The organism is Janthinobacterium sp. EB271-G4-7A (assembly GCF_020858075.1).
In the GTDB taxonomy this organism is placed as follows: Bacteria; Pseudomonadota; Gammaproteobacteria; order Burkholderiales; family Burkholderiaceae_D; genus Janthinobacterium; species Janthinobacterium lividum.
The window spans coordinates 2,071,806-2,994,551 of the sequence record NZ_JACYMI010000001.1 but is presented as its reverse complement, the minus strand read 5'-3'; the positions used below and the strand labels follow the sequence as shown (position 1 = coordinate 2,994,551).

Below are 922,746 nucleotides of genomic sequence, written 5' to 3'. Positions count from 1 at the left end.
GTCTGGACGCGCAATACGGACATCCCGGCCGACAAATCCGTCTGGGGCACGTATATCGAATTGCGTGAAATCGCCCAGGGCCAGTTGCGCGGCCTGATCGATGCCACCGTCAAGAACCCCGGCAAGCCCGGCAGCGAAGCGCACAAGATCGCCGACCTGTACACGAGCTTCATGAACGACAAGGCGCGCAATGCGGCCGGCTTCAAGCCCCTGCGCGCCGAACTGGCCCGCGTCGCCGCCGTCAAGGACAAGAAAGACTTGCCGGCGCTGCTGGCCTACCTGCAAGGCAATGGCGTTGCCACGCCGTTTTCCGCCTATGTGGCACCCGATGCGCAAGACCCCGAGCGCTACACGGTCAACATCAGCCAGTCCGGCCTGGGCTTGCCTGACCGCGATTACTACCTGAAGGAGGACGACGCCAAGCTGCAAGCCGTGCGCGCCAAATACCTCAAGCATATCGAAACCATGCTGGCCATGAGCGGCGACAAGGCCGCTGCCGCACACGCGGCGCAAATCCTCGACCTCGAAACGCGCCTGGCGGCGGTGCAGTGGACGCGCGTGCAGATGCGCGACCCCGTCAAATCGTACAACCGCGTCGATTTCGACAAATTCGCGGCACTGGCGCCGGCCTTCGACTGGAACGCCTACTTTACTGCCGCCGGCCTGGCGCCGAAGGCCTCTTCGGCCGTGGTGCGCCAGCCCAGCTTCATGACCGGCTTTTCCGAGACCGTGGCCGCCGTGCCGCTGGAATCCTGGAAGAGCTATCTGAACTGGCGCATCATCGAAAGCTATGCCTCCTTCCTGGACAGCGCTACGGTCAAGGAGCGTTTCGCCTTCGACGGCACGGTGCTGCGCGGCGTGCCGCAAAGCGAACCGCAGTGGCAACTGGCGCTGCGCTTCACGGATGGCGCCATCAGCGACGCCGTCGGCAAGCGTTACGTGGAAATGTATCTGCCGCCGGAAACCCGGCCCCGCGTGATGGCCATGTTCGACAATTTCGTCGCCTCGTTCAAGGATGGCATCGAGCAGCTCGACTGGATGGGCCCGGAAACCAAGAAGGAAGCCCAGCTCAAGCTGGCAGCCTTGAAGCCGAAGATCGCGTATCCCGATACCTGGCGCGACTACAGCAGCATGCAGACGCAGCCGAATGACCTGATCGCCAACGTGCGCGCCGCGCGCGCCTGGAGCCGCCAGCAAAACCTGGCCAAGCTGGGCAAGCCGGTCGACCGCGACGAATGGTCGATGACGCCGCAAACCGTGAACGCCAGCTACAGCCCGTCGCTCAACGCCATCACGATTCCGGCCGCCATTTTGCAGCCGCCATTCTTCAACGTGAAGGCGGAAGATGCCGTCAACTACGGCTTGCTGGGCATCACCTTCGGCCATGAAATCAGCCATGCCTTCGACGATTCCGGTAGCCAGTACGACGCCAAAGGCCGTCTGCGCAACTGGTGGACGGCAGAGGACCGCACGGCGTTCAAGGCCCTGGCCGCCGGCCTCGTCAAGCAGTATGGCGCCTACAGCCCCGTGCCGGGCTACCACATCAATGGCGAACTGACCCTGGGCGAAAACATCGGCGACAATTCCGGCCTGTCGATCACCTACAAGGCGTACCAGCGGTCCTTGAACGGCAAGCCTTCGCCAGTCATCGATGGCTTGACGGGCGAGCAGCGCCTGTACATCGGCTTTGCGCAGAAATGGCGCGCGAAATTGCGTCCCGAAGCGGCCATCGCGCAGATCAAGAGCGACCCCCATTCGCCGGGCGAATTCCGCGCCAAGGGCACGGTCAAGAACCAGCCCGGTTTCTATGAAGCGTTCGGCATCAAGCCAGGCGACCCGATGTACCTGCCGCCCGAGCAGCGCGTGATCATGTGGTAAATCATGTGGTAAGCCCGTAGGGCAGTCGCGCACCGCGCCGGGAACTATTCCTTGGCGTGGTTGAGCGTGTACCTGGGCAGCTCCACCGTCAGGTCTTCCTGGGCGAGGCGGGCCTGGCAGGACAGGCGCGAATGGGGCTGCAAACCCCAGGCCTGGTCGAGCATGTCTTCCTCATTGTCGCCCAGTTCGTTGAGCGTATCGAAACCCCGCACCACGACCACGTGGCAGGTGGAACAGGCGCCCACCTGGCCGCACGCGTGTTCCATGTCGATCTGGTTGAGCAGCAATGCGTCGCAAATGCTCATGTTCTGCGGCGCGTCAAACACGGCGCCGTCGGGGGCCAGCTCGGGATGGGGCAGGACGGTAATTTTTGGCATGCGGGATTCTCCTTGATGTCGCTTGAATACCGCTACCTTGAACCTTCCCGCCTTGATAAGGTCAAGCGCAATGTTGCGCCTGAACAGGGGCTTTCTGCGCTTACATCTTCGATGCCGGATGTTCCGCCAGCGGGACAAACTGGCCGGTAGCCTCGTCGAGCGCGTCCAGTGAGCCATTTTCGATGTCATACACCCAGCCATGCAGGGTCAGGCGCTTTTGCGTGATGCCCAGCGCTACCGAGGGGTGCGTGCGGATGTTGTTGAGTTGCGCCACGACATTGGCGCGTACCATGCCGTCGATGCGGTCCTGTTCCGTGGCATGCTCGATCGATTCATTGATCATGCGCGCCGCATCCGCGTGCCGCAGCCAGTTCTTGACCGCCGGCATGTGATCGAGACAGGTGCAGGTGGCGATGGCCTTCATCGCGCCGCAATCGGAATGGCCGCAAATGACGATGTCCGTCACATTCAGGGCCGCAACGGCAAATTCGACGGACGCGCTCACGCCGCCCGGTTCCGGGCCAAACGAGGGCACGATGTTGCCCGCGTTGCGAATCACGAACAGTTCGCCAGGTTCGCGCTGCGTCACCAGTTCCGGCACCATGCGGCTGTCGGAACAGGAAATGAACAGGGCCTTGGGCGTCTGTCCCGTGGCCAGTGTCTTGAACAACTCTCGGCGTTCAGGAAAGACTTCCTTCTGGAAACGTAGAAATCCGGCAATGATGTCGCGCATAAATAAAAGAAGAGAGTGGTGTGAGCCCGTATTATCGCCGATGTCAGCGCGGCTGGCTTGCCGGCTGGCCCCTTTGAGGGCCCGTAATGCAGCGGTCGATATGCTCGATCAATTGCAGGAACACGCGTTTATCGGCAATGTGATTCATCGTGTTGCTCATGAAGACGTCGCTGGCGGCCGCTGCCACGGCACTGCGGGCCTGCGCACAGGCGGCATGCAGTTGCGCGCGGTCAAGCTCAGGCAGCGCCGCAGCGATGCCTGCACGCGTGAAATCGAAGGCATCGATGCCGCAGCAGCCGGCGGCGCAATGGGTTTCCAGGCGGCAGATCAGTGGCCATAGTCCCTCCAGGTGCTCGTCGATGCCGACGGCTTGCGCATAGCGCTCCCCGATATCGATGTACTCGATCCATGCGTCTTCGGCAATCTGGATATCGTATTGATGGTCGCGTTCCGTCATGTTTGCTTTCCCGCATGCGCGGTGACTGTCTGATAGAGGCGCCATCGTACCGCAAGCGCGGCGGTAACTGGCACACCATGCAGCAAGACATGAAAAAACCGCCCGAAGGCGGTTTTGCGTGTGCCCTGCGTGGCGGCTTACTTCTTGTCAGGCAAGGCGTATGCCAGCACGTAGTCGCCACGGTCCGGCGACTGGCGTGCGCCGCCGGCGCTGACGACGATGTATTGCTTGCCCGTTTTCGGCGAGACATACGTCATCGGGCCGGACTGGCTGCCCACGGGCAGGCGCTGTTTCCAGATTTCCTTGCCGGTGGCGCTGTCAAAGGCGCGCAGGTAGAAATCCTGCGTGCCGGCAAAGAACAGCAAGCCGGACTGCGTCGACATCGACGCGCCCAGGGTCGGCATGCCGATCGGAATCGGCATTTTCATGCGGATGCCCATCGGACCCGTATCCTGCACCGTGCCGACCGGTACCTGCCACACGAGCTTGCGGGTTTTCAGGTCGATGGCCGACATGGTGCCGAACGGCGGCTTCTGGCAGGGAATGCCCGCTTTCGACAGGAAACGTTCGCGCATGGCGCCGAATGGCGTGCCTTCCTGCGGCACGACGCCCATCTCGATGCCGCTGGCACCCTTCGGAATGGCGGCGCGCGGAATCATGTAGTTGGCCAGGCCCAGGCGCATGTCGTTGACGAACATGTAGTTGGTGGTCGGGTCGACGGAGACGCTGCCCCAGTTCATGCCGCCCAGCGAGCCTGGGAACTGCAGCGAACGGTCGAGGCCTGGCGGCGTGTAGACGCCTTCGTGGCGCATGCCCTTGAATTCGATGCGGCACAGCAACTGGTCAAACACGGTGCCGCCCCACATGTCGGACTCGTGCAAGGTGGCGTTGCCGATCGACGGCATGCCGACGGAAAACGGCTGCGTGGGCGAATAGCGCTCGCCAGGCACCTTGCCTTGCGGTACGGGACGCTCTTCCACGGCCGCGATGGGCTCGCCCGTCACGCGGTTGAGGAGGAAGATTTCGCCTTGTTTCGTCACTTGCGCCAGCGCGGGCAGGGTGCCGCCTTTGCCGTCGGGAATGTCGTACAGCAGCGGCTGGGCCGGCAAGTCGAAGTCCCACAGGTCGTGGTGGGTGGTCTGGAAGGTCCAGCGCACCTTGCCCGTTTTCGCGTTGACGGCAACGATGGACGAGCTGTACTTGTCGTCCAGCGCCGTGCGCGTGCCGCCGAAGAAGTCGGGCGTGGCATTGCCGGTCGGCAGGTAGATGGTGTCCAGCTGGGCGTCGTACGACATGGCCGACCAGACGTTCGGCGTGCCGCGCGTGTAGGTCTGGCCTTGCGGCGGCAGTTTCGTGATGGCAGGGTTGCCCGGGTCCCAGGCCCACGCCAGTTCGCCGCTGCGCACGTCAAACGCGCGCACCACGCCGGGCGGCTCGCCGGTGGAGAAATTGTCGGCCACGCGGCCGCCGACGACGACCAGGTCGCCCGCGATCAGCGGCGTCGATGTTTGCTGGTAGTAGCCGGGCTTGACTTCGCCCATGCCCACCTTCAAGTCGACGGTGCCGTGCTCGCCAAAATCGGCGCAAGGCTCACCGGTACCCGCGTCGAGCGCGATCAGGCGCGCATCGATGGTCGGCAGCAAGATGCGCTTGCGGCAGGCGGCCGGGGCGGCGTCGCTGGGGGCGCTGGCCGGCAGCGGCTGCGCGGCGGGCGCTTCATGGTAGCCCAGGCCGCGGCAGCGCTGCCAGTTTGGCGCGGAACCTTGCGGGTCGTATTTCCAGCGCTCGGCGCCCGTATCGGCGTCCAGCGCCACGACCTTGCCGTAGGCCGTGCAGACGTACAGGGTATCGCCCACTTGCAGCGGCGTGTTCTGGTCTTCCGCGCCAGAACCATTGCTTTGCGGGATGTCGCCCGTGTGCGCCGTCCAGGCCAGTTTCAGCTGGCCGACGTTGCCCTTGTTGATCTGGTCCAGCGCGGCGAAGCGGTTGCCGGCCGTGGTGTTACCCCAGTGCAGCCAGTTTTTCTGCTGCGCGCCGGGGGCGACCGGCGTCACGTTCGCCACGACATCGGCTTCGATGACGGACTTGGGCAGGAAGAAATTGACGCCCGTGATGGCCAGGCAGATGGCGATCAGGCCCGCCAGCGCGAAGGCGCCTTTGCCAGCCGGCACGCCGGTGGTGCGGCGCAAGCCGGGATAGGCGAGGGCTACCAGGCATGCCAGCACGCCGAAGACGAACAGGCGCGACACCAGGGGCCAGAAGTTCCAGCCCGCGTCGATGGGGGCCCAGATCAGGGCAACGATAAAGGCGGCACCGAACAGCAGGGCGCCGGCCGGCTTGCTCCGCCAGACGAGCACGCCCGAGGCGCACGTGGCAATGCCCATCGGCAGGTAAAACCAGCTGCCGCCCAGGTACGCGAGGTACGCTCCGCCGATAGCGAGGAAGAGGCCGGACAAGATGAGCAGCGCGGCTGGCAGGTAGCGCAGCGGCGACGCTGCTTGACCCCGCGTTGCGGGTGTGGATGAACTGGAAGGGTTCACGATGATTCCTTTTATTGTTGACCGGGCGGCCAGGCGCCGCCCGGTGATGCTGAATAACCAAGACTCGGTTCCCCCATTGCGCGAGGGGTGAGCGTCCGCCCGCTGGCGGGATGCTCAGCCCGGGTTTGGCGTGGTGGATTTGCTGTCGAGATTGGCGATGATGCGGCTGAGCATGTCCAGCAAGGCGTGTTCTTCCTCGGCGCTGAAACCGGCGAGGGCTTCGCGGTTGCTGGCATGAATCGCTTCCTTGATCAGGGGCGATTGCTGTAATGCGGCCGGGGTAAGGCCGAACAGGCTGCTGCGTCCATCGCTGGGATCGGGTTGGCGGCTGACCAGGCCGTCACGTTCCATGCGCGCCAGCGTGGCCGCCATGGTCGGCTGCTCGACGGCAGCGGCCACGGTCAGTGCTTTCTGCGTCAGCTGCGCGCCATTTGCCAGTTCGTAAAACACGGGCAACTGGCCCGGCGCCATGCCGATCAGCTTGAGCTTGCGCTCGATGACCCTGGCAAACAGGCGTGCAGCCCGGCTCGTCATGTGGCCTGCGGACTGCTCTTTCTGGAAGTCGATCACGAACATCCCCGGTGAAAAGAATATAGTATGCTATCATAATTTCGATGAACATAGCAGGCTATGCATTTTTCCAGGCGGCCGGAAATGCAAAAACCGCCCGAAGGCGGTTTTTTTGGGTGAAGCCAGTGCTTAAATGAAATAGATCAGCGCGATGATGCCGACCACCAGCGCCACGCGGGTGACCTGGTAGGCCGTCTTGTTCCACGCCTTGAAGCGGCGGCGGTACTGGCCCATGGTCCAGGAAATCTGGAACAGCTTGCTCACGCCGCCCACCTGGTCGCCCAGTTCGTTCGGCGAGGCGGCGGCCGTCATCAGGGTGCGGCCCAGCCAGCGGTTCAAGCCTTGCGCCCAGCGGTAGCGCATCGGACGCTCGATGTCGCAGAACAGGATGATGCGGTCGCTGTCGGCGTCGTTGCGGGCCCAGTGGATATACGTTTCATCGAACATCACGGCCTGGCCGTCGCGCCAGCTGTGGCGCTCGCCATCGACGTCGATGAAGCAGCGGTCGTCGTTTGGCGTCTGCAAGCCCAGGTGGTAGCGCAGGGAGCCGGCGAACGGGTCGCGGTGCGGGTTGAGCTTGCCGCCTTGCGGCAGTTCCGCGAACATGGCCGCCTTGATCGAGGGAATCGATTGCAGCAGCGCATAGGTTTGCGGGCACATCTGTTGCGCCGACGGGTGGTTCGCGTCATACCATTTCAGGTAGAAACGCTTCCAGCCATACTTGAAGAAGGAATTGAAACCCACGTCATTGTTCTTTTCCGCGGCCTTGATCTTTTTCATTTCCTGCATGCGCAGCGCTTCATCGCGGATGATTTGCCAGTTCTGCTGCAGCGGCGCCAGTTCCGGGAATTGATCGACGGAAAGGTATGGCGTGGCCGGCACCTTGGAAAAGGTGTGCATGAACAGGTTCAGCGGCGCCATGAACGAGGAATGATCGAAGATCTGGCGGCGAAACGGCAGGCGCACCTTGCCACGAAAATGAATATGTAAAACGGAAAACACAAAAATGCCCAGCAAGGCCCACTTCATACACAACCTCGTTTTTTAAGAATGGGGCAATTATAACCAGTTAATGCCATCGCCACCCCGGGCCACGGTGAAGGAAAGATGAAGCGGCGCACGGGGGAGCTCTGTCCTACAATGGCTGTTCTCCACACTGATACGAGGTAATAATGGAAATCTGGCACGCACCGCTCGACCTGGCCACCCTCAACGCCGCCAGCGAAGGCACGGCCATGCGCCACCTGGGCATCGAATTCACGGCCTTCGGCCCCGACTGGATCGAAGCGACCATGCCCGTTGACCACCGCACCATGCAGCCATTCAAGCTGCTGCATGGCGGCGCTTCCGTGCTGCTGGCCGAAACCCTGGGCAGCATGGCCGCGAATGCCTGCCTCGATTCCAGCCGGCAGGTGAGCGTGGGCCAGGAAATCAATGCCAACCACGTGCGCGGCGTGCGTGGCGGCCATGTGACGGGGCGCGCCACGCCGATCCACCGGGGTCGCACCAGCCAGGTCTGGGAAATCCGCATCACCGATGATGACGGCAAACTATGCTGCATTTCGCGCATCACCATGGCTGTCATCGATGCCCCGGGCGCGGGCTGATACGTCCCATCTTGACTTGCGTCAAGGCATTAAAAGCGAGCGCGTGGAATCATAAATAACGCTGTTCGCTTATAATTCAGTGTGCTGTTGTAGGGCGTGAGGGTATGTCCCGCGCGCCTGCATTGCCCGAAATTAGAAGCTGACTGCCCAAAAAACGCCAGTTAGAGACCCATCCTGCGCCATGCAGGAACGGCAACACGACGGCGAGCAGATCGCTGGTTTTTAGATAACCAGCAACAATCAACTTTATTACAGGGCAATAACAACAATGATGTCATTCAATCGTTTGACGATAGGCGCGCGCCTGAGCGCAGGCTTCGGGCTGCTGGTGCTACTCATGCTGGTGCTGGCTGCCTTCGCACTGCTGCGCATCGGCGCCATCTCCGGCGCCATGGACGCGCAAGAAAAAGTACAACTGGAAAAACTCGAACCCCTGTACGTGGCGCGCGAAGCGCTCGACCAGACGGGCCTGGCCGCCCGCAACGCGTATATCTTCCATGACCAGGCGGCCGCCGAAAAAGAGCTGGCCATCCTCGACAGCCAGAAGGCGCTGTACCTGGAAGCGCTGGCCCGCCTGGCGCCGCAGTTCGCCGGCGATGCGCAATTCGAGAAGGTCAGCACGGGCCTCAAAACCATGGCGCGGGAATTGCAGCGTCCGCGCCAGTTCCGCGCCACAGGACAGATGGAGCAGTATGGCACCTTCCTCGTCGAGGAGTGCAGCCCTTTGCGGCGCCAGATCGTCGCCGATATCGATACGGTGCTGAAAAACGTGCAGCGCGAATCGGAGCAGGCCAGCGTGGCCGCGCGCGCCATCTACGGCCAGTCGCTGCGCTGGATCGGCGTGCTGGCCGCGCTCAGCGTGCTCATTTGCATTGCGGTCGCCACCGTCATCACGCGCGGCCTGCTGCGCCAGCTGGGCGGCGAACCGGCGTATGCGGCCTCGATTGCCGGGCGCATCGCGCTCGGTGAACTGGCCATCGACGTGCATACGCGCCACGGCGACGACAGCAGCCTGCTGTTTGCCATCAAGACCATGCGCGACAACCTGGCCGCCATCGTCGGCAAGGTGCGCCACGGCACGGAAAGCATCGCCATGGCTTCGACCGAGATCGCTACGGGCAACCGCGATCTGTCGCAGCGCACGGAGCAGCAGGCCGGCTCGCTGGAAGAAGTGGCGTCATCGATGGAGGAACTGATTTCCACCGTGCGCCAGAATGCGGACAACGCCCAGCAGGCGAACCGCCTGGCGCGCGAAGCGTCGAAGGTGTCGGAGCAGGGCGGCAAGGCGGTGGCCGAAGTGGTGCATACGATGGGCCTGATCAATGCCTCGTCGAACAAGATCGTCGACATCATCGGCGTGATCGACAGCATCGCCTTCCAGACGAATATCCTGGCCTTGAACGCGGCAGTGGAAGCGGCGCGCGCCGGCGAGCAGGGACGCGGCTTCGCCGTTGTCGCCACGGAAGTGCGCAGCCTGGCGCAACGCTCTAGCGCCGCCGCGCGCGAAATCAAGGCCTTGATCGACGATTCCGTCAGCAAGGTGGGTACCGGAACCTTGCTCGTCGAGCAGGCCGGCGTCACCATGCACAACGTGGTGGCCGGCATCGGCAGGGTGACGGGCATCATGGCCGAGATCAGCCACGCTACGCAGGAGCAGGGCGCCGGCATCGAGCAAGTCAACCGCGCCATCGTCGACATGGACCGCGTGACCCAGCAAAACGCGGCCCTGGTCGAGCAGGCGGCCGCCGCCGCGCAGGAATTGCAGCAGCAGGCGGCGCAGCTGGAACAGGAAGTGGGCATCTTCAAACTGGCCAAGCCGGCCAACGGACCGCTGCGCCTGGCAGCTTGATGCCGAGAGCGCGGCAGCACGGCGCGCCATGCGCCAATAGTCGTATTCCGCGCTACAATGAGAGCTGGATCAACGCCAGGACTTCTCATGCAAGTGCGCCGCAGCCATGATCTATCCAGCCCGGACGACGACAAACCGGCGCCGCCCGTGCTGCAGCTGGCCCTGGCCGGCCTCGGCTGGGGTTTGCTCACCTGCATGCTGTGCTTTGCCATCCTGTTTATGACCAAATGGCTGTTGCCGCCCGAATACTGGGGCGCACACACGGGCCTGTCCAAGTTCAAGCGCGAAATGTCGCTGCCCCTGCTGGTGTTCTGGGTCGTCATCTATTCACCCATCCTGGAAACCTTCCTTGGCCAGCTGCTGCCGCTGGAAATCCTCCGGCGCCTGGGCGCCAGCCGCCAGCTGAGTATTTTTATCGCCACCATCCTGTGGGCCATCGTGCATTTCATCAGCGGCGGCTTGCTGCATGCCATCGTCGCGCTGGGGTCGGGCGCCATGTTCAGCTTTGTCTATCTGCGCTACCGCGGCCCCAGTGTCGCCGTTGCCTACGCGACAACGACGTTTGCGCGCGCCTGCAACAATATCGCCATCCTGGTGGCCGTGTTCTACGGCCTCGATGCCTAAAGCACCTTCCAAAACCTACTGCGCGTCGGTATAGGCGGCCTGCGATGCTCACCGTACTCTAGTACGGTTACGCTTCTCGACCACCTCTACCTTCCGCTCGCTACGGTTTTGTTAGGCGCTTTTCTTCCTTCCTGAGCAAATACGGCACCAGCGCCGCCAGCGCCACGGCCAGTACCGCCAGGCCGTGCAGCAGCTGGCGGAAGGCGGCGTCATAGCTGGCGCGCAGCAGCGATTCGTGGCCGTCCAGCAGCTGTGTCGCCTGTTGGAGATCGCCGAGCGCGGCGCGGCTGGCGGCCGCCAATAGCGGTAGATCGGCGGGCAGTTGCCGCGCCAGCGCTGCACCGATCAGGCCGGCCAGCACGGCGCCCGCCAGGGCCAGCGCCACGCCATCGGCGCTGACGCGCACGGTATTGAAGATACCCGTCGCCATGCCGGCCCGCTCTGTTTCCACCACGCTCAGGGCCATGCCATCCATCAAGCCCCACGGCAAGCCGATGCCCACGCCGATCAGCAGCAGGGGGCCGGTCAGTTCGCCAGCGTCGCCGCCGCCCAGCACCTGCGCCAGCCAGGCCAGGCCCGCCGCGGCCAGCAGCAATCCCGCTGCGCACAGGGCGCCGGTCCCCACCCAGCGCGACAGCAGCGCCGCCAGCATGGGCACGAGCAGCAATGGCGCGGCCAGGGCGATCATCAAACGGCCTGCGGCCAGCGCGGACATGCTGTCGATGCCGATGAAGCGCCCCGGCAGCATGACGATCAGCACGATGAACAGGAAGGCGGGCGAAGCGGCCAGCACTTGCACGGCGACAAAGCGACGCTGGCGGAACAGCGACAAATCCAGCATGGGCCGCGCCGTCCTGCGCTCGATCGCGCCAAAGGCGAGAAACAGCAGCATGGACGAGGCGACGGACAGCAGCACGGCGCCGTTGCGCCAGCCGTGTTCGGGCGCCAGCAGCATGCCCAGGGTCAACAGGCCCAGCGCGGCAGTGAAGCTGAGGGCGCCGGGCCAGTCCAGCCGGCCCTTGCCGCGCGCCGGATCGGCCGGCACGCTGCTCCATACCAGCAGCATGCCGATGGCGCCCAGCGCGGCCGTGGCATAAAAGATGGCGGGCCAGCGGGCCAGTGCCAGCATGGCGCCGGCCGCCAGCGGACCGAAGGCCAGGCCCAGGCCGAATGTCGTGCCCAGCACGCTCATCACGCGGCTGCGCGCCGCGCCGTGGAACAGGGGCGCCAGCGAAGACATGGCGGCGGCGAATGCGGCCGCGCCGCCCAGGCCTTGCACGAAGCGCAGCGCGGCGATCCATGCCACCGATGGCGCGTGGGCAATGGCCAGGGTCGCCACGCAAAACAGCGCCAGCCCCGCCAGCCAGACGCGGCGCCGTCCCAGCACGTCCGTCAGGCTGCCGGCCACCATCATGGCGCTGCCATAGCTGAGGATATACGCATTGATGACCCAGTTCAGGGCGGCAGCGCTGCCGTGCAATTCGGCGCCGAGGGCGGGCAAGGCCACGGCCGGACCCGTGAAACACAGGGGAATCAGCAAGCCCGTCAGGCAAGCGGCCAGCACTTGCAGGGGGAGTGAAAGACGTGAGGAATGGGGCATGGGCGTCGGATAGGAAAGAAGGAGGAGCGAGTATGGCGCGCCCGTCATTGAAGAAAAATGGGCTAAACTGATCAACATATCGGACACAAATGTCTTGAATGGGGAATGAATGGATAGCTTGGGCGGCATCGCCATGTTCGTGCAGGTGGCCGACAGCGGCAGTTTTTCAGCCACGGGCCGGCTGCTGGGGCTATCTTCGTCGGCGGTCGGCAAGAGCGTGGCGCGCATGGAGGCGCGGCTGGGTGCGCGCCTGTTCCAGCGCAGCACGCGGCACCTGGCATTGACGGCGGAAGGGGAGAAATTCCTGCAGCGCTGCAAGCGCATCCTGGCCGAAGTGGAAGCGGCCGAGCGCGAGCTGGGCGAATCGGGCGGCGCGCCGAGCGGCCGCCTTCGCATCAGCCTGCCACGCTACAGCGGCCTGTTCGAGCCGGCCATCGGCGCCTTCATGCAAGCCTATCCGGCCATCGACCTCGACCTCGATTTTTCCGACGCCATGGCCAACATCGTCAGCGACGGTTTTGACGCGGCCGTGCGCACGGGCGAGCTGGCCGATTCGGGCTTGATGCGGCGCAAACTGTGTACATTCCGCCGCCTGCTGGTGGCGTCGCCCGCCTACCTGGCGCGCCATGGCCGGCCCGCCGATGGCGCCGGGCTGCTGCGGCACGCGCGCCTGGACTACCGCTTTCCCGCCACGGGCCGCCTGGAACAGTGGCCGCTGATGGACGAGGCAAGCCAGCCGGCGCCCGGCATGGTCTGCAACAGCCTGGAAATGCGCATCTTCCTGGCCGTGCAGGGGCAGGGCATCGCCTACCTGCCCGCATTTGCCGTGCAGCGCGAACTGGCGGCGGGGCAATTGGTCTCGCTGCTGGACGAGCATACGCAGGCGCGCACGGCATTCTGGCTGCTGTGGCCGGCCAGCCGCCACCTGCCGCCGCGCTTGCGCGTCTTCATCGATTTCCTGGTGGAGCAGTTACAGGATCAAACTTTTGGAGCTTTGCCATGACGCAGGATGTTTCCCTGACGCCCTTGCAGTTGCATGTGGCTGGCGCCACCGTGCGCCACGCGCATCCGTTTCCCATGCCGCAGCTGACCCCGCAGGAACCGCTGACGGCGGCCCTGCGCGACGGTTGGGTACGGCCATTGTATATGGGCTTGCACCAGCCCCAGGCGCAGGCGTGCCTGGCCCGGCTGGCGCAGGCCGACGATACCGTCATCGCCCGCCTGCTGGGGCAATTCGACTGGCGCAGCCGCACGGCGGGCGCCTATCTGGCCGCATTGATGCATCGTCCCGGCTTCACGGACCAGCTGGGCGGCCTGCTGCTGGCCAGTGAAGTCTGCTACGCGGGCAGCGCGTATTGTCTGGCGCTGGCCGCCTTCGACACGCCCGGCAGCCGCGACTATCTGCACCGCTATCTTGAACATTATTTGCGCCAGCCGCAGCTGCACTTTGATCAGGAGCAAGCCATGGCGGCCATTGCCTACCTGGATGGCCAGCAGGGCCGGGATGAGGCGGCGCGCCATGCGCCAGCCTGGGCCGATTTTGCCGCCAGCCGGCCGGGCCTGGCGCTGGATGAAGCGCTCGCCGCATGGACTGGCCGCATGGCCACCTTGCGCGCCTTGCAGGCCGCAGCACCTGGCAAATAGGCGCGATCCCCCTCAAACTTCGGCGCCGTTGGTATTGTTGGCGGCCTACTGCGCGCTTTCCATGGATTCGACGGTGTCGAAAAGATGCGCCAGCGCACCTTCCATGGCGCCGGCCGTTGCGTCGCCGCTCTGGTTGGTGATGATGAAGACCCCAAGCTGGTATTTTGGAATGACGTAGGCGTAGCTTTGCGCACGCGGCACGCCGCCATGGTGTACATAATGCGTGCCCAACTGGCGATTGCTGCCGATATTCCAGAAATAGCCAATGCTGAAGTCGTCCTGAAAGCGTACCAGCGGCTTGTGCGATTCGACGACCGCGGGATCGGCACCCAATTGCAGGCGCAGGTATTTCGTCATATCCGGCATGCTCGACTTCAGGTTGCCGGCTGCGCCCCAAGGCAGTTGCGGCATCGGTGTCGTCATGACCGGATTGTCGCTGTGGTAGCCGGGTGCCAGCCGGCCGGCATCCGTGGCTGTGAGTCTCAGCCTGGTATCGTGCATGCCGGCTGCGCGCGCGACGAATTGCGTGAGCAGGACTTCGTAGGGTAGTCCGTAGATTGTTTCAAGCGTGTGCGCAATGAGTTCGGTACCGGCGCTTGAATAGGCGTAGTCCTTGCCAAGCGGACCCTGGATGCTGACCGTGTGCAAGTCCTGCCAGAATTGCTGCTGGCCGTAGCTGGCGTAGGCTGCATTGAGCTTTGCCGGCGTGGCGTGTGCGGTGAAATCCTTCAATATGGTGTCCACCTGCAATGGCAGCATGCCCGGCATGGTGCTGGTGTGCGTGATCAAATGGCGCAAGCGAACTGGCTGTCCCTGTGACTGCAGGTTCGGGTAGGCGGCCGGCAGGTACTTTTGTATGGGATCGTCGAGCGCCGCCTTCCCATCCAGCACAGCGTTCGCCAGCAGCAGGCCAGCAAAAGTCTTGCTGATTGAGCCGATTTCATACAGCGTTGCATCGTTCGGCGGATTGCCTTTGCCGGTCTCCAGCTCGCCTTGATGCAGAATGAATTCCTTGCCCCGATAAACGACGGCAATCGAGGTCGCGTGCAGGAATTTTGACTGCAGCAGGGTGGTCGCGGTCTGGCGCATGGCCGCAGGAATGTCATGCGCAGGTGCCGTGGCTGCGGGCTTGCAAGCTGCCAGCACGAGTGTCATTACAGTGATGCTTGCGGTGAGTTTGCTTATCATGCGCACCATCCATCCAAGGGGGGAGGGGCATTCTCGCACAATGGGTGCAGCAGTGAAAGAAATTGTGCTGCCCTGCGCCAGCCGCGCGCTTTTTTCCTCCTTTCCGCCACTCCGCCATTCCGCTTTTCCTTTTCTTTCCTCCATGCAGTGTGACATTTGCATGACAAACAACAGTGCTCCGTCCCCTTGAACGTCAGTAGGGGGTGCATGCGTGGCGACCACCAACCGCGCGCCGTCCATGCACCGAAAGTGCCGGACCGTTGAAGGTGCATGCTGAACTGCAAGTGGATGCGGCCGGGACTTTTGCCTTGCATGTCAGCTTGCGCCGACATATTCAATCTTGGTTTTGACGTTTAACGACAGGAAACTGCAACATGACTGAAAAATTTGCATCGCAAACTTCCACCTCCGCTGACGATGGCATTTCCGCCATCGAGGCATACCTGAACAGTGCCGCCGCCGTAGCGCTGCAGCGCTTCACCGGCACGCCGGATGCCGATGTGCTCAACGGTACCACGGGCGCCGACGTGCTCGAAGGCCTGGCCGGCGACGATACGTATTATGTCAACGACAGCGGCGACGTGATCGTCGAGCTAGCCAATGGCGGCACCGATACCGTGTATACCAGCGTCAACTACACGGTGGCCGACAACGTCGAGAACGTGCGCCTCGCCGCCAGCGGTCTGACGGTGACGGGGAGCGCCAACACCAACAATATCTTTCATGTCAGCGTGGCCGGCGGCAATGTGCTCGACGGTGGCGGCACGGGCAACTCGGTCAATTACCTTGGCTCCAGCGCGGGCGTGACGGCCACCCTGTCCGGGGCGAGTGGTCCGGTGGCGGCAGCGCCGGGCAGCGATGTGCTGGTCAATTTCGCCAGCATCGTGGGCAGCAAGTTCGACGACGTCCTGACCGGCAATGAACTCAAGAACCTCCTGGTTGGCGGCATCGGCAACGACACCTTGCGGGGTGGCAAGGGCGATGATACGCTGCTCGGCGCGGTGGGCGACGACACCTATATTTTTGCCCGCGGTGACGGCGCCGATATCATCGTCGAGGTGGTCGAGGGCGGCGGCCACAATGTCGTTTCCTTCCTGGCCGGCGTCAGCGCCGACCAGCTGTGGTTCCGCCAGGTGGGCGTGAACCTGGAAGTGAGCACCATCGGCACGACCGACAAGATCACCATCAATGGCTGGTTCAGCGCGGGCATCGTACCCCGCATCCAGGAATTCCGTACGGCTGACGGCCGCGTGCTGCTGGGCAGCGACGTGCAAAACCTGGTGCAGGCGATGGCGGGCCTGGTGCCGCCGCCGGCCGGCCAGCTGACCCTGCCGCCGAACATCGCCGGCATCCTGGCCCCGGCACTGGCGCAGAACTGGCGCACCGAGGGAGCAGGCACGGTGAACCCTGACATCATCAAGGGCACGGCGGGCGCCGACGTGATGGCCGGCGGGGCCGGAGACGACATTTATTACGTCAACCATGGCAACGACGTGGTGATTGAACAGCCTGGCGGCGGCCGCGACACCGTCTACACGACGGTCAGCTACACCATGGGCGCCAACGTCGAAGAGCTGCACTTGAGTGCGGCCGGCCTGGGCGTAAGGGGCAACGGCAGCGGCAATGTCTTCCACATCGATGTGGCCGGCGGTCACCTGGTGCAAGGCATCGGCAGCAATAATTCAGCCACCTATGCGGGTTCCAGGGCGGGCGCCACGGCGGCCATCGCCTCCATCAGCGGCACCCCCGTGGCGCGTCCGGGCAGCGATGTGCTGGTCAATATTTCCAGCGTGACTGGCAGCGCCTATGACGACGTGTTGTCGGGCAACGAACTGGCCAACACCCTGTCCGGCGGCCTCGGTAACGATACCTTGCAAGGCGGCAAGGGCGACGACTTCCTCGTCGGCGGGCTGGGTGACGATACCTATGTCTTTGCGCGTGGCGACGGCGCGGACATCATCGGCGAGCCTTCCGCCGATGCGAAATACGACAGCATCGCCTTCCTGGCCGGTGTCAATATCGACCAGCTGTGGTTCCGCCAGGTGGGCGCGGACCTGGAAGTGAGCACCATCGGCACCACGGACAAGATCACCATCCGCGGCTGGAGCATTGCCAAGCCGAACATCGAGGAATTCCGCACGGCCGCCGGCCACGTCATGCGCGGTGCCGACGTGCAGCTGCTGGTGCAGGCAATGGCGGGATTGACGCCGCCGCCGCTGGGCCAGCTGACCCTGCCGGCCGGCACGGCTGCCGCCCTGGCGCCCGTGCTGGCCCAGGCCTGGCACTTCAACGGTCCCACGCAGCCCACGGGGCAGCACTTTGTCGGCACGGCGGGCGCCGACGTCATCAACGGCAGCGCCGGCGCCGACTTGCTGGAAGGCCTGGGCGGCGACGACACCTATTACGTCAACCACGGGGGCGATTTCATCGTCGAGCGGGGCAACGGCGGCAGCGATACGGTGTACACCAGCGTCGACTACAAGGTGGCCGACAACGTCGAGAATGTGCGCCTCATCGGCTCGGGCCTGACGGTCACGGGCAGCGCCTACAACAACAATGTCTTTTATGTCGATACGCCTGGCGGCAACGTGCTCGACGGCGGCGGGACCGGCAACACGCTCAACTACGCCAGCGCCACGGCAGGCGTGACGGCCACCTTCGCACCGGTCGGCGGCCCCATGATTGGGCGTCCGGGCGCCGACGTGCTGGCCAATTTCAACATTGTCATCGGCAGCAAGTTCGATGACGTGCTGACCGGCAATGAGGTCAAGAATATCCTCTTCGGTGGCCTCGGCAACGACACGTTCCATGGCGGCAAGGGCGACGATACCCTGGCTGGCGCGCAGGGCAACGATACTTATCTCTTCGGCCGCGGCGACGGCGCCGACATCATCGCCGAGGGCGTGGAAGCGGGCAGCCACGATGTCGTTTCCTTCCTGGCCGGCGTCAGCGCTGACCAGCTGTGGTTCCGCCAGGCGGGCGCGCACCTGGAAGTGAGCACCATCGGCACCACGGACAAGATCACCGTCAATAACTGGTACGCGGACATGCCCGTGCGCATCGAGGAATTCCGCATGGCCGATGGCAAGGTCTTGCTGGGCAGCGATGTGCAAAACCTCGTGCAGGCGATGGCGGGCTTGACGCCGCCACCAGCGGGCCAGCTGACCTTGCCGGCCGGTACGGCCGCCATCCTGGCACCGGTGCTGGCGCAGAACTGGCGCGCAGCGCCACCAGCGGCTGGCGCCAGCCAGGGCGGCTTCGGCGGTTGGCAAGCGGATCCGGCGCAGCTGGTGCAAGCGATGGCCGGCTTTGCCGTGCCGGCGGCCGCATCGGCGCCCTGGTCGGCGCAAGGCGCTGCGTCGGCGCAGATCCAGCTGGCGGCAGCGCATTGATCGCCCGCGTTGTTAGCTAGTTAGCCTTATCATCACGCAGCCGGGCCGGGGTGACCCGCCACGGCCTGGCTGCGCCATTGAATCTCTGATATTGCCCGATGACAGTCCTCTCATACCGCAACGATCCGCCACCCATACAACCTGCGCCCGACACGGGCTTGCTGTCGCTGCTGCTGATGGCCAGCCTGCACGGCATCGCCGCCGACGGCGCCCAGCTCAAGCATGCGTTCGGCCAGGCCGTGTTCACGCGGCAAACCGTCCTGCTGGCCGCGCAACAGCTGGGCTTGACGGCCAAGCTGGTGCGCCAGGCGCCGGCACGGCTGGCGCAATCGCCGCTGCCGGCCATCGCCATCGATAGCGCAGGCCGTTTCTTTATTCTCGGCAAGGTCGAAACGGACGATGACGGCGTGAGCAAGGTGCTGATCCAGCATCCGGGCCAGCCGCCGCAAATCCTTGGCCGCGAAGCGTTCCTTGCCGCCTGGACGGGCGAACTGATCTTTTTCACCAGCAAGGCCAGCTTTGCGGGCGAAACGGCCCGCTTCGACTTCAGCTGGTTCATCCCCGCCATCGTCAAGTACCGCAGGCTGCTGGGCGAAGTGCTGCTGATTTCCTTCGTGCTGCAACTGATCGGCCTGGCCACGCCCCTGTTTTTCCAGGTGGTGATGGACAAGGTGCTGGTCAACCACGCCATGCAGACCTTGAACGTCGTCGCCATCGGCCTGGTCTGCGCCATCGTCTTCGAAGCCGTGCTCAGTCTCATCCGTACCTATGTATTCGCGCGCACCAGCAGCAAGATCGACGTGGAGCTGGGCGCGCGCCTGTTCCGCCACTTGCTGGCCTTGCCGATCGCCTACTTCCAGGCGCGCCGCGTGGGCGATTCCGTGGCGCGCATCCATGAACTGGAAAACATCCGTTCTTTTCTTACCGGCAACGCGATGACCCTGGTGCTGGACTTGCTGTTTTCCTTCATCTTCATCGCCGCCATGCTGTGGTACAGCGTCGCGCTGAGCGTGGTCGTGCTCGTTTCCATTCCCGTCTACGCGGCCCTGTCGATGCTGCTCACGCCCGTGCTGCGGGGCCGCCTGAACGAGAAATTCAACCGCAGCGCGGAAAACCAGTCCTTCCTCGTCGAGACGATCAGCGGCGTCGACACGCTCAAGGCCATGGCCGTGGAACCGCGCTGGCAGCAGCAGTGGGAAAAGCAGCTGGCCGGCTACGTCTCGGCGGGCTTGTCGGCGAATAACATCGGCATGCTGGCCAGCGGCGGCGTCACCCTGGTCAGCAAGCTGGTGACGGCGGCCATCATGTGGTGGGGCGCCACCCTCGTCATCGACGGCAGGATGACGGTGGGCGAACTGGTCGCCTTCAACATGCTGGCAGGGCAGGTGGCCTCGCCCATCCTGCGCCTGGCGCAGCTGTGGAACGATTTCCAGCAAGTGGGCATTTCCATGAGCCGGCTGGGCGATATCCTTAACGCCCGCACGGAAGCGGGCAGCCAGAAGGCGCGCCTGCCGCGCATCGCCGGCGCCATCGATTTCCAGCAAGTGGGCTTCCGCTACCGGCCCGATGCGGCCGAGGTGCTGCGCAATGTGTCGATTGCCATTGCGCCTGGCGAAGTGATCGGCATCGTCGGGCGTTCCGGTTCCGGCAAGAGCACCCTGACGCGGCTGGCGCAGCGCCTGTATATTCCCGAGCGGGGCAAGGTACTGATCGACGGGCAGGATATCGCCGTCATCGACACGGCGTCGCTGCGGCGCCAGATCGGTGTGGTGCTGCAGGAAAACATCCTCTTCAACCGCTCTGTGCGCGACAACATCGCCCTGAGCGACCCGGCGCTGCCCATCGATGCCGTTATCGCCGTGGCGAAACTGGCCGGTGCCCACGATTTCATTTGCGAGTTGCCAGAAGGCTACGACACCATGGTAGGCGAGCATGGCACGGGCCTGTCGGGCGGCCAGCGCCAGCGCATCGCCATCGCCCGCGCCCTCATCGGCAATCCGCGCATCCTGATTTTCGATGAAGCGACAAGCGCGCTCGACTATGAATCGGAAAAAATCATCCAGGACAATATGCGCGGCATTTGCGCGGGTCGCACCGTGCTGATCATCGCCCACCGCCTGTCGGCCGTGCGCGAAGCGAACCGCATCGTGGTCATGGAGCGGGGGCAAGTGGCCGAACTGGGCACGCATGCGGCGCTGCTGGCGAACCCGGGCGGCATCTACGCCCATCTGTACAGCCTGCAGCAGGGAACGAGCGGGAGCGCCGCATGAGCGCCGGCCACCGTCTGGCCGCGTATGGCGAGCTGTTCAAACGCTACGGCCAGGTGCTGCGGCATAGCTGGCGCGACCGCGCCGCATTGCGCGGTCCCGTGCTCAGCGAAGACGAGGCGGCCTTCCTGCCGGCCGCGCTGGCGCTGCAGGAGCGGCCCGTGTCGCCCACCTTACGCGTCACGGCCAGGGTGCTGATGCTGCTGGTCGGCTGCGTGGTGCTGTGGGCTGTCTTTGGCCAGGTCGACATCATCGTCAATGCGGCCGGCAAGATCATTCCGTCCGGTAATACCAAGACCATCGCCTCCGTCGACGTGGCGGCCGTGCGCGCCCTGCATGTGCGCGAGGGGCAGGCCGTGCAGGCGGGCCAGCTGCTGGTGGAACTCGACAGCCGCGGCCCGGACGCCGAGCGCGACAAGGCCGCCGGCGACGCGGTGGCGGCCGCGCTGCAGATGGCCCGTTCGCGCGCGCTGATCGTCGCCATCGACACCTTGAATACGCCGAAGCTGGCGGCGCCCGATGGCGTTTCCACCGCCCAGCGCGAGGAAGCGCAGGGCCACCTCGATGGCCAGTACGCCAGTTTCCGCGCCAGGCTGGCGCATTTCGACGGGGAAATCGCCCGCTATGCCCAGGCGCTGCCGCTGGCGGCGCGGCGCGCCGGCGATTACCGGGCCCTGCTGGCCACGCGCGACGTGGCCGAACACGCGTGGCTGGAAAAGGAGCAGGCGCGCATCGACCTGGCCGGCCAGCTGGCGTCGGCCCGCAGCGAGCGCGCGGCCCTGGTGGCGCAGACGCGCAAGGACGCCTACGACGCGCTGACGGAAGGGGCCAGAGTAGCGGCGGCCAGCGGCCAGGATGCGCGCCGCGCCGGCGCCCGCGGCAGCCTGCTGCGCCTGACGGCGCCCGTCGACGGCACGGTGCAGCAGCTGAAGCTGCATACGGTGGGCGGCGTGGTGCCGGCCGCGCAGGCGCTGATGCAGATCGTGCCGCGCCAGGGCAGGCTGGAAATCGACGCCGTGCTGGAAAACCGCGACGTCGGCTTCGTCCAGGAAGGGCAGGCGGTGGCCGTCAAGGTCGACGCCTTCGACTATACAAAGTATGGCACCGTGCCCGCCGTCGTCCGCAGCGTCTCGCGCGACGCCATCGAAGACGAGAAGAAGGGTCTCGTGTATGCCGTGAAGATCACGCTGCAGCAGCCGGCCATGGTCATCGACGGCAGATTGGTGCCGCTGTCGGCCGGCATGGCGGTGCGCGCGGAAATCCGCACGGGGACGAGAAGGGTGATCGAATATGTGCTCTCGCCGCTGGTGCAGCACCAGAAGGAGGCGCTGCATGAACGCTAGATGCCGCGCCGCCCTGCTCGCCGCTGGCCTGTGCGTGGCCGCCGCGCCAGTCCGGGCCCAGCCACTGGACGCCGCGCCATGCCCATCCACGCATGATGCTGGTGTGCTGCTGACCGTGCCTTTGACCCTGTCGGCGGCCGTCGACCTGGCCCTGTGCCATAACGCGCAAGTGCACGGCGCCTGGGCCGGCATCCGGCTGCAGGCGGCCGGGCTGGGCGAGGCCAAAGCCGCCTATCTGCCGACCCTGAATGCGGGCGTGAGCCGGGTGCACGACCGCACGCCCTATCCGGGCTCCAGCACTGCTTCCGGCAGCTTGAACAGCAGTACGGCCTCGCTGAATCTGTCCTGGCGCCTGTTCGACTTTGGCGGGCGCGCGGCGGGCCAGCGTTCGGCACAGGCCTTGCTTGACGCGGCCCTGGCGAACCGTGACGCCGTGCTGCAAAAGACCCTGGCAGCCACCGTCAGCGCGTATTTCGAGGCGCAGACGGCGCGTGCCAGCGTGCGGATGCGGCAGGAATACCAGGCGCTGGCCAATGAAACGGTGCTGGCCACGCAGCGCCGCGCGCAGCGGGGACTCGGCTCTCACAGCGACACCCTGCAGGCGACGAGCGCCCTGGCCAAGGCGGCCCTGGGCGCCAGCCGCGCCGACGGCGAGTTCCAGAAGGCCCGCGCCGTGCTGGTATATACCCTGGGCTTGCCGGCCGACGCGGGCGTGATCCTGGACGACGATGCGGATGGCGCGGCGGCGGGCTTGCGCGAGGGTTTGCAAGATGAGTTGCAAGCCTGGCTGGCGCTGGCCCAGGCGCAACATCCGGCCATCCTGGCCGCGCAGGCGCAGCTGGCGGCGGCGCGCGAAAGGGTGGACGTAACCCGGTCGGAGGGCCGTCCCAGCATCGACCTGACGGCCAATCTCTACCAGAACGGCCGGCCCAACCAGGGCTTGTCCGCCGCTTCCACGCGCGAAACCCTGGTGGGCATCTCATTGAACATCCCCCTGTTCGACGGTTTTGCGCGCCAATACAAGGTGCGCGGCGCATTGGCGCAGGCCGGGCAAAGGGAAGCCGAGGCCGAGGACGTGCGGCAGCAGACCCTGATGACACTCGTGAAAACGCATGCGGAGGCGAGCACGGCGCTGTCCAACCTGGCCGCCTCGCAGGCGTGGCTGGACGCGGCGCGCGATGCCCTGGCCAGCGTGCAGCGCAAGTTTGGCCTGGGCGCGGCCGATATCCTGGAAATGCTGAACACCCAGTCGGCGCTGCTCGAAGCGCAGCAGGAGCGTATCCGTTGCCAAACGGAATGGCGTTCGGCCCGGCTGCGGCTGCTGGCCAGCGCCGGCGTGCTGGGGCGGGAGGCCATTGCGGCACGGTAATAGGCGCTATCCGCGCGCCATGCCGGCGCAATTATGACTATATTAGAGCAGCTAATCCATACATGTGCCAAGGGAGACATCATGCTCAGCGTACAAAAGATTACCCCGTGTTTATGGTTCAACGGCCACGCCGAGGCGGCGGCCCTGTTTTATACGGGGATTTTCCCCAATTCGAAGATCGGCCAGATCCTGCGCTATGGCGAGGAAGGCAAGGAAATCCACGGCCAGGAGCCTGGCAGCGTCTTGACGGTAGCGTTCGAACTCGATGGCCAGACGTTTACGGGCCTGAACGGCGGCCCCCTGTTCCAGTTTTCCGAAGCGATCTCGTTCCAGGTCAATTGCGAGACCCAGGACGAGGTCGACCACTACTGGAACCAGCTGTCCGAAGGCGGGCCGCCGGAAGCCCAGCAGTGCAGCTGGCTCAAGGACCAGTTCGGCGTGTCCTGGCAAATCGTGCCCACCATCATGATCAAGCTATTGACGGACCCCGACCCCGTCAAGGCCCAGCGCGTGATGAAAGCCATGATGGGCATGAAAAAGATCAACATTGACGAGATCAAGCGGGCGTACGCGGGCTAGGCTGGCCGATCGGGCGGGTGGAGCGGGGCGCACGCCAGCGGCGCGCCCTGTCCAAGATGGCCGGCATTTGCTATAGTCCCAGCCATCTTTCCATCCGCTTACTGACCCTGCCATGACCACAAGCACCAGCAGCACCATCGCGCCCCGCACCTTCGGCACGCCCCTGTCTTCCACCGCCATCAAGGTCATGCTGCTGGGTTCCGGCGAACTGGGCAAGGAAGTGATCATTTCACTGCAGCGACTGGGCGTGGAAGTGATCGCCGTCGACCGCTATCCGAACGCGCCGGGCCATCCGGTGGCGCACCGCTCGCACGTGATCGACATGAGCGACGGCGTGGCGCTGGCAGCCCTGATAGCCCTGGAAAAGCCGGACTTGATCGTGCCGGAAATCGAAGCCATCGCCACCGACACCCTGGCGGCGCTGGAAGCAGCGGGGCAAATCACGTGCATCCCGAATGCGCGGGCGGCCGTGCTGACGATGAACCGCGAAGGCATCCGCACCCTGGCGGCGGAAACCCTGGGCGTGGCGACGTCGCCGTACCGCTTCGCCAGCAGCCTGCAGGAGTTGCAGGCCGCTTGCCAGGAAATCGGCTTTCCGTGCGTCGTGAAACCCGTGATGTCCTCGTCGGGCAAGGGCCAGTCCAAGCTCGATAGCGCGCAAGACGTGGAAACGGCATGGGCGTATGCGGCCAGCGGCAGCCGTGTCGATACGGGCCGTGTCATCGTCGAGGGTTTCATCGACTTCGATTACGAGATCACCCTGCTGACGGTGCGCGCCGTCGGCGCCTCGGGACAGGTCGAGACGCAGTTCTGCGAGCCGATCGGCCACTTGCAGGTGCATGGCGACTACGTGGAATCGTGGCAGCCGGCCCGCATGGCGCCGCTGGCCCTCGAGCGTTCGCGCGACATCGCCCGCAAGGTGACGGACAACCTGGGCGGCCTGGGCCTGTTCGGCGTGGAGCTGTTCGTCAAGGACGACATGGTGTGGTTCTCGGAAGTGAGCCCCCGTCCGCACGACACGGGCATGGTCACCATGGCCAGCCAGGTGCAGAGCGAATTCGAGCTGCACGCGAAAGCCATCCTCGGCTTGCCCGTCAATGTGGCGCTGCGCTCGCCCGGCGCCTCGGCCGTCATCTACGGCCAGCTGGAAGCGAAAGGCATCGCCTTCGAAGGCGTGGCCGATGCCTTGAGCGTGCCGGGCGCGGACTTGCGTCTGTTCGGCAAGCCGGAATCGTTCGCCCGCCGCCGCATGGGCGTGGCGCTGGCCACGGCCGACGATATCGACACGGCGCGCGCGCGCGCCGTGCTGGCCGCTTCCAAAGTGAAACCGGTCGCCCGCTGATGGCAGAGACCAGCCTGCCGCAGGCCGACGCCGGCGGCGACGACATCAAGCGCAAGCTGCGCGGCCACATCGCGCGGCGCAACCTGGCCGGCGCCGCCAACGACTGCAAGTGGAACGAACTGTTGGCCTTCATGCGCGGGCAGCCCGATTGGGTGCCGTCGTACCGTTACGGCTCCGTCACCGGCTATGTGTCGCGCTGGGATACTGAATGGGATTACCACCCGCCGTTCCCGTTCATGGGCGTGGAATGGCTGGACATCAGCCTGTATTCGGAAGAACACGTGGCCATGCTGCTGCCCAAGAAGATCATCGACCACGGCGTGTGGATCGTGCCGGAGCTCGAACGCATCGGCTTCGATTTCGAGGTGCGCGACCGGGTGGTGCGCATCTGGGGCTATTTGCCCCGCAACTATCACGACTTTCCACCCACCGACTAATTCAAAGACTACTCTCATGCCTGAAAACGCTATCCCCCAAGTACCGCAACCGGACGACGCCGTCGTCGGCAAGGAAGCGGGCGCGCAGATGCTGGCCGCGGCTTGCGCCGCGCGCGACGCCTTTTATGCCACCCTGGGCGCCATGGACGCCGACGTGCTGGCGCCGCTGGTCAACCCCGCCTTCATGGGCGGCCCGCGCTGGCCATCGTTGCGCCAGGCCTGGAGGGTGATCCGACGGAGTGATTCCATCCTCATCGCCAGCGATGGCTTGAGCGATCCGTTCGAGGATGACGACGACGTGTTTGTCCCGCGCGGTCACCTGCTGGAAGTGTGCATCGAGGCGCCGCTGTCCGCCTTCGAGGGCAAGGAAGTGGCGCATTCCTGGCTCTTCGACGTGATCTACCAGGTCAGCCAGAACGTGGCGGACCACGGCTCCATCGATTTGCTGGTGCAGCGCCACGGCAGCGTGTCGATGGCGCTGGACTTGCAGCAGGCACCGGAGGGACTGGAAGACGAAAACGAACAGGTGGCTGTGCTGCTGGCCCAGGGCGCAAGCAGCATTCCCCCATCCTTCGACACGCCGTATGGCGAAGTGCTGCTGCTGACGCTTACCGTGCTGCAGCCGGCCGAACTGGCGTACATCAGCGAAGCGGACGACAAGGCCCGATCGCGGCGCGACCTGGCCGCCGCGCTGGCCGTGTCGCCGACGGGCCATCTGAGCGTGGCCAGGCGGCCGGCCGTCATTCCCCGCTAGGCTGTTCGACGGGCGGCACGGCCGGTTCTGGTGGTGTTTCCTTCGCTTCCATGACGGCCGGCGGCGGCTCACGCCACTTGCCCGCCGCCTTCAGCTTGTTCTTCAGGCCCGGCAGGGGAAAACCCAGGGCATAGGCTTTTTGCGCGTGCGCGCTGGCCTTCTCGTATTCCTTCTTCTTCACATACATCAGGCCCAGGTTGTACTGGATGGTGGCCTGCTCGGGCGCCAGGCGGCTGGCCGCGTCCAGCTGTTCCAGCGCCGTCGCGTCCTGGCCCGTGGAGAGCAAGTAGCTGCCATACACCATGCGCGCCGTCACGTCGTGCGGCGCGAAGGCGATCGCCCGCTCAAAATAGCAGCTGACCGTGTAGCGGGCGCCGGGCGGCTGCGCGCTTTTCAGGCGCAGTCCCAGCTTGGCCATCGACGCCAGCGCCCTGTGGTGGTTCGGGAAGTGCTCCAATGTGTAGCTGATGTCGGCGCCCAGGCTGCCCGTCATGCCTTGCGTGAGCGTTTCCACGGCGCGCGAAAAATGGAATTTCTCGACCACGCTCAGGCCGGCGCGGTCGTCCGCGCTCGTGTAGTCGCCGCCCGGCGTGTGCTTGACGTAGGGCGGGCAATCGGCGGCGCCGGCGCTGGCGCAGCAGGCGGCGAGGACGCAGGCTAACAAGCAATGCTTCATGTCGGGCTCCTGTGACTGACCTGGTCCAGCACATCGGCCAGGGCGTTGCTGCGGGCTTGCCGCGATTGCAGGGCGATGGCGGCGGGGCTGGCCAGCGGCGCGCGCCCCTGGCGCGCCAGTTCCAGGAAGCGCAGCAGGGCGCGCGCGCAGTCGCTGCCCGACGCCAGCTGGCCGATGGTGTCGATGCCGCAGTGGCGCAGCTTGGCCGCGCTGTCGCCCGCCAGGTCGGTCAGCGCCAGGATGGGCCGGCGACAGCGCAGGTACTCATACAGCTTGGCGGGAATCTGCGCGTTGCAGTTGGCTGCCTGCAGCAGCAGCAGGCCGTCGGCGGCCAGCATTTCCTGCAGCGCCGCGCCATGCGGCTGCAACGGTTCCAGGCTGACCAGGTCGAGGATGCCGTATTTCGCCAGCAGGCTGGCCAGCCACGCATCGTGGCCCGTGGCGCGCAGCACCAGCTGGAAATTGCGGGCATGCAGCACGCCGTCGCGCCGCAGCCGCGCCAGGGCTTCGAACAGCGCTTGCGGATCGCGCTCGGACGGGTAGATCACGCCGCTGTGCAGCAGCAGGAAGCGGCTGCGGTGGCCGCGCGGCCCGTCCGGCGGCGCGGCGCCCTCGTCATCGTCATCGTCGTGGCCATTTTCGATCAGGCAGAAGCGCTCGCGCCCCACCTGTGCCAGGCGCCGCTGGTGCGCCGCGATGGCGCCCGGCGTGGTGCAGACGATGGCCGCGCTGCGCGCCGCGATGCGCTGTTCGATCCACGCATGCATGCGGTGCAGGCGCGGTTCGGGCGGATACGGCGCCAGCGGGTCGCTGTCATCGAGCATCGGGTCGCGCTGGTCGGCGATCCATGGCAGGCCGCTGAGTTTTTGCAGGGTCAGCGCGATCAGGTGCGCCGTGGCGATCGGATACGTCGACCAGATGGCATCGGGGCGGTACTCGCGGATCATGCGCAGGCCGGCCGGCACGGCGCTCAGCCACCAGGAACTCCAGCGGTCGGGCAGCGCCAGGCAGCGCGGGTAGCGCCCGGCGATGGCCAAGTGGCGCGCCGCGTCCAGCGCCAGGGTGCGCCGCACGGTGGCTTGCGCGCCGATCTGCGCCAGCTGCGAGTCGCCCCGCTGCGTATACGCGAACGGCGCGGGACTGAGCACGAGCGGCTGCCAGCCGCAGTCGGGCAGATGGCGCGCAAAGCCCAGGGTGCGCAGGATGCCGCTGCCGCCGGCCAGCGGCGGAAAATGGTAGGCGACCATCAGCACCCGTTTTGGTCGGGCTGCGTTCGGTCGGGCCGCGCTCGGCTTGAGCGCTAGCATGACTGCAGCCACCGCGCGCACAGCTGCTCCACTTCGCCGCGCCAGGCGGCGCTGGCGAACGTATGGTTGGCGCCATCGACCTGCGCCTGCGTCCATTGCGGGCGGGCGGCCACGGCGCGCCAGGCAGGATCGCCATCGAGCAGGGCTTGCCACTCGCGCGCGCCCAGGTCGTCGCCGCTGAGGATCAGCAGTACCTTGCCCTGGAATTGCGCCAGCGCCCGCAGCAGGGCTGGCGCGGGCGCGTCGTCTTCCGGCGTTGCCGGTTCTTGCATGGCGGCGGCCACCTGCCGCAGCGAGGCCAGGCTGGCGCCCAGTCGCAGTCCGCCGCTGGCCAGCTTGCGCCAGAAACCGCCTTGCAGCAGGCGTGGCAGATAATAGTGGCGCAGGGTGGCGCGCGCCAGGCCGGCGCTGCTGCGCACCCACGGGTTGAGCAGGACCAGCGCTTTGACGCGCGCGTCATGTGGCGCATGGCAGGCGGCGGCCGTGGCGCCGTCGCACAAGCCCCACAGCGCCACTTCGCGCAAGGCCGGCACGGCATCGAAGAATTGTGCCAGTGCACCGGCGATGTCGGGACCGGCGGCGCGGTAATCGCGCGCGCTGCCCTCGCTGTCGCCCATGCCGCGCAAGTCGAAACGCAGCACGGGCCAGCCTTGCGCTGCCAGGGCGCGGGCCAGCAAGACGAACTGGCGGTGGCTGCCGGCGCGGTACTGCGGCCCGCCCGTGACGATCAATACGCCGCGCTGGCCCGGCACGCCTGGCAGGCTGAGGATGCCGGCCAGGCGCGCCTGCGCCTCGCTGTCTTCAGCTGTGCTGCGAAAGCGCAGGGCCAGCTCGCGCACGGCGTGCGCCGCGGGGCGCTGCAGGCCGTCGTCGCGCTTCATGGCGGGGGCCTTTCCTCGTCGAGCCAGTCGCGGCACAGTTTCCGCGTGGCGTACAGCAGTTGCGGACAAGCCAGCAGTTCGCCGCTGTGCCAGAACGGGCCGTCATCGAAGCTGGCCACATGCACGGCGGCGCCGCGTTCGCGCCATTGCCGGGCCAACAGCGGCGGCGACCACGGGCCCGTTTGGTCCGCCGCGTGGTAATCGAGCCAGTAGACAGGCATGGCGGGCAGCAGCGCGGCTACGCTGACGTCATCGATGGCCTGCGCCAGTTCTGGCGCCAGCAAGTAGCCGGCCACTTCCACAGCTTCACCGTTCGCCAGCGCGGCGCGCGCCTGGCCGGGCGCTTCCTGTGTAGTCCCGGCCAGCATGCGGGTCGCCAGGCGCAGGCGCAGGAAGCGGTCGATGCTGCGCCGCCCGTCGAGTTCCGGTTGCCACAGCAGCAGGCGCGCCAGGGGCAGCGGCGGGCGGCTGGCGAAATCGAGGGCCAGCAGGGCGCCCAGGCGCAAGCCCCACACGGTCAAGGGGCCGTCGACCCGCTGCGCCATCCATGCGCAAGCCAGGTGCAGGTCGTTGTGCCAGATGTCCCAGCGGGCTTCGCCAAAGTCGCCGCTGCTGTCGCCGCAGCCGAACAGGTCGATCTGCAGCACGCTGTAGCCGGCGGCGGCAAAGGCGCGCGCCTGCGCGGCGGCCACGTGGCGGCTTTTATTGAGCTCTTCGGCAAATGGATGGACGTAGAGGATGCCGCCGCGCGCGGCCTGGCCCGGCGGCGGCAGGTGCAGCAGGCAGTAGCGCTGGCCGCCGCTGGCGGGCAGGAAGAAGGGCAGCAGCGGCAAGGCGTCGAGGGCGGCGCGGTTCATGGTCGCAGCTTTGCAAACACGAAATCGTGCAGGGTGCCCACGGTGGCGAAGTGGCGCGCGTGGATATCGTCGTCGGCGACGCTGATGCCGAAATGGTCTTCCAGCGCGGCGATCACGCCGATCACGGCCATCGAGTCGAGTTCCGGCACGCTGCCCAGGAGCGGCGTGTGGGCCTCCAGCACGCGCCCGTTCAAGCCCAGGGTGGTGTCGAGGATGTGCTTTACTGCTTCAAGATGCGGCATGTCAGCTCCAGGGAAGGGTAGTGCGGCAGGGACGACGTATCGAAGGCCAGGCAGGGGATATCGCCGGGGCGGCGCGACAGGTGCAGGTACGGCGGCAGGCTGGCGGCCATGGCTTGCCAGCGCCCGCAGCGGATAAACGTGGCCGTGCCCAGCGCGTGCGTGCCCAGGCGCGCATGGGCGCCCAGCGAGGCGCGGTTGAAGCGCGAAATGCGGCTGCACGACCAGCGCACGCCCTGCGCGTACAGCACGGCGTTGGCTTCTTCCCACAGGCGCGCGAAGACCAGGCCGCCCCGTTGTTCCGGATGCACCCACACGTCCAGGTCCCACGACGACTGCTGCGACGCCAGCGCATAGCGGGCGCGCACCTCGTCTTCCTGGCAGCCGTGGCGCAGCAGCCAGATCCAGCCGGCCATGCCGGTCTTGTTCCGCGCCACCAGGCATTGCGCGCCCTGGCGATAGCGTTCGCCCAGCGCGCCGGGCCGGCGCTCGGGACCGGGGGGCAAGTCCGCTTCCGCCAGGCAGGGCGTCACCGTGATCGACTGGCCGCGCCCGCCGCACAGCGAACCGGGCGCCACGGCTTGCGCGACGAATTGATAACGATATAGCGCGCAGCGCCCGCCCGGCATGCGGGCCAGCAGCCGCGCCACGGCCAGCCAGGCGCTGTCGCGCCAGCCCAGCTGGCGAAGGCTGTCGGCTAGCCGTTGCAGCAGGGGAAATCGCAGGGACAGGGCCATGGCGGTCGAGGATGGGGCGGCTATGCAGCCAACGCTGTCCATTAGAGCGCAGCGGCCCGGGGCCGATGTTGCGCGGCCTCAAGCATTGCGCCGGATCGGCGGCCGGCCGCTGCGAGAGGCGCTTACTTGATAAAAATCAACACTGCCGCGCCCGTTTGTCCCAATCATAGGGGATGCATGACCTGGCATGCCGAGCAGAGGGGCGAAACGATGGCGACACTGATACACGATCTGATCTTCGAAACGGCGCAGCGCGCCCCCCACGCGCCGGCCCTGTCGTGGCAGGGCGAGGAAGTGAGCTATTGCGCGCTGGCGCAGTCGGTGCGCGAGGCGGCCGGTACCCTGCTGACCCTGGGCTTGCAGCGTGGCGCGCGCGTGGCCGTGTACCTGGAAAAACGCCCGGAAAACGTCAGCGCCATGTTCGGTACGGCGGCCGCGGGCGGCGTGTTCGTGCCCGTCAATCCGCTGCTCAAGCCGGACCAGGTGGCCTACATCCTGGCCGATTGCAATGTGACCATCCTCGTCACGTCGCGCGAACGCCTGGCGCAGCTGGGTCCGGCGCTGGCCGCCTGTCCGGACTTGCGGACGGTGCTGCTGACGGGCGAAGGGCATGCGGAGTTCAGCCTGGACAAGGTCCGCGTGCTGCCGTGGACTGCGGTGCCCACCAATGTGCCCGCCTTTGGTGCGCCCGTACCCAAGCCGCATGCGGCGATCGACATCGATATGGCCGCCATTTTATATACCTCCGGCAGCACGGGGCGGCCGAAAGGCGTGGTGCTATCGCACCGCAACATGCTGACGGGCGCGCTCAGCGTGTCGGGCTACCTGCGCAACACGCCGGAGGACCGCATTTTATGCGTCCTGCCGCTCAGTTTTGACTATGGCTTGAGTCAGCTGACGACGGCGTTTGCCAGCGGCGCCTGCGCCGTGCTGATGAATTATCTGCTGCTGCGCGATATCGTCGAAGCCGTGGAGCAGGAAGCCATCACGGGCCTGGCCGCCGTGCCGCCCCTGTGGGTGCAGCTGTCGCAGCTGAGCTGGCCATTGTCTACGCCCTTGCGCTACATCACCAATTCGGGCGGCGTGATGCAACGCTCCACGCTCGACAAGCTGCGCCAGTCGTTGCCGCGCACGCAGGTCTACCTGATGTATGGCTTGACGGAAGCGTTCCGTTCCACCTACCTGGCGCCGGAACAGCTGGAGCGGCGTCCCGATTCCATCGGGCAAGCGATTCCCAACGCGGAAGTGCTGGTGCTGCGCCCGGATGGCAGCGTGTGCGACGCGGACGAGCCGGGCGAGCTGGTGCACCGCGGCGCGCTGGTGGCGCTCGGCTACTGGAACGATGCCGCGCGCACGGCCGAGCGCTTCAAGCCGCTGCCGCCGCAGGCCAGCGGCCTGGTGCTGCCGGAACTGGCCGTCTGGTCGGGCGACACGGTGCGCCGCGATGCGGATGGCTATCTGTATTTCGTGGGCCGCAGCGATGACATGATCAAGACGTCCGGCTACCGGGTCAGCCCGGCCGAGATCGAGGAAGTGGCGTATGCAAGCGGGCTGGTGGGCGAGGCCGCGGCGCTGGGCTTGCCCCACGCCGTGCTGGGCCAGGCCATCGCCTTGCTCATCACGCCCGCGCCCGGTGTGGAATTGCTGCGCGACAGCGTGCTGGCGGCCTGCCGCGCCCGCTTGCCCAGCTATATGGTGCCGTTGTGGGTGGAAATCCGCGACGGCGTGCTGCCGCGCAATCCGAACGGCAAGATCGACCGTCCCTTGCTGGCCAGGGAACTGGCACGCGCGTATGCGGTCCAAACAGGAGATGCCGCATGAAGGACTTGATTCACTCGAACAATACGGAATTGCCGCCGCACCCACCGCTGCGCCAGTTTGCGGTGGAAAACGACATGCTGCTGGTCGGCGGCATGCCCCTGCGCCGGCTGGCCCAGCGGGTGGGCAGCACGCCGTTCTATGCCTATGACCGGGCGCACATCACGCGCCGCGTGGCGGAACTGCGCGCCGCCTTGCCCGCTGGCGTGCACGTGCATTACGCCATGAAGGCCAACCCCATGCCTGCCGTGGTGCAGTGGCTGGCGGGCCTGGTCGATGGTATCGACGTGGCGTCGGGCGGGGAACTGGCCACGGCGCTCGATACGCCCATGCCGGCCGAGCGCATCAGTTTTGCAGGGCCGGGCAAGAGCGATGGCGAACTGGCGCGGGCCGTGGCGGCTGGCGTGCTGATCAACGTGGAGTCTGGCGTCCAGCTGGAAAGGGTGGCGCTGGCCAGTGAACGGCTGGGCGTGACGGCCAGGGTGGCCGTGCGCGTGAATCCCGATTTCGCCTTGCGCCGCACGGGCATGCGCATGGGCGGCGGCGCGCAGCCGTTTGGCGTCGATGCGGCCCTCGTGCCGGCATTGCTGGGCCGCATCGGACAGCTGGGGCTGGATTTTCACGGCTTTCACTTGTATGCGGGTTCGCAAAGCCTGTCGGCGACGGCCCTGGCCGAAGCGCAGGCCCTGAGCGTGCAGCTGGCCCTGCAACTGGCCGACAGCGCGCCATCGCCCTTGCGCACCCTGAATATCGGCGGCGGCTTTGGCGTACCGTATTTTCCCGGCGACCAGGCGCTCGACCTGGCGCCCGTGGCCGCAGGCTTGCAGCGGCAGCTCGCTCTCCTGGCCCAGGCGGCGCCGGGCGCGCGCCTGAACCTGGAACTGGGCCGTTATCTGGTGGCCGAGGCGGGCGTGTATGTGTGCAAGGTGCTCGAACGCAAGGTGTCGCATGGACAAGTGTTTCTGGTGACGGATGGCGGCTTGCACCATCATTTGGCGGCCTCGGGCAATTTTGGCCAGTTGATCCGCAAGAATTACCCGGTCGCCATCGGCAACCGGCTGCAGGGCGGGGCGCGCGAAGTGGCGTCCGTCGTGGGACCGTTGTGCACGCCGCTGGACTTGCTGGCCGACCAGATGGAGATGGCGCGCGCCGAAGAGGGCGACCTGGTAGTGGTGTTCCAGTCGGGCGCGTATGGCTTGACGGCCAGTCCGACGGCCTTTCTCGGCCATCCGCTGCCGGCCGAGGTACTCGTATGAGCGGCCTGTGCGGTTGGTTGGCGATGGCTGGCGGGGGAAATGCCGGCGGCAGCGCAGCCGATGGCGTAGCCCAGACCGCCTTGGCAAGCATGGCGGCGCCCTTGTCGCGCTTCGATAGCGCGCCCCTGGCCGACAGCTTGAGCGAAGTGGGCGGGGTGGCCGTGGCCGCCATCGACGGCAGCCGTCATGTGTACCAGCAAGATGGCTTGCAGGTGGCCATCTGGGGCCGGCCCGAACTCGACGGCTCGGCGGACGACGTGGCATGCCGCCTCGCTTCCCTGTGGCTGAGCCGGGGCGTGGCGGCTTGCGCCAGCCTGTCGGGGCCATTTGCGCTGGCCATTCTCGACGCCTTTTCCGGCTCGGCCCTGCTGGCCGTGGACCGTGCCGGCATGCACCCGCTCAGCTATGCAAGCAATGCGCAAGGCTTGTTCTTTGCTTCCTCGCATGACGCCTTGCTGGCCCATCCGTCCGTGCGGGGGGCGCTCGATCCGCAAGCCCTGTATCACTATTTGTTCTTCCACATGGTGCCCGGCCCGGCCACGGCCTATCTTGGCCAGCAGCGCTTGTTGCCCGGTGAATACCTGCATGTGCGGGGCGGCAAGCAATGCAAGGGCAGCTACTGGCAACTGGCCTTCCAGGAGCCGGCTGCGCGCACGCGCACGCGGGCCAGCTTTGCCAGCAACAAGCAGGAATTCCTGCGCCTGCTGCGCCAGGCCGTGGAAAGCGGCCTGGGTGCGGATGGGGCGGACACGGGGGCGTTTCTCAGCGGCGGCACGGACAGCTCCACCCTGGCCACCATCATGGGCCAGGTGACGGGCCGGCCCGCGCGCACGTATTCCATCGGTTTCGACGCGCCCGGCTATGATGAAATGGCGTATGCGCGCCTGGCCGCCAGCCATGCGGGCAGCATCCACCATGAACGCTATGTGACGCCAAACGACGTGCTGGCCGCGATTCCCGCCATGGCGGCCATTTTCGACCAGCCTTTCGGCAATGCCTCGGCCATTCCCGCCTACTATTGCGCGCAGATGGCGCGCGAGGATGGCGTGACGCGCCTGCTGGGCGGCGACGGCGGCGATGAATTGTTTGGCGGCAATGAGCGCTATGCGCACCAGGCATTGCTGTCGCAGTACGAGCGCTTGCCCGTCATGTTGCGCCAGACCATCATCGAGCCGCTGCTGTTCCGCGAGCGCGCGGGCAAACCGTGGCGGCTGGGCGACAAGGCGCGCCGCTACATCGAGCAGGCGAGCCTGCCGCTGCCGGCCCGCCTCGACAGCTACAACCTGCTGCTGCGCCATGGCTACCGCACGGTGCTGGAAGCGGGTTTTATCGACACCATCGACCCGGGCATGGCGCCCGGTTGCGTGAATGGCGCGTATTGGGAACGCCAAGGCCAGGGCTTGAGCCAGATCAATGAGTTGCTGGCGCTGGACATGCGGTTTACCCTGGCCGACAACGACCTGTTCAAGGTGCGCAAGGCGTGCGAACTGGCCGGCGTGGAAGCGGCGTTTCCCTTCCTGCACGATGCGATGGTGGCGTTCGCTGCGCGCCTGGCGCCGCAGGACAAGCTCGACGGCATGCGCCTGCGGCCTTTCTTCAAGCGGGCGCTGGCGGAAATCCTGCCGCCGGCCATCGTGCGCAAGAAAAAGCACGGCTTCGGCTTGCCTTTCGGCCAGTGGCTGCACAGCCACGCGCCGCTGCGCGAGTTTGCCTTCGACAATCTGACCCAGCTGCGCGGGCGCGGCATCGTGCGGCCCGCCTTCATTGACGATCTGCAAGGGCGCTTGCTGGCGGAACACCCTGCCTATCACGGCACCATGGTGTGGCTGCTTCTGATGCTGGAACAGTGGCTCAGCCAGCATCCGGGCGCGCTGGGTGCGCTTGCCGGCGGTTTTGCCGCATGCGCCACAGAAACGCCAGGCGTCCTCGATCCCACGGCGTAAAGCGGGGCAACTGCAGCAGGTCGAGTCCCGCGCCAGGGCGCGCCACGCCCCAGTCCGTGGCGACGGCCGCCTGGAAACCGAGGTTTTTGACCATGGCCACGTGCGGCGCGCCGTAGTCGCGTCCGGCCTTGCCATTCGGATACGCAAACAGGGAGACGGGCGCCTGGATCAGCGCTTCCAGCTGCTGCTTGCCATGGGCGATGTCGCGCTGCGCCGCCCGCTCCGCCAAGGTGGACAGGATCGGATGGCTGGCCGTGTGCGCGCCCAGTTCCATGCCGGCCGCCTGCAGCTGGCGCAGCTGCGCCGTGCTCAGCATCGCCGCCGGGCCTGCCGTGGCGCCCGCCTGGCGGCGGATCTGCATGGCCAGCTGCTGGCGGCGGGCAAATGGCTGGTATTTGATCTGGCCCAGCAGGGTGGCGATGGCCGCCTGCCGCTGTGCCAGGCTGGCGACGGGGAACGTTCCCAGGCCGTGTACGCGCAAGTCCAGCATGGGGCCGGCCGCCTGGCGCACGGCCTCGACCACCGTATCGTTCCACATCTGTCCGCCGTCCAGATAGCCCGTGGCGATAAAGAATGTGGCGTGCAAGCCATGGCGTTGCAGCAGCGGCAGGGCCACTTGCGCATTGTCCGCATAGCCATCGTCGAAGGTGATGCAGGCGGCGCGCGGCGGCAGGCTGCCATCCTGCAAGCGCCGCACGGCATCGCTGAGCGGCAGCGGCGTATAGAAACGTTGCAACAGGCGCAGCTGGCGCTCGAACAGGGCCGCATCCACTTCGCCGGGAAACAGCGGATCGGGCCGGGCCAGCACGCGGTGGTAGATCAGGATGGACAGCGTCGCCGTCATGGCTGCTCCGCCACCGTTGCCCGCGCCTTGGCCGGGCGGGATGCAAGGGCCGGCGCCTGCTGTTCGACGATGATGCGCGTGGCGATCAGGGCTGCCATCAGGTAATACGGCATGTCGAAGTACAGCAGGCTGAGGAAGGCCCCCCCCACGGCAAAGCCGATCAGGCTGGCCTGGCTCATGGTGGCCAGGCCGTGCGCCCAGCGCAACTCCGGCTTGCCCCGCGTGCGGCGGATGATGGCGGCCGCCGTGCGCCAGGTGGCGATGCCCAGCGCCAGGTAAATGAAGAGGCCGACGAAGCCGTGTTCGCCCAGCGCCTGGAAATAGATGCTGTGCGCCGCATGCACATCCGTGGGAATGGGCGCATAGCGGGCAAAGATGGCGGCGTCGGAGACGTCGAAGCCGCCGCCGAGAAAACGGTCGCGCGCCAGGTTCCAGGCCATGCGCCAGGCATTCAGGCGGCCCATGGCGGACACATCGTCCTGATACGTGTTGATGGTGTCCATGCGTTCGGCCCAGCGCTCGGGCATGAAGGCCAGCAACAGCGGCGTGATCGTGCCGAGCAGCGCGCCCAGCACCATCTTGCGCTCGCTTTTCAGCCACATGAACAGGCCCATGGCGGCGATGGCCAGCAGCGCGCCGCGCGAATACGAGCCCAGCGCGGACAGCGCGGACAGCAGCATGGCCGCCGACAGGCCGTGGCGATGCCAGCGCTTGTCCGTGTTTTGCTGCAGATAATACATGAGGGGGATGGTGATGATCAGGGCCAGGGCCAGCGCATTGTTATCGCCAATAAATGTTTCTTCCGGCCCCCAGACCCGCTCCGTGCCGCCGCTGCGGATGGTGAAGATGCCGCCTTTCACGCCGTAGTAGCCGATCGAAACCACCAGCACCCAGACCAGGCGCACGATGTCGCGCCGCGTGCGTATCACCATCATCACCACAAAGCTCATCAGCATGATCTTCATGACCTTGTTCCACTGCACCCACGACGACTCGGGCAGCAAGGCGAACGGGGCCGTCAGGTTCATCCACGCGACGAACAGCAGCAGCAGCACGCTGATGGGCGTCAGGGGCAGGTTTTTCGGCTCGCGCGTCATCACGAGGCTGACCAGGGTGGCGATGGCGATGATGAAGGCGAACGGCATGTGGGTGGCGAAACCCCAGCCTTGCGTGTGCGGGTTCATGACGCTGACCCAGACCCACATCAGGCCGCCGATGGCCGGCGCCTTCAGGATGAAGGGCAGCGAACCCAGGATGATGACGGTAATCAGTATGTCGCGCATGAAGGGGGACGCTCCTGGTGTTGCCCGGGTTGGCAAGGTCTTGATGCCTGTCAACGGGCTGGCGGGCAGGCTCAGTACACTGGATCAATACCGCTCGGCGTTGTTGAAACTGCCAATCAGTTTTGTCATGGTAAGACCAAGGAGGCATGTCCTTGTTGACCGTTCTCATGGCGACCTATAATGGCGCCGGCACCTTGCCCCAGGTATTGCGCGCCTACATGGGACTGCGCGCGCCCGCGGGCGGCTGGCGCCTGGTCATCGCCGACAATGGCAGCACTGACGCCACGGCCCGGGTGATCGCCGCCTTCCGCGGGCGCTTGCCCTTGAGCTATATCTACGTGGCGCGGCGGGGCCGCAGTCCGGCCCTGAACGGGGCCGTCGAATATGCCTTGCGCCTGGGCGGCGACGGCGGCGAGCTGTTCGTCTTTGGCGACGACGACGCCATGCCCGCATCCGACTGGCTGTGCCGCTTGCAGGACAGCGCGCGTCGCCATCCTGGCTACGCGCTGTTCGGCGGCGCCATCGTGCCCGCCTGGCGCGAGCGACCGGCGCACTGGCTGCTGCGCCTGACCCCTGTCGGCTTGACGTGGGGCATTACCAGCCCCGACCTGCGCGACGCGCCCGTGTATCCGGGCCTGGTATGGGGCGCCAACATGGCGATACGCCGCCGCATCTTCGAGGCGGGCGCCCGCTATGACGAAAGCATCGGCCCGCAGGGCGCCAACTACGCCATGGGCAGCGAAACCCGGCTCAACCTGGAGATGCATGCGGCCGGCAACCCGTCCTGGTTCTGTCCGCGGGCGAGGGTGGCGCACATCATCCGCGCCCCGCAAGTGCAGCGCGCCTGGATACTGCGCCGCGCCATGCTGTTTGGCCGGGGCCAATGCCGGTTGGCGACATTCGAACCCAGCGTGGAGTGGCTGGGAGTGCCGCGCTGGATGCTGGGCAGATATGTGCGCGATACCCTCGGCGCCGTGCGGGCCTGGCTGCGGCACGACCACGCCGACCTGTTCCTGCGCCAGTGGGAACGGGCCTGGCTGCGCGGTTTCTTCCATGAAGCGTGGCGGGGACGGCGCAAGCGCCTGCCGCGCATCGTCATCAGCAGTTATTCGGGCGAGCTGGGCGGCATGGAGCTGCGCATGGCGCAAGAGGCGAAAGTGCTGGGCGCGAGCGGCTATGACAGCGTGCTGGCCCTGCGGCGCTTTCCCGGCTTTACGCACTGGGTACAGGGCCTGCGCGCGCAGCGCTTGCAGGTGCAAGTGTATGAACCGCCCTTGTTTCTCGAACACTGGGCCTGGCGCCGCTGGAATTGGCTGCGCGCCAGGCTGACGGGTGCGTGGCGGCTGCGGCGGCTGCGGCCCGATCTCGTCCACGTGGCGTTTTGCTGGACCAGTTATGGCGCTTCCATCTTGTGGCTGGCCCGGCAATGCCGCTTGCCGGCCGTGATCAGCGTGCACAATGCGTTTCCCCTGGAAGCCTTCAGCGATTGGCAGCGGCCCCGGCTGCAGGAAGCGTTCCGCACCGTCAAGGGCGTGTATGCCGTGTCGCCGTCGGCCATGCGGTATTTCCTCGACCTGTACCGCGACATGCTGGCGCCGCAGACGCGGCTGGCCATCATTCCCAATGGCGTCGATACGGACACTTTTGTTGTTTCGCCCGAACGCCGGATGCTGGCGCGGCAGCAACTCGGGTTGCCGCCGGACGCGCTCGTGCTCGGTTGCGTGGCGAGACTCTCCGCGCAAAAGCGCCCGCAAGCGCTATTGGCTATGTTCGCCCGCCTGGCCGCGCAGTTTCCCAACTTGTATTTAGTGCTGGTGGGCACGGGGCCGCTGGAAGCCATGCTGCGGCTGCAGGCGCAGCAGACGGGCGTGCAGGAGCGCATCGTGTTTGCCGGTTTCTGGCAGCGCGTCGAGCTGCTGATGCCGGCCTTCGACCTGCATGTGTTGCTGAGTAAAAACGAGGGTTTCGGCATCGCCACCATCGAAGCCATGGCCTGCGGCGTGCCGGCCGTGGGCACGGATGTGCCGGGAACGCACGATATCCTGCACGACAGCGCAGGCGGACTGCTGCTGCCGCTGGACGATGAGCACGCCGCCTGCGCGGCCGTAGCAACGCTGTTGCTCGATGCGCCCCGGCGCGCCCGCATGGGGCGGCTGGCCCGCGAGGAGACCGTGCAGCGCTACTCGATGCCGCGCCTGGAACGCCAGCTGCGCCAGTTCTATGCGGGCCTGGTGTAGGCGCGGGCGGCCCGCATGAGCGCCACCCGCCATTCTTTCTTTTTCTCGTTCGCCGAAAAATACACGGTGCTGCTGCTGGGCATTGCCGCCACCATGTTGCTGTCGCGCCTGCTAACGCCGGCCGAAGTGGGCGTGTATTCGCTGGGCGCCGTGCTAGTGGCCTTGGCGCAAGTGGTGCGTGATTTTGGCGTGGGGCAATACCTGATCCAGGAAAAGCAGCTCGACACGGTGAAATTGCGGGCCGCGCTGGCCACCAGCCTGCTCGTCGCCTGGCTGCTGGCGGGCGTGGTGCTGCTGGCCAGCGCGCCGCTGGCGCATTTCTATGGCGAACCCCGGCTGACCCTCGTGCTGCGCCTGCTGGCGATCAATTTCCTCCTGATACCGTTCAGCGCCTTGACCTTGCCTATATTGCGCCGGCAACTGCGCTTTCGCGCCATCTACGCCATCAACGCGGCCAATAGCGTCGTCAACCTGCTGGTGGCCGTGCTGCTGGCGCTGCATGGCTGCAGTTACATGAGCATGGTGTGGGCCGCGCTGGCCGGCTCCTGCGCTTCGCTGCTGGTGAGCCTGCTGGTGCGGCCCGCAGAGCTGCCGTGGCTGCCGGGACGGCGCGGCATGGGCGATATCGCCCGCTTTGGCGCATATGCGACGGGGGGCGGCCTCGTCGACGAGGCGGGCGTGGCGGCGCCGGACCTCATCATCGGCAAGCTGATCGGCATTGAAAGCCTGGCCCTGTTCGGCAAGGCGCAAAGCGTGCTCAATATCTTCAACCAGGCGATCACCAGCGCGATTTCGCCCGTGGTGTTTCCCCTGTTCGCAGCCCGTGCGCGCGGGGAAGGGGGGCAGGGCGGGGCGGAACTCGTGTATCTGCGCACGATCAGCTACATGACGGCGCTGGCCTGGCCGTTTTTTCTCTTCCTCGCCTGTATGGCTTTGCCGCTGGTCAAGGTGTTGTACGGTTCGCAATGGCTGGCCTGTGTGCCCTTGATCCGCATCATGTGCCTGTCCTCGGCCGTGTATAGCATGTTCAGCATGGCCCGCTACCTGTTCGTGGCGACGGGCCAGCTGCATGCGCAGGTGCGGCTCGATGCCTGCGCGGGCGTTATCAAAGTGGCGCTGCTGTTGGCGGCGGCGCCGTTCGGCCTGGTGGTGGTGGCTTGGGCCGTGGTGCTCAGCAACGTGCTGCGCAGCTGGCTGAATTACGGCTGCCTGCGGCGCTTGAGCGCGCTGGACTGGCGCATCCTGGCCCGGGCATTGCGCAAGAGCCTGCTGCTCTGCGGCGTCAGCGCCGTCGCGCCCGTCGCTTCGCTGCTGTGGCTGCCTGTGGAGACCCCGGCGCTGCTGGCGCTGACGGGCACGGCGCTGGCCACCTTGCTGTGCTGGCTGGCCGGCCTGTTCCTGTTGAAGCATGAGCTCGCTGGCGAGTTTCTGTTATTGCAACGCAAGCTGGCTGGCCGTTGGCTGGCAGTCAAATGCACGAAAGGATGACCATGCGTGTCGGTATCTTGTCCTACCCGATGCTGTTCCAGCGCGACGGCGGCTTGCAGATCCAGGTACGCGAAACCATTGCCGCGCTGAACCGGCTGCCCCAGTTGCCGACGCGGCCCCTGGAAGTGCAACTGGTGGACGCCAACCATGAGCGGCTGGCCGATTTCGACGTGCTGCACGTGTTTTCGGCGAGCAACGGCACTTACCGCATCATGGAAATGGCCAGCGAGCAAGGCGTACCGGTGGTGCTGTCGCCGCTGCTGTCGCCGGGCTGGGGCCGGGCCAGCGCCTGGCGCGCGCGGCTGGCCGACCGGCTGGCGGGACGCCTGACGGAGTGGATGGTGCAGACGAGCTATGCTCAGACGCGGCGCGCCTTGCAGCTGGCCGACGTGGTGATCGCCCTGGGCGAGGCCGAACGCGACGCCATGGTGCAAGGTTTCGGCATGCCAGCCGATGCCATCCGCGTCCTGCCGAATGGGATCAACCCGCATTTCTTCACGGCCAATGGCGATCTGTTCCTGCGCGAAACGGGCATCGCCGGACCGTTCGTGTTGATGGTGGGCAGCATCTCACCGTATAAAAACCAGCTGGGACTGGCCCAGGCGCTGGCGGGCGCCGGCTTGCCCCTGGTGCTGATCGGCGCCGCGCCGCGCGAACAGCAGGCGTATCTGCAACTGTTGCTGGACTTGCCGCACGTCAGCTGGCTCGGTGCGCTCGACCACGCCGACCCGCTGCTGGCCAGCGCCTACCATGCGGCGTCCGTGGCGGCCTTGCCCAGCCAGGGCGAAGTGTTTCCCTTGAGCGTGCTTGAAGCGCTGGCGGCCGGCACGCCTGTCGTCATGACGGCGCAAAGCGCGCTGGACTTGCCCGATTCCGTGTTCGCGCTGCGCAAGGTGGCCTGGGACGATGGCGCCGCGCAGCGCCAGGCCATCCTCGCATTGCTGGCGCTGCCGCCCGAGCGCGCCCGCGTGCAAGCCCTGGTGGAACGTTTTACGTGGGAACGGGTGGCGGCGCAGATTGCCGAGTGTTACTACCAGGCGCAGTCCTTGCCGGCCAGGAGGCAGCATGCTGTTTAATTCCTTCGCTTTCCTGTTCGGCTATCTGCCCATCGTGCTGGCCGGCTATTTTTTGCTGGACCGCCTGGCCACCGCCGGCGCGTCCGCCAGCTGGCGCCGCCTGGCGCCCGCGACCTGGTTGGCTGGCGCATCATTGTTTTTCTATGCCTGGTGGGACGTGCGCTATTTGCCGCTGCTGCTGGCGTCGATCTGCGTCAATTACGGTGCCGGCCGCCTGATCGGTGCCAGCGCGGGCGCGGCCCGCAAGCGCGTGCTGGTCGCGGCGCTGGCGCTGAACCTGGCGCTGCTGGCCTATTACAAATATGCGAATTTCTTCATCGACAGCGTGAATGCCATTGCCGCCGGTGCTGGCGCTGCAAGCCTGCCTTTGTCCGGCCTCGATATCATCTTGCCGATCGGCATCTCCTTCTTTACCTTTACGCAGATCGCCTTCCTCGTCGATTGCTACCGGGGCGAGGTGCGCGAATACCGTTTTATCCACTATGTGCTGTTCGTCAGCTATTTCCCGCACCTGATCGCCGGCCCCGTGCTGCACCACCGCGACATGATGCCGCAGTTTGCCGACCCCGCCAATGCCCATCCGCGCGCCGCCAACTTCGCCGTCGGCCTGTCGATCTTTACCATCGGCCTGGCAAAAAAGGTGCTGATCGCCGACAACCTGTCGCCGCTGGCCATGCCCGTGTTCGCGGCCGGCGCCGCACCGACCCTGATCGAGGCGTGGATCGGCGTGCTGGCCTATACCTTCCAGCTGTATTTCGACTTTTCCGGCTATTCGGACATGGCCATCGGCCTGTCGCGCCTGTTCGGCGTGAAATTGCCGCTGAACTTCAATTCGCCGTACAAGGCGGCCAATATCGCCGACTTCTGGCGCCGCTGGCACATGACCTTGTCGCGTTTCCTGCGCGACTATCTGTATATTCCCCTGGGCGGCAGCCGGCGTGGCGAGGCCATGCGCTACCGCAACCTGATGCTGACCATGCTGCTGGGCGGCCTGTGGCATGGCGCCGGCTGGACCTTCGTCATCTGGGGCGGCTTGCACGGCCTGTACCTGGTGCTGCAGCAGGCGTGGCAGCGCGCGTTCGGCGCGGCCCGGTCCCGCTGGTGGCCCGCTTGGTGGTCCACCTTGCTGACCTTTCTTGCCGTCATGCTGGCCTGGATCTTCTTCCGCGCGCCCGACGTGGCCACGGCCTGCGATATCGCTGGCGCGCTGGTGGGGGCGAACGGCGTGAGCCTGCCGCGCGGCCTGGCCAGCCACGCGGCCAGCCTGGCGCAGTGGGGCCTGCATCCGGCGTTTGGCGGCATCCGCTGGATCGAGCTGGCAGGGCCCGGCTTGCCCGTGCTGCTGGGCGCCATGCTGCTGGCTTTCAAGGCGCCGAATACGCAGGAAATATTCTTTCTTTACGAGCCCGCCATTGAAAGAATCTTTCAACCGGCAGGACGCTGGGCCTTCAGCTGGCGGCCCACGCGCCGCTGGAGCGTAGGTTTGGCCGCGCTGTTCGTCGCCTGCGTCTTTGGCATGAACCGGGTCACCGAATTTCTCTACTTCCAGTTCTGACCATGGATACCGCCGCCCGCCGCTACCTGACCGGCTTCCTCGCCTGCGTCTGCCTGGTGCTCGGTTCCGTCTCGCTCCTGAACTACCAGGTCGACCCCTACCTGCTGCACCAGTGGGACAGCCCCTTGCTGCAGCGCCCGCGCCAGCTCAATGAAAAGCTCGGCGCCTGGGCCAAGACCTATGCCGTGGCGCGTTACCGGCCGGCCATCATCTACATCGGCAATTCGCGCACGGAACTGGGCTTGCCGACGGGCGTGCGCGCCTTGTTTGGCGGCAAGAGCGTCTTCAACAGCGCCGTGTCGGGCGCCTCGATCGGCGACGCCATCCGCCTGGCCGAGCATGCGGCCAGGGTCAGTCGCGTCGAGACCATGGTGTGGGGCATCGACGCGCCCACTTTTTCCCTGGACATGGGGGCGGCGCGGGTGGAAGACAGCCTGACGGGCGCCGAGCATGGCTTTTTCGCCCGGCGCGCCCTGGTCAACCTGAAGCGCGGCCTGACCCTGGACATGACGGAGGACAGCGTGCGCATCCTCACCGGCAAGGCCGGCGATGTCTGCCGCTCCAACCTGGCCTTGTATGGCCAGCGCGACGAGACGTGCACCCGCAAGGGCATGCGGCACTGGCTCGGCACGAAGGACGCCATTCCCGTGCGCCTGCAGGAGTTCGGCGATGGACTGGGGCCGACGCCGCCATCGACACTGGCGCTCGACGCCAGCATCGGCAAGTTGTGCCGCAGTGGCCTGCGCCTGCGCCTGTACATCAACCCCACGCACGCGCTGACCTTGTATGCGCTGCACTGGCGCGGCAAGTGGGATGCCATGCAGGCCTGGCAGCGGGGACTGGTGCAGCTCGCCGGGCGCCACCGCCAGCAGGGCTGCGACGTGCGCCTGTATGATTTTTCCGGCTTTAACAGCATCACGACGGAAGCGACCCCGCTCGTCAGCGGCAAGCCCGAGATGCATTATTACTGGGAGGTGTCGCACTACCGGGACAATGTGGGCCGCTTGATCCTGGCCCGCCTGTTTGGCGGCGACACGCCGCCGCCGGCCGACTTCGGCGTGGAGCTGACGCAGGCCAACGTCGACGCCCACCATGCGGCCGCGCGCGCGGCGCGCGACCGCTATCGCGTGGAACATGCGCGCGAGGCGGCCTATGCGCAGCGGGTGCTGGACGGGCCGCTGATCCGGCGTTGAAGCAAGGAGGAGTCATGCCGTTTCATTCGTTCCCATTCCTGTCCCTGTTCATCGCCGGCAGCTGCCGCATGCGGCGGGTCGCCGAGTTTCCCTATTTCCGGTGCTGACCATGGATACCGCCGCCCGCCGCTACCTCGCCATCTTCTTTGCCTGCGTGCTGGCCGCGCTGGCACTCGTTTCCGCCGTCAATTACCGCGTGGACCCGTATCTGCTGCACCAGTGGGACAGTCCCGCGGTGCAGCGCCTGCGTCCCACGTATGAAAAGCTCGCAGTGTGGGGCAAGACGTATGCCGTGGCGCGCTACCGGCCCGCCGTCGTGTATATCGGCAATTCGCGCACGGAAATGGGCTTGCCGGCCAACAGCATGCGTACTTTGTTCGATGGCAAGAGCGTCTTCAACAGCGCCGTCTCGGGCGCCTCGATCGGCGACGCCATCCGCCTGGCCGAACACGCGGCCAGGGTCAGCCATGTCGACACTCTCGTGTGGGGCATCGACGCTCCTTCGTTTTCGTTGGAGCTGGGCTCGGCCGGCGTGGAGCCGGGCTTGACTGACGGCGGCCCCGCCTTTTTCGCGCGGCGCGCCTTGCTCAACATCAAGCGCGGCCTGACAGTGGACATGACGCGCGACACCTGGCGCATCCTCAGCGGCAGCTATGACGGCGCCTGCCTCTCCAGCCTGGCCCTGCACGGCCAGCGCGACCAGTCCTGCATCACCGCCCGCAACCATGGCTGGGTCGGTACGGCGCGCGCCTTCACGCCGCGCCTGCAGGAATTCGGCGACGGCCTGGGACCGACCGAACCGGCCCTGCATGCCTTCGATACGAGCGTGGGGAAACTGTGCCGTGGCGGCACGCGCTTGCGCCTGTACATCAATCCCACGCACGCGCTCACGCTGGACGCCCTGTACTGGCGCGGCAAGTGGGACGCCATGGAAACATGGCAGCGCGACCTGGCGCAGCTGGCCGGACGCCACCGGCGCCTGGGCTGCGACGTGCGCCTGCTTGATTTTTCCGGCTTCAACAGCATCACCAGCGAACCGATCCCGCAAGTGACGGGCGCGCGCGAGATGCGCTATTACTGGGAAGCATCGCACTATCGCGAGAATGTGGGCCGTTTCATCCTGGCGCGCCTGTTTGGCGGCCCGCTGCAGCCGCCGGCGGACTTCGGCGCGGAGTTGACTGAGTCCGGTATCGCGGCCCACCAGGCGGCCACGCGCGCCGCGCGCGAGCGCTACCACGCGCAGCACGCCAAGGAAACGGCCTACCTGCGTCATGTGCTGACCTTGCCCCGCGAACCCAAATAGCCTGCGGCAGGTGCCAGGCGTACAGCGGGGGGCAGGGCGCATGCGCTATGATGATGTTTTGCCATCCAGCAAGCTCCAGGACTCCCCATGAAAATCGCCTTCTTTGCCAGCCAGCCCTACGACCGCCGTTTCTTCGATGAAGCCTTGCCGTCCCAGCCCGACGCTGCCGGCATCGAACTGGTCTACCACAGCGCCTTGCTGAGCCAGGAAACCGTGGTCCTGGCGCAAGGCGCCGACGCCGTCTGCGTCTTCGTCAACGACGTGCTCGACGCGCCCGTGCTGGAATCCCTGCATGGCTACGGCGTGCGCGCCATCCTGCTGCGCTGCGCCGGCTACAACAACCTCGACCTCGAAGCGGCAAGGCGGCTGGGCCTGTTCGTTGCCCGCGTACCCGCGTATTCGCCGGAAGCCGTGGCCGAATACACGCTGGCCCTCGTGCAAACCCTGAACCGCCACACGCACCGCGCCTACGCCCGCGTGCGCGAAGGTAATTTCTCGCTGGACGGCTTGCTGGGCGCGACACTGCACGGCAAGACGGTCGGCATCGTCGGCACGGGCAAGATCGGCCTGGCGACGGCGCGCATCTTCAAAGGGTTCGGTTGCACGGTGCTGGGCCACGATCCGTATCCGGCGCCCGCGTTCGCGCAGCTGGGCACGATGGTGGAATTGCCGCAACTGCTGGCCGAATCCGACATCGTCTCGCTGCATTGCCCCTTGATGGACAGCACGCGCCACATGATCAGCGAGGCAACCTTGCCGCTGATGAAGAAGGGCGCCATGCTGGTGAATACCTCGCGCGGCGGCCTGATCGATACGGGCGCCGTCATCGAGGCGCTCAAATCGCGCCAGCTGGGTTCCCTGGCCATCGACGTGTACGAGCAGGAAAGCAATCTGTTCTTCCAGGACCGCTCGTCCGACATCATCGACGACGATATCTTCCAGCGCTTGATGACGTTCCCGAACGTGCTGGTGACGGGCCACCAGGGTTTCTTCACCATGGAAGCGCTGCGCGAGATCGCCGCCATCACGTATCACAACCTGGCGTGCTTCCGCCAGGGCCAGGCGTGCGAAAACAGTGTCCTGACTACCTGACGCTTTTGGGCTTGGGCGGCGGCTTGGGTTTCGGCAGCGGCAAGGCATCGGCCGTGCGCCGCGCCAGCTGGCTCAGCCAGTCGCGCTCATCCCACAGCCCGCCATCGATGAGGAAATACGGCTTGGCTTGCGGATAAGGCGGCGCTTCCTGCAGCGTGCCTTGCGCGCTGATCCAGGCGCGTCCCGCATCCGTCGGCTTGATGAAGAGCTGGTCGTCGGCGACGATGGCGAACATCTTGCCGTCGCAATACAGGCCGTATTCGCCAAACATTTTTTTTGCGCTGAGGCTGCCCGCGCCCGCCATCTGGTCGAGCAAAAAATCCACCGTGCCTTGCTGTGATGCCATGTCGTCCTCCATGTGAAAGAACAGTGTAGCGCACTGGCAAGGATTCGCCGGCGCGGCTACACTACGGCCATTGATTTTTTCGCATGACCTATTTTCCATGACACCCGAACATATTATTCACCGCGGCATCAGCATTACCACCCTGGCCGCAGGCGACGCCATCGAAACCCATTGCGCACCGGGCCACACGGCCATCCGCGAGCAGGCCGACGGCTGGTGGCTGTACTTTGTCGACGAGGATGGCAAGGTCGACGGCTACGACAGCCCGTTCGCCAGCCACGCCGAAGCGCTGTGGGCGGCCAAGGCCGCAGCCGAGTTCAGCGCGCAATGAAGGCCAGTCCCTGGGCTTTCCTTGGCTTGCCGCAAGCCCCCGTGCCGGAAGCGGAAAGCGCGGACTACGGCGCCTGCCGCGCCGACCTGCACGGCAAGCGCCTGGTCTTGCGCGTGGCCAAGACCACGCCGACGAAGACGGGCCAGTTCGTCACCGTCTGGAAGCGCCCCCATCCCGAAGCCGACATCGCCCCGCTGGACGAAGCGGATCCTGTCGATGTCGTCATCATTGCCGTCAGCGACGGCATGCAACACGGCTTTTTCGTTTTTCCGCGCAGCGTGCTGCTGGAACGGGGCGTGATGTCGCGCGCCGGCCAGGGCGGCAAGCGCGCGCTGCGCGTGTATCCGCCGTGGTGCGCGCCGGCGTCCATCCAGGCATTGCGCACGCAGCGCTGGCAGGCGGCGTGTTTTGTGGCGGCAGGGGATCAGCAAAGGCTGGAGCAGATGTTCGGGCAGTAATTGTTTCCGTGTCCCCTTGAATGTATCCGCGCCTTGAAAAACCTCGCTTTGTCATGATGGCAATAAAAATTCATGCTGAGGCACGCTATTGGCCGCGAGCGGATGGTCGGGCACCGTGTGAAGTGCATGAGTTAATGTGATTCCGGGGCCGCTATGGCGTACTTCACCCGGAATATTAAAAATGGAGAGAGCATGGAAGGTCCTGATCCAAACACCACATATCCAATGCCTGGATTCCCGCAAATCTGTTTTCTAAAGAATATCATCACCCGCCCCAACATTGAAATCGGCGATTACACCTATTACGACGATCCGGACGGCGTCGAGCATTTCGAAGACAATGTCCTGTACCATTTCCCGTTCATTGGCGATCGCCTAAGAATCGGCAAATTCTGCGCGATCGCGCGTGGGGTGAAGTTCATCATGAACGGCGCCAACCATCAAATGAACGGGATTTCAAGCTATCCATTCTTCATTTTTGGCAATGGATGGGAAACTGCACGGCCTGTCGAGGGAGAATTGCCATATAAAGGCGATACGATTATCGGCAGCGACGTTTGGATCGGCTACGACACGCTCATCATGCCTGGGGTACGGATCGGCGATGGCGCTATCATCGCAGCGCGCTCGGTTGTCACTGCCGACATCCCGCCCTACGCCATCGTCGGCGGCAATCCGGCACGTGTCGTCCGGGAGCGCTTCGATTCCGCTTCTGTGCAACGGCTATTGGACATCGCCTGGTGGGATCGCCCGGCAGAATGGATAGGCCGGCACCTCGACCTGATCCGCGGCGGGGACGTTGACGCGCTGTATGCCGCCGCCCGGTAGGTCCTGCATGGCCGGCAGCAGCCGGCCAGTAACGGACTGGAAAAAGCAACGATGATCAGGATACGCAGAGGAGGACAAGTGACGTCCATTACCCGGATCAGGGCGTTACCCGGCACGCTGGCAAGTGCGCTGAAGCAACAGGACAATGACTATTTCGATATTTTTATGGGTTTGCACAATGGCGTATGACAGGATTGATTGGCATTCTGGAGGAAAATTTCCCGATGATTTGCCGGAAGAGAATGGCGGTATCCATATCGGCATGTTCCTGGCCTGGTTGCTGAACCAGGACATGGCGAGCGATTTCCACCGCACAGATTCCTCCGAGGAGCTAAGGCGTCTGGCAAGTCGGGAAATGACCGGACTTCAATTTCTGATCGATGCTTGCGATGGCAAGCTATGGGAAGACGATCTCAACGATCAGGGCAATGCTTTCACCGTTGACTATTACGATGAAAAGTCGACATTCGCCAGACAGCATGGCAGCTTTCTGCAAGACTATTGTGACGTATTCAACCGTTACGCCGCTGCACATGGCTTTGAGTATCCCAGCGTCTATCACGTCCAGAATACCTGGGAGAAATTCGATCAACTGAAACCCATGCTCGACCAGCGCTACAGCCAATGGCAAGCGTGGTCGGCCGATCCCGCCAACCGTCAGCGCGATCCAAAAGCCCAGTTTCTTCATGCTTGCCAGGAAGTCGGGAAATTTCTCTTGCCGCATGGTTTTAAACCCAACAAGGCAGGAACCGTTTGGAAGAAGCTGGCTGCCGATAAGGACACCGTTTTCGAGGTATCGTTCGAGTCCGAGCGCTATAATTCCCGCAGCGATGTTCGCATGACGGTCGACCTCTCCATCGCCAGCAAAGCCCTGAAGAAGTGGCTTGCGCAGAGGGGCGGCGCAGCCGGTTACGATGGTTGCGTTCTATTCGGCGGCTTGCTTCGGCCCGAAAAAGCTGCCAGCTCCATTGTCTGGCAAGTGGCGGGTTTGACGGCGCGCTCCTCGATTGAGGAGATGTGCCAGCTGCTCGCCGAACGCAGCCTGCCGCTTTTCGCTTTGTTCGCCGATCGTCCGCGGGCGCTGGAACATCTTGCGTCGCATGGAGGTGGTTTTCCCGCCATTTGCGATTCAACGCCTACCCCTTTGTCATTCTTGTTGTGCTTCGGGACCCAAGAACAGGCGCAACGTTTTTTCACTGGCTACGTTGCTTCCAGACCATCCCCGTGGCGGCGTAATATCTTTCAGACATACACCCGGCTTCAAGCAGGCGAGGTGTGGGAATCTTCCGCCTACTCGCACGAAAGGGACATCAAGCTGGCGTTTCAAAGCGGCCTGACTTTACCGCAAAAGTCCTGACTTTCTGGGCGGACTCGCGCCAAGCCGGATTTGCGCAACAATTCCAGCCGGCTTTGTTGCGCAAATAGACGAGGACGCCGACCGGCAGTCATTTTTCAGCGACTCCGTCACTCGATTCATGCGGGCCACCGTCGTCTTCGGGGCGGAACCTGCCCGCCCGGAAGCGCTCACGCCCGCCAATGCGCACCGCAACTCATCCGGGAAAATGACCGCCCATGACTGATATCCGACTGCCTGTCGCAATCCTGCATGGTGGCCGGGCAGGGTGACGTATCGTCAACTTTTCCTTCCTGACATCCGTCAACCACCATTGAAAGAAGCGTTCATGCGAGTTCATTCCCTGGCAGTCATCGTTACCCTGTTGTTCGCAAGCGGTGTCCAGGCGGACGCATTGGACGACATCATCAAAGCCGAAATGAAGATGCGGCAAATTCCCGGCCTATCGCTTGCCATCATCGAGAACGGCAAGATTGTCAGGGCGCAAGGGTACGGTGTCACGGAAAAGGGCGGCAAGACGCCGGTCAGCCCGCACACACTGTTCCAGGCCGGTTCGGTCAGCAAACCGGTCGCCGCGCTGGGCGCGCTGCACCTGGTAGAGCAAGGCAAGCTTGCCCTTGACGAAGACGTCAATACCAGGCTGCTCACGTGGAAGCTGCCGGACAGCACCCTGGCGGCCGAACAGAAGGTGACCCTGCGCAGGTTGCTAAGCCATAACGCCGGGCTGACCGTGCACGGCTTCCCCGGCTACGCCAGCAATGCGCCATTACCCGGCGTGGTCCAGGTGCTCGACGGGGAGAAACCCGCGAATACCGCAGCCATTCGCGTTGACATTGTTCCAGGCAGCAAGGTGCGTTACTCCGGTGGCGGTTATACCGTCATGCAGCAAATGGTGGCCGACGTGAGCGGCCAGGCGTTTCCCGATTACATGCGCGACGCCGTCCTCAAGCCCTTGGGCATGCAGGAGAGCTCCTATCTGCAACCGCCGCCAGCCGAGCGCGCGCGCCTGAATGCCAGCGGCCACCTTGCCGATCGCAGCATGGTGGTCGGCCGCTGGCATGTGTATCCAGAAATGGCGGCGGCCGGTCTATGGACCAACGCATCGGACCTGGCGCGCTTCGCCATCGGCGTGCAGCAATCCCTGGCCGGCACGTCCAACCCGGTCATCTCGGCAGCCTTGACGCAACAGATGCTGACCCCGCAAATAGAGAACGCGGGCCTGGGCGTCTTCCTGCACGGCAGCGGCAGCGCGCAACGCTTTTCGCACGGCGGGCGCGACGAAGGCTTCGATACCTTGCTGACGGCTTTTTCCAGGACAGGCCAGGGTGCCGTGATCATGATTAATGCGAACGACAATTCCCGCATGATGGACCGCCTGACCGCCGCCATCGGCCGCGCCTATCGCTGGCCGGATGCCGACCACGACGTGTTGCGCAAGCACCCCGCCGTCAGCATCGATGCCAGGGAACTCATCCGCTACACGGGCCGCTACGAGCTGGCGAACAACACGCTGGGCACCTTCGACATGCAGGGTGGCCGGCTGCGCAGCATTTCCGATGGCTTGCCCGACGAAGTGTTCGTGCCCGTCGGCCCACAGCGCTTCCATTCGACGTCGCGCAATTGCGAACTGGCTTTTGCCGTCGATGCACAAGGAGAGGTGACTGACGTTGTCGTGACGACCAAAGACAAGGTCAACACGGCGCCGCGCATCGGCCCGCTGATGCGCACGGTCAAAGCCCGCACCGACCCCAATCCTGCGAGTACCCGGAATATACAGGCCGTGCTTGCCGACATTGCGCGTGGCGGCAGCGCCTTGGCCAACTCGGCATTCGCCACAGCTGGCATCAAACGCAATTTTGGCACACAGGCGGTAGGCGAACTGGCCCATGCAAAATCGCTGACTTTTTTGCACGAGCAAGCCGTTGCCGGCCGAGCGATCGAACGGCATGGCAGCAAGGTGGACAGCATCCTTGCCTTCCGCGCCAGCGGCGTCCAGCCGGCGCGCACGCTGCTGGTTTACCTGACCGCGGATGGTTTGCTTACCGACTTCGATCTGGTGGACGACTGAACGCCCGGCGCGCCAAGACACGCCGACGATGCGCTGTGGTTCGAGAAGCGCTTGAACACGGAGCTGGAGCTGTAAGCCGTAGAACTGGACCGGCATGACCGCCTGGTGAACAGGAAATGTATGATATCGCTGCAGGCCGCCGTGCTAGGCGACTTTGCTGAGCACATAGCGGTATTTCCCCGACGCCTCCGCCGATATTTCTTCGACTTCCTCGATGGCGATGTCCACCTGTGCGCCCAGCCTGGCCTGGAAGCCGGTGATGATGGCGGCGCGGGTGGCGTCGTCCAGGCGGGGCAGGCAGACCAGCAGCACGCGCGTGCGCAGCAGGGATTCCTGGATGATCTTGAAGCTGCGCACTTGCGGCAGTTCGCGCACGATGTAGACGAGGGCCAGGCCGTGCATGACGGTGCCGTCCACGGCGGTCAGAAAATCCGTGCTGCGTCCTTCGATTTTTTGCAGCAGGGGCAGTCCGCGGCCGCAGGCGCATGGCTGCGTGCCCAGCGCGCCCACGTCGCCGGTGGCGTAGCGGATGAACGGGTAGTCCTGCGTGGCCAGGTGGGTGACGACGATGTCGCCCGTGGCCCCTGGCGGCAGCGGCTGGCCATTGCCATCAAGGATTTCCACGATGATGTCTTCGGCCGTGATGTGCATGCCGCCTTCCGGGCATTCGTGGGCGATGAAGCCCGCGTCGCGCCCGCCGTAGCCGTTCGCCACGGGGCAGCCGAAGGCGGCGGCGATCTGCGCGCGCTGCTCGTCGTACAGGCGTTCGGCCGTGACGAACGCCACTTTTACGCCCAGGCCGTCGAGCGGCAGGTCGCGCGCGCGGGCGTGGCTGGCGATGCGGCACAGGGCCGACGGATAGCCGAACAGCATGCGCGGACGCCAGCGGCGCAACTGCCTGACATAGCCATCGAGGCGCGCGGGCGACATGGCAAACGCGGGCAGCAGGGTGGTGCGCAGCAGCGCGTCGCGCAGGCGGCGCACGCGGTCTTGCGCATGCAGCTCGATGGGCGAACCCCACAACACGGCTTCGCGGTCGCCGATGTCGACGCCCCACCAGCGCGTGGCGCGCCACTTGGCGGCGATGTCGTGGCTGACCCTGCGCCGTCCCAGGAAAAACTGCAGCGGCTCGCCGCTGGAGCCGCCCGTGGCGAACGGCCGCAAGCCCACGGCGCGGGCCGACTTGAAGCTGTCGCGCGCGGCGGCGATGTCGCCCTTGCGCAGCAGCGGCAGGCGCGACAGATCGCTCAGTTGCCTGAGCTGGCCGGGATCGAAACCGCTGCGGGCGAACAGCGCCCGGTAATGCGGCACGTGATCGGCCGCGTGGCGCAGCAGCGCGCGCAGGCGCGCCAGCTGCCACGCTTCCAGCTGCTGCGCGCTCCACCATTGCGAGCGTTCCAGCCGATGCAGCAGGCGCGCGCTGTGGTGGCCCTTGCACCATTCATGCAGGGGAAACAGCCAGCGGGCGACGCAGCGCGTGTAGGCGCCGGGGCGCGGTGCGGCGCGGATGCGGCGGTAGTGCGCGGCCAGCCTGGGCGCGATGCCGGGCCAGCCGAAGGTGGCGGCGTGCGCCAGGCCCGCCTGTACCTGCTGCCGCGCGCGCGGCGGGTCGCGCAGCAGGGCCAGGATGGCCTGCGCCATGGCGGGCGGATCGGCGGGCGGCACCAGCAGCGCCGTCACGCCATCGTGCAGCAGGGCGGGGATGCCGCCCACGTTGGTGCTGACGACGGGCACGCCGCAGGCCAGCGCTTCGAGCACGGAATTGGGCATGTTGTCGGCCAGGCTGGGATTGAGGACGATGTCGCTGGCCTGGTACAGCGCGGGCATGGCGGCATTGTCGACGTGGCCGGCGAAGCGCACGGCATCCTTCACGCCGAGGGAGCTGGCCAGGCGCGCCAGCGCCGCGCGCTGCGGCCCGCCGCCGGCCAATACCAGGCGCGCCGCGGGAAAAGCCTCGCGCACGATGGCGAAGGCGCGCACGGCGCTGGCATTGTCGTACAGGCTCTCCAGGTGCCGCGCCACGAGGATGCACGGGCCGTCCCCGGACGGCGCACGTGGCGCAGCCGGCGCAAAGCGCTGCAAGTCCACCACGTTCGGCACGATGTGGGCCGTATGGCCATATTGCTCGAAGATGCCGGCCAGGTAGGCCGAGGGCACGACGATGGCGCTGGCGCGGCGCAGGCTGAACGCCACCAGGCGCGGCGCTCGGGCGAAGAAGGCGGCCGCTTCGCCGCCCCGGTAATTGAGCAGGGCCGGCTTGCCTTTCAGGCTGGCGATCCACAGCGCGGGCGCTGCCTGCAAATGCCAGGACCAGCCGGAATTGGCCATGATGTGGAACAGGTCGACTGTATTGGCCGCGCGCCACAGGCGCCACAGCAGCACGGGCAGGCGCAGCGCGGCGCGCAGGTAGCGGATGCGCGCCAGCCAGGGGGGCAGAGCGGGGCCGTTGACAGCCAGCAGCTGCACTTGCGCGCCATCGTCGCGCAGCTTGCGCGCCAGTTGCGCCGTCTGATTCGCCATGCCGCCGGCCGGCGGCGGCAGCGGGCCAACCAGCGCGATGCGCAGGCCCGTGAAGATCATGGCATGACTCCGGCCGCATTCACCGCCATGCGGGCCGCCGCCACGCGCGCATACACGGGCGCATAGCGGCCCACGCTGGCGTCCCAGCTGCGCTCCGTCTCGACGAAGGCGCGCGCCTGGCGCCGCAGCGCGGGCCAGCTGGCGGGCGCCAGCAGCAAAGCCAGTATGGCTTGCGCCAGCGCCTCGGCGTCGCCGGCGCGAAACAGCATGCCCGTCTTGCCATGCTCGACCAGTTCGCGGTGGCCGCCCACGTCGGACGCCACCACCAGGCGGCCCTGGGCCATCGCTTCGAGCGGTTTCAAGGGCGTCACCAGCTCCGTCAGGCGCATGGGCAGGCGCGGATACACGCAGATGTCGACCAGCTGATAATAGGCTGCCACCTGCGCATGCGGTACTCTGCCCGCGAAGACCACCGCGTGGGCCACGCCCAGTTGCGCCGCCAGCGCCTGCAGCGCCGCTTCCTGCGGCCCGCCGCCGGCCAGCAGCAGCCGCAATGCCGGCTGCGCCGCCAGCAGGCGCGGCATGGCGCGCAGCAGCAGGGCAAGTCCTTCGTAGGCATAGAACGAGCCGATGAAGCCGAGAACCAGATGGCCATGCAGGCCCAGTTTATGCGCCAGCCACAGGTCGCCGGGCGCCGTGACGCTGAAGGCACCCGCATCGACTGCGTTTGGAATCACGGTGATTTTATGCGCGGGCACGCCGCGCGCGCGCAGCTCGCGCCGCAAGCCGTCGCAGATGGTGGTGACGGCATCGGCGCGGCGCAGCGCGTAGGTTTCCAGCGCGCGCGTGAGCCGGTAGCGCAGGCCGCCGGGCCGGCTGCTGCCATGGTCGGCCGCCGCGTCTTCCCAGAAGGCGCGCACTTCATACACGACGGGGATGCCCAGCGCGCGGCCCGCGTTGAGGGCCGCGATGGCGTTCAGGGCCGGCGAATGCGCATGCAGGATGTCGGGCTTGATCCGCTGCGCCAGCCGGCGCAGGCGCACGGCCAGGCCGATGATGACAGCCGCTTGCCGCAGCACGGGCAGGCGCGCCCACCAGCGTGCATCGGGCGCCGTGCGGTAGAAATGCCAGCCGTCGACCAGCTGCTGCGCGCCATCCGACGGTCCCTGCTTGGCACTGGTGAGCTGCATGGTGTGCCAGCCCAGCGCGCGCTGCTGCCGCAGGATGGCCAGCGTGCGAAAGGTGTAGCCGCTGTGCAGGGGCAGCGAGTGGTCGAGGATGTGCAGGATGCGCATGGCGTCACTCCATGGCCATGGCCGGCGCGGGCGCCGGCGCCTGGCGGCCATCGACGGGCAGCACCTGGCGCAGGAACGCTTCGAACATCAGCAGCGACCACAGGGGCGCGCTGTAGTCGCGCCGCCCGCTCGCGTGCTGTTCCAGCAGCAGGCGCACGTAGTCCATGTCGAACAGGCCGCACTGCGCCAGGGTGGGGCCGAGCAGCCGCTGCTGCAGGCGCTGGCGCAACGGGCCGCGCAGCCAGTCGGCCAGCGGCACGGAAAAGCCCATCTTCTGGCGGTACAGCAGGCTGTCCGGCAGCAGCGGGCGCAGGGCTTTTTTCAGCAGGTACTTGCCTTCGCCGCGCCGCAGCTTGAACTGCGGCGGCAGGCCCGACATCCACGCCACCAGTTCATGGTCGAGCAGCGGCGAGCGCACTTCCAGCGCATGCGCCATGCTGGCCCGGTCGACCTTCGTGAGGATGTCGCCGGGCAGGTAGGTTTTCAAGTCCAGGTACTGCACCTGCGACAGCGGATCCTGCGCGGGACTGGCCAGCGCGTGGCGGCGCAGCACTTCGACGGCGCGGTAGCCGTGCAGGCTGCGCCGCAGCTCGGGGCTGAACAGGCGCGCGCGCATGGCATCGCCCAGCAGGCTGACGCCGTGAAAATACGCGTCCGTCGTGTCGCGCGCCAGGCCTTCGAAGGTGGTCTTGGCGCGCAGGAAGCGGGGCGCCCAGTCGGCCTTCGGGTACCACCGCCCCAGGGTGCCGAACAGCGACTGGCGCAGGCCGGCCGGCAGCAGCGGATCCATCGCCTTGCGCACTTTTTCCTCGCGCGTGTGCAGGCGGTAGCGGCGGTAGCCGGCCAGGCTTTCATCGCCGCCGTCGCCCGACAGGGCCACCGTGACCCGCTGGCGCGCCAGTTGGCAGACGCGGTAGGTCGGCATGGCGGAACTGTCGGCGAACGGTTCGTCGTACAGGTTGGCCAGCAGGTCGATCAGCTCGAAGTCGTCCTGCCCGACCTGGCGCGCGTGGTGCGCCGTGGCGTAGCGGCGCGCCACCAGGTCGGCGTAGCGCGCTTCGTTGTACGCCGGGTCGCCGAACGAGATGGAACACGTGTTGACGGGCGTGGCGCTGGCCCCCGCCATCAGCGCCACCACGGCGCTCGAATCGACGCCGCCGGACAGGAAGGCCCCCAGCGGTACTTCGGCCACCATGCGGATGCGCACGGCTTCGCGCAGGCGCGCCAGCAATTCGTCGGCCGCCTGCGCCTCGCTGGCGGGCGGATTCGGCGTGAACGGGATGTCCCAGTACGATTGCGGTTCGGGCAGCGGCTGGCCGGCGCGAATCGACAGCGTATGCCCGGGCGGCAGCTTGCGCGCGTGCTGGAAGATGCTGCGCGGCTCGGGCACGTAGCCGTACGCGAAATATTCTTCCACGGCCAGCGGGTCGAGCGCGCGCGGCATGGCCGGATGCGCGAGCAGGGCTTTCAGTTCGGAGCCGAACAGCAGGGTGCCGTCCTGCGCCTCGCCGTAATACAGGGGTTTGACGCCCAGGCGGTCGCGCGCCAGGAACAGCAGGTGGCGGCGGCGGTCCCACAGGGCGAAGGCGAACATGCCGCGCAGGCGCTGCACGCATTGCTCGCCCCATTGCTCCCAGGCGTGGACGATGACTTCCGTGTCGCTGCTGGTGCGGAAGGGGTGGCCGAACTGGCGCAGTTCCGCCATCAGGCTGCGATAGTTATAGATTTCGCCATTGAAGACGATGGCGATGCTGCGGTCGGCGTTGAACAGCGGCTGCTGGCCGCTGGCCAGGTCGATCACGGACAGGCGCCGGTGCGCCAGGCCCAGTCCCGGCTCGCGGTGCAAGCCCCCTTCGTCCGGCCCCCGGTGGCGCAGGCTGTGGTTCATGCGCGCCAGCAGCAGCACGTCGATGTCGCGCTGGCCCTGCAAATCAAAGATGCCGCTGATGCCGCACATGGGAGGCCTTTCAGGGAAGGGTGGACAGGGGAGAGGGCTGGCGCGCGCCCGTCAGGCGGTCGTACACGGCCAGGTAGGCGCCGGCCATGGCGGGCAGGCTGTGCTCGGCCAGCACCTGGCGCCGCCCGCGCGCGCCGTGGCGGGGGCCCAGTTCGGGCATGCTGTAATAGTCGAGCATGGCGTCGGCCAGCATCTCGGGCGACCCGGGCGGCACCAGGGTGCCGCTCCAGCCCGACTGCACCAGTTCCGCATTGCCGCCCACTTGCGTGGCGACGATGGGCAGCCCCGTCGCCATCGCTTCGAGGATGGTGTTCGAGCTGCCTTCGGCCAGAGATGGCAGCACGAACAGGTCCATGGCGCGCAGCAGTTGCGCCACGTCGTCGCGCGCGCCGGGCAGCCAGGCAAGATGGGCCACGCCGGCCTGCCGCAGCAGATCCAGGCAAGCCTGGCGGCACGGTCCGTCGCCGACGATGATCAGGCGCAGGCGCGCGCGGGCGCCCGGCTGCGCCAGCAACAGCATGAAGGCGTGCACCAGCGAGGCATGGTCCTTGACGGCCGCCATGCGGCCCACGCTGCCGATGACGAAGGCGCCATTGCACAGGAAGCCGGGCGGGCCCACGGCGGCCGGCGGGCCCAGGCGCGGATGGAATTGCACGCTGTCGACGCCATTGCCGATGTGCGACACCTGCGCGGGCGCCGCGCCGATGGCATCGACCAGCCATTGCCCCAGGTCGGCGCTGACGGCGATGAAGTGCTGCACCAGCGGCAGCATGCATTTGCGCAGCAGCCGGTATTTGCGGCGGGTGCCGTGCAAGTCGCTCATGTCGCGCCCGTGCTCGCCATGCACGCGCAGGCGCACGCCGGCCAGGCAGGCCAGCAATTGCGCTTCGAGGCAGCCCAGGTTGCGCGTGTGCACGAGTGCCGGGCGCAGCTGTTTCAGCACGCGGTACAGGTGCAGGTAATGGCGCCAGTCCTTGCCTTCGCGCTTGTCCAGGCTGATGACATCGACCCCGGGGGTGGTCAGGCGCTGGCGAAACGCGGTGGCATTCTTCATGCAGACGATGGCGTGCCGGTAGCGTTCCGGCGGTAAATGGTTGATCAGGTTGACGAGGCCGTTTTCCAGCCCGCCCACGTCGAGCTGGTGGATCACGTGCACGATCAGGGGGGCGGCGCTGGCCGCCTGCGTGCCGCCGCGAGTGAGGTCAAGGGCCATGCGGCAACTCCTGCAAGCGTTGTTCGATGACGGGCAGGGCTGCCCGCAAGAAGGCTTGCAGGTGCGCGCGCGGTGGCGGCGCCAGCTCGTCGTAGACGGCAAAGACGATGATGTCGGCGCCATCCTGGCGCCTGCCCAGCAGCTTGGCTTGCGCCAGCAGCAGTTTTACCAGCACCGGCCTGGCCGTGATCATGCCGCCCTGGCGGTACACGCGCCACACCAGCAGGCGCTCGCCGCCGTGGGCCAGCACGCTTTCGCGCACGCCCATGGAACCGCTGGCCAGGTGGATGTGCTGCACGCGCTGCGCCAATGGCGTCCAGCGCGCGCCGTATGGCGAGGATAGATGCGTCAGCAGTTCGGCATCGCGCGCCTGGCGCGCATACCAGTGCAGTTGCAGCCCCACGGGCGCGCCGTCGCCGTCCTGGCGCGCATACGTGGCGGCAAACAACGCGGGCGCGCCCGCATATGGCGCTTGCCACGGCGCTGCCGCAGCGTGCAGGCGGCGCCAGGCGGGCGGATCGGGCAAGGCCAGCACGATGGCGGGCAGCCTGGCGCTGTCGTGGCGGTGGCTGGCCAGCGCCAATGCCGGCCACAGCGCCGCCAGCAGCAGGCAGGCGATGCTGGCGCGCACGGCGGCGCGCGGGCTGGCCGCAGCGATGTTGGCGCCGGGCCGGGCTGGCGGCACGGCGCGCGCCGGCGGCAATTCGCGCCAGCGCGCGGCCAGCCAGAACAGCAGCAACGCCACCAGGCCGAAGAACAGCCAGCCATAGATCAGGTGGTCGACGCCCACGGCCAGGCGCATGTTGCTCAGGTGGCCCAGCATCACGATCAGGTAGGCGCGCACGCCATTGGCGAGGATGGGCACAAGCAGCGCGGCGGCCATGACGGCCAGGCGCCGCCGCGTGCTGCGGAATTGGACATGCGCGAACAGGGCGCCCAGGGCCAGCGCGGCGATCAGGTAGCGCAAGCCGCTGCACGCTTCCACCACTGACCAGTTCCCTGTGGGCAATGAAAAACTGCTGCCGTCGCGAAACACGGGCACGCCCGTCCATTGCAGCGCGGTGACGGTAAAGGCGGCAGTGAAGTCGATCAGGGGATCGAGGAAAACTTCGCCAAACGGCACGGCGAGGAACAGATACGCGAGTGGAAACGCCAGCAGGCGCACGGCCGGCCAGCCGAGGATGGCCAGCACGCAGGCGGGCAGCATGGCGGTGGCCGCATACTGTTCCACCACGGGCACGTTGGCGGCGTCGGCCAGCAGCCAGGCCAGGCCCAGCGCGCCCAGCAACAGCAAGCCCTGCCGCGACGGCTGGGGCGCCAGCGCGGCCAGGCGGGCGCGCTGGCGCCAGGCCAGCCAGCAGCTGATGGGCACGATCAGGAAGCCGTGCGCGAAGGTTTGCGAGCGGGACCACAGTTCCACCATCGACCAGAAGGTGGCGTGGTACAGCAGCACGACGGCGGCCAGGGCCAGCAGCAGGAGCATCAACGCTTGCTGCCGGTCCTGGCCGTGCGGCCAGACGGCCGCATCCGGCAAGCGGGCCAGCTGGTCGAGTTGCAGACTCATGTGGATGGCTCCCGCACAGGCAGCAAAGGCGCGGCGGCGCCGCTGGCAGGCGTATCCGTACCGGCCTCGGCCGATACACCCAGCATGGCGCCCAGGCCGCGCAGGTTGCGTTCCCAGTCGTAATCCTGTAACACCAGCTGGCGCGCCGCCGCGCCGATGGCCGCGCCGCTGCCTTCGGCCGCGCCATCCTGGGCATGGCGCAGCACGCGCGCGGCATGGTGGATGAATTCGGCATCGTCGCGCGCCAGCAGCAGTTCCAGGCCCGGCTGGGCGGCGATGCCTTCGAGCGCCTGCGGCGTGGCCAGCACGATCTTGCCCATCGCCATCGCTTCCAGTACCTTGTTTTGCACGCCGCGGGCAATGCGCAGGGGCGCCACGGCCAGCGCCGCACCAGCCAGGTAGGGCCGGATGTCGGGCACCTTGCCCGTCACCACTACGCCAGCTACCTTTGCCAGCACCGTCACGGCGGGCACGGGCGCGCTGCCGACGATATGGAACTGCAACTGGGGGAACTGGCGCCGCAGGGCGGGCCAGACGTGGCGCACGAACCATTGCACGGCGTCGATGTTCGGCCAGTAATCCATGGCGCCCGTAAACACCAGCGCCTGCACCCCCGGTGGATACACGCCGGGCTGGGCCGGCATGGGCGTGAAATACGCCGTGTCGACGCCGTTATTGAAATAGCCCGTCTTGCGCCGCGCCATCGGTGCGCACTGGCGGAACAGGGCAGCTTCGGCCGCCGAGACGAAGCTGGCGGCCGTGAATTGCTGGGCGATATGGCGCTCGTACTGCAGCAGCAGATGCGCTTCGCGCCGGTACAGCTGCGACATGGGCCAGGGCTTGCTGTCGCCGTACTGGCGCCATTTGTCGGAATCGACATCGACGAAATCGATCACGCGGTGCAGGGCGCGGCCCGCGCTGCCGTCGATGTATTGCGCCATGGGCCCGGAAAAGGCCAGCGCGTGGCGCACCTTGCCGCCCGACAGCAAGCCATCGACCCATTGCAGCAGGCGCGCATCGCGGTAGTACTGCACGCTCATGGCCTGGCGCGACAGCAGCGCCTGCATGGCGCGCCAGCGGGCCGTGCCGCGCCGTAAGGCGATGAAGCGCGTGCTCGCGCACAGGGCGGCCACGGTTTTCGCATGCTGCCAGTCGTCTTCATCGTCGATGAAGCAGCCCAGGTGCACGCGGAAATGCCGGCTCAGGTATTGCAGCATGTGCCACGAACGTATCTTGTCGCCCTTGTTGGGCGGATACGGCAGGCGGTGGGCGAGGAATAAAAGTTCGCGCATGGCGGGTCCCGTCGCTTAGCCCAGTTGCCGCACGATGTGCGGCCCCAGTAGGTTGGCCAGCGGCAGCGGCAGGCGGCGCCAGGCGCGGATGAACATCGCGTATTTCGGATTCAGGGGATTGACGTCCGGCAAGGACTTCGCGCGCACGAGCTTGTAGGCATACGGCAGCGGCTGCGGCGTAAAACCCCAGTTCTTCTTGAAGTCGTATGCTCCGGTACCCAGCTTGCTGCGGCCGAAATCGAACAGGCGGTAGCCACGCGCGCTGGCGCGGCGCATCGCCTCCCAGTACATGAAGTCGTTGGCGCCCGTGCTGCGCGCCAGTACGCTGCCGCCGCCATAATAGGGCAACACTTCATCGCGGAAATAGAACAGCAGCACGCTGGCTTGCGCCTGCTGGCCGTGGTACACGGTGAGGACCTCGCAATCGCTGCCAAACACCGTGCGCAGCAGGGAAAAATGGCGGCGCGCGAAGACGGGCGTGCCCAGCCGGTGCACGCTGGCCGCGTAGAGCGGGTAGAAACGGTTGAGGTCGTAGTCGATGGCGCTGTGCAGCCCGCCCGTCATGGCCTTGCGCACGACGGCGCGCTGCTTGCGGGGAATGGCCAGCAGGTTCTGTTCGGCGTCGGCATGCAGGGGGCGGCGGAAGGTCGCGTACAGGGGTTTCTGCAGCCAGGAAGAGTCCGCATTTTCCGACGCGTTTTGCTCCACTTCGCGCCAGCGGTATTCCAGCTGCCCCACGCCGAGGCGCCGGGCCAGCGCCTGCGCGGCGCTGTCGAGGGCCCGGCGCACGGCCGCGCCGCCGCCGGCGATGCCGCCGTACACGCAAAACGGCAGCGAGACGAGCGAGGAGCCGAACAACCGGCTGCGCAGATGGGCCAACGGCAGCACGGCGGCGATGCGCCCGTCCTGTTCCGCGTACAAAAAATAGCTGTCGTGGTTAAACCCTTGCTGCATGATGGTTTGCCAGCCGGCGCGGTGAAAGAAGGTCGCTTCCGGGCACGTGTCGACAAAGGCATCCCAGCGCCCATGTTCGTGTCCCTGCAGGGAGCGCACGGCGATGGCGGTGCTGGACTGTACCGGGTCGGGGGCAAGGCTGGCCTCGTGCATCATGTGCTTTCCAGAAAAATACGGTCCATGCGGTCCCAGGCGAAATCGCGCGTCAGGCGTTCCAGCCGCGCTTCCATGCGCCCCAGGTTCAGGTAGTGGCGAAAGCGCGTCCTGGCACTCAGGCCCGTCGGGCGCGGCTGGCCGGGATCGAGTTCCCAAGGATGAAAATAGAATATGCCAGCTTGCCCGTCGCGCGAATTGATGCGTCGCAAAAGCCAGCGCGACAGTGCATACGGCATCAATCGAAAGTAGCCGCCGCCGCCGGCCGGCAGGTTGCGCCCGCGCAGGCGCACGGTGCTGACGGGCAGTTCCAGCATGCCGTGCGGCCCGCGCGGGCGCCAGGCGAAGCGGGGAGCATCGGGCATGCCGTAATGGTCGTGGCGGATCGGGTAGATGCTGGAACTGTAGCGGTAGCCCGCTTCCTGCAGCACGTCGAAGGCCCACAGGTTGGCCGCGCCGATGGAAAAGCTGGGCGCCCGGTAGCCGTGCACGGCCAGCCCCGTCAATTGCTCGAGGATGGTCTTGCTGTGGCGCACATCCTCGGCGAACTGCGCGGCCGACTGGTCGCAGGCGCGCAGGTGCGCATAGCCGTGGCTGGCCACTTCATGCCCGGCGGCGGCCACGCGGCGCAGCATGGCCGGATAGCGCTCGGCGATCCAGCCCAGGGTAAAAAAGGTGGCGTGGATGCGCCGCGCGTCCAGCAACTGCAGGATGCGCTCGATATTCGCCTCGACCCGGCATTCCAGGCGCGGCCAGTCGGCGCGCGCGATGTGCGGCGCAAAGGCGGAGACCTGGAAATAGTCTTCCACGTCGATGGTCAGCGCATTGTGCAATATCAAAGAGGAAGCCGGCGGCGTCATGGCGGCCCCCGGCGCGCCGCCAGCCAGGGCGCGATGACGGCGGCGATGCGCGTGGCCGCGTGGCCATCCCACAGGGGCGGAATGCGGCCGCGCTTGCCGCCCGTGTCCAGGATGCCTTGCGCCAGCGCCAGGATGGCGGCCGGCTGCGTGCCTGCCAGGGTATTCGTGCCATCGCTGACAGTGACGGGCCGCTCCGTATTGGCGCGCAGGGTCAGGCAGGGCACGCCCAGGGCCGTACTTTCTTCCTGGATGCCGCCCGAATCCGTCAGCACCAGGCGCGCCTCTTGCATCAGGCCCAGCATTTCCAGGTAGCCCAGCGGCGGCAGGCAGATGATGGCCTGCCGCGCCAGCAGCGGCTCCAGGCCCGCCAGGCGCAAGCCGGCCAGGGTGCGCGGGTGGATGGGGAACAGCAGCGGCAGCCGGGTTGACAGTTGCCCCAGCGCCTGCAGCAACGCTTCCAGTTGCTGCGGCTCATCCACGTTCGACGGCCGGTGCAGTGTCAGCAGGCCATACGCGGGCGGGCAGGCGTGGCCGTGGGCGCGCAGGATGGCGGCGGGCTTGACTGCGCGCGGCAATTGTTGCCGCAGGCTGTCGATCATGACGTTGCCCGTGAAATGGATGCGTTCGGGGGCAATACCTTCGCGCAGCAGGTTGGCGCGCGCGCCTTCCTCGCTGGTCAGCAGCAGGCTTGACAACTGGTCCGTCAGCACGCGGTTGATTTCCTCAGGCATGCGCCGGTCGCCGCTGCGCAGGCCCGCCTCGACGTGGATCACGGGCGTGCCGCGCTTGGCCGCCACCAGCGCGCACGCCAGGGTGGAATTGACGTCGCCCACCACCAGCACGGCATCGGGCGCCAGCGGCGGCTGCGCATCGAGCACGGCATCGAAGCGGCGCATGATCTCGGCCGTCTGCTGCGCGTGGTTGCCGGAGCCGACGTCGAGGGCGATATCGGGCGGGCGCATGTCGAGGTCGATAAACAGCTGCCCATTCATGGCCGTGTCGTAGTGCTGGCCCGTATGCAGCAAGGTCACGCGCACGGCGGGCGCCTGGCGGGCCAGGGCCGCCAGGATGGGCGCCATCTTCATCAGGTTGGGGCGCGCGGCCACCACGCACAGCAGGTGCGCCGGCGCGGCGGACACAAGAGAGGGGTCGGACATGCTGCGGCCTCCTTAGAATTGCATGGTAAGCGTGGCGCTGACGCCGTTTTCGCGGTAGTCGCCGCCGTGGTTGCTGGCGTGCCGCGTGTGCCGCACGTCGATGCTGGCCGTCATGTCCGGCTGCAGGATGCGCGTGTAGCCGGCCGTCAGGGTGATGTTGTTGTCGCGCCGGGGCACGCTCAGCGAGCGCACGCTGGCGTAGCCGGCATTGACATTCACGCTGGTGCGCGAGCTGGCTTGCCAGCTCCAGCCCACGTTGCCGCCGATCTGGCGCGTGCGGTCTTCGCTGCCGAACTCCACGCCGGGCAGCAAGCCGCTGTCGATGCCGCTGGCCGTTTGCGCCGTGCGGTCGACAGCCGTGACGCCAGCGATCATCGTGCTTTTCGCCGTGGCGCGCGCCATCGTCAGCTTCAGCTGTTTTTGCAGGAAATAGCGGTGGCTGAAGTAATTGATGGCGCCCCGTTCCGGCCCCAGGCTGTTGGCGTAGCGCAGGAATGCATCGATGCGCAGGCGCCGGTCGCGCGCGTTGGGAAAGATGCCGCGCCACAATTGATCGAGCAGCCGGCCTGCGTCGCGGTCGCCCAGGCGCGAAAACTGCGTGGGCATGGTGGTGATGTTTTCGCTGTAATTGAGTTGCCAGTTGGTATGGCGCTGCAGGAAAGTGGCGTCCAGGCTGTAGGTGTGGCCAAAGAAGCGCTTGCCCGTGCTGAAGGCCACGCTGGTGCGCGGCGACGGCGTCCACACGCCGCCCAGCGACCAGAAGCGGCCTGCCGGCGCCTTGCCGGTGTTTGACAGATAGCCTTCCTTTTCCATGCCGCCGCTGGCCGTGGCCGCCCATTTGCTGCTGAACGGATAGCGCAGGCCCACGCTGCTGCGCTGCATGCGCACGGGGGCCAGCTTGCTGTCCTGCGTGCGGCGCACGTCGTGGCTGGCGTTCCAGGTCCAGCCGCTGGCGCGCGGCTCGCCGCTGAGCAGTAACTCCATTTCATCGCTGTGCACGGACAGCAGTGCGCCGCCACTGTCGACCGTGTTGCGCGTGTAGCGCAGCTCGGCCGTGGCCAGGCCGCGGAAACGGTGGCGCAGGTAGGGGCTGATGCCGGTGGTGCGCACGGTGCTGGCATTGTCCGTGCCGGGCAGGTCGGCTATCAATTGCGGGCCGAACGGCGAGATGTTGCGCCGGCTCACGCTGGCGTTCGCATCGATGAAGAACCAGTCCTTGACCAGCTCGGCGTCCGCCGAGGCGGCCAGTTCGTGGTTGTCCGTATCGGCACGTTGTCCGGACAGGTATTTGTGCCAGCTGTAATCGAGGTGCAGGCGCAGGCGGGGACCCGTGCCGATGAGGGCGATGGCGGGTGCGATCTCCGTGATGAAGTCCGATTGCGCCTGGCCGGGCGGTGCGCGCAAGGCGTTGTCCGTATAGCTTACACGCTGGCGCAGCGACGGTTTCACCAGCCAGTCGACGGCGCCGGCCGGCAGGGGCAGCAGCAGGGATAGCAAGGGCAGCAGCAGCGGCGGCGGTAGCGAAACCCCGCGGCTAATCGTAATGGCCATAGCCGTAGTAGTCGTTGCCGGGGAACGATTTGGTCTTGTTGTAGATCAAATGAATGTGTTCGCACGACTCGATCTGGCGCAGCGCTTCCTTGACGGCGTGCTGGGTCGTCGTTTCCGCCTCGACCACCATCACCACTTGTCCCATCTGCCCCACCAGCGCGTGCGCCTCGCTGGTGATCAGCAGGGGCGGCGAGTCGAAGACGACGATGCGGTCGGCATAGCGGCTGGCGATCTCGGCCAGCAACCGGCTCATGGCGCGGCTGGCCAGCAATTCCGTCGCGTGCTTGTTGCTGCGCCCGGCGGGCAGGATGCTCAGGTTGGCAACGTTGGTTTTCAGAATCACGTCGGCCATGGCCAGTTGCGGGTCGAGCAGCACGTCCATCAGCCCCGGTTCCGGTGGCAGGCCCAGTACTTTCAGCACGGACGGGCGCGCCACGTCGGCATCGACCAGCAGCACCGTGATATCCATTTCCATGGCGATGCTCATGGCCAGGTTGATGGCGCAATACGTCTTGCCTTCGCCCGGCATGGCGCTGGTGACGACGATCAGGTTGCCGTGGCGGATGGCCTCGGCGCCGCTGGCGCGCGCCTGGCGCAGCAGCGGGCGCTTGATGATGCGGAAATCCTCGGCCACCGAGCTGCGCCCACCATCGTGCGTGAGCATGCCTTGCTCGGCCAGCCGGGCCAGGTTCAGGGGGCGGTACTGGGGCGAGCGGGCCGTGTCCGCGCCCTCCGCACCCTGCGCACCGTCCGCAGCATACGGCACGCCGGCCTCGGCCACGCCCAGGATCGTGGGTTCCTGCTTGCCGCTGTCCTTGCTGGTCATCGTCGCTCCCCTGGATCTAGAATTTCAGCAGCGCGGCCGTCATGACCCCGCCGTACAGCACGAACAGGCTGCCCAGGCAGGCGCCAAAGCCATAGCGGGCGCGGCGGCGGCGCACCTGCTGCAGCGCCGTCCAGTTCATCGATACCGTGCCCAGCACGTTCAAGCCCGTGGCATCGCGCAGTTCGGCGGGACTGAGGAAGGTGGGGCGCACCTGGCTGATCAGCAGGGCCGTGGCGACGCCGGCCACCAGGGCCGCGCCCAGCGCCGCGCTGAACAGCAGCGGACGGTTCGGGCCGACGGGCGCATATTGCACCGTGGGCGGGTCGATGATCTTGAAGGCCATCATCTCGGTGGTGGAACTGAGTTCGCCCGACAGCTTGGCCGCTTCGCGCCGGCCGATCAGCTTTTCATAGTTTTCCTTGTTGATGATGTAGTCGCGGTTGAGCTGCGCCAGCTGCGACTCCACTTCGGGCACGGCATTGCTCTGCGCCAGCAGGCGCTCATTGCGCGCGCTGTATTCCTGCACGCGGGCCTTGATGGCGGCCACCTTGGCATCCGCGTCCGTCAACGCCACCTTCAGCTGCTGCAGCATGGGGCTGTAGTTCTTGCCCGGGTCGCCGGCCGCCGTTTTCAGCTTGCTTTCCTCGATCTTGCGTTCTTCCAGCTGGGCCACCAGGCGCTTCGAGGCAATGATGTCGGGATGCAATTCCGTAAATTGCATGCGCAGGCTGTCGAGGTTCTTGTTGATCGACGCGATGCGCTCGTCGAGTTCGGGATTCGTGATGGCCGAAGCGTTCGGCTCCAGGTCGAGCACGGGCTCGTCGCCCTCGATCTGGCTCTGGATGGCCTTGCGCGATTGTTCCGCCTCGACCAGTTCCAGCTTGGCATTGTTCAGGCTATCGGATGACATCAGCAGCTGGCTGCCATAATCGATGCCCTGGCGCGGCAGCAGCAGGTTGTTGCGGATCTTGAATTCCTTCACCAGGTTTTCCGCCGCGCTCAGCTTGTCCTCGTAATTCTTGATCTGCTCGTCGATGAATTGCACCGCCTTCTGCGTATCCCCTTTCTTGCCCTGGAAACTGCCTTCGACAAAGATGGTCAGCAGGCTTTGCACCACGTCGCGCACCAGCTTCGGGTCGCGCCCGCTGTAGCTGATGGTGTAGATGTCATAGGCATTGGTGCCGGTGATCTTGATGCGGCTCATCAAGTCGTCGAGCTGGGCTTCGTGCTCGCGCACGGTCTTCGAATCCAGGTCGAGGTCGACCATGCGCATTACGCGCTCCACGTTCGGCCGGCTGAGCAGGGTGCGGCTCATGATGGCCACCTGCTGTTCCGTGTTCGGCACGCTGGTCATGCCGGCCATCAGCGGTTTGAGGATGGTTTGCGTATCGACAAACACGCGCGCCGACGTCTGGAAGTCGTCGGGCAGGGTGATCACCTTGATGAAGCCGGCGATGGCCACCAGCCACGCCACCAGCACCGCATGCCAGCGGTATTTCCAGATACCTTTCAGGCTGGAAAGCAGTTGCTGTATCAATTCTTCCATGTCGCTTCCTTCAGGTGACGGTGCTGCACGGTAGATGGGGTGGCGGCGCGGACAACGACGGCATCTTGCAAGAAATGCTTGCCTGTTGGGTAAGCAAAGTATAGGGCGGCTGTGAAGCAAGATTTCCCAAGATGATTGCTTCTTGATACGCCTCAAGGTTCTCTTGCCAAGTTTTAATAATCATAGGAAGTTCGCGGCCCAGGCTGGTTCTGCGGGGCCGGCCATGGATGCGCCATCGACTCGAAGAGGCTCCGCATGAATCCGTTTCGCCGTGCATTTGTCTGCAACACGCTGGTTCTGGCGGGCGCTGCCAGCCTGCTCGGTGCCTGCCGCACGCGCCATCCGCTGGCACCGGCCGACGACAGCGCGCCCATGCACGATTACCTGATCGGACCGGGCGACTCCGTCAACATCATCGTCTGGCGCAACCCGGAAGTGTCGCTGACGGTGGCCGTGCGGCCGGACGGCAAGATCACCACGCCGCTGGTCGAGGATTTGCCTGCCAGCGGCAAGACGTCGACCCAGCTGGCGCGCGACATCGAGCAAGCGTTGAGCAAGTTCATCCAGCAGCCCGTGGTGACGGTCATCGTCACCAATTTTTCGGGCCCGTATGGCGAGCAGATCCGCGTCATCGGCGAGGCGGCCAAGCCGCAGGCGCTGCCATACCGGCTGGGCATGTCGCTGATGGACGTGCTCATCGCCGTGGGCGGCATTACCGATTTTGCGGCTGGCAACAAGGCCAGCATCATCCGCATGCGCGAAGGCAACCAGCAGCAGCTGCGCGTGCGCCTCGATGATTTATTGAAAGAAGGCGATATTTCCGCGAATGTCATGATGCGGCCGGGCGATGTGCTGCTGATACCGGAAAGCTTCTTTTAATAGCAAGCTCGACAATATCAAAACAGCATTTTTATTTGTCATTTTGTACTTGCGGGCAAATTTCAGCATGCAATTTTGCTATTGAATAGCACATTTCTTCTGTTTTTTTAGCTGGATGTGGGAACTTCTCCAGTTTTTATCTTGTCACAAGGCATTGGCTTCAGTCCGTCTCGACGGCGGCCGATGAACGTGAGGACAAGATGAGCTTTGAAGATGAACCCATTATTTCCTTCGACACGCCAGGCACCTTCAGTGACCTGGTGGTGGGCGAGGGGCAGATCGACCCTGCCATGGAGCATGAGCTCGACCTGCAGCGCTTTCATATCCGCATGGCCAATTCGCGCGGCCGGCGCGAGGCGGCCAGTTTGCTGATCCGCAAGATGTACGGCTGGCGCGGCTATGCCGTCGATCCCGGCATCGCGCATGCCCTGAATAAAATCACGCTGTTTGCAGAAACGGCCGGCAGCACCGTCGGCACCATGACACTGTGCCTCGACAATGACGAGACAGGCCTGCCCGCCGATGAAAACTTCCGCGACAAGCTCGACGTGCTGCGCGAAGAGGGGCGGCGCCTGTGCGAACCATCACGCCTGGCCATCGACAAGGGCGTGAGCAAGCGCGTGTTTGCGGCGCTGATTCATATTTCTTATATCTATGCCCACAATATTCACGGCTTTACAGATTACGTGATCGAAGTCAACCCGCGCCACGTGGTGTTTTACAAGCGCATGCTGGGTTTCAAGGACTTCGGCGGCGAGCGCGAGTGCACGCGCGTGGGGGCGCCGGCCGTGCTGCTACGGCTGGACCTCGATTACATGGGGGCCCAGATCCGCAAATACGGTGGCCTGATGGAACAGCATGGGGGTGAACGGTCGTTTTACCCCTTTTTTTTTCCGACATGGGATGAGCCTGGCATTACGGACCGGCTGAGGCAGGGGCGCAACTGATACCTCATTTGTTTTTCAGCAAGATCGCCTGCATGTAGCTGCCTGGAATCGCGTAAGTGATGCCGCTGGGCGCGCTGATGGCGGCCTCTTTGAGGCCCTTGACGTACACCATGTTGACGATGCCGTAGACGAGACCGGTCTCGGGATCGAACAGGGGGCTGCCGCTGCTGCCCGGATACGCCGTCGCGTCCAGCTGGAACACGGTGTACGGCGCCTTTTGCAGTTGCGCCAGGCGCCGCACGTCGAGGCGCTGCGCGTTTTCGCTGGGCATGACCACCGGCGTCAGCGATGACACGGTGGCGCGGTGCGTCACGTGGTGCAAACCAAGCAAGGTGCCTAGCGGAAATCCCGTAAACGCCATGGCCTGGCCTTCGCGCACCGCGGCCGCGTCGCCCAGCGCGAGGGCGGGCAGGGGCGTGCCCGCCAGGCGCAGCAAGGCCAGGTCGTGTTCCGTATCCAGCGCCTGGACCTTGGCGGGACGGAATTGCGCCACCTCGCCCTGGCCCGTGAGTATGCCGATGATTTCGTTCGGGTTAGCGTCAAGCAGTTTCTGGATCACATGAGCGCAAGTGAGCACGCTCAAGCCGTCGCCCGTCACGAAACCCGTGCCGATGAAATTCATGGGCGGCGTGCGCGTCTTTTGCAGGCTGCCCACGCCAACGATGGACGGTTTCACGCGCGCGATGGTTTGCGCCAGCGCCGCATCGGCGCGGCACGGCACGTTGGCCAGGGCCAGGCAAAACAACAGGACGGAAGACAGGAATTTCATGGCGGCGCGCTTTCAACGGTCGGAGGTGGCGGGGGCTGCAGCAGCGCGCACAGCAGCATCAGATAGCACAGCAGGGCGATGCGCGGTACGTCGAGCAGGCTGTCGAACAGACCGACGACGAGAAAACCCAGCAGGGCGGCGGCGCACGCCAGCGCGCAGGAATCGCCGTGCGCGGCCTGGCGCAGCAGGCGCAGGCCGGCCACGGCCAGCAGGGCCAGCATGGACAGGGCGCCGCACCAGCCCGTTTCCACCAGCACATGCAGCGCCAGGCTCTTGATGTGCCACGGCAAGTGATGATGGTCGCTGCTGAAAAACCAGTAATTGTTGGCCTGCGTAAAGCGCCCGTTTGCGATCAATTCCTCGCCGCCGGGCGCGCGCAAGCTCAGATTGTCGACTTCGATCACGGACGAGGTGGCCGTGCCGCTGGCCGCCAGTTCCAGTTGCACGGGCGGGCGCAGCAGCCAGGCGCCCCCGCCCAGCCAGGCGCTGTCGAACGGCACCTCGTAGTGCTGCCACGTGTCGGCCGGCGTGCTGGCCGGCGGCGCGCGCAGGCGCAGCGGGACATGCACGCAGCCTTGCGCATACAGCAATTGCCGCTGGCACAGGCGCACCAGCAGCACGGGCATGGGCCCGCTCCGGCGTGCATCGAGCGCCAGGGTGTAGCGCGTGGCCGGCTGCACGTGCAGGCGTTGCAGCAGGCGCAGCAGTTCGCCATAGCCGGCGCTGTAGCCGGGACTGGCCAGGCGCACATAGCGGTTACCCGGGTTTTCCTCGCTTCCGCCATCTTCCGCATAGGCGATGCTGGCCGGCACCTCGCGCTGGGGATTGTGCCAGTAATAGGTGGCGGGAAAGCTGCCCATGCCCATGCCGAACAGGCGGTCGTCCCAAGCGGACGGCTGCATCGCCAGCACCTGGCGCCAATGGCGCAAGCGGCCTTGCATGTCGAAGGCGGTGGTGGCGAAACGTTCGGTGGCGTAATAGCTGGCCGAGACGGGAATGGCCAGCAGCAGCAGGATGCCGGCCGCGCCCGCGATGCTCAGGCTGGCCCGATCCAGCCGCCACAGCGGTGGGCGCAAGCGTCCGTTGCACAGCATCAGCATGGCCAGCAGCACGACCAGGCCGGCCGGCGCCAGGGCGGAAGCACCGGCCCAGTGCCAGCCTATCCAGGCGAGATTGCACGCCAGCATGGTCCACGCCACCATCGCCAGGCCCAGCCTGGCTGGCCCTTTTCCCCCAGCGCCACTGGGCCACAACGCGCCCGCCAGCAGCGCGGCGGCCAGCAGGAACAGGAAATACGGGCCTTTCAGCCAGCCGGCCGTTTGCTGGACGGCCGGCTCCGGCCACCAGGCGGCCAGCAAGCCCTGCAGGCACAGCGCGCACAGCAGGCTGGCCGGCGCCAGGCGCCACGGCAAGGGCCGCGCCGCCAGCACGAAGCTGGCTGCAAGCAGGACGGCGGCGGCGAGCAAGCCCCGGTAGCCGGCCAGGCTGAACATGTATACGAGCAGGACGGTGCCCAGGCCGGCCAGCAGCAGCTTCAGCAAGAGTTGGCGCACGGGCGGCTGGCCTTGCGGTGGCCGCGCCGCGCCGGGCGCCGTCCGCAGGGCTTGCCAGAATGCCAGCAGCAGGGCCGCTGCCAGCGCCGCGTACAGGCCCCGTGAAAAGGTGGTGAAGGCCGCGTGCAGGGCCAGGGCCAGCAGCATGGCCAGCGCCGCCTGCCAGCGGCTGCGGGCGCGCGCCAGCCACAGTGCGGCAAACGGCAAGCTCAGGGCCAGGTAGCCGTCCAGCGCCGCGCCGCCCGTGTGCATGGCGGAAAACGGCGCCGTGATGCGGTAATCGCTGGACAGGTTCAGCAGGCCGGGAAACACTGCCCGTTCCCATAGCGCGAACAGGGATACCATGGCCAGCCCGGCCAGCATGCCCGGCAGCGCATAGCGGCGCAAGGCGGGAGGGTCCGCGTCGCGCAGCAGCATCGGCAGCAGCAGCATGCTCCAGGCCCAGGCTTTACCGAGCCGCAAGCTGTTATAGGGACTCAGGTAGTTATCCCAGGCATTCAACTCGAGCTGCGGCAGCGGCAGGACGCCGCGCAGCAGCGCCGCCAGCCAGGCCAGGCTGCACAGCAGCACACAGGCGCGGGCGGCCGGCGAGAGGCGCGCCGCTGCGCCCCGGGCCGGCCTGCCCAGACGCCAGTAGCCGCAAGCCACCGTCAGCAACAGCAGCACGTCGATTTCTTCGAGGAAGAACCAGCCCGTCCACGGCGCCAGGTCCAGCACGGGCAGCAGGGCGGGCACGCAGAACAGCCAGCAGGCGGGGCGCCAGCACAGCAGCAGGAAATACGCGGGCAGCAGGGCGGCAAACAGCAGGCCGGGCCAGCCGTGGCCCAGCGGATAATGGCGCAAGGCCAGCACGCAGGCCGTGCCCGCCAGCAAGGCCAGCGGCCGCGCCGCCAGGCCGGGCATGGCCGCGTGCACAGCCATGGCCTACAGCTGGGTCAGCAAGGCTTGCGCTGCGGCCCGCTGCGGAAAGTCCTTGTTGGCGGCCAGCAGTTGTTCCAGTTGCTTGCGCGCACCGCCCTTGTCGCCCGATTTCGCCAGTGCCGCGCCCAGGTGATACTGCACTTCGGGCGATTTCGGCGCGAGGCCCGCCGCCTTGCGCAGCAGGGCCGTGGCGCGCTTGACGTCGCCTTGCTCCAGCACGATCCAGCCCAGGGTGTCGAGCACGGCGGGATTGTCGGGCGCCAGCTTGAGTGCCTGCTCGGCCGTGGCTTGCGCGCGCGGATCTTTTTCCTGCTGATACGCCCAGGCCAGGTCGTTCAGCGCCACCACGTTGCCCGTGTCCTTGGCAACGACATACTGGAAGTGCTCGATGGCGGCGCGGTATTGCTTCGCTGCCAGCCGGGTACCCGCCAGATAGGTGCGTGTCGGCAAGTCTTCCGGATGGGCTTTCAGCCAGGCGGCCATGCGCGTCTCGGCTTCGCGGTCCTGTCCCGACGCCTGCAAGGCGCGGTAGAGCTGCACCTGCAAGGGGCCGATGGGGCTGATGCCGAAGGCGTGCTGGTACAGCTTGACGGCTTGCTGCGGCAGCTTTTGCTCCATCAGCACGTCGCCCTCGAGCTTGTAGCCGGCTGCCAGCTTCGGCTGCTGTTCCTGCACGTGGCGCGCCACGGCCAGCGCCTCGCGCTGGCGGTTCAGGTTCAGCAGCATCGCCACTTCCACCACGCGCGCTTCCAGCAAGGCCGGGTCAAGCGCCTGCGCCCGCTTGACGGCTTGCAGCGCATGATGATGGTCGCCCAGCGCCAGGTGCAGGCTGGCGATGCGCATCTGCAAGGGCGCGGAGGTGGTTTGCAGGCTGGCCAGCTTGCTGTAGCTGTCGAGCGCGGCCGGTGCCTGGCCGGCGCTGTACTCGACCTGGGCGCGCAGGGCCAGCGCATCGGCATCGCCCGGATGGCCCGTCTGCAGGGTGCGCGCCAGTTCCAGCGCCTTGTCGGGCGCGCCCGTCTTCAGGTAAAAGTTACTCAGCAGCAGAGCCGGCGCGACGGCGTCGGGATTGTCGCGGTGGGCCCGTTCGAGCCAGCGCCGCGCCTCGTCCGTCTTGCCCTCCGATGCGGCCAGCTTGGCCAGCGCCGCGCACAGGTCGGCATTTTTCGGCGCCTTCGCCAGCGCCCGCTCGAAGCGCTGTTTCGCCTGCTCCGGCTTTTTCTCGGCCAGGTCGATCTGTGCCAGGTTGTTCAAGGCAGGTAAATACACGGGATCCATGCCCAGGGCTTGCTCGAAACTGGCGCGCGCGGCGGGCAAGTCGCGCAAGGCCAGGTAGACACCGCCTTTCAGGTTCAGCAGCAAGGGATTCGTGCCTTTCTGCTGTTGCTCCATCATCTTGACGCTGGCCAGGGCCTTGTCGTTCTGCTTGTTGCGCAGCAAGGTCATCACCAGCATGGTGCCCGCTTGCGGCGTGCTCTTGTCGAGCATGCTGGCGCGTTCCAGTTCATTGATGGCGCGGCTGTTCTCGCCCATGCCCAGGCGGCTGATACCCAGCGCCGCGTGCAGCCTGGCCGTGTCCGGCGCCAGGGTGCTGGCCTGTTCGAAATACGCTGTTGCCTTGTCGTACTGGCGCGCGCGCAAGTGGGCTTCGCCGGCCAGCGACAGCAATTCCACGTCGTCGGGGAAGGCGGCCAGCATCGGTTGCAGCAAGCCGATGGCCGCATCGGTCTTGCCGCGCATCAACTCAATCGAGGTCATCATCTTGACGGCATACAGATGCCTGGGGTACACGGCCAGGAAGCGCTGCAGATAGGTTTCCGCCTGGGGCGGCGAGCCGAGCGCCAGTTGCACGGCGCCGGCCAGCAGGATGGACGGCATGTGATCGGGCGCCGCCTTGAGCACCAGTTGCAAAGCTTGCAAGGCCGCCTTGTTCTTGCCCTGGCGGAAGTCGAGCAGCGCCTGCGTCTGCAGCAAGCCCAGGCTGTTGGGAGCCGTCTTGCGCGCCGTGGCCAGCTGGGCCGCCGCTTCCAGGTAGTGCTTTTCCACGATGTCGAGGTTGGCCAGGTCGATATGCGCCTGGGTATTGTCCGGTTTTATCTTGAGTATCCGCATGTAGGCGAGCCGCGCCGCGCCGTTCCTGCCTTGCAGGCGCAGCAAATCGCCCTGCAGGCGCAAGGCGTCCAGGTTGGCGGGCGCGCTTTTCAAGGCTTGCGCCAGCAGCAGCTCGGCCGCCGGCACTTGCTGGTCCAGCGCCGCCAGGCGTGCCAGGCCCAGCAAGGCCTCGACGTGGTCGGGATGGGCTTCGAGCAGGCGCGAGTACAGGGCGCGCGCCTCGTCCCGGCGGCCCAGGGCCAGCAAGGCATCGCCGCGCAGGGCCAGCACGCTGGCGGGTTGCGCTGCATCGTCGGCGATCTCGGCCAGCACCTTGTCGAACTGGCCCAGCATCAGCCAGGCCTTGCCCAGCAATGGCATCACTTGCTGCGACGCCAGGCCCAGCGACTTTGCCTTGCGCAATTCTTTCTCGGCCGACAGCGCTTCTCCCGTGTCGATATAGATGCTGCCCAGCAGCAAGCGCGCGGCCGCATTGTCCGGTTCCTTTTGCAGCAGGTTCTTCAACTGGATGATGGCGGCCCGTGCTTCGCCTTTCTGGCGGTACTGCTGCGCGTCGGCCATCAGGGTCTCGCTGCTCTGCGTGCCGTGGCACGCCGTCAGCAGGGGCAGCAGCAGGGTGCAGCACAGCGCGGCGGCAGGCAGGCCAGGGAAAGGGCGGGGCAGGGAACGGGCCATGGAAGTCTCCGGTAACGGTGTGCATGAGGAATCGGCATGGCCTAGCTTAAAAAGATGGCCGCCGGTCTCCTTGATTGCGCTCAACAAGCCGCCGATTGTCGGCGCGCCTGCTGGCCGCCGGCCCGTGTTTCTTGTTCCCGCTCAAGAATGGCCGGACCGGCAACCGTAGAATTTCCCGGACGGCGATGCTCAGGCCGCAACCATTCGGAGCACAAGCATATGGACAGCAATGTGGGTAGCAATGCGGGTGTGGTGGCGGTGGTGGGGCTCGGTTATGTGGGCTTGCAACTGGCCGTGGCGTTTGGCATGCGCCAGCGCACGATCGGCTTTGACTTGTCGGTCCGCAAGGTGGAAAGCTACCAGCGCCACATCGACCCGACGGGCGAAGTCAGCCATGAACAGCTGCTGGCCGCGCAATGGCTGAGCGTCGGCTGCGATCCAGCCGAGCTGCAACTGGCCGATTTCATCGTCGTGGCCGTGCCCACGCCCGTCGACAGCGCGCACAATCCCGATTTCTCGGCCCTGGCCGGCGCCAGCGCGGCCGTCGGCCGCCACATGCGGCGCGGCGCCATCGTCATCTACGAATCCACCGTGTATCCGGGCGCCACCGAGGAAATCTGCATCCCCATCCTCGAGCAGCATTCGGGCCTGCGCTGGAAGGAGGATTTTCATGTGGGCTTTTCACCCGAGCGCATCAACCCGGGCGACAGGGATCATACCCTGCACAGCATTCGCAAGGTGGTCTCGGGCGACGATGCGGCCACCCTGGACAAGGTGGCCACCCTGTACGAAGGCGTGGTCGAGGCCGGCGTGCACCGTGCCTCGAGCATTCGCGTGGCCGAGGCGGCCAAGGTGATCGAAAACACGCAGCGCGACCTGAATATCGCGCTGATGAACGAGCTGGCCATCATCTTCGACCGCATCGGCATCGATACCCTGGAAGTGCTGCAGGCGGCGGGCACGAAATGGAATTTTCTGCCGTTCCGGCCCGGACTCGTGGGCGGCCACTGCATCGGCGTCGACCCATACTATTTGACGCACAAGGCGGAAATGCTCGGCTACCACCCGCACGTGATCCTGGCCGGGCGCCGCATCAACGACGGCATGGCCAAGTTCGTGGCGGAAAAAACCATCAAGGAGATGGTGCGCGCCGGCTTCAAATTGAAGGGCTCGCATGTGAACGTGCTGGGCCTGACCTTCAAGGAAAATTGCCCGGACCTGCGCAACTCGAAAGTGGTCGACATGATCCACGAATTGCAATCGTACGGCGTGCAGGTCCATGTGCACGATCCCGTCGCCGATGGCCGTGAAGCGCTGGAAGAATACGGGCTATCGCTGGAAAGCTGGGAGCAGCTGCCGCGGGCCGAGGCCATCATCAGCGCCGTTTCGCACCAGGCCCTGCTGGCCCGCCCGCTGGCCGATTTCCAGGCCAAGGTGCAGGAAAATGGCTGCTTCATCGACATCAAATCGCATTTCGACCCCCGTCCGCTCGAGGATGGCGGCCTGCACGTATGGCGGCTGTGATGGCGGCCGATGCCTTCGACCGGGCTGCAAACACGGCGCAAGGCGCCACTGCTGGCAGCCCGGCTGCCGGCGCCTACGCGCAAGCGTGCGCGCAGCTGGCCAGCGCACCGCGCCGCTGGCTGGTGACGGGCGTGGCCGGCTTCATCGGTTCGCACCTGCTGGAAACCTTGCTGCACCTGGGCCAGGAAGTGCGCGGGCTCGACAATTTCATGACAGGCCACCGGCACAACCTGGAACTGGTGCGCGCCAGCGTGGGAGAACAGGCGTGGCGGCGCTTCACCTTCATCGAAGGCGATATCCGCGACCCGCAGGCGTGCGCGCGCGCGTGTGGTGCGCCGGTGCAGGCCGCCGGCATCGGCCTGGGCGGCAGTGAGACCGATGGTGAGACAAGCGCTGCCGATGGTGGTAGCGGTCCCGGCGGCAGTTTGGCCGGGCGTGGCCGTGCCGGTCCGGACGGTTCCGGCGCAGCCGTCGCCGTCGATTATGTGCTGCACCAGGCGGCGCTCGGTTCCGTCTCGCGTTCGCTGGAAGACCCGCTGCTGTGCCACGCCGTCAATGTCAGCGGCTTCCTGAACATGCTGGCCGCCGCCCGCGACGCAGGCGTGCGGCGCTTCGTGTACGCGGCTTCCAGCGCCACGTATGGCGACCATCCGGCCCTGCCGAAAGTGGAACAGCACATCGGCTCGCCCTTGTCGCCGTATGCCTTGAGTAAATATGTCAACGAACTGTATGCGCAAGTGTATGCGCGCTGCTACGCCATGCAGACGGTGGGACTGCGCTATTTCAATGTCTTCGGTCCGCGCCAGGATCCGCTGGGTGCCTACGCGGCCGTCATTCCCCGCTGGATCGCCGCCATGCTGGACAACCAGGCCGTGCACATCCATGGCGACGGCGCCACCAGCCGCGACTTCTGCTTCGTGCACAATGCCGTGCAAGCCAATATCCTCGCCGCCACCGGCACCGACCCGGCGGCCGTGAACCAGGTCTACAACGTGGCCGTCAACGCCCGCACCAGCCTGACGCAGCTGCATGCCACCATGCAGCAGATGCTGCTGGCCGTCCACCCGCAGCACGTGCAGCAGGCGCCGCAGTACGGCGAGTTTCGCGCCGGCGACGTGCGCCATTCGCAGGCGGACATCGCCAAGGCGGCCCGTTTGCTCGGCTATGTACCCACGCACAACCTGGCGCAAGGCTTGCGGCACACCATCGCCTGGTATGTGGCGCAGGCTGGCCGCACCTGAGGTGGGCGCGCAGCTGGCTTCCGTAGCCGGTGTCCGATCCAGGCCTGATCCACGCGTCCGATACACATGCCCGACACATATGCTTGATATTCGCTCGGCCTCCTGTCGTCTAGCGTTGCACGGGCGGCGCTGTCGGCGTTGTTGACGTTGTTGATGATGCTGCCGGTTCGGGCGGCTCCGGTACGCCGTCGGTCTTGCTGCGCAGAACCCGGGGCGTGCCGCGGAAATCAGCCGTATGCAGGGTGACGGGGCGGCGCCAGACGCGGGCGATGTAGGCCAGCACCTGTTCCGCCCGCTCCAGGTCAAGGCCGCGCCCGTCGCGCTGGTGATCGTGGCGCAGCACCAGGCTGCCGTCGTCATTGAGCAGGGTCACGGCGATGCACGGTGCGCCATAGTTGTATTTGGGCGCCAGGATGGCTTCGCGGATGGCCCGCAAGTCGCGGCTGGCCAGGCGCGTTTCGCCATCGCGGCGGCTTTCATGCACGAACAGGCCCAGGCGGTCAGCCAGTTCGCCGTCCAGATAGTTGCGTATGAAACTGCAGTCATCGTCGTCGCGGCAAATCTGGCGCGCCCGCGCCAATCCTTTGCGCTCGATGATGTGTTCCCACATGCAAAAGCCCAGGTGATAGGGATTGACGGCCAGCGCCTGCTGGTGCTCGCCCGCGTAAGGACGCACCACGTCCGAATGCGACTTGATGGCGGACAGATACAAGGCCGGCGGCAGGAAGTCGGCTTCGCGCAGTAGCCGCGCATGCCAGTACGAGGCCCAGCCTTCGTTCATGATCTGGCAGGCGTACACGGGATAGAAGTAAAACGACTCTTCGCGCACGGCCAGGAAAATATCGCGTTCCCAGTCGGCCAGCTCCGGCGCATATTGCGCGATGAACCATAATAAATCGTATTCGGGCTGCGGCGGCAGGAGCGGGCGCTGCGTCACGCGTGCCCGTGCCGCCTCGTGGGCCGCCCGCGCGGCCGCTTCGCCGGGCAGGCGCCGGTAGCGTTGTGCAAAAGGAGCGTCGTCGCTGGTCCTGTCGCGCGTACCCGCCGCACAGGCTGGCCCGGATGCCGCATAGGGCGGGCGGTGCAGCTCGGCGTGGATGTCCACATGCTGTTCCAGCGCCAGTGCCGCGTCGAGCACGGTTTCCACCTGCTCCTGCCCGTGGCGTTGCAGCGCCATTTCGAGACGCTGTGCCCGTGCCGCGCTTTGTTCCAGGATGTGCTGGCCCGCCATCGCGCCGAAACGCAGGAACAGGGCATTGCGGCTGGCAAAGTCGGCGTGGCCCAGCACATGCGCTGTGACGAGGGTGTTTTCCGCCACGGAATTGTGTTCGGCCATGTAGGCATGGCAAGGGTCGCCGGGGAACATGACTTCGAACATATGCGAGTTGCCCATCTTTTGATGCACGAGCTGGTGGATGTAGCGCACGCCGAACGACCAGTGGCGCATGCGCACGGGCAAGCCATAGATGGCGATCTCGGCCATGAAGCTGTCCGGCACCAGCTCGAACTCGACGGGTGCAAATGCCAGCCCCAGTTCCCGCGCCAGCGCTTCAATGCGCGCCGCGTAGCTGTCCAGGCTGGCTATGTCTGCCGTATTGGCCGTGTCGCCGTGGCGCTGAGCGTCCGTCCGGGTCATGGCGGTTCCTCCGTTTCTGCCGCCTCGTGCTGGAAAAAGGTGCGGATGGCCGCCCAGATATCGTCATTTTTGCTGAGGATGCTGCTGTGCAAGGGCAAGCCGCGCCGTTCCTGCTCGGCGCACAGGCTGTGCATTTCCGTTTCCAGGCTGCGCGGCACGCCAGGCACGGTTTCCACATAGCCCATATAGTTGAGCAAGGTGCCCAGTTCGCCCAGGACCAGGCTGGTCGCTCCCCGGTCTTCGCTGAAATTCTCGCCATCGGAAGCATAGAACAGATAGGCGTTGTAGCGTCCCGGCGCGTAGTGTTCCTGCAGCAGCTCCCGGCTCAGGCGAAAGGCGGTGGAAGCCATGGTGCCGCCCATGCCGTTGACCTGGAAGAACTCGGCTTCGGAAAACTCCCACGCCCGCGTCGTATGGGCGATAAAGCGCGTTTCCACGCGCACATATCTGCGGCGCAAGCCCTGCAAGGCAAAGAAAAAGAAGGATTTGGCCAGCTTGCGCTCGGCCTGCGCCATGCTGGCCGACACGTCCAGCACGAAAAACACGACGGCATTCGCGCTGGGGCGGGGCTGTGGCAGCACCTGGCGGTAGCGCAAGTCGTCATTGGTGAAGGGCACGGGTTGCGTTTGCAAGGCGCGCCGCTTGATGGCTTCCTTGACAGTGCGCCGCCGGTCCAGGCCCGAACGGGCACCATGACGGTCCAGGCCGCTACGCACGAGCCGGACTTCATCGATGGCGCCCAGGTGGCGCGGCTTCAGGTGCGGCAGCTCGAAGGCGTCCCACAACCAGTCGAGAATATCGTCGATGGGAAACTCGAGCAGCAGGCGCACCGCGCCCTCGCCATCGCCGCCTTCGCCTTGCGTTCCCGCCCCGCCCGTGGCGGCGGGGCGGGCCGCGCGCAGGAGATCGCCGGGCTGGCCGCCACCCTGGCCCGCGCCCACGCTGCTGCGCGCGGGCGCCAGGCGGAAGCGCGCATGTTCGAGCAGGCGCATGGGCACTTGCACCGTGCGTTGCTGCGGCCCGCCGATCAGGTCAGGCGTGGCGATCAGCTCGGGCAAGTGCGCCTGCACGGCGTCGCGCACTTTCTGGTTGTGGCGCAGCCAGTCGCGCGCGCCGCGCGAGAACAGCCCGTACCACGGCTGGGCCAAGGCAGGCGCGGTGCCCGTTGGCGCTGTCGCGCCGGCGGAATGCACCTTGCTTGCCGTGGCTGGCGAGCCTGCGCGGTCATCCCTTGCCGGAGGGCCATGCTGATTGCCGTTGCCTGGAGAGGTCGTGGCGGACATGGCTATTCCTGCGCCAGCAAGGTGGTTACGTAGTTGAGCGCTTCGCGCGCGCTATGGGCGTCATAGCCGTATTCGTCGACCAGGCGCTGCTCGACGGCCGATATCCTGGACCGCACGTCGTCGTCGGGGCGCTTGGCCGAGCCGACCAGGCGCAGCACGTCGCGCCGCTGCTCAAACAGGTATTGCTGGATGGCGTCGTGCAGTTGCGCATGGCTGCCCAGGCCAAATGGCTCGCCCCGCTTGAAGGCGCTCATGGCCTTGCGCACCACTTCTTGTCGGAAAGACTGCTTGCCCGAGTCGCTGATGTGGATTTTTTCTTCCACGGCGCGCAGGAACCGTTCGTCGGGACGGCGCTCTTCGCTGGTGATGGGATCGCGGATCTGGCGGTTGTCGAGCATGGCTTCGACTTCATCGAGATATTTGTTCAGCAAGTCTTGCGCTTCCTGCTCGAACGACACGAACAGGGCCTTGTGCACGTCAGCCTTGACCCAGCGGTTATAGAAATCCTTGCGCGTGAGCACCAGGTAATCGACCCACTTGCGCTTGCGCCGTGGTTCGATGCGCGCATCGTTTTCGATGCCGTCCTTCAGGGCCAGCAGCACATCCATGGTGGACAGGCTGTTGCGCTGGGCGGAAATGATGGCGTGCGACAGGGCATTGATGACGAAACGGGGCGACACGCCCGACAGGCCTTCGTCGGGCGCCTTGTCGCGCTCGCGCATGCGGCGGATGTCGGCCGGCTGCAAGTCGTCCACGTCTTCGTCGGCGCAGATGCGCAGTTTCTTGACCAGCTCGGCCTCCTTGTCCTCGCCTTCGGGCAGACGGCTGAGGATGGCAAACACGGCCGCCGCATGCAGCACGTGCGGATCGAGGTGTACGTCGCGGAAGGCGGGCGCGGCCGCCAGGATCAACTTGCGGTAGATGCGTGCTTCCTCGCGGTAATTGAGCGTGTACGGCACTTGCACGATGACCATGCGGTCGAGCAGCGCCTCGTTTTCGCTTTCTTGCAGGAATTTGCGAAATTCGGCCAGATTCGTGTGCGCGAGGATGGTTTCGTCGAGATAGATCAGGGGAAAGCGCGACACCTTGACATTCTTTTCCTGCGTCAGGGTCAATAGTAAATAGAGGAATTCCCGCTTGACCTTGAGGATCTCGATCATTTCCAGCATGCCGCGGCTGGCCGCGTATACCGCGCCGGACCACGACCAGGCGCGCGGATCGCCTTCGTCGCCGTACTGTGCCACTTTCGACAGATCGACGGAACCGACCAGGTCGGCCAGGTCGGCCGTGGTGGGATCGTGCGGCGCATACGTGCCGATGCCGCAGCGGCCCGCCTCGGACAGGTGGATGCGCTCGACGGGCATGCGCAGGAAATCGCCTGCGTACTGTTCTTCCAGGCGGGCGCGGCAATGGGGGCACAGTTCGCCCTGCAGCTCGGCATCATAGCTGGCGCGAAAGTCGGCGCGCATGCTGTGCGGCACCAGATGCAGCGGCGATTCGTGCACGGGACAGCCGGCGATGCCGTACAGCGCGCCTTCGCTACTGTGGCTGTATTCTTCCAGCCCCCGCTTGAGCAGGATCACCATGGTCGATTTGCCGCCCGACGGCGGGCCCAGCAATAGCAACATGCGCCGGCCCACCTCGGAGCCGGCGGCGGCGGCTTTGAAGTAGGCGGCAACCCGGTCGATCGCCTCGTCAATGCCGAACAGCTCGTCGTCGAACAGGCGGCAGCGGAAGCGCCCGTTGTCATCGGTCTGGCCGTTCCAGCGCATCATGTCCCACAGGTACTGGTGCGCGCTGCGCGTCAGCAGGGCCGCGCGGCCGGGCAGGATCTGCTCGATGAAGTCGGCAAAACTGCCGCCCCATGGGCGGATGCGGTGTTTTGCCGCCCAGGCCGCCATGCCGTGCACAAAACCCGCATGCTGGCCTGCTTGCTCGCCCGCGGGCGCGTCGTCGTGGCGTGTCATACCAGGGCTCGTCATTGTTTCCCCATCCATACCGTTGCTGCCGTGGAGCAGGCCCGGTTCCAGCCTGTCAGCCAAGTATACGGCGCCACCTCTGGCCGCACGCCTGATCTCGCTCAACCTTGACGAGGGAACTATTTTTATCCTCGCTGCCCCCGTTGGGCAGGGCCGCCATGCGCCAGCGCAGTTCAATCCAGATCAATACCGGCCCGCGCGGTCCGTCCAGACTGATGGTTTGCGGCGACCCACGAGGAGAACATGATGATAGGCAACGAGAATGGTTTCAGCGCCCCGCCTGGCGCCAGCGGCAGGGGACAGAGCGCGGACGATGAAGAGGCCGTCGGCCAATTTTCCGTCCCTGGCGAAGACGATAATACGATCGAGAGCGCGTCCGTCTCGGACGTGCCCGACGCCTTGAGCGGCGTCAGCATGGAATTGCTGGAAATCAAGCGCAGTATCGAAGACGGCATGCGCCAAAGCATTTCCCAGGCGGGCGGCGTGCGCGCGGCCGACGCCTTCAGCGACGGCGGCAATATCCAGGGCGTGTCTATCGGCCTGGGCGAGGGCGCCAGCGACAGTTCGTCCGGCGAACCGGGCTTGCCGGCCCTGACCCTGTACGTGGCCGAGCCCACTTCCGTCGACCGTGCCAAGGCCGCCATCGTGGGAGCCATGGGCGTGCGCGCCGTGTCCAGCGACAGGGTGCCCGTCAACATCGTCGTCACGGGCGTGATCGATGCGCAACCGCACCGCTTCCGTTTGCGCCCGGCGCCGGGCGGTGTGTCGGTCGGGCATTTCCGCATCACGGCCGGCACCATCGGCTGCCTGGCCGTGGGGCGCAGCGCGCCGCGCAACAGTCGTTTGATGATTCTTAGCAATAATCATGTGCTGGCCAATTCCAATGGCGGCGTGTTCAACGACTGCATCGTGCAGCCGGGCCCCATCGATGGCGGCCGCTGCCCGCAAGACCAGGTGGCCGTGCTCGAGCGCTTCGTGCCCATCAATTTCAGCGGCGGCGTCAATTTCGTCGATTGCGCCACCGGCTGGGCCTGGCCAGACCGCGTGCGACCCGAACTGGTCTACCTGAGCGGCGGCGTGCCGGCGTACTTCCGCATCAGCAATGCGCTGGTGGCGCCCGCGCTGGGCATGATGGTTGGCAAGTCCGGTCGCACGACGCAGCTGACGCAGGGCCGCATCACGGGCCTGGGCGCCACCATCAACGTCAATTACGGCGGCGGCAGGATCGCGTTGTTCCAGGACCAGATCGCCATCACGGGCGTCAGCGGGGCGTTCAGCGCGGGCGGCGATTCCGGCTCGTCCATCTGGACGTGGAACCAGCAGCGCAATCCCGTCGGCCTGCTGTTTGCCGGTGGCGGCAATATCACGTTTGCCAACCAGATGCGGAGGGTGGTGGTGGCGCTCGACATCAATTTGTACACCTGAGCCCGCTGCAAGGGCATGGCGCGGCGGCGTTGCGCCGCCTTGCATAACGCTGTCTTTTGCACGATGATGATATTAGTCAAGGGCAGCAGCCACGCATGGTGTTGGCCGGCGAAGCGTGCTGCAACGCCGGATGGCCGGGTGTATCATGGAATGCATCAGGAGGGTGTGTCATGTCAAACAGTAAATTCGCACAATCGCCGTATGCCGTCTTCGAGGACGCCGCCATGCCGTATTTGCCGGATGATGCCTCTGGACAGGGAATGGGCGGCGCGGGCCAGGGATACTACGCCCCTGCCGCGCCCCCGGGCCGCCTGGAAGCGGCAAAGCGGCGCAACGAGCGGGCGCTGATGGCCATCGATGGCGTGGAAGGCGTCAGCCTGGGGCAGACGGCCGTGGGCAAGGAAGCGCTTGTCGTGTATCTGCGCGACGCGTCCGTCAAGCGGCGCGTGCCGTTGCAGGTCGAGGGCTATCCGGTGGAGACGAGCATCACGGGCCAGATCGACATCCAGCGCTGGTAGGTAGGCGAGCCCGACGGCCAGGCCGCCGGGCTGCGCATAGCCGCAGGAAGACCTGTTGCCAGGCCTTCGGCTTCGCTTATCCGCCCGCCTTATTTGCTCAGGCGGCCGATCGCTTCAGCCACGCCCGCGCCATAGGCAGGGTCGCACAGGGTGCAGTTGCCGATGTGGCGTTGCTTGACTTGCTCAGAGGCGCCCGAGATGGCGCGCGCCGTGTTGTCGAACAAGGCTTGCTGCTGTGCCGGGGTCATCAGGCGGAACAGGGCGCGCGGCTGCGAATAGTAATCCTCGTCGACACGGTGGTTCCAGTGGTCGGCCGCGCCCTCGATGCTCAGCGGCGGTTCGCGGAAATCGGGCTGCTCGGCCCATTCCTGCTCGCTGTTCGGTTCATAGCCCAAGGTTCCGCCCTGGTTGCCGTCGACCCGCATCTGGCCGTCGCGGTGATAGCTGTGGAACGGGCATTTCGGCGCGTTGACAGGGATATGGCTGTGGTTGACGCCGAGGCGGTAGCGCTGCGCGTCGCCATACGAGAACAGCCGGCCTTGCAGCATCTTGTCTGGCGAAAAGCTGATGCCGGGCACCACGTTGGCCGGGTTGAAGGCGGCCTGTTCCACTTCGGCAAAGTGATTGTCCGCATTGCGGTTCAGTTCCAGCACGCCCACTTCGATCAGCGGATAGTCGCCGTGCGGCCATACTTTCGACAGGTCGAACGGGTTGAGGTGATACGTGCCTGCCTCTTTTTCCGGCATGATCTGCACATACAGGGTCCAGCGGGGGAAATCCTTGTTTTCGATGCTCTCGTACAGGTCGCGGTGCGAGCTTTCGCGGTCCTTGCCCACCAGTTCCTCTGCTTCGGCATCCGTCAGGTTTTGAATCCCTTGCTGGGTTTTAAAGGTGAACTTGACCCAGAAACGCTCGTTTTGCGCATTCAGGAAGCTGAAGGTATGGCTGCCGAAGCCGTGCATGTGGCGGAAGCTGCGCGGCAAGCCACGGTCGCTCATCACCACCGTGACCTGGTGCAGGGCTTCGGGCAGCGAGGTCCAGAAGTCCCAGTTGCTGTTGGCGCTGCGCAAGCCCGTGCGCGGGTCGCGCTTGATGGCGTGATTCAAATCGGGAAATTTCAATGGGTCGCGCATGAAAAACACGGGTGTATTGTTGCCGACCAGGTCCCAGTTGCCTTCTTCCGTGTAGAACTTCAGGGCGAAGCCGCGGATATCGCGTTCCGCGTCCGCCGCGCCCCGTTCGCCGGCCACCGTGGAAAAGCGCGCGAACATCGGCGTTTTCTTGCCCACTTCGCCAAAGATTTTCGCGCGCGTGTAGCGCGTGATATCGTGCGTGACGGTAAACGTGCCGTGCGCGCCGGAACCCTTGGCGTGCATGCGGCGCTCGGGAATGACTTCGCGGTCGAAGTGGGCCAGCTTTTCCAGGAACCACACATCTTGCAGCAGGGCGGGGCCGCGGGGGCTGGCCGTCTGGATGTTCTGGTTGTCGACTACAGGCGCGCCAAAGGCGGTGGTCAGCTTTTTCATTGGACTCTTTCTTTCATGGCTAGGCAGAGCAATGGACGCACCGGCGCTACTCAAACACTGGCTGGGTTGAATGAACACTCACCGGGGCTGGTCCAGAGTAAAATTTCTAAAATGCAAACCAGTGTAAACCTTTTTGTGCGAGACGGCTTGCCACGCCGCCCATGCAAGCACAGGCGGCGTCCTTGTATCATAAGCGCTGATTGGCTGCCGCTCCCGCACGCTTGCAAGTTACAAGTATATAAAGACAGGCCTAGCTCACGCCACTGGCCTTTTGTCCAGATTTTAAAACCCAGTTTTTTAAAAACGGTTCCAATTGTTATGCCGGTGTTCCGTCGCTTCCTTCATCAGGTGGCCGGCGCGCAGGGCGTCGTCCGCCTGCACCGTCATGGCCAGTTCCTGGATGGCGGGCGGGTATTCATGGTGGGTCGCTTCCTCCAGCAATTCGCGGCCCCTGGCCAGGTTGCGCGGCACGCCGCGGCCTTCGCGGTAGGCGTTGTACAGCAGGAACATGGCGTGTGGATTGCCCAGCTCGCTGGACTTGTCCAGCCAGCGCGCCGCTTCACCTTGATCTTTCGGCACGCCTTCGCCATTTGCCGCCAGCAAGCCCAGCATCAGGGCCGCCTTCGCGTGGCCCTGATGTGCCGCTTGCCGGTACCACAGCCAGGCATGGCCTGGCGTGGCGGCGCGCAGCATCTGGCCCAGCTCGAAGGCCGCTTCCGTGTCGCCCGCGCGGGCTGCCTGTTCGAACAGGCTCAGTGCCTCGGCGCGGCGTTCGGGACGGGGCTGGTAAATCAGCGCCAGTTCGCGCTCGGCGACTGGCATGTCCTTGCCGGCCCAGCCGCGGACCTTGCGCTCGGCCTGGCGGTCGCCCGCCTGGCGCGCATGCATGGCGACGGCTTCGATTTCCGCCGCCGTGGGCGGTGGCGACGCCTGGCAGGCGGCCAGGGCTGCAGCCAGCACGACGGCGGGGAGGGAGAGTGCGTGTTTCATCTGGATTACCTTTCATCAAAACAGGCCGGAACTGCGCTTGTTCCGGCCCTCGGACCTTATTTGCTCAGGTCGATGCGGTACTTGGCAAAGCCGCTGGCGTCGAGGCCGCCTTCGGCCGCCACGTTGCTGATGCCGCTGCCTTGCGCCAGCGCCAGATGGCCCGGCGCCGAGCGCAGGATCACGGGACCGGCCGTGGCCGTCTTGACGAAGCTCCAGCTGCGCGCGCTGCCATTGGCCGCCAGCGTGACCTTGCCGCCTTTGGTACTGAGCGACGCCAGGTAGTTGCTCACCACGGCCTGGTTCGCATCGGGCGACTTGATGATGGTCTTGCTGCCATCGATGCCAGGCACGGCGCCGCCGCCACCGGCGCGGTAGTCGTTGGTGGCGACGATGAAGTCATCGCCATCGGCCACTGGCGCACCCTTGTACGTGAGGTTGACGATGCGGCTGCCCGGCTTTTTCGTCACGTCGATCTGGTACGTCAGCGCATTGTTTTCCGCATAGAACACGTCATAGTTATAGATCGTGCCATACGACGGCACCAGGTCCTGTTCGGCCGTGGCGCTTGGGTCGATCTGGTTGAATTGTTTGGCCGACGTTTCCAGCCACGCCTTCAAGTCCGCCCCCTTGATCTTCACGGCTTGCAGGTTGTTATTGCTATACAAATACAGGTCGCCCGGATTGCGCACTTGCAAGCCGACCGGCGCGGCAGGGGACGCGCCCGCGGCCACGTCCGTGAAGTCCGACGGCCCGTTGCGGCCTGCCTTGAATGGCGCGCTGCAGGAAATGACGGGGATGTTCTTGTAGCTGGACAAGGTGGCATCCGTGCTGGTGGCAATGAAATTTTTCACGTAATCGAGCTGCGCCTGGTTCACCAGCTGGATGGCGCTCACGTCGCCCACCAGCGCAAAATAGGCGGACATCTCGAAATCCGTGCTGATGCCCAGCGGCTGCTTGGCGTAGGCGATGGTGGCTGCGTGCTCGGTGGCCACGAGAGGAGCGATGGCCGGGTCGGCTTTCACGAGGGTCTTGCCATCCGTGTACTTGAAGCCGCGCGATTCCACCGTCGTCTTGGCCGGCTGCACCACCCACTTGCCGCCCTGATAAGCCATCGTCAGCTTGATGATGCCCAAGCGGCGACCCCAGCTTTGCGCCATGACGGTGGGCACGCCGTTCACAAAGCCGTTGACGGCGTCGATCTTGGCGCTGGCGGGGAAGGCGGCAAACGAGGCGTCCAGGGCGGCCGCGCCTTCTTCCTTGCCTTTCGGGAAGATCAAGTGCGAGTGGCCGATCATCAGCGCATCGATGCCCGTGCTGGTCAGGTGATAGCTGCCGTTTTCCATCTTCGGGCTGTAGGCGCTCGTGTCCAGGCCGCCATGCGACAGGGCCACGACGAGGTCGGCGCCCTTGTTGCGCAATTCCGGCACGTATTGTTTCGCCGCTTCCTGCACGCCCGTCACGCTGACTTTGCCAGCGAGCACTTTTTGATCCCATTCGAGGATTTGCGGCGGAACAAAGCTCAGCACGCCCACATTGATTTTCACGGTCAGCTTGCTGCCATCGGGCGCCGTGGCGGCGAAATCGCGGGGCAGCAGGGTGTAGGGCTGGAAGATGGGTTTGCCGCTGGACACGCCGACGACATTGCTCAGCACGGAAGGGAAGGCTGGCGCGCCGCACGTGCCCGTCGGCTTGGCCACGCCGGGAATGCCGAAATCCGTGTTGGTGATCTGGCTCAGGTAGGGCAAGCCATAGTTGAATTCATGGTTGCCCATGCCGCCCGCATCGTATTTCAGCGCGTTCATGGCCTTGTGCACGGCCAAGGTGCCGCTGCAAGGCACGGGCGCCGCCACGGCCTGCAGGTCGGCCAGCAAGGTGCCCTGGATGACGTCGCCATCGTCGAGCAGCACATTGTTCGGATTTTCCGCGCGCGCCGCCTGGATCAGGGTCGACGTGCGTTCCAGGCCCAGGCTCGTGTCTTCCGCCAGCGCATAGTAGTTATAGCTGAGGACATTCGAGTGGATGTCCGTGGTTTCCAGCAATGCCACGGTGACCGTCGTGCCTTCGGGAATGGCCGGTGCCGCCGGCGTATTTGAACTGCCGTTGCAAGCAACGAGACCCACACTTGCCAGCGCCGCCAGCATGACCCAATTTGTTTTCATTACCGCCCTCGGAGAGATTCAAAGGACGCGACTGTAACGCCGCCATATGACGCGGCGATGACAGCCGTGCAAGGCGCATGGAATCAGGGCTGCGCGCAGGCGGCCACGGCCTTGGCTAGCCAGGCCGCATCGATGGCGCCCAGGCGCCGGATGCAGATCCGATGTTCAGAATTTACAATCACTGTGTACGGCAAGCCATTGATTTGATTGTCAAAGATGGGCAGCAAGGCGGGCGCGGCCAGGGCCTGGGGATAGCTGGCCGGGTGGCTGCGCAGGAACGCTTGCGCGGCCGCCCGCGTGTCGATGGCGATGCCGATGACGGGGAGTGTCGGCTGGCTGGCGGCGTGGGCGTTGAATATCGGCAACTCCTGGATGCACGGCAGGCAATTGCTGGCCCAGAAATTCAGCACCACGGCCCGGCCGTGGAATTGATCAAGGCGCAGCTTGCCACCGGCATCCAGGCGGGGCAGGTCGAAGGACAGCGGTGCGGCAGCTGCATGGCCGGCCAGCAAAAGCAATAACGCCGGCCAGCGTGTCATTGTGGCACCACGGCCGCGTCCGTCATGCGGTAATACAGGCCCATGGGATCGCTGGCCAGTACCTTCAGCTTGCCTTGCACGATGAAGGGCGCATAGCTAAATTTCACGGGTGTCCGGCTCTTGATTTCCACCACGCCTTCCGGGCCGGCCGGCAGGCAAAAGGGACAGCTGGCCGAGGTGACGGTCAGCAGGAAGTGTTTCTGCTTCTGGCCAGGTTCCAGCGGCATCATGAAACCTTGCACTTTCACGTCAGTATTGTCGAGCGCGCTGATTTCCGGCGTGTATTTCGGCACCATGCGGCCCTTTTTCGCCTTCACCGTGGTGGCCTGACCCAGCAATTTCCACGAGACGACGCCGGGCAAGTCCGTCAAGGGGGCGAAGAACGACGGCGGCTCGTCGGCGGGGGCCGCTGCGGCGCTGCCGGCCAGCAGCAGTCCAGCACCCAATAGCATGATTTTCAGCATGTCTTTCCTTTCAGGGACGCGCCAGGGTGGCCGCGATATCGGTGCGGTAGGCGCGCGCGGCGGGAATGGCGGCGGCCAGCAAACCCACTGCCACGGCGATGACGGGCAGCCACGCTTCGCCGGGGACAATGCGCCAGGCTTGCAGGTTCAGGTCCTGCATCGATGCCAGCCAGCCCAGCAAGCCGACGGCCGCATGGCCCAGCAGCCAGCCCAGCGCCGCGCCCGTCAATGACAGCAACAAGCCTTGCGCCAGCAGCAAGCGCAGCAGTTTGGCGGGCGAGGCGCCCAGGGTGCGCAGGATGGCCAGGTCGGTCTTGCGCTCTTCCAGCGCGCCGTACAGCGCCACGAACAGCGACAGGGCCGCCACCAGCAGTACGCCGGCGGCAATCGCCCGCAGCACATCGATGCCCACGCCCAGCAGGTTGAACAGCCGTGCCGCCTCGAAAGCGGGTTGCGCCGCCTGCAGCCGGGCCTGACTGTTCACCCAGCGGGGCAGGCTGATGGCGGCCAGGGGAGATGCGTATTGCACCAGCACGGCAGTCAGTTCGCGCCCGGGCGCGGCCGCTGGCACGGCTGGCTGCTCATCGGGGTCCGTTTCATGCACTTGCCATACGGAAGCGACGGGCGTGAGGATCAGCCGGTCCAGCACCGTGCCCGTGGGCGCCAGGATGCCCGTCACCGTGTAGGGCGCGTGTTCGTGCACTTCGCCGCCCGCCGCCAGTCCGTGCGAGCCGGCAAAGCTGGCGCCGAGGGTGGCGCCCGTGTCGCGGGCGGCGCTGGCGCCGAACACGGCTTGCATGGCTTGCGTAAACAGTTTTCCTTGCGCCAGGCGCGCGCCATAGTGGTCCAGCAGCGCCGTCGTGCTGCCGACGATGCGGAAACCGTGGAAGTTGTCTCCCAGCGCGAGCGGGATCGCGGATTTCACCAGCGGCTGCGTGGCCAGCGCCGCCAGCGCGCCGTCGGGAATGTTACCGGTCGGAATATCGGCGTGATACACGGACGACAGGATCAGCTGCAAGGGCGAGCCTTTCGCGCCCACCACCAGGTCGATGCCTTGCGCATCGCGTTCGGCGTGCTCTTCCAGCTGGCTCGATACGCCGAGTATGAAGGTCATCATGGCGATGCCGATGGCGACCAGCAGCAGGTTCAGGCTGGACGCCAGCGGCTTGTGGCGCAGGGCGCGCCAGGCCAGAGTGGCCGCGTTCATGCCGCACCCCTGGCGCGGGGCAGGCGCAGCACGAGAGCATCGGGCAGGGCGGCCAGCACCCTGGCGTCGTGGCTGGCAATCACCAGCGAGGCGCCAACTTGCGCGGCCTGGCAGGCCATCAGGGTGACGACGGCGGAGCAGGCGGCGTCGTCGAGGTTGTCCGTCGGCTCGTCGGCCAGGATCAGCCGTGGGCGCATGACGACGGCGCGCGCGATGGCGGCCCGTTGCCGTTCACCGCCGCTCAGGGCATGCGGGTAGGCATCGAGCTTGTTGGCCAGACCCAGCTGGCCCAGCAAGCTGGCCGCGCGGGCCGGATCGGGCCGCTGGCCGCTGGCGTAGGCAGGCAGCAAGACATTGTCGAGCACGTTCAAGCTGGGCACCAGCGCCAGTTGCTGCGGCAGCAAGCCGATGGCGCGGCCGCGCCAGCTGTCGCGCTGGCGTGGCGTCAGGCCGGGCAGGGACGTTCCCGCCACGTCGAGGCGGCCGGCCTGGGGCGCCAGGATGCCGGCCAGCAAATGCAGCAAGGTCGATTTGCCGGAGCCGGACGGCCCCAGCAGCAGCGCGTGGCGCCCGGCGGGCAAGTGAAAGGCGGCGATATCGAGCACGGGGCAGGCTGGATCATAGCCATAGGTCAGGGAGGCGAGGTGGAGCATGGAATTCTTTCGGGTGGCTAGCTGGCAAAGATTGCTGCACAAATGCAACTGAGCTGCATTATAATTCAAACGCAATCGACTTGCATTTAAAATGCGACCGTCCATTGCCTCCCTCAATCGACTCCATCCGAAGGAATCCCATGCCCCAGCGCAAACTCCCCGTCACCGTCCTGTCCGGCTTTCTCGGCGCAGGCAAGACCACCTTGCTCAACCACATACTGCGCAACCGCGAAGGCAAGCGCGTGGCCGTCATCGTCAACGACATGAGCGAAGTCAATATCGACGCCTCGCTCGTCAAGGACAGCGCCGCGGCGGCCGGCGCGGCCCTGTCGCGCACGGAAGAAAAACTCGTGGAAATGTCCAACGGCTGCATCTGCTGCACCCTGCGCGACGATCTGTTGCAGGAAGTGCGGCGCCTGGCCGCGGAAGACCGCTTCGACTATCTGTTGATCGAATCGACGGGCGTGGGCGAGCCGATGCCCGTGGCCGCCACCTTTGACTTCGAGGACGAGCACGGCGACAGCCTGAATGACGTGGCGCGCATCGACTGCATGGTCACCGTCGTGGACTGCGCCAACCTGCTGGCGGATTTCCATAGCGAAGACAGCCTGGAGCAGCGTGGCGAGATCGCGGGCGAGGGCGACGACCGTCAGCTGGCCAACTTGCTGACGGAACAGATCGAATTTGCCAATGTCATCGTCCTCAACAAGGTCGACATGGTCGATGCGGCCGAACGCCTGCGCGTGCTGGCCATTTTAAAAGCCCTCAATCCCGGCGCGCGCATCATCGAAACCAACCAGTCCATCGTGCCGCTGGACGCCATCCTGGGCACGAACTTGTTCGACCTGGAGCAGGCGGCCAGCATGCCGGGCTGGGCCCAGGAATTGGCCGGCAGCCATACGCCGGAGACGGAAACGTATGGCATCAGCAGCTTCGTCTACCGGGCGAAGGAGCCGTTCCACGCGCAGCGCCTGCATGACTACATTGCCCAGCCGATCAAGGGCGTGGTGCGCAGCAAGGGTTATTTCTGGCTGGCCAGCCGTCCCGAATGGGTGGCCAGCCTGTCCGGCGCGGGCAAGCTGATGAATATCGAACCCGTGGGCCTGTGGTGGGCCTCCGTGCCGAAGGAGCGCTGGCCCACGGACTCCGCCTCCCTGGCGGAAGTCAAAGCGGGCTGGAGCGAAACGTATGGCGACCGCTACCAGGAGCTCGTCTTCATCGGCCAGGACATGGACCAGGCCGCCATCGAGGCGGACTTGAAGAAATGTCAACTCAACTATACGGAAACGCGCCAGGGCATGGCCGCCTGGCGCAAGCTGCCCGACCCGTTTCCCCAATGGCAGCGCATGGAAGAACTGGAAGATTAACCATCGATAGGAAAGAATATGACAGAACTGATCCCCGTTACCATCATCACGGGCTTTCTCGGCAGCGGGAAAACCACCTTGCTCAAGCGCATATTGCAGGGCGATCACGGCGTGCGCATCGCCGTGATCGAAAACGAATTCGCCGCCGAAAGCATCGACCATGGCTTGCTGGTGCAAGACAGCGACGAGCAGATCGTGGAAATGAACAATGGCTGCATCTGCTGCAGCGTGCGCGGCGACCTGATCCGCATCCTGGGGGAATTGCACGCCAAACGAGAATCCGGCACCATCGCCTTCGACCACGTGATCATCGAAACGACGGGCCTGGCCGCGCCCGGCCCCGTGGCGCAAACCTTCTTTGCGGAGCCGTCCGTCAGCGAATTCTACATGCTCGACGCCATATTGACGGTGGTCGACGCGCGCCACGCGCAGCAGCAATTGACGGCGCACAAGGAAGCGCAGGAGCAGGTGGGCTTTGCCGACCGCATCCTGCTGTCGAAGACGGACCTGGTCAGCAAGGACGCACTGGCCGCGCTGCGGCAACGGCTGATCGCCATCAATGGCCGGGCCAGCATCCAGAAAGTGCGCTTTGGCAATGTGCCGCTGCGCGATATCCTGAACATCCGTGGTTTCAACTTGAACGCCATCGTCGAGCTGGAGCCGGATTTCCTCGGAGAACTGGGGCACCGCCATGGCGACGGCGTGCAATCGTTCGTCTACCATCAGTCCCAGCCCCTGGATCTGCTGCAGGTGGAAAATTTTCTTGATGCCGTGGTGCAGCTGTTCGGCACCCAGCTGATGCGCTACAAGGGCATCTTGTATGTTGCCGATATGCCATGCCGGGCCGTATTCCAGGGCGTGCACATGCTGATGGGCTCGGAACTGGGCGCGCCGTGGCGCGACGGCGAGACGCGCGCCAGCAAGATGATCTTTATCGGCCGCGACTTGCCGCGGGATATGCTGACGCGGGGCCTGGACCGTTGCGTGTCCGGCGTCGCCAGCCCGGCCAGCATGATGGCCGAGGTGATGGCCGGGGCGGCGGCATGAGCGTGGAAGCGGGCTTGCCCGCCCTGGCGTTGATCTTTCTGCTCGGCATGCGGCATGGGCTGGAACCGGACCACCTGGCCGCCGTCGATGGCCTGACCCTGCGCAGCCAGGCCGCATCGCCGCGCTGGGCGCCGTGGATGGGCGCGCTGTTTGCGCTGGGGCATGGCGTTACCGTGCTGGCCATCGTGGCCGTGGCCGCCGTGGCATCGCAGCAATTTTCGCCATCGCCAACCCTGTTCGGCTGGCTGGAATGGCTGCCCATCGCCTTGCTGCTGCTCATCGCCGGCATGAATGCGCGCAGCTTGCTGGCCGGCGCGCAACTGGCCGAGGTGCGCGGGCGGCTGCTGCCACGCTGGCTGCGGGGCGCATCCGGGCCACTCGCCGCCATCCTCGTCGGCATGCTGTTCGCGCTGGTCTTCGACACGGCCCTGCAGGCAGCCGCCTGGGGCTATGCGGCCGTCGCGCTGGGCGGCATGCAGCCGGCCTTGCTGACCGGGCTGGTGTTTGCCGTGGGCATGGGCGTGACGGATACCTTCGATGGCTGGGTCACGGCAAAAGTCATGCGCACCGGCCAGGCGGCTATCGTGCGCGCCTTCCGGCGCCGCCTGGGCTGGCCCATCGTCGCCATCTGCGTGGCCATGGCCGCCTACATGGTTGCCGGCAAGCTCGATTCCGCCTGGTCGCTGCCGGAAAGCTGGACGGCGGCCCTGGGCGCGGCCATGGTATTGCTGATGGCGGCCCTGTACGGCTGGACCTTGCTGGGTTTGCGCCGCGTGCGTGCCTGAGGCGGGGGCGTGGGTATAATGGAAAAAAACTGCCGGATTCCACCATGCCCGCACCTGAAATCGTCATTCGCCTGCTGACGCCGGCCGACACCGCCGCCTTTTGCGCGCTGCGCCTGCGCGCCATCCTCGATTCGCCCAGCTCGTTTTCCTCGTCGCGCGAGGATGAACTGGCGCGCACGCCGGAAGAACACGCGCAGCGCATCGCCGGCGGCCCGTTGCACCGGGCGTTTGGCGCCTTCGATGGCGAACGCCTGGTCGGCTTTGCCGGCTTGCGGCGCGAATCCATGCGGCAACTGTCGCACAAGGCCTTGCTATGGGGCGTGTTCGTCGATGTGGCGCAGCGGGGAAAGGGCGTGGCGCGGCGTCTCGTGAACGCCTGCATCGAGCAGGCCGGGACGGATCCTGCCGTCATGCAAGTGCACTTGAGCGTGAATGCGGAAAACAATGCCGCCTTGCGCCTGTATGAATCGCTGGGATTTATCGCGTACGGCACGGAACCGCGCTCGATGCGCGTGGGCGACTTGTTTTACGACGAGCATCACCTGGCTTTATTGATCAGGTAATGCTGCTGCCGATTACTTGCAGCGCGGGCACAGCCCCTTGATCAGGTAATCGACTTCGCCGCCGCTGAAACCTTCCGGCAACAGCACGGGCGGGGGCAGCTTGACTTCATTGAAGCAGGTGACGTTCGCGCATTTGGTGCACTGGAAGTGCGCGTGCTCGTGCGCCTGGTGGCCTGCGCCCGCGCTGAAGCGCCACACCTGGTCGGCACCGGCGATGCGGTGCACCAGTTCATTTTCCGTCAGCCATTCCAATACCCGGTACAGGGTGACGGAATCGATATCGCTGTCCTGCGACAGCGCCTGCTGGATTTCATGGTGGGTCAGCGAACGGCTTTGCGCCATTAAAAAGTCGAGCACCTTCACGCGCGTCTTGGTGACGCGGGCGTTGGTGTTGCGGATCAGCGATTCGGCTTGCGGTGTAGAAGATGATGTCAACATGATAGGCCTGCTTGCGGGGGATCGGCTGGCGGCGTCATCGCCGTGCCCGTTGCCACCCTCTGGGCCGTATCTTAGCATGCGTGCCGCACCGGATGGAACGGCGTCATGGTTTGAACGTCCAATAGCGGCCGGCCACCGTATCGACGGGGTCGAGAAAGCGCTGGTCGGCGCGCGCATGGTTGCGTATCAGATAGAACATATCGGACAGGGCGGAGCGCTTTTCCGCGAAATACGCGTGTTTCATGAAGCTCGTGTCGACCCCGCTGGCATCGATGGTTTCCACGCCCGCCACGATCAGCATGCCGGCGCCGCTGTCGCCCGCCCGCCGGTAGCCGTGCACGGCTTTCGAAGCGGCCAGGGCCAGGTCTTGCGACGAGGCATACAAGGTGACGGGGTTGCGCGCGGCGGCCAGTTTCGGCGCGATATCGTGCTTGAAGATGGCGGCGTCGATATCGGGCGCGGACAGGATGATTTCCGTAATCTTTTGCGCCAGCTGCGGCTGCGCGGCCAGCAAGTCGGCCACGGCACGCGCCAGGCCGCGGCTGCCCATGCTGTGTCCGACCAGATACACTTGCGCCGCCTCCGTGCTCGCGAGAAAGTCGGCCAGGAAGCTGGTGAGGTGAGGCGTGCTCCACTCGATATTGTTTTCATCGATGGTGTAGCCGGCCACCTCGCCGCGCGACGGCCAGCTGTAGAACACGGGCGCGCCGTCAAAGCCCAGGTCGTAGGCCATCTGTCCCGTGCGCCGCGCCGCATCCTCGAAACTCACGTTATAGCCATGCACGAAGATAAAGGCGCTCTTGCCGGCCGAGGCGCGGATCTGGGTCTTCAAGGCGGCAAAGAAGTTGTCGCGGTCTTGCACCTCGGCCGACAGCAGCACCACGTGCTTGGCCGGGTCGTCGCGAAACTCCAGGCGCCACAGCGACGGCGATTCCAGCTGGCCCATGCGATGGTCGCGGGGGATGCTGATGTCGCAGCTGCCATAGCTGAGCGGGCCATTGCCGCCCATGATGTTGCGTTCGCCGCTGAAGCGCTGGGCCGGCGGCTTGCCCACGTCGCGCTGGCGGTCCGTGGCGAAATACACCTTTAGCACCGCATAATTCGAGATGACGGCAGTTTTATCGGCCGGGTCGGGCACGGCTTCCACGTCGGGGACCTGGGGAATGGGTCGCTGCAGCGCATCGAGCAAGCCTTGCGCGGCAAACAGGGTTTCCATGTCATCGGGCACTTTCGCGCTGGACAGGGCGGCCGACAGGGCCAGTTGCAGCCGGGCATCGGCAGGGTCGGCTTCCAGCGCGGCGATGGCGGCCAGGATGGCGGCGGCGCTGTCGAACTTGGCGATGGCCTGCTTGAGCCGCGCATAGTGGCTGGCGACGGCTTCAGGAGCGTGGCCGGGCGCGCCATGCCCGATGGCTGCCACGACAGCGGAAGTAATCAAGTCCATGCGCTACCTGCCTTTCGTTCAATATGGATCGAATGTCAATCCATATTGCCATAAAAGCACGCGAAAAGCGATTTGTCCAGCGCCCCATGCAGCGGGCGCGGCTACGGTCAATGCTGCTTGTCGTCGCTGAACTGCTGCGCCAGCGATTGCAGGGGCGCCACCGTCAGGCCGCCGCGGCTCACGTGCTCGGGGATGGCCACGCGCACGGGCTTGCTGTGCATGTTGCTGGACGACAGCACATTCGTGGTGGTCTCCGGCGCCGCATTCCACACGGGATCGACGATGCCTTCGAACACATGTTTCAATTGCTCGCCCCAGGTGTCGCGGATCATGCGGAAATACTGGTTCTTTTCATCGATGGTGACGAAGCGCGTGACGGCCAGGCTGCCTGTCTCGTAGACGAGCAGATCGAGCGGCAAGCCGACGGAAATGTTCGAACGCAGGGTGGAATCCATGGAAATGAGGGCGCACTTGGCCGCCTCGTCCAGGCGCGTGAACGGGTTGATGACCCGGTCGATGATGGGCTTGCCATACTTGGCTTCACCGATCTGGAAATACGTGTTTTCATCGTGCGATTCGATGAAATTGCCGGCCGAATACACCTGGAACAGCCGGCAGCGCTCCGCTTGAATCTGGCCGCCTAAAATGATGCTGACATTGAAATCGATGCCGCAGTCGGCCAGGGCCTTCGCTTCGCGCAGGTGCACGGTGCGCACGGCTTCGCCCACGATGCGCGCCGCATCGTACATGCTGGCCACGTTCCAGATGCTGCGTCCATCCGCATCCACGTGTTCGGAAACGATCTGGCGGATCGCCTGCGAGATCGACAGGTTGCCGGCCGTCATCAGGACCAGCATGCGGTCGCCCGGGTTCTCGAACACGCTCATCTTGCGGAAGGTGCCCACCTGGTCCACGCCGGCATTCGTGCGGGAGTCGGACAGGAAGACCAGGCCTTCGTTCAGGCGCATGCCTATGCAATAAGTCATCGTCGTAAATCAAGTCAAAAGGGGGAGTATTTTACACCAGCCGGACCGTGCCACCTGCTGGCAAGGCCCGGCCCGCCTCATTCCTGCCAGTTATACGGGAACGATGTGCACATCGACCCGCAAGGTTTCTGTGCCGCCACCCTGGCGCACGCCGCGCACGGGGGCCGCCGAATCGTAGTCGCGTCCGATGGCCAGGCGGCAATACGCATCCGTCATCAGGCGCGCATGCGTGACATCGATGCTGACCCAGCCCGCGAAATCCGTGTCTTCCGTCCAGGCGTCGACCCAGGCATGGCTGGCCGCGTGGCCCGTCGTGCCCGGGTCGATATAGCCGGAGACATAGCGGGCCGGGATGCCCCAGGCGTGGCAGCAGGCGAGGAACAGATGGGCGTGGTCCTGGCACACGCCGCGTCCCAGCGCCAGCGCGTCGCCGGCCGTGGTGGTGACCATGGTGGCGCCGCTTTCATAGGCCACCTTGCCGACGATGTGCTCGGCCAGGCGCAGCAAGTGGCCCGTGCCCGCCGTCACGCGCCGGTCCGGCAGGCTGGCGGCGCATAGCTCGAGGATGGCGGGATTGGCCTGCGTCAGCGGTGTCGGCATGGTAAACAGCAGCGGCGACAAGGTATCGACCAGGTTCAGCCGTCCCTTGTGCGGGTAGATGGTTTCCACCACGCCATGCGCCACCAGGCTCAGGGAATGATGGCTGCCGCTGATCGTCAGCATGTGCGACAGATTGCCGTAGGCATCCGTGTAGGCGTGGCACTGGCCTGGCGTCGTGATTTGCCAGGACAGGGCCCGCTGCTGCGGCTCGATACGCGGCGTCAGGTGCAGCTGCTGGATGGTGTAGGCCAGCGGCGCACTGTAGGCGTAATGGGTTTCGTGGCGGATGGTGAGCTGCATCAGGCCGCCAAGGGAACGAGGAAGTCGCGGCTGACCCGGTTGCCCAGGTCATAGATGTTTTCCAGAAATTCCGTCAATGTATGGTGCAAGCCCGCCTTCATGATGTCGTCGATATGGCCGAATTTCAGCTCCGCATGCAGTTTGCCAGCGAAACGCTCCGTATCGGCCGACACATCGTTGCGGATATGCTTGAGATTTTCCACCACGTCATCCATGCAGGCCAAGAGCGACCTGGGCATGTCGCCGCGCAGCATCAGCAATTCCGCCACCCGCGCCGGGGTGATGACGTCGCGGTAGACCTTGCGGTAGATTTCAAAGCCGGACACGGAGCGCAGCAGCGCCGCCCAGTAGTAAAAATCGCGCTGGGTGATGTCTTTCGACGTGTCGCGCGCGCCGTGGAACTTCACGTCGAGGATGCGCGCCGTGTTGTCGGCCCGCTCGAGGAAGGTGCCCAGGCGGATGAAATGGATGGCCTCGTCCTTGAGCATGGTGCCCAGGGTCACGCCGCGCGACAGGTGCGAGCGGTATTTGACCCATTCGAAGAACTGGCTGGGGTCCGTTTCCAGCAGATTGCTTTTCAGGCGCTTCTGCATGTCGAGCCAGGTGGCGTTCTGGATTTCCCACACTTCCGTCGTCAGGGTGCCCCGCACGGCGCGGGCGTTTTCGCGCGCCCCCGTCAGGCAGGCGAGGATGGACGACGGGTTGTTCGGATCGCGCACCATGAAGTCGAGCACGTCGCGCGTGTGGAAGCGGCCATATTTGTGGTCGTACGCGCTTTGCAGCTCGGAAATACCCAGGGTGGCGCGCCAGCCCTGTTCCGCATCCTGCTCGGACTGCGGCAGCATCGATGTTTGCATGTTGACGTCGAGCATGCGCGCCGTGTTTTCCGCCCGCTCCGTGTAGCGAGCCATCCAGAACAAATGATCGGCGGTGCGGCTCAGCATGCTTTTTCTCCTGTAAACACGGATGTTGGTTCCAGTACCCAGGTATCCTTGGTGCCGCCCCCTTGCGAGGAGTTGACCACCAGCGAGCCTTCGCCCAGCGCCACGCGGGTCAGGCCGCCGGGCACCATGGAAATCGTCTTGCCGGACAGCACGAACGGGCGCAAATCGATGTGGCGCGGCGCAATGCCGGCCTCGACATGCGTGGGACAGGCGGACAGGGCGAGCGTGGGCTGGGCGATGTAGCCGCCCGGATTGGCCAGCAGGCGCTGGCGGAAATCCTCGATCTGCGCCAGGCTGGACGCCGGCCCCACCAGCATGCCGTAGCCGCCCGCGCCATGCACTTCCTTGACCACCAGTTTCGCCAGGTTCGCCAGCACGTACGACAAATCGGCGCTCTTGCGGCACTGGTAGGTGGGCACGTTGTTGAGTATCGGTTCCTGCGACAAATAAAACTTGATCATGTCGGGAACAAAAGGGTAGATCGACTTGTCGTCGGCCACGCCCGTGCCGATGGCGTTCGCCAGCGTGACTCTTCCGGCGCGGTAGACGGACAGCAGGCCCGGCACGCCCAGCGAGGAATCGGAGCGGAAGGCCAGCGGATCGAGGAAATCGTCGTCGACCCGGCGGTAGATCACGTCGACGCGCTTGGGCCCGCGCGTGGTGCGCATGTACACGGAATTGTCATTGACAAACAGATCCTTGCCCTCGACCAGCTCCACGCCCATTTGCTGGGCCAGAAACGCATGCTCGAAGTAGGCGGAGTTGTACATGCCGGGCGTCATGACGACAACTGTCGGGTCATCGACGCCCATCGGCGCGACGGAACGCAGGTTGTCGAGCAGCATGTCCGGGTAATGGTCGACGGGGGCGATGCGGTTGCGGGCGAACAGTTCCGGGAACAAGCGCATCATCATCTTGCGGTCTTCCAGCATGTAGGACACGCCGGACGGCACCCGCAGATTGTCTTCCAGCACATAGAATTCGCCCTGGCCGGCGCGCACGATGTCGACGCCGGCGATGTGGGCGTAGATGTCGGAGGCGACAGAAATTCCCTGCATTTCCGGGCGGTACTGGGCATTCTTGTAGATTTGCTCGGCGGGAATGATGCCGGCCTTGATGATGTTTTGCTCATGATAAATATCATGGATGAACATGTTCAAGGCTTGCACGCGCTGCACCAGGCCCGTCTGCATCTGTGCCCATTCGGCGGCGGGGATGATGCGCGGGATGGTGTCGAACGGAATCAGGCGTTCCGTGCCGGCATCGTCGCCGTACACGGCGAACGTGATGCCGACCCGGCGGAACGTCAGGTCGGCCTCGGCCCGCTTGCGGGCGATGGTCTCGGGGGATTGCTGCTCCAGCCAGTTGCTGAATTCACGATAGTGTTCACGTACCTTGCTGTCCGTACCCACTTCATTTGCAGTCATTTCATTGAAAAAATTTGCCATGTTGTGATTTCCCTTGAGCCGTGTCTACGCATAGCTCAGCAGGAAGCGTGCCAACAAGGCGGACGTGAACAGGTGTAAATATGACCACTTTTGTGGCGTCGCGCCATTGTTTGCACCAATTCGGTGCGCTAGGCGTCACTCTTGGGGACGTCGGCGGGCTGGACGAAGGGGCGGCAATCGACGGGCACGTCGAAGATGAAGCTGGTGCCCGTTTCGGCCGCGCTGTCGACGGCGATGCTGCCGCCGTGGCTTTCCGCCACGCTCTGCACGAAGGGCAGGCCGATGCCCCAGCCTGGCGCGGGGCTGTCGTTCTCGCGGCGCAGGTAGTCGAAGATGCGTTCGGCCTGTTCCGGCGCGATGGGCCGCCCGCTATTGTGGACGGTGACGATCAGGCGTTCGTGGGTCGCTTCCACGTGCACGCTGATAGGCGCGTCGTCGCCATACTTGAGCGCATTGCCGAGCAGGTTTTCCAGTGCGCGCCGCAGCGAGTTCTCGCACCACCAGCCGATGACGGATTGCCCGCTGACCTGGCATTTGCCCGGCCGCTGCAAGTTGATCTGGCTGGCCACGGCGTGCACCAGCGGCAGCACGTCGAACTGGCTCAGCACCAGTGGCAACTGCTGGCCCTGGTGGTAGCTGAGGCCATCGAGCAATTCCTCGATCATGCTGTCGAGCCGCTTGCTGTGCTCGACAATCTTGTGCGCCAGCAATGTCACCCGTTCCGGGTCGGCTGGCCGCAGCAGCAGCTGGGCGCTGGTGCTGATCACGGCCAGGGGATTGCGCATGTCGTGCGACAGGCCGGCCGCGATGCGGCGCCGGAAACTTTCATGCATGCTGGTAAATTCGCGTATCGATTCGCGGATGCCCGAGTCGATCGACACATTGATCACCTGCCAATCTTTGCTGCGCAGGGTGATGCCGGACTCATGCGCTGTGGCGGCGAAGCAGTCGCGGAAGATCTGGTATTCCTGGATGACCTGTTCCGGGCCGTAATTGGTCATGCGCGCCCGTTCATTGCCATGCACGGCGGGCACGTTGCTGTTGCTGGCGGCGTTTTCGCGCGGGTGGCCCGGGGTGAGGGCTTCGGCCAGGTTGTCGAAAAAGGCGGGCAAGGTATTGATGAGTATGGGCGTGAGCAACTGGTCGGCGCCGCGCACCTTGGCGCGCACGCGCTGTTCCCAGGCGCTGAGGACGGCGTCGCGCATGGCAAAGATGCGCTGCGCGCGCTGCAACGGCTGGCGTGCGCTGGTCTGGCGACCCGCGTGATGATCCGTGGCAATACTCACCTGGACTCCTGACGGCAATGACTATGCTTGCGATAGTATGCGCCAATTCAGCCGCCAGGGAAACGCCTTATTGTCCAGTATCGGCCGGCCGCAGGGCCGCATCGAGGCGGGAAAGCGAGGCTGACCACTCGGCCAGGGAAAAGTTCTGCGGATCATCATGACCGTTCGCAAAACCCGTATCGAGCACGGCGTGGAAGGCGGGGATCAGCCACGTGCCCCTGCGCACGCTGGCGGCGACATACAGCAGGGCCAGCCGCTCGTATTGCGCCGGCGTAAAACCGGGATCGGGCGCCAGGCCATCGTTGCCCTTGCCGCCGCCGGGCACGGAGTTGCGCGGCTGCACCAGTTCCACGTGCAGGAACAGGCCCGTCAGCGAAGGCTTGTCCTTTTCCAGCTTGCTGGCGTAGCTTGCCGTGCCAAAGTCGCGCACGGCCAAGGAAACGCCGAGTCGGTTCACGTAGACATGGCCTTTCGGCCCGCCGCCCAGCGCCGGATTGCGCAAGCTGAAGTCGTTGAAATCCCAGCCGGCATCGTTGATGTGCGGGGGAATGGGTTCGGCCAGGAAATTCGGGTAGCTGGTGTCGTGGATGACGAAATAGCGGGCCATGGGCGCGGCCAGCCGGCCGACGGCGCGCGATAATGGCGCGTCGACGGCGCCGCCCACGTCCGCTTCGGCGATGCCTTGCCCGGCCAGCCAGGCGCGCAACCGGGCCGGGGCGATGCCCGTGCGCTGGCCGATGCGATCGGCAAGGAAGTCCGGCAGCGGCGCACTGTCGCCCAGGCGCGCATACAGTTTCACGGGACGCAGCAAGCACGTGGCTTGCGCCCGCGCATCACCCTTGAAGCCGCTTTTCCAGGCGGCATATGGACAGGCGGCTTGCTTCTGGGCCGCGGCAGGCAGGGACAGGCAAAGCAAAAGCAGCAGGGCAGGGAGTCGTTTCATGCGGCATTGTCGCCGAAACGCGGCTTGCGGCACAGGCGCGCACGCGGAAAAAAAGCTGCCCGAGGGCAGCTTTTCGTGGTGCGACAGGTGCCCGGTCTTTAAAACGCCACGCTGGCCGAGACGACCACGGTGCGCGGCGCGGCCAGCACCAGCGAGCCGATGTTGAAGGACGACACGGCCGAGGACCAGTAATTGCGGTCCGTCACGTTGTCCACGCGGGCGCGCAAGGTCACGTCACGGCCCGCCACCTGGGTCAGGTAGCGCGCGCCGATGTCGAGGCGGGTCCACGATGGCAGTTGCTTGGTGTTGGCCTGGTCCGCATACTGCGTCGAGGTGTAGATGGTGCGGGCATTCAGGGTCAAGCCTGGCGCGCCCGGCACGTCCCATTCGCCGCCCACGCTCATCTGCGTTTCCGGTGCGCCGATGGGTTTCTTGCCATTATTCGCGGCCACGTCAGTATTGCTGAGCTTTGCATCGAGCCAGGTCAAGCCGCCCAGCAGGCGCACGCCCTGCATCGGTGTGCCGAAAATCGACAGTTCCAGGCCACGGTTGCGCTGCTCGCCATCGAGTTCGGCCCGCTTGCCGACCACGGCCAGCAACGGTTTGGCCGTGCTGAACAGGGCGGCGCTCATGCCCAGCTTGCCGCCGTCATACTTGACGCCGATTTCCTTTTGCTTCGATTTGTACGGCGCAAACACGTCGCCCATGTTGTCGACGTTGAGCTGCTGGCCGTTTTCCACGTACGTTCCCGTGGCCGCCGGGCCCTTGACCAGTGCTTCGATGTAGTTGGCGTACAGCGACACGTTCTGGTTCGCCTTGAAGACGATGCCAGCCACGGGCGTCGTGGCGCTCTCGTCATAGGCCTTGCCTTGCAGCACCGAGGTGTTGTAGTCGTAGCCGGCATCCTTGATCTGCTGGCGGCGCAAGCCCACGGTCAGCAGCAGCTTGTCGTCCAGGAAGGCCATGGTGTCGGCCAGGGCATAGCTGTTGAGGATGGTTTTCTGGGTGATGCGCGGGTCGCTCATGATGCCGCCCGTGTAGGGCGTTGGCGGCGGGGTCACGCTGACCGGCGCGTAAATGTTGGTGGCAAACTTGTCGCCGATTGCATAGGCGTTCTTCGCTTCATTCCAGTGCCCGGACCAGCTGGCCACCAGGGTGTGCTTGACGGCGCCCGTAACGAGCTTGCCGCGAATGCCCAGTTCGCCCGTGCGGATTTCCTGCTTGCGGGCATTGTCGAAGCGCGACACCGTGGCGTCGCCATTGATCGAGGTCAACGACGGCTCGGCCAGGCTGTTGGCTTCCCTGGTCGAACGGGAGCCAAATGCGGCCCAGGCCACGACATCCTTGGCCAGGTCCACTTCGGCGCGCGCCGTGCCGAACACATCGTGCTCCTTCGAATAGCTCCATGGCTGGGCAAAGTTCTTCGAGGCATCGGGTGCGGATGGCAGCACGGCCACGCTGCCAATGGCGATGGACGGGCGCGGCGATGTCAGGTTGAAGTTCTGGTAGCCGGCATCGGCCGACAGGCGATAGCCGCGGCCGCGGTAGTCGAGGCCCAGCGAGAACATGCCCACGTCGTGGTCTTCGCGCTTGATGCTGGTCTCGCCCTGGCGCTTGGCGGCGTTGACGCGCACGCCGAATTCCTGGTTCGCGCCAAAGCGGCGCGCCACGTCGATGGCCGCATAGGCGTGGCCACCCGATTCCACGCCCACCGTCAATTCCGTCAGCGGCGTGTTGCCGGCGCGCTTGGGCATCAGGTTGATGGCGCCGCCGATGCCGCTGCCGCCAGGCGCCGCGCCGTTCAGGAAGGCGCTGGCGCCGCGGAACACTTCCACGCGCTCGAGCAGTTCCGGCGACACATATTGACGGGGCAGAACGCCGTACAGGCCGTTATACGCCACATCGTCCGAATCGAGGGCGAAGCCGCGGATCACATACACTTCCTGGAAATTGCCATAGCCGCGCGACATGCGCACGGCCGGATCGCTCTGCAGCAGATCGCCCACGCTGCGCGCTTGTTGGTCGGCAATGAATTGCTGCGTGTAACTGGTGCTGCCGAATGGCGAATCCATCATGTCCACGGCGCCAAGAATGCCCATGCGCCCGCCGCGCGCCACCTGGCCGCCCGCATACGCCTTCGACAAGCCTTCCGCCGACGCATCGGCGGACGCATTGACCACCACCGTCGGCATGCTTTGCGCGTCGCCGGCCGTTGTGGCGGGAGCGGTTTGGGCTTGGGCGGCGGCGCTGGCCAGCAGGAAAGCGGCCAGGGCGAACGGGGTAGGGACGAGGTGGAAGGTGCGCATGGTGTTGTTTGGATATTAATGAGAATGATTATCATTATATTCCAGCGTGGCGCGCTGCGTGGAAAAGTGTGAGAAAGTGATAAAAATGTCGCCATTTGTACAACACCCGGCATGCCAGGGCACTGGAATCTGGCGGAAAAAGGCGCGCCAGGCGATACCTTGTGGATTTATTAATGCGCATATCCAAGTTTCGCTAGAATGGGCCATCGCGCCCGGCGCCCACAGGAAACCGCATGTCATTGCACCGCCATCTACAGTCCGCCTCCCTGCGCATGCGGCAGGGCTTGAGCCTGAAAGGCGCGGCCGTCGCGCTGATCCTGGCCATGCACGTGCTGGGCCTGTATTTCCTGCTCCTGCCGCCGCGGCAACTCAAGCAATACACGGAAGTGGCTTTCATGACCTTGCTGCCGCCCCGTCCCATGCAGCAGGCGCCGCCGATGGCCGTGCCGATGCCCATGCCTGTGCCGCGCGCGCGCGCAACGGCGCCGCCCGCCGCGCCGTCCGCCATCCTCGAACCATCTCCCGTCATAGTGGAAGCCATCACCGTACCGGCCGAAGAACTTCCCGCCGTGCCGGCCACGGCCCCCTCGACGGCAGACTTGCGCACGCGCGCCCGGCTGGCCGCGGGCGCCGCCGACAAGGCCCTGCGTAGCGAGCTCAAGCAAGACCAGCCATGGCTGGCCTCTGCCGGCCTGAAGAGCGAAAGCACTTTCCAGAAGCTGGTCGCCTCCGCCTGGCGCGGCGGCCCCGTCATCCGCGTGGAGGAATTCCTCACGGCCGATGGCCGGCCCGCCACGCGCGTCGTCAGTGCCGGCGGCGCCACGTGCTTTGGCATGGCCGAGAATCCCGGCTCTGGCGCCGACCCGGCCAGGACGGGCGGCAAGGTGAAACGCGTGCCTTGCCCAGGCTAAAGACCGCATTCGGCACAGGGTTATCACGGCGATTGCGGGGCAGTCATCCCCGGTAGGGCGTCAAATATGCTAAGTTGCGTCTGCAATTCATGTGACACGACCCAGGACGCCCATGCTCCCCGAACTCCTCATCCTCGCTCCCAGCCCTTCGGCTGCCGTCAACGCGCAGCTGGAACAGCAATATACCTGCCACCACGCCTGGCAAGTGCCGGCGGACGAGCGCCACGCCTGGCTGGCCGAACGGGCGCCGTCCATCCGCGCCGTTGTCACGACGGGCGCGCTGGGCTTGAACGCCACCGACATGGCCTTGCTGCCAACGCTGGAAATCGTCGCCGTCAATGGCGTCGGCCTCGATGGCGTGGCGCTCGACCTGGCGCGCGAGCGCGGCATCGCCGTCACCACCACGCCGAACGTGCTGACCGATGACGTGGCCGACGTGGCGCTGGCCTTGCTGCTGGCCAGCGCGCGGCACATCGTGGCACTCGACCGATTCGTGCGCGATGGTGGCTGGGAACGCCGCGAAGCCATCGCCCCCGCGTCCAGCCTGCGCGGCAAGACGGCCGGCATCTTCGGTTTCGGCCAGATCGGCCAAGCCATCGCGCTGCGCCTGGCCGCCTTCGGCATCCACGTGCGCTACTTCCAGCCGCGCGCCATTGCCGGCACCAGTGTGCCGCGCGCGCAATCCCTGCTGGCCCTGGCGCAGGAAAGCGATTACCTGATCGTCTGCGCGCCGGGCACCCCGGCCACGCGCAAGATCATCGACCGCGCCGTGCTCGACGCGTTGGGACCGCAAGGCACCCTGATCAATATCGCCCGTGGCGCCCTCATCGATGAAGAAGCCCTGATCGCCGCCTTGCAGGATGGCCACCTGGGCGCGGCCGGCCTCGACGTATTTGCCGACGAGCCGAGGGTGCCTGCCGCCTTGCGCGCCTTGCCGAACGTGGCGCTGACGCCGCACGTGGGCAGCCTGACCGTGGAAACGCGCCATGCGATGGGGCAACTGGTGGTCGATAACCTGGCCGCGCACTTTGCCGGTTTGCCGCTATTGACGCCAGTAAAATGATAACGCCCGGGATGAACCGTTTTAATCAAGCATGAATGAAAGAGTAGCTATGGAATTGACAAAATCGCTGTTGCGCACGCGCGGCGGGCAGGACAGCGGCAAGGTGGGCATGATCGAGCTGTTCTTCGATCTCGTGTTCGTGTTTGCCGTGACGCAACTGTCGCACGGCTTGCTGGCGCACCTGAGCGCCATGGGCTGGCTGCAGACGGGACTGCTGCTGATGGCCGTCTGGTGGGTGTGGATTTTCACGTCGTGGATCACCAACTGGCTCGACCCCGAGCGCATTCCCGTGCGCATCAGCCTGTTTGCGCTGATGCTGGGCGGCCTGATCATGTCCGCTTCGATCCCCGAGGCGTTCGGCACGCGGGGTCTGGCATTCGCGGGCGCCTACGTCGCCATGCAGGTGGGGCGTCCCCTGTTCGCCTGGTGGGCCGTGCGCCATGAAGCGCTGTCGCGCCGCCGCAATTTCCAGCGCATCGCCCTGTGGGCCGTGTTGTCCGGTATCTTCTGGATCGCCGGCGGCGTCGCGTCGCCCGAGCAGCGCATCTTCTGGTGGGTGCTGGCACTGGCGATCGACCTGGCCGGCCCCTGGATGCAGTTCGGCCTGCCGGGCCTGGGCCGCTCGACGACGGCCGACTGGGATGTCGATGGCGGCCACATGGCCGAACGCTGCGGCCTGTTCGTCATCATCGCCCTCGGTGAATCGCTGCTGGTGACGGGCGCCACCTTCGCCGGCCTGGAATGGACGGCCAGCAATTGGCTGGGCTTCCTGTCGGCCCTGGTCGGCAGCATCGCCATGTGGTGGATCTACTTCGACACGGGCGCCGAGGCGGGTCACCACCGCATCGCCCACTCGAAAGACCCTGGCCGCATCGCCCGCAAGGCTTACACGTATATCCACGTGCTGATCGTCGGCGGCGTGATCGTTTCCGCCGTGGCCGATGAGCTGGCCCTCGTGCATCCGGACGAGGCGAGCTTCGCCGGCATCAGCGCCTTGCTGGGCGGCCCGATCCTGTATTTGCTGGGCAATGCGCTGTTCAAATGGGTCAGCAGCGAGCGCGCCGCGCCGCCGCTGTCGCATCTGCTGGGCATCTTGATCATCCTGGCGCTGATCCCGATGGCGTATGGACGGCTGTATGCGCCCCTGACCCTGGCCTGCATCACCAGCTGCGTGCTGGTATTGGTGGCCGTGTGGGAACATATGGCGCTGCGCCGTCCGCCACCGGAGATCGATCTTTGATGCGCGATCTCTGACGTCGGTTTAACCTCAACCGGGCGGCGTGATGCCGTCCGGATCGCTGCGCGCATCGAGCTGCAGCTGCAGGAACGCCAAGTCCAGCCAGGCGCCGAACTTGGTGCCCACCTGGCGCATCAAGCCCACTTCCTCGAAGCCCAGCTGCTTGTGCAGGGCGATCGAGCCGGCATTGCCAGCCTCGATGCCCGCCACCATCACGTGCTTGCCCAGGCCGCGCGCCCGCGCGATCAATTCCACCATCAAGGCCTTGCCGACCCCGGCGCCGCGGCGATCGGCGCGCACATACACGGAATGCTCGACCGTATGGCGAAAACCCTCGAACGGGCGCCAGTCGCCAAACGCGGCGTAGCCAGCGACATTTCCTTCCGCATCGATGGCGACGAGCACCGGATAGCCGGCCCGCTGGCGGTCGGCCAGCCAGGCGGCGCGGTTGGCCGCATCGACCGTCCGTTCATTCCAGATGGCCAGGGTATGGCTGACGGCATCGTTGTAGATGGCCGTGATGGCCTCGATGTCGCCCGCATGGGCATCGCGTATCTGCATGTTGCTCTCCTTGCTAGGCATCTACTATAATGGACAAATCATAGATTGCCGCCCACGCTTTTGTCCAATAAATCCTGATTATGTCCACTAAACCAGACGAATTGAACCAGCGCATCGGCGCCAGGGTACGCCTCGAGCGGGAAAACCTGGGCTGGTCGCTGACGGAACTGGCGGCCCGCTCGGGCGTATCGCGCGCGATGGTGCACAAGGTGGAGCGGGGCGACTGCAGCCCCACGGCCACCTTGCTGGCGCGGCTGTCGGGCGCCTTCGAGCTGAGCATGTCCGAACTGATCGCCCGCGCCGAGATGCGTGCGGGGCGCTTGCTGCGCAAGGCTGAACAACCCGTGTGGATCGACCCGCAGAGCGGCTATGTGCGGCGGCACGTGTCGCCCGCGTCCGACATGCCGCTCGACCTCGTGCACATTAGCTTGCCGCCGGGCGCCGTGGTGGCCATGCCGGCCGCCGCCTATGTGGCGCGGCGCCAGCTGATCTGGTCGCTCAGCGGCAGCCTCGTCTTCCTCGAAGGGGAGACCCGCCATGTGCTGGACGAGGGCGACTGCCTGGAACTGGGGCCGCCGGCCGACTGCGTGTTCAGCAATGAAACGGCCACCGCCTGCACCTATGCCGTGGCCGTATTGAAGAATAGCTGAAGTCAAGCCAGCGCCGCGGCGCGCAGCTGGGCAATGAAGGCGCGCGCGGCGGGCGCCTGTTCGTGGCGGCGGAAGGCCACGGCGATTTCCGAGCTGATCTGCGGCCCTTGCAGCTCGCGGAAGACCACGCCGGGCAATTGCACGCTGGCCATCACCGAGTGGGGCACGATGGCGCAACCGACGCCCAGCGACACTTCCGTCAGCACGGCCACCAGACTGCCGGGGCGCGATACCACCTGCGCCGCAAAACCGCCGCGCCGGCTCGCTTCCAATGTTCCCAATTCCTGTTCCGGCACGATGAATGCCTGCTGCGCCAGCGCGGCTGGCACCGCCACATCCAACAGGGCCAATGGGCTGTCGGCCTGCACGGCCAGCACGAAGCGGTCGCGCAGCAAGACCACGCTGTCCAGTCCGTCCGGCAAGTGCAGGGGCGGGCGCACGAAGGCCAGGTCGACGCGGCCCTGGTCCAGCAAGCCGGGCAGGGCATCCATCGCGTATTCGCGCGCACCGATGTGGATGCCCGGGTGGCTGGCGCGAAAGCGGGCAAACTGGTCTTGCAGCACGCCTGAGTAAGCTGCTGATGCGACATAGCCGATTTCCAGGCGTCCCAGTTCGCCCCGTCCCGCGCGCCGCGCCACTTCCTGCGCCTGCGCCAGCTGCGCCAGCGCGCGCGCGGCCTCGGTGACGAACAATTCCCCGGCGGCCGTCAGCGCCACGGCGCGCTTGCTGCGCTGGAACAGCCGCGTACCCAGCAGCTGTTCCGTTTCCTGCACCTGCTTGGTCAGCGCGGGCGGCGAGATGCCCAGTTCTGCGGCGGCCCGCGCGAAGTGCAGGCTGTGCGCGACGGCCAGCACGCAGCGGAAATGCCGCAGTTCCATGTCTTTGTCTGTATTCACCATGGGTAAATTATAAGCCGCTTGTCTTATAACAGGAAATAACATAAGCCTGCTTAAAATACAGGCATGAAGAATACCGACTGGACCTTATATACGTGCTCGGGCGTGTGCGCGCTGATCATGCTCGACACCAACGTCGTGGCCGTCTCCTTGCCGTCGATCGCCCGCTCGCTGAACGCCAGCTTCGTCGACGTGGAATGGGTGGTCAGCGCCTACATGCTGGCGTTCGCCTCGTTCCTGTTGCCCGCCGGTAGCATCGCCGACCGTTTGGGACGGCGCCGGGTGATGCTGTTCGGCCTGGCCGTGTTCGCGCTGGCGTCCCTGCTGTGCGGCCTGGCGTGGACGCCGTTCGTGCTCAACGTGGCGCGCGCCATCAAGGGCCTCGGCGCGGCACTGCTGCTGACGTCCGCGCTGGCCGTCATCGGCCACACCTTTCATGCGGAAAAAGAGAGGGCGCGCGCCTGGTCCGTGTGGGGCGCAGCCATGGGCGTGGCCATGACGGTGGCGCCCCTCTTGGGCGGCCTGGTCACGAGCGCCATCAACTGGCGCTGGATTTTCTACCTGAACCTGCCCGTCGTCGCCATCCTGATGTGGCTGGTGCAGCGCCATGTGGAGGAGTCGAAGGATGCGTCCAACGCCAGCTTCGACCCGGCGGGCGCGGCACTATTCTCCGCCGGCCTGTTCTGCATCATCTGGGGCCTGATCGACGCCGGCGTGGCGGGCTGGTCCAGCCGCGCCACCGTGCTGCGCTTTGTCGCGGGTGCGGCGCTGCTGGCCGTGTTCGTGCTGGTGGAGCGGCACCAGCGCGCCCCGATGGTCGATCTGAGCCTGTTTGGCCGCCGCGTGTTCGTCGGCGCCGTGCTGGGCATGTTCGGCTACGCCATCGCCGCGCAAGTGATGATGACGTTTTTACCGCTGTATCTGCAGAACGCCTTCGGCTTTTCCGCCGTGCTGGCCGGCTGCGCCATGCTGCCGTTTGCCGTCGCCATGGTGGTGCTGTCGCGGCTGGCGCCACGCGCCATGCGCCATCTGGACGACCGCGGCATTCTGGTGACGGGCTTGCTGATCGTCGCTGGCGGCAACGTGGCCACAGCCTTTGCCGCTGCCAGCCTGCAGTATGGCTGGGTGGCGGCCGGCATGATTGTCACGGGAGCGGGTGCGGGATTGCTCAATGGCACGACGCAAAAAGCCATCCTGGCCTGCATCCCGCGCGAGCGCACGGGCATGGGTTCCGGCATCAGCACCACCACGCGCTTTGTCGGCATCGTGCTGGCCGTGGGCGCGCTGGGCGCCGTGCTGGCCATGCGCACGGCCGCCTCGTTCGAGAAGCTGGCGTGGCTGCACGGCCTGAAGGCCTCGCCCGAGATGATCGGCCGCATCGTCGCCGGCAACGCGGCCGAGGCCTTCGGCCAGCTGCCGCCCGCCATGCAGGCCGTGGCGCAGGAAGCGGCGCGGCACGCCTTCATCGATGGTTTTGCCAGCGTGCTGTACCTGGCAGGCGGACTGGCGGCCACGGTGGCGGCGCTGGTGTTCGTGCTGGCGCGGCCACTGGAAAAATTGTAACTGTTCAGCAATATTCAGGTACACGGCCTCTGCTTGTAATATGATGCCATCGAGCAATACATGGCAATCATACAACTACCGCGGGAATTGCATGCGCAGAAAACGCATTATCGTCACGAGCGTGCTGGTGGCCGTCATCGGCGTGGCCGCTCCCCTGAGCCTGGCCTTCTATCTGTCGTCCGTGCGCGCCGAGCAGGGCGAGCAGGAGCGCCTGCGCCTGCTGGCCGGCTACGCGCTCGAGCGCGCCCACCGTTCGATCGCCTCGGCCAGCATGGCCCTGCGCAGCGCCGATGCGCTGGACCTGGCGCCGTGTTCGGAAGCCCATATCCAGCAATTGCGCCGCATCACCATCACCACGCGCAGCATCGACGATATCGGCTATGTGGAAAACGGCTTGCTCAAATGCACGTCCACGGGCATCGAAGAGGCGCGCATCCCCGTCACGCCCGCCGACTTCACGCTGGACAATGGCATGGGCATCGATTTCAACCTGCGCCCCGTCGTCAGCGGCGGCAAGCGCATGGTGGGACTGACTTACCGCGCCTATAAAGTGCTGATCGATCCCGTGCGTTTTTCCGACGTCATTGTCGACAGCGACATCCAGATGGCCGTGGCCATCGGCAAGGAAGGCGTGCTCGACACCTTGCACCATCCGGATCCCGCGCAGGTGCAAGCCTTGCTTGCCGGCCTGCCGGCGGCGGACGGCGCCACCCCGGATGGCAGCATCCATGCGATGCTGTACCGCGATGGCTTGACGGCCGTCATGATCGAGCCACGTAGCAAGCTGAACGACAGGCTGCGGCGCGAACAGCTGCTGCTCTTGCCGCTGGGCCTGCTGATGGCCGCCTTCATCGTCGGCATCGTCGTGTGGCTGTCGCGACGCCGCCTGTCGCTGATGGGAGAATTGCGCATCGCCATCGACCGGCGCGAATTCTTTGTCCATTACCAACCCATCATCGCGCTCGATACGGGCGTGTGCGTGGGTGCCGAGGCGCTGATACGCTGGCGCCGTCCCGACGGCAGCATGATACGGCCCGACCTGTTCATTCCCGTGGCCGAGGAAGGCGAGCTGATTCTGCCCATCACGGACCAGGTCATCGATTGCGTCATCGCCGACATGCGCGCCGCGCTGCTGGCCGACCGCGAGCTGCACATCGCCATCAACCTGTGCGCCAGCGATATCGAAACGGGCCGGGTGCTCGACGTGCTGGAACGCGCGCTGGACGGTAGCGGCATCGAGGCGCAGCAGATCTGGCTGGAAGCGACGGAGCGGGGCTTCATCAACGTGGAAGCGGCCCGCGCCACCATCGAAAAGGCCAGAGCCCGCGGCCATGCCGTGGCCATCGACGATTTCGGCACCGGCTATTCCAGCCTGTCGAGCCTGCAAAACCTGCCGCTCGATGCCTTGAAAATCGACAAATCGTTTGTCGACACCATCGGCACGGATGCGGCCACCAGCAGCGTCACGCCGCACATCATCGACATGGCCCGCACCTTGAACATGCTGATCGTCGCCGAAGGCATCGAAACGCAGCAGCAAGCCGATTATTTGCTGGAACGCAAAGTTGAATTCGGCCAGGGCTGGCTGTTCGCCAAAGCGCTGCCGGCCGCGGAATTCCTCGCCTTTTATCAAACGCGCCGCGCGCTGCCGTCCCCATGAAACCGCCACGCTTTCCCTATCCCTTGCAGCCGCTGCGCGTACCGGGCGGCTGGCACATCACCGTCAATACCCTGTTCGAAGTGGACCCAGGCCCCGATACCATGCAGTGGTTCAGCAGCGCGCTGCTGCTGTGGGGCAGCTGCCGCGACACGGGCTACTGCTTCAATTCGCATTTTGAACCTGAGGACGATCCGCAAGGCGAATTCGTGCTGGAGATGGGCAAGGTGGCATACGACCGCCATGGCAAGATCGTGCAGGGCAGCGACGCCTTCCTGGGCGAGTTTCGCACGCGCAGCAAGGCGGCGTTTGTCGCCCGGGTCGAGCAATTCATGCAAGACCCGGCAGCCTGAGTTTTACGGCTTGCGCGGCAAGACGACGTCCTGTCCGCCTTGCTTGAGCACGGCGCTGGCGATCTTGCCCGCGGCATCGCGTGTAAACGCCAGGTCCGCGTCGATGGCGCGGAAGAAAAATTGGTCTTTCGCGCTGGCAAACAGGGGAGCGGAACCGACGCCCGTGCCGGCCGCTTCCAGGCCTTGCTTGACCAACGACACCGTCAATATAAAATTCTTGCCTGGGGAATGCTCGAGCACATATTCGGCCACGTACTCAGCTAAGGTTGCGCGCGGCACTTCGATGGCGGCTTGCGGCTTTTTCAGCGGCGGCAGGGGCGTGCCGGGCAGCAAAGCGGACAAGCCCAGCGCATCGACGTCGCGCGCCGTGTTCGTCAGCACCACCACGCCCCGCTTGCCGTCCGTCGTGAACGCCGCGTAGCTGGCGTAGCCGCCCGTCTGGCCGCTGTGCCAGGCGTAGGCATGCTCCTGTTGCTGCTCCAGCAGCCAGGCCAGGCCGATTTTCGTCTCGCTATCGGGCGCCAGCGGCAGCTGCGGCTTGATCGCCAGCGCATACGGGCGCAGCGGCCTGTGCATGTACGCTTGCAGGTAGGCGATCATGTCGCGCGCGCTCGAATACACGCCGCCGGCCGGCGCCACCACATTCAAATCCCAGGCGGGCGTGAGTTCGCCCGACAGCAGGTGGCCGGGCGCCAGGCGCGCCAGCATGCCGGCCGAGGGCGTGTTCGTGGTGGAACGCATGCCCAGCGGCACGGCGATGCGCGAGTGCAGCAGGGCTTCATAGCTGGTGCCGGCCTGTGCGGCCAGGGCCGTACCCAGCACGGCATAGCCGATGTTCGAATAGTCAAATGCCGTGCCCGGCGCATGGGGCAGGTGATAGGCGGCAAGAAACTGCCGCTGTTTTTCTGCCGTGTAATCGGCATACGGATTGGCCGGGTCCTTCGGCACGAAGTTGTCGGGCAGGCGCGGCAGCGAGGAATAGTGCGTGGCCAGGTCGAGCAGGCTGATCGTCTTGCCGTCGAAGGCAGGCACGGTATAGCCCGGCAATAATGCCGCCACAGGCTCGTCGAGCTTCACCTTGCCTTCGACGACGGCATCGGCCAGCAGCGCGCCCGTCATGGTCTTGGTAACGGAACCGATCTGGTAGACGGTGTCGGCGCCCGGCTTGGCGCTCTTGCCGGCATGAATGCTGCCAAAGCCGTAGACGGCACTGTCCCTGCCGTCGATCAAGGCGATGACGATGCTCGAATGCATGCCCGTGCGCGTCAGTTCTTCCGCGCGCTGGCGCACGGCATTGTCCAGTGCAGGGGCGGCCAGTGCGGCGCTGCCGGCGAGGCAAAGGGGGAGGAGGGCGAAAGTGGGTGTCATGGGAAGCCTTGTCCAGGGTGAATCGAATGCACGCCGGTGCCTGGATAAGGTCTCTGGCATGCCTGCTGAAGGATACGGCGCCAACATGAAGACTGCCTGAGTTTTATAGCATTTTTATCAGTACGCCAAGGCTTGCGCTGGCTCAGTTTTCAGTCATTGGCACCTCCAGCAAGCACGCCAGTTGCGCGCGCATGTCGACGGACATGCATTGCAGCAATTCACCGCGCCGGCGCGCATCGGCGCGTTTCTTCGACGGCACGTCGGCCAGGTCCGGCGTCCGGTAGGCCGCGCAGGGCAGGTGATAATTACCGTCGCGCATGCGCAAGGCGTGCAATTCCTGCCATGCCAGGTCGTAGTCGGCGGCGATATGGCGCCGGCGCCGGGCATTCAGGGCGATGCGGTTGTCATTGCTGATCAAAAACACGTTATTGCAGGCAAAAAAATCGCCGAAATCGCGCAAGGCCGTCACCATCAGGTTTTTCGGGCGGCAACCGTGCAGCGCCCGCGTGGCTTCCTTGACGGCCAGCTTGCCCGCTTCCGAGCGCAAGCCTTGCAGCGCGCCCAGCTGCAAGGACACGCCATCGGCGCGCGGCACGAACAAAAAGCTGGCCAGGTAGAAGGGTTGGCCATCGCGCGTCAGGCGAAGGCACAGTTCGCCTTCGCGGTAGCTGTCGTGGATGGCCGTCAGCTGCAGGCGGTACAGCGCTGCATCCTTGCCTTCGAACGCGGCCAGCACGACGGGCTGGCGCGCGGCCCGCTCGACCAGCGCGCGCGCGCCCGCTTGCCACAGGAAGCGGTAGTGCCCTTCCAGCAAGGCCAGGCGATCCGTGCAACCGAGCTGGCGCGATGCGTACGGGCGGTAAATCTTGAAGCGCAAACAAGGATGCAATTGGGCCAGGGAACTCAAGCCGGGCATGCTGCCCAGGAAGGCTTGCCAGCGCGTGCGCTGGCGGGGGAAGAAGAGGGCGCCCAGCGCCGCTTTCAGGCGGTGCCCGCTGGCGGGGTGTGGCAGGGCGGCGCCGTGGCGCAGGGGTAAAGCGATGTCATTCATGGTTCAGCCGGAAAATGGCAGGCGCTGCACAATGAGAGCCTTGCCAATCTGAATGCTACGTGGGCCAGGTGAATTTCATATTAAGAAACCTGATGCCGGCCCACCCGGGGCCAACATTTAGAGGATGACAACTAAATCATTGCCCGCTGGCGACACGGGCTTTATTCTGCTTGCCTGATTAATCACTGAGGCGCCCATGAATCACCGCCAATTGCTTGCCATTCCCATGCTGCTCGCCGCACTGGGCGTCCAGGCGCAAGACCGCACGGCCGATCCCCTGGGGCCCCTGGCGCAATGCATCAACCGCAGCCAATTCCAGTTCAGGCAGCAGGACCGCTTGCCCGCGCACGTGACGACGCGCAGCGTCAAGCTGGCAACGGGAGAGGGCCAGGTCTCGGTGGCCGATGGCTACCGGCTGATGTTGTTCCACAAGAGCAGCTTACCGTTCGTGAATCTGAAGATCGAACGCAGCGCGGAAGGCCGGTTTGCCGCCGACCGCGACACCATCGTGGCGCAAATGCAGCATATGTCGGCCACCAGCAAGCCTCCACAGCTGGTGCCGCTGGAAACGGACACGCGCCAGGGCGTGGAAGTGCTAGGATTGAATAACCCGAATATCACACGATCGTCCGGCGTGATCAGTCTGTACACGCTGCTGCATGACGCCAGCGGGACGGTCGCCACCGCCTATCTGCTCAATCAGCCGGCAGACAAGCGGGCATTCGCGACGGATGCGCAGTACCAGACCTTGCGCGACCAGTTCATCGCTGCGCTGGTCGCCTGCATGGCCAGCCCTGCGCAGTAAGGCGTGTGCGCATTGAAGGAGATGCCAGCCATGAAAAAAGCAGAACCGGGCACGCCGCCCCATGAAGAGGCGACCAACACCGCATCGGCCGCCAGCCAGATCGACGCGAAAATCGCCTCGCTGGCGGACTGGCGCGGCAAAACCCTCGCCAGCGTGCGCGCGCTGATACGCCAGGCGGATCCTGAAGTGGTCGAGGAAGTCAAATGGCGCGGCGTGCCCGTCTGGTCGCACGCGGGTATGATTTGCACGGGCGAAACGTATAAGCTGGCCGTAAAACTCACCTTCGCCAAGGGCGCCGCCTTGCCCGATCCGGCCGGCCTGTTCAATGCCAGCCTGGACGGCAGCACGCGCCGGGCCATCGACCTGCACGAAGGCGCGCACCTCGACACCGCGGCATTCAAGGCGCTGATACGCGCCGCCGTGGCGCTGAATACGGCGCCGAAACCAAAACGGAATTCTACTTGAGACATTATCTGTATATCTGGCACGACCCGGCCGAGCGCATGCTGGTCGCTTCCGGCATCGAATTCAAGGATTTTATTCCTGCCCTCGGCAAGGCTGGCGGCATCGTGCTGCGCAAGGGCAGCGCCGGGACGGCCAGGAAACCTGCCAGCTACCAGACCTTGGCGCGGCAGCAACTGCCAGCCCTGGTGCAGGAAGATATCGCTGCCTGCGGCAGCCATGCCTGGGCCGATTGGCAGGGCATGCCGCCCGCTTCCCCGGATGCAGGCGTGGCCGCGATGCTGGACCACCGTGGCGCGCTCGCACCGCTGCCAGCCTTGCGCAGCCGCTTTCTCGCCTTTGCCCACGACGACGGCTGGTATCTGAAACTGTCGTATGCGGCATGGGACGAGGTGGCGGCTTTGCTTGCCGGCGCCATCCCGCCGGCCTTGGGCACGCTCGATATGGATGCGTTGCAACGGGGAGGCGACGCTTATTGGCTGCAAGACGGCGTGGTCCAGATCGAGCTGAAAACCCACGATATCGACAGCGTGCTGAACCGCCGCCTGTAAGGAATGGATAGTACGCCAGCCATGTGCCTGATTCGTCCCTACGCCAGCACGGACATGCAGCCCTGCACCGCCATCCTGGCCCTGGCCGGACGCGACGCCTTCGGTCCTGTCGCCGGCAGCGCCACTTTCACGACGGCAACGCAGGGCGAAGAGCTCCTCGTTGCTGAATGCGGCGGCATCGTCGCCGGTTTTGCCGCCGTGTACACGGGCGACGCCCCCGATTACTTCCTGCACCACCTGTACGTGCACCCGGCGCACAGCGGCATGGGCATCGGCGCGCAACTGCTGGCGGCCGTCGTGGCGCGCTTCGGTCCCCGTCTGAGCCTGAAGACGCAGCTGGCCAATACGGGCGCGCGGCGCTTTTATGCGCGCGCGGGCTGGATCGAAGATGCGCAAGACAGCGGCGTGGACGCCATCGGCGCGTGGATACGGGTGCGCTACCGGCAGTGAGGAATGCTGCGCATATTCGTCGCCGTCGGCCGTCATGGGACAGGCGAAATAATGCGGCAGGTCTTGAAAGCTGGCGATGCCCGCCTGGGGCCATCATAGTGATCCCAGGCTATTGGACGGGGTCAAACATCACGCTTTGCTATCCATAAGCAGGGCCAGCCTGGCCGCCATGCCGGCATTGTCGCGCAGCAAACCATCTCTCTCCTGCGCCAATGCTTCCATTTTCTGCTGCGATGCTTGCCCATTTTCCGCCAGCATGTCGAGCTGCCGGTCTTGCGCAGCCAGCGCCACCCTGGCGTCGTTCAGCGCCAGCAGGGCCGTATCGAGCTTGGCCAGCAGGGCGTCGGCCGACGCGGCCGCCTGCAGATACTGAAATTCGAACTGGTCGCGCTCGGGGCGTACGGTGGCCAGCGCGTCGCGGTCGGCGGCCGCTTCGCTGGACAGCCGAGTTTGCTCCGCCTGCAGCTGGGCCAGGCGCATGTCTTGCTGCACCAGGGTCGCTTGCTGGCCTTGCAAACGCTGCTGCAGCTGGGCGTTCTCCTGCTCCAGCCGGCTGATTTGTTGCTGCGCCTGCGCCCGTTCCTCGCTGCGCTGCGCGGCGGCCGCTTCCTGGTAATGGTCGAACTGCGAGCGCACCTGCGCCAGTTGGCGATTGAGCGCCGCGATTTCCTCGCCCCGGTCGGCCAGGCGCTGCGTCAGGCCCGCGTTGTCGCTGTGCAAGGTGGCCAGGGTAACGGCGCGAAAATGGTGTTCTTCCTTCAATTGCGCCAGCGCATGCTGGGTGGCGCGCAATTCCTGGGTGAGGGCGGCGCGCGCCTCCGTCAGTTTCAACCGTTCGTTTTCCGTCTTCTTCAGTTGCGCCAAAGCCGCGTCGAGTTCCGCGCGGTTCTGCTGCATGCCCGTTTCCAGCTGCTGCGCCACGTCGCGCTGCTGCTTCTCATACACGCCGCGCATCGCCTCCATCAGCTCGGCCGGCAAGCCTGCCTCCGTTTTCACGGCGCCCGCGCCCTGGAACTCTTCCTTCCAGCGCTTCAACAGGGGAGCGATGGTGCTCTTGCTGCCCGTGCTGCCCAGCGCTTCGCGCACGCTGTCGACCGTGGGATTGCGCCCATCGGCAGCGACGATTTGGGCTGCTTTCATAACATCAGAGTACAGAATGCCGGTGCGGGCCATAAAACCACCTATGAGCGAAATTTAGTAACGTATTACATGATACGTAATATGGAATAATATTACGATATAAATTTTCATAATTTTTATAAAATATAAGTCGCGATAAGATTGCTTATCGCGGGTTATGGGGGTGGTTTGCATGGTATTCTGCGTATTTCCCAGTACACCAGCCCGATTTCAGCGATTCCATGCCCGATTTGCCCCTTTCCAAACGCCGTGTCGCCGCGCCCAAAAGCGCCGCCTTGGCTCCTGTGCCATTACACGGCGCCCTGATCGATGCCGAACTGGCCGCGCGCCACCAGGCGTTTCTCGCCGCCGCCACGTCGGACAACACGCGCCGCACCTACCGTTCCGCCATCCGCCACTTCCAGGCGTGGGGCGGGGCGCTGCCCGCCGACGAATCCACCGTCATCCGCTATCTGTTGGCGTATGCGGACAGCCTGAACGCGCGCACCCTGGCCCTGCGCCTGACAGCCCTGTCGCAATGGCATGTGTATCAGGGCTTTGCCGACCCTGCGTCTACGCCCACCGTGCGCAAGACCCTGGCCGGCATCGCCCGCCTGCACGGCAAGCCGAAGAAGAAGGCCAAGGCCCTGCCGCTGGAAGACCTGGAGCTGATCGTCGCCAGGCTGGCCGCGCTGGGCAGCGTCAAGGCCTTGCGCGACAGCGCCTTGCTGCAACTGGGATTTTTTGGCGGTTTTCGCCGCAGCGAACTGGTGGGATTGACTGTGGAAGACGTGAGCTGGGAGCCGCAGGGCATGGTGATCACCCTGCCACGCTCGAAAACGGACCAGCTGGGGGAGGGCATCGTCAAGGCGATCCCGTTCGGCGACGGCGTCTGTTGTCCGGCCACGGCCTTGCGCGCTTGGCTGGCCGCGGCGCACATCCGCACGGGGCCGCTATTGCGCACCGTCAATCAGTGGGGTCATGTGAGCGTGAAAGCGCTGCACGCGAGCAGCATCAACACGATACTGGAAGGCTGCGCCAGGCTGGCGGCGCTCGATTACGTGCCGGAACTGTCGAGCCACAGCCTGCGCCGCGGCATGGCCACCAGCGCACATCGGGCAGGCGCCGATTTCCAGGCCATCAAGCGCCAGGGCGGCTGGCGCCACGACGGCACCGTGCATGGCTATATAGAAGAGGCGGGGCGCTTCGAGGAAAATGCGGCGGGGAGTTTGTTGAAGGCGAAGAGGAAGCCGGCGGGCTGAGGGCGCCCGGCAACCTCCGGTATTACGTAGATACTACTTCGCTACGCTCCATTTCCAACTCGGTAGCGGAGCTTAATTGCGCCGCAATGAGAGCGCTCAGATCAACGTCCGCACCGCCGTCGGATACGTCCGCGCAGGTATCGATAATTAGCTGAAAACAGTTGTCGCGTATCTCCCGCGTGTCTAAATCCAGCGGCGGAGGCGCCAATAGCGCGATTTCCAGTCCAAGCGCGAAGGCGCGATACGCCGGATATTCCTCGTATTTCCCTTCCTGGTCAGGCGAGAATCTGAGACCAAGTGCCTGGGCCAGAACGACAACAGTTGCTTCGAATGACAGCGTTGGTCGAATGTTCAGACAAGCCGTAAAATAGCTTCCACTTTGAAAATGGCGCATGCAACCTCTGGTGTAAATTTAAAATGCATGACCTCTTGCCACGTCAGGTTCGGACGTCCGCTCCTGGCCGGCTGAAGCCGCCTCAAATGCCATACTTGTTCTGAACGGCGGCCTTAAGCTCAGCCTGCGGCAAGCCTCCTTGCTGCCAAAACGCAAAAAAATACTCCAATGTTCCGGCAGAAGCGTCCATATCCATAGGATGCAACACGCAGATGGCAGTTCTTATTTTCAAAACGTCTGGCTCGTCCGATTGATCGCGCCCTTCGATTGCTCGCCAGAGGCGCACTCGCTCCGCAATGACTTCCTCAGCCGTCGCCGCGCCGGTGATGAATCGATTCGCCACAGCTGCGGCTGACTTGGCAGCCTCAGGCAATTGTGAAGTCACGCTTCCTATCGCCTCAATCATGAATTGCTGAGCTAAAAATTGTTCTGCTGGGTCATCCAAGTCCACCGCAGATGCGATAGCATCAAAAAGTTTATTATTCAACATTTGCATTCAGTTTCAGTGATTGCTCGATGCCCACATCGGGGCCGCTTCAGGCCGGTTGCGGTCGGTGGCGACCATCCGAAATTATTGCTCGTCACGCAATTGCGCCCGAGCTTCTGACAGCGCTTGACCATATTCCATATTAAATGGAGCTACTGATTTCTTCTCAAAAATGCAGCACAAATTCCAGAGCGCCCTTTGTTCTGCTTGGTCTATTATGTCCAATTGGCCTGAATCAGAGTAGCGCCTCAAAAACTCAAATAAAACAAGGGCCTCATCAGCAGTAAGTGTTATGTGAATTTCAGAATTTGTATGCTCGGTCATATGATGTAAATTCGCGCTTTATCTTCGTCTGTAAATGGCCGATTGCCGCTGTTGGTGGGTGACGCATATGCCTTGTTTTTTCTGCTTTTGGCGGAACTCAGCCTAAGTCTTCAGGACAGCATTTCAACGCAGTTCGTCAGTCTCTCCGAATATGTTTGCCATGTATGGCATTGTTAATTTTTTGAAAAGCAAAAAACAGGAAAGTGGTTTTACGAGACGCTCGAAGATAGCGGCTTGACGAAATGAATGCGCTCCCTGGCAGGATCACCAAAGTGCTCCAACAGCCGTACCTGGTATCCATTGCGGATCAGCAAACGCAGCATGGCGGGATAGCGGTTCATCGATTTCACCGTGACGGCCGCAAAGCCATGTGCGTTGCCCAGGCTTCCTGGGCTTCCAGCAGCCGCTGCGCCAGTCCCGTCTTGCGGTGCGCGGGCAGCACGCCGCCGAGCCAGCTATACAAGGAACCATCCTCGGCGGCATATCCCAGCTTGCCGCCGACGGGCTGGCCGTCCGCTTCCGCGATGAGCACCAGCGCACTGGCGGGCAGCCGCTCCTGCAACTGCGCCAGGCTGCGCCGCTGGTCGAATTCGGGTATTGCCTGCAGCACGTGCCAGGCTTCCGCGATGCTGCCGGGCCGTATCATGCGGCCGCTTGTTCCCGGGGGCGGATGATCATGCAGGTGGCTGTCGCGTGCGCATATACTTTACCGGCTTCGTCGCGGATCGTGCCCTCGGAAATGACCAGGTTGCGTCCCGCATTGATGACCTTGCCTTCAGCGTAGACCGTCACGTTGAAGGGCAGGGGACGGCACATCTTGATGTTGAGGTCCGTCGTGCCGTAGCTTTCGCCGGCCGGCAAGACCGTGTGCGTGGCGCAGCCCGTGACCGTGTCGAGCACGGTAGCGGCAAAACCGCCGTGCACGCCGCCCATGGGATTGGTGTGCGTTTCATTTGCCGTCGCCGTGAAGATGACACGGCCATGCTCGACCGTCTGCGCATCCATGGGCATGGTCTTGGAAATGCCGGGCCGGGGGAACAGGCCTTGCGCGAAAGCCTGCATCAGTTGCAAGCCGGTCATGTCGTTCGGGTGCATGGTAACTCCTGTGGTGGTGATGTGGGATGGGTCAGACATCCTGCGCAAAACGCAGGCGCGAGGCGTGCAGCAGGAAGCGGGCCACGACGGCCAGTTCTTCTTCGCTGAAACCTTGCTTCAGTTGTTCATTCAGGCTGTCGAGCAGGGGCAGGGCGGCGGCCAGCACCTCGCCGCCCCTGGGCGACATGTGCAGGGTGCCGGCGCGCGCGTCGAGCGCCGACTGGCCGCGCACGATGAGGCCGTTTTCTTCCATGCGCGCCACCAGGCCCGTGACGGCCGAGTTTTTCAGTTGCAGCGCCCGCCCCAGATCCTTCAATTGGCAGCCTTCCTCGCCCTTCAGGGCAAACAAGGCGACGACTTGCGTGCCGGAAAATCCAAGTTCGCTGCTGAAGACGGCATCGGCCGAGCGAAACAGGTTCTGGCGCGCCAGGTTAAGCAGATTGAACAGGCGCGGCGAACGCTCGCCCAGCGGGCAGGCGGCGGTTGTATCGGGGAGGTCAGTATTGGTACGCATGCGGAGTATACTACTACGTATGCGTAATAAAGCAAGCAATCGATTCTCAAGTACCAGCGGGAGGCAAATATCGACTGGCGGTCTACGGGGAATTCGCCAGGATGAAGACTGCCTTTGCCCCTGACTGACGGGTCGCGATAATATTAGCACCCTGTATTACGGGGTGACTAAACGTGTCTACAACGTTCGAATCCGGAAAAATCGAAATGACCAGCATGTTGTCTGTGATCCGCCAGTACAGAATCGGACCCGAGACGGGACCGCCTTTGCGGCCAAAAGTCGCGCGTACTATTGCGTCCTTGTCGAACGAGAAAATTTGCTGCAGATCCGGGTCGATCAATGTCAACGTCTTGCCAACCAAAGCAAGTTGCGTCCAGTCGGTCAGATTTTGCGGTTCGGGCTTCACACAGCCGAACAACGGTAATGCAATCAGCGATATGACTAATTTTCTGCGCATGGCACTTTCTCAAGTTGTGATTTTAAAAATCCTGGATAGGCAAACCAGCGTTACCTATAGTGGAAAATTACCAAACCGATAATGTCACATGCTGACCTGAGAGGCAATTCACAACGCATTCTGAACTTTGGTTTCTAATCGCGATGATGGCGCCCCACATACCGGGCTCGCGGCCGTATCAGGGCTGCGCTGGCGGCTTGCTCAGCGGCATGCGCGATCCAGCCGGCCGAACGGGCCAGCGCAAACACGCTCATGCCCGCGCCTTCTGGCCAGCCGAAAGCCAGCTCCATCGCGGCCAGCGCCAGGTCGGCGTTCGGCTTGGTATCGAGCAGCTCGCCTGCCGTGGCGCACACGGCCAGGATGGCGCGCAGTTGCGGATGCGCGTGCGACAGCGCCGACAAGCGCTCCAGCAAATACGCGGCGCGCGGGTCGCCGTGCGGATACAGCGGGTGGCCAAAGCCGGCGAATTCCGGCGCGATGGCCGCGTAGTATTTGCCGATGGCGGCCCTGGCATCCCTGGCGTCTGGCGCGGCAAGCGCCTGCGTCAACATGCGCCTTGCGGCCGCACTGCCACCGCCGTGCTTGTCACCGGACAAGGCCGCCAATCCCGCGCCCAATGCCGCCGGCAGGCTGGCGCCCGTCGAAGCGACGCAGCGCACGGCAAAGGTCGATGCATTCAATTCATGATCGGCCAGCAGCACGAGCGCGGCGCGCAGCAATTCAGCCTGCTCCGCGTCGGCGTTCCACGCCTGGGCTAGCTGCATGTGCAGCGGCAAGGCCGACGGCACCGTCTGCAGCAGGGCGGCGGCCAGGATGCGCATCAGTGCGGGGCCATATTGCAACATGGCCGCTGGGGCGGGCTTGGCCCCCAGCATGGCCATGGCAAGCATGGCGCGCGCCGGCGGCGTGGCATCCGGCGCGCTGGCCAACCCTTGCGGCAGGGCAGGCGCGTCTTGCCGGAAATAATCGCTTGCGCCATCGTCCCACAGCAGCCCTGCGGCCGCTTCCAGGGTCGCGTGCCGGGCCAGCGCTGTCGCATCGCAGCCCCGGTACAGCAATCGGCCATCGAGGATGTGGGAAATCTGCGTCTCCAGCACGGGCAAGCCCCAGTGCATGGCAGCCACGGCAGTCTGGCCGCCGCGCTTGGCGTCATTCTTGCGCGCCGCGAGGCGCAGCACGTCTTCCTGCGGATAGCGCTTGCGGCGCGACGTTCCATTGCTGACGGAAGCGAGCAAGCCCCGGCTCACATAGGAATACAGGGTGGGCAGGCTGACGCCCAGCAGGCGCGCCGCGTCAAGAGCGGACAGATCGTTGTTCATGGCGGCCATTGTAGCGTTTGTCACTTTATATTGATTGATGGAATCAAGATTGACGGCCCGGGTGGCGCGTCACTAGACTCATGCCTTTCCCGGAGTATCCATGAGCACATTTATCATACGCACCCTGCGTCCGGACGACGCCGCCCCGTTACTGGCATTCGAGCAAGCCAACCGGGCCTGGTTCGAGCGCCATATCGACCGGCGCCCGGACGCTTTTTACAGCGTTGACGGCATCCATGCCCACGTCGCGCAATTCCTGGATGAGCACGCACAGGGCCGCATGCACCCGTGCGTCATCGTCGGCGAGCAGGGGCAATTGATCGGCCGCGCCAACCTCAAGGACATTGACCTGCAGCAAGGCGTGGCCGAAGTCGGCTACCGCATCGGGGAGCAGCAAGGGGGCAAGGGCCTGGCCACGGCCGCGCTGCACCACCTGATCGCCCTGGCGCAAGACGAATGGCGGCTGGCCAGCCTGTCTGCCTACGCCATCGACGGCAATGCGGCATCGATCCGCGTGCTGGAACGCTGCGGTTTCGTGCAGGGAATGGCCGTGCCCGATATTGCCATCGTGGAAGGCAACGTTGTCGATGGCCATGCCTATGCACTGGATTTGCGGGCGGCTGGGGTAGACTCTGTCCTGCTATAAAACCAAAGTTGCCAAATATGAATCGCAAAACCCCAAAACGCATCGTCGTCATCGGCGCCGGCATCGTCGGCGCCTCGCTCGCGTATCACCTGGCCAGCAAGGGCGCACAAGTCACCGTGGTCGAGGCGGGCGGCATCGCGTCCGGCGTGACGGGCACCTCGTTTGCCTGGATTAACACGTCCTGCGCCGGACCGGACCCCATCGCGGCCCTGCGCGGTGGCGCCATCGCCGCCTGGCGCCAGCTGGAAACGCAGGTGCCCGGCTTGACCGTGCGCTGGCATGGCGCCTTGTCGTATGGCACGCAGGATGGGCGCGTGTCGCCCGAATCCATGTTGGTAGATCGCGCGCGCATCACCCAGCTTGAGCCACATCTCAGGCAGCCGCCGGAACAGGCCGTCCATGAGCCGGAGCAGGGCGCCCTCGATGCCGTTGCCGCCACGCATGCTTTGCTGGCAGCGGCCCAGGCACTTGGCGCGACAGTCCGCACGCACACGCCCGTGCTGGGCTTTGTGGTCCGGGACGCGAAGGTGACAGGCGTGAAAACGGCTGCGGGCGTCATCGATGCGGACGAGCTCGTGCTGGCGGCAGGCACGGGCACAGCCCAACTGGCCGCGCAGCTGGGCGCCAGCCTGCCCATCCACGCCTCGCCCGCCATCTTCCTGCGCTACCAGGCGCCGCCGGGCCTTGTGCGCGGCATCATCTCCAGCCATGCAATGGAAGTGCGGCAAGCCGAGGACGGGACCATGCTGGCGGCTGAAGACTATGTGGACGAGGCGGCGGAAAACCAGCCCGCCGCCATGGCGCAGCGCACGGCCAGCGCGATCAGGAGTGAACTTGCGGGCGCCGATTCCATCGCCCAAGAATTCGCCTGCGTCGGCCTGCGCCCCATGCCCTTTGACGGCGTGCCCATCATCGGTTACCTGTCGCAGGTGGAAGGAGCATACGTGTGCGCCATGCATCCTGGCGTGGTGCTGGCGGCCATCGTGGGCCAGCTTGCCAGCGAGGAAATCGTCGATGGACAGCCCGCGTCGGCCCTGGAAGCTTGCAGGCCCGCGCGCTTTCTGGCGTGCTGATTCCTACGGCACCGGCGCCACAAACACGGGCAGGATGAACGGCGGCGGCTCTTGCTCATCGCCTTCCTCCGACGGGGCCTGCATGAAATCCTCGTTGCGCCAATCCCCGTTCACCACCCGGTCGGCGATCAGAGACAAATCCTGCGTTTCGCGCAGCTCGCAGCGAAACGGCAGCCTCCCATGCGAGCGCGACACCAGGCTGAAGCGCAACTGGCGGCATTGCGCATCGTGCCAGCAATAGAACAGCATCTCCTCGCCAACGAGCGCGCTGCTGCGTGCCGCGATCAATTCTCCGATGAATGCAACGATATCGGCCGCATGAATCTGCGGCGTTTCCTCGTCCGTGGGCGAAAAGCTCCACATATTGCTCATGGCTTCGTGATTGATATTATCGGGATCAATCTCCACGGCATCGTCTTTTGCCATGCTGAACCAGTTGTTGACGACGTTTGAGTGCATCATGTAAAGCTTTCAGTACTTATCAATATTTGTTTATTTATGCTTCACCGGCTGGATGATGCCGACGCATCCATTCATCCGCGACATCGCCCATGGAATTGAAATCCATGCTGTTCCCTTTATTTCATCTTTTGGCTATATTCTCATGCCATCGAAATGCCCGCGCCAGCTTTTCCTTCATTTAATGGCCAGGACGAGCGCAGTACCCCTTACCCCCTCGGCCCATCCGCCAGCAACTCCGCCAGCCTGGTCGTCAGCCACAGACTCGTCTCGCTGAGTTTTTTGCCATGAATCGACAGTCGCCGTACCGGCAGGCGCGACAAAGCCAGGGCAGGGCAGGGCACTTCCTGCAAATACCCTTTGTAATTGTCGTAGTTGGCGATGTTCAGAGGCAGAATCGCCCAGCCCAGCTCGTCCGCGACCATTTCCGCGATGCTGTAGAAACTGTCGGAGAACCAGACGGCGGGGCTGAAGGCGTGTTCGCGGTTCAGCTCGGAATCCATGATCAGCTGGCGGTAGCGGGTCAGCTCGTTGCGGCTCACTTCCTGGCCGTGGGCCATCGCATGGCCTTTGGCCACGAATACGCCTTGCGCCACGCTGCCGATGTGCTGCTGTTCCAGCACGGGAGAGATGGGGCCGCGGTCGAAGTGAAAAGCCACGTCGGCTTGCTGCTGCTCCACGTATTGCGCCACCTCGGACGCCGTGGCGTTGAGCATCACCAGTTCCAGCGCCGGGTAGCGCGCTGCCAGTTCCTTGACCAGGGTGCCGATGGCCAGGTAGGGCAGGGCTTCGTCCAGGGCCAGGGTCAGCTGGGCTTCGGGCGCCTCGCTCAAGAGCTGCGCCCGCAGTTGCAATCGCTCGGCCTGGCGCAGCAATTCGCACGCTTCCAGGTGCATCACCTTGCCCGCTTCCGTCAGCACGGCGCTGCGGCGCGAACGGTCGAACAGTTCCACGCCGAATTCCGCTTCCAGCAAGCCGATCGAGGTGCTGACCACCGATTGCGCGCGGCCCAGCCGGCGCGCAGCGCCCGAGAAAGAGCCGGCCGCGACGGCCGCCTCGAAGTAGCGCATTTGTTCCAAAGTCCATTGCATGGTATCCACCTATCTGTTTTACAGATGGATTTTAACTTGAATGCCATTCAGGGGCGACATAAAATGCATTTACATTTTCAACAACACGAGATCCGCCATGAAAAACGCTCAAGCCCATATCCCCGCCATCAGCTTCAGCTGGTGTCACGACGCCACCGCCGAAGATGCGCTGTGCAAGCTCTACCTTGATAACGTCAGCGCCGACTATATCTCCCATTCGGAGCTGCAAGGCGAGCGCGCCGATGCGCCCGGCAACTGGCGCGCGGACTTGCCTGAGGTGATCCGTGGCGAAATCCGCGCCGCCCTGTCGCATGACTGGGCGCATGGCGATTCGACCCTGCTGGCTGTCGCCACTTCCGGCTACGATATCGTCGGCATGGCACTCGTCTCGATAGACACGCGCCAGCGCGCCTCGAAATCGTTCGCCGCGCTGGACGACCTGGTCTTGCTGCCCTCCGTGCGCGGCAGCGGCATCGGCAGCCAGCTGGTGGAGTGGGTAGCCGACGAGCTGCGCAGCCACGGCATCGCCCGTCTGTTCCTCGAATGCGGCGCGCACAACCTGACGGCGCAACAATTCTTCCAGGGCCGCGGCTTCAAACAAGTCTCCGTCGTCATGCTGCGCGAACTCGACGTGCCAGCGGTAACCGCCGCCGTGGATGACAAGGATGGCGATCGTGGCTGACGCCCGCCGCCCTCGACAAGCCCAGGCCCGTGGCAGCCTGGAACGTAAATATTTGCGCAGCACCAAATTCATCCAAACCGATAGTTGTTAAAAGTTACATCAAACTCCATGAGTTATTTATGCATCCAATGAAAAAATGGCTGACGCTGGCCATCGTCTCCAGCGCCCTGTTCCTGATCGTGGTCGACATGACCGTGCTCTACACCGCCTTGCCCGCGCTGACGCGCGACTTGCAGGCATCCTCTTCGCAAAAACTGTGGATCATCAACGTGTACGCGCTGGTCGTCTCCGGTCTGCTGCCCGGCCTCGGCACCCTCGGTGACCGCTTGAGCCACAAACCCGTTTTTCTTGCCGGCCTGGCCATGTTCGGCATCGCCTCGCTGTGCGCCGCATTTTCGCCCGCGCCGGAATGGCTGATCTTTGCCCGTGTGCTGCTTGCCATCGGTGCCGCCTTGATGATGCCGGCCACCTTGTCCATCATCCGCCTGACCTTTACGGACAACCGCGAGCGCTCGTTCGCCATCGGCGTGTGGGCGGCCATCGCTTCCGGCGGCGCCGCGTTCGGGCCCGTGCTCGGCGGTTTCTTGATGGAACATTACTGGTGGGGTTCCGTCTTCCTGATCAACGTGCCCATCGTCTTGCTGACGTTGGTATTGGCCGCCGTCGTCCTGCCGAAACGCGCTGGTAACCGCGACAAGCCGTGGGATCTGAAGGGCTCGCTGCAAATCATGATGGGCCTGCTTGGTGGCGTATATGCGATCAAGGAGCTGGGCAAGTCGCAGCCCTCGTATGCGCTGGCCGCCGCCTCGTTTGCCGTGGGCGCCGTCTTCATGCTGAAGTTCGTGCGCCGCCAGAAGCGCCAGGCCAAGCCGCTGATCGACTTTGCCCTGTTCCGCGAACTGCCGTTTTCCAGCGCCGTGGCCGCCGCCATGGTGGCCTCCGCCGCCCTGATCGGCATGGAACTGGCACTGAGCCAGCACATGCAGCTGGTGCGTGAATTGTCGCCGCTGGAAGCGGGCTTGCTGCTGTTGCCGCTGCCGCTGGCGTCCGTGTTTGCCGGGCCATTGACGGGTTTCATGCTGCCGCGCGCCGACAAGGCCAAGGTACTGTGGGGTTCGCTGCTGCTGTCCGGTATCGGCATGGCATCGTATCTGGTGCTGCATGACGCCGCCGTTTCGGCCCAAGTGGCCAGCCTGGTGATCCTGGGCCTGGGCCTGGGCGCCGTCATGACGGCCGCGTCCAGCGCCGTGATGCTGAACGTGGCGCCTCAGCAAGCCGGCATGGCAGCCTCGATCGAGGAAGTGTCGTATGAGCTGGGCGCCGTCATCGGCGTCACGGTACTGGGCACCATATTGTCGGCCGTCTACAGCGCCACCCTGGTGATCCCGGAAAGCGCGGGCCTGTTACCGAATGCCCATGACACCCTCGATGCGGCGCTGCTGGCCGCCGAGCAGCTGCCGGCCGAACTGGGCCTGCAAGTGTCGGAACTGGCCCGCTCGGCCTTCGACAAGGCGTTTATTGTCGTGCTGGCAACGGCTTCCGCCATCCTGATGCTGGCAGCCGCCACCATCCGCCACCTGCATCTGCGGGCGCGCCGCGCGATCTGCGCGATTTGATGGTTCAGCGCACCAGCAGCGGCGCCACCTTGTCGCGCAAGACCGTCCATTGGGCGTCGTGCACGGCCTGGTTGGGGTCGTGTCCGGCGCGTTTCACCACGGTAAAATCCTTGGCCGGCGCCGTGATGCTGTCAAAGTAGGTGCGCGCGATGGCGGGCGAGGTCAGCAGATCCGCTTCGCCCATGATGAAAAACACGGGCAAGTCAAAGCGCGTGCCCAGCGCGGGCAGGTCGACCTTGGCGAACATGCCGTCGCCTTGCATGCCGATGAACTGGATGTACGAATAATCATCGGCTGCCTCGGCCGCTGCCAGGGCTTGCGGCGTGGCGTAGAACGGTGCCGGCTGCCACCAGTGTTTCGGCGGCGCATCCGTTGCCAATCCCTCATATTTGCGGTCGAAGCGGCGCAGGATGCCGAAGTTGCGCGGATCGGTCCATGGCGGCGCACCGAGTGCCGCCAGCTTGTCTACCGTGGTGGTGTCGCCGGCCGCTTGCGCCAGCGCAAGCACTTCCCGGTACATGCCGGTTTCGTTGGCCCGCGCATTGACCACCTGCGCCGTGCCGATATACGCGTGGAACAGGTCCGGCTGTGCCTTGGCCATGTGCACGCCCAGGATCGATCCCCAGGAACTGCCCATCAAAATGACTTTCCGCTGGCCCAGATGCTGTTCGATATAGCGGGCCACGGCGATGCCGTCGTCGCGCATCTGTTCCACCGTCAAGGGCACATCTTCCGTTGGCCGCTGTTTCGCATACGTCATGCCGGCGCCGCGCTGGTCCCACTGCACCAGGGTGTAGTGGCGTTCCCAGCCGGCGTAGATGGCATCCGCGTAGGGACTCAGCGCATTGCCGGGACCACCATGGATGAAGAGGATCACGGGATTGCCGCAGGCGGCGCCCGTGACCGTGATCCATTGCTCGATGCCATTGATGGGCACATAGCCCTGTTCGCGGACGGGCTGCGCGGGCGAGGCGCAGATGGACGGCGAGGCGGGCGGCGCCGCTTGCGCCACGCCGTAACAAGATAACAGCAGCAATGCCAGGCCTGTGATGCGCATATCGTCCTCTTATATAGTTGGGGGGAACTGCAGCGTGCAATCCTGCGCCTGCTTGCCGGCGATAAAGCGGGTACTGGCCTGTGCAAAGCAGGCGGGCGCCGTCCACAACAGGAAATGCGGGGCGTTCTGCACGGTGGACAGGGCCACCTTGCCGGCCTTGCTCTGCGTCAAAGCCTGTACCTGCGCCTGCGCGCCCGCGTACGGCGTTTTCGGGTCCAGGGTTCCCTGCAGAACCAGAGTTGGCGGCACTTTCGCCGGCAAGGCGCCGAAAAAGGCATCGCGCGGGTAGGTGGGCAAGCCGCCGCCCAGCAGGATGCGGGGCAGGGGACTGGTAAACAGCAGGTCCGCCTCGTCGCGGTCGATGTCGGTGGCGGCCCAGCCGGGGCGCAACGAAGGCTGCAGATTGTTTTCCGAATTGCTGATGATACTGACCAGCGGAATCGACAGCGGCGACTGGGGATAGCTGCCCAGGCTGGCCGCCGCCTGCGTCAACGTGGCGCGCACGGACGCCAGTTCCCCATCCTTGCCCTGGTCCAGCTCGCGCAACAGATACGGGATGCGGGCGCGGGCGGCCGGCACGTCGAGCATGCCGCCCAGGAAATTTTTCAGGTTCTTGCCAGGAATCTTCACCAGCAGGGCGGGATCCGCTTGCGTCTTGTCCAGCACGCGCCGGTACAGGGTTGCGGCCGGTTCGGCAATCGCCGCATGGCAAGCCGGGTCCGCGTCGCAGCGGGCCAACACCTGCATGCCGACCGTGTTGACCACGTGCGAACGCTGGCTCAAGTCCCAGCGCGCATCCGTTTGCAGCGGCACCAGCGAGTCGAATATGACGCCCTTGACGGGCAGCGGCCCCAGTTGCAAGGCGCGCAAGACCAGCTGCGTGCCGTACGACACACTGTATACATACACGGGCGGCTGTTTGCCCTTGGCCTTGCGTTCGCCTTCGATCAGGGCTTGCAAGTCGCGTGCCGCCATCGTGATGGAAAACTGGCCCGCGTATTCCGGTACAAGGCTGAGGCCGGCAAAGCAGCTGCCCCATTCGGCGCCAGCCAGGGCGCGGCCGCCGGGACTTTGTTCCGACTCTTCCACCTTGCACAGGCGAGAAGAATTGCCCGTGCCGCGGTGGTCGGGGATGAGGAATTCAAAGCCGGGAAAGCTGCGGCGCAAGGTGGGCAGCAAGTTGTAGAACGAAGCGCCCGATTCGCCGGGACCGCCCGCCACCAGCCACAGGGTGCCCTTGGCGGGCTTGCCGACAGGCACATCGGCCGAAAACTTGCGCACGAAAACGTGCATGGCGTCCGGATCACCGATGCCGCGGCCCTGGGTATCGTAGCTGCCAGGCACGTTCAAGCCCGAGCACAGGCTGCCGGGAGCGGCCGTATCGGAACAGGGCGTGAAAAACATCGGTTCGGCATGCAGGGAAGCGCTGGCAAGCGTTGCTACCAGCAGGGTCAAGCGGGGCAGGAAGGTCATCGGCTACTTTGGCAGAGGTGGAGATCAGCCACCAAAGTAGCGTTTTTTACAGCAATTGTCCAGATGGAAAGTTTTCCACGTGGATTTATTTGGCTTTACTGCCGCGCAGCAGCCTGAGGCCGTTCGCCACCACCAGCAGGCTGGCGCCCACGTCGGCGAACACGGCCATCCACAGGGTCGCCATGCCGGCCAGGGCCAGGCCGAAGAACACGGCCTTGATGCCGATGGCAAAGCTGATGTTTTGCACGAGGATGCTGCGCGTGCGCTGGCTCAGGCTGATGAATTCAGGCAACTTGCCCAATTCATCGTCCATCAGGGCCACGTCCGCCGTTTCGATGGCCGTGTCGCTGCCGGCCGCGCCCATGGCAAAGCCGATGTCGGCCTGCGCCAGGGCCGGGGCGTCGTTGACGCCGTCGCCCAGCATGGCGACCACGCCGAACTGCTGCTGCAAGGCCTTGATTTCATCCAGTTTATTCTCCGGCAGCAATTCCGCCTTGACCAGGCTGACACCGACTTCATCGCCGATGCGCTGGGCCGTCAGCAAATTGTCTCCCGTCAGCATCACGGTGGTCACGCCCAGCGCATTTAATCTGGCAATGGCGGACGCCGCCGTCGGGCGCAGCACGTCGGCCACGGCGATCACGCCCAGCGCGCCGGCCGAGGTGGCCAGCACCATGGCCGTGTAGGCTTGCTGTTCCAGCCGCGCCAGGATGGCTTGCAATGCCGGCGTCAAGACATTCAATTCCGTCATCAGGCGCGCATTGCCCAGATAGTATGTCTGGCCATCGATCGTGCCTTGCACGCCGCGCCCATGCAGGGCGGCAAACTGGGTGACGGGCAAGTGGCTGCTGGCGGGCGGGCCCGCCTTGACGATGGCGGCGGCCAGCGGGTGGGCGGAATTGGCGTCCAGACTGGCGGCCAGCAGCAGGATGGCGTCGCGGTCGCTGCCGTCCAATGCCACCACGTCCGTGACGGCCGGTTTGCCCATGGTCAAGGTGCCCGTCTTGTCGACGGCGATGGCCTTGATGCGGTAACCCGTTTCCAGGAATTGCCCGCCTTTCACCAGAATGCCGCGCCGCGCGGCCGCCGTCAGGCCGCTGACGACGGTGACAGGCGTGGAAATGACGAGCGCGCATGGGCAGGCGATCACCAGCATCACCAGCGCCTTATATACCCAGGCCATGAAGGGCGCGCCAAAAAGCAAAGGTGGCAGTACGGCCACCAGGATGGCGAACACGACCACGGCCGGCGTGTAGTAGCGGGCGAAATTGTCGACAAAGCGCTGCGTGGGCGCCTGTTTTCCCTGGGTTTCCTCGATCACCTTGACGATTTTCGCCAGGGTGCTGTTGCCGCTGTTGGCAGTGACGGTAACGTCGAGCAAGCCCCGTTCATTGATGGTGCCCGCATACACGACGTCGCCCACAGCCTTGTCCACCGGCATGCTTTCACCGGTGATCGGCGCCTGGTTGACGGACGATTCGCCGCTTTGCACGATGCCGTCGAGGGCGATGCGTTCGCCCGGCTTGACGCGCATCAGCGTGCCGATGGCCACTGTGGCGACGTTCACCTGCTGCCAGGCGCCACTGGCGTCGGCAACGGTCGCCGTGTCGGGCGCCAGTTGCATCAGGCTGTGCACGGCGTTGCGCGCGCGGTTCAGGGACAAGCCTTCGATCAGCTCGGCGATGGCGAACAGGAAGATGACCATGGCCGCTTCCGGCCACTGGCCGATGGCGATGGCGCCAAAGACCGCCAGGCTCATCAGGAAATTGATGTTCAGGGTGAACGTTTTCAGGGCAATCCAGCCCTTTTTCAGGGTCGGCCAGCCGCCCGTGGCGATCGACAGCAGGGCCAGGGCGATGACGAGGGGCGAACTGTCTTCATGCGTGGTCCATGCCAGCGCTTCGGCGCCGGCAGCGGCCAGGCCGGAAACCACCAGCAAGCCTTTTTGCATGCCGGACAGGCTGCCTTCGTTCGGGTCGCGCGCGACGACCGCGTCCGTCTCCATGGGAATCGCCTGCATGCCGATGCCGTGCAGCGCCGCTTCCACCGTGGCCAGCGACGGCAGGGTGTGGTGCACGTCGAGCACGCGGTTCATCAGGTTGAAATCGAGGCCCACGACGCCGGCCATATTGGCCAGCTTGTTGCGGATCAACCGTTCTTCCGTGGGGCAATCCATGTTGGCAATGCGGTATTTGGCCGTGTTGGCGCCGGCGATGGGCGTGCTGGGCAGGACTGGGCCGGTTGGGACGGCAGGCGTGGACGAGCACGCATGCTGGCTGGAACAGCAACTGGCCGCCTTGGGCGCAGGGCTGGGTTCGTGCGCATGCTTGTGGTCGTGCGCATGGGTATGGTTATGGCTATCGTGCGGCATCGCATCGTCCTTCCGGTTTCGTGTATGCTTCCATTAGAAACCCTGTAGCCGCTACAGGGTCAAGCGGAATTTGCATGAAAGAATGAAAAGGGGATACCATGCGTATCGGAGAACTGGCCAAACGGACAGATTGTGACGTGGAAACCGTGCGTTACTATGAAAAGGCGGGCTTGCTGCAGGAACCGGGCCGCAACAGCGCCGGCTACCGCGAGTACCGGGAAGAACACCAGGAGCGGCTGCAATTCATCCGCCATTGCCGCTCCCTGCAGATCGGCTTGACGGATATCCGTGCCTTGCTGGAATTTAAGAACAATCCGGCCGAAGGTTGCCAGAGCGTCAATGAATTGCTCGACCACCATATTCTGCGCATTGCCGAACAGATGGCGAATCTGCATACCCTGCAGCAGCAACTGGTGACCTTGCGCCATCAGTGCGACCAGCCGCAGCCGTCGCAAGACTGCGCGATTTTGCAAAACCTGTCCGAGGCGGCCAGCGGCCACGACTGCGCCTGCCATACCGAACTTCATTGAACCGATTGCTGCATGTTGAAACTGTTGCCTAAAAAAACTTTATTGACCTTATCCCTGCTGTCGCCGCTGAGCCATGCCGCCGATGCACCTGCCGCAGTCGGCCATTACCTGACTTTGTACGCCGTGCCCGGCGTGCCGCAAAATGATGATCCGTACACCTGGAGCACACTTGGCGGCAAGCAGCTGACGAAAGGCGTGACCAAGGCGGACGGCCGTGCCTATGTCAAGGGGGAGGAGGGGGAAGACACGTATATTCTGAAAACTGTCAGCATGCGCTGGCAGCTGAAGGTTCCCGCCGAATGCTGGCAGGGCGCCCCTGACGCCTTCCAGCAATGCATGCAACTGGCCAAAACCACGAGCCGTTATGATGAAGAGCAGGATGCGCTCAAGCTGGCGGAGCAGCAAAAGGAAGCCAGGATGCAGGCCAGGATCGCCGCCTATGCGGTGGCGGCCAGGGCCAACGACGATGCGCTGGCCTGGCTGGGGCGTTTGCCTTCGAGCTGGACCCTGGAAGGCTATGGCAAACGCCTGCTGGGCATCGGCGACAAGATCGCCAGGCATATCGCCGACGAAGTCCCGCAGGACGGGCCGGATGCGCGCCAGTTCGTCTGCCGCGCGCCCGACTACTACGGTTCCGTGCCGGACCAGGCCGCTGTGAATGCCTGGATAGGCGCGCCGCGCGACGTGCGCAAGGTGCGCTCCGGTCCCGCCTGGGATGCGCTGGTGGCGGCCGGCGAAAAGGGCAACTGGATGGCCCGGCTGGCACTGTATTACACCTTGTCCAGCGTCAACGTCAGCGAGCTGAGCCTGCTGGAACAGTACCGCATCGTGCAATTGATGGAATGGCTGCACAAGAAGCAGGTGGGCGGCCTGTATAGCTACTTCAGCGCCAGCATGCCTGCCGCGCCCGGCAATTCCCGCAGTGCCGCCTGGCGTTTGCAGGACCAGGCCTCGCTGTATGCGGCCATGCTGGGCAGTTACGATGACCAGAACAGCCGGGGCAGCGTCTTGCAGGCGGACCCGGACCCCGCGCTGGCCGCGGCGGGGAATAAAATGCTGGCCTGTGCCAAGGCCGCATTGCCGCCACGTCACTAACGCGGCAGCAAGGGCGGGCCGCCATCACCGAGGCGGAATGCGTCGACCACGCGCAATAAATCGTGCGCCTGGTCCTGCATGCTTTGCGCGGCCGCGGCCGACTGTTCGACGAGGGCGGCATTACGCTGGGTCAATTCGTCCATTTCCGTGATGGCATTGTTGACTTCCTCGATGCCCTTGCTCTGGCGCTGGCTGGCCGCCGTGATGTCGTTCATGATTTCCGTCACTTGCTGGACGGAGGCGACGATATCTCCCATGGTGCGCCCGGCGCTGTCGGCCAGTTCGCTGCCCGTTTCTATCCTGGCAACGGAATCCTCGATCAGCTGCTTGATTTCACGCGCCGCCGTGGCCGAACGCTGCGCCAGGCCCCGCACTTCGGTGGCGACGACGGCAAAGCCGCGCCCCTGTTCGCCTGCGCGCGCCGCTTCCACGGCCGCGTTCAAGGCGAGGATATTCGTCTGGAACGCGATGCCGTCGATGACGGCGATAATATCGACAATGCGCCCGGAACTAGCCTTGATCGAGCCCATCGTTTCGACCACCTGGCCCACGACGCGGCCGCCTTCCAGCGCCACGTTCGAGGTCGACAGCACCATCTGGTTGGCCTGGTGCGCGTGATTGGCATTCTCGCGCACGGTATCGGTCAAGGCGTGCATCGACGATGCCGTTTCCTGCAAGGAATGGGCTTGCGACTCGGTGCGGGCCGACAAATCGGCATTACCGAGCGCGATTTCACTCGCTTCCACCGTGATGGTGGAACCCGCCTGGCGTATCTCGCCCAACAAGGTGTTCCAGTTTTTCAGCACGGTGGCCAAGGCGCGTGACAGCTTGCCCACCTCATCGTCGCCCTGCGCCTCGATGCGCGTGGTCAGGTCGCCGGCGGCCAGCGATTCGGCGGCGCGGCAAGCGTCATCGATGGGCCGCACCACGGAGCGCGCCACCCACGTGGCGATCAGGGCCAACAGGGCGAAGCCGATGGCCATGGTACCCAGCGACAGCCAGCCGGCGCGCTGGCCCGCATTCTTGGTATCCTGCAAGGCATAGACGGTGCGGTGGTCGAGATTGAGCAGCACCTGGCGCAACTGCCCGCGCACTTGCTGGTAGTGTCCGGCGGCATTTTGCATCGCCGCCACACCCGTATTCGGGTCCATGGACGCCAGGTCCAGCGCCTGTGCCACGCTGGCACGGTAGCGCTCGATGCCCGGCAGCGCCTGGCCCGCTTCCGTGGCGGCGCCCGAGAATTTCTGCAGTTCCTTCAAGCCTTGCGCAATGGCGTTCAGCTGGCCATCCGTTTGCGTACCGAATTGCTTGAACTGTTCGTCCGACAGGCTGGCCGCGATGGCAATCTTCGCGTACACGTCGGCGTGGACTTGACCCAGGGCAATGGCTTGTTGGTTCGCAAGCCGCTCGGCTGTGAGGGTGACGTCTTTCAGTTCGCGCATGCGCTGCTCGTTCTGCTGCATGGCGAAGTAGGACAAGGCCCCCATGGCCAGCAGGCAAGCCAGCGCGACCACCGGGACGATCAACATCTTCTGTGCGATTTTCATCGGAACCCATATCGTCAAGAGAGCGGAAAACCATCGCGGCGCTGGCGGCGCGGCGGCTGGCTACAGGTAGATGCCGCCGCAGACGACGGTCTCGGCCAGCTTTTCGCAATACATCACTTTCGGCTCGATCTTCTTGGTTTCCGGATTCGTGAACTTGTATTCCTGCCAGAACGTGCCCTTGCTCCTGGCCAGGTCGACTCTTTCCTTGACGAAAGCCTTGCCATCGATATCCTTCAATTCGATCAGGTTCTTGCCGACCATTTTCGGGTTGGCGCCATGCGCGGCCACCGTGCCGTCGAGCTTGTAGACGACCAGGTACAGGTCGTGCAGGATGAATTGCGGCGACTTGGCCGTGATGTCGCCATACGCCTTGGCATCGCCGGCACTCTTGATGTAGGCCACGCCTTTCTTGACCATGGCTTCGGCGTCGGCGCGCGTGGCGCCGCCTTCGGCAGCGCTGGCGATACCAGGTAGCGCAGCGGCGGCAAGGATGAGCGACAGGCACATGGCAGGGGCGAACTTGGGCATGAGAATCTCCTTCACATTGCGGCAGGGGAAAGCCGGCGGGGGAACCGGTGCGGTAAGGCGGCGCCTATGGAAGTGCCGACGGTTCATGGTAGCGCGATGCCAGCGAGCATGCGCTGGTGCAACAGATATTTTTTCAGTGGGGCGTTTTTGCAACGCTGCGTGCAGCTTGCAAAAACGCTGTTTTCAGAGGGGAAACGGTGCTGAAGGCTATCGATACGCTAGTGTGGTGCCTGCGCCGCGCTACCAGTCGGCCGGGTCTTCCGCCGCCGCGCGCGCTAGGTCCTCGCGCCAGTCCTGCATCACCAGGCGGTAGATATCGGCAAAGAAGGCGCGCGGGTCGTCCATCTCGTCCCACCGGGCCGGCAGCGCATGCGTGCTTTCGGGGTCATGTTCGAGGATGGCCTGGAAATCGTAGGCGGGGTCTTGCAAGGCCTGCGCCAGCACAGCCACCAGCGCGTGGCGGTGGCGGTAGCCGAGTTCCTTGTATTGCGACGTGATGTCGCGCCGTATCAGCGCCGCGCGCTGGGCGGGATCGTTCATGTCCCAGGCATCCAGCTCCACGCCCAGGGTTTCTTCGCGGTCATACACGTCAAAGGGACCGAGGAAATGGTGCAAGGTGGGAAGGTAGGGGGCGTCGCTCCAGGGGCCGCGCAGCATGGGAGTCTTTCGTTTGATTGCTAAAGAGTTACGCGCATTCGGGCAAGGTCCAGCCTTCGTCGCCCATGTCCGTCGGGTAGATGGCGCGGTTCTGGCCCCAGCGCGCATGGTCGAGAATGCCGTCTTCATGCATGTCCAGCACCCATTCCGTGCTTTCCAGCAGGGTTCCATCCTTGTGATACACGCGGAAAAAGGTGGATGTGCTGAGGGCGCGCACGATGTTCTGCGGCACGCCGTTGCCGTAGTGCGGCACATAGGTCTTGATCACGCACGTGCCCTGATCGTTCCACTGCTGTGCATAGACGGTGGCATTGCGCGCCGCGCTCACCTTGATGAATAGCCAACCTGCCAACACAATGATGAGCAGGAAGGCGGCGGCGATCAGGCCGGTTTTCTTGAGTAGCTGCATGAGGTCATGGCATGGCCAAAAACGAAGTTGCCGCATTGTATGTCAAGAGCGGAAATACTTGCTGTACAGCACGTACTGCAAGTATTTCCCCGCGTATGGCCGTCTATTTCGCCAACGTCGCCTGCAGGGCGTTCGCCATTTCCAGGTGATGTTGCAGCGCTGGCAAGGTTTTGACGGCAAAGGCCTTGATGTCGGGATCGCTGGCTTTCTGGCTGGCGTCCGTAAACAGTTTCACGGCTTCCTTGTGCGCCGCCACGCCGATGCTGGCCGCATATTCCTTGTCGAAGGGCTGGCCTTCCAGGCGGCTCAGCTTGTCGATCTGCGCCTTGTGTTTGGCGCCGGGCTGGTCACTGACCTCGATCTGCTTGCTGCTGGCCAGCTGTTTCAGCTCGTCGGCCACTTTCGTATGATCGGTGACCATGGCGTCGGCGAATTTCTTCACCTCGGGATTGCTGCTCTTGCTTTGCGCCACTTTGCTGGCAGCAATTTCCGTGCTGCCCGCATCGGCAGCCTTGCTGAGGAATTGCTTGTCGTACGCGCCTGGCGCGGCAGCGGCGATGCTGTTGATGGCGATGCCGCTCAGGAGCGCCACGGCGGCGCCGATGGCCACGCTTTTCAGGGAGGGCGTACGCGAACTGGTGGTAGAGATAGGCATGGGAAATCCTTTCATATCATGAGCGCATGCGTGGTTTTTTCTGCAAGCTGATGACAATGTTAAGCCCGCAGCCTGCGCACACCCATAGGACAGTCACGACCATGCCCGTAGGACTAGTCCTGTTCGTTAGCGCACAATTCGACTTGTTTCAGCGCAAACAAGGCGGCAATGCCCGCATCGCGGCGCCAGGCGGGCATGCCGATATCGAGCCATTCTGCCATCGCGTCCAGGTGGGAGGGTTCCGAGACGCTGTGTTCGAGTTCGTCGAGCACCGTGTCGCGGTCGATGTACAGGCTGTCCAGCCAGGCGTCGAAGGATGGCGCCAGCTCCATCATTCCGTGGGCCCGCTTGCCCGTCCAGTCCGGCAACTCCTGCACATAGGCCAGTACCCGGCCGCCGCCTTCCTCCGTCAGGTCCAGGTAGACCATGGAATTGCCCCCATCGCGGGCGAACGGCAGGATGCGCACCGGCATGTCCGTATGCTTGCGCGCGGCGCGGATCTCGCCCACCAGGGTTTCATCGCAGAAATCGCCTTCGTCGGCGCTGAAGAAGGTATTGAAGCCCATTTTTTCCACGCCGCCATTGCCGTCCGGCACATCGCAGGTGTAATCAAAATAAGCGCCGTTGGCTACTTGCAAGAACGCGAGGAAGGCCGGCGGCAACGGTGCTTCCAGCAAGGCTTCGATGGCGGCGATCTGCTGCACCGTGGGGGCAGGCTTGGCGCCCTCGAGCGCCAGGTGGCGGTATTGCGTGTAATAAGTCATTGATTATCCTTGTAAATTTCTTGCGACCGCCACGCCGTCCTCGCAGCCCGTCTCCACCTTGGCCAGCGCATCGACGAGGCCGGCGCGCAGCACGGCCATCGAGCGGGCCTTGTCGTCTATCTGGGCAATTTTCGTTTCCAGCATTGCTCGTTTGGTGCCCGCATCGAGCGCGTTTTCCTGCCATACAGCAATGACCTCGGCGATTTCCTTCAAGGTAAAGCCCAGCGCCTTGGCGTGGCCGATCAGCTCGATGCGCCGCAGCGCCTGCGCCGAATATTCCTTGTAGTTATTCGTCAAGCCCGGCTGCGGCGCTTCGTCCAGCAGACCCTGGCGCTCATAGAAGCGCACCGTGTCCTTGCTCACGCCCGTCAGGCGGGTAATTTCTCCGATGCGCATCGTTTTCCCTTGACCGTGGACTAAAGACCGCAGTTTACAGTAGAAACACTTTCAACTACGACACTTTTAACATGCTCCCATACGACTACACCAAGCAGACCGTGCTGATCACGGGCGCCTCGTCCGGCATCGGCCGCGTCTTCGCGGAAACCCTGGCCGCGCGCGGCGCCCATTTGCTGTTGCTGGCCCGTTCCGGCGCAGTGCTCGACAGCCTGGCCAGGGAACTTTCCCAGCGCCACGGCATCCGCGCGCATGCGCTGGTGGCCGACCTGGGCCTGCCCGGCGCCGCAGCACAAGCCCACGCGCAAGCCTGCGCGCTGGGCATGGCGCCCGATGTACTGATCAATAGTGCGGGTTTCGCCACGCACGGCCGCTTCGAAAGCATCGATCTGGCGCGCCAGGGGCTTGAGGTGGCCGTCAATTGCACGGCCCTCATGGAACTGACGCACTGCGCCTTGCCGCACATGCTGGCAAAAGGGCGGGGCGCCATCATCAATGTGGCGTCCACGGCCGCGCTGCAGCCCGATCCCTACATGGCCGTGTATGGCGCCAGCAAGGCTTTCGTGCTGTCGTTTTCGGAAGCCCTGTGGGCCGAAAACCGCAGCCGCGGCGTGCGCGTGCTGGCCCTGTGCCCGGGCGCCACGGAAACGGCCTTTTTCGACGTGGTGGCGGCACCCGAAGCGGCCGTGGGCAAGCGCATGGATCCTCAAGCCGTCGTCGACGAAGCGCTGCGCGCGCTGGACCGTGGCCGCAGCAGCCATGTGGCAGGCAGGCCGAACCGGCTGCTGGCGTTGCTGCCGCGCTTGCTGCCGCGCCAGACCGTGCTGGGGATCGTGGAAGGCATGCTCAAGCCGAAGGTGGCGTAGGCTTCAGAAGGCCATGGTGGAGGACATGGCTGGCGCGGTCAGCATGGCTTGTCGCTGCGCATGGTGCCTATTTGATGGCGGCATTGATAAAAACGTCGTCGAGGTTGCGCGGTTCGCGCGCGACCTTGCCCGTGCGTTCGAAGCGGAAACGCGCAGACATCGCATACGCAGCCTTGCGCACGCGCATGATGGAACCGAGCGGCCGGTGCGCCAGCAAGCCATGCCAGGGACTGAAGGCCATGCCGTCATCGACGGCACGCGAAAGGGCTTCGCTCCAGCCCGCCTGCGGCTGGGCCGTGATGCGGGCCACGGGCAGATACGGGCTGTCTGCCTCGGGCCAGGCGACGGAAGCGTCTTCCAGCGGCATGCTGGCGATGTCGCGGCACAGCTGGATACGCACTTCCCAGGTGGCCGCATGGCGGGCAAAGTAGGCCACGACGGCGTCGCGCAAGCCATTCGGCTTGCCATCCAGGTCGACAGGCGCACCTTTCAGGGCTGACAGTTCCGGCAACACGGGCACCAGCGCCACCTTGGCCATGTAGACGCCATATAAAATGGGCGCCTGGCTATAGTAGGTTTCGCCCAGCACATGGGTTTCCGGATGGCCACCCAGGCTTTTCAGCGTACCGCTTTCGCCACCCACGGCTTCGAGCGCCTTTTCCGCTCCCTGCAGTACGGTCGACAGCGCCTGTTTCAGGCGCGGGACTTTATCCGTGGTACTGGCCAGCAGCTTCAGGCTGCCGAGGAACTTTTTCGCGCTGGGTGCGAGGAAGGCGGGACCGTTGACGAGCACGAAATCCTGCGTGCTGCCGGGCTCCGTGCCATCGTCCGGTTCCAGGCTGGACAGCTGCGTGCCCGGTACGCCGGTCACTTTGATGGCCATGCCACGCGGTACGGACACCTTGTCGTCAAGCATGTCGCCAGGGATGGTGGAGATGCGCATGACCACATCGTAGCTGGCCGGCGTGGCAAACAGGCCTTGCGCCAGCTCGGGCGCCAGGCCATCGAGTACCTGCAGGCGGGCGCGCAGCAAGCCGTGGCTTTTCGCATGCACGCTGCGCGTGGCATGGCCCGAGTCGGCATAGGTAGTGGCGGAAATGCCGTGCAGGGTCTGCAGCAGCTGCGCGCACGTCTCCTGCTCGCCGTCCTCTTCAAACTCGTAGCGCGGCTCGTAAGGCAGGGGCGGGCGTGGAATGGCGAACATGGCTTTTCCTTGTGATGGGTGAGTGTGCCCCCATCATTGCCGCCAACGCCACATCCTTCTGTTTGCTGGCATACACTGGCCCCTAAATACCTGCCGATGCCGCCTTTTGCGCCACGAAAGCGGCCGTCCGGTAGGGCACGCTGATGCTGTCCCGCCCGCGCAATGCCGGCTCCGAGGCGATCATCTGGCGAATCTCGTCGTCGATGCGCTGGCGTTCCTGCGGCGGCAAGGCGGCAATAAAACTGGTGGAGCGCACGCGGTTGAACAGCACGTCTTCGGCCGTGCCCGTATGCTCCTGGGAAAATTGTGTTTCCTGCAAGTGCGTCAGCCCCGCGTGGGGGAAGACGTGGCGCCAGGCGCCCGTGTAGTAGCGGGGCGTGTCGCCCTCGACACGGTTGACGATGGCGTCCAGGCTGGCCACCCAGGGCACGCTGGCGTCGCGCAAATTCCACACCAGGCCCAGCCTGCCGCCCGGCTTGAGCACGCGCAATATCTCGTCGAGCGCCGCCGGGGTCGCGAACCAGTGGAAGGCTTGTGCGCAAACAACGGCATCGACCGAGGCGTCGGGCAGGGGAATGGACGTTGCCGTACCTGCCAAGGCCTGGACTTGCGGCAAGGTTGCGGACAATGTCGCCAGCATGGCCGGCACGGGTTCCACGGCGATGACCGTGGCGCCCAGGTCCAGCAGGCGCGGCGTGAACTTGCCCGTGCCGGCGCCCAGGTCCAGTACGGTTGTGCCCGGCCCCAGGCCCAGGCTATCCTTCAGCCAGGCCGACACTTCCGGCGGGTAATCGGGCCGGCCCTTGACGTAGCTGGCGGCCGCCGTGGCGTAACCGCCGGCTGCCGCGTGATGGATGTTGCTGCTCATGCAAGACTCCTCGGATGGTCGTGGCATGAGCGTAGCAGATTCCGCACTGGACGGCGCCTCAGTAGCGCGCATCCCTGGGCTTGCCGCCCTTCGGCCAATCCTTGACCTTGTCGGGGAAGTCCGGGCGCGGCATGTGCGTAAAATATTCGGCCACGTCGACGGCATCCTGGTCGGACAGGTTGCCTTGCCCCAGCGGGAATTTCTGGCCGTGGCCCATCACCATGTTGGCCTTGACGAAGCCGGCCGCCGTGTAGGTGCGGGCCATGCCGGCACCGATATTGAAGGAACGGTCGCCCCACAGCGGCGGGAAGGCTACTACGCCATTGGCGCCCTTGATGCCCTCGCCATTTGCGCCATGGCAGACGGCGCATTGCTCGGCATATACTTTTTTGCCATGCACGGGATCGGGCAGCAGATTGCGGTCGATCTTCGCCACGCCGCGTCCCGCCACCTTGTCATTCGCCTGCGTGGCGCCCTTCATCCAGTCGATATAGGCGACCATCGCCTGCAGATCGGGGCCGTCCACGGGCAGCGGCTTGCCGTGCATCGAGCGGCGGAAGCAGCCATTGATGCGCTCGCCCAGGCTGATGATCTTGCCGGCGCGCGGCGCTTCTGACGGGAAGAAGGCGGAAATGCCGAGGAAGGGCGAACCGTTGGCCACCGTGCCGCCATTCAGGTGGCAGCTGCTGCAATTGAGGTCGTTGCCCACGTTTTGCGGCAGGCGCGCGCGCGTTTCCGTCATCAGCTGCATGCCATGGATCAGCTGGTTGGCATTCGGATCGGCCGTCAGGGCGGCGAAGCGGGGCGTGACGAAGCCGCCCGCGTCCGGCGCCTTGAGCTTGAGCTCCTTGCGCACCTTGGCGATCTGCGCAGGCGTGACGGGCGCGCCTTGATTGCCCCACTTGCCGCGCACAAAGGTGAGGATTTCCGCCAGTTCCGTGTCCGACAGGCGGTCATACGCGGGCATGCCGAAGGAGCGGGGCGAATGCTGCGTGACGGCCGACTGCCAGCCCGTCAGCGCGATATGGATGACGGAGGTGGCATCCTTCGACTGCACCGAGTCGTTCTGCGCCAGCGGCGGGAAGATGTTTTCCACGCCGCGGCCGTCGCGGCGGTGGCAGGTGGCGCAAAACTGCAGGTAGCCGAGGCCGCCGCGCGTGTTGTACAGGGCGTCGTTGCTGGCCGCCACGAGGGGCGCCGTTTTCTTCGGCGGCGCGGCCGCCCCATTCTTGGCGGGCAAACTGTGCAGGTAATGCGCCAGCGCATCGAGGTCGCCATCCGTGAAGTACTGCGTGCTGTGCGTGATGACTTCCGTCATGCTGCCAGCCGCCGTGCCGAAACTGTTGCGGCCCGTCTTGAGCAATTGCACGATGTCGCCCGGTGTCCACAGGCTGCGCAGGTTCACCGCATGCCAGCCGTCGAAGGTGAAGCCGGACAGGTAGTGCTTGCCGCCGCTGCCATCCTGGCCCATGGTCTTTTCCTGGAAGACCACGCCGCGCGGCGTGTGGCAAGAGCCGCAATGGCCGAGACCCTGGGCCAGATAGCTGCCCCGGTTCCACATGGCCGACTTGGCGCTGTCGGGCTTGAACGGCGCGTCGTCGAGGAAGACGGCGTTCCACAGCGACAGGCCCCAGCGCATGCTGAACGGCCATTTCATGTCCGTTTCGCGGTTTTTCTGCGCCACGGGCGCCACGCCGCGCTGCAAATAGGCGTACAGGGCTTGCATGTCGTCGGGCGTGATCTTCGCGTAGGAAGGGTAGGGCATGGCCGGATACAGGTTGTGCCCGTCCGCCGCCACGCCCTTGCGCATGGCGCGGTCGAATTGTGCAAAGGTATACGTGCCCAGGCCCGTCTTGGCGTCCGGCGTGATATTCGTGCTGTAAATGGTGCCGAACGGCGTCTTGAGCTCCAGGCCGCCGGCCATGGCGGCGCCGTTCGGGCTGGTGTGGCAGGCCACGCAGTCGCCCAGTCGGGCAACATACTCGCCGCGCTTGATCAGCTCGGCCGACGCGGCGGGCGCAGGCGCGGCCCAGGCGCCGGCGCAGAAGGCCAGCATGCCCAGGAGCATGGCGGCAAGCCGGCCAAACAGCGAGGGGGGAGGAAGCAGGAGGACGGTGCGACCCGCGATGCAGGATGGAAATGGCGTTCATGGTGACCCTTTATTATTACGCGCAAGCTTACGCAGTCGTCACCACGGCGAACATTGGGAGTTTCTTTCGATCGACTAGGTAATTTTGCCTAGTGTTTTACGCTGGAAAATCGTGTAGGCCAACTTACAAGCTGGCCATGATGCGCTCGCGCAGCCAGCGGTGGCCCGGCTCAAGGTGCATGCGCTCGTGCCAGACCATGGCCATCTCGTAGTCGGGCAGGCTGACGGGCGGTTCCCACGTGCGCAGGCCGCCCAGCGCGTTTTTCAGCAGGCGCGACGGCAGCAGGGCCACCATGTCGGAAGCGGCCAGCAGGGGTGGCACGATGAGGAAGTGCGGCACGGACAGCACCACCTTGCGCGTGCGCCCCAGCGTTTCCAGGGCCGTATCGACGTTGCTGCGGAAGCCTCCGCCGTTGGGCGAGACGACGATGAATTCCAGCGCGCAAAACTGCTCGAGGTCGGGCGGCGTTTGCAGCAGCGGGTGGTCGCGGCGGCCCGCCAGCACATAGTGCTCGGTGAACAGGGTGCGATGGCGCAAGCCGGGTGGCGCTTCTTCCTGCGCCAGGAAACCCAGGTCGACCTGGCCGCTTTCCAGGTCTTGCGCCATGCGCGCCGGCACGGCTTCGAAGACGGCCATGCGCGACAACGGCGCCTGCGCGCGCAGGGCGGGCAGCATCGGCAGCAAGATCGCATACTCGGTGGCATCGGCCGCCGCCAGGTTCCAGCGTACCTCGGCCGTGGCTGGCTCGAACGCCTGTTCCGGCTGCAAGACTTGTTCCAGCTGGGCCAGCACGGCTTGCAAGGGCGCGAACAGGGCCAGCGCCCGCGCCGTGGGCAGCATGCCGCGCGGGCCGGGCAAGAGCAGTGGATCGTCGAAAGCGGCACGCAGTTTGCCCAGCTGCACGCTGACGGAAGGCTGGCTCAGGTGCAGCCGCGCAGCCGCCCGCGTGACGTTGCGTTCAATCAACAGCGCGTTGAGGGTCAGCAGCAGGTTCAAGTCCAGTTTGTGCGAATCCATCTTACGCAAATTGTTCATGGCTATACCTTGTATATCAACTATTCATTTTCACTATGATAGCGCAAGCCCTACAGTAGTTCCTGTGATCTCCACTCCTCATCCATTACAGGAATAAACTGATGCAACTCCATGAATATACAAGCTTTGATGGTCTGGGACTGGCCCAGCTGCTGCGCGAGGGCGCCGTCTCGGCCGCCGAATTGCACGACGCTGCCATGCGCGCCTGCGCCGCCGTCAACCCGCAGATCAACGCCGTGGTCGAGCTGTGGCCGGCGGATTTGACTGCCATCGACAGCGCAGCGCCGTTCGCCGGCGTGCCATTCCTGATCAAGGACGTGGCCGTCACCATGGCCGGCCAGCGCAGCGAAGCGGGCAGCCGCCTGGGCGCCGGCCATGTCGCCGCGCTCGATTCCCACCTGATGACGCAGTTTCGCGCCGCCGGCTTGGCGACGTTCGGCCGCACGAGCACGCCGGAAATGGCCTTTGCCACCACCACGGAACCCGTGCTGTACGGCGCCACGCGCAATCCCTGGAATTTGGCATTGAGCGCGGGCGGCTCCAGCGGCGGCGCGGCGGCGGCCGTGGCAGCCGGCATCGTGCCGCTGGCCCATGCGACGGACGCGGCCGGGTCCATCCGCGTGCCGGCCGCCTCGACGGGCCTGTTCGGCTTGAAACCGAGCCGTGGCCGCGTCTCGAACGGCCCCGCGATGGACGAGATCTTCAGCGGCCTGGGCGTGCAGCTGGGCGTGAGCCGCACGGTGCGCGACAGCGCCGCCTTGCTTGACGCCGTGCAGGGAGTACTGCCGGGCGAGCCGTATCTGACGAGTCCGCCCAGCCACAGCTGGCTGTCGCAGGTGAGCGCGGCACCGGGCAAGCTGCGCATCGGCGTGCAGCGCGCCGCCTGCAATGGCGCCCATCCCGTGCCCGCCATCGACGCCGCGCTGGACGCCACCGTGCGCCTGCTGGAAAGCCTGGGCCATCACGTGGAAGAAGTGCAAGCCGCGCTGGGCGTGTCGTGGCAAGCGTTCGTGCATGCCAATGCCAGTATCTGGTGCGCCAACCTGGTGCTATGGATCGATGCCCTGGCGCAAGAAAGCGGGCGCGCCGTGTCGCTGGACAACCTCGAAGCGGCGACCCTGGCCTGTTACCGCCATGGACAGACGATCTCTGCCGTCGATTTCGTGGCGGCCCTCGACGTACGCAACACGGTCACGCGCCAGGCCGGCGCATTGTTTGAGCAATACGACGTCTTGCTGACGCCCACCATGCCGGACTTGCCGTGGCAGCTGGGGCACTATGGCGAAAAGGAGGAACAGCTTGATGGGCTGGGCTGGACGGCGCGCCTGTTCGAGCATTCGCCCTATACGCCGCTGGCGAACGTGGCGGGCTTGCCAGCCATGTCCGTGCCGCTGTCCATGTCAAATGAGGGCTTGCCGATCGGCATGCAGTTCATGGCTGGCTACGCCAGGGATGGCGTGCTGCTGCGCCTGGCAGGGCAACTGGAGCGGGCGGTGCCGTGGGTGCAGCGGCGTCCGCCCGTGTGGGCGGGGAATTAAGAAGGAAAAGAAGGAGGACTACAGGGCGGCGAGGCGGGCCGCACCGCGGCTTTCCAGGCGAAAGCGGACTTTTTCCCACAGCCGGTCGTGGAAGGGCAGGACGATCACGTTGCAGATCGGCTCGACCACGGCCAGCAAGCCGCCAAAGGCCATGGAACCCGTGGCCCAGTACATGACGCCGAAGGCCACGCCCATGTGCAGTGCTGTCTGGCTGAGTTTTTCTCCCGCCAGGGCGGCAAAGCCCAGGCGGCTGGCGGCGTAGCGGCGACGGATCGCGTGCCAGGCTTTTTCGTGCCATGGCAGCAGGGCAACATTAATGACCGGTTCGATGATTGCGGCCAAGCCACCGATTGCCAGGGATCCCGTCAGCAAGTAGGCGAGACCGAAGGCGATCGACATATGCGTGCAGACCTGGCTGAATGTTTTGATGGCTGTAAACAAGGGATGCTCCTCTCTGTTGAATTCGCTTATCCTTGATGTAGATAGTAACGATTCTCATTTACAAAAGGAAGTAAAATATTTCAACTGAATCCATAGATTAAGACTATGGATTGAGAAATATCAATTGTCCTTACTGGATTATGGATGGCTTCAGGCACGCGCGGGGGAGGGAGATGCTGCGCCAGGGCATGTGCTGCGCATGTGAGCAGCAAGGCTCCCATGCGCAGTCGGGCAAAGGCTGTTACGGCAGGGTTTTCAGTACATTCTTCGTCGGCACGGAGAAATTATAGTTGTCGTGGCGGTCCCAGTTGATCGACCAGGTCATCACGCCGCGGAAGTCCGGATACGCCTGCAGCGGCTTGATGGTGCCGCAGTTGAGCAGGCGCGTCAGGCAATTCAGGGCGTTGCTGACGTCGGCATTCGTCGTAAAACCCGAGCCGGCCGAGCTGCGCCCCGATGGCACGCCAAAGCCCACCTGGTCCGGGCGCAGGCCGGCGAAGGTGTTGCCGCCATAATTGAACCCCTCGATCAGCATGCGCGCCGTGGCCACCAGCTGGTCGGCCGAGCCAGCCTTGATGGCGCCCGTGGCGTACGGCGTATAGATGTCGCCATTGTTGTAGTACTGCGGGTGCAGCACCGTCAGCTCGCTGCGCAAGGCGTTGATGATGGGAATATAGGCTCCCCAGATGCTGCCATAGCTCGTGTAGCCCCCTTCCACATACACCCATTCCGGCGCCATCGACAGGTAGAAGCTGCTGCCGACCTTGGTTTTCAGGTTTTTCACGGCGATCGGCAGATAGGTCTGGATGGCCGCGCCTTGCGCCACGCCGTTTTCCAGGTCCAGGTCGATGCCATCGAAGCCATACTTGGTGATGATGGCGTACAGGCTGTTGGTGAAATTGGTGGCTTCAGCCGTGTTGCCGACGGAAACGGAACCGTTTTGCCCGCCCAGCGACAGGATGACCTTCTTGCCTTTCGCGCGCTTGGCCGCCACGTCGGCAATGAATTGCGCTTCCGTGCCCGCGCCCGGATCGATGGTCAGGCTGACATTGCCGCCGCCCGCGTTGTCGCCGAAGGAGACGACGATCACGTCCCAGTCATCGCTGACCTGGCTGATCGGATACGTGGCACCGCTGGGGTTGGTGAAGTTGTGCCAGTAGCCGATCAGCGCGTGCCTGGCCAGGCCGGTGGGCGTAGGCGTCGGAGTAGGCGTTGGTGTCGGGGTCGGGGTCGGGGTCGGCGTTGGAGTAGGTGTCGGGGTGGGAGTCGGCGTAGGTGTTGGGGTAGGTGTTGGGGTAGGCGTGGGCGTCGGCGTCGGGGTAGGAGTCGGCGTGCCGCAGTCTCCCACCGCCGTCCAGGGCTGGCCGCTGCCGGCGCCGCCGCTGCTGGTCGAAGGATTATTGCCTTGCGTCCACCAGTTGGCCGTGTAATTGACGTTGTTGTAGCTGGCCTGGCCGCCGCCGTTGTAGGCGGTGCCGCTGTTCCACGGCGTGTAGCAGGCGACTGCTTCCGTCGAGGCTGCCAAAAGCTGGCTCGCGCCTGCGCTGGATCCATCGCCGCCGCCACCGCACGCGGCCAGCGTGCCGCCGAAGAGGGTAAGGATGAGGGTATTCATGACTGTCCGGTTCACTTGCATCTCCTTGTGTGTTTTTAGTATGGCCGGGCGGCTGGACACCGTCCGATTTTTCAGAGTGCAAGCATTGCAGGTGGTAGTCAACTGGTTTTATTCTTTGCGCATTATCACAATACCAGTTGCAGCCTTGCCCCGGCATAAGGGCGATACTGGCCATACCAGTGCCTGTTTTCCAGTGCGCTGGTATGGTGTCCGGAATGTCGCCGGGAGCAGGGCGGGGAAGGGAGGAGCATGCGGGGCAAGGTCTGGCGGCGCGGTTTCCTGACGCAAATCGGCGTACGGTGCGCGCGACAGGTCCAGCAGCATTTGCGTCAAGGCCACCGTCTGGCGCCGCATCAGACGGCAGTCCAGCGTGGGGTATGCGAGTGTTGAGACTTCTCATGCAAAATGGGCGGCAAATGCCTGATTTCATTGATATTGCTGGCATTGGAAATACTTGCCACGGGCAATAACTTACCACCAGGCCAGGCGCTAAGCCCGCGCGCCTCATCAGGCAATGTCTCTTTTTCAAGGGTTCCATGTTCCGCTCCTGAAAGAAAACCTGTAACTTCCTGCATGGCAGCGTGCCATGACGAAAGCGGAAATAATGAAGAAGATACTGATACTGGGTGCAGGCGGACAGGTGGCGCAGTGGGTCATCCGCGCCTTGGCGGGCCGTGAAGACATCGCCTTGACGCTGTTGTTGCGCAATCCCGGCAAGCTGTCTACGCCAGTCCCGGCCAACGGCACCGTGCTGGCCGGCGACGTGCTGGACCAGGCATTGCTGTGGCAAACGATACCCGGTCACGATCTGGTCTACGCCAATCTGGTGGGCGACGACATGGAAGCCCAGGCCAACAGCATCATTGCCGCCATGCGGGCATCCAGTGTCGGGCGCCTGGTTTTCGTCCTGTCGATGGGCATCTACGATGAAGTTCCCGGAAAATTCGGCGCATGGAACAACGCCAGGCTGGCAGAACACCTGAAACCATTCCGCCGCGCCGCCGACGCCATCGAAGCGTCGGGCCTGGCATACACCATCGTGCGCCCAGCCTGGATGACGGACGAAGACGAAGTCGACTACGAACTGACCACGCGCCACGCGCCATTCAAAGGCACCGTGGTGTCGCGCAGGAGCGTAGCGGACCTGATCGCCAGCATCATCGAAACGCCAGACCTGCACCGGCACGCCAACCTGGGCGTGAACAAGCCGAACACGGACGGGGACAAGCCGTACTTCATGTAGCGTGTTCAAGCGAAGGTATCCAGCGACCACGACAGCGGCACGCAGATGGGGGAAATCGCATTTGCGATTGGGGAGTTGGCGAAATGGGGGTTTTCTCAAATCTCTCCATAACTTCGCATAATTTATATTATGTCAAATGAAAGATCAAAGCAGGCGATACTTCTTGGCTATCGAACCAGGACAAGGTCCCACCTTGCCCTAATAGCTACTACCGGACCATATTGCAATTTGGCACATCAACAAACTCATAGTTAGGTTGAACGATAAATTGCCACAATGGCAGCTGATCGCTTTTATGCTCTCTCGGGATTTTGGGAGAAAATGTATCAGGATCATAGGTAACATCTAATGCAATGACCTGCCCATCTTGAATTGTGTGTTCTGCAAATGCCCAACTGATCATGCCACTAAGCTCGCCTATCAGGCCAAAGGGCTGACCCTCAAAGAGTTCATCAGTAGTACAACTAAAAACCACCCCATGTAACTTCCCATCCAAGACAACAGCTTCGGCACGTTGTGGCCAATTTCCAAATCGCATTAAATAGAATGCAATGCGCTGATCAATCTCAGCATGAAGCTCGGTCCCAGCGCAATATATTTTACTGCTTCTGAAAATTATAATCGCCTTACCGTCCCCGTCCAAAGTATTGGCTTCTTCCGGCGCCGTCATCAATTCCAAACGCAGACTTGGCAACGTAGAGATATAAGCATCGCCCAAAATACTCATTTCATTCTTCGCAAGTGCGCTTGTAAAAGATATTTCCAATCCCTTTTTCACTCTTTTAAATGATTTTGGAGACAATAGGCACCACCGTTTGAAATCTGAAAAATAAATTGCAATTTTCAGATCAATGTCATTCATTTCTGCATAAAGCTCTATTTTTTTATAATATTCCGCCGCAAGTAAAAATGGCTCACCTTTTCTTGATCTGAAATTTTTAACTTCAACTAACATCTTTGTTCCATCTTTAAGAATTAGTCGATAGTCAGGAGCTTGGACAGGAAGCCCTTGTATAAATACTTCACCAGCATCCTCAGATTTTATCATCCGACAATTATCTAAACCTCCTGCAACATACGCAAACATCGCCTCAGTACGCTTCCCATAAAGCATTGTCATACTTTCTTGGGATTTTTTCAGCGAAGACAACATTTGATCAGAAAACTTCGCAATGTCACTGGGATTGTTTAGCTGATACCCTGTTTGCCTAGCCACATTAGAAAAATATTCAATTGCACCGAATTTAATCGGATCACGATTCATTCTTTTCATTTATTTCATCTTTACAGTAAATTTTTACAATTTTAAATGCAGAATTAAATTTTTTGACTAAGCTTTGCATTCATAAACTATATTTTCTATATCATCTTAACCCGAATAAAAAAATAATCTAGGACAGCGGACAATGCTGGACCCACAGTAGGTAATTTAACAATTAAAATCCCCTCTTACAGCTCTGCTGCAAAAGGAATGGCATCGAAACTCATCTTTGAAGCATCGTTCACATACACGCAATCGTAGGCAATATCGTGCTTGGTGCACCGCCCATTTCGGCACTCCAAGCATATACATGAAATCGCCAAGCATCCTAGTCCGGTTGACCGCTCGCCAGTTAGTCCGCCTAGAGTTACGAATGATCCAGTACTGATTGCGGAATTCGTCCTCAATTTGCTCAAGTATCCGCAGTGAATTAGCATCAAAATTTGCCATGTCACGTCCCTCCTCCCCGTCAATCAAGGTGGAGTAACTGTCAGAATGGACAATCGTCCACCACCTGTGGCAGTCCCGGAGCCGTCGCCAAGTACACGACACCTAGATTGTTGTTGCACCAGGTCTGCAAGCCGTCCATGCAATGGCCTGAAAGCGCCTGGAATGCGACCTGCGCAGCGCGCAGCATGTTTGTACAAAACGGCACCCGCCATACATCGACTTCCGGCACCACGATGCCCCTGGAGCGGAAGTAGCGTTTCTGGTCCAGCGCCCTGTACTGCAATTCCTTGCCGCAGTACTTCGCAAGCCGCATTGGGGCATGCGTTGTCAGGCAGCCGTACCACCGGGGTCTCTGCAAATCGATGATGCCTATTTTTCTACAACATATTGCGCAATATATTGTATTCTTGAGTCTCACCGAGGAGAAACATTAGAATGCGCTATCACTCATGTCTGCTTCAAGCGCTGTCGGCGCTGTCCATCGTTTGCGCATCGGGCGCTTTTGCCGAGGTGCCGGGCATCTCACGAGACGAAAAGGGCGCGATCATCGCCTCCCTCGATAGCACCTTGAATGCGAACTACCCGTTTCCGGACATCGCAAGAAAAATTACGCCGGTGCTTCAGGAGCGGTTGAAAAAGGGAGATTATGACGCGGCGACCACGAAGGCAGCGTTTGCGAGCAAGCTGACCGACGATCTCCTCAAAGTCAGCGGCGACCTGCATTTCTTCGTGGGTGCCGACGCAAAATGGATCGCCGAATTCAAGGCGAAGGCCAATCCGGCGCTCAAGGCCAAGATACGAAAAGAAGAATTGAGCACGCTGGAGGAGAGCAATTTCGGTTTCGATGAGGTCGCTCGCCTGAAGGGCAATATCGGTTATATACGCTTCAGCTATTTTGCCGATCCGGAACTTGCCTATGATACGGCCGCGTCCGCTATGCGCTTCGTCGGCAATACGGATGCCCTCATCATCGATTTGCGCTATAACAATGGCGGACATCTGGAAATGGCGCAATTCCTGGCGAGCTATTTCTTCTCCAGCGAGAAAGACCAGCTGCTCTTCGACTATTATTATAATGAGGATGGCAAGCGTATCCAGCGCGGGCAATGGGTGCTGCCGGGCCTGCCTGGCAAGCGCATGGTGGACAAGCCGCTCTATATCCTGACCGGCTCCACGTCGTTTTCCTCCGCAGAATGGTTTTCCTATGCGATGAAGAAGCTCGGGCGAGCGACACTGATCGGGGAGCGGACCGCAGGCGGTGCGCATCCGGTTACGCGCAAGCCGCTCAACGACGATTTTTTCTTGCAAGTGCCGATCGGCCAGATCCAGGACCCCGTGGACCATGGCGATTTCGAAGGTGCCGGCGTGCAACCCGATATCCCTAGCCCCTCTATACGCGCGCTGCCTCTGGCGCACAAGCTGGCGCTTGAAAATCTGGCGAAGACCGATGACGCCAGGCGAACCGAACTTGCCTGGCTGCTCCCGAGCTTGACGGCAGCCATTGAGCGCCCGCACGTCGATGCCGGGATGTTGGCGAAAGCGGCTGGAAAATATGAAGGCCGCCAGATCATACTGGACAATGGCACGCTCTACTATATCTGGCGCGACCGGTTTCGGGTCGCGCTCGAGCCGATCGGTCCCAACCTGTTCGCGGTGGAAGGCGTGTCGGATTTTCGATACCGCTTGGATGTTTCGCGCGGAAAAGTGACGGCGCTGGAACGCGTGAACATGGACGGCAGCATCCAGAGGTACAAGCGCCTTGACTAAGGAGACACCTCAACCGGCCGCGATCGATGACGCCGTGTTTCTCGGCCGCGCGGTCGAACGGCTGAGCGTCCTGATCGCTGAGCAATCCAAGGCCGTCTTCGATACGATGGGGATCGTCATCCCGGTCCGTTCGTGTTCGCTGATGACTGTTCTTGCAACGCTCGGCACGGCCTCCGCCGCGGATCTGGCGCGCGAACTCGGACATTCGCACCAGCTAGTCATGCAAAAGATACCAAAGCTGCTCCGCCTGGGCCTCATACAGTATCGGAACGATGACAATGATGCCCGGCGACGGATATTCATGCCCACGGATGAAGGCTTGTCGCAGCTCGCGAAATTCGAGCAGTGCACGGTGCTGATCCGGGCGGCCTATGCCGGCTTGTTTGCGGAGGTGGGGGATGTCAGGCAATTCGTGGATCGGGCCGCCGATGCGCTCAACGAGAGGCCGCTGGACAAGCGCATCCATTCCCCGGCGCGTTTTACCTGATGCAAACCAGTTTTGTATTCATTTTTTACTGACTATCCCCATGCTTTCCATCACCCTGGCCGCATTATCCTTGCAATCGATATCCTCGGGTCTGGCATCGATCAGTTGAATCAGCGACAAAAGATGCGCCTTGTTCTGCGCCAGGCGTACTTCCAGGGACTCGATATCGACGATCTTCTTTTTGAGCGCTACCATCAGCGCATCATGTTTCCATGATGAAATATCCTCCGGCAAGACTTGCTTGATTTCGTCCAGGGAAAAGCCCGCCTGCTGGGCGTCGCTGATAATGGACAGTACCGCCACCGCTTCCAGAGGATAGTCGCGGTAGCCGTTCGATTGCCGGTCCACGGCTTTCAGCAAGCCCTTGGATTCATAGAAGCGTATCGTGGATGCCGCTAGGCCGCTGCGCTTGGCCAGTTCGCCAATTTTCATCGTTTTTGCCGCTCCCTTATTATGGTTTGTTATTCCGCAGGGCCGTGAGCAGCGCTTGCGCCACTTCCTTGCTCGATCCGGGATTCTGGCCCGTGACGAGGCGGCCATCGGTCATGACAAAGCTGCCAAACGGGATAAAACCCTTGTCATACAGCGCTCCCCTGCCCTCGAGCTCGCTTTGCAGCAGATAGGGCACCTGCTCCTTGATGCCGGCCAGCGATTCCTCCGTATTTGAAAATCCCGTCACGCGGCGCCCCTGTATCAGCGGCTTGCCGTTATCGTCTTGCAGATCGAGCAGGCCGGCGGCGCCATGGCAGACGGAAGAAACGATGCCGCCGTTGCGGTAGATCGCCTCGGCAATGCGCTTGAGCTCCTGGTTGCCCTTGAAATCCCACATCGTGCCATGGCCGCCCGTGTAGAAAATAGCCTGATAGGCAGCAGGGTCGATGTCCGCCGGCGCGTGTGTCGATTCCAGCGCCGCCATGAAAGCGGGATCTTTCAAATGGTTTTTGGCCGCCGCATCCATATACAGCCATCCCAGGCTGCGCTCATCGAGCGGCACGGCGCCGCCGTTCGGGCTGACGAAGTCAACGCCAAAGCCGGCGTCCTTCAGCGCGTCATACACATGCGTCAATTCCGTGAGCCAGAGCCCCGTATGGTCGCTTCTGCTCGGATACTGGGAATGATTGGTCATGACCACGAGTACTGTGCCCGGTTCCCGCTTTGGCGACGCCGGTTCCGCAGCGACCATCTGCGCAAACAGGAGCGGCATGAAGGCGAGGAAAAGCTGCTTGAAAGCTGACATGGGATCGTCCTCCTGATGGTGCGTGGCCTGCGTCATGTGATCCACTATAAGCTTAAAGCCAACTTGAATGTCAAGCGGCAGATGGGTGGTGGCAGGAATTTTCTTGTCTCAAGGTGCTGCATTTCTTGCAGCCCGTGTCGTGAACGGGACACAGGCAAAAAAAGTGCATTTCAGGGCTTGACCTTCAAGTTAGCTTAAAGCTTATCGTGAGGCCATCGCAACCCTGGAGATAAGCATGAACCCCTTTACCGCACTGACATTGCCCAATGGGACCGTCATTCCCAACCGCCTGGCCAAAGCCGCCATGGAAGAGAATATGGCCGACAAGGACCACGCTCCTTCGGACGAGCTGATCCGCCTGTACCAGTCGTGGGCCGACGGTGGTGTTGGCTTGATGATTACGGGAAACGTGATGATCGACCGTCGCGCCATGACGGGCCCAGGCGGGGTGGTGCTTGAGTCCGAGCAATTTGGCGCCCGCTTCGAGCAGTGGTCGCGCACCGCCCGTTCGCGCGGGGCGCAGGTCTGGATGCAGATCAACCATCCAGGACGCCAGATGCCTGCCGCCATGGGACAGGAAACCATGGCGCCATCACCTGTGCCTATGGATATGGGCAACTTTTCAAAGCAATTTTCCGCGCCGCGGGAAATGACGGAAGCCGATATTGCCGACGTGAAGCAGCGCTTTGTCCATACCGCCAAGCTGGCGGCACAGTTCGGCTTTACGGGCGTGCAAATCCATGCCGCGCACGGCTACCTGCTCAGCCAGTTCCTCTCCCCTATTACGAATAAACGCGGGGACCGGTGGGGCGGCTCGCTCGAAAACCGGGCGCGGCTGCTGGTCGATGTTGTCAACGGGGTGCGGCAAGCTGTGGGCCAAGGCTTTGCCGTCGCGGTGAAGCTCAACTCGGCGGATTTCCAGAAAGGCGGCTTCAGTTCGGAAGATGCCAAGCATGTGGTTTCCATGCTCAATACCCTGGGCGTGGACCTGATTGAATTGTCCGGCGGCAGTTATGAAGCCCCTGCGATGCATGGCCAGACCCGCGACGGCCGCACCTTGGCCCGCGAAGCCTATTTCCTGGAATTCGCGAAGGACATCGCCACCGTGGCCCGGATGCCCATCATGGTGACGGGCGGCATACGCCGTTACCCGGTGGTCGAGCAAGTATTGAACAGCGGCATTGCCATGGCAGGCATGGGAACGGCGCTGGCCATCGATCCGCAGTTGCCGAAAGCATGGCGTTCCGATCAATCGGCAAGCCCCTTGCTCAGGGCCATTACCTGGAAAAACAAGGTGCTGTCGTCGATCGGCTATATGGCGATGGTGAAGTATCAGCTGCGGCGCCTGAGTCAGGGCAAGCAAACAAGGCCCAATGTGGCGCCCGCCCTGGCGCTAGCGATGCAGCAATGGGAAACCGCCGTCAGGAACCGGCAGTATCGCCGCAGGATGAACGGGCTCGCGGCAAGCGGCCTGTAAATGGAATTTACCCAAATCAAACAGTGAAGGTGCAAGCAATGAACATGACAATTGCCGCGGCAGTATCAACATTGATGCTAAGTATCGCCGCGAGCCCGTCCCGGGCAGAAATTCCTGCGACAAACACGCAGGTCATCATTGATATCGCCGGCCATGACGTGCCGGTGGCGGCTGGCGGCTTGTATGACCGCTTTCGCTCGAATCCACCGTTATCGGTCATCGCGTCGGAAGCGCCGCAACTAGACCTGAGCTGGTTCCAGGGCATTCAAAAAGAAAAGGTCGCCATCGGCTTTGACTCATACTCACCGAACTTCTATTACAAGAACCGCAAGATCACGGCCGTATTTACGGCCGACATCGCGCGCTTGAAGGAGCTGATGCCGGAAGACATACTGAAAGAAGTGCAGCCATTGCAAGTGTGGCCGGGCCGGGGCGCGGTGGCGTTGACGGCCTACGCCTACGAATACTGCGACAACGACAGCTACAATGAAATTTCATTGGCGATCGTGACCAACAAGCCCGGCAGCTCCAGTTTTGGCCCGTTCACGTTGCTGGGCCAATCGCTGTCCAATGATTTCTGGGGCTATGTGCTCAAGCTGCCCGTGAACACGGAACTGGCCAGGGTGCGTGGTGTCGTTGGCTACAACCTGCCCAAGTGGCTGACTGGCATCGACATAAAAGAAACTGACGCAAGCATTTCCTTTGCCGTCACGGACAGCGCAACGGGACAGCTGGATTTTGTTTTTACAGGAAAAAAACTGGGCGACCTGTCGCACAAGGCAGAGATGGTGACCAACAGCTTCACCAACAAGGATGGCGCCGGCAAGCTGACTTACGGCTATTCCGTTTCCCGCCAACTGAGCCATGCATCGAGCACGAACGCGGAATCGGCAAGTCTGAAACTGGGCGACGGCAGCTTTTCCCGGTATATCAAGTCATTGAAGCTGGGAAAGATGATGAAATATGAATACGTGCCAGAATTCCAGAATGCACTGTATGCCCCGAAGCCGCTACAAGCCCTGGCTACAGACAAATGATTTTTATATGAGCAGCAAGCATCCTGACGGGTGCTTTTTTATAGCCGCCCTCCCAGTATAAGTTGATGTGGATCAATCAATTTTCCTGTTGTGTGCAGCAGAATATGATCATTCGCAAGGATCTGTTATGTGCCTTGCACGATGCATTCGCCACTTCATAAGGAATACCATGATCCCCCCTACCATGAAAGCCGCCGTCGTCGAGCAACTGGGCCAGCCGCTGGTGCTGCGCGAGGTTCCCGTGCCGGTGCCAGGCCCCGGCCAGATCCTCGTCAAGACGGAAGCTTGCGGCGTCTGCCACACGGACTTGCATGCGGCGCGCGGAGACTGGCCCGTCAAGCCGACGCCGCCGTTCATTCCCGGCCACGAAGGCATCGGCCTGGTGGTGGCCGTGGGCACGGGCGTGACCGAAGTGCAGCTGGGCGAACGGGTCGGTGTGCCCTGGCTGTACTCGGCTTGCGGCCATTGCGAACATTGCCTGGCGGCCTGGGAAACCGTGTGCGCCGAGGCGCAGTTTGGCGGCTACACGAAGAATGGCGGCTTCGCCGAATACATTCTGGCCGACCCGCGCTACGTCGCGCACATTCCGGCGGGTCTGTCCGCGGTGCAGGCGGCGCCCATCATTTGCGCCGGCGTGACCAGTTACAAGGGCATCAAGGAAACGGGGGCGCGGCCGGGCCAGTGGCTGGCCGTATCCGGCATCGGCGGACTGGGCCACCTGGCCATCGAATATGCGGTGGCCATGGGCTTGCGCGTGGCGGCCGTCGACATCGATGAAGGCAAGCTCGAGCATGCGCGCGCCCTCGGTGCCGAAGTGACCATCAATGCGCGCCAGGGCGACCCGGTCGCGGCCTTGCGCGAAGCGACCGGGGGCGGCGCCCACGGCGTGCTGATCACGGCGCCATCGATCGATGCTTTCCAGCAAGGCGTGGCGATGACGCGCAAGCGCGGCACCTGCGTATTGGTCGGCTTGCCGCCGGGCGACTTCCCGACGCCGCTGTTCGACGTGGTCGCCAATTGCGTGACGATACGCGGTTCCTTTGTCGGCACGCGCCAGGACATGGCCGAGGCGCTCGCCTTTGCCGCCACGGGCAAGGTCAAGGCCGGCGTGGAATTGCAGCCGCTGTCGGCCATCAATGAGATCTTCAGCCGGCTGGAACATGGCAAGGTTGCCTCGCGCGTGGTGCTCGATTTCAGCGGCAGCTGAACGCCAGGCGGGCAGCGCGGTGTGTCGTGCGACGGCAATTTAATTACCGTTGCTATGATGGCATCTCATACAGAACACCGAGGACACACCGATGAAGAAATCCCTCTACGGCCTGCTGGCCTGCGCCGCCCTCGCCTTGTCCTTTTCGGCTGGGGCGGCCAGCGCGGCCGACCCGGCTGCGGCTTCACTGCCCGGACACTATTACCTGCAAGGCGTCATGGAAACGGGTTCCGAACTGCTGCTGAAAAAGGACGGCACCTTCGAATGGATGCTCAGCTATGGCAATACCGACGAGCAAGCCAGCGGCGAGTGGCGCGTTGCCGGCGACGTGGTGACCCTGGTGGCGGGCAACGGCGGCAAGGAGCCGCAGTTTCGCGTGTTCGAGGAAGCGGAAATGCGCATCCAGAAACCCGCCGAAGCGGGCCTGTGGGTGGCCATCGTCGGCTTCCCCCGGTTGGGACCGATGGCCGGCGTGGAAGTAAAGTTCGAAGCGCAAAGCGGCAAGACGGCCACGGCCGTCAGCGTGGCGAACGGCGACGCCATCGTCCGCATGCCGGCGTCGGAAAGCTGGGTGCGCGCCGGCTTGCGCCGCCAGGGTTCAAAAGCCGACTATCAATGGCTGGCCGTGCCGCCCGTGCGCGCGCAGGAACGCATTGCCGCATTCGCCGTCACCGATCCCCAGTGGTTGAGAGGCCAGGCATTCCAGAAGCTGTCCTTGCGCGTGGTCAAGGGTGGCCTGAAAGTGGACGATCCGGACCATGGCCTGGCCAGGGGCCTGTACGCCAAACCGGCATCGACGCAATAGCCTTCTTTCCCCTTCTTTCCATTCTCCCGGCACGTTGTCCTGGTCAAGAATAATGACCGGGGCAGTATGCGCACGCCCGTGCGCCGTTGACACCCCGCACGGTCTGTCCTATAGTCGCCGGGTTAACGACAAATGAGAATGAGAATCATGTTCAGTTCTATCAAGAAATGGCTCGTCTGCTATCCGCTCGTGGCCGCCAGCCTCAGCCTGTTACTGGCCGGAGGCGCGCAAGCGCAAGTGGCCGACCAGGGCGCCGGCGCCAAGCAGTTATGGCAATTGATCGACTATGTTGCCGTCGATTACAGCGGCGCCGTCGAGCACGGCAAGGTAGTGAGCGAAGCGGAATACGCGGAAATGCTCGATTTTACGGACAACGCGACGACGCAGATCGCCGCCCTGCCCGCCCACGCGTCGCAGGCGGCCATCGCCGCCGCCATCGCCGACCTGCGCAAAGCCGTCGTCGCCAAGGCGGACGGCGTGGAAGTCAAGCGCCTGGCGCACCACGCGAACGGCTTGCTGATTGCCGCCTACCCGATTCCCGTGGCGCCAAAAGTGCTGCCCAACCTGGCGCGCGGCGCCGCCCTGTATGCGGCCCAGTGCGCGTCCTGCCACGGCGTGGCCGGCGGCGGCGACGGTCCGCTGGCGGCCAGCCTGGAACCGAAGCCGATCGCCTTCACGGATGGCGAACGGGCGCAGTCGCGCAGCCTGATGGCGCTTTACCAGGTCATTTCGCAAGGCGTGACCGGCACCTCGATGGCCAGTTTTGGCCAGCTATCCGAGAACGAGCGCTGGGACCTGGCGTTCTATGTCGGCGGCATGTCGCACGATGCGGCGGCAAGCGCACATGGAGAAAAGCTGTGGCAGGATGATCCGCGCAGCAAGAACCTGTACGCTGACCTGGCTGCCGTCACGACCCTGACGCAGGAAGCCGTTGCCGCCAAGCTGGGCGCGGACGAGGCGCAAGCCTTGACGGCGTACTTGCGCAGCAACCCTGGCAAGGCCGAGGCGCACAAGCCGGCCGGCCTGGCCCTGTCGCGTTTGCGCCTGGCGGAAAGCCTGGAGGCCATGCATGCGGGCGACCGCGCGGGCGCCACGCGCCTGGGCCTGTCGGCCTACCTGGACGGTTTCGAGCCGATCGAGCCGATGGTCGGCGCGCGCAATAAATCCCTGCTGCTGGCCGTGGAAAACGCCATGCTGGCTTACCGCTCCGCCGTGGCCAAGGGCACGGTGGCCGACGCCGACGCGGCCGGCGAAAAGCTGCAGCAACTGTTTACCCACGTGGAAGCGGAGCTGGGCGACGCCAAGGCCGACCCGATGACGACCTTTATCGGCGCCCTGACGATCCTGCTGCGCGAAGGCGTGGAAGCGCTGCTGATCGTCATCGGCATCATCGCCTTCCTGCGCAAGGCCAAGCGCAACGATGTGCTGCCCTATGTGCATGCGGGCTGGGCGAGCGCGCTGGTGGCGGGCGGCCTGACATGGGTGGCGGCGACCTACCTGGTGACCATCAGCGGCGCCAGCCGTGAAGTGAGCGAAGGCCTCGGTTCCGTGTTCGCGGCCCTGGTCCTGCTCAGCGTGGGCTTGTGGATGCACCAGAAGAGCAGCGCCGGGCGCTGGCAGGAATACCTGCACGAAAAACTCACGGCGGCGATGACGCGGCGTTCCGCCTGGGGCCTGTTCGCCCTGGCCTTCATCGCCGTATACCGCGAAGTCTTTGAAACCGTGCTGTTCTATTCCGCCCTGGCGGCGGACGGCAACGGCGGCGCCCTGCTGGGCGGCTTCCTGGTGGCCATCGTGCTGCTGGTCGTGATCGCCTGGGCCTTGCTGCGCACCAGCGCGCGCATGCCGATCGGCAAATTCTTCTCGTGGACGTCCGCCTTCGTGGCCGTGCTGGCCGTGATTTTGATGGGCAAAGGCGTGGCCGCGCTGCAGGAAGCGGGCTGGGTCGGCGTGAGCCCCGTCGATTTCATCCGCGTCGACCTGCTGGGCATCCTGCCGACCCTGGAAACCTTGCTGGCGCAGGCGGCCATCCTGGCCATCATCGTCGTTGGCTATGGCTGGAACCGCGTTTCCGCAGGCAAGCGCAAGCTGGCTTGACCTTGTAGAGCCGGCCCAGGCACGCTGCCCGGGCCGGTACTTCTGCACTTCTCCTCCCACCATCCACCTGTTGTCATGCCGCTCAAGAAGCGGCATCGCGCGCATCGTCGATGGCCAGCAGCGCCAGGCGGTAGCCGGGCAACTGGTCAGTGCATGGTAGCGCCGTTCGCGCCAGGAGGCAGACAACTTGCCGCGCCACCTGCCGGCACAGGTCCTGCACGGTTTTGAAAATTACGATATGATGACCGTCATGCAGAATTCATCCAACAACTCATCTGGCAAGAAAGCCTCGGCGCAAAGCCGCAAGGAAGCCACCCACGAACGCATCGTCGAGGTGGCCACGCGCGCCATTCGCCGCAGCGGCTATGCGGGCACGGGCGTGGCCGACATCATGAAGGAAGCGGGCCTGACGCACGGTGGCTTCTATGCCCACTTCGCCTCGCGCGACGCGCTGCTGGCCGAAGCAGGCGACCGCGCGGGAGCCGAAGCGGTGGCGCTGGCGGCCAGGGTGGCGGCTGCCGCCCCTCCCGGCCAGGCCCTTCAGGCGATGATGGCCGCGTATCTGTCGCCCGAACACATCGCCGCCATCGAGGTTGGCTGCCCCGTGTCGGCGCTGGGCTCGGAAATGCCGCGCCAGGCTCCCGAGGTGCGGCGCGCCGCCACCATCCATATCAAGGAAATGATCGACCTGTTCGCGCGCCAGTTGCCGAACTGGGGCCAGCCCGAAGCGCATGCGCAAGCCATGGCGACGGTGTGCGCCCTGATCGGCACCACCATCCTCGCCCGTGCCGTCGACGAACCGGCCCTGTCGGACGCGCTGTGCGCGGCCACCCTGGCGCAAATTCAGGCTCCTGGCTAAGCGCACCGCCCGTGGCGTTGATCCGTCCCGGGCTTTTTTTTCAACAACAATATGATGATCGTCATATTCCATATCCCAAGCTGTCAATCACTGAAGGAACTGCCATGAAAAACCACAAGATTGCCCTGGTCACCGGCGCCTCGTCCGGCATCGGCGCGGCCACGGCCCAGCGCCTGGCGCAAGCGGGCTACACGGTGTACGGCACCAGCCGGCGCGGCGCACAAACGGCCGGAGTCGGCCATGCGATGCTGGCGCTCGACGTCACCAGCGATGCGTCTGTCGCTGCCGCCGTGGCCGAGGTGATGCAGCGCGAAGGCCGCATCGACCTGCTCGTCAATAACGCCGGTTTCGGTGTGGCTCCGGCGGGCGCCGAGGAAAGCAGCATGGCGCAGGCGCAAGCGATCTTCGACACGAATTTCTATGGCGTGCTGCGCATGACCCTGGCCGTGCTGCCGCACATGCGGGCCCAGGGCGGGGGGCGTATCCTCAATATCGGCTCCGTCGTGGGCTTTTTGCCCATGCCTTACGGCGCGCTGTATTCCGCCACCAAGCACGCCATCGAGGGCTACACTGAATCGTTCGACCATGAAGTGCGCGGCTGGGGCATCCGCGCCAGCGTCATCGAGCCGGCCTATACGAAAACCACGTTTGAAGCCAATTTGCTGGCGCCCGATACCCCGCTGTCCGCTTACCGGCAAGTGAGCATGGCCGTCACGCGCCGGCTGCAAGCGCTGATGGCCGGCGCCGATGACCCTGGCGTCGTGGCCGACACGGTATTGGCGGCGGCGCAGGCGCGCCAGCCGAAATTGCGCTACACGGCCGGGCCGCTGGCGGCACGCCTGCGCCTGATGCGCCGTTTCCTGCCCGCCGCGCTGATGGACGCCGGCTTGCGCAAGGACCTGCGCCTGGCTTGAACACCGACGCCTTTTCAGCATTCAGAGAGAACATCATGCAAGCATTGCAACTTAAAAAGTACGGCGGCCTTGATCACGTGGCGTTTGCCGATCTGCCCCGCCCCACTCCCGGCCCCGGCGAACTGCTGGTGCAGGTGCACGCCGTGGGCTTGAACCCCATCGACAACCTGATTCCCAAGGGCGACTTCAAGCCGATATTGAAACTGCGCTTGCCGGCCACCCTGGGCAGCGACCTGGCCGGCGTGGTGGTGGCAATCGGCAGCGCCGTCACGCGCTTCAAGGTGGGCGACGCCGTGTATGCCAGTATTTTCGACACGCCATACGGCAGCCTGGCCGAATTTGCCGTGGTGCCGGAACAGGCGGCCGCCCTCAAGCCTGTCAATCTCGATTTCGTGCAGGCGGCCTCGATTCCCATGGTGGGCTTGACGGCGTGGCAAGCAATGCATGAGCGCATGCAGCTCCGGCCGGGCCAGAAAGTGTTCATCCCGGCCGGTTCCGGCGGCATCGGCACGTTTGCCATCCAGCTGGCCAGGCATTTGGGCGCCCGCGTGGGCACGACCACCAGCACGGCGAACGTGGAACTGGTGCGCGGCCTGGGCGCCGATGACGTGGTCGATTACAAGAAACAGCCGTTCGAGGACGTGCTGCGCGATTACGACGCCGTGCTGGGCACTGTGCGCGGCGACGGGCTGGAAAAGGCCTTGCGCATCGTCAAACCCGGCAGCCGCGTCGTCTCGCTGGTCGGCCCGCCGGATGCTGCCTTTGCCCGCGCGCGCGGCATGAACGTGGTGCTGAAACTGGTGTTTGGTTTGCTCAGCCGCAAGATCATCGGCCTGGCGCAGCGGCGCGGCGCCAGCTATGCCTTCCACTTCGTGCGTCCCGACGGCCGCCAGCTGGCGCAGATCGCCGCCTTGATCGAAGGGGGAAGCATCCGTCCCGTCATCGACCAGGTGTTTCCTTTCCGTGAGGCGAAACAAGCGCTGGCTTACCTGGCGCAGGGACGCGCGCGCGGCAAGGTGGTGGTGCAATTTCCCGCGCCTTGAGTCACATCTGCCGGAAATGCTGCAGATAGCTGCGGCTGACGGGCAAGGTTTCCTCGCTGCCGCGCAAGTGCAGCTGCGCCGTTTCATTCACGCCCCGCGTTACCTGGCTGACATACGCCAGGTTGACGATGACGGCGCGGTGTATTTGCACGAAGCGGGCCGGGTCCAGCTGTTCGCCCAGTTCCTTGATGCTGGTGCGTATCAGGGCTTCGCCCTCTTCCCACGCCACCAGCGTGTATTTCTCTTCGGCCCGCAGATAACGCACTTGCTCGACGGGAATCAGGCGCACGCTGCTGCCCACCGAGGCCTTGATCCATTGCAACCGGGCCGGCGGCGCGGCGCGTCCTCCCAGGCGGCTGGCCAGCTGGTCCAGCATGGCATCGAACGCGCCGCCATCGGCCGGTGGGCCGGGCAACTGGCGTTGTAAACGCTGCACGGTGTCGGCCAGGCGGGCCGGATCGACGGGTTTCACCAGGTAATCGATGGCGCCCTGCTCGAACGCCTGCAATGCGTACTGGTCATACGCGGTGACGAACACGATTTGCGCGCGGCGGGCCAGCGCGCGCGCCGTGGCAATGCCGTCCAATCCCGGCATGCGGATGTCGAGAAAGACAATGTCGGGTTGATGCAGCTCAAACAATTCAAGCGCTTCGGCGCCGTTGCGCGCATCGCCGATCACAGACAAGGCCGGCCACAGGGTGGCCAAATGGCTGCGCAGGCGTTCGCGCAGCAGCGGTTCGTCGTCGGCAATCAGCGCGGAAATGGTTTTCAAGGCTGTCCTCCAGAAAAATGCAGCTCGGCACGCACGCCATGCGGGTCGAGCGCGTGCAGTTCCAGCCGGGCGCTGGCGCCATACACGGCTTGCAGGCGGCTGCGCACATTGTTCAGGCCGGTGCCAGGCTGCGCCGTCTCGGCCATGCCCACGCCTGTGTCGCTGACCCAGACGCAGCTCTTGCCGCCGGCCGCATCCAGCGCCGCGCCCACCGTGATGCGCCCGCCTTCCATGCCGGGATCGATGCCGTGGCGCACGGCGTTTTCCACCAGGGTCAGCAGCGCCATGGGCGGAAAGCGCAGGCTGGCTGCCTGCGCGACGTGGGCTACCTCGAATTGCAGGCGGTCCGGCATGCGCACCCGCATCAGTTCCAGGTAGGCGCGCACCAGCTGCAATTCCTGCTCCAGGGTGGCGGCCTCATCGTTCAGGCGCGGCATGGCGGCGCGCAGATAGGCGATCAGGTGGCGCAGCACGGGCCCCGCATTGGGCGAGCCGGACGCCACCAGCGCTTCCACATTGGCCAGGGTATTGAACAGGAAATGCGGTTCGATCTGCGCCTGCAAGAGGCGCAGGCGCGCGTCCAGCAATTCGCGCTCCAGGGTGTTTTTCTGCAGTTCGGCCTGCAGGCGGTCGGCCCGTTCGCGCTCGCGCCGTTCGCTGCGCATGGCCAACAGGGAAAACAGCACGCCGAAGACGACAGCCAGCACGACCATCAGGAAATGGCCGACGAGGGTTTGCGTTTGCGCGAGATAGGCAAGGAACTGGCCCCGCTGCGTGGCCAGCGCCGTGACCAGGGCGGCCACGGGCGCCATCAGCACCACCGTGCCCAGGCGCGCCGCCGCCAGCGACAGCCAGCGCGGCCGCAAGGCTCCCGCCGCCGAGTACGCCAGCAGCAGCGCTGCGCCAATGAAGCCGATGCGGCCAAACACGCCAAGATACGGCGTACCGCTGAGCAGATGCAGCAGCCACGACAGCAGCAAGGTGAAGACCGTCACGACGAGCGCCTGCCGCGCGGTCGGCAAGAACGCTTGGGCGCGGCGGATGGTGACAGGGGCAGGCATCATGGCGTCACCATACGCGGGAAGCGGCCGCCGTTCAAGCCCTGAAAACCGCCGTTCGTCGCACCGTCCCCGCCTGTTCCCGGCCGCCCGGGAAGCGGAGGCCTATCTTGATGCTTCGTTCATGCCGCCAGGAGATACCGATGCCATCCGCCAGTTCTACCACCAGCCCCCTGCCCTCGCCGCGCCTGGCGTCATCGCGCCGATGGGCGGCCACGGCCCTGTCCGCCTCTGCCCGCTTCTGGTTCCTCGCCACCGTCACCGGCCAGCTCTTCTTTGCCGCCTACATCATCGCCCTGTATGGCGGCGCCGCGACGCGCGGCGATTTGCCGGGCTGGAATGCCGTCATGACGCATGGCCACGTGCCCGGCGATGGCGTGGGCAATGTGGCCACCGGCGTGCACCTGCTGCTGGCAGCCATCCTCATGCTGGGCGGCGCGCTGCAACTGGTGCCGCACGTGCGCCGCCACGCGCCCCGCTTGCACCGCTGGAACGGCAGAGTCTACCTGGCCGGTGCCGTGCTGGCTGCCTTGTCCGGACTGTATATGCTGTGGTGGCGCGGCGCCGTGGGCGATACGACACAGCATCTGGGCATCAGCCTCAATGCCGTGCTGGTGCTGGTCTTCGCGGGCCTCGCCTTGAAGAACGCGTTGCAGCGCGATATCGCGGCGCACCGGCGCTGGGCGCTGCGGCTGTTCCTGGCCGTGAGCGGCGTGTGGTTCTTCCGCGTGGGACTGATGTGCTGGCTGGCAGTCAATGGCGGCCCGGCGGGTTTCGACCCTGCAAGCTTCACGGGGCCATTCCTCAGCTTCCTCGCCTTTGCCCAGTATCTGCTGCCGCTGGCCGTGCTGGAAGCCTATCTGCGCTGCCGCGACGGCGGCAACGCGATGCTGCGCCTGGGCATGGCGGCCGTGCTGGCACTGCTGACGGTGGCGATGAGCGCGGGCATCGCCGTGGCCGCGATGGGCATGTGGCTGCCGCGCATGCACGGCTGAGCGCCGCCCGGCATGCGGCCGGGCAAACGCCTGTTACCAGTAGCCAAGCACCTTCCACCAGGTGGTGCCGACAACGGCAAAGATCAGCAGTTCCACCACGCACATGATGAAGCCGACCCGCCACCAGTTGCCCATCGTCACGAAGCCGCTGCCGAAGATGATGGGCGAGGTACCCGTCGCGTAGTGCGTCAGGGTCATCATGATGGCCGAGCCGGCCGTCATCATCAGCATGAAGGGCACGTGGTACCCGGCCGGGATCAGGTGCAGGCCCACGGTCAGGAAGGCCAGCAGCATGGCGCTGATGTGGGCCGTCGTGCTGGCGAAGAAGTAATGCGAAAAGACAAACACCAGCACCAGGACGGCGGCAATCGGCAGCCAGTCCATGCCGCTGGCGACGATGGCGGCCTTCATGCCGGCCGAAAACCAGGCGATCACGCCCGTCTTGTTCAGTTGTTCGGCCATCATGACGAGCGCGCCGAACCACACGAGGGTGTCCCAGGCGCTCTTTTCCGACAGCACGTCGTCCCAGTCGATGGTGCCGGTAATGATCAGTACAAACAGACCGACAAAGGCGACCACCGTCGCATCGAGCGAAAACGCGGGACCGAACAGCATGGCGGGCACGTTCGCCCACAGCAGCAGCAACAGGGCGAAGGTACCCAGCATGACTTTTTCCGACGGCGACAGCGGGCCCATGCTTTTCAGTTCCGCCTTGGCGTAGGTGACGGCGTCGGGTGTGGCTTTCAGTTCCGGCGGCGACAGCCAATAAATAATCAGCGGCATGACCAGCAGGCAGACCAGGCCCGGCAGCAGCATGCACAGGGCCCAGGTGGTCCACGTCAGGTGAAAACTCTGGCCGCTGGCCTTTGCCACGAAGTCGACCACCAGCGGGTTCGGCGCCGTGGCCGTCAGGAACATGGCCGAGGTGATCGGATTGGCGTGGTAGTTGACGAGGGCCAGATAGGTGCCGACTTTCTTTTCCGTGCCCTTGGCCGGGTCCGAATCGAAGGCATTGGCGATCGATTTCATGACGGGGTGGACGATGCCGCCGCCGCGCGCCGTGTTACTCGGCGTAAATGGCGCCAGCACCAGTTCGCAGATCGCCAGGCCGTAGCCGATGCCCATGGTGCGCTTGCCCAGCAGGGAAATGAACAGCAGGCCGATGCGGCTGCCCAGCCCCGTCTTTTTCAGGCCGCGCGAAATCAGGATCGCCACGACGATCAGCCAGATCAATGGATTCGAGAAACTGCTGAGCGCATCCGTGATGGCGCCCTTGGACGAGGTCGACGTCACTTGCGACAAGGAAACGATGACGATGGCCATCATCGCCATCACGCCGATCGGCATGACCTTCAGAATGATCGCCAGGATGGTGGTGAGGAAAATCGCCACCAGGCCCCAGGCTTTGGGCGTCAAGCCATCGGGTGCCGGCAGCAATAGCATGCTCAACAGCAAGGCTGTGCAGATCAGGGCGGGGACGAGGCGGAATGGGACGGCTTCCTTGAAATGCAGGAACAGGTCGCGCACTGTTTTATACATCTTTATTACCTTTCGCTGTGGGTCAGGCATCCTCGCGGTCGGAATCGTGCACGCAGATTCATGGGCCGGTAGGCACAAGAAGCGCGCCCGCAAGATGACAGATGCCCAACAATTCTGTTCGGCAATATCATACACGCAAGGTTGGCGCGGCCCCGCCACGCCACGCCGCCTGCTTCAACTAACTTTCAAATCGTTGATCTGGGAGCGGCATGCGCAACAAAAACGCCTCTCGCCAGGCGTCAATGTGCCGGCGCGCCGCAAGCCGTTTTTGCATCGGCAGTACCGGCACGCGAAACTTTCTCCACGCCTGTCAGAACCTGAAGTTCGACACGGCGGCCTTGCTCAAAACATGCCCGTTGCTTGAGCGAGTCCTTCATCTCGCCGCAGCCGCTGATGCCGTCGCGATCCAGGCGTATGTCAATCAGTGCATCCGCCTCGCTGATCGATTTGTCGCGTACCAGTTGATGGAACACGGTGCATGCTCTTTTGTGCGCCAAAACGAAATTACCCTCTTTTTCGCGAGGCATCGGGTCGGCAAAGCCCACGATAACTACTTTTTTCTCCTCGCCTTTTTTTGCCTGCGGCATGAATTTATCAACGTACGATTTTGAAATAGCCCACTGCCCTTCTTCGAACGTCTCTTTTCCAGAGCTGAAATAGATCCCGTTTTTCAGCTCCTGGCAAACTGTCTCTTTTCCCCCTCTTGAAACCTTGACGCCGGCGCTATCCAACTCAATCCGCGTATCTGTTGTATCGGCGGCAGCCGTCCCTTTCAGTTCGATATAGCTGCGCAGGCCAACCCCATGCCACAGAACCCGGACATTACTGATCGAAAAGCTGTCGCCATCCATTTTGCAACTATGCAGCAACACACCCTTGGCATCGGCTGCAGCTTGCATCGTGGCGAAATTCGTTTTATTGACGATCAATACGGCATCGGAGCGCAACCCGAGGCCACTCATCACATAATTAAAACTATGCTGGCCTGCCAGCAATGGAATATAGGCAAACAGGATTCCCACTGCAATACTGGCAAAAGCGCTCCGGGAGCTGGCGCTGAGGTTGGCCGTGGCGGGGCCGGGCGGAACGGGTGGAACGGGCGGAATGGGGGGCGGAAGCGGCACGAATGTGGAAAACATCGCCACGCCAAGACTTAAAAACATTCCTGAAAATAGCATCACCAAAGGTATTGCCAGGAAGCTGAAAACTCCACTGCCAGCGTCAGGCTTGTTTAGGGCGGCAATATATCCCAGCATGGACGTGGAAGCAATCAATGGCATAACGTAGGCGACGGCGAACCAGCCATCTTCCGTCAATTTGCGAGCCAGGTACCAGTACACGCCAATGAGAACCACTGCTACGATACTTAACACGACAAATTGGCATCCACTGGCGGAGCCGGCGCCGTTGTTCAAAGCCTCAAAGAAAACCATAACCAGCAGCAGGGAAAGCAGCCAAAGACCAAGCAGGTATGCGGCACTCTTTAACTTCCCGGATGGGAGTATTTTTTGTGTAGCCCACGGAACAAAAGGCAAGAACCCCATGATGACCGATAAGGCACCGATACAGGAAAAAGCCAGCATTACAAAAATAAAGAATAATGTATCGCCAACACTTAACCCGGATGGAAAAAAACCAATCACGAAGAAACAATAAATAAAGACGGCAACCAGGCCAAAAGTAGAGCTCAGACCTGCACATAAACCACTCATGGTTTTCAGGCGTTCAATCCTGAGCTTTTTAATTTCGGCTATTTGCTTCTCTTCATCCAGTGTCATAATATTAGGCGGTGTATTGACGTTTAGATATTATAATGCAACCATCTTTCCTGAAGTCAATAAATTTGCAAGATTGGCATGGGCGGCGGAGTTCTGCCTGGGTGCCAGAAAACTGAGCCAGGTCAAGACTCTGCCTGTCACCCGCCTGTTTCAAGGGGTATTTCAGCCCAACCTTGCCAACCGCACTATAATGTTGGCACCGCTTGCGGCAGCAATGGCGGCGATAGACGGTAACAATTTCGTGTGGAGGCCGGTACAATAGCGTCTGGGCCTACACAGGGTTTCACTTTTGCCAGCAGTTGCCAGCAACTAACCATTTTTTTTGACCAGCCAACAAATACTATGAGTTCGATGAATGAAGAGCGCGTTTTAAGCGTGCACCACTGGACGGATACCCTGTTCTCCTTTACCACCACGCGCGACCCGTCGCTGCGTTTCTCGAATGGCCATTTCACCATGATCGGCCTGCGCGTCGATGGCAAGCCGTTACTGCGTGCCTATAGTATCGCCAGCGCCAATTATGAAGACCACCTGGAATTTTTCAGCATCAAGGTGCCGGGCGGTCCATTGACGTCGCGCTTGCAGCACTTGCAAGTGGGCGACACGGTCATCGTCGGCCGCAAGCCGACGGGCACCCTGGTGTCCGACTACCTGCTGCCAGGCAAGCGCCTGTACATGCTGTCGACGGGCACGGGCCTGGCGCCTTTCCTCAGCATCGTGCGCGATCCGGACATCTACGAGCGCTTCGACCAGCTGATCCTCGTGCACGGCGTGCGCCAGGTCGATGAATTGGCTTACCACGACTTGCTGGAAGAGCATCTGCCGAAGCATGAGTTCCTGGGCGAAATGGTCAGCGACAAGCTGCGCTACTACCCTACCGTGACGCGCGAAGACTTCCGCAACATGGGCCGCATCACCGAACTGATCGAAAACGGCAAGCTGGCCGAAGATCTGGGCGTGCCGGCGCTGAACCCTGCCGAAGACCGCGTGATGATCTGCGGCAGCTCGGACATGCTGCGCGACCTGAAGGAAATGCTGGAAGCGCGTGGCTTCAAGGAAGGCAATACCTCGACGCCAGGCGACTTCGTTGTCGAGCGCGCTTTCGCCGAAAAGTAATCCGCAAAAGTCATCCGCAATACCCCAGGGGCCCGGCCCCGCCGCTTCCTGCGGCGGCGCCGGGCCTTTTCATTGGTGGCGGCTACCGCAAGCCATTCATGAGGCGCTGCACGGACGTAAAGGCTTCCTGTCCATGGCCGGACCGAACAGCAGCGAGGCCGCACGGTCGGTCTTGACCTTGCTTGATCTGTCGCAAACATGGCCTGTAAAAACGCATCGGGATTCGGCCGCATGCCAAAATAAACACGCCGCCCTGCGGGCGGTGCATCAGTCACGCGCGCTCCTGACAGAAATTGTCAGTGCTTTTCATTATGCTTTCGGCACCAGCAGGCTAGCCAGCCTGTACTATCGATATCTCCACCTGCGACAGGACTTTTCATGACACGTGCCATCACCATTCTGACCGAGAACTTTGCCGATTGGGAAACCGCCCTGATCAATTCCACGGCGCGCCTGTACTACGGCTTTTACACGCAGTTCGCCACGCCCGGCGGCTTGCCCGTCACCTCGTCCGGCGGCATGCTGGTCACGCCGCAACTGGCGCTGGAAGATATTGTGCTCGATGAACTCGATTTGCTGATGGTATGTGGCGGCAGCCACTGGCAAAGCGGCAAGGCGCCCGACCTCTCCCCCTTGCTGCGCGCGGCCCGCGACAGGAATATCGTGCTGGCCGGCATTTGCGACGGCACGCGCGTGCTGGCGCAGGCGGGCGTGCTCGACACTGTGCGCCACACCTCCAATTCCGCCGACAACCTGAAGGATACCGGCTATGCGGGCGCCGCCCTGTACCAGGATGTGCCGTGGGCCGTGGCCGACCAGCGCGTCATCACGGCGCCCGGCACGGCGCCCGTCAGCTTTACGGCCGAGGTCTTGCGCGCCCTGGGCATAGCTGATGACAACCTGGCGGCTTACCTGGCCATGCACGGCGCCGAGCACGGCAAGGCAGCCCAGCCAATGCGCTAGTTGGCATCCAGCACGCGCAGGCGCGCCACGGCGTGCGTGTTGCCCGGATCCAGTTCCAGCGAACGACGGTAATGCGTGATGGCCAGCGCCTTGGCGCCGTCCGCCTCGTATGCTTCGGCCAGGCTGTCGTGGCCATTTGCCCCTTGCGGGTACAGTTGCACGCCGAGCTGGAAGACGGCTACCGCCTGTTTCGGCTGCTGCCGCCGTAGCAGACGGTAGCCCCAGGCATTCAAGTCATCGTCGGTGGGCGCAGACAGCCCATGCTGGCGCCGGATGGCCGCCAGTTTCTTGTCCAGTCCATCGAAACCGGCGCTGGCCGCTTTGTTGCGCAGCAGGTGCGCGGCATACGCGCCGCCGCGCTGCTGGCGCAGGGCGGGAAGATAAAAGCCGGCGACGGTATCGATCAGCTGTTCCGGCTGGGCGCCGGCCAGGTTGCTCAGGATAACGACGGCCAGGCCATCGTTCGGATACACATAAAAGGCTGAACGGGCGCCGCCGATGCCGGCCACGGCACGGTGTCCATCACGGCCGATGGTGGGCCAGCCCAGCGCCCACGGCGCCGGCTTGCCGTCATTCAAGCTGGTCGGCTGCCACAGCCGTTCCACGCTGGCGGGCGCCAGCAGGCGCCCCGACTGCAGCGCGATGAGCCAGTTCGCCAGTTCGCCCGCATTGCTGTTGATGCCGGCGCCGGCGCGCATGATCACGGGAAAGTCTTCGATTACGTTGCGGTAGCCCTTGCCACCCCGGTCCAGCACGTAGGAACTGGCCTTGCTGACGACCACGTCCTTCGCGTCGCCAAAGCCGCTGTGCGGCATGCCCGCCACGTCAAACTGCCCGCGCTGGACGAAGGCGGTAAAAGGCTGGCCGCCTTGCCGCTCGATCAATTGCGCCAGCAACACGTAATTGGTCTGGTTGTAGCGGTAGCGCTGGCCAGGCTTGGCTTCCACGGGCAGCGCCTGCACGGCTATCCACGCCGCATCGGCGTCGTCCGGCTGTGGCCCCACCAGCTTGCCGCTGCGCTGGTCCAGCACATCGGGCAAACCCGAGGTATGGTTGAGCAATTGCGTCACCGTCACGGCTTGCCAGGCTGGCGGCAGTCCCGTCAGGTACTGGCCGATAGTCGCGGCCAGGTCGATCTTGCCCTGCTGCACCAGTTGCATGACGGCCACGCCGGCAAACGCTTTCGTCGCCGAATTGATGGAAAACAGGCTGGCGTCCGTCACCGGCACCTGGTATTGCAGGCTGGACAGTCCGAAATTGCGCGCCAGTACGACCTTGCCACCTTGTATCACGGCCAGTTGCAGTCCCGGAATCTGGCGCTCCTGCATTTCGCTGCGCACGAAGGCGGCAATCTCCTGTTCCGCGTTGGACACCTTCGGCTGGCTGGCGGCAGTGGCAGCCACGGCGCCAACGGGGACGGCGGCAAGCGCCATGACGAGCAGGACAGACGGGAGGCGTGGGTTCAAGATGTGGCTTTCGACAGGAGAAAACGGAACCGCAGCATCCCATACCTATTTATCAACGTCAACGATAATCTTGCCGTTCAGAAAGTTACTCTTCCAGCCACACGTCTTCATACCCTTCCCGGTCGAGAATGAACTTGGCACCGCTGGGCAAGGCCAGGTAATCGACCACCTGCGGCAGCAGTTCGTGCAGGTGTTCTGCATGCAGGGGCTGGTAAAAGCCGCTGGCATCATCGTGCTCACCGCAATGGATGAACCAGCTGATGGTGCCGTTTTCCGGCAGCGCGATGCGCGTGCCGTAGATGGGCGACTGCGCCAGGCTGGCGATGGCCAGGGCTACCATGGGCTCGGGCGCCTGGGCCGGCAAGCCGAATTTGTCGCAGATGCGCCGTTGTGTTTCGCTGATCAGTTCAGTCATGGTGTTTCAGGATCCGATGTAGTGGTAATGCAGGCGCAGCGCGCCGTCGTGGCCGGACATTTCCAGGTGCAAGGTCGCTTCGCCCGGCTTGCCGTCGGCCAGCAGCAGGCATTCCAGGCCCAGTGGTCCGGCGTCGGTGGCATACACATCGACGGCGGGACGGCCACCCTTGCCCGGCACGAAGGCTTGCGCCAGCGGCGCCAGGGACAATGTCTGGCTAGCAGCAAAATAACTGTCGAGCATCTCGATGATCTCGTCGGCCACGCCCGGCGACAAGCCCCAGTCGCGCTGCAGTGCAACAGGATCGCGCGTGTCCAGCGTCTGCACGAAGGCGGCGGCCTGCGCGTATGCCAGCTGTCGCAGGCTGTCTGTGATGGCCATTTCCATAGAGTACGTCGTGCCTTATCCATTCAACAGGCGCCATTATAGTGCGTCGCCGCGGGAATGCTCGATCCGTTTGCCATCAATAATTGAGCATCGTGCCGATTATTTAAAGTGCCGCGCTTATTATTTATCGCACTGCAATAACATAAATGACTCGCGTGATATTTGGTGAGTATTTGAAAAATATAACCGCGGATACGATTGATTTTCAAGTTGACGCTTATTTATTCAGGCGCTAATATCGAATGGCCATATACCATGGCATACAGCGCAAGCAGTACTTAACCATCACAAGAGGATAGTACAATGCAAAACCAAACCAAATTGTTCGCATTCAAACTGGCTGAAAAACAGGTACAAAAACAGGAAGCGCCCGCCACCGCCTGGAAGGTGCGCGACGGCGTCGCCGTGGCCGGCTGCACCGCCGTTGGCACCCATGATCAATATCGCGACTCTTCGCGCCTCAAGCCCAACGACAGCGGCCAGTATTGCTGATACCCGGCACGCCATAACCCCCGCCCGGCGTGGGGGTTTCATATATTCCCCCATATTCAAATTGGCGCCGTGCGGCGCGGCTATTCCGCGCGCAATGCATATACAAACACTTTTCAATTGTAGATTCCATTTTTTAAAACAAGTATTTATCGGTAAAAATCGGAACACGACCATTAATAGAGGATCACATGCACAAAGAAACCAAACTGTTCGCATTCAAACTGGCGGAAAAAAAGGAAGAAGAAAAGCCAGCGCATCCTGCGCTCTGGAAAGTACGCGATGGCGTCGCCGTGGCCGGCTGCACGGCTGTCGACAGCGAGGAGCAATACCGCTATTCGCGTATCGGTTCAAGTGACGGCGGCGAGTTCTGCTGATACGTTCGCCATCTGAAAGCCTTGCCACGGCAAGGCTTTTTCACCTTCCTTTACCGCAAGCCCACGACATGCACAAAAAGGTTTTGATTATCAGCCATAGCGGCGATCTGCACGCCGACCTGGTCGAAGCCATCCTCGCCGCCCGCGGCCATGCCCCCTTCCGTATCGATCTCGACGCCTTTCCCCGCGATTATCAGCTGTGCCAGCGCCTGCACGACGGCCGCGCCAGCGCGCGCCTGCGCCACTTGCCCGATGGCGACTGGCTTGACCTGCAGCAAGTGGGCGCCGTCTGGCTGCGCAAGGCGGCCGACTACGCCTACGCCAGCGCCGACCTGACGCTGCAGGAGCGCGCCTACGCGCAGCTGGAAACGGAGCAGGCCATCTTCAGCGTGCTGTACGGGCTCGATTGCTACTGGCTCAGCCATCCGCTGGCCCTGCGCGGCGCCCAATGGAAAGGCGAACAGCTTGCGCGGGCCGCGCGCATGGGCTTTCGCGTGCCCGCCACCGTGATCACCAACGTGCCCGACGACGTGCGCGCTTTCCGCGCTGCCATCAAAGGGCCTATCATTTTCAAGAGCATGTCGACGCCCAGCCTGGCCGCCGAAGCGGTCGAGGACGTTGACAGGGTCAGCGCCGGCATCGGCACCACCATCGTCGACGATGCCATGCTCGATAGCCTGGACGCCGTCAGCGAACTGAGCTGCCAGTTCCAGGAATATATTGCCAAGCAATACGAACTGCGGATCACCGTGATCGGCAAGCAACTGTTTGCCGCGCGCCTGTATTCCCAGGACGATGCGCGCACGGCCATCGACTCGCGCGACATGTCGGCCCCCATCCGCTATGAAGCATGCACCCTGCCGGCGGAAATACAGCAGCGCTGCCTCGCTTTCGTGCACAGCTACGGCCTCGAATATGGCGCGCTCGATCTCATCGTCACGCCCGGGGGCGAGTATGTTTTCCTGGAAAACAATCCTGTTGGTCAATTCTTGTATGTACAACAACTGGTACCAGCCTTGCCCATGCTGGAAAGCGTGGCCGCAGCCCTGATCGAAGGAGCCGTATGCCGCAGCCAGACTTGAACCAGATCCCCGTCCGGCTGCGCGAACTGGAACAGGCGCGCGACAGCCGCGCCATCGTCCTGGCCGCCTCGCATCTGGACATGGAGCTGCTCCCCGCCCTGTACGAGCTGTGCCAGGGCATCGGCCCCGTGGCGCGCCTCGACGTGGTGCTGCACGGCCGCGGCGGCATCGTCAACGCGGCGCGCCGCATCGCCATCCTGCTGCGCCAGCATGCGCGCCACCTGAGCTTTATCGTGCCCTTCCACTGCCAGTCGGCCGCCACCCTGCTGGCCCTGGGCGCCGATGAAATCATCGCGGGCGACCTGGCCCTGTTCTCGCCCATCGATCCGCAGCTCGATGGCGCCGACGGCGGCTCGATGTCCAGCCTGGACATCAAGGTGTTCGGCGACATGGCGCAGCAGTGGTTTGGCGTCGATGCCAGCGAGGCGCGCCAGCAATCGCTGTCCCTGCTGTGCGGCAGCATCTTCCCTCCTTCCCTGACGGCCTTCTACCGCACCACCCTGGAACTGGCGCAGATCGGCGAGGAATTGCTGGCCTGGCAATTGCCCGATGCCACACAAGAGGCGCGGCGGGCCATCGTCGCGCAACTGGTGACGGGTTATCACTCGCACAACTATGCCTTGACGCGCGAAGAGCTTGCCCAGCTGGGCCTGAACATGGCGCGCGATATCCACGCCGAAAGGCTGGGCTGGGCCATTTCGACGCAATTGCAGGCCAGCATAGGCGGCGCCTTGCGCAGCGCTCCCGACGAGCCGTGGAACGATGCCCTGCTGGCGTCGCGCGACGGCGTGCAGCTGCGGCGCCAGCGTCCGGGCGGCTTCGCGCCCGTGTGGAGCACGCAATGCTGACCCCGCTTTTGGCCCCATCCTTGCCAGCGTTATTGGCCGCATTATTGGCCGATACCGCGCGCTACTGTATCGCCTTGCTGCTGCTGGCGGCCAGCGTGGGCAAGCTGCGCAGCTACGGAGACTTTCGCGCCAACCTGGCCGCCTCGTTCGGCATGCCGCCCGCCGCCGCACAATTCGCTGCGCCAGCCCTGGTGATGACAGAATTGCTGCTGGCCGGCTGGCTGCTGGCCGGCGGTACCCACACACCGATGCTGCTGTCGCTATCGCTGCTCAGCACGCTCACCGCCATATTGACTTACCGCTACTTCACGCACAGCGTGGTGCGCTGCAGCTGCTTTGGCGAAGCGGCACGGCCCGTGTCGCAGTACGACCTGCTGCGCAACATGCTGGCGGTCGGCATCAACGGCGCCTACTTTGCGCTGGCGCAGGAAACGGCCTTGCCCGTCGCCACCTCCATATTGGCCGCCGGCCTGGCAGCCATCATGTGCGTGGCCACGATTTCCCTGCACGAGATCGCCACTTTGGCAAAGGCAGACTGATGGATTCCACGACCTTGCAACTGGTGCTGGCGGCGCTGGCGTTTGCCCTCGCCGGCAATATCTGGCTCAGCCTGGCCGTGCTGCGCGCCAGCCGCCGCGAACGCATCACGCCCACGGCGCTGGAGCCGGGCCAGCCCCTGCCTGCCGTGCAAGCCCGTCCGCTGGCTGGCGGCGCGCATTTCCAGCCGGGCGCCGGCGGCCAGGCGGCCGTGCTGCTGTTCCTGGCCAGCCGCTGTCCGAAATGCGGGGAAAAGCTGGCCGGCATCGAACAGCTGCTGCCGCTGGCGCGGGAGGCGGGCCTGGCCCTGTGGCTGCTCAGCGAAGAGCCAGTCCGCCGCCTGCGCGCCTTTTTGCCCGGCAACACCTTGCGGGCGGCCACGGCACGGCTGACGCTGCGCGACTACCGGCGCGTGAATCCGCTAATGAGCTCGCCTTCCTATGTATTCGTCAATCACCAGGGCAGCGTGGAAGCGGCCGGCCTGATCGGCGATGAAGACTGGCTGGCCCTCGTCGAGCAACTGGCTGACGAGACGGCACAGGAGCGCGCCGCATGAGTCATCTGAATGTCGGCCCGCATCTTGAACGCCTGCGCCTGCTGTATCCCGTGCGCTGGCGCGTCACCGCCGGCCTGCTGTGCATGGCCCTTACCGTGGGCGCGCAACTGGCCTTTCCGCAAGCCATCGCGTATTTCATCGACAACGTGGCGCAACTGACCCGGCGCGGCGTCACGCCGGGCATGGTGGCCGCCATGCTGGCCGTCAGCCTGCTGTATGCGCTGATCACGACCGCGCGCTTCTATCTGCTGCAGTCGAGCGGCCACATGATCGTCATGGGCGTGCGCCGGCGCCTGTTTGACGTGGTGATCAACCAGCCCATCGCCTTCTTCGACAAGCACCATGGCGGCGAGCTGAACAGCCGGCTGACATCCGACGTGTCGGCCCTGCATGAAAGCCTGACCATCGGCGCGGCCAATGCCCTGCGCTCGCTATGCGTCTTTCTGGGCGGCATCGCCATGCTGCTGCATCTGTCACCCATGCTGAGCCTGCCGCTGGCCCTGTTCATTCCCATCAGCCTGTATCTCGGCAAGTTATCAGGCAGCAATTACCGGCAGCGTTCGCGGGCCATTTCCGCCACCCTGGCCGCCAGCGGCAAGGTGGCGCAGGAATACTTTGCCCATGCCCGGCTGGTGCAGGCATTCAACCAGCAGGGCGGCGCCATGGCCCGCTATGCGCAAGCCATGCGGCAACTGCTGGAGGTGTCCCTGGCCGGCACGCGGCTGCTGGCCGTGTTCCAGGGCGCGCAAGGGCTGCTGGCTTTTGTTGCCCTGCTGACCACCCTGTGCTTCGGCGCCCACCTGATCGGCCAGGGCCGCTTGAGCGTGGGAGAGCTGGCGGCTTTTGTCATCTATGCCAGCATGGTGACGGACACGGCCGGCTCCATCAGCGAATTCTGGAACACGTGGATGCGCACCATGGGCTCAACCGACCGCATCTTCGAGATCCTGCGCAGCCACCGCGCCGTGCCCGAGGCGACGCCGCAACCGCCGCTGGCCGGCCACATCGCGCTGCGCGACGCGCGCTTTTCGTATCCCGAGCGCACGCAGGTCACGGCCCTCGACGGCGTCAGCCTGTCGATACGCGCGGGCGAAAAGATCGCCCTGGTGGGCGCCTCGGGCGCGGGCAAGTCCACCATCGCCAGCCTGGTGCTGGGCCACTACCAGCTTGACGCGGGCAGCCTGCAATTCGACGGCATCGATGCGCACGTGCTGGGCGTAACGCAGCTGCGGCGCCAGATGGCCGTGGTGGAACAGGAACCTGCCCTGTTTTCCGGCAGCATCGCGGACAATATCGCCTTTGCCGTGCCAGACCGCCAGGTGACGCGCGAAGAAATGCTGGCGGCGGCGCGCCTGGCGCATGCCCACGATTTTATTCAAGCTTTTCCTGACGGCTACGAGACCCTGGTGGGAGAACGGGGCGTGCAATTGTCCGGCGGACAGAAGCAGCGCATCGCGATCGCCCGCGCCATCCTGCGCGCGCCGAAAATCCTCATCCTGGACGAAGCCACCAGCGCGCTCGATGCCGCCAGCGAACAGCAGGTGCAGCTCGCCCTCGATACCCTGATGCAGGGACGCACCACCATCATCATCGCCCACCGCTTCTCCACCATCGTGAAAGCGGACCGCATCATCGTCATGGACAAGGGCAGGATTTGCCAGCAAGGCACGCACGCCGAGCTGCTGCGCGCGGGCGGCCAGTATGCGCGGCTGATGCAGCAGCAGCTGTCGCAATTCCAGCAGTTACATGATAGTGCGGCAACGCTGTAAGGCGGCAGCGTGCGCTGCCACTGTCCGACTTGCCTGAAAATCCGCTGCCGCGCCAGCCAAGTGGCGCGCGCAGCCAGATAAGCATGCGCACCCCGTTGTCTGGATCGGCATTCTGGGCGATAATTACGCCCATGAACGATACCACCACCTTACCCCCATTGCCCGATCGCCTGTCGATCGACCCCAGCAGCCCTTACCACGTTGCAGCCGTGTTCGAGAACGACGTCGGCATCCGCTTCAACGACAAGGAGCGTCTTGACGTGGAAGAATATTGCATCAGCGAACGCTGGATCAAGGTCGCTTCCACCAAGTCCCTCGACCGCCGCGGCCGTCCGCTGCAGATCAAGCTGAAGGGCAAAGTCGAAGCGTTTTACCGTTAAGCAACACATTCAGTTGTCATCGAGGCCGATTTTCATCGGCCTTTTTTGCGTGCGCCGCTTGTCTTTCAGGCATCGCAGATGACCAGACCGGCCGCGGCCGCCAGCGGCAGCCACAGCATGGCGTCGGCCAGTACCTCGTCCGGCGCCCTGCCGCTAGCCCGCGCCGCCTGCCCCGCGCACTGTGCCAGCGGCGCGCCGCCGGCCAACGCTTGCAGATAATAAAACTGCCAGGGCTGCAAATCCTGCATGGCAAGCCGGTAATGCATGCGCGAAATGGCGACAAAGGCGGACCTGGCACCAGGCTGGGCCGGCACGGCGTCGTCCGGCGCGGCCTGCGCCTGTTGCCAGTAGTCGGACAAGGGGAACGACAGGGCCAGCAGCCGCGTGCACGGCGCCAGGCGCCAGGCCGGTGCATTTCCCAATAGCAAGTCCAATCCGCACGGCAGCATGGGCGGCGCCAGCTTTTCCAGGCCGGACGCCCTGCCCGCTTCGCTGCGCGCCCGTTCCAGCTGCGCCAGTTCGACGGGAAAGCGCAAGGCGGCGCCCTGCGCGCCGGCGGCATGCTGGCTGGAGGCGAGAAAATCGGCAAAGCCGGCGCCCAGGTCATACAAGGTCGCGGATGCGGACGGGTGGCGCCAGACATAGGCGCGGGCAAAGAAGGCGAACAGCTCGTCACCCATGACCTTGCGCAACACGGGATAGTCAGCTTGCAGGCATTCGAGCAGGCGCTGCACATAGCCGTCCGCATGGATGTGCAGCGGCGCCGGCCCGCCCCTGGCCCGTTTCAATACTTGCTCCTGCGTCAAGCCATGGCGCTCGCTGGCCAGCTGGACGCCGCGCGCCGCGCCGCCCGGCGCCGTCATCGCCGTCAGGAACCATGCCTGCAATTGCGCCAGCGGTGCGCGGGCCTCGCCAGATTCGCCTGCTGCGGTGCTACGGGGCATGGGCCGCCTCCAGGTGAAAGCCCAGCGGCGCAGAGACGGCGGCGGCAGCCGTGACTGGTGCCACATCCGCGAATTCTCCCCGCTCGGCCGCGCGCGCCTTGTGGAGCTCGGCCAGCAGCTCCGGGTACGGGGGAATCTCCGCATCCCATTCCAGCAGGGCCGACACGCCGCCCGTCAGCCGCTGCGCCAGCGCGTACAGGCGCCACACGGCGGCCGGCACGGGGGCGTCATGGGTATCGATCAGCACGGCGCCGCACACGGTGGGGCCGGCCAGGTGGATCTGCACGATGTGCGCGTGCGGCAACTGGCGGATGTAGTGGGCCGCGTCATAGCCGTGGTTATGCGCACTGACGTGGACATTGTTGACGTCGAGCAAGAGTCCGCAGCCCGTGTCCTCGGCCAGGCGGCCCAGGAATTCCCATTCCTGCATGCTGGACTGGGCAAATTCCACGTAGCTGCTGGGGTTTTCCAGGACCAGCGGACGGCCCAGGAATTCCTGCACCTGCCGCACGCGTCCCGCCACGTGGCGCAGGCTGGCCTCGTCCAGCGGCAGCGGCAGCAAGTCGTGGCTGTTGAGCGAGGCGGCGCCCGTCCAGCACAGGTGGTCGGAAATCCACGCGGGCCGGATCTCGCCGGCCAGCTGGCGCAGCTTGCGCAGGTAACCGAGATTGAGCGGATCGCTGCTGCCGATCGACAGCGAGACGCCATGCATGACGATGGGCACCTGCGCCGCCACTTGCTCCAGCACATGGCGCGCATAGCCGTGGTTGTCGATGAAGTTCTCGCTGATGATCTCGAACCAGTCCACCTGCGGACCGTGACGCAGGATGTGCGCATAGTGCGGCGGGCGCAGCCCCACGCCCAGGCCCAGGTTCGGCAAGCCCAGGCGTGGCGCCACCGTGTGCATGGCGCGCCGCATCAGGTCGACGGCGGCAAGGCCAGGCGCAGGTCGGTGGGCGGCGGCGGCGCCCCCACTGGCGTGCCGCGCGCCGCCATCACCTTGCCGTAGGCTTCCCAGGCCTTGTCGTAGACATTGTCGCCCAGCGCAAAGCTCATGGTCTGGCCCAGCGGAATGCTGCGGTGCTCGGGCGCGGGTCCGAAATCGTACAAAGTCATGGTGGCAGGCTCGGGCGGTTCCTTGCCCGTCGTGTTCGGATACAGCTGCGAGGCCGAAATCGGCACGGCGCAGCCGCCGAAGCCGCCGCATTTGTTGTCGCTGGGCGCGCTGTAGACCTTATCGGGCTGCTGCGGCGGCGGCGGCACATAGCACGGCGTGCCCGGCGACGCGGCAAGCTTGACCGAGTGGCCGCAGGACGAACCGCCAGTGTCGGCCTGGGCAAAGCCGCAGCCGCCCTGGGCATGGCAGCCGTTGGAGCCGCGGCAGGTATGGTAGACGGCCAGCGCGGCGCAGGTGGACGAGGCCTCGCCTTCCAGGTGCATGCCCTGGCAGGCGTGGTACAGCACGCTTTTCTCGGCCAGCGGCACGCCCGTCGCCAGGTTCGGCGCCTGGCCCAGCACGGCCCAGCAGATGGCCATGCGGTCGCCCGCGCCCACCATCGACGGATACGGAAAGTCCAGTTGCTGGATCTGCCAGTACTTGTCCAGCACGGAAGTGATGCCGTAGATGGCGCCCGTGGCCACCGTGCTCAGCATCTCCAGGGTACCGCTGGCGTCCTTCAGGCGGTTCAGGGCACCCGCCACGGCCGCCGGCGCCGGGATATTCTGCGGCGTGCTGGCCGGGTTGTAGCGTTCGTTGGTCAGCATGGCCGCGCTCCACTGCTGGCCCTGCTTGTGCCAGCTGGCCCAGGTAGTCACGGGCAGCATCGCCTTGACCTGGCCGAAACGCTCGTAGTGGTCGAACGGGGCGCTGTCGTGGCGCGCCTGCGCGTCGCGCGATTCGGCATCCTTGCCATTATTCGCGTAGGACGGATAATCGCACTTCAAGGCATCCAGGTCTTCGCGGTAGTCGGGCTGCACGGCCTTCAGGCGCAGTGCCGCATCGCGGCGGTAGCGCTGGATGGCCGCTTCGCTGCCCTCGCCCTGGTCCGTGATGGCCGCCATCATGTCGATGGCCTTGTTGAACGAGCCCGTCTGGCCGCCATCCTGGTCCTGCGGGCCGAAGCAGGTATCGAATTTGGGAAATTCCGCCCGCGCATGGCCCTGGACCTGGCTATTGAACATGTCCTGCTGCACCGAACCGTTGACGAACAGCTTTTGCCACAGGGTCTGGCCATCCGTGTATTCGATGCTGATATAGCGCGCGTAGCACTCATACATATAGCCGATGGTGCCGAACAGGGGCAGATCATGCACGTGCTTGCCCGGCGTCCAGCCCACGAACGGCACCTCGGGGAAATATTTGGTGTGGTCGTGCGCGTCGAACTTCGCCAGCTGGGCCCGCGCCTGCTGTTCCGGCTGCTCGATGGCGAGGAACAGGTCGCACTGGTTGCTGTTCAGCTCTTCCAGGTTGACGCGCACGTGGCGGTAGCCGGACGTGTCCTGCAAGTCGACGATGTGCGGGATCACCGTGCAGCTCTTGCCGTAGCAAGTCCAGCCATGGTCCTGCGATTGCAGCTCCGAACCCGTGAAGCATGGCGCCGTGCCGATGGCCGTGGCCAGGTTGGCCGCCATCTGCAGGTGCAGCATTTCCTGGATGAAGACGCTGAAGATGATGTTGAAGGCCTTTTGCTCCTTCAGCTCGGGCCGGGCCGTGGTGCCCATGCCCGGCCACTGGCGGCCCTCATAGTAGGTGACGCCTTTCGAGTTGATCTGGTGCGTGCCGTGGATCGAGTACATGGTGGCCATGTACAGGGGAATGGTGAACAGCTCGACGCTGACGGCCGCCTGGGCGATGGCGCGCACGGCAGCCGTGTCGGTGTCCAGCATGTCGAGCGGGCGCCTGGTGATGGGGGCCTGGGTGCTTCCTAAAACGGGCATTTTCATTCTGTATCTCCACAGGAAGGATGCGTTTCGGATATCGGGCCGATCCGCGCCATCTGCGTGCGCTGTTCACGGCAAGGAAATCATACGCCTGAGAAAGATACTTTTGCGGCAAGATTTATGCGCAGGCCGAGGGGGTAAGGCAGTCAGCCCTGGGCCATAAAAATAGGCGTTTTCAGCAGCCATTCGATGACAATTGAATAGAATCGGCAAAACCTGCGCGTGTATAAGCGCCGCACCGGCAAGCGCCGGCGCGTGGCTTGCATGCTGATAGTCAGGTGCCGGGCGGCGGCTGGAAGGCGCAAAAGCCCGGCCACTGGTCGCGGCTGTCGCATACTTTCAGGCAGCCTTTGTCATCCTTGAAGGTGGCGACGACCTTGATGGGGAAGCCATATTTTGGCGTGGTGGCCAGGAAGGCGGACGGGCAGCTTTGCTCGTTGCTGAAGCGGAAAGTGATTTCTTCGCGGCGGCCCTTGCGCTCAAAGCCCAGCATGAAGGTTTCATTGCTGTTCCACTGCGCCTTGCCCGGCACGCGGAAGCGGTAGCGCGGGCTGCCCTGCTGCTGGCCGTCGAGTTTCTGGCCGAAGACGCGGCTGCTGGCCGTGGCCGTTTCGACCTTGGCGATCGGATAGGGCACGGCAAACATGTAGGTGCCTGCAAAACCCTGGTCGAAGCCGAGGCCCTTCTGGTAAAACGGTACGACGATATGCGGCGCGCCCGTGTATTCCACGGTATTGCGGGCCGTCACGCGCGACGTCAGCTTGTCATCGGGCTCTTTGCCGAAGACCACGTCCAGTTCCAGCAAGGCTTGTTGCTTGTCAATATCTTGCGCCAGATAATCCTTGGGGAACATTTCCCCGTGCACGCAGCCGGCCAGCAGGGAGGCGGCGAGGCAGCCAGCGAGGAGTTTGGGTATTGTCATGGCTGTTTTCCTTCCGGCGGCGCAGAAATGAGGCCCAGCCCCGTCACCTGCAAGCCGTTCTTGCCCTGTTTCCATTGAAATTGCTGGCCGAACCAGGCCAGTTCCAGCTCGCGCCGGATGCGGTTCGAATCCGTGCGGCCCTGGCGCGCCTTGATGGCGGCGCCCGCCTGCTCGGCAGCAGCCTGCGACAAGGGCTTCAGCCACCGTTGATAGGTGTCGGGCGGCAAGGCCAGCATGCCTGCCACGCCGTCGTCGCGCGTGGCGACGATAATCCCTACCTTCGTCAGCGCATTCGTCAGATAGGCGCCGCGCCGCCCGTCGGGCGAGACGGAGACCAGCATGGCGGGCGCGTAATCGCCCGTGACGATGCCCGGCACGTCAAACCACAGCAACTCGCCCGTGTCCGTATCGAGCGCGCGGCCATCGCGGGCGAACAGCAGCATCTCGGGACGGCCCGGCTGCGGTACGCCCCATTCGGGGTCGCGTTCCGTGCGCACCATGTCGTCGCGCTGCATGGGGCTGATGGGACGCATCAGCGGTTCGCCATTCTGCACGCCGATGAGGATGGTGCCCTGGCCCGTATAGCCCTTGGTAAACGCCAGCAGCATGGGCTGGCCTTCGCGCCTGGCCTTGATGGGGCGCACTTCCACCACTTCGCGCGCGCCGCCTGGCCAATAGCCGTGCTTGCGGAAAGACAAGGTGACGAGCGGGTCGTGGCGGTCGCGCGTGACGACAAAGTCGCCGTATTGCTTCATCACCGGCACGTATGGTGTTTGCGCCTGCGCGGCAGGCAGGACGGCGGCAAGCAAGCTGGCGGCGGCCGCCAGGCGGCATAAAGGTAGCAACAGAGGTAGGAACGGCATGGCATCCTGCAAGGGTCGCACGGGGCGAAGAATCAGGATGATAAACGATTCCTCGTCAGCAACACTGTCCGATAGGAAACATCAACGGCGCTGGATTTCGATCAGTTCGATCTCGAACAGCTTGGGCCACAGCTTGCCCGTGACAAACAAACGCTTGCCGCGCGCATCCCAGGCGATGCCGTTGAGCACGGCGTCGGGATTGGCCGTACCCCGCTGCGCGGGCGGCAGCAAGCCCGTCAGGTCAATCCAGCCGACAACTTTACCGCTGGCCGGGTCGATGCGGGCGATCACGTCCGCGCCCCACACATTGGCGTACAGCTCGCCGTCGACCATTTCCAGTTCGTTCAGGCGCTCGATGGGGCGGCCTTCCGCCTTCACCTCGAAACGGCGCACCTCGGCCAGGGTTTTCGGGTTCAGCACGCGGATGGCGGAGCTGCCGTCGCTCATGTAGACAAATTGACTGTCGCTGGCCAGGCCCCAGCCTTCGCCCTGGTAGCTGAAGGTGCGTTTCAGCTTGAACGTTTTCTGGTCAAACACATAACCGGTCTGCGAAATCCACGTCAGGCCAAGGATGTCATCGCCCACGTCCGTGATGCCTTCGCCGAATACTTTTTTATCGAGCATGCTTTTCTGCAGCACCTTGCCAGTCGTCAATTCCACCTTGCGCAAGGAAGACTGGCCGTTCTGGCCCGTGCTTTCATACAGATGGCCATCCTTGAACAGCAAGCCCTGGGTAAACGCCTTGGGGTCGTGCGGATAGGTATTCTTGACGAAATAGCCATACACAGGAATGGCGGCCTGGGCATAACCCATCTCGCTCATCAGGCCCACTGTGCATAACAATCCCAGCAGCAGCGAGCCTGCCGTGCGTTTCAGACTTGTTTTACCGATATTCTTCATATTCTTGGCGGTGGTTGGCGAGCGCCTATTGTAATCGCCCGGGCTGCGCCATGCGCGCCCTGACGAGCTCCAGCCAGGCGCGGGCAGCGAAAGACAGCCGACCGCCGCGGCGCCAGGCCAGCATCAGATTCCATTCCACGGGCGGACCGTCCAAGGGAATCACGGCAAACTGCGCTGGCTCGAGCGTGTCGCAATACATCTTCGGCAACAGGCAGATGCCCACGCCCAGGCGGACCAGCGAGGCGATGAAATCCCACTGGCCGCTGCGGCCCGTGATGCGCGGCGCAAAACCGGCCCGCTGGCAGGCATCGAGCACGATGTCGTTCAGGGCGAAGGCGGCACCGTAAAAGATGAAGGGACTGTCGGCCAACTCGGCCAGGGCCACGGAAGAGCGTCCCTGCCACGGCGAACCGGGCGCGGCCAGCAGGCACAGCGGCGAGCGCACGAGGGGCAATGCCTCGAAATCCTGCCACGTGGCCGCATTGCCCGGGTAATCGAGCATGGTGCCCAGCTCCACCATGCCGGTGCGCAAGTCGCGCTCGATGGCTTGCGTGCCGCTTTCATACATTTTCAGCTCGATGCCCGGATAGCGCTGGTGGTACTCGGCCAGCCACGGCGCCAGGGTGGAATGCGTCTGCGGCGACACGCCCACCCGCAACTCGCCCCGCTCCAGCTCTTGCAGGTCGCGCAATTCCACCTTCAGTTCCGCGTGCAGGGCCAGCAATGTATGCGCGCGCGCCAGTACCACCTTGCCCGCGTCCGTCAGGGTAAAACGTTTACCGGCACGGTCCAGCAAGGCCAGGTCCAGCGACTGTTCCAGCTGTTGGACCATCTTGCTGACGGTGGGCTGCGTCACGTGCAGCCTGGCGGCCGCCCGCGTAAAACTGTTCTGTTCCACCACTTCGACGAAGTAGCGCAGGGAGCGGATATCCATAATGCATTCCAATATCGAATGATAATTATGAGTTTAAGTCATTTTATCTTTTGATGTGAGATCACTACAATGAAAACCTCCCCCAGCCGTTTGAAAGCCTGCCGTGAAAGCCGTCCCCTATCCCGCCGCCCTGCCCTCCATCCCCGCCTGGCGCCAGCCCGCGCAGACCGTGTGGCAAGTGGGCGTGCTGATCGCCGCCTGGTGGCTGGCCGACGAGGCCGCTTCCGCACTGCACTTGCCGTTTTCCGGCGGCGTGGTGGGCCTGTTCGTGCTGGTGGCTCTGCTGCTGGCGGGTTGGGTGCGGCCTGCCGCCATCGAACTGGGCGCGAACTGGCTGCTGGCCAACATGCTGCTGTTCTTTATTCCGCTGGTTGTGTCCGTGGTGCAATTTACGCAGCTGTTGAAGTCGCAGGGCTTGATGCTGTTCGTAAACATCGGCCTGGGCTTTGCCAGCGTGATGCTGGCCACGGCCTTCACCGTGGAATGGGTGTGCCGCTATGAACGCAAGCTGCGCCTGCAAACACTGCTGCGCCAGCGCACAGCCAGGGCGGCAGCATGAGCACCTTGCTCCTGTCCCTGCTGTTCTTGCTGCTGACCCTGGTCTTGTTCTATGCCAACCAGGCGCTGCACCGCCGCCATCCGCATTTCCTGCTGACGCCCGCCATCTGCACCTCGGCAATACTCATCGTCATCGTGCAGGCGACCTCGACGCCGTTCGCCACGTATTTCGGCGAAACGCGCTGGCTGCCGTGGCTGCTGGGTCCCGCCACCATCGCTTTCGCGCTGCCCATCTTCCAGGAGCGCAAGCTGATCCGCAAGCACTGGCTGGCCTTGAGCCTGGGCAGCTGCGCCGGCATCGTGGCATCGGTTGCCGCCACCCTGCTGCTGGACAGTGTTTTGGGCGTGCATGGCGACATGGCGCGCAGCCTGCTGGCGCGCTCCGTGTCGACGCCGTTCGCGTTGGAAGCGTCGCGCCACATGGGCGGCTCGGCCCAGCTGACGGGTATCTTCGTGGTGATGACGGGCTTGTTCGGCTTGATGCTGGGCAAACCGCTCTTAAAACTGCTGCCCTTGCGCATGCGCATCGCCCGTGGCGCCCCGTATGGCGCGGCCGCGCACGGCTTTGGCTTGTCGGTGGCGCGCCGGGTCGGCACGGAAGAAGGCGCCGTGGCCAGCCTGACGATGATTTTCTCGGGCGTCGTGACGGTGCTGCTGGCGCCGCTGCTGGGGCATCTGCTGGGCTAGCGGCCCGCTTGCAGCGCCTGCATGCCATGCACGATCAGGTCGATTCCTGTCAGGAAATCCTCGCGGTCGTCGTGCGTGCGCAGCTGTCCCGCCACCTTGCGGGCAAATGGAAACGCCTGCGCGTCGAGGCGTGACCAGGCGCCCGCCATGGTGTCGAGGAAATGCGCGCGCTCCAGGCCTTTTTCCCGGGCGATGGCGGCATTGGCCGCATTCTGCCCGCTCACGCCCAGCAGATAATTGAGCAACGTGCATGCCGCCAGCCATTGCTGATCCTGCGGCACGCCCAGCGCATCCACCTGCCGCCCCAGGCGTTCCAGGATGCGCACGGTAGGCAGCTGGCCCGGCGCGCGCGACAAGGCCGAGCCCAGCCAGGGATGCGCATCCATCGCCTCGAACATGGCCAGCGCCACGGCGCGGATGCCCGCCTGAGGCGTCTCGCACTGCAGGACGGCATCCATGGCGCGGGCGACGATGGCGTCGCTGGCGGCCGTGAACAAATCATCCTTGTCGGCAACATGCCAGTAAATGGCGCCCGCCCCCGTGACCAGGCGAGTCGCCAGGGCGCGGAACGTCAGGCCGCCCTCGCCCGCCGTATCGAGCAGGGCAATGGCGGCATCGATGATGGTGTCGCGCGTCAGCGAGTCTGCGCGTCGTGGTGGGGTCGCTACGGTATTGGGCATCGCTTATCTTGACACAGATGATGGCTTGCCGCAAAATTCTTATGGAACGACGTTCCAGTAGTATTTTGAAAACCACACTCAAGGATCACCATGCATATCGCCATCATCGGCGCGGGCCTGGGCGGGCTGATGCTCGCCCGCGTGCTGCACGTCCACGGCATCGCCGCCGCCATCTATGAAGCGGACGCTTCGCCGCAGGCGCGCCGCCAGGGCGGCATGCTCGACATCCACGAGGACACGGGCCAGCAAGCGCTGCGGGCGGCCGGCCTGCATGAGGTCTTCCGCACCCTCATCCATACAGGCGGCGAAGCGAGCCGCGTGCTCGACCAGCACGGGACGGTCTTGCTCGACGAAGGGGACGATGGCACGGGTGGCCGTCCCGAAGTGCCGCGCGGCGAGCTGCGCCGCATCCTGCTCGAGTCCCTGCCCGCCGGCACGGTGCGCTGGGGACATAAGCTGACAGGCGTGGCGACGCTGGACGGCGGCCGGCACAGGCTGGGTTTTGCGAATGGCGCCACGGCCACCGCCGACCTGCTGGTCGGTGCGGACGGCGCCTGGTCGAAGGTGCGGCCCCTGCTCTCCAGCGCCCAGCTAGCGTATAGCGGCATTGCCTTTATTGAAACGTATCTACTCGACAGCGACCGCCGCCACCCGGCCAGCGCGCGCGCCGTGGGCGCCGGCGCCCTGTTCGCGTTGGCGCCCGGCAAGGGCATCCAGGCCCACCGCGAGGCCGATGGCGTGCTGCATGCCTACGTGGCCCTGAGCAAACCGGAAGCCTGGCTGGCTGACATCGACTTTGCCGATCCCGCCGCCGCCCGCGCCCGCATCGCCGCGCAATTTGACGGCTGGGCACCGGCGCTGACGGCCCTGATCACGGACGCCGACACGCCGCCCGTGCCCCGTCCCGTGCACATGCTGCCCGTCAATCACCGCTGGCAACGCGTGGCGGGCGCGACCTTGCTGGGCGACGCGGCCCATCTGATGGCGCCGGCCGGCGAAGGGGCGAATCTCGCCATGTTCGATGGTGCCGAACTGGCGCAGGCGCTTGCCGCGCAGCCGGACGACATGGAAACGGCCCTGCTGGCCTATGAAACGGCGCTGTTTGCGCGCAGCAGCGCGGCGGCGGCCGAGTCCGAGCGCATCCTTCGCCTGTGCTTTGCCGACGACGCGCCGCACAGCCTGGTGCGGTTCTTTGCCGGCATGCAAGACAGCGGCCCGGCGCGCGAAGTGCAGGCAGCGGCGCCTGAGCCCCACGCCAGCGGCGTTTATCGGGGATAATACGTCTTTCCCCATTCCAAGCAGCCGCGCCACGATGAAATACCCTGCAGTTCAGCCTTTCAGCGACATCCTGCCCAGCTTGAGCGAGTTCGATGCCATCATCGACGTGCGCAGCCCGTCCGAATTCACGGAAGACCACTTGCCGGGCGCCATCAACCTGCCCGTGCTGGACGACGAGCAGCGCGTGCGCGTGGGCACCTTATATAAGCAGACCAGTGCCTTCGAGGCGAAGAAGCTGGGCGCGGCGCTGGTGGCGAAAAATATCGCGCGGCATATCGAAGACGGTTTCCTCGGCCATCCGCAGCACTGGAAACCCCTGGTGTACTGCTGGCGCGGCGGCAACCGCAGCGGCGCCATGGCGCACATCCTGGCGCGCATCGGCTGGCCCGTCACGCAGCTAGAAGGCGGCTACAAGGATTACCGCCGCCACGTGAATGCCGAGCTGGCCACCCTGCCCGAACGCTTCGACTTCATCAATGTGCTGTGTGGCCCCACGGGCAGCGGCAAGAGCCGTTTGCTGCAAGTACTGGACAAGCAAGGCGCGCAAGTGATCGACCTGGAAGACCTGGCCGCGCACCGCGGCTCCGTACTGGGCGGCTTGCCCGAGGAAGACCAGCCATCGCAAAAAGCGTTTGAAAGCGCGCTGTGGCAGCAACTGCACCAGTTCGACCCGGCCCTGCCCGTCTTCATCGAATCGGAAAGCAAAAAAGTGGGCCGACTGCGCGTGCCCGACGCGCTGATGGACAAGATGCGCGCGGCCGATTGCACGGACGTTCGCCTGGACATCGGGGAGCGCGTGCAATTGCTGATGCAGGACTATGCGCATTTCGTCGGCGACCCGGCGCGCCTGAACGTGCAGCTGGCCCTGTTGACGCAGCTGCATGGCAAGGAAAAAATTGCCCACTGGCAGCAGCTGGCCACGGCTGGCCGCATGGCCGAGCTGGTGGAAGAACTGCTGGTGCAGCATTACGACCCCGTCTACCGGCAATCGATCGCCCGCAACTTCAGCCGCTACGCCCAGGCAACGCCGCTGGTCTTGCCCGATATTTCAGAACATGCCTTTGAGCAAGCCGCGCGCGCATTATGTGCTATCGTCGGAGACGGAAAGCAATGAACCCAAAGACAGAATACCGGGGTCGGACCCTGAGGGTCCGACCCCGGATTTTGCGTCTGGGGTAAAAATGATCATAGCAGTACACAACATCAGCAGGAACTCCCATGTCAGATAGCGCAGTAACACCAAATACCCCAGTCCGATTGACCGAATTTGCCCATGGCGGCGGCTGCGGCTGCAAAATTGCGCCGGGCGTGCTGGCCGACATTTTAAAGGGCAGCGGCGGCTTTCCCTTGCCGAAGGAATTGCTGGTCGGTATAGAAACCTCGGATGACGCGGCCGTCTACCAGCTCAACGACGAGCAGGCGCTGATCGCCACGACGGATTTCTTCATGCCCATCGTCGACGACCCGTTCGACTTCGGCCGCATCGCCGCCACCAATGCCATTTCCGACGTGTACGCCATGGGCGGCACGCCCATCATGGCGCTGGCCCTGGTCGGCATGCCGATCAACAAGCTGCCGGTGGAAACCATCGGCCTCATATTGAAAGGCGGCGAAACCATCTGCGCACAGGCCGGCATCCCCATCGCGGGCGGCCACACCATCGATTCCGTCGAGCCGATCTATGGCCTGGTCGTGCTGGGCCTCGTGCATCCGTCGCAGGTGAAACGCAATGCTGGCGCGCGCGTCGGCGACAAACTGGTGCTGGGCAAGCCGATCGGCGTGGGCATCTTGTCGGCCGCGCTGAAAAAGAATGCGCTCGACGCGGACGGCTACGCTTTCCTGATCGACAACACCACCAAATTGAATACCCCGGGCAAGAAGCTGGCCCTGCTGGACGGCGTGCATGCGCTGACGGACGTGACGGGCTTCGGCTTGCTGGGCCACACGCTGGAACTGGCGCGCGGCGCCAAGCTGCAGGCGCGCATCGCCATGGCTTCCGTGCCGCTGCTGCCGCAAGTGCAGCAACTGGCGCAAAATGGCAACATCACGGGCGCATCAAGCCGCAACTGGCAGGGCTATGGCGCGCAAGTGGCGCTGGCCGACAGCCTGAGCGCCATCGACAAGGCGATCCTGACGGACCCGCAAACGGCCGGCCCCCTGCTGGTGGCCTGCGCGCCGGATGCCGTCGAGCAAGTGCTGGCGATTTTCCGCGCCGAAGGCTTTGCCGACGCCGTCGTCATCGGCGAGATGCAGGAAGGCAGTACCGGGGTTTCCGTATATTAATGAACAATTTTTTAAAGGCAGTCCCATGAGCACATTCTCCAACAAATTCCCCGCCATCCTGGCCACCGTCGCCGCCACCCTGGCCATCCACAGCGGCCTGGCGCAGGCGCAGCAAGTGTTGCGCGTGTCCGCCATTCCCGATGAAGCGCCGACGGAATTGCAGCGCAAGTTCAAGCCGCTGGGCAGCTATCTGGAGAAAAAGCTGGGCATGAAGGTGGAATTCACGCCTGTCACCGATTACGCGGCCTCCGTGGAAGGCTTGATCAATAACAAGCTCGACATGGTCTGGTTCGGCGGTTTTACCTTCGTGCAAGCGAACGTGCGCAGCGGCGGCAAGATCGTCCCGCTGGTGCAGCGCGAGGAAGACACGAAGTTCCGCTCCGTGTTTGTGACCACCAGCAAGGACATCAACCAGTTGTCCGACCTGAAAGGCAAGAATTTCACGTTCGGCTCGGAATCGTCGACATCCGGTCACTTGATGCCACGCTACTACTTGCTGGCCGCCAAGATCAATCCGGACACGGACATGAAGCGCATCGCGTTTTCCGGCGCGCATGACGCCACCGTGGCGGCAGTGGCCGGCGGCAAGGTCGACGCGGGCACCTTGAACATTTCCGTATGGGAAAAGCTCGTGGAAGCGAAAAAGGTCGATCCAAGCAAGGTGCGCGTGTTCTACACGACACCGGGCTACTACGACTACAACTGGAGCGTGCGCGCCGACATGAACCCCGTCGTGCGCAAGAAGCTGACGGACGCCTTCCTGGCGCTGGACCCTTCCACGCCTGAAGGCAAGGAAATCCTCGAGCTGCAGCGCGCCACCAAATTCATCCCGACCAAGGCCGAGAACTACAAGGATATCGAAGCGGCCGCGCGCGATGCGAAGTTGTTGAAGTAACTTTTACCGTAGGTCGGATTAGCGGCGAAGCCGCGTAATCCGACACAGGCAATAATGCCAACAATGTTGTCGGATTACGGCCTGCGGCCTAATCCGACCTACCGATTTCTCAAGCATGACATTCCAACTTCACAAGGTCAGCGTCCAACACGCGGGCGCCGTCGGCAATGCGCTGGCCCTGCGCGACCTCGACCTGGACGTGGCCCAAGGTGAACAGATCGCCCTGATCGGCCCTTCCGGCGCCGGCAAGACCAGCCTGCTGCACACGCTCGCTTGCGCGCTGCGCCCCGAGTCCGGCAACTTGCGCATCCTTGGCAGCTCTCCCTGGCAGCTCGGCAGCGCCGAACGCCACGCCTTGCGCGCGCGCCTGTTCCTGGCGCCGCAAACGCCGCCGCTGCCGCCGCGCCAGCGGGTCGTCAACGCCGTGCTGGCGGGACGCTTGCCGCAATGGAGCTTGTGGACGGCCATCCGTTCGCTACTGGCGCCAGTCGACCCGCGCGCCGCGTGGGAAGCCCTGGGCAAGTTCAACCTGCAGGATAAACTGTATGCGCGTGTCGACCGCCTGTCCGGCGGCGAACGCCAGCGCTGCGGCATGGCGCGCGCGCTCGTGTCGGATGCGGAAGTGTTCCTCGTCGACGAACCCTTGTCCGCGCTCGACCCCACACTCGCCTTGCAGACGATCCATGTGCTACAAGCCGAAGCGCAGGCGCGCAACGCCACGCTGATCTGCAGCCTGCACCAGGTGGAAATCGCCCGCGCCTGCTTTACGCGCATCGTCGCCCTGCGCGATGGCAAGATCGTCTTCGACTTGCCTGGCTCCCAGGTCAGCGACGCCATGATCGCCGAGCTGTACCGCAACAAGGCCGATCCCGCGCCGCAGTTCGAGGCCGTGGAAACGAATCTGGATGCCGCGAGGCCCCTTTGCTGACGAGCACTGCCATCCCCCGCGACCCCGCCTGGCGCGGCCGCCTGACCGGCGCCGCCATCGTGCTGCTCGTACTGTGGCCGATGCTGGTGCAGGCCGAGTTCAAGCCGTGGATCTTATGGGATGCGCAAAGCCTGGCAGCCACCTGGCAATTCATCGCCAGCTTCGTGCCGCCGGCCCACTCGCTGGAATTCCTGCAACTGGTGGCTGTGTCCAGCTGGGAAACCATTGCCATGGCCACGGCCGGCATGGCGCTGGCCATGCTGGGCGCCATCCCGCTGACCCTGCTGGTAACGGAGCGCCTGTCCATTTCGCGCATCGGCAGCGGCACCGTTTCACCGCTGTCCGCCGCCTTGCGCCATGGCGTGCGCGCGCTGCTGGTGCTGCTGCGCAGCGTGCCGGAACTGGTCTGGGCATTATTGCTGGTGCGCATAGTCGGCCTGGGACCGACGGCGGGCGTGATCGCCATTGCCCTCACCTATTGCGGCATGCTGGGCAAGGTGTACGCGGAAATCCTTGAATCGTCGGATGCGTCCGCCTGCAACGCCCTGCTCCACAATGGCAGCGGCAGATTGAAGGCCTTGCTGTACGGCGCCTTGCCCGAGTCGGCCGCCGAACTGGTGTCGTACACGATTTACCGCTGGGAATGCGCGATCCGCGGCTCCGTCGTCATGGGATTTGTCGGCGCAGGCGGCCTGGGCCAGCGCATAGATGAATCGATGAAGATGATGGCGGGCAGCGAGCTGGCCACCATGCTGATGGTCTTCGTGCTGCTGGTGGCCGGCGCCGACGCCGTGTCCGCCATGCTGCGCCGGAGGCTGGCATGAAGCATCAGCATTTCGCCTCGATGCCCGCGCCTGCTCCCGTGCGCTGGTCGACCTGGGCCTTGCTGGCCGGTTTGTTGCTGCTGGTCATCGCCAGCTTCGCCACCCTGCCCTTGAAATGGGGCGAGTTTTTCAGTGCCGACGCCGTGCGCACGAGCGCCGACTTCCTGCACGGCTTCGCCCCGCCCGAGCTGGCCAGCCCCTTTCTGATGAAAGTCGGCGTTGCCACGTTCGAGACCCTGGCCATGTCGGCCATCGGCACGGTGATCGCGGCAGTATTGGGCGCATTGCTGGCCCTGCCCGCCAGCGGGCGTTTCGGCAATGTGGCGCGCAACGCGACGCGTGGCGTGTTGAATGTGCTGCGTTCGATCCCGGAACTGGTGTGGGCTTCGATCCTGCTGATCGCCGCCGGCCTGGGCCCGTTCGCCGGCACCCTGGCGCTGGCCCTGCACACGGTGGGCGTGCTGGGGCGATTGTTTGCCGATGCCTTCGAGAATTGCCCGCCCTTGCCGGCCGCCACCTTGCGCATCAATGGCGCGCGGCCCGCCGTGGCCTTCCTGTACGCGACCTTGCCACAGTGCAGCCCGCAAATGATGTCCTACACCTTGTACCGCTGGGAAAACAATATCCGCGCCGCCGCCATCCTCGGCGTCGTCGGCGCGGGCGGCCTGGGGCAAATGCTGAAGTACCATCTGTCGCTGTTCCAGATGCAGAACGCCGCCACCGTCATCGTCGCCATGCTGATGATGGTGGCCGCCGTCGATGGCCTCAGCTACCTGCTGCGCCGCGCCATGACCCGTTAAATTTTACTTTTCACAAGGAACGCCCATGTCAGGCTGGTGGACCATTATCTCGACAGAAACGCCGGAGCAGATGGCCGATATGACGAAAGTCAACAAGGACGCATTTCTCGCCACCTGGGAAGCAGGCCTGTTCGGCGCCGACTGGATTGCGCAATTGTGCGCACAAGGCAAGGCGACTCAGCTGGCCTTCAACGGCTTTCCCAACCGCTACACAGCCCTGGCAGACGACATCGTTCCCCTGCTGCAGGCGGGCATCGCCGAAGCGCAGGATGGCGAATTTCCACAGGACCGCCTGACGGGCTGGCCCGGCTGCATTACCGTGCACCCGCAGCGCATTGCCGCATGTGAGCCAGGGCAATTGCTGACGATCGAAGTGTGGGACCAGTCATAAAAAACGCGCGTGTACCTGTATTGTTAAAAAGAGCTTTGCCGGACCGGGCCTTCAGGATAATCTTGAAGACTATTCACTACTTTTCAGAGCCGCCATGAAAACCTTCGCCTCCATATGTATTACCGTTGCCTTGCTGACGTCGCAGCCTGCCATGGCGCAGGAAGCGCAGGAAGTGGCGGCCGCTAAAATTGCTGCGGAAAGTTGGCTCAAGCGCATGGATGCGGGCGACGAGGCTGGCACCTGGGACGCCAGCGCCGCATCGCTGCGCAGCGAAATGTCGAAATCAAGCTGGAAGATGGTCATCACGGCCGTGCACTGGCCGCTGGGCGAGTTCAAGTCACGCAAGCTCAAGTCTGCCGCGCTGCAAAAGGCGACGGCTGGCAAACCAGGGCCGGACAAAGTCGTTATCGATTATGTGAGCCAGTACGAAAACAAGGCCAACGTGCAGGAAACCATCACGACGGTACTCGAAAAAGGTTCTAGCTGGAAAGTTTCCGGATATAACATCAACGGCTAATCACCTACCTCGAGGACCGCGTTCCCCACCGTGCAGGCGGACGACAGGCAGCAGCAGCCGCCTTAATGTCCCTGGCATCAAGAGCCGGCGTAGTGCAACCTAAATGAAGGCATTGCAAGATTGAACAACATTGTCATCCACCCCACCATCGCCAGCGACTGGCCAGCCCTGAAAGCCGCACGCCTGGCCGCCCTGCTCGACGCCCCCACGGCCTTTGGCGCCAGCCACGCCAGCGCCGCCGCTTTTTCCGATGCCGACTGGCAGCAGCGTGCCGTCAGCACGCCGCAGCGCACGTTTTTCCTCGCCTTCGATGGAGAACAGCCCATCGGCCTCGCCGCGCAAGTCGTGGCCGGCAATGGCGAGTGCCATCTGATCGCCATGTGGGTACATCCGGTATATCGGGGCATGGCCGTGGCGCAGGGCCTGGTCGAGGCCGTGAAACAATGCGCCGTCGGCAACGGCCACACGCGGCTGGTGCTCGACGTGGCGCCGGAGAACACCCGCGCGGCCGCGTTTTACCAGAAACAGGGGTTTGTCTTTCTACCGGAATGGGAAGCGCTGGAAAGCCACCCGCATATCCAGGTGCAGAAGATGGAGTGGCTGGCGGCTGCATGAACTCAAGCAATTGGAACAGCCCGAGGATGAACTGTGCTTGACTGGGTTTTTGATGCCATCGCTTGGATAGTTCGCCTGTTGCTCTATAACCTGTTAGGAACAGTCATCGAAAAGCTGTTCTATTGGCCGGGCTGGGCAATGCTACGGCTGCTCACGCTGGGCCACTACCCTCCAGCGAGGGGGACGCCTCACAATCACTTTGCCATCGCGCTGTTTGCTGCGACAGTCATTGCTTCCGGCTTGTTGATGGCATTGACGTAAATACTATTGCGCGTATGGGGGAAATTCAGCGATTTCATACACTCCGTTTATCCAAATTTGCATTCTGTCTTAAACATCTGCCCTTACCTCTGTTTTTTTCTACACTCACGTTTTCATTGATGAGTAGAAAGATAGGGTATGCGTGCAATCAAACAAGCTGGTCTTCTGCTGTGTTTATACGGCGCCGCAGTGCAGGCTTACGCTGATACGGATCAAACCGTGGAGCAAGCGGGCCAGGAGGCGGCGTCCGTCAATGTCAAAGGCATCCGCGATCCGGACTGGAAGCCCTACAGTGCCATGCTCAAGGGCGTCAAGCGCTTCGAGGAAAAGCACGGCCTGGCGCCTGGCGCCGAATTGCGCTTCATCCTGGAACCGCGCCGTGCCGATGTCGACATGCACGCCATCGCGCTGCGGCTGGAAAGCGACGAGGCTGGCATGGCGATACCGCTGGGGGAGCGCAATATCTTCAGCTTGCCCGTCGAGCCGGGTCCGCTGTATGAGAAGGCCGAGCTGACCGTGAACCGCAAGGCGGGGTCGGTCAGGTGGATCCCATACGTCAGGAGTGCGGCCACCAGCGACACGCTCCGCCGCCTTGGCGACTTGCGGCTGGCGTGCGAAGTGCATTGGGCCATCGACAAGGAAACCTTGCCTTTCGCCATGCGCACGGCGATGGGCGCATTGGGCGGCCCCTGCAATTTCGTGTCGCAAAAGGGAACCTACAGCTTTTCCGAGCCGCGGCGCATCACGGCGGCGACGATCAGCTTCAACGGCAAGAGCGCGCCCGTGCCCTTCAGCGGCTCGTCGTTTACGCCGCCGCTGCGGGAGCAGGACTGGAGCGATGACAGCGTGCTCGAACTGACATTCGACAACGATTAAACGGCGCTGGGGCTATTTGACCCGCTGCTTTTCCAGCTTGCGCGCCAGGGTGCGCCGGTGCATGCCCAGCCGTCTGGCCGTTTCCGAGATATTGAAATCCGTCTCGGCCAGCATTTCGTGGATGCGTTCCCATTCCAGGGTCTTGATGTTGGTGGCGCGGTTCGTCAGTTCGATATCGGCGTTGCCGGCCACGTGGCCGAAGGCCGCTTCGATGTCGTCCGTGTTCGACGGTTTCGCCAGGTACTGGCAGGCGCCCAGCTTGATCGCTTCGACGGCCGTGCCGATGCTGGCGTAACCCGTCAGCACGACGATCAGCATCTCCGGGTCGTGCTGGTGCAGCATCTGCACGCAGGCCAGGCCCGAGGTATTGCCATTCAACTTCAAATCGACGACGGCGTAGTCGGGGCAATGCTGCTCCAGCAAGGCGCTCGCTTCATCGAAATTGGTGGCCAGGATGACCTGGTAGCCGCGCCGCTCGAACGAGCGGCCCAGGGTGCGGGCAAACGCGGCATCGTCTTCCACGATCAGTAACAGACGGTCATCCTGCATGGTGGTCGCTTTCTCTTTCCAGTTTGATGGCCGCCAGCGGCAAGGCCAGGTGCACCACCGCCCCGCCCTGCACCCTGTTGCGCGCCGTTACCGTGCCGCCCAGGGTACGCGCGACATTGACCACCAGGAACAGCCCGAGGCCGCCGCCGGGCTTGCCCTTGCTGCTTTGGTACGGTTTGCCCAGGTGCGTCAGCATCGATGGCTCGAAGCCGGGGCCCGCATCGGTAATGACCAGGTGCAAGGCGTCCGCTTCGCGCGTCGCTTCGAAGCGCAGCCACTCGGGCGACGCTTCCAGCGCATTGTCGAGCACATTGCAGATGGTTTGTTTCAGGGTAGAATCGAAGACGACGGGCACGTCGTGCTCGATGCGGTTATCGTACTCGAAATCCTGGATCGGGCGGCTGGTGCGCCACTCGTCGACCAGGTCGTTGAGGAAGGTATTGATCGTCGTCTTGACGGACGATTCGCCGCGCGCCTCGCCCGCCGACAGCAAGATGCCGCTGACGATGCTCTTGCAGCGCTGCAACTGCGCCTGCATTTCCGTGATTTCTTCCAGCAATTCGCTGTTCTTGCTCAGCTCCGGCATGCGGCGCCAGTCGCCGAGGATGACGGACAGGGTCGCCAGCGGCGTGCCCAGCTCGTGCGCGGCGCCCGAGGCCAGCAGGCCCATGCGGATGATGTGCTCCTCTTCCGCCGCGCGCTGGCGCAGGTCGGCCACCTTGGCGTCGCCGGCGCGCTGGTTGCGGTTGATGCGCGTGATGAACACCACCAGCAAGGCGGCGTTCAAGATGAAGCAGATCAGCAAGCCTTGCACGTACAGGCTGGAAAAGCCCCGCTCGGGGTCGATCGGCAGGATCAAGGGGCCGGGCAGCAAGGCCAGGCCGGCCAGGCACAGGCTGGTAATGGCTACCATGATCCACGTCGACCACACTTCCAGCAGCACGGCGCTGAGGATGACTTGCAGTAAGTAAAGGAAGGCGAACGGGTTGCTGATGCCGCCGCTCAGGTAGAGCTGGGCCGTCAGCACGGTAACGTCGACCAGCAGAGCGAGGAACAGGGCCGTGTTGGAGACGGGCTGTCGTTCGTGCCAGCGCAAGAGGCTGGCCAGGTTGAAAGCGATGAGGCAGGACAGCACTTCGAGCATGTAGGGCACGGGCAAGGCGATGCCCAGTCCCACGCCCACGCCGAAGATCGTGCTGATCTGGCCGATCACGGCCAGCCAGCGCAGCTGGATCAGCAGCTTCATGTTCTGGTGGCCGGCCGGATGTTCCATCTCGGCCGCCACCGCACCGCGCTCTAAGACTTCGCGGTTGGGCAGGATCTCAATCCTGCCCGGCATGGTCGCTTTCTTGCGATTGATCAAGGTGCTGTTGGGACAAGCCAGCCTTGCGCGCGCGGCGGCGCTTGTCCTCGCGCACGATCCACCACGTGATGCCGGCCACCATCAGGGCCAGCGCAAACCACGTCAAGGCATAAACCAGATGGTTGTTGTGGAAGGAAATCACGGTCAGGCCGCCGACAGGGGCGTCGCTGGCCGTTTCCGATTTTTCCTTCGCATCGACAAAATATGGCGCCACATTGGTCAGCATGTGCGAGGCGCCGATGGCGGCCACGTCGCGCGAATACCAGTGCTGCGTGGCAGGACTGTTTTCGCGCAGGAAACCGCCGCCCGTCTCGCTGACGCGCAGCAAGCCGTCGACGTGCACGATGCCGGCCGGCGTGCTGGCGGCGATGCCTTCGCGTTTCGGCACGAAGCCGCGGTTGACCAGCACGGTGCTGCCATCGGCCAGGCGCAATGGCGTGATCAGCCAATAACCGCTGCCCAGTGCCGTCGTTGCCTGCACCAGGGTATTGAAAATGGGGAGATAGGTACCGGAGAGTCGCACATGGCGGTATTCATCCGTTTGCTGCGTGACACTGGCCCAGGCTGCGGGTCCAGGTGCGTCCGTTGCGGGCGCATGTACGCGTTGTTCGACGCGCTCGATCAGGTCAAGCTTCCAGAAGAGGCGCTTGACTTGCCAGGTGCCCAGGGCACAGAAACCGGCAAACAAGATCCCCGCCAGCAAGGCCAGTGCATACCGCACGACCATGCCGCGTGGGCCTGGCGCGGCATCTTGCGATGCGGCGCCAGGGGCGCGCCCGGTGTTGCTTGGGCGCGTTTGACTCATCATGGAGCCGTTTTCGTATGCATGTACTCAGGCATCAGATCCGGCATCATGTTGTGGTTCATGTGGTACATGACCCACAGGGAACCGGCCATGGCAATACCCACGATCATGATGGTGAAGATCAGCGCCATCATGTTCCAGCCGCCTTCCGACTTGGTGTTCATGTGCAGGAAGTACACCATGTGCACGACCACTTGAACCGCCGCGAACGCCAGCAGGACCAGGCCCATGGTGCCCGAGTTGGTGATGGCTTTCGTCATCACCAGCCAGAACGGAATGGCCGTCAGGATCACCGACAGGATGAAGCCGATAGCATAGCTTTTCAGGCTGCCATGATCGTGATTGTCATGGTGGTGGCTATCGCCGTGTGTGTGGTGGTCGCTCATGGCAGCACTCCCATCAGGTAGACAAAGGTGAAGACGCCGATCCAGATGACGTCCAGGAAATGCCAGAACAGCGACAGGCACATCATGCGACGGCCGTTTTCCGGGGTCAGGCCATGCTTGTTCAACTGGAACATCAAGGTCACGAGCCAGATCACGCCGAACGTCACGTGCAAGCCGTGGGTACCGACCAGTGCAAAGAACGACGATAGGAACGCGCTGCGCTGCGGACCGGCGCCTTCGTGGATCAGATGAATGAATTCATACATTTCCAGCGACAGGAAGGCCAGGCCGAACAGGCCCGTGATGCCCAGCCAGACCAGGGTGCTGCGCAATTGCTTGCGCTGCATGGCCAGCATGGCGAAGCCGTAGGTGATCGACGACAGCAGCAGCATGGCCGTGTTGACGGCCACCAGCGGCAGGTCGAACAGCGCGGCGCCCGTCGGGCCGTCCGCGTAGCTGCGGCCGACCACGGCGTACGTGGCGAACAGACAGGCGAAGATCAGGCAATCGCTCATCAGGTAGAGCCAGAAACCCAGCAGGCTGCCGTTTTCCGGGTGGTGCTCGCGCACAAAGTAGCTGCGCGTGCTTGGTGCGGCGCCAGCGGCGCCGGTGTTATGGGCGATGGTATCAGACATGGCTGCTCAGCAATTTAGTATAAGCGTCTTCGGTACGGACCACTTCTTCCGCAGGAATGTAGTAATCGCGCTTGTAGTTAAAGGTATGGACGATGATGGTGACCATCATGATCACGAAGCCAATGCTGGCAACGAGCCACATTTGCCAGATCAGGCCAAAACCGACCAGTGCGGACAGTGCGGCGATCACGAAACCAGCCCAGGTGTTCTTCGGCATGTGGATCTTCGTGAAACCGGACGTCGGACGCTGGTAACCGTGTTTCTTCATGTCAGTCCATGCATCGAGTTCGTGCACTTGTGGCGTGAAGGCGAAATTATAGTCTGGCGGTGGCGACGACGTCGACCATTCCAGCGTACGGCCGCCCCATGGGTCGCCGGTCACGTCGCGCAGGGCGTGACGGTTGCGGTAGCTGACATAGAACTGGATCAGCATGGAAGCGATGCCCAGTGCGATCGAGACGGCGCCAAACCAGGCGATGATGGTCCAGATTTGCAGCGATGGATCTTCAAAGTGGTTGACACGACGGGTCACGCCCATCAGGCCCAGCACGTACAGCGGCATGAAGGCCAGGTAGAAGCCGACGAACCAGAACCAGAACGAGCACTTGCCCCAGAACGCGTCGAGCTTGTAGCCGAAGGCTTTCGGGTACCAGTAGTTGATCGCAGCGAATACACCGAAGACCACGCCGCCGATAATCACGTTATGGAAGTGGGCAATCAGGAACAGGCTGTTGTGCAATACGAAGTCAGCTGGTGGTACGGCCAGCAGCACGCCGGTCATGCCGCCGATGGTGAAGGTGACCATGAAGCCGATCGTCCACAGCATGGGCAGTTCGAAGCGGATACGGCCGCGGTACATGGTAAACAGCCAGTTGAAGATCTTCGCGCCCGTCGGGATCGAGATGATCATCGTCGTGATGCCGAAGAAGGAGTTGACGCTGGCGCCCGAACCCATGGTGAAGAAGTGATGCAGCCATACCAGGTACGACAGGATCATGATGACGCAGGTGGCGTACACCATCGAGGCGTAGCCGAACAGGCGCTTGCTGCTGAAGGTGGCAACGACTTCCGAGAACACGCCGAACAGCGGCAGGATCAGGATGTAGACCTCAGGGTGACCCCAGATCCAGATCAGGTTGACGTACATCATGGCGTTGCCGCCCAGCTCCGTCGTGAAGAAGTTAAAGCCTGCAACGCGGTCCAGCGACAGCATGGCCAGCACAGCCGTCAGCACCGGGAAAGCGGCGACGATCAGGATGTTGGTGCACAGTGCGGTCCAGGTAAAGACGGGCATTTTCATCCAGGTCATGCCTGGCGCGCGCATCTTGACGATGGTGGCGATCAGGTTGACACCGGACAATAGCGTCCCGACCCCGGCAATCTGCAAGGACCAGATGTAATAGTCTACCCCCACGTCCGGACTGCCGACGATGCCCGACAGCGGCGGATAGGCCAGCCAGCCCGTGCGGGCGAATTCGCCGACGAACAGCGAAGCCATGACCAGGGCGGCGCCCATGGTGGTCATCCAGAAGCTGAAGTTGTTAAGGAATGGGAAAGCCACGTCGCGCGCGCCGATTTGCAGCGGCACCACGTAGTTCATCAGACCCGTCACGAAAGGCATCGCGACGAAGAAGATCATGATCACGCCGTGGGCGGTGAAGATCTGGTCGTAGTGATGCGGTGGCAGGAAGCCGGCATTGTCGCCAAAGGCGACAGCCTGCTGGGTGCGCATCATGAGCGCGTCGGCAAAGCCGCGCAGCAGCATGACGAGGCCCAGGATCATGTACATGATACCGATTTTTTTATGGTCGATACTGGTGATCCAGTCGCGCCACAGGGTACCCCAGACGCGGAAATACGTCAGTGCCGCAACGAGTGCGATACCGCCCAGGGCAACCATGGCAAAGGTCACCAGCAGGATAGGTTCGTGAAATGGAATTGCATCCCAAGTCAGACGGCCGAATATAAGCTTCGTCAGATCAATATGGTCTAGCATTGTTACTCTCAGAGAAAAAAGGGAGGCGCCAGGCAAGCGGCGCCAGTATCTGCAGCGCAATGCGCTGCGGGATTCATGCAGTCGTTACTTGGCTTGAACGCCCTTTTCAACTACTGCATCGCTAGCGACTACTGCCGTTACGGCCGCTACCGGGCTATTTGCCATCGTCAATTTGTATGGCTCGACCGGCGTCACGCACAGGGCGTCGGAAACGATGGTGCGGTTCAGGATTGCCTTGTACAGATCGCTAGGTACGGCGCTGTAGCGGCGGACCGGGTCGCGTTCGCTAGGCTGGGCCAGCGACAGGTAGTCGTCGCGGTTCAGCGCGCCGCCACCGGCACGTGCCGATGCCACCCATTTATCGAAGTCCGCATCATTGACGCCGTGGAACTTGAAGCGCATGCCCGAGAAACCGGCACCGCTGTAGTTGGCGGAGAAGCCCTTGTAGACGCCAGGCTTGTTGATGACGGCATTCAACTGCGTTTCCATGCCCGGCATGGCGTAGATCTGACCTGCCAGTGCGGGGATGAAGAACGAGTTCATGACGGACGACGCGGTGATCTTGAAGCGGATCGGACGATCGACGGGCGCGTACAGTTCATTCACGGAAGCGATGCCTTGCTCCGGATAGATGAACAGCCATTTCCAGTCCAGGGCCACGACTTCGACGATCATCGGCTTGTGGCTGGCAGGAATCGGACGGTTGGCGTCGATACGGCTCAGCGGACGATAAGGATCGAGGGTGTGGGTGCTGATCCAGGTCAGCAGGCCCAGCACGATGATGATCAGCAGGGGCGCGCCCCAGATGATCAGCTCGAGGCGAGTCGAGTGGTCCCAGTCCGGCTCGTATTTGGCCGCGGTGTTGTTTTTTCTATAGCGCCATGCGAAAAGCAGGGTCAGGGCGATTACCGGAACGATAATCAACAGCATCAGCAATGTCGAGATGACAATCAAATTGCCTTGCTGAACTGCGATGTCACCAGACGCATTCAGTACCACCGTATTGCAACCAGCCAACAATGCGAGAGGTAAAAGAAGCAGTCCGCGACGAACTTTTAATGAAAACATACAGGAAAGTCCAGTACAGGGGATGAAGATATGGTACTGTATTCTCACTGGAGCGCGTTGGCAATTGGACGTTTTGTCCTACCCCTTGCTCGGACTTTCACTGCGTAGACGCGGAGTTTTCCTACGGCTACCTGATGAATAGTCCTACTCCGGGCGTGAGACACCCGGAGTAAGTTACGCGTTGGCCGAACTCGAAACTATATTGGAGACGATCATCATGTCCAGCACGCGCATACACAGCGGGGATGTACCCGCCGACTTTTCCCCCCACTCCCTGCGCGACGCACGCGGGGCCGGCACGGTCGAATCGCATATCGACCCTGGTGAGATCGCCGTCGGCGTGATCATCGGCCGCGCTTCCGAATACTTTGACTTCTTTGTCTACGCCATCGCCTCGGTGCTGGTGTTTCCGCGCGTCTTCTTCCCGTTTGAAGAACGCCTGGAAGGTACCTTATATGCGTTCCTGATTTTCTCGTTCGCCTTCATCGCCCGCCCCTTCGGCACCGTGATCTTCATGGAGATCCAGCGCCGCATGGGACGCAGCGCCAAGCTGACGATCGCCCTCTTCCTGCTGGGCGTGTCGACGGCCGGCATCGCCTTCCTGCCAACCTATTCGCACCTGGGCTTTGCCGCCATCATCTGGCTGTCCGTGCTGCGCATCGGCCAGGGCGTGGCGCTGGGCGGCTCGTGGGATGGCCTGCCATCGCTGCTGGCCCTGAACGCGCCGGAAAACAAGCGCGGCTGGTACGCCATGCTGGGCCAGCTGGGTGCGCCCGCCGGCTTCCTGATCGCCGCCGGCCTGTTCTGGTTCATGCTGACCACCCTGACGGATGAAGACTTCCTCGACTGGGGCTGGCGCTATCCGTTCTATGTGGCGTTCGCCATCAACGTGGTGGCCCTGTTTGCCCGCTTGCGCCTGGTGTCGACGAATGAATATGCGCGCCTGCTGGACGAACGCGAACTGCAGCCCGTGAGCGTGTTTGAAATGAGCCGCGGCCAGGGCCGCAACGTGCTGATCGGCGCCCTCGCCGCGCTGGCCAGCTACGCCCTGTTCCACCTGGTGACCGTGTTCCCGCTGTCGTGGATTTCCGTCTACCAGACGCGTTCCGCTTCGGACTTCCTGCAAGTGCAAATGATGGGCGCCGTGCTGGCTGCCATCGGCGTGGTGATTTCCGGCTTGCTGGCCGATAAGGTGGGCCGCCGCACCACCCTGGGCGTGCTGGCCGTGCTGATCGCCATCTTCAGCGCCTTCGTGCCGACCCTGATGGGTGGCGGCAACTTCGGCCAGGATGTCTTCATCCTCGTCGGCTTCAGCCTGCTGGGCTTGTCCTACGGCCAGGCAGCCGGCGCCGTGACGGCCAACTTCCCTGCCCGCTTCCGCTACACGGGCGCGGCATTGACGTCCGACCTGGCCTGGCTGGTCGGCGCCGGCTTCGCCCCGCTGGTGGCGCTGGGCCTGTCGGCCAACTTCGGCCTCGCCTATGTCAGCTTCTACCTGCTGTCAGGCGCCGTCGCCTCGCTGGCCGCCCTGAGCCTGAACCGGGCGCTGGAAATCCGCGACTGACATATATATATATAGAGGCAAACCGGGTGGCAGCGCGCTGCCACCCAGCCCCCTCCAAAAAAACGCCGGCTCCGTCCGGCGTTTTTTCATGCCCCGGCCCGTGTCACTGTATCGCCAGCTGCCGCCCGCCCGTGCCTTCCTTCTTCGGCAAGTCGAGCAGCAACACGCCATTTTCATAGCGGGCCTGCGCGCAGGCCTCGTCCACTTCATGCTGCAGCACGAAGCTACGGTATTGCTGGCCGTACTCGCGTTCACTGCGCACGACCTTGCCTCCGCCGTCGCGCGTCACCCTTTCATTCTTGAGTTCGGCGCTGATGGAGACGCGGTTGCCGTCGATGGAGACCTTGATGTCTTCCTTGTTGACGCCTGGAATGTCCGCCTGCACCAGATAAGCTTGCTCGGTTTCGGCAATGTCGACACGCATGCGTCCATTGCCCACGTCGCGCGCGCGCAAGGCGGGCAACAAGAAGTCGCGCATCATGTCTTCCATGTCGCTGAACGGGTCAAAACGCCCCAAGGGGTTGAGCGCATCGCGCTGTATCAAATGATTGGCCATGATGTCCTCCTGCATGGGCTCTGGCTTGCACACGGCGGCCGTCCGCAAGAACGCCACCACCTCCTGCATCTTAGGATGGCAACAGCCAATCTCGTTGATCTGTCTCAATCGTGGCCAACTTGATTTTTCCTTGACTTTCATCCGTGCGCTACCACGCTTTACACAGTCTTGTAAGTCGGAAATTGTCCCCAAGGCTGTTATGCTAGCGCACGCTATGCTTGACCACCAGAAAGCTTGCATTTCAATTAAAATTGATTTTTTCGCGACAGCCTTATACGGACATGATGAATACCAAGACCCCGATCGATTCCTTCAGCTTTCGCCGCATCCTCGCCCGCAATGTCACCTTGCCGTTGGTCATCGGGGTCATCACGGCCCTCGTGTTTGTCGGCCTCATCGCTTACCTGCTCTCGGCCCTGCGCTCGGTCGAGCATTCCGAACGGGTGATCGGCAATGCCAATGAAGTCATGAAGTTGTCGGTCGACCTGGAAACAGGCATGCGCGGCTACCTGCTGACGGGCGACGAAACGTTTTTGGCGCCATATAAATCGGGCAAGGCGAAGATCGCCGTCGAAATGACCACCCTGCTGGAACTGGTATCCGACAGTCCCATCCAGGTGGACCGCTTGCGCCGCATCCGCGCGCTGCAAGGCCAATGGCTCGATTACGCCGAAGGCGTGATCGCCCAGCGCCGCAGCAACCAGGAATTCCTCGCGCGCGTGCGCCAGGGTGAAGGCAAGCTGGAATTTGACGAAATCCGCCGCGAATTCCTCACTTTCCTGTCCATGGAACAGCGGCTGCGCCAGGAAAGGGCCGATACGGCCGAAAGCCGCACCATGCTGGCCGTGGTCGTATTCCTCGTCCTCAGCCTGGGATTGTCGGGCCTGCTGGCCTATCTGGGACGGCGCGAACTGCTGCGCCTGTCCGATATCTACAACGATGCGCTCGAACAGCGCAGCAAGGACAACGACGTTCTGCAGGAGCAAGCCTGGCTGCGCACGGGGCAGACGGAACTGGCGGCGCACACGAGCGGCCAGCTGGGCCTGCCGCAGCTGGGACGGCATGTGCTGGACTTCCTGGCCCACCGCCTCGACGTAGCCGTCGCCACCCTGTACGTCGTCGACGAGGATGGCAGCCTGCGCCGCACGGCCGTGTACGGTTTCAACGACCAGGGCGTGAAGGACAAGCAAGTCTTCAAGCTGGGCGAAGGCCTGGTGGGCGAGACGGCGCGCGAAAAACGCCTCAAGCATATACGGCAGGTGCCCGACGATTACCTGACCGTGACGTCAAGCCTGGGCCGCGGCACGCCGCTGGAACTGGTCTTGACGCCAGTCAACAATGAAGGCGCCGTCAACGGCGTCATCGAATTGGGCTTTACGCATCCCGTCAGTCCCCGCGCCAAGGAATGGCTGAACCTGATTGCGGCGAATATCGGCACCTCGCTGGAAGCGGCCCTGTACCGCCAGCGCCTGCAAAATGTGCTGGAAGAAACGCAGCAACTGAATGAAGAACTGGAAGTGCAGCAGGAAGAACTGCGCACGGCCAATGAAGAGCTGGGCGAGCAGTCGCGCGTGCTGGAACAGTCGCAAGCCCACCTGGAAGAGCAAAAGGCGGCGCTGGAGCAGTCGAACGAGCAGCTGGCCGTGCAGGCGCTGTCGCTGGACCAGAAAAACATGGCCATCGGTGAGGCGCATGCCCAGCTGGAAGCCCGCGCCGAAGAACTGCAGCGGGCCAGCCGTTACAAATCCGAATTCCTGGCGAACATGTCGCATGAGCTGCGCACGCCGCTGAACAGCTCGCTCATCCTGTCGAAACTGCTGTCGGACAATACCAGCGGCAACCTGACGCCGGAGCAAGTGACCTTCGCGCAAACCATTTATTCGGCCGGCAACGACTTACTCACCCTTATCAACGATATCCTCGACATTTCCAAGGTCGAGGCGGGCAAGCTGGAACTGACGCCGGAAGCCGTTCCCTTCGACGAACTGCTCAGCAGCATGAGGATGCTGTTCGGTGCCCAGGCGCAGCAAAAGAAACTGGTATTTGACATCAAGGTGGCGCCTGACGCCCCGCCGTCATTCGTCAGCGACCGCCAGCGCCTTGAGCAAATCCTGAAAAACCTGCTGTCGAACGCCATCAAGTTCACCGATGCGGGCACGGTATCGCTGCACGTGAACACCGGTGCCGCCGGCCAGGTGCGCTTCCAGGTGCAGGATACGGGCATCGGCATCGCCGACGACCAGCAGCACAAGATTTTCGACGCCTTCCACCAGGCCGACGGCACCACCAGCCGCCGCTATGGCGGCACGGGCCTGGGCCTGTCGATTTCGCGCGACCTGGCAACCTTGCTCGGCGGCAGCATCGAGCTGGCCAGCACGCCAGGCCAGGGCAGCACGTTTACCCTCGTGCTGCCGGCCGCCATGCCGGAACGCGCGGTGGAAGCGGCGGCAGTAGCCACGGCCGCGCCGCAAGCACCCGCGGCGGCCGCCGCGGCAGCCGCGCCCAAGGCGGCGCCCGCCGCCAAGCCCGTGCCGCTGCCCACCTTCCAGGATGACAGGAATAGCGTGCCTGCTGTCAAGACCGGCCAGCGTTCCGTGCTAGTGATCGAGGATGAGCCGTCGTTTGCCGGCATCCTGTTCGACCTCGCGCATGAAATGCAATACCGCTGCCTGGTGGCGCATGGCGCCGACGAAGGCTTGCGCCTGGCGGAAGAATTCCTGCCCGACGCCATCCTGCTCGACATGGGCTTGCCGGACCGTCCGGGCTTGCTGGTCTTGCAGCAGCTGAAGGAAAACCCGCTGACGCGCCACATTCCCGTGCACATCGTCTCCGGCAACGACCAGATCCAGGAAGCCATGCAGCTGGGCGCCATCGGCTACGCCACCAAGCCGCGCACGCGCGAGCAGTTGAAGGAAGTGTTCCGCAAGCTTGAATCGAAATTCACGCAAAAAATGAAACGCATCCTGCTGGTCGAGGACGACGAACGCCAGCGTGAAAGCGTGGTGCACCTGATCAGCGACGACGACGTGGAAATCACGGCAGTGGCCCTGGGCGAGCAAGCGCTGGAATTGCTGAAAACGCAGATTTTCGACTGCATGATCATCGACTTGAAGCTGCCTGATATCCAGGGCAACGAATTGCTCGAACGCATGGAACATGAAGAGCTGTGCTCGTTCCCGCCCGTCATCGTCTACACGGGCCGCAATCTGAGCCGCGAAGAAGAAGCGGACCTGATGAAGTATTCGCGTTCCATCATCATCAAGGGCGCCCGCTCGCCCGAGCGCCTGCTCGACGAAGTCACCCTCTTCCTGCACAAGGTGGAGTCCGAACTGTCGAGCGAGCGCCAGGGCATGCTGCAGCAGGTGCGCAGCCGCGAACGCGTCTTTGAAGGGCGCAAGATTTTGCTGGTGGACGACGACGTGCGCAATATCTTCGCCCTGACGAATGCGCTGGAACAGAAAGGCGTGGTGGTGGAAATCGGCCGCAACGGCTTCGAAGCCATCAGCAAGCTCAACAGTGTGGACGATATCGACCTCGTGTTGATGGATGTTATGATGCCGGGCATGGATGGCCTGGAAGCGACGCGCTTGATACGCGCCGACGGCCGCTACAACAAGCTGCCCATCATCGCAATCACGGCCAAGGCCATGAAGAACGACCAGGAAGAATGCCTGCAGGCGGGCGCCTCCGATTACCTGGCCAAGCCGATCGACCTGGACCGCCTGTATTCGCTGCTGCGCGTATGGATGCCGAAGATGGAACGCATCTGATGCAACATCGCCTGCGCCACCGGCCTCTGCTGCGCCATCGATTGGAGCGTCACTGATGTCGCTGCGTTACACGGATGCGCAACTGCAGGCGCTGATGGAAGCGATCTATCAGCGCTACAGCTATGATTTTCGCGACTACTCGCTGCCCTCGCAGCGGCGCCGCCTGAATCAGGCGCTCGAACGCTTCCATTGCGCCGACTTGCCCGCCTTGCAGCAACTGGTGCTCGGCGATGCGGCCGCCTTTGGCAAGCTGCTGCAGATTTTGACTGTACCGGTCACGCAAATGTTCCGCGACCCGGCGTTTTTTCTCGCCTTGCGCGAACAGGTGGTGCCCGTGCTGAAAACCTACCCGTCGCCGACGATCTGGGTGGCCGGCTGCTGCACGGGCGAAGAGGCGCTGTCTCTGGCCATCGTGCTGCACGAGGAAGGCTTGCTTGAACGCAGCACGATTTACGCCACCGACATCAATCCGCAAGCGCTGGCCACGGCCGCGCGCGGCGTCTATCCGCTGCACCGGCTCGATGAATATGGCGCCAACTACCTGGCCGCCGGCGGCCTGGGCCAGCTGGCCGACTATTACACGGTCGAGCATGTCACTGCGCGTTTCCAGCAGCACCTGCTCGACAGGATCAACTTTGCCGACCACAGCCTGTCCACGGACAGTGTTTTTATTGAAACGCAATTGATTTGCTGCCGTAACGTGCTGATTTACTTCAACAAAACCTTGCAGGAACGGGCCCTGGGCCTGTTCCACGACTCGCTGTGCCACCGGGGTTTCCTGGGCCTGGGCAGCAAGGAAAGCACGCATTTCACCCGCTTTGCCGCCGACTTCGAGCCATTGCCGGGTCCCGAAAAGCTCTACCGCAAGCGTGCGCCGTCGCACGCTGCTTCCCACTACGCTGGACGGCAAAGCCATGCCAGGAATGAAACATGATGAATGAAACAAGCACCAAACTGCTGATCGTCGACGATTTGCCGGAAAACTTGCGCGCGCTCAATGCGCTGATCCGCGAGAGCGACCGCAGCGTCTACCAGGCATCCTCGGGCGAAGAAGCGCTGGCCCTGCTGCTGGAGCACGATTTCGCGCTGGCCATCCTCGACGTGCAAATGCCGGAAATGGATGGTTTTGAACTGGCGCAATTGATGCGCGGCACGGAAAAAACGCGCCACATTCCCATCGTCTTCGTCACGGCGGCCGGCAAGGAAATGAATTTTTCCTTCCAGGGCTATGAAAGCGGCGCCGTCGATTTCCTGCACAAGCCGCTCGACATCAATGCCGTGCAAAGCAAGGTCAATGTGTTCGTTGCCCTGCACCAGCAGCGCAGCGAAACGCGGCGCCAGGTGCAGGCGCTCGAGCACAGCCGCCTGCAGCAGGAAGCGCTGCTGAAGGAATTGCGCGCCACCCAGGCGGAACTGCAGCGCTCGCTGCGCCTGCGCGACGAATTCATGTCCATGGTGGCGCACGAACTGCGCACCCCATTAAATACGTTATTCCTCGAGACGCAGATGCGCACCGTCAACCTGGAACGGGGCAACTTGGCCGCCTTTGAACCGGAAAAGCTGGGCAAGATGGTGGCGCGCGACGGGCGGCAAATCCGCAGCATGGTGCGCCTGATCGACGACATGCTCGACGTCTCGCGCATCACCAGCGGCAAGCTGTCGATCCGCCGCGAAGCCGTCGACCTGACCAGCCTCGTGCGCCGGGTGGCGGACGACCTGGCGCCGTATGCGGCCACGACGGGCAGCGTGCTGGAAGTGATGGCCTTCGAACCCATCCAGGGTTTCTGGGATGCCTTCCGCGTCGAGCAAATTGTTGTCAACCTGATCAGCAATGCCGTGCGCTACGGCCAGGGCCAGCCTGTGGAAATCAGCCTGGCGCACACGCAGAACAGCGCCGTCATCGAAGTGCGCGACCATGGCATCGGCATCAACGCGCGCGACCAGGAACGCATTTTCGATGCCTTCGAACGCGTCATCCACCAGGACCGCACTGGCGGCCTGGGCCTGGGCCTGTTCATCACCAAGCAACTGGTCGATGCGCACGGCGGCGCCATTACCCTGCAAAGCCAGCCCGGCAATGGCGCCCTGTTCAGCGTCACCCTGCCGCTGGCCGGAAGCTGAGGCCCGCATGACCAGCTCCCCTGCCACCAGCAGCCAGGCCGGCGCCAGCGGCGTCGCCTTTTTGCTGCAACTGGAGCGCCGGCTGCGCCTGCTGCAAGACACGGGCGAGATCCTTTCCCTGTCGGCGCAGCTGCTGGGGCAGCGCCTGGGCGCCCAGCAAGTGGCCTGTTTCGATATCGACCAGGCACTGCAGTGCCCCACCCTCCAGCATGCGTGGAGCGATGGCCTGGCGCCGGGCGCCGCCGGCGAGTATTTCCTCGGCGATTACGCGGCAGGCCTGGCCGAGGCACTCGGCGCGGGCCAGGCGCTGGCCGTCAGCGATGTGGCAAGCGACCCGCGCACGGCCATGCCGGCCGCACTGGCCACGTTTGCGCGGCTGGGCATCCGTGCCTTCCTGAACATTCCCATTGCCAAGGATGGCCAGCTGGCTGCCCTGTTCGTCGTGCACAGCCGCACGGCGCGCCTGTGGCATGCGGACGAAATCGAACTGGCCGTGCAAGTGTCGGAACGGGTCTGGTCGACCATTTTGCGGGCCCAGGCGGAAGCGCGGCTGCGCACCCTCAGTGCCAGCATGGAAACGCAGGTGGCCGAACGCACGCGCGAGTTCGGCCGCACCTGGAACGTCAGCCCCGATTTGCTGGGCGTGCTCAACCTCGACGGCTATTTCGAACATTCGAACCCCGCCTGGCAAGCCACCCTGGGCTGGTCGGCAGAGGAAATCCGCACGACAAAGTTCCTGGAACTGATCCATCCCGAAGACTTGCCGCGCACGCATGCGGCCTGGGAGGCGGCCAACCAGGGCCAGCCTGCCTTGCGCTTCGAAAACCGCTACCGCCACAAGCTGGGCGGCTGGCACTGGCTGTCGTGGGTGGCCGTGCCCGAGGGCGACAAGGTGTATTGCAGCGCGCGCGACATCACGGTGGAAAAGAAGCTGGAAGCGGACCTGGCCGCGCGCAACAGCGAGCGCGAACGGCTATGGCGCAGCGCGCAAGACCTGATGGTGGCCATCGATGCCGAAGGCTGCTTCGCCGCCGTCAACCCGGCCGCCGGCGCCATCCTGGGCTGGCTGCCCGAGGAAATGCTGGGCCGCAGCATCTTCGATTTCGTGCTGCCCGAGGACGCCGCCGCCACGCGCCAGGCCTTGCTGCAGGTCGGCAAGGAATCCATGCCCAGCTTTGAAAACCGCTACCGGCACCGCGATGGCGGCCACCGCTGGCTGTCGTGGGTCGCGGCGCCCGAAGGCGACCTGGTGTTTGCCACCGGGCGCCATGTCACCCTGGAAAAAGAGGCACAAAACACCTTGCACAGCATGCAGGAATCGTTGCGCCACAGCGAAATGGCCCTGCTGCAATCGCAAAAACTCGAAGCGCTGGGCAAGCTGACGGGCGGCGTGGCCCATGATTTCAATAACGTCCTGCAAATTATCTCCGGCAATCTGCAACTGCTGCAGCTGGGCCTGGACGACGACCCGCTGGCCGCCAAGCGTATCGCCAGCGCCTCTGCCGCCGTGGAACGGGGTGCCAAGCTGTCGGCCCAGTTGCTGGCCTTTGCGCGGCGCCAGCCATTGAAACCGCTGGTGACGGACCTGGCGCAACTGCTGCGCGCAACGGAAGAGCTGCTGCGGCGCGCCACCGGTGAGACCATCGAAACGCGCTTGCTGCTGGCCGACAATTGCTGGCGCGCCCTGGTCGACCCGCACCAGCTGGAAAACGTTATCCTCAACCTGGCCATCAATGCGCGCGACGCCATGGATGGCCAGGGCCAGCTGACCATCGAACTGAGCAACTGCGTGCTGGGCAACGACTACGCGGCCCGCCATGCGGACGTGACGCCCGGCGACTACGTGCAGCTGGCCGTCTCGGACACGGGCACGGGCATTCCGGCGGAGTTGCTGGACAAGATTTTCGAACCATTCTTCACGACAAAAAAGGAAGGCGAAGGCACGGGGCTGGGCCTGTCCATGGCCTACGGTTTCCTGCGCCAGAGCGGCGGCCACCTGACGGTGGACAGTTTACCGGGCCATGGCAGCACCTTCCGCATCTATCTGCCGCGTTCGCTTGAAGCGGAAACGGAACTGCCGCTGCAACTGGGCGGCCCCGTGCTGGGCGGCAAGGAAACCATCCTTGTCGTGGAAGACGACGTGCAGGTGCAGACGACTGTGGTGGACATGCTGCGCGGCCTCGGCTATGTCGTGCTGCGCGCCAGCGATGGCGAAAGCGCGCTGGCCATCATCGGCAGCGGCGTCCCCATCGACCTGCTGTTTACGGACGTGGTGATGCCGGGCAAGGTGGCCAGCACGGCACTGGCGCGCCAGGCCCGCGCGCTGCTGCCGCAGCTGGCCGTGCTGTTTACCTCGGGCTACACGCAGGACGCCATGATGCAGGGAGGCCGGCTGGAACCGGGCGTCGAATTGTTGAGTAAACCCTACCGGCGCGAAGACCTGGCGCGGCGCATCCGCCACTTGCTGGCCAATGGCCGCCACGTGACGGCCCTGCACCAGTACCGCGCGCAGCTGGCGCCGCAGTCTCCCACGCCCGCGCAATCGGAGGCGCGACATATCCTGTTGGTGGAAGACAATGCGGACGCGCGCGCCATGACGGGCGAGCTGCTGGACATGCTGGGACACACGGTGCTGGCCGTGGGCACGGCCGAGGAAGCCTTGCCCCTGCTGGGCACGCCGGGACTGGAGCTGTTGCTGACCGATATCAGCCTGCCGCAGATGTCGGGCGTCGAGCTGGCCGAGGTCGCGGTGCGCGACCATCCGCGGCTGGAAGTGGTGTTTTCCACCGGCCATGCGCCAGCCAATTCCGGCGTGCTGGACCCGCAGGCGCGCTTCCTGGTGAAACCATTTACCATGGAACAATTGCAGCAAGCCCTGCTGCCGCCGGACTAACCATCTAGTAAACGTCGAGCCGGCGCGCCTTCAGTGCGCCGGCCAGCTCTTCCAGGCCAAACGGCTTGCGCAGGAAGCGCGCGCTGGCGTCCTGCATCAGGCTGGCGCCCCAATCATGCCCGGAAGCAAATACCACTTCCAGCTGCGGCCAGTGCGCGCGCGCATGGCGCGCCAGTTCCAGGCCGGACATGGTGGGCAGGCTGATGTCCGTCACCAGCACGTCCAGGCCCGGCAAGGCCAGCAGGGGCAAGGCTTCCTCCGCGCTGGACACGCCGTGCACGGTGTGACCCAGCATATTGAGCATTTCCGTCGTCATTTCGCGTGCATCGTCATTATCTTCCACCAGCAGGATGCGCCGCCCGGACGGGTCGGGCGCGCCCACCAGGCGGCGGTCGGCCAGCAAATGGCGGATGCGCCGCGCCAGGTCTTCGCGCTGGTAGGGCTTGCTCAACAGCTCCACGCCCGGGTCCAGCCGCCCGCCCTGCATGATGGCATTGTGCGTGTAACCCGAGGTAAACAAGATGGCCAGCTCCGGCAGCAGCAATTTGGCCTGCTGCGCCAGCTCCTTGCTGCTGACGGGGCCCGGCATCACCACGTCTGTAAACAACAGGTCGATGGCCACGCCTGTGCCCAGCAGGGCCAGCGCCGAGGCGCCGTCGTCCGCATGCAGCACGTCGTAGCCGAGGCCGCGCAGCATGTCGACCACGGTATGCTGCACAGGAGCATCGTCTTCCACCACGAGGATGGTCTCGCTGCCGCCCAGCACGGGGCCCGTCAGGCCTGGTGGCGGCTCGGCCAGCGTTTCCAGCGAACGGGGCAGGTAAATCTTGAACGTCGTGCCGGCGCCCGGTGCGCTGTGCACCTTGATGTGGCCCGCGCTCTGGCGGATGAAGCCGTAGGCCATGGACAGGCCCAGGCCCGTGCCCTCGCCTTCGCGCTTGGTGGTGAAGAAGGGCTCGAATATCTGGTCGATCACGTCGCGCGCCATGCCATGGCCCGTGTCGGTGATGGTCAGCAGCACGTATTGCCCCTCCAGCACGTCCGCATGCCGGCTGGCGTAGGCGGCATCGAGCGTGACATTACTCAAGGTAAAAGTCAGGCGCCCGCCCTTCTGCATCGCGTCGCGCGCGTTGATGGCCATGTTCAGCAGCACGTTTTCCATCTGGTTCGGGTCGACCAGGGTATGCCACAAGCCTTCGCTGATGAAGGTTTCCTCGGCAATCGCTTCGCCCAGCGCGCGCCGGATCAGCTCATGCATGCGGCGCAGCAAGCGCCCCAGGTCCGTCACCAGCGGCCGCAAAGGTTGACGCCGCGCAAAGGCCAGCAGTTGCGACGACAGCTTGGCGCCCCGCTCGACGGCCGATGCGGCCGAAGCGAGGCGCCTGGCCGCCTGCGGATTGTCGGCCACCGTCAGTTTCAGCAGCTGCAGATTGCCGGAAATGATTTGCAGCACATTATTAAAATCGTGTGCCACGCCGCCCGTCAGCTTGCCGATCGATTCCAGCTTTTGCGCCTGCAATAAGGCTTGCTCGCTGCGCACCAGCGCCAGCCGCGCCTCTTTTTCATCGGTGACGTCGCGGCCGATGGCGTGGATCAGCTTTTGCGCCGGCACGGCCGTCCAGGAAATCCAGCGGTAGCCGCCATCGCGGCGCCGGTAGCGGTTTTCCATGCGCAAGGTAGGCGCGCCGTGGGCCAGGCGCGACAAGTCCTTCAAGGCGGCCATGCGGTCGTCGGGATGCACGAGGCTGATGAAATCCATGCCCAGCGACTCGATTTCCGGCCGGTCCAGGATCTGGCTCCAGGCGGGATTGACGGCGATGATCATGCCGGCCAGGTCCGCCACCAGCATGATGTCGGTCGACAGCCGCCACATGCGGTCGCGGTCGGCAGTGCGGTTGGCCATTTCCACTTCCAGCGAGGAATTCAGGTAAGCCATCTTTTCCAGCACGTTCTTCTGTTCCTGCACGTCCGTATTCGTGCCCACCCAGCGCAGCACCGTGCCCGCCTCGTCGAACAGGGGCAAGGCGCGCGCCAGGAACCAGCGGTAGGCGCCGTCGCTGGCGCGGCGCATGCGGAACTCGTGTTCATAGGCGCTGGCGGTAGCGACGGCCCGGTCCCAGCTCTGCTGGGTGGACAGCATGTCATCCGGATGCACGCAGTGGCGAAAACCGCTGGTGACCAGCGACTTCAGCGATTGCCCCGTATATTCGCAGACCTGCTCGTTGACCCAGTAGGTGGCGCCGCTACCATGCGCCAGCCAGGCCTGGTTGGGCATGGTGGACGCGAGCGAACGGAACTGCGCTTCGCTGTCGAGCAAGGCATTGCGCGCCTGCCAGTGCTCGTCGATATCCTCGCACGAGCCATACCACTTCACGGGCTGGCCCCGCTCGTCGAGCCGGCAGTAGGCGCGCGAATGCACCCAGCGGTACTGGCCGTCCTGCCGGCGCACGCGCATTTCCTGGTCGAAAGGTTGACCACTGCCCACCGCTTCGCTCCAGGCCGCCAGGGAATAGGGCACGTCCTCGGGGTGGATGGCGTCCAGCCAGCTGGTGCCCAGGCCGTTGCCGCCCGTCCATTCGCGCCAGCGCTGCGCCACATAATCGAGCTTGCCGTCGACGTCGGCCGTCCACAGCACTTGCGTGTTCAGTTCGATGGCGTAATGGAAGTGTTCGCGGCTGTCGTGCAGCGATTGTTCCAGCTGGCCCCGTTCGATGACATGCGCGGCCACGCGCGCGGCCAGCGCCAGCAATTCGATCTCGGGTTGCGTGGGATGGCATGGCGCCTGGAAAAACAGGCCCAGCACGCCCAGGATATGCCCCTTGGCGCCAAACACGGGGGCGACCCAGCAGGCGCGGTAGCCGTGCAGCATGGCTTCCTTGCGTCCCGCGCTCCAGTTCACGTCGCGCGTGATGTCGCCGCAATACACGGGCGCGCCGGAAAAGGCGGCCGTGCCGAACGGGGATGGCTGGTCGCCGCCGTGGCGCAAGGCCAGGCACAGGTCTTGTGGCAGGCTGGGCGCGGACAAGCCGCAAAAGCGGTCGGCTTCGTCGATGAGCACCAGGCAGGCATGCGCGCCGCCGTCGGCCAGGTCTTGCAGCGCCTGCAACAAATGCTCCAATGCATGGGCCAGGTTGGCGCCTGCCGCGATGCTGCCCAGCGCAGTATGCTCGGCGTCCAGCAAGGAAAGAATGTTGTTTGCGTGCACCGTGTCGATAAGGGGAAAACTGATGCCCGAAATATACCATGGGGCACCCCTCTTGCAGGAGGAAAACAGCGCACCGCTTGATCTCTGCACCCGCGCGGCCCTATGCTAAAGTGTTGCTCTCTTCTCAAGCGAATCCCAGCATGCCTACCTCTTTGCCGTCCTCCCTGATCGCCACCGCCCTGCTCGCCTCCGCCCACGGCGCCGTCGCCGCCCCCATGAGCCTGGACGACTACCTGGCCCTGAACGGCCCTCCGCCCACGGCGCAGATCGCCTATGGCCCCGCGCCGTCGCAATACGCGCAGCTGTTCCGGCCCGACGGCAGCGGACCATTCCCCGTCGTCGTGCTCGTGCATGGCGGCTGCTGGACGGTGGCCTTCGGCGGCATCCAGCAGATGCGCAACGTGGCCGGCGCCCTCGTGGCGCAAGGCGTCGCCGTGTGGAATGTCGAGTACCGCCGCGTCGACGAGCCGGGCGGCGGCTATCCGGGCACCTACGAAGACATGCACGCGGCCCTGGACAGCCTGCAGCAGCACGCGCCCGAATACCAGATCGACACGCGCCGCATCCTCGCCATGGGCCACTCGGCCGGCGGCCAGCTGGTGCAGTGGATCGCCGGGCGGGAAAAACTGCCAAAGACCAGCCCCCTGTACCGCGACACCTACCTGCCGGTAAAAAACATCGTCAGCCTGGGTGGCCTGGCCGACCTGCGCCACGAGAAAGACTTGATCAAGAGCAGCTGCGAACGCGACATCGCGCAACTGGCAGGCAGCGCCAGCACTGAGCGCCCCGACATCTACAGCGACACCAACGCCGCCGACCTGCTCCCCAACGGCAGCCGCACCGTGCTGGCCACGGGCGAGCTCGACACCATCTCCCCGCCCAGAGTCGCGCACGACTATGCGGCCAGGGCCAAGCTGGCCGGCGACCATGCGGAAGTGCTGATCTTGCCTGGCGCCAGTCATTATGACGAGATTGCGGCGACGTCGAATGCGTGGAGGATGATTTTGCCCGTGATTCGGCAGATGCTGGGGATGGCGGGCGATCAGAACCAATAAGGCAATTGATCAATGCATGCGAATACGCAGTTTTCGAACCGGGCGATGAAGGTAAACCATGCGGGAGAGCAAGGTGCCATCAGCATTTATACCGGCCAGATCTTCGTGGCCCGTTTGACCGCAAGCCATCTCGTGCCGGAACTGCGGGCCTTCAGGGCGCATGAGCAGGAGCACAGGACGATATTTCATGACGTTCTCGAACGCCGTGGCTTGCCGCGCTGCCGCAGCTATTCCCTGTGTGCGGCGGGTGGCTATGCGCTGGGCATCGCCACTGGGCTGTGCGGTGCGCGCGCAATCTCGCTGACCACCGTGGCCGTCGAACGGGTGGTCCTGCAGCACCTGCGGCACCAACTCACTATGTTGAGCGACGACGATGATGCGGCTGGCGCCATTAAAGCAATCCTCAGGGACGAGCAGGAACATCACGACCAGGCATCCATCCACGCGCAAGGCAGCGGGATGTTCGGACGCATGCTGAGCGCTGTGGTGTCCGGCGCCACGGAATCGGTGATCTGGCTGGGGATGCGCCTTTAAGCATCACGAAACACGACGATCTGCACCAGTATCAATACTTATGATATCGAGGGCCACAAGATCGCGTTGTATTTACAGGTCTGCGTACCTGGTGGATTGGCGAGGGAACGCATGCTCAATGAAGGCCGCGAACCTGCCGGCTGAGATTATCCGTTTCTCATTTCAACTGACACTATTGGCCCGGGCGGCAAGCGGCCAACAGCGGACGTAGCCAATCGGATAGAATCGAAACTATGTCAGAAATATTGCAGCTCAGAGCAGTCGCCCAAATCGCGCTAACGACGCATATCACTCCGAGGGTTAGAAGCATCTCTTTGAACCTTGACTCGTCGTTTCAAAAAGTTCGCTTCCGAGTCTATACGGACGGAGCCTTACCTGAGTCTGCTTTGCAAGCATTAAGCTGTGCGGCGACAGAGATTCAAGCTTCCTTAAACTATGAAGTTGACGAGGAGTATCTCGTAATACCGGAACCGGAACCGATGGAACACCTTCCAATTGTGGTTTATGTTCGTTGCGAAGATGCGTGGGTTGACCGAACATGACAGCAGACGGCCAAAAGCGGACAACGAAAGGCAAGAACATGGCGCGGGTCCGACTGATTGTCTTCGACTTAGATGAAACCTTGGTGCATGCGACTGAGGTTGCCTTACCTTGTGCTCACTCCTTTCGCATTGGCCCATATTTTGTCTATGTACGACCGTTTGCATCTGACCTGATCAGGTTCTGTGCGTCGCACTTCGATATGGCAGTCTGGTCTTCATCGAGCGAACGCTATGTCGAGATAGTCACCGAGGAGCTGTTTGGAACTTCCTATCCCGTAGCATTTTCATGGGCGGTATCAAAGTGTGTTCAGAAGGTTGATCCGAAAAGTAACGGTTATGTGTACATAAAAGATCTGCGCAAGGCGTTGAAGCACGGGTATGCCGCAGACGAGATCATCATGATCGATGACAGTCCCGAAAAGCTCCGGCGACAACCCACGCGGCATCTTTGCCTAACTGAGTTCACAGGTGATCCGTGTGATACGGAACTTCTTGGCGTTATCGAACGCGTTAAGGCGATGGCGGAAATGCAGTCAACGACGGCCTGAAGCGAATGTCTGCAATGGGGCGGGACCTTGCAACGACGGCAACCGGCCAGAAGCAGACATTGCCACGACGTCATCTTTGCTAAAAGAGGGAGTATGATGGCCTCATCACCTTGAATATTTTGATAAGTTATGTCAGTGTATTTTAATCTCGGGCACGGCGCCAAGCCGCTAGACCATGCGGAAAATTATCCGTGGCCTTTTGACATTGATGTTTGTTTCGAGGCGGTTCGACATCCTATTGCGTTTAGCGAGGGAGTGGGGTTTGGCTCGGCCGGTTGCACGGTAGCCGCGACTGAGGCCTTGGAGCAAAAGTGGCGCGAACACTTTGAAATTACGAAGTCGATATGGCTGATTCCGTACATTGAGAATCTAGCGCAAGGCATACCTCTACCCCGTGGTGAGATTTTGAGTCGTTTCAAAGAGTATAGCGGCAAGGAACCCGAGAGCTATGAGTCAAAATTCCCCTAACGGCCAGGAGCGGACGTTGTTCGCAGGTGCAGGCTTAGGTTCGGCCGATGCCAGCAGGAATATTTATTGCCAACAGTGCTTTCTGATCCTGTAGATGCTGGAGCAACCGGGTAGCATAGTCTTGCGAAACTGCTGCCTTGACGCTTGGACGCTGAGCCAGTGCGCGGCGCCAGTTAGCCACCCGTTCCAGTCCATCAAAAATGGGGTGTGTTGACTCAAAGCCAAGTATGTCGAAGTAACGAAAAATTGGGGCAATGGCGACATCCACCATGCTAAAGTCAGTTCCGCCGAAATATGGGCCGTCAGACATATCGGCCTCAAACCGCTCCAGCTTCTTTCTGATTGCAGCAGCTTTGGCACTTGCCGTTTCAAAGTCGGTGGCGTTTAGAATTCCCCATGCGTCCGATAGAGTGGCGGATGCGAACTCAATCCATGCACGGTGTTGCGCGCGTATTAGCGCATCTGAAGGACGCAGTGCTGGCTGGGGCTGCACATCTTCGATATATTCACAGATCGCGACGCTTTCGAACAGAATAGCCTCATGCCAGTCGTCGTGTGAAACCTTAAGTAGCGGAACCTTACCTGTTGGAGAGATTGCGAGGAACCAATCTGGCTTGTGGCGAAGATCAACATTGATTCGTTCGAATGAAATCTCTTTTTCGTGCAACATGATGGCAACACGCTGAACGAAAGGGCATAAATGGTGGCTTACGAGTGTCAAATGCGTCTGTAGCATTGGAGTGTTCCTTGTAAAGTGGAGCCCGCTTCACTTTCGTGAGGCGGGCGCCTCGCGGCTGATTTACCCTTATGGCGTTGAGAAATCCTGCCGAGGGTGATACATCAAAAGCAAGCTGAAAGAGTCGACGTGACAACTCTCATTCCGCTGTCTCCGGCACTCAGCCGTTCAGCATGCGGCCGCCGTCAACGATGATTTCGGAGCCAACCGTCCACCGGGACTCGTCGGAAGCCAGGTACATCACCGCCTTGGCCACTTCATCCGGCGTGCCGAAGCGACCGAACGGGATGCTTGCGGCAATGTCCTTGTTGAGCTGATCGCGGTAGGCATCCGGGATGCCGAGCTTGTCGTACAGCGGCGTTTCGACGGGGCCGGGACTGACGGCGTTGACGCGAATGCCGCGCCCAAGCAGTTCACCTGAAAGCGTCTTCGACATGTTCAGAAATGCAGCCTTGGTCGCGGCATATACCGAGGAATGCGCCGAGCCGACGTGCGCGCTGACCGATGTGTTGAGCACCACCGATGCGGGGTTCGCGAACACTGGCAGCAGCGCCTGGATCAGGAAATAGGGCCCCTTGACGTTGATGTCGAACGATCGATCGAACATTTCCTCTGTCCACGCTTCGATTGGCGTCCAGACGGATACGCCTGCGTTGAGAAAAGCGATATCGAGCTGGCCATAGTGTGCCTGGACGGCGTGCGCCAACTCCTTTTGGGCGGCGACGCTGGCGGAATCGGCGCGCAGCACGAGAACCTCGGCGCCAAGTTCTTTCCTGGCCTTCTCGATCGATTCCGGATTGACGCCGGTGACGATGACGCGTGCGCCTTCGGCGAGGAACTGCTTGGCTGTTTCGAGGCCAATGCCGCTGGTGCCGCCGGTGATAAGCGTGCGTTTTCCTTGTAAACGGGACATAAAATTCTCCTGTAGGTGATTCATGGTCAACCAACGTTGGCCGACCTGCCGTGGGAAGAACTATGCGCTCATGCTTGAAATCCGATAAGATCGTATATTTGCATATGATTCATGCTCCAATTGCATGAATCGAACGAGGAGTAACTTTGGACCGGTTTCTTTTGATGACATGCTTCGCGCGGGCGGTGGAGACTGGCAGCTTTTCCGCTGCCGGCCGCGACTTGGGCTTGGGGCAGCCTAACGTCAGCCGCTATGTGGCGGCACTGGAAGAGCATCTACAGACGCGGCTGCTGCACCGGTCAACGCGCAAGCTGGCCCTCACGCCAGAGGGGGAGCGCTATTATGCGGAAGTGCGGCGCATCCTTGACGCCGTCGACGAGTCAGAATCGTCCTTCAGGGCGAATGTCGATCCGTCCGGATTGCTGCGCGTCGCCTGCCCAACCGCTCTGGCCCATGCATTCGTGTTGCCGCATGTCCCCGCCTTCCTGGAACGCTATCCTGGGTTGTCGCTCGATCTCCAGATCAATGATCGCTATGTGAGCCTGGTCGATGAAGGCGCTGAACTGGCGATTCGGATCGGCCATCTGGAAGACAGTGCACTACGCGCGCGGCGCATCGGTCTGTTCGAGCGCGTGTTCGTCGCCAGCAAGGACTATCTCGCCAAACGCGGCGTCCCCGTCACGCCCGATGATCTGCGCGGGCATGATTGCGTGATCTACACCCTGCTATCGTCAGGTGCTACATGGCGCTTCCGGGATACCGAAGTACCGGTATCCGGCAGGCTCCGGATCAACTCACCGGAGGCCGTACGCGAAGCGGTCAATGCGGGACTAGGGGTCGGACATGGGCCGGAATGGCTTTTTGAGGAAGGGCTCAAGAATGGTAATTTGCAGTTACTGTTGATGGGACACTCTGCCCCTCCTGTCCCGGTTCAAATCGTCTACGTTGCAAACAGGCTGCTTCCGACGCGTGCAGTCGTGTTCATGGATTTTATCGCCGAAGCGTTTTCAAAGCTTCCCGCACTCAACGCGCCCCATGAGTAGCCTCTTGTGCGATAACGCTACTATGCAGGGCAAGCTCAAGGTCCAGCCATGCGCTGCGCAGGCTCGTCGCTTTGGCGGAGGATTGGCCGGCCATGTCGGAGTAGGAAGTAAGGACCTTCATAACGGGAATATTTACCAATGCTATCTTTAAATGGACAGCCGGCGGCGAGTTATGAGGACGCGTAACGGCGATCGTGAGGATACTCAAAATACTAGACATGACACTTTCATGCCCCATCCACTTCGGCATATCGGACCAGCCACGGAGAGGGCCGTGAATGTCCGCTTCGGGGCGAAAGCAGACCTTCCTCAACCGCAAACTGCCAACGACAGCAAGACCACACCCGTGCCTCAAGCAAAGGCTCCCCGGGCCCAGCGAGCCTGAAAAATGGCCAGGGCAAGGCGCGCGGGCGAAGACAGTACGCATGTACGGCGAGCCCAAGCAACGCAGCCATGGGCATTTTCTCAGGCCCGCGGCTCTGGCCCGCTGTTCTTAAAAATTACTGAACACGCGCCAGGTACTGGGCCAGCTGAGCGAAAGTCGCCTTGAACCCCTCCTTCATCGACTCAAACCCCTGCTTGAAAGTCTCATGCTGCTCATCCGTGGCCTTGTGCGGCGTGGACCGCAAGGTCATCGTCGTCTTGCCGTTTTCCTCGGTGAGGGTCATGGTATTGAACGATTCCAAAGGCCAAGTCGCGCTGACCGGATGCTGCACGGCATTGCCCTGCTTGTCGGCAAACGACAGGATGGAGACGATGCGTTCCGGCGCTTCAATGGACTGGTAAGTGAACTTGCCCCACATCTCATAGCCATTGTCGGCGCGCATGCCGTAGTGGAAGACTCCACCCGGTTTGAGATCCAGCGCCAGCACGCTCAATTCGAAGCCGACGGGACCCCACCATTGGGCCAGGCGCTCCGGCTCCACCCACGATTGAAACACCAGTTCGCGCGGCGCGTCGAAAGTTTGCGTGATGACAAAGTCGCTGCTGTCGCGGTGCTGTCCGTCCTGCTTCTGTTCTGCGGTGGTCATGGCGCTCTCCTGAGGATGATGGTCTGGCACTAATGTACCAGCGGCGCCGATAAACGGGAAGGCCTGTACGCCTGCCAAACGCGCATGCTAAAATATTAGTTAGATACCTAACCATTAGACGACTTACCTTATGACTTCTATCGAAGAGCGCTTTTCCGCCGCCCTCCACAAGACGGCGCGCGGCTGGCGCCATGCCATCGACCGGCGCCTGAAAGACCTGGACCTGGGGCAAGCGAGCTGGATGTGCATCGCCATGATCGCCAAGTCGCCGCAGCCGCCGTCGCAAAGCGAGCTGGCCCATCAATTGGGCGTGGAAAACCCCACCATGGTGTCGATGCTGGACCGGCTCGTGAAATCGGGCTTCGTGCAGCGCCAGCCATCGGAAACGGACCGCCGCGTCAAACTCGTCGTGCTGACCGAGGCGGGCCTGCAGGTGTATGACACCGTGCGCAAGGAAGCGGATGGCTTCCGCAAGGAACTGCTGCAGGGCATTGATCCCGATCAACTGCGGGCCGCCACCGAACTGCTGGAAGCGTTACAGGCGGCCACGGAGAAATCCGCATGAGTTCGGCCACAGCCGGCGCCACACCGGCGCTGCCCGCTTCACAAGACCCCACCCTGAACCGGCGCATGATCACGATTTCGATCATGCTCGCCACCATCATCCAGGCGCTTGACGGCACCATCGCCAACGTCGCCCTGCCCCACATGCAAGGCAGCCTGTCCGCCTCGCAAGACCAGATCACCTGGGTACTCACCTCCTTCATCGTTGCCGCCGCCATCGCCACGCCCCTGACGGGCTGGCTGTGCGACCGTTTCGGCCAGAAGAACACCTTTCTCGTTTCCGTGGCCGGCTTCACGCTCGCTTCCGTGCTGTGCGGCTTGTCCGCCACCCTGTCCGAGATCGTCGCGGCACGTTTGCTGCAAGGCGTGTTCGGCGCGGCGCTGGTGCCGCTGTCGCAGGCGGTGCTGCTCGACATCAATCCGCGCGAGAAACACGGCTCGGCCATGGCCATCTGGGGCATGGGCGTGATGATCGGCCCCATCCTTGGACCGACCTTGGGCGGCTGGCTGACGGACAGCTACAGCTGGCGCTGGGTCTTCTTCATCAATATCCCCATCGGCGCCATGGCCTTCTATGGCATCTGGCGCTACATCCGCAAGGACCCGCCGAACCGCCGCATGAACTTTGACATGTTCGGTTTTGCCACCTTGAGCCTGTCGATCGGCGCGCTGCAGATGCTGCTGGACCGGGGCGAGCAGAACGACTGGTTTTCTTCCACGGAAACGTGGATCGAAGCCATCGTGCTGGCCATGAGCTTGTGCTACTTCATCGCCCATACGGCCTTGCGCCCGGCCGGCAAGTCCTTCCTCGACTACCGCCTGTTGAAGAACTCAAACTATGTGAGCGGCTTGCTGTTCATCTTCATCGTCGGCATGGTGCTGTTCGCTACCCGCGCGCTGACGCCGTCGATGCTGCAAGGCTTGATGAACTACCCGGCGGCGATTGCCGGCCTGGTGACGGCCCCCAGCGGGCTGGGCACGATGCTGGCCATGTTGATCGTCGGCAAACTGACGGGCAAGATCGACACGCGCATCCTGCTGGGCGTGGGCTTTTCGATCACCGCGTTCTCGCTGTGGCAGATGGCCAATTTCACCCTGGACCTGGTGCCGAAGACCGTCGTGTGGAACGGCATCATCCAGGGCATCGGCCTGGGCCTCGTCTTCGTGCCACTGAGCGCGGCCACGTTTGCCACCCTGTCGCCGCAGATGCGGGCGGAAGGCACGGCCATTTACAGCCTGGTGCGCAATATCGGCAGCAGCATCGGCATCGCCCTCGTGCAGACCTTGTTGGTGCGCAATACGCAGATCGCCCATGCGTCCCTGACGGAACACATCAATATCGCCAACCCGGCCCTGCATGACCCCGCCATTGCCAGCGTCTACAACCTGGGTACGGCTTCCGGCATGGCGGCGCTGAATGGCGAAATCACGCGGCAGGCGTCGATGATCGCCTACCTAGACGACTTCTGGCTGATGATGTGGCTGACCATCCTCGTGCTGCCGCTCTTGCTCCTGATCAAACCCCCGAAGAAGAATGCGCCCGTCGTGGTCGATCACGCGGCCATGGAATAACCCTCATGCACACATCTATGAAACTCTCCCTGCGCATATTGGCGCTCAGCTTGTCGCTGGCCGGCTGCGCCAGCATCCCGCCCGACACGCAACAGTTGCCGCAGCAAGACCTGGCCACGATACAGCTGGCGGCCGACATCCACCTGGCCAGCGAAGGCTGGCCAGCCGCGCAATGGTGGCGCCAGTTCCAGGACGAGCAGCTGGACCAGCTGATTGAAAGCGCCCTGTCCAGCAGCCCGAACCTGGACGTGGCGAATGCCCGCATCGGCTCGGCCCTGTCCGCGTTTGACGCGCAGCATGCGCAGCGCGGCCCCAGGGTGGACGCCAGCGCGAATGCCAGCCGCCAGCGCTATTCCGCCAACGGCCTGATGCCCGCCCCCATCGGCGGCAATTACTACAATGAGGTGACCGTGGGCATGCAAGCCCATTACGACCTCGACTGGTGGGGCAAGCACAAGGCGCAGATCGCGGCCAGCCTGGGCGAAGTCAACGCCCGCCGTGCCGAATACGCGATGGCGGAACAGATGCTGGCCGCCGAGATCGCCCGCCACTACTTCAGCATGCAAAATGGCTGGGCCCGCATGGATAACCTGCATGCACTGGTCAAATTACAGCAGCAACTGGTGCTGGACAAGGAAAAGCGCATCGCCAACGGCCTCGGTGTCAGCGACGACCATTTGTCCGCGCAAACGCGTTTGAGCTTGCTGCAGCAGCAGATCGCGCTGCTGGAAACGCAGGTCGTCACGGAACGGGAAGCCTTGCGCGCGCTGTTGGGAACATCCTTGGGTGCGGATGCCTCGGCCCTGGCCAGCCTGCAGCAGAAAGAGGCACAGGCGCTGCCGCACGCCCTGCCCGGCAAGCTTGGCATGGAATTGCTGGCGCGCCGGCCCGACTTGCAGGCGGCGCGCTGGCGGGTGCAGGCAGCCATGAGCAATATCGAAGCGACGCAGGCGTCGTTCTACCCCGATATCGACCTGAGCGCTTCGTTTGGCCTGGATGCGATAACACTGGGCAAGCTGCTGCAGTCCGGCAGCCGCACCCTGTTCATCGGCCCGGCGCTGTCCTTGCCGCTGTTCGACAGCGGCCGCTTGCAGGCGCAGCTCGGCGGCGCGCGCAGCCAGCGCAATGAACTGATCGCCGACTACAACCAGAGCGTCTTCAATGTCGTGCGCGACGTGGCGCAGGCGGGCGCCAGGGTGCAGGGCGTGGAAAACCAGCTGCGCCTGCAGCAGGAAAACCTGCGCGCCAGCGAAGCGCAGTTGCGCAATGCGAATGCCCGCCTGAAACAAGGTCTGGCCGACCGCGCCACCCAGCTGAATGCGGAAATGACCGTGCGCGGCCAGGTCGACCTGGGCATGCAGCTGCAAAACCAGCGCCAGAACGCGGAAATCAACCTGACCGTGGCCCTGGGCGGCGGCTACCGGGGCAGCAGCGACTTTTCCGCCAACGCCACGGCCAAACAATAACCATCGATTACGGAATACATCATGAGCAGCGATACCACAGCAACGACCACTCCAACCGAACAGCCCGGCAAGCGCAAGGCCGTCCTCATCGCCATCACGGCCGCCTTTCTCGCGGCTGGCGCGGCCTGGGGCGCGTATTACCAGCTGGTGCTGGCCAAGGAAGAAGTCACGGACAACGCCTATGTGGGCGGCAACCTGGTCACCCTGTCCGCGCAAGTGACGGGCAATGTCGACGCCATCCGTGCCGACGAGACGCAAATGGTCAAGGCGGGCGCGCCCCTGATCACCCTGAACGCCATCGATGCGGAGCTGGCCCTGAGCCAGGCCGAGGCACGGCTGGGCAACGTCGTGCGCCAGGAGCGCGAGCGCTATGCCAATGTGGCGCAATACGACGCCGTCATCGGGCAGCGCCGCCTGGCGCTGGCCACGGCTCAGGGCAACCTGGCGCGCCGCGCGCCGCTGGCGGCGGATCAGACGATCTCGGGCGAAGACCTGGCCCATGCGAAACAGGCCGTCGACGACGCGAAAGCGGCCTTGACGGTGGCCCAGCGCCAGGCCGAATCCGCCAAATCGGGCGTGGCCGGCGTGAACCTGGCCAGCCATCCGGCCGTCCTGTCGGCCCGGAGCGACGTGCTGCAGGCGTGGCTGGCCGTGCGCCGCAATGCCGTGGTCGCACCCGTCTCGGGCTATGTCGCCAAGCGCAGCGTACAGCTGGGCACGCACGTGACGCCGGGCACGCCATTGATGTCCATCGTGCCGCTGGACCAGTTATGGGTCGATGCGAACTTCAAGGAATCCGAACTGCGCAATATCCGCGTGGGCCAGGCGGCCACCATTGAAACGGACTTATATGGCAGCAAGGTGGTCTACCACGGCAAGGTACTGGGCATGTCGGCCGGCACGGGCAGCGCGTTTTCCCTGTTGCCGGCGCAAAACGCCACGGGCAACTGGATCAAGGTGGTGCAGCGCGTGCCCGTGCGCGTCACGCTCGATGCCAGGGAACTGGCCGCCCACCCGCTGCGCATCGGCCTGTCGACCACGGTGACGGTCGATACCAGCCATGGTGAAGGCGCTACTTTGGACCAGCCGATGGTGGCCTCCACCGTCTACACGACCAAGGCGCTGGAACAGCCCGTGGACGAGGCGGAGAAGATGGCCGATGCGATCATTGCGCAGAATCTTCTGAATTGATGCGTAGGTCGGGTTAGCGCAACGCGCGTAAGCCGACACCACCAACGGCCTTGGCCAACAATGTTGTCGGATTACGCGAGGCTTTGCCCCGCTAATCCGACCTACTTGGCTTTGCCAGCCGCCGCCACCTGGTCGAGTATATGCTTGGGCACGGCCGCATAGTGCTTGAATTCCATCGTGTAGGTGGCGCGGCCCTGGGTCAGCGACCGCAAGGTGGTGGAATAGCCGAACATCTCGGCCAGCGGCACCAGGGCCTTGACGATGCGCCCCGCGCCGCCGGGGATGTCGTCGACGCCCTGCACCATGCCGCGGCGGGCCGTCAGGTCGCCCATGACGTTGCCCATGAATTCTTCCGGCGTTTCCGCCTCCACCTGCATCATCGGTTCCAGCAGCACGGGCGACGCTTTGCGCATGCCATCCTTGAAGGCGATGGAGCCGGCCATGCGAAACGCGTTTTCGTTCGAATCGACGTCGTGGTAGGAGCCGAACGTCAACGTGGCCTTCACGTCGACGACCGGGTAGCCGGCCAGCACGCCCGATTTCAGGGTTTCGGCGATGCCCTTGTCGACGGCCGGGATGAATTCGCGCGGCACCACGCCGCCCTTGATGGCGTCGACGAACTGATAACCCGTGCCTGGCGGCAAGGGTTCCAGTTTCAGCACCACGTGGCCGTACTGGCCCCGTCCGCCCGATTGCTTGACGAACTTGCCCTCCACGTCTTCCACCGCGCGCGTGATGGTTTCGCGGTACGCCACCTGCGGCTTGCCGACATTGGCTTCCACGCCGAATTCGCGGCGCATGCGGTCGACCAGGATTTCCAGGTGCAATTCGCCCATGCCCGACATGATGGTCTGGCCCGATTCCTCGTCCGTATGGACCCTGAACGACGGATCTTCCTGCGCCAGGCGGTTCAGGGCGATGCCCATCTTTTCCTGGTCAGGCTTGGTCTTGGGTTCGACAGCCTGGGAAATCACGGGTTCCGGGAAGATCATCTTTTCCAGCACGATGATGTGATCGATGGCGCACAGGGTGTCGCCCGTGGTGACGGCTTTCAGGCCCACGGCGGCGGCGATGTCGCCCGCATACACTTCCTTGATTTCCTTGCGCTCGTTCGCGTGCATCTGCAGGATGCGCCCCAGCCGTTCGCGCGCGCTCTTGGTGGGGTTGTATACCATGTCGCCCGAATTCACCACGCCCGAATACACGCGGAAGAAGGTCAGCTGCCCCACGAACGGGTCCGTCATGATCTTGAAGGCCAGGGCCGAGAAATGCTCGTCGTCCGTCGGATGGCGCTCCACCTCGTTGTCGTGCTCGTCATGGCCCATGATGGGCGGCACTTCCATCGGTGACGGCAGGTATTCGATGACGGCATCGAGCATCGCCTGCACGCCCTTGTTCTTGAAGGCGCTGCCGCACAGCATGGGCACGATCTCGTTGCGGATGGTGCGCGCGCGCAAAGCTTGCTTGAGCTCGGCTTCCGTAAACGTGTCGCCATTCAGGTAGCGTTCCGTCATCTCCAGCGTGGCTTCGGCCGCGTGCTCGACCATGTGGTCATGCCACTCCTGCGCCTGCGCCTGTAGTTCCGCGGGAATCTCGCCATAGCTGAACTGCACGCCCTGGCTGGCGTCGTCCCAGGTGATGGCGCGCATTTTCAGCAGGTCGATCACGCCCGTGAAATGGTCTTCGGCGCCGATGGGCAGCTGGATGGGCACGGCCACGCCCTTCAGGCGCTCGGCGATCTGCTTGCGCACGCGCAAAAAGTCCGCGCCCACCCGGTCCATCTTGTTGATGAAGGCGATGCGCGGCACATGGTATTTATTCGCTTGCCGCCAGACGGTTTCCGATTGCGGCTGCACGCCGCCGACAGCATCGTAGACCATCACGGCGCCGTCGAGCACGCGCATCGAGCGCTCGACCTCGATCGTGAAATCCACGTGGCCCGGCGTGTCGATGATATTGATCCGGTGTTCGGGGAAATTGCCGGCCATGCCTTTCCAGAAGGCCGTGGTGGCGGCCGAGGTGATGGTGATGCCCCGTTCCTGCTCCTGCTCCATCCAGTCCATGGTGGCGGCGCCATTGTGCACTTCGCCGATCTTGTGATTGACGCCCGTATAAAACAGGATGCGCTCGGTGGTGGTGGTCTTGCCGGCGTCGATATGGGCGCTGATGCCGATGTTGCGGTAGCGCTCGATAGGTGTTTTGCGGGTCATCACAATCTCCATGGCTAGCCCCGGCATCACTGGGTTTGCGCCGGTTTTCCAGTGTAGCAGACATCGATTTGGGCGGCACGGCAGCAAGCCGTTTACCACGCGTACAACACTGGCGGTCGCGCGCACGTCAGGCGCACGGAAGCTATTTGCGGATTCGGCTATACTTCCCGGACGTTAATTTTTGAACTTTAATTCAACAAAGATTAATAAAAATCAATACGCATGGCATCCTGCCATGCAAGGCGACGCCGCCGGCATGCAGCCCAGGTGCGCACCAAACGACATGCCCTACTCAGCTTATGACTATCCAACTAAGAAAAATAATCCTTTCCTCCCTGCTGGCATCGCCGGCGCTGGCCATGGCCGGCGAACTGGAACAGCAAATGCAACGTTGCGCCGTCCTCGGTGACGCCAGTGCCCGCCTTGGCTGCTTCGACACCCTGGCCAAGGCGGCGGAAAAGGCCACCATCGCGGCCGGCGGCGATCCCGTCACCGCGGCAGTGACCCTGGCTGCCGCTGCCGAGGTCGCGCCCCTCACGCCAGTCAGTCCGCCGGGCGTGGCCACGCCGGACGCCGTCAACGCCGCCATTCCCGCCATCGCGCAGGCTGGCGCGGCGCCACCGGAAGCGCCGATTTCGCGCACGCAGCAATCGTGGGAACTGAATGAAGCGTCCAAGCGCGGCCTGTTCAACTTCCGCCCGCACCGCGACACCTATCTGCTGCTGGCCAATTACAGCGACGCCTCGAACGACGAACCGTTCCAGGATTTCACGCCGGCCGGCATCAAGAGCCAGCATGTGGAATTGACATTCCAGCTCAGCTTCAAGATGAAGCTGCTGGAAGACATCGCCGGCACGCCCATCGACATGTGGTTCGGCTACACGCAACAAAGTTTCTGGCAGGCGTATAACCGCAAGGCATCGAGTCCTTTCCGCGAAACCAATTACCAGCCTGAGCTGATGCTGATCTTGCCGATTAACAAGAATTTCGCTGGCGTGGAATTCAATTACCTGAACTTCGGCCTCGTGCACCAGTCCAACGGACAGACGTCGACCCTGTCGCGCAGCTGGAACCGTGTATATGCCGAGCTGGGCATGGAGAAGGACAACCTGGCCGTCACGACGCGCGTCTGGCACCGCCTCGACAATGGCAAGACCGACAATGACAATATCGACATCACCGATTACATGGGGCATGGCGACTTGCGCGTGAGCTACCGCAACAAGGGCCACGAGTACGCCGTGACGGCCCGCCGCAATTTCAGCAAGAAGCATGGCTCCATGCAGGCCAGCTGGGCTTTCCCATTGAAGGCCAACCTGAAAGGCTATCTGCAACTGTTCTCCGGCTATGGCCAGAGCTTGATCGACTACAACTATTCGCAGAAATCGATCGGTGCAGGTTTCATGGTCGACCTGTAAGCCAGGCAGTACCGCAAACAAAAATGGCGCCAATGGCGCCATTTTTTATGGGAAATATCGGGTTTATCGCCGGCCGCCGCCCAGCACGCGCGCCGGCAGCATGACGATGGCGCGCAGTAATTCGAACACGCCTTCCACGCCGATGCCGATCAGGCGGAATGGCAGCAACAGCAGCCAGGCCAGCGGATACAGCACGAGGGCCAGCAAGGCCAGGGGCCAGCACACCAGCAAGAGCAGCAGCCACAGCACGAATCCCAGCATCGCGTTCCCCCTAGAATGAAATGTGCGGAGCAAGCCGTGCTTGCCCCGCTACCGTGACAGCACTATATGAAAGCGCCGCCGCGGCGGCAACGGCCATGCGATGAACTGCGCGCTGCAGGGATGAACGGTGCAAAAACGGGAATGAACGGGGACTTACTGGCCGACGCAAATCACTTTCGTGATGTATTCATGCGCATTCGGCTTCTTGCTGGTGGCCCATTTGATGGCCTGGTTGGCATCTTCGATGGTCATGACGGTGGCCTTGTCCTTCGACTTGATGAAGGACACGCCTTCAAACACGCCTTCCTTGCTGCGCATTACCTTGGCAAACACGGGCGGCCTGGTCTCGCCATCGCTGATTTTGTTCTGTTGCACGAGGTAACGCTGATCGATCTGTTCCATGATAGTAAAGCTGTCCAGTGGGTAAAAGACGAAATATACCCTGAATGGACAAACGCCGCAGGATGAAATCGCTGCGGCGTTGCCTTGGAATTAACGATGTTTATGCGTAGACGGCGTTCTGCGTAGTGGGCTGAAGATTCACGTCGTAGATCACCTGCGCGCGGATCGACGCTTCCAGCGAGGGAATCGAGCCGCCGGCGCGGTACTGGAAGCTCACTTGCAGCACGTCGCCCGCCTTCACGGCCACCGGCGTGGCCAGCGGCAAGCACATGTAATGGTTCAGCCAGTCGATGGTGGTCGAGCGCTCGGGCACCACGGCCAGGATGTTCTTGGTGACGAAACGCAAGGCGTTCAGGGTGCCGCTGCGCTCGACGACAAACTTGCCGTCAAAGCCGAACACATTGTCCGTCGGCTGGCTGAAGTCGATGATGCTGTAGACGGAAGGCGGCGCCAGCTCCTGCACGCCAGGATGGATGGCCGTGGTTTCCTGGAATTGCACGATAGGCGCATAAAAACCCTCGAAATCGTATTCCTGCTGCATCGGCTGCACGGCCATGATGACGGCTTCGGGCAGGAAGATGGGCAGCGGGCCGCCAAAGCGGGCCAGGTAGCGGCGCTTGAACGATTCGATCACTTCCACCTGCTTTTCGCGCAGCATGCCGACATGGATCATTTCGCAGATGACCACATCGACGGGCTCGGGCGGCAGGTATTCGAAGGCGTCCGCGTGGACGACTTCGACTTTTTCACCATTGGGATTGAGCGCCAGCATCTTGCGCGCTTCCTTGACCATGTCCGGATTGAACTCCACGCACCACACCTTGTCGGCGCGCGCGGCCGCAAACCACGACAGCACGCCCGTGCCGCCGCCCAGCTCCAGCACCTTCATGCCGGGTTTTACCGCGTAATCGATCGCCGACTTGAACCCGTGCATGCGGTTCTGGTCCATCAACATATTGTGGTGGTAATGGACGGGGATAAATTGCCCCAGGTAACAACTCTCGATTTCTCGTTCATTCAGCATGTCTGTCCTCTTGGAGTCTGGCTCCGATGGCCGATCGGTTTTGTCATTCCAGAAAGCAGTGATATCGCACGGGCTGCGCGAGGGGCGGCGACAATACAGCCGGCGCCTGACGGTGATGTGATGACCCATGCGACGTATCTCCTGATTAATGCGACACGATCATTATCGTTAATCGGCAGGGAGAACAAAGGGCTGAGGTGAGAGGCAATTCCATGCCAGTTTCAGCGCTGGCATGGAAAATATTGAAGTTAAAACATCACTTGCGGGCTGCGCGCGCCTTCTGTGCCGCTTCGATGATGGCGACCACGCCGGGCTTGTCGCCCGCCTGGGCAAACTGCACGGCCGTCCAGCCATGGCCGCTTTTCAGGCTGGCGTCCGCGCCCCAGGACAGCAGCAGCTTGACGGCGCCCTCCTGTCCTTCGCGGGCGGCAAACATCAGCGGCGTGACGTTGGCGGGCGCAAGCGCATCGACCACGGCGTCGCGGTCGAGCAATATCTTCATGATGGGCAGGTCGCCTGCCGAGGCCGCATAGTGGAGCGCCGTCCAGCCGCTCTGGTTGACCTTGGCGCCCTTGGCCAGCAAGGCGTTCACGGCGTCCTGCTTGTGCTTGTAGGCGGCCATCATCAGCGCCGTGTTGCCATTGGCTGAACGGGCTTCCAGGTCGATGCCGGGAGCATCGAGCAGCACCTGGAACACCCGGTCCGCATCGTCGCGCAAGGCCAGCACGAGGGGAATGTCGCCCCGCTGCGTGTCAGGCTGGTTCGGATTCATGCCGTCAAGCAGCATGCTGCGCACGCCGCTGGCATTATTCACGGACACGGCGCGGAAGAAGGCGTCCGGTTCCGGCGCCGCCTGGCTGGCGGTGGCGCAGCACAGCAGCATCGCCAGGGCGAGTTTTTTCATCATGACTGACCTTAAGAAATTATGGCAACTGATTGAATAACTTGAAGAAATTCTCCGTCGTCTGCTTCGCCACCTGGTCCAGCGGGATGCCTTTCAGGGTCGACAGGTATTCCGCCACGTGGGCCACATAGCCGGGCTCGTTCATGCGGCCGCGGAACGGCACGGGCGCCAGGTACGGCGAATCCGTCTCGATGAGGATGCGCTCGAGCGGCACTTCCAGGGCCACGGCCTGCAAGTCTTTCGCGCTCTTGAACGTGACGATGCCGGAAAAGGAAATATAGAAACCCATGGCGATGGCGGCGCGCGCCACTTCCAGGGATTCCGTAAAGCAATGCATGACGCCGGCCACGCCGCCGTCGGACACGCCCGCGCCCTCTTCGCGCATGATGCGTATGGTGTCTTCACTGGCCGCTCTTGTGTGAATAATCAAGGGCTTGCGCGTGATTCTTGAAGCTTTGATGTGAGTGCGGAAACGCTCGCGCTGCCACTCGAGGTCGCCCGTCAGGCGGAAATAGTCGAGGCCCGTCTCGCCGATGGCGATGATCTTCGGATGGTCGGCCAGGTGGACCAGGTCTTCCACGGACGGTTCAGGCGTGTCCTCGTAGTCGGGATGCACGCCGACGGAAGCAAAGATATGCGGATACTGCTCGGCCAGGGCCAGCACCTGTGGAAAGTCCGGCAAGTCGACGGACACGCACAAGGCGTGTGTCACCTTGTTCTCGGCCATCTTGGCGAGGATCTCGGGCATGCGAGCAGCCAGCTCGGGGAAATTGATATGGCAATGGGAATCGATATACATAAGGCGGGATTGTACCGGAGCGGGCGGAATCTGGCAGGGGGAAGGCGCAAATCCGTCCTGCCGCTGACGACTCCCGCGCAGGTCCGCCTACTGCCCCTGCGGCGGCTGCCACAGCTCCACCTTGTTGCCCTCAGGATCGATGACCCAGCCGAACTGGCCATATTCGGAATCGGGCGCCTTTTCCAGCACGTTGCAGCCCTCGTCGCGCAGGGCTTGCAGCAACGCGTCGAGGTCGTCGACGCGGTAGTTGATCATGAAGGACGCCTTGCCGGGCGCGAATTGTTCGTTGTCATTGGCCGCGACGGACCAGATAGTGGTGCCGCCAGTGGGCTTGCCATCGGCATCCGTCCAGGTGAAGGCGGCGCCGCCCCACGGCTGCACGTCCAGGCCCAGGTGGCGCTGGTACCAGGCGCGCAGCGCGGCCGGGTCTTGCGCGTGGAAAAAGATGCCGCCGATGCCAGTGACTCGTTTCATGCACGCCTCCGTTGCTGTCCAGTGCCTTGACTGTAACACCGGGGGCCAGGCGTGGCAAACGATGCGGCGAGCCTGCCCCTCCGTCAAGAAAGAGATAATTTACTTTAATTTGGCAGCGCAAGCACTTGATTCTATTGGCAGCTGCTAGAGTAATCGAGCAGCATGTCTTCCAGGAACAGCTTGGGCGACAAGGGGTGCTCGGCAATCGCCCGGCGCTCATTGGCAGCTTTGATCGCGGCCATCAACCGGCTCACGTTGATGCGTCCTGCCAGCGCTTCCAGTTCGCGCCGGTGGCGCGGGTAGTAGCGGATGGTGCCGGACAATTTGACGGAAAACACGTCGTACAGCCAGCGCTGGAGCGATGCCACCAAGGGTGCCAGCGGAGACTTCTGTAATTTGTCCGCCGCTTTCAGGGCCGCTTCCACGCCCGGGTTGGCTAGCACCTGCAGCAATTGTTCCGTTTCTTCGCGGCCGCCCGATTCGGACTGGGCCAGCGCTGCCAGCGGCGCGCCGCCCTGCTCGCGCAGCCAGCTGTCCGCATCGTTCAAGCCTTGCTGCTTGAGCCACGTCAAGGCCTGCTCGTGGCTGGGCATGGGCAAGGCGAATTTCCTGCAGCGCGACAAGATGGTCGGCAGCAAGCGGTCCAGGCTGTTCGATGCCAGCAAGAACAAGGTGCCCGGCGGCGGCTCTTCCAGGGTTTTCAGCAAGGCGTTGGACGCGGGCGTGTTGAGCGCTTCGGCCGGGTACAGCACCACCACGCGCAAGCCCTGGCGGTGCGTGGAGATGTTCATGAAGTCGGCCAGGTTGCGGATCTGCTCGATCTTGATGTCTTTTGACGGCGTCTTGGTCTTGGCGCTTTTCTTCGCGCCCTCACCCTCTTCGCCGTCGTCGGCCACGTCGTCTTCCAGCGCTTCCGGACGGACCCGGCGGTAATCGGGATGGTTGCCCTGGCTAAACCAACCGCATGAGGCGCAAGCGCCGCAGGCATGGCCGTCGGCGCGCACGTCTTCGCACAGCAATGCCTGCGCGAAATGCTCGATGAAGTCGGCCTTGCCGATGCCCTGCGCGCCATGGAACAAAATGGCGTGCGGCATGCGCGGTCGCAGGGCTTGCAATTGTTGCCAGGCGTCCTGTTGCCACGGATAGAGAGGACTGTTCATTTTATTCCTTGTCAATCAGTGGCTTGCAATACTTTGCTCAAGCAATACATCAAGCAGTTTTGCCAGCTGTACTTGAATATCGGCGATGCTTTGCGTGGAATCGATGATGCGGAAGCGTTCCGGGAACTGGGCCGCGCGGCGCAGATACTCGTTGCGCGTGGCGGCAAAGAAATCGGCCTGCTCCTGCTCGAATTTGTCGAGCGCACGCGTGGCGTCCAGGCGGGCACGGGCCACGGCCAGCGGCACGTCGAACAGGAACGTCAGGTCCGGCTGCAAGTGCGGGTGCACCCACGCTTCCAGCGCTTCCATCTTGCGCAAGTCCATGCCCCGGCCGCCGCCCTGGTAGGCGAAGCTGGCATCGCTGAAGCGGTCGGAAATGACCCACTCGCCCCGATCGAGGGCTGGCGCGATCACTTGCGCGATATGTTCGCGGCGGCTGGCGAACATCAGCAAGGCTTCCGTTTCCAGGTGCATCTTTTCATGCAGCAGCAGTTCGCGCAGCTTTTCGCCCAGGCTGGTACCGCCCGGTTCGCGCGATGAAACGAGGCTGACGCCACGCTGCTGCAGGTAGTCGGTGACAAAGCCGATATGCGTCGACTTGCCCGCGCCATCGATGCCTTCGAAGGTGATGAAGCGGGGTTGATAGTGTGGTGTCATGAAGCTTCTAGTTTGAAATAATTAACGCTGATACTGGTTCACGGCGCGGTTATGGTCGGGCAAGTTGGCCGAGAACTGGCTGGTGCCGTCGCCGCGCGCGACGAAATACAGCGCTTGCGTGCGGGCCGGCGCCAGCGCCGCCGTCAGCGATTGCGCGCCAGCCAGGGCGATCGGCGTGGGCGGCAAGCCGCCGCGCGTGTAGGTATTGTACGGGGTGTCCGCTTCCAGGTCGCGTTTGCGGATCTTGCCCTGGTAGTTGTCGCCCATGCCATAGATCACAGTCGGGTCCGTCTGCAGCAGCATGCCCGTCTTGAGGCGGTTGACGAACACGCCGGCAATCATGGCGCGCTCGGACTTTTGCCCCGTTTCCTTTTCCACGATGGAAGCCATGATCAGCGCTTCATACGGGTTTTTATACGGCAAGGCGGGATCGCGCTTGTCCCACGCTTCGGACAGGCGGCCGATCATGGCCGTGTGTGCCTGCCTGAAAATCTGCATTTCGCTGGCGCCCTTGGCGAACAGATACGTATCCGGGAAGAACAAACCTTCCGGGTGCACATATTCCGGGCTGATTTTCGCCATCAGTTCCTTGTCGGACAGGCCTGCCGTATCGTGCTTGAGGCCGGGATGGTTGGCCATCGCCAGGCGCATCTGTTTGAAGGTCCAGCCTTCGATGATGGTCAGCGACTCTTGCGCGAATTCGCCGCGCGCCAGCTGCGTGATCAAACGCTGCGGCGTGGTGCCCGGTTTCAGCTCATAGGAACCGGCCTTGATCTTCGAGGTCTTGCCTTCGATGCGCGCCAGCATGTTGAACAGGATAGGCACGATGGGCACTCCAGCGTCCGCGATCTGCTGGCCGGCCGCATGCGCGCCGCTGCCCGGGCTGATCGTAAACGGAATCGCTTCTCCATCCGTGGTGATGGGCTGCTGCGCCCAGTACACAAAAGTACCGCCCACACCGATAGCGGCGATGACTGAACTGACTACAAGTTTTTTAAAGAAAGCCATTGTTCCGATTCTTGTGATGCGGGCGCTGATGGCCAACGTCCGCTTGTTATGATCGTTCATTTGTGAAGCAAGTGCGCGCAAAGCGGCGCCAACACTGGCAATCTTGCCGTTGCCGACGCAATCTGCGCGACATCACTATAATGAACCCGTAATGATAATGCTTAATCGCTGATCTAATGGAAATTATGAATAACTGGAATCAATTTTTAACAGCCCAAGGCGCCCGCCCCGTTGCCATCGATGGCGCGCCTGACGGCACCGCCCCCATCACCGCCGTCCCTATCCATGATTTCGGCCAGTCCCTGACAGTGCCCCAGCTGCAAGAAGGTTTTGTCGCGGCCATCACGGACCAGGGCTTGATTGGCTTGAGCGGCGACGATGCGGCCAGTTTCCTGCACGGCCAGCTGACCAACGATGTGGAACACCTGAACCAGGAGCAAGTGCGCCTGGCCGGCTACTGCACGCCGAAAGGCCGGCTGCTGGCCAGTTTCCTGATGTGGCGCAACGCCACCACCATTTATCTGCAATTGCCGCGCGCCATACAGCCGGCCATCCAGAAGCGTCTGCAGATGTTCGTGCTGCGCGCCAAGGCCAAGCTGCACGATGCATCCCTTGATGCAGCCAATCAAGTTGTCCTCGGCCTGGGCGGCAAGCAAGCCAGCGCGGCCCTGTCCGCCTGGTTCCCGGCGCTGCCCGCCACGCCGTTCAGCAAGGTCGAGCATGAACTGGGTACCCTGCTGCGCGTGGCCGATGCGTTCGGCAGCGCCCGCTATGAATGGCTGACGTCGGCCGCCACGGCGCGCGACGCGTGGCCGCAATTGACGCTGCAGCTGGCCAAGGGCGGGATTGACGCCTGGCGCTTGTCGGAGATCCACGCGGGCATCCCGCAGATCACGGCCGCCACGCAAGAGCAGTTCGTGCCGCAAATGGTCAACTTCGAGCTGCTGGGCGGCGTCAATTTCAAGAAAGGCTGCTACCCGGGCCAGGAAATCGTCGCGCGCAGCCAGTACTTGGGCAAGCTCAAGCGCCGCACCACCCTCGTCAGCATTGCCGATCCCTCGGTAGTGGCCGGCGGCGAACTGTTTGCCGTCAGCGACCCCGAGCAACCTTGCGGCATGGTCGTCAACGCGGCGCCCAACGGTGACGGCGGCATCGACGCCCTCGTTGAAATGAAGCTGGGGGCGATCGAAGAAGGTGCAAGCGCCGCCGGCGCCGTGCGCTACGGTTCGGCCCTGGGCGCTCACGTGCAGTTCCTGTCCATGCCTTACGCGCTAGACGCACTCGACTTGTGAGAATGCCATGAAAGATTTGTACATTTATTACCAGGTCAAGGAAGAGCACGCCCAGGCGCTGGAAGCCAGGGTCCGTGCCTTGCAGGCAAAACTGGCTGCCGCGTCCGGCGTGGCGCCGCAATTGAAGCGCCGCCCTGACGCCAAGGATGGCTTGCAGACGTGGATGGAAATCTACCCCGTCGTCGGCGAAGGTTTTACGGAGCTGCTGGCCAGCGCGTCCGACGAAGCGGGCTTGCTGTCCTTGACGGCCGGCGCGCGCCATACGGAAGTGTTCATGGATTTGCCTCCATGTGCCTGATCGTTTTTGCCTGGAAAGTCAATCCGCACATCCCGCTGATTGCCGCCGCCAACCGCGACGAATTCTATGAACGCGCCAGCGCCCCCGCCGGCGCATGGCCCGAGCACCCGCAAGTGTATGCGGGCCGCGACCTGCAGGCGGGCGGCAGCTGGATGGGCATCACCCAGGCCGGCAGCGGCAGCTCGCGCTTTGCCGCCATCACGAATATCCGCAGCCCGCAAGACCGCAACCCGGACGCCCCCTCGCGCGGCGCCCTGGTAGCCGATTATCTGGCCGGCGACATGTCGCCACAGGATTACATCGCGCAAATCCGTCCCGGCTGCACAGCCTACAACGGTTTTAACCTGGTGCTGGGCGACGCGGACACCCTGATCTGGTTTTCCAACCGGGGCGACGGCGATGCGCGCAATGGCCAGCCATTGGAGCCGGGCATCTACGGCCTGTCGAACGCCCTGCTGGACGCGCCGTGGCCGAAGGTCCTGAAGACCAAGGCCCAGTTCGCCAGCCTGCTGTGCCAGGGTGCGCCCGACGAGGCGTATTTCGACATGCTGGCCGACACCACGCGCGCGCCCGATTTCCGCTTGCCGGACACAGGCGTGCCGCTCGACCTCGAACGCGTACTGTCCGCCGTCTGCATCGAAACGCCGGGCTACGGCACGCGCACGTCCACTGTCGTGAAACTGTTCCCGGACTCTCCCGGCGAACTGCATGAGCTGGTGATCCAGTAGGTCGGGTTAGCGCACAGCGCGTAACCCGACACCACCAGCACACTCAAGCGGCTTCACCGCCGTCCCCGATGTCGGATTACGCGCGCCTCCGGCGCGCTAATCCGACCTGCGCAAGCTCCCCCTGTCCTCATCGACAAGCCACCCGCCATCCATCCGCAGAAAAAAGAAAGCGCTTGCGCAAGCGCTTTCTTTTGTTTACGATAGCTTCAATCGCGGCGACACAGCCGCACCCAATCGCAGTACACAATAATAAAAAAACCTCAGGAGACACCATGGCCACCATGGAAGATGTAGCGCGGGCGGCGGACGTATCGCTGTCGACCGTCTCTCACGTAGTCAACGGCACCCGCAAGGTCAGCCCGAAAACCGTCGCCGCCGTCAACGCGGCCATGCAGCAGATCGGCTATGTGCCGAACATGCTGGCGCGCGCGCTGGCAGGCTCCTCGTCCGGCACCATCGGCGTGGCCATTTCCGCCTTCACCAATCATTATTTCAGCGAAACCGTGCGCGCCATCGAGGCTGCCTGCACGCGCCACGGCTTGATGATGCTGTTTTCGGATACGCATGACGACCCCGAGCAGGAGTTGAAAGTGGTGCAGAACTTGCACCAGCGCCGGGTCGACGGTATCGTGCTGGCGCCATCCGGCGATCCGCACAACCGCGCCCTCGACTATTTGACCAGCAACAAGATCGCTTCCGTGCTGGTCGACCGCATGTCGCCGCAACCGTTCGACCAGGTGGGCGTGGAAAACATTGAAGCGACGGCCCAGCTGGTCAGCCATCTGATCGCGGCCCATGGCCACCGCCGCATCGGTTTCATCGCCGGCGCACCGGGCCTGTCCACGACGGACGAGCGTATCGAAGGCTACCGGCTGGCCTTGCAGCGCGCCAATATTGCCTTCGATGGGGCACTGCTGCGTTCGGGCGACTCCAACCTGGAACGCAGCGGCGCAGCCACGCGCGAATTACTGGCCCTGCCCGCCGCACAGCGTCCCACGGCCATCGTTGCCGGCAATAACCTGATGACCATCGGCACCATGCATGCCTTGCGCGATGCTCACATTGCGGTACCGCAAGACGTCGCGCTGGCCGGCTTCGATGATTTCGACTGGGCCGATTACTTCAGCCCCCGCCTCACCGTGATGGCGCAGCCGCTCGAAGAGCTGGGCGCCATGGCCGTCGACCTCCTGATCGACCGTATCGCCAATCCGGGCATCGCCCAGCATGTGCAGCGCTTGTCGCCAACCTTGCGCGTACGCAATTCCTGCGGCTGCCCCTGACCTTTACATATAGACACACCATGCATCCAGCGATTTCCCTCGGTATCGACCTCGGTACCTCCGAACTGAAAACCGTGCTGATGGACAGCTCTGGCAGCGTGCGCGGCCAGGCGTCCGTGCGCATCGACACCAGCCGCCCGCAAGCAGGCTGGTCCGAACAGGCGCCGCAGGACTGGTGGGCCGCCTGCGTCAACGCGCTGGGCCAGCTGCGCGCCGGCTGGCCGCAGGACTATGCCCGCATCGCCTGCATCGGCCTGTCGGGCCAGATGCACGGCGCCGTGCTGCTCGACGCCAACGATACCGTGATCCGTCCCGCCATCCTGTGGAACGATGCGCGCGCCGAGGCCGAAGCGGCCAGCCTGGCGCGCGACTATCCCGCATATGCGGATGTGACGGGCAGCCTGCCCATGGCGGGCCTGACGGCGCCAAAACTGCTGTGGCTGCAAACCCATGAGCCGGCCGCCTTTGCCGCCATCGCCTGTTTGCTGTCGCCGAAAGACTATTTGCGCCTGCAATTAACGGGGATCAAGCTGACGGACATGTCCGACGCGGCAGGCACCCTGTGGCTGGACGAGGCCAACCGTGCCTGGTTCGCACCCATGCTGGCCGCCTGCGGCCTGGCGCCGGAACAGATGCCGGCGCTGGCCGAAGGCGATGCCGCCACGGGCACCGTGCTGGCGTCCATCGCCGACCAGCTGGGCTTGCCGGCGGATGTGGTGGTGGCGGGCGGCGGCGGCGACAATCCCGTCTCGGCCGTGGGCATCGGCGCCGTCAATGGCGGCGACAGTTTTATCTCGCTGGGCACCAGCGCCGCCATCGTCAGCGTGACCGAAGCGCCCCTGGGCAATCCGGCCGGCGGCGTGCACAGCTTTTGCCACGCCCTGCCCGGCCGCTGGTATGCGATGGGCGCGATCCTGTCGGGCGCCAGCTGTCTGCGCTGGGCGACGGGCGTGCTGGGCCAGCCCGACGAGGCAGCCCTGCTGGCGCTGGTGGAAGCGGGCTTGCCGCTCACTACGGCCATTACTCCCTCGGCGCCCCTGTTCCTGCCGTATCTGTCGGGCGAGCGCACGCCGCATAACGACCCGCAAGTGCGCGGCGCCTTTTTGCAACTGGGCCATGACAGTACGCCGGCGCAGCTCGGCTACGCCGTGCTCGAAGGCGTTGCCTTTGCCTTGCGCGACGCCATGGCGGCCGTCACGTCGACGGGCGCCGTCGTTCCCCACTGCATGCTGGTAGGCGGCGGCGCACGTAGCCAGTACTGGGCGCAACTGCTGGCCAATGTGCTGGGACGCGAAATGCGCACCCTGCACAACAGCGAACTGTCGGCCAGCCTGGGCGCTGCCAAGCTGGGCTTTGCCGCCATCGGCGACACCAGCCTGCTGACGCAGGGCTTGCCCATCAAAAACATTTTCCTGCCCGATGCCGCGCACAACGCAGCCTTGAGCATCCGTTACGGTCGCTACCGTAGCCTGTTTCCCGCCGTGCAAGCCTTGCACCAACTCAGTGATAAGGAATAGTAATGAATCAGCTGCAACAATTGAAGCAATACAGCACCGTCGTCGCCGACACGGGCGACTTCCTGCAACTGGCGCGCTTCGCGCCGCAAGACGCCACCACCAATCCCTCGCTGATCCTGAAGGCCGTGCTGCAGCCCGATTACGCACCCTTGCTGGAAAGCACGGTCGCCGCGCATCAATCCGCTGCGCTGGACGATATCGTCGACCAGGTGCTGGTGCGCTTCGGCCTGGAAATCTTGAAGGTGGTGCCGGGCCGCGTGTCGACGGAAGTCGATGCCCGCCTGAGCTTTGACCGCGACGCCACCGTCGCCCGCGGGCGTCGCCTGATCGCCCTGTACGAGCAAGCCGGCATCAGCCGCGAGCGCGTGCTGATCAAGGTTGCCGCCACCTGGGAAGGCATCCAGGCAGCGCGCGAGCTGGAAAAGGACGGCATCTTTTGCAACTTGACCCTGCTGTTCGCGTTCTGCCAGGCCGTCGCCTGCGCCGATGCGAAAGTGCGCCTGATTTCGCCGTTTGTGGGCCGCATCTACGACTGGCATAAAAAATCGCTGGGCGCGGCATGGGACGAAGCGGCGCGCAGCCTGTCCAATGATCCAGGAGTACAGTCGGTCACGCGCATCTTCAATTACTACAAACAACATGGCATCGCCACGCAAGTGATGGGCGCCAGCTTCCGCAACGTGGGGCAGATCACGGCCCTGTCCGGCTGCGACTTGCTGACCATCAGCCCGGATCTGCTGGCCAAGCTGGAAGCGGCAGATGCGCCATTCGAGCGCGCCCTGGGCGGCGACCTGGGCGCGGCACAACCGGCCGTCACGTATGACGAAGCCGCTTTCCGCTACGCCTTGAACGACGACGCGATGGCCACCGAAAAGCTGGCCGAAGGCATCCGCGGCTTTGCCGTCGATGCGGGCAAGCTGGACGCCATGATCGAGAAATTACGCACTCGCTAAGTTTGCACCCCGTTTTTACCCGTAGCACCGTTTGTTTTTACAATAAAAACCCTTGGAGATCCTCATGAAAAAAGTCATTACCGCCTCCCTGCTGCTGTCCGCCGCCTGCGGCGCTTTCGCTGCTGACAAACCGCTGAAATCGATCGGCGTGAGCGTGGGCGACCTGGCCAACCCGTTCTTCGTGGCCATTGGCCGCGGCGCGGAAGAAAGCGCGAAAAAGCTGGGCGGCCCCGGCGTGAAAGTCACCACGGTGTCCAGCAAGTATGACCTGAACACCCAGGTGGACCAGATCGAGAACTTCATCGCCAATAAAACCGACATCATCATCCTGAACGCCGTCGATTCCAAGGGCATCGCGCCAGCCATCAAGAAAGCGCGCAATGCGGGCGTGGTCGTGATCGCCGTCGACGTGGGCGCCGTGGGCGCCTCGGCCACCGTGATGTCCGATAACACCATGGCCGGCGACGTGTCGTGCGCCTACCTGGCCAAGCAGATCGGCGGCAAGGGCAATGTGGTGATCCTGAACGGCCCGCCCGTCACCTCCGTGATCGACCGCGTCAACGGTTGCAAGAAAACCCTGGCCGCGTTCAAGGATATCAAGATCCTGTCCGACAACCAGAACGCCGGCGGCAGCCGCGACGGCGGCATGACCGTGATGTCGAACCTGCTGACGGCCCATCCGAAGATCGACGGCGTGTTCGCCATCAACGATCCGACCGGCATCGGCGCCGAACTGGCGATCAAGCAATCGAAGCGCACGGACGTGAAACTGATCACGGCAGTCGATGGCGCGCCCGATGGCCAGAACGCCCTGAAAAACAAGGCCGGCCTGTTTGCCGCCACCTCGGCGCAAAACCCGTACCGCATGGCCACCGACGCCGTGCAGATGGGCTACGACATCATGAACGGCCGCACGCCGAAACAGACCATGGTGCTGTTGCCGACCCCGGCCATCACCAAGGAAAACGTCGCCACCTACACGGGCTGGGTAAAGAACTGATCTGCCTGACCTGAACCACGTGGCGCCGCCAGCCAGTTGGCAGGCGGCGCCAGTTTCACCAGCAAGGAAGGACAGTCATGAGCGACGATATTATTTTTGAAATGCGCGGCATCGAGAAGCGCTTTGGCGCCACGCGCGCGCTGCGCGGCGTGCACCTGACGGTGCGCAGCGGCGAAATCCATGCCGTGATGGGCGAGAACGGCGCCGGCAAGAGCACCCTGATGAAGATTTTATCCGGCGTGTACACGCCGGACGCGGGCGAGATCATCCTCGACGGCAAGCCGATTCGTATCCGCAACCCGGGCGAGGCGCGCGCGCTGGGCATCAACCTGATCTACCAGGAATTGAGCGTAGCCAGGAACATGACGGTGGCGCAGAACGTCTTCATGGGCAGCGAGCCGCAAGGACCGTTCTGGACCGTCAAGGGCGGCGAAATGCGCGCGCGCACGAATGCCATCCTGGCCGACCTCGGCTCCCGCTTCGACGCCGATACCATGGTCTCGACCCTGTCGATCGCCGAGCAGCAGCAGGTGGAAATCGCCCGCGCCCTCGTGCACGAAAGCCGCATCCTGATCATGGACGAGCCCACTGCCGCCCTGTCCGACCGGGAAACCGAACAATTGTTCCGCATCATCGAAGAACAGCGCGACAAGGGCCTGGCCGTGCTCTACATCAGCCACCGCATGGCCGAGGTGGAACGCCTGGCGCGCCGCATCACCGTGCTGCGCGACGGCGCCTATGTGGGCGAACTGGGCAAGGATGAGCTGGATCAAAAGAAAGTCGTGCAAATGATGGTGGGCCGCCCCGCCGACGACTTTTATGCGCACCAGCGGCGCACCACGCGGGGCACCGAGCGCCTGCGCGTGGAAAACGTGGGCGGCGGCAAGGTCAGGCCCGCCTCGTTCGCGCTGCATGCGGGTGAAGTGACGGGACTTGCCGGCCTGGTCGGCGCAGGCCGCACGGAACTGGCGCGCCTGATCTTTGGCGCCGACAAGAAGCAATCGGGGCAAGTATGGCTCGACGGCCAGGAGGTGCACATCCACCGGCCGCTGGCAGCCATCCGCCACGGCATCGGCTACCTGCCGGAAGACCGCAAGAGCCTGGGCCTGTTCATGCAATTGTCGGCCATGGAAAACATGTCGATGAACATTCTCTCCAAGCACTCCACGGCGGGCGTCGTCAACCGTGGCGCCCTGACCCAGCTGACGCGCGAGGCAATTGCCAACCTCAACGTGAAAGTGTCGGGACCGGAAGGCATCGTCGGCGGACTCTCCGGCGGCAACCAGCAAAAAGTCTTGCTGGCGCGCTGGCTGGCCATCGCGCCCAAGGTCCTCATCCTCGACGAACCGACGCGGGGCGTGGACGTGGGCGCGAAGAGCGAAATCTACAAGATCATCCACCAGCTGGCCGATGCGGGCACGGCCGTGCTGTGCATTTCCAGCGAACTGGCCGAACTGGTCGGCATCTGCGACCGCGTGATGGTGATGTGCGAAGGACGCCTGACGGGCGAAGTGACGGGCGACGACATTACGCAGGAAAACATCCTTGCCTATGCCACGCAGCTGGAAGCGGCATAAAAACACCTGTCAAAACCTACTGCGCGTCGCGGGTTGCGGTTTCCGATGCTCACTGTGCATCCGCACAGTTCCGCGTCTCAACCACAACCCACATCCGCTCGCTACGGTTTTGTCAGGCGTTTTAAGAATACGTCTTAAATAATCATTCAGGAGACTCATGATGACAACTAGCACCACCCGCGGCGCCGCGCGCGCCGGCGAACCCTTCAATGCCTCGAACCTGATGCGCCGCCTGGGCATGCTGCCCGTGCTGGTGGTGCTCTACCTGGCCATGTATGGCCTGACCGTGTACTTCTCGGCCGATGGCACGTCGACGTTCATGACCAGCAATAACACCATGAACATCTTCCGCCAGGTGTCGATCAATATCGTACTGGCGTCGGGCATGACCTTCGTCATTCTGACGAGCGGCATCGATTTGTCCGTCGGCTCCGTGCTGGCCGTCTCGGCCGTGGCAGGCATGCTGATGTCGCTGTCAGCCCAGTTCGCCGGTTTCTCGATTCCCGCCTTCCTCATCGTCGGCCTGCTGCTGGGCGCGCTCAATGGCGTGCTGGTGGCCCTCGTCGGCCTGAACCCGTTCGTGGTGACTTTGGGCACCATGACCGCCCTGCGCGGCGCGGCCTACCTGTTCGCCGACGGCACCAGCGTGCTGAACACGGAAATCCCCAGCTTCGAATGGATGGGTAACGGTAGCTTCCTGGCCGTGCCCTGGCTGATCTGGCTGGCCGCGGCCGTCGTCGTGCTGACGTGGTTCATCCTGCGCAAGACCACCCTGGGCCTGCATATCTATGCTGTCGGCGGCAATATCCAGGCGGCACGCTTGACGGGCATCAAGGTCGGCCTCGTGCTGATGTTTGTCTACACGATCAGCGGCCTGTTCGCGGGCCTGGGCGGCGCCATGTCGGCCAGCCGTCTGTATGCGGCCAACGGCAACTGGGGCACGGGCTATGAGCTGGACGCCATCGCGGCAGTCGTGCTCGGCGGCACCAGCCTGATGGGCGGCGTGGGCTCCGTCTGGGGCACCGTCATCGGCGCCCTGATCATCGGCGTGATGAACAATGGCTTGACGATTTTGGGACTGTCGTCGTTCTGGCAGTATGTGGCGAAAGGTGTCGTGATCGTGCTGGCCGTGATTCTGGATAAATGGCGCCAGAGCCACGCGCAGAACTGATTGTGCTGGTGGTGTCGGGTTACGCGCTGCGCGCTAACCCGACCTACCGTTGACGTCGTAGGTCGGATTAGCGCTACACGCGTAATCCGACCACACCCTAGAACACCAGCCGCATCTCCACATGCGCAATCCCCGCCTCTTCAAACACTTCCCCCTGCTGCACGAAACCGTGGCGCGCATAGAATGGCGCGGCCACGGTCTGCGCATTGAGCACCACCGCTGCATCGCCACGTTCGCGGGCTTTCTCCATCAGCAAGGTCAAGATGGCCCCGCCCACGCCCGTGCCGCGGCCCGGCTGGCGCACGGCCATGCGGCCGATGTGGCCGTCTGGCAATAAACGTCCCGTGCCGATGGCGTTGCCGGCGCCGTCGTAGGCAACGGCGTGCAGGCAGACGGCATCCATGTCGTCGAGTTCGATCTCGGCCGGCACTTTCTGTTCATCGACAAAGACTTCAAAACGGATGGCGGTGGCGTCAGGGCCCAGGGTGGCCCAGTCGCCGAGGCGGATGGTGTGATTGGTCATGGATATGCGCTAGTAGGAGACAGGCCGCAATTGTCGCACGGCCCGCCTTGCGGAAGGAAGGTCAGGCCAGTTTCACCAATTGCTTGCCGAAGTTGCGCCCTTTTAAGAGGCCGATGAACGCTTGCGGCGCGCTGGCCAGGCCATCGGCCACGGATTCGCGGAATTTCAGCTTGCCCGTCGCCACCAATGTTCCCAGTTCCGCCAATCCTTGCGGCCAGAATTCCGGCTGTTCCGACACGATGAAGCCGCGCACGGTGAGGCGGTTGGTGAGGATCAGGCGCGCATTGTCGAGCGGCGTCGGTTCGCCGTTGTAGCCGGCAATCCAGCCGCACACAGCCACGCGGCCAAACGCGTTGGTGCGCGCCAGCGCTGCATCGAAGATGGCGCCGCCCACGTTTTCAAAGATGGCGTCGATGCCATCCGGCGTGGCCGCCGCCAGGTCAGCCTCCAGCTTGCCCGCCTTGTAATCGACGCAGGCGTCAAAACCCAGCTCCTCGACAACATACCGGCATTTTTCCGCCCCACCCGCTATGCCGATGACGCGGCAGCCTTTCAATTTCGCCAGCTGGCCCACGACGCTGCCCACGGCACCGCTGGCGGCCGACACGACGACCGTTTCGCCCGCTTTCGGCGCCATGATCTGGTTCAATCCATACCAGGCAGTCATGCCCGGCATGCCGACGGAACCCAAGTAGGCCGAGGCAGGAATATGCGTGGTGTCGACCTTGCGCAGCATCGTGCCGTCCGACACGGCCACTTCCGTCCAGCCCAAAGTCCCCACGACGGTGTCGCCTGCGGCAAACTTCGGATGCTTCGATTCCAGCACCACGCCCACCGTGCCGCCGATCATGGTTTCATCGAGCGCCTGCGGCGCCGCATAGCTTTTATTGGCGCTCATGCGCCCGCGCATGTAAGGATCGAGCGACAGATACTGGTTACGCACCAGCAACTGGCCATCCGCGATGGCGGGAATCTCTTTGGTTTCCAGACGAAAATGTGCCGGCTGCACTTCCTCATTGGAGGCGGGGCGCGAGGCGAGGACGATGCGTTGGTAGGTGGTCATGAATGCTCCAGTTATTAATCAAATGAAACCCAGAGGCGACAACTGGGGTCGAACCCTGAGGGTTCGACCCCGGCCCTTCGCTTTGGGGTTAACAGGTTCTCAAATCTCGTAGTCCATGCATTGCCTTGCTTCCCGAACCGCCCCAAAAAACGGCTTGATTTTCACGTGCTCGGGGTGGTTCTGGTAGGCGTCTAGCGCTTCGCGGCTGGCGAACTCGCTGTACAGGACGATGTCGTAGGTGGCTTCCAGGCCCGGCTGGGCCACGGCTGCCTCGAATTTCAGGATGCCGGGCACCAGGTCCGAACAGGAATCGAGCAGGGCTTTCAGTTTCAAGGCGTTCGTGGCGCGGTCGGCGCCTTCGGCGTGGTCTAACAGTTTCCAGAAAACAATGTGCTTGATCATGGTGGCAGGCTGGTTGTTTATTAATGAAGCATTACTGTACCCGCTATCGGCGCGCCTTGCAGGAAACGGGCGCGCAATGCAAACGGGCGGCCTTGTAAGCCGCCCGCAGACTGGATAAAACCTGCCTTACAGCACTTCGAACAGGCCGGCCGCGCCCTGCCCGCCGCCGATGCACATGGTCACCACCACGTATTTGACGCCACGGCGCTTGCCTTCGATCAAGGCGTGACCCGTCAGGCGCGCGCCCGACACGCCATACGGGTGGCCGACGGCAATCGCCCCGCCGTTGACGTTCAGGCGGTCCATGGGGATGCCCAGGGTGTCGGCGCAGTACAGCACTTGCACGGCAAACGCTTCGTTGAGTTCCCACAGGCCAATGTCGGCAACAGTCAAGCCCGCTTTTTTCAGCAGTTTCGGGATGGCAAACACGGGACCGATGCCCATTTCATCGGGTTCGCAGCCGGCTACGGCAAAGCCGCGGAAGATGCCCAGCGGCTGCAAGCCTTTCGCTTCGGCCACTTTCGCATTCATGACGATGGCCATCGCCGCGCCATCGGAAAACTGGCTGGCGTTGCCGGCGCTGATGACGCCGCCCGGGATGGCCGGACGGATCTTCGCCACGCCGTCGTAGGTCGTGTCGGCACGGATGCCTTCATCGGCGGAGATCGTCACTTCGCGCGACACCAGCATGCCGCTGGCCTTGTCGGCCACGCCCATGATGGTGGTCATCGGCACGATTTCCGCGTCGAACAGGCCGGCCGCCTGGGCCGCGGCGGCGCGCTGCTGGCTTTGCGCACCATACACATCCTGGCGTTCGCGCGAGATCTGGTAGCGCTTGGCCACGGTTTCGGCCGTCTGCAGCATGGGCCAGTACACTTCCGGCTTGTGCTGCTGCAGCCAGACGTCGCGGTACATATGCGTATTCATTTCATTTTGCACGCAGGAAATCGATTCCACGCCGCCGGCCGCATAGATATCGCCTTCGCCGGCGATGATGCGCTGCGCGGCCAGGGCGATCGCCTGCAAGCCCGACGAGCAGAAGCGGTTGACGGTCATGCCAGCCGTCGTCACGGGGCAGCCGCCGCGCAAGGCCACCTGGCGCGCGATATTGCCGCCCGTGGCGCCTTCCGGGAAGGCGCAGCCGACCAGCACGTCTTCCACTTCCTCCGCCTCGATGCGCGCGCGCTCGACGGCGGCCGCCAGCACGTGGCCGCCTAGGGTGGCGCCATGCGTCATGTTGAACGCGCCCTTCCAGGACTTGGCCAGGCCCGTGCGGGCGGTCGATACGATGACGGCTTCATTCATGCTGTGTCTCCTTGTGGGGAATATTATGGGGTGGGATATCTGCGGAATCAGAATAGCACATTTAAGTACGATCGTTCGCAAAGTTCTGGCGCGCATCACTAGTAAGCTTGGCGTAAGTTTCAAGCAAGCATGACGTAAGGTTCGGAGAACACACTCGCCTCCAGCTGTTGCAAGAATGGTCAAAAAGACCGCGGCACCAGTTCACTATAAAACATAGGGAGACAAACCATGGCATCACCATCCGGCTCGGCCGACGTACGGAAATTTTCCACCAAAGGCACTCCGATCACGCCTGAGGAACGCAAGGTCATCTTTGCATCATCCTTGGGCACCGTCTTTGAATGGTACGATTTTTACCTGTACGGTTCGCTCGCTTCCATCATCGCCAAGCAATTCTTCATCGGCGACCCTACTACCACCTTCATCTTCGCGCTGCTGGCCTTTGCCGCCGGCTTCATCGTGCGTCCGTTCGGCGCGCTCGTCTTCGGCCGCCTGGGCGACATGATCGGCCGCAAGTACACCTTCCTGATCACCATCCTGATCATGGGCGGCTCCACCTTCATCGTCGGCTTGCTGCCGGGCCACGCTTCCATCGGCATCGCGGCACCGATCATCCTCGTCTTCCTGCGCATCCTGCAAGGCCTGGCGCTGGGCGGCGAATACGGCGGCGCAGCCACCTATGTGGCCGAGCACGCGCCTGAAGGCAAGCGCGGCGCGTTCACGGCGTGGATACAAACGACGGCAACCCTGGGCTTCTTCCTGTCGCTGATGGTCATCCTGGGTACCCGCCTGGCGACCGGCGAGAAGGATTTCGAGGCATGGGGCTGGCGCATTCCCTTCCTGGTCTCCGTCATCCTGCTGGGTATTTCCGTGTGGATCCGCCTGGCCATGAATGAATCGCCGGCGTTTGCCAAGATGAAGGCCGAGGGCAAGACCTCGAAAGCCCCGCTGACGGAAGCGTTCGGCAAGTGGAAAAACCTGAAGATCGTCATCCTGGCCCTGATCGGCCTGACGGCCGGCCAGGCTGTCGTGTGGTACACGGGCCAGTTCTACGCCCTGTTCTTCATGATCCAGACGCTGAAAGTGGACCTGGCAACGGCCAACGTGCTCGTCGCCATCGCCCTGCTGCTGGCCACGCCATTCTTCCTGTTCTTCGGCAGCCTGTCCGACCGCATCGGCCGCAAGTACATCATCCTCGGCGGCTGCCTGATCGCCGCTGCGACCTATTTCCCGATCTTCAACGGCCTGACCCACTTCGCCAATCCGCAGCTGGAAGCGGCACTGAAGAACTCGCCAGTGGTGGTGGTCGCCGATCCTGCTTCCTGCCACTTCCAGTTCAACATGACGGGCACGAAGAAATTCCCATCGTCGTGCGACATCGCCACGGGCTTCCTGTCGAACAGCTCGGTGAACTACACGAAGGAAGACGCACCGGCAGGCAGCATCGCCAAGGTACGCATCGGCACGAAGGAATTCACGTCGTTTAACGCCGTCATGACGGCCGATGGCTTGAACTTCGATGCGGAAAGCAAGGCCCACGAAGCGGCGCTGAAGAAAGAACTGGGCGCCGGCATCAAGGAAGCGGGCTACCCTGCGAAAGCCGATCCAGACCAGATCAACAAGCCGATGGTCGTCTTGCTGCTGTTCATCCTGGTGCTGTACGTGACCATGGTGTATGGCCCGATCGCCGCCATGCTGGTGGAAATGTTTCCGACGCGTATCCGCTACACCTCGATGTCCCTGCCCTACCATATCGGTAACGGCTGGTTCGGCGGCCTGCTGCCGACCACGGCCTTCGCGCTTGTGGCCTTCAAGGGCGATATCTATTACGGCCTGTGGTATCCGATCGTCGTCGCCCTGGCGACTGTCGTGATCGGCACCCTGTTCGTCAAGGAAACCAAGGACAACAATATCTACGCCGACGACTGATCTGATGCATGCCCCGGTCGCAAGGCCGGGGTTCGCAAAGCAAAACGCCGCTGACTCGTCAGCGGCGTTTGTTTTTTTATGCAGCGTATGCGGCGTCTGCGGCGGCGAACTTGCCGAACTTACTTGTCGCTCTTGCCCTTTTTCAGCTGGTCGCGCTGCTGCACGTATTCCTGGTAGCTGGTCTGGTTGCGCTTGCGGCAGGCATTCCGGTCGTCAAAATTATTAAGGCTGTTGCAATACTCGCCGATCTTGTCCCGGTTTGCGTCATACAGTACTTCGCAGCCAGTGATGGCCAGCAAGAAGGGAATGATCAGATATTTCATTGCTACTCTCATGGATAGGGACGGGATTGCGCGAAAAAACACCAGATTGCCCACTGGATAAGCGGGCAGCTTTATCTTAACGCGATCTTGACGAAAAGTACAAGCGCTCGGTATTACTTAATGGAAAGGATTGCCTGCTCGCCCGCCACTGCATGCTATGGTGGCAGTTTCCCCCACCGGACGCGTACCAGGCATGCCGACCATTCCTCCCGCCCCCTGCGGCCCGCTGCAGCAGCATTTCGACGCCTTGCTGCAGGACGTTTGCGCCAGCCTGGCTGCGCACGCCGGTAACTTGCTGGACGGCATATACCTGTATGGCAGCGTCGCCCGCGGCGACGCCACGCCGGGCGTATCCGACCTCGACCTGACCCTGGTACTGCGCCATCCGCCCACGCAGCAGCAGGCCGATGCGCTGGAGGCGCTGCGCCTGGCCTTGCAGGCGCGCCACCGGGAAGTCATGAAGATCGATTTCGATATCGGCCACCGGGCCCAGGTACTGGCGCCCGAACACCTGTACAGCTGGGGCTACTGGCTCAAGCACCAGTGCCGCTGCCTGTGGGGCGAAGACCTGGCACGGCACTTTGCGCCGTTCGCGCCCTCGCGCGCCATTGCCCTGGCCGTGAATGGCGACTTTGCCCGCGTGCTGGACGAGTATGCGCAGCGCCTTGATGACGAGCGCGACCCTGCCGCCATCGCCCGCCTGCAGCGCGAAGCGTCGCGCAAGCTGATCCGTTCCTGCAACACCCTGCGCCAGGCTGGCGATCCAGGCTGGCCCGCCAGCCTGGACGAGCATGTCGCGCTGTTGCTGCGGCACTCTCCCGCCATGCAGGCGCCCATCGCGTATTTCCTGGCCCAGGCCAGGCGCGGTGCCGCGCCAGCCAGCGGTTTTACGCCAGCGCTGCGCCAATTCACGCTGTGGCTGGCGCAGCAACAGGCAAGCTAAACGCCCGGCTCCTCGTTCAACAAGGGATTATCCGCCGCAAACGCCGCCAGGTGCTCGAGCAGCACGCGCACGCGGGCCGGCAGGTAGCGCCGCTGCGTCCACACGGCATACACGTGGCGCGGCTGCGGCATCCAGTCGGGCAAGACGCGCACGAGGCTGCCCCGGGCCACTTCCTCGCGGCATTGCAAAAGCGGGCACAGCAGGATGCCGATGCCCGCGTCGGCCATCTCCACGGCCAAACGCATCTCGTTGACGCGCAGGCGTGCCTGCGGTTCGATCACCATTTCGGCGCCGTCGCCGGGCCGCCGCAGCCGCCAGCTGCGCAGCGGCTCGGCCACGATCAGCTCGTGCTTTTCCAATTCCTGCAAGTCGCGCGGCACGCCGGCGCGCGCCAGATAGCCGGGCGCGGCCACCATCACCAGCGCGGCACTGCCCAGCCGGCGCTGCATCAGCGAGGAATCGTCGAGCGCGCCCACGCGGATGGCCAGGTCGGCGCCGCTGCCCACGAGGTCTTGCAGCAGGTTCGACAGTTCCAGCTCGAGGCGGATATCCGGATACTTCTGCATGAAACTGACCCAGGCCGGCGTCAGCAAGCCGCTGGCGAAGTTGACGGGCGCCAGCACGCGGAGGCTGCCCGAAACGGCCGACAGGCTGGCGTCGAGCTGCTGCGTCGCCTGCCGCAAGGCATGCACCAGGGGGCGGCACTGCTCGTAGTATTGCCAGCCTTCCGCCGTCGGCTGCAGGCGGCGCGCGCTGCGGTTGAGCAAGCGGTAGCCGAGCTGGCTTTCCAGCTTTTGCAGCCGGCGCGTGACGGTCGCGGCGGGCAAGTCTTCCTTCACGGCCGCCGCATGCAGGCTGCCCGCCTCGACAATGGCGACAAACAGGGCTAAGTCATCAAGCATGATTGCATTTTCGGAATTTGAAATTAAAAATATGGCTCTAGTATAGATTGCCGCAAGTCGTTACGCTGCCATATCCTCATATCTTGAAAGTGCACCATGTCCGAAGCCCTGCGTTTGCGCTGCGTATTTGCCTTCCTGATGTCGCTGGTCATGACCCTGCTGATGAGCGCCTGGGTCACCTGGCTGAATATCGGCCTGCAGGCCGACTTCCTGCCCCGCTGGCGCCACGCGTTCTTTGCCGCCTGGCCCGTGGCCTTCTGCGCCGTGATGCTGTTCGCGCCCCGCGTGCAAGTCATCAGCCGCACTATCGTGGCCCGCCTGGCACGCCCGGCGCCACGCTGCCCCGCCTGCCCGGCCGATGCGCCATGTGCCTGCGCCAGCCGCCCTTAACCGGCAGTCAGCCAGCAACAGTATCACTCGGTCACTCCCGCCCACGGCCGCCCTGATCCGGGCTATGCTATGGCCGTCCTTGTTTCTACAGCGGAGTGCCCATGCTCGATCACGTTTCCCTCACCGTCAGCGATCTGGAGCGCGCCGAGCGCTTCTACGACGCCATCTTTGCCGCGCTGAACGTGCCCAAGGTGGGTAGCGACCATGCCAACGCCTGGATAGGCTACGGCGAGCGCAGCGATGCGGAGTATCCCGAGCGCAGCTATTTTTCCGTGCGCCTGGGTCCCAAGCCCGACGACGCGCCGCGCCGCCATTGCTGCTTCAAGGCCCCCTCGCGCGCGGCCGTGGAAGCGTTCTGGCACGCGGGCCTGGCGCATGGCGGCATCGACCTGGGCGCGCCCGGCTTGCGCCACTATCACGCCAGCTATTACGCGGCCTTTTTGTTCGATCCGGACGGCAACCGCATCGAAGCCGTCTGCCATCGCGCCGACGCCGGCTGACAGGACGGTAAATCCGCCTCTGTTCGGCATTTCCACTTCGGCACGATTTGCCTATAATGGCTGGCAAGCCATACCGGTCCCCGGTCCGTGCACCAAGAAGGAGATTCATGCATCATCTATTCGTCGGCCGCCCCGCGCGCACCATGCTCCTCTCCAGCGCAGGCTTGCTGCTGGCAGGCTGCTCCCTGTTGCCATCCACCCCCGTCATGCCAGGCGTGCCGGCCACCGCCGCCCTGCCCGACGCCAGCATCGCCTACACCCTGAGCGGCCAGGGCGGCTTGCCCGTGGTCTTCCAGTCGGCCATGGGCGACGGCAAGGATGTGTGGGCCAAGGTGGTGCCCGAAGTGGCCAGGCAGCACCGCGTGCTCGTATACGACCGTCCCGGCTACGGCGAGAGCAAAAAGACCACCACGCCGCGCGATCCCTGCACCGTTGCTGCCCAGCAGCGTGCCCTGCTGACGCAAGCGGGCTTGAAACCGCCGTATGTGCTGGTCGGCCATGGCCTGGGCGGGCTGTACCAGTACGTATATGCCAGGCTGTACCCGCAGGAGGTGGCAGGCCTGGTCTTGCTCGATCCCACGCACCCGCAGCAATGGAACCGCCTGCAGACGGACGCGTCCACCTACGCCATGCTCGTGAAGACGCGGCGTAAACTCATGTTCAACAGTACGGAATCGGCCGAATTCGATGCGCAGACGCAGTGCCTGCAACATGTCGACATGAGCAGCCCGCTGCGCGTGCCCGCCATGCTGCTGGTGCGCGACAAGTTCGGCATCGAGGAAATGGGCTCGTTTGAAAACGTCGTACGGGCCCAGGAAAAGGATTGGCAGCGCCTGTCCGGCGCGCCGGCCATCGAGCGCATCACGGGTGCCGGCTACTACATCCAGAAGGACAACCCCGTCATCGTCAACGAGGCGGTCAAGATGGTGGCGAAGAAGAAATAATAAATATCGCTGGCATTTAACCCCAGCAGCAAAATCCGGGGTCGGACCCTCAGGGTCCGACCCCGGTATCTGCCGTTGGGTTTCTTAGCTATTGAAACCCTTGCCCTCGCCCGCCAGTTTCACCAGCAGCGGCGCCGGCGTCCACGCTTCGCCGTGGCGGCCTTTCGCATAGCCGGCAATCGTGTCGAGCACGTTCGGCAAGCCGACCGTATCCGCGTAGAACATCGGGCCGCCGCGGAACAGCGGGAAGCCGTAGCCCGTCAGATACACCATGTCGATGTCCGAGGCGCGCAGGGCGATGCCCTCTTCCAGGATGCGCGCGCCTTCATTGACGAGCGCATACACGAGGCGCTCGACGATTTCCTGGTCGCTGATCTTGCGCCGTGCCACGCCGATGTCGGCCGAGTACTGGACTATCATGGCATTGACTTGTTCCGACGGATACGCCTTGCGGTCGCCCGGCTTGTAGTCGTACCAGCCGGCGCCCGTCTTCTGGCCATAGCGCCCCAGTTCGCACAGCAGGTCGGCCGTCTTCGAATACGTCACTTCCGGTTTTTCCGCGTAGCGGCGCTTGCGGATGGCCCAGCCGATGTCGTTGCCGGCCAGGTCGCCCATGCGGAACGGGCCCATGGCGAAGCCGAATTTCTCGGCCGCCTTGTCGACCTGTTCCGGCAGACAGCCTTCTTCCAGCAGGAAACCGGCCTGGCGGCTGTACTGCTCGATCATGCGGTTGCCGATGAAACCGTCGCACACGCCCGAGACGACGCCCGTCTTTTTCAGCTTTTTCGACAGCGCCAGCGCCGTGGCCAGCACATCCTTGCCGGTTTCCTTGCCACGGACGATTTCCAGCAGCTTCATGACGTTCGCGGGGCTGAAGAAATGCGTGCCGACCACGTCTTGCGGTCTCTTGGTGAACGCGGCGATCTTGTCCAGGTCCAGGGTCGACGTGTTCGAGGCGAGGATGGCGCCCGGCTTCATGACGGCGTCCAGCTGCCTGAAGACGGTTTCCTTGACGCCCAGTTCCTCGAAGACGGCTTCGATGACGATGTCGGCTTGCGCAATGTCGGCGTAGGCCAGCGTGCCGCTAACGAGCGCGATGCGCTGCTCGGCCTTCTCTTGCGTCAGCTTGCCCTTCTTGACCGTGTTCTCGTAATTCTTGCGGATCGTGGCCAGGCCCTTGTCCAGCGCTTCCTGTCTCGTTTCCAGCAAGATGACGGGAATGTCCGCGTTGGCGAAGTTCATGGCGATGCCGCCGCCCATGGTGCCGGCGCCGACGATGGCCGCGCTGGCGATCGTGCGCACGGGCGTGTCGGACGGCACGTCCGGCACCTTGCTGGCAACGCGTTCGGCAAAGAAGGCGTGGCGCAGGGCTTTCGATTCGGGCGACTGCACCAGCTGCATGAACAGTTCACGCTCGTATTTCAAGCCATCGTCGAATTTCATCGTCACGGCGGCCGCCACGGCATCGACGCATTTCAGCGGTGCGGGGAACGGGCCGGACATGGCTTTGACCGTATTGCGCGAAAACTGCAAAAACGCTTCGTGGTTCGGGTAATCGACCTTGCGCTCGCGCACTTTCGGCAGCGGGCGCACATCCGCCACTTTGGTGGCGAAGGCCACGGCGGCGGCCAGCAAATCGGCGCCAGGGGCGATGACTTCGTCAAACAGGGCCGTGCCAGCCAGTTTTTCGGACGCGACGGGCGTGCCGGAAACGATCATGTTCAGGGCCATTTCCAGGCCCAGCACGCGCGGCAGGCGCTGCGTGCCGCCCGCGCCCGGCAAGATGCCGAGTTTAACTTCCGGCAAGGCCATCTGTGCGCCCGGCGCGGCCACGCGGTAGTTGCAGCCCAGCGCCAGCTCCAGGCCGCCACCCATGCAGACGCTGTGGATGGCCGCCACCACCGGCTTGGTCGATTGCTCGACGACGTTGATCAGGGTGTGCAGGGTCGGTTCCGTGAGCGCCTTGGGCGAATTGAATTCCTTGATATCGGCGCCGCCCGAAAAGGCCTTGCCGGCGCCCGTGATGACGATGGCTTTGACGGACTCGTCCGCCAGCGCCTGGCGGATGCCGGCCACGGCGGCCGTGCGCGTGGCCAGGCCCAGTCCATTGACGGGCGGATTGGCGAGGGTAATGACGGCAACGGCGCCGTTCACTTGATATTCAGCACTCATGTCTCTTCCTTATTGATTTTGCTCAGCGATGAGGTGGTTGCAAGGGATGAAGCTTCACTATACCGCATAAAAGAACGCTCGTATTATTTTTGTCGTGGCGTGCCCGGCGCCAGCATGGTACGCCATGGTACAACATCGCTTGCGGAAAGATTCTGCTGCAAGCAGCAAGCTTCCGTAGAAGCTATCACTTGGATATTCATTTAAATAATAAAAGCACAATAATAATAACGGCGTTTTATTATGCAAAATAATGGGTTTGTTATATGCCGGCATGGGTCAATTACGACAGTTTTGACATTATTTATTTCCGCCCCTTGTTTTTCGCCAGATGCTGGGGAATAATCAAATTGTTGATTCAAATCAATACTCTACAATTTATCCACTATAGGGCAAACCGCAGGGCAAACACTGGCGGCCATTGATCGCGCACATTCTCACCGATTATCACCAGATGTCGATCCATGCAATAACATCGCTGCCTTATATGGATAGCAGAAAAAATAATAACAGCAGCCTTATCGTTCCCATTCCTCTTCTCACCCCGAAGGAAATACTATGGACGCAGCCAGCCATGTCAGCCACTCCCAGGATCTGGACTTACAAGCGATAAATACTGCATTGAACCGTGTCCAGGCCGTCATCGAATTCGAACTCGACGGCACCATCCTGCATGCGAATGACAATTTCCTGCGCGTCCTCGGCTATACCCTGGACGAAGTGCAAGGCAAGCACCATGCCATCTTCTGCGACCCCGACTATGTGAAAACGGCCGAATACGCCACCTTCTGGGCCAAACTGGGACGTGGCGAGTTCGACCATGGCGAATACAAGCGCCGCGCCAAGGATGGGCGCGAAGTGTGGATCAATGCGTCCTACAATCCCATCCTCGATGCGGACGGCAAGCCGTATAAAGTCATCAAGTTTGCCACCGACATCACGGCCAGCAAGCGCCGCAACGCCGATTATGAAGGCAAGATCGACGCCATCAGCAAGGCGCAGGCCGTGATCGAGTTCCGGCTCGACGGCACCATCCTCGACGCCAACGACAATTTTCTCAAGTCCGTCGGCTACACGCTCGACGAGATCAAGGGCAAGCACCACCGCATGTTTTGCCTGCCCGACTACGCCAGGAGCGACGACTATGCGCAGTTCTGGCAGAAGCTGGGGCAAGGCCAGTTCGACGCGGGCGAATACAAGCGCGTCACCAAGGACGGCCGCGAAATCTGGCTCAATGCCTCGTACAACCCCATTTTCGATGCGGAAGGCCGGCCCTTCAAGGTGGTCAAGTTCGCCAGCGACATCACGGCCCTGAAAATGCGCAATGCCGAATACGAAGGCAAGGTCAGCGCCATCGGCAAGGCGCAGGCCGTGATCGAATTCGACATGCACGGCAATGTGCTGGACGCGAACGACAATTTCCTCGCCGTCATGGACTACGACTTGAGCGATATCCAGGGCGAACACCACCGCATGTTTTGCGAGCCCGAGTACGCGAGCAGCCCCGAGTACAAGAAATTCTGGCAAAAACTCAACCGCGGCGAATTCGACGCGGGCCGCTACAAGCGCCTGGGCAGCCATGGCAAGGTAGTGTGGATACAGGCCACCTACAATCCCATCCTGGACCTGAACGGCAAGCCGTATAAAGTGGTCAAGTTCGCCATCGACATCACGGAACAGGTAAACCTGGAAAACAGCATCCAGTCCAAGGCCGCCAACGACAGCCGCAAGGTCAATGCCCTGCTTGAATCGGTGGCGCGCGCGGCGCAAGGCGACCTGACCTGCAATATCGTGCCCGAGGGCGACGAGCCGATCGACCTGCTGGCCGGCGGCATCAGCAAGATGATCGTCGACTTGCGCGGCGTGATCGGCAACGTGGTGTCGGCCGCGAACGGCTTTGCCGACGCCTCGCACGCGATCGCCGAACGGGCCACGGGCGTGGCCGTGGGCACGCAGGCGCTGGGCGCCACGGTGGAAGAAATGAATGCCTCCATCGACGGTTTGACGTTCTCCATCAATTCCATCGCGGAAAACACGTCGAATGCCGATTCCCTGGCGAAAGCCACGCAGCAGGAAGCGGAAGCGGGCGCGCGCGCCGTCGCCAAGTCGATCGAGGCGATGGACTTGATCAACCGCTCGTCGGAAGACATCGGCGAGATCGTCAAGGTGATCAGCGAAATCGCCAACCAGACGAATATGCTGGCCTTCAATGCGGCCATCGAGGCGGCGCGTGCAGGCGAACACGGCCTGGGCTTTTCCGTCGTCGCCGACGAGGTGCGCAAGCTGGCCGAGCGCTCCTCGCAAGCGACCAAGGAAATCTCCAAGCTGATCAACGAGTCCGTCAAGCGCGTGTCCACTGGCAGCGAGATTTCGCGCCAGGCCAGCGACGCCTTCGACAAGATCGTCTCGGGCGTGGCGAAGACCACCCTGGCCATTTCCGATATCTCGAAGGCGGCCAATGAACAGCTGCTGACGGCGCGCGAAGTGTCGACTGCCATCCAGTACATCGCCGAGGAAACGGAAAAGTCGGCCGCCAACTGCGACAGCATCGCCCGCTCGACGGATGGCTTGAACGAGCGCGCTGGCAGCCTGAACCAGACTGTCTCCGGCTTCGTGGTGTAGGCCATGAGCCACGCGGCCACCTTGACGCCCGAGGTGCTGACGACCCTGATCGCGCTGGTGCGCCAGCATACGGGCATCGCCATGACGGCGCGCAAGAGCGTCTTGCTGGAACGGCGCTTGCAGCCTCGGCTGCGGGCGCTGTCCCTGCACAGCTACCAGGCGTACCTGGAGCGCGTCAGCAGCGATCGCGACGAGGTGGCCCATTTCATCGACCTGGTGACCACCAACGACACCCTGTTCTTCCGCACGCCGTCCATCTGGGATTATTTCCGCGACCGCTACCTGCCCGCCTGGGCCCGCGCGCATCCGGACGGCTGCCTGTCCATCTGGTCGGCAGCGGCCGCCAGCGGCGAGGAGCTGTATTCAATCGCCATGCTGTGCGAGCAATTCAAGCTGCAAGCGCCCGCTTTCCGCTACCAGATCCTGGCCAGCGACATTTCGCAGCAAATCCTCGGCGCGGCACGGGCCGGCCAGTACAGCGGCCGCTCCGTCGAGCGCATCCGCCTGTCGCATCCGGACTTGCTGCGCAAATATTTCACGCCCTCGCCGCATGGCGTCAGAGTCAACGAGGAATTGCGGCAACACGTCAGCTTTGCCCAGCACAATCTGCTGGAAGCATTGCGCCCGGCGCGGCAGTTCGACCTGGTGTTCCTGCGCAATGTGCTGATCTATTTCGATGCCGAGCACCAGGAAACCGTGCTGCGCCAGGCACGGCTCAGCCTCAAGGACGAGGGCCGGCTGATCCTGGGCGAGTCGGAAACCATCGCCCGCCTCGGTACCGGCTATCAATTCGAGTTTCCCATGATTTATAAGGCGGGTAGCGCATGAACATCATCATCGACCCTAGCTTGCCGCTGCACCATGTTGGCATGGGGCAACTCAGCGTGGGCACGCATGGCGAGCAGCTGCAAGCCTTGCTCGGCTCCTGCATCGGCATCGGTTTCATCTGGAAGAATGGACCCTGCTGCGGCCTGGCCCATTGCCTGCTGCCGGAAGCGCCGGACACCGACAGCAGTCTGGGGGCACGCTATGTGAGCCAGGCCGTGCCTTCGCTGCTGCGGATGATGGGTGTGCGCCAGGCCGATTACGCCGATATCGAAGTGGTGCTGGCGGGCGGCGCCAGCATGTTTGGCCCGCGCAATGGGAGATTGCAAGTGGGCCGGCAAAATGCGGAAGCGGCGCAAAAATACCTGGACCAGTGCGGCTTGTCGGTGAGTTTTTGCGCGCTGGGCGGACGCCACGGGCGCCAGTTGCTGATCGATTGCGCCAGTCACAGCTATGCCGTCACCGATGTGGTGGCGCAACCCGAATTAATTCCCCGCAAGGAAGGCGCATATGGATATGCATGAAGCGACGGGCTTGCAAGCGCAGGTCAATGGAGAAACGGCCGCCGAGCTGTTCGGCTCCTTCCACCTGGGCGACGATGAATTCGCCCTGCCCGCCAGTTGCATCCGCGAAGTCGTCAATTACCCCGCGAAAGTCACGGCCCTGCCCCTGTCGCCCGCCTACCTGGAAGGCATGTTCACCTTGCGCGGCAGCGTCATTCCGGTGGTCAACCTGGGGCGCTTGTTCCGCGCCGATGCGCCGCGCGCCGTGGCCACGGACAAGATCGCCATCCTCGACTTCCAGCAAGTGCTGGTCGGTATCGTCTTCCAGGATACGGGTGAAATCCTGCGCGTGCCCGCCAGCGCCCGCAGCGCCCTGCAATATGCGGCCGGCGACAGCCACGCCGTCATCGCCGGCACGATCCTGCTCGATGGCGGTGCGCGCCTGCTGCAGGTACTCGATCCGCATGCCCTGCTGCGCATCGAAAACGTACCCCATGTGCTGGCCCTGCAGGCGACGGGCGCCAAGCTGAGTTCGGCCCGCTACCATGCGCAAAGCGAACGCCGGCAGTGCGTCAGCTTCCATGCGGCCGGCGCCACGTTTGCCTTCGAAATGCTGGCCATCCAGGAAATCATCCGGGTGCCGGAACTGCACAGCTCCCTGCTGAACAGCGAACTGTGCCTCGGGCGCATGCATTTTCGCGGCAGCCAGGTGGCCGTCGTCGACTTCGGCGCCCTGCTGCAGGCGGCCGGGTCCGGCACGGCGGCGACCAGCGACCAGCGCATCATCGTCGTGCGCCTCGATGATACGACCGTGGGCTTCCTCGTCGACTCCGTCGACAGCATCGTGCATTTCTTTGGCGACGAGGTGCTGCCGATTCCCCTGCTGAGCAAAGCACGCGCCGCCATGTTTGCCGGCTGCATCACGAAAGAGGGTCTGGGCGACATCATTTTCCTCGACCACAAGGGTATCCTGTCGCAGGCGGAGATCGTCGAGATGCGCGACGGCCACGCGCGCCTGTACCCGGCCGACACGGAAGCGGGCAGCGCCGCCACGCGCAAGGCGCAGCGCCGCGTCTACATCACTTTTACCGTGGAAACCCGCTTCGCCGTGGAAATCGGGCAAGTGCGCGAAATCATCGACTTCAGCGGCGCCATCACCACGCCACCGGGCATGCCGGCCTGCATGCGCGGCATGCTCAACCTGCGCCAGCAAATGATCAGCATCATCGACCTGCGCCAGCTGTACGCCATGCCGCCGCTGGCGGACACGGGCGCGGGCAAGATTTTGATCGTGGAACGGGGCGCCGAGCGCTACGGCTTTCTCGTCGACCATGTCGACAACATCATGACCATCTCCGACAGCCAGCGCTTTGCGGCGCCGCAAATCATCCGCACGGGAGAGCATGACGACTTGCGCAGCGAAATGGATGAAATGATCGATATCGGCACGGAGGCGCAGCGCCAGACCCTGTCCGTCTTCCAGTGCGACCATCTGCTGGAAAAGCTGGGCTCGGCGCTGCCGCAGGCGGCCTAGAATGTTTTCTTAAAGCAAACCCAACGGCGTAAAAGTACCGGGGTCGGAGCCTCAGGGTCCGACCCCAGCCCATGCTGTTGGGTTAATCAGGCTCGCTGATCCGTCACATTCCCGGCAGCTTGTGCCCCTTGAATTGCTCGCGCAGCTTGTTCTTCTGGATCTTGCCCGTGGCGCCCATGGGCAAGGCGTCGATGAACAGCACGTCGTCGGGCGTCCACCACTTGGCGATCTTGCCTTCAAAAAATTGCAACAGCGCTTCGCGCGTGACCGTCATGCCGGGGCGCAGCACCACGACGAGCACGGGACGCTCGTCCCATTTCGGGTGGAACACGCCGATGCAGGCCGCCTGCAGCACGGCCGGGTGCGCCATGGCCAGGTTTTCCAGGTCGATCGTGCCGATCCACTCGCCGCCCGACTTGATCACGTCCTTGCTGCGGTCCGTGATCTGCATGTAGCCGTCCGCATCGATGGTGGCCACGTCGCCCGTGGGGAACCAGCCATCCTGCAGCACCTCGCCGCCCTCGTTCTTGTAGTACGCGGAAATGATCCATGGCCCTTTCACCAGCAAATGGCCGTAGGCCACGCCATCCCACGGCAATTCCTTGCCATCGTCATCGACGATCTTCATGTCCACGCCGTAAATGGCATGGCCCTGCTTGTGCAGGATATCGCGCTGCGCTTCCCTGTCCATGGCCAGGTGCTTGGTCTGCAAGCCGCCCGTGGTGCCCAACGGCGACATTTCCGTCATGCCCCAGCCATGGATGACTTCCACGTCGAACTTGTCGATCAGGGTATCCATCATGGCCGGCGGGCACGCGGCGCCGCCGATCACCGTGCGGCGGAAGGTGGAAAATTTCAGGTCATTCTGCAAGGCATAGTTCAGCAGGCCCAGCCAGACCGTGGGCACGCCGGCCGAGAACGTAACTTTTTCCGATTCGAACAGTTCGTACAGCGACTTGCCGTCCAGCGCCGCGCCGGGAAACACCATGCGCGCGCCAGACAGCAGCACGGAATACGGCAAGCCCCAGGCGTTCACATGGAACATGGGCACGACGGGCAGGACCGTGTCGGTGGCGCGCACGTTCAGTGCGCTGGGCATGGCCGAAGCATACGCGTGCAACACGGTCGAGCGGTGCGAATACAGCGCGCCCTTGGGGTTGCCCGTCGTGCCCGAGGTATAGCACAGGGCGGCAGCCGAGTTTTCATCGAACACGGGCCATGCGTACTCGTCGGAATGCGTGTCGATCAGGTCTTCATAGCACAGCAGGTCGGGAATGCTGCTGCGGGCGGGCATGCGGTCGCGGTCGCACATCAACACGAAGTGGCGCACGAAGGTGCAGTCGGCGGCGATCTTTTCCACCACGGGCAGGAAGGTCAGGTCGAACAGCAGCACCTGGTCTTCGGCGTGGTTCGAGATGTAGGCGATCTGCTCCGGAAACAAACGCGGATTGATGGTGTGCAGCACGGCGCCCGAGCCGGACACGGCATAGTACGCTTCCAGGTGGCGGTAGCCATTCCAGGCCAGGGTGGCGACCCGGTCGCCCATGCCTATGCCCAGGCCGTGCAAGGCATTCGCCAGGCGCCGCGTGCGCTGGTGGCAATCGCGGTAGGTATAACGGTGCAGATCGCCTTCCACCCGGCGCGACACGATTTCGCCGCAGCCATAATGACGCGCTGCAAACTCGATAATGCTGGAAATCAACAGGGGCTGATTCATCATCTGGCCCATCACTGGACTCAAGGGAAATGCCGACATCGTGTCTCCTGGTTTGGATACTCGGTTATTGTTGGAAGTTAAAGATTTTCCTTAGTTTCGTACGGTCGTGCGGAAATCGTCAACGCATTTCGATATTGCATTGCAGCATGGAATTTTTGATTCCGTTTTTTGCCGCATTGCTCCCCACGACAGCGCCCGCCACGCGCCCTGGCGCTGTGCGGTAAAATCGCATTCCAGGCTGGCGCACCTTGCCGGTCCATCTTACTGACTGGAATTGCCATCACCGCTCATACCTTACCACTGGATAATGCCTTTGCGGCCTTGCCGCCCGCGTTCTATACGCGCTTGATGCCCACGCCCCTGCCCGCCCCATATTTTGTGGCCGCCAGCGCACCAGCCGCAGCCCTCATCGGCCTCGATGGCGCGCATCTGGCCGAGCCCGACTATGTGGCGCTACTGATCGGTAATACGGTTGCCGAGCGTTCACTGCCCCTGTCGGCCGTGTATTCGGGCCACCAGTTCGGCGTCTGGGCTGGCCAGCTGGGCGATGGCCGCGCCATCCTGCTGGGCGACATCGCCACCGAACACGGTCCGATGGAACTGCAGCTGAAAGGCGCCGGCGCCACGCCGTATTCGCGCATGGGCGACGGCCGCGCCGTGCTGCGCTCGTCCATCCGCGAATTCCTGTGCTCGGAAGCCATGGCGGCGCTGGGCATTCCCACCTCGCGCGCGCTCTCCATCATGGGTTCGCAGCAAGGCATCATGCGCGAAACCGTCGAGACTGCAGCCGTCGTGACGCGCATGGCACCCAGTTTTGTGCGCTTCGGCTCGTTTGAACACTGGTTTTACCGCAAGAAGCCGGAAGAGCTGAAAATCCTCGCCGATTACATCATCGACGGTTTTTATCCCCATTTGCGCGCTGCATCAAATCCATATCAAGCCTTGCTGGCCGAAATCTGCGTGCGCACGGCGCACATGATTGCGCAATGGCAAGCCGTGGGCTTCATGCATGGCGTCATGAACACGGACAATATGTCGATCCTGGGCTTGACGCTCGATTACGGCCCCTTCGGCTTCATGGAAGCGTTCGATGCCGAGCACATCTGCAACCATACGGACCAGCAGGGCCGCTATTCCTACGCCAACCAGCCGCAGGTGGGCCACTGGAACTGCTATGCGCTGGGCCAGGCCCTGCTGCCGCTGATCGGCGAGGTCAGCGAGGCGCAGGCGGCGCTGGACAGCTACCAGCCCGCGTTTGCGGAGAAGATGAATGCCTTGCTGCGCGCCAAGCTGGGCTTGCGCACGCAACACGACGACGATACGCAACTGTTCGATGGCATGTTTGCGCTGATGCAAGCCAACCACGTGGATTTCACCAACTTTTTCCGCGCGCTGGCGACACTGGAAATAGCCGCCCCCGAGCACGACACCGTGCTGCGCGACATGTTCATCGACCGCCCCGCCTTCGATACGTGGGCAGCGGCGTACCGCGCGCGCCTGCTGCAGGAGCACAGCGTCGATGCCGAACGGCAAACGGCAATGAACCAGCTTAACCCGAAATACGTGCTGCGCAACTACCTGGCGCAAGTGGCCATCGAGAAAGCCCAGCAGCACGATTACACGGAAGTGGCGAAATTGCTGGAAGTTTTGCAAAAGCCATTTGACGAACAGCCCGAACACCAGCACTATGCGGCCCTGCCGCCCGACTGGGCCAGCCACCTTGAAGTCAGTTGCTCATCCTGAGGAGTCATTATGACCACCAATAAAGTCAAAAAAACCGATGCCGAATGGCGCGCCATGCTCGACTCGATGCAATACGAAGTCACGCGCCACGCGGCCACGGAACGGGCCTTCACGGGCAAGTTCTGGGACCACCATGAACACGGCATCTACACCTGCGTCTGCTGCAACACGCCCTTGTTTGCCTCGGACACGAAGTTCGACTCGGGCTGCGGCTGGCCCAGCTATTTCCAGGCGCTCGACCCGGCGAATGTGACGGAAATCGTCGACCGCAGCCACGGCATGCTGCGCACGGAAATCGTCTGCGCCGTCTGCGACGCCCACCTGGGCCACGTCTTCCCGGACGGGCCGCCGCCGACCGGCTTGCGCTATTGCATCAATTCGGCCTCCTTGCGCTTCGATCCGCAGCCTTGATCTGGCAATGGCTTGGGCGTTGCTCCTAAGCCATTCCTAAGATGATTCTTATAAGACCAGTGTAAAGTCTCGCCATGAAATTTCTATTCGACCTATTCCCCCTGATCGCCTTCTTTGCCGCTTTTAAACTGGGCGGCATGTATGAAACGGCCACGCACGATTTCGTGCAGCAATATTTGTCCGGCTTCGTGTCTGGCGGCCTGATCAAGGCCGACCAGGCGCCGTGGATACTTGCCACCCTCGTCGGCATCGTCGCCACGGCTTGCCAGGTCAGCTATCTGCTGCTGCGCGGGCGCAAGGTGGACGGCATGCTGTGGCTGTCGCTGTTCATCTTTGTCGTGTTCGGCGGCGCCAGCATTTACCTGCATGACGATTTCTTCCTGAAATGGAAGCCGACCCTGATCTACTGGCTGTCCGGCCTGGCACTCCTGATCGCCTACGTGGGTTTCAAGAAAAACCTGATCCGCAAGACCATGGAAGCGCAAGTGCAGTTGCCTGATGCCGTCTGGAACCAGTTGCTGGCCGCATGGATCATTTTCTTTGGCGCCATCGGCGCACTGAACCTGTTCGTCGCCTTCGTGCTGTACAAGGGCGACATGGCCGCCTGGGTCAGCTTCAAAGCGTTTGGCGCGACGGGCATCTTCTTTGCCTTCATCGTCGCGCAAACCCTGTTCCTGGCCAAACATATCAAGGAAGACGCATGATGAGCTCCACCACCGAAAACACCGCTCCGGAAACGCGCATGCAGCGCATTCGTACCCGCCTGGAAACAGCACTTTCTCCTCTGGAATGCGTGCTGGAAGACGACTCGGCACGCCACCGGGGCCATGCGGGCGCCGCCTCCGGCGGAGGCCATTACAATCTGCGGATTATTTCTAGTCAATTTGAGGGGCTCAGGCTCGTCATGCGCCATCGACTGGTGTATGATTCCGTGCACGATATGATGCATAATGAGATACATGCATTGGCGATTGTGGCACTGGCGCCATCCGAAGTAGTGTAAGGATGGCGTTTTTGGCGTACCGGGGCAACTTGGTATGCCGTTTGCTGCAAGCGCCATGCACGCGTTTTCTTTCCATGCGTTTTTTACGAAACTTTCCCTAACAGGATTTAATAATGACTTTTAAGCCAGCCCGCTTGCTGATCGCACTACTCGCCGTTGTCGCGGTACCTGTTTTTGCGCAAAATGTTGCCGTTGTTAATGGCAAGCCTATCCCATCGTCGCGCGTTGATGCAGTCGTCAAGCAAGTCGTCGCCCAAGGCCAGCAACCGGATTCGCCGCAACTGCGCGAAATGATCAAGAAGGACTTGATCGGCCGTGAAGTGCTGATGCAAGAAGCGGAAAACAAAGGTTTCGGTAAAGATGCAGCCGTCAAGCAGCAAATCGAGAACGCACGCCAGGCCATCGTCATCAACGCCCTGGTCGGCGACTACCTGAAAAAGAATCCCGTCAACGACGCTGAAATCAAGGCGGAATACGACCGCTTCGTGGCCCAGACCGGCGACAAGGAATATCACGTGCGCCACATCCTGGTGGGCACCGAAGCGGAAGCGAAAGACATCATCGCCAAGCTGAAAGGCGGCGCCAAGTTCGAAGACCTGGCCAAGCAATCGAAAGATAGCGGTTCGGCCGACAACGGCGGCGACCTGGACTGGGCAGCGCCATCGTCCTTCCCGAAAGTGTTCTCCGACGCCTTCGTGAAACTGCAAAAAGGCCAGGTTACCGACACCCCGGTGCAAACGCCTAACGGTTTCCACGTGATCAAGCTGGACGACACCCGCGCGGCAAAACTGCCAACCCTGGAAGAAGTCAAGCCACAGATCGCCGAAGCGCTGCAGCAAAAGAAATTGCAAGCGTATCAGGAAGAAATGATCAAAAAAGCGAAAGTTCAATAAGAACTGACCTCCCCGGCGCCCTTTTCGGCGCCGGTCGTGTATTCTGCGCCTGAACGCGAACTGCACGGCAGTCGCGATCTCTTGTATCAGTTTTTGTAAATTTATTAGGAATGAACATGATTTTGAAGCCAGCCCGCCTGATCTTAGCCCTGGTCGCCGTTGTAGCGATCCCTGCGTTCGCGCAAAACGTGGCCACCGTGAATGGCAAGGCCATCCCATCGTCGCGCGTTGACCAGGTCGTCAAACAAGTCGTCGCCCAAGGCAAGCAAGCTGATTCGCCGCAATTGCGCGAAGCCATCAAGAAAGACCTGATCGGCCGCGAAGTGCTGATCCAGGAAGCCGACAAGCAAGGCTACGGCACGCGTCCGGAAGTCAAGTCGCAGATCGACAATGCCCGTCAAAGCATCATCATCAACGCCCTGCTGGCCGACTACGTCAAGAAAAACCCCGTCAAGGACGCTGAAATCAAGGCCGAGTACGACAAGTTCAAGGCACAAGCGGGCGACAAGGAATACCATGCGCGCCACATCCTGGTGGCCACCGAAGCGGAAGCGAAAGACATCATCGCCAAGCTGAAAGGCGGCGCCAAATTCGAAGAACTGGCCAAAGTATCGAAAGACGGTTCCGCAGCCAATGGCGGCGACCTGGACTGGGCTAGCCCAGCTTCGTACGTGAAGCCATTCTCCGACGCCATGGTTGCCCTGAAACCAGGCCAGGTCACGCAAACGCCAGTGCAATCGCAATTCGGCTTCCACGTGATCAAGCTGGAAGAAACCCGTCCGACGAAGTTGCCGGCACTGGAAGAAGTCAAGGGTCAAGTGGCCGAGTCGCTGCAACAGAAGAAACTCGCCGCCTACCGCGATGAACTGATGAAGAAAGCCAAAATCCAATAAAAACGCCTGATATAAGCTACTGCGCGTCGCGCTTTGCGGCCTGCGATGCTCACCGTGCTCCAGCACGGTTGCGCGTCTCGGCCACAAATCGCTGCCGCTCGCTACGGTTCTATCAGCCGTTTGGATGGCTGAACAAGAGCGCTCTTCGGGGCGCTTTTTTTACGTCTGAAAAAAGCGAGATGCGATGGATTTACATGCAGAACTGAAGGCCGCGCTGGAAGCGGCGGCCGAACCGGGCCGTGCGGCACCCATGCAGGCCTACATGCGCGACCAGTTCATCTTCCTGGGCGTGGCCGCGCCGCAGCGGCGGATGGCCGCCAAGGGCTTGCTGGCAGGTTTGACGGGCATCGATCCCGCAACGCTGCTGGATCACGCGCAACGGCTGTGGCAGCAGCCGGAGCGCGAATACCAGCACGTGGCACTCGACATGCTGGCCCTGCACTGGCGCCAGCTGGGCATCGAGCACCTCCCCGCCCTGCTCGGCCTGGTGCGCCAGCGCGCATGGTGGGACAGCGTGGACGGCATGGCGGGCATTGTCGGCGACGTGCTGCAGGCGGAACACGGGCGCGGCGGCGATGGCCATGCGCACATGGACGCGGCCTTGCGCCATGACGATTTCTGGCTGCGCCGCATCGCCATGCTGCACCAGCTGGGCTGGCGCGCCAACACGGATGCGGTCTGGCTATTTGACGCGGCGCTGGCGCTGGCCCACGAAAACGAGTTTTTCATCCGCAAGGCCATCGGCTGGGCCTTGCGCGATTACGCGCGCCACGCGCCCGAGGCGGTGACGGCGTTTGCCAACGCGCACCGCCAACTGCTCTCTCCCCTCAGCCGCCGCGAAGCGCTGAAGCACCAGCCACGCTGAAGGCCGAGCCGCCCAGCAGGCGCAGCGCGGCGTCGATGCGCGGCGCCGCATCCCAGGACGGCACGGGCGCCAGCAAGTCCAGCGCCATCTGCCGCAGCGGCTCGGCGATCACCATGGCCAGCAGCAAGCCGGCCAGTTCCTGCCCATCGTGCAGCACCAGATGGCCGCGCGCAGCCTGGCGCCGCAGCCACTCGGCCAGCAGGGCCGTGCCCCGCTCGATGCCGTTGCGCTGATACACGGCCAGCAGATCGGCGCGGGCGGGAAACTCCGTGCACAGCAAACGGAACAGGCCCACGGCGTCCGCCGTCAGCACGCGCGCCGCCATCGCCTGCAAGATCTCTTTCAATAAAGGCAGCACTTCGCCAGGCGCGGCCGCATCCTGCGCCATGGCCGGCAGGAAGGCATCCGTCCAGCCGCGCACCACCAGGGCGACCAGTTCCTCGCGGTTGGCCGCATATTGATACAGCGACTTCTTTGCCATGCCCGCGTGGCGCGCCACCGCTTCCATGGTCGTGGCCGCATAGCCTTCGTGCAGCAGCAGCCAGGTGGCGGCCTGCACGGCCGCCTCGCGCGCTTCCTCCGGCGGGCGCGCCGGACGGCCCCGTCCACGCACAGCCTTGCTCTCTTCTTCCCGCATGCCCGCTCCAAGCTTGATCGATAGACGATTTTACACTGAATCCAATTTAGGAAACGTTATACGTTTCTTTAATATATAATTGTTTTACCCAAACAACGGAGAATGACATGACGCAGCATATTCAATTCCCATGGAACATCACCGACACGGGCGACTTGCTCGACCCGTTTCCCCTGCCCCTGGAAACGGGCATCACGCGCCTGCAAGACGGTTGCCTGCTGGTGGCGGCACGCACCGAGCTGCACGGCTGCAGCGGGCGCATGCTGGACTGGTGGTTTACGTTTTTCGAGACGACACAGCACATCAAGTGGTGGCACCCGCACGATCACGTGGCCCATCACGGCTGGAACGGCGCGTGGAAAAAGGGAGAGCGTTACTACGGCGCCTCGATCGAGGCGGTGGAATCGCTGGGCGACATTCCGCCCGTGAAAGCCAAGCTGAAGTTCCATGATCCGAAAGACGTGTTCGATGCGGAGCAACTGCGCCACGCACAGGACAGCGGCGCCCTGTCGGCCGCCGTCTGCGCGCGCATCGGCTTTGGCGATTACGTCGTGCTTGACCCGTACGGCGATCCGCTCGATGGCGAAATGCTGCACCTGGCGCGCGATACGCCCACGGGCTGCGTGCTGCGCAGCCGCTTCCTGCTGGGGCGCAACAGCCTCAACCCCGTGCGCGACGTGCCGGACGTGCTGGGCCTGAACTTGCTGCGCCACTGCTACAGCGAATTTACCTATCTGTCGCGTTTCCTGCCGTCGCTGTACTACGGCGAACACGCCAACGGAGAGCAAGCGCCGCTGCCGTGGTAAAGCGCCGCATCACAGCCGCTTGTGCATGCGCGCCAGCGGCAGCTTGATGTCGTCGGGCAAGTCCAGGTGAAACTCTTCCGTGACGGCAAAGCCGCTGGCCAGGTACAGCGGCACGCCGGGCAAGGTGGCGGCCAGTTCCAGGGCAGTAAAGCCGGCGGCCACCGCCTGGCGCTCGCAATGGCGCATCAGCATGCTGCCCAGGCCCTGGCGCGCGGCCGCTGGTTCCACAAAAAAGGCGCGGATGCGGCCCGGCTGGCTGGCCGGATCGAGCAGCGGGTCCGGCCCGCTCTTGGCGCGATCGGCGCCATACAGGGTGGCGCGCTGGCTCCAGCCGCCGCAGGCCAGCATGGCGCCATCGCGTTCGATCACGAAATACGTCCGGTCAGCAACGAGTTGCGTATCGACGCCGAACACGTGGCGCGTCACGGACTCGGCCTGTTCCTGCGTATAAAACCCCGCGCTCAGTTCCACGCCGGAACGGGCGATCAGCGCATTCATTTGCGGCACATCGGCCGGCTGCGCCACGCGCAGGCGCGTCAGCGCGCCAAAGCTGAACCAGGCACGGCTGATGCGACCGTGCGTCACTTCATACGTCGCCACCAGTTCCTGCGCCGATACGCCATCATCCGTGTCGGCATGGACGATTTCATGGTCGATCACCAGCTTGCCGCAGGCGATGCGGTTCAGCAACTGCGCCCGCGGCCGGCTGGCGGCGAAGCGGGCCGTGAAACGGGGACCGATCTGCGCGCTGCCCTGAGCCAGCAAGGTATCGGGATGCTGGAATTGCTGCGCGTCATCGGCATAGATGGCCAGCAAGGCCGGCACGTCGTGTGCGTTATAGGCATCCAGTTGTGCCTGGACCACCGCCGTGGGCGAAATGCGTGTATCGTTGGCAAGCGTCATGCGTCTACCTGTTGTGGTGTGGGGAAAAGTTGCAAAGGGTAACATTGTCGCCCCTGTCGCGGCGCAGTTTGCTGCGATAATAGCAAGATTCGTCGCAAGAAGCATGTGCAGGCGTCACCAATCAATCGCAAATCGCAGCAGGAGTAGATATCATGAAATGGGAAGGCAATCGCGAAAGCGACAATGTGGAAGATCGCCGTGGCGAAGACGGCGGCGGGGGCGGCGGTGGCGGCTTTGGTTTTGGCGGGCGCTCGATCGGCATCGGCACCATCGTCATCGCCCTCGTCGGCTCGTATGTGCTGGGCGTCAATCCCTTGACCTTGCTGAATCTGCTCAGCGGCGGTGGCGGCCAGGTCAGCACCCAGCAAAGCCAGGCACCGGCGCGCCAGCCGCCCGAATCGGACGAGATGGCCCGCTTCGTGAAAACCGTGCTGGCCGATACGGAAGACACGTGGGGCGCCCTGTTCAAGGCCGAAGGCGGCAGCTATGTGAAACCCAAGCTGGTGCTGTTTTCCGGCAGCACGCCGACGGCTTGCGGCACGGGCCAGAGCGCCAGCGGGCCTTTCTACTGCCCCGGCGACCAGAAAGTCTACCTGGACCTCGATTTCTTCAACCTGATGCAGCAGCGCTTCAAGGTGTCGGGTGAATTCGCCGAAGCGTATGTGATCGCCCATGAAGTGGGCCACCACGTGCAAAACCTGCTGGGCTTGTCCGAGAAGGTCGACAAGGCGCGCCGCACGCAGTCGGAACGCCAGGCCAACGCCATGTCCGTGCGCCTGGAATTGCAGGCCGACTGCTTTGCCGGCGTGTGGGCGTATCACGCGAACGCCGACCGCAAGATCCTGGAACAGGGCGACGTGGAAGCGGCCCTGAAAGCGGCCACGGCCATTGGCGACGATGCGCTGCAGCGCCAGTCGCAAGGCCATGTCGTGCCGGACTCGTTTACGCATGGCACCTCGGAGCAGCGCGTGCGCTGGTTTACCAAGGGCATCGAAAGCGGCCAGATTTCCCAGTGCAATACGTTCGAGGCACGCCAGTTGTAGTGCCACCACGCATGCCGCCCTGGGGGCCGGCATGCGTATCCATCAGGGCACGGTGACGTCGTAGCGCTTGCCCAGTCTTTTCAGTTCGCCCGTCTCGATCAGGTTATTCAGCTCCTGGTCGAACTGCAGGCGCAGCTTGTCGAAGGTGGGCGAGCGGGGGAAGGCGAAATAGCCGCTCTGTATTTCGATGACTTTGGGCAGGGGTTTCACCTGGCGTCCATAGCCGAGGCGGGCAATCACGGGATCGGTGTTGCGGCGGTTGCTGACAAACACGTCGACGTGGTTGTGCACCAGCATCTTCAAGCCATTTTCCACATTGTTGGCCACGCTGACCTGCAAGCCGGGCCGCACGCGCTCCCAGTCCGCGCCATAGGCCCAGCCATTGAGCAGCACCACCCGGCGGTTCTTCAGCGCCGCGTAGTCGCCATCCCAGCCGAAGCTGGCATCCTGGCGCGTATAGAAGACCATCTGGTCCTGGTAGAACGGCTTGTCGGAAAACGCCATGCTGGCGATACGCTCGGGCGTCTTGTAGGGGCCGATCAGGATATCGGCCTGGCCTTGCACCAGCATGGCTTGCGCGCGCGCCCACGGCACCATGCGAAAACGCACGGTGTTACCCGTGCGCGCCGCCATCAGGCGCAGCAGTTCCGCGCCCAGGCCGCCATATTCACCGCTGTCCTGGTACTCGAACACGCGCTCGAACTGCGCCCCCACGGCCAGCAGTTCCCGGGCTGGCGCCTGCGATGAGACAGCCAGCGCAGGCGCCAGCAGCGCCAGGGCCAGCAGGCGCCGCCCTGCTCTTTTCATCAGCCGACGATGCGCAAGGAGTAATCGGTGGCCCGCACATCCTTGGTCAGGCTGCCGATCGAGATGCGGTCCACGCCCGTTTCGGCAATGGCGCGCACGGTGTCGAAATTGATGCCGCCGGACGCTTCCAGCAAGGCACGGCCTTTGGTGATGGCCACGGCCTCGCGCATCATGTCGTTGCTGAAGTTATCGAGCAAGACGGAGACGGCGCCCGCATCCAGCGCTTCCTGCAATTGCGCCAGGGTTTCCACCTCGATCTGCACGGGCACGCCCGCGTCGAGATTGCGCGCGTTTTCCAGGGCCTGGCTGACGCCGCCCGCGGCCGCGATATGGTTTTCCTTGATCAGGATGCCGTCGTACAGGGCTAGGCGCTGGTTCTTGCCGCCACCGACGCGCACCGCATACTTTTGCGCCAGGCGCAGGCCGGGCAAGGTCTTGCGCGTATCTAAAATGGACGCCCTGGTGCCGGCGATCACGTCGACATACTGGCGCGTGGCCGTGGCCACGGCCGACAGCAATTGCAGGAAATTGAGGGCGCTGCGCTCGGCCGTAAGCAAGGCGCGCGCCGGCGCTTCGATGGTGCAGACGACGCTATCGGCCGTCATCATGTCGCCTTCGGCGTAATGCCAGACGATGTCGATGCTGCGATCCAGGCTTTTCATGATGCCTTCGAACCAAGGCGCGCCGCACAGCACGGCTGCTTCGCGCACGATGACACGGGCCGTGACGATGTGGTCAGGCGGCACCAGCTCGCCCGTCAGGTCGCACTGGCCCACATCTTCCAGCAAGGCGGCCAGCAAATTGCCTTCGAATGCGCGCGCCAGGGCGGGATCGAAAGGGGCGAAAGAATTAACGAGGGTACTCATGCTGGACCGATTCCTTGGAACAATGTGGTTTCTTTTGCCAGGTCCGCGCCCGGCTTGAGGCCCGCCTTCTTGGCGGCGGCAAAATCGAGCATGCGGTTGATCGAGCGCACGGCCAACTGGCCGACGGCAGGATCGACGTGGATTTCGTTGTGCATGTTTTCCAGCGTTTCGGCCAGGTTCAGCAAGCCATTCATGGCCATCCACGGGCAATGCGCGCAGCTTTTGCAGGTGGCGCTGTTGCCGGCCGTGGGCGCTTCGATGAAACGCTTGCCCGGCGCGGCCGCACGCATCTTGTGCAGGATGCCGTTGTCGGTGGCGACAATAAACGTGTCCGTGTCCATGGTTTGCGCTGCCGCAATCATTTGCGACGTGGAACCCACCATGTCGGCCAGCGCCACCACATTCGCGGGCGACTCCGGATGCACGAGCACTTTGGCTTGCGGATACTCTTCCTTGAGCAAATCGAGTTCGATGCCCTTGAATTCGTCGTGCACGAGGCAGCTGCCCTGCCACAGCAGCATGTCGGCGCCCGTTTGCTTCTGGATATACGAGCCCAGGTGCTTGTCCGGTGCCCACAGGATTTTCTTGCCCTGCGCATGCAGGTGGGCAACGATGTCGAGGCCGATGGACGACGTCACCATCCAGTCCGCGCGCGCCTTGACCGCCGCGCTGGTATTGGCGTAGACGACGACCGTGCGGTCCGGATGGGCGTCGCAGAAGGCCGTGAATTCGTCCACCGGGCAGCCGAGATCGAGCGAACAGGTCGCGTCGAGGTCGGGCATCAATACCGTTTTTTCGGGACTGAGGATTTTCGCCGTTTCGCCCATGAAGCGCACGCCGGCCACGACGAGGGTCTTGGCCGGATGGTCGCGCCCGAAGCGGGCCATTTCCAGGGAATCGGAGACGCAGCCGCCCGTGGCTTCCGCCAGGTCTTGCAGGTCGGCATCAACGTAATAGTGGGCAACGAGCACGGCTTCGCGCTCGATCAGCAGGCGCTTGATGCGCGTGATCAGTTCGGCTTTTTCAGCCGGGGAAGGCGTCGCTGGCGTGCGTGCCCAGGCGTGGGCAGTGCAGCTGGCTCCGTCTTGTGGATGTTCATACTCGACGGATTTGATGGCTAAAGTTTGCATGGCTGTGTCAAACAAAAACGGGATAGACCGGCACGATTGCAATAAAGCAGGTGCGCCGGAACGAAAGGACCGCGGCGCGTCGGTGTGGTGCTGGCGGTTGGCGATGCAGCTGGCATTGTAATGTCGGATTACGCTACGCCTCGGCGGCCCCGCTAATCCGACCTACCGGCCTGTGCCAACCGTTTGCATCTGGCGTAGGTCGGATTAGCGCACAGCGCGTAATCCGACGCAACGTTACTCCAGCAATTAATCAATACCTTGACTCTTGAGGTAATCCTCATAGTTGCCGCGGTAATCGACCACTTCATCTTCCTTGATCTCGATGATGCGGTTGGCCAGCGAAGAGACGAATTCGCGGTCATGCGACACGAAGATCAGGGTGCCCGCGTATTTTTCCAGCGCGATGTTCAGCGATTCGATCGATTCCATGTCCATGTGGTTGGTCGGCTCATCGAGCATCAGCACGTTGTGGCGGCCCAGCATCAGCTTGCCGTACATCATGCGGCCTTTTTCACCACCGGACAATACCTTGACGGCCTTTTTCACATCGTCGCCGCCGAACAGCAAGCGGCCCAGGATGGAGCGCACGGCCTGGTCGTCGTCGCCCTCTTTCGTCCACTGGCCGATCCAGTCGGTCAGGTTCGTGTCTTTAGCGAAATCTTCCGTCGGGTCTTGCGGCATGTAGCCGACGTTGGCGTTTTCCGCCCACTTCACGCGGCCCTGGTCAGGCTGCAGGCCGGCGATGTCGCCAGCGATGCAACGCAGCATGGTGGTCTTGCCGGCACCGTTGGCGCCGATGATGGCGATGCGCTCGCCCGCCTCGACCATGATGCTGAAATTCTTGAACAGCTGGCGGTCGAAACCTTTCGAGATGTTTTCGACTTCCACGGCCAGACGGTGCAATTTCTTTTCGCCGTCGAAACGCACGAACGGATAGGCGCGCGACGATGGCTTGATGTCGTCGACCTTGATCTTTTCGATCTGCTTGGCGCGCGATGTTGCCTGGCGGGCCTTCGATTTGTTCGCCGCGAAGCGGCGCACGAATTCCTGCAGCTCGGCAACCTTGTCTTTCGCTTTCGCGTTGTTGGCCAGCTGCTGGTTGCGCGCCTGGGTCGAAGCGAACATGTATTCGTCGTAGTTGCCCGGATAAATCTTCAGGGTGCCGTAGTCCATGTCGGCCACGTGGGTGCAGACCTGGTTCAGGAAGTGGCGATCATGGGAAATGATGATCATGGTGGAATTGCGCTCGTTGAGCACGTCTTCCAGCCAGCGAATCGTGTTGATGTCCAGGTTATTCGTCGGTTCGTCGAGCAGCAGGATGTCCGGGTTCGAGAACAGCGCCTGCGCCAGCAGCACGCGCAGCTTCCAGCCTGGCGACACATTGCTCATCGGGCCCTGATGCAGGTCGATGGCGACACCGGCGCCCAGCAGCAGTTCGCCGGCGCGCGATTCGGCCGTGTAGCCGTCGTATTCGGAGACTTTGCCTTCCAGGTCGGCGGCCTGCATGTAGTCGTCGTCGGTCGCTTCCGGGTTCGCGTAGATCGCGTCGCGCTGCTGGATGGCAGCCCACATTTCCGTGTGGCCCATCATGACGACGTCGAGGACGCGCATGTCTTCAAAGGCAAACTGGTCCTGGCGCAGCTTGCCCAGGCGTTCGTTGGTATCGAGCATGACGTTGCCGCCCGACGGATCCAGGTCGCCGCCCAGGATCTTCATGAACGTCGACTTGCCGCAGCCGTTCGCGCCGATCAAACCATAGCGGTTGCCGTCGCCGAACTTGACGGAGATATTCTCAAACAATGGCTTGGCGCCAAACTGCATCGTAATATTTGCGGTTGAAAGCATTAGTGAGGTCTTTATCCAGTGAAAACAGGTAGTTAGGTACTTTTCTCCCATTATACAGCAACCACCATGAACCACTATCTTGGTGAGCTGCCTGAGCAGGCCGTTTTCACCGCTCATATCCTGGGGTTTCCGGCAGCTGGCCAGCGGGCTGTCAGCCGGTTTACGCCGTTCGGGCTTGGGCCTGGCCCGCTTGTTACGCTTTATTACGGCCACGCTGCCGCCTTGATGGCGGCAGCCTCTCGCCAAATGACCGCCGACAAAAAATCATTCACTCCCTGCATTCACTCCCTGTTATATCAGGATAGTTGTCGCGTCCCCTGATTTACCGTAGCATTGCCGAGTTTCTCCTTGCCGCCAATCTGAAATCGCCGCCCAGAACACCCTTTTGAGAAAAATAATGCGAAAACTTCGTTCCACGATTATTTTTACCATGCTGGCCAGTTTGGCCATGCCTGTATTGTCGGCGGATAAGCCGCTCTCTTTGCCTGACCGCCTGGCTGCCCTTCGCACGACTATCGCAATCGATCATGGAAAGATGGTTGGTTCCGGCGCGGCACCATTAATAAATGCGGGCCTGGAAAGCCAATTCGTACTCATCGGTGAGGACCATGGGATTACAGAAATTGCGAATTTTTCGGCGGCGTATTTTGAAGCATTGGCAGATCAAGGATTTACGACGCTGATTGTCGAAAATGGGCCGGCTGTTGCCGGTGCCTTGGAAAAAGCGTTGAAGTCCAATACTGGCGTCGCCGGCATAGCCGCATTTAATCAGGCATATCCGGTTGCTACTGCTTTTTACAAGTGGCAAGCTGAGGCGCAATTCCTGGCCCGTATCGCCAAAGCTGCCGGACCATCGTTCCATTTGGTGGGAATGGATCAGGAGCTCATGGGCGCTTCGAAATATTTGCTCGACCAAATGGCTGAGCAACCGCTTAATCCTTTGGCGAAATCAAAAATCGAGGCCTTCCGCAAGCTTGAAAGCGACGACTATCGCCGAGCGTCGGAAAACGGAGACCCGAGAGAGCTCTTCATGGTAAAAGTCCAAGAGGAAGAATTATTCGCGCTGCAGAAGCTGCTCACGGCACCTGAGGAAATGCCCGCCTTGGCGATGCTAAATTCATTGATTGAAAGCCGCAGCATTTATACTAAAAACATGACTCCGGGACAAGGATATGGGTCGAATACACAACGTGCCAGGCTGATGAAGCAGTATGTGGCCAGCCATTTGACGCATGCGCCTGCACAGCGCATGTTGCTGAAAGCCGGTGCAGTGCATGTCTTCCGAGGCTATAACCCGCTTGGTGCCGGTAGCCGGGAGATCGGCAATTATTTGGCGGAATATGCGGAAGGCCGCGGACAAAAATCGCTGCATGTGCTGGTGCTGGCGCTCAAAGGCCAGCAGGCGCAATTTGCGGGCATTGGGCGCGCGTCCGCCTCCACAGAAATTGAAAAAGTCGATAGCAAGTCTTCCATGGCTGGCGTATTGCCCTTCTTTGCCGCGGCGAAAGAGCATAAGGAATGGTCATTGTTCGACGTGCGCCCCTTGCTGGGATCGGCGAAAACTCTGGCGAATGGAGACAGCAGTGTCCAAGGCATGATTCAGGGCTACGATTTCGTACTGGTCATTCCCGAGGGAAACGCAACGTCGGATCTGTGACAATATCGCCATCGGCCCTCAGCTGCAGCGCGGCACTGCTGCGCATGCCGCGGCTCATGCCCGGCATCTCCACGATCCAGGCATGCGTTCAATCGTTACCACCCGGATGCTTGCGCATCCTGGACTCAAAAAACTGCCACGCGGCTGCCGGCGTATCAACGTCATCGTTCATTTCACCGAGCAGCTTGCTTTCAGCAATCGCACGATCGATGAGGGCGGCCAGAAAAGCGACGTCGTTCGTTTGCGCCTTGGTCGTTGCGTCGGCGCGGCAATCATTCCAGGCCTGCTTGCCGTCGCTTGCACGATCAGCAGTATCTTTTTGCTGCGGGCCCGATTGATCCAGTCCAGCGAGCGATATCCGCCGAACGTGTCCTGCCCCGGCATCCACGCGGCGCTTGCGCCATGACCGTGGAGCAGGCCAGCGACAAGCAGGGCACTTTTTTGCGCAGGGACATAGCGTCGCGGCCAGTTGGCCAGATCAAACAATGCAGTTGAATTATTGCCCATTTGAAATCAACAAGCCGTCCGCCGGCATTGATGCAACCATCGCCCCCGCAAGACGTCGACTGCCAGGACGCCCAGCCGCCGCATAAACCCTACTCAGAATTACAACAAATCAGTGACAATTGATTAGAATTATTGATATTCAACCAACTACAATTAGTAGGAATCATCCTACACGATGAAGTAAATTCTCTATATTTGATTCAACTTTTTGGGAGGAAATATGAAATTTCATATGTTCTTGACGCTTCCAATGTTGCTCTCCCTGGCTGGCTGCGCAGGCATGATACGTACTCCACAAGATCAGGCAACTCAAATTGATTTCAGTGCGAGCTACATGAATTCCCTGTCAGAAAAATATAAACCCAACGATAAGCTAACCAGCTCGAACTTCCATCAGCAACTCATAAACTACGATAGCCTCGAAGGCAAGGATCTAGATGAGGAAGCCAGGAAGGCTGACGTTGGAATCAAATCACTTGCCCTTGTCGACATTCATTCATTGACAAATGGCTTGCACAGTATTGAGGCCGATATTTCGCGGCACTTGACATATAAGGCTATCGAAGAAAATCGTCTGAAATCCCTGGAAAAGGAATTTTCGGCACTCAACAAAAAAACACCGCCGTCTGACGTCGCAATAGCTGCGCTGCAAGATAAAATTGATGAAAGAAAAACAAAACTATCCGAGATTGCATCAACGTTGAGAAAATTTGAAGCAGATAAGTCATCGCAAATCTTGCTCATCGAGGAAAAAAAATCAATAGTAAAAACGATCGATGGGAAGGTTTACCAGACATCGGAAAAAGACCGAATGCGCATACGAAACGGGATAGTTCGCGACTTCATGGCCATCGCCGACCATAATTACATGCAATTCAAGAACGAATTGCTGGCTGGACGGGTGCGTACCGATACGATTGCGGACATCACTGAACTTCTGTTATCCACAGCGACCACGCTCACCGGTGGCCTGATGACCAAGACCAACTTGGGTGCGGCATCAACCCTGTTAAAAGGATCGCGGGCAACCGTAGACAAGAATTTCTTCGCGCAACAAACCATGCGGGCCATTATCAACTCCATGGAGGCAAGCAGATCTTCGGATAAGACCGTCATTATTTCAAAAATGAACAAGTCCACGAGTGTCTATCCTATTAGCGAAGCGATCTCCGATGTTCAGCGGTATCAAAGCCGCGCCAGCCTCTTCCTGGCGGTCCTGGATCTGGCGAACCAATCAGGCAAAAGCGCCGTTTCGTTAGAGAAGGACCTGAATACAGAAACCATGCAATCGATAAACTAGGGCAATGCTATGGAAAATTATCCATGCATCATGATTGCCTTGTCCGTCGTTAGCAGTTAGGCTGCGTGCTCGCCCGCCACCAGACATTGGGATTGTGCGGGCGCATCCCAACCCTACCGGACTCACAGGCATCACTTGAAAAAAACTACCATTGCCGCCGCTGCGGCCATCATTGCCATCGCCGCCACCGTCTACGCTTCGCCGTACTACACCTTGCACCAAATTAAGACTGCGCTGGCCGAGCGCAATGCCGAAGCGCTGGCCGCACACGTGGACTTCCCCGCCCTGCGCGCCAGCGTCAAGACGCAGCTGGAAGCCAGCATGGCCCGCAGCATCGAGGCGACAGCTGGCAGCGGCAACCCTCTGGCCGCCCTGGGACAGTCGATCGCCAGCGCCATGCTGGGCAAGATGGTCGACACCATGGTCTCGCCCGCCGGCGTGGTCGCGCTGGTCAACAAGAGCGCCGTCAGCCCGCAAGCAGAGGTGAATGCGAATCCGGATGCGCCCGCCGATGGTGCACGGAAGAAGGCCGACTATACGGCGGGCTATGCCGGCGTGAACACTTTCGTCGTGCGCGCCAAGGGTGGCAATGCGCAGGAAGGCGCGCTGGTCCTGCTGCGCCATGGCGTGTGGGGCTGGAAACTAAGCTCGATCGAGATTGCCTCGGCGATGGCCGCACATTAGCAAAGCGCGCGCATGCGCCAGCAATCTGAGACACAATGCGGGTCATTTACATCAGATTGCAGGAAACTTCATGCTGAAACACACCGCCTTGGCGCTGACCATGGCCTGCGCCGCGCCATCCGCCCATGCCACGGATGGGATTGCTGGCGCCGAGCGCAGCCACTCCGTCGCCGCGCGCATGCAGGCGGAAACGTCCAACGCTGCCGATCCTGGCGCCCCGGCCCTGCTGCCCGTTCCCAGCGACATTTCTCTGGCCGAGCTGGAGCGCCGCCTGGCACTGGGCCAGGCGCAGGCCGCTGAAAAACAGTATACCAGCGCACTCGACCCGGCCATTCTGAACGGCCTGGCACAGCAGATGGATTGCCTGGACATCATCGGCGTACAGCCGTTCGGCTTCCCGCTCGATCAAACGCAGCCCACCGTCCTGAGTGGTGCACACCTGCTGGCTCGCTGCCCGGACAGGGCTTACGTGGCGATCACGGCGATGTCGATGGCGGGCAAGACGGGCAAGCGCGTCAGCATTTCGCCGCAATCGTTCCAGCAGACCGTGGATGGCAAGCCCGCGCGGCGGCTGTATTACAAGGCGCCCAACGGGCGCCAGAAGGAATCGCTGACCATCGCCGATGGCAGTTATGTGTATGCGCTCGAATATTGGTCGCTCGATGACAGCCAGCAAAGGGGCATGGTCGGCAAGCGCAGGATGGAAACATTGACGTTGCCGCAATAAAATAGGTGCGAACAGGTGAAATACTGTATATTCATACAGTTATTGACTATCCCCCCTTTCGAGCATGCCTGCACACCCGCACAAGGACTTACCCTACACTATCTGCATCAGCGCCACGATCGATGCGGAGGTCGAGCAAACCATCCTCGACGGCTTGAATGCCTACAACGATGCCATCACCGGCTATAGTGACAGGCAGGCGTTGAGCGTGATCGTGCGCGACCGCGACAGCCAGCGGGTGCTGGGCGGCGCCATGGGCCGGACCTCGCTGGGCCTGCTGTTTCTCGATCTGTTCTATTTGCCCGCCGCCTTGCGCGGGCTGGGTCTGGGCAGCCAGATACTGGCGCAATTCGAAGAGGAAGGACGTCGGCGCGGCTGCGCTTCGGCGGTGCTGTACACCATCAGTTTCCAGGCACCCGAGTTTTACGAGCGCCGCGGCTGGCGCCGCTTCGGCGACATCGCCTGCAGCCCGGAAGGCACGAGCCGGGTATTCATGAGCAAGGCCTTGTAGGCCGCATGCGACAGTGGCCGGCGGCAAACCTGCCGCCAGCCACGATCAACGACCGTTGCTTACATGCCCAGGGACTTGAGCAGGTCGGCGTTGTCGTCGTCTTCCGGCTCCGCTGCAGGCGCCGGGGCGGCGTCCCGTTCGCGGTTCGCGAATTCGCCATCCATCAGCGAGTCGGCGTCGACTTCGCGCGAATCGAAATCATGCAACTTGATGAACTCGGTACGGTCGATCGCCAGTTCCAGGTAGAAAATATTGTTCTTTTCCGTATAGAAAGTGACGCGGCGCATTTCCGGACGGTCCAGCGGCGTGTCGACGCTGAGCATCACCTGCTTGTTCAGCACCAGCATCTTCGGCTGGCTCTGGGTGATATTCGTTTGCAGTTCGCGCCGCACCTTGCCCGTGAAGTCGCCCACGATCTGGTTCATCAGCTCGCCCATGATGTTCGACACTTCGTCCGACGTGTAGAAACTGGCCAGCTCCGACTTCGGCATACCCATGTGCAACATGTAGCGCTCGTAGATTTCCATCGCCGTATCGGCGGCAAAATTGAGCACGACCAGGCCAGTGAAACCGCCATCGAACATCACGAAGCAGCCGATGTCCGGCTTCAGGCCCGTCTTGGTGATGCGCTGCACCATGCCCGAATAATTGACCTTGCTTTGTGTTGCAACGTTGAGCACCCGAACCACCGAGTTGCACAAACTCATCAACAAATCTTCTGTACCGTACACAACATCCTTTTCTGCATCCATGAGCAACCTCTCCTACTATTTTAAAGATGACAGCACTGTTCCCTGTCCGCCGCGAGCCGAAACACGACAGTTTCGCTCAGCAAGCGGACGACTTCACCTTTGCATGTCTGACCTTGCGTGGCAGCGCGCGCCGCGTTGCCGCCGGCACGAACCGCCCTCTTACCTTTTTCCGTATAGAAATAAGTATCAGATGCGCAGAATACCCAGATGTAACATTTCCGTCCAGCCATACCTGCATTTACTTGATGATCTGTGCAGAAATACCATATCCGGCCTGGGCACTGGCGTCAGCACAGGAAATAGTAACTAAAAATCAAGGGCGCGCAAGACCACGCCGCTGACCAGCAGATCGCGGCTCAGGTAGGCGAAGGCACGCTGGCCGATGCGCAGGCGGTGGGTGTCGAAGATGGCCAGCAAGTCGCCGCCCTGCCCCTGGTCCAGGCTGTGCAATGCCGTGATGGTGATACGGCACGTCTTTTCCGCCCCGAAAACGGTCAAATGGAAACGGATGGCATCACCCGCCTGCTCGAGCGCGATGCTGTCGCGCAGGATTTCATAGGGCATGGCAGTTCTCCCCGCTGTGGGACGAATGCGCTGGCAGGGGGCGCCCGTTCATGCGGCGAACGTGGCGGCAGAATCGACATGCCGTGGCAAGTCGATGATGAAGACGCAGCCATGGCCAACCACGCTCTCCACGCTCAAGTTGCCGCCATTCGCTTCCACGCTGCGCCGGGCAATCGACAGGCCCAGTCCCAGGCCAGTCTTGTTGGCGCCGGCTTGCGTAAATGGCAAAAACATGTCATCCGCAGCCTCGGGCGGCAGGCCAGCGCCGTTGTCTTCCACCTCGATCTTGAGCCGCCCACCGCTGGCATACGCGCGCAGCACCACGGTGCCATTTAGCGCGCCAAACTTGAAGGCATTCTGCAGCAGGTTTCCCACGGCGGAGAGCAGCAAATCCTGGTCCGCATGGAGCTGCAGCAAGGGAGCGACCTCTTCCACGACCAGGGTGCAGCGCAGCAAGTCCGCTTCCAGGCTTGCCGAATAGCTCACTTCTGTGATGAAGTTATTCAAGGAAAAAACCGAACGCTGCAAGGTCAGGCCCGCCTCCACCCGCACCTCCGCCAGGGAGCGGTCGATCAGGGTACGCAAACTCACCAGACTGCGATCGAGCACTGCGCCAGTCGCGCCCGCCAGTCCCATGCCGCCCTGCTTGAGCGCGGAGACAGCCAGGCTGGCCGTTCCCAGTTGATTGCGCAGTTCATGGGCAAAGTAGCCGATGCGCTGACTCAGTGCCAATGCCTGTTCATTCGCAATCAGCACGTCGCGCCGCTGGGTAAATTCCGACACGGCTTCGGCAATGCCGTTGTCGAGGCAACGGTTCAGCGTCCTGAATTCCTCGACGGCGAACTGCTCGTCCATGACCACGGCGAGATCGCTGACAGCCTGGCACAGGTCGCCATAACCGTGCACTACCTGGCTGATGGAATAACCGAGCGCCAGCAATTGCCCGCCGTGCGTGGTGGCACTGTCGGCCAGTTCCGATGTGCCATGCGCACTGCCATCAGCGGGGCCGGAAATGGCCAGGCTTAGCGCCATCTTGCCTGCATCTTCCGCCTTCAAGGTACGGATCAGCTGATCCAGAAAGATGGGTACGCCGTGTTGCAACTGATGCTCGGACGGCAAGCGCATGGACCTCATGGCGACCTTTTCACGGCAACGGCGCTCAAGCTCGGCGCGATTTTCCACTAGGAATAAATGCATCATGACGTTTCCTGCTATCTGGAATGAGGGACAAGCAAGCAAGACTACCGGTAGCACACGCAAGCCACCGTCTGTTACCGAACACAGGTGCCTGCCCGCATATCCTTGCACGCGGGACGCGTCCGCCCCCCCCCATGTGCTATTGTCATCGGATACCTCACCAGGCAGGAGCCATGTATGCTCAACATCGTTACCAGCGTCTCGTTCCGCTACATCGACCCACGCCACAAGGAACCGGGCCCGAGCAGGGAATTCATCAATCAGAACATTCTGCTGCCGCCGGGCGCCCATCTGCCGCGCATCGGTGAAGCGATCGAACTGATGCACTGGGACTTGAACCGCGACATGAAATCCGGCGTCTATTCTGTGCTGTTTGTCCATACACGCATTGCCTTGTTTGATGGCAACGAAAAGCCTTCCGGCTGGCACACCACGATCACCGTGGGGCCGCAGTCCGACGACATCGATGCGCGCTTCCTCACCGCCCCCTCCTGATTGTCGTGCGGCCCTTGTTGCGGCCAGGCGTGAGCACCTAGAATAGTGCTTTATATCAAATAAACATGACCGTGACGGCAGCCGGTGGCGCCGTCACGCGCACGACAGGGAAAGACGACGACATCGATGAGTACACTTGTAGAGCAGGCAACACAGGAAATGACGGCGGCCATCCACGCCTGGTTCGATGAGCGCCTGCAGCGCACCGACCTGGAGCAAGCCGTCAAGCGCACGACCTTGCAAGTGGGCATCTTCAATGAGCTCCTGCTCGACTACAAACCGGGCCGCACCACCGCCGACGAATTCGACCTGGGCCTCGACGACGACGCACGTCCCAGGACGCCGCTGCGTCTTGACGATGCGCAAGTGCGCGAGCTGATCGCGCCGCAGCTGACGGCGCTGGTGCAAACCCGCCTGGCGCCGCTGGTGGATACGCCGATGATCGATTACCGCTTCACCGTCCGCGGCAAGTTCCAGACGGCGCAAGGCAAGCTGCACCTGACCTTGCTGGAATACGTCAACGACGGCAAGCGCCTGGTCTTGCTGGAGAATATACACGCGTACGTCACGCAAAAACTCGAGCACGGCACCCGGCCGACAAAGAAGCTGGAAACGTTCTTCCTGACGCGCCACCTGCTCGATCCTTACCTGTTCCCGCAGCCCGATATCGCGTGGACGATCGCGCAATTCGAGCGCATCGAACAGTTGAACAAATCGCGGCCGCAAGCGCTGGCCGAACATCGCGGCGACATCATCCAGGCCGTGTCGGCCTGGGCGGAAAAGCAGTTCCTGCCGCAGTTCTATGATGTGCAGCAATCAGCCTACCGCAGCACGGAATACACCCTGAAGCCGGGCGCGGCGCCCGATGCGCAGGCGCGGCAAGCGATCGATCTGCTGCTGTATGGCGCCGTGATGATATTGCGCCACGAACCGAGCTACGCCAAATCCAGGGGCCTCGAATTCCTGGAAAGCGCGCGCGAACTGGGCAGCGAACGGGCCGTGCGCATGCTCAAGGAAGGCAGCGGCACCTTCCCCGACGGCGATATCCACGTAAAAAATGCGCTGCTGGAATGCCGCGCCAACGATGTGTTTGCCACGATCAACATCACCATCGCCCGGGAAGAGGAAGAGGCGTATGGGCAGGCGCTGGCCTTCATCACGCATTTGCTGCAAAACGGTTTTCCGAAAAGCTACCAGATCAAGCTCAAATCCAAGGTCAAGGCCTACCTGCCGGTCAAGGGACTGGCGAAATCCGATACGCACCGCTTCTTTGCCAATACCCTCGCCTGGCCCGCCCTGCAGCCGCAGCTGGAAGCGTATGCGCGCGCAGCCATCGAGCAATTCGAATTCTATGCCGACACGGAAGGCGAAAAGAATTGCATGCCCGGCAGCTATGCCGTGTTTGGGCTGGGCTTGCTCGACTCTCGCTATTTCCCGCTGGTGCAGCACTACATGGCCAATGTCGACGAGGAGCACCAGTCCGTGCAGGATCAGTTCACGACCGCCTTCGCCGAACAGCATGGCGTCACGCCCGCCTCCGTTCCCGTGCTGGCGGCGTGCCTGCGCGCGTGCACGGATAACGCAAAGGTGAAAATCCAGGCGGAACTGGAGGATGTGGAGAAACTGGAGTTGTTCTGCCAGCAACTGCAAGGGCTGGAAGGCTATCTGGTGGAACACATGCTGTATCCCGTCTGGGGCAAGCTGGAAAAACTGGCGGCCCTGGCGCGCAAGGCGCAAGGCCGGCGCAAGGAGCTGCTGCTGGCCTTGCTTGAAGCGGCCAGCAAGACGGCCGCCTGAGGTGGACAACGTTGCGTGCGCAACGTTATGACTTTCACCATATATAATGCGGGCGCCGAAATTGCCACAAGGCATCTTTTGGCGCCTGACATTGAATCGTGGAGAAAATACATGCACCAAACACAACAAACATCGCGCATCGCCGTGCTCGCGACCGCCTTTGCCGCCACCATGGCGCTGGCCCAGCCCGCCATCGCCGCCGACGCCGTGGAACTGGCCCCGCTCGATGCGGCCAACCTGTACATCAAGACCATCATCAACCAGGATGAAGCCAGCGTCGCCAAGCTCAACGCCTACCTGCGCCCCACGCGCCTGGCCGGCCACCAGAGCGCCGAATACGCGTCGTACAGCGACTTGAAGGAAGCGGACGCCAAATTCCCAACGGAAACGGGCAAGCTGATCGCCGACCTGTTCCCCGCCGCAATGCGCGCGGCCGTGACCCCGGCAGCCGAACTGCTGGCCGCCAATGTCATCGCCGCCAAGAAGGGCGCCGCCTGCCAGGCCACCAAGGCGGACCCTGTAACGGTGGAAAACGGCATCCAGACGGCCGCCGTCAGCTTCGAATGCCAGATCGTCAAGGTACCGCTTGCATGGGCACCTGCCGCCCAGCAACTGGCGAAGAGCGGTTGCAAAGTCGAGCAATGCAAGGCTGGCCTGCAAAAGATCGCTGCGACCTACACCAGCTCGTCGAAACAGGCGTGGCGCGCCGTATTTGCCGTCAGCCGCGAAAAGAACTCGGAAGCCTGGCGCAACGATTTCGCGCGCGAAACCTTCGATGAAATCTGGGAATACTTGTAATCCTTCACGGATTGATAAACTGCCGATGGATAAGCCCAAACTGACACCAGTCGCCCAGCCCGCAGGCCTGGCATTGCTGCACCTGCTCGCCCCTGAGCATGTGGAGGTCACGCTGGGCGTGCAAGTGCTGGCGCTGGATCTGCCCGCCCTGCACGGCAAGCAATTGCTGGCGCTGCTGCGCCGGCTGCGTGCCGCGCAATCCAACCAGCAGGATTATGCTGGCGCCAGCGTCGAGCAAGCCGAACAGCTGTTTGGCGCCGCCATCGCCGCCGTCAAGACGGAGCTGGCCACGCGCCCGCACATCCCCAACAAGCTGGAAGCGAAGGCCTTGCGCCAGGCGGCGGCAAAAAAGCGTTAATCGAGGCGCAAGCCGGCCGCCAGCACTGCCATCCCGTGCGCGCTGGCATGCCGGCGCCCTTCTATAATGGGAAGCTCTCTTGTTTCCGCTATTGAAAGACGCCCATGCCCACACGATTTTCCCGCCACGTATTGAACTGCGCTATTCTTGCTTTCTCAGGCTTGGCCGCCATGCAGGCGGCCCAGGCCCAACCTCAGCCGACAGGCCCCATCGACGCGCGCGCCGTGTGGCAGGAACGCTCGCTGTCGGCTTGCCGCAGCGAACAATCGACCACCGCGCCCGACGTGTGCCTGCTGCGCACCATGCAGCGCTCGGGTGCCCGCCCGCAAGCCATCGCCGCCGCCAGGATGCTGGTGAAAGCGAACAATCCCGGCTTCATTTCCGCCTGGCGTCCGCTGGGCAAGGCGGCCCTGGCCACCGTCACCTATCCGTTTCGCGCCAACACGAATGAAGGCACTTTGCTGATCGGCAGCGATGGCGCGGCCATCGACGTCGACGAGAACTCCGTGCGCGAGGAAGACCGCGCCACACCGGCCTGGCGCGCGTTTGCCGCCGCCCATCCAGACTCTGTGCCGTTTGCGCCCGCCGACTTCGTCGGCAGCACGGCCACCAGCGATGGCGGCCAGAGCGTGCTGTTTTCCACGCCCCTGATCACCTGCCACGCCTGCGCCGAGGATGGCGCCCTGCTGGTTGCCTACACGATCGACAAGGCGGGAATCGTGCGCGAGCGCAAGCTATTGACGATCAAGTAATGCTGCACCAAAGATAAGATAGAATTGCTTGATGGCATGTCTATACGAGTACATGCCATCGATCCAAACTTACTTATTACAGGAAAACATGCGCCGCTCTTGCCTTGCACTACACCTCACCGCCGCCCTGCTGCTGTCCAGCCCCTTCCACCTCGCCACTGCCGCGCCCGCCGCTACCGCTACCTCCAGCGCGGCCGCGCCGCTCGTCATCGGCGAAAGTTTCAGCATCGATTCGACGGCGCTGCAGGAAAAACGCCACATCAATGTGTACATGGCGCGCGCCTGGGATACGCCGCCCGACGCACCGCTGCCCGTGCTGTACATGCCGGACGGCGGCGTGGCCGAAGACTTTTTGCACGTGGCCGGCTTGCTGCAAGTGTCAGTAGCGAATGGCACCATGCGCCCCTTCATGCTGGTCGGCATGCAAAACACGCAGCGCCGGCGCGATTTGACGGGCCCGACCGGGAATGCGGAAGACCGCAAGATCGCCCCCGTGGTGGGCGGCGCGTCCGCCTACCGGACCTTCATCCGCGATGAGCTGATGCCGGAAATCAAGCGCCGCTACCGCACGACGGGCGAGACGGCCATCGTCGGCGAATCGCTGGGGGGCCTGTTCGTGGTGGAAACGTATCTGCTGGAACCGCAGCTGTTCGACCATTACCTGGCCTTCGACCCCAGCCTGTGGTGGAATCATGGCGCCCTGCCGCGCCAGGCGGCAGCCCTGCTGGCGAAAGGCGCGCCAGGCAAGCACAGCCTGTACCTGGCGTCCAGCAGCGAAGCGGGCATCGCCATCGAAGTGCAGCGCCTGGCCGACGTGCTGCAAAAACAGGCGCCGCCCGGCTTGCAATGGCACCTGGAAAAGATGCCGGAAGAAACACATGGCACGATCTATCACCCGGCAGCCCTGAAAGCATTTCGCAGCGTCTTCAAGCCGGCCACGCCGCCGCAATAAGGGGGACGGCTACGGCGCCGGCAGCGCCTGCCCCATCTGCTCGCGCAGCCAGCGCAGCAAGGTGGTGCGGCGCGCATCGCCATCGAATGGCAGCGGCGACAGCAGGAAATAGGCGCTGCCGTCGCGCCGGAACCCGAAGGGCGCGACCAGGCGTCCGCTGTCGAGGTCTTCGCGCGCCATGAAGACAGAGCCGATGGCCACGCCGAGGCCGGCGCAAGCCGCTTGCAGGCTCAGATAGAAGTGCTCGTAAGTCTGGCTGTCGCCCTGGCCGCCGCCGTCAGCGTCGGCGTCCTTGGCGGCGGCGCGCCAGTGGGCCCAGGCAGCCGGGCGCGACGCTGTGTGCAGCAGGCGCTGCGCGGACAGGTCCCGCCGGCCTTGCCCCAGCAGGGCCGGCGCGCACACGGGCGCAATCCATTCATCGCACACCTTTTCCGCATGCAAGCCCGCATCCCACAGAAAATCGTTGCGGCGCAGCGCCACGTCCACCGCGTCGCGCTGGAACGCCACCGGCCCGCCCGAGGCGAACAGGTGCAGCGGCACCTCGGGATGCCGCTGGTAAAAGTCGCCGAGGCGCGGTATCAGCCACTTCATCGCGATCGTCGGCTCGCACGACACCACCAGCGGCCCCTGGCGCACCGGCTGGCGCACGGCTTCGAGGGCAGCGTCGAGCCGCTCGAATGCTTGCTGGACGGCATCGCGCAGCTGCGCGCCCGCAGGCAGGAGGAACACGCCGCGGTTGCGGCGTTCGAACAGGGGCGTGCCCAGCGACGTTTCCAGCAGGCGGATTTGCCGGCTGACGGCCCCGTGCGTGACGTGCAGCTCCGCGGCCGCCTGGACGAAACTGCCCAGCCTCGCCGCAGCCTCGAAGAACCGCAAGGTGCCAAGCGCCGCCTGCCTAGTCATGATCTGTCACTTTTTCTCACACATATCCACAAGATATCATCGTTTTTCATGGAAGGCCATTATAGGGATAATTTGTCTTCCGGCAGCCCGCATGCGCGCCGCGCCCTTGCCGCACAGGCGAGAAATAGTCACCGATGGCCGTGCGGGCGCCACCACTGTCCAAGGAAGACACATGATTGCATTGCTTGCCGTTGCCCTGATTACCCTGCTCGCATCCATCGTCCCCGGCCCCGATTTCGCGATGGTCACGCGCAACAGCTATCTGCATGGCCGCCGTGCCGGCCTGCTGGCCGCGCTTGGCATCGCGCTGGGCGTGCAAGTGCACGTGTTCTATACGATGTTTGGCGTAGCGCTGCTCATCGCCGGTTCGCCTGCGCTATTTACGGCGATCAAGCTGGCCGGCGCCCTCTACCTGGCCGTGATCGGCTGGAAAACCTGGGCCAACCGCGCCGGACTCGTCATCGACCTGCATGGCGGCGCCAGCGTGCCACGGCGTCAAATCTTGCTCAACGGCTTTCTGACCAATGCCCTGAACCCGAAAACGACCCTGTTTGTCATCAGCACCTATACCCAGGTGGTGCAGCCCGGCACGTCATTGACAGTCCAGTTCGGCTACGGGCTGTGCATGTCCGCCATCCACCTGGCCTGGTTCGCCCTGGTGGCCGTCTTTTTCTCGCAAGCGCGCTTTCGCATGCGCATGGTCAGCCACCAGCGGACCATCGACCGGCTGATCGGCGCGGTCCTGATGGCGCTGGGCGTCGCGCTCGCCTGCGCCAACATGGACAAACTGTAATCTGGCGCGGGACGTGCCCGCCACATCTGGCGGGTAAAATCGGCGGCCCTGCTTTTCCCGCCCGAGTCAGATATCCATGAGCTTTTTGCAATTATTAATCCTTTCCATCGTCCAGGGCTTCGCCGAGCTGCTGCCCGTCTCCAGCTCCGCCCACGTCATCATGGCAGAAAAATGGATGGGGCTGGACCCGACGTCGCCGGAGCTGACCATGCTGCTGGTGATGCTGCATACGGGCACCATGTTCGCCGTCATCGTGTATTTCTGGCAATCCTGGCGCGCCACCTACTTCAGTTCGGCCAGCGCCTTCCGCGGCAATGTGCTGGTGCTCGCGGCCGCCACGGCCCTGACGGGCCTCGTCGGCTTCGGCTTGCTGAAGGGCATTACGCATGTCATGAGCAAGGATGCGCCCGGCTTTGAAATCGAGCACCTGTTCGGCAACGCGAAACTGATGGCCGCCGCGCTGACCGCTGCCGGCGTGCTGATCATTGTGTCGTCGCGCCAGCAAGCGCGCCAGCACGGCACCTTATCCATCGGCAAGGCGATGGTGATCGGCGCCGTGCAGGGCCTGTGCCTGCCTTTCCGCGGCTTTTCCCGCTCGGGTGCCACCATTTCCGCCGGCATCGCCATGGGCGTGCCGCAGCGCCGCGCCGAGGAATTCAGCTTTGCCCTGGCCGTCGTGCTGACGCCGGCCGTGCTGGCCAAGGAAGGCTGGCGCTTCTACCAGGCCGTAGCGAATGGCAGCCTCGATCATCTGCAACACGGCAACAGCCTGCTGCACCTGCTCGGTCCCAGCCTGCTGGGCATGCTGCTGTCGTTCCTGGCAGGCCTGCTGGCCTTGCGCTGGCTGTCGCGCTGGCTGGAACAGGGCCGCTGGCATTTCTTTGGCGCGTATTGCCTGGCCGCCTCCATGGTCGTGTTGTACGTAGGGTAAAATCGCCGGGTTTACAGCTATACACATCCCAGCCAGTTTTACTGAAAGCCAACGATGAATTTCGCCGCCACCGCCGCCCTCTCGCTTGCCATGTCCACCGATGCCTTCGCGGCGGCCGTGGGCAAGGGCGCCGCCCTGCACAAGCCGCAATGGCGCGAGGCGCTGCGCACGGGCCTGATCTTTGGCGTCATCGAAGCCATCACGCCCATCATCGGCTGGGCCCTGGGCAGCGTGGCCGCGCCGTACGTGGAAGCATGGGACCACTGGATCGCCTTCAGCCTGCTGGGTATCATCGGCTTGCTGATGATACGCAATGCCCTCAGCGATAGCGATGAGGAAGAAGCGCCAGCGCAGTCGCACTCGTTCTGGGTGCTGGCCGTCACCGGCCTGGCCACCAGCATCGACGCCATGGTGGTGGGTGCGGGCTTGGCCTTGCTGGGCGCCAACATCGTCGTGACGGCCGCCGCCATCGGTTTTTCCACCTTCGTCATGGTGACGCTGGGCGTGATGCTGGGCCGCGTGCTGGGCACGGTAGCGGGCCGGCGCGCCGAACTGGTGGGCGGCCTGGTGCTGATCGTCATCGGCTGCGTGATCCTGTACGAGCATATCGGCCATCCGGCAGCCTGAGCCCCGGCACGCCGGCCCCGCCTTCCTTCTCGATAGCCGCGGACGGCCTGCCAGGCGGGCGCGCCGCGCACCGTTGCTGGCGTATGATGACGGGAATCAACTTGGCTCCTGCACCCTGAAAGCAGCGATGATGCAATCGACTAAGCAATTCAAGGAAGGCGATACCGTACGCGTCAAATGTGGCGGTCCGGCAATGACGGTACTGTGCGTCGATGGCGATTACTTCACGGGCAAAGAAAACCGTACGGCTGTCTTTTGCGTGTACGAAAAAGACCAGTTCCTGTTCGAGCAAGCCTATCCCGAGTGTGCGCTCGACATCCTCGGCGACGCCTGACGGCAAGCGGCGCAGCCGGCGCCCCGCTTTGTGCTACATTCAATGTTCTGCATTCCTGTCTAGCAAGGTGACCATCATGGAAACTCTTGAGCTGCTTTTTGCCTCGCTGGTGCGCGAAACGGCCGAATCGATACGCGACCACCACGTCCCTTTTGCCATCAAACACGACGAGCGCGCCTATTTCGAGTGGATGGATGGGCATCCGATCAATGGCTATATCCAGGAAGCGTATCGGGAGATCGAGGAAACAGCCCAGCAGATCCGCGCCATTCGCGCTGGATGATGACGCTTGCGGCAAACGTCGATACGGTCGTTAAGCTATGCAGTGAACGTATTGACTTAGATCAAACACTCAGCTGTTCCAATCGAATTGAGAGCCCAAAGCCGGGACAATCAGGTCTGGAGGCGGGAGACATGGATCAGGAACAAAAACACCAGATCAGGGGCTATGAATTTCATGTTGCGGGGGCGCTGGAGAAGGATGGGCGTTACCGGGGCATGATTTTGATTAGCAAGCGTGGCGATACGCAGCAGGTGTACGCCAAGCCCGTGCTGATTGAAACGCCAAGCAGTTTCAAGTCCGTGCATGCGGCCTTGATCGAGGCATCGGCGTATGCCCAGGAACTCATCTATAACGGCGCCATCAAGGCACTGCTGCCGGCCGATGCGCCGCTCGCAGGAAAAGAGGCGCCGCAGCCGCCGGATTTCGTCGGCAATTGACGCTGGCAAGCCGATCCGGGCACCTTGGGGACGCGTATAATGACGTGCTTTCCCGGACAAAAACTCGACACCATGGAATTTGTGAATTTACCGCTGGTCTTCCTGGTCGGCTGCGCGCTGATCGCTTTGCTGGCCAAGAAAAATGGCTATTCGTGGTACCTGTTTTTCTTCGCGATTGCCGTGCCCGCGCCCCTGTTGCTGCTGGCCTTGCCCCATGTACTGGGCGTGGAAACCGCTTCGCTGACCGCCGTACGGCTGGGTACCGTCCTGTTCTTCCCCGTGGCCGGCTTGCTGCTGGCCCTGCGGAGGAAGAGCTGACCGGCAAGTTGCCTCAGCCTGCCTGCACGCCATCGGCCAGGCGCCAGCCGACGGACAGCGCCAGTTGCTGCGCCTCTTTTTCGTTGCTGCAATCGTCGTAATCGCAGGTGTCCGCATACGCACCGCATGCCTGGTTCTGGCTGACGTACGAGCCGACCCAGCGCCCATCGCGGCGCTGGCTGGCCGTGGCGCTGATAATAAAACCTTTGTGGGTAGTGGGATTTTCAAACGACATAATTCCTCCGGTGCAAGAAGCGTCAGGAAGCTGACTGGTCTCCACTGTGCGCCACCTGCCGCCCGCAGTCTGTACGTTTGACCACACACAGAAAGCACGCGCGCGCCTGCCTCGCGGCGCCGGGCAATCGGGTATGATTTCAGCATGTGTGGACGACTCGATCAAAATGACACGGCGCCCGTGCTGGCGTCATCCTTCGGCTGGACCGACGCGGTGTTCGACAGCGAGGCCGAGCCGCACCTGAACGTGTCGCCTGGCACTTACCGGCCCGTGCTGCATATCCAGGATGGCGTCCACAGGGTCGATGACGTCTTCTGGGGCTACCGCCCCGCCTGGGCCGCGCAAGCCGTGCCCGCCCCCGGCAAGAAAAAAATCCCCATCGCCATCAATGCCCGCCTGGAAAAACTCGCTGGCGCCTACTGGAAGCCCTTGCTGCGCGCGGGACGCGGTATCGTCTGCGTTTCCGGCTGGTATGAATGGACGGGAGAGAAAGGCAGCAAGCAACCGTGGCACATCCACCGCAAGGACCGCGCGCCCCTGTTCCTGCTGGCGCTGGCCCAGTTCGGGCCGTACAAGCATAACCGCGAGGAAGCGGGCTTCGTGCTGGTGACGGCCGACAGCATGGGCGGCATGGTCGATATCCACGACCGCCGCCCCGTCGCCGTCAGCCTGGAAGACGCGCACCGCTGGCTCGACCCTGCCTTGACGCCGGAGCAAGCGCTGCATTTGGCGCGCAGCTGCATGCTGGATGTAGAACTGTTCGAATGGCATGCCGTCGATAATCCGCTGGTGCCGTCTGCCAAGCCCAAGCCGCCGCCACCGGCTGCGGCGCAGAGCGCGTTTGACTGGGGAACGGATTAAGGCAATCGCGCCAGCCGTCGCCACAGCGCTTCCATCGGTCCCTGGCGGAACGTCCGCAGCCAGTAGCGGCTCAGCAGTACCTGTCCCGCCATGATGACTACCGCCAGGCCCAGCATCTCGGCCGGACGCAGTGTCGCACCCCAGCCCAGACCCGGCCCCTGCAGCAGCCAGGTGCCGATCAAGGATTGCAGCAGATAATTGCTCAGCGCCATGCGGCCCACGGGCGCCAGCCATGCGCCCAGCCAGCGCAGCATGAAAGGACCGGTCAGCATCAGCGCGGCCACATAGCCGGCCGCCAGCACGGGGCCGCCGGCAAACAGGCACACTTCGAACAGGGCCGTGTCAAACACGGTTTGATACGGATCGGCCACTTGCCACGCGACGGCGCCCGCCGCCAGCAGGTTGAACGGCAAGCCCACGCCCAGTCCCACGGCAAGCACGCGGCGCCACAGGCGCTGGTGGCGCTGCGGCTGCGTCAGCCAGCCACAACGCACGGACAAGATGCCCAGCAGGAACAACACGATGATATGCGGCAGCATGACGGCGGCGTACAGCAAGGAGACGAGGAAATCGTTGGCGCGCAGCTTGGCGACGGCCCACGCACCGCCTTGCGTGTAAATGGCGTAACGCTGCGCAAAACTGTGCAGGTCGCGCGCGATGTCCGGTGCGCCGCCCTGCTGGCCCACGGGAATGAGCAGGCACATGAACAGCAAAAAGCCGGCCGCCACCAGCCAGGCTCGGTTGCGCACGCGGCTGAGCCGGGCTGATGCCAGGGGCAGGATAAGCATGCCGGCGATGGCATACGAGGTCAGCACGTCGCCGCTCCAGATGAGGAAACCGTGCAGCAGGCCGAAGGCCAGCAGCCAGCGCAGCCGGCGCCGATAAGCCGCTCGCGCCTGCTCCCAGCTGCCCAGTTGGCGTTGCAAGGAACGTGTCTGCAAGGCAAAGCCGGCGCCAAACAGAAACGCGAAGATGGGATAGAACTTGAATTGCGCCAGCGCCGCCACTAAAAAAATGACGAGCTGGTCCAGCACGGGCGGCTGCGCCGGCAAGGTGCCATAGCGCAAGGAAATCGTGCCCCAGGCAAAGCCCCATATATTCACCAGCAAGATGCCGAACACGGCAAGGCCGCGCAGCACATCGAGATGCAGCAACCTGCCGGGCCTGGCGGACATGGAGTTCAGGGGCGCGCCAGGGTGGGGTAATCGGTCACCCGCAGGCTGAAGCCGGACGCATCCGATTGCAGGCTCGCCTGGCCGCCGAACGGCAAGGTGACCCGGTGGCGGATGTGGCCAAACTCGAGCCCCGTCAGCACGGGTACGGGCAGGCGCTGGCGCACGTAGGCCAGCATGGCGTCGAAATCGTAGCCGTTATCCATGGGGCTGAGTTTGTACGCGGAAAAATCGCCGAGCACCACGGCTTGCTGGCGGCCAATCACGCCCGCGTGCAGCAGTTGCAGCAGCATGCGCTCGACCCGGTACGGGTGTTCGTTGACGTCTTCCAGGAATAGGATGCCGTCGTCGATTTCCGGGAAATATGGGGTACCGAGCAGATGCACGAGCATGGCCAGGTTGCCGCCCCACAGCTTGCCTTTCAGCTCGACCTGCGGATTGCCCGTTGCCGTACCCGTGACCGTGTGCGTGGGGCCGGCCAGGCACGACCACAGCTGATCGAGCGTAAATTGCTCGGGCTCGTCGCGGATGAAATCGTCGCAGATCATGGGGCCGGCAAAGCTGGCGCGGCCCGTTCTCGCCATCAAGCCCATGTGGAAGGCCGTAAAATCGCTGTAGCCGACAAACAGCTTGCGGCTGTCCGCCATGAGGCCGAAATCGATGTCGGGCAGGATGCGGCTGATGCCGTAGCTGCCACGCAAGGCGATCACCACCTGCACGGCAGGGTCGGCCGCGGCGGCATGGAGCTGCGCCAGGCGGCCCGCATCCGTGCCGCCAAAGCGCTGGAATCTATGTTCGTGATCGTAGTAATTGTGGACGGTGGCGCCTTGCGCCTGCAAGCGGGCGATACCGCGTGCCAAGGCCGCCTCGTCGGGCGCATAACCGCCCGGCGCGACGATGGCGATGCCAATCTCAGGTGTCTTCAAAATATGCCCGGCTAGTCAAGGGGGGGGCGCGCCTGGCTCAAGCTGGCTGGGAGCGCATCTGGGGCGCCATCTTACCTTGCAGATGCACATCGATCAAGGCGAGCAGGCGCTCGATCAGCTGGGGCGGCATGTCGTGCCCCATGCCTTCGATGACTTCCAGCCGGGCGCCCGGGATCAGCGCCGCCGTATCGATGCCGCAGGCGACGGGAATCAGGGGGTCGGCCGCGCCATGGATCACCAGCGCCGGACAGCTGATGCTCGGCAACAAGGCCGTGCGCTCGCCCGATGCGGCGATGGCCACCATTTGCCGCGCCACGCCTTCCGGGCAACTGCCCCGCTGCAGCGCCGCCTCGATGCGCTGGTACAGCAGTTTTTCCGAGACGGGATAGGCGGGACTGCCGATGACGCGCACGGTGGCGGCCATGTGCGCCATCAGTTCGGCGCGGCTGGCGTTGCGTTTCGGGCGTTGCAATAAAGCGTTGCGCGCGGCCCGCGTGGGGCCGGGCAAGCCGCGCCGGCCGCTGCTCGACATGATGGACGTCAAACTGAGTACCTGCTGCGGCGCGCGCGCCGCCATCACTTGCGCGATCATGCCGCCCATCGACACGCCGATCACATGCGCCTGGGCAATGCGCAGGGCCGCCAGCAAGCCCAGCGCGTCTTCCGCCATGTCATTGAGGGTGTAGGAAGTTTTCAGGGGCCAGCCGACCAGGTTTTTCACATAGGCCAGCGGCAGGTAGGGTTTGCCCGCCAGCGCCATCTTGCTCGACAGGCCGCTGTCGCGGTTGTCGAAACGCAAGACGCGAAACCCTTGCTCGACGATGCCTTCGACGAAGTCCGCCGGCCAGGCAATCAATTGCATGCCCAGGCCCATGACCAGCAGCACGCACGGATCGTTGGGGTCGCCGTGGCTCTCATAAGCTATGTTCAGGCCGTTCGCCATGATGGTTGCCATGATTGCCTCTCTTCCAGGAACCAGCACGCAGGCACGATCGCTGCGGCCTTGTAATCAGCATACCACTATTGTGCTTCAGACATGAGACCGGCACGCGGCACTCAGCTGAAGTGTTGCCGCGCCGGTACGGTGCGCGGCAACGGTGACGAATCAACGGTGCTGCTTACTTGGCTTTAGGCAAGGAATCGGCCAGGTCGACCCAGCTTTGCGGCTGCGGTTTGCCCCGTTCGCGCACGCCGAAGAAGGAGACCACTTGCGTGCCGTCCTTGTCGAAGAACTCGACGGAAGTGACGCCGCCGCGCTTGACGACCCAGCCGCTGCGCAGGGCCGTGTCGCGGATGTGCAGGTTGAAGTCCGGGTCCAGCACGTTGAAGAAGCCGCCGGCAGCCATGGTTTTCTCGATCTTGCCGCTGTAGATCTGCGTCAAGCCTTCGTTGCCCAAGAACACCATGATGGCGACCTTGTCCTTCGCCGCGTTTTCCAGCAGGGTGCGCAGCGCTGCAGGCGTCACGCGCTCGACCACGCCGGCCGGCGCCAGGCGCAGGGCCTGTTCGCGCGACAGGTGGAATTCACGCATGATTTGCGCAAACTGGTGCACGTCCGTCATGTCTTTCCAGGCCAACTGGAATTCCTTGACATCGATCTCGGCATCCGGCTTTTCCGCCGCCTTCGGCGCCACGGCCAGCACGTTCAGCTCCGCGCTTTGCTGCGGCAGGCGGAACGTCGCCACCAATTTATCGTAGACAGCCACGCCCGGCTCGTTGCGCAGGTAGATCTTGTGCACGGCCGTGCCGTTGGCGTCAAAAAACTGCAGGCTGCGCGTCGGCTTGCCATCGCGGCCGGCCTGTTCCACGGCAAATGCGTATTTCCAGTTTTCAAAGTGGAAACGCAGATCGATCTGGCCGCCCAGGTAGCCGCCAGCGATATTGCGCTGGCGCGCTTCCGTTTCCGGATCCTGCTTGGCGTCAGCCTGTTCCGACTTGTCGCCCGCCTGCTTGAATTTGCTGGCAACGCCCGTCGTTTCGATCACGCCATTTTCATTGCGCGTGATGGCTTGCACGATGCCCAGGTCCAGCGCGGCGCGCATGATTTCGCGCGGCTGGTTGCCGTCGGCCTGCAGGCGCGTCACGCCCTTGCCGATATTGGTTGCCAGCAATTGCGCTTCGGACACGCCCAGCGCGCGCGCCGCGTCGCGGATCTGCAGCTTCGGCTGCTCCGTGCGCAAGGTGGACCAGCGTTCCGCCAAAGTGGCTGGGGCCGCATATGCGTTTGCAATCAGCAGGCTGCCTAGCAGGGATAGAACGAGTTTGGATAACTTCATAGAGAGACCATTCAATCAAACATGGAAAAAAAGAGGGGCAAGTACCCCTCCCCGGTAAAAATCAATAGTTGATGCTGAGGCTGGCGGCGACGTTGCGGCCCGGCTTGGCGTAGCGCTCGATCTCCGCGCGGCTGGCCACCGTGGTGCCGGCGGACAGGCTGCGCGCAGCGGCGTAATCCCAGTACTTGCGGTCCGTCAAGTTGTACACGCCGACGATGATCTTGGCGTTCTTGTGCACGTTCCAGTAGGTCGACAGGTCGAAGATGGTGTACGACGGCACCTTGAAACGCGGCGCGGTCGTGCCCATCAACAGGTCGTTCGGCGCCTGTTTCTCGCCTGCATGCAGGGCCGTCAGTTCCAAGCCGAACAGCTGGTTCGCATGGTCGTAGCCGAAGGTCAGCGCCGTCTTGGGCGGCGCCACCGAGGCCAGGCCGCCGCTCTGGCCCGTCTGGGTATTGAAGGAGCGTCCCTTGGCCACGCCCGTGGCCAGGTCGACGCGGTAGCCCTGCATGGCAGGCGACCAGGCACCCAGCTCCGCGCGCAAGCTCAGCTCGCCACCCCAGGTGCGGGCATCGCCGATGTTTTCCGGACGGAACAGACCCTGCACGATGGTGGGGAAATTGACCGGATCGTCTTCCTGCGCCACATACTCGATCATGTTCTTGTATTCCGTCTGGTAGACGGAGGCGTGCATGCTCAAGCCCTTGACGATGTCGCCCTTCAAGCCCAGCTCGTAGGCCTGGCTGTTTTCCTTGCGCAGATTCGCATTGCCCAGCACGGCATAACCGGTGCCCGTGCCCGTATAGCTGAAGGAATCATAGGTGCCCGTGCGCTCGGCCGCCGTCGGCAAGCGTGTGCCGCGCGTCACGGTGGCATAGGCATTCATCTGCGGCAGCACTTCCACGGACAGGCTCAGGCTCGGCGTGAAATAGGTATCGCTTTCCTTGCGCACTTCCTTGGCGGCATTGGGCACGGCGATCACATAGTTTTGCAGGTTTTTCGGTTCCAGCTTGCGGTAGTCGGCGCGCAGGCCCGGCGTCAGCACGGCTTTCTTGCCGCCCAGGTTAAAACTGAGGTCGTCGCGCACGTACACGGCCAGCTTGGTGGCATCCATGTCGGCCATACGGTTCTTGCGCGTGATCTGGTGCACGCCTGTGGCGATGATGGTGCGGTCTTCCACCCATGGACGGCGCGATTTGCTCTGCTCCAGCTGCACCCCGTACAGCAGCGCATTGTCGGCATTGACTTGCTTGAACGCTTCCGACGTCAGGCCGATGCTGTCATTTTTGAAGCTGGTATCGATGGTGCGCTGCGACGGGCTGCCGAAGGTGTAGCGGCCTTGCGTCTGGTCATCGATTTTCGCATTCTGCAGATACACCTTCGACGTCAGGCGGTCGAACAGGGCGAAGTCCTTCAACGCCACATCGTGGCCCAGGCTGACGCGCGTACGCTTGGTGGTGGAGTCCTGCTGCACGCCGGTCGGATAATACGTGCTGACCTTGTTGCGCAGATCGCGCTTGTTCTTGCGCTCGAACATGTCGACCGTCAAGTCCAGCTTTTGTTCGCCCGGCAAGGCCCACACCAGCTTGGACAGCAAGGCGTTCGAATGCCAGTCGTCCGGATTGACGGGGGCGCTGCCGCGGCTGTCCGTCTGCTCGCCATCGCGGTGCACGTACACGGCCAGGCCTTGCAGATTGGCGCCGAGCTTGGCGGCACCCGTCAAGGTGTGCGCATTGCTGCGGTCCGCCGTGGCGCGGCCGTATTTATACGCCACATAATGGTCCACGCCTGCGCCCAGGTAATCCTCGGGCGACTTGGTGATGAACGCCACGCTGCCACCCAGGCCAGGATTGGCGCCGCTGGCGGCCGTCGTGCCCGAATCGATGCGCACCTCGCGGAAAGTTTCAGGATCGAAATAGTCACGCCCCGTGCCGAAGGCGTTCAAGGTGGTGCCGTCCGGCTTCGGTGCCGCATCCGGCAGGGAAATGCCATCTACGTCCAGGCTGACCCGGTTGCCTTCCATGCCGCGGATGTTATAGCCCGTGTTGCCCGAACCATCCCACACGCTGCCGGCGCCCGATGCCGCCATTGGCGTGCTGATCAGCGGCTGGTAGCGCACGATGCCTGCCATGTCGCTGACGCCACGGCGCTCCAGGTCGTCGCTGCGGATCACCGTCTTGGTGCCGGCGCGGCGCTCATAGTCTTGCTTGGCATTGACGACGATTTCCGGGAAGACAGGCAGCTTGGCCGGCTCCTGCGCGGCCGTGCCCGCGTTGATGGCGGCCGTTTGGGCCACGGCAGGCAGCAGCGGCGCTGCAAACAGGCCCAGCAAGGCGGCGCGCAGCACCAGGTTGTGGCGGCGGGCAGGCAGGTGGACTGGGGATACAACGGGCGCAGCGAAGCGCTGCAGAGGCACAGTAGTCATGATGATCCGGTCTAAGAGTAAAGGCTGGCTCTTGAACCCGGATCGATAACGATGCGCAAGGGAAGTTTGCTGGCGAAAACAATACTGTAACACGAATCATTCTCATTTGAGAATGGCGAAGTGGTCTAGACAGATGTTATTTCGCAACAGTTATAAAAATGCCAGCCTCGGTGGCTGGCAGGGAGGGCATGCTGGGCAAGGCCGTGGCGGCCCTGCCCTGTCAGGGCTGGTGTCAGGCCTGCGGATTGGCCAGCTTGCGCGCTTCCGCCTGCGCGCGGCGGCGCTCGGCAAAGAAGCGCTTGAGGAAAGCGCCGCACTCGTCGGCCAGCACGCCGCCTTCGATGGCCGTCTGGTGGTTCAACGCAGGCTGCTCGAACAAGTTCAGCACGGAACCGCAGGCGCCCGTCTTCGGGTCGCCCGCGCCGTACACCACGCGCGCCAGGCGCGCATGCAGCATGGCGCCCGAGCACATCACGCACGGTTCCAGGGTCACGTACAGCTCGCAGCCGGGCAAGCGGTAGTTGCCCAGCTTGTCGGCGGCCGCGCGCAGCGCCATCACTTCCGCGTGCGCCGTGGGGTCGTGGCGGCCGATGGGCTGGTTGTAGCCCACGGCAATGACTACCCCATCCTTGACGACGACGGCGCCGACGGGCACTTCGCCCAGGTCCCACGCGTTCTGGGCCTGCTCGAGGGCCAACCGCATATAGCGCGCATCCTGCGCGCTAGCGTGCGTTTCAGTCATCGGTCACTTCTGCCCAGCAATTCGGCGTTTCATGCAGCACCAGTTTATGCAGGTGCAAGCCCGTGCCGAAATGGTCGGTAAACGCCGCCTTCAGGATCTCGAAGGCGATGCGCGCCAGGTTTTCCACGGTGGGAATGCGGTCGATGACGACAGTTTTATGGTCGGGCAGGCTGGCCAGGAAGTCGCGCACGGCCGTGTCTTTTTCATACACGAGGAAGGCGTGGTCCCAGACATCGACCAGGTGCTGCTTGGCCAGGGTTTTCACGTCGGAAAAATCCATGATCATGCCATTGTCGGAATTGCCCTCCGCTTCGATGACCTGGCCGACCAGGGTGATTTCCACCGTGTAGCGGTGGCCATGCAGGTTGCGGCACTGGCTTTTGTGGTCGGGAATGCGGTGGCCCGCGTCGAATTCGAGCTTGCGTGTGATAGTCAGCATATTATTTGATTAAGGTATTTGCAGGAGTTTATGGGTTTGCAGGCTCAGCTTCCACTTCGGGTTGCTTTTGCACGTCTCGATGGCCAGCTTCATGTTGTGCGCGGCCAGGGGGCCGTCCATCGCTTGCACGAAGAAATTCTCGAAGTCCAGTTGTTCGTAGGCGGCCAGGTCTTGCTGGAACTGGGGAATGACCACCTTGATTTCATTACCCTTGTGCACCACCAAGGTGGAGCCCATCTTCGGGCTGACGCAGATCCAGTCCACGCCGGCCGGCACGGGCAAGGTGCCGTTGGTTTCGATGGCGATGGTAAAGCCCACCGCATGCATGGCGTCGATCAGGCCCGTGTCCAGTTGCAGCAGCGGTTCGCCGCCCGTAAACACCACGTATTTGCTCGGCGCGTAGCTGGCCGGCCACAGGCTGTCGATCAGCGCGGCCAGTTCCTGCGGCGTCTTGAACTTGCCGCCCAGTTCGCCATCGGTGCCGACGAAATCCGTGTCGCAGAACTGGCACACGGCCGTGGCGCGGTCGCTTTCGCGGCCCGTCCACAGGTTGCAGCCGGAAAAGCGGCAAAACACGGCTGGACGGCCCGCATGCGCGCCTTCGCCCTGCAGGGTGTAAAAAATCTCTTTGATGCTATAAGTCACTGTATTTCCTAAGAGCTGGCTGGCGTCATCGCGCAGGGCGAACGCATCGAGGCTGGCGCACTGCGCCGTCACCGCAAAAGCCGATTGACAACCCTCTATTATATGCCGCCACGACACTTCCCGTGCAAATGCCGTGCCTGCCACCTGCCGCCGCGGCATCCAGGGGGCAAGAAAGCCACACAGGCAGGCATAACTGCGCAGCTTTTGCGTTTAGACAATATAAATAGCCCCAAGTTAATATATTTTCTGTAAGAGCATTGCCTGATGGAAAACATTTTTGGGGAGCATGGACATGCTGCAACGCTGGATACGTCCGCCTTACCGCCTGAGCATTCTGGCCTGCCTGGCGGCCGCTGCACTCGCTTCCCTGCACGCGGGCCATGCCGCCGGGCCGATGCTGCAGACTGGTGCAGCGTCCCCTTCGATGCTGGCCTGCGCCGTCCTGCTCGGTGCGCTGGCGCTGCTGCTGTGGCGCCTGCGCCGCCTGGCGCTGCGCCTGCAGGCGCTGGAACAGCTGCGCGCGGAAGCCGAGCAGGCGCGCCTGGCGGGCGAGCAGAACAAGGCGCGCGAACAGGAGCGCCTGCGCATCGGGCGCGACATCCACGACGACCTGGGCCAGCATCTGCTGACCCTGAAAATCGACCTGGCCATGTTGCAGACCAGCACGCATGACGCGGCGCCCTTGCTGGCGCGGCAACTGGCCATGATGGCGCGCAATGTCGACCTGAGCATCGCGGCGCTGCGCTGCGTCATCCACGACCTGCGCCCGCCTGCCCTCGACGCGGGCCTGCAAGCGGCGTGCGACGGCTTGCTGGCGGATTTCAAGCGCACCACGGGCATCGATTGCAGCTGCGATTACCGGCTCGACGCCGCCGCCGGCAGCGCGCATGGCGCCCTGCTCTACCACGCGCTGCAGGAAGCGCTGGCGAACATCGCCCGCCATGCGCGCGCCACGCATGTCCAGCTATGCCTGCAGCAAACGGGCGCCACCCTGGCATGCCGCATCAGCGATGACGGCGTCGGGCTGTCGGGCTCGCCACCGCGCCTCGGTTGCGGCCTGTCCGGCATGCATGAGCGCGTGGCCGCCGCCGGCGGCAGCCTGCACATCGAAAGCCACAGCGGCGCCGGCACCACCTTGCGCGTGTCGCTGCCCCTGCCAGGCTGCCACGATGAGGCGACGCTCCATCGGTGAAAATATTGCTCAATATCAACACCATCGACTCTCCACATTGCATCATGGCCAGCGAGCCAGCCCCATTCACCCCGAGAAGGACGCTTACATGCCGGATAGCCATGCACATGCCAGCGCATCGCCCTGCGATGCAGCCCAGGGTTTCGCCGTCAAGATGATGGAATTGCTGGTGGTGCCCACCTTTGTCCTCGACGCGCATGGCCAGGTGATGATCTGGAACCGCGCCTGCGAGCAATTGACGGGCGTGCCGGCGGCCGAAGTGCTGCGCACGCGCGAACCGGGCCGCTGCTTCTACAACGACGAGCGCCCCACCCTGGCCGACCTGCTGCTGGCCGGGCGCGGCGGCGACATGCGCGCCCTGCACGCGCAACAGCAATACCGCAGCAGCACGGGCAACAATCTGTGCGCGGAAAACTGGTGCGACATGCCCCGCACGGGACGGCGCCGCTACCTGGCCGTCGATGCCAGCCCCATCTATGGTAATCACGGCGAACTGATCGCCGTCGTCGAAACCCTGCGCGACATGACGGATGAAAAACGCGCGCATGTGGAGCTGGAACGCCTGGCCACGCGCGACGGCCTGACGGGCCTGGCCAACCGGCGCTGCTTCGACGACACCATCCTTGCCGAATGGCAGCGCGCCCAGCGGCAAGGCCAGCCCCTGTCGCTGCTGATGGTCGATGTCGACAATTTCAAGGAATACAACGACAGCCACGGCCACCAGGGCGGCGACCTGTGCCTGCGCAAGGTGGCCGGCGCCGTGTCCAGCGAAATGCGCACGAACGATCTGGTGGCCCGCTATGGCGGCGAGGAATTTGCCGTCATCCTGCCGAACCAGTCGCTCAAGGGCGCGGCCATCGTGGCCGAACGCATCCGCCAGCGCGTGGAGCGGCTGCAACTGCCGCGCAAGCGCGCCGATGGTGCCAGTGCCTGCGTCACCGTCAGCATCGGCGCCGCCACGGCCCTGCCCGGCCCCGGCACGGAACTGGGACAATTGATCCACACGGCCGACTGCGCCCTGTACCGCGCCAAGCACCTGGGCCGCAACCGCATCAGCCTGCCAGAAACGACGCTCACCTAGGCAACAAGGAAGCACGACCAAATTTGGTGTATATTTGGTCCTATCGTATTTTTTTCGCTTTCGGAGCCGCCATGGACCTCAAGGAACGCATCAAGCCGATTTCCTATCTCAAGGCCAATACCACCGAGATCGTCAACAGCTTTGACGCGGGCCAGGACGAGCCCATCATCATCACGCAAAATGGCGAAGCGAAGATGGTCGTGCTGTCCATGCGCGCGTATCAGGAAGGCAAGCGGCAAGCGCGGCACATGCAGGAGCAGCATGCATTCATGAAACTGATCGCCATGGGCAACCAGGACATCGCGCGTGGCGATGTGGTGTCCGAAGAAGACTTCCTGGCCCGCCTTGACCAGGTTTGAGATGGCGCGCATCGTCGTGCTGAAAAGCGCGCAAGCCGATTTCAATGAACTGCGCAGCGACTTCAAGGCGCGCCACACGGCGGCCGCCCATGCCCAGTTCATCGCGGCTTTCCGGCAATTATTTGCCGATCTCAAGACCTTCCCCGACAGCAGCACGCCCGTCGAAGCCGCCCGCGAAGTCGGCATGGATGTGCGGCAACGCCTGTGCGAAGCAATCCGCGTCGTGTATCACCATGAGCGCGCGCACGGCATCGTGTACATCCGCATGTTCTTGCCCACCAAACGCGACTTCCTCGCCCACTTGACGGCGCGCATCCTGCGGCCCGACTGTTAGCCCCTATGCAGGGCGGCACGAATATTCTATGCTGCGGCGTTGCACTTTCCACATTCCAAGAAAAGAAGGAGCCCCCGTGTCAAGAATCATGCCCGTTTTATTACCCGCTTTCGCCCTGGCCCTGTCGGCCATGGCTTCGTCGAACCTGGGTGCCGCGCCCGTCAAACCGGCCGCCGCCCACGGCGCTGCCGCCAGCAAGGCCGATTTGCTGCCGTTCAAGGCAACGGAAAAGACCCTGGCCAACGGTTTGAAGATCATCATCGTGCCGACCGGCTTCCCCAACCTGGTTTCGCTGCAGATTCCCGTGCAGACGGGTTCGCGCAATGAAGTCGAGCCGGGCAAGTCCGGCTTTGCCCACTTTTTCGAACACATGATGTTCCGCGGCACCAAGGCTTATCCGCCCGAAAAATACCAGGAAGTCATCACCCGCGCCGGCGCGCGCCAGAATGCGTATACGAGCGACGACCTGACGAATTACCACACGACGTTTGCCAAGCAGGACCTGGAAACCGTGCTGAAGGTGGAGGCGGACCGCTTCCAGCATCTCGACTATGCGGAAGACGCGTTCAAGACGGAATCGCGGGCCGTGCTGGGCGAATACAACAAGAACAGCGCCAATCCCGTCTCGAAACTGTTCGAAGTGATGCGCGACAGCGCCTACACGACACATACCTACAAGCATACGACGATGGGTTTTATCCAGGACATCGAAGACATGCCGAACCAGTACGCGTATTCGAAGGTCTTCTTCGACCGCTGGTACCGTCCCGAGCGCACCACCATCATCATCGCCGGCGACGTGGAACCGCAGCAAGCCATCGCGCTGGTGGAAAAGTACTGGAGCGCCTGGCAGCGCGGCAAGCAGCAGGCGGCCGTGCCCGTGGAGCCAAAGTCGCATGGCCCCGTCTACAAGCACGTGGCCTGGCCCACGCCGACCCTGCCGTGGGTCGCCGTCGGCTTCCACGCGCCCGCGTTTTCCGTAAAGGACAAAGACCAGGCCGCATTGGCGACCCTGCTGTCGCTGTCGTTCGGCCGCACCTCGCCGCTGTACAAGCGCCTGGTGCAGAACGAGCAAAAGGTCGACCAATTGTTCGACATGACGCCGGAGCGGGTCGACCCGACCCTGGCCGTGCTCGGCGCGCGCGTGAAAAACATCGATGATGCCGTCTACGTGCGCGACGCCATCCTGGCTACCGTGGCGCAGCTGCGCGATACGCCAGTGAGCGAAAAAGACCTGGCGGATGCCAAGTCGGCGGAAAAATACGGCTTGATCCGCTCGCTGGACAACACGGAGCAGATCGCCGGCACCCTGGCTTCCTTCGTGCATTTCGACCGCTCGTACGCCACCATCAACCAGTACTACCGGCTGATCGATACGCTGACGCCGGCCGACCTGCAGGCGGCCGCGCGCAAATACCTGACGGACGACGGGCTGGTAGTGACGACCCTGTCGCACCAGCCGATGGCGGCCGCCATCGCCACCACGCCGACACTGGCCAGCCTGCTGCCAGCCGCCTCGAACGCGAAGTTCGACGTGCTGGTGCAAAAGTCCGCGCTGCCGCAAATCCGCTACAAGCTGCTGTTTACGGCCGGTTCCGCGCAAGATCCGCAAGGCAAGGAAGGCCTGGCCGCGCTGACGGCAGCCATGGTGGCGTCCGCTGGTTCGTCCGAGCGCAAGATCGACGAGGTCAACCAGGCCCTGTTCCCGCTGGCCGGCAGTTTCAGCCAGCAGACGGACAAGGAAATGACGACGTTTACGGGCTCCATCCACAAGGATAACTGGACGCAGTTCAACGCCATCGCCCTGCCGCTGCTGCTCTCGCCCGGTTTCCGCGAAGACGACTTCCGCCGCCTGAAGGATGCGCAAAAGAATGCGCTGCTGCTGGACCTGAAGGACAATAACGAAGAGGAATTCGCCAAGGAACGCCTGCAAACCAATGTCTACGCGGGCACGCCGTACGGCCACCCCGTGCTGGGCACGGTCGCCGGCATCGACGCCATCACCCTCGACGATGTGAAACAGTTCTGGAAGAGCGCCTACGCGCAAGGCGCCGTCAAGGTGGGCATTTCCGGCGACGTGTCCGACGCCATGACGGCCTCGCTGACGCAGGCGCTGGCAAGCTTGCCGGCCGGCCCCGGCTTGCCCGCCACCGTGAAACCCGTCGGCCGCAAGGCGCAGGGCCTGGAAGTGGAAATCATCGAGAAGAACACGCGCGCCACGGCGATTTCCTTCGGCTTGCCTTTGGAGGTGACGCGCACGCACCCGGACTTCCCCGCCCTGTGGCTGGCGAAGACGTGGCTGGGCGAGCACCGCGCCTCGAATTCCTACCTGTATCAGCGCATCCGTGAAATCCGCGGCATGAACTATGGCGATTACGCGTACATTGAAGCGTTCCCGCGCGGCATGTACCAGTTCTTCCCGAACCCGAACCTGGGCCGCAAGGCGCAGCTGTTTGAAATCTGGATCCGCCCCGTGGCGCCGGACAACGCCCACTTCGCCCTGCGCGTGGCCCTGACGGAATTGGGCAAGCTGGTCGACAACGGCCTGACGCAGGACGATTTCGCCACCACCCGCGATTACCTGATGAAGAACGTCTTCGTCATGACGTCGACACAGGACCAGCAGCTGGGCTATGCGCTCGATTCGCAATGGTATGGCACGCCGGAGTTCACCAAGCTGATGCGTGATGGCTTGTCGAAACTGACGGTGGCGGACGTCAACCGCGCCATCAAGCAGCACCTGTCGGCGCAGAACCTGTCCGTGGTGATCGTCGCCAAGGATGCGGCCGGCTTGAAGGAAAAGCTCGTCAGCGACGCGTTTTCGCCCATCAAGTACGACGGCAACAAGCCGCAGGCGCTGCTCGATGAAGACAAGGTCATCGGCGCGATGAAGCTGAACATCAAGCCGGCCGCCGTCACCGTCACGCCGGCGGCGCAGGCGTTCGCGAAGTAAGCGTTTTGCCAGATCAAGCTCGTCCGGCAAGCTGCATTGGACGAGGTTGATCTGGCATTCGGCGCGGCCAAACCCGCCTTCAAGCCTTAAATCCCGGTCTTGGTCGCAAAGTATCATCTTGGCAATCGGCTTATCCGCATACTGTTTTTCGACTCTTCCCGAGTGAAAACCATGACAAGGATAGCCATGCACCTGCTCCATCCCCACCTTTACGCCACGTGCATCCTCGCCGCTGCCGCCCTGCCGGGCGCCCTGTACGCGCAGGCGCCGGCCCTCGCCGGACAGTGGCAATTCCAGACGGCGACAGGCACGACCACGACAAATGGCGTCGAGGTCGACCTGATCGACACGGGCATCCTCGACATTACTGAAGAGCAAGCCGGCTGGCGCGCGACGATCGCGTGGCTCGACGAACGAGGCCAGCTCACGCCGCCGCGCACGGTCAAGGGTACGCCAGGCCCTGCCGGCACCATTTTCAGGCACGGCGGCAAGCGCGTCAGCACGGGGCGCAACGGCCAGGACATCAGCACCGAGGTGACGATACGCTGGACCTTGCAAGCCAAGGGCGACGTGCTGAGCGGCGAACGCCTGGTCGAAACCGATGAGAATGAACCCAAGCCTGTGAGCGGCACGCGGCTGAAGGAACGCTATGTGCCGCCGGCACTGCCGGCCGCGCCGCCAGTGGCAAGCGGCGCCGCGCGCGGCCCTTCCACGCCGGCCGAACGCGCGCGCGTGGTGCAGATGGCGCAAGAGGCGCAGCGCGATCCCCTGGCCGTGCAACAGCGCGACGGCGCCTGGCTGGGCGCATGGATCGAGGCGATTCCCGACTTCACCTTACCGGCCAGTGCGCTGGAAAGCTGGCTGGCCATCGCCAGCCAGGCCGCCATCCGCGAGGCAACAGTCTTTCAATACCTGGCCAGCGCGATGGCTTTCCAGATCGAACACCCGGACCAGGCCGGGCAGCAAAGCGCCAGCGACCTGGCGGGGATGCAAGGCGTGCTGCGCGCCTACGAAACCCTGCTGCGACAGGATAAGCTGCACCGTTCCGCCAAGCTGGACGCGGCGCTGGCGGCGCGCCGGCAAGACAGGCTGCCCGCCTTCCTCGCCACGCTGTCCGGCAGGGATGCTGGCATTGAAGCGACGACATCGCCATCCAGCGACGCCACGGCGCGCCGGATTGTGGCGCTGGGCACCAGCGAACCGCGCGCAATGGACTGGCTCGACATCCTGAGCAACCGCTTCGGCGGCCGCATGGCCGGCAGCGATGCCTACACGCATGCGGCACAATGGGCGCGCATGCAGCTGCAGCAATGGGGTGTGCAAGCCGAGCTGGAAGAAGCGGGCCAGATGCCCGTCGGCTTCAACCGCGGTCCCTGGTCGGGCAAGATGCTGGTGCCCCGGGAGCAGCCGCTGCGCCTGGCGACGCCCGCCTATACGGCCGGCACGCGTGGCGTGCAGCAAGGCCTGGCAATCGTGGGGCCGGCCACCCTGGAAGAGGCGCTGGAGCGCGCCGCGCAATTCAAGGGAAAATGGGTGCTGACCGGCGGCGAAAACAGCGGTGGCGGGCGCGATGGCAAGACCGTCCACCAGCCCAGGGCCATCACCCGCGTGCTGATGCAGGCCGGCGCCCTCGGCACCATCCAGTCTGGCGAAGAACCGCTGTATGCCGCCAGCGCCGCGCCCGCCGCGTGGGCGGCCCTGCCGACCTTGCCTGACATCAAGCTGGCCGCGCCACAATATGCCGACATCCGCCAGCGCCTGGCGCGCGGTGAAGCCGTGACCCTGGAGTTTGACATCCGCAACTGGTTCTATCCGGGGCCGGTGGCGTATCACAACGTCGTCGCCCGCATTCCGGGCACGGAAAAGCCGGAGGAAATCGTACTGATCGGCGCCCACCTCGACAGCTACGATGGCGGCACGGGCGCGGCCGACAACGGCGGCGGCGTGGCCACCATGCTGGAGGCGATGCGCCTGCTGGCCAAGTCCGATGCCAGGCCGCGCCGCACCATCATGCTGGCGGCCTTCGGCGCGGAGGAAATCGGCCGCAAGGGTTCGTTCGCATTCGCCGAGCGGCATGCGGGGGAATTGCACAATATCGTCATGATGCTGAACCGCGATGGCCGGCCTGGTGCCATCGACGGCATTGCGATTCCCTCGGCGTGGAAACCCGTATTTGGCCGGGTTGAACAGGCCCTGCAAGACATCCACCCCGTGTTCGGCTTCGCCACGACCATCAACGACGTGCCGCGCGATGCCGGCAAGGCGATGAATGCGCGCGCCGGCAGCGATGACGCCGTCTTCAGCCAGCATGGCGTGCCGACGCCGAAATTTACCGTGCTCGGCGATTTCGACTATGCGCGCGTGCATCACACGGTGCTCGATACCTATGACAGCGTGCGGCCTTTCAGCGCGGCGCAGCAATACTCGGCCATCGCCATCGCCTTGAGCGCGTATGAAGTGGCGAATGCGCCGGAGGAGCTCAGCCGGAAGGGCTACTATCGCGCCGTCAAGGCGGCGCCATAGTCTTTCCCGCCAGCGTCACTCGAAGGGATTGGCCACCGACGTCACTTCGGGCGGCGGCAGCTGGTCGGGCAGTTCCTGCTTTTCCAGCTGCGCCACCACGTCGCCCAGCAGTTTTTGCAGCTGTTTCGCCAGGGCCAGGCCCGGCTTGTCCAGGGTCAGGTCGATGTCGCCGCTGATGCTGATGCGGTCGATGCGGTTTTCGATAGTCAGGCTGCCAATGTCCAGCACATCGCTTTCATTGGCATACGGGACGAATTTCTTTGCGCACATGGGATTTCCTTTTTGACGGTCTTATTTCTTGGACTTGCTCTTTACCTTGGGCAAACTCAGCATGCGCAACTTTTGCTGGCGCGTCAGCGACGGTAACAGATCGATGCCTATCCTGTCTTCCAGTTGCGCAATGCTCAACACTTCATACGTCTTGGTATCGACGTTTTCAATGAAGTAGGCGGCACCGGCGCGCTGGCGCGGGCTGTAGACGGCCTTGTACAGATGGCTGGGCACAATGACTCTTCCCACCTTGCGCAGGTTGCCGCCAATAAAAGCCGGGCCCGTGATCACGTACAGGTCGCCTTCCTTCTTCGCCATCTTGCGCACGGCGCCCTCGATGCCGGCCCACACATAGCGGTTGTTGCGCGCATCCTGCGGCACCATGTTGGCCAGGGTAAAGCTGTCGCGCTGGCTCTGGCGGTCCGGCATGTCGCCGTTGGGCGCCATGTGGCCACGGTCGAAGCCGCTGCGCGCATAATCGGCCAGTTCCGCGCGCTGGGCGGCGGGCAGCTTGCGTTCGGCATGGAAAGAGTTTTCGCGCGACAAATCCTGTGCCGCTTCCAGGTTGTTCGCCGTCAAGTGTTCAGCCGACCACAGCGGCGTGCGCGTGATACCCGAGTGCATCACGCCAAACACGTTGTAGCACAGCTCCTTGGTGGCCACGTCCAGCTTGGGGTTGGTGATTTCCGGCTTGCGGCCATCGACGTAATGGGCAGGACAGGCATCGGCATGCGCCAGGTTCGCGGCAAAGGCGGAAGCCAGCAGGCCGCACGCCAGGGTCAGCCTGGCGATCGATCGTTGAATCATATTTCCCTCTGAAATCTTGCAGGCCAGCATTCTAGCGGACGCCGGCCCTCAGCACCAAGCTGCACAAACCTGGCGTGCGCGGCAAAAAACAGGCGTACAGGCGGTCCTGCGCAGAGCTGGCGCAAATAAAGGCCAACAGGCCGCGCACAGCCATTCATATCTGCTAAGATTGCCTTGATTTGTTCGCATCGACCATTCAAGATTTGGAGAGCATATGATCAAAAAAACCCTGCTGCTGATCGTTGTCGTCGTCGCCGCCATCCTCGGCTATGCCACCACCAAGCCCGACACCTTCAGTGTCCAGCGCGAAATCACCATCAAGGCCCCGCCCGAGAAAATCGCCGCCCTGATCACGGACTTCCACTACTGGGCCGCCTGGTCGCCGTGGGAAAAGCTCGATCCGGCCATGCGCCGCACGTTTACGGGGCCGGCCAATGGCCTGGGCGCGCAATATGCGTGGACGGGAAATGACAAGGTGGGCGCCGGCCGCATGGAAATCACGGAAGCGGCCCAGCCCGAACGCACCGTCATCAAGCTGGACTTCCTCAAGCCGTTTGAAAGCCATAACACCACCACCTTTACCATGGCGCCCGAAGGCGATGGCACCAAGGTGAACTGGACCATGACGGGCCCCAGCCCTTACGTCAGCAAGGTCATGACGGTGTTCGTCAGCATGGATACCATGATAGGCAAGGATTTTGAAAAAGGCTTGAACAACCTGAAGGCGGCGGCGGAACGCTAAGCCCGCTCACCGCCACCAGACACAGGGCCCGCGCGGCCCTGTTTTAGTTGGCGCCGCCCCTTGCGGGGGGCATGCTTAGCTCAGAACTGCTCGATCCAGGCCGCCAGGTGGTCTGGCGTGAGCGCCGGTTCAGCCTGCACCACCTTGCCTTGCAAGCCTTGCTCCGTCTTGCTGAGCTGCAAGGACCAGCCGCGCCGCGCCAGCCACAGCAAGCTGGCCAGCCAGAACGAGTGGATGGGCGAGACGGGCGTGGTGGTCGGCGTTTCCAGGAATTCCGTCAGCAGCCGGCCATCGAGAAACAGCGCCGTGCCGCCCTGGTTTTGCAGCGCCGCGCCAAACACGGGCAGCAGCATGTCGATCGTCTGTTCCACGCCGCGCCCCGGATAGTCGCGTTCGAGCGTGTCGAGCTGCTGGCGCACGGCGGCGGCAAAGGCCGTACCGCGGAAGGCTTCCGAGCTGACCAGGTCGGCATAATCCATCAGCAGCCAGTCCGGCTCGGGCGGCGTGACGCCGGCCGTCAGGGCAGCCGACAAATACGCTTCCACGGGCAACTGCTGCTCCGGACCAGCGAGGCTGGCGCACAGGGCGTAGAGGGTGCCGATGCGGTTGGCGACGGCTTGCCGCTGGCGCACCATCAGCTTTTCGCGCAGCAACTGGGCGTGCTCGTTGCGCAAGCGCGCCAGTTCCAGCGCCTGCTTGAGTTCCATGCGCAGGGCCGCGATATCCCACGGCTTCTGGATGTAGCGGTGGATCTGCCCCTGGTTGACGGCTTCCACCGTGTGCTCCAGCTCGGAATACGCGGTGGTCAAAATGCGCACGATGTGCGGATGGCGGTCCCAGGCGTACGACAACAGCTCGTTGCCATAAGCGCCGGGCATGCGCTGATCCGACACCAGCACGGCGATGCGGTCGGCCTGCTCGTCGAGGATGCGCTTGCCCTCCTCGACCGAGGTGGCCGTCAGCACGACGGCCAGCGGTGCGATAGCGCGCTGGAAATATTTGAGGGCGTTGGCCTCGTCATCGACATAGAGTATCGTCGGCAAGCCTTGCGCCGGCTCACGCTGAGCCGGTAAACGCAGATTGGCGTCAATCATGCTCGTTCCTTATATGTACTGGAAAATTCAGGGTTACCGTGGTGGAAGTGCCAAACTCGGTGGCGATATCGAGGTTGCCGCCGAACGACTGCATCATGCGGTGACAAAACACCATGCCCCAGCCCTTGCCTTCGCCGCCGCTGGCACTGACGGGGTCGATCAACAGCTGTTCGACGATCTCGGGGGCGATGCCGGCGCCATTGTCGCGCACCATGATGCGGCCGGCGTCGATGCGGATGCCGATTGCCGGATGGGCTTGCTCGCCGGCCGAGCGCAAGGCATTCGCCAGCACGGACGATAAAATCAGCGCAACGCAATTGGGCGACTCGGCAATGGAGAAATCGTCGCCCACGTCGACCGTGATGGCGGCGCGCTGGGCCGTGCTCAAGGGATAGCTGTCGAGCAAGGCGGCCAGCAGCTGGCGCGCGCTGCCGGCGCGGCGTCCACCCTGCATGCCCGGCCCGGCACTGGCCAGGCGCACCGTGTCGATAAAGCTGGCCAGGACGGACAGGCAATAGCGCGCATTGTCGTGCATCAAGGCAGCCGCTTCGCCGATCTCGGCCTGCGGTGCCGCGTCCGCCTGCGCGCGCCGCGCGATGCCGCGCGCAAAATTGGCGATGGCCGCCAGCGGGGTGTTCAATTCATGCGCGAGGAAAGCCAGCGATTCCTCCATCGCCACCAGGCCCTGGCGGCGCGCGGCGCGCTCGCGTCCCGTCTGCACGGCCAGTTGCAGCGCCGTTTGCATGGCGGGCAAGTCGAGCGGCTTTTCCAACAGGCGGAACACCGCGCCGCCGTTGATCAGTTCAAGCAGCACGTCCTTGTCCGCATACGCGGTCACCAGCATGCAGACGATGTGCGGATAGCGCTGCGCCACTTCCTGCAGCAATTCGCTGCCCAGGCGATCCGGCATGCGGTAATCGGTGACGAGCACGTCGATCTGGCCGGCGTCGTCTTGCAGCAGAGCGAGCGCCGCATCGACGCTCTGCGCCGTCAGCACGCGGTAGCGTGGCCCGACGGCGCGCTCGAAATACTTGCAGGCGAGCGCTTCATCGTCCACGTACAGCACGCTGGCGCGGCTATCGTTATCCATGCTAGCGGCCCTCCCAATCGGAGCGCTGCAAGTCGAAATTCATGCTGGCCCACACGCCCAGCTCGCTTTCGGCGCTGAGGGTGCCGCCGTGGCGCTCGATCACGCCATAGCTGATGCTCAGGCCCAGGCCCAGGCCCTGCCCCACTTCGCGCGTGGTAAAGAACGGTTCGAACACGCGCGCCAGGTTTTCCGGCGCGATGCCGGGGCCGTTGTCGCGCACGCTGATGCGCAGGCGGTTCTCGTCCCAGTGGGCCGTGATGCGGATCTCGAACGGCGGCGCATTGCCCTTGCGCATGGACAGCACGGCATTGCCCAGCAAGTTGATCAGCACGCCCACGATGGCCGCCTCGTCGCCGCGCACCAGGGTGTCGACGGGCAAGTCGTGGCTGATGCTGACATTTTTCGTTTCATGCCCCACCAGGCGGATGGCCGCGTCGAGCGCGCTGCGGAACTGGAAATGCCCCGTTTCCAGCTGGTTGCCGCTCTTGCGGTAGGCAAAGGTCTTCAAGTCGGACACGATGTGCTGCACGCGCAGCATGCCCTGCTTGGCGTCGGCCAGGCATTCGCTGACCAGCGCGCTTTGCTGGGCGGCCGGGTCTTCGATGGCCACCTCGATGGCCATCATGCAGAAATTCACGGGGTTATTAACTTCATGCAGCATGCCGGCGGCCAGGGTGCCGATGGCGGCCATTTTCTCCTGCTGCAGCATCTGCCCCTTGATATCGGCCAGGCTCTTGTTGGTTTCTTCCAGCTGCGTGTTCTTTTGCGCCACTTCCGCCTTCAGCTGGAACAGCATGAAGCGGGCGCGCTCATTAAAATAGGTAAATACGGCGCTGATGCTGGCCGACATGATGAGGAACAGGCAGTTGACGACAAACGTGCCCGGCAAGTCGAAGCCCCCCGCATGCCAGGCGCAGGCGGCCACGTACAGCAGGCAGGAGATGGCGCCGAAGACCATGTTTTGCCACAGGCCGAACGCCAGCACGATGCCCGACGAATAGATGGCCAGGGTCATGCCCACATAATAGATCGAGGTGGCGCCTTCCGTGACGGCGATCATCCAGGCGATCATGATTTGCGGCAGGATCAGCCAGACAAACGTCAGGCCCTGGATACGGTCTTGCGCCCAGCGCGTGCGCATGGCCAGCACGACACAGAAGATCAGCACGGACACGACGATGCGCGCGCTGGTAAACGCCGACTGCTTGTCCGGGTACAGGGCCGAATCGAGGCCCATGCCCAGCAGGATCAGCACGATGCCCGTGTACGCCCCGCCGCGGCTGAATTCCAGGCGGAAGTCGCGCAAAACGGCCGTGTAGCCGGCGTGCAGGCCTGGAGTATCCATCAAGGAATGCTCACTTCCGCGAACACATTCACGCCCGTCGCGTCGACATAGATCAGCGGATCCGTTGCATGTTCGGGCAGCAAGGCCGACAGGCCTTCTTCATTGCGATAGATCAAATGCCACTCCAGCAAATGCTCCATGCCGAACTTGCCCGGATTGTTCGCGTGCACATTGGTGACGAGCAAACGTCCGCCCGGCCCCACGCGCGAGGCGAAGTGCATCAGCAGGCGCGCGCACACCTTGTCGGACAGGTAGTCGAACAGGCCGGCGCAATACACGGCGTCGAAACTGCCGGGCAAGCCCGTAATGCCCGAGCCATGGCGGCGCTTGAGCAGGTTATGCACGGAATCGTGCACATAGTCGATCTCGACCACGCGCCCCGTGCGCTGCATGATGGTGGTCAGGCGCGCGCGCGTCCAGTCCAGGGTCTCGCTGCTGAAGTCGACCAGTTCGAAGGCCAGCCATTGCGCATCGGGACAGGTTTCCAGGAAACGCTGCACTTCGATGGCCGGGCCGCAGCCCACGTTGAGCACCTTGTAGACGCGCCCGGCAGTGCGCGCCGCGGCCGCCTTCTGCGACAGGAATTCCGTCAGGATATCGATGCGGTTGCGGTGCGCCGTAGCGACAGCCGCCTGCAGGAAGGCCGCATTGACGATCTGAAAATAGGTGCTCGGGCCCTGGCGCGGGTCGTCCAGCAGCTGGTTGACCATCTGGTAATCGCCCGCATAGCCGAGCGGTTTGGTAAACGTGCGGAAGACGAACGGTGCGCGCAGGATCAATGGATGCAGCGCCGCCTGGGCGAAGGCGCGGTGGGCCGGCGCCCGCTCTTCCTCGACCAGCGAGGCTTCCACCTCAAGCTGGCGCAGGTACAGCTGGGTCTGCTCCATCAGCGGCAAGGCCAGTTCATCGAAGATATCGGGGCGCAGCCGGCCGTTTTCCTTCGGCAGCGAGTCGGACAGGTCGACCTGTTCGACCCAGCGCGCCACTTCCGACAGGAAGGCGCGCATTTCGTTGACGACGATCTGGTAATCGCGGCGGATGCGGAAACGCTCGCCCCAGCCGGCGACAAAGGCGCTGGACTCTTTCAGCACGGCGCCCTTGACGACGACCACGTCGCTCAGCTCGCGCCACTCGTCGATCAGGGTCACGGAAACGATGGCGGTCAGGCCCGTATTGACGCTGCTGATGACGACGGCCTTGCCCACGTAGGCGTTTTTCGCCCCCATGCGCACCGTCACGTCATTGAGCACCTCGCTGACCTGCACAATCGAGTATGGATTATAGATTTCCATGACCAGCGAATTGCGCTGCAAGTTGAAAATCGTGCCACGCACCGCCTCACCCTGGGTGTTGCGGAAACTGACGACTGGATCGATCTGCGATTGTGAATACACGATTGAGCATTATCAAGTTGCCCGGTTTCCGGCACACCACACGGGTGACGCCAGTTTCCAGGCTGGGTTAAGGCACGGCACACCGGTCGTCTGCCGCCGGCCCCGCCATCAAGATGGCGGTATTGCGGCGTCGTTTGACGCCGTGCCGGAGCGCCTCAAAGCGCGTCTGTTCGCTCTCTGATCGAGTGTACTATGGATGTAGCAGAACGGGCAATTGTTCCCTCAGGAACGACTGTCCGTGGCGCTGGCGCGCAACGCCGGCGATCAACCAGCCACGAACAGTGCCAGCGCGTGACGCAATAGTTGCGGCGTCTGCCCCGTCCAGCGCTTGAACGAGCGGCGGAAGTTGGTGGCATCATGAAAGCCAAGGTAGGCGGCCACGGCATCGTTATCGTAGCCATGGGCCTGGAACAGATAGATGGCCTTGTGCGCGCGCACCTGGTCCAGCTCGGCCTGGAAATGCGTGCCATGGCGCGCCAGGTGGCGTTTCAGGGTGGCGGGACTGACGCCGAATTCCTGCGCCGTGCGCTCCAGGGTCGGCGCACAGCGGATATTGGCCAGCAGGTAATCGTACAGCGCGCCGAGCAGGCTCGCTGCCGGCACGGGCGCCAGGGCCGCCGCCCGCAAGGCCAGCGCGGCCGCCGTGGCATTGCCGCGTGGCCAGGGTTTATCGAGCCAGCTGGAATCGATGAGCATGGCGTCGACCTGGCAATCGAAACGCAGCGCCTGGCCCAGGTGCACCTCATGCTGCTCGACGTGGCGGGGCCGCGCGCGGTTGAAGCAGAAGCGCCACGGCAGGGACTGCCCGGCCAGCCAGCGGCACATGGCCGCCAGTGCCGTCATGTGCATTTCCACCAAAAAAGGCAGCTGGCTCGGCGCGCCGAATGCATCGACCCAATACAGCACATGCATGTCGCCCGCTTCGCGCAAGCGCGGCTGCAGCAGCGGACACAGCAAGGTATGAAAACCGCACAGGATGCCCAGCGCCTGGCGCAGATTCTGGGCCTGCAGCAAGGCATGGCTGGCGGCGCCGTAATGGCCGGGCAGCATTTGCTGGCCCAGCATGAAGCTGGTGTCGGCACTGTCCAGGCCGCGCGCCACGTTGGCCAGCAATTGCAGGTATTGCGCGGCGCTGACCTGGCTTTCCTCGGACGGCAGCGCGCCGCCATCGAGCCCCGTGCCCTTGAGCAGCGGCGCCACGGCCAGTTCCCGGCTGCGCGCGTAATCGAGCACCAGCGCCGGCTGGTGATGAGCCGCGATGCTGGGGTCGCCTTGCTGGTTCAGCGGCATCAGGCAGGCGCGGCGGAACTGATTCCGGCACCGGAGCGCGGCGTTTCCACGGCCCGGCTCAGCTCGGCCAAGACCACTTCCGGCACGCCATCGGTCAGCGAGCAGGCATGCCGCAGGCTCAGGCGGATTTCGCGGTTATCGTTGGCGTGGTGGCGCATCTGCCCCACCATGGCGCACAGGTGGCGCGCCTTCACGGCCGCATCTTCGCGCGACACGCCCGGCATCAGCACGGCAAAGCGGTCGCCCGCATAGCGGCACAGCAAATCGTCATTGCGCAAGTTCAGCAGCAGCATGTGGCCCACGGCTTGCAGCACGCGGTCGCCTTCGCGGTGGCCGTATTCGCGGTTAATCAGGTGAAAGCTGTCGATATCGAGCAAGACCAGCGCGCAATCGAGGCCGGGCCGGCGCTCCTGCTCCAGGCGCATCTGCGTGCGCAGGTAACTGGCGTCGGCCAGTTGCGTGATGCGGTCGAAGGCGCGGTGGTCGCGGAACAGGCGTTCGCGCTTTTGCAGGTGTTCATTTAACCGGAACTGTTCCTGGCGCCAGTAATACATGCCGATCGTCAGCACCAGCATGCCAAACGGAATCAAGGCTTCCAGCCAGTTATCCCACACGGCGCTCTTATCGACGGCAAAGAATTCATCGAGACAATCGGCCCAGGACCCCAGCATGATGGCGCACAGGCCGCCCGCGATCAGGCGCGTCACCAGCCCGCGGGGCCGGCTGCTGAGGGTAAACAAGAACCAGATGCCCGCCATGACGGCCGTGCCGCCTTCGCAGACGATATCCATCCACTTCCAGATGGCAAACGGTTTAAGGTGCCCCAGTGTGGCATACAGGAACAAGAACAGGGGCAACGCGAGCGCGGCGGCAATCAGGCTGTTACGGTGCAACGGCAGCATGTGGGAAACCTTTAAAAGTGGTGCTGTCGCCACGATAGCGCCCGCCCATGACGGCACGATGACATGCCCTGCGCCCGTGCGGCAGGTGCAAACGGCTCATCATTAGTAGCGCAGCCGATGCAAATCCGGCAAGCCGCATCCCATGCGCCCCGCGCTGGCAGGTCATTTCAGCTCATGGCAGCGCCATTCCAGCCGGAAAGCGTTCGCATGCCGTTGTTTTCAGGGTGGCAAGCCCTTGCCTGTCACGCAACCGTCATATTTGCTGCCTAGAATCCGCCCGGTTCCTTCCCCCTAACCGAGCTCTTCATGAAAACCATGCACACATCGTTCCCCTCCCCGCTGCGCCTCACGGCCCTGGCCCTCGGCATCATGGCCGTCTTCAGCGGCCAAAGCCATGCGCAAGCGCAAGATGCGGACGGCCAGCCGGCCGCCACCGTGGTCGTCAGCGGCCAGCGCGCCAGCCTGCGCAACGCCATCGCCGCGCAAGAGAAAGCCGACAACATCATCAGCGTCATCAGCAGCGACGATATCGGCGGCTTGCCCGACAAAAACGCGGCCGAGGCGCTGGCCCGCTTGCCGGGCGTATCCGTGCAGCGCGACCAGGGCGAAGGCCGCTACATCACGGTACGCGGCCTGGGGCCTGACCTGAACGCCGTCACCATCAACGGCGCGCTGGTGCCGTCGCCGGAAGCGGGCCGCCGCGCCGTGGCGCTGGACATCCTGCCAGCCGGCCTGATCCGCACCTTGGAAGTCTCGAAGACCTTGCTGCCGGAAATGGATGCCAACTCGCTGGGCGCCACCGTCGAGGTGAAATCGCTGTCCGCCTTCGACTTGCCGGGCAAGCTGCTGTCGGCCAACGTGGGCGCCAGCTACGATGAAAAGACGGGCAAGACCAGCCCCAGCGGCGGCGCCCTGTGGGCCCAGCGCTTCCTCGACGGCAAGCTGGGCGTAGCCGCGGGCCTGAGCGCGGAAAAGCGCTCGTTCGGCTCCGACGACGTGGAAACGGGCGGCGCCTGGAGCAAGGGTAAATTGTCGGGCCTGGAATTGCGCGACTACCTGCCCGTGCGCAAGCGCGGCGCGCTGGCCGTCAACCTCGATTACCGTCCCGAAGCGGGCAATAGCTGGTTCCTGCGCTCCTTCGTCAGCGAATTTTCCGATGATGAAGTGCGCGACCGCCTGACCATCAGCAATATCGCGGGCGGCAGCCTGGCCGAAGGAGCCACGGCCAGCGCACGCGCCGAGCGCCGCATCCGCCAGCGCAAGTACACGCAGCAAGTGCGCTCCTTAGTCCTGGGCACGCAGCAAAAATCGGGCGACTGGACGCTGGACGTGAAAGGCGGCCTGAGCCGCGCCACGGAAGACACGCCGGAGTCGCTGAACGATGGCCGTTTCCGCGGCACCAGCAATTTCGCCGGCATCAGCTTCACGGACACGCAGGAACCGAAATTGAGCGGCCCCGCCTCGCTGTACGACCCGGCCAGCTACGCGCTCAACGCCATCACCCTGCAAAAGCGCTACTCGAAGGACAATGAACACCACGCGCGCATCGACCTGGCGCGCAAGTTCGACACCGCCACCCTGAAGTTCGGCGCGAAAGTCAGCCGCCGCGAAAAATCCAATGACACGGATCAATGGGCGTATAACAGCAGCAAGGCTTCCAGCGGCAATTACTGGGGCGCAGGCTCGACCTCGATGAGCAACTTCGTGCAAGGCCACAATCTCGACTACGACCTGGGCAACATCGGCGTGGCGCTGGACCCGGCCCTCATCCGCGCCCGCGTGGCGGGGCTGGACCGCGCCAAGGCGCGCCTGGCCACGGAATCCATCATCAACGACTACCGCATGCATGAAGACATCAACGCCATGTATGTGCAGAACAGCTATGACTTCGACGCCTGGCACATCCTGGGCGGCGTGCGCGCCGAGCGCACCAGCTTTAAGGCGGCCGGCTCGCAAGTGGACAGCGCCGGCGTCGCCACGGCCTTGACGCGCGAACGCTCGTACACCAACTGGCTGCCAAACCTGCAAACCCGTTATGACCTGGATCAAAAGACCAGCGTGCGGGCCGCCTGGACGCAAGCCGTCGTACGCGCCAACTTCAGCCAGCTGGCACCGGGCATCAGCCTGGCCAGCAACACGGAAGCCGTGATCGGCAACCCGGACTTGAAGCCCTTGAAGGCAAACAACCTGGACCTCGGTATCGAAAGAGTGCTGGGCAACGACGGCGTGATGTCGGCCTACGGCTTCTACAAGGACATCAAGAATTTTACGTACACGACGAACCTGGCCGGCACGGGACAGTGGGCAGGCTACACGACGGCCACCTCGTATGCGAATGGCGACGCGGCAAAGGTGAAAGGCATCGAACTGGCCTACATGCAGCCGCTGCGCATGCTGCCGGCGCCGTTCAACAAGTTTCTCGTCGGCGTGAACGGCACCCTGAGCACCTCGAGCGCGCAAATCGGCCGCTTCGACAAGGCCAGCAACAAGCCGCTGAACCGCGACATCCGCCTGCCGGGCCAGTCGAACCAGGTGATGAACTTGATGCTGGGCTATGAAACGGGGCCGGTCAGCGCCCGCCTGGCCCTCAACTACAAATCGCCTTACCTGCTGGAAATGGGCGGCGACATCCTCGACCAAAGCCAGGACCATATCGTCGCCAGCCAGAAGCAGCTCGATTTCTCGCTGTCGTACCAGATCAATAAACAGTTCCAGCTGATGTTTGAGGCGGCTAACCTGAACAACGAGAAATACTACGTGTATCAAGGCACGAAACAGTACAACGTGCAGAACGAACAATATGGCCGCACCTTTAAGGTGAGCCTGAAAGCCAGCGCCTTCTGATGATGATCTCCAATAACATGAAAAAAACCGTACTCTGCAGCGCCTTGCTGGCTGCCTTCTGCCTCGCGGGCACGGCGCAAGCCGCGCCTACCCAAGCCGTTCCCTCCTTCACGCAGGAAGCGGAAGAACTGGCGCGCCTGCCCGGCGGCGGCTGGCTGCTGCTCGACAAGCACGGCTTGCGCCTGTTCAACGCAGCCGGCCAGGAGCAGGACCGCATCGCCGTGCGCGCCAAGCAGCTCGACACGCGCAGCGATGGCGGCAAGGTGCTGGCCGTCTTCCTGGAAGCGGACACGCAGCGCCCCCTGCCCGTCTCCGTCGACGTGCAGGCCGGCAAGCTGAACCGCCTGGCGCCATTTCCCGTGCCCACATTTTCCGTGGAAGCATCGTGCCTGTACCGCGACGCCCAGCAGCTAGCCCATCTGTTCTTGATCGGCAAGGATGGCCAAGCGGAACAGTGGGTGATGCAGGGTGAACAGCGCAGCCTGGTGCGCAAACTGGCCTTGCCGCCGCACGCGAAACATTGCCGGGTCGACGATGGCGCCCAGCGCCTGCTGGTGAGCGAAGCCAACATGGGCGTCTGGGCGTATGACGCCGAGTCCGAAGGCATGGGCAAACGCGAAGTGGTCGCCCTGCGCAAGCCGTACGGCCAGCTGGACGGCGGCGCCGGGGCGCTGGCCGTGCTGCCGGGCGGCGTGGCAGTACTCGACGGCAAGGCGGAAAAGCTGCACCTGTTCGCCCATCAGGGGAGTCAATGGACGGCCATGCCGCCGCAAGCCGTGGCCTTGAACGTGCGCAAGGGCGACAGCCAGCTGGCACTCAATGGAAATTCGTTGATGTTACGCGGCAAGAATGGTTGGCAGGCGCGGCCCTTGAAATGGGCTGGCCAGGCGGAAACGCAGCCTGCCGTGGCCATCATCGCCCCCCAAGCGCAGACGGAACCGATGGCGCGCCAGGGCGACGCGGCCGACGATCCTGCCATCTGGCTGTCCAGCAACCCCGCCGACGCGCGCATCCTCGGCACCAACAAGAAACAAGGTTTATTGGTCTACGACCTGCAAGGCAAGCAAACCCAACTGCTGGAAGTGGGCCGCCTGAACAACGTCGACGTGCGGCAGAACATCAGTCTTGGCGGCAGCAAGGTCGACCTGGCCGTGGCCACCCAGCGCGACGACAACAGCATGATGTTGTTCACCATCAATGCCAGCGGCGACGTGGCGGAAGCGGGCCGTTTTCCTACCGGCCTGAAAAGCATCTATGGCATGTGTTTGTACCAGCCGGCCGGCGGCGGCGTGCAAGCGTTCATCAACGACAAGGACGGCACCTTCCAGCAGTACAGCATCGGCATGAATGGCAACAAGTTCAGCGCCACCCTCTTGCGCAGCTTCAAGGTGGCCACCCAACCGGAAGGCTGCGTGGCCGACGACGCCAACGCCCGCCTGTTCCTGGGCGAGGAAACGCGCGGCATCTGGACCACCTCGGCAGACGCCGCCAAGCCGGACGCCCTCGCCATGGTCTTGCCCGTCGGCGCGAACCTGACGGCCGATGTGGAAGGCATGGCCATCTACCGCCAGCCTGGCGCCAAGGCCAATACGGGCTACCTGATCGTCTCGAGCCAGGGCGACAGCAGCTACGTGGTGCTCGACGCGCAAGCGCCCTACAAGGTGCGCGGTCGCTTCAAAGTCGGGTTCAACCTGCCCGCCGGCATCGACGGCACCTCGGAAACGGACGGCCTCGACGTCACCTCCGCCAACCTGGGCGGCGCGTATGCGCAAGGCATGCTGGTGATCCAGGACGGCTACAAGCGCTTGCCGGACGGACCGCAGAACTTCAAGTATGTGGCGTGGGGGGATGTGGCGAAGGCCTTGAAGCTGGAATAATCAGGCGGGGCCGGCCCCGCCGGGGGGATGCGCCCTAATGGGGCGCATCCCGATCCCGAGGAGCCCGGCCCCGATACTATCTGCGCGGCATATCGATATGAAATGGCAGGCGCTTGCCACACAAGTCCACCATGCCCGACACGGCTAGTCGATCCGCCGACAATTCAATGATGTTGATGGCCGACACGTCACCATATTCCATCATATAGATACCCGATTCCTCTGCCTCGGGATGCATATCCAGCATCCCGATCGCCAGCGCTTCTCCCTGCCCTTCCGGTATGCGCAAGCCATGCAGGAAAAATGCCGGCGGATACAACGCCCACGACCATTCCGCATCCTCCGGCTCGGTCAAGCGCATAAACACCTCATCGTCGCCGTGGATATCGATATTCAGCTCCAGCATGCCGCTGCCATGAGCTTCCAGACTAATGTTTGATTTCGCTACATTCACTTCAAAATTGGTGTTGCCGATACTAAAAACAATCATTCAATACTACTCCTGAGTTACAAGTAAATAGACGGCACGATAAACAGTAAGGAATGCAGGATTGCCCTGCCTTCATCATATTCATTCAACTATTGTCAATGCGCACAGCAATGACATTAAACTTTACCATCTTTAATAATGTCAATAAATGCAAGAAAGGTCCGTTTATCCGCAAAACAGATAAAACTTGTAATGTCCGCCCCCCAAAGCAGCCGTTGTCTAAGAGTGGAGGCATCGGCCAGCAGCAATCGGTATGTGCCGGTGTCGTTTTCTTATTCCTTCAACCGATAAACGATAGGAATGATCTCGCCAAAGTAAAAGTGCTGGCTGGATTGCTGCTCTACCACAGTACCGGCTGGATAGGAAATGCGCAACTTCGGCCCCGACATCCACTCCATTTCCACGTCATCGAAAGCGCAATAAGCGACGAACACGCTGCCCCCGCCGCGCGATTCGCGGACCTCCCGCTCTAGATAGACTTGCATAAATGCAGCGCCGGGCAGACTGAATGCCACTGCCTTGCCGCGTCCATCTGGGGATGCGACTTCATGGCTGGGGACTGGCTCAACCTTCTTGGTCTTTCTCGGGCGACGGGCTTTAGGCTGCGGGCCGAGTAACTTTGTCCGCAGTTCCGCCAAGACTCCGCGCCGTTTTTCTAGAAGCTTGCCTGACCATCTCCCCAGGTCAGAGTCGCGGTCGATCACCGCCAGCGCCTCGTGCAGAACTTCCGCCTGTAAGCATCCATATTCACATTGTGTTGCTGCAAGTGCTAACCAGAACACCGGGCCATCGTCGGTATCGTCAATGGACGAGGACCACGCACACAAGAGCGCCTTCGACGCCTCCTCCGCAGAATGCCCCTCCCGGAGTCGATTGAGAAAGTCTTCGCGCACCTCACTCGCGGTATCGTCGTGAAATAAACCAGCGCCGTAGGTCCCCATACGGTTCCTTGTTCTGTTGAGTACTTTGATGATTATTCGCGACGCCACCTTGCTGCTCCACGCATCAATTGAACGACCGCATTTGGCCGAACTCGGTCGACAGCGCTCAGCATAGCAGCTTGTCCAACTGCAAAAATCACAGACTCTCACTCTCGCCTGAAACCGCCCAAAAGCCGCCTGTCGCGTATCCTTCGAAGCTGACACTGTCCCGCGTGTCAAAATGATCGCAACGCCACCTTTTAAGGCCGAACCTGACGCCGCCAATGCACAAGGGCGGCGGCCCTATAACTTTCTTAAAGTGGCAGCTTGAAGACGCCATTCGCTGATGTCACCAGCAAGGCACCGTTGGCGTCGAATGCCAGCCCCATCGGCCGATTCAGGGCACCAGCGAAGGCGCCGAGCGTGTTGCCGGTCAATCCACGCGTGCCAGCCACCGTGGTGACCTCGCCGCTGGTACTAATTCTCCGTACAAGGTTGTTCTCCGTATCGGCGACATATACATTGCCAGCCTTATCAAGTGTGATGCCATGCGGCCCGTTGAAGCTTGCAGCGCTGCCTCTGCCGTCCGCGTCGCCGGCGACGCCAGTTGTTCCGGCCAGCGTGGTCACGACACCGGCTGGCGTGATCTTGCGCACATTGTGATTGAGCGAATCCGTCAGGTACAAATTGCCACTGGCGTCAAAGGCTATCGCCCTCAGGTAGCCGAAGCGCGCCTGTGCCAAGCTGCCGTCGGCAGTGCCTCCGCTCCCGCCCCCCAGAGTGCCTGTCAGCGTAGTGACGTTGCCGTTGGCATCGACCTTGCGGACGGCTTGATAGTCTGCGACGTATAAAGTAGCGTTGCCATCAATCGCAATCCCGTTGGTGCTGGAGAAACCTGCTTTGGCGCCCTGGCCATCAGTGGGCCGGCTCCTGTTTTCGTAACTACCGGCCAAAGTGGTCACGACTCCGTCATTACCGACCCTGCGGATGGTGTTACGAAAGGCGTCGGCTATGTAGACGACGCCATCACTGCCTACAACGATACCGGCGGGCTGTGCAAATGTCGCCTGCGCGCCGGTGCCATCGCCCGAACTCAGGAAGGAGCCATGGCCCGGGTTGCCTGCCAAGGTGCTAGTGACCCCGACAGCACTGACCCTGCGTATCGACTGATTGCCGGTATCAGCGACAAAGAGGGTGCCGTCGCTGTGCAAAGCGATCGCTTGTGGCCCGGCGAAGCGGGCCTCGCTGGCCAAGCCGTCTGTGACTCCAATGCCAGCGTTGCTGCCGGTGATGGTAGTGACTTCCCCCGATGGGGTAATCTTACGCACGCCATTGAGCTGCAGGCCGGGATTGGAATCTGACACGTATACATTGCCAGCGCCGTCCACGGCCAGCCCGTATGGCAAGTTGAATCGCGCAGCCGCACCGATGCCATCAGCCACGGCAGGACGCAGTTGTGAGGCGGTGCCTGCCAGCGTCGATACGACGCCTGCCGGGGTGATTTTTCGGATCGTATGATTTCCCTCGTCAGCGACAAACAGATTGCCCTGCTTATCGATGGTTAAGCCGTTCAGGGAGCTGAAGGTGGCCACCGCACCCGCGCCGTCGGCGGAGCCGTAGGCGCTGCCGCCAGCCAGCGTAGATACGATCCCGGCAGGGGTCAACTTGCGGATCCGGCTGCCAACGATGCCATTGATATTGCTGCCGGCATCGGCGACATAAATCGCTCCGGCGGTATCCACCGCGATGCCACTGATGCCGCCGAAACGCGCGGACTTGGCATCGCCGTCGGACGTACCATATGTCCGGGAGATGCCAGCCAAGGTGGTGACAGTGCCGTCAGGAGTGATTTTGCGGATGGTGGCCCCTCCGCCCACATAGACACTGCCGCTGGCATCCACAGTAATCGCCAACATGGAGTCAAAGCTGGCGGCTGTTCCTTTGCCATCTGCCGCGCCGCAGCTGGAACTGCCGGCCAGCGTAGTCAACAGACCTGCGGGGCTGATCTTGTGTATCACGCAGCCTTGGTCGGTCGCGTACAAGTTTCCCATGGCATCACGTGTCAGCGAGACCACCTGCGACAGCTGCGCATTGGCATCACCGGCGGCGGCTGTCAATGTCAGCATGTGTGACACGCCTTGTTGTGTCACCACCCGCAAATGACTGTCGTCTGCTCGGTCGGATAAGTAGATGGCACCATTGTCATCCACAGCGATACCTTTGATCTCGACGTGGCCATTGAAGCTGTTACCTGCTATGGCGCCCGCCAGCAATGACTTGCTTGCCACGGTCAGTTTGGCGGCGGAGCTGGTGATGCTTCCCGCGCTGTTTCGCACGATAACCGTCCACAGGGTGCCATTATCACTCACCTGCACTTGCAGCATGTATTGCGCGGAGGTGGCGCCAACCACGTCGCTACCGTTACGCTGCCATTGGTAACTAAGGGGCGCTGTGCCGGTGGCAGTCACGGAAAAAGTTACACTGCCGCCCTCAGGGGCAGAAATGCTCAATGGCTGGGCAGAAATAGATGGCGCGTTTGACGCCGCGGGGGTATTGGTGGGAGCGGAACCACCGCCGCCGCAGCTGGCAACGGCGGCCAAAAGCAGGAGGGGTATCAGCTTGATGCAGGCCATAGGCAAATTTATTTTTCGCATTTCTGTCTTGAATGTTGGATTGAAGCGGATTGAGACATCTAGTGGGCCTACTACCAACGTCTTGTAGCTTGCCCCAACGTCAAAAGCCCAGTCACAAGCGTATGAGTGTATTTCTCCATCACGTAACGTCTGGTATTGGCCGATTGCCGACTCTTTTAGTCGAAATCCCGATTAGCATTAATATCAGTCTTTAATGTGCTAATGGTAAAGACTGTTCGATTAGGAGCGGCTTCTCCCGATCATTAGTAAACAATTTTACAACTGTAGCGCATTTTGCAACATGATATAGAAAAAGAAGCCGCGATGCACCAGTCATGTCAGCAACTACCTCGTTAAATTTCCTCGGCTTACCAATCTGCCAGCGACTGCCAGCCTCAGGCATATTAGAATACCGTCTCATGACCTCCCCTGCCTCGACCTCCGCCCTCCCAGACAGCATCCTGCTCCCTTCCCTGGCCGTCTTGGGAGGGCAAATTTCCGTCAATCTGGGGGCGGCGATTGCGAAGAATCTGTTTCCTGTCATTGGTGTGGAAGGGATTACGGCGTACCGGGTCGGATTTTCGGCGCTGATCCTGCTGGCCATCTTCCGGCCGTGGCGCTACCGACTGACGCGCAAGGATGTGCTGAACTTGCTGGTCTATGGTTCCGTGCTGGGGTTGATGAATCTGCTGATTTACCGGGCGTTTGCGCTGATACCGATCGGTATCGCCGTCGCCATCGAGGTGACGGGGCCGCTGGCGGTGGCCATGCTGTCGTCGCGGCGACCCCGCGATTTGCTGGCCGTCGCGTGCGCCGTGTTCGGCTTGTATTTGCTGTTGCCGCTGCAAGGCAGTCCGGGCAGCCTGGACCCCGTCGGCGTCGCGTATGCGCTGGGAGCGGCGCTGTGCTGGGCGCTGTATATCATCTTCGGCAAGCGCGCCTCCACCTTGCAAGGCGGCCAGGCTGTGGCCTGGGGCATGACGGTGGCGGCCATGGTGACGGTGCCTATCGGCGTCGCATATTCGGGCTCGGCCCTGCTGGCGCCATCGATTGCGCTGATGGGCCTGGCCATTGCCATGCTGTCCAGCGCCCTGCCGTATTCGCTGGAAATCTTTGCCCTTCGCCGTTTGCCGCAAGGCGTGTTCGGCATGTTCAGCAGCGCGGCGCCCGCCGTCAGCGCGCTTGCCGCCATGGCCGTACTGGGAGAGCTGCTGAGCCTGACCCAGTGGCTGGCCATCGCCTGCATCGTGTTTGCGTCGGCCATGGCGGCGCTCGGCGCGCAGGGCGGCAAGCGCTAGCGCCATTCAGGCCATCCCGCATCGATTCCTGCGCGCTTCCTGCAGCTATTCCTGCGCCGCTGCCTGGCATCGCTGCGCCGCTGACGGACAGGTTTTGATGCCCGCCTGTAAAATACGTCATTGCTTGCCATATCGTGCACTCGCCTCACCGATGACCTATCCATTTCTTTTTCGCTGGTTCTCCCCTCTCGCCGCCGCAGCCTTGCTGCTGGCGCCAGTCGTCACCGCACAGGCGGCCGCTCCTGCCGCACTCACGGGCAACGCCGAAGCGGGCAAGGCGGCCTTTCGCAAGTGCGCCTCTTGCCACCAGGTGGGGCCATCGGCGCGCGGCGGCTTCGGCCCCAAGCTGACGGGCGTGATCGGCCGCAAGGCCGGCTCCACCACCGACTATAAATACTCGGCGGCCATGAAAAACGCGAATATCGTCTGGACCGAGCAAAACCTGGCCGGCTTCCTGAAAGCACCGAGCGACTTCATTCCCGGCAATAACATGCGCTTCTGGGGCATCGGTAATGCGCAGCAAGTGGCTGACTTGCTCGCCTATCTGCGCACGCAGTAAGCGCATGCAATAAGCACATGCAATAACGTCAGCGTCCAAGCTGGCCGAGCGCCAGCCTGGACGCAGGCTGGCGCATGCACGCGCACAAGGCGGCATCAGGCCCCTGACGCCAGATCAAATTCCCGGCGCTTGCAGCACGCCCTTGCGCTTCTTGTGCGCGCCTCCTAGTCGCGCAGACGACTCTAGGGCTTGGCTGGCAACTTGCGCACGCACAGATAGATGGAATACAGCGCCGCCAGCCCCACCAGCACGTACACGCCGCGCGACGCCGTCGACATGGCACCGAGGATGCGGGCCACGATATCGATATCGAACAAGCCCACCAGCGCCCAGTTCAAGCCGCCCACGATCAGCAGGATCATCGAGATCCAGTCCACCACGTTCAGGCGCTTGGCCGTCATTTCCTCATTTGCCGCACCGTCCGATCCTGCCTGGATATTCGCCATGTCAGCCTCCTGTGAATAAGAAGAAAGACCCGCCGCCGGGTCCTTGCAAGGAACAGTGTAGACGCGGCGCCGGCATGCGCCAGTCGGACGATGCCGGGTATCGAGGTAGGATGCGTCTGCAATACGGCGGGTGATTTTATCTGGCAACATGCCATGCCGCTGTTGCCAAACAGGCAGTGACTAATTCCAACATGGAAATATTTATAGATTACTTAGTACCGCGCTGCTACACTCATTTCACCCCGGCAACTTCAGGGGACAAGCGCCGCGTCATGCCGCAGGCATGGGAACCGGCCACCATGGGACAACAGCTGAGGGGACATGAATATTTCAAACATACGTATCGGTGTGCGCCTGACCACAGGCTTTTTGCTCACTTCGCTGTTACTGGCCGTGGTGGTGGTCATCAGCACATGGCAGCTGTCGGCGGTAAGCGGGGAAATCGACAGCAGCGTGAACCAGCGCTACGCGCGCATCGCGCAATTGCAGGCCACGCGCAACAGCACGCAGGAACAGCCGGCCCTGCGCGAGCTCGATCAGCAGATCGCTACGCAATCGGTGCAGATGCGCACGGCGGCCGAGGCGGCCATGGCCCGCGCGAACGATACCAGCGTGCTGATCATTGCGCTGGGCCTGGTCGGCGGCGTGTTGAGCCTGGCGACGGCCTGGTTCATCAGCAGCGGCATCGTGCGTCCCTTGCGGCATGCCGTCAAAGTGGCGCGCAAGGTGGCTGGCGGCGACTTGAGCGAACATATCCGCGTCGATTCCCGCGATGAAGTGGGGCAACTGCTGCAGGCCCTGAAAGACATGAATGCCAGCCTGATCACGATCGTGGGCGAGGTGCGCGGCGGCACGCACGAGATCGCGGGCGCCTCGGGAGAAATTGCCGCCGGCAACCTGGACTTGTCACAGCGCACGCAGGCGCAAGCCAGTTCGCTGGAGCGCACGGCCGCCTCGATGGACGAGCTGACTGGCACCGTCAAGCAAAATGCCGATAACGCACGGCAAGCCAATCAGCTGGCGCAATCGGCCGCCGCCGTCGCAGGCAAAGGGGGGACGGTCGTGGCGCAAGTGGTTGATACCATGAGCTCGATCAACGCTTCCTCGAAAAAGATCGTTGACATCATCGGGGTCATCGACGCCATCGCCTTCCAGACGAATATCCTGGCCCTGAATGCCGCCGTGGAAGCGGCGCGGGCCGGAGAACAGGGGCGCGGTTTTGCCGTCGTGGCCGCTGAAGTGCGCACCCTGGCCCAGCGTTCTGCCGGCGCGGCAAAAGAAATCAAGCAGCTGATCGGCGACTCCGTCGAGCGGGTCGACGCTGGCGCCCGCCTGGTCGACACGGCCGGCGCCACCATGCGCGAGATCGTGGCCAGCGTGCACCGCGTTACGGACATCATGGGCGAGATCAGCATGGCCAGCGGCGAGCAATTGTCCGGCATCGAACAAGTCAATGCCGCCATCGTGCAGATGGAACAGGTGACGCAGCAAAATGCGGCCCTGGTGGAGCAGGCATCGACGGCGGCGGCCAGCATGCAGCAGCGCGCCACGCTACTGTCAGGCACGGTGGGCATCTTCAAACTGAGCCGTGATCAAGTGTCAGCCCAAGTCGGGCACGGCATCAGCCTGGTAGCCGCGCAGACCACGCACGCCGTCACCGCGCCGGCAAACCTGTCTTCCGCAAGCGTTAGAGCGCGGCTGAAAGCCTGAGTTCCCCAGCTCATCGCCTCGCCGCGATAAATTCGCTATAGCTGCTTGTACATGACCGTGGTGGCGTCCAGCCGGTCACCGGCCGGCGCCAGCGCATAGCCGGGGATGCTGCCGGCCACCACATAGCCGAGCGACAAATACAGCGGTTCCGCATGGTCGCTGCTGCGCGTATCCAGGGTCAGCAGGCTGCGCGGCAAGAGGCGCGCCTGTTCTTCCAGCGCCTGCATCAGTTGGCGCGCAAGGCCGCGCCGGCGGAAAGCGGGCGCGACCAGCAGCTTGCGCACTTCGGCCCGGTGTGCCTGGTTGGGATTGGTGTCCCAGTCCAGCTGCACGGCGCCCGCCACCTGCCCGTCCACCTCGGCCACCAGCAGCAGGCGCACGCCGCGCGTGACGGCCGGCAAGACGTTATCCGTCCAGAACGCCTGGCTGGCCGCCGTGTCGAAGGGCAAGATAAAACCGATGCTGGCGCCGTCGTGCACGCAGTTTTGCAGCAAGGCCCCCAGTTCCGGCAAGCGGTCACGTACATCGGTGGATGAAAAATGGCGTAGCGATACGGACATGGTGGCCTCAGACAAGAAAAAGAAAATAGCGGGCGCCGCTATCCGGCGGCGTCGTGAACGCGCTGGGGCCATGCAGCTGGTAGCGCAGGCAGTCGCCGGCCAGCAAGTCGTGCGCGCGGCCGTCGACGGTCACGTTCAGCTTGCCTTGCTGCAGCAACAGATGGTGTTCCATGCCGGGCCGGGGCGAGGCCGCGTAGGCGATCGTCACGCCAGCGCCCAGCTCGCATTCGAGCGCTTCGCCAGCCAGCGCGCGCGACGGGGGCGAAACGGAGCGGCGGATAAAGCCCGTGTCCGGGTCGCTCCACACGCTTTGCTCGGCCCGCCGCAGCAGGGGTGGAAAGTCGTCTTCCACCATGCGTAGCAGGCGCGACATGGCCAAGCCATATGCGGCGCACAGCTTGCCCAGCACGCTTGTAGTCGGGCTGACCTCGCCATTTTCCAGGCGTGACAGGGTGGCGCGGCTGACCTGGCTGGCACTGGCCAGCTGGTCTAGCGACCAGCCCCGCTCCACACGCAACTGCTTTAAACGGGCCGCCAGCCGCTGTTCCGTATCGTTCTCTATGAGTGCCGAATTTTCCATATATGGGAATTTATCCCTCATATGAAAAACAGTCAAGCTGTTTGAGCGCGCTAGCCCGCCATGCGTGTGGCGTGGCGGCACAGCTCCAGGAAGCCGGCCAGGCGCGGGGAAAGGATTTTCCTGGATTGGCGGATCAGATAGAAATTGCGCTCCAGCGGCGGCAGCATGGTTTCCAGTTCCACCAGTTGCCCGCTGGCCAGCAAATCGGCCACGACGACGCGCGACAGGCAGGCGATGCCCAGCCCCGCCGCCGCGCCATATTTGATGGCTTCCGAATTGCTGAACTCGCCCGCGGCGCGCAGATAGTGCAGATACGGCACCAGCGCCTGCTCCACGGCTTCGCGCGTGCCCGAACCCGCTTCGCGCAGCAGCCAGCCCGCCTGGTTCAATTCCGTAAAACTGAGCAGATGTCGCAGCTGCGCCAGCGGGTGCGTGGGCGCGGCCACGATCAGCATCTGGTCCGTCAGCCACGGCTCCACCAGCAAGCCCGCTTCGTGGCACGGCCCTTCGATCAGGCCGATATCGACACGGAACTCCGCCACGGCGGCGGCGATGTCGGCCGTGTTGGCGATGGTCACTTGCGGAATGCTGCGCCCGTATTGCTGCGCCGCCAGCGCCAGTATCTGCGGCAGCAAATAGATGCCGATGGTGGTGCTGGCGCCGATCTGCAGGCTGACGGGCACGGACGGGTCGGCGCCCGCGAACTGGCGCTCGATGCTGGCGGCCCCGTCGCGCATCTGCCGTGCCTGCGGCAACAGCAGGCGGCCATTGTCGTTGAGCAGCAAACGCTTGCCCACACGGTCGAACAGTTGCGCCCCCAACAAGGCTTCCAGTTCATTCAGGGCCGCGCTGGTGGCCGATTGCGACAGCGCAATCAACTCACCGGCCGCACTGGTGCTGCCCGTATCCGCCACGGCGAGGAAAATCTGCAGTTGCCGCAAGGTCAACGCCATTTTATCTACCTATCTAATCGGTTAAAGATACAAAAATAATCCGTTTTACCATTTAATCGACGAACTGTACAGTCATGTCATACGAACCAGGAACCACGGAGTACGGTATGTCATCCCTCTCAACAAGCAACACAACAAGTTTCAGCGACCGCTATGGCCGCCTTCTCCCCGGCCTGCTGCTCAGCGGCGTGATCGCCTGGGGCGCCATTCAACTGGGCAAGCTGGAATGGATGCAAAGCCACGGCATGAGCGCCCTGACCCTGGCCATCATGCTGGGCATTGTGCTCGGCAATAGCGTGTATGGCCGCCTGGCGCCCACCTGCGGCGCGGGCGTGACCTTTTCCAAACAGACATTATTACGGCTCGGCATCATCCTGTATGGCTTTCGTTTGACCTTCCAGGATATCGGCCAGGTGGGCCTGGCCGGCATCGCCATCGACGCGCTGGTGCTGGCGTCCACGTTTGGCCTGGCCATGTTCCTTGGCACCAAGGTATTCAAGCTGGAACGCAACAGCGCCATCCTGATCGGCGCGGGCAGCTCGATCTGCGGCGCTGCGGCCGTGATGGCGACCGAGCCCGTCGTCAAGGGTCGCAGCGAAGATGTCACCGTGGCCGTCTCGACCGTCGTGGTCTTCGGCACCATCGCCATCTTTTTGTATCCATTGCTGTACCAGCTGAATCAAGGCTGGCATGTGCTGGCGGCAACACCATCTGCCTTTGGTGTGTACATCGGCTCGACCGTGCATGAAGTGGCGCAGGTGGTGGCGGCCGGAAAGTCGATCGGGCAGGAAGCGGCGAATGCGGCCGTGATCGCCAAGATGGTGCGCGTGATGATGCTGGCCCCCTTCCTCGTCATCCTGTCGGCGGTGCTGGCGCGCGGCAAGGCCAAAGGTGGCAACAACGGCCACGACAAGGCGGCCAAGCTGGCCATCCCCTGGTTCGCCTTCATCTTTATTGGCGTGGTGGCATTCAATTCGCTGGGCCTGCTGCCAGCGGGAACAGTCGCCACCATCACCGAGCTCGACACAGTCTTGCTGGCCATGGCCATGGCTGCCCTGGGCTTGACGACGCACATGTCGGCCATCCGCCGCGCCGGCATCAAGCCCCTGCTGCTGGCCGGCCTGCTGTTCTGCTGGCTCGTCGCCGGTGGCGCCGCCATCAACCATGTGGTCGCCAGCCTGTTTGCTTAAGGCGCAGCTTGATACAAGCCGGGGCCGCTGACGCGGGAGTCGAAAACTTCGTACAATATATGTGTTTTGACTCTCAATCCGGCTTCGGCCCCACCCAGGAATACCCATGCATCTCTCGAACTGGCTGCTTTTCTGCAGCGTCGCCCTGCTCGTCACGTTTTCTCCCGGTCCGGCCGTCTTGCTGGCCATCTCGAACGCCATCGCCGTTGGCCCGCGCCGCGCAATGATCAGCAGCATGGGCAATGGCTTTGGCTTGTTCATCATTTCTGGCGTGGCCATGGCCGGCATGGGCGTCGTGCTGGCCACCTCGGCCACGGCCTTCATGTTGCTGAAACTGGCTGGCGCCCTGTACCTGGTGTACCTGGGCATCAAGCAATGGCGCAGCAAGACCAGCATCGTGGCCGATGCGCCCGTGGTGGCCGGCACGGCGAATCCTAATTCGTTCTGGAAACTCTTCCGCCAGGGCTTGACTGTCGCGCTGACCAATCCGAAAGCGATCCTGTTCTTCTCGGCACTGTTCCCGCAATTCATCACGCCGGGTGAACCGGTGGCCATCCAGTTCACCGTGCTGACGACTTCGTTTGTCGCCTGCGCCATGCTGGCCCACCTGTTCTACGCCAACCTGGCGCGCCTGCTGAAAACCCAGCTGGCCACACCGGGCCGCGCCAAGCTGTTCAACCGCATCACAGGCGGCGCCTTCGTCTTGCTGGGCCTGAGCCTGCTGCGCCTGCGCGCCAAGGCGGCGTAACTAGTTTTTTTCCTTCAAAAACGCCTCGATGCTGGCCGCCAGGGCCAGCGGTGTTTCATTCATCGGATAGTGTCCCGCATTGCCCAGCACCTCCAGCCGGGCTTGCGGGTACCACGACAGATACGTGCGGCGCATCAGGGCCGCATCGAAACGGGGGTCATGCTCCCCCACCAGCGCCAGCAATGGCAATTCCACGCGCGCCGCCTTGATTTCTTCACTGAAATCCGTCTCGCTCCACGCGAGGAAATACGCGGCAAACGCGGCTGGATCCGAACTTTCCCACGAATACTGTGCCTTCCAGTCCAGCCAGGTGGCTGGCAAGCGCCCGCCCGTGCTGCGGTCGATGATGGCGCGCCGCGCCGCCACGCTATCGGCAGCCGCGAGAAACGTCGCGCGGGCTGCCGCATCGAAGGCCACGCCGCAGCAGGGCACGGGCGCCAGGGCCACCAGTTTGCGCAGGCGCAAGGGGGCCAGCAAGGCCAGCCGTTCCAGCGCCATGCCCCCCATGGAGTGGCCTACCACGCTGAAGGTGGCAAAGCCGAGCGCATCGGCCAGCGCCAGCGCGTCGCGGGCGACCTCGTCCATCGAATACTCACCCTCTGCGCCACGCATGCCGCCATAGCCGCGATTGTCCATGAAGACATAGCTGAAAGCGCCGCCGTCGAGACCCGCTTCTATCGGGGAAAAAGCGTTGGCGTCGCCAAACCAGCCGTGCAGGACGATGACGGCGTGCGGGCCATGGCCCACGCGATGACAGGTATTGTGCATGTTCACTCCTGAAAAGAGTGTGATGGTAAGCGGCCGGCAAGCGGCCCGCTTTCGATGTCAGGTCAGATACTGTAGAGTATGGGCCATGGATAATTTTTATACGGAAGTACCACGCCCATTGATCGCCACGGCACGCGACTATGCTTCTGGCGCAATATTTCCCAGCCACAGCCATGCGCGTGGGCAATTTGCGTATGCGGCGCGCGGTGTCATCAGCGTGCACACGCCGCAAGGCAACTGGCTGGTGCCGCCGCAGCGCGCTTGCTGGGTACCTGCCCAGCTATCCCACGGCATGCGCATGCATGGCGCCGTGACCATGCACAACGTGTTTATCGACGCACCCGCCGTCGCAGGGATGGGCTTGCCGTCACACTGCCAGGTACTGGACGCTTCGCCGCTGCTGCGCCAACTGCTGGCCGAGGCCGTGACGGTCAATGGCTTGTATGCGGAACAATCGCGGGCCGGACGACTGATGGCCTTGCTGCTCGATGAAATTGCCGCTGCCAGGCCATTGCCCCTGAGCGCGCCCCTGCCGCAGCAGCCCCGGCTGGCGCACCTGTGCATGGAATTGCTGCGGCAACCGAGCCTGGACAGCAGCCTGGATGCGATGGCGGCGCAAGCCGGCATGAGCCGGCGCACCTTTACGCGCCAGTTCCGGGCCCAGACGGGGCTGGCCTTTGCCCAGTGGCGCCAGCAAGCGTGCCTGCTGGCGGCCATCACGCGGCTGGCGGACGGGCAAGCCGTCACCCGCGTGGCGCTCGACCTCGGCTACGCCAGCCCCAGCGCCTTCACGGCCGCCTTCCGCCGCGTGCTGGGCCAGGCGCCCAGCGACTATCTGGCCTAGGCGACGATGGCGGCGATGCGCTGCGCCAACGCCTGCGCCAGTTTCTGCACATGGTAGCCATCGACAAAACCATGGTGGGCTTGTGCGGAAAACGGTATGCGCATGCGGCCGTTCCCCTGCGCGGGGCCGAACTTGCCCCAGGTAAAGGTCGGTATGTCGGCGTCGCGGTGGCGGTGGATCGGGTGTTCGATGGCCGCCAGTTCCAGCCATGGCAAACAGGTGATAAAGATATTGTTGCGCTGTTCGCGCTCGCTCTCTCCCTCGCCCGTATTGATCAGCGCGCAGCTCGCTTCGGCGATGCGCTTGGCTTCCAGGCTGCGTTCGATGAACAGGTCGAGCTGGTCCGTCATCGCGAAGCGCGTGTAATTGAGGTTTTCATCGCCGTTGATGACGGTGTACGAGGCGGGGAAATCGTCGATCCGTATCACCTCGCCCTGGTAGATGCGGTACATGAAGTTGTCGATGTCCCTGACCGTATTAAGCAGGCAAAAAAGGAAAAAGTGAAACACGGGGATTTTCCGCTCCCTGCACCAGGGCCGAAAGTCCGGCACATCGAGCTGGAAGTTGATGTTGACGAGGGGATTGTCAAACACCCGGAACAAGTCATAGCGGTCGCGCCGCTTTTCAAAATTTTTCATGCGGCGAGTGTAGACGATGGGGGCGCTGGCGGGCAAGTCATGCTGGATCGGCAGCACTGCCCGCCAAAATCTCCCGGGCTACCTCGGCCACGAATTCCTCCAGCTCGGCAGCTGTTGGCGCCAGGGCAAAGCGTGTCAATTCCTTATCCACGGCAAGCGCCAGCCCGGGCGAATGGCGCACGATGCCCTGCAAAACAAAGTACTTCCATTGTTCGTCGTTGCTGGCCAGCACCGTTTTCACATAGGGGGCAAGACGTGGGCCGATACCGGCCAAATACGGCAGGAGAATGCCGGCCACGGGCCAGTTCACATCTTGCACCCATTCCAGTATCTGCGGCATGGCCGGACGCAGCTCCTCCCAGCTCAGGGCGATGAGGGCTTGCGCATTCTCCGTATCGTGTTTATCGCGCGGCAATGGCAGGTGCATGCAAGGCGTTCCTGTATGGTTGATCCGTGTCATGCGGGGCCACCGTGCGCCAGGCCTCGCTGCACCTTCCACGCCAGCGGCAAGGTCAGCAACAATACGGCTGCCAGCGCCAGCAAGGCCGTGTGCACGCTGGTGTGGTCGCCCAGCGCGCCGAACAGCACGGGGGACAGTGCCCCGCCGCCGATGCTGCCCGTGTAAAACAGGGCGAACGCATGCTCTCGCTTGCCGGGCTCTGCCAGTTCCGGCACCACGCCGTACAGCACGGACGAGGTGCCATTGAGCGCCAGCCCCAGCAAAGGCAGCATGGCCATGATGCCGGCCAGCGGCAGCCACAGGCCCGCCACGATCAGCAGCGAGGTCATCGATTCCGTCAGCCATACGGTTTTCATCATGCCGATGCGCGCGCCCAGATAGCCGCACAGCAGCTTGCCGAAGGCGCCGCCCACGAACAGCAGCGATAGCGCCACGCCGATGCCGGCCGTGCCCGCGCCCTTGCTTTTCAGCAGGAATGGCAAAAAGGTCAGAAAACCCATGCGCACAGCGCTGTCCAGGGTGCCCGTGGCCAGCAAGGCGCGAAAACTTCCCTTGGAGCCGCTGCCGGCGATGGTCTTGCCCGCCTTCTTCGCGCCCGCCTGCAGCTCGCCCGGTTTCGGCAGCAGCCACCACAGCAAGCCGGCCGCCGCCAGGCCCAGCAAACCCAGCAAGGAGACGCTGGCTTGCCAGCTGCACACCAATAACAGCAAGCCCACCAGCGCGGGAATCAGGGTCTTGCCGATATCGCCGGCAAAGTTGTAGTGCGACAGCGCTTCCTTCACGCCCCCGCCCGCCTCGTGCGTGTCGGTGACGATGGACGAGGCCAGCGGATGCTGCGTGCTGGCGCCCAGGCCGCCCAGCAGCAGGGCGAACAGCAGCACGGCCAGTCCGCCTGCCTGCCCCGCGATCAGGTAGGCGACCCCGGCCAATACCGTGCCGCCCACCAGCAGGCGCTCGCGCCCCCAGCGCCTGGCCAGGCGGCTGGCCAGCAACTGGAAACCGGCCATCATGCCCGAGTACGAACCGCGCAACAGGCCCACCATGGCATAGCTGATGGCAAACTGCGCCTGCCAGATGGGCAGCAGCACATAGATCACGTCCGTCAAGCCATCATGCACGGCATGCGCGCTGCAAGCGGCGAACAGCGAGCGGCGGCGGATCGATTTGTCGGAGGGGGACGAGGTGGCGGACAGCGTAGTGGCGGACGGTTCGGTCATGACTGTGCATGCAAGAAATCAGGAGGCGACCAGCTTACACCAATTGGCTGCTTCGCATCTTGAAGCGCGGCAAGAATAATAGTATTGCAAGATTGATCTGGCGCAAACGCAGGGAAAGCGCAAGCCAGGCCCGGCGCCGTCACGTTGACGGCGTCGGATTGCTGTCTTATTTGGCCATCGCATCCTTGGCCATGCCATCCTTTTTCATCTCATCCTTCTTCATGCCGTCTTTTGCCATGGCATCTTTCGCCATGCCATCCTTGGCCATATGGTCCTTCTTCATGTGTTTCTTGGCCATCGGCTTTTTCATGCCATCCTTGTCCATCGCATCCTTGTGCATGGCATCCTTGTGCATGGCATCGGCCGAGGCGTCCTTGGCCATGGCGTCTTTCTTCATGGCATCCTGGGCAAACGCGGCGCCCGACATGAGGATGGCGGAAGCGAGGATGGCTGCGAAGGTGGTGATCGTGGTTTTCATGATATGTCCTTGTCTCTGGGTTAGTTGGGCAAGTGCCCTGTGGTAAAACTGTTGCTTTGCTACGGGTGCTGCTAAAAATGTTCAAGAGCCGCCGAACCAGTTGTAGCCCTGATTCTCCCAATACCCTCCCGGATACGTATTCGTGACGAAAATGGCCTGGATGTGCTTGGGATTCTTGTAGCCCAGCTTGGTCGGCATGCGCAGTTTCATCGGGTAGCCGTACTTGGGCGGCAACTCCTGGCCGTCGTAGCTCAGGGCCATGATGGTTTGCGGATGCAGGGCCGTGGCCATGTCGATGCTGGTGAAATAATCGTCGGCGCACTTGAAGCCGATGTATTTCGCCGTCGTGTCGGCGCCGACCCGCTTCAGGAAATGGGCAAACGGCACGCCGCCCCACTTGCCGATGGCGCTCCAGCCTTCCACGCAGATGTGGCGCGTGATCTGCGTTTCCTGCGGCAAGGCGCGCAATTGCGGCAAGCTCCATGGCTTCCTGTCGGCGATCAAGCCGCTCAATTCCAGGCGCCAGGCGTCGCCATCGACTTCTTCCACCTCGTCCTCGCCGTAATACGCGTTGAAGGGAAACGGCCGCGTGATCATGGAGTCCGGGTAGGTCGGCGCCAGCTTGGTCGGATCGAACAGCCAGCCCTGTACCCTGTCGTTGAAGCGCGACACGGCCGTCAGGGCTGTCTCGATGCCGGACGCGTCGCTGACGTTGCAACCGGTCAACAAGGACAGGCCGCCCAGGGTCAGGCTGCGCTGCAGGAACAAACGGCGCGACGGCTGCTTGATCTGGCGCAAGGCGTCGTCCAGCATGGCCTGGCCCTCTTCTTGCACGAGGATGGTTTTTTTCATGATCGTCTCCTTCAGCGCCCGCGCAGCATGGCGACCAAGGTGCGCGGCACCAGCGCCACCATCAGCAAGTGCACGCCGACAAAGCCCGTCAGCAGCGCCATGGCGATGAAGTGGACCCTGCGCGCACTCTCGTAGCCGCCGATGAGTTCGCGCAGCAGGGGAAATTGCACGGACTTCCACAGCACCAGGCCGGACAGCACCAGCACGATGCAGTCGAGCATGACGAACAGGTAGGCGGCGCGCTGCACCATGTTGTAATGACGGGGGTCCGCGTGGGCCAGCTTGCCTTTCAGGGCCGCCATGAAATCGGCCAGCAGCAGGCGCGGCGTCAGGGGAAAGAACTGGCGCCGCAGCCGTCCAGAGGCGATGTTAATCGCCAGATACAGCAAGCCATTGGCCACCAGCAGCCACATGGCGGCGAAATGCCATTGCAGGGCGCCACCCAGCCAGCCGCCCAGGGTCAGCGCGCGCGGCAGCTCGAAGGGGAAAAATGGCGCCGCGTTATAGATGCGCCAGCCGCTGGTGGCCAGCACCACGACGGCCACGGCATTGAGCCAGTGCGTCAGGCGCAGCCAGGCGGGGTGGATCACGCTCGCTTGTGCGTTCATCACATCGCTCCCTTCGCGCAGGATGCCGTGCTGACGGCTTGCAGGATGGCGCTGCTGCCGGCCCGCTGCACGAAGGCGACCACTTGCAGCTGCTCGGGTCGCCAAGTGGCGGGCAGGTTGACTGCGCGGCGCAGCTGGGCGCGGCCTTGCGCCAGAGACACCGGCCCCAGCCACAGGCGTACGGCTGCATCGTGATGCAGGGTGGCGCCGCGGTTTTCGCCGCGCAGCACTTTCGAGACGATGGCGCTTTCGCTGATGGCCACGTACAGCTGGCCGCCCGTCTGTGCGTCCGGCGCGCTGGCATTGGCTTCAAGCAATAATTTTCCACTGGGCCCCGGCGTGGCGGACAGGCTGATATTGACGGGCGCGGCAGTCGCGTTGATGCGGCGGATGGCGGCCGGCAGCTGCGTATCCCAGCCGCGCAATTCCGTGCCGCCCACGAAAAACTGCGGCGTGTAAGCGACATGGCGCGGCTGGTGGCGCAGCAACTCGGCCTGGCGCGCATCGAATTGCGCCTGCGCCAGCGGGTCCGTCCAGCCGATCTGGTCCCAGTAGGTGACGTGCAGGGCCAGCGGCACGATCAGGCTGGCCGGGCCCGCTTCCTTGCGCAAGGCGCTCAGGCGCTGGTCGGCGGGCGGGCAGCTGGAACAGCCTTCGCTGCTGTACAGTTCCACCAGCGCCGCCGTCTGCGGCCCGCTTTGCACGGCGCAGCGCTGGCCGGCGGCCAGCTGCGCCATGGCCGGGGATGCCGCGACCGTGCCCAGCACGGGAAAAAGCAGTGATGCAAGGCGGTGCTTGATGTCCATGGTCTTTCACCGGTATATTGAATTAAGAGGCGTGCTTGCCAGTCAATTCGCCGCCGCAGGCCGATTGGTTACAGCCGCCAGCAAAATAATCCGGGATTTATTTTTTCAATGCCTGTTACCAAAGGCCTGCATGCAACGAATACCTGTAAGCGAACACCTGCATGGCACGGAATTGCGGCTGCATGGCTTGATGCTGCGCGGGCTCGATGGCGATGCGGCGGCCTATCGCAGTTTCTTGCAAGCCACCAGCGGCCATTTGCGCGCGTTCCTGCGGCGCCGCCTGCAGCAATGGCCGGACGAGGTGGAAGACCTGGTGCAGGAGTGTCTGCTGGCCATCCACAACCAGCGTCTGACGTACGATACGGGCGTGCCGCTGACGTCGTGGATCCATGCGATCGCGCGCTATAAATTGATCGACTGGCTGCGCCGGCATGCGCGGCGCGAGGCGCAGCACTTGCCGTATGACGAAGAAGATGGCACGCAGGAACTGTTTTCCAGCGCCGACGCCGAAGCGGCCGAAGCGAGCCGCGACCTGGGCAAGCTGCTGGCCAGCTTGCCGGCACAGCAGCGCGACGCCATCGTGCATACCAAGCTCGACGGCTGGTCCGTGCGCGACACGGCGGCGGCCATGCAGATTTCGGAAGCCAGCGTCAAAGTGGCCGTGCATCGCGGCTTGAAGGCACTGGCGGCCAATTTAAGAACAGGCAATGAAGGGATTGCATCATGAAAACCGATGACTTGATCGCCATGCTGGCCAGCGGCCCCGACGTGGCTGCCGCGCCGCCACCGGGGGCCCGCTGGCGTGCCGCAGGCACTTTGGGCGCCGGCGTGCTGGCCAGCGTGGCGCTGATGGCCATGCTGCTGGGCGTGCGGCCCAACCTGGAACAACTGGCCCAGCTGCCCGATTTCTGGATCAAGGTGGGCTTTGTCGTCTGCCTCTGCCTGGCGGCCTGGCACGTCAGCCGCCGCCTGTGCGTGCCGGGCGCCGCCACGCGCGCCCTGCCCTTGCTCATCGCCATGCCCCTGCTGCTGATGTGGGCGCTGGGTGCCATCATCCTGCAGGAAGCCCCGCCCGAGCAACGCGCCGAGCTGTTCTGGGGCGCCACCTGGCGCAGCTGTCCCTTGCTGATCGCGCTGCTCTCGCTGCCCATCCTGGCCGCCGTGCTGCGCCTGATGCGCCAGCTGGCGCCCACGCGCCTGGGCTTGGCGGGCGCCGCTGCCGGCTTTGCCGCCGGCGGCATGGCCGCGCTCGTGTATTGCCTGCACTGCCCGGAGCTGGCGGCCAGCTTCGTCGGCTTCTGGTATGTGCTGGGCATGCTGGTGCCGACCGCCATCGGCGCGGCCATAGGGCCGAAAGTGCTGGCCTGGTAAGCCAATGACATCCTTTTCCCAGGAGTGAATCCGTTTTCTTCTTCCGCGCGTACAAGTAAGGCAGCCTGCAGTTTCTTGGACTTGTCTGTCAACGCTAACAAAAATCGGGAGAATCGAAATGTCTTTGTCACACTCGAAAACCGCACTGGGCGCCGCACTCCTGGGCAACCTGCTGGCCTTGGCGATCGCGCCAGCGGCCTATGCCTCCAGCCACCGCGAAGCGCCGTTCATCACGCAAAACCCGAAAGTCGACGCCACCGACTTCTACATGTTCCGCAGCTATGAAGCGGGCCGCGGGGCCTACACCACGCTGGTGGCCGACTATATCCCCCTGCAAGACGCGTACGGCGGCCCGAACTACTTCGCCATGGACCCCGCCGCCCTGTACGAAATCCATATCGACAACAATGGCGACGGCAAGGAAGACCTCACCTTCCAGTTCCGCTTTACCAACACCATCAAGGATGGCCAGTTCACCGTGGGCGGCAAGAAAGTCTCGATTCCGCTCGTCATCAACGGCGGCGCCATCGATTCCGTCAACCCGGCCGGCCTGAACGTGCGCGAAACCTACAGCGTGACGGTGGTGCGGGGCGACCGCCGCACGGGCACGAGGAGCGCCGTCACCAACGCCAGCGGCGGCGGCACGACCTTCGACAAGCCCGTCGACAATATCGGCAACAAGGCCATCCCCAACTACGCCGCGTATGCCGCGCAGCATGTGTACGCCGTCAACATTCCCGGCTGCGCCACGCCGGCGCGCCTGTTCGTCGGCCAGCGCAAGGACCCTTTCGTCGTGAATTTGGGCGAAACGTTCGACTTGATCAACATCAAGGCGCCCGCCACGGAGTTTGCCGCGAATGCGGAGTCGGCCGCCAAGGATGACCTGGCGCGCAAGAACGTCACGGCCATCGAGATGGAAGTACCGACCACCTGCCTGACGGCCGGCAGCGATCCTGTCATCGGCGGCTGGACCACGGCCAGCCTGCGCCAGGGGCGCCTGCTGAACCCGGCGCCGGGCACGGCCACCACGGCGTCGAAGGAAGGCGGCGCGTGGGTGCAAGTGTCGCGCCTGGGCATGCCGCTGGTGAATGAACTGGTCATCGGCCTGAAGGACAAGGACCGCTTCAACGCCAGCAAGCCGTCGGGCGACGCGCAGTTTGCCGACTACGTCACTAACCCCACGGCGCCGGCCCTGGTGGAAGTGCTGTTTGGCTCGGCAGGCGCCAAGGCGCCCACCAACTTCCCCCGCAACGACCTGGTGGCCACCTTTTTGACGGGCATCAAGGGCGTGAACCAGCCCGTCACCGTGACGGCGTCGGAAATGCTGCGCCTGAACACCTCGATCGCGGCCACCAATGTCGGCGCGCAAAACCGCCTCGGCGTCATCGGCGGCGATAACGCGGGCTTTCCGAACGGCCGCCGCCCCGGCGACGACGTGGTCGACGTGGTGCTGCGCGTGGCCATGGGCAAGCTGTGCACCCTGAACATCGGCTGCGCCCCGGCCGACGCACCGGCTGGCGGCCTGCACTTCACGGATGGCGCCTTCCTCGACGAAACCGCGTTCACGGCAGGTTTCCCCTACCTGAAAAATCCCGTGGCCGGTTCGCCGCAGCTGTAACGAGGAGAATGCGATGAAAAAGCTCCATGCAATCAGCGCCCTGGCGCTTACGGCCATGCTGGCCGGCTGCGGTGGCGGCAGTAGCAGCCACGGCGGCGACAACGGTGACGGCGGCGTCAACCCTCCGCCCGTGGTCTTGCTCGACGCCTTCTATGTGGCCGTCAGCAACGTCATTCTGACCACCAGCGATGACAAGGACGGCGTCGCCATCGACGCCATCATGGCGACCTCTCCGGAAAATACGGAGCCGGTACCGCTGTAACGCGCAGTAAGCAAGCGCGGGCGCCGGAGACCACGTTCTCCGGCGCCCCGCCCTTGCTGCCCCACTCCACCCTCGATGGCGTCCACGATGAAAACACCGATTGCCCTGCTGTGCGCCTGTCTGCCCGTGCTGGCATGGGCCGCGCCCTACACGCCGAAAGACGGCAGCGCCGTCATCGAGCAGCTGCCGCGCCGCGCCGATGCCGCGCAGCTGGCCTTGCGCGGCCTGCGCCAGCAACTGAACGACACGCCGCGAGACCTCCCCCTGGCCACCAGCCTGGCCCAACGCTACATTGCCCTGGCGCGCAGCGAGACGGACCCGCGCTACCTGGGCTATGCGCAAGCGGCGCTGGCGCCCTGGTGGCGGCAGGCGGCGCCGCCCGTCCCCGTGCGCCTGCTGCGCGCCACCATTTTGCAAAGCACCCACCATTTTGCTCCCGCCCTGCAAGACCTCGACGCCGTCGTCGCGCAGCAGCCGCAAAACGCCCAGGCCTGGCTGACGCGCGCCACCGTCCTCACCGTGCAGGGCGACTACACCCAGGCGACAGCCAGCTGCGCCCGGCTGTCGGCCTTGACAACGCAACTGGCCACCGTCACCTGCCTTGCCAATATCGCCAGCGTCACGGGCCGGGCCGCCAGCAGCGAGCGCCTGCTGGAACTGACCTTGCAACGCAGCGCCGGCGCGGCACCCGAGCTCGATAGCTGGGCCTTGACCCTGCTGGCGGAAATGGCCACGCGGCGCGGAGAGTCCACGCTGGCCGAAGCGCGTTACACCAAGGCGCTGGCGCAGCAGCCGCGCGACAGCTATCTGCTGGGCGCCTACGCGGATTTCCTGCTCGACCGCCAGCGCCCGCAGGAAGTCGCCCGGTTATTGAAAGAGCAGCAGCGCATCGACGCCCTGCTGCTGCGTTACGCGCTGGCCCTGCAGGCGCTGCCCGGCCAGCAGACGGCCTTCCAGGCGGCCAAGGCGGAACTGGCGGCCCGCTTCAACGCCGCCATGCAACGGGGCGACACCGTGCACCAGCGCGAACAGGCCCGCTTCGCCCTGTTTTTGCAACAGGATGTGCCGGCCGCCCTGCAACTGGCGCAGAAGAACTGGGCCATCCAGAAGGAAGTGCCCGACATGCGCATCCTGCTCGAAGCGGCCCTGGTCGCGCGCAACTACGCGGCGGCGCAACCGGTGCTGGCCTGGGTGGCGGCGCATGGCGTGGAAGACGTGGCCCTGCAGCGGCTCGTCAGGCAGCTGGGGCCGCAGGATGCGCAGAAGCTTAGCGCCGCAAAGAAAGCAGGTGCGCTGTGAACGCCCGCATGCTCGCGTTGCTGCTCACCCTGTGCGCCTGGCTCGCCCCCGCGCAGGCGCACAAGCCCAGCGACAGTTATTTGAGCCTGGCCGTGCACGGCCAGCAGATCGAAGGGCAATGGGATATCGCCCTGCGCGACCTCGATTTCGCCATCGGCCTCGACGGCAATGGCGACGGCGCGCTGACCTGGGATGAAATCCGCGCGCGCCACGACGCCATCGCCGCCTACGCCTTGCAGCGCCTGCAGCTGGCCAGCGACCAGGGCGTCTGCCCCTTGAAAGCCGTCGAACAGCTGATCGACAGCCACACGGACGGCGCCTACAGCGTGCTGCGCTTCCAGGCCAGCTGCCCCGGCACCGCGCCTGTCAATCTCGCCATCGGCTACACGCTGTTCGCCGACCTCGATCCGCAGCACAAGGGCCTGGTCAAGATCGCCAGCGGCGCCACCACGCAAACGGCCATCTTCGACCCGGACAGCCCACGCCAGACGCTGTCTCTGGCCGCCCCCGACCGCCTGGCGCAGTTCGGCGCCTATGTGAAACACGGCATCTGGCATATCTGGATCGGCTACGACCATATTCTGTTTTTGCTGTCATTGCTGCTGCCGGCCGTGCTGCTAAAAAGTCCAAATGACACGGACCGTTTAAACCCAATGGCGGAGAGCCGGGGTCGGACCCTGAGGGTCCGACCCCAGACTTTGCATCTGGGTTTGAACGCAGCGTTTATTGACGTTTTTAAAGTCGTCACGGCATTTACGCTCGCCCATTCCATCACCCTGAGCCTGGCCAGCCTGTCGCTCGTCTCGCTGCCGTCGCGCTGGGTGGAATCGGCCATCGCCGCCTCGGTGATCCTGGCCGCGCTGAACAACCTGCTGCCGCTGTTCCGCGGCAAGCGCCCCGTGGCCGCCTTCGCCTTTGGCCTGATCCACGGTTTCGGCTTTGCCAGCGTGCTGCGCGACCTGGGCTTGCCGCAGGGTTCCCTGCTGGCCAGCCTGCTGGGTTTCAACGTGGGTGTGGAACTGGGCCAGCTGGCCATCGTCGCCGCCTTTCTGCCGCTCGCCTGGCTGCTGCGCAAGACGTGGCTGTACCGGCAAGTGCTGACCGTCGGCTCGCTGGCCATCGCGCTGGTGGCTTGCGTGTGGCTGGTGGAGCGGGTAGCCGACATCAAGCTGATTTCAGCCTGATGGCGTTGCTGCTCCGCCACTAGCCAACCACAACAGTGCGCAACCGGGCTACAATACGAACAATTCTCAATCGCATCAAGGCCACTCTGTCCCGCGGACCATGGCATGGAAAGGTTGCATGCTACGCCCCGAACTGGAACTGCATCGGCAAATCGAAGTGCTCTATAGCGACCACCACGGCTGGCTGCAGGGCTGGCTGCGCCGCAAGCTGGGCAATGCTTTCGATGCGGCCGACCTGGCGCACGACACGTATCTGCGCATCATCTCGCGCGGCCGCGCACCCGAGCCGGACGAATCGCGCCAGCACCTGGCGCAGATCGCCAATGGCCTGGTGGTGGACCTGTTCCGCCGCCGGCATATCGAGTCAGCCTACGCGGACGCCATCGCCGCCCAGCCGGAAGCGCTGGTGCCCACGCCGGAAATGCGCGCGCTGATCGTCGAGGCATTGATGGAAATCGACGCCATCCTCGCCAGCCTGCCGCCTAAAGTGCGCGACGCCTTTTTGCTGTGCAAACTGGAAGGCATGGCCTACGCCGACATCGCCGCGCGCCTCGACGTGTCCGTCTCGTCGGTGGAAAAATACATCGCCCGCGCCTTGCTGGCCTGCTGCGCGGCGCAATTCGCATGAGTTCTCCATTGGACAGCGCGCCCATCGCCCCCGCCGTGCTGCAGCGCGCCGCCGAGTGGATGGCGCGGCTGTGGGCGGAAGACGCCAGCACGGCCGATGCCGACGCCTGCGCCGCCTGGCGCGCCGCCCACCCCGAGCACGAACGGGCCTGGGCCCGGCTGCAGCGCTTTGCCCTGCAATTCGAGGCCTTGCCGCGCGACGTGGCGCGCGGCGCCCTCGCGCCGGCTCAGCGCCGTGCCACCGGCCGCCGGCGCGCCTTGCAGTTGCTGGGCCTGATCGCGGCGGGCGGCGGCACGGCCCTGCTGGCGCACGAGGCCAGCCAGTCCAGCCTGTGGCAGCGCGCCGCCAGCGATTACCGCACGTTTGTTGGCGAGACGCGTGCCATCGTACTGGCGGACGGCACGCAAGTGGTGCTCGACACGGCCAGCGCCATCGACGTGGCATACAGCGCCGGCGAACGGCGCATCGTGCTGCGCGCCGGCGCCATCCTCGTCACCAGCGCGCATGAAACATCGCCTTTGTATCGTCCGCTGCTGGTGGCAACGCCGCAAGGCACGGCCACGGCGCTGGGCACGCGCTTTGGCGTGCGCCTCGATGACGGCGAAAGCCGTGTCGCCGTGTTCCAGGGCGCCGTGGCGCTGCAACCGGTGAAGGAAGGTGCGCCCTCCCGGCACCTGCAGACGGGCCAGCAGGCCGTCTACACCCGCCACGCCGTGCAAGAGATCGGCAAGGTGGAAGACAGCGCCGCCGCCTGGACCGATGGCAGCCTGGTGGCCGAGCGCATGCGTCTGGATCAGCTGCTGGCCGAGCTGGGGCGCTACCGTCACGGCGTGCTGCGCTGCGACGAGTCCATCGCCGGCTTGCGCGTGACGGGCGTGTACTCGCTGCGCGACACAGACCGCTCGCTGGCCAACCTGGCCCTGAGCCTGCCCGTGCAAGCACGCTACCGCACGCGCTACTGGGTCAGCGTGGGGCCGCGTCCCGCCTCCTGAAAAAATAAATGAAAAAAAGTTGAGGGTTTTGGCTTTTCGTTCGGAATACGGGAAGAACCGATTTTTTCCTGCCACTTTCCAAGGATTTGCTCCATGCCCCCTCGCCTGACCGCACCCGCGCACAAGCTGCGTCCGTTTCCCCTTGCCGCCGCCATCCAGGCCCTGTTCCTGGCGGGCGCCGCCGTGGGTACCCTGGCCGTCACGGCGCCAGCCGCCCGCGCCCAGATGCTGGAGACTGCGCAAGCCAAGCGCCCCTACGCGATCCCCGCCGGTCCGCTTGAGCGCGCCCTGACCACGTTTGCCAGCGCGGCCGGCGTGGAACTGTCGGCCGACGCGGCCCTGTTGCAGGGCAAGCGCAGCGGCGGCCTGGCGGGCAGCTACAACGTGCGCCAGGGTTTCGAGGAACTGCTGCGCGGCCAGGGCGTGCGTGTGGTCGTTGGGGCGAATGGCGCGTATGCGCTGCGGGCGGAGACGGTACCGGCAGGCACGCAGGCGGCGCAGGCGCAGGCCAGCGCCACCCTGCCCGCCATCACCATCAATGCCACGGCCGAACGCGAAACGGCGACAGGTCCCGTGCGCGGCTATGTGGCGCGGCGCGCCGGCTCGGCCACCAAGACGGATACGGCCCTGAATGAAAACCCGCAATCCGTGTCCCTCGTCACGGCCGATGAAATCAGCGACCGCAACGCCGAATCGCTCGACGAGACCTTGCGCTACACGGCCGGCGTGACGCCGAACCAGCGCCCGCTGGGCAGCGACGATTCCTCGCTGCTGCGCGGCTTCACCATCGAAACGAACGGCATCCTGCAAGATGGCTTGCGCAATTCGGGCCGCACCTTTGGCGCCTCGATCGAACCGTATGGCCTGGAACGCCTGGAAGTGCTGCGCGGCCCCGCCTCGGTGCTGTACGGGCAGATTCCGCCGGGCGGCATGGTCAACGCCGTCAGCAAGCGTCCCAGCATGGATGCCGTGCGCGAGGTGGGGATTGAGTACGGCAGCTACCAGCGCCGCCAGCTGAAAGCCGACGTGGGCGGCGCGCTCGACGCGCCAGGCGCCTGGACGTACCGCGTCGTCATGCTGGGCCGCGAAGCCGACACGCGGCTGGACCGCGACCGCGACAACCGCCTGTACTTCGCCCCCTCGCTCACCTGGCAGGCGGGACCCGCCACGCGTTTGACCGTGCTGGCCCGCTACGAGCAGGACAACCAGCAGTACGCGTTTCCCAATCAGCTGCTGCAGCCAGGCCCGCGCGGCCAGGTCGACCCGCGTCTCAACCTGATGGGCGACGATAACCGCTTCAAGCGGCGCAATACCATGCTGGGCTACGAGTTCGAGCACAGATTCAACGACACCTGGTCGCTGCGCCAGAACCTGCGCTACACGCGTCTGAAGAACGACCGCACGGACATGTTTCCCCTGGGCCTGAATGACGATGGCACGGTGGAGCGCTATTTCATGCCCGTCGATACGGCGTCGAAAAGCCTGTTCGCCGACACCCAGCTGCAGGCGCGGTTTGCCACGGGCGGCCTGGCGCACCAGGTGCTGCTGGGCGTCGATTATGCGAATATCCGCAACACGGACGACTACCGCCACCAGAAGGGTTTTATCGAGCCGATCGACCTGTACCAGCCCGTGTATGGCAAGCAGCCACTGGTCCCGGCCCAAGCGCCCACGCGCGCCGATGCGCCGTCGCGCCAGCTGGGCCTGTATGCGCAGGATCAATTGAAATGGGACCGCTGGGTCGTCACGGCTGGCCTGCGCCGCGACAAGGCCACGCAGTCGCGCGACGTCACCGACCTCCATAGCGGCGCCGTCAAACCGGACTTCCACCAGTCGCCATCGGCCACCACGGGCCGCGTAGGCGCCGCCTACCTGTTCGATGGCGGCTGGGCGCCGTACGTCAGCTACGCCACCTCGTTCTCGCCCGAACTGGGCATCACGGCCAACGGCGACGCCTTGAAGCCGTCGCGCGGCAAGCAGTTCGAAGCGGGCGTACGCTACGAACCCGTGGGCCAGCGCGCCAGCTATACGGCCGCCGTCTTCGACCTGGTGCGCGACAACGTCACCACCTCCGACATCGGCAACCCGGGCCGTTTGCAGCAAACGGGCCAGGTAGGCTCGCGCGGCGTGGAACTGGAAGCGCGCACGGAGTTCGCCAGCCGCCTGAGCCTGATCGCGCAATACACCTACCTCGCTACGGAAGTCAGGAAGAGCAATAACGGCGACCTGGGCTTGCAGCAAGCGGGCGCGCCGCGCCACAGCGCCTCGGCCTGGGCGCGCCAGTCGTTCAACCTGGGCACGGCACTGCCCGCGTATGCGGCGCTGGGTATGCGCTTCCTCGGCGCCATGCGCTCGAACTCCGATGGCGAGAACCTGAACATCCGCAATGGCGGCCTGACGCAGTGGGACGCGGCGCTGGGCGTGTCGCGCGGACCGTGGCAGTTTGCCCTCAACGTCAACAATGTGCTCAACAAGCAGACCCTGTATGACTGCGGCTACCTGCCGAACCTGTGCTACCGCAATGCCGAACGCACGGCCAACGTCAGCGCCATGTACCGCTTCTGATGCCATCGCTGCACATGCGCCCCGCCCTGGCGGCCATGCACCGCTACGCGGGCTTGCTGATGGCCGGCTTCCTCATCGTCGCCGGCGTGACGGGCAGCCTGCTCGCGTGGAAGGATGAACTGGAAGCGGCCATGCTGCCCGCCGTCTTCCGCGTGGCGCCGCCAACGCCGGGCGCCGTGCCGCTCGACGCCCTGCAGCTGCGCGAGTCGGTCGCCGCGCGCTTCCCGCAAGCCCAGGTCAGCTATGCGCCCCTGTCGGCGCCGCCCGGCCACAGCATGGTGTTTTACCTGCGCCCGGGCGATGCATCACCGCTGGCCAGCAACGAAGTGTTTGTCGATCCCTACACGGGCGCGCTGCTTGGCCAGCGTCGCTGGGGCGAGATCGGCCAGGGCGCCATCAATCTGCTGCCCTTCATCGAGCGCCTGCATTACGCGCTGGCGCTGGGCGACACGGGCTTGCTGATTTTCGGCCTGATCGCCATCGTCTGGACGGTCGACTGCTTCATCGGTGCCGCCCTGACCTTCCCTGCCCGCCTGAAAAAACGCTCGCCGGGCACGAAACCGTGGCTGCTGCGCTGGCGGCCAGCGTGGCTGCTGCGCCGCCACGGCGGCAGCTATAAGCTGGTATTCGACCTGCACCGCGCGGGCGGCCTGTGGCTGTGGGCCATGCTGCTGGTGTTTGCCTGGAGCGGCGTCGCCTTCAACCTGTACGGCGTGTATGCGGCCGTAATGCGGCCGCTGTTCCCGCACCAGGGAGCCGAGGACATCGTCGCGCGGCATGCGCCGTCACCAGGAAAGCCGATGGACTGGCCAGCCGCGCGCGCGCAGGGCCGCCTGTTGATGGGCGAATTGGCGCGCCGGCACGCGTTCACCATCCTCGAAGAAAACGCGCTGGCCTGCGAGCGCGAGCTGGGCGTGTACAGCTATCACGTGCGCAGCAGCCGCGACGTGCGCGCCCACAAGGGCCTCACCACCGTCTTTTTCGACGCGGCCAGCGGCCGGCAGCTGGCCGCCTGGCTGCCCACGGGCGCGGCCAGCGGCGACACCATCCGCAGCTGGATCAGCGCCCTGCACATGGCCTCGATGTGGGGCTGGCCTTTTAAAATGTTCATCTGCGCCATGGGCCTGCTGGTGGCGGGCCTGAGCGTGACGGGCGTGCTGATCTGGCGCCGCAAGCGCCAGGGGCAAGCCAGGGCCAGGGCCCTCATTCATTAGCTTGACTAATAAGACCATGCCGATTCCAACGGCTTATCAACGAGTGGCTGACGCCGTAAAGTAGCTCCTGTCAATGATTGAAGGAGCCAGCCATGAACCGCGTCACCCTGAATAACGGCATCAGCATGCCCGTCGCCGGCTATGGCGTCTTCCAGATTCCCGACCCCGCAGAATGCGAACGCAGCGTGATCGACGCCATCGCCGCCGGCTACCGCCTGATCGACACAGCCGCGTCCTATATGAACGAGGCAGCCGTCGGCAAGGGCATCGCCCACAGCGGCGTGGCGCGCGAGGAACTGTTTGTCACCAGCAAGCTGTGGGTGCAGGACACGGGCTATGAACGTACGCGCGACGCCATCGAGCAGTCGCTGCGACGCTTGCGGCTCGATTATCTCGACTTATTCCTGATCCACCAGCCGTTTGGCGACGTGCACGGTTCCTGGCGCGCCATGCAGGACGCTTATCGCAGTGGCAAGCTGCGCGCCATTGGCGTCAGCAACTTCCATGCGGACCGCTTGATGGACCTCATCGCCTTCAACGACATCGCGCCCGCCGTCAACCAGATCGAGATCAACCCCTTCCACCAGCAGGCGGACAGCGTGGCCTTCATGCTCGAGCACGGCGTGCAGCCGCAAGCGTGGGCGCCATTTGCCGAGGGCCGCAACAAGCTTTTCCACAATGAGTTGCTGCTGGGCATCGCCGCCAGACACGGCAGGTCCGTGGGCCAGGTCGTCCTGCGCTGGCTCACGCACCGGGGCATCGCCGTGCTGGCCAAGACCGTGCGCCGCGAGCGCATGGCGGAAAACCTGGCCATCGTTGACTTTGACCTCGACGAAGCGGACATGGCCGCCATCGCCACCCTGGAAACGGCTACCAGCAGCTTCTTTTCGCACCGCGACCCGGCCATTGTCCAGTGGATGGCCGAACGCACGCTTGATATTTAAGGGAAAGCACATATGCCAACAGAAGATACAAGCACGGGCCGCCGCGGCTTCCTGCTGGCGGCCGGCAGCCTGGCCGCCACGCCATTGATCAGCTCGGCGCAAGACGAGGCGGTGCAAACGACAGTGGACGGGCGCCGCAAGCTGGGCACGCTGGAAGTATCGAGCCTGGGCCTGGGCGTGCAAAACATGAGCCGCACCTACCAGACAACCGTGCCCAGCCGTCCAGAGATGCACAAGATTATCCGCGCGGCATTCGAGCGCGGCGTCACCTTCTATGACGCGGCCGAGGCGTATGGCCCGCACGAGGTAGAACGCATCCTCGGCGAAGGCGTGGCGCCGTTCCGCGACCAGATCGTCATCGCTTCCAAATTCGGCTGGGATATCGACCTGGAAACGGGCGAGCGGCGTCCGGGCCGCAACAGCCGTCCGGCGCACATCAAGCTGGCCGTGGAAGGCATGCTCAAACGCCTGCGCACGGACCGCATCGACTTGCTGTACCAGCACCGGGTCGACCCGCAAGTGCCGATCGAGGACGTGGCCGGCGCCGTGCAGAACCTCATGAAAGAAGGCAAGGTGCTGCACTGGGGCTTGTCGGAAATGGGCTTGAACACCTTGCGCCGCGCCCATGCGGCCCTGCCCGTCAGTGCCGTGCAAAGCGAATACTCGATGCTGTGGCGGGGGCCGGAAGACGGCGTGCTGGCCCTGTGCCAGGAACTCGGTATCGGCTTCGTGCCGTGGAGCCCGCTGGGCGTGGGCTTCCTGGCAGGCGCCATCGACGCCAGGACGCGCTTTGCCGATGGCGACATCCGCAAGATCGAATCGCGCTTTTCACCGGAAAACCTGCCGCACAACCTGGCGCTGGCGGCCCTGGTGAACAGCTGGGCCACGCGCAAGCAGGTGACACCGGCGCAGATCGCCCTGGCCTGGCTGATGGCGCAGCGGCCGTGGATCGTGCCGATTCCCGGCACCACGCAGATGGCGCACATGCTGGACAATATCGGCGCGGCGCACGTGCGGTTGACGTCGGGAGAAGTGGCCGAGCTGAACCAGGCCGTCGCGGCCATTGCTATCCGGGGCGCGCGCCTGCCCGACGCCGTGCTGGCCTATTCGGGCGTGGAAGCGCCCCTCAGGGAAAAGTGATGAAGGTCTGCGGCACGGCGTCAGTCAGCCACACGCCATTGTCGGACACGTAGAACACGTGGCCCTGCGCTCGCATGGCGGCCGCATCCACCGTCAGCACGACGGGCTTGCCATGGCGCCCGCCCACGGCCACGACCGTTTCGCGCTTGCTGGACAGGTGCACATGGTTGCGCGATCCCGGCAGCAGGCCGCCGGCGCGGATCGCCTCGACAAAGCGGCTGGCCGTGCCGTGATACAGCATGGCGGGCGGCGTAGTGGGCGGCAAGGCGATATCGACGGCCGCCAGCGAGTGGCCCTGGTTGGCGCGGATGCGCAAGCCGTCATCGCTGATGGCGTAGCGCGTCTTGCTGTCGCGCGCCACCACGTCATCCAATTGTTCACGGGAAATGCGACGGCCATGTTGAGCCGCCAGCGCCAGCAACTGGCCGATATCGGCCCAGCCGTGGGGATCGAGCGCAAGGCCGATTTTTTCAGGGGCGTGGCGCAGTATGAGGGAAAGGAATTTGCTGGTATTTACCAAATGATCTGTCATGCCGCAGTCTACCGTTATCAGAACGCATATGACAAGGTCAGGCGCGCGGATCGGGGCTCGACCGGATGAAAATGCCGGTCATTCACCCCGTCCGCCCCCTCGCCGGGCAGGCGCGACGCATAGTAGTAATCGATGTCGCTGGCGCGCTTGTTGAACAGGTTGAACACGTCGAGCGACAGCCGCGTCTTGCGGTTGAGCTGGTATGCCACGCGCGCATACGCCAAGGTGGTCGAGGCGGAGCGCACGCTATTGTCTTCGATCAGGGGTCGGGGGCCGAAATAGCGCAGCTGGAAGGCGCCCGACCACGGGCCCTGGTCCGTCACCGTCACGCCGAACGAGGCCACCTTGTCGATGGCGCCAGGGATATGCTTGCCGGCCGGATCATTTTCCGTATAGCGCGAGCGCGAGGCGGCCAGGTCCAGGTCGAACAGCAGCCACGGGGCCGCAATATAATGGTTGTTCCACTCGATGCCGTGGCGGCGGCTGGCGCGGCTCGGCTCCGTTTCGCCCGCATCACCCACGAACAGCAGTTCCGACGCGATATCGAGGCGCCACAGGGCCAGCGAGCTTTGCAGGCCCGGCAGCCATTCCGTACGCGCGCCCAGTTCCATGCCTTTGCTCGGCACCAGGGGCGTGACGGGCATGGCGGCCTCGCCATCGGCCAGGCGCGTCTGCGTCGTGCCGCGCGCATCGTTGCTGTGGAAACCCTTGCCATAGTTCACGAAAAATTCCGTCTTGCTCCAGGGCCCCAGAATCAGGGACAGCTTGGGCGAGACCACGTGATCGTTCGCCGTGCCGCTGTTGCCGGCTATGCTGCTGTCGACTTTGAAACGGTAGGCGTCGTAGCGCAAGCCCGCCACGGAACGCAGCCAGGGCAGCCATTGCACCGTGTTTTCGCCATACAGGCCGATGCTGGCCTCGCGCACCCGGTCTTCGCGCAGCGTACTCTGCCGTACCCGGTCCACCGTGTTGTACAAGCCCACGGGCGACAGCCTGTCGTAGCGCGCCTGCACGCCGACCTTGTTGCGCAGGGGAAGACCGAACAGCTCCGTGGTCCAGCTTTCGCCGGCATTCACGCCGGCCACCGTGCGCCGCTCGCTTTGCTGGAACTGGTCGCCGGCGGCCGGATTGGCCAGGAAGTAGGTGAAATCGCTGTTGAGTTCCAGCTGTGAACGGATCAGGTAAGCGTCCAGCTCGAACAAGCGGTTCTGCGTGCGCTGGCGCATGGCGTAGGACAGGCTGGTGCGCGACGTGTCGCCGCCGTCGCTGGGCGCCAGCGAGCCGAAACGGCCGATCCGGCCCGATGCCACGGCGCGCAGCGGCACCTGGTCGGTGGCGTTCCAGCCATTCTTGTACGCCATCGCCGTCACACTGAAACCGTTGTCCGGCGTGCCTTGGCTGTAGCGCAGCACGCCGCTATATTTGCGCACCCTTTCCGGCACGTCCCAGGGGCCGTTGTTGCGGTTCACTTCCAGGCCGTACAGCAAGGTGCCTTGTCCTGCAGCAAAGGAATCGGCCACGACGCCGCGCGCATAGCCATGCTGGCTGACGGACACGCTGGCCTGGCCTTGCGGCAATTTGTCGGCCAGGCGGATGCGCGCGCTGCCTGCCGAGGAAAAATCACCTTCGCTGGCGAAATACGGCCCCTTCTTGTAGTCGATGCGCTGCACCAGCTCGGGAATGAGGAAATTGAGGTCGGAATAACCCTGTCCATGGGCATGCGTGCGCATGTTGACGGGCATGCCATCGACATGGGTGGCGAAATCCGTCCCGTGGTCGAGGTTAAAACCGCGCAGGAAGTACTGGTTGGCCTTGCCGTCGCCGCTGTGCTGGGTAACGATCAATCCCGGCACGAATTCCAGCAGCTCTCCCGTGCGCAAGGCGGGCCGGTTGACGATCAGTTCGCTGGTGATGACGCCCTGACTGGCCGCGTCCGACGTGCCGACGGCGTTGTCGTAGTGGCCCGTCACGCGTACGGTGCGCGCCTCATTGGCAACGGCATCGGGCACCGCGGCGGCAGGCGGCTGCGCCCATGCGCTGGCCTGGATGGCCAGCCAGGCCAATGCCAAAGGGATTTTCCTGGATTGCATCTCTTCTCCCGTTCATCCTGAAAACAACTGCTGGTGGCTCGCCCCTGAAGATACGCAAAACACCGGCGTTCGGATTCAAACATTTGCGCAAAATCAAGCTGCAAAACACATGTTTTCAAACAATGAAATAAATCGCGGCGAGTTATCTTTAGAGAGAATGTCGCCATATAAAAAGTGCATACTACCTGTCAGAATCCGCGCACAAGACCGGCCCGCCAGCATCTCCTGCCATGCCTGCCGCTCTTTCGCCCGCGCCGCTCCGCCGCGCGCATCAGGGCTGTCGCTGTGATTTCGCCGTCTACGCGACGCCCTGCCATGTCGACCATGCAGGCTGGCGCAGCCGCGGCAAAGTCTTTGGTTTTTTCCATATTGTCAGACACCGGCACGCCTGCACGGCGCGGCCTGGCGACCACTTTGAACTGGAGAACTACATGACATTGTTCCTGCCCTCTTCCACTCTGCTGACACCGGGCGACAATCCGGATGGCCAGCGCTTCGTGCTGGCCTCGCAGCAATGGATCGACTTGCAGACGCGCATACAGGCCGTGCTGGCCCTGCCGTCGGATATCGGCGAATACGAACAGCGCTACGGCGACGCTTCGTCCGGTTCGCAAATGAAGGAATGCTTCGACGCCATGCGCAAGCTGCGCCAGACGGCCGAGCGCTACGGCAGTCCCAGCAGCCTGCGGGCAAAGATCCTGCACGACCCGAATTTCCTGGCCAACGGCACGCGCCCGAAAAACGATGCCTTTTCCGCCACCGTCTGGACCGTGGAGCGGGCGCACCGCGATGCCTTTACGCTGTCGTCGACCTTGCGCAGCATCCCGGAGATGGCGCGCCACGAATCGGCGGCCGACGCCACGGCCGGCATCAGGAGCCTGTTCCTCGACAATGGCCAGATACTCGACAATATGCAGAACACCATCGCGAAAATCGGCGAGTTGATCGCAGAGTTCGAACACATCGAAACAGCGCTGGACGACGCCCAGTTGCTGATGCGCACCTTCACCGAACGCTCATCCAAGACGCGCACTGAACTCGACAAGGAAATCGGCGCCCTGGGACAGAAAATCGGCGAACTGGAGCGCGCGCGCGACGCCGCCTATTCGAAATGGCTGGCATTGACCATTTCCGCCTGCATCGTGCCCGCCGTCATCGGCATCATCGGCATTGCCATCATGGTGATCCTGGCCGTACCCACGGGCGGCGGCAGCTTTGCCATCGGTTCGGCCGTCACGGGCGGTGGCGTGGCCCTCTCCGCAGCGGCGCTGGGCGCGGCGGCCGGCGTGGCGCGCGGCAAATACGATGGTCTGGTACAGGAAGTGCACGAGCAGAGCGCCTTCCTCGCCAAGCGCGCGTGCTACCGCAGCGACCTGGGCGCGCTCGATGAACTGATGAAATTCTCGCTGCCGGCATCCAACGGCATCCTGGGCCAGTTGCGCAGCGTGCAAGCGGCCTGGAGCGCATCGGCGCGGGAACTGGGCGCGCGCGCCAGCGATTTGAGCGTGGACAACCTGCACACCGGACCATGGCTGCGCGAAGCCGAGATGGTCAAGGCTGCCGATGGCTGGCGCACGCTCGACAACGCCTTGAAGGCGTTTGTTACCGGGTCCTTTGTCGATGCCAATCTGATCGGCTTTGGCGCCAGCTTGCCGCCAGACCAGCCCGACTGGCAGCAGCAACTGACGGCCAGGCTTGCCGCCTGACGCCAGCGTTTTCAGTAGCTGTTTTCCGTACTTCCACGCAGTCTGACCTGATCACTGAAGGGAACTACCATGAGTGTTACCGCTATTAATACCGCCGCCACGCCATCGATCGACCCGCCGCCAGGCTTGACCACGCCGGCCAATCCCCAATCCGGACAAAAGAGCCAGTTTGCCCTGTTCAGCGATAGCTGGATCGAATTGCAAGCCTATGTGGGCTCGGCCACCGAATTGCCCATCACCAAAGGCGATTTCGAAAGCAAATACGGCGCCGTCGATGGCTCGCAGACGGTACTCGATTGCATCGGCGCAATGAAAAGCGTGCAAAACGCCTCCACCGAATTCGGCAACCCGAAAAGCCTGCGTGCGGCCCTGATCAAGAATCCCGGCCTGCTGGCCACGCCGACGCCGCCGACGGAAATCTACACGCACACAGTATGGCTGGGCCAGCGCGTGCATGACACCTCGACCAAGCTGGTGAGCGGCTATCAAAGCGTGCTGGATGAACTGCCGGGCCTGCCGCCCAAGGAACAGGTGGAGAACCTGAAAGCCTATCTGTTCGACCAGACCATGGGGCCGATACCGCTGGCGCAAAAAATGTCGGCCGAAGTGGCGGCACTGATCAGGAAGCTGGGTCTGTTCGAACAGAAAATGAATGAATACAACAGCAAGCTGCAGGCATTTACCAGCAGTTCGTCGACGATGATCGCTAATGTCAACCGCACCATCGGCGGCCTGGAAACGAAGATCGTGGAGCTGGAGAAACTGCGCGATGCCGCCTACAAGGCCTGGCGCGACTTCACCATCGCCGCCGTCACGGCCTCCGTCGGCTGCGCGCTGATCGGCGGCCTGCTGGCGCCGTTCACGGGCGGCGTCTCGCTGCTGGTGGGCGGCGCAGCCGCCATCGCCGCCGGCGTCGGGCTGGGCATCAAGGCGGCGCAGAACCGCGCCGCCTACAACGAATATTGCACGCAGATCAGCAGCCAGACGCAGGAATTGCAAAAGAAACAGCGGCTGCGCAGCGACCTGGGCGACTTCAACACGCAGATGGCGCGCGTGGGGCCGGCCATGTCCAAATTCCTCGGCAACCTGCAAACGGTGGAAGGCGTGTGGGTGCAGATGAATACGGACATGATCACGCTGGGCAACAGCATCACGGAATCGAACGTGGGCAGCATGCCTTTCCTCGTCAAGGCGAAAGCCAAGCTGGCCATCGATTCCTGGCAAGCCATCGATGACAGCGCCAAGCAGTTCACCGTGCAATCGCTGGTCGACTACGACAACCTCGCATTCGGCCAGCACCTGTCGGAAAACCAGCGCGCCGCTTGATGACAGTTGCCCCCCGGCGCAGGCACCGGGGGGCAAACATACCGATCGTTGGCTTCTAGAAAGGCAAACACCATGTCGAGACAATTCGGATATCCGCTGGCAGTGCAACAGGCGGCGCTGCGGCAAGCTGTTGATGATGGCAATCCCCATCTGGCGTTTGAAGGCGGCAGCGCCTGGGATCACCTCACGTACTACCTGGTCCAGGCGGACAAGCTGCAGCCCGGCCCGGACCTGCCGCTGGCAGCGGCGGCGCAAGCCGTAGCGGACGAGGCGGCCCGCTTTGGCACGCCGCAAAGCTTGCGCGCCCTGCTGGCCACATCGCCTGACGCCCTGGCGCAGAATACGCCGCCGGCCATGCTGTACGCGTGCCTGGTGTGGTTTGTCTTGCGCCTGAAAAATTCCGCTGCCAGCATGCTGTCGTATCAGCAATCACTGCTGGAGGCGGGTGTTGGCGCCAGCGACAGGCGCGAAGTACTGCATGCGCTGGGTCCGATGGTGGAAGAAGCGCGCGCGTCCATTGCCCCCCTGCTGCAAGGCTTGAACAAATGGAAGGATGGCGTCTTGCCGGCGAATGCGGCGCTGGCCCGGCTGGCAGCACAGACGGGTACCGATCTGCAGGCACAGCAAGAAGCGCTGGGGCGCTTGCTGGCCGCCATCGCATCGCTAGAGGAACAATTGGCGCACCTGGGCCTGTTCAGCGGGCACAAGAAAAAGGAACTGGAGGCGCAGTTACACGCCTTGCGCGAGCAGCTGACGCGCGACACGGCGCTGTCCGAGCAGCTGCGGCTGCAACTGGAAGGCGTCAACCTGCTGCTGGCAAATGGCGGCTGGCTGGAAGCGGCCATCGATGAGCTGATCCATTGGCTGGACGGCTTGCGCACCGCGTGGAGCGCTCTCGGCTCCGGTACGACCCAGCTGGCGGCCGACGCCAGCGACGCGGAACTGGGCAACGACAGCTGGCTGGCGCAAACACTGGCCAGCGCCATGGCCTTTCCCCTGTGGCAGGCGCTCATCACCGCCGCGCAACGCTACGCCAGCAACGCGCTGGTCGACTTCCCCGCGCCGCCCGACGCGACGGGACGGCAGCCATGAAGCGCGCCGCCGCACGCCTGCTGCATCTGCTGGCCATGGCCACCCTGGCGCTGGGACTGCTGCATGCGCCCGCCATGGCGCAAAACAGCAATACCGCCGCGCTGGAAAACGCGCTGCGCCAGCTGGCGCAATTCCAGCGCGAAGTGGCGAATATGCGCAATGCCGTGCGCCAGCCTCTGGGGCCGTACCCGCTGTACACGCAGTGCAGCTGGTGCAGCGAGCATGCGTGGTGGGGCCTGGGCATGTGCACCAAGACGACCACGGAAACATGGTCGCAGAATGTCGATTTCACATGGACGCGCAACCAGCTCGATCAAGTGCTGGCCCGCGCCGAACGCGATGCGGGCAACCTGGGCGCGGCATATGCTCCCACCCAGGCGTGGATAGACAGCTTGCCGGCCTTTAGCCGCGCCTTTGACGCGAACGCCGACCGCGTGCTGGCGGTGCAGGAGCAGATCCGCCAGGGAATCGGGCCCAACGACCAGCAGCGGCAAACGGCGACGCAGGCGCTGCAACAGCTGAGCAGCGACATGGAGCGCAGTTCGGCCCAGCTGAAGGCGGGTACGCAGGCGCTGGCGGTGTCGCTGCAGCAGCAAAGCGCCTATCGCGAACAGATCCGCCTGGCCATCGAGGGTGCCGACCGCTCGGCCCAGGAAGCGCTGCGGCAGATTGAACAGGCGGCCCAGTCGCATCACTGCCAGGATGGCTTGCCGCAAAAGTTCAATGCCATCCGCGACGACTTCAAGCGTTCGATCCAGAGCATCTCGGCAGCTTTCCAGCAGCTCGACAGCAGCAGCCGCGGCGCCGAGACCGGCCTGGCCGCACTGCTGGGCGCTGTCGTCACCTCGCAGACCGACATGCAATCCATCCTCGACCTGCTCAAGGCGGCGCAGAACGACAAGCTGGGCAGTTTCCTCGAGCGGCTGCACCTGAATGCGGCGAAACAGCAATGGCACGACCTGGCCAATGCCTATACGCGGGTGGCGCGCGAAGCGGCGCTGGCGCAAGGAGGTGGCTGACTAAGACCGACACTGCCAGGATGCCGCCGCTTTGCGCCATCTCAATGCCACGGCCACCCTGCTTCCTATGATGAGCATATGCAGCTTGTGCAATGCCGCATCCATTGGGGGGGGCCGTGGGCAAATCGGATACCAGCAGCGCCGGCGCCAGTATGCCAGCAGCGGTGCGCAAGAAAGATGCTCTGCCATTCATCCTGCTATACATCCTGCTGGCGGGCTTGCTGGCCGTGCTGGCCGGCGCCCTGCTGCCGCCCTACTACCATGCCGTGCCGGCGCTGCTGTGGAGCCTGGGCTTTTGCGTCAGCGGCATGCTGCTGGGATTCCTGTTCGGCATACCGCGCAGCCTGCCATCGGGCACCGTCAACGCGGCGCCGCCCGACGAGCGGGCCAATGGCAAGGGCCGCCCCACGGACGAAGCGCCCGCCGCCGGAGCCGATGCGGCAGCGGGCAACGCCGGCAACACCCTGTTCCTGGGCACGCCCACGCCCATGGAAGTCAATTCGAACCTGGTGGAAGTGTCGGACTGGCTGACGAAAATCATCGTCGGCGTGGGCTTGATCGAGCTCAAAAGCCTGCCCGGCAGCGCGCGCAGCATGGCCGCCTTCATCGCGCCCAGCCTGGCCACCGACACGCCGACCGCCATGGCCGTGGTGGGCGGCATCATGCTGTTCTTTTCCGTGCATGGTTTTTTGATCGGCTACCTGCTCACGCGCATTTACCTGTCCATCATGATCAAGCGGGCCGACAGCATGGTCAAGAACGACTCCGTGCGCCTGGAGAGCGGCAAGGAAATCGAAGTGACGGAACTGAGCCGCTTGCAGCAAAAATCGCTTGAAGACATGCAGGAAGCCGTGACGCAGCTGCTGCTGGCCCATCCGCCGGACGGGGGCGCGGCCGTCACGGCCCTGGCCGGCATGCCGGCGGAGAAAAAGCAGGCAGGCCTGGTGCTGTGGCTGGACGACCATCCGCGCAACAATACCTTGCTGGTGGAACAGCTGGAACGGGAAAACATCAAGGTAGACCAGGCGGTCTCGACGCGGCAGGCGCTGGCCATGCTGCAACAGAAGCACTATGCGCTGCTCATCACGGACATGGCACGGGTGGAGAACCGCCAGCGCATCAAGGATGCGGGCGTGCACACGGTGCGCGAAGTGCGGCAGGCCCAGCCCGCGTTGCCCATCATCGTGTATTGCAGCAAGAATACGGTCGCCAGCTACGGCACGGAAGCGGAAGCGGCCGGCGCCCGTTTCATCACCACATCGGGCACCAGCCTGCTGGCGGCCGTCAACAAGCTATTGCATGAAGAACGCCAGGACGGCGATCAATCCACCCTGTAACGGTAGCTGCCCACGTAATGGAGCGAACTGCGCTGCGGGTGCGCCAGCTGATTCGGCGCAAACACGCACACGCTCGTGTCGGCCAGCACGCCCTGCGCCTCCGCGTCCGCGCACGCCTGCGCCAGCCAGCTGTCGCCATACGACACGCCATCGAGCAACTGCGCCAGCGGCACTGGCGACGCCAGCATCGCGCTTTCAACACAGGCCGGCTCATAGCCCGTGAGTCCCGTTTCCAGGAAGAATGGCGACGGCACGGTCTCACCATCCTCCGTGTATGTGGGCGCCAGGTAGGCCTGCAGCGCTTCCCAGCCGGAAAAACGGCCGCTGCAGGCAAACACGTGGACGGTCGGTGCGCTGCCGGGCACGCTTACAGCTTCTCCATCTTTTGCCGCACGGCCGGTGCCGTCACAGCCGTCGGCGCCAATTCCAGATAGGTTTTATATGCCGCTTTCGCCTTGGCGCCATCGCCGGCCTTGGCATACGCGTCGCCCAGATTCAGATAGGCAATGGCGCGCGACGGGTCCATCTTGACCGTATTTTCAAACCAGCGCGCCGCTTCGCGGTATTTTTCCTGCTTGTAGAAGACAAAGCCCAGGTTATTCGCCGCGAGCGCGAAATCGGGCCGCAGTTTCAGCGCTTCCGTAAATTGCGCTTCCGCCGCCGCATATTGTTTCTCCTTGTACAGCTGCAAGCCACGGTCGTTGGCCCGCTGTGCCAGCTGGCGCGTGGAAGTCGGCACGGCGCCCGGCGTGACGATCTTCTGTTCGCCGCCCTGCAAATCCTTCACCGTCACGCTGGCAGCCGCCGGTTTGGCGTCGAGCTTGCTGTTCAGGGCAATGGCTTCCGTCGACAGCTGCGTCGTGTTCGGGCTGAGGAACTCCGTCTCGCCCGGCAATTCAAACACGAAATCGCCCCCTTCCGAGCCCGGCAAGCTGCCAAACGCGGGCGTCTGGTTCGATACGCTGGACACGGCCGGCGCCACGTAGGCCGCCAGTTCCGTGGCCGTAATGAGGCCGTCGCCGTTCAGGTCGCCCTTGCCCGCCAAGCCTTGCAGCAAGGTCCACGTGAACACAGAATGGCCGTTCGGCCCGCCATCGGCCACCAGCTGGTCGCCGCCGCCAGCCGTCAGCATTTGCCGGCCGATGCGCTTGGCATTGTCGCGCAGGAAGGAGCTGGAACCGGCGCCACGGGTCAGGCCCAGGCCGCTGTAGCAGGCATCCATGACGAAGAACGCGTGCTTGGCCGTCAGGCTTTCCGCGATATTCTGGATTTCCGTCATCGGGATCGCATCCGTGGCGAACTGCGCCGGATCGGAATCGACGGGCACGATGTAGCCGAGGTCGCGCCCGGAACTGAGCTTGCGCGTGGCGCCATGGCCGGCGAAAAACACGAAGATGCGGTCATTCTTTTGCACGCCGCCATGCGCCAGCTTGTCGTGGAAGGCAGCCAGGATATTGTTGCGCGTCGCTTCGCCATTTTTCAGGGTGACGACACGCTCGGGCGCGAAGGCAAACTTTTCAATCAGCGTTTCGCGGATGCCCTGAGCGTCGCGCACCGCATATTGCAGTTTCGGCCACTTGGCGTAATCGTCGATGCCGATCACCACGGCCCAGGAATTGGCGTAACCGGTGGTGACGGGCACTTTTTCCGGCGCAGGCGCCGAGCTTTTCGCCACCTGGAAGCTCGTGCCATCCCAGCCCGCGAATTGATAGCCTTCCGCGATCAGCTTGTCCAGCACGGCCGGCAAGGCTTTCACCGTGCGTTCGTGGATGTCGTGGAACAGAATGATGCCGCGCCCCGCCTTGTCGACGGAGGCCAGCACGCGGTTCGTGATCGAGCTGGGCACAGGGTCGGCCCAGTCCAGCGAATCGATATTCCACATCACGGACTTCAAATGCGCATCGGCCAGTGCGGCCATGCCTTCGCTGTTGCGCGCGCCATATGGAAAACGGAACAGCGCGGCCCGCTCGGGGCTGATCGCCTTCAACAGGGTGTCGGTACCGAGGATTTCGCCCTTCAGCTTGTCGCCCGTCTGTTTCGACAACTGTGCGTGGCTGAAACTGTGGTTGCCCACGGCATAGCCTTCCTTCATCAGCTTGCGGCTCACTTCCGCGCCCGCGTTCAGCTTGGCGTGGCCTTCCGCGTCCAAGCTGCCCAGGTTGCGGCCCACATTGAAGAACACGGCCGGCACGCCATACTGTTTCAGGATGGCGCTGATTTCTTCCGTGTAGCGGCGGTGCGGGCCGTCGTCGAAGGTCAGCACGATGGTTTTCTTCGGCAAGCCCAGGCCAAAGATTTCCGCCTCATCTTTTTTTGGCACCGGCTTGGCTTCGGGCACGGAACCGGCCGGCGGTACCGCATACGGTACGACGATGCCGTTTTCCTTGAGGATCTGTTCGCGGCTGTAGAGTTTTTTCAGCTGCGCCACGTAATCGTCCCAACGTTCGCGCTTGAGTTCGATGGCGCGCTGGCCCAGGTTGCCGAAGATTTGCCGGATTTCCTTCTCGTAATTGCGCTCGATCTCGCCCAGGGCATCGAGGTCTTCGGAAATGCGCTTGTGCAGCTTGATCGCCGGCAAGGAGGAATCCTTGGCCACGTCGGCCAGCATGCTTTGCAGCAGTTCGCGGAACGCCAGGCGGTCCGCGTCATACAGGCCGGGATCGGATTCGATATACGTCAACAGGCTGTCGAGCGCCTCGAAGCGGCCCGGATTGGTGGGCGCAGTCAATTGATCCAGCACAAGATCGAGCTTGGCGATGCGCTCCTGGTTTTCATGGAACAGCGCCTGCCCCACCTTGCGGGCTTCATCGCGCGCGCCTTCCGGCAATCTTTGCTCGTCGGCCAGCAGCACGATAATCTTGCGGAAATTGCCCAGCAAGTCCCGGAACTGGGCGGCCACGGCGGCCGTATCGACGGTCGATTGGGTCGCGGCGGCCGGGCTGCCCGAGGCGGGTGCGCCCGGGGTGGCGGTGGCGGCGGGACGGGTGTAGCTATAAATGCCGGCCCCAGCGGCGAGTGCCACGACAACGGTGGCGGCGATCTTGATCGGCTTGGAAGTCACAGGCTTGTCATTCCCTTCACATACTATGCATAGAATTCAGATGGCGCGGATGCGCCCGATGCATAATTGTAAAGCACGCTAGGCACAAGCTCAGCCCGCACGCTGAATTTGGGCAATAATATCGCTGAACACCTTCATAGATAGTGAAAACGGAAAAGACGATGCACAAGAAACTCTGCGCAGCCGCGCTGATGCTGGGCGTGGCCCTGATGCTGCTGCAACTGCGCGCGCATGCGGGCGATGGCACGGACAACGTTGTGGCCGGGCGCGTGTGCCTGCCGCACTGAACCACGCCTCGCGCTGACGCTACACCTTGGCCGGCTCCCAGTAATTGGCCAGGCCCAGCTTTTTCAAGCCTGCCGCGACGAAGCGCGGTTCCAGCAATTCTTCCGCCGTCAATGGCTGGCGGATCAGCTTTTGTTCCTGCGCAAACGCCAGCACCCGGCGGTAATGGCGGTACACGGCGTCGTCGTACAGGGGCGACCAGCGCTCCTTCCACTGCAAGCCCGGATCGTCGTAGCTGCGCCGCACCACGCTGTCGGGCGTGCCGTTGCGCGTGCCATCCTTGATGATCGCCTCGCGGTTGCCATCCAAAGCCGCCCAGTGCTGGGCCCGCAGCCAGGCCGTGGCCACCAGCTCGGCGATATCGGGATGGGCTTGCGTAAAGTCGCGCCGCGCCCACAGTTCCGCGCGCATCTTGCGTTCCGGCAGCCCTTTGCTGGACCAGATGATGCGGCCGATGCCCTTGTCTTCCAGCGGATAGCCATTGATCATGAACAAGGCATCGACGGCGCCTGTGGCCAGCGCGGCCGTGCCGGGCTTGAGGTCCATATTAATCAGGCGAAAATCCGTGGGCGACATGCGCTGGTCGGCGATCAGCTGGCGCAAGCCCAGTTCCCACGGCCGGCCCCGGTGCACGCTGATGCGCTTGCCTTTCAGCTCGGCCAATGACGTGGCGCGCGAACTGGTGGGCACCAGCAGGAACTGGTCCGTGCCCCGCCCCGCCGGCACGATCACCTGCGTGCGCACGCCGCCCGCGTTCAGGATAACGGACGGCAAGTCGCCATACGCGGCCATGTCGATGCGCCCGCTGGCGAACGCTTCATTCATGGTGGCGCCCGTGTCGCCCGTGACGGGCAGCCATTCCAGCCGTACGCCCCTCTGCTTGAGTTCGCGCGCCAGCCAGCCTTCCTGCTGCACCCGGTAAGCGATGCCGCCCAGTTCCGCCTTGCCGTTTTCCGCAAAACCCGTCGAGGCGATGCGCAAGGCCGCCGGCGGCGCCCCCGCCTTCGCCGCCGACACAGCCTGCCCCGCCAGGGGCAGCAAGGCCAGCCCACCCATCACCGTGCGTCGCCGCATCGCATTCTCCTCATCATCATGCATGGCCACTGTCGACGTGCGTCCCGCTCAAGCCGCCCGGCGCGTCTGCGCCAGCGCCGCTTCGAAGGGACGGGGATCGATCCACGCACGCACGTCGACCTTGCTGGGCAGGAAGTTCCAGCGGAACAAGAAATCGCTGAAATCCTGCAAACCCGCGACCGACGTTTCCGCCAGGTCCGTGTCCAGGCGCAGATGCGCATCCTTGCCGTAAGCCACTTGCACCCAGTGCTCGCTGGCATTCGATTCGCGCGCGAGGAAACGCCGCGTCTCGTCCGCATGGCCGCGCGCCCACGCTTCTGCCCGCAGCACCTGGTCGACCAGGGTCACCGCGGAAGCAAAATGGTTGTCCAGCAGGTGCGCATCGACGCTCAGGGTGCGTGGCGTGCCGTTGTTGGCGCGGATCAAGGGTTCCGGATGGATGCCCGTGTCGATTACCGTGTGCAAGCCGAACTGCTGCGCCAGCTGGGCGGCCGAGGCGCCTTTCAGGAAGATGGCGTCCACTTCGCCCCGCAGCAGCCCCAGCAGTTCCGGGCTTTGGCCGCCGCGCCGCGCGCCGCTGAACAGGTTTGTTGCCGCGCCCTTCTCCGGCGCCGCCTCGCTCTGGCCCGTGTTGACCACATAATCGACCAGTTCCACGTCCGCCACGGCCAGCCCTTCCAGGCTCAGCGCGTTTTCCAGGCCACGCAAGGCTTGCGCGCGCGCAAAGTCGATCTGCGCCTTGCTCCATAATGGCAAGCCGAAACGCCGCCCCTTCAAGTCGCGCACCGTCTGGATGCCGCTGCCGGGCAAGGTCAATATCAGCTGCGTCTCATCCGACCACGACAAGCCGATCACGCGCGTCTCGCGTCCCGCCGCGCGCGCCCACAGTGCCGGGATATTGCCGCCGTGACGCACGGAGTTCTGCAGGGTGTGGTCGAAATGCGATTCGCGCACGGCTTCCTGCTCCGACTCGCGCAAGGAGCGCAAGCTGGTGCCGTCAGCGCGCAAGGCCTCTTCCAGCCAGCCCTGCTGCAGAGAAATTCCCAGGCCCGTGGGGACGGGGCAGCGCGTGTACCACAGGGTGTCGAGTGCGTTGTTATTGCTCATCTTGTATCTCCAGAGTGGGTGGACCGGTCAAAAAGGAAACTACAGCGCCATCCTGCGCGCCCATTCATTGCCATCCCATGAGCTGCTGGGATCTACATCCTGCGCCACGGGCGCATGCGTGTCGTCCAGGTCGCTGAAATCCGCATGCAAGCCATCGCGGATGGCGACAAAGCCCGGAGATCCCCGCTGGCGCGGGTGGGCCAGCGGCACGTCCTGCACGCGGCGCACCTTGCCCGGACGCGCATCGAGCACGACGATGCGGTCGGCCAGGTACACGGCTTCATCGATGTCATGCGTGACCATGACCATGGTGATGCCCTCGTCCTGCCACAGGCGGCGCAGTTCCTGCTGCAGGCGCAAACGGGTCAGCGCGTCAAGCGCGCCCAGCGGCTCGTCCAGCAGCAGCACGTCGGGCCGCCCCACGAGGGCGCGGGCAATGGCCGCCCGCTGCGACATGCCGCCCGATAATTGATGCGGATACGCATCCGCATAGCCGTCGAGGCCCACGCGCGCAATTTCCGACGCGACGCGCGATGCGCGCTCGGCCAGCGGCACGCGGGTATTGCTGAACGCCACGGCCACGTTCTGCTGCACCGTCAGCCAGGGAAACAGGCGGTGATCCTGGAACACGAGGCCACGGTGCAAGTCCGTGCCACGGATGGGCACGCCATCGTGCAGCAGCAAGCCCGTGTAGTCCGTGTCCAGGCCAGCCAGCAGGCGCAGCAAGGTGGACTTGCCGCAGCCGGACGCACCGACGATGGCAACGAATTCGCCCGGGGCAATCGTCAGCGAGATATCGTCGAGCACCAGCAGCGGCGCGCCTTTCAGCGAAAACGACTTGCTCACGTGCTGCACTTGCAAGCCGCCGCTCAGGTGCTGCTGTTGCGGCAGCAAGGTCGATGGGGAAACGAAATCATTCATGGCGCACTCTCTGCGGTGGGGGCTAGGGAAGGAATGGCGGCGGGCGGCGCCCGGCGCAGCCAGCGGCTGCCGTGGAAAACCAGCCAGGCGGCCAGCCACGGAGCCAGCCAGATCAGGAATACATTGCGCAAGCCCGTCAGGTCGGCCAGGCGGCCCGCCGCCAGCGCGCCAGCCGTGCCGCCCACCATGCCGAACAGGGTCAAATGGGCGGAGACCCTGGCCTTGTCGACGGGGGCGCGGGCTATATTGTCGGTGTTGACGAGGTTATTCACGCCCAGGCCCAGTCCCAGCAGCACGGACGCGACCAGGTAGGCGATGCTGTCCGGCCACAGGCCCAGGATCAGCAAGGCGGCCATGATGGCCAGGTGCGCGCCGCCATACAGCTGCTCGCGGTAGCGGCTGGCCAGCACGAAGCGCCCGAGGAACAGCAGCACCAGCACGCAGCTGAGTCCCTGCACGGCCATCAGCCAGACGGAATGATGCGCAGGCCAGTGCAGCACGCGAATGGCCAGCAGGATGGAAAACACGCCCACGCTGGACGCCGTGAAGCTGGCGAGGATCTCGAACAGGTAAGTCACGCGCACGATGGGCAGGCGCAGCAGTTCGCGCAAGCTGGCCGCGCCGGGCAGCAAGGCTTGGCCTTCCAGCTTGCGCGGTGCCGTATTGCTGGGCAACACTTGCCAACCCAGCACGGCCAGGATGGCGAACATCAGGGCGGAGATCAAGAAGCCTGCCTTCAACCCCAGCTGCGCGATCAGGTAGTTGCCGCACAAGGGTCCGAGGAATTGCATGCCGAGGATCAAGGTCCCCTTGTACCAGCCCGCCTTGCCCTGCCCCAGTTCCGGCAGGCGCACGAGAAACACGGTACTCATGGCCACGATGCGCAGCGAGATACACAGGCCCACGAGAAACATCAGCAAGGCCACCCACTGCCAGCCGGGCAGCCACGGCAGCACGCAGAACGCCAGCGCCAGGCTCAGGCTGACGCCCGCATACAGATGCTTCGGATTGCCGCGCGACAAGATGTAGCCGGCCGGAATGGTGCCCAGCGCCATGGCCAGGGTTTCCGCGCTGCTGATCGCGGCCAGCTGGAAATTGCTCACGTGCAAATGTAACCCCAGCAGGGTGGCCAGCACCTTGTTCATGCCGATGGTCACGCCCGACAGCAAGGTCAGGCCGATAAAGCGCAGCAAGAAGGCGCGCAGCTCGCCTTCGCGGGCGCTGACAGCCGCGTCTGGCTGGAATGGCAACGATTCACTCACTGCTGCGCCCCTTCACCAGCAGGCGCGCGAGACGCGCAAACGCCACGTTCATCGCTTGCGCCAGCAGGGCGATCACGAGCACGGCCAGCAGCACGACGTCCATGCGGCCCGACACTTCGCCATTGAGCAGCAATGAACCCATGCCGGGACCGGCTGAAAACAGAAGCTCACCGCCCAGGCAAGCGAGCCAGGCAAACGCCAGCGCATGCGTGACACCGGTGACGATGGCCGGCATGGCGCCCGGCAGCAAGATCTGGCGCAGGGTCTGCCAGCGCGTCAGGGTCAGCACCTGCCCCACTTCGCGCAAGCGTCCTTCCACCTGACGCATGCCCGCATACGTGTTGAGCACGGTCGGGTAAAAGGCGGCGATGGCGATCACCAGCAGCTTGGCGCCGTCGCCATTGCCGACCCACAAGCCCAGCAAGGGGATCAGGCCCAGCAACGGCACTTGGCGGATGCTGTGAAACAGCGGGCCGATCAACCGGTCCGCCAGCGGCGACTGCGCCATCAGCGCGCCCGTGACGATGCCGGTGCTGCCGCCCAGCAGCAGGCCCGCGAGGGTGCGGCCCAGGCTAGCCTGCAAATGCACCCACAGCTCGCCCGTGACGAGCAAGTCGCGCAGGCTGTGCGCCAGGTCGCCCAGGGACACAAAGATGTAGGCGGCGGCAGCGCCCTGGCCGGACGCCCATTGCCAGGCGCCCAGCAAGGCCAGCGGCAACAGCGCGCCTTTTATGAACAGTATCAAACGCTGCTTCATGCGGCGCCTCCCTTGCCATCGCCGCTACGTTTCCAGCGCATCAGCCGTGCTTCCAGCGCATGACAGAGCCGGTCCAGGCCGAAGCCGATCGCGCCTGTCAGCACCACGCCCACCATCACCACGTCGAGGCGGAACATTTGGCGGCCCATTTCCATCATTTGCCCCAGGCCGCTGTCGGCGGCCAGCAATTCCGCGCCCACCAGCACCATCCACGAGCGCGACAGGGCGATGCGCATGCCCGTCAGCGCGGCCGGCACGATGGCGGGCAAGACGATCAGGCGGATGCGCTGCCAGCGCGAGAAGCAATACACTTGCGCCACCTCAAAGTAGCGCTGCGACAGGTTGCGGATGGCGTCATGCACGGCCAGCGCGACGATGAAGAAACTGGCCTTGGCCACGATAAACACTTTAAAACTCTCGCCTATGCCGAACAGCAAGATGAACAACGGGATCAAGGCCACCGTCGGCAGCTGGCGCAAGACATTGAACGTGGGATCGACATAGCTGCGCAAGCCCGGCGACAAGCCCAGCACGACGCCAAAGGCCAGGCCGCAGCTGGCGCCCAGGCCGAAACCGGCCAGCAAGCGAAACAGGCTGATGCCCAGGTGCTGGCCCAGTTCGCCGCTCTCGGCCAGATCGCGCGCCGTCAGCAGCACTTGCCAGGGCGACATCAAGATGTGCGCAGGCATCCATTCGAACGTGGTGGCCGCCGTCCACAACAGCAGCAAGGCGAGCGGCGAGGCCCACACGGACCACGGCGAGCGCACGAAGCGTCGCAGCCAGGGGACAGAGGCCGCACACGCTGGCGCAGGGGCGCGGGGCAAGGCGATGGCGAGAGTATTCATGCGCGCCCCATCATGGCGACCAGAAAGTTTGCAGCTTCAGCTGCGCCAGTGCCTGGTTGACGAACTGGGGCGCGAACAGGCTGTCCACTTGCAGGGGCCGCCCGATCAAGCCCGCGCTCTTCGCATACGCCGCCTCGCCCACGTAATGCTGGCGCAGGCTGGCCGTAAACAACGGCGACCAGCGCGCCTGCCACGGCGTATGGTCGCCCGCCAGTTCGCGCCGCACGACGCTTTCCACCTGGCCCGCCGCCGCCTCGGTGCGTACGTATTCATCTTCGCCGCCGGCGCCGGCGGCCCGGTGGTGCTCGCGCACATACGCCGTCACCACCAGCTGGGCCAGTTGCGGCCAGCGTTGCAGGAAACCGCTGTCGGCCCACAGCTCGGCGCGCATCTTCCAATCCTGCGGCGGCGCCTTGCTGGCCCAGATGATCTTGCCCACCTTTTTATCTTCCAGCAGGAAGGCATCGCTGAGGGTAAAGAAAGCGTCGGCGCCGCCCGTCGCCACGGCTGCCGCGCCCGCCTGCGGATTCAGGTTGAGGATCTTGACGTCGCGCAAGGTCATGCCGTTCGCTTCCAGCAGGCGCGCGAACGGATATTCCCACGGCCGGCCACGGTGCAGGGCGATCTTCTTGCCCTTCAAGTCCTTGATCGACTTGGCCGTGGAACCGTTCGGCACCACCAGATAGGTGTTGTTGGCGCTGCCGCCGGGCAGGATCAGCCGCGTCTGCAAGCCCGAGGCATTGGCGATAATCGACGGCAAGTCGCCATACTGCGCCAGGTCGATCGAACGGTTGGCAAACGCTTCGTTGACTTGCGTGGCCACGGAATTGGTGGTGACGGGCACCCATTCCAGCTTCACGCCCAGTTTGCCCAGCTCGGCCGCCAGCCAGCCCTGCGCTGCCACCTGGGCGGCCGAGCCGGCAAACACGGTCTTGCCGGACGGCGCCGTGCGGGCCACGACGGCGATGCGCACGGCAGCCGGCAGTGCTTCGGCGGCGGCCACCATCGCTGGCGCCAGCAGGCAGGCCGCCACGGCGGTGGCGAGTACTTTGCGCCAGATCAAACGTAAGAATTTCAATGACATCTGTAGCCTGTTCGTGAAAGGGTTACACCAGATCGGTAGCGGGCAGCAGCGACAAGGCGCGCGCCGTGTCGATCAGCTTGCTCATCTTCCATTGCTGCAGCAGCACGCCGGGGCCGAAATCGCGCGAACCGCCGATGGCTTCGGCCGCGATCTGGATTTTTGCGCCCTCTTCCAGCAGCAGGATGAATTCGGCCAGCTTCAGCAAGCCCTGCTTGCCCCACACGGTGGCGCCGCCATTCGCTTCCAGGATGGCCGTCGCATGCGTATTGCGCGCGATTTCGCCGAGGATGAAATCGACTTCCGGCTGGCGGCGGTCGATATAGATGGGAATTTCGCGGATCAGCTGGAAGCGCTGCACGGGCACGTAGCGGATCGGCAGGGTGCGGTGCGTCTGCGCCCACGCGCCCAGCGACGGCGAATGCACGTGCGAGATCGACGTGACCTCAGGCCGCTCGCGGAACAGTTTTAAGTAGCGCGCGCCGCCGTTGTTCGCGTCGCCCACGAGCACCGTGCCATCGAGCGCCAGCACGGCCGCCTTCAGGGCTTGGCCGCGGCGGAACGGGCCCGGATCGTTGACCACCACCACCTTGTCGCCGCCGGGCGTGCGCTCGACGAAGCCCACCGTGCCATTGGCGGTCAGGCTGCCCGTTTCGCGCAAGCCGTCGAAGGCCGTCTGCGCATCGCGGCGCACCTGCTCCACGAAGGCCAGTTCGGCCGCCGTCAATTCCTGCACCTGTACTTGTTGTGCTTCCGCTTGTGCCACGTCCGTCATGTCATGCTCCATTCTTTGGGGTTGGAATACGGGTCAGTCCTGCCTCTACTTTCGCAAGACGCGTGCCAGCGCCGCGGCCAGTCAAATGGTGGAAGGCTGCTGCCTGCGCAACAGCGGCTGCTGGCGTGGCAGCAGCCGCGTGCGCATGCGCTGTCGGCAAGCCAGCAAGCGGCGCGGGCACGTTTCCTGCACGGTTCAAGGCTCCACCCACCACCAAGGAATTCCATGACTACCGCACCATCCCCTGCTGTCGATACCGTCTGGTTCACCCGCTGCCCTGTGCCCACGGCCACGGGCCTGGCCTATAAACTGGGCTGGCTGGACGAGGAATTCGCGCGCGACGGCATCGCCCTGAAAACTCTGCAGGAAGTGGGCGGCGAACTGGCGCGCCACCATTACGACCACGGCCTGTCCACGCTCGTGCGCGAAGGCGGCAACCTGCTGGCCCTGCCGGCGCGCGCGCAAGGGGCGCCCACGCGCCTGATCGGCCTGACGTGGATCGATGAATGGCAAGCCATCCTCGTGCGCCCCGGTTCCGGCATCACGAAGCCCGCGCAGCTGCAGGGCAAGCGCCTGGCGCTGCCCGTGTTCCGCGCAGAGGACTTGCGCGAGAACCGGCGCGGGCGCAGCATCGCGCGCGGCATGAGCCTGGCCGGCTACAAGGGTGTTCTGGCGTCGGCCGGCCTCACGCTCGACGATGTGCAACTGGTGGAGGTGGGCGCCGACGCGCCAGCGCAAGCCAATCTGGGTGCGGGACTGTGGCAAGGCATCGCCCCGCTGCTGCGTGGCGAGGTCGACGCCGTCTACGTGAAAGGCGCGGCGGCGGCCGAAGCGGCCCGCGCGGCGGGACTGGAAGTGGGCATCGATATCGACGCCCTGCCCGACCGGCGCTTCCGCGTGAACAACGGCACGCCACGCCCGATCACCGTGCATGAAACGATGCTGGAACAGCATTTCGAACTGGTCGTGCGCTTCCTGACGCAAACCCTGCGCGCCGCGCACTGGGCGCGCAGTCACCAGGCCGACGTGCTGGCCATCCTGCAGGGCGAGACGCGGGCCGGCGCCGACGCCGTGGCCGAAGCGTACCGCGACGGCTTTCACCTGACCCTGGCGCCCGACCTGTCCGACGAGAAGGTGGCGCTGTTCCGCCAGCAAAAGGATTTCCAGCTGCAGCACGGTTTCCTGGACCGCGACGTGGATATCGAGCGCTGGATCGACCGCCGGCCTTTGGCGGAAGCGCAGCGGCGGCTGGAAGCGCTGCTGCAAGTGGCGGCATAAAAGCACAAGGCCGGCGAATTCGCCGGCCTTTTTACATCAGGCAGCCACGCTCAGAACTGGATCGTGTACGACGCCCCCACCGTGCGGCCCTGGCCGATGATGACGGTGTCGCCATTGACGGCGCCCGGCACGAAGCTGGTGAGCGTATGGTTGCGGTAGACCTTGTCGGCCAGATTATTCGCATACGCCGTGATGCGCTGCTTGCCGCCCGGGAGCACATACGACAGGCGCGCATTGGCCAGCGCGAAGCCGCCCTGGTTCAGCAAGCCGCGCGCGTCGCTTTGCGGGTCGACATAGTAGTACTGCTTGGACGTATAGCGCACGTCGCCGCTGAAGACCAGCTGCGCGCCATTGCCCAGCGGGTAGCGGTAATCGGCCGCCAGCAAGGCCGTCACGTGGGGCGAGCGCACGAATTCATTGCCGGAGCGGTCGCCGCCATTGTTCTGGATGGCGAAATCGTCGAATTCCGTGCGCAGCAGGCCGATATTGGCGTTGATGTGCAGGTTGTCCGTCGGCTGCGCCTCGATCTCGAATTCCGCGCCATTCACGTGGGCCTTGCGCACGTTCTGCAGGTAATTGACGCTTTGCGTGGGGTCGCCGTTGTACACGCCCGTGATATTGACCTGCACGTTCTTGTAATCATAGTGGAAGACGTTGGCGTTGAAATTCAGGCGTCCATCCAGCCATTCCGACTTGATGCCCGCCTCGAACGAGTTCAGGGTTTCCGGCTTCACCGTATTCAATGCGCGCACGTCCGTGGCGCTCGTGTTGTAGCCGCCGGACTTGATGCCGTGCGCGTATTTCAGGTAGCCGCGCAGGGTGCGGCTGAAGCGGTATTCAGGCGTCACGTCGTACGTCAGCGCATTCCACGTGGTCGACGGATTCGACGTGAAATTGTTGTTGGCGACCGAGGCGGCCGCGTAATTGCCGCCCTTGACCGTGTTCCACCAGTTGGCCGCATCGCCAAACGTCACCGTGTTCGATGCGGCCTGCACGCGCCGCAAATCGAGATCCTTGGTTTCCGTCGTCCAGCGCAGGCCAAACGTGGACAGGAACTGCTCGCTGAAGTTGACGGTCGTGCTGCCGAAGATGGCCGCGCTGCGCGCCTTGTGCTGATAGATCGTGCGGTTGTAGCCGACGGGCTGCGTGCTGCCCGCCAGCGCCGGCACGGTGCCGTTGGGCAGGCGCGCGCCGGCCGAATCGGAATCGATCTTTTCATTGAAGTAGAACAGCCCCGCGACCCAGCTCACGGCGCCGTTTTGCGGCGATGTGAGGCGCAGCTCCTGCGACACTTGCCGGCTGCTGGCCTTCGAGCGGCTGCGGCCCACTTCCAGCGGCGTATTGTCGCTGTCGCCCGTCGCTTCGTTGCGGAAGTTTTCATAGCCGGTGATCGACGTCAGGGTCAGCTCGCCCAGTGCGTATTCCAGGTTCAGCTGGGCGCCGCCCTGCGTCACGTCGCTGTCCGCCGGCGCATTCGTGCTCACGTCATCGGGATTGGTGCTGGGGACATAGCCGTTGCGATACACGCCATTCGCGCCATAGCTGGCCACCGTGGTGGTGGCGCCCTTGGTCGTGTAGTCGCGGTAGTGCAGGTTCAGGTTCGCCGTCAGGTCGCGCCCGATCAGGGCCTTGAGCTGGCCGCGGATGGCGCTGTCCTTGAGCTTTCCATCGCGCTCGCCCGTAAACTGGTTGTGGAAGCGGCCCTTGTCCTGCTGCTCCGTGTGGAAGGACAGGCGCCCCGCCAGCACTTCGTCGACCAGCGCGCCGCCGATGGCGCCTTCGGCCAGCTTGGTGTCGTAGCTGCCGTAGTCCAGCTTGGCGTAGCCGCTGGACTTGAACGAGGGCTTGCGCGAAATGACGTTGATGGCGCCGCCCGTCGTGTTCTTGCCCCACAAGGTGCCTTGCGGCCCGCGCAGCACTTCCACCCGGTCCAGGTCGAACAGGGGAAAGCCCGTGGCGCTGGAATTGCTGATGTAGACGTCGTCGAGGTAAAAGCCGACCGGGTTCGGAAAATCGATTTGCTGCTGGCCAGCACCGACGCCGCGTATCCACCAGCGCGGGCGGCCATGCTGCTGCGTGCCGGCCGAGGCGTTCGGCACGTAATTGAGGATTTCGCTGGCCGAACGGCCGATGCCCGTATCGAGCAGCTCCTTGCCGCCCAATACAGTGATCGCGCTCGGCACCTTTTGCGCCGATTCCTCGCGCTTTTGCGCCGTCACCGTCACCGATTGCAGGGAGGCGCCCTCGCCCCCACCGTTCGCGTCGGCCGCGGCAATGACATCGGCGCCAGGCGTTTCCGCATGCGCCATGCCGTGGACGAGCATCAGCCCGCCGATGGCGAAGGCCGAACGCAGCGCGCGGCGCACTGGCGTCAAATGAAGAGGAGATGGGGAGAAGGCGGCGGGGGCAGTCGAACGGCGCATGGGTGATTATCCTTGAGTAAAGTCAAAACGCGAGATGGTGATGACTGGTATTGCAAGGGTCATGCCCGCTGCCGCAGCGCAGCAAAATGGGAGTCAAGTGATTGATTTCAAAGGAAGACTATCGTGATGATAGTGCTGTTGATTTGGCAGCAGCGGCGCTGCCGCGTGCTGCCTGTGCGACAGCAGGCGGTGGCGCTGCTGTCGCGGCAACAGGGGAATGCCTCAGGCGGCGCGCAAGAGTGCCGCCGTATGCCCGCGCACGAGGGGCAGCACTTCCTCGCCCACGCGATAGGCTTCCTCCAGGTGCGGCGTGCTGGCCAGGATGAAGGCGTCGGCGCCCAGCTGCACCAGCTCGTCGAGGCGCTCGGCCACCTGCTGGTAGCTGCCGACAATGCCCTGCGTCTGGCCGCCGCGCAGCAGATTGAAGCCGGACCAGATATTCGGCGCCGTGATCAAGTCCTTGTAGCTGTTCAAGGTCGTCGGGCGGTTGCCGCGCTGGCGCGCCGCGCCCACGGAATCGCCGCCATCGGCGCCAAGGAACTGGCGCAGTGTGGCGGGATCGACGGCGTCAAAGCCCTTGCGCACCTCGTCCCATGCCTCTTCTTCCGTGGCGCGGGCCACGATGTCGACGCGCACGGCGCACTTGATCTTGCGGCCCAACAGCGCCGTCTTTTCATGCACGCGGGCGAATTTCTCACGCAGCTGCTCGAACGGCTCCAGCCACGTCAGGTAGTAGTCGGCATGTTTGGAGGCTGAACCGAGGGCCGCGTCGGACGAGCCGGAAAAATAGATCTCGGGGAAATCCTGCTCCGACAGCGGCGTGGCCAGTCCCGCATCTTCCACCTGGTAGAACTTGCCCTGGTAGGAAAACGGCCCGCCGCGCCACACGCCGCGCACCACGTCGAGAAATTCCGTCGTGCGCGTGTAGCGGTCGTCGTGGCCGGCCGAATCGCCCCACCACAGCTGCGCCGGACCGCCGCCGCCCGTGATCACGTTGTACAGGGCGCGCCCGCCCGTGGCCCGCTGCAGGCTGGCCGTCATGCGCGCAGCCACCACGGGGTTCAGGAAACCGGGCTGGAACGGGATCATGAAGCGGAAGGTGCTCGTTTCGCGCGCCAGCAGCGCGGAAATCGCCCACGGCTCGTCCGTCATGGGGAAGGACGGGATCAAACCGCCCTGGAAGCCCGATATTTCAGCGGCGCGGGCGATCTCGGCCAGGTAGTCGATGTAGGTAAAGCCGTCGGCGCCGCCGCCACCGAGGCCGGCCTGGCGCAGGTTGTCATTGCCGGGAAACCAGTCGCCGCGAAACGGCGTGCGGGCGCGATGCGAACTCGGTTCGCCATGCGTGGGGATGCGCCAGAAGAAATCGATAGCCATGCAGGTACTCCTTCAGTAAGTTGGATACAGGAACTCAAGCCGCTTGCAGCTGCGCGCGCAACGCTGCCCGCACGCGGGGCAGCACGTGCTCGCCGATGCGGTAGGCTTCCTCGAAATGGGGAATGGCAGCCAGCACGAAGCTGGACACGCCGGCCTGCGCATACGCCTCCAGCGCCGCGCTGACCTGTGCATAACTGCCGACCAGGGCGCCGTGGGCGCCCGTTTGCGCTTGCGCAAAGCCGGGCCAGAAGGCTGCGGCACTGCCGTCGAATGGCGCATCGTCGGGCAGCCCTGCCCCGCTGCGGTAGCGGCGCGCATCGCGCAAGGCTTCGTCGAAGGTTTCGCGCGCCAGCACGTCGATGCGCAAGCCCGCTGTCACGGCGCGGCCCAGCTGGCGCGCCTGCGCTTGCAGGCTGTCGATGGCAGGCTGCAAATCCGCCTGCGGCGCCGCATCGAACACGTGCACGTCGGCCTGGCCTGCCGACAGGGCCAGCGCTTCAGGCGACTCGCCGGTCAGATAGATGCCGTTGACGGGATGGTTCGCCAGCGGCCCCTTGAAGCCGCCGTCCTGCACTTCGAAGAACTTGCCCTTGAAGCTGAACGGCGACGTATGCTGCACGCCGCGCGCCACCGTGATGAATTCATCGATGCGCGGCAGGATGTCGGCCTCCGACGCTGCATCGCCCTGGCGCCGGCGCGCGGCCGCATCGCCGCCATGGCCGATCTGCCAGGCGAAGCGCCCGCCCGTGAAGCGCTGGAAGCTGACGGCGTTCTTTGCCGCATACACGGCCGAACCCCAGGCCGCGTCGAATTCGGCGATCAGTTTCAAATGGCGCGTGCTGCGGGCCAAATACCCCGCGACGATCCAGCTTTCGTCGCCCTGCGTATCGTGGCGTATCTGGATGCCGTCAAAGCCGGAAAGATCGGCTGCGCGGGCGATCTGGTGCAGGTAATCGAAATAATTGAAGGGCGGACGCGCGCCGCGCGGGTCGCTCACGCCCGCCTGCAGGGGACTGGGCGCGCCGGCGGCCCGTTCGCCCCTGCGCGTGATGCCGGGTGCCGCGTAACGGCCATCGCCGCTGGTGGGCAATTGCCAGATGAATTCTATGGTCATGCATGGACTCCTGTCGTGGGTCGAAGAAAACACCGCTATGCGCTTTGGATACCTGCGCGCAGCGGCCTGCCCTTCCCTCCTCGCAGAAAACATGCCATGCCGCATACGCCGGCCAGCCCCATTCGCTGTTGATTTGGCAGCAACCGGCTGCAGCCAGGGCAGCAGCATGCTGCGCGCGCAGCAGCCATGAAAAAAGCCGGAGCCGCATCGCTGCGGGTCCGGCTCCAGGAAGGGCATCATGCGCCTAGTCGATGGCGCCCGCCTTTTTCAAAAAGGTGCGCAGGATATTGCGGCTCAGGTTCAGGTGCCTGGCCGTGCGCACCTGGTTGCGCTCATTGCGCTCCCACGCGGCACGCACCAGTTCCTGCTGCATGGCTTCGAATTCCACTGCCTCGCCCGAGTCGAGCAAGGCTTGCCAGGCGCGGGCGAAGCGCTCGGCCGCCAATAAATCGTCCTGGCCGGACGCGCCGTGGGCCGCATAGGCGATATCGGCACCGCCGGCCCAGGCGTCTGGAACAGGTATAGCGGCCGGTGCTGCAGCAGGCGCCCTGTGCCAGCCTGACAAACTCAAGTCCTCGGCGCGCACGACGCCGCTGCGGCACACGAGCAGCGCGCGATGAATGACGTTTTCCAGTTCGCGGATATTGCCGGGCCATGGATAAGCGAGCAAGGCTTGCTGCGCGTCGGGGCCCAGCTCCACCTCGCCCAGGTGCAATCGCTGCGCATAGATGGCCATGAAATGGCGCGTCAGCGGCATGATGTCGCCCGGGCGCTCGCGCAAGGGGCGTAGCGGCAGGCCAATCACCTGCAAGCGGTAATACAGGTCTTCGCGGAAGCGCCCGGCCCGCACGGCTTCGGCCAGATCCACGTTGGTGGCGGCGATCAGGCGCACGTCGATGGGAATGGCGCGCCGCGCGCCCAGGCGCACCACTTCGCGCTCCTGCAGCACGCGCAGCAGCTTGACCTGCATCGCCAGCGGCAAGTCGCCGATTTCATCGAGGAACAGGGTGCCGCCGCTGGCCGTCTCGAACCAGCCGGGCTTGCCCTGCTGGGCGCCCGTAAACGCGCCCTTTTCATAGCCAAACAGTTCGCTCTCGACGAGGGTTTCGGAAAACGCGCCGCAGTTGATCGCCACAAAGGTCTGTTCGGCGCGCCCGCTCAGGCCGTGCACGTGGCGCGCGATGAGTTCTTTGCCAGTCCCCGTTTCGCCCGTGATCAGCACCGTCGCCTCGCTGGGGGCGATGCGTTCGATCAGCTCGTGCAACTGGCGCGAACGGGGGTCGGCAAAGACAAAGGCCGTGGCGCGCACCAGCAAGCTCATTTGCTGCGGGTCGCGGAAGGCGACCAGCGCCTCGCTGTCGCCGTCATCGCCGGCGCCACGGGCAAGGTGGGCGCTGCGCGCGAAATCGCTGCTGAAGTTGTGGGCTAAGAGTTCCATGAGCCGACTATACCGCGCTCCATCTCCAGGCGGGAACGAATGGTGCCGCGCTTGCTTATCCGGATTTTGCATATGCAGGCGCTGATCCCATGCTGGCCCGGAGTTTGCTCAGGATGGGGGGCAGGCAATGTCGCCTGCGCACCACGGAGCACTTCCCCATGCCAGCACGCCAGCTTGTCCTGAATGTTTTTTTACAACGCCACGGCCACCATCCGGCCGCCTGGCGCCATCCATCGGCCAGCGCCAGCGGCCGGCCCGACCTGGCCTGGTGGCTGCGCGCCGCCAGGCTGGCCGAGGCGGCCAAGTTCGACAGCTTCTTCATCGCCGACTTCATCGGCCGCGCCGGCGACGTCACGCCCGAGACTGGCCGCGCCGCCATCGGCCTGCCGTTCGAGCCCTTCACCCTGCTGTCGGCCATTGCCGCCGTCACCAGCCATATCGGCCTGATCGCCACGGTCAACACCAATTACGAGCACCCGTACCACGTGGCGCGCAAATTCAGTTCGCTCGACCACCTGAGCGGCGGGCGCGCGGGCTGGAACGTCGTGTCATCGTTTGGCGAGCATACGGCGCGCAATTTCGGCATCGATGCACCGCGCAGCCATGCGGAGCGCTATGCGCGGGCCGACGAATTCGTCGCCCTGTCCAGGGCCCTGTGGGATAGCTGGGATGACGACGCCTTCGACCGGCCAGACCGCGCCGCCGGCCAGTTCTACCAGCCGGCAGCGGGCCACCCGCTGGACTTCCAGGGCGAGTATTTCGCCTCGCAAGGCTTGCTGGACTTGCCCCGTCCCGTGCAGGGCCACCCCGTGCTGGTCCAGGCGGGCAATTCCGAGACAGGGCGCGAATTTGCCGCGCGCCTGGCCGAAATGGTGTACTGCTCCGCCACCTCGCTGCCCGTGGCGCAGGCGTATTACGCGGACGTGAAAGGACGCATGGCGACATACGGCCGCGCGCAAGACCAGTTGAAGGTCACGCCCGGGCTGTCCGTGGTGGTGGCCGAATCGGACCAGCAGGCGCAGGATCAATTTGGCGCACTGCAGGACCTGGTCGACTTCAGCAATCTGGAATTTGGCGGTTTTGACTTGTCCGGCTATCCGCTCGACGGCCCCCTGCCCGATCTGCCCTACCAGGCGCCAGAAAATGGCAAGGGACGCTTCCTGCAGCAGCTGGAGCTGGCCCGCCGCGAGAATCTGACCTTGCGCCAGCTGGTGCTGCGCTTCAGGGTCGCGCGCGGTCACCTGCAAGCGATCGGCTCCGTCAAGACGGTGGCCGACTTGATGGAGCAGTGGTTCATGGAACGGGGCGCGGACGGTTTCAACGTCGTGCCGCCGCTGCTGCCGCAAGGCTTCGAGGATTTTACACGCCTGGTGGTGCCGGAACTGCAGCGGCGCGGCCTGTTCCGCATGGAATATGCGGCCAGCACCCTGCGCGGCAATCTCGGACTGGCGCGGCCCGCCAACCCGCACACGGTGGCGCGGGCGCGGGCCGCCTGACTGCGCTGTGACTAAGCCTGGTCCGGGTCGAAATGCTTGCGCAAGCCTTGCCAGCACGCGAAATAGTCGTTTTGCAGCAGTTCGCTGTTCAAGGCGAATGGCGTGGGCTTGAGGATGGTGCGCGTCTCGAACATGAAGGCCATGGTGTCGGCCACCTTCACGGGCGCGGACGTGTCGCTGTGCGAGGCGCGTTCGAACGTCTGCGCATCGGGGCCGTGGCCGGACATGCAGTTGTGCAGGCTGGCGCCGCCCGGCACGAAACCGGCCGCCTTGGCGTCGTACACGCCGTGGATCAGCCCCATGAATTCGCTGGCCACGTTGCGGTGGAACCACGGCGGGCGGAAGGTATGCTCGGCCGCCAGCCAGCGCGGCGGGAAGATGGCAAAGTCGATGGCGCCGAATAACGGGTTTTCGCTGGGCGCCTGCAGCACGAGGAAGATCGACGGGTCCGGATGGTCGTAGCTGATCGAGCCGATGGTGTTGAAGCGCCGCAGGTCATATTTGTACGGCGCGTAATTGCCGTGCCAGGCCACCACGTCCAGCGGCGAATGGTCGAGCGTGGTGCGCCACAAGTGGCCGCCGAACTTGGCCAGCAGTTCGCAGTCGCCGTCGATATCTTCATACGACGCGTGCGGCGTGAGGAAATCGCGGCTGTTGGCCAGGCCGTTCGAACCGATGGGGCCCATGTCGGGCAAACGGAATGCCGTGCCGAAGTTTTCGCACACATAGCCGCGCGCCTTGCCGTCCGGCAGGGTCACGCGAAAGCGCACGCCGCGGGGAATCACGGCGATTTCCTGCGGCTCCAGCTCGATCAAGCCCAGCTCCGTGGCAATCGCCAGCCGGCCTTCCTGCGGCACCACCAGCAGTTCGCCATCGGCCGAATAAAAGAAGCGCTGCATGGAGCGGTTGGCCGCATACACGTGGATGGCGCAGCCGCTCATCGCTTCGGCGCTGCCGTTGCCGGCCATCGTCTGCCAGCCATCGATGAAGTCCACCGGCGTGCCGCTGTCGGGCAGCGGCAGCGGGTCCCAGCGCAGCTGGTTCGGCGGCGTCGGCGGCATGGAGTGGAAATCGCTGACGATGCAGGTATTTTCAGCCAGGGTGAATGGCGGATGCTGGCTGGCGGGACGGATGCGGTACAGCCAGGAACGGCGGTTCTGCGCGCGCGGCGCCGTGAAGGCCGTGCCCGAAAGTTGTTCCGCGTACAGGCCCAGCGGCGCCTGCTGCGGCGAATTCTGCCCCTGCGGCAAGGCGCCAGGCACGGCTTCCGTGGCAAACTCGTTGCCGAAGCCGCTTTGGTAGCCGGCGCCTATCATGCGCGCTCCCCCAGTCCGTCGGCCGCGTCGCGCAGCAATCCTTGCACCACGTCGGCCTTGCCGATGGCGCCCATGGCCAGCAAGGCGAAGCGGGCGAGGAACAAGGGCGAACGCTGTTCGCCCAGGCCACCCATGGTGTGGCACAACTCGGTGTAAAGATTATCCAGTTCGATGTCGGTCATGTTATCTCCTTGTTACTTTGATCGGGCGATGCCTGCCCTCGCCAACGCAGCCGCCACCTGCCCCGCCCCCACCTCGCGCCAACGCCCCAGCACGTGGCCGTCCGGGCGCACGAGGTAAAAACTGCCTGGCCGCGCGTCGAATAACGAGAATACCTGCGCCGTGTGGTCCCAGGCGCACCCTTGCTCCCCGCTGCGGGCGATCGCCACGGTCTTCAGCGGCAAGGTGTCGCCCAGCGCCGCCAGTACGGATGGTACAGACCCGTCCTCGCTGAAGTACAGTCCCGTGAAATGGCCATCTTTGCGCTTGAGCAAATCGGTAATATACCCCGCTTGCTGCGCGCCGTCGTGCGGCAGCGCCAGCGGGCATTCCGGCAAGACCGTGCCCGGCGCGGGGCCGGCGGCAAACGTGGCGAGGTCCGGCGCATTCAGGGCCGACTGCGCATACGCGATGGCGCTGGTCTGGCGCGGGTTGATCAGCGAGCGCACATGCGCATGCTTGCCCGCCAGGCCCAGCACGGCCGTGCGCATGAGGTCGAAGGCAAACGTGGGCGGCGCCATGAATTCCGTGCTTTTCGTGCCGTGGCGCAGGTTTTCATGGGCGGCGTACACGCGCTCGTCCGAATAGCTGTCCAGCAAGGCATGCGGCGCCTGGCCCTTGACCACGTAGGCGAGCTTCCAGGCCAGGTTGTCCGCATCGTCGATGCCCGAGTTCGCTCCGCGCACGCCGAAGATGGGCACGAGGTGGGCCGCATCGCCCGCGAACAGGACGGGGCCATGCCGGTATTTTTCCAGGGTCAGCGCATTGGCCTTATAGATGGTGATCCACACGGGATGCCACGTCGCTGTTTCTCCCATCATGGCCAGCAGGCTGTCCACGCGCGGTGCCACGTTTTCCAGCAGCACGGCCGCCTGCGCATCCTCGTCGTCGCGCAACTGGTAATCGATGCGCCAGATATCGTCGGGCTGCTTGTGCACCAGCACGGTCGAGCCGGGATTCGACGGCGGGTCGAAATAGGCGAGGCGCTCCGTCGGGCGGTCGCTCTTCAGGTGGATATCGACGATCACATAGCGCCCTTCATAGCTGGTGCCCTGCAGTTTCAAGCCCAGCGCCTCGCGCACGGTGCTGCGCCCGCCGTCGGCCGCCACCAGCCAGTCCGCCTCGATCTGGTAGGTCGCATCGGGCGTGGCCACGGTGACGGTGGCACCGTCGGCGCGCTGGTCCACGCCAGTGACCCGCGTTTGCCAGCGGATATCGATCAGCTCCGGCTGGCGCTCGGCAGCATCGAGCAGGAATTGCTCGATATGGTATTGCGCCAGATTGACCATGGGCGGCAACTTCTGGTTGGCGTCTTGCGGCATCGTGAAGTGCAGCACTTCCTCGTCGCGGTAAAAGCTGCGTCCGCCCGCCCACGGCAAGCCCTTGGCCAGAAATCCGTCAAGCGCGCCCAGGCGTTCGATGATTTCCAGGCTGCGCCGCGAGATGCAGATGGCGCGGCTGCCCGTGCAGACGCCATCGTCCGCTTCGATCAGCACGGAGCGCACGCCGTGGCGGGCCAGGCCCAGGGCCGTGGCCAGGCCCACGGGCCCGCCGCCGACGATCAGCACCGGGACATGCTGCGTGGCGGCGCCGGCCGGTTTGCCGGGTGGATACACCTTCGGCACATGGGGGTAAGGGTGAAACGTGTCGCTCATGATGGGTCCTCTTCGATCAAGTATGGTCTTTGCCGCCGCGCGCAATCGGCAGGGTCAGCACGATGGCCGCGCCCACCACCAGCAGCACGCTGGCGTACAGCAAGCCCGTGGCAAAGCTGTGCGTGAGATCCTTCAGCCAGCCCACGACGACAGGATTCAGGGCCGAGCCGATATTGCCCGTGGCATTGATGACGGCGATGCCGATGGCGCGCGCCCCCAGGCTCAGGGCCCGGTCCGGCGTCGTCCAGAAGACGGACATGGCCGTGTATGCGCCCGTCGAGGCCATGCACACGCCCAGCAGTTGCACGATGGGGTTGGCTGAATACGCGGTGAACAGCCAGCCAAAGGCCGACAGCAGCATGGGCCAGACGATATGCCAGCGGCGCTCCTGTAAGCGGTCCGAGCGGCGCCCCCACAAGATCATGCCGATGACGGTACACACCTGCGGAATGGCCGCCAGCAGGCCGATCTGCGTGTTGCTGGCGTCGCCGCTGAAACTTTTCACGATCAGCGGCGTCCACACGGCCACCATGGCCAAAGTATTCACCAGGCAAAAATAGGCGATGCCGAATTTCAATACCGTAGGCGAGCACATTTCCGCCAGTACCGAGCCTTTTTCCTTCGCTGCCACCGGCTTGTGCTCGGCCGCCAGCATGCGCGCCAGCACCTGCTGTTCCAGCTTGCCCAGCCAGTTTGCCTTGCTGGGAGAGTCGTCCAGGTAGCCATACACGGCCAGGCCCAGCAACACGGATGGCATGCCTTCCAGCAGGAACAGCCATTGCCAGCCCTTCAAGCCCCAGTGGCCGTCCAGGCCCAGGATCAGGCCCGACAGGGCCGAGCCGATGGCGGCCGTGACGGGCATGGCAATCATGAACAGGGCATTGGCGCGCGCGCGGTAGGCGCTAGGAAACCAATAGGTCAGATACAGCAGCATGCCGGGCAGGAAGCCCGCTTCCGTCACGCCGACGAGAAAGCGCAGTGCGTACAGGCTGGCCGGGCCGCTGGCAAACAAGGTCGCCGTCGAGGCCAGGCCCCAGGCGATCATCATGCTGCCTATCCATTTACGGGCGCCGATGCGGGCCAGCACGATGTTACTGGGAATGCTGCACGCGATGTAGGCGATGTAGAACAGGGTGGTGGCAAAGCCGAACTGGGTGCCGGACAGTCCCAGGTCTTGCATCATGGTCAGGCCGGCGAAGCCGATATTGATGCGGTCAAGAAAGGAAAACACGAACAGCAGGAACAAGAATCCCAGCAGGTGGCGCGACACCTTGCGCATCACTTGCTGTTCCAGTTGAACGGTGGCCGCGTCGAGGACGGGCGCCGGGGTGGCGGGGGTGGCCGCGTGGGCGATGGTCATGCTGGTCTCCATAAGGTGTCGCCCTCCCCTTGCTATTGTTATTGGGTGAGAGCGGCCGGATGCTCCGGCGTGCGACACAGTATGCAGACGACTACGCCGATGGCTGTCCCCATTTTGGGGACAACCATCGGCCAAAAGGACTAGCCGCGTTTCTTGATGGGCACGTTCTTGACCTTCTGCTGGTCATAGCTGAAGGAGCCGTGGCCGCTCCAGTTGTTATCGGTAACAAAGGTGGCTTCGAATTTGGCCAGGTAGCTGCCGATGGCCGGTGGCGGCACGGACACGACATATTCGCCGCTCAGGCTGAAAACGCGCGTGGCGTTGCCCAGGCCCAGGCCATGCACGGGGCCGCTGACGGGGCGGATCACCACGCGGCCATGCGGTGGCGTGACCGATTGCGTGATGAGGGCTTCGCCGCTGACAGTGCCGTCGTCGGGATTGTAAAACAGGGCCAGATTCAGGATGGGGGCGCCAGGCAGGCCCAGATTGCCGGCGATCAGATAGACGTGTTCTACCGCATTCAATTCAGTTGAGGACACAATGGACTCCTTCGGGGAATGATTCCTGAGCCATGAATACCGGAGATCGCGGGCGCGACAGGCACTGGCTATCAGCCTTGCCGATGGCCGTTATGCTTCAGCGCATCAGCACTCTGCAGATAGCATAGCCAGTATTTTCGTAGCAATATGCTCACATTATTACCTTGAATTTCGGCAATTTTATGCAGCCCCAGGCATGCCCCTATCGCTAGCATTTATCCGGTCTATACCCCTAGACATAGCGCAAACAATTGGCGCTGGCTGGAAATGCCCAGGCGCTTATAGGCGCGCTTCTGGTACGTGATCACGCTCGATGGCTGCACGCCCATGGTGTCGGCGATCTCCGCGGCCGTCAAGCCTTCGAGCACGCCGCGCAGCGCGTCGAGTTCGCGCTTGCTCAATTGCGGGCCATGCTGGCGCAGCCGGGCCAGCATCATGGGCGAGACGCCTTGCGCGGGCTGGCCGCTCAGGCTGTAGTGGTGTCTGGCCGCATAGGCGAACAGCGGCGACAGGGTTTCGATGGCGGCGATTTCGCCGGGCTGGAACTGCCCCTGGCTGCTGTCGCGGTAGAAATTGACGGACAGCCAGATATCGCTGGCCGGCTGCACCAGCAGCGACAAACGGTCCGACACATTCGGCTTCTGGTAACACGCGGCGCGGTAGCCGGGATGGCGGATTTCGGCGCTGGCTTGCTGGTGCAGCACGATGGCGGGATCGAGCTTCGGCTGGCGCGCGGGCGCGATGACGCTCTGGTTGCCATCGAGCGCATAGTAATGGCGGGCGTAGCTGTCGGCGATATCCTGCAAAAAGCGTCCGCCGCGCCGGTCGGCCACGGCCACCGTGCGGGGCCGGTTGCCGAACTCATAAGCAAAGATCGTGCACTGGGCGATGGAAGCGGCCGCGCCGGCGGTTTTCAGGATGGCGCCCGCCATGGCATTGACGTCGGCATGGCCGATGGCCGCCACCAGGTCGAGGGCGCGCCCCAGATCCAGCTGTCCCTCCGCCTGCCGCCGCTCCACCTGCCAGTAACGCATGGCCGTCTCCCCTGCCCGCCGGGCTTACTGCTGCCGCTGCGGCAAGACCCAGTCCGGCCGGATGTAATGGCAGGTATAGCCGTGCGGCAAGCGCTGCAGATAATCCTGATGCTCGGGTTCCGCTTCCCAGAACGGGCCGGCCGGCGCCACTTCCGTCACCACCTTGCCGGGCCACAGGCCGGAAGCGTCGACGTCGCGGATGGTGTCTTCGGCCACCCGTTTTTGCTCATCGCTGGTGTAATAGATGGCCGAGCGGTAGCTGCTGCCGCGGTCATTGCCCTGGCGGTCCGGCGTGCTGGGGTCGTGGATCTGGAAGAAGAATTCCAGGATCTTGCGGTAGCTGATGGCGGTCGGGTCGAAAATGACCTCGATGGCTTCCGCATGCGTGCCGTGGTTGCGGTAGGTGGCGTTGGCCACGTCGCCGCCGCTGTAGCCCACGCGCGTGGCGATCACGCCCGGATAACGACGCAGCAAGTCTTGTACGCCCCAGAAGCAGCCGCCGGCCAGGATCGCGGTTTCATTGTCTTGTGCCATGGTGTCTTTCCCGTTCTAGTCAGAAGCAGCTATCTTACTCTGTCGCGCGACTTTCTTCAGCGGGCCAGCAAGCGCTTGAGCTGCGCCGCCTGGTAGGCGCCGATGGCGTCGTTGAACAGGCAGCGGATCAAGGGGTCGTCGACGATGTCCGCTTCCATCAGTTCTTCCCGCGTGGCCGCATCGAATGGCCCGTCGTTGATGCGCATGTACATCGACGTCAGCGATTCGCCCAGCACCAGCGCCGCATGGCATTTCACCAGCGGCACTTCCGTCGTCCAGCCCGGCGCCTCGCCCGTGTCCGGCACGAGGTCGATCAAATCGCCGTGCGTGCGGTAATGCAGGATCGTGGCCGCGCCGTCGTGGCCGTACAGCGACAGCCGCCACACACGCGGGGCCTGGAAATAGCTGTCGTCGGGCAGCTCCATGTCGCGGTAGCGCTCAAGCAAGCCGTTCCGGCAAAAATCGAACACCAGCATCGCATCGGCATCGGCTAAGGGCGCGAAGTGGCGCGCGATGTCCGCCGTGGCGGGCGCAAGCGCCTCGGGGCGGTAGTCGAAATCCACGTCCTGCGGGCCCACGGGAATGACCCAGGGCAGCGGCGCGGCCGGCGCCATGCCCTGCGCGTCGAGCAGCACGGCCATCGACGGGTCGAGGCGGAAGATATGCGCCTGGGGCAGCGCGGCGCCGATTTCCTGCGCAAACTGGCGATAGGTAATCGGGAACATCGCATGGTTGTACCAGGACCAGTCTTCCTGCACGAACTGGCAGGAGCTGGGCACGATGTAACGGGGCGCCAGCGCGCGCAGCTGCGGCACCCAGTCGTCCGGCAGGTCGACCGGGCCAGGCTGCGCCTGCGACGGCGCGATGACGGCGATCTCGCGCATGGTCTGGAATGGCCATAGCACCATGTCCCATGGCGCAAAGGCGGCCAGCTGCGCCAGCGTCTCCGGGCCGATCCAGGAATCGACGACATTGAGCACATTCAAGCCCGCTGCGCGCACCTGGAACAGCGAATCGACATCGTCGTCCAGCGCGCGGCGCGGGATCACCTCGATGGCGCCAACGCGCACCGGCACGTCCACGTGCAGCCGCTGCACGTGGGTAAAACCCAGCGCGCGCAGCATCGCGAACAGTTCGTCGAAGACGCAGTACAGGTAGATGGGCGTGGCGCGGTCCAGCACATCGAGGCTGTCGAGCGAACAGTGGTCGTCGTGGAAGTGCGAGATGAAGACGGCATCCCAGCGCAGCCGGCGCACGGCGTCAAGGTCGAAGCGCACGGGCGGAAACGCGTGGCAGTTGCGGCTGAACGGGTTTTCGACGATGGGGTCGAAGGCGATGGCCGTGCCTTCGCACTCGAAGACATAGCCGGCGTGCAGGATGCGGGAGATTTTCAGGGGCATGGATAAGCTAAATAAACCCAACGGCAAATTCCGGGGTCAGACCCGCCGGGTCTGACCCCAGCTCTTGCTGTTGGGGGTGAAAACAAGCACTAACTTGATGGGAAATGTTTAATACGGATTATTCAGCACATCCATCGCGAAATACGTAAAGATCATGTCCGCGCCCGCGCGCTTGATGGCGCCCAGGGTTTCCTGCACCACGCGGCGCTCGTCGATGGCGCCCGCCTCGGCGGCGAACTTGATCATCGCGTACTCGCCGCTGACCTGGTAGGCGCCGATCGGCAAACGCGTCACTTCGCGCAGGTCGCGGATGATGTCCAGATACGCCCCGGCCGGTTTCACCATCAGCGCGTCGGCGCCTTCGGCTTCGTCGATCAGGGACTCGCGCACCGCTTCGCGGCGGTTCATCGGGTCCATCTGGTACGTCTTGCGGTCACCCTTGAGGGTGCTGCCGGCCGCATCGCGGAACGGGCCGTACAGGCCGGAGGCGAACTTGGTCGAATATGCCATCACGGGCGTGTCGTGGAAACCGGCCGCGTCCAGCGCGCTGCGGATCGCCGCCACCTGGCCGTCCATGGCGGCCGATGGGGCGATGATGTCGGCGCCCGCCTGGGCCGCGATGACGGCCTGCTTGCCCAAATTCAGTACCGTGCTGTCATTGTCGACCGTGTCGCCATGCAGGATGCCGCAATGGCCATGGTCCGTGTATTCGCAGAAGCAGGTGTCGGACATGACCACCATTTCCGGCACGGCATCCTTGATGATGCGCGACATGCGGGCCACCAGGCCGTCCGGGTTCAGGGTGTCCGTGCCGTGGCTATCCTTGTGGTGCGAAATGCCGAAGGTCATGACCGAGCGCAGGCCGGCGCGCGCATAGCGCTCGACTTCCTGCGCCAGCTTCGCTTCGGGAATGCGGCGCACGCCGGGCATGGACTTGATGTCGATGAAATCGCTGCTGCCTTCGTCGACGAAGATCGGCAGGACCAGGTCGCGCGGATTGATCTCGGTTTCACGGAACAGCTCGCGCAGTTGCGGGGTCGCGCGCAGGCGGCGCATGCGCGAAGTGGGGAATTGTGCTGGCATGGGGTGACTGGCTTCAGGTTAACAACGCCGATCAGTATACGCCGATCACGCCGATTGCGCCGGGCTGCCCGGCAAAAAAGCCGCGCAGGTCAAGAAACCCCGCCCTGCGCCGTCATTGCGCGTGCAGCAGGGCCGCCACTTGCCAGCGCATGTCGGCCGCCAGCTGCACCAGCATGGCGCCGCGGCGGCGCGCGTCCGCGCGCTTTTTCGACGGCACCAGCTCCAGCTCCGGCATCCGGCATGGGCCGCATGGCAGGCGGTAATTGCCATCGCCGGTGGGCAGCGCGTGCAGTTCCCGCCACGCCTGGTCGTAGTCGCACGAGATATGGCGGCGCCGGCGCCAGTTCAGCGCGATGCGGTTGGCGTTGCTGACCAGGTCCAGGTGGGCGCAGCCGAAAAAGTCGCCCAGGTCGCGCAAGGCGGCCACCATCAGGTTTTTCGGCCGGCAGCCGTGCAGCGCCCGCGTGGCCTCTTTTACCGCCTGCGCGCCGGCGGGCGAGCGCAAGCCCTGCAAGGCGCCCAGCTGGATGACGGCGCCGCCAGGCTGGGGATGGAACAGGAAACTGGCCAGGTACAGCGGGACGCCATCGCGCGTCAGGCGCAGGCACAGCTCCCCTTCGCGGTGGCTGTCGTGGATGGCCGTCAGTTGCAAGCGGTAGCTGGCGCCATCCTTGCCCTCGATGGCGGCCAGCACCAGCGCGCGGCGCGCCGCGTATTCCACCAGCGGCCGCGCGCCCGCCTGCCACAGGAAGCGGTAATGCCCGCACAGCAGCTCCACCCTCGCCGCGCAGCACAACTGGCGGCTGGCGTAGGGACGATAAATCTTGTACAGCAGGCTGGGATGGGCTTGCGCCAGCGCCGCCAGGCCAGGCGTGCCGGCGATGAACGCTTGCCAGCGCGCGCGCTGCAGGGGAAAGACGATGGCGCCCAGCGCGGCCTTGATACGGTGGCCATGCTGGCGCAGTGGCGCCTGTTGCGGCGCGGCGTTGTCGCCGGTGGCGGTAAAAGTATGCATGAAAACAGCTCTGCGACGGGTCGGAACAGGCAAGCCGCGGCAGGCCGCGGGCAGCCCGGAACAGGCGGCTGCGCGCACGCAGCCGCTCTACGCCGGGTAGAACGGATGATAGGGGGAGGCGAAAATGAAGGGGGTTACAAGTTGGTAATGTCGACTTGGCGTATGGCGCACAAGCACATTACGGCAGGGAGCCGACGGCAGGTTCCCTAAGGTCGCGCTTGAGGCGCCGCAGCAGCCAACGCCGCGCTGGCACTTCCAGCAAGCGGTAGCTGATGCCGCTGACAACGAGCAGGATGGCGGTGAAGATCGCCGCCTTCATCATGTAGTCCGCTATGCCCGTGCCAGGCAACATCAGGCGTAGCGGCTTTTGCAGCAGCATGGCCAGCGGCACATGCAGCAAGTAGATGGCATACGAGCAGTCGCCCAGGAAGGCGGCTGCCTGGCCCTCGAGTATCGCCGGCCGCAGCCTGGCGACAAGCCACACCGTCGCGGGCAGGACGCACATGACGACGAGGCCCAGCGGTATGACATCGCCGGCATCGCCGGCCGCATAAAAAGCGGCAAACACGCCTAGCGCCAGCGCCGCAAAATAGGCCAGTATCCAGGCATGCATGCGGCACTGGAACAACAGCAAGCCACCGGTAAAGCCCAGCAGGCCACGCAGCAAGCCTTCGTGTACATCATCCGACTCATAGCCAGTCAGGTAGCGGTTCATCCAGACGGCGAACCCCCATAGCAGCAGCGCCGAGCACAGGTGCAGCGCGAGCTTCCAACGCAAACCATGCATGCCCATGCGGACGACAAAGAACCAGATCAAATTGATGGACACCTCGACGAAAATTGACCAGCTGGGTCCGTTCAAGGGGAAGGTAGGCCCGTCATCCTGCAGGCAGGGCAGCATCAGCGCATTGGGCACAAAGCATGCGATGTTCGCTGACGTGGCGCCGATGCGGATCTTGACCAGGGTCACGGCAAGGGCCGCCAGTAGCGCGACGGCGTACAGCGGATACAGCCTGGCAAAGCGGTTATACAGAAAGTCGCTGAACGGCATGCCAAGGCGGATGCGCTCTTCATAGCTGTGTGCCATGACCCAGCCGGACAGGATGAAAAAGAAGTCGACCGCCAGGTAGGCGTGCGTGATCTTGAAGCCAAATATGACTGGCAGGTGATACACGGCGACCAGTATCGCGGCCAGGCCACGCAAGCCATCGAGAGAAACGATGCGGCCGCTGAAATGGCCACTCTTCATGCCGGCACCAATCATGCTTACTCCCGATATTCACCTGTCGAACTGGCGCGCCGCGCCAGCAAAGAGAACCAGGCAGATATGGCGATCACTCGATGCGGCCGCAAGACGACGGGCAGGATGCACCGTCCAATGGCGACGCCACAAAAGTGCAAAAATTGTATCATGATGCTTTATTAAAAAGTAAATATGACAACACTTATAGCAAAAAAAACACGGCGACCAGCAAGGCTGGGCTTAGCGGACAATAAAATCGGCCAGCCTGAAACGCAGGCGCAAGCCCGGCGCCGCATCCTCGATCTCCAGGCTGCCGCCATGCAGGGCGGCGATGGCTGCGACGATGGACAGTCCCAGGCCATTGCCGGGCAAATGGCGGCTCTTGTCGAGCCGGTAAAAACGCTGCGTCAGCTTCGGCAGCTCTGCCGTTGGAACGCCGGGGCCATTGTCGCGCACGGCCAGCCAGCTGCCCTGCTCATCGCTGCCGGCCGACACTTCCACCGTGGCGCCCGGCCCCGCATACTTGATGGCGTTGTCGACCAGGCTGGCCAGCGCGCTGCCCAGCAGGTTGCGGTCGCCGCGCGCCGGCACGCCTTCGCCATACATCTGCACCAGCAGCACGCCCTGCTCGTCGGCCGTGGCCTCGTACATTTCCACGATGTCGGCGCCGATCTGCTGCAGGTCGATGTCGTTGAAATTCTCGGGACGCATGCCCGATTCGGCTGCCGCGATCTGCAGCAGCTTGTCGAACACGCGCGTCAGGTCGTCGATGTCGTCGATGGCCGCCTGCGCCGCGCTCTCGTAGCCGGCCACGCCCTGCTGCTGGCGCAGGGCGCCATCGAGCTTGTTGCGGATGCGGCCCAGCGGCGTGCGCAAGTCGTGCGCGATGGCGTTCGACACGTGGCGCACGCCATCCATCAGGTGCTCGATGCGGTCGAGCATGCGGTTGATGTCGCGGCTCAGCAAGCCGAATTCGTCTTCGCTGGAGACGGGAATGCGACGGCTCAGGTCTCCCGCCTCGATTTCCCCCGCCGTGCGGCGGATCTGCCCGATGCGCGCCTCGAGCTGGCGGCGGAACAGCCAGGCGCCCGCCACCACCAGCAGGATGGCGACCCCGCCGCCGTAGGCCAGCGAGCGCAGCACCAGCGAACGGATCGACTTGCCCTCTTCCATGTCGCGCCCGACGAACAGGCGCGCGCCGCCCTCCAGCTCGCGGATCAGCATGCGCGCGGGCACCCTGCGCCCTTCGCGCGTGACGTCGCGGTGCAGCAAGCGGCCCACGGGGCTGCCCACGTCGGGCCAGGACGACAGATTGCCCGCCACGCGGCTGCCATCGGCGCCCACCAGCAGGAAGATTTCCGTGTCGCTGTCGGTGCGGTCGGTCAGCAAATGGGCGATTTCCGCCGTCGTGCGGCTGGCATCGTCCTGCTGGTACAGGGCGGCGAGGCGCTCCGAGAGCAGGGTCAGCTTGCGGTCCACGCTGCGATCGAGCACGCCGATGGTGCCGAAATAGAACACGGCGCAGACGATGCTGATCGACACGACCACCAGCACGCCATAGCCGAGCGCCAGGCGGGCCGCGATCGAGCGGTGCCAGTTACGCACTGTCGATCACGCCCAGGGTGTAGCCGACGCCGCGCACCGTGTGGATCAGCGGCGGCGAAAATTCCTTGTCCACCTTGGTGCGCAAACGGCTCACCTGCACGTCGATGACGTTCGTCTGCGGGTCGAAATGGTAGTCCCACACGGCTTCGAGCAGCATGGCGCGCGTGACGGACTGGCCCTGGTGGCGCATCAGGTATTCCAGCAGGCGAAATTCGCGCGGCTGCAAGGCGATCTGCCGGTTGGCGCGCGTCACGCGCATGGTGCGCATGTCGAGCACCAGATCGGCCACCTGCAGCTGCGTCGATTCGGGTACGGGCGCGGCGCGGCGCAGCAGCGCTTCGATGCGCGCCAGCAGTTCGGCGATGGCGAACGGTTTCGACAAATAATCGTCGCCGCCGCTGCGCAGGCCGCGCACGCGCTCGTCGACGCTGGACAGGGCCGACAGGACCAGCACGGGCGTGTTGCGGCCCATGCCGCGCAGGCGGGCGACGATGGCCAGGCCATCGATCTCGCCAGGCAGCAGGCGGTCGAGCACCAGCGCATCCCAGTCTTCGCCGCAGGCCAGGCGCATGCCATCGATGCCATTGTCGCAGGCGGTGACGTCGTGGCCCGCCTCGCGCAGGCCGGCACAGATATAGCGGGAAGTTTCAGCTTCGTCTTCGATGACCAGGCAGCGCACGGGAGTTCCTTGTAAAAATCAGGGCAGCAGATAGGCGCAGCATACGCCAGCCGCGCGCCACTTGCCAGCCCCGCCGGCGTGCGGCGCGCGATGACAGGGTCGGGTACAATACAGCCTCGACAATTTCTGGCCGCGCCCGCGCGCGCATGTGCGCAGGTTTTATCGGCGCCTCACGGCTTGCCGCGGCCTGCATAGCCACCACTGCCATTAACGAATATCAGGCGCGCCAGGCGCGCGCCACAGACCAATACAGCCATGAAATCGACCCACTCTCTCGCACTGGCGCTGGCCATGGCCATCACCTGCGGCAGCGCCGCCGCCAAAGACACCAAGCAAAGCCTGTTGTTCGATGAAATCCCCATCGGCAGCTGGAGCACGTCCGCCGAATTGGGCGCCATCACCACCTCCGGCAATACGGTCGGCACCTCCGTCACGGGCAAGATCGACGCGCGCCAGGAACTCGATGACTGGAGCAACCAGTACATCTTCAGCGGCTACTTCAAGGAAGACGAAACGACCAACGACGACGGCGAGAAAGTGCGCGAACGCTCGGCCGAGCGCTTTTCCGCCTCCGCCAAGGCCGCCTACAAGCTGATGGCCGACCATGAAAAACTGTTCGTGCTGGCCTCGCACGTGAACGACAAGTTCGGCGCCTACACCAAGTACTCGACCCTGGCCATCGGTCATGGCTCGCGCTGGTACCAGTCGAGCGACAAGAGCATCGACGTGGAAGTCGGTCCAGGCTATTTCAGCGGCACCAATGATGCGGGCGAATCGGAACACGGCCTGACGGTGCGCGGCGCGGCCGCCATGAAGTGGAAAATCAGCCAGTCGGCCATGTTTACGCAAACGGTCAGCGTGGAGCGGGGCACCTCGAACACCCACTCGATCGCCGAAACAGCCCTCAGCACCAAGATCAACGGCACCATGCAGATGAAGGCCGCCTTCAGCGCCCGCAACGACACGCGCGTGCCGGACGACAAGAAGAACACGGATACGCAAACCTCGCTGACGCTGGTCTACTCGTTCTAGACGCGGACCGGCCATGCTGATGCGACGTCTGCGCGTATGCGCCCTCCTGTGCGCCGCAGCGCTGCTGAGCGGCTGCGCCGCCGTCACCGTCAGCGCGATCTCGCCGGCCGACTACCTGCAGCAGCGGCGCGGCGACATCCTCACCACGGGCAAACTCAGTGCTTCGGCCAGCGAAGTGCTGCGCATCATCGGCAGCGACATCACCGCCTGCGAAGCCAATACGGGCAGCTGCCGCGCCGATCTGGCCCGCTCCGAGCTGCTCAGCGACGAGCAGCGCCTGGCCACCCTGTCCGAATTGTGGCTGGAAAGCGCCCTGGCGGAAGAAAAACAGGGCGGCCACCCGAGTGCCGAGCGGCTGGCCGCCTGGCTCGAATCGGCCCGCTATGCGTATGCCTACCTGTTCTACACGACGCGCACGCCGGGCCAGCGCGCCTTCGAGGAGCGCCAGACGCAAATCCGCGACTATTATAATTATGCCGTGCAAAAGGCCGTCGGTAACCTGTTCCGCCACCGCGGCGAATACCGCCCCGACGGCCATGTGATCCGCGTCGCCGGCTGGGAAATCGACAGCGAATTGTCAGCCCTGCGCCTGCCCGAAGACGGCACCCTGCCCGATGAACTGCTGCCGGCCACCTCGCTGTCGTTTTCCGGCCTGCGCAATGTGTACCGGCGCGACGGCTTCGGCGCCGACCTGGTGGCCGTCATGCCCAAGCCCCGGGCGTCGAAAGGCGAGTATGTCCCTTATCAGGAAACCCGTTTCCCCGTCGTTACGGCGCTGATCCGCTTCGACGGCAACAGCCTGCAGGAAGTCCTGGCCACGCAACAGCTGCTGGTGATGCTGGTCGACCCGACGCGCAGCGAATCGACGCGCATGGCGGGACAGGAACTGCCCGTGGCAGCCAATTTCACGGCCGGCTATGGTTTGTGGCTGGCCCGCTCCGGCTTCGGCGTGCAGGCGCTGCGCACCCTGTTCGGCCGTGCCGACGGCATTTCGCGCCCGCAGGTGCACCTGATGCAGCCCTACGACCCGAACAAGCGCACCATCGTCATGCTGCACGGCCTGGCCAGCAGTCCGGAAGCGTGGATCAACGTGGCGAATGAGCTGATGGGCGACGAACAGCTGCGCCGCCGCTATCAGATCTGGCAAGTGTACTACCCGAGCAATGCGCCGCTGGCGGCCAACAACGCCGCCATCCGCCAGGCGCTGAACGCGACGCTGGCACAGTTCGACCCTTCGGCCAGGGCCGATGCCGCGAACGACATGGTCTTGATCGGCCACAGCATGGGCGGCGTGCTGGCGCGCCTGATGGTCTCCGATGCCAGCAATACCCTGCTCGACGCCATAACGGAAGAATACAATTTGAAGGGCAAGAAGGCGGAAAAAGTGCGCGCCGGCCTGGCGCCCTACCTGAATTTCACGGCCATGCCGCAGGTGAACCGCGCCATCTTCATCGCTGCGCCGCACCGCGGCACCTCGTTCGCCAACCACAAGGTGGCGCGCTGGATCGCCAACCTGATCACACTGCCCATCAACATGCTCGACCAGTTGTCCGACGCGGCCGGCAGCCTGGCGCAGCTCGACACGGGCAGCAGCGAACCGCTGCGCATCCCCAACAGCATCGATAACCTCAGCGACAAGGACCCGTTCGTGCGCCTGGTGGCAGACCTGCCCATCAGCCCGAAAGTGCGCTACTACTCCATCATGGGCAACGACACGCCGGACCTGCCATTGGCCGAATCGAGCGACGGCGTGGTCCCCTACGCCAGCGCCCACCTCGATGGCGCCCTGTCGGAAAAAGTCATCCCGTCCTGGCACAGCGTGCAGGAAAGCCCGCAGGCGATCCTGGAGATACGGCGCATCTTGCGCATGCCCGACAGCCTGCCTTAGAGCCTATCCCAGTAGTGAGCGTCTTCTGCTGGGATAGGTTCTTAGGCGCCATCACGCCCGCAAGGCCGCCAGCGCGGCGGCGGCCACGGCCAGCGCCGTCTCCGGCGGCGTGCCGTCTTCCAGATGCCATGCCGCCGACAGACCCGCCCACGCGGCGCCCCACGCCAGCAGCCGCGCCGGATCGAGGCGTGCCGCATCGGCGATCAGCGCCACCTGCCGCTCCAGCCGGCGCGGAAAAGTGGCCAGCGCGGCATCCGGGTTGCACAGGATATTGGCGAAATCAAAACCCCGCTCGCCCACATAGCCTTTCGGATCGATGGCCAGCCAGCCGCGCGCACCGCCATCGAGCACGTTCGCGTGATGCAGATCGCCATGCAGCACCACGCTGTCCTGCGGCGCCGCCAGCAAATCCTGTGCCACGGCATGGCATTCTGATAACACGCCGCCGTAAGCCGAGGCAGCGGCCAGCGCGGCAAAGCAGCCGGACAAGGGAGGCAAAAGTGGAGCGGATGGCCGCGGCGCATGCAGGCGTGCCGCCACGGCGCACAGGATACCGGTGGCGGCCGCATCGCCCGCCTCCCCCGCGCGCGCCAGCGCGGCCAGCGAACGGGAACCCATCGCCCGCTCAAGCAGCAGGACATCCTCCTCCGTGGAGGTGGCCAGCACGCGCACGGCGCCGTCGCCATCCCACCAGCGCAGCACGGCGCCAGCGCGCCGCTCATCGTCGCCGGTCGACAGCTTCAGCATGGCCGGCTGGCCACCGTGCAGCACCGGCAACAGGCATGCGCCATGCGTGTGCACGGGCATGCCATCGGCTTGCAATGACCATTGCCGGAGATGGTCGGCAATGCGGTTCCGGTAATCCATGGGCAATCCTGGGATGAAGGTCAGGACGCTACTATAAGAGACAGGCCGGCGGGTAGCCCGTTCACGCCGGCTCGCGCCACTGGTCCTTGATTTCCAGCATGGCCGGCAGCTGTTCGATGAACAGCGCCAGCAAGCCCGGGTCGAAGTGCGTGCCGCTGTCGCGCTGCATGGTGGCGATGGCTTCGTCGACCGTCCAGGCGCGCTTGTACGGGCGTTCGCTGGTGAGGGCGTCGAAGACGTCGGCGATGGCGACGATGCGGCCTTCGTGGGGGATTTCCTCGCCTTGCAAGCCTTGCGGATAGCCGCTGCCGTCCCATTTCTCGTGGTGCGTCAGGGCGATGGTGCGCGCCATTTTCAACAGGCCGCCCGCGTGCTCGCCGATGATCGCGGCGCCGATTTCCGCGTGGCGGCGCATGACGTTCCATTCGTCCGCATCGAGCTTGCCCGGCTTTTGCAGGATGGCGTCGGGGATGCCGATCTTGCCCACGTCGTGCATGGGCGCCGCGTTGAGCAGGTCTTCCGCCCTGGCCGCGCTGTAGCCGGCCGCCAGCGCCAGCTGGCGCGCGTAATAGCTCATGCGGATGACGTGCATGCCCGTCTCGTTATCCTTGTATTCGGCCGCCTGGCCCAGGGTCTGGATCACCTGCAGGCGCGAGCGGCGCAACTCTTCGGCGTCGACCAGCGACAGATGCGTGCGCACGCGGGCGCGCACGATGGGCGGGCTGACGGGTTTCGTGATGTAGTCGACGGCGCCCGCGTCAAAGCCATCCGCCTCGTCCTTCACGTCGCACAGGGCGGTGACGAAAATGACGGGAATGGACGCGGTGGCCGGCATGGCCTTGAGCTGCCGGCACACTTCATAGCCCGTCATGGCGGGCATCATGATGTCGAGCAGGATCAGTTCGACGGGATTGTGTTGCGCCAGTTCCAGCGCCTTCTCGCCATCCTTGGCATACAGCAGGCGGTAGTCGTCCTGCAAAATCTGGCGCAGCACCTGCAGATTCGTCGCTTCATCGTCAACCAGCAGCAGGATCGGTTTGTCTTCGTGTAAGGTCATCGTTAGCCCAAGGTCAGGAAAGGTCGGCAGGCGCTGGTGCTTCCAGCCATGCCAGCAGCTGGCGCAGCACGCCCGCGGCGCGCGCAAATTCAAAGTCGTCGATGGCGCTGGCCAGCGCCTGCAGGCGCGGCTGCTGGCCGTGCGGCGCCAGCATGGCGGCAATCTGCGCCATCAAGGCGTCGTCCAGCTGCCCGCCTTCCAGGCTGGCGATGGCTTGCCGCAGCAAGGCGCCAGCGGCGGCTGCATCGAGGGGCGCGCTGGCGGCCGGCGCTTCCATGGCGACGGCCGGCATATCCACCTCTTCCAGCTCGCCGGCCAGCGCCATGAAGGCGGCCGCCAGCTGCACCAGCAATTCGGTCACCGGCAACTGGCGCGCGATGGCTTGCTCGATGCGTCCCAGCAGGCTTTCGACCTGCACCAGGCACAGGTTGCCCGCCGCGCCCTTGATACGGTGCAGCAGGTGGCCCGCCACGCTGCTGCCGCCGCGTTCCAGCTCCGCCGCCAGCATGGCGGCGCAGTCGCCATTGGCCTGCACGAAGCGGCCAATGGCCCGTTGCAAGGCTTCGCGACCGCCCCACAGGGCGATGCCGCGCTGCCAGTCCACCTGGCCGGCGGCGGCACGCGCCGTCGCGCCGGCCGCCGGCGGCGGCATGGCCACGGCGATATCGAGCAGGCGGGCGATTTCCGCCGTCAGCTTGTGCATTTCCAGCGGCTTAGAAGCAAAGCCGTTCATGCCGGCCGTCTGCGCGGCGCGCCGGTCCTGTTCCAGCACGCTGGCCGTCAGGGCGATGATGGGCGTCGCTTTCAAGCCCTGCTCGCGCTCGTGCACGCGGATCAGGCGCGTCGCTTCCAGGCCATCCATGCGCGGCATCTGCACATCCATCAGGACGATGTCGAAGCTGCCCTTGCTGAACTCGCGCACGGCGCTCTCGCCATCGCTGGCGGCGATCACCTGGTGGCCGGCCGCGCCCAGGCTGATCAGGAGCAGCTCCACGTTCTGCGGCACGTCGTCGGCCGCCAGGATGCGCAGCGGCGGCAAGGCCACCACGGGCTGCTCGCTGCGGCGCGCCACGGCCTTGCCCGGCGCCAGCGGCAGCAGCACGTGGAACACGCTGCCCACGCCCAGGGTGCTTTCCACGGTGATGGTGCCCCCCATCAGCTCGACCAGCTGCAGCGAAATCGTCGTGCCCAGGCCCGTGCCGCCAAAGCGGCGGCTCATCGAGGAATCGGCTTGCGTAAAGGGGGCGAATATCTTGTCCAGGCGGTCGGCGGGGATGCCGATGCCCGTGTCGTGCACGGCGATATGCACCTGCTCGCCCTGCATGCCGACGGCCACGCGCACATGGCCCACTTCCGTGAACTTGACGGCGTTGCCGATCAGATTCGTCAGCACCTGCTGCACCCGGCGCGCGTCGCCCAGGAAGAACTGGCCCATGCCCGGATCGACATCGACATGCAGCACCAGATCGCGCGCATGCGCCGTGATGCGCAGCGACGCGGCCACATGGTCGACCAGGTCGGGCAGCGAAAAGTCCACCAGTTCCAGTTCGGTGGCGCCTTTTTCCAGCTTGGCCATGTCGAGGATGTCGTTGAGCAGCTCGAGCAGGGAACGGGCGGACTGGCGCACCGTGCCCAGATGGCGGCGCTGCAGGCTGTCCAGGGCGGTCCCCAGCAGCACTTCCGTAAAGCCGATGATGGCGTTCATCGGCGTGCGGATTTCATGGCTCATGTTGGCCAGGAAGCTGGTCTTCGATTCGGCGGCCAGCTCGGCGCGGTCTTTTGCCGCGCGCAGGTTTTCCTGCATGGCGCGCCGCTCGCTGACGTCGGTGGCCAGCTTGACCACCTTGAACGGCTTGCCATCCGTATTGAAGATCGGATTGTACGAAGCCTGTATCCACACTTCCTTGCCATCCTTGCCGATGCGCTTGTACTCGCCCGTATTGAACTGGCCACTGGCCAGCTGCCGCCAGAATGCGATGTAGTCTGGCGAGGTCACATAACCCGGTTCGCAGAAGATGCTGTGGTGCAGGCCCAGCACATCGTCGAGCTGGTAGCCGACCAGGTCGAGGAAGTTCTCGTTGGCCGCCAGGATGCGTCCCTGCAGGTCGAACTCCGCGACGGCAGTCGCGCGCGAGATGGCCGTCACCTTGCCTTCGTATTCGGCGTTGCGCAATTCGCTTTCCGTGATGTCGAGGATGACGCCATCGATCCAGCGCACCACGCCGTCATTATCGAGCACGGGGCCGCTGCTTTCGCGCACCCAGCGCTCGCGCCCGTCGCGGTGGATCATGCGGTAGACGTTCTCGAAGTCGCGCTTTTCTCCGGCCGCCTGCACGCAGGTGTCGTTGACGCGCTGGCGGTCGTCCAGGTGCACGAGGTCGAACAGCCTGACGCGCCCTTCCGCGAAGTCCTGCGGCATCCAGCCTGTCAGGTTGAAAACGGCATCGCTGATGAAGATCATCTTCCATTCAGGCGCGAAGCTGCAGTGGAAGGACACGCCGGGGATGTTGCGGATCAGGGTACGGTACTGGCGCTCGCTGTCCTTCAGCGCCTGCTCCATGCTGCGCGACGAGCGCATGTCCGTGACAAACGCCACGAACAGGGGCTGGCCCGGCGTGTCGATCTTGCCGATCGCCACGCGCATGGGTAGCACGGCGCCATCCTTGTGGCAGCCATCGAGTTCGCGTCCGCTGTCGAGGATGCGCGAGGCGCCCGTTTCCAGGTAGTCGCGCAGATAGCCCTCGTACTCGGCCGCGTCGGACGGCTGCAATAGCACGCTGGCGTCGCGCCCCACGATCTCCGCTTCGCGCCAGCCGAACAGGCTTTCCGCGGCGGGATTGAAGGAGCGCACCTTGCCCTGGCCATCGATGGTGATCAGGCCGTCGGCCGCCGTATCGACAATGGCGCGCAGGCGCGATTCGCTGGCGCTGGCGTGGCGCAGCAGCTGGCGGTAGCGCAGCAAGCCGTTCGCGGCGGCCACGAAGACGGTCAGGGTGACGGTGATCAGGGCCACGGCCAGGGCCACGAACGAGGCCTGTACCGTAATCGTGTTCTCGCCCGCCGTGGGCGTGCCGGAAAAGCGCGCCGCCAGCATGCCCGTGTAATGCATGCCGGAAATGGCTAGCCCCATGACAACACTGCTGACCAGCAACGACGCCAGCGGAGTGAGGCGCAAACGCATGGCGCTCAGGCCAAAGCGTATCCACAGCGCCAGCATGGCCATGACGACAGCCACCACCAGCGACAGGGCGAACAGCCACGGCTCGTAGTGCAGGGTCAGCGAAGTCTGCATGGCGGCCATGCCGCTGTAATGCATGGAACCGATGCCCACGCCGACGAGCACGCCCCCCACCACCAGCTGGCGCCAGTTGATGCTCGGACGCGCCAGCAGGTGCAGCGCCACCCATGAAGCGGCCACGCCGGGCAGCATCGACAGCAAGGTCAGGCTGGGGTCGAAGGAGACGCGCGTGCAGATATCGAAGGCCAGCATGCCGATGAAGTGCATCGACCAGATACCGCCGCCGAGCGCGATGGCGCCCGTGATGATGGCCGTCTGGCGCTGGAAGCCGCGCTCGCTGCTGCGCGCCATGCCGGCGATCTGCAAGGCCATGAACGAGGCAAAGATGGCGATGCCGATGGAAAACAGCACCAGCCACGCATTGTGCGTGCCATAGATGTACTGCATGGTATCGGTCGATACGGCAAAGATGGAACTCAGCATACTGTCGTGAACTAAATAGAGTGAAACGTGACGTCGCAAAACATGACGGCGCACCGCGCGCCGGCGCCACGCTTTTTACTAAAGCGGCAACACAGCGGAAATGACAACGGTAGCAGTCGACCAGGGCAAGGCTCGGTCATCACGCCCGCGCCTGCCGCGCGGGGGAAAGGTGCTTTTTACAGAGTGAAAAAGCGGAATGCGTACGAACTCTGGCGCGGATGGCTGGCCGCCAGCGTGACGATGATTTTTTAAAGAGCCATGAGTATAGTTGCTTTGCGAACATATTCATAGGACTTCAGCAATACAGTTATCAAAAATGATAGTTATTGCGGCGGCGATGCGACACTGGCCCGTCTGCGCCTACGCCTGCGGCCAGCGCGCGCGAATGGCCGCGGATTCCTGGCTGATCGGTCCAGCCGTCTCGCTGACAGGGATACCGGCCAGTCTACAGCGGCGGCTCAGTTCCTCCTTGATCTGGCACAGCGTCCAGCGCTGCGGCACGGGCAAGTTCAGGCCCACCACGCGGATCAGCGGATAGTCCGCGAGAGTCGTGTAGAGCAGCAGCTCCACGCGCGCCAGCGGTGCCGGGGTCCGATAGACCTGCAATGCGCCCCCATACGTGACCACGTCCAGCCGCTGCAGCTGCGACAAGTCCAGCTGCACGCTTTTATCCCAGCCGGGCAGGCGCCGCGCATGGCGCCGCAGCAGCAGGCCAGTGTCGTCGAGTTCCACATGAAAGAGCAAAGCGCGTCCCGGAAACAGCACCAGGCCCGCGATCCAGGCGGCCAGCGCCAGCGGACAGAACAACACTGCCTCACCCGCGTACGGCACGTCGCGCCAGACGGCTTGCAGGACAAAGGCAAGGATCAGCGCGCAGCCGCCCAGCAGCACGCTGCGCCACAGCACGGGACGCAGATTGGCCATCATCGCCGCATGCGAGCTTGCATCGTCGGCCGGCGAAAAACGGATCCATTCGGCGCGCGCCGGCTTCAGCGTGGGTCTCAGCTCCCCGCTCAAGCGTTGGGTGCCAGCATGCCGCGGAACCACGCCAGTTGCTCGCGCGTCAGGTAATTGGCGCCATCGCCATGCAGGAGGACGATCTCGATCTCGGGCGGAATCGAGGCGATCAGCTGCGCGCCCGTCACGGGAATCTTGGGAAAGTTGATGCCAGCCAGGAAGGCCAGGTCTTCCGCCACCGTCACGCACTGGCGCTCGGGATTGGGCGATGGCACGAGGAACAGGTCGATCTGTTCGCTTTGTCCGCCGATGACGACGTGTAATTGCGCGGTCAGCAGTTCGGGCAGGATCAGCTCGATATTATTCTCGGCGCGCGATTGCTGGAAAGCGCTTTTCAGGGGCGTGAGGACAGGTGTGGCGGACATGGGAACAGTCAAAAATGGGGACGGCGGCAGTGTAGCAGAGGCGCCCGCCCGGGACGCGCTCTGCTGGCGCAACGGCTACATCTTGTAGTTCAAGGACAGCAGCACGCTGCGCGGCGCGCCGTAGCGTTCCAGCCCGCCCGACCATGAATAGCCGAGTCCCTGGTAGTAGCGGCGGTCGAGCACGTTGTCGACATTCACGCGCAGCTGCAGCTGCTCACTGATCCGGTAGCCGGCCGTCAGCCCGACGATGGCGTAAGCGCCCTGCCGCGTATCGAAGCCCGTTTCGCGGCGGTAGATCTTGTCCTGCGCGTAGACGGAGGCGCCCAGGTTCCATTTCGCCAGGCTGCCGCTCAGCTGCACATTCGTGTACAGCTTGAACAATTGCTTCGGCTCATCCGTGGCGATGCGCTGGCCGATGTTGGCCGCTACGCTGTCCTTGGTGTACTTGGCCAGTACATAGGTGTAGCCACCCGCGATCTGCCAGCCCGGCAATGGCGAGCCCGACAATTGCAAGTCGATGCCTTCGCTCTGCACCTGCCCGGCCGCGCGGGCGCAATAGATGGCGCCGCCCGTGGGGCAATTGACCTCGTCGGCCATGGCGCGGTTGTTTTGCCTGATGCGGAACAAGGCGCCGCTGGCATTGAGCCTGCCGCCAAAATATTCTCCCTTGACGCCCGCTTCCAGGTTGGTGCCGCTCAGTGGCGGCAAGGTATTGCCGCGCACATCGAGCTCGCTTTGCGGCTGGAAGATCTGCGTGGCGCTCGCATACACGGAATGGTGCTGGTCCAGGTCGTAGACGAGGCCCGCGTACGGCGTGAATTTCGCGTTTTCCGTCAGGCTGCGGCGCCAGGCCGGATTGGTGGCATACCAGCCCGTGACATCCTGCGCATACCAGCCGAAGCGCCCGCCCAGCACCAGGCGCAGCGGATCGGCCAGGCTGAAGTTACCGGCCGCATACAGGCCCTTCTCGTCCGTCTTGCGGCCCCAGTTATATGGCTCGAACGGCGCGCCGTTCATGCGGTAGGCGCGCGGATTCCAGTGGCGGATATCGATCACGCGCTTCCCGGCGCCTTCCCAGCTCTGGCCCGCGTCCGAATCGTCATGGCGGTAGCTGGCGCCCACGATCAGGTCATGCCGGCGGCCGAACCAGGTGACGGGGCCGCTCAAGCGCCAGTCGGCCACCACTTGTTCCGTGTTGTACTTCCAGCCCGTTTCCGACTGTTCCAGCAGATACGTTTCGCCATCGACGCGGCTGTTGGTGGTGTTGCGCGTGCTCGACGAGGCATCGATGCGCGTGATGGCGAAGCGGCTGCGCCAGCCCTTGTCCAGCTTCGTTTCCAGGTCGGCGAAAACGACGTTGTTGTCGCGCTTCTGGAAGGAATCGGCATTATTCAGGAAGGTCGAGCGGGGCAAGTCCATGTGACGGCCATCGGGCAAGGTCGGCAAGCCGACGAACACGCCGTCGGTGCGGCTGTGCTGGCGCGAAAACCCGATGCCGGCCGTGGTCGACGGCGTCAGATCCACCTCGACGATCGCATACACGGTGCCGTTGGTATTGTTGACGACGTCAACAAAACTGTCGCTGTCGCGCCAGCTGGCCGCGACACGCCCCCGCACGCTGCCCGAAGCGTTCAGGGCATTGCTGGCGTCCACCGTCAATTGCCGGTCCTTCCAGCTGCCCAGGTGGGCCGAGGCGTTCAGCAAGGGCGTGGCCGTGGGACGCTTGCGCACCATGTTGATGCTGCCCGACGGTGCGCCCGCCCCTTCCATCAGGCCGGTGGCGCCGCGCACCACTTCCACCCGGTCGTACATCAGCATGTCGGCGGAAACGTTGCGCTCATTAAAACCCGTGACATCGAGCGGCAAGCCATCGACATTGACGTGGCTCAAGGCAAAGCCCCGGGCGAAATACGTGGTTTCCTGGTCGGACACGCCCTGCGTCTTGCCATACAGGCCGGGCGTGGCGCGCGCCACGTCCTGCAAGGTGGTCAGATCGAAATCTTCCATTTGCTGGCGCGAAATGACGCTGACCGTTTGCGGCGTGTGGCGCTGCGACAGGTTCAGGCCCGTGGCCGTCGACATATTGCGCGCCGTATATAAGCCCGTGCCTTCCGTGGCGCGGTCCGCCTCGGCGCTGACGACCACGGCGGGCATGCTGGCCAGGCCGCCATCGGCCGTGCTGGTATTGATTTTACGCAAGAGGTAATTGCCATTGCCACCGTCCGTCACTTCGAGGCCGCTGCCTTGCAGCAGTTTCTGCAGGCCGGCAGAAATGCCATGGCGCCCTTGCAAGCCTGGCGTCACCAGGCCGTCGAGCGCCACGCCCTGGGTGGACAGGTTGACGCCGGCGGCGATGGCAAACGATGCCAGCGCGCTGCGCAGGCTGCCGGCGGGAATGCTGTAGTCGCGCACGCTGGCGGCCGGGCCGGACTCGGCGGCCAGCGCCGCTTGCGGCAAACCGGTGCCACCGGCGCCCACGGCGAGGAGCAGGACCAGCGCGGCGCGCACGGCGCCGGTGGTGGGATGGAGCGTCATTCGTGCTGCGGTAATGCGGTGCTGCAAAGCCATGTGGACCCTTTCGATGGTTCGGATTGTTCGTTCTCTACCTTGTATGACGAAGCAATCCGGAAAAAGGGACAGGCAAAAAGTAAATTGGGGCATGTCGGCTTACGCCCTGCGGGCTAAGCCGACTTACCATACCCGACAGCCGTAGGTGGGCTTAGTGTGGCAAGGCCACGCGTAAGCCGACAATCTCAAGCCGCCTCGACACTGATCCAGTAGCGCGTGCGGCGCGCCAGCCGGATCGGCAAGGAACGCTGCAGCAAGAGCAGGATGTTGTCCGGGTCGTTCAACTGGAAGATGCCGTCCACGGGCATGGCCGCCAGCGCGGGATCGCAGCGCAGCACGCCATAGCGGTAGCGCGCCACCTGTTCGAGCACCTCGCCCAGCGGCATGCGCTCGGCGATCAGCACGCCCTGCAGCCAGCCGGCAGCGCGCGGCGCCAGCGGCGTCAAGGCAGAAACGGCACGGTCGTCGAAACTGCCCTGCCGGCCCGCATCGATCCTGCGCAAGGCGTCGGGAGCGTCCCTTGGCTGTATCTCGACGGCGCCTTCGCTGACGCTCACCTCGGTGCGCGGCGCCAGCACGCTGCCAGCGTGGCGCACGCTGAAATGCGTGCCCAGCGCGCGCACGGCGCCATTGCTGCTGCGCACGAGGAAGGGGCGCGCCGGCACGGCCCCGTCGTGCGCCGTGCCGACATGGATTTCCCCTGCATGCAGCACGAGCAGCCGCGCCGCGCCGTCAAAATGCACATCGATGGCCGTGTCCGTGTTAAGCGCCAGTCGCGTGCCGTCAGGTAAGGTCATGTGGCGGATTTCCCCCCTCGCCGTGCGGATGGCGGCGCGCCACGCCTGCCACGGCGCCGACTGGCTGGCCAGCCACAGCGCCGGCCCGGCCGCGATCAGCCCGGCCAGGCCGTAGAGCACGGCACGCCGGTGCGGCGATTGCGGCGCCGCGTCCGCCGTCTGGCGCAGCGCGGGCGGCACGCTGGCCAGGGTGCTGCACACGAGTTCGGCACGCTGCCAGGCCGCTTCGTGCGCGGGATCGCTGGCGCGCCAGGCCTGGAACGCTTGCTGCTCGCCTGGAGTCAAGGCGCCCCCGTGCAGGCGCACCAGCCATTGCGCCGCCGCCCGCGCGGCGCGGGGATCGATGGCAGCCGTGCTGGCGCTCACAGGATCAGCAGGATGCAGCGCTCAAACGCCTGCACCATGTAGCGCTTGATGCTGCGCTCGCTCACGGCCAGGCGCCGCGCGATTTCCCCATACGCGAGACCATCGACATGCGCCAGCAGGAAGGCGCTGCGCACCGGCGGCGGCAAGCCGTCGAGCATGGCATCGATGCGCTGCAGGGCTTCGCGCACCAGCAAACGCTCTTCCGGCGACTGCATCAGCAGATCGGGCTGCTGCGCCAGGGTTTCCAGCCAGGCTTGTTCCAGCGACAGGCGCCGGTAATGGTCGATCAGCAGGCGCTGCGCCACGGTCGTCAGGTAGGCGCGCGGCTCGTGCAAGGTTTGCCGGCCCTCAGGCGGCGCCGTCAGCAGGCGCACGAAGGTATCCTGCGCCAGGTCGGCCGCATGATCAGCGCACTGCAGCTTGGCGCGCAGCCAGCGCATCAGCCAGCCGTGGTGGCTGCTGTAGATGCCGGCTATCGACTCGCTGGACTGCGCAATGTTCACTAGGGACTCCGATGCGCACAAGGCAAGGCGCGGCCAATTGATAATAATTCTCATTATCACAAATCATTGCCTCCGCCGTCAATGCCGGCGCCTGCCTATCCGTGGAAACTGTTGTTTCAACGCGGCCGCAATCCTCTAGCGCTTGATGTACAGGCTCTTCATCACCATGCCGCCGCGCATTTTCTTCGCGCCCGGCGCCAGCCCTGCAGGACAAGCGCCCTGGAACACGGCTGCCAGTTCCGTGTGCTGCACTTCGTTCTTGCCATTGACTTGCACGGTGGTGTCGGCGCTCAGGGTATATGCCTTGGCCAGGTCACCCTTGAAGGCACCAGCCAGCCTGGCGTCCGGGCAGCCAGCCTCGAATTGATAACTGTCGCCCTGGCGGCTTTGCGACTCGATCTTGCATTCCTGCTCGAAACCGGACCACAGATCGTCGTCGATCAGGCGGTCGCGCGGCTGGTCAACGCAGATTTCCCAGGAAAATGGCGAGGTGGCGGGCGTCACCTTCCACAGCCCCGTGGCGCGCTGCAAGCGCTGCACCGGCTCGCCCGCCGAGGCGAACGTGGCCGCGCACAGGGGAAGGATGGTCATCAGAAACAAGGTCGCGCGGCGCTTCATGGGCATGCTCTTTCGGCTAAAAACTTGAATATAGCAAAGAGAAATGCCCGCAGGCCACACGCTTAGCCGTGCATGACGGCCGCGTGGATTTACGCCGGATAGGTTTCCCCGGGCTTTGCGGCCAGCACGAAGGGGATGGCAAACGGCCCCAAAAAGGTCACCAGGACGGCCCGGACGGCCGTTGTCCTGATCTGGCGGCGCTTGGCAATGAACATGCAGGCAAAGGCCGACAAAGACCAGATCAAGGCAGGCAAGTATGCAGTCATCATGAACTCCGGATGCGCCTTGGAAGGCAGGAAAACCATGCTGACACGGAAATGTGGCCACGGCAATGGCTGATTGGGCATCTGCCATTGCGGTGGACGGCCAAGCGCCCCTCTTTCAGCCATTCTTAAGGCGGCGGGCGGCGGCCGGCCAGCGATGTGGTCAATAATACACGGTCAGTGCTGGCCGATCTTCATGATTTTCAGCGCGTTCGTGCCGCCGACCTTGCCCATCGGCTCGCCCCAGGTCAGCACGACGGTGTCGCCCTTGGCCACGACCTTATGCTCCACCAGCAAGTCTTCCGCCTGCTGCAAGACCTTGTCGCGGTCCGTGCCGGACGTCAGTTCCAGGGTGCTGACGTTGCGGTACAGGGCCAGCTTGCGGCGCGTGCCCACGCTCGGGGTCAGGGCCACGATCGGGATGTCGATATTGCAACGGCTCATCCACAGGGCTGTGGAGCCCGATTCCGTCAGGGTGGCAATCGCCTTCACGCGAAGGTGATGGGCCGTAAACAGCGCGCCATAAGCGATCGACTGGTCGATGCGCGAGAACGTGGCGTTGAGGAAATCGGCGTCCAGCTTGCAGGTGTCCCATTTCTCCGCGTCCAGGCAGATGGCGGCCATCGCTTCCACCGTTTCGATCGGATAACGGCCCGAGGCCGTTTCCGCCGACGTCATGACGGCATCCGTGCCGTCCAGTACGGCATTCGCCACGTCCGACACTTCCGCGCGGGTCGGCACGGCGTTGACGATCATCGATTCCATCATCTGCGTGGCCGTGATGGCCAGCTTGTTCGAGGCGCGCGCCATCTTGATCATGCGCTTTTGCAAGGCCGGTACGGCCGCGTTGCCCACTTCCACGGCCAGGTCGCCACGGGCCACCATGATGCCGTCGGACGCGTCGAGAATTTCTTGCAGCGCAGGAATGGCTTCTGCGCGCTCAATCTTGGCGATCATCATCGGCTTGTGGTCCCACGCTTCGCCGGCGATATTGGCCAGCTGGCGCGCCATGACCATGTCGGTGGCGTTTTTCGGGAAGGACACAGCCACGTAATCGGCCTGGAAGCTCATCGCCGTTTTCACGTCTTCCATGTCTTTCGCCGTCAGGGCCGGAGCGGACAGGCCCCCGCCCTGGCGGTTGATGCCCTTGTTGTTCGACAATTCGCCGCCGATCTTGACGGTAGTGTGGATTTCGCTGCCGACGACCTTATCCACCGTCAGCACGATGAGACCGTCATTCAGCAACAGCACGTCGGCCGTGCGCAAATCGCGCGGCAATTCCTTGTAGTCGAGGCCGCAGCGCTCGATGTTGCCCAGTTCGCCGTTTTCACCCCATTTCGCGTCGAGGATGAACTTGGCGCCGTTTTCCAGGAAAATCTTGCCTTCTTCAAACTTGCCAACGCGAATCTTCGGGCCTTGCAAGTCAGCCATGATGGCCACTTCGCGGCCGCACAGGGCTGCCGCTTCGCGCACCATGCGGGCGCGGTCGATATGGTCTTGCGCCTTGCCATGCGAAAAGTTCAGGCGCACGACGTCGACGCCGGCCTTGAACATGCGGACCAGGGTATCGATATCGTTGGAAGCGGGGCCGATGGTGGAAACGATCTTGGTGGCGCGTTGCTGTACTTGCATGGTCATGGTGTGCTGCTTTCTATAAAGTTCGTGCTGCTACAAGGGCCGGCCTTGTGGGCCGGCCGTCCTGGTGCGCTGGATCAGCGGTACTGCGTTCTTACTTGGCCGCCATCAGGGCGACCGTCGTGTCGAGCATGCGGTTCGAGAAGCCCCACTCGTTGTCATACCACGACGACACTTTCACGAGGCGGCCCGAGACCTTGGTCAGGGTCGAATCGAAGTTCGACGAAGCGGGGTTATGGTTGAAATCGATGGATACGAGCGGTTCCGTCTGGTACGTCAAGATGCCTTTCAGGGCGCCTTCCGACGCCGTTTTCAGCAAGGCATTGACTTCCTCGACGCTCGTGTCGCGCTTGGCAATGAAGGACAGGTCGACCAGCGAGACGTTAATCGTCGGCACGCGCACGGCAAAGCCATCGAGCTTGCCATTCAGTTCCGGCAAGACCAGGCCGACAGCGGCCGCCGCGCCCGTCTTGGTGGGGATCATCGAATGCGTGGCCGAACGGGCGCGACGCAAGTCTTCATGCATCACGTCGCTCAATACCTGGTCGTTCGTGTAGGCGTGCACGGTGGTCATCAGGCCCGATTCGATGCCAATGGCGTCGTTGAGCGGTTTGACTAATGGCGCCAGGCAATTCGTCGTGCACGAAGCGTTGGAAATGACCGTGTCTGTCGCTTTCAGCACATGCTGGTTGACGCCGAACACGATGGTGGCGTCCACGTCCTTGCCGCCCGGCGCGGAAATGATGACCTTTTTCGCCCCGCCCTTCAGGTGGGCCGAGGCTTTTTCCTTGGTCGTGAAGAAACCCGTGCATTCGAGCACCACATCGACGCCGAGTTCGCCCCACGGTATCAGGGCCGGGTCGCGCTGCGCGAAGACGCGGATGCGGTCGCCATTGACGAGCATGTTCTCGCCATCGATGGTGACAACGCCGGGAAACTTGCCGTGTACCGTATCGTAGCGCGTCAAATGCGCATTCGACTTGGCGTCGCCCAGGTCATTGATGGCGACGATTTCGATATCCTGCTGCTTGCCGCCTTCATAAAATGCGCGCAAGACGTTGCGGCCGATGCGGCCATAGCCATTGATGGCAACTTTGATGGTCATGCTGTCTCCTTGATATTATTTAAATGATTCACCTGATACGTACAGCGCCGAACAAAACCGTAGCGAGCGGAAGGGAGTTGTGGCTGAGAAGCGGAACTGTGCTTGAGCACAGTGAGCATCGCAGGCCGCAAATCACGACGCGCAGTAGGTTTGGTTCGGTGCCATCTAACCGCTGTTGCGCAACCCCGCCGCAATGCCGTTGATCGACAGATGAATGCCCGTGCGCGCCGCCGCATCCTGCTTGCCTTCGCGGAAACGTTTCAACAGCTCCACCTGCACGTGGTTGAGCGGATCGATATACGGGAAGCGGTTGCGTATGGAGCGCTGCATCAGCGGATTGGCTTGCTGCAACTCTTCCTGGCCCGTGATCAGCTTCAGGGCGTCGAGGGTGGCCGCATATTCGGCGCGGATGCGCATGAAAATGGCGTCGCGCAAGGCCTTGTCCTTGACCAGTTCCGCATACTTGCCGGCGATGGCGATATCGCTCTTGGCCAGGACCATATCCATGTTCGACAGCAAGGACGTGAAGAATGGCCAGTCCGTGTACATGCCGCGCAGCACGTCCGCGCCATCAGCAGGATGGGCAGCCAGGTAGGCTTGCACGGCGGAACCAAAACCGAACCAGCCCGGCAGCATCAAACGGCATTGCGCCCAGCTCAGGACCCAGGGAATGGCGCGCAAATCCTCGATGGACGTGGATTTCTTGCGCGAGGCGGGACGGCTGCCGATATTCAGGGCGGCAATCTCCGCGATCACCGTCGATTCCCAGAAATACTGTTCAAAGCCATCCGTGCCGTAGACGAGGTCGCGGTAGGCGTTCAGGGCCGTTCCCGAAAGTTCTTCCATCGCGGCCAGATGGCCCGCGCCAGCCGAGGCCTTCGGTTGCAGCTGCGCCTGCGGCAGCAGGGTCGACTGGATGGTGGCCGCCACCAGCACTTCCAGGTTGCGGCGCCCTACTTCCGGGTTCGCATACTTGGCCGTGATGACTTCGCCTTGCTCCGTCAAACGGATCTGTCCCTGCACGGCGCCGGCCGGCTGGGCCAGGATGGCTTCGTAGCTGGGTCCGCCGCCACGGCCGACGGAACCGCCGCGGCCGTGGAACAATCGCAGCTTGATCTGGTATTGCTTGAACACCGTCACCAGCTCGATCTCGGCCTTGTAGAGTTCCCAGCCGGAGGTCAAAAAGCCACCGTCCTTGTTGCTGTCCGAGTAACCAAGCATGACTTCCTGCTGGTCGGCGCGCGACGCGAGCAAGCCGCGGTAGAACGGCAAGCCGAAGGCGCGCGCCATGATGGCGGGGCCCGCGCGCAAGTCGTCGATGGTTTCGAACAGGGGAATGATGTTGACATCGACTTCGCGGCTATCCTGGCGCAGCAAGCCTACTTCCTTGAGCAGCAAGGCCACTTCCAGCAGGTCCGAGACGCTGGCCGCCTTCGAGATGATGCAGTTCGGTACCGATTCCTTGCCATATTTGACATGGGCCTCGCGCACGGCGCGGAAGATGTCGAGTTCGGACGTCGTTTCTTCCGAGTAGTGCGCATACGGCGACGTCAGCAGGCGTGGCGACTCCAGCTCGGCCAGCAGCAAGCTGATGCGCTGCTCTTCATCGAGGTCCAGGTAGACGAGGCCCGGCTGGGCACCCGCGAACAGTTCGCCCACGACGCGCTCGTGCACGTCGGAATTCTGGCGCAAGTCGAGCGGCGCCAGCGAAAAGCCGAACACCTTGACGGCGCGGCGCAGCTGGCGCAGCCGGCCGCGCGCCAGCGCACGCAAACCATTGCTGACCAGCGAATGCTGGACCACGTCCAGGTCAGCCAGCAGTTCAACAGCGGCAGCGTAGGGCTGCACGCCGTCTGCCTGCTTGCCCTTGCCAGATAGCACCACGCGCGTGGCGTCCAGGCGTGCATGGATGCCGTGCAGGGCGCGGCGATACGGTTCGTCGACCCGGTGCGGCGACGCATCAGCCGAGCGCTCGGCCAGCGCGCGCAGCGGTTCGCTGCACGCGTTCAGTATTTGCGCCAGCGACAGTTGCGAAGCGAGCTTGCGCAATTCACCGAGGTAAAAATCGAGTACCTTGTCAGCCTGCGTTTGCAGGGTACTGCGCAGGATGTCGGCCGTGACAAACGGGTTGCCGTCGCGGTCGCCGCCGATCCAGCTGCCGACTTTCATGAAATTGGGTAATTCCGCATCTTCCCAGCGGGCATCGCGCTGGGCCAGCATGGTTTCCAGCGAGGAATACAATTTCGGCAGTTCACGCAGGATCGTATGGTCGTAGAACGACAGGCCATTGGCCACTTCATCCATGACGGACAGCTTGCTGGTGCGCAGCAGACGCGTCTGCCACAGGGTGACGATGCCGCGGCCCAGCGCTTCTTCGTTTTGCTCGGCCTCTTCCGGCGTCATTTGCACGCGGTCGCGCTCGCTCAACAGGCGAGCGATGGCCATCTGGCAATTCTGGATACTCTTGCGCTGCACTTCCGTCGGATGCGCCGTGAAGACGGGGCTGACAAACGCATCTTCAAAAAACGATGCCAGCGCATCGGCCTTGCCGGCGTCAAACACGTTGCCGACGGCATGGCTGAGGCTACCCTGGCGCGGCGGCGAGCCGGCGATCAGATGGGCGCGCGTGCGGCGGATGTGATGTTGGTCTTCTGCAATATTGGCCAGCAGCGAGAAATAGCTGAAAGCGCGCGTCAACTGCGTGGTTTCTTCCTGCGACAGCGCTTGCAGCGCGTCCGACAGCTGCGCGCGTGCCGCTTCATCATTGTCGCGGCGGAAACGGATGGCCAGCTGGCGCACATGTTCGATGCGTTCGAAGGCGGGGTCGCCCAGGTGGTTGCGGATGGCGTCGCCCAGCAGACGGCCCAGCTGGCGGATATCGCTGCTCAGCAGCTCGTCTTTCACTTCATTCATTTGCATGGTATTCATTTCCTGGGGCGGCCACGGCGGCACCGCACAGATTGCGTAGTACGCGCTTCCCGGCCCGGGAAACGCCCATCGTCCAATTTGTAGTAAATTTACCTTATTGCTTCACCATCCTCTTGATTTCCATCAACAAAAATCCCACCCAAAGGGTAGGCAAGGGCTAACGAGCTGTTTGCCACGGCAACAATATGAAAATTTACTACGCATTTGAGCGAAAGGCAATCAACTTTTGTCTTTCGAGGCTGAAAAGTGACGGCGCAACACACAGGGCCGGCGCTCTCCTGTATGCTGCGGTTCAAACAAGGATGTAATCCACATCTTATGAATGATACCCATGCGACTGACTGCCTATACCGACTACACTCTGCGCACCCTGATGTACTTGGGCGTGCACCGCGACCGCCTCGTGACCATCCAGGACATCGCCGACCTGCATTCCATCTCGAAGAATCACCTGATGAAGGTGGTGCACCAGCTGGGCCTGTCAGGCATCGTGGAAACGGTACGTGGGAGAAATGGCGGCCTGCGCCTGGCGCGCGACCCGGCCGAGATCAATATCGGCACCGTCGTGCGCGAGACGGAAAGCGATTTCTTTATGGCGGAATGTTTTAACAAGGAAAACAACACTTGCCCGCTGACGCCCGATTGCCTGCTGAAGGCCAAGCTGGGCCAGGCCACGGCCGCCTTCCTGGCCGTGCTCGACACGGTGACCCTCGCATCGATACTCGAAGCGACGCCGGGTGCGCCAGCGCCGATGGCAGGCGTGATCCGCCTCCAAGTGGAAAATACATAATAGTTGTCAGGACCAGGCAGGCAGTCCGGATGGGCGATAGGCGCGATGTGCGCCACGTTGCATCGTGGTGAGGGGGCTGCGCATCAGAGCATGCTTGCTATTTTTTACTTTTCTGCTTTGCCTGTTTTGTCTGCTTTTTCGACTTTGTTTTTGAACCGCTGCTCTTGGCACTGGTGGCGGGTTCCTTCTTCCCTGCAATCGCCTTCGCAAAATCCGCATTAAATTTCCCGCTATCTATTAACTCATCCACAATCCCTGGATAATCCTTCAACTCGGGCACCCAATCCCTTATCTCTTTGAAAAGGCCTGCCATATGCCCTTTTTGCCGGTATTTGACCACCATCTCATTCCATTCCTCGGCATAAGTGTCTGGTTTTGAATGCTGAGAGAATGTCTGGTAGAAAATGGCGTTGGTGCGGAACGGGTCTGCCAGCTTACGATCGAAGCTTTGCCTTAATGGGTTATGCTCCTCATGCAGCCCATTATGGATTTTACGTACGTGGGGGCGGTCACCGGGTTTGTCCGGGTGTATGAAAGCATCCGTATTCGATTGAAGATCGTCGCTATTAAAAAATAGCGGCCGCGTTACGCTGGACCGCATTTTCTTGGCATGATAATGAAGTTTGCTGAATTCACCTGCCAATTCTTCGCTTGTCTTCCCGCGAAGCAAGGATTTGGATGCCTCATTGTAAGCGGCGAAGCCGGCATTCAGATTCTCGGGCAAAAGGGCTGCTGCTGTACCGCGTTCCTTTAAAAATACAATATTAGGTTGATCAGCATCAGGGTAAAGCAATGACGAAGGAGAAGCGCCAAGCGACGGCAGTACCGACCCTGGCAATTTGCTTTGCTCCTTGTAATGCCTGAATTTCTCGGGGTCGAGCACGGTGTTGAGATTATCGGCGCCAACAAGTTCCCTCCCGTCGGCCTGTGACACCCCGAGGCCGGTTGAGACGGAAATATGTTTTGGCGCATGCCAGGTTCTGTAGACAAGCCGGGTTTCTTCAAATGCCTTGTCAAGCGTATCGCTAGCTTCATGCTTATCGATATCTTTTTCAAGCAGGCTTCCAAGTTCCTCCAATTGCGCTGCTGACAAGCTTTTCAATTGATGATAAAAATCAGACAGCAGGCGCACTTTCTCCGCCTGTTTTTGCTCTGCCTCCATGTTCGACCCATCGACGGCGGCAAGCGCCCGCATGAATTCACCATACGTGTTTTCGGAATGGTACGGTTGCAACGGCTGGTGCTGGGGAGCCATGCTACGCCATTCCACGCCCAGCTCGATCGGATGTTGATCGCCATCCTTGTACTGCATCTGCGGGCCGATCATATTGGGGTTTTCGTCCAATTCCGACAATGCGCGTCCCGTCGCCACGGACACCCACGGGTTGAGTTTTGCCTGGACCTCGAAACGCCCGCTCGGGGCGGACACGATGCGCGTTGCCTGCGGACGCAGCACGCCCAGCTGATGGGCGATCGCCGCCGGATTGCCTGCGCCGCCGATGCCCGGCATCCGCACCCGTCCATTGCCGATACTGGCCGAGCCCGATTGCAAGGCGTCCGCCACCGGCCTGCCAGACGCAGTGGCCGTCGCTTCCAGCGATTGCGCGAGATCGCGCAGGTGCATGGCCCCGACGTCGGGCCGCTGCGTCATTTCCACCTCGCCATCGCGCAGCCTGCCTTGCCGGGCCCTGGCCAGCATATCCTGCACGCGGGATGGATCGGCCGTGCCATGCATGGCATGGCTGCCCGCACCGCCAGCCCCATCCACCATGCCCGGCCATTTACGCGAGCCTGTGGCTTGCGGCCGCTCACTGCCGGAATGGAATGCCGCGGCCAGCTGCCCTGGCCCGCTGCCAGCGTCGGGCGCGACGAAACGATCCTGGCGTTCCTGTTTTTTTACCGCGTAGGTGTGCTTCATTGGCTCTTTCAAGTTGCACTTACTATAAGTAACAACAAGCGGACCTTCTCTGCGCGAGAGTACACCGGCCGGCCAGATCGTGCAAATCGCAGGCAAAAAAACACCCCTGCGAAAGGGGTGTTCAAGGTGTAGAGCGATTCAAATGCTCAATGCGCGCTGGCTCCAGCCGCACCGATACCCGTTTCCGAACGCATTTGCTGCGCTTCGTAGCCGGCGCGGTCGATGCGCGCGCGGGGGCTCTTGTCGAGCACAGAGAACAGCCAGATGCCAACGAAGCCGGCCGTCATCGAAAACAGCGCCGGTGAGGCATACGGGAACAGCGCTTCGCCATGACCGAGCACGTCGACCCACACGGACTTCGACACCACCGTCAGCGCGACAGCCGTGGTCAAGCCCAGGAAGCCGCCGATGGTGGCGCCCCGCGTGGTGCAATCCTTCCACAGCACCGACATGAACAGCACGGGGAAGTTGGCCGAGGCGGCGATGGCGAATGCCAGCGAGACCATGAAGGCGATGTTCTGCTTTTCAAAGGCGATGCCCAGCACCACGGCGATAATGCCCAGCACGACCGTCGTCACGCGCGACACTTTCAATTCGTTGGCGCCCGTGGCCTTGCCCTTCTTGATGACGGTGGCATACAGATCGTGCGACACGGCCGACGCGCCCGACAGGGTCAAGCCCGCCACGACGGCCAGGATGGTGGCAAACGCGACCGCCGACATGAAGCCGAGGAAGACGTTGCCGCCCACGGCCTTGGCCAGGTGCACGGCCGCCATATTGTTACCGCCCAGCAATTTACCTGCGGCATCCTTGAACTCGGGATTGGTACTCACCAGCACGATCGCGCCAAAGCCGATGATGAAAGTCAACACATAGAAGTAAGCGATCCAGGTGGTGGCCCAGAACACGGATTTGCGCGCTTCCTTGGCGCTCGGCACCGTGAAGAAACGCATCAGGATGTGCGGCAAGCCGGCCGTACCGAACATCAGCGCCATGCCGAACGAGATGGCCGAGATCGGATCCTTGATGAAGGAACCCGGGCCCATGATGGCTTCCTTGGTCGCGTGCACGTCCACCGACTTGGCGAACAGCGCTTCCGGGCTGAAGTTGAATTGCGCCAGCACGGCCACGGCCATGAAGGTGGCGCCGCCCAGCAGCATCACCGCCTTGATGATCTGCACCCAGGTGGTGGCCGTCATGCCGCCAAACAGCACGTAGATCATCATCAATGTACCGACCAGGACGACGGCGATCCAGTATTCGAGGCCGAACAGCAGCTTGATCAGCTGGCCCGCGCCCACCATCTGCGCGATCAGATAAAAGGCCACGACGACCAGGGTGCCGGAAGCCGAAAAGATACGGATCGGCGCCTGCTTGAAGCGGTAGGCGGCCACGTCGGCAAAGGTAAAGCGTCCCAGGTTGCGCAAGCGCTCGGCCATCAAAAAGGTGATGATGGGCCAGCCGACGAGAAAGCCGATGGCGTAGATCAGGCCATCATAGCCGTTCAAAAAGACGGCCGCGGAAATACCGAGGAAGGAGGCGGCCGACATATAGTCGCCCGCAATGGCCAGGCCATTCTGGAAGCCTGTGATACCGCCGCCGGCCGTGTAGAAATCGGAGGCCGACTTGGTTTTTGCGGCCGCCCACTTGGTGACGAACAGGGTGAAGATGACGAAGGCGGCGAACATGATGATCGCAGTCCAGTTGGTCGGCTGCTTGACTGCCTGGCCCAGGTCGGCGCCGGCCGCGAACGCGGCATTGCTGGTGCCCAGCAGCGCCAGGGCACTCAGGCAAGACACGCCGCGCAGCGCATGCTTGGCGGCGCTCATGCTTGCACCCGTGCCTGGATGGCGTTGCTCAGATCGTCGAATTGCTTGTTGGCGCGGCGCACATAGATGCCGGTGACCAGCACGGTAAACACGATGACGAACAGGCCGATCGGCATGCCCCAGGTCATCACGCCGGCGCCCGTCTTAGTGGCCAGAAATTCCTTGTTGAAGGCGATGAGCAGGATGTAGCCGTAGTACACCAGCATCATCAGGCCCGTCAGCGCCCAGCCGAAGCGGGAACGCACCTTGACCAGCTGATGATAGCTGGGGTCGCTCTTGATTTTTTGAACCAGATCGTCATGCATTGTGTTGCCTCCTGTTATGTAAAAGCTGCTCTTTTGTTTTCGAGCTTGGATTCACAGTACAGTGCGAGGCTTACCCGCCCCTTACGGCAGCGTTTTTTCTCGCGGGGACAACACAATGCAGAAAAAAAAATCAATTCAGTGCGGCCGCCGGTCCGAAGAACTCGTGGTGCGTCTGCTGTTCCGGCACGCCCAGCTCGCGCAAGTACTTCTTGATAGCGCGCATGAATGGCTGCGGTCCCAGGAAGTAGGCGTCGACGTCGCGCGAAACCGGCAGCCAGTGACCGAGCTGCTCCTTATTCAGCAAGCCGACGGCGTCCGGTGCATCCTGTTCGCCGCCATGTTCCGCGTAGCAGTAATAGCGCTGCAGCTGCGGGTGCTGCGCGGCCAGTGCGTCGATCTGCGCGCGGAATGCATGCACGCCCTGGTTGCGCGCCGCGTGGATGAAATGCACGGGACGCTTGCCGCGCAGGGCCGCCGTCAGCATGGCCAGAGTGGGAGTGATACCCACGCCGCCGCTGATCAGCACCAGCGGCTTGTCGCTATCCGTCAGCACGAAGTCGCCCGAGGGCGGCGTCAGCTGCACGGTGTCGCCCGCCTGCACGTGATCGTGGAAGAAATTCGACACCTTGCCGCCCTCTTCGCGCTTGACGCTGATGCGGTAGGTCTGGCCATTGCTGGCGGCAGACAGGGAATACTGGCGGCGCATGGGCACGCCATCGACGGTGGCCAGCACGCCGATATACTGGCCTGGCGCAAAGTCGAGCACGGCCTGGCCATCGGCGGGCACCATCAGGAAGGAAGTGATCTCGCCGCTTTCCACCGTCTTGCTGCGCACTAAAAAATCGCGCGCGCCGCTCCAGCCGCCCGGTGCAGCGGCCTGCGCCTTGTAGATGCGCCCTTCTTCGCCGGCCAGGATGTCGGCCAGCTGGCCGTACGCCGCGCCCCAGGCATCGATGACGGCATCGCTGGCGACCTCTTCGCCCAGCACTTCGCGTATCGCTTGCAGCAGGCTGGCGCCCACCAGCGGATAGTGCTCGGCGCGGATCTGCAGGGCCACGTGCTTGTTGACGATGGTGGCCACCAGGTCGCCCAGCGCCGCAAGCTTGTCGATATTTTTGGCATACATCAGCACGCCATTGGCCAGCGCGCGCTGCTGGTCGCCGCTGTGCTGGTGCGCCTGGTTAAAGTACGGCAGCACTTCGGGATGGTCGCGGAACAGATTCTTGTAGAAGTGGCGCGTCAGCGCTTCGCCGCCCTGCTCGAGGATGGGGACGGTGGCCGTGATGATGGCGCGTTGTTCTTGGGTCAGCATGTAAAACTCCTATGTATATGTGTAAGCGGTCTCAGGCCAGCGTTTCAACGGCTGGATATAACTCGTGGTCTTCGCGCCGCATGCGCTGGAACAGCGCGTGCAGCACGGTATTGGCTTCGCTGCGGAAGGCTTCCGGTTCGGCTTCCAGGCGCACGGGCGTATTCCAGCGGCCGGCGAAATCCAGATAGGCGCCGGCGATGCCTTGCATTTCGTTTTCGTACCGGCGTCCCAGTTGTGCCACCTTGGCCACGCCGGACGCTTGCGCAGCCGGATACAGGTAGCGCTGTTCGACGGCCAGGTGCAGCTTGATCAAGCCGCTCATGGCAATGATCTGTTCGGCAATGGCTTGCGCCTGCGCAGCCACACCGCCGCGCGCCAGCCGGCGCAAGTCGTCAATGGCGGCCAGGATGTCCAGGTGCTGCTGTTTGAATTTGTCGATATTCATGGCGTGTTTCTCTTGTTGAGTGTCCCCAGTGTAGCGGAATTCGCTTAAACATGCAAATTACATGCATCTTTAAATGTATAAGTGTTTCCTGAAGGAATCTGGAACGACATGCGCCACTATGTGCGCCAGAGAACACAAGCTACGGCCATGTCTGCCTATAATTTATTTATCACAGCACAGGCCCGTTTGCGGCCGTGCCGCACCCTCCACTCCAGCCAAGGATGAGCATGAAAAACAAGACGGGCACGGGCCAGGCGCAGCAACTGGCAGGCATCATCAACGAGCACCACACGGACCTGCTGGACGGCTGGATGGCCGGCCTGATCGCCCGCCTGGTGCGCCGCGACAAGATCGCCGAGAACGAGCTGCGCCAGCAGGCATCGCAATTCCTGCCGCTGCTGGCGGGCGCGCTGGAAAGCGGCGACTCGTTCGACATCGAAGGCGGCGCCTGGGACGATACGCGCCAGCTGATCGCGGAGATATCGCAGTCGCGCGTGCGCCAGGGCTATTCGCCGATCGACACGGCCAGCTTCATGTTTGCCCTCAAGGAGCCGCTGTTCGCCTACCTGCGCAAGGCAATCACGGCGCATCCGGAGCAACTGGGCGACGCCATCGTCAGCACCAGCAAGCTGTTCGATGAACTGGGCCTGCTGACCATCGCCATCTACCAGAAAGCGCGCGAACAGGTGATTTTGCGCCAGCAGCAGGAATTGCTGGAGCTCTCAACGCCCGTGGTGCAGCTGTGGCAAAACGTGCTGGCCCTGCCCCTGATCGGCACCCTCGACAGCGCGCGCACGCAGGTGGTGATGGAAAGCCTGCTGCAAAAGATCGTCGACACGGGCGCCCTGATCGCCATCATCGATATCACGGGCGTGCCTACCGTCGACACCCTGGTGGCGCAGCATCTGCTGAAAACCATCGCCGCCGCGCGCCTGATGGGCGCCGACTGCATCATCAGCGGCATCCGCCCGCAGATCGCGCAAACCATCGTGCACCTGGGCGTCAACCTGGAAGACGTGATGACCAAGGCCACGCTGGCCGACGCATTCGTCGTGGCCCTGAAACGCACGGGGTCCAGCATCACCTACCAGCAGCAACAACACTGAGGCGCCTATGGAAAGAATCCCCATTTTACGCATGGGCCGGCTGCTGCTGGTGACGATCCAGGTGGACATGCATGACCGCCTGGCGATGACCTTGCAGGATGACCTGACCACCCGCATCGTGACGGACCGCGCCACGGGCGTGCTGATCGACATTTCCGCGCTCGACATCGTCGACTCCTTCATCGGCCGCATGATCAGCAATACGGCGGCGATGGCGAAAATCCTCGACGCGCGCACCGTCGTCGTCGGCATGCAGCCAGCCGTCGCCATCACCCTCGTGGAACTGGGGCTGACGCTGGAAGGCGTGAGCACGGCGCTCAACGTGGAGCTGGGCATCAAGCTGCTGGAACGGGGCGGCGCATGCGCATGACGGGGGCGCCGTGCTAGGCGCGCAGGAGCAGGCTGGAGTGCAGCAGGCGCAGCAGATTCTGCCCCTGCACAGCGACGAAGACGTCGTACGGTTGCGCAAGCAGGTACGCGACAGCATGGTCGCCATGGGTTTTGGCCTGATCGAACAGACCAAGATCATCACGGCGGCCAGCGAGCTGGCGCGCAATACCCTGCGCTACGGCGGCGGGGGCGAAGCGCGCATCGCGCGCGTCAGCGATGGCGCGCGCCAGGGACTGGAGCTGCGCTTTGTCGATGCGGGACCGGGCATCGAAGATATTCCCCTGGCGCTGACCGATGGCTATACCAGCGGCGGCGGGCTGGGACTGGGGCTGGGCGGCGCCAAGCGCCTGGCCGACGCATTTCACATCGACACGGCGCCTGGCGCGGGCACCACCGTCACCATCGCGAAATGGAAGCTGTTTTGAACCACCTCGAGCAAGCCCCTGACATCGTCAGGCAACGCAGTTTTCCCATCGGCGAACCGAGCGAGATCGCCGCGGCCCGCCGCGCCGGCAACGAACTGGCGCGCCGCATCGGCTTCGATGACGTGCGCACGGGCCAGCTGGCCATCATCATCAGCGAGGCGGCGACCAACATCGTCAAGCACGCGCAGCGCGGCGAAATCCTGCTGCGCAAGGTGCTGCGCGGCGGTACCAGCGGCATCGAAGTGCTGGCCATCGACAACGGCCCCGGCATGGCCAACGTGCGCCAGCACATGCAGGACGGCCATTCCACCACGGGCACCTACGGCGTGGGACTGGGCGCGATACGCCGCCTGAGCCAGGAATTCGACCTGTACACGGCGCCTGGCAAGGGCACGGTGCTGATGGTGGTGGTCTGGGGACCGAACGCCAGCAGCGCCATCCCGGCCAGTCCGAACTGGCAGATCGGCGCCGTCTGCCTGCCGCTGGCCTCGGAACAGGTGTGCGGCGACGCCTGGAACGTGGTTTGCGAAGGCCATGAACTGAGCCTGATGGTGGCCGATGGCCTGGGCCACGGCCCCCTGGCGGCACGCGCGTCAGAATGCGCCAGCGCCCTGCTGGAACACAGCACGCCCGGCTTGCCGCCCCTGCCCGCCCCCTTCATCGAACTGGCCCACGGTGCCCTGCGTGCCACGCGCGGCGCGGCCCTGGCGGTGGCGCATATCGACAGTGCTCGCCGCGAATTGCGCTATGCGGGCGTGGGCAATATCGCCGCCTGCGCCTTCGATGCGCAGCAGCGCCGGCATCTGCTGTCGCATAACGGCATCGTCGGCAGCAATCTGCGCAAGGTGCAGGAGTTTTGCTTTCCATGGCAGCAGGCCACGACACTGATCATGCATTCGGACGGCTTGCACACGCGCTGGGACCTGGAGCGCTATCCGGGCCTGGCGCAATGCCACCCCAGCCTCGTCGCCGCCGTGCTGTACCGCGATTTTGCGCGCGGGCGCGACGACGTCACGGTGGTGGTGCTGCGCGAACATGAGGAACACCAGGCTATGACAGCAGAAACAGCGGAAGGGACAGGTGCGGCATGACACAACGCATATTGACAGCCCATATCGGCAGCGAACTCGATGTGGTGGGCGCACGCCAGCGCGCGCGGCAGATCGCCGCCCTGTGCGGCTTCGGCGTGCAGGACCAGGTGCGCATCGCCACGGCAGTATCGGAACTGGCGCGCAACGTCTACAACTATGCCGGCAGCGGCAAGGTGCATTTCGCCATCGATGGCCAGACGGCGCCGCAGGTGCTCAGCATCCGCATCGAGGACCAAGGCCCCGGCATCGCGCAGCTCGACAAGATACTGGCCGGCACCTATCGCTCGCCGACAGGCATGGGCCTGGGCATCCTGGGCGCCCAGCGCCTGATGGACCGCTGCCATATCCACAGCACGCCGGGCGACGGCACGCAGATCACCTTGCACAAGCTGTTCCCCCGCGACGCGCCCCTGCTCGACGGCGCCACGATCGGCGTGCTGTCCGGCAGCCTGCAGGCGCTGCCGCCGGATATCACGCTGTCCGAAGTGCAGCAGCAGAACCGCGAACTCCTGAGCACCCTGGCCGAACTGAAGACGCGCCAGGACGATCTGCTGCAGCTGACGCGCGAACTGGAAGACACCAACCGGGGCGTGGTGGCGCTATTCGCGGAGCTGGACGAGAAAGCCGACCACCTGCGCCGCGCCGACCAGATGAAATCGCGCTTCCTGTCCAACATGAGCCATGAATTCCGCACCCCGCTCAGCTCCATCCGCGCCCTGTCCAAGCTGCTGCTCGACCGTATCGACGGCGAGCTGTCCGAGGAACAGGAAAAGCAGGTGCTGTTCATCCTGCAAAGCGCCGTCAGCCTGAGCGAGCTGGTCAACGACCTGCTGGACCTGGCCAAGATCGAGGCGGGCAAGGTCGACGTGCATGCCAACAGCTTCCAGGTGGCCGACCTGTTCAGCGCCCTGCGCGGCATGCTGCGCCCGCTGCTGGTGTCCGAGTCGCTGATCTTGACCTTCATCGACCCCGACCCGGCGCTGCACATTCACACGGATGAAGGCAAACTGTCGCAAATCCTGCGCAACTTCATCGCCAACGCCCTGAAGTTCACGGAAGCGGGCGCCATCATCGTCAGCGCCACGCCCTTGCCGGAGCAGGATGCCATCCGCTTTTCCGTCTCCGACACGGGCCTGGGCATCGCCGCCGAAGACGTGCAGCTGATCTTCGAGGAATTCAGTCAGGTGGAAAACCACATGCAGCGCAAGGTCAAGGGCACGGGCCTGGGCCTGCCCCTGTGCCGCAACCTGGCCACCCTGCTCAATGGCACGGTGAGCGTGGAAAGCACGCCCGGCGAGGGCTCGCTGTTTTCCGTCGTCCTGCCCGCCAGCTACCATGCGCCCGAAGGCAGCCTGCCGCCGAGAGCGCCAGCCAACGACAATGGCAACGACCAGCGCATAGGCGTGCTGGTGGTAGAAGACAATCCACCCGTGCGCCTGCTGTATGAAAAATTTTTGGCCGGCAGCGAATTTCGCGTGGTCCCCGCGCGCAGCGTGCGCGAAGCGCAGGAGCGCTGGGAGCAGCAGCGCCCGGCCGCCGTCATCCTCGACATCATGCTGCACGGCGAAACGGCCTGGCACTGGCTGGCCGAACTGAAAAACGACCCGCTGCGGCGCCAGGTGCCCGTCATCGTCGCCACCGAGATCGACGACGTGCGCAAGGGCCTGGCCCTGGGCGCCGACGCCTACTACGTCAAGCCGCTGTCGCGCCAGCAATTGCTGGCAACCCTGCGCGCGCTGATCGGCAACCAACACCACCGGCAAGAGCCGGTTCCGCCGCAAGGCACAACCACCTGGGATAATGCGCATGCTACCGGATAACAACAGCGATGCTCTGATCCTGAACGTCGATGACAGCGACGGCGCACGCTACGCCAAGTCGCGCATCCTCAAACGCGCCGGCTTCAAGGTCATCGAAGCCTCGAACGGGGGAGACGCACTGCTGCGCGCCCGCCAGGACCGCCCCAACCTGATCCTCCTCGACGTCAAGCTGCCCGATATCAACGGCCTGGAAGTGTGCCGCCAATTGAAGGGCGGCACCGAGACGAACACCATCCTGGTGCTGCAGACGTCCGCTTCCTGCATCGGCTCCGCCGACAAGATCCGCGCCCTCGACGGCGGCGCCGACAATTACCTGGTCGAGCCGATCGAGGCCGATGAACTGATCGCCAACGTCAAGGCGCTGCTGCGCCTGGGCCGCGTCGAGCGCGCGCTGCGCGACGTGGACCGCCGCAAGGATGAATTCCTGGCCACTCTCGCGCACGAATTGCGCAACCCGCTGGGTCCCATCCGCACGGCGCTGGCCCTGCTGTGCAAGCTCGATCCCGTCGTGCCGGCCATCCAGGACAATGCGCGCCGCACCATTGGCCGCCACACGGACCACCTGGTGCGCCTGGTGGACGACCTGCTCGACGTGTCGCGCATTTCGCAGGGCAAAATCTCGCTGCAATGGGAAAGCGTGAGCCTGGCCAGCGTCATCCGCAGCGCGCTGGAAACGAGTTCGCACAGCGTCGAGGCGCGCGGCCATGCGCTGGACGTGAACCTGCCCCAGGAAGAACTGTGGGTCTGCGGCGACGCCGTGCGCCTGTCGCAGATCGTCGCCAACCTGCTGCTCAACGCGGCCAAGTTCACGGCGCCGGGCGGGCGCATCGCCATTAGCGCCGGGCGCGAAGGCGACAACGTGCGCATCCGCCTGAGCGACAACGGCATCGGCATCGCCGCCGCCAGCATCGACAGCATCTTCGGCCTGTTCGAGCAGAGCGGCCATTCGCCCGACCGGGTGCAGGATGGCCTGGGCATCGGCCTGTCGCTGGTGCGCAACCTGGTGACCTTGCACGGCGGCCAGGTCAGCGTGCACAGCCCCGGCGTGGGACTGGGCAGCACCTTCGAAGTCATCCTGCCGCTCGACGCCAACGTGCCGCTGCCAGCCGCGCCAGTGCCGGAGGCGGCCACCGGCGGCAGCCAGCGCATCCTCGTCGTCGACGACAATTGCGATGCGGCCGACACCCTGGCCGAATTGCTGGAAATGTACGGCCACACGGTGCGCACGGCCTACACGGGAATACAAGCCACCGAGCGGACCCTGGAATTCAAGCCCGACATCGTCTTTCTCGACATCGGCCTGCCCGATATGAGCGGCTACGACGTGGCCGTCAAACTGCGCCAGCTGCCGATACCGCAGCAATTCCTGCTCGTCGCGCTGACCGGCTACGGCCAGGAACACGACCGCCAGGCGGCCCTGCAGGCCGGTTTCAACGAGCACTTCGCCAAGCCTGTCGATTTCGGCAAGCTGGCCATGCTGGGATTGCATATCGCCCCCTGAGCGGGGCGGCGGCTGCCTGCGGCCAGGGCGTCGGCTATAATCGGCGGCCGCCTCACCTCTGGAACCATGACATGACCACCCGCACGCCGCTGCTGCGCATCACCATGATACTGGGCGCCCTGCACGCCCTGCTGGGCTGGCTGCTGTTGCCTTCGCTGCCCGTCGGCCTGGCCGGCTGGCTGCTGGGCGGCCTGGTCTTGCTGGCGTCGACCATGCTCATGCCGATGACGATCTTTGCCCGCGCCGTCACCAACGATGCGCGCCTGGCCGACCGTTTGAGCTGGGCCGGTTCCCTGTGCATGGGCTTTTTTTCCTCGCTGTTCGTGCTCGCCGTGCTGCGCGAACTCACCTTGCTGATTCCCGCCGCCCGCCAGCACGCGCAGGCGTCCGCCATCGCCGTCCTCGTCCTGGCCCTGCTGGCCACCGTCGTCGGCTTCATCAACGCCCGCCGGGTGGCGCGCGTACGCGAAGTGACAGTGCCCATCGCCGGCCTGCCGGCCGCCTTGCAGGGCTTGACCATCGTGCAGCTGAGCGACATCCACGTGGGCGCCACCATCAAGCGCGCCTACGTGCAGGCCATCGTCGCGCGCGCCAATGGCCTGCAGCCCGACATCATCGCCATCACGGGCGACGTGGTCGACGGCACGGTGGCGCAACTGGGCAGCCATACGGCGCCGTTGGGCGAGCTGCGCGCGCGCCATGGCATCTTTCTCGTCACGGGCAACCACGAGTACTATTCAGGCGCCGCGCCGTGGGTGGCGGAATTTCGCCGCCTGGGCTTGCGCGTGCTGATGAACGAACATGCGGTGCTCGAACACGACGGCGCGCGCCTGGCGCTGGCCGGTGTCACCGATTTCAATGCCGCCGCCTTCGACCCTGCCCAGAAAAGCGACCCGCAGGCCGCCATCGCCGGCGCGCCGGCCGATATCCCCCGCATCCTGCTGGCGCACCAGCCGCGCAGCGCGCCCGAGGCGGAAGCGGCCGGCTACGACCTGCAACTGTCGGGCCATACGCATGGCGGCCAGTTCTGGCCATGGAACCTGTTCGTGCCGCTGCAGCAGCCGTATGTGGCGGGCTTGCACCGGCAAGGCCGGCTGTGGATTTATGTCAGCCGCGGCACCGGTTACTGGGGTCCGCCGAAACGCATCGGCGCGCCGACGGAGATTACGCTACTCAGGCTGGTGGCGGCATAGCACCTAGTCGGCCCAACTGGCCATCCACGCCTCGAAACGCGCCACCACCGCCGGCGGATTCAGGCGCGCCATGGCGCCGTCCACGGCTTCGCTGCCGCTGACCTCGAACAGCAGCACGCTCCCGTCGCGCCGGGCACCCGCACCGAATATGCCTTCGGCGTCCAGCTGCGCCAGCGCCGCGATGCAGGCGTCGAACACCCCAGTGCGAAAGGTGGCGAAATCCACGTCGAACGGCAGCTCGCGGTGCGCCTGCAGCAGCAAGCGGTAGGCGCTGTCGAAGTACGCGCCACCTTCGTCAAATGCCCATTCGGCCGGGTTCCACAGCATCTCTTCGCCGTATTCCGAGGCGGCCAGCGCTTCGCGGCTATTCGCCATGGGGCCGATGGTCATGGCACTGTCGTCGCTCACGAGGGCGAAGGCGTCGATGTGCTGGTCCGGATGCGCACGGCGCACGGCATCGACAGCCTGGCGCGCGGCGTGCGCCACCAGGGTTTGCAGCAGCGCGAAATCGAAGACGGCCGGGTCGATCGGCATGGCGCGCGCCAGGGCATAACCGTCGGCCAGCGCTGCATGGCAGTGGGCCAGGTAGGCTGCGTGCGCCTGCGCCTCGCTGGCGTAGTCGTGGCGCGTCTCCGCGCCCCAGGTCATGGCCGCGCCGCCGGCCGTCCAGACGCTCGTGCCGAAGACGCGCGCTTCGCGGAAATGCAGGGGTTGATCGCCGTCAAAGGTGTAAAACAGGCTGTAGTTACTATGCATGGGAATTGTTCATCGTTTAATCGGGCCGTATCTGCGCGGCGAAATCGCGCTGGCGGAACTGCTCCAGCAGGAAATCGACGAACACGCGCGTCTTCGCGGGCAAGAGCTTCTTGCTGGGATAGTACACGGACAGGGGACCGGAATCGGCATGCCAGCCAGGCAGCAGCCGGACCAGGGCGCCGCTGCGCAGATGGGCCAGCGCGTGCGGCATGGGCAGCAGCGCCACGCCGACGCCGAGGATGGCCGCCTGCGCCATCGCTTCCGGATCGTCGAAGATGGCGCGCGGCCGGCATTCGGCCACGCCTTCGCCGCCGGAACCATCGCGCAGTATCCAGCTGCGCAATCTGCCGCTGCCGGCCGAGCGGCGCGCCACGCCGTCGAAGTGCGCCAGGTCCGACGGGTGCACGGGCAGGATTTTCCCCTGCATGAAGGCGGGCGACGCCGTGGCGACGATGTGGGCGTGGCCCAGTTCGCGCGCCACCACGCCGGGTGTCAGCTCGATGCCGCCGCCGATGGCCACGTCAAACCCTTCGCCGATCAGGTCCACTTGCCGGTTATCGAAATGGCAGTCGGGAATGACGCCAGGGTAGCGGGCGATGAAGTCGCCCAGCAGCGGCACCACATAGCTGCGTCCGAACGACGGCGCCATGCTGATTTTCAGTATGCCGGCCGGCTGGCCGCCCTCTTCGGCCACGCCGGCGATCGCCTCGCGCAAGGTGGACAGGGCGCCGCCGATCTGCTGCAGGAAGCGTTCGCCCCCTTCCGTCAGGGTCAGGCGGCGCGTGCTGCGCTGGAACAGCCGCAATCCCAGGCTCGCTTCCAGCCGCGCCACATTCTTGCTGACGGCCGCCGGCGTCAGGCCCAGGCGGCGCGCGGCGGCCGAAAAACTGCCCAGTTCGGCAGACAGCACGAAGGATTGCAAGTGATTGAGAGCGTCCATGCGCCTATTCTACCCGCTCAGCTGATACCAATGGTTGAAAGTAATTGTAGCGATTCATGGCTAGCGCGGCAGGAATGAAAGGCAGATACTGAACTCCTCGACTCCTCACTTAGAAAGCACATCATGCAAACCCAAACCACCACCAGCACCTCTTTGCCACTGCAAGACAAGATCGCATTTGTGACGGGCGGCTCGCGCGGCATCGGCGCCGCCATCGTGCGCCGCCTGGCCAGCCAGGGCGCCAACGTCGTCTTCACCTATCAAAGCTCCGCCGCCGAAGCGCAGGCGCTGGCCGGCAAGGTGGAGGCCGCAGGCGGCAAGGCCCTGGGCGTGCAAGCCGATGCGGCCGACGCCAGCGCCCTGACGGCGGCCATCGACAAGGTGGCGGCGCAGTTTGGCAGCATCGACATCCTCGTCAACAACGCAGGCGTGTTCCTGCCCGGCGCCATCGATGATTTTTCGCTGGAAGACTTCGACAAGACCTTGAACGTCAACGTGCGCGCCGTCTTCGTCGCCATCAAGGCAGCCGTGGCGCACATGCAGACGGGCGGGCGCATCATCAATATCGGCAGCACGAATGCACACCGCATGCCGTTCGGCGGCGCGGCTGCCTACGCCATGAGCAAATCGGCGCTGAGCGGCCTGACGCAAGGCCTGTCGCGCGACCTGGGCCCGCGCGGCATCACCATCAACAATGTGGAACCGGGCCCCGTCGCCACGGACATGAATCCGCCCACGGGCGACTTCGCCGACCTGATGCACGGCCTGATGGCCCTGCCCCGCCACGGCACGGCCGATGAAATCGCCGGCATGGTGGCTTACCTGGCCAGCCCGGAAGCGGCGTTCGTCACGGGTGCCGGGCTGAAGATCGATGGCGGTTTTGCCGCCTGATCCAGTCCGAACATCAGCGAGCGGTGTGCTGCCACGCCTGCCATGGCGCCATCGGCCACCGCGAACGCCACGCTGCCAGCCATGCGGCCCGCATCGCCGCAGCAAAAGACGCCGGGCACGCTGCTGGCCTTTTGCTCGTCGGTGCGCACGAACGGTCCCATGGCACCGTCTTCCAGCAAGCAGCCCAATTCGCCGGCCAGGGAACTGGCCAGGCGGGTGCGGGTCGCCACGAACAGGCCGGCCATGACGTGGCGGCTGCCGTCGGCCATGACCACGTCGGCCACGCCGTCGATCCGCGCCACGGGCGCGCGCACCACCGTCACGCCGCGCGCGGCAAGTTGCGCCAGCTGCGCCGCATCGGGCTCGAATGCGCCATTCAGGAAAAAAGTGACCGTACCCCAGTCGGGCAGCATCAGGGCGTGGTGCATGGACAGGGGGCCGGTGGCCAGCACGCCGATGGCGCCCTGCTCCAGTTCATAGCCGTGGCAATACGGACAGTGGAAGACGCTGCGGCCCCAGCGCTCTGCCAGTCCATCGACGGGCGGCAGTTCATCGATCACGCCGGTGGCCAGCACCAGGCGGCGGCCGTGAACGACACTGCCATCCGCCAGGGTCACGCCGAAGCCATCGCCATCGCTGCTGGCGGCTGCCTGCGTGGCCGTGCCGTCCAGCCAGGTGACGGTGGCATACGCCAGCAGCTGCGTCTTGCCCTCGGCCGCGATGGCGGCCGTCCCGCTGCCGTCCTGGGTCAGGAAACCGTGCGAATGGCTGGCGTAGCGGTTGCGGCGCTGGCCGCCGTCGATCACCAGCACGCGGCGGCGGGCGCGCGCCAGTTGCGTGGCGGCGGACAGGCCGGCGTAGCTGCCGCCGACGATGATGGCGTCGAACGGGGCGGCAGGCGTGGCGCTGCCCGCGCCTTGGGGTTCAGGAATGGGCATGCGGTGCTCCTTTGTGGATGGCGTACTGTTGGCTGAAACGGTCGGCCAGGTCGGCCAGGGTGACGGCGCCAAAGCGCTGGATCAGCAGCGCCTCGGCTTCGTCGAAGGCGCCGGCCAGCGACTGGTTGACCACTTGCTCGACCAGGCAGCCCGGCTGGTCGACGCGGTTACCCATGGCGAAGATGGTGGGCGAACCCACGGCCACGTAGATGTCTTGCAGGGTCACGCGGTGCAGGTCGCAGACGATGCGCCAGCCGCCGCCATGGCCCTTGCCCGACGCCACGTAGCCGCGCTCGCGCAAGCCTGCCATCATGCGCCGCACCAGCACGGGGTTGGTGTCCAGGTAGCCGGAGAGTTCCTCGGACGTCATCGGGCGTCCCGCATGGGCCATGTGCAGCAGCACGTGGAGGATCGATGATAGTTTGCTGTCGCGTCTCATGTAACTAATGATAGTACATAATCTTCGCAGATGCAATTGAGTTGCGATTTTTTGCGGCATAAAAAAAGGGCCAGACCTTGCGGCCTGGCCCCAGCTTATGCGATCAATTCACGCTTACACCGGCTTGCGCCGCCGTCCCCGCCACCATACCAGCAAGGCCAGCAGCACCAGCACGCCGACGATGATGCCCGCGCGGGCCAGGCCGATCAGGTTTGACGGCGCGCCGCCATTGCGCAAGGTCGTCACCTGTTCCGCCGTCACCTTGATGGCGGGATTGCCGTACATCTTCTGCACGTAATTGCCGAGGGTGACGATCTGTTCGTCCGACAGGGTCTGGCGGAAGGCAGGCATCGAATGACCCGCATGGGCACCCCTGCCATCCTGCCGCTCCACGCCATCGAGTATCGCCATCACCAGGTTGTTGCTGTTGCTGCGGCCCGTCACCGAGTTATGGAACAGCGGCGGCAAGCTGCCGTCGAAACTGCCCTCGCCCCTGGCCTGGTGGCAGCTGGCGCACTGCGCATCGTACAGCTGCGCGCCCGACATCTGGTTCAGGTTTTGCGGCAGCGGCACGCCACGGATGGCGTTCAGCTCGTCGCCCGCCTGGCCCCATTGCGTCACCGGTTTCACGTCCGCCTTGTCGCGAATGGCAGGTACGCTCTTGATGTAATGCGCGATGGCGTTCAAGTCCGCGTCGCTCAGATGCTTCAGGCTATGGTCGATGGCTTCGGCCATCGGTCCGGCCGCCTGCGCCTTGTTGGCCGCGCGGCCCGTGCGCAGGTAGCCGGCCAGTTCCTGCTGGCTCCAGCCGCCGACACCGCTGTTGACGTCCGACGTGATGTTCGGCGCATGCCAGGTGCCCAGGTCAGCGCCGCCCAGTTCCTTCGACAGCTGTTCCGCCATCAGCGCATTGCGCGGCGTGTGGCAGGTGCTGCAGTGGGCCAACCCCTGCGCCAGGTAGGCGCCGCGGTTCCACTCCATGCTTTTCGATGTATCTGCCACAAACGGTTTCTTGTCGAGGAAGAGCAGATTCCAGCCCGCCATCGACAGGCGGATATTGAACGGGAATGGCAAATCCGTCTTTTGCGCCGGCGCCGTGTCCACCGCCGTCACGCCATGCATGAAGTAGGCGTACAGGGCGGCCGTGTCGTCATCCGTCACCTTGGCGTAGGCCGTGTAGGGCATGGCCGGGTACAGGCGCGCGCCATCGGCCCGCACGCCATGGCGCACGGCGGCGGAGAACTGCGCCAGCGTGTAGTTGCCGATGCCATGCGTTGTCGACGGCGTGATGTTGGTGGCAACGATGGCGCCCAGCGGCGTCGCCAGCGCCAGGCCGCCCGCCATCGGCTTGCCGCCGGGTACGCTGTGGCAGGCGATACAGTCGCCGGCCGTGGCCAGGTAGCGGCCACGTTCGATCGCCTGCACGTCCGCGCCAGGGGCTTGCGCCGCCAGCACCGGCATGGCCGCGAGGGACAGCAAGGCGGCGCACGCCGCCAGTCGGAAGGCCGCCATCATGCTGTGCCTCCCCGTTGTTCGTCGAGGATATGCTTGACGGTGCGCAGTGCCACGGCCAGGCCGTTTTCCGTCGAATTGCAGGTGCCGGACGTGGGCAGCACGCCGGTGCTGCACAGGAACAGGTTGGCATGGTCGAAGGTGCGGCCCCACTGGTCGCACACGGCCTTGGCGGGATCGGAACCCATCGACAGGGTGCCGCAGATGTGCTGGTTGTTGGCGAACACGCCTTCCTTGCTGTGGCGCAGATTGGTGCCACCCATCAGTTTGGCGATCTGCTCGAAATCCTGCTTCGCGCGCTCGTGGCCACGCTTGGTGTACTCGTCGATCGCATAATGCGCCTGCGGCTTGGGAATGCCCATGGCATCCTTCTCGCTGCTGAGGGCAATGCGGTTTTCCGGGTTCGGCAGCACTTCCAGCACGTTTTTCAAACTCATTTCGCGCGCCGAGCGGAAACGCAGTTGCTGCTCGAATGCCTCGCCAAACACGCCCTTGCCGATCAGTTCCCTGGTGGCCCCGTCGACGCGCGAGATGTTCGTGAAATCCAGGCGGTACGGCGAATGCTGGCTGCGGAAGTCGCCGTCGCGCATGGTGTTGATGGAATTGGGGCTTTGCGGGCCCCGGCCCAGCCACAGGTCTTCATCGGCGTCGAAGGTGATCGAGGTGCTCGGGTGGTCCATCAGGTTGCGGCCCACCATGTCGCTGCTGTTGGCCAGGCCGTTCGGGTATTTGTCCGAGGCGGAAACGAGCAGCAAACGGGGGCTTTCGATGCCGTTGGCGGCCAAAATGAAGGTCTTGGCCGTGACGCGGTGGCTGTTCTTGTCGACGTCGTAGTACAGGGCGGCCGTGATGCGGCCCTGCGCGTCGTGCTCCAGCTTGTAGACGTTGGCATTGCAGACGATCTTCACGCCCGCGTCTTCGGCCTGCTGCGCGGCGATGCCGCCGTGGTATTGCGCGTCGATGGGGCAGATCGGCTGGCAGCTGTTGTTGCCGCAGCAGGCCGGGCGGCCATCGTAGCTGACGCTGTTGCGCGCCACCGTGTTGCCGACCACCTTGAACGACGGGTCGAGGCGTTCGCGGATGCGGCGCATGGCGTACGGCTCCGTCACGGGATCCATCGGGAAGGCCTGCTTGCGCGGCGAACCCGTATTGTCCGCACCCGAGACGCCCATGATCTCTTCCGCTTCCTGGTAGAACGGCTCCAGGTCTGCGTAGCTGATGGGCCAGTCGACGCCCACGCCGTACAGGGTATGAATGCGGAAGTCGTTCGGCACATTGCGCCACGCCTGCGCGGCCCAGTGCCACGAGGTGCCGCCGAACTGGCGGATGTATTCGGCCGGGTACGGATACGGGCCGGCCTGCACCAGGTAGCCGTTATCCTTCGGCTGGTAGATCGGGTGCGGCGCCGTGGCCACCGATGGATACGGCGACATCCAGTCGCTGCGGCGCGTCGTATTGCGGAAGCGGGCGACGATTTCGCCGCGCGACACGCGCGGCCCCGCTTCCAGGATCAGCACCGAGGCGCCGGCCAGCGCCAGCTTGCGCGCGGCCAGCGAGCCGATGATGCCGGAGCCGATCACGAGGTAATCGGCGGAGAGTTCTTCAGCCATGATGGCTCCTTAAATTGGTTTTCTGGCCCAGCTGCCATAGGCGCCGTAGGAATACGTGGGAGGCTTGAGCACGTCGGCCACGACGGCCGCATTCAATGCCTGCTCGTAGGCGACGCAGACGGCCGCCTCGCCCGTGCCGACGATACCCAGGTACCAGGCGCTGGCGATCTGGCGCGGCAAGGCCGCCAGCGGCGACTGGGCCGGGTCGAGTCCGTCTAGCGCTTCCTGCAGGCCGGCCGCCTGCAAGCCCTGCGCATTGATCAGGCCCAGCAGCGCGCGCACATTCACGGGGAAGGCCGCGTCCTGCGCCACCAGCGCGTCATACAGGCGCCTGGCCAGCACGGGGTCGAGCACCTGGCGCCCCACCAGCATGGCCGACACGCCCAGGAATGCGCCCTGCTCCGCACTGGCGACCGGTTCGGCCAGCGCCCAGGGGATCAGCGCCGCGGCCGAAGCCGACAGCATACCGGCCAGCACCATGCGGCGGCCGGGATTCAGAGGGCCGCGGCCCTCCTTATTGTGTGTAGCGTCCAATTGAAGCTCCCGTGAGTTCAGCAACCGTTCAGAAAGAATGCTTGAGACCGACCATCACCACCGTCTGGCCGCCGTTCGACGATGGCGTGCCGTTTTGCGAATCGCCGACCGAGGCGACGGCGTTGACGATGCTGCCGTCCTGGCCCAGGGTCTGGCCGCGCGCCAGCTGGCGCGCTTCGATCAGGTAGATCGCCGTGCGCTTGGACAGCGCGTAATTCTGTTCGAACGACAGCTGGCGGTAGCGCGCGCGGTCCGACACGCCGTTGGCGCGGCTGGCGAAGGTGTCGCTGTAGCCGGCGGACAGGAACCACTGCGGCGTCAGCTGGTAGCTCGAAATCAGGCCGGCCGTGTTGAAGATGGCCGTGTCGCGGAAGGCCGAGCGGCTGCCCGCCTGGTACTGCACGTTGCTGGCATTGGCGCCCACCATCCACTTGCCCATGGTGTAGCGCGCGCTGGCGGCGATGAACGCTATGCTTTCCGCCGAGGCGTAGCCCTGGTTGATGGCGGAGATGCCGAAGCTGCCCGATGCGTTGTCGCTCCAGCCGGCGCCATTCTGTCCATTTTTCAGTTTCAGGTAGCCGAGCGCGAATTCGGCTGGCGAGGTGCTGTACTTGACGGCGGCGCTGAAGCTGCTGCCCGCGGCATTGCCGTCGGCCGCCTCGCCAAAGCCGTATTGCGCGCTGGCCTGCAGGCCGCGCCATGCGGGCATGCTGTAGGTGACGGAATTGCTGATGCGCACGGTCGTATCGAGGCCGTCGATATCGCCCGGGTGGGCGCCGGTCGCGCCCGTCAAGACATTGCTCGACGCCAGGGAACCCACCAGCAGGTAGTACGGCGTGTACTGGCGTCCGGCCGTCACGGTGCCGTAGGCGGTCGATTGCAAGCCCACGTAAGCCTGGCGATTGAACAGGGAGCTGGCCGAACTTTGCGCGCCCGTGTCGCTTTCAAAGCCGTTTTCCAGCAGGAACAGCGCCTTCAGGTCGCCGCCCAGGTCTTCCACGCCCTGGAAACCGATTTTGCTGGCAGACAAGCTGCCGCTGCGCATGTAGGTATTCGAATTGCCGCCCTGGTTGCTCGCGTACGCGGTGGCCGCGTCGACCACGCCATAAATAGTGACGTTGCTTTGGGCGCAAACGTTTGCGCCGATGAGCGTGGAGACGGCCAGCGCCGCAGCGCGCATGCATGTAGTGTTCATTTTTTTCCTGACTTTGCTGTTTTATCTGGCGAAATACGGGCGTGGCGCCCGTTGCCGCCCCATCCATCGATACGGGCGTCCGCTGTTCTTCTTGATTTGGATCAAGTGCGGCAAATTATACGCTTATTTACTCACATGTAAGTGATTGACTGTAAGGCATAGTCTTATAGCAAAACTTTCTTGTGTCTTATAGCAAAATCGGCAGGAGCACGGCCGCATGCCCCGCAACGTGCGGAAATGCGGGGAACAGATATGGGGAAAGCAGCGGCGGCGCGTGTCGGAAAACACGCGCCCGGTGGATAGTCAGGCGGGCAGAAAAACGGGGAAACCGGGAAGGTCAGCGCAGGATGGCGGGCGCCACCGGCAGGGTTTCGAGGGCAATGAAGGCTTCCAGGGTGCGGCGCATGTCTTCGAACACCTGCTTGCCATAGGCCGCTTCCAGGTGGGCATATTGCAGGTCGATGAGTTTACCCATCTGCATCAGCAAACTGGCGCCCGCTTCCGACAGGTGCACCTTGCGGCGGCGCTGGTCGCCTTCGAACTTGCTGCGCCCGATCAGGCCGATTTCTTCCATCCGCGCCAGGATGCCGCTCATGCTGGGACTGGAAATCTGGCAGATCTCGCACAGCTCGCGCGGTTCCAGGGTCGGACTTTCATTCAGCGCGCGCATGATGCGCCACTGCTGCTCCGTCACGCCGAAGTGATTGAGGATGGGGCGGAAATGCTGCAGCAGGCTGTCGCGGACCTTCAGCAGCAGTTGCGGCATGTTCGGATAACGGATCGGTAGCTGCAAGTGGAACTCCTGGGTGGCCGGCACAATGAGCGTCATTATACGACTCGCCCGGGGACAATAGCGGCAAAATTCCCCCTCCATGCCGCTCCGGATGGCGCATGCCGTTCGCCGCTGGCATGCGGCGCGCCATCCCCTGCCATCGCGTCAGCCCCTGGCTTTTCTCTGCTCCGGGATGAAGTGTTCGCGCACGGCCTTGGCCAGCAAGTCCGGCGGCAGCAAGCCCTGCCCCAGCAGGAAATTATTGAATGCCAGGCGGTCGAATCTGTCTCCCAGCGTCAGCTCCGTTTCCGCGCGCAGCTGCAGGATGCGCGTGTAGCCATAGAAATAGCTGCCCGCCTGGCCCGGTGCATTGAAGGTGTAGCGGTCCAGTTCCTGGCGCGCCATCGGTTTCGACAGCATCACTTCTTCCGTCAGGATACGGCCCGCTTCTTCGCGCGTGACTTGCCCCAGGTTCAGCATCGGGTCGAGCATGGCGCGCGCTGCGCGCAGCATACGGAACTGCAGCGCGATGAACTGGCCTTCGGCCGGCTCGTAGGGAATCATCTCCGCTTCCGCGTACAGCGCCCAGCCTTCCACGTTGACGCTGTTGAACGCGTACAGGCTGCGCGCCTGCGACACGCCCCGCTCCACCATGGCGCTGAACTGCAGCTCGTGGCCAGGGCGGCCCTCGTGCGCGCTCAGGGTCCAGGCGGCGCCGGCGAAATTGAAATCGTCATAGGCTTCGCCCTTGCCGCTGGCAGCCGGATTGCTGACGGGGAGGACGAACTGGCCGTGCTCGCCCATATTGCCGATCAGCGGAGGCGGACGCATATGCGGCGCCGGCTGGGCCGCCGATTCGGCCGCGGATGCCAGGCGCATGGTCATGGCGCGCGCAGGAATATCGACCACGCGCTGCCGGGCGATGCGCTGCTCCAGCTGCGTATTGACGCCCTTGTAGTGCGCCTCGAGCTGCTCGTTGGGGATGGAATCGGCCTTCAGCGCGCGCAGCACCTGGCGGTAATCACTGCCGTCGACGCCCTTCAAGGCCAGCTTGGCCGCCACCACGGGCGCCAGCGCCTGCATGGCGGCGCGCGTTTCCAGGTAAGCCACCTGCGCCCGTTCGACCAGCGCGCGCGGTTCGATATCGATGCCCACCTGCTTCAGGCGGAATGCGTACAGCTCGGGCGCCATGCGGAAATCCGTGCGCGACAGGGGCAGCACCACTTGCTTTTCCCACGCCGCGTACTCGTTCAACTGCAGTTCCATGGCCGCCAGCGCAGGCCCGGCGCCAGTGATTTTCATGTCGGCGAACAGCTTGCGGATGCCGGCGATATACGTCGGCACGTTTTCCAGCGACTGCTCCACCTGCAGCCGCACGGGTCCCGCCAGGCCAGGCTGGCCGATTTGCTCCGTGAAGCGCGCCTTGGCCTGCTGCGTGATCGGCGTGCTGCCCGGGAACTGGCCCACATAGCGCTGCAGGCGTTCGAGCGCCTTGGCGCGGCGCGCGGCCGGGCGCTGTTCCTGCAGCAGGCTTTGCATGCTGCCAAAGACCATTTGCGGCACATCGACCCACGGCAATGTGTACTTGGCTTCCAGCTGGGTGTCCGTGATTTCCTGGTCGACAGCGCCGATCAAGATTTCCAGATCCTGGCGAATGCGCTCGTCGCGTTCCAGTTCCAGCTTTTGCTGCAATTGCGCGCGCGCCTTCTGCATGGCCGCCACATGGCGCTCGGTGATGTTCGGCCCCAGGTCGGCGGCCAGGCCGTCGTACTGGGCCAGGCCCGTGTCGGAGGCGTCTTCGGGCGAGAACTGCGCCTGGGCCGACAGCACGATGGCCGCGTTGCGGTTGCTCGCTTCCACCCAGGCCGATGAAGCGCTGGCAGTTGCAGGGGCGGCGGCCATGGCGGGCATGGCAAACGAGATGGAAAGTGCGGCTACCAGCACGGTCTTGGACAATTGCGGAGTGACGGACATCGGGGGATTCCTTCCTGAGGTGAGCGATGAGCGAAGCGGCGAGTATCGGCCAGCCTCGCATGCCTGTCAATTCAGGCCGTTCAGCGCGGGCAGGTTCCACGGCGTGACGATCTGGATCGCGGACAATGGCGGCGCCTGCGCCAATGCCGGCAGCGCGCCTTGCGCCCGCAGGATTTCCTGGCAGGCGCGGCGCATGTCCTGGCCCAGGTCATGGTGCAGCACGGCCTGGATGGCGCCCGACTTGAGCAGCGCCACGTTGTCCGCGTCCAGGTCATGACCGATGAAGACCTGGCAAGGCCGGCCCGCCTGCGCGAATGCCTGCACGATGGCGGCATTGCCGCCGCCGATGGAATACACGGCGGCGATATCCGGATGATCTGCCAGGGCTTGCCGCACCAGCGCGCCCGTGGCGCCATCGATGCCATGGCCTTCGCTCACTTCGACGATGCTCAAATGGCGGTGCCGTTCGCGCAGCGCGCGGCGAAAGCCGATCTCGCGCTCTTCCTCGCCATGAAAGCGGTTGCTGCTCAGGGTCACCAGCACTTGCTGCTGCCGCTTGCCCGCGCCCAGCCACTGGCCGATCAGGCAGGCGGCCGTTTCGCCCGCCGCGCGGTTATCCATGCCCACATAGCTGCGGCGCGCGGAAGCTGGCAAGTCCGTCACCAGGGTTACCACGGGAATGCCGGCCGCCGCCAGCCGGCTCACCGCCTCGGCCACCGGCGGCAAGTCCGGCGCTTTCAGCAGTACGCCGTGGCTGCCGTTCTTGCGGATGCGTTCCAGCAGTTCGACGATGCTATCCACGTCCAGCGTTTCATGCAGGTGAAAGCGGGAACGCAGCACGGCCGGATGCAAGGATGGCAGTTCCGTTTCCAGCGCCACGCGCACGGCGTGCGTAAAGCGCTGCGGCGCCACCATCAGCACGTCGAGCATGAATTTTCTGCCGGCCAGCCCCACCTGCGTGCTTTGCCGCGCCAGCTCATCGAGCGCCTGCATCACGCGGCGCACGGTATTGGCGTGCACGCCGCCGCGCTGCTTGATCACGCGGTCGACCGTAGCCACGCTGACGCCGGCCTGCAACGCCACGACCTTGACGGGAAACGGATGCGTCATGCCATGTCCGATCTAATTGATGGTTTTTTGATGGATTTCTTGATGAAAAATGCGGATTTTCATCCCTATACTGATACTACAACATACAACATCAGGAGACACCGCATGCCCACCACAAACGCCGGCGCAGCACCGCCCAGCCCCTTCTGGCTGTCGCAGCAAGACTGCCGGCTCGATGATTTCATCCGTACCGTCAGCCAACGCACGGCGCTGGCCGACTATCCCCACGCCGCGTCGGTCGATGCGAATATCCTCGTCTACGACTGCGACGCCGTGCGTGCGCTGGCCGCCAGTGCGGCGTCGCTGCGAGCGCTGCAGGCAGAATGGGGCAAGGCGCTGATGGATGGTCCCGGCGTCATCGTGCTCCAACGCGCCGTCGACGACACGGCGACTCTGGAACAGGTCAGCGGCGTGTTTCGCGCGCTGATCGCCGAACAGCATGCCAGCGGCCAGGCAGGCGGCGACCACTTCGCCAAACCGGGCGCGAATGACCGCATCTGGAACGCCCAGCAAAAACTGTGTCTGCGCGCGCCCGAGGCGTTCGCGCGCTACTACGCCAATCCCGTCTTCGCCTGGATATCCGAGGCCTGGCTGGGGCCTGCCTACCAAGTGACGGCGCAAGTGAACGTCGTCAATCCCGGCGGAGCGGCCCAGGCGCCGCACCGCGACTACCACCTGGGCTTCCAGAGCGCGGCCAGCTGCGCCGCCTATCCCGCGCCCGTGCACCAGATGTCGGCCCTCTTGACCTTGCAGGGCGCCGTCGCCCACTGCGACATGCCGCTCGAATCGGGGCCCACCCTGTACCTGCCCTATTCGCAGCGCTACCCGGCCGGCTTTCTCGCCTGGCAGCAGCAGCCTTTCCGCGACTATTTTGCGCGACATTGCGTGCAGCTGCCGCTGTCCCAAGGCGACGCTGTCTTCTTCAACCCCGCCCTGTTTCATGCGGCAGGCCACAACCGCTCGTCCGATATCCGGCGCATGGCCAACCTGCTGCAGGTATCGTCGCCATTCGGGCGCGCCATGGAAGCGCTGGACCGCCGCGCCATGAGCGCAGCGCTATATCCGGCACTGCAGGCGCTGCGCGCGCAGGGTGCCCTGGATGAGCTTGGCGCCAGCCACGCGATCGCCGCCTGCGCCGAGGGCTATGCCTTCCCCAGCAACCTGGACCGCGACCAGCCCATCGGCGGCATGGCGCCGCCCACGCAGCAGCAGCAGCTCATGCACGAAGCGCTGGCGCAGGACTGGCCCGCTGCCCGCTTCCTCGACGCCCTGGACAGCCACGCCTGGCGCCAGCAAGCATGAACCCCACAGCGCGACACAAACGGAGAACCCGCATATGCAAGACATCAACATCGGCCTGATCGGCGCCGGCTACATGGGCAAGGCCCACACCATCGCCTACAAAGCCGTGCGCAGCATTTTTCACACGACACTGAACCCCGTGTGCGCCTGCATCAGCACCAGCAGCGAAGCAGGCGCCGCCCGCAGCGCGCAGGAACTGGGCTGGCAGCGTTCCACGGGCGACTGGCGCGCGCTGGTGGCCGATCCCGCCATCGGCGCCATCATCGTCGCCACGCCGCCGGCCACGCACAAGGAGATCGTGCTGGCGGCCCTGGCCCTGGGCAAACCCGTATTTTGCGAAAAGCCGCTGGGCATGACGGCCGCCGAATCCCTGTTACTGGCGCAGGCGGCGGAAGCAGCGGGCGTGGCCAACATGGTGGGCTATAACTACATCCGCACGCCGGCCAGCCAGCTGGCGCGGCAGATCATCGAATCGGGTGAAATCGGCGAGATCATCCACGTCGCCGCCGAACACGTGGAAGACTACCTGCACGACCCGCGCGCACCCGCCTCGTGGCGCACGCGCGAAGCTACGGCGACCAGGGCCGGCGCGCTGGCCGACGTGGGCTCGCACCTGCTCAACCTGGCCCTGCGCCTGGGCGGCCCCGTCGACTCGCTGGTGGCGGACATGAACACCGTGCACGCGCAGCGGCAAGGGCCCGATGGCATGGAGGCGGTGGAAAATGACGACCAGGGGAATGTGATGCTGCGCTTTGCCAGCGGCGCACTGGGCGCCCTGACCTTCAGCCGCGTGGCGGCCGGGCGCAAGATGGGTTACACCTACCGCATCACGGGGACGAAAGGCGCGATCGCCTTCGACCAGGAAAACCAGAATGAACTATGGCTGTACGACGCCAGCCGCCCCGCGCAGCGCCAGGGTTTCCAGCGCCTGCTGATGGGACCGGCCCACCCCGACTACCTGGCATTCAGCCAGGGCGCCGGGCACGGCACCGGTTACAACGAGCAGATCGTCATTGAAGCGCGCGATTTTCTGCAGGCGATCGCCAGCGGCCAGCCGGTCTGGCCCACCTTCCGCGACGGCTACGAGGTGGACCGGCTGATCGACGCGGCGCTGCGCTCCGTGCAAGAGCGCAGCTGGATTACCCTGCGCTGAACACCTATCAAAACCTACTGCGCGTCGTGATTTACGGCCTCCGATGCTCACTGACTCGGCGTCCCCGTACCTTCGTACAGTTGCGCTTCTCGAACCAACGGGGGCGCCGAGCCTCCCTTCCGCTCGCTACGGTTTTGTTAGGCGTTGTTAGTACGCCAGGCCGTAACCGAACTTGTACAGCGGATGGGCCGTGTCATACGGCACGTCCGATTTCTGCACCTGCACTTCGGCCATCGACGATGGCAGTTCGAACGGTAGCTTGCCTTGCGGCTTGGCCTTGCCCGTCAGGACGTCGAACAGCGCGCCGTCGCTCACGCCAAAGTTGGCGAGGATGGCGCTGGCCTTGTCCTGCACGTTGCCGAGGATGGCCGGGCGGTCCAGATACACGGTGACCACCGTCTTCGGCGCGTACTTCGCCGCGTTCTTGATCGCCTCGTAGTCGGCATCGCCATCGGCGTAGTTCAGGCGCCCCTCGTGCTGCATGCTGCCGAAGATGTAGTTCGGGTGCAGTATCTCGAATGGCGCGGCCACGCGCAGCAGGGCCACGTCCGCTTCCTGGGGCGTGGCGACCACCGTGTAGCCATACTGCTTCGCCACGGCCGCATCGATGCCGTACAGGTAGACCTTCTTGACGCTGGCCGCCAGCGGCAAGACCTTGTCCTTGTTTTCCAGCAGGACCAGCGAGCGGCGCTGGGCATCCAGGCCCGCCTCGATGAAATCCGCCTTGCCCACGGTGGTGGCCGCCGCAGCCGCATCGACGAACGGATGCTCGAACAGGCCCTGCTTGAATTTCTGCACCAGGATGCGGCGCGCCGAGGCGTTGATGCGCGCTTCCGTCAACTGGCCCCGCTGCACGGCTTGCGTCAGGTACGGCGCTTCCGTCACGCCGCCAAACTGGTCCATCCCCGCCGTCACGGCCTTGACATAGCGCTCGGCCTTGGTGGCGTCCTCCATGCCCCACGGCGTACCGAAGCCGATGAAGGACGGCGCCACGCCAGGCGCCGTGCCGTTGCGGCAATTGGCGTCGCAGTCGGACGTGATGCCCCAGTCGGACAGGATCACGCCGTCAAAACCGTATTTGCCGCGCAGCAGATCCGTCAGCATGGTCTTGCTGAAACCGGCCGCCACCTGTTCCAGGGTGATGCCGTCGATGGTGATGTTCCCATCAGGCAGAGCGTAGGTCGGCATGACGGAGGCCGCCTTGGCCGTGAAGGCGCCCTCGAACGGTTTCACGTGGTAGGCGAAGTTGTTGCCCGGGTAGGTCATGTAGCGGCCATAGTAATTGTGGCCGTCGAAGCCCTCTTTCGTGGCGCCGTAGCCGACCCAGTGCTTGACGACGGCCACCACGCTGCCATCGTGCAAGCCCGTGTTCCCATCCTGGAAGCCTTCGATATAGTGCTGCACCATGCGCTTGGCCAGGTCCGCGTCTTCGCCAAAGGTGCCGTTGATGCGCGACCAGCGCGGCTCGGTGGCCAGGTCGGCCTGCGGCGACAGCGCCTGCGTGATGCCGACGGCCAGGTATTCCTGGCGCGCGATATCGCCGAAACGGCGCACCAGCGCATCGTCGCCGATGGCGGCCAGGCCCAGGGTTTCCGGCCACTGCGAGAACCCCTTGGTGCCGGCGCTGGCGCCCACCGTGTACTGGAAATGGTGGCGCGGATCCGTGCTGATGGAGACGGGAATGCCGTGGCGCGACGTTTCGCTCAGGGCCTGCACCTTGTTGTACTGGGTCGCCATGTTGGCCGCGTCGCCCGCCATGCGCGTGATGAAGGTGTTGACGTACTGCTTGACGATCAGGTCCTGCAGGGCCGTCAAGTCGTACGCGCCGCCCTGGCCGATGCCGGTGGGGTCGGCCACGGTGGGCGCCGTGCCGTGCATCATCAGGCCCGCTTTTTCATCAAGGCTCATGCGCGACAGCAGGTCGTCGGCGCGCGCCTCGGCCGACAGGCGCCAGTCTTCGTACGGGTCGATCTTGCCGTTGCGGTTCATGTCCTTGAAGGCATAGCCGTCGATCTTGAGCTGGGCATAGGTGGTGGCGCCGAACACGGGCTGCTTGTATTCCTCGCTGACGGTGTCGTTGCCGCAGGCGGCCAGGGCAAGCGTGGCGACGCAGCCGGCGACCATGCGGGCCATCGGTTTCAAAGTGCAATTCATCATTATCTCCAAGACTGTTTTTGTAGGTATCAAGGCGCGGCAGCAAGGCCGGCCGAAAACAATATAGCGTGAGAATGCGTGAGTTTCTTGACCGCGCAGCACGCGTTTTATACCCGCGAGAACAATTTTTGGTTAGACGGCACGACAACCAACAATCTCCTACAAAGTGCTAATATTTGTGAAAAATTACTACAACAAGCAGGAGACACCCTTGCACAAACCCGATACGCGCACGGTTTCGAACCGGATCGCGCAGCAATGCGCGCGCGCCATGCAGGCCGATGGACACGATCCCGCCGACTTTTTTCAGCAAACGGGCATCACGCCGGCGCAGCTCACGGAACCTGGCGGGCGCATCAACGCCGAGCGGCACCGCCGCATGACGGCCTACGCCCAGCAACTGCCGCAGCACCGGGCCCTTCTCGACCTCGACGTGACGCACTGGTTCGCGCATTACTCCGGCATCGCCCACGTCTGCTTCAACCGCCCCACCCTGCGCAGCGCGCTGCACGAGCTGCTGCACTTGCGGGGCCTGATCGGCGAGTTCGACTTCATGCTGATGAGCGAGAATGGCACGCGCATCGAGATCGAATACCTGTCCGAGTTCTGCCCGGCAGGCGGCGCCATGCAAGCGCTGGCCAATTTCCGCATGCTGTCGCTGGTGGCGCGCGCCTACGACGATGGCGCGCCCACCGCCTTCCATGCCGGCTTCCAGGGCAAGGCGCCGTGGTTCGCGCCGGCCATTTCCGAGTGCTTCGGCGCCGCCGCCACCTTCGGCCAGGCACGCAACACGCTGACGTTTGACGCGCCGGCGCTGGACCGGCCTTTCGCCCAGTTCAACGCCATGCTGGCGCCGCACGCGCTGCGGCACGCGCAGGGGCAATTGCAGCAGCTGCAAGGCGCGCAGCTGTTTTCGGCCCGCGTGGAGCAAGCCATCATCGATTTGCTGGGCCGGCAAGGCGCAGGCGATGCCGACGGCGCCTCGCTGCTGCCGGCCCTGTGCGACGGCCTGGCGATGAACCGCTGGACCTTGCAGCGCCAGTTGCAGCAGGAGCAGACGTCGTTCCGCGCGCTGGAACTGCGCGCCAAGAGCCGCGAATCGCGCCGGCTGCTGCGCGAAACGAGCCTGAGCGTGGTGGAAATCGGCGAGCGCCTGGGCTTTTCCTCGCAAAGCGCGTTCACCCGCTTCTTCAAGAACCAGTTCGAATTGCCGCCGGCGCGCTACCGGCAGGATGCCGCCGGAGCCTAGAGAAAGAGACAAGTGGCAAGCAACAAGAAACAAGCAAACCTGCAAACCTGCAAACCCCGAAACGGCCCAAGTCAGGGAGACAGGCTCCCCGGGCCAAGCGGGCCTGAAAAATGTCGAGGGCAAGGCGCAGCGACGCAGACAGTACGCATGTACGGCAAGGAAGCTGCAACGCCGCCATCGGCATTTTCTCAGGCCCGCGTCTCCGGCCCGCTGCTTCAAGCTCTACACCCTTAGGGCTGCGCCTCCACCTTTACCTGCGGCCGTATTCGGAACCAGATCGCATACATGGCGGGCAGGAACACCAGGGTCAGCACCGTTCCGGCAAACGTACCGCCGATCAGGGTGTAGGCCAAGGTGCCCCAGAAAACCGAATGGGTCAGCGGGATAAACGCCAGGATGGCCGCCAGTGCCGTGAGGATCACGGGACGCGCGCGCTGCACGGTCGCTTCAACCACGGCATCGAACGGCGCCAGGCCGGCCACTTCGTTCTGGTGGATCTGGCCGATCAGGATCAGGGTATTGCGCATCAAAATGCCCGACAGCGCGATCAGGCCGACCAGCGCATTGATGCCGAACGGCTGCTGGAACAGCAGCAAGGTGGGCACCACGCCGATCAGGCCCAGGGGACTGGTGAGGAGCACCATGACCATCGCCGAGATCGAACGCACCTGCAGGATAATCATCAGCAGGGTCAGCGCCAGCATGATGGGAAACAGCGGCAGCATGGCTTGCATTGCCTTGGCCGATTCCTCGATGGACCCGGCCTGCTCGATGCGGTAGCCGGCTGGCAGCTTGTCGATGACGGCTTGCAGCCGGGTCGAAATGGCGCCCGAAACGTCCGGCGGCTGCAGGCCGTCGGCGATGTCGCCGCGCACGGTGATGGTCGGCTGGCGGTCGCGCCGGCGCATCACGGGTTCTTCCGAGCGCACCTCCACTGTCCCCACCTGCGACAGCGCGATGCGTTCGCCATTCGCGCCGGCCAGGGTCAGGTCGGCGATGCGCGCCGGATCCAGCCGCACGTCGCCGGCCGCGCGCGCCACCACCTGCACCGTGCGGATATCTTCGCGCACGGCGGTGACCGGCATGCCGCTGAGCAAGAACTGCAGTTGCTGCGCCACGGCGCCGGACGTCAGGCCCATCGCCTGCAAGCGCTCCTGCTGCAGGCTGAAATACAGGGTCGGCGTGCGCGTGCCCCAGTCGGTATTGACGGTGCGCATCATGGGACTGGCCTGCATCACGCGCTGCACCTCGCCGGCAATGCCGCGCAACACCGCGGGATCGGGGCCGCTGACCCGGTAGGCGACGGGAAATGGCGAATACGGGCCGAACACCAGTTGCGTGACGCGTACCCTGGCCTCGGGCGCCAGCCCGGCGGCCACGGCCACGCGCAGGCGCTGCTTCAGGGCGTCGCGCGCGTGCTGGCTGTCGGTGCGCACGACGATCTTGGCAAACGACGGGTCGGGCAATTCCGGGCCCATCGCCAGGTAAAAGCGCGGCGCGCCCTGGCCGACATAGGCCGTGACGATCTTCGCCTCGGGCTGGCCCGCCAGCCACGCTTCGACCCTGGCCGCCGCGCCGCTGGTCTGCCCGATCGCGCTGCCGTACGGCAGTTGTACTTCGATCAGTACTTCAGGACGGTCCGAGATCGGAAAAAACTGCTTCTTGACGATGGCCATGCCCAGCACGGCCAGCACGAACAGCCCGATCACGGTGCCGAACACCAGCCATTTCCGGGCGATCACGCGCCCCAGCAGCCGGCGAAAGCGGTGGTAGCGCGGCGTGTCATACAGGCCTTCGTGGCCGCCGGCGACCTGTTTGAGCTCGGGCAGCAGCTTCACGCCCAGGTAGGGAGTGAACACCACCGCCACCACCCACGAGGCGATCAGGGCGATGCCGACGATCCAGAACATATTGCTGGTGTATTCACCGGCGCTGGAGCGGGCAAAGCCGTTGGGCATGAAGCCCACGGCCGTGACCAGGGTGCCCGCCAGCATGGGCGCGGCCGTGTGGCTCCAGGCGTAGGCGGAGGCGGCGATGCGGCTGTAGCCCTCTTCCATTTTCACGACCATCATTTCGATGGCGATGATGGCGTCGTCCACCAGCAGGCCGAGGCCCAGGATCAGGGAACCGAGGGTGATGCGGTCAAAGTTCTTGCCGGTCGCCGCCATCACGATGAATACCACCGCCAGGGTCAGCGGCACGGCGGCGGCCACCACGATGCCGACCCGCCAGCCCATGCTGATAAAGCACACCAGCATCACCACCAGCAGCGCGGCGAGGAACTTGAGCATGAATTCGTCGACCGCCGCGCCGATATTGACGGCCTGGTCGGTGACCTTGGCCAGGCTCATGCCCAGCGGCATGGCGGCGCCGATGGCCGTCACTTCCCCTTCCAGCGCCTTGCCCAGGTCCAGCCCGTTCCAGCCGTCGCGCATGACCACGCCCAGCAGCAGCGCCGGCTCGCCGCCATTGCGCACCATGAAGCTGGCCGGATCTTCCTGGCCACGGCGCACGGTGGCGATATCGGACAGGGTCAAGGTGCGCCCCTGCGCCACCACGGGCGTATCGCGGATCTTTTGCAGCGCATCGAGCGCGCCCTCGAGGCGGATGAATACCTGCGGCCCGCGCGTTTCCACCGAGCCGGCCGGGCTCAAGGCATTCTGGCCGTTCAGCGCGGCGAACACGTCTTGCGCCCGCACGCCCAGGGTGGCCAGGCGCTCCTGGGAAAACTCCACGTAGATGCGTTCAGCCTGTTCGCCGATGATATTGACCTTTTTGACGCCAGGCACATGCAGCAGCCGCTGGCGCAAGGTTTCCGCCTCGCGCACCAGCAGGCGCTGCGGCTCGCCTTTGGCTTTCAGTGCATACAGGGCAAAGGTGACGTCGGCGTATTCGTCATTGATCATGGGACCGATCACGCCGGCCGGCAAATTGGCCGCCTCGTCGCCGGCCTTCTTGCGCGCCTGGTAAAACTCGGCCTGCACCTGCTCTGGCGGCGTGCCGTCGAGCAGGGTCAGTGTCGTGAAGGCCAGGCCTGGCGTGGTGTAGGTCTCGGCCCGGTCATACCAGCGCAGCTCCTGCAGGCGCTTTTCGATCTTGTCGGCCACCTGGTCCTGCATTTCGCGCGCGCTGGCGCCTGGCCAGGCGGTGACGATGGTCATCACCTTGACCGTGAAGGCCGGGTCTTCCGCGCGCCCCAGCTTGAAGAACGACAGCAGGCCGGCCAGCGAAATGAGGCAAATCAGGAACAGGGTGACGGAACGCTCGCGCACGGCCAGCGACGACAGGTTGAAGCCGGCCGCGCTCATGGACGCGCTCCGGCGCCAGCGGCCATTGGCGCCTGCTCGACCCTGACCGGTTCGCCCTGATGCAGCAGATGGGCGCCCAGCGCGACGATGCGCTCGCCCGCCTTCAGGCCACTGACGTCAGCGCCGTCATCGTGCAGCCCCTGCACCTTCACGGGCCGCCAGGTGACTTGGGCCGGCACACCGCCGATGACCCACACGCCCTGCCCCTTGCCCCCATCGTACAGGGCCGCCAGCGGCACTTGCACGGTGCCGCCGGCCGTTTGCGCACCGGGCAGGCGCAAGGTGACGGTGGCACCCAGCGGCGCGCTTGACAGCGCCGCATCGAGCACATAGCGCGCCTCGAAGGTCCGCGTTTGCCGGTCCGCCGTCTGCGACAGCTGGCGCAAGGTGGCCGGCACGCTGGCGCCCGGCCGGCCGAACAAGGTAGCCTGGCCGGTGGAGCCGAGCGCGGGGCGCACGGTTTCCGGCAGCTGGATCGCCGCTTCGCGCCGGCCGTCATGGGCCAGGCGCACCACCACCTGCCCGGCCGCCACCACCTGGCCCGGTTCGGCCAGGGTATCCATCACGACGCCGTCGGCGTCGGCCAGCAGCACCGCATAATGCAGCGCATTGCGCGCCACCCCGGCCTGGGCTTCGGACGCCTTGAGCTGGGCGCCGGCCGCGTCAGCCGCCGCCCTCACCTGGTCGTAATTTGATGCCGAAATGGCGCCGGTACCGCGCAAGTCGCGGTAGCGCGCTTCTTCGTCCGCCGCCTGGCGCGCGCGGGCGCGGTCGGCCATGACGGACTCCTGCCGCGCCTGCGCCAGCAGCTGCAAGTCGTCGGCGTCGAGGCGCATCAACGGCTGGCCGCGGCGCACGGACTGGCCGGCGTCGACCAGCCGTTCGCGCACCTTGCCGGAAACGCGAAAACCGAGATCGCTCTGCACGCGCGGCGCGACCACGCCCGTAAAGCTGCGCGCGCCCGGTTCGGCGCCCTGCACCGCGACGGCGCGCACCAGCGGCGTAGCGGTGCGCGGATCGGCCTGCGCCTTGTCGGCACAGGCGCTCAAAGCCAGGGGCAAGGTGGAGATGACTACAGATGAAGCGAGGCGGCGCCAGCGCATAAGAATCCCATGAACGAGTGATCAGGGTTCTCATTCTGGTACCAGTGACCAAATAAGTCAATGGTCACAATCTGGCTGAGAGGTTATGGCGACAGGCTGCGCAACACCAGGCTGGACAGTTGCACCACCGCCGTTTCGCTGCTGTCTACGCTGTGTTGCAACAGCAAGGGATTGACGTAGGGGCGCATCACCAGATAGATCGCGCTGGCCGTCTCGTCGAGCGGCGTCTTGCGTTCGAAGTCGCCTGTCTTGCGCCCTTGCTGCAAGATATCCTGCAGCAAGGCGCCCATCGCCAGCTCGTAGGCCTGCACGGCTGGCCAGCGCTCGGTGGCGGCCGAGGCGGCGATATCGTACAGCTTGCGGTCCTGGAAAAACAGCCGCAAGCTGGCCTCGACGCTGGCCCTGAACATGCGCCGCAGCTGCTCTGGCGGCCGCTCGGCCGCCGCGACCGCGCTTCTTACCTCGGTTTCGATCTGGCGCAGGCAGCTGGCGCAGATATGCTCGCCGATGGCCTGCTTGGATTCGAAAAACTTATAGATATAGGCCTTGGAAAAGCCGATCGCCCTGGCCAGGTCGGAGACAGTCGTCTTTTCATAGCCGTAGCGGCTGAAGTAGTCAGTGGCAGCGGCAACGATCTGGTCGCGCACGTCGTGGCCGGCGGGGCCGCGCGCAGGGCTTGGTGTATCGGGTGTAGTGGAATTCATGGCGACAGCTTAACGCGCCGCGCCGGAATGCACAATAAGTGACCAATGTGTATTATAGTCACACATTATTCTCTTTTGAACTGGAAGACCCCATGTCACTGCCGCGCCTGCGCCTCCCCTTTCTGCTGTTCGCCGCCAGCCTGGCCGCTGGCTGCACCGCCGGTGCCGATTACCGCCGGCCCGAGCTACCGCATGCGGCGCAGTATCCGCACCGGGCGGCGCTCGGCGCGCGCGCGGGTGCCAACACTGCCAACACTGCCGACGCCGCCGAATTGCGGCAGTGGTGGACGGCCTTCGGCGATCCGCGCCTGACCCATCTGGTGACGGTGGCGCTGGCACAAAACCTCGACCTGGCGCAAGCGCAGGCCAGGGTCAGGCAAGCGCGCGCCGCCACCGGTGCGGCCGACGCAGCGCTGCTGCCGTCGGCCAGCCTTGGCGGCCAGGCGGCGCGCGCCTACCAATCGGTGCAGACGCCGCTGGGCCAGGTCCTGGACGCGACGCCAGGCCATGATCGCGCCGGCAGCGCGCGCGAATTGAACCTGCAGGCGTCGTGGGAGCTCGACCTGTTCGGCGGCCTGCGCCGCGAACGCGAAGCGGCGCGCGCCGATTACGAAGCCAGCGAGGCGGGATGGGCTGCCACGCGGCTGGCCGTGGCGGCGCAAACGGCCGACCTGTACCTGTCCATCCAGGGATTGCAGGCGCGGCTCGACCTGGCGCGCCGGCAGGTCGACACGGAGGCGGCGCTGCTGGAGCTCGCCACGCTGCTATATGACAAGGGATTGCTGAACGAGCAGGCGCTACGGCAGGCCGAAGCGTCGCTGGCGCAAGCGCGCGCCGTCGTGCCCGGCCTGGACACGGCGCGCGAGGTGGCGCTGCATGCGCTCGATGTGATGCTGGGCGCCGCACCCGGCACCTACGGCGATGAAATGGCCGCGGCAGGGGTAATGGCGCGCGCGCCGCGCATCACGGCCGATGGGGCGCCGGGCGAACTGCTGCGGCGCCGGCCCGACCTGATCGCCGCCGAACGGCGACTGGCCGCGGCCAGCGCACGCACCGGCGCGGCCGTCGCCGAGTATTACCCGAAACTGAGCCTGGGTGCCCTGTTTGGCAGCGCCACGTCCGGCGGCGCCCTGTTCGGCAGCGGCTCCGGCCAGGCCGCTGGCATGCTGGGCCTGCGCTGGCGCCTGTTCGATTTCGGCCGCATCGATGCGCAGATCGAGGCTTCCCGTGGCCGGGAAGCCGAGCTGCTGGCGGCCTACCGGCTCGCTGCGCTGCATGCCGCCGAAGACGTGGAAAACGCCTGCTCGGCCCTGCTGCGCCACGAAGAACAGGCCGCACTGCTGGCGCAAAGCGTGCAAGCGTTTGAGCGCGCCCGCGCCGCCGCGCTGGCTGCCTACGAAAAAGGCGTGGTCAGCCGGCTCGATGTGTTGCAGGCCGACACCAGGCTGCTGCGCGCAGCGGACGCACGCGCGCAGGCGCAAACGGCATCGGCGCGCGCTGCTGTCGCCACTTACCGGGCGCTGGGCGGCGGCTGGCAGGCACCACAAGCCGAAACAGAAGCGATGGCAGCCAGGTAACTCATCGAGCTGGCTTAATCGTCGGCTGGCAACTGCTTCGCTGCCTTGGCATCAAACGCCAGCCGCGCCGCATCGATGGCGTCGCGGTGGCCATGGGCCCAGGCGCCCAGTGCGCTGATGGGGATCAGCAGCGAGCGGCCCAGGTCCGTCAAGGCGTAGTCGACGCGCGGCGGCACGGTGGGGAACACGGTGCGCGTCACCAGGCCGTCGCGCTCGAGCCCGCGCAGGGTCAGGGTCAGCATGCGCTGGGAGATGCCGCCGATCAGGCGGCGCATCTCGTTGAAGCGCTTGGTGCCATTGCCGAGCAATATCACCACCATCACGCTCCATTTGTCGCCCACGCGCGTGAGGATGTCCGTGATCGGGCGGCAGGAAGCAGCCACGCCCGCATGGCCGCCTTCGTCGCGCATGCGCCGTTCCAGCTCCGCCCCTTGCGCGGCGGCGTCGCCAATAGTCACATCCGTGTGCCCCAGTGTGGAAAAAGTGCCTTCTTGTGCGTTCATTTGATAGTCACTATATTTAACTCGGTTACAAAAACATACCACCCGATCATACCACCCAAGAAGGCCCACATGAACATCCTGCACATCGATTCGAGCATCCTCGGCGAGCATTCCATCAGCCGCCAATTGTCCGCCGCCATCGTCGCCCGCCTGCAAGCGGCCGCGCCTGGCGCCACCGCCCAGTACCGCGACCTGGCCGCGCAACCGTTGCCGCAATTTACGGCAGCCCCCAGCGCCGCCGACGGCGCAGTGCTGGCCGGCGCGCTGGAGCAGGTGCTGGCCGCCGACATCATCGTCATCGGCGCGCCCATGTACAACTTTGCCATCCCCAGCCAGCTCAAGTCGTGGCTCGATGCGCTGGCCGTGCCAGGCAAGACGTTCCAGTATGGCGCCAACGGCCCCGAAGGTTTGTTGGGCAGCAAGCGCGTGATCATCGCCTCGACGCGCGGCGGCTATTACGGCGCCGACACGCCGATGGCGGCCCTGGAACACCAGGAAAGCCATCTGCGCGCCTTCCTCGGCTTCCTCGGCATCACGCAGATCGAGATCGTGCGCGCCGAAGGCGTCAAGGTCAGCGACGCAGCCCGGGCGCAGGCGTTGACGGGCGCGTTCGAGCAGATCGGCGCACTGCAAGCGGCCTAAGGAGTGCCAGCTGCGCCGCAAGCCGTTGCGGCGCAGCCCCATGGTGGCCGGCCGGCAAGGAAGCGCCAGATGCGCTAAGCTGCTGGAACCCCAACCACAAGGAACACCATGACCCTGATCGTCGTCGCCACCATCGATGCCCAAGCCGACCATATCGACGCCGTGCGCGCCGCCCTGGAAGCCGTCGTGCCGCCCAGCCGCGCGGAAAGCGGCTGCCTGCGCTACGAACTGCACCTCGACAACAAGATTCCCACGCGCTTCATCATGCTGGAAGAATGGGCCGACAAGGCGGCCCTGACGGCGCACTATGCGACACCCCACTTTCTGACCCTGGTGGCCGCCACTGAGGGCAAGGCCGTCAAGATCGACGTGGCGGAATTGAGCAAGCTGAAGTAAGGCCGGCGCGCTGCGCTAGCGCGTGGCCAGATTGAAAAGTTGCCATCTATAATATGGCAACTTTTCTTTATGGCCATCATGACACCATTTACCAAGATACGCGGCGCCGCAGCGGCAGCCGCCTTGACGCTCTGCATCAGCGCCTCGGCGCAATCTCCCCTCCCCCTGGCCAAGCTGGTGGGCGAATACAATCTTGCCTCGTCGGCGACCGTGCCGGCCAGCACCTGGGGCTATTCCAAAGGACGCATTTCGGTCAAGCAACTCGATGACCGGCATCTGCTGATCGCCCTGTCCTGCGAATGGAAACGCGAGCCGAAGGCCGTCTGCGGCGACTATTTTTATGCCCAGCAGCGCGACGACGGCCTGTACCTGCAAGACATGAATACCTTCGCCATGCGCCTGTACTTCGACCCGGCCTCGCGCAAGCTCACCATCATTTCGCGCGGCGCCGATGCCAAGCAAAGCGTGCGGCATGACGTCTTCGCCGCCACCACGGCGCCCCTCACGGACCCCGCTTTGGTGCGACGCATGAAACGCGAGCTGTCGAATGCCGACAGCAAGGAAAACCGGCGCGTGTTCGGACCCTACACCAAGTGGGACTATCAGGAAAACCGCATCGAATTCCAGCGCCAGGACTTGACGACGCCGTGATGTCGCGCCTGATCCAGCCCCTGCGGCGCCAGCTGCTGCGCCTCGCCGGCGCCCTGCTATGCTCGCCCATGCTCGCGCGCGCAGCCGACGGCGGCGGCCTGCCCCGCGCCGTGCGCCAGCGCATCCTGGCCACCCTCGACGCTCCGCTGCCCAAGGTGCTCAATGTGCACCACCTGGCGTTGATACGGCGTTTCAACATCGGCTGGTCGCCCGTGGAAAGCGGCGCGCCCATGCTCAACCCGGCCTACCCGCTGGGAAAAGGAGACACCCTGGAACTGGCCATGCAAGCCATCGCCAGCAAGGATGCGGCGCTGGCTGCGCAGCGCCTGATGGAAGCGGCACTGCTGCTGCCCCACTTCGTGCAGATGGCCAGGCTGAAGCCGGGCAGCTATGCCAACGGCAAGGCGCCGTTCACGTTTACCACCCGGCACCTGCAACTGCTGCGCCAGCAGTCGTGGTTGCCGCTGGAAATGCTGGGCATGGCGGCGGAAGACTACCTTGCCGAAGGCTGTTGGCCCACCCCGTCCGTCGACGGCAAGCGCCCCTACGGAGACTTCACGAATTACCCGGTGGAAATGGCGCAGGCACTGGGCCTGCCCGTGCACCGCCAGGCCGACGGCAGCCTCGTCATCCGGCCCGCGCTGCAAGCGGAACTGGAAGCGCTGCACCAGCAGACCATGCCTGCGCTGCAAGTGTTCGTGCGGGAAGCGGGCTTGAGGCGCAATACGCTGTAGACCGGCCATTCCCGCCATGACACTCACGCATGGTCATGCCGCGGCGGCCGTCCGGGAGTCAGCATCTCCCGGCCTGAGGCTGGCTAGTCGGGATAGTAAAATGGAGGAATGCCGTCAAACGGGATAATTTCCAGCATCCCGCCAAGTGCGGCCAGCGCCGCTACGCAGCCGGCCATCTCGTCGAGCAGATTCCGGCCGGCCGTCGTCGCATGGTAATTTGCCATGGACGTCACGTTGGGGCCGATGGCGCTCCCCCAGGGCGGTTCCTTCGCACGGTCATGCATATCCCAGACGACTTCCGTCGGCGCCAGCGCGGCAAGGCCTCTCTTGATGGCCTGCATTTGCAGGCAGGCAGCCGGCGCATCGGCGGCATCCAGCCTGCCCTGGTAGAGTTTTTCCATGATATGCGGAAACCGTGAACCCCAGCGGCCGTCTTCCAGGTGGACAGCCACCGTGGAAAACAGGGAGTAAAACGCATTCTCGAAGCCAATCTCAGTGATGGCACTGCCGTGTTTGAATGCAATCATCCGCATGGCTCCCGCTATCAGTCGCTATCAATAAAACGCCACAACACCCCGGTGCTCAGCCCTGCGGCGCCGGCACTGGAGCGGGCTGCGGTGCCGGGGCTGGCGTCGGCTCCGGCACCGCCTTGCCATGCGACTCCTGTCCGCCGTCGCCTTCGGCCGGCATGGCCAGCGGTGCCGGCGGTGCGCCCTCTTGCAGCAAATCACCCGGCTCTTCCACCGGTTCATCCTCGGGCTCCTCGACCGGCTCCACGTGGCGCAGCGGCGGTGGCGGCTTGCCGCCGGGGAAGATGGCGTCGCGCGACAGCTTGCCCGTGTCGAGCGCCGTCTTGAAGAAGTCGCCCACCACCAGCACGGCGTTGTGGCCGCCCTGGCCCCAGTAATTGCTGCGCATGGTAACGCGCGCGTCATTGAAACCGACCCAGGCGCCGCCCACCAGTTCCGGGTGCATCAGGATAAACCAGCCATCCGCATTGTTTTGCGTGGTGCCGCTCTTGCCGGCCACGTCGGAGCGGATACCGAAGCGGCTGCGGATGGCCGTGCCCGTGCCACGGTCGATGACGCCGCGCATCATGTCCGTCAGGGTGGCCGCCGATTCTTCTTTCATGGCGCGCTTGGGCTTGTCTTCGCCGAAGCGGGCGATGACCTTGCCTTCGCGGTCGGTGATGTGCGTGACGACAAACGGCAGGCGGGCTTCGCCCTGGGCCGCGATGCTGGCGTAGGCGTTGACCATTTCCAGCAAGGTGACGGGACTGGTGCCCAGCGCCAGCGACGGCACTTTTTCCAGCTTGCTGTCGCGGATACCGAGTGCACGCGCCAATTTGATGATGGGCGGCAAGCCGACGTCCTGCATCACCTGCGCCGTGATGGTGTTTTTCGAGTAGACGAGGCCGTCGCGCATGGTCATGTCGCGCCCCGTGGTGCCGCTCATGTCCGTCGGGCGCCATATCGTGCCGTCGGCCGCCTTGATATCCATCACGGCGTCGCGGTAGACGTGCTCGGGACTCAAGCCCTTTTCCAGCGCGGCGCCATACACGATGGGCTTGAAGGTGGAGCCGGGCTGGCGCGCCGCCTGCGACACATGGTCGAACTGTTCGCGCGCAAAGTCGCGGCTGCCCACCCAGGCACGCACGGCGCCCGTGGCCGGATCCATGGCCGTAAAGCCCGCTTCCAGGCGCGTCTTCGACTTGCGCAGGGCCGCCATGAAGGCGCGGTCGCCTTTCAGTTGCGCCAGCGCGTCGTCCGGCGTGGCGCCGGCGGCCGTCAGCTTGCGGTAGTCGCCCGACTCGCGCACGAAGGCGTCCAGCAGGGCCGGATGCGATTTCCAGAAATAATCGAACGGCACGCTGCCGCCCTGCATGCCCGCGTACATGCCCGTCGAGGTGGATGACGGCACGCCCGCGCGGCTCCATTCCACGTCGGCAATCGCCTGCAAGGCGTTCGCCTGGCGTTCGACGGCGCGCTCGGCCGCCTGCTGCAAGTCGTAGTCGAGCGTGGTGTGCACCACGAGGGCGTCGAGTTCCAGGTTGTAGTCGTTCTCGTCGGCCCATTGGATCAGCCATTTGCGTACATAGGCCGTGAAATGGCTATCCGATTGCGCCCGTTCGCTCTGACGCTCGAAATGCAGGCGCAGCGGGCGTTTGATCAACTGTTTGTAGCGCGCCTCGTCGATGACGTCATGCTTGCGCATCTGCCCCAGCACCACGTTGCGGCGTTGCAGCGAGCGTTCGGGATTGCCGACCGGATTGTAGTAATTCGTCCCCTTGAGCATGCCGACCAGGGTGGCGCTTTCCAGGATATCGAGGCGCGAGGCGGGCTTGTCGAAGTAGGTGCGGGCCGCCATCTCGATGCCGTAGGTGTTGTACAGGAAGGGTACCGTGTTCAGGTACGCTTCCAGGATTTCCGTCTTGCTGTAGGTAGCCTCGATCTTGAGGGCCGTGATCAGTTCCTTCAGCTTGCGGTTCAGGTTGCGCGAGCGGCCGATTTCCTCGGGGAACATATTGCGCGCCAGCTGCTGCGTGATGGTGGAACCGCCCTGGGGATTGCCTCCCGCTGTATGCAGGATAGCGCCCGCCGTGCGCGTGAAGTCGATGCCATGGTGGTCGTAGAAGCGGTGGTCTTCCGTCGAGATCAGCGCGCTGATCACGTTCGGCGAAATCTGTTTCAAGGTGACGCGTTCCTGCAAGCCCTGGTCGAAGCGGGCCAGTTCCTGCCCATCCGCGCTGACCATGGTGCTCGGCGCGGCCGCGCGCGCCTGGCGCAAGTCGTGGGTGCTCGGTGTCAGGGGAATCAGCAGCAGCATGTATGCAGTCAGCAGCGCCAGCACGGCCAGGAAAGACCATAAGGCCAGCACCAGCGCGCGCCGCACGGGCGGCAAGGTCATCAAATGCGCGCGGCCGCGCCGGTACAGCGCCACCGCCCTCGCCCACCCCGCACGCGCCACGCGCCATGCCTGCGCGCGCGCCCGTATGAATGCCTGCCTTGCTTTTTCCTGAAACTGCTCCATGCCTGATGCCATGCCTGTACCTTGTCTGATGCCGGAAAATCCGTTTCAGCAAGTATATAGGGCGGGCAACAAAGCGGGCCGGAATTTACGGCAGGCAAGCATCCAGGCGGGCCAGGGTAACGCCGACATAGGCGCCAATGCAGCGTGCGTCATGCGTCGTAAACGGGTTTTCCAGCTGCAACAGGCCGCAGTCGCAGATGACGGGATCGACCTGGGTCACGACGCCCAACGCCAGGTAGCGCCAGCCATCGAGGCGCTGCAGGCGTTTTTCTTCACCCGGGTTGGCGCGGAAGATGGCGTCCCAGTCATCCATCTCGCCGGGCATGGGCCACAGTTCGAGCTGGACGTGCGCGCCGGCGGCCATCTGCCCGCCACCGAACTCGTCCATCACATGCAGACGCTGGCCGCCCACCTCGATGATGGCTTCCAGGTACTCGCCCTCGGTCGCGATGAAGGTGGCGGCGACGATGCTGGCCGTCACTTCTGCGCCTGCTCCAGCAGGGCCGGCAATTCTTTCAGCATGGCTTCGCGCGTGCGCAAGCCCGCAGACTGCTGGCCTTTCTGCTCGTCCTGCACCAGGCGCGCAAAGACGATGCTGCGCTCGCCCTTGCTGGCCCAGCCCACGAACCAGCCGTAGCCATGTGCTTCGTCGAAGCTGCCATCTGCCTTGCGCGGGAAAGCGGCGCCCGTCTTGCCATGCACTTGCCAGCCGTCCACGTCTGCCAGGCGGGTGAGGCGCTGGGTTGCTTCCATCGCCTGCTTCGTCACGGGCAGCTGGTAATTGACCAGCTTGCGCAAGAAACCCAGCTGTTCCAGCGGAGAGATTTTCAGCGAAGAGCTGATCCACGAGCGTTCCAGGCTGTTGTCCTTGCCCGGGTCGCCCGAGACGTCTGCATTGCCATAGCGCAAAGCCTTGGCATATTTCTGGAAGCGTTCGGCGCCCAGCGCCTGCGTGATCTGCTGCGAATACCAGACGACGGAATACTGCATCCAGCGCGACGGGTCCGTATCCTGGCGCCAGGCTTCGCCGCCCCAGTCCACATAGCCTTGGCGGTATGGCAAGCTGGGCTTGTGCTCGTCCTTGAGGAAGCCGGCGTCATAGCCCATCAGGCTGAGCGCGATCTTGAACGTGGATGCGGGGGTGACGCGGTCGAGGCAATTGCCCTCTTGCAGCAGGACGGCGCCCGTTTTGGCGTCGGCCATGGCGGTGCAGATGGTGGCGGCCTGGGCCGCCGTGATGGAAAGGGCCGACAAGGCGGCCAGGAACGCGCTTTGCAAAGAAAGATTCATGCGTTTATTTAAGTAAAAGGTGGTCGTCAGTGCCCGGCCAGATGAATGGCCGGGAGCCGGTAGGCGGCACACGCCGCCCACCGCTATTCTACATGCCGATATTGACCACACCCTCGGCGGAACTGCGGTAAGTTGCACTGCCCGCTGCCGCCTGCGCCAAAACCAGCTGTTCGCCATCCGGCGTCGCAAGCCGGGTCAACAGGAAGTCAGCATTGGGCAACAGGCCCGTCGCCAGGATGGTGCTTGCCGAGGCTGGCCCTTTCCAGCTCATGCGTGCCGATGGCGCCGCATCGCGGTTGAACGCCACCACCGTCTGCGTGCCGATCAGCACGGCTTCCGTATGGCTGTCCGCCACCAGGCGGCGTGCCGAACCAGTGCCTGCGCTGCCGCTGCCCAGGTCGTTGTCCGCCACATGCAGGACATGCAGGAAGTACTGGGTGCCGCCAGCGGGCACACTCCCGTCCGCCTGTACTTCCAGGCGCCAGGCGCCGATATCGCCCGTGACGCTGGTGTCGGTGGCATCAGTGGCCCTGGGCGGGTAATTGCGCCATTTATAGCTATTATCAGCTTGCAGAACACGCACTGTGAATCGGCAATCGCCGGTGGGCCCGCCGGGCAGCAAGGTACCCGGGCCGAAGGCGGAATCGGCACTGATCTGGTCGCATTGTCCACCCGCGTTCAGCCCCCCTACCTTGGTAATCACGGCTTTCTCGGGCAGCAAGGTTTGCGCGATCAGCATGCCGCCGCCATTGCGAATGGTAATGCTGCGCGCATCGGTGGCCGCATGAGTAAAACGGTACTGCCCATTACCAAGTGCGGTGGCCGCCACTGCGGCAGCGGGTTCGTTGACCGTATGCAGCAAGAAGGTGGCGGGTGCGGCATTTGTACGCACACTGTCAAAGGTCAGGACGATGGGCAGGGAACCGGTCGCCGGCGCCGGCAGGTAGACGACGCTGCGCAGGAAACCATTCGCCTGATCCAGTTTGGATGAAGCATAGGCTTTGCTCGCGTTGCCGCGGGCATAAGTGTAGCCAGGAGCATATTCATAATTGACAATGCCATCCAGGGCGTTCATCGCGCCAGGCTGGATTTCTTCCAGCGTCGGGTATGCCGCGCGCGCGCTGCCCACCCATTGCCCGCCATCATTACTGAAGTCCACCTTGCTCGTCCCGCTGCCAGCCCGCTGGAAGCGCTCATTGGCATCAAACGCAACGACTGTATTATGGGCAATGCTGCGCGTATAGTAATTGGCCCAATGGGCGCTGCCATAGCTGTCATACCTGCCTGAATCGACCAGCAACGGCCCCTTGTAATTGAGAGAAATGCTGTTCTGATCCAGATGATGGTGATTATCAGTGATAAATGATGTGGACTTGAACTCCAGCAAGGTCGCGTCCGGGTAAGTCCAACGGTCGCGCATCAGTACTTGACCCGAACGGTGGAAGTGGCGCGACAAATCCCAATCGGAAGGCTGATTCAAGCTTGCCTGATCGACGGGCCAAAACAATTGTTCCAGGATATACGGGTAGCGATTTGGCGCATAGCGCTGGCCATGTACCTGTTTCTGGTAATAATCCCAGGCATTGCCATCCCCCGCATGGGCAGCGGCCCATAACGCAATACTGCCCACCAGTGGAAAACTTGACAATGTCACGAAGTTATCGCCACTGGCTGATAACTTTTATCGTCACGCTGTCCATAGATATACGGATAGATGGTTTTCGGCAGCCACTGCGAGGCTTGTCCCATGTCGCCTGCATTTTGCACAGCGGTATTCCACAGCAGCAGGCGGGATGGCAAGTCAGCCAAGCTATAGGAAAATCCTGAGTGGTATCCGCCATCATTGGAAATATCACGCCGTACCGCGAGAAAACCTTCGTCAAAATGGCTATACGCTGTTTCTATCATCGGTAATACGTCGCCATTCTCCGGTCCGGCGATGGCCAGCAAGCCGACAGCAGCACCATATACGCTGCTGAAATTCATGCCCGCCATATAAGCGGTTGCGATGGATGGCTGGGGCGGCGAAGCATGGCGGTTCCAGTTACTGAAGACGGGCTTGACAGCGCAGTCGAACGAGGAGACCGCCATGCCTTGCTGGCCACAGATTTCACTTAACAGATTGGTGCCACCCGGTGCCGCCTGCGCCGCAATGGTATTGCGGATAGTGGCAGCCATGGCCGTCCGATAACTTGCCTGCGTATTATCGTCAGACACGGCGCTGGTGCCCAGTTCCGTGTATAGCCAGTCATACAGGATGCCCAGCGCAATGACACGCCCGCCCATGGACATGTCGCCGCCAGCATTCAAGGGAACGATACGTAACTTGTCGATATAATTTAATATCGCCGAATAATAGGCCGGATCTTGCGTTATTTTATAGGCCAGCGCCAATTGCTGCGCAGACTCGACAATCCCATTGCGATGTCCATTGGCCGTATTGCACACTTTCGGCTGCGTCCAGGGTGAGGCAGCGGTTGGGCACATATTCAACGATACCACATCCGATTTGACCAGGCGTGTGAAATCAAACCAGGCGGTGGCCAATGCCATATCGAGGTTACCCGGATAATTGACAAGGATATTTCCCTGACCATCCTTCAACACGAAATTACTGATAGGCTCATTGACCCTGCCAGGAAATTGAAAAGCGGTCTGGTCAGGTGAAAAATCAACCTTGCCCGTGGATGTCTCATTCAGCCATTCCAATCCCATCGCGACGTTGGCGCCACCGATTTTCAGGCTGGTGGTTTTCAGGCTGCTATTCCAGCTGAACTCGATCCGCGTCACCACGCCGATTGGCATGTCGATCGTCTTGTAGGCAATGTAACGCGCAGGCTTGGTACCGATTGCTTTTTGCAGCATACCAATCTGAATTCGGGAAATCCCCGGCGTATCGCCATCAATATGCCGCATGAATATGCCATTTTTACCATTATTGACATTCATTTCGCCAAAAATGAACTGCTCGGCCGCATCCGCCGGATCTTTTTTCGATGCGGTAAAATCAAATGCGATGGTGCCTGCCGCGCCAGGAAAAACCGCTGGACCCAAAGGCAGTCGGCTCTTCAAATTATCTATTGCCAGTTGCGTCGTTAATATGCGCGGATGTTGCGAAGAAATTGAAAATGGCGTTGCGCCGACATTCAAACTGGCCAGGCATAAAGAAGAAAGCAATAATAATTTCCTTTTTGCATTCTTTTTTTGACCGGGCAACCCAGCCCTGCCTTGCGTACCATTCAAGATTCCCAGCATATACTTCCCCATATTAAACACCATTAAATAACCAGATATCATCCACTTGCAATGACGATATCATTTTTTTAAGTACATGGGAAATTATTAATATGCCATCATCTTCGAAAGAAGGCAGCCCTTGCGCCACTTCAACAGGCCAGCATGGCTACCCCTTGAGCTTGTTCAAGGGCTCGCGCTCGCGTCTCAGCCGCTCCTCTTCCAGCTCATCCATGCCGAGCTTTTCCTCGTCGATCAGCGCATGTTCTCGCCGTTCGCGCTGCAGTTCCTCTTCCACGGTGCCATCGATGGCGTCCCGCTCGATTTTCTCAGGCATGCTGCACTCCTTCTCGGTGGGTGACTGAAAAGTGTAGGTGTTTCGGACAAATGTTGCCGCACGCCAGCGTGCCGCCTCAGGCCGCGTTGCCAGCCTGCGCCACTGCATCGTGCGGATGCAGGCTTTCCATATGCCGCACGCTAACGCTGGCCTGCGCGTACCTGGGCGCCAGCGCCGCCTGCACGCGGCGGGCCGCGTCTTCCACATACATCAGATTAGCACCATTCAGGCGCGCGAACGCCTGTTCGTCCGCCCGTTTCACGGCTGTCTGCAGCGGTGTTGCCAGCGCCGCTTCCACCAGGTCGATCAGGGGAAACAGGTCCAGCTCCGCCTGCTGCGTCAATGGCACGGTGACCGTTGCCGTGCTGCGCTGGCTGTGCGGCGTGGCCAGGCTGGCGTGTTCCTGCAACCAGGCGCACGCGGCCGCGCCGTCGATGCCGCCCGCGCCGAACTGCGCCGCAAAGGCGTCGGCCAGCAATTGCCGCGACAGCGCCGCCGAACACGGACAGGTCGACGAGTAGCCGATCTCCACCGTCAGGGATAGCGCAAAGCCCTGTGGCGAGCAGCTGGCCTGCAGGCGCACGGGATACGATTTCCAGCCCGACAGTCCCGCCGTCAGCAGCGCCGGCTGGCGCCGCAGCAAGGGAAAGGCCAGTGCCATGCGTGCCTGCGTGCTGCCGCAATCGGCGTGACTGTCCACCATGCGCCGCAGCACGACGGCCAGGCCCCCGGCATCGAGCGGCTGCGCTGCGGCAAACGCATCGAGCAGCAGGTACAGGCGCGACATGTGGATGCCCTTCACGCGCGGGTCGGGTAAATCCACGTGCACGTCGGCCCAGGCATGCACTTGCTGCGCCTGCCCGCCCTCCTCCAGCCACAGCGGCAAGGCGACGCCCTGCATGCCGACCCACTCGAGCGGCAAGGGACTGCCCAGATGGGGGCCGGCCGCCACGTCGGGCAGGGGCGAGGAAATCGGATCGCGCTTCATGTTGGTGGCTCCATATGCAAACAAGTTGCATATCATGGAGAAAAACAATCACATTTGCAAGCAACTTGCATTAATAGGGCAAATGGGCAGATCAGCTAGCCTTGCGAAACGTCAAATTGATGCGCTGCGGCCCCAGCACCGCGTGTTCGCCCACCTTCAGGGGCGCCACGCCGTGGAAACGCAGGCGGTCGGTGCCGCCCCACACCACCACGTCGCCATGCAGCAAGCCGATGCGCGCAGCCTTGTCGGCCCGCTCCGCCCCGCCGAACAGGAAGGTGGAGGGCAAGCCCAGCGAGACGGAGACGATGGGCGCGGTGAAATCGCATTCATCGCGGTCCTGGTGCAGGGCCATGCGCGCACCGGGCGCATAACGGTTGACCAGGCAGGCGTCGGGAGCAAAGCCCGGGTAGCCGGCCGCCAGCGCCGCCTGCCGCGCCAGGCGCAGGAACACGGGCGGCATCGGCGGCCAAGGCAGGCCGCTGGCCGGATCGAGCCGCGCATAACGGTAACCGCGTCCATCCGTGACCCAGCCGAGAGGGCCGCAATTGCTCATGGCAACGGACATGCGCAAGCCGCCCGGCGTGGCCATGTGGCGCGGGGGAGCCGCCAGCACGATGGCGTCCAGCGCCGGCAGCACCTCGTCCAGATACGGCAGCGCAAAACCGCGCAGCAGCACCGAGGCGGAAGAGCCAGGCACCAGCGGCGCCGGCCCGGCCGGGGCCTGGTCTTCATCGGCAAACAGGGACAGGTTCATGCGGCCTATTTTAGCCGCGCCACGGAAAAAGCGCGCGCGGCTGCCCCGTGGTGCGCTACAGTAGCGCTTCCAGCCACTACTACCCGCCTCCACGATGGATCATTACGCCGATTTGCTGCAAACCCTGGCGCAACAGGAAGAATCCCTGCAATTCGAACGCTTCGACAACGATGCCGCGCTGGCCGTGGGCCTGTGGATCGTCGAGGAAGTGCGCAAGCGGGGCAAGGCCGTCACCGTCAACATCACGCGCAACGGTCAAATCCTGTTCCACCACGCCATGACGGGCGCCACGGCGGACCAGGCGGACTGGATACGCCGCAAGAACAATACGGTGCAGCGCTTTTGCCGCAGCTCCTATTACATGGGCATCTCGTATAAAAGCCGCGGCAGCACCTTCGAAGACGTGAAATACCTCGATGACATCGAGTACGCGGGCCACGGCGGCGCCTTCCCCCTGCTGATACGCGGCGTGGGACTGGTGGGCACGGTGACCGTTTCCGGCCTGGCGCAAGCCGACGACCACGCGCTGGTGGTGGCCGCGCTGCAGGCGCAGCTGGAACGCTAGGTTTCCAGCGCCCGGCGCAAGGCGGCGCGCGCCAGCAAGCGCGTGGAATCGAGCGTCGGCAGCGGCGAATTGGCGTCGCTGATGATCAGCGGGATTTCCGTGCAGCCGAGGATGACGGCGTCGCAGCCCTGCTCCCGCAAGCCGGCAATGACGGCCTGGAAGCGCGCCACGCTGTCCCCCTTGACCACGCCCGGCACCAGTTCTTCCATGATGATGCGGTTGATCTCGCTGCGCTCGTCCTCGCCGGGCCGCACGCAGGCGATGCCGCGCGCGGCCAGCCTGTCCGGATACACGGCGCTGTCGACCAGCCAGCGCGTTCCCGTCAGGCCCACCCGCCGGACACCGCGCGCCGCCGCTTCGCTGGCCACGACCTCCGCGATATGCAGCCATGGCAGCGGCGAACGGGGCGCCATCAGCTCGAATGCCTGGTGGATGGTGTTGTCGGGGCAGATCAGGAAATCGGCGCCGGCGGCGGCCAGCTTGCGTGCCGACGCCAGCATCAGTTCGGCCACGCCTGCCAGGTCGCCCCCGTTCAGGCAATCCACGTAACGCGCCAGCGACGGCGTGTGCATCGATACTTCCGGGTGTTCATATGCCCCCAGCGCATGCGCGCCCTCTTCGCAAATCGTGCGGTAGCACAGGGCTGCGCCTTCGGCCGAGCAGCCGACGATGCCGATATGCTGTGTCATGCGATCTTCCTTTTCAATTAAATACGCTGGCCGCCGTCGATGGGGATTTCCGCGCCCGTGATGTATGAGGCGCGCTCGCTGCACAGGAACTCCACCAGGTCGGCCACTTCGGCCGTCGTGCCCAGGCGGCGCAGGGGGATTTGCGTGTCGACGATGTGCGAGGTGCCGGGCGACAGGATGGCCGTATCGATCTCGCCGGGCGCGATGGCATTGACGCGCACATTCAGCGGCGCCATGTCGTTGGCCATTTCGCGCGTCAGCGACGCCAGCGCCGCCTTCGAACTGGCATAGGCCGAGCCGGCAAACGGGTGCACGCGGTAGCCGGCGATCGAGCACAGGTTCACGACGGCGCCATGCGCATTCGATAATTCCTGCGCAAAGCCGCGCGTCAGGGCCAGCGGCGCAAAGAAATTCGTGTTGTACATTTCCTGCCACGTCTGCATGTCGGTCGTCAGCGAATTGACGCGCGAGCCGCCCGGTCCCTTCGGCGACACGCCCGCATTGTTGACCAGGGCGTGCAGTTTCGAGTCGCCCAGCATGGGGCGCAGCGTCTCGACCATCTGCCCGATCTGGCTCAGGTCCGACAAATCCATGCACACATGCGTGTTGTGCTCCTGGCTGCGCGGGCAGCCGCCGGGAATCGGGCTGCGCGAGACGGTGATGACCCGCCACCCCAGACTGCGGAAGCGCTCCGCGACGGCGTGGCCGATGCCGCGGCTGGCGCCCGTGACGATGGCGGTTTTCTGTTCAATCTTGTGCTGGATGTTCGTCATGTTCTTCCTCGTCCTGTTCTTGTCCGGTTGCGCCGGCGTGGATGCGTTCCTGGCGCATGACATAGGCCAGCATCTGCGTCCCGCCGTCGAGAATGTCCTGTTCGATGGCGCGCCGCGCGGCCGCGCTGTCGCGCTGGCGCAGCGCGCTGATGATGGCGTGGTGGTGGCCCACCCGCATGTCGGGCGAAAAACTGGCGTAGCCGGCGGCGATCAGGGGCGCCGTCTGCATCCACAGGTGGTCGACGAAGCGTTTTAAGGTCGGCATGCCGGCCGCCTGCGCCAGGCCCAGGTGAAACGCCTGATTGCATTGCAGGGCCGCCGCCAGGTCGTGCCGCGCAATGGCCTCTTCATTCGCCTGCAGCAGGCGTTCCAGGTCGGCCAGGGTGGCGCCGTCGATACGCTGCGCCGCCTCGGCCGCGCCCAGGCCTTCCAGTTCCAGGCGCAGCGCGCGGATTTCCAGGTAGCGCGCCACGCTCAGCACGGGCACGCGGAAGTCGCGCGGCGAGCGCAGCACAAGCGCCTCTTCCTGCACCAGCTGCAGCATGGCGTCGCGCACGGGCGTGACGCTGGTGCCCAGCTGCAGCGCCAGCTCGCGGATGCGCAGCCGGTCATTCGGCTGGAAACGCCCGGCCGCCAGCGCTTCGCGCAGCATGGCGTACACGGACTTGCCCAGGTTGACGTGCACCAGACTGTCCAATGGATGGTTCATGCGTTTTTTTGATCCCTAGAAAATTATGATGCATCATACATCAATGTGAAAAACAGTGTTTTTCCATGCGTGCGCCAGAGACAGGGAGTGCCACCAGACCGTACAATCAGCCGCCACCGTATCGAAAGGAATGCACTTGAACTGGGATTATCCGCACGCCCATACCCTGCCCGTCACGCCCGAACCGGGTGACATCGACGGTTTGCAGCACACGAATAACGCCGTCTACGTGCGCTGGTGCGAGCATATCGCCTGGCACCATTCGGCCACCCTGGGACTGGACCTGGACGATTACCGGCGCCTGGACCGGGCCATGGCGATACGCCGCGGCGAATACGATTACCTGCTGCCGACGCGGGCCGGCGAAGCGCTGACACTGGCTACCTGGCTGTGCGCCAGCGATGGCCGCTCCAGCATGGAACGGCGCTTCCAGCTGATCCGCGACAGCGATGGCGCCACCGTCGTGCGCGGACGCTGGGAATTGATCTGCATCGAATTGAGCAGCGGCCGCGCGCGCCGCCTGCCGCCCGAGTTCCTGGCCACGTACGAACCGGCCATCGTCGCGGCCGCCGCGTAAAAGCGGACACCTGGAGCGCCGTTTTGCGCGCCGTTCGGCGAAGATGCGGGGCTTTTCTTGCGCCTCCGCAGTGCAACATGCATTTCGCTCCTGATTTGCCCGTTCATGCTTTAGAATCAGCGACCTCAGCCCCGTAAAAACAGGATAAAACATATGACGGCAGTCGGGATTACCGAACCACAAGAGCTCAAGCGCGGCCTGAAAAGCCGCCACATCCAGCTCATCGCCCTGGGCGGCGCCATCGGCACCGGCCTGTTTCTGGGTATCGCGCAAACCATCAAGATGGCCGGCCCCTCTGTCCTGCTGGGCTATGGCATCGCCGGCGTCATCGCCTTCCTGATCATGCGCCAGCTGGGCGAGATGGTGGTCGACGAACCCGTCGCCGGCTCCTTCAGCTATTTTGCCGACAAATACTGCGGCCACCTGCCCGGCTTTTTGTCGGGCTGGAATTACTGGGTGTTGTATGTGCTCGTCAGCATGGCCGAACTGACGGCCGTCGGCATCTACGTGCAGTACTGGTGGCCGGGCGTGCCCACCTGGGTCTCGGCGCTCGTCTTCTTTTGCGTCATCAACGCCATCAGTCTGTTGAACGTCAAGGCGTTTGGCGAGATGGAATTCTGGTTCGCCCTCGTCAAGGTGGTCGCCATCATCGGCATGATCGTCTTCGGCGCGTACCTGCTCGCCTCAGGCGACGCGGGCCCGCAGGCGTCGGTGGCCAACCTGTGGCAGCACGGCGGCTTCTTCCCGAATGGCTGGCAAGGCCTGGTGATGGCCATGGCCGTCATCATGTTTTCGTTCGGCGGCCTGGAACTGGTGGGCATCACGGCGGCCGAGGCGGACGATCCGAGCACGACGATTCCACGCGCCACCAACCAGGCCATCTACCGCATCCTGATTTTCTACATCGGCGCGCTGGGCATTTTGCTGTCGCTGTATCCGTGGCAAAACGTCGTCACCGGCGGCAGCCCGTTCGTGCTGATCTTCCATGCGCTCGACAGCAACCTGGTGGCCACGGCCCTGAACGTGGTGGTGCTGACGGCCGCCCTGTCCGTCTACAACAGCGGCGTGTACTGCAACACGCGCATGCTGTTCGGCCTGGCCAAACAAGGCAATGCGCCGCGCGCGCTGCTGCACCTGAACCGCCGCGGCGTGCCGCTCGTCGCGCTGGGCGTATCGGCCCTGGCGACGGGCGCCTGCGTGGTGGTGAATTACTTCATGCCGGGCGAAGCATTTGAAGTGCTGATGGGACTCGTGGTGTCGGCGCTGATCATCAACTGGGCCATGATCAGCTGGATCCATTTGCGCTTCCGCGCGCAGAAAAAAATCGAAGGCAAGACGACCTTGTTCCAGAGCCTGGGCTACCCGTTCACCAACTACCTGTGCCTGGTCTTCCTGGCCGGCATCCTGGTGATCATGTATCTGACGCCGGGCCTGCGCATCTCCGTCTACCTGATACCCGTGTGGCTCGCCGCGCTGGGCGTCGGTTACTGGATCAAGCAAAGCAAGGCCAAGGCATAGGCTGCTTGCGCCGTATCAAGCTGAAGCAAAAAAGCCCGTCTTCGCAGGAAGACGGGCTTTTGTTTTATGTGGCACGGTCTGCCGCTAAGCGGAAGCGGCCGTCCCTTCTTTCGGCAGCACATCGGCTTGCCACAGGCTGATGGCATGGCCCGCATACGACTGCAGCAGCACGTCATCGCCCAAGGTCTGCAGCAATTTCTCGCGCTGCTCCGCCTTTTTCTCGGGCGTCATGCCCTGCTCGCCCGTCTTGTATGGCCCCAGCACGGAGACCAGGTCGCGCATCAGCGAATGGTCGGTCGGCGTGGTGACATCCGACTCCACCTTGCCCAGCATAAATTTCGTGATGTGGGTCGACTGGCTGGCCGCCTGTTGCAGGCTGGCCTTGACCAGCTTGCCATCCTTGTAGCCTATTTGCGCATCGCTGCTGGCCGTATCCTCGATCTGGTGATACGTGTAGTTTTGCGACTCCACCCTGTCCGTCAGGCGCAGGGCCACGCCCGGGACCAGCGTTTCGTGGAAACTGGCGCTAAGCTTAGATTGCTGCTGCTGGCGGATCGAGCGGTCATTCTGGCTGGCGCCGGTAATACTGGTCTTTTGCGACAGTTCGTACTGGAATCCATCTTTTTCCGACGAACGCATGGGATTGCTGAATGCCGCCGTTTGCGTGACCGATGCGCTAAAGTCCGGCAAGCCCGTGACCATGGCGCGGTCTGCGGCGGCCAGCTGCCATTTTCCCTGTTCCGGCAGGCCCGTGCTGGCTGGCGACACGGGCGCATTGCTGTGCACGGCCGTAAACGCATCCTTGAACATGGACATCAGCGCGGCGTCGCCGTGGCCGCGCCAGGAAGCCTGATCGATCTGCTTGATGTAGCTGCTCATGGCCTTCGCCTGCCGCTCCTTGCTGCCCAGGGCGTTCAGCTGGCTGGCGTCGACTTTCACGTCCAGCGAGCCCGCCACGCCCGTGAAGCTGACCTTGCGCTGCGTGCTGTCGGCCTGAAAATCCAGGGTTTGCGTGCTTTGCGGCTCGCCGCGCACCAGCACTTCCGCGTGCAGGTTCACCGATCCCAGCACTTCCTGGTCGAATTGCATCAAGCCGGCCAGCCTGACCTTCGGCGTGCCCTGCGCCATGCCGTCGATGGCTTGCTGGAACGCTTCCGACAGGTCGCCCAGAGCCTTGACCTCTGCGTCGCCGAGTTCGCCGCTGGTCGTCATGCGCACGGCCAGGCCGTCATCCTGGCTGTCGAGCGAAAGCTTGACCTCGACGCCGCTTTTGGTGGTGATGCTGAGGCTGACCTTGTCCTGGCCATTGCCATGCAGGCTGGCCGGCGCAATGCCGCCCACCTCGGCGTAAGCGGCGGGCTGCGTGCGCGCCGGCGGCTGCAGCAGCGCTTGCGACACATTGCGCACGCCGCCCTTGAGCTGGTCCAGCAAGGCCGCGCCCAAGCCGCTGAAACGCCCGCCAAACGATGCGTACGGGGCAAAATTTTTCGTCATCTGGTCGCTGACGTCGTCGCGCGACGGGCTTTCCCACACCTTGGGCGATGGCAGCAGGTAGGAGATGGCCGGCATCTCCCCTCCTTCCGCCCCAAAGGCAACGATGGTCGATGGCGTGGACGCCGGCACGGCCGGCGCGTCCGCCCGGCTGGCCGTGACGCCAGACACACGGGACGGGGACGCATTCCAGCTCGGGATCGGGGAGACGGAAGTCATGGTGATGTAGCCTTGTAAAACAAAAACAGATACATGGATAAAATATTGCCCATTTTAATTTTCTGGCAACCCTACATGCGCCCGCAATCCAGCACCGCCACGGATTGAACGTGTTGGCGAGCAATTGCATGGCAATACTGTTTTAACGGCAAGAAACGGCAAAGCATGAGCGTCGGGGAAATGAAACATTTTCATGCCGCTGGCCTCGTCTGCTCCCAACAAGTTCAATCACAGCAGGGAATGTCCATTAAAATGCCACTATGGAACACAAGATTCTGCGCGCGCCGCTGGCCAGCTTTACCGACTTGTTGCTCGATGCCGTGTGCATGGTCGACGTGGAGGGGCGCTTTGTCTTCGTCAGCGCCGCCTGCGAACGCATCTTCGGCTACACGCAGCAGGAAATGATCGGCAAGCGCATGCTCGACATGGTCGCTCCCGCCGACCGCGCCCGTACCCTTGCCGCCGCGCAAGCCATCATGGATGGCCATGCGCAGACGCACTTTGAAAACCGCTACCTGCGCAAGGATGGCAGCCTGGCGCACATCATGTGGTCGGCCCGCTGGTCCGCCGCCGACCAGTTGCGCGTGGCGGTGGCGCGCGACATCACCTTGCTGAAACAAGCGCAGGCCAAGCAGGCGGCGCTGTACGCCATCTCCGAAGCCATGCAGGCGACGCAAGACTTGCCCGCCCTGCTGCACCGTATCCAGCTCATCATCGGCGAACACTTGCCCGCGCGCAGCCTGACCTTGCTGCTGCATGACGAACACGGCATACAGCCTCCCATGACTTCCCATGCCGAGGACAGCACACCCCAGCCAACGTCGTCCCTGGCCAGCCTGCTGTGCGACGAAGTCCTGCGCAGCGGCCGTCCCCTGCGTCTGCAGGCGGGACAACTGGCTGGCCTGCCGGCGGCGCTGCAAACGGCAGCCTGCGCCCTGTCCTCGTGCTGGCTTGCCGTGCCGCTCTATTCCTCCATGGGCAGCATCGGCGCGCTGGCCTTGCAGGGCGGCCAGGATGCCGTCATCGGCACGGAGCAAGACCAGGATTTGCTGCAATTTGTCGCCAAGCAACTTGCCACCGCCATCGAGCGCCGGCAGTTGCAGACGCAAATGCAGTTCATGGCCATGCACGATGAGCTGACCCGCCTGCCGAACCGCCGCCTGTTCCACGACCGCCTGCACACGGCGTTCGCGCGCGCGCACCGCCAGGAAGGCCGGCTGTCGCTGCTGTTCCTGGACCTCGACAACTTCAAGCGCGTCAATGACGACCACGGCCATGCCTGTGGCGACCTGCTGCTGCAAACGGTGGCGAGCCGCCTGCGCGATTGCATGCGCGAAACCGACACCCTGGCCAGGATGGGCGGCGATGAATTCGTCGTGCTTCTGGAAAGCAATACCGCGCCGGTGGATGTCAGCCTGATCGAGCAAAAGATCCATGCGGCCCTGGCCACGCCGCTGCACCTGGGCAACGGACAGCAATTGCAGATCGCCGTCAGCATCGGCGTGGCCCACTATCCGGAAGATGGCGACACCATGCAACTGCTGCTGCGCCACGCGGACCGGGCCATGTATGCCTCGAAGGTGCTGGCGGCCGCCTCGCGCTAGCGGTCGCCTGCTCCTGGCGATAGTGGCCCTATGCTATACTTTTCGGCGATGCTAAGACTCTTCAAAACATGGCTAATCCTGCTGCTGATCATGACGGTGCCGCTGCAAGCGGCCGCCGCGGGCGCGACGCGGCTGTGCGCGCCGCTCGCTGCCTCGCCTGCCACCGCGATGACAGCGGCCTGCCAGCAGCATGCTGCGCAGTCATCCGCCATGCCTGACAGCGCCAGCACGCCAGAAGACAACAAGACCCCTGCCCAGCACCCCGCGTGCGGCGCCTGCGCCGGCTTTTGCCTGGGCGCGCTGATGCCGCCCTCCCTCGCCCTGCCTGCCGCCGCCTGCACCGGCGCGCAACAAGTCACCATCGCCACGGCCACCTTGCTGGCGGGCTTCATTCCCGACGGCCCGCGCCGGCCGCCGCGACCGCTTTCCGCATAAATTCCAAGCTCGTCCCAAGCAGGCCACCAAGGTGGCCACGATAACCTTACTGCGTCTGAAAGCAATACATGATCAAACATTTCTTGGTGCGCGGCGCTTTCGCCGCCATGCTGGGCCTGCCCACGTTCGCCATGGCAGCCCTGCCCGTCATTGAAGTCTACAAGAGCGCCTCCTGCGGCTGCTGTTCCGCATGGATCAAGCACCTGGAAGCGAACGGTTTTACGGTACGCGCGAAAAATGTCGAGATGCCGGCGCAATACCGCAAGCTGGCCGGCATTCCCGACGCGCTCGGTTCCTGCCACACGGGCCTCGTCAACGGCTACGCCATCGAAGGCCATGTGCCGGCCAGCGAGATCAAGCAGTTGCTGCGCGAGAAACCCAAGGCGAAAGGCCTGGCCGTGCCGGCAATGCCCATGGGTTCGCCAGGCATGGAAGGACCGCGCAAGGATGCGTATGACGTCTTGCTGGTCAAGAGCAATGGCAGCACCGAGGTCTACAAGCACTACCAATAACCCTGAGGGGAAATGAAAAACGCCGCCGGAATCGCTTCCGGCGGCGTTTTTTTATCAGGCAGCAGTCAAGGACGGACTGCCTTCATGACTGCATCAGATGCTGTCCAGCACGGCATTCAGGCTGGCGCTAGGACGCATGACCGCTTCTGTCTTCGCCGGATCAGGCAGGTAGTAGCCGCCGATATCCGTTTCCTTGCCTTGTACTGCTTTCAGCTCGGCAACGATCTTTTCTTCGTTGTCCGCCAGGGCTTTGGCTACCGGCGCAAAATGCGCTGCCAGTTCCGCATCGTCCTTCTGCGCTGCCAGGGCTTGCGCCCAGTACATGGCCAGGTAGAAATGGCTGCCGCGGTTGTCCAGCTCGCCGGTACGTGGCGATGGCGACTTGTTGTTGTCCAGCAGCTTGCCGGTGGCTTCGTCCAGGGTTTTCGCGAGGATTTTGGCCTTCGCATTGCCCGTCTTGATGCCCATGTCTTCCAGCGACACGGCCAGGGCCAGGAACTCGCCCAGCGAATCCCAGCGCAGATGGTTTTCTTCCACCAGTTGCTTGACGTGTTTCGGTGCCGAACCGCCTGCGCCCGTTTCGTACATGCCGCCACCGGCCATCAGCGGCACGATCGACAGCATCTTGGCGGAGGTGCCCAGTTCCAGGATCGGGAACAGGTCGGTCAGGTAGTCGCGCAGGATGTTGCCGGTCACCGAGATGGTGTCCAGGCCGCGGAAGGCGCGTTCCAGCGTGTAGCGCATGGCGCGCGTCTGCGACATGATCTGGATGTCCAGTCCCTTGGTGTCGTGATCCTTCAGGTAAACCTGTACCTTCTTGATGACTTCGTTCTCGTGCGGACGGTAGGAATCGAGCCAGAACACGGCAGGCATGCCCGAGTTGCGCGCGCGCGTGACGGCCAGCTTGACCCAGTCGCGGATCGGCGCGTCCTTGACCTGGCACATGCGCCAGATATCGCCCTCTTCCACCGTTTGCGTCAGCAGCACTTCGCCTGTTTCCAGGTCGGTGATGTTGGCGATGCCGCCTTCCGGCACTTCAAAGGTCTTGTCGTGCGAACCGTATTCTTCCGCTTGCTGCGCCATCAGGCCCACGTTCGGCACGGTGCCCATGGTCTTCGGATCGAAGTTGCCATGCCATTTGCAGAAGCCGATCATTTCTTGGTAGATGCGCGCGAAAGTCGATTCCGGCATGACTGCCTTGACGTCTTTCGGACGGCCATCGGCGCCCCACATCTTGCCGCCGATACGGATCATCGCTGGCATCGACGCGTCGACGATGATGTCGTTCGGCGAATGGAAGTTGGTGATGCCCTTGGCCGAATCGACCATGGCCAGTTCCGGACGGTTGGCGTGGCAGGCATGCAAATCTTTCAGCACTTCATCTTTTTGCGACGCTGGCAGGGTTTCGATCTTGTCGTACAGGTTGCTCATGCCATTGTTGACATTCACGCCCAGCTTGTCGAACAGGGCGGCGTGCTTGGCGAACGCGTCCTTGTAGAAGATGCGCACGCAGTGGCCGAAAACGATCGGGTGCGAGACCTTCATCATGGTGGCCTTGACGTGCAGCGAGAACATCACGCCCGTCTTGAAGGCGTCGTCGATTTCTTTCTCGTAGAACTCCAGCAGCGCTTTCTTGCTCATGAACATGCTGTCGATGATTTCGCCTGCTTGCAGGGAAACCTTCGGTTTCAGCACGATGGTCTTGCCCGAGGCCGTGACCAGTTCCATCTTGACGTCGCGGGCCTTTTCCAGGGTCAGCGATTTTTCGCCATGGTAGAAATCGCCATGGTGCATGTGCGAGACGTGCGTTTGCGACGATTGGCTCCACTCGCCCATCGAGTGCGGGTGCTTGCGCGCATATTCTTTGACGGCCTTCGGTGCGCGGCGGTCGGAATTGCCTTCGCGCAGGACCGGGTTGACCGAGCTGCCGATGCACTTGCCGTAGCGGGCTTTCAGGGCCTTGTCTTCGTCCGTCTTCGCATCTTCCGGATAGTCCGGCAGCTTGTAGCCGCGGCCTTGCAATTCGCGCACGCAGGCGATCAGCTGGCCTTGCGAGGCGCTGATGTTCGGCAGTTTGATGATGTTGGTGTCCGGATTCTGGGTCAATTTGCCCAGTTCAGCCAGGGTGTTCGGGACTTTTTGCGCGTCCGTCAGGAATTCTGGAAATTCAGCCAGTACACGTGCCGCCACCGAAATATCGCTGGAAACGACGTCCACGCCAGCCGGCGCGGTGAATTTTTTGATAATTGGCAGCAGGGAATACGTCGCGAGCAGCGGCGCCTCGTCAGTCAGCGTGTAGATGATTTTGGATTTTTGTGTTGCCATGTTCATTCCCTTGTATGCGGTGATGCCTGGTGGTTAACTTTCTTCATTCCAAACACAGGACGGTTAGCCTTGCTTTGGACGGCTAGTGTGCCGGCGGTGACGCCGTGCTTGCCCACCACGTATTTTAGACTGTCCTGCCGCTGTTTGTGTATCCGATGGCGACGAATCTTATATAAGACAGCAAATATCCGGATCTGAAGGCCCAGGATGGCCATTTTCCGTGCGGAAATGCCCTCCAGGCACGCGCGCGGCATGGTCATGAGCGTGGCAGCAATGACTATGCTAATCATTATAAATCGTAATGATTCTCATTTATAATGTCGTGCATGCAATTCCTCCCTACTAACTTCATACACTCGCCCTCGATGCCCATTCCACAGTCCCCACTCCCCCATCCCCGCCTCACCACCCGGCTGATCCTCGCCGGCCTGCTCGTTGCCAGCGTGACGCCGCAGGCGATCGCCCAGGCGGCGGCCGATGCATCCGCCCCGCTCGCCACCGTGCTGGTGAATGGCCAGGCCGAAGCGGATGCCGGCGGACAGATCGCCAAAAGCGCGCGCGCCGGCCTGCTGGGCGAAAAAGACTTGCTCGATACGCCGTTCAGCGTCAACAGCTACACCAGCCAGCGCATGCTCGACCAGCAGGCGCTGACCCTGGCCGAGGTGCTGGGCGGCGACCCGTCCACCCGCTTCACGGGCCAGATCGGCGGCGTCACGGATTCCTTTTTCATCCGCGGCTTTCCCCTCAACGAGGGTAATCTGAGCGAAGTGGCGTTTGACGGCGTGTATGGCGTGTCGCCCAATTACCACCTGTTTACGGAATACCTGCAAAGCGTGGAAGTGCTCAAGGGACCGGCCGCCCTGCTGTACGGCATGTCGCCGAACGGCGGCGTGGGCGGCGTCGTCAACGCCGTGCCGAAACGCTCGCTGCCGCGCGACCTGACGCGCCTGACCGTCGATTACGGCTCGGGTTCGCAGGCTGGCGCGGCCATCGACGTCAGCCGCCGCTTCGGCGAGGAGCGGCGTTTCGGCATCCGCTTCAATGGCTTGCACCGCCAGGGCCACACACCGCTCGACCACCAGACGTCGCGCGCGGAAGTGGCCGCTGTCGCCCTCGATTACCAGGGACAACGGCTGCGCGCCTCGCTTGACCTGATCGAGCAATACCAGTGGATCGACGCGCCCACGCGCCCCTTCCTCGTGGCCGCGCGCCTGCCCGTGCCGGCAGCGCCCGATGGCCGCCGCAATATCGCCCAATCCTGGGGCTGGTGGAAGTCCAACGACCTGGCCACGCTGGGCAAGCTCGAATACGACCTGAACGACAAAGTCACCGTCTTTGCCGATGTGGGCGGCACGCGCTCCGACGTATCGCGCTATTCGGACCAGACGCCGACCATCACCAGCGCGGCCGGCGACATGACGGTCACGCCCATGAACTGGAAATTCCGCGTGCGGCGCGCCAGCGGCGACACGGGCGTGCGCACGCGCTTTCGCACGGGCGGCATCGAACATGCGCTGGTCGTGATGGGCAATGTCTACCGCGACGAATTTGGCAGCGTGAGCAATTCCGGCAAGCTCATCACTTCGAATATCTACCACCCTGTCGCCGTGGCCGACCCCGGCATTCCCGCCCCGGCACGCGCGCCGAAGCTGTCCGCCTCCACCCTCTCCAGCCTGGCCGTGGCCGACACCCTGGACATGCTGGACCAGCGCGTGCAGCTGACCCTGGGCGTGCGCCGCCAGCTGGTCGAAGCGAAAAACTACCATGCGACGACGGGCGCGCTGACCACGCACTACAAGCAGGGCGCCCTGACGCCGCTGGCCGGCATCGTCGTCAAGCCATTGCGCCACGTGTCGCTGTACGCGAACTATATCGAGGGCTTGAGCAAGGGCGATATCGCGCCGAACATCGCCAGCAACGCGGGCCAGGTGTTCGCTCCCTACAAGAGCCGGCAGTATGAAGTGGGCACGAAGGCCGATTTCGGCGTGGTGCTGGCGACCCTGGCCGTGTTCCAGGTGACTAAACCCAGCGGCCAGCTGTATGGCAAGGTCTACAGCATGGACAGCGAGCAGCGCAACCGGGGCCTGGAACTGAACCTGTCGGGCGCCGCCAGCAAGGCCGTGCGCCTGCTCGCCGGCATCACCCTGCTCGACGGGCGCCTGGTGAAAACCAACAACGCCGCCACCATGGGCAAGCGCCCCGTGGGCGTGCCCACGTCCATGGCCAACCTGGGCGGCGAATGGGATGTGCCGTACTGGCCCGGCCTGACTGCCACGGGCGCCGTCAGCTACACGGGCAAGCAGTTTGTCGACCAGACGAATCTGCAGTCGGTGCCGTCATGGACCAAGGTCGACCTGGGCTTGCGCTACCGCACGGCCATCGCCGGCAAGGCGACGACCTTGCGCGCCGGCCTGATGAACGCGTTTAACCGCCATTACTGGGCCGGCGTGGCCTCGTATGGCACCGTTTCGCAATCGGCGCCCCGCACCGTGCAACTGTCGGCTGCCGTGGATTTTTGACGGGCGCCGGCATCCGGCATCGCCCGGCTGGCGCGTGCACTGCGCGCCAGCCGCAAAGTCAGAAACAATAAAAACAGCAAGAAGCAGACCAAGCCACCGCCGAAGGCGCCAGGACCTACTACTGATCCTGGCATCATCGGCAAACGGCGACACTCCCGCAGCGGCTCGATACGCCGCACCACACCGCATTCCAGTCCTCCCTGCCACCGCCCGGCACACGGCCGCCGCCATCGCGCATGCAGCGCTGCGTGAACACAATCGCAACATCGAACGACAACTACATTGATATTTATCAAATTGAGTGCCCGATGCCTGGGCTACTGTCGGTGCCATCTTTGATTTGAAACAGAAACTCTGCTGCCAAGAATCGACCGTACCAGACACAACGCCAGTTCTCGCCAGGCTTTTCACTCCCCAGCCGATAACGCTCGCCAAGTGCGGTAACACCCTGCGTTCCCCCTCCCTTGCCTACACGTGCTGGGGAAACTTTTGCTAGCGATTTTGCGGCTTTTTGATTAATGAACGTTAAAAAGGAATTTCGTATGAGCACGTATTCTGACATTTGCATCGTTGGCGCCGGCATAGGAGGCTTGACTTGCGCCAACAACCTGATCGACGCCGCCGCCGGCAGGAACCTGCGCATCCGCGTATTCGACCTGAATGCCACCGTAGGCGGCCGCATCCAGTCGCGGAAAATAGATGGCGAGGAAATCGCCGAACTCGGCGCCGCCCGCTACTCGCCGCAGCTGCATCCGCATTTCCAGCAACTCATGCAGGGCAGCGGCTTGCCGCATGCGGTCTACCCGTTCACCGAGGTCATCTCCCACGATAGCGTGCTGGAAGAGCTGAAGGCAACGCTGGATGAGCTGAGCCCGATGCTGAAAACGCATCCGAACGACTCCTTCCTCGAGTTCGTCAGCCATTACCTGGGCGCCGCCAAGGCCAGCCACATCATCAAGGCGACCGGCTATGACGCCCTGCTGCTGCCGATGGTGTCGGCGGCCATGGCCTACGACATCATCAAGAAGCACCCGGAAACGCAGCACTTTACGGAAAACGCCGCCAACCAGTGGCACTATGCCACCGACGGCTACCACGAATTGCTGTGCCAGTTGCAGCACCAGGCCCAGGTCGCCGGGGTGGAATTCAGGCTCGAACACCGCTTGCTGTCCGTTGAAAAATCGGGCGCCGACCATGTGCTCGCCTTCAGCCACCATGGCGACACGCAGATGCACCGCACGCGCCATCTGGTGATGGCCATCCCGCCGTCCGCCATGCCGCGCCTGAACCTGGATTTTCCGAACGCCTGGAGTCCGTTCCAGTACGACTCGCTGCCCCTGTTCAAGGGATTCTTCACGTTCGACACAGCCTGGTGGGATGCGCTGGGGCTGACCGACAAGGTGCTGATGGCGGCAAATCCCCTGCGCAAGATCTACTTCAAGAGCGACAAATACGTGCTGTTCTACACCGACAGCAAAAGCGCCACCTACTGGCGGGACAGCCTGGAGCTTGGTGAAGACGTATACCTGGAGCGTGTCCGCAGCCACCTGGAAGAAGTCCTGCCGCTCGATGGCCAGCCGCTGCCGCAGATCAAGGCCCACTTCCACAAGTTCTGGCCGCATGGCGTCGAATTTTGCGTGGAGCCGGAAGCCGACCACCCGGCCATCCTGCTGCACCGGGACGGCATCATCTCTTGCTCGGATGCCTATACCGCGCATTGCGGCTGGATGGAAGGCAGCCTGATCAGCGCCCAGCACGCCAGCGGCCTGTTGCTGCAGCGGCTGGATCAACGGACGGAAGAAGAAGCTGCCAACGATACCTTCATCACTTCCTCGACCGAGCGCGCATGAGCCTACTTGACTTCCCCCGCCTGCATTTTCGGGGTTTTGCCCGCGCCAATGTGCCGACGGGGAATCGCAATACGCACGGCAACATCGATATCGCCACGAATGCGGTATCGATGGCGGGCGAGGCTGTCGACCTGAGCCGGCCGCCAGCCGAATTCCATGCGCACCTGAAACAGCTCGCCCCCCGCTTCAACGCACAGGGCAAGCCCGATCCGGACGGCATCTTCAGCCAGGCGGCAGGCTATAATTTTTGCGGGAACAACCATTTCTCGTGGGAAAACGCGCGGATCACGGGCGTCCAGCTGCGCGATGGCGAGGTCGATGCCCAGGACGCGCTGGTGGGCGCCAAGCTGGGCCTGTGGGGCCACTACAACGAGTACCTGCGCACGACGTTCAACCGCGCCAGGTGGATCGACAACAACCCGGCGCAGCCCGACACCACGCTGATCTACGCGGGCCAGTTCACCTTGAGCGACAAGCTGGCCACGCCCAATACGCCCACGCTGTTCACGGCCGACATCGCGCAGGCGCACTCGGTGCGCTGGCTCGGCAGCGGCCACATCACGGAACGCAGCGGACATTTCCTGGACGAGGAATTCGGGCGCTCAAGGCTGTTCCAGTTTTCCGTGGCCAAGCAGGACCCGCATTTCCTGTTCAATGCGGACCTGCCGCTGCCGGCCAGTATGCATGCCTTGCAGCAAGCCCTGGCCGACGACGAGGTGCTGGGCCTGACGGTGCAATACTGCCTGTTCAATATGTCGACGCCGCAAAAACCCGATTCGCCCGTGTTCTACGACCTGGCCGGCAGCATCGGCCTGTGGCGGCGCGACGAGCTGGCCACCTATCCGGCCGGCCGTCTGCTGCAGCCGCGCCAGGGCAGCCTGGGGCCGGTGCTGGTGAAAGTGCATGCGGACCGCGTCTCGTTCAACATGCCGACCGCCATCCCCTTCACCACGCGCGACGCGGGCGCCGTCTCGGAACAGCATCCCACGCATGCCCTGGGCGGCAAGCAGGCGCTGGGCGACCTGCTGCTGCATGACGGCGCCGGCACCGTTCTGGCGCGGATTCCCGAGCAGCTGTACCGCGACTACTGGCGCCATCACGGCGTCTTCGACGTGCCGCTGCAGCACGCTGGCGCGGCGCCAGGCTCGCTCAGCCTGGGCAGCGCGCAGGCGCAGTGGGACGAAGCCGACTGGGTGCTGCAATCGGACAGCAACCAGCTGTACCTGGAAGCGCCAAACCGGAACAAGCACGAGCAATTTCCGCAGACCATTACCGTGCAAAGCCGCTTCCGCGGCGAGCTGGCGGCGCCCCCGTCCTTGGCGGAGGCGGAAGACGGCGTGCTGCTGGCCGTGGAGCAGCAACCGTCGCCGCTCGGGCACGGCTACACGGCGCTGACGCTGACGGGGCGCAAGCCGGGCGCGACCCGCATCGTGCTGGGCACAGGCAAGGCAAAGCAATACCTCGGCGTGCGCGTGCTGCCCGACGACTGGGACCTCGACGACGTGCCGGCCGAACAGGTCGACTACGCCTTCCTCTACCGGCATGTGATGAGCTACTACGAGCTCGTGTATCCCTTCATGTCGGACAAGGTCTTCAGCCTGGCGGACCAGTGCAAGTGCGAAACGTATTCGCGCCTGATGTGGCAGATGTGCGATCCGCAGAACCGCGACAAGAGCTACTACATGCCCAGCACCCGCGAACTGTCGCTGCCAAAGTCGCGCCTGTTCCTGAAATACCTGACGCAGGTCGAGGCGGCAGCCGCGGCCAAGGCGGCGGCACCGGAACCGGCCACGCCGCATGCCATCGGCGGCAAGGCGGAGTTGATCGACGAGCTGAAAAAAGCCATCGATCTGGAACTGTCGCTGATGCTGCAATACCTGTATGCCGCGTATTCGATTCCCAATTATGCGCAGGGGGCGGCGCTGGTGCAGTCCGGCCGCTGGCTGCCGGCCGAGCTGGAGCTGGCCTGCGGCGCCGAAGACCGGCGCCGCAACAGCGGCACGCGCGGCGCGCTGCTGGAAATCGCCCATGAAGAAATGATTCACTACTTATTGGTGAACAATGTATTGATGGCGCTTGGCGAACCGTTTTACAGCGGTACCCCGCTGCTGGGCCAGCAGGCGCGCCAGCGTTTCGGCCTGGACACGGAATTTGCGTTCGAACCATTTTCCGAACACGTGCTGGCCCGCTTCGTGCGTTTCGAATGGCCCGACTACATTCCCACGCCGGGCAAATCCATCGCCACCTTCTATATCGCGATCCGCCAGGCCCTGGCCGAGCTGCCCGGCCTGTTCGAAAGCGGCGGCGGCAAGCGCGGCGGCGAGCACCACCTGTTCCTGAAAGAACTGACCAACCGCGCCTATCCCGGCTACCAGCTGGAAGTATCCGACCGCGACAGCGCGTTGTTCGCCATCGATTTCGTCACGGAACAGGGCGAAGGCGTGGCCGTCGATTCGCCGCATTTCGCCTCCTCGCACTTCCAGCGGCTGCGCGCCATCGCCGGCAGGTTTTCGGCCTGCGACAAGCCGTTCGAACCGGCGCTGCCGGCGCTGAAGAATCCCGTGCTGGAAGCGCGCGCGGACTGCAGCGTGGTGACCGATCAGAAGGCGCGCGCGCTGATGCAGCTGTATCAGGGCTGCTATGAACTGACCTTCCTGATGATGGCGCACCATTTTGCGCAGCAGCCGCTGGGCAGCCTGCGCCGCTCGCGCCTGATGAACGCCTCCATCGACATCATGACCGGCCTGTTGCGCCCCCTGTCGGCGGCCCTGATGAACATGCCGTCCGGCCTGCCTGGCCGCCATGCTGGACCGCCCGTGCCCGAGCCGGTCAGCAGCCGGGTCAGCAGCGACTACAGCCTGGGCTGCGACATGCTGGCGCAGAAATGCCTGGCGCTGGCGCAGTACGCGCGCAGCCTGGAGAGCGATGCCATCGGCATGGCGCCGATAGAAATGTTGGAGTTTTTTAATCAGCAACTTACCGATTTATCTCGGGGAAAGATGTCAAGAGAGGCTTGAAATGCATAAAATCATTATCGTCGGCGGAGGCCTGGCAGGCAGCCTCAGCGCCATTTATCTGGCGCAACGGGGGCACGATGTCCACGTTGTCGAAAAGCGCGGCGATCCGCTGCTGGAGAATGCCGCAAACGCCGACCCCGTCAACTCGCGCGCCATCGGCGTGAGCATGACGGTACGCGGCATCAAGGCCGTCCTGGCCGCCGGCATCAGCAAGCAGGAGCTCGACCAGTGCGGCGAACCCATCGTCGGCATGGCATTCAGCGTGGGCGGCCGGCACCGGATACGCGAGCTGACCCCGCTCGAAGGCCTGTTCCCCCTGTCGCTGGACCGCACCGCCTTCCAGCGCCTGCTGAACCGGCATGCCGCCCTGCACGAGGTGAAGTATTACTTTGAGCATAAATGCCTGGATGTCGACCTGGAAAGAAAGATCGTGCTGATCCAGGGCCCGGACGGCGCCTTGCAGAAGCTGCATGGCGACCTGGTCATTGGCGCCGACGGCGCCCACTCTGCCGTGCGGCGCGCCATGCAAAGCGGCATGCGCCGTTTCGAGTTCAGGCAAAGTTACTTCCGCCACGGCTACAAGACGCTGGTGTTGCCGAACGCGGCGGATCTGGGTTTCAGGAAGGATTTGCTGTACTTCTTCGGCATGGATTCCAAGGGACTGTTTGCCGGCCGCGCGGCCACCATCCCGGACGGCAGCATCAGCTTTGCCCTGTGCCTGCCCTACACCGGCACGCCCAGCCTGGGCACGCTCAACCGCGAAGCCATGGCCGACTTCTTCAGCCGCTACTTCGGCACCCTGCCGCCGGACCGTCGCAAGGAAATGCTGGACCAGTTCATGGCGCTGCCCAGCAACGACCTCATCAATGTCCGTTCCAGCACCTTCCACTACAAGGCCAATATCCTGCTGATCGGCGATGCGGCGCATGCCACCGCCCCGTTCCTCGGACAAGGCATGAACATGGCGCTGGAAGACGTTCACGTCTTCGTTTCCCTGCTGGAAAAGCACGGCAATGCCCTGGGCCCTGCCCTGTCCGAATTCACGCAGCAGCGCAAGGTGCAGGCGGACGCCATGCAGGACATGGCGATCGCCAACTATGAGGCGCTGAGCAATCCGAACCTGATTTTCTTCCTGCAGACGCGCTACACGCGCTACATGCACAAGAAATTCCCCCGTGTTTATCCGCCAGACATGGCGGAGAAACTGTACTTCACATCGGTTCCTTACGATGAATTGCAGCAAATCCAGAAGAAACAAAACGTTTGGTACAAACTTGGAAGGGTAAATTAATGAAAATTCTCGTCATCGGCGCAGGCCCCGCAGGACTGCTCTTTGCCAGTCAAATGAAACAGGCCCAGCCCAGCTGGGATATCAGCATTACGGAAAAAAACACCCCGGAAGAAGTGCTGGGCTGGGGCGTGGTGCTGCCGGGGCGGCCGCCGCGCCATCCCGCCAATCCGCTCTCCTACCTGGAGCAGCCTGAACGGCTCAATCCGCAGTTCCTGGAAGAATTCAAGCTCGTGCATCACGACCAGCCCAACCTGATGAGCACCGGCGTTACCCTGTGCGGCGTCGGACGCCAGGCCCTGGTGCAGGCACTGCGCGCCAAGTGCGTGGCGGCCGGCATCGCCATCCGTTACGAAACGCCGCCGGCGGACAAGGCGCAGCTGGAAGCCGAGTACGACCTGGTGGTGGTATCGAATGGCGTCAATTACAAATCGCTGGAATTGCCGCCAGCACTGGCGCCGCACATCGATTTCGGCCGCAACAAATACATCTGGTACGGCACCACCCAGCTGTTCGACCAGATGAACCTGGTGTTCCGCAGCAATGAGCACGGCATTTTCATCGGCCATGCCTACAAATACTCGGACACGATGAGCACCTTTATCGTCGAATGCAGCGAAGAGACCTACGCCAAGGCCGGGCTGGAGGCGCTGTCCGAGCGCGATGCCGCCGCGTACATCGCCAAAACGTTCAAGGCCGAACTCGGCGAGCATGGACTGCAGAGCCAACCGGGCCAGGGCTGGCGCAACTTCATGACCCTCAGCCACGACCAGGCCTGCGACGGCAAGTTCGTCCTGCTCGGCGATGCGCTGCAATCGGGGCATTTTTCCATCGGCCATGGCACCACCATGGCGGTGGTGGTCGCCCTGCTGCTGGTCAAAATCCTCAATACCGAAGACGGCAAGGCCGCCGCACTGGACAGTTTCAATGCGCGTGCCGTGCCCCTGGTGCAATTGTTCAAGGAGCACGCCAACAGCAGCCGCCTGTGGTTTGAAAGCGTGGGCGAACGTATCGAACTGAGCAATGAAGAGCTGACCGCCAGCTTCGACGCCCGCCGCAAGGACTTGCCGTCGCTACAAGAAGCGCTGATGGCCAGCCTCGGCTACGCGCTGGGCCGCTAAGGGAGATACCATGCCGACACACGTCTCCCCGCCGCTGCTGCCGATGCAATGGAGCAGCGCCTATGTTTCCTACTGGACGCCGATGCAGGCGGATGACCAGGTCACCTCCGGCTATTGCTGGTTCGACTATGCGCGCAATATCTGCCGCATCGACGGCCTGTTCAACCCCTGGTCGGAAAAGGAACATGGACACCTGCTGTGGATGTCGGAAATCGGCGACGCCAGGCGCGAACAAAGCCGCAAGCAGAAAGTGGCCTACGCAAGGCAAGCGGAGGCGGCTGGCGAGCAGCTGCAGGGCACGGCGCTGGCCGATGAGGTGACCCCGTTCCATGAGCTGTTCCTGCCGCAGGCGGTGCTGCTGGACGGCGGTGCCCGTCACGACGGCCGCCACACCGTGCTGGGCCGGGAGGCGGACGCCTGGGTAGTCGAGCGGGCGGGCAAGCCGCCATCGCTCTTTTACCTGGAGGCCGGTGGCAACCGCCTGCTGCGCATGGTCACCGGCAATGACCCGCAGCACCTGTCGGTACGCGACTTTCCCAACCTGTTTGTCGGCGACATTCCGGACAGCGTCTTTACGTCTTGCAACACCTGACCGGGCCGTGGCGCGCGCAAGGGCCGCATGCGGCCGGAGCGCGCGCCACGCCTGGCAAGTGTTTTTGTTATTACTCTCGAAGGATATTGATATGCCGCTGGTTGTTTACATTTTGGGGTTGACGATCTTTTCGTTAACGACATCCGAATTCATGGTGGCGGGTATGATGCCGTCGCTGGCCCTGGCCATGGACGAACCGGTGACACGGATCGGCTATCTGATCTCGCTCTACGCCATGGGCATGGTCATCGGCGGACCGCTGAGCACCATTGTCCTGCTCAAGCTGCGCGTACCGAACAAGAAGGGACTGCTGTGGCTGCTTGGCTTTTATGTCCTTGCCCAATCCGTTGCCGCGTCCGCCACCAGCTATGACATCCTGGCCATCGCGCGGGTGGTCACGGGCGTGGCCGCCGCCACCTGCTTTGGCCTGTCCCTGGCGATCTGTGCCGAAATCGTCGCTCCCAACGCGCGCGGACGCGCCGCCGCCGTCGTGATCGGCGGCCTCATGCTCGCTTCGGTGGTGGGCGTGCCGGTCGCCACGCTCATCGACCAGCACCTGGGGTGGCGCGCCAGCTTCTGGCTGGTGGTGCTGCTGGCGCTATTGTGCCTGGCGCTCATCACCATGCTGGTGCCGCGCGCCAAGCCATCCGAAGTCGTCAGCCTCGGCAATGAACTGGGGGAGTTCCGCAACCGCCACCTGTGGGCAGCGTACGCCAGCAGCGGCCTCATCATCGGCGCGATTTTCGCGGCGTTCAGCTATTTCGCGACCATCCTGACGGAAATTACCGGTTTTCCAGCATCTTCAATCCCCTGGCTGCTGGGCATCTACGGCGTCGCCAACGTGGTGGGCAATGGCGTGGTCGGCCGTTATGCGGACCGCTACACCACCGTCATCATGGTGTGGGGCATGGTCATCCTGAGCATCAGCCTGGCGCTGTTCGCCGTCTTTGCGCACGACAAAACCATCAGCGTCGCCTTGCTGGTCGTCACGGGCCTGGTCGGCATGTCGATGAATCCCGCCATCATCGCCCGCGTGATGAAAACGGCCCATCCGGGGCCGCTGGTCAACACGGTGCACACGTCCGTCATCAACATCGGCCTGGGCGCCGGTTCCTGGCTCGGCGGCCTCGGCATCGCCGCCGGCTACGGCTTGCGCTCCCCGCTGTGGGTCGGTGTCGCACTGGCCGTGCTTGGCCTCATCAGCTTGCTGCCCTACCTCGGGCACAGGTCGCGCGATTCGGTGTTGTCGCATTAGCGGCTGACGGGCGGCTGGCATTGCCAACCGCCCGTCAGCCCAGCCCCGATGCGGAACGCCTTGTTTCCATCGCGGGATGCTGCTGCGTCATCGTTTCGTTCCTGAGCGGACGGCAACCTGTCTTGACGGCCACGCCCAATCCCGGCAAGATCATGCCGCTGGCGGACAAGCTGCCGGCAACAGCTACCCTCTAGCACTGGAGCGACCACCATTGGGCCAGGAATATTCCACGGCGATGCGCGACCTGCTTGCCGCGCGTGACATCAGGCATGCCCGCACGCCCCCCGTCAGCGGGCTGACGCGGCAGCATTTCAGCGTCGCCAGCGAGCACAAGGAACTGCAGCTGCTGGCCTGGCGCGATTATCTGGGCCGGTTTCTTGACTTGCAGGTACGGCGCCAGCAGTTGGACAATGGATTTCACGCAGAACTCGACACTTACCTGCTGCCGGACATGGCGTATCTGGATAGCCGCACGGATGCGGTGACCCAGCTACGCAGCAATCAGCGCATCTCTACCGACAGCATGCGCGATTTCGTCTTTCACATCGCCGTGCAGGGCATTATCGAGACCAGCACGGCACGCCCCAGCGCTAAAGCGCTGCAATACACGCCAGGCATACTGGCCCTGGACATGAATCAGCCCATGAGCATGGCGCGGCCGACGCGGGCGCATGTACTGGCCTTCTTCCTGCCCCGTGCCGCGGTCAGCGCGCACCTGCCCGATGCCGATGCCATCCACGGCCGCATCGTCGGCTATACCACGCCGCTGACGCGCATGCTGCCGGGTTACCTGAAGATCCTGTGCCAGCGCCTGCCAGCGCTGCCGGCAGACCAGCAAGAGCAGACGATACGCACCTGCGCCCGCCTGATCATTGCAGCATTTGCCAAGCAGCAGCGCCTGGAAGAGCATGGGCGCGCTGCCGCCCGCGCTGCGCTGCAGGGACAGATCGAACACTATATCCAGGCGAACCTGCACGAGGAACACCTGACGCCGGACGGCGTGATGCGGGCATTCCCCGTCGCCCGATCGACCATCTACCGCCTGTTTGAATCCCAGGGAGGCCTGGCCGCCTACATCCGCCATTGCCGCCTGCGCGACGCGGCACATGAACTGACCAGCATGCGCCATCTTGCCGTGACGCAGATCGGACTGGGACTGGGATTCAACAGCGCCTCCGATTTCTCACGCGCATTCAGCCGCGCGTATGGCATGTCGCCGCGCGACTACCGTGAACAGTTCGGAATGATATTTCCTCAAAATAATATTTTGAAAAAGTGAAACAGGGTGTCAAGTCGGCGTGAACCAGGGAGGGAGAATCAAGCTCCCTACACGCCCGCGACAGTTGCGGGGCCGGTTCCTACTCTCGACGGAGTTCAGCGCCCATGCTTAACGACAACAACGATGCCAGCGACGCCACCCTCGCTCTGGCGCCATACAATGAAAAGGCGAACGCCGCCATCGTCAAGGCGGTACGCGCCAGTGACTGGACAAGGACGGCGGTGCGCTACGGTGAAATTTGCTTGACTTTAGGCAAGCCGGAGGAGTTCACCGAAGTCTGGAGCCAACTGGACCTGAGCAAGTTCCCCCCCGATCTGAATAACATGCCGTGGATCGGCCTTTACCAGTTCACGGGCAGCGGGCAGCGCGATGCGAATTGCCTGCCTGTCGGCGATATTGCGGTATCCACCAGACTGGCTCCGCCGTATCAGCCGCCCCGGGCGTCTCCCATGTTTTACCTGTCACCGTGCCCGGAAGCAACGCCGTCCGCCCTCGGTCCCGCATTGGCGCATCCGACGGGGTTCCGTTTTCTGGTCAATGACAGGGGCTCCAAAAACCCCAGGGACATCTGCTACTGGCAACCCATTGCGCCGGATGGCTATTACGCGCTTGGCATCTGCTTTAACCCCAGGGAGCCGGACATAAGCAAGTATTGGTGCGTAAGAAAAGACCTGTGTATGTCCGTCGACAAGATCCGGGTATGGCAGGAACACGGATGGCAAGGCAGCGGCAGCGTGGAAGCGCCGAAGGCACGGCCGGACAAATGGAAGGATGTTCAGGATGGATACGTCCTGTTGTCGCCGCTGGCGTATACCTATGGCAGCTTGCCGGCATTTTACCTGCGCCTGCCCATGGCCTGCCTCGACGTGGAGCCATTTGATTTTCCCGCCCCGCAAAAGCCGGAGCTGGACCCGGCAATTGTGGTCAACCACAAGCTGAAGGCCGGCTTGAGCCCTGTCGTGATCGTGCCGTTTACCGCCATCCCCGGTGATGCCAGCAACGTACCCGACCAGCCTTACACGTCGCCCTTCTACTTCATCGCCGCCCAGCCTTACTATTTTTGCTACAACGTTTTATCGCCGACCGGGGGCGGCACCACGACGACAACCTACCGCGTGGGCGTGACGAAAGAAGAATCCACGACCTTCGAGCGGTCGACGTCGATCACCACGAATGTCGAGGTCGGTGCCGTGTTCGAAGGTCCCAGCGCCTCGGCATCCCTCTCCATGACCAACACGTTTTCATTGACGCAGCTGAGCGGCCGCACGGAAGAGACCAGCGTCGAATACTCGGAACAGCTGATCTTCAAGGAGACAGCGCGTGTATGGCAATGGCAATTGCTGACCGACCTGGTGGTGACGCGCTCGGATGGGACACAGATCAGGCCGATCGCCTACCGGAATCAGGACCGGACCAACATTCCCCCACCGGACAAGGCGAGCCCGCCGGAAGCCATGAAAAATTGAATCGCCTTTCTTTCCCAGCAGTACAACAGTGTGTTTGACATTTCTCATCCAACCAGGAGGTTCATATGAAACTGCAACGTCTGTTTTGCCTTGTCGCCTTGATTTCGGCCGTATCGATGGCGGGTGCCGCCAGGCAGGACAAGGAAACACCCAAGGAAAATGCGGCGGCCGGCCCGGCCACCGCCAAGGCAGAGAAGGATGCCGCCGCGGACCAGGTAGGCCACGCCCCTTGCTGGTCCGCGCGGCAATGCAGCGGCAAATCCAGGCCCAATTTCACGATTGAAGCGTGCAGGCGGGGCAGCTTCGGCAAGTCGTGGGGACTCGCTCCCGGTCCGGGCTGCAGGACTTTCTGACGACGATGCCTGAGCCTGTCCTGCCTGGCGGGCAACCTGGCCGCGTGTATTGCGCCGTTCTAGTTGCTGACTGGTCTTATGCGCCCCGCCCGAGTCGCCAGCCAGCACAGGATGGCGCCGCCGCACACCATCGCCGAGCCTTGCCAGAAGGCCAGTGACAGCGGCGTGCGCAGCAGCAGCGACGACAGCGCGGCGGACAGCACGGGGATGAAATACGAGGCGCCGGCCAGGATCGTGACGTTGCCGTGCAAAATGCCCACGTTCCAGGCGCCGTAGCCAAAACCCATGGCGCCGGCGGCCAGCAGCAGGTAGATGACGGCCTCGGAAGTAAACGCCATGGGGCCGCCACCTTGCAGCAGGTATTTGATCCACAAGCTGATGGAAACGAGGATAAAGAACAGCGTCACGCCATTCTTGCCCTGCGCGATGCGCGCCGTCACGGTGCAATATGCGGCCCATATCAGCGCGCCGGCAAAGGCCAGGCCATAGCTGAGCGGGTTGCCGCGCACGTTGGCCACGGTGCCGGCCAGGTCGAAGCCCTGTTCGCCGCCCAGTACCCAGCAGATGCCGGCGACGGACAGCAGGAAACCCGGCACGATGAGGAAATTGCTCTTCTGTCCATTGAACACGATGGCCGCGACGATGGTGAAGGTTGGCCACAAATAGTTCACCATGCCAACCTCGATGGCCTGTCGCGCCGTGCCAGCATAACCTATCGACAGCGCCAGGCACAGTTCATAGGTGACGAACAGCAGGCTGCCCCAGACCAGATAGCGGCGTGGAAATTCGCCCGGCCGCGTGTAGCCCACGGACAGCAGCAGAAACACCGAGGCCACGCTGTACATCATCGCCGCCCCGCCCGTGGGTCCCAGCAGGTCGGTGACGCTGCGGATCAGCCCGATAATCGAGCTCCACAGCAGAATGGCGCCCAGCCCGGTCAGGGTGGCCTTGTTGGTATTTTTCATGTTCATGTCATTCAGGTGATGCAATCAAACGCCCGGTGTCGTTCGCGAAGGCAATTCCGGTGACAATTGTTGAGATTCCATCAATTATTTGTCGATACTATGTCTTTTAATAACTAAACTTAAACAGGTGCATTCATGTCCGTTCCCAAGTTAGTGTCCGCCAGCCTCACCGTGTTGTTCTGCGCCACCGCAGCCGCCGGCACGCCAGCCTACCAGCCCTTCCCCAAGGGCTATGGCTATCTGGAACCGGCGGAAACCCGCGCGCTGCAGACGGCCGTAAAGACTGGCGACAACGCCGTCGTGCGCGCGCACGGGTGGCGTTTGTGGGCGGGCATCATGCAACCGGCCTCTGGCCTGGACTGGCCAGTCTGGTACACCTGGCCCAACGGCACTGACGCGTTTGCCGACACCGCGGCATTGACCGCCACGGCGGCAACCGACACGGCGGGCGCGAAGCCATCCAAGCGCCACATGGGCCGCCTGGGCGCAAGCACCTTGACTCCCGTCAACCTGAAAAACACGCCAAGCTACCCGATTCCGGAACAGGTCATCAAGGCCTATCCGCGCGCCATCACGTACGCAAAGGATGGCAAAGTCAGCGGCATCCTCGATGGCATCCACTTCGCGTTCAACGGCGATATCATGATCGCGACGGAATCGCTGAGCAAAGAAGCGCTCGATTTCATCCGCGATCCCAAACAGCCCGTCTACAAGAAAAGCACCCTGGACGCACTGTACAGCAAGGACGACCCTGCCAAGCGCGTGCATAACCTGAATGCGCCAGCCAGCTATGTCGTGACCAAACACATGTATTGGCCAGTGAAAGCCAAGGGCCTGACCGCCTTGCCCGTGTGGCACGACGACTTCAACGCCAAATATACCGGTTATGCGGGCTACGAACAGTGGCATACCGCCGTTGCCATCGACCCGGACGGCAAGCAAGTCGGCCAGATGGCGAAGGTCAGCTACCTGCATGGCGTGTACAAGCACGGCGGCACGACGCCATGGCCAAGCATCACCAAACTGGCCAAGGTGTACGGCTTGCAGGACTTCTACCACCACAAGGTAAGCGACGCCGACTGGGCCAGTTTCGACGATGCCGACAAGGCCATCATCAACGCCGCCAGCTACTGGCTGAACGGCCAGCCATTCGGCGCAGGCGACTACCTGGTCACCGTCGCCATGCACATCAATACCAAGGAAATTCCCAGCTGGAGCCTGCAAAGCGTGTGGTGGTCGGACCGCCCCGACAGCATGCCATACGCCGCCAACCGCCCGGCCGACATCCAGGCTACGGGGCCATGGAAACACTATCTGCTGACGGAAGCCTACGGCATCCCGGAAAAAGGCAATCCGGCACTGCTTCCCGTCGCCACCAACCCGTACATCGAACTGGTGACGCACCCCGTCGGCACCAGCTGCTACACCTGCCACGCCAACGCGGGCTGGCCCAGCAGCTTTAAAGCCATGACACCGGGCGTGGCCAGCTATCAAAATCCACAATGCCCGAACCTGCGCGCCTCGCTCAACCCCAGGAGCTCCTGTCTGGCACCGTTCACCCTCACGGATTTCCAATGGATCATCCCGGATCGGGCGGTGGGCAATTAAGTAGGTCGTGGGAAATTATTGTGAAGTTATGACGAACAGAACCGGATGCTCTGCAAGGCGCCCGCTGCGACGCAGTGCAAGCACTGCTAGCAGCGGGCAACACCGCAGAGCGCCGGTTATGGAAGTCAGAAATGACAATAATTTATTACGCCCTACTTAGCATACGCAAGAAATTGCCGCAGTGTGGCTTGATGCCGGGAGGCGCATCCTGACGATGCCGGCCGCCCCCTGAACAGTCATCTTTTCCCATACGCCATCATCCCGCCGAGTTCCTGGCCGCCCTGATCAACAGCCAGCCCATGGTTTTTCATAGCCGCTACTCTCTGGTGCAAGATGGCGCGCCGGCATGACGTCGAGGTAAGGTCCGTCGATGTCTGTACGAGCGGATGGGAAGCATGCCTGGAGCCGATGGCGGACGGCAGACTGGCGGTACGCCTTGGTTTGAATAATATCAACGGGATGGTGAAAGAGGCGGCCTGGCGCATCGAGGAAGCCCGCGCTGCAGCCCCCTTCAAAAACACGCGCGATGCGGGGGACATGAAGGCCTTGGCGTCGGCCAATGCCCTGGTAACGCTGACGGGCAACCGGCGCATGGCCATGTGGGATGCCGCGGCGAGCGTGCCGGAGCGGGATTGGATACACGCGACGACCATTGCCGAACCCGTGCGGGAGCTGGCGCCGCCCACGGAAGCCGATGGCATCGTGGCGGACTACCGGCATGTCGGCCTGACACTGGGCCGGCATCCGCTCGCTCTCTTGCGCGAGCGCCTCAATAAAATGCGCTTTGTGCCGTCAGATATCCTGAACACCTTCGGCGCTGGCCAGCTGGCCAGCTGGCCAGGGGCTGCGTACCATGACGTGAAGGTATGACGTACATGCTGTTTCCTACGTGGTAATCAATGGCAAAAAGGTCTGCTTTGGAGCTATTGTGTTGAAGAAGTCAAACGGCAACAATTTCTGGAGGTCTCAGACCTTCAGGCAATCGCTGATCGTTCAACAGCGGCAGTTCTGGCTAGTCTAGGCGGGCAGGATTTCTATCGTAACGTCAACGTACCCGCGTTTTTCAACACAATAGGCCATAAGCGGTCACTCGTGCGAGCAAGAAAAAATGGAAGATAAAATAATGCTCTTGCGGAAGATTCAATCAGCTATTCAGCAGATTCAGCCTCTGGCAGCGAAAGGCTGGCCACCTGGGCAATCTATCCTACGACAACTAGGTTGGAGTGAGGGATTTGTGTCTGGAGGTCCTTCCGACCCAGCGCCAGGGCCGCTGTCCATGGGATTGATTGCCACTCGCGAACTCGACATGTACGGCGACAATCCCGATCTCGCCTTGTTGATCAACGATATCCAAGACGCTGTGAATTCAATTCATTGATCCGCCTACTTCGGTAATTCCATGACCGCTTCGGGTTGCAGAGCAGACATTCGGCTATGCGGCCGCGTTCTTCAATGCGATTTTCATCTTGAGCCGCTCCCGACTCCTTCCAACCGCACCTGTATCAATTCCAGTAAAGCCCGAACCCGCGCAGTCACGGAATGACGATGGCTGTACACGCCAAGCAATTGCAGCGGCGCAGGGCACAGGTCCAGCGGTACTTCCTGCAATCGGCCCGCGGCAAGATCTTCCTGGCATGGATAGGCCGCCACTATCGCAAAGCCGATGCCTTGCCGCGCGCCCGCCAATGCCAGTTCTCCGCTGTTAACGCGATAGCGGCTACGCACGGATACCTTCACGATTTCGCCTGTGGCGTCGAGAAACTGCCAGGGCTGACCCTTTAACGCACTCAAGGTGGTAATGCAAGGCAATGACCTAAGTTCGCGCACTTGGCGCGGTATCCCAGTTTTGGCTAGCAGGGCCGGCGCCGCAACCACGATGCTGGGCAGCGTAGCGAGTTCGCGGGTGATGAAGGTACTGTCGTCCTGGCGCCCACGATGGAAGACGATGGACAGGTCCATGTCTTCCCGGAGAGCTTCGAGACCGGTCAGGCGCGTATCGCATTCCAGCTCGACGCCGGGATGGAGGCTGCAGAATTCGGCCAGGATAGGAGCTAGCAGCCTTGGCGCTTCGCCTGGCATGCACATCCTTAGGGTGCCGCGCAGTTCACGCTGCACTGCGCCAAGCTCTTCCTCGGTGGAGAGTAAGGCGTCGAGCAAGGGTTTTGCGCGTTCGTAGAGTAGCCTGCCAGCTTCCGTCATGCGCAGATGGCGAGTGCTGCGTTCCAGCAGGCGGACGCCCAGCATGCGTTCCAGCGAGGCGACGTGGCGGCTGACGTTAGAAGATGGCAGGGTCAGCAGGCGTGCCGCGCCGGCAAAGCTTTGTTCATCGACGACCGCCACGTAGACACGGACGGTATTCAGGTCGAGGGCATTGCGCATGATTATCCCGATTAAGGTATGAAAGCTGCCCATTTTCACATACTAGTACTCCACAGTGGCGGAATTTAAGATGCCGTCTCGTCCGATGTATCGCCGTCGGCGGCGCGTCGGGACGGGTTGAATAGGAGAGCTTCAGCATGGAAATCGGAATACTTGGCGGCGGCATTGCAGGCTTGAGCGTAGCGCTTGCCTTGAGCAAGCTGGGGTACAGTCCCCGCGTATATGAGCGCCGGGCGGGGCCTGCGACGATGGGGGCTGGCGTTACGCTCTGGCCCAACGCCGGCTTTGTGCTGGAGGAACTGGGGCTGCTGCAAGACATCGCTGCAGTGGGAGGCCGGCCAGTGGCCATGCACCGCCAGGATGCCGCGGGCAATTCTTTGGGGGGCATCGATATTGCGCTGCTAGACCAGATTATGGGACATCCGACCCATACGATTTTGCGCCGGGACTTGCAGGCGGTACTGCTGGATCATGCGGCACAGGCCGGGATACCGGTAGAATTCGGGCATCGGGCGGTGGCGATCGACCTCGATGCTAGCGGCAAAGCCGTGGCGCGGTTCGAAAACGGGGTAAGCATTCGTCCGGATCTGCTGATCGGCGCCGATGGCCGCATAGACTCGGTGGCACGCCGGTTCATCGCGGGGGACAACACGCCAATTTATCAAGGCTTCGTGAACTGGGTGGGTGTGGCGCAGGGAAAGAGTGCCTTGGTGGACGATATCGCGATTCAGGATTATTGGGGTTCGGGTGATCGCTTCGGTTGCGTGGCGGTCCGGCCGGATTTGGCCTACTGGGCGGCGGCGCAGGCACGGCCATTGCCGGGGGCGACGCCCGCAGCGGTTATGCGTAAGGAGATTGAGGATCTGTTCGCGGGATGGCCGGAGCCAGTCACCCGCATCATCCAGGCGACACCGGCGCATGCCATCCGACTGATTGCCGTGCACGACTTGGAGCCGCTGCACGCGTGGAGCCGGGCCAATGTACTGCTCGTGGGGGATGCGGCGCACGCGCCGTTGCCGACATCTGGCCAGGGCGCCTGTCAGGCGCTGGAAGACGCCTGGCATCTGGCGCGGTGTCTGGTTGGGACGGACGGCTGCCTAGATGAAGCCTTGCTGCGCTTCGCGGAGATCCGCGGGCCGAAGACCGCGAAGCTGGCCGAGCAGGGTCGCGTTTTCGCGCGCGGTCTGTTTGCCACTGATCCTGAAACCTGCCGCATTCGCAATGATCGCGCCAAGGCGTCCGATCCCTTGCGTGACGTGCATGCCTTGGCAGCAGGATGGGCGCAGGGTTTGCCAATGGCCGGCTGCACGGATGGCACGCCGGTGGACAGCGTTGGCTCCGGCAGTCTGTACCGTCTCTGAAAGACTATGCCAACGTAGACACCGCATAGCGTCTCCGGCCGCGAGACGCCTCACTATTGAGCGAGCCTGGCATTTTCGGACTGAATCGCCATCAGTAGCTTAGACTCTCCTGATGCATGGTTGTCGAAAGAAGAAGAGCCGATGATCGTGTTAGGGTCTGGGGTCTTGCCAGGCGCCGGTGTGCGATCTCGTAGCTGCCTGATCCAACGACGAGATCGGGTCTGGCCTGTCTATCTCCCCTGCCCTGCTGAGACTCCTGCCGCGTTTTAGCAAAAGCCGGCCTTTGAATCGCCACCAGTAGCGCATGCAAGGCGCTCTACTGTTGCATGAAGGATCTTCTTCATGCAGCAGCCCTAAAGAGGCGCAAGATCGCCGCCACGGTACGCGGCGGTGGCCTGTCGTGGGAGACCGGGCGGCAAGGCGGTCTTTCAATCATCTGAAGATCCCACCGGAAACAGATGTTCAGCCATGAAATCAACGAACGCCCGGACTCTGGGCAACACTTGCCGATTAGACGGCCACAATAGCCAAAAGGTACTGGACGAACCGGCCCATTCGTCCAGCACCGTCACCAGCTCTCCGCGATCCAGGGCCGGCCTGACGGCGAAATCCGGCAGGTAGGCAATGCCGTGGCCCTGGATGGCCATATGCCGCAGGGTCTCGAGGTGATTGCTCGTCATGCTTGCCGCGGGGCGCATGTCGACGTCCTCGTCGCCGCGCCGCAGGCACCATTTTTCCAGCAGGCCGGTGCTTGGGATGCGATGCAGCAGGCAAGCGTGCCGGGCGATGTCCTCGGGCCGTTCGGGCGTACCGTATCGCTCAAAATAGCGTGGCGCACCCACGCAGACAAAGCAGCTGACCCCCAGGCGCTTGCTCATCAGGCGGGAATCGCTCAAGTCTCCCGTGCGCACTACCGCATCGAAACCTTCGTCCACGACGTCCACCAGCCGGTAGCTGAAATCCAGGTCGAGTTCGATCTGCGGATAGTGGCTGGCAAAGGCCGACAACACTGGCCACATCAATCCGCTGACCAGCGGCAGGCTCAGTTGCGCATCGCGTTGTCCGACTGCATCACGCCGTCGCGCTTGAATTGCCACCAGTAGCTTAGATTCTCCTGCCCCATAGTCCTTGAAAGATGAGAAACCGATGGATCGTGTTAGGTCCTGGGTGTTCTGCCAGATTCCTGGTGTGCAATCGCGTGGCTACCTGATCCACCAATGTGATCGGGGTTGGGTCTATCTCCCCTGCCCCGCAGAGACTCCTACCGCGCGCTAGCAAAAGCCAATCCGGCTTTGGCGGGCTCCGGTAGGATCTCTTCCATGGCTCAACACCTTGCAACGTTATAGCTGAGGTTTTGCGGGGCGCCGACTTTGACTTGATGCGTTGGCGGTAGATCGACAAAGTATTCCGTCATCTCCGATCGATCCAAATTTTGCGCAGCACGGCTTTACCCTGAGCATCTACGCCATGCACCTGAAAAACGTTCTTTGCTAGGTCAATGCCTGCAGTAGTAATCTCATTAGAACCTTCCGCGATACCGCAAGAAGGTTGATGTCGTTCAAAAGTCCGCATATCGGGGCAGCAAGTCTTGATCGACTAATCGGATTTCGATGGAGTTGGCGATCTTGACGTGCTCGGGATTCTCGTCCGAGAATGGCGCGTCGGTGACACTGACGATGATTGTGCCAATCTGCTTCTTGTCGGCTCCCAGAACCGGCACTAGCGCGCGAGCCTCGGGTACTTGCTGAACAGTGAGTACCCGAGGCAGGTACAACATCCAGCCGATTCCTGGGCGGTCTTTGAAAACCTTTTTGTCAAAGTAGCCGGCCGATTCAATCGTCACGAGGGTGGGATGCCAGAGTACTATGGACTTGTGAATTAGGCTTGTGACGAGTTGCCAATCTTTTGCGAAGGCGCCAGGCTTTGCACGCAGTACCACCATACTTGTTTCCGGTATCGGTCGGCCAACGTACTGAACAGACGCACCTTCGCTGCCGTCGCGGCCATTCCACATGCTGACGATACGCGGGTCCACATCGTGCTTCAAGGACTCAGCCAGCACTGCAATTGCTGCTGTGGTCGGGCCAGCAGGCCCAAAGACTTTGTAAAGGAGCGCTTCTGCTTTTGTGTTGCCTTTGAGAAGCCATCCATCCAATATCGGTGAACAAGCAAGAAGCTCAGGCACGAGCCCATGCAGTTCATCCAGCATCGTCTTGATCTCAAGCGCGCTGGCATGACGGAATATGGTGGTAAATTCGTAGGGACGTTTCATGGATTGAATACCGTTTCGATTGGAAGCCGCATGGTCATGAGTGCTTTTGAGAAAAACCGATAACTTTTAGATTGCATGAAGTACCAGCGGAGTTGAACCGGTGGCATCGCCCACTATCGCCAGCATTCCTTGGAGTTCAAACGCGCATTGGTGGCGCTGCCGCTGCTACCGTGCGCCTCGGTAGCTCGCACCGCCCGCGAACACGGTTTCAATGCCAACCAGGTGTTCAGCTGACGCCGTCTTTACGAGCAAGGGCGCCTCGGCGTACCCGTGTTAATGCGTGACGATGTGATCGGTCGGCGGGGAGTGACCAGCGTAAAGCTGGTCGCACCCATAGTTCCAGAGAGGGGACGGTCGAAGCGTCGAAGTAGGCGGCGTGCCCGTCTCTTACTAAGGCCGTATCAAATCCGGTCAGCGTGCAGTTACTGCAGATTAGGACGATGTACCAAAGGCCACTTGACTTGACCTTGTTGTCGAACAGTGATTATCCCCTGCATGGCAGGATATTTTCGTACCATCGAAGTGAGTTATCCTTCGTCAAATATCGACATAGCGAGGCAGCAAGTCCTGATCGACCAGACGAATTTCAATGGCATTGGCGATCTTGACGTGCTCAGGATTCTCATCATTGAAAGGCTCGTCGTTGACACTTACGATGATGGTGCCGATCTGCTTGTCTTTACCTTGCTCGCCCGTCGCCATGACGGGTACCAAGGCACGGGCTTCTGGCACTTGCTGAGTCGTCAGTACACGCGGCAGGTACAACATCCAGCCAACACCTGGACGATCTTTGAAGACTTGTTTTTCAAAATAATCGTTACGTGCAACTGTGATCAATACCGGCCGCAGAGAACCCGCGATAATGGACAGTAGCTCTTTCACTCCATGTATGCCAAGCCGTTTCGCCCCGACGCCTTTGTAGCTGATCTTAAACGACCAAGCGGGCCAGTCACTGTCGCTAAACCCAAGCGCCATAGTCGCGCCCTCACCCTCTCCGAGTTCGCCATTCCAGGCGCTGAGAAATCGGAATTTCTCACCCTTGAACTGCGTCTCAAGTACGGCTTCGGCCGCTGTGGTGAGCTCTCCCGAAGCGTCGAAAACCGGATACAGAAACGACTTCTCTTTAGTATCCTGCGACAAAAACCAGTTCTTTCCAAGCGCCTCGGTTTTCTGCAAGAAACGGGCTACCATTGCGATTTTTTTGACGGCAGGTCGGAACGCAATGGATGGGTTCACAGTATCACGTTTAAATAAAGATTTTATTATCATGTTATGGAATGTAAAAAGTGGCAATACCCAGCTCAGTTAACTGGGGGCGCATGTGCTTATAAGCGAGTGGCGTTTGGAAGTACCATGACAGCGAAGCTGGCGGGTTATTCTTGACAATGTTGGACTGAGCCGCGGCCTGCTTCAATGCCATATTCTCGAATATTTGTTCTTGAAAATCGTATTTAAACTCACCGTTTGACTTAAAAAACTGGTCATAATCCGCTTTTGCTTCCTGCAACAGGCACAAGCGGGATTGGAAGCCGTCAAAGTCCTTTCCTTCAAACACCCATTCCATCCCAATCAGGAAGCCAGTAATCCGGGCTTGGTAATCGCGTGCTGCTGGCGACATGCTGTGTGGAACAGCCATAAGCGTACCCTTGTCTGGCGGGCACCGGCATCTTTCTTTGGTATCGCTTCGCGTCTCGGCACGCGCGAGGGGGGTGACGCGGGCGTCTTTTGCGTCTTCTGCCTCTTTTTTTCGTTTGCGCAAGGCTTCGTCCGTGAGCACTGCTCCCGCAGCGATACCCAAGGCTAACAAAATTTTTTCCACGACTGCTGGTATTACCAATATCGGTAGCGCACCCATTAGTGCTCTCCTTCCAGTTTTTTATCCATCACCGCGATCAGTTCGTCGAACCTCTGTTCCGGCGTGGCGCCAGGCTTGCGCAGGTAGGCATCAACCAGCGGGTCGTCATGAATCCCAGGCGCGTCGGCCGCCAGATACATCAGATGTACGATATGCGGCGTGGACCTGAAACCGATTCGAATGGCGTAGGTGTACGCCGCCAGCATGCGCTCGATCACGGCCGCCCGGCCTGGCTGGATTGCCATGTCGGCACGCTTGGCCAAAAATTGGTCCGCCACTGCGATGACGAAATCGCTCATGTCGCCGGTTTGCACTGCACGCCATTGCTCCTCACTGAACGTCAGCATCGTGCCTCCCTATGATTGCCCGCTTGCCGTCGAGCAGCAAGTGCCATTCATGAATGTGGCCAAACATCGCCTCCCGCTGTGCCGGCTCAAGTATTTGTGCCAGCTTCACCAACACGCGTGGATCCCAAAAGCGCAGCAGCGCTGCGCGGCCATCTGGTAGCCGTATTTCCAAGTGTAGTTGCAGCAACTGCGCCAGGCCACCAAGGTCGTGCACGGCGAACAGCCAGGTAACGGAAGGTGTTTCTTGCTCCAGTGCGGCCACGTCTTCAAGAAACGAAGGCGCTGCTCCCGCCACGTCGACCAACCAGGGGCCTGCATGCGCGAGCGCAGCGTCGGGTGTGCCGGTAAATAGCGGGTAGCGCGTCCCATCCTGCGTCATGCGCGTTTGGCGGTGTGTCTCATATTGAACACCGTCGACCAGTGCGTATAAGCACAGCGCCGAGTGATGTTGCTGAAGTTGCTTCAGGCGTTCCAGGACGTCAATCAACATTGTCACTCCCTGATAACGGTGGTCGTGCCAGCGGCGGCAGCGGAAAGCAAGCATTCGAGGCAAATGCCGGAGTCGGTATTTGCGGCGATGCTGCCGGCGGTTTCCATCACGTCATTGTCGTCGACATCAGCCGGGTCGCCCACGCTGGACTGGTCCAACCAGATCGTCGTGATTTGGCCGGAAATCAGTTTTGCACCGCAAGCGGTCGAATCCATGTGACGCGCATAGCCATTGCCAGTGCCGTCCACGACGTCGGCCGTTCCAGATGTGATGGGGAACGTGCCCTTGCATTTGGGGCACACCGTCATGTCGCCGACGCGCGCTATATTCTTGCCATTGATGTCACAGGTGAAATCGGCGCTGATGACCGTGCCGCCATGACTGGTCTTGTCGCCCATGACAATGAAAGGTCTGCTCAAATGATGCTCCTGAATGGGTGCTGCAACGCAATAAGTTGCATTTATAGCATATTTTTCAGATACGTCAGCTAAGCACGATTCAAAATGAATAATAATGCGGTTGGATCGGAGCGCAATGAACTTTTCTTTGTTCTAAATGCGAATTGGGACTCTGATGCCGATGTAAAAGGTTGACTTGGACCTTCCCCAGCATAACGGATGGTAAATGGTATTATTTTCGATCGAGCAACCACGGCAGAATGCCTGCTACTGAGCGGTATAACGACACAATTGGCTTCGACAGCCTACCCCTCATCTACTTGAGGCGCGAAATGGGATCGACGATTTTGCATGCTGGCGTTGGAATTACCATCACGGCTAACGCGATATGGCACCTGATGGTATCACGCCAAAACGGAAGCTTGCCATGGCCGCTTAACCTCTACTTTTAGAGCGCTCTAAAAATGGGGAGATTACCCCGCCAATCAATAAGCGAGAAAGATAATCATGTTGGATAAGAAATGGTGGCATAACGCCGTCGTGTATCAGATCTACCCACGTAGTTTTCAAGACAGCAATCACGATGGGGTCGGTGATCTGGCCGGCATCATCGGCAGACTGGACTACCTGCAACATCTGGGAATCAACCTGATCTGGCTGTCGCCAGTGTACCGGTCGCCGATGGACGATAACGGTTATGACATCTCCGACTATCAGGATATCGCCGCTGAATTCGGCACATTGGCCGAGATGGAGCTGTTGATCGCAGAGGCGGCCAAGCGCGACATCCGTATTTTGATGGATCTTGTGGTCAACCACACCTCTGACGAGCATGCTTGGTTCGTCGAGGCGAAGAAATCCAAGGATAGCCCCTACCGTGACTACTACATCTGGCGCAATGCAGGCGCCGATGGCTCCCCGCCGGACCAGCAACGTTCGTATTTTGGCGGGAGTGCATGGGAATACGACGCCGCCAGCGGTGAATATTACTTCCATCTGTTCTCGAAACGACAGCCGGACCTGAACTGGGAAAATCCCCAGGTGCAGGCAGAGGTGCATCACATGATGAACTGGTGGTTGGACAAGGGCATCGGCGGCTTCCGCATGGATGTGATCGATCTCATCGGCAAACAGGTCGACCAGCAGATTATCGCCAACGGCGCACAACTGCACCCGCTGCTGCAGCAAATGCACCAAGCGACCTTGGCGGCACGTGATGTATTGTCGGTGGGCGAGACGTGGAGCGCCACCCCGGAGACCGCCAAGCTGTATTCCGACCCGGCGCGTCAGGAGCTGTCGATGGTCTTCCAGTTTGAGCACATCACCATGACCCACGATACCAAGGAGGGGAAGTGGAAGCCGCAGCCGTTCGATCTGATCGAATTCAAGCAAATCATCAGCAAGTGGCAGACCGAGCTGGCCGATACCGGCTGGAACTCGCTGTTCTGGAATAACCACGACCTGCCGCGCGCCGTATCCAAATACGGCGACCCAGGCCGTTACCGGGTCGAGTCGGCCAAGATGCTGGCCACCGCGCTACATTTTCTCAAGGGTACGCCCTATGTCTATCAAGGCGAGGAAATAGGCATGACCAATGTACGTTTCGATTCCATCGACGACTATCGCGACATCGAATCGCTCAACCTCTACCACGAACGCACGGCCGCCGGCGTGTCGCCGGAGACGATGATGGCCGGCATCCACGCCAACGGGCGGGACAATGCACGCACCCCCATGCAGTGGAACAGCACACACAACGCCGGCTTCAGTACTGGCACGCCCTGGCTAAAGCTGAATCCAAACTACCCCGAGATCAACGTCGCGGCCGCGCTGGAACAACCCGATTCGGTCTTCTTCCACTACCAGAAGCTGATCGAACTGCGCAAGCACTGGGACGTCATGGTTTACGGAAAATACCTACCGTTGCTGGAGCAGCACCCGCAGGTATTCGCCTACCGGCGCAGCCTGGGTAGCCAGCAGTTGGTTGTCGTCAACAACTTCTCCGGCGAACACGTCGAACTGGATCTGCCGGCAATGCTGCACGGCATAGTCGGGCAAGGCTTGATCAGCAACTATGCCCAGCGTGACAGCTGGACCGACCACCTCAGCCTGCAGCCATACGAATCGTTTGCTATCGCGTACGAGTGTGAGGCGGGGCGCGGGTAAAGCGTTGTTGTGCAATCATATCGAGTCACACGATCGCCTGATTACCATCAACAGGCGCCCTCCTTTGACCATGCTAGATGGACAAGAAGGTGAGCCGCGAGAATGGCCCCGAACATATCGGTCGGCACTACCGCAGCCAAAGTGGCAACGTTGCTGAAAGCACGGTCGCAATCCTCTCACTGCCTGCCGTGTACATCCGCTTTCGCCTGCGGATTCAATCGGTGGTCGCAACACTCTAACCTAAACGCATAGCATCAGGTCTTTGGCGTATCGAGCTTCGCCAGCGCCTGCTTGGCCTTGTCAAACGCGGGATCAAGCGCCAGCGACTGCATATAGCTCGCGCGCGCTTTAGCCTTGTCGCCCAGCTGCTCGTAGGCCACGCCTTTGCGCCACCAGGCAGCAGCGGGAGGCGCCACCTGGACTGCGGCGTCGAAGCGCAGGTAGCGGTCCAGCAATGCTATAGCCTCGGTGGCCTCATAGCCGCCGTCGATGCGGGTCCTTGCAGCCTGGTACACCGACGGTGCGTGGCTCGGATTGCGATCATACAGCTTGGCGGCGCCGCGCAGGTCGCCGCGCATCACCAGATCGAGAGCTAGCATCATGTCGGAATCGGCCTGCACGGCCAGTTGCACCGGTTTGCCGTACAGGCGTGCCTCGATCTTTTCGGCAACGTCGCTTGCTCCCATACCCGTGTTGGAAAGGACGATGACCGTATAGCCGCTGCCCTGGTAGCGGCGGAACACTGCATTGATGCCGGGCGCACCGCCATTATGGCCGATGACGGTGTCGCCGAAAGCGCTCTTGCGCTCCCAGCCGAAGGCATAGTCCTTGTCCGGCCCCACCGGGGTCCACATGGCCGCCTTGCTCGCTTCGGACAACAACACCGTTCGCTTGAGCGCCTGATCGTAGCGCAGCATATCGCGCGTGGTCGTGCGCATGCCGCCATCGGAGGACGGCGGGGGGACTGACCTCACGTTGGAGCTTATGCTGCCGTCGCCGTTGCGGGTATAACCGATCGAGCGGTTAGGCAGTGGCTCGTCTTCGAGAGTGAGCGAACTGTCAGTCATGACGGCAGGCTTGAAGATATGGTCGCGCAGGTAGTTGCGGTAGGACTGGCCGCTGGCTTTTTCGACGACGGCGCCGAGCAGCACCATGCCCGAATTCGAATACTGGAAGCGGCTGCCGGCCGCAAAGCTGGGGGGCTGGTCGTAAATCAGGGGCAGGAAGGCGTCAATGGTGCGCAGCTTGGCCATGTTCGCGGCGAAGTCCTTGTGCGCCATGTAGTTGCCGGTGCCGGCCGAGTGGTTCAGCAAGTGGGCGACGGTGATGGTGTCCTTCTCCGCGTAAGGGATGTCAGGAAGGAAGCGCGAAATCGGGTCGCTTAATTTGAGCTTGCCTGCTTCGGCCAGCTGCAAGATGGACACCGCAGTGAAGGTCTTGCCGATGGAGCCAATGTTAAAGCGCGTGTTGGCACGGTTTGGCACATTGGTCTCGCGATTGGCCAGGCCCACGGCCGCTTCGTAGACGGTCTTGCCGTCACGCGCCACCAGCACCGTGCCGGCGAATATGCCGACCTTACCGTAGCTTTGTACGATGGCATCGAGGTCGCGCTCAATATTGTCCGCCTTTGCAACGGTACCGACCATCAAGAGGCAGGCAAGCAAAACTCGAAACATGTTGTTCTCCATCTAACCACCCACCGGGCGCATGAGTATATTGCCGTAATTTCGCTGTAAAGTTCCTCCCGTTTGGTTTGATATGCATACCTGCGCAGGTATGCAAAGCTACCAGACACGCTACACCTTCGCCTCCAACCTGCTCATGCTCGGAGCGCTGCCGCTGTATGTCGCCACGCAAATGGGCCATGCGGACACGACCATGATGGTGCACCTAGGGCAAGTGGATCGCCGCAAGCCTGGACCATGGACGCAGGGAACGGCTACTGCGCCTGTACGCGCAGACGAACCCGCTGCGGGCGGATGAATTCCCGAGACACAATTAAATATAGCTGGATATGAAAACGGCCGCAGAAAGCGGCCGTATCGTTGAGGCTAGGCGGTGGAATAAAAATCCCATTGCCCCAAGTTTGCCCCAAGTTCGTATTTTTGCAGGATGAAAAATCCTAACTCATTGAATACAAACTAAAAATTTGGTGGGAAGTGCAAGTTTCGAACTTGCGACCCCTGCAGTGTGAATGCGAGGGTCCAATTCGTCTTCTTCATAGGGGAAAACTGCGCTAAGCGCGGCCGAATAATATCATTTTGGTGGAATGTTTGTCGAATTGAATTTGCGCCCCCTCCTCACCTGCCTAGAATAGGCGACGCCGTGCTGCCTCAACGGCAAAGAGCGGGTGACACTTCTTGATACCACGTGGCCAAGGACTAACACTGCAGGCATCTGGACCTCGGTTGCCTTTTGAGCTATCGCCATGGATACTGGTTGCGGCTTAAATAAATCTTAAATCTTGGGCGCCTAAGATCGCCAGGCCAGACCGACCTCTCACGCACACCAGACACATCAAAAAATATGCCCAAGAATGGATACGCCCCTCTCCTTTCCAACATCTTGGAAGGAATGTATTACAACCCTCACATTGAAAATCCGGACAAGGAGAAGACCAAGCAGCGCTGGCAAGAGCTCATGGGGCAGATGATAAACACGCCTCCTATGAAACCGGAGGACTCAAAGACCTTTCACGTCAGGTGGACGGAGAGCGCTCACAAAATACGAGAGCTAGTGGCCAATGACCATTTGCTTCTGGATATGCTGAGAATTTGGTTGCCAGCTTACATCGGACAGGACCAAATCCTGTATAGAGGCGAAAGCATCGAGCGTTGGGAAAATGGCTCTGTCGGGAGTGGCTGGACACCAAAACTTGAAACGGCTCAAATGTTTGCCGGGGGTTTAAACAAAATCGGAAAAGGTGGTGTCGTTCTCAGCACGACGGCCCCGCGCGCATCAATCATCGCGGGGCCATCCTCGCACAGCATCCATCTCCAAGAGTTCGAACACACGGTCGATCGACGCAATCTCAACCTCGTGTCAGAGGTCGAGTTTTTCCGAACGGGCTGAGCTCGTAACTATTCTGACAATTCAGAAATAAGCTGCTCGCGCAGTGCATGTGGATTTTCCTTCTGCTGGCCTTGAAGCAAGAGCCATGCTGAAACGCCATCCTCAGCCTCCACCTCCAGGTCCGCACCAGCATCGAACAGTAAATAAAACGTTCTGTCGATGTCTTCGTTCCAAGCCGCATGGCCGCATAGAGTGATCATTGGCGTGTCGCCCGTGGCAGATTGAATGTTTACGTCTGCACCGTTCTCAATGAGGTGATGGACAGCCCTAGGATGCGCTCCCCTGCCCCATTTCAAATTGCACATTGCATGGAGCGCAGAAATGCCGCCTTCCGGTGTTTGGCTGTTAATGTCGAAGCCACCCCACATCAGCGCGCGAATGCAGGCAATCTCACCTTGCAGGCCCTCGAAGTCCATCTTATTCAGCGCGGCCCATGCTATCAATGGAAAGTGTTTCGGGACACCCAGCTCCATGCATGCGAAGGCGGCGATCATGTAATTGTCCATCATGTCAGCCTGGATTTGGCTCACAAGTATCTTAGGATCGCTCATGCAACTGAGGTAGGCGCGACGGAAGTCACTGTCGATTTCGTGCGTCCTCATAGCAGCTCTCGCTTGCTCGCAAACGGCAGCGAAAACGTCTTTTGATTGGTCTCCTTGCAAATCCTCGGTAATCAAAGCCAACTTGAATGATTTATCGTCAAAGATGCTGACCATCTTGCCCCCTTTGAGTTATAGCTACCGCGGCACCTGCTGTCGCCACGCTGGTTGATCTTTTACTAATCCGTCTCCATTCCCTCCAAGAATACGCGGCATTTCCAAAAACGGCTCCTGTGTTCGACTGCATGGCTCCACTGTTTCGTCGATCATCCAGCTTACCTCTTCCGATGCGCGAGGCATAAAATAATGAAGATCCACTTCGATCAGATTGGAATTAGGGTGGAAGCTAGCAACCGTTTCCAAATTACGCTTTCGGCGCAGATCGGCAGTTAGATTGTCCCGTTCCACATCCATGCCGATGTGGGCAATGGCGATGGGGGCATGCGCAACCTGCCTGTCGATATCTGCAAGCTTAGACCTGACATGGCGAGCGCGGGCATTGATGGAGCGGGCAGATGAACATCGCCAAAAAAGCACAGTCCCATAATGTATCTCATCGATGAATCGAGGGTCGCCAAGATAGGGTTTTCCCCCGCAAACCAAATGAAAATGCTCCTCGTGCCTTTCCCCTCCGGCGAGCAATCTAGCCAGCTTGCTCCCAACGATCAAATATGTTTCTTCCGTATCCCGTCGCACGGCGTCCAAGTCAGCGACGCAAATGGTCCCGTGGCCATGCTCATCCTTCCAAGAAAAGTCTCCGGATGACAAAAATTGAGATGGTGTGAAAGTTTCTAATCGGCTAATCATGTAATCGAGTGGAATGCTGCTCAACTCGGATGAAAAAGTTATATCGATCGAAAAGCTCAATTTTTGAGAGTGGATGAAATTGTCCACACGATCGAAGATCTCAAGCGCTCTTTTTTTTTCTGTCTTTTCATAAACACTGGGCCGCAACCGTTTGCACTCAACATGTATTCCCTCTAGATCAAGTTCGTAAGCATCCTTGACGAGTAAGTCCGCCATTCGATCGATTTGCTCTGGGATGAATTCCACCAAAAGTCCCGGCTCTCTGGCATATCGCAGGGCCACCGCTAGTTCGAAGATCCCGCCATCGGGATGCTGCTCAGCGGGTCGGAGCATGCGTCTAGCTCTCTCAGCAGCGCCCGAAAGGCCGCGAGCCAATTCAATGTTGGCTCCAATGATCTTCATGAATGGAAGTATTTCAGATGCCAAGAACACGTCGCGAGTTCGGCGGTCAGCAAGCTCAGCCACCACTTGGGACAAAATTATCGCCATTCGATCCTCGAATCCCTCAAATGGATCTCGCGAGGCCCAGCGCCCGTCGGAAAAATCTGTTGAATGGCGATAGTGGATTCTCGCTGCGTGTATTCGGTTATGTAACTGAACTGGATCGTCGCAGACTTCAAATAGCCACTGCAGCACTGCTTTAAAATCAATCGAATCGTCTTCTTCATTAGCCATTGCCTACCCGTTTCACCTGATTACTCATTACACAATTCTACGCGCCCAGCGCGAGCCGTCGCCAACACCAACAAAAATAGCACTGACTGTGATTGAAAATGTGCCATCGGGCCTGCCAAGCCCTCATATTCCACGGCAGCAACGCCGCGACATCATCCACGGTTTTCGCCGTCGGCAAGTCGCGTTCCGCCAGCACTTTGTGGAAGACCACCCGATGGCCCGCAGTCCGAATGCGCTGGGCTAGGGAACTATGCATTGACCATTGCACACTTGTTATCTATGATGACTCGCCATGGCTATCCATCTCAAAACCCTTGGTCTCAAGCTCGCGAAGTATCGCGAACAGCTTGGTGAGACGGTGGAGGCCACTAGCAGCGCGACCGGGATCGAACCCACACGGCTCGACCAGATTGAAGCCGGCCAGTTAGAGCCGACCGGGGACGAGGTGCTCATCCTCGCCGATCATTTCAAGTGCGACTACAAATTCTTCATCTCGAACGACAATGTCGCACCCTTCGAGCAGACCGAAACGCTATATCGATCGGCCAGCAACGAGTTCACGCCGGAGGACAAGCACGCTATCCAGGAATTTCTATACCTCTGCGACACGGAAGCCTTTTTGATTGCCACGCTGGGGCGATCGCAGCCGGTGTTTGAACTTCCCTCCCCTGCCGGCGGCGCCGCGCAAACACCCGAGGTGGCGGCCGCTCAGGCGCGCGCCGCTTGCGGCCAAGTCAACAATCTTGAGCTCCCGGACATCTACAAGGCCGCTCGTGCGCTTGGCGTCAGGATTTTTCGCCGCAAGTTGGGCAACTCGAACATCTCGGGTCTTTTCATCATGCACCCGGTAGCGGGCAAGTGCATCTTGGTGAACAGCAGCGAGGACATCTATCGGCAAAGGTTCAGCGCCGCCCACGAACTTGCGCACGCCCTTTTCGACGCCGACCAAGCCGCAAGCGTCTCACTCAAATCTATCCACGGCGATCAACGCGAGATCCGCGCGAACAAGTTCGCGTCCAACTTCCTGCTGCCAAAGACGCTGCTGGAAAAACTGCCGAACCCGCAGCAATGGTCGGAAGCGGAGTCGAAGGAATGGGCCAACAAGCTCAAGGTAAGCTGCGCCGCCCTCGCTTACGCGCTCAAATCGGCTCGGCGCATCACCAGCGCGCAATGCGACGCCATGGTGGGTTATCGCGTCTCGCGCGAACGGAAGGTAGATCCCGAGTTGCCGCCAAGCCTGACGGCGGCTCAACTGGATCGAAAAATGACATTACTTAATCTTGGGCTTTCGGATTTCTACGTGGAAGTCTGCTTCGACGCATACCAGGCCCATCGCATTAGTCTTGGGCGCCTCTGCGAAGCGTTGCTGTGCAGCCCGTCGGAAATGGCGGAGCTCTCCTCTCTCTATGGGCGGTCGATCAATGTCCACTGACCCGTCCCACTTCCATCCCGTCAATGTGACCGACACTTGTTCGGTTTGGAACGTGCTATCGTCGAATGCTCTTTATGAAGCTGCAAGAAACGCGGGTTGCCTGTTCTGCGTGACGGCTTTCGTGCGCTATGAGCTCCTCGACAAACCCAGAAAAACGAGCCATGAGGCCGACCACGAGCTGAAGCGCCGTTTGCGTCGGGAGCAGACCGCGGGCCGTTTTGAAACCCACCCCTGCACGATTGACGATCTACAGGCCATCGGGCTTCTTGAAGATCGGCGCGCGCTTGGAATAGGCGAACTGTCATCCATCGCGTTCGCTTTGAAAATTCGCCAGGGGTTTCTTTCCGACGACAAGAAGGCATTCAATTTGGCCGTCGACCGTGGAATCGTCGCGTCGCATACAGTGCCCGATCTTTTGGAGTGGCTGGTTTTCACCGGCGGCATGTCCGATGCGGAGGCGATCGCCGCAATCGAGGAACACAAATCCTTGTCCCGCTCACTGGCGACGCAGCTGAATAACGCGCGCGAGCGGGCCTTGGCTTATTTGTTGAACCTTGCTCGCGCTTCACAGATTGTTGATTAAGAACATTAATCAGAAGGTCGCGAGCCGAAGCTGTATTGGGGAACGGGGAAATCCCCCTTACGGGCTCCGCTCGCGCGGTTTCGCAAGCCATGCAAACATATCCGCAATTGATTGGAAATCAAGTATGAAGGTGCAAGCAAATACATTTGGCACAGAAGATCCAAGGCTCTATGGCAACGACGCGGACCTCACTCTGTTTTACGACGAGACGAACAACATTCGAAAACTGCGTCTAAAAGCATCTGGTCTCAACGACGACAAGAACGACAATTTCGTGCTCGGCGGCATCGTCTTGAAACCTGGCCAAGTCATGGCGGATATCAAAGACCTACGAAAAATTCTCTACATTCAGGACAACGTCGATGAGATCAAATTCGACCTTGTCGCATGGGGGAGTTTTGAACGCATCCTCGATTCTAGAAAACTGACCAAGGTGTTTTCATGGCTTATCGAGCAAGACATCGGCATCCACTACGTGAACCTCAACCTGTTGAACTGGTCGATCTTGGACATCGTTCAATCCATCATCTCAGACGAGAAATTCAGGCAGTTCATGGTTGTCCATCGCGAATTGCAAAACGAACTCTACCAAGTCGCGATGACCGACTTGCCGGCCTTCCTGTCCATCATGAGAAGCCATGGTTACCCGAACATACAACGAAGCTCCACATCGGCGTTCTTGGTCGATTTGAGGCGGTTCATCCAGACACATTGGCCGACCCACGCCAGCCAGTGGATCACGACGTTGGACGAAATCCTGTTGAAAGCGCAATCCTTGCCGGAACTCGCGTTCCTTGTTGACGAGAAGGAAGGAGTGCTAATCGACAGCTTCGACGTATTTTTCCTCAATCGCATATGCATGTTCAAGAACTCCCGCCACGTGTTCGACGAAGAGGAGGAGGTTCAGGAAGGGATTGGCCATTACCAAATCATGGACGGCGAGCGCGTAATAGACTTTTCGTTCGTCAACTCGAAAGCCGTCGACGAAATACAAGTGTCGGACGTGATCGTCGGTTTCTTGGGCAAATACTTCTCCTACATCGAGAAAACGCCCATTCAGGTGTTGCTTCGCAAGCGCAAAGATCTGACTTCCACCCAGTCTCAGAACCTAAAACTCTTTGGCAAACTCATCGACATATCCGACGCGCTAAGCAATGCTTTGTTACATCGAATCACAACCGAGGAAAGTGACTGGAAAAGCGACCTATTTTTGCATGGATCCCCCTCGCGATAAGGCGGTCGGCGCGACGGACAAGATCGGCGTCTGCGGATCATTCGCCAAGTTCAATTCGACGCTCTGTTTCGCCGCGAGCGGCACTGATCGCGGGGAACGCGCCGGACAGCAGCGTATCGATCGCGCAATAGACGCGGCCGTTCTTGAAAATATTACCCGTCCTCACCTCGGACGGAGGCCGCATCGCCGGTCCCAGTTTGTAGACGAAATTATCCTTCACGGTCTTGGGCCAATGTCGATTCGCCTTCGACAGGTCCCCGACGACTTCGAAGCTCCCGTCATGGTGGACGGCTTGCAGCTTTCCACCGTATCGAAAGCCGACGTAGTTTGGCGGTTGACTCGACCAGACCGCTGTGATCTGGCAATGCGATCGAAGTTCCGTTGACGCGAACCAAAAACTGAGGGGCATGCAGAAACCGGGCTGAAAGAATGTCGCGCACCCGGTCTGGATCCGGCAAATGGCGATCGACGCGCACCGTCAGGCGGGTGCCGTGGCCCGCGCGGGCGAAGGCCATCTCGCTGTCGATCTTGAACGGCGTTTCCTGGCTATGGGTGCTGACGACAAACTTGGCCCCTTGCCTCCGTGCCAAGTCTCGACCTCGTAAAGGTTCGAGAAGCACAACATTCCGTGGAGCCCGACTCCATTGCGACCATAGGCGCGCCTGCGACATTCGGCCCGCTCCAGCGGAAACTCGACGTTTTGGCTTTGATGCTTGATCCGGTCGTAGGAGAGCTTCATCCAACTCCCCTGGAATTGCGTCGAACTCATGCCATGGCATCGTCGACGATCACTAGGTTGAGCAGGCGCGTCGGTGGGATGGTTATGTCAACCGAGGACGCGCCGGCGTCCCAGGCATTGGCCACCAATTCGGTCAAGGCGCCCTCAGGATCCTAGGCAATACGGCCCAGATTTCTTACAAGGTAATCGTCCTCGAACAGCGAGCCGAAGATTTGCTCGACTTTCTTGTCGCGTGGTGACATGGAATGGCCTCGGATGATTAGCGATTCAAATTATAGCGGCTTGCAGCGCACGCGTGGCCACCACGGATGAACATGGCTGACTCCGGAGTGGGCGTTGTCGCGATGCTCCGGATGCAAACGAAGGCGAACAACTCGCTGCACCACATCGCGGTCCTAGGCCGGCGGATCCACAATCCATTCTTCGTAATCGGCCATTACCAATTCGGCGCGCTTCATCATAGGAGCCATGAACGCCTTCCGATCGGGATGAGTGTAGATTTCGGGCGCAGCATTTGCAGCGTCGAGCAGCTCCTTGAATTTGACGAAACGCTCCTCCCAAGGCATGTCTTCCCCCTCGGCAGCCATCGCTAGGATCATCTTTCGGTGGATGTCTTGATTGCGACTTTGCCCTACCTTGTCCATGGCCTTGAAGAGCGCTAGGAGAAAAGCTTTGAGCTTTTCGATGAGGGCGAGCTTTTGCTGCTCTGTAAACTGGAGGGCCGTTAGAAGTTCGAGCGACTCCGCGATCTGTCGAGGCGTCCTGGGCTCCGAGGGCTTCCCTCCCTCTTTCTTCTTTCTAGGCTCCTTCGGTTCGGGCAACTCTTCGAGGCCCCAGCCCTCCGCCTCCTCGACCATATCGACTTCGAACACGGCGGCTATTCGGTCGTCCGCATCCCGGGTTCTGGCCGCCAGATGCGCGACGACTTGGGCAGCGAATGCTGCGCGTTGTTCGTCGCCGTGGCGCGCCAACTCTGGACGCGCGAAGTCCAGGATGCCCCTGAGCCTTGACCGCGACGACAGCCACGACGCGCCCATCTGCCGTAAAAAAATTGCGCGTGGCCTGTCGCGATCCACCAACCGCTCGAGAAAGTCGGACAACGCAGTGGCCGACGCTCCATCTTTTCCGCCATCGGGCGCGGCTTTCCAAGCTTTCCAATTGACCAGCAAGTCCGCATCTTTGAAGAACGCGCAATAGGCCGCGTCCATTTTCCTCATCAAGTCCAAAGCGTCGAAAGCCGAAACGGTCAGCCCCCCGTATTTCGCAAAAACTTTCGGAAGATTTTTTGAGACGACACCATCGTGTGAGAAATCGACGATGAGGCAATCATTCTTCCACTTGCGGGATCGATTGATCCGACAGGCCGTTTGGAACAAGAGAACGTCATCCATTCCGCGATCGATGAAGACCGTATGCAAAGTCGGCTCGTCGAAACCGGTCAAAAGTTTGTCCACCACGACGATAATGGAATTGCGGACTTTAAGCCCCGACTCGCTTTCAATGCCCTTGCGTCGGAACGCATCGATGATCTGCTCTTGATTGCGCCCACCGTTCCGGGACGCGCAACTGGGCTCGCCTTGCTTGTCCGTGAAGAGGACGAGGACTTCGATCTTTTCCAAGGTCATGGCATGCCCCGCAAAGCGCGGATCGTGAGCCAAGGCGCGGATTTCTTCTTGCAGCGCGGATTGATACGCGATAGCGGCTTTGATAGAATGGGCGGCAAAGAGAGCCTTTCCTTCGCCGAGCGCGCGCCCGCCCACGGGACGAATCGCCATCATGGTCTTCGCCGCAAAAACCAGCGCGGCCTGTCTGGCCACCATGCGCTGGCGCGCCTCGCTGCCATAAATCTCGTCGACCGATGGTGGCCGAAGCATATCGTCGGGACCAAGGCCGGCAATCGAAGCGGTTACCTTGTAGTCGATATGGTCCCCAAAACGAACGATGTTCTGAATGGGATTGAGAATCACCTTCTCCCGGATGGCTTGCGCCATGGTGTAAGCGAAGTAAGGAGCCCACCGGATGTCGTCGCCAGGCGACGCTGGCGAGCGCCACTCGCCGATCCGGGCAAGTATTTCGTCTTTAGGCGTAGCAGTAAGCCCTATGATCAAATTGCGCTTCGCCCCCACCGGCCGAATGGTCCCCCACTCGTCAAAGACCTCGATGGCCGCATCATGCAGCACCCCGTTTTGCGAACGGTGAACTTCGTCGATCACAAAGGCGACGCGCTTGGACAGCATTAGCGCGGCCAGCTTTGGGTCGTCCGCCGCAAAGCGCTTGAGCGATGGGAATTTCTGGATGTTCACGACGACGACGCGCGCGCCATCCTCAAGGGCTTCCCGCAACTGGGAGAAGGTCTCCGCCTCAGACACGATGCCGCGGGTCGATTTAAGCCGCGCGGCTTCTTCCGCAACGTTCTTGCGCAGTTCGGTGCGATCGGTAAGCAAGATGCATGCGTCGAAAAGCGGGGCCGCAGCCTTGCTGCGCGCATCGGGCATGTCGGCGAGGGCTTGGGCGAGCCAAACCATCACATTTGTCTTGCCCAAGCCGGCCGCGCCCTGCAGGAGAATCGAATGCGAATCAGCGCCATTTCGATGCAGCATTGTGTCGGACACAACCTTGTCGACCTTGGCAGGATCGAGCTCGGGCAAATCGACGGCGAGACGTTCGCGGATCATCGTCTCGCTGAGCTTCGGCACCTGCTCATGGGCATAGAGCTCCTCGACCCGCCTCAACGATTGAAACAACATGGCCCGCTGGGCAGCGCGCGGTCGGAGTATTTCTACCCCAGTGGTCGTTCGCTTTGGGCGCACTTGGTTAAAGTAGAAGACCTCCCGGTCGATGCCGTCGATTGGGTGGAAGAGCGCGGTCAAGTGATCGGCCAACGAAGCGCTTGGCGACTTGTCCCGAATGTCCGCTGCCGGCGAAAACGCGTCGACCAAGCGCGAAGGAATGCCCGAGTCAAGCTCGACGCGGTCGTCGCGTTCAATAGCGTCATCCACGTCGGCCAGCACCCAGTCCATATCTTGGATGGTCAACAGGCCGCCCATGTCGACGCTGCTGATATGGACTGCCTTCTCATAAAGGCAAATGTCCTGCCGGATGCGATTCTTTTCGCCGACCGGCATCGAGCGGCTTCGAAAACCTGGCCATTTTCCGCCCGCGTGCTCCCATCGCGCCCTCGCCTCACGCAACGCGGCAACCGAGGCTTCTACGCAGTTGTGAGCGATCTTCTTGCGACCGTGCGTCGCGGCGGTCTGTCCCGTCTGCGCAGTTTTCAACTCGGAATAGGCGAAATAGACGCCATTGACGAAAAAGACGCAATCAGGTCGACGTCGAACGCGACCATTGGTGAACGGGAAGAGTCGTTCAAACGTGGCTTCTGGAATGGCCCGGAGCGCATTGCGCGCGAAGGCATCCGAAGCTTCGGAGCTAGCTCCCGCGCGCGGCGCCTCGTTCCAAAGCGAGAAAGGCTGTTCGCGAAAAACGATCGACTCTCGCAAGACGAACGCGGCGTTCGCAGCGCTTTCGAGCTTCGGCAACAACGCCTCGTCGATGAATGCATCGAGGCACTCCTCGTCCGTGTCGAAGCGCTTGGCGACCTCTCTGAACGCCAAGGCATTGAGCTCGTTCCCCGCCCTGAGAAATGCCAACAGGTCCGAGCCGACAATCCACCGCCGTCCATCGATGTCAGAGGCCTTCCCCAAGATCCAATCCAACTGTCCAGACGAGCTTCCGGTGAGAAACGGGAGGAACACGCCGTTCTGAAAGTCGCTTTCTTTGAATCCGTGAGAAGCCATAACTTCCTTTCTATGCTGCGGCGAGATGTCGCCCAATTTTCGGTGAGCGACTGGACGGCGCGGCGTTGGAAAGTCCAGTAACCGCCTCATGAATCAGAGCTCGGCGCTGTTCCGTCACGAGCTTGGCCATTTCGACGATGGCTTCGTCTTGCAAATCGATCGCCTTCAACCTTCGGTCAAGCTCGTCGGAAAGTCGAATCTGCTCGGCCAATGGCGGGAGAGGAATTCGAATGTCCTTGAACTCGTCCCAGTAGAGGCGGAGGCGAAAATCGATGATGCCGCGTGAACGCCGTCGCATCTCCTCAACGCCCGAGCTTGTCCTTAGCATGTGCTCGATGAAGCGCGGCTCGACCTTGCGACGTGGACGGGAAACGACATAGGCAGGGCTGACCAAGCCATCCACGCGGGAGACGCCAAAGCCGCCCTGCCAAGCCCGCATTTGGTTGTAGACGATGTCGTCGGGCCTGACCCTCTTGTATTTGCCGCGATTCTCGCTGCGAGCCACTTTTCGGTCCTGCTCGCCATCGACGAGCTCCTTGTCACTGATGCCACGATGGATCGACACACTCAGCACTGGGAGTCCTTCCCCGCCAAAGATCGCCACCTGCTTGAACAGATGTCCTATTCGATCCAAATGCCAACCCTTGGGCACTTCGCCGTGCCAAGCAGGCGCATCCAGTCCTCCAGGATTGCGCGACGGATGAGTCAACAGGACTTCCTCGCGGAGGCTCTTCTTGATCTCGGAAACGGCCTCGCGACGCAGGGAAAGCAATTCCAACTGCCGGTCGACCGAGATGAGCTTGAATTTGAGGTCGCGCACGATTTGCGCTTGCACAGGTTTGGGTGGCAGCGGGATCCGTCGCGAGCTAAGGATGCCCCAATCCACCCGCGGCATCTTAGCCCCCGCGACCTCGTCGCTGATATGGTCGATAAAGCCCTTCGACAGCAGAAGGAAACAAAGAAACATCGGATCGACAGCCGGCGTCGGGATCATGGGAAGGAACTCGGTCGAGACCGCGAGCGTGTCCCCCGCCATGAAGACCTTAGCAAGGTATGGACGCAATTTTCCAAAGCAAATGGTCCCTGGCGCCACGACGTTGAATGTAGATACGTCCTCGTCGAGAGGAACCGGGGAGGCGACGCCGGTCAGGGCTTGGACGTGTTCAAGGCCGGCATAGAGCCGAGGCTCTCCCAACTTCGACACTCGTGGAAGGTGGACCACATCCTTGAGCCTGACGTCCTGCCAACCAGTCGGCATCGACGCCATCCAAGCCGGCGGCGGCGAGCGATGCAGCGCCACCATCAACGCGTTCCCTTGCGTGGTTCTTCGAACGCCGCCTGCAACCTGATCATCTCCGCGCTGAACTCGCCAATTTTTCGGGAGAGATCGACGCTTGACATGACCCTAGGCGGCTTTGGGAATACTCGATTGAAATTGACATCGCAGCCAACTTTGGATGCGACGCGCGAGCAGGGTTCGGGCACCCATTCGCTCAAAAACGCGCCGATCAATTCCTCGTTCTCGACTGGATCGGATGAGAATTGCGTAGATTCGAAGTCCTTTTCGAGCAAAGGCGTGGTTGAGACAGAGATCGTCGCAAATTTGCCTTTCTTGGTCGACGTAGCCTTCGCCTTGATCGATATGCGCCCCAGCCCCAACTCCTTGGCGCGCCCGGACATAATTCGGACGACATGCCCACTCTCCGTGTCCGCGATGTATCCATCCTCGCTATCCAGAGCCCGCACGTCAATTCGCGCGGCAGTTTTGGTCCATACGTTGACGAGAGCGCATGCGGACTCGACCGACGAGGCAATATCGGAATGGTTTTCAATCCGGCCATTCCGGACGCGCACTTCATGCGCATCGATGAGCAATTCGAATTCATCGAAGGGGACGGGAGCCACCTCGCTGATTGAGCGCCCCTTCTCGTCAAGCCTACGGACGAGAATTTCCACCTTGTTGTGTAGGAGCTGGTCAACGGTCATCACGCGCGAGATCGGCCCGTCCGCGTAATCGAGGAAGGCGCCAACAATCCGAGCACGATTGCCCGCATCGATCTCGCAGTTCTTCTTGTTGAGGTTCCGCTTGAGCTTAGTGAATGCCCCCTCCGCGTTAATCAAAATGACCTTGCCCTTGCGATTTGCCGGCTTGGCTTTGTTCAAGACCCATACATACGTAGAGATGTCGGTGTTGAAGAATTCGCCGCGCGGGAGTTGGATGATCGCTTCGACCAAGTCCAACTCCTGGATCAGCCATCGTCGAGTCTCCGATTCCCCTCCCCCGGCGCCGCCCGAGAAGAGGGTTGAACCATTGTGGACAACCGTCGCGATTCCGCGCTCAGCTAGGTGATAGGCAGCGTGCTGGAGAAACAAGAGTTGGCCATCCGATACAGGAGGCATGCGGTGTTTTGCAAAGCGACCGGACGCATCCGCCTCGATCACGCTCTTGTGATCCTTCCAGTCGCCGCCGTAAGGGGGATTAGCAACGATTATATCGAACTTTTCGGACAGGAACAGGTCGTTCGTCAGGGTATTGTCGTGTTCGATGCGGGCGTCATGGCGAAATCTAGCTTCGATCGCGGACAGGGCGAACAGCGTGTCGTTGAGCTCCTGCCCGTAGGTGCGAACAGAGAGCTGCGGAAAAGCGTCGCGCATGGCGTCCTCGGAGGCGAACAAGAAGTTGCCCCCGCCACACGTCATGTCGTATATTTTGGCGATCCCATCCCGGGGATGGCTGTCGCGCTTCCACATCTCAACCACGAGGTCGTTGGAGAGTTCGATGACGTCGCTTGGGGTGTATTGCTCACCAGCAGTTTCCGCCGAAATATCGCCCCATTTCCGCTTGATATGCTCCTCGATCGTAGTGACTTCCGAATTGGTGAACGGCGTCAAGTCGATCGCGGCCCATCTTGCAGCGAATGCGTAAAGCGGGCTATTCGGCCGGGAAAATAAGTCGGAAGCCTTGCCTTGAATATCCAAATATTTCGGCGTCCCCTCGGCATACCCAAGGCCGAGCAATCGTTTGGTGTCCGGATCGTATAGGTTGAGGTGCGATATGAGCCGGTTGCGGAAATTCCCGCCCGGCACGGCGCAGGTCTCTTTCAATCCTTTATCCAAGAGAAGCAATTCGGGATGGTAGCCCTTGTTGGCCGCCTTGGCTGCAGCTTCGAGCCAATCTTGATGATCCTGATTGCCGTCATCGAAATCCACGCCGGTGGCCAATTGGAATTCCACCAGCCTTTCGGCCTTGAAGCGACGAAGCCGCGATTCAAGAAGCATCAGCGCGAAAAATGGCATCATATAGCTAGGGAAGTCCCCTTCTTTGATTCCCGCGCCGCGAAGCGTGTCCGCCGTCTTCCAGATCGTCTCGGCATTCGCCAAGAGCGCCGCCCCGATTTTTTGCACCATGTAGCCCTCAATTCCAAAGTTCGACTTGCGTAATCGAGCATTATAGCAACGGTCAGCTCCCATATGCCATTGCCGACCGAAGGTGACACTGCCTCATCCCTACCCGACTTCATCGTATGGAAGGGCAGCAAGGTCTTCTGCTTGGACTCCAAGGGCGCCCTCTTCTTCGACGCCGTTGCATGTAAGCTATTGGACATCCACGAGGTAGTAGTGCGAATGTTTTTTCCAAGGTTATATATCAATAGGAATCAGCAAAAGCTTCAGTTCAACAAATGAATTATGATGTTTCTCTATATGAAAAACAGGTGGAATTGGCAGAACAAAATTGCCGCCCTGAAATACAGGATACGCAAGGACCCCCTTCCCACATCCAAAGCGAGTGGCATAGGCAAGCATTTGGTAAACATCGCTTTCTTGCACTCCCCAATCTTTTGCCGCAGGCTCTATCGTTTTCCACTTTGCGTCGACAACCTGCTCCGGCACTGCCCCAGCAGACTGATCATCTTTTCTCCACACAATCACATCAGGGGTGAGCCTGAAGACTGGTATGCCGGCATTCGATGCTGCCACTGAGCCCACTGGTGGATTAATACTCGCCAAGTGCCTTGCGGTGCCATGGCGTCTCGCGACCAGATAGTCTTCAAGATTTTTCTGAGTGTGGATTTCAACCCAACGCTCAAACAGCTTCTCCATATCAAAGAGCAGTGATGGAGCCTCGCTGTCACCGGAAGATAAGGTGGGGCTTTGAAGGCCTAGAATGACCTTAGCCCAACTCAGTGCCTCGTCGTATCGTTTGGTAGATCGGTTACGTGCAAATCGGTTGATAACAGCGACCGTAATGCGCCTCCCTGAAATCGCGGACAGCATGGACCTAGCCTCAAGCCATAAGCGATGGGTCTTTGCCGATAGCACAAATTTACGGCACACAAGCAAGGCAGCAAGCAGTGCTTGGTTATATGGATTGTCCGCGGAAAAATCATCATGGATGCACCTGATCAGACCGTTTCTACCAACGCCCGAAAGCTGCGTCTCTACGAACATCAGCCGCCCACGCAATGCCGGCGAATCAGAAATTTTTTCGACGTAGCCAGACTTTAGCCCGCCATGAGCGATCCGAAGCACCTCATTGAGAAATGCCCGGACAAATACGTCCAGCAACGATAGTTTCGCCAAGTCCTGGGCGGCGCTATCCAAAATCGAGAGTTTCAAATCCTGATTACTCGCCAGCATCCGCAACAGAGCCAGCCTCGCCCGCTCTTCCTCTTTTGATCGCTCAGGATTCTGCATATCGTCTGCCGACCAAATTTTGGGCAATATTTCCAACACCTGACCACTAGGCAATCGCACAATCCCGCACATCTGATAAAGCTGAATACCGCCGATGACTCTACGGCAAAATCTTGGGCGTGTTTGATTCATACCTTCTAACGCAGCAGCTGAGGCTTCATCTATGCATAGGCGACCGCCAGCCTCGCGAGGCTTATGTAGGCGGACGTCACCCGCACGAACTACGGCAATCGTCTCGCGTTCAAACACCGAGATGGATTGCATTAGAGCACCGAAGATGCTTCAGTAGCTGCGGCGGCGCCATGCTGCACCTTAACTACGCTTGGTTTGGCCCGTATAGGTTCGTCCGACGCCTTGGCTGAACGGTCGTAGAGCAGCCTGAAATCGAGCTCAGTCCATTTCTCGATCTTCTTAGCAGGACTAATGGCAAGGCGCTTCTCGGTGCCCACTAAATCTTCACACCCGTCAAAGAGCGCACTTGGAGTTAAAGGTCGTTCATCAAAGAACACCGTGGCCCCCGTCTTCCCAGTCAATGCGATTTTGGCCTGATGCGTGTCTTCAAAAAAATACTCCATCAATAACGGAATGATGCGAGTAGAGAAGGCTCTTCTCAGTCCTTCGATGTCGTCGATATTCATGAGAATTGCATGCCCGATGGCGTGATCCCGGTCTCGCAGAAACTCCACACGATCGTTGACAGCACTCAGAAGCTTCCTCAAATCAATCTCTCCCACCATCGGCGGCTCGATCAATTCCGGCATCGCCGGGCACTCGATGAATTCGAAGCGACGCCGCAAGGCATGGTCGATCGCAGTCACCGAACGATCTGCTGTGTTCATCGACGCGATGATGTCCAAGTTACGCGGCACGGCCAGCTTATCCCCACTGTATTGCAGCGTTACAGACGATGAAAAGTCCTCGAACTTTACACCGGGATCACATCGCTTACTTTCTTCCAAAATTGTAATGAGCTCGCCAAAAACTTTCGCTACGTTGGCTCGATTGATCTCATCAATAAACAGCGTGTGTCGTATGTCGGGATTTGCATGAGCTTGTTCACAAATCCTTCTAAATGGTCCTTTAACAGGTCTATCACTGAGCTGTCCATTTTTACCTGGTTCTGGACGAAAACCTTCTACGAAATCCTCATAGGAGTAACTTGGATGGAATGATAGAAATTCAATCTGCTCCCCATCATCAAAACGTTCACTGCGTAATTTTGACATCTCGTAAGTTTTACCGGTGCCAGGAGGCCCAAAGTAAATTCGATTGATGGGTATCCAATCGGAAAATGGAACACTTTCCGCATCTTCTGACTCGTCGAGCGGCTCCTCAGCAGCGTCAGAAGGACTGTCGACCGTCAAATCGAATAAATTCGCAGCAGTCTTCGGACGTTTCAGGATTTTGCTGCGGACAAGAATCGGAGGATCTTTGTAGAAGTCCACCTCTAAACTACCCTTGGCAGTCTCCAGGGCTTGCCTTGCTGTGAAGAGTGCTTGATCTCGAGAGGGTCTATCCTTCAAACTCGATGGCGAAATGCCGAGCATAGAAGAACGGGCTAACTTGGCTTTGTCCTTTTCCGAAAAAATTCTCTCGAATTCATCAGGAAACATGAGATGGCATAAGCAGTGATAGAACTGCCTGCCGTTCGCCTCATCGAAATGGTCCAGCCACTCGGCAAAAGCCCAAGGCTCGGCGAGCAATAAAGAACGAACATCCAAATCCATTTCCATCAAATTTTTAAACGCGACGACGGCGAATTGAAGTTCCTTCCACTGATACATATTAAAACCTGGACCTGCACTGCCTATGCCAGACAGTGCAGACTCATTTAAGAACTGAGAGTTTGCGTCGTCACTGGGCAACGTAGAAATCGGCGTGGATGTCATATTCCAGACATGATGCACACGCTCGCGTTTTTTCGAGGCTCGTAGATTGGTTGGTCCCAGCAAAAGAATCCAGTAAATCTCAGCAAACAAAGCTACGCTTTCAGCGGGGCACGGCTTCAACTGCTGACCAAGCTTAGTCACCATGTTCCTCTCATCGTCGATGAGAGGATTGTTGACGTAATGCTTGATGAGAGGATCGAAGTTCTCGGGAATCCAGATTTTCTGATGCCCGACATCCAGGATGGATTCGCCATCAATAAGAGCCTGTTTTTTGAATTTTTCCGCAGCAGCAAAGACTGCAGCCGCGTGACCTTTTGGATTGTATCGACTCATATTTAATCTTTTCGTTATGCGGGTCCTGCGATCAGGCTTTACGCAGCCCGCCTGGTGGATGTTCGCTCGCTAATGCTGCCGACTGAAACAATTGCTCAATCATACGTGAAAGGTTCATTTTTTTGCCAGTCCAATCCCCCATGTCTTCGGCTATGGCTTGGGCTACCTCTTCTTGTCATCCCTCGACGACAAGAAGCTCGAAAACGTGGTTCAAGGTCACTCAGTAGCGTCTCACGGCAAGCGTGTCGACGCCCTCATGAAGACGCGCGGCCTCATCGCAAGCCTGTGCTTCATCAAGATCAAGACGCACTCGACTAAGCTGCTTGGAGACGAGCCATACCGCGCCGGATGCTGGGCGCCGTCAAAGGAGCTTGTGGGCGCGGTCGCCCAAGTGCAAGGCACTGTCCATGGGGCCGTCTCCCAGATCGGCGCGAAATTCGTAGGGCAGGATGAGAAAGGTGCACCGACTGGGGAGGAGGCCTTCAACTTTCAGCCCAGGTCATTTTTGGTCATTGGAAGCCTGTCGGAGTTCACGGGGCCGCACGGCGTCAATGTCGAACAACTAAGAGCGCTTCGGCGCTCTTTCCATTTCTGGTCGCGAAACATCAAAATGATGATCGCATCATAGCCTCGAAAGCAGAGTTTTCATGAGCAGAGTAGCAGTGTTTATCGATGCAGGTTATTTTTGGGTTCAGGCTACCCACATCGTTTTGGGCGCACGTGGTCCCCGCACAAGCTTGACAATTGACTATCCTGCTCTGCACAAAAAGGTATTGGATGAGGTCGCTGCCCAGTTCCCCGGCAAGGACTTGCTTCGTGTATTTTGGTATGACGGCCCCGACGTAAGTGGCTCTAAGGGACCAGATCACCTTGAGATTGATTTGCTCGACGACTTTAAGCTGCGCATAGGAACTCGAAATGGTATGGGGCAACAAAAAGCTGTAGACGGAATGATTATTTCCGATTTACTAACATTTTCTCAGTCACGAGCGATTGAAAATGCCATACTGATTACCGGCGATGCCGATCTAACTCCTGGCGTGGTTTCAGCGCAAGCTCTCGGCCTGCGCGTGCATTTGATCATCATTGGCCCGCATGCGAGCACTTCGCCATACCTCGCGGCAGAAGTGGATAGGAAGGTGATTTGGGATCCAAGCATCGTGGCGGCATTTGCCAAACCTGCACAGTCCCTTCTGCCGGCCAGTGCTGGAGCAGCACCGCGAGCGACGCCTGCGGCACCGATATCGGTTGAAAATTTACCAGCATCCACACCTGCCGTTACATCGCCAACCAAAAGCCAAACAGTTCCGCCTGCGATGAGTGCAGCGGCGGCGGCTCAATCTCAGTCAGATGGCGCTGCACAAACCTTTGGTATACAAGCTACGCTACAGGGCGCTGGCCCCACAGAACCACCCCGACAGCCGCAATCTCCTGCATCAAGCGACGCTATTGTAAATCCAGAACAGCCGTCTCTTGGTTCCACTGAAACGCCTAAGCCTACATCATCGGCGCCGCCTAGCCTTGTCACTCAAGCACTGATTCTCCCACCACTCGTTACCGCCGATTTCGCTATTATCGTAGCGGACGCTCATGCTAGACTTTTGGCTGGCCCTAACGCCGCAATACTTGCTTCAGTATCGACCGGCACGCAGCCATTGCCGGCGATCATAGATAGGGCCTTATTACGCTGCGGAGTAGCTTATGCTGGCAGGAGGCTTAGCGAAGCGGAGAAACGTCAGCTACGCATAGCTTTTAGGGCGCTGTTTTAATGATGAACTGCTTGAAGAGTGGCTTCAAGCCTCTGCAAACATATAAGGACGCGCTCTGTCTTGTTTGCTTTCACCGCTGATACCGAGTTCAGAGTAATCGTTCGCTTAATCACTAAGTAAATGCTGCATAGAGGCGCTCAGCGGCCTTTGCCGTCTTGGCGCGACGTGCCGCGCTAGTTCTAGTCATCGCTCTCCCTTAAAACATCGCGCCGATATGTCATAGCTAACTCACGGGCCTTCGACTTCCAGTCCTGGCTAATCTTCGACTTAAACCAAGGTTCAAGACCATCAAGTATTAACTGCCCGCTGCCAACGTCCCCTTGCGTAGACGTCTGTGCTATAACCGCCTTTCTGAACTCGCATAAAGCCTCGAACACCCCTCGCGCTGCGGGCAGGCACTCGGCTATTAACTGCCTATCCCCTTCGTTCAGCCAATGCCAAATACGCAGATTTACGGCATCATTAGTCCGCAAATATTCAAAGTAAAGCCTGTCAAACGGATCAAAATCCACCTCCCGCACAAAGCCTTGCGAAAAATCCCAGGTCTCCAACCATGTCAGATTCTTTGGCATGATCCACCTGCCCATATGCTCCCTCATCGCAGTCGCGGACTTGAGATATTCCTCATGGGAATACTCAACCCTCTGCTCCGGCGCGGGCTCCACGTCAGCAACCGTCATTCGAAACGCGTCAGGAAATATTTCCTCCAATACATCGCGAGGAACAAAATCTAGATGCCCGACGTCTCTCCAGTGGACGATACTCACTCGAAAAACCGAGCCATCGGGTCGAGTATAGGTCCACGGCTCTCGCTTCACATGGTTTTGAATAGTCGTGTGATAGTCGGCAGTAGTCAAGAAGAAGTAATGTTCAATTGGATGAGGATAGCCGTCGGTCTTTTTTAGCTCGGCAAGTGCCATGTCTAATGAAAAGGGACGAATGGTCAGCTTGCACTGAGCCACGACGAACACATCGGCCCGCGTCGGAACAAGATCAATTCCGTGCTGTCCTTGACCTCTGCTCCCGTAGTTCGTGAATATCACGTTGCCTAAACGCTTGCGAACCCCATCGCTCATGATGTAGCGGCACAGTTTTTCCCAATCATTCCAGTTCCTCAAATTTAGACCATTCATGTGCCGCCACTCCTATATTCGTTACCTGTTATCCACTTCCAAAACGAGCTCTTAAGTCTTCAAATGAATAATTTTTGAACTTTAGCTGTTTGTAGTTCTCTCGCCCCGTGCGCTGTGTGGCATCATCGAAACCCGTTGGAGGCTCTGCTTCACTCTCCACCAAAATCATCACCTTAACGCCAAGATTTTAGGTGACGAGCATCAATACTTCCCCTGCCACGTCAAAAAATTGCAGTTTGGTCTTCAACGGATCCAGCCCCAAAGATGCGAGGAAGAATGTCTTTTTCACCACGCGGTAGTCTTTCAGCGGGAACTCATTTGAGCCGTCTCCAACACCAATTTCTCTGCAATTTTTTCTACCGACATCTGCTCAATCAGCTGCAACGTATCATCGAATATCGCGGTAGCCTCTCCAATCACAAACGATATCAATGAGAGCCTAGCTTGATCGTCAAGCCATCGGTTTACCACGACCAGTCTTCGTTGTAAAAGTCCAACGAACGGGCGTCAAGCGAGGGGGCATTTTCGTGCACCTGGAAATTTTGGCACAGAGGATCACAGCATCGGGTTTGGCTGCGAATGCAAAGTTTGAACGAGGCCTCGTCGTAATGGCTATGCCCGCTCACCAATCAGTCTTGCCACTGTTGGCGGGCACGCACGCCTCTTATTTCAAATGCCTTCGAAGCGATAAAAACCAATGCGATATTAGTGCCCGCTAAACTGTGAACGGGAGGTTAGGTCCGGCGTTACTCACCTTGCGGGAACAAGCAGGCTAACCAGGTTTAATGCACGCGCTCGTCAAACTGACTCAAGGCACTAGGCTCATCAGGCTTCGGCCCGGATCTTCCTCGCCAGCCAAATTGGCGTTTATCGAAATAGAGTCGGCGACTGGGATAACCATTTTCTTTCGCCCATGTCCAGCGTTGCTCACTTCTTCAACTCTGACCAAACCAAGCTTTTTCAATCGCCCAACGTCTTTGGATACGGCACTTTGCTCTCGGTTGACTGCCGCCGCGAGCTCCGAAATGGAGCGAGTCTTTTTGATCGCCAAGCGCAGCAGTTCAAACCGCTTCGGCGTGAGCTCCGAGATAAATGACCCAAACTCCACGCTAGTCAACGTGACAGCGTAGGGAAGATTGCGCGCACGCGCATCCAATGCCTTTGCGACTTCACGACCCTTGCTTGCCCGCGCTTGTAGTTCGGGATCGGCCAAAAAGTCGGCTAGCGTAATTTTTTTGCTCATAGTCATTTACCCCCGTTCACATATTGCATAGCTATATGCATCCACTCCGTCTGGAAGGCGTCATAAATCTCTTCGTAGCTGTTGAACTGTTCAGGAGTCATTATTCCGTAATAATGCTTGTGAGAAAAACCATGGCTATTGTCATATCCAATAACCCGTCCGTTGTCGACAGCACAGATATTAGTGTTGATATACGCCAACGCATAGTGAAGAACTTTTCTCGAAGGCAGCTCTCTAATAACTAATTCTTTCAGCACGCCTCCACCCAATTTTTTTTTAATGTTCACATCAGGAGGCGCGTAGCGCTCCATTGTCGGCACGTGAATTGGTGCCCTCCCCTTACCAGCCATAATCTCTCACTTCCTATCTGCTGTCAATCGTTTAGGTTCATCTCATTTGAGAATCCCGCGTTCAGAAGCTGTAACCGCCCTGCCGTCGGAGCGGAATTCGTTGTTAATAATACACCTCAGCAACGTCGCTGCACAGTGGCTGGCCGTTGTAGTCCATGTAATGGGAGGGGCGATGAGCAGTGCAAACTCAGATCTGTCGACATTGAGCAAATCAGCGGAACGGTGAAAGGGGTCCTGGACACATTAGCAATAAGCTTACTGTGAAGGGCAACGATGCCATACATGTTATCTAAAAGATATACTTTATGTATTATTAAGTATCAATGCGTGCCTGTCCTATCCGCGCCGATTTCATTAATTACCGTATAACAATGTCACCTGGTAATCGCACAATCCTGGCAAACTTAACGCCGCAGCCAAGATTCGTAGAGATGTGGAAACCCAGCGCTCCTCTGCGGCCCATAGGGACGTCATAGAGCAATGTGCTGGCAACCCTTTTACGAATTTAAGCGCAAAACATCAATACTCGACAAAAATTGTCACAAAATTAAATATTTGTGGTAAGGCAAAACAGCTTGAAGTGTTAATCTTCTAGCACGGACAATTAAATCACATATTCAACACATCCAAATATTGTCGTGCCAGCGATTACAATGATGGAAACATAAACGAGAAAGCATTGAATGTCCGAAACCGGCCGCCTCCCCTCAGTCAGTGACGCGCAAAGCATCGGCTTCAGAGCTGACAAATGCTTCAAGGCGCTGTGTCCGGAAACTTGGCTGCCCAAAGGCGTGGATGGCACTGACGACTTTGGCATCGACTACCAAGTCCAAATCTTCGAGAATGGCCAAGCGACCGACATATTTCGGGTTCAGTTGAAGGGCACCACCATTCCAGAGCTGAGCGCCGACGAGACTTTCTTCTCAATTCAACTCAAAGCGCCCACCATCCGTTACTATGCGCGATTTACCGAGCCGATCTTACTCGTTCTTTGCGACCTGAGCGCGAACAAAGTGGCCATCAATTGCCCCTTGTATTACGTTTGGATTCACGAGGAGTTGCGTCGATTGAACGCGCGCGACCTTCCCTATGAGCAACTCTACGTCACCATACGCGTGCCAAGGAGCAATTCGGTTAAGGGTGACACTGATCTGTCCAAGGACTTGTCGCAATTTAGAGCGCTCGCGAACATCGGAGCCTCGCTGGACATGACACTTGAGAAGCGAAGCCCATCAATGCATCAAGGAGAACGAGCTGCCCTGCTCGGAAAGCTTCCCGGGGGATTCTCGGCGCGGAGCACCGCCCTTATGGAGTCCCTGTCCGAGGAGCCGGCGACTGTGTGGCCGGACAGGCCGCCTGGATCAATGGCTTGGCTCTTGTTCGAGGCCGAAAAAGATTTGAATACCGGGGCGTTCGAGCGAGCTGCAGGGCGACTTGTTTCGGCAAGCGCATTGATGCACATAGCTGTTCCATTGGAAGTCGCGGACTACTGGCATCTCACCGGACGCGAGAGCCTATCTCGTCTTTGCCAAAACGAGGCCTGTGGTTCCTTTGAGATGGCCATGGAAGCCGCGCCAGGGCATCCAAAGTATTTGGCTGCTTGGGCAGAGACTAAGTTTGGCATAGGTTTTTCTGAAGACAGTCCTGGTGATATGGGCGCCATACTTGCCAAATTGACGTCCTCCGAACCGGCAGTCCTGTCGATCAAGGCCCGCATTCTTGCCGCAGAAAAAAGATTCGACGAAGCGGAGCAGACGTTGTCAGCGTTCTCCGGTGCAGAGCAGCTCTCAGCCTTAGCCATCATCCGCACAATGCGCTCACACTCCAAAGATGCCCTCGCCGCCTGCGAGGCCGCCCTACTGCTGCCAGACTTGAAAGATGGGACGCGCATTCTGTTTTTGATCATCAAAGCCCGCGCCCAATTCAACATTGCGCTGAACTTGGATTCGGAAAGCGGAAGTCGCCCTCTTCCGCTGACAGGCAGGCCCGAAGTTAATTTGAATCTGGTGCACGATGCTTGGAGCGACATGAAACTGGCTGCGGATGGCCTGCGAGCAAGCGGATGGCCAGTCAACGTCGAATTTTTGGCAGATATTCTTTGCGCCGCAAGCTCAATCATCGGCAAAGAGGAACAGGCGCTGGCGATTCTGAAGGAAGCAGTAGAAAAGCGCCCATCCCTTCCGACTCTGCAATCCGCTGTAGAATCTTTGGCAGCCCAGACAGGCGATTTTGATCTTGCTCTGAGCTCCAACGCGATGCAACCGCAAAACTCCACCACCAAGCTTCGCAAGACCGCCATGCTTCACATCACAAAAAAAGATGCCGAATGTGTGGCGTTTTTCGAGACGCAGCTACCGACAATTAACCGCACCGATCCCATGTTCGGGGAAGCTCTCAGTTCGGCCATCACCTCCGCTGACCGCTTGGTCAGGGGGGACTTAGTCGAGACATGGTTACCACTTTTTGAAGGAAGTCCTGAGCTTTCCTATCAACGCGCGGTATGGAACTACGCCTCGACCGTCTCCAAAAATAAAGCCAAGCGAACCCAAGCACTCGACGAGCTTTTCGCCGAGTTTGAAAGCCAAAATCGGCCCTTCTCGCTCGCAATTCATTTGTTTAACGCGCTCAATCCTCATCAATTGGCCGAGGCTGAAAAGATCGTCGCTGTCGCAGAGGTGTTGATGGGCGACAGATTATTACCCGTGGAACCACTTTTGCAATTAGGGCAGGCCTACACGACGCTGGGGAGATGGGAGGAGCTATTGGCACTCGCGGATGATGGCCGCGAGCGTTTCGCAGAGAACCCAACATTGGCCGCGGTCGCCGCTTTGGCCTTGGACCGGTTGGGCCGCACAGCAGAAGCGCGCGCGCTGCTATCCCCGCTTATTGCGAAAGGTGTATCGGAACTATTCGTCCTCACGGTTGACATCGACATCTCCATTCGATGCGGCTTTATGGATGAGGCAATGGCAATGACGGAGAAAATGCTCGCTCTGTCCAGTGGGACTGACAAAAAAGTTGAGCATCTGAAGTTGCTTCATCATTTGGTTCGGGCGAAGAATTCGTCCGATCCGCGCGCGCACGCAATCGCTTGGCGCATAGGAGAGTTGATCGACCCAGACAACGAAATCGATGAGAGCGCATTCCTGATGATGGTCATGACATCGCCTCATCCCACGGATCCCGATCCAGAGCAAATCACAGAATATCAAGCCAGGCTGAAGCGCTACTCTGAAAAATTTCCGAACTCGAAGATATTGCGTTCTGCGTCTTTCGCTGAAAACGCGACGCCAGAGGAAATGTTGGATACATTGATGAGATTAGTTGGGGACACCCCCGAAAGCATGGAGGCGCGCCGTCAGCAGGAAGAGTCGTTAAGGGAAAAGGCGAAGGGCGCGCCATTCGCTTGGCGTTCTCAATTCGACGCAAATTTGGGGCGAGACCTTCCTGCACTGTGGGAAGCTTCAAAGAAAGCGAAAGGCACAGATCAATGCCTGCTGCTGCAAATGATCCTTGGGCAATGGAACGCCTTCCCTTGGGAGAAGATGCGGGATCAAATTCCATTGATGGATCATCTCTCGTTGTTGGTTGCTAACGACCTTGACCTCATTGACCTAATTTTCAAAATTTTTCCAAAAGTGGCCGTTCCACAGCGGACCATGCTCGAAATCGGCAAGCTGGCCGACCCTGTTTTTGGCTCATTCGCCGGAGAAAAATGTCGATCAATACAGGCCAGTCTTCAGAAACACTTCGGACAATTGCTACAACCTAGAAGCGCCAAGGCAGATGCGGAAGACGACGGTGTCGCCTCCCTCCGAATTGCGGCAGAGATTCAAACTCTATCAAAGCAACCGCAGCATCTTTTGTATTCCGACGATGCCATTTTTAGAATTTATTGCCAAGGGCACGATGGCGATTTTCAAAGCATCTGCGTCCTGGATATTTTGGCTACGCTGGAAAGTAACGGACTGCTAACTTCGAGACAGGTAGCGGAGAAGATTGGCCAGCTATGCAGCTGGGGCGTTGGAATCGCAGTCCAGCAAGGATGGCAGCTTGCCAGCCTGCCCACCAGCTTGTCCACTGCAAAAAATGTGAAAGAAGGCGAGGACATCCTTCACTCCTCAGAGCTTTGCATTTCCATTTTCAAGGGTATGTGGGACCGTTTTGGCCAGACGTATGGAGAAATGTTACAACACGCTTCAAGTCTAGCGGCGGCAATGTTACTCGACGCCAGCCACAGCCCGATATCCATCGCCGCGCTGATGGCCGTTTGGCATGAGAAGGCATTGTTGGCCTCCAATCCTCCACCCAACGTAGAAACCTCGCTGGCTCTATTGGCTAGAAATACCGCGATCTCGCTGCCGCTATCAGACGACGATGGCCCTATTAGCCTTAAGTTTTGGAAAGCTTATCAGCTGCTGCTGGAGCATTTTCAGCCAGAGAAGGAGAATGTTGAAAGGATGGTCGATGGGATATTCATGATCGCTTGCATAGCCATCAACAATGACGTGAAGCCTGAGAGCTTTAGCCGCCGCTCTCTCAAAACATTCTTCAATTCAGGGCTTGCGGATGGTTCAAACACAAAGCGCGCATTCCAAAATAGTTGCAAACTATGGCGCGAAAATGTGTTGAAGGAACTGGGAAGGCGTCCCATATTCGTAGATCATTGGACGTCAGCCAGCGTATCGAGGCCAGACTATTGGCGTCGTTGGGTTGCTCAACGTGGTAAGGTAAAAGTGGCCTATTACGGAATAATGCCCCCAGGTGCTTCACAACCAGATCCTACGCCATTAATTAGTAAGGATAAAAATATCAGGGATTATGGCTATGGGGAAAAATTGATCACCCCTCACATTTTCGCGGAGTCGCTCCGTTGGGTGCGCCAAATTCCTTGAGGTTAGATAACTGAGTCAGTTTTCCACGAGGCCTCAAAGCTAATCGATGGTCTTTTCGAATTCGAATGGCTGGGTGAGGCGCAGCCCGCGCAGCGCGCTGATGACAGCAGTTTTTCCTGCCTCATTTTTTCCAACGAGGCAAGTGAGGTCACCAATTTCGAACTCGCCGCTATCTTCGACAGAACGATAGTTTTGGACTCTGGCGCCTATCAGCTTCATATTTTCCCTATAGTTCGAATCATTAACTGAACATTTTCACAGCTAAAAAATATTGAAAGAACAGCCAACAATTCTTGCTCCTCGTCACTAATATAAACTATTATTGTTTATATACATACCAGATGATATCCACCTGAGGCCTGCATGCAGATCAGACAGTTAAAAATTCAAAACTTTCGCGGTATTGCTTCCTTGACTTGGGCTCCCCGCGATGCATTCTGCTGTTTAATTGGAGCCGGTGACTCCGGGAAGTCCACAATTTTGGATGCGGCTGAAGCTGCACTGAATTCCCGCTGGTTTTCCTTTTCTGAATCTGACTTTCTAGCGTGCGACACAAGCAGCACCATTGAGATCGAAGTAACTGTGGGCGAGTTGTCCAAGACGTTGAAATCAGATGAGCGTTTCGGACTATACATACGAGGCTGGACATCCGGAGGAGAATTGCGGGATGAGCCTGAGGACGACGACGAGCCGGTTTTAACTGTGCGGCTGACCGTGGATGCCACATTGGAACCCGTTTGGGAACTGGTATGCGACCGGGTAGAAACCCCTCGAACAATATCTAATCGAGATCGAGCGCTGTTTGGTCTGGTTAGACTTGCAGGCGATGACGCACGCCACTTGGCATGGGGACAGGGCTCCGTCCTGTCGCGGTTGACCGGAGACAACAAGGAAGCGGCGTCACGACTAGCGGAGGCATACCGTGCCGCACGCGACAGCGCCAAGCTGGACGAAATCGAATCTCTCGCGACTACCGCGACGGCGGCCGAAGGCTTCGCCAAGAGCCTGGGGGCATATGTAGAAGGACATTATGAGCCGGGGTTAGAACTTGGGCGCTCTGGTCTATCCTCGGGATCGATCGCGCTGCATGACGACGGAGTGCCGCTAAGGCTTGCCGGATTGGGCACTCGCCGCCTTGCGACGCTGGCCATACAGAAATCAGCAATCTCGGAAGGCGCCATCATTCTGGTTGACGAAATCGAGCATGGCTTGGAACCGCACCGCATCATTGGCGCAATATCGCAACTCAAAGCAGACCAAAGCTCGGCCGCCGCCGCAGGCGCCCCTGTGGGCCAAGTGCTGCTGACTACCCACTCCGATATAGCCCTAGCAGAATGCGGCGCTCAATCGCTCCACGTCATCAAGACATCCCGCCCCGATCGCGTGACAACCGCGATAAAGACCGAGGCACCAGTCCCAATTGCCGCACTGATGCGCTTCACTCCGCGCGCATTCTTCGCGAAGCGCATCTTAGTTTGCGAAGGCATGACCGAAGTCGGCTTGCTGCTTGGAGTGCGAGAACAATGGCCTAGCAGGCATCAAGGGAGACCCATCGAGCAGATGGGCGTGGCCTTGGCCGACGGTAACGGTGCCCAAGCGCCTTCCATGGCGTTGGCTCTAGCCGCGCTAGGCTACCCCACCGCGTTATTCATGGATTCGGATGTGCCGTTGCCGCCGCCCACCATCGCATCGCTGGCGGCGGCCGGCGTGCCAATTTATGAATACGGCAGCATGCTCAACACTGAGCAAGCGATATTTTCGGCGGCAAGCGACCAAATGGTTCAAAATCTACTCGCGGTCGCACGAACAAACCATGGCGAGGAGTCGGTGAGCGGAGCCATCTTTCCGAGAACGGGGATGAGTCTTGCGACTGTTAGGGAGGACTTTCAAACTTGGGAACTCAACAGCAATTTGAACGCGGCGCAGCTTAGGACCGCGATATCAGATGTGGCGAAAAACAAGAAGTGGTTCAAAGAGCTACGCTACGGCAGAGAAATCGGCCAGATCGTCTGCGGCATCATGGGAGAAAATAATCCCGCGCCACTAACTCAAATCCTGCTTCGTTTGGAACAGTGGGCCTATGCCTAGCCCACAGGACATCTTCGCACTGGGAAACGCAGCAGTGGTGGCGCCCGCTGGCCATGGCAAGACCGAAGTGATCGCCAATATCGCCGCACTGGGCCGACGCGCTCTTGTGCTCACTCACACCCATGCTGGAGTCCACGCGATCCGCTCCCGCATGAAGCGTCTCGGCATTCACCAACACGCGGTCGCCGTGGACACCATCGCTGGATGGTGCATGCGCTATACGCATGCCTTTCCTCGCATAGCAAGACCTTGTGATGGAATGCCTAGGACGAGCGCCGAATGGGATCAGCTCTATCGCGGCGCCATCCTCGCGCTAAGCGTCTCTGCGGTAAGGGATGTCATCGCCAGCTCCTACGATCGCGTCCTCATTGACGAATACCAAGACTGTAACAACGGCCAGCATCAATTGGCAATCGCTTTGTCCGGGATCGTGCCGACCATCATATTTGGAGACCCTATGCAGGGCATCTTTGAATTTGCTGGCGCGACACTGAGCTGGGAGAGAGAGATTCACAACCACTTCCCGTTCGCAGGCACATTGGAAACGCCGCATCGCTGGGCTGGCAAAAATCCGGAGTTGGGTGCTTGGATCGCCCAGACGCGACAAAAACTTATGGCTGGCGAGCCTATTGATTTGGCGGACGGCCCGATCACCTATCGACAATCAGACGATGCCTTCGACATGGCGACATTTTTTGATGGCATCGATGCGCGCGAGGGAACCCAAGCCGCCATCCACTGCAACAAGACCATCTGTTACCGACTCGCACAAGCAACCCGCGGTGGCTTCCAAGCCATTGAAGAGATGGCAGCTGGTCGCCTCCAGAGCTTTGCGACTGCTTGGGACGCATCAGCGAATCAAGAGCGCCGCTTTGCCGCCGTTGACAGCCTCATGGACGATTGCTTCCACATTAAGCATCCTGCGGAAGGAAAAGCTCCCGACCCAGAAGATGTGGCGATGGCCGAAGAAATGGGATTGATCGCCGTCGAACTCGGTGGAGCAACAGGAGCAGCGACCGCGCGACGGCTGTTCGCGATGGCGAAGGCACGACCTAGCTGGCGTCTGTTTCGCAGGGAAATATGGCGCGATGGAGAAAAGGCTATCGCGGAGCTTGAGGCGGGGCGGGTGGAGAACATGACGGATGCGGCCGCTAGCATTCGGCAACGCGTGACAAACTCTGGGCGGAAGTTGCCGCTACGCACCGTTTCCACGCCTCTTCTGCTAAAGGGCCTCGAATTTGACCATGTAGTGATTCCCAACGCTGCACATTTTCTTGGCGAGCGAAGCGCCAACGCAAAGCTATTCTATGTGGCTATATCCAGAGCGACGCGCACTTTGACGATAAGCGCGAGCGACAGATTCATCGTTTTCCCCAAACCTCAGATCTGACTAATAAAGTATATGGTGACAACGAGCAAAACGCCGAATTTCAACAAGACCCATGTTCGCAAGGCGGCGAAGGCCTGGCAAAAAGATCCGCGCCGAGGAGGTTTTCGAGCAAGCATTCGCAATGACGTGGAAATTGACGGAAAGCTGTATCCTCCAAAAGCCATCGCGTCTTTAGCCAATGAGCTTGCCGGCGGTGGGATCTTGAAGCCGAGAGATTTCGCGGGTGTGAAGAACGGTAAATGGCTCAACGCGCTTAGGGACCTTGGCTTTGAGGTTCATCCAAAAACCAGAAAAATGATTGATCCGTCGGATAGCAGCATACAAATGTTTCGTGGTGACGAGCGATTTGTGGATTGCCCTCGGGCCTTCTTGGTCACAGGCCTTTCACAAAACGACCAGCTCAATCGTCAAATGCTCGCAAAAAACCAGTCGGGTCACTGGAGGCTCAAAAATGGGCGGGCGGACAAAGGCGATGCGCTCTTTCTGATTTTGCCAAACAAGAGCAGGGAAGATGGATATCCGCGTGAGCTGTTTTGCGGAATATTGGACTCTCCTCCCGACAGAAGTTCCAAGGTCGGAAGAGCACTTTTTCGGGTCAAGCGTTTCCATCGGCTCGCGACCATAGAGGCAGGCATCAAGAATTTTCTCGAAGGCCAAGTTCCTCCGCAAGGGAACCGAGTGATAACGATATGGGACGATGCTGAGGCTCTCAAGACGCTGCGCGCCACACCAAGCGGGACCGATATAGATGTGGACGGTGGCGGCTATCCTGAGGGAGCCAAGAAATTCAAAGAGCACATGTTGACGGAACGCAGCAGCACGGTAGTGTGGCTCGCGAAAGCGATACGCCTCAAGCAAACCGGAAAGCTCGAATGTGAGGCGTGCAAATTCGACTTCGCGAAAATTTATGGAGAAAGCGGCCTCGGCTTCATTGAAGCCCACCACCGAGTCCCGTTAGCATCCATCAAAGCCCCAACAAACGCTCGCATTGAGGACTTCGAGTTGGTGTGCTCCAACTGCCACAGCATGCTTCACCGAATGAAGCCTTTGAAGACCGCTCTCGAATTGAGACAGCATCTCTTGAAAATGTCAAAACTATCAGGCCTCCCCCATTCCCGAAGCTCGAAATCCCGTGCGTAATCGTTTCAACGCCACAATTCATACGGATCATCCATGCCCACTTATTCCAACGCCAACATCATCAAACCCAAGAGCTGGGAGGAGTTCGAAGAGATTGTCTGCGCGGCGGCAAAAAACCGTTGGCGCAGTCCAGATTTCACTCTCCACGGAAGGAAAGGACAAGCGCAGTCCGGCGTGGACGTGTATGGTGAGGACCAAGATGGTGAATTGGTAGGCATTCAGTGCAAGAACACCGACGGCGGAGTGTCCGACGCCACCATTCGATCAGAGATCGCAAAGGCAGAAGAGTTCACCCCCACTCTTTCTAAGCTCTACATCGCCACGACGGCCGACACCGACAAGAATGTTCAAGCCTCAGTCAGAACCCTGTCCGCTGCTCGAAGAGCGGATGGGCTGTTCCCTGTTCACATCTTTTTTTGGAACGACATCTGGAGCGATCTTTGTCTGGACGAGGCCAGGCTCTTTCAGCACTACCCTCAACTTCGCCCACAAGCGTTGGCGCCGGTCGCCAAACTTGGACCAACTCACGATCAAAAGATGTTCAATAAATTCAAAGAAGAGCTGGCCTTCGACCCAGCCATTCGCTTGTTGCGCGATCATGACTTCGGCGGCTCCTTTTCGCGAGAGGCGATAAGGCCACTGATGAATTTCATCGAGACATGGGACCAGCCTGAGCACGAATTTCTCGATGCGGAATTACAACGTAACTTGAAAGCTTTCTACCACGCCGCATCTGCCATGGGTATAGCCATTTCGCGCCTGACGGTCCCGGTTGGGGGAGGCGACTTTTCATCGGTCTATGCCGACCATCAACGCAAAGCGGGACCGCGTCCTCCCTCGGTAATTGAAGACGCTGCGGAGCTCAACAAGATGGCTAGCGAGTTCGTTCCAATCTATGACAGCTTCCTGCGCTTTTGCCGTGCGAAGTTGGAGGCTTGAAGTAATGAAGAGTAATATGCAAACCAAGCCCAGTGCACAGTCCACATATTCACGTGCGCCTTTCCCCCATCGAACAAGTCCGAGCAAAAACTTTCGATCAAATCGTCGACGCGCACTTGGAGGTGCGTTACCGAGCCCTAGTGCCGTCCAAGGCAGGCGGCAATGGCACCTTCATGTCGGCCATACGCATGGAGAAAGACGTCCTGCGAGGGTCTGATATCTTGCGTTATCCCGACTGCTCCGGACGATTGCATTTTTCAAATCTCAGTCAAAACACAGGAGAAATTATGACGTGTCAAAACGCCGCAGAAACCATTCTGGCTAATAACGGTATTTCGGTAACATCAAAGCTAAGAATAATAATTACATTTCTCTGCCAAACTGGTGCATCACCAGAATGGATTGCTCAACACTGCATGAGATTAGTAACTCTCAAAGATATCATAGACAGCGTGAAAACGTCTTTCCCCTCGCTTTCTTGCGATCAACTGGATAAGCTTGCGGACATGCATATGAATGGGGCTTCTCTAAATGAAATTTTTCAAGAGGCGAACGCCATGGTGGCACCACCAACGCCACCGGCGGCACAAACCACCACGTTGTAGAAAACGTGTCAGGCCGCCCACATTCGCAGACGAGGCAAGTAAGCAGGAGTCCATTGCAACTGCAAATTGGCTCGCAAAGCCATCAAACCTAGTGCAGCTTGATATTCGTCCCACCCCATGCCGTTGAAGACATCAGCCAACAGAATTGGATATTCCGCCCCCTCGCCTGACATATTTAGGGCGACTCTCGCAAGGATTCGCCTTCTTGGTGGGGGCGCGGCTTCGATGCGCTCAAAATAGATGAGCTGGCCGATTAACGGGCCGATTTCTTTGGCTTTTTGTTCCATATATATCCCTCAGGCAGTGAACCTCGCATACTTAGCGCCGGTGCCCCAAGAACTCAAGTGCACGCATGCTCCGCATGCCTACCGTTGAGCGGACAGTCGAAGATGCATTCTTCATTTCAACGCTCCATCGCTTGCATATAGTCTTGAATCCATTCTTGGTGAACTTCCATGGCTGACATCTGCTTTTCCAAGCCCAACATATATGCCGCCATTAAATCGGCGTCCTTGGCGGCCGAAAAGATCGTCATGGGATCGGCCGACACAACCTTTATCCAGTGCTGGAGGTAGGCCGCGTGGTTATCGATGTGGTTTTGGGACATTGGCACGCCTGTCTCGGCCGCCAGGATCGCCGAGCAGATTTCCGCCCTCAGCTCTTCCACGGCATATGCCTCGTCGCCCCAACGCTTGGCGATCGCCTCCTGCCGGTCCAGCCGCTTCTTGTGCAACGTGCTGTGCGCCCCCTCGTGAAGGGCCGTCGCATAGTAGTCATAGACGCTATGAAATGACTTTTTGGCCGGCAGACGTATTTCATCCAGGGCCGGCACGTAGCATGCATCGGTGCCACCATGAACGACGAGCAAGCCCGTCTTTTCTTTGAGAGCCTGGATCACCGCCTCCGCACGGACGACAGGGTCGAACAGTGTTTCAGAAACTTCAAGCGGCGGGACGCCGTCCATTTGCTGGGCATTGAACACGACGTATCGCCGGAGCGCGAAAGCCTTGCGTTCCGGCTCCGATGCGTTTGCACCCTGCCCGCCCATCACCCCGCCACCGCCGCCACTTCCTAAATTGCCGCGATTGCCGCTGGCCGAGGCCTGCGGCTTCCCGCCGGAAGCGCCCGCTGCGATCTCGGCGGCGGCGCCTCCCCTGCCGACTTCGACCAGCTTCACGATGGGCGTGCCCTTCTCGCCGCGCCGGACCTGCCAGCCATTTGCCTGGGCTTGTTGATACGTGGCCCAGCGCGGGTCCGCCCTGCCTTCCGGATCAACCCGGCCACTCAAGGCCAGGAGCAGCCTGTTCACGCCGCGATAGCCGTTGCTTGTGGCCAGATTCACCGGCCTCAGCGCTTGGGCGGCCCAAGGCTTCTGCCAAGGAGTGTCTCCGCGCTCCATCGCATCGATAAGCACGCGGGCGATCTCGGACTTCACGTCGACTTTGCCTTCCACCTTTTCGCTTTGAGATTCAGCGCGTTCCGAACTTTGCATGGGCCTCGCCTTTATTGTTGTTGATGATTGCTGAACTGCGGGCAGCAGAACTGCGCGTTTGCGCGCTTGCGTATTGACTGTATTTTTTTGAGATTTAGATTTGATCTTTTTTCAAGATCGGCCTTCCGGGACTAAGACTGGCGTCGATTCGGCGCAAAAGGGTTCAGTGATGGGAGACGCGGAGATGCGATGAAAAATCGCCCGCATTTTGATGAGCTCATCAAGGAGCGCTGGCCAACAGGCTGTCGGCTGCCCGCGCCATCGTCTTTGATGGCGTAGACACAAGCTCATTTCACAAGGGCATTTTCCTTCCCATATTCTTTGATGAATTAGGTTCATTTGCGCTTGGTTGATTAACATTCCTTTGATCAGATCTGCGAGCTCACGCGCCAACATTGCTTCCCCGACATGGATTTTTTCTTTCAATTTCCTCTGCCGGCCAGCGCATGGCTGTAGCTGCATGCCAGCCGCTTCGATTGGCGGGCCGGCTTGCAGGCCTTGCGGGAGCAGCATCCACGATTCTTGGTCCTCCATGCCATCTCCTTCGATTGAGGACACGTCGTCGCAGCCGTTGCCGAGATCGCCAATCAAGCCGACATCTGCGTCGGCAAGAGCCACATCTTTCATGGCAAGAACTTGAGCGCCCAGCGAGGCGCTCCTTGCGCTACCGCGCATGTCCGCAGGACTCGGCGCATTGACCAAGGAAGCGGGGCCTTTCAAATCGTTTTCTTGGATTGAACTCATTTTTCCCTTTCCACTTCTATCCCGATTTTTCTGGCCTACTTGCAACGGCGCTTTCTGCCAGGCGCGCTTACGCAGCTAGCAAATACAGCGCGCTCGTCCATTCGCCTGCGCATGTCGGACTGCTGCGGCGCGCGGCGATCTTCCGGATGGCTGCAAATAAATTGGCCAGCACGCGACGGACGGTCGCCATGCCGTCAAGCGCCATGTCGCGCCGCCCTGTCCAGCACCCGCCAAGCCCCACCGCCCTAGCCTGCCGTCCCCGCCCATCCACCATGGCCAGGCCGAGTCAAGGCCGGCCCCAGTCTCCGCAGCTGAGATGCTGTTTTTGGCGATCATCCAACGCAATCATCCGTCGCTCTCGATGCCTTCTTCTTTTTAAGCTCAAGAGCCTCACTCAGCATTGCAGAGAGCGCCTCCATGCTAGGAAAGCCAAGCTCGTCGCCTATTCCAACGCCGCTCGCCAAAGCGACCTCGGCCACGACATCAATCACCGCGCTGGAGCCAGGAGTCTCCGCCGCCGATCCAGCGCTTGGCGGCAGCGGGTCGATGGAGGCATTCGGCGTGGAGCGCGCGGCTGGACTTGGCGCCATGGCGCCGGCAACAACCCCCCCGCCGCGGCTGACCTCCATAGTCCACGCAGCTGGCACATGGGCAGGCCGCGCCTTTTTCATTTTGTAATGCGGCCAGAACAGCTCGTAGGCCTGGCCGCCAGTGAAGAGCGCCAAGCGCACCCCTTTTCCGTCCGGGGTTGGGCCAAGGCGGGAGCACAGCTCCGATGGCTTGTAGATGGCAATTTCGTCCCGCGAGAACGAAAGCGTCGTCGAGCTCCCTGAGCCACCCCCTCCATTTGCGGCATAGGAGATGTTCGAACGCTCGACCTCCCGCGAGCCCAAGGCCTTGCACATCTGCTCCGCGGTGTCGCCCTGCATGAGCTGCCCCACCAGGACGGTGCCGGCCATCGACACCATCGCCTTCACCATCAGGGCGCCATGGATCTCCTCCAGCTGCGCCAAGTCCTGGCAAGCCAGGATGCAGCGCACTCCACGCGAGCGGCCGACCTCCAAAAGCGGCCGGATCGGAACTTTGCCCATCTGCGCCGACTCGTCGGCGATGATCCACAGCTTGCGGCTCTCGTCGTCGTCCATCTCAACGCTGTTCACGATCGCCGAGACGGTTCCAATGATGCCCTCCAAATAGCCTTTAGTGAGGTCCGGATAGGCGCCATGCCCTTGCAGAATGATTTGCCGGCGCGCGCCGCGGCGATCTTCGCCCCCGCCTTTCCGGCTGCCAGCGCCCGCCGCCGCGTCGACGCCATTCCCGCCTCTTTTCCGCGGCCATCCTTGGCGGCCCGCAACCTCAACCGATCCGCCGCCTTCGCCCGCATGCATCCCGCCCTGCGCCCATTCCACAAAGCTGATGCGGCGGTCCTCCGGTGTTTCGCCCCAAGCCTCCGCCAGATCAAAGATCGACGCGCAAAATGAGGACAGATTGATCAAAATGCCCTGCGTGGTGACGGACGCCCTCTCCACCGACCGCATTGCCTCTGGGTGGCACGCCTCCATGATTTGCAGAATATTGGCCTGCGGGATGGACATCATCTCTGCCAGCTCGCGCCATCCCCACCCATTCCCTCGCGTCGTCTTCAAATAGATCATGAAGCCGACAACGATCTGCCGCGCCGCATTGGACCACATCGGGTCCTGGGCCTCCTTGATCATCGCCGCGGCGAACCGCCGCATGTCCCCGATGTTCCGCATGTCCTTCGCGATGTCCCACGCCAGGGACCGGGCATCCCACGGCGCCATGATCTCGGGTTCGCCAAAGCCCTTTGTGAACTCTCCCTTCGGATCGAAAAGGAGCAGGCTCTCGCCCGCCTCGATCACCGCTTGGATCATCGGCTTGAGCGCCGTCGATTTGCCAGAGCCCACGCCTCCCACCACTAGGACGTGCCTAGTCCACATATCAGCTGGATAAGGCACGTCCGGGGCAATCGGATGATCAGGCCGGCGCTTGACCCGGTCCGCGAGCATCAGATTCAGCGCCTCTGCCGCTTGGGCGCCCACATGGCGCGCCGACCCTCTCAGCACAAGCAATCCATTGCGCGGAACGAGGTAGATTTTCGCCAGGAACACTGCGGGAAGACACGCAACCCATAGCGCGAACATCAGGCGACAGATCAGGCCAATCCTCTCCCCTGCAGATAACGAGCTAAGAAATTGGGCATAGCTGCGGGCCGCTTCGGGAAACGCCCAGCTCCAAATCCAATGTAATGCCGAGCGAATGAGATAGATGAAGTGCAGCGAGATGGAGCCCTGCGGGTCATTCATCCAGGGCAACGCCCGCCAAGACAACATCAGAGCCAAAATTCCGAGAAAAGCGCCAAGCGTCGCGCTGGCGCCGATCCATCCCACCACATTCACCCGCCCCACCGAAGGCGCGGCCGGGGCTGAAATGCCCCAATCAAATTCGGTCCGACCATTGTCGCTGTTCATCGCTTCTCCCAATGCCAATCAGGGCACTGCGGAGGGAAATTAGCTTCGGACATCGGCGCCGGCCGTCTTGACGAGCGGCCAACGCCGCCGCTGATCAGACAAACAAATCCGGCTAGGCAGAAGACGCTTCCAAGTTGCAGTCGAAGGCAGGAAGACAATCACTCGCGGAGGAAGCAATGACAGCAATGACTCAATATGGAACGCCAGAAGAAACGATGCTCGCTTATACCAACATCAACGCACGCGAGAGGCAAATCTTGCAAGGAGTGGCCAGAAGATACATAAAGGGAACCCATTTCACCGAGCCCTTGGATCTGATGCATGAAGCTCTATACCTGACGGTGGAACAGCGCCGCCGCTGGCCCAAAAGCGTTAATTTTGAAATCTACCTGGTCATGACCATGCGCAGCATTGCCGGCGCCGATCGCAACAAGCAGTTGACGCAGGCGGCATCGGGCATTCCAGTCGAGGACATTCTTGAGTGGTCTTTCCTGGGCGAGAACTTTCACATCTCCGCCGAAGAGACTGTCCTTCGCGCCGAGGAGCGCTTGGCCGATAGCATCTCCACAAAGACGATACTAGGCCAGCTCCGTGCCGGGGCCGACAGAGTCGCGGGGGACGTTCTTGCATGCCTTCTGTCGGACATGCCGGCTCGGGAAATCAGATCCTCGCTCGGCCTCACCGTTGGCGCATATGACGCGGCAAGAAAGCGGGTCTTGCGAAAGTTTAAAAAGTCGGAGAGACTCTGATCCGGCTGTGACGGCGGAAGCACTCTTCCTGCCGCTCATGCCACGCTGAGATCGCGGCGCATGGCGAAACGAAGAGGCTCTCTCCGATGATTCGAAACACTAAGAAAAATGGCGCGGGGAAGCCCGCGCCCCGTTCAAACCCCAGCAAGGCCAAGCCCGCAAGCGCCGGGCTCTCGCCACTCGAGGCATTCATCATTGCTAGTGGCGAATTTTCCGCCGATGACATTGCGTCAATGACGAGCGACGACACCTTGCCCCAAAAGGAAACATCTGCGGAAGCGCCGTTGGAGCCCTATGAGCAGTGGCTCAGCGCCAGAAAAAACCGTGATGACGAGCCCTTCCCAACTCAAATGCGCTCCTCGATTCAGATCCCATCGACGACGGGCGCTGGCATGACCGCAGAGGAGAAGCACGTTGCGCGCATCGCCTCGGCAATTACCCATGCAAAAAAACAAGTGCGCATTAATGGCGACTCGATGCGCGACCTTGGAATCAAGGACGGCGACATGGTCGACGTCGAGCTCAATGCCGAGCCAAAGGATGGCGACATCGTGTGCGCGGACGTAATAGGCATTGGCAGGATTGTTAGAAAACTAAAAATCATAGGCGGCGCTCATATCTTGACCGCCGCAAACCCAGAATTTGAGACCATTTCTATCATCGACAAATCGCACATGCGCATTTTAGGCATCGTGATCACTCCTCCCAGCAGCATTCATTAATCTCATGCGTAAAATGGCGTGGGGCTTGGAAGACCGCCATCTCCCAAGCCCCAGGCCATTTTCTAGCAAAAGTCATCGCCTCGGCCGAAAAACCCTAGAGCGTGGACTGCTATCAGCCAACCCCATCGCAGCCAAGGCATCATCGACAATCGATGTTGCCCGCGCCCGCGCCATGGCCTCCTCTTTCATCTTGCGAGCGTGGGCGGTCTCTTCCTGCTCGTTTTTCTCGAGTGCCTCGGTCTCGGCAGCCTCGAGTGCCGAAAGGCAATCGCGCGCGCAATACCACTCGACTAGGTCGTCTATGCAGACCATAGGTGTGAAATTAAAGATTTGATAGGGAATGAAAAATTGCCTATTGCGAATTAGTCTCCAAATAGTCGAGGGTGAAATGCCCAGGATTCGGGCTAGCTTGGTGACATTGATGAACGCTGATTCCACCTGATAATCCTTGATGATCATAAGCTTAACGCGCATGCGCTCAGCTTCCGCAATGTCTGCAAGCGAGGGGTTGTTGGCGGCGTCATCTTTTGAGCAATCACATTGTCCTACGCAATTGCATTGTTTTCCATAAAAGCAGCTCATCTTTTCTCCGTTGAGTGAATGGCCGTGGCCGGTTGGCTGCGGCAGCCAATAGCACTGCCAACGAAGGGGGATTTCGGCCGACAGGCAGACAGACGGCGACCCAGTGCCGCCTGTCCATCGCAAGGCACTGAGCGGAAGATCCGCCCACGGCCCGGCAAGTATCAAAAGGCCAGTTGCACCCTGCTGCGGGAGACGCGGCGGAAGGCAGAATCTGGCCAACGGCGCTTTCCGCTTCAGAGAGCTGAGAGGCCAATCAATCGACGCGACGAAAATATGCTCAACCACTACGAAAAAGATGGCGCTCCATTGGACGCCTTGGCGCCAGAAGACGACTGGGACCTTCCTCAGCTGCCTCGCCAGCTGCCAAGACGCGAAGACCTACCTCCCCCACCAATCCAGCACGAGCAGTCGCCAGCATCAAGGGAAATTGCGCGACCCGTGATTGAAAATGTGCCATCGCGCCTGCCAAGCCAAGGAGGCCCCGACCGATGTCCCGCATTCATGGTTAGAAGCGCCCTTTTCCGGGCTGGCAGGATCGTTTTAGGGGTAAGCCACGATGGCCCCGTAAAGGCACAAGGAAGCTATGATTTGACGCTGTCGGGGGACCGGCTGTATATGCGAGACAAACAAGTATGGCAAGCGGTGATCAGCATCATCAAAAGAGCGCCGCACCACCATGCTCCGATACGGATCGAGTTGGCGGCGATCGCAACAATGATGGGCTCATCCGACCACGGCGGCGCAGCTTTGCGGCGGGTCTGGCAAAGCGTGGAGCGATTATCGCGCGCTACCATTGAGGTGACCCTTCGCGATGGTCAAGCCCACAAGGGCAAGCTGCTTGCGGCCGCATATCGCCAAGAAAAGAAGTATTTCGTTGAGATAGACATGCAATGGATGACCGCGGCCACGTGCTTGGACTATCAATTCAAAATAAACTGCGAGCGCCGCAACGGACTGGCCACCTCGCTAGCTCAGTGGCTTCATGATTTTTTGTCGACTCACCAAAGTTCTCCGGGCCTCTCGGTCGGCTACCTGCGTGAACTGTGCGGCTTCGATGGACAACATAGGAAATTTCCAGCGGCGATTCGCGCCGCCCTGAGCGAGCTGAAAATGTCCGCAGCTGCGCTTGTCGCAGACTTTGAGATTATCAAGAACGGCAGATCCAGCGACGCTTGGACTGTAGTCATTGTGCGCGGCCCAGAACAGCCATCATTCTCCGGTCCGTCATCGCCCAAAACCTTAGACGGAATGGAAAGCCTATGTATTCCGAAGTGTCGCAGGGTCGCGCTTTGAGTGTCCGACCTGGCTTGCTGGAATCTGCTCATCGACAAGCCAGGCTGACGGGTTTAACGGAGCAGATGAATTTGCGAATGCTCGCCATCTCGGGTGTAACCGGGAGGTTTCTCGGGTTTAAGGGGGAAGTTCAGCCAGACAGATCGGGTTTAACCGGGAAGATGCTCGGGTTTAACCAGGAAGTTCCTCGGGTTTAACTGGGACGCACGGCCCACATCTATAGATGTTAATAAATATAAAAAATAGAAGACCGTCGACTGCGGCCTTGCCTTGGGCAAGCCGCCTCCTAGCCACATGCCCAGCTCGAAGCTTTCGCGGCGCCATCGCCGCGGACCTTCTGGCAGACCAACCCCGCGCCATCTGCGAAAACCACTTCTCGAATCGAACCATCCACGCAACAAAATTACCGCTCGTCGGATACATCTCCGCTGCACTGCGCTGCACCGATTCGATTCATTTACTTCATATGCTTTAAAAAAATCACATTAAGCATGGTTTTGAAGCTCAAAACGCCTCTTTTAGCTATCGCAGAAGCTGGTAATCCGTCGTTTTCTTACTTTTCTGGCGGCGCCACGGGCAACTATAAATGCTCCGTCTCAGGGGAATGCCCCTCTTGGAAGCCTTGCAAACACTCATCGTTTACGAGATCGATGACCCGTGGGGGCAGCGCTGCATCTGTGCTGCAAAAAACCGTTTTCATTTCTGACGAATGGATAACTGAAAAGGCCACTCGTCGGCAGTATAGCGGCCACACTTTCGCAACCAAACCTAAGGAAAAACCATGGCAACGATCGTTGAACGACCGCGCAAAAACAAATCGAGCACTTGGCAAGCAACTATTCGGGTAAAGGGCCAAGCACCAGTCACCAAGACTTTTAACACCAGACATGATGCTGAAACCTTCGCCCAAACTGTGGAGGAGAGACTAAAAGCGCTTGTGATTCAATCGGGAAAAAGGATCAAACGTGCCCAATCGAGAGAAGCATCGGTTGCCAGTCTAATGGATGAACGTCTAAGAGATATCGTGATTGCCTACTGCGCTAGCTCCGAATCGCTTCCTCGGCATAGGGCCTCGTCCCCTACAATTCTGACGACCATCGGCAATGTAACCCTGCGCGAGTTAACCCCGCTATGGAACAAAAGCTATATTCAGCGGATGCGAAATAAGCAAACCAGGGTCGGCAATACCTTCACCTATTCAACGATCGGTGTTCACTTTCAAATCATGTCCATCGCATGTCGCTGGCGAGCTGAGAATCTGAACCTCCCTGCGCCACATGTCAATCTCACTAAAAAATACTTCCCCAAGCAATGGGAAAATAGACGCACCCGCCGGCTTTCCGCGGAGGAACAAATCCTCATCGAGAGCATTCTCTCAAACATTGATGCTCCATCAAAAAACCAGTGGCTTCATCTAATGAGGATGGCCTTGGAAACCGGGGCACGATTACAAGAACTGGTTCTGGCCGAATGGACAGAGTTCGATCTCAATAAAAAAGTCTGGACGATACCTGCATCGCATACGAAGTGTAAAAAAGTGCGGGCGGTGCCACTTTCTAACGCGGCGTTGAACTACATGCAGAATCTTCAACGAGAGGCGATCCCTGACAATCACCGCATTTTCCACCATCTTGGCCGGCCAATCTCTGTTTCCGCAGGCTTTCATAAATATGTGCTCAAGGCGGGGTTGATCGACTTTCGTTTTCACGACCTTCGTCATGAAGCAATCAGCAGAATGGTGCTCCACAAGCGCTTGCTTTCAGTCTTTGAGATTATGGCGATTGTCGGACATACCGAGCTATCAATGCTGGTTCGATACGCAAATCTTCGAGGCGACGAACTTGCATCCCGCATGGAATAAACCTCTGCCTGAGGTGGTCGAGACGCCACCTCTCATTGCTTGCAACTGACTTTCGCTGAAAAATGTATTTAAAAGACAAGATACATCATGAGAACAATCAAGTTCAACGATTAGATAGGACATCATTTGCTTTCAATAACAAAAATAAACTCTGCATCTAACCAAGCTAAAAAAGGCCAAAGCTCCAAGGGCTACCTGCATTATCTTGGAGGCCCGAAAGACACGACGCGCCAACGAGGCGACTTTGACGCCTATGCCCGTGGCCAAGACGAAGGCTTAGGGCCTCCGCCATTCTGGACGGGTGGCGGAGTGCCGATGCTTGGGCTCTCCGGTCTGGCAGAACGCGAGCATGTAGAACGCTTGGCCAAGGGATTCCATCCGCTTACCGGGGAGGCATTGGTCAAGGGAGCCGGCGACAACCATGTCATGGGGCTCGACATGACCTTCTCCGCAGTCAAGGACGTCTCGGCGATCTTTGCCGGCGCAGACAAGGAGTCGCGCGACGCGCTCATCGCTTGCCTGCATGACTCCGCAAAAAGCGCTCTGGCCTATGTTGAGAACAATTCGATCACCAGGCACGGCCAAGGTGGCAGGATAAAGCAGCAGGCCGGCGCCACGATATCAGCCTGCTATACTCATTTCAGCAGCCGCGCCGGCGAACCCCAGTTGCATATCCATGGCTTCTTCTTCAACTTGGCCAAGCGCAAAAACAGCAAGGAATGGAGCGCTCTGGAACACCGCGCCCAGTTTGAGGCGAAGATTGCCACCGGCATTCTCTTTCGCGTCGAGCTCGCGAGCCGGCTGCGGGGCCTTGGCTTCGAAGTGGAGCCAGCAGGCCCCTACTTTACAATTCGCGGAATCGACCAGGCACAACGGGACGCCCTGTCGACGCGCTCCAAGCAAATTGCAGAATATGTGCGCGAATGCGGCATGCTTGAAGCGGATGGCGCTGTCGCGCGGGAAATTGCCGCCCTCAACACCCGCTCCGCCAAGGCCGAGCCCTCGCTGCCGGTTCTACTTGAAAGCTTCAAGGAAATGGCCGCAAAGCTGGGCTTGACGCCAGAAGCCGTCGCCTCGTTGCGAACCGGCCACGACAAGCCTGCGCAGCCTGACATTGAAACACCTTTTGAAATTGATCGCGATGCAGTCTTGGCCGAGCTTTTGGAGAGCCAATCGTGCGCGACCGCCCAAGACGCCCTCGCCCTGATCTGCGAAAAGGCCATGGGCCACTGGAACGCGGAGGAATGCCTGGCGGAGCTCGAAAAGTTCCTGGCTCACGCCAATGTCGTTCAACTTGGCCGCACTGAGCACCTTACCGAGATCTTCACGTCGAAGGCCACATTGGATCTTGAGGCTTCGATCAGCGCTTCGGTGGAGCGGCTCTCCCTGGATCGAGCGCACAAGGTCGGCCGCTCCGTCGTCGGCCGTGAGTTCGACCGCTTGGAAAAGGAGCTCAAAGCCAAGCTGGGAGTCGGCGTCTCCCTGGACCAGCAGCGCGCCGCGGCCCTGCACATCGCCTGCGACACAGGCCGGCATGCCTTCGTTGAGGGTTGGGCGGGAACAGGCAAGACGACCCTGCTGAAGGCCTTGGGTGTCGCGTATGCGGCCGCAGGGTTCAACGTCTCAGGCTGCTGCCAGTCGGCCGCAGCAAGCTTGAACTTGGCGCGAGAGGCGGACATACCTTCGCGCACGATCGCCAGCCTGCTCTTGTCGCTTCAAAAGGGCAGAGTGAAACTCGACTCCCAGAGCATCTTGATCCTCGACGAGGCTGGCATGGTCGGCTCCCGCGAATTTGGCCTCCTGCAAGCGGAGGCTATCAAGGCCGGCGCGAAGCTAGTTTCGGTCGGCGACGCAAAGCAGCTTCAGCCCATCGACGCGGGCGGGATCTTTCGGGCGCTCGCCATCCGTCACGGCAAGGCCGAAATCTCAAACATTCAGCGACAGCGGACGGACTTCGCTCCCCTGCTCACATGGCTCGAAGCTCGCGGAAGCCTGTCGAAGCTTCAAGGCCAAGCCTTGCGCGAGGCACCGGAGGAGGCGCGGCTGCAGGCGCTCGAATCGATTTGCTCGGGCGACGCCAAGCTGGCTCGGGCCTTCGAAAAATGGAGGGGCCGCTACGATTTCGAATGGATGCGCAAGGCCGTGGAGCTCTTCGCCACCGGCGAGGCACGTGCCGGCCTTGAGATGCTTGACGAGCGCGGACGGCTCAAGCTGGTCTCGGGCCACTCCGCCACCGTTGCCCAGTTGATCGAGGCGTGGGACCAGGACAAGGCCGCATTGCCGCAGAAGGCCATCATCGCCGGCACGCGCGCCGAGGTCGCGGAGCTCAATGCCAAGGCGCGGGCCACTCTTGTCGAAAGGGGCATCGTTCGCGATGCAGATGGAATTGAGGCCGAGATCATCCACCGCGACGACACCACCGACATCAAGCGCTTCGCGCCTGGCGACCGCATCGTCTTCACCAAAAATGACAGGTCGCTGGGCGTGTCAAATGGCGTGGCGGCCACTGTTGTGGCCATTGAACACGCCGCGGCTGGCATCATGCTCGTAGTAGAGCTCGACGAGCCAAACGAGCGCCAGGAAAAGGTAGTTCGCATCCCCGCATCGTTTGGGCGTTTCGCCCATGCCTTTTGCCTGACGAACCACAAGAGCCAAGGCCGCACGTTCGAATCGGCGTATGTATTGGTAAATCCTCGAATGGCCGATCGCGAATGGAGCTATGTCGCAGCCAGCCGCTCCCGCTTCTCGACCACCCTTTATGCGAATCTTGGGGCCTTGGGAGCCGGCGATCCAGAGTCCCATCAGCAGCAGGATGGCGCGCTAAGCGAGCGGGGAAAGGCATTGGACGCCCTGGCCTTTGGCATGAGCCGCAGCCGAGCCAAGGGCACCACGCTCGATTATGAGGCTCCCATTGTGAAACCAGTGAATCCGCGCGCGTCTTCTCCAAGATGGACGACATCGTTCCGAAATCTCATTTCGAGGGCAATCCGGCGAATGCGTTCGGGCTCTCGGCCTTTCGGCCCCACTTCTAATAGCATCGCCAGTCCCAATATCATGGCCAATGTCGGCGCCATCTCCCCAGCGCCATGCTCTATCCGCTTCTCTCCATTATCCACCTGGCTGCCCTCTTCTCCCATAGGTTTAGCTGTGCACTCCACCTCTGGCCCTCGGGACTCGGCCCATGGGCAGGTTCCATATAAAAGGCCACCGGCCATCCTGCTTGGAGAGCCCGAGTTAGGTCTGGTTCGCTAGAGATTTTTCAGTTCGGAGAACGGGTGAGATGAATGTTAGGAGCGCTGCTATGAGTGCTGTAAATGACGGGGTGATGCGTTGAACAAGAAAAATGTGACAAACCATGCGGAGCATATGAACAATATGAAAATGCCTATGGAATCATCCGAGCAGCCCAGCAAGCGAAGCCTATGGGAAAGCCGAGGCATCTATCTTCAACTCAATCCAAAACGAAAAGCGCGGCTTCGTGAAATTGCCCGCTCAAGAGGAGTCGAGGAATCCCCGCTCAAAGCGCTGGCCGCATACCTTGACGAGGCGCAGGACGGCCCGCGCGGATCATTGAAGGCAGTGGAGTTCGACACTGCTGGCGACATTGACGATCTGCGCTCCTTGCTTTGCGGCCGCATCGACAGGCTGGAACAATCCATAGGGCAGATTCATTACTTGGTAAAAGAAAGCGCCAGCAGCAATCCTGGCATAGAGCCTGCCCTGGCTGCGCCAACGAAAGAAGATATCCTGTCATATGAGGCCCCATCACTTCTCACGTGGCTCGACTCGCCCATGGCGGAAGGTGGCCTAGAAGTGTATAGCTTGGCGTTGCTGCAAGCCTACTGGATTGCCACCAGGGCAGACGGCAGCGCCCTAGGCAAGATCGCCTTGGAGCTAAGTGTTGAGGCCTTGCATGTGGATGGATGCGCTGTAGACGACGGCGCTGAGATGCGAGTGATTCTGGAAAATATGGACCCGCAATGCGCGCTAGCCGCTGGCATAGCGCAGGCCCCGTTCGATCCCATTACTCTTGTTTGCAAAAAAAATGCCCAAGGCGGATGGCATATCGGCACCCTCCAGAGAAACGATGCCACTGGGCTCGGCGAGCAGCTCGCTTGGCATGGCCAATAGCATCATCGCACTGCTAGGCACTTTCAAATCCCACTATTCGGCATCAAGCGCGACCTGAAGCGAGTCAATATTCATGCTCTCGTCAAATGCCACCGACCAAACAGCCACATTGCGCATATCGTCTGGCGAGGTGTCCACATAGCGCTCCACCGCCGAGATGCCCGCGGACCAGACCGCAGGAGGACAACGATGCTCCTTCAAGATAGCATCCACGCGCGGGCGTTGAGCAGCCGCAAGGATCAAATGGCCATTTTGAATTGTCAGGCGTTCTCCGGTCAAATCATCAATCATGCAATCCCCTTCATTGCCCCAGCTCAGAACCGGGGCGACATATGACATAGAGAGTGCTGGGAGCTCTATCTCAGCGCTCATAGCAAAGCATATACCAACGGTGCGTCAGGTGTATAAAAAAAATGAGCATCCGAATTCACTCGGCGGCTCATTTTTCCCATGGCTGTCTTCTAGTCTATATATTCGCCCTCAAGCACCTATGCGATGGTCTCAGGTGCCATGCCAACGTGATCAAGGTGCCGCAGTTCTTTCGGACAGGCTCTCGACAGGGAGCCTGTCCGAAAGCCGAAAGTCAATATCAGGCTGCAGACAATTTAACAACACGCTGCATAGACGCGTTTACATTCCCTTTGGATTAATCAGAACTTGGCATTGGTCAGATTAACGAACCAGAGCCGCGCATCCCCGTCAATCGGTCCCTGATAGGACATCTTGACGAACATGGACGAAATAAGGTAATCGGCGTTCGAATAAAACGTATTGTCTTCGCCTGTTGATTGCGGCAATAGTTGGCGCGGAATTCGTGGCCCTGCTGTCCTGAGCTGCTGAGAGGAATACATCGATGGCGACATAATTCCTCGATAAGCGCGCATGGCGCCAAGGGACAGATATCTGTCGTCCGACTTGATATCCACACTGCAAATCACAACACCATCAACTTTCTGAGATTTCTTCTCAGAGCTCCATATCAGCGCACTAAATTTAATGCATTCCAACGGGCGTGCCTGATTCATTGATTGCGTGTATCTGGTGCCAGAATGCTCCCTTGAACCCAGCGTCTCGGAATAGTCATCAATGTGAATGCTTACGCGTGGCCAGAAATTCCCAAAGCTCTCCAGCGGGTAGCGCTCAAACAGCTTGTAGAGCGGAGTGCTCTCTATGGACTTTCCCGCCCAACGATGATCTGTCGGGTGCGGGCCGTCGATGATAATTCTTACTCCATTGATAAACTTCGGAGTGCCCTCACCGGCAGCGATCACGGGCGCCGCTGGCTGGCTAGTTGGACCGTTGCCCGTTGCAGAGGTCGGCACCGTTCCGTTAAGCATCGCGCCCACTGTGTTGATCGCTTGCTGAAGCTGGACATTCGAGCCTGCCTGCATGCCGGGGTTGGCGCATGCGGACAGCACAAATGGGACGAGCGCAATCAAAGGCGCGGATAAAATTTTACGCATCAGTATTTCCTATAAGTTAATTAAAACAGATGAATGCTGTGGCCGCAGCAGCGGCAACGATCACTGGGCGAGGCGTGTGCCTTGCCCAGCGTCCTAGTCCAGCGCCTGCTATCGAGCAAGGATCTCAATTCGATCGATCCAGGTTGTAATTTGCGCCTTCGGATAGCCAACCATGAGCTGGAAGCGGCGCTTGCGGAGCTGCGAGCGCTCAAACTCGTCATCCTTGACGACTATTCCCAGCGCAAAGGTGGGCGCGTCGCCGTCGGTTTTTGCGGGAATTTCATCCAAGCTCGCCGTCGCGCAAGCGTCTTTGAGTGACCCGATCCACACGTCGCCATTCAACTCAACGACAGCGCGGCCACTCTTGTCGGCAGCAATGGTCCATGCTAGCGAGCCGTTGTCATACAGGGCATTTTCTAAAAATGCATCGCCAAGACCTGCAAGCTCTTTAAGCTCGCTCACGCGCGCCATGCTGATTTCGCGTTCAGCCTTCCATGCAGCGCGTGCGCTAAGCCTCACCGCAGCTAAGCTATCCTGATGCTCGGTGACATAGGCATCCGCTCTCGCGTGTCCCATTGAAAATATTCTTTTTTGAATCGGCATCCAGTAACGATTGAAGTCGCTCGCCAGCATCGGGCCGATCTCGTAGAAGGATGCGCCAAAGTCAGGCGTGGAATGCCATTTTCGTTCAAGACGGGCAGAGCCTTCTCTGACAAGCTCGTCGCCTCGCCATTTCACGCTGATAGGTGTTCCAACCACAACCTCTTGAGAGAATGCAAAAAAGTAAATGCTAGTGCTATTTTCTTCGACGGCACAGGCCAAATCTGACAGCCGGAAAGTGCGATCAAAACGCGTCGAAATGTCAGCTTTAATACCCAGGATAGTTACACCGACATTGTCGACATGGGATACCAACCTTGCCTCGTCGCGCTCGAAATTGATCATCAAATCGAACCGAGAACAGGAATAGCCCCACTCCGCTCCGTTCACGTCGCCACTGGCGATGCCGGCCTCGTCTGCGTAGGTGGGCGGCGCGGCGGCGCGAACCGCAGCTTTTTGCCGGTTGAGGAATGCCAAATCCACGATCCAGAAAATAATCACCGCGGGAATCCCAAGCATCGGGTAGACCACCGACGCCATGATTGAGAGCACGAATTTGTGTTTGAATTTACTGAACCACACCGCTCTGGGATTCACACTTTCACCCCGCTTCAATGCCGCTTTGAGGACGACGAGGCCGCGCCGGTAGTGTGCGACCAATTGCCAAATCCAGAAAACAAACACCGCAGCTAACACCGCAGGTTTGGGCGTGGTCACTACCGCTACCACCGAACACAAAACTTTGATCGCGAAATATATGATGCTAGCGAGCAAGCTTTTCGGGGAATTAGACATTCTTACACCTTTCAATTTGTTGCCTGTTCAAACCTAGGGGTTCCGGGACATTGCATGAGAGAAAAACATGCAGCGAACGAATAATAAACTATTTTAGTTGTGTTTCAACTTTTTAAGTCCTTCAAACAAATAAGCCTAGTAGCCACCATTCGGGTTGAACCACCACAAGGACGCCCCATGGAATCTCAACGACTCAAAAAAATTTCCCAAACAGTGGGCGCCGCCATCGCGAGCCACAGAGTCCGAGTCGGCCTCACGCAAGAGGATGTTGCCGAGCGCTTGGGAATCGGCAACGAGGCCATCTCGCGACTTGAGCGCGGCATCGTCTTGCCATCGATCCCGCGCCTGTCAGAGCTCGCGGAGCTCTTTGATTGCAGAATGAATGAATTGCTGCTGACATCCAGCGATCGCAAAACCGACCAGGCCGCGGCCATTGAAGCCCATCTCAGCGGCCTTTCCCCAGAGGACCGAGCATTCGTCGTCGATCAGGCGCGCGCCACTGCCGTCTACCTGCGGGAAAGGGCTAACAACTACTTTTGCTCAACCATTTCTTCCCCCGACACTCCCTCAACGGGACAGCACAAGAAAAATACAAAAAAATCTTGAAATAGAGAGCGCAAACTCCTGCGCCGGTGGTTAAGCATTCCATTGCTCTCCGACAACCAGAAAAATAACGCAACGGCTGTCGAAAAGATTGAATCTATGCGACACCAGCAAACAGATTGGCAATATTAACGATATTGAAATTGACGCTGTTGAACTCAGATCGGCCTCAGAGCGAGATGCCATCCCAAGCGAGGGACTGCGAAATGGGATGTCTGCGGAGCGCGAGGCGTGGCGCAAGAGGAGCAACGAATGCTCGCGAGTTGAGTCCGGCGTAGATCTAGGCGGACGTAGATGGCAAACCAGCGAGCAAACGCGGAACCCGCGCATGCGGAGTCACCGCTCGCGACCGAATGTTGGCGCGCGCCCTACACGCCATCAGATAGAACTATGTCGGCAGCAAGAAGAAGTGGAATTGGAAGTGAAAATGGAAGGGAATAAAGAAGGATGTGGCCTTTAACGCCTGTCAAAGCCCACGTTAAGAGCGATCAAAGCCCAAGGCTGTCGAAACCCTCAGCAATAAAGGGCTTATGACAAGATGGGCAGTTAAAGGCTGGGGCTTAGCGCTGGCAAGGTATTTTGGCTAAGGCGCATCAACTTGCGTATGAGACTAGGAGGCATTCCCGATGCGGTTTGAAATGCCCTGGTCATGTGGGCCAAATCAGAAAAACCTTCGTCAAAGGCAATCATCGTAAGGCTATCCAAGGATGAGAGGCGATGCGATGCGCGAACCAAGCGCGACGCTTGCCTAAGCGCTTCGGCCGTTATACTTGACTCCCGCAACCGGCGCTCCAAAGTCCGCTGGTGACAACCCAGCTTGCGAGCAACACTTGCGATGGGAATGTGTCCCTCGCTTTCAAACACCAGAGCCACTTCTCCGACAGCGGACGCCTCCACACCCAGAATCTTGGCAGTGGTGGTCAAGCTGCGCCTCTCTGCTCCGCTCGGCAACTGCGCATTGCGCCGTGTGGTCGCCATCATGGTTTCCACAATCGCCAAGGTGCCTTGGCGACAGCTATCAGGATCGTCGCCATGAGCCATGAGCGATCCATCTGCGCCGTTACCGTTGCCGTTGCCGTTGCCATTGCCATTGCGCGAACTGTTGTGGGAGCGGTTGTTGAGCCGGCGCGCGTAGCCACTGGCGCCCAGGCTGGTCTGCACACCCAGCTTCGCGGACTGGTTATAGGCGTTGAACGCGACAAGCACATCCGCTTCGCGCTCGAACGACGAGAGGAGCAAATATCCAGGATTGACGTCAGTGGCGAGGAAGTCATTGACCATGCGCTCAACGACGCCTGCGCCGGCTCCCTCTGCGGTCCTAGCCCGGCCGGCAGCATGGTAGCGCTGATACGGCAAGTGGCCACTGATAACATGCGACACTGCCGAGACAAACCGGTTCATCGGCGTCCAGCCGGCCTTCCCCTCAAGCGCATTAACTACAACGTGGTATGCAAGTGAGTTCGGCATTTCTCGATTCCTAGTGTAGCGTTTTGGCGAGTATGGGCAGTCGGCGGGCCAATGCAAAGCAGCAATTGCCTGTAAACGAAAAAGGCTGCGAATGTCGCAGCCACGGGAGCAAAAATGTGTCCTACCTAGGGAACCACTGATTAATTCGACTTTTCGCCCAAATGAAGCATGTAAGTTTTTGATTTTTAAGGAGAAAAATTTTAGAGATTGAATTAATCAGCACTTCCCTAGATGCGCATTAACACAGCCTATAAATTAGTAGCTGCTGAGCTCACTGTATAGCGGAATATTTTAAAAACCTCTCGCAGTATACCGCCGCCCGTTTAAATTTCCATGATACAACGTTATCTAGAAGAGAACGTATTTTTAGAAATGTTTTTTGTTCTATGCATTGTTAGATTTAATGGCTCTGATGAAATTTTCACATCAAAGATAAGCTGCTTAATTTGCTGAAATGAAAATTCCATGACAGGTATCAGGCAGCTATCAATGGAACATATCAGAGATGCTGGTGAACAATTGGCCCTCACGGACCGCTGCCACCAGCAGCTGCGAGGATGGTTAGTTAGCAGGGACAAGGATAGCGTTAATCGAAACTGGTGGCAGATTAATGCCCAGAAGCTTACTGTCGGCTACAGGAGCCTTAGGCGCGGCGCGAATGCTTTCTGCGGCAGCTTTTGCAGCGGAGAGCTCCTTCTCTTTCTCCGCCAAATCGCTCAGCGCCTTGGCATGCCTCAGGGCGTTCTTATCAGTAGACTTCTGCTGCAATGCTCGGCTGCTGTCCTTAAAGTCCTGAATAAGCTGGCTGGACATCGACTTTGACATCGGAGCCGCGAAGAATTCTCTCAAGTTGTGCTTCGCAGATTCCGGCACTTTGGCTAGCTCCTTAAGCGGGGCATCTACTTTGGTCTCAATCACAGCTTTCTTAGCCTCATCCGCCTCACCAGCTATTTTTTTCACCGCCTCTTCAGTTTTAGTTTTGGTGGCAGCTACATCAGCGTCATATCGGACTCCAAATCCATTCAGGTCGCCTATGGCCTTCAACCACTCCAACCGCTTATCCTTGTTAGCCGCGACGAAATCTGCTTCCAAGTCTTTGATGTCGGTTTTTATACCAGGCACGAAGGGCGGTGCGTTGTCGCCCACCCCTGCCAGTTGGGTTACGTAAAGCTTATAGAGAGCATCCAGCGATAGCTTTTTCGGCGAACCCGCACCATACATGTCAATGACCAGTCTGCCCACCAGCGTCTCGGTTTGGGCTTTTCTAATAGGGTCGGTCAATGAGGTGTCCGGAGCGACATACTTGACCGCTGCGAGGCTAGTCTTCAATAAAACCTTAATCGCATTGGGAGAACAGTCTGCATGATAGGACAGCAGCATACCTTTCGCGTCATCAAAATTCTCAGGGACGTTGGCCCTGATCGTCGCCGCCGTGACTTTACGCCCCTCTCTCAGCTTCGCATCAATGTCGCTGAGCGATCCCAAAATAATTTCGTTCTTAAAGGCGTCAATAGACGCGTTCCCTGCCGCCAGGCCCAGCGAGCCACGCGCCAATGAGCCAGGGTTAGCTCCATTGATGCCAGAAATTCCTAAAATAACGTTACCGACAATGTTCAGCATGTCCTTGAAAAAGCTGACGTCTCGATCCGACCTTCCGAGCACTCCGATCCATTCATTGCATGCGATGTCGGACAAGTTAATCCCCGCCCGCAGGTAGTTCCCATTTGTTGCCAGCGAGGGAGCATCGATAGCCGCATCCTGCTTCAACTTGAAGCGACCCACCGCCTCTTGCACATTACTGAAATACTGGGTGGGCTCATACGAGCGGTCCCAGAACCCATCAGCCTGGCTAGGCGTCGACACCAATAAGGCAGCGCACAGGCTACCGACCAATGGCGCGTGCTTCATCTGAGCGAAATAGTTCGACAACTCCATTGCAAACTCCTTCCTTTCAAGGTTGGACAGCCCGGGAACTCCCGGTGGTTCAGCCAGCCAACGCTAGCTCACTAAGGCCATGCATTCAAAATCACGAAACCCAATCTATTAGGAGCGTTTGGAATGCTCACGCAGCCTGGAGCAACGTAGCTGTCTGATTGAGGAACAATTTTACTCATGGAAATTTGTTATCATTTTGAAACTTTATGATTGTGGTTTTTATGAGAATTTTGACCATATGTGTTTCGCCTCAACTACGTCTGCCCCATGGCGGAGCGCAGACAACTAAATTCCGAAATTTAACGTTCTGACAAACTTATGCTCTCGCATCGAAAGTCATTCCTGGCCGGCATAGAACACCTCTCGCGGCAACCTGCACTGAGACATCGAAGAATGTAAAAGTTGCATCTTGAAAAGTAGGCAAGCTACGGAGGTCAACCATACTTGCGAATGAAACACCGTCATCACTGATGCAGTGCTGTGCGTGCGAGTCAGTCCGCTCTCCTAGAGTCGCAGAGCGACTTTTACTAAAAGAGTCTCAGCTCGGTCAGAAATTTTCCAAATAAAAATTCCACTCGCTACCGGCTAGCCCGGCATTACCGGGGATCTAGCGACGATAAAAAAGAGCGCTCAGACGAGCGCTCTTTCATTGCGTGCTCTATCGGCGCGCATCAAAGCCGCGCGCTACCTCTCGACGCACCGTCCCGACTGAGGGGCGCAATCGCTAACTCTAAGGCGGCTTTTTCTTCCTGAGCCTCGCGCTCAGCGCAAACGTAATCCCAAATTTTCCCAGGGTAGCCTACTCGTGCGGGACCTTCCACGCGTATGCCCAATTCCAGAATACAGTTGACCAAATTGCTGTAATACCACGCCTCAACGTGCTTTCCATATTCTATTTTGAAAGCCTGGATGCGAGAAGATAAAGCATCGAGCAAGATTTTCAGAGGCCAAATATCTTGTGGCTCCTGACGAACCTTAGCAATCGCTGTGTTCACCAGTTCAGTGAACACAGGCGCACATCTGCGACGAAGAGCAAGCTCGCCGACACTGACAATTGAGAGGTCATCCTCATCCACGAACCGAACAGTAAACACCGAGATACCCGCGAGTTCAAGCGCGGCGACGCCATCCTTGAACATATCTAAATTACCCATCCTCGTTGCAGCTACCACCTTGTCATATCCATGTTTGAAAACGCTTTGGGTCGAATCTGCTTTCGGTCCCGCCTTGCTAGCGGCGTTCAACGTTTTTTGACGATCTATTGCGCGCTTTGCTTTTTTTGCCATGTTCATCTCCTAGTTGAAGACGCGGGACCGAAATGGCTCCGCGACAGATTCATGATGCGCGCTAAGAAGCTTGGCAAAACTACGCGGCGAAACCATCGCGAAGCGCAACGCAGCGCAAATCAAGATTTGCGGACTCAATAAGCAAAGCAGGGACCAAAGCGAGCGCGATGCAGCGCATTAGTTGTGCGCCGACGCAACACCTACTCAAACAGAAAAGTGATTTTTTAGGCTACACTTCCTCAAGAAGCGGCTCAGGTCGCCCAACACTCACTGCCACGGAGATGTAATGGCCAACACTGGGAAATCCGAACTGACCCCCGCAGCGAAAGCGGAATATCGTCATCTCGTCCGCTCCATGACGGCCTTGAGCGCCGACGAACGGCAGTTTTTCATGCTGTCCCCAAACGAAACTGCGGCGCTGCTCAATGTCTCGATCGGGACGCTGGACAGGGCTCGCCTCAAACGAAGGCAAGCCACGGAGAAAGGCCTTGCGATTTCCCCAACCTCGCTCGCGTCATTACCTTTCTCCCAGCCGGAAAAGGAGGGAAACGTGCGCTACTTCTTAAAGCACGCGTTCGAGTATCTAAAACGTTTGATGAAAGCGGCAGAGATGGCAGACCCGACGGCCGCCCCCGACTCGGGCGTAACCGGCGTGCAGCGTTGGATGGCTATCGCATCTCCCTTCGACACTTGGCCTTTCTCGATCCAGCCCGATGGCCGGCCAATGGATCTCATGACGGCTACTACCGAGAAATGCCTGTCAGACAACGCGGAGCGGTTGACCCTGCGGGAGTTCGGCTCGCGCCTAGCGGACGCAGCAGCGGCCTCCTACGCGCGGGATGAGGCCAAAGAGATCGGTGACGCCCTTTCCTCACTCGTCGAAACGGCCGACGAGCCGGGCGACCGTTGGGCACGGTCTGGCGGCCCAATTTGAACTGGAACTCCTACCATTCGCATGCCTCTTGAAGTCAGTTAGGCCATCACAGGTGGCCTCCGAGCGGCAAACGTCCCTCTCGCACCGATTAACGAGACCACTGGCAAAAATTCGTGTCGCGGCGCCGCCACGGCACGCAGACTGGATTTTTACTTTTTTTGATGCAATTCAAACGCAAGGATGAAAGCTAGCCGCCATCTCCTTCGCCTCAGCTTTAAAACTCATCTTCCCCAAGCGCATAAGTATGCAAATTTCCGTTGCGCACCTTATACAATGTCATTGTTAGTTTCGTATATTGTGTGCTTCCGTTTCCGGGAATTTCTTCCAATGCAAACTGCTGGGATCGTGAAAGATGGCCATTAGACAAATCTCGATATCGAACATCATAATTTCCAGCGGAAACATTTTCCAGTGTAAACGCCTCCCCAGCGAGAATAAAGAAAGAGCGCGTTGGAACAGCATTGGCACCATCCAAAGAAATCAACTTTACAAAAACATCTGCATTGTTTTGCGAGTTGTCAATTGTTACTTCGGACAAGCCATCTGAATGACCTTGTTCATATCCGCGGAGATAACTGCTTCGCCTTGGCCAAGGCTTTCCGTTTGGAGCATTTTTAGGCCGAATATAAGCCTCCTGTATTGGAGGCAGCGCCTGCTCTTCAGGACTCGTGATATAGGGCTTGGGGCCTTGCTGCGGGACATAACCCGGTTGGCGTTGAATAATTGTCCAAATCGTCACCAATACTATCAGCAGAAAAGCCGTGTGGACGAAAAATGGCCAACGCAAGAGAGCCCAAGAATTTTTAAGCTCCGCACCAGGGCCTTTAATGCCTATCTCGAAAATAAGCTCATCAATTTGCTTTCGAAGTAGGTCTACGTTTTCACCATTTTCATAGCCCAATTTGTCGTCGTTATTTGCCAAATATGACGTGGGCTTGATCTTGCGTGCAAACTTCTTGGCATCTTTCGCTATCGCTTGCGCCATTTCGGCGCGCCCTAACACACCAAAAACCCAAGCTTGATAACCAAGTAATTTTGCATTGGCCAAAGCTGGGCGCTCCCCTCCAAGGAGGTTGATTAGAATGGCATGGATTGAGTATACAAAGCCAGAAATGCTCCACCAGCCCAATGCCCAGGTCGTCGCGCTCGCCGCCATCGATTTTTTATTGGCGCATGATGTGCAAAAAATTCCTTGAATAGTTGAGCGATAGCAGAAAAAGACGAAGCTTTTGACTTCGTAAAATATTACATATCTTGGCTGAGCGGAGACTTTTCCACAGCAAGAACAAGAGATCGGAGATGGAGAAGCTGCTGGTGCTTCTGTTTTGTTTTGCCGATCAACTTTGATGTCCTCGGTGTCATAGCTGGCGCGCTTTATAGGGTCACTTAGAACAGCGTAAGCCAAGCCTAAAAGCTGAAAATCGATCGTTGCAGTTGAGCTAATATTCCTATCTGGATGAAGCTCCATCGCCCTGCGGCGATATGCATTTTTAATCTCATCATAAGAAGCGTTATGAGCTACTTCGAGAATGGCATAAAAGCCTTCCTGGTCTCTTCCAGCCATTTCAATCAATCCTGCGGAATAGTCGCCTACCTACGATATGAAGCGCAGATAAAAATCTACGCACTAATGTTGCAATGTAGCATGGAGCAGATAACCTAATGTTAATTTTTCGAATTCAACTTCGATCTTGCTCGAAAACCAACAACAGGAAAGGCGCGAAGACTAACAGCGTCAACGCGCCCAGCACCCAGCTAAGGGCTACTCAACATGGCGAACACGACGCGAGCGGCATCGATACTATTTCTTCTTTGGATGCTTTTTTTCCGGCGCCAAGTTCGCGTAGCGCGCGGTTGTTTGCCCGTCCTTGTGCCCAACGACTGAACGAAGCTCGTCCTCATTCTGAATGAAGCCAGCTTCAATCATATTGCCTTGCCGGATGCGCTCGATGGTCCGCTTCTGCAAGTTCGCTACACTGCGGGCGCCAATCATGTCTGCGATGGCCACGGGGGATGAGGTGATGTCCTTGAGCACTCTTGAAATGAAGGAGCGACGAGTGTCATGCATGTGAATGCCATCAAGCTTCGCCCGCGCAAGCACTCGGCGGAATACGGTCTTGAAGCCCTCGATCTTGTAATGGAAGACCCGCGCGTCCACTCGCGGAATAACTTTGAAGGCTGCAACGGCCTCCGGCAGCAAAATGACCAAGCGCTCCTCGTCCGCCTTCGTCTGGTCCGCATCAAGATTGATGACGCCACGCTCGACATCGATCTGGGACCATAACAGGCCCAAGATCTCGGCCCTTCTCATGCCCGTGGATATGGCAACGGCGAAAATCAGCGGCATTTCCTTGTTTCGGCACTTGCGCAGCTCCGCAAGCAGCGCCTCCTCTTCGTCCGATGAAATGATCCGTCGGCGTCGACGTTCGCCGCCCTTCACCTTGGCCTTGTCGGCTTCAGCAAAGGGATTGTGGCCGTTGAGGCGCTTCCAGGCCTTGTTGTCCGTGAAGCGGAGCTTATTGACAACACCTTGCAGCGCGTAGATCTCGCGCTTGACCGTGCTCTTGGCTCGGCCCTGCTGCAATCGGACATTGATGTATTCAGTCGTATCCTGCTCGGTCAGGTCGTCAATATAAAAATCACCAATCTTTTTCTTGGCAAAGCCCTTGGCATGCTCTCGCAGGCTCGCAAGCGCCCCTGACGGAACGTAAAAACCGCTCTTGATGTGGGAGATCTCTATGTCGCGGCAGTTCTGTAAGCGCGCTTTGGCGGCCTTTGCTGTTTGCTGGACCTTGTCGACGCCGCAATCCAACAGCGGATTGACGTAGGCGCGCAGGTAGCTGTCGATGGCATGGCCTAGCGTGCAGCGCCCTTCCGTGATCAACTCCAAGCCAGCGCGGTGGACCTCGCTGACCATCAGGGTCGCGCGGTCCCGTCCTTGGGCGATCAGGAGCCGGCCCTGCGGAGTCTTGGTGTCGGCCAAAAATATCTTGGCACGCTCAAGCTCGTCTTGCCCGAATGAGCGGTCGACAACGAAGTCGCCCCGCTCAACGCGCACTCTGTAACGTATGGATTTTGTTTTGTCGGCGTTTTTCCAGTCAATGACCCGGATGCCGCGAGGAATGGATGATGCCATGATTGGCCTTTGGCGTTGGTGGAATCGTTTGTCGAATTCCCCTATTTTTCACCATCAAGCCGGCATTTGCCGATGCCTTGAAACCTGCCGGCGAACGCCAAGACCTTGATTTCAAAGCTTAAATTTGGTGGGAAGTGCAAGTTTCGAACTTGCGACCCCTGCAGTGTGAATGCAGTGCTCTACCCCTGAGCTAACCTCCCGAAGCGAGGCGAATTATCGCATAGGTGTTGCGGCATCTGCAAGGGCTGGCGAGAGGAAATTTATCGTGCCCCGCTTCTTTCTCAGGCGGCCGCTGGCGGCGCCGTGACGGCGGTCCAGATGCACTGGCCTTTGGCGGCCTTGTCGAGGCCGGCGATGGTGGCTTCGTGGGCGGCGAGCTCGTCGGCCGTGGCGCTCTGGAAGATGACTTCGGCCAAGGGCACGATTTCCAGGGCGGCGCCATCGGCGGCCACTTCCACCTCTTCTTCCATGCTGAGACTGTTCTGGCCGCGCGTCATGGCCAGGTAGACATCGGCCAGCAATTCGGAGTCGAGCAGCGCGCCGTGCAGCTTACGGTGGGCGTTCGAGACGCCGTAGCGGTCGCACAGGGCATCGAGCGAGTTGCGCTTGCCTGGATGCATTTCCTTCGCTTGCACCAGGGTGTCGATCACGCCATGCACTTGCTCGTGGACTGGCGGCAGGTTCAGGCGCTTGAATTCCGCATTCAGGAAGCCGATATCGAACGGGGCGTTGTGGATGATCAGTTCGGCGCCGGCGATAAACGCGCGGAACTCTTCCGCGATTTCCGCAAATTTTGGCTTGTCGCTGAGGAACTCCGTCGTCAATCCGTGGACGGCCAGCGCCCCCTCTTCCGAATCGCGCTCGGGATTGATGTATTGATGGAAATTATTCCCCGTCAACATACGGTTGTTCAGTTCGACCCCGCCGATCTCCAGGATGCGGTCGCCCGTGCGCGGGTTCAGGCCGGTGGTTTCAGTATCGAGAACAATTTGACGCATGGCAGATTCAGTCGTAAAAGCAAAAAGCGAAGGGCACAGTATAGCAAACCTGTGCCCTCCGGTTACGGCCTGCCCGCTGCTTCAGGGCAGAAATTTAGTTATCAGGCACGTACCGTTTCCACGCCGAGGTTGGCCAGCTGATCGGCCCGCTCGTTACCGGGATGGCCATTATGGCCGCGCACCCAGCGCCATTCCACTTCATGCACGGCCTGGGCCGTATCGAGTGCCTGCCACAGGTCGACGTTCTTCACGGGTGCCTTGGCCGCCGTTTTCCAGCCGCGCGCCTTCCAGCCGTGGATCCATTCGCTGATGCCCTTCTGCACGTACTGGCTATCGGTATACAGCACTACCTGGCACGGACGTTTGAGCGCCGTCAAGGCTTCGATCACGGCCTTCAATTCCATGCGGTTATTCGTCGTATTCAATTCCCCGCCGTAAATTTCTTTCTTGGCGCCATCGGCAACCATCAGCGCGCCCCAGCCGCCCGTGCCGGGATTGCCCTTGCATGCGCCATCGGCATAAATCTCAACCTTATCCATCTTGCTGTTCCCGCCTTTTATTCGTGACCGGTGCGCCTGCGGGCGCCGTCGCCGGTTTCTTGGTCCACGCCGGACCGATCAAACGCATCCCTTTGACGCGCTTGATCGCCTGCACTATATACACTGCGCCCAGATATGGCCACCAGCGCGCACCGGCCTTGTCCATGAAGGCGTTGCGGCGCAGCCATTTTTCTGTCCTGCAAGCTGGTGCGTAGCAGCCGAAGTGGCTTTGGCTGACGCCCATGTTCAGCAATTTTAACCAGTCTTTCATGCGCGGCATAGAGATCAGCTCGCCCGCCTGCGGCAGGTAGTGGCGTCCCGTGACCCGCCCCAGTCCCTGGCGCGCGCCCCACAGGCTGGCCGGGTTGAAGCCGCAGACGATCACCCTCCCCTCCGGTATCAGCACGCGTTCGACTTCGCGCAAGACCTGGTGCGGCTCGGCAGCAAATTCGAGTACGTGCGGCAAGACCACCAGGTCCAGGCTTTGCGAATCGAACGGCAGCTCATCGAATGCCGACACCAGCGTCAGGCGGCGCTCCTGCGGCGGAAGCGAAGGCAGGCGCGCATCGAGCAGCCATTTGTTGGGCATGCGGTTGGCCGCCAGCGCGTCGAGCTGAGGCAAGCCGATCTGCACGGCATTAAAACCGAAGATATCGACAGTCAGGCTGTCGAGACATTGCTGCTCCCAGGCACGCACGTACAGACCGGCCGGCGTCTGCAGCCAGCCGTCAAGCGCTATAATGGATTTTTCGGATGCCACACTGTCCATTCAGTTTTCTCTTTTGCTCATGACCAATTCCCCTGAACACGCTTTATCGGTACTTGCCGTGCCCGCCTTTGCCGACAATTACCTGTGGCTAATCCATGACGGCCGCCATGCCGCCGTCGTCGACCCTGGCGACGCGATGGCCATTCTCGATGCGCTGCAAGCCCATCAGTTGACCTTGACCGCCATTTTACTCACGCATCACCACGCCGACCACACGGGTGGCGTGCCTGAATTGTTGCAGCATTTCGCCGTCCCCGTCTTCGGCCCGCGCAATGAGGCTATCACAGCCATCACGGAACCGCTTGCCGAAGGCGATGTCGCCTATGTGCCCGAGCTGGGTTTGCAGATGACCATCATCGACGTGCCCGGCCACACCAAGGGGCATATCGCCTACGTGCGCCAGCGCGACGAGCGCAGTGGCGCGCCGTGGCTGTTTTCCGGCGACACCCTGTTTGCCGGCGGCTGCGGCCGCCTGTTCGAAGGCACGCCGGGCCAGATGGCCGATTCGCTGGGCAAGCTGGCCGCCCTGCCCGACGATACCGAGGTATTTTGCGCGCATGAGTACACCTTGTCCAATCTGCGCTTCGCCAACGCCGTCGAGCCGGGCAATGTGGCCTTGCAGGAACGCATCGCCATCGACACGGAAAAGCGCCAGCAAGGTTTATCGACCGTGCCATCGACCATCGCCCTCGAGAAGGCCACGAATCCCTTCCTGCGCTACCGTGAACCGGCGATCTTGACCAGCCTGAAGGTGGAAGGCAAGCTGGCCACCGACGCTTCGCCCGTGGAAGCATTCGCGGCCTTGCGGATGTGGAAGAATAATTTTTAAGCGGATCCCTCTGCAATAAAAAATCCCGGCAGATGCTTTATGGCATCGCCGGGATTTTTTTATCGATCTATTTGATCAGGATCAGATTTCCTCATACAGCGGCAAGGTCAGGAATTCGGCGAACGATTCCGACGTCGACATTTCCTCGAAAATCTGGCCGGCGCGCACATAGGTCGGGCCGTTGCCGCCCGGCGCATCGCGCTGCACCTTGGCCAGCTCTTCCGGAATCATGGCGCGCACCATCTCGGCCGTGACCTTGCGGCCATCTTCCAGCACGCCTTTGCTGGAACGGATCCACTGCCACACTTGCGAGCGGCTGATCTCGGCCGTGGCCGCGTCTTCCATCAGGTTGTGGATAGGCACGCAACCATTGCCGGCCAGCCAGCTACCCAGGTAATGGATGCCCACGTTGATGTTGTAGCGCAAGCCCGCTTCCGTGATCGGCGCTTCCGGCTGGAAGTTCAGCAGATCAGACGCCTTGACGTCGATGTCGGGACGCTGTTTCTCGATCTGGTTCGACTTGTCGCCCAGCACCTTCGTGAACTCGCCCATGGCCAGTTCCACCAGGCCCGGATGGGCAACCCAGCCGCCGTCGTAGCCGTCGGTGGCATCGCGCGCCTTGTCGTTGCGCACGCCGCCCATGGCGATGTCGTTCTTTTCCGGATCGTTCTTGATCGGGATCAGGGCTGCCATGCCGCCAATCGCTGGCGCGCCCCGTTTGTGGCAGGTTTTCAGCAGCAGCAAGGCGTAGGCGCGCATGAACGGCGCCGTCATCGTGACCTTGGCGCGGTCGGCCAGGCAGAAATCCTTGTCCAGCTTGAATTTCTTGATGCACGAGAAGATGTAATCCCAGCGGCCCGCGTTCAGGCCCGAGCTGTGTTCTTTCAGCTCGTACAGGATTTCATCCATCTCGAACGCCGCCAAAATGGTTTCGATCAGCACGGTCGCCTTGATCGTGCCTTGTGGCAAGCCCAGTTCATTTTGCGTCATGACGAAAATATCATTCCACAGGCGCGCTTCCAGGTGCGATTCCATCTTCGGCAGGTAGAAATACGGACCGGCGCCGCGCGCCAGTTGCTCCTTGGCGTTATGGAACATGAACAGAGCGAAATCGAAAATGCCGCCGGAAATGCGCTTGCCATCGACCAGCACATGCTTTTCATCGAGGTGCCAGCCGCGCGGACGCACGACGAGGGTGGCGATCTTGTCGTTCAGCTTGTACGACTTGCCATTTTGCTCCAGCGAAATCGTCTTGCGCACGGCGTCGAACATATTGATCTGGCCCGTCAGCTGGTTATCCCAGTTCGGCGTGTTCGAATCCTCGAAGTCCGTCATGTAGCTGTCGGCGCCGGAATTGAAGGCGTTGATGACCATCTTGCGCTCGACGGGACCGGTGATTTCCACGCGGCGGCATTCGAGCGCCTTCGGGATCGGCGCGATCTTCCAGTCGCCGTCGCGGATGTGCGCGGTTTCTGGCAAGAAATCAGGACGCTCGCCCGCATCGAGGCGCTTGGCCCGTTCCACGCGCACGGCGAGCAATTCCTGGCGGCGCGGCTCGAACGCGCGCGTCAGCTTGGCCACCAGCGCCAGCGCCGCCGGCGTCAAAATCTGTTCATAGCCGGGGGCGATTTCCCCCGTGATTTGCATGCCTTCTGGAAGTGCGATCGTATTTTGGGTCATGAAGTTCTCCGGTTTTTAATAAATATAGGCAAAGGTAATCTGGTGATCCAAGTATATGCTGAACGACTGCGCGGACAAGCTGGACAGAGCCGCAAAAACACTCTGCCGGGCGGCGCGTTTGTTCTATAGTATTGCACTATAAGGCATGGAAACGAGATTAAAAATCACTTCATCTATGCGTTTTTATCACAAGTGATGGCATTGCAGGAGCACAACATGGGCCAGTTCAGACAAATATCAACGTTCGTGGAGGTGGTCGCCAAAGGCAGCCTGTCGGCTGCCGCCCGTGCGGAAGGGATCGCCCCGGCCATGATAGGCCGGCGCCTCGATGCGCTGGAGCAGCGCCTGGGAGTCAAATTGCTGCAGCGTACGACGCGCAAGCTGGCCTTGACGAATGAAGGCGCCGCCTTCCTGGAGGATTGCCAGCGCATCCTCGGCGAACTGGAAGAGGCGGAAGCGGCCGTGGCCGAGCGCAGCGTGAAGGCCAGCGGCCATTTGCTCATTTCCGCGCCGGCCGGCTTCGGCCGCCAGCACGTGGCGCCCCTGATCCCCTCGTTTGTCGCCGAGCACCGCGACGTGACGGTGTCGCTGAACCTGAACGACCGCCTCGTCGACCTGATCGGCGAAGGTATCGATGTGGCCATCCGCATCGCCAGCCTGTCCGATTCTTCGCTGGTGAGCACCAAGCTGGCCGACAACCAGCGCGTGCTGGTCGGCTCGCCCGCCTACCTGAAACGGGCGGGCACGCCGCGCATCCCGGCCGATCTGGCGAAACACAATTGCCTGGCGATCAGCAGCGAAGGCAGCCAGCGGGGCTGGACCTTCCGCGAAAACGGCAAGAACGTGATTCTGAAGGTGGCGGGCAATATGGTCTGCAACGATGGCGAAGTGCTGCACGACTGGGCACTGGCCGGCAAGGGTCTGGCCTGGCGCTCGATGTGGGAAGTGGGTGCCGAAATCGCCTCGGGACAACTGGTAACGGTGCTCGATCAGTTCGCCGCGCCGGGCAATGACATCTATGCCGTGTTCGCCCAGCGCCGCCACTTGCCGCTGCGCATACGGGCGTTCGTGGATTTTTTAAGGCATTCGTATGCCCAGCCAGATTACTGGCGCGAACGGGCTATCTGAGGACGCGGGACCAAACCTGCTGCGCGTCGGCATAGGCGGCCTGCGATGCTCACCGGCTCGGCGCCCCCGTACCTAGTACGGTTGCACTGCTCGGCCACCTCTTCCTTCCGCTCGCGACGGTTTTGTCCGGCGTCGCGACGTATGAGGAAACAACCTTGGCAGCCGGATCAGCATTAGTTGGCATAGGTCGGCGTAGGTCAGCGTAGGTCGGCTTAGCGTAGCGTAAGCCGACACATCCCCATTGTCGGTTTACGCGGCGATGCAAACATGCCAAAAAGAACGCGCAGCCCACGCAAAACCGGTGCCTCACGGAAATTCAGGCGAAAAAAAATCCTCGGAGACCGAGGATTTCTTTATTTCGTTTGATCCAGCGTATTAGATTGGCTGAATGTTCGAAGCTTGCTTGCCTTTAGGGCCAGCGGTCACTTCAAAAGAAACGCGTTGGTTCTCTTGCAGGGACTTGAAGCCGTTCGACTGGATAGCCGAGAAGTGAGCGAACAGATCTTCGCCGCCTTCGTCAGGGGTAATAAAGCCGAAACCCTTCGAATCATTGAACCATTTTACGATGCCAGTTGCCATTACAATTTCCTATTTCAGTTAAGTTGGGCTTGCGCCCGTTATATCGTTTGAAGCAAGAAAGAAATGACAGACAAACTGCACTACTACCTCGAATCCAACGATGCCCAATTATACCAACAAAACTGAGAAAAACCATTCTTTCGCAAAATAAACTTGCGAACACTACTTTAATAGCCAAATCCCCGTCTTGCGGCGCCCTGTACCAGCGGCATGGACACACTATATCCTAATCTGCGACGCGGGTGCTTTGCGTTGCATCAAATGAATCATTGCAACCACATTACTATGACGCGGTCACTCACGCGGTGAAGTGAGTGGCGGCCGCATCGCGCCCTGCCCAGTCCAGTAGCGCCACCACTTGCGCCCGCACGGCGGGCCATTCCGCCACCGCTTGCGCAGGGGCATTGAGCATGGCACGCACTAGCTGCTCGATGCGCCGGCATTCCTGGCCCAGCGCGGCAAAGCCAAAGGTAGCGGCAGAGCCGGCCACCGCGTGCAGCGCGCGGTGCAGCTCCGTCAAGGGTTCCAGGCGGGGGCCTTCGCTGTCGCAGCGGCCGCTTGCCTGCGTGATCGCCTGCAACAGGGCCGGCACGCCAGCCGCATATTTTTCATTCAGGGCACGCAAACGCGCGCGGAAATCCGGATCGATCAAGGTTGCCATCGCAATACTCGCCTGAGTTGGCTTACTTGGTGCCGAAGATACGGTCGCCGGCATCGCCCAGGCCCGGCACGATATAGGCGTGGTCATCCAGGTGCGAATCGAGCGAGGCGCAGAACATCTTGACGTTCGGATGCGCGTTCTGGAACACGGTCACGCCTTCCGGTGCGGCCACCAGGGCCAGGAAGATGATCTGTTCGTCCGTGACGCCGCGCTTCTTCAGCACGTCGACGGCATACACGGCCGAATTGCCGGTCGCGACCATCGGGTCGCACAAGATAAAGGTGCGCTCGTTCAAGTCAGGCAGGCGCACCAGGTATTCCACCGGCATGTGGGTAGCAGGGTCGCGGTACACGCCGATGTGGCCGACGCGCGCCGATGGGACCAGGTTCAGCAAGCCATCGCTCATACCGATGCCGGCACGCAGGATCGGCACGATGGCCAGTTTCTTGCCGGCGATGACGGGCGCGTCGATGGTGACCAGCGGGGTCTTGATTTCGCGCGTGGTCAGCGGCAGGTCGCGCGTGATTTCATAGCCCATCAGCAAGGTGATTTCCTTGAGCAATTCGCGGAAGGTGCGCGTCGACGTATCGTGCTCGCGCATGTGGCTCAGCTTGTGCTGGATCAAAGGGTGATCGGTAATGAACAAATTCGGGAAGCGTGGATCTTGTTTCATGTTATTTTTCTTTCTCTGCTATCTGGCGCGGCGGCAAGCCTGGGCCGCAGGCGCGCTGTGTATCGATAAAATGATGGATTGCAGCATTATCCCAGCCCCCAGCCCGCCTGTGGCCGGAATTTTCGAAATAATTGCGTACCCGGGCCGAGGCAAACTCAGTATTCGCGCAGCGCGCGCGCTAGGATGGCCGCGCAATCGGTGCCGGCCGGCAAGCGTCCATACGCCCCGCCCGGTGCCTGCGCCAGCCGCGACTGCAGGAACGCTTGCGCAACAAACGGTGGCGCATGGCGCAGCAGCAAGGCCCCCTGCACGGCCAGCACGATGCGCTCGGATAATTGCCTCGCGCCAAATTCGTCCGTCTGCGGCCCGTCCAGGTCGGCCAGCAGGCGCGCGCGGTAGTCGACCAAAATGGCATCGTCATCGCCGGCCAGCGCCAGCTCGGCCGCCAGAGCGTCGCGCGCGGCCGGCGACTTGCCGAAGGCGCGCAAAACGTCGAGGCACATGACGTTGCCCGAACCTTCCCAGATCGAATTGACGGGCAGTTCGCGGTACAGGCGCGCCAGCGGCGCATCTTCCACATAGCCGGTGCCGCCCAGCACTTCCATCGCTTCAAAGCCGAAACCGGGACCGCGCTTGCAAATCCAGTACTTGCCGGCCGGCGTGAGCACGCGCGCCAGCATCGCTTGCTGCGGATCATCCTTTTCATCGAAACAGCGGGCCAGGCGCAGCGCAAACGCCGTGGCCGCTTCCGATTCCAGCGCCAGGTCGGCCAGCACGTTTTGCATCAGGGGCTGCTCGGCCAGCGGCTTGCCGAACACGGCCCGCTGGCGCGCATGGTGCAGCGCCTGGCTCAGGGCGGCGCGCATGATGCCGGTGCTGCCCAGCACGCAATCGAGGCGCGTGTGGCTGGCCATTTCCAGGATGGTGGGTATGCCCCGCCCCGGCTGCCCCACCAGCCAGCCATAGGCATTGGTGAACTCCACTTCCGACGAGGCATTCGAGCGGTTGCCCAGCTTATCCTTCAGGCGCTGCACGCGGATGGCGTTGCGGCTGCCGTCGGGCAGGTAGCGGGGCAAAAAGAAACAGGACAATCCGCCCTCTTCCGCCTGCGCCAGGATCAGATGCGCGTCGCATTGCGGCGCCGAGAAAAACCACTTGTGGCCGACGATGCGCCAGGCGCCGCCGGCCTCGCTGCCGAACAGGGCTTGCGCCTCGGCCGGCGGCACGGGCACGGCGCGCGTGGTGTTGCTGCGCACATCGGAGCCGCCCTGCTTTTCCGTCATGCCCATGCCCACCAGGGCGCCGCGTTTCTGCTCCACAGGCAGGGAGCGGGGATCGTATTCGCGCGAGAGGATTTTCGGCAGCCAGCGCTGCGCGATGTGCGGCAGGTCCAGCGCCTGGCGCAAGGCCGGCACCGAGGCATACGTCATCGTCACGGGACACTGCGTGCCGTTTTCCACCTGCCCCACTAATAGATAGGCCGCCGCGCGCGCCACCTGGGCGCCGGGACCGGGCGAGGCCCACGGCGAAGCGTGCGCGCCCGCGCCCACGAGGATGGCCATGAGTTCATGCCAGGCCGGATGGAACAGCACCTCGTCGACGCGGCGCCCGGCGCGGTCGAACTGCTGCAACTCGGGCGTGTGGATATTCGCCTGGCGCGCCAGCGCATAGGTCTCGGCGCGGCCCAGCTTTTCGCCGAGCGCATCGATCTCCTGCAACGCCGCGCCGCCGCCCTCGCGCAGCAGCGCTTCGATCAGCGCCGGATCGCAGGCGAACAGATTGACATTTTCAAAAGGCGTGGCCTGGTTGAAAACTTCATGCGTGTCAAAGGCATTCATGGGAGTCTCCCGCGATTTGTTATCATGGCGCCCTTGCCGTCGCTGGCGCACCGTCAACACCGTCTGCCAGCCAGACTAGCGCAAAGCGCATGGCGGGGCAAGCGCGCCAGTGAAGGCAGGCGCAGATAAATGTTTCTATGTGGAATGAAAATGCCTGCGGATGTCGCGCGGCATGATTTTTTTCATGGAAGGCAGGAATATTTACAAAACCTGAAGCAATGTTGCTCTATTTCATGTAATCGGGTGCTTTTCAATGATACATTTCGTGTGGATCGCGTTCCGATAGCCGCCCTTTCGGCCCCTATGGCACGCCTCACGCACGATGCACTCTTTCCGTTGGCGCCCTGCCCTGCAGCGAGCGCCGGCACTGATAATAAAAAGGTAAAAGCCAGCACGATGTTTTCCAGTACCCCATCCGCCGCCCACCGCGAGGCTCGCCACGAGTTGGACAACCTCATGGAAGAGGCAGGCGACGTCGTGTTCCGGCTCGATACGGACGGCCTGATCCTGTTTGCCAGCAAGCGTGCGGCCACCCTGTTTGGCGTGCCATCGGGCCTGTCCGGCCACTTGCTGCTGCCGCTGGCCGCCGAAGCGTCGCGCGCTGCGCTGCAAGCGGCGCTGGAAGACGCCCTGGCCGAACCGGGCCGCCTGGAAGTGCGCCTGCAAACGCCGGACCAGGAAATCTGGTTCGAGCTGCGCCTGTCTTCTTATATGAATGCGGCCGGCGTGGCCGAATTGCTGGTGGTCGGGCGCGACACGTCGGCCCAGCACAATACGGAAGAACGGCTGCGCCACATGGCCACGCACGACGCGCTCACGGGCTTGCCGAACCGCTTGCTGCTGTCGGACCGCATCCGCATGGTGATCGCCCAGGCCGCCCGTTCGGGCCAGGGCTTTTCCGTCGCCACCATCGGCCTCGATGGCTTCAAAAAGGTCAACGATGGCCTGGGCCACCCCGTCGGCGACGCCGTGCTGCGCCTGGCCGCCGCGCGATTGCGCAAGACGCTGCGCGACAGCGACACCCTGGCGCGCGTGGGCGGCGATGAATTCGTCGCCGTGCTGCCCGGCAGCGCCACGGACGCGCAGATCAAGCTGGTAACGGGCCGTCTGCTGGCCACCCTGCAGGCGCCGTTCGAAGTGGACGGCCACACGATCTACGTGGGCGCCTCCGTCGGCGTCTCGATCTATCCGCTGCACGCGGAAGATGAAGTGCGCCTGGTGGCGCTGGCCGATGCGGCCATGTCGCGCGCCAAGGAAACGGGCAAGGCCCGCTGCCTGGTCTACAGTCCGCGCCTGAATGGCCCGTCGGAACACGATATTTCGCTGGAAGCGGCGATGTTCCACGCCGTGCGCGAAGGCGAGTTCCTGCTCTTTTACCAGCCCATCGTCGACGCGCACACGCGGCAAATCCAGGGTTTCGAAACCCTGATGCGCTGGAAGCACCCGACCCTGGGCCTGGTGCCGCCCGTGCGCTTCATCCCGATTGCCGAAGCCAATGGCCTGATCAACCTGCTGGGCGCCTGGGCGCTGAAAGCGGCCTGCGTGCAGCTCAAGCAGTTCCAGGAAGTGGCCAGGCGGCCGCTGTACATCTCCGTCAACATCAGCCCGCGCCAGTTCCGCAACGACAAATTCCTCGACGTGCTTGATGACGCCATCGCGTTTTCGGGACTCTCGGGCGAACACCTGGTGCTGGAAATTACGGAAGGCACCCTGATGATCGACCCCGTGCATGCGGAAACCATCCTCGTCAAGATGACGGAGCGCCGCGCGCGCATCGCCATCGACGATTTCGGCACCGGCTATTCCTCGCTCGCGTATCTGAAGCGCTTCCCCATTTCCGTGCTGAAGATCGACCGTACCTTCATCAAGGACTTGCCCGAATCGAGCAAGGATGCGGCCATCTGCAACACCATTCTCGACCTGGCCAAGCACTTGAACCTGTCCGTGGTGGCCGAAGGCGTGGAGACCGAGGAACAGATGCACTTCATGGAGTCGCGCGGCTGCCAGTATGTGCAAGGCTACCTGACGGGCAAGCCGATGCCGGCCCACGCCGCGCTATCGGCCTTGAGCGACAAAACCTATGCGGCGCTGGTGCCTGCGCCGTCTGCCAATGAACCGCGCGGAGGGGTGCAATGAATCCAGGCCATTTCACGGCGCCGACACAGCTCGGCAAAAACACCCTGGACCTGCTGTGGGCGCGCACGCGCCAGCAGGGCGACATGCCCGGCTTCGCGAAAGCCATCAGCGCCATCCTGGGCGCCATGCGCGGCGAGGATGACCACGAATTCGACATCACGCAAACGGTGCTGTCCGACCCTGTCCTGACGCACAAGGTACTGCGCCTGGCCAACAGCGGCATGTATTCGGCCTTCGGCCAGCGCGTCAACACGGTCTCGAAGGCCGTGCTGGTGCTGGGCATCGACGCCATCGGCCACCTGGCGCTGGGACTGAAACTGATCGAGGAACTGTCGCAGGCGTCGCCCGACTCCGTCAGCGCCCACGTGGAAATGGAAAAGGCCGTGCTGGCCGGGATGGTGGCGCAGCAGGTGGCCACCAGCGCCGGCAGCCTGCAGGCGGAACAGGCTGTCGTCTGCTCGATGCTGCACACCCTGGGCCGCATGATGGTGACGTTCTACATGACGGACTTCTGGGCGCGCATGCAGGCGCATGCGGGTCCCGGCAACGAGGCGGCCGCCGCGCGCGAAATCCTCGGCCTGTCGCTGCCGGAAGTGGGCTATGCCACGGCCGCCCACTGGGGCTTGCCGCAGCATCTGATCAACGGCATGCGTCCGATGGACCCGTCGCCGGACAACTCCCCCGTCAGCGGCGCCGACTGGATGGCCGGACTGTCGACGATGGCGGCGCGCTGCGCCGACTCGCTGTGGCATGACGATGCGGCCGGTGCGGCGCAGGTGCACGCACTGATCGACGATTATGCGGGCACCCTGGGCATCACATCGACCGATCTGGTGGCCGCCGTGGACAAGGCCAAGGCGATGGCGGCGGCCGACCTGTCGATCGCGCCCCTGTCGAAACCGGCCGAGCGGCGCGCGCGCCAGCTGGCGTCGACGCGCATGCGCGCCGAAGGCAACCGCGTATTAATAGGCGGCCTGGCCGACCTGCGCGGCGCCATCGGCAGCGCCAGTCCGGGACAGATGGTCTCGATGGCGCTCGAAACGCTGCACCAGGGCTTCGATTTTTCACGCTCGGTGGCATTCGTGCGCAACCACAGGGATCATCTGTATTCGGCGCGCATCAGCATGGGCGAAGGCATGGCCGACCTGCAGGACCTGATGGTGTTTGGCGACGCGTATGAACCGAACGTCTTCCACGCGGCCCTCAACAGCGACCGCGTGATCTTCATCGACAATGCGCGCGACCCGAAATTTGCCGCCAAGCTGCCGCAATGGTGGAAAGCCACGCTGTCGGAAGCGCGCAGCTTCGTCGTGCTGCCCCTGTCGGCCAACGGCCACCCCACGGGATTCCTGTACGGCGACTGGGACGACAGCTTCCCGCCGATCCAGTTGAATCAGACGGAATTCAACTTGATCAACGATATCCGGGCGTTGCTGGTGCAGTCGGTGGAGATGCGCCATCAGCTCGAGCTGGTGGCGAACAAGGTGGCGTGATACAAATGATGTCGGATTACGCGCAAGCGCTAATCCGACCTACATGGCATGGGTCGTAGGTCGGATTAGGGCCGCAGGCCCGTAATCCGACAACATTCCACTTATTTCAGCTTCGGCGTACTCACCGACACATCGCCGCATTGCGCGCGATGCATCAGGGCGTGGTCGATCAGGACCAGCGCCAGCATGGCTTCGGCGATCGGCGTGGCGCGGATACCCACGCACGGGTCGTGGCGGCCGAACGTTTCCACCATCACGGGATTGCCTTCTTTATCGATCGAGCGGCGCGGCGTGCGGATCGACGAGGTCGGCTTGATGGCGATCGAGACGCTGATATCCTGCCCCGTCGAAATACCGCCCAGTACGCCGCCGGCGTTATTGCCGATAAAACCTTCCGGCGTCAGTTCGTCGCCGTGCTCGGAACCCTTTTGCGCCACCGAATCGAAACCGGCGCCGATTTCCACGCCCTTGACGGCATTGATGCCCATCATGGCGTAGGCGATGTCGGCATCGAGCTTGTCATAGATGGGCTGGCCCAGGCCAACAGGCACGTTTTGCGCGATCACATCGATGCGCGCGCCGATGGAATCGCCATCGCGGCGCAACTGGTCCATCGCCGCTTCCATGCGCGCGATCAGGTCCGCGTCGCCGCTGGCGGCAAAGAATGGATTCGCATGCACGTGCTCCCAGGACTGGAACGGCACGGGAATGTCGCCCAGCTGACTCATGCAGCCCTTGAAGGTGGTGCCGTATTGCTGCAGCAACCATTTCTTGGCGATCGCCGCCGCCCCCACGACGGGCGCCGTCAGGCGCGCCGAGGAGCGCCCGCCGCCGCGCGGATCGCGCACGCCGTACTTGTGCCAGTAGGTGTAGTCGGCGTGGCCGGGGCGGAAGCTTTCCGCGATATTGCCGTAATCCTTGCTGCGCTGGTCTTCATTGCGGATCAGCAGCGCGATGGGCGTGCCCGTCGTCACGCCCTGGTACACGCCGGAGAGGATTTCCACCGTATCGGATTCCTGGCGCTGCGTCACGTGGCGCGAGGTGCCCGGCTTGCGGCGGTCCAGTTCGGGCTGGATATCGGCTTCCGACAGGATCAATCCCGGCGGACAGCCATCGATCACGCAGCCGATGGCCGGACCATGCGATTCGCCGAAAGTGGTAACAGTAAACAGCTTGCCAAAAGAATTGCCGGACATAGTAGGAAGTGTAAGGACTGGAAAACTCAATTCTACCAGCCTGCGGGACATGCCATGCCGCTAATGCCGCAGCAAGGCCGGATATTCCCCACCGATCTCGCCATTTTAAAATCCCGCGTATTTTTTCATATAAAAAATACCAAATAAGAGTTGCAATCATGCAATACAAGAAATATTGCACTCCACAGGATACTTAAAAAAACATTTTGCTTATTAAATAGCTATATACTTGGATGATGGGCGATCAGAAAATGGGCGAGTCTCGGCAACACTTGAGTGCTGCTTTTTCGATGCGCCCTGAGTGCATCAGAAATGGCCAGGGCTAGGCGCGCCGCCGAAGACAGTACGCGAGTACGGCGAGGCGGTGCAACAACGCCATGGACATTTCTGATGTGCTCACATCCCGTACTGAGTCATCCTGGAGAAGCTATACATGCCCGCACCGATCATCCCCCTTGACGCCAACAAGGACGATCACGACGACCTGGTATTCCTCGATGAGCAACCAGCGCCGCCGCTGGCCGTCGCACCGCGCAGCGTCTGGCGGGTGATGATCATCGACGACGATGAAGACGTCCACTCCACCACCACTTTCGCCCTGGGCAACCTGGAAATGCAGCACCGCCCGCTGGAATTCGTGCATGCGTATTCGGCCGGCCAGGCGCGCGAACTGCTCAAGCATGAAGACGACATCGCCGTCATCCTGCTCGACGTGGTGATGGAACAGGATGACGCGGGCCTGCACCTGGTGCGCTACATCCGCGAAACCCTCAAGATGACGGACGTGCGCATCATCCTGCGCACGGGCCAGCCCGGCTACGCGCCGGAAATCGACGCCATCCGCGATTTCGACATCAACGACTACAAGACCAAGTCCGAATTGACGCGCATCAAGCTGTTTACCACGGTGACGGCCGCCATCCGCTCGTACGAGCAGATCCGTTCGATCAGCAGCAGCCGGCGCGGCCTGGACCGTATCGTCCACGCCAGCACGCAGCTGATGGCGCTGCATGGCGTGCAGAATTTCTCGGCCGGCGTGCTGGCGCAGATCGCCGACCTGCTGGGCATCCGCGCCGACGGCGTGCTGTGCGTGCAGGACTTGCAGGACAACGGTTCGCGGGAACTGCTCGTCTCGGCCTGCACGGGCAGCTTTTCCAGCTTGCCGCACAGCGCCCTGTGCGGCCTGCAAAATCCCCGCGTGATGGCCGCCATCGAACACACGCTGGCGCAACGGCGCAATGTGTACGCGCATGACTACGCCACCCTGTACTTCGCGGGCAAGGCCAGCCGCGACGCGACCGCCTACCTGGTGCTGCCGCGCCCCCTCTCGGCCATCGATGAAAGCCTGCTGGAAGTCTTCTGCAGCAACGTCGCCGTGGGCCTCGACAACGTCGAGCTGGTGTCGCACCTGCACAATGCCGCCTTCTACGATCAATTGTCGAAGCTGCCCAACCGCACGCGCCTGGTGGAGATCCTCGACGCCACCCTGGCCGGCCCCGCGCGCGACGACGCCACCCTGTCGCTGGTCGACCTCGACCATTTTGCCGAGACCAACGACGCGCTGGGACACCAGTTCGGCGACATGCTGCTGGTCGCCGTGGCCGGACGCCTGCAAACCCAGCTGGGCCCCCACCTGACGGTGGCGCGCCTGGGCGGCGACATCTTTTGCGTGCTGGGCGACTCTTCGCAAGTCAACCCAAGCAAGATCCTGGCCCTGTTCCAGGCGCCGTTCTGCATCGATGGCCAGGACGTGCAGCTGTCCGCCACCCTGGGCCTGGTACGGCTGGGCGAGCATGCGGGCACGGGCGCCGACGCGCTGAAGGATGCCGATATCGCCCTGAAACGGGCGAAAAGCCAGCAACGCGCCGGGCACTTCTATTTCTCGCGCAGCATGGGCATCGAAATCCGCGAACGGGTGCGCATGATGCATGCGCTACGCACGGCCTTCAGCCAGGACCAGCTGTTTGTCGTGTATCAACCGCAGATCGACCTGACCACGCGCCGCCCCGTGGGCGCCGAAGCGCTGCTGCGCTGGCAGACGCCGGACGGCAAGTTCATCTCGCCCGACCGTTTCATCCCGATTGCCGAGTATTCGGGCATCATCATCGACCTCGGCGAATGGGTGCTGCGCACGGCTTGCCGCGAACTGGTGCTGCTGCGCGAGCAGGGCCACCGCAATTTCGTCATGTCCGTCAACGTGTCGCAAGTGCAGTTCCGCCACCCGCTGTTCCTGGAAATGCTGCGCGCGGCGCTGGAAGAGACGCAGGCCCCGCCCGAATTCATCGAACTGGAAATCACGGAATCGATGGCCATGGAAGAGCCGGACCTGCTGATCAAGATGCTGTGGCAGATCAAGCAGACGGGCGTGAGCATCGCCATCGACGACTTCGGCACGGGCTTCTCGTCCCTGTCCTACCTGCAACGCCTGCAAGTCGACCGCCTGAAGATCGACCGTGCGTTTGTGACGGAAATCACGGGATCGGCGCGCGGCAGCAGCATCGCCGAAATGGTCATCCAGCTGGGCCGCAACCTGGGCCTGGCCGTGATCGCCGAAGGCGTGGAAGACGAGCGGCAGGCACAAATCCTGCAGGCGCTGGGCTGCCCCATGGCGCAAGGCTTTTTGTTCGCCCGCCCGATGACGGCCACGGCGCTGGGCACCTGGCTGAACAACGAAGCGCTGCAGGGCGCGGCATAGACCTCACCCTGAATAGCCAATACAAAACGCCGGCAGATGCCGGCGTTGTTTTTACTGCATGAGCAAAACTTAGTCGGTGGTTTCGGCCGGCCAGTCGCGGATGTAGGCCTTGAGCATCTGGTTTTCAAAGCTTTGCGCTTCCAGCACGGCACGCGCCACGTCGTAGAAGGAAATGACGCCCAGCAAGGTCTTGGCGTTCATGACGGGCAGGTAGCGCGCATGTTTTTCCAGCATGATGCGGCGCACTTCATTGACTTCCGTATCGGGGGTCACGGTGATCGGGTGGTCATCCATGTGCTTGCGCACGGTGCCGCCGCCGATCTGGCCCGCGTTTTCATGCAGCGCGTTCAACACTTCGCGGAAGGTCAGCATGCCGACCAGGTCGCCAAATTCCATGACCACCAGCGAACCGATGTCTTTTTCAGCCATGGTATTGGCCGCGTCAAGCAGGGGCTGGTCAGGCGTGACCGTGTAGAGGATATTGCCCTTGACTTGGAGAATTTCAGATACTTTCATATTGGCCGTCCTGTCCGCGTGATTGGTATTTTAGTTATTCTAGCCCTTACTGCGACTGTAGCCTATGCCTGCGGAAAAATCCAGCCTTGCGCGCAATCAAATCGAGGGGGATTGCGCGCCCTTTGCATCACGTTCTGCGGCGGAACCAGCCGGCGATGGACAGGCGCTCGCGCGCCGTCGGCAATACTTCGTGCAGCATCTCGCCCGACATGAACATCGCCATGCGGCCCGCTTGCGGCAAGACGTCCACCACGGGCCGGCCCTGCGGATGCAGGCGCAGCGCGCCGCCGTGCTCGGGCAGCCAGTCGTCGTTCAGGTACAGCACGACGGACACCGTGCGCTTGTCGTCGTCGCGGAAACGGTCCAGATGGGCCCGGTAAAAGGCGCCCGGCGCGTAGAGGGCAAAATGGCTTTCGTACTCTTCCAGTCCCAAGAACAGCTCACGGTTGAGCATGCAACGCAGCGCTTCCATCTGTTCCAGGTAGCGGTCGCAAGCGGCTGAGCGGCCCGTTTCCAGCCATTCGATATGGTCGCCGCGGATGTCCGGCTGCAGCAGCGGCGCATGGCCGCTGCCTACGCCGGCGCCCTTCATCTTGCCGCTGAGCATGGATTGCACGCATTCGGCGGCCAGCTGGCGGCTCAGTTCGGGGGAGATGAAATGCTCTTGCATGAGCAAGCCTGCCTGGCACAGGCCGTCGACGATAGAGGGTCCGGGAACGGCAAGGGAGCCGTCGAACGATGTTACGGGCATAAAATCTTTCCTGGTGGACATGCGATGAGAGTTCGCCTGAAGCCCAGGATTTCGCTTGCACGCAGCAGCCTCTCCTGCGGCGCGGCGCACGCGCGCAGGTAAAACAGCCCGAATATCGCTGATCCGGTATCCTACCACCGCCGTGCCGCGCCGGTCACTTTTTTTACACTTCAGGTTACACGCGCAGCCAGCCAGCACGGCGCCATGCGCCCTGCACAGGAGCTCTTTTGCTCGGCTGCAAATCAGGTTACGATCTTGCCACTATAAAACTTGGCGGAGACACCATGAGCGGCCCGAAATACCCCGGTTTCGATACTTTATCCCTGCACGCGGGCGCCGCGCCCGACCCGGCCACGGGCGCGCGCGCCACGCCCATCCATTTCACGTCCTCGTTTGCCTTCAAGAGCTCGGAGCATGCGGCCTCGCTGTTCAATATGGAGCGGGCCGGCCACGTGTATTCGCGCATCTCGAATCCCACCAACGCCGTGCTGGAAGAGCGCATCGCCGCGCTCGAAGGGGGTGTGGCCGGCATCGCCACGGCCAGCGGCCAGGCTGCCATGCACCTTGGTTTATGTACCATCGCCGGCGCGGGATCGCACATCGTCGCTTCGCGCGCCCTGTACGGCGGCTCGCACAACCTGCTGGCCTATACCCTGAAACGCTTCGGCATAGCCACCACCTTTGTCGATCCGCGCGACGTGGACGCCTGGCGCGCCGCCATCCGCCCAGATACAAAAGTGCTGTTTGCGGAAACCCTGGGCAATCCCGGCCTCGACGTGCTGGACATCCCGACCATCGCCGCCCTGGCGCACGAACACCAGTTGCCGCTGATGCTCGATTCGACGTTTACCACGCCGTATCTGCTGCGCCCCTTCGAGCATGGCGCCGACCTGGTGTTCCACTCGGCCACCAAATTCCTGTGCGGGCACGGCACGGCCATCGGCGGCCTGCTCATCGATGGCGGCACCTTCGACTGGCAGGCGGCGTATGACAGGACGGGTCGTTTCGCCGAACTGTGCGAACCGTATGAAGGCTTCCACGGCATGGTCTTTGCCGAGGAATCGACGGTGGCGCCGTTTGCCCTGCGCGCGCGGCGCGAAGGCTTGCGCGATTTCGGCGCCGTCATGAGCCCGCACAACGCCTTCGCCATCCTGCAGGGCATCGAAACCCTGGGCTTGCGCATGGACCGCCACGTGGCCAACACGCGCAAGGTGATTGACTTCCTGCTGGCCAATCCGGCCGTGGAATCCGTGTCCTATCCCGAACTGCCGTCGCATCCCGACTACAAACTGGCGAAAACCCTGCTGCCGAAAGGCGCGGGCGGCGTGTTCACCTTCCGCCTGCGCGGCGACCGCGCGGCGGGCCAGCGCTTTGTCGACAGCCTGAAGATCTTCTCGCACCTGGCCAATGTGGGCGACGCCAAGTCGCTCGTCATCCACCCCGCCTCCACCACGCATTTCCGCGTGCCCGACGATCAACTGGAACAGGCCGGCATCACACAGGGCACCATGCGTTTATCGGTAGGCCTGGAAGACGCCGATGATTTGATCGAAGACCTGGCCCGTGGCCTGAAACTGTCGCAGAAAGGCGCCTGAGATGCTGTTCACCATCGACAATACCGTCGCCTACTGCTACACGGGCGGCAAACCATACAACCCGGGCCAGCCGACGGCCGTCTTCATCCACGGCGCGCAGAACGACCATTCCGTGTGGGCCCTGCAAACGCGCTATTTTGCCCACCACGGCTGGAACGTGCTGGCCGTCGACTTGCCCGGCCACGGGCGCAGCCTGGGTACGGCCAAGGATAATGTCGCCGACCTGGCGCGCTGGATACTGGCCGTGCTGGACGCTGCCGGCGCGGCCAAGGCCATGCTGATCGGCCACAGCATGGGTTCATTGATCGCGCTGGAAGCGGCGCACCTGGCGCCGGAGCGCGTCAGCCACCTGGCCATGCTGGGTTCCACCTACCCGATGAAGGTCTCGCCGGCGCTGCTGGAAACGTCATTGAGCGATGAACAGGCGGCCATCGACATGGTCAATATCTGGTCGCATTCGTCGATCGCGCAAAAGCCGTCGTTTCCCGGCCCCGGCTTTTACGCCATGGGCGGCGCGCGGCGCTTGAAACAGCGCATCGCCGCCCTCAATCCCGATCACGTGTTTCACACGGATTTTTTTGCCTGCAATGCCTACGCGAACGGCGAAATCGCCGCCGCTTCGGTACACTGCCCGACTTTATTCATTTTCGGCGCGCGCGACATGATGACGCCGCCCAAATCGACCCGGCTGCTGACAGCGGCAATCGCGCATGGCACGGTGGTGCAGGTCGACAGCGGGCACGAATTGATGGCCGAGCAGCCCGACGCCGTGCTCGACGCGCTGTTTGCGTTTGCGCAAAGCACCCCGGCATGACGCCATGCCACGCACACTTTTTAGGATCGATGAATGATGTTGTTGAATACCCTGCTCGATGAATTGACTGGCCGAGGCAGCGGCACGGAAGATGAACGCTACGAACGCTATAAATGGCTGGAACAGCTGCGTTTCACCAACCCGCTGGCGGACGAAGGCGGCCCCATGGCCGGCATTCCGTACTACCAATGGTGCCGGCTGCCGCAGGCGCTGGTCGTGGCGGGCCAGCGCACGGATCTGCTGGTCGGCACCACGAGCGCCCTGTACCTGGTCTTCGAGGGCCGCCACGCGGCAGCCTTCGCGGCCGAACTGGGCCTGCAATACGACGCCAACAACCGCATCGACCGCCCCGGTGGCCTCGACGAGCTGCTCGACGCCTATGAAGAGCAGGCGGACGGCAGCTGGAACACCCTGCCGGATGAACCGCCAACGCCACCGCTGGCCGGCTGGGACGACGTGTACTTCCGCGTGCGCGACCTGAGCGACGGCAGGACCATCCAGAGCGTGACGACCATCGCCTACGAGAGCAGCCGCTTCCCTGGCTACACCCTGCTGGGCACGACCATGGTGGGCGTCGGCGCCATCATCCACGACGACGAAACGGCGCAGCATATGCAGCAAATCTTCGCCGACTGGGCCATCCAGCGCGATTGCGCCGCCACCTGCCCGGCTTCGTCCACGCCCTGGCCCCACACACCGCGCCAGGTGCCACCCTCCCCGTTCGACTTTAACCGCAACCTGGCTTACCTCGACGCCCTGCTGGCCGCCTATGTCCGCGCGCAGGCGCAGGCGGAAAACGACGGTGGCGACGCGGCCTACTGGGCGTGCGCGGCCGCCAGCACGGCTTACCAGGTCTTCTCGCTGCGCTACACGGCAGGCTTGCCTTTGCCTGACGTGGAAACGGCGCTGGAAGCGGCCGTTGCCGCCTGCGAAACGGCGCGCGCGGCCCTGGCCGAGGCCTACGATGACGACGCCTTGCCCGCCTTTGATTTCGAACAATTGACGGATTATGCGCGCACGCTGCAGCTGCTGGGCGCGACCCTGCTGTTCGGCCGCCACGACCTGGCCGCGCGCCTGACCGCCCTGCAAACGGCCTTCGATGGCGAAGATGGCGTGTACGAAGCGCTGTTGTCCGCCATCGATCCGCAGCGTCCCGCCGTCGACGAATGGTATTTCGCCGAGCCCTATTCGGCCCTGTACGAGTGCCTGGACGCGGACGATCCCGCGCAGCAGCTCGAGCACCTGCGGCATTACCTGGCTACCTGGCATGGCGCGCTGGTGCGCGAAGACTGGTTCAACGGCCATTTGCGTGCGCAGGGCCTGGGCGGCTATTACGGCCTGTGGGCCTTCGAGGCCGCCGCCGCGGCAAAGCAGCTGAGACTCGATCGCGGCGCGCTGGCGCACTGGGTCATGCCGCCGGCGCCCTGACCATCCAACATTTTGAACGAAGAGACATGATCAATACCGCAGCCCTGTTCAGCACCGCCTTTTTGCCCGGCCAGGCCGGCTTCGACACCGATACGATCACGGGCCTGGCCGAATGGCGGCTGGACACGCCGATGCTGTTCAAGCTGCTCGTCGGCGCCGGCGCGCAAGCCACCGCCTGGCCCATCTACGGCGATGGCGAGGACTGCCCCTGCGTGCTGGCCGCGCCAATGGTCCAGGCGCAAGCCAGCTGGCAAGCCTTGTCCGCCCTGATGGACAGGCCGCGCGACGCGGCCGCCATCGTCGCGCGCAGCGCCATCAGCACCCTGCTGGCGGGCGGCCAGCCGTGGCTGATCCTCGATTGCGTGCAGCTGATCCCGCACGATATCGGCACGCCGGAGTACGCGGCCGGGCTCGAGGGCCTGCGCGCCGAGGCGCAAGCCCTGCACCTTGCCCTGCAGCGTGGCGAGCGGGAAGCGCTGGCGCCCCTGCTGGCCGCCGGCGCCGCATCGCCCGCCACCGGCTACTGGTCGGCCACGGCCGTCGCGCAGCTGGCCGATGTCGAGGAACTCGCCGCGGACGAACTGCCTTTCCTGCAAGGCCTGGAAGTGGTGGGATGGGAGGAAGACGTGCTGTGCCATGAAGTGAGCGCCGCCGGCGAACCGGACGTCACCGGCCTGGTCACGCCCTATGGCCGCTGGATCGTGCCGCTGTCGCAGCGCTATGTCGACCTGGGCGTTTACTACGCGGACGATGGCTGGATCACCTTTGCCACGGCGGATGCCCCCGATGCGCACGGCGTGCTGGACCTCAACGGTACGGTGGTGCTGCCGCCCGCCCCCGGCGCCCTGTATGTGATCAGTCCTCATCTGTTGCAGCGGATCGATGCGGACGGCGCCAGCCGCCTGCTGCGCCTGCCCGATGGCGCGCTGCTCATCGACAGGGTGGACAACATATGCTTGCGCGAAGACGGCTTGATCGACATCGAACGCCAGACAGACCAGACAGACGATGACGAGAAGCACAATGTCTGCGGCGTGCTCGACAAGACAGGCAAGGTCGTGGTGCCGCCCGTCTACAGCTCCGTGCAGGATTTCGGCACGAAGAAAAAAATCGCCGTCGTCAGCCAGCGCATCGCCGGGCGCTTCCTGTTTGGCCTGGTCAATAGCCAGGGCGAGCTGCTGGCGCCCTGCCAGTACGAAGCCATCGACTGCGCCACCACCTCGTCGCCGCCCAAGCTGCGCAAGAACCTGATCTTCGCCATCGATGCGCAGGGGCTGGCCTGCATGCTGACACTGGATGGAAAACAGGTCTTCACGCCCCTGTATCCACCGGCCCACCATCTGCGCGGCGTGGCCGTGCAAAGCGATTTTTTATATGTGGTCAAGGATGGCATGGCCTGGAGCATGGATTTCACGGGCCAGCTGCTGGAACAGTTCGACACCGTGGAGAACTTCAAGGCAGCCATCACGGCGCAACTGAGCGAAGCCATGGGGCTGAGCAAAAAGAAACCCGTCAGGCGCCGCAGCTTTACGCCGCCGCAGATCCTGGCCAAGGCCGACCGCGAACAGTTGCGCGCCATGGCCGCCCTGCTCTTGCTGGGCGATGCGGAACTGGCCGCGCGCTGCGTGGACATCACTTTGGAAGAGCTGGCGGAGGACGACCCCGAAGAAGCATACGAAGGCGACACGCCCGAAGCGGCGTGCTTCTTCCTGCTCTGGTCCACGGCCGCCGATGCGCTGGGCCACGGCACCACCCTGGACTGGAAAGCCGTCGACGAAGTGCCGCGCATCGGCCAGCATATCGAACTGCCCGCGCTGCGGGACTTCCGCTGGACGGAGCGGGAAGATGACGACGCGATGGCCGAAGGCCTGGCCGCCATCGCCGCCCACCTGGCGCCGCATCAGCTGCGCCTGGTGAACGTGCACGGCGGCGAAGACACGTATTACCTGGGCGTGGTGCGCACGGAGGATGCGGAGGCGTTCAGCAAGCTGGCGCTGCAGGCGGCCTTGCGGCCCGTGCTGCTGTGAGTTTTCGGCCCCCGCTGCGCCACGCCACATCAATACAAGGAATCCATGCACGCGAAAAAATTCATCGATGATGTCGTCGCATCCAATGCGTCGCTGCTGGCGCTGTATGCGCAGGGAAGCCAGGGACAGACCCGGCTTGGCGCCCTGCTCGACGGACTGGCACTGGCCAATGGCCAGCGCGAGCAAGTCCTGGCCTTGATCAAGCTGGCGATCGATGACGCCACGTACCAGCTGGTGTGCGGCATCGAGGGCAGCGCCTCGCTCGGCGACAGCCAGCAGGATTACACGCTGCTCGACGAAGAGGGCAATACGCTGACGGGCGCGCTCGATGCGCTGCTATACGACCGGCTGGGCACCTGATCGCCCGTCAGGCGCAGCGCACTTCGCCGAAATGCTGGGCCAAAGTCAGGCCCAGCCCCTGCTCCACGGCGTTTTCCACTTGCGCCGCCAGGGCGGCCGCATCGATGGCCGCCTGGATATCGCGTTCATTGGTGGAACCGGCCGGATAGCCGGAGTTCACGCGCATGCCGCCGAAGACGAACAGCCGGTAGACGTCGGCCAGGCTGATGCGGTTGACATTGCCCAGCAAGACCCAGTGGTCGGAACTGTCGGCCACGCGCTTGCCCCACTGTACCCGCACGGCGCCTTCCACGTTGACTCTTCCCACCCAGCCCTGCTGCACCATCTTGTCGAGCAGGGTTTCCATTTCCTCGAAGCCCAGGCGCGTGCTGCGGCGGATCTCGGCCGCGCCCACCAGGGCCGAATCGGCGCAGTGGCAAGCCTGGTGCAGCACTTTCAAAATGGCGACAGCATCGACGAATTCGCTGCCCGGCACCGCTTCGTACCACCAGCGCTCATATTTCACGACGGGCAAGGCAGCCACCAGCAAGGCTCCCACGAGGGTGATCATCCAGCTCAGGTATATCCACACGAGGAACAGCGGCAAGGCGGCCAGTGCGCCGTAGATGCGTGAATAGGTGGGGAATTCCTGGATGAATTCGCCGAAGCCCCGCTTGGCCACCTCGAACGCCAGCGCCGCCAGCAGGCCGCCCCAGGCCGCGTCGCGCCAGTCCACGTCGCGGTTCGGCACGGCGATGTAGAGCAGGGTAAACGCCAGCATGGTCAGGCCGATCGACACCAGGGTATAGAACACGGTGCCGAGGAACGGCACGGCGCCCACCACGCCGCTGGTGGCGATGAAGACGCGCGAGGTCACCGTCAGCGACACGCCCACCAGCAAAGGCCCCAGGGTAACGATGGCCCAGTAGACCAGCAGGCGCTTGGTCCAGCGGCGCTCCTGGCGCACGCGCCAGATGCGGTTGAAGACGCGCTCGATCAAGCCCATCATGCCCACCGACGTGACAATCAGGGCACCGGCGCCGATGGCCGACAGGCGCGTGGCCTTCGAGGCGAACGTCGTCAGGTAGCCGAGGATGGTGTTCGATATGCCCTTGGGCATCACGCTTTGCACGAAATAATCTTCCAGCGCGTGGCGGAAGGTATTGAACAGGGGGAAAGTGGTGAAGATCGCCAGGGCCAGGGTGAGCAGCGGCACCAGCGCGAACACGGTGGCAAACGTCAGGCTGCCAGCCACTTGCGGCAGGCTTTCTTCGCGCACGCGGCGGCGCGCGAACTGCAGCAGGTCGCGCGTTTCGGACCACGTCAGGCCGCGCACGACGGCGAGCCCCATGCTCAAGGTGCGCCACAGGTATTGGAAGATGGGGAATATATATTTTGAAAACATGTGCTAAATCAGAACGGCGCCATGACAGCAGTCGTATCAGGCTGTAAAGCGCCCTATAATACCAATGATGAAGCCAACCAATCTGATTATTCTCGTATTGTTTTATTCACGCCATGGCGCCACGCGCCAGCTGGCCGAGTTGATAGCCCAGGGAGTGGAAAGCGTGCCTGGCTGCGATGCGCGCCTGCGCACCGTGCCCGCCGTCTCCACGGTGGCCGAAGCGACGGCGCCGGAAGTGCCGCCTGATGGCGCTCCTTATGTGGAACTGGAAGACTTGCAGGAATGCGCGGGCCTGGCCCTGGGGTCGCCCACGCGCTTCGGCAACATGGCCGCCGCCATGAAGTATTTCTGGGATGGCACGGCCAGCGACTGGCTGGCCGGCAGCCTGTCCGGCAAGCCCGCCTGCGTGTTCACGTCCACGGGCAGCCTGCACGGCGGCCAGGAATCGACCCTGCTGTCGATGATGATCCCCCTCTTCCACCATGGCATGCTGGTCATGGGCCTGCCCTACACGCATCCCGAGCTGATGACGACGTCCACCGGCGGCTCGCCCTACGGCGCCACGCACTGGTCGGGCATAGACGGCGACAAGGCCTTGAGCGAAGATGAAAAACGCCTGGCCATCGCCCTGGGCCGGCGCCTGGCGGAAAATGCCGCGAAACTGGCAGGCGCATGATGCACGGCGTACTGCACAAGTATTTCCACTGGGGCGCCATCGCCAGCCTCGTCACCCTGATCGTCTGGTGCGTGCTGTGGGAAACCGTGATCGCGCCGCTGCAGCCGGGCGGCTCCTGGGTCGTCCTGAAGGCGGCGCCCCTGCTCATCCCCCTGTACGGCGTCATCAAGCGCGACGTCTACACCCTGCAATGGTCGTCGATGGTGATCCTGCTGTACTTCACGGAAGGCGTGGTGCGCGGCTACAGCGACACGAACGCCACCTCGGCCCTGATGGCCTGGGGCGAGGCGGCCATCGTCTGCATCTATTTTGTCTGCGCCGTGCTGTATCTGCGCCCGTATAAAAAGGCGGCCAAGCGCATGGCCAGGGAACTGCTGGAAAAAGTGACTAAAGTGAGCATCAAGAAATGAGCGACAAGCCTATGACTGACCAAGCCGACTTCCTCGCCGCCTGCCGCGACCTGCTGGGCGACGCCTACGTCCTCACCCAGGACGCCGACACGGCGCCCTTCCTCACCGACTGGCGCGACAGGTTTACCGGCAAGGCCCTGGCCGTGCTGCGCCCTGCCACCGTGGAGCAAGTGGCCGGCGTGTTGCGCGCCTGCGCGCAATGGCAGGTTCCCGTCGTGCCGCAAGGCGGCAACACGGGCCTGGTGCTGGGCAGCATACCCGATGCGGCCGGCACGGCCGTCGTGCTGTCGCTGGCGCGCCTGAACGGCATCCGCGCGCTCGATCCCGTCAACCGCACCATCACGGTGGACGCGGGCTGCATTTTGCAAACCATCCAGGAAGCGGCCAGCGCCGCCGGCTGCCTGTTCCCCCTGTCGCTGGCGGCCGAGGGCAGTTGCACCATCGGCGGCAACCTGGCGACGAATGCGGGCGGCACGGCCGTACTGCGCTACGGCAATACGCGCGAGCTGTGCCTGGGCCTGGAAGTGGTCACGCCGCAGGGCGAAGTCTGGAGCGGCTTGCGCGGCCTGCGCAAGGACAATACCGGCTATGATTTGCGCGACCTGTACATCGGCGCCGAGGGTACTTTGGGCGTGATCACCGGCGCGGTCATGAAGTTGTATCCGCAGCCGAAAGCCTGCATCACGGCGCTGGCCGCCATGCCCTCGCCCGCCCATGCGCTGCGCCTGCTCTCGCTGATGCAGGACCATTGCGGCGCCAGCCTGACGGGTTTTGAATTGATGTCGCAGTATTGTTTGCAGCTGGTGGCGGAGCAGTTCCCGCAGCTGCCGCGCCCATTCGCCGAAGCGCACGGCCAGTATGTGCTGCTCGAACTGTCCAGCAGCCAGTCCGAGGCGCACGCCGTGGAATTGCTGGAAGCGAGCATCGGCGCGGCCCTGGAAAACGAGTTGATCGAAGACGCCGTCGTCGCCAGTTCCGTGGCGCAGTCCGAAGGACTGTGGCAGCTGCGCGAGCACATCCCGCTGGCGCAGGCGCAGGCGGGCAAGAACATCAAGCACGATATCTCGCTGCCGATTTCCCGCATCGCCGATTTCATCGGCATCACGGATGCAGCGCTGCAAAGCGCTTTCCCCGGCTGCCAGCTCGTGTGCTTCGGCCACCTGGGCGACGGCAACCTGCATTACAACGTGGCGCCGCCAGCCGGCATGACGGACCAGGATTTCCTGTCCAACCAGGACGCCATCAACCGCATCGTGCACGACCAGGTCCACGGCTTTGGCGGCTCGATTTCAGCCGAACACGGCATCGGCGCCCTGAAAAAGGACGACCTGGCCCGCTACAAGTCGCCGCTGGAACTGCAGCTGATGCGCGCTGTCAAACAGGCGCTGGACCCGCAGAACATCATGAATCCGGGGAAGATATTGTGAAGCCGTCGTCCCTCCTGCTATGCGCCATGGCCTTGCTGGCCGGTTCCGCCAGTGCGCAGGACGTCTATAAATGCGTGCAGGATGGCCAGACCAGCTACAGCGCCACGCCGTGCACGGCCGGTCAGCTGCAGATACTGGAAGTCCCCTCGCCCCCGCCTGCCGTCGACAAGGGCGCGGCCACGCGCCAGGAACGGGTGGCCAGCCAGATGGAAGCGGCGCGCAAGCAGCGCGAGAAGCTCGAAGACCAGGCCCGCGAACGGGCCGCCAAACAAAAGGATATGCACGAGAAGCATTGCGCTCAGCTGCGGCTGGAGCAGAAATGGGCGGCGCAGGATGCCGTCGGCGCCGGCGACAAGAACCGCGATGCGGCGCAACTGAAAGCGCGGCGCGCCGGCGAACGCCTGGCCGTCGAATGCCTGAATTGATTGCGCCGCTGGCCAGCCCGGCGACGACGCGCCTGCTGTCGCGCTGGCTGCTACTGGGCGAATGGCGCGCGCATCCCGTGCGCGCCCTCGTCGCCATCCTCGCCATCGCCATCGGCGTGTCGCTGGGCTTTGCCATCCATCTGATCAACGCGGCCGCCTTCAATGAATTTTCCACGGCCGTCAAAAGCCTGTCCGGCCAGGCCGATGTGCAGGTGGCGGGGCGCGAAGCGCTGTTCGACGAATCCATCTACCCGTGGCTGGCGCAGCGCGACGGCGTGGCCGTGGCCTCGCCCGTGCTGGAGCTGCAGGCTACGGTGGCCGGCAAGAAGGACGGCGGCCCGCTGCATGTCCTGGCGCTCGACGTCTTCCGCGCCGGCTTCATCTCGCCCGACCTGATCGGCGCGCCGGCCGAAGGCCAGCCATTCGACACCCTGGCCGACGACGCCCTGTTCTTATCGCCGGCCGCCCTGCGCTGGCTCAATGTGGCCGAAGGCGGACAGGTCGCCCTGCAATCGGGCACGGGCACGGTATCGCTGCGCGTGGCCGGTTCGCTGCAGCGGGCGCGCGCCGGCCAGCGCATCGCCGTGATGGATATCGGCGCGGCGCAGTGGCGCTTCGAAAAAACTGGCAAGCTGTCGCGCATCGATTTGAAACTGCGCCAGGGCGTCAACCGCGACGCCTTCCAGGCGGCTCTTTCCCGCGCGCTGGAAGCGCAATACCCGGGGCGTTTCCAGGTAGGCCAGCCCAATGACGAAAACCAGAATAGCCGCAACAATAACCTCAGCCGCGCCTACCGGGTCAACCTGACGGTGCTGGCCCTCGTCGCCCTGTTTACGGGTGCGTTTCTCGTGTTTTCCACGCAGGCCCTGTCCGTCATCCGCCGCCGCGGCCAGTTTGCGCTGCTGCGCGTGCTGGGCATGGAGCGGGGCCAGCTGCTGCGCCAGGTGCTGCTGGAGGGCGCCAGCCTCGGTATCGTCGGTGCTGCGCTGGGCATCGCCGGCGGCTATGCCATGGCGGCCGTGGCCCTGCGCTTCTTCGGCGGCGACCTGGGCGCCGGCTATTTCGCGGGCGTGCAGCCGCAGGTGCAGTTCACGCCCGTCGCCGCCTTCGTCTATTTCGCCCTGGGTCTCGGTGTCGCCTTGCTGGGCTGCGCCGCGCCCGCGCTGGAAGCGGCGCGCGCGGCCCCCGCCATCGCCCTGAAATCGGGCAGCGAGGAAGTCGTGACGACGCGCCTGGCGAAAACCTGGCCCGCGCTGGCATGCCTGTTGCTGGCCGGCGCCTTGACGTTCTTGCCGCCCGTGTTCGAGCTGCCCCTGTTCGGCTATCTGTCCATCGCGCTGCTGCTGATCGGCGCCATCGCCCTGATGCCGCAGCTGGCGGCCGTCGTCTTCCGCTTCCTGCAGCGCGCCTGGCTGCGCACGGAGACCAGCCTGCATGCGCCCGTGCGCAGCCTGACCCTGGCCCGCCTGGCGAACGCCTCGGGCCAGGCCGGCATCGCCCTCGGCGGCGTGCTGTCGAGTTTTAGCCTGATGGTGGCGATGGCCATCATGGTGTCGAGTTTCCGCGTTTCCGTCGACGACTGGCTGCTGCAGATCTTGCCGGCCGACGTGTATGCGCGCACGGCCGCCAGCGGCGGAACGGCCGGCCTGAATCCGCGCGAGCAGGCCAGCATCACCGCCCTGCCCGAGGTGGCCAGGGTGGACTTCCAGCGCGTGCGCTCGCTGTCGCTGGCGCCCGACCGCCCGAATGTGGCGCTGCTGGCGCGTCCCGTCAATCTGGCCGATCCGGGCAAGAGCATGGTGCTGGTGGGCGACACCTTGCCCGTGCCGGCAGGCGCGAAACCAGTCTGGCTGTCCGAAGCGGCGGCCGACCTGTATAACGTCAAGCCTGGCCAGCACATAGCCCTGCCGCTGGCGGGCGGCTTGCACACCTTCTTTGTCGCCGGCATCTGGCGCGACTATGCGCGCTCTTCCGGCGCCATCCAGATGCCGCTGGACGACTACCGCGCGCTGACGGGCGACCTCGATGTCAGCGATGCGGCCCTGTGGCTGGCCAAGGACGCCACCGGCGACGCGCTGCAACAGCGCCTGAAAAACCTGCCCTTTGGCGCCAGCCTGGAAGTGTCGAATCCTTCGGCCATCCGCGCCCTGAGCCTGCAGATCTTCGACCGCAGCTTCGCCGTCACGTATCTGCTGGAAGCCATCGCCATCGTCATCGGCCTGTTTGGCGTGGCCGCCACGTTCTCGGCCCAGACCCTGGCGCGCGCGCGCGAATTCGGCATGCTGCGCCACGTGGGCGTGACGCGCGGGCAAATCTTGTCCATCCTGGCGCTGGAAGGCGGCGCGCTGACGGCGCTGGGCATCGCCACCGGTTTCATCCTCGGCCTGTTGATCAGCTTTGTGCTGGTCTTCATCGTCAATCCGCAATCGTTCCACTGGACCATGCAGCTGCACCTGCCGTGGCCCTTGATCGCCACCGTGGCCGGCGCCCTGCTGACGGCAGCCGCCGCGACGGCGCTGATCGCAGGCCGCCAGGCGCTGTCCGCTGGCCCCATCCGCGCCGTCAGGGAGGACTGGTAATGCGCCTTGTTTTCATGTTGTCATTAGCGCTGGCGCTACCTGTGCTGGCCGCGCCGCCGGCCCTCGCCCCCGTCACGCCGCTGCCCGCCGGCCAGACCCTGCGCATGCCGCACGACTTCGGCGCCCATCCCGCGTACAAGACGGAATGGTGGTACGCCACGGGCTGGGTAAAAACCAGCGGCGGCGAACAACTGGGCTACCAGGTGACCTTCTTTCGCAGCGCCACGGCCACCGATGCGGACAACCCCAGCGCATTTGCGCCGAAACAGCTGATCATCGGCCACGCGGCCCTGTCCGACCCGAAAGTAGGCAAGCTGCTGCACGACGAGAAAAGCGCGCGCGAAGGTTTCGGCCTGGCCTACGCCAAGGTGGGCGACACGGACGTCAGACTCGATGACTGGCGCATGCGGCGGCAAGCGGACGGCAGCTACCGGGTCAGCCTGGCGGCGCGCGAATTCAATTTGCAGCTGACCCTGGCCCCCACCCAGCCCGTGCTGCTGCAGGGCCAAGGCGGCTACTCGCGCAAGGGCGCCCGGCCCGCGCAATCGAGTTACTATTACAGCAAGCCGCAGTTGCGCACGACGGGCACGATTGCGCGCGCGGGCGGCAAGCCGGAAGCCGTGACGGGCACCACCTGGCTCGATCACGAGTGGTCCAGCCAGGTGCTTGACGCGGATGCCAGCGGCTGGAACTGGATAGGCGCCAACCTCGATGATGGCGGCGCCCTGATGGCCTTCCAGATCCGCAGCAAGACAGGTGCTAAACTATGGGCACACGCGACATGGCGCGACGCGTCCGGTAAGATGACGCAGTTCGCGCCCGGCGACGTCGATTTCACGCCCACGCAGCTGTGGCGGTCGCCCCGCACGCAAGCCGAATACCCGGTCGCCACCGAGATCCGCACGGGTGCCACGCGCTGGCAGATCAAGCCGCTGCAGGCAGACCAGGAACTCGATTCGCGCCGCTCGACGGGGGCCGTGTACTGGGAAGGCGCCGTGACGGTGGAGCGCGGCGGCCAGCCGGTGGGCCGCGCCTACCTGGAAATGACGGGCTACGTGCAGCCGATGAAGTTATAAGCAGTACAAAATACAGTAAATACTAAGCGAAAAACAATGACAACCAGCACAGAAACAGGCAGTACGAGTACAGCAACCGCCGCAAGCACCGCACCGACTCCCGACACCGGCACCAGCCGCGAACTGAAAAAAGGCAGCCTGGCCGCCTTCAAGGGCTTGATGCCCTTTCTGACGCCGTACCGCAAGCAGTTCTTCCTGGCCGGTATCGCGCTGGTGGTGGCCGCCGCCTCGACCCTCGCCATTCCCGCCGCGTTCAAGCAGATGATCGACCTCGGCTTCGGCGGCGCGGCCGGTTCAAAAAGCATCCAGCACGTCGACCTGGTGTTCCTCGCCCTGTTTGGCGTGGCGTCCATCCTGGCGCTGGCCACGGCGGCGCGCTTCTATACGGTGTCATGGCTGGGCGAGCGCGTCACGGCCGACATCCGCAGCGCCGTGTACCGCCACGTCGTCACGCAAAGCCCCGCATTCTTTGAAACCACGCAGACGGGCGAAGTCCTGTCGCGCATCACCACCGACACGACCCTGATCCAGGCCGTGGTCGGCACCAGCATCTCCATGGCGCTGCGCAATGTGCTGCTGTTCCTGGGCGGCCTGGTGATGCTGTTCGTCACCAGCGCCAAGCTGGCCGGCATCATCATCGGCCTCCTGATCCTCGTCGTCGTGCCCATCATCGTCTTTGGCCGCCGCGTGCGCAAGCTGTCGCGCGATTCGCAGGACCGCATCGCCGACGCGTCGGCCATGGCCGGCGAAATCCTCAACGCCATGCCCACCGTGCAGGCGTTTACGCACGAGAAGATCGAATCGAAACGCTTCGGCGACTCCGTCGAAGGCGCCTTCATGACAGCCATGCGCCGCATCCGCGCCCGTGCCTTGCTGACCATGATCGCCATCCTGCTGGTCTTCGGCACCATCGTCTTCGTCTTGTGGCTGGGCGCGCGCGCCGTGCTGGAAGGCTCGATGACGGGCGGCGACCTGGGCCAGTTCATCCTGTACGCGTCCATCGTGGCCGGCGCCATCGGCGCCCTGTCCGAAGTGATGGGCGAAGCGCAGCGCGCCGCCGGCGCCACGGAGCGCCTGCTGGAACTGATGGCCGTGAAATCGGAAATCGCATCGCCGGCCACGCCGCTGCCGCTGCCCGCGCGCGCCGCGACTGGCGCCGCCCTGTCGCTTGACGATGTCATGTTCTCGTACCCGTCGCGTCCGGACACCCACGCGCTGGACCACGTCAGCCTCGACATCCGCGCCGGCGAAACCGTGGCCGTCGTGGGTCCGTCGGGCGCCGGCAAGACCACCCTGTTCCAGCTGTTCCTGCGTTTTTATGATCCGCAAAGCGGCAGCATCCGCCTCGATGGCGTGGACATCAAGCAGCTGGACCTGCACACCTTGCGCGACGCCATCGGCATCGTACCGCAAGATACGGTGATCTTCTCGGCCGACGCCATGGAAAACATCCGCTATGGCCGCGCCGGCGCCAGCGACGAGGAAGTCATCGCCGCCGCGAAGATGGCGGCCGCCCACGAATTCATCGAACGCCTGCCGAACGGCTACAAATCCTTCCTCGGCGAACGGGGCGTGCGCCTGTCCGGCGGCCAGCGCCAGCGCATCGCCATCGCCCGCGCCCTGCTGAAAAACCCGCCGCTGCTGCTGCTCGACGAAGCGACCAGCGCGCTGGACGCGGAATCGGAACGCCTGGTGCAAAAGGCGCTGGAAGCGGCCATGGTGGGCCGCACCACGGTCATCATCGCGCACCGCCTGGCCACCGTGCAGCGGGCCGACCGCATCATCGTCATGGAAGACGGCAAGATCGTCGAGACGGGCACGCACGCGTCGCTGGTGGCAATGAAAGGCATCTATGCCAACCTCGCGGCACTGCAATTTCATCACGCACAAATCAATTAAACAGAACCATCATGAACGCACTTTTCCACGCCAACCTGGGCATCACCGATTTCTGGACCTTTTTATTGGGGACGATCTTCATCGTCATCCTGCCCGGTCCCAATTCCATGTATGTGCTGTCGGTCGCCGCCCAGCGCGGCGTGCGGCCTGCCTACCAGGGCGCCTTCGGCATCTTCGCCGGCGATCTGATATTGATGGTGCTGTCGGCCTGCGGCGTGGCCTCGCTGCTGAAAGCCAGCCCGGCCCTGTTCTACGTGGTGAAATACATCGGCGCGGCCTACCTGGGCTGGATCGGCCTGCAGATGCTGATCGGATGCTGGCGCAAGCTGCGCGCGCCTGCGCCAGCCGACGGTGAAGCGGCGGCCGTCCCTGCCCCCGTCAAGGAAAGCGATCCATTCCGCAAGGCGCTGATCATCAGCCTGATGAACCCGAAGGCGATCCTGTTCTTCATCTCGTTTTTCATCCAGTTCGTCGACCCGGCCTTCCCGAACCCCGTGCTGTCCTTCATCGGCCTGGGCCTGATCTGCCAGGTGATCAGCTTTACCTACTTGACGGCCATCATCTTTGTCGGCGCGCGCCTCGCCGAGACCTTCCGCCGCCGTCGCCGCCTCTCGGCCGGCATGGGTGGCGGCGTGGGCGCCATGTTCATCGGCTTCGGCGCGAAGCTCGCCACGGCCACACTGTAAGGAATGACTGTGAACGAACTTGAGCTGCGCCAGCGCTGCCATACCGTCCTGCCTGGCCACCGCCAGCCCGCCCCAAGCGCCACCTTCGCCGCCATGGCCGCCTGGTGCGACGCCAACCATGTTGCGCACGACACCTATGGCGAAGGCGCGCTGATCGAACAGTTCGAGAACAAGATCGCCAGCCTGCTCGCCTTCGAGGCGGCCGTGTTCTGCATCACGGGCACCATGACGCAAGTGACGGCCCTGCGCCTGGCCTGCCAGGACCGGGGTTCGCCCCTGGTGGCGCTGCACCCGACCTCACACATCCTGCGCCACGAACGGGGTAATCATGAATTGCTCGAGCACTTCAAGGGCTTGATGCTCGGCGACCCGCACCGCCCGTGGACGGTGGACGACTTGCGCGCCGTGCCCGATGCGCTGGGCGCCGCGCAGGTCGAGTTGCCGATGCGGGAAATCGGCGGCCAGTGCCCATCGTGGGATGAATTGAATGACATCAAGCGGCACTGCCGCGAGCACAACATCCATTTGCACATGGATGGCGCGCGCCTGTGGGAAGCACAAGCCGGTTTCGGCCAATCCCTGCCCGCCATCTGCGATGGCTTTGATTCCGTGTACGTGTCGCTGTACAAGGGCATCGGCGGCCTCGGTGGCGCCATGCTGGCCGGCAGCCGCCCGTTCGTCGAGCGGGCGCGCGAGTGGTTCCGCCGCCAGGGCGGCAATATCGTGCACCGCACGCCGTACGTGGTGGCCGCCGCCATGCAGTTCGACGCGCGCCTGGCCGCCATGCCGCAGTATTTTGCACGCACACAGTGGCTGTACGCGCTGCTGCGCGACTTCCCGTCGATTGCCGTCAATCCCGCCCAGCCGCAAGCGAACATGCTGCACCTGCACCTGCCCGTCTCGCGCGAGCGGGCCATCGCCATCCGCAATCAGCTGGCCGAAGACCACGGCATCTGGCTGTTCGGCCGCGCCAGCCACGCAGCGCTTCCCGGGCGCAGCGTGGTGGAATGGTATGTGGGAGACCAGTTGCTGGAACTGCCGGACGACACCGTGCGGCTGGCCCTGACCTTGCTGGATCAGGCCATGCGCAAGGCGCCCGACGCCCGCTGAACGGGCCGCAGACGCGCTAGCTGCACAGCAGCGCCTGCAACTGGCTGGCCTGGCCGGGGTAGCGGCTCATGTCGACGGGCCCGCTGATGCCGCGCACGGCCCCCGTACTCGCGTACTGCCAGAAGGTATAGCTGCTGCTGCCGGCAGGAACGGTGGGGCTGGGCCCGGACGTGTAATGGGCGATCCACAGTGGATGGGCGAGAAACGGCGCAAACGAACCCACGCAGCTGTTCCAGAAACCGGCGACCGTGTAGATGCCGGGCGTGCAGCCCAGCCTGTCGCCGACCTGCTGCAGCCACTGTGCGACGGCGGCCGCATAAGCGGGCTGGTCCAGCCCCGGCTGTTCCACGTCCAGCATGGGCGGCAATTCGCCCTTGACGCTGCCCACCGCATTGCAAAAGTTGGCAACCTGGACCGCTACCGGTTCGGTGGGCGAGAAAAAGTGATACGCGCCGCATAACAGGCCCGCCGCCGTGGCGCCCGCCCGGTTGCGGAGGTAGTCGCTATCGACCACCGTGCCCCCTTCCGTGGCTTTCAGATAGATGAAAGCTGGCGCAGCGCCGCCGTAAGCCACTGTGGGCCAGTCGATGGCGCCGTTGTAGTGCGATACATCGATGCCTTGCAAAAAGTCTGCCATGCCGTGCTCCTGCCAGTGAAAATGAATGACCTTGCCGTGGCTACGCCGGAAATGGGAGCCGCGCGCCCATACCGTAGGTGAACTTGATCAGATAGCTGACGTCGGCGCTTTTCGGCTGCGCATCGGACGGCAAGGGTCCCGCGCCCTGGCCCGGCTCCGCGCGCGCACCGACGCCGCCATCGTGGCCACGCAGGAAACAGCCCCGGTAGTCGGGCAGCTGAAATTGCCCTCCAGAACCGCCATACAGATACCCGAGCGCCGCATACAGCTCTGGATACGACGCGCTGTCGAGCATGCGTCCGTCGCACAGCATCCAGCCCCAGGCTTCGATGGTAGCGCCGGCGGTAGCGCCCGCAAAGGCGATCACCGTGCCGACGGGCGTATCACCAAAGCCAGGCCGCAGGGGAAATTGCGGCGGCGCATGAAATGGAGCGCTCATGACGCCAGCATCCCGCCGCGTGGGGCGCGGGGCCACGGCAATGGATTGGCAGACTCTGCGGGAACGGCCAAGTGTTCCGCTTCTTTACTGTCACTTTGATCGGTATCAAATCGCATTGCTTGCCCTTGTGGTTTTCGTGTCAATAATGGCGTACATCACGCTTTATTATAATGATGAATTAACATTTTCGAAAAGCAAGTTTAATTCTGCATGGCACAAAAAAAAGCGCCCGAAGGCGCTTTTTTCATTTCATGGCGGCCGGGTTGGCCGCCACTACCTGCTTAGAACTTGTAGTTGTAAGCGAGACCGATCAACTGCATGCGGGTCTTGAACAGGCCCTTGGTGGTTTCACCGTTGCCGGTGCAGCCAGGGGTCACCGGCGAGCAGTCATTCTTGTAGTTGACAGTGGCATCCTTGAAGTCGATGAAGCTGTAAGCCAGGTCGAGCGAGGAATTGGCGTTCAGCTTCCAGTTCGCGCCGATCGAGTACTGCATGCGGTCGCTGTCCGGCAGCGCCGGATGACGCAGCTCGGCGCTGCGCACTGGCGCCTGGTCATGCGCGATACCGGCGCGCAGCAGCAGGTTTTCGCTGTACTTGTAGTTGGTGCCCAGCGACACGCGGTAGGTGTTCTTCCACTGCTGGCGGATGCGCTCCGGGCCTTCGGCCGTCGGCGGGAACTGGATGTCCAGGTTCTGCAGGCGCGAAGTGCGCGTCCAGGTAACGTCGCCCATCAGGGCCCAACGATCATCCATCTGATGGAAGGCGTTGACCGACAGGGTTTCCGGCGTGCGCACTTCCACCAGCGCCTTGGAATTGACCTTGTTCGATGCCTTGGCGATGAAGGCATTCACGGCGGCGTTGTCCGACACTTGCGAGAAGTCCCAGATCGTGTCGCCTTTCAGCTTGTGCGAAATCGACGAACGGTAGGAAATGCCGAAACGCGTGCCTTCATTCATCTGGTACAGATAGCCCAGGTTGAAGCCGAAGCCCCAGTCATCGCCATCCATCGAGGCATGGCCATCCTTGGCGCCCTTCAGTGCGGCGCCGGCTGCCTGCGCAGCGGCCAGGCCCTGCGTCTTGGCGATATTGGCCAGGAAGGCTTGCGACGCGGCTGGCGCGTGCTGGGCCAGGAAGGCCACGGAACCCGGCACGTCGACTGCCTGGCCCAGTTCCGCCTTCATGTGTTCAGCGGTGACGCCGAAACCGAAGGAGTGGTGTTCATTGACCTTGAAGGAAACGGAAGGATTCAGGGCGATGGCTTCGAGCTTGATGTTGGTGATCGCATAGCGGCCGCTCCAGTCATTGCCGTAGTCGAGCTTAGCGCCGTATGGCACGAACAGGCCCATGCCGACGGTCCATTGATCATTGACCTTCTTGCTGGCATACAGGGCTGGCGCAAAAACGGCGTCCGGCGCATAGTCCTTGGTCGTGCCGCCCGGCGTGCGGCCGGTGAACGTCCTCGAACCCGTGTCTTCATAGGTCGAATGCGGTACCACCAGGGTGCCGCCGCCCATGAACTGCGTGCCTTCCAGGCGCGACAGACCAGCCGGGTTGTAGAAAATGGTCGATGCATCGGCCGCTTCGGCGCCGCTGGCATCGGCCGTGCCTTGGGCGGAAACGCTTTGCGAACCGAAACGGTAGCCCGATGCTTGTGCGGTGGAGGAAATGCCAGCAAATGCGGCAACGATCAGGAGGGGCAGATATTTATGTTTCAAGTTAGTCTCTCTTTATTATATGAAATTGTCTTCGGCACACTATCGCGGGCATATCCAGCTGCCCCGTCTTGCACTTTTCTTGCCGCCGTGAACTCCAATTCACTGACGGCATGAGCGAAGCATATAATATTTTTTAGAAAAAAGCGAACGTTCGCTCTTTTTATGAAACGGCGTTGTTTTTCCTGCGCATACGACCTTCTACAGTGCCAGCGCAGGGGCTGGAAGCGGGATCAGAAAGCGCTGATGCATCAGCGACAGCATCTGTTCGGCCGGCACGGGGCGCGAGATGAAATAGCCCTGCACCTCGTTGCATTGCAGCGCGCGCAGGATGTCGAGCTGCTCGCGCGTCTCCACCCCTTCGGCCACCACGCTCATGCCCAGCGCATGCGCCATCGACAGGATGGCGCGCACGAACACTTCACCCTGCTCCGAGCGGCCCAGCTCCATGGTGAAGGCGCGGTCGATCTTCAAGCCATCCATGGCGAACTTCTGCAGCTGCGACAGCGAGGAATAGCCCGTGCCGAAATCGTCGACCAGCAGGCGCACGCCCAGCGCGCGGATGGCGGACAACTGCTCCACGGCGCGGTTCTGTTCATCCATCATGGCCGATTCCGTGATTTCCACCTCGATCAGCCGCGCATCGATGCGGTGGCGCGTCAGGGCCGAGGCCAGCACCTGGTGCACGTCGCCGCGGCCGAACTGGCGCGCCGATACGTTGATGGACACGGGCACCAGTTCCAGTCCGCTGGCTTGCCAGCGCGCCATCTGCAGGCACACCTTTTCGATGACGACTTCGCCCAGCTGCGAAATCAGGCCGCTGCTCTCGGCCACGGGAATGAATTCCAGCGGCGGCACCATGCCATGCTGCGGATGGTGCCAGCGCACCAGCGCCTCCATGCTGCACAGCTGCCCGCTCATGGCGTCGACCCGCGGCTGGTAGACGACGAGGAACTGGTCCTGCTCCAGCGCCGCCACCAGGCTTTGCTCCAGTTCGCGGCGGTTGCGGATGGTTTCAAACAGTTCCGGCTGGAAGAAACGGTGATGGCCCTTGCCCGCCACCTTGACGGCATACATGGCGATATCGGCATTCTTCAGCAGCACTTCCGTCTCGGCGCCATCGCGCGGATACAGGCTGATGCCGATCGACGCACCCATCTTGTGGCGCTCGCTGCCCAGGTAAAACGGTTCATCGAAGGCGATGGCGATGCGCTGCGCCACCTGCTCGGCGCGGCTGTCGTCCTCCACCGGGTCGAGCACGACGACGAATTCGTCGCCGCCCAAGCGCACCACGTGATCGCCGGGCCGCAGCACGGCCTTCAGGCGCAGCGAGGCGGCGCGCAGCACCTTGTCGCCCTCGGCGTGGCCCTGCGTGTCGTTGATATCCTTGAAGCCGTCCAGGTCGATGAACAGCAGCGCCAGCATGTGCCGCGCGATGGCGGCGCGGCCCAGGGCCCCGGGCAGGAATTGCTGCAGCCAGTAGCGGTTGGGCAAGCCCGTCAAGCCATCTTCATTGGCCAGGCGGCGCAGGTCGCGCTCGTGCTCCTTGGCCGTGCTGATGTCTTGCAGGGTGACGGCCAGGCGGTCGCCACTGCGCACCAGGCGCCGGCGTATCCAGCGCAGCTTGAAGGGGTTGCCTTCCGGCAGCTCGATCTCTTCCTCGGAAAAGCCGGAGACCATGGCGGCCCGGTAATTATGGATCAGGTCGCGGAAATACGGCTCGTGGGCGCGCGACTGCAGGCGCATGCCCAGCAACTGTTCGCGGCGCACGCCAAAGTAGCCGGCGCCCGGCTCGTTGCAGTCGACGATCTCGAAATCGAGGATGCTGCCATCCGCGCCGCGCAGGGCGGCAATGATATAGAAGCCGTCGCTCGTGCCTTCGGTGGCCATGCGGTAGGCATTGCGCACGCCTTCGGACTGGTGGTGGCGCCACGCCAGGCGCAGCGACAGCACGGTGGCAACGGCGGCGAAGGCCAGCAGCAGCAAGGTGACGGCAAAGGCGATGCCGATATATATCGTGCGCGTTTCCTCGTAGGGATGCAGCATTTCGCCGTCCGACAGTCCGACCACGGCAGTAAACGGATAGGCTTTCAGCGCCTGCCAGCCCACGTAGCGGCTTTGCTGGTCGGAAAAAGCGATCCTGCCGCCCGAATGCAGGGCGCCGCTCTCCGTTTCCAGGAAACTCGTGTCGAGAAACGGCGCGCCCTCGCCGCTCGGGGTCGGCAACACGCGCGAGCCAAGGCGCGTGCTGAACAGTTCACCCTCCTCGCCCACCATGGCCGACATGCCGAACTTGCCAAAACTGACGCTGTTGTAGAATTCGGAAAAATAGCTGGAATGGATGGAGATCAGGAGCACGCCGTCAAAATTGCCATCCTCGTCTTCCAGCCGGCGCGTGAAATGCACGAGGCTTTCATCGGCGCCCGGCACCGCCGCCTCGCTGGCCGCATTGGCCCTCCCCAGCGCGATGCGCAGCGCACTGGAATTGCTGCGCCAGTGGCGCAGCAGGAAATCGCTGCGCTCGTTGACCCGCAGGCGCTGCAGCGGCGCCGTGGCCGTCACGGCGTGGCCCTTGCGGTCGAGGATGGCGACGATGGCAAATTGCGGCAAGGCATACATGCCCTGCGTCTTCAATTGGTCGAGACGCAGCTGGCCGCGCGAATTCTCCCACTCGTATTTGAGCTGCAAGGTCAGCTGGTCCATCTGCTCCAGGGTGCGCAGCAGATACTGGCCATACGCTTTCGACAAGGAAGACACGCTGTCGAGCGCCTGCTGCTGCGCCACCTTCTTTTCCGCCTCCAGCTGCAGCAAGGTGGCCGTCCACAGCACGGCGCACAGGACCAGGCCCAGCAAGGGCCAGGCCAGGATCAGGCGCAGGTTGGCCTTGAGAAAATCGGCCCTGCTCATCTCCACCACGGCGGCGTTATTATTATTTACAAATTGTCGCAAGAACATGGTGCAGCATCTGCCGTTTCTGTGTATTTCTTCAAGGACACACAAATTACCACAGAGTCATGTTTGCAGGTAAGACAGCAGCGTAATTATGTGTGCGGGCCGCAGCCCGCCTGTCGCGCCTGCGTTACAATCACCATCCTTACCGTTGGAGAAATACATGCAGCAATATCAAGATTTGATCAAGACCGTGCTCGAAACGGGCAGCTGGCAAGACAACCGCACAGGCATCCGCACCCTGAGCGTGCCGGGCGCCATGATGCGTTTCGACTTGGCCAACGGCAATTTCCCTGCCGTGACGACCAAGAAACTGGCTTTCAAATCCGTGATCGGCGAATTGTGCGCCTTCCTGCGCGCCTCGCGCAACGCGGCCGAGTTCCGCGCGCTGGGCTGCAAGGTATGGGACCAGAACGCCAATGAAAATGCGCAATGGCTGGCCAACCCCTACCGCGAAGGCGAAGATGACCTGGGTCCCGTGTACGGCGTGCAATGGCGCCAATGGCCCGCGTATAAACTGCTGGACGCCGACCAGCCGGCACAGATCGCCGATGCGCAAGCGAACGGTTTCACCCTGATCGCCCCGATCGCCGAAAACGGCGTGCAGAAAGTGCTGCTGTACAAGGCCGTCGACCAGTTGCGCGAATGCCTGGACACCATCATGCACAACCCCGGCAGCCGCCGCATCCTGTTCCACGGCTGGAACCCGGCCGTGCTGGACGCCGTCGCCCTGCCCGCCTGCCATTTGCTGTACCAATTCATCCCGAACGCCAGCACGCGCGAAATCTCGCTGTGTTTATATGTGCGCAGCAACGACATCGGCCTGGGCACGCCGTTCAACATCGCCGAAGGCGCGGCCCTGCTGCACCTGGTGGCGCGCCTGACGGGCTACACGCCGCGCTGGTTCACGTATTTCATCGGCGACGCGCACATCTATGAAAACCACCTCGACATGGTGGAAGAACAGCTCAAGCGCACACCGTTCCCGGCGCCGCGTTTCGTCATTTCCGACCGCGTGCCCGACTTTGCCAAAACCGGCAAATACGAGCCGGAATGGCTGGAAAAAATCGAGCCGTCCGATTTTTCGCTGGAAGGCTACGAACATCACGCGCCCATCAAGGCCGCGATGGCCGTCTGATGGCGGTCGCACCGCTGGCAGCCCTGCACCGCAAGCTGTTTGATGAAACCGACGGAAACAAGTTCGCCCGCCTGAAGGACAGGCTGCTGAAAAAGTATGCTGCCGACGAGCGGCAAGCCGTGCTCGCCATCCTGATCGCTTACGCCAGGGACGGCCAGCTGCTGCACTGGCGCGCCTTCCTGATGACGGATATCGTCGCCCTGGCCGAGCCGGGAGAATACGGCGATTTTTTCAGCTGGAGCCTCGATATGGACGGCCTCGCCTACTGGGGCGTGGATGGCATGCTCAAAAGCATGGGCAAGGCGGCGTATGCTCCGCTCGTGGCCCTGGCCACTGCGGAAAATGCCAAGCTGAGCGTGCGCGCCAAGGCCGTCAAAAGCCTGGCCGTGTTCAGCCGCCAGCCTTTCGATGCGGGGTTGCCTTACGATCCCGGCCACTGGAAGGCAGAACAGCTACGGCTGGCCGACGTGCTGGCCTGGCAGAGCCACGCTTATCCGGATGGCGCAGGCCATGCCGTGCCCGCCACCCACGCGTCGCTCGAGGATCCCCGCACACCGCTGGAAAAAGCCGCGGCTAGGCTGGAGAAAAAGCTGGCCGCCAGTCGCAAGAAGGAGCAGGACCTGGCGCAGCCATCGAACTGGCTGACCATTGCCAGCGCCGCCGACATGGCCGGCATCGCGCAGCGCTGGGCCTTGCCGGAGCACTACCGGCGCTTCCTGGCTTGCCATTCGCCGCTGCGGGTGTTTATCGACAGCCGGCAGTATTTCCAGGGTTTGAGCCTGTATGGCGCGGCCGGGCTCATCAAGGCCCAGCACGGTTACGCCTGGAATCCCGTCAGCGGTGAAGCCATCGCCGGCTGGCCGGAGCAGTATCTGGTGATCGCCGATGCGGGCGCCGATCCATATTGCCTGGACCTGGGCGCCGTCGCCGATGGCGATGCCCCCGTGTATCGCGCCGAACATGGCATGGGCACATGGCGCTTCGAGCGCCATGCGGACAGTTTCATCGACTTCCTGAACGAGATCGCGACAGCGGCCTAGCCGGCCTCGCCTCCCGGACCGCCCGGGCCAGGGCCGGGGCCGCCTGGCCCGCGTCCGCCCGGCGGGCCGAAGCGCGGTTCGCGCTCGCCCTCTTTCGCCGCCGACGTGGCGCCGCCCAAGCGGTACGACAGCCCCACATAAATCATGCGTCCATCGAAGCGCCGCGTGCTCGTCTCGCGCAGGGAAGCGCTGTTGATGACGGTTTCCATCTTGTTGCTGCTGAACACATCAGTCACATTCATGACCAGGCTCAACTGCGGCGTCACCGTGTGGCGCCAGCTTACATTCAAGGTGTTGTTCGGCGAACGGTAACCCTGTCCCGACAGCATCTTGCCTTGCATTTGCAGGGCCAGTTGCAGCTGGTTCGCCGTATTGAGCTGGTAATTGAGGCGCGCGCGGCCGCTCAGGGCATTCGCCGTGCGCGTGCTGCGGTTGCCCAGGTCGTCCGAACTCGTCTGCTGGCTGCGCGCCAGGTTGCCGCTCGTGTTCAGGGTCAGCGATGGCGTCAGCTTGCCGCTGACGCTGAATTCCAGGCCGCTCGAATGGCTGCCTTCGCCGTTTTCGCGCGTGGTCAAGAGCACATTGTCGCTGATAAAGTAACGGTAATCGACGATGGCGTCCGTGTCGCGCCGGTGGTAGGCGCGCAAGCTGCTTTCCAGGCCCGCGATCTTCGTTTCATAACCGATCTCGAACGAGTCCGTCTGCGTGGGTTTCAGCTTGGGATTGCCGGCCGACACATTGAACTCGTCGCGGTAGACCACGTAAGGATTCAGGTCGCCCGCATTCGGACGGCGGATGCGGTGCGCATAGCTGAAGCGCAGGTTGCTCTCGTCGCTGACCTTATAGGTAGCGAACAGGCTGGGAATATAGTTGACGTAGTTGTTGCTGGCCTCGATACCGCTGGTGATCTGGCGCACGTTCAAGTCCGTGTATTCGGCGCGCAAGCCGGCCAGCGCGCCCCAGCGCTCGGTCAGGCGCATCTGGTAGGAACCGTACAGCGCGATGGTGCGCTCGTCCAGCTCGAAACGGTTGCTGCGCATGGGATTGACGGTCTCCAGCAGGCTGCCCGGGTTGATGTCCGTATATAAGGTATCGAAACTGCTCTTGTTGTCGGCTACCTTGTAGCCCAGCTTGGCAGTGCCGCCCGCCAGCGGACGCTCGTAGTCGCCGCTGAAGTCGACGATGCGGTTGCCCGTCTCGCTGTGCTGGCGCGCGCGGCTGTCGAAGGCATTCACGGGCGTCACCGCGTAGGTATTGGCGTAATCGCTGTCGCTCTCGTTGGTCGACGACGAAACGCGCAAGTCGATCTTCAGCGATTCTCCCGGCAACTCTCCCTTGTGGTCGTAGCGCGCGCCCCAGCTGTAGTTGCGGCTGTCGCCGTTGCGCACGGTGCTGCGCACATAGTCGCCGATGGTGCTGCCCGTGCTGTCGCCATTGATGTAGCGGTCGAGCGAACGCTGGTCGTTGCTGCGGCCGTTATACGACACGCTGGCGGCCAGGGTATCGTTGGCGTTCAGGTTGTAATTCACGGTGCCGTGCAAGCCCAGCGAATCATTCAAGCCATTGTTGTTGGACTGCTGGCTGCTGGGGGCGAATGCCCCCGTGTCGCGTTCCAGGCGCTCGCGGCTGACCTCGCCCACGGAATTGCGGCCGTCGTGGCGCACATTGATGCCGCCCTGGTAGCCCCACGGCCCTTCGTTGTAGGTGCCGGACACGGCACTGTTGTAGCGCCCCGCGATGCCCGCATTTGCGTTGACGGTGGCAAAGCCGCCCGGCTTGCGGTTGCGCCGCATCACCAGGTTCAGGATCGGGCCGCCACCGGCTTCGTTGCCGAACTGGGCACCGGGATTGTTGATCACTTCCACGGACTCGATATCGTCGGCCGCCATGGCATTCAGGGTGGCGCCGCGCGAATCGCCCTGCAACATGGCTGACGGCTTGCCATCAATCAATATCTGCACATTGCTGCTGCCGCGCAGGGAAACGCTGCCATCGGGGTCGACGGCCACCGACGGCACATTGTTCAAGGCATCGGCCGCCGTGCCGTTGCTGCTGCCCACGTCGGACTTGACGTCGTAGACTTGCCGGTCAATGCGGCCCGTGGGACGCTCGGCCGTCACGCTGACGGAAGGCGGTGCATCAATGGCGGGCGTCTTGGCCGGTGCCGGCTTGACGACGGTGTCGCCGGTGGCCGCGGCCTGTGCCTGAGCGGAAACATTGGCAGACAGCAGGCTGCCGCCAGCCAGGCAGCAGAGAACAATTTTATGCATGAAATAAATAGCCCAGGAACTGTGAGGCGCAACGCAAACGCGTGGCAACCGGGAATCGAATGCCATGATTCTAGGGGCCAACGCATAGGCAAACAATTGCAATTTACTTCAATTTACAAATCTCTTGCGCTTGTGGCATTACAGCCTCACACCTTGGGGAGCAGCTAGGTCAGCAGGCCATTGCTGCGTGCCAGTTTCAGCCAGCCCGGATACTCCGTCATCAGCAAGTCATACAGTTCCTCATCGCTGTGCTCGTCGGGCGAGCTGACGGAAAAGTAATTGGCATTATCGACCAGGCGTCCCTGCAATTCGTCGAGCTTTTCCAAAAAGGGGAAGTCGGAATCGGCAAAGGCGGCGAGGAACTTGCTTTTCGATTTGCGCCCCTTGCCGATGCCCATGAATTGCCAGAAGATCGGTTCATTGCTGGCCCAGCGCAATTGTTTCTCCGTCGTCGCCTGGTCGCTGGTGCCGCCATCGGTAACGAACATGACGTACACGGGCAATTCCGCCGCAACGGGGCGCGTGCGCTCGCCGCCGGCCGCGTCAGGGAAGTAAAACGCGCGGATCGCCTGCATGGCGGCGCCATAGCGCGTGTCGCCTTCCAGCGGGTGGCGGATGATCGCCCGCCCCACATAGGTGTTGCAGTTGCTCAAGTCCATGGGTGCCGGATGATGGACATTCTTTCCGAACAGGAAAACATCGATCTCGCCATCGTCGTCGAACTTGCAGCCCAGCGCCAGGATGCGTTCGGCAAAGCGCTGCACCAGCCCTTCTATATACAGCCGCCCCATGGAACCGGAAATATCCAGGCACAGGCAGACCTTGGCGCGGTGGTCAAGCAAGCCCACTTTTTGCAGCGACACGCCCGCCTGCTTGACCAGGCTGACCAGCTGCGGCGCCTCGCGTTCGACCCTTTTTTCCAGCTTGATCTTCGCCTGCATGACGGCCGAAACCGCCGCAGGCGTAGCAGAAGCGGCCTGGTCGACCTCGCCGCCGAAATGGCGCACCAGCGCATCGAGGCCCCCATTGAAGCCTTGCCCCACGGCCATGCAGCGCCAGCCGCCATCCTTGCGGTAAATTTCCGCCAGCATGACGGCCTTTTCCTGTGCAAAATCAGACCCGGCAAACGTAAAGCGGGCCAGCTCGCGTCCGCCCGCCTGCAGGCGCACGTGGCCAGATTGCAGCTGCGACATCACGCCGCCGCCATCGATGGATGCCGTCACGACAAGGCGGTCTATGCTGGCGGGCAAGCGCGCCAGTTGCATGGCAAACTCGGTCATGTCGCCAGCGCTGCCCGAACGCGCTTCCACGCCGCCGCATGGCGTGCGCGGCTGGTTGAAAAAGGTCATGTAGCGCTCGTCGGACAGTTTGCCGTTGGCATCGAGGCCGAAACAGGCCACGTCGAGCGCCAGCCCCTGTGCGGCCACGCCGACCTGCAGCACGCCGTCGGGAACGAGATTGGCCAGCGGCAAGCGCTGTCCTTTGGACAAGGTTTCCATCAGTGTCTCCTAGGCGATGTAGCGGCGCGGATTGTCCGCATTGAAATCATCTTCGTCTTCCTTGTCCTCGCCCTTGAAGACGACGGGACCATTGAAGGCCAGCTGCAGGTTCTCGCCCTGCCAGCTCAGCCACGGCGTCGCTTCGCTGCCCGGTTCCGACGTCTTGCCCGACGGCTCCAGAATGATGCTGTCGGGCGTGATGCGCGCCATGCCGATCACATAGGTATAGACGGAATCGTCGTCGGCCACCTTGGACAGGCGGAAATCGAACGCGCACTCGACGATCTGCTCGCCATATTGCATGACCATCTTCGGCCGCATGGAAGCGACGGAGACGGCGCCATTGGCCAGCGCCGAATACACGCTGAAGACAAGCCCCACGGTGCCGCCGTAATGCTGCGCCAGGGCGGGATTGACTTCCACGGTTTCCGTGGCGGGCTCCTTGCCCGATGCGCCCGCCACGTCTCCCAGATGGCGCACGAAGGGCATGGCGCCAAAGTTGCCGGGCGTATCGGGCGCCTGGATGAAGCGCATCTGGCCATTCGGCAAGAGGATGCCGACCCGCAAATCAAGGTCGTCGTTGTCGTCGTCGCCATCGCCGTTATCCACCCAGGTAGCCTTGACGGTAAGTTTGCCCGGCGCGCCGGCGCCCTTTTCCAGCGACACCTTGTGCGTCTGGCCTGCCTTGGTCAGCGAGATTTTCGACAGGGAAATCTTGGGTGATGGCACCGTTTCCGCTGCCGCCTGCGCCACTTCACCGCCAAAATGCGCGACCAGCGCGTCCAGCCCGCCATTGAAACCCTGGCCCACGGCCATGAAACGCCAGCCGCCGTCCCTGCGGTAGAACTCGCCCAGCATGACGGCTTTTTCCTGCGCAAAATCAGCGCCCGCATAGGTGTAGCGGGCCAGTTCGCGCCCGCCGTCGAGCAGGCGCAGATAACTGCTGCCCAATTGCGCCATGGTGGCAGCGCCATCGATGGCGGCCGTGACGACCAGGCGCTCGATGGAGGATGGCAAACGCTCTAGCTGGTAGCTGAAACCGGCCGCATCGCCGGACGGCGCCACGGTTTCCACGCCGCCACACGGCGTGCGCGGCTGGTTGAAGAAAGTCATGTAGCGGTCGTCGGACAGCTTGCCGTTGGCATCGAGGCCGAAACAGGCAAAGTCCAACGGCACGCCAGCGCCGGCGAGGCCCAGTTGCACGACATTACCCGTGACGAGGCCGGACAGCGCCAGGCGCTGCCCCTTGATCAGGTTTTCCATGCGATTATTTATTCAGGTGTGGGAGCTTCGGACAAGGGCTCAAGGCAAGGCCCGTCGTCCGAAGACAGTACGAATGTACAGTCAGTCCATGGCGGAGCAACGCCGCCATGGACTGACGTTCCGGGTTCTATACAAAGCTAAAAGAGCTTCGGACAACGGTTCAGGGCAAGCCGCGTCACCGAAGACAGTACGAATAGTACGGCGAGGTGACGCAACGCGGCCATGGGCCGTTTTCCGGAGCTCTTAAGCGTTGATGCCGAAGGAACGTGCAAGTGGGCCCAGGCCGCCTTTGAAACCCTGGCCGATGGCCTTGAATTTCCATTCGCTGCCGGCGCGGTAGATTTCGCCGAAGATCATGGCCGCTTCCGTCGAGCCGTCTTCCGACAGGTCGTAGCGGGCGATTTCCGCGCCGTTGTCGCCATTCAGGCAGCGGATGTAGGCCTTGCCGACCATGCCGAAGTTCTGCTTGCGGTTTTCCGCGTCGTGGATAGTGACGGCCACGGCGATCTTGTCGATATCGGCAGGCACGTTGGCCAGGTCGACGGCAACTTTCTCGTCATCGCCATCGCCGCCGCCCGTGGTGTTATCGCCCGCGTGGACGATGGAGCCGTCAGCCGACTTCAGGTTGTTGTAGAAAATGAAATCGGCATCGGAACGGGCCTTGCCATCCGTTTTCAGCAGGAAGGCGCTGCCGTCCAGGTCAAATGCGGCGCCATCGGTGGCGCGCGGGTCCCAGCCCAGGCCAATCACGATTTTCTTCAAGCCAGGAGCTTCCTTGCTCAGGTTGACATTGCCGCCTTTTTGCAAACTGATCGCCATGGTAATTCCTCTTTAATGTGGGGGTTGCATTCGGTGTTTCAGGTCACGTCGCCAGCGTACCGGCTTGATGAGCCATGAGCCTACCATAAAGTTACTGCTTGCCAGCCGCGCACTATTGAAAATAATGCCATGCGAAAAAGACCGTGCCGCTGCCCCAATGCGCAAAATGACGGATAATGCCGCTCGACAAAAATTTTTACCATCCTGACCCCAGGCTTGTCCTTGAACAATACCAAGATACGACTCGACTGTATTCCCGGCACCCTGTGCGACGAGCGCCTGTGGTCGCGCCTGGCGTCTGCCCTGGGCGACGCCTTTGATCTGCAGCACGTGCCCCTGCACCAGGCGCGCACGCGCCCGCAGATGCAGCAGATGATCGCCAGCCACAGCGCTGCTCAAGCCCATCTGGTGGGCTTTTCGCTAGGCGCCTACCTGGCGCTCGAACACGCGCTGGCGCACCCGCAGCGCGTCCAGTCCCTCACTTTGATCGCCAATTCGGCCAAAGGTTTGCTGCCGGCGGAGGTTGAAGCGCGCCAGCGCATCGTCGCCATGCTCGAGCGCAATGCCTATGCGGGCATCACGCGCCAGCGCCTGCGCGAACTGCTGCACCCGTCGCACTTGGAGGACACCGGCATCACAGGCCTGATCCGGCAGATGGGGCTGGACCTGGGCAAGGACGTGCTGCTGGCGCAATTCATCACCACCATCGCCCGCCCCGACCTGATGGCGCGCTTGCCGGAACTCGGTTTTCCCGTGCTGATTGTGGGCGCCGAAGACGACAAGCTCGTCGATCCCGACGACCTGCGCGCCATGGCGGCCCGCCTGCCGCAAGCCACCCTGCACCTGCTGAAAGACAACACCGGTCACATGATTCCGCTGGAAGCACCAGGCGCGCTGGCCGACGCCATGCGTGCGCATCTGGAGACCGCCGGCAATTTCAACGATAATGGCGGGCATCGGGCATCGCCCCCACCTTTTTCACAGAACCAATGAGCTTACTGACCATCATCGTCGCCACCGACCAGCAAGGCGGCATCGGCATCGACAACACCCTGCCGTGGAAACTGCCGGAAGACCTCGCGCATTTCAAGCGTCTGACGACGAGCCATCCCATCCTCATGGGCCGCAAAACCTTCGATTCCATCGGCCGTCCGCTGCCGAACCGCCGCAACATCGTCATCACGCGCAATCCGGACTGGCGCCATGAGGGCGTGGAAGCGGTGTCGTCGCTGGAAGCGGCTATCGCGCTGCTGGACGGCGCCGAAGGCTATGTCATCGGCGGCGCGGAAATCTACCAGCAGTCGCTGGCACTGGCACAGCGTTTGATCATCACGGAAATCGGCCAGACGTTTGATTGCGATGCCTTTTTCCCCACCGTTGATCATGCCGTGTGGCAAGAAACCGCGCGCGAAGCGCATGTTTCGGAGAAATCCGGCCTGCCTTACGCCTTTGTCACGCTGCAACGCAAAGCCTGATAAGGTTATATTGACTAGCAGAATGTTGCTGTAATACCCCTGTCACACCCATGCGTCACGCTAGCGCACGCTTGTGACGCTTTGCTACGATATTTTTTTCCCGCAGACGCCGCATTTCTGCGAGAATCCCGTTCTTATTTTTTTTCTGCGGCTGCCGGGTTGCACTACCGCCTGACCGTCGCGCCCTAGTCCGCCCCTTCACATATGTCAGGGGCGGCTTGCTTTTTTGGAGACATGCATGAAATTTCGTTTCCCTATCGTCATCATTGACGAGGATTTCCGTTCTGAAAATACGTCCGGCCTGGGCATTCGCGCCCTTGCCGCCGCAATGGAAAAAGAAGGCATGGAAGTGCTGGGCGTGACCAGCTACGGCGATTTGTCGCAATTTGCCCAGCAGCAATCGCGCGCGTCAGCCTTCGTGCTGTCGATCGACGATGAAGAATTCGGCGCCGGTTCCATTGAGGAAACCGATCACGCCTTGAAATCGCTGCGCGCCTTTGTCGAGGAAATCCGCTACAAGAACGCCGATATCCCTATTTATCTGTATGGCGAAACGCGCACCTCGCGCCATATCCCCAACGATATCCTGCGCGAACTGCATGGTTTCATCCACATGTTCGAAGATACGCCGGAATTCGTCGCGCGCCACATCATCCGCGAAGCGAAATCCTACCTGGATGGCCTGTCGCCGCCATTCTTCCGCGCACTGGTGCACTACGCCAACGACGGTTCCTACTCATGGCACTGCCCCGGCCACTCGGGCGGCGTGGCCTTCCTGAAGTCGCCGATCGGCCAGATGTTCCACCAGTTCTTCGGTGAAAACATGCTGCGCGCCGACGTCTGCAACGCCGTCGAGGAACTGGGCCAGCTGCTCGACCATACGGGCCCCGTCGCCGCGTCCGAACGCAATGCGGCGCGCATCTTCAATGCCGACCATTGCTATTTCGTCACCAACGGTACCTCGACCTCGAACAAGATGGTGTGGCACTCGACCGTGGCGCCGGGCGACATCGTCGTCGTCGACCGCAATTGCCACAAGTCGATCTTGCACTCGATCATCATGTGCGGCGCGATTCCCGTGTTCCTGATGCCGACGCGCAACCACCTGGGCATCATCGGCCCTATCCCGCTGCATGAGTTCACGCCGGAAAGCATTGCCCGCAAGATCGAGGCCAATCCGTTCGCGCGCGAAGCGAAGAACAAGAAACCGCGCATCCTGACCATCACGCAATCGACCTACGATGGCGTGATCTACAACGTGGAAACCCTGCGCGAAATGCTGGACGGCAAGATCGACACCCTGCACTTCGATGAAGCGTGGCTGCCGCACGCCACCTTCCACGATTTCTACAAGAATATGCACGCCATCGGCAAGGACCGTCCGCGCGCCAAGGAATCGATGATCTTCTCGACCCAGTCCACGCACAAATTGCTGGCCGGCCTGTCGCAGGCCTCGCAAATCCTCGTGCGCGAATCGGACACGGTCAAGCTGGACCAGGACGCCTTCAACGAGGCTTACCTGATGCACACATCGACCTCGCCGCAGTATTCCATCATCGCCTCGTGCGACGTGGCCGCGGCCATGATGGAAGCGCCGGGCGGCACGGCCCTGGTGGAAGAGTCGATCATGGAAGCGCTCGATTTCCGCCGCGCCATGAAGAAGATCGACCAGGAGTGGGGCCAGGACTGGTGGTTCCAGGTATGGGGTCCGGCCACCTTCAACGACGAAGGCATGGGCCAGCAGGAAGACTGGATGATACGCGCCGAGGATGACTGGCACGGCTTCGGCGACCTGGCTCCCGGCTTCAACATGCTCGACCCGATCAAGGCGACCATCGTCAACCCGGGCCTGTCGCTGGACGGCCAGTTCGGCGACACGGGCATCCCCGCGTCCATCGTCACCAAATACCTGGCCGAGCACGGCGTCATCATTGAAAAATGCGGCCTTTACTCGTTCTTCATCATGTTTACCATCGGCATTACCAAGGGCCGCTGGAATACCCTGCTGACCGCCTTGCAACAGTTCAAGGATGACTACGACAAGAACCAGCCGATGTGGCGCATCCTGCCGGAATTTGCGGCGGCCAACCCACGCTACGAAAAAATGGGCTTGCGCGACCTGTGCCAGCAGATCCATGATTTCTACAAGGCCTACGACGTGGCCCGTTTGACGACGGAAATGTATCTGTCGGACATGATCCCGGCCATGAAGCCGTCGGACGCCTTCGCCAAGATGGCGCACCGCGAAATCGAGCGCGTGGCCATCGACGAACTGGAAGGCCGCATCACGTCCATCCTGCTGACGCCGTATCCACCGGGTATTCCGCTGTTGATCCCGGGCGAGCGCTTCAACAAGACCATCGTCGACTACCTGCGCTTCGCACGCGACTTCAACGAGCGCTTCCCCGGCTTCGAGACGGATGTGCATGGTCTCGTGAAACGCGAAGTCGATGGCAAGCGCGGCTATTTTGTAGATTGCGTCAAACTGGATGATTAATGACGGCACATCCAATCTACTGCGCGGCGCGCTTTGCGGCCGGCGATGCTCACCGTACTGGAGTACGGTTGCGCTTCTCGGCCACAAATCACTGCCGCTCGCGACGATTGGATGAACCGTCGTGACGTTCGTTAAAAACGGTTAATTCTGACGTTTGTTGAACGCCATTCATTCACGCCACCTTTCAGGTGGCGTTTTTCATTTCAGGCCAGCGCGCACGCTTGCGCCAGATCAAACGGCTGGGGTATCGGGCTTCTAAGATGGGCGACTCGTGCCCTCGTGATGGCTGGCATATGACGCTCAAGGTGTGGCTGGAAATCATGCAGCAGGCGGCGGCTGGCAGTGGCGCCTTGCTGATGACGGCCTTGAAGCAGGCTCAGGTAACTGTAGCCCGGCGGCACGATGGCGAGGAAGACGGCGCGGGCATCGTGCTGTTTGCCGAGACCGATAAGGCGCTGCTGCAAGCGCTGCCGGCGCTGTGCGGCCATGCCCGCGTGCTGGCCATTGCCGCCTGCGGCCGCCCTCCCAGCTGCGCGCAACAGCGGGCCCTGATGGCGGCAGGCGCGCTCGATGTGCTGCTGTGGCCTGGCGGCGCCGTCGATACGGGCCAGGTGCTGGCGCGCCTGCAGCGCTGGCAGGCCGTGGCGCAGATGCTGGCGTCCAGCGCCGTGCGCCAGCATCTGGTGGGCGACAGCGCGGCCTGGACCGCCTTGCTGCACCAGGTAGTGGAAATGGCCGCCTTCAGCCAGGCGTCGATGCTGATCACGGGCGAGACGGGCACGGGCAAGGATTTACTGGCGCAACTGGTCCACCGCCTCGGCAACTGCAGAGGCGACTTCACCATCCTCGACTGCACCACCCTGTCGCCGGAACTGGCCGGCAGCGAACTGTTCGGCCATGAACGGGGCGCTTTTACGGGCGCGGCGGCTGCGCGCGACGGCGCTTTTGCCCTGGCCGACGGCGGCGTGCTCTTCCTCGATGAGGTGGGCGAACTGCCGCTGCTCCTGCAGGCGCAGCTGCTGCGCGCCATCCAGGAGCGCAAATACAAGCGCGTGGGCGGCAATACCTGGCAGCCGACGCAATTCAGGCTCGTCTGCGCCACCAACCGCGAATTGGAAGGCGAGGTGGCGCGCGGCGCCTTCCGCGCCGACCTGTATTACCGCATCGCCGGCTGGCGCTGCCAGATACCGCCCTTGCGCGAACGCCAGGACGACATCTTGCCGCTGGCCCGCCATTTCCTCGCTGAACTGGCCCAGCAGCCGCCGCCCCCGCTGGACGCCGCCGTGCGCGAATACCTGCTGCTGCGCGACTATCCGGGCAATGTGCGCGAACTGCGCCAGACCGTCACGCACATCTGGCACCGCCATTGCGGCCCCGGCCCCATCACCATCGGCGCCCTGCCCCCGGAAGAACGGCTGCTGGCGCCGCACTGGCCCGACCAGCACTTCGAAGCGGCCGTGCGGCGGGCCCTGGCCCAGGGCTGCACGCTGTCGCACATCACGCGCTGCGCCACCGACATGGCCATCCGCCTCGTGCTGGCCGATGAGCGCGGCAACAACCAGCGCGCCGCCGCCCGCCTTGGGGTGACCGACCGCGCCCTGCAGCTGCGCCGCAAGGCGGCCGCTTGCGCGACGCAAGCCGAAACTGCCGCTACGATTGCGATTCCGCCGGCCGCGCCTTGATCTGCCTCAAGCCAGCCGCGCCAGCCGCAAAAAATTGCCACCCGTGATCAGCGCCATATCCAGCGGCGGCAAGCCCAGCAACTGAATCTTGTGCAATTCCAGCCCCGGATGGAGCCAGGGTCCATCCGAACCGAACAAGACCTTGTGCGGTCCCGCGCGGCGCACGGCCTGCTGCAGCAAGTCGAAACGCCGCACGCCCGAGCTGTCCGTATGGATGTTGCGGTGGCGCACCAGATGGTCGATCAGCGCCAGTTGCGCGGCCCAGTCGTCGCCGAAGCTTCCCAGGTGCGGCAGGATGAAATCGACGTCGGGATACTGCTGCGCCAGCAGCTCGGCCACGGCCACCTCGCCGGCTGGGTCGTACAGCACGGGCAAGCCGAAGAAACGGGCCGCCTCGCACACTTCGCCGCTGATGCGCGCGTCCAACCGGTGCGCCTTGACGCCGACAAAGCCGTACCGCTCGACGGCCGTGCGCACCAGGTCCATGATGCGGCCCCGGTCGCGCCGCGCATGCACGAAGGCAAAGCCGTAGAAACGCTGCGGATCGGACGACACCAGGCGCGCCACGCCATGGTTGGCGATGGCGTAATCGGAATGGAAGGTGGCGAACAGCACGCTGCGGGCGATGCCGGCCGCCTGCGCGCGGCGCAGGTAGGCTTGCAGCGGCGCATCGCTGTCCCATGGCCCGCTCAAGCCGTCGCCCGGTCCCGCATGGCAGTGGCAATCGATGATCATCTTGGCGCGCTATTGCCAGTCGCCCATGACGACGATGCGGTTGCCGCGCCGGCGCCAGCGCCCGCTCTCCTCCTCGCTCTGCGGCGCGGCCGAACGAAAATGCGGCAGTTGCTGATGCAGGGCCCGCGTCAGCGCGCTTTCCACGGCACGCGCGCTGCCGTCGCCGTCGGCAGCCAGGCGTGCCGCCTGCCCCGCGATGCGCACGAAGCGGCGCGCCAGCTCCAGTTCGCGGTCGGCCGGCGCCTCGGCCTCCATTTCCAGTTCCAGCGCGTTGCTGGCGGCGCGCCCCAGGGCCGAGCCGAGCGCCGTGCCCACGCCCGGTATCGGGATCATCGAGCCCAGCGCGCCGCCGACAAAGGGCAAGGCCGTCTTGGCCACGGCCTTCAAGGCGCCACCCAAGGGCTTGGCCACCTTGGCAATGGTCGAGCCCACCTTCTTGACACCCTTCCACACGCTCTTGAAGACATTGCCGAGAAACTGTTCCAGTTCCGCTTCGCTGGACACTTCCAGCAATTCCATGGCCAGCTGCAGTTCTTCCTCTTCGCTGAAGACGGCCGGCGCGCGGCCCTTGCCGGACCAGTCCTGGCCGAACTCCAGCACTTCAAACGCAGCGCCGGCCCGCTGCCGGCATTGCGCGCATTCGCATTCGAGTTGGTGCATGATGTTCTCCTTCGCAGTCGTCAAAGCGCTGTCGTCAGCCCCACATTTCACCCAGTACGGCCAGTTCCAGTTCGCGCCGCTGGTTCGTCAGCACGCCGCGCTGGTTGGCAAACATGTCGTCGTGGATGCGCTGTTCGATCCGGCGCCGCTGCGCGGCCGAGGACAGGGGCGCCACATACACCTGGTGCGCGCTCACGTCGACGGCCAACATCTGGCCGCACAGCCGGTGCTGCAGCAAACGCCGGTGCAGGTCGTCCGTCTGGCCGCTGTAGGCACGGCGCCTTCCACCCGCATCGAACTCGATGACGTACAGGCCCGGCCCCCGGCCATTCGCGTCGCGCAAGGCGTCGGCGAGCGTCCCCAGCGCCTGGTAGCGCAGGGCGGCCGCTTCCGGCACCCGGCCCATGGTACCGGCCAGGGTGGGCGGGACTTCGCCCTGCTGCTGGTCATCGTCCTGCCCCTGATCCTGGCCCTGGTCCGTATCCATTCCCTGGTCCGGCCCCTGCTGGTCGCCAAAGGCCGGCTCCGCCACAGGATAAGCCGCAGGATAAATGGTCGGGTAGATGGGCGCATAGCCGCCCCAGCCCCGGTAGCGCGGCGGCAGGTAGGGCATGGGCTGGGGAGCAAAGCGGGGCAGACGGCGGCCCTGCCCCTGGTAGCGCGGCGGCGCGGGACGGCGCGCGCCTCGCAGCGGCGGCCTTGCACGCAGGCCGCCTCGCCCGCCGCCAGGACGCATGCGCTCTTCCTCCCATTCCCCCTCGTCCTCCCCTTGCCACTCCTGCGACCACTCTTGCGACCATTCCTGTTCGCCGGCCGCCCCTGGCTGCCCCGCAAAGGGCAGTATTTCAAACGCTTCGTTCATATCGCCTCCTGATGTGATGTTCAAGCAAGCCCATCGCCTGCTCCAGTTGCTGCGGCGTCTGGTCGGCCCGCAGCAAGAAAGTCAGCGCGCCGGGGCCGTCTCCCGCTTGCGCCAGCGCCAGCACGCCCGCTGCGCGCAAGGCTTGCCGCAAATGGGCGCGGCCGGGCAAACGCTGCACGGGGAAGCTGCCACCGCGGCAGACAATGCCGGCGGCCGCCATCCCCGTCCGCCATTGCGCCACCCTGTCCGCCAGCCTGGCACGCAGGGCGTCGCCATGGCGGGCATTGAGCGCCAGCGCGCGCCGCGCCGCCGCCAGCACGGCTGCCGAAGGCGGACTGGCATGCACGCGCGTCTGGCTGTGCGCCGCGAAGCGCCGCAGCAGCTTGCGGCTGCCGGCCAGCACGGCCAGCGGCACGCCAAATCCCTTGGCCAGCGAGGCGCCGACGATCACGTGGCCGCCGCCCTTGTCGTAGCCGCCCGGCAAGCCATGCAGCCGCGCCGAGCCGCCACCGGCCGTGCCCGCCACGCCCAGCACCTGCGTATCGTCCAGCAGCAGGTAACCGCCTCCCTGGCATGCGAGGGCCGCATAGCCGGCCAGCGGCAAGACCTGTTCGCTGCCCGGCACATAGCCATCGGCCAGGATCAGGGGGCGCCGCCCTTGCCTGCCCCAGGCCGCCGCCAGTTGCCGCAGCATCGCCATCTCGCCGCTGGGAAACAAGCGCAAGGGCAAACCCAGCGCCTGCGCCCGCTCGGCGCCCCAGCGCGCGATGGCGTAGCTGCCGCCATCGACGAGGATCACCAGGCGCTCGGCAGCTAGCATGCCGAACAGGTCCCAGAACAGGTGCAAGGTCGACGGCAGCACGCAGGCCGCCTCGCAGCCTTGCAGCGCAGCCAGGCTTGCTGCCAGGGCCTGCGCGCCTGGCGGCTCCTGCAGCGCGGCCGGCTGGCCCAGGCTCAAGCTGCTCCACGGCGCCAGCGCGGCCGCCGGATGGCGCATGCCCAGGTAGAGGGCGCTGGTAAAGTCGAGCATGCACGCGCCCCGCCCCCGCCCTAGACACTGCGCAGCTGCTGGCTCAGGCGCTGGCGCAGCAACACCGAAGGCATCGTCGATTCGATCGCCGGGTCGCTGCTGTCGACGGACAGGTCGACTCCGGTGGCGGCGCGGTAGCCGTGGATGTAGCCTTGCACTTGCGGGCGCCAGAAGCGCGCCCAGTTGAATGCCTGCGTCGGTTCATAGATGTCGCTCCAGTTGCCATAGCGCACGGACAGCAGCAATTGCTCGCCGAAGATGGCGAGGTTGCGGAAGTGCATCACGCTCGTATCCGTCCAGCCCTGCAATTTCTTCATAGCATCGACCCTGTCCATCCACGGTTCCGGATACGCCACCATCACGCGCGTAGGCAAAAATTCACGGAATTCGGGGCGCGCCAGCATCCATTGCTGCATCAGCATTTCGATGCGCGCCGTCGACGGCAAATCGCCGAACTGGTTGTGCGCGCCCTGCGACAGGATCAAATGAATTTCCTTGAGCGCGTTGAGCACGGGGAAGGCGTCCGCCTTCACGGTGGTGTCGTCATCCTGCTTGTAGAACGAAGTGAGCAGGCGCAGCAAGTGGTGGAACGCTTCCAGGAATTTGGAGCGGCTATCGGCTGGCCGGAAGTGCTGCACTGCCTTGCCATCCAGGCGCACACCGTAGTGATGGTCATACTCATAGTTCCGGCGCATCACGGTCAGCCGATGCTGCTCATCCTGCGTGTATCCCCACAGTAAATTATTCAACGGACGCAACATGTCGATTTCCGTGTTCGACAGAGGATCGAGTTGCTTGCCCGGCGCGCGCAGATTCTGGAAGCGTTGCGCGATGGCATTCATGGTTTGTACCAGCATGCCCTCTTCGTGCCAGTACGACCAGATCAGTTCCAGCAGGCAGGGATTGGCCAGCTTTTCCTGGATGATGCCAAAGCACAGGTCCACTTCGCCTTCCTGGCCGCGCGGGATGCTGATGGGGATGTCGGGCAGCTTGCGGCGGATCACGGCCAGGTAGGGCAAGGTCTGGAAACCATCGATGTTTTCCAGGTAATCGTTGCGCAGCACGGTTTCCAGGTCGCGCCCCTGGGGGATGTCGCGCCGGTCCAGGTAGGCGTTGTCTTCCGCGGGATTGAAGGCCAGCGGCTGGTTCAGCACGCCGCAATTGACCATCACGAACGCCTCCGTCGCCACTTTCAGCACGCGGTAGGAATCGGCATCCGAGAACGGCAGCGCGCGGCGCTGCTTGAGCTGCTGGAACATGTCGGCCTTTTTGACGAAGCGCTCCTGCTCGAAGCCGCGCACATTGGCCAGGTCGCCGCAAAACAGGCTGTCCATGAAATGCAGGTAATTCGTAAACGACATCGCTTCGGTGCTGTTGCGTATCAGGGTCCACAGCGGCAAGTCTTCCGTCGGCTCCGTTTCCGTGCGCGTCAGCGACACGCCCACATTGCCCGAGATGGGCTGAGGCTGGCGCTCCTCCGCCTCGTATTCCGCGTCCACGGCCAGCATGGCGTTCGGGCTCAACCCTTCCGGCACGGGCAAGGCATTGCGCAGCTCGGGACGCTGCGACAGCATCATCTGCCCCATGAAACGGTGCATGCCGGCGCGCCGCACGGGGGTGGAAAAGGCATTCGGCGCACCACGCATGGGTACCCACGGGGCGGCGGCCAGCACCTGCACCTGGTCGCGTCCGTCTGCGCTTTGATCGCCGTCAAACGAGACGGTGGCCACGGCACGGTCACCCACCCTGCCAAAATTGCAGTCGCTGGGATGGCAGTCCGCCGTTTCAAAAACCAGCCCCACCTGCGGATTGAGCTGCGGCTTGAAACACAGCACGGCGCTGCAGCCGGACTGCACCGTCACGCACTGCGGCGCCGTGGCGGGGAAATTGCCATACACCCCCACGTAGCTGCCCGTGGCCAGGTCGGCAAACACGGTACTACCACGGCCATCCGTCCAGCGCACGCCCACCAGCATGGCGGGATCGGCTACCCAGGTGGCGGCATTGAAATCATGGCAATCCGCCTCGGCTCCCCGGTACAGGCTGATGGCGGCATTGACGACCATGGCCCCGCTGTCCTGCTCGTGCACGGTGACAGCGATGCTGCCGCCGTGGTGCTTCGGCCCCGCCTGGCCCGCCGCCCCGCTCCTGCGGCTCATCTTGCCACCCATATTGCTGCTCATCTTGCTGCTCATGTCATTCTCCTCAATGGATAATCAAACGCGATGCCAGGGGCGGCAGCGGCCTGCCGGGCTGGCGGCCATGCCGCACGACATCTGCGCACAGCTCCGACGTGTCCAGGGTGCTGCGCAGGGCCCAGTGGGTCAGCAAACGCCCCAGCAGCTCGCTTTCGTCTTCCGGGCTCAAGGCACCGCTGGCGCGCGCCTGGCCCAGCACGGCGAACACCAGGGTCGGCGTCGCCCGGTACATCTGCCCCGGCGCCAGGTTCCAGCTGCGAAACAGCTGCGCCAGCATGGCAGGCTGGCGCGTGTGCACGGCCATGGCTTCGGCCAGCGAGCCGCCGCGCAAGGCCGGCGGCCGGTGCTGCACCAGCAAGCCCACCAGGGCAGCCATGCTGGCCTGCAACTGTTCCAGCAGCCGCTGCCGGGCAGGCGGCAGGCCGGCCAGCGGGTAGTACGACAGCCACAGCTGCTCCAGGCGGTCCCACTGCGGATGCGGATACAAGGCCCGTCCCATGGCGCAGCTCAGGCGCACCCGCAGCCATGGCACTGGATGGGGATCGTCGATATTGAGGCGGAAGACAAACACGCGCGGCAGGCTGACCACGCCGATCAGGCCCAGGGTGGCGGCCACGCCGACCCGCGCCAGCGACCAGAAATCGGCCACGATCTCGGAAATCCACCGCTCCCACAGCTGCCACACGTGAACAAAGCCGCTGCCGCCATGCTGCATCGCTTGCAGCACGGGCCGCAAGGACGCCACCAGGTCCAGTAGCGCAGCCCCCTGGTGGCCTATTTCGTGCACCAGCGACGAGGCGATGCTGCTGCCGATCATGCGTTCGCGCGGCAGGCGGATGATGGCGACGGGATTGTCGCCGCCGCCGGGCAGGCGCGTGCGCGCACGGCGGATGGCCGCGCCCGGCCCCCGGTCCAGGTAGCAGATCACGGGCGGCGCCTGATACACATTGCCGGTCAGCGCCAGCGCGTCGGCGGCAACGATGTCCAGGCCGGCCAGCCACACGCCCGTCTTGTGCTCGCTGCGCTGGGTGATGACTTCGTTGAACAGATCGAACTGGGTCAGCGCGGCATTGAACTTCAGGCGCAGGAAGGTAAAACGGCGCTGCGCCTCGGCGGCCGTGGCCACGCTGGCGCCATCGGCGTGCTCGCGCCGCAGCCACCACTGGAACTGGGCCACCATGCGCCGCAATGCGCGCCGGCCCTGTACCAGCTGGCTTTCGATGGCCGACTGGGCGCTGGGCATCAGGGCCGCCGCCAGCACCGTCGGCTCGATCAGCGCGAACGGCTCCAGCCGTGCCAGCCGCGTCAGCAGCGAGCGCGCCTCCTGCTCCAGCATCCAGGCAGCATAAGCGCCGATGGCCATGATGTCAGACCCCGTACAGGACGATTTTGTGACCCTGGCGCGCCCAGCGGCCACTGGACGGACGCATGCCGGCGCCGCTGCGCGCACCGCCCGGCGCCATGGTGCCACCCGCACCAGCGCCGCTGCCGTTCTGCGTGGAGACCTGGCTGCCGGGGCGGCCCAGCAAGCCTGGCGCGAACTGGCGCGCCGCCGCGCTGACCGCCGACTGGGCGATGGCGCGCGGATCGCCCGCACCGCGCGCTTGCGCGGCGCGGTTGACGGTATCGGCGGCCAGGCGCACGAACTGCTTGGCGCCCTCGAATTCGCGGTCCTCGTTCGACGACGCTTCCGCTTCCAGCCCCAGTGCGCCGCCAGCTGCCGAGGCCAGGCCGCTGCCTATCTTGGCCCCCAGCGGGCCGCCGAAATAGCCGCCGATAGCGCCGCCGGCCAGGGGAATGGCTTTCTTCGCCACGCCCTTGAGCACGCCGCCGATGGCTTGCCCCACGGGCGACTTGATGATGCCGCCCGCGACGGAAGCAGCCTTGCGCAGGAAATTGCCGAGAAACTGCTCGAGTTCGGCTTCATTGCTGACCGACAACAATTCATTCGCCAGCTCCATCTCCTCGGTCTCGGAAAACATGGCGTTCGCGCCCCCCTCGCCGCTCCACTCGCCCTGGCCAAACTCGAACTGCTCCGCTTCAAAACCGGACATCTCCTGTCCGTATTCCAGGGTCGTACGATCCAAGTCATGCATGATGAGCTCCTCAAAGTTATAACCTCGGTTGGGACTACCTTACCGGACAGACTGGCCGTCCGGCTAACAATCGAGCACGACGATGTGCCCGCCCTCGCGGCGCCAGCGGCCAGCGTCCCGTCCTGGCGTTTGCGCCGCCTGCCTGAGCAAGCCTGGCGCCACGCTGCGTGCCACTTGCAGCAGGGCCGTTTCCACCCGCGCCCTGGGAGCGCGCGCGCCGGTGGCGCCGTCCTGCGCCAGCTCCGTATTGACGGCATCGATCAGATGCACGACCTGGCGCGCCAGTTCGAATTCCTTGTCTTCCGGGCTCAAACCTTCCAGTTCCATGCCGAAGATGCCGGCAGCGCGCCGCTTGAGCGCCTGCGGCGAACCACCATGCAAGGGCAACAGGGGCGCCACCACCTTGCCCAGCAGCTGGTGCAGCGGTCCTTCCAGCGGCGTACCGCGCACTTGCCGGCCCGCCGCAGTGGCGCCCAGCTGGCGCGCCAGGAAAGCGTCGAACTGGGCCGGCGCCTGCAATTCCAGCAACTGCGCCGCCAGTGCCAGCTCGTCTTCCTGCTGCAGTGGCAGCAGGCCCGGCGCTTCAGGCAATTCCATTTCGGGACGATAGGCGAGCAGACGGCTGGTCATGGCAGGCTCCGGTGAAAGGCGGGCGGGTGACCCATGCCTCCCTGACGCAAGGGCCATGCCAGCCATGCGCAGGGAAAGGACGCGGGGAAAAACGGAGCGGGTGGCGAACGGCATTTCGCCGATGACGTAAAAACCATGGTTTCCGGCGAAGCGAGTTTCGTTGCCAAGATGAGCTTTCAAACAAGCTTAATTGGCGGGAATGATTACGTCGCCTATCCGCCACAGTGCGCGTCATCGGCAAAAAATATTTTTCATTTTCAAAGAATAAAGTTCGCCCTACAGCGCCGAAAACAGCATCAACACCATGCCAACGTCAGGCAAATGAAAACGTGGCCAACACGTAAATAGTTAATTGAAAACAGGATTGTGGTAGCTAGGGCCTACAATTAATGGGCTAAAATTTGATTGCCCGAGAGAAACTAAATGACTGACCCAACTTTGCGCCGTTTGCTGGCCATCACATTGCTCAGCCTGCTTGCCGCATGCGGCGGTGGCGGCGACAGCAACACCGGCGCCATCCAGAACCCGGACATCTCGGTGGTTCCTCCAGGGACCACCGCCCCCGGCGATCCGGCAGCCCCCGGCACCACGCCAGGCGATACCATTCCTCCGCCGCCGCTGACCACGCCTCCGGCCGGCCAGGCGGCCACCACCTTCACGCGCCAGGAAGCGTCGCGCTTCCTGGGCCGCGCCACGTTCGGCCCCAACATGGCAGCCATCGATGCGCTGGCGGCCAGCGACAGCGACGCCTGGTTCCGCGCGCAGTTTTCCAAGCCGCAAACCTTGCACCGCGCGTATATCGACAAACTGCTGGCGGCCGAAGCGGCCGGAGGTGAAAAGCTGACGTCGCGAGGCTTTGACGAATCGTTCTGGCAGCAAAGCATGCGCGGCGAGGACCAGTTGCGTCAACGCATCGCCTTTGCCCTGTCGGAAATCTTCGTCATTTCCATGCAAAACGATGCCATCCAGCCACGAGTGCGTGGCGTGGCCGCCTACTACGACATGCTGGGCCACCACGCTTTCGGCAACTTCCGCAATCTGCTCAATGACGTGGCCCTGCATCCGATGATGGGGCTGTACCTGTCGCACATGCGCAATCAGAAAGAAACGGCAACCCGTGCACCGGACGAAAATTTCGCGCGCGAAGTGATGCAGCTGTTTACCATCGGCCTGTACCAGCTCAATGCTGATGGCAGCCTGAAACTGGCTGCAGGCAAACCCATCGCCACCTATACGCGCGACGACGTAGTCGGGCTTGCCCGCGTGTTTACCGGCTGGAGCTGGGCCGGTCCCGATTTGAGCAACAACCGCTTCATCGGCAACGTGGCCGATCCCGACCGCGACTGGAAACCGATGCAGAACTACCCTGCGTTTCATTCCAGCGGAGAAAAGCGTTTCCTGGGACAAAGCATATCGGGCGTCACCAGCGGCGAGGCGGACTTGAAACTGGCGCTCGATACCCTGTTCAACCATCCGAACGCGGGACCATTCTTTGCCCGCCAACTGATCCAGCGCCTCGTCAGCAGCAATCCCAGCCCCGCTTATGTGGGCCGGGTAGCGGCCGCCTTTGCCAACAACGGCAATGGCGTGCGCGGCGACATGCAAGCTATCGTCCGCGCCGTGCTGCTCGATCAGGAAGCGCTGGCGGCCAGCGGGACAAGTTTGCGCACCGGCAAGCTGCGCGAACCGATAATGCGCCTCGCCAGCTGGATCCGCGCCTTCGACGCCAAGGCGTCCAACGCACGCTACCGCATCTACTATCTCGATGATCCCTTGACCGGGCTGGGCCAGGGCCCCTTGAATCCCGCATCCGTGTTCAGCTTCTTCCGCCCTTCCTACATACCGCCCAACTCCGCGCTGGCCGGCGCGGGCCTGGTGGCGCCGGAACTGCAGATCACATCGGAGCCGTCCGTCACCGGCTACCTGAATTACATGCAGGATGTGCTCGACAGGGGCGTGGGCGAAGCCCGCGAAATCAAGCCGGACTACACGCGCGAACTGGCACTTGTCAGCGACACGGGCGCGCTGCTCGACCGCATCAACCTGCTCCTGATGCATGGCAGCATGCCCGCCAGCCTGCGCGGACAAATCCTGACCGCCATCAATGGCGTCAGCATCCCCGCGGCCACGGCCAGCAATGCCGCGCAGGTAGCCACGGCCCAGGCCAACCGCGTCAAGCTGGCCATTTTCCTGACCATGGCCTCGCCGGCCTACCTGGTACAAAAGTAAGAGCGATCACATGCAAAATCTCCCCTTTTCCCGCCGCCGTTTCCTCGGTTCCATGCTGAGCCTGGCCGGCACCACGGCCGCCCCCTTCGCCCTGAACCTGGCCGCCATGGGCAACGCCGCCGCGCAAACGGCCGGCGATTACAAGGCCATGGTGTGCCTGTTCATGGCAGGCGGCAACGACGCCTTCAACACGGTGCTGGCCACCGATCCCACGTCATGGAATGAATACGCGCGCCTGCGCAACACGGGCGGCGTCGATTCCATCCATCTGCCCGGCGTGGGCGAGACGGGTGGCGTGCTGCCCATCGTGCCCGCCACCGCGCAAACGGGCCGCGCCTTCGCCCTGCATCCCCAGCTGGCGCCCCTGAAAGACCTGTTCGACAATGGCCGCGCCGCCATCGTGGCCAATGTGGGCACCCTGATCCAGCCGGCCACCCTGGCGCAGTACAAGGCAGGCAGCGTGGCCTTGCCACCCAAGCTGTTTTCGCACAACGACCAGCAATCGACGTGGCAATCCGGCTCACCCGAAGGGGCCAGCACGGGCTGGGGCGGCCGGGCGGCCGACGTGGCTGGCTCGCTCAATACGAATGCCATGTTCACGGCCATTTCCGCTGCGGGCAACACTGTCTTTCTCAGCGGGCGCCAGGTGCGCCAGTTCCAGGTGGGCCAGGCGGGCGCCGTGCCCATCCGCGGCTTGAGCGGCAACCTGTTTGGCAGCACGGGCGGTGCGGGCGCATTGCAAGCCATCATCAACGATGCGGGAAGCGACCTGATCGAACAGGAGCACGTGGCCGTCGTGCAGCGCGCCATTTCCAGCCAGAGCATCCTCAGCGGCGCCATGCTGGCAGCCGGCGCGGGCGGCGTGCCCAATCCCCCGCCCTACATCAATCCGAACACGGGCGTGTCCGGCGTCAATCCGCTGGCCGTGCAATTGCAGACCGTGGCGCGCATCATCGGCGGGCGCGGCGCCCTGGGGGCGAAACGGCAAGTGTTTTATGTGACACTGGGCAGCTTCGACACGCATGACCGGCAAAAAGTGCTGCATGCCGACCTGATGGCCCGCCTGGCCCATGCGCTGGCGTACTTCGACACGACCCTGGCGGCCCTGCAGGGCGCGGACCTGCGGCGCCAGGTGACGACGTTTACAGCGTCGGACTTCGGCCGCACCTTCAGCAGCAACGGCGACGGCACGGATCACGGCTGGGGCGCGCACCACTTTGTCGTGGGCGGCGCCGTGAAGGGCCGCGACATCTACGGCGCCTTCCCCGTCACGGGCCTGGGCCATGAGCTGGACGTCGGTTCCGGCGCCCTGCTGCCGACCACCTCCGTCGACCAGTACGGCGCCACGCTGGCCAAGTGGTTCGGCGTGGCCGACAGCCAGCTGGCCGGGGTCTTCCCGAACATCGGCAACTTCAGCCGGCGCGACCTGGGTTTCATGACGACAATTTAACCGTTCACGGCGACAATCAGGGTGACGACATAGCCCTGCGTGGCATTGCCCGTCACCGTGGCCATCTGCAAGCTGGTGCCGTCGCTGAAGACATTGTCGGTGGCATAGCTGATCTGCGACAGGTTGCGCACGCTGGCCGTGTAGCCGCTGGCCGTGTAAGCCTCGCTCAACGTTGCCATCGGAAAAGTAAACTGCGACGTCTTGATGCGGTTCGCGGCAGAGGCCGCCTTGGCCAGGCTGGGATAGACCTCGAAATGCACGTGCGGCATGCGTCCCGCGTAGCAGCCGGGAAAGATGGTCGTGAAGCTGAGGTTGCCGGCGCTGTCCGTTTCCTGCACGCCGCGCAAGTAATTCTGCGCCGTCACGCCGCTCGAATACAGCGAATACAAGCCTTCGCGGTCGCAATGCCACAGATAGACGGCGTAGCCGGCCAGGCTGGCGCAATTGCCGCTGGCGTTGAGCAGCTGCAAATTGATGGTCAATGGCACGCCCGCCGCCACGCCCGTTGCGCCATTGAAACTGGCGCGGATATCGCTGCGCACGACGCCCGACTGGTTCAGCACATTGATGATGCTGCCGCCATTCGTGTTCGTGCCGTCGGCCGGATACGGCCCGCCCGTTTCTTCGGGAATCACCGTGCAGGCGCCCGTGGTCGGTATCGTGACGGTGCCGGCGCTGCCAGTGGCAGCGCCGCTGCTTCCCGTGCTGCTGGCGTCCGTTCCGCCGCCGCAGCTCATCAAAGGCAAGGCGGCGGCGCCGGCCAGCAGCCAGCGCAACACTTGCCGCCGCTCAGTTGCCTGCTGCCGCATCATTTCGAGGTCGGATGCCAGGCCGTGATCATGTAATTCCATACATACTCCATTAAGAGCCTATCCCAGTAGATGAATACATCCCCTGCTGGCGCCCCTCAAAAGCGGGGACTGCGTTGTTCGTCGTTGCGTGGCTCGCCACGCGTCCTCCTCACGCCTTGTCCGCGCTCCTGATACGCTGCCAGCAGAAGACGCTCCCTACCGGGATAGGCTCTAAGTGAGGCAAGCCCGCCAAGGCGGGACTCAGGCTGGCGCACAGGAACAGCGCCTGTGTCGCATGTCGCGAGAGCGCCTGCAAGCTGCTGCCCGGACGCAAGGCATGGATGCGCATGCTGACTCTCCCTGTGATCGCGCGTGCGTTTTACGGGAGGCGCCGGGGGCCGCGCGGAACTTGGCGGCTGTCGTGCCACTGCTGAGCCTGCTGGCGCTGTTCCGGCGTCAGCACGGCCAGCAATTGCTGCTCCAGCCGCGCCTGCTGCAAGCTGATCTTTGCCATGGCTTGCGCTGCCGTATTCGCCAGCGCGCTGGCCTTGGCATCGTCGTAGGCGCTGGATCCGGCCAGCGCGCGCAGCTGCGCATGGGCCTTGTAGGCGATCTTTTCCTGTTCCCGCAGCAAGGGCGCCTGGGCATAGGTGGCGGCGAAGACCTTGTCCTGCTGCGCTTCGCTCAAATCGATGCCGTGCAGGAACGGCGGCAAGCCTGGCGCGCCCGGGCCATGGCCAAAGCCGGGGGGCGGCCCTTCCACGGTGCGCGCTGGCGGGCCGTCCGGTGCAGCTTCTTGCTGGGCCAGCGCCAGCAGCGGCATGCTGCAGGCGGACAGCAGCAACAGAGATACGGCAATACTCAGGTATTTCATCGGGCTTTCCTTTCGTGACGGTCAGCCCTGATTGTCGGCGCCTGGCGTGTAAAGCAACGTTAGGGCCACGTAAAAGCGTGTAAAGGAAAGGGGCGAAATGTAAGCAGACGTATGTAAAAGCGGGTAAAACCACCGTGAACAGCCCCCTTTGACTGCTATCATCGGGCGATATTCACCCGAAAAAGCACAGGCATGAGCAAGGTTTTGTTAATCGATGACGACGTGGAACTGGTCGGCATGTTCCAGGAATACCTGACGCAGGAAGGTTTTGACGCCCGCGCCGTGCATGACGGCGAAAGCGGTGCGGCCGAAGCGCTGACGGGCCTGTATGCCATCGCCATCCTCGACGTCATGATGCCACGCATGAATGGCCTGGAAACCCTGCGCCGCATCCGCGCCGGCAGCAACCTGCCCATCCTGATGCTGACGGCGCGCGGCGACGATACGGACCGCATCGTGGGGCTGGAGCTGGGCGCCGACGATTATGTGACAAAACCGTGCACGCCGCGCGAGCTGACGGCACGCATCCGCGCCATCCTGCGCCGTGCGCAAGCGGCGCCGCCCGATACGTCGGGCCTGGCGCCGCTGACCGTGGGCCAGTTGACGATGTGGCCCGAACAGCGCCGCGCCGCCTGGGCCGGCATGCACCTGGAGCTGACGAGCACGGAATTCAACCTGCTGGAAGTGCTGGTGCGCCATGCGGGCAAGCCCGTCAGCAAGAATCAATTGTCCGAACTGGGCCTGGGCCGGCCCATGGCCCGCTTCGACCGCAATATCGACGTGCACCTGAGCAGCCTGCGCCGCAAACTCGGCAGCCTGGCCGACGGCCGCTCCTGCCTGCAAACCGTGTACCGTCTCGGCTATCAGCTGATCAAGGAGTAAGCGTGGGCCGCCTGTTCTGGAAGTTTTTTTTGTGCATCATGCTGGCGCAAGTGACGGCCACCATCGGCATCGGCGGCACCTTCTGGCTGAAAAACCGGGCCGCGCAGCAGGAACGGGCCCTCGACATCGATACCAGCCCGCCCGCGCAAATGATCATCGAGGCCGCCAGCGCCACCCTGGAAGCGGGCGGCAGCCAGGCATTGCGGCAATTCCTGGGCAAGCTCGAACGCATGCGCGTGTTTGCCGTCGATGCCAAAGGGCAAGAATTGATGGGCCGCGCCGTGCATCCCGCCATGCTGGACAAGGCGCGCGCCATGCTGAAACAGGGCCAGGCCCATCCCGTCGTGCGCGAAGCGGCCGGCAGCGATGGCCAGCGCTACCTGCTGTTCCTGCCCTCGTCCGAACGCTTCCGCAATGCCGAGGCGGGCGCCGCGCGCGACACGCTGATCGCCGTCGCCATGAGCGGCCCGCGCGCCATGGGACCCGGTCCGCGGCCCAACGACGCGGGCGCCCCGCCGCCACGCGGCGAATTCGGCCGCGGCATGCCGCCGCGCATGGACAGCCCCTACCGCACCTTCATTCCCCTGGCCGCCGCCATCGCCGCCAGCCTGCTGTTCGCTTTTTTGCTGGCCTGGTATTTTGCGCGCCCCATCCGCGACTTGCGGCAAGCGTTCGAAGCCGCTTCGCACGGCAACCTGGCGCCGCGCTTTCACGCCAGCGGCAAGCGCGGCGATGAATTGACGGACCTGGGACGCGATTTCGACCGCATGACGGGCCGTTTGCGCAGCCTCATGGATAGCCAGACGCGTTTGCTGCATGACGTCTCGCACGAGTTGCGCTCGCCGCTGGCGCGCTTGCAGGCCGCCATCGGCCTGGCGCACCAGCAGCCGGAAAAGATGGCCGCCTCGATGCAGCGCATCGAACGCGAAAGCGAACGCATGGATAAACTGATCGGTGAACTGCTGACCCTGTCACGGCTGGAAGCGGGCGCCGTGCAAGCGGGCGCCGGGCACGCGCACAGCGAAGACGTCGGCATCGCCGACCTCGTGCACGACATCGTGGACGACGCCCGCTATGAAGCCAGGGCGCGCCTGATGGGCATCGACCTGGCGGTCGATGCGGCCATGGCCGACGCCAGCGTCACGGGCCAGCCCGAACTGCTGGCGCGCGCCGTGGAAAACGTGGTGCGCAATGCCGTCAAGCACAGTCCCGATGGCGGCACGGTGGACGTGGAGCTGTCGCGCCTGCATGATGGCAAGCAGGAGTGGCTGCGCATCGCCGTGCTGGACCGGGGGCCCGGCGTGGCCAGCGCCGACCTGGCCCGCATTTTTGAACCGTTCTTCCGCGCCAGCAATACCCAGCACAGCACGGACGGCCATGGCCTGGGCCTGGCCATCGCCCGGCACGTCATCAACGCCCATGGCGGCAGCATCGGGGCCAGCTTGCGCAGCGGTGGCGGACTGTGCGTGGAGATGTTGTTGCCCGTCAAAACGCCAGGCTGACCTGTCGGCGAGCCTGGCGTCTTTTATGCGCGGAGAATGCTGTTACGCCTGCGTATCGATGATGCTGCCCAGGGTGGACGAGGTCGATTTGGCAGGGCTCGTCGCCGTATCGGCGCTGCTGGCCGGCTGAGCATCTTGCTGCGCCGCCTTCTGCGCGGCCGCCGCCTGTAACTGGGCAATTTGCGCCTGCAAGGCCTGGATTTGCTGCGCCAGCTGCTGCTGCAGCTTTTGCGACGCCTCCGTCTGCTCGCCCTTCTGCGACTCCGTCAACTGCTTTTGCGCCGCCGTGATCTGCTTTTGCAGCGCCGCGATCTGCGAACTGCTGCCCGCACTGGCGCTACTGGCTGCGCTGACCGCGCCGCCTGAACCGATTGCCGCTACCATACTGCCTCCTCAATGTTTCAATACCAAGGTTAACGGCAAGCATGGAGGGCGGATGTAGGGCGGCAGGTGTAAAGGCAGGTAAAGACGGCTGGCGCCCTGCCCTTCACGGCGATCAGGTCTTCGGCAATGTCACGCCAACCTGGCCCTGGTACTTGCCGCCGCGGTCCTTGTACGACGTTTCGCACACTTCATCGGACTCGAAGAACAGCACTTGCGCCACGCCTTCGTTGGCGTAGATTTTCGCCGGCAACGGTGTCGTATTCGAAAATTCCAGCGTCACATAGCCTTCCCATTCCGGTTCGAACGGGGTGACGTTGACGATGATGCCGCAGCGCGCATACGTGCTCTTGCCCAGGCAAATCGTCAGCACATTGCGGGGAATGCGGAAATACTCGACCGTACGGGCCAGCGCGAACGAATTCGGCGGAATGATGCAATAGCCCTTGCCCGACACATCGACGAAGTTATTCGCGTCGAAATCCTTCGGGTCGACAATGGTCGTGTTGATGTTGGTAAATAACTTGAACTCGTCGGCGCAGCGGATGTCATAGCCATAGCTGGACGTGCCATAAGAGACGATGCGGTTGCCGTCGCGCTCCTTGACCTGGCCTGGTTCGAACGGCTCGATCATGCCCGTTGTTTCCGCCATGCGGCGTATCCATTTATCGCTTTTAATCGTCATCGCAGGGGTATCTTTCTAGAATATCGGAATGGCTGGGGCCGCACACTTGCTGCAGGCGCGGCCCGGATGGCAGGATTTTACGCGAAAATCCACCGTTGTTGGCCCCCATCCCCTGAAAATCCTTGGCGATATTCTATTGCTTCGCCAGCAATGCCGTGATCATCTCGCGCACCACTTGCGCCGTCAGTTCCGGGTTTTCCATGGGAAACAGATGCCCGCCCGGCACCTGACGGAAAAACTTGCCGACCAGCTTGCGCGTGGCCTTCAAGCCCGCTTGCCGGCATTCCACCGATTCAGTGCCGCCGATAAAACCGATGGGAACAGGAAAACCGTCCTTGACGAGGCCGCCGATGTGGTGCGGCAGGCTGCGGTAGACCTGCGTTTCCACTTCGCGCGTAAAGCGCAGCTGCACCCCTTCCGGATGGGGAACCAGGCCGCTGTCGATGTAGTCGCGCAACACATGCGGCGCCCAGATGGCGAACATGTCCTTGGCCGCGAAGTGTTCATACGCGGCTTGCGCATCCGGCCACAGCTTGCGCCGCCGGGCGGAAAAACGTGACGGCGAGAACCGCTCGCCCAGCGCCGTGTTGCGCGCCAGCCGCACCAGCAAGGCGCGCCAGCCCGCCACCACGGGCGAATCGAGCAAGACCACGCAGCGCACCAGGTCGGGCCGCTGCTTGGCCACCATCACACTGAGCATGCCGCCCAGCGAATGGCCGACGAGAATCACGGGCGCGCTGTAGCGGCGCTCCAGCTCATCGATATACTCGCGCACCAGCTCGGGCCAGCCCGTGCTCACGGGGTAAGCGGGGTCGTGCGCATGCATGTCGAGCGCCTGCACGGTGTAGTGCTGACCCAGCAAGCCGAACAGCTTGCGGTAAGTGCCGGCAGGATAACTGTTGGCGTGGGCAAAGTGCAGTTGCGGGAGGGTCATCGTGGGTCGGTGCCGGTGAATGCGATAAACAATTGTAATGGCATGCCGGCAAGACGTATCAGAGGAAGGACTCTAATTGCCGGGGCGCATGGGCCATGCCGGGCACGAACGCCGCCAGCACTTCGCCCAGCTCGGCGTTTGAATCCACCACGCAAAAAGCGTCGTCGAACGCGTAATGACGGTTCATGGGATTGCGCACGACGATGCATTCCAGTCCGGCCGCGTTGGCGGCGCGCAAGCCGCGCGGCGAGTCTTCCACGGCCACGCAGTCGGCGGCGGCCAGGCCCAGGCGCTGCAAGCCCAGCTGGTAGCCATCGGGCGCCGGTTTGCTTTCGCCATACATTTCCCGCGTCAGCACGAAATCGAAGTGGCCGAGCAAATCCGTGCCCGCATGGCTGATGTCAAAGTGCTGCGCATACGCGCTGGTGACGACGCCCATCGCCACGTGCGGGCGCAGCGCCGCCAGCACTTGCCCGATACCGGGCATGGCCAGCTGGCGCGCCTGGCGCAGGCGTTGCGCAAACAGCACGGTGCGCTCGGCCCGCAGGCGTTCGACCAGCTCGATCTCATGGCCCTGCCCCAGCAGCACATGCCAGGCGCCGTAGTTATTATCCAGGAACCAGTCAAAGAATTGCTTCGGCGTCAGGTCTATGCCATAAGGCAAAAGCAAGTCGCGGTTGCTTTCGTAAAACAGCTGCTCGGTGTTGACCAGCACGCCATCGTTGTCCCACAGCACGCCCTGGATGGTTTTCATGGCTTGTTGTCGTTCAAAAACTTACTTGAAGAAGATGTCGTAGGACAACTTGACGATCAGCAGTACCAGCAACACGAGGAAGAGGATGCGCACGAAGGCGGCGCCGCGGCGCACGGCGATCCAGGTGCCCGTCAGCGCGCCCAGGATATTGCACACAGCCATCGGTGCGGCCACGGCGTACACCACGTGGCCGGCAGGGATGAAGAAGGCCAGCGCGGCCACGTTGGTGGCGATATTCACCAGTTTCGAGCAGGCCGAGGCGAGGATGAAATCGAAGCCGAAGACGCGGATAAACAGGAAAATCAGGAAGCTGCCCGTGCCCGGCCCGAACAGGCCGTCATAAAAGCCGATGGCGCCGCCGATGACGATGGCGAGGATACGTTCGCGCGATCCGATGGGGCGCGCTTCGCGCGTCGTGCCGAAATCCTTCTTGATGAAGGTGTAGATGGCCATGATGATGATCAATACCAGCACCATGGGGCGCACCACCTGTTGCGGCACGTAGGACACGGCGGCCGCGCCGATGAAGGACATGACGAAGGCGCTGGCCACGGCCGGCAACACCAGCAGCCACGGGATGTGCACCTTGCCGATAAACGAGCGGGCGGCAAACGTGGTGCCGCAGGCGGACGCCAGCTTGTTCGTGCCCAGCAAGGAGGTCGAGGCCATGTTCGGCATCAGGTTGAACAGGGCCGGCAGCTGTATCAGCCCGCCCCCGCCCACGGCGGCATCGATCAGGCCGGCAAAGAAGGCAAATAAACACAGCAGCGAGATGGTCAGCATGATAGGCAGTAAGGAATGGGCGACAGCGGCAGTATAGGCGCCGTGGATTTTTCCGGATGCAACTTCATATTGCGGAAAACGCAATCAGGCGTAACGCTTGACGGAATGCGCCCCATGCGGTCTACTGGCCTCTTTTGCCAGGAGCCGCACGATGTCGATGAAACTGATGTGGGAGATCCGCGCCTTCTGCACCGTGGTCGAAAAGCGCAGCTTCATCCACGCGGCGCGCATGCTGGGACGCTCGCCGTCGGCCGTCACGCGCGCCATCCAGTTCCTCGAAGACGCCATCGGTGCCGAGCTGATCCTGCGCACGCAAAAGCAGTTCACCCTGACGACGGCCGGCGAAACGTATTACGCGTCGGCCAAGCACTTGCTGGAAACGCAAGCCGAGGCGGAAGACCAATTGGCGGAATTGAGCAATTCGCCGCAAGGCTGGGTGCGCCTCTCGGCACCGGAAATCCTGTCGCTGGGGTTCTTGCCGAAAGTGGTGGCGCAATTTTCGCGCGACTACCCGAATGTGTCGGTGGACATCCATTTCTCGGACAAATCGATCGACCCCATCCAGGAAAAGCTGGACTTTGCCATCCGCGGCGCGTTTCCCCAATCCAGCGAGCTGATCGGCTATCCCCTGTGGAATTACCGCCGCTACATGTATGCCTCGCCCGACTATATCGAGCGCATGGGCGCGCCCGAGGAACCGGAGGAGCTGGCCGGCCACGACATCATCATGCACTCGGCCCCCCGCATCCTGCGCGACTGGCATTTCGTTTCCAGCGAGCGCAACGTGCGCTACCAGGTGCAACCGCGTTTCCGCTTCACCTCCGGCATCGCCACCTTCCAGGCGGCCCTGGAAGGCGCCGGCATCGTGCGTCTGGCCAGCTGGCTGGCGGAACCGGCCGTGGCAGCGGGCACCTTGCGGCGGGTCTGCACGGCATACCGTCTCACGTCGTCGAAGGAGCTGGACCCCAGCATCCACGCCGTGTATGGCACCTCGCGCATGGCCAAGGGGGCGCGGCTGTTTCTGGAGTATGTGCGGCAGCGGGGGCTGGAAATACCGGATGAACGTGTAATTTAAGGACTATTTCCCGACGATAGCATCGCTATACACGGCGAACTGCGCGCCATCGAAGTCAAAAGCGGCCACCTCATACATACCCAGCCGTTCATGCGCGCGCAGCGAGCCTGGATTGTCGCGCCGGATGAACAGCACCGCTTCCTTGCCCGCATGCTGCTCGCGCATGGCAGAGTACAGCAGCGCCAGCAAACCCTGCCCCCGCTCCGAGTCCGCAATGCAGACGGGGCCGTACACATAGGCGTTGCCACTGCCCGCATACGCGGCCAGCATGGCCAATACCACGGGCGCCTGCGCAGCGGCTGGCGCCGCGCTGAACAACACGCCAACGACAGGTCCGTCCGCTGCGCGCCGCGCCACGATGACGGGCGACGCGCCATCCGCCATGCTGGCCACCTTGTCGCGTGAAAACTCGCCCGTCAGGCTGCCGCCCTGCGAGGGGGAATTGGCTTGCAGCAAGGCTGTGATGGAGTCGATGTCGGCGGCCTGGGCCGTGCTGACAAGATAAGGGTGGCTGGAATGGCGCAATCTGGACTCCTGGAACGATGTTGCGGGAGCGTAGCATGAAAGCGCTAGCGCCCATGCCAGTAACGCGGCCGGCTGGCCCGATACAAGGTCACGCCGATACCGTCGCCAAACGCCAGCACCACCGCTCCTTCCACATCCGTGCGCAGCCGCGCAATACCCATGTCCCCATAGCGCGCATACACTTGCGCCTTCGGATGCTTATAACGGTTCCTGTGTCCCACCTGGAAAATCGCCAAGGTCGGATGGACGGCGTTCAGGAACGCCGGCGTCGACGAGGTGCCGCTGCCATGATGGGGCGCCAGCACTACGTCGGCGGCCAGGTCGCCCTCCGCCGAGCGCGCCAGCAATTGCGCCTCTTGCGCCGCTTCGATGTCGCCAGCCAGCAGGATCGAGTGCTTGCCTGCCGTGATTTTCACGGTGCAACTGCGGGCGTTCGGCGTCAAGCTGATGTCCGTATGGCTGGCGGGCAGCGGGTGCAGCATGGCGAAGTGCACGCCTTCCCACGTCCAGCTCTGGCCCGCCATGCAGTGCAGATAGGGTTTGTGCAACGCCCGCCGCGCCTCGATGGCGGGATGGCCATCGAACAGCGACGAGGCCAGCCAGCCCACTTGCACGTTCTCCAACAGAGACATGGCGCCGCCTGCGTGATCGAGGTCGCTGTGGGAAATGATCACGCCGTCCAGCTTGGCTATGCCGCGTGCGCGCAGATAAGGCACGATGACCCGGCTGGCGCCATCGGAATCGAGGCTGTAGGCAGGGCCCGTGTCATACAGCAGGCGGTGGCCAGGCGTTTCCACCAGCACGGCCATGCCCTGCCCCACGTCAAAGGCCGTCACCCACATGCCACCCGGTGGCGGACTGGACGGCAAGGCCGTCAGCAGCGGCAGCCAGCCCAGCATGCCCGCCCAGCGGTGCGGCCAGCCGCGTGGCGCCAGCAGCCAGGCCGTGCCAAACAATGCCCAGCAAAAACTCCACATTGGCGGCGCGGGCGCCGTCCACACGGCAAAGCGGCGCGCGCCCAGCCATTCGAGCACCTGCGCCAGCATCTGCACGATGGTGTGCGCCAGCAGCAGCAATCCGTCAGACAGGGGCGCTGGCAGCAGGCTGCCAGCCAGCGACAAGGGCGTGACGACCAGGCTGATGACAGGAATGGCCAGCGCATTGGCGACAGGCGACACGAGCGACACTTGCGAGAACAGCAGCATCGTCAACGGCACCAGCCCCACCGTCACCACATACTGCGTGTGTGCGCCCAGCGCCACGGCAGCAAGCAAACGGCGCCAGCGTCCGGCCTGCGGCGGCATGGACGCCGTGGTGCGCCCTGCCGTTGCGTACAGCATGGTGGCGACGGCGCCGAACGACAGCCAGAAGCCGGGCCACAGCACGGCCCACGGATCGAGCAGCACGACCACGCCCAGCGCCAGGCACAGGATATGGACGATGCTGGCGATGCGTCCCAGCCACAGGGCCAGCGCCACCACCAGCAACATATACAAGGTGCGCTGCGCGGGCACGCCAAAGCCGGCCAGCAGCACATACAAAAATGCCGCCAGCGCGCCGGCCAGCGCCGCCACCTTTTGCGCCGGCAGCCGCAGTGGCAACTGCCAGCCGGTAAAAAACGAGCGCCGCCACAACGTGCCGGCACCAAGCGCAAAGAGTCCCGCGATCATGGTAATGTGCAGACCGGATATCGAAATCAGATGGCTCACGCCAGTGCGGTTGAACACTTGCCAGTCCGACTGGGGAATCGCCCGCTGGTCGCCCACCACCAGCGCCACGATCACGCCCGCATACTGCTTTCCTTCCAGGCTGCGCACGATGCGCGCGCGCAATGCCGCGCGGCTGGCCTCCACCACGTTGCCGAAGCCGGGTACGAAGGCGGCCAGGCGCACGTTCGGCGTATCGGCGCGCGGCTGCGGCCGCACATAGCCCGTGGCGCGCACGCCCTGCTCCAGCAGCCACGCCTCGTAGTCAAAACCCATCGGATTCGCATTGCCGTGCGGACGCTGCAAGCGCACCGTCAGGCGCCAGCGTTCGCCCGGCTGCACGTCGCCCACCTCGTTCGTCACTTCATCACGAAAACCTGCGTACCAGGACAGGGCGATCAGGGGCGGCACCTTCGCCCCAACAGCCTTCTCCACGGCAAAATTGAAGCGCACGCCCTGCTCGAAGCGGTACGGCAGGCTGGCTACCGTACCCGTGACAACAATGTCCTGGCCTTCATCAGCCAGCGCCAGTTGCGGCGCCATGGCGGCCTGGGCCAGCCAGGCGGCCCAGTAAAAGCCCAGTCCCACGCCAGCGGCAAGCGCAACAGTGGAACGCCACCAGGAATGCCAGCGCGCATGGCGGCACAGCAGCAGTGCCGCCAGCAGCGACACGCCAGCGGTCACCCACAGCAGCACGCCCCCGTACGGCGGCAAGCTTGCCTGCGTCTGCAACCAGGCGGCGCCAGCGGCAAAGCCGAGTATCAGGGTGCGCATGGGAGCTCGCTGCGAAAAGGGCTCAACAACTGTGCCCCCTTTCTCCTCTTTACCGTCTGATCTGGCGCAATGGTGCCCTGAATAAGAAGGTTCAGTCACGCCATCCGGCACCACCGCTGGCGGAACTTTCCGCATGCTAAGATGGCCATCCGGCGCAAAGGCGCCACGACTTTGCGGATCTTGCATGACCCTACTGACAGCGGCCGAAACCTATTTACAGGACTTTCATCAAAGGCAAGTCGGCGTGACCAGCACCGCGTTTGGCCACCTGCCGGCCAGTTCCCCGGCCGGCAGCTGGGCCTCGTCCTACGACGTGCTGACCAGCCTGGTACCTGCCGTGGACACGCCATCAAGCGTGCTCGACCTGGCCTGCGGCGACGGCCATCTGCTGGGCTTGCTGGCAGCCAGACGGCAGCGCCGGCTGCAACTGCTCGGCGTCGACATGAGCCAGACTGAACTGGCCGCCGCGCGCGCCGCCCTGCCCCCGTCCGTGCATCTGCTGCAAGGCCGGGGCCAGGCTCTCGACCTGCCATCGGCCAGCGTCGATTATCTCGTCTCGCACATGGCGCTGATGCTGATGGACGACATCGAACAAGTCATGCGTGAAATCCGTCGCGTGCTGCACCCCGGCGGCCAGTTCGCGGCCATCGTCGGCCGGACGTTCTTGCTGGGCGAAGTGAACGACGTTTTCATGCGCGTGTTCAAGCCGGTCGCCAGCACCGGGCTGCCGCCGCTGCGCTTCGGCGATCGCCGCACGGGCTCCGAAGCCGGCTGGCGGGAACTGCTCGATGCCGGTTTCGCAGACGTTGAAGTCGACGACATCGATGTCCCATGGACGCCCACTCCGGGCGAACTGTGGACGGCCCTGCTGGACACCTACGATATCGACCGCCTGGACGATGGCGCCAGGCAGCGCCTGCGCGATGCGTTCCTGGATGCCGCAGCGCATCTGCAAGACAGCGATGGCAAGATCGCCACGGGCTGGGGCCTGCGCCTGGTGCGCGCGCGTGCCGCCTGAACATGCAAGCACCAGGCCCGGCCACCACCGGTCGCCCCCATCGACGGTATAATCGGCCTCGCTTACTTCAACACCCAGGCACGACATGACTTCCTCCGCACTTCCTCCCGATACTTCCACCGACATTTCCGACAGCAGCGAAGACAATAACGATGCCACCCTGGTCGCGGAACTGGGGGAACTGGCCGAGCATATCCGCCTCGTGAAGATGGAAGGCCGCGTCTTCGTGCGCTTTTCCGGCGTGGTCAAGGCGGGCCATCTGGTGGTGCCGTATGCGCTGGTACCAAGCCAGGGCGTGCTGGCGCGGCCTGCCAAGTGGCGCAAGATGGACCGCGAAACCAAGCTGGCACTGGTGCGCGAACGGGCCAGCGCGGCCGTCTTCGAAGAGCTGCGCCAGCACGTGATCGATTTCGTCGCCGATATAGCGGGCCTGAGCGAAGACGTCGACACGGACCCGATGGTTTTCCTGCATACCCTGGCCGACATGCAGACGTCGGAGCCGGCCGGCATGGTGTTCGACCGCATCCGCCAGCGTTTCAATCACGCCATAGAGCGCCAGCAGGAAGAACAGCACGCGGCGCGCACGCGCCAGAGCATCAACCTGGCCGAGTATCCGGCCTCGTTCGAGATGGCGCGCCGCCTGCCGCGCCGCTTCATCGCCCTGCTGGGCCCCACCAATTCCGGCAAGACGCACCGCGCCATGGAAGCGCTGGTGAAGGCAAAGAGCGGCATCTATCTGGCGCCATTGCGCCTGCTGGCCCTGGAAAACTACGAACGCCTGCAGGAAGCCGCGCCGCATGGCAAACCGCTGGCCGTGAGCCTGATCACGGGCGAGGAGCGCAGGGTCGTTGACGGCGCCACGCACGTGGCCAGCACGGTGGAAATGCTGGACACGAAAACCGTCGTGGAAGTGGCCGTCATCGATGAAATCCAGATGCTGGCCGACCCGGACCGGGGCGCCGCGTGGACGGCCGCCGTCTGCGGCGCGCCCGCCCACACGGTCTACCTGGTGGGGGCACCCGAAGCGCGGCGCGCCATCGAGGCGCTGGCGGAGCGCCTGGACTGCCCGCTGGAAGTGCACGTACTCAAACGCATGGCGCCCCTGTCGATGGAGCCGACGGCCGTGCGCAAGGTGCGCAACCTGCGCCGCGGCGACGCCGTCATCGCCTTTTCGCGCCGAGAAGTGCTGATGTGGCGCGACATGATCACGGAAACGGGGCTGTCAGTGGCCACCGTCTACGGCAACCTGTCGCCGGAAGTGCGGCGCGCGCAGGCGCAGCGCTTCCGCGACGGCACGGCCGATATCGTCGTCGGCACGGATGCGCTGGCGATGGGCTTGAACATGCCGATCGCGCGCATCGTCATGACCACCTGCGTCAAATACAATGGCCGCGAAGAGGAAGAGATTTCAGCCGCGCTGGCGCGCCAGATCGCCGGGCGCGCGGGCCGCTACGGCGTGCATGAAGAGGGCCTCGTGGCCGGCTACGACAACGAAACGCATGAAGTGATGCGCGCCCTGCTGAAGGAAAAGCTGCATCCGCTGAACACCAGCGGCTTTGCCGTGGCGCCCTCGCTCGAACATCTGCACCGCATTTCGTCGGTGACGGGCGAACTGTCGCTGTCAAAACTGCTGCGCCGCTTCATCCACAATATCGACGTGCCGGACGGCTTTTTCTTCCCCCGCATCACGGAAGACCAGAAGGAACGGGCCGTCTGGCTCGACACCCTGCCCCTGTCCGTGGCCGACAAGTTCACCCTGTCGCTGGTGCCGATATCGAGCAAGGTGCCGTCCTTGCAAACGGCGTGGGAGCACTGGGCGAAGAATCTGTCGCAGGGAAAAACGAGCACCTTGCGCCAGCACGCGTACGGCGGCGGCACGCAGAATCTGCAGCAGGTGGAAGACACCTGCCGCTACTATTCCGCGTATGCCTGGCTCAGCTACCGCCTGCCCGAGTTCTTCCCCGATATCGCCGTCGCGCAAAACCTGTCGCGCGATGCGTCGGAACGGGTCGACTCCATCCTGCGCGCGCACAATGCGGCTTCGCGCGGACGGTCGAAGAAGTTCAAATAAGCCTCAACCGAGTGGCCAGAACCAGACCTCGCCACAATCCCAGTAGCATTCGGTGCCGCACACCTTCACGCCGATGGACGGCAGCAGGATGTCGATATGGCCGCCCGCGCCGCCCAGGTAGCCGGGAATGCGGAAGAAGGCGACCAGGCCCTGGCGCTGGCCGATGCCGGCCATGGCGGCATCCCGGCTGAATTTTTCGGGCGCGCCGAACATCGAGGGGCTGGCCAGCATGTGCGCCAGCTTGGCCTGTCCCGGTTCGATCAGCGCGCCCCTGAACGGCCCCTTGCGGATGGCCATGCGGCCTCTGACCTGGACGCCGGCCTTGATCAGGGCCAGGCTGACGCGGATGGCGCAGGTGTTGGCAAAGCTGTCCTTGCCGATCAAGTCTTCCCAGCCGATTTCGCGGAACAGGGCTGCCTGGTCGACGGCCGCCACGCTCGAGTAATTTTCACGCAGATTGATGAATGCAGGTTTCACGTCAACCTCCCGTTGCCCCTGGTCGCCAGGGAACATCAGGCAGATTGTAGGAGGATGCTGCAGCCCCGCACTGAGCAAGGTCAAGCGATATGCATTACGGCTTGCCCGCCTCGTAATGCAGCTTCAGCACCAGCCCATTATGGTCATCGGCCATATAGATATCGCCATCCTGGCCCTGCTTCACGTCGACGGGCGCGCCCCTGCCCTGTTTGCCCTTGCGTTCCCAGTTGCTGATCAAGTCGACGGACTTGCCCATAGGCGCACCGGCCTTGTCGGGCAGCAGGGCCACCAGGCGGTGGCCGTTGCTGCGGTAGCCGTGGTAACCGATGATCAGGCTATTTTTGTACAACGCAGGGAAGCGGCTGGCCGTGTAAAAAGTCATGCCCAGCGGGGCGGCATGGCCGGGCAGCAAACGCTCCGGCGCCGCATATTGGGCGTCGCAAGCCGTCTTCGGATATTCGGGACTGGCCACATTGTCGTCGTAGCAGTACGGCCAGCCGTAGTGCCGGTCTGCCTTGATCAAATTCAGTTCTTCGTGCGGCAGGTTCTCGTCGCTTTTCAGTTGCGGCATGGCGGCCTGGATGGCGTCGCGCGAGTTTTCCGCCTGCCACAGCTCGCCCGTCGCAGGGTGAAAAGCCAGCGCCATCGAATTGCGCAAGCCGCGCGCATGCGTGCGCCAGCTCGTCACCGTGCCGGCCGGCCAGGCCATCGTGTATTCGCGGATGGCGCCCAGCGCTTCCAGGCCTTCCGCCGAAGGACAAGCCTTGGCCGGGTCGGGCGCCTTGCCATCATTTTCGCAATGGTCGGTGCTGGAGCCCACGTTCACATACAGGTCGCCCTTGGGGCTGAAGCGCATGTTCGTCAGCAGGTGCAAACCGAGGCCCGGCAGGCGCGGCGTCTTGGCCTTGCCGCCGATCACGTCGGTGAGGGTGCGCGTGGTATCGCGCAGGTCGAAGCGGAAGATACGCCCCACCTCGCCCACGTAGACCATGCCGTCCGGCCCCTGCACGATGCCGTTCGGCCGATCGAGCTTGTCGAGCAGCAGCTTGCGCTCGTAGCCGCCACCGGCCGCCTTGGGCTGCAACAGCCACAATTTACCCTGCTTCGGCGCCCATCCCGTCATATCCGTGACGAGGATGTCGCCATTCGTCAGCGGCAGCACGCCACGGGGAAATTTCAGGCCGTCGGCCAGCACGGCCACGCAAAAGCCGGCCGGCGTGGTGACGTCGAGGCGCGGCATGCCGTCGCACTGGGCGCTGGCCGTCGCCGCCATGGCGGGCGCCAACACGGTGGACATACAGGCTGCCAGGGCGCCCGCAAGCATTTTCTTGTTCATGGTCTCACTCCATCAGGGGTAGTCGGGGCATCACGGCGCGCGCATTGGCGCTGGTGGCAACGGCCACGTCGGCCAATGCCAGGCCGCGCAGCTCGGCCAGCACGGCGCCAATGCGCGGCAATTCTTCGGGGCTGTTGCGGCCCGGGTGGACCCAGCTGGGGGAAATGTCGGGTGCATCCGTCTCCAGCACGATGGACGCCAAAGGCAAGTCGGCGGCCATGCGGCGTATCTGCAAGGCGCGGGTAAACGTCATGGCGCCGCCGAATCCGAGCTTGAAACCGAGGTCGATATAGCCCTGCGCCTGCTGGAAGCTGCCGTTGAACGCGTGCGCGATGCCGCCGTTCGGGCGGATCTGGCGCGCGTGTTTGAGGACGATGTCCTGCGAGCGGCGCACGTGCGTCAAGACAGGCAAATCGAAGTCGCGGGCGATCTTCAGCTGCTCGCGCAGGAAATGCTCCTGCTTGGCGCGCATGGCCGGCTCGCACAGCATGGGGATGAAGAAGTCGAGGCCGATTTCGCCGATGGCGACAAAGCGCGGGTCGTTCATCGCCAGGGCCACGGCCTCGCGCAGGGCGATCAAATCGTCTTCCGTGGCGTGTGGTACGTAGATCGGGTGGATGCCCAGCGCATAGCAGGCGTTGGGCGCCGCAGCCGCCAGGTCGCGCACGATGGCGAAATTGGCCCGTTCGACGGCGGGAATGACGATCATCGCCACGTCCTGCTGCTGCGCGCGCGCCGCCACTTGCAGCGATTCGCTGCCGAATTCATGCGCGTCGAGGTGGCAGTGCGTGTCGATCCACAGCATGGCAGCTCCTTAGTATCGCTCAGTATTGATAAGGCTGCAGCCCTTCGTCCGTCAGGCGCAGCACGCGGTCGCAGCGCTTGGCCAGCTCGATATCGTGCGTGACAATGACGAAGGCCGTGCCCAGGGTGCGCGACAATTCCAGCATCAGGTCGAAAATCTGTTCGGCCGTGGCGTGATCGAGGTTGCCCGTCGGTTCATCGGCCAGCACGCAGGCCGGCTGCGTGACAAGGGCGCGGGCCAGGGCCACGCGCTGGCGCTCGCCGCCCGACAACTCGCCCGGCGTGTGCGTGACGCGCTTGGCCAGGTTCACGCGCGTGAGGATCTGCTGCGCCAGCTCGGTGGCCGGCGCGCGCTTCATACGCCGTATCATCAAAGGCATGGCGACGTTGTCCAGCGCGGAAAACTCGGGCAGCAGGTGGTGGAACTGGTAGACGAAACCCAGCGAGGCGTTGCGCAAGTCGCCGCGTGCCTTTTCGCTGAGGTTAGCGAAGTCCTTGCCCAGCAGGGTCACCTTGCCGCTGGTGGGCGTATCGAGGCCGCCCAGCAGGTGCAGCAGGGTCGATTTGCCGGAACCCGAGGCGCCGACGATGGCGACCCGCTCGCCGCGGTGGACGTCGATGTCGATGCCGGCCAGCACCTGCACCTTGTAGCTGCCCTGCGTAAAAGTCTTGCCCAGGCCGCGGCAGGAAAGCACGGCAGAATCGGCGGAAGCGCCATTGGAGGCAGGTTTGTTCAGATCGGTCATGGTCGTAGTCAGTGGTTTATTCATAGCGCAGGGCTTCCGCAGGTTTGACGCGGGCAGCCCACCAGCTTGGGTACAGGGTCGCCAAAAAGGCGAGGATCACGGCCAGCACGCCGATCTTGGTGACGTCGGGCCAGCGCAGGTCGGACGGCACGGTGCTGATGAAATAGATGTCCTTGGAGAGGAACTGCACCCCCAGCAGATGCTCGATGAAGGGCACGATGACGTCGATGTTCATGGCCACCAGCACGCCGCCGCCCACGCCCAGAATCGTGCCCAGGATGCCCACCAGCGCGCCCTGGATCATGAAGATCTTCATGATGGAACGGGGAGAAGCGCCCAGGGTGCGCAAAATCGCGATATCGGCCTGCTTGTCCGTCACCGTCATCACCAGGGTCGAGACCAGGTTGAAGGCGGCCACCGCGATGATCAGGGTCAGGATGATGAACATCATGCGCTTTTCCGTCTGCACGGCAGCGAACCAGTTGGCATTGAGCTTGGACCAGTCGCGCAGCCACAGGTCGCCCGGCATGGTTTTTTTCAGTTCCGCCGCCACTTGCGGCGCCTGGTTCATGTCGGCCAGGCGCAAACGCAGGCCCGATGGGCCATCGAGACGCAGCAGGCGCTGGCCGTCTTCGATATTGATGAAAGCCAGACCGGCGTCGAATTCATTGTGGCCCGCCTGGAAGATGCCGCTGACGGTAAAGCTGCGCATGCGCGGCAGCACGCCGGCCGGCGTGACCTGGCCTTGCGCCAGCATCAGCGTCACTTTTTCGCCGAGGTTGACGCGCAGGGCGCGCGCCAGCTCGATGCCCAGCACGATATTGAAGGTGCCAGGCTGCAGGGCCTTGAAGCTGCCCATGCGCGTCTGGCCGGCCACGTCGGAAACGTTCGGCTCTTCCTCGGGCAGCACGCCGCGCACGATGGCGGGGCGCAGCGCATCGTCGCGCAGCAGCATGCCCTGCGTTTCCACGAACGGCGCGGCGCCCTTCACGGCCGGGTTTTTAAAAGCTTGCGCCGCTTCCGCGCGCCAGTCCGGCATGCTGCCGCTATTGTCGAACACTTCCACGTGGGCCAGCACGGACAGCATGCGGTCCGTCACCTCCTTCTGGAAACCGTTCATCACGGACAGCACGACGATCAGCGCCGCCACGCCCAGGCCGATGCCGGCCATGGAAATGAGGGAGATGAAGGAGATAAAACTGTTGCGGCCACTGCGCTTGCCGGCCCGCGTGTAGCGCAAGCCGACCAGCCATTCGAAGGGCAGATTCTTGAAAATACTCATTGTTCAGGCGGTCTTTATCGTTTCTTGATGTGTTATTCGTAGCGCAATGCCTCGGCCGGCTTGACCCGCGCGGCGCGCCAGCTCGGGTAGATGGTCGCCACCAGCGCCAGACCAAAGGCGATCAGGCCGATCTGCGCCACGTCCAGCCAATGCACGTCGGACGGCACGGCGCTGATCTGGTAGATTTCCTTCGAGATGAAGTGCAGGCCGAAGATGCCTTCGATGAAAGGCACGATGACGCCCACGTTCAGCGCCAGCACGACGCCGCCGATCACGCCCAGCGCGCTGCCCAGCAAGCCCACCAGCGCACCCTGGATCATGAAGATCTTCATGATGGAGAATGGCGAGGCGCCCAGGGTGCGCAGAATGGCGATGTCGGCCTGCTTGTCGGTGACCGACATCACCAGGGTCGAGACGAGGTTGAACGCGGCCACGGCAATGATCATGCTGAGGATGATGAACATCATGTTCTTCTGGCTTTGCACCAGCGCATACCAGCTGGCGCTGGCGCGCGACCAGTCGCGCATCCACAGCTGGCCCGGCATCGAGGCTTTCAGTTCGCGCGCCACCTGCGGCGCCTGGTTCATGTCATGCAGGCGCAAGCGCAGGCCGGACGGGCCATCGAGCTGCAGCAGCTGCTCGGCGTCCTGCATGTTGACAAAGGCCAGGCTGCCATCGAGTTCATTGTGACCGGCCTCGAAGATGCCGGCGACCATGAGCGCGCGCATGCGCGGCATGACGATGCCATTGGCCGGGTCGCCCGCCCTCGGCTCGCGTTCCAGCATCAGGGTGACGTTCTGCCCCACTTTTACGTCGAGGGCCTTGGCCAGGTCGATGCCCAGCACGATGTTATAGGAACCTGGCGTGAGATCCTTGAAACTGCCCTGCTTCATCTGGGAGGCCACGCTGGAGACGGTGGCTTCCTGCTGCGGCAGCACGCCGCGCACGACGGACGGGCGCATGGTTTCGTCGTTCAGCAGCATGCCCTGGGTTTCCACGAACGGCGACACGGCCTTCACTTGCGGGTTGGCGTAGGCGGCGCGCTCCTGCGCCTGCCAGTTCGGCATGGAGCCGCTGGTATCGAACACCTCGACATGGGCCAGCACCGACATCAGGCGGTCCGTGACTTCCTTCTGGAAGCCGTTCATGACGGACAGGACGACGATCAGGGCGGCCACGCCCAGGCCGATGCCGGCCACGGAAATGAGGGAGATGAAGGAAATGAAGCTGTTGCGGCCACTGCGTTTCCCGGCGCGCGTATAGCGCACGCCGACCTGCCACTCGAAGGGAAATTGTTTGATGATGCTCATGCGCTCCCGCGACAACGATGATATGCGAGCGCGCAGTGTGCCACACAATGGGCATTTCATGCATCAAGTCTGCGTGAAACAGCGCACGCCGGCCCTATTTTTCCTCCTGCGCAAGGCCGAACACGGCCAGCAGCTGCCCCGCCAGCGCATATTGGCGCATCTGCGCCAGGGTCAGACGGTGCAGCTGGTCGATGCGCCGCTGCTGCACCGTGAAATAGCTGTCGCGCGTCTGGATGACCTGCTGCAGGTTGCGCCGTCCCGCCTCATACTGGATGGTCCCGCCGCGCACGACGAAGGCCAACTTCCTTTCCTGCTCGTCGAGCAGGGCCAGGGTGCGCTGCGCATTGGCGATGCGCGGCAGCATGCTGGCCAGGTCGGCGCGCGTGCCCTGCTCGGCGCGCGCCACGTCCGCATCGGCCGCCTGGGCGCGGCTGATGCTCTCGTCGCGCTGCGCCAGGCTGCCGCCGCCGAGCGGGAATTCCCAGCTCACGCCGACCGACCAGCCCCGCTGCTGGATGGTCGAGGGCGGCGGCGTGGTCTTGTTATTGAGCAGATGGCTGACGTTCAGGTCCACTTTCGGCGCCAGGGTGGCCGCCACGCCGCGCACGCGCAGCTGGGCCGCCGCCGCCCGCTCGCGCGCGGCGCGCAACTGCGCCTGCTGCGTATCGGCGTTTTCCAGGGCTTGCGCCGGCAGCGGCGCAAAGGCGAAATCGGCAAACTGCGCCACCGGCTCGAAGGCCAGCGCCTCGAGCTTGATGCGCGCCGCCTGCTGGTCCGTCAGCAAGCCGTCGTGCACCAGTTCCGCGTCCAGCTGCGAACTTTGCGCCAGTTCGCGGTCCACTTCCGATGATTTGCCCAGTTCCGCCTGGCGCGTCACCTGCCGCACCAGCTGCGTCACATCGCGCAGGCGTTCCTGCGATTGCATCAGGCTGCGTTCCAGGCGCTGCATGTCGAAATACGCTTCGGCCAGTTTTTCCGCGCTTTCCGCGCGTGCCCGCTCCACGTCGAAGGCGGCGCCCGCCATTTCGCGCTCGGCCGCATCGAGTTCGGCGCGGTCGGCGCCGCCGTTGTACACATTCCAGCGCACGCTCGCTTCCACCTGGTGCGTGCGCCGTTCCACGTCCAGCGCGCCATCGAGGTCATTGCTGCGCCCCCGCGTCGCCTGCAGTGCCGCAGTCGGGAACAGCCGCGAGCGGGCCTGCTTGTAGCGCGCTTCGGTGGTGGCCAGCGCCGCCTGCGCCGCGATCACCTGCGGGTCGCGCGGCACGGCGCGCGCCAGCAAGGCGGGCAAGCCGCGCGTGGACTGCGCCTGGAAAGTGGCCGGCGGTGCCGGCTGGGCCACCGCGTTTGCGCAGGCGAATGCCATGCAAAGTAAAAAAGCACGCATCACCGCTCCTGCAGGGAAGACTGCAAGCCGCGCAGCACGGGCTTGAACACATATTGCAGCACCGAGCGGCGCCCCGTCAGGATGCCCACGTCGACGGGCATGCCAGGCGTAATCGGCAGCACCTTGCCGTGCGCCGTCAACTGGCTGCGGTCGGTACTCAGCTGCACCTCGAAATACGGCTCGTTGCGTTCATCGGGAATCGCATCGGCGCCCACGCGCACCACCTGCGCCTGCATGCGTCCATAGGTGGTGGCGTCATACGCCAGCACATTGGCCGAAGCGCGCTGCCCCACGTGGATAAAACCGATGTCCGACGGTTTCACGCGCACGGAAATCAGCATTTCCGAATCGGCGGGCACGATTTCCAGGATAGGTTTGCCCGGCTGCGCCACGCCGCCGACCGTCGCCACCAGCACGCGGTTGACGACACCGTCGACGGGCGCCGTCACATCGCGCCGGCTCACCTGGTCCTGCTGGCCTTTCACGGTGCTGGCCAGGGCTCCCGCCTTGGTTTCATATTCGCTGCGCTGGGCACCCCACTGGCCGCGCATGCGCGCTTCCACTTCGCCGGCCTGCGCCTGCGCCTCGGCCAGGGTGGCCGCCAGGCGCGGCACGGAAGCGCGCAGGCTGTCGAGTTCCGTGCGCTGCTGCTGCACGCGCTGCTGCGCATTCAGGTAGTCGCCGCGCGAACCGGCGCCCTCCTTGAACAGGCGTTCCTCGATCGACAGGCTTTCCAGCGCGATCTTCAGGCCCGTATCGAGTTGCGCGATGCGGCTGTGCGCCTCGGCCAGCTCGCCGCGCCGCCGCGTCACGCCTTCGCGCGCGGCCGCCGTGGCCGACGCGAACTCGCGCTGGCCATCGCGCCACAACTGCGTTTCCTTGGCGATCAGCTCGGGCGCCTCTTTCTGCCATTCCGGCGCAAACCGGGGAGTACCACCGGACAGCAGCGCATCGAGGCGCGCCCTGCCCGCCAGCGCGGCCAGGCGATTCTGCACGCTGGCGCCCAGGTTGGCCTCGTACTGGGCCGTGTCCAGGCGCAGCAGCAAGTCGCCGCGGCGCACCCGCTGGCCCGGCTTCACCAGCATTTCGCGCACGATGCCCCCTTCCAGGCTTTGCACTTCCTGCAGGTGCGACGGCGGCGTGATGGCGCCGCGTCCATTCACGGACACGTCGAGCTGGGCGAAGGTGGCCCAGACCAGCACCAGCACCAGCAATACGGCGATCAGCGCCAGCATGCGCATGACGATGCGCTGCGGTTCGCGTTCCGGGTCCGGGTGGGCCGCTGGCAGCGGACGGGCGTTCAGGGCGCTCATGCCGTGGCTCCCTGTCCCACCGCAGGCTTGGCTGCCTGGCTATTGAGCACGCGCATGACCTCATCGCGCGGGCCGTCGGCCACGATGCGCCCCTTGTCGAAGACGATCAGGCGGTCCACCAGCGCCAGCATGGCCATGCGGTGCGTGACGAGCACGATGGTCGTATCCTTTAATGTACGCAGGCGGGCGATCAGGCGCTGCTCGGTGGCCGGGTCGAACATGCTGCTCGGCTCATCGAGCAGCAGCATGGGCGGTTTCACGAGCAAGGCGCGGGCCATGGCCACGGCTTGGCGCTGGCCGCCGGACAGGCGTTCGCCCCGTTCGCCCACTTCCGTCGCCACGCCGTTGGGCAGCTGGGTGATGATGTCATCGAGGCAGGCCAGGCGGATGGCATCGAGCAGGGCCGCATCGTCGGGCTGGCTGCGTCCCAGTTCGATGTTTTCGCGCAGGGTGCCGTGGAACAGGGTCACGTCCTGCGGCACGTAGCCGATCTGGCGGCGCAGGCTCAAAGGCTCCAGCTGGGTGCTGGACAGGTCGTCGAACAGTACGCTGCCGCTTTGCGGACCATACTGGTTCAGCAGCAAGCGCAGCAAGGTGCTCTTGCCGGAACCGAGCTTGCCGATCACGCCGACCCGTTCGCCGGGACGGATGTGCAGGTTCAGTTTATCCAACAGCGGCGGCGAATTCGGGTAGGCAAAGCCCACGTCGCGGAACTCGATGCGCCCGGACAGCGGGGGCGCCTGCAGGCTGGCCAAGTCATCATCGGTCGGCGCTTCCATGATCTTGTTCAGCGCGTGGTAGGACAGCTTGGTCTGTTCCCAGCGGATGATCAGGCCCGCGATCTGGCTCACGGGCGCCAGGGCGCGTCCCGTCAGCATGCTCACGGCGATGATCTGGCCCAGGGTCAGCAGGTGTTCTCCCATCAGCAAGGCGCCCGTGGCCACCACGGCCACGCCGGACAGGGCCAGCACGGCCGTGTTGATGTAGTTGACGCGACTGACGATTTCGCGCGTCTCGACGCTGTTGGCGGCGATGGCCACCGTCAGGCTTTCCCATTTGCGCCGGCTCCAGGCTTCGGCGCCCAGCGCCTTGATGGTGTCGAGGCCATTCATGGTTTCAAACAGGTGTGCCGTGCGCTGCGCGCTTTCCTGCATCGAGGCGGCCACGTGGCGCGCCAGGGCGGCGCGCGAGGCAAAGGCCACCAGCAGCAGGATCGGGATGACGGCCAGCGGCACGAGCACCAGCCAGCCGCCGACAAAGGCGATGACCAGCAGGAACAGCAGCAGGAACGGCAAGTCGCCCAGGGTCGTCAGGGTGGTCGAGGCAAAGAATTCGCGCACGGATTCGAAATCGCGCACGGTATTGGCCAAAGTCCCCCCGGAGGCGGGACGGCTGGCCGCGCGCAGGCGCAGACACTGGGCGAAGATGTTCGACGAGAGCGCCACGTCCATGCGGCGCGACGCCGTTTCCACCAGTTCGCCGCGCAGCAGGCGCAGAGCCAGTTCGAAGCCCGTCAGCACCACCACGGCAATGGTCAGCACCCACAGGCTGGACGTGGCATTGTTCGGGATCACGCGGTCATACACGGCCATCGCATAGAATGGCACCAGCGCGCCGATGACGTTCAGCACCAGCGTGCCCAGCAGGGCCCAGCGAAATACCCAGCGGTTGCGGTTGAAGACATCCCAGAACCAGCGTCCCGCCACGGGCATGCTGTAGAGCAAGCTGCGCTGGTCGAAAAACATCACGGGCCGCACGGCCACCCAGCGCCCGGCGGGCACTTCCAGGGCCAGCGCGGCCGCATCGAGCCAGGAGGTGCCGGCGATGCCGGGCACGTGGCATTCATATTTACCATCGGCAATGCTCAGCACCACCAGCGCCTGCCCTTCCCCATTGAGCAGCAAGGCCGGCATTTCCGTCGGACGGCGCGGCTTGTCCATGGGCAGCGCGGTGCCGGCCAGGCTGGCATGGCTGAGCGCCTGGTCGAGAAAATCGGCGGCGGCCGGGTCGCCATGCGCGGTCACGCTGGCGCGCAGGCGCTCGGCTTGCACGCCGGTGCCAAGAAGGCAGGCCAGGAAGACGATGGCGTCGGCAAGCGTGTCAGCGCAGGCGGTGGATGGGGAAGCGTCGACGGCGGCGTGCGCGGCAGAAGGTGGCGTCATGATGAGCTCAAATCCGATCTCAGACAGTTGCAATGAACAGTGAGGAACTATTGTCAAGGTCGCGCAGTGGTGGTTTGCAGAAACATTGTGCCATAGTAATAACAGCTATTCAGAATGATGTTGTGAAAAAATAAAAACTGCGGTGCGTCTTGACGGACGCACCGCAGCAGAAACTACCAAGTCAATACCACTGCTGCCGATTTATACTGCGCCAGCCTTGCGACGGCGCGCCATGAAGCCCAGCAGGCCCAGGCCCGCGACCAGCATGGCCCAGGTTTGCGCTTCCGGCACCGGCGACACGCTGAGCAAGGTTTGCGAAGCCGGGTTGACGCTCGTCAAGCTCGTGTAGCTGTACAGGTTCTGGATGGCGCCATTGCCCGTGGCAACGCCCAGCATGGCGTTGGCCTGGCTGACGACGGCATTGCTCAGGTTTTTGAAGCGCAAGTCGCCCGTCAGCAGGTTCGTGTTGTCGTTATTCAATTCCCACAGTGCCAGCTGGAAGGCGGCGGCGCTGTTGGCGCTGGTCGACACATTCGCGATGGACGAGGCGTAATACCCTTCATACAGGCGCTTGACGGAATCGCTGGCGGCAAAGGCGCCGCTGCTGTAGCTGTTCGAACTATTGCTCAGTGCGACATGGGGATCGAGGCAAAACGCCAGGAAAGTGTTGCTGTCGTATTTGACTTCCCACAAGGTCGGCGAGATGGCGTTGCCCGAGCCGAAGGCGCCGCCGGCAGCCGTAAACAGGCTGACGCTGTGCGAATCGACGACTTGCAGGTTGGAGGCAGCCAGGGCGCTGCCGCTGGCGAGGGCGAACGTGGCTGCGGCGATGGCGCCGCGAACGAGCAGGTGCATGGATTGTTTCATGGTGGTTTCCCTATTTCTGTTATGTAAGATGTAAGTGTGGAAAGCGCCGGCGCCCCGTGACGGGTGCGCCGGTGCGGCATTGCCGGGCAGGATTACGGCCCGGCAAGGGACATCAGGCAGCCATTTCCTGGGGCTGGGCATTCGCATGGGCCATGGCGCGGCGCAAGGCTTCGGCCATCTCGCACTGGGCCTGGGCTTCGGCGGCCGGAGCCGCCGGGGCGGCAGCGACCGTGTTGACCGTGCCGTCCTGGCCCAGCACCACGTCGAGCGTGCTGTCGTCGCGCAGCAGGTCGGCCATGCTCGGCAAGGTGATGCCGGCCTTGGCCGCATCCTTGGCGTCGACGTTGAAATACACGTCCGTCATGTCGACCGTCTTGCCGTCGGCCAGGGTGGCGCTGCTGCGCTCGAGGTGCAGATTACTGTTGGCGTCGAGGAACGGCAGTTCCGTGTAGCTCACCGTCAGGCTGGCCACGCCGGCGTCGTGCAGCGACATCAGCTCGCCATCGTCCGTCACGCCATTGCTGTTGGCGTCGCGCCAGATGCGCAATTCGGCAAACTTGTCATCGTGCGCATCGACCACGCCGTCGCCGTTCGAGTCATAGCTGGACAGCTTGGCAAAGCCCGTGCCCTTCTCGTTGCCGCCGAACAGTTCCGAGATATTGTCGATCTTGCCATTGCCATTGCTGTCGATGGCCAGCAAGCCGTCCTGGGCCGAGACCCAGCCCGTCTGGATGGCGCTGCCCGTGCCCAGCAAGTCGAAGCTGCCGTGGAAGTCGGCGCGGGCGATCGTGTGCACGCCGTCACCGTTGATGTCAATGACGATGGGCGTGATGGCCGCATCCCAGCTCATGTCGTTCTGGCCCGACGCCAGTTTCAGGATGTCCGTGTAGACCACGTTGGCCAGGGTGCCGTTGCTGTTGACGTCCGAATCGATGTTGTCGTTCGTGCCCACGTTCTTTGCGCCCCAGCGCCACGTATCCATGGCGTAGCCGGCGTGATACACGCCCGACTTGTCGAACTTGAGCGAATAGCTGCCCGGATCGAGGTTGCTGAACAGATAGTTGCCGCTGGCATTCGTGTAGGTGGTAGCCAGCAAAGCGCCGCTGCCGGAGTACAACTGCACCTTGATGTTGGCGATGCCTGCCTCGTTGTAGTCCTGCACGCCATCATGGTCGGCGTCGCGCCATACCTTGTCGCCCAGGCTGGCCTTGCGGTAGATGCCCGCATCCCAGCTCATGTCGTTCTGGCCGGCGGCCAGGTTGATCAGGCCGGAACGCCCCGTGCTCGTATCGACGTCGGAATCGGCCGTGTCGCTGCCCACATTGGCCTTGGTGTAATAGAAGCCCGATGGACGGACGACTTCCACCTTGTAGCCGCCGGCGACCAGCTTGTCGAACAGATAATTGCCACTGGCATTCGTCGTTGTCGTGGCGATGATCTGGTTACTGGCATTGAGCAGGTTGACCTTCACGCCCGCCACACCCAGTTCGCCCGCATCCTGCACGCCGTTGTAGTTATTGTCTTCCCACACGCGGTCGCCGATGCTGCCGGTGACAGGCGCGCATTTGACCAGGCCGGCATCCCATTCCAGCTGGACATCGCCCGATTTCAGCGCGATCCAGGTAGTGGTGAGGCCGGTGGCCGGATTGACATCCGAATCGGTGGCGTAGCCGCCCACATCCGCCTTGGTGAAGGTATAGCCGGCCGGTGGCACGAAGCCCAGATAGTAATTGCCGGGGACCAGGTTGCTGAACAGGTAGTTGCCGCTGGCATCCGTGGTGGCGCTGGCCACCACGGCGCCTTGCGCGTTGTACAGGTTGACTTTCACGCCGCCGACACCCGCTTCGCCCGCATCCTGCGTGCCGTTGCCGTTGGCGTCAAACCACACGCGGTCGCCAATGGCAGCCGTTTTGTACAAGCCCGCATCCAGGTCCTTGTAGTTCTGGCCGGCGGCAACCGTCACCAGGCCGCTCTGGCCTGCGGCATTGATGTCGCTGTCAAGCGCATCATTGCCGCCCGCATCCTTGACCGTGGTCAAATAACCTGGCGGCGCGACGACGGCGATCGAATACGTACCCGGATCGACATTGAAGTTGTAATAGCCGGTGGCGTCCGTCAAGGTCGAGCCGATCACGCTGCCGGCCGCGTTTTTCAGCTGCACCGTGACGCCGCCGATGCCGGCTTCGCCCGCATCCTGCACGCCGTTCAAGTTGGCATCATGCCAGACGCGATCGCCCAGGGAGGCCGGCAGCGCAACGATGCCCGCATCCAGGCTATGGTTGCTGTCACCGGAAGCAAGCAGCACTTGCGCCGTCTTGCCATCGATGGCGCTGGCATCGGAATCGCGCTGGTCGTCGCCGCCCTGGTCCTGGCCCGTAAAAGCGTAGCCGGCTGGCAAGGTGGTTTTATCGAACTGCACGCTGTAGGCGCCCGGCTTCAGATTCGTGAACAAATAGTTGCCATTCGCATCCGTCACCAGCGGGCTGCCGACAGGGTTGCCCGACGCATCGAGCAAGGTTACTTTCACACCTGCGGCGCCCGCTTCACCCGCATCCTGCACGCCATTCTTGTTGGTATCGAACCAGACCCGGTCGCCCAGCTCGGCCGCGCGGTACAGGCCCGCATCGAGGGTCAGGTTGGTCTCGCCCGGCGCCAGGGTGACGGGCGCCATCTTGCCGCTGGCATCGATATTGCTGTCCTTGCCCGTATCGCCGCCCTGGTTCGCTGCCGTCGGCACATAGCCGGCGGGCGCCACCACGGTCACCGAATAGGTGCCCGGATTGACGTCGAAGTGGTAGCCGCCGGTCGCGTCCGTCGTGGTGGAGGCCACCACATTGCCGGCCGTATCCTTGAGTTGCACGACTACATTGGCGATGCCCGCCTCGCCCGCATCCTGCACGCCGTTGGCATTCTTGTCTTCCCACACGAAATCGCCCAGGTGGGCCATCGGCACCTTGAAGGTCAGGTAATGGGGCGCCAGGCTCAGGTCTTGCGCATTGCAGCCTTCCGTGCCGCCATCATCGCGCACCTTGAAACCGAGGTCGAAGTCGCCGGCGACGGTCTGGCTCGGCACGAAGACCAGGTGGCCCGCGCGGATATCGTCGATGGAAATTTCCGTGCCCACCGCGACGGCCACGCCATTCAGCAAGACCTGGCCCGCCGTGGTGGTATTGGTGATGACGACGGACTTGAAGCCGTTGTTCTCGACATCGTCGTGGAAGCCGAAATCGCTTTCGCTCAGCACGACGCTGGCGCCGTCGACCAGGGTGAAGGTCTTGTCGGCCGCATCGGGCGCGTCATTGACGGGATCGATGATGACTTGCAGGCTCAGCTGGACGATGTCGCCATTGCCCTTGTCGATCGTTACCTGGATGGTCGAGAAGTTGCCGTTGTAGTTGGCGGCCCAGTCGCCGGGGCGCACGTACACGGTGTCCGCGTCGAGCATGCCGAACAGCGGCGTGTTCTCCGTCGATTCCGTATCGTCCGGCAACAAAACCGTAAAATTCTTGATATTCAGTTCGCCTTGCACCGAGTAGCCGGCCTGGATCAGCAGGTCGCGGATATCGAAATTCTTGTTGATGTCTTCGCAGACGTGGACCGTGGTCGACAGGTTGTACGTAGTCATGCGGCCTCCTGACGGCATGCCACGGCGGCGGCAGGAGCGGAAATACGGGGGGCCAGGGCGCAATCAGCCTGGCCGCGCAAAGCGGCGAATGTATACATAGGTGGGCTTCCAAGAAAGAACTTGTTTAAAAAATGAAGCCGGCAGATCTTGTATACAGTTTCGAGGGACACAGGAGCCAGACGACGCAACCACGCAGCAGGGGGTGATTGTATTTCTGATATTTAAGTTGTCGCAATTATATCCAATATATTTTCAAAAGCAAATTAATTTCCATCATATCTAATAAAATTTTTATAATTTTTGTGCATTTCCAGCGCCGCCGCTGCTGCCGTCGCGGGCCTGAAAATACATACGCCTTCTCGGCCCGCACCACAATCGCCTACAATCTCGGGATGAATCAACTTACCCTCGTCTTGCCCTTCGCCTTGCCCAATGCCGAACTGGCTGCCGACCTGCTCAAGGTCTTGCAGGCGCCCGCGCTGGCGGCGCTGCTGTCGCGCACCTCCGATTGCAATTTAGAAACCTTTGACAATGCCAACCGCCTGCTGCCGCACGAAGCGTGGCTGGCGCATGCCTTGGCCCTGTCGCCCGCGCCCAATGGCGAGGCGGCGCAAGCGGCCTTTGCGGCTCAGGCCATGCGCGGCTACGGTCTCGTGCCGGAACCGGGCGCGCGCTACTTCCTGCTGCATCCGGCCCACCTGGCCATCGCCCGCAGCCATATCAGCCTGGAAGACTTGCGCCAGCTCAAGCTGAGCGAGGCCGATGGCCGCACCTTGTTCGACACGGCGCGTCCGTATTTCGACGAAATCGGCCAGCCCCTGTCATATGGCGACGCGGGCACCTGGTTCATGCGCGCCGATGGCTGGACCGATTTGCAGTGCGCCACGCCGGATGCCGCCACCACGCAAGACCTGTCCGTGTGGATGCCGGAAGGCGAGCATGCGCGCGCCGCGCGCCGCCTGCAGAATGAAGTGCAGATGCTGTGGCATGAACATCCGGTCAACGCGACGCGCGAAGAACGGGGTTTGAAAGCCATCAACTCGTTCTGGATCTGGGGCGGGAGCCTGGCCACGGCGGCATCTGCACCGGTACCTGCGCGCTGCGCGGCCAGCCTGCATACGAAGGACGCACCGGGCTGGCTGGCCGCGCTGGCGGAACCGGCGCAGCGCGATGCCAGTCCAAACAGTGTGCTGGCAAGCCAACAGGACGCGATTGTCGTGCTGGGCGGATTGACCGAAGCGGCGCAGGCGCAGGAATGGGGCATGTGGCTGCAGCAGTTGCAAGCGCTGGAAGCGGACTGGTTCGCGCCCCTGCTGGCGGCCCTCAAGGATGGCCGCCTGGGCCAGCTGCGCCTGGTGCTGAGCCACCGCGACGCCTGGCTAGCCTGCACCACCAGCAAGCATGCGCAGCGCAAATTCTGGCGCGCGATTACCCTGAACAAGTTGAAAGCATCATGACCCGTACCCGCATCGCCACCCGTCCCTGCCCCTACCGCGAATCCGAACTGCTGCGCCAGGGCGGCATCCACCCCGTGCTGGCCCGCTTGTACGCGTCGCGCGGCCTGTCAGACGCGAAAGAGCTCTCGATTGAGGCAAAGGACTTGATACCGCCGTCCGGCTTGCTGCACATCGGCGCGGCCGGCGTCTTCCTGGCCGACGCCATTGCTGCCAAGAAACGCATGGTCATCGTGGCCGATTACGATTGCGACGGCGCCACCGCCTGCGCCGTGGCCATCCGCGGCTTGCGCGCCATGGGCGCCGACGTCGATTTCATCGTGCCCAACCGTTTTGAATACGGCTATGGCCTGACGCCGGAAATCGTCGAGCTCACTGCCCGCGAAAAGTCGCCCGACATCATCATCACCGTCGACAACGGCATCGCCAGCATCGATGGCGTGGCCGAGGCCAACCGGCGCGGCATCCAGGTGGTCGTCACCGACCACCATTTGCCGGCCGATACCCTGCCCGACGCGGCCGTCATCGTCAACCCGAACCAGCCCGCCTGCGGTTTTCCGTCGAAACACCTGGCGGGCGTGGGCGTCGTGTTCTACGTCTTGCTGGCCCTGCGCGCGGAAATGCGCCGGCGCGGCATCTTCGATGCGCAAACGCAACCCAAGCTCGACAACCTGCTCGACCTGGTGGCGCTGGGCACGGTGGCCGACGTGGTGCGCCTCGATACGAACAACCGCATCCTCGTCGCGCAAGGTCTCAAACGCATGCGCAAAGGCAATATGCATGCGGGCGTGGCGGCGCTCTTTCGCGTGGCGGGCCGCGAAGCGCGCAGCGCCACGCCGTTCGACCTCGGTTTTGCCCTGGGACCGCGCCTGAATGCGGCCGGCCGCCTGCAGGACATGTCCCTGGGCATCGAATGCCTGGTCACGGACGACGAAGGCCGCGCCTGGGCGCTGGCCCAGCAACTCAACGACATCAACCTGAAACGCCGTGAAATCGAGGCGGAAATGCAGGATACGGCCCTGCTGCACCTCGATGCTTTCGAACCGGCCAACAGCAGCACCATCAGCGTCTTCGACGAATCCTGGCACCAGGGCGTGATCGGCATCGTCGCCTCGCGCCTGAAGGAAAAATTCTATCGCCCGACGATCACGTTTGCACCAGGCGCGGACGGCTGGATCAAGGGTTCGGGCCGCTCGATCCCCGGCTTCCACTTGCGCGACGCGCTCGACCTCGTGTCGAAACGGGCGCCCAGCCTGATCGACAAGTTCGGCGGCCACGCCATGGCGGCTGGACTCACTATCCGCGCCGACGCCTTCGACGCCTTTTCACAGGCCTTCGAAGCCGTCGGCCAGGCCTGGCTCAGCCAGCAACAGCTGGAACGGGTCGTGGAAACGGACGGCCCGCTGGAAGACGCCTACTACACGACGGCCTTCATCGAACTGATGGACGGCCAGGTGTGGGGCCAGGGCTTCGCCCCGCCCGTCTTTTGCGATGAATTCCGCGTCGTCAGCCAGCGCATCTTGAAAGAGCGCCATTTGAAACTGCTGCTGGAAAAGAACGGCGTGCGTTTTGATGCCATCTGGTTCGGGCATACGGACGCACTGGGCGAACGCACGCGGGTCGCGTTCAGGCTCGATGCGAATGAATACAATGGCACGACCAAAGTACAACTTATGGTGGAGCACGCCGAGCCTGTGTAGTGACACCTGACACAACCTGCTGCGCGTCGGCATAGGTCGCCTGCGATGCTCACCGTACTGGAAGTACGGTTGCGCTTGTTGGCCATAAGGGGGCGCCGAGCCTCACTGCCGCTCGCTACGGTTTGGTCAGGTGCCGTGAGGTTTGTGGCCTTATTGCTGTATCTCAAACTTCTGTGGAACAAAGTGATATCAAATCACGGCGATAACCGACACATGCCTTCCCCATCGGAAAGCTATACAGTCCCATGTTGACCGGCCTGAACCACCTCACCCTGTCCGTGCGCGACCTGGCGCGCAGCGTGGCCTTTTACCGCGACACCTTGGGTCTGCGCCTGCATGCGCGCTGGGACAGGGGCGCGTATCTGTCGGCCGGGGATTTGTGGCTGTGCCTGTCGCTGGATGGACAGGATACGGCCGCGCTGGCCAGCCCGGCCTATACGCACTACGCGTTTTCCATCGAGCCCACCGACTTCGCTCCGTTTGCCGCCCGCCTGCGCGCCGCCGGCGTGCCCGAATGGCAGCAAAACCGCAGCGCCGGCGAATCCCTGTATTTTCTCGACCCGGACGGCCACCGGCTGGAAGCCCATGCTGGCAGCCTTGCGCAGCGGCTGGCGGCCTGCCGCGCAGCGCCGTATCAGGGCATGGTGTTCGAGGATTGAGAGAGGCAAGATCGCATATTCAGTAAATTTGTTAAATTCATTATTGCACAAAAAAATCAAGCACCGTGATTGTAAAAAAACACCGTCGCGCCTCGATACACCTCTGATAACCTTGCTTTTAAGACTTAATCAGGCTGACAAGGTTCCATCCATAGGCAAATTTGCCACATTTTATTGCATAAATAAAAATATTAATTGAAAATAGTTAACATTTATTTGGCAAATTCACTAAAATCGATGACGCATCAGGAAATTCCCAATGATGCATGATCAGTTTTGAGGGCAAACCCGTCGAAAGGCGGGGACGCAAAGCCACCGGCCTACCGCGCGCAAGCGCCACGGCAGCGGGGCTGCCAATGCAGGGCCGGGACCGCCAGCGCGCGGCGCCAGCTTGGAAGCATTGTCGAGATGTGGCCCTCGCCCAACTCGGAGAGTTTCGCCATGAAAAAAAACATTCCCCCGCATCACCGTCACGGGCGCCTGCTGCTGGGCGCCACAGCCGCCCTCCTGCTGGCCGCTTGCGGTCCCGGCCAGGAGACATCGACACCGCCTGCCGCCATCGCCACGGCCGCGACACAGTTCACTGTCGAGGTGCCCGTCATCCCTCCCGCCGTCGGCGCGCTGGTGGTGCAACCGATGTTCCATGCGGCCCCGGCCCTGCTCGATGCGCCTGACGGGCGCGACAGTGCCAACAGCAGCGGCTCGGCCCACTGGCGGCCGCACTTGCAAAACGTGCCCGGCGCCATGCGGGAAATGACCACGCGCCGCCTGACGGCACAAAAAATCGCCGCCTCGGAACAGGCGGCACAGGATATCGCCCCCTTGCTGGACGGCGGCGCCAGCGACATCGCCGCGCCCATGGCCGGCAGCAGCGTGGTGGCGACCTATTCTCCCGCGCAAATCCGCGCCGCCTACGACTTGCCCGCCCTGCCGGCGGCCGGCACGGCGCTGACGCCAGCCCAGGCGGCCCAGCTGGGCGCGGGACAGACGATCTACATCGTCGACGCCATGCACAACCCGAACGCGGCGGCCGAACTGGCCATCTTCAACCAGAAGTTCGGCTTGCCCGGCTGCACCACCAAGGCTATCGCCACGAATGCCACCCTGCCCCTGCCGCCCGCCCCGGCCAGCGGCTGTGAATTTTCTGTTGTCTACAACACGCCATTGAGCACCATGACGGCCACGGCGCCCGCCTATAACTCGGGCTGGGCCATGGAAATCGCGCTCGACGTGCAGTGGGCGCATGCCACGGCGCCGCTGGCGCGCATCGTGCTGATCGAGGCCCCCGACGCTTCCATCAACAGCCTGCTGGGCGCCGTGCGCCTGGCCAACCTGATGGGGCCTGGCGTCGTGTCGATGAGCTTTGGCGCCGCCGAAGGCAACTGGACAGCTTCCGTCGACAGCGCCTTCACGGGCAAGAACATGAGCTACCTGGCCGCCACGGGCGATTCGGGCAGCGGCGTGTCCTGGCCGTCCGTGTCGTCCAACGTGCTGGCCGTGGGCGGCACCACACTCAGCTACAGCGGCAGCGGCGTGCGCAGCGAAACGGCCTGGTCCGGCACGGGCGGCGGCATCAGCGCCTATACGGCACTGCCCACCTACCAGACGGCCAGCGTGCCCGGCCTGACCAACTTGCTGCGCCGCAACGTGGCCGACGTGGCCTTCAATGCCGACCCCGCCACGGGCCAGTACACGGCCGTGATGACACCCGGCAGCAGCACCGCCAGCTGGCTCAGCATCGGCGGCACCAGCCTGTCCACGCCGCAATGGGCCGGCCTGGTCGCCATCGCCAACGCCAGCCGCGCGCTGCAAGCGAAGACGGCGCTCGGCTTGCCGCACAGCATCTTGTACGGCCAGATCGCCAGCGTGCCCGGCACTTTCGCCAGCAGCTTTGCCGACATCACGCGCGGCAGCAACGGCACGTGCAGCGTGTGCACGGCCAGGGTCGGCTATGACCCGCTGGGCGGCCTGGGCACGCCGAACGTGAAAAGCCTGCTGGCCGGCCTGTCGGGCACGCAGACCCCACCGGCCGCGCCCGTAGTGGCGCCGGCCAGCATCAGCGGCGCGGCCGGCAAGCCGCTGTCGTTTACCGTCTCGGCCAGCGCTTCGAATCCACTCAGCTACACCATGCTGGGCGCGCCGGCCGGCATGAGCATCGCCGCCACGGGCGTGGTCAGCTGGGCCGCCCCCACCGCGGGCACGTATGCCGTGACCATGGTGGCCAAGGATACCGTCAGCGGCCTCAGTGGCCAGGGCGTGTACGCCATCGTCATTACCCCCGTCGCGCCGCCCGTCGTGGGCGGCGGCGCCATCACGGGCAAGGTTGGCACGGCCCTGGCGTTCAATGTCAGCGTCTCCGCCCCCAATCCCGTCAGCTACACGCTGGGCGGCGCGCCGGCCGGCATGACGATCAGCAGCGCCGGACTGGTGAGCTGGGCCGCCCCGGTGGCCGGCACCTACGCCGTCACCGTGACCGCCACGGACAGCAAGACTGGCTTGAGCGGCAAAGGCATCTATACGGTGGCCATCGCCGCCCCGCTGCCCCCCGTCGTGACCGTGACCAGCGTGAGCGGCAAGCCGGGCGTGGCCCTGTCGTTCGCCGCCACGACGGTGGCGCCCAACCCCGTCACCTACAGCCTGTCGGGCGCGCCATCCGGCATGGCCGTCAGCGCCGCCGGCGTCGTCAGCTGGGCCAGCCCCGTGCTGGGCAGCTACAGCGTGACCATCATCGCCAAAGATACCAGGACGGGCTTGACGGGCCAGGCCGTGGCCGCAGTGAAAATCGCCGCCGCCGGTCCCACGATCAGCGCCGCCGCCATGACGGGCGTGGCCGGCAAGGCCATGAGCGGCAGCATCGTGCTGACGGCGCCGGGCGCGAACGCCCTGTGGATCTCCATCCTCGGTGCGCCGCTGGGCATGCAGTTTTCCATGAGCGGCATGACCATCACGGCCCGCTGGCCCCTGCCGGTGACCGGCAGCTATGCACTGAGGGTCGTGGCGCTGGACAGTAACGGCTTGACGGCGCAGCTCAACGTCCCCATCACCGTCACGGCCAGATAAGCGAACGCGGCCTGCCAACGGGGCGCACCGGGACACCTGTCCTGGCGCGCCCCGTTTTGCATGCGCTCGGCCGTTGCGAAAAATCCGGAAAAGGAGTATAAATAGTCCATATACAGAGTTTTAACGAAGGACATGCCATGAATCTCGCCTACGCCTACCCCAAGAGCCGCTTCGAACCGGCCGTGCTCGTCGACCTGAATGCCAAAGCCGAGCGCGAGCGGTTGTCGCAGGCGGCATTGAAGGGTTTTTTCAAGCTGGCCGCCGCCTGGAAACTGCGCGACGACGATGCGCGCGAATTGCTGGGCGGCCTGTCCAGCAGCGCCTATTACGAGTGGAAGAAGCACCCGGACCGCGTGCTGGAAGTGGACCGCATCACGCGCATTTCCTACTTGTTGGGCATCTACAAGGCCTTGCACATCCTGTATGGCGACAAGCTGGCCGACGAATGGGTGAGTTTGCCCAACAAGAATCCCGTGTTTGGCGGCCGCACGCCCCTGTCGCAGATGCTGGCCGGCGGCTTGCTGGCCATGCAGACGGTGCGCAAGCTGCTCGACGCGCGCCGCGGAGGGTTGTAATGGTGGCGACCGTCCCGCATACACAGCTGCCGCCGCTGGCCGCCTTGCGCCAGATCGACACTTGCCGTTTGATCCCCTCGCGCTTCGCCGACATGGAAGACTCCGTGCTGGCGCCCCTGGCTGAGGACGACGATCACCTGCGCGAGCTGTTCGAACTCGATAACGCGACGAATGCGCGCCTGGTGGCCGAGTACGGCGGCGCGCCAGGAATTGGCGTGGACGAGCTGGTTTTTGGCGTGCCGCACTTTCGCATCATCAACGCCGCCTACACCTATGCCCGGCCGGAAGGGGCGCGTTTCAACGATGGCGAACGGGGCGCCTGGTATTGTGCCTTCGACATGAAAACGGCGCTGGCCGAGATCATTTTCCACAAGACCGTGGAATACCAGGAAATCGACTATTTCGACGACAGCGTCAATTACCAGTCGCTGCTGGCCGATTTTTCCGCCAGCTTCCACGACTTGCGCGGCCAGGAGCGCTATGCGGCCTGCCTCGATCCGGCCAGCTACATCGCTTCGCAAGACCTGGCCGCCATCCTGCTCGAAGCCGGTTCCATGGGCGTCATCTTCCCCAGCACCCGGCTGGCGGGCGGCACCAACCTGGCCTGCTTCCGCCCTGCCCTCGTGGGCAATGTTCGCAAAGGCGCCGCCTATCGGTTAACATGGCGGGGTACGCCGACGCCGCAGGTGGAAGCCTTGTAAGGCAACGCAAGCGCGCAACGGCACCCGACTCACTGCAACCTGATATTTCGCATGCAAACCAATCCTGAAAAAGACACCGAACTGCGCCTCAAAGTGAACAGCGAAACGGCCCGCCTGGCCTGGAGCGAACTGGAAAAGCACTTCGCCCAGGGCAATGTCGTCTGGGTCGCCAATGAGCTGGATCTGGTCGAAGTGGCCGTGCGCATCTCGCACGACGACAAGGCCACCATCACGCAATGGATGGCCGATGGCAAGGTCGCCAAGGTGTCGGACCAGCAGGCGCTGGACTGGCAGGCCGCCGGCGCCGCGCTGTGGGCCGTCGTCGTCAGCCCCTTCATTCTGGTGCAGCAGGAAAAGCCCACCAGACATTGATGCGTGCACGCTGCGCTCGACGTAAGGAAAATGTGCAGCCAACTAAATTTGGTGCTTAATTTAGTCATCCGATGCTATCATCGGTCTGCCTACTTATGGAGGGCGACATGAACTTTATCAATATTCAACCAATTAGCTACTTGAAGACGAACACCAGCGACGTGGTCAAACAGGTGCTTGAGACGCATGACCCGGTAGCCATCACGGTGAACGGCAGAGTTCAGGCCATTGTTCAAGACCCTGTCAGCTATCAAAAGACTCAAGATCAGCTTGCCATGCTCCGCATCCTTGCTCTCGGCCGTAAGCAGATTGAGGAAGGTAAAATCATTGACCATGATGACGTTGTGGCCCTTCTGGAAGCTGAAGACGGCGACAATTGATTACACAAATGAAAATCATTTGGACGCAGTACGCCTTAAACGATTTGCAAGATATTCGCTCCTATCTGAAGCAGAACGAATCCCTTGCTTTTACCAGGAAGGTGACGCAAGAGATTCTGGCTGAAGTCAATTCTCTCAAAGACTGGAACATGAAAGGTACCTTTGTTCCTGAACTTGACGACCTTCATTTGACGACTCACCGCCAACTGTTGGCCGGCCAGAATCGCATCATCATCGAGTATGGACATAACGATATCGTTTATATTCATATGATTGCCCATGCCAGCCGTGACCTGGAAGCATTGATACGCCATCGCCTGCTCACTGCGTAATGCGGAGGATGTGACAATGCGCAGCAAGCGCATTGTCAGCGCACTCTCAACTTGCCTCAGTGCCCTCCTCCCAGATACGCCGCAATCACCTTCGGATCGGTTTTGAGACTTTCGGCCGGCCCATGCACGGAAATGCTGCCGTTTTCCAGCACGTAGCCGTAATCAGCCACGTTCAGCGCGGCGGCGGCGAATTGCTCGACCAGCAGCATGGTCACGCCTTCCGCCTTCAAGCGCGTGATGATGCGGAAGACTTCTTCCACCAGGATGGGTGCCAGGCCCATCGACGGCTCGTCCAGCAGGATCACTTCCGGGTTCAGCATCACGGCGCGGGCCATGGCCAGCATCTGCTGTTCGCCTCCCGAAAGCGTGCCGGCCAGCTGGTCGCGCCGCTCCTTCAGGCGGGGGAACAGTTCCAGCGCCTTGTCCAGGTCGCCCTTGATGTCGCCTTTCGGGCGCGAGCGCGTAAAGCGGGGGAAGGCGCCCAGCAGCAGGTTGTCCGTCACCGACATCGAGGCGAACACGCGCCGGCCTTCCGGCGAATGGGCCAGTCCGGCACGGGCGATGCGGTGCGAATCGAGGCCCGTGACATCCTTGCCGCCCAGGGTGACGGTGCCGGATTTGGGTTTGAGCATGCCGGAAATGGCGCGCATGGTGGTGGTCTTGCCGGCCCCGTTCGAGCCGATCAGGGTCACCAGCTTGCCTTTCGGGACGTCGAGCGAAATGCCGTGCAGGACTTCGACTTTGCCGTAGGCGGCGTGCAGATTATGAATGGTCAGCATGGTCTTCCTCTCAGTGCGCCGCTGGCGCCAGGGTTTCGGCGCTGCCGCCCAAATAGGCTTCGATCACTTTCGGATCGCTCTGGACAAGCGCGGGCGCGCCTTCGGCGATCTTCTGACCGAAGTCCAGCACCGTCACCACGTCCGACAGGGCCATCACCACATCCATGTGGTGCTCGATCAGGATGATGGTGATGCCGTGCTCGCGGATCTTGCGGATGATGGCCATCAGCTCCTTGATGTCGGGCGCCGTCAGGCCCGCCGCCGGCTCGTCGAGCAGCAGCAAACGCGGGTTGAGGCCCAGCGCGCGGCCGATTTCCAGCAGCCGCTGCTTGCCATACGGCAGATTGCGCGCCTCCTCGTTGGCCAGGTCCGCCAAGCCCACGAACTCGAGGATGCTGGCGGCCCGCTCGCGCGCCGCCGTCTCTTCGCGCTTGTAGCGGGGCGTATGCAGCATCACGTCCAGCACATTCGACTTGAAGGTGTTGTGCAAGCCCACCAGCACGTTCTCGGTGGCCGTCATCTCGCCAAACAGCTGCACGTTCTGGAAGGTGCGCGCCACGCCGCCTAGCGCGATCTCGGACGGCGTGCGGCCGGAGATCACGGCGCCGGCAAATTCCACCCTGCCCGCCGTCGGCTTGTAGATCCCCGTCAGCACGTTCATCATCGTGCTCTTGCCCGAGCCGTTCGGCCCGATCAAGCCGTGCACGGAACCTTGCGTGACGTTCAAGTCCACCTGGTTCAGGGCTTTCAGGCCGCCGAACTGCATCAGGGCCTGGTCCACGCGCAGCAGGGTCGCGCCCTGCTGCCCGCCTTGGGCGTGGTCGAATGGCGCCACGCCGTGCGAAGCGACGGCTTGCACATGGCGCCGGCCCTTGCCGATAAAGCTCATCAGGAAGCCGACGATGCCGTCCTGCAGGTAGTACACGACAAATAAGGTCATCAGGCCGAAGATGGTCAAACGCCAGTCGACCATGTTTTCCAGCTTGTACGAATACGCAGCCAGGCCGATGGTGGCCACCAGGGGCACGAGCACGCCGCGCACGGTGGAGCGCTTCTTCGCCAGCATGAAGGCGGAACCGATCACGCCCAGCACGGCGGCGGCCACGGCGATCTTGCGGAACAATTCGATGTCCGACAGCAGGCTGGGCAGCATGACGACGATCAGGGCGCCGATCAGCGCGCCCGAACGCGTCTTGCGCCCGCCCATGATGACGGCCAGCAGGAACAATATCGTCAGCTCGAAGTTATAGGTATTGGGCGAGATGTATTCTTCCGAATACGCGTACAGGCTGCCGGCCAGGCCCGCGAAACCGGCGCTGATGACGAAGGCATATACCTTGTAGCGGTACACGGAGACGCCCATGCAGTCCGAGGCGATGGGGCTGTCGCGCAAGGCTTCGAACGCGCGGCCCAGGTTTGATTTCAGGATGCGGTGCACCACCACCAGCGAGATCACCAGCAGCGCGGCGACCATGTAGTAGTACTCCACTTCCGTCAGTTTGTGGCCGAACAGGACGGGCTTGTGGATCTTGATGCCCATCGGCCCTTCCGTCAGGAAGCTCATTTCATTGATCAGGATTTGCACGATGGTGCCGAAGGCCAGGGTCACCATGGCCAGGTAGGGCCCCGTCACGCGCAGGGCCGGCAAGGCCAGGATGGCGCCAAACACGGCCGCGCCAAGGATGCTGGCGGGGATGGCCAGCCAGAACGACACGCCCAGTTTGAACACCAGCACGCCCGTGACGTACGAACCGATGCCGAACAGGCCCGCATGGCCCAGCGACACCTGCCCCGTGTAGCCGACGACGATATCGAGGCCGAACAGCAGGATGGCGTAGATCAGGATGGTCTCGGCCAGGTGGATATAGTAGGGATTCGGGATGACGATGGGGAATAGCGCGAGCACGGCCAGGCCCGCCGCGCTCAATGCCAGCATGGTGATTTTCTTGTTCATGTCGTCCTCAGACTTTCTTGATCGCGGCTTTGCCGAACAGGCCGGACGGCTTGATGGCCAGTACCAGCAGCAGGAGCAGCAGGCCGGGCACTTCCTTGTAGCCGGTGGAGATGTAATAGCCGGTGGTGGTCTCGGCGATGCCCAGTATCAGCCCGCCGACGATGGCGCCCACGCCCGACGTCAAGCCGCCGATGATGGCCACGGCAAAGGCTTTCAAGCCCAGCGACGCGCCCATGGTGGCTCCCGTCAGTGTCAGCGGCGCCACCAGCACGCCGGCAAAGGCGGCCGTGGCCGACGACAGCGCGTAGGAAAACGTGATGACCATGCCCGTGTTGATGCCCATCAGGCCGGCCGCGTCGCGGTCGTTGGCCGTCGCCACGACGGCCTTGCCGTAGATCGATTTGCGGTTGAACACTTCGACGGCCAGCATGATCGCCAGCGCGCCGACGATGACGGCCACCTGCATCTGCTGCACATTGGCGCCAAACACCTGGAACGGCGCGGCCGACAGCGGCGACGGGAACATCAGGTCATCCTTGCCCCAGATATTTTCCGCCACATTCTTGAAGATGATGGCCAGCGCGATGGTCGACATGATCCAGCCGAATTCGGACTTGATCTTGATGGCGGGCCGCACGCCTATCCATTCGACAAACACGCCCTGCAAGGCGCCGAAGACGATGACGATGGGGATCATCAACAGATAGCTCATGTAAGGGCCGCCGTGGATGGTGCCCACCAGGGAGAGGCCCACGAGCGCGCCCAGCATCAGGGATTCGCCCTGGCCGAAATTGAGGGTGCCGGAAGTGGCAAAGGTCAGCTGGTAGCCGAAGGCGATGACGGCATAGATCATGCCCAGCGCGATGCCGCTGAAGACGAGCTGCAGGAAGATTTCCATGGTATTCCCCGGAAGACGAAAGATGAAAAAATGGCCAGTCCTGATTCCTCAAGGCTGGCCACTGCGCGGCGAATGTCTGCCAGGCTTATTTCGCGAGGACGACTTTGCCGTCCTTGACTTCACCGAAGACTGTCAGGTCGGCCGTGATCGCCTCATGGTTGGTTTTGCTGAACGGCTTGTTGTAGGTGGTGACGGCGCCTTCCACTTTTTCATTCAGGTTTTCCAGCGCGGCGCGTACTTTCGGACCATCCGTGCCGCCTGCCTGCTTGAAGGCCGCGGCCAGCAGGTAGATGGAATCGTAGCCTTGCGCGGCCGAGACAGCCGACGGCATGCGTCCGCCCGATGGCTTGTAGGCGGCCACGTAGGCATCGATGAAGGCCTTGCGCTTCGGCGTGCTGGCATCCTGGATGAAGGTTTGCGGCATGCGCGTGCCATTGCCGTTCTTGCCCGCGTTGTCGATGAAGTTACCCATGGCCAGGGTCCAGCTGCCGATCAGCGGCACTTTCCAGCCCAGTTTCTCCATGCCGTTGGCGATCTGCGCCAGTTCCGGACCGATGCCGTAGGTCAGCACGACTTCCGCGCCCGCCTGCTTGGCTTTCAGCAGCTGGGCCGTCATGTCGACGTCCTTGATGTTGTATTTTTCCACAACGACGGGCTTGATACCCTTCTTGTCGAGTGCCTTTTCCAGGTCTTCGCGGCCCAGCTGTCCGTAGTTGGTGGAGTCGGCCAGGATCGCCACTTTCTTGAACTTGCGGTTCTCGACCGCCTCATGCACGATCATGCCGGACTGGATGGTGTCATTGGCCGCATTGCGGAAAATGTAGTTTTCCGGCTGGTCGGCGAACTGTTTGGTGACGATGGAGCCCGTCGCCACATTGTTCATGACGGGAATTTTCGCTTCCTGATAGAAGCGCTGCGAAGCCAGGGCCACGCCCGTGTTGATGTAGCCGACGGTGGCGGCAACCTTTTCCTTGTTGATGAGCTCCTGCGCGATCTGCACGCCGCGTTCATTCTTCGCTTCATCATCGCGCTCGATCAGCAGCAGGGAACGGCCCAGTACGCCGCCCTTGGCATTGATCTCAGCAACAGCCAGCTTGACGCCGTCGCGCATCGACACGCCCATTGGCGCGGAACCGCCCGTAAACGGACCGGACACACCGATCTTGATGGGGTCGGCTGCGACTGCCGCCTGCGAGAAACCCAAAACCAAACTTGCCACGAGCAATTTCTGTTTCAAATTCATTGTCATCTCCTCTGATACAACGTTTTTAATGCCACTTATTTTTATAGTCGTACGCTGGATAACCGCCCCATCGATAAATCATTGTAGGTGAGTAAACATGCACCAGCAACAACTACATATGACGCGTCGCAACATGCGGAAAAGCCGCAATTGAAGGCCAGTTGTCAGTCTTTTGTAAGGAAAATATGACGCAAATTGACACAGGTGCTACACCTTGACACACGGTGCATATGTCTGACCTGCGTCAAAAGTATGGCGATGCAATGGTGATATGGTCATTGAACCAGGGTCAACCGGCCATGGCGGCAATCCCTTCCCTACCATGGAGACCCTATGCGCCAGCCCATGACAAGCATCTGCGCCTGCCTGCTGATCGCCGGCATGAGTAGCGCCTGCAAGAACTTCACGCCGGTCGACAAGTTCGCGGGACAGACGGTGGCGATAACGGAAGTATTCAAACCCATGCTGACGCACTCCATGAGCAGTTGCACCAATAATGTACGGCGCAACAGCATCATCACCGACCGCCCCTACGTTGCGCAGGAAACGGAACAGGACATGCTCCGGCGCTGCAAGGACTATGCGGCGCAATTGGCGGGTACAGCCGAACTGAACGATGTATTGAAGCGCTACGCGGAAGTACTTGCCGCGCTGGCCAACGACAAGCTGGCGAACTACAAGGATGAGATCGGCGCCCTTGGCGGTTCGCTGGGCGCCTTGCAGCAGTCGGGCGGCATGGCGCCGGTGCTCGACGCCGACCAGCTGGACAAAGTCACGCGCCTGAGCGTACTGATCAGCCAGATCGTCACGCAGCAAAGACAGCAGTCGGGAATCAACGAACTGCTGGCGCGCGAGGACGATATTTATATCATCAGCAATGCGCTGAAAAAATATGCGCAGCAAAACTACCAGGCCAATCTGCACGACGAGAGCCTGACGCTGGCATCCCTGAATCGCTCGCTCGACAACGCCGCCGGCAGGGAACCCGTGACCAGCAACTATCTGAAGGCCAAGCTCTACCTGGATGGGCGGCAATTACAGGAGCGTGGCAAGGTCATCGAGGCCTATCTTGCCGCCATGACCGAATTGCAAAACAGTCTCAGCACCTTGCGCGCCAAGCCCATGCAAGACCCGGCAGTGGAGCGTCAACTGGACACTTTTGCCAGGCAAGTCGATACCCTGCAAAAGCAGGCCGCCAATTATTCACCATCCCCTTGGTAGGAGCCGGACATGGGCAACGCTATCGCACTCGATGAAAAACAAACCACGGAAATCGCCGACAAGCTGGCACAGGCCTCGAACCAGGTACTGGAGCTGCGCATCGCGCTGACCGACCGCACGCCGCCAACGCCGTCAGCCGTGCTGCATGATCTCAAGCAATATGAAAGCCACCTGGATCAGATGGTGTCTTTTTTCCGCGCCCACGGCATCTACCTGATCAACCAGGGTGCGCAGCAGGCATTGGCCAATGTGAACACAGCCATCGACCAAGGCAGGAAAACCGTGGCCGACATCGGGCACACGCACGCGGCCATCAAGGCAGCGGCAGGCCTGCTGGACTTGGCTGCCGCCCTGCTGTCGCGCAACCCGCTGGCCATTGCCGAGGCTGCGAATAGCCTGCGGGCCTGACCTGGCGGACAATCACGGCTCTTCCGCCCTGTGCCCCATCGCGTGCGTCGCCATCTTCAGGTACAGGAAGGACTGCTCCTCATTGTGCGCATAGCCCATGCGGCCCTCCGCCAGGGCGACGGACTTCTGCTGCAGCGCTTCCGGGTATTCGAGGTCGCAGGCAGCGTCGAGCCAGTAGCGCGCCCTGGCTTCGTCGCTGTCCTGCAGCAGGTTCGCCACGATGAACATGGCCGGCGCCACGCCGCGTTGCGCGGCCAATTCCAGCCAGCGCAACGCGGCGGCACTGTCCTGCGGGCCGCCCATACCGTTCTTGTGCATCAAGCCCAGGTAGTATGCGGCAGGCCCGCTGCCCTGCACCGCCGCCTGTTCGAACAGGGCGCGCGCCTGCGGCTGGGTCGCCTCGCCCGCGCGCATCAAGACCTTGGCCTGGGCCGTGGCATCGGGCGCCGCGGCTGCCACGGGGGACGCCAGCGCGGCGGCCAGCAGCAAATTTACCAGCGTCATTTCGACAAATCGAGCTGGTACAGCGCAAAGCCCTTGCCCGCACCATCATCAGGCTTCAGCTGCGTGACGTTATCGATGCCGGCCGCTTTCGCCAGCTCGATCACGTTCGGCGCCGAATGGAAGACCACCGGGCCTTGCGTGGCAACCTTGGCAAAGCGCCAGCTGCGCGCCGAGCCGTTTTTCGCGCGCGTCAGGTTTTTCTGCTGCGTGACATAGGCGATCAGCAGTTCGCGGTTGTTGTCGGGCGAGGCCACCACCGTCTTGCTGCCGTCGAGGCCGGGGAAATTGCCGCCACCGCTGGCGCGGTAGTTATTCGTCGCAATCAAAAATTCCTGGCTGGCTTCCACCGGTTTTCCCTGGTACGTCAGGCCCTGGATGCGCTGGCCCGGCGGCTGCGTGACGTCGATCTGGTAGCGCACGTCAGCGCTGGTGATGGCGTCGAAGTTGTAGCTCGGATGGGCCGTGTTGACCAGTTCCTGCGCTTCCAGCTTGTTCGGATCGATGGTGTTGAAGCGCTGCGCCGACTGTTCCAGCCAGGCTTTCAGCTCCGCGCCATTCATCTTCACGCCGTACAGCGCGTTCGGATACAAATACAGGTCGGCCGCGTTGTTCAGCGCCACATTGCCCGTCTTGACGTCCGTGTAGTCGGACACGCCGGCCGAGCCGCTCTTGAACGGGGACGACATCGACAGCACCGGCAGGTCGGCATACTGCGGCAAGTTCGCCTTGACGTAGGCGGCCAGATAGCCCGCCTGCGCCTGGTTCACCACCTCGATGGCGCTGACGTCGCCCACGTCGGCAAAATACGTCGACATGCGGAAGTCCGTGGCGCCGACGGGCGTCTGCACGTAGGCAATCGTCGCCGCGTGTTCTTCCGCCACCAGCCTGGCGATGGCCGGGTCAGGCTGGACGTAGCTCTTGTCCGCGTTCTGGATGCCGCGCGCTTCCACCGTGGTGGCGCTCTTGTCGACGACCCACTGCTTGCCGTCGTGGCGCAGGCGCAAACCGATCACGCCCAGATGCTTGCCCCACAAATTGGCCATCACGGTGGGCACGCCATTGACCAGGCCCTTGACCTTGTCGACGCCGGGCAGATTGAACTGCGGCACCGTGCTGGCCGCGTTCGGGAACAGCTGGTGCGAGTGGCCGATCAGCATGGCGTCCACGCCCGGCACTTGCGACAGGTAGTAATTGCCGTTTTCCATGGTCGGCGAATACGGGCTGCTATCCAAGCCGCCGTGCGAAATGGCCACCACCAGCTCGGCGCCCTTGGCGCGCATCTCGGGAATGAATTTTTCCGCCGTCTCGCGCACGCCCTGCGTATAGACGCGGCCTTCGAGCCAGCGCTTGTCCCAGGCCATGATGGTGGGCGGCGCAAAGCTGATGATGCCGACCTTCACGCTGCTCGTGATTGGCTGCCCATCGGGGCCGGTGGCCGTGATCTGCTTGGCGATGATGTGGTATGGCGCAAACAGGGGCTTGCCCGTCTTGACGCTGTAGACGTTGGCCAGCACTTGCGGGAACGCGGGACCGGCACAGCGCGGCTTGCCGGCATCGACGCTGTCGACGTCGAATTGGTTGCCCGTCACCTGACTCAGGAACGCCAGGCCGTAGTTGAATTCGTGGTTGCCGATACCGCCGCCATCGACCTTCAGCAGATTCATGGCCTTGTAGATGGCCAGGGTCTGGTCGCAGGCCAGCGGTTTCACGAGGGCCTGGTAGTCGGCCAGGGCCGTGCCCTGGATGGTGTCGCCGTTGTCGAGCAAAAGATTGTTCGGGAATTCGGCGCGCGCCTGCGCGATCAGTGCCGCCGTGCGTTCCAGGCCGATCGAGGGTTCCGCCTGCAGCTTGTAGTAATCATAACTGAGCACATTCGCGTGCAAGTCCGTCGTCTCCAGCAGGGCCAGGGTGGCGCTGCTGCCCACAGGCGCGGCGGCCGGCGGCTGGGCGGGTCCGTGGGCGGCGGGCGGCAAGGCGCCACAGCCGGCCAGCAGCAGCGGTAACAGGGCGAGACGGGGAGATTGAAGCATGATGTATTCCTGTGGAAAGACAATATCGCCAGCATCATACGCAGCACGGTAGCCATCATCAAGGCAAAAATATTGTCGCAAATGCAGCAAAATCGTCATTTTATTGCCCCGTGCAGCAGCAATTGCGCCGCGGCGGCAGCGGAAACGCGCCGCGCTCGCGTATAATTCAAGGTTTGATTTCACCATAGAAGACCAGAACATTATGGAAGCCGAACGCATCAATATCATCTCCGCCCTGCTCAACGACCTGACGGTCCGCGAAGCCGAACTTCGGAGGTATCTTTGACTTCACTGTCAAGTCGGAGAAACTAGAGCAAGTCAACGAAGAACTGGAAGATCCAACCGTCTGGAACGATCCGAAGCGCGCCCAGGACCTCGGTAAAGAAAAGAAGGCGCTGGAAGCCATCGTCTTCACCCTGGCCAAGGCCGATGCCGACCTGCGCGACACCCGCGACCTGTTCGACATGGCCCGCGAAGAAGGCGACGACGACACGCTCGAAGCGATCGAGCAGGACGTGCAGGAAATCCGCAAGGTCATCGAAAGCATGGAATTCCGCCGGATGTTCAACAATCCGATGGACCCGAACAACTGCTTCATCGACATCCAGGCCGGTGCCGGCGGTACGGAAGCCCAGGACTGGGCCTCGATGCTGCTGCGCCAGTACCTGCGCTATTGCGAACGCAAGGGCTTCAAGGTCGAAATCCTGGAGCAGTCCGACGGCGAGGTCGCCGGCATCAAGACGGCCACCCTGAAGGTCGAGGGCGATCATGCCTATGGTTTCCTGCGCACGGAAACGGGTGTACACCGCCTGGTGCGCAAGTCGCCATTCGACTCGGCCAACGGACGCCACACCTCGTTTACGTCGCTGTTCGTGTATCCGGAAGTCGACGATTCGATCGAGATCGACGTCAACCCGGCCGATATCCGCGTCGATACCTACCGCGCGTCGGGTGCCGGCGGTCAGCACATCAACAAGACCGACTCCGCCGTCCGCATGACCCATGCGCCGACCGGCATCGTGGTGCAGTGCCAGAACGACCGTTCGCAGCACCGCAACCGCGCCGAAGCGATGGAAATGCTGAAAGCGAAACTGTACGAGCATGAACTGCGCAAGCGCATGAGCGAGCAGCAAAAGCTGGAAGACTCGAAGACGGACGTGGGCTGGGGTCACCAGATCCGCTCCTACGTGCTGGACCAGTCCCGCATCAAGGACTTGCGCACCGGTTTCGAGACGGGCAATACCAAGGGCGTGCTCGATGGCGACATCGACGACTTCATTTCCGCCTCGCTCAAGCAAGGCGTATAAGGATGAACGCATCCGCTCCGGCGCAGCGCGCCTTCCTGTTCGACATGGATGGCACGATTGTCGACAACATGGCCTTCCACACGACATCGTGGCTGGCGTTCTTTGAACGCCACGGCCATGCGCTGGACGCGGACGCCTTTTTCCGCGACACGGCAGGACGGCAGGGACACGAAATCATCGCCAAGTACCTGGGCGAGGAAGCCGACCACGTCACCCTGCTGGCTGAAAAGGAAGTCGTCTACCGCGAACTGTATGGCCCGCACCTGGCCACGGTGCTTGGCTTCGACCGGCTGATCGCCAGCGCGCGCCAGGCTGGCGTGGGACTGGTGGTGGGCACGGCCGCGCCGGACGAGAACATCGCGTTCACGCTCGACGGCCTGGACCTGCGCCACCGCTTCGACGCCATCGTCGGCGCCGCCGACGTGGAACGGGGCAAGCCGCACCCGGACGTTTTCCTGAAAGGCGCGCTGCTGGCCGGCGCGCTGCCGCACAACTGCATCGTTTTTGAAGACGCGCCCCTGGGCGTGGAAGCGGCGCGCCGTGCCGGCATGCGGGTTGTGGTGCTCACCACCACCCTGCCGGCCGAAGCGTTTGCCGCCTTCGACAACGTCATTGCCATCGTGCCGGATTTCTCCTCGCTCGACGTCGACGCACTGTTTGCCAGCGTGGCGCCAGCGCTGGCACCACATCATCAATAATCACCAACGAAGAACACCATGACTACGGATATCCAAGAACAAGCCGCCGCCCCCGATGAAAACAAGATCATCGCCGAGCGCCGCGTCAAGCTGGCAGCACTGCGCGAACAAGGCGTCGCCTTCCCGAACGATTTCCGCCCCGAGCACAAGGCGGCAGATCTGCATGCGCAATACGGCAGCAAGACGCGCGAAGAGCTGGAAGCCGAACCTGTCACCGTGGTGCTGGCCGGCCGCATGATGCTCAAGCGCGAAGCGGGCAAGAAAGCCGCTTTCGCCACCCTGCAGGACGCCTCCGGCCCGAAAGCCGACGGCCGCATCCAGATCTACGCTACCTTGGATCTCACCGGCGAAGCGGCCATGGCCGCCCTGCACCACTATGACCTGGGCGATATCCTGGGCGTGACGGGCACGCTGTTCAAGACCAAGACGGACGAACTGACCATCAAGGTCACGGAACTGCGTTTGATCACCAAGTCGCTGCGCCCGCTGCCGGACAAATTCCACGGCCTGGCCGACCAGGAAACGAAGTACCGCCAGCGCTACGTCGACCTGATCATGAACGAAGAGACGCGCCGCACCTTCAAGGCGCGCACCGCCGCCATCTCGTCGATCCGCCGCTTCATGGAAAAGAACGAGTTCATGGAAGTGGAAACGCCGATGCTGCACACGATCCCGGGCGGCGCGGCGGCAAAGCCGTTCATCACGCACCACAATGCACTGGACATGCAAATGTTCCTGCGCATCGCGCCCGAGCTGTACCTGAAGCGCCTGGTCGTGGGCGGCTTCGACCGCGTGTTCGAGATCAACCGCAACTTCCGCAACGAAGGCGTGTCGATCCGTCACAACCCTGAATTCACGATGATGGAATTCTACGCGGCCTACACCGACTACAAATGGCTGATGGACTTCACGGAAGCCGTCATCCGCCAGGCCGCTATCGACGCGCACGGCACCGCCACCCTGACCTACGGCGGCCGCGAGCTGGACCTGGCCAAGCCGTTCCACCGCCTGACCATCGTCGAAGCGATCAACAAGTATGCTCCAGGCTACACCGCCGAGCAGTTGAACGATGCGGAATTCATCAAGGAAGAGCTGAAGAAATTCGGCGTCAAGCCGTTCGCCACGGCCGGCCTGGGCGCGCTGCAACTGGCGCTGTTCGAAGAAACGGCTGAAGCGCAGCTGTGGGAACCGACCTACATCATCGACTACCCGGTCGAAGTGTCGCCACTGGCGCGCGCTTCCGACACGGTGGCCGGCATCACCGAGCGCTTCGAGCTGTTCATGGTCGGCCGCGAAATCGCCAACGGCTTCTCCGAATTGAACGATGCGGAAGACCAGTCGGCCCGCTTCCTGGCGCAAGTCGCCGCCAAGGACGCCGGCGATGAAGAGGCGATGTTCTACGACGCCGACTACATCCGCGCGCTGGAATACGGCATGCCGCCAGCCGGCGGCTGCGGCATCGGCATCGACCGCCTGATGATGATCATCACGGATTCGCCGAACATCCGCGACGTCTTGCTGTTCCCGCACCTCCGCCGCGAAGAGTGATGAACACCTGAAAAATCTACTGCGCGTCGCGATTTGCGGCCTGCGATGCTCACTGCCTCGGCGGCCCCGTGCCTAGCACAGTTGCGCTTCTTAGCCGCAACTCCCATCCGCTCGCTACGATTTTTCAGGCGTTCGATGCTTCAAGGCAAAAAAAGCCGCCTGGTCTTGCGATCAGGCGGCTTTTTTATTTGTGCGGCCGGCCGTCAGCCGGCCAGGGTCACGCGCTGGTGGCTGCGGCTGGCCTGCTGCGCCGCCAATGCCGTGGCCAGCGCGCGCATGCCGTCGTCACCGGTGGCGGCAGGCTGCCCTTCGCCGCGCATGGCGCGCTGGAAGGCGCGCACCGAGCGCACGTACAGGTTTTCATGCTCGACGGGGATGTCGACGCTGCCGCCGTCGCGCGTCAGGGTAATGCTGCCGACGGGGCGCTGCGTCATCACGCCGGTGGCGAAGATGGTGCCCTTGCTGCCGATGATTTCCACGCCGGACAGCGAATGCGGCGCGTTGAACGCGTCGTGCACCTGCACCAGGGTGCCGTTGTCGAACTCGATGACAGCCATCAGGCCCTCTTCCAGCCCGGCCACCGTCATGCCGCCGCTGGTGGCGCAGGCCGTCACGTGGCGCGGCTCCGAGTCCAGCAGGAAGCGCAGGGTGTCGACATCGTGCACGAACATGTCGAGCGTGACGCCGCCCGACTCCGGCGCGTCCAGGCGCCAGCCGCGCAGGTGCTGCGGCAGGTTGTTCGCGTGCAGCACGCGGCAATACAGGGGCTGGCCGATCTCGCCCGCGCGTATCAGCTCGCGCACCTTGCCGTGGCTGGCGGCGTTGCGCAGGTGGTGGTTAATCCCCAGCACCACGCCCGCTTCAACGCAGCCGTCCACCATGCGGCGGGCGTCGTCCAGGTTCAGCGCCAGCGGCTTCTCGCACAGCACGTGCTTGCCGGCGCCCGCCGCCTGCAAGGTTTGCGCCATGTGCAACTCGTTGGTGGTGCTGATGTACACGGCGTCCGCGCCCGGATGGGCCAATGCCGCATCCAGGTCCGTGTAGCTGGCGCCGATGCCGAACTGCGCGGCAAAGGCGGCGCCGCGCGCGGCGTCCCGGCTGACCACGGCCAGCACTTCCGCGTCGCCCTGCTGGCGGATCGCGTCGACCATCCATTCGCGCGCCACGGTGCTGGCGCCAACCAAAATCCATCCGATCTTCTTCATTCGATTCTCCCGTTAAAAAGTGTGGCGCAGGCCGAGGTTCCAGGCCTGGTTGCCGGTGCCGTTGTCGGTGGCGTTGCCCACCACATAGGCGGCGCCGTTGCGGTTGTCGATATGCGCGTAGGCGGCATACAAGGTGCTGCGCTTCGACAGCGCATAGGTGTAGCCGATGCCGACCTGGGAAGCGTCGCCGTTGGCGGCGCGCCGGTCGTCGCGCCGTACGTACGAGAACAGGACGCGGTGCGGGCCCACCGGCAAGGTGGCGCCCAGCATCAGGTCCGCGCTGTCGACCGTGGTGGCGGCGCCCGCCGTGCTCCTGCTGAAGGCGACGGCACCATGCGCCTTGAGCACGCCAAAGTCCCAGGTGGCGCCCAACACCGTGTTGCGCGCCCTGCCCGCCACCTGCGCGCTGGATATGGTGTTGGCATCCTGGTGCGCCAGGCGCACGTACAGCGGCCCGCTGGCATAGGTGGCCGCAGCGCCCGTGTAGCGCCTGGCCGCCGCGTCACCGGGCACTTCGCCGAAGCCGTACGCCAGTTCTCCTGAAAGGCCGCCGCGCACGGGCGAGCTGTAGGTGATGCTGTTGTCGACCCGGCTGATGTAGCCGGCCGTGAAGACATTGCTCATCCTGCCAGCAAAACCCAGGTAAAACGGGTCCAGCGCCCCCAGGCTGCTATCGATGAAGGTGTACTGGCGGCCCAGCCGCAGCGTGCCAGCCGCGCCGCCCAGGCCGACGAAGGCCTGGCGCCCGAACAGCAGGCCGCCCTGGGCCGAAGCGCCCGTGTCGGCCAGGATGCCCGCATCCATCGTAAACAGCGCCGTCATGCCGCCGCCCAGGTCTTCGCTGCCCTTGAAACCGAGCCGCGAGCCGTTGGCGATGCCGCTCGTCAGCTTGAGCACCCTGCCCCCGGGGCCACCGCTCTCGGACACCACGCCCATGTCCATGATGCCGTACACGGCCACGTTCGACTGCGCGCAACACAGGCCGCTGCCGGCGCCAATGATCATTGCCCCTACTACCTTCTTCTTCATGTCTTGCCCTGTCTATCTTCTTGTGAAAACTGTTCCTAGCTCACCAGATGGCGCGGACGCTCGTCGCGCAAGCCTGCCAGCAGGTTGTCCACGGCCTGCTGCGCCATGGCGTAGCGCGTTTCGTGCGTGGCCGAGCCGATGTGCGGCAGCGCCACCACGTTGGCCATGCCCGGCAGCGGATTGTCCGGCGCCAGCGGTTCGCGCTCGAACACGTCGAGACCGGCGCCGTGGATGGTGCCCTGCTGCAGCGCCTCGATCAGCGCCGCCTCGTCGACGATGCGCCCGCGCGAACCGTTGATGAAGATGGCGCCGGGGCGCATCAGCGCGAACTCGCGCCGGCCCATCATGCGTTCCGTCTGCGCCGTCAGCGGCAGCACCACGCAGACGAAGTCCGACCCGGCCAGCAAGTCGTCGAGCGCCACCTGGCGCGCGCCCAGCGCTGCCTCCACCTCGGGCACCGCTTCACCGTTCACGTACAGCACCTGCATGCCGAAGCCCAGCGCGGCGCGGCGGGCGACGGCTCGGCCGATGCGGCCCATGCCCAGCATGCCGATGGTCTTGCCATGCACGTTGACGCCGTACTGGCTTTCGCCCACGCTGCGCGTCCAGCGTCCCGCCTTGACGAATTCGGCCAGTTCGACGACGCGCCGCGCGCTGGCGAGGATCAGCGCGAAGATCGTGTCCGCCGTCGTTTCCGTCAGCACGTCGGGCGTATTGGCCAGCAAGATGCCCCGTTCGCGCAGGTAATCCACGTCGAACTGGTCGACACCCACGGAAATGGTGGAAATGATGCGCAGGTCAAAGGCCGGATCCAGCAGTTCGCGGTCCAGGCGCACGCTGGCGCCCAGCAAGCCGTGCGCGCCGCGGATGGCGGCCGCGAACGCGGCGCGGTTGCCCGCATCGATCGCCTCAAAATACGTCACCTCGCATTCGGCGCGCAGGCGCGCCAGCAGCGGCTCGGCCAGCTTTTTATACACAACCACATGTTTTTTCACGAGTTTTCCCCTGTTCGGTTCAAGATGGGACCAGCGCGTCGAGCTGGGCGCGGGTCGGCAAACCTTCCATGTCGCCGGCCACCTGGATGGCGAAGGCGCCGACCCGGTTGCCGCGCCCTACCGCCTGCGCCAGCGGCAAGCCCTCCAGCAATGCGCTGACCAGGCCGGCCGCGAAGCCGTCGCCGGCGCCCACCGTGTCGACCACGTTGGCCACGCGCTCGCCCGGCACCATGCCGCTGTCGCCATCGGCCGTGCGGTAATAGGCACCCTCGGCGCCCAGCTTGATGACCACCAGCCGCGCACCCTGCTGCAGATAAAAGCCGGCGATGTCGTGCGGCAGGTCGTGGCCGGTGAGGATTTTCCCCTCCCCCAGGCCGGGCAGCACCCAGTCCGCCTTGGCGGCGAGGCGGTTGATATGTTCGACCATCACGGCTTGCGACGGCCACAGCGAGGGCCGCAGATTCGGGTCGAACGACACGCTCCGGCCGTTGGCCCGCATGAAGTCGAGGGCCTGGCCGGCGAACGCCAGGCTGGTCCCGGACAGCGCGGCGGCCACGCCCGTGGCGTGCAGGTGGCGCGCGGACAAGAAATAGGCGGGGTCGAAGTGCTCGGGCGCCAGCCGGCTGGCGGCGGAACCCTTGCGGAAGTATTCGACCAGCGGATCGGCGCCGTTCTCGGCCTTCTCCTTGAGCAGGAAGGCGCTGGACTGGCCGGCGACGGTGACGACCCGGCTGCAATCGACGCCTTCGGCCTGCACGCTGGCGCGGATGAAGCGGCCGAACGAGTCGTCGCCCACCCGGCTCAGCCAGCCGACCTTCAAGCCCAGGCGCGCCAGGCCGATGGCGACATTCGTCTCGGCGCCGGCCAGGCGGCGCGTGAAATGCGCCACGGCCGCCAGATCGCCCGTTTCCTCGGCAACGAACATCGCCATCGCCTCGCCGTAGGTGACGACATCGAGCGCGTGCTCCCCTTGCAGCATTTCGTGTTTGATCATGCGGCCTCCAGGATTTGAATGTAGCGACCCGTTTCGGCCACCAGGTCGGCGCCCTCGAGCGGGAATTCGATGGCCCGCTGCACGCCCGGCGCAAAGTGCGCGAAGACAGCGCGCCAGGCCGGATCGGCCTCGGAAACGGCGCAGGCGGACAACCTTCCCCCGTCGTCAAGGACAGCCTTGCAGTGCACATAGCGCACGTACGGCGCCAGCAGGCGCGCCGCCTGCTGCGCATCCTCGCCCACCCAGCGCCAGTTGCCGATGTCAAAGGTCAGCCCCACCGGCAGCCCGCCTTCGCGCGCCGCCGCCAGGAAGCGCGCCATCGTCGCCAGCTTGCCGCCGTGGGCCGTCTGGTCGTTTTCCACCAGCAGCGCCACGGGCGCGGCCGCCAACAAAGCGTTCAAGGCCTGCAGCTCGGGCGCGGCCGGGTAATGACCGAGCGACACCTTCAGGTAGCGCGCGCCCAGGCGCGCCGCCTCGTCCAGCATCTGCTGCAGCAGCTCGTGCTGCAGCAATCCGTCCGCGCCCCACAATTCGATGGGCGTGGAATACACGCAGTACAGGCCGCGCGCGGCCACCGCCGCGCCCATGCGCGCCAGGTCCGGCAAGTCGGACGTAAACAATTCGCGGCGGATCTCGATGCCGGCGCCGCCCGCATCGGCCACCACGTCGATGAAATGGCTTTGCCCCAATTGCCGTACCCTGCTTGCGCCATAGGCCGACGCCGCCACCAGGACGGGGCTCACTTGATCGCTCCCGCGCCGACGAACTGGCGCGCTTCGGGCGTTTGCGGGTTGCTGAAGAAGGCCTCCGAAGGCCCGCTCTCCCACACCGTTCCCTGGTGCATGAAGACGGTGACATCGGCCATGCGCCGCGCGAACTCCATCTCGTGCGTCACCAGCAGCATCGTCATGCCGGCCTGCGCCAGCTCTTCCATCACCTTCAGCACTTCCTGCGTCAGCTCGGGGTCGAGCGCCGACGTCACTTCGTCGAACAGCATCACTTGCGGCTCCATCGCCAGCGAACGGGCGATCGCCACGCGCTGCTGCTGGCCGCCCGACAGCTGCTCGGGATAGGCTTCGCGCTTGTGGTCCAAGCCCACCTGCTTGAGCACGCGCAGCGCCGTGGCGCGGCCCTGGGCGTCGGGCACTTTCTTGACGATGCGCGGCGCCAGCATGACGTTTTCTTCCACGGTCAGGTGGGGGAACAGGTTGTAGCTCTGGAAGACCATGCCGACATCCTTGCGCAAGTCGAGCAGATGCTCCTGGCGCGCCGTCAGCGTATGGCCGGCCACGACGATGCTGCCGCTGTCGATGGTTTCCAGGCCGTTGATACAGCGCAGCATGGTGCTCTTGCCGGAGCCGCTGCGGCCGATCACGGCGATCACCTGGCCCCGCTCGACGGCGAATGACACGCCCTTGAGCACATGGTTGGCGCCGAAGCTCTTGCTGATATGGTCGATTTCAACGATGGGCATGGAATTTCCTTTCCAGTGAATGGCTGTAGCGCGACAGCGGATAGCACAGCGCGAAGTAGATCAGGGCGACGACGGGGAAGACGATGAAAGGCAGGAAGGTCGCGTTGCTGACCAGTTGCCCTGCCCGCGTCAGTTCCACCACGCCGATGATCGAGGTGATCGAAGTGTTCTTGATGATCTGCACCATGAAGCCCACCGTCGGCGGCAGCGAATGGCGCAGCGCCTGCGGCAGGATGACGTAGCGCAGCTGCTGGTAGCGGTTCAGCGCCAGCGCGGCCGATGCTTCCCACTGCTGCCGCTGCACGCCTTCGATGCAGCCGCGCCAGATCTCGCCCAGGTAGGCGCTGGCAAAGATCGTCATCGCCGCCCCCGCCGCGATGATCGGCGACAGCTTGTAGCCGAACAGGGCCAGGCCGTAATAGGTGAGAAACAGCACGATCAGCACGGGCGTGCCCTGGATCAGCTGGATGTACAGGGCGCTGATGCAGCGCAGGACGGGACTGCGCGCCGTGCGCAGCAGCGCCACGGCGAAGCCGGCGATGCCGCCCGTGATGAAGACGATCAGCGACAGGCCGATGGTCCAGCGCGTGGCCTCGAGCAGGAATTGCAGGTTATCCCAGGAAAAGTCACTGATCATGTCATGCTCCCATGCGCACCGCGCCCAGACGGCGGCGGCGTTTGAAGACGATCTGGCCCAGCACCCAGAAACCGAAGCGGAACAGCAGGGCCAGCAGGATGTACAGCACCATCACGACGATGTAGATCTCGAAGCTGCGGAAGGTTTCCGCGTCGAGCAGGTGGGCAGCGGCGGTCAGCTCTTCGGCGGAAATGGCCGACACGACGCTCGAGGCAAGCATCATCAGCGTGAACTGGCTGGCCAGCGCCGGATACACTTTTTCCAGCGCCGGCAGCAGCACCACGTGGCGCATCACCTGCCAGCGCGTCATGCCCAGCGCCTGCGCCGCTTCCAGCTGCGACGGATGCACGGCGCCGATACCGGCGCGCACGATTTCCGCCGCATAGGCGCCCAGGTTGACCGTCATGGCGACCAGCGCGGCGCCGTTCGCGTCGAGCTGCAGGCCCAGCGACGGCAAGCCGAAGTAAATGATGAACAGCTGCACCAGGAACGGCGTGCTGCGGATGATCTCGACATAGGCGCGCACGGCCGCGCGGGCATAGGCGGGACCATTCTTCAGGATGACGGCGGCGCAGACGCCCACCGCCAGCCCCAGCACCATAGCCAAGGCGCTCAGGCGTATCGTCAGCGCCGCCCCCCACAACAGGCGGTCCAGCGATTGCATGACGAGTTCGAAATGAAATTCATACGGCATACTCAACTCCTTTTCTACGTGCGCATCCCCGGCGACGCCACCATCGCGGCGCGCCGTGCGGACAAACACTCTCCCTGTGCGGGTGGCGGTATCAGAAGGTCGGCAGCGCTGGCAGCGGCGCGCCGCTCCACTTGCGCGCGATGGCGTCGAGTTCGCCGTTCAGCTTGACGTAGTAGATGAAGTTGTTGAGCCACTGGTGCAGCTCGAAGTCGCCGCGGCGCACCGCCATCGAGTTCGGCTGCAGCGAGTAGGCGAAGCGGACCTCGATCTTGCCCGCGCCGCGCGTCTTGATGATGTCGAGCGCCATCGTGCTGGGGATCGAGACGGCATCGACCTGCTTGCTGAGCAAGGCCTGGGTAACGGTGGCATCATCCTCGAAACGCACGATGCTGGTGCCGGGCGGCGCCATGCGGCTCAGCGCCGTGTCATTCGTGGTGCCGCGCGTCACGCCCACCTTCTTGCCTTTCAGGTCAGCCAGGGCCTTGAGTTTACCGCCGACCGGCGCGACGATCGCCAACTCAAACGCGCTGTAGGGCATGGTAAACATCAGTGTCTTGGCCCGCTCCGGCGTGGGCGCCAGGGTCGCCACGAGAAAATCGACCTTGCCAGATTCCAGCGACGGCACGCGCGACGGCGCCGTCAGGGGCACCACTTCCACGGGCAGGTTCAGGTATTTGCCGATCAGGTTGGCGACGTCGACGTCATAGCCGACGGGCACGCCCTTGGCGTCGATGCTGCCAAACGGCGGCGTGCCGCTGACCACGCCGATGGTCAGCTTGCCTTTCTTGATCAGGTCGCCAAGCGTCTGGGCGCCGGCGTCGGCGGCCGCGCCCAGGGCGCACGTGGCTGCCAGTGCGCAAGCCAGTATTTTCGAATAGAACAGTGTGGTCATCTTCATGTTTCCGTCTCCTGTGATCCCGGTACCGGCCTCGTCGAGGCGCTTCCGGGAATATTGTCAAATGGACGATTCAGATCGTCTCTTGCCGTGTTGTACCAACCTCCTGCCATTGCCCTGCCTTGCCGATTCATGCCCCTTTCCAGTGAAAACACCTTTTATGAAACCGGTTCCATTGCTTACCAAAAAAAAGGGCAAACGCCCTCTTCCCGTCAATCGCCGTCCTTGCGCACTTCGCTACCCTGGGTAGAATTGCGCACAATCAGCTTGCCTGGCAACAGCACCTCGCGCGGCGGGCACTGATCGCCCTGCAGGCGCGACAGCATGCACGTCATCGCGGAAAAGCCGATTTCATAGGTCTGCTGCTCGATCGTGCTCAGGCCAGCCAGCGGCGACCATGGCAATTCGTCAAAGCCCAGCAAGCCCACGTCTTGCGGCATGCGCAATGCAAGGCGTTGCAGCATCAGCGCCAGTTCCAGCGCGACCATGCCGTTCGATGCCAGCAGCGCCACGCGGCGGCCGCGCCATTGCGCCAGGCATAGACGCACCTGCGCGTCGATGGAAGGCCGGTCGTCCAGGTCCACCGCCAGCACTTCGCCCACGCAGCCCGGATGCTCGGCCATCACGGACTGGAAACCGTCGGCGCGCATCAGGCGCGAACTGACCCCGGTCAAGGGCGGCGCGACAAAGGCGATGGCGTCGAAACCCTGCCCGATCAGATGCGCCGTGGCCAGCCGGCCAGCCTGCACATTGTCCAGGCCCACCAGGTCGAAATCGACGCCTTCGATGCGGCGGTCGACCAGCACGATGGGCATGCCCGCCTGCTGCAAGTCGGACGACTCGATATTGCGCCCCTGCGTGTTGACGATCAGCCCTTCCACGCTGTACGAGCGCAGCGCGGCAAGCGACTGGCGCTCGCGCAGTTCGTCATTGCCGGTATTACACAGAATCAAGGTATAGCCATGCTGCTGGCAAGCCGCCTCCACGCCTTGCAGCACGGCCACCGTGTAGGGATTGAGCATGTCCGCCACGACCATGCCGATCAGGCGCGTGCGTCCGCGCTTGAGGCCGCGCGCCATCTGGTTCGGCTGATAGCCGAGGCGCGCGATGGTGCTGGTGATCTGCTGGCGGATGTTCTCGGACAGGGCATCGAGTTCGCCGCCGAGAAAGCGCGACACGCTCGTCTTCGACACGCCCGCCTCGCGCGCCACCTGGGCGATGGTCACGGGCCGGGCCGGCTCGCCGGAGACTGTTTTTTTGCTGCCGCGTACTGAATCCAAGGTTGCTCTCCACTGCCTGTTGATATGCATATTTTTATTTTGGAACCGGTTCCAAAGATAGCACCCACGAATCGATGACGCAAGCGATTTGATTGCCTGTGGCGGCGAAGGAACACGATGGGGGCATGGCTGGGAACGCGGATGAAAGGCGCCGCCCTCCCCTTGCACACGCAGGGGGCGGGCGGCGCTGCTTGAAAAACGACTTACTGGACCACGGTATAGCAAGGCACGTATGCCGTGCCCGCCAGTTTCATGCGGTGCTGCGCCACGAAGGAAGCGAGCAGCGCGTCCATCGGGCCGGCGATGGATTTGTCGCCGTGGATCTCAAAGTTGCCGTGCTCTTCGATCGAGCGGATGCCGTCATCCTTGACGTTGCCCGCCACCACGCCCGAGAACGCGCGGCGCAGCTGGGCCGCCAGCAAGTGCGTGGGCTGGTTCTTGTGCAGGCTCAGGTTGCGCATGTTTTCATGCGTGGGCTGGAACGGCTTCTGGAATTCGTGGTCGATCTTCAGCAGCCAATTGAAGTAATACGCGTCGCTGTGCGCCTTGCGGAATTCGCGCACCTGGCGTATGCCTTCGAGCATTTCGCGCGCCACCAGTTCCGGGTCGTCGATGATGATCTTGTAGCGCTGCTGCGCTTCCGGGCCCAGGGTGTCGCTGATGAACTGGTTGATCTGCACGAAGTACTCGCGCGAGGTTTCCGGGCCCGTGAAGATCAGCGGGAAAGGAATCTCGGCATTGTCCGGGTGCAGCAGGATGCCGAGGATATACAAAATCTCTTCGGCCGTGCCGGCGCCGCCGGGGAATACGACGATGCCGTGGCCCGCGCGCACGAACGCTTCCAGGCGCTTTTCGATGTCCGGCATGATGACGAGGTCATTGACGATGGGGTTCGGCGATTCGGCCGCGATGATGCCCGGCTCGGTGATGCCCAGATAGCGGCCATTGTGCAGGCGCTGCTTGGCGTGGCCGATGGTGGCGCCCTTCATGGGGCCCTTCATGGCGCCGGGGCCGCAACCGGTGCAGATATCGAGGCCGCGCAAGCCCAGCTGGTAGCCCACTTCCTTCGAATAATTGTATTCGGCGCGGTTGATCGAGTGGCCGCCCCAGCACACGACCAGGTTCGGGTTGAGCTGGGTTTGCAGCACGTTGGCATTGCGCAGGATGTGGAAGACGGCGTCCGTCACGCCTTCCGTGCTCTGCAAGTCGAATTTCGGGTTGCCCGTGACTTCATCGCTGACGAAGATGATGTCGCGCAGCACGGCAAACAGGTGCTCGTGGATGCCCTTGATCATCTTGCCGTCGACAAAGGCGATGGCCGGCGCGCCCTTGATGTCGAGCTTGATGCCGCGCTCGCGCTGGATGATGGAGATTTCAAACGACTGGTAGCGCTCCAGCAGGGCGCGGCCATCGTCGATGGTGCTGCCGCAATTGAGCACTGCCAGCGCGCAGCGGCGGAAAGTGTTGTACAGGCCGCCCTGGCTGGTGTCGAGCAGTTTGTTGACTTCAGTCTTGGAGAGCACGTCCAGGCGGCCTTCCGGTGAAACCAGAGTATCGATAACGTCGTGTTCCATAATGCGAAAAATCCCTTTAAAAATCGATGCTCGAAGGTCTTGCAGCCTTAATATACGACAAGTCAGGCAAGTTGTGCTGTGCCGCCGCAAAATCGCCCGGGCCGCCCTTGCCTGCAAACCGGTTTGACTAATATGAAACAGTCATTCTTGCTAATGCGAATCGAAATCTTCGCTCAGCGCAATTTGTAGATTAGAATGCCAGCCTATTGGAATTCCCGTGCGTGAGGTTCTTCATGAGAGTCCCCGCCGCCCGCAGGCTTCCATAAGTTCGTTGTATCGATTGACTATAATAATTTTTCAGGAGGAACCGCATGAGCGGTGCGACTACGCCCAACAAGGAAGCCGTTATTCCCGAGTTCAAGCAGATTATGGGCCATCCAAGCCCATTGTGGATGTTGTTCATGACTGAATTCTGGGAACGCTTCGCGTTCTACGGAGTTCGCTGGGCGCTGGTACTGTACATCGTTGCCCAGTTCCACGGCGGCGACGGTTCGGGACAGGCTGCGGCCAACCTTACCTATGGTTCCTTCCTCGCGCTGGTGTACGCCGGCGCCCTGTTCGGCGGCTACATCGCCGACCGGGTCATCGGTTACCAGCGCTCCATCCTGCTGGGCGCCGTCTTCATGGCTGCCGGCCTGTTCTGCATCTCGGTACCGAACCAGGACATCTTCAACCTGGGCCTGGCCACCATGATCGTCGGTAACGGCATGTTCAAGCCAAACATCTCGACCATGGTCGGCAAGCTGTACACGACAGCCGATCCGCGCCGCGACAGTGGCTTCACGATCTTCTACATGGGTATCAACATGGGCGCCATGGTTGCCCCTGTCTTCACCCAGTGGCTGGCCGAGTCGATCTTCGGCACCAGCGCCATGCCTTCGTACAAGATGGTCTTCATGGCGTCCGGTTTCGGCATGCTGATCAGCCTGGTATGGTTCGCCATCGGCCGCCGCGCCCTGAAGGGCATCGGCGCTCCGGAAGCCGGCGCAGGCAACCCGATGCGCGTCATCTGGGTGGCCGTCGGCTCCCTGTGCGTGATCCCGCTCGTGTACTTCCTGCTGACCGTCGGCGCTGAAAAGCTGCAAATCGTCCTGACCGCGCTGTTCATCGGCCTGGCCGTGATGCTGATGATCGAAGGCATACGCAACGGTAAAGTGGCGCGTGACCGCGTTATCGCCATGCTGCTGATCTTTGTCTTCAACATCCTGTTCTGGATGTTCTTCGAACAGGCAGGCAGCTCGTTTACCTTCCTGGCTGACAAGATCGTCAACCGCGACCTGGGCTTCTGGATCTTCCCGACGGCCTACTTCCAGACCGTCAACTCGGTCGCCATCATCGTCTTCGCGCCGATCATCGCCGCCGTCTGGGTCTTCCTGGCGCGCCACAACGTCAATCCTTCGATCCCGCGCAAATTCGGCCTGGGCTTGCTGGGCAATGCCCTGGCCTTCGGTTTGCTGATCTTCGCTCTGTCGAGCCTGGTTGGCGCCGATAACAAGATCCCGTTCTGGACGCTGGCCACCGTGTACGTGCTGCAATCGATCGGCGAGCTGTGCCTGTCGCCTATCGGCCTGTCGATGGTCACCAAGCTGGCGCCAGTGCGTCTGGTCGGCCTGGGCATGGGCGGCTGGTTCCTGTCGACCGGTATCGGCAACAACCTGTCGGGCATCTTCGCCAGCCACGTCAGCGGCGAAAGCGGCATGTCGGTGCAATCGGCACTGTCCGGCTACACCTTCGGCTTCTGGTCCCTGCTGGGCGCCGGCGTCGTGCTGTTCCTGATCGCACCGCTGATCAACAAACTGATGCACGGCGTGAAGTAAGTTTTCTGCCATAGCTGACAACGGCGGCCTGCGGGCCGCCGTTTTTCATTCCGGCGCCGTTTTTTGCATTGCCTGGCGGTACAATACCGCCAGGGCCAGCGGCCATCCACCCACATTACTGAAAAATCCCATGTCCAGCATCTCCACCACCTCGCCCCTCTCCGACGACGAATACGCCGAACTCGACACCCTGCTGGCCGCGCCTGCGCTGGCCGGTCGTGCCATGGACGTGTCGATGCTGGAAGGTTTTCTCACGGCCGTCGCCCTGAGCCCGAAACCGATCACACCGGAACAATGGCTGCCCTGGGTCTGGGACAAGGCTGCCGGCAGCGCCTTGCCGGCACAGGTCGAAGCCAGCGAACGGGCGGCCAGCCTGGCGCAGCGCCACCATGCCTACATGGTCGAATGGCTGGCGAAAGACCCGGACAGTTTCGAGCCCATCTACGTATGCGGCCCCGAATGGAGCGTGCCCGCCTGGTGCGCCGGTTTTGTCCTTGGCACCAGCCTGGACAAGCCCCAGTGGGCGGCCCTGGCCGTCAGCCACCCGCAATACCTGGCGCCGTTCCAGCACCTGGCCACGGCCGGCGAACTCGATGACGATGCGGCCGAAACGGCCATGGATGGCGTGATTCCTTCCGTGATCGCCATCAACGCGGCCTGGGCGCGCCAGCGCCACCTGAAAAGCCAGGCTCACAGCCAGCCCGGCGCCACCGTCCTGCGCGAAGTGCCGAAGACGGGCCGCAACGACCCGTGCCACTGCGGCAGCGGCAAAAAGTACAAGAAATGCTGCGCCGACGCCGATAGCGCGGCCAGCCAAGGCTAAGGCGACGCCAGCTTGCGCCAGCTGCTGACGGCCATCCTGCGCTTCCTGCTGCGCCACGCGCTGCAGTTCGCCCTGTTCATCGTCATCCTGCTGGCCGGACGCTTGCTGCTGGCCGAATGGCGCGCCTACAGCGCCAGCAGCGAGACCATCGCCGCGCTCAGGCTGGCCGCCGACGGCGCCGACAAGCATGGCGCTGGCCTGGCCGCCGCGGCCACGGCGCGCGTCAACGCCCTGCAAAAAACCTCACAAACGGCCATCACGGCCCGCCTGGCGCAAGTCCAGGCGCAGTTGACGGCCTTGCGCGCGCGGCAGCGGCCATCGCTGTTTACCCTGCCCCTGCCCGATACGAACACACTGGCCCTGCACGCGCAGGAGGAAGCCGCGCGCCGCGTGGAGATCGAAGTACTGGTGCAGGAAGCCCGTTATCTGACCGCCCTGCAAGCGGCCCTGAGCGGCGAAGATGCGCGGCAGACGCTGGCGCGCCTGCACGCGGCACACGTGAGCGCGTATGCGGCGCTGCAGCACAACCTGCGCCAGCGCCGGGAACTGGAAGCGCGGCACCCGCTGGCGGCCCGCCTGCCCGGCAGCGACGCTTACGCGCAGCTGTCGCTGCTTGAAGCGCAAGGCCAGCGCCTGCGCGAGATCAATCTGCAAGCCTACCAGGCCTGGACAGCGCAGCGCGCGCGCACCGGCAACGCCACGACCGCCGCCCGCCCCGCCCCATTTGCCATCGACGAGCCAGCGCTGGCCGGCGCGCTGGCGCCCGTGCAAAAGGCCATCGCAGCGGGCGAAGGACAACTGGCGCGCAACTGGATCGCCCGCTGGCGCGCCCCCGTCTTGGACGTGGCGCCCACGGCCGCCCTGCTGGTGCTGTCGGCCATCCTGCTGCCCGTCGCCATCAAGGCTTTCTTTTACTTCGTGCTGGCGCCTGTCGCTTCCCGTTTGCCGCCGCTGTCGATCGCGCGCGAACTGCAGCTGAATGGCAGCTCCCTGCCCCTGCCGCCGCATGGCGAATCGCGCATCTCCGCCGTGTCGCAGGCATTACAGCTAAAACCTGGGCAGCAGATGCTGATCCATCCCGAATACCTGCAATCGTCGCCCGTCAGCAGCACCAAGCGCACGCAGTGGCTGCTGGACTGGCGCTTCCCGTTCACCAGCCTGGCCGCCGGCATGGTGGCGCTGACGCGGCTGGAAAGCGAAACGACGGCATCCGTGACGATTTCCGCCAGCGACGACCCGCTGCTGGAAGTGGCCGTCGTCCACCTGCCTGCCGGCAGCGCTCTCGTGTTCCAGCCACGGGGACTGGTCGGTTTGATCACCGATGCGGGCCAGCCTTTGGCGATCAGCAGCCACTGGCGCCTGGGCAGTCTACACGCCTGGCTCACCCTGCAGCTGCGCTTCATCGTCTTTCGCGGCCCCGTCACCCTGATCGTGCGCGGCTGCCGCGGCGTGCGCCTGGAACGGGCCGGCCAGGGCCGCTCCATCAGCCAGTCCGCCACCCTGGGTTTTACCACCGACGTGCTGTATTCGACCCTGCGCAGCGAAACCTTCATCCCCTACCTGCGCGGCCAGCAAGCGTTGCTCAACGACCGCTTCGACGGCGACAACGGCGTCTACCTGTACGAAGAAACCCCGCGCCACGGCAAGCAGCCGGGCAAGGTGGGCAGCTGGTTCGAGGGTTTTACGGACGCCATATTGAAAGTGTTCGGCATCTAGCCGAGGAAACCATATGAACGACTTCCTGTTTGCCGATTTTCTCGAGGACCAGGCCGCGTATGCGGCGGCAGAGGCCTGGTGGCAGGCACGCCTGGCCTTCCTCGACGGGCAGTGCACGGCTTATCTGCGCACCGCGTTTGCCAATGGCCAGCCGTTCCATGACGGCAATCCCATCGTCAACCTGGCGGACAGGAACGCCGGCAAGGCGGCGCGCATCGTGCAGCAATGCCCGCATGAATGCGGCCACGGCTACACGAGCTTCGAGCAAGCCATCGAGCTGGCCGGCAGCGATGGGCAGCTTCCGGCGCAGGAAAAGATCATCGTGCTGACCTTGACGCGGGAGACGGCGCAGCGCGCCGAAGATGAATTGCGGGCCTGGTTTGCGCCAGCGTAGGGCTGCCTGCTACGCCGCAATCGAATGCGACACCGTCAGCCACTCGCCCGGCTGCAGATTCGCCGCCGCCTCGCGCGTGGCCAGCACGCTGTCCGGGTCCAGGTCGGAGCGTTTCAGCTTGTAGGAATAGGCGAAATCGTCGGCATCGAATGCCTGTCCCGCCTTGACGTAGTACTTGAAGCCGACAAAGGAGTCGGGATTGGTGACGACCGAGTACTCAAGCGTGACATTGTTCATGGCGGGCCTCGTCAACGGTGGTGAGGCATCCATTATGCGTCAATTCCGGCGGCAGCGATGCGACGACAAAACCTTGCGGCAAGTCAATCGGCATAGCAGCTGCCAGCGCTACAGTAGCCGGAGCCAACCACCACGCCATCGCTGCCATGCGCACCTTGCTCACGAAGATCCGGAATACACTGGCGCCGCAGGCGAGCCTGCCGGCAGCGGCGCGCATGGAGCGCCTGTCGGACCGGCGCGGCTTGCCTGCCTTCGACCCCGGCCCGCAAGCCGTCGTCAAGGCCTGCACGGCCTGGCTATGCGCAGCGCAGGACAATTCCAGATCAAACGACGGCGGCGTCGCGCGCGACTACAGCCTGCTGACAGGCTGGTCGAGCTCCTACCCGGAAACCACCGGCTACATCATCCCCACCCTCATCGCCCTGGCGCAGCGCACGGGCGACGAGGGTGGGGATGATGCGCTGCACGGACGCGCGCGGCGTATGCTCGACTGGTGCGTGGCCATCCAGTTCCCGGAAGGCGGTTACCAGGGCGGGAAGATCGATTCCACGCCGCGCGTGCCCGTCACCTTCAACACGGGCCAGATCCTGCTTGGCCTGGCCGCCGGCGTGCAAGCGTACGGCGCGGCATACCAGGACGCCATGCACCGCGCGGCAAGGTGGCTGCGCGACAGCCAGGATGCCGATGGCTGCTGGCGCCGGCATCCGACCCCGTTCGCCAGCGCCGGCGACAAGGCCTATGAAACGCACGTGGCGTGGGGACTGTTCGAAGCGGACCGCGTCGCGCCGGGCCACGGTTATGGTGCGGCCGGCCTGCGCCAGGTCGACTGGGCGCTGACCAAACAGCGTCCCAACGGCTGGTTCGCCTCGAATTGCCTGGACAACCCGCTGCTGCCCCTGACCCATACCATCGGCTACGCCTTGCGCGGCCTGCTCGAAGCGCACCGCTTTTCGGCGCGCGCCGACCTGCTGGACGCCGCCGCGCGCACCGGAACGAGCGTCGCCAGGGCCGTGGCGGCCGACGGCCACCTGGCCGGCCGCCTCGGTCCCGACTTCCAGCCAGGGGCTAGCTACGCCTGCCTCACGGGTTCCGCGCAAAACGCGCATTGTCTGTTCCTGCTGTACCAGATCACGGGCGAACGGCGCTACCTCGATGCGGCGCGCCGCCTGAATAGTTTCGTGCGGCGCTCGGTCAGCATCGACGGTCCCGCGCACGCGCGCGGCGGCGTCAAGGGCTCGTTTCCCGTCGATGGCGATTACGGTACCTGGGCTTACCTGAACTGGGCCGCCAAATTCTGCATCGATGCCAACCTGCTGGAAATGGACATCGGCGATGCTTGAACATGCAAGAAACGCCATCCACGCCGCGCTGGAAGCATGGCGCCGCGCCGCCAGCGCCCGGCATGTGCGCCACAGCGCGCCCCACGTGACGCGCCCGGGGTTGGCCGCCGGCCTGGCGCGGCTCGGCGTGGCGCCAGGCGATACGCTGTTCGTGCATTCATCGCTGAAAAGCCTCGGCTACGTGGAAGGCGGCGCGCTGGCCGTGATAGGCGCCCTGCAGGACGCCGTCGGCCCGCAAGGCACCCTGCTGCTGCCCACCTACTATCTGCCGGGCGGCACGCTGCGCGCCGCCTGCGCCATGCCAGGCTATGTATTCGACCCGCGCCGCCATGGCACGCACATGGGGCGCTTGCCGGAAGCCTTCCTGGCCAGCGATGCGATCCATCGCAGCATCCACCCAACCCACTCCGTGTCCGCGTGGGGCCGCCATGCCTCCGAGCTCACCGAGGCGCATCACCGCGCGCCCTCGATCTTCGGCATGGGTTCTCCCTGGCAGCGTTTCATCGCCTGCGACCACGCAAAAGTCCTGGGCCTCGGCATTTCCATGGGACCGGTGACGTTCTATCACGCGCTGGAAGACGCCATGGGCGACGCCTTTCCCGTGCCCGTATGGGAAGACGATACAAAGCTGCTGGCTTGCCTGGACCACGCGGGCCGTCGCTGGGAAGTGCCCGTGCGCCCTTTCGAGCCGGCAGTCGCGCAGCGCCGCATCGACCAGCCCGGCCGCGGCGACCTGCGTGATTACTTTCACCGGGAATTTGATGCCGCCGGCCTGCGCGTCAACGGGCAAGTGGGCGATGCTGCGTCGTGGTGCATTCCGGCGCAGGCGTTCTATGCGCACCTGCACCGGCTGGCCATTGAACACGTGACGATCTACGCGAGCGCGGCGCAACTGGCGGCGCGGCCCATCGGGCGCGCATAAAAAACCGCCCGGATCGTCATGACGCCGGGCGGTTTTCCTTGGGTTGGCTACAACATCAAGCCTGCGAACTGCCCGCTTTCTTCTCGCGCGCCACGATATACAGCAGCACGATGATGGCCGCATACGGCAGCAGGGACAGCGCGTCCGAGTGCAGGCCCGCGTAGAACGGGTTGCCGTGCTCGGCCCAGTCGGCCATCATCTGGTCGAAGTGCGTCAGCACGCCGGCCGTGATCGCGATGATGATGCCAGCCAGCGCACCGCCAGCGATGTAGCCGGAAGCGAGCAGCACGCCCGAACTGCGGTCGCCCGCCAGCTGGCGCTCTTCCTCGTTCAGTTTCGCGTTGTGTTCCAGCTTGTTGTTGCGGCGGTCCGCCAGCCAGCGCACCAGGCCGCCGACGAAGATCGGCAGGGTGGACGACAGCGGCAGGTACACGCCCACGGAAAACGCCAGCGACGGGATGCCGGCCATTTCCAGCACCACGGCGATCATCACGCCGAACAGCACCAGGGTCCACGGCAGCTGCTGGTCGAGGATGCCCTTGATGATGTAGGACATCAGCACGGCCTTAGGCGCATCATATTTCTTCACTTCCGAACCGTCAGGGCGCTTGCTGTAATGGCCATTGATGCCCGGATCGACCAGGTACGCCAGCTGGCCGTCTTCCTTGACAAAATACTTGCCGGCCGGGCCGCCCACGGTGTCCGTCTTTTGCCAGACTTTATACGTGTTGTGGTCCGTCTCGGCTTGCGGGCCATGCAGTTCGCCCGTCACCGTCAGCTTCGACGCATCGACCGTCAGGCCAGGCGCCACTTGCGCCGCCGGCACGTAGACGGTGCTCGCTTCGTTCAGTTTCAGCAAAATCGGGCCCAGGATCAGGGCCGACGACAGCGCGCCCGCCAGAATCGCGTACTGCTGCAGGCGCGGCGTGGCGCCCACCAGGTAGCCCGTTTTCAAGTCTTGCGAGGTGGTGCCCGCATTGCTGGCGGCGATACAGACGATGGCGCCCACCGACAGGGCCGTCACATAGTAACGCCCGCCCGTCCAGCCCATGATCAGGAAGATCAGACAGGTGAACAGCAAGGTGGCCACGGCCATGCCGGAGATCGGGTTCGACGACGAGCCGATTTCGCCCGTCAGGCGCGACGACACGGTGGCGAACAGGAAGCCGAAGACGAGGATCAGCAGCGCGCCGAGGAAATTCATGTGCAGCGGCGTGGCGAAAGTGATCACGGCGATGATGGACAAGCAGCCGATGATGACCCATTTCAGGGGGATATCCTGGTCCGTGCGCAAGGTGGAATTGATCTTGACGCCCTTGCCAATGCCCTTCAGGCCGGCCGACAGGCTGCGCCAGATCATGGGCATGGCGCGCACCAGCGAAATCAGGCCGCCGGCAGCCACGGCGCCCGCGCCGATGTACAGCACGTAGGCGCTGCGCACGTCGTCGGCGCCCATTTCGCTGATCAACTTGGTGCCTGGCGAAAGCACGGTGGTCAGGCTGTCGCCGAAGAACTTGATCATCGGGATCAGGAGCAGGTACGACAGCACGCCGCCGGCCGCCATGGTGGCGGCGATGCGCGGGCCGATGATGTAGCCCACGCCCAGGAGCTCGGGCGAGATCTCGGCGCCGATGGAGCCGCCCTTCAGCGGCGCGGCAAATTCCACGCCCGGCGTATCCTTCCAGCCCTTGAACGAGATATTGAAGACTTTATACAGCAAGCCGACGGCAAAACCGCCGAAGATGATCTTGGCGCGGCGCTTGGCGTCCAGCGCGGCAGCCGAATCCTTCTCGATGCTTTCGCCGGCGGCGATGCGCGATTCTTCCGTGGCGGCCGCCTTCAGCACCTCGGCGCACGCCGTGCCTTCGGGGAATTTGAGTTCCTTGTGCTGGTCGACGATCATGGTGCGGCGCATGGGGATCATCATCAGGATGCCCAGCAGGCCGCCGAGGATACCGACCAGCATGACGCGCGAGATTTCCAGGTCGAAGCCGAGGATCAGGATGGCGGGCATGGTCACGCCCAGGCCGAAGGCCAGCGATTCGCCGGCAGAACCGGCCGTTTGCGTGATGCTGTTTTCCAGGATCGACGAATCCTTGCCGCCCACCTTCTTGGCCAGGCCGAACAGGGTGATGGCGATCACGGCGACGGGAATCGAGGCGCTGACGGTCAGGCCCACTTTCAGCACCAGGTACAGCGAGGAGGCGCCAAAGACCATCCCCAGGATGACGCCCATGAACAGCGCTCGGAAGGTCATCTCGGGCAGCTTCGCATCGGCCGGGATGTAGGGCTTCACGACGCTCGGTGTTGCATCTTTTGCCATGGATATTTCCTTAATTTTTAAAAATAAACAGCCCGGATCGACGTCCGGGCTATTTTCTTGAAGCCGAGACTATCGCACAGCCGCGTTTCGATGAAAAGGTTTTTTGCTCCCGGTCCCCGATGCCCGCCCGCCGCCCTGCCCGCACGGGAAGCGCCGGCGCATTGGTCTATAATCGCTGCCACCGTGCCTTGCACGCTCACGTGAGACTGCCTTGACTGCCAAACGAACCGGATTCCCCTGGCCTTCCCGCCGCGCCACCGTGCGCGGCTTCATCATCGCCGGCTGCGCCGCGCTGGCCGCAGCCGTGCTGCTGGCCGCCTGGCTGTTCCTGTACGTGCGCCCCCGCCTGCCCGAACTGGACGTCATCACGGACTACCAGCCGAAGATACCGCTGCGCGTGTACACGGCCGACAATGTGCTGATCGGCGAATTCGGCGAGGAACACCGCGACTTCGTGCCGATCGCGCAAGTGCCGGAAATGATGAAAAAGGCCCTGCTGGCCATCGAGGATGGCCGCTTCTACGAACACCACGGCATCGACTTCGTGCGCGCCGGCGGCGCCGTGCTGTCGAACCTGCGCCACGGCTTCGGCCACGGCGGCGGCTCCACCATCACCATGCAGGTGGCGCGCAACTTCTTCCTGACGCGTGAAAAAGTCGCCTCGCGCAAGCTCAATGAAATCATGCTGGCCCTGAAAATCGAGGCTGCCCTGTCGAAAGACCAGATTCTCGAGCTGTACATGAACCAGATGTACCTGGGCCAGCGCTCGTTCGGCTTCGGCAGCGCGGCGCAGACGTATTTCGGCAAGCCCCTGTCCGAACTGTCGATCGCGGAAATGGCCATGCTGGCCGGCTTGCCGCAAAACCCCTCGCGCCACAACCCGATCAGCAATCCGAAAAAGGCGCACGCACGCCAGCAGCTGGTATTGAAACGCATGCGCGAACTCGATTACATCAGCGAAGGCCAGTACCGGCAGGCGCTGGCCCAGCCGCTGCATATCAATACCCGCGGCAAGCAGGGTTTCGACACGCACGCCGAATACGTGGCCGAACTGGCGCGCCAGGCCGTGTATGCCCAATACAAGGAAGACAGCTACACCAAGGGCATCAGCGTCTACACGACGATTTTGAAAGCCGACCAGGACGCGGCCTACGCCTCGACGCGCCGCAACGTCATCGCCTACGACCAGCGCCACGGCTACCGCGGCCCGGAAACCTTCATCGACATGCCGGCCGACCCCGAGCAGCGCGACGACGCCATCGATGCGGCACTGCAAAAACGCCCGGACAGCGACGGCCTGATCGCCGCCGTCGTCACGGAAGTGGTGAGCGGCAAAGTGATCGCCGACACGGGCGATGGCGACGCCAAGGCCATCACGGGCGACGGCTTGCGCTTTGCCGCCCCGGCGCTGTCCGCCAAGGCGAGCGCAGGCATCAAACTGCGCCCGGGCGCCGTAATCCGCATCACCCAGGACGCCAAGGGCAACTGGGCCATCACGCAAGTGCCGCTGGTGGCCGCCGCCTTCGTCTCGCTGGACGCGGAGACGGGCGCCTACCACGCCATGGTGGGCGGCTTCGACTACAACCTGCAAAAGTTCAACCACGTGACGCAGGCGTGGCGCCAGCCCGGTTCGGCCATGAAACCCTTCGTGTATTCGGCGGCGCTGGAAAAAGGCTTTTCGCCGGCCACCCTGATCAACGACGCGCCGCTGGAAATGCAGGCGGGCGGCAAGGTCTGGGCGCCGCAGAATGACGACTTCAAGTTCGACGGTCCCATCACCATGCGCTACGCGCTGGCGCAGTCGAAGAACGTGGCCTCGGTGCGCATCCTGCGCGCGCTGGGCGTGTCGTACACGCACGACTTCATGGAAAAATTCGGCTTCGACCCGGCCCGCCAGCCCAGCAATCTGACCATGGCGCTGGGCACGGGTTCCGTCACGCCCGTGCAGATGGCGGGCGCCTACGCCCTGTTCGCCAATGGCGGCCACCAGGTGGAACCGTATTTGATCGACCGCATCGTCGACGCCAAGGGCGCGGTGCTGATGCAGACCAAGCCGCCCGCGCCGAACGACGACAAGACCCTGGCGCTGGACCCGCGCAACGCCTTCGTGATGGACAGCATGCTGCGCGAAGTGGCGCGCACCGGCACGGGCGCGGCGGCGACGAAAAAACTGGGACGCAGCGACATCGCCGGCAAGACGGGCACCACCAGCGACGCCGTCGACGGCTGGTTCGCCGGCTATGGCGGCGGCATCGTGGCCGTGGCGTGGATGGGCTATGACGAGCCCAAGTCTCTGGGCGGACGCGAATTCGGTTCGACCCTGGCCATGCCGATCTGGATCGACTACATGCGCACGGCCCTGTCGACGCGCCCGCAAATCACGCGCGCCGTGCCGGCGGGCCTGAGCCAGGTCGATGGCGAATGGCTGTACGACGAATTCATCGACATGAACGGCGTGAAAACGCTGGATATGGATGTGGAGACGCCAACGGATCCGGCGGCAGTGCCGGAGACGGTGCCGCCAGAAACCACGAACTGATGGTAAAGGGCAGTTCGCGTAGGTCGGGTTAGCCGGAACGGCGTAACCCGACATGAGCCGCCGTCCGCGCGTGTCGGATTACGCTGCGCCTCGGCGGCCCCGCTAATCCGACCTACCGGTCATGTTCAAATACCCGCGCACCGTACTGACGACGCTATCGGCGAAATCGTCGACATTGACCTTCGCCGCGCGGTATTTCCAGCGTTTCACGTACCAGTCCTGGAACAGTGCCAGGCAGTGCGCGGCCAGCAAGGTGGGATCGCCCTGCGGCTTCGGTTCGATTTCCCCGATGGTGGCGGCGATCAGGGTCTGCACATACAGTTCCGAATTCTTCGCCATGCTGCGCTGCTCCACCTGCAGCACGCGCGAATCCATGAAGACAAAATAAAACCACGGCTGCAGCACTTCGGACAGGTAGATCGACGAGCGTATCATCGCCTCCAGGCGGTCCAGCGGCGACTTCACGTCGGCAAACAACAAGGGCAACGCTTGCGTGGCGTGGCGCACCACGTCCTCGATCATTTCAGCCAGTTGGTCCTTGCTGGTGATGTAGCCATACAGGCCGCCCATCGACAGTCCCGTCTCGCGGCACAGGTCACGCAAGCTCATGGCGCGGAAACCCACGTCATTGGCCAGGCGGAAGGTGGCGACGAAGATGCGTTCAAGATTTTCCAGCGCCGGCTTGCGGCGCTTGACGCCGATACGTTCCGCGTGGCGGTCAAGAATATATTCCCAGATGTTTTCGCCATTCAAAGGCGTCATCTGCTGAAACTGTTCAAAATTAAAATGGGTCGACAAGTGCATTCCCAAGTAACGGTGTAGGAGCGATATCCATGCCATGCCGGTACGCGGCATGGCAAGACGGCGGGACGGCTGATGCCGGGCCGATTATAGCTCAGGAAAACAACTATTTGACTTTTCAACTATGCAATGGGCATATAAGCAACGTCAAATTCCCACAGTTATTGCGCTGCATCATGCAATTCAAATGCAATTTAAATCCAGCAGTGCTACATTCAAAAAACCGAGCGCTCGCTATTTTTAATGCATCGAGAATGTACAGGAGCGCGCGGTTCATCGCTACAGCATCGACATTTCCACTCATTTCCACTATTAATAATACATAACGGAGACAAAATGAAGACTCGCTTTTGGCAACTGCTATCCACCCTTCTGCTTTCCCTCGCCATCCTGCCCGGCAGCGCCAGCGCCGCCGGCTACACGCAGACGAAGTACCCGATCGTGCTGGTGCACGGCCTGTTCGGCTTCGACAAGCTCGGTCCCGTCGAATATTTTTACGGCGTCCCCGCCGCCCTGCGCAGCGGCGGCGCGCAAGTGTATGTGACCACCGTGTCGGCCGCCAACAGCACGGAAGTGCGCGGCGAACAGCTGCTGTCGCAGGTGCGGCAAATCCTCGCCGCCACCGGCGCGGCCAAGGTCAATTTGATCGGCCATAGCCACGGCGGCCCCACGGCCCGCTATGTCGCCTCCGTGCGCCCCGATCTGGTGGCGTCCGTCACCAGCGTGGCCGGCGTCAACAAGGGCTCCAAGGTAGCCGATATCCTCAGCGGCGCCATTCCCAACACCAGTAACGCGCTGGGCAATGCGCTTGCCTCGCTGATCGGCATTTTGTCGGGCAACAAGGGATTGCCGCAAAACGCGGGCGCCTCGCTGGCCTCGCTGTCGACGGCCGGCTCGCTGGCCTTCAACAGCCGTCACCCGCAAGGCGTGCCCAGCTCCGCCTGCGGCGAAGGCGCCTACCAGGTGCAAGGCGTGCACTACTTTTCGTGGAGCGGCGCGCAACCGTACACGAATGTGCTCGACGTGGGCGACCCTGCCCTGGCGGCCGTCAGCCTGGCCTTTGGCGGCGTCAAGAACGATGGCCTGGTCAGCAGCTGCTCCAGCCACCTGGGCAAGGTGATCCGCGACGACTACGCCATGAACCATCTCGATGAAGTCAACCAGTTCGTCGGCATCGTCAACCTGTTCGAGACGAACCCCGTCACGGTCTTCCGCCAGCAAGCCAACCGCCTGCAAGGCCTGGGACTGTAAGGAGCCTACGATGCGCACGAACGCGAAATGGATCATCGGCGGCAGCCTGGCGGCCCTGGCCCTGTACCTGGTGCTGCGCCCCGGGGAGCCGCCCGCCCCGCCGCCGGAAAAGGCGGAACCGGACCTGTTCGCGTTCGTGCGCTCGATGGAAGGCACGCGGCCCGACGGCAACGTGACGGTGGCACCCGGCGACAAGCTGGTGGTCGATGCGGAACTGGGCCACCTGTTCGACTACTACCTGGCGGGCCTCGGCGAAAAGCCGCTGGCCGCCATCCGCAGCCAGATCGAGGCGGAACTGGACCGGCGCCTGGCGCCCGTCCCCGCCCGCGAAGCCAAGCGCCTGCTGGGCGCGTACCTGGCCTACAAGCAGGCGCTGGCCGGCGCGAAACAGGCCTTGCCGGCGCAAGCCGATGCGGCCCTGGCGGCGCGCGCGCGCCTGCAAGCCATGCGCGCCTTGCGCGGCAACTATTTTACAGCCGAGGAAAGCGCCGGCCTGTTCGGCGCCAGCGACGCGTATGACGACGACGCCGTGGCGCGCATGGCCATACTCGGCGACGCCTCGCTCGACGAAGCGCAGCGCCAGGCGCAACTGGCCGCGCTGGACCAGAAATTGTCGCCGGCCCAGCGCGCCGCGCGCGACGCGCCGCTGCAGGTGGCGCAGCTGGACGCCTCCGTCAAGACCTTGCGGGCACAGGGCGGCGGCGACAATGAAGTCTACCGCCTGCGCGCCAGCACGTTCACGCCGGCAGCGGCGGCGCGCCTGGCGGAACTGGACCGCGAGGAATCGCAGTGGCAGCAGCGCATCATCGCGTATCAGGCGGCCAAGGCACAACAGGCCGGCCTGCCCGGCGGCGCGCAGGATGCGGCAGCCCTGCAGCGGCTGCGCGACGCCAGTTTCTCGCCGGAGGAACAGCGCCGGCTGGGCGCCTACGAATAGCCATCAGGCCAGCTGCGCCAGCAAGGCTGCCGCCGCCATCACGTCCGTGCTCTCGCGCCCCTGCCGGTAGCCCGCATGGACAGGAGCCAGCACGGCATGCGCGGCGGCGCCACGGCCTTGCGCCTGCAGCACGGCCGCCAGGCTGGTGGCGCAGCGCAGTTCCCAGCCGAGGGCCTGCTGGCCCCTGGCCAGCAGCAGCGCTTCTTCCAGCTGCGCCCGCACCGCTTCCAGGCCGGCCACATCGTCTTGCGCCAGCGCCCGCCAGCGGTGGTGGGCGTCGCGGCGCAGTACCTCCGGTGCGCTCCACGGCGCCAGGCCCATGCGCGCGCGCCGCAGCGCCTGGCTATCGGCGGCCGCGTCGTGCAGGGTGGCCATCAAATCGACCTGTATCGGCCAGCTGCGCACCGACGGCCAGGGAAATGGCGCCATCGCCTCGCCCCCGTCGAGCAGGCGCTGGTAGGCGGCGCCCCAGGCGCTCCAGTACAGCAAGCCATAGCGGGCCGCGTGTTCGCACAGCAGGCAAATCCACGCATGCGCCAGTTCCCGCTGCCCGCACCACAGGGCGACGGGAATGGCATTGATGGCCAGCGCCACGCACAGCGTGACGCCATTGTGCTCGAAGCCCACCGCGACCGCCTCGCGCGCCAGGATCAGGGCGTCGTCGGGGCGGCCCTGCATCCACAGGCAGCGCGCCAGCGTGCCGCGCAGGCAAACCTGGTGATCGGCCAGCAAGGCATTGTTGAAACCGAGCTGCGCCGCGCCCTCGGGATGCGCCAGCACCATGCGCGCCAGCGCCGCCGACTGCGCGTAGCGTCCCTGCACATATTCGCCCACGGAGCGCATGCGCGCCAGCACCAGGCGCATCGCCATGTCGTCGCGCGTTGCGCACAGGACGGCCAGTTCGGTGACGTAGTTGTCGGCGCGCTGGAAATCGGCCAGCTTCAGGCTGCAGATCCACATGCCGCAAATGGCTTCGGCGCGGCGGCTGCCATCATCCGTGCGCATGGCCAGCGCATAGCCGCGCTGGAACGAACGCAGCATGGTGCCGGTGATGCCCTGCGTATGCAGCAGCAGGTGCGCCTGCGAGGCATGCAGCTGCATCTCGCTGTCGGGGTCGTCCACCGCATGCGCGGCCATGCGCTCGAGCGCCCGCTCGACGCGCACGCGGTATTCATCCATCAGCGACAGCTGGTAGAACAGGGTTTGCGCGGCCAAGGTCAGCGCCACGCCCAGCGCCACGTCGCCCTCCTCGCCGAAAGCCCAGTCGATGGCGGCGCGCAGGTCATCGACATGGCGGCCATAGCACGCGCTCCAGCGTGCCGGCGGCATGCTTGCCCAGTCGGCGGCGATGCGCCCGGCCAGTCCCAGGCAATGGCGCGCATGGCGCAGCAGCACAGCGCCTTCGCCCCCGCCCGCCGACAGCTGCGCGCCAGCATAGGCGCGCGTGGTGTCGAGCAGCCGGTAATACACATGCTGGCAGCAAAACTCGATGCTGACGAGGGACTTGGCGGCCAGGTCGGCCAGCGTGTCGAACACGTCGCATCCCGCCACGGCGCTGGCCGACTCCAGCCGGAAGCGGCTCCTGAACACGCTCAGCGCCTGCAGCACCTGGCGCTCTTGCGCGTCGAGCAGGCCGTAGCTCCAGTCCAGCGTGGCGCGCAAGGTCTGGTGGCGCAAGGGCATGTTGCGCGCGCCGCGCGTGAGCAGGCGAAAGCGGTCGTCGAGATGGCGGCGCAATTCGTGCAAGCCGAAATGGCCGATGCGCCCGGCCGCCAGCTCCAGCGCCAGCGGAATGCCATCGAGGCGCCGGCAGATATCCACCACCACGGGCACGTCGGCGTCGGCCAGCACGAAAGCATCGTCGACGGCCGCGCAGCGTTCGCAAAACAGCTGCACCGCGGCGAAGTGCCGGGCCGCCGCCGCATCGGGCACGGCATCGGCCGGCGGCAATTCCAGCGCGGGCAGGCGCTGCAGCTGTTCGCTGGTGAGGCGCAGCGGCTCGCGGCTGGTGGCCAGTACGTGCAGCAGCGGCGCGCCCTTGAGCAAGGCGTCGGCCAGGGTGGCGGCCGCGCCGATCACGTGTTCGCAGTTATCGAGCACGAGCAGCATGTGGCGCGGGCGCAGGTAGGCCAGCAGGACCGGCATGGCGTCGCCGGCCGGCACCGCCACCCCGAGCGCCGTGGCCAGCGCCAGCGGCACCAGGCGGCCCTCGTCCAGCGGCGACAGGTCGACGAAACATACGCCGTCGGCATAGCGGCGCAGCACGCGCGTGGCCAGGACGACTGCCAGGGTGGTCTTGCCGATGCCGCCCGGACCGGCAATGCACAGCAGGCGCAATTGCAGCAGCTGGTTGGCCATCGTTTGCAGCACCTCGGCGCGGCCCAGCATGCGCGTCAGCATGACGGGCAGGTTATGCCGCGGCTCGGCGCCCGCCGCACCGGACGCCGGCCCGCCCGTGTGCGCCAGCGGCGCCAGGAAGCCGTAGCCGCGCCCGGGGATGGTGGTGATGTAGCGCTGGCCATCGCGGCCATCGCCAAGCGCCTTGCGCAGCGCCGCCAGGTGCACGCGCAAGGTCGCGTCGTCGACCACGGCATTGGGCCAGACAATGGCCACCAGTTCATGCTTGTCGACGATGTCGCCGGCGCGCTCCAGCAGGGCCAGCAGCAAGTCCATGGCCCTGCTGCCCAGGCGCAGCGCGCGATCGCCCTCGAACAGCAGGCGTTCTAGCGGCAAAAGGCGAAACGGGCCAAAGACATAGGCCGGGACAGGACTGTTTATCATTCTTGCGTGGAGGAGAAGGTGTTAAAGCACGCGGCTTGCAGTGGCCATATTCTACTGAGCATCCGCGCCATGCCGCATGGCGCCATGTTTCGGCACTGTTACAAGGCCGGCCGGCGCGCCAGCGGACAGCAGCGCGGCCACCTCGGCCGCAGGCGCCGGGCGGTGCAGATAAAAACCCTGCACCTGCGGGCAACCCAGCCGCCGCAGCTGCGCCAGCTGTTCCCCGTTTTCCACGCCCTCGGCCAGCGCCTGCAAGCCCAGGCCATGCGCCAGCGCAATGGTCGAGGCGACGATCACGGCATCACTGCCTGCGCTGCCATCGAGGTCGCGGATGAAGCAGCGGTCGATCTTGATGGTGTGAATCGGCAGCATCCTGACATGGCTCAAGCCCGAATGGCCGGTGCCGTAATCGTCAAGCGAAATGGCCAGGCCCAGCGCGCGCAGCTGGCGCAATCCCTGCGCCGCCTGCGCCATGTCGTCGATGCAGCAGCTTTCCGTCACTTCCAGCTCCAGCAGGCCGGGAGGAATGGCGTGGCGCCGCAGGCAGCCCAGCACGAAGTCAGGCAAGTGCGGCTGGCACAGCTGGCGCGCCGAGACATTCACCGCGACCGGCACCAAAGGCAGGCCAGCCGCGCGCCACTGCGCCAGTTGGCGGCAAGCCGCATCGATGCCCCAGTTGCCCAGCGCCGCGATGGCCTGCGTCTGCTCGGCCAGGCCGATGAATTCGTTCGGGTAGATCAGGCCATGGCGCGGATGCTCCCAGCGCAGCAGTGCTTCCAGGCCGACCAGGCGCAGTTGCGCCGTATCGAACTTGCCCTGATAGTGAAAGCGGAACTCACCATCGACGATGGCGCTGTCCAGGCGCGCCTGCAGCTCCCGGCTGCGCGCCGACGCCACCGGTGTGCCTGCCGGCCCAACCCGCGTCTGGCGCCGCGCCCGCCACAGCACGACGCAGCCGAGCCAAAACCTTGCCAGGCGCGCCACTAGGCCAGCAGGCGCGGCGCGGCCGGCGCGCTGCGGCGCGGCAAGGTGCGCGCCGGCCCCTGCTGCAGGCGAAACACGCTGACCACCTGCAGCAGCTTCGCCGCCTCGCCTTCCAGCGATTGCGACGCGGCCGCCGCCTCTTCCACCAGGGCCGCATTCTGCTGCGTCACTTCATCCATCTGCAGCACCGCCTGGCTGACCTGGCCGATGCCCGTGCTTTGCTCGGCGCTGGCAGCCGTGATGTCGGCCACCATCTGGCTGACACGGCCCACGGCCGCCACCACTTCCTGCATCGTGGCGCCAGCCTGCGCCACGAGGGCCGCGCCCGCGTCCACCTGCTGCGTGGAATTGGCGATCAGGGCGCGGATATCGCGCGCCGCCGCCGCGCTGCGCTGCGCCAGGTTGCGCACTTCCGTCGCCACGACGGCAAAGCCGCGCCCCTGCTCGCCCGCGCGCGCCGCTTCCACGGCCGCGTTCAGGGCCAGGATATTCGTCTGGAAGGCCAGCATGTCGATCACGCCGATGATGTCGGCGATCTGCGCCGAGGAAGCGCTGATGGCGTCCATGGTATGGATCACCTGCCCCACGGCTTGCCCGCCAGCGCCGGCGATATTCGCCGCCTCGACGGCCAGCACGCTGGCGTCACGGGCATTGTCCGCGTTCTGCTGCACGGTGGAGCTGAGTTCCTCCATGGCCGACGCCGTCTGTTCGAGCGAGCTGGCCTGCTCCTCGGTGCGCGACGACAGGTCGATATTGCCTGCCGCGATCTGCGACGACGCCGTGGCGATGGTGTCGGTGCCGCTGCGCACCTGCTGCACGATGTCGAGCAGGTTGCCGTTCATGATGCACAGCGCGTCGAGCAGCTTGCCCGTTTCATCGCCGCCATGGCGGCCGAAGGTCGATGTCAGGTCGCCGGCGGCCACGGTCTGCGCCACGGCCAGGGCATGGCGCAGCGGATTGACGATGCTGCGCGTGACCAGCCAGGCCGTGACGAGCGAAAAGAGCACGGCCAGCGCGCTCAGTGCCAGCATCATGTTGCGCGCCGTGGCGTATTCGTGGCGCACCTGGGCGCCCGCCTCCTCCATCAGGTCATGCTGGTGCGCGATGAGGCTTTCCAGCGCCGCCATGTAGCGCAGCTGGTCGCCGCGCACGGTGCCGAGCAGCAAACTGGTCGCTTCATCGCGCGCCCCTTCTTCCAGCAGGGCCAGTACCTTGTCGCGCCCGCCGTTGAACGTGGCCCGCGCCTGCGTCACGGCCACCATCTGCTGGCGGCCCTGCGGCGACAGCACCACTTTTTCCAGCTGCGCCAAGCCCTTTTCCGTTTCGCCGCCCGCCCTGGCGATGGTGGCGCGTTCCTGCGCCAGCTGCTGCGGCTCCGTCATCAGCAGCAGGTTGCGCGAGGAGCGCGCGATGATGTTGACATTCTTGATGATGTCGTTGGCCAGCACGGTTTTCGGATATTTGTCATCGATCACGTCGCGCATGCGCAGTTCCAGGCTGGACAGGCGCAGCATGCCCAGCACGGCGGTCGCCAGCAGCAGCAAGGTCAACAACGCAAAGGAGCAGCGCAGGCGCGTGCCGATTTTCATATTTGCCATCTTTATTCGCATCCTTCAGTGTGGTGCATCGGTCATCGCGCCGGGCTCGCATGCAAGGCTGACGGCAATGGCTGCCGCCTGCCACGAATGGCTGGACGCAGCAGGCGGAGGGGTCAGCCGGGATGTGGCCGAGGCGGGAACAAGGGTGGTACGGCAGGCAGTGTGAGTTATCTCACAAGCAATGTCGCGTTAAGTTTTGAAAAGATTTGCTTAGATGGCAAAACAGCTATTTTTATAACGCTGTTTTTTTAGTAAGTAGTAACCGCAGTGCGAACCTGTGCGCGCATGTGGAAACGGCCGCGCAAGGCGGCCGTCCGGAAGCGCATGCTGGCGCCGTCAATCCGTCAGAACACTTCCCACTCGTCGTCGCGCGGCGCGCTCTGGCGCTGGGATGGCACGGCGTGCAAGGCCGGGCGGCCTGCGGTGGGGCGTGATGCGGGACGCGATGCAGGACCCGCTGCCGGACGCTTCGGCGCGGCGCTGGCCAGCGCGGCGCGCGGCGCGGCCGGCCTTGCGTTCGCGTTTGCGCGCGCGGCAGGCGCCTGGGCGCCATCGAGCTTGAACACGCTGACCACGTCGGCCAGCTGGCCCGATTGCTCCTGCAGGGATTCGGCCGCGGCGGCCGCCTCTTCCACCAGGGCCGCGTTCTGCTGCGTCACCTGGTCCATCTGGCCGATGGCCTGGTTGATCTGATCGATGCCCGAGCTTTGCTCCTGCGTGGCCAGGCTGATTTCCGCCATGATGTCCGTCACGCGCTGCACGCTGGAGACGATTTCGGCCATCGTGCTGCCCGCCTCGGCCACCAGCTTGCTGCCCGCGTCGACCGCCACCACGGAGTCGCCGATCAGGGTCTTGATCTCTTTCGCTGCGCCAGCGGATCTTTGGGCAAGATTACGCACTTCCGTCGCCACGACGGCGAAACCGCGTCCCTGCTCGCCCGCGCGCGCCGCTTCCACGGCGGCATTCAAGGCCAGGATATTCGTCTGGAAGGCGATGCCGTCGATGACGGAAATGATGTCGACGATCTTGCGCGACGAGTCGTTGATGGCGTCCATGGTCTGTACCACCTTGCCTACCACTTCACCGCCTTTCACGGCCACGCCCGAGGCGCTCAGCGCCAGCTGGTTGGCCTGCTGGGCATTGTCGGCGTTCTGCCGCACGGTGGACGTCAGCTCTTCCATCGACGACGCCGTCTCTTCCAGCGAACTGGCTTGCTCTTCCGTGCGCGAGGACAGGTCCAGGTTGCCGCTGGCAATTTCCGACGAGGCCGTGGCGATGGTCTCCGTGCCGCTGCGCACCTGGCCGACAATGCTGACCAGGCTGGAATTCATGTCCTTGAGCGCCTGCAGCAGCTGGCCCGTTTCTTCCGTCGTGTGCACCTCGATGTGGCTGGTCAGGTCGCCCGAGGCCACCGTCTGCGCCACTTTCACGGCCGAGTTGATCGGCTGCGTGATGGCGCGCGTGATGTAGGCGGCGCAACCGATGCCCAGCGCGGAGGCCAGCAAGCCGAGGATAACCATCAGGCTTTCCGAGCGGATGACGGCCGCGCTGCCGTCCTTGACGCTGGCATCGGCCACGCCGTTATTGAGCTTGATGATGTCGTTGAGCGTGCCTTCGGCCTTGCCGAACAGCGCACGCGAATCCTGGTACTGCTTGTAGAACGCCACGAACAACTCTTTCTGCCGCGGCTCGTCGCGGTTGTCGGCCAGTTGGCGCAAGATGGCGCGCACCTTGTCGTCGTCCGCCTTCCAGGCCGTCCACTCGCCCTGGAAGCGCTGCCACAGCGCGGCTTCCTCGGTGGTTTGCGGCAGCGGTTCGTACAGCTTGCGGCCCGCCTCGATATTGTTCCAGGCCTTGGTGCGCAGCTGCAGCGCTTCCGCGAACTTGTCCTGTGCCTGGTAATTGTTTTCATAGATGGCGGCCGTCAGGGTGGCGGCGGCAACGGCCGTCTGGCCTTCGCTGATCATCATCAAGCCCTGGATCGACGGCAGGCGCACCACGCCGATTTCATTGACGGCGCGCCCCACGGTGGCGATGCCCGTGTAGCCGCTGATGCCCACCACCAGCAAGGCCACCATCATCACGGCGACAAGCGTCGCCAACTTCCATTTGATCAGTAAATTCTTAAACATGGCGAGGTCCTTTATAAAGTCACGAAGACTGCTGGCGAAGTCGGGGCTGGCATGTTCGAGTAAAACAGCTGACACTTGTATAAAGGCGGCGGGGATGGGGCGTACGCTTCGTTACAATTGGCGAGATTTTATAAGTGGAAGCATAGTGGAAAACGGACGCGCTGACAGCTACATACTTGATACAAATCAATATTTCTTTCCTTACTGTGGTGCGCCTTGCACAGTGGCATCGAAAAGCCGTCCAATGCCCTGCTTTGGTGCAAAAAATCCCCGCGCGTCGCTATTGGCTACGCAGTTGATAGTCGTATAAGATGAGCAACAAGCAAACAACAGGCAGACCATGGCTTATCCTATCGAACACAAACTGGTGATCGGGGTCGCTTCCAGCGCCCTGTTCGACCTGGCCGAATCGCACCAGGTCTACCTCGACAACGGCCCGGAGAAATACCGCAAATACCAGGAAACGCATATCGACACGGTCTTGCCGCGCGGCGTAGCCTTTCCCTTCATCCGCCGCTTCCTGAACATCAACAAGCACTATCCGCGCCAGTCGCCCGTGGAAGTGGTGCTGTTTTCGCGCAATTCGCCGGAAACGGGCTTGCGCGTCATGCACAGCATCGCTCACTACGGCCTGGACATTTCGCGCGCCGCCTTCATGACGGGCAAGTCGCCCTACCCCTACCTGCCCGCCTTCAACGCGTCGCTGTTCCTCAGCGCGAATGAAGACGACGTGCGCAGCGCCCTGGCCTGCGACTATCCGGCCGGCCTGGTGCTGCCGTCGCGCACGGAAGACGACGAAAACGACGAGGAACTGCGCGTGGCCTTCGATTTCGACGGCGTGATCGCTGACGACGAAGCGGAAACCGTATTCAAGCGCAATAACGACGTCGATGAATTCCACGCCCATGAAACCCTGAACGTGGGCACGCCGCACCGCCCCGGCCCGCTGGCCGGCCTGTTCCAGAAGCTGGCCACCATGCAGCGCCTGGAAGAAAGGGCCCAGCGGCGCGATCCCGGCTATAAAAAGATCCTGCGCATCGCCATCATCACGGCGCGCAACGCCCCCTCACACGAGCGGGTCGTGACGACCCTGAAAAGCTGGGGCGTGGCGGCCGACGAAACGTTTTTCCTCGGCGGCATGGACAAGTCCCGCGTGCTGGCCGTGTTCAAGCCGCATATCTTCTTCGATGACCAGTTGAGCCACCTCAAATCGGCGGGCGGCACCATCCCGATGGTGCATGTCCCGTTCGGCATTGCGAATGTCCGCGCAGGATAAAACCTGCTGCGCGTCGTGCTTTGCGGCCTGCGATGCTCACCGTACTAAAGTACGGTTGCGCTTCTTAGCCACAAATCACTGCCGCTCACGACGGTTTTCTCAAGCGCGGAGATATAAGTGATGGTCTATAATCTCGCCTGTCGGCGCCGTCACTGGCGGCGCTGCGCGCACCACAGCTGTCCCATTCAACTGCCTCTGCCACTAGTGTCATCGCCTGCATGTCCTTAGACTTAACAAAAGCCCTCCCCAAGCCCGGCAACCGCTATGCGCTGCCCGCCCTGTATGGTTCATCCGACGCCTATGCCCTGGCGCTGGCCGCGCTGGAATTGAAAGCGCGGGGCCAGATGCTGGCCGTGGTGGTGGCGCAGGCCAGCGATGGCCAGCGCCTGCTCGATGAAATCCCGTGGTTTGGCGGCAAGGACCTGCGCTGCCATTTGCTGCCGGATTGGGAAACCCTGCCCTACGACGCGTTTTCGCCGCACCAGGACCTGGTCTCCGAGCGCCTGGCCACCCTGCATGAAATCCAGACGCGCCAGTGCGACGTGCTGATCGTGCCGGCCACCACGGCCCTCGTGCGCCTGGCGCCGCCGTCCTTTTTGGCCGCCTACACCTTCTTCTTCAAGAAGGGCGAAAAGCTCGACGAAGCGCGCCTGAAGTCGCAGCTGACCCTGGCCGGCTACAGCCACGTCTCGCAAGTGATGTCGCCCGGCGAATACTCGGTGCGCGGCGGCCTGCTCGACCTGTTCCCCATGGGTTCGGCCCTGCCCTACCGGCTCGACCTGTTCGGCGACACCATCGAAACCATCCGCACGTTTGACGCCGACACCCAGCGCTCGCTGTATCCCGTGCATGAAGTGCGGCTGCTGCCGGGACGCGAATTCCCCATGGATGAAGCGGCGCGCACCACCTTCCGCAACCGCTGGCGCGAGCAGTTCGAGGGCGACCCATCGCGCTCGGTCGTCTACAAGGACATCAGCAGCGGCATCGCCTCGGCCGGCATCGAATATTATCTGCCCCTGTTTTTTGAACAAACGGCCACCCTGTTCGACTACCTGCCGCCCGACGCCTCGCTGGCCCTGGTAGGCGAGATCGACGCGGCCATTGGCCGCTTCTGGACCGATACCCAGTCGCGCTACCGCTTTTTGAAGGCGGACCGCGAACGCCCGATCCTGCCGCCCGAATCGCTGTTCCTGTCCGACGAGCAGTTCTTCGGCCTGGCCAAGCCGTATCCGCGCCTGGCGATCGCCAAATCGAACGATGCGCTGGCGTCCGAACTGTCGGCGCCCGTGCCGAACATCGCCGTCAACCGCCGCGCCGACGACCCGCTGGCCAACCTGCGCAGCTACCTGCTGCAATCGGGCCGCCGCGTGATGATCTGCGCCGAATCGAACGGCCGCCGCGAAACCCTGCAACAGTACTTCACCGAATACGATCTGCACCTGACGCCGGTGGAAGGCAGCGATGGTTTTTTGCAGTCCGACGCCAAGCTGATGCTGGGCGTGGCGCCGCTGCATGCGGGCTTCGAGCTGTTTACGCCGGAAGGAAATTTATCCTTCATCACCGAGACGGAGCTGTACGCCGGTTCCGGCCGCCGCGTCGGCACCAAGAAGCAGGAAGGCGTGACGCAGGTCGAGTCGATGGTGCGCGACCTGTCGGAGCTGAAGATCGGCGACCCCGTCGTGCACATCAACCACGGCATCGGGCGCTACATGGGCCTGACCAGCATGGACCTGGGCGAAGGCGAGACGGAATTTTTGCACCTGGAATACGCCAAGGACACCAAGCTGTACGTGCCCGTGTCGCAGCTGCACGTCATTTCCCGCTATTCGGGCGCGTCGCCGGAAGACGCGCCGCTGCATTCGCTCGGATCGGGACAGTGGGAAAAGGCGAAAAAGCGCGCCGCCGAACAGGTGCGCGACACGGCCGCCGAGCTGCTCAACCTGTATGCGCGCCGCGCGCTGCGCCAGGGCCACTCGTTCGAATTCTCGTCGCACGACTACCAGCGCTTCGCCGACAGCTTCGGCTTCGACGAAACGCCGGACCAGGCCGAGGCCATCCACAACGTCATCAAGGACATGACTTCCGGCAAACCGATGGACCGCCTCGTGTGCGGCGACGTCGGCTTCGGCAAGACGGAAGTGGCGCTGCGCGCCGCCTTCATCGCCGTCATGGGCGGCAAGCAGGTGGCCATCCTGGCGCCCACCACCCTGCTGGCGGAACAGCATGCGCAAACCTTCGCCGACCGCTTTGCCGACTGGCCCGTGCGCATCGCGGAATTGTCGCGCTTCCGCAGCGGCAAGGAGATCACGCAGGCGTTCAAGGGCATGGCCGACGGCACCATCGACATCGTCATCGGCACGCACAAGCTGCTGTCCGACGACGTGAAGTTTACGCGCCTGGGCCTGGTCATCATCGACGAGGAACACCGGTTCGGCGTGCGCCAGAAGGAAGCCTTGAAGGCGCTGCGCGCGGAAGTGGACGTGCTGACCCTGACGGCCACGCCGATCCCCCGCACCCTGGGCATGGCGCTGGAAGGCTTGCGCGACTTTTCCATCATCGCCACGGCGCCGCAAAAGCGCCTGGCCATCAAGACTTTTGTCCGCAGCGAGGGCGAAGCCATCATCCGCGAAGCCTGCTTGCGCGAACTCAAACGGGGCGGCCAGATCTACTTCCTGCACAACGAGGTGGAAACCATCCAGAACCGCCTGGCCATGCTGACGGAATTGCTGCCCGAGGCGCGCATCGCCGTGGCGCACGGCCAGATGCATGAACGCGACCTGGAAAAGGTCATGCGCGACTTCGTCGCCCAGCGTTTCAACATCCTGCTGTGCACGACGATCATTGAAACCGGCATCGACGTGCCGACGGCGAACACCATCATCATGCACCGCGCCGACAAGTTCGGCCTGGCGCAGCTGCACCAGCTGCGCGGCCGGGTGGGACGCTCGCATCACCAGGCCTACGCCTACCTGCTGGTGCACGACGTGCAAGGCCTGACCAAACTGGCGCAGCGCCGCCTGGACGCCATCCAGCAGATGGAAGAACTGGGCAGCGGCTTTTACCTGGCCATGCACGACCTGGAAATCCGCGGCGCCGGCGAGGTGCTGGGCGAGAGCCAGTCGGGCGAGATGACGGAAATCGGCTTCCAGCTGTATTCGGACATGCTCAACGAAGCCGTGCGCTCGCTGAAAGCGGGCAAGGAGCCGGACCTGGCGGCGCCGCTGGCGTCCACCACCGAGATCAACCTGCACGTGCCGGCCCTGCTGCCGGCCGATTTCTGCGGCGACGTGCACGAGCGCCTGTCGATCTACAAGCGCCTGGCCAACTGCGCCACGCAGGACAAGATCGACGATATCCAGGAAGAGCTGATCGACCGCTTCGGCAAGCTGCCCGACGCCGTCAAGGCCCTGGTCGAGACGCACCGCCTGCGCATCGCGGCGAAAACCGTGGGCATCGTCAAGATCGACGTGCATGGCGAGGCGGCCACCCTGCAATTCATGGCCAAGCCGCCCATCGACCCGATGCGCATCATCGACTTGATCCAGAAGAACCGCCATATCAAGCTGCATGGCCAGGACAAGCTGAAAATCACGGCCGCCATGCCGGACCTGGCTGCGCGCGTGACGCAGATCAAGACCACCATCAAGCAATTGACGGTGTAGACCATTTCGACAATCTATGCAGGACTGCCCCATGACCAATACCAAGACCATCACCATGAATCTGATCCTGCAGGGCCTGGACGGCGATAGCGCCCGCCTCGAGCGCATCGCCGCGCTGGCCGCGCCCACGTCCATCACGCACCTCGGCCCGAACGCCGTGCGCTGCGAGCAGATCGCCTATTCGCCGGCGCTGCGCCCCACCATCGAAGTGGCGGCCCAGGCGGCGCAGCTGGACGCCACCTACATGATGGGCCAGCGCGAACTGAGTGAATTCAAGCTGGTGGCGATGGACATGGATTCGACCCTGATCACCATCGAGTGCATCGATGAAATCGCCGACATGCAGGGTCTGAAACCGCAAGTGGCGGCCATCACGGAAGCGGCCATGCGCGGCGAACTCGATTTTAGCGCCAGCCTGAAGCAGCGCGTGGCCCTGCTCGAAGGCCTCGATGCATCAGCCCTGCAGCGCGTCTACGACGAGCGCCTGAAACTGTCGCCGGGCGCGCAAGCCATGCTGGCGGCCGTGCAGAAGGCCGGCCTGAAAACCCTGCTGGTGTCGGGCGGCTTCACCTTCTTCACCGAACGCCTGAAAGAGCGACTGGGCCTCGACTACACGCACGCGAACGAACTGGAAATCGTCGACGGCAAGCTGACGGGCAAAGTCCTCGGCGGTATCGTCGACGCGGAAGAAAAGCAGCGCACGGTGGAGCGCGTGTGCAAGGAGATGGGCATTTCGCCGTCTGAAGCCATCGTCATGGGCGACGGCGCCAACGACTTGAAAATGATGGGCATCGCCGGCCTGTCCGTGGCCTTCCGCGCCAAGCCCGTGGTGCGCTCGCAGGCCGACGTGGCGCTGAACTTCGTGGGACTCGATGGCTTGCTCAACGTATTGACCTGAGTTGGCGTATCTGGCGGACGGTGCGCGCACGATGTTTTAAGTTTGCTATATTGCAAACTTATACTCATCCCGCCAACCCATCGTGAAAGTACACCGCATGCCGCCACCGCTGCCAGAAGAGATACAACGCCACCTGGATGTGTTTGTCGCCGCCGCGCACCGCGCGTTTGGTGACGACCTTGCCGCCGCCGTGCTGTTTGGCTCGGCCGCCGATGGCCAGGTGCGCGCCACCTCCGACGTCAACCTGCTGTTGCTGCTCAAGCGCTTTACGCCGCAGGCGGCCGATACATTGCGCGGGCCCTTGCGCCTGGCGCACGCCGCCATCGATTTGCAGGTGATGTTCCTGCTCGAGGGCGAATTGACGCAGGCCGCCGACGCCTTCGCCGTCAAGTTCGCCGACATCATCGCGCGCCACAAGGTGCTGCACGGCCTTGACCCTTTCGCCAGCCTGCACACGAACCGCGACGCCGTGCTGCGGCGCTTGCGGCAAGTGCTGCTCAACCAGCAGGTGCGCATGCGCGAACGGTATATGCTATTGAGCCTGAATGAGGAACAGCTGGCCGGCGCCATCGCCGACGCAGCCGGTCCGCTGCGTGCGGCGGCCGCCTCGCTGGCGCAGCTGGAGGGCAAGTCCGCGCTGTCCGGCAAGCAGGCGCTCGAAGCGTTTGTCGACCAACTGGGCGACCCTGCCCTGCACTCCGCCTTGCAAGCCATGTCGGCGGCGCGCGAAACGGCGCGCCTGGCGCCGGGGCAAGCCCTGCCCGCATTTACGGGCTTGATGACGATTACCGGACACTTGCGCGAACACGCGGAGCACATGCGGTGAACGGCTTCAATCCCTTTGACTGGAGCGGGCCATGGTTCCTGCTGGCCTACCTGATCTTCGGCGTGCTCGTGTACTACCTCGCGCGCGAGCTGCTGATACGCCAGGAGCTGCGCAATCCGCATGCCAAGCTGTCGCTGGCCGATGATCCCTACCGCATCGCCTTCTTGCGCGGCGGCGCCCTCGAAGCCGTGAAAATTGCCGCCATCGTGCTGGTCGACCGCGGCTTGCTGCGCGCCGATGGCCCGCTGCTGGAAACGGCCAGCGCCGACAGCCTGCGCTTCGCCAATCACGACATCGAACGCGACGTGCTGCGGCTGTATCTGGGCCGCCAGGGCCACAGCAGGGAACTCGCCGAGCAGGCAGACATGCTGCCATCATGCCGCGCCTACCTGGACTCCTTGAAATGGCAGGAATTGCTGGTCGGCCCGCGGCTGCTGCGCCGGCGCCAACGCATCACCGGGGCCGCGCGCTACCTGCTGCTGACGGTGGCCGCCGTCAAGGCCGTCATCGCCATCAGCCGCCAGCACTACAACCTGCTGTTCCTGGCCCTGCTGCTGGTGATATTCCTGCTCATGCTGCGCGGCTTGCGCACCCAGGCGACCAGCTGGAGCGCACAGCGGCTGCTGACCGACTTGCGCATGCTGTTTGGCCGCCTGAACATGCGCTCGTCGCGCCTGAACCCAGGCAGCAGCAGCGCCGACATGGCACTGCTGGCCGCCATCTTCGGCCTCGGCGCCCTGCCCTTGTCCGTGTACGCCTACGTCGCCGAGCTGTTCCCGGTACCCCGGCAAAACACGGGCGGCGACTCCTCGTCCAGCAGCTCGGGCGACTCGTCATCGGGCGGTGGCGACGGCGGCGGCGACGGGGGCGGCTCTTCCGGCGGCTGTGGCGGTTGCGGCGGTGGCGGCGGCTGTGGCAGCTGACAAGGGGCCGGCACGCGACCGCGTCGGCCTGGGCTGGCGCGGCGAACTGGCTTCCGGCATCCTGTCCAACCTGGCGCACATCGACGTGCTGGAAGTGATCGCCGACGACTATTACCGCGCCTCGCGCGCCGATATCGCCGCCTTGCGCAGCCTGGCGCGCCAGGTGCCGGTCAGCCTGCACGGCGTGGGAATGGGGCTGGCGTCGACGCTACCGGCCGACCCGCGCCGCCTGCATGCGATGGCGCGCCTGATGCACGAGGTGCAAGCCGAGTCGTGGTCAGAGCACCTGAGTTTTGTACGCGCCGGCGGCGTGGAAATCGGCCACCTGGCGGCGCCGCCGCGCACGCCGCACAGCGCCGCCGGCGCCATCGCCAATATCGCGCTGGCCACGCGCATCGTCGGCAGCGCGCCGCTGATGGAAAACATCGCCACCCTGGTCCAGCCGCCCGCCAGCACGCTGGACGAAGCCGCATGGCTGGCGCAGATCATCCACGGCGCGCAAGTGCCGCTGCTGCTCGACCTGCACAACCTGTATGCGAATGCCGTCAATTTTGGCGAGGCGCCGGAGGAATTGCTGCTGCGCTTGCCGCTGGACAGGGTTGGCGCCGTGCACCTGAGCGGCGGCCACTGGATCGACGCGCCGGGCGGCGGCCAGCGCTTGCTGGACGACCATCTGCACGACGTGCCGCCCGCCGTCTTCGCCCTGTTGACCGTGCTGGCGCGCCAGGCGCCCCAGCCCCTGACGGTGATCGTCGAACGCGACGGCAATTACCCATCGTTCGAGCATGTGCTGGACCAGCTGGAGCTGGCGCGCGCGGCCTTGCGCGCGGGTCGAAACGCATGAGTTCCCCCGCACTGGAAACCTATTTGGCAAGGCTGTACACGGACGACGCCCTGCGTGCAGCCTTCCTGCTGGAGCCCCGTGCGCAAGCCTTGCTGCAGGGCTTGTCGCCGCAGGAAGTCGATGCCATGGCATCGATGGACCGCATCGGCCTACAACTGGCGGCGGCCAGCTATCGTGCCAAGCGGGCCGGACGCGCCGAACAGGGCGGCCAGCCCAGGCCGGCGCAGCGCTGGTGGCGCCGGCTGCTGGCTGCCTGGACCTGACGGCCTACAAGTGCCACAGCCGCAGCGGCAGCAGCCCCCACCAGGCCAGCACCAGCAGCAGCTGCAAGGCCGCCAGCAAGGCCACCCAATCCCATTTCGCCCACGAGCCCGCCTCAGCCGCCGTGCCGCGGCTGCGCCAGCAGCGCGCCAGGCCGAATGCCGTCGCCAGCGGCAGCGCGCCTGTCGCCAGTGCCAGCAGCACGCTGGCGATGGTGACGTCGCCCAGGCGCAGGTAGGACTGGAAATAGAAAAACGGCAGCGGCAAGAGCAGCGCCAGCAGCGACAGCAAGGGCGCGAACAGATGGTCGCCCCGCCCCAGGCTGCGCCGCGCAGCGCGCCACACGCCCACCACCAGCACATACAGCAAGCCGGCAGCCCCCAGGGCCAGGCTGCCCCACAGCACCAGCATGCGCAGCATCGATGCGCGCTCATAGCTGCGCAAGCCGTCGCTGAGCACATGCTTGCCATCCTCTTGCATCAGCACGTGCGACGGCGTGCTGCGGTCGCTGGCGCGGAACAGCAAGCCGCCCACCGGTTCCAGTTCCTTCGGCTCGCCCTGGAACGGGATCAGGAACAGCGACTCGCCATCCCATTTCAGGCGCGTAAAGCCAAAGACGGCATCGACCCAGGCCATGCTGGCCATGGGGCTGGGCGACGGCACGTAGACGCCCTGCCAGTTTTCCACCGTGGGCGCGGGCGTGCCGCGCGGGGCCGGCGCGCGCAGCGGCAGCTCCAGATCGCGCAGCAGCAGGCGGTTGAAGCGTTCATAGTCGGCCTGCTCCGCATCCGTATTGAAGGCCACGAAGAAGGCGCTGTCCTGCTCCGGATAGATGCACAGCATGGCGCGGAAACCCACGGCCGTGCCAGGATGGCAGGCGCCCACCACATTGTGGCGGTCGCGCACGGCAAGCGCCAGGCCGTGGCCCGTTGCCAGGCCCGCCTGCGCCGCGTCCGTACCGGCCGGTTCGGACATGGCGCCCATCAGCGCCATGTCGATGAATTGCTTGTCCTGCAGCTTGCCGTCGCCCATGAGGAATTGCGCCAGCTTGCCCATGTCGGCCGCCGTGGTGGTAAATTGCGCGGCCGGACGCAGGTATTGGGGCACGGCCGGCTGCGCCACGCCATGCTCGAAGTGGCCCATGGCCAGGCGCGGGTCGGCATGCGCTCCCGCCTGCGTGCTCATTTGCGTGACGAAGGCAAACGTGCTGTCCGCCATGCCCAGCGGCTGCAGCAGCTGCGCATCGAGGTAACGCTCGTACGGCTGGCCCGTGACTTTCTCGATCACCATGCCCAGCAAGCCATAGCCCATGTTCGAATACGCGTAGCGGCTGCCGGGCCGCGCGCGCACGCGCAGCAGATTGCGGCCGCCGTCAAACGCCTCGGCCAGCGGCATGTCCGGCGTCGGGTTCAGGCTGAACGCCTGCCAGAAGCGCACGTTATCGAGGCCGGACGTGTGCGCCAGCAGGTTGCGGATGCGCACGGGATCGCTGGCTTGCCACGGGTTTTTCAGCGCCAGTTCCGGCAGCACCTGCTGCAGGGGCGTGTCGAGCGTGAGCCGGTCTTCGCTGACCAGGCGCAAGATACCCAGCGCCAGCGCCACCTTGCCCACGGAGCCCACCTGCATGCGCGTGTCCGCCTGCATGGGTATTTGCTTGACAGCATCGCGCAAGCCGGACGCGCCAACTTTGACTGTTCCGTCGGGCAAGACTTCACTCCAGACAGCGCCCGCCAGGCCCTCTTCCTTCAGGCCGGCGGCAAACTCCGCCTCCAGGGGGGCGGCCGCGTGGGCCACGCTGGCGCACAGCAGCAAGGCCGGCAAGGCCTGGCGCAGCCATGACCTGGCGCACGCGGCCAGGGTGGGATAGCGATCTCGTTTCAACAATGTATTCTGCCTTTTTGCATGGACTGCGCTCCCGTGCCGCTTTGCTTGTTACAATTAAAAATTGAGCAACGACGGGAGCTTTCATGTCACAAGATATTATTTTGGATACCCAACTCCAGCAGACCAAGAACCTGGCCTGGTGGTTGTACCTGATACATGGCGCCAGCTTTGTGTTTTCGCTGGGCGCGTTTTCCTTCATTCCGCTCATCATCAATTATGTGAAGCGGGACGAGGCGGGCGGGACCTTCGTGCACAGCCATCACAGCTGGATGATCCGTTCCTTCTGGTGGTACGCGGCCTGGATCGTCGTCGGCGCCATCCTGTGGATCACGCTGATCGGCATTCCGCTGGCACTCATCGTATGGGGCGTGGCCTGGCTGTGGAAAGCCTACCGCTTGCTGCGCGGCTTCCTCGACCTGAACAACAACAAGCCCGTGCCCATGTAAAAGGTGCTTCGCGGCAAGCCAACGGCTTGCCGCTGCCTACATCGCCGCGAACGCCCGTTCGATATCGGCGATCAGATCCTGCGGATCTTCCAGTCCCACGTTCAGGCGCACCAGCTGGCCCGGCAACTGCCAGCCCTTGCGCATGGCCGCGATGCGGTACGGCATCACCAGGCTGTTGGCGCCACCCCAGCTGTAGCCAATCTTGAACAACTGCAAGGCATCGACGAAGCGGTCCGTCTGCGCCTCCGTGTAGCGGGCATCGAACAGCACGGAAAACAGGCCACCCGCGCCCGTGAAGTCGCGCTGCCAGATGGCGTGGCCGGGGCAATCCTCGAAAGCCGGATGCAGCACCGTGGCAATTTCGCTGCGTCCCTTGAGCCAGGCGGCCACCGTGCGCGCGCCCGCATCGTGGGCGTCGAAGCGCAGTTTCATGGTGGGCAAGCCGCGCAGCAGCAGGTAGGCGTCGTCCGCCCCCACGCCCATGCCCAGACGCATGTGCGCCTGCGCCAGGCGGTCGTGCAGCGCCCGCTCGCGCGTAATGAGCGCGCCCATCAGCACATCCGAGCCGCCCGACTGGTATTTCGTCAGCGCCTGCATGATGATGTCCACGCCCAGCTCAAAGCCGCGCAGGGCCAGGCCGGCCGACCAGGTGTTATCCAGGGCGACCAGCACGCCGCGCGCGTGGGCTGCCGCGCAGATGGCAGGCAAGTCCGGCACTTCCATCGTCACGGAACCCGGTGCTTCCGTCCAGATGAGCTTGGTATTCTGCTGGATCAACGCCGCGATGCCGGCGCCGATGAGCGGGTCGTAATAGCGTGCCGTGATACCGAAATCCTGCGCCAGCCAGCGTCCCAGTTCGCGGTTCGGGTTGTAGATATTTTCCGGCAATAACACGTCGTCGCCCGTCTTCAGCAAGGCAAAGTCCGCCATGGCGATGGCCGCCAGTCCCGACGGCGCCAGCAGGCAGTGCGTGCCCCCTTCGATCTCGGCCAGCCGCGCTTCCAGGGTGAACGTGGTGGGCGTGCCGTGCAAGCCGTAGGTGTAGGCGTTCTTCTCTTTCCAGTCGCCCGAGCGCATGGCCGCCACATCCTTGAACAGCACGGTCGAGGCATGGTGGATGGCGTTGGGAAACGCAGCAAAGCCTTGCGGCGCCTGGTAATCGCTGTGGATCAGCGCGGTTTGCGGAGATTTGATTGTGGTCATGGCGTCGTCGGCAAAAACGTGGGCAGGTAAAAAAGTGGACCGCGCAGTGCGGCGCCACCTGGATTGTAAGGGCTTTACTCAAAAACCGCCGTACAACTGAGGCCAGGCGCATGGCGAACGGAAGAAGAAATCCGATAATGTCTCAACATTTATCATGTATTATTGACATGCTTTATTTTTAATATTATACATTTCAATCTGAAGGGATATCCCATGTTGAAAAATGCAGTGCTGGCTTGCGCCCTGGCTGCGGCCACGACGACGGCGCTGGCCGCTCCAGCCACGCCTTACCTAGTCAATTTTTCCTATACCGGTTTTTATGATGACTTGAACGGCGGTGCGTGGAACCCGAACTTGCGGCTGGCGGGGAGCTTTTTTGCCGACAATGCCAATGGCGACAATGTCCTCACCAAAAACGAAATATCCTACCTGGCGTTTGCCGGCACATTATATCTAGATGATTGCAATAATGGCAATATTTATCTGCGCTGTGGCGTCGATATACTGGAATACTCGCTGGAGGGCGGATTGAAGATTTCAGCCTATTTCGTCGGCAGCTATCCCGACGAAACCTTTTTTTCAACCCTGAAGACGGGTGACTCCTTCAGCTACACCTACCAGCATCCTTATTTTCTACCTAACGGGCAGCATACTAGAGTACGCTGGTCGCCAGACACCAAGCTGACGATCGGTCCTGTACTGCTCCCCGTACCAGAGCCTGAAGCCTATGCCATGCTGCTGCTGGGTCTGACCGGTATCGGCTGGATGCAGCGCCGGCGCCGCGCCATTTAAAGCACAAAAAAAAGGGACCTCCAACTGGCGATCCCTCCTATTCAGAACGGCGTCAACGCTGTATGTCAGACCAGGACAGCGTTACTCGGCCGCACCCCACAAGTCATGCGCGTCGGCCGACGTGATGGTCACGTCGACGAACTGGCCCACCGCCAGCTTGCGGTGCGGCTCGAACGGCGGTTTCACATACACGACGCCGTCGATTTCCGGCGCATCGGCGGACGAGCGGCCCACGCCGCCGGAGCGGGTGACTTCATCGATCAGCACGCGCACGGTCTTGCCGACCTTGGCTTGCAGGCGTTTTTTCGAGATTTCTTCCTGCAGCAGCATCACGCGGCCGCGGCGCTCTTCGCGCAGCTCTTCCGGCACGGGGTTGTCGATGGCGTTGGCGGTCGCGCCTTCGACAGGCGAATAGGCGAAACAGCCGAGGCGGTCGATCTGCGCTTCCTTGAGGAAGTCCAGCAAGTACTCGAATTCCGCTTCCGTTTCGCCTGGGAAACCGGCGATGAAGGTCGAGCGGATCGTCAGGTCCGGATTGATGGCGCGCCAGGCCTGGATGCGGTCGAGGTTTTTCTCGCCGCTGGCCGGGCGCTTCATGCGCTTCAGTACGTCAGGATGCGCATGCTGCATCGGAATGTCGAGGTAAGGCAGGATGTGGCCGCCGCTCATCATCGGAATGATCTGGTCCACATGCGGGTATGGATACACATAGTGCAGGCGCACCCAGGCGCCGTAGGTCTTGGCCAGTTCGCCCAGCGCTTCCGTCAGCTGCGTCATGTGGGTTTTCACGGGACGGCCATTCCAGAAGCCGGAACGGAATTTCACATCCACGCCATACGCCGAGGTGTCTTGCGAAATGACCAGCAATTCCTTGACGCCGGCCTTGAACAGGTTTTCCGCTTCGATCATCAGTTCGCCGATCGGACGCGAGACGAGGTCGCCACGCATCGACGGGATGATGCAGAAGCTGCAGCGGTGGTTGCAGCCTTCGGAAATTTTCAGGTAGGCATAGTGCTTCGGCGTCAGCTTGACGCCTTGCGGCGGCACCAGGTCGAGGAATGGCGCATGCGGTTTCGGCAGGTGAAAGTGGACGGAATCCATCACTTCGGCCAGCGCGTGCGGGCCCGTGACGGACAGCACTTTCGGGTGCACCTTCATGATGATGTCGTCGCCGGCAGCATCTTTCTTGGCGCCCAGGCAACCGGTCACGATCACTTTGCCGTTTTCAGCCAGCGCTTCGCCGATGGCGTCGAGCGACTCTTGCACGGCAGCATCGATAAAACCGCAGGTGTTGACGATCACCAGATCGGCGCCAGCGTAGGATTTCGCCGTTTCGTAGCCTTCGGCGCGCAGTTGGGTCAGGATTTGTTCGGAGTCGACCAGCGCTTTCGGGCAGCCGAGCGAGACAAAGCCCACTTTCGGCGCCGCACCTGGCATGGCCTGCATGGCCTCGGGCTGGGCGGAAGGAACGGGAATACGGTGAATTTCAGACATAGTTGGCAGCTAGAAAATGGTGAGGCGAATCGGCTATTGTACCCCGAGCCGCCCCTTGCTGGCAGAACTATGCTGTTTTGATGACGCCAATACAACTACCAGGCGATCGAATCGCCCGGTGAGTGTATCGGATCGATTACTTTTTGTCGGTTGGAGGAACCGGCGGCACGAACGGGAAGGTGCCGAACAGATTCTTGCTCTGGCTTTGCATCTGTTCCTGCATCTGCACGAACAGGCTCTTGCTCTGGTCGATGTAGTTGTTCATCATGCCTTGCATCATCGGGCCCTGGACATTCATGAACTGGGTCCACATTTCCGGGCTGAAGGGCTTGCCTTCGAAACTGCCGGCCGACGTGCCCGTGAATTTGTGCTGGATATCGGTGAACGCTTGCACGTTCTTTTCCAGGTAGGATCCCATCATGCCCTGCATGGCGTGGCCATAGTAGCGGATGATCTGCGACAGCACGCTGCTCGAGAACATGGGCGCGCCGTTCGCTTCCTCTTCTAAAATGATTTGCAACAAGATGCTGCGCGTCAAATCTTCATTGGACTTGGCATCGACGACGGTAAACACCTCATTGTCCAACACCAGCTGCTTGACGTCCGTCAAGGTGATGTAGGAACTGGTTTGCGTGTCATACAGACGGCGGTTGGGATATTTTTTAATCAGGCGGTCTATACTTTTTTTTGCACTACTCATCACAAGTTCCACTTATTGCGCCGCAGCGCATACTGAGTTAATCCGAAAAAAAAGCGAACGTGGGTCCGCTTTCGCACCTGCCTACGTTTTCCATTATAGAGTGGAAAACGGCTCCATTGCACATCAGGGTAGTAGATTCCCGCATTTATTGCAACGCAACTAAAAGTAGATTCTTGACAAGACCGGAGATTACGCCGGTCTTGCCAGGCCAGAAGCTTTTGTAAACTAGTCCGCCCTGACTTTAACATACCGCCCCGGCGCCGGCTCGATTGCCGCGTGGCGTTTGTTGCCCGGCTTGCCTGGCGCCTTGACCTGCGCGCCGCCGTGTTCGGCCAGGAAAGCGGCCCATTCAGGCCACCAGCTGCCCACGTGCTCGGTCGCGCCTTCCATCCACTGCTCGGCAGTCAAGGGCTTGGCTTTCGCCGTGCGGGCGCCTTTGCCTGCGTCATTGCTCCAGTAGCTGCGTTTTTTCTTCGAGGCAGGATTGATCACGCCGGCGATGTGGCCCGAAGCGCCGAGGATGAAGCGGTTGGCTTTCGGTTTTTTCGGGTTCAGCACAGCCGTACTGGCATACGCCGCGCCCCACGGCACGATATGGTCTTCGCGCGAACCGTAGATGAAAGCGGGCGCGTCGATACTGCTCAAGTCGACCTTTTCCCCAGCCACTGTCAGCTTGCCCGGCACTTTCAGGCTGTTTTCCAGGTAAGTGTTGCGCAGATACCAGCAGAACATGGGGCCAGGCAAGCCGGTGCCATCGCCATTCCAGTACAGCAAGTCAAACGCGGGCGGCTCCTTGCCCTTCAGGTAATTCGACTGCACGTAGTTCCACACGAGGTCGTTCGGTCGCAGGCTGGAGAAAGTGCTGCCCAGGTCGCGACCCGACATCAGGCCGCCCTTGGCCAGGGTTTGCTCGCGCAGCGCCACTTGCGGCTCATCAATAAAGACGTCGAGCGCGCCCGCGTCGCAGAAATCGAGGAAGGTGGTCAACAGGGTCAGGCTGGCGGCCGGATTCTCGCCCCGCGCCTTGAGCACGGCCAGCGCCGTCGAGACAATGGTGCCGCCGACGCAAAAGCCGAACATATTGAGCTTGTCCTGGCCGCTGATTTCCTGCGCGACCTGGATGGCTTCGATCACGCCTTGCTCGACGTAATCGTCCCACGTCAGGTGCTGCATGCTCATGTCCGGATTGCGCCAGGACATCAGGAACACGGTATTGCCCTGCTCCACCGCATAGCGCACGAGCGAGTTTTCCGGCTGCAAGTCAAGGATATAGAATTTATTGATGCATGGCGGCACCATCAGCAGCGGCCGCTGGTGTACCGTGGGGGTGCTTGGCGTGTACTGGATCAGCTGGAACAAGGCATTTTCAAACACCACCGTACCCGGCGTGGTGGCCACGTTGCGGCCCACTTCGAAGGCCGATTCGTCGGACTGCGAAATGCGGCCCTTGCCCATATCGGTCAGCATATTGCTCAAGCCCTTGGCCAGGCTTTCACCCTTGGTCTCGATCAGGGTTTGCTGCGCGTCGGGATTGGTGGCAAGAAAATTGGCGGGCGACATGGCGTCGACGATTTGCTGCACGGCAAACGCAATCTTCTGCTTCTGGTGCGGCGTCGCTTCCACGGCGTCGGCCATGGCGCTGAGAAACTCCGCGTTCAGCAAATAGGCAGCCGCATTGAAGGCCGACAGGGGGCTGGCGTGCCAGGCAGGTGCTGAGAAACGGCGGTCTTTCAGCTCCGGCGCCTTGCCGGCCATAAAGTCAGCCCACAAGCCCGTCAGCTTGGCCACGTAGGCATTTTTCAGTTGCTCGATCGCTTCCGGCTTGATGCTGGCGCCCGCATCCTGCAAAATGCCGGCAATCGGATTGCCCTGGGGCTGCGGTACCATGTTGAACCACGTCTTCCACTGTTCAGGATTGCTGATCTGCGCCATCCATTCCTTGGTCATCATTTGAGGATCGGGCATGTTCATAGCTATATAAGTCCATTCAAGAATTGGGGACGCCGAACAAAACCTACTGCGCGTCGGTATAGGCGGCCTGCGATGCTCACCGTACCTTCGTACGGTTGCGCTTCTTAGCCACCTCTCCCTTCCGCTCGCTACGGTTTTGCGCGGCGTCGAAACGTAGTCGAAAAATAGAAAACTTTAATATCAACTGCATGCAAACTCTTACTAATTGCCAATACCAATGATGCTCATGACCGCTGTTGCCTGGATCTATGTCGTCGGCCTCATGGCGCTGACGGAACCGTCCATCGTCGCCGGGGTGATGACCTTCGTGCTGTACTGCGTCATCCCGCTGTCCATCCTATTCTATCTGACGGGCTCAAGGAGACGCAAACGCAAGGCGGCGCGCATCGCGGAACTGCATGCCCGCGCGCGGGCCTCAGCAGACGATAAAACAAAAACGGCAGACACATAAGTGTCTGCCGTGCAGATTATTTGCGCCAGATCAAGCTGGCCTGTCGTCCCGTGACGCCATCGCGCCGGTACGAGTAAAACTGCGCCGCATCGCTGACGGTGCAATATTCCCCGCCCGCCACTTGCGCCACGCCATCGCGCAGCAGCATGGTGCGCGCCAGCGCATAGATGTCGGCCAGGTACTTGCCCGGCTTGCCAGCGATGGCGGCGAAGGCGCTGGACAACACTTGCCGCTCCGCATCATCTCGCGCGCCGTCGCGGAACGCTTGCAACACGTCGTGTCCCACCTCGAATTGCCGCGGACCAATCGCCGGCCCCAGCCAGGCAAGGATATCCGTCGCGCCCTGCGCCCGCATGCTGTCCACCGTGCGCTGCAAGACGCCATTGGCCAGGCCGCGCCAGCCCGCATGGGCCGCACCGACGACGAGGCCATCCGTCGAGCAGAACAGCACCGGCAGGCAATCGGCCGTCATCACGACGCACACGGCGCCAGGCTGCGCTGCTACGCTGGCGTCGGCATCGGGCACGCAACCGTCCAGCTTCCCGGCATCGGCCACGGCCACGCCATGCACCTGCGACAGCCAGGCCGGCTGCGCTGGCAAGACGATCGCCAGCCGCGCGCGGTTGGCCAGCACGTGCGCAGGATCATCGCCCACGTGCGTGCCCAGGTTCAAGCCGCCACCGCCCTGCCCGTCACCATACGGACCCTGGCTGACGCCGCCCGCGCGCACGGTCGCCAGCGCGCCCACGTTCGCGGGCAAGCCTGGCCAATGGGGAGTGATATAAGGCAAGGCAGCCGTCATCAGACCTGTTCCGGCTCGGGAATGCCGGCGGTGGCGATCAGCTGAGCGAAATCATCGGCCAGCGGCACGATCCACTCGCACGCTTCCAGGGTGCCCGGATGCACGAGGCCCAGGCGACGCGCCTGCAGTGCCTGGCGCGAGAAGACGGACACCAGGTGCTGCTTGCCGTACACGTAGTCACCAACCAGCGCAAAACCCAGGTGCTGCATGTGCACGCGGATCTGGTGCGTGCGGCCTGTTTCCAGGCGGCATTGCATCAGGCTCACGGGACGGCGATCGAGTTCGCCGCTGCCGATCAATTCATAGTGCGTGATGGCAGGCTTGGCGGTGAAATTCTCCGAGACGGCCATCTTGACGCGGTCGCGCGGGTGGCGCGCGATGGAGGCATCGATGGTGCCCGCCATTTTCGGCGTGCCCCACACGAGCGCGAAATACTCGCGCTTGACGGTGCGCGCCTGCAACTGGCGCACCAGGTCCGTTTGCGAAGCGAGGGTCTTGCCGACGACCATCAGGCCGCTCGTATCCTTGTCCAGGCGGTGCACGATGCCGGCGCGCGGCACGCCCGCCAGCTGCGGACAGTGGTGCAGCAGGCCGTTGAGCAAGGTGCCCGACCAGTTGCCGGGCCCCGGATGGACGACCAGTCCGGCCGGTTTGTTGATGACGATGATATGCTCATCTTCGTGCACGATGTTCAATTCCATCGCTTCCGGCTTAAAAGCCTCGTCTTCCGGCGCGCTTTGCGGCAGAATGACGATCTTCTCGTCGCCATAGGCGGTCATGTTGCGTTTGGCAACTTTTCCATCGACGGTCACGAAACCGGCTTCCAGCCACAATTGCAAGCGGCTGCGCGAGTATTGCGGCACCAGCTGGGCGATGACTTTATCGAGGCGGTGGCCGCAGGCGTCCGGCGTCAGTTCCAATGTAATCGGGGCCATTTCCTCGAAGACGTCGTCGGCGGCAAAATCGCCGTCAAACGCCTCTTCGGCACCATGGTCAGAAAGGGAGTCAAACGCGGGGTCAGCCAAATTAGGCTTCGGAGTTAATATCACAGCATTCCCATCGGCTATAATCAGCCTATTGTAAAATCTTGGTTAAAACCTTCTTGCAAAACGTCATGCAAAAAAAATTATCGTTGGTAGTCGCTTCAGTCGTTCTGCTCGGCATGTCCGCTTGCAGCTTGTTGCCTGAAAAAGTGGATGAGACCAAAAACTGGTCCGTTACGAAATTATACTCGGAGGCGCGTGAAGAAATGGCCGGGCAGCACTATGAAGCTGCAATCGGCCTGTTCCAGAAGCTGGAGGCTAACTATCCTTTCGGCAACTATGCTCTGCAAGCGCAGATGGAGATCGCTTACGCGTATTATAAGTCGGGAGACCAGGCGCAGGCGCTGGCTGCCGTCGAACGCTTCATCAAGTTGCATCCGAACCACGCCAATGTAGACTATATGTACTACTTGCGTGGTCTGATCAGCTTTAACGACCAGATCAGCTTCCTGAACTTCCTGTACGAGCAAGATCCGACCGAGCGCGACCCGAAAGCTACGCGCGAAGCGTTTGCGGCCTTCAAGCAACTGGTCGACAAGTTCCCAAATAGCAAATATGCGCCCGATTCGCTGGCCCGCATGAACTATTTGATCGATGCGATGGCGAAATACGAAGTGCACGTGGCGCGCTATTATTTCCGCCGCGGCGCCTACCTGGCCGCCGCCAACCGCGCGCAAACGACGGTCAGCGACTTCCGTGCCTCGCCGGCCATCGAAGAAGCGCTGTTCATCATGTACCGCTCGTATGACAAGCTGGGCTTGACCGACTTGCGCGACGATGCCTTGCGCGTGCTGACCAAGAACTACCCGAACACGGCATTCCTCAGCCCGGAAGGGGTGAACAAGGAACGCAAGTGGTGGAAATTCTGGCAGTAAAATGAAAAAACCGGAGCTTGCTCCGGTTTTTTCTTGCGTCAACCCCAAAAGCAAGGACCGGGGTCGTTCGCTGCGCGATCGGAATGCGTCCCACTGGGACGCATTCCCCCGTCGGGTACGACCCCAGCATTTGCTTCAGGGTTACTCGCCGACCTTGCGCCGGAACACCCAGCTCGTATCGTTCGACGCTTCCGGCACGAAAGCATAGCCATCGACATCGAATTGCTTCAGCTGCTGCGGGTCGCGGATCTGGTTGACTGCCGCATAGCGGGCCAGCATGCCGCGCGCGCGCTTGGCGTAGAACGAGATGATTTTATACTTGCCGTTCTTCCAGTCCTCGAACACGGGCGCGATGACGGGCACGTCCAGCTGGCGCGGCTTGACGGATTTAAAATATTCTTCGGAAGCAAGATTGACCAGCACTTTCGCCCCCTGCTCCCTGGCCGTGCGGTTCAGTCCATTGGTGATGGTGTCGCCCCAGAACGCGTACAAATCCTTGCCGCGCGCAGTTGACAGGCGCGTGCCCATTTCCAGGCGATGCGGGTGGATCAGGTCTAGCGGGCGCAGCAAGCCGTACAGGCCTGACAGGATGCGCACGCGCGACTGGGCATAGTCGAGCTGGGCCGGCTGCAGGCTGCGGGCCTCGAAACCGGCATACACGTCGCCATTGAAAGCCATGATGGCCTGGCGCGCTTCCGCCAGCTTGGGCGTCCAGGAAGCGTAGCGGGCCACGTTGAGGGCCGACAAGGCGTCGGAAATGCCCATCAGGCTGCCCACTTCGGCAGGCGAGAACTGGCGCATGCGCTCGATCAGCTGGGCGGAATGGTCGAGGAAATCGGGGGTGCTGTGCAACGAGGTTGTTGGCGGCGTCTCCAGGTCGAGACTCTTGGCGGGCGAAAGCACGATCAACATAAATTATCACTACAGAATAGAATTGCCGACATGATACCTGCTCCACAAAAACTCGTCCTCGACACCAACGTTTGCCTCGACCTGTTCGTCTTCAACGACCCGCGCTGGGCGCCCCTGCTGGCAGCCATGGAAAGCGGCGCCGTGCACGCCATCACGCGCGAAGATTGCCGCGCGGAATATCTGGTCGTGTTGCATTACAAACATCTGCCGCTCGACGAAGCCAGCCGCGCCATCGCCGCCGCCCGCTTCGACGCGCATATCAGCGTGGTGGCGCCGCCCGTCTCCGGCGTGCGCCTGCCCGTCTGCACGGACAAGGATGACCAGAAATTCCTCGAACTGGCGCGCGACGCCAACGCCGACATCCTGATCACCAAAGACAAGGCCCTGCTGAAACTGGCCCGCAAGACGGCCAAGGCCGGCATGTTCAAGATCATGGTGCCGGAAGGCTGGGCATTGCCAGGCTGAGGCGCCAAAGCCCCACACGCAACGGGGCGCGCTGCGCTAGAATGGGAAACGATTCCACTTTCCGCACCGCGACCCTACCGTTCATGAACAGCCCGTCCCTGCTCTACCCGACTCCCGCCCTGACCACCCGTTTGCCTCTCGTGGGCACCACCGTGTTTACCCGCATGTCCAGCCTGGCGGCCCAGCATGGCGCCGTCAACCTGGGCCAGGGCTTTCCCGATTTCGATTGCGCCCCAGAACTGGTCGATCTCGTCAGCGACGCCATGCGCGCCGGCCATAACCAGTATCCGATGATGACGGGCGCCGCGCCCCTGCGCGAAGCCATTGCCGCGAAGATCGCCAGCCTGTACGGCCACAGCTATGACGCAGGCACGGAAATCACCGTCACGGCCGGCGCTACGCAGGCGCTCACCACGGCCATCCTGTGCTGCGTGCACCCGGGCGACGAAGTCATCGTCATCGAACCGGCCTACGACAGCTATCTGCCCGCCATCGCACTGGCCGGCGGCGTGCCCGTGCTGGTGTCCATGGAAGTGGGAGAGTCCGGCTACAGCGTGCCGTGGGACAAGCTGGCCGCCGCCGTCAGCAGCAAGACGCGCTTGATCATCATCAATACGCCGCACAATCCGACGGGCACGATTTTGCGCCCCGCCGATGTGGCCGCGTTGGCCGACATCGTGCGCGGCACGCAGATTTTGATTCTGTCCGACGAAGTGTATGAGCACATGGTGTACGACGGCGTGCCGCACGCGTCGCTCTCGCGCAACCCGGAACTGGCGGCGCGCAGCTTCATCGTTTCCAGCTTCGGCAAGACGTATCACGTGACGGGCTGGAAGGTCGGCTATGTGGCGGCCCCGGCCGCCTTGACGGCGGAGTTTCGCAAGGTGCACCAGTACAACGTATTTACCGTCAACACGCCGATGCAGCACGGCCTGGCCGCCTACATGGCGGACCCGCAACCGTACCTGGACTTGCCCGCGTTTTACCAGCGCAAGCGCGACCTGTTCCGCGATGGCCTGGCGGGTAGCCGCTTCAGCCTGCTGCCGGCCGACGGTACATATTTCCAGTGCGTGCGCTACGATGCTATTTCGCAAGAGACCGAAGCGCAGTTCGCCGAATGGCTGACGGCGGAAATCAAGGTGGCCGCCATTCCCGTGTCCGCGTTTTATGCGCAGGGCAAGGAATCGGGCATCGTGCGCTTCTGCTTTGCCAAGAAAGACGAGACCTTGCGCCTGGCGCTGGAGCGCCTGCGCAGCATTTAATGTAAATACGGCACTGCTGCGCTGCGGCGCAGAGAATGACTGAGGAACAACAACATGGTACAGCGTCGCATCGGCCCGGCCGACCTGGTTCCCGGCGAACCCCTGCCCTGGGATCTGTTTCTCGCGGACCATAGTGCCGGCCCGCAACTGCGCAAGGGGCAGATCATCACGGATGGCGCACAGCTGGGGCGGCTGATGCAGCTGGGCCTGTATGTGGGCACGCCGGATCAGCCATCCGTCTTGCGCCTGCTCAACGAGGCGGCGCAGCGCCTGGAACGCTTGCTGTTGGCCTTGCGCAGCGAAAACAATGCCGAGCGCGACGTGCGCGACATCGCCCGCGAACTGTTGCGCGCGCTGGAGCACGATGCCGATATCGCCCTGGCCAGCATCCTGCTCAATCAGATCGCCGGCAGCTACGCCGTGCGCCACTGCATCGAAACGGCCCTGCTGGCCATGCTGGTGGGCCGCAGCATGCACAAGTCCCACGATGAACTGCTGTTGATCGGCGCGGCCGCGCTGACGATGAACGTGGGCATGCTGCGCCACCACGACAGTTTCCAGGACCGGCGCGGCCCCCTGAATGACGATGAAATGCGCATCGTGCGCCAGCATCCGCAGGAAAGCGCGGAATTGCTGCGCTGCGCGGGCGTCGATGACGAGGAATGGCTGAGCTGCGTGCTCCTGCACCACGAAAACGACGATGGCAGCGGCTACCCGCAAGGGCGCACGGCCGATGAAATCCTGCAAAATGCCAAGCTGATCGGCCTGGCCGACCGCTATTGCGCCCGCGTCTCGGCGCGCAACTACCGCCGCTCCATCGTGCCCGACCAGGCGCTGCAGCATATCTTCCTCGACCAGGGCGTGCCCATCGACGCGCTGCTGGGCGAACAGTTCGTCAACCTGCTGGGCAAGTATCCGCCCGGCACCCTGGTGCGGCTGCGCAGCGGCGAGCTGGGAGTGGTGACGCAACGGGGCGCCGGCCACGTGCATCCGCTCAGCGACCCGCTGGGCGCGCCGCTGGCCCCCGCCGAGCTGGCACAACTGTCTCCCCGCGACACGGCCGACAGCCGCTACGCCATCGTGTCATCACTGCACGAGGACGATGCCGGCCTGCATTTCAGCATGCGGCATGTGTGGGGGGACGAGGCGAGGTTATAGGCTGGCCGGGCAACGCCGGGCGCCAGGCACGGGGCACTTCACGGTTTCGGCGGGCGGATGCCCGTGTACTGTGCGCTGACCAGCAGCCATTGCTTGTCGACAAGCCGAGCGACATAACCGGCGCGCAGGGCGAAGCTGCGGGCGGCCCCATCCTGGTTGAGACGGTAGGACAGGCGCGCCGAGATGAGTGCCGTATCGCCAAACAGGCGCACCACCGGTTCATCGACCTGGAGCTGGGGACTCGGCCGCTTCTGCTCCGGCGCATAGAAGGCGAGCATTTTTTCACGCCCGTCCACCTCGCCTACCGGCGATATTTCCACATAATTCTCCGCCGTGATGGCGTTCAAGGCCACTTGATCAAAGTTACTCTGCGCCTGCGCATGGCGCTGCACCAAGGCGACCAGTTCGGCATCGGCGGGAGCCGCGTGCGCGCTGCCGATCACGCCCAAGGCGCCCAGCAAACAAGTGGAGAGGACATGTGGAAGGGTCAATTTCATGCGTATTCATCCTGATCGAGGTCATTGAGAAGCATCCGTTGCCTGCCGCGGCAATATCGGACACTCGCTGGCGGGCGGCGCATCGCGAGAAAGCCCACCGTATGCTATCCCCTTGCCCTTTTCTCGCGCCGGCCATTGCGACAAAGCGCTTGAATCGGGGGTTGAAACGCCATTTCGCCGGCCCGGGATGCGCATGGCGATGCCCTCAGATACGCCCGCAAGCCATGCCTCAGTTCGCGCCCGCAGGAGCGTCCAGCAACTTCTGTTGCAGATCAAGGTTAAGCGCCCACTGCTCTTCCACCGGAATGGCGCGCCGCGAGCTGGTCTTGAGGGAACCTTCTTGCGTCCACAGAAACGGATAAAAATTCAGGCAGAGTTCGCCGGGCAAGGGCAATTCGTCAAAGTCCTGCGCATCGCCGGGCTGCCGGCCGTAAAACTGCCGCAACTGGCGAGTAAAAGCCCATTCGATGAACGCCGTGTAGCCGATCTCCAGCGCTTCCCACGCCAGGGTCTCGGGGGCGAGGTAATACAGCTTGCCCTGGTCGGCCCCGAGCGCGCCGCCGTTGATGGCAAAAAAGCCGCCGAGCACGTCATCGGCCACCAACAGAAAGCCCTCGGCCTTTCCTTCGTTCCACGTAACAATGTTCCGGCCCAGCTTGTCATGGCCGGACCCCAATATCCGTAGCCAGCCGTCATCCACCAGGATGCCGCCGGTTTCATAGGCGATCGCGCCGAGGGGTGAACGCGTGGTGACTTGCAGGCTCAGCAGCACATCTTCCCTGCCGGCCGAGGGAGGCAGCAATTCCACCGGGATGTCGGCCTCGCTGGCCCATTGCCTGATCAGCGGAAACGCCGGGTCTTCACTATCCAATAATTCATTCAATGTACGCATGTCAGCTGACCTTATCGATGACCGCTTCCGGCGGTCGGAGTATGCATGGCGACGCTGGCACTGTCTGGCGGGCGGCGCCCTGCACCCTTCATTTTGCGGACGTCAAATACGCCCGCAATCCATGCGTGAGCACGAAAGGAAACACGCTCGCGTGATCTTCATCCGCGAAGACGCGCAAGCGCGTCTTCAGGCCGGGGAACTTGCGCGATGTCAACTTCCCGTCGAACTCGCGCAAGTCGGCCACCATGTCAGCGTCCTCTTCCGAACGCGAACGCTTCTTGCCCGCCGCCAGCTTTTCCAGGCCGCCGATGCCAAAGAACACGGACGCGGGCAAGTCCTTGTGGCTGGCGGCATACGCCTGTTCGCGGTCGAACATGACGCCGGCGTCGTACCACAGCGACGGGCTGCCGAGGATGTAGTGCTCGAAGGTGCGCGGTTCCGTCAGCAGGAATTGCAGGCCCAGCAGACTGCCGTAGGAATGGCCGATAAACACCTTGCGCTGCATATTCACGCGATAGTTACTGGCGATAAAGGGAAACACCTCGCCCGCGATGAACTGGCCATACGCCTTCGCTTCGCCGAACGCCGGTTGCCGCCCCGGCATGTCCGAGCGGTAATCATGCTTGCGCGGCGTGGTGGGCGTGTAATCGCGGCGGCGGCTGTACACCCCGCCATCGCCGTTGGCGTACGACAAGCCGACCACGATGACTTCTTCCATCCCCGCATGCTTGTTCAGGCGCTGCGCGATATTGCGCACGATGGCAAACGAATAATTGGCATCGACGACGAACAGCACCGGATAGCGTTTATTGCCCTGCCGATAGGAATCGGGCAAGGCGACATACAGCTGATAATCGCGTTTCAGGGCTTGCGCGCGGATATCGCGCACTTCCGTATTGTCCAGAACGTAGCTGGCAGGCGCGCTGGCGGGCGCGGCCACGGCGCTGTTGGCAAGGCAGCAAAGGACGATGAGCAGATGGAGAGGCTTCAATCTAGTTTCTTTCTTTGAGGTAAAAGTTACTTCGCCGTCGCCGCCGTCAGCTGCACCAGCTTGCGCTCGACAAACGCCTGCAACTGGGGAGATAAAGTTTGCAAGCCCTTGGCGCGCTCGAACGCCTGGCGCGCCTGGGCCGGGTGGTTATCGGCTTGCAAGGCGATGCCGAGCCCCATCCACCAGACGCTGTTGTCGGGCGCCGTCTGCAGGGCCTGCTGGTAGTGCTCGGACGCTTCGCGGTAGCGCTGTTCGCGCTGCAGCACGCCGGCCAGGAAGGCATGGTATTCGCCGCTGTCGCTGGCGTACGGCAGGCTGCGCGTCAAGGTATCGAGGGCGGCCGCGCCGCCGCTCGTCTTGTCCAGCTGCAAACGGGCCAGCATCATGGCTTGCGCCGGCTGTTTCGGGTCCAGCGCCAGGCTCAGCTGTAGCTGGCGGGCCGCCTCGTCCGGGCGCTGCGCTTCGAGCAACAGGCGCACCAGGGTTTCGCGCGCGCCCTGGTGGCGCGGGTCCATCTGCAAGGTCTGCTGCAAGGCCAACATGGCGTCGGAGACGCGGCCATCCTGCAACTGGGCCAGCGCGCGCCGGTATTCATTTTCCACGCGCTGCTGCGCGGTGACTTGCTTGCCGTCGATGATGCGTTCGCTGGCGGCCGGTGCTGGCATTTTCACCACAGGCGCGGCGGCGGGCTTGGCGGCTTTTTCCACGACGCGGCGCAATTCGGCGGGCCGCGCCTTGCTCGGCGCGGGGGCAGCCTCCTCGGCCTGGAACACGGGCTCGGGTTCCGCCGCTGCGACGGGAGCGGGCGCGGGAGCAACGGCGGCAGGCGCCGGGGCCGACACGGGAGCCGACACAGGAGCCAAAACAGGCGTGCTGGCCACGCTGACCAGCACGGGCGGCACGGCCGGACGCTTCAGGTAAACCCAGCCCAGGGCGATGGCGGCGGCCGTCAGGCCGGCAGCGCCGCCGAAGACCAGCGCGCGCGAAACGCCCCGCTCGCGTTCGGGCACGGAGCGGATGCCGGCCGCGTCGCCGCGTCCATCGGGAGTGCCGCGGGCATCGAGGTCTTGCAACATCTTGTTAATCAGGCTCATCTACAGGCTCATCTTCGTCATCGGTTCAATAAAGTCCAGCTCACGCCGCAGGCGGCGGCCAGCACGCCGGCGCCGGCCAGCCATGGCCACGGCTTCCGCCAAAGGCGGCGCGGCTTGCTGGCCAGGGTATCGCTGGCGGCCAGCGCCACGTGGCGGCCGCTCACCTGTTGCCGCCCTTCGCCATACGCCACCATCAGCGCCTTGTGCGCCATGATGTTGATCAGGCGCGGGATGCCGCCGGACGCCTGGTACAGCTTGCCCACGCCGCCACGGCTGAACAGGCGCGCACCATCGAAGCCGGCCACGCGCAGGCGGTGCGCCACATAGAAATCCACATCGTCGCGCGACAGCGGACCCAGGTGGTAGTGAAAGGTGATGCGCTGCGCCAGCTGGCGGATTTCCGGCAGGGCCAGCTTGACGTCCAGTTCCGGCTGGCCGAACAGCACGATCTGCAGCAGCTTGCGCTTTTCCGTTTCCAGATTCGTCAGCAGGCGCAGCGCTTCCAGGCTGTCGATGGGAATCGCCTGCGCTTCGTCCAGGCACAGCAGCACGCGCTTGCCCTGCGCCGCCAGGTTGAGCAAACGCAAGTTGAGCGACTTGAGTAGTTGATGCTGATCAGCATCTTTCTCCAGCAATACATCGAGGTCGTCGGCCAGCGCCAGGATCAGCGAACGGGGCGGCAAGTTCGGATTCGGGATGTAGGCCGTGACAAAGTCCGGCCCCAGCGATTGCATGAACTTGCGACACAAAAAGGTTTTACCAGTCCCCACTTCGCCAGTGATCTTGATGAAGCCCTCGCCGTTGCGCGCCGCCACCAGCAAGGTGTTGAGCGCCTTTTGCGACTGCGGGCCGTTGAAAAAGAAACTGGTATCGGGCGTGAGGCCGAACGGCGCCTCGCGCAAGCCGAAATGGGCCTGGTACATTTAGCGCCGCTCCGACGGACGGCGCGGGTCGAGCGCCTCGATGCGCTTGCCCGAATCGAGCAAGTCTTCGTTCCAGCTATTGGCGCCATCGACGATGGTCGGCTTGATCAGCACCACCAGTTCGCGCTTCTGGATCACCTGTCCCGTGTTGCGGAACAGCGCGCCCAGCACGGGAATATCGCCCGCGCCCGGCACTTGCGAGCGGTCCGCCGTGGTGGCCTGGCGCATCAGGCCGCCGATGGCGACGATGCGGCCATCCTGGCTGCGCACCATGCTGTCCATCTCGGATGTGCTCGATGCGGCCAGCGGCAGTTTCAGCGAACCGGCGCTGCCCAGGTCGATTTCCTTGCTGATGGTCGACACCTGGCTGACGGACGGGTGCACGTGCAGGATGATGTTGCCATCCGCATCGATCTGCGGCGTCACGTCCAGCACCACGCCGGAAAAGAACGGTTGCAAGGTCACATTGGGGCTGGTCGTCGCACCGCTGGCCGTCGTATTCGTGGTGGTCGACACGCCCGTCACGTAAAACTCGTCCGTGCCGATCTTCAGCACGGCCTTCTGGTTATTCATGGTGGCGATGCGCGGGCTCGACAGCACGTGCACGGAGCCTTGCGATTCCAGGAAGGAAATCATGGCCGCGAAATTGGCCGTCTGGAAAGCCAGGCCAAACATGGAACCGGCCGAATTCGCCGCCGAACTGAGACCAAAGCCGCTGCTGGCCGTCAATCCGCTGCCATTCGTCATGTTGGGCGGCTGGCCGCCATTGAACGGCAGCGGCGCCAGGGTGCCGCCCGGCTGGATGAAACCCGTCGAGATGCGGTTCGTGTGGCCGCTCTTGATCGAGGCAAACGAGGCCCAGTTGATGCCCGTCTGCGTGTTGTCGTTGAGTTCGACTTCGAGGATTTTCGCTTCCAGGATCACCTGGCGGTCGACGGACAGCTGCGTGGCCTTCAAATACATGTCGACATTGCGCAACTCTTCCGGCATGGCGCGGATGACGATCACGCCCGACTGCGGGCTAAGCACCACTTGCCGCCCGCCTTCGGCGCTGCCGACGATGGCTTCCAGCGCCGCCTTCAATTCCGGCCAGAAATCCGCCGTGGACGAAGTCGTCAGGTTGCTGCTGTCCAGGGTACGGCCGCCCTGGCCGCCATTCGTTTGCTGGTTCTGCTCGTTGTTGTTGCCCTGATTGTTATTGCCGCCATTTCCGCTGTTGCCCGAGCCGCCGGAATTGGTCGAACCGACCGAACCCACCGACGTCGACGAGACGCGCAGGTTGGAACTGCCGCGGCGCGCGCCCGTCAGGTAATTGACGTGGAACAAACGCGTCTGCATGGTCAGGGGCTTGATGTAGATCTGCGTGCCCTCGACCTTGTAATCGTAGCCATACAGTTCGCGCACGGCGTCGAGCGCCTGGAACAGGGTCACGTCCTTCAGATTGGCGGAAATCGTGCCGCCGATGTCGGGATGGACCAGCATGTTGTAGCGCGTGCCGGCCACGATGGAGGTGAAGAACTGGCGTGCCGGCACATTGTTGAACGCCACGTTGAAGCGCTCGTCGAGCGCCGCGCGGGCCTTCGGCAATTGCTGGGCCAGGGCCGCCACGGGCGGCAGCAGCGCCGCTTCCACGGCCTCCGGCTGGGCCGTTGGCGCCGTGGTGGCCGCCGCGCCCTTGACGGCATCGGTGATCGCATTATAGGTGTCGCGCTTGACGGGCGCGACATTGCAGCCGCCCAGGCCCAGGCTGACGCTGATGACAGCCGCCATCGTACTGATCTTGAACATGCTCGCCTTGTGTTGATTGAGTTGCTTGGCCACTTCTTCTACTCCTGCTTGCGGTCGGTCTTGCGATCGGTCTTATTGTCGGTCTTGCTGCTCGGATACAGCTTGAAGGTTTCCAGTGATTTGCCACGCCGCAACACGACGGCCGTGTCGTGGATTTCCGTCACCACGGCATCGCCCACCTTGCCGCCGACCTTGACTGTCTGGCCATCGATGACGGCCAGGCGGCGTCCGCCCGGCTGGGTGGAGATGAGCACCGATTGCAGCTGCGGCCGGGCCGCGACGACGGGCGCGGCACTGGCCGGCGCCCACAGGGCCGCCGGCGGGCGCGTGGGGTCGTCCAGCGCCTGTGCCTGCGCGCCCGGCCATGCCAGGCTCAGTACCAGGAAAGGCGCCAGCAGCGCGGGACCGAAGGTCAAAGTGCGATCCATGTATCGTCCATGCTGAGGGTATGTAAGGTCAGGGTCAGGGTGGCGCCCGGGTAACTGGCGGAGTCGAGGTGGGCGGCGCCCCAGAAGACGCGCGTCGGCATCGCTTGCAGCGCCTGCATGTATTGCACCATGTCGGCATAGCTGCCTTGCAGCACCACTTCCACGCCATGCTGGTGCAGCAAGGGTGCCGGGCTCGGTGCCTTGGCAGCGGCATCGCCGTTCGCGGCATCGGCCTGGCGCACGCCCACGGCGCTGGAGGGCAAGGTTTTCAGCGACACCACGCGCAATCCGGCATGCCGGCGCAGCAAGTGCTCGAGCAAGGTGACCATGCGCTCGGGCGCCACCAGGCCATGCTGCTGCTCGCGCAGCGCCTGCGTCAGCGACGCCGTTTCCGCCTGCAAAGCCAGCAGGCGCGTGCGCGCTTCCTGGTCGGGATCGGTGGCGTGGGCGAGCATGGTCAGCTCGATTTCCTTGTTCGTCGCGGTCAACAGGCTTTGTTTTTGCGCAATGCTCGCTTCCAGTGCGGCGCGTTTCGCCAACAGGGGATTGAAGCTCATGAAATAAAACACGAACAGGACGGCGGCCGCAGCGGCGCCAAACACCATCAACCGCTCGCGCAGGCTGAGGGCGTCAAAGGCGGTGGCCCATTTCTTCAGCAAGGGCAGCATCAGCGTGTTCCTCCAGCAACAGGTTTTGCCGGCGTGGCGGCACGATCCGCAGATTGCAGGCTGAACGCGATATAAGGCAGGCCAGGCGTCTTGCCCTCGGCCACGGCCGGCTGCTCGGGCTGGCCGATGTCGAGGCTGGCGAAGGTCTTGCCTTTCAGTACCTCCTGCTGGCCCAGACGCGTGATGTAGGCGGGCAGCAGCGACGCATGCAAGGCGCGGCCCTGCAAGCCGAAATCATTGCCGGCGCCGGCGATATCCACGCCCGTCAGCCATACGCCCTCGACCCTGGCCTGCGCCAGCGCGCGGAAATAGCCGGCATAGCCGCGGGTATTGCCCAGCTTGCCGCTTTCCAGCACGTTTGACGCATCCTGCAGCAACTGGCGCTGCGCTTCGACGGCCGCCAGTTCCTGCGCCAGGGCCGGGTCTTTCTTGCGTGGAGGATAATCGCGCAGAATCTGGTCGCGCTTCGCCTCGCCTTGCGCCAGCGCCGCCTTGACGCCCGCTTCGCGCTGTTCCAGGCTGGTCAAAGCTTGCTGGGCCAGCACGCCCACGGCCAGCAGCGCCAGCGCCAGGCCGCCCAGGCCCAGGCTGGCCGTGCGCGCCGACATATGGTGTTTTTTCAGTTCAAACTGGGGATTGAACAGATTGATCTGCTGGCTCATGCGCCCTTCCCTTCGTGCTTGCCCGGGTGCAAGCCAACCTCGCGCAAGCCTGCGCCGATGGCCAGGAAGTAGCGCGCCTGCATGGCAGGGTCGCGCAGCTCGGGGGCCTGCGACAAGTCCAGCACCGTGGCCAGGTCCAGCTGCTCGACGGGCATGTAGAGATTGTCGGCCAGGTATGCGTGCAAGCCGTCGGCCGCGCCCGTCATCAGCATCAATCGGGACAGCGAAATGAAATGGAACTGGCGGTCGAAGTGGTCGAAGGAGCGCTGCAGTTCCAGGGTGACGCGGTCGTAGTACTGGCTGGCGTCGGGCGATTGCAATTGCGTCACAGTCACGTCGATGCGGCGCGCCTGGTACAGTTCGCCATTGAAACTCATGGTCAGCAAGCCGCCGTCGCCATCGAAAGACAGCACGGCGATGCCGCGTCCCGGCGTTTCCAGCAAGGTGGCGATATTACGCTGCGCCATCTCGGGGATATCGATCACGGACAGGCCGATCTTGCATTCCGCGTATAGCGCCTGGCGGCGCGACACGGCGCTGTTGCGCGCGGCGACGGCAAACACGCTGCTGCCCCGCTGGGTGCCGTTCGGGTCGCCGGGGATGTCGAACACGTCGATGGTGGCCTCGGCCAGGGGAAAGTCCAGCATGTCCTTCAAACGCCAGCCCACGGCCGTCTTCAGCTCCTCGCGCGGCACGGCCGGCGCTTCCAGCGACAGCAGCTGGTAATCGCCGCCAGCCAGCACGCTGGTGCAGTGGCGCGCTGCTGCCTGCAGCTCCTTGCCCAGTTTTTCCAGCACCTCGGCCGGCGCAGGCCGCGCGGCCGCCTGGTAACTGGCGCCCCGCACGCGCGGCATGCCGCCGGCGGGACGTTCGACAACGACAGCGCTGACGCCTTCGCGGCCAAACGCCGTGGCCAGCCAGCCATCGTACTTCTTTGCTCTTGCGAATAAACCCATGCGAACTATCCAGTGTAAGTGCCTGCCCGATCTTGTCGCGCAGATAATGCATCCAGCCAATTTTAATTCATGAAGCCAACTTTATTGTGTAAAAACAATAAATTAGCGATCTTTTTTTCACCTAGTTGACCTTACTGCGACAACACGGCTTGCAGGCGGCGCTGGACATAATCGGCGTTATTGCCCGCATTCGGACAGCCGGCGGCTCCTGGCTGGTTGCAAGCCGTGGCCGTGATGGTCCAGCTGGTCAAGGTGCCGGGCCCCGTGGCCGTGCTGCATTGCACGGTGACGCTGAACGCCGACAGCGTCGTGCCAGCCGGCAAGCTGAACGTGGTGGCGCCGAGACATGCCGCGCCAGTGGTCAGGCCCGCGCTGATCTGTTTCTGCAAACCCCATTCGAGACCGGCGCGGGCGGCCTGTTCGGCGCGCACGCCCTGCACGTCCATGGCCGACTCCGTCTGCTGGAAGGTGGAGATATTCACCATCACGGCCGCCAGCGCGGCCAGCACCACCAGCAGGAAAATGGCCGTGACGAGGCTGAAACCGCGCATGCGGCGCGCGCGGTGGCGCAGCAAATGCGTCATGGCGTATTCCTCGCCTGCACCTGTTGCACCAGGCGCAGCACGCCCGTATTGCTGTTCGCCGCGCCCAGGCTCAGGCTGATATTCACCAGGCCCCGCTGCACATTGGCCAGCACGGTGTAGCTGAAGGCGCACCCCGTTACCTGGCGCGCCAGCAGTGCGCCATCCTTCAAGTCCGCAGCAACCGGCTGGGTGGCCTGGATGGCATAGCCCGCGTAGCGGGTCAAGGTGCCGGTCGCCAGATCGCACGCATAGGTCACGGGCGTCGACACCACCTGGAAACGGTTCGACGGCGACGGCAGCGGCGCCGGCGCCGTCGCGAAAGGATAGCTGCCAAGCGTGACGACATTGCCGGCCACGCCCGTCACTGCCGCGCGGTTGCAGCCGGTCGCCGCGCTGCAGGAATAGGCGTCGTTCGGCGTGTAAGCTCCCCCCAGGTTGTAGACGACGATCTGGTCGCCCACGCTGATCGCCTGGCGCGCGCCCAGCGCATTCGCGGGCATGGCGCCGACGACGCTAAAGCTGCCCGGAACGCCGGGGGCGGGAGGCGTCTCGAAGCTCAGCACACTGCCCAGTCCCGACGGGTCGCTGTCGCTCAGGTAGCGTCCGCCCGTCTTGGTCAGCAGCAATTCCAGGAACAGGCCGTTGTTCGAGACGCGCACGCTGTTGGGCAGGGCCAGGCGCACATCGCGCGTCAGGCGGCGCGCCGCCGTATCGGCCGTGTCGGCCAATGCCGCGCGCGCCGCGACATCCATATAGCCCTGCACGGGCACGCGGATGAAGACGGCGACCATGGTGCCGATGATGCCCGTGATGACGATCACGATGACCATCTCGACGAGAGTAAAGCCGCGCGGACGGCGCCTGGCGTTAAGAAATTTTGTCATGGGATACTGTTCGGCGCATAGCGCACGCGATAGCCGTCGAGCACGATCTGCTGGTCGGCATACGGCACCGTCACCTGGATACGCAGACCTTCCGTGGCGGGCAAGCCGTTCAGGGCTGCCTGGGTGATCACCACAGAGGCAACGTATTCCTGAGGGGAACCTGCAGCCCAGACGGCGCCCTGCGCATCCGTCTTGTAATTCGTGGCCGTGCCATACGCGCTCACGTAATCGTTGACGTTGTCGAAAGGCCGCGTCACGCCGCCCGCCTCTTGTCCGGCCACTTCCGGGATGGCGCAGCCGGCCGGGCTGGTGGCCGTTTGCGCGGCAGGGTCTTGCGGATCGCAATACGTGAAACGCGCCAGCTGGATTTCTTCCAGCATGCCTTCGGCAATCGCCAGCGCCTGCTTGCGCAGCTGCGGGTCGGCGCTGTGCTTTGTCGTCAGGCTCATCACGCCGAGGATGGCGGCCGAGGCCAGACCGACGATGACGATGAACAGCACCAGTTCGATCAGGGTCACGCCGCGTCCACGCCGGCGCCGCTGGCTAATGGACATAGCCCGTCTCCCCCTCGACCGTGACGACGCGCGGCGTGCCCTCGCCCCGGATGCTGATTTTCAGCCGCGTCGGGAAAGCCGATGGCGCCGGGAACACATCGCCCTGCGCATATGGCTGGCCCAGCGCATCGAAATAAAAGCTGGGCTCGCCTGTCACATCGGTGGACAGGGTAACGCCGGACGGACGGCCTTCGCACAGCCAGTTGCTCCCCAGGCAATACTGCTGCGTCTCCTTGCTGCCGCTGTTCCTGCCCGTGGGCGGCACCACCTTCTGCTCATCGCTGCAACCGGCATCGAAGCACAGCGCCACGCTGTTGGCATCGATGTGCACAAATACGGCACGGTTTTGCGCCACCGCCAGCTTTTGCCCGTAGCGCACGATATTCGTCACCTGGTCGGCAAAACTGCGCGCGTCAAAAGTGTCGCGCTGGAAAAACCGGTTGACGGCAAACGTCGCCAGCAAGCCCGCCAGCACCAGCACGGCCACCAGCTCGATCAAGGTGAAGCCGCGCGCAGCCGTACGCCGCAGGGAGCGTGGCGGCCCTGCTTGGCGATGCGGATGCGGAAAGTTTGTCGGTGGCTGCTGCAATGGATGACCCGTAAAAAAGCCCAACGGGCTGGCGCCTGGGGTTGGGCTGGTGGTGCGCAAGGAAAGCCGGGCGTGGCCGGGCTTTCCTGTCGATACTCAATAACTTGCCTGAGTTTACTTACACGACGTGGCGCTTGCGGCGATCGAGATGGTCGGTGCGCCGCCGGCAGCGGTCGGCGCGGCGTAAGTCACCGAGCAACCCGTGCGCGTGGCGTCTGGCGTAACAACATAGCCCGCCGTGGTGGCCACCGTGTAGTCGTCAGTCGTAATGCCAGCGGCCGCGCCGATACCGGCCGCCGTTGCCGCAGGATAGCCGAACGCGCCGTCAATGTCGGTGCCTTCCATCTGCACTTTCGGCGTATCGACGGAACCCTTGACCAGCCATTGCGCATGGTACAGGGCTGAACCTGCCTTGATCGCGCCAGCAGCCGCCTGCATCTTGGCCACGCGTGCATCGGTCGACATGTCGATGAATTTAGGAATCGCCGTGGCGGCCAGGATGCCGAGGATCACGATGACGACGATCAATTCGATCAGGGTAAAACCTGCCTGGGCGCCGCTTTTCATACTACGTAAAGACTTGTTCATTCTTGCTTTCTCCAAAATCAAATAAAAAAACTTCAAAACCAACGCCATGAAACTGTCGCTGCACCGGACCAGGAAGCGCGTCAGTTTGCTGCCGATTCCGGCGCTTTCCACACCACGATATCGGGCTCCTGGGCGAGCTTGTCAAGATCGGCGTCTGCACCCGGCAAGGTTACCTTAAATTTCACTGCATCAACCCCTGTAGTGGGAAAAATATTGCCTTTACTAAACAAATAGATGATTTTTTGTTCTTTTTTGTCGTATAACCAATTCCCTGCCGGCAATTTTTCAAGGTCCGCCTGCGCGAACTCACCCAGGTAGTTGGCCGGCTTGTCGGCCAGCCAGTCGAACGGGTTTTGCCGCGCCAGCGCCGGCATCCTGTCGCGCCGGTCCGCCAAGTACAAGTGCAGCACCTGCACCCGCAAACTGGTGCGCAAGACGCCGAGCATCTGCGCCACGGCCACCTGCTGCGCCTGTTGCTGGTAATAGCCGACCCGGTTCAAGAATACCGCCATCAGGATGGCAAACACGCCCGCCACCACCGCCAACTCGAACAGGGTGAAACCGCGCTGGCGGAGCGGTTTTCTCATCAGTGCAGGGCCGCCCGGCCCAGGTCCCAGATCGGCAGGAAGATGCCCAGCGCCAGCACCAGCACCATGGCGCCGAGGAAGACGATCAAGATCGGCTCGATCTGCGCCGACAGGGTCTTCAGCTCGTAATCGACCTCGCGCTCGTACATGTCGGCGATCTCGTCCATCAGGTCGTCCAGCGAACCGGATTCCTCGCCCACGGCGATCATCTGCAGCACCACGGGCGTAAACACGCCGGCCGCCACCGAGGTGCGCAGGATGCTTTCGCCCCGCTCGACGCCGTCGCGCATCTGCTCCACGCGCGCGCTCAGATACGTGTTGTCGACCGTTTGCGATACCACCGTCAGGGCCTGCACGATAGGCACGCCGCTGGTGCTCGACAGGGCAAAACTGCGCGCGAAGCGGGCCATCGTGCCCTTCAGGATGATCTTGCCGGCGATCGGCAGGCGCAGCTTGGCGCGGTCCCATTTATAGAGACCCTCTTTCGTGCGCAGCCAGGCGCGCCAGCCGAAAAAGCCGCCCACGCCCAGCATCAGCAAGATGGGCCAGTACGTCACCGTAAAGCGCGAGGTGCCGATCAGGATGCGCGTCATCAAAGGCAGTTCCGCATGGAAACTGGCGAACACCTTTTCGAACTGGGGAATGACGAAGATATTCACCACCACCATGGCAGCGAGCATGGCGAAGACGACGAAGGTCGGGTAGCGCGTCGCCGTTTTCACGCGCGCGCGCATGTCGCGGTCGAATTCCAGGTGGTCGAACAGGCGCAGGAATACTTCGTCGAGGCGCCCCGTCATTTCACCCACGCGCACCATCGACAGATAAAACGGCGTGAAGATGGCGGGATGGCGCGCCATGGCGGCCGACAGTTCGCGGCCCGCGTCGAGCGACTCGCGCACATCCTTGATGATGCGCCCGAACGCGGGACTGATGGCGGACTCCTGCAAGCCGGCCAGGCCGCGCATGATGGGCACTCCCGCCTTGAGCAGGGTGTACAGCTGGCGGCTGAACAGCTGCACATCCATGGGCGTGACTTTTTTCTCGGTCAGCCTGGCCCACCAGCCCAGCTGGTTGGCACCGGCCTTCGTCACCGTCTGCCTGGTGGCGCTGATGTCGACGGGCGTGCTGCCGCCCGCCATCAACTGGTCGGCCACGGCGCCGCTGTCGGCGCCTTCCATCACGCCGGTCAGCAGTTCGCCACTGGCGCTGCGCGCCTTGTAGGAGAAAAACGGCACCTCAATCCTCGCTCTGGTTGCTGATGCGCATCGCTTCCATCACCGTCGTACGGCCTTGCACCACCAGCTGCACGGCGTGGCGGCGCAGGGTTTCGCCCGCCATCTGCGCCGTCGCCACCTTCATGAAGTGGGAAGGATCGGCATGGTTGGCAGCGTCGGCCACGGCGCGCGTGATTTCCAGCAATTCGTACACGCCCGTGCGGCCCCGGTAACCCATGCCATTGCAATGCGAGCAGCCCTTGCCGTGGAAATACTGGTTGCGCTCGACCAGCTCGCCCAGTTCCAGGCGCAACCATTCGTATTCGTTCGGCGTGGGCGCGTACGGCGTACTGCAGCTTTCGCAGATCACGCGCACCAGGCGCTGCGCCAGCACGGCCTGCAGCGAGCTGCCCACCATGTAGCGCGGCACGCCCATGTCCATCAGGCGCAGCGGCGTGCTGATGGCGTCGTTCGTATGCAGGGTCGACAGCACCAAGTGGCCCGTCATGGCGGCGCGCAGGCCGATTTGCGCCGTCTCCTGGTCGCGCATCTCGCCGACGAGCACGATGTCGGGATCCTGCCGCAAGGCCGAGCGCAGCACCCTGGCAAAGTTCAGCTCGATCTTCTCGTTGACTTGCACCTGGTTAATGCCGGGCAAGCGGTACTCGACCGGGTCTTCCACCGTGATGAGCTTTTTTTCCACGGAGTTGAGCTCGGACAAGGCGCAGTACAAAGTCGTCGTCTTGCCGCTGCCGGTCGGCCCCGTCACCAGCACGAGGCCGTTCGGACGGCTGACGATGGCGCGGAACTGTGCCACCAGCGCAGGCGGCATGCCGATGGCGTCCAGGCGCAAGGTCGTGCCGCCCTGGTTCAGCAAGCGCATCACCACCGATTCGCCGTACTGCGTCGGCATGGTGGAAATACGCACGTCGATGCGCTGGTTTTTCACGCGGATGGCGAAGCGGCCATCCTGCGGCAGGCGTTTCTCGGAAATGTCGAGGTCCGACATCAGTTTCAGGCGCAGCGCCAGCGAACTGGCGATCTTGCTGTCCGCTTCCGTCTGCAGGTGCAGCACGCCGTCGATGCGGAAGCGGATCTGCAGCCGGCCTTCCTGCGGCTCGATGTGGATGTCCGAGGCGCGCACCTGCGTGGCATCCTCGAACACGGATTGCAGCAGCTTGACGATGGGCGCCTCTTCCAGGCCCGGATTGGCGGCCAGCGCGCCGAAGTCGACGGAAACGTCGCCCAGGTCCTGCTCCAGCTCGCGCGTCAGGGTGGAGATATCTTCCGTACGGCGATAGATGCGGTCGATGGCGGCCAGCACTTCCGTTTCATTGACGACAGCGAGCTCGATATGGCGTTTGACCAGGCGCGAGATTTCATCGTACGCAAACAGGTCGGTCGGATCGGACATGCCGACCAGCAAGCCTTCGCGGCGGTCTTCCAGCACCAGCGCGCGGAAGCGCCGCGCCTGGGTTTCCGGCAGCAGCCGCACCAGTTCGGGATTGATGTTGAAAAACTTCAGATTGATGTAGGGAATGTCGAGCTGGCGCGCCAGCGCGCCAGAAATCTGCTCTTCCGTGACGAAGCCGTGCTCGACAAAAACGCGGCCCAGCTTGCGTCCCGAACGCTTCTGTTCCGTCAAGGCTTGGCCCAACTGTTCTTCCGTCAGCAATTTCTGCTGCACCAAAATTTCACCGAGCCGGACTTTCTCTGGCCTTGCCATGCTTGCTCCTCGACAAATTCTTCAGACGCTGCACGCCAGCGGCGCGCGGGAGTATTTTATTCCAGAACCTGTTGTTTCTTAAAGAAAATATATTCCATCGTTTGATTTTTGCGCATTTCAACACTCTGCAAGGAAACACTTGCCGCCCACCTGCGCCCATGGCAATAATGGGGGTCATTCCCCGTCTTGCTGCCGACTATTACCCCTATGAACGCCTGCGCCATCGAGTTCCACAACGTGCATCTGCAGCTGGCGGGCAGCGCCGTGCTGCGCGGCGTCGATCTGCAGGTGCGCGCGGGGGAACTGTTCGGCCTGGTCGGCGTGAATGGCGCGGGCAAGACTTCCCTGCTGAAATGCCTGCTCGACTTTTGCATGCCGGAGCGGGGCGAGATCGCCATTTTCGGCCAGGCGAACCGCCACGGCGCGGCGCGCCAGCCCCTGTGTTTTCTGCCGGAACGTTTCCAGGCGCCGTATTACCTGACGGGTGGCGACTTCCTGCGCTACCTGGCGCGCCTGCACCATGTGCGCCCCGATGCGCACGCCGAGCAGCAAGCCCTGGACGCGCTGGACCTGGCGCCGGACGCCTTGCTGCGCCCCGCGCGCGACTATTCGAAAGGCATGATGCAGAAACTGGGGCTGGCCGCCTGCTTGCTGTCGGGCAAGCCGCAACTGGTGCTGGACGAACCGATGAGCGGACTCGATCCGAAGGCGCGCGCACAGTTCAAGCAAGTGCTGCGGCAAGCGCGCGCGCAGGGCCGCGGCGCGCTGCTCACCTCGCATGCGCTGGCCGACGTGGAAGAATTGTGCGACCGCATGGCCATCCTGCATGCGGGCCGCATCGTATTTACGGGCACGCCAGCCGAATGCCGCGCGCGCCATGGCGGCGCGACCGACGCCAGCCTGGAACAGGCTTTCCTCAATTGCATCGCGGCATGAACGCCCCGCTCTCCGCGCCGCCCGGACGGCCTTACGCCCCCTCCCCGCACGGCATGTATCTGCGCCATTTCGGCTTGCGCACGGCGCCGTTCGGCATCACGCCGGACCCGGCCTTCTTTTATGCGGGCAATACCCGGGGCGAACTGCTCGATGCGCTGCTGTATGCCGTCACGCAAGGCGAAGGCATCATCAAGCTGACGGGCGAAGTGGGCAGCGGCAAGACCATGCTGTGCCGCATGCTGGCCGAACGCCTGCCGCCCCAGGTCGACGTGCTGTATTTGCTCAATCCCCGTCTGGAACCGGATGACGTCCTGCACGCCATCGCCGCCGAACTGGGCCTGGCGCTGGACGGATGCCGCGCCGATGCCGTGCTGCACGCCCTGCACGGCGAGCTGATCGCCCGGCATGCGGCGGGACGCCAGGTGGTGCTGCTGGCAGAGGAAGCGCAAGCCATGCCGGGCGCCACCCTGGAAGCGCTGCGCCTGCTGACGAATTTGGAAACGGCCAGCCACAAGCTGCTGCAGATCGTCCTGTTTGGCCAGCCGGAATTGCAGCAGACGCTGGACTTGCCCCAGTACCGCCAATTGAAGGAACGCATCACCCACAGTTTCACCGTGCCGCGCCTGCCGAAGTCCTTGCTGGACGACTACCTGGCATGCCGTCTGGCCGCCGCCGGCCGCACGGCGCCGCTGCTCTTCACGGCAGCCGCGCTGCGCCAGCTGGCGCGCGCCGCGCAGGGCATCGTGCGCAGGGTCAATATCCTGGCCGACAAGTCCTTGCTGGCCGCGTTTGCGGACGATGCGCAGGACATCAGCGCGCGCCACGTGCGCCTGGCTATTGCCGACAGCCCCTTCCACCGTCCGCCCTGGCATGCGGGCAAGCTGCTGGCGGGCGTCTTGAGCGCACTGATGCTGTTGCTGGCCTTTGCTCTGCTGTGGCAATGGCTGACGAGCAACCAGGCCCAGATGCGCCGCGCCGCGCCCGCCGACGCAGCCGCAAGCGCGCTCCAGGCAACCGTTGCGCGCACGCCGCCGCCATTGCAGCCCACGCTGCTCGACAGCAAGCTGGCCGAATCGCGCGACTGGCTGGCAAAGCAAAGGCCGCAGCAACTGGTGCTGCAAATTGCCAGCCTGCCCGCCACCGAAAAGGCCGCGGCGGAAAGCTTCCTGCAGCAGGCGCAGCAAGCCATCGGCCTGCACGACCTCCACGTGTTTCGCCTGTCTGACGCAGCCCCCTCAAGCGCCGCCGCGCGCCTGGTCATCGTCTATGGCAGCTTCGCCGACCGGGCCAGCGCCGAAGCCGTGTGGGCCAGGCTGGCGCCCACGGCGCCGCAGAAAATATTGCTGAGCGACATAGATAGTATCCGCACGGAAATGAAAGCCCCAGCGCCGCCACAAACAAGGCGTGGCGCCCCCTGACTTTATTTCGGTATATTGCCTCCCGGGCACGCACAGCGATTGCTTTTAGGCGATCATGCTGGGTAAAATTACAAAAGCACAACACGACTTCAAGGGCGAACTTTTCATGAATCAACACCCTATTCCTGTGCTGGCCTCCTGGGTCGCCCTCGCCTGCAGCACCATGCTGTCCGGCTGCGCCACGCATCAAACGCCGCTGTCGCCTGCCCACATCAATGCCGCGCCCCTCCCGGCCGGCGTCATTCCCGAACCTGTGCAGCAAAGCAGCGCACTGGCCGCGCCCCTGCCGGCGCCCAAAATGGAAACCTACAGCGTCACCGTGCACAAGGTGCCCGTGCAATCGCTGCTGTTTGCCCTGGCGCGCGACGCGGGCATGAATATCGATATCCACCCGCAGATCGAAGGCAGCGTCACCCTGAATGCGCTGGACCAAACCCTGCCGCAACTGCTGGCGCGCATCGGCAAGCAAGTCGACATGCGCTACGAAATCGATGGCAAGAACCTGACGGTGTTGCCCGACGCGCCCGTATGGCGCAATTACAAGGTCGATTACGTCAACATGGCGCGCAGCACCAACAGCAGCGTGAATATCGCCACGCAAATTTCCACGGCAGGCGGCGGGTCGAACAATGCCAGCAACCCCGTTGGCAACACGCAGGGCAGTGGCGGCAGCGGCAGTAACAATTCGACTACCCTGGTCGTGAATCGTTCGGAAAATAATTTCTGGTACAGCCTGGAAAAGAATATCCGCGACCTGCTGCGCGAAACCACGCTCAACGACGTGCAGGTGGACCCGCTGGCCCAGCTGAACCAGCAATTGACGACCATGCCCGGCCAGCAAGGGCAGCAAGGACAGCAGCAGAACCAGGCCGGCAACGTCCCTGCCGCCGGTGCGACTGGCCAGTACGGCGCCCAGCCGCCGATGCAGTATGGCAACCAGAATGGCAATCCGAATGGAGGTCAATCTGCGCCGGGCCAGCAGGGGACCAGTCAGAACGCCACGCCTGGCCAGCCGCTTGACGCGAACGGCATGCCGCTGTTAAAACTGGCCAACAAGGGCAGCCCCTCGTCCGTCGTCGTGAATGTGGAAGGCGGCTTGATCGCCGTGCGGGCCACGGGGCGCCAGCATGAAAAGATCGCGGAATTCCTCGACGCCGTGTTACACAGCGCCAAGCGGCAAGTGCTGATCGAGGCAACCATCATTGAAGTGCGCCTGAGCAATGAATACCAGCAAGGCATCAACTGGGCGCGCCTGACGGGCAGCCTGCAGCTGCGTCAGGGACAAGTGGGCACGGCGGCCCTGTCCAGCGGCGTCACGCCGAACGCCACGCCCGGCATTTTCCTGCTCAATTATCTGAAAGACAGTTTTTCCACCACCATCCAGCTGCTCGAATCGTTTGGCAAGGTGAAAGTGCTGTCCAGTCCGAAGATCAGCGTGCTGAACAATCAAACGGCCATGCTGAAAGTGGTCGACAACAATGTCTTCTTTACCATCAAGGTGACGCCTGCCGTGATCAGCTCGACAGGCACCATCACCACGCCGGCCACCTATGAGTCGAAACTGGAAACGGTGCCCGTCGGCTTCGTCATGAGCGTCACGCCGCAGATTTCCGACAGCGATGAAGTCACCCTGAACGTGCGTCCCACCATCACGCGCATCGTGGGCTATGTGCAAGACCCGAATCCGGCCCTCGCCAGCGTGATCAGCCGCGTGCCCGTGATCCAGGCGCGCGAGCTGGAATCGATCATGAAAGTGGGCAATGGCCAGATCGCCGTGATGGGCGGCCTGATGCAGGATTCCGTCGACAACGCCAAGGATGGCGTGCCTGGCCTGTCCAGCCTGCCAATCGTGGGCAATCTGTTTACCTACCGCAATGAGGCAAGCAGCAAGACGGAGCTGGTGATCTTCATGCGCCCCGTCGTGGTCAAGGATGCCAGCGTCGAGGGCGATTACCGCGACTACCGCTACCTGCTGCCCGGCCAGGCGCCGCTCAACAGCCAGCCATACACGGATGGCCCGCCGGCGCCAGCCGTCCGGCCGCAGGCGCGCCTGCAGGGAGACTTCCCATGAGTTTGCTGATGCAGGCGCTCAAGAAGGCCGAGCGCGCCAAACAGAACAGCCTTTCCGACGAGGAACTGGAAAAGCCGTCCGAAGCCTACGACCAGGTACTGGAACTGGCGCCGGCCGACGCCCTGCCGCCCCGTCCCGCGCCAGCGCCAGCGACCGTGCAGCCGCCAAGCACCTTGCGCCTGGAACCACTGGCGGACGCGCCCGCGCCGCAGCCGGCGCAGAATGCGGCCCAGCCAGATCCACAGCCAGCTGCGCAGCAAGGCGCGCAGCCTGGCCCGCCTCCCGAGCCGCCACGCGCGCGCCCGGAACCGCCCGCGCGGCCACGCGCCAGCCGCAGCAATCCGCCGCCGAAAGGCCCCACGGGCCCCATCAGCGTCGATCCGGCCACCGTGCGCCTGGCCGTGCTGCTGGCGATATTGCTGGTGGTGGCAGGTTCCATGGGATATTGGTACTGGCGCGCCAGCACCAGCCCCGGCGCGGGCGCCAACCTGCCCGGCGTGCCCATGCCGCTGACGGACGCTCCGGGCACAACCGGCGTTGCCGGTCCCGTGCTGGTGCTGCCGGCAACGGGTGCCGCGCCGCCCGACGCCATGACGCCCGCCGCACTGCCGCCCGACTATCCGCGCGACACGCGCCAGCAAACAGGTGCTGCGGAGCAGCAGGCGATGATACAGGCGGCGGCCCAGGCCGCCGTGGCGGCGCAGCTGGCGCAGATGGCGCCGCCCGCACCGCCCAGCCTGCCGCCCGTGGCGGCGCCCGACAATAGCCAGATCCAGGTGCAGCGCAGTGTCGCCGCGCCGCAAATCAACCCCGGCGTGCAGCAAGCCTACCAAGCCTTCAACGGGGGCCAGCTGGGTTCTGCTCGTCAGCAATATGAAACCGTGTTGCAGCAGGATGCCACCAACCGCGACGCGCTGCTGGGCCTGGCTGCCGTGGCCTTGCGCGAGCACCAGGGCGCGCAGGCGGCGGCGCTGTACGTGCGTTTGCTGGAAATCAATCCCGACGATGGCGAGGCGCTGGCCGGCCTGATCGGGCTGCGCCAGGGCGACGTGGCGCTCAGCGAGGCAAAATTGAAAGCCATCCTGGCGCGCAGCCCCGACAGCGCCCCCGTACTGTTTGCATTGGGCAATGTGTACGCCAAGCAGCGCCGCTGGAACGAAGCGCAACAGCAATTTTTCCGCGCCTACGGCGCCGCGCCCGGCAATCCCGACTATGCGTTCAACCTGGCCGTGGGCCTGGACCGGCTGAACCAGCCCCGGCTGGCCGCCACGTATTACCAGCGCGCCCTGACCCTGGCGCAAACGACGCCCGCCGCCTTCGACCAGGCCGTCGTGCAAACGCGTTTGCGCGAACTGGCGTCCCCCGCGGCAGCGGCCGAGCCGGCCATCATCACACCCCGTCAGGAATAAGCACCACATGGCAGAACAGGCAAAACTTCCCCTCGGCAAGCTGCTGATCCAGAAAGGCGTGATCAGCGAAGACCAGCTGCGCATCGCCCTGATCGAGCAGCGGCGCAGCAGCGAACCGCTGGGCAAGCTGCTGATCACCCTGGGTTTTGTGACGGAAGCCACCGTGCGCGAGGCCCTCAGCGAAAACCTGAAACAGGTCAGCGCGGATCTGTCCAGCCTGGTGGTCGACGCCATCGCCCTGAAACTGATCCCGAAAGACGTGGCCAAGCGCTACCGCGTGTTTCCCATCGTGTATGAACGGCAGGCGGACAACCTGATCCTGGCCATGGCCGACACGAGCAACATCGTGGCGCTCGACCAGATCAGCGCCATGCTGGTCAAGGGCATCACGATTTCCACCGTGCTCGTCAACGAATCGGACATTTCGCGCGCCATCGACCAGTACTATGGTTTCGAGCTGTCGATCGACGGCATCCTGCACGAAATCGAAACGGGCGAAGTCAGCTATCAAAGCATGGCGTCGCCATCGGACGAGTACAGCCAACCCATGGTGCGCCTGATCGATGCGCTGCTGGCCGATGCCGTGCAGAACGGCGCCTCGGACATCCATTTCGAGCCGGAACAGTCGTTCCTGCGCATCCGCTACCGCATCGACGGCATCCTGCGGCAAATCCGCAGCCTGCACAAATCGTACTGGCCGGCCATGGCCGTGCGCCTGAAGGTGATGTCGAACATGAATATCGCCGAGGCGCGCGCGCCGCAGGATGGCCGCATCAGCATCAAGTTTTCCGGGCGGCAAATCGACTTCCGCGCCTCGGCGCAGCCCACCACGCATGGCGAAAACGTCGTGCTGCGCGTGCTGGACCGGCAAAAAGGCATCGTCCCGCTGGACGCCCTGGGCCTGGCCGACGCGGAACTGAACTTGCTGAAACTGATGATTGCGCGCCCCGACGGCGTGATCCTCGTGACGGGCCCGACGGGCAGCGGCAAGACCACCACCCTGTATTCGATACTCAACCATATCAATACGGAAAGCGTCAACATCATGACCCTGGAGGACCCGGTCGAGTATCCGATGAACATGATACGCCAGACCTCCGTCAACGAATCCGTCAAGCTGGGCTTTGCCGACGGCATCCGCTCGATGATGCGGCAAGACCCGGACATCATCCTGGTGGGCGAGATCCGCGACCGCGAAACGGCGGAAATGGCCTTTGCGGCCGCCATGACGGGCCACCAGGTGTATTCCACCCTTCATACGAGCTCGGCCATCGGTTCCGTCGCGCGCCTGCTCGACATCGGCATCCTGCCCGACATCATGGCCGGCAACATCATCGGCATCGTGGCGCAGCGCCTGGTGCGGCGTTTGTGTCCGCATTGCAAGGAAACCGTCATTGCCGACGACGTCGAGCGCCGCCTGCTGGGCTTGGCCACGGATGAGGCGCCCGTCTCCATCTGCCGCGCCGTGGGCTGCGAGCGCTGCGCGCATCAGGGCTACAAGGGCCGCCTGGCGATCATGGAAATCCTCAAGATGACGGCCGAACTCGATGAGATGACGGCGCGCCGCGCCAGCAGCCGCGAACTGAAGAACGCGGCGCGCGCGGCCGGCTTCAAGGGCATCGTCGACGACGGCATGCGCCGCGTGCTCGAAGGCGTCACCACACTGGAAGAAGTGGGCCGCGTGGTCGACCTGACGGAAAGGCTGGCCTGATGGCGCAATATGTCTACCGCGCCATGGATGCCAGCGGCGCATTGATTCCCGGCAGCATGGAGGCGGCCAACGTGCCGGACCTGGAAGCGCGCCTGCACCGCATGCAGCTCGACTTGATCGACTGCAAGATCACGGGCCAGTACCTGGTGTTGCTGGGCAAGCGGATCATCCACCGCCGCGACCTGATCAATTTCTGCTTCCACATGGAGCAATTGACGGGCGCGGGCGTGCCCATCCTGGAAGGCTTGAACGACTTGCGCGAAAGCACGGACCACCCGCGCCTGCGCGAAGTCGTCACGGATCTGATCGAAAGCATCGAGGGCGGCTTGCCCCTGTCGGGCGCACTGGCCCAGCATGGCGACATCTTCGACGCCACATTCACCAGCCTGATCCTGGCGGGCGAACAGAGCGGCAGGATCGCCGACGTGTTCAAGAACCTGTCGGAAAGTTTGAAATGGCAGGACGAGCTGGCCTCGCAGACGCGCAAGATCGTCATGTACCCCGTCATCGTGGCCATCGTCGTGGCGGCCGTGACGTTTTTCCTGATGATCTATCTGGTGCCCCAGCTGACGGCATTCATCCGCAACATGGGCGGCGAGCTGCCGCTGCATACGCGCGTGCTGATCTTTGTCTCGAATGTGTTCATCGATTACTGGTATCTGCTGCTGGCCTTGCCCGTGCTGCTGTTTTTCGGCCTGCGCGCGCTCATCCGCCGCAGCGAGGCGGCCCGCTATGCCTGGGATGACTTGAAGCTACGGCTGTGGCTGGTCGGCCCCGTGCTGCACAAGATCATCCTGGCCCGCTTCGCCACGTTTTTTGCCCTGATGTATGCCTCCGGCATCACGATACTCGAATGCATCCGCCTGTCCGAAGGCATCGCCGGCAACCAGGTGGTGGCGGCCGGCCTGCGCCGCGCCGCGCAGCTGATCGGCGAGGGTTACGGCGTGACCGCCGCCTTCCAGCACACGGGCATCTTCCCGCCGCTGGTGATCCGCATGCTGAAGGTGGGCGAGGCAACGGGTTCGCTGGACACGGCCTTGCGCAATGTCAGCTACTTTTACAACCGCGAAGTGAAGGAATTGATTGAAAAAGTGCAAGCCATGATCGAGCCGGCCATGACGGTCATCCTGGGCTTGCTGCTGGGCTGGATCATGCTGTCGGTACTGGGGCCGATCTACGACACCATCAGCACGATCAAAACTTGAGATTCGAGACCTGAGGCCGCCGTGTTCCGCAAACAATTACTTTACATCACCAGCGACACCCTGTACGCCTACGACTGGAACCACGGCGTGCTGGGCCCGGGCCAGGCCTTCCCCGCCAGCGCGGCCGGGCTGGACGGTTTCGCCGCGTGGCTGGAAGATCCGCAGGCACAGCGGCAGGACGTGCCCGCCTACCTGCTGACGGACTTGATCGAGGAAGATTTCCAGCGCCATCTGCTGCCCCACGTGCGTGGCAAGGCGGGCCGTGCCCTGCTCGATCGGCGCAAGCAGCAATTGCACCGTGACACACCCTACCGGGGCAGCACCCTGCTGGGCCGCGAAAGCACGGGCCGCCACGATGACCAGGTACTGTTTTTCGCCCTGACCAATCCAAGCTTGCTGCAGCCGTGGACGGAGGCGCTCGAGCACTTGCGCGTGCCCGTGGCCGGCATCTATTCGACCAGCCTGCTCAGTATCGCGCTGGTCAAAAAGCTGTCGATCGCGCACGAACACCTGCTGCTGGTGACGCAGCAGTCGGGCGGCTTGCGGCAAAGTTATTATGAAAAAGGCCAGCTGCGCTTTTCGCGCCAGACGGCCACCATCGCGCTCGACGGCGTGGCCGTGAATATCGCGCTGGAAACGGAAAAAACGCGGCAATTTCTCACCAGCACACGCATGCTGGCGCGCGGCGACGTCTTGAATACCGTCATCCTGGCGCCGGCCGCGCAGATCGCCAAGCTCGAATTATTGTGCGACAACGGCGTGGAAGTGGCTTACCACTTCATCGACCTGCAACTGGCCGCCGGGCGGGTCGGCTTGCGCCAGACGCCGACGCTGGCCGACGAATTGCTGCTGACCTTGCTGGGCAAGCATCCGCCATCCAGCCACTATCCGCCCGGCGCGCTGGCCCGCTACTACCACTTCCAGCGCGCGCGCAAGACGCTGTATGGCGCCAGCGCGCTGATCGGCGCGTCAGCAGCCCTGTGGTGCGTGATCAATCTGCTTGGCGGCATAGCCGACGGGGCCGGCACGCAGCGCCTGGCTCAGGAAACGGCGTCCTACCAGGAACGCTACCGCAGCGTCATGTCGACGCAGCCGCCGGCGCCGGCCAAGACGCAGAACATGAAAGTGGCCGTGACCCTGGGCCAGATGATCGCCAACCAGGCGCCGGAACCGGGCCGCCTGCTGGGCATGCTGAGCGCCGCGCTGGACCAGGCGCCGCAGGTTGCGCTCGGCCAGCTGCACTGGCATGCGGGCGGGGCGCCCGCGCGCGCGGCCGGCGGCCAGCCACCGCAGCAGCAGGCCGCGAGTTCGCCGCCCGGCAGCGCCATGGCCGGCATTCCGGTCGCGCCGCCGCAGGCGCTGCGCCTGGAAGCGGACGTGGCCATGCCGAACAATGACTACCGCGCAGCGCTGGCCGCCATCACGGCCTTCGCGCAAACCCTGGCGCGCCAGCCGCGCATGCAGGTGACGATCGAGGAAACGCCGCTCGACCTGCGTCCCAGCGCGGCCCTGTCCGGCAAGAGCGCCGCGCCGGCGCCGGACAGCCAGGCGCGGTTTACCCTCTTGCTGGAGTGGCAGCCATGAGCGGCCCCGTCAAGCAACCGCCCCTGCCCGGCATGCAGCGCGCTGCCACGCCCGCGCGCACCCTGCCCGCGTGGCTGGGCGAACTGCGCCTGGTGCGCCGCGCCCTGCTGTGCTTTGCCCTGACCTTGCTGGCCAGCGTAGTGCTGCTCAGTCTGAGCGCCGCCTACCGCACGCGCGAAGCGCAACGGCTGTACCTGGCCCAGCACACACGCGCGGCGGCGGCGACCCTGTTCAACCACGTGGAAGCGGAAAAACAGGAAATCCGTGCCTACGAACCGCAATTCCTGGCCCTGCGCCAGCGCGGCCTGATCGGCGAAGAAAACCGCCTGGCCTGGATCGATGCCATCCGACGCAGCCAGGAACAGCGCAAACTGCTGCCGATCAGCTATGACATCAGTCCGCAGCAAGCGCTGAAGGTGCCGCTGCCCATGGAGATGGGGCAATATCATTTGCACGGCAGCCGCATGCGCCTGCAGATGGATTTGCTGCATGAGATGGATTTGCTGAACCTGTTTGACGATTTGCGCCAGGCCGGCTATTTCGCCGTACAGGATTGCACGCTCAAGCGCCACGGAGCGGCCGGCAGCCAGGCAGCGCCCGCCCTGGGCGCCGAATGCGAGCTGCTGTGGCTGACCGTCAACAGCGTGCCCGTGCCGGAGCGGCCATGAAGCGCACCCTGATCCTTGGCGCGCTGCTGGCCGGCGCCGCGCTCTCTGTCGATGCACAGGCACAGCAGCTGGGGCGCTTGTTTCTGTCGCCCGAGCAACGCACCCAGCTCGACGCGCAGCGCTACGGGCCGCCGCCAGCCGATCCCGCCCTGGCTGCGGCGCCGCCACCACCACCGCCGCCACCGCCCGCCCCGCCCGTGGAATTGAATGGCTTGGTGCAGCGCAGCAGCGGCCACTCCACCGTCTGGCTGAACCAGGAAGTGCAGAACGAACCGCACAATCGCCTTGCCCACGGCAAGCCCGGCACATTGACCCTGCGCCTGTCGAACGGCCAGGTGGTGCTGCTCAAACCCGGCCAGCGCTACGATCCGGCCAGCGGCACGGTCACCGAGGTGCAGGAGACGCCGCCATGACGCCACGCCACCCTCATTGCCACCCTCGTCGCCAGCGCGGCGCCGCCCTGTTGCTGCTGGTGGCCGTGCTGGGCCTGGGCGCGGCCAGCCTGCTGATCAGCGCCTTCGGCCGCGGCACGGGCGAGGCCGAACGCCAGCAGCGCACCCTGGCCACCCTGGCACAAGCGCGCGAAGCCTTGTTGGGTTTTGCCGCTACGCAAGGCCGGCTGCCACGTCCTGCCGCCTCCGCCCTCGACGGGCGCGAACGGGCAGCCGACTGTGCCGACGATGCCGCATGCAGCGGCTTTTTGCCGTGGGTCGCGCTGGGCGTGGACGGTGTTGATGCCTGGGGCAAGCTGCTGCGCTACAGCGTCACGCCGGAAATGGCGCGCGCGCCCATCGTCTCGTTTTCCGCTGTCGCCAACAGGGTCGTGCTCGAACGCGACGCGCGCGGCGAATTCGCCTTCGTGGCGGGCCAGGCACAATGCAACGTCAGCGCCCAATGCCTGCCCGTCGTACTGTTCTCGCAAGGCAAGGAGCATCACGGCACGTCCGCCAGCGGCGTGACACAGATCAATACGGCGCGCGGCAATATCGACGAAGCGGCCAACGACAGCGACAGCCGCAGTTTCATTGCCCGCCCCGCCACCGGCAATGCCGCGCTGCCCGGCGGCGCCTTCGACGACATGCTGACCTGGATTACCTTGCCCGCCCTGTACCAACGCATGCGCGCCGCGCGCAACCTGCCATGAGCGTCCTCCATGCGCGCCGCCAAAGCGGCTTTTCCCTGATCGAGATCGCCATCGTGCTCGTCATCGTCGGCCTGATGATAGGCGGCCTGGTCACGCCATTGACGGTGCAGCTGGAGCAGCGCAAGGTGGCCGAGACGCAACTGGCACTGAATGAGGCGAAGGAAGCGCTGACGGGCTACGCGCTGCGCTACGGCTACCTGCCGTGCCCCGCCGCCTCCGCCATGAGTGGCCTGGAAGACCGGCGCGGCACGCGCTGCACGGCCGAAAAACGCGCCGGGTTCCTGCCATGGGCCACCCTGGGGCTGCGCCAGGGCGACAGCTGGAACCATCTGTTCCGCTACAGCGTGACGCCGGCCTTCAGCGACAGCGGCCAGCTTTTCAACCTGACCACACCGCGCGACATCAGCATCGTCACGCGCAATGGCGGCGCCCTGCTGCAGGCGACGGCATTGAACGACATCCCCGCCATGATCATGTCGCATGGCAAGAACGGTTTTGGCGCCACGGGCGTGCAGGGTCAGCGCCAGGCTGTGCCTTTCGGCAACAATGTCGACGAGCGCAACAATGCATCGAACGCCACCACCTTCATCAGCCGCGCCGCCAGCGGCCCGCAGCAGACGGGCGGCGAGTTCGACGATCTCGTCGCCTGGGTGTCGCCGAACATCCTGTTCAACCGCATGGTGGCAGCGCAAAGGCTGCCCCGCTGATGCCGATGCTCTTGCCCGCCCTCACCATCGCCCGCTACACGCTGCTCGAAGCGCTGCGCAGCCGCCTGCCGTGGCTGTTCCTGCTGGCCGCCTGCGGCGCCGCCGCCCTGGCCGGCTTCCTGCAGCAACTGGCGCTGACGGAAAGCGGCGCCGTGCAGGCGGCCCTGCTGGCGGCCACCCTGCGCCTGGCCAGCATTTTCCTGCTGGCCACTTTCATTATTACCAGCATGGCGCGCGAAGCGGCCGACCGGGGCCTGGAATTGCTGCTCGCGCTACCCATGCCGCGCGCCGCCTACCTGCTGGGCAAGCTGCTGGGCTACGGGGCGCTGGCGGCCGTGCCCGCCATACTCTTCGGCCTGTTGATGGCGCTGTTCGCCGCGCCCGCGCAATGCGCGCTGTGGGCGCTGTCGCTGCTGGGCGAACTGTGGATCGTCGCCGCCTTCAGCCTGCTGTGCGCGGCCAGCCTGCAGCAGGCCCTGCCTGCGCTGGCCGCCACCGGCGGCTTCTATCTGCTGGCGCGCATGCTGGGCAGCCTGCAACTGCTGGCCCACGGCCCGCAAGCGGGCGACTCCTGGCCGCAGCGCGCCATGGCCGGCGCCATCGATGTGCTGGCCCTGTTGCTGCCCCGCCTCGACGCCTTTACACGCACGGAGTGGCTGCTGTACGCGACGGGCGACTGGCAAGCCCTGGCCAATGTAGCGGCGCAAACCTGCATTTATGTGGCCTTGCTGGCCAGCTGCGCACTGTGCGACTTTTACCGCAGGAACATCTGATGGCGGCGACCCAGCGTCCATGGTCCAAGGTGCCGCGCCCCCTGTGCTGGCTGCTGGCGGCATGCATGCTGCTGCAGCTGGGCTGGCGCCTGGCGCAGCAGCATGCTCCCGCCCAGGCGCGTCCGCTGCCCGCCGCGCCGCCGGCTGGCGTGGCGCGCCTGGCCAGCCTCGGCGAACCGCTGGCCATGGCTAAGGCCATGTTGCTATACCTGCAGTCGTTCGAAGACCAGGCCGGCGTCAGCCTGCCGTGGCGCGAACTCGACTATGACCGCCTGGCCGGCTGGCTGGAGACGGCGCAAACGCTCGATCCGCGCAGCCGGTATGCGCTGGTGGCCGCCAGCGAAGTGTATGCCGGCGTAGCCGACCCGCAACGCGCGCGGCGCATGCTCAATTTTGTCGCCGCCAGCTTTGCGGCCGACCCGCAGCGCCGCTGGCCCGCCATGGCGCAGGCGGTGCTGGTGGCAAAACACCAGTTACACGATTTGCCGCTGGCGCTCGGCTATGCGCGCGCGCTGCGCCAGCAGGCGACAGGACCGCATGTGCCGGCGTGGGTGCGCGAAATGGAAGCGTTCATCCTGGAAGACATGGACCAGCTCGACGGCGCCCGCCTGGTGATCGGCGGCCTGATCGCCAGCGGCCAGATCAGCGACCCGCACGAACTGGCGTTCCTCGCGCGCCGGCTCGACGAGCTTGCCAAGAAGAAAGCAAGGGCGGCGCCATGAGCCGCTGTCCGAAAGGCCATGCGCATCCGGCATCAATTGCAGTAAACTGCCATCTCAAGCTGTCGTACTTTTTTTTCAAGGAAACCCCATGCCCCCACGCCGCCAGCACGGCTTTACGCTCGTAGAAATCGCCATCGTCCTGGTCATCATCGGCTTGCTGCTCGGTGGCGTGCTCAAGGGGCAAGGCTTGATCGACAGCGCCAAGGTGAAAAACATCATCCAGCAATCGAATGCGCTGACGGCCGCCGTCAACGCCTACCAGGACAAGTTCCGCGCCCTGCCCGGCGACGATATCCAGGGCACCGTGCACGTGCCCAATTCGGCCGGCAATGGCAATGGCGACGGCCAGATCGGCGATGGCCAGCCGCGCGAATTCACCCTCGCGCCGCAGCACCTGGCGCTGGGCGGCTTCATTACCGGCTCGTTCAACGGCACTTCGCAATTCATGACCAGCGCCCAGGGCGGCGCCGTCTACCTGTACAACGATGAAGTGGGCGGCCGCGCCGGCAACGGCATCCGCTTCGACAACCTGCCGGAGAGCTACGCGGAGCAGATCGACAGCAAACTCGACGATGGTGTGGCCAGCACGGGCAGCGTCCGGGCGAACATGCCCTACGGCAATGCCGGTGCTATCATTCCCCGCACCGCCGTCTTTTTCTGAGCCTCCAGTCACTATCAAAGGAATACCATGTCACTGCACCGCAAACTCATCGTTTCCCTGGCCGCCGCCTGCGCCTTGCTGGCCGGTAGCGCGCAAGCCCAATACGTGGGACCGACAACCGGCCCGGCCGCGCCCAGCAATGTGGCGGCCATCCTAAAAAATCCCGTCGACGACCAGGCCGTCGTGCTGCGCGGCCATTTGCTGCGCAAAGTGGGCAACGAGAAATACACCTTCTCCGATGGTACGGCGGAAATCCGCGTGGACATCGACGACAAGGTCTTCATGAACCGCAAGATCGATGCCAAGACCCGGGTGGAAATCCGCGGTGAAGTGGAAAAAGACTTCATGGAAAGCCCGGAAATCGATGTCGACGTGCTGACCCTGGTCCAGTAAGCCGCCTTGCCATCCCGCCGCCACGGCGGGATGGGCATTACCCCTCTTCTGTATGCCTTGCGCAACCTTTTTTCCATGCCGGAAACTAGGCTTGTCAGAACAATCAATTTCGTCTAGCATCTTTTCATTCAACGTCAGCCAGCGCCAGCGTGAGCCTGCCTGTCGATTCATCCATTCTGGGAGCTTTCCGGGTGCAAGATTTGCCTTCGATACGCTCAAGAATTTCATGGCTGGTGCTCGCCTGGGTCATTCCGACGGCGCTGGTATTTCTGCTGCTCGTGGCGCAAAGCTACACGCGTGAACGCGACCATGTCGTCAGCGAAACGGCGCAGGCGGCACGGGCTGTCGCGGCAGCCGTCGAACGCGACCTGAACGGCGCCCAGATGGCCGCGCGCATCCTGGCCGATTCGCCCGCCCTGCAAGCCGGCGACATCGGCGCCCTGCGGGCCATGGCCGCCAGCCTGCTGCAGCCGGGCATGGCCGTCAGCGGCTTCATCGTCTCTGACGCCAAGGGCCGCCAGCTGATCAATACAGCCCTGCCCGCCAGCCAGGCGCCACCGCCCTTGCCGCAAAAATGGGCCGCCAGCATGGAGCGCACGCGCGACTACGGCAAGCCGCGGCTGACCAGCCTGGCCAAGACGCCCGACAGCATGCCGCAGCTGGCCCTGAATCTGCCGCTGCCACGCAAGCAGGGAAGCGCCTACGTGCTGACAGCCCTGTACCCGCCCGACTACCTGTCCGTGCTGCTGCGCGAGCTGCACCTGCCAGCCTACCTGGGCGCGGCCATCATCAATGCCGATGGCATCAACGTGGCGCGCACCCTGGCGCCGCAGCGCTATGTGGGCCAGCGCACTGCGGCGCCCCTGCTGGAACAGATAAGCCAGGCGCGCGAAGGCGTGCTGCGCCATGCCACCCTGGAAGGCATCGATGTGTATACGGGCTTTCGCCGCGCCCCGGACGCCGCCTGGACGGTGGCCGTCACCATGCGCACCAGCACGGTGGCAGAAGCGCTGCTGCGCTCGGTAGTCACGGGATCCGTCATCCTGGCGCTGCTGCTGGCCGCCGGCTTTGCCCTGGCCTGGCGCGTGGGCGGCCGCCTGGCCCGCACCCTGCAGGAACTGACGCAGCAGATCCACGCGCTGGCGCAAGGCAAACCCTTGCTTTCGAACAAGCACACGGACCGCGAATCGGCCGACATGGCCAGCGCCCTGGGCACGCTGGAGCGCGACCTGCGGCGCCACCGCACGCAACTGGAAAGTCTGGTGGCCGAACGCACGCTGGCCCTGGAAAAATCCACGCGGCTGCTGGAAACCGTGTACGCGACGGCGCCGATCGGCATGCTGTTCGTGGACCTGGACTTGCGCATCGTCATGATCAACCACTACCTGGCCGCCATCAACGGCGCCAGCGTGGCGCAGCACCTGGGCCGTCCCGTGGGCGCCATGCTGTTCGACGACGCCGTGCGCGCGGAGGTGGAACGTTGCGTGCGCCAGGTGCTGGAGACGGGACAGCCCATTGTCGACATCGAATTGAAAGGCCATAGCGGCCAGCAGCGCGAACAGCTGAGTCACTGGATCGTCTCGTATCACCCGATTTTCGGCCCGGAACAGCAGTTGCTGGGCGTATCGGGCCTGTGGCTGGACATTACCGAGCGCAAGCGCAGCGAAGCGGAATTTCGCCGTTCAAAACACCTGTTTGGCACCATCATCGAAAACATCCCGGCCATGGTCTTCGTCAAGCGCGCCGACAAGCTGAGCTTTGAAATGATCAACCGCCACGCGGAGCTGACGCTGGGACGCTCGCGCGAGCAATTGCTGGGCAAAACGGACCACGATTTCTTCCCGCCGCAGCAGGCGTCCGCCTTCGTCAGCGCCGACCGCAAGCTGCTGGCCACGGGGCAGATGGTGGAAATCGAACAGGAAGCGATCAATACGGCCGATGGCACGACGCGCCACTTCACCACGCGCAAGGTAGTCTTGCGCGACGATGCCGGGCGCGCCAGCCATGTGCTGGGGGTGTCGATCGATATCACGGAACGCAAGCGCGCCACCGAAGTGCTGCACGCCGCCACCTGGCGCCTGGAACAGAATGAGCGCTTCATCCGCACCGTCACCGACAACCTGCCCGGCATGGTGTCGTACTGGGGCGCCGATTTGCGTTGCCTATTTGCAAATAAATTCTACAACGAATGGTTTGGCCGCAGCAGCGCCGAGCTGGCCGGCATCCACATGAGCGAATTGCTGGGGCAGGAACTGTTCGACGTGTATGCGCCCCACGTCGAGGGCGTGCTGGCGGGCCGGCCGCAAAGCTTCGAGCGCGACCTGCTCGATCCCGGCGGCCAGGTGTGCCACACGTGGACCAATTACATCCCCGATTTCGACGACAGCGGCCGCGTGCGGGGCTTCTTCGTGCTGGCCTCGGACGTCTCCGAACTCAAGCGCACGGAATTGCGCCTGCACGAACTCAATGAACAGATGGTGCGCGCGCGCGACAAGGCCGAGGCGGCCAGCATCGCGAAGAGCGAATTTGTCGCCAACATGAGCCATGAAATCCGCACGCCGATGAACGCCATCATCGGCCTGGCGCGGCTGCTGGAAGAGTCGCCGCTGGAACGGCGCGAGCGCAGCTATGTCGGCAAGATCCAGATGGCCACGCAATCACTGCTCAATATCGTCAACGACGTGCTCGATTTTTCCAAGATCGAGGCGGGGCAGATGGTGCTGGAACAGCGCCGTTTCCAGCTCGAACGCATGCTCGACAGCGTAGGCGTCTTGCTGGCCAGCAGCGCCTGGGCGCGCGGCGTGGAACCCGTCTTCGTGCTCGCCCCCGGCGTGCCGGACGAACTGATCGGCGACGCCCTGCGCGTGGAACAGATCCTGATCAACCTGGTGGGCAATGCCGTCAAGTTCACCTCGCATGGCGAAGTGGTGCTGGCCATCGGCAAGGTGGCCGAGGATGCTGCCAGCGCCACGCTCGAGTTTTCCGTGCGCGACACGGGCATCGGCATCGGCGCGGCCGAACAGGAACGCATCTTCGACGCGTTTTCCCAGGGCGACAGCGGCACCAGCCGCAAATACGGCGGCACGGGACTGGGGCTGGCCATCTGCCGGCGCATGGTGGAATTGATGGGAGGCACCCTCAGCGTGACAAGCGCGCTGGGCAAGGGCTCCGACTTCCGCTTCAGCTGCCGCTTCGACAAGGTGGCGCCACCGCCCGAGCCGCCCGGCAAGGGCGTGCCCAAGGCCCTGTCGCTGCTGATCATCGACGACAACGCCAGCGTGCGCGCCATGCTGGAAGACTGGTGCGCGGCGCAGGGCTGGCACAGCCGCAGCGCCGACAGCGGCGCGGCCGGCCTGGCGCTGCTGCGCGCCCACGCCAGCGGCGGGCCGGCGCACGATCTTGTGTTGCTCGACGCGGCCATGCCCGGCATGGATGGCATTTCCATGCTCACCGAGGCGCGCGCCGATGCGCTCCTGGCGCTGCCGCCCGTGATCATGCTGGTGGCCGACCAGGATAGCGAAAACCTCGAACGCCTGGCCGACAGCCTGATGCTGGCCGGCATCGTCTCGAAACCGGCCACCCCGGCGCGCCTGCTGGCGGCCGTGACGGCCGTGCGCGAAGGCCGCAGCTCCCCTTCCGCGCTGCCCGTGTCCACGCCCTTGTCGGGTTTGCTCACAGGCATGCGCGTGCTGCTGGTGGAAGACAATGAAATCAACCAGGAAGTGGCGCAGTACATTTTGCTGCACTCGGGCGCGCGCGTGGCCGTGGCCGCCAACGGCCGGCTGGCCGTCGACTTGCTCACCAGCACGCCGGACGCCTGGGACGTGGTGCTGATGGATTTGCAGATGCCCGTCATGAATGGCTACGACGCCACCCTGGCCATCCGCGCCCTGGGCTTGCCGGACTTGCCCATCATCGCCATGACGGCCAATGCCATGGACGAAGACCGTCTGCGCGCCATCGCCAGCGGCATGAACGCGCATGTGGCCAAGCCCATCGATGTCGACGAAATGATCCAGACCCTGACCCGGCTGGTGCGCGCGCCCCTCGCCAGCGGCGACGGCGCTGCCCAGGCAGGCAATGCCGCCACGCAGACGCTGGACCTGCCGGCCGCGGTACCCGGCATCGACCTGGCAGCGGCCCTGCACCGCTTCGGCGGCGACTACGGCGCCTTCCTGGCCCTGCTCAAGCGCTTTGAAAATTCGCAAGGCGACGCCGTCGAGGAAACCCGGCGCCTGCTGGCCGCCGGCCAGGCGCCGCAGGCAGCGCAACTGCTGCACCGCGTCTGCGGCGTGGCGGCCAACCTGGGCGCCACGCAGATCGCCAGCCTGGCCGCCGAGACGGAAAAAACGCTGAAAACGGGGCGATCGCACGCCACGGCCGCCTTGCTGGGCCGCCTGGAACAGGCGATGGCCGAAGTCATCGAAGCGGCACGCACCCTGCCCTCGCCCCTGCGGCGCAGCCAGCCGGCAGCGGCCGCGCCCGGCAGCGGGCCGCTCGACCTGCACGCCGGCCTGTCCGAGCTGCTCGTCTTGATCCACAACAACAACCTGAAAGCGCTGGCGCAATTCCACGCCCTGCACCCCGCCATACAACAGTCAGACCGGGAAGCGGCACTGGCGATGGCACATGCGATTGAAACGCTGAATTTTGCCGAGGCGGAAAAACTCGTGCTCGATCAGCTGAAACGAGAGGAAAACAAGTGAGCTGGACCAACCTTGCCATGAACGGGCGCATCCTCATCGTCGATGACGCCATGGAAAACATCCAGATCCTGCACCAGCTGCTGCGCGAGGAACACGACGTGCTGTTCGCCCTGAGCGGTGAAAAGGCGCTGGAAATTGCGCATAATCAACAGCCGGACCTGATCCTGCTCGACGCCGTCATGCCCGGCATGGACGGTTATGCCGTCTGCAGCGCGCTGCGCGAATCGGCGCTCCTGAGCGCCATTCCCGTCATCTTCGTCACGGCCCTGAACCAGCCAGAAGACGAGACGCGGGCGCTGGAAGCGGGCGCCGTCGATTTCATCACGAAACCGTTCAACGCGGCCGTCGTGCGTGCCCGCGTGCGCAGCCAGCTGACCATCAAGCGGCAGGCCGACGCCATGCGCGAACTGTCGCTGACGGACTCGCTGACAGGCGTGGCCAACCGGCGCAGCTTCAACGACACGATGGACAGCGAATGGCGGCGCTGCGCGCGCGACGGCGTGCCGATGGCCATCATCATGGCCGATATCGACCACTTCAAGGATTACAACGATACGTATGGCCACCAGGCGGGCGACCTGTGCCTGCAACAGGTAAGCGCCGCCCTGCGCCGCTGCGCCGTGCGCCCGCCCGACCTGCTGGCGCGCTACGGCGGCGAGGAATTCATCATCCTGCTGCCGCAGGAAACGCGCGACGGGGCCGAAGTGGTGGCACAGCGCATCCTCGACGAGGTGCGCGCGCTGCAAATTCCCCACGCCAGATCAGGCGTCGGTCCGCACGTCACCGTCAGCCTGGGCATGGCCAGCGTCATGCCCACGGAAGGCATGGATCCCAGCGCCCTGATCCGCGCCGCCGACGCCCTGCTGTACCGCGCCAAGCATACGGGACGGGACAGGTATTGCGCGTCGGAGGGGGAGTAATCAGGGATAGCAGCGCATTAAAAACTCCGCCACGCACACGGGTTTCGTGTCGCCTTCCCGCTCCATGGTGACGGCCCAGTTTACTTGCGCCCCTTCCGGCAAGTCGTCGACGGAGAGGATGTCGAGCCGCGCGCGCAAACGGCTGCCGACAGGCACGGGGGCGGGAAAGCGCACTTTATTCAGGCCATAGTTGATGGCCATGCGGATGCCGGCCATGTGCAAGGCGCCCTGCAACATGGCGGGCAGCAGGGATAAGGTCAGGAAGCCGTGCGCCACGGTGCAGCCGTACGGCGACTCGCGCGCGCAGCGCTCCACATCCACGTGGATCCACTGGTGGTCGTCCGTGGCATCGGCAAAGGTGTCGATGCGCTGCTGGGTGATGGTGAGCCAGTCGGAGACGGCCACGTGCTGCCCCGCCAATGCCTGGAAACCGGCGATGCCGGCGATATCACGCATGGTTTTCTCCTGCCGGACGGCGCCCGAACATGCCCATGCCTTCGACGGTGGTCACCACTTCGCCATGCTGGTTGCGCACGCTCCACACGGAAATGACGATGCCGCGGTCCGGCTTCGACGTGGATGGGCGCACTTCCTTGACCTGGTAGGTCAGCTGTAGGGTGTCACCCGCACGCACGGGTTTGAGCCAGCGGATGCTGTCCAGGCCGGGCGAACCCATGCTGGACGAATGCTTGAGCAGGTTATCCACCACCAGGCGCATCATCATGCCGCAGGTGTGCCAGCCGCTGGCGATGACGCCCTTGAAGATGGTCTTTTCGGCGGCCGCATGGTCGACGTGAAACGGCTGCGGATCGAAATCCGTGGCGAAGGCGATGATTTCCTTTTCCGTCACATGGCGCTGGCCCAGGTCGATTTCCAGGCCTTGCGTAAAGTCTTCGAAATACCAGTGTTTCGGTGCGATAGCAGTCGATGCGGTCATGCGGTCTCCGTCGGCAAGAAGCCCGGCTGGGCGATAAAGCGCTCGATATGGTGCTCCACGTCGCCCAAGGTCAGGGCGATCATGGAGAGGCGCTTGAAATGGTGGGCGGCGGGCAATTCGTCCGTGACGCCCATGCCGCCATGCAATTGCACGGCTTGCTGGCCGACAAAGGTGGCGGCCAGCCCTATCCGCGCCTTGGCGGCCGAGACCGTGCGTCGCCGCTCGGCCGCATCCTCGCTGTCGACCTTGGCGGCAGCCAGCATGGCCATCGAACGGGCCTGCTCCAGATGGATGAACATGTCGGCCATGCGGTGCTGCAAGGCCTGGAACTTGCCGATCGGCGCGCCGAACTGCTGGCGCGTCTTCAGGTAGTCCAGGGTGGCGGCGAAGATGGCGTCCATGGCGCCCACGGCTTCCGCGCACAGCAGGGCGGCGCCGTAATCCACGGCCGCGTCCAGCACGGCCCAGCCCTGCCCCGCCTGGCCGATCAGGGCCGCGTGGCCCAGCACCACTTGCACGAGGGTGACGGTGGCGGCCCGCTGGCCATCGATGGTGCGGTAGTCGCGCACGGAAACTCCCGGCGCGTCGGCGGGCACGAGGAACAGCGAAATGCCATCCGTGTCCATCTGGCCGCCGCCGCTGCGCGCCGACACAATCAGCGCGCCGGCCTGTGCGCCATGGATAACGACGCTTTTCTCGCCGTCGAGCACGAAGCCGTCGCCGCTGGCGCTCGCCGTGGTGGCGATATCATGCATATCGTGGCGCGACTGCCGTTCGCCCAGCGCGCAAGCCAGTTTCAGGCTGCCGCTGGCAACCTGCTCCAGCACGGCATCGTGGCCACCGGCCAGGGTCAAAAAGCGCGCGCCCAGCACGGTGGCCAGGTAGGGCTCGACCACCAGGCCGCGGCCCAGTTCCTGCATCACCAGCAGCATGTCGACGGCCGTGCCGTCGAAGCCGCCCGCGCCGGCCGGCAGCGGCAAGGCCGTCATGCCCAGCTCGACCAGGGTGGCCCAGGCGGCATCGGACGTGCCCGTGGCGGAATGGATGATCTTTTGCCGCGTCTCAAACGGGTAATCCTTGTCGACCCAGCGCCTGAGCGCGTCGGCAAATTGCTGCTGTTCCTGATTAAAATGGAAGTCCATGTCGTCTCCTTCTGGCTTACAGGCCCAGGATCATCTGCGTGATGATGTTTTTCTGGATTTCATTCGAGCCGCCATAGATCGATGTCTTGCGGTAATTGAAGTAGTACGCGGCCAGCGGCGCGGCCAGGTCGTCGCCGCCAGCGCCGTGCGGCGCGCTGCCGTCAAGGAATGCCGGATCGAACGGCAAGGCTTGCGGGCCGATGGCTTCGACCATCAGTTCCGTCAGTTGTTGCTGCAGTTCCGAACCGCGCACCTTCAGCATCGATGCCTGCGGCCCCGGTCCCTTGCCTTCTTCGCTGATGACGCGCAAGACCGTCATTTCCAGCGCCATCAATTCGATTTCCAGGGTAGCCACCTTGACCGCAAAGGCGGGATCGTGCAGCAGCGGGGCGCCGCGCTTGCTCTGCTGCATGGCCAGCTGCTTGAGGAAAGTCAGCTCGCGTTTGGAGCGGCCCACGGCGGCGATGCCCGTGCGCTCGTGCCCCAGCAGATACTTGGCGTACGTCCAGCCCTTGTTTTCCTGGCCGACCAGGTTGCTGACGGGCACGCGCACGTTGTCGAAAAAGACTTCGTTTACTTCGTGTTCTTCATCGAGCATGATGATGGGGCGCACGGTGATGCCCGGCGTTTTCATGTCGATCAGCAAGAAACTGATGCCTTCCTGCTTGCGCACCGTGCTATCCGTGCGCACCAGGCAAAAGATCATGTCCGCGTGCTGGCCCAGCGTCGTCCAGGTTTTCTGGCCATTCACGATGTAGTGGTCGCCGTCGCGCTGGGCCGTGGTTTTCAGGGAAGCGAGGTCGGACCCGGCGCCCGGCTCGGAATAACCCTGGCACCACCAGTCGTCGCAGTTCAGGATGCGCGGCAAATAATATGCTTTTTGTTCGGCGTTGGCGAAGGCCATGATGACGGGCGCCACCATGTTGATGCCGAAAGGCAAAATCGGCGGCGTGGCGGCGCGCGCGCACTCGTCTTCCCAGATGTGGCGCTGCACGGACGTCCAGCCCGTGCCGCCATGTTCGACGGGCCAGGCCGGCGCGGCCCAGCCTTGTTGCGCGACAATCTTGTGCCAGCGCACGTAATCGTCGCGGTTCAGGCGCAGATGCTGGCGCACCTTGCGCTGCAAGTCCGCCGGCAGATGGGTGTCGAGGAAGGCGCGCACCGTGTCGCGGAAGGCGCTCTCCTCGGCCGTGTAATGCAGGTCCATGTCTGTCTCCTTGTTCTTATCGGTTGCCGTGATGACTGCACGCAAGGAAGCTCAGCGCACAAAAAAGCACGACCGTTCTCAAGGATTGTACAACAGATTGGGAGGCGCGCCAGGCCTTTTACACAGGCTGGCGCGCAAGGGAAGCGGGTGGAATTGGCTGACTGCTGGCCTTGGGACCGCGTCTAGGTGTGCGACAGGATATTAATGAGCTTGCCGAAAGGGTCGCGCACGAAAAACCGCCTGACACCCCAAGGTTCATCGGCAGGACCATATTCAATGGGAAACCCCGCCCCACGCATGCGTGCCAATGCGGCATCCACGTCATCGACTTCAATGGAAAGGTCGGGCACAGCGGTATTCGAGCCGCCTTCCGTCGCGAAGCTCACTTGCACGCTCATCTCGCTTTGCGAACCATACGTCATGATCCAGCCGTGGTCCATCAACAGGCTCAGACCCAGCACGTCCTGGTAAAACGTCCGCGCCAGGCCCGGATCCGACGCCGGGAAATTTGCAACGATACGCTTGACTTGCATATTTTTCCTCCATGTCCATATAAGTCCAACCCTGCTCAATATCGCCCTCCACGTCTCCAGACGTGTCCGCTTCTGGCGTGATGGCCACTTGACGCGATTACCTGTCAAGCAACATCCCCCGTAACAACAATTCCAATGCCGCCACTCCTTTTATCAGACGCGCATTGCCTTCCTCACCTTCTGCGATCCAGAGCGCCGCTTCTGCCAGACTGCCGTAGATCATCGAAGCCAGTGCTTCTGGGCAAGCGTCGGCCACGATGCCTCGGTGAATCAGCTGCTGGATAAGCTTTTGCATCGACTCGAGGCAATGGCGCTGCGAGTCCGGTGAAGCGCCACCGAGGACCGCCCTCGCATCGCGTAAGACGATGCGCTGAATCTCCGGTTCCAGGGCCATCTCCAGATAGGCACGGCAGCGGCTGCGAAAGCCTTCCCACAAGTCTTCGGCGCTGTCGGAGATGGCTTGCAGGCGGCCATCCATTTCCGCATCGATTTGCTCCACTACCGCCAGCAGCAAGCCCTTCTTGTCGCCGAAGTGATGATACAGGGCGCCACGCGTCAGGCCAGCCTGCGCGGTAAGGTCATCCATTGACGTGTCGGCATAACCGCGCTCGCTGAACACTTTGCGGGCCGTGGCCAGCAACGATGCTCGGGTTTCTTCCATTTCCACACGGGTGCGGCGAACCATTGCTTCCTCCTTGCATACGTAGTGCATGATCGTTTACATACATCGCGTATGAATATATACTATTCATACGCGATGTATGTATTATCACTGCGACGTATCTCCATTGCAAGCAGGGCATGCGCCGTTTATCGAATGATCACATGAAGGATATGAACCATGAGTACGTCTGCCTGCGCTGCCGCACAACCCCGTGTCCGCCACCCTTGGCTGGCGGTCTGCGCCGTCGGCATGGCCACCTTTTCGGTCGTGACGACAGAAATGCTCCCGGTCGGCCTGCTGACGCCAATTGCTGACACCCTGGGCACCTCCACGGGAACCGCCGGCCTGATGATCTCACTGCCAGCATTGCTGGCGGCCATGTTTGCGCCGCTGGTCGTGGTCGCATCGGGCAGCCTGGACAGGCGCAAGATTCTCTGTGGTTTGCTGACACTATTGGTGCTCGCGAACATTGCCTCGGCCCTGGCGCAGAACATGGCGTGGATGCTGGCTGCCCGTGTTCTCGTCGGGTTTTGCATGGGCGGCATCTGGGCCATCGCCGGCGGCCTCGCTTCCCGCCTGGTTCCTGCGCGCTCGACCGGCCTGGCAACGTCGATCATCTTCGGTGGCGTGGCGGCCGCTTCCGTGCTGGGCGTGCCGCTAGGCGCACAAATCGGCGACGTTGCAGGATGGCGCTGGGCCTTCGGCGCCATGGCGCTGTTCAGCAGCCTGGTACTGGCGCTGCATCTGGCCGTCATTCCCGCACTGCCCGCTGCCGGTGCGGCAAGCTTGCGCCAATTCGGCAAACAGCTGCGCAACAGGCAGTTGCAAGCGGGGCTGCTTCTGACCCTGTTGCTGGTGACCAGCCATTTCATGGCCTTTACCTTCGTGCGCCCGCTACTGCTGTCCATGTCGGGGTTTGATACGCAATGGCTGGGCGCGCTGCTGTTTGCCTATGGCTGCGCGGGCATCATTGGAAACTTCCTGGCCGGTGTCGTGGCGGCGCGGCGCACGGCGACTACCATCGTCGCCATCTCGGGCGGCCTGCTGCTCACGCCGCTGCTGTTCCTGGCTGTCGGCGACTCCGGCATCGGCGGCGGCGTGGTGTTGCTGGCCTGGGGACTGGCCTACGGTGGCGTATCGGTCGGCCTGATGACCTTGATGATGAAGGCGGCGCCCGGGGCCGTGGAGATCGTCGCCGCGCTGTATGTCGGTGTCTTCAATATCGGCATTGCGCTCGGGGCGTGGACCGGTGGCCAGGCCGTGGACAGGCTGGGCCTCTCAGCCAACCTGTGGCTTGCCGCAGGATGCGCCGCTGCCGCCTTGCTGCTGTCTTTTGGCATCCGCTTGGTTGATGCCGACAAGCAGCCTGGCCCTGCAAGAGACTGACTTTGGCCGCAATCAGCCGTACAGATGCAGCAGCACCTGCACGGCCACAATCTTGACGATGGTCATGCTGGGGAAAATCATGGCGTAGCCCAGGTTCGGGCGGTCCGACTTGGCCAGGCGGTTGGCGAACACCAGCACGGCCGGGTTGCCCGTGGCGCCTGCCGCGATGCCCAGCAATTCAGGAAACGGCAGGCGCAGGAAGACCTTGCCCAGGATCACGACAAGGGCCACCACCACCAGCACCGTCACGGCGCCCAGCGCCAGCATGGGCAAGCCGTCGGCGCCCACCTGCTGCACGAAGGGCAAGCCGGACGCCATTCCGACGGAAGCGAGGAAAATCGTCAAGCCATAGTTGCGCATCACCAGGTTGGCCGACAGCGGCAGGCGCCAGCTGATCCGGCCCACCCTGCCCAGGCGGCCCAGGATCAGCGCCATCACCAGCGGCCCGCCGGCCAGGCCCAGACTGAACGAACCGATCCACGGCAAAGGGATCGGTACCAGGCCCAGCAGCACGCCCAGCACCATGCCCATGCCCAGCGAGACATAGCTGAACTCGGCCGTGGCCGTGATGGAATTGCCGAACAGCTTGCGCACATCGGCCGCATGTTTCGCCGGCGCAATGGCCATCACCCTGTCGCCGAATTCCAGGGTCAGGAACGGATGCGGCAGGATCATGGCGTCGCCGCGGCGTATGAATGCGATCTGCAGGGGGAAGTCTTTCGACAGGTCCAATTCGCCCAGGGGCACGCCGACGATTTCCGCGTCCGACACGAACACTTCCGTGCCGTCGAACGCGCTGCGGTCCTTCATCAGCCGGCCCGGGTCCAGGTGGCCCAGCGCCGTGCGCGCCGCCTCCACGCCCGCCACCGTGCCCGACACCATCAGCGCGTCCCCGACGCCGAGCACGAGGCCAGGGTCGGGCAAGCGGTTCTGGTGCCCCTGGCGCACGCCGATCACTTGCACGCCAGCCAAGGGGCCGTCGGCCAGTTCGGACAGGGCCGCGCCCGCCAATGTTGCTGCATCGATGGTAATTTCGGACACGACGATGGGTGCCGGCGGCGGCGTCAGCACGGGTTTCAAGATGCGCCCGGCCAGGTACAGGCCCAGCATGGGACCGACAACGCCGAACGGATACGCGACGGCATAGCCGACGGCCGCGTCGCCATTGCCGTGCGACGCTTCCAGCGCCGCCTGCAAGGCAGCCGTGCTGGTCATGGCGCCGGCAAACACGCCGCTGGCCATGCGCAGAGAAATGTCAATCCACTGCCCTCCCCAGACAGACACGGCCAGGCCGCCCATGACGGCAATAAAAGCGATCAGATTGTGTTTCTGCCCCGCACCGCGCAAACCGGCGAAAAACTGCACGCCATACTGCACGCCTATGCCATACAGGAACAGCAGCAGGCCGATGGAGCCGACCATCGGCGGCGGCACGGCGCCGGGGGCAAACGCGCCCAGCGCCAGCCCCGCGAACAGCACGCCGCCCACGCCCAGAGAAAAGCCGAACACGCTGATGCGCCCCAGCGCATAACCGGCGCCGATGACGAGAAACAGGGCGAGAATGGGCGTGGACTCCAGCGTGTGGCGAAATAATTGAAGCATCAGGCAACCTTGGTCTGGGGAAGGCCCAGTTTAGCATGCACAAAAGCAACACGATGGCGATGATGACAAGCAAGCGTGCGCAGGTTTGTACCTGAAAAACGGGCAAAAAAAAGCCCGCTATGAAAGCGGGCTGAATCTAATTCCTGTGAGGAAGTAGAGGAGACAGGTGAATGATGCCGCATCGCAGCATATCATTCCAATTGCATGTTGTGATGATGGAAATATGATTTATCAATATCTGCCCTCTCCCCGCACCGGCAGCCACTCACGCGGCTTGCCGCCCCGCCTCCTCGCGCAGCGCCTGCCGCACGGCGGGACGCTCGCCGACGCGTTCGACCAAGCGCCTCACTTGCGGGAAGGCCAACAAGTCCACCTGCGTATGCGCCGACCAGCCGAGGATGGTGTACAGATAGGCATCCGCGATGGAATAACGCTCGCCCAGCAGATACGGCCCGCCGGCCGCCAGTTGCCGCTCGACATAATCGAGGCGTGCGGCCAGGCGTGAGCGGGCCACGTCCTGCGCCTGCGTGCCGTATTCCGGGTGGAACAGCCAGGGGCTGAACACCTTGTGCAGCTCGGTGGCAATAAACCCCAGCCACGATTGCAGTTGCACGCGCGCCAGGGAGCCCGGCGGCGGCGCCAGGCCGCTGTCCGGCGCCAGGTCAGCCAGGTATTGCACGATGGCCGTGCCCTCCAGCAAAATGGTGCCATCGTCCAGCGCCAGCGCCGGCACATACAGGTTCGCATTCACCTGCGCGTAGTCGGCGCCCGTTTCCGTGACGCGTGGAATCTTGCGAATATCGACTCGTTCCAGCTCCAGCGCGATGCCCGCCTCGATGGCCACGATGTGCGGCGACAAAGAACACGTTCCCGTTGCGTAATACAGTTTCATGATTACTCCTCGAAAAATTACACGGACGCGGGATCAAGTTTTTCCACGTCGATGCCGTATTTGGCGATGGCCTCGCCAATCTTGCTGCGCGGCACCTGGCCCCCATCAGCCAGCGCCACCAGGGCGGCCAGCACGATGAAATGGCGGTCCACTTCAAAGAAGGTGCGCAAGGATTCGCGCGTATCGGAGCGGCCGAAGCCATCCGTGCCCAGGGCAACGAAGCGCCGGTCGTGCACGAAGGGGCGCACCTGGTCGGCCACGATCTTCATGTAGTCGGTGGCGATCACCACCGGGCCTTGCCGGCCGGCCAGGCATTGCGCGATATACGGCACGCGGGGCGCGCTGTCCGGGTGCAGCATGTTCCAGCGCTGCACGGCCAGGCCGTCGCGCCGCACTTGCGTCAGGCTGGTGGCGCTCCATACGTCGGCCGCCACGCCGAAATCCTGCTGCAGCAGCACGCTGGCGGCCAGCACTTCGCGCAGGATGGAACCGCTGCCCATCAGTTGCACGCGCGGCGCGGCTGCCGTGGGTGCTGCCGGACTTTCCTGCAGCAGATACAGGCCCTGCAAGATGCCCGCCTCGGCGCCTTCCGGCATGGCCGGATGCGGATAGTTTTCGTTGAGCAAGGTGATGTAATAGAAAATATCCTCTTGCTCGGCAAACATGCGGCGCATGCCGTCGTGGATGATCACGGCCAGCTCGTAGGCATAGGTGGGATCGTAAGAGATGCAGTTGGGAATCACGGACGACAGCACGTGGCTGTGGCCATCGTCGTGCTGGAGTCCCTCCCCCATCAGTGTCGTGCGTCCCGACGTGGCGCCCAGCAAGAAGCCGCGCGTGCGGGCATCGGCGGCCGCCCAGGCCAGGTCGCCCACGCGCTGCAAGCCGAACATCGAATAGAAGATGTAGAACGGGATGGTGGCCAGGCCATGGTTGCTGTAGGACGTGCCGGCGGCGATCCAGGAGGAAATGGCACCCGATTCGTTGATGCCTTCCTGCAATATCTGCCCATCCTTGGCTTCCTTGTAATAGCTGAGCTGGCCCGCATCCTGCGGCGTGTACAGCTGGCCCAGGTAGGAATGGATGCCGATCTGGCGGAACAGGCCTTCCATGCCAAACGTGCGCGATTCGTCGGGCACGATGGGCACGATGATCTTGCTCAAGGCGGGATCTTTCAGCAGGGTGCCGAGGATGCGCACGAAGGCCATGGTCGTGGACGCGCCCCGCTCGCCGCTATCCTTGAGCTGGGTGGCGAACGCGGACAGCGGCGGTATGGGCAGGGGCGCCACCTTGCTGATGCGGGCGGGAATGTAGCCGCCCAGCTGCGCCCGGCGCGCGGCGAAGTAACGCCCTTCCTCGCTGTCCGGCGCCGGCTTCAGGTACGGCATTTCTTCCAGCTGAGCATCGCTGACGGGCAGCGCGAAGCGGTCGCGGAACGCGCGCACGGCGTCGGCACTCATCTTTTTCAGCTGATGGTTGATATTCTGCCCTTCGCCCGCCTCGCCCATGCCGAAGCCCTTGACGGTCTTGGCCAGGATCACGGTGGGCCGGCCAGTCGTGCGCATGGCTTCCGCGTAGGCCGCGTGGACTTTTTCGGGATCGTGTCCGCCGCGCGTCAGCTGCCAGATTTCGTCATCCGTCATGTGCGCCACCAGCGCCAGCAGTTCCGGATACTTGCCAAAGAAATGCTCGCGCACATACGCGCCATTCTGCGATTTGAAGGTCTGGTAATCGCCGTCCACGCATTCCATCATGCGCTGACGCAACAAACCGCTCGTGTCGCTCTGCAATAACGCATCCCAGCCGCTGCCCCAGATGACCTTGATGACATGCCAGCCCGCCGCGCGGAAGGTGCCTTCCAGTTCCTGGATGACCTTGCTGTTGCCGCGCACGGGGCCGTCCAGGCGCTGCAGGTTGCAGTTGACGACAAAGATCAGGTTATCGAGGCGCTCGCGGCCGCCCAGGGAAATGGCGGCCAGCGATTCCGGCTGGTCCATCTCGCCATCGCCGAGGAAAGCCCACACCTTGCGGCCCTGGTGCGGCTTCATGTCGCGATACTCGAGGTAACGCATGAAACGGGCCTGGTAAGCGGCCGTCAGCGGCCCCAGGCCCATCGATACCGTCGGGAATTGCCAGAAATCGGGCATCAGACGGGGATGCGGATACGACGACAGGCCCTCGCGGCCCGCTTCGCGGCGGTAGTTGTCCAGCTGCGCTTCCGTGACGCGGCCTTCCAGATAGGCGCGGCCATAGATGCCAGGCGCGGAATGGCCCTGGATGTAGACCAGGTCACCGGCAAACTGGTCCGTATGACCACGGAAGAAATGGCTGAAGCCCACGTCGTACAGCACGGCCGCCGACTGGTAGGTGGCGATGTGGCCGCCCACGTTCGAGTGCTTGGCAGCGCGCAGCACCATCACCATGGCGTTCCAGCGGATGTAGGCATTCAGGCGGCGCTCGATGGCCAGGTCGCCCGGATAAGCGGGCTGGCGCGCCGTGGCGATGCTGTTGGTGTAGGCGGTGGTGACGCGGCCGTGCATGCCGCCGTGCTGGGTGCTATCCAGATCGACGAGCTGGTCGAGCAGGTAGTGGGCGCGCGGACGCCCTTCCACGGCGACGACGGCCTGCATCGCCTCCAGCCATTCTTTGGTTTCCTGCGGATCGATATCGGGTACAGCGAGGGATGGGGTCATGGCAGTCTCCTGGGGGTGGGCATTCATCGTCATGATCGATTGCCATTGCAATCATTGCATTTGCAATCGTTATGCCGGCCATTGTATAGCGCTATAATTGCATTTGCAACTGTGATCGTTCTGGAGGAATACCGATGTCTGCAACTGAGCCTGCAAGCAAGTCCGCAACCGCGCCCGACCTGTGGTTTTCATTCGTGCGCACGCACCGCTTGATGATCCGCGAAATCGAACGCCGTCTGGCGGCGGCCAAGCTGCCCGTGTATGCGTGGTATGACGTGCTGTGGGGACTCGAAAGCGGCCCGGACGGTTCGCGCCGCATGCATGAACTGGCCGACGCGCTGGCCATCGAACGCTACAACCTCACGCGCCTGGTGGACAAGCTGGAAACGGACCGGCTGGTGACGCGCACGCGCTCGATGGAAGACGGGCGCGCCGCCTTTGTCTCCATCACGGAAGACGGAAAAATCCTGCGCAAGCAAATGTGGGCCGTGTACCAGGCCACAGTGGCCGACCTGTTCCTGGCGCAATTTGACAGCGGCGAGCAGCAGGACTTCAGCGCCGCCCTGGCGCGCGCCGCCGAAGCGGCGCGCGGCGCAGGCCAGAGCAAGGTTCAGAGCAAGGCGTAGCGCCGCAGCGCGTAATCGACGAACTGCAGGGGCAGCGCGCCATCGTCGGCCAGCGCTTTCAGCGCGGTGACGGCCAGCCATGGCGCACTCGTTTCCATCCGGGTATCGGCACCGACGGCGATGAAGCGCCCGCGCACGCAGCCGCCGATCTGGCCCGCGATATACTGCCCGTAGCCGGTGACGGCGATGACGGGCGCGGCACTGTCATCGAGGCAACGCCGCACATGGGCCAACCTTGGCGTGACGCGCGGGTGGAGCAGGTTCCACTGTTCCGCCGCCTGCGCATCGCGCGCCAGGCGCGTATAGCTGGGGCAACTCCACACTTGCGTGGCAATATCCCAGTCCTCCTTCAGCAGGCGGGCGGCAGCGGCAACGACGGCCAGCATCCTGCCCGCCCCGCACAGACGCACCCGGCCTGGTGCAGGGCCCGGCGGCGACACGCGGTACATGCCCAGGCTGGCCGCTGCCGCATCGGCGGCCGACAGGGGCGCTACCACATCCGCATCTTCATCCGCATCGTCATCATGTGTGGCCAGATAGTAATAGCCAGGCCGCTGTTCCAGGTACAGCGTTTCCAGTGCCGAGCGCAGGATGGCGCGCACTTCCTCTCCCGTCGCCGGGTCGAACGGCATGCAATTGTGCTGCGCGGCCAGCCAGGCGGGCAGCGCGGGCTGCACGCCTTTCGGCCAGTGCGAGGCTTGCGTTTCCGCATCATTACAGACGATGCCACGCTCACCCGACTCGGCCAGCACCGCGCGCAAGGCCGGCAGCGAGGCGGGGCTGCACAGGTAGAGCAGCGGCTTTTCCGCCTGCGTCGCGCCATGCCGGTAGCGCACAGTCCAGGCACCCGCGGACGCTCCCACTTCCCATGCGTCGCCGTCCGAGAACGGCGGCGCGTGCGTGCCCACCTTGCGCATCCGCGCCACCACGGCGCCGCTCTGCTTCAGGCTGCCCGCCATGGCGCCCAGCGCGCGGCGCGGCGAAGCATGTGCCAGTGGCAAGCCCGACGCAGGCGCCAGCGCGGCCATGCAGGCTTGAAAGGCGCGGCCCGTTTCGCCGCCTGGCAGTGGTGGCTGGGAAAATGAAGGGGGCAAATGCATGGCGGCTCCTGTCTCGGTATCGCTTGCGCAAGGCAGACATTGCCTATACGATTGCAAATGCAATTATTGTAGTTGCAATCCTTTGCGCGAGCAAGGGACACGAGAGCCAACCGGAGTTCCTGCCTTCAAGGTGAAAAATGACGCTGAACAATTCTGAAACCGTGCGCATGGCCTACGCCGTGAAACTGACGAATGCGCAAGTCGAAGCGGCCAAGCGCCTGTATGCCGCGCATTTCGGCGCCACGGACAACCCGCAGGCGATGGCCGCCATCATCGCGGCGCTGGCGCGCAACTACAGTTCCGCCGTGGCGGCGAATGTGCTGTAGCCCATCACGCATGATGCATGATGCATGACACGGGCAAAAAAAAGCCCGCTACGGGAGCAGGCTGAATCTAATTCCTGTGAGGAAGTAGAGGAGACAGATGCATGATGCCGCATCGCAGCATCATTATCCAATTGCATGTTGTGATGACAGAAATACGATTGTTCTATATCTCAGCCATAGCGGCCTCCCCTGCTCCTGCGATCCTTATGCCACGTTGTCGCCGCGCAAGGTTTTCGCTGCCGCCACCATGTTGGCCAGCGCGGGGATCACTTCTTTCCAGCCGCGCGTCTTCAGGCCGCAATCGGGGTTGACCCACAGGCGCTGGGCGGGAATGCGCTCGGCCGCCTTGCGCATCAGTTTGACCATCTGTTCCTGGCCAGGAATATTCGGCGAGTGGATGTCGTAGACGCCAGGGCCGATTGCGTTCGGATAGTTAAAGTCATCGAAGGCATCCAGCAATTCCATGTCGGAGCGCGACGTTTCAATGGTGATGACGTCCGCATCCATGTCGGCGATCTGCGCGATGATGTCGTTGAATTCCGAATAGCACATGTGCGTGTGGATCTGCGTCTCGTCGGCCACGCCATTGGCCGTGATACGGAACGATTCCACGGCCCAGCGCAGGTACTCGGCCCACTGGGCTTTACGCAGTGGCAAGCCTTCGCGCAATGCCGCTTCGTCGATCTGGATCACGCGGATGCCGGCCTGTTCCAGGTCCTGCACTTCGGCGCGCATGGCCAGCGCCAGCTGGTGGCACGACACGGAACGGGGCTGGTCGTCGCGCACGAAAGACCAGTTCAGGATGGTGACGGGGCCCGTCAGCATGCCCTTCATCGGCTTGTCCGTCAGCGACTGGGCGTAGGTGCTCCACTCGACCGTCATGGCGCGCGGGCGGCTGATGTCGCCGAACAGGATGGGCGGCTTGACGCAGCGCGAACCGTACGATTGCACCCAGCCGAACTGGCTGAAGGCGTAGCCGTCGAGCTGTTCGCCGAAATACTCCACCATGTCGTTGCGTTCCGCTTCGCCGTGCACGAAGACGTCCAGGCCCAGGGTTTCCTGTTCCTTGACGCAATGCGCGATTTCCGCCTGCATCAACTGCTTGTAGCTGGCTGCATCCAGCTGGCCGCTACGAAACTGGCTGCGGGCCTGGCGGATTTGGGCCGTCTGCGGAAACGAGCCGATGGTCGTCGTCGGGTACAGCGGCAGTTGCAGCAGCGCGGCTTGCTTGGCGGCACGCTCGGCATAGCCGCCGGCGCGCTGGCCCAGGCTTGCGTTGCTGCGGGCCACGGCCGCCTTCACTGCGGGATTGTGCACGCGCGGCGACTCGCGGCGCGCTTGCACGGCCGCATGATTGACGTCCAGCGCCGCTTGCACGGAAGCACGGCCATTATTCAGCGCACCGGCCAGGGTGCGCACTTCATCGAGCTTTTGACGGGCAAAGGCCAGCCACGACCGGATATCCGTATCCAGCTGTTGCTCACTGTCCAGGTCGACTGGCACGTGCAGCAGGGAGCACGACGGCGCGATCCACAGGCGCGACTGCAGGCTGGCGTGCACGGGTTCCAGCCACGCCAGCACTTCCGTCAGGTCCGTCTTCCAGATATTGCGGCCATTCACCACGCCCAGCGACAAGACGCTGGAACTTGGCAATTGCGCGATCACTTGCGCCACTTCCTCGCGGGCGTTGACGGCATCCAGGTGCAAGCCTTGCACGGGCAGCTTGCACGCCAGTGCCAGGTTATCTTGCAGCTTGCCGAAATACGTGGCCAGCAGCAGTTTGACGTTGTTGACCTTGCTCAAGGCAGCGTAGGCCGTGACCAGCGCCTGCTGCCAGGCGCTGTCCAGTTCCGTGACGAGTACCGGTTCGTCGATCTGCACCCACTCCACGCCCTGGTCGGCCAGTTCCTGCAACAGTTGCACATAGACGGGCAGCAAGCCTTGCAGCAGCGCCAGCTTGTGGGAATCGTCCTTGGCCTTGCCCAGCCACAAATAGGTGACAGGGCCGATCAGCACGGGCTTGGCTTTCACACCGAGCTGGCGCGCTTGCGCCAGTTGCTGCAACAGGCGGCTGCTGTCGAGCTTGAACTGCGTGTCGGCCGCAAATTCCGGCACGATGTAGTGATAATTGGTGTCGAACCATTTCGTCATTTCGCCAGCGTGGATGCAGCTGCAATCGCTGTCGCTGGCCGAGCGGCCACGGGCCACGCGGAAATAGTTGTCGAGCGCTGCGCCAGTCAGGTGGCGCACGCGCTGCGGCAAATTACCCAGGGTAAAGCTCAGGTCCAGCACCTGGTCATAGAAGGAAAAGTCGCCCACGGGCGCCATGTCCAGCCCGTCCTGGTCTTGCCAGTGGCGCTGGCGCAGTTCGGCGCCCCAGCCTTCCAGCGCGGCCAGCGTGCTGTCGCCTGTCCAGTAGTCTTCCAGTGCGAACTTCAGTTCGCGTTTGGCGCCGATGCGCGGGTAGCCCAGATTATGTGTCGTGACGGTCATGGTGGTAGTGCCTCCTGGTGAAGTATGGAGACATCATAGAGGCTTTCATCCATGAAAAATAATGGTAAAACTTCATGCATCCATTATTAATATTCATGTGAGCCTCGGCTCGAATGCGGCGGGGCGCAGGCAAAAAAAAGCCCGCTGCGGGAGCGGGCTGAATCTAATTCCTGTGAGGAAGTAGAGGAGACAAGTGCATGATGCCGCATCGCAGCATAGCTATCCAATTGTATGTTGTGATGATGGAAATATGATTCGTCAATATCTGCCGTCAACCGTGGCCATCAGGCACTGGCCCGCGCGATCAGCTGGTAGGCCAGCGGCGCCAAGGCTGGCGGCGCGGCGCCCTCGTCCACTTCGCCCAGGCGCTGCAGGATGGCCTGTGCAGCCAGGCGGCCGATGTCATAGCGCGGTACGCGGATCGTCGTCAGCGCAGGCATGAGTTTTTCCGAGAACGGGAAGTCGCCGAAGCCCGCCACCGCGCATTGCTCGGGAATGCGGATGCCGAGGCGCGCCGCTTCGTAGATGGCGCCTGCCGCCATGTTGTCGTTGGCAAAAAACAGGGCGTCGGGACGCTCGGCGCGCGCCATTTGCTCGCTGAACACTTGCCCGCCCGCGTCGAGCGGCGCCGTCACCAAAGCTTGCACGATTTCAGGACGCAAACCCAGCTGCCGCATGGTTTCCTCATACCCCTGGGCCCGCTTGCGCGCGCGGAAATCGCTGCCGATGCCGCTGTCCACATACACGATGCGCCGGTAGCCTTGCGCGTGCAAGTACAAGGTCATGTCGCGCCCCGTGGCGATATGCGAAAAGCCGATTTGCGGATACGGCCGCTCGGGGCGGATATCCCACGTTTCGATGACGGGAATCTGCAAGCCCGCCAGCAAGGTTTCCGTGGCGGCGCTGTGGTCGGCGCCCGTCAGCACCAGCGCGCGCGGCGACCAGCCGAGAAAGGCGCGCACCACCTTCTCTTCCGTCTCGATCGAATAATCGTGGGTGGCCAGCAGCAACTGGTAATTGTGCTGCGACAAGGTGGTCGACAAGCCCTGGATGGTTTCCGCAAAGATGGAGTTCGACACGCTGGGCACGATGGCGCCCACGATGCGGCCCTGGGTCGACGCCAGGCCGCCGGCCGCCTCGTTGCGGATGTAGCCGAGCTGGTCGATGGCGCTCTTGATGCGCTCGCGCGTTTCCTGCGACACGCGGTCCGGCTCCTTGAAATAGCGCGATACGGAAATGGCCGAGGTCTGTGCCAATTTGGCCACATCGAACACGGTGCTGCGGCCGAGGCCACGCCGCTTGCGTACTGGGTCGTTCATGGGTACTGCCTTCTCAAAAATCGGTGATCACCACGCATCATGCCATGGCCGGCGGCACAGGGGATGCCAGAGTGGCGCCGGTGTGCCATGGCTCGCCGCGATACTGGCAGGCCGGGCCGCAGAAATTCCACCCTGGAAATTGGTGCCAATGAAATCATGCCGATAGTGTAATGGCTGCGCGCGGCAAGATGCCAGCCGGCGCGCATTCTCCCTGCATTAAATCTGTTGACAGCCCCCTGCGATTCAAATTATATTTCGCTGTACTTGCAATGTTAGCGCTAACAAAGACTGACAGCAAGGCCCGAGACAGCCGTACTGGAACGCCATACGCAGCGCGCCAGGCAACCAAAAAGGACACACATTGAGCTCCGCTACCTCCCGCCGCACGCTGGAATCCCTGCGCAGCCAGCGCTGGCTGGCCCCAGACGACATGCGCTCGTTCGCCCACCGCCAGCGCCTGCAGCAGATGGGCCTGCGCCGCGAGGAATTCCTCGACCGCCCCGTCATCGCCATCATCAATACCTGGAGCGACCTGTCGCCATGCCACTCGCACCTGCGTGAGCGGGCAGAAGCCGTCAAACGGGGCATCCTGCTGGCCGGCGGCTTCCCCGTCGAGCTGCCGGCCCTGTCGCTGGGCGAAGTGATGGTCAAGCCCACCACCATGATCTACCGCAACTTCCTCGCCATGGAAACGGAGGAACTGCTGCGCTCGCTGCCCATCGACGGCGCCGTGCTGCTCGGCGGCTGCGACAAGACGACGCCAGGCATGCTGATGGGCGCCATCAGCATGGACATCCCCGCCATCTTCTGTCCTGCCGGCCCCATGCTCAACGACCGCTACCGCGGCCAGAGCGTGGGCGCGGGCACGCATACCAAGAAATTCTGGGACGACTACGTGGCCGGCGACATCGCCAAGCCCGAGTGGATCAAGCTGGAAGCGAAGATGACGCGCTCGCCCGGCACCTGCAACACCATGGGCACGGCGTCCACCATGACGTCCATCGTCGAAGCGATGGGCTTTACCTTGCCGGGCGCCACCAGCATCCCCGCCATGGATGCCAACCACGTGCGCATGGCCTCGCAATGCGGCGAGCGCATCGTCGGCATGGTGTGGGAAGACTTGAAACCGTCGCGCTTCTTCACCCGCGCCGCGCTGGCCAACGGCGTGGCCGCCTACATGGCGCTCGGCGGTTCGACCAACGCGGCCATCCACCTGGTCGCCATCGCCGGGCGCGCCGGCCTGGCCCTGTCGCTCGATGAAATGGATGCGATGGCGCAAAAAGTACCGGTCATCGCCAACCTGTTCCCGTCCGGCGACAAGCTGATGGAAGATTTCTTCTATGCGGGCGGCATGCCGGCGCTGCTCAAGGAAATCGCGCCGCAGCTCGATTTGACGGCCTTGACGGTGACGGGCCGCAGCCTGGGCGAGAACATCGCCGACGCCGTCTGCCTGGACGACAGCGTCATCCGCAAGGTGTCGCAGCCGGTGGCCGATGGCGCGGCGCTGGCCGTGCTGCGCGGCAACCTGTGTCCTGGCGGCGCCGTCATCAAGCCATCGGCCGCCAATCCGAAGTTCGCCAAACACCGCGGACGCGCCCTCGTATTCGACTCGAACGCGGAGATGCTGGCACAAATCCACGCACCCGACCTCGATATCGATGAAAACACGGTCTTGATCCTGCGCAATGGCGGCCCCATCGGCGCGCCCGGCATGCCGGAATGGGGCAATCTGCCGGTGCCGAAAAAGCTGCTGCAGCAGGGTATCCGCGACATGGTGCGCATCTCGGACGCGCGCATGAGCGGCACCCATTACGGCACCTGCGTGCTGCACGTGACGCCGGAAGCGGCCGTCGGCGGTCCGCTGGCGTTGGTACGCAACGGCGACATGATAGTGCTCGACATCGCCGCGCGCACCCTGAACATGGAGGTAACGGACGAGGAACTGGCGCGCCGCCGCGCCGAGTGGCAGGCGCCGGCGCAAAAATATGCGCGCGGCTACACCAAGCTGTACATGGAGCACGTGACGCAGGCAGACCAGGGCTGCGACCTGGACTTCTTGCTGGGCAACGCCGCCACGCCGGAGCCGCCGATCTTCTGACGCCGCCGCCTTCCCTACCTATATTAGAGAGCACAACTATGGATATCCTGGACAACCGTTTCCGCGCCTTGCTGGCGGACAAAGCAGTACCGCTGGGCAGCTGGCTGATGGCCGGCACGCCCGTGACGGCCGAAGCCATGGGCTGCGCCGGCTTCGACTGGCTGGTGCTGGACATGGAACACGTGCCCATCGACTACCAGGACGCCTACCAGATCCTGCAGGCAGTCGGCGGCACGCCGGCCTGCCCCGTCGTGCGCCTGGCCTGGAACGACCTGGTGCAGATCAAACGCGCGCTCGACATCGGCGCGCAAACCCTGATGTTCCCGTTCGTGGAACATGCCGGCGAGGCGCGCAGCGCCGTGGCCGCCACCCGCTATCCGCAGCCCGGCCAGGCCATTCCCGGCACGCGCGGTTTTGCCGCCATGCACCGCGCCAGCCGCTATGGCACCGTGCCCGACTACGCCACGCGCGCCAACGGCGCCGTCTTCTCGATTATCCAGCTGGAAACCCCGGCCGCCCTGGCGCAGCTGGAAGAAATCGCCGCCGTCGATGGCGTCGACGCCCTGTTCGTGGGACCGGGCGACCTGTCGGCCGCCATGGGCCATATCGGCAATATCGGCCACCCGGACGTGCAGGCGGCCATTGCCGACGCGGCCCGCCGCGCGCGCGCCATCGGCAAACCCATCGGCATTGTCGGCCCCTCGCCGGAAATGGTGCACACTTTCATCAGTTACGGCTATGACTACGTGGCCATCGCTTCGGACATGGGCATGATGATGCGCCAGGCCAATGCCTTTATCACGGCCCTGAAACCGTCGCTGGCGAAAGCCCTCGACACGGGAGCCTACTAATTATTCTGTTGCGACACACTGTTGCAACGCACTGTTGTAAAGCACATAACGCGCTCAGACGCGTCATTCGCATCTTTTGGAGACAAGCATGTCAGGTGTAAAACTGGAAAAGGTCGTCAAGAAGTACGACAACGGCGTCGAAGTCATTCATGGCATCGACCTGGAAATCAAGCAAGGCGAGTTCGTCGTCTTCGTGGGCCCTTCGGGTTGCGGAAAATCAACACTGATGCGCATGGTCGCGGGGCTCGAATCCATCACGGGCGGCACCATCTCTATCGAGGGACAGGTCGTCAACGACTTGCCGCCGCGCGAACGCGACATCGCCATGGTGTTCCAGGACTATGCGCTGTATCCGCACAAGTCCGTGTTCGACAACCTGGGCTTTGGCTTGAAACTGCGCAAGTTCCCCAAGGCGGAAATCGAACAGCGCGTGCGCGCCGCCGCCACCATCCTGAAAATCGACCACTTGCTCGACCGCAAGCCGCGCGCCCTGTCCGGCGGCCAGCGCCAGCGCGTGGCCATGGGCCGCGCCATCGTGCGCCAGGCCAAGCTGTTCCTGTTCGATGAGCCGCTGTCGAACCTGGACGCCCTGCTGCGCTCGGAAATGCGCACGGAAATCAAGAAGCTGCACCAGCGCATCGGCGCCACCACCATTTACGTCACGCATGACCAGGTCGAGGCGATGACCCTGGCCGAGCGCATCGTCGTACTGTCCGGCGGCAACATCATGCAGGTCGGCACGCCAGACCAGATCTACAACGAGCCTGTGTCGAAATTCGTTGCCGGTTTCACGGGCTCGCCGCCGATGAACTTCCTCGGCGCCAAGGTGGCGCGCAACGGCGCCGGCCAGGCCGAGATCGTGCTGGGCGCGGCCCGCCTGGCCCTGCCGCTCGAGCGCCAGGCCGCATGCGGCAAGCTCGACGGCCGCGCAGTGGAATTCGGCATCCGCCCGGAAGACATCACGCTGGAAGCGGCCAGTCCCGCCAGCGCCGCACTGGCCGCGACAGTCGTGGTGGTCGAACCGCTGGGCGCGGAAACCCTGGTCATCTTCCAGTGCGAAGGCGGCGAATTGACGGCGCGCCTGCCGCCCACGTTTGCCCTGGCGCCGGGACAGCAAGTCACGGTACAGCTGGACATGGAGAAATTCCATCTGTTCGATCCGCAAGGGGGCGCGGTACTGCCCTCCCGATAAGCCGCGAACGACCGGCATACCCATTCCAAAAACAGGAGACAACATCATGCGTATCAAATCCCTCGTCCTGGCGCTCGGCGCCACCTTCGTCCTCGCTACCGGCGCGCACGCGCAAACCGTCAAGGTGTTCGTCGGCGGCCAGGAGCGCCCCGAAGTCATGCGCGAACTGTTCGCCAAATTCATGGCCGCCAATCCCGGCGTCAAGATCGACCTGGAAACGGGCGGCGCCACGTCCGAATTGCAGCAGAAATACCTGAACACGGTGCTGTCGGCCGGCGACACCACCCTGGACGTATTCCTGATCGACATCATCCGCCCGGCCCAGTACGCGTCGGCCGGATGGATCGAAAGCCTGGACAAATACCTGGGCGCCGACCGCGACAAGATCATGGGCCAGTACTTGCCCGCCTACAAGCAAGCCAATATGGTCGACAACAAGGTCGTGGCCCTGCCCGCCTTTGCCGACGCCATGTTCCTCTACTACCGCAAGGACTTGCTGGCCAAGTACAAGCTGGCGGCGCCGAAAACCTGGGATGAACTGGCCAGCGTGGCGCGCACCATCCAGGCCGGCGAAAAGAATCCGGAATTGCAAGGCATCAGCTTCCAGGGCAAAGCCATCGAAGGCGCCGTCTGCACCTTCCTGTTGCCGTACTGGAGCCAGGGCGGCGAACTGGTCACCAATGGCAAGCTGACCCTGGACAAGCCCAAGGCGGAAGCGGGCCTGGCCATGTGGCGCAAGCTGGTCGACCAGGGCGTGGCAAAGAAAAACATTGCCGAAGTGGCCACCGACGATACGCGCAAGGAATTCCAAGCCGGCAACGTGTTGTTTGCCGTCAACTGGGGCTATGCCTGGAATCACTTCCAGGATGGCGCCGACAGCAGCGTGAAAGATAAGGTTGGCGTCGTCAGCCTGCCGGCCATGGCGGGCGGCAAACCTGCCTCGTGCATCGGCGGCTGGCAGTGGGCCGTGTCTTCATTCTCGAAAAACAAGGAAGCATCGGCCAAGCTGGTGCGTTGGCTGTCGAGCCCGGAAGTGTCGAAGCAGCTGGCCATCAAGGCATCCAACCTGCCCGTCTACCCGTCCGTCTACCAGGACAAGGAAGTACTGGCCGTCAATGGCTGGTTCGCCGATGCCTTGCCGGTGGTGCAAAGCGCCCGTTCGCGCCCCGTCACGCCGCGCTACAGCGAAGTGTCCGAAGCCGTGCGCGTCAACACGAATGCCGTGATGGCGGGCGTGAAAACGCCGGCGGCGGGCGTGGCCGAGATCGAAAACCGGGTCAAGCGCATCCTGCGCTAAGGAGACCGAACCCGTGCCGCCACGACGGCGGCGCGGGCGGCACACGCATACGCACACCGCAACAGACGAGGAAATCATGAGGCAACGCACCCTGAAAAGCCGCATCACGGACCCCAGCGAAACAACGCTGGCCTGGGTCCTGCTGACGCCGGCGATTCTCTTTTTACTGCTGATCGTGGCCTACCCGGTCAGCAAACTGATCTATAACAGCTTTTTCGACATCCGCCTGTCCGGCGGCAGCCTGCCCAGTTTCGTGGGCCTGGACAACTACAAGATGGCGCTGGAAGACAGCCTGTTCTGGAAGTCCTTGAAAAACACCGTCATCATCACCGTCGTCACCGTGCCGGGCGCGCTGGTGGCGGGCCTGGGCCTGGCCATGCTGGCCAACATGCCGTTCAAATACCGCTGGCCCGTGCGCCTGGCGCTGCTGCTGCCGTGGGCCTTGCCGCTGGCCTTCGTCGGCCTGATCTTCGCCTGGTTCTTCCACAGCGAATACGGCCTGGTGAACGACATCATCCGCCGCATCGACCTCTTGATCCCCGGCCTGGGCTGGGAACCGCAGATCTGGTTCAACTCGCCCGCGCTGACCATGGCCGCCATCTGCATCACGACCATCTGGAAAACCTCGTCGTTCATGGCGCTCATTTTGCTGGCCGGCCTGCAAACCATCCCCGCCTCGCTGTATGAAGCGGCCGAAGTGGACGGCGCCAGCAAATGGAAGCAATTCACGGAAGTGACCCTGCCCCTGCTGGTGCCGTCGATGCTGGTGGCGCTGATCTTCCGCACCCTGACGGCCATTCAGTCCTTCGATATTCCCTACAACATGCCCGGCCCTGGCGACGAAACCAAGACCCTGGCCATGTATATCCAGTCCAATACCGTCGACTACCTCGACGTGGGCTACGGCTCGACCCTGGCGGTCTTCATGTTCCTGCTGTCGATGGCCACCACGTTTGTGTATCTGAAATATGTAAGAGGAGACAAAGAATGAGCGGCCTATTTTCATCGAAGCGCCTGCGCTGGTTCGCCGCCGCGATCGTCATCCTCAACGGCGTCTTCCCCGCCCTGTGGATCCTGTTTACCTCGCTCAAGACCGAGAGCGAACTGACGCAAAAGCCGATCACTTACTGGCCGCACGAACCGACCATCGGCAATTTCATCTCCGCCTTCCAGGACCAGCCGCTGCTGACATTCCTGACCAACAGCCTGATCGTGGCCGGCCTGTCGACCCTGCTCAGCCTGTTCATCAGCGCGCTGGCCGCGTATGCGATTGCCCGCTTGCGCCTGCGCTTCCGCGGCCTGATCCTCACTGCCATCATCGGCGTGTCGATGTTCCCGCTGGTGACGCTGATGGTGCCATTGTTCGAAATCATGCGCAGCCTGGGCTTGCTCAATTCCTACTGGGCGCTGGTGCTGCCGTACACGGTGCTGAACCTGCCCATCTGCACCCTGATGATGGTGAGCTTTTTCCAGGATATCCCGCGCGACATCGAGAACGCGGCCATGCTCGACGGCTGCACCCGGTTGAGCGCCCTGTGGCGCATCGTGCTGCCGCTGGCCGCCCCTGGCGTGGCGACGGCCGCCATCCTCGCGTTTGTAAATTCCTGGGACGAGTTCCTGCTGGCGCTGTCGATGAATTCGGCCGTGGCCTACCGCACCCTGCCCGTCGGCATCCAGCTGTACCAAGGCGAGTTCGCCTTCCCGTGGCCGATCATTTCGGCGGCACTGGTGGTGGCCATCGTGCCCATCGTCGTGCTGATCGTGATCTTCCAGGAAAAGGTCGTCAGCGGCCTGACCTCGGGCGGCTTGAAGGGCTGAGAATGGACCACCAGTCTCCCTTCACCCTGGCGCACGGCGACTGCCGCGCCGACGTCCACCCGGCCACGGGTGGCGCGCTGGCGGCTTTCCGCTGGCGCGGGCGCGACATCCTGCGCGCCGCGCCAGCCGCTGCCGACGTGCGACAGATGGCCTGCTACCCTTTGGTGCCGTATTCGAACCGCATCGGCAACGCCGTGCTGCAGGCGCAGGAACAGGCGCATGCACTGCGCGCCAACTTCCCGCCCGAGCCGCACAGCATCCACGGCTTCGGCTGGCAGCGCGCCTGGCACGTGGCGGCGCGTGCGGACGACAGCGCCGAACTGCTGCTGGTGCACGGCAGCGACGCCGACTGGCCGTTCGCCTGCGAAGCACGGCAAACCGTGCTGCTCGACGCTGCCGGCCTGCGCCTGACTTTATCCGTGCGCAATGAAGATACGCGCGCCATGCCCGCCGGCCTGGGTTTTCACCCCTACTTTCCGCTGGCGCCCGGCCTGCGCCTGCAGGCGCAATGGGATGGCGTGTGGAGCATGGGCGATGACCACTTGCCGGCCGGCCTGGCGCCCGTGGCGCAAGCGTCGCCATTCGCCACGCCACAGCCGGTGGCCGGCTGGCGCAGCGACCATTGCTACAGCGGCTGGACGGGCCGCGCCAGCCTCGATTACGGCGACTACAGCGTGCAGCTGTCAGCCAGCGAGAATTGCCGCCACCTCGTGTGCTTCGCGACCAATGACGAGCGCAGCTTCATCGCCATCGAACCCGTCACGCACGCGAATAACGCGTTTGCGCTGGCCGCGCGCGGCGCGCGTGACACGGGCATGCGCTTGCTGGCGCCCGGCGAGAGTCTGCACATCGCCATGCGCCTGGCCATCGAGGAGAGCCAGCATGCGTGAATGGCAAGCCGAACTCGTGCTCGACGCGCGCGCCCAGCTGGGTGAATGCCCGCTGTGGAGCGTGGCCGAGCAGTGTTTGTACTGGATCGATATCGCCGGGCGCCGCCTGCACCGCTACGATCCGGCCACAAGCCTCGACCGCGTCTGGTGGGTGCCGTGCGAGCCGGGCTGCATCGCCCTGGCTGAAAAGGGCGGCCTGGTGGCGGCCCTGCGCGACGGTTTCTACCGCTTCTATCCGCAGGAAGGCTTGCTCGACAAGCTGACCGACGCCCCCTACGACAGCCGCGACATGCGTTTCAACGATGGCCACTGCGACAGCGCCGGGCGTTTCTGGGCCGGCGCCATGTACGAGCCGCGCACGGCGGAACTGGCTGCCATGTTTTGCCTGGAACGGGGCGCCACGCGCCTGGGCTGGGGGCCGCAACAGGATCTTGGCGTGAAAGTCAGCAATGGCCTGGCCTTCGCGGCCGATGGCCAATCGCTGTTCCAGTCCGACACGCCGAACCACGTGATCTACCGTTTCGCCTTTGACGCGGCCAGCGGCCAGGTGGGCGAACGCAAGGTGTTTGCCCGCCTGCCCGCCAAGGGCGAGGACGCCGTGTACGGCGGCCGCCCCGATGGCGCGGCGCTCGATGCCGAAGGCTGCTACTGGAGCGCGCAATACGAAGGCGGCCGGGTGCTGCGCTTTTCGCCGCAGGGAGAGATCATCGGCATCGTGCGCGTGCCCGTCACGCGCCCCACCATGATCGCCTTTGGCGGCGCCGACCTGCGCACCCTGTACATCACCAGCGCGCGCGAAGGCGCAAGCGACGACGAACTGGCGCGCCAGCCGCAGGCCGGCGGCCTCTTTGCCGTGCGCCTGGACGTGGCCGGCCGCCCCGAACCCCTTTACCGGGATTGATATCCGGATCTTCACCCTGAGGACAGCATGAACGCCAACATCACTCTCTACCCCAGCCTGCAGGACCGCGTGGTCTTCGTTTCCGGCGGTGGCTCCGGCATCGGCGCTGCGCTGGTCGAACACTTCGCCCTGCAAGGCGCGCAAGTGGCTTTTTGCGACATCGACCGCGACGCCAGCGACGCCCTGGCCGCGCGCCTGGCGCCCCTGTGCCGGCACGCGCCCTATTTTGTCTACAGCGACATCCGCGACATCGCCGCCTACCAGGCCAGCCTGGCCGGCGTCGAGGCGCGCTTTGGCGCCATCCGCGTGCTGCTCAATAACGCGGGCCGCGACGACCGTCATTCGCTGGCCGAACTGACGCCCGAATACTGGGACAACTGCCTGGCGCTGAACTTGAAACACCACGTGTTCGCCATCCAGCAGGTGGCGCCTGGCATGGCGGCCGCCGGCGGCGGTTCCATCATCAACCTGGGCTCGATCTCGTGGATGCGCGGGCGTCCCAACCTGGTCGGCTACACCACCTCCAAGGCGGGCATCGCGGGCCTGTCGCGCACCCTGGCGCGCGAACTGGGCGAGCAGAATATCCGCGTCAACGCCATCGCGCCGGGCGCCATCGCCACGGACCGCCAGGCCGCGCTATGGCGCGACCCGGAAGAAGACCGCCGTTTCATCGAACTGCAATGCCTGAAATACCGGCTCGACGCGGGCCACGTGGCGCGCACGGCCCTGTTCCTGGCGGCCGACGATTCGGACGGCATCACGGGCCAGAACATCATCGTCGATGCCGGCCTCGCGCAAGTATCTGTAGCTGGCTAAGCCCCCATTCAAGGAGAACCCTCATGTTGAACCTGCAAGACGCAAGCCTGTTGAAACAGCAATGCCTGATCGACGGCGCCTGGTGCGACGCCGATGACGGCGCCACCATCGATGTCACCAACCCGGCTACCGGCGCCTTGATCGCCACCGTGCCGCGCATGGGCGCCGCCGAGACGCGGCGCGCCATCGCCGCCTCGCACGCGGCCTTCCGGCTGTGGCGCAAGCAGACCGTCAAGGCGCGCGCCACGGTGCTGCGCGCCTGGCATGCGCTGATCCTGCAGCACGCGGACGACCTGGCGCTGATACTCACCAGCGAGCAAGGCAAGTCGCTGGCGGAAGCCAAGGGCGAGATCGTCTCGAACGCGGCCTACCTGGAATGGTTTGCCGAGGAAGGCAAGCGCGCATATGGCGACGTGATCGCGCCGCCGTCGAACGACAAGCGCATCGTCGTCATCAAGCAGCCGATCGGCGTGTGCGCGGCCATCACGCCGTGGAATTTCCCGAACGGCATGATCACGCGCAAGGCCGGCCCCGCCCTGGCCGCCGGCTGCGCCATGGTATTGAAACCGGCGTCGCAAACGCCGCTGTCGGCCCTGGCGCTGGCCGAACTGGCGCTGCGCGCCGGCGTGCCGCCCGGCGTCTTCAATGTGGTGACGGGCGCGGCGCAGGCGATCGGCACGGAACTGTGCCACAACGACCTGGTGCGCAAGATCACGTTTACGGGCTCGACGGAAGTGGGCGCCTGGCTGTCGCGCGAGGCGGCCGGCACGATCAAGAAGCTGTCGCTGGAACTGGGCGGCAACGCGCCCTTCATCGTCTTCGAGGATGCCGACATCGACGCGGCCGTCGAAGGCGTGCTGATGTCGAAATACCGCAACAGCGGCCAGACCTGCGTCTGCGCCAACCGCATCTACGTACAGGACAGCATCTACGACGACTTCGCCGCCCGCCTGGTGGCCAAGGTAGCCGAGCTGAAACTGGGGGCCGGCACCGAAGCAGGCGTCACGCAAGGCCCGCTGATCGATGAAAACGCCGTGCGCAAGATCGAACAGCATATCGCCGACGCGCTGGCCAAGGGCGGCAAGCTGGCCATCGGCGGCAAGCGCCACGCGCTGGGCGGCAGCTTCTTCGAGCCCAGCGTGGTACTGGAAGCGAACAGCGACATGCTGGTCGCCACCGAGGAAACCTTCGCCCCGCTGGCGCCCCTGTTCCGCTTCGGCAGCGAAGAGGAAGTCGTCGCCATGGCCAACGCCACGCAGTTCGGCCTGGCCGGCTATTTCTACAGCCGCGACCTGGGCAGAGTCTGGCGCGTGGCGGAAGAACTGGAAGTGGGCATGGTCGGCATCAACACGGGCATGATCGCCAATGAAATGGCGCCGTTCGGCGGCGTCAAGCATTCGGGCATGGGCCGCGAAGGCTCGCATTACGGCATGGACGACTTCCTCGATATCAAATATTTGTGCATGGGAGGGATTTGATTATTTCAAGGTAGGCAAGGCAGGGATCAGCAACCATACTCATAAAAAACACAGGAGACAGGATCATGCAAACGACTTTACGCAAAACCACATTGGCCGCGGCCATTACCGGCGTGCTTCTCTCGGCACCATTTGTTAGCGCTAACGCACGCGCCGACGAACTCAGCGACATGAAGGCCATGCTGGCCCAGTTGCAGGACCGGGTGGCGCAGATGGAAGCGAAAGCGGCCCAGCCAGCGCCAGCAGCAGCGATGGCTGCCGCACCGGCAGCGGCGCCCGTGAAACCGGTTACCGGCTTCAACTGGAAACTGTACGGCCGTGGCGACATCGGCTATACAGTTTCGCGCGGCAAGGATGCCAGCGGGCGCCAGTTGACCAACCACCGCCTGAACCAGGGCGAGATGGCCAGCCGCCTGGGCCTCACGGGCGCCTGGGTCTTCAGCGATGAATACAAGGCCATCTTCGGCGTCGAGACGGGCTTGAACCTGTTCAACGGCAACGCGGGCGGCGGCACGCAAAACAACACCACCTCGTCCGTGCTGTTCAACCGCGGTTCCACCGTCGGCTTTGCCTCGACCACCTGGGGTTCGATCGAAGGCGGCACCATGTACATGGCGCCATTCTGGGTCTCGCTGGGCGCCGACCTGGCCTCGGCGCACAATTACGGCGCCAACGACTTCAGCGCCCTGTTCTCGCTCACGCGTCCCGAATCCCTGGGCCGCTACCTGAAGGATCCCGTGACGGGCAACGCCAGCAAGACGACGAGTTTGGCCGGCAACAACTCGGGCACGGCCTTGTTCTACGGCAATGCGCTGCGCTACCGCAGCCCCACCTGGAACAACATCTCGGCGGAAGTGTCGTATTCGGCCGGCCAGCAGGCGTCTTCCGCCACCGACCTGGAAAACGATGGCCGCAGCTGGGCCGCCAACGTGCTGTACAAAAAGGGCGACCTGTTCCTCGGCTATGCGCACATGGATTACCAGCAGAGCAACGACATCAGCACGGGGGGCACGCCGAACTTCCTCAAGCGCAACCAGGTCACGGACATCGTCGGCGCGCGCTACAAGTGGCACGATTTTACCTTGGGCGGCTCCTACACCTCCTACCGCGTGTCGAACGCGGGCGGCTATGCGGCCGATGCCTTCGGCGTCTCGGGCGCCTACGACCTCGGCAAGCACCGCATCGAGGGCAGCCTGGCGCACATCAGCTATGACGGCGCCAACGCCAAAGGCGCGTTCGGCACGAACACGGGCGATGGCGTAGGCAAGCCCACGTCGACAGCCTACTCGCTGGGCTACCTGTACAACTTCCAGCCGACCCTGTCGTTCTACGCGTATGCCACGCGCATCGCCAACAACAGCCATGCCAAGCTGGGCGTATTGCAGTTCCGGGGGGACAATAACTACTTCGGCTACAGCCCCGTCGAGCTGACCGCCGGCATGTTCCTCGTCTTTTAATTTAGTGCTTATTTGTTGATGCACCGCCGGCCCGCCCCACGCCACCATGCGGGCGACCGGTTTTCACAGGAGTTGATCGTCATGCAGTACACACTACAGCAGGAAAATGACAGCGTCGCCCTGCGCTGCGCCGGCCGCTTGCTGCTGCGCCACGGCGTCGATACCCCATGCGTGTTCGTCGGCCAGGGCCGCGAAAGCATGGAAATGTACCGCGGTAACTTCGCCATCGAGGATTATGTCGAAGAGCGCAGCGCCCTGCGCGCGCTGGCCGTCACGCAGGACGGCGACGGCGCCACCCTGAGCTTTGCGCGCCATGCGGGCGATTCTCCGCAACTGGTGCTGGCCGTCCAATCACAACCGCATGGCGTGCACCTGGTGGTGCGCTATGCGGCGCCGGGCTGGAACCGGCTGTGGCTGCGCCTGCCCGCGGAACAGGACGAGCATGTCTGGGGCTGCGGCGAGCAGATGTCGTACTTCGACCTGCGCGGCCGCCACTTCCCCCTGTGGACGTCGGAGCCGGGCGTGGGCCGCGACAAGTCGACGCACCTGACGTGGCAGGCGGACGTGACGTCCAAATCGGGCGGCGACTACTATCACACGAATTATCCGCAGCCGAGCTTTATCTCCTCGCAGCGCTACTGCCTGCATGCGGAGACGACGGCGTATGCGGACTTCGATTTCCGCCAGCCGGATTTCCACGAGCTGCAATTCTGGGCCATGCCCGAGCGCCTGGAATTCATGCTGGCCGAGACCTTCGTCGACCTGGTCGGCGTCGTCTCGCAGCGCTTCGGCCGCCAGCCACAGCTGCCCGCCTGGCTGCAAAATGGCGCCATGCTGGGCCTGAAAGGCGGCGAAGATCACGCGCGCGCCATCCTCGCGCAGGCGCAGGAGCACGGCTTGCCCGTCAGCGCCCTGTGGTGCGAAGACTGGGTGGGCTTGCGCCAGACCTCGTTCGGCAAGCGCCTGTTCTGGGATTGGCGCTGGCAGCCGCAGCGCTATCCGGACCTGAAAAACTGGATCGCCGACCTGGCCAGACAGGACATCCGCTTCCTCGGCTACGTCAATCCCTACCTGTGCAACGACGGCACCCTGTACCAGGAAGCGCTGCGGCAGGGCTTTCTGGCCACGGCCATCGATGGCGGCGCCTACCTGGTCGATTTCGGCGAATTCGATTGCGGCGTCGTCGACTTCACCAACCCGGCCGCCGCGCTGTGGTTCGAGGAACGCATCCTGCGCCAGGAAATGCTCGACTTCGGCCTGTCCGGCTGGATGGCCGACTTTGGCGAATACCTGCCGATCGACCTGCGCCTGCACAATGGCGTCGATGCGCGCCTGATGCACAACGCCTGGCCGACCCTGTGGGCCGAAGTCAATGCGCGCGCCATCGAAGCAGCCGGCAAGACGGGCGACGCCACCTTCTTCATGCGCGCCGGCTACACGGGCGTGCAGGCGCACTGCCCGCTGCTGTGGGCTGGCGACCAGTCGGTCGACTTCAGCCGCCACGATGGCTTGCAGACGGTGATCTGCGGCGCCCTGTCGTCCGGCCTCCTGGGCAACGCCTACCACCACAGCGATATCGGCGGCTACACTAGCCTGTTCGGCAACCTGCGCACGGCCGAACTGTTCCAGCGCTGGACGGAGATGGCCGTGTTTACGTCGATGATGCGCACGCACGAAGGCAACCGCCCGGACGAAAACTTCCAGTTCTACCAGGATGAACAGGTATTCCGCCACTTCGCTCGCATGACGCAGCTGCACGTGGCGCTGGCGCCGACCATCCGCGCCCTGGCCGAGGATGCCGTGGCGCGCGGCCTGCCGCTGCAACGCCCCCTGTTCCTGCACTATGAGCACGACCGCGCCACCTACGCCATCCAGGACCAATACCTGTTCGGTCCCGACCTGCTGGTGGCGCCCGTGCATGCGGCGGGCGCTGCGCGCTGGAGCGCCTACCTGCCGCGGGGCGACGCCTGGATCCACCTGTGGAGCGGCGCCGCCTTCGAAGGCGGCCAGCGCGTGGAAGTCGATGCGCCGTTGGGCCAGCCGCCCGTGTTCGTGCGGCGCGGCTGCGCACAGCAGGACTTCTTCCTGTCGCTGGCGAAATGAGCCTGGCATGAGCGTGGCGTCGCATCTGCTGTTCCTGGCCTGCGTGGCGCTGGCCAGTTACGCGCAGAACTTGACGGGCTTTGCCTTCGGCCTGATCCTGCTGGGCCTGACGGCCGTGCTGCACCTGGCCAGCCTGGGCGATGTCGCCAACGTGGTGAGCGTGCTGGTGCTGGTGAATGCGGCCATCACGTTTGGCCGCACGCGCCCGCAGCTGGCCTGGCCCGTATTCGGCCCTGCACTGGCCGTCAGCCAGCTGGGCGTGGGCGCGGGCGTGGCCCTGCTGGGCTGGTTCAGCGCGCAGCAAGTGACCCTGCTGCGCTTCCTGCTCGGTTGCGCCATCGTCGTCTGCGCGTGCATGCTGGTGCTGCGCGCCAGCGCGCGTGCGCGGCAATCCGGCCTGCCCGCCTTCCTGTTCTTCGGCGGCGTGTCCGGCGTGATGGGCGGCCTGTTCGCCAGCGCCGGCCCGCCCATGGTGTACCACCTGTACCGCCAGCCATGGCCGGCCGACATGATCCGCCATTCGCTGATCGTACTGTTCGCCGCGAATGCCGTGCTGCGCCTGGCCCTCGTGCTGGCGCATGGCCAGTTCAGCATGACGGCCCTGTGGCTGACCCTCGAGGCCTTGCCGCTGGTGACGGGGCTGACCTGGCTGGCGCGCCGCCACCCTTCGCGCCTGCCCATCGAGCACGTGCGCCGCGCCGTCTTCGTGCTGCTGCTGTTCGCCGGCCTGGCCCTGGTGCTGCCGCCCGTGCTGTCGCTGCTTGCCTGAGGCGGCGCCTTTTTTCCTTTTACTTTTACAAGACGAACCTTCCATGTCCGCTTCCCGCTTTTCCTCCCTGCCCGCCGACTGCGACCTGCTGGTCGTCGGCGGCGGCATCAATGGCGCCGGCATCGCGCGCGACGCGGCCGGCCGCGGCTTGCGCGTGGTGCTGTGCGAACAGCACGACCTGGCGCAGCACACCTCGTCCGCATCCACCAAGCTGATACACGGCGGCCTGCGCTACCTCGAATACTATGAATTCAAACTGGTGCGCAAAGCGCTGCAGGAACGCGAAGTGCTGCTGCGCGCCGCGCCCCACATCATGTGGCCGATGCGCTTCGTCATGCCGCACGACGCCGCCCAACGCCCCGCCTGGATGATACGCGCGGGTCTGTTCCTGTACGACCACCTGGCCAAGCGGGCCTTCCTGCCCGCCTCGCAAGGCATCGCGCTGGACAAACACGCGGCGGGCGCGCCGCTGAAGGCCGGCTACCGCAAGGGCTTCGTGTATTCCGACGGCTGGGTCGACGATGCGCGCCTGGTGGTGCTCAACGCGCTCGATGCGCAGGAGCACGGCGCGCACATCCTCACGCGCACGGCCTGCATCGATGCGCGCCGCGATGGCGGCGCCTGGCACGCCACCCTGCAAGCCGAGGATGGCCAGCGCAAGACCTTGCGTGCGCGCGCCATCGTCAACGCGGCGGGACCGTGGACGGCGCAATTTGCCGGCGCGGCCGGCGGCGGCAAGACGCAGGGACTGCGCCTGATCAAGGGCAGCCACATCATCGTGCCGCGCCTGTTCGAGCATCCGAACGCCTATATCTTCCAGAACCCGGACCAGCGCATCATCTTCGCCATTCCCTACCAGGACGACTTTACCCTGATCGGCACCACGGACGAGGAATACAAGGGGGAAGTGAGCCAGGTGAAGATCAGCCAGGCGGAGATCGATTACCTGTGCCAGGCGGCGAACCGTTATTTCAAGCGCGAGATCGGCCCCGCCGACGTCGTGTGGACGTATTCGGGCGTGCGCCCCCTGCTCGACGACAGCGCGCAGAACGCGTCGGCTGTCACGCGCGACTACCTGCTGGAAGTGGCGCGCGGCGACGCGGCGACGGGCGCGCCCCTGCTCAATATCTGGGGCGGCAAGATCACTACCTACCGCAAGCTGGCCGAGGAAGCATTGGGCTTGCTGGCGCCCCTGCTGGAGAATGGCACCCCGGCCTGGACGGCGCAAGCGCCCCTGCCCGGCGGCGACCTGCAGCAGGAGAATCGACTGGTGGACAGCCATGATTTCGACGCTTTCCTCGCCCGCTTCCAGCGCGATCACGCCTGGCTGCCGCCCGCGCTGGCGCGCCGCTATGCGCGCGCGTACGGCAGCCGCGCCACGCGCCTGCTGACGGGCGCCGCTTCAATGGCCGACCTGGGCGAGCAGCTGGCGCCCGGCCTGTACGAGGCCGAGGCGTGCTATCTGATCGAAGTGGAATGGGCCAGGAGCAGCGACGACATCCTGTGGCGGCGCAGTAAACTGGGTTTGCGCTGCGCGCCGGCCGACGTGGCGCGCCTGCAGCAGTGGCTGGCGGTCCATCTGGCGCAAGAGGTGGCGGCATGACGTATTTGCTGGCCCTCGACCAGGGCACGTCCAGTTCGCGCAGCATGGTGTTCGATGAAACGGGCGCCATCGTCGCCGTGGCGCAGCGCGAATTTCGCCAGCTCTTCCCGCAACCGGGCTGGATCGAACACGACCCGATGGAAATCTGGCACAGCCAGCTGGCGACCTGCCGCGAAGTGCTGGCCAAGACAGGCCTGAAGGCAGATGCCCTCGGCGCGCTGGGCATCACCAACCAGCGCGAGACGACGGTGGTGTGGGACCGCGCCACGGGCGAACCCGTCTACAACGCCATCGTCTGGCAAGACCGCCGCACGGAAGCGCTGTGCGAGGACTTGCGCGCGCGGGGCCTGGCCGGCGCCATCCACGCAAAGACGGGCCTGGTGCTCGACCCGTATTTTTCCGGTACCAAGCTGCGCTGGATACTCGACGCCGTGCCCGGTGCCCGCGCGCGGGCCATGCGCGGCGAACTGGCCTTCGGCACCATCGACACGTGGCTGGCATGGCAGATGACGGGCGGCCGCCTGCACGTGAGCGACGTCACCAACGCTTCGCGCACCATGCTGTGGAACCTGCATGAAGGCTGCTGGGATGCCCAGCTGCTCGACTGGCTGGGAATTCCCGCCAGCCTGCTGCCGTCCGTCCATCCATCGAGCCACGTGTATGGCGAAACGGATACGGAAGTGCTGGGCAGCCCCGTCATCATCGGCGGCATCGCCGGCGACCAGCAGGCGGCCCTGTTCGGCCAGACCTGTTTCACGCCGGGCATGGCCAAGAATACCTATGGCACGGGCTGCTTCTTGCTGCTCAACACGGGCGAGCAGTGCGCGCAATCGCAGCATGGCTTGATCAGCACGGCCGCCTGCCAGGTGGGCACGCAGCCGGCGTATGCGCTCGAAGGCAGCGTCTTCATCGGCGGCGCCGTGGTGCAGTGGCTGCGTGACGGCCTGGGCGCCATCGGCCACGCGGGCGAAGCGGAAGGCTTGGCCGCCTCCGTGCCCGATTCGGGCGGCGTGGTCTTCGTGCCCTCGTTTACAGGCCTGGGTGCGCCGTACTGGGTGCCATCGGCCAAGGGCGCCATCCTGGGCCTGAGCCGGGGCAGCACGGTGGGCCACATCGCCCGCGCGGCGCTCGAAGCGATCGCCTTCCAGAGCGCCGCCCTGCTGGATGCCATGACGCGCGACGCGCAAGCGCCCATCACGGAACTGCGCGTGGACGGCGGCGCCTGCGCCAACAACCTGCTGCTGCAATTCCAGGCCGACCTGCTGGGCATCCCAGTGGTGCGCCCGCAAGTGATTGAAACGACCGCCCTGGGCGCGGCCTATCTGGCGGGCCTGGCCATCGGCCAGTACCGTGGCGTGGAAGAGCTGGCATCGCACTGGCGCGCCGACAGGACGTTTTTGCCCACCATCGGCCGCGACCAGGCGGGCAGCCTGATGCAGCAATGGGAAGTGGCGGTGCGGCGGTTTGCGGGAAATGGGGAGGGATAGCCGTGCGGAACGACAGGCAAAAAAAAGCCCGCTGCGGGAGCGGGCTGAATCTATTTCCTTGGAGGAAGATAGAGGAGACAGATGAATGATGCCGCGTTGCAGCATATAAAACCACTTTATATTCGTGATGTCAGAAATACGCAACGGTGATATTAAGGGCAACGAAGAATTCCATACGGCAACTTTTATGCTGCCGCTTCCGTTTTCCCGTCGCCAGAACGCAACATATTCTTGATGCCTCGCAACGCTTGCCGTACCCTCGCCTCGTTTTCGATCAGGGCGAAGCGCACGTATTCGTCGCCGTATTCGCCGAAGCCGATGCCGGGCGACACGCTGACCCTGGCTTTTTGCAGCAGCAGCTTGGCGAACTCCAGCGATCCCAGGTGGCGGTACGCTTGCGGGATATGCGCCCAGATATACATCGAGGCCTTCGGTTTTTCCACCATCCAGCCTGCCTCATGCAAGCCTTTCACCAGCACGTCGCGGCGGCGCTGGTATTGGGCGCAGATTTCCGTCACGCAGCTCTGGTCGCCTTCCAGCGCGGCGATGGCCGCCACCTGCACGGGCGTGAAACTGCCATAGTCGTGATAGCTCTTGATGCGCGCCAGGGCCGCCACCAGTTCCGCATTGCCCACCATGAAACCGATGCGCCAGCCCGCCATGTTGTAGCTTTTCGACATGGTGAAAAATTCCACGGCCACGTCGCGCGCGCCGGGCACCTGCATGATGGACGGCGCCTTCCAGCCATCGAAAGTGATGTCGGCATACGCCAGGTCATGCACCACCAGAATATTGTGCTGTTTCGCCAGCGCGACGACGCGCTCGAAGAATTCCAGCTCCACGCATTGCGCCGTGGGGTTGGACGGGAAGCCCAGCACCATCATCTTCGGCTTCGGGTAGCTTTCGCGGATCGCCCGTTCCAGCTCGGCAAAAAAATCCACGCCCGGCCCCATGCGCACGGAGCGGATGTCGGCGCCCGCGATGACGGCGCCCCAGATGTGGATGGGGTAACTGGGATTGGGCACCAGCACCGTGTCGCCACGGTCGAGCGTCGCCAGCATCAAGTGCGCCAGGCCCTCTTTCGAGCCGATGGTGACGATGGCTTCGCTGTCCGGGTCGATGTCGACCTCGTAGCGCTTCTTGTACCAGTGGGCAATCGCGCGGCGCAGCCGGGGAATGCCTTTTGATGCGGAATAGCCGTGCGTGTCCGGGCGTTTCACCGTCTCGACCAGCTTGTCCACGATGTGGGCCGGCGTGGCGCCATCGGGATTGCCCATCGACATGTCGATGATGTCCTCGCCACGGCGGCGCGCGGCCATCTTGAGTTCGGCGGTGATATTGAAAACGTAGGGGGGAAGGCGATTGATGCGCGAAAAGCTGCGCGGAGCTTGGCTGTCGGTCATGGTTATCTCTGTACGTAAGCGCCCGGATCCGTCCGAGCGACGTTGGCGCAGTGGCTGCGCCTGCAACGATACTAACCCGAGCTTGCGCAAACTGGCAAGGCCGATTCGGACGCGCTACAATACGCGCTGATCGAAAATGAGCGCACCGGTTGGTAACCCGGTAAGTGCCTGGCACCGTCCGGCATGCTCCCGCCCGCGCGGACCCACGGCGCTGACCCTTGGCTGTTACACCAGCCGGGGAGGTGTTCTGGTTCGTGCATCTTTCCGCCGCGCCATCCCTCCCCTGCTTTCTATTTTAGGAATGAGACGGATGGCAACACACGACACCGCAGTAACTGGCATGACCCTGGACCGGACCGGCATCGAGCAGCAGCTGGCCCTGCCCGTGCGCCACTTCATCGATTGCGCGTTCGACGGCGAAGATTTGTCGCGCCTCGATTTGCAGGGCTGCACGTTTGAACGCTGCACCTTTGCCGACACCAACTTATTCGCCAGCAAGCTGGCGCGCAGCACGTGGCGCCGCTGCCGCGCGGGCAGCGCCGATTTCGAATCCGTCGACGCCGTCGACGCCACGTTTGAAGGCTGCGACCTGAACAACACGAAATGGCGGCGCGCCAAGCTGGCGTCGGCCACCTACCGCGGCTGCAAGCTGACGGGCGCCTCGTTCGAGGAAGTGGCCCACCTGGGCCTCACCTTCGAGGACAGCCTGCTGGTGGGCGCCGACCTGCGCGGCTTTTCCTTCCGCAAGGCGATACTCAAGCAGCTCGATTTTTCCGACGCCTACCTGGCCGGCTGCGACTTCCGCGACGCCGTCTTCGAAGGCGGCAGCCTGCGCAACGCCACCATCAAGCTGGCGAAGTTCCAGGGCGCGGACTTGCGCGGCGCTGATATCGACGGTTTCAAATTGAGCGAAGCGGCGCTGCTGAAGGGCGCCGTCATCACGCATGCGCAGGCGGCCAACTTCATGCGCGCGCTCGATCTGGTGGTGATTTAATCTGAACAGGCAAAAAAAAGCCCGCTGCGGGAGCGGGCTGAATCTATTTCCTTGGAGGAGATAGAGGAGACAAGTGCATCTTGCGGCATCGCGGCATATCACGCCACTTTATCTTCATGATGATAGAAATATCCATTCGTGATAATGAGCTGCCATCAGGGTTTCAGGCCGTGCGGCGCGTGGCTTGCGGCAGAAATTCTCCCAGCCACACCAGCAGGGCCAGGCCCGGAAACGCCATGCCTGTCAGCAAGGTCGCTTGCCAGCCATAGCTGGCATACACCCAGGCGCCGATGGCCGAACCGGCCGCGCCGCCCGCAAAGAACAGCGCAAAATACAGGCCGTTCAGGCGGCCCCGCACTTCCGCGCCCAGGCTGAAGATGGCGCGCTGTCCCAGCACCAGGTTGGCCGCCACGCCCATGTCGAGCACGATGGAAGCGACGACCAGCAGCCCCAGCGCCACATGTTTTGACTCCGGCGTCAGCATCGGCAAGGCAAAGGCGACGATGCCCAGCGCCAGCGCAGCGGCCGTGGCCGGCAAGGTGTGGCCCGCATCGGCCAGACGGCCGGCGATGGGCGAAGCGACGGCACCGGCCATGCCCACCAGGGCAAAGATGGCGATGCCCGTTTGCGACAGGCCAAACGCGGGGCTGGACAGCACCAGCGGCGTGACGGTCCAGAACAGGCTGAAGGCGCCAAACAGGCCAGCGTGATAGGCGGCGCGGCGGCGCAGCACGGGCGTGCCGAGCAGCAAATGCCACAAGGACGCCATCAAGGCCGGATAACGCATGTTCGACACGGGCTGGCGCGCAGGCAAGGCGCGGCGCAGCACCAGCGCCAGCAACACCATCAGCACAGCGGCGCCGCCAAACACCACATGCCAGCTCGCATGGGCCGCCACCAGCGAGGCCACGGGACGGGCCAGCATAATGCCCAGCAACAAGCCGCTGACCACCTTGCCCACCGTCTGCCCACGCGTCGCTTCCTGCGACAGGTGGGCGGCAAACGGCACGATCACTTGCGCCGCCACGGAACCGAGGCCGATGGCCAGCGCGGCAGCGAGAAACACGATGGCACCCGTGGAAAGGGCCGCCACCACCAGGGCCGTGGCCGTCACCAGCAAGGCAGTGATGATCAGGCGGCGGTTTTCCAGCAAGTCGCCGAGCGGCACGACAAACAGCAGGCCCAGGGTATAGCCCACTTGCGTCAGGGTGACGATCAGCCCGGCCGCCTTGGCCGACAGGCCCGTCGAGGCGCTGATGGGCCCGACGAGGGTTTGCGCGTAATACAGATTGGCGACGATTAGGCCGGAAGCGATGGCCAGCAGCAGCACCATGGCGGGCGCAATGTCGTGGGGAGCAGAAGATGAGGCCTTGTTCATGTTGTTTCCTCGGTTCGATAGGGATGTTGCCATTCTAGGCAAAGCCGGGGCAAAGATAATTAGGGCATAATCACCCTACACTTTTCACATAATATGAACAATGAAAGCTATCCCATGGACAAGATCAAGGCCATGCAGACCTTCGTGCGCATCGTCGAGGCCAACAGCTTTTCCAAGGCGGCCGAAACCTTGAATTTGCCGCGCGCAGCTCTGACGGCCACCCTGCAAAAGCTGGAAGCCTACCTGGGCACGCAACTGCTGCAGCGCACCACGCGCCGCCTGTCCCTCACGCCGGAAGGTGCCGAGTACTTTCGCCATTGCATCGATATCCTGAAAGCCGTCGACACGGCGGAACTGGCCTTCCGTGGCCCGGACGCGACAAAACCCCGCGGTTTGCTGCGCATCAACCTGCCCAACACGGTGGGCCGGCGCCTGATCATTCCCCATATCGCGCAATTCCACGCCGCCTGGCCAGACGTGCAATTGCAGCTGAGCCTGACAGACCGCCTGGTCGACCTGACGCAGGAAGGCATCGACTGCGCCTTGCGCGTGGGCACCTTGCAGGATTCCGCCTTCATCGGCAAGCAGGTCGGCCTGATGCGCTTCGTCACGTGCGCCGCGCCCGCCTACCTGGCGCGGCATGGCACGCCAGAAACGCTGGCCGACCTGGCCGCGCACCGGGGCATCATGCATTACTCGGGCCGCACGGGACGCGCCTTCGATTGGGATTTCCAGCAAGGCAAGGAGGTCGTGCGCGTGCAGATGGCCGGCCCCATCGCCGTCAACGATGCGGACGCCAGCGTCGATTGCGCGCTGCAAGGGCTGGGCCTGGTGCAGGCGGCCGTGTACCAGGTGCGCGCGCACCTCGACAGCGGCGCCCTGGTCGCCGTGCTGGCCGATTGTCCGCCGACGCCGATGCCCATGTCCCTGCTGACGCCGCAAGGCCGATTGGCCACGCCCAAGCTGCAGGCGTTTGCCGGCTGGATCACGGCCCTGCTCGCTGCCCAGCCCGACGTGCAACTGCCCACGCGCAAAATCTGAGGCAAAAAAAAGCCCGCTCAAGGAGCGGGCTGAATCTATTTTCTTGGAGGAGAATAGAGGAGACAAGTGAATTATGCTGCATCGCGGCATATCAATCCAATTGATTGTTGGAATGATAGAAATACACCAGGCAGATAACTGACAGGGCGAAAAAAAACCGGCTCCGCAAGGAGCCGGTTTTTTACTGCGTGAAAAGTCTTACTTCGCCGCCGTCACCGGTGTTGCCTTGGTGTCCGCGCCATACGGCAAGACCTTGGACGCCAGGCGGGTATCGGCCTTGATCAGCGCCACTTCGTCTGCCAGGATGCGCGCCGCTTCGTTGAGCAGCACGTCCTTGGCGCTCTTCGCGGCCGTCTCGGCGTCCAGTTCGGCACTCAGGGCCCGCTCGTCGCCCTGCAAGCCGTCGTCGGTGCGCAAGGCGCCCTTCACGGCGGCAATCTGCTTGGCCGTCTTGTTGGCCGCTTTCGCGCCCTTCAGCACGTCTTTCGGATCGGGAATCACCACCAGGTCGTCGGCAGGATTCGAAATCTGCGCGATCAGGCGTTTTTCACGGGCCTTGGCGCGCGCTTCCTGGGCATCTCGCTCCTTGCGGCGCACGGTTTCATTGAGCGAAATCTGGTTTTCCTTGCGCTGCTTGACGACGAGGGCGATGTCATCGAGCAAATACTGGAAATCCTTGTCCTTGGCCACGCGCGCATCATGCTTCTTGTCCAGCAGGGGCACGATGTCCTTCAGGTCGCCCGTCGGCATGTAGGGCGCCGGCTTGATGGCCACCCATGGCAGGGCATTGTCATAGCTCGATTCGCCGAAGTTTTCCGCGTCCGACATGGCTGGCAGCTTGATGTCAGGCGTGACGCCGCGCAACTGCGTGGTGCCGCCATTGATGCGGAAGAACTGGGCGATGGTCATTTTCAGCTCGCCGAAACGGGCTTTCTCGCTGCCGCCAAAACGGTCGAGGTTGAACAGGGTCTGCACCGTGCCCTTGCCGAAGCTGCCTTCGCCGATGATCACGCCACGGCCGTAGTCCTGCACGGCGGCGGCGAAAATTTCGGAAGCGGAAGCCGAGCCGCGGTTGATCAGCACGCCCATCGGGCCATCCCAGGCCAGGCCGGCATTCGTATCGCTTTCCACCTCGACCTTGCCTTCGGCATTGCGCTGCATCACGACAGGGCCCTTGTCGATGAACAGGCCCGTCAGTTCGACGGCTTCATTCAGCGATCCGCCGCCATTGTTGCGCAAGTCGATCAGGACGTTGTCGACCTTGTCCTTCTTCAACTCGGCCAGCAAGCGGCTGACGTCGCGCGTGGCGCTTTTGAAGTCCTTGTCGCCGCGGCGGCGCGCTTCGAAGTCCTGGTAGAACGTCGGCAAGGAAATGACGCCGATGCGGCGCTTGACGCCGTTGTCGCGCACTTCGATGATCGATTTCTTCGCCGCCTGCTCTTCCATGCTGATTTTCTTGCGCACCAGCGGCAAGACCACGTGCTTGGCGTCCGGGCCGGCGTCGGCCGGCAGGATGTCGAGGCGCACCACGGAATCCTTGGCGCCGCGGATCAGTTGCACCACATCGTCGATGCGCATGCCCAGCACTTCGGTAATGGGGCCGCTTTCGCCCTGCCCCACGCCGACGATGCGGTCGCCCACTTTCAGCTTGCCCGACAAGCCGGCCGGGCTGCCTGGCACGACTTCGCGCACCACCGTGTATTCATCGCGCGTCTGCAGCACGGCGCCGATGCCTTCGAGCGACAGCCGCATGGCGATGTCGAAGTTGTCCGAAGCGCGCGGACCCAGGTAATTGGTATGCGGTTCGATCGACATGGCGTAGGAGTTCATGAAGATCTGGAACACATCTTCGCTGTTGAGCTTGCGCGCACGGGTCGTGTAGCTCTCATAGCGCTTGTCCAGCGTCTCGCGGATGGCCTTGTCTTCCTTGCCCGCCAGTTTCAGGCGCAGCCAGTCGTTCTTGACGCGCTTGCGCCACAGGTCCCGCACTTCCTCGTCGTTCTTCGGCCAGGCGGCCTTTTCGCGGTCGAGCTGGTAGCTCTCATCGGCCGTAAAGTCGAACTTGGTTTTCAGCAATTCACGCGCATACGCCATGCGCTCGTCGAAACGCTGCTGGTACAGGTTATAGATGGCAAACGGCGCCGTCAGGTCTTCATTGATGATGGCGTCATCGAGCTTGGTGCGCAAGGGCGCGAAACGGTCGATGTCGGCCTGCACGAAAAACAGCTTTTCCGCGTCCAGGGACTTGAAATAGCGGTCGAATATCTTCTCCGACATGGCGTCGTCGAGCGGCATGGCCTTGTAATGGACGCGCGTCAATACGCGCGATGCCCACAAGGCGGCCTGCGTTTGCTGGGCCAGCGGCTTCATGGGTAGCGGAGGAGCGGCGCTCTTGTCCGTCTGGGCTGCGCCAGCGTGGGCTGACAGGGCAAGCACCAGGGTGACCAGCATCATTTGCTTCTTCATCGGCTTCTCCGAAAATTAGTTGAATCAATTCCAGGCGGCGCAGCCATTCATGCGCCAGCCAGCAAGACAGTAAGGGGAATACACGACTGGTCTGCATATTATTCTACAGGATACGGCCTGGCAGTCTCCCATGGAATATCAGTTTCTTCCTGGAAGCTTAAACGCGAATTAAAGGCGGCGTCTCATTCATTACAAAGTGAAACATTCGTGAGAAAAATTACATCGCCCCTCGGCGCCAAAGATCAAACGTGCCATTGAGATCGAAAAAGTCAATAGGCCGTTTTTACAATCCTTGATACGGATGATGTTTTTACGCGAAAAATTGATTCCTGCGGGAAACACTTAGTAACAAAACGCAAGCAACATGCTATCATCGCGCCCTGAAATCCAGCTTGCCTGTGCGCGGCTCCCAACGCCGGCGCGCCTCAGTTTCAACAGTATTCCCCACCAGATCCCCTCCCCGCGTGTCATGTCATGACCAGGAATGGCCGAGCTGATTACCCTTTGCCAGACTCACACTATGCCTACAAAATCATTCTCCCCCCGCCACTGGAGTGTCGGCGGCAAGATCACCATTTTTACCTTTGCCCTGGTCAGCCTGATCCTCGCCAGCCTGACGACCTTGATCAGCATCCGCACCTCGGCTGCGCTGGAACAGCGCGCCGAAGCGGCCGTCACCAGCGAACTCAATAGCGTCATGACCACCACGGAAGTGTTTCACACGGCCATGGTCAACGAGGCGGCCAGCTTCGCGCGCCTGTTCGCGGCCGAATTTCCCGGCCCGTTCACGGTCGACGCGGGCGCCATGGTGGCCGTGGCAGGCAAGGCCACGCCCGCCCTGGCCAACGGGGGCAAGGTGCTCAACCTCGACACGGCCGTGGTCGACCGCTACACGGCGCAAACGGGCGTGATCGCCACCATTTTTGCCGCCAATGGCGATGAATTCGTGCGCATCAGTACCTCGCTGAAAAAGCAGGATGGCGAACGGGCCATCGGCACGCAGCTCGACCACAACCACCCCAGCTATGCGCCGCTGCGCGCGGGCCAGCGCTTCGTTGGCATGGCCACCTTATTTGGCAAGCAATACATCACGCAATATGATCCCGTGCGCGATGCGGGCGGCAAGGTGGTCGGCGTGCTGTTCATCGGCCTGGACATCAGCAAGAATCTGGCCATGCTCAAAGAGAAGATTCGCCAGGTCAAGATCGGCCAGACGGGCTACATCTATATCGTCGACACGGCGCCCGGCGCCAATTACGGCCACCTGGTGCTGCACCCGAACAGCGAAGGCAAGAGCGCGCTCGAGTTCAAGGCCAGCGACGGCCGCCTGTTCATCCAGGAAATGCTGGCGCAAAAGGACGGCGCCATGCGCTACACGTGGACGGCGCCCGGCGAAACGGCGGCCCTCGCGCGCGAAAAGCAGCTGTTTTACCGTCAATTCAAGGATTGGCAATGGATCATCGCGGGCGGCACGTTCACGGACGAGATCACGCTGGAAGCGCGCCAGATGCGCAACCAGTTGGCCATTTCCGGCTTCATCGCCCTGCTCGTCTTCGCCCTGCTGCTGTACTGGCTGGTGCGCACCCTCGTGTCGCGCCCGCTGGCCGCCGCCGAAACGGCCGCCGCGCAAATCGCCGCCGGCGATCTGACGGTGCACCTCGATACCAGCAGCCTGGACGAAATCGGCCGCCTGCTGCTCGCCATGAACCGCATCAGCGACAACTTGTCGCAAGTGGTCAGCAATGTGCGCGGCAGCGCCGGGCAGATCGCCACGGCGTCCGGTGAAATCGCCAGCGGCAACCTGGACTTGTCGAGCCGCACGGAGCAGCAAGCCAGTTCGCTGGAAGAAACAGCCGCCTCGATGGAAGAACTCAGTTCCACCGTGCGCCAGAACGTCGACCATGCCCAGCAGGCAAGCCGGCTCGCGCACGACTCCTCCAGCCTCGCAGCAGAAGGCGGCGCCGCCGTGGCGCAAGTGGCCAGCACCATGGATGCCATCCGCAGCTCCTCGGGCAAGATCGCCGACATCATCGGCGTCATCGACGGCATCGCCTTCCAGACGAATATCCTGGCCTTGAACGCGGCCGTGGAAGCGGCACGCGCCGGTGAGCAGGGACGCGGCTTTGCCGTCGTCGCCACGGAAGTGCGCACCCTGGCGCAGCGCTCGACGGCAGCGGCGAAAGATATCAAGGATTTGATCCAGGCATCCGCCAGCACGGTGGACCTGGGCCACGTGCAAGTGAGCCAGGCCAGCGCCACCATGGACACCGTGGTGGCCAGCGTGCAGCAAGTGAGCACCATCATGGCCGAAATCGCGCAGGCAAGCGAAGAGCAGCGCAGCGGCATCGAGCAAGTCAACCAGGCCATCGCCCAGATGGACCAGGTGACCCAGCAGAATGCTGCCCTGGTGGAAGAAGCGGCCGCGGCGGCCGACGCCTTGCAGGAGCAAGCGCAGGAGCTGAACCAGGTGGTGGGCGTGTTCAAGCTGTAAGTGCAATCCGGGTGCTAAGATGGGGCAGAATCCACCGCCCCAGGAGAGACCATGCACGACGACTACGTTTTAATTGCCCGGCTGATGATCCCCACGGATGCGCACGTCATCCGCGGCTGCCTGGCAGCGGCCGGCATCGACGTGCTGCTGACGGACGACCAGCACATGCAGGCCGACATGCTGCTGGCAGCCGCCATCGGCGGCGCCCGCGTGCTGGTGCGCGAACACGACGTGGCGCGCGCCAATGACATCCTCGCCGCCTTCGAGCGGGGCGATCTGGCGCTGGCGGACGATGCCGATGTAGGCGCGCCCGTCGCCGAATAATTTACGAGTAGAAACAGCGCCCGCATGCCTGGCGGTAACTCTCGTTGCCGCCAATGCTGATCTGTTCGCCTTCCTTGATGCGGCGGCCCTGCTCATCCACGCGGATGTTCATCGTGGCCTTCTTGCCGCACGTACAAATATTCTTCAATTCCTCGATATCGTCGGCCAGCGCCAGCAGATAGGCCGAGCCGGGGAACGGTTCGCCCTTGAAATCCGTGCGCAAGCCGTAGCAGATGACGGGCACGCCCTTCACTTGCGCCAGCTGGTGCAGCTGCTGCACCTGGGCCGTGCTGAGAAATTGCGCCTCATCCACCAGCAAACAGGCGACCTGGGGGATATCGTTGAGGAAATTCGTGTCGGCATGGAAGATATCGACCTGGCGCTGCGGGCCCAGGCGCGAAGTCACTCTACCCACGCCGTAGCGGCTGTCGATGGCGGCCGTGTACAGGCGTACCTGCTGGCCCTGCTCTTCATAGTTGTGCGCGACTTGCAACAAGGCCGTCGACTTGCCCGCGTTCATTGCGGAATACCGGAAATAAAGTTTTGCCACTGCCGCCTGCCCTGTTTGTCTGGTTTTCAGGATACTGTTTAGTTCCTTTTCGAGGCGTGATTATAAATCGCAATGGCGGACTTGCGGCAGCTTAATAGTCGTGTCATTGGTGCGGCAAGCGGGCAAAAAACGGCGCATACTCGAAGCGCGCACGCTGTAGCCACGCTGCAACCGATATGCGCAAAGCGCATATGCAAGCATGCAAACATTCGTTCGCCGCACTCGCCCACCCGCCTACACTGCGCGGCACGGAAGGCGGCTCGGGACACAATCCCGGGCGGCTGTTTCTCTGACAGGAGCCACCATGAATGATCGAATGCCATCCCCACCCCAGCCGCCAGCGCTATACAAGCTGATCGGCAATACCCCGCTGGTCGAAGTGACCAGGCTCGACACGGGCCTGTGCCAGCTGTTCCTGAAACTGGAATCGCAAAATCCCGGCGGTTCCATCAAGGACCGCATCGGCCTGTCCATCATCGAAGCGGCCGAAGCCGACGGCCGCTTGCAGCCGGGCGGCACCATCGTCGAGGCAACGGCCGGCAACACGGGCATAGGCCTGGCGCTGGTCGGCCGCATCAAGGGCTATCGCGTGATTCTCGTCGTGCCCGACAAGATGTCGACGGAAAAAGTGCTGCACCTGAAAGCCCTGGGCGCTGAAGTGCACACCACGCGCTCGGACGTGGGCAAGGGCCATCCCGAGTACTACCAGGATTACGCGGCGCGCCTGGCGCGCGAACTGCCGGGCGCCTTCTTCGCCGACCAGTTCAACAATCCCGCCAATCCGCTGGCCCACGAAACGACGACGGCGCCCGAAATCTGGGAGCAAAGCGGCCATGACGTGGACGCCATCGTCGTCGGCGTCGGTTCGTCCGGCACCCTGACGGGCCTGACGCGCTACTTCCGCAAGGCGCAGCCGAAGCTGGAATTCGTGCTCGCCGACCCGCAAGGCTCCATCCTCACCGAATACATCGACACGGGCAAGGTATCGGACACGAGCGGCTCGTGGGCCGTCGAAGGCATCGGCGAAGACTTCATCCCCTCGATCGCCGACATGGCCAGCGTCACCAAGGCCTATACCATCAGCGACCAGGAAAGTTTTGATTCCGCGCGCGCCCTGCTGCGCGCCGAAGGCATACTGGGCGGCTCGTCCACCGGCACGCTGCTGGCCGCCGCCCTCAAATACTGCCGCGAACAGACCACGCCGAAGCGCGTCGTCACCTTTGTCTGCGACACGGGAACGCGCTATCTATCCAAAGTCTATAACGATGGCTGGATGCGCGACCAGGGCTTGTTGCAGCGGGCCGTGTCGGGCGACTTGCGCGACCTGATCGGGCGCCGCTACGACGAGGGCGATGTCGTCAGCGTGGCGCCGGGCGACACCCTGCTGACGGCCTTCAACCGCATGCGTGCCAGCGACCTGGCCCAGCTGCCCGTCATCGATGGCGGCCAGCTGGTCGGCATACTCGACGAATCGGACTTGCTGCTGCACGTCTCGGGCGACGCCGCCCATTTCGCCTCGCTGGTGGGCGCCACCATGACGACGCAGATCGAAACCCTGGCGCCGTCCAGCGGCTTGCCCGCCCTGCGCGCCACCCTGGACCGGGGCTTGACGGCCGTCGTCGCCGACGATACTGCCTTCTATGGCCTGATCACCCGATTCGACCTTCTCAACCACTTACGCAGGACACTATCTTGAGCCAGCACATTCCCCGCAAAAGCCGCCTCGCCACCCGCGTCATCCACGCAGGCCAGTCGCCCGACCCGTCGACGGGCGCCATCATGCCGCCCATTTACGCCACCTCCACCTTCGTGCAGGACAGCCCCGGCGTGCACAAGGGCCTCGATTACGGCCGCTCGCACAACCCCACGCGCTGGGCGCTCGAGCGCTGCGTGGCCGACCTGGAAGGCGGCAGCGCGGCCTTCGCGTTTGCCTCGGGCCTGGCCGCCATCTCGTCCGTGCTGGAATTGCTGGATGCGGGCAGCCACATCGTCGCCGGCGACGATATGTACGGCGGCACGTATCGATTGTTCGAACGGGTGCGCCGCCGCTCGGCCGGCCATGAGTTCACGTATGTCGATCTGACGAATCCGGAAAACCTGCTGGCCGCGCTGCGCCCGGAAACGAAGATGGTGTGGGTCGAGACGCCCACAAACCCGATGCTGAAACTGGCGGATTTGCGGGCGATTGCCGACATCTGCCGCGCACGGGGCATCATCGCCGTGGCGGATAACACCTTCGCCAGCCCGCTGGTGCAGCGCCCGCTGGAACACGGCTTCGACATCGTCGTGCACTCGACCACCAAGTATTTGAACGGCCACTCGGACATCATCGGCGGCATCGCCATCGTCGGCGCGGAAGAGCGCCAGGCGGAGTGGCGCGAGCAGCTGGGCTTTTTGCAAAACTCGGTGGGCGCGATTGCCGGACCGTTCGACAGCTTCCTCGCCCTGCGTGGCGTGAAAACCCTGGCCATCCGCATGCAGCGCCATTGCGAAAGCGCCCTGGCGCTGGCGCAGTGGCTGGAGCAGCAAAAGGAAGTGCGCAAGGTGTTTTATCCGGGGCTGGAATCGCACCCGCAGCATGCGCTGGCGCGGCGCCAGATGGATGGTTTCGGCGGCATCATTTCCATCGACCTGGACACGGATCTGGCCGGCGCGCGGCGCTTCCTCGAACGCTGCGAAGTGTTTGCCCTGGCCGAAAGCCTGGGCGGCGTGGAAAGCCTGATCGAACACCCCGCCCTGATGACGCATGCCAGCATCCCGCCCGAACAGCGGGAAAAACTGGGCATAGGCGACGGCTTGATCCGCCTGTCGGTGGGCATCGAGGATATCGAGGATTTGCGCCACGACCTGCGCACGGCGCTCGACGCGATTTGAGGTGGGGATTGTCGGATTACGCGGCGTACCGCCGCTAATCCGACCGACATGCCAGGGGATACCGTAGGTCGGATTAGCGAAGCGTAATCCGACACATTGTTGCCATGAACAGCAACGCTCACTCCCCCGGCCGGTACCTGCGCTCCAGGTGCCGGGCCACGTCTTCGGGATAAAATAGCACGTCCTTGAATTCACCGCGCGCATACATGGCCGCCTGGTCCCGGAAGTGAGGCGACTTCGGGTCGCCGCTCTGGCCGCCGGCGAGGATGCTTTTCGCCTTGATGCGGGGGCCGAATTCCACGGCCGCCACAAAGCTGTTGCCACGCTCGCCGTAGATGCGTCGCGTCGTGCTCTTGCTGCTCTGCCCATATGCGGCCAGCGCGCCCCAGTTGCCCGACGCGTAAGGCACGGGCAGGCTGGCTTGCGCATCGTCAAACGGCTGCACCACGTCGCCCGTCAGGCGCTGGTAGCGGTTGATCTCGCCCCACGGCGTTTGCCAGTTGCCGAAATCGCGCCGCAGCTTATCGGCGGCACTGGCCAGTGCCGCCAGCCGCTGGTCGGCCGGGACCCTGTCCGTCGCCAGAAAATCGACCACGGGCACGCCCTGCTCGCGCGCCTGCTTGCCTGCCAGCTCGGCCAGCTCCTGGCCCCAGAACACGGCCAGCGAGGTGGCGGTGGACGTCAGCGAATAGCGCCAGTCCCAGGCACGCAGCAAAGCCACCTTGTCGGCCAGCGCCAGCTTTTGCGGCGAATTCTCCGGTAGCGCATCGTACGCCGCGAACAGCGGCGGCAGCAAAGATTCGAACGCCGTCAGTTCGCTGTCGTACGAGGCGGCGATCAGGCTGTCCAGGGTAAAACCCGTCCTGTTCTGGAAAACCTTGACGGCATGCAGGCCGCGCGCGTTTTCGCCGTACACCGACATGTAGGCGGGATAGTCGTGCTGGCGCGGGCTGTTGGCGCCGGCCGCCGAATATGGCCAGTTGTTCGTGTTCTGGATCCAGCCATTCTTCGGATTGAACAGGGTGATGGTTTGCGCCACCGTGTGCAGCCCTTGCCATTCCGTGGCGGGGTCGCTGCCATCGACGGGCTGCTTCCAGTTGAAGCGCGGGTCGCGCACGGGGATGAAATTGCCGTGAAAGTAGGCGATATTGCCATCCGCATCCGCGTACACCGTGTTGTTCGACGAATTCGTGCGCAGCTCCATCGTCTTGTAGAACGCCGCGTAATCGCGCGCCTTGGTGCGCGTGTACGATTGTGTCAGCGCTTTCAATGGCTCGTTCATCAGGCGCACGGCCACCCATTTACCGTCCAGCGCGCGCACGATGGGGCCGTGGTGGCTGTAGTAGACGGTGATGGTTTTCGAGCCCATGCCGCCATCGGCCAGTCTATATGGCAAGGTGATGGGCACGGCCTTCAAGGGGCGCAGCCCGCCGTCATAGCGGTAGAACCATGCGCCATCCCGGTCGACGATGCTTTCCAGGTATTCGTCGATGACATCGCCGCCGCCCGAGGTATGCATCCAGCCGAGACGGTCGTTAAAACCTTGGTAGACAAAGAACTGGCCCCAGGTGACGGCGCCATACGCGTTCAAGCCTTCGCCGCTGGTGACTTGCACTTCGGGGCGGAAGTAGAACGAGGTGTGCGGATTGATCATCAGCAGCGCATGGCCGTTTTTCGTGATGGCGGGCGCGATGGCGAAGCCGTTCGAGCCGCTCGGCTCCGGGTCCAAGCCCGTCTCCACGCTGGCCAGCGCCACGGCGGCAGGCCTGGCTTGCTGGCCATAGAACGCTTCGAGCTGCGCCAGGTTGATCGATTCGATATCGCCGCCGATGCTGCCCTCGCTGAAGCTCAAGGCCATCCACGACTCGAAATGCGCGATCAGCCGCGGTTTCACCTGCGGATGCGTGGCCAGGTAAAAATTCAGGCCATCGGCAAAGGCGTCCATCAGCTTGCGCAGCCACGGCGGGCTGGCGCGGTACTGCGCCTGCAAGTCGGCCGGATCGATGAAGAGCTTCATGCGCAGGTCGCGGTACAGTTCCCGCTCGCCCTCCACTTCCGCCATGCGCCCCATGGCGTTGATGTAATTGAGTTCCACGCGGGGGAAATCGTCTTCGGCCTGCGCATACATCAGGCCAAAGACGGCATCCGCATCGCTCTTGCCCGTCACATGGGGCACGCCCCACGTGTCGCGCGCGATGCTGACATTGGCGGCTTGCGCCTGCCAGCGGGCCATGTCCGCGACAGAAACGGCACTGGTAGCGGCGGCGGCCAGCGCGGGCGTAGCGGCAACGATGCCGCAGGCGATGGCGGCGAACAGGGTACGGCTATGCAGCATGCACTACTCCAGAATCAAGTCGGCAATCAGGATGCATCGATCAGCGCGGCGATGCGCTGGTTCAATTCGGTATTTTCCGCCTGCAGCTGCGCCACCTTCTGTTTCAGGCTGGCGATCTCGCCGCGCAGGCGTTCCGCTTCGGACGGCGTCTGCGCCGCATTCTCGGCCCACGGCTCGTTGCCCGTTTCCGGCGTATCCTGCGACACGTGGGGTGCCTTCGGCTCGCGCGGCGTGCGCGTGGCGGCGCGCTGTTCGCGGATTTCCTTGGCCGCCTGGCGCAGCAGTTTCTTGCCGCCGGCGACAGCGGCCACCTGCTCTTCCGGCGGCAGGGACGCCACGGTGGCCGCCGCATTGATGGAGATCGTGCCCGAACGGACGGCTTCCACCAGTTCCGGCGAAGCCGCTTTCTGGATCTTCTCGATCTGGCTGATCTGGTTGCTGCTCAAGCGGGCCGCCTTGGCCACTTCTTCGCGCGTGCTCATGGCCGGCTTCGGCGCGTTTTCGCCATCCGGCGCATCCTGGGCACTGACGGGCGCCGGGCTGCGCGCGGCGACGATTTCCTTCTTGCGCAGGGCCAGCACGCCGCGCTGGAAGTCCGACACGCTGCGGCGCGCCAGGTGATTGTCGATCATCCACAGCATGACGTCGTCGAGCGAGGTAAAGCTGGTGTTCTGGATGGTCTTGAATTCGATGCCGTGCTGGCGGCAGATGGCGTAGCGGTTATGCCCGTCGATCAGCACGTCGTTCCACAGCACCAGCGCATCGCGGCAGCCTTCGGCCAGCAGGCTACGTTCGAGCGCCGCGTACTCGCTGGCGGTGAGCGGATCGATATACGACTGCAGCACCTGATTGATAGTGATATTCATGGTTGTCCTCAATATTGCGGCGCGATGGTCCGCGCCGGCACGAATGCTACACCATCCGCCATCCCATAAAGCGGATCAAGGTCCGCCAACCCTCGTCACGACGGAAAAAAGCGCATTTTCTCTTTCTTTCACAGGCAACTGAACTTATCATTTGGCAATATTTAGCTACCATTCCCCCTACTCACGCCTGCTTGCGCATGAGCGCTCCGAAGACAAACAAGGAAATCAATGAAAAAGTTATGCCGCATCGCCGTCGCTGCCCTCGTACTCAGCGGGTGCGCCACCATGGAGGTCCGCGAGACGACCCGCACGATGGAGCGCATCGGCCATGATCCGCAATTGAACATCGTTTCAAAGGTCACTGCTGGTGAAGCACTGTTGTCCACATTCCAATACACAAGTAAAACGGGCTATCAGATTTACGATGGGCGCGCCGTGTCGATTGGCGGCGGACGTGTCGCCGTTATCGAGGGCGACTTCCTGTACCGCGCTGATGTCGAGGGAAAACCTGCCTACTGCACTGAACGGCAGGTATTCAATATGCTGCTGCCCGGAATGACCAAAAATGCCTGTTTTGCCGACCGCAACAATGATGGCCTACTGGACCAGGTAATGATCGCAAGCGATCTGGCGTGGTGGCATGAAGATGTCAGCCCCGGCATCAAATTCGGCCCGGGAGTGGAAACTGCACCTATCGACAGGTCCATCAATTCACAACTGTTATACCAGGGCTACAGCAATAAAACCTTGCGCATTGCCTACCGGGAGTATGCGGGCGACCTGGCACGGCCGTCGTTTTCGCAAGACTTATCGTTTGAGATCACCAGTTTTCCTGCGGAAGTCACCTTCAGGAAAATCAGGATCCAGGTACGCAGCGCAGGAAATCAGGGCCTGGAATATCAGATTCTTGGCGGCTATTGATCCTCACGAGCAAGCTGCGATCCAAGCAGATATAGCATGAAAAGAAAGTACGCCACCGCGATCATTTTTACCGTTGCCGCCATCGGCTTCACCTGGGTCAGCCCCTATATCGCCATGTACCGCATCAGCATCGCGGCGAAATCCGTGCGCCTGGAAAACCTGGCGCAGCAGGCCGACCTGCCCGCCGTGCGCGCCAGCGTGGCGCGCCAGTTGCGGGCGGCCGGCGAAACGGCCAACGAAGACGATTTCAAGGAAATGCTCGACACCATCGTCTCGCCGCCCGGCATTACGGTATTGATCCTGCACGGCAAGCAGGGAGCAGACGGCAAGCGCCACGACTTTGGCATGGCATACCGCTCGTGGAACGAAGTGGTGCTGCGGCGCAGCGGCGCTGGCCCCGCCGCCAGCCAATTTTTGCTGCGCCGCCATGGCATCTGGGATTGGAAACTGACGGACATCACCTTGCCGCCGGAATTACTCTGACGAAACTTGATCTAAAACAACACTTACCTAAACTACCATATTGATTTTGGGAAATATTATGTAGAATGCCAACACTTCAGGCGCACGGGTCGCCAGGCATCCAAAAGATTGCACAATGAAAAGAATGATGCTTCTTGCTGTAGTGGCACTGGTCGCGCTGGCTGGCGTCTTCTATGGCAGCCCGTATTTCACCATGAACAAGATACGCGCGGCCACGATGGACGAGGATACGCAGGCCCTGGCCGCGCATATCGACCTGCCCCAGCTGCGCGGCAGCCTGGGGCAGCAACTGCATGCCCTGTTCTCGGCGCCGGAAGTGGCCGACGACATCAGCCCCGACGTTATCGACCCTTTACTCGATACCATGCTGATGCCCGAGGGCATCGTCGCCTTGATGAAGCTCAATGACCGCTACGAACACCCGATCGCCAAGGTCAGCGATATCAGCGGCCGCAAGCGTACAACCAAACCCGACTACAAACTGCGCTACACCTCCTGGGACAGCGTCGTGGTGCAGCGCGCGCACAGCAAAAGCCATATCGGCGAGCTGACCCTGGCGCGCGACGGCCTGTGGCACTGGAAGCTGGTGTCGGTGGCCCTGCCGAAAAACTTGCTGGCCGACGCGTAAGGCGCCAGGCCCGCGTAGCGGCAAACCAGCGGCGGTGCGACACTGCTATCATCGGGTTTTGATTTCCAACGGAGGCAACATGTCAGACCTGGTACAACACGCCCTGACCCACGCGGGCAAACCGGCCACCACGCCGTGGGTGGTGACCCTGACCAGCGGTGAGAAACTCACCGGCCCCATTTCCCCGCTCAGTGACGGCTGCTACGCCATCGGCCTGGGACAAATCAAGTATTTTTCCAGCGACAAGGTCGCCTGCCTGAATGTATCGGGCGCCGGCGCGTTTCCCATCTGAAGACCCTGGCTATGGACCGCACGCAGGACAGTCCGCAAGGCAACGCACACCTGGCGGCGCAGTTGCAGGCGCTGGAAGCGGCGCTGCAAAGCCAGGCGGTACGCGCTGACAGCGCCAGGCTGGCAGCTCTGCTGGCCGACGAGTTCGTCGAATTCGGCAGCTCGGGCAATCTCTGGACGCGCGCGGCGACCTTGGCAGATCTGCCGGCAGAAGATTTTTGCCTGCGCAGCATCAGCGATTTCCAGGCCCGCTTGCTGGCCGAGGATGTTGCCTTCGTTACCTACCGCTCGCAGCGGCACGCCAGCAGCGCCCTGCCCGCCAGCGCCAGCTTGCGCAGTTCGCTGTGGAAGTGGCGCGATGGCCGCTGGCAAATGGCCTTTCACCAGGGCACGCCGATTCCCGGCTGATCCGCCTCCCCTCGGACGCTTTCCCACGCCCCATCCACTGGCGCGGGAACAAGCCGCACATGTCGAAATTTGTTTTTTGGCCTGTAAAATCTCATTGATTTACTGAATTTTTTATGCAAAAATGATTTTAATAAATAAAACAAATAAATTATTTAAATCGGTTTTCAAGTAACGCGATCCTCACACCACGAATCCGTGTTCTGGATAGAGAAGCACTGCGCAGGCCACGACCCGTTGCCAGGCAATCGCCTGCCCCCCGTCCCGCGCAAGCCCCTTTCTAATCGTCAGCACGTATTTTTGGGAGAGACATCATGGATAAATTCACCGTACGCACCCAGCTCACTCTGGCTTTCGGCCTGCTGGTCTTTTTCCTCATCGGCATCTCGGTCTTGTCCGTGCGCAGTTTTTCCACCTTCAACACCGGCTTTGACCAGTATGTCAACGGCATCACGGCCCGCGCCAATACGGCGCACCGCGTGCGTGACGCGATCGACATGCGTGCCGTGGCGGCCAGGAACCTGGTACTCGTCACCAAGCCGGAAGACCTGGAAATCGAACGCAGACAGGTCTTGCAAGCGCACGCCGATGTCGTCAAGAACATGCAGCTGCTGCTGCAGCTGGCACAGCAGCCGGAGGTATCGGACGAGGTGCGCGCCATCATCAACAAGATCGACAGCATCGAAAAACGCTATGCTCCCGTGGCCCTAGGCATCGTGGACCTGGCGCTGCAAAAGAAAACCGAACAAGCCATCGTCAAGATGAACGAGGAATGCCGCCCGCTGCTGGCCGCCCTCGTCGCCGCCAGCAATGAATATTTCGCCCTGACGGACCAGCGCTCCGCCGTCATCCTGCAGGAAGACAACGAACGCTACATTCTCAACAGGAATATCCTGATCGGCGCCAGCTTGCTGTCCATCGTGCTGGCGGCCCTGGCGGGTTGGCTCATCACGCGTCACCTGCTCAAGGCGCTGGGCGCCGAACCGAAACAGCTGTGCGACGCCGTCAGCCTGCTTGCCGCCGGCGACCTGACAGGAAAACTCAGCGTCGCTCCGAACGATAGCGTCAGCGTGCTGTCGGCGCTGCAGCGCATGCAGGTGTCGCTGACTTCGGTAGTCTCGTCCGTGCGCCAGGATTCCGATACGGTAGCCCTTGCCGCCGCGGAAATTTCCACTGGCAATAGCGACCTGTCGCTGCGCACGGAACAGCAAGCCAGTTCACTGGAAGAAACCGCTTCCTCGATGGAAGAACTCACCAGCACCGTGCGCAAGAATGCAGAAAATGCCCGCGAAGCCAATGTGCTGGCCACGACCGCATCGGACGTCGCCAGCAAGGGCGGCGCCGTGGTGGGGCAAGTGATGGGCACCATGGACCTGATCAGCGAATCGTCGCGCAAGATTGTCGACATCATCAGCGTCATTGACGGCATCGCCTTCCAGACCAATATCCTGGCCCTGAATGCCGCCGTGGAAGCGGCGCGTGCCGGCGAACAGGGCCGCGGCTTCGCCGTCGTGGCCACCGAAGTGCGGGGCCTGGCCCAGCGCAGCGCCAGCGCGGCCAAGGAAATCAAGACGCTGATCGACGATTCCGTGAGCCGCGTCGATGCGGGCGCCAGGCTGGCGGCGCAAGCGGGTACGACGATGTCCGAGGTGGTCGCCAGTGTCGCCCGCGTCAGCAACATCATCGCTGACATCACGATGGCCAGCCAGGAACAGTCCAACGGCATCGAGCAGATCAATCAGGCGGTGGCCCAGATGGATAACGTCACGCAACAAAACGCGTCGCTGGTGGAAGAAGCGGCGGCGGCGGCCGAATCCCTGCGCGACCAGGCCAGCCACCTGGTGCAGACGGTGAGCATCTTCAAGACGCACGACGGCCATGTGGCGGCGCCCACGCCAGCACCGGCGCGCGCCAGCCGCAAGCCGCTGCGCCTGGTACCGGCCCCGGCCGGCAGCACCGTCAAGCGCCAGGCCGCGCCGGCAAAACACCGTGCCGTGCAAGCGGACACAGTGACGGCCGGCGATTGGGAAGAGTTTTAAGCGTTAAACAGATAGGGGCATGCCGTCACGCATGCCCCCTTCACGCGCGCAGGAGATAACCGCCACCGGCACCATCCCCCTGTCGCGCAGCAACAACACGCCCCTGCCGAAAAAATCCGCGGCAGTTGTTGTATTTCCACTGTCCGGACATGGGCAGCACGGCAAAAGCCATCCCTCTTTTTGCGCTCCCGCAGGAAACCCCATCCCCATGCCAGGCCACTTTTGCGCTCGCGCAAGCCTGGCGGCACTCCACTATGCACCCGCCAGATATTGACGACAAATACGATTTTATTCGTGTATTCAGTCGAAACGGATATGAATAGCCATCGCTGGAAAATGGCATGAATACCAAAACTTTCCGTGCTAGCATGATTTTTCGTCCAGCTGGCCAGCGCCAGCTTGCAGCGCCCCAACAACCTTCACCGACAGGAGCCGTTTCATGATGACACCGCATGCCAGCACACGCGCCAGCACAATACGCCACACCCTGATTGCCCTGGCTATCACTGCCGCCTTCCCCCTGCAGGCGATGGCGCAGGCACAGGACAGCATCCCGGCGCCAGCCGCCGACGCGCCTGCGGCTCCGGCGGCACAGGCCGGCCCTGGCCAGCTGGAAACGGTGATCGTGACGGCGCAGCGGCGCGCGGAAAACATCAAGGACGTGCCCATGTCCATCGCCACCCTGAAAGGCGACAAGCTCGACACCCTGACAGCCGGCGGCGCCGACATCCGCTTCCTCAACAGCCGCTCGCCCAGCGTGTCCGTCGAATCGGATTACGGCCGTACCTTTCCCCGCTTCTACATTCGCGGTCTGGGCAATACCGACTTCGACCTGAATGCCTCGCAGCCCGTGGGGCTGGTGATGGATGACGTGGTGCAGGAAAACGCCATGCTGAAGGGTTTTCCCGTGTTTGACGTCGATCAGGTCGAAGTGTTGCGCGGCCCGCAAGGCACCTTGTTCGGCCGCAACTCGCCGGCCGGCGTGATCAAGTTCGATTCCGCCAAGCCCGTCTTCAAGACGGAAGGCTACCTGAGCGGCGGCTTCGGCAAGGATGGCATGAAGAACCTGGAAGGCGCCTTCAACGTGCCCGTCAGCGACACGGTGGCCCTGCGCTTTTCCGGCCAGACACAGCGCCGCGACGACCGCGTGCACAACCCGCGCCCGACCGGCACGCGCGACTTCGAAGGCTATGAAGACAGCGCAGGCCGCCTGCAGGTACTGGTCAAGCCCACGCGCGATTTCAGCGCCCTGTTCAACGTGCACGCGCGCAACCTCGACGGCACGGCCACGCTGTTCCGCGCCAATATCCTCAAGCAAGGCACCAACGACCTGGTCGACGGCTTTGATTACGATAACTACCCGACCGACGGCATCAACCGCCAGCACCTGAAAACCAAGGGCGGCAGCATGCGCCTGAAATGGGACTTGCCCGGCGTCACCCTGCATTCGATCACCGGCTACGAAAAACTCGATTTCTTCAGCCGCGCCGACGTCGACGGCGGCTATGGCGCCGTGTATGCCCCGCCGATGGGCCCGGGCTTCATCCCCTTCGTCGTGGAAACGGCCGACGTGATCCCCAACCACAAGCAGATTTCGCAGGAATTTCGCGCCGAATCGTCTGCCCGCGGCCCGCTGCAATGGATAGCCGGCTTGTTCTACTTCAAGGAAGATATCCAGATCGACAGCATCAGCTTTGACAGCCTGGCGCCCGGCAATCCGCAAAACAGCGCCTACGCCACGCAAAACCAGAGCTCGAAGTCGTATGCGGCCTTCGGCTCGCTCAACTACACGGTCTCGGACGCCCTGAAACTGCGCGCCGGCCTGCGCTACACGACCGACAAGAAGGATTTCTCCGCCAAGCGGGTGGAAGCGACCACGGCCGGCCCCTTCAACCTGAACGACACCTCGCACAACATCAGCTGGGACTTGAGCGGCACCTATGTGCTGACGCCGGAAACCAATGCCTACGCGCGCATCGCCACCGGCTACCGCGCGCCGTCGATGCAGGGCCGCCTGAACGGCCTGGCCGACCGCCCTTCGTTTGCCGGCGCCGAGAAAGCGCTGTCCGTCGAAGCGGGCATCAAGCAGGACCTGTTCGACAAGCGCGCGCGCCTGAGCGTGGCCGTGTTCCAGTATCGTGTAAAAGACAAGCAGCTGACGGCTGGCAGTGGCGCCGTCAACATGAACCAGCTGATCAACGCCGACAAGGCCACGGGCAGTGGCGTGGAACTCGATTTCCAGGCTAACCTCAGCGATTCGCTCAGCATGACCCTGGGCGGCAGCTATAACCACACGGAGATCCAGGACAAGAAGCTGTTCGTGCAGAGCTGCGGCAACGCGCAAAACAACCCGGCCAGCGGCTGTACCGTTACCGATCCGCTGGGCCCGTTCAAGGGCACGGCCTACATCGACGGCAACCCGCTGCCGCGCGCGCCGGAATGGCAAACCAACTTCACCTTGAAATACAGCATTCCCCTCGCCAATGGCGAGTTCTACGCCTACACGGACTGGGCCTACCGCACCAGCTACAATTTCTTCCTGTATGAAGCGAAAGAATACAAGGCAAAGGAATTGCTCGAAGGCGGCTTGCGCGTCGGCTACAAATGGGATCGCTATGAACTGTCCGCGTACGGGCGCAACATCACCAACCAGATCCAGTCGCTGGGCGCCATCGATTTCGACAACCTGACGGGCATCATCAACGAACCACGCACATATGGGGTGCAGTTCAAGGCGACGTTCTGATTTTTATTGCTGGCGGCAACGCCAAAGCATGTCGGTGGGAGCAGCCGTCCGGTGAAAACCGGGCGGTTTTTTTATGCGCTCTCGCGTGCGCCTGCATTTACGCGCATGCGTCCGTAGAAAGCCTGTGCGCATGAGATGAACCACAGGCGCTCTCCTCGATGGCCTGTACAAGCGGGCTGCCATCTGGTCTCTGCATATAAAGAAAAGCGGCCAAGGGCTTAGCTTGGCCGCTCTACGTGGCTGAGGGCTAGAGGGTCAAAAAGGTCTGGACCGGTGATGGGCTGTTCAACAAACCGGTCACAGCTTTTTGGTACAAGGCTTCGAATTGCTCCAAAACGGTGGGATTGTAAATTTCTTCACTCTCTCTGACGCTTTCAAGCCATGCGATGTCTTTTTCTGTAATACCCACGTTTCTCATCCATTGCAAGGAATTTAATTTTGTAGGTTGAGCAGTTACGGTCATCTAGATCTCCTGAAAAGGTAACGGACAAGACTGTCCCCCATGAATACGCTATCAACATCCGCATGGGAGACAGCCCTGTCCAAATCTAGAATTCTTGAATATACAACAGGTATTGCCGGCAAAAAAATCTTGCGGTCAATTTTATTTCATGCTCGCCTTAGAAAATACGTTCGTAGCAAGCAATCTTCAATTTTTTCAGCCACAGACAATCAGATAGCATCCAAGGATAACTAACCATTGCACCAGGTTTCCGTCACGATAAAAATGAAATTTTTTCCGCGTAGGCGATTAAATAAACTGATCACTTGAATATGCCAGTGGCAAGCTCAAGGAATTGATTTGATGTCGAAATAATATGATCAATGCCGTTTGACGGCATTCGGATAATAACATAAAGTGACATCAAACATTTCCCAAAAGAAATTCTCTGTGCAAATATTATTCATTATGCCCTTCGTCTTGCGCCGAGACTGGAATGTGTACACAATATCCTTGTGCCTGCCACAGTGAGTATTCTGCCAACTGTTCAATTTATATCCAATGCCAACATGACTTCTCCTGACTTTGCTGATGACTCCTTGGAAATATCCGTATCTGTGCCTGTCAACACCTCAATCACGGAAGATGGTTTTGTCTTGAAAAATGTTGACAAGATTGAACGCATTCGAACCCGGATGGATAGCCGCATGACCGTGAGCCTGTACTCCTGGCAGGCAAGCCGTGAAATCAGGCGTGACTTTAATTTATTAAGCTGCAAAATATTTACCCGCGGCCAGGATAAGCGCTTTCTGGCGCAGGTACGGGAACTGCTGCTTGAGATGGTCACTGAAGGAGAGTTTCTGAAAGCAGATGCCTTGCCATTTTTTGATGGCGCCCTTCCCGAGCCAATGCACTTCCCATTACGTATCGTTTGCCCTGAAGCAGGCTTGTTATTACGTGCGTTCCAAGATGCCGACAAGCCAATCGCTTATCTAAACCTGGCTGCCAGTTCAGGCAAGCTTGACAGAATAGCGGCCAATGACATGGCCTTTCCTTTCCTGGCGGCTTATCGTAACTTGAAAATGTTCTTGCTAGGCATTAATACCTCAAAGGAGACTGCCCAGGCCTTGGGCGAGCAGGCGGGTATCTCCTAAAGGATCGGCACATGGCGACAACGGCCGCATGCGTGGCACACCGTGTGTGTACTGTAATTACGCCACATTGTTGATTTTACTAGTGAATAATGCGCTCTCCGACATTTCCAGGTTCCGAATATTGCGCTGACAAACTAACCTCGCCAATATCTTATACGGCCGCGGTCCAGATGTGTAAACCGCTTTCCTGGATAAAAGCCAACTCCTCCGCCCGCCAAATATAGCCCAAAGCGGGCGATCGCTTCGGGACTGACTCCCTGTATCCGCAAGTCGAGTGCCTGCGCTCTGGTATGCAGGCTATTGCGTACTCCTCCTTCCGAGGCATTGGTGCGAGGGTCCCGGTAGCCGGACGTGATAATTAATGGCCGGTCCACACCGAAACTACGAATCCATCCGTAGACGCCCCGCGCAATATCCAGCGTGACCAAATCAAACTGCACAGCTCTGTTGACGTGGATGTCCCGCAACAGCTGGCATATTGCGATATACCCTTCAGGCACAATTTTTCCGTCTGCCCAATACACAGCGCGCACCTCTTCCCCGGAATCCGGACGCCGCAGCCACAATTCCCGCGGCAGGTCCCAAAAGCCAGCCTGCTGGGCTAATGCCGGCGTTGCTATCGATGCGACGGCGCCGGCTGCGGCAAGCAGCAATCTGCGCCGGCCAGGCTGCACGATGCAATCGATCCCGTCCGGGGGTGGAAGGATTATCGTATCCGGCATTTTTGCAGCGCTTCCGCGGCGGCTTTACCTTCAGCCATTTTACGGCTTGCTCCGACGCCGGAGGTGGTAATGCCGAGTTTCTGGATTGTGCAGGTGACCTCAATTCTTTGCTCAACGGAGTCCTTCGACTCGCGCAAAATAGCGTATTTTGGAAGTGCGATCCCATTTCCCTGCAGGTGTTCCTGCAGCGCGGTTTTAGGATCCTTGTCTAGATTGATCGCACCGCTGACAAGCAGCGCCTGCAGGTGGTGCCGGATCACTTTTCTTGTCGCATTAAAACCCTGGTCTATATAAGCGGCGCCAATGAGCGCCTCTACCGCGTCAGCAAGCATCGACGGGCCAGTTTGCGTGCGGCTGTCGCTATGTTCCACACGAAGATAGGTGGCCACGTCAATGCGCTTGGCGATCTGCGCCAGGCTGTCCTGACGCACCAGGGCAGCCCGGATGCGCGACATATTTCCTTCAGTCATACGGGGAAATTGTTCGAATAGCCAAAGTGCGGTTTCGCAATTAAGCAAAGCGTCGCCGATAAACTCCAGGCGTTCATTGTTCATGGGGCCGCAACTGCGGTGACTCAGCGCCTGCTGAAGTAAATCCTGATTCACGAATACATGACCAAATCTGTTTTGAAGCTCGACCACATCACCCCCTAAGTATTGCTTCAGGATAACAATGATCAATTCCAGGCCACAGCAGAAAAGGCGTGCAATTCCGTTAAGAATCGTCTTTAAATCCTCGTGCATTTCCGTACGTTCAGCCAGACGGCGCTTGATACAGTGTGTGCCTTAACTGCCTCCAGGCGGCATGCCCGATGCCGCAATCTCATGTCAAGCCACCGTCAAGCATTCGAAATTTCTCCAGTATCTTCATTTACCGGTGGTGCGCAGATCCCCTTCGAACTTCAGCCGATTGTGAGCATTGCTGAAAATCGCATCGTCGCGTACGAACTTCTCTTTCGCGGGAACCGCAAAATGCCATGGGTCGACGTGGACAGAGCCGTCCTGCTGCATCTTTCAAGCCAGTGTTTTACTTCCATCGACATCTATGTCAACCTGACAAATGAAACCCTGCTGGAGGTATCCTCCGAGGTTTTTTCCCGGGCCACGCAATTGAATTCAGTCGTCTTCGAAGTGAGCGAAACCCTCGGTAGCGCCACTGATTTTGGCCTCGTGGCTGACAAGGTGAATTTACTGGCACAACGTGGTGTGCGCTTTTCGGTGGATGATTTCGGTAGCGGGCAAGATGGTTTATTACGCCTGTACTCATTGGATCGAGTCGAATCGGTAAAAATCGACGGTGCATTTCTGGCGCGGAGTATCCGGCGGCCGGATGCAGCCCGGGTGCTGTGTGCGTTGATCGCGCAATGGAAGCAGAATGGCATTGCCGTCATCGCCGAATGCGTGGAAACGGCTGAACTGCTGGCGTTCGCAGCCTTGATCGGAGTTGAACGGGTGCAAGGATGGCATGTCGATACAATGCATCCCCCGATCCAGCTGTCAAGCCTGTGGCCGCCATCGTGGGCATAGATGGCGTTCTGGCTGCTAGCTGAAGCAAGGCGCAACAAACGATATTACCGCACGCTTGCCTCCGAGTTGAACAATTTCAGTTACCCTCCTCCTGCATTGCGCATGCCGCCGCACGGTCTTCGCAACCTAGTGAGCAAGCCGAGGCAAGTGCAATACAAAACCTCCTCGCTTGCTCACTGTCCCCGAATCCAGCCGCGAGCGCTCCACTCTTCTATACGCCTGCGGACTTTGGCGGCATAGAGATCGCGCTTAGCCGGTGTTTCGCTGTGATAGGCGCCAACGGCCGTGTAGTTGTTCCCATGCTTGCTCATTTTCTTCTTCAGCAGCCAGGCAGCCACGTAAATTGACTTGCACGCATCAAACATGTCGGTCGCGCCGATGCCGTACTTGGCAAGCTCAGGCAGGTGAACGCTATTGATGCCTGTCATGCCGCGGTCGACCGATCCATTGTTGTTCGACACAATCGTTCTCGGCCTGAAATCGGATTCGACCGACGCAATGCCACGCAGTATCCAAGGATTGACCTGGTGAAAAAGAGCCGCGTCATCAAAACAGTCCGCTCTTGCAGCTTGAATGGAGCCGGCCAACAGCACGGCAAATGCTAACTTTTTGAGCATTCCAGTTAATTCCAAAAAAATTAAATCTTTCACAGAAAAACACACGGGCAGTGAATAAAGATGGCCAGCCTAACTCAACGCCATCAAAATCGTCAGAAAAATAGGCCGTTCTCGATGGATCTCGTACCGGCCATGAAATTCTTTTCAGGCCAGGCCTGCCAATCAGAATGCTTTCCATGTATCTCACCAATCCGAAAGGGCCTGGAGGCTTCCACGGCACATCAATTCTATGGCCAATGGCTGCTCCTTTTTCTGGCATAAGCCCCTTATTTATGGATTGAATCAAATTAGTGCAACTCCACCTTGGCAAAATAAAGAAAATGCGTTAAAGTTTCACTGTCGCAACTGCGGCACGGCAACACCACCCATTCATACTCCAATCCCCCATACTTCATCAATATTCAATTATTGATGAGGCATCCTCAAGTCTCTCCTATTTCTCACAGCCGCACCGCGGCAAGGAAATAGCACATCTCCCTCTACACACTTCACCCATTTACTCTTTTCACCTTCAGCAATCCGCTTTTCAAAAACTGTTTCTGACGTCATCGCATCTTTCATGGAAGCCTTAAAAACTCCATAAAAGAACTTCGCATGACTTAATTTTCCACCACGACCTTAACTTTCTGCACAAAAACTTGTTTCGACATTTTTCAACAGTTGCATCCACAGCAATTCAATAAACCTTCAAACCAATAGGAAACAAAATGAAATCAATTAAAACTAGCGTGTACGTGACGGCCCTTGCAACTCTGTTGGTTGCGTGCGGTGGCGGTGGTAGCGACAGTGGTAATAACACCGGCATCGGTGTAACGCCACCTGTAATTCCGCCAGTATCGCCTCCAACAACGCCGCCTGTAACTCCACCTATTCTTCCACCTGTCAATCCTCCCATAACACCTCCTGTCCTGGAATCAACAATTCAAAAAGAAGTGCTTGCCGCTACCTATGCTGCCAATACGGAGCAAAGAAATGCCTATAATTATCTGAACGCGCAGCGTCTGGCGTGCGGATTTGGACAACTGCAGCAGGATGCAAATCTTGATGTTGTTGCACAAGGTCACGCAAGTTATTTGTCGGCAAATCATTTGATGAGCCACTACCAAGACAAAATAGCCTATCCAAATGGTTTTACTGGTAAAACACTTGCTGATCGTTTTGCTGCAGCAAGTTATGCCGCAGTCTCTGGCGCGGAAGTGCTGACAGCACCATATGCAGAAACTTATTACCAGTCTTATGGATTTTCCTATGGTCAATCCGCAGTAATGGATCTGCTTGCAAGTCCGTATCATGGCAATGGCATGCTGCAAGGTGAGCGTGATGTAGGCGTCGGCTATGGCGTTACGGATACATATTGGAGACGCGTTGTCATCAATATGGGATCCACGTCAGAACGTCCACGTCAACAACTTGCAGCTGATCAGGTAGTGACATTTCCATGTGCTGGCACAAGTGGAATTCTTTCGAAGACATATACCAACGAAATTCCATCACCGATCGCTGGCCGTGATTTACTGGACAATCCAATTGGCCATCCAATCTATGTCAAAGTACGCGATGGGAATTCTTTGGTGTTGAGCGGGTACGTTTTAAGAAAAGATGGAACCAATACTGACATTCCATTGCAATTACTCAACAAGGAGAATGATGCGAACGGACTTATTGCGGATGCATCGGTTGCAATTCTTATGCCTTTAGTTCCTCTTGAGCGAAATTCATTATATGCATTCACCTCAACAGGAAAAAATTCCGGAGCTTCAATATCAATTTCACTAACCTTCACAACAGGAAATTACTAAAACACAATCGCCAAATGAAATAACATAAAATAGATTTTCAATTAGGCATTAAATTTCACCCAAAGCATTTGCTTTGGGTGTTTTTCTTTATAAATTTATGTTTTAAAACACGAATAAGTATAAATGGTGAAATTAACCCAGCTATTACCCTCACCAGAAGAATTATTCGACAACCAATTTGACACCTCCCCAACAATATAACCGGGCGGGCATTCGTCGTAAACATTCTTCCCGACAACATATTTCACTCGATATCCCTGACAAGTGGAAGTAACGGCAAATTTTGCATTGACTGAGTTTGCGTTATAAGTACCCGTGGCAATGCCGCACATGGCGCCCTGACGGTCGCCCCCGGATGTGCCTGCAGCGCCAGTAGCACCGGTTGCGCCAGTAGCGCCAGTAGCACCTGCCGGGCCAGGAATCGCGGGAGGAATAAAATTCTCCACGCGTAGACTGATCCCAGTTAATTTATCTTGGCCAGTGGAATCTACCGCTTGAGCGTAGGCTGCCAACGATGAAAGCAACAATGCAGACATCAAGGAAAAATTAATAATTTTTTTCAATTTCATACTCCTTTTATAATCATAAGTAATAACAATAAGTCTGTGCGATCATAATTCCTTTAACCGGATTACCTTCGCCATCCTGGACATAAACATTCCAAGGCCCGGATCCCGTAGCAAAGTGGTTGATATAACCAATTTGCTCTTCGCTGCGCGGCACCAGATAAATTTTTGGAACGCCATTGGCCAAACAGCTTGGCGCAGGAACGAATGTCCCCTGAGTGGTGGTAGAGACCGTAACCATGGTCGCGGCTTGAAAAGCGAATTTGCCCATGCGCCCCACCAGATCAACCCACACGCCTCCCTGGCAAATCAATGACGAGCCACCAGAGGTTTGGGAGATGGCGGTTTCCGGGCTACATGCAGACCCGGCGATTGACGTTCTTGTGAAGTTTCTTAGCGGTACGAACACGCCGGACTGGCACACCAGCGTTTCTTGATTGCCGCTGTTGACGGCTATCCCCCCCTCCACGGAACAAGGTGCTCCGGAGCTGCTCGTGACGAGCGCCGGATTCCGCCAGCTTCCGCCTCGGCAAACCAGGATACCGGCGGCAGCATTCGATGACTGGGTATTGGCAATGTCATTTTCTTTGGTGCAGCCGCCCCCTGGAAATGCCTGCGTTGCGGCATTCAGCAGTGCGCCAGAGACGCGTCCCGAGTTGCCATCCAGTGTCGCACTCGGGCTTCCCCCATTGTCTGTCACGCCGATACTGGCCGTATTGGGATCGAGGTAGGCCCGCACCAGGCAGTTGGTTGCGCGGGATACGATCTCGCCGTTCTTGTACAGAGCTGCCCTGAGGCAGGCCTCGATATCCGAGGCACTGATCGACTCGCTTGAAGAAACTTCCTTGCCGAACGCCCCTTTTCCGGCCACGCTGAGGTCTCCGCGCAAGCTCGGATCACGGTTATCGTTGATGCGGACAAACTGGCTCAGGCCCGAAGCCCCATAGCCGAAACGCGCCACGACAACACCGGCCGGATTGCCGGCGACAGGATTTGGCGTTGATCCGGCGCCGCCCAGATACATCACTCGGGATGGGTCGGGCAGGATGGAAAAACCGGCATTCACCCCGACTTTCTCGGCCATTGCGGATATGGCAGGCCCATCCGCTTCGTTCGTTCCGGCGCTCTGGATCGGCTTATCGATATAGACCCGGCCGCTAACATCGCACTGCTCGCCAGCGCCAGTTTCCCAGCACCGGTCAGGTGTCCGCTCAACTTCGAACCGGAACTTGCCGGGCGCCTGTCCGTTGCTGAAAAAGGATACGGCCGAGAAACCGCTTTGCAGGTAACCCAGCTGGATCAGGTTGCTAATAGTCGGCCGCATGGTTTGACCTTCGGCATTACCCGCACTGAGCGTGTATCCGTTTTTTGTGACCGCCGCGCCTCGCTGAAGCGCGAGATAATTTTCCTGCGCGTATGTCTCGCCTGCGGTGCGCGCAATAGCCAATGCGCCCCCCTGCGCGGAAGCGAAATTCAGCTTGCGTGCCAGCGCGGATGCCTGCATCGCGCCAAGCGCCACGACTGCGGATACGAGCAACGCAAGCGTTACTTCGATCATGGCGAAACCAGCCTGCGATTCTCGTTGATGGGGATTGGTTTGTGTCATATGAAAAACATTTGATACTGGAGCAGGCGTTCGTCAGATAGCCTGCGCTCCAGCGGTTTAGGTGCCGGAACGGCCAATTGCCCAGGTGATGGTGACATCGGTAGCCGATTCGCATGCGGTCGCCAAAGTTGCGGCGTTCAACGTGGCATCGGCGGCTTTGGCGGTCGAGCTGCCCACGGTAATCCGACGCGCGAGCGATTGTGTCGCGCTGACAATGTCGTAGCATTGAGCGGACGGCACCTTCGTGAAGGCCAGGTTCGCCACGTCATTATCGACAGTGATGGTAGCTGGCGCCACGGTCACCGTCCCGCCCCACATATTCGATGCGGTATCGGCTGTGCCGTCACGAAAGTTGCGCGGGATCGCGCCGGACTTGACGGCGATCGCGGTCGTCAGGGAGCCATACTCATTGTTCATGCCAAAGTTCTTGCGAAGGTCGCCCGCGATGATGGTAATCGCGCTGGCAACAGCGTTATTCTCTTCCTTGCGTGACGTATCGCGATAGTTCAGAAAAGCCTTGCCGACGATGACGGCAACCACGATTAATGCGATCACCAATGTGAGCATAAAGTCGCCCGCCTGCTGGCGATGCTTGTAGAGGGAAGTCTTGACGAGATTGTTTTCATGTTCGAACTGCATAGATACCTTTCAGTTTTGGTTTTGAGTTGCAAGAGTGTTGCCTGGTTGCTTAGATGCTTTCTTCTCCATCTCCCTTTGTATTTGGCGGATCGGATCCATTTCCTGCTCCATGGAGTTGCTTATGTTCATCAGTCCGAGGTATAGGAACATGACCAGCCCGACAACGATTGCGATGTAAGTGAAGTTCAGGACCGCAGCATTTTTCGTAACCTGCTCCCTCGCCTCTGTATTACCTTTCGTGCCGACTTCAATAATGACGTCACTAAAACTTGGCGTATTTCGTATGGAGCTGCCGAGTCTGGCCAGCAGTTTTTGGGAAACAAGACCTTTGGAAAAAGCCTCGACATACTCGGTCGGCCTGGCGTTCAAATGATTCAAAATGCGCCGTATGTGCAGCCGCAGCCAGGGCGATGCATCTTTATGGATCGCTTCAAGCGACTCCTTCAAGTTGCGTCCGGTTCCTAACCAGACCGCCAAGGCGGAGAAAACCAGTCCAGCCTGGAAGTCCCGATACATCGACAACGGTATTAACCAGGGTGCGACTGGCGTCAGCCACATCGCCAGGGTAGGATTGCATTTTTCCATTTTCAGCCGCAGCGGGCCGCGCCATGTGGGAAGGCGGGACAGAAAGAACAATACAAGGACCAGCGTGATCAGACAGATTGAAAGCCCGTGGTTATTGATGACGTTTGCAGTGATGCGAACAGCATTGTTAAATGGGGTCCAAACCTCTTGCGGAGCGGTCTTCTCGATAGCGGGAATCGCTTTGGAACTGATCATGTAGCCCAGGGCTGCGGCACCCGGCAGTATCAGCATCGGCTTCACCGCTGCCATGGCGATGGCTTTCTTGGCCTCCATTTGATCGTCGATCGCATTTGCCAGAACCCTCAGGGTTGTTGGCTGGTCCTTCGAACGGTCAACTGCACTAAGCATCAGCCTATCCTCTGTCGGCATGATTTCCCCAATGGTCGCCCTGATCGAGTGGTTGCTGCCGGACGTGAGCAAGCGCAGTACATGCCGCATGGCATATGCCTTGGAACGGGAGCGTGTTATGGGATTTCTGGCGAGTTTCAACTCCGCTTCCACGAAGTCGCGCAGCGGCTCGGTCTTTTCCACGGATTTTGCCAACTCACGGTAGAAGTCACTTCGTCCGACACGAAAGTCAAAGAGTTGGAATGTATTTTTGATTGTTTTTAAACGTCGCAGCATATTTATTTCCCAGGTATTGCAAAGCGGGCGAATGATCCAAACGGCGCCACATTCCGTGGATCCGTGAGACCGCATATCGCCTTGAACAACGTATGTTCAAATACCGTTTTCCCACGCATGTCCGATGTATCAAATCGCTTGTCCGAATCTGAGCGGAAATGCCAATACGCTTCAATGTCTCGGCCTTCCCGTGTCAGTTGAAGCCAGCGCTCGTCTGGAATCATCATTTCGGCCACAACCGTTTGACCCTTGATGCCACGGCCACGGCAGCAATTGCAGCCGCCATCTCTTCGCAAGAAGAAGTTGTCTCGCGGGAGATCAAAGCGTGTTTCGAAAATCGCCATATCATGGTGAATCCGATGCAGTTCCATGTCGGCGCCGTAACGCGTTCCCGCGATACCATGGGCGAATCTGGTTTCTCCCACATCCTGTATTGCGATCTTGCAAGTCGGACATAACAGCGGCACCAACGCCTGGTAGGACAGAAGGCCGAGTACATTGGGTGCTGTCAGGACGCTCCGGTTCAGGCCTATGCTTTGATCGGTTAGGCGCGGGACGATACCGGAGATAAACTGGGCGTGAAGCGTTCCCATCGCCATGTGGCCAGTAAAGACAATTTCTTGCGCAGCTGCCCCGCTCGACCGGTCTCGTATTTCGCCAATAAATGCGGCATCCAGGTCGCCACGCAGAAGATCCATCACGATTCCATTGAATTCCCGCTCGCTTCCGGCACGATCTTGCAGATTGCGTTGAAAGCTGATCTGATGCACACCCTTCAGCCGCAATTCGATCGGGTCTTCAATGGAAAAAAATGCCTGCCTTCCGTTGCCCGGGTGGCTTTCCCAAAATGATTGCGCGGTGGTCGTCTTTCCTGAGCCCGTGATGCCCGCGAGGATATTTATTTTCGGCGGCCCATAGGGAACCTCCTGGAACAAATCGATGTGTTCGGATGCATATCCCAACTCCTCGAACGTTCGTGATGGCGCATCGCTATCCGTATTAAGCAGCCGGCAAACGATCTTCGGTCCCGTTGGGCTTCGAAAGGATTGATAGCGCATCGCTATTTTTTTACCGTCAATCACTCGGCTTTTAATCATCGCGCTCGCATTGACGTCGTCTTGAAACTGCGATTCGGTATTGGATCCGGTTTGTACATTGTTGGTATAGGCCCAGCTCACGGCACCGCGCAATTGGGTGGCCGTGAAAATACCTTTATCTTTGCCTGGAAGCGGCTCAAGCTCTCCATCGATGCGGATCTGTACCGTTCCGCGTTCATTCTCGCAAACACAATGAATGTCGGAGGCGCCGGCACGCACAGCGATGTCGCCGATCGACTCGAAAAGCGTCTTCCACTCTGAGGAAGACGAGGCTTCCTCGCCACCGAATTGAGAAATGCGATGTTGATAATCATCAACCAGAGACTTGATGACCGCCAGCGAGCACGGAATCTGTCCACTCTCGACATGGTAGCCATGACTAACCAGCTTGGTACGCAGGTTGGTCAACGTCGCGCTGAGGTTGCCGGCATACTCTGGATCAACAATTATCGTTGCCCTTCCCTTGCTCTGCGTGATTGCTGCAACGGCATACTCCTGACCTTTGGGAATCTTGTACTGTCCCAGTTGATCGCCACCACTAACCAGCAGAATCTTGCCATCACCCAATTGGTCAAGATGCTCAACCTTTAAGGTGCGCCCAGTATGCAGCTGGCCCGCTGAATCAGCGCCGCCTGAAGCATGTTCAAGGCGCTGTCCCGCAGGCCTCACGGTGACCATCGTGCCAGGGCCAATGGGGTGCTCGGGATGGTTATTTCCTCGGAAAAGTGTGAGCATGCCTACCGCCTACTTCAACGATTGGCCAACAGCCATCAACCTGGAGGCAGGCGCTTTGACTTTCTTTTTTTGTGCACCTTTCAACGATGAAGCGTTGGCCGGCATTTCAAGATATACCTTGCCATTGGCAATATTCTTGATTTGCCATTGCTTGATGGTGTCACCGGCTTCCAGTTGCAGAAGTTCGCCGTCGGGCATGCGGAATCCAGCCTTTTCGTCACCGGCGGCACCAGCAACGTATTCGATTTTCGGGTAGATTTTTGGAGCACGATACAGTTTAGGAAATTCAGCCGGAGGCACAGCGGCAGATGGCGCTGTGCTCATCAATCCTAACTTTTGAAACGCTTCGGCAGTGAGTTGTTGGCGCTGCGCATCGGCCACCTGCTGGATGGATAGAACGCCAGTGGGCGGCGTTTGTATTGCCTGCGCAATTGCCGGCGCGGCTGGAACATGCGCAGTTTTTGCGGATGCAGAAACGGATGGCGCCGCCTGGCCGGCCTTTGCCTGATCCGTTTTGGACGGCTCGGCCTTCGCCGGCAATATGGGGGCCCGTACGGTTGATGGCGGGCTGGCGACGAGGGGCGAATTCGTTTTGCCACTGCCCTCTGGTACTGGCATCTGTTGTGCGATCGCGGAAGTTGCCAGAGCAACAGCCGCCAATGTAGGTAGCAGTTTAGCGAACATATGTGGTGCCTTTTAGGGTAATTTTGAGTTGCTCGGATTTCCCGCCAGGAGAAAAGGTAATGGCAATGCTTTGCCACCACACGGATGCGGGAGTTCCATTAATGATGTCTTCGGCAAATGGGAATGGCGCTGTTACCGAGATCGGCCGAGCGATTACCGCGCTACCCCTTGGAAGACGGCTCCCATCGCCAATTGGGGGCTTGGGCCATGTCACAAAATCTTTCACCGGTTCGTCGATCGCAATGCCCGCATTGCGCCACAGCTGGAACGTATTGATGTTGCCTATCGTTGCTTGAGACTCTGTTTCAAATTGGCTCAATGAAGAAAGACCAGACGATTTGAGCTTCGACTTCCAGGCAAACAGCGAGACCTCTTCGTTGCTTTCTGCCAGATAGGTTTCCTGCTGACGTGCAGCAATTAGCGTATTCGTCGTTCCGCCCATGCGGTCCCAGAATGAGACGCAGCGCGAACGGTCGCACTCAATTTTCCGAAGCATCCAGCCCTGAGACCATACGGGGTAATTTTGCAGTTGGGCTAACGTCGCCTTGATCGAGGCACGCTCAAAGCCCAACGCACCGATATTGTCAGTCAATGCGGCTTGATAGGAAGGCATGGGGTTTTCCGCATCCAATGCAGCCTGGGCCGCGGCCAGCCTCCTGCTGGACTGTTCCTGATCATAGTAATAAACGCTGGCTGCTATGAGGACTGCGGCCAGCGTACCCAGCATGGCAACCGACCTTTTAAGCGGAATTTTTGCCAAGCGCGTGGATTTGCTTGCACAAGTCCAAAGCTGGCTTTCGCTTATCAGCTCGGCGAATGGGTGTATCTCTGTTTCATTGCTATAAATGGTATGCCCAAGGCAACCAAAACTGCCATTGATGACCGCCTCAAGAAAGGCCAGCGCGTCCGTGTCGGCCTTGAGCATGTCGACAACGGGTAAGCCGTCTTGTACCACGACAATTGCCACGGCCGAGTCAAGACGCCATGCCAGAACCATATTGGCGTTCTCGGGATACGCGCGCGCAAACACGGCGGCCAATGAGTGCTGTTCCCGCCCGGTAGGCTCCTCAATTTCGGCCAGGTTGGCCGTGCCGATGGTGGCCGACACCATCCCCGCGACGTTCGCCGCATGGATAATAATACGGTCAGCACCGTGATCACCCGCAATGGTTCGCACTTCCCTTGTGATCGTGTTGCCGGACCGGTAATGCTGAAGAACACTCCAGTCCAGGCCAGCAATCATTACGCGCTTCTTTTCTTTAAAGATAAGCTGAGTCATATCATTTTGAACTTTAAAGAATGACTGGGCGAACGAAAATGACAAAGTTCTCCCGCTGCATTTCTATCTTGCGGCTCCCCCCCCAACCGATCGATGCACCTTCCGCCAGTGACCGCTGATCCGTGGTCGTAACCAGGCGCGACAGGCCGGAAATCGCAATCACCTCACCTGGTTTCAATGCCACGGTGTATTGGTCGTTGACACTGCTGACCCGGGGTGTCTGGACCTTCTGAATAGTCAAACCGCTGCCAACGGTAACGTCAAACAGGCCGAGCAGATCCGACAAGGAAACACCGAATTTCAACAGCACGGTGTTGTTGTCCAGGATTTGCGGAAGAGCGACATACTGGTCGCCTGTCGTGATCTTGTCGGTTTTCAAGCCAGGGGCGCCCACTCCAGTCGAGCTTGCCGGTCCCGGAGTCGTCTCAGCCAAGTAGCCTTCCGTGGACAAGCGGGATTTCTTCGCCCAGGTCCGATTCAGGGCCAATAGAGAAACCGGGCGATATTGCACGCTTGTGCCGTATTGCTTCAGCAGGTTCACGATCACGGACGAATTGCCGAAACGCGCACTGGTGTTCGAGTTGTTTCCATCACCAGTATTCAGGATGTTCAGACCAATGCTGCCGCTTGTGGCGCCAGTCAGGGTGGATGGCGAGGTGATATTGGCACCGTAAATACCGGAGAGGGTATTAAACACAGCGGACCAGTTCAAGCCACGCTCGTCGTTGTCTGCCGTTCGCACGGAATAGATATCGAATTGGATCTGCGCCTGCCGGAGCATGGAAGTATTTTCCGATTTGAGGAAATCACGGACCTGACTCTGCATTTCACGCGACGTTTTCACGACCATGCGTCCAGAACCTTCAGAGCGGGTCACCGTTGAGCCAGGCACCGAGGAAATCATTTGCTTGACAGCCACCATGATTGAATTGACGGCATCGGCCTCTTTTTCACTTTCCTTCACTTCCAGCTGTGTCGATGCAGTTTGAGATGCGCCAGCGCCAGCAGTTCCACTGGAACCATTCGACGCCCCCCCGGTTGACATCGAATAATTGGTCTGGCCAGAAAAAGCCGCAACCTCATGGAATTCAGTGACGTACTTCATGATCACCACCGTGTTGTCGCGAAATTCCCAGGCCAGGCCAAGGCGATCAGTCAAGTGATTCAGAAAGCCCACCAAGGTGCCGTTCCACTTCATCTCCAGCGAATCAACAAGCACCTGCGGTGCCCCTGACTGAGGTGCAAAGGTATTTTGAATGAGCGGCAAAGGGCTTGGCGACAGCTGTCCAAGAGCTTGTGGATTAAATGGCGCAGGCGCGGCGCCACGTTGCACGCCCGCCTCGCCGTTGCGGGCCCACCCTTCCAGTGCATCCGGTTGTACGCGCACGGCAACGCCGGTCAACTCGGTCAATCGTGTGGCCACCGTGGTCAGCGATACAAAACGATTCTCCTTCTTGTCATTGAATTCGAGCCAGTACTTGGTTTTAAAAACCGACGGCAATTTGTCATCGTTTGTAACAGGAACCATTTGGGAACCCAGCCAAGCCTTTTTGGAGCGGCGCAGAACGGGCATGTTTGACTGCTCTGCGGCCAGCTTGTCCGCGTAATCGGATGATCCTCGCGTGGCGCCGCCGCCTTTGGGCGCAATGCCTCCCGTTCCCATCGAGGCTTTGTTAAGCGCGTTGCTGACATCATCGCTGGCGGCGCGCTGCAGTTGAGGCGACGTGCAGGCGGAAAGCAGGAATAGACCCAGCGGTATAATTTTCTTCATGATTTCAAATTTAAGGAGTTAGTCGGGGCACTCTTGCGACTGCTCGCCTTGGCGCGTAATGCGCACCAGTGGCGGAGAATTCGCGTACACGCAAGCCTCGAGCGGATACGCCCCATAGCGAATACCTGGGGTCATCAATGCCGCCTTCACGGCATCCTCAAAAGAACCAGTGAACGTTGACGTACTCTCGATAAGCAAATGCTTGTTCGCATCCCACTGGATGCGCCACCCTGCGGTTTTGGCCCACCGTTCGAAGGTATTTGCCAAACGAATGTCTTCCGGTCGAACATCCCATTGCTGGACGGGATCGCCTCGCCCTTGAACCGTCTCGTCATCGCTGAGATAAGCGACGCCGTCATTGCTGCTTCTGGCACCTTCAGCTTGCTTAAGTTTTAATTCAAGGCGCTCGATCTTGTTCACAATGTCAGCAGTGGCAGCGTTGCGCGCTGACGGGCCAGCAGGCATGGCCTGGCGTTGGCCATGGATCAACGATGTCTGCCGTCCATTCAGCTGAATTTTGATTTCTCGCGGCACCCCTGGCATCACGTAGGAATCGCCATCGGCCGTTGCGCCACGCACAATCAAGCCGGGAATGGCGTCGATGTACGTATTCTTTCCATCACTGTATGTCCGAACTTGTTGGCTCATCATCGCGTCCGCCAGGTAATATTGACTGTCGATGGCCGCCGCCGAGCTCGCGGCAAGCATTAACGCAACGAGGGAAATAGTTTTAAAAGAGTTCATGGGGGTAGTAATGTCCTGGTGGATAGTCGATGCCTATATTCGATTTTGAGCCAGAGCGCATCATTTTCCTTGCCGAGATGCCCATCTTTATTGGCAGTTTTTGGCCCAAGCGAACGCGCCTGATCACAACAGAAGTCAGCGCCGAATGAAGTGCTGACCGGCGCAAATTGCACGCCTGATCAGCAACTTAGGAAAAGTCGCCTTGTGGCAGACTGTGCGATTTTTAATCGTGATAAGGCATGACCGCCATGTCTTGCGCGACCATGAACATGAATGGGCTGCCAAAAGAAGTGCTAAGCGTTGGCGACAGGCTCTTGTTTCTCGCCATCATCGTATTCAAGGCATCGTTCAGAGCCAGCCCTGCTACGGAGCCAGTCGTCACATTGCCCCCGCCGTTTGAGGTTGTCGACACGGTATTCTGGCTACTAGGAAGCATGAGCGAGGTGGCCCCCAGAATGAAACTGGTCGAAAACATTTTCATGAAATGATTGTTCACGTCGGCCTTAATTCCACTTTGCCCGATCATGTTCGTCGCCGGCGCGCCGGCAAGGGAAATGTAACTACCATTGGGCAAGATTAATCGCGTCATGGCAAATAACAAGCTTTCTTGCCCGATCACTACTTCGCTGCTGTAGACGCCAATTAGCTTGCTTCCTTTCGGAATGAGGACAAAGCGTTGATGAATACTGTCGTAGACATCTGATGTGACTCGGGCGACAATTTTGCCAGGCAAATCGCTATTCACGCCGGTCAATAAAACGGCACGAATGGCCGTTCCCTCCTGAATCAGCGTGTGCGTCGGTGCGGACTGCTGGTGGAGCAGTGGCGTGGCACCAGTTCCTGCGGCGGCCGATAGAAACTCCTCATTCCGGCCCTTGGCCCTGCTGGCAACCGGCGCCGGGTTTCCGGCTAATGCGCGTAAAGTCGCATCGGCTTGCGCCTGCGCAGCACTGTCGCGTTTACTATTGGTCGCGGCAATTTCGGCTTCCAGTTGCTGTAGCTGACTTACAGGCTGACCCGCGTTTGCAACATCAGTGGCGAGCTTGAATTGCCCGGACACTTCGATTGGTGCCGAGCGTATCTCCTGTTCCCGCTGTTGACGCCCAAGGGCAGCGGCTTGCGCCGCCTCCTGTGGACTCATTCCGGAAGTCGAATTAAATGCCGCTGGCAAGGGATATGCCATATTGGTAGGTTCGGCATAGTCGCGGGAAACACGCGTGTTCACGCTGGCTTGAGCCGCTCCCCGACTTTGTCCGGACGGATTGTTTTGAGCTGCAGCTTGCGCTGGCATCTGTGGCCCAGGCGCCTTGGATGCCTGATCCTTCAGGCTATCGAGCAAAGTATTTGTATTGTTGGCTTGAGTCGCCTGATTGACGACCACATCAGGCTGGGCGGCTACTTTTTTTGCTGTCGCATGATCGCCTGGCGCAAACATCCATACCAGGATGCCAATGATGGCGACTGGCATCAGGATCTTGCTGATACTGCTCAGCATATTCCTCGGTGGTTTTCCCTGATTGAGCTTATTGTTCTCCAGAACATGATTGGGAGCCCCGGATGGTGGAAAACCATCCCCATCATCCAGTTCGGGGATATTGCTAAATGGGTCTTTCGCCATGATTACCGCCAGAATATGCTGTGATTCGGTTTGCGCTTGGATATTTTCACTTCTGCCTTGCCTAATTTCAGAAGCAAATGTTGCGCGACTCTTTCGACGACGATCAATTCGCCCTTCACCTTGTAATTGATCAAAGAAGGACTCCCATCGTCCTCAATCAAAAAGACTGCCGGACTATCCTGGCTGTTCGGCATTCTGAGGTAGGTGGCCTTTCCATCCGTGTAGGCAGCGGTCGGCTTGAAAGTGGCATCGCCGCTGATATCGAACTCGAAGCTGAGTTCAGCAGGGCTTACATTCGCAGCCAAAACTTGCTCCCTCAGCCGGTCGTCTTCCGCGACCCGCACCGCTGCGGCGTTGTCTTGGCGAAGGCGAATTTCGGCAATCCGGTCGGGGTAGTCAAAACTCACTTTTTGATAAAGTTTTGATTCGCGCTTTCCGGAAATCAACTGAAATATGTACGAACGCTTGTTCGTGACGATCGTGAGCGAGGTTTCGATGCCTTCCCGATTCGGCTTGACATAGATGTTCCGAGGCCCACCCGAAACGCGCCACTGGATGGAATCTCCCGTCTTTGGCTCCTCCGTCAGGCCTTCATCCTCGCCCAGCTCAATAAAGGTGTGCCGGTTGGGCTGCGTAAACACCCGGAAAATGATATCGGGAGAATAGGTATAGCGGACGATTCGGTTTTCCATCGGTACGGGAATGGCCTCTGCCGCGGCGTCGATCAGCACTGGTTTTCGGGCTGTGATGGATTTTTGAACCGATGCACTTTGCACGTGCGGCGTCATGAAAATAGCGGAAAGGAGCGCGACGCTCACAATGTGGGAGGAAAGTTTCATTTCGAGAGCGCTTCTTCGCTGATGTTAAAACTGGTAATGAACAGGCCAGCCGGATTGCGCATGAGCTGTTCCCGCGTGGTCGGCTTTACGCGCGTAAAGGTAATACTCATGGCATATGTCATTTCAGTAACCTGGTCATTGCTGCGCGTGATGGTCTTAAACCGCAGGAAAGCAACATCGTTTTCAATGAAATTGATCGACTTGTATTCGTAGGTGCGAGAGTAGTTTGCATTGTTTTTAAGCGCCAGAAACGGGTTGTCCTTGATGCGAAGCTCCTTCAGCTGGGCCTGTGCGGTACCAACGACCAGTTCGGACGCCTCGCGGGTCGTGCCATCGATAGTGGCGCGATTGACGTCATATACAGAGTTGGCCCAACGGTTGAGGAAGAATCCGATGGAATCCTTGTCCGGCGTCCAATTGCCGACTGCCACACCATCCGCCACCAAACGCCCGCCAGCTTCCTTGGTCACCTGGATGGTTTCTACAGACTTCATCGGGAATAGATAGTTGAAGAGCGCTCCCTGCACTACCAATGCGACGGTCAGGCCACATGACACAAGAAACCAGCGATTTCGCTCAATAGTCGCGCGGGCGCCAGACTCAAAATGTTGTCGGGCAGTGTCGTCGGCAATCTGGCCTGGAGCGAAATCGGGAACCTTGCCCGCGAGGTTTTTTTGTTGTGGTTTCATGTGTTGATTGTGAAGAGGAAGGGCAAAGGAAGAACGACAAAACGACGCATTTTTCTGATCGGAATTTCAAAGGCAAGATACGCGTCGTGCAGGGGCAATAAAGATGGATAAAAATCAGATAAACTGGACCTCTACCCTTCTATTGGCCAGTTTTCCCTCCAGCGTTGAGTTATCGGCGATGAATCCGCCGGCGGGCCTATACGACAACTGGATCTTCTCCGGGGAGATGCCGCCTTGTATCAAAAATGCCTGAGTGGATGCCGCCCGCCCTTTTGCCAATCTGGAGCTTGCCGCATTGGCCTGAACGCTATCCGTGTATCCGGTAATTAACACTCTGCTCGCCCCTTTTGCCTTGGCAAGAAACAGGGATTTAGTTTGTCGATTGGGGGAAAAAGACACGCTGTTATTCTTGAAGTTCACACTGTAGGATGTGATCTTGATTTCGGCTGAGATCGGCGCAAACCGCTCGGCCAATGCCGTCTCCGATGCAGAAATCGGTGCTGATGGCACGATACGATCTGACGCCAGTTGGCTCTTCAACCGCGTGAGCTCCGCCCGCATTGCCGCGATTTCTGCCTTGAGGCGCCGCGTGGCTTTGAACTCTTCACTATCTGGACTGCCTGCTGTGCCGATCGCCAATGCGGGCTTGGGTAATACCGGCTTTGGAACGGTATTTCGCCTTATCGCGATTTTTCCCCAGCTGCGGTCCAGGCTGAGTGTCGTATGAATTCCTTTTACTACGGCACTTTGACCAACACGCGAATAGGTAATGGCACCTTGCGCCCCCATGAACACGGGTGCGCTTTCCTCAAAATTTCTGAGTTGTATGACGGTGTCCCCTTTTAATTCGAAGACCTGCACTATTTCATGCGCTTCGTCACCGTCCACAACGTACCCGAACTCAATCGCATCCTGAATTGGATTCGCCGTGCTGCATGCCGACAAGCATGCAACCAGGGCGAATCGAGAAATCGTCTTTTTTGTCATACTGATCTTCCAGGGTTTCTGAAGGCCTGAGCAGATGAACGCTCCGGCCGGTAGCGCGGCTAAGAAGTTTTCTTGCCAGGCAAAATCTTTGCCATGGCAGCCTTGCGAATTTTTCCTGCCCCGCCGGAGACTGACTTGGCTGCATCCTTGGCCGTTTTTGCGCCATCCTTGACGGCCGCTCCCGCTGTTTTAGTCGCGCCAAATGAGCCAGGAACCAGTGCATTGGCAATTGCAGGCGTTTGCTGGATAAGCGAATTAATGCTCATCAGGGTTATGGTGGCAATCAACATTCCGATTGCTGTAGGCGTGGGACTTGCGACCACTTCGGCAAAGCCAAATTGCTCAAACAGCGTCGCGGCGATGGAAACACTGACACCCAGCACGCCAGTCAAAACGGCTGCCGCGACCAGGAAACCGAGCCATTTCGAGAAATATTCCCGTGTCCACGGAGTGACAATCCCCGCAATGAAGATCGGGCCAAACGCCACAGCAACAGCGGTAAGAAATGGGCCCATCAGCAGCAAGCCCATGATCTCTGCCAGGCCGACGAAGCATAAAAGAATAATTGCCAAAGCAAAAATAACTGTTATCAATGCATCAAAAATCGCGACCATGGTGTTGTCAAGATTGAAAAAGCTTGCAGTTTTCAGGACGGTAGCCGTGCTGTTGGAAATCGCAGAAGCGATCATTTTTAGGATACTGGAATACATATTGAAGACCGATGTAATGGCATCCCCTCCGATCATTCGTATGAATTGAAGCGGTCCATCCGCCCCAGCGAAATCCTTTATGACCGTTGGATACTTGAGCAACAAGTAGGAGCAAAGGACCACCGGCAATCCAACATCGAATATTACGGTGAGCATTGAACCATTTTTCCCGCTCAAGACTCCCATTGCCTCAATGATCATGTAAAGAACAGCCAGCGATCCGGCGATCGCCAATGCCCACGGGATGGTCCTGAACGCGATTATCAGACCTGCGTCAAACAGCGTTGTGGCAATAGGTCGGCGGGCATTTTCCTGGATATTTTTGACGCCATTATCGAGTTTATCAAAAAATGCACCAGGCGCCTTATTACCGTCCGCACTCGATGCGGCAGCCGCCGAGGATGCAACAACTGCACACATAACAAGAAGCATTGCGAGAAAGATGGATTTTATTTGGTTGTATTTTTTCATTTCCATTTACATATTTGAAAATCTTAGAGGTTGATTTACATAATTTTCCAGTCAACCGCCTGAATCAATTATGTGAAATTCTTACTGGAATATCTTTGAAAAACCAGAGAGGCAAAACATGGCGGTCAAAAAAAGAGTCTTGACGCGGAATAGCCATGCATGTGCTTATCTGACGGGAGTGGCAGACTATTTCATGTTGTCATGTATCGTTATCACCTGCCAATAAATAAGCTACTCCACGAAAATCTTGTACCCCCATGACCATCTTCGCCCTGCGTACATTTCTATACGCAGGTTAAATCGTCCACTACGGGCGATCGTATTTTGCAGCCTCATCCAGCAGTTTTTGCTGATATTCACTCATTACCTTTTGCCCTGCTTTTCGGGCGGCATCATCAAGATGAACGTCGATTTGCTTAGAGTCTCCCTGCATCTTCAATGTCGCCACCATCAGCTGATTTTGTCCTACCATCATGTCAATTGCGGCACCAACGCTTTGGATGGCCGCAGTCTGCCCCGTCGACTTCTCGAGCTCTTTCACGATAACTTGACGCCGTGTCGCAATTTGAGTCAATGATTTATTAAGCAATTCGTATTGTGCAGCCAATGATTGGGCTTGATTACCCAGAATGGTCGAACGAGAGGTCAAGAATCTTTTCCAGCTGAAATCCGAAGAACCGAACTCAGCCTTTACATTCTGCGAGAGTTGTTTACTTTGATTCATTACCACCACCAACTGGTCGCCAGCTCTTTTGAGGTCCCGGTACAACGCCAATTCATTCTCGACGCCTGCCAATTTCGCGAGCCCATCGACAGACGCCAAGGATCTGGCCAAAGCAATTGTTTGTTGAATCTGCTTAATATACGAGGCAGCGGTGCTAACCTCTGTTTTAACAGCCGCGATGGCAGTCGATGTATTTTGGATGAGGTTAGTTGGATCAATCACGATATCACCTACGCCAAAGATGGCGTTCGCTGGCGCGGTCAGAAAGGCCAACAAAAAGGATGAGATCACGACGAAAAATTTGAACTTGGATTTCATATGATTTCCCGGGTTAATTGAATTGCACTCACATCGAACTGACTTCTTGCAGATATCTTGCCTTCCAGTCGACAGCGCCGCTGGCGTAATGCCGATCGAAAATACCCAAGATCGTTTCCTCGGATCTGAGATAGGCCAACTCAGCCGCGCTGAATGAGGTCTGTAAGACGCGGGCTGTCGATGCTCCGCCCCCTTCGGAAGACTGGATCAGAAGATAGTCACGTTTTGGTATCAGCTGGGCAATCATGTCGATATGATGATCTGCCAAAGCGAAATACTTCTGGTACGCCGCGCGATGTGGCTCCACCTTTTCGTTGTAGAGCATCAGGAAACTGAAAATATTATCCAGAATCGATGCCGCGATATCTGAATTGCTGATCGCTTCCGGCGATTGGATCGTCATCCAGATGAATGCATTCTTTTTGCGGAAAGTTTTCAGCCAGTCATCAAGAATGTCCTTGAACTTGGGGTTCGCGATCAGAAAAGTGGCCTCTTCGATATAAATAAACGTCGGCGTGCCATCCAGCGAGACATAGATTTTTCGGAATGCATAGTCCATGAAGGCGCGCGACAAACGCTCCACAGCCATCAGATCCTTCATTTCGATAGTGGTCCAGTCGGCCAGTGAAAAGTCGTCTTCGTCCGTATCAAACATCCCGTACGGCCGGCCCTCAAGCCACTCACCTAGTTCGGCCTCAAGCCGCCTCGGCAGCATTGCTGCAAGCGTGCTCAAGCGAAGTGGCTTGCCCGTCCGTTCATATTCTTGCGCCAAGCCAGTCAAGGCCGTGTCGAGGTCGGCGCGGTCTTCGGTAGTCGCGGCAAAGTCTCCCTCGGCAAATCGCCGCAGAATAAATTCGCGCACCCAAAGCTGGCCGTCCGGCGAGCCGTCCATCATGGCAAACAGCGGATTGAACTTCCCAACGCCAGTACGGATGTCAATATGACGCCCATCGTGCAAGGCTGTCAGAACCTTGCACGAATAATTCCGGTCGAAGATATATGTATTTCTCTTCGGATAACGCTGAAATTGCGACAGACAGAAGTTGACGAATGTGGTTTTGCCGCCGCCAGTGGGAGCGATAAGGAGCAGATGACCAATTTGTCCCACATGGGGGGAGAAATAGGATCGCGTACCGTATGCATTGCCGAATACGGCGAAACTCGACACGGGGCGCTGAAAAATCATCGAGGAAAAGTACTTGTGCGAACGTGACCCTTCATCAAGCGTAAACATCGGCGTACAGTCGGCAACGTTTTCCCCGGACATCAATTCATAGCGCGTTTGCATTGCCCACTGGCCAGGCAGCATCGACGCAAAGGCCGGCAAGGTGTTCAGCCGTTCACGTATCATTCCAAACCGGGCTGCGCTCATTTTTTGATCCGCCTCTGAAACGCGCGCCTCCAGTTCCGGAATGCTATCGCCGTACAGGAAGACTGTAAGATTGTGGTAGGCGTAGGTAATGCCCTCGCTGCCAATTCGCGCGTTCGCGGCCTTGCACTCGTCGAACAGCTCACGTTTGCCAGCCTTTGGCTCGGCTACGTTGCCGGTCGCCGCAGCAAACGAGTGCGCAATAAGACCATACTGCGTCAGGTTGTAATATTCGATAGCCTTGTCAATCTCAGCGGTACTTTCAGGAGAATTGAGGAAGCGCGTGATTTGACACACGGTCAGCTCGGCGTCCATCTTCAACAATGTCTCAAATAACATCGGAGAGGTATGGTCTGGCCATTTGATGACGCCCATCGCCGCGCAATAAACCGTACGCGTGTTGCCCTTGAACTGAATCACATCAGGCCCACTGGCGACGTAGTTTGCCGGTGCCCAGGAGTCAAGCATCATTCGCTCAGGCTTGGCATGCGTGGCCGGCGGGCTGGCGCGATTCAGAAGCGTAGCGAGGGTCCTGTCAAAACCCGAGCTTTTGGAAAGGCGCGTGAAATTCAGCGGCGATGCGCTGGTAAAGGCCGAGATAATCCTTTCAAAGGCCCCAATATTGCTACGCAGGACACCCATGTCTTTGGCGAATGCGCGACTACCTGACAACGACTCTTTGATTGCTTTAATCACCGCACTACCGATGGCCGCGCCCTCCTCAGTTTGGATGCGTTCCACTCGGTCAAAGAACTTGTTCGCCCCAGTTTCACCGGTGAACAACATATAGAACTTGTAATCAAGGGTGTAGTGCTCTCCGTCCGTAAAGCTCCTGGAATAAATAGTGTCCAGATCCTTCGCCGCCTGGCTGGTAAATTCCCCGCTGATATAGGATGTATCCTTGCGCTTGTCAACGATCCACCAGGCAGTGATACGGCTGTCCAATAGCGCATTCGATGCTTCGATACGCGTAGCTGTCCCGTCGACCTTTGAGTCGCTGACATTGTCAGGATCGATGCCGCGGTAGTCAAAAGCGGCCAATAAGGAACCATCTTTATTCAGCACGAGTTCGGGTGTGATGAAGTCGATCCATGGACAAAGCGCCTGCAGGGGATGCCCCAAGTCCGTCTCGCGGAATTTAATTTTCAACATGATTTGGTGTCGCTAGAATCTGATTCCGCGCCCGACTTTGTGTGGGCGTTCAAAAGTGGCGGGTAAACTTTCTCGGGCATGGGGGTGATAGGAATCCGCCAGCCGCGCATAGTTGACATACATCTCAAAGATCCTGGCATCCTTTTGGAAAAGCCATTGCAATATGAGGTGCGCTGTGAACCCGACGCTGATCGGGATTCCCGCCCAAAGCCAGCCTTGGGAGGAGCCGGTGAGAACTGCCACTAGGGCGGTCGGTCCCCAACAATACCCAAGAGCCTTGGAGGACACTCCGTAGTTTAGTCTGGGCAAGCTGATTGCCCGGGTCACTGGCGAAGTGCGCATGTCTTATACGACGCAGGAAGTGGTCAAGCCGGAATTGGTAATCAATGCCGAACCGGCAATGACGACTGCAGCGGTAACACCAACCTTGATTACAACGTCATGCAGTTTGGCTACGCCAAAGATGTGCTCAAGAGCCCAAAGTACGATCGTGACCAAACACGCCGTGCCGACAATCGCCTTGAAATACTGTGCGATATAGCAGAAGAAATTTGCGCCGGCGCCAGCTTGAGCCTGCGCAAGCGCGATCTCTGGAATGGCCACACAAAGGATAGCCGCCAAGGTTTGGAGGCAGGATTTCTGAGATGGTGTATTGGCGATGATCGCGGCCTTAAGGTATGCAAAAGTGAACTTCTTAGGCGACGTTTTCGAGGACATAATTTCCATTTATAACTCCTTTAACAAGACAGATTTCTTGGATTTTGCGAATTACCCGGGCCTGTCCATCCGAGAATTCGATACTGCGATTTACAAAGACAACGACCTTTACCGACTTTGCGATATAACCCCTGGCAAGTTCCGAGGAAATCGATGCATTTGCTGGCAAGCTCATCTGAAACAACATCTCCAGCGCGCCAAGGGCTTCTTCTGCAGAGTCAGCATGGATGGTAGAAATCGAACCCGGGTGGCCAGAGTTGAAGGCACGAATCAGGTCGTAGGTTTCGTCGCCGCGGGTTTCTCCCAATATCAGGCGGTCTGGCCGCGACCGCATGGCCATCTTGACCATGTCCCGGGCCGAAATGCCTTCATCCGGATTTGTCAGCAAGGGAATGAAATTCGGGACAGATATCTGGATTTCGCGCGAATCTTCGATTGTGATGATGCGCTCATGACCAGGAATCTTGTTCAGGAGGGCGTTCAACAGCGTTGTTTTGCCAGATCCCGTGCCACCGGCGATGATCAAGTTGTTCCGATCATGGAGAACTAACTGTTCAATCGTCTGCGCTTGTTTTGCGGTCAACGCCTGCTTCTTATTGATCAGATCCTCCATGGTGGGGCGATCTCCCGCATCCTGGTGTTTGCGGATCGTGATGAATGAACCGCCTGGACTCACGGGGGAAAGTGCACCCGAGATTCGCAAATCATCAATGCTTGCATTAACAATTGCCGAGTTAGTATTGGCCCGGGCATCCTTCCGGACATGTTTTGCCACTGCCTTGATGGCAGTCGAGATCATGTGTTCGGTGAGCAGTTGGCCGACATAAGTAATTGTTCCCGCTGCCTCGACAAAGACGTGGCCACCTGGATTGACCATGATCTCTGTGACCATTTTGTCTTTCAGCCAGGCAGCCAGTGGAACGAGTTGGCTATTCAGGATATCAATTACAATTTGCGGATTCAGCATCGGTTTTTTTTTGATTTGTTTCGATCATCATGGGAGCAACAGCTGGACGAATCATCCATGTAGCGCCGGCTTGCAATCCGTCAAATCCGACACTCAATTTCCCATGTTTCAGAATGCGTGCCTGGAGCAACATAAAGTTCTACCGACGCACACATAACCCGTTGATCTGCTGGGACTATTCTTCATGCACCTCGGAAATTGGACCTTGCTTATGTTGGAGGTCGGAAATTGAGCGGCGTATGAGAAGGCGTTTGGCTTCTGCTTCGACAACGACAGCGAATGCTTCTCATGCCGCATGCCGCATGCCATTTTTGCAGGACGTGCGGACACTGCAGGAGACCGGCGAACCACGTTGACATGCGTTTGCTGCCAGCGTTAGGCGGCGGCCTGTAGCCTTTGAGAACGGCATGGCCGCGCCCCTGCGCCCTCAGACAGGTCCGCCAGCAACATGTCAAAACGCTGGATGTGAGGAACAAGATATGCTGCCGGCGTTAGCGCCGGTTCAGACCTGGCATAGCGTGGTTGAGCAATGCCAATCAACGCCCACCTGTCACTACCGTGCAGGCTGACGAAGGGTTAAGAGGAATCGACGGCGCGATCAGGCTATCTTGGCAACTGCAGCGGATGCATCAATAGCGGTCGCTTGTATCAGGCCCTGCCCTGCCTCCTGACCGGTATTCGCTTCCGCCAATGCATCGCCACGTTGACGGAAGGCACGGACTGTGCGGTTAAGCAGGCCAGCAAGTTCCCGCAGGCCCTTTTTGACCTTGCCTTCCTGGGCTTCGATCTCATCTTGTCCAACTTCGCCATTCCATTGCAATTTAACCAAGTTAGTCAGCGTACGATCGTTTCTTTCGATGACGCTAAGCACGCGCTTGCTCAAGAGAGTGCGCAGCTGTACCTCATGCTTTGCTGCCGGACTGGTATACATGGGCAGAACCGATGAGTCAGTTAGCATCATTTGCATGGATTGCTGAACTGATTTTTCGGAGGCGCTCGCGTCTGCTTCCAGTTCACAGACCTTATCGGTAATCATCTGCATCAATACTTCAGCACTGGCCTTGCCGACAAACATTTCACCGCGCTTCCACGTGACATAGATACCATTCTCAATGCTGGAAAACCAACGTTCGAATGCAGAGCCGACGCTGCGTTCGTTCAAGCTTACCGTCACAAGAATGGAGGCGACACCGTCATGCCGGTTGGACAGCTGCTTTACACCGCGCGCCCGTTGACGCTGTGCGCGCTCGCGCAATGCGACAACTTCGCTCTCCGAAATAATGCTGACTCCGGAAGATGCGCCGCCAGCTGCGCCACCGTCGAGAATATGGGTGAGTTGATCATCCGCGGCAGCGATTTCCGAGATCGCTGTGTGCAATTCTGTGTGTGCGGTTGGACTTTCGATTGTCATGACGATTCCGTTTGTGGTTAAGAATCATCATGCTGCCAATCTTCCCGGCAACGCTTACAGTGAAAAACTGTATTTTTTCAGCAGTATTGCCGTCCCCAGGCAGACAATCCAGGAAATGCCGAATTCCAGTTGTTTTGGGTTTGATATTGCTCTAAGAAAATATTGCGCCGTTGCTAAAGTCCAAGTTTCAACTAACTATGGCGCGTTGTCGCGAAGGTCTTCTTGATGAGTGAAACTATAGAATCACGCCCGCTCCATTTTGGAGAAGACCGGCCTGTCGCTGCGATGTGGCGCCGGTCGGAAGCAAAGCCATATAGCCGTCTCTTTTCCACAGAATGGGCCAACCTCGCCGAAGAACAATATCTGTCAAGAGCGATTCAAAGCTTGCCGAAGACAACAGCCGACAATACGCCGGCAGCAACCGAGTCACTCAGCGCGCGCTTTGGTTGCGCAGCAAATGATCATCATGTGGGACTGGCGCAGGAGCGCCAACATCCAAGACCTGCAGCGTATATGCCCTTTTTTGATCAACAGCATGCTGCCATGCGGATACAGGATGGTGCTTCAGGCAATCCGGCAGGAAAATGGTTTGGCGATACAGCCATTTTCTCAACGCTGTTGCCACTGTACTCTCAGCAGTTCTTGCATTCAGCGGCATCCCTGTCCCGACAGTGCTGCTATCACGCAGGTACGCTCATTGCCGAGCAACTTCGATACCGCGCTGCTCCTTTTTTCCAGAAGTCCATAGTATTGCCATGGCGCGTAGTGCTGGCCACGGCAGTCGTCGTCATCGTTGCCGGTAGTGCCCATCATTTCTACGCTCGGGCAGAAAATTTATACCGCGATTTTACAATGGCGACCCGTACGATCTCCGAGCTGCAAAGCAGATTGGCAACGATTGAAACGACGTCGCGTCCAATGCAGCCAGTAAAGCCAGTATCCGTCACCGTACCAGACCAGGCGAACATGCAAATGCAAGCGTTCGGATCTGTCGATTTGCCACTGCCGCCACTACCAATCGTGATGCAATCCAGTAGCCGTCAGGTAGCCACCGTAAGCGTAGGCAAGCTGACTTCAAAGGAGGCTGCACGGGAAGGTGAAGACATCGCGGAGAGCCCGATGAAGAAGGTTGATGATATTCCCGAAGCTGGCAAATTTGTTCTTTTATCTCAAGAGCCAAGACCAGCCAGCAAGAGCTTCAGACTGCTCAGCGAGAAATAACTTGCGACGATCAAAAATCGAGTCATTTCTGCTGCGCACCAACTCGCGATACCGCAAGCCAAGCGAAGCTTGGTGGAATCGGCGCTGGTTCGTTCTGGCAAAAGTTATTCTCGCTATTTCAGTGCTTGGATGGCTGGGCGACCTTAGTGAGCTGTGGGCTGCGGCAGAAAAACTGAATTTGGCGCTTATGCAACTGATGCCGATTCTCGTATCAACAGGGATCGCCGAAGCGCCATAGTATTAATGTACATTGATTGGAAAACGATGAATACAGCAGATGGGAAAGTCACGGAGAATCTTCGCGATGGCAACGACTGTCTATCGGAAGGAATGAAGGCCTTCCGGCGGCTAAAGAAAATATCGCCGGCCGATGCGCCCTTGATTGATCAAGCGCTATCGCATGTCAGCTCCGCACGCGAACTGGTCCTGCAGCTGGAGGCCGATATCTTGAAGCGTACCAGGATGTTTTGATGGCCGACCTTATCTGTCTTATTGGTCGCCATGGCGTGGGGAAATCGACGTTAGGCCAGGCACTCGCCAGAATCGGGTATGCGCATCTGAACCTAGGCCTGCTCCGAAGATTGGCGATCTCCGGCACCTACCCTGGCGATATCCCCATCACCCTGATGTTGTCAATTCGAACAATGAGACCAAGCAAGCCGCTGTCTGACGATGTTGTGCGCAAGCTATTGGCGCATGCCTTGTCTTATGATCGCTGCGTGATCGATGGCTTTCCTGTACTAGCTGCACATCTGCCGCTATTACCGGCGGCTGCCAAGATCGCCTATGTATGGGCACCGGCGCAGAGCCGGAACGAGCGGCTACGTTCAAGGGCAGCGACGACCAAACGCCACTGGACACCCGGCCTCAACTCCCATCGGGATACTTCGCTCTGCAAAGTATTGAAGCACGTACGGAGTAACTCGAATTTTTACTTTGTTCGCAATGCGCATGACGCTAAAGAAGAGATCAATGCGTTAGCCAATTTCATGGCCTCACTGTATATTGCTCCTCGCTGAAGGGGCCGGGTCCATTCACTCCTATCTGATTTAGCCTGGATGTAAGGAAGCAGTCTACCGAAGGTAGACTGCTGGGTGAATATTAAGCTGCTTTGGAAGACAGTGCTAAATTGATGACCTTGACCAACGTTCTGAGCAACCGCCATACTGCGACGAGAGGCTTGAAGAAGGCTTGGGGCGTTTCACGTGCACCGGCAATAAAACCTTGCATAAACATGTTCATTTTATCATTTCCTTAATTGCCGTATACGTTGAATAAATTGCCCAATACATAATGAATGTTGCATCTGTATATAAAATAATTTTTTCTACGATCTTCATCAAATTCGCAAAAGAATTGTCACCAACGATTGGCGTTGCCCAATGAACCAGAACATTCAGTACCCCGCCAAAAAATAGCAGTGCAGCAAACATCAGTGCGCCTATTGTCAAATGCCCTACATATTCTCCGAGAATTTTCAAGTGATGTTTCATGGAACTCCATATTTGCAATGTGTACCGCCAGAAATCAGATCTGACGGAATATTTTAAAAAATTTTCATTGATTAAATATATATAAAATCCAAAAAAAAATGGATTTTGATATTTTTTGCGCAATGTTTTTATACAAGGATTTTTAACATGTAGCCTCCAATAATTTATGCCAAAAACTGGCGAAGTAAAAATTGGAGATTGGAATATCTTTTCGTTGAAAGACCAATGAAAAGACTGGAGATTTTGTTTTTTGACGCCAGATTGAAGCGGGCACCAAGGTGGGAGTATTAATTTAAAAACCGCAATGCCGCAATTGCGACACAGCAACTTTACCGCACTTTCCATATTTTGCCAACCCTAAAATAAAATATTTTCGATTCCTTCAAAAAATTGAGAGTTATATTGAATTGTTGGCAAAGAACATTACTTTAGAATATGAAACAACATGGAAATTTCAATCCGTCTTGAAATTTCACACAAGAACGAACGGCGGGCGACAAAGCCTGGGAAGCGATTTGCCTGGATGGGCCTCATTTCCTGAGAGAAGATGAAGAACGATCATTTTATGAGAATTACAAAGGACTTACGTATGGATATTGTTGATGGCTATTTTGATCAAACCGAATGCGACAAAGAAAAAATGTTGGCGCAAGTATCGGAAAAACTGGGATTTTCGCCATCCGCGTCGGCTGTATATGACCTTTTCAGACAAGCCAACCAGTCCAGAGACATGCGTTTTTGTGAAAATGTAGTGCTTGAGCTAAAAGCCCATCTCATTCCAATAGCAAAACGACAGAGTGTCCTGGCCAAGATAAAGGAAAATATCGGCGACTCCCCAGGGCGCCAGAAAATTCAGAACTTTTACCTGAGCCTTGGAGAACGCAAGAGCTTTTCTTACTGTGCAGCGGTGGTTGCACTGATTAGCCTTGAGAAGTGTCGCTACTTTGAGACCATATGCAGCTTGCTACGTACCTCCCTTCCCCCGAATCCAACCATGGGTCAGGTTGCGCGACATGTCGAGGCCTATGGATACCCACGGCCTTCCGACTTTACGACACGAAAAATTTATTCACATATAAAGACTTTCTCCGAGTTATGGTTATCGCCAAAGGGGAAACGAACAATGGCCCAAAGCGAAACTCAGATCCAGCACGAGGAAAGTGAGGAAAGTGCTCTCCACGCGATAGTCAAGAAAAGCAATTTTAGGAAAATCACGTTCGGCTCGCTTACTGAGGAGATGGTCCTCGATGCAATGATGAAATCTACCGGCCTTTCTTCAAGTCTTGCCGTTTCACTTGCACTGAATTCTTTCCTGCTCGTTGTTGCGCGGGGCAAGGTCGACCTATTGCAACTCGTACGTGACTCGAAGCATCCGAATTTTTCAGAGGTAAAACGAGGGCTCAGGCTCCTGTCAAGCCTGAACTTGCGCGGAGTGTAAGCGGAACTCATCAAAGAGATTAAATTTTTAAGGAAATAGAAATGAAGATGAAACAAGATAAATTAGCTACGGCCCTAAGGATCGTCAACACAAGACCTCTGCTGAGATTTCTGGTTTGTATCGCACCTGGTGTGATGCTGAGTCAACTCACATTAAAACTGGGCATGCCTGATCCAGTACGAGTTTTTGCAACAGTCTGGACATTAGGCGGGGCCGTTTTGTTTATCGCGTGGCCAACGCTTTATAACCGGCTATTCGTCCTGGAAGCTGATGTGCCGACCGTGGCGGACGAAAAAAATGGGCAAGTGGAGCCCATGGCAGGGTTAAGCCAGCCGCCAGCACCCGGCATGGCAGAGGCATCAGCGGATATACACTCGAAGCTGATGCTTGAGCTGCTTGCCATGTGCAGTGGAGACGGCCAAAGGATGTTGAGAGTGATCTCGGAAGAATGCACTCTCAATCCGCACGAGTCGTATCTGACAGCGATTATGCGTGCCCACCACCGCCAGAAATTGTTGCTTAATTCCCCGACTGAAAATTTGAGCTAGCTACCCACACGGCAATCGCAAGGCTGCAGAGCATGACCGCGAGTATATTTGCCGATAGCGTAACAGGAGCTATCGGCAGAAAGAAAAACAGACCAAATACCAAACTAAATACATGCATCGAGGAGTAAAAGAAAACAGGATTCGATGTCTCAAATTTATAGCTTTTCCTTGCTCGAATCATGAAGCCATCTACTGCGGATGGAATACACAGCGCGAGCACAGGGATAAAAAACATGGACGTCAGTGCATATAGACGCCATATGCTTTTATATATCATCAGATATACTCCTCGTAGCCATTTTACTGCATACCTTGTAGCTGCAGAACTCGGGAATTTTGTATTAACCAAACCTTCCGTTGATTGCATCACGCCAGTCGCAATAAATACCGAAGTAAATGTATCGTTGGCTGAAGCATTTACCTTATCCAGATTCACGCCAAAACTTCTCAACATCTCAACTTCCTCGCTCTGCACCCCCTGGTCAGGACTGAATAATGGAACCGATATTATAGTCAATAAAGGCAAAAACAGTGCCCACAAGATGAAGTGACTCAAGAATGTATTTTTTACTTCAACAGGATGAATAGCCATGACTAGAAATTTTTTTCATTTTTTGGAAAAAATTCTGCCAATGACTCATTATCCAGAAGAGAGTGAGGCATAATCTGGATCATCAAAAATGCAGAGGCTATTGAAACTGAAATATTAGATTCAATTCTTGAATTTCTCATGGGATATTCGGCCCATTTATTAATAAATTTATCGGCACCACAAACGAACGGCGACCATACAATATCACCGCTAGAGGTTTCCACCACCAGTTGCTGAGAAAATACATCCTGGCTGTGATTTATCAACACCCTTGCAAAAGCCCCGGCAGCCGCTTGCACATCCCCGCTTCGGTCGTTCTCTTTTTTGTGCTGACTAACAGCCTGTTTAAGACAATAACCAAGAAGAGATTTTCCGCTTTTCGTCAATGAGTATGGACCAACGTAGTTGGCAAATTTAAGCGCCATATCCTCCAACAATGGATTGACCAGCCATATAAATTTTGTCTGCGTCAAGAGCCCAGCATTCTTTATCGCATCTAATAGAATCTTTTTTTCATTCATGGTTATGTCTTTTTTGGTTAACTCTTCATTGTGCTTCTACCACATGGCTCATCACTTCCATCCAGACAAGAGAGCAATAGTAATTTAGTATACATTCAATATAAAAGAGGAAGTCGCCCTTTGTATAGTGTACTGCCTGCCAAGAAAGCAAAGTATTGCAACCCGGGCAATCTAGTTAATAGTTCTGGGGCAACAAAAGGTATTTCCACTTCACTCATTGTCCTGGAGGTTGATCCACTGAATTCGGTGAACGACTTTGACGAGCCAGAGCCACTTGAATGCGAAGTAGTCACCGCCCTTGCCGCTGTTGTTCCGAATGACTTCGCAATCCACTCAGCCATATCCGGGTCTTTGACACGAAGACAAATTACGTTGTTAAGGTTGCCGAGTGCCTGTTTTGTACGAGCGCTGTCGCCAAAAACAACATCGAAGTCGGCAATTGTTTGAGTCGCAATGTAAGCCTTGATTCCGGCCCCACCACCTTTATTTAAGAGTTGAATGCCTTGTTCGTTCATCACTTCCGCTGCTTCATCGATAATTAGGTGAATGTCTTTTGGATTTTTGAAGTTATAAATTGAGCCGGCCACAGATGCAAAATCAGCAAGCATAATTGATCCGATCGCCGACCCAATAGTCTTGTTGGACAGCGAATCCAACCCGACATATAAAACCGCATTCTCTTCTATAATTTTTGTTGTGTCGTAAATTGGCCTCTTGTCATTCAGGTCCAGTGGATCTGGAGATAACATGGATCCAAGTTCATCCGAACCGAGCATTTCCAGGATCGGCTCAAGTACCTGAATCATTTTAGTGTAGTGCTCTTTTGAGTGATTTACCATCGCGATCAACGATTCAATGGCTTCATCTTTTAATCCAGAATGCTCGAATTTTGCGACCATGCACTGCAGACGATCCGTTTTGATAGTCGGCATTTTACCCTTTGGAGTCTCTATCTTGAAAGTATGCAGGTTTGCGTCCCACTTCGTTCCTTCGAGATTGAATAGCTGCTTTTGGATAAGCGATTCCAACAGTGGTTCCACTCCTTGCTGGACAAATTCTTTCGCTGATTTTATCGATGGCATCGAGCCATTTGCAACCTGTGCACGCATAATCCTGAACAATGTTTTCCAGGCAAACGCTGCGAAAGTTCCCTCTGCACTGATTAACTGGCCGATGCGCGTTGCTGGCTCGCCTACGGTGTTCCAGTTAGCCAAGGGATTGATGCGAATGGACTTCGATGGATGCGCCGGATGGAAATATAAGAATTTCCGTCCGGTCCTCTTGCATTCCATTTCAATACGATTTTTTAGATCTTTATCACCCTTGGGATCCATCACAATCAAGCTATCGCCTTTATGGATGATCTGTGTTGCCAGTACTTCGTACAGGCGAGTTTTACCCGCCCGCGTTGTGCCAACTATTAACGTGTGCCCCGACAATCCTTCAAACGGTAATCTGAGTTCCGTTTCCTCCGGATTTATGCCATGTATCCACGGTACGCCGACAACGTTCTCTTTCATGGCATCATTGAGCGTTACAGAGTCTCTGGGGTAGACGGCTTCCCGGATAAAGGGAGGTAACCAAGCCGGCGGACCTTGAATCTCACCAGGGCTGCGGAACATGATTTGTCGAGCGATTTCGGCATGTTGCTGCGTCCATTTGAACCCGCTGCCGAGCCAGAAGCCACCTCGCTCCCACTGCCGCTTTGATTTTTCGACGGCGGCAAGTACGGGAATCTTTTGAACGCGGAGCGCCGATATCGACGCACGGAATCGATATAATTGAAATGCCTCTCTGGCACGCAAACCAGAGAGCGCCAATGTCCCCGCTGCTAGCAGTGGCCACATCGGCGGCTGTAGCACGAGCATTGAAACCGCCGATGCGCCCCAGGAAAGAGTAGCGGTGGCCTCGTATGCAGGCCGAAACATATCATTGTATGTCCGTGCCATTAGCTACCTCCCATGAACCAAGGCTGAAGTTGCAATTTGAGTAGAATACCTCTTCCGTCTTCAGTACGGTCGACGATCAAATCTGCATCTACCATCATCTTGCGGATGGATGTCCCTGCAACGCCGAAAGCTCCTAACATGGTGATAGGAACAGCAATCCCTCTTTCTGAGACCTTGAGCAGCTCTTTTAGTTTGGGAAAGTTTTCATGTTTCGACAGCATCTGAAACCATTCGCGCAGAACCGGATGGGCCATATTAAGTAGTGCGTCACCCTTGTCGTTGTTCTCGATATTGCGGACGGTCCCCCCCGGCAGCGCAGAACTATGATGGGATGCGGGTGCCGTTTGGAGCGGGGACTCAATCGATTCGATTGTACTTCCCGGCCCTATCATGTCGTCTTGCATAAATGCATCAGCTTTTATGCACAGATCTGCCGCAGGATCATAGTGAACGTCCGATCCGCGTTCCTGATACTGGCGTTCTTCTACCTGAACATGATGTGTAATTACCTTGCTTATCGTTTGCCTGACGACGCGCGCGATTGTACTTTCGATACCATTCTGAAGCGGTTTGGGATTGATGGCGTTGTATAGCATCAATGACACACGTAAATCGAAATTGTTAAGAATTCCACTTGGCATAAACCGTGCCGCAATAGCTGCACCCTCACTCTGGGTAAGTTCCTGTGCTCCTTTTCGCCATGTAAACATCGAGACCGGATGCTGCGCTAGCCAAACCGAGAGAGGGACAGGGGACACAAGTGGATGATATTCAACATCATTGTCACGCGTAGTAATCAGCGTATTTTCTGAGAGCAACACAACCCCAGTGGCCATGGTTGCGGCAAAAGCTGCAAACCGGCATTGTGGTTCCAGCACACGCCTTTCTTCCGATGCCAGTGTTGGATTGAACATTTGCGTTCCGGCCAAACGCAAAGAAATCAGAGCGGACGTCAAGCCGAAATCGATCGCACCGCCAGGCCTGGAAAAAGCGGCGTTGGATAGCGGCATTTTTTGCACGTGGTCCATATACGCCAAGAGCACAGGAAGGTAGAACCGTGAAAAAACCTTTTCCGGAACGCCAGCTGCAGTGTGAATTTCGCTTATTCGAGTTGCTTCTGATGCAATTAAGTCAGACGAGCTCGCTGGTAACATAAAATTTTGCATCCATACATTATCGGATTAGGGCTACATAGCACGGAACCAATAATTGACTAAATATTCGCACCATTTAATAATGTTGCCCAGTGGCAAACCGGCATCTTTTCTGGACAATTTGTGATGCGATCTTTTTTTATAAGTACATGATTATTATGTACTTTTTTAATTATAAAATCCAAATATCGCACTAATTCACGTTGAATACACTACATTCCTAAAACAATCGTTGTGCCTAAAATGCAATGAAAATTGTTATTTTGATCTCAGTTTGTGTATTTTATTAATTTCTTCGAGACTACTTTTAGTTTGTCTATTTCGTCTTTCCAAAAATTAGTATATGTCGCAACTACCAAATGATTACTGGTCTCTGGCGAAGTGGTCAGACCGGACGGAAACGAGGATTTGTTAGTCGCCTTCTGCGCTAAGAGTTGGTTTGTCTCCGAAGGAAATGAAAAGGAATTTGAAACCCATTGAAATTTATCAATAATTTGGAAAATTTCCATGTGGCAAATAACGCATACTTTTTACACAAATAGCAACGCTGATTTTAGAGGTTCGTAATGCTTCAAACATTTGACGTAACGACTACTGCTGGTTCTTCGGTAGACATAAGCAATATCGATTTGGGAAACCTGAACAACGAACAATTGCTCTCTCTGCATATTTATGTAGCGGAATACAGGGCATCATTTACACGGGTAGAAGGAGAGTATCTGATCCTTTCATCTCGTCTTAAAGCGATTCAGGATCTCTTAAAAGACAAGTTCTATGAATTCTCTGAACGGGAATTGGGCCTCAAGCGCCATACTGCCCGGCGTCTTCTCGCCATCAACGCATGCCTGGTCAAGCATATCTCCACCAATGGACAGATCGATTTGAATGAGGCACGCAACTATCGTCGCAACGCCTTATATCTGCTGGAACCCGTGACCGATGTCGATGTGATCGAAGAGGTACGTGCACTTGCAAAAAATGGACAGACTATCGATGAAGCAACAGTTCGACGTATCATCGATTCACGCAATGTGGACTATGAAGAAAAAATTGCGTTAGCGGAGGCCAAGCTGCGTAGTCAGGAGAGCGATCTGCAAAAGAAAGAGCAGCAGCGCGCTTTGGAAAATGGCCGGCTTAAGGATCGTTTGGCCAATCAAGACGAGTTGCTACGCAGGGAAAAGGAAAAGACCGTGGCACTTGTGGAAGAGCTGAACGAATCCCGCAGCCAGGCCACGATTGTCGCCCATCCGGTCGAGATCGTGCGCGAGGTTCTTCCCGCTGGATTGGCAAGTATCGAAGAAGCCACTGTGGCTGCAGAAATCCGTTTGGCTGCAATCACTGCCCGCACTGAGTTGGCTGAGGCACAAGCGAAGACGTTAGAAGAAAAGCATCAGGCCATTGAAAAAAATGCGGGCCTTCTCCGTGCTCAACGAGATGAACTGGTTGAAATCAAAGCTGCTGTCGAGTCCATTCTTCTCAAGTTCCCACTGGCTAAGTTGCGAGCAATCTCAAGCAAAAGCGCTGAAACAAAAGCCGCGCTGGAGGCAATGGGGCAGCTCATGATTCAATTTGGTAATCAACTTTGTACAGCAACAGAGCAAGCTTAGTTTCTTGCCGCGGCCATTTTTGACCGGAAAGCCCGTAAGGAATTTTAATGAACAGTCTTCACCTAGATCTACCTGAGTCGCAATTGGTGCTCAACGCACAGGATAAGTTCCAGAAACAAATCATTGCGGCCAATTACGCTATCATTAGCGCCATCAATGGCACGATGGACTTCGATGCACCCATTGCTGCGAATCTATTCGGATTGTCCAATGAGCATCTGGCACTTATCACTGGAGCAACGAAAAGTGCTCTTGCCACGGCGTTAACAATAGGCTTGCCAATTTTCTCGCTACGCATCGCCACCATGGGGTTCATGAACCTCCTTAACGAACCGCAAGGCACGGATACGGCAATGACGATGCTCCTTGGCACTTTCGATCAAGCTCCACCGCTCCTGTCCCTGGGAGAACCGTTTAGTGTGCAACGGCCACCAAATTCCTCTGAAGCAATGCTGGAAGTTCAGGATGGCGCACGTCGTCTGATCGAACTGGCTAACTATAGTGTGTTAGATGCTGTGCGAAGCCTGCAAACTTTTGACGATCCATTAGCATCTCATTTGTTTGGAGCAGAACAGGATGTTCTTCTTGCTCTGTCCCAGTTACCGCGAGCCCGTACATTGCAATTGGTACTCACTGGGGTCCCCATCTTCGCTGTACGTCAGGATTGGCCACAAGCCTTGCTCTTCGCGGAGAACGATGGAATATCCGCGCCAGTTTCGATGCTTCTCAATTCGTTCGGACTCGCGTCCCTCAGCGCAATGAGCGCTTAAGATCGGGAGACGAACTTGACACACATAAGCAGGAATTACGCAGCGAAGCTCGCTATTGCCCGCGAATTAGCGAGTCTGGGTGCACGTGCAGTAACCATATCATCAATCGCAAAGACGAAACCAGCCGATTCTCGCGCGCAATACAAGCTGGTCCGCGGAGTTCAGTCCCAGCCGGGCCAGACTCCAACTGACCACGAATGGTTTCTTTTTAACCAAGTAAGGCGGCAGCACGGAGCGCTATTGCTGGCGATGTATGCATCCTATCGCGCAGCTCTTGACTCTTCTCCAGATGCGCATGGCTTAGCCGTCGTTATCACTTATAAGATGTACATACGCTTGACTTTGAACAAGCCAATTGTCAGTGTGGAACGTTTGAATTTACTGGTAGGTACAGGCTTTAACATCGGCTGGCGTGGCATTCTCAAAGGAGGTTCATCGAAATTTTCCTCTGACAATGTCAAGGTTGCTCTTTGCAAAAAGTGCCGGGTTCCCCATTTGGTGGAAGCCCATTATTTGAATTATATCTGTCCCAGTCATCAGAACGCATAGCCATATTTTAGGCTAATACGCAAAAAGGCCAGTCTCTGACATCAGAGAATTGGCCTTTGTTTATTTTTATTCAGGGAAAATGGATTGTGATGCAGATTGGCAGCACCACCGAAGCAACCACGCCATGGCCAATTAGCACTTAGGATTTAATTTCCGGCAGGAAAAAATAGGGAAGCTTGCACGTCCAGAGGCTACGAAGAGTAGTCTTGCGACAACACCATCCCGGTATTTTGAGCCTTCTGCAGATCCCGTACATTGACGTAGGCAGTAGAGAGTGTCAGCGCGTGCCGAAGCATGTGGTCCACCGACCTGGACCGATGGGTAAAAATTACATTTTCTTGGAGGATATTAGCGAGCCGGCGAACTTGATCATCTTCCCCAGCAAACGCCACAGTGCGATCAGCGGCATGAAAAAGCCTCGAGGAGTTTCCCGTGCGCCAGTAATAAAGCCTTGTATAAATGCATTCATTTCAATATCTCCTGAGTTACTTGTTACGGAAAAAATTACTGACTGAACATTAAATTCCGCATCGTCATATAGTAACAGCTTTTCCACGATTTTCAGCAACTGCGTAAAGCATGGTCTCCCACAACAGGTATTGCCAAGCAAACCAAACTGCATTGATGACTGTTTTTAGAAACGGCTTGATCGTCCTGTCCCCAATTTACAGATGAAGATCAAACACGATGAGAGGCAAATGGGTGCATCGGATCCTGGCCTGCACAAGTTGTTGGTCAACGGCCGAACCGCCCCCTGACCAACCTTCACGAATGGACGGCAGTCGTAAGCAGATAGCGTAGCCGTGCTCAAGCACAGTAAGTATTACAAGCGGCAGACACCGGCATGCCACAAAATTTTGAGCGGTGTTAGCAAGCTCCGGCAATAAAAAAACCCGCACTTTTCAACGAAAAATGCGGGTCTTCTACAATTCTTGATCTTTTAACTTTTTCCTGGTGCCCGGAGCCGGAATCGAACCGGCACGCCCTTACAGGCGGGAGATTTTAAGTCTCCAGTGTCTACCAGTTTCACCATCCGGGCAGCGCGGCAAGATTCTAGCACAAGTGATACCGATTACACCATCTTGCCCATTAATTGCCTCATTGCCGTACTCTCGGTGCTACTCGCTCCCATGGCTACTTTCCCGCGCCCGGTGCTGCGCATCATCGGCTGATGCCAGCCCGTTGAAGAACAGGTTCAGCAGCACGGCGACGATGGCGGCCAGCAGGATGCCGCTATGCAGCAACGGCGACAAGGCCTTGGGCATGTGCTGCGCGTATTGATCGGCCACCAGCGGCAGCATGCCGAAGCCGATCGACAGGGCCACGATGAACAGGTTGTTGCGGTTGCTCTTGTAGTCGACGCCAGCCAGGATGCGGATGCCGGTGGCGGCGACCATGCCGAACATCACCAGCCCTGCCCCGCCCAGCACGAACGCCGGCACGGCTTCGGCCGTCTGCGCGATCGTTGGAATCACGCCCATGACGAGCAGGATGATGCCGGCCGCGACGCAGACCCAGCGGCTGCGCACGCCCGTTACGCCCACCAGGCCCACGTTTTGCGAGAACGAGGTATACGGGAAGGTATTGAAGATGCCGCCAATCAAGGTGCCCAGGCCATCGACGCGCAAGCCGCGGCTGATATCGGCCTGCGTGATGCGCTTGTCCGTCATTTCTCCCAACGCCAGAAACATGCCCAGCGACTCGATCATAACGACGATCATCACCAGGCTCATCGTGACGATGGCAACCACGTCGAAGGTCGGCATACCGAACTGGAATGGCGTGACGATGGCAAAGGCCTTGGCGCTGGCCACCTTGGCGAAATCGGCCTTGCCCAGGGCAAACGACAGGGCCGTACCGGCGATGATGCCGATCAATACCGCAATATTCGACAGGAAACCACGGCCATACTTGGCCACCAACAAGATGACGGCCAGCACGAAGAAAGCAATGCCCATGTTATCGAGCGCGCCATAGCCAGGGTTGGCAATCATGGGCACGGGACCGGCTGGCGCGGGCAAACCGGCCGCCGTGGCGGCAGCGGCCATCTTGACGAAGGCAGGATCGGCAATCTGGGCCATGGCCGGCGGCCCGCCCATGGTCCAGTTCACGCCCACGCGCATCAGCGACACGCCGATCACGGCAATGATACTGCCCGTGACCACGGGCGGAAACAGGGCCAGCAGGCGACTGATGAAGGGAGCGATCAGCATGGACACGACGCCGGCGCCGATCACGGCGCCAAAGATGCCGGTGATGCCCAGGGCCGGATTGTTCGCCATGGCCAGCATGGGACTGACGGCGGCAAAGGTCACGCCCATCATCACGGGCAGGCGAATGCCGAAGTACTTGCCTATCCCCAGGGACTGGATCAGAGTGACGAGGCCGCAGCAGAAAAGATCGGCACTGATCAGCGCAGCCACCTGCTCGGGCGGCAGCTTGAGGGCGCGACCGACGATCAGCGGCACGGCGATAGCGCCCGCATACATGACGAGCACATGCTGCAAACCCAGGGTGAACAGCTTGCCGGCTGGCAGGATTTCATCGACGGGCGATGGCACGGCAGGCGTGGCGCCCGGCACGCTGCGGTGGATGGATTTCAGACGGGGAGTGGCCATTTACGCTCCATTTCCAGGGTTACCGCGGCCCGGATGGACGCAGATGAAAGGGAAAAGCAAGAGAGAAACGGAACGACAGGAACGCACTGGCGGTGGATGAAACATGCGAAGCTCCTTGGATGGGACGACCAAGGAATGCCATGCATGCATCGTGCCAGGTAAATTGTATACAGGAATTGTGCCGAAATAGCATCGCGGCTGTAAAAATCCGAGGTTGGACGCGCTGCAGTGCACTGTTTTCTGGCGCGCCGGCATGCGGCCGCACCAGAAGGCAGCATCGCAAGCGGCGTCCAGACCTGGCACGACGAAGCGGTATCAAGGTCTGGGACTCTGGGACTCTGGCATGGCGAGTGGCGCCAGGCGACGACCTCAGGGGATCACGCGCGGCGCAAGCAAGTTGCAAGCCAACTGCAAACAGCCGCAGACCAGCCGTAGAGCAGCCGCCGACGTCGTTGCGCAACAATCGACGCTAGCTGCCGGCACAGCCATCCATCAGCGCTTCCAGCTGCCGCACATAGGCCGCGCGCAAGTGTTCACGCGCCAGCAAGGCTTGCACTTGTTCAAAAATGCCATGCTGCGGCACGGTTGGCAAGACGGGTGCCGCAGGACGAACGGCGATACAGGGCACGCCGATGGGCAGCCTTTCCGCCGCAGCTTCCAGCTTTGCCCCACCTGCCGCGCAGCCACCCAGCAGCCCAGCAAGCACGCAGACCAATACACAGACCCATGAACAGGTCAGTGAATGGGATAGTGAGCAGGTCAGTGAGCAGGCTGATGAGCAAGCCCGTGCGCCAGCCCGTAAACCAGCCTGCAAGTAGCCCCGGACACGCAGCAGCGCTGGCGCACTCGTCATTGCCTCCCTCATGGCGTCCCGCCAGCGGGTCTTCCAGCCATTTCACTGGCGATCAGCACCTCGGCCGCCTGACAAGCGTCATCATCCGGCTGCAGCGCCAGGATGCGCGCCGCTGCCGCCTGGGCGTCTGCCTGCCCGGCCTGCGCATTGTCCAACGCCTGCCGGGCCCGTGTCGACCGTCGTACTCCCTCCTCCCGCATCGCATTCAGGGCCTGGGTCTGGCGCCGCAACACAGCTTGCATCTCCAGCACCTGTGCCGCGCATGCGGTACGGCCAGCCTCATGCCCCCAGCGCTGGGCGCAAAACACGGCGGCCCCCAGCAACAGCAGCATGGCCAGCACAAGCAAGGGCGGCTTCATGCCAGCACCTTGCGTGCTGCTGCATACAAAGCCAGGCGCTCGGCCAGGCCGTTCACGCCACCGTTGATGCGGCGCGTAACGCGCTCCTGGTCGCCCGCGTCGGTCAGCCGGTTCAAGCCGCGCGATTGCCAGAACCAGCCCGCCGAGCGGCAAGCGGCAGTCGTTTGCTCCAGCAACTGCGGCGCCGCCAGCAAGTCCAGGCCCAGCGCCACGCCGCACGCGGCATAGTTGGCGCGCCCCGTCACCTGCAGCAAACCGCGTCCCTTGAAGCGCACGCCATCACCAGCAATCACATTGCCCAAGTCCGCCCGCCCCTCATAGGCCGCGCCGCTGGCCAGTTCGCGCACATAGCGCAACTGTCCCGATTCGTGGCCCACCTGCGCCAGGAACGACGCCTGGCGCTGCGGCGTATCAATGCTGAACTCGGCCATCGCCGCATTCAAAGGTGCCAGGAACAGCGTAGCGCGGCGGCCGGCCAATGGCATGATCTGCATCAATTGGGCGCCTGTCACAGCATGCCCCGCACATCCTTGACGGCAGCGGCCGCATCAGCCGCGAGTTCGCCGATATCCTTGCCGCGCCGCTTGTCGAACCAGCGCACGCAGGCGCCCAGTACCCACCAGGCGGGCAAGCCGGCCGCCACCATCAGCGGCGCGGCGATGAATAAAAAACCCGTGGCCGGATCGCCGCCATACAAGCCCGCCACGGTCTTCGCGCTGTCGAACAGGCTGGGCCACCACGACAGCACGGCGGCCACGAGCACGGGACCGAGAAAGGTGGAAATGATGATGCTGGAACAAAAACGAATAAATGCCTCCTTGGTGGACTGGGGCCACATGAACATGAAGCCCAGCGACGTGGCAGCGGCGCCGGCCAGCACGGGCACGCCAAACAGTTTGATCAATGCGCCGCCGGCGGCGGTGGTTTCGAGGGCCATGGTTGCCTTTCAGGTGGTGGAAATGAAAAAACCCGCCGAAGCGGGTTCAAAGTGGACGACTGTTTTTCTACACGGCCTTGACCATCACGTAGGCCCTGCCATCCGGCTCGATCGAGATCACGCGGCCGACGGCATGCAGGTACTGCTTCATGCTGAGATCGTCCTCATGCACGGCGATGCCCTTGATGCCGGTGCCGTTCTGCACCGGCACGATGTAGTCGCCCGGCAGGGCGCCAAGCACGTTGACCGGTACGCGGCCTGCGATGGCGATGCGGTCGACCTTCTGACGCTCGGCTTCCAGCGCCGCGTCGAAGGCGGCCATGGCTTCGGCGTCCTGCTGCACGGCGATGTTATGGGCGGCCAGTGCGGCGGTGTAGGTGGCCTGCTTTTCCGCCCATTCGTCATCGGTGTCGCCGGGTTCCGTTATCACGTCTTCGAATTCCGGTGGGTTGATACCGGGCACGGGCTGCTGCATGAGCAGGTCTTCGCGGCGCCGGGGTTGGGTCGGCGCCGGCCCAGCCTGGGGAGATGGTCGCTGCCCTATGTCATTCGCCCAGGAATCACCACCGACAAACGAGGGCGCCGTCGATTTGATCGAGAACATGACAGCATCGGACCATTGGTCGGTGACTTTATTGTCGGCTGTAATACCGACTATTTGGCCGGGGGAGACGACACCGCAGACCGGGCTTTTGAAAATGTATTCGGCATAATCATTGCCAGACGTATTGACTGTACCTCCGGCTGATACGCTACGACCTGTAGTGGAGTTCTTGCCTACATATAGTACCGCTACCGGTGCCGACCAACTTCCTACCCCTTCAGAGGCTAAAATACTTACACTTGGCGCGGGGGCGTTATCAACGCCAAAATATATAATCTCTGCTCCTTGCCCTGTCCCACGGCAGATGTTATGTCGCAGTAGAGAAGGGTCGCTACTTCCTGCCTTGAGCAAAGGAACATAAACCGTGCCATTGCCAGTAATGGAAAACAGTGTTGGGGTGAAGTTCCCCGAACCCACATCACGAGCCTTAAGCGCCAGTTTGTATCCCAATGCGAATGGGCTGGCATTTTCACCTACGGATACCACAGCATTGAAGAAGCCGGCGTATGAGATACCCGTATTGCCGGATACACCAATACGAAGGGCTTCTGCCTCTTGTTTAGCTGCCATTGAGTGCGCTTTTGGCGCGCCTGCAAGGTACGACACTGAAGACGTGTTACCGTCTTGCGCACGCACTTCGACAATGCTGTCAAAGCTCGTACCTTGCAGAGTGGTTGGGGCGTTACCCATACCACGCGAACGAGGGGAGCGATACAAAGGCTCCGATGGGCTTGCGGAACTATCCCATACTGGCGTGCCAGTCACTGTGTCCACCGCTACTGGGCTGGTATAGGTAGCGATCTGCATTCCCATCAATTGGAACGATGCCTGAGCAAAACCACCTGCCAAAAAGAACAGGTACACCGAGACTTTGCCATCTGATTCCAAGTACGCCAAGAATCGTACATTAAGCGGGATGAAGCGGCTGGACGACCATTCGACGTTCACACCTTCAACTGCCGTAGCGACACGACTGCCAATGATGATAGTCATTGCTGTCAAATCATAAGCGCCCCACCCCCCTACCATTGCATCAATACGCAGCGATGAGTACGTACTGGAAGCCGTAGGCTCCAAGGTTGCGATTTTATACAGACGCTGACCTTGACCACCTTGCAGGTAGTTGTATCCATACTTGTTCGCCATCCCTTCACCAATACTGATAGGGAATTGTGACTTAATTGGCGTTGCACTATCAATCCACGCGGCATCCATATAGCCATTCGGCCCACCAAGCGGCGACCGCCCCACGGCTGGCGCATACGACGCCACCACGGCGCCCCGTCCAGCCAGCTCGTTCAAGCGCTGGATCGTGTCCTTCTGTCCATAATAAAAAAAATCGCTCATTACAACTCCTCTATTTCAATGTTGGTGGCATAAGCCTGGAAAGATGGTGTCGTGATGGCGGCCAAATTGGCCAGACGGCCATACACTTGGTGCGCCTGCTCCAGTTCAACATCGTCGCTGTCGGGATACAGGCTGATGAAAAGCGGACCCGACAGGCCGTTGCCGCGTACGATGCGCCACAGTTCGGCACGGTCCAGCGGCGTCATGTGATCGAGCGCCAGCGACAGCTTGCGGTACATCACGCCGCGCTCCACCTTCTGTTCGCCAGCGCCATTGCGGTACTGGCTGCTGGTATCGATTGGCGTGATACCGGCGCCATACGACGCGTTCTGCTCGGGACTCCAGTAAGGGCCAGCCACCAGACGCGCGGCCTCGATATAGCCGGCAGGATTGTCGGGGTCGGCCAGGTCGATCACCAGCTTCCTGATGCTGTGCATCTGGAACCAGCAGCGGGCGTAGGTACCGCCGCCGTAACTGTAGGCATTCAAGCCCAGCGGCAATGCGCCCCAGTCCCACATGCCCAGCCGCGCATACTCGCATGCTGGCATGACGCCAGTATCGAATGCAGACGCAGTGTGGCCGGGCTCGATGTAGCCGCGCACGCGGATGGTCGCCCCTGGGGTCAAGTTGCAAAACGGCAGGGCCAAACCACCGACAATTTCCGGTGACGGCCAGGTTGCCGTGATGCTCAGCGCTGTGCCGATTGAGCGCAAGACCAGAGACTTTCCCTCGCGCTGCAGATTGGTCGGACCCAAGGTGCCGGCCTGGCTCGATGCCGTTAACATTGCACGGTCGGCGGCGTTGTCATAAATAATGCGTAGATTTTTCATTAGATTTTAACCAGCTTCCAAGTGATCTCAGTTGGGATAATGTAGCCATTGCCACTGACCGGGGTCCAGGTAAATCGAATGTATATCTGATTATCAATTGGCAGGAGGGAGGCACTAGCACTTTTGAGGCCATCACCAACAACAACAGACGCTTCGCAATAACCATTGCAGCCACCGTTCGGGCTCGATTTACCCTCTGAAATCGTCGCGGTGGCCAAAAAAGTGTCCGACGGAGCCTCATGCCATGCAATCTCGAATGCCTTTCCAGTATCGATGTAAACGGTAAAGGGGCGATATTCTTCACCAGTCCATCCAACTAGCCCTGGGGAAATGGACGTCTTTCCACGACGCACCAAATTCGGTGGTGACAGGAGTCTGCGGGCAAAAGTACCTTCGCCATCGGCGGTGATACTCACTGCTCCCGAGCCAGCATAGATAAACGGCATACTGCCCGTAGCGTTAAAATCGATAAACGTCGTATTATTTTTGTTTTGACCACGTCCGGCAATAATGGTGTCTGCCGTCAACTTCCCGGAAAAAGTACCAGAAGCACCAAGCAGTTCACCACGGAAAGTGCCACTATTCGCGTGCAAATTTCCATTTCGATCCAGGCACCATCCCGTCGTGCTGCCACTCCCATTCCAATTGCTGCTGTAAATATCACCGCCAATCTGTGCGTTTAAAATAGCAGCGTTCGCGATGTAGGTCGAAGAATTGGTCGGCGTGATCTGGCCGTAAAGATTGTCCCCGAATCCGGCTCCTGGGCCGTCCGCCCAGGCCGATGGAACCGTTTGCGCGGCAAGTGCCACGCCGAAATACCACAGGGAGATAAAGAGATAAGGTTCGACTCCGCCATCGCCCACAAGAACACAACGCACCGAGGCATAAGCGGCTCCGGTCGGGGCCGTAGCGAATAGTGTTGATCTGGGCCAACTGCCAAGGGCGCCTATTACGCCGACGTTGTCTATGGCATTTCCGGGTATCTCCGAGAGATAAGTACCGTCCATTTTGTAGAAAGCGATGTTGACGGCACCTTTGCAGCGATGTGAAGTCATATAGGCACTAAGCTCATAACGCGTGCCTGGAATCACTGGAAATTTCCGGAATTCCCCATCTTGCATTGGTGAGGCAATAGCATTGGAACCTGCTGAAACGGTCCCCATGCAGCAGATATAAATACCGCCTGCGCCGCCCGGCAAGTAGGGTGCGTAACTCGGTGCGAAAATGGTCGTGCCTGGTGAGTACGAATACAATAAACCGAAGCCGCCTACCGTGCCTGGATAGGGACCAGCGTTGCTGATCAGGTTACCCGCGCCTATGCCCGCATCCAGGTAGTTCGCCGTCAAGGGCATGCCGGCGCTGAGAATAACCTTGCCGTCGCGATCCTTTATTGCCAATCCGCGCGCATCGATTTTCTCAGCCGTGACGGAGTCTGCTGCCAGCGCCTTTGTTGCCACTGTTCCAGGTACAAGCAGGTTTCCATTTAACACAGTTCCCAGTTCCAGCCATCCACCATCGACAAAGAATTTCGTCATCACATACGTCGCGTCATACAAGGTCACCACGTCGCGGTTGACCGGTGCACCGTAGCCAGCTCGCCCCAGCTCATACACGGCCGACGCATCCGACCAGGCCGAGTAACCAGGCGCCGTCACCGTCACCGTGCCGCGCTGGCCGGTGGCGCCATCAGCGGCCAGGCGCGCAGCGGCCGCCCATTCGCCTGGGGCGATGTCATCGGTCGCCGCGCGTGACGCAGCCGTGGCGCCGGACATGAACAGATAGGCGCCGCCCGCCGACGGCACCTGGGTAGACCAGCCGTTGTTCAACCCCGTCAGTTTGCCCGTGGCAAACGTAAACGTGCATGCGGCCGTCGGCAGCGCGGGCGCTATGTTGGTTGCGCCCCGCTGGTAGATACGCACGGGCGCCACGTTCAAGCCGTCGGTGCCGTCCTTGGCCAGCTGCACCGCAGCCGACCATTCATTGGCGGCGATATTGTCCGTGGCATTGCGCGAGCTGGCGGCCGCCACGCGCACATACAGCGGCGCCGTGCCAGCCGGGATATTCTTCGACCAGCCATTGGCCAGGTCATTGCCGGCAGGTGTCGTGATTGCCGCCGTGGAAAAGGCGTAGATCACGTCGCCCGGAGAATCACCAGGTGCCGCAGCGGCGCGCTTGTAGGCGAAGGCCTGGCCCGTGTTCAATCCGGCCAGGCCCGTCTCGCCGGCGGCGCCGTCGAAGACCTTGCTGACCATGTAGTTGGCGAGGTAATCGACGCCAAATTCACGGATGCGTGCCTGCACCAGGGCAGTATCGGTAGTCATGCTGGCAAAATCGACCGTGGCCACGTTGCCGTTCACCCGCAACGCCGTGCCGGCGGATACGGAAAACACGATATCGCCCACCACATTGACCGGCTTGGCGGTGATGGCTATCGAGCCGGGCGCGCCCTCACCCGCACTATTGACGCGAAATACGGGCGTGCTGGCGGACATCAGGAGCGTCTTGCCATCGGCCGTCGTGCTGAAGCGCTCCGCCGTCGCCTGCAGCAGCGAATCGCGTTCTCCCACAATCGCGCTCATACGAGCACCCCCACCGTCACTCTGCCCGTCAGCCAGAAACGCGACAGCAGTACCACCACGCCCGGCACGCCATCCTGCAAGCCAAAGCGTTCAGCGCGCAGTTGTACGGGCTGTCCCAGTTCCAGCATCATCATCTCGGGTTCTCCATCGAATTCGTAAATGGTGCGCGGTACCTTGCTCAAGGCCAGGCGCCGCTGCGCTTCCGCGCGGGCATCGGCCCGCGTCTTCAGGCACGTATCGATCTGCACCGGGTCGTCGCTCAAGCGGTAACGCGTGCGCACCGCCGCGTCGACCACCGTCTCCGTCAGCCATTCGGTGGCATACAAATCTGCATGCGCGGGCGGTATGCTGGTCGTCAGGCCAGCCTGCGGCGTCCAGTTCCGGTCAAAACCGATCTTCACGGCGGCCGTCACCGGCAGGCGCTGCGCGGGACGCAGCGAGCGTTCGCGCATCTGCTCCGGACCGATCGCCACCGGCACGCCGGCGGCCGGCAGCGCGATCTGCACCAGGCGCAGCTGGCCCGTGCGCGACATGATCGCCTGGGCGCCCACGCTGGCCGCCAGTTGCTGGATGGCCTGCGCCTGGTTCGTGCGGTCCGCAACATACAGCCCCACCGGCTGCGGGTGGGACGCGTCGAAGGCGGCCAGGTTGTCCAGGTCCAGGTCCGCCAGGACAAAACGGTCGGCCGCCTTGCCGTAGGCCGTGGCGATACGCTGCACCAGCGGCGCGATGCGCGGCGCATAGCCGCCGCCCTTGTCGCCCTGTACGCTGGCCGTGATCGTGGTGGAAAACGGATCGGTAGTCAGGTTGAAGCGGCCCGCCTGGTCATTCAAGGCCACGGCAATCGGCTTGCCGTTGGTGCGCACTTCAAACGTCGATTCGACCGCGCCGAGAAAACCGTATTCCAGCGTGGCGGGATTGGTCAGCAAGGGCGTCACGTTGTGGCACTCGCCAAACGGTATGGGCAGGATGGCGTCCTTGTTCGGCGTCGTGCCACCCAGCTTGGCCTCGGAGATCGGCGTATTCAGGCGCTGCAGCTTGTCGCGCAGTACCAGGTTGACCGACTCGCGCCCCGCACTGGCCATGTCGGCGATGATGCCGTCGAAGACCAGCTGGAAGTCGGCGCGCGGCCAGGACGGATCACCGGCCCAGGCCTTGATCGGCCGGTTCATCCAGACGTCGTCCAGCCAGCCATCGAGCGCGCCATCGGCGTTATCGAGTTCGATATCGCCGCCCGACAGCCCCGCCTCGCCGGACAGGCTGACCTGTTCCGTGAAGGCCAGACCGCCCTTGGCCAGCGGCTGGTACGCGGTATTCGCTGGCACTTCGCGCGGCCCGGTGACGTAGGGCCGGGAGGCGATATACCGCGTCACCTCGCTGCCGTCCACGTTCACTTGCGCCTCGATCAGCACCATGCGGATGGCCGACGGGCTTTGCAGCCAATCCTGAAATTGCGCATCGGTCATGCGTACTCTCCTTTCACTGCATTGGCCCAGGCGGATGCCCGGGACGATTTATCCACGCCATCGACCACCGTCCTGGCGGCGCTGGCATTCGATTCAAAGGTGGCCTGGATGGTGGCGCCCGTCTGCGCCCGCTGGTCGGCACGCAAACCTTCCAGCTCCACGCGCATGGCCTGGTTGTCTTCGCGCAGGCCGCGGATTTCGGCCACCAGTACATCGGAGCCGACGTTCGCCGCCGACGAGTAGCGCACGGGGTCGAACACTGCCGGTGCTTCCACCGCAGACTCTCCGAAAGAGGCGGCGACAGACATGCCGGCAGCAGGCGCAAAGCGCATGCCACCCGTGATATCGGTCTGCCCGCCTGCCCGCAACGCAGCACCCAGCGCATCGACCGCCTGCTCGATACCAACCGCCGTCTTGTTCAGGTTGATCAACTGCCCCACTTGCGTATCGAGTGCCGTCAGCTGCTTCTGCGCATCGTTCAACTGTGTGCCCGTGATCGCCGCCAGTGCCGCCAGCTCGGACTGGACCCTGGCCGCATCGGCGGCATAGCTCGCGCTTGCAGCGTTCACGACCTGACTGGCCGTCAGATATGCCGTGGCAGTTCCTGTCAGCGCCGACTGGGCCGCCGCATCGCCCGTCTTCGCCTTGGCCAGCGTCTCTTCATACTGACGCTGCGCCTCTGCCATCTTCTGCATCGGCGTCAAGGTCGACAGGTTGCCCAGCAACAGAGAATCCTTGAAGGTGCGGATGCCGTCGCCAAACGATTTCAGGCGATCGATGGTGGACTTGAGGGCCGAAGACTCCGTTTCATAGGCACTGGCAATGTCCTGCCGCGCCTGCAACTGGTCATACAAGGCCAGGTTGGTGGCATCGACCGCAGTACGCTCCTTGGCACGCAATTGCGCCGAAGTCATCGTCATCTGGTCGAGCTTTTCCTGGATGCCCTTGCGCTCGTCGGCAATGCCCTGCTCCGATTTGGTCAAGTCTTCCGTCGCCGCATGCGTCTTCGCAAACGCATCGGCCAATGCCATCAGGCCCGCATACTGGTCGGCCCCCGTCTTGGTGGCCAATGCGCCAGAATTGACCAGTTGCAATACCGTATCCTTGAACTGCGCGCGCGTGGTCACGCTCGCATAGCCCAGGGCCGCCATCTGTTGCGTCACGTGTTTTTGCACGGGCGCCAGGCGCTCGGCTTCGGTCAGGTAGTTTTCGGCAAAGAATGCAGTCCGATTGCCCAGTGCTTCAACGCCACCGGCAGCCTTGACCAACTGTTCGCGTGCCGCCAGGGACGCCACGCCAACGGCGCCGAATGCCTGCTGCGAGGTGCTGCCCAGGGTAGCCAGCATGGCATCGACGACCGCGTAGTTGCCCGCCAGGCGCTGCAGCGCAGCGCTGGCCGATTCGCCCTTCTGGCTCAGTTGCGACAGCGATGGCACCAGTTCCTTTGACATCGCATCGCCGACGCCGGTAAAGAAATCGGCAATGGCTTTCTGGTTCGCGGCGTCATCCTTGGTCATGACGATATTGAGCGACTGCGTGCGCGTGGCCAGGCTATCCGTGTTGACGCCCAAGGTGCTGGCGAAAGCGCCCGTCACCGCCTTCATCTGCGCATACGTATCGCCAAGCGAGGCCGCCAGCTCGGCATCGACTTCAGAGCGGTCGGTACCTTTCTTATTCTTGCGGAAAAGGCCGCCCTTCTGGGTCCAGTTCGAATAACTCTCACCCGTAAAGCCATCGGCACCGAGGTTGCCCGAAATACCGGCACTGCTGACCTTTTTCTCGCCCATGCCGAACAAGCGGTTCGCCGCGCCGCCCAGCAGGCCGCCCACCAGCGCGCCCATAGCCGTACCCACCAAGGGAAAGACGACGGTTCCCAGTGCTGCGCCAACGGCCGTACCGGCATTGACCACACCATTGCGGCCATATTCGCCCGAAATCATCTTGCCGCCATACACGCCGCCCATGACGCCGGCGGCGACGCTTGCCGCCGCGCCCACACCGGTGGCGAGAGACCCATTGGCACTGACAAACGGAGAATAAGAATTACCTTGCAGCATGTTGATACCGCGCTGCACGCCATCGGCCACCGAGTTGCCAATACCGGAAAGTCCGCTGGACAGCGAATCGTAGATGCCCTTCGCCGAACTCAGGAGCGACTGGATGCCCCCGCCGTTGGCCAGACTGCCCTGCGCTTGCGCCGCGCCCGGATTCAGGAACGAGGCAAAGCCGGCCGCGATGGGCGACATGATCGGTTGCAGCACGAGGTTGTTGAACATGCTCTTCAACTTGTCCCTGAACATGGTCGCCAGGTTCTTGCCGCCTTCAAAGCCGTTCATGAACGCGTCAGTCAGTGACTTTTCGATATCCTTGGCGCTGGCAGCCCAGTCATCGGAGGCCTTCTTGGCCGCAGCGGCAGACGCCTCCTTGGCGGCCAGTTCTTCCGTCGCCGTCATGCTGCGCTGCTTGGCATCGATCAATGCATTCAAATACTCGATCTGGGCCGCATTTTCCTTGCCCACCGCCAGCGCGGCGCGCTGCTCCTTCAGCAGCGCCATTTCATTCTGCGCGATGGCGGTCTTGCTCATGCCATACACCGCCACCAGCTTTTCGCCAGCCTCGGCTTCCTTGACGGCATCGGCGACGGCCTGCGTCCGTGTATCGGACAGCGCTTTCGCGTCTGCCAGCGCCTGCTCGGTCACAGCCTTGGCTTGCTTGCCCACCTCGATCTCATCGACGCGGGCCTGAAGCACCTTACGCGCAACCTCGAATCCCGCCTGCTCCGACGCAGTCAGTTTTTTCGTCTGACTCTCACGGAGTTCCTTCAACTGAAAATCGAACTTTTGCGCCTCGTTCATCTCAGCATAACCGGCAGCTTCGCGCTTCAGGTCGAGGGCCTTGCCGTGCATCTCTTTCATCATGGATTCGAAAGGCGTGGGCGGAGCGGGAAGCGCCGGCATGCCTGTAGCGGGCCCGTTCTTCGGTTTGCCGGGCGCTTCTTGCTGCTCAAGCTGCTTGAGCTTGCCGTGCACCATATCCAGTTCGCCCTGCAGCCTTGCCAGGTTGCTGTCCACCCCGGCCTTGTCCAGGGACTGGTATTTTCCCGTGCGATTGCGCACGGCATCCATTTCCGTCGAAATCTCCAGCATGCGTTCGCCAGCCGGGGTATTCAGTCCTTTCTCCGACACGCCCAGCTTTGCCAGCTCATTGCGCTTTGCGAGCTGGACCATCTGCTTGTCGAGTTCAGCAACGATTTCCTTGGTACTCTTGCGCATGGGCTCTACGGCTTTCTCCGCATTGTCTTTCGACGAACTCCCCCACATATTCCAGGCAGTAACACCTAACCCTACGACAGTCACCAGCAAACCGATATAACCGCCCATGAATGCCAAGGCGCCCTTCAGCACTCCTGCAGCCACCGATGCGGCGCGCGTTGCGGTCGTTTGCGCCACCAATGCAGCGGCATGGGCTTCGGCGGCAACTGCAGCACGGGCCTGGGCCGGGATCAGGCCATTCGTGGTCAGCGCCAGCGCCACGTCGGCCTGGCTGGCGCGTATCGTCGCTTGTAATTCAGCAACACGTGCGGTCGCCAGTGCAGAGGTGGCGGCGGTCGCCGTCACGTCGGCATTCGCCGCCGCCAGGGTGGATGCCAGCAAGGCCCGGTTGGCCGTGACCTTGCTATACGTAGCCACGACGACGCCGGCAGCCCAGGAACCAAATTTCGCGGTGGTCAGCGTTTCGAGCACGCCAACGACCAGGGTCAGGTTATTCGACAGAAATTCGAGGCCGCTCGTCATCAGGCGCACGGCGCCGGTCGACTCCGCCTGTCTCGCCGTGAACTCCATCACGTTGTTGCTCAAGACGGTAAAGCTGCCACCGATGGTTTCGAACTGCACAGCTTCCTTGCGCAACTCGCCCAGCGCATTTGGCAGCGCGACGGCCATCACGTCGGCAGTGATCAATCCTGCGCCGGCAAGCCCGGCGAGCGCTTCTTTCGACACGCCCAGGCCGGCGGCCATGGCCGCCATGACTTCGGGCGCAGCCTGGCTGATATCGTTAAATTGCTGGCTGCTCAGGGCGCCATCGGCGAAGGCGTCGGACAGCCCCTTGAAGGCGGTGGCGGAATCTGCCGCCGAGGCGCCGCTGATCTTGACGCCAAGATTGAGCGCCTCGGTGATGCCGGC

The 922,746-nt window shown here is 62.5% G+C and carries 827 protein-coding genes, 2 tRNA genes, 1 pseudogene and 1 riboswitch (2 of these 831 running past the window's edge); of the genes and pseudogenes, 383 read left to right on the top strand and 447 right to left on the bottom strand.

Annotation, left to right across the window (positions count from 1 at the left end; all coding sequences use genetic code 11):
* Positions 1–1,878, top strand: the 3' portion of a protein-coding gene (locus IGS58_RS13550) for a M13 family metallopeptidase (RefSeq protein ID WP_230521709.1). Its footprint begins 171 nt before the window's first position; 1,878 of the gene's 2,049 nt are visible here — the last part of the coding sequence; the start codon falls outside the window, past its left edge; it ends in the stop codon at positions 1,876–1,878.
* A 44-nt stretch (positions 1,879–1,922) separates the two neighbouring features.
* Here the strand turns inward: IGS58_RS13550 and fdx are convergent, their stop codons facing one another.
* From fdx to lpxO, 6 genes are all read right to left on the bottom strand, one after another.
* Positions 1,923–2,255, bottom strand: coding sequence for an ISC system 2Fe-2S type ferredoxin (gene fdx, locus IGS58_RS13545; RefSeq protein WP_230521708.1), 333 nt, complete (start codon positions 2,253–2,255; stop codon positions 1,923–1,925).
* 100 nt (positions 2,256–2,355) lie between these two features.
* Complete coding sequence (locus tag IGS58_RS13540) at positions 2,356–2,988, bottom strand: carbonic anhydrase (protein ID WP_034787358.1); 633 nt, start codon at positions 2,986–2,988, stop codon at positions 2,356–2,358.
* Positions 2,989–3,031: 43 nt separating this feature from the next.
* Positions 3,032–3,445 (bottom strand): DUF6331 family protein, encoded by a 414-nt coding sequence (locus tag IGS58_RS13535; RefSeq protein ID WP_230521707.1) that lies wholly within the window; start codon positions 3,443–3,445, stop codon positions 3,032–3,034.
* A gap of 137 nt (positions 3,446–3,582) precedes the next feature.
* The gene (locus IGS58_RS13530) at positions 3,583–5,931 is read right to left on the bottom strand and encodes a glucose/quinate/shikimate family membrane-bound PQQ-dependent dehydrogenase (RefSeq protein WP_230522231.1); all 2,349 of its coding nucleotides are present in this window, start codon (positions 5,929–5,931) and stop codon (positions 3,583–3,585) included.
* A 168-nt stretch (positions 5,932–6,099) separates the two neighbouring features.
* The gene (locus IGS58_RS13525) at positions 6,100–6,519 is read right to left on the bottom strand and encodes a MarR family winged helix-turn-helix transcriptional regulator (protein ID WP_205412602.1); all 420 of its coding nucleotides are present in this window, start codon (positions 6,517–6,519) and stop codon (positions 6,100–6,102) included.
* 165 nt (positions 6,520–6,684) lie between these two features.
* Positions 6,685–7,584: a lipid A hydroxylase LpxO gene (gene lpxO / locus IGS58_RS13520; protein WP_034787360.1), complete on the bottom strand. Its 900-nt coding sequence runs from the start codon at positions 7,582–7,584 to the stop codon at positions 6,685–6,687.
* Positions 7,585–7,727: 143 nt separating this feature from the next.
* Here lpxO and IGS58_RS13515 point away from each other — a divergent pair, with 143 nt between their 5' ends.
* The 3 genes from IGS58_RS13515 (at position 7,728) to IGS58_RS13505 (ending at position 10,635) form a co-directional block, all read left to right on the top strand.
* Positions 7,728–8,162: a hotdog fold thioesterase gene (locus IGS58_RS13515; protein WP_230521706.1), complete on the top strand. Its 435-nt coding sequence runs from the start codon at positions 7,728–7,730 to the stop codon at positions 8,160–8,162.
* A 268-nt stretch (positions 8,163–8,430) separates the two neighbouring features.
* Positions 8,431–10,011 (top strand): methyl-accepting chemotaxis protein, encoded by a 1,581-nt coding sequence (locus IGS58_RS13510; protein ID WP_230521705.1) that lies wholly within the window; start codon positions 8,431–8,433, stop codon positions 10,009–10,011.
* Positions 10,012–10,098: 87 nt separating this feature from the next.
* Positions 10,099–10,635 carry a CPBP family glutamic-type intramembrane protease gene (locus tag IGS58_RS13505; protein ID WP_230521704.1) on the top strand — a complete coding sequence of 179 codons (537 nt, stop codon included), beginning with the start codon at positions 10,099–10,101 and terminating at the stop codon, positions 10,633–10,635.
* A 100-nt stretch (positions 10,636–10,735) separates the two neighbouring features.
* Here IGS58_RS13505 and IGS58_RS13500 read toward each other — a convergent pair whose 3' ends face one another.
* Positions 10,736–12,235: an MFS transporter gene (locus IGS58_RS13500; RefSeq protein WP_230521703.1), complete on the bottom strand. Its 1,500-nt coding sequence runs from the start codon at positions 12,233–12,235 to the stop codon at positions 10,736–10,738.
* 109 nt (positions 12,236–12,344) lie between these two features.
* On the opposite strand from IGS58_RS13500, the gene IGS58_RS13495 reads away from it, so the two are divergent.
* Both IGS58_RS13495 and IGS58_RS13490 read left to right on the top strand, forming a co-directional pair.
* Entirely contained in the window at positions 12,345–13,238 is an 894-nt protein-coding gene (locus tag IGS58_RS13495) for a LysR family transcriptional regulator (RefSeq protein WP_230521702.1), read from the top strand.
* Positions 13,235–13,879: a DUF6000 family protein gene (locus IGS58_RS13490; RefSeq protein WP_230521701.1), complete on the top strand. Its 645-nt coding sequence runs from the start codon at positions 13,235–13,237 to the stop codon at positions 13,877–13,879. Before IGS58_RS13495 ends, IGS58_RS13490 begins: the two co-directional genes overlap by 4 nt.
* A gap of 45 nt (positions 13,880–13,924) precedes the next feature.
* Here the strand turns inward: IGS58_RS13490 and IGS58_RS13485 are convergent, their stop codons facing one another.
* A complete protein-coding gene (locus IGS58_RS13485; RefSeq protein WP_230522230.1) occupies positions 13,925–15,229 on the bottom strand; it encodes a serine hydrolase domain-containing protein in 1,305 nt (434 codons plus the stop codon).
* A 212-nt stretch (positions 15,230–15,441) separates the two neighbouring features.
* Between IGS58_RS13485 and IGS58_RS13480 the strand changes: the two genes are divergently transcribed.
* From IGS58_RS13480 to IGS58_RS13445, 8 genes are all read left to right on the top strand, one after another.
* Positions 15,442–18,459, top strand: coding sequence for a calcium-binding protein (locus tag IGS58_RS13480; protein WP_230521700.1), 3,018 nt, complete (start codon positions 15,442–15,444; stop codon positions 18,457–18,459).
* Positions 18,460–18,557: 98 nt separating this feature from the next.
* Positions 18,558–20,729 (top strand): type I secretion system permease/ATPase, encoded by a 2,172-nt coding sequence (locus IGS58_RS13475; protein WP_230521699.1) that lies wholly within the window; start codon positions 18,558–18,560, stop codon positions 20,727–20,729.
* Positions 20,726–22,069 (top strand): HlyD family type I secretion periplasmic adaptor subunit, encoded by a 1,344-nt coding sequence (locus IGS58_RS13470; RefSeq protein WP_230521698.1) that lies wholly within the window; start codon positions 20,726–20,728, stop codon positions 22,067–22,069. Before IGS58_RS13475 ends, IGS58_RS13470 begins: the two co-directional genes overlap by 4 nt.
* Positions 22,059–23,438, top strand: coding sequence for a TolC family protein (locus tag IGS58_RS13465; RefSeq protein WP_230521697.1), 1,380 nt, complete (start codon positions 22,059–22,061; stop codon positions 23,436–23,438). The genes IGS58_RS13470 and IGS58_RS13465 overlap by 11 nt, the downstream gene beginning before the upstream one ends.
* A gap of 78 nt (positions 23,439–23,516) precedes the next feature.
* Positions 23,517–24,017 (top strand): VOC family protein, encoded by a 501-nt coding sequence (locus IGS58_RS13460; RefSeq protein ID WP_230522229.1) that lies wholly within the window; start codon positions 23,517–23,519, stop codon positions 24,015–24,017.
* Positions 24,018–24,129: 112 nt separating this feature from the next.
* Positions 24,130–25,359 (top strand): formate-dependent phosphoribosylglycinamide formyltransferase, encoded by a 1,230-nt coding sequence (gene purT, locus IGS58_RS13455; RefSeq protein ID WP_071653317.1) that lies wholly within the window; start codon positions 24,130–24,132, stop codon positions 25,357–25,359.
* Positions 25,359–25,796, top strand: coding sequence for a DUF6678 family protein (locus IGS58_RS13450; RefSeq protein WP_230521696.1), 438 nt, complete (start codon positions 25,359–25,361; stop codon positions 25,794–25,796). Before purT ends, IGS58_RS13450 begins: the two co-directional genes overlap by 1 nt.
* A gap of 16 nt (positions 25,797–25,812) precedes the next feature.
* Positions 25,813–26,550, top strand: coding sequence for a hypothetical protein (locus tag IGS58_RS13445; protein WP_230521695.1), 738 nt, complete (start codon positions 25,813–25,815; stop codon positions 26,548–26,550).
* Here IGS58_RS13445 and IGS58_RS13440 read toward each other — a convergent pair.
* From IGS58_RS13440 to IGS58_RS13415, 6 genes are read right to left on the bottom strand one after another with little or no spacing between them, the layout of a single operon-like run.
* Positions 26,537–27,226, bottom strand: coding sequence for an ABC transporter permease (locus tag IGS58_RS13440; protein WP_230521694.1), 690 nt, complete (start codon positions 27,224–27,226; stop codon positions 26,537–26,539). The two genes, IGS58_RS13445 and IGS58_RS13440, sit on opposite strands and share 14 nt — an antisense overlap.
* Complete coding sequence (locus tag IGS58_RS13435; RefSeq protein ID WP_230521693.1) at positions 27,223–28,473, bottom strand: glycosyltransferase; 1,251 nt, start codon at positions 28,471–28,473, stop codon at positions 27,223–27,225. The genes IGS58_RS13440 and IGS58_RS13435 overlap by 4 nt, the downstream gene beginning before the upstream one ends.
* 53 nt (positions 28,474–28,526) lie before the next feature.
* On the bottom strand, positions 28,527–29,414 hold the full coding sequence (locus IGS58_RS13430) for a hydrolase 1, exosortase A system-associated (RefSeq protein ID WP_115057488.1): 888 nt from the start codon (positions 29,412–29,414) through the stop codon (positions 28,527–28,529).
* The gene (locus IGS58_RS13425; RefSeq protein ID WP_070254371.1) at positions 29,411–30,271 is read right to left on the bottom strand and encodes a hydrolase 2, exosortase A system-associated; all 861 of its coding nucleotides are present in this window, start codon (positions 30,269–30,271) and stop codon (positions 29,411–29,413) included. Before IGS58_RS13425 ends, IGS58_RS13430 begins: the two co-directional genes overlap by 4 nt.
* Positions 30,268–30,513 carry an acyl carrier protein gene (locus IGS58_RS13420; RefSeq protein WP_070254372.1) on the bottom strand — a complete coding sequence of 82 codons (246 nt, stop codon included), beginning with the start codon at positions 30,511–30,513 and terminating at the stop codon, positions 30,268–30,270. Before IGS58_RS13420 ends, IGS58_RS13425 begins: the two co-directional genes overlap by 4 nt.
* Positions 30,492–31,247 carry a hypothetical protein gene (locus IGS58_RS13415; RefSeq protein WP_230521692.1) on the bottom strand — a complete coding sequence of 252 codons (756 nt, stop codon included), beginning with the start codon at positions 31,245–31,247 and terminating at the stop codon, positions 30,492–30,494. Before IGS58_RS13415 ends, IGS58_RS13420 begins: the two co-directional genes overlap by 22 nt.
* Before the next feature lie 210 nt (positions 31,248–31,457).
* Here IGS58_RS13415 and IGS58_RS13410 point away from each other — a divergent pair, with 210 nt between their 5' ends.
* From IGS58_RS13410 to IGS58_RS13400, 3 genes are read left to right on the top strand one after another with little or no spacing between them, the layout of a single operon-like run.
* A complete protein-coding gene (locus IGS58_RS13410) occupies positions 31,458–33,068 on the top strand; it encodes an acyl-CoA ligase (AMP-forming), exosortase A system-associated (protein ID WP_230521691.1) in 1,611 nt (536 codons plus the stop codon).
* Positions 33,065–34,321, top strand: coding sequence for a pyridoxal-dependent decarboxylase, exosortase A system-associated (locus IGS58_RS13405; protein ID WP_230521690.1), 1,257 nt, complete (start codon positions 33,065–33,067; stop codon positions 34,319–34,321). The genes IGS58_RS13410 and IGS58_RS13405 overlap by 4 nt, the downstream gene beginning before the upstream one ends.
* Entirely contained in the window at positions 34,318–36,264 is a 1,947-nt protein-coding gene (locus IGS58_RS13400) for an asparagine synthetase B family protein (protein ID WP_230521689.1), read from the top strand. Before IGS58_RS13405 ends, IGS58_RS13400 begins: the two co-directional genes overlap by 4 nt.
* Here IGS58_RS13400 and IGS58_RS13395 read toward each other — a convergent pair.
* Complete coding sequence (locus IGS58_RS13395; protein ID WP_230521688.1) at positions 36,173–37,108, bottom strand: polysaccharide deacetylase family protein; 936 nt, start codon at positions 37,106–37,108, stop codon at positions 36,173–36,175. The two genes, IGS58_RS13400 and IGS58_RS13395, sit on opposite strands and share 92 nt — an antisense overlap.
* Positions 37,105–38,391 (bottom strand): putative O-glycosylation ligase, exosortase A system-associated, encoded by a 1,287-nt coding sequence (locus tag IGS58_RS13390; protein WP_230521687.1) that lies wholly within the window; start codon positions 38,389–38,391, stop codon positions 37,105–37,107. The genes IGS58_RS13395 and IGS58_RS13390 overlap by 4 nt, the downstream gene beginning before the upstream one ends.
* A gap of 152 nt (positions 38,392–38,543) precedes the next feature.
* Here IGS58_RS13390 and IGS58_RS13385 point away from each other — a divergent pair, with 152 nt between their 5' ends.
* The 7 genes from IGS58_RS13385 (at position 38,544) to IGS58_RS13355 (ending at position 48,335) form a co-directional block, all read left to right on the top strand.
* The gene (locus IGS58_RS13385; RefSeq protein ID WP_230521686.1) at positions 38,544–40,628 is read left to right on the top strand and encodes a glycosyltransferase; all 2,085 of its coding nucleotides are present in this window, start codon (positions 38,544–38,546) and stop codon (positions 40,626–40,628) included.
* Between the two features lie 15 nt (positions 40,629–40,643).
* Complete coding sequence (locus IGS58_RS13380; RefSeq protein ID WP_230521685.1) at positions 40,644–42,116, top strand: lipopolysaccharide biosynthesis protein; 1,473 nt, start codon at positions 40,644–40,646, stop codon at positions 42,114–42,116.
* Positions 42,117–42,118: 2 nt separating this feature from the next.
* Entirely contained in the window at positions 42,119–43,192 is a 1,074-nt protein-coding gene (locus IGS58_RS13375; protein ID WP_230521684.1) for a glycosyltransferase family 4 protein, read from the top strand.
* Positions 43,182–44,747 (top strand): MBOAT family O-acyltransferase, encoded by a 1,566-nt coding sequence (locus IGS58_RS13370; protein ID WP_230521683.1) that lies wholly within the window; start codon positions 43,182–43,184, stop codon positions 44,745–44,747. Before IGS58_RS13375 ends, IGS58_RS13370 begins: the two co-directional genes overlap by 11 nt.
* A 2-nt stretch (positions 44,748–44,749) precedes the next feature.
* The gene (locus IGS58_RS13365) at positions 44,750–45,940 is read left to right on the top strand and encodes a hypothetical protein (protein WP_230521682.1); all 1,191 of its coding nucleotides are present in this window, start codon (positions 44,750–44,752) and stop codon (positions 45,938–45,940) included.
* A 109-nt stretch (positions 45,941–46,049) separates the two neighbouring features.
* A complete protein-coding gene (locus tag IGS58_RS13360; protein ID WP_230521681.1) occupies positions 46,050–47,243 on the top strand; it encodes a hypothetical protein in 1,194 nt (397 codons plus the stop codon).
* A gap of 87 nt (positions 47,244–47,330) precedes the next feature.
* Positions 47,331–48,335 carry a 2-hydroxyacid dehydrogenase gene (locus IGS58_RS13355; RefSeq protein ID WP_230521680.1) on the top strand — a complete coding sequence of 335 codons (1,005 nt, stop codon included), beginning with the start codon at positions 47,331–47,333 and terminating at the stop codon, positions 48,333–48,335.
* Here the strand turns inward: IGS58_RS13355 and IGS58_RS13350 are convergent.
* On the bottom strand, positions 48,328–48,681 hold the full coding sequence (locus IGS58_RS13350; RefSeq protein ID WP_230521679.1) for a TfoX/Sxy family protein: 354 nt from the start codon (positions 48,679–48,681) through the stop codon (positions 48,328–48,330). The genes IGS58_RS13355 and IGS58_RS13350 overlap by 8 nt on opposite strands.
* A 97-nt stretch (positions 48,682–48,778) precedes the next feature.
* On the opposite strand from IGS58_RS13350, the gene IGS58_RS13345 reads away from it, so the two are divergent.
* From IGS58_RS13345 to IGS58_RS13325, 5 genes are all read left to right on the top strand, one after another.
* Positions 48,779–49,012 carry a hypothetical protein gene (locus IGS58_RS13345; protein ID WP_070254460.1) on the top strand — a complete coding sequence of 78 codons (234 nt, stop codon included), beginning with the start codon at positions 48,779–48,781 and terminating at the stop codon, positions 49,010–49,012.
* Positions 49,009–49,470, top strand: a complete 462-nt coding sequence (locus IGS58_RS13340) for a MepB family protein (protein WP_230521678.1) — start codon at positions 49,009–49,011, stop codon at positions 49,468–49,470. Before IGS58_RS13345 ends, IGS58_RS13340 begins: the two co-directional genes overlap by 4 nt.
* A gap of 192 nt (positions 49,471–49,662) precedes the next feature.
* Positions 49,663–50,298 (top strand): Vat family streptogramin A O-acetyltransferase, encoded by a 636-nt coding sequence (locus IGS58_RS13335; protein ID WP_071653637.1) that lies wholly within the window; start codon positions 49,663–49,665, stop codon positions 50,296–50,298.
* Between the two features lie 145 nt (positions 50,299–50,443).
* Positions 50,444–51,655 carry a DUF7832 domain-containing protein gene (locus IGS58_RS13330; RefSeq protein WP_230521677.1) on the top strand — a complete coding sequence of 404 codons (1,212 nt, stop codon included), beginning with the start codon at positions 50,444–50,446 and terminating at the stop codon, positions 51,653–51,655.
* A gap of 265 nt (positions 51,656–51,920) precedes the next feature.
* Complete coding sequence (locus tag IGS58_RS13325; RefSeq protein ID WP_230521676.1) at positions 51,921–53,720, top strand: serine hydrolase; 1,800 nt, start codon at positions 51,921–51,923, stop codon at positions 53,718–53,720.
* Positions 53,721–53,864: 144 nt separating this feature from the next.
* Here the strand turns inward: IGS58_RS13325 and IGS58_RS13320 are convergent, their stop codons facing one another.
* The 12 genes from IGS58_RS13320 to IGS58_RS13265 are packed head-to-tail and all read right to left on the bottom strand — an operon-like array spanning position 53,865 to position 70,608.
* A complete protein-coding gene (locus tag IGS58_RS13320; protein ID WP_230521675.1) occupies positions 53,865–56,300 on the bottom strand; it encodes a glycosyltransferase in 2,436 nt (811 codons plus the stop codon).
* Positions 56,297–57,535, bottom strand: a complete 1,239-nt coding sequence (locus tag IGS58_RS13315; RefSeq protein WP_230521674.1) for a TIGR04063 family PEP-CTERM/XrtA system glycosyltransferase — start codon at positions 57,533–57,535, stop codon at positions 56,297–56,299. The genes IGS58_RS13320 and IGS58_RS13315 overlap by 4 nt, the downstream gene beginning before the upstream one ends.
* Positions 57,536–57,539: 4 nt before the next feature.
* Positions 57,540–59,492, bottom strand: coding sequence for an XrtA/PEP-CTERM system amidotransferase (locus IGS58_RS13310; protein ID WP_230521673.1), 1,953 nt, complete (start codon positions 59,490–59,492; stop codon positions 57,540–57,542).
* Positions 59,493–59,502: 10 nt separating this feature from the next.
* Positions 59,503–60,705, bottom strand: a complete 1,203-nt coding sequence (locus IGS58_RS13305; RefSeq protein ID WP_230521672.1) for a TIGR03088 family PEP-CTERM/XrtA system glycosyltransferase — start codon at positions 60,703–60,705, stop codon at positions 59,503–59,505.
* A complete protein-coding gene (gene xrtA / locus IGS58_RS13300) occupies positions 60,695–62,269 on the bottom strand; it encodes an exosortase A (protein ID WP_230521671.1) in 1,575 nt (524 codons plus the stop codon). Before xrtA ends, IGS58_RS13305 begins: the two co-directional genes overlap by 11 nt.
* A complete protein-coding gene (locus IGS58_RS13295; protein ID WP_230521670.1) occupies positions 62,266–63,561 on the bottom strand; it encodes a TIGR03087 family PEP-CTERM/XrtA system glycosyltransferase in 1,296 nt (431 codons plus the stop codon). The genes xrtA and IGS58_RS13295 overlap by 4 nt, the downstream gene beginning before the upstream one ends.
* A gap of 15 nt (positions 63,562–63,576) precedes the next feature.
* Entirely contained in the window at positions 63,577–64,668 is a 1,092-nt protein-coding gene (locus IGS58_RS13290) for a FemAB family XrtA/PEP-CTERM system-associated protein (protein ID WP_230522228.1), read from the bottom strand.
* Complete coding sequence (locus tag IGS58_RS13285; RefSeq protein ID WP_230521669.1) at positions 64,668–65,528, bottom strand: XrtA system polysaccharide deacetylase; 861 nt, start codon at positions 65,526–65,528, stop codon at positions 64,668–64,670. Before IGS58_RS13285 ends, IGS58_RS13290 begins: the two co-directional genes overlap by 1 nt.
* Positions 65,525–66,685 carry a non-hydrolyzing UDP-N-acetylglucosamine 2-epimerase gene (wecB, locus tag IGS58_RS13280; protein WP_230521668.1) on the bottom strand — a complete coding sequence of 387 codons (1,161 nt, stop codon included), beginning with the start codon at positions 66,683–66,685 and terminating at the stop codon, positions 65,525–65,527. The genes IGS58_RS13285 and wecB overlap by 4 nt, the downstream gene beginning before the upstream one ends.
* A 12-nt stretch (positions 66,686–66,697) precedes the next feature.
* Positions 66,698–68,236, bottom strand: a complete 1,539-nt coding sequence (locus IGS58_RS13275; protein WP_230521667.1) for a TIGR03016 family PEP-CTERM system-associated outer membrane protein — start codon at positions 68,234–68,236, stop codon at positions 66,698–66,700.
* On the bottom strand, positions 68,220–69,062 hold the full coding sequence (locus tag IGS58_RS13270) for an XrtA-associated tyrosine autokinase (protein WP_230521666.1): 843 nt from the start codon (positions 69,060–69,062) through the stop codon (positions 68,220–68,222). The genes IGS58_RS13275 and IGS58_RS13270 overlap by 17 nt, the downstream gene beginning before the upstream one ends.
* Before the next feature lie 16 nt (positions 69,063–69,078).
* Entirely contained in the window at positions 69,079–70,608 is a 1,530-nt protein-coding gene (locus IGS58_RS13265) for an XrtA system polysaccharide chain length determinant (protein ID WP_070254396.1), read from the bottom strand.
* A 255-nt stretch (positions 70,609–70,863) separates the two neighbouring features.
* On the opposite strand from IGS58_RS13265, the gene IGS58_RS13260 reads away from it, so the two are divergent.
* A complete protein-coding gene (locus tag IGS58_RS13260; RefSeq protein ID WP_070254397.1) occupies positions 70,864–71,487 on the top strand; it encodes an XrtA/PEP-CTERM system exopolysaccharide export protein in 624 nt (207 codons plus the stop codon).
* A 200-nt stretch (positions 71,488–71,687) separates the two neighbouring features.
* A complete protein-coding gene (locus IGS58_RS13255) occupies positions 71,688–72,434 on the top strand; it encodes an N-acyl amino acid synthase FeeM domain-containing protein (RefSeq protein WP_070254398.1) in 747 nt (248 codons plus the stop codon).
* 4 nt (positions 72,435–72,438) lie between these two features.
* On the opposite strand, the gene IGS58_RS13250 is transcribed toward IGS58_RS13255, so the two are convergent.
* Genes IGS58_RS13250 through prsT form a run of 3 tightly spaced genes read right to left on the bottom strand, consistent with a single transcriptional unit; the run spans position 72,439 to position 78,464 of the window.
* Positions 72,439–73,203: a S1 family peptidase gene (locus tag IGS58_RS13250; protein WP_230521665.1), complete on the bottom strand. Its 765-nt coding sequence runs from the start codon at positions 73,201–73,203 to the stop codon at positions 72,439–72,441.
* Positions 73,200–75,677: a hypothetical protein gene (locus IGS58_RS13245; protein ID WP_230521664.1), complete on the bottom strand. Its 2,478-nt coding sequence runs from the start codon at positions 75,675–75,677 to the stop codon at positions 73,200–73,202. The genes IGS58_RS13250 and IGS58_RS13245 overlap by 4 nt, the downstream gene beginning before the upstream one ends.
* A 3-nt stretch (positions 75,678–75,680) precedes the next feature.
* Entirely contained in the window at positions 75,681–78,464 is a 2,784-nt protein-coding gene (gene prsT / locus IGS58_RS13240; protein WP_230521663.1) for an XrtA/PEP-CTERM system TPR-repeat protein PrsT, read from the bottom strand.
* A gap of 219 nt (positions 78,465–78,683) precedes the next feature.
* On the opposite strand from prsT, the gene IGS58_RS13235 reads away from it, so the two are divergent.
* Together IGS58_RS13235 and IGS58_RS13230 are read left to right on the top strand one after the other, a co-directional pair.
* Complete coding sequence (locus tag IGS58_RS13235) at positions 78,684–79,988, top strand: nucleotide sugar dehydrogenase (RefSeq protein WP_230521662.1); 1,305 nt, start codon at positions 78,684–78,686, stop codon at positions 79,986–79,988.
* Positions 79,976–81,229 carry an SDR family oxidoreductase gene (locus IGS58_RS13230; RefSeq protein WP_230521661.1) on the top strand — a complete coding sequence of 418 codons (1,254 nt, stop codon included), beginning with the start codon at positions 79,976–79,978 and terminating at the stop codon, positions 81,227–81,229. The genes IGS58_RS13235 and IGS58_RS13230 overlap by 13 nt, the downstream gene beginning before the upstream one ends.
* A 109-nt stretch (positions 81,230–81,338) precedes the next feature.
* Here IGS58_RS13230 and IGS58_RS13225 read toward each other — a convergent pair whose 3' ends face one another.
* From IGS58_RS13225 to IGS58_RS13215, 3 genes are read right to left on the bottom strand one after another with little or no spacing between them, the layout of a single operon-like run.
* Positions 81,339–82,865, bottom strand: a complete 1,527-nt coding sequence (locus IGS58_RS13225) for a SpoVR family protein (protein WP_230521660.1) — start codon at positions 82,863–82,865, stop codon at positions 81,339–81,341.
* The gene (locus IGS58_RS13220; RefSeq protein WP_230521659.1) at positions 82,862–84,148 is read right to left on the bottom strand and encodes a DUF444 family protein; all 1,287 of its coding nucleotides are present in this window, start codon (positions 84,146–84,148) and stop codon (positions 82,862–82,864) included. The genes IGS58_RS13225 and IGS58_RS13220 overlap by 4 nt, the downstream gene beginning before the upstream one ends.
* A gap of 2 nt (positions 84,149–84,150) precedes the next feature.
* Complete coding sequence (locus IGS58_RS13215; protein ID WP_230521658.1) at positions 84,151–86,115, bottom strand: serine protein kinase; 1,965 nt, start codon at positions 86,113–86,115, stop codon at positions 84,151–84,153.
* Between the two features lie 255 nt (positions 86,116–86,370).
* Between IGS58_RS13215 and IGS58_RS13210 the strand changes: the two genes are divergently transcribed.
* On the top strand, positions 86,371–87,552 hold the full coding sequence (locus tag IGS58_RS13210; protein ID WP_230521657.1) for a S1 family peptidase: 1,182 nt from the start codon (positions 86,371–86,373) through the stop codon (positions 87,550–87,552).
* 170 nt (positions 87,553–87,722) lie between these two features.
* Positions 87,723–88,070, top strand: coding sequence for a hypothetical protein (locus IGS58_RS13205; protein ID WP_230521656.1), 348 nt, complete (start codon positions 87,723–87,725; stop codon positions 88,068–88,070).
* 89 nt (positions 88,071–88,159) lie between these two features.
* On the opposite strand, the gene IGS58_RS13200 is transcribed toward IGS58_RS13205, so the two are convergent.
* From IGS58_RS13200 to IGS58_RS13170, 7 genes are all read right to left on the bottom strand, one after another.
* Entirely contained in the window at positions 88,160–89,596 is a 1,437-nt protein-coding gene (locus IGS58_RS13200) for a catalase (protein ID WP_230521655.1), read from the bottom strand.
* Positions 89,597–89,893: 297 nt separating this feature from the next.
* The gene (locus IGS58_RS13195) at positions 89,894–90,586 is read right to left on the bottom strand and encodes a tetratricopeptide repeat protein (RefSeq protein ID WP_230521654.1); all 693 of its coding nucleotides are present in this window, start codon (positions 90,584–90,586) and stop codon (positions 89,894–89,896) included.
* 56 nt (positions 90,587–90,642) lie between these two features.
* Positions 90,643–92,745, bottom strand: coding sequence for a bifunctional 2',3'-cyclic-nucleotide 2'-phosphodiesterase/3'-nucleotidase (locus tag IGS58_RS13190; protein WP_230521653.1), 2,103 nt, complete (start codon positions 92,743–92,745; stop codon positions 90,643–90,645).
* 83 nt (positions 92,746–92,828) lie between these two features.
* Entirely contained in the window at positions 92,829–93,284 is a 456-nt protein-coding gene (locus IGS58_RS13185; protein WP_230521652.1) for a TlpA family protein disulfide reductase, read from the bottom strand.
* Positions 93,281–93,748 (bottom strand): DUF3299 domain-containing protein, encoded by a 468-nt coding sequence (locus IGS58_RS13180; RefSeq protein WP_070254407.1) that lies wholly within the window; start codon positions 93,746–93,748, stop codon positions 93,281–93,283. The genes IGS58_RS13185 and IGS58_RS13180 overlap by 4 nt, the downstream gene beginning before the upstream one ends.
* Positions 93,749–93,758: 10 nt before the next feature.
* Complete coding sequence (locus IGS58_RS13175) at positions 93,759–94,955, bottom strand: FtsX-like permease family protein (RefSeq protein ID WP_230521651.1); 1,197 nt, start codon at positions 94,953–94,955, stop codon at positions 93,759–93,761.
* The gene (locus IGS58_RS13170) at positions 94,952–95,608 is read right to left on the bottom strand and encodes an ABC transporter ATP-binding protein (RefSeq protein ID WP_230521650.1); all 657 of its coding nucleotides are present in this window, start codon (positions 95,606–95,608) and stop codon (positions 94,952–94,954) included. The genes IGS58_RS13175 and IGS58_RS13170 overlap by 4 nt, the downstream gene beginning before the upstream one ends.
* Positions 95,609–95,748: 140 nt before the next feature.
* Between IGS58_RS13170 and zigA the strand changes: the two genes are divergently transcribed.
* Genes zigA through IGS58_RS13150 form a run of 4 tightly spaced genes read left to right on the top strand, consistent with a single transcriptional unit; the run spans position 95,749 to position 99,370 of the window.
* A complete protein-coding gene (gene zigA, locus IGS58_RS13165) occupies positions 95,749–96,975 on the top strand; it encodes a zinc metallochaperone GTPase ZigA (RefSeq protein ID WP_230521649.1) in 1,227 nt (408 codons plus the stop codon).
* Between the two features lie 18 nt (positions 96,976–96,993).
* Positions 96,994–98,022: a CobW family GTP-binding protein gene (locus tag IGS58_RS13160; RefSeq protein ID WP_230521648.1), complete on the top strand. Its 1,029-nt coding sequence runs from the start codon at positions 96,994–96,996 to the stop codon at positions 98,020–98,022.
* A complete protein-coding gene (locus tag IGS58_RS13155; RefSeq protein WP_230521647.1) occupies positions 98,019–98,807 on the top strand; it encodes a HoxN/HupN/NixA family nickel/cobalt transporter in 789 nt (262 codons plus the stop codon). Before IGS58_RS13160 ends, IGS58_RS13155 begins: the two co-directional genes overlap by 4 nt.
* A 44-nt stretch (positions 98,808–98,851) precedes the next feature.
* On the top strand, positions 98,852–99,370 hold the full coding sequence (locus IGS58_RS13150; protein ID WP_230521646.1) for a GNAT family N-acetyltransferase: 519 nt from the start codon (positions 98,852–98,854) through the stop codon (positions 99,368–99,370).
* 12 nt (positions 99,371–99,382) lie between these two features.
* Here IGS58_RS13150 and IGS58_RS13145 read toward each other — a convergent pair whose 3' ends face one another.
* The 9 genes from IGS58_RS13145 to IGS58_RS13105 all read right to left on the bottom strand — a co-directional run bounded on the left by IGS58_RS13145 (position 99,383) and on the right by IGS58_RS13105 (position 110,065).
* The gene (locus IGS58_RS13145) at positions 99,383–99,808 is read right to left on the bottom strand and encodes a Fur family transcriptional regulator (RefSeq protein WP_034787417.1); all 426 of its coding nucleotides are present in this window, start codon (positions 99,806–99,808) and stop codon (positions 99,383–99,385) included.
* A 103-nt stretch (positions 99,809–99,911) separates the two neighbouring features.
* Positions 99,912–101,252, bottom strand: a complete 1,341-nt coding sequence (locus IGS58_RS13140; RefSeq protein WP_230521645.1) for an alpha/beta hydrolase — start codon at positions 101,250–101,252, stop codon at positions 99,912–99,914.
* A gap of 107 nt (positions 101,253–101,359) precedes the next feature.
* The gene (locus tag IGS58_RS13135; RefSeq protein WP_230521644.1) at positions 101,360–102,238 is read right to left on the bottom strand and encodes a peptidase; all 879 of its coding nucleotides are present in this window, start codon (positions 102,236–102,238) and stop codon (positions 101,360–101,362) included.
* 90 nt (positions 102,239–102,328) lie between these two features.
* Positions 102,329–103,138 (bottom strand): transglutaminase family protein, encoded by an 810-nt coding sequence (locus IGS58_RS13130; protein ID WP_230521643.1) that lies wholly within the window; start codon positions 103,136–103,138, stop codon positions 102,329–102,331.
* Entirely contained in the window at positions 103,138–104,082 is a 945-nt protein-coding gene (locus tag IGS58_RS13125; RefSeq protein ID WP_034787425.1) for an alpha-E domain-containing protein, read from the bottom strand. Before IGS58_RS13125 ends, IGS58_RS13130 begins: the two co-directional genes overlap by 1 nt.
* Positions 104,076–105,530 (bottom strand): circularly permuted type 2 ATP-grasp protein, encoded by a 1,455-nt coding sequence (locus IGS58_RS13120; protein WP_230521642.1) that lies wholly within the window; start codon positions 105,528–105,530, stop codon positions 104,076–104,078. Before IGS58_RS13120 ends, IGS58_RS13125 begins: the two co-directional genes overlap by 7 nt.
* Positions 105,531–105,658: 128 nt before the next feature.
* Entirely contained in the window at positions 105,659–106,816 is a 1,158-nt protein-coding gene (locus IGS58_RS29185) for a sensor histidine kinase (RefSeq protein WP_115057490.1), read from the bottom strand.
* 67 nt (positions 106,817–106,883) lie between these two features.
* Positions 106,884–107,759, bottom strand: a complete 876-nt coding sequence (locus IGS58_RS13110) for a hypothetical protein (RefSeq protein WP_230521641.1) — start codon at positions 107,757–107,759, stop codon at positions 106,884–106,886.
* Between the two features lie 98 nt (positions 107,760–107,857).
* Complete coding sequence (locus tag IGS58_RS13105) at positions 107,858–110,065, bottom strand: TonB-dependent receptor (protein WP_230521640.1); 2,208 nt, start codon at positions 110,063–110,065, stop codon at positions 107,858–107,860.
* Between the two features lie 233 nt (positions 110,066–110,298).
* Here IGS58_RS13105 and IGS58_RS13100 point away from each other — a divergent pair, with 233 nt between their 5' ends.
* The 3 genes from IGS58_RS13100 to IGS58_RS13090 all read left to right on the top strand — a co-directional run bounded on the left by IGS58_RS13100 (position 110,299) and on the right by IGS58_RS13090 (position 113,279).
* The gene (locus tag IGS58_RS13100; RefSeq protein ID WP_230521639.1) at positions 110,299–110,976 is read left to right on the top strand and encodes a hypothetical protein; all 678 of its coding nucleotides are present in this window, start codon (positions 110,299–110,301) and stop codon (positions 110,974–110,976) included.
* Between the two features lie 112 nt (positions 110,977–111,088).
* A complete protein-coding gene (locus IGS58_RS13095; RefSeq protein ID WP_230521638.1) occupies positions 111,089–112,039 on the top strand; it encodes a 2-hydroxyacid dehydrogenase in 951 nt (316 codons plus the stop codon).
* Between the two features lie 55 nt (positions 112,040–112,094).
* The gene (locus IGS58_RS13090; protein ID WP_370452837.1) at positions 112,095–113,279 is read left to right on the top strand and encodes a low temperature requirement protein A; all 1,185 of its coding nucleotides are present in this window, start codon (positions 112,095–112,097) and stop codon (positions 113,277–113,279) included.
* 27 nt (positions 113,280–113,306) lie between these two features.
* Here the strand turns inward: IGS58_RS13090 and IGS58_RS13085 are convergent, their stop codons facing one another.
* On the bottom strand, positions 113,307–113,837 hold the full coding sequence (locus IGS58_RS13085) for a GNAT family N-acetyltransferase (protein ID WP_070254422.1): 531 nt from the start codon (positions 113,835–113,837) through the stop codon (positions 113,307–113,309).
* Positions 113,838–113,917: 80 nt separating this feature from the next.
* Between IGS58_RS13085 and IGS58_RS13080 the strand changes: the two genes are divergently transcribed.
* Positions 113,918–114,487 carry an XRE family transcriptional regulator gene (locus IGS58_RS13080; RefSeq protein WP_034787437.1) on the top strand — a complete coding sequence of 190 codons (570 nt, stop codon included), beginning with the start codon at positions 113,918–113,920 and terminating at the stop codon, positions 114,485–114,487.
* A 2-nt stretch (positions 114,488–114,489) separates the two neighbouring features.
* On the opposite strand, the gene IGS58_RS13075 is transcribed toward IGS58_RS13080, so the two are convergent.
* A complete protein-coding gene (locus IGS58_RS13075; RefSeq protein WP_230521637.1) occupies positions 114,490–115,386 on the bottom strand; it encodes a LysR family transcriptional regulator in 897 nt (298 codons plus the stop codon).
* A 63-nt stretch (positions 115,387–115,449) separates the two neighbouring features.
* Between IGS58_RS13075 and IGS58_RS13070 the strand changes: the two genes are divergently transcribed.
* The 3 genes from IGS58_RS13070 to IGS58_RS13060 all read left to right on the top strand — a co-directional run bounded on the left by IGS58_RS13070 (position 115,450) and on the right by IGS58_RS13060 (position 118,956).
* On the top strand, positions 115,450–116,946 hold the full coding sequence (locus IGS58_RS13070) for an MFS transporter (RefSeq protein WP_230521636.1): 1,497 nt from the start codon (positions 115,450–115,452) through the stop codon (positions 116,944–116,946).
* A 91-nt stretch (positions 116,947–117,037) separates the two neighbouring features.
* On the top strand, positions 117,038–118,606 hold the full coding sequence (locus IGS58_RS13065; RefSeq protein WP_230521635.1) for an EAL domain-containing protein: 1,569 nt from the start codon (positions 117,038–117,040) through the stop codon (positions 118,604–118,606).
* Positions 118,603–118,956 (top strand): hypothetical protein, encoded by a 354-nt coding sequence (locus IGS58_RS13060; protein WP_230521634.1) that lies wholly within the window; start codon positions 118,603–118,605, stop codon positions 118,954–118,956. The genes IGS58_RS13065 and IGS58_RS13060 overlap by 4 nt, the downstream gene beginning before the upstream one ends.
* A 3-nt stretch (positions 118,957–118,959) precedes the next feature.
* Here the strand turns inward: IGS58_RS13060 and IGS58_RS13055 are convergent, their stop codons facing one another.
* Together IGS58_RS13055 and IGS58_RS13050 are read right to left on the bottom strand one after the other, a co-directional pair.
* Positions 118,960–120,324, bottom strand: coding sequence for a serine hydrolase domain-containing protein (locus tag IGS58_RS13055; RefSeq protein ID WP_230521633.1), 1,365 nt, complete (start codon positions 120,322–120,324; stop codon positions 118,960–118,962).
* A gap of 142 nt (positions 120,325–120,466) precedes the next feature.
* Positions 120,467–121,375, bottom strand: a complete 909-nt coding sequence (locus IGS58_RS13050; RefSeq protein WP_230521632.1) for a VirK/YbjX family protein — start codon at positions 121,373–121,375, stop codon at positions 120,467–120,469.
* A 196-nt stretch (positions 121,376–121,571) separates the two neighbouring features.
* Between IGS58_RS13050 and IGS58_RS13045 the strand changes: the two genes are divergently transcribed.
* The 4 genes from IGS58_RS13045 to IGS58_RS13030 are packed head-to-tail and all read left to right on the top strand — an operon-like array spanning position 121,572 to position 123,643.
* Positions 121,572–122,180, top strand: a complete 609-nt coding sequence (locus IGS58_RS13045; RefSeq protein WP_230521631.1) for a hypothetical protein — start codon at positions 121,572–121,574, stop codon at positions 122,178–122,180.
* Between the two features lie 30 nt (positions 122,181–122,210).
* Positions 122,211–122,645, top strand: a complete 435-nt coding sequence (locus IGS58_RS13040; RefSeq protein ID WP_230521630.1) for a DUF1801 domain-containing protein — start codon at positions 122,211–122,213, stop codon at positions 122,643–122,645.
* Complete coding sequence (locus IGS58_RS13035) at positions 122,642–123,193, top strand: hypothetical protein (RefSeq protein ID WP_230521629.1); 552 nt, start codon at positions 122,642–122,644, stop codon at positions 123,191–123,193. Before IGS58_RS13040 ends, IGS58_RS13035 begins: the two co-directional genes overlap by 4 nt.
* A gap of 3 nt (positions 123,194–123,196) precedes the next feature.
* Positions 123,197–123,643, top strand: a complete 447-nt coding sequence (locus IGS58_RS13030) for a GNAT family N-acetyltransferase (RefSeq protein WP_230521628.1) — start codon at positions 123,197–123,199, stop codon at positions 123,641–123,643.
* Positions 123,644–123,772: 129 nt separating this feature from the next.
* Here the strand turns inward: IGS58_RS13030 and IGS58_RS13025 are convergent, their stop codons facing one another.
* The gene (locus IGS58_RS13025; protein WP_230521627.1) at positions 123,773–124,783 is read right to left on the bottom strand and encodes a DNA-binding protein; all 1,011 of its coding nucleotides are present in this window, start codon (positions 124,781–124,783) and stop codon (positions 123,773–123,775) included.
* A 284-nt stretch (positions 124,784–125,067) separates the two neighbouring features.
* On the opposite strand from IGS58_RS13025, the gene IGS58_RS13020 reads away from it, so the two are divergent.
* The gene (locus tag IGS58_RS13020; protein ID WP_230521626.1) at positions 125,068–126,024 is read left to right on the top strand and encodes a tyrosine-type recombinase/integrase; all 957 of its coding nucleotides are present in this window, start codon (positions 125,068–125,070) and stop codon (positions 126,022–126,024) included.
* A 22-nt stretch (positions 126,025–126,046) separates the two neighbouring features.
* On the opposite strand, the gene IGS58_RS13015 is transcribed toward IGS58_RS13020, so the two are convergent.
* From IGS58_RS13015 to IGS58_RS12980, 9 genes are all read right to left on the bottom strand, one after another.
* Positions 126,047–126,418 (bottom strand): hypothetical protein, encoded by a 372-nt coding sequence (locus IGS58_RS13015; RefSeq protein WP_230521625.1) that lies wholly within the window; start codon positions 126,416–126,418, stop codon positions 126,047–126,049.
* 82 nt (positions 126,419–126,500) lie between these two features.
* Positions 126,501–126,914 carry a hypothetical protein gene (locus IGS58_RS13010; RefSeq protein ID WP_230521624.1) on the bottom strand — a complete coding sequence of 138 codons (414 nt, stop codon included), beginning with the start codon at positions 126,912–126,914 and terminating at the stop codon, positions 126,501–126,503.
* 75 nt (positions 126,915–126,989) lie between these two features.
* Positions 126,990–127,229 carry a hypothetical protein gene (locus tag IGS58_RS13005; protein ID WP_230521623.1) on the bottom strand — a complete coding sequence of 80 codons (240 nt, stop codon included), beginning with the start codon at positions 127,227–127,229 and terminating at the stop codon, positions 126,990–126,992.
* A 209-nt stretch (positions 127,230–127,438) separates the two neighbouring features.
* Positions 127,439–127,570, bottom strand: a complete 132-nt coding sequence (locus IGS58_RS29060) for a hypothetical protein (protein WP_268989829.1) — start codon at positions 127,568–127,570, stop codon at positions 127,439–127,441.
* A 5-nt stretch (positions 127,571–127,575) separates the two neighbouring features.
* Positions 127,576–127,875, bottom strand: a complete 300-nt coding sequence (locus tag IGS58_RS13000; protein WP_230521622.1) for a GNAT family N-acetyltransferase — start codon at positions 127,873–127,875, stop codon at positions 127,576–127,578.
* Complete coding sequence (locus IGS58_RS12995) at positions 127,872–128,324, bottom strand: PaaI family thioesterase (protein WP_034787481.1); 453 nt, start codon at positions 128,322–128,324, stop codon at positions 127,872–127,874. The genes IGS58_RS13000 and IGS58_RS12995 overlap by 4 nt, the downstream gene beginning before the upstream one ends.
* A gap of 31 nt (positions 128,325–128,355) precedes the next feature.
* Positions 128,356–128,838: a MarR family winged helix-turn-helix transcriptional regulator gene (locus IGS58_RS12990; RefSeq protein WP_052140589.1), complete on the bottom strand. Its 483-nt coding sequence runs from the start codon at positions 128,836–128,838 to the stop codon at positions 128,356–128,358.
* 82 nt (positions 128,839–128,920) lie between these two features.
* On the bottom strand, positions 128,921–129,295 hold the full coding sequence (locus IGS58_RS12985; RefSeq protein WP_070254436.1) for a hypothetical protein: 375 nt from the start codon (positions 129,293–129,295) through the stop codon (positions 128,921–128,923).
* Between the two features lie 134 nt (positions 129,296–129,429).
* Complete coding sequence (locus IGS58_RS12980; protein ID WP_230521621.1) at positions 129,430–130,614, bottom strand: citrate synthase; 1,185 nt, start codon at positions 130,612–130,614, stop codon at positions 129,430–129,432.
* 100 nt (positions 130,615–130,714) lie between these two features.
* Here IGS58_RS12980 and IGS58_RS12975 point away from each other — a divergent pair, with 100 nt between their 5' ends.
* Positions 130,715–131,260, top strand: a complete 546-nt coding sequence (locus tag IGS58_RS12975) for a GNAT family N-acetyltransferase (protein WP_230521620.1) — start codon at positions 130,715–130,717, stop codon at positions 131,258–131,260.
* Between the two features lie 17 nt (positions 131,261–131,277).
* Positions 131,278–132,333 carry an NAD(P)/FAD-dependent oxidoreductase gene (locus tag IGS58_RS12970; RefSeq protein ID WP_230521619.1) on the top strand — a complete coding sequence of 352 codons (1,056 nt, stop codon included), beginning with the start codon at positions 131,278–131,280 and terminating at the stop codon, positions 132,331–132,333.
* A 3-nt stretch (positions 132,334–132,336) separates the two neighbouring features.
* Here IGS58_RS12970 and IGS58_RS12965 read toward each other — a convergent pair whose 3' ends face one another.
* Both IGS58_RS12965 and IGS58_RS12960 read right to left on the bottom strand, forming a co-directional pair.
* Positions 132,337–132,795 (bottom strand): hypothetical protein, encoded by a 459-nt coding sequence (locus IGS58_RS12965; RefSeq protein WP_230521618.1) that lies wholly within the window; start codon positions 132,793–132,795, stop codon positions 132,337–132,339.
* Between the two features lie 206 nt (positions 132,796–133,001).
* Positions 133,002–133,883 (bottom strand): LysR family transcriptional regulator, encoded by an 882-nt coding sequence (locus IGS58_RS12960; protein WP_176375614.1) that lies wholly within the window; start codon positions 133,881–133,883, stop codon positions 133,002–133,004.
* A gap of 97 nt (positions 133,884–133,980) precedes the next feature.
* Between IGS58_RS12960 and IGS58_RS12955 the strand changes: the two genes are divergently transcribed.
* Complete coding sequence (locus IGS58_RS12955) at positions 133,981–134,565, top strand: GNAT family N-acetyltransferase (protein WP_230521617.1); 585 nt, start codon at positions 133,981–133,983, stop codon at positions 134,563–134,565.
* Between the two features lie 128 nt (positions 134,566–134,693).
* Positions 134,694–136,181 (top strand): MFS transporter, encoded by a 1,488-nt coding sequence (locus tag IGS58_RS12950; RefSeq protein WP_329958007.1) that lies wholly within the window; start codon positions 134,694–134,696, stop codon positions 136,179–136,181.
* Positions 136,182–136,185: 4 nt separating this feature from the next.
* On the opposite strand, the gene IGS58_RS12945 is transcribed toward IGS58_RS12950, so the two are convergent.
* From IGS58_RS12945 to IGS58_RS12935, 3 genes are all read right to left on the bottom strand, one after another.
* Positions 136,186–137,238: an alpha/beta fold hydrolase gene (locus IGS58_RS12945; RefSeq protein WP_230521615.1), complete on the bottom strand. Its 1,053-nt coding sequence runs from the start codon at positions 137,236–137,238 to the stop codon at positions 136,186–136,188.
* 9 nt (positions 137,239–137,247) lie between these two features.
* Positions 137,248–138,711 (bottom strand): alpha/beta fold hydrolase, encoded by a 1,464-nt coding sequence (locus IGS58_RS12940; RefSeq protein ID WP_230521614.1) that lies wholly within the window; start codon positions 138,709–138,711, stop codon positions 137,248–137,250.
* A gap of 85 nt (positions 138,712–138,796) precedes the next feature.
* Positions 138,797–141,082: a heavy metal translocating P-type ATPase gene (locus IGS58_RS12935; protein ID WP_230521613.1), complete on the bottom strand. Its 2,286-nt coding sequence runs from the start codon at positions 141,080–141,082 to the stop codon at positions 138,797–138,799.
* A 98-nt stretch (positions 141,083–141,180) separates the two neighbouring features.
* Here IGS58_RS12935 and cadR point away from each other — a divergent pair, with 98 nt between their 5' ends.
* Complete coding sequence (gene cadR, locus IGS58_RS12930) at positions 141,181–141,612, top strand: Cd(II)/Pb(II)-responsive transcriptional regulator (protein WP_230521612.1); 432 nt, start codon at positions 141,181–141,183, stop codon at positions 141,610–141,612.
* Positions 141,613–141,624: 12 nt separating this feature from the next.
* Complete coding sequence (locus IGS58_RS12925) at positions 141,625–142,707, top strand: hypothetical protein (RefSeq protein WP_230521611.1); 1,083 nt, start codon at positions 141,625–141,627, stop codon at positions 142,705–142,707.
* Here IGS58_RS12925 and IGS58_RS12920 read toward each other — a convergent pair.
* The 7 genes from IGS58_RS12920 to IGS58_RS12890 form a co-directional block, all read right to left on the bottom strand.
* A complete protein-coding gene (locus IGS58_RS12920) occupies positions 142,704–144,254 on the bottom strand; it encodes a methyl-accepting chemotaxis protein (protein WP_230521610.1) in 1,551 nt (516 codons plus the stop codon). The genes IGS58_RS12925 and IGS58_RS12920 overlap by 4 nt on opposite strands.
* A 60-nt stretch (positions 144,255–144,314) precedes the next feature.
* Positions 144,315–144,782: a cache domain-containing protein gene (locus tag IGS58_RS12915; RefSeq protein ID WP_230521609.1), complete on the bottom strand. Its 468-nt coding sequence runs from the start codon at positions 144,780–144,782 to the stop codon at positions 144,315–144,317.
* A gap of 240 nt (positions 144,783–145,022) precedes the next feature.
* Entirely contained in the window at positions 145,023–145,439 is a 417-nt protein-coding gene (locus tag IGS58_RS12910) for a hypothetical protein (protein WP_230521608.1), read from the bottom strand.
* Between the two features lie 28 nt (positions 145,440–145,467).
* Positions 145,468–145,848 (bottom strand): hypothetical protein, encoded by a 381-nt coding sequence (locus tag IGS58_RS12905; protein WP_230521607.1) that lies wholly within the window; start codon positions 145,846–145,848, stop codon positions 145,468–145,470.
* Between the two features lie 103 nt (positions 145,849–145,951).
* A complete protein-coding gene (locus IGS58_RS12900) occupies positions 145,952–146,503 on the bottom strand; it encodes a DUF4142 domain-containing protein (protein WP_230521606.1) in 552 nt (183 codons plus the stop codon).
* Positions 146,504–146,616: 113 nt separating this feature from the next.
* Entirely contained in the window at positions 146,617–147,267 is a 651-nt protein-coding gene (locus IGS58_RS12895) for an SMI1/KNR4 family protein (RefSeq protein ID WP_230521605.1), read from the bottom strand.
* Between the two features lie 3 nt (positions 147,268–147,270).
* Complete coding sequence (locus tag IGS58_RS12890) at positions 147,271–147,663, bottom strand: MerR family transcriptional regulator (RefSeq protein WP_070254448.1); 393 nt, start codon at positions 147,661–147,663, stop codon at positions 147,271–147,273.
* A 71-nt stretch (positions 147,664–147,734) separates the two neighbouring features.
* Here IGS58_RS12890 and IGS58_RS12885 point away from each other — a divergent pair, with 71 nt between their 5' ends.
* Positions 147,735–148,529 carry an SDR family NAD(P)-dependent oxidoreductase gene (locus IGS58_RS12885; RefSeq protein ID WP_230521604.1) on the top strand — a complete coding sequence of 265 codons (795 nt, stop codon included), beginning with the start codon at positions 147,735–147,737 and terminating at the stop codon, positions 148,527–148,529.
* A gap of 67 nt (positions 148,530–148,596) precedes the next feature.
* Here the strand turns inward: IGS58_RS12885 and IGS58_RS12880 are convergent, their stop codons facing one another.
* The 4 genes from IGS58_RS12880 to IGS58_RS12865 all read right to left on the bottom strand — a co-directional run bounded on the left by IGS58_RS12880 (position 148,597) and on the right by IGS58_RS12865 (position 153,786).
* Positions 148,597–149,733, bottom strand: a complete 1,137-nt coding sequence (locus tag IGS58_RS12880) for a catalase family protein (protein WP_230521603.1) — start codon at positions 149,731–149,733, stop codon at positions 148,597–148,599.
* An 82-nt stretch (positions 149,734–149,815) separates the two neighbouring features.
* Positions 149,816–150,601, bottom strand: a complete 786-nt coding sequence (locus IGS58_RS12875) for a class I SAM-dependent methyltransferase (RefSeq protein WP_230521602.1) — start codon at positions 150,599–150,601, stop codon at positions 149,816–149,818.
* 58 nt (positions 150,602–150,659) lie between these two features.
* A complete protein-coding gene (locus IGS58_RS12870; protein ID WP_230521601.1) occupies positions 150,660–152,669 on the bottom strand; it encodes a c-type cytochrome in 2,010 nt (669 codons plus the stop codon).
* A 205-nt stretch (positions 152,670–152,874) separates the two neighbouring features.
* The gene (locus IGS58_RS12865) at positions 152,875–153,786 is read right to left on the bottom strand and encodes a LysR family transcriptional regulator (RefSeq protein WP_230521600.1); all 912 of its coding nucleotides are present in this window, start codon (positions 153,784–153,786) and stop codon (positions 152,875–152,877) included.
* 101 nt (positions 153,787–153,887) lie between these two features.
* Here IGS58_RS12865 and IGS58_RS12860 point away from each other — a divergent pair, with 101 nt between their 5' ends.
* On the top strand, positions 153,888–155,324 hold the full coding sequence (locus IGS58_RS12860; RefSeq protein ID WP_230521599.1) for an amidase: 1,437 nt from the start codon (positions 153,888–153,890) through the stop codon (positions 155,322–155,324).
* Between the two features lie 18 nt (positions 155,325–155,342).
* Here the strand turns inward: IGS58_RS12860 and IGS58_RS12855 are convergent, their stop codons facing one another.
* The 3 genes from IGS58_RS12855 to IGS58_RS12845 form a co-directional block, all read right to left on the bottom strand.
* On the bottom strand, positions 155,343–155,765 hold the full coding sequence (locus tag IGS58_RS12855; RefSeq protein WP_230521598.1) for a DUF2061 domain-containing protein: 423 nt from the start codon (positions 155,763–155,765) through the stop codon (positions 155,343–155,345).
* 241 nt (positions 155,766–156,006) lie between these two features.
* Positions 156,007–157,380 (bottom strand): chitinase, encoded by a 1,374-nt coding sequence (locus IGS58_RS12850; protein WP_230521597.1) that lies wholly within the window; start codon positions 157,378–157,380, stop codon positions 156,007–156,009.
* Between the two features lie 353 nt (positions 157,381–157,733).
* The gene (locus tag IGS58_RS12845) at positions 157,734–157,955 is read right to left on the bottom strand and encodes a hypothetical protein (RefSeq protein ID WP_139144118.1); all 222 of its coding nucleotides are present in this window, start codon (positions 157,953–157,955) and stop codon (positions 157,734–157,736) included.
* Positions 157,956–157,984: 29 nt separating this feature from the next.
* Between IGS58_RS12845 and IGS58_RS12840 the strand changes: the two genes are divergently transcribed.
* Positions 157,985–158,623 carry an NAD(P)H-binding protein gene (locus IGS58_RS12840; RefSeq protein WP_230521596.1) on the top strand — a complete coding sequence of 213 codons (639 nt, stop codon included), beginning with the start codon at positions 157,985–157,987 and terminating at the stop codon, positions 158,621–158,623.
* Positions 158,624–158,831: 208 nt separating this feature from the next.
* Here IGS58_RS12840 and IGS58_RS12835 read toward each other — a convergent pair whose 3' ends face one another.
* Complete coding sequence (locus IGS58_RS12835) at positions 158,832–159,896, bottom strand: hypothetical protein (protein ID WP_230521595.1); 1,065 nt, start codon at positions 159,894–159,896, stop codon at positions 158,832–158,834.
* 873 nt (positions 159,897–160,769) lie between these two features.
* Here IGS58_RS12835 and IGS58_RS12830 point away from each other — a divergent pair.
* A complete protein-coding gene (locus tag IGS58_RS12830; protein ID WP_230521594.1) occupies positions 160,770–162,101 on the top strand; it encodes a S41 family peptidase in 1,332 nt (443 codons plus the stop codon).
* Positions 162,094–162,588, top strand: a complete 495-nt coding sequence (locus tag IGS58_RS12825; protein WP_230521593.1) for a MarR family winged helix-turn-helix transcriptional regulator — start codon at positions 162,094–162,096, stop codon at positions 162,586–162,588. Before IGS58_RS12830 ends, IGS58_RS12825 begins: the two co-directional genes overlap by 8 nt.
* An 18-nt stretch (positions 162,589–162,606) precedes the next feature.
* Here the strand turns inward: IGS58_RS12825 and IGS58_RS12820 are convergent, their stop codons facing one another.
* Both IGS58_RS12820 and IGS58_RS12815 read right to left on the bottom strand, forming a co-directional pair.
* Positions 162,607–163,020 carry a MerR family transcriptional regulator gene (locus IGS58_RS12820; protein WP_070257611.1) on the bottom strand — a complete coding sequence of 138 codons (414 nt, stop codon included), beginning with the start codon at positions 163,018–163,020 and terminating at the stop codon, positions 162,607–162,609.
* 19 nt (positions 163,021–163,039) lie between these two features.
* Entirely contained in the window at positions 163,040–163,825 is a 786-nt protein-coding gene (locus IGS58_RS12815; RefSeq protein ID WP_230521592.1) for a type 1 glutamine amidotransferase domain-containing protein, read from the bottom strand.
* 235 nt (positions 163,826–164,060) lie between these two features.
* Here IGS58_RS12815 and IGS58_RS12810 point away from each other — a divergent pair, with 235 nt between their 5' ends.
* The 8 genes from IGS58_RS12810 to IGS58_RS12775 all read left to right on the top strand — a co-directional run bounded on the left by IGS58_RS12810 (position 164,061) and on the right by IGS58_RS12775 (position 173,264).
* Positions 164,061–165,302, top strand: coding sequence for an NADH:flavin oxidoreductase/NADH oxidase family protein (locus tag IGS58_RS12810; protein ID WP_230521591.1), 1,242 nt, complete (start codon positions 164,061–164,063; stop codon positions 165,300–165,302).
* 38 nt (positions 165,303–165,340) lie between these two features.
* Positions 165,341–166,339: an acetoacetate decarboxylase (ADC) gene (locus IGS58_RS12805; RefSeq protein WP_230521590.1), complete on the top strand. Its 999-nt coding sequence runs from the start codon at positions 165,341–165,343 to the stop codon at positions 166,337–166,339.
* Between the two features lie 169 nt (positions 166,340–166,508).
* The gene (locus tag IGS58_RS12800) at positions 166,509–167,546 is read left to right on the top strand and encodes a zinc-dependent alcohol dehydrogenase (protein ID WP_268989828.1); all 1,038 of its coding nucleotides are present in this window, start codon (positions 166,509–166,511) and stop codon (positions 167,544–167,546) included.
* Between the two features lie 91 nt (positions 167,547–167,637).
* Entirely contained in the window at positions 167,638–168,351 is a 714-nt protein-coding gene (locus IGS58_RS12795) for a copper resistance protein NlpE (RefSeq protein WP_230521589.1), read from the top strand.
* A 147-nt stretch (positions 168,352–168,498) separates the two neighbouring features.
* Positions 168,499–170,448, top strand: a complete 1,950-nt coding sequence (locus IGS58_RS12790; protein WP_230521588.1) for a cytochrome c/FTR1 family iron permease — start codon at positions 168,499–168,501, stop codon at positions 170,446–170,448.
* A 238-nt stretch (positions 170,449–170,686) separates the two neighbouring features.
* The gene (locus IGS58_RS12785) at positions 170,687–171,307 is read left to right on the top strand and encodes a TetR/AcrR family transcriptional regulator (RefSeq protein WP_230521587.1); all 621 of its coding nucleotides are present in this window, start codon (positions 170,687–170,689) and stop codon (positions 171,305–171,307) included.
* A 104-nt stretch (positions 171,308–171,411) separates the two neighbouring features.
* On the top strand, positions 171,412–172,221 hold the full coding sequence (locus IGS58_RS12780) for an oxidoreductase (RefSeq protein ID WP_230521586.1): 810 nt from the start codon (positions 171,412–171,414) through the stop codon (positions 172,219–172,221).
* A 35-nt stretch (positions 172,222–172,256) separates the two neighbouring features.
* Positions 172,257–173,264 (top strand): NADP-dependent oxidoreductase, encoded by a 1,008-nt coding sequence (locus tag IGS58_RS12775; protein WP_230521585.1) that lies wholly within the window; start codon positions 172,257–172,259, stop codon positions 173,262–173,264.
* 1 nt (position 173,265) lies between these two features.
* Here the strand turns inward: IGS58_RS12775 and IGS58_RS12770 are convergent, their stop codons facing one another.
* Both IGS58_RS12770 and IGS58_RS12765 read right to left on the bottom strand, forming a co-directional pair.
* Positions 173,266–174,036: a LytR/AlgR family response regulator transcription factor gene (locus IGS58_RS12770; RefSeq protein WP_230521584.1), complete on the bottom strand. Its 771-nt coding sequence runs from the start codon at positions 174,034–174,036 to the stop codon at positions 173,266–173,268.
* Positions 174,033–175,100, bottom strand: coding sequence for a sensor histidine kinase (locus IGS58_RS12765; protein WP_230521583.1), 1,068 nt, complete (start codon positions 175,098–175,100; stop codon positions 174,033–174,035). The genes IGS58_RS12770 and IGS58_RS12765 overlap by 4 nt, the downstream gene beginning before the upstream one ends.
* A gap of 137 nt (positions 175,101–175,237) precedes the next feature.
* Here IGS58_RS12765 and IGS58_RS12760 point away from each other — a divergent pair, with 137 nt between their 5' ends.
* Positions 175,238–176,089 (top strand): DUF2306 domain-containing protein, encoded by an 852-nt coding sequence (locus tag IGS58_RS12760; protein WP_070279603.1) that lies wholly within the window; start codon positions 175,238–175,240, stop codon positions 176,087–176,089.
* Positions 176,090–176,122: 33 nt separating this feature from the next.
* Here the strand turns inward: IGS58_RS12760 and IGS58_RS12755 are convergent, their stop codons facing one another.
* Together IGS58_RS12755 and IGS58_RS12750 are read right to left on the bottom strand one after the other, a co-directional pair.
* Complete coding sequence (locus tag IGS58_RS12755) at positions 176,123–177,628, bottom strand: anion permease (RefSeq protein WP_070253454.1); 1,506 nt, start codon at positions 177,626–177,628, stop codon at positions 176,123–176,125.
* Positions 177,629–177,867: 239 nt separating this feature from the next.
* The gene (locus IGS58_RS12750) at positions 177,868–179,406 is read right to left on the bottom strand and encodes a hypothetical protein (RefSeq protein ID WP_230521582.1); all 1,539 of its coding nucleotides are present in this window, start codon (positions 179,404–179,406) and stop codon (positions 177,868–177,870) included.
* A 342-nt stretch (positions 179,407–179,748) separates the two neighbouring features.
* On the opposite strand from IGS58_RS12750, the gene IGS58_RS12745 reads away from it, so the two are divergent.
* Both IGS58_RS12745 and IGS58_RS12740 read left to right on the top strand, forming a co-directional pair.
* Complete coding sequence (locus IGS58_RS12745) at positions 179,749–180,522, top strand: ferredoxin--NADP reductase (protein ID WP_034748152.1); 774 nt, start codon at positions 179,749–179,751, stop codon at positions 180,520–180,522.
* Between the two features lie 378 nt (positions 180,523–180,900).
* Entirely contained in the window at positions 180,901–181,485 is a 585-nt protein-coding gene (locus IGS58_RS12740) for a type 1 glutamine amidotransferase family protein (RefSeq protein WP_230521581.1), read from the top strand.
* Here IGS58_RS12740 and IGS58_RS12735 read toward each other — a convergent pair.
* From IGS58_RS12735 to IGS58_RS12725, 3 genes are all read right to left on the bottom strand, one after another.
* The gene (locus IGS58_RS12735) at positions 181,482–182,951 is read right to left on the bottom strand and encodes a serine hydrolase domain-containing protein (protein WP_230521580.1); all 1,470 of its coding nucleotides are present in this window, start codon (positions 182,949–182,951) and stop codon (positions 181,482–181,484) included. The genes IGS58_RS12740 and IGS58_RS12735 overlap by 4 nt on opposite strands.
* 85 nt (positions 182,952–183,036) lie before the next feature.
* Positions 183,037–183,366, bottom strand: coding sequence for an immunity protein Imm33 domain-containing protein (locus IGS58_RS12730; protein ID WP_070279608.1), 330 nt, complete (start codon positions 183,364–183,366; stop codon positions 183,037–183,039).
* 6 nt (positions 183,367–183,372) lie between these two features.
* On the bottom strand, positions 183,373–183,753 hold the full coding sequence (locus IGS58_RS12725; RefSeq protein ID WP_230521579.1) for a hypothetical protein: 381 nt from the start codon (positions 183,751–183,753) through the stop codon (positions 183,373–183,375).
* Positions 183,754–184,056: 303 nt separating this feature from the next.
* On the opposite strand from IGS58_RS12725, the gene IGS58_RS12720 reads away from it, so the two are divergent.
* From IGS58_RS12720 to IGS58_RS12685, 8 genes are all read left to right on the top strand, one after another.
* Complete coding sequence (locus tag IGS58_RS12720) at positions 184,057–184,245, top strand: hypothetical protein (RefSeq protein ID WP_034786916.1); 189 nt, start codon at positions 184,057–184,059, stop codon at positions 184,243–184,245.
* 188 nt (positions 184,246–184,433) lie between these two features.
* Complete coding sequence (locus IGS58_RS12715) at positions 184,434–184,619, top strand: hypothetical protein (RefSeq protein WP_034786919.1); 186 nt, start codon at positions 184,434–184,436, stop codon at positions 184,617–184,619.
* A gap of 68 nt (positions 184,620–184,687) precedes the next feature.
* Positions 184,688–185,701, top strand: a complete 1,014-nt coding sequence (locus IGS58_RS12710) for an ATP-grasp domain-containing protein (protein WP_230521578.1) — start codon at positions 184,688–184,690, stop codon at positions 185,699–185,701.
* The gene (locus tag IGS58_RS12705) at positions 185,683–186,549 is read left to right on the top strand and encodes an SDH family Clp fold serine proteinase (RefSeq protein WP_230521577.1); all 867 of its coding nucleotides are present in this window, start codon (positions 185,683–185,685) and stop codon (positions 186,547–186,549) included. The genes IGS58_RS12710 and IGS58_RS12705 overlap by 19 nt, the downstream gene beginning before the upstream one ends.
* Positions 186,543–187,088, top strand: a complete 546-nt coding sequence (locus IGS58_RS12700) for a MauE/DoxX family redox-associated membrane protein (protein ID WP_230521576.1) — start codon at positions 186,543–186,545, stop codon at positions 187,086–187,088. Before IGS58_RS12705 ends, IGS58_RS12700 begins: the two co-directional genes overlap by 7 nt.
* On the top strand, positions 187,088–187,642 hold the full coding sequence (locus IGS58_RS12695; RefSeq protein WP_211549694.1) for a hypothetical protein: 555 nt from the start codon (positions 187,088–187,090) through the stop codon (positions 187,640–187,642). Before IGS58_RS12700 ends, IGS58_RS12695 begins: the two co-directional genes overlap by 1 nt.
* Positions 187,639–189,411 (top strand): ABC transporter ATP-binding protein, encoded by a 1,773-nt coding sequence (locus IGS58_RS12690; RefSeq protein ID WP_230521575.1) that lies wholly within the window; start codon positions 187,639–187,641, stop codon positions 189,409–189,411. The genes IGS58_RS12695 and IGS58_RS12690 overlap by 4 nt, the downstream gene beginning before the upstream one ends.
* Positions 189,412–189,542: 131 nt before the next feature.
* Positions 189,543–189,791, top strand: a complete 249-nt coding sequence (locus IGS58_RS12685; protein ID WP_010398340.1) for a DUF3297 family protein — start codon at positions 189,543–189,545, stop codon at positions 189,789–189,791.
* A 65-nt stretch (positions 189,792–189,856) separates the two neighbouring features.
* Here the strand turns inward: IGS58_RS12685 and IGS58_RS12680 are convergent, their stop codons facing one another.
* The 7 genes from IGS58_RS12680 to IGS58_RS12650 all read right to left on the bottom strand — a co-directional run bounded on the left by IGS58_RS12680 (position 189,857) and on the right by IGS58_RS12650 (position 197,294).
* Positions 189,857–190,735: an HvfC/BufC N-terminal domain-containing protein gene (locus IGS58_RS12680; protein ID WP_230521574.1), complete on the bottom strand. Its 879-nt coding sequence runs from the start codon at positions 190,733–190,735 to the stop codon at positions 189,857–189,859.
* Positions 190,725–191,654 (bottom strand): MNIO family bufferin maturase, encoded by a 930-nt coding sequence (bufB, locus tag IGS58_RS12675; RefSeq protein ID WP_230521573.1) that lies wholly within the window; start codon positions 191,652–191,654, stop codon positions 190,725–190,727. Before bufB ends, IGS58_RS12680 begins: the two co-directional genes overlap by 11 nt.
* Positions 191,654–193,678 (bottom strand): ferritin-like protein, encoded by a 2,025-nt coding sequence (locus tag IGS58_RS12670; RefSeq protein WP_230521572.1) that lies wholly within the window; start codon positions 193,676–193,678, stop codon positions 191,654–191,656. The genes bufB and IGS58_RS12670 overlap by 1 nt, the downstream gene beginning before the upstream one ends.
* A 271-nt stretch (positions 193,679–193,949) precedes the next feature.
* Complete coding sequence (locus IGS58_RS12665) at positions 193,950–194,597, bottom strand: hypothetical protein (RefSeq protein WP_230521571.1); 648 nt, start codon at positions 194,595–194,597, stop codon at positions 193,950–193,952.
* Positions 194,594–195,460, bottom strand: a complete 867-nt coding sequence (locus IGS58_RS12660; RefSeq protein ID WP_230521570.1) for a hypothetical protein — start codon at positions 195,458–195,460, stop codon at positions 194,594–194,596. The genes IGS58_RS12665 and IGS58_RS12660 overlap by 4 nt, the downstream gene beginning before the upstream one ends.
* A gap of 81 nt (positions 195,461–195,541) precedes the next feature.
* The gene (locus tag IGS58_RS12655) at positions 195,542–196,360 is read right to left on the bottom strand and encodes a glutaminyl-peptide cyclotransferase (RefSeq protein WP_230521569.1); all 819 of its coding nucleotides are present in this window, start codon (positions 196,358–196,360) and stop codon (positions 195,542–195,544) included.
* Positions 196,361–196,385: 25 nt separating this feature from the next.
* On the bottom strand, positions 196,386–197,294 hold the full coding sequence (locus IGS58_RS12650; protein WP_070253483.1) for a LysR family transcriptional regulator: 909 nt from the start codon (positions 197,292–197,294) through the stop codon (positions 196,386–196,388).
* A 103-nt stretch (positions 197,295–197,397) separates the two neighbouring features.
* Between IGS58_RS12650 and IGS58_RS12645 the strand changes: the two genes are divergently transcribed.
* Positions 197,398–197,853: a CidA/LrgA family protein gene (locus IGS58_RS12645; protein ID WP_230521568.1), complete on the top strand. Its 456-nt coding sequence runs from the start codon at positions 197,398–197,400 to the stop codon at positions 197,851–197,853.
* Complete coding sequence (locus IGS58_RS12640; RefSeq protein WP_099387813.1) at positions 197,850–198,539, top strand: LrgB family protein; 690 nt, start codon at positions 197,850–197,852, stop codon at positions 198,537–198,539. Before IGS58_RS12645 ends, IGS58_RS12640 begins: the two co-directional genes overlap by 4 nt.
* Here the strand turns inward: IGS58_RS12640 and IGS58_RS12635 are convergent.
* Complete coding sequence (locus IGS58_RS12635; RefSeq protein ID WP_230521567.1) at positions 198,536–199,219, bottom strand: TetR/AcrR family transcriptional regulator; 684 nt, start codon at positions 199,217–199,219, stop codon at positions 198,536–198,538. The two genes, IGS58_RS12640 and IGS58_RS12635, sit on opposite strands and share 4 nt — an antisense overlap.
* Before the next feature lie 90 nt (positions 199,220–199,309).
* Here IGS58_RS12635 and IGS58_RS12630 point away from each other — a divergent pair, with 90 nt between their 5' ends.
* From IGS58_RS12630 to IGS58_RS12575, 12 genes are all read left to right on the top strand, one after another.
* Entirely contained in the window at positions 199,310–200,497 is a 1,188-nt protein-coding gene (locus IGS58_RS12630; protein WP_230521566.1) for an FAD-dependent oxidoreductase, read from the top strand.
* Between the two features lie 34 nt (positions 200,498–200,531).
* Complete coding sequence (mnmH, locus tag IGS58_RS12625) at positions 200,532–201,611, top strand: tRNA 2-selenouridine(34) synthase MnmH (protein ID WP_230521565.1); 1,080 nt, start codon at positions 200,532–200,534, stop codon at positions 201,609–201,611.
* A gap of 104 nt (positions 201,612–201,715) precedes the next feature.
* On the top strand, positions 201,716–202,780 hold the full coding sequence (selD, locus tag IGS58_RS12620; RefSeq protein WP_230521564.1) for a selenide, water dikinase SelD: 1,065 nt from the start codon (positions 201,716–201,718) through the stop codon (positions 202,778–202,780).
* A gap of 25 nt (positions 202,781–202,805) precedes the next feature.
* Positions 202,806–203,675 (top strand): putative selenate ABC transporter substrate-binding protein, encoded by an 870-nt coding sequence (locus IGS58_RS12615; protein ID WP_230521563.1) that lies wholly within the window; start codon positions 202,806–202,808, stop codon positions 203,673–203,675.
* 115 nt (positions 203,676–203,790) lie between these two features.
* Entirely contained in the window at positions 203,791–204,603 is an 813-nt protein-coding gene (locus IGS58_RS12610) for a phosphonate ABC transporter ATP-binding protein (RefSeq protein WP_230521562.1), read from the top strand.
* Positions 204,597–205,427, top strand: a complete 831-nt coding sequence (locus tag IGS58_RS12605; RefSeq protein WP_230521561.1) for a PhnE/PtxC family ABC transporter permease — start codon at positions 204,597–204,599, stop codon at positions 205,425–205,427. Before IGS58_RS12610 ends, IGS58_RS12605 begins: the two co-directional genes overlap by 7 nt.
* Positions 205,424–206,227 (top strand): phosphonate ABC transporter, permease protein PhnE, encoded by an 804-nt coding sequence (phnE, locus tag IGS58_RS12600; RefSeq protein ID WP_230521560.1) that lies wholly within the window; start codon positions 205,424–205,426, stop codon positions 206,225–206,227. The genes IGS58_RS12605 and phnE overlap by 4 nt, the downstream gene beginning before the upstream one ends.
* Before the next feature lie 25 nt (positions 206,228–206,252).
* Positions 206,253–206,618 carry a hypothetical protein gene (locus IGS58_RS12595; protein ID WP_230521559.1) on the top strand — a complete coding sequence of 122 codons (366 nt, stop codon included), beginning with the start codon at positions 206,253–206,255 and terminating at the stop codon, positions 206,616–206,618.
* Between the two features lie 94 nt (positions 206,619–206,712).
* The gene (locus IGS58_RS12590) at positions 206,713–207,135 is read left to right on the top strand and encodes a DUF4019 domain-containing protein (RefSeq protein ID WP_230521558.1); all 423 of its coding nucleotides are present in this window, start codon (positions 206,713–206,715) and stop codon (positions 207,133–207,135) included.
* 120 nt (positions 207,136–207,255) lie between these two features.
* On the top strand, positions 207,256–207,750 hold the full coding sequence (locus tag IGS58_RS12585) for a GNAT family N-acetyltransferase (RefSeq protein WP_230521557.1): 495 nt from the start codon (positions 207,256–207,258) through the stop codon (positions 207,748–207,750).
* A 33-nt stretch (positions 207,751–207,783) separates the two neighbouring features.
* Positions 207,784–208,011: a hypothetical protein gene (locus tag IGS58_RS12580; RefSeq protein WP_217495201.1), complete on the top strand. Its 228-nt coding sequence runs from the start codon at positions 207,784–207,786 to the stop codon at positions 208,009–208,011.
* Between the two features lie 189 nt (positions 208,012–208,200).
* Positions 208,201–208,887 carry a hypothetical protein gene (locus IGS58_RS12575; RefSeq protein ID WP_230521556.1) on the top strand — a complete coding sequence of 229 codons (687 nt, stop codon included), beginning with the start codon at positions 208,201–208,203 and terminating at the stop codon, positions 208,885–208,887.
* A 12-nt stretch (positions 208,888–208,899) separates the two neighbouring features.
* Here IGS58_RS12575 and IGS58_RS12570 read toward each other — a convergent pair whose 3' ends face one another.
* The 7 genes from IGS58_RS12570 to cyoA form a co-directional block, all read right to left on the bottom strand.
* A complete protein-coding gene (locus IGS58_RS12570; protein WP_034788474.1) occupies positions 208,900–209,436 on the bottom strand; it encodes a response regulator transcription factor in 537 nt (178 codons plus the stop codon).
* Positions 209,426–210,775 (bottom strand): ATP-binding protein, encoded by a 1,350-nt coding sequence (locus tag IGS58_RS12565; protein WP_034788477.1) that lies wholly within the window; start codon positions 210,773–210,775, stop codon positions 209,426–209,428. Before IGS58_RS12565 ends, IGS58_RS12570 begins: the two co-directional genes overlap by 11 nt.
* Complete coding sequence (locus IGS58_RS12560; protein WP_230521555.1) at positions 210,759–211,607, bottom strand: SURF1 family protein; 849 nt, start codon at positions 211,605–211,607, stop codon at positions 210,759–210,761. The genes IGS58_RS12565 and IGS58_RS12560 overlap by 17 nt, the downstream gene beginning before the upstream one ends.
* Positions 211,604–211,990 (bottom strand): cytochrome o ubiquinol oxidase subunit IV, encoded by a 387-nt coding sequence (gene cyoD, locus IGS58_RS12555; RefSeq protein ID WP_034788483.1) that lies wholly within the window; start codon positions 211,988–211,990, stop codon positions 211,604–211,606. Before cyoD ends, IGS58_RS12560 begins: the two co-directional genes overlap by 4 nt.
* Positions 211,987–212,625, bottom strand: coding sequence for a cytochrome o ubiquinol oxidase subunit III (cyoC, locus tag IGS58_RS12550; RefSeq protein WP_034788486.1), 639 nt, complete (start codon positions 212,623–212,625; stop codon positions 211,987–211,989). The genes cyoD and cyoC overlap by 4 nt, the downstream gene beginning before the upstream one ends.
* Positions 212,618–214,621 (bottom strand): cytochrome o ubiquinol oxidase subunit I, encoded by a 2,004-nt coding sequence (cyoB, locus tag IGS58_RS12545; protein WP_070253477.1) that lies wholly within the window; start codon positions 214,619–214,621, stop codon positions 212,618–212,620. The genes cyoC and cyoB overlap by 8 nt, the downstream gene beginning before the upstream one ends.
* An 84-nt stretch (positions 214,622–214,705) precedes the next feature.
* Positions 214,706–215,689 (bottom strand): ubiquinol oxidase subunit II, encoded by a 984-nt coding sequence (gene cyoA, locus IGS58_RS12540; protein ID WP_071653323.1) that lies wholly within the window; start codon positions 215,687–215,689, stop codon positions 214,706–214,708.
* Positions 215,690–215,906: 217 nt separating this feature from the next.
* Between cyoA and IGS58_RS12535 the strand changes: the two genes are divergently transcribed.
* Complete coding sequence (locus IGS58_RS12535) at positions 215,907–217,253, top strand: MFS transporter (protein WP_070253490.1); 1,347 nt, start codon at positions 215,907–215,909, stop codon at positions 217,251–217,253.
* Between the two features lie 103 nt (positions 217,254–217,356).
* On the opposite strand, the gene IGS58_RS12530 is transcribed toward IGS58_RS12535, so the two are convergent.
* Positions 217,357–217,809 (bottom strand): Hsp20/alpha crystallin family protein, encoded by a 453-nt coding sequence (locus tag IGS58_RS12530; RefSeq protein ID WP_070279897.1) that lies wholly within the window; start codon positions 217,807–217,809, stop codon positions 217,357–217,359.
* Between the two features lie 284 nt (positions 217,810–218,093).
* Between IGS58_RS12530 and IGS58_RS12525 the strand changes: the two genes are divergently transcribed.
* From IGS58_RS12525 to IGS58_RS12510, 4 genes are read left to right on the top strand one after another with little or no spacing between them, the layout of a single operon-like run.
* Positions 218,094–221,579, top strand: a complete 3,486-nt coding sequence (locus tag IGS58_RS12525; RefSeq protein ID WP_230521554.1) for a response regulator — start codon at positions 218,094–218,096, stop codon at positions 221,577–221,579.
* A 55-nt stretch (positions 221,580–221,634) separates the two neighbouring features.
* Positions 221,635–222,513 carry a CheR family methyltransferase gene (locus IGS58_RS12520; protein WP_083299652.1) on the top strand — a complete coding sequence of 293 codons (879 nt, stop codon included), beginning with the start codon at positions 221,635–221,637 and terminating at the stop codon, positions 222,511–222,513.
* The gene (locus tag IGS58_RS12515) at positions 222,510–223,700 is read left to right on the top strand and encodes a hybrid sensor histidine kinase/response regulator (protein WP_230521553.1); all 1,191 of its coding nucleotides are present in this window, start codon (positions 222,510–222,512) and stop codon (positions 223,698–223,700) included. The genes IGS58_RS12520 and IGS58_RS12515 overlap by 4 nt, the downstream gene beginning before the upstream one ends.
* 7 nt (positions 223,701–223,707) lie before the next feature.
* Complete coding sequence (locus IGS58_RS12510) at positions 223,708–226,593, top strand: hybrid sensor histidine kinase/response regulator (RefSeq protein WP_230521552.1); 2,886 nt, start codon at positions 223,708–223,710, stop codon at positions 226,591–226,593.
* Positions 226,594–226,597: 4 nt separating this feature from the next.
* Here the strand turns inward: IGS58_RS12510 and IGS58_RS12505 are convergent, their stop codons facing one another.
* Positions 226,598–229,798 carry a PAS domain-containing protein gene (locus IGS58_RS12505; protein ID WP_230521551.1) on the bottom strand — a complete coding sequence of 1,067 codons (3,201 nt, stop codon included), beginning with the start codon at positions 229,796–229,798 and terminating at the stop codon, positions 226,598–226,600.
* A 140-nt stretch (positions 229,799–229,938) separates the two neighbouring features.
* Between IGS58_RS12505 and IGS58_RS12500 the strand changes: the two genes are divergently transcribed.
* From IGS58_RS12500 to IGS58_RS12490, 3 genes are all read left to right on the top strand, one after another.
* On the top strand, positions 229,939–230,853 hold the full coding sequence (locus tag IGS58_RS12500; RefSeq protein ID WP_230521550.1) for an alpha/beta hydrolase: 915 nt from the start codon (positions 229,939–229,941) through the stop codon (positions 230,851–230,853).
* A gap of 12 nt (positions 230,854–230,865) precedes the next feature.
* Positions 230,866–231,387 carry a demethoxyubiquinone hydroxylase family protein gene (locus IGS58_RS12495; protein WP_230521549.1) on the top strand — a complete coding sequence of 174 codons (522 nt, stop codon included), beginning with the start codon at positions 230,866–230,868 and terminating at the stop codon, positions 231,385–231,387.
* A gap of 538 nt (positions 231,388–231,925) precedes the next feature.
* Positions 231,926–232,477: an HAD family hydrolase gene (locus tag IGS58_RS12490; RefSeq protein WP_230521548.1), complete on the top strand. Its 552-nt coding sequence runs from the start codon at positions 231,926–231,928 to the stop codon at positions 232,475–232,477.
* A 502-nt stretch (positions 232,478–232,979) separates the two neighbouring features.
* Here IGS58_RS12490 and IGS58_RS12485 read toward each other — a convergent pair.
* Positions 232,980–233,681 carry a glutathione S-transferase family protein gene (locus IGS58_RS12485; protein WP_230521547.1) on the bottom strand — a complete coding sequence of 234 codons (702 nt, stop codon included), beginning with the start codon at positions 233,679–233,681 and terminating at the stop codon, positions 232,980–232,982.
* Between the two features lie 160 nt (positions 233,682–233,841).
* Complete coding sequence (locus tag IGS58_RS12480; protein ID WP_230521546.1) at positions 233,842–234,594, bottom strand: SDR family oxidoreductase; 753 nt, start codon at positions 234,592–234,594, stop codon at positions 233,842–233,844.
* Positions 234,595–234,740: 146 nt separating this feature from the next.
* Here IGS58_RS12480 and IGS58_RS12475 point away from each other — a divergent pair, with 146 nt between their 5' ends.
* Positions 234,741–235,637, top strand: a complete 897-nt coding sequence (locus IGS58_RS12475) for a LysR family transcriptional regulator (RefSeq protein ID WP_230521545.1) — start codon at positions 234,741–234,743, stop codon at positions 235,635–235,637.
* A gap of 500 nt (positions 235,638–236,137) precedes the next feature.
* Here the strand turns inward: IGS58_RS12475 and IGS58_RS12470 are convergent, their stop codons facing one another.
* Positions 236,138–236,668, bottom strand: a complete 531-nt coding sequence (locus IGS58_RS12470) for an SRPBCC family protein (RefSeq protein ID WP_034784585.1) — start codon at positions 236,666–236,668, stop codon at positions 236,138–236,140.
* Between the two features lie 130 nt (positions 236,669–236,798).
* Here IGS58_RS12470 and IGS58_RS12465 point away from each other — a divergent pair, with 130 nt between their 5' ends.
* From IGS58_RS12465 to IGS58_RS12450, 4 genes are read left to right on the top strand one after another with little or no spacing between them, the layout of a single operon-like run.
* Positions 236,799–237,233: a MarR family winged helix-turn-helix transcriptional regulator gene (locus IGS58_RS12465; RefSeq protein ID WP_070279648.1), complete on the top strand. Its 435-nt coding sequence runs from the start codon at positions 236,799–236,801 to the stop codon at positions 237,231–237,233.
* Positions 237,230–238,804, top strand: coding sequence for a DHA2 family efflux MFS transporter permease subunit (locus IGS58_RS12460; RefSeq protein ID WP_230521544.1), 1,575 nt, complete (start codon positions 237,230–237,232; stop codon positions 238,802–238,804). The genes IGS58_RS12465 and IGS58_RS12460 overlap by 4 nt, the downstream gene beginning before the upstream one ends.
* Positions 238,805–238,809: 5 nt before the next feature.
* Positions 238,810–240,270: an efflux transporter outer membrane subunit gene (locus IGS58_RS12455; protein WP_230521543.1), complete on the top strand. Its 1,461-nt coding sequence runs from the start codon at positions 238,810–238,812 to the stop codon at positions 240,268–240,270.
* A 21-nt stretch (positions 240,271–240,291) separates the two neighbouring features.
* Positions 240,292–241,461 carry an HlyD family secretion protein gene (locus IGS58_RS12450; RefSeq protein ID WP_034784589.1) on the top strand — a complete coding sequence of 390 codons (1,170 nt, stop codon included), beginning with the start codon at positions 240,292–240,294 and terminating at the stop codon, positions 241,459–241,461.
* A 101-nt stretch (positions 241,462–241,562) separates the two neighbouring features.
* Here the strand turns inward: IGS58_RS12450 and fusA are convergent, their stop codons facing one another.
* Positions 241,563–243,671, bottom strand: coding sequence for an elongation factor G (gene fusA, locus IGS58_RS12445; protein WP_230521542.1), 2,109 nt, complete (start codon positions 243,669–243,671; stop codon positions 241,563–241,565).
* Positions 243,672–244,030: 359 nt separating this feature from the next.
* Here fusA and IGS58_RS12440 point away from each other — a divergent pair, with 359 nt between their 5' ends.
* Positions 244,031–245,089 (top strand): phospholipase A, encoded by a 1,059-nt coding sequence (locus IGS58_RS12440; RefSeq protein ID WP_034784590.1) that lies wholly within the window; start codon positions 244,031–244,033, stop codon positions 245,087–245,089.
* A 63-nt stretch (positions 245,090–245,152) separates the two neighbouring features.
* On the opposite strand, the gene IGS58_RS12435 is transcribed toward IGS58_RS12440, so the two are convergent.
* From IGS58_RS12435 to mltG, 9 genes are all read right to left on the bottom strand, one after another.
* Positions 245,153–245,350, bottom strand: coding sequence for a hypothetical protein (locus IGS58_RS12435; RefSeq protein WP_034784591.1), 198 nt, complete (start codon positions 245,348–245,350; stop codon positions 245,153–245,155).
* A 153-nt stretch (positions 245,351–245,503) separates the two neighbouring features.
* On the bottom strand, positions 245,504–245,752 hold the full coding sequence (locus tag IGS58_RS12430; RefSeq protein ID WP_034784592.1) for a hypothetical protein: 249 nt from the start codon (positions 245,750–245,752) through the stop codon (positions 245,504–245,506).
* 100 nt (positions 245,753–245,852) lie between these two features.
* Positions 245,853–246,776, bottom strand: a complete 924-nt coding sequence (locus IGS58_RS12425) for a methyltransferase domain-containing protein (protein ID WP_230521541.1) — start codon at positions 246,774–246,776, stop codon at positions 245,853–245,855.
* 256 nt (positions 246,777–247,032) lie between these two features.
* Positions 247,033–247,683, bottom strand: coding sequence for an ankyrin repeat domain-containing protein (locus IGS58_RS12420; RefSeq protein WP_230521540.1), 651 nt, complete (start codon positions 247,681–247,683; stop codon positions 247,033–247,035).
* Between the two features lie 16 nt (positions 247,684–247,699).
* Positions 247,700–248,479 (bottom strand): TatD family hydrolase, encoded by a 780-nt coding sequence (locus IGS58_RS12415; protein WP_230521539.1) that lies wholly within the window; start codon positions 248,477–248,479, stop codon positions 247,700–247,702.
* An 87-nt stretch (positions 248,480–248,566) separates the two neighbouring features.
* Positions 248,567–248,953 carry a VOC family protein gene (locus IGS58_RS12410; RefSeq protein ID WP_092604977.1) on the bottom strand — a complete coding sequence of 129 codons (387 nt, stop codon included), beginning with the start codon at positions 248,951–248,953 and terminating at the stop codon, positions 248,567–248,569.
* 131 nt (positions 248,954–249,084) lie between these two features.
* Positions 249,085–250,113 (bottom strand): DNA polymerase III subunit delta', encoded by a 1,029-nt coding sequence (locus tag IGS58_RS12405; RefSeq protein ID WP_230521538.1) that lies wholly within the window; start codon positions 250,111–250,113, stop codon positions 249,085–249,087.
* A 15-nt stretch (positions 250,114–250,128) separates the two neighbouring features.
* A complete protein-coding gene (gene tmk, locus IGS58_RS12400) occupies positions 250,129–250,770 on the bottom strand; it encodes a dTMP kinase (protein WP_070279660.1) in 642 nt (213 codons plus the stop codon).
* Between the two features lie 21 nt (positions 250,771–250,791).
* A complete protein-coding gene (gene mltG, locus IGS58_RS12395) occupies positions 250,792–251,778 on the bottom strand; it encodes an endolytic transglycosylase MltG (protein ID WP_034784598.1) in 987 nt (328 codons plus the stop codon).
* Positions 251,779–251,954: 176 nt separating this feature from the next.
* Here mltG and ygfZ point away from each other — a divergent pair, with 176 nt between their 5' ends.
* The 9 genes from ygfZ (at position 251,955) to IGS58_RS12350 (ending at position 261,594) form a co-directional block, all read left to right on the top strand.
* Positions 251,955–253,070, top strand: a complete 1,116-nt coding sequence (gene ygfZ / locus IGS58_RS12390; protein ID WP_230521537.1) for a CAF17-like 4Fe-4S cluster assembly/insertion protein YgfZ — start codon at positions 251,955–251,957, stop codon at positions 253,068–253,070.
* 7 nt (positions 253,071–253,077) lie between these two features.
* Complete coding sequence (locus tag IGS58_RS12385) at positions 253,078–253,368, top strand: DUF4936 family protein (RefSeq protein ID WP_034784600.1); 291 nt, start codon at positions 253,078–253,080, stop codon at positions 253,366–253,368.
* Positions 253,359–254,096, top strand: a complete 738-nt coding sequence (locus IGS58_RS12380) for an NRDE family protein (RefSeq protein ID WP_070253757.1) — start codon at positions 253,359–253,361, stop codon at positions 254,094–254,096. The genes IGS58_RS12385 and IGS58_RS12380 overlap by 10 nt, the downstream gene beginning before the upstream one ends.
* A 272-nt stretch (positions 254,097–254,368) precedes the next feature.
* Complete coding sequence (locus IGS58_RS12375) at positions 254,369–255,376, top strand: LacI family DNA-binding transcriptional regulator (RefSeq protein WP_070279662.1); 1,008 nt, start codon at positions 254,369–254,371, stop codon at positions 255,374–255,376.
* 32 nt (positions 255,377–255,408) lie between these two features.
* The gene (gene xylB, locus IGS58_RS12370) at positions 255,409–256,893 is read left to right on the top strand and encodes a xylulokinase (RefSeq protein ID WP_329958006.1); all 1,485 of its coding nucleotides are present in this window, start codon (positions 255,409–255,411) and stop codon (positions 256,891–256,893) included.
* Between the two features lie 2 nt (positions 256,894–256,895).
* The gene (gene tal / locus IGS58_RS12365) at positions 256,896–257,846 is read left to right on the top strand and encodes a transaldolase (protein ID WP_230521535.1); all 951 of its coding nucleotides are present in this window, start codon (positions 256,896–256,898) and stop codon (positions 257,844–257,846) included.
* A 64-nt stretch (positions 257,847–257,910) separates the two neighbouring features.
* Entirely contained in the window at positions 257,911–258,846 is a 936-nt protein-coding gene (locus IGS58_RS12360; protein WP_077404737.1) for an ABC transporter substrate-binding protein, read from the top strand.
* Between the two features lie 77 nt (positions 258,847–258,923).
* Positions 258,924–260,423, top strand: a complete 1,500-nt coding sequence (locus tag IGS58_RS12355) for a sugar ABC transporter ATP-binding protein (RefSeq protein WP_230521534.1) — start codon at positions 258,924–258,926, stop codon at positions 260,421–260,423.
* 160 nt (positions 260,424–260,583) lie between these two features.
* Entirely contained in the window at positions 260,584–261,594 is a 1,011-nt protein-coding gene (locus IGS58_RS12350) for an ABC transporter permease subunit (RefSeq protein ID WP_070279901.1), read from the top strand.
* Between the two features lie 97 nt (positions 261,595–261,691).
* On the opposite strand, the gene IGS58_RS12345 is transcribed toward IGS58_RS12350, so the two are convergent.
* From IGS58_RS12345 to IGS58_RS12330, 4 genes are all read right to left on the bottom strand, one after another.
* Positions 261,692–262,117 carry a GNAT family N-acetyltransferase gene (locus IGS58_RS12345; RefSeq protein WP_230521533.1) on the bottom strand — a complete coding sequence of 142 codons (426 nt, stop codon included), beginning with the start codon at positions 262,115–262,117 and terminating at the stop codon, positions 261,692–261,694.
* A 61-nt stretch (positions 262,118–262,178) separates the two neighbouring features.
* On the bottom strand, positions 262,179–263,180 hold the full coding sequence (locus tag IGS58_RS12340; RefSeq protein WP_230521532.1) for an NADP-dependent oxidoreductase: 1,002 nt from the start codon (positions 263,178–263,180) through the stop codon (positions 262,179–262,181).
* 99 nt (positions 263,181–263,279) lie between these two features.
* Positions 263,280–263,582 carry a Dabb family protein gene (locus IGS58_RS12335; RefSeq protein ID WP_099377195.1) on the bottom strand — a complete coding sequence of 101 codons (303 nt, stop codon included), beginning with the start codon at positions 263,580–263,582 and terminating at the stop codon, positions 263,280–263,282.
* A 126-nt stretch (positions 263,583–263,708) separates the two neighbouring features.
* Complete coding sequence (locus IGS58_RS12330; protein WP_070279674.1) at positions 263,709–264,887, bottom strand: acetyl-CoA C-acyltransferase; 1,179 nt, start codon at positions 264,885–264,887, stop codon at positions 263,709–263,711.
* A 228-nt stretch (positions 264,888–265,115) separates the two neighbouring features.
* Here IGS58_RS12330 and IGS58_RS12325 point away from each other — a divergent pair, with 228 nt between their 5' ends.
* The gene (locus IGS58_RS12325) at positions 265,116–266,816 is read left to right on the top strand and encodes an MFS transporter (protein WP_034784609.1); all 1,701 of its coding nucleotides are present in this window, start codon (positions 265,116–265,118) and stop codon (positions 266,814–266,816) included.
* 119 nt (positions 266,817–266,935) lie between these two features.
* On the opposite strand, the gene IGS58_RS12320 is transcribed toward IGS58_RS12325, so the two are convergent.
* Complete coding sequence (locus IGS58_RS12320) at positions 266,936–267,139, bottom strand: hypothetical protein (RefSeq protein ID WP_034784610.1); 204 nt, start codon at positions 267,137–267,139, stop codon at positions 266,936–266,938.
* Between the two features lie 193 nt (positions 267,140–267,332).
* Here IGS58_RS12320 and IGS58_RS12315 point away from each other — a divergent pair, with 193 nt between their 5' ends.
* Positions 267,333–268,082, top strand: a complete 750-nt coding sequence (locus IGS58_RS12315; RefSeq protein WP_230521531.1) for a nucleotidyltransferase domain-containing protein — start codon at positions 267,333–267,335, stop codon at positions 268,080–268,082.
* Here the strand turns inward: IGS58_RS12315 and IGS58_RS12310 are convergent.
* Complete coding sequence (locus tag IGS58_RS12310) at positions 268,079–268,984, bottom strand: LysR family transcriptional regulator (RefSeq protein ID WP_230521530.1); 906 nt, start codon at positions 268,982–268,984, stop codon at positions 268,079–268,081. The two genes, IGS58_RS12315 and IGS58_RS12310, sit on opposite strands and share 4 nt — an antisense overlap.
* A 96-nt stretch (positions 268,985–269,080) precedes the next feature.
* Between IGS58_RS12310 and IGS58_RS12305 the strand changes: the two genes are divergently transcribed.
* From IGS58_RS12305 to IGS58_RS12295, 3 genes are all read left to right on the top strand, one after another.
* Positions 269,081–269,374: a DUF2798 domain-containing protein gene (locus tag IGS58_RS12305; protein ID WP_230521529.1), complete on the top strand. Its 294-nt coding sequence runs from the start codon at positions 269,081–269,083 to the stop codon at positions 269,372–269,374.
* Positions 269,375–269,475: 101 nt separating this feature from the next.
* Positions 269,476–269,874, top strand: coding sequence for a VOC family protein (locus IGS58_RS12300; protein ID WP_099393741.1), 399 nt, complete (start codon positions 269,476–269,478; stop codon positions 269,872–269,874).
* A gap of 107 nt (positions 269,875–269,981) precedes the next feature.
* Positions 269,982–270,818, top strand: coding sequence for an alpha/beta fold hydrolase (locus IGS58_RS12295; RefSeq protein WP_230521528.1), 837 nt, complete (start codon positions 269,982–269,984; stop codon positions 270,816–270,818).
* An 84-nt stretch (positions 270,819–270,902) separates the two neighbouring features.
* Here the strand turns inward: IGS58_RS12295 and IGS58_RS12290 are convergent, their stop codons facing one another.
* Complete coding sequence (locus tag IGS58_RS12290; RefSeq protein WP_230521527.1) at positions 270,903–272,990, bottom strand: 3-hydroxyacyl-CoA dehydrogenase NAD-binding domain-containing protein; 2,088 nt, start codon at positions 272,988–272,990, stop codon at positions 270,903–270,905.
* A gap of 618 nt (positions 272,991–273,608) precedes the next feature.
* Here IGS58_RS12290 and IGS58_RS12285 point away from each other — a divergent pair.
* Genes IGS58_RS12285 through IGS58_RS12270 form a run of 4 tightly spaced genes read left to right on the top strand, consistent with a single transcriptional unit; the run spans position 273,609 to position 278,471 of the window.
* Positions 273,609–275,609 carry a methyl-accepting chemotaxis protein gene (locus IGS58_RS12285; RefSeq protein ID WP_230521526.1) on the top strand — a complete coding sequence of 667 codons (2,001 nt, stop codon included), beginning with the start codon at positions 273,609–273,611 and terminating at the stop codon, positions 275,607–275,609.
* A gap of 3 nt (positions 275,610–275,612) precedes the next feature.
* Positions 275,613–276,437 carry a CheR family methyltransferase gene (locus tag IGS58_RS12280; RefSeq protein WP_070259470.1) on the top strand — a complete coding sequence of 275 codons (825 nt, stop codon included), beginning with the start codon at positions 275,613–275,615 and terminating at the stop codon, positions 276,435–276,437.
* Positions 276,434–276,958, top strand: coding sequence for a chemotaxis protein CheD (locus IGS58_RS12275; protein ID WP_230521525.1), 525 nt, complete (start codon positions 276,434–276,436; stop codon positions 276,956–276,958). The genes IGS58_RS12280 and IGS58_RS12275 overlap by 4 nt, the downstream gene beginning before the upstream one ends.
* A complete protein-coding gene (locus IGS58_RS12270; RefSeq protein ID WP_230521524.1) occupies positions 276,945–278,471 on the top strand; it encodes a chemotaxis protein CheW in 1,527 nt (508 codons plus the stop codon). Before IGS58_RS12275 ends, IGS58_RS12270 begins: the two co-directional genes overlap by 14 nt.
* 103 nt (positions 278,472–278,574) lie before the next feature.
* Here IGS58_RS12270 and IGS58_RS12265 read toward each other — a convergent pair whose 3' ends face one another.
* Complete coding sequence (locus tag IGS58_RS12265; protein ID WP_268989827.1) at positions 278,575–280,227, bottom strand: 3-(methylthio)propionyl-CoA ligase; 1,653 nt, start codon at positions 280,225–280,227, stop codon at positions 278,575–278,577.
* A gap of 225 nt (positions 280,228–280,452) precedes the next feature.
* Between IGS58_RS12265 and IGS58_RS12260 the strand changes: the two genes are divergently transcribed.
* The 7 genes from IGS58_RS12260 to IGS58_RS12230 all read left to right on the top strand — a co-directional run bounded on the left by IGS58_RS12260 (position 280,453) and on the right by IGS58_RS12230 (position 285,996).
* Complete coding sequence (locus tag IGS58_RS12260; protein ID WP_442908371.1) at positions 280,453–281,931, top strand: protein adenylyltransferase SelO; 1,479 nt, start codon at positions 280,453–280,455, stop codon at positions 281,929–281,931.
* A 9-nt stretch (positions 281,932–281,940) separates the two neighbouring features.
* Positions 281,941–282,342 (top strand): peptide-methionine (R)-S-oxide reductase MsrB, encoded by a 402-nt coding sequence (gene msrB / locus IGS58_RS12255; protein ID WP_034784618.1) that lies wholly within the window; start codon positions 281,941–281,943, stop codon positions 282,340–282,342.
* A gap of 74 nt (positions 282,343–282,416) precedes the next feature.
* The gene (locus IGS58_RS12250; RefSeq protein WP_070259462.1) at positions 282,417–283,046 is read left to right on the top strand and encodes a septation protein A; all 630 of its coding nucleotides are present in this window, start codon (positions 282,417–282,419) and stop codon (positions 283,044–283,046) included.
* Positions 283,043–283,345, top strand: a complete 303-nt coding sequence (locus IGS58_RS12245) for a BolA family protein (protein ID WP_225317325.1) — start codon at positions 283,043–283,045, stop codon at positions 283,343–283,345. The genes IGS58_RS12250 and IGS58_RS12245 overlap by 4 nt, the downstream gene beginning before the upstream one ends.
* A 113-nt stretch (positions 283,346–283,458) precedes the next feature.
* Positions 283,459–284,238 carry a peptidylprolyl isomerase gene (locus IGS58_RS12240; protein ID WP_034784620.1) on the top strand — a complete coding sequence of 260 codons (780 nt, stop codon included), beginning with the start codon at positions 283,459–283,461 and terminating at the stop codon, positions 284,236–284,238.
* A gap of 116 nt (positions 284,239–284,354) precedes the next feature.
* Complete coding sequence (locus tag IGS58_RS12235; protein WP_034756072.1) at positions 284,355–285,131, top strand: peptidylprolyl isomerase; 777 nt, start codon at positions 284,355–284,357, stop codon at positions 285,129–285,131.
* Positions 285,132–285,315: 184 nt separating this feature from the next.
* The gene (locus IGS58_RS12230; protein WP_230521522.1) at positions 285,316–285,996 is read left to right on the top strand and encodes a DNA alkylation repair protein; all 681 of its coding nucleotides are present in this window, start codon (positions 285,316–285,318) and stop codon (positions 285,994–285,996) included.
* On the opposite strand, the gene IGS58_RS12225 is transcribed toward IGS58_RS12230, so the two are convergent.
* Entirely contained in the window at positions 285,959–286,633 is a 675-nt protein-coding gene (locus tag IGS58_RS12225) for a TetR/AcrR family transcriptional regulator (RefSeq protein ID WP_070259458.1), read from the bottom strand. The two genes, IGS58_RS12230 and IGS58_RS12225, sit on opposite strands and share 38 nt — an antisense overlap.
* 107 nt (positions 286,634–286,740) lie before the next feature.
* Here IGS58_RS12225 and IGS58_RS12220 point away from each other — a divergent pair, with 107 nt between their 5' ends.
* The gene (locus IGS58_RS12220) at positions 286,741–287,439 is read left to right on the top strand and encodes a DAPG hydrolase family protein (RefSeq protein WP_070259456.1); all 699 of its coding nucleotides are present in this window, start codon (positions 286,741–286,743) and stop codon (positions 287,437–287,439) included.
* A gap of 9 nt (positions 287,440–287,448) precedes the next feature.
* Here the strand turns inward: IGS58_RS12220 and IGS58_RS12215 are convergent, their stop codons facing one another.
* Positions 287,449–288,342 (bottom strand): GNAT family N-acetyltransferase, encoded by an 894-nt coding sequence (locus tag IGS58_RS12215; protein WP_230521521.1) that lies wholly within the window; start codon positions 288,340–288,342, stop codon positions 287,449–287,451.
* Between the two features lie 152 nt (positions 288,343–288,494).
* On the opposite strand from IGS58_RS12215, the gene ypfJ reads away from it, so the two are divergent.
* Entirely contained in the window at positions 288,495–289,385 is an 891-nt protein-coding gene (ypfJ, locus tag IGS58_RS12210; protein WP_034784624.1) for a KPN_02809 family neutral zinc metallopeptidase, read from the top strand.
* Between the two features lie 42 nt (positions 289,386–289,427).
* On the opposite strand, the gene IGS58_RS12205 is transcribed toward ypfJ, so the two are convergent.
* From IGS58_RS12205 to IGS58_RS12190, 4 genes are all read right to left on the bottom strand, one after another.
* Positions 289,428–290,192, bottom strand: coding sequence for a substrate-binding periplasmic protein (locus IGS58_RS12205; protein WP_230521520.1), 765 nt, complete (start codon positions 290,190–290,192; stop codon positions 289,428–289,430).
* A complete protein-coding gene (gene nadC, locus IGS58_RS12200; RefSeq protein WP_092604998.1) occupies positions 290,192–291,058 on the bottom strand; it encodes a carboxylating nicotinate-nucleotide diphosphorylase in 867 nt (288 codons plus the stop codon). Before nadC ends, IGS58_RS12205 begins: the two co-directional genes overlap by 1 nt.
* On the bottom strand, positions 291,055–292,188 hold the full coding sequence (gene nadA / locus IGS58_RS12195; RefSeq protein ID WP_092604999.1) for a quinolinate synthase NadA: 1,134 nt from the start codon (positions 292,186–292,188) through the stop codon (positions 291,055–291,057). The genes nadC and nadA overlap by 4 nt, the downstream gene beginning before the upstream one ends.
* 246 nt (positions 292,189–292,434) lie before the next feature.
* On the bottom strand, positions 292,435–294,033 hold the full coding sequence (locus IGS58_RS12190; protein ID WP_034784627.1) for an ABC-F family ATPase: 1,599 nt from the start codon (positions 294,031–294,033) through the stop codon (positions 292,435–292,437).
* A 397-nt stretch (positions 294,034–294,430) separates the two neighbouring features.
* On the opposite strand from IGS58_RS12190, the gene IGS58_RS12185 reads away from it, so the two are divergent.
* From IGS58_RS12185 to IGS58_RS12160, 6 genes are all read left to right on the top strand, one after another.
* The gene (locus IGS58_RS12185; protein WP_230521519.1) at positions 294,431–295,690 is read left to right on the top strand and encodes a hypothetical protein; all 1,260 of its coding nucleotides are present in this window, start codon (positions 294,431–294,433) and stop codon (positions 295,688–295,690) included.
* Between the two features lie 82 nt (positions 295,691–295,772).
* Positions 295,773–296,096 (top strand): hypothetical protein, encoded by a 324-nt coding sequence (locus IGS58_RS12180; RefSeq protein ID WP_230521518.1) that lies wholly within the window; start codon positions 295,773–295,775, stop codon positions 296,094–296,096.
* 321 nt (positions 296,097–296,417) lie between these two features.
* Positions 296,418–297,497 carry a hypothetical protein gene (locus IGS58_RS12175; protein WP_230521517.1) on the top strand — a complete coding sequence of 360 codons (1,080 nt, stop codon included), beginning with the start codon at positions 296,418–296,420 and terminating at the stop codon, positions 297,495–297,497.
* Positions 297,498–297,632: 135 nt separating this feature from the next.
* Positions 297,633–298,181, top strand: a complete 549-nt coding sequence (locus IGS58_RS12170) for a DUF2939 domain-containing protein (RefSeq protein WP_070259445.1) — start codon at positions 297,633–297,635, stop codon at positions 298,179–298,181.
* A 70-nt stretch (positions 298,182–298,251) separates the two neighbouring features.
* Positions 298,252–298,908 carry a hypothetical protein gene (locus tag IGS58_RS12165; protein WP_070259443.1) on the top strand — a complete coding sequence of 219 codons (657 nt, stop codon included), beginning with the start codon at positions 298,252–298,254 and terminating at the stop codon, positions 298,906–298,908.
* A 64-nt stretch (positions 298,909–298,972) separates the two neighbouring features.
* The gene (locus tag IGS58_RS12160; RefSeq protein ID WP_070259441.1) at positions 298,973–299,419 is read left to right on the top strand and encodes a GNAT family N-acetyltransferase; all 447 of its coding nucleotides are present in this window, start codon (positions 298,973–298,975) and stop codon (positions 299,417–299,419) included.
* 59 nt (positions 299,420–299,478) lie between these two features.
* Here the strand turns inward: IGS58_RS12160 and IGS58_RS12155 are convergent, their stop codons facing one another.
* The 3 genes from IGS58_RS12155 to IGS58_RS12145 form a co-directional block, all read right to left on the bottom strand.
* Entirely contained in the window at positions 299,479–300,171 is a 693-nt protein-coding gene (locus IGS58_RS12155; RefSeq protein WP_034784631.1) for a DUF3334 family protein, read from the bottom strand.
* Positions 300,172–300,477: 306 nt separating this feature from the next.
* On the bottom strand, positions 300,478–300,735 hold the full coding sequence (locus IGS58_RS12150; RefSeq protein ID WP_034784632.1) for a DUF1488 family protein: 258 nt from the start codon (positions 300,733–300,735) through the stop codon (positions 300,478–300,480).
* A 48-nt stretch (positions 300,736–300,783) separates the two neighbouring features.
* Entirely contained in the window at positions 300,784–301,935 is a 1,152-nt protein-coding gene (locus tag IGS58_RS12145) for a sensor histidine kinase (RefSeq protein WP_230521516.1), read from the bottom strand.
* Positions 301,936–302,109: 174 nt separating this feature from the next.
* Between IGS58_RS12145 and IGS58_RS12140 the strand changes: the two genes are divergently transcribed.
* The 6 genes from IGS58_RS12140 to IGS58_RS12115 all read left to right on the top strand — a co-directional run bounded on the left by IGS58_RS12140 (position 302,110) and on the right by IGS58_RS12115 (position 307,084).
* A complete protein-coding gene (locus IGS58_RS12140; protein WP_230521515.1) occupies positions 302,110–302,427 on the top strand; it encodes a hypothetical protein in 318 nt (105 codons plus the stop codon).
* Positions 302,428–302,553: 126 nt separating this feature from the next.
* The gene (locus IGS58_RS12135) at positions 302,554–304,224 is read left to right on the top strand and encodes a DUF6138 family protein (protein WP_230521514.1); all 1,671 of its coding nucleotides are present in this window, start codon (positions 302,554–302,556) and stop codon (positions 304,222–304,224) included.
* A 111-nt stretch (positions 304,225–304,335) separates the two neighbouring features.
* Positions 304,336–305,022, top strand: a complete 687-nt coding sequence (locus IGS58_RS12130; protein WP_230521513.1) for a hypothetical protein — start codon at positions 304,336–304,338, stop codon at positions 305,020–305,022.
* A 25-nt stretch (positions 305,023–305,047) separates the two neighbouring features.
* Positions 305,048–305,380, top strand: coding sequence for a hypothetical protein (locus IGS58_RS12125; protein WP_230521512.1), 333 nt, complete (start codon positions 305,048–305,050; stop codon positions 305,378–305,380).
* Between the two features lie 170 nt (positions 305,381–305,550).
* Complete coding sequence (locus IGS58_RS12120; protein ID WP_230521511.1) at positions 305,551–306,132, top strand: hypothetical protein; 582 nt, start codon at positions 305,551–305,553, stop codon at positions 306,130–306,132.
* Between the two features lie 88 nt (positions 306,133–306,220).
* Positions 306,221–307,084, top strand: a complete 864-nt coding sequence (locus tag IGS58_RS12115; RefSeq protein WP_230521510.1) for an alpha/beta hydrolase — start codon at positions 306,221–306,223, stop codon at positions 307,082–307,084.
* A 9-nt stretch (positions 307,085–307,093) separates the two neighbouring features.
* Here IGS58_RS12115 and IGS58_RS12110 read toward each other — a convergent pair whose 3' ends face one another.
* The gene (locus IGS58_RS12110) at positions 307,094–307,987 is read right to left on the bottom strand and encodes a LysR substrate-binding domain-containing protein (protein ID WP_070259422.1); all 894 of its coding nucleotides are present in this window, start codon (positions 307,985–307,987) and stop codon (positions 307,094–307,096) included.
* A gap of 172 nt (positions 307,988–308,159) precedes the next feature.
* Between IGS58_RS12110 and IGS58_RS12105 the strand changes: the two genes are divergently transcribed.
* The 7 genes from IGS58_RS12105 to IGS58_RS12075 all read left to right on the top strand — a co-directional run bounded on the left by IGS58_RS12105 (position 308,160) and on the right by IGS58_RS12075 (position 311,710).
* A complete protein-coding gene (locus IGS58_RS12105) occupies positions 308,160–308,780 on the top strand; it encodes a LysE family translocator (RefSeq protein WP_034785902.1) in 621 nt (206 codons plus the stop codon).
* A 76-nt stretch (positions 308,781–308,856) separates the two neighbouring features.
* Positions 308,857–309,711 (top strand): undecaprenyl-diphosphate phosphatase, encoded by an 855-nt coding sequence (locus IGS58_RS12100; protein ID WP_230521509.1) that lies wholly within the window; start codon positions 308,857–308,859, stop codon positions 309,709–309,711.
* A 54-nt stretch (positions 309,712–309,765) separates the two neighbouring features.
* The gene (gene mntP, locus IGS58_RS12095) at positions 309,766–310,338 is read left to right on the top strand and encodes a manganese efflux pump MntP (protein ID WP_034785905.1); all 573 of its coding nucleotides are present in this window, start codon (positions 309,766–309,768) and stop codon (positions 310,336–310,338) included.
* 127 nt (positions 310,339–310,465) lie between these two features.
* Positions 310,466–310,672 carry a DUF2158 domain-containing protein gene (locus IGS58_RS12090; protein ID WP_230521508.1) on the top strand — a complete coding sequence of 69 codons (207 nt, stop codon included), beginning with the start codon at positions 310,466–310,468 and terminating at the stop codon, positions 310,670–310,672.
* Positions 310,673–310,748: 76 nt separating this feature from the next.
* Positions 310,749–310,955: a hypothetical protein gene (locus IGS58_RS12085; RefSeq protein WP_070259409.1), complete on the top strand. Its 207-nt coding sequence runs from the start codon at positions 310,749–310,751 to the stop codon at positions 310,953–310,955.
* Positions 310,952–311,392 (top strand): hypothetical protein, encoded by a 441-nt coding sequence (locus tag IGS58_RS12080; protein ID WP_139144263.1) that lies wholly within the window; start codon positions 310,952–310,954, stop codon positions 311,390–311,392. The genes IGS58_RS12085 and IGS58_RS12080 overlap by 4 nt, the downstream gene beginning before the upstream one ends.
* A gap of 39 nt (positions 311,393–311,431) precedes the next feature.
* Entirely contained in the window at positions 311,432–311,710 is a 279-nt protein-coding gene (locus tag IGS58_RS12075; RefSeq protein ID WP_230521507.1) for a hypothetical protein, read from the top strand.
* A gap of 13 nt (positions 311,711–311,723) precedes the next feature.
* Here the strand turns inward: IGS58_RS12075 and IGS58_RS12070 are convergent, their stop codons facing one another.
* Complete coding sequence (locus IGS58_RS12070; RefSeq protein ID WP_070279728.1) at positions 311,724–311,945, bottom strand: hypothetical protein; 222 nt, start codon at positions 311,943–311,945, stop codon at positions 311,724–311,726.
* Between the two features lie 144 nt (positions 311,946–312,089).
* Between IGS58_RS12070 and IGS58_RS12065 the strand changes: the two genes are divergently transcribed.
* On the top strand, positions 312,090–312,806 hold the full coding sequence (locus IGS58_RS12065; RefSeq protein ID WP_230521506.1) for an SOS response-associated peptidase: 717 nt from the start codon (positions 312,090–312,092) through the stop codon (positions 312,804–312,806).
* Here IGS58_RS12065 and IGS58_RS12060 read toward each other — a convergent pair.
* The 8 genes from IGS58_RS12060 to queE form a co-directional block, all read right to left on the bottom strand.
* Complete coding sequence (locus IGS58_RS12060) at positions 312,803–313,981, bottom strand: DUF418 domain-containing protein (protein WP_230521505.1); 1,179 nt, start codon at positions 313,979–313,981, stop codon at positions 312,803–312,805. The genes IGS58_RS12065 and IGS58_RS12060 overlap by 4 nt on opposite strands.
* 5 nt (positions 313,982–313,986) lie before the next feature.
* Positions 313,987–314,904 carry a muramoyltetrapeptide carboxypeptidase gene (gene ldcA, locus IGS58_RS12055; protein ID WP_230521504.1) on the bottom strand — a complete coding sequence of 306 codons (918 nt, stop codon included), beginning with the start codon at positions 314,902–314,904 and terminating at the stop codon, positions 313,987–313,989.
* A 37-nt stretch (positions 314,905–314,941) separates the two neighbouring features.
* Complete coding sequence (locus IGS58_RS12050; RefSeq protein ID WP_070259397.1) at positions 314,942–315,859, bottom strand: alpha/beta fold hydrolase; 918 nt, start codon at positions 315,857–315,859, stop codon at positions 314,942–314,944.
* A gap of 163 nt (positions 315,860–316,022) precedes the next feature.
* Positions 316,023–317,180 (bottom strand): hemin-degrading factor, encoded by a 1,158-nt coding sequence (locus IGS58_RS12045; protein ID WP_230521503.1) that lies wholly within the window; start codon positions 317,178–317,180, stop codon positions 316,023–316,025.
* Positions 317,181–317,241: 61 nt separating this feature from the next.
* Positions 317,242–319,605 (bottom strand): TonB-dependent hemoglobin/transferrin/lactoferrin family receptor, encoded by a 2,364-nt coding sequence (locus IGS58_RS12040; protein WP_230521502.1) that lies wholly within the window; start codon positions 319,603–319,605, stop codon positions 317,242–317,244.
* Between the two features lie 232 nt (positions 319,606–319,837).
* Positions 319,838–320,347 carry a tRNA adenosine(34) deaminase TadA gene (gene tadA, locus IGS58_RS12035; RefSeq protein ID WP_070259392.1) on the bottom strand — a complete coding sequence of 170 codons (510 nt, stop codon included), beginning with the start codon at positions 320,345–320,347 and terminating at the stop codon, positions 319,838–319,840.
* Positions 320,340–320,786: a 6-carboxytetrahydropterin synthase QueD gene (gene queD, locus IGS58_RS12030; protein ID WP_034785919.1), complete on the bottom strand. Its 447-nt coding sequence runs from the start codon at positions 320,784–320,786 to the stop codon at positions 320,340–320,342. Before queD ends, tadA begins: the two co-directional genes overlap by 8 nt.
* A 9-nt stretch (positions 320,787–320,795) precedes the next feature.
* Entirely contained in the window at positions 320,796–321,431 is a 636-nt protein-coding gene (gene queE, locus IGS58_RS12025) for a 7-carboxy-7-deazaguanine synthase (protein ID WP_230521501.1), read from the bottom strand.
* Positions 321,432–321,717: 286 nt separating this feature from the next.
* On the opposite strand from queE, the gene IGS58_RS12020 reads away from it, so the two are divergent.
* The 6 genes from IGS58_RS12020 (at position 321,718) to IGS58_RS11995 (ending at position 329,873) form a co-directional block, all read left to right on the top strand.
* The gene (locus tag IGS58_RS12020) at positions 321,718–322,623 is read left to right on the top strand and encodes a sensor histidine kinase (RefSeq protein WP_070259388.1); all 906 of its coding nucleotides are present in this window, start codon (positions 321,718–321,720) and stop codon (positions 322,621–322,623) included.
* Between the two features lie 88 nt (positions 322,624–322,711).
* Positions 322,712–323,704, top strand: a complete 993-nt coding sequence (locus IGS58_RS12015) for a sensor domain-containing diguanylate cyclase (RefSeq protein WP_230521500.1) — start codon at positions 322,712–322,714, stop codon at positions 323,702–323,704.
* A 71-nt stretch (positions 323,705–323,775) separates the two neighbouring features.
* Positions 323,776–324,063: a type II toxin-antitoxin system Phd/YefM family antitoxin gene (locus IGS58_RS12010; protein ID WP_230521499.1), complete on the top strand. Its 288-nt coding sequence runs from the start codon at positions 323,776–323,778 to the stop codon at positions 324,061–324,063.
* Positions 324,050–324,397 carry a type II toxin-antitoxin system RelE/ParE family toxin gene (locus tag IGS58_RS12005; protein ID WP_230521498.1) on the top strand — a complete coding sequence of 116 codons (348 nt, stop codon included), beginning with the start codon at positions 324,050–324,052 and terminating at the stop codon, positions 324,395–324,397. Before IGS58_RS12010 ends, IGS58_RS12005 begins: the two co-directional genes overlap by 14 nt.
* Before the next feature lie 76 nt (positions 324,398–324,473).
* Positions 324,474–327,350, top strand: a complete 2,877-nt coding sequence (locus tag IGS58_RS12000) for a M16 family metallopeptidase (RefSeq protein WP_230521497.1) — start codon at positions 324,474–324,476, stop codon at positions 327,348–327,350.
* 186 nt (positions 327,351–327,536) lie between these two features.
* Complete coding sequence (locus tag IGS58_RS11995) at positions 327,537–329,873, top strand: M28 family metallopeptidase (RefSeq protein WP_230521496.1); 2,337 nt, start codon at positions 327,537–327,539, stop codon at positions 329,871–329,873.
* A 15-nt stretch (positions 329,874–329,888) separates the two neighbouring features.
* Here IGS58_RS11995 and IGS58_RS11990 read toward each other — a convergent pair whose 3' ends face one another.
* Both IGS58_RS11990 and IGS58_RS11985 read right to left on the bottom strand, forming a co-directional pair.
* Positions 329,889–330,143, bottom strand: coding sequence for a hypothetical protein (locus IGS58_RS11990; RefSeq protein ID WP_034785932.1), 255 nt, complete (start codon positions 330,141–330,143; stop codon positions 329,889–329,891).
* Between the two features lie 21 nt (positions 330,144–330,164).
* Entirely contained in the window at positions 330,165–330,950 is a 786-nt protein-coding gene (locus IGS58_RS11985; RefSeq protein ID WP_070279907.1) for a DNA/RNA non-specific endonuclease, read from the bottom strand.
* Between the two features lie 214 nt (positions 330,951–331,164).
* Between IGS58_RS11985 and IGS58_RS11980 the strand changes: the two genes are divergently transcribed.
* Positions 331,165–331,692, top strand: a complete 528-nt coding sequence (locus IGS58_RS11980; protein ID WP_034785934.1) for an SRPBCC family protein — start codon at positions 331,165–331,167, stop codon at positions 331,690–331,692.
* A gap of 80 nt (positions 331,693–331,772) precedes the next feature.
* Here IGS58_RS11980 and IGS58_RS11975 read toward each other — a convergent pair whose 3' ends face one another.
* The 6 genes from IGS58_RS11975 to IGS58_RS11950 form a co-directional block, all read right to left on the bottom strand.
* Positions 331,773–332,786, bottom strand: a complete 1,014-nt coding sequence (locus IGS58_RS11975) for a response regulator (protein WP_052140444.1) — start codon at positions 332,784–332,786, stop codon at positions 331,773–331,775.
* Complete coding sequence (locus tag IGS58_RS11970) at positions 332,779–333,876, bottom strand: hybrid sensor histidine kinase/response regulator (protein ID WP_230521495.1); 1,098 nt, start codon at positions 333,874–333,876, stop codon at positions 332,779–332,781. The genes IGS58_RS11975 and IGS58_RS11970 overlap by 8 nt, the downstream gene beginning before the upstream one ends.
* 1 nt (position 333,877) lies before the next feature.
* The gene (locus IGS58_RS11965; RefSeq protein ID WP_034785939.1) at positions 333,878–335,221 is read right to left on the bottom strand and encodes a sensor histidine kinase; all 1,344 of its coding nucleotides are present in this window, start codon (positions 335,219–335,221) and stop codon (positions 333,878–333,880) included.
* Entirely contained in the window at positions 335,221–336,615 is a 1,395-nt protein-coding gene (locus tag IGS58_RS11960; protein WP_034785940.1) for a class I SAM-dependent methyltransferase, read from the bottom strand. The genes IGS58_RS11965 and IGS58_RS11960 overlap by 1 nt, the downstream gene beginning before the upstream one ends.
* Positions 336,616–336,879: 264 nt before the next feature.
* Complete coding sequence (locus tag IGS58_RS11955; protein WP_034785941.1) at positions 336,880–337,905, bottom strand: AraC family transcriptional regulator; 1,026 nt, start codon at positions 337,903–337,905, stop codon at positions 336,880–336,882.
* The gene (locus IGS58_RS11950; RefSeq protein ID WP_151095546.1) at positions 337,905–338,807 is read right to left on the bottom strand and encodes a GGDEF domain-containing protein; all 903 of its coding nucleotides are present in this window, start codon (positions 338,805–338,807) and stop codon (positions 337,905–337,907) included. Before IGS58_RS11950 ends, IGS58_RS11955 begins: the two co-directional genes overlap by 1 nt.
* A 306-nt stretch (positions 338,808–339,113) precedes the next feature.
* Between IGS58_RS11950 and IGS58_RS11945 the strand changes: the two genes are divergently transcribed.
* Positions 339,114–341,651 (top strand): TonB-dependent receptor, encoded by a 2,538-nt coding sequence (locus IGS58_RS11945; RefSeq protein ID WP_230521494.1) that lies wholly within the window; start codon positions 339,114–339,116, stop codon positions 341,649–341,651.
* Entirely contained in the window at positions 341,651–343,528 is a 1,878-nt protein-coding gene (locus IGS58_RS11940; protein WP_230521493.1) for a phytase, read from the top strand. The genes IGS58_RS11945 and IGS58_RS11940 overlap by 1 nt, the downstream gene beginning before the upstream one ends.
* Positions 343,529–343,604: 76 nt before the next feature.
* Here IGS58_RS11940 and IGS58_RS11935 read toward each other — a convergent pair whose 3' ends face one another.
* The 3 genes from IGS58_RS11935 to IGS58_RS11925 form a co-directional block, all read right to left on the bottom strand.
* Positions 343,605–344,018, bottom strand: coding sequence for a hypothetical protein (locus tag IGS58_RS11935; protein ID WP_230521492.1), 414 nt, complete (start codon positions 344,016–344,018; stop codon positions 343,605–343,607).
* Positions 344,019–344,290: 272 nt separating this feature from the next.
* The gene (locus IGS58_RS11930; RefSeq protein ID WP_230521491.1) at positions 344,291–344,959 is read right to left on the bottom strand and encodes a hypothetical protein; all 669 of its coding nucleotides are present in this window, start codon (positions 344,957–344,959) and stop codon (positions 344,291–344,293) included.
* A 293-nt stretch (positions 344,960–345,252) separates the two neighbouring features.
* Complete coding sequence (locus IGS58_RS11925; RefSeq protein ID WP_230521490.1) at positions 345,253–347,592, bottom strand: NHL domain-containing protein; 2,340 nt, start codon at positions 347,590–347,592, stop codon at positions 345,253–345,255.
* Between the two features lie 398 nt (positions 347,593–347,990).
* Between IGS58_RS11925 and IGS58_RS11920 the strand changes: the two genes are divergently transcribed.
* On the top strand, positions 347,991–348,869 hold the full coding sequence (locus IGS58_RS11920) for an EamA family transporter (protein ID WP_170846261.1): 879 nt from the start codon (positions 347,991–347,993) through the stop codon (positions 348,867–348,869).
* 151 nt (positions 348,870–349,020) lie between these two features.
* Positions 349,021–349,428: a c-type cytochrome gene (locus tag IGS58_RS11915; RefSeq protein WP_230521489.1), complete on the top strand. Its 408-nt coding sequence runs from the start codon at positions 349,021–349,023 to the stop codon at positions 349,426–349,428.
* Positions 349,429–349,610: 182 nt separating this feature from the next.
* Here the strand turns inward: IGS58_RS11915 and IGS58_RS11910 are convergent, their stop codons facing one another.
* Positions 349,611–349,874 (bottom strand): DUF378 domain-containing protein, encoded by a 264-nt coding sequence (locus tag IGS58_RS11910; protein WP_199534280.1) that lies wholly within the window; start codon positions 349,872–349,874, stop codon positions 349,611–349,613.
* A 321-nt stretch (positions 349,875–350,195) separates the two neighbouring features.
* On the opposite strand from IGS58_RS11910, the gene IGS58_RS11905 reads away from it, so the two are divergent.
* Positions 350,196–351,584 carry a methyl-accepting chemotaxis protein gene (locus IGS58_RS11905; RefSeq protein ID WP_329957985.1) on the top strand — a complete coding sequence of 463 codons (1,389 nt, stop codon included), beginning with the start codon at positions 350,196–350,198 and terminating at the stop codon, positions 351,582–351,584.
* Positions 351,585–351,619: 35 nt separating this feature from the next.
* Here the strand turns inward: IGS58_RS11905 and IGS58_RS11900 are convergent, their stop codons facing one another.
* The 3 genes from IGS58_RS11900 to IGS58_RS11890 are packed head-to-tail and all read right to left on the bottom strand — an operon-like array spanning position 351,620 to position 353,677.
* Positions 351,620–352,144: a GNAT family N-acetyltransferase gene (locus IGS58_RS11900; RefSeq protein WP_230521488.1), complete on the bottom strand. Its 525-nt coding sequence runs from the start codon at positions 352,142–352,144 to the stop codon at positions 351,620–351,622.
* Between the two features lie 7 nt (positions 352,145–352,151).
* Entirely contained in the window at positions 352,152–352,724 is a 573-nt protein-coding gene (locus IGS58_RS11895) for a helix-turn-helix domain-containing protein (protein WP_230521487.1), read from the bottom strand.
* Positions 352,725–352,774: 50 nt separating this feature from the next.
* Positions 352,775–353,677: a LysR family transcriptional regulator gene (locus IGS58_RS11890; protein WP_034786119.1), complete on the bottom strand. Its 903-nt coding sequence runs from the start codon at positions 353,675–353,677 to the stop codon at positions 352,775–352,777.
* Positions 353,678–353,784: 107 nt separating this feature from the next.
* On the opposite strand from IGS58_RS11890, the gene IGS58_RS11885 reads away from it, so the two are divergent.
* Both IGS58_RS11885 and IGS58_RS11880 read left to right on the top strand, forming a co-directional pair.
* Positions 353,785–354,867, top strand: coding sequence for a YeiH family protein (locus IGS58_RS11885; RefSeq protein ID WP_230521486.1), 1,083 nt, complete (start codon positions 353,785–353,787; stop codon positions 354,865–354,867).
* Between the two features lie 106 nt (positions 354,868–354,973).
* Positions 354,974–355,615 carry a LysE family translocator gene (locus IGS58_RS11880; protein WP_070260683.1) on the top strand — a complete coding sequence of 214 codons (642 nt, stop codon included), beginning with the start codon at positions 354,974–354,976 and terminating at the stop codon, positions 355,613–355,615.
* On the opposite strand, the gene IGS58_RS11875 is transcribed toward IGS58_RS11880, so the two are convergent.
* Positions 355,616–356,383, bottom strand: coding sequence for an alpha/beta fold hydrolase (locus IGS58_RS11875; RefSeq protein WP_230521485.1), 768 nt, complete (start codon positions 356,381–356,383; stop codon positions 355,616–355,618). It abuts the gene before it with no gap.
* Positions 356,384–356,468: 85 nt separating this feature from the next.
* On the opposite strand from IGS58_RS11875, the gene IGS58_RS11870 reads away from it, so the two are divergent.
* A complete protein-coding gene (locus tag IGS58_RS11870) occupies positions 356,469–357,227 on the top strand; it encodes an AraC family transcriptional regulator (protein ID WP_230521484.1) in 759 nt (252 codons plus the stop codon).
* Here the strand turns inward: IGS58_RS11870 and IGS58_RS11865 are convergent.
* The 7 genes from IGS58_RS11865 to IGS58_RS11835 all read right to left on the bottom strand — a co-directional run bounded on the left by IGS58_RS11865 (position 357,224) and on the right by IGS58_RS11835 (position 362,286).
* The gene (locus IGS58_RS11865; RefSeq protein WP_230521483.1) at positions 357,224–357,922 is read right to left on the bottom strand and encodes a CatA-like O-acetyltransferase; all 699 of its coding nucleotides are present in this window, start codon (positions 357,920–357,922) and stop codon (positions 357,224–357,226) included. The genes IGS58_RS11870 and IGS58_RS11865 overlap by 4 nt on opposite strands.
* A complete protein-coding gene (locus IGS58_RS11860) occupies positions 357,903–358,292 on the bottom strand; it encodes a DUF5071 domain-containing protein (protein WP_230521482.1) in 390 nt (129 codons plus the stop codon). Before IGS58_RS11860 ends, IGS58_RS11865 begins: the two co-directional genes overlap by 20 nt.
* Before the next feature lie 29 nt (positions 358,293–358,321).
* A complete protein-coding gene (locus IGS58_RS11855) occupies positions 358,322–359,542 on the bottom strand; it encodes an MFS transporter (RefSeq protein WP_230521481.1) in 1,221 nt (406 codons plus the stop codon).
* A gap of 166 nt (positions 359,543–359,708) precedes the next feature.
* Positions 359,709–360,020, bottom strand: coding sequence for a pentapeptide MXKDX repeat protein (locus IGS58_RS11850; protein ID WP_230521480.1), 312 nt, complete (start codon positions 360,018–360,020; stop codon positions 359,709–359,711).
* Positions 360,021–360,101: 81 nt separating this feature from the next.
* Complete coding sequence (locus IGS58_RS11845) at positions 360,102–360,872, bottom strand: molybdopterin-dependent oxidoreductase (RefSeq protein ID WP_230521479.1); 771 nt, start codon at positions 360,870–360,872, stop codon at positions 360,102–360,104.
* 11 nt (positions 360,873–360,883) lie between these two features.
* On the bottom strand, positions 360,884–361,480 hold the full coding sequence (locus tag IGS58_RS11840) for a cytochrome b/b6 domain-containing protein (protein WP_230521478.1): 597 nt from the start codon (positions 361,478–361,480) through the stop codon (positions 360,884–360,886).
* The gene (locus IGS58_RS11835) at positions 361,480–362,286 is read right to left on the bottom strand and encodes a DUF1223 domain-containing protein (protein ID WP_070260664.1); all 807 of its coding nucleotides are present in this window, start codon (positions 362,284–362,286) and stop codon (positions 361,480–361,482) included. The genes IGS58_RS11840 and IGS58_RS11835 overlap by 1 nt, the downstream gene beginning before the upstream one ends.
* Positions 362,287–362,416: 130 nt before the next feature.
* On the opposite strand from IGS58_RS11835, the gene IGS58_RS11830 reads away from it, so the two are divergent.
* From IGS58_RS11830 to IGS58_RS11775, 12 genes are all read left to right on the top strand, one after another.
* Positions 362,417–363,013, top strand: coding sequence for a sigma-70 family RNA polymerase sigma factor (locus IGS58_RS11830; RefSeq protein ID WP_230521477.1), 597 nt, complete (start codon positions 362,417–362,419; stop codon positions 363,011–363,013).
* Positions 363,010–363,657, top strand: a complete 648-nt coding sequence (locus IGS58_RS11825) for an NrsF family protein (RefSeq protein ID WP_230521476.1) — start codon at positions 363,010–363,012, stop codon at positions 363,655–363,657. The genes IGS58_RS11830 and IGS58_RS11825 overlap by 4 nt, the downstream gene beginning before the upstream one ends.
* A 118-nt stretch (positions 363,658–363,775) precedes the next feature.
* A complete protein-coding gene (locus tag IGS58_RS11820; protein WP_070260658.1) occupies positions 363,776–365,275 on the top strand; it encodes a DUF4331 domain-containing protein in 1,500 nt (499 codons plus the stop codon).
* Positions 365,276–365,288: 13 nt separating this feature from the next.
* Positions 365,289–365,537 (top strand): hypothetical protein, encoded by a 249-nt coding sequence (locus IGS58_RS11815; RefSeq protein ID WP_230521475.1) that lies wholly within the window; start codon positions 365,289–365,291, stop codon positions 365,535–365,537.
* An 87-nt stretch (positions 365,538–365,624) separates the two neighbouring features.
* Positions 365,625–366,836, top strand: coding sequence for a tetratricopeptide repeat protein (locus IGS58_RS11810; RefSeq protein WP_230521474.1), 1,212 nt, complete (start codon positions 365,625–365,627; stop codon positions 366,834–366,836).
* Positions 366,837–366,844: 8 nt separating this feature from the next.
* Positions 366,845–368,020: a HupE/UreJ family protein gene (locus IGS58_RS11805; protein WP_230521473.1), complete on the top strand. Its 1,176-nt coding sequence runs from the start codon at positions 366,845–366,847 to the stop codon at positions 368,018–368,020.
* A gap of 118 nt (positions 368,021–368,138) precedes the next feature.
* Entirely contained in the window at positions 368,139–368,648 is a 510-nt protein-coding gene (locus IGS58_RS11800) for a sigma-70 family RNA polymerase sigma factor (protein ID WP_070260652.1), read from the top strand.
* Positions 368,645–369,640 (top strand): FecR domain-containing protein, encoded by a 996-nt coding sequence (locus tag IGS58_RS11795; protein WP_230521472.1) that lies wholly within the window; start codon positions 368,645–368,647, stop codon positions 369,638–369,640. The genes IGS58_RS11800 and IGS58_RS11795 overlap by 4 nt, the downstream gene beginning before the upstream one ends.
* 93 nt (positions 369,641–369,733) lie before the next feature.
* Positions 369,734–372,205 (top strand): TonB-dependent siderophore receptor, encoded by a 2,472-nt coding sequence (locus IGS58_RS11790; protein ID WP_230521471.1) that lies wholly within the window; start codon positions 369,734–369,736, stop codon positions 372,203–372,205.
* A complete protein-coding gene (locus tag IGS58_RS11785) occupies positions 372,205–373,419 on the top strand; it encodes a PepSY-associated TM helix domain-containing protein (protein ID WP_230521470.1) in 1,215 nt (404 codons plus the stop codon). Before IGS58_RS11790 ends, IGS58_RS11785 begins: the two co-directional genes overlap by 1 nt.
* Positions 373,420–373,511: 92 nt before the next feature.
* A complete protein-coding gene (locus IGS58_RS11780; RefSeq protein WP_230521469.1) occupies positions 373,512–374,363 on the top strand; it encodes an aldo/keto reductase in 852 nt (283 codons plus the stop codon).
* 12 nt (positions 374,364–374,375) lie between these two features.
* Positions 374,376–375,503 (top strand): aldo/keto reductase, encoded by a 1,128-nt coding sequence (locus IGS58_RS11775; protein ID WP_230521468.1) that lies wholly within the window; start codon positions 374,376–374,378, stop codon positions 375,501–375,503.
* Here IGS58_RS11775 and IGS58_RS11770 read toward each other — a convergent pair.
* A complete protein-coding gene (locus tag IGS58_RS11770; RefSeq protein WP_230521467.1) occupies positions 375,490–376,035 on the bottom strand; it encodes an RNA 2'-phosphotransferase in 546 nt (181 codons plus the stop codon). The genes IGS58_RS11775 and IGS58_RS11770 overlap by 14 nt on opposite strands.
* Positions 376,036–376,052: 17 nt before the next feature.
* Entirely contained in the window at positions 376,053–378,125 is a 2,073-nt protein-coding gene (locus tag IGS58_RS11765; RefSeq protein WP_230521466.1) for a TonB-dependent receptor domain-containing protein, read from the bottom strand.
* On the opposite strand from IGS58_RS11765, the gene IGS58_RS11760 reads away from it, so the two are divergent.
* The 6 genes from IGS58_RS11760 (at position 378,082) to IGS58_RS11735 (ending at position 384,605) form a co-directional block, all read left to right on the top strand.
* Complete coding sequence (locus tag IGS58_RS11760; RefSeq protein WP_167468613.1) at positions 378,082–378,414, top strand: hypothetical protein; 333 nt, start codon at positions 378,082–378,084, stop codon at positions 378,412–378,414. The two genes, IGS58_RS11765 and IGS58_RS11760, sit on opposite strands and share 44 nt — an antisense overlap.
* A gap of 142 nt (positions 378,415–378,556) precedes the next feature.
* Positions 378,557–379,831 (top strand): alpha-xenorhabdolysin family binary toxin subunit A, encoded by a 1,275-nt coding sequence (locus IGS58_RS11755; protein ID WP_070253881.1) that lies wholly within the window; start codon positions 378,557–378,559, stop codon positions 379,829–379,831.
* 69 nt (positions 379,832–379,900) lie between these two features.
* Positions 379,901–381,157 (top strand): alpha-xenorhabdolysin family binary toxin subunit A, encoded by a 1,257-nt coding sequence (locus tag IGS58_RS11750; RefSeq protein WP_034782366.1) that lies wholly within the window; start codon positions 379,901–379,903, stop codon positions 381,155–381,157.
* 72 nt (positions 381,158–381,229) lie between these two features.
* Positions 381,230–382,249 (top strand): hypothetical protein, encoded by a 1,020-nt coding sequence (locus tag IGS58_RS11745; RefSeq protein ID WP_115057509.1) that lies wholly within the window; start codon positions 381,230–381,232, stop codon positions 382,247–382,249.
* Positions 382,246–383,268 (top strand): hypothetical protein, encoded by a 1,023-nt coding sequence (locus tag IGS58_RS11740; protein ID WP_151095632.1) that lies wholly within the window; start codon positions 382,246–382,248, stop codon positions 383,266–383,268. Before IGS58_RS11745 ends, IGS58_RS11740 begins: the two co-directional genes overlap by 4 nt.
* A gap of 92 nt (positions 383,269–383,360) precedes the next feature.
* Positions 383,361–384,605, top strand: a complete 1,245-nt coding sequence (locus tag IGS58_RS11735; protein WP_230521465.1) for a response regulator — start codon at positions 383,361–383,363, stop codon at positions 384,603–384,605.
* On the opposite strand, the gene IGS58_RS11730 is transcribed toward IGS58_RS11735, so the two are convergent.
* Positions 384,590–384,970: an immunity 22 family protein gene (locus IGS58_RS11730; RefSeq protein ID WP_230521464.1), complete on the bottom strand. Its 381-nt coding sequence runs from the start codon at positions 384,968–384,970 to the stop codon at positions 384,590–384,592. The genes IGS58_RS11735 and IGS58_RS11730 overlap by 16 nt on opposite strands.
* 2 nt (positions 384,971–384,972) lie before the next feature.
* A complete protein-coding gene (locus tag IGS58_RS11725; protein WP_230521463.1) occupies positions 384,973–387,666 on the bottom strand; it encodes a polysaccharide deacetylase family protein in 2,694 nt (897 codons plus the stop codon).
* Between the two features lie 161 nt (positions 387,667–387,827).
* Here IGS58_RS11725 and IGS58_RS29055 point away from each other — a divergent pair, with 161 nt between their 5' ends.
* Entirely contained in the window at positions 387,828–387,953 is a 126-nt protein-coding gene (locus IGS58_RS29055; protein ID WP_256608825.1) for a hypothetical protein, read from the top strand.
* Between the two features lie 19 nt (positions 387,954–387,972).
* Here IGS58_RS29055 and IGS58_RS11720 read toward each other — a convergent pair whose 3' ends face one another.
* Genes IGS58_RS11720 through IGS58_RS11685 form a run of 8 tightly spaced genes read right to left on the bottom strand, consistent with a single transcriptional unit; the run spans position 387,973 to position 395,773 of the window.
* Positions 387,973–389,025, bottom strand: a complete 1,053-nt coding sequence (locus IGS58_RS11720; RefSeq protein ID WP_230521462.1) for an ABC transporter substrate-binding protein — start codon at positions 389,023–389,025, stop codon at positions 387,973–387,975.
* A gap of 48 nt (positions 389,026–389,073) precedes the next feature.
* A complete protein-coding gene (locus tag IGS58_RS11715; protein ID WP_070257067.1) occupies positions 389,074–390,132 on the bottom strand; it encodes an ABC transporter substrate-binding protein in 1,059 nt (352 codons plus the stop codon).
* Between the two features lie 39 nt (positions 390,133–390,171).
* Positions 390,172–391,053, bottom strand: coding sequence for an ABC transporter ATP-binding protein (locus IGS58_RS11710; protein ID WP_230521461.1), 882 nt, complete (start codon positions 391,051–391,053; stop codon positions 390,172–390,174).
* Positions 391,050–392,315 carry an MFS transporter gene (locus tag IGS58_RS11705; RefSeq protein WP_230521460.1) on the bottom strand — a complete coding sequence of 422 codons (1,266 nt, stop codon included), beginning with the start codon at positions 392,313–392,315 and terminating at the stop codon, positions 391,050–391,052. Before IGS58_RS11705 ends, IGS58_RS11710 begins: the two co-directional genes overlap by 4 nt.
* The gene (locus IGS58_RS11700; protein ID WP_230521459.1) at positions 392,308–393,072 is read right to left on the bottom strand and encodes an ABC transporter permease; all 765 of its coding nucleotides are present in this window, start codon (positions 393,070–393,072) and stop codon (positions 392,308–392,310) included. Before IGS58_RS11700 ends, IGS58_RS11705 begins: the two co-directional genes overlap by 8 nt.
* Positions 393,069–393,917, bottom strand: coding sequence for an ABC transporter permease (locus tag IGS58_RS11695; protein ID WP_230521458.1), 849 nt, complete (start codon positions 393,915–393,917; stop codon positions 393,069–393,071). The genes IGS58_RS11700 and IGS58_RS11695 overlap by 4 nt, the downstream gene beginning before the upstream one ends.
* Before the next feature lie 10 nt (positions 393,918–393,927).
* A complete protein-coding gene (locus IGS58_RS11690; RefSeq protein WP_230521457.1) occupies positions 393,928–395,001 on the bottom strand; it encodes an ABC transporter substrate-binding protein in 1,074 nt (357 codons plus the stop codon).
* 22 nt (positions 395,002–395,023) lie between these two features.
* The gene (locus IGS58_RS11685; RefSeq protein ID WP_230521456.1) at positions 395,024–395,773 is read right to left on the bottom strand and encodes a class II aldolase/adducin family protein; all 750 of its coding nucleotides are present in this window, start codon (positions 395,771–395,773) and stop codon (positions 395,024–395,026) included.
* A 225-nt stretch (positions 395,774–395,998) separates the two neighbouring features.
* On the opposite strand from IGS58_RS11685, the gene IGS58_RS11680 reads away from it, so the two are divergent.
* Positions 395,999–397,051: an ABC transporter substrate-binding protein gene (locus IGS58_RS11680; protein WP_070257055.1), complete on the top strand. Its 1,053-nt coding sequence runs from the start codon at positions 395,999–396,001 to the stop codon at positions 397,049–397,051.
* A gap of 50 nt (positions 397,052–397,101) precedes the next feature.
* On the opposite strand, the gene IGS58_RS11675 is transcribed toward IGS58_RS11680, so the two are convergent.
* From IGS58_RS11675 to IGS58_RS11660, 4 genes are all read right to left on the bottom strand, one after another.
* The gene (locus tag IGS58_RS11675; protein WP_230521455.1) at positions 397,102–399,474 is read right to left on the bottom strand and encodes a TonB-dependent receptor; all 2,373 of its coding nucleotides are present in this window, start codon (positions 399,472–399,474) and stop codon (positions 397,102–397,104) included.
* A 222-nt stretch (positions 399,475–399,696) separates the two neighbouring features.
* Entirely contained in the window at positions 399,697–400,851 is a 1,155-nt protein-coding gene (locus tag IGS58_RS11670; RefSeq protein WP_230521454.1) for an LLM class flavin-dependent oxidoreductase, read from the bottom strand.
* A gap of 34 nt (positions 400,852–400,885) precedes the next feature.
* On the bottom strand, positions 400,886–401,965 hold the full coding sequence (locus tag IGS58_RS11665; protein ID WP_230521453.1) for an LLM class flavin-dependent oxidoreductase: 1,080 nt from the start codon (positions 401,963–401,965) through the stop codon (positions 400,886–400,888).
* A 244-nt stretch (positions 401,966–402,209) separates the two neighbouring features.
* The gene (locus tag IGS58_RS11660; RefSeq protein WP_099387917.1) at positions 402,210–403,403 is read right to left on the bottom strand and encodes a sigma-54 interaction domain-containing protein; all 1,194 of its coding nucleotides are present in this window, start codon (positions 403,401–403,403) and stop codon (positions 402,210–402,212) included.
* Positions 403,404–403,561: 158 nt separating this feature from the next.
* On the opposite strand from IGS58_RS11660, the gene IGS58_RS11655 reads away from it, so the two are divergent.
* Positions 403,562–404,899: an LLM class flavin-dependent oxidoreductase gene (locus IGS58_RS11655; RefSeq protein ID WP_230521452.1), complete on the top strand. Its 1,338-nt coding sequence runs from the start codon at positions 403,562–403,564 to the stop codon at positions 404,897–404,899.
* Between the two features lie 11 nt (positions 404,900–404,910).
* On the opposite strand, the gene hmgA is transcribed toward IGS58_RS11655, so the two are convergent.
* From hmgA to IGS58_RS11590, 13 genes are all read right to left on the bottom strand, one after another.
* Complete coding sequence (gene hmgA, locus IGS58_RS11650) at positions 404,911–406,215, bottom strand: homogentisate 1,2-dioxygenase (protein ID WP_230521451.1); 1,305 nt, start codon at positions 406,213–406,215, stop codon at positions 404,911–404,913.
* On the bottom strand, positions 406,212–406,397 hold the full coding sequence (locus IGS58_RS11645) for a DUF2783 domain-containing protein (protein ID WP_034785812.1): 186 nt from the start codon (positions 406,395–406,397) through the stop codon (positions 406,212–406,214). The genes hmgA and IGS58_RS11645 overlap by 4 nt, the downstream gene beginning before the upstream one ends.
* A gap of 12 nt (positions 406,398–406,409) precedes the next feature.
* The gene (locus tag IGS58_RS11640; protein ID WP_230521450.1) at positions 406,410–408,089 is read right to left on the bottom strand and encodes an FAD-dependent oxidoreductase; all 1,680 of its coding nucleotides are present in this window, start codon (positions 408,087–408,089) and stop codon (positions 406,410–406,412) included.
* 16 nt (positions 408,090–408,105) lie between these two features.
* Positions 408,106–409,449 carry an MFS transporter gene (locus IGS58_RS11635; protein WP_230521449.1) on the bottom strand — a complete coding sequence of 448 codons (1,344 nt, stop codon included), beginning with the start codon at positions 409,447–409,449 and terminating at the stop codon, positions 408,106–408,108.
* A 140-nt stretch (positions 409,450–409,589) separates the two neighbouring features.
* Positions 409,590–409,988, bottom strand: coding sequence for a DUF1842 domain-containing protein (locus IGS58_RS11630; RefSeq protein WP_034785805.1), 399 nt, complete (start codon positions 409,986–409,988; stop codon positions 409,590–409,592).
* A gap of 224 nt (positions 409,989–410,212) precedes the next feature.
* Positions 410,213–411,022 (bottom strand): helix-turn-helix domain-containing protein, encoded by an 810-nt coding sequence (locus tag IGS58_RS11625; RefSeq protein WP_230521448.1) that lies wholly within the window; start codon positions 411,020–411,022, stop codon positions 410,213–410,215.
* A gap of 24 nt (positions 411,023–411,046) precedes the next feature.
* Positions 411,047–411,556, bottom strand: a complete 510-nt coding sequence (gene msrA / locus IGS58_RS11620; RefSeq protein WP_070257025.1) for a peptide-methionine (S)-S-oxide reductase MsrA — start codon at positions 411,554–411,556, stop codon at positions 411,047–411,049.
* A 56-nt stretch (positions 411,557–411,612) separates the two neighbouring features.
* The gene (locus tag IGS58_RS11615; protein WP_230521447.1) at positions 411,613–412,956 is read right to left on the bottom strand and encodes an MBL fold metallo-hydrolase; all 1,344 of its coding nucleotides are present in this window, start codon (positions 412,954–412,956) and stop codon (positions 411,613–411,615) included.
* 108 nt (positions 412,957–413,064) lie between these two features.
* Positions 413,065–414,039 carry a porphobilinogen synthase gene (gene hemB, locus IGS58_RS11610; RefSeq protein WP_034785799.1) on the bottom strand — a complete coding sequence of 325 codons (975 nt, stop codon included), beginning with the start codon at positions 414,037–414,039 and terminating at the stop codon, positions 413,065–413,067.
* 112 nt (positions 414,040–414,151) lie between these two features.
* The gene (locus IGS58_RS11605; RefSeq protein ID WP_230521446.1) at positions 414,152–415,054 is read right to left on the bottom strand and encodes a VirK/YbjX family protein; all 903 of its coding nucleotides are present in this window, start codon (positions 415,052–415,054) and stop codon (positions 414,152–414,154) included.
* A 178-nt stretch (positions 415,055–415,232) separates the two neighbouring features.
* On the bottom strand, positions 415,233–416,318 hold the full coding sequence (locus tag IGS58_RS11600; RefSeq protein ID WP_230521445.1) for an acyltransferase family protein: 1,086 nt from the start codon (positions 416,316–416,318) through the stop codon (positions 415,233–415,235).
* Between the two features lie 219 nt (positions 416,319–416,537).
* Entirely contained in the window at positions 416,538–417,902 is a 1,365-nt protein-coding gene (locus tag IGS58_RS11595; protein WP_230521444.1) for a sensor histidine kinase, read from the bottom strand.
* Positions 417,895–418,581, bottom strand: coding sequence for a winged helix-turn-helix domain-containing protein (locus tag IGS58_RS11590; RefSeq protein WP_034785794.1), 687 nt, complete (start codon positions 418,579–418,581; stop codon positions 417,895–417,897). The genes IGS58_RS11595 and IGS58_RS11590 overlap by 8 nt, the downstream gene beginning before the upstream one ends.
* 255 nt (positions 418,582–418,836) lie before the next feature.
* Between IGS58_RS11590 and IGS58_RS11585 the strand changes: the two genes are divergently transcribed.
* On the top strand, positions 418,837–419,613 hold the full coding sequence (locus IGS58_RS11585) for a DUF481 domain-containing protein (RefSeq protein WP_034785793.1): 777 nt from the start codon (positions 418,837–418,839) through the stop codon (positions 419,611–419,613).
* A gap of 13 nt (positions 419,614–419,626) precedes the next feature.
* Positions 419,627–421,501: an esterase/lipase family protein gene (locus tag IGS58_RS11580; RefSeq protein ID WP_230521443.1), complete on the top strand. Its 1,875-nt coding sequence runs from the start codon at positions 419,627–419,629 to the stop codon at positions 421,499–421,501.
* 51 nt (positions 421,502–421,552) lie between these two features.
* Here IGS58_RS11580 and IGS58_RS11575 read toward each other — a convergent pair whose 3' ends face one another.
* The 13 genes from IGS58_RS11575 to ppc all read right to left on the bottom strand — a co-directional run bounded on the left by IGS58_RS11575 (position 421,553) and on the right by ppc (position 439,302).
* Complete coding sequence (locus IGS58_RS11575) at positions 421,553–422,368, bottom strand: aminoglycoside phosphotransferase family protein (RefSeq protein ID WP_115057512.1); 816 nt, start codon at positions 422,366–422,368, stop codon at positions 421,553–421,555.
* 61 nt (positions 422,369–422,429) lie between these two features.
* Positions 422,430–423,425 carry a response regulator gene (locus IGS58_RS11570; RefSeq protein WP_230521442.1) on the bottom strand — a complete coding sequence of 332 codons (996 nt, stop codon included), beginning with the start codon at positions 423,423–423,425 and terminating at the stop codon, positions 422,430–422,432.
* A gap of 13 nt (positions 423,426–423,438) precedes the next feature.
* On the bottom strand, positions 423,439–427,146 hold the full coding sequence (locus IGS58_RS11565) for a PAS domain S-box protein (RefSeq protein ID WP_230521441.1): 3,708 nt from the start codon (positions 427,144–427,146) through the stop codon (positions 423,439–423,441).
* Between the two features lie 360 nt (positions 427,147–427,506).
* Positions 427,507–428,163, bottom strand: a complete 657-nt coding sequence (locus IGS58_RS11560; protein ID WP_230521440.1) for a hypothetical protein — start codon at positions 428,161–428,163, stop codon at positions 427,507–427,509.
* Positions 428,160–428,528 carry a hypothetical protein gene (locus IGS58_RS11555; RefSeq protein WP_230521439.1) on the bottom strand — a complete coding sequence of 123 codons (369 nt, stop codon included), beginning with the start codon at positions 428,526–428,528 and terminating at the stop codon, positions 428,160–428,162. Before IGS58_RS11555 ends, IGS58_RS11560 begins: the two co-directional genes overlap by 4 nt.
* Positions 428,529–428,603: 75 nt before the next feature.
* Positions 428,604–431,063 carry a TonB-dependent siderophore receptor gene (locus IGS58_RS11550; protein ID WP_230521438.1) on the bottom strand — a complete coding sequence of 820 codons (2,460 nt, stop codon included), beginning with the start codon at positions 431,061–431,063 and terminating at the stop codon, positions 428,604–428,606.
* A gap of 218 nt (positions 431,064–431,281) precedes the next feature.
* Positions 431,282–432,259: a FecR domain-containing protein gene (locus IGS58_RS11545; protein WP_230521437.1), complete on the bottom strand. Its 978-nt coding sequence runs from the start codon at positions 432,257–432,259 to the stop codon at positions 431,282–431,284.
* The gene (locus tag IGS58_RS11540; RefSeq protein ID WP_034788871.1) at positions 432,256–432,762 is read right to left on the bottom strand and encodes a sigma-70 family RNA polymerase sigma factor; all 507 of its coding nucleotides are present in this window, start codon (positions 432,760–432,762) and stop codon (positions 432,256–432,258) included. Before IGS58_RS11540 ends, IGS58_RS11545 begins: the two co-directional genes overlap by 4 nt.
* Before the next feature lie 135 nt (positions 432,763–432,897).
* On the bottom strand, positions 432,898–433,380 hold the full coding sequence (locus tag IGS58_RS11535) for a DUF3617 family protein (protein ID WP_230521436.1): 483 nt from the start codon (positions 433,378–433,380) through the stop codon (positions 432,898–432,900).
* An 89-nt stretch (positions 433,381–433,469) separates the two neighbouring features.
* On the bottom strand, positions 433,470–433,727 hold the full coding sequence (locus IGS58_RS11530; RefSeq protein WP_230521435.1) for a hypothetical protein: 258 nt from the start codon (positions 433,725–433,727) through the stop codon (positions 433,470–433,472).
* A 93-nt stretch (positions 433,728–433,820) separates the two neighbouring features.
* Positions 433,821–435,281, bottom strand: a complete 1,461-nt coding sequence (gene pyk, locus IGS58_RS11525; RefSeq protein ID WP_080698726.1) for a pyruvate kinase — start codon at positions 435,279–435,281, stop codon at positions 433,821–433,823.
* A gap of 91 nt (positions 435,282–435,372) precedes the next feature.
* A complete protein-coding gene (gene gap, locus IGS58_RS11520; RefSeq protein ID WP_230521434.1) occupies positions 435,373–436,383 on the bottom strand; it encodes a type I glyceraldehyde-3-phosphate dehydrogenase in 1,011 nt (336 codons plus the stop codon).
* A 165-nt stretch (positions 436,384–436,548) separates the two neighbouring features.
* Positions 436,549–439,302, bottom strand: a complete 2,754-nt coding sequence (gene ppc, locus IGS58_RS11515; protein WP_230521433.1) for a phosphoenolpyruvate carboxylase — start codon at positions 439,300–439,302, stop codon at positions 436,549–436,551.
* A 340-nt stretch (positions 439,303–439,642) separates the two neighbouring features.
* Between ppc and IGS58_RS11510 the strand changes: the two genes are divergently transcribed.
* The gene (locus tag IGS58_RS11510) at positions 439,643–440,101 is read left to right on the top strand and encodes an RrF2 family transcriptional regulator (RefSeq protein WP_230521432.1); all 459 of its coding nucleotides are present in this window, start codon (positions 439,643–439,645) and stop codon (positions 440,099–440,101) included.
* 97 nt (positions 440,102–440,198) lie between these two features.
* Here the strand turns inward: IGS58_RS11510 and IGS58_RS11505 are convergent, their stop codons facing one another.
* From IGS58_RS11505 to IGS58_RS11485, 5 genes are all read right to left on the bottom strand, one after another.
* Positions 440,199–442,019 carry a hypothetical protein gene (locus IGS58_RS11505; protein WP_230521431.1) on the bottom strand — a complete coding sequence of 607 codons (1,821 nt, stop codon included), beginning with the start codon at positions 442,017–442,019 and terminating at the stop codon, positions 440,199–440,201.
* Positions 442,020–442,165: 146 nt separating this feature from the next.
* Positions 442,166–443,848 (bottom strand): cation acetate symporter, encoded by a 1,683-nt coding sequence (locus tag IGS58_RS11500; protein WP_230521430.1) that lies wholly within the window; start codon positions 443,846–443,848, stop codon positions 442,166–442,168.
* On the bottom strand, positions 443,845–444,153 hold the full coding sequence (locus IGS58_RS11495) for a DUF485 domain-containing protein (RefSeq protein ID WP_034755744.1): 309 nt from the start codon (positions 444,151–444,153) through the stop codon (positions 443,845–443,847). Before IGS58_RS11495 ends, IGS58_RS11500 begins: the two co-directional genes overlap by 4 nt.
* Positions 444,154–444,283: 130 nt before the next feature.
* Entirely contained in the window at positions 444,284–445,465 is a 1,182-nt protein-coding gene (gene hmpA, locus IGS58_RS11490; protein ID WP_230521429.1) for an NO-inducible flavohemoprotein, read from the bottom strand.
* A 31-nt stretch (positions 445,466–445,496) separates the two neighbouring features.
* Entirely contained in the window at positions 445,497–445,910 is a 414-nt protein-coding gene (locus IGS58_RS11485; RefSeq protein ID WP_034785752.1) for a hemerythrin domain-containing protein, read from the bottom strand.
* A 227-nt stretch (positions 445,911–446,137) separates the two neighbouring features.
* On the opposite strand from IGS58_RS11485, the gene IGS58_RS11480 reads away from it, so the two are divergent.
* The 7 genes from IGS58_RS11480 to IGS58_RS11450 all read left to right on the top strand — a co-directional run bounded on the left by IGS58_RS11480 (position 446,138) and on the right by IGS58_RS11450 (position 453,436).
* Positions 446,138–447,016, top strand: a complete 879-nt coding sequence (locus IGS58_RS11480; protein WP_070257095.1) for an STAS domain-containing protein — start codon at positions 446,138–446,140, stop codon at positions 447,014–447,016.
* 7 nt (positions 447,017–447,023) lie between these two features.
* Complete coding sequence (locus IGS58_RS11475) at positions 447,024–447,386, top strand: STAS domain-containing protein (RefSeq protein WP_034785745.1); 363 nt, start codon at positions 447,024–447,026, stop codon at positions 447,384–447,386.
* Positions 447,387–447,396: 10 nt separating this feature from the next.
* Positions 447,397–447,831 carry an ATP-binding protein gene (locus IGS58_RS11470; RefSeq protein WP_230521428.1) on the top strand — a complete coding sequence of 145 codons (435 nt, stop codon included), beginning with the start codon at positions 447,397–447,399 and terminating at the stop codon, positions 447,829–447,831.
* Positions 447,828–448,922 (top strand): ATP-binding SpoIIE family protein phosphatase, encoded by a 1,095-nt coding sequence (locus IGS58_RS11465; RefSeq protein ID WP_230521427.1) that lies wholly within the window; start codon positions 447,828–447,830, stop codon positions 448,920–448,922. Before IGS58_RS11470 ends, IGS58_RS11465 begins: the two co-directional genes overlap by 4 nt.
* The gene (locus IGS58_RS11460; protein WP_230521426.1) at positions 448,919–450,742 is read left to right on the top strand and encodes an ATP-binding protein; all 1,824 of its coding nucleotides are present in this window, start codon (positions 448,919–448,921) and stop codon (positions 450,740–450,742) included. Before IGS58_RS11465 ends, IGS58_RS11460 begins: the two co-directional genes overlap by 4 nt.
* Positions 450,729–452,243, top strand: coding sequence for an ATP-binding response regulator (locus tag IGS58_RS11455; RefSeq protein WP_081345671.1), 1,515 nt, complete (start codon positions 450,729–450,731; stop codon positions 452,241–452,243). Before IGS58_RS11460 ends, IGS58_RS11455 begins: the two co-directional genes overlap by 14 nt.
* A 71-nt stretch (positions 452,244–452,314) precedes the next feature.
* Positions 452,315–453,436, top strand: a complete 1,122-nt coding sequence (locus tag IGS58_RS11450) for a metallophosphoesterase (RefSeq protein WP_230521425.1) — start codon at positions 452,315–452,317, stop codon at positions 453,434–453,436.
* A gap of 3 nt (positions 453,437–453,439) precedes the next feature.
* On the opposite strand, the gene IGS58_RS11445 is transcribed toward IGS58_RS11450, so the two are convergent.
* Together IGS58_RS11445 and IGS58_RS11440 are read right to left on the bottom strand one after the other, a co-directional pair.
* Positions 453,440–454,192, bottom strand: coding sequence for a DUF4303 domain-containing protein (locus IGS58_RS11445; RefSeq protein ID WP_230521424.1), 753 nt, complete (start codon positions 454,190–454,192; stop codon positions 453,440–453,442).
* Between the two features lie 16 nt (positions 454,193–454,208).
* A complete protein-coding gene (locus IGS58_RS11440; RefSeq protein WP_151095774.1) occupies positions 454,209–455,132 on the bottom strand; it encodes a LysR family transcriptional regulator in 924 nt (307 codons plus the stop codon).
* A 123-nt stretch (positions 455,133–455,255) separates the two neighbouring features.
* On the opposite strand from IGS58_RS11440, the gene IGS58_RS11435 reads away from it, so the two are divergent.
* Positions 455,256–456,023 carry an SDR family oxidoreductase gene (locus IGS58_RS11435; RefSeq protein WP_052140488.1) on the top strand — a complete coding sequence of 256 codons (768 nt, stop codon included), beginning with the start codon at positions 455,256–455,258 and terminating at the stop codon, positions 456,021–456,023.
* Here the strand turns inward: IGS58_RS11435 and IGS58_RS11430 are convergent.
* From IGS58_RS11430 to IGS58_RS11390, 9 genes are all read right to left on the bottom strand, one after another.
* On the bottom strand, positions 455,951–456,961 hold the full coding sequence (locus tag IGS58_RS11430) for an NAD(P)/FAD-dependent oxidoreductase (protein WP_230521423.1): 1,011 nt from the start codon (positions 456,959–456,961) through the stop codon (positions 455,951–455,953). The two genes, IGS58_RS11435 and IGS58_RS11430, sit on opposite strands and share 73 nt — an antisense overlap.
* Complete coding sequence (locus IGS58_RS11425; protein WP_230521422.1) at positions 456,948–457,400, bottom strand: RrF2 family transcriptional regulator; 453 nt, start codon at positions 457,398–457,400, stop codon at positions 456,948–456,950. Before IGS58_RS11425 ends, IGS58_RS11430 begins: the two co-directional genes overlap by 14 nt.
* A gap of 114 nt (positions 457,401–457,514) precedes the next feature.
* Entirely contained in the window at positions 457,515–458,915 is a 1,401-nt protein-coding gene (locus IGS58_RS11420; protein WP_230521421.1) for a cytochrome c, read from the bottom strand.
* Positions 458,912–460,522, bottom strand: coding sequence for a GMC family oxidoreductase (locus IGS58_RS11415; RefSeq protein ID WP_230521420.1), 1,611 nt, complete (start codon positions 460,520–460,522; stop codon positions 458,912–458,914). The genes IGS58_RS11420 and IGS58_RS11415 overlap by 4 nt, the downstream gene beginning before the upstream one ends.
* 9 nt (positions 460,523–460,531) lie before the next feature.
* Positions 460,532–461,056, bottom strand: a complete 525-nt coding sequence (locus IGS58_RS11410; protein ID WP_230521419.1) for a sorbitol dehydrogenase family protein — start codon at positions 461,054–461,056, stop codon at positions 460,532–460,534.
* A gap of 28 nt (positions 461,057–461,084) precedes the next feature.
* On the bottom strand, positions 461,085–462,251 hold the full coding sequence (locus IGS58_RS11405; protein WP_230521418.1) for a porin: 1,167 nt from the start codon (positions 462,249–462,251) through the stop codon (positions 461,085–461,087).
* Positions 462,252–462,588: 337 nt separating this feature from the next.
* Complete coding sequence (hpaR, locus tag IGS58_RS11400; protein ID WP_230521417.1) at positions 462,589–463,080, bottom strand: homoprotocatechuate degradation operon regulator HpaR; 492 nt, start codon at positions 463,078–463,080, stop codon at positions 462,589–462,591.
* A gap of 108 nt (positions 463,081–463,188) precedes the next feature.
* Entirely contained in the window at positions 463,189–464,997 is a 1,809-nt protein-coding gene (locus IGS58_RS11395) for a DUF885 domain-containing protein (RefSeq protein WP_230521416.1), read from the bottom strand.
* A 66-nt stretch (positions 464,998–465,063) separates the two neighbouring features.
* The gene (locus IGS58_RS11390; protein ID WP_230521415.1) at positions 465,064–466,107 is read right to left on the bottom strand and encodes a LacI family DNA-binding transcriptional regulator; all 1,044 of its coding nucleotides are present in this window, start codon (positions 466,105–466,107) and stop codon (positions 465,064–465,066) included.
* Positions 466,108–466,212: 105 nt separating this feature from the next.
* Here IGS58_RS11390 and IGS58_RS11385 point away from each other — a divergent pair, with 105 nt between their 5' ends.
* Together IGS58_RS11385 and IGS58_RS11380 are read left to right on the top strand one after the other, a co-directional pair.
* On the top strand, positions 466,213–467,409 hold the full coding sequence (locus IGS58_RS11385; protein ID WP_230521414.1) for a phytanoyl-CoA dioxygenase family protein: 1,197 nt from the start codon (positions 466,213–466,215) through the stop codon (positions 467,407–467,409).
* Positions 467,410–467,443: 34 nt separating this feature from the next.
* Positions 467,444–468,562: a Gfo/Idh/MocA family protein gene (locus tag IGS58_RS11380; RefSeq protein WP_230521413.1), complete on the top strand. Its 1,119-nt coding sequence runs from the start codon at positions 467,444–467,446 to the stop codon at positions 468,560–468,562.
* Positions 468,563–468,709: 147 nt separating this feature from the next.
* Here IGS58_RS11380 and IGS58_RS11375 read toward each other — a convergent pair whose 3' ends face one another.
* On the bottom strand, positions 468,710–470,719 hold the full coding sequence (locus IGS58_RS11375) for a glycoside hydrolase family 3 protein (RefSeq protein ID WP_230521412.1): 2,010 nt from the start codon (positions 470,717–470,719) through the stop codon (positions 468,710–468,712).
* A gap of 208 nt (positions 470,720–470,927) precedes the next feature.
* Here IGS58_RS11375 and IGS58_RS11370 point away from each other — a divergent pair, with 208 nt between their 5' ends.
* Positions 470,928–471,965, top strand: coding sequence for a helix-turn-helix transcriptional regulator (locus tag IGS58_RS11370; RefSeq protein WP_230521411.1), 1,038 nt, complete (start codon positions 470,928–470,930; stop codon positions 471,963–471,965).
* 230 nt (positions 471,966–472,195) lie between these two features.
* Here IGS58_RS11370 and IGS58_RS11365 read toward each other — a convergent pair whose 3' ends face one another.
* From IGS58_RS11365 to IGS58_RS11355, 3 genes are all read right to left on the bottom strand, one after another.
* Positions 472,196–475,273, bottom strand: a complete 3,078-nt coding sequence (locus IGS58_RS11365; protein ID WP_230521410.1) for an efflux RND transporter permease subunit — start codon at positions 475,271–475,273, stop codon at positions 472,196–472,198.
* On the bottom strand, positions 475,270–476,376 hold the full coding sequence (locus IGS58_RS11360; protein ID WP_070256956.1) for an efflux RND transporter periplasmic adaptor subunit: 1,107 nt from the start codon (positions 476,374–476,376) through the stop codon (positions 475,270–475,272). The genes IGS58_RS11365 and IGS58_RS11360 overlap by 4 nt, the downstream gene beginning before the upstream one ends.
* Positions 476,377–476,459: 83 nt before the next feature.
* Complete coding sequence (locus tag IGS58_RS11355) at positions 476,460–477,080, bottom strand: TetR/AcrR family transcriptional regulator (RefSeq protein ID WP_099387951.1); 621 nt, start codon at positions 477,078–477,080, stop codon at positions 476,460–476,462.
* A gap of 92 nt (positions 477,081–477,172) precedes the next feature.
* On the opposite strand from IGS58_RS11355, the gene IGS58_RS11350 reads away from it, so the two are divergent.
* Positions 477,173–478,657: an efflux transporter outer membrane subunit gene (locus tag IGS58_RS11350; protein ID WP_230521409.1), complete on the top strand. Its 1,485-nt coding sequence runs from the start codon at positions 477,173–477,175 to the stop codon at positions 478,655–478,657.
* 14 nt (positions 478,658–478,671) lie between these two features.
* Here IGS58_RS11350 and IGS58_RS11345 read toward each other — a convergent pair whose 3' ends face one another.
* Positions 478,672–479,067, bottom strand: a complete 396-nt coding sequence (locus IGS58_RS11345) for a winged helix-turn-helix transcriptional regulator (RefSeq protein ID WP_070280625.1) — start codon at positions 479,065–479,067, stop codon at positions 478,672–478,674.
* A 162-nt stretch (positions 479,068–479,229) separates the two neighbouring features.
* Between IGS58_RS11345 and IGS58_RS11340 the strand changes: the two genes are divergently transcribed.
* The 4 genes from IGS58_RS11340 (at position 479,230) to IGS58_RS11325 (ending at position 481,583) form a co-directional block, all read left to right on the top strand.
* The gene (locus IGS58_RS11340; RefSeq protein ID WP_230521408.1) at positions 479,230–479,802 is read left to right on the top strand and encodes an FMN-dependent NADH-azoreductase; all 573 of its coding nucleotides are present in this window, start codon (positions 479,230–479,232) and stop codon (positions 479,800–479,802) included.
* Between the two features lie 108 nt (positions 479,803–479,910).
* Entirely contained in the window at positions 479,911–480,198 is a 288-nt protein-coding gene (locus IGS58_RS11335) for a putative quinol monooxygenase (protein WP_070256952.1), read from the top strand.
* A 78-nt stretch (positions 480,199–480,276) separates the two neighbouring features.
* A complete protein-coding gene (locus IGS58_RS11330; RefSeq protein ID WP_176384147.1) occupies positions 480,277–480,849 on the top strand; it encodes a hypothetical protein in 573 nt (190 codons plus the stop codon).
* On the top strand, positions 480,849–481,583 hold the full coding sequence (locus IGS58_RS11325; protein WP_230521407.1) for a hypothetical protein: 735 nt from the start codon (positions 480,849–480,851) through the stop codon (positions 481,581–481,583). Before IGS58_RS11330 ends, IGS58_RS11325 begins: the two co-directional genes overlap by 1 nt.
* A gap of 83 nt (positions 481,584–481,666) precedes the next feature.
* On the opposite strand, the gene IGS58_RS11320 is transcribed toward IGS58_RS11325, so the two are convergent.
* From IGS58_RS11320 to alkB, 9 genes are all read right to left on the bottom strand, one after another.
* Entirely contained in the window at positions 481,667–482,110 is a 444-nt protein-coding gene (locus IGS58_RS11320) for an Imm70 family immunity protein (protein ID WP_070256948.1), read from the bottom strand.
* A 55-nt stretch (positions 482,111–482,165) separates the two neighbouring features.
* On the bottom strand, positions 482,166–484,613 hold the full coding sequence (locus tag IGS58_RS11315) for a penicillin-binding protein 1A (protein WP_230521406.1): 2,448 nt from the start codon (positions 484,611–484,613) through the stop codon (positions 482,166–482,168).
* Between the two features lie 85 nt (positions 484,614–484,698).
* Positions 484,699–485,094 (bottom strand): hypothetical protein, encoded by a 396-nt coding sequence (locus IGS58_RS11310; protein ID WP_052140493.1) that lies wholly within the window; start codon positions 485,092–485,094, stop codon positions 484,699–484,701.
* Entirely contained in the window at positions 485,091–485,903 is an 813-nt protein-coding gene (gene blaOXA, locus IGS58_RS11305) for a class D beta-lactamase (RefSeq protein ID WP_070256944.1), read from the bottom strand. Before blaOXA ends, IGS58_RS11310 begins: the two co-directional genes overlap by 4 nt.
* Before the next feature lie 88 nt (positions 485,904–485,991).
* Complete coding sequence (locus IGS58_RS11300) at positions 485,992–487,557, bottom strand: heparinase II/III domain-containing protein (protein WP_230521405.1); 1,566 nt, start codon at positions 487,555–487,557, stop codon at positions 485,992–485,994.
* Positions 487,554–489,158: a hypothetical protein gene (locus IGS58_RS11295; RefSeq protein ID WP_230521404.1), complete on the bottom strand. Its 1,605-nt coding sequence runs from the start codon at positions 489,156–489,158 to the stop codon at positions 487,554–487,556. Before IGS58_RS11295 ends, IGS58_RS11300 begins: the two co-directional genes overlap by 4 nt.
* Before the next feature lie 148 nt (positions 489,159–489,306).
* A complete protein-coding gene (locus tag IGS58_RS11290) occupies positions 489,307–489,474 on the bottom strand; it encodes a hypothetical protein (RefSeq protein ID WP_167468666.1) in 168 nt (55 codons plus the stop codon).
* 76 nt (positions 489,475–489,550) lie between these two features.
* Entirely contained in the window at positions 489,551–490,462 is a 912-nt protein-coding gene (folE2, locus tag IGS58_RS11285) for a GTP cyclohydrolase FolE2 (protein WP_230521403.1), read from the bottom strand.
* A gap of 91 nt (positions 490,463–490,553) precedes the next feature.
* The gene (gene alkB / locus IGS58_RS11280) at positions 490,554–491,216 is read right to left on the bottom strand and encodes a DNA oxidative demethylase AlkB (protein ID WP_230521402.1); all 663 of its coding nucleotides are present in this window, start codon (positions 491,214–491,216) and stop codon (positions 490,554–490,556) included.
* Positions 491,217–491,310: 94 nt separating this feature from the next.
* Between alkB and IGS58_RS11275 the strand changes: the two genes are divergently transcribed.
* Positions 491,311–491,781, top strand: coding sequence for a heme-degrading domain-containing protein (locus IGS58_RS11275; protein WP_034786432.1), 471 nt, complete (start codon positions 491,311–491,313; stop codon positions 491,779–491,781).
* On the opposite strand, the gene IGS58_RS11270 is transcribed toward IGS58_RS11275, so the two are convergent.
* The 3 genes from IGS58_RS11270 to IGS58_RS11260 are packed head-to-tail and all read right to left on the bottom strand — an operon-like array spanning position 491,778 to position 493,952.
* Positions 491,778–492,470, bottom strand: coding sequence for an aspartate/glutamate racemase family protein (locus IGS58_RS11270; RefSeq protein WP_230521401.1), 693 nt, complete (start codon positions 492,468–492,470; stop codon positions 491,778–491,780). The genes IGS58_RS11275 and IGS58_RS11270 overlap by 4 nt on opposite strands.
* 17 nt (positions 492,471–492,487) lie before the next feature.
* On the bottom strand, positions 492,488–493,243 hold the full coding sequence (locus IGS58_RS11265) for an SDR family NAD(P)-dependent oxidoreductase (RefSeq protein ID WP_070256933.1): 756 nt from the start codon (positions 493,241–493,243) through the stop codon (positions 492,488–492,490).
* Positions 493,218–493,952 (bottom strand): GntR family transcriptional regulator, encoded by a 735-nt coding sequence (locus IGS58_RS11260; RefSeq protein WP_081345669.1) that lies wholly within the window; start codon positions 493,950–493,952, stop codon positions 493,218–493,220. The genes IGS58_RS11265 and IGS58_RS11260 overlap by 26 nt, the downstream gene beginning before the upstream one ends.
* Positions 493,953–494,088: 136 nt before the next feature.
* Here IGS58_RS11260 and IGS58_RS11255 point away from each other — a divergent pair, with 136 nt between their 5' ends.
* On the top strand, positions 494,089–494,529 hold the full coding sequence (locus IGS58_RS11255; protein WP_230521400.1) for an acyl-CoA thioesterase: 441 nt from the start codon (positions 494,089–494,091) through the stop codon (positions 494,527–494,529).
* 153 nt (positions 494,530–494,682) lie between these two features.
* Positions 494,683–496,047 carry an amino acid permease gene (locus tag IGS58_RS11250; protein ID WP_034786435.1) on the top strand — a complete coding sequence of 455 codons (1,365 nt, stop codon included), beginning with the start codon at positions 494,683–494,685 and terminating at the stop codon, positions 496,045–496,047.
* A gap of 84 nt (positions 496,048–496,131) precedes the next feature.
* Here IGS58_RS11250 and IGS58_RS11245 read toward each other — a convergent pair whose 3' ends face one another.
* Positions 496,132–497,757 (bottom strand): hypothetical protein, encoded by a 1,626-nt coding sequence (locus IGS58_RS11245; RefSeq protein WP_174718102.1) that lies wholly within the window; start codon positions 497,755–497,757, stop codon positions 496,132–496,134.
* Positions 497,758–498,017: 260 nt separating this feature from the next.
* Between IGS58_RS11245 and IGS58_RS11240 the strand changes: the two genes are divergently transcribed.
* The 3 genes from IGS58_RS11240 to IGS58_RS11230 all read left to right on the top strand — a co-directional run bounded on the left by IGS58_RS11240 (position 498,018) and on the right by IGS58_RS11230 (position 500,308).
* Positions 498,018–499,361, top strand: coding sequence for a sensor domain-containing protein (locus IGS58_RS11240; RefSeq protein ID WP_230521399.1), 1,344 nt, complete (start codon positions 498,018–498,020; stop codon positions 499,359–499,361).
* Between the two features lie 90 nt (positions 499,362–499,451).
* Positions 499,452–499,796, top strand: a complete 345-nt coding sequence (locus tag IGS58_RS11235) for a hypothetical protein (protein ID WP_230521398.1) — start codon at positions 499,452–499,454, stop codon at positions 499,794–499,796.
* Between the two features lie 68 nt (positions 499,797–499,864).
* On the top strand, positions 499,865–500,308 hold the full coding sequence (locus tag IGS58_RS11230) for a DUF411 domain-containing protein (protein ID WP_034786439.1): 444 nt from the start codon (positions 499,865–499,867) through the stop codon (positions 500,306–500,308).
* Between the two features lie 93 nt (positions 500,309–500,401).
* Here the strand turns inward: IGS58_RS11230 and IGS58_RS11225 are convergent, their stop codons facing one another.
* Positions 500,402–502,633 carry an NADP-dependent isocitrate dehydrogenase gene (locus IGS58_RS11225; protein WP_034786464.1) on the bottom strand — a complete coding sequence of 744 codons (2,232 nt, stop codon included), beginning with the start codon at positions 502,631–502,633 and terminating at the stop codon, positions 500,402–500,404.
* Between the two features lie 365 nt (positions 502,634–502,998).
* On the opposite strand from IGS58_RS11225, the gene IGS58_RS11220 reads away from it, so the two are divergent.
* From IGS58_RS11220 to IGS58_RS11170, 11 genes are all read left to right on the top strand, one after another.
* The gene (locus tag IGS58_RS11220) at positions 502,999–505,152 is read left to right on the top strand and encodes a TonB-dependent receptor (protein WP_230521397.1); all 2,154 of its coding nucleotides are present in this window, start codon (positions 502,999–503,001) and stop codon (positions 505,150–505,152) included.
* 542 nt (positions 505,153–505,694) lie between these two features.
* On the top strand, positions 505,695–507,002 hold the full coding sequence (locus tag IGS58_RS11215; RefSeq protein WP_230521396.1) for an FAD-dependent oxidoreductase: 1,308 nt from the start codon (positions 505,695–505,697) through the stop codon (positions 507,000–507,002).
* The gene (vioB, locus tag IGS58_RS11210; RefSeq protein WP_230521395.1) at positions 506,999–510,019 is read left to right on the top strand and encodes an iminophenyl-pyruvate dimer synthase VioB; all 3,021 of its coding nucleotides are present in this window, start codon (positions 506,999–507,001) and stop codon (positions 510,017–510,019) included. The genes IGS58_RS11215 and vioB overlap by 4 nt, the downstream gene beginning before the upstream one ends.
* Before the next feature lies 1 nt (position 510,020).
* Positions 510,021–511,310: an FAD-dependent oxidoreductase gene (locus IGS58_RS11205; protein WP_070256920.1), complete on the top strand. Its 1,290-nt coding sequence runs from the start codon at positions 510,021–510,023 to the stop codon at positions 511,308–511,310.
* Complete coding sequence (locus tag IGS58_RS11200; protein ID WP_230521394.1) at positions 511,310–512,428, top strand: tryptophan hydroxylase; 1,119 nt, start codon at positions 511,310–511,312, stop codon at positions 512,426–512,428. The genes IGS58_RS11205 and IGS58_RS11200 overlap by 1 nt, the downstream gene beginning before the upstream one ends.
* Positions 512,429–512,438: 10 nt before the next feature.
* Positions 512,439–513,020: a violacein biosynthesis enzyme VioE gene (gene vioE, locus IGS58_RS11195; protein ID WP_211550034.1), complete on the top strand. Its 582-nt coding sequence runs from the start codon at positions 512,439–512,441 to the stop codon at positions 513,018–513,020.
* 91 nt (positions 513,021–513,111) lie between these two features.
* A complete protein-coding gene (locus IGS58_RS11190; RefSeq protein WP_442908362.1) occupies positions 513,112–514,275 on the top strand; it encodes an MFS transporter in 1,164 nt (387 codons plus the stop codon).
* A 20-nt stretch (positions 514,276–514,295) separates the two neighbouring features.
* Complete coding sequence (locus IGS58_RS11185) at positions 514,296–514,469, top strand: hypothetical protein (RefSeq protein WP_167468667.1); 174 nt, start codon at positions 514,296–514,298, stop codon at positions 514,467–514,469.
* Between the two features lie 41 nt (positions 514,470–514,510).
* Entirely contained in the window at positions 514,511–515,554 is a 1,044-nt protein-coding gene (locus IGS58_RS11180; RefSeq protein ID WP_230521392.1) for a helix-turn-helix domain-containing protein, read from the top strand.
* 104 nt (positions 515,555–515,658) lie between these two features.
* On the top strand, positions 515,659–517,020 hold the full coding sequence (locus IGS58_RS11175) for a Vps62-related protein (protein WP_071653683.1): 1,362 nt from the start codon (positions 515,659–515,661) through the stop codon (positions 517,018–517,020).
* Between the two features lie 65 nt (positions 517,021–517,085).
* A complete protein-coding gene (locus IGS58_RS11170) occupies positions 517,086–517,373 on the top strand; it encodes a hypothetical protein (protein WP_230521391.1) in 288 nt (95 codons plus the stop codon).
* 59 nt (positions 517,374–517,432) lie between these two features.
* Here the strand turns inward: IGS58_RS11170 and yddG are convergent, their stop codons facing one another.
* Positions 517,433–518,338 (bottom strand): aromatic amino acid DMT transporter YddG, encoded by a 906-nt coding sequence (gene yddG, locus IGS58_RS11165; protein ID WP_230521390.1) that lies wholly within the window; start codon positions 518,336–518,338, stop codon positions 517,433–517,435.
* A 135-nt stretch (positions 518,339–518,473) separates the two neighbouring features.
* On the opposite strand from yddG, the gene IGS58_RS11160 reads away from it, so the two are divergent.
* From IGS58_RS11160 to IGS58_RS11150, 3 genes are all read left to right on the top strand, one after another.
* Entirely contained in the window at positions 518,474–519,946 is a 1,473-nt protein-coding gene (locus tag IGS58_RS11160) for a hypothetical protein (RefSeq protein WP_230521389.1), read from the top strand.
* Between the two features lie 408 nt (positions 519,947–520,354).
* On the top strand, positions 520,355–520,816 hold the full coding sequence (locus tag IGS58_RS11155) for a hypothetical protein (protein ID WP_230521388.1): 462 nt from the start codon (positions 520,355–520,357) through the stop codon (positions 520,814–520,816).
* A 238-nt stretch (positions 520,817–521,054) separates the two neighbouring features.
* On the top strand, positions 521,055–521,324 hold the full coding sequence (locus IGS58_RS11150; protein WP_230521387.1) for a hypothetical protein: 270 nt from the start codon (positions 521,055–521,057) through the stop codon (positions 521,322–521,324).
* An 83-nt stretch (positions 521,325–521,407) separates the two neighbouring features.
* Here the strand turns inward: IGS58_RS11150 and IGS58_RS11145 are convergent, their stop codons facing one another.
* Positions 521,408–522,325 (bottom strand): LysR family transcriptional regulator, encoded by a 918-nt coding sequence (locus tag IGS58_RS11145; RefSeq protein ID WP_230521386.1) that lies wholly within the window; start codon positions 522,323–522,325, stop codon positions 521,408–521,410.
* Positions 522,326–522,462: 137 nt separating this feature from the next.
* Between IGS58_RS11145 and IGS58_RS11140 the strand changes: the two genes are divergently transcribed.
* Positions 522,463–523,686 (top strand): FAD-dependent monooxygenase, encoded by a 1,224-nt coding sequence (locus IGS58_RS11140; RefSeq protein ID WP_230521385.1) that lies wholly within the window; start codon positions 522,463–522,465, stop codon positions 523,684–523,686.
* A gap of 428 nt (positions 523,687–524,114) precedes the next feature.
* Here IGS58_RS11140 and IGS58_RS11135 read toward each other — a convergent pair whose 3' ends face one another.
* From IGS58_RS11135 to IGS58_RS11105, 8 genes and pseudogenes are all read right to left on the bottom strand, one after another.
* Positions 524,115–524,783 (bottom strand): LysR substrate-binding domain-containing protein, encoded by a 669-nt coding sequence (locus tag IGS58_RS11135; protein ID WP_230521384.1) that lies wholly within the window; start codon positions 524,781–524,783, stop codon positions 524,115–524,117.
* A gap of 290 nt (positions 524,784–525,073) precedes the next feature.
* Positions 525,074–525,258, bottom strand: a pseudogene (locus IGS58_RS29235) (hypothetical protein); the annotation flags it as partial.
* Positions 525,245–525,958, bottom strand: coding sequence for an immunity 52 family protein (locus IGS58_RS11130; RefSeq protein ID WP_230521383.1), 714 nt, complete (start codon positions 525,956–525,958; stop codon positions 525,245–525,247). The pseudogene IGS58_RS29235 and the gene IGS58_RS11130, both read right to left, overlap by 14 nt.
* A gap of 537 nt (positions 525,959–526,495) precedes the next feature.
* Entirely contained in the window at positions 526,496–527,194 is a 699-nt protein-coding gene (locus tag IGS58_RS29180; protein WP_167468669.1) for an immunity 52 family protein, read from the bottom strand.
* Positions 527,195–527,228: 34 nt separating this feature from the next.
* On the bottom strand, positions 527,229–527,813 hold the full coding sequence (locus tag IGS58_RS11120; protein WP_070256897.1) for a Tox-REase-5 domain-containing protein: 585 nt from the start codon (positions 527,811–527,813) through the stop codon (positions 527,229–527,231).
* Entirely contained in the window at positions 527,813–528,160 is a 348-nt protein-coding gene (locus IGS58_RS11115; RefSeq protein WP_070256895.1) for a hypothetical protein, read from the bottom strand. Before IGS58_RS11115 ends, IGS58_RS11120 begins: the two co-directional genes overlap by 1 nt.
* A complete protein-coding gene (locus IGS58_RS11110; RefSeq protein ID WP_070256893.1) occupies positions 528,144–528,650 on the bottom strand; it encodes a DUF4123 domain-containing protein in 507 nt (168 codons plus the stop codon). Before IGS58_RS11110 ends, IGS58_RS11115 begins: the two co-directional genes overlap by 17 nt.
* 2 nt (positions 528,651–528,652) lie before the next feature.
* Positions 528,653–529,069, bottom strand: coding sequence for a PAAR domain-containing protein (locus IGS58_RS11105; RefSeq protein ID WP_070256890.1), 417 nt, complete (start codon positions 529,067–529,069; stop codon positions 528,653–528,655).
* A 486-nt stretch (positions 529,070–529,555) separates the two neighbouring features.
* Between IGS58_RS11105 and IGS58_RS11100 the strand changes: the two genes are divergently transcribed.
* Positions 529,556–531,214: a glycoside hydrolase family 13 protein gene (locus IGS58_RS11100; RefSeq protein WP_329957983.1), complete on the top strand. Its 1,659-nt coding sequence runs from the start codon at positions 529,556–529,558 to the stop codon at positions 531,212–531,214.
* A 254-nt stretch (positions 531,215–531,468) separates the two neighbouring features.
* Here IGS58_RS11100 and IGS58_RS11095 read toward each other — a convergent pair whose 3' ends face one another.
* Positions 531,469–532,890: a serine hydrolase gene (locus IGS58_RS11095; protein ID WP_230521382.1), complete on the bottom strand. Its 1,422-nt coding sequence runs from the start codon at positions 532,888–532,890 to the stop codon at positions 531,469–531,471.
* Positions 532,891–533,788: 898 nt separating this feature from the next.
* On the opposite strand from IGS58_RS11095, the gene IGS58_RS11090 reads away from it, so the two are divergent.
* The gene (locus IGS58_RS11090; RefSeq protein WP_230521381.1) at positions 533,789–534,286 is read left to right on the top strand and encodes a hypothetical protein; all 498 of its coding nucleotides are present in this window, start codon (positions 533,789–533,791) and stop codon (positions 534,284–534,286) included.
* Positions 534,287–534,294: 8 nt separating this feature from the next.
* Here IGS58_RS11090 and IGS58_RS11085 read toward each other — a convergent pair whose 3' ends face one another.
* Positions 534,295–535,002, bottom strand: a complete 708-nt coding sequence (locus IGS58_RS11085) for a hypothetical protein (RefSeq protein ID WP_230521380.1) — start codon at positions 535,000–535,002, stop codon at positions 534,295–534,297.
* 21 nt (positions 535,003–535,023) lie between these two features.
* Entirely contained in the window at positions 535,024–536,367 is a 1,344-nt protein-coding gene (locus tag IGS58_RS11080; RefSeq protein WP_230521379.1) for a hypothetical protein, read from the bottom strand.
* 292 nt (positions 536,368–536,659) lie between these two features.
* Here IGS58_RS11080 and IGS58_RS11075 point away from each other — a divergent pair, with 292 nt between their 5' ends.
* From IGS58_RS11075 to IGS58_RS11065, 3 genes are all read left to right on the top strand, one after another.
* Positions 536,660–537,799 (top strand): XRE family transcriptional regulator, encoded by a 1,140-nt coding sequence (locus IGS58_RS11075; protein ID WP_230521378.1) that lies wholly within the window; start codon positions 536,660–536,662, stop codon positions 537,797–537,799.
* Positions 537,789–538,382, top strand: coding sequence for a hypothetical protein (locus IGS58_RS11070; RefSeq protein ID WP_230521377.1), 594 nt, complete (start codon positions 537,789–537,791; stop codon positions 538,380–538,382). Before IGS58_RS11075 ends, IGS58_RS11070 begins: the two co-directional genes overlap by 11 nt.
* A gap of 124 nt (positions 538,383–538,506) precedes the next feature.
* Entirely contained in the window at positions 538,507–539,616 is a 1,110-nt protein-coding gene (locus IGS58_RS11065) for a DUF3800 domain-containing protein (protein ID WP_230521376.1), read from the top strand.
* A gap of 37 nt (positions 539,617–539,653) precedes the next feature.
* Here the strand turns inward: IGS58_RS11065 and IGS58_RS11060 are convergent, their stop codons facing one another.
* From IGS58_RS11060 to IGS58_RS11030, 8 genes are all read right to left on the bottom strand, one after another.
* A complete protein-coding gene (locus IGS58_RS11060; protein WP_230521375.1) occupies positions 539,654–539,836 on the bottom strand; it encodes a hypothetical protein in 183 nt (60 codons plus the stop codon).
* Between the two features lie 58 nt (positions 539,837–539,894).
* Entirely contained in the window at positions 539,895–540,236 is a 342-nt protein-coding gene (locus IGS58_RS11055; RefSeq protein ID WP_230521374.1) for a hypothetical protein, read from the bottom strand.
* A 145-nt stretch (positions 540,237–540,381) separates the two neighbouring features.
* Entirely contained in the window at positions 540,382–540,492 is a 111-nt protein-coding gene (locus IGS58_RS29230) for a hypothetical protein (protein ID WP_442908361.1), read from the bottom strand.
* A 258-nt stretch (positions 540,493–540,750) separates the two neighbouring features.
* The gene (locus tag IGS58_RS11050; RefSeq protein ID WP_230521373.1) at positions 540,751–544,152 is read right to left on the bottom strand and encodes a type I restriction enzyme subunit R domain-containing protein; all 3,402 of its coding nucleotides are present in this window, start codon (positions 544,150–544,152) and stop codon (positions 540,751–540,753) included.
* Between the two features lie 10 nt (positions 544,153–544,162).
* Complete coding sequence (locus IGS58_RS11045; protein WP_230521372.1) at positions 544,163–545,455, bottom strand: restriction endonuclease subunit S; 1,293 nt, start codon at positions 545,453–545,455, stop codon at positions 544,163–544,165.
* Positions 545,455–547,560, bottom strand: coding sequence for an HsdM family class I SAM-dependent methyltransferase (locus IGS58_RS11040; protein ID WP_230521371.1), 2,106 nt, complete (start codon positions 547,558–547,560; stop codon positions 545,455–545,457). The genes IGS58_RS11045 and IGS58_RS11040 overlap by 1 nt, the downstream gene beginning before the upstream one ends.
* Positions 547,561–547,791: 231 nt before the next feature.
* The gene (locus IGS58_RS11035) at positions 547,792–548,979 is read right to left on the bottom strand and encodes an McrC family protein (protein ID WP_230521370.1); all 1,188 of its coding nucleotides are present in this window, start codon (positions 548,977–548,979) and stop codon (positions 547,792–547,794) included.
* A gap of 131 nt (positions 548,980–549,110) precedes the next feature.
* Positions 549,111–551,069: an McrB family protein gene (locus IGS58_RS11030; RefSeq protein WP_230521369.1), complete on the bottom strand. Its 1,959-nt coding sequence runs from the start codon at positions 551,067–551,069 to the stop codon at positions 549,111–549,113.
* 157 nt (positions 551,070–551,226) lie between these two features.
* Between IGS58_RS11030 and IGS58_RS11025 the strand changes: the two genes are divergently transcribed.
* Positions 551,227–551,697 carry a Shedu immune nuclease family protein gene (locus tag IGS58_RS11025; protein ID WP_230521368.1) on the top strand — a complete coding sequence of 157 codons (471 nt, stop codon included), beginning with the start codon at positions 551,227–551,229 and terminating at the stop codon, positions 551,695–551,697.
* A 19-nt stretch (positions 551,698–551,716) separates the two neighbouring features.
* A complete protein-coding gene (locus tag IGS58_RS11020) occupies positions 551,717–552,838 on the top strand; it encodes an NYN domain-containing protein (protein ID WP_230521367.1) in 1,122 nt (373 codons plus the stop codon).
* Positions 552,839–553,017: 179 nt separating this feature from the next.
* On the opposite strand, the gene IGS58_RS11015 is transcribed toward IGS58_RS11020, so the two are convergent.
* From IGS58_RS11015 to IGS58_RS11005, 3 genes are all read right to left on the bottom strand, one after another.
* Positions 553,018–553,971, bottom strand: coding sequence for a hypothetical protein (locus IGS58_RS11015; protein ID WP_230521366.1), 954 nt, complete (start codon positions 553,969–553,971; stop codon positions 553,018–553,020).
* An 808-nt stretch (positions 553,972–554,779) separates the two neighbouring features.
* Positions 554,780–555,214, bottom strand: a complete 435-nt coding sequence (locus IGS58_RS11010; RefSeq protein ID WP_230521365.1) for an HVO_A0114 family putative DNA-binding protein — start codon at positions 555,212–555,214, stop codon at positions 554,780–554,782.
* Between the two features lie 2 nt (positions 555,215–555,216).
* Entirely contained in the window at positions 555,217–555,525 is a 309-nt protein-coding gene (locus IGS58_RS11005) for a toxin-antitoxin system TumE family protein (RefSeq protein ID WP_230521364.1), read from the bottom strand.
* A gap of 722 nt (positions 555,526–556,247) precedes the next feature.
* Between IGS58_RS11005 and IGS58_RS11000 the strand changes: the two genes are divergently transcribed.
* Entirely contained in the window at positions 556,248–560,459 is a 4,212-nt protein-coding gene (locus tag IGS58_RS11000) for a DUF4365 domain-containing protein (RefSeq protein WP_230521363.1), read from the top strand.
* 39 nt (positions 560,460–560,498) lie between these two features.
* Here the strand turns inward: IGS58_RS11000 and IGS58_RS10995 are convergent, their stop codons facing one another.
* Positions 560,499–560,678, bottom strand: coding sequence for an AAA family ATPase (locus IGS58_RS10995; protein WP_230521362.1), 180 nt, complete (start codon positions 560,676–560,678; stop codon positions 560,499–560,501).
* A gap of 144 nt (positions 560,679–560,822) precedes the next feature.
* On the opposite strand from IGS58_RS10995, the gene IGS58_RS10990 reads away from it, so the two are divergent.
* The 5 genes from IGS58_RS10990 to IGS58_RS10970 all read left to right on the top strand — a co-directional run bounded on the left by IGS58_RS10990 (position 560,823) and on the right by IGS58_RS10970 (position 566,621).
* Positions 560,823–562,547, top strand: a complete 1,725-nt coding sequence (locus IGS58_RS10990; RefSeq protein ID WP_230521361.1) for an ATP-dependent nuclease — start codon at positions 560,823–560,825, stop codon at positions 562,545–562,547.
* Positions 562,540–563,937 carry a UvrD-helicase domain-containing protein gene (locus IGS58_RS10985; protein ID WP_230521360.1) on the top strand — a complete coding sequence of 466 codons (1,398 nt, stop codon included), beginning with the start codon at positions 562,540–562,542 and terminating at the stop codon, positions 563,935–563,937. The genes IGS58_RS10990 and IGS58_RS10985 overlap by 8 nt, the downstream gene beginning before the upstream one ends.
* Positions 563,938–563,949: 12 nt before the next feature.
* Positions 563,950–565,077, top strand: a complete 1,128-nt coding sequence (locus IGS58_RS10980; RefSeq protein WP_230521359.1) for an HNH endonuclease — start codon at positions 563,950–563,952, stop codon at positions 565,075–565,077.
* Between the two features lie 33 nt (positions 565,078–565,110).
* Positions 565,111–566,016: a hypothetical protein gene (locus IGS58_RS10975; RefSeq protein ID WP_230521358.1), complete on the top strand. Its 906-nt coding sequence runs from the start codon at positions 565,111–565,113 to the stop codon at positions 566,014–566,016.
* Positions 566,017–566,204: 188 nt separating this feature from the next.
* Positions 566,205–566,621: a hypothetical protein gene (locus IGS58_RS10970; RefSeq protein WP_230521357.1), complete on the top strand. Its 417-nt coding sequence runs from the start codon at positions 566,205–566,207 to the stop codon at positions 566,619–566,621.
* 8 nt (positions 566,622–566,629) lie between these two features.
* Here the strand turns inward: IGS58_RS10970 and IGS58_RS10965 are convergent, their stop codons facing one another.
* From IGS58_RS10965 to IGS58_RS10950, 4 genes are all read right to left on the bottom strand, one after another.
* Positions 566,630–566,908, bottom strand: a complete 279-nt coding sequence (locus IGS58_RS10965) for a hypothetical protein (protein ID WP_230521356.1) — start codon at positions 566,906–566,908, stop codon at positions 566,630–566,632.
* A gap of 116 nt (positions 566,909–567,024) precedes the next feature.
* Positions 567,025–568,113: an ArdC family protein gene (locus tag IGS58_RS10960; RefSeq protein ID WP_230521355.1), complete on the bottom strand. Its 1,089-nt coding sequence runs from the start codon at positions 568,111–568,113 to the stop codon at positions 567,025–567,027.
* Positions 568,114–568,224: 111 nt separating this feature from the next.
* On the bottom strand, positions 568,225–568,857 hold the full coding sequence (locus IGS58_RS10955) for a hypothetical protein (protein WP_230521354.1): 633 nt from the start codon (positions 568,855–568,857) through the stop codon (positions 568,225–568,227).
* A gap of 332 nt (positions 568,858–569,189) precedes the next feature.
* The gene (locus IGS58_RS10950; protein ID WP_230521353.1) at positions 569,190–571,349 is read right to left on the bottom strand and encodes a type IV secretion system DNA-binding domain-containing protein; all 2,160 of its coding nucleotides are present in this window, start codon (positions 571,347–571,349) and stop codon (positions 569,190–569,192) included.
* 176 nt (positions 571,350–571,525) lie between these two features.
* Here IGS58_RS10950 and IGS58_RS10945 point away from each other — a divergent pair, with 176 nt between their 5' ends.
* Both IGS58_RS10945 and IGS58_RS10940 read left to right on the top strand, forming a co-directional pair.
* Entirely contained in the window at positions 571,526–572,098 is a 573-nt protein-coding gene (locus IGS58_RS10945; RefSeq protein ID WP_230521352.1) for a hypothetical protein, read from the top strand.
* An 86-nt stretch (positions 572,099–572,184) separates the two neighbouring features.
* Positions 572,185–572,820, top strand: coding sequence for a LexA family protein (locus tag IGS58_RS10940; protein WP_230521351.1), 636 nt, complete (start codon positions 572,185–572,187; stop codon positions 572,818–572,820).
* Positions 572,821–572,892: 72 nt separating this feature from the next.
* Here the strand turns inward: IGS58_RS10940 and IGS58_RS10935 are convergent, their stop codons facing one another.
* The gene (locus IGS58_RS10935) at positions 572,893–573,402 is read right to left on the bottom strand and encodes a helix-turn-helix transcriptional regulator (protein ID WP_230521350.1); all 510 of its coding nucleotides are present in this window, start codon (positions 573,400–573,402) and stop codon (positions 572,893–572,895) included.
* A 588-nt stretch (positions 573,403–573,990) separates the two neighbouring features.
* On the opposite strand from IGS58_RS10935, the gene IGS58_RS10930 reads away from it, so the two are divergent.
* The 4 genes from IGS58_RS10930 (at position 573,991) to IGS58_RS10915 (ending at position 580,687) form a co-directional block, all read left to right on the top strand.
* A complete protein-coding gene (locus IGS58_RS10930) occupies positions 573,991–574,695 on the top strand; it encodes a hypothetical protein (RefSeq protein WP_230521349.1) in 705 nt (234 codons plus the stop codon).
* Positions 574,696–575,476: 781 nt separating this feature from the next.
* Positions 575,477–576,556 carry a site-specific integrase gene (locus IGS58_RS10925; protein ID WP_230521348.1) on the top strand — a complete coding sequence of 360 codons (1,080 nt, stop codon included), beginning with the start codon at positions 575,477–575,479 and terminating at the stop codon, positions 576,554–576,556.
* 126 nt (positions 576,557–576,682) lie between these two features.
* A complete protein-coding gene (mobF, locus tag IGS58_RS10920; RefSeq protein ID WP_230521347.1) occupies positions 576,683–579,808 on the top strand; it encodes a MobF family relaxase in 3,126 nt (1,041 codons plus the stop codon).
* A 78-nt stretch (positions 579,809–579,886) separates the two neighbouring features.
* Positions 579,887–580,687, top strand: a complete 801-nt coding sequence (locus IGS58_RS10915; protein ID WP_230521346.1) for a hypothetical protein — start codon at positions 579,887–579,889, stop codon at positions 580,685–580,687.
* A gap of 33 nt (positions 580,688–580,720) precedes the next feature.
* On the opposite strand, the gene IGS58_RS10910 is transcribed toward IGS58_RS10915, so the two are convergent.
* From IGS58_RS10910 to IGS58_RS10900, 3 genes are all read right to left on the bottom strand, one after another.
* A complete protein-coding gene (locus IGS58_RS10910) occupies positions 580,721–580,978 on the bottom strand; it encodes a hypothetical protein (RefSeq protein WP_230521345.1) in 258 nt (85 codons plus the stop codon).
* Positions 580,979–581,337: 359 nt separating this feature from the next.
* The gene (locus IGS58_RS10905) at positions 581,338–582,150 is read right to left on the bottom strand and encodes a hypothetical protein (RefSeq protein WP_230521344.1); all 813 of its coding nucleotides are present in this window, start codon (positions 582,148–582,150) and stop codon (positions 581,338–581,340) included.
* A gap of 108 nt (positions 582,151–582,258) precedes the next feature.
* Positions 582,259–583,545, bottom strand: a complete 1,287-nt coding sequence (locus IGS58_RS10900; protein ID WP_230521343.1) for a hypothetical protein — start codon at positions 583,543–583,545, stop codon at positions 582,259–582,261.
* A gap of 177 nt (positions 583,546–583,722) precedes the next feature.
* On the opposite strand from IGS58_RS10900, the gene IGS58_RS10895 reads away from it, so the two are divergent.
* Positions 583,723–584,151 carry a helix-turn-helix domain-containing protein gene (locus tag IGS58_RS10895; protein ID WP_071076884.1) on the top strand — a complete coding sequence of 143 codons (429 nt, stop codon included), beginning with the start codon at positions 583,723–583,725 and terminating at the stop codon, positions 584,149–584,151.
* A 543-nt stretch (positions 584,152–584,694) separates the two neighbouring features.
* On the opposite strand, the gene IGS58_RS10890 is transcribed toward IGS58_RS10895, so the two are convergent.
* The 3 genes from IGS58_RS10890 to IGS58_RS10880 form a co-directional block, all read right to left on the bottom strand.
* Positions 584,695–585,615 carry a helix-turn-helix domain-containing protein gene (locus tag IGS58_RS10890; protein WP_230521342.1) on the bottom strand — a complete coding sequence of 307 codons (921 nt, stop codon included), beginning with the start codon at positions 585,613–585,615 and terminating at the stop codon, positions 584,695–584,697.
* A gap of 561 nt (positions 585,616–586,176) precedes the next feature.
* Complete coding sequence (locus tag IGS58_RS10885) at positions 586,177–587,550, bottom strand: hypothetical protein (protein ID WP_230521341.1); 1,374 nt, start codon at positions 587,548–587,550, stop codon at positions 586,177–586,179.
* A 671-nt stretch (positions 587,551–588,221) separates the two neighbouring features.
* Positions 588,222–588,836 carry a hypothetical protein gene (locus IGS58_RS10880; protein WP_230521340.1) on the bottom strand — a complete coding sequence of 205 codons (615 nt, stop codon included), beginning with the start codon at positions 588,834–588,836 and terminating at the stop codon, positions 588,222–588,224.
* A gap of 286 nt (positions 588,837–589,122) precedes the next feature.
* Between IGS58_RS10880 and IGS58_RS10875 the strand changes: the two genes are divergently transcribed.
* Positions 589,123–589,770 (top strand): hypothetical protein, encoded by a 648-nt coding sequence (locus IGS58_RS10875; RefSeq protein WP_230521339.1) that lies wholly within the window; start codon positions 589,123–589,125, stop codon positions 589,768–589,770.
* 214 nt (positions 589,771–589,984) lie between these two features.
* On the opposite strand, the gene IGS58_RS10870 is transcribed toward IGS58_RS10875, so the two are convergent.
* From IGS58_RS10870 to IGS58_RS10845, 6 genes are all read right to left on the bottom strand, one after another.
* Positions 589,985–591,334 carry a J domain-containing protein gene (locus tag IGS58_RS10870; protein WP_230521338.1) on the bottom strand — a complete coding sequence of 450 codons (1,350 nt, stop codon included), beginning with the start codon at positions 591,332–591,334 and terminating at the stop codon, positions 589,985–589,987.
* A gap of 237 nt (positions 591,335–591,571) precedes the next feature.
* Positions 591,572–592,906 carry a tyrosine-type recombinase/integrase gene (locus IGS58_RS10865; protein ID WP_230521337.1) on the bottom strand — a complete coding sequence of 445 codons (1,335 nt, stop codon included), beginning with the start codon at positions 592,904–592,906 and terminating at the stop codon, positions 591,572–591,574.
* 125 nt (positions 592,907–593,031) lie between these two features.
* Positions 593,032–593,106, bottom strand: a tRNA-Val gene (locus IGS58_RS10860).
* Between the two features lie 81 nt (positions 593,107–593,187).
* Positions 593,188–593,904 (bottom strand): DNA polymerase III subunit epsilon, encoded by a 717-nt coding sequence (gene dnaQ, locus IGS58_RS10855; protein ID WP_034784448.1) that lies wholly within the window; start codon positions 593,902–593,904, stop codon positions 593,188–593,190.
* Positions 593,905–594,005: 101 nt separating this feature from the next.
* On the bottom strand, positions 594,006–594,443 hold the full coding sequence (gene rnhA, locus IGS58_RS10850; RefSeq protein WP_034784447.1) for a ribonuclease HI: 438 nt from the start codon (positions 594,441–594,443) through the stop codon (positions 594,006–594,008).
* Positions 594,436–595,212, bottom strand: a complete 777-nt coding sequence (locus IGS58_RS10845; protein WP_034784446.1) for a class I SAM-dependent methyltransferase — start codon at positions 595,210–595,212, stop codon at positions 594,436–594,438. The genes rnhA and IGS58_RS10845 overlap by 8 nt, the downstream gene beginning before the upstream one ends.
* 19 nt (positions 595,213–595,231) lie before the next feature.
* On the opposite strand from IGS58_RS10845, the gene gloB reads away from it, so the two are divergent.
* Positions 595,232–596,041 carry a hydroxyacylglutathione hydrolase gene (gloB, locus tag IGS58_RS10840; RefSeq protein ID WP_230521336.1) on the top strand — a complete coding sequence of 270 codons (810 nt, stop codon included), beginning with the start codon at positions 595,232–595,234 and terminating at the stop codon, positions 596,039–596,041.
* Between the two features lie 81 nt (positions 596,042–596,122).
* Here gloB and aceB read toward each other — a convergent pair whose 3' ends face one another.
* Positions 596,123–597,721: a malate synthase A gene (gene aceB / locus IGS58_RS10835; RefSeq protein ID WP_230521335.1), complete on the bottom strand. Its 1,599-nt coding sequence runs from the start codon at positions 597,719–597,721 to the stop codon at positions 596,123–596,125.
* A gap of 216 nt (positions 597,722–597,937) precedes the next feature.
* On the opposite strand from aceB, the gene IGS58_RS10830 reads away from it, so the two are divergent.
* Positions 597,938–598,849 carry a LysR family transcriptional regulator gene (locus IGS58_RS10830; protein WP_034784477.1) on the top strand — a complete coding sequence of 304 codons (912 nt, stop codon included), beginning with the start codon at positions 597,938–597,940 and terminating at the stop codon, positions 598,847–598,849.
* Positions 598,850–599,224: 375 nt separating this feature from the next.
* Here the strand turns inward: IGS58_RS10830 and IGS58_RS10825 are convergent, their stop codons facing one another.
* From IGS58_RS10825 to IGS58_RS10810, 4 genes are all read right to left on the bottom strand, one after another.
* Entirely contained in the window at positions 599,225–599,428 is a 204-nt protein-coding gene (locus tag IGS58_RS10825) for a cold-shock protein (RefSeq protein WP_010398811.1), read from the bottom strand.
* Positions 599,429–599,726: 298 nt separating this feature from the next.
* Positions 599,727–600,089, bottom strand: a complete 363-nt coding sequence (locus IGS58_RS10820) for an Hpt domain-containing protein (RefSeq protein ID WP_070280690.1) — start codon at positions 600,087–600,089, stop codon at positions 599,727–599,729.
* A gap of 22 nt (positions 600,090–600,111) precedes the next feature.
* A complete protein-coding gene (gene upp, locus IGS58_RS10815) occupies positions 600,112–600,762 on the bottom strand; it encodes a uracil phosphoribosyltransferase (RefSeq protein WP_010398816.1) in 651 nt (216 codons plus the stop codon).
* Between the two features lie 155 nt (positions 600,763–600,917).
* Positions 600,918–602,600 (bottom strand): isovaleryl-CoA dehydrogenase, encoded by a 1,683-nt coding sequence (locus IGS58_RS10810; protein ID WP_230521334.1) that lies wholly within the window; start codon positions 602,598–602,600, stop codon positions 600,918–600,920.
* A 456-nt stretch (positions 602,601–603,056) separates the two neighbouring features.
* On the opposite strand from IGS58_RS10810, the gene IGS58_RS10805 reads away from it, so the two are divergent.
* Together IGS58_RS10805 and IGS58_RS10800 are read left to right on the top strand one after the other, a co-directional pair.
* Positions 603,057–604,736 (top strand): EAL domain-containing protein, encoded by a 1,680-nt coding sequence (locus tag IGS58_RS10805; protein ID WP_230521333.1) that lies wholly within the window; start codon positions 603,057–603,059, stop codon positions 604,734–604,736.
* A complete protein-coding gene (locus tag IGS58_RS10800; protein WP_070255859.1) occupies positions 604,733–606,229 on the top strand; it encodes an HDOD domain-containing protein in 1,497 nt (498 codons plus the stop codon). Before IGS58_RS10805 ends, IGS58_RS10800 begins: the two co-directional genes overlap by 4 nt.
* A 101-nt stretch (positions 606,230–606,330) precedes the next feature.
* On the opposite strand, the gene aroC is transcribed toward IGS58_RS10800, so the two are convergent.
* On the bottom strand, positions 606,331–607,425 hold the full coding sequence (aroC, locus tag IGS58_RS10795; RefSeq protein WP_070280697.1) for a chorismate synthase: 1,095 nt from the start codon (positions 607,423–607,425) through the stop codon (positions 606,331–606,333).
* A 433-nt stretch (positions 607,426–607,858) separates the two neighbouring features.
* On the opposite strand from aroC, the gene IGS58_RS10790 reads away from it, so the two are divergent.
* Positions 607,859–610,120, top strand: a complete 2,262-nt coding sequence (locus IGS58_RS10790; RefSeq protein ID WP_230521332.1) for a putative bifunctional diguanylate cyclase/phosphodiesterase — start codon at positions 607,859–607,861, stop codon at positions 610,118–610,120.
* 69 nt (positions 610,121–610,189) lie between these two features.
* On the opposite strand, the gene IGS58_RS10785 is transcribed toward IGS58_RS10790, so the two are convergent.
* Positions 610,190–610,636 (bottom strand): CBS domain-containing protein, encoded by a 447-nt coding sequence (locus tag IGS58_RS10785; protein WP_010398828.1) that lies wholly within the window; start codon positions 610,634–610,636, stop codon positions 610,190–610,192.
* Between the two features lie 127 nt (positions 610,637–610,763).
* Entirely contained in the window at positions 610,764–611,387 is a 624-nt protein-coding gene (locus IGS58_RS10780; protein ID WP_230521331.1) for a 2OG-Fe(II) oxygenase, read from the bottom strand.
* A gap of 284 nt (positions 611,388–611,671) precedes the next feature.
* On the opposite strand from IGS58_RS10780, the gene IGS58_RS10775 reads away from it, so the two are divergent.
* Genes IGS58_RS10775 through IGS58_RS10755 form a run of 5 tightly spaced genes read left to right on the top strand, consistent with a single transcriptional unit; the run spans position 611,672 to position 617,611 of the window.
* Complete coding sequence (locus tag IGS58_RS10775; RefSeq protein ID WP_230521330.1) at positions 611,672–612,982, top strand: O-acetylhomoserine aminocarboxypropyltransferase; 1,311 nt, start codon at positions 611,672–611,674, stop codon at positions 612,980–612,982.
* Position 612,983: 1 nt separating this feature from the next.
* Positions 612,984–613,796, top strand: coding sequence for an alpha/beta fold hydrolase (locus tag IGS58_RS10770; protein ID WP_230521329.1), 813 nt, complete (start codon positions 612,984–612,986; stop codon positions 613,794–613,796).
* Positions 613,797–613,829: 33 nt separating this feature from the next.
* Entirely contained in the window at positions 613,830–615,224 is a 1,395-nt protein-coding gene (locus tag IGS58_RS10765) for a PoNe immunity protein domain-containing protein (protein ID WP_230521328.1), read from the top strand.
* Between the two features lie 26 nt (positions 615,225–615,250).
* Positions 615,251–617,251: a DUF6630 family protein gene (locus tag IGS58_RS10760; protein WP_230521327.1), complete on the top strand. Its 2,001-nt coding sequence runs from the start codon at positions 615,251–615,253 to the stop codon at positions 617,249–617,251.
* A 45-nt stretch (positions 617,252–617,296) separates the two neighbouring features.
* Positions 617,297–617,611, top strand: coding sequence for a hypothetical protein (locus IGS58_RS10755; protein ID WP_230521326.1), 315 nt, complete (start codon positions 617,297–617,299; stop codon positions 617,609–617,611).
* A 7-nt stretch (positions 617,612–617,618) separates the two neighbouring features.
* Here IGS58_RS10755 and IGS58_RS10750 read toward each other — a convergent pair whose 3' ends face one another.
* A complete protein-coding gene (locus tag IGS58_RS10750) occupies positions 617,619–618,995 on the bottom strand; it encodes a YihY family inner membrane protein (protein ID WP_230521325.1) in 1,377 nt (458 codons plus the stop codon).
* A gap of 67 nt (positions 618,996–619,062) precedes the next feature.
* Here IGS58_RS10750 and wrbA point away from each other — a divergent pair, with 67 nt between their 5' ends.
* Genes wrbA through IGS58_RS10705 form a run of 9 tightly spaced genes read left to right on the top strand, consistent with a single transcriptional unit; the run spans position 619,063 to position 629,283 of the window.
* Complete coding sequence (gene wrbA, locus IGS58_RS10745) at positions 619,063–619,671, top strand: NAD(P)H:quinone oxidoreductase (RefSeq protein ID WP_070255883.1); 609 nt, start codon at positions 619,063–619,065, stop codon at positions 619,669–619,671.
* Positions 619,671–620,081 (top strand): DUF2069 domain-containing protein, encoded by a 411-nt coding sequence (locus IGS58_RS10740; RefSeq protein WP_442908370.1) that lies wholly within the window; start codon positions 619,671–619,673, stop codon positions 620,079–620,081. The genes wrbA and IGS58_RS10740 overlap by 1 nt, the downstream gene beginning before the upstream one ends.
* A gap of 11 nt (positions 620,082–620,092) precedes the next feature.
* Positions 620,093–621,508, top strand: a complete 1,416-nt coding sequence (locus IGS58_RS10735) for an FAD-binding oxidoreductase (RefSeq protein ID WP_230521323.1) — start codon at positions 620,093–620,095, stop codon at positions 621,506–621,508.
* Positions 621,505–621,933: a DUF4124 domain-containing protein gene (locus IGS58_RS10730; RefSeq protein ID WP_230521322.1), complete on the top strand. Its 429-nt coding sequence runs from the start codon at positions 621,505–621,507 to the stop codon at positions 621,931–621,933. Before IGS58_RS10735 ends, IGS58_RS10730 begins: the two co-directional genes overlap by 4 nt.
* On the top strand, positions 621,921–624,512 hold the full coding sequence (locus IGS58_RS10725; protein ID WP_230521321.1) for an FtsX-like permease family protein: 2,592 nt from the start codon (positions 621,921–621,923) through the stop codon (positions 624,510–624,512). The genes IGS58_RS10730 and IGS58_RS10725 overlap by 13 nt, the downstream gene beginning before the upstream one ends.
* Positions 624,512–625,588 (top strand): lipocalin-like domain-containing protein, encoded by a 1,077-nt coding sequence (locus IGS58_RS10720; RefSeq protein WP_230521320.1) that lies wholly within the window; start codon positions 624,512–624,514, stop codon positions 625,586–625,588. The genes IGS58_RS10725 and IGS58_RS10720 overlap by 1 nt, the downstream gene beginning before the upstream one ends.
* A 36-nt stretch (positions 625,589–625,624) precedes the next feature.
* Positions 625,625–627,487, top strand: coding sequence for an ABC transporter transmembrane domain-containing protein (locus tag IGS58_RS10715; protein ID WP_092605269.1), 1,863 nt, complete (start codon positions 625,625–625,627; stop codon positions 627,485–627,487).
* Positions 627,488–627,498: 11 nt separating this feature from the next.
* Positions 627,499–628,173 carry a leucine efflux protein LeuE gene (gene leuE, locus IGS58_RS10710; protein ID WP_092605271.1) on the top strand — a complete coding sequence of 225 codons (675 nt, stop codon included), beginning with the start codon at positions 627,499–627,501 and terminating at the stop codon, positions 628,171–628,173.
* A 9-nt stretch (positions 628,174–628,182) separates the two neighbouring features.
* Positions 628,183–629,283: a threonine aldolase family protein gene (locus IGS58_RS10705; protein ID WP_230521319.1), complete on the top strand. Its 1,101-nt coding sequence runs from the start codon at positions 628,183–628,185 to the stop codon at positions 629,281–629,283.
* A 16-nt stretch (positions 629,284–629,299) separates the two neighbouring features.
* On the opposite strand, the gene IGS58_RS10700 is transcribed toward IGS58_RS10705, so the two are convergent.
* The 4 genes from IGS58_RS10700 to IGS58_RS10685 form a co-directional block, all read right to left on the bottom strand.
* Positions 629,300–629,920, bottom strand: a complete 621-nt coding sequence (locus IGS58_RS10700) for a glycoside hydrolase family 25 protein (protein ID WP_070254230.1) — start codon at positions 629,918–629,920, stop codon at positions 629,300–629,302.
* A gap of 40 nt (positions 629,921–629,960) precedes the next feature.
* Positions 629,961–630,359 carry a phage tail protein gene (locus IGS58_RS10695; protein ID WP_070254229.1) on the bottom strand — a complete coding sequence of 133 codons (399 nt, stop codon included), beginning with the start codon at positions 630,357–630,359 and terminating at the stop codon, positions 629,961–629,963.
* Between the two features lie 281 nt (positions 630,360–630,640).
* Complete coding sequence (locus tag IGS58_RS10690; protein ID WP_034784427.1) at positions 630,641–632,074, bottom strand: OmpP1/FadL family transporter; 1,434 nt, start codon at positions 632,072–632,074, stop codon at positions 630,641–630,643.
* A 198-nt stretch (positions 632,075–632,272) separates the two neighbouring features.
* Positions 632,273–635,026: a bifunctional diguanylate cyclase/phosphodiesterase gene (locus tag IGS58_RS10685; protein ID WP_230521318.1), complete on the bottom strand. Its 2,754-nt coding sequence runs from the start codon at positions 635,024–635,026 to the stop codon at positions 632,273–632,275.
* A gap of 157 nt (positions 635,027–635,183) precedes the next feature.
* Here IGS58_RS10685 and IGS58_RS10680 point away from each other — a divergent pair, with 157 nt between their 5' ends.
* Positions 635,184–636,158, top strand: coding sequence for a thymidylate synthase (locus IGS58_RS10680; protein WP_034784426.1), 975 nt, complete (start codon positions 635,184–635,186; stop codon positions 636,156–636,158).
* The gene (locus IGS58_RS10675) at positions 636,158–637,198 is read left to right on the top strand and encodes an SMI1/KNR4 family protein (protein WP_230521317.1); all 1,041 of its coding nucleotides are present in this window, start codon (positions 636,158–636,160) and stop codon (positions 637,196–637,198) included. Before IGS58_RS10680 ends, IGS58_RS10675 begins: the two co-directional genes overlap by 1 nt.
* Here IGS58_RS10675 and IGS58_RS10670 read toward each other — a convergent pair.
* The 4 genes from IGS58_RS10670 to IGS58_RS10655 all read right to left on the bottom strand — a co-directional run bounded on the left by IGS58_RS10670 (position 637,195) and on the right by IGS58_RS10655 (position 643,049).
* Positions 637,195–639,468 (bottom strand): outer membrane beta-barrel family protein, encoded by a 2,274-nt coding sequence (locus tag IGS58_RS10670; protein ID WP_230521316.1) that lies wholly within the window; start codon positions 639,466–639,468, stop codon positions 637,195–637,197. The genes IGS58_RS10675 and IGS58_RS10670 overlap by 4 nt on opposite strands.
* Positions 639,469–639,632: 164 nt before the next feature.
* Positions 639,633–640,967, bottom strand: coding sequence for a VWA domain-containing protein (locus IGS58_RS10665; RefSeq protein ID WP_230521315.1), 1,335 nt, complete (start codon positions 640,965–640,967; stop codon positions 639,633–639,635).
* A gap of 9 nt (positions 640,968–640,976) precedes the next feature.
* Positions 640,977–642,230: a TerD family protein gene (locus tag IGS58_RS10660; protein ID WP_230521314.1), complete on the bottom strand. Its 1,254-nt coding sequence runs from the start codon at positions 642,228–642,230 to the stop codon at positions 640,977–640,979.
* A gap of 243 nt (positions 642,231–642,473) precedes the next feature.
* On the bottom strand, positions 642,474–643,049 hold the full coding sequence (locus IGS58_RS10655) for a TerD family protein (protein WP_034784423.1): 576 nt from the start codon (positions 643,047–643,049) through the stop codon (positions 642,474–642,476).
* 222 nt (positions 643,050–643,271) lie between these two features.
* On the opposite strand from IGS58_RS10655, the gene IGS58_RS10650 reads away from it, so the two are divergent.
* The 4 genes from IGS58_RS10650 to IGS58_RS10635 all read left to right on the top strand — a co-directional run bounded on the left by IGS58_RS10650 (position 643,272) and on the right by IGS58_RS10635 (position 648,703).
* Positions 643,272–644,042 carry an alpha/beta fold hydrolase gene (locus tag IGS58_RS10650; protein WP_230521313.1) on the top strand — a complete coding sequence of 257 codons (771 nt, stop codon included), beginning with the start codon at positions 643,272–643,274 and terminating at the stop codon, positions 644,040–644,042.
* Entirely contained in the window at positions 644,039–644,524 is a 486-nt protein-coding gene (locus IGS58_RS10645; RefSeq protein WP_230521312.1) for a dihydrofolate reductase, read from the top strand. The genes IGS58_RS10650 and IGS58_RS10645 overlap by 4 nt, the downstream gene beginning before the upstream one ends.
* Positions 644,525–644,762: 238 nt before the next feature.
* Complete coding sequence (locus IGS58_RS10640) at positions 644,763–647,021, top strand: arginine/lysine/ornithine decarboxylase (protein ID WP_099393905.1); 2,259 nt, start codon at positions 644,763–644,765, stop codon at positions 647,019–647,021.
* Positions 647,022–647,314: 293 nt separating this feature from the next.
* A complete protein-coding gene (locus IGS58_RS10635; protein WP_230521311.1) occupies positions 647,315–648,703 on the top strand; it encodes a sigma-54-dependent transcriptional regulator in 1,389 nt (462 codons plus the stop codon).
* A gap of 6 nt (positions 648,704–648,709) precedes the next feature.
* On the opposite strand, the gene IGS58_RS10630 is transcribed toward IGS58_RS10635, so the two are convergent.
* From IGS58_RS10630 to IGS58_RS10595, 8 genes are all read right to left on the bottom strand, one after another.
* Entirely contained in the window at positions 648,710–649,438 is a 729-nt protein-coding gene (locus IGS58_RS10630; RefSeq protein WP_034784420.1) for an amidohydrolase family protein, read from the bottom strand.
* A 9-nt stretch (positions 649,439–649,447) separates the two neighbouring features.
* Positions 649,448–650,098, bottom strand: coding sequence for a hypothetical protein (locus IGS58_RS10625; RefSeq protein ID WP_052140303.1), 651 nt, complete (start codon positions 650,096–650,098; stop codon positions 649,448–649,450).
* A gap of 34 nt (positions 650,099–650,132) precedes the next feature.
* A complete protein-coding gene (locus IGS58_RS10620) occupies positions 650,133–650,960 on the bottom strand; it encodes a hypothetical protein (RefSeq protein ID WP_230521310.1) in 828 nt (275 codons plus the stop codon).
* The gene (locus tag IGS58_RS10615) at positions 650,944–651,990 is read right to left on the bottom strand and encodes an aminotransferase class I/II-fold pyridoxal phosphate-dependent enzyme (RefSeq protein ID WP_230521309.1); all 1,047 of its coding nucleotides are present in this window, start codon (positions 651,988–651,990) and stop codon (positions 650,944–650,946) included. Before IGS58_RS10615 ends, IGS58_RS10620 begins: the two co-directional genes overlap by 17 nt.
* 20 nt (positions 651,991–652,010) lie before the next feature.
* Positions 652,011–654,185 (bottom strand): hypothetical protein, encoded by a 2,175-nt coding sequence (locus IGS58_RS10610; RefSeq protein WP_070254217.1) that lies wholly within the window; start codon positions 654,183–654,185, stop codon positions 652,011–652,013.
* A 10-nt stretch (positions 654,186–654,195) separates the two neighbouring features.
* Positions 654,196–655,551, bottom strand: a complete 1,356-nt coding sequence (locus IGS58_RS10605) for a hypothetical protein (RefSeq protein ID WP_230521308.1) — start codon at positions 655,549–655,551, stop codon at positions 654,196–654,198.
* 4 nt (positions 655,552–655,555) lie between these two features.
* Positions 655,556–656,284, bottom strand: a complete 729-nt coding sequence (locus tag IGS58_RS10600; RefSeq protein WP_071653624.1) for a hypothetical protein — start codon at positions 656,282–656,284, stop codon at positions 655,556–655,558.
* Between the two features lie 63 nt (positions 656,285–656,347).
* Positions 656,348–656,914: a hypothetical protein gene (locus tag IGS58_RS10595; protein ID WP_099393913.1), complete on the bottom strand. Its 567-nt coding sequence runs from the start codon at positions 656,912–656,914 to the stop codon at positions 656,348–656,350.
* Positions 656,915–657,337: 423 nt separating this feature from the next.
* Between IGS58_RS10595 and IGS58_RS10590 the strand changes: the two genes are divergently transcribed.
* Both IGS58_RS10590 and IGS58_RS10585 read left to right on the top strand, forming a co-directional pair.
* A complete protein-coding gene (locus IGS58_RS10590) occupies positions 657,338–659,143 on the top strand; it encodes a DUF1800 domain-containing protein (RefSeq protein ID WP_230521307.1) in 1,806 nt (601 codons plus the stop codon).
* 10 nt (positions 659,144–659,153) lie between these two features.
* Positions 659,154–660,593 (top strand): DUF1501 domain-containing protein, encoded by a 1,440-nt coding sequence (locus IGS58_RS10585; RefSeq protein ID WP_230521306.1) that lies wholly within the window; start codon positions 659,154–659,156, stop codon positions 660,591–660,593.
* On the opposite strand, the gene IGS58_RS10580 is transcribed toward IGS58_RS10585, so the two are convergent.
* Complete coding sequence (locus tag IGS58_RS10580) at positions 660,590–661,444, bottom strand: dioxygenase family protein (RefSeq protein ID WP_230521305.1); 855 nt, start codon at positions 661,442–661,444, stop codon at positions 660,590–660,592. The two genes, IGS58_RS10585 and IGS58_RS10580, sit on opposite strands and share 4 nt — an antisense overlap.
* A gap of 319 nt (positions 661,445–661,763) precedes the next feature.
* Positions 661,764–662,258 carry a Spy/CpxP family protein refolding chaperone gene (locus IGS58_RS10575; RefSeq protein WP_230521304.1) on the bottom strand — a complete coding sequence of 165 codons (495 nt, stop codon included), beginning with the start codon at positions 662,256–662,258 and terminating at the stop codon, positions 661,764–661,766.
* 192 nt (positions 662,259–662,450) lie between these two features.
* Between IGS58_RS10575 and IGS58_RS10570 the strand changes: the two genes are divergently transcribed.
* Positions 662,451–663,140 (top strand): response regulator transcription factor, encoded by a 690-nt coding sequence (locus IGS58_RS10570; protein ID WP_034784412.1) that lies wholly within the window; start codon positions 662,451–662,453, stop codon positions 663,138–663,140.
* Between the two features lie 2 nt (positions 663,141–663,142).
* The gene (locus IGS58_RS10565; RefSeq protein ID WP_230521303.1) at positions 663,143–664,642 is read left to right on the top strand and encodes a HAMP domain-containing sensor histidine kinase; all 1,500 of its coding nucleotides are present in this window, start codon (positions 663,143–663,145) and stop codon (positions 664,640–664,642) included.
* A gap of 42 nt (positions 664,643–664,684) precedes the next feature.
* On the opposite strand, the gene IGS58_RS10560 is transcribed toward IGS58_RS10565, so the two are convergent.
* From IGS58_RS10560 to IGS58_RS10540, 5 genes are all read right to left on the bottom strand, one after another.
* Positions 664,685–665,026 carry a FlxA-like family protein gene (locus IGS58_RS10560; RefSeq protein WP_070280766.1) on the bottom strand — a complete coding sequence of 114 codons (342 nt, stop codon included), beginning with the start codon at positions 665,024–665,026 and terminating at the stop codon, positions 664,685–664,687.
* Positions 665,027–665,138: 112 nt separating this feature from the next.
* Positions 665,139–665,708, bottom strand: a complete 570-nt coding sequence (dcd, locus tag IGS58_RS10555) for a dCTP deaminase (protein ID WP_034755486.1) — start codon at positions 665,706–665,708, stop codon at positions 665,139–665,141.
* Between the two features lie 133 nt (positions 665,709–665,841).
* Positions 665,842–666,642: an alpha/beta fold hydrolase gene (locus IGS58_RS10550; RefSeq protein WP_034784409.1), complete on the bottom strand. Its 801-nt coding sequence runs from the start codon at positions 666,640–666,642 to the stop codon at positions 665,842–665,844.
* A gap of 58 nt (positions 666,643–666,700) precedes the next feature.
* Positions 666,701–667,396, bottom strand: coding sequence for an HAD family hydrolase (locus IGS58_RS10545; protein ID WP_230521302.1), 696 nt, complete (start codon positions 667,394–667,396; stop codon positions 666,701–666,703).
* A gap of 21 nt (positions 667,397–667,417) precedes the next feature.
* A complete protein-coding gene (locus tag IGS58_RS10540; protein ID WP_230521301.1) occupies positions 667,418–668,179 on the bottom strand; it encodes a sulfite exporter TauE/SafE family protein in 762 nt (253 codons plus the stop codon).
* Positions 668,180–668,330: 151 nt separating this feature from the next.
* Between IGS58_RS10540 and IGS58_RS10535 the strand changes: the two genes are divergently transcribed.
* Positions 668,331–669,254, top strand: a complete 924-nt coding sequence (locus IGS58_RS10535) for a LysR family transcriptional regulator (protein WP_230521300.1) — start codon at positions 668,331–668,333, stop codon at positions 669,252–669,254.
* Between the two features lie 3 nt (positions 669,255–669,257).
* Here the strand turns inward: IGS58_RS10535 and IGS58_RS10530 are convergent, their stop codons facing one another.
* Positions 669,258–669,779 (bottom strand): GNAT family N-acetyltransferase, encoded by a 522-nt coding sequence (locus IGS58_RS10530; protein WP_070254206.1) that lies wholly within the window; start codon positions 669,777–669,779, stop codon positions 669,258–669,260.
* 44 nt (positions 669,780–669,823) lie between these two features.
* Complete coding sequence (locus IGS58_RS10525; protein WP_230521299.1) at positions 669,824–672,259, bottom strand: DNA internalization-related competence protein ComEC/Rec2; 2,436 nt, start codon at positions 672,257–672,259, stop codon at positions 669,824–669,826.
* Between the two features lie 184 nt (positions 672,260–672,443).
* On the opposite strand from IGS58_RS10525, the gene IGS58_RS10520 reads away from it, so the two are divergent.
* Both IGS58_RS10520 and IGS58_RS10515 read left to right on the top strand, forming a co-directional pair.
* Positions 672,444–673,277, top strand: a complete 834-nt coding sequence (locus IGS58_RS10520) for a class I SAM-dependent methyltransferase (RefSeq protein WP_230521298.1) — start codon at positions 672,444–672,446, stop codon at positions 673,275–673,277.
* 85 nt (positions 673,278–673,362) lie between these two features.
* Positions 673,363–675,348: a helicase-related protein gene (locus tag IGS58_RS10515; RefSeq protein WP_099388027.1), complete on the top strand. Its 1,986-nt coding sequence runs from the start codon at positions 673,363–673,365 to the stop codon at positions 675,346–675,348.
* A 3-nt stretch (positions 675,349–675,351) separates the two neighbouring features.
* On the opposite strand, the gene IGS58_RS10510 is transcribed toward IGS58_RS10515, so the two are convergent.
* The 11 genes from IGS58_RS10510 to IGS58_RS10460 all read right to left on the bottom strand — a co-directional run bounded on the left by IGS58_RS10510 (position 675,352) and on the right by IGS58_RS10460 (position 690,657).
* A complete protein-coding gene (locus IGS58_RS10510) occupies positions 675,352–675,825 on the bottom strand; it encodes a T6SS effector amidase Tae4 family protein (RefSeq protein ID WP_070254202.1) in 474 nt (157 codons plus the stop codon).
* Positions 675,826–675,919: 94 nt separating this feature from the next.
* Positions 675,920–677,161: a PQQ-dependent sugar dehydrogenase gene (locus IGS58_RS10505; protein WP_230521297.1), complete on the bottom strand. Its 1,242-nt coding sequence runs from the start codon at positions 677,159–677,161 to the stop codon at positions 675,920–675,922.
* 4 nt (positions 677,162–677,165) lie between these two features.
* A complete protein-coding gene (locus IGS58_RS10500; protein WP_070254240.1) occupies positions 677,166–677,963 on the bottom strand; it encodes a TatD family hydrolase in 798 nt (265 codons plus the stop codon).
* A gap of 22 nt (positions 677,964–677,985) precedes the next feature.
* Positions 677,986–678,711: a lipoprotein-releasing ABC transporter ATP-binding protein LolD gene (gene lolD, locus IGS58_RS10495; protein WP_034788536.1), complete on the bottom strand. Its 726-nt coding sequence runs from the start codon at positions 678,709–678,711 to the stop codon at positions 677,986–677,988.
* A gap of 16 nt (positions 678,712–678,727) precedes the next feature.
* The gene (locus IGS58_RS10490; RefSeq protein WP_034788539.1) at positions 678,728–679,993 is read right to left on the bottom strand and encodes a lipoprotein-releasing ABC transporter permease subunit; all 1,266 of its coding nucleotides are present in this window, start codon (positions 679,991–679,993) and stop codon (positions 678,728–678,730) included.
* A 32-nt stretch (positions 679,994–680,025) separates the two neighbouring features.
* A complete protein-coding gene (locus IGS58_RS10485) occupies positions 680,026–681,303 on the bottom strand; it encodes a lipoprotein-releasing ABC transporter permease subunit (protein WP_230521296.1) in 1,278 nt (425 codons plus the stop codon).
* A gap of 94 nt (positions 681,304–681,397) precedes the next feature.
* Entirely contained in the window at positions 681,398–682,690 is a 1,293-nt protein-coding gene (locus IGS58_RS10480; RefSeq protein ID WP_230521295.1) for a TolC family protein, read from the bottom strand.
* Positions 682,690–684,003, bottom strand: a complete 1,314-nt coding sequence (locus tag IGS58_RS10475) for an HlyD family type I secretion periplasmic adaptor subunit (protein WP_230521294.1) — start codon at positions 684,001–684,003, stop codon at positions 682,690–682,692. The genes IGS58_RS10480 and IGS58_RS10475 overlap by 1 nt, the downstream gene beginning before the upstream one ends.
* Positions 684,000–686,165 carry a type I secretion system permease/ATPase gene (locus IGS58_RS10470; protein WP_230521293.1) on the bottom strand — a complete coding sequence of 722 codons (2,166 nt, stop codon included), beginning with the start codon at positions 686,163–686,165 and terminating at the stop codon, positions 684,000–684,002. Before IGS58_RS10470 ends, IGS58_RS10475 begins: the two co-directional genes overlap by 4 nt.
* A gap of 201 nt (positions 686,166–686,366) precedes the next feature.
* Positions 686,367–687,032, bottom strand: coding sequence for a PEP-CTERM sorting domain-containing protein (locus IGS58_RS10465; RefSeq protein ID WP_070254198.1), 666 nt, complete (start codon positions 687,030–687,032; stop codon positions 686,367–686,369).
* Between the two features lie 112 nt (positions 687,033–687,144).
* The gene (locus IGS58_RS10460) at positions 687,145–690,657 is read right to left on the bottom strand and encodes an SdrD B-like domain-containing protein (protein ID WP_230521292.1); all 3,513 of its coding nucleotides are present in this window, start codon (positions 690,655–690,657) and stop codon (positions 687,145–687,147) included.
* 392 nt (positions 690,658–691,049) lie between these two features.
* On the opposite strand from IGS58_RS10460, the gene IGS58_RS10455 reads away from it, so the two are divergent.
* The 9 genes from IGS58_RS10455 (at position 691,050) to IGS58_RS10415 (ending at position 699,890) form a co-directional block, all read left to right on the top strand.
* Entirely contained in the window at positions 691,050–692,114 is a 1,065-nt protein-coding gene (locus IGS58_RS10455; RefSeq protein ID WP_230521291.1) for a hypothetical protein, read from the top strand.
* The gene (gene recJ / locus IGS58_RS10450) at positions 692,111–693,811 is read left to right on the top strand and encodes a single-stranded-DNA-specific exonuclease RecJ (protein WP_092605370.1); all 1,701 of its coding nucleotides are present in this window, start codon (positions 692,111–692,113) and stop codon (positions 693,809–693,811) included. The genes IGS58_RS10455 and recJ overlap by 4 nt, the downstream gene beginning before the upstream one ends.
* Before the next feature lie 245 nt (positions 693,812–694,056).
* Positions 694,057–694,470 (top strand): fosfomycin resistance glutathione transferase, encoded by a 414-nt coding sequence (fos, locus tag IGS58_RS10445; protein ID WP_230521290.1) that lies wholly within the window; start codon positions 694,057–694,059, stop codon positions 694,468–694,470.
* Positions 694,471–694,741: 271 nt separating this feature from the next.
* Positions 694,742–694,828, top strand: a riboswitch (cyclic di-GMP riboswitch).
* An 83-nt stretch (positions 694,829–694,911) separates the two neighbouring features.
* Positions 694,912–697,530: a S53 family peptidase gene (locus IGS58_RS10440; protein WP_230521289.1), complete on the top strand. Its 2,619-nt coding sequence runs from the start codon at positions 694,912–694,914 to the stop codon at positions 697,528–697,530.
* A gap of 137 nt (positions 697,531–697,667) precedes the next feature.
* Positions 697,668–698,105 (top strand): MbcA/ParS/Xre antitoxin family protein, encoded by a 438-nt coding sequence (locus IGS58_RS10435; protein WP_034755432.1) that lies wholly within the window; start codon positions 697,668–697,670, stop codon positions 698,103–698,105.
* Positions 698,105–698,806 (top strand): RES family NAD+ phosphorylase, encoded by a 702-nt coding sequence (locus IGS58_RS10430; RefSeq protein WP_099393935.1) that lies wholly within the window; start codon positions 698,105–698,107, stop codon positions 698,804–698,806. The genes IGS58_RS10435 and IGS58_RS10430 overlap by 1 nt, the downstream gene beginning before the upstream one ends.
* 51 nt (positions 698,807–698,857) lie before the next feature.
* Positions 698,858–699,178, top strand: a complete 321-nt coding sequence (locus IGS58_RS10425) for a DUF2288 domain-containing protein (protein WP_230521288.1) — start codon at positions 698,858–698,860, stop codon at positions 699,176–699,178.
* Positions 699,179–699,285: 107 nt separating this feature from the next.
* A complete protein-coding gene (locus IGS58_RS10420) occupies positions 699,286–699,558 on the top strand; it encodes a type II toxin-antitoxin system Phd/YefM family antitoxin (RefSeq protein ID WP_092606866.1) in 273 nt (90 codons plus the stop codon).
* Between the two features lie 8 nt (positions 699,559–699,566).
* Positions 699,567–699,890: a type II toxin-antitoxin system RelE/ParE family toxin gene (locus tag IGS58_RS10415; protein WP_230521287.1), complete on the top strand. Its 324-nt coding sequence runs from the start codon at positions 699,567–699,569 to the stop codon at positions 699,888–699,890.
* A gap of 56 nt (positions 699,891–699,946) precedes the next feature.
* Here the strand turns inward: IGS58_RS10415 and IGS58_RS10410 are convergent, their stop codons facing one another.
* The 4 genes from IGS58_RS10410 to IGS58_RS10395 all read right to left on the bottom strand — a co-directional run bounded on the left by IGS58_RS10410 (position 699,947) and on the right by IGS58_RS10395 (position 704,764).
* Positions 699,947–700,669: an ABC transporter ATP-binding protein gene (locus tag IGS58_RS10410; RefSeq protein WP_230521286.1), complete on the bottom strand. Its 723-nt coding sequence runs from the start codon at positions 700,667–700,669 to the stop codon at positions 699,947–699,949.
* Between the two features lie 10 nt (positions 700,670–700,679).
* Entirely contained in the window at positions 700,680–702,623 is a 1,944-nt protein-coding gene (locus IGS58_RS10405; RefSeq protein ID WP_070282035.1) for a branched-chain amino acid ABC transporter ATP-binding protein/permease, read from the bottom strand.
* 7 nt (positions 702,624–702,630) lie between these two features.
* Positions 702,631–703,521 carry a branched-chain amino acid ABC transporter permease gene (locus tag IGS58_RS10400; RefSeq protein ID WP_034782923.1) on the bottom strand — a complete coding sequence of 297 codons (891 nt, stop codon included), beginning with the start codon at positions 703,519–703,521 and terminating at the stop codon, positions 702,631–702,633.
* Between the two features lie 85 nt (positions 703,522–703,606).
* Positions 703,607–704,764, bottom strand: coding sequence for an ABC transporter substrate-binding protein (locus IGS58_RS10395; RefSeq protein ID WP_070254187.1), 1,158 nt, complete (start codon positions 704,762–704,764; stop codon positions 703,607–703,609).
* 345 nt (positions 704,765–705,109) lie between these two features.
* Here IGS58_RS10395 and IGS58_RS10390 point away from each other — a divergent pair, with 345 nt between their 5' ends.
* Both IGS58_RS10390 and IGS58_RS10385 read left to right on the top strand, forming a co-directional pair.
* Complete coding sequence (locus IGS58_RS10390; protein ID WP_139144076.1) at positions 705,110–705,985, top strand: hypothetical protein; 876 nt, start codon at positions 705,110–705,112, stop codon at positions 705,983–705,985.
* A 9-nt stretch (positions 705,986–705,994) separates the two neighbouring features.
* On the top strand, positions 705,995–706,393 hold the full coding sequence (locus IGS58_RS10385) for a hypothetical protein (protein ID WP_070254185.1): 399 nt from the start codon (positions 705,995–705,997) through the stop codon (positions 706,391–706,393).
* Positions 706,394–706,405: 12 nt separating this feature from the next.
* On the opposite strand, the gene IGS58_RS10380 is transcribed toward IGS58_RS10385, so the two are convergent.
* Complete coding sequence (locus IGS58_RS10380) at positions 706,406–706,897, bottom strand: tetratricopeptide repeat protein (RefSeq protein ID WP_230521285.1); 492 nt, start codon at positions 706,895–706,897, stop codon at positions 706,406–706,408.
* The gene (locus tag IGS58_RS10375) at positions 706,894–708,927 is read right to left on the bottom strand and encodes a bifunctional 2',3'-cyclic-nucleotide 2'-phosphodiesterase/3'-nucleotidase (RefSeq protein WP_230521284.1); all 2,034 of its coding nucleotides are present in this window, start codon (positions 708,925–708,927) and stop codon (positions 706,894–706,896) included. The genes IGS58_RS10380 and IGS58_RS10375 overlap by 4 nt, the downstream gene beginning before the upstream one ends.
* A 202-nt stretch (positions 708,928–709,129) precedes the next feature.
* On the opposite strand from IGS58_RS10375, the gene prfB reads away from it, so the two are divergent.
* The 3 genes from prfB (at position 709,130) to lysS (ending at position 712,480) form a co-directional block, all read left to right on the top strand.
* Positions 709,130–710,234 (top strand): peptide chain release factor 2 gene (gene prfB / locus IGS58_RS10370; RefSeq protein ID WP_115057524.1). Its coding sequence is split into 2 segments (ribosomal slippage): positions 709,130–709,210 and positions 709,212–710,234, totalling 1,104 coding nucleotides; the frame shifts between segments, so codons are not numbered across the junction.
* Positions 710,235–710,236: 2 nt separating this feature from the next.
* The gene (locus IGS58_RS10365) at positions 710,237–710,932 is read left to right on the top strand and encodes an HAD family hydrolase (RefSeq protein ID WP_099393938.1); all 696 of its coding nucleotides are present in this window, start codon (positions 710,237–710,239) and stop codon (positions 710,930–710,932) included.
* Positions 710,933–710,950: 18 nt separating this feature from the next.
* Positions 710,951–712,480 carry a lysine--tRNA ligase gene (lysS, locus tag IGS58_RS10360; protein ID WP_034782936.1) on the top strand — a complete coding sequence of 510 codons (1,530 nt, stop codon included), beginning with the start codon at positions 710,951–710,953 and terminating at the stop codon, positions 712,478–712,480.
* 203 nt (positions 712,481–712,683) lie between these two features.
* Here the strand turns inward: lysS and IGS58_RS10355 are convergent, their stop codons facing one another.
* The 11 genes from IGS58_RS10355 to ppnN form a co-directional block, all read right to left on the bottom strand.
* A complete protein-coding gene (locus IGS58_RS10355) occupies positions 712,684–713,685 on the bottom strand; it encodes a Gfo/Idh/MocA family protein (protein WP_230521283.1) in 1,002 nt (333 codons plus the stop codon).
* A gap of 12 nt (positions 713,686–713,697) precedes the next feature.
* Positions 713,698–714,714: a porin gene (locus IGS58_RS10350; protein ID WP_230521282.1), complete on the bottom strand. Its 1,017-nt coding sequence runs from the start codon at positions 714,712–714,714 to the stop codon at positions 713,698–713,700.
* 35 nt (positions 714,715–714,749) lie between these two features.
* A complete protein-coding gene (locus IGS58_RS10345) occupies positions 714,750–715,709 on the bottom strand; it encodes a 2-hydroxyacid dehydrogenase (RefSeq protein ID WP_230521281.1) in 960 nt (319 codons plus the stop codon).
* Between the two features lie 19 nt (positions 715,710–715,728).
* The gene (locus IGS58_RS10340; protein WP_230521280.1) at positions 715,729–716,703 is read right to left on the bottom strand and encodes a sugar kinase; all 975 of its coding nucleotides are present in this window, start codon (positions 716,701–716,703) and stop codon (positions 715,729–715,731) included.
* Positions 716,700–717,446 carry a sugar phosphate isomerase/epimerase family protein gene (locus IGS58_RS10335; RefSeq protein WP_230521279.1) on the bottom strand — a complete coding sequence of 249 codons (747 nt, stop codon included), beginning with the start codon at positions 717,444–717,446 and terminating at the stop codon, positions 716,700–716,702. The genes IGS58_RS10340 and IGS58_RS10335 overlap by 4 nt, the downstream gene beginning before the upstream one ends.
* Entirely contained in the window at positions 717,443–718,177 is a 735-nt protein-coding gene (locus IGS58_RS10330) for an amino acid ABC transporter ATP-binding protein (RefSeq protein WP_034782945.1), read from the bottom strand. Before IGS58_RS10330 ends, IGS58_RS10335 begins: the two co-directional genes overlap by 4 nt.
* A complete protein-coding gene (locus IGS58_RS10325; protein ID WP_034782946.1) occupies positions 718,164–718,814 on the bottom strand; it encodes an amino acid ABC transporter permease in 651 nt (216 codons plus the stop codon). The genes IGS58_RS10330 and IGS58_RS10325 overlap by 14 nt, the downstream gene beginning before the upstream one ends.
* A gap of 1 nt (position 718,815) precedes the next feature.
* Complete coding sequence (locus tag IGS58_RS10320) at positions 718,816–719,508, bottom strand: amino acid ABC transporter permease (protein ID WP_099388047.1); 693 nt, start codon at positions 719,506–719,508, stop codon at positions 718,816–718,818.
* Positions 719,509–719,599: 91 nt separating this feature from the next.
* On the bottom strand, positions 719,600–720,406 hold the full coding sequence (locus IGS58_RS10315; protein ID WP_070254175.1) for a transporter substrate-binding domain-containing protein: 807 nt from the start codon (positions 720,404–720,406) through the stop codon (positions 719,600–719,602).
* Positions 720,407–720,615: 209 nt separating this feature from the next.
* Complete coding sequence (locus tag IGS58_RS10310; protein ID WP_099393946.1) at positions 720,616–721,683, bottom strand: LacI family DNA-binding transcriptional regulator; 1,068 nt, start codon at positions 721,681–721,683, stop codon at positions 720,616–720,618.
* 203 nt (positions 721,684–721,886) lie between these two features.
* Entirely contained in the window at positions 721,887–723,257 is a 1,371-nt protein-coding gene (gene ppnN, locus IGS58_RS10305; RefSeq protein ID WP_034782951.1) for a nucleotide 5'-monophosphate nucleosidase PpnN, read from the bottom strand.
* 311 nt (positions 723,258–723,568) lie between these two features.
* Here ppnN and IGS58_RS10300 point away from each other — a divergent pair, with 311 nt between their 5' ends.
* From IGS58_RS10300 to IGS58_RS10285, 4 genes are all read left to right on the top strand, one after another.
* Complete coding sequence (locus tag IGS58_RS10300) at positions 723,569–725,074, top strand: peptide MFS transporter (RefSeq protein WP_034782952.1); 1,506 nt, start codon at positions 723,569–723,571, stop codon at positions 725,072–725,074.
* Between the two features lie 130 nt (positions 725,075–725,204).
* Positions 725,205–725,897: a UPF0149 family protein gene (locus IGS58_RS10295; RefSeq protein WP_230521278.1), complete on the top strand. Its 693-nt coding sequence runs from the start codon at positions 725,205–725,207 to the stop codon at positions 725,895–725,897.
* 12 nt (positions 725,898–725,909) lie between these two features.
* On the top strand, positions 725,910–727,613 hold the full coding sequence (locus IGS58_RS10290) for a hypothetical protein (RefSeq protein WP_230521277.1): 1,704 nt from the start codon (positions 725,910–725,912) through the stop codon (positions 727,611–727,613).
* A 13-nt stretch (positions 727,614–727,626) separates the two neighbouring features.
* Entirely contained in the window at positions 727,627–728,007 is a 381-nt protein-coding gene (locus IGS58_RS10285; protein WP_230521276.1) for a hypothetical protein, read from the top strand.
* Between the two features lie 9 nt (positions 728,008–728,016).
* Here the strand turns inward: IGS58_RS10285 and IGS58_RS10280 are convergent, their stop codons facing one another.
* A complete protein-coding gene (locus tag IGS58_RS10280) occupies positions 728,017–728,244 on the bottom strand; it encodes a hypothetical protein (protein ID WP_034755374.1) in 228 nt (75 codons plus the stop codon).
* Between the two features lie 146 nt (positions 728,245–728,390).
* Between IGS58_RS10280 and IGS58_RS10275 the strand changes: the two genes are divergently transcribed.
* Both IGS58_RS10275 and IGS58_RS10270 read left to right on the top strand, forming a co-directional pair.
* Complete coding sequence (locus IGS58_RS10275) at positions 728,391–729,584, top strand: hypothetical protein (RefSeq protein WP_230521275.1); 1,194 nt, start codon at positions 728,391–728,393, stop codon at positions 729,582–729,584.
* Entirely contained in the window at positions 729,577–730,506 is a 930-nt protein-coding gene (locus tag IGS58_RS10270; protein WP_230521274.1) for an AAC(3) family N-acetyltransferase, read from the top strand. Before IGS58_RS10275 ends, IGS58_RS10270 begins: the two co-directional genes overlap by 8 nt.
* Positions 730,507–730,561: 55 nt before the next feature.
* Here IGS58_RS10270 and IGS58_RS10265 read toward each other — a convergent pair whose 3' ends face one another.
* Positions 730,562–732,829, bottom strand: coding sequence for an OPT family oligopeptide transporter (locus tag IGS58_RS10265; protein ID WP_230521273.1), 2,268 nt, complete (start codon positions 732,827–732,829; stop codon positions 730,562–730,564).
* A 211-nt stretch (positions 732,830–733,040) separates the two neighbouring features.
* Here IGS58_RS10265 and IGS58_RS10260 point away from each other — a divergent pair, with 211 nt between their 5' ends.
* Positions 733,041–735,368, top strand: a complete 2,328-nt coding sequence (locus IGS58_RS10260; RefSeq protein ID WP_230521272.1) for a penicillin-binding protein 1A — start codon at positions 733,041–733,043, stop codon at positions 735,366–735,368.
* Positions 735,369–735,470: 102 nt separating this feature from the next.
* On the opposite strand, the gene IGS58_RS10255 is transcribed toward IGS58_RS10260, so the two are convergent.
* Entirely contained in the window at positions 735,471–736,130 is a 660-nt protein-coding gene (locus IGS58_RS10255; protein ID WP_070254233.1) for a TetR/AcrR family transcriptional regulator, read from the bottom strand.
* Positions 736,131–736,505: 375 nt separating this feature from the next.
* On the opposite strand from IGS58_RS10255, the gene IGS58_RS10250 reads away from it, so the two are divergent.
* Together IGS58_RS10250 and IGS58_RS10245 are read left to right on the top strand one after the other, a co-directional pair.
* Positions 736,506–737,420 (top strand): lipase family alpha/beta hydrolase, encoded by a 915-nt coding sequence (locus IGS58_RS10250; protein WP_230521271.1) that lies wholly within the window; start codon positions 736,506–736,508, stop codon positions 737,418–737,420.
* A 10-nt stretch (positions 737,421–737,430) separates the two neighbouring features.
* Positions 737,431–738,357: a lipase secretion chaperone gene (locus tag IGS58_RS10245; RefSeq protein WP_230521270.1), complete on the top strand. Its 927-nt coding sequence runs from the start codon at positions 737,431–737,433 to the stop codon at positions 738,355–738,357.
* Between the two features lie 3 nt (positions 738,358–738,360).
* Here IGS58_RS10245 and IGS58_RS10240 read toward each other — a convergent pair whose 3' ends face one another.
* The 4 genes from IGS58_RS10240 to IGS58_RS10220 form a co-directional block, all read right to left on the bottom strand.
* Positions 738,361–741,090 (bottom strand): ATP-binding protein, encoded by a 2,730-nt coding sequence (locus tag IGS58_RS10240; RefSeq protein ID WP_230521269.1) that lies wholly within the window; start codon positions 741,088–741,090, stop codon positions 738,361–738,363.
* 99 nt (positions 741,091–741,189) lie between these two features.
* Entirely contained in the window at positions 741,190–742,035 is an 846-nt protein-coding gene (locus tag IGS58_RS10235; RefSeq protein ID WP_230521268.1) for a putative bifunctional diguanylate cyclase/phosphodiesterase, read from the bottom strand.
* Between the two features lie 86 nt (positions 742,036–742,121).
* The gene (locus IGS58_RS29175; protein WP_329957982.1) at positions 742,122–743,720 is read right to left on the bottom strand and encodes a methyl-accepting chemotaxis protein; all 1,599 of its coding nucleotides are present in this window, start codon (positions 743,718–743,720) and stop codon (positions 742,122–742,124) included.
* Positions 743,721–744,064: 344 nt separating this feature from the next.
* Positions 744,065–745,852, bottom strand: coding sequence for a methyl-accepting chemotaxis protein (locus IGS58_RS10220; RefSeq protein ID WP_230521267.1), 1,788 nt, complete (start codon positions 745,850–745,852; stop codon positions 744,065–744,067).
* A 340-nt stretch (positions 745,853–746,192) separates the two neighbouring features.
* Here IGS58_RS10220 and IGS58_RS10215 point away from each other — a divergent pair, with 340 nt between their 5' ends.
* From IGS58_RS10215 to IGS58_RS10185, 7 genes are all read left to right on the top strand, one after another.
* Complete coding sequence (locus IGS58_RS10215) at positions 746,193–747,128, top strand: 5'-nucleotidase (RefSeq protein WP_230521266.1); 936 nt, start codon at positions 746,193–746,195, stop codon at positions 747,126–747,128.
* A gap of 218 nt (positions 747,129–747,346) precedes the next feature.
* Positions 747,347–750,790, top strand: a complete 3,444-nt coding sequence (gene mfd / locus IGS58_RS10210) for a transcription-repair coupling factor (protein ID WP_230521265.1) — start codon at positions 747,347–747,349, stop codon at positions 750,788–750,790.
* Positions 750,791–750,845: 55 nt separating this feature from the next.
* Positions 750,846–751,688 (top strand): phosphoserine phosphatase SerB, encoded by an 843-nt coding sequence (gene serB, locus IGS58_RS10205; RefSeq protein ID WP_230522224.1) that lies wholly within the window; start codon positions 750,846–750,848, stop codon positions 751,686–751,688.
* Positions 751,689–751,785: 97 nt separating this feature from the next.
* Positions 751,786–752,514, top strand: a complete 729-nt coding sequence (locus IGS58_RS29170) for a nucleotidyltransferase domain-containing protein (protein WP_329957981.1) — start codon at positions 751,786–751,788, stop codon at positions 752,512–752,514.
* Complete coding sequence (locus IGS58_RS10195) at positions 752,511–753,437, top strand: TIGR04222 domain-containing membrane protein (protein ID WP_230521264.1); 927 nt, start codon at positions 752,511–752,513, stop codon at positions 753,435–753,437. The genes IGS58_RS29170 and IGS58_RS10195 overlap by 4 nt, the downstream gene beginning before the upstream one ends.
* On the top strand, positions 753,427–754,281 hold the full coding sequence (locus IGS58_RS10190; RefSeq protein WP_230521263.1) for a DUF692 domain-containing protein: 855 nt from the start codon (positions 753,427–753,429) through the stop codon (positions 754,279–754,281). The genes IGS58_RS10195 and IGS58_RS10190 overlap by 11 nt, the downstream gene beginning before the upstream one ends.
* Entirely contained in the window at positions 754,278–754,544 is a 267-nt protein-coding gene (locus IGS58_RS10185) for a hypothetical protein (RefSeq protein WP_230521262.1), read from the top strand. The genes IGS58_RS10190 and IGS58_RS10185 overlap by 4 nt, the downstream gene beginning before the upstream one ends.
* Positions 754,545–754,548: 4 nt before the next feature.
* Here IGS58_RS10185 and IGS58_RS10180 read toward each other — a convergent pair whose 3' ends face one another.
* Entirely contained in the window at positions 754,549–756,423 is a 1,875-nt protein-coding gene (locus IGS58_RS10180; protein ID WP_230521261.1) for a serine hydrolase domain-containing protein, read from the bottom strand.
* Positions 756,424–756,509: 86 nt separating this feature from the next.
* Between IGS58_RS10180 and IGS58_RS10175 the strand changes: the two genes are divergently transcribed.
* Positions 756,510–756,872, top strand: coding sequence for a DUF4870 family protein (locus IGS58_RS10175; protein WP_230521260.1), 363 nt, complete (start codon positions 756,510–756,512; stop codon positions 756,870–756,872).
* A gap of 36 nt (positions 756,873–756,908) precedes the next feature.
* On the opposite strand, the gene IGS58_RS10170 is transcribed toward IGS58_RS10175, so the two are convergent.
* Positions 756,909–758,075, bottom strand: coding sequence for a cystathionine beta-lyase (locus IGS58_RS10170; protein WP_230521259.1), 1,167 nt, complete (start codon positions 758,073–758,075; stop codon positions 756,909–756,911).
* Between the two features lie 213 nt (positions 758,076–758,288).
* Between IGS58_RS10170 and IGS58_RS10165 the strand changes: the two genes are divergently transcribed.
* Complete coding sequence (locus IGS58_RS10165) at positions 758,289–758,867, top strand: PEP-CTERM sorting domain-containing protein (RefSeq protein WP_230521258.1); 579 nt, start codon at positions 758,289–758,291, stop codon at positions 758,865–758,867.
* Positions 758,868–758,948: 81 nt separating this feature from the next.
* Here IGS58_RS10165 and rimO read toward each other — a convergent pair whose 3' ends face one another.
* The 3 genes from rimO to phaC all read right to left on the bottom strand — a co-directional run bounded on the left by rimO (position 758,949) and on the right by phaC (position 763,032).
* Positions 758,949–760,304, bottom strand: coding sequence for a 30S ribosomal protein S12 methylthiotransferase RimO (gene rimO / locus IGS58_RS10160; protein ID WP_115057526.1), 1,356 nt, complete (start codon positions 760,302–760,304; stop codon positions 758,949–758,951).
* A gap of 193 nt (positions 760,305–760,497) precedes the next feature.
* Entirely contained in the window at positions 760,498–761,061 is a 564-nt protein-coding gene (phaR, locus tag IGS58_RS10155; protein WP_010399000.1) for a polyhydroxyalkanoate synthesis repressor PhaR, read from the bottom strand.
* 225 nt (positions 761,062–761,286) lie between these two features.
* Positions 761,287–763,032, bottom strand: coding sequence for a class I poly(R)-hydroxyalkanoic acid synthase (phaC, locus tag IGS58_RS10150; RefSeq protein ID WP_230521257.1), 1,746 nt, complete (start codon positions 763,030–763,032; stop codon positions 761,287–761,289).
* Positions 763,033–763,249: 217 nt separating this feature from the next.
* Between phaC and IGS58_RS10145 the strand changes: the two genes are divergently transcribed.
* Positions 763,250–763,483 carry a hypothetical protein gene (locus IGS58_RS10145; RefSeq protein WP_230521256.1) on the top strand — a complete coding sequence of 78 codons (234 nt, stop codon included), beginning with the start codon at positions 763,250–763,252 and terminating at the stop codon, positions 763,481–763,483.
* Positions 763,484–763,499: 16 nt separating this feature from the next.
* On the opposite strand, the gene pgeF is transcribed toward IGS58_RS10145, so the two are convergent.
* Positions 763,500–764,285 carry a peptidoglycan editing factor PgeF gene (pgeF, locus tag IGS58_RS10140; RefSeq protein ID WP_230521255.1) on the bottom strand — a complete coding sequence of 262 codons (786 nt, stop codon included), beginning with the start codon at positions 764,283–764,285 and terminating at the stop codon, positions 763,500–763,502.
* Entirely contained in the window at positions 764,285–765,310 is a 1,026-nt protein-coding gene (locus tag IGS58_RS10135) for an RluA family pseudouridine synthase (RefSeq protein WP_230521254.1), read from the bottom strand. Before IGS58_RS10135 ends, pgeF begins: the two co-directional genes overlap by 1 nt.
* Before the next feature lie 89 nt (positions 765,311–765,399).
* On the opposite strand from IGS58_RS10135, the gene IGS58_RS10130 reads away from it, so the two are divergent.
* Positions 765,400–766,203, top strand: a complete 804-nt coding sequence (locus IGS58_RS10130; protein WP_034781139.1) for an outer membrane protein assembly factor BamD — start codon at positions 765,400–765,402, stop codon at positions 766,201–766,203.
* A 141-nt stretch (positions 766,204–766,344) separates the two neighbouring features.
* Here IGS58_RS10130 and yaaA read toward each other — a convergent pair whose 3' ends face one another.
* Entirely contained in the window at positions 766,345–767,115 is a 771-nt protein-coding gene (gene yaaA, locus IGS58_RS10125; protein WP_230521253.1) for a peroxide stress protein YaaA, read from the bottom strand.
* Positions 767,116–767,145: 30 nt separating this feature from the next.
* On the opposite strand from yaaA, the gene IGS58_RS10120 reads away from it, so the two are divergent.
* The 3 genes from IGS58_RS10120 (at position 767,146) to IGS58_RS10110 (ending at position 770,000) form a co-directional block, all read left to right on the top strand.
* Entirely contained in the window at positions 767,146–767,580 is a 435-nt protein-coding gene (locus IGS58_RS10120; protein WP_099377514.1) for a putative toxin-antitoxin system toxin component, PIN family, read from the top strand.
* An 83-nt stretch (positions 767,581–767,663) separates the two neighbouring features.
* Complete coding sequence (locus IGS58_RS10115) at positions 767,664–768,842, top strand: pyridoxal phosphate-dependent aminotransferase (protein WP_230521252.1); 1,179 nt, start codon at positions 767,664–767,666, stop codon at positions 768,840–768,842.
* A gap of 54 nt (positions 768,843–768,896) precedes the next feature.
* On the top strand, positions 768,897–770,000 hold the full coding sequence (locus IGS58_RS10110; protein ID WP_034781130.1) for an HD-GYP domain-containing protein: 1,104 nt from the start codon (positions 768,897–768,899) through the stop codon (positions 769,998–770,000).
* Between the two features lie 38 nt (positions 770,001–770,038).
* On the opposite strand, the gene IGS58_RS10105 is transcribed toward IGS58_RS10110, so the two are convergent.
* The 18 genes from IGS58_RS10105 to IGS58_RS10015 form a co-directional block, all read right to left on the bottom strand.
* On the bottom strand, positions 770,039–770,497 hold the full coding sequence (locus tag IGS58_RS10105; RefSeq protein WP_081345643.1) for a nuclear transport factor 2 family protein: 459 nt from the start codon (positions 770,495–770,497) through the stop codon (positions 770,039–770,041).
* 229 nt (positions 770,498–770,726) lie between these two features.
* On the bottom strand, positions 770,727–771,389 hold the full coding sequence (locus tag IGS58_RS10100; RefSeq protein ID WP_230521251.1) for a DUF2625 family protein: 663 nt from the start codon (positions 771,387–771,389) through the stop codon (positions 770,727–770,729).
* 88 nt (positions 771,390–771,477) lie between these two features.
* Complete coding sequence (locus IGS58_RS10095; protein WP_230521250.1) at positions 771,478–772,380, bottom strand: alpha/beta hydrolase; 903 nt, start codon at positions 772,378–772,380, stop codon at positions 771,478–771,480.
* Between the two features lie 26 nt (positions 772,381–772,406).
* Positions 772,407–773,474, bottom strand: coding sequence for a tetratricopeptide repeat protein (locus IGS58_RS10090; protein ID WP_230521249.1), 1,068 nt, complete (start codon positions 773,472–773,474; stop codon positions 772,407–772,409).
* A 17-nt stretch (positions 773,475–773,491) separates the two neighbouring features.
* Positions 773,492–774,397 carry an ExeA family protein gene (locus IGS58_RS10085; protein ID WP_230521248.1) on the bottom strand — a complete coding sequence of 302 codons (906 nt, stop codon included), beginning with the start codon at positions 774,395–774,397 and terminating at the stop codon, positions 773,492–773,494.
* Positions 774,398–776,185, bottom strand: a complete 1,788-nt coding sequence (gene mshL, locus IGS58_RS10080) for a pilus (MSHA type) biogenesis protein MshL (RefSeq protein WP_070256881.1) — start codon at positions 776,183–776,185, stop codon at positions 774,398–774,400.
* Positions 776,186–776,223: 38 nt separating this feature from the next.
* A complete protein-coding gene (locus IGS58_RS10075; protein ID WP_230521247.1) occupies positions 776,224–776,613 on the bottom strand; it encodes an MSHA biogenesis protein MshK in 390 nt (129 codons plus the stop codon).
* On the bottom strand, positions 776,598–777,281 hold the full coding sequence (gene gspM / locus IGS58_RS10070) for a type II secretion system protein GspM (RefSeq protein ID WP_230521246.1): 684 nt from the start codon (positions 777,279–777,281) through the stop codon (positions 776,598–776,600). Before gspM ends, IGS58_RS10075 begins: the two co-directional genes overlap by 16 nt.
* On the bottom strand, positions 777,281–777,943 hold the full coding sequence (locus IGS58_RS10065; RefSeq protein ID WP_230521245.1) for a PilN domain-containing protein: 663 nt from the start codon (positions 777,941–777,943) through the stop codon (positions 777,281–777,283). Before IGS58_RS10065 ends, gspM begins: the two co-directional genes overlap by 1 nt.
* Positions 777,940–778,899 (bottom strand): agglutinin biogenesis protein MshI, encoded by a 960-nt coding sequence (locus tag IGS58_RS10060; RefSeq protein WP_230521244.1) that lies wholly within the window; start codon positions 778,897–778,899, stop codon positions 777,940–777,942. The genes IGS58_RS10065 and IGS58_RS10060 overlap by 4 nt, the downstream gene beginning before the upstream one ends.
* A gap of 131 nt (positions 778,900–779,030) precedes the next feature.
* Positions 779,031–779,483: a hypothetical protein gene (locus IGS58_RS10055; protein WP_070256806.1), complete on the bottom strand. Its 453-nt coding sequence runs from the start codon at positions 779,481–779,483 to the stop codon at positions 779,031–779,033.
* A complete protein-coding gene (locus IGS58_RS10050) occupies positions 779,480–780,367 on the bottom strand; it encodes a prepilin-type N-terminal cleavage/methylation domain-containing protein (RefSeq protein WP_230521243.1) in 888 nt (295 codons plus the stop codon). The genes IGS58_RS10055 and IGS58_RS10050 overlap by 4 nt, the downstream gene beginning before the upstream one ends.
* A complete protein-coding gene (locus IGS58_RS10045) occupies positions 780,364–780,921 on the bottom strand; it encodes a type IV pilus modification PilV family protein (RefSeq protein ID WP_230521242.1) in 558 nt (185 codons plus the stop codon). The genes IGS58_RS10050 and IGS58_RS10045 overlap by 4 nt, the downstream gene beginning before the upstream one ends.
* Positions 780,911–781,510, bottom strand: coding sequence for a type II secretion system protein (locus IGS58_RS10040; protein ID WP_268989888.1), 600 nt, complete (start codon positions 781,508–781,510; stop codon positions 780,911–780,913). The genes IGS58_RS10045 and IGS58_RS10040 overlap by 11 nt, the downstream gene beginning before the upstream one ends.
* 114 nt (positions 781,511–781,624) lie before the next feature.
* Entirely contained in the window at positions 781,625–782,098 is a 474-nt protein-coding gene (locus tag IGS58_RS29165) for a type II secretion system protein (protein WP_307778494.1), read from the bottom strand.
* Positions 782,099–782,178: 80 nt separating this feature from the next.
* Positions 782,179–782,685 carry a type II secretion system protein gene (locus IGS58_RS29045; protein ID WP_268989824.1) on the bottom strand — a complete coding sequence of 169 codons (507 nt, stop codon included), beginning with the start codon at positions 782,683–782,685 and terminating at the stop codon, positions 782,179–782,181.
* Entirely contained in the window at positions 782,685–783,920 is a 1,236-nt protein-coding gene (locus IGS58_RS10020; RefSeq protein ID WP_034781100.1) for a type II secretion system F family protein, read from the bottom strand. The genes IGS58_RS29045 and IGS58_RS10020 overlap by 1 nt, the downstream gene beginning before the upstream one ends.
* Position 783,921: 1 nt before the next feature.
* Positions 783,922–785,625: a GspE/PulE family protein gene (locus tag IGS58_RS10015; protein WP_070256793.1), complete on the bottom strand. Its 1,704-nt coding sequence runs from the start codon at positions 785,623–785,625 to the stop codon at positions 783,922–783,924.
* 207 nt (positions 785,626–785,832) lie between these two features.
* On the opposite strand from IGS58_RS10015, the gene IGS58_RS10010 reads away from it, so the two are divergent.
* From IGS58_RS10010 to IGS58_RS09930, 17 genes are all read left to right on the top strand, one after another.
* Positions 785,833–786,561: an ABC transporter ATP-binding protein gene (locus IGS58_RS10010; protein ID WP_230521240.1), complete on the top strand. Its 729-nt coding sequence runs from the start codon at positions 785,833–785,835 to the stop codon at positions 786,559–786,561.
* The gene (locus IGS58_RS10005; RefSeq protein WP_230521239.1) at positions 786,558–787,979 is read left to right on the top strand and encodes an ExeA family protein; all 1,422 of its coding nucleotides are present in this window, start codon (positions 786,558–786,560) and stop codon (positions 787,977–787,979) included. Before IGS58_RS10010 ends, IGS58_RS10005 begins: the two co-directional genes overlap by 4 nt.
* A 106-nt stretch (positions 787,980–788,085) precedes the next feature.
* Positions 788,086–790,050, top strand: coding sequence for a type II secretion system protein GspD (locus tag IGS58_RS10000; RefSeq protein WP_230521238.1), 1,965 nt, complete (start codon positions 788,086–788,088; stop codon positions 790,048–790,050).
* Positions 790,047–791,459, top strand: coding sequence for a tetratricopeptide repeat protein (locus tag IGS58_RS09995; protein ID WP_230521237.1), 1,413 nt, complete (start codon positions 790,047–790,049; stop codon positions 791,457–791,459). The genes IGS58_RS10000 and IGS58_RS09995 overlap by 4 nt, the downstream gene beginning before the upstream one ends.
* 7 nt (positions 791,460–791,466) lie before the next feature.
* Positions 791,467–793,170, top strand: coding sequence for a GspE/PulE family protein (locus tag IGS58_RS09990; RefSeq protein ID WP_070256785.1), 1,704 nt, complete (start codon positions 791,467–791,469; stop codon positions 793,168–793,170).
* Positions 793,170–794,375: a type II secretion system F family protein gene (locus IGS58_RS09985; protein WP_230521236.1), complete on the top strand. Its 1,206-nt coding sequence runs from the start codon at positions 793,170–793,172 to the stop codon at positions 794,373–794,375. The genes IGS58_RS09990 and IGS58_RS09985 overlap by 1 nt, the downstream gene beginning before the upstream one ends.
* A 21-nt stretch (positions 794,376–794,396) precedes the next feature.
* Positions 794,397–795,959, top strand: coding sequence for a hypothetical protein (locus IGS58_RS09980; RefSeq protein ID WP_230521235.1), 1,563 nt, complete (start codon positions 794,397–794,399; stop codon positions 795,957–795,959).
* Positions 795,956–796,627: a hypothetical protein gene (locus IGS58_RS09975; protein WP_230521234.1), complete on the top strand. Its 672-nt coding sequence runs from the start codon at positions 795,956–795,958 to the stop codon at positions 796,625–796,627. Before IGS58_RS09980 ends, IGS58_RS09975 begins: the two co-directional genes overlap by 4 nt.
* Positions 796,624–797,040 (top strand): hypothetical protein, encoded by a 417-nt coding sequence (locus IGS58_RS09970; protein WP_230521233.1) that lies wholly within the window; start codon positions 796,624–796,626, stop codon positions 797,038–797,040. The genes IGS58_RS09975 and IGS58_RS09970 overlap by 4 nt, the downstream gene beginning before the upstream one ends.
* Positions 797,037–797,771 (top strand): hypothetical protein, encoded by a 735-nt coding sequence (locus IGS58_RS09965; protein WP_211550291.1) that lies wholly within the window; start codon positions 797,037–797,039, stop codon positions 797,769–797,771. The genes IGS58_RS09970 and IGS58_RS09965 overlap by 4 nt, the downstream gene beginning before the upstream one ends.
* Entirely contained in the window at positions 797,768–798,478 is a 711-nt protein-coding gene (locus IGS58_RS09960; RefSeq protein WP_230521232.1) for a prepilin-type N-terminal cleavage/methylation domain-containing protein, read from the top strand. Before IGS58_RS09965 ends, IGS58_RS09960 begins: the two co-directional genes overlap by 4 nt.
* Positions 798,478–799,251 (top strand): ABC transporter permease, encoded by a 774-nt coding sequence (locus tag IGS58_RS09955; protein ID WP_230521231.1) that lies wholly within the window; start codon positions 798,478–798,480, stop codon positions 799,249–799,251. The genes IGS58_RS09960 and IGS58_RS09955 overlap by 1 nt, the downstream gene beginning before the upstream one ends.
* Positions 799,251–799,973, top strand: a complete 723-nt coding sequence (locus IGS58_RS09950; RefSeq protein ID WP_230521230.1) for a hypothetical protein — start codon at positions 799,251–799,253, stop codon at positions 799,971–799,973. The genes IGS58_RS09955 and IGS58_RS09950 overlap by 1 nt, the downstream gene beginning before the upstream one ends.
* An 88-nt stretch (positions 799,974–800,061) precedes the next feature.
* On the top strand, positions 800,062–800,634 hold the full coding sequence (locus IGS58_RS09945; protein WP_034781076.1) for a prepilin-type N-terminal cleavage/methylation domain-containing protein: 573 nt from the start codon (positions 800,062–800,064) through the stop codon (positions 800,632–800,634).
* Between the two features lie 27 nt (positions 800,635–800,661).
* Complete coding sequence (locus IGS58_RS09940) at positions 800,662–801,027, top strand: NirD/YgiW/YdeI family stress tolerance protein (RefSeq protein ID WP_230521229.1); 366 nt, start codon at positions 800,662–800,664, stop codon at positions 801,025–801,027.
* A gap of 233 nt (positions 801,028–801,260) precedes the next feature.
* Positions 801,261–805,733, top strand: a complete 4,473-nt coding sequence (locus IGS58_RS09935; RefSeq protein WP_230521228.1) for a PAS domain-containing protein — start codon at positions 801,261–801,263, stop codon at positions 805,731–805,733.
* Entirely contained in the window at positions 805,730–806,653 is a 924-nt protein-coding gene (locus IGS58_RS09930) for a diguanylate cyclase domain-containing protein (protein WP_034781074.1), read from the top strand. Before IGS58_RS09935 ends, IGS58_RS09930 begins: the two co-directional genes overlap by 4 nt.
* Here the strand turns inward: IGS58_RS09930 and IGS58_RS09925 are convergent, their stop codons facing one another.
* The 6 genes from IGS58_RS09925 to IGS58_RS09900 all read right to left on the bottom strand — a co-directional run bounded on the left by IGS58_RS09925 (position 806,654) and on the right by IGS58_RS09900 (position 811,157).
* Positions 806,654–807,109: a MaoC family dehydratase gene (locus IGS58_RS09925; RefSeq protein ID WP_070256766.1), complete on the bottom strand. Its 456-nt coding sequence runs from the start codon at positions 807,107–807,109 to the stop codon at positions 806,654–806,656. It abuts the gene before it with no gap.
* Complete coding sequence (locus IGS58_RS09920) at positions 807,102–807,590, bottom strand: MaoC family dehydratase (RefSeq protein ID WP_034781070.1); 489 nt, start codon at positions 807,588–807,590, stop codon at positions 807,102–807,104. Before IGS58_RS09920 ends, IGS58_RS09925 begins: the two co-directional genes overlap by 8 nt.
* A complete protein-coding gene (locus IGS58_RS09915) occupies positions 807,587–808,732 on the bottom strand; it encodes an acyl-CoA dehydrogenase family protein (RefSeq protein WP_230521227.1) in 1,146 nt (381 codons plus the stop codon). The genes IGS58_RS09920 and IGS58_RS09915 overlap by 4 nt, the downstream gene beginning before the upstream one ends.
* 16 nt (positions 808,733–808,748) lie before the next feature.
* Positions 808,749–809,939 carry an acyl-CoA dehydrogenase family protein gene (locus IGS58_RS09910; protein ID WP_230521226.1) on the bottom strand — a complete coding sequence of 397 codons (1,191 nt, stop codon included), beginning with the start codon at positions 809,937–809,939 and terminating at the stop codon, positions 808,749–808,751.
* Positions 809,940–810,121: 182 nt separating this feature from the next.
* Positions 810,122–810,472: a VOC family protein gene (locus IGS58_RS09905; protein WP_034781067.1), complete on the bottom strand. Its 351-nt coding sequence runs from the start codon at positions 810,470–810,472 to the stop codon at positions 810,122–810,124.
* Between the two features lie 97 nt (positions 810,473–810,569).
* On the bottom strand, positions 810,570–811,157 hold the full coding sequence (locus IGS58_RS09900; protein WP_230521225.1) for a TetR/AcrR family transcriptional regulator: 588 nt from the start codon (positions 811,155–811,157) through the stop codon (positions 810,570–810,572).
* Positions 811,158–811,313: 156 nt separating this feature from the next.
* Here IGS58_RS09900 and IGS58_RS09895 point away from each other — a divergent pair, with 156 nt between their 5' ends.
* Positions 811,314–812,522 (top strand): MFS transporter, encoded by a 1,209-nt coding sequence (locus IGS58_RS09895; RefSeq protein ID WP_230521224.1) that lies wholly within the window; start codon positions 811,314–811,316, stop codon positions 812,520–812,522.
* Positions 812,523–812,534: 12 nt separating this feature from the next.
* Here IGS58_RS09895 and IGS58_RS09890 read toward each other — a convergent pair whose 3' ends face one another.
* The 3 genes from IGS58_RS09890 to aceE all read right to left on the bottom strand — a co-directional run bounded on the left by IGS58_RS09890 (position 812,535) and on the right by aceE (position 817,709).
* Positions 812,535–814,124 (bottom strand): aspartate:alanine exchanger family transporter, encoded by a 1,590-nt coding sequence (locus IGS58_RS09890; RefSeq protein ID WP_230521223.1) that lies wholly within the window; start codon positions 814,122–814,124, stop codon positions 812,535–812,537.
* A 265-nt stretch (positions 814,125–814,389) separates the two neighbouring features.
* On the bottom strand, positions 814,390–815,016 hold the full coding sequence (gstA, locus tag IGS58_RS09885; protein ID WP_230521222.1) for a glutathione transferase GstA: 627 nt from the start codon (positions 815,014–815,016) through the stop codon (positions 814,390–814,392).
* 17 nt (positions 815,017–815,033) lie between these two features.
* On the bottom strand, positions 815,034–817,709 hold the full coding sequence (gene aceE, locus IGS58_RS09880) for a pyruvate dehydrogenase (acetyl-transferring), homodimeric type (protein ID WP_230521221.1): 2,676 nt from the start codon (positions 817,707–817,709) through the stop codon (positions 815,034–815,036).
* Between the two features lie 134 nt (positions 817,710–817,843).
* Here aceE and IGS58_RS09875 point away from each other — a divergent pair, with 134 nt between their 5' ends.
* The gene (locus IGS58_RS09875; protein WP_099388098.1) at positions 817,844–818,335 is read left to right on the top strand and encodes a MarR family winged helix-turn-helix transcriptional regulator; all 492 of its coding nucleotides are present in this window, start codon (positions 817,844–817,846) and stop codon (positions 818,333–818,335) included.
* Here IGS58_RS09875 and IGS58_RS09870 read toward each other — a convergent pair.
* Positions 818,320–819,435, bottom strand: coding sequence for a transketolase-like TK C-terminal-containing protein (locus IGS58_RS09870; RefSeq protein WP_230521220.1), 1,116 nt, complete (start codon positions 819,433–819,435; stop codon positions 818,320–818,322). The two genes, IGS58_RS09875 and IGS58_RS09870, sit on opposite strands and share 16 nt — an antisense overlap.
* A gap of 137 nt (positions 819,436–819,572) precedes the next feature.
* Here IGS58_RS09870 and IGS58_RS09865 point away from each other — a divergent pair, with 137 nt between their 5' ends.
* The gene (locus tag IGS58_RS09865; protein WP_034781057.1) at positions 819,573–819,761 is read left to right on the top strand and encodes a hypothetical protein; all 189 of its coding nucleotides are present in this window, start codon (positions 819,573–819,575) and stop codon (positions 819,759–819,761) included.
* Between the two features lie 204 nt (positions 819,762–819,965).
* On the opposite strand, the gene metE is transcribed toward IGS58_RS09865, so the two are convergent.
* A complete protein-coding gene (gene metE / locus IGS58_RS09860; protein WP_230521219.1) occupies positions 819,966–822,254 on the bottom strand; it encodes a 5-methyltetrahydropteroyltriglutamate--homocysteine S-methyltransferase in 2,289 nt (762 codons plus the stop codon).
* Positions 822,255–822,538: 284 nt separating this feature from the next.
* Complete coding sequence (locus IGS58_RS09855) at positions 822,539–823,573, bottom strand: LacI family DNA-binding transcriptional regulator (RefSeq protein WP_151096265.1); 1,035 nt, start codon at positions 823,571–823,573, stop codon at positions 822,539–822,541.
* Between the two features lie 430 nt (positions 823,574–824,003).
* Here IGS58_RS09855 and araD point away from each other — a divergent pair, with 430 nt between their 5' ends.
* The 15 genes from araD to glpK all read left to right on the top strand — a co-directional run bounded on the left by araD (position 824,004) and on the right by glpK (position 842,333).
* Positions 824,004–825,671 carry an L-arabinonate dehydratase gene (gene araD / locus IGS58_RS09850; RefSeq protein ID WP_230522223.1) on the top strand — a complete coding sequence of 556 codons (1,668 nt, stop codon included), beginning with the start codon at positions 824,004–824,006 and terminating at the stop codon, positions 825,669–825,671.
* Between the two features lie 38 nt (positions 825,672–825,709).
* The gene (locus IGS58_RS09845; RefSeq protein WP_230521218.1) at positions 825,710–826,522 is read left to right on the top strand and encodes an HpcH/HpaI aldolase family protein; all 813 of its coding nucleotides are present in this window, start codon (positions 825,710–825,712) and stop codon (positions 826,520–826,522) included.
* Between the two features lie 88 nt (positions 826,523–826,610).
* Positions 826,611–827,714, top strand: coding sequence for an ABC transporter ATP-binding protein (locus tag IGS58_RS09840; protein ID WP_070256740.1), 1,104 nt, complete (start codon positions 826,611–826,613; stop codon positions 827,712–827,714).
* Between the two features lie 46 nt (positions 827,715–827,760).
* On the top strand, positions 827,761–829,011 hold the full coding sequence (locus IGS58_RS09835) for an ABC transporter substrate-binding protein (RefSeq protein ID WP_034778560.1): 1,251 nt from the start codon (positions 827,761–827,763) through the stop codon (positions 829,009–829,011).
* A 76-nt stretch (positions 829,012–829,087) separates the two neighbouring features.
* Positions 829,088–830,002: a carbohydrate ABC transporter permease gene (locus IGS58_RS09830; RefSeq protein ID WP_034755235.1), complete on the top strand. Its 915-nt coding sequence runs from the start codon at positions 829,088–829,090 to the stop codon at positions 830,000–830,002.
* On the top strand, positions 829,999–830,829 hold the full coding sequence (locus IGS58_RS09825; RefSeq protein ID WP_034755232.1) for a carbohydrate ABC transporter permease: 831 nt from the start codon (positions 829,999–830,001) through the stop codon (positions 830,827–830,829). The genes IGS58_RS09830 and IGS58_RS09825 overlap by 4 nt, the downstream gene beginning before the upstream one ends.
* Positions 830,830–830,831: 2 nt before the next feature.
* The gene (locus tag IGS58_RS09820; RefSeq protein WP_230521217.1) at positions 830,832–831,719 is read left to right on the top strand and encodes an aldose 1-epimerase; all 888 of its coding nucleotides are present in this window, start codon (positions 830,832–830,834) and stop codon (positions 831,717–831,719) included.
* Positions 831,712–832,620, top strand: a complete 909-nt coding sequence (locus IGS58_RS09815; RefSeq protein ID WP_230521216.1) for an SMP-30/gluconolactonase/LRE family protein — start codon at positions 831,712–831,714, stop codon at positions 832,618–832,620. Before IGS58_RS09820 ends, IGS58_RS09815 begins: the two co-directional genes overlap by 8 nt.
* Positions 832,621–832,647: 27 nt before the next feature.
* Entirely contained in the window at positions 832,648–833,436 is a 789-nt protein-coding gene (locus tag IGS58_RS09810) for an SDR family NAD(P)-dependent oxidoreductase (protein WP_070256732.1), read from the top strand.
* Positions 833,437–833,459: 23 nt separating this feature from the next.
* Positions 833,460–834,914 carry an NAD-dependent succinate-semialdehyde dehydrogenase gene (locus tag IGS58_RS09805; protein WP_230521215.1) on the top strand — a complete coding sequence of 485 codons (1,455 nt, stop codon included), beginning with the start codon at positions 833,460–833,462 and terminating at the stop codon, positions 834,912–834,914.
* Between the two features lie 65 nt (positions 834,915–834,979).
* Positions 834,980–836,371 carry a porin gene (locus IGS58_RS09800; protein WP_099388109.1) on the top strand — a complete coding sequence of 464 codons (1,392 nt, stop codon included), beginning with the start codon at positions 834,980–834,982 and terminating at the stop codon, positions 836,369–836,371.
* An 81-nt stretch (positions 836,372–836,452) separates the two neighbouring features.
* On the top strand, positions 836,453–838,474 hold the full coding sequence (locus IGS58_RS09795; protein ID WP_230521214.1) for an alpha-glucosidase: 2,022 nt from the start codon (positions 836,453–836,455) through the stop codon (positions 838,472–838,474).
* Positions 838,475–838,481: 7 nt separating this feature from the next.
* The gene (locus tag IGS58_RS09790; RefSeq protein ID WP_230521213.1) at positions 838,482–839,243 is read left to right on the top strand and encodes a TSUP family transporter; all 762 of its coding nucleotides are present in this window, start codon (positions 838,482–838,484) and stop codon (positions 839,241–839,243) included.
* Between the two features lie 43 nt (positions 839,244–839,286).
* Positions 839,287–840,846, top strand: coding sequence for a glycerol-3-phosphate dehydrogenase (glpD, locus tag IGS58_RS09785; protein WP_230521212.1), 1,560 nt, complete (start codon positions 839,287–839,289; stop codon positions 840,844–840,846).
* Entirely contained in the window at positions 840,843–842,333 is a 1,491-nt protein-coding gene (gene glpK / locus IGS58_RS09780) for a glycerol kinase GlpK (RefSeq protein ID WP_211550359.1), read from the top strand. Before glpD ends, glpK begins: the two co-directional genes overlap by 4 nt.
* Before the next feature lie 185 nt (positions 842,334–842,518).
* Here glpK and alaC read toward each other — a convergent pair whose 3' ends face one another.
* Positions 842,519–843,736 carry an alanine transaminase gene (alaC, locus tag IGS58_RS09775; RefSeq protein WP_081345639.1) on the bottom strand — a complete coding sequence of 406 codons (1,218 nt, stop codon included), beginning with the start codon at positions 843,734–843,736 and terminating at the stop codon, positions 842,519–842,521.
* A 310-nt stretch (positions 843,737–844,046) separates the two neighbouring features.
* Between alaC and IGS58_RS09770 the strand changes: the two genes are divergently transcribed.
* On the top strand, positions 844,047–844,730 hold the full coding sequence (locus IGS58_RS09770) for a pentapeptide repeat-containing protein (RefSeq protein WP_442908360.1): 684 nt from the start codon (positions 844,047–844,049) through the stop codon (positions 844,728–844,730).
* A 163-nt stretch (positions 844,731–844,893) separates the two neighbouring features.
* On the opposite strand, the gene IGS58_RS09765 is transcribed toward IGS58_RS09770, so the two are convergent.
* On the bottom strand, positions 844,894–846,108 hold the full coding sequence (locus IGS58_RS09765) for an MFS transporter (RefSeq protein ID WP_230521211.1): 1,215 nt from the start codon (positions 846,106–846,108) through the stop codon (positions 844,894–844,896).
* A 114-nt stretch (positions 846,109–846,222) separates the two neighbouring features.
* On the opposite strand from IGS58_RS09765, the gene IGS58_RS09760 reads away from it, so the two are divergent.
* Positions 846,223–847,149, top strand: coding sequence for a LysR family transcriptional regulator (locus IGS58_RS09760; RefSeq protein ID WP_230521210.1), 927 nt, complete (start codon positions 846,223–846,225; stop codon positions 847,147–847,149).
* A 198-nt stretch (positions 847,150–847,347) separates the two neighbouring features.
* Here IGS58_RS09760 and IGS58_RS09755 read toward each other — a convergent pair whose 3' ends face one another.
* Positions 847,348–849,615 carry a carboxy terminal-processing peptidase gene (locus IGS58_RS09755; RefSeq protein ID WP_070256719.1) on the bottom strand — a complete coding sequence of 756 codons (2,268 nt, stop codon included), beginning with the start codon at positions 849,613–849,615 and terminating at the stop codon, positions 847,348–847,350.
* Between the two features lie 520 nt (positions 849,616–850,135).
* Here IGS58_RS09755 and IGS58_RS09750 point away from each other — a divergent pair.
* Positions 850,136–852,106 carry a methyl-accepting chemotaxis protein gene (locus tag IGS58_RS09750; protein WP_230521209.1) on the top strand — a complete coding sequence of 657 codons (1,971 nt, stop codon included), beginning with the start codon at positions 850,136–850,138 and terminating at the stop codon, positions 852,104–852,106.
* Positions 852,107–852,157: 51 nt separating this feature from the next.
* The gene (locus tag IGS58_RS09745; RefSeq protein WP_070256715.1) at positions 852,158–852,430 is read left to right on the top strand and encodes a putative signal transducing protein; all 273 of its coding nucleotides are present in this window, start codon (positions 852,158–852,160) and stop codon (positions 852,428–852,430) included.
* 1 nt (position 852,431) lies between these two features.
* Here IGS58_RS09745 and IGS58_RS09740 read toward each other — a convergent pair whose 3' ends face one another.
* Positions 852,432–852,980: a thymidine kinase gene (locus IGS58_RS09740; protein WP_034778598.1), complete on the bottom strand. Its 549-nt coding sequence runs from the start codon at positions 852,978–852,980 to the stop codon at positions 852,432–852,434.
* Between the two features lie 304 nt (positions 852,981–853,284).
* Between IGS58_RS09740 and IGS58_RS09735 the strand changes: the two genes are divergently transcribed.
* Positions 853,285–854,676, top strand: a complete 1,392-nt coding sequence (locus IGS58_RS09735; protein ID WP_442908359.1) for a pyridoxal-phosphate dependent enzyme — start codon at positions 853,285–853,287, stop codon at positions 854,674–854,676.
* Complete coding sequence (locus tag IGS58_RS09730) at positions 854,673–855,854, top strand: trans-sulfuration enzyme family protein (RefSeq protein ID WP_230521208.1); 1,182 nt, start codon at positions 854,673–854,675, stop codon at positions 855,852–855,854. The genes IGS58_RS09735 and IGS58_RS09730 overlap by 4 nt, the downstream gene beginning before the upstream one ends.
* Before the next feature lie 118 nt (positions 855,855–855,972).
* Here IGS58_RS09730 and IGS58_RS09725 read toward each other — a convergent pair whose 3' ends face one another.
* Positions 855,973–858,189 (bottom strand): penicillin acylase family protein, encoded by a 2,217-nt coding sequence (locus tag IGS58_RS09725; RefSeq protein WP_230521207.1) that lies wholly within the window; start codon positions 858,187–858,189, stop codon positions 855,973–855,975.
* A 26-nt stretch (positions 858,190–858,215) separates the two neighbouring features.
* The gene (locus tag IGS58_RS09720) at positions 858,216–859,055 is read right to left on the bottom strand and encodes a hypothetical protein (RefSeq protein WP_230521206.1); all 840 of its coding nucleotides are present in this window, start codon (positions 859,053–859,055) and stop codon (positions 858,216–858,218) included.
* Between the two features lie 228 nt (positions 859,056–859,283).
* Here IGS58_RS09720 and IGS58_RS09715 point away from each other — a divergent pair, with 228 nt between their 5' ends.
* The 7 genes from IGS58_RS09715 to IGS58_RS09680 all read left to right on the top strand — a co-directional run bounded on the left by IGS58_RS09715 (position 859,284) and on the right by IGS58_RS09680 (position 866,568).
* Positions 859,284–859,976: a hypothetical protein gene (locus IGS58_RS09715; RefSeq protein WP_230521205.1), complete on the top strand. Its 693-nt coding sequence runs from the start codon at positions 859,284–859,286 to the stop codon at positions 859,974–859,976.
* A 36-nt stretch (positions 859,977–860,012) separates the two neighbouring features.
* A complete protein-coding gene (locus IGS58_RS09710) occupies positions 860,013–860,459 on the top strand; it encodes a DUF2939 domain-containing protein (protein ID WP_176375957.1) in 447 nt (148 codons plus the stop codon).
* A gap of 124 nt (positions 860,460–860,583) precedes the next feature.
* Complete coding sequence (locus IGS58_RS09705; RefSeq protein ID WP_230521204.1) at positions 860,584–861,087, top strand: DUF2939 domain-containing protein; 504 nt, start codon at positions 860,584–860,586, stop codon at positions 861,085–861,087.
* Positions 861,088–861,166: 79 nt separating this feature from the next.
* Positions 861,167–861,379, top strand: a complete 213-nt coding sequence (locus IGS58_RS09700; protein WP_092605562.1) for a hypothetical protein — start codon at positions 861,167–861,169, stop codon at positions 861,377–861,379.
* An 11-nt stretch (positions 861,380–861,390) separates the two neighbouring features.
* Complete coding sequence (locus tag IGS58_RS09695) at positions 861,391–861,786, top strand: nuclear transport factor 2 family protein (RefSeq protein WP_070281944.1); 396 nt, start codon at positions 861,391–861,393, stop codon at positions 861,784–861,786.
* Between the two features lie 311 nt (positions 861,787–862,097).
* Positions 862,098–863,822, top strand: coding sequence for a methyl-accepting chemotaxis protein (locus IGS58_RS29160; protein WP_329957980.1), 1,725 nt, complete (start codon positions 862,098–862,100; stop codon positions 863,820–863,822).
* 442 nt (positions 863,823–864,264) lie between these two features.
* Positions 864,265–866,568 (top strand): TonB-dependent receptor, encoded by a 2,304-nt coding sequence (locus IGS58_RS09680; protein ID WP_230522220.1) that lies wholly within the window; start codon positions 864,265–864,267, stop codon positions 866,566–866,568.
* A gap of 247 nt (positions 866,569–866,815) precedes the next feature.
* On the opposite strand, the gene IGS58_RS09675 is transcribed toward IGS58_RS09680, so the two are convergent.
* A complete protein-coding gene (locus IGS58_RS09675; protein ID WP_139144189.1) occupies positions 866,816–867,031 on the bottom strand; it encodes a hypothetical protein in 216 nt (71 codons plus the stop codon).
* A gap of 548 nt (positions 867,032–867,579) precedes the next feature.
* Between IGS58_RS09675 and IGS58_RS09670 the strand changes: the two genes are divergently transcribed.
* Positions 867,580–868,164, top strand: a complete 585-nt coding sequence (locus IGS58_RS09670) for a hypothetical protein (RefSeq protein ID WP_230521203.1) — start codon at positions 867,580–867,582, stop codon at positions 868,162–868,164.
* A gap of 134 nt (positions 868,165–868,298) precedes the next feature.
* Here the strand turns inward: IGS58_RS09670 and IGS58_RS09665 are convergent, their stop codons facing one another.
* A complete protein-coding gene (locus IGS58_RS09665; RefSeq protein ID WP_081345708.1) occupies positions 868,299–868,886 on the bottom strand; it encodes a YcbK family protein in 588 nt (195 codons plus the stop codon).
* Positions 868,871–869,629: a ribonuclease III gene (gene rnc / locus IGS58_RS09660; RefSeq protein WP_081345709.1), complete on the bottom strand. Its 759-nt coding sequence runs from the start codon at positions 869,627–869,629 to the stop codon at positions 868,871–868,873. The genes IGS58_RS09665 and rnc overlap by 16 nt, the downstream gene beginning before the upstream one ends.
* 81 nt (positions 869,630–869,710) lie before the next feature.
* Between rnc and IGS58_RS09655 the strand changes: the two genes are divergently transcribed.
* Positions 869,711–870,412 (top strand): EAL domain-containing protein, encoded by a 702-nt coding sequence (locus IGS58_RS09655; RefSeq protein ID WP_230521202.1) that lies wholly within the window; start codon positions 869,711–869,713, stop codon positions 870,410–870,412.
* 173 nt (positions 870,413–870,585) lie between these two features.
* Here the strand turns inward: IGS58_RS09655 and IGS58_RS09650 are convergent, their stop codons facing one another.
* A complete protein-coding gene (locus IGS58_RS09650) occupies positions 870,586–871,029 on the bottom strand; it encodes a lytic transglycosylase domain-containing protein (RefSeq protein WP_070257628.1) in 444 nt (147 codons plus the stop codon).
* A 707-nt stretch (positions 871,030–871,736) separates the two neighbouring features.
* Between IGS58_RS09650 and IGS58_RS09645 the strand changes: the two genes are divergently transcribed.
* Positions 871,737–872,828 carry a CAP domain-containing protein gene (locus IGS58_RS09645; RefSeq protein WP_230521201.1) on the top strand — a complete coding sequence of 364 codons (1,092 nt, stop codon included), beginning with the start codon at positions 871,737–871,739 and terminating at the stop codon, positions 872,826–872,828.
* Positions 872,829–872,923: 95 nt separating this feature from the next.
* Here IGS58_RS09645 and IGS58_RS09640 read toward each other — a convergent pair whose 3' ends face one another.
* The 19 genes from IGS58_RS09640 to IGS58_RS09550 all read right to left on the bottom strand — a co-directional run bounded on the left by IGS58_RS09640 (position 872,924) and on the right by IGS58_RS09550 (position 895,130).
* Positions 872,924–873,397: a hypothetical protein gene (locus tag IGS58_RS09640; RefSeq protein ID WP_139144192.1), complete on the bottom strand. Its 474-nt coding sequence runs from the start codon at positions 873,395–873,397 to the stop codon at positions 872,924–872,926.
* 13 nt (positions 873,398–873,410) lie between these two features.
* Positions 873,411–875,000 (bottom strand): type IV pilus modification PilV family protein, encoded by a 1,590-nt coding sequence (locus tag IGS58_RS09635; protein WP_230521200.1) that lies wholly within the window; start codon positions 874,998–875,000, stop codon positions 873,411–873,413.
* A 57-nt stretch (positions 875,001–875,057) separates the two neighbouring features.
* On the bottom strand, positions 875,058–875,639 hold the full coding sequence (locus IGS58_RS09630; protein WP_070257630.1) for a type 4 pilus major pilin: 582 nt from the start codon (positions 875,637–875,639) through the stop codon (positions 875,058–875,060).
* A 9-nt stretch (positions 875,640–875,648) separates the two neighbouring features.
* On the bottom strand, positions 875,649–876,848 hold the full coding sequence (locus tag IGS58_RS09625) for a hypothetical protein (RefSeq protein ID WP_070257631.1): 1,200 nt from the start codon (positions 876,846–876,848) through the stop codon (positions 875,649–875,651).
* Positions 876,849–876,850: 2 nt separating this feature from the next.
* Positions 876,851–878,680: an ATPase, T2SS/T4P/T4SS family gene (locus IGS58_RS09620; RefSeq protein WP_230521199.1), complete on the bottom strand. Its 1,830-nt coding sequence runs from the start codon at positions 878,678–878,680 to the stop codon at positions 876,851–876,853.
* Between the two features lie 9 nt (positions 878,681–878,689).
* Positions 878,690–879,364, bottom strand: coding sequence for a hypothetical protein (locus IGS58_RS09615; protein ID WP_230521198.1), 675 nt, complete (start codon positions 879,362–879,364; stop codon positions 878,690–878,692).
* Complete coding sequence (locus tag IGS58_RS09610) at positions 879,354–880,688, bottom strand: type 4b pilus protein PilO2 (protein WP_139144194.1); 1,335 nt, start codon at positions 880,686–880,688, stop codon at positions 879,354–879,356. Before IGS58_RS09610 ends, IGS58_RS09615 begins: the two co-directional genes overlap by 11 nt.
* Entirely contained in the window at positions 880,657–882,414 is a 1,758-nt protein-coding gene (locus IGS58_RS09605; RefSeq protein WP_230521197.1) for a type II secretion system protein GspD, read from the bottom strand. The genes IGS58_RS09610 and IGS58_RS09605 overlap by 32 nt, the downstream gene beginning before the upstream one ends.
* Before the next feature lie 18 nt (positions 882,415–882,432).
* Positions 882,433–883,158, bottom strand: a complete 726-nt coding sequence (locus IGS58_RS09600) for a TcpQ domain-containing protein (RefSeq protein ID WP_230521196.1) — start codon at positions 883,156–883,158, stop codon at positions 882,433–882,435.
* Between the two features lie 223 nt (positions 883,159–883,381).
* On the bottom strand, positions 883,382–884,776 hold the full coding sequence (locus IGS58_RS09595; protein WP_230521195.1) for a TrbI/VirB10 family protein: 1,395 nt from the start codon (positions 884,774–884,776) through the stop codon (positions 883,382–883,384).
* Between the two features lie 2 nt (positions 884,777–884,778).
* Entirely contained in the window at positions 884,779–885,615 is an 837-nt protein-coding gene (locus IGS58_RS09590; protein WP_230521194.1) for a TrbG/VirB9 family P-type conjugative transfer protein, read from the bottom strand.
* Entirely contained in the window at positions 885,612–886,304 is a 693-nt protein-coding gene (locus IGS58_RS09585; RefSeq protein WP_070257639.1) for a type IV secretion system protein, read from the bottom strand. The genes IGS58_RS09590 and IGS58_RS09585 overlap by 4 nt, the downstream gene beginning before the upstream one ends.
* A 114-nt stretch (positions 886,305–886,418) precedes the next feature.
* Positions 886,419–887,291: an OmpA family protein gene (locus IGS58_RS09580; protein WP_070257640.1), complete on the bottom strand. Its 873-nt coding sequence runs from the start codon at positions 887,289–887,291 to the stop codon at positions 886,419–886,421.
* Between the two features lie 59 nt (positions 887,292–887,350).
* Positions 887,351–888,478 carry a type IV secretion system protein gene (locus IGS58_RS09575; protein WP_230521193.1) on the bottom strand — a complete coding sequence of 376 codons (1,128 nt, stop codon included), beginning with the start codon at positions 888,476–888,478 and terminating at the stop codon, positions 887,351–887,353.
* Between the two features lie 301 nt (positions 888,479–888,779).
* The gene (locus IGS58_RS09570; RefSeq protein ID WP_070257642.1) at positions 888,780–889,514 is read right to left on the bottom strand and encodes a hypothetical protein; all 735 of its coding nucleotides are present in this window, start codon (positions 889,512–889,514) and stop codon (positions 888,780–888,782) included.
* A 28-nt stretch (positions 889,515–889,542) separates the two neighbouring features.
* Positions 889,543–892,035, bottom strand: a complete 2,493-nt coding sequence (locus IGS58_RS09565; protein WP_070257643.1) for a VirB4 family type IV secretion system protein — start codon at positions 892,033–892,035, stop codon at positions 889,543–889,545.
* Between the two features lie 345 nt (positions 892,036–892,380).
* The gene (locus IGS58_RS09560) at positions 892,381–892,761 is read right to left on the bottom strand and encodes a hypothetical protein (RefSeq protein WP_139144195.1); all 381 of its coding nucleotides are present in this window, start codon (positions 892,759–892,761) and stop codon (positions 892,381–892,383) included.
* On the bottom strand, positions 892,730–893,719 hold the full coding sequence (locus IGS58_RS09555; protein ID WP_230521192.1) for a CpaF family protein: 990 nt from the start codon (positions 893,717–893,719) through the stop codon (positions 892,730–892,732). The genes IGS58_RS09560 and IGS58_RS09555 overlap by 32 nt, the downstream gene beginning before the upstream one ends.
* Before the next feature lie 598 nt (positions 893,720–894,317).
* The gene (locus IGS58_RS09550) at positions 894,318–895,130 is read right to left on the bottom strand and encodes a hypothetical protein (protein WP_230521191.1); all 813 of its coding nucleotides are present in this window, start codon (positions 895,128–895,130) and stop codon (positions 894,318–894,320) included.
* Here IGS58_RS09550 and IGS58_RS09545 point away from each other — a divergent pair.
* Genes IGS58_RS09545 through IGS58_RS09525 form a run of 5 tightly spaced genes read left to right on the top strand, consistent with a single transcriptional unit; the run spans position 895,129 to position 897,370 of the window.
* Complete coding sequence (locus IGS58_RS09545; RefSeq protein WP_139144196.1) at positions 895,129–895,356, top strand: hypothetical protein; 228 nt, start codon at positions 895,129–895,131, stop codon at positions 895,354–895,356. The two genes, IGS58_RS09550 and IGS58_RS09545, sit on opposite strands and share 2 nt — an antisense overlap.
* The gene (locus IGS58_RS09540) at positions 895,356–896,351 is read left to right on the top strand and encodes a hypothetical protein (protein WP_230521190.1); all 996 of its coding nucleotides are present in this window, start codon (positions 895,356–895,358) and stop codon (positions 896,349–896,351) included. Before IGS58_RS09545 ends, IGS58_RS09540 begins: the two co-directional genes overlap by 1 nt.
* 1 nt (position 896,352) lies before the next feature.
* Positions 896,353–896,589 (top strand): hypothetical protein, encoded by a 237-nt coding sequence (locus tag IGS58_RS09535; RefSeq protein WP_230521189.1) that lies wholly within the window; start codon positions 896,353–896,355, stop codon positions 896,587–896,589.
* A 26-nt stretch (positions 896,590–896,615) separates the two neighbouring features.
* Positions 896,616–896,822: a hypothetical protein gene (locus tag IGS58_RS09530; protein WP_092605609.1), complete on the top strand. Its 207-nt coding sequence runs from the start codon at positions 896,616–896,618 to the stop codon at positions 896,820–896,822.
* Complete coding sequence (locus tag IGS58_RS09525; protein ID WP_230521188.1) at positions 896,822–897,370, top strand: AAA family ATPase; 549 nt, start codon at positions 896,822–896,824, stop codon at positions 897,368–897,370. The genes IGS58_RS09530 and IGS58_RS09525 overlap by 1 nt, the downstream gene beginning before the upstream one ends.
* An 82-nt stretch (positions 897,371–897,452) precedes the next feature.
* Here the strand turns inward: IGS58_RS09525 and IGS58_RS09520 are convergent, their stop codons facing one another.
* A complete protein-coding gene (locus IGS58_RS09520; protein ID WP_230521187.1) occupies positions 897,453–897,593 on the bottom strand; it encodes a hypothetical protein in 141 nt (46 codons plus the stop codon).
* Positions 897,590–897,844, bottom strand: coding sequence for a hypothetical protein (locus IGS58_RS09515; RefSeq protein ID WP_070257650.1), 255 nt, complete (start codon positions 897,842–897,844; stop codon positions 897,590–897,592). Before IGS58_RS09515 ends, IGS58_RS09520 begins: the two co-directional genes overlap by 4 nt.
* 547 nt (positions 897,845–898,391) lie before the next feature.
* On the opposite strand from IGS58_RS09515, the gene IGS58_RS09510 reads away from it, so the two are divergent.
* Positions 898,392–899,282, top strand: coding sequence for a hypothetical protein (locus IGS58_RS09510; RefSeq protein ID WP_070257651.1), 891 nt, complete (start codon positions 898,392–898,394; stop codon positions 899,280–899,282).
* Between the two features lie 41 nt (positions 899,283–899,323).
* On the top strand, positions 899,324–899,830 hold the full coding sequence (locus tag IGS58_RS09505) for a hypothetical protein (RefSeq protein ID WP_230521186.1): 507 nt from the start codon (positions 899,324–899,326) through the stop codon (positions 899,828–899,830).
* Here the strand turns inward: IGS58_RS09505 and IGS58_RS09500 are convergent.
* From IGS58_RS09500 to IGS58_RS09485, 4 genes are all read right to left on the bottom strand, one after another.
* Positions 899,802–900,422, bottom strand: a complete 621-nt coding sequence (locus tag IGS58_RS09500; RefSeq protein WP_071653697.1) for a DUF4400 domain-containing protein — start codon at positions 900,420–900,422, stop codon at positions 899,802–899,804. The two genes, IGS58_RS09505 and IGS58_RS09500, sit on opposite strands and share 29 nt — an antisense overlap.
* 2 nt (positions 900,423–900,424) lie before the next feature.
* Positions 900,425–900,943 (bottom strand): hypothetical protein, encoded by a 519-nt coding sequence (locus IGS58_RS09495; protein WP_070257653.1) that lies wholly within the window; start codon positions 900,941–900,943, stop codon positions 900,425–900,427.
* 95 nt (positions 900,944–901,038) lie between these two features.
* Entirely contained in the window at positions 901,039–902,892 is a 1,854-nt protein-coding gene (traD, locus tag IGS58_RS09490) for a conjugative transfer system coupling protein TraD (protein ID WP_070257654.1), read from the bottom strand.
* A complete protein-coding gene (locus IGS58_RS09485) occupies positions 902,892–904,046 on the bottom strand; it encodes a TraI domain-containing protein (RefSeq protein WP_230521185.1) in 1,155 nt (384 codons plus the stop codon). The genes traD and IGS58_RS09485 overlap by 1 nt, the downstream gene beginning before the upstream one ends.
* A gap of 566 nt (positions 904,047–904,612) precedes the next feature.
* Between IGS58_RS09485 and IGS58_RS09480 the strand changes: the two genes are divergently transcribed.
* Genes IGS58_RS09480 through IGS58_RS09470 form a run of 3 tightly spaced genes read left to right on the top strand, consistent with a single transcriptional unit; the run spans position 904,613 to position 906,972 of the window.
* A complete protein-coding gene (locus tag IGS58_RS09480) occupies positions 904,613–905,653 on the top strand; it encodes a hypothetical protein (RefSeq protein WP_230521184.1) in 1,041 nt (346 codons plus the stop codon).
* A 47-nt stretch (positions 905,654–905,700) separates the two neighbouring features.
* A complete protein-coding gene (locus IGS58_RS09475; RefSeq protein WP_230521183.1) occupies positions 905,701–906,423 on the top strand; it encodes a hypothetical protein in 723 nt (240 codons plus the stop codon).
* 15 nt (positions 906,424–906,438) lie between these two features.
* The gene (locus IGS58_RS09470) at positions 906,439–906,972 is read left to right on the top strand and encodes a FlhC family transcriptional regulator (RefSeq protein ID WP_071653700.1); all 534 of its coding nucleotides are present in this window, start codon (positions 906,439–906,441) and stop codon (positions 906,970–906,972) included.
* Between the two features lie 328 nt (positions 906,973–907,300).
* Here IGS58_RS09470 and IGS58_RS09465 read toward each other — a convergent pair whose 3' ends face one another.
* From IGS58_RS09465 to IGS58_RS09410, 12 genes are all read right to left on the bottom strand, one after another.
* Positions 907,301–907,528: a hypothetical protein gene (locus tag IGS58_RS09465; protein WP_139144199.1), complete on the bottom strand. Its 228-nt coding sequence runs from the start codon at positions 907,526–907,528 to the stop codon at positions 907,301–907,303.
* 396 nt (positions 907,529–907,924) lie between these two features.
* Positions 907,925–908,011 (bottom strand) — tRNA-Leu (locus IGS58_RS09460).
* A gap of 79 nt (positions 908,012–908,090) precedes the next feature.
* A complete protein-coding gene (locus tag IGS58_RS09455) occupies positions 908,091–909,590 on the bottom strand; it encodes a nucleobase:cation symporter-2 family protein (RefSeq protein WP_230521182.1) in 1,500 nt (499 codons plus the stop codon).
* 469 nt (positions 909,591–910,059) lie between these two features.
* A complete protein-coding gene (locus tag IGS58_RS09450) occupies positions 910,060–910,218 on the bottom strand; it encodes a hypothetical protein (RefSeq protein ID WP_170846291.1) in 159 nt (52 codons plus the stop codon).
* 233 nt (positions 910,219–910,451) lie between these two features.
* On the bottom strand, positions 910,452–910,802 hold the full coding sequence (locus IGS58_RS09445) for a hypothetical protein (protein ID WP_070257659.1): 351 nt from the start codon (positions 910,800–910,802) through the stop codon (positions 910,452–910,454).
* A complete protein-coding gene (locus IGS58_RS09440; protein ID WP_070257660.1) occupies positions 910,799–911,296 on the bottom strand; it encodes a glycoside hydrolase family 19 protein in 498 nt (165 codons plus the stop codon). Before IGS58_RS09440 ends, IGS58_RS09445 begins: the two co-directional genes overlap by 4 nt.
* A gap of 14 nt (positions 911,297–911,310) precedes the next feature.
* The gene (locus IGS58_RS09435; RefSeq protein ID WP_034785835.1) at positions 911,311–911,739 is read right to left on the bottom strand and encodes a hypothetical protein; all 429 of its coding nucleotides are present in this window, start codon (positions 911,737–911,739) and stop codon (positions 911,311–911,313) included.
* Positions 911,740–911,806: 67 nt separating this feature from the next.
* A complete protein-coding gene (locus IGS58_RS09430) occupies positions 911,807–913,690 on the bottom strand; it encodes a hypothetical protein (RefSeq protein ID WP_230521181.1) in 1,884 nt (627 codons plus the stop codon).
* Complete coding sequence (locus tag IGS58_RS09425; protein WP_230521180.1) at positions 913,690–914,520, bottom strand: hypothetical protein; 831 nt, start codon at positions 914,518–914,520, stop codon at positions 913,690–913,692. Before IGS58_RS09425 ends, IGS58_RS09430 begins: the two co-directional genes overlap by 1 nt.
* Positions 914,520–917,099 (bottom strand): hypothetical protein, encoded by a 2,580-nt coding sequence (locus IGS58_RS09420; RefSeq protein WP_070257663.1) that lies wholly within the window; start codon positions 917,097–917,099, stop codon positions 914,520–914,522. Before IGS58_RS09420 ends, IGS58_RS09425 begins: the two co-directional genes overlap by 1 nt.
* The gene (locus IGS58_RS09415) at positions 917,096–918,565 is read right to left on the bottom strand and encodes a hypothetical protein (RefSeq protein ID WP_230521179.1); all 1,470 of its coding nucleotides are present in this window, start codon (positions 918,563–918,565) and stop codon (positions 917,096–917,098) included. The genes IGS58_RS09420 and IGS58_RS09415 overlap by 4 nt, the downstream gene beginning before the upstream one ends.
* Positions 918,562–922,746, bottom strand: partial view of a tape measure protein gene (locus IGS58_RS09410; RefSeq protein WP_230521178.1) — the 3' portion only. Its footprint extends 390 nt past the window's final position; 4,185 of the gene's 4,575 nt are visible here — the last part of the coding sequence; the start codon falls outside the window, past its right edge; the stop codon is at positions 918,562–918,564. The genes IGS58_RS09415 and IGS58_RS09410 overlap by 4 nt, the downstream gene beginning before the upstream one ends.

Bases quoted from the DNA above. Each gene is read 5' to 3' on its own strand.
- fdx (WP_230521708.1), bottom strand. From the start codon at position 2,255: ATGCCAAAAATTACCGTCCTGCCCCATCCCGAGCTGGCCCCCGACGGC.
- IGS58_RS13540 (WP_034787358.1), bottom strand. From the start codon at position 2,988: ATGCGCGACATCATTGCCGGATTTCTACGTTTCCAGAAGGAAGTCTTT.
- IGS58_RS13535 (WP_230521707.1), bottom strand. From the start codon at position 3,445: ATGACGGAACGCGACCATCAATACGATATCCAGATTGCCGAAGACGCA.
- IGS58_RS13525 (WP_205412602.1), bottom strand. From the start codon at position 6,519: ATGACGAGCCGGGCTGCACGCCTGTTTGCCAGGGTCATCGAGCGCAAG.
- lpxO (WP_034787360.1), bottom strand. From the start codon at position 7,584: ATGAAGTGGGCCTTGCTGGGCATTTTTGTGTTTTCCGTTTTACATATT.
- IGS58_RS13515 (WP_230521706.1), top strand. From the start codon at position 7,728: ATGGAAATCTGGCACGCACCGCTCGACCTGGCCACCCTCAACGCCGCC.
- IGS58_RS13510 (WP_230521705.1), top strand. From the start codon at position 8,431: ATGATGTCATTCAATCGTTTGACGATAGGCGCGCGCCTGAGCGCAGGC.
- IGS58_RS13505 (WP_230521704.1), top strand. From the start codon at position 10,099: ATGCAAGTGCGCCGCAGCCATGATCTATCCAGCCCGGACGACGACAAA.
- IGS58_RS13500 (WP_230521703.1), bottom strand. From the start codon at position 12,235: ATGCCCCATTCCTCACGTCTTTCACTCCCCCTGCAAGTGCTGGCCGCT.
- IGS58_RS13495 (WP_230521702.1), top strand. From the start codon at position 12,345: ATGGATAGCTTGGGCGGCATCGCCATGTTCGTGCAGGTGGCCGACAGC.
- IGS58_RS13490 (WP_230521701.1), top strand. From the start codon at position 13,235: ATGACGCAGGATGTTTCCCTGACGCCCTTGCAGTTGCATGTGGCTGGC.
- IGS58_RS13485 (WP_230522230.1), bottom strand. From the start codon at position 15,229: ATGCAAATGTCACACTGCATGGAGGAAAGAAAAGGAAAAGCGGAATGG.
- IGS58_RS13480 (WP_230521700.1), top strand. From the start codon at position 15,442: ATGACTGAAAAATTTGCATCGCAAACTTCCACCTCCGCTGACGATGGC.
- IGS58_RS13475 (WP_230521699.1), top strand. From the start codon at position 18,558: ATGACAGTCCTCTCATACCGCAACGATCCGCCACCCATACAACCTGCG.
- IGS58_RS13470 (WP_230521698.1), top strand. From the start codon at position 20,726: ATGAGCGCCGGCCACCGTCTGGCCGCGTATGGCGAGCTGTTCAAACGC.
- IGS58_RS13465 (WP_230521697.1), top strand. From the start codon at position 22,059: ATGAACGCTAGATGCCGCGCCGCCCTGCTCGCCGCTGGCCTGTGCGTG.
- purT (WP_071653317.1), top strand. From the start codon at position 24,130: ATGACCACAAGCACCAGCAGCACCATCGCGCCCCGCACCTTCGGCACG.
- IGS58_RS13450 (WP_230521696.1), top strand. From the start codon at position 25,359: ATGGCAGAGACCAGCCTGCCGCAGGCCGACGCCGGCGGCGACGACATC.
- IGS58_RS13445 (WP_230521695.1), top strand. From the start codon at position 25,813: ATGCCTGAAAACGCTATCCCCCAAGTACCGCAACCGGACGACGCCGTC.
- IGS58_RS13440 (WP_230521694.1), bottom strand. From the start codon at position 27,226: ATGAAGCATTGCTTGTTAGCCTGCGTCCTCGCCGCCTGCTGCGCCAGC.
- IGS58_RS13435 (WP_230521693.1), bottom strand. From the start codon at position 28,473: ATGGTCGCCTACCATTTTCCGCCGCTGGCCGGCGGCAGCGGCATCCTG.
- IGS58_RS13430 (WP_115057488.1), bottom strand. From the start codon at position 29,414: ATGAAGCGCGACGACGGCCTGCAGCGCCCCGCGGCGCACGCCGTGCGC.
- IGS58_RS13425 (WP_070254371.1), bottom strand. From the start codon at position 30,271: ATGAACCGCGCCGCCCTCGACGCCTTGCCGCTGCTGCCCTTCTTCCTG.
- IGS58_RS13420 (WP_070254372.1), bottom strand. From the start codon at position 30,513: ATGCCGCATCTTGAAGCAGTAAAGCACATCCTCGACACCACCCTGGGC.
- IGS58_RS13415 (WP_230521692.1), bottom strand. From the start codon at position 31,247: ATGGCCCTGTCCCTGCGATTTCCCCTGCTGCAACGGCTAGCCGACAGC.
- IGS58_RS13410 (WP_230521691.1), top strand. From the start codon at position 31,458: ATGGCGACACTGATACACGATCTGATCTTCGAAACGGCGCAGCGCGCC.
- IGS58_RS13405 (WP_230521690.1), top strand. From the start codon at position 33,065: ATGAAGGACTTGATTCACTCGAACAATACGGAATTGCCGCCGCACCCA.
- IGS58_RS13400 (WP_230521689.1), top strand. From the start codon at position 34,318: ATGAGCGGCCTGTGCGGTTGGTTGGCGATGGCTGGCGGGGGAAATGCC.
- IGS58_RS13395 (WP_230521688.1), bottom strand. From the start codon at position 37,108: ATGACGGCGACGCTGTCCATCCTGATCTACCACCGCGTGCTGGCCCGG.
- IGS58_RS13390 (WP_230521687.1), bottom strand. From the start codon at position 38,391: ATGCGCGACATACTGATTACCGTCATCATCCTGGGTTCGCTGCCCTTC.
- IGS58_RS13380 (WP_230521685.1), top strand. From the start codon at position 40,644: ATGAGCGCCACCCGCCATTCTTTCTTTTTCTCGTTCGCCGAAAAATAC.
- IGS58_RS13375 (WP_230521684.1), top strand. From the start codon at position 42,119: ATGCGTGTCGGTATCTTGTCCTACCCGATGCTGTTCCAGCGCGACGGC.
- IGS58_RS13370 (WP_230521683.1), top strand. From the start codon at position 43,182: ATGCTGTTTAATTCCTTCGCTTTCCTGTTCGGCTATCTGCCCATCGTG.
- IGS58_RS13365 (WP_230521682.1), top strand. From the start codon at position 44,750: ATGGATACCGCCGCCCGCCGCTACCTGACCGGCTTCCTCGCCTGCGTC.
- IGS58_RS13360 (WP_230521681.1), top strand. From the start codon at position 46,050: ATGGATACCGCCGCCCGCCGCTACCTCGCCATCTTCTTTGCCTGCGTG.
- IGS58_RS13355 (WP_230521680.1), top strand. From the start codon at position 47,331: ATGAAAATCGCCTTCTTTGCCAGCCAGCCCTACGACCGCCGTTTCTTC.
- IGS58_RS13350 (WP_230521679.1), bottom strand. From the start codon at position 48,681: ATGGCATCACAGCAAGGCACGGTGGATTTTTTGCTCGACCAGATGGCG.
- IGS58_RS13345 (WP_070254460.1), top strand. From the start codon at position 48,779: ATGACACCCGAACATATTATTCACCGCGGCATCAGCATTACCACCCTG.
- IGS58_RS13340 (WP_230521678.1), top strand. From the start codon at position 49,009: ATGAAGGCCAGTCCCTGGGCTTTCCTTGGCTTGCCGCAAGCCCCCGTG.
- IGS58_RS13335 (WP_071653637.1), top strand. From the start codon at position 49,663: ATGGAAGGTCCTGATCCAAACACCACATATCCAATGCCTGGATTCCCG.
- IGS58_RS13330 (WP_230521677.1), top strand. From the start codon at position 50,444: ATGACTATTTCGATATTTTTATGGGTTTGCACAATGGCGTATGACAGG.
- IGS58_RS13320 (WP_230521675.1), bottom strand. From the start codon at position 56,300: ATGATCTTCACGGGCCTGCGCATCGCGCTGGTTGGCCCGCTGCCGCCG.
- IGS58_RS13315 (WP_230521674.1), bottom strand. From the start codon at position 57,535: ATGCGCATCCTGCACATCCTCGACCACTCGCTGCCCCTGCACAGCGGC.
- IGS58_RS13310 (WP_230521673.1), bottom strand. From the start codon at position 59,492: ATGTGCGGCATCAGCGGCATCTTTGATTTGCAGGGCCAGCGCGACATC.
- IGS58_RS13305 (WP_230521672.1), bottom strand. From the start codon at position 60,705: ATGGCCCTTGACCTCACTCGCGGCGGCACGCAGGCGGCCAGCGCCGCC.
- xrtA (WP_230521671.1), bottom strand. From the start codon at position 62,269: ATGAGTCTGCAACTCGACCAGCTGGCCCGCTTGCCGGATGCGGCCGTC.
- IGS58_RS13295 (WP_230521670.1), bottom strand. From the start codon at position 63,561: ATGCGCGAACTTTTATTCCTCGCCCACCGCCTGCCGTATCCGCCCAAC.
- IGS58_RS13290 (WP_230522228.1), bottom strand. From the start codon at position 64,668: ATGCACGAGGCCAGCCTTGCCCCCGACCCGGTACAGTCCAGCACCGCC.
- IGS58_RS13285 (WP_230521669.1), bottom strand. From the start codon at position 65,528: ATGACGCCGCCGGCTTCCTCTTTGATATTGCACAATGCGCTGACCATC.
- wecB (WP_230521668.1), bottom strand. From the start codon at position 66,685: ATGTCCGACCCCTCTCTTGTGTCCGCCGCGCCGGCGCACCTGCTGTGC.
- IGS58_RS13275 (WP_230521667.1), bottom strand. From the start codon at position 68,236: ATGGCCATTACGATTAGCCGCGGGGTTTCGCTACCGCCGCCGCTGCTG.
- IGS58_RS13270 (WP_230521666.1), bottom strand. From the start codon at position 69,062: ATGACCAGCAAGGACAGCGGCAAGCAGGAACCCACGATCCTGGGCGTG.
- IGS58_RS13265 (WP_070254396.1), bottom strand. From the start codon at position 70,608: ATGGAAGAATTGATACAGCAACTGCTTTCCAGCCTGAAAGGTATCTGG.
- IGS58_RS13260 (WP_070254397.1), top strand. From the start codon at position 70,864: ATGAATCCGTTTCGCCGTGCATTTGTCTGCAACACGCTGGTTCTGGCG.
- IGS58_RS13255 (WP_070254398.1), top strand. From the start codon at position 71,688: ATGAGCTTTGAAGATGAACCCATTATTTCCTTCGACACGCCAGGCACC.
- IGS58_RS13250 (WP_230521665.1), bottom strand. From the start codon at position 73,203: ATGAAATTCCTGTCTTCCGTCCTGTTGTTTTGCCTGGCCCTGGCCAAC.
- IGS58_RS13245 (WP_230521664.1), bottom strand. From the start codon at position 75,677: ATGGCTGTGCACGCGGCCATGCCCGGCCTGGCGGCGCGGCCGCTGGCC.
- prsT (WP_230521663.1), bottom strand. From the start codon at position 78,464: ATGGCCCGTTCCCTGCCCCGCCCTTTCCCTGGCCTGCCTGCCGCCGCG.
- IGS58_RS13235 (WP_230521662.1), top strand. From the start codon at position 78,684: ATGGACAGCAATGTGGGTAGCAATGCGGGTGTGGTGGCGGTGGTGGGG.
- IGS58_RS13230 (WP_230521661.1), top strand. From the start codon at position 79,976: ATGGCGGCTGTGATGGCGGCCGATGCCTTCGACCGGGCTGCAAACACG.
- IGS58_RS13225 (WP_230521660.1), bottom strand. From the start codon at position 82,865: ATGACCCGGACGGACGCTCAGCGCCACGGCGACACGGCCAATACGGCA.
- IGS58_RS13220 (WP_230521659.1), bottom strand. From the start codon at position 84,148: ATGTCCGCCACGACCTCTCCAGGCAACGGCAATCAGCATGGCCCTCCG.
- IGS58_RS13215 (WP_230521658.1), bottom strand. From the start codon at position 86,115: ATGACACGCCACGACGACGCGCCCGCGGGCGAGCAAGCAGGCCAGCAT.
- IGS58_RS13210 (WP_230521657.1), top strand. From the start codon at position 86,371: ATGATGATAGGCAACGAGAATGGTTTCAGCGCCCCGCCTGGCGCCAGC.
- IGS58_RS13205 (WP_230521656.1), top strand. From the start codon at position 87,723: ATGTCAAACAGTAAATTCGCACAATCGCCGTATGCCGTCTTCGAGGAC.
- IGS58_RS13200 (WP_230521655.1), bottom strand. From the start codon at position 89,596: ATGAAAAAGCTGACCACCGCCTTTGGCGCGCCTGTAGTCGACAACCAG.
- IGS58_RS13195 (WP_230521654.1), bottom strand. From the start codon at position 90,586: ATGAAACACGCACTCTCCCTCCCCGCCGTCGTGCTGGCTGCAGCCCTG.
- IGS58_RS13190 (WP_230521653.1), bottom strand. From the start codon at position 92,745: ATGAAAACAAATTGGGTCATGCTGGCGGCGCTGGCAAGTGTGGGTCTC.
- IGS58_RS13185 (WP_230521652.1), bottom strand. From the start codon at position 93,284: ATGACACGCTGGCCGGCGTTATTGCTTTTGCTGGCCGGCCATGCAGCT.
- IGS58_RS13180 (WP_070254407.1), bottom strand. From the start codon at position 93,748: ATGCTGAAAATCATGCTATTGGGTGCTGGACTGCTGCTGGCCGGCAGC.
- IGS58_RS13175 (WP_230521651.1), bottom strand. From the start codon at position 94,955: ATGAACGCGGCCACTCTGGCCTGGCGCGCCCTGCGCCACAAGCCGCTG.
- IGS58_RS13170 (WP_230521650.1), bottom strand. From the start codon at position 95,608: ATGCTCCACCTCGCCTCCCTGACCTATGGCTATGATCCAGCCTGCCCC.
- zigA (WP_230521649.1), top strand. From the start codon at position 95,749: ATGCCCCAGCGCAAACTCCCCGTCACCGTCCTGTCCGGCTTTCTCGGC.
- IGS58_RS13160 (WP_230521648.1), top strand. From the start codon at position 96,994: ATGACAGAACTGATCCCCGTTACCATCATCACGGGCTTTCTCGGCAGC.
- IGS58_RS13155 (WP_230521647.1), top strand. From the start codon at position 98,019: ATGAGCGTGGAAGCGGGCTTGCCCGCCCTGGCGTTGATCTTTCTGCTC.
- IGS58_RS13150 (WP_230521646.1), top strand. From the start codon at position 98,852: ATGCCCGCACCTGAAATCGTCATTCGCCTGCTGACGCCGGCCGACACC.
- IGS58_RS13145 (WP_034787417.1), bottom strand. From the start codon at position 99,808: ATGTTGACATCATCTTCTACACCGCAAGCCGAATCGCTGATCCGCAAC.
- IGS58_RS13140 (WP_230521645.1), bottom strand. From the start codon at position 101,252: ATGGACTTGATTACTTCCGCTGTCGTGGCAGCCATCGGGCATGGCGCG.
- IGS58_RS13135 (WP_230521644.1), bottom strand. From the start codon at position 102,238: ATGACTTATTGCATAGGCATGCGCCTGAACGAAGGCCTGGTCTTCCTG.
- IGS58_RS13130 (WP_230521643.1), bottom strand. From the start codon at position 103,138: ATGCAGCTCACCATCCGCCACGAAACCCATTACGCCTACAGTGCGCCG.
- IGS58_RS13125 (WP_034787425.1), bottom strand. From the start codon at position 104,082: ATGCTGAGCCGCACCGCCGATCATTTGTTCTGGATGGCTCGCTACACG.
- IGS58_RS13120 (WP_230521642.1), bottom strand. From the start codon at position 105,530: ATGGCAAATTTTTTCAATGAAATGACTGCAAATGAAGTGGGTACGGAC.
- IGS58_RS13110 (WP_230521641.1), bottom strand. From the start codon at position 107,759: ATGAAACGACTCCCTGCCCTGCTGCTTTTGCTTTGCCTGTCCCTGCCT.
- IGS58_RS13105 (WP_230521640.1), bottom strand. From the start codon at position 110,065: ATGCGCACCTTCCACCTCGTCCCTACCCCGTTCGCCCTGGCCGCTTTC.
- IGS58_RS13100 (WP_230521639.1), top strand. From the start codon at position 110,299: ATGTCATTGCACCGCCATCTACAGTCCGCCTCCCTGCGCATGCGGCAG.
- IGS58_RS13095 (WP_230521638.1), top strand. From the start codon at position 111,089: ATGCTCCCCGAACTCCTCATCCTCGCTCCCAGCCCTTCGGCTGCCGTC.
- IGS58_RS13085 (WP_070254422.1), bottom strand. From the start codon at position 113,837: ATGCAGATACGCGATGCCCATGCGGGCGACATCGAGGCCATCACGGCC.
- IGS58_RS13080 (WP_034787437.1), top strand. From the start codon at position 113,918: ATGTCCACTAAACCAGACGAATTGAACCAGCGCATCGGCGCCAGGGTA.
- IGS58_RS13075 (WP_230521637.1), bottom strand. From the start codon at position 115,386: ATGGTGAATACAGACAAAGACATGGAACTGCGGCATTTCCGCTGCGTG.
- IGS58_RS13070 (WP_230521636.1), top strand. From the start codon at position 115,450: ATGAAGAATACCGACTGGACCTTATATACGTGCTCGGGCGTGTGCGCG.
- IGS58_RS13065 (WP_230521635.1), top strand. From the start codon at position 117,038: ATGCGCAGAAAACGCATTATCGTCACGAGCGTGCTGGTGGCCGTCATC.
- IGS58_RS13060 (WP_230521634.1), top strand. From the start codon at position 118,603: ATGAAACCGCCACGCTTTCCCTATCCCTTGCAGCCGCTGCGCGTACCG.
- IGS58_RS13055 (WP_230521633.1), bottom strand. From the start codon at position 120,324: ATGACACCCACTTTCGCCCTCCTCCCCCTTTGCCTCGCCGGCAGCGCC.
- IGS58_RS13050 (WP_230521632.1), bottom strand. From the start codon at position 121,375: ATGAATGACATCGCTTTACCCCTGCGCCACGGCGCCGCCCTGCCACAC.
- IGS58_RS13045 (WP_230521631.1), top strand. From the start codon at position 121,572: ATGAATCACCGCCAATTGCTTGCCATTCCCATGCTGCTCGCCGCACTG.
- IGS58_RS13040 (WP_230521630.1), top strand. From the start codon at position 122,211: ATGAAAAAAGCAGAACCGGGCACGCCGCCCCATGAAGAGGCGACCAAC.
- IGS58_RS13030 (WP_230521628.1), top strand. From the start codon at position 123,197: ATGGATAGTACGCCAGCCATGTGCCTGATTCGTCCCTACGCCAGCACG.
- IGS58_RS13025 (WP_230521627.1), bottom strand. From the start codon at position 124,783: ATGAAAGCAGCCCAAATCGTCGCTGCCGATGGGCGCAATCCCACGGTC.
- IGS58_RS13015 (WP_230521625.1), bottom strand. From the start codon at position 126,418: ATGCGCCATTTTCAAAGTGGAAGCTATTTTACGGCTTGTCTGAACATT.
- IGS58_RS13010 (WP_230521624.1), bottom strand. From the start codon at position 126,914: ATGCAAATGTTGAATAATAAACTTTTTGATGCTATCGCATCTGCGGTG.
- IGS58_RS13005 (WP_230521623.1), bottom strand. From the start codon at position 127,229: ATGACCGAGCATACAAATTCTGAAATTCACATAACACTTACTGCTGAT.
- IGS58_RS29060 (WP_268989829.1), bottom strand. From the start codon at position 127,570: ATGAACCGCTATCCCGCCATGCTGCGTTTGCTGATCCGCAATGGATAC.
- IGS58_RS13000 (WP_230521622.1), bottom strand. From the start codon at position 127,875: ATGATACGGCCCGGCAGCATCGCGGAAGCCTGGCACGTGCTGCAGGCA.
- IGS58_RS12995 (WP_034787481.1), bottom strand. From the start codon at position 128,324: ATGCACCCGAACGACATGACCGGCTTGCAACTGATGCAGGCTTTCGCG.
- IGS58_RS12990 (WP_052140589.1), bottom strand. From the start codon at position 128,838: ATGCGTACCAATACTGACCTCCCCGATACAACCGCCGCCTGCCCGCTG.
- IGS58_RS12985 (WP_070254436.1), bottom strand. From the start codon at position 129,295: ATGCGCAGAAAATTAGTCATATCGCTGATTGCATTACCGTTGTTCGGC.
- IGS58_RS12980 (WP_230521621.1), bottom strand. From the start codon at position 130,614: ATGAACAACGATCTGTCCGCTCTTGACGCGGCGCGCCTGCTGGGCGTC.
- IGS58_RS12975 (WP_230521620.1), top strand. From the start codon at position 130,715: ATGAGCACATTTATCATACGCACCCTGCGTCCGGACGACGCCGCCCCG.
- IGS58_RS12970 (WP_230521619.1), top strand. From the start codon at position 131,278: ATGAATCGCAAAACCCCAAAACGCATCGTCGTCATCGGCGCCGGCATC.
- IGS58_RS12965 (WP_230521618.1), bottom strand. From the start codon at position 132,795: ATGATGCACTCAAACGTCGTCAACAACTGGTTCAGCATGGCAAAAGAC.
- IGS58_RS12960 (WP_176375614.1), bottom strand. From the start codon at position 133,883: ATGCAATGGACTTTGGAACAAATGCGCTACTTCGAGGCGGCCGTCGCG.
- IGS58_RS12955 (WP_230521617.1), top strand. From the start codon at position 133,981: ATGAAAAACGCTCAAGCCCATATCCCCGCCATCAGCTTCAGCTGGTGT.
- IGS58_RS12950 (WP_329958007.1), top strand. From the start codon at position 134,694: ATGAAAAAATGGCTGACGCTGGCCATCGTCTCCAGCGCCCTGTTCCTG.
- IGS58_RS12945 (WP_230521615.1), bottom strand. From the start codon at position 137,238: ATGCGCATCACAGGCCTGGCATTGCTGCTGTTATCTTGTTACGGCGTG.
- IGS58_RS12940 (WP_230521614.1), bottom strand. From the start codon at position 138,711: ATGACCTTCCTGCCCCGCTTGACCCTGCTGGTAGCAACGCTTGCCAGC.
- IGS58_RS12935 (WP_230521613.1), bottom strand. From the start codon at position 141,082: ATGCCGCACGATAGCCATAACCATACCCATGCGCACGACCACAAGCAT.
- cadR (WP_230521612.1), top strand. From the start codon at position 141,181: ATGCGTATCGGAGAACTGGCCAAACGGACAGATTGTGACGTGGAAACC.
- IGS58_RS12925 (WP_230521611.1), top strand. From the start codon at position 141,625: ATGTTGAAACTGTTGCCTAAAAAAACTTTATTGACCTTATCCCTGCTG.
- IGS58_RS12920 (WP_230521610.1), bottom strand. From the start codon at position 144,254: ATGAAAATCGCACAGAAGATGTTGATCGTCCCGGTGGTCGCGCTGGCT.
- IGS58_RS12915 (WP_230521609.1), bottom strand. From the start codon at position 144,782: ATGCCCAAGTTCGCCCCTGCCATGTGCCTGTCGCTCATCCTTGCCGCC.
- IGS58_RS12910 (WP_230521608.1), bottom strand. From the start codon at position 145,439: ATGCTGCGCGGCCCCTGGAGCGACGCCCCCTACCTTCCCACCTTGCAC.
- IGS58_RS12905 (WP_230521607.1), bottom strand. From the start codon at position 145,848: ATGCAGCTACTCAAGAAAACCGGCCTGATCGCCGCCGCCTTCCTGCTC.
- IGS58_RS12900 (WP_230521606.1), bottom strand. From the start codon at position 146,503: ATGCCTATCTCTACCACCAGTTCGCGTACGCCCTCCCTGAAAAGCGTG.
- IGS58_RS12895 (WP_230521605.1), bottom strand. From the start codon at position 147,267: ATGACTTATTACACGCAATACCGCCACCTGGCGCTCGAGGGCGCCAAG.
- IGS58_RS12890 (WP_070254448.1), bottom strand. From the start codon at position 147,663: ATGCGCATCGGAGAAATTACCCGCCTGACGGGCGTGAGCAAGGACACG.
- IGS58_RS12885 (WP_230521604.1), top strand. From the start codon at position 147,735: ATGCTCCCATACGACTACACCAAGCAGACCGTGCTGATCACGGGCGCC.
- IGS58_RS12880 (WP_230521603.1), bottom strand. From the start codon at position 149,733: ATGTTCGCCATTCCACGCCCGCCCCTGCCTTACGAGCCGCGCTACGAG.
- IGS58_RS12875 (WP_230521602.1), bottom strand. From the start codon at position 150,601: ATGAGCAGCAACATCCATCACGCGGCAGCCGGCGGTTACGCCACGGCG.
- IGS58_RS12870 (WP_230521601.1), bottom strand. From the start codon at position 152,669: ATGCTCCTGGGCATGCTGGCCTTCTGCGCCGGCGCCTGGGCCGCGCCT.
- IGS58_RS12865 (WP_230521600.1), bottom strand. From the start codon at position 153,786: ATGAACAATTTGCGTAAGATGGATTCGCACAAACTGGACTTGAACCTG.
- IGS58_RS12860 (WP_230521599.1), top strand. From the start codon at position 153,888: ATGCAACTCCATGAATATACAAGCTTTGATGGTCTGGGACTGGCCCAG.
- IGS58_RS12850 (WP_230521597.1), bottom strand. From the start codon at position 157,380: ATGAATACCCTCATCCTTACCCTCTTCGGCGGCACGCTGGCCGCGTGC.
- IGS58_RS12845 (WP_139144118.1), bottom strand. From the start codon at position 157,955: ATGCAGGAAGTTACAGGTTTTCTTTCAGGAGCGGAACATGGAACCCTT.
- IGS58_RS12840 (WP_230521596.1), top strand. From the start codon at position 157,985: ATGAAGAAGATACTGATACTGGGTGCAGGCGGACAGGTGGCGCAGTGG.
- IGS58_RS12835 (WP_230521595.1), bottom strand. From the start codon at position 159,896: ATGAAAAGAATGAATCGTGATCCGATTAAATTCGGTGCAATTGAATAT.
- IGS58_RS12830 (WP_230521594.1), top strand. From the start codon at position 160,770: ATGCGCTATCACTCATGTCTGCTTCAAGCGCTGTCGGCGCTGTCCATC.
- IGS58_RS12820 (WP_070257611.1), bottom strand. From the start codon at position 163,020: ATGAAAATTGGCGAACTGGCCAAGCGCAGCGGCCTAGCGGCATCCACG.
- IGS58_RS12815 (WP_230521592.1), bottom strand. From the start codon at position 163,825: ATGTCAGCTTTCAAGCAGCTTTTCCTCGCCTTCATGCCGCTCCTGTTT.
- IGS58_RS12810 (WP_230521591.1), top strand. From the start codon at position 164,061: ATGAACCCCTTTACCGCACTGACATTGCCCAATGGGACCGTCATTCCC.
- IGS58_RS12805 (WP_230521590.1), top strand. From the start codon at position 165,341: ATGAACATGACAATTGCCGCGGCAGTATCAACATTGATGCTAAGTATC.
- IGS58_RS12800 (WP_268989828.1), top strand. From the start codon at position 166,509: ATGATCCCCCCTACCATGAAAGCCGCCGTCGTCGAGCAACTGGGCCAG.
- IGS58_RS12795 (WP_230521589.1), top strand. From the start codon at position 167,638: ATGAAGAAATCCCTCTACGGCCTGCTGGCCTGCGCCGCCCTCGCCTTG.
- IGS58_RS12790 (WP_230521588.1), top strand. From the start codon at position 168,499: ATGTTCAGTTCTATCAAGAAATGGCTCGTCTGCTATCCGCTCGTGGCC.
- IGS58_RS12785 (WP_230521587.1), top strand. From the start codon at position 170,687: ATGATGACCGTCATGCAGAATTCATCCAACAACTCATCTGGCAAGAAA.
- IGS58_RS12780 (WP_230521586.1), top strand. From the start codon at position 171,412: ATGAAAAACCACAAGATTGCCCTGGTCACCGGCGCCTCGTCCGGCATC.
- IGS58_RS12775 (WP_230521585.1), top strand. From the start codon at position 172,257: ATGCAAGCATTGCAACTTAAAAAGTACGGCGGCCTTGATCACGTGGCG.
- IGS58_RS12765 (WP_230521583.1), bottom strand. From the start codon at position 175,100: ATGATGCCTGCCCCTGTCACCATCCGCCGCGCCCAAGCGTTCTTGCCG.
- IGS58_RS12760 (WP_070279603.1), top strand. From the start codon at position 175,238: ATGCCATCCGCCAGTTCTACCACCAGCCCCCTGCCCTCGCCGCGCCTG.
- IGS58_RS12755 (WP_070253454.1), bottom strand. From the start codon at position 177,628: ATGTATAAAACAGTGCGCGACCTGTTCCTGCATTTCAAGGAAGCCGTC.
- IGS58_RS12750 (WP_230521582.1), bottom strand. From the start codon at position 179,406: ATGACACTGGATGAAGAGAAGCAAATAGCCGAAATTAAAAAGCTCAGG.
- IGS58_RS12745 (WP_034748152.1), top strand. From the start codon at position 179,749: ATGAGTTCGATGAATGAAGAGCGCGTTTTAAGCGTGCACCACTGGACG.
- IGS58_RS12740 (WP_230521581.1), top strand. From the start codon at position 180,901: ATGACACGTGCCATCACCATTCTGACCGAGAACTTTGCCGATTGGGAA.
- IGS58_RS12730 (WP_070279608.1), bottom strand. From the start codon at position 183,366: ATGACTGAACTGATCAGCGAAACACAACGGCGCATCTGCGACAAATTC.
- IGS58_RS12725 (WP_230521579.1), bottom strand. From the start codon at position 183,753: ATGGAAATGGCCATCACAGACAGCCTGCGACAGCTGGCATACGCGCAG.
- IGS58_RS12720 (WP_034786916.1), top strand. From the start codon at position 184,057: ATGCAAAACCAAACCAAATTGTTCGCATTCAAACTGGCTGAAAAACAG.
- IGS58_RS12715 (WP_034786919.1), top strand. From the start codon at position 184,434: ATGCACAAAGAAACCAAACTGTTCGCATTCAAACTGGCGGAAAAAAAG.
- IGS58_RS12710 (WP_230521578.1), top strand. From the start codon at position 184,688: ATGCACAAAAAGGTTTTGATTATCAGCCATAGCGGCGATCTGCACGCC.
- IGS58_RS12705 (WP_230521577.1), top strand. From the start codon at position 185,683: ATGCCGCAGCCAGACTTGAACCAGATCCCCGTCCGGCTGCGCGAACTG.
- IGS58_RS12700 (WP_230521576.1), top strand. From the start codon at position 186,543: ATGCTGACCCCGCTTTTGGCCCCATCCTTGCCAGCGTTATTGGCCGCA.
- IGS58_RS12695 (WP_211549694.1), top strand. From the start codon at position 187,088: ATGGATTCCACGACCTTGCAACTGGTGCTGGCGGCGCTGGCGTTTGCC.
- IGS58_RS12690 (WP_230521575.1), top strand. From the start codon at position 187,639: ATGAGTCATCTGAATGTCGGCCCGCATCTTGAACGCCTGCGCCTGCTG.
- IGS58_RS12685 (WP_010398340.1), top strand. From the start codon at position 189,543: ATGAACGATACCACCACCTTACCCCCATTGCCCGATCGCCTGTCGATC.
- IGS58_RS12680 (WP_230521574.1), bottom strand. From the start codon at position 190,735: ATGCCCCGTAGCACCGCAGCAGGCGAATCTGGCGAGGCCCGCGCACCG.
- bufB (WP_230521573.1), bottom strand. From the start codon at position 191,654: ATGCGGCGCGCCATGCACACGGTGGCGCCACGCCTGGGCTTGCCGAAC.
- IGS58_RS12670 (WP_230521572.1), bottom strand. From the start codon at position 193,678: ATGAAAATGCCCGTTTTAGGAAGCACCCAGGCCCCCATCACCAGGCGC.
- IGS58_RS12665 (WP_230521571.1), bottom strand. From the start codon at position 194,597: ATGACAATACCCAAACTCCTCGCTGGCTGCCTCGCCGCCTCCCTGCTG.
- IGS58_RS12660 (WP_230521570.1), bottom strand. From the start codon at position 195,460: ATGCCGTTCCTACCTCTGTTGCTACCTTTATGCCGCCTGGCGGCCGCC.
- IGS58_RS12655 (WP_230521569.1), bottom strand. From the start codon at position 196,360: ATGAAGAATATCGGTAAAACAAGTCTGAAACGCACGGCAGGCTCGCTG.
- IGS58_RS12650 (WP_070253483.1), bottom strand. From the start codon at position 197,294: ATGGATATCCGCTCCCTGCGCTACTTCGTCGAAGTGGTGGAACAGAAC.
- IGS58_RS12640 (WP_099387813.1), top strand. From the start codon at position 197,850: ATGAGCACCTTGCTCCTGTCCCTGCTGTTCTTGCTGCTGACCCTGGTC.
- IGS58_RS12635 (WP_230521567.1), bottom strand. From the start codon at position 199,219: ATGCCCAATACCGTAGCGACCCCACCACGACGCGCAGACTCGCTGACG.
- IGS58_RS12630 (WP_230521566.1), top strand. From the start codon at position 199,310: ATGCATATCGCCATCATCGGCGCGGGCCTGGGCGGGCTGATGCTCGCC.
- mnmH (WP_230521565.1), top strand. From the start codon at position 200,532: ATGAAATACCCTGCAGTTCAGCCTTTCAGCGACATCCTGCCCAGCTTG.
- selD (WP_230521564.1), top strand. From the start codon at position 201,716: ATGTCAGATAGCGCAGTAACACCAAATACCCCAGTCCGATTGACCGAA.
- IGS58_RS12615 (WP_230521563.1), top strand. From the start codon at position 202,806: ATGAGCACATTCTCCAACAAATTCCCCGCCATCCTGGCCACCGTCGCC.
- IGS58_RS12610 (WP_230521562.1), top strand. From the start codon at position 203,791: ATGACATTCCAACTTCACAAGGTCAGCGTCCAACACGCGGGCGCCGTC.
- phnE (WP_230521560.1), top strand. From the start codon at position 205,424: ATGAAGCATCAGCATTTCGCCTCGATGCCCGCGCCTGCTCCCGTGCGC.
- IGS58_RS12595 (WP_230521559.1), top strand. From the start codon at position 206,253: ATGTCAGGCTGGTGGACCATTATCTCGACAGAAACGCCGGAGCAGATG.
- IGS58_RS12590 (WP_230521558.1), top strand. From the start codon at position 206,713: ATGAAAACCTTCGCCTCCATATGTATTACCGTTGCCTTGCTGACGTCG.
- IGS58_RS12570 (WP_034788474.1), bottom strand. From the start codon at position 209,436: ATGCAGGATGACCGTCTGTTACTGATCGTGGAAGACGATGCCGCGTTT.
- IGS58_RS12565 (WP_034788477.1), bottom strand. From the start codon at position 210,775: ATGCCGGGCAGGATTGAGATCCTGCCCAACCGCGAAGTCTTAGAGCGC.
- IGS58_RS12560 (WP_230521555.1), bottom strand. From the start codon at position 211,607: ATGATGAGTCAAACGCGCCCAAGCAACACCGGGCGCGCCCCTGGCGCC.
- cyoD (WP_034788483.1), bottom strand. From the start codon at position 211,990: ATGAGCGACCACCACACACACGGCGATAGCCACCACCATGACAATCAC.
- cyoC (WP_034788486.1), bottom strand. From the start codon at position 212,625: ATGTCTGATACCATCGCCCATAACACCGGCGCCGCTGGCGCCGCACCA.
- cyoB (WP_070253477.1), bottom strand. From the start codon at position 214,621: ATGCTAGACCATATTGATCTGACGAAGCTTATATTCGGCCGTCTGACT.
- cyoA (WP_071653323.1), bottom strand. From the start codon at position 215,689: ATGTTTTCATTAAAAGTTCGTCGCGGACTGCTTCTTTTACCTCTCGCA.
- IGS58_RS12535 (WP_070253490.1), top strand. From the start codon at position 215,907: ATGTCCAGCACGCGCATACACAGCGGGGATGTACCCGCCGACTTTTCC.
- IGS58_RS12530 (WP_070279897.1), bottom strand. From the start codon at position 217,809: ATGGCCAATCATTTGATACAGCGCGATGCGCTCAACCCCTTGGGGCGT.
- IGS58_RS12525 (WP_230521554.1), top strand. From the start codon at position 218,094: ATGAATACCAAGACCCCGATCGATTCCTTCAGCTTTCGCCGCATCCTC.
- IGS58_RS12520 (WP_083299652.1), top strand. From the start codon at position 221,635: ATGTCGCTGCGTTACACGGATGCGCAACTGCAGGCGCTGATGGAAGCG.
- IGS58_RS12515 (WP_230521553.1), top strand. From the start codon at position 222,510: ATGATGAATGAAACAAGCACCAAACTGCTGATCGTCGACGATTTGCCG.
- IGS58_RS12510 (WP_230521552.1), top strand. From the start codon at position 223,708: ATGACCAGCTCCCCTGCCACCAGCAGCCAGGCCGGCGCCAGCGGCGTC.
- IGS58_RS12500 (WP_230521550.1), top strand. From the start codon at position 229,939: ATGCCTACCTCTTTGCCGTCCTCCCTGATCGCCACCGCCCTGCTCGCC.
- IGS58_RS12495 (WP_230521549.1), top strand. From the start codon at position 230,866: ATGCATGCGAATACGCAGTTTTCGAACCGGGCGATGAAGGTAAACCAT.
- IGS58_RS12490 (WP_230521548.1), top strand. From the start codon at position 231,926: ATGACAGCAGACGGCCAAAAGCGGACAACGAAAGGCAAGAACATGGCG.
- IGS58_RS12485 (WP_230521547.1), bottom strand. From the start codon at position 233,681: ATGCTACAGACGCATTTGACACTCGTAAGCCACCATTTATGCCCTTTC.
- IGS58_RS12480 (WP_230521546.1), bottom strand. From the start codon at position 234,594: ATGTCCCGTTTACAAGGAAAACGCACGCTTATCACCGGCGGCACCAGC.
- IGS58_RS12470 (WP_034784585.1), bottom strand. From the start codon at position 236,668: ATGACCACCGCAGAACAGAAGCAGGACGGACAGCACCGCGACAGCAGC.
- IGS58_RS12465 (WP_070279648.1), top strand. From the start codon at position 236,799: ATGACTTCTATCGAAGAGCGCTTTTCCGCCGCCCTCCACAAGACGGCG.
- IGS58_RS12460 (WP_230521544.1), top strand. From the start codon at position 237,230: ATGAGTTCGGCCACAGCCGGCGCCACACCGGCGCTGCCCGCTTCACAA.
- IGS58_RS12455 (WP_230521543.1), top strand. From the start codon at position 238,810: ATGCACACATCTATGAAACTCTCCCTGCGCATATTGGCGCTCAGCTTG.
- IGS58_RS12450 (WP_034784589.1), top strand. From the start codon at position 240,292: ATGAGCAGCGATACCACAGCAACGACCACTCCAACCGAACAGCCCGGC.
- fusA (WP_230521542.1), bottom strand. From the start codon at position 243,671: ATGACCCGCAAAACACCTATCGAGCGCTACCGCAACATCGGCATCAGC.
- IGS58_RS12440 (WP_034784590.1), top strand. From the start codon at position 244,031: ATGGCCGGCGAACTGGAACAGCAAATGCAACGTTGCGCCGTCCTCGGT.
- IGS58_RS12435 (WP_034784591.1), bottom strand. From the start codon at position 245,350: ATGCTGGGATTCGTGCTGTGGCTGCTGCTCTTGCTGGTGTGCTGGCCC.
- IGS58_RS12430 (WP_034784592.1), bottom strand. From the start codon at position 245,752: ATGGAACAGATCGATCAGCGTTACCTCGTGCAACAGAACAAAATCAGC.
- IGS58_RS12425 (WP_230521541.1), bottom strand. From the start codon at position 246,776: ATGCTGAATGAACGAGAAATCGAGAGTTGTTACCTGGGGCAATTTATC.
- IGS58_RS12420 (WP_230521540.1), bottom strand. From the start codon at position 247,683: ATGATGAAAAAACTCGCCCTGGCGATGCTGCTGTGCTGCGCCACCGCC.
- IGS58_RS12415 (WP_230521539.1), bottom strand. From the start codon at position 248,479: ATGTATATCGATTCCCATTGCCATATCAATTTCCCCGAGCTGGCTGCT.
- IGS58_RS12410 (WP_092604977.1), bottom strand. From the start codon at position 248,953: ATGAAACGAGTCACTGGCATCGGCGGCATCTTTTTCCACGCGCAAGAC.
- IGS58_RS12405 (WP_230521538.1), bottom strand. From the start codon at position 250,113: ATGAACAGTCCTCTCTATCCGTGGCAACAGGACGCCTGGCAACAATTG.
- tmk (WP_070279660.1), bottom strand. From the start codon at position 250,770: ATGACACCACACTATCAACCCCGCTTCATCACCTTCGAAGGCATCGAT.
- mltG (WP_034784598.1), bottom strand. From the start codon at position 251,778: ATGGCTTTCTTTAAAAAACTTGTAGTCAGTTCAGTCATCGCCGCTATC.
- ygfZ (WP_230521537.1), top strand. From the start codon at position 251,955: ATGGAAATTATGAATAACTGGAATCAATTTTTAACAGCCCAAGGCGCC.
- IGS58_RS12385 (WP_034784600.1), top strand. From the start codon at position 253,078: ATGAAAGATTTGTACATTTATTACCAGGTCAAGGAAGAGCACGCCCAG.
- IGS58_RS12380 (WP_070253757.1), top strand. From the start codon at position 253,359: ATGTGCCTGATCGTTTTTGCCTGGAAAGTCAATCCGCACATCCCGCTG.
- IGS58_RS12375 (WP_070279662.1), top strand. From the start codon at position 254,369: ATGGCCACCATGGAAGATGTAGCGCGGGCGGCGGACGTATCGCTGTCG.
- tal (WP_230521535.1), top strand. From the start codon at position 256,896: ATGAATCAGCTGCAACAATTGAAGCAATACAGCACCGTCGTCGCCGAC.
- IGS58_RS12360 (WP_077404737.1), top strand. From the start codon at position 257,911: ATGAAAAAAGTCATTACCGCCTCCCTGCTGCTGTCCGCCGCCTGCGGC.
- IGS58_RS12355 (WP_230521534.1), top strand. From the start codon at position 258,924: ATGAGCGACGATATTATTTTTGAAATGCGCGGCATCGAGAAGCGCTTT.
- IGS58_RS12350 (WP_070279901.1), top strand. From the start codon at position 260,584: ATGACAACTAGCACCACCCGCGGCGCCGCGCGCGCCGGCGAACCCTTC.
- IGS58_RS12345 (WP_230521533.1), bottom strand. From the start codon at position 262,117: ATGACCAATCACACCATCCGCCTCGGCGACTGGGCCACCCTGGGCCCT.
- IGS58_RS12340 (WP_230521532.1), bottom strand. From the start codon at position 263,180: ATGACCACCTACCAACGCATCGTCCTCGCCTCGCGCCCCGCCTCCAAT.
- IGS58_RS12335 (WP_099377195.1), bottom strand. From the start codon at position 263,582: ATGATCAAGCACATTGTTTTCTGGAAACTGTTAGACCACGCCGAAGGC.
- IGS58_RS12330 (WP_070279674.1), bottom strand. From the start codon at position 264,887: ATGAATGAAGCCGTCATCGTATCGACCGCCCGCACGGGCCTGGCCAAG.
- IGS58_RS12325 (WP_034784609.1), top strand. From the start codon at position 265,116: ATGGCATCACCATCCGGCTCGGCCGACGTACGGAAATTTTCCACCAAA.
- IGS58_RS12320 (WP_034784610.1), bottom strand. From the start codon at position 267,139: ATGAAATATCTGATCATTCCCTTCTTGCTGGCCATCACTGGCTGCGAA.
- IGS58_RS12315 (WP_230521531.1), top strand. From the start codon at position 267,333: ATGCCGACCATTCCTCCCGCCCCCTGCGGCCCGCTGCAGCAGCATTTC.
- IGS58_RS12310 (WP_230521530.1), bottom strand. From the start codon at position 268,984: ATGCTTGATGACTTAGCCCTGTTTGTCGCCATTGTCGAGGCGGGCAGC.
- IGS58_RS12305 (WP_230521529.1), top strand. From the start codon at position 269,081: ATGTCCGAAGCCCTGCGTTTGCGCTGCGTATTTGCCTTCCTGATGTCG.
- IGS58_RS12300 (WP_099393741.1), top strand. From the start codon at position 269,476: ATGCTCGATCACGTTTCCCTCACCGTCAGCGATCTGGAGCGCGCCGAG.
- IGS58_RS12295 (WP_230521528.1), top strand. From the start codon at position 269,982: ATGCATCATCTATTCGTCGGCCGCCCCGCGCGCACCATGCTCCTCTCC.
- IGS58_RS12290 (WP_230521527.1), bottom strand. From the start codon at position 272,990: ATGAGTGCTGAATATCAAGTGAACGGCGCCGTTGCCGTCATTACCCTC.
- IGS58_RS12280 (WP_070259470.1), top strand. From the start codon at position 275,613: ATGAGCCACGCGGCCACCTTGACGCCCGAGGTGCTGACGACCCTGATC.
- IGS58_RS12275 (WP_230521525.1), top strand. From the start codon at position 276,434: ATGAACATCATCATCGACCCTAGCTTGCCGCTGCACCATGTTGGCATG.
- IGS58_RS12270 (WP_230521524.1), top strand. From the start codon at position 276,945: ATGGATATGCATGAAGCGACGGGCTTGCAAGCGCAGGTCAATGGAGAA.
- IGS58_RS12265 (WP_268989827.1), bottom strand. From the start codon at position 280,227: ATGTCGGCATTTCCCTTGAGTCCAGTGATGGGCCAGATGATGAATCAG.
- msrB (WP_034784618.1), top strand. From the start codon at position 281,941: ATGACCACCAATAAAGTCAAAAAAACCGATGCCGAATGGCGCGCCATG.
- IGS58_RS12250 (WP_070259462.1), top strand. From the start codon at position 282,417: ATGAAATTTCTATTCGACCTATTCCCCCTGATCGCCTTCTTTGCCGCT.
- IGS58_RS12245 (WP_225317325.1), top strand. From the start codon at position 283,043: ATGATGAGCTCCACCACCGAAAACACCGCTCCGGAAACGCGCATGCAG.
- IGS58_RS12240 (WP_034784620.1), top strand. From the start codon at position 283,459: ATGACTTTTAAGCCAGCCCGCTTGCTGATCGCACTACTCGCCGTTGTC.
- IGS58_RS12235 (WP_034756072.1), top strand. From the start codon at position 284,355: ATGATTTTGAAGCCAGCCCGCCTGATCTTAGCCCTGGTCGCCGTTGTA.
- IGS58_RS12230 (WP_230521522.1), top strand. From the start codon at position 285,316: ATGGATTTACATGCAGAACTGAAGGCCGCGCTGGAAGCGGCGGCCGAA.
- IGS58_RS12225 (WP_070259458.1), bottom strand. From the start codon at position 286,633: ATGCGGGAAGAAGAGAGCAAGGCTGTGCGTGGACGGGGCCGTCCGGCG.
- IGS58_RS12220 (WP_070259456.1), top strand. From the start codon at position 286,741: ATGACGCAGCATATTCAATTCCCATGGAACATCACCGACACGGGCGAC.
- IGS58_RS12215 (WP_230521521.1), bottom strand. From the start codon at position 288,342: ATGACGCTTGCCAACGATACACGCATTTCGCCCACGGCGGTGGTCCAG.
- ypfJ (WP_034784624.1), top strand. From the start codon at position 288,495: ATGAAATGGGAAGGCAATCGCGAAAGCGACAATGTGGAAGATCGCCGT.
- IGS58_RS12205 (WP_230521520.1), bottom strand. From the start codon at position 290,192: ATGAAAAGAGCAGGGCGGCGCCTGCTGGCCCTGGCGCTGCTGGCGCCT.
- nadC (WP_092604998.1), bottom strand. From the start codon at position 291,058: ATGAGTACCCTCGTTAATTCTTTCGCCCCTTTCGATCCCGCCCTGGCG.
- nadA (WP_092604999.1), bottom strand. From the start codon at position 292,188: ATGCAAACTTTAGCCATCAAATCCGTCGAGTATGAACATCCACAAGAC.
- IGS58_RS12190 (WP_034784627.1), bottom strand. From the start codon at position 294,033: ATGCTTTCAACCGCAAATATTACGATGCAGTTTGGCGCCAAGCCATTG.
- IGS58_RS12185 (WP_230521519.1), top strand. From the start codon at position 294,431: ATGCGAAAACTTCGTTCCACGATTATTTTTACCATGCTGGCCAGTTTG.
- IGS58_RS12180 (WP_230521518.1), top strand. From the start codon at position 295,773: ATGCGTTCAATCGTTACCACCCGGATGCTTGCGCATCCTGGACTCAAA.
- IGS58_RS12175 (WP_230521517.1), top strand. From the start codon at position 296,418: ATGAAATTTCATATGTTCTTGACGCTTCCAATGTTGCTCTCCCTGGCT.
- IGS58_RS12165 (WP_070259443.1), top strand. From the start codon at position 298,252: ATGCTGAAACACACCGCCTTGGCGCTGACCATGGCCTGCGCCGCGCCA.
- IGS58_RS12160 (WP_070259441.1), top strand. From the start codon at position 298,973: ATGCCTGCACACCCGCACAAGGACTTACCCTACACTATCTGCATCAGC.
- IGS58_RS12155 (WP_034784631.1), bottom strand. From the start codon at position 300,171: ATGGATGCAGAAAAGGATGTTGTGTACGGTACAGAAGATTTGTTGATG.
- IGS58_RS12150 (WP_034784632.1), bottom strand. From the start codon at position 300,735: ATGCCCTATGAAATCCTGCGCGACAGCATCGCGCTCGAGCAGGCGGGT.
- IGS58_RS12145 (WP_230521516.1), bottom strand. From the start codon at position 301,935: ATGATGCATTTATTCCTAGTGGAAAATCGCGCCGAGCTTGAGCGCCGT.
- IGS58_RS12140 (WP_230521515.1), top strand. From the start codon at position 302,110: ATGCTCAACATCGTTACCAGCGTCTCGTTCCGCTACATCGACCCACGC.
- IGS58_RS12135 (WP_230521514.1), top strand. From the start codon at position 302,554: ATGAGTACACTTGTAGAGCAGGCAACACAGGAAATGACGGCGGCCATC.
- IGS58_RS12130 (WP_230521513.1), top strand. From the start codon at position 304,336: ATGCACCAAACACAACAAACATCGCGCATCGCCGTGCTCGCGACCGCC.
- IGS58_RS12125 (WP_230521512.1), top strand. From the start codon at position 305,048: ATGGATAAGCCCAAACTGACACCAGTCGCCCAGCCCGCAGGCCTGGCA.
- IGS58_RS12120 (WP_230521511.1), top strand. From the start codon at position 305,551: ATGCAGGCGGCCCAGGCCCAACCTCAGCCGACAGGCCCCATCGACGCG.
- IGS58_RS12115 (WP_230521510.1), top strand. From the start codon at position 306,221: ATGCGCCGCTCTTGCCTTGCACTACACCTCACCGCCGCCCTGCTGCTG.
- IGS58_RS12110 (WP_070259422.1), bottom strand. From the start codon at position 307,987: ATGACTAGGCAGGCGGCGCTTGGCACCTTGCGGTTCTTCGAGGCTGCG.
- IGS58_RS12105 (WP_034785902.1), top strand. From the start codon at position 308,160: ATGATTGCATTGCTTGCCGTTGCCCTGATTACCCTGCTCGCATCCATC.
- IGS58_RS12100 (WP_230521509.1), top strand. From the start codon at position 308,857: ATGAGCTTTTTGCAATTATTAATCCTTTCCATCGTCCAGGGCTTCGCC.
- mntP (WP_034785905.1), top strand. From the start codon at position 309,766: ATGAATTTCGCCGCCACCGCCGCCCTCTCGCTTGCCATGTCCACCGAT.
- IGS58_RS12090 (WP_230521508.1), top strand. From the start codon at position 310,466: ATGATGCAATCGACTAAGCAATTCAAGGAAGGCGATACCGTACGCGTC.
- IGS58_RS12085 (WP_070259409.1), top strand. From the start codon at position 310,749: ATGGAAACTCTTGAGCTGCTTTTTGCCTCGCTGGTGCGCGAAACGGCC.
- IGS58_RS12080 (WP_139144263.1), top strand. From the start codon at position 310,952: ATGATGACGCTTGCGGCAAACGTCGATACGGTCGTTAAGCTATGCAGT.
- IGS58_RS12075 (WP_230521507.1), top strand. From the start codon at position 311,432: ATGACGTGCTTTCCCGGACAAAAACTCGACACCATGGAATTTGTGAAT.
- IGS58_RS12070 (WP_070279728.1), bottom strand. From the start codon at position 311,945: ATGTCGTTTGAAAATCCCACTACCCACAAAGGTTTTATTATCAGCGCC.
- IGS58_RS12065 (WP_230521506.1), top strand. From the start codon at position 312,090: ATGTGTGGACGACTCGATCAAAATGACACGGCGCCCGTGCTGGCGTCA.
- IGS58_RS12060 (WP_230521505.1), bottom strand. From the start codon at position 313,981: ATGTCCGCCAGGCCCGGCAGGTTGCTGCATCTCGATGTGCTGCGCGGC.
- IGS58_RS12050 (WP_070259397.1), bottom strand. From the start codon at position 315,859: ATGGCAACCATCATGGCGAACGGCCTGAACATAGCTTATGAGAGCCAC.
- IGS58_RS12045 (WP_230521503.1), bottom strand. From the start codon at position 317,180: ATGAAGTTATCCAAACTCGTTCTATCCCTGCTAGGCAGCCTGCTGATT.
- IGS58_RS12040 (WP_230521502.1), bottom strand. From the start codon at position 319,605: ATGACTACTGTGCCTCTGCAGCGCTTCGCTGCGCCCGTTGTATCCCCA.
- tadA (WP_070259392.1), bottom strand. From the start codon at position 320,347: ATGACTGAAACGCACGCTAGCGCGCAGGATGCGCGCTATATGCGGTTG.
- queD (WP_034785919.1), bottom strand. From the start codon at position 320,786: ATGCTGACTATCACACGCAAGCTCGAATTCGACGCGGGCCACCGCATT.
- IGS58_RS12020 (WP_070259388.1), top strand. From the start codon at position 321,718: ATGGACATGCTGCAACGCTGGATACGTCCGCCTTACCGCCTGAGCATT.
- IGS58_RS12015 (WP_230521500.1), top strand. From the start codon at position 322,712: ATGCCGGATAGCCATGCACATGCCAGCGCATCGCCCTGCGATGCAGCC.
- IGS58_RS12010 (WP_230521499.1), top strand. From the start codon at position 323,776: ATGGACCTCAAGGAACGCATCAAGCCGATTTCCTATCTCAAGGCCAAT.
- IGS58_RS11995 (WP_230521496.1), top strand. From the start codon at position 327,537: ATGCACCTGCTCCATCCCCACCTTTACGCCACGTGCATCCTCGCCGCT.
- IGS58_RS11990 (WP_034785932.1), bottom strand. From the start codon at position 330,143: ATGTGCGCAAAGAAATTCGTCCCGTATGCCAATGAAAGCGATGTGCTG.
- IGS58_RS11985 (WP_070279907.1), bottom strand. From the start codon at position 330,950: ATGATTCAACGATCGATCGCCAGGCTGACCCTGGCGTGCGGCCTGCTG.
- IGS58_RS11980 (WP_034785934.1), top strand. From the start codon at position 331,165: ATGATCAAAAAAACCCTGCTGCTGATCGTTGTCGTCGTCGCCGCCATC.
- IGS58_RS11975 (WP_052140444.1), bottom strand. From the start codon at position 332,786: ATGATTGACGCCAATCTGCGTTTACCGGCTCAGCGTGAGCCGGCGCAA.
- IGS58_RS11970 (WP_230521495.1), bottom strand. From the start codon at position 333,876: ATGGATAACGATAGCCGCGCCAGCGTGCTGTACGTGGACGATGAAGCG.
- IGS58_RS11965 (WP_034785939.1), bottom strand. From the start codon at position 335,221: ATGGATACTCCAGGCCTGCACGCCGGCTACACGGCCGTTTTGCGCGAC.
- IGS58_RS11955 (WP_034785941.1), bottom strand. From the start codon at position 337,905: ATGCCGCTGAACCAGCAAGGCGACCCCAGCATCGCGGCTCATCACCAG.
- IGS58_RS11950 (WP_151095546.1), bottom strand. From the start codon at position 338,807: ATGCTGCCGTTGCACCGTAACAGCCTGATTGCCGCCGCGCTCGCGTTG.
- IGS58_RS11945 (WP_230521494.1), top strand. From the start codon at position 339,114: ATGAAAACCATGCACACATCGTTCCCCTCCCCGCTGCGCCTCACGGCC.
- IGS58_RS11940 (WP_230521493.1), top strand. From the start codon at position 341,651: ATGATGATCTCCAATAACATGAAAAAAACCGTACTCTGCAGCGCCTTG.
- IGS58_RS11935 (WP_230521492.1), bottom strand. From the start codon at position 344,018: ATGATTGTTTTTAGTATCGGCAACACCAATTTTGAAGTGAATGTAGCG.
- IGS58_RS11930 (WP_230521491.1), bottom strand. From the start codon at position 344,959: ATGGGGACCTACGGCGCTGGTTTATTTCACGACGATACCGCGAGTGAG.
- IGS58_RS11925 (WP_230521490.1), bottom strand. From the start codon at position 347,592: ATGCGAAAAATAAATTTGCCTATGGCCTGCATCAAGCTGATACCCCTC.
- IGS58_RS11920 (WP_170846261.1), top strand. From the start codon at position 347,991: ATGACCTCCCCTGCCTCGACCTCCGCCCTCCCAGACAGCATCCTGCTC.
- IGS58_RS11915 (WP_230521489.1), top strand. From the start codon at position 349,021: ATGACCTATCCATTTCTTTTTCGCTGGTTCTCCCCTCTCGCCGCCGCA.
- IGS58_RS11910 (WP_199534280.1), bottom strand. From the start codon at position 349,874: ATGGCGAATATCCAGGCAGGATCGGACGGTGCGGCAAATGAGGAAATG.
- IGS58_RS11905 (WP_329957985.1), top strand. From the start codon at position 350,196: ATGAATATTTCAAACATACGTATCGGTGTGCGCCTGACCACAGGCTTT.
- IGS58_RS11900 (WP_230521488.1), bottom strand. From the start codon at position 352,144: ATGTCCGTATCGCTACGCCATTTTTCATCCACCGATGTACGTGACCGC.
- IGS58_RS11895 (WP_230521487.1), bottom strand. From the start codon at position 352,724: ATGGAAAATTCGGCACTCATAGAGAACGATACGGAACAGCGGCTGGCG.
- IGS58_RS11890 (WP_034786119.1), bottom strand. From the start codon at position 353,677: ATGGCGTTGACCTTGCGGCAACTGCAGATTTTCCTCGCCGTGGCGGAT.
- IGS58_RS11885 (WP_230521486.1), top strand. From the start codon at position 353,785: ATGTCATCCCTCTCAACAAGCAACACAACAAGTTTCAGCGACCGCTAT.
- IGS58_RS11880 (WP_070260683.1), top strand. From the start codon at position 354,974: ATGCATCTCTCGAACTGGCTGCTTTTCTGCAGCGTCGCCCTGCTCGTC.
- IGS58_RS11875 (WP_230521485.1), bottom strand. From the start codon at position 356,383: ATGCACAATACCTGTCATCGCGTGGGCCATGGCCCGCACGCCGTCATC.
- IGS58_RS11870 (WP_230521484.1), top strand. From the start codon at position 356,469: ATGGATAATTTTTATACGGAAGTACCACGCCCATTGATCGCCACGGCA.
- IGS58_RS11860 (WP_230521482.1), bottom strand. From the start codon at position 358,292: ATGCACCTGCCATTGCCGCGCGATAAACACGATACGGAGAATGCGCAA.
- IGS58_RS11855 (WP_230521481.1), bottom strand. From the start codon at position 359,542: ATGACCGAACCGTCCGCCACTACGCTGTCCGCCACCTCGTCCCCCTCC.
- IGS58_RS11850 (WP_230521480.1), bottom strand. From the start codon at position 360,020: ATGAAAACCACGATCACCACCTTCGCAGCCATCCTCGCTTCCGCCATC.
- IGS58_RS11845 (WP_230521479.1), bottom strand. From the start codon at position 360,872: ATGAAAAAAACCATCCTCGTGCAAGAAGAGGGCCAGGCCATGCTGGAC.
- IGS58_RS11840 (WP_230521478.1), bottom strand. From the start codon at position 361,480: ATGAACGCACAAGCGAGCGTGATCCACCCCGCCTGGCTGCGCCTGACG.
- IGS58_RS11835 (WP_070260664.1), bottom strand. From the start codon at position 362,286: ATGGACATCAAGCACCGCCTTGCATCACTGCTTTTTCCCGTGCTGGGC.
- IGS58_RS11830 (WP_230521477.1), top strand. From the start codon at position 362,417: ATGCAACGAATACCTGTAAGCGAACACCTGCATGGCACGGAATTGCGG.
- IGS58_RS11825 (WP_230521476.1), top strand. From the start codon at position 363,010: ATGAAAACCGATGACTTGATCGCCATGCTGGCCAGCGGCCCCGACGTG.
- IGS58_RS11820 (WP_070260658.1), top strand. From the start codon at position 363,776: ATGTCTTTGTCACACTCGAAAACCGCACTGGGCGCCGCACTCCTGGGC.
- IGS58_RS11815 (WP_230521475.1), top strand. From the start codon at position 365,289: ATGAAAAAGCTCCATGCAATCAGCGCCCTGGCGCTTACGGCCATGCTG.
- IGS58_RS11810 (WP_230521474.1), top strand. From the start codon at position 365,625: ATGAAAACACCGATTGCCCTGCTGTGCGCCTGTCTGCCCGTGCTGGCA.
- IGS58_RS11805 (WP_230521473.1), top strand. From the start codon at position 366,845: ATGCTCGCGTTGCTGCTCACCCTGTGCGCCTGGCTCGCCCCCGCGCAG.
- IGS58_RS11800 (WP_070260652.1), top strand. From the start codon at position 368,139: ATGCTACGCCCCGAACTGGAACTGCATCGGCAAATCGAAGTGCTCTAT.
- IGS58_RS11795 (WP_230521472.1), top strand. From the start codon at position 368,645: ATGAGTTCTCCATTGGACAGCGCGCCCATCGCCCCCGCCGTGCTGCAG.
- IGS58_RS11790 (WP_230521471.1), top strand. From the start codon at position 369,734: ATGCCCCCTCGCCTGACCGCACCCGCGCACAAGCTGCGTCCGTTTCCC.
- IGS58_RS11785 (WP_230521470.1), top strand. From the start codon at position 372,205: ATGCCATCGCTGCACATGCGCCCCGCCCTGGCGGCCATGCACCGCTAC.
- IGS58_RS11780 (WP_230521469.1), top strand. From the start codon at position 373,512: ATGAACCGCGTCACCCTGAATAACGGCATCAGCATGCCCGTCGCCGGC.
- IGS58_RS11775 (WP_230521468.1), top strand. From the start codon at position 374,376: ATGCCAACAGAAGATACAAGCACGGGCCGCCGCGGCTTCCTGCTGGCG.
- IGS58_RS11770 (WP_230521467.1), bottom strand. From the start codon at position 376,035: ATGACAGATCATTTGGTAAATACCAGCAAATTCCTTTCCCTCATACTG.
- IGS58_RS11760 (WP_167468613.1), top strand. From the start codon at position 378,082: ATGGCCAGCCAGGCCAATGCCAAAGGGATTTTCCTGGATTGCATCTCT.
- IGS58_RS11765 (WP_230521466.1), bottom strand. From the start codon at position 378,125: ATGCAATCCAGGAAAATCCCTTTGGCATTGGCCTGGCTGGCCATCCAG.
- IGS58_RS11755 (WP_070253881.1), top strand. From the start codon at position 378,557: ATGACATTGTTCCTGCCCTCTTCCACTCTGCTGACACCGGGCGACAAT.
- IGS58_RS11750 (WP_034782366.1), top strand. From the start codon at position 379,901: ATGAGTGTTACCGCTATTAATACCGCCGCCACGCCATCGATCGACCCG.
- IGS58_RS11745 (WP_115057509.1), top strand. From the start codon at position 381,230: ATGTCGAGACAATTCGGATATCCGCTGGCAGTGCAACAGGCGGCGCTG.
- IGS58_RS11740 (WP_151095632.1), top strand. From the start codon at position 382,246: ATGAAGCGCGCCGCCGCACGCCTGCTGCATCTGCTGGCCATGGCCACC.
- IGS58_RS11735 (WP_230521465.1), top strand. From the start codon at position 383,361: ATGCCGCATCCATTGGGGGGGGCCGTGGGCAAATCGGATACCAGCAGC.
- IGS58_RS29055 (WP_256608825.1), top strand. From the start codon at position 387,828: ATGCACAAGAAACTCTGCGCAGCCGCGCTGATGCTGGGCGTGGCCCTG.
- IGS58_RS11720 (WP_230521462.1), bottom strand. From the start codon at position 389,025: ATGCGGCGACGCACGGTGATGGGTGGGCTGGCCTTGCTGCCCCTGGCG.
- IGS58_RS11715 (WP_070257067.1), bottom strand. From the start codon at position 390,132: ATGAGCAATAACAACGCACTCGACACCCTGTGGTACACGCGCTGCCCC.
- IGS58_RS11710 (WP_230521461.1), bottom strand. From the start codon at position 391,053: ATGAATGATTTCGTTTCCCCATCGACCTTGCTGCCGCAACAGCAGCAC.
- IGS58_RS11700 (WP_230521459.1), bottom strand. From the start codon at position 393,072: ATGAAGCAGCGTTTGATACTGTTCATAAAAGGCGCGCTGTTGCCGCTG.
- IGS58_RS11695 (WP_230521458.1), bottom strand. From the start codon at position 393,917: ATGAATACTCTCGCCATCGCCTTGCCCCGCGCCCCTGCGCCAGCGTGT.
- IGS58_RS11690 (WP_230521457.1), bottom strand. From the start codon at position 395,001: ATGTCATTGAAATTCTTACGTTTGATCTGGCGCAAAGTACTCGCCACC.
- IGS58_RS11685 (WP_230521456.1), bottom strand. From the start codon at position 395,773: ATGACGGACGTGGCACAAGCGGAAGCACAACAAGTACAGGTGCAGGAA.
- IGS58_RS11680 (WP_070257055.1), top strand. From the start codon at position 395,999: ATGACTACCGCACCATCCCCTGCTGTCGATACCGTCTGGTTCACCCGC.
- IGS58_RS11675 (WP_230521455.1), bottom strand. From the start codon at position 399,474: ATGCGCCGTTCGACTGCCCCCGCCGCCTTCTCCCCATCTCCTCTTCAT.
- IGS58_RS11670 (WP_230521454.1), bottom strand. From the start codon at position 400,851: ATGGCTATCGATTTCTTCTGGCGCATCCCCACGCATGGCGAACCGAGT.
- IGS58_RS11665 (WP_230521453.1), bottom strand. From the start codon at position 401,965: ATGACCATAGAATTCATCTGGCAATTGCCCACCAGCGGCGATGGCCGT.
- IGS58_RS11660 (WP_099387917.1), bottom strand. From the start codon at position 403,403: ATGGAACTCTTAGCCCACAACTTCAGCAGCGATTTCGCGCGCAGCGCC.
- IGS58_RS11655 (WP_230521452.1), top strand. From the start codon at position 403,562: ATGCCAGCACGCCAGCTTGTCCTGAATGTTTTTTTACAACGCCACGGC.
- hmgA (WP_230521451.1), bottom strand. From the start codon at position 406,215: ATGATAGGCGCCGGCTACCAAAGCGGCTTCGGCAACGAGTTTGCCACG.
- IGS58_RS11645 (WP_034785812.1), bottom strand. From the start codon at position 406,397: ATGACCGACATCGAACTGGATAATCTTTACACCGAGTTGTGCCACACC.
- IGS58_RS11640 (WP_230521450.1), bottom strand. From the start codon at position 408,089: ATGAGCGACACGTTTCACCCTTACCCCCATGTGCCGAAGGTGTATCCA.
- IGS58_RS11635 (WP_230521449.1), bottom strand. From the start codon at position 409,449: ATGACCATCGCCCACGCGGCCACCCCCGCCACCCCGGCGCCCGTCCTC.
- IGS58_RS11625 (WP_230521448.1), bottom strand. From the start codon at position 411,022: ATGCGTTACTGGCAGGTGGAGCGGCGGCAGGCGGAGGGACAGCTGGAT.
- msrA (WP_070257025.1), bottom strand. From the start codon at position 411,556: ATGGCACAAGACAATGAAACCGCGATCCTGGCCGGCGGCTGCTTCTGG.
- IGS58_RS11615 (WP_230521447.1), bottom strand. From the start codon at position 412,956: ATGCCCCTGAAAATCTCCCGCATCCTGCACGCCGGCTATGTCTTCGAG.
- hemB (WP_034785799.1), bottom strand. From the start codon at position 414,039: ATGCCAGCACAATTCCCCACTTCGCGCATGCGCCGCCTGCGCGCGACC.
- IGS58_RS11605 (WP_230521446.1), bottom strand. From the start codon at position 415,054: ATGCATACTTTTACCGCCACCGGCGACAACGCCGCGCCGCAACAGGCG.
- IGS58_RS11600 (WP_230521445.1), bottom strand. From the start codon at position 416,318: ATGATTGGTGCCGGCATGAAGAGTGGCCATTTCAGCGGCCGCATCGTT.
- IGS58_RS11585 (WP_034785793.1), top strand. From the start codon at position 418,837: ATGAAATCGACCCACTCTCTCGCACTGGCGCTGGCCATGGCCATCACC.
- IGS58_RS11580 (WP_230521443.1), top strand. From the start codon at position 419,627: ATGCTGATGCGACGTCTGCGCGTATGCGCCCTCCTGTGCGCCGCAGCG.
- IGS58_RS11575 (WP_115057512.1), bottom strand. From the start codon at position 422,368: ATGGATTACCGGAACCGCATTGCCGACCATCTCCGGCAATGGTCATTG.
- IGS58_RS11570 (WP_230521442.1), bottom strand. From the start codon at position 423,425: ATGACCTTACACGAAGACAAACCGATCCTGCTGCTGGTTGACGATGAA.
- IGS58_RS11565 (WP_230521441.1), bottom strand. From the start codon at position 427,146: ATGCTGAGTTCCATCTTTGCCGTATCGACCGATACCATGCAGTACATC.
- IGS58_RS11555 (WP_230521439.1), bottom strand. From the start codon at position 428,528: ATGTCCGCCACACCTGTCCTCACGCCCCTGAAAAGCGCTTTCCAGCAA.
- IGS58_RS11550 (WP_230521438.1), bottom strand. From the start codon at position 431,063: ATGACGCTCCATCCCACCACCGGCGCCGTGCGCGCCGCGCTGGTCCTG.
- IGS58_RS11535 (WP_230521436.1), bottom strand. From the start codon at position 433,380: ATGAAGCGCCGCGCGACCTTGTTTCTGATGACCATCCTTCCCCTGTGC.
- IGS58_RS11530 (WP_230521435.1), bottom strand. From the start codon at position 433,727: ATGCCCAATCAGCCATTGCCGTGGCCACATTTCCGTGTCAGCATGGTT.
- pyk (WP_080698726.1), bottom strand. From the start codon at position 435,281: ATGACCATGCAAGTACAGCAACGCGCCACCAAGATCGTTTCCACCATC.
- gap (WP_230521434.1), bottom strand. From the start codon at position 436,383: ATGACCATCAAAGTTGCCATCAATGGCTATGGCCGCATCGGCCGCAAC.
- ppc (WP_230521433.1), bottom strand. From the start codon at position 439,302: ATGCAAATGAATGAAGTGAAAGACGAGCTGCTGAGCAGCGATATCCGC.
- IGS58_RS11510 (WP_230521432.1), top strand. From the start codon at position 439,643: ATGCGACTGACTGCCTATACCGACTACACTCTGCGCACCCTGATGTAC.
- IGS58_RS11505 (WP_230521431.1), bottom strand. From the start codon at position 442,019: ATGAAGCACACCTACGCGGTAAAAAAACAGGAACGCCAGGATCGTTTC.
- IGS58_RS11500 (WP_230521430.1), bottom strand. From the start codon at position 443,848: ATGAGCGCCGCCAAGCATGCGCTGCGCGGCGTGTCTTGCCTGAGTGCC.
- IGS58_RS11495 (WP_034755744.1), bottom strand. From the start codon at position 444,153: ATGCATGACGATCTGGTTCAAAAAATCAAGAGCGACCCCAGCTATCAT.
- hmpA (WP_230521429.1), bottom strand. From the start codon at position 445,465: ATGCTGACCCAAGAACAACGCGCCATCATCACGGCCACCGTCCCCATC.
- IGS58_RS11485 (WP_034785752.1), bottom strand. From the start codon at position 445,910: ATGAATATCGACAAATTCAAACAGCAGCACCTGGACATCCTGGCCGCC.
- IGS58_RS11480 (WP_070257095.1), top strand. From the start codon at position 446,138: ATGAAAAACAAGACGGGCACGGGCCAGGCGCAGCAACTGGCAGGCATC.
- IGS58_RS11475 (WP_034785745.1), top strand. From the start codon at position 447,024: ATGGAAAGAATCCCCATTTTACGCATGGGCCGGCTGCTGCTGGTGACG.
- IGS58_RS11460 (WP_230521426.1), top strand. From the start codon at position 448,919: ATGACACAACGCATATTGACAGCCCATATCGGCAGCGAACTCGATGTG.
- IGS58_RS11455 (WP_081345671.1), top strand. From the start codon at position 450,729: ATGCTACCGGATAACAACAGCGATGCTCTGATCCTGAACGTCGATGAC.
- IGS58_RS11450 (WP_230521425.1), top strand. From the start codon at position 452,315: ATGACCACCCGCACGCCGCTGCTGCGCATCACCATGATACTGGGCGCC.
- IGS58_RS11445 (WP_230521424.1), bottom strand. From the start codon at position 454,192: ATGCATAGTAACTACAGCCTGTTTTACACCTTTGACGGCGATCAACCC.
- IGS58_RS11440 (WP_151095774.1), bottom strand. From the start codon at position 455,132: ATGGACGCTCTCAATCACTTGCAATCCTTCGTGCTGTCTGCCGAACTG.
- IGS58_RS11435 (WP_052140488.1), top strand. From the start codon at position 455,256: ATGCAAACCCAAACCACCACCAGCACCTCTTTGCCACTGCAAGACAAG.
- IGS58_RS11430 (WP_230521423.1), bottom strand. From the start codon at position 456,961: ATGCCCATTCCTGAACCCCAAGGCGCGGGCAGCGCCACGCCTGCCGCC.
- IGS58_RS11425 (WP_230521422.1), bottom strand. From the start codon at position 457,400: ATGAGACGCGACAGCAAACTATCATCGATCCTCCACGTGCTGCTGCAC.
- IGS58_RS11420 (WP_230521421.1), bottom strand. From the start codon at position 458,915: ATGATGGCGGCCTTCCGACTGGCGGCGTGCGCCGCCTTGCTGTCCCTC.
- IGS58_RS11415 (WP_230521420.1), bottom strand. From the start codon at position 460,522: ATGGCTGAAGAACTCTCCGCCGATTACCTCGTGATCGGCTCCGGCATC.
- IGS58_RS11405 (WP_230521418.1), bottom strand. From the start codon at position 462,251: ATGAACACTACATGCATGCGCGCTGCGGCGCTGGCCGTCTCCACGCTC.
- hpaR (WP_230521417.1), bottom strand. From the start codon at position 463,080: ATGACGCTCATTGTGCCGGCCACCCAGGAGTTCCACTTGCAGCTACCG.
- IGS58_RS11395 (WP_230521416.1), bottom strand. From the start codon at position 464,997: ATGTCCGTCACTCCGCAATTGTCCAAGACCGTGCTGGTAGCCGCACTT.
- IGS58_RS11390 (WP_230521415.1), bottom strand. From the start codon at position 466,107: ATGACGCATCCGTTTCCCGTCAAGGTCGTGGCGTTGCAGGCCGGCGTC.
- IGS58_RS11385 (WP_230521414.1), top strand. From the start codon at position 466,213: ATGCCCACCACAAACGCCGGCGCAGCACCGCCCAGCCCCTTCTGGCTG.
- IGS58_RS11380 (WP_230521413.1), top strand. From the start codon at position 467,444: ATGCAAGACATCAACATCGGCCTGATCGGCGCCGGCTACATGGGCAAG.
- IGS58_RS11375 (WP_230521412.1), bottom strand. From the start codon at position 470,719: ATGATGAATTGCACTTTGAAACCGATGGCCCGCATGGTCGCCGGCTGC.
- IGS58_RS11365 (WP_230521410.1), bottom strand. From the start codon at position 475,273: ATGAGCGCGGCCGGCTTCAACCTGTCGTCGCTGGCCGTGCGCGAGCGT.
- IGS58_RS11360 (WP_070256956.1), bottom strand. From the start codon at position 476,376: ATGCGCTGGCGCCGCCTCGCTTCATCTGTAGTCATCTCCACCTTGCCC.
- IGS58_RS11355 (WP_099387951.1), bottom strand. From the start codon at position 477,080: ATGAATTCCACTACACCCGATACACCAAGCCCTGCGCGCGGCCCCGCC.
- IGS58_RS11350 (WP_230521409.1), top strand. From the start codon at position 477,173: ATGTCACTGCCGCGCCTGCGCCTCCCCTTTCTGCTGTTCGCCGCCAGC.
- IGS58_RS11345 (WP_070280625.1), bottom strand. From the start codon at position 479,067: ATGCGCGACGAAGGCGGCCATGCGGGCGTGGCTGCTTCCTGCCGCCCG.
- IGS58_RS11340 (WP_230521408.1), top strand. From the start codon at position 479,230: ATGAACATCCTGCACATCGATTCGAGCATCCTCGGCGAGCATTCCATC.
- IGS58_RS11335 (WP_070256952.1), top strand. From the start codon at position 479,911: ATGACCCTGATCGTCGTCGCCACCATCGATGCCCAAGCCGACCATATC.
- IGS58_RS11330 (WP_176384147.1), top strand. From the start codon at position 480,277: ATGACACCATTTACCAAGATACGCGGCGCCGCAGCGGCAGCCGCCTTG.
- IGS58_RS11325 (WP_230521407.1), top strand. From the start codon at position 480,849: ATGTCGCGCCTGATCCAGCCCCTGCGGCGCCAGCTGCTGCGCCTCGCC.
- IGS58_RS11320 (WP_070256948.1), bottom strand. From the start codon at position 482,110: ATGATTGCATTCAAACACGGCAGTGCCATCACTGAGATTGGCTTCGAG.
- IGS58_RS11315 (WP_230521406.1), bottom strand. From the start codon at position 484,613: ATGGAGCAGTTTCAGGAAAAAGCAAGGCAGGCATTCATACGGGCGCGC.
- blaOXA (WP_070256944.1), bottom strand. From the start codon at position 485,903: ATGAATCTTTCTTTGCAAAGCGCGTTCCTGGCCGCCTTGTCGGCCCTT.
- IGS58_RS11295 (WP_230521404.1), bottom strand. From the start codon at position 489,158: ATGCTGGGAATCTTGAATGGTACGCAAGGCAGGGCTGGGTTGCCCGGT.
- IGS58_RS11290 (WP_167468666.1), bottom strand. From the start codon at position 489,474: ATGCCTGAGAAAATCGAGCGGGACGCCATCGATGGCACCGTGGAAGAG.
- folE2 (WP_230521403.1), bottom strand. From the start codon at position 490,462: ATGAAGCGCGATCCGATTTCCTCGCCCCTGCCCGACGTGGCGGCCGGC.
- alkB (WP_230521402.1), bottom strand. From the start codon at position 491,216: ATGAACCTGTCCCTGTTTGCCGATGAAGACCAGGCCCCGGCCGGGCCG.
- IGS58_RS11275 (WP_034786432.1), top strand. From the start codon at position 491,311: ATGGATCATTACGCCGATTTGCTGCAAACCCTGGCGCAACAGGAAGAA.
- IGS58_RS11270 (WP_230521401.1), bottom strand. From the start codon at position 492,470: ATGACACAGCATATCGGCATCGTCGGCTGCTCGGCCGAAGGCGCAGCC.
- IGS58_RS11265 (WP_070256933.1), bottom strand. From the start codon at position 493,243: ATGACGAACATCCAGCACAAGATTGAACAGAAAACCGCCATCGTCACG.
- IGS58_RS11260 (WP_081345669.1), bottom strand. From the start codon at position 493,952: ATGAACCATCCATTGGACAGTCTGGTGCACGTCAACCTGGGCAAGTCC.
- IGS58_RS11250 (WP_034786435.1), top strand. From the start codon at position 494,683: ATGACGGCAGTCGGGATTACCGAACCACAAGAGCTCAAGCGCGGCCTG.
- IGS58_RS11245 (WP_174718102.1), bottom strand. From the start codon at position 497,757: ATGACTTCCGTCTCCCCGATCCCGAGCTGGAATGCGTCCCCGTCCCGT.
- IGS58_RS11240 (WP_230521399.1), top strand. From the start codon at position 498,018: ATGGAACACAAGATTCTGCGCGCGCCGCTGGCCAGCTTTACCGACTTG.
- IGS58_RS11235 (WP_230521398.1), top strand. From the start codon at position 499,452: ATGACGGTGCCGCTGCAAGCGGCCGCCGCGGGCGCGACGCGGCTGTGC.
- IGS58_RS11230 (WP_034786439.1), top strand. From the start codon at position 499,865: ATGATCAAACATTTCTTGGTGCGCGGCGCTTTCGCCGCCATGCTGGGC.
- IGS58_RS11225 (WP_034786464.1), bottom strand. From the start codon at position 502,633: ATGGCAACACAAAAATCCAAAATCATCTACACGCTGACTGACGAGGCG.
- IGS58_RS11220 (WP_230521397.1), top strand. From the start codon at position 502,999: ATGCCCATTCCACAGTCCCCACTCCCCCATCCCCGCCTCACCACCCGG.
- IGS58_RS11215 (WP_230521396.1), top strand. From the start codon at position 505,695: ATGAGCACGTATTCTGACATTTGCATCGTTGGCGCCGGCATAGGAGGC.
- vioB (WP_230521395.1), top strand. From the start codon at position 506,999: ATGAGCCTACTTGACTTCCCCCGCCTGCATTTTCGGGGTTTTGCCCGC.
- IGS58_RS11205 (WP_070256920.1), top strand. From the start codon at position 510,021: ATGCATAAAATCATTATCGTCGGCGGAGGCCTGGCAGGCAGCCTCAGC.
- IGS58_RS11200 (WP_230521394.1), top strand. From the start codon at position 511,310: ATGAAAATTCTCGTCATCGGCGCAGGCCCCGCAGGACTGCTCTTTGCC.
- vioE (WP_211550034.1), top strand. From the start codon at position 512,439: ATGCCGACACACGTCTCCCCGCCGCTGCTGCCGATGCAATGGAGCAGC.
- IGS58_RS11190 (WP_442908362.1), top strand. From the start codon at position 513,112: ATGCCGCTGGTTGTTTACATTTTGGGGTTGACGATCTTTTCGTTAACG.
- IGS58_RS11180 (WP_230521392.1), top strand. From the start codon at position 514,511: ATGCGCGACCTGCTTGCCGCGCGTGACATCAGGCATGCCCGCACGCCC.
- IGS58_RS11175 (WP_071653683.1), top strand. From the start codon at position 515,659: ATGCTTAACGACAACAACGATGCCAGCGACGCCACCCTCGCTCTGGCG.
- IGS58_RS11170 (WP_230521391.1), top strand. From the start codon at position 517,086: ATGAAACTGCAACGTCTGTTTTGCCTTGTCGCCTTGATTTCGGCCGTA.
- yddG (WP_230521390.1), bottom strand. From the start codon at position 518,338: ATGAAAAATACCAACAAGGCCACCCTGACCGGGCTGGGCGCCATTCTG.
- IGS58_RS11160 (WP_230521389.1), top strand. From the start codon at position 518,474: ATGTCCGTTCCCAAGTTAGTGTCCGCCAGCCTCACCGTGTTGTTCTGC.
- IGS58_RS11155 (WP_230521388.1), top strand. From the start codon at position 520,355: ATGGCGGACGGCAGACTGGCGGTACGCCTTGGTTTGAATAATATCAAC.
- IGS58_RS11150 (WP_230521387.1), top strand. From the start codon at position 521,055: ATGGAAGATAAAATAATGCTCTTGCGGAAGATTCAATCAGCTATTCAG.
- IGS58_RS11145 (WP_230521386.1), bottom strand. From the start codon at position 522,325: ATGCGCAATGCCCTCGACCTGAATACCGTCCGTGTCTACGTGGCGGTC.
- IGS58_RS11140 (WP_230521385.1), top strand. From the start codon at position 522,463: ATGGAAATCGGAATACTTGGCGGCGGCATTGCAGGCTTGAGCGTAGCG.
- IGS58_RS11130 (WP_230521383.1), bottom strand. From the start codon at position 525,958: ATGAAACGTCCCTACGAATTTACCACCATATTCCGTCATGCCAGCGCG.
- IGS58_RS11120 (WP_070256897.1), bottom strand. From the start codon at position 527,813: ATGGGTGCGCTACCGATATTGGTAATACCAGCAGTCGTGGAAAAAATT.
- IGS58_RS11115 (WP_070256895.1), bottom strand. From the start codon at position 528,160: ATGCTGACGTTCAGTGAGGAGCAATGGCGTGCAGTGCAAACCGGCGAC.
- IGS58_RS11110 (WP_070256893.1), bottom strand. From the start codon at position 528,650: ATGTTGATTGACGTCCTGGAACGCCTGAAGCAACTTCAGCAACATCAC.
- IGS58_RS11100 (WP_329957983.1), top strand. From the start codon at position 529,556: ATGTTGGATAAGAAATGGTGGCATAACGCCGTCGTGTATCAGATCTAC.
- IGS58_RS11095 (WP_230521382.1), bottom strand. From the start codon at position 532,890: ATGTTTCGAGTTTTGCTTGCCTGCCTCTTGATGGTCGGTACCGTTGCA.
- IGS58_RS11090 (WP_230521381.1), top strand. From the start codon at position 533,789: ATGTATTACAACCCTCACATTGAAAATCCGGACAAGGAGAAGACCAAG.
- IGS58_RS11085 (WP_230521380.1), bottom strand. From the start codon at position 535,002: ATGGTCAGCATCTTTGACGATAAATCATTCAAGTTGGCTTTGATTACC.
- IGS58_RS11080 (WP_230521379.1), bottom strand. From the start codon at position 536,367: ATGGCTAATGAAGAAGACGATTCGATTGATTTTAAAGCAGTGCTGCAG.
- IGS58_RS11075 (WP_230521378.1), top strand. From the start codon at position 536,660: ATGGCTATCCATCTCAAAACCCTTGGTCTCAAGCTCGCGAAGTATCGC.
- IGS58_RS11070 (WP_230521377.1), top strand. From the start codon at position 537,789: ATGTCCACTGACCCGTCCCACTTCCATCCCGTCAATGTGACCGACACT.
- IGS58_RS11065 (WP_230521376.1), top strand. From the start codon at position 538,507: ATGAAGGTGCAAGCAAATACATTTGGCACAGAAGATCCAAGGCTCTAT.
- IGS58_RS11050 (WP_230521373.1), bottom strand. From the start codon at position 544,152: ATGGCTTCTCACGGATTCAAAGAAAGCGACTTTCAGAACGGCGTGTTC.
- IGS58_RS11045 (WP_230521372.1), bottom strand. From the start codon at position 545,455: ATGGTGGCGCTGCATCGCTCGCCGCCGCCGGCTTGGATGGCGTCGATG.
- IGS58_RS11040 (WP_230521371.1), bottom strand. From the start codon at position 547,560: ATGGTGCAAAAAATCGGGGCGGCGCTCTTGGCGAATGCCGAGACGATC.
- IGS58_RS11035 (WP_230521370.1), bottom strand. From the start codon at position 548,979: ATGAATCAAACACGCCCAAGATTTTGCCGTAGAGTCATCGGCGGTATT.
- IGS58_RS11030 (WP_230521369.1), bottom strand. From the start codon at position 551,069: ATGAGTCGATACAATCCAAAAGGTCACGCGGCTGCAGTCTTTGCTGCT.
- IGS58_RS11020 (WP_230521367.1), top strand. From the start codon at position 551,717: ATGAGCAGAGTAGCAGTGTTTATCGATGCAGGTTATTTTTGGGTTCAG.
- IGS58_RS11015 (WP_230521366.1), bottom strand. From the start codon at position 553,971: ATGAATGGTCTAAATTTGAGGAACTGGAATGATTGGGAAAAACTGTGC.
- IGS58_RS11010 (WP_230521365.1), bottom strand. From the start codon at position 555,214: ATGAGCAAAAAAATTACGCTAGCCGACTTTTTGGCCGATCCCGAACTA.
- IGS58_RS11005 (WP_230521364.1), bottom strand. From the start codon at position 555,525: ATGGAGCGCTACGCGCCTCCTGATGTGAACATTAAAAAAAAATTGGGT.
- IGS58_RS11000 (WP_230521363.1), top strand. From the start codon at position 556,248: ATGTCCGAAACCGGCCGCCTCCCCTCAGTCAGTGACGCGCAAAGCATC.
- IGS58_RS10995 (WP_230521362.1), bottom strand. From the start codon at position 560,678: ATGAAGCTGATAGGCGCCAGAGTCCAAAACTATCGTTCTGTCGAAGAT.
- IGS58_RS10990 (WP_230521361.1), top strand. From the start codon at position 560,823: ATGCAGATCAGACAGTTAAAAATTCAAAACTTTCGCGGTATTGCTTCC.
- IGS58_RS10985 (WP_230521360.1), top strand. From the start codon at position 562,540: ATGCCTAGCCCACAGGACATCTTCGCACTGGGAAACGCAGCAGTGGTG.
- IGS58_RS10980 (WP_230521359.1), top strand. From the start codon at position 563,950: ATGGTGACAACGAGCAAAACGCCGAATTTCAACAAGACCCATGTTCGC.
- IGS58_RS10975 (WP_230521358.1), top strand. From the start codon at position 565,111: ATGCCCACTTATTCCAACGCCAACATCATCAAACCCAAGAGCTGGGAG.
- IGS58_RS10970 (WP_230521357.1), top strand. From the start codon at position 566,205: ATGGAGAAAGACGTCCTGCGAGGGTCTGATATCTTGCGTTATCCCGAC.
- IGS58_RS10965 (WP_230521356.1), bottom strand. From the start codon at position 566,908: ATGGAACAAAAAGCCAAAGAAATCGGCCCGTTAATCGGCCAGCTCATC.
- IGS58_RS10960 (WP_230521355.1), bottom strand. From the start codon at position 568,113: ATGCAAAGTTCGGAACGCGCTGAATCTCAAAGCGAAAAGGTGGAAGGC.
- IGS58_RS10955 (WP_230521354.1), bottom strand. From the start codon at position 568,857: ATGAGTTCAATCCAAGAAAACGATTTGAAAGGCCCCGCTTCCTTGGTC.
- IGS58_RS10950 (WP_230521353.1), bottom strand. From the start codon at position 571,349: ATGAACAGCGACAATGGTCGGACCGAATTTGATTGGGGCATTTCAGCC.
- IGS58_RS10945 (WP_230521352.1), top strand. From the start codon at position 571,526: ATGACAGCAATGACTCAATATGGAACGCCAGAAGAAACGATGCTCGCT.
- IGS58_RS10940 (WP_230521351.1), top strand. From the start codon at position 572,185: ATGATTCGAAACACTAAGAAAAATGGCGCGGGGAAGCCCGCGCCCCGT.
- IGS58_RS10935 (WP_230521350.1), bottom strand. From the start codon at position 573,402: ATGAGCTGCTTTTATGGAAAACAATGCAATTGCGTAGGACAATGTGAT.
- IGS58_RS10925 (WP_230521348.1), top strand. From the start codon at position 575,477: ATGGCAACGATCGTTGAACGACCGCGCAAAAACAAATCGAGCACTTGG.
- IGS58_RS10910 (WP_230521345.1), bottom strand. From the start codon at position 580,978: ATGATTGATGATTTGACCGGAGAACGCCTGACAATTCAAAATGGCCAT.
- IGS58_RS10905 (WP_230521344.1), bottom strand. From the start codon at position 582,150: ATGCGTAAAATTTTATCCGCGCCTTTGATTGCGCTCGTCCCATTTGTG.
- IGS58_RS10900 (WP_230521343.1), bottom strand. From the start codon at position 583,545: ATGTCTAATTCCCCGAAAAGCTTGCTCGCTAGCATCATATATTTCGCG.
- IGS58_RS10895 (WP_071076884.1), top strand. From the start codon at position 583,723: ATGGAATCTCAACGACTCAAAAAAATTTCCCAAACAGTGGGCGCCGCC.
- IGS58_RS10890 (WP_230521342.1), bottom strand. From the start codon at position 585,615: ATGCCGAACTCACTTGCATACCACGTTGTAGTTAATGCGCTTGAGGGG.
- IGS58_RS10885 (WP_230521341.1), bottom strand. From the start codon at position 587,550: ATGGAGTTGTCGAACTATTTCGCTCAGATGAAGCACGCGCCATTGGTC.
- IGS58_RS10880 (WP_230521340.1), bottom strand. From the start codon at position 588,836: ATGGCAAAAAAAGCAAAGCGCGCAATAGATCGTCAAAAAACGTTGAAC.
- IGS58_RS10875 (WP_230521339.1), top strand. From the start codon at position 589,123: ATGGCCAACACTGGGAAATCCGAACTGACCCCCGCAGCGAAAGCGGAA.
- IGS58_RS10870 (WP_230521338.1), bottom strand. From the start codon at position 591,334: ATGGCTGGAAGAGACCAGGAAGGCTTTTATGCCATTCTCGAAGTAGCT.
- IGS58_RS10865 (WP_230521337.1), bottom strand. From the start codon at position 592,906: ATGGCATCATCCATTCCTCGCGGCATCCGGGTCATTGACTGGAAAAAC.
- dnaQ (WP_034784448.1), bottom strand. From the start codon at position 593,904: ATGCGTCAAATTGTTCTCGATACTGAAACCACCGGCCTGAACCCGCGC.
- rnhA (WP_034784447.1), bottom strand. From the start codon at position 594,443: ATGGATAAGGTTGAGATTTATGCCGATGGCGCATGCAAGGGCAATCCC.
- IGS58_RS10845 (WP_034784446.1), bottom strand. From the start codon at position 595,212: ATGGACAGTGTGGCATCCGAAAAATCCATTATAGCGCTTGACGGCTGG.
- gloB (WP_230521336.1), top strand. From the start codon at position 595,232: ATGACCAATTCCCCTGAACACGCTTTATCGGTACTTGCCGTGCCCGCC.
- aceB (WP_230521335.1), bottom strand. From the start codon at position 597,721: ATGACCCAAAATACGATCGCACTTCCAGAAGGCATGCAAATCACGGGG.
- IGS58_RS10830 (WP_034784477.1), top strand. From the start codon at position 597,938: ATGGGCCAGTTCAGACAAATATCAACGTTCGTGGAGGTGGTCGCCAAA.
- IGS58_RS10825 (WP_010398811.1), bottom strand. From the start codon at position 599,428: ATGGCAACTGGCATCGTAAAATGGTTCAATGATTCGAAGGGTTTCGGC.
- IGS58_RS10820 (WP_070280690.1), bottom strand. From the start codon at position 600,089: ATGGCAACCTTGATCGATCCGGATTTCCGCGCGCGTTTGCGTGCCCTG.
- upp (WP_010398816.1), bottom strand. From the start codon at position 600,762: ATGAAACAAGATCCACGCTTCCCGAATTTGTTCATTACCGATCACCCT.
- IGS58_RS10810 (WP_230521334.1), bottom strand. From the start codon at position 602,600: ATGAATGCCTTTGACACGCATGAAGTTTTCAACCAGGCCACGCCTTTT.
- IGS58_RS10805 (WP_230521333.1), top strand. From the start codon at position 603,057: ATGGAAGAGGCAGGCGACGTCGTGTTCCGGCTCGATACGGACGGCCTG.
- IGS58_RS10800 (WP_070255859.1), top strand. From the start codon at position 604,733: ATGAATCCAGGCCATTTCACGGCGCCGACACAGCTCGGCAAAAACACC.
- aroC (WP_070280697.1), bottom strand. From the start codon at position 607,425: ATGTCCGGCAATTCTTTTGGCAAGCTGTTTACTGTTACCACTTTCGGC.
- IGS58_RS10790 (WP_230521332.1), top strand. From the start codon at position 607,859: ATGCCCGCACCGATCATCCCCCTTGACGCCAACAAGGACGATCACGAC.
- IGS58_RS10785 (WP_010398828.1), bottom strand. From the start codon at position 610,636: ATGAAAGTATCTGAAATTCTCCAAGTCAAGGGCAATATCCTCTACACG.
- IGS58_RS10780 (WP_230521331.1), bottom strand. From the start codon at position 611,387: ATGCCCGTAACATCGTTCGACGGCTCCCTTGCCGTTCCCGGACCCTCT.
- IGS58_RS10775 (WP_230521330.1), top strand. From the start codon at position 611,672: ATGAGCGGCCCGAAATACCCCGGTTTCGATACTTTATCCCTGCACGCG.
- IGS58_RS10770 (WP_230521329.1), top strand. From the start codon at position 612,984: ATGCTGTTCACCATCGACAATACCGTCGCCTACTGCTACACGGGCGGC.
- IGS58_RS10765 (WP_230521328.1), top strand. From the start codon at position 613,830: ATGATGTTGTTGAATACCCTGCTCGATGAATTGACTGGCCGAGGCAGC.
- IGS58_RS10760 (WP_230521327.1), top strand. From the start codon at position 615,251: ATGATCAATACCGCAGCCCTGTTCAGCACCGCCTTTTTGCCCGGCCAG.
- IGS58_RS10755 (WP_230521326.1), top strand. From the start codon at position 617,297: ATGCACGCGAAAAAATTCATCGATGATGTCGTCGCATCCAATGCGTCG.
- IGS58_RS10750 (WP_230521325.1), bottom strand. From the start codon at position 618,995: ATGTTTTCAAAATATATATTCCCCATCTTCCAATACCTGTGGCGCACC.
- wrbA (WP_070255883.1), top strand. From the start codon at position 619,063: ATGAAGCCAACCAATCTGATTATTCTCGTATTGTTTTATTCACGCCAT.
- IGS58_RS10740 (WP_442908370.1), top strand. From the start codon at position 619,671: ATGCACGGCGTACTGCACAAGTATTTCCACTGGGGCGCCATCGCCAGC.
- IGS58_RS10735 (WP_230521323.1), top strand. From the start codon at position 620,093: ATGACTGACCAAGCCGACTTCCTCGCCGCCTGCCGCGACCTGCTGGGC.
- IGS58_RS10725 (WP_230521321.1), top strand. From the start codon at position 621,921: ATGCCTGAATTGATTGCGCCGCTGGCCAGCCCGGCGACGACGCGCCTG.
- IGS58_RS10720 (WP_230521320.1), top strand. From the start codon at position 624,512: ATGCGCCTTGTTTTCATGTTGTCATTAGCGCTGGCGCTACCTGTGCTG.
- IGS58_RS10715 (WP_092605269.1), top strand. From the start codon at position 625,625: ATGACAACCAGCACAGAAACAGGCAGTACGAGTACAGCAACCGCCGCA.
- leuE (WP_092605271.1), top strand. From the start codon at position 627,499: ATGAACGCACTTTTCCACGCCAACCTGGGCATCACCGATTTCTGGACC.
- IGS58_RS10700 (WP_070254230.1), bottom strand. From the start codon at position 629,920: ATGGCAGACTTTTTGCAAGGCATCGATGTATCGCACTACAACGGCGCC.
- IGS58_RS10695 (WP_070254229.1), bottom strand. From the start codon at position 630,359: ATGAGCGCTCCATTTCATGCGCCGCCGCAATTTCCCCTGCGGCCTGGC.
- IGS58_RS10685 (WP_230521318.1), bottom strand. From the start codon at position 635,026: ATGTTCTTGCGACAATTTGTAAATAATAATAACGCCGCCGTGGTGGAG.
- IGS58_RS10680 (WP_034784426.1), top strand. From the start codon at position 635,184: ATGCAGCAATATCAAGATTTGATCAAGACCGTGCTCGAAACGGGCAGC.
- IGS58_RS10675 (WP_230521317.1), top strand. From the start codon at position 636,158: ATGGCGGTCGCACCGCTGGCAGCCCTGCACCGCAAGCTGTTTGATGAA.
- IGS58_RS10670 (WP_230521316.1), bottom strand. From the start codon at position 639,468: ATGCATAAAATTGTTCTCTGCTGCCTGGCTGGCGGCAGCCTGCTGTCT.
- IGS58_RS10665 (WP_230521315.1), bottom strand. From the start codon at position 640,967: ATGGAAACCTTGTCCAAAGGACAGCGCTTGCCGCTGGCCAATCTCGTT.
- IGS58_RS10660 (WP_230521314.1), bottom strand. From the start codon at position 642,230: ATGGAAAACCTGATCAAGGGGCAGCGCCTGGCGCTGTCCGGCCTCGTC.
- IGS58_RS10655 (WP_034784423.1), bottom strand. From the start codon at position 643,049: ATGGCGATCAGTTTGCAAAAAGGCGGCAATGTCAACCTGAGCAAGGAA.
- IGS58_RS10645 (WP_230521312.1), top strand. From the start codon at position 644,039: ATGAGCTTACTGACCATCATCGTCGCCACCGACCAGCAAGGCGGCATC.
- IGS58_RS10640 (WP_099393905.1), top strand. From the start codon at position 644,763: ATGAAATTTCGTTTCCCTATCGTCATCATTGACGAGGATTTCCGTTCT.
- IGS58_RS10635 (WP_230521311.1), top strand. From the start codon at position 647,315: ATGACGCTCAAGGTGTGGCTGGAAATCATGCAGCAGGCGGCGGCTGGC.
- IGS58_RS10630 (WP_034784420.1), bottom strand. From the start codon at position 649,438: ATGATCATCGATTGCCACTGCCATGCGGGACCGGGCGACGGCTTGAGC.
- IGS58_RS10625 (WP_052140303.1), bottom strand. From the start codon at position 650,098: ATGCACCAACTCGAATGCGAATGCGCGCAATGCCGGCAGCGGGCCGGC.
- IGS58_RS10620 (WP_230521310.1), bottom strand. From the start codon at position 650,960: ATGAACGAAGCGTTTGAAATACTGCCCTTTGCGGGGCAGCCAGGGGCG.
- IGS58_RS10615 (WP_230521309.1), bottom strand. From the start codon at position 651,990: ATGCTCGACTTTACCAGCGCCCTCTACCTGGGCATGCGCCATCCGGCG.
- IGS58_RS10610 (WP_070254217.1), bottom strand. From the start codon at position 654,185: ATGAGCAGCAAGATGAGCAGCAATATGGGTGGCAAGATGAGCCGCAGG.
- IGS58_RS10605 (WP_230521308.1), bottom strand. From the start codon at position 655,551: ATGGCCATCGGCGCTTATGCTGCCTGGATGCTGGAGCAGGAGGCGCGC.
- IGS58_RS10600 (WP_071653624.1), bottom strand. From the start codon at position 656,284: ATGCATGACTTGGATCGTACGACCCTGGAATACGGACAGGAGATGTCC.
- IGS58_RS10595 (WP_099393913.1), bottom strand. From the start codon at position 656,914: ATGACCAGCCGTCTGCTCGCCTATCGTCCCGAAATGGAATTGCCTGAA.
- IGS58_RS10590 (WP_230521307.1), top strand. From the start codon at position 657,338: ATGACTGACCCAACTTTGCGCCGTTTGCTGGCCATCACATTGCTCAGC.
- IGS58_RS10585 (WP_230521306.1), top strand. From the start codon at position 659,154: ATGCAAAATCTCCCCTTTTCCCGCCGCCGTTTCCTCGGTTCCATGCTG.
- IGS58_RS10580 (WP_230521305.1), bottom strand. From the start codon at position 661,444: ATGGAATTACATGATCACGGCCTGGCATCCGACCTCGAAATGATGCGG.
- IGS58_RS10575 (WP_230521304.1), bottom strand. From the start codon at position 662,258: ATGAAATACCTGAGTATTGCCGTATCTCTGTTGCTGCTGTCCGCCTGC.
- IGS58_RS10570 (WP_034784412.1), top strand. From the start codon at position 662,451: ATGAGCAAGGTTTTGTTAATCGATGACGACGTGGAACTGGTCGGCATG.
- IGS58_RS10560 (WP_070280766.1), bottom strand. From the start codon at position 665,026: ATGGTAGCGGCAATCGGTTCAGGCGGCGCGGTCAGCGCAGCCAGTAGC.
- dcd (WP_034755486.1), bottom strand. From the start codon at position 665,708: ATGACGATTAAAAGCGATAAATGGATACGCCGCATGGCGGAAACAACG.
- IGS58_RS10550 (WP_034784409.1), bottom strand. From the start codon at position 666,642: ATGACCCTCCCGCAACTGCACTTTGCCCACGCCAACAGTTATCCTGCC.
- IGS58_RS10545 (WP_230521302.1), bottom strand. From the start codon at position 667,396: ATGAAAACCATCCAGGGCGTGCTGTGGGACAACGATGGCGTGCTGGTC.
- IGS58_RS10540 (WP_230521301.1), bottom strand. From the start codon at position 668,179: ATGCTGACCATCTCGCTGCTGTGTTTATTTGCCTTCTTTGCCGGCCTG.
- IGS58_RS10535 (WP_230521300.1), top strand. From the start codon at position 668,331: ATGTCGATGAAACTGATGTGGGAGATCCGCGCCTTCTGCACCGTGGTC.
- IGS58_RS10525 (WP_230521299.1), bottom strand. From the start codon at position 672,259: ATGCGCACCCTGATACTCGGCTTTGCCGCTGGCGCCGCCTGGTTGCAG.
- IGS58_RS10520 (WP_230521298.1), top strand. From the start codon at position 672,444: ATGACCCTACTGACAGCGGCCGAAACCTATTTACAGGACTTTCATCAA.
- IGS58_RS10515 (WP_099388027.1), top strand. From the start codon at position 673,363: ATGACTTCCTCCGCACTTCCTCCCGATACTTCCACCGACATTTCCGAC.
- IGS58_RS10505 (WP_230521297.1), bottom strand. From the start codon at position 677,161: ATGAACAAGAAAATGCTTGCGGGCGCCCTGGCAGCCTGTATGTCCACC.
- lolD (WP_034788536.1), bottom strand. From the start codon at position 678,711: ATGACCGATCTGAACAAACCTGCCTCCAATGGCGCTTCCGCCGATTCT.
- IGS58_RS10490 (WP_034788539.1), bottom strand. From the start codon at position 679,993: ATGAGTATTTTCAAGAATCTGCCCTTCGAATGGCTGGTCGGCTTGCGC.
- IGS58_RS10485 (WP_230521296.1), bottom strand. From the start codon at position 681,303: ATGAGCATCATCAAACAATTTCCCTTCGAGTGGCAGGTCGGCGTGCGC.
- IGS58_RS10480 (WP_230521295.1), bottom strand. From the start codon at position 682,690: ATGCGTGCTTTTTTACTTTGCATGGCATTCGCCTGCGCAAACGCGGTG.
- IGS58_RS10475 (WP_230521294.1), bottom strand. From the start codon at position 684,003: ATGAGCGCCCTGAACGCCCGTCCGCTGCCAGCGGCCCACCCGGACCCG.
- IGS58_RS10470 (WP_230521293.1), bottom strand. From the start codon at position 686,165: ATGACGCCACCTTCTGCCGCGCACGCCGCCGTCGACGCTTCCCCATCC.
- IGS58_RS10465 (WP_070254198.1), bottom strand. From the start codon at position 687,032: ATGAAACAATCCATGCACCTGCTCGTTCGCGGCGCCATCGCCGCAGCC.
- IGS58_RS10460 (WP_230521292.1), bottom strand. From the start codon at position 690,657: ATGACTACGTACAACCTGTCGACCACGGTCCACGTCTGCGAAGACATC.
- IGS58_RS10455 (WP_230521291.1), top strand. From the start codon at position 691,050: ATGAATCAACTTACCCTCGTCTTGCCCTTCGCCTTGCCCAATGCCGAA.
- recJ (WP_092605370.1), top strand. From the start codon at position 692,111: ATGACCCGTACCCGCATCGCCACCCGTCCCTGCCCCTACCGCGAATCC.
- fos (WP_230521290.1), top strand. From the start codon at position 694,057: ATGTTGACCGGCCTGAACCACCTCACCCTGTCCGTGCGCGACCTGGCG.
- IGS58_RS10440 (WP_230521289.1), top strand. From the start codon at position 694,912: ATGAAAAAAAACATTCCCCCGCATCACCGTCACGGGCGCCTGCTGCTG.
- IGS58_RS10435 (WP_034755432.1), top strand. From the start codon at position 697,668: ATGAATCTCGCCTACGCCTACCCCAAGAGCCGCTTCGAACCGGCCGTG.
- IGS58_RS10430 (WP_099393935.1), top strand. From the start codon at position 698,105: ATGGTGGCGACCGTCCCGCATACACAGCTGCCGCCGCTGGCCGCCTTG.
- IGS58_RS10425 (WP_230521288.1), top strand. From the start codon at position 698,858: ATGCAAACCAATCCTGAAAAAGACACCGAACTGCGCCTCAAAGTGAAC.
- IGS58_RS10420 (WP_092606866.1), top strand. From the start codon at position 699,286: ATGAACTTTATCAATATTCAACCAATTAGCTACTTGAAGACGAACACC.
- IGS58_RS10415 (WP_230521287.1), top strand. From the start codon at position 699,567: ATGAAAATCATTTGGACGCAGTACGCCTTAAACGATTTGCAAGATATT.
- IGS58_RS10410 (WP_230521286.1), bottom strand. From the start codon at position 700,669: ATGCTGACCATTCATAATCTGCACGCCGCCTACGGCAAAGTCGAAGTC.
- IGS58_RS10405 (WP_070282035.1), bottom strand. From the start codon at position 702,623: ATGAACAAGAAAATCACCATGCTGGCATTGAGCGCGGCGGGCCTGGCC.
- IGS58_RS10400 (WP_034782923.1), bottom strand. From the start codon at position 703,521: ATGGAAATCTTCCTGCAGCTCGTCTTCAGCGGCATCGCGCTGGGCATG.
- IGS58_RS10395 (WP_070254187.1), bottom strand. From the start codon at position 704,764: ATGAATTTGAAACAGAAATTGCTCGTGGCAAGTTTGGTTTTGGGTTTC.
- IGS58_RS10390 (WP_139144076.1), top strand. From the start codon at position 705,110: ATGACAAGCATCTGCGCCTGCCTGCTGATCGCCGGCATGAGTAGCGCC.
- IGS58_RS10385 (WP_070254185.1), top strand. From the start codon at position 705,995: ATGGGCAACGCTATCGCACTCGATGAAAAACAAACCACGGAAATCGCC.
- IGS58_RS10380 (WP_230521285.1), bottom strand. From the start codon at position 706,897: ATGACGCTGGTAAATTTGCTGCTGGCCGCCGCGCTGGCGTCCCCCGTG.
- IGS58_RS10375 (WP_230521284.1), bottom strand. From the start codon at position 708,927: ATGCTTCAATCTCCCCGTCTCGCCCTGTTACCGCTGCTGCTGGCCGGC.
- IGS58_RS10365 (WP_099393938.1), top strand. From the start codon at position 710,237: ATGAACGCATCCGCTCCGGCGCAGCGCGCCTTCCTGTTCGACATGGAT.
- lysS (WP_034782936.1), top strand. From the start codon at position 710,951: ATGACTACGGATATCCAAGAACAAGCCGCCGCCCCCGATGAAAACAAG.
- IGS58_RS10355 (WP_230521283.1), bottom strand. From the start codon at position 713,685: ATGAAGAAGATCGGATGGATTTTGGTTGGCGCCAGCACCGTGGCGCGC.
- IGS58_RS10350 (WP_230521282.1), bottom strand. From the start codon at position 714,714: ATGAAGAAGAAGGTAGTAGGGGCAATGATCATTGGCGCCGGCAGCGGC.
- IGS58_RS10340 (WP_230521280.1), bottom strand. From the start codon at position 716,703: ATGATCAAACACGAAATGCTGCAAGGGGAGCACGCGCTCGATGTCGTC.
- IGS58_RS10330 (WP_034782945.1), bottom strand. From the start codon at position 718,177: ATGCCCATCGTTGAAATCGACCATATCAGCAAGAGCTTCGGCGCCAAC.
- IGS58_RS10325 (WP_034782946.1), bottom strand. From the start codon at position 718,814: ATGATCAGTGACTTTTCCTGGGATAACCTGCAATTCCTGCTCGAGGCC.
- IGS58_RS10320 (WP_099388047.1), bottom strand. From the start codon at position 719,508: ATGCCGTATGAATTTCATTTCGAACTCGTCATGCAATCGCTGGACCGC.
- IGS58_RS10315 (WP_070254175.1), bottom strand. From the start codon at position 720,406: ATGAAGATGACCACACTGTTCTATTCGAAAATACTGGCTTGCGCACTG.
- ppnN (WP_034782951.1), bottom strand. From the start codon at position 723,257: ATGGAACACGACGTTATCGATACTCTGGTTTCACCGGAAGGCCGCCTG.
- IGS58_RS10300 (WP_034782952.1), top strand. From the start codon at position 723,569: ATGAGCGGTGCGACTACGCCCAACAAGGAAGCCGTTATTCCCGAGTTC.
- IGS58_RS10295 (WP_230521278.1), top strand. From the start codon at position 725,205: ATGTCCAGCATCTCCACCACCTCGCCCCTCTCCGACGACGAATACGCC.
- IGS58_RS10285 (WP_230521276.1), top strand. From the start codon at position 727,627: ATGAACGACTTCCTGTTTGCCGATTTTCTCGAGGACCAGGCCGCGTAT.
- IGS58_RS10280 (WP_034755374.1), bottom strand. From the start codon at position 728,244: ATGAACAATGTCACGCTTGAGTACTCGGTCGTCACCAATCCCGACTCC.
- IGS58_RS10275 (WP_230521275.1), top strand. From the start codon at position 728,391: ATGCGCACCTTGCTCACGAAGATCCGGAATACACTGGCGCCGCAGGCG.
- IGS58_RS10270 (WP_230521274.1), top strand. From the start codon at position 729,577: ATGCTTGAACATGCAAGAAACGCCATCCACGCCGCGCTGGAAGCATGG.
- IGS58_RS10265 (WP_230521273.1), bottom strand. From the start codon at position 732,829: ATGGCAAAAGATGCAACACCGAGCGTCGTGAAGCCCTACATCCCGGCC.
- IGS58_RS10255 (WP_070254233.1), bottom strand. From the start codon at position 736,130: ATGACGCCTTTGAATGGCGAAAACATCTGGGAATATATTCTTGACCGC.
- IGS58_RS10250 (WP_230521271.1), top strand. From the start codon at position 736,506: ATGAAGACTCGCTTTTGGCAACTGCTATCCACCCTTCTGCTTTCCCTC.
- IGS58_RS10245 (WP_230521270.1), top strand. From the start codon at position 737,431: ATGCGCACGAACGCGAAATGGATCATCGGCGGCAGCCTGGCGGCCCTG.
- IGS58_RS29175 (WP_329957982.1), bottom strand. From the start codon at position 743,720: ATGGCAAATATGAAAATCGGCACGCGCCTGCGCTGCTCCTTTGCGTTG.
- IGS58_RS10220 (WP_230521267.1), bottom strand. From the start codon at position 745,852: ATGTTTAAGAATTTACTGATCAAATGGAAGTTGGCGACGCTTGTCGCC.
- IGS58_RS10215 (WP_230521266.1), top strand. From the start codon at position 746,193: ATGGCTTATCCTATCGAACACAAACTGGTGATCGGGGTCGCTTCCAGC.
- mfd (WP_230521265.1), top strand. From the start codon at position 747,347: ATGTCCTTAGACTTAACAAAAGCCCTCCCCAAGCCCGGCAACCGCTAT.
- serB (WP_230522224.1), top strand. From the start codon at position 750,846: ATGAATCTGATCCTGCAGGGCCTGGACGGCGATAGCGCCCGCCTCGAG.
- IGS58_RS29170 (WP_329957981.1), top strand. From the start codon at position 751,786: ATGCCGCCACCGCTGCCAGAAGAGATACAACGCCACCTGGATGTGTTT.
- IGS58_RS10185 (WP_230521262.1), top strand. From the start codon at position 754,278: ATGAGTTCCCCCGCACTGGAAACCTATTTGGCAAGGCTGTACACGGAC.
- IGS58_RS10175 (WP_230521260.1), top strand. From the start codon at position 756,510: ATGTCACAAGATATTATTTTGGATACCCAACTCCAGCAGACCAAGAAC.
- IGS58_RS10170 (WP_230521259.1), bottom strand. From the start codon at position 758,075: ATGACCACAATCAAATCTCCGCAAACCGCGCTGATCCACAGCGATTAC.
- IGS58_RS10165 (WP_230521258.1), top strand. From the start codon at position 758,289: ATGTTGAAAAATGCAGTGCTGGCTTGCGCCCTGGCTGCGGCCACGACG.
- rimO (WP_115057526.1), bottom strand. From the start codon at position 760,304: ATGCCAGGTGCGGCGCCGAAAGTGGGCTTTGTCTCGCTCGGCTGCCCG.
- phaR (WP_010399000.1), bottom strand. From the start codon at position 761,061: ATGAGTAGTGCAAAAAAAAGTATAGACCGCCTGATTAAAAAATATCCC.
- phaC (WP_230521257.1), bottom strand. From the start codon at position 763,032: ATGAACATGCCCGATCCTCAAATGATGACCAAGGAATGGATGGCGCAG.
- IGS58_RS10145 (WP_230521256.1), top strand. From the start codon at position 763,250: ATGATGCTCATGACCGCTGTTGCCTGGATCTATGTCGTCGGCCTCATG.
- pgeF (WP_230521255.1), bottom strand. From the start codon at position 764,285: ATGACGGCTGCCTTGCCTTATATCACTCCCCATTGGCCAGGCTTGCCC.
- IGS58_RS10130 (WP_034781139.1), top strand. From the start codon at position 765,400: ATGCAAAAAAAATTATCGTTGGTAGTCGCTTCAGTCGTTCTGCTCGGC.
- yaaA (WP_230521253.1), bottom strand. From the start codon at position 767,115: ATGTTGATCGTGCTTTCGCCCGCCAAGAGTCTCGACCTGGAGACGCCG.
- IGS58_RS10120 (WP_099377514.1), top strand. From the start codon at position 767,146: ATGATACCTGCTCCACAAAAACTCGTCCTCGACACCAACGTTTGCCTC.
- IGS58_RS10115 (WP_230521252.1), top strand. From the start codon at position 767,664: ATGAACAGCCCGTCCCTGCTCTACCCGACTCCCGCCCTGACCACCCGT.
- IGS58_RS10110 (WP_034781130.1), top strand. From the start codon at position 768,897: ATGGTACAGCGTCGCATCGGCCCGGCCGACCTGGTTCCCGGCGAACCC.
- IGS58_RS10105 (WP_081345643.1), bottom strand. From the start codon at position 770,497: ATGAAATTGACCCTTCCACATGTCCTCTCCACTTGTTTGCTGGGCGCC.
- IGS58_RS10100 (WP_230521251.1), bottom strand. From the start codon at position 771,389: ATGCGTACATTGAATGAATTATTGGATAGTGAAGACCCGGCGTTTCCG.
- IGS58_RS10090 (WP_230521249.1), bottom strand. From the start codon at position 773,474: ATGAGCCTGATTAACAAGATGTTGCAAGACCTCGATGCCCGCGGCACT.
- IGS58_RS10085 (WP_230521248.1), bottom strand. From the start codon at position 774,397: ATGTACCAGGCCCATTTCGGCTTGCGCGAGGCGCCGTTCGGCCTCACG.
- mshL (WP_070256881.1), bottom strand. From the start codon at position 776,185: ATGTTCAAGATCAGTACGATGGCGGCTGTCATCAGCGTCAGCCTGGGC.
- IGS58_RS10075 (WP_230521247.1), bottom strand. From the start codon at position 776,613: ATGGATCGCACTTTGACCTTCGGTCCCGCGCTGCTGGCGCCTTTCCTG.
- gspM (WP_230521246.1), bottom strand. From the start codon at position 777,281: ATGCTGCCCTTGCTGAAGAAATGGGCCACCGCCTTTGACGCCCTCAGC.
- IGS58_RS10065 (WP_230521245.1), bottom strand. From the start codon at position 777,943: ATGAGCCAGCAGATCAATCTGTTCAATCCCCAGTTTGAACTGAAAAAA.
- IGS58_RS10060 (WP_230521244.1), bottom strand. From the start codon at position 778,899: ATGGGTTTATTCGCAAGAGCAAAGAAGTACGATGGCTGGCTGGCCACG.
- IGS58_RS10055 (WP_070256806.1), bottom strand. From the start codon at position 779,483: ATGACGCATTTGCTGCGCCACCGCGCGCGCCGCATGCGCGGTTTCAGC.
- IGS58_RS10050 (WP_230521243.1), bottom strand. From the start codon at position 780,367: ATGACAAAATTTCTTAACGCCAGGCGCCGTCCGCGCGGCTTTACTCTC.
- IGS58_RS10045 (WP_230521242.1), bottom strand. From the start codon at position 780,921: ATGTCCATTAGCCAGCGGCGCCGGCGTGGACGCGGCGTGACCCTGATC.
- IGS58_RS29165 (WP_307778494.1), bottom strand. From the start codon at position 782,098: ATGAACAAGTCTTTACGTAGTATGAAAAGCGGCGCCCAGGCAGGTTTT.
- IGS58_RS29045 (WP_268989824.1), bottom strand. From the start codon at position 782,685: ATGAGAAAACCGCTCCGCCAGCGCGGTTTCACCCTGTTCGAGTTGGCG.
- IGS58_RS10015 (WP_070256793.1), bottom strand. From the start codon at position 785,625: ATGGCAAGGCCAGAGAAAGTCCGGCTCGGTGAAATTTTGGTGCAGCAG.
- IGS58_RS10010 (WP_230521240.1), top strand. From the start codon at position 785,833: ATGAACGCCTGCGCCATCGAGTTCCACAACGTGCATCTGCAGCTGGCG.
- IGS58_RS10005 (WP_230521239.1), top strand. From the start codon at position 786,558: ATGAACGCCCCGCTCTCCGCGCCGCCCGGACGGCCTTACGCCCCCTCC.
- IGS58_RS10000 (WP_230521238.1), top strand. From the start codon at position 788,086: ATGAATCAACACCCTATTCCTGTGCTGGCCTCCTGGGTCGCCCTCGCC.
- IGS58_RS09995 (WP_230521237.1), top strand. From the start codon at position 790,047: ATGAGTTTGCTGATGCAGGCGCTCAAGAAGGCCGAGCGCGCCAAACAG.
- IGS58_RS09990 (WP_070256785.1), top strand. From the start codon at position 791,467: ATGGCAGAACAGGCAAAACTTCCCCTCGGCAAGCTGCTGATCCAGAAA.
- IGS58_RS09985 (WP_230521236.1), top strand. From the start codon at position 793,170: ATGGCGCAATATGTCTACCGCGCCATGGATGCCAGCGGCGCATTGATT.
- IGS58_RS09975 (WP_230521234.1), top strand. From the start codon at position 795,956: ATGAGCGGCCCCGTCAAGCAACCGCCCCTGCCCGGCATGCAGCGCGCT.
- IGS58_RS09970 (WP_230521233.1), top strand. From the start codon at position 796,624: ATGAAGCGCACCCTGATCCTTGGCGCGCTGCTGGCCGGCGCCGCGCTC.
- IGS58_RS09965 (WP_211550291.1), top strand. From the start codon at position 797,037: ATGACGCCACGCCACCCTCATTGCCACCCTCGTCGCCAGCGCGGCGCC.
- IGS58_RS09960 (WP_230521232.1), top strand. From the start codon at position 797,768: ATGAGCGTCCTCCATGCGCGCCGCCAAAGCGGCTTTTCCCTGATCGAG.
- IGS58_RS09955 (WP_230521231.1), top strand. From the start codon at position 798,478: ATGCCGATGCTCTTGCCCGCCCTCACCATCGCCCGCTACACGCTGCTC.
- IGS58_RS09950 (WP_230521230.1), top strand. From the start codon at position 799,251: ATGGCGGCGACCCAGCGTCCATGGTCCAAGGTGCCGCGCCCCCTGTGC.
- IGS58_RS09945 (WP_034781076.1), top strand. From the start codon at position 800,062: ATGCCCCCACGCCGCCAGCACGGCTTTACGCTCGTAGAAATCGCCATC.
- IGS58_RS09940 (WP_230521229.1), top strand. From the start codon at position 800,662: ATGTCACTGCACCGCAAACTCATCGTTTCCCTGGCCGCCGCCTGCGCC.
- IGS58_RS09925 (WP_070256766.1), bottom strand. From the start codon at position 807,109: ATGCGTGATATCGCCGGCATCGCCGGTTTCCAGGCATTGGCGGGGCAG.
- IGS58_RS09920 (WP_034781070.1), bottom strand. From the start codon at position 807,590: ATGACCGCATCGACTGCTATCGCACCGAAACACTGGTATTTCGAAGAC.
- IGS58_RS09915 (WP_230521227.1), bottom strand. From the start codon at position 808,732: ATGGACTTCCATTTTAATCAGGAACAGCAGCAATTTGCCGACGCGCTC.
- IGS58_RS09910 (WP_230521226.1), bottom strand. From the start codon at position 809,939: ATGGACCTGCATTACACGGCCGAGGAGAGCGCCTTCCGCGACACGGTG.
- IGS58_RS09905 (WP_034781067.1), bottom strand. From the start codon at position 810,472: ATGCAAGTCAAGCGTATCGTTGCAAATTTCCCGGCGTCGGATCCGGGC.
- IGS58_RS09900 (WP_230521225.1), bottom strand. From the start codon at position 811,157: ATGGTTCGCCGCACCCGTGTGGAAATGGAAGAAACCCGAGCATCGTTG.
- IGS58_RS09895 (WP_230521224.1), top strand. From the start codon at position 811,314: ATGAGTACGTCTGCCTGCGCTGCCGCACAACCCCGTGTCCGCCACCCT.
- IGS58_RS09890 (WP_230521223.1), bottom strand. From the start codon at position 814,124: ATGCTTCAATTATTTCGCCACACGCTGGAGTCCACGCCCATTCTCGCC.
- gstA (WP_230521222.1), bottom strand. From the start codon at position 815,016: ATGAAACTGTATTACGCAACGGGAACGTGTTCTTTGTCGCCGCACATC.
- aceE (WP_230521221.1), bottom strand. From the start codon at position 817,709: ATGACCCCATCCCTCGCTGTACCCGATATCGATCCGCAGGAAACCAAA.
- IGS58_RS09875 (WP_099388098.1), top strand. From the start codon at position 817,844: ATGTCTGCAACTGAGCCTGCAAGCAAGTCCGCAACCGCGCCCGACCTG.
- IGS58_RS09870 (WP_230521220.1), bottom strand. From the start codon at position 819,435: ATGCATTTGCCCCCTTCATTTTCCCAGCCACCACTGCCAGGCGGCGAA.
- IGS58_RS09865 (WP_034781057.1), top strand. From the start codon at position 819,573: ATGACGCTGAACAATTCTGAAACCGTGCGCATGGCCTACGCCGTGAAA.
- metE (WP_230521219.1), bottom strand. From the start codon at position 822,254: ATGACCGTCACGACACATAATCTGGGCTACCCGCGCATCGGCGCCAAA.
- IGS58_RS09855 (WP_151096265.1), bottom strand. From the start codon at position 823,573: ATGAACGACCCAGTACGCAAGCGGCGTGGCCTCGGCCGCAGCACCGTG.
- araD (WP_230522223.1), top strand. From the start codon at position 824,004: ATGCGCTCGTTCGCCCACCGCCAGCGCCTGCAGCAGATGGGCCTGCGC.
- IGS58_RS09845 (WP_230521218.1), top strand. From the start codon at position 825,710: ATGGATATCCTGGACAACCGTTTCCGCGCCTTGCTGGCGGACAAAGCA.
- IGS58_RS09840 (WP_070256740.1), top strand. From the start codon at position 826,611: ATGTCAGGTGTAAAACTGGAAAAGGTCGTCAAGAAGTACGACAACGGC.
- IGS58_RS09835 (WP_034778560.1), top strand. From the start codon at position 827,761: ATGCGTATCAAATCCCTCGTCCTGGCGCTCGGCGCCACCTTCGTCCTC.
- IGS58_RS09830 (WP_034755235.1), top strand. From the start codon at position 829,088: ATGAGGCAACGCACCCTGAAAAGCCGCATCACGGACCCCAGCGAAACA.
- IGS58_RS09825 (WP_034755232.1), top strand. From the start codon at position 829,999: ATGAGCGGCCTATTTTCATCGAAGCGCCTGCGCTGGTTCGCCGCCGCG.
- IGS58_RS09820 (WP_230521217.1), top strand. From the start codon at position 830,832: ATGGACCACCAGTCTCCCTTCACCCTGGCGCACGGCGACTGCCGCGCC.
- IGS58_RS09815 (WP_230521216.1), top strand. From the start codon at position 831,712: ATGCGTGAATGGCAAGCCGAACTCGTGCTCGACGCGCGCGCCCAGCTG.
- IGS58_RS09810 (WP_070256732.1), top strand. From the start codon at position 832,648: ATGAACGCCAACATCACTCTCTACCCCAGCCTGCAGGACCGCGTGGTC.
- IGS58_RS09805 (WP_230521215.1), top strand. From the start codon at position 833,460: ATGTTGAACCTGCAAGACGCAAGCCTGTTGAAACAGCAATGCCTGATC.
- IGS58_RS09800 (WP_099388109.1), top strand. From the start codon at position 834,980: ATGCAAACGACTTTACGCAAAACCACATTGGCCGCGGCCATTACCGGC.
- IGS58_RS09795 (WP_230521214.1), top strand. From the start codon at position 836,453: ATGCAGTACACACTACAGCAGGAAAATGACAGCGTCGCCCTGCGCTGC.
- IGS58_RS09790 (WP_230521213.1), top strand. From the start codon at position 838,482: ATGAGCGTGGCGTCGCATCTGCTGTTCCTGGCCTGCGTGGCGCTGGCC.
- glpD (WP_230521212.1), top strand. From the start codon at position 839,287: ATGTCCGCTTCCCGCTTTTCCTCCCTGCCCGCCGACTGCGACCTGCTG.
- glpK (WP_211550359.1), top strand. From the start codon at position 840,843: ATGACGTATTTGCTGGCCCTCGACCAGGGCACGTCCAGTTCGCGCAGC.
- alaC (WP_081345639.1), bottom strand. From the start codon at position 843,736: ATGACCGACAGCCAAGCTCCGCGCAGCTTTTCGCGCATCAATCGCCTT.
- IGS58_RS09770 (WP_442908360.1), top strand. From the start codon at position 844,047: ATGGCAACACACGACACCGCAGTAACTGGCATGACCCTGGACCGGACC.
- IGS58_RS09765 (WP_230521211.1), bottom strand. From the start codon at position 846,108: ATGAACAAGGCCTCATCTTCTGCTCCCCACGACATTGCGCCCGCCATG.
- IGS58_RS09760 (WP_230521210.1), top strand. From the start codon at position 846,223: ATGGACAAGATCAAGGCCATGCAGACCTTCGTGCGCATCGTCGAGGCC.
- IGS58_RS09755 (WP_070256719.1), bottom strand. From the start codon at position 849,615: ATGAAGAAGCAAATGATGCTGGTCACCCTGGTGCTTGCCCTGTCAGCC.
- IGS58_RS09750 (WP_230521209.1), top strand. From the start codon at position 850,136: ATGCCTACAAAATCATTCTCCCCCCGCCACTGGAGTGTCGGCGGCAAG.
- IGS58_RS09745 (WP_070256715.1), top strand. From the start codon at position 852,158: ATGCACGACGACTACGTTTTAATTGCCCGGCTGATGATCCCCACGGAT.
- IGS58_RS09735 (WP_442908359.1), top strand. From the start codon at position 853,285: ATGAATGATCGAATGCCATCCCCACCCCAGCCGCCAGCGCTATACAAG.
- IGS58_RS09725 (WP_230521207.1), bottom strand. From the start codon at position 858,189: ATGCTGCATAGCCGTACCCTGTTCGCCGCCATCGCCTGCGGCATCGTT.
- IGS58_RS09720 (WP_230521206.1), bottom strand. From the start codon at position 859,055: ATGAATATCACTATCAATCAGGTGCTGCAGTCGTATATCGATCCGCTC.
- IGS58_RS09715 (WP_230521205.1), top strand. From the start codon at position 859,284: ATGAAAAAGTTATGCCGCATCGCCGTCGCTGCCCTCGTACTCAGCGGG.
- IGS58_RS09710 (WP_176375957.1), top strand. From the start codon at position 860,013: ATGAAAAGAAAGTACGCCACCGCGATCATTTTTACCGTTGCCGCCATC.
- IGS58_RS09705 (WP_230521204.1), top strand. From the start codon at position 860,584: ATGATGCTTCTTGCTGTAGTGGCACTGGTCGCGCTGGCTGGCGTCTTC.
- IGS58_RS09700 (WP_092605562.1), top strand. From the start codon at position 861,167: ATGTCAGACCTGGTACAACACGCCCTGACCCACGCGGGCAAACCGGCC.
- IGS58_RS09695 (WP_070281944.1), top strand. From the start codon at position 861,391: ATGGACCGCACGCAGGACAGTCCGCAAGGCAACGCACACCTGGCGGCG.
- IGS58_RS29160 (WP_329957980.1), top strand. From the start codon at position 862,098: ATGGATAAATTCACCGTACGCACCCAGCTCACTCTGGCTTTCGGCCTG.
- IGS58_RS09680 (WP_230522220.1), top strand. From the start codon at position 864,265: ATGACACCGCATGCCAGCACACGCGCCAGCACAATACGCCACACCCTG.
- IGS58_RS09675 (WP_139144189.1), bottom strand. From the start codon at position 867,031: ATGACCGTAACTGCTCAACCTACAAAATTAAATTCCTTGCAATGGATG.
- IGS58_RS09670 (WP_230521203.1), top strand. From the start codon at position 867,580: ATGACTTCTCCTGACTTTGCTGATGACTCCTTGGAAATATCCGTATCT.
- IGS58_RS09665 (WP_081345708.1), bottom strand. From the start codon at position 868,886: ATGCCGGATACGATAATCCTTCCACCCCCGGACGGGATCGATTGCATC.
- rnc (WP_081345709.1), bottom strand. From the start codon at position 869,629: ATGCACGAGGATTTAAAGACGATTCTTAACGGAATTGCACGCCTTTTC.
- IGS58_RS09655 (WP_230521202.1), top strand. From the start codon at position 869,711: ATGTCAAGCCACCGTCAAGCATTCGAAATTTCTCCAGTATCTTCATTT.
- IGS58_RS09650 (WP_070257628.1), bottom strand. From the start codon at position 871,029: ATGCTCAAAAAGTTAGCATTTGCCGTGCTGTTGGCCGGCTCCATTCAA.
- IGS58_RS09645 (WP_230521201.1), top strand. From the start codon at position 871,737: ATGAAATCAATTAAAACTAGCGTGTACGTGACGGCCCTTGCAACTCTG.
- IGS58_RS09640 (WP_139144192.1), bottom strand. From the start codon at position 873,397: ATGAAATTGAAAAAAATTATTAATTTTTCCTTGATGTCTGCATTGTTG.
- IGS58_RS09635 (WP_230521200.1), bottom strand. From the start codon at position 875,000: ATGACACAAACCAATCCCCATCAACGAGAATCGCAGGCTGGTTTCGCC.
- IGS58_RS09630 (WP_070257630.1), bottom strand. From the start codon at position 875,639: ATGCAGTTCGAACATGAAAACAATCTCGTCAAGACTTCCCTCTACAAG.
- IGS58_RS09625 (WP_070257631.1), bottom strand. From the start codon at position 876,848: ATGCTGCGACGTTTAAAAACAATCAAAAATACATTCCAACTCTTTGAC.
- IGS58_RS09620 (WP_230521199.1), bottom strand. From the start codon at position 878,680: ATGCTCACACTTTTCCGAGGAAATAACCATCCCGAGCACCCCATTGGC.
- IGS58_RS09615 (WP_230521198.1), bottom strand. From the start codon at position 879,364: ATGTTCGCTAAACTGCTACCTACATTGGCGGCTGTTGCTCTGGCAACT.
- IGS58_RS09605 (WP_230521197.1), bottom strand. From the start codon at position 882,414: ATGAAGAAAATTATACCGCTGGGTCTATTCCTGCTTTCCGCCTGCACG.
- IGS58_RS09600 (WP_230521196.1), bottom strand. From the start codon at position 883,158: ATGAACTCTTTTAAAACTATTTCCCTCGTTGCGTTAATGCTTGCCGCG.
- IGS58_RS09595 (WP_230521195.1), bottom strand. From the start codon at position 884,776: ATGGCGAAAGACCCATTTAGCAATATCCCCGAACTGGATGATGGGGAT.
- IGS58_RS09590 (WP_230521194.1), bottom strand. From the start codon at position 885,615: ATGAAACTTTCCTCCCACATTGTGAGCGTCGCGCTCCTTTCCGCTATT.
- IGS58_RS09585 (WP_070257639.1), bottom strand. From the start codon at position 886,304: ATGAAACCACAACAAAAAAACCTCGCGGGCAAGGTTCCCGATTTCGCT.
- IGS58_RS09580 (WP_070257640.1), bottom strand. From the start codon at position 887,291: ATGACAAAAAAGACGATTTCTCGATTCGCCCTGGTTGCATGCTTGTCG.
- IGS58_RS09575 (WP_230521193.1), bottom strand. From the start codon at position 888,478: ATGGAAATGAAAAAATACAACCAAATAAAATCCATCTTTCTCGCAATG.
- IGS58_RS09570 (WP_070257642.1), bottom strand. From the start codon at position 889,514: ATGAAATCCAAGTTCAAATTTTTCGTCGTGATCTCATCCTTTTTGTTG.
- IGS58_RS09565 (WP_070257643.1), bottom strand. From the start codon at position 892,035: ATGTTGAAAATTAAATTCCGCGAGACGGACTTGGGGCATCCCCTGCAG.
- IGS58_RS09560 (WP_139144195.1), bottom strand. From the start codon at position 892,761: ATGGAAATTATGTCCTCGAAAACGTCGCCTAAGAAGTTCACTTTTGCA.
- IGS58_RS09555 (WP_230521192.1), bottom strand. From the start codon at position 893,719: ATGCTGAATCCGCAAATTGTAATTGATATCCTGAATAGCCAACTCGTT.
- IGS58_RS09545 (WP_139144196.1), top strand. From the start codon at position 895,129: ATGACGATTCCGTTTGTGGTTAAGAATCATCATGCTGCCAATCTTCCC.
- IGS58_RS09550 (WP_230521191.1), bottom strand. From the start codon at position 895,130: ATGACAATCGAAAGTCCAACCGCACACACAGAATTGCACACAGCGATC.
- IGS58_RS09540 (WP_230521190.1), top strand. From the start codon at position 895,356: ATGAGTGAAACTATAGAATCACGCCCGCTCCATTTTGGAGAAGACCGG.
- IGS58_RS09530 (WP_092605609.1), top strand. From the start codon at position 896,616: ATGAATACAGCAGATGGGAAAGTCACGGAGAATCTTCGCGATGGCAAC.
- IGS58_RS09525 (WP_230521188.1), top strand. From the start codon at position 896,822: ATGGCCGACCTTATCTGTCTTATTGGTCGCCATGGCGTGGGGAAATCG.
- IGS58_RS09520 (WP_230521187.1), bottom strand. From the start codon at position 897,593: ATGAACATGTTTATGCAAGGTTTTATTGCCGGTGCACGTGAAACGCCC.
- IGS58_RS09515 (WP_070257650.1), bottom strand. From the start codon at position 897,844: ATGAAACATCACTTGAAAATTCTCGGAGAATATGTAGGGCATTTGACA.
- IGS58_RS09510 (WP_070257651.1), top strand. From the start codon at position 898,392: ATGAAGAACGATCATTTTATGAGAATTACAAAGGACTTACGTATGGAT.
- IGS58_RS09505 (WP_230521186.1), top strand. From the start codon at position 899,324: ATGAAGATGAAACAAGATAAATTAGCTACGGCCCTAAGGATCGTCAAC.
- IGS58_RS09500 (WP_071653697.1), bottom strand. From the start codon at position 900,422: ATGGCTATTCATCCTGTTGAAGTAAAAAATACATTCTTGAGTCACTTC.
- IGS58_RS09495 (WP_070257653.1), bottom strand. From the start codon at position 900,943: ATGAATGAAAAAAAGATTCTATTAGATGCGATAAAGAATGCTGGGCTC.
- traD (WP_070257654.1), bottom strand. From the start codon at position 902,892: ATGGCACGGACATACAATGATATGTTTCGGCCTGCATACGAGGCCACC.
- IGS58_RS09485 (WP_230521185.1), bottom strand. From the start codon at position 904,046: ATGTTACCAGCGAGCTCGTCTGACTTAATTGCATCAGAAGCAACTCGA.
- IGS58_RS09480 (WP_230521184.1), top strand. From the start codon at position 904,613: ATGCTTCAAACATTTGACGTAACGACTACTGCTGGTTCTTCGGTAGAC.
- IGS58_RS09475 (WP_230521183.1), top strand. From the start codon at position 905,701: ATGAACAGTCTTCACCTAGATCTACCTGAGTCGCAATTGGTGCTCAAC.
- IGS58_RS09455 (WP_230521182.1), bottom strand. From the start codon at position 909,590: ATGGCCACTCCCCGTCTGAAATCCATCCACCGCAGCGTGCCGGGCGCC.
- IGS58_RS09445 (WP_070257659.1), bottom strand. From the start codon at position 910,802: ATGAAGCCGCCCTTGCTTGTGCTGGCCATGCTGCTGTTGCTGGGGGCC.
- IGS58_RS09440 (WP_070257660.1), bottom strand. From the start codon at position 911,296: ATGCAGATCATGCCATTGGCCGGCCGCCGCGCTACGCTGTTCCTGGCA.
- IGS58_RS09435 (WP_034785835.1), bottom strand. From the start codon at position 911,739: ATGGCCCTCGAAACCACCGCCGCCGGCGGCGCATTGATCAAACTGTTT.
- IGS58_RS09430 (WP_230521181.1), bottom strand. From the start codon at position 913,690: ATGAGCGATTTTTTTTATTATGGACAGAAGGACACGATCCAGCGCTTG.
- IGS58_RS09425 (WP_230521180.1), bottom strand. From the start codon at position 914,520: ATGAAAAATCTACGCATTATTTATGACAACGCCGCCGACCGTGCAATG.
- IGS58_RS09420 (WP_070257663.1), bottom strand. From the start codon at position 917,099: ATGAGCGCGATTGTGGGAGAACGCGATTCGCTGCTGCAGGCGACGGCG.
- IGS58_RS09415 (WP_230521179.1), bottom strand. From the start codon at position 918,565: ATGACCGATGCGCAATTTCAGGATTGGCTGCAAAGCCCGTCGGCCATC.